At 43.5% G+C, this 922746-nt stretch carries 794 protein-coding genes, 6 tRNA genes, 14 pseudogenes, 4 riboswitches and 2 other annotated features (2 of these 820 only partly in view); of the genes and pseudogenes, 207 read left to right on the plus strand and 607 right to left on the minus strand.

Going from position 1 to position 922746, the window contains the following annotated elements:
* From NSS67_RS25755 to alaS, 13 genes are all read right to left on the minus strand, one after another.
* Positions 1 to 238 carry the 5' end (the start) of a GNAT family protein gene (locus tag NSS67_RS25755; RefSeq protein WP_339316576.1) on the minus strand. It extends 329 nt beyond the left edge of the window, so 238 of the gene's 567 nt are visible here — the first part of the coding sequence; it begins with the start codon at positions 236 to 238; its stop codon lies off the left edge, out of view.
* A 20-nt stretch (positions 239 to 258) separates the two neighbouring features.
* Positions 259 to 1323 carry a LacI family DNA-binding transcriptional regulator gene (locus NSS67_RS25760; RefSeq protein WP_339316577.1) on the minus strand — a complete coding sequence of 355 codons (1065 nt, stop codon included), beginning with the start codon at positions 1321 to 1323 and terminating at the stop codon, positions 259 to 261.
* A gap of 45 nt (positions 1324 to 1368) precedes the next feature.
* On the minus strand, positions 1369 to 2682 hold the full coding sequence (locus tag NSS67_RS25765) for an extracellular solute-binding protein (RefSeq protein WP_339316578.1): 1314 nt from the start codon (positions 2680 to 2682) through the stop codon (positions 1369 to 1371).
* 19 nt (positions 2683 to 2701) lie between these two features.
* Positions 2702 to 4582 (minus strand): sensor histidine kinase, encoded by a 1881-nt coding sequence (locus tag NSS67_RS25770; RefSeq protein ID WP_339316579.1) that lies wholly within the window; start codon positions 4580 to 4582, stop codon positions 2702 to 2704.
* 164 nt (positions 4583 to 4746) lie between these two features.
* A complete protein-coding gene (locus tag NSS67_RS25775; RefSeq protein ID WP_339316580.1) occupies positions 4747 to 6924 on the minus strand; it encodes a methyl-accepting chemotaxis protein in 2178 nt (725 codons plus the stop codon).
* A 316-nt stretch (positions 6925 to 7240) separates the two neighbouring features.
* The gene (locus tag NSS67_RS25780; protein ID WP_339316581.1) at positions 7241 to 8578 is read right to left on the minus strand and encodes a U32 family peptidase; all 1338 of its coding nucleotides are present in this window, start codon (positions 8576 to 8578) and stop codon (positions 7241 to 7243) included.
* Between the two features lie 97 nt (positions 8579 to 8675).
* The gene (locus NSS67_RS25785; protein WP_339316582.1) at positions 8676 to 9608 is read right to left on the minus strand and encodes a peptidase U32 family protein; all 933 of its coding nucleotides are present in this window, start codon (positions 9606 to 9608) and stop codon (positions 8676 to 8678) included.
* A 56-nt stretch (positions 9609 to 9664) separates the two neighbouring features.
* Positions 9665 to 10714: an endolytic transglycosylase MltG gene (mltG, locus tag NSS67_RS25790; protein ID WP_339316583.1), complete on the minus strand. Its 1050-nt coding sequence runs from the start codon at positions 10712 to 10714 to the stop codon at positions 9665 to 9667.
* Between the two features lie 214 nt (positions 10715 to 10928).
* Positions 10929 to 11237: a DUF1292 domain-containing protein gene (locus NSS67_RS25795; RefSeq protein ID WP_339316584.1), complete on the minus strand. Its 309-nt coding sequence runs from the start codon at positions 11235 to 11237 to the stop codon at positions 10929 to 10931.
* Complete coding sequence (locus NSS67_RS25800) at positions 11230 to 11538, minus strand: DUF1292 domain-containing protein (RefSeq protein WP_038569507.1); 309 nt, start codon at positions 11536 to 11538, stop codon at positions 11230 to 11232. The genes NSS67_RS25795 and NSS67_RS25800 overlap by 8 nt, the downstream gene beginning before the upstream one ends.
* Before the next feature lie 13 nt (positions 11539 to 11551).
* The gene (ruvX, locus tag NSS67_RS25805) at positions 11552 to 11968 is read right to left on the minus strand and encodes a Holliday junction resolvase RuvX (protein ID WP_339320705.1); all 417 of its coding nucleotides are present in this window, start codon (positions 11966 to 11968) and stop codon (positions 11552 to 11554) included.
* Entirely contained in the window at positions 11968 to 12243 is a 276-nt protein-coding gene (locus NSS67_RS25810) for an IreB family regulatory phosphoprotein (protein ID WP_042125473.1), read from the minus strand. The genes ruvX and NSS67_RS25810 overlap by 1 nt, the downstream gene beginning before the upstream one ends.
* Positions 12244 to 12558: 315 nt before the next feature.
* Positions 12559 to 15192: an alanine--tRNA ligase gene (gene alaS, locus NSS67_RS25815; RefSeq protein WP_339316585.1), complete on the minus strand. Its 2634-nt coding sequence runs from the start codon at positions 15190 to 15192 to the stop codon at positions 12559 to 12561.
* 523 nt (positions 15193 to 15715) lie between these two features.
* Between alaS and NSS67_RS25820 the strand changes: the two genes are divergently transcribed.
* Positions 15716 to 16582 (plus strand): type II CAAX endopeptidase family protein, encoded by an 867-nt coding sequence (locus NSS67_RS25820; protein WP_339316586.1) that lies wholly within the window; start codon positions 15716 to 15718, stop codon positions 16580 to 16582.
* Positions 16583 to 16847: 265 nt separating this feature from the next.
* On the opposite strand, the gene NSS67_RS25825 is transcribed toward NSS67_RS25820, so the two are convergent.
* From NSS67_RS25825 to NSS67_RS25855, 7 genes are all read right to left on the minus strand, one after another.
* Positions 16848 to 18233, minus strand: coding sequence for an MATE family efflux transporter (locus NSS67_RS25825; RefSeq protein ID WP_339316587.1), 1386 nt, complete (start codon positions 18231 to 18233; stop codon positions 16848 to 16850).
* A gap of 206 nt (positions 18234 to 18439) precedes the next feature.
* Positions 18440 to 18787 carry a DUF3221 domain-containing protein gene (locus tag NSS67_RS25830; RefSeq protein ID WP_339316588.1) on the minus strand — a complete coding sequence of 116 codons (348 nt, stop codon included), beginning with the start codon at positions 18785 to 18787 and terminating at the stop codon, positions 18440 to 18442.
* Between the two features lie 1311 nt (positions 18788 to 20098).
* Positions 20099 to 21016, minus strand: coding sequence for a DUF5692 family protein (locus NSS67_RS25835; protein ID WP_339316589.1), 918 nt, complete (start codon positions 21014 to 21016; stop codon positions 20099 to 20101).
* A gap of 634 nt (positions 21017 to 21650) precedes the next feature.
* Complete coding sequence (locus NSS67_RS25840; protein ID WP_339316590.1) at positions 21651 to 22910, minus strand: FAD-dependent oxidoreductase; 1260 nt, start codon at positions 22908 to 22910, stop codon at positions 21651 to 21653.
* 5 nt (positions 22911 to 22915) lie between these two features.
* A complete protein-coding gene (locus NSS67_RS25845) occupies positions 22916 to 23941 on the minus strand; it encodes a helix-turn-helix domain-containing protein (protein WP_339316591.1) in 1026 nt (341 codons plus the stop codon).
* Positions 23942 to 24065: 124 nt separating this feature from the next.
* Positions 24066 to 24833, minus strand: a complete 768-nt coding sequence (locus NSS67_RS25850; protein WP_339316592.1) for a metallophosphoesterase family protein — start codon at positions 24831 to 24833, stop codon at positions 24066 to 24068.
* Positions 24834 to 24982: 149 nt separating this feature from the next.
* Positions 24983 to 25504 carry a MarR family transcriptional regulator gene (locus tag NSS67_RS25855; RefSeq protein WP_339316593.1) on the minus strand — a complete coding sequence of 174 codons (522 nt, stop codon included), beginning with the start codon at positions 25502 to 25504 and terminating at the stop codon, positions 24983 to 24985.
* A gap of 216 nt (positions 25505 to 25720) precedes the next feature.
* On the opposite strand from NSS67_RS25855, the gene NSS67_RS25860 reads away from it, so the two are divergent.
* Complete coding sequence (locus NSS67_RS25860) at positions 25721 to 27352, plus strand: MDR family MFS transporter (protein ID WP_339320706.1); 1632 nt, start codon at positions 25721 to 25723, stop codon at positions 27350 to 27352.
* Between the two features lie 75 nt (positions 27353 to 27427).
* Here the strand turns inward: NSS67_RS25860 and NSS67_RS25865 are convergent, their stop codons facing one another.
* The gene (locus NSS67_RS25865) at positions 27428 to 27895 is read right to left on the minus strand and encodes a MarR family transcriptional regulator (RefSeq protein WP_339316595.1); all 468 of its coding nucleotides are present in this window, start codon (positions 27893 to 27895) and stop codon (positions 27428 to 27430) included.
* 158 nt (positions 27896 to 28053) lie between these two features.
* On the opposite strand from NSS67_RS25865, the gene NSS67_RS25870 reads away from it, so the two are divergent.
* Entirely contained in the window at positions 28054 to 29550 is a 1497-nt protein-coding gene (locus NSS67_RS25870) for an amidase (protein ID WP_339316596.1), read from the plus strand.
* 31 nt (positions 29551 to 29581) lie between these two features.
* On the opposite strand, the gene NSS67_RS25875 is transcribed toward NSS67_RS25870, so the two are convergent.
* Positions 29582 to 30181, minus strand: coding sequence for a TetR/AcrR family transcriptional regulator (locus NSS67_RS25875; RefSeq protein WP_339316597.1), 600 nt, complete (start codon positions 30179 to 30181; stop codon positions 29582 to 29584).
* 139 nt (positions 30182 to 30320) lie between these two features.
* Here NSS67_RS25875 and NSS67_RS25880 point away from each other — a divergent pair, with 139 nt between their 5' ends.
* Positions 30321 to 31208 carry an ABC transporter ATP-binding protein gene (locus NSS67_RS25880; RefSeq protein ID WP_339316599.1) on the plus strand — a complete coding sequence of 296 codons (888 nt, stop codon included), beginning with the start codon at positions 30321 to 30323 and terminating at the stop codon, positions 31206 to 31208.
* On the plus strand, positions 31205 to 32017 hold the full coding sequence (locus tag NSS67_RS25885) for an ABC transporter permease subunit (RefSeq protein ID WP_339316600.1): 813 nt from the start codon (positions 31205 to 31207) through the stop codon (positions 32015 to 32017). The genes NSS67_RS25880 and NSS67_RS25885 overlap by 4 nt, the downstream gene beginning before the upstream one ends.
* A 78-nt stretch (positions 32018 to 32095) precedes the next feature.
* Here the strand turns inward: NSS67_RS25885 and NSS67_RS25890 are convergent, their stop codons facing one another.
* The 4 genes from NSS67_RS25890 to NSS67_RS25905 all read right to left on the minus strand — a co-directional run bounded on the left by NSS67_RS25890 (position 32096) and on the right by NSS67_RS25905 (position 36262).
* Entirely contained in the window at positions 32096 to 33064 is a 969-nt protein-coding gene (locus NSS67_RS25890; protein ID WP_339316602.1) for a family 43 glycosylhydrolase, read from the minus strand.
* 30 nt (positions 33065 to 33094) lie between these two features.
* The gene (locus NSS67_RS25895; protein WP_339316603.1) at positions 33095 to 34006 is read right to left on the minus strand and encodes a carbohydrate ABC transporter permease; all 912 of its coding nucleotides are present in this window, start codon (positions 34004 to 34006) and stop codon (positions 33095 to 33097) included.
* A gap of 53 nt (positions 34007 to 34059) precedes the next feature.
* A complete protein-coding gene (locus NSS67_RS25900; protein ID WP_339316604.1) occupies positions 34060 to 34938 on the minus strand; it encodes a sugar ABC transporter permease in 879 nt (292 codons plus the stop codon).
* Positions 34939 to 35017: 79 nt separating this feature from the next.
* On the minus strand, positions 35018 to 36262 hold the full coding sequence (locus NSS67_RS25905) for an extracellular solute-binding protein (protein WP_339316605.1): 1245 nt from the start codon (positions 36260 to 36262) through the stop codon (positions 35018 to 35020).
* 276 nt (positions 36263 to 36538) lie between these two features.
* Here NSS67_RS25905 and NSS67_RS25910 point away from each other — a divergent pair, with 276 nt between their 5' ends.
* The 3 genes from NSS67_RS25910 to NSS67_RS25920 all read left to right on the plus strand — a co-directional run bounded on the left by NSS67_RS25910 (position 36539) and on the right by NSS67_RS25920 (position 43788).
* Positions 36539 to 37444 carry an ArsR family transcriptional regulator gene (locus NSS67_RS25910; protein WP_339316606.1) on the plus strand — a complete coding sequence of 302 codons (906 nt, stop codon included), beginning with the start codon at positions 36539 to 36541 and terminating at the stop codon, positions 37442 to 37444.
* Positions 37445 to 37898: 454 nt separating this feature from the next.
* Positions 37899 to 42644, plus strand: a complete 4746-nt coding sequence (locus NSS67_RS25915; RefSeq protein ID WP_339316607.1) for a LamG-like jellyroll fold domain-containing protein — start codon at positions 37899 to 37901, stop codon at positions 42642 to 42644.
* A 229-nt stretch (positions 42645 to 42873) separates the two neighbouring features.
* Positions 42874 to 43788, plus strand: a complete 915-nt coding sequence (locus NSS67_RS25920) for an ArsR family transcriptional regulator (protein ID WP_339316608.1) — start codon at positions 42874 to 42876, stop codon at positions 43786 to 43788.
* Between the two features lie 59 nt (positions 43789 to 43847).
* Here NSS67_RS25920 and NSS67_RS25925 read toward each other — a convergent pair whose 3' ends face one another.
* From NSS67_RS25925 to NSS67_RS25980, 12 genes are all read right to left on the minus strand, one after another.
* Positions 43848 to 44120, minus strand: coding sequence for a DUF6171 family protein (locus NSS67_RS25925; protein ID WP_339316609.1), 273 nt, complete (start codon positions 44118 to 44120; stop codon positions 43848 to 43850).
* A gap of 12 nt (positions 44121 to 44132) precedes the next feature.
* Positions 44133 to 45629, minus strand: coding sequence for an alpha-N-arabinofuranosidase (locus tag NSS67_RS25930; RefSeq protein WP_339316610.1), 1497 nt, complete (start codon positions 45627 to 45629; stop codon positions 44133 to 44135).
* Between the two features lie 108 nt (positions 45630 to 45737).
* Positions 45738 to 46445 carry a DUF421 domain-containing protein gene (locus tag NSS67_RS25935; protein WP_339316611.1) on the minus strand — a complete coding sequence of 236 codons (708 nt, stop codon included), beginning with the start codon at positions 46443 to 46445 and terminating at the stop codon, positions 45738 to 45740.
* 199 nt (positions 46446 to 46644) lie between these two features.
* Entirely contained in the window at positions 46645 to 48477 is a 1833-nt protein-coding gene (locus NSS67_RS25940) for a beta-galactosidase family protein (protein WP_339316612.1), read from the minus strand.
* Positions 48478 to 48502: 25 nt separating this feature from the next.
* Positions 48503 to 49777, minus strand: a complete 1275-nt coding sequence (locus NSS67_RS25945) for an alpha-L-fucosidase (protein WP_339316613.1) — start codon at positions 49775 to 49777, stop codon at positions 48503 to 48505.
* A 116-nt stretch (positions 49778 to 49893) separates the two neighbouring features.
* Positions 49894 to 51291 (minus strand): extracellular solute-binding protein, encoded by a 1398-nt coding sequence (locus tag NSS67_RS25950; RefSeq protein ID WP_339316614.1) that lies wholly within the window; start codon positions 51289 to 51291, stop codon positions 49894 to 49896.
* A gap of 141 nt (positions 51292 to 51432) precedes the next feature.
* Complete coding sequence (locus NSS67_RS25955; RefSeq protein ID WP_339316615.1) at positions 51433 to 52269, minus strand: carbohydrate ABC transporter permease; 837 nt, start codon at positions 52267 to 52269, stop codon at positions 51433 to 51435.
* Positions 52270 to 52284: 15 nt separating this feature from the next.
* Complete coding sequence (locus tag NSS67_RS25960; protein ID WP_339316616.1) at positions 52285 to 53214, minus strand: sugar ABC transporter permease; 930 nt, start codon at positions 53212 to 53214, stop codon at positions 52285 to 52287.
* Positions 53215 to 53793: 579 nt separating this feature from the next.
* Complete coding sequence (locus NSS67_RS25965; protein ID WP_339316618.1) at positions 53794 to 55377, minus strand: response regulator; 1584 nt, start codon at positions 55375 to 55377, stop codon at positions 53794 to 53796.
* On the minus strand, positions 55365 to 57098 hold the full coding sequence (locus NSS67_RS25970; RefSeq protein ID WP_339316620.1) for a histidine kinase: 1734 nt from the start codon (positions 57096 to 57098) through the stop codon (positions 55365 to 55367). Before NSS67_RS25970 ends, NSS67_RS25965 begins: the two co-directional genes overlap by 13 nt.
* A gap of 67 nt (positions 57099 to 57165) precedes the next feature.
* The gene (locus NSS67_RS25975; RefSeq protein ID WP_339316622.1) at positions 57166 to 59328 is read right to left on the minus strand and encodes an alginate lyase family protein; all 2163 of its coding nucleotides are present in this window, start codon (positions 59326 to 59328) and stop codon (positions 57166 to 57168) included.
* A complete protein-coding gene (locus NSS67_RS25980) occupies positions 59318 to 60439 on the minus strand; it encodes a glycoside hydrolase family 88 protein (RefSeq protein ID WP_339320707.1) in 1122 nt (373 codons plus the stop codon). The genes NSS67_RS25975 and NSS67_RS25980 overlap by 11 nt, the downstream gene beginning before the upstream one ends.
* A 258-nt stretch (positions 60440 to 60697) precedes the next feature.
* On the opposite strand from NSS67_RS25980, the gene NSS67_RS25985 reads away from it, so the two are divergent.
* Positions 60698 to 61960 (plus strand): TraB/GumN family protein, encoded by a 1263-nt coding sequence (locus NSS67_RS25985; RefSeq protein ID WP_339316623.1) that lies wholly within the window; start codon positions 60698 to 60700, stop codon positions 61958 to 61960.
* 302 nt (positions 61961 to 62262) lie between these two features.
* Here NSS67_RS25985 and NSS67_RS25990 read toward each other — a convergent pair whose 3' ends face one another.
* Positions 62263 to 63549 carry a Gfo/Idh/MocA family oxidoreductase gene (locus NSS67_RS25990; protein ID WP_339316624.1) on the minus strand — a complete coding sequence of 429 codons (1287 nt, stop codon included), beginning with the start codon at positions 63547 to 63549 and terminating at the stop codon, positions 62263 to 62265.
* Positions 63550 to 63695: 146 nt separating this feature from the next.
* Here NSS67_RS25990 and NSS67_RS25995 point away from each other — a divergent pair, with 146 nt between their 5' ends.
* Positions 63696 to 64523, plus strand: coding sequence for an AraC family transcriptional regulator (locus tag NSS67_RS25995; protein ID WP_339316625.1), 828 nt, complete (start codon positions 63696 to 63698; stop codon positions 64521 to 64523).
* A gap of 3 nt (positions 64524 to 64526) precedes the next feature.
* Here NSS67_RS25995 and NSS67_RS26000 read toward each other — a convergent pair whose 3' ends face one another.
* Genes NSS67_RS26000 through NSS67_RS26015 form a run of 4 tightly spaced genes read right to left on the minus strand, consistent with a single transcriptional unit; the run spans position 64527 to position 68879 of the window.
* Entirely contained in the window at positions 64527 to 64955 is a 429-nt protein-coding gene (locus NSS67_RS26000) for an RbsD/FucU domain-containing protein (RefSeq protein ID WP_339316626.1), read from the minus strand.
* 12 nt (positions 64956 to 64967) lie between these two features.
* A complete protein-coding gene (locus tag NSS67_RS26005; protein ID WP_076298138.1) occupies positions 64968 to 65618 on the minus strand; it encodes a class II aldolase/adducin family protein in 651 nt (216 codons plus the stop codon).
* An 18-nt stretch (positions 65619 to 65636) separates the two neighbouring features.
* Positions 65637 to 67082 carry a rhamnulokinase family protein gene (locus tag NSS67_RS26010; RefSeq protein ID WP_339316627.1) on the minus strand — a complete coding sequence of 482 codons (1446 nt, stop codon included), beginning with the start codon at positions 67080 to 67082 and terminating at the stop codon, positions 65637 to 65639.
* Between the two features lie 30 nt (positions 67083 to 67112).
* Positions 67113 to 68879 (minus strand): L-fucose isomerase, encoded by a 1767-nt coding sequence (locus tag NSS67_RS26015; protein ID WP_339316629.1) that lies wholly within the window; start codon positions 68877 to 68879, stop codon positions 67113 to 67115.
* 238 nt (positions 68880 to 69117) lie between these two features.
* Between NSS67_RS26015 and NSS67_RS26020 the strand changes: the two genes are divergently transcribed.
* On the plus strand, positions 69118 to 69888 hold the full coding sequence (locus NSS67_RS26020) for a DeoR/GlpR family DNA-binding transcription regulator (protein ID WP_339316630.1): 771 nt from the start codon (positions 69118 to 69120) through the stop codon (positions 69886 to 69888).
* A gap of 45 nt (positions 69889 to 69933) precedes the next feature.
* Here the strand turns inward: NSS67_RS26020 and NSS67_RS26025 are convergent.
* A pseudogene (locus tag NSS67_RS26025) lies at positions 69934 to 70209 on the minus strand (lysophospholipase); the annotation flags it as partial.
* Positions 70210 to 70282: 73 nt separating this feature from the next.
* Here NSS67_RS26025 and NSS67_RS26030 point away from each other — a divergent pair.
* On the plus strand, positions 70283 to 71257 hold the full coding sequence (locus NSS67_RS26030; protein ID WP_339316631.1) for an aldo/keto reductase family protein: 975 nt from the start codon (positions 70283 to 70285) through the stop codon (positions 71255 to 71257).
* A 58-nt stretch (positions 71258 to 71315) separates the two neighbouring features.
* Here the strand turns inward: NSS67_RS26030 and NSS67_RS26035 are convergent, their stop codons facing one another.
* Positions 71316 to 73991, minus strand: coding sequence for a YhgE/Pip domain-containing protein (locus NSS67_RS26035; RefSeq protein ID WP_339316632.1), 2676 nt, complete (start codon positions 73989 to 73991; stop codon positions 71316 to 71318).
* Positions 73992 to 74227: 236 nt separating this feature from the next.
* Between NSS67_RS26035 and NSS67_RS26040 the strand changes: the two genes are divergently transcribed.
* Entirely contained in the window at positions 74228 to 74755 is a 528-nt protein-coding gene (locus tag NSS67_RS26040; protein WP_339316633.1) for a hypothetical protein, read from the plus strand.
* Between the two features lie 104 nt (positions 74756 to 74859).
* Positions 74860 to 76418 (plus strand): IS3 family transposase gene (locus tag NSS67_RS26045; RefSeq protein ID WP_339316635.1). Its coding sequence is split into 2 segments (ribosomal slippage): positions 74860 to 75493 and positions 75493 to 76418, totalling 1560 coding nucleotides; the frame shifts between segments, so codons are not numbered across the junction.
* A gap of 90 nt (positions 76419 to 76508) precedes the next feature.
* On the opposite strand, the gene NSS67_RS26050 is transcribed toward NSS67_RS26045, so the two are convergent.
* Positions 76509 to 77474 (minus strand): family 43 glycosylhydrolase, encoded by a 966-nt coding sequence (locus tag NSS67_RS26050; protein WP_339316636.1) that lies wholly within the window; start codon positions 77472 to 77474, stop codon positions 76509 to 76511.
* A 363-nt stretch (positions 77475 to 77837) separates the two neighbouring features.
* Here NSS67_RS26050 and NSS67_RS26055 point away from each other — a divergent pair, with 363 nt between their 5' ends.
* Both NSS67_RS26055 and NSS67_RS26060 read left to right on the plus strand, forming a co-directional pair.
* Positions 77838 to 78794 (plus strand): winged helix-turn-helix transcriptional regulator, encoded by a 957-nt coding sequence (locus tag NSS67_RS26055; RefSeq protein ID WP_339316637.1) that lies wholly within the window; start codon positions 77838 to 77840, stop codon positions 78792 to 78794.
* A gap of 131 nt (positions 78795 to 78925) precedes the next feature.
* A complete protein-coding gene (locus tag NSS67_RS26060) occupies positions 78926 to 79084 on the plus strand; it encodes a hypothetical protein (RefSeq protein ID WP_036675694.1) in 159 nt (52 codons plus the stop codon).
* A 490-nt stretch (positions 79085 to 79574) separates the two neighbouring features.
* Here NSS67_RS26060 and NSS67_RS26065 read toward each other — a convergent pair whose 3' ends face one another.
* From NSS67_RS26065 to spoVAC, 15 genes are all read right to left on the minus strand, one after another.
* Positions 79575 to 80345: a class I SAM-dependent methyltransferase gene (locus NSS67_RS26065; protein WP_339316638.1), complete on the minus strand. Its 771-nt coding sequence runs from the start codon at positions 80343 to 80345 to the stop codon at positions 79575 to 79577.
* Between the two features lie 155 nt (positions 80346 to 80500).
* Positions 80501 to 81421: a S1-like domain-containing RNA-binding protein gene (locus NSS67_RS26070; RefSeq protein WP_339316639.1), complete on the minus strand. Its 921-nt coding sequence runs from the start codon at positions 81419 to 81421 to the stop codon at positions 80501 to 80503.
* Positions 81418 to 81765: a ribosome silencing factor gene (gene rsfS, locus NSS67_RS26075; RefSeq protein ID WP_042185972.1), complete on the minus strand. Its 348-nt coding sequence runs from the start codon at positions 81763 to 81765 to the stop codon at positions 81418 to 81420. Before rsfS ends, NSS67_RS26070 begins: the two co-directional genes overlap by 4 nt.
* Positions 81762 to 82340 (minus strand): bis(5'-nucleosyl)-tetraphosphatase (symmetrical) YqeK, encoded by a 579-nt coding sequence (yqeK, locus tag NSS67_RS26080; RefSeq protein ID WP_283910805.1) that lies wholly within the window; start codon positions 82338 to 82340, stop codon positions 81762 to 81764. Before yqeK ends, rsfS begins: the two co-directional genes overlap by 4 nt.
* On the minus strand, positions 82312 to 82914 hold the full coding sequence (locus tag NSS67_RS26085; RefSeq protein ID WP_339316640.1) for a nicotinate-nucleotide adenylyltransferase: 603 nt from the start codon (positions 82912 to 82914) through the stop codon (positions 82312 to 82314). The genes yqeK and NSS67_RS26085 overlap by 29 nt, the downstream gene beginning before the upstream one ends.
* 36 nt (positions 82915 to 82950) lie before the next feature.
* Positions 82951 to 83244, minus strand: coding sequence for a ribosome assembly RNA-binding protein YhbY (gene yhbY, locus NSS67_RS26090; protein ID WP_042185967.1), 294 nt, complete (start codon positions 83242 to 83244; stop codon positions 82951 to 82953).
* Between the two features lie 57 nt (positions 83245 to 83301).
* Positions 83302 to 84177, minus strand: coding sequence for a shikimate dehydrogenase (aroE, locus tag NSS67_RS26095; protein ID WP_339316641.1), 876 nt, complete (start codon positions 84175 to 84177; stop codon positions 83302 to 83304).
* A 16-nt stretch (positions 84178 to 84193) separates the two neighbouring features.
* Complete coding sequence (yqeH, locus tag NSS67_RS26100; RefSeq protein ID WP_339316642.1) at positions 84194 to 85321, minus strand: ribosome biogenesis GTPase YqeH; 1128 nt, start codon at positions 85319 to 85321, stop codon at positions 84194 to 84196.
* A 2-nt stretch (positions 85322 to 85323) separates the two neighbouring features.
* Positions 85324 to 85845 (minus strand): YqeG family HAD IIIA-type phosphatase, encoded by a 522-nt coding sequence (locus tag NSS67_RS26105; protein WP_339320708.1) that lies wholly within the window; start codon positions 85843 to 85845, stop codon positions 85324 to 85326.
* An 88-nt stretch (positions 85846 to 85933) separates the two neighbouring features.
* The gene (locus tag NSS67_RS26110) at positions 85934 to 88174 is read right to left on the minus strand and encodes a transglutaminase domain-containing protein (protein WP_339316643.1); all 2241 of its coding nucleotides are present in this window, start codon (positions 88172 to 88174) and stop codon (positions 85934 to 85936) included.
* Position 88175: 1 nt separating this feature from the next.
* Entirely contained in the window at positions 88176 to 89417 is a 1242-nt protein-coding gene (locus NSS67_RS26115; RefSeq protein WP_339316644.1) for a DUF58 domain-containing protein, read from the minus strand.
* A 1-nt stretch (position 89418) separates the two neighbouring features.
* Positions 89419 to 90375 (minus strand): MoxR family ATPase, encoded by a 957-nt coding sequence (locus NSS67_RS26120; RefSeq protein ID WP_339316645.1) that lies wholly within the window; start codon positions 90373 to 90375, stop codon positions 89419 to 89421.
* Positions 90376 to 90571: 196 nt separating this feature from the next.
* Positions 90572 to 90922, minus strand: a complete 351-nt coding sequence (gene spoVAE / locus NSS67_RS26125; RefSeq protein ID WP_339320709.1) for a stage V sporulation protein AE — start codon at positions 90920 to 90922, stop codon at positions 90572 to 90574.
* Positions 90923 to 90924: 2 nt separating this feature from the next.
* Complete coding sequence (gene spoVAD, locus NSS67_RS26130) at positions 90925 to 91956, minus strand: stage V sporulation protein AD (RefSeq protein ID WP_339316646.1); 1032 nt, start codon at positions 91954 to 91956, stop codon at positions 90925 to 90927.
* Positions 91953 to 92456: a stage V sporulation protein AC gene (spoVAC, locus tag NSS67_RS26135; protein ID WP_339316647.1), complete on the minus strand. Its 504-nt coding sequence runs from the start codon at positions 92454 to 92456 to the stop codon at positions 91953 to 91955. The genes spoVAD and spoVAC overlap by 4 nt, the downstream gene beginning before the upstream one ends.
* Before the next feature lie 466 nt (positions 92457 to 92922).
* On the opposite strand from spoVAC, the gene NSS67_RS26140 reads away from it, so the two are divergent.
* Positions 92923 to 93996, plus strand: coding sequence for a M42 family metallopeptidase (locus NSS67_RS26140; protein WP_339316648.1), 1074 nt, complete (start codon positions 92923 to 92925; stop codon positions 93994 to 93996).
* 441 nt (positions 93997 to 94437) lie between these two features.
* Here NSS67_RS26140 and NSS67_RS26145 read toward each other — a convergent pair whose 3' ends face one another.
* From NSS67_RS26145 to NSS67_RS26200, 12 genes are all read right to left on the minus strand, one after another.
* Positions 94438 to 95337, minus strand: a complete 900-nt coding sequence (locus NSS67_RS26145; RefSeq protein ID WP_339316649.1) for an aldo/keto reductase — start codon at positions 95335 to 95337, stop codon at positions 94438 to 94440.
* Between the two features lie 133 nt (positions 95338 to 95470).
* On the minus strand, positions 95471 to 95785 hold the full coding sequence (locus NSS67_RS26150; RefSeq protein WP_339316650.1) for a multidrug efflux SMR transporter: 315 nt from the start codon (positions 95783 to 95785) through the stop codon (positions 95471 to 95473).
* Positions 95786 to 96130 (minus strand): SMR family transporter, encoded by a 345-nt coding sequence (locus NSS67_RS26155; RefSeq protein ID WP_339316651.1) that lies wholly within the window; start codon positions 96128 to 96130, stop codon positions 95786 to 95788.
* A gap of 86 nt (positions 96131 to 96216) precedes the next feature.
* A riboswitch (guanidine-I (ykkC/yxkD leader) is annotated at positions 96217 to 96325 on the minus strand.
* 67 nt (positions 96326 to 96392) lie between these two features.
* Positions 96393 to 97883: a DUF5605 domain-containing protein gene (locus NSS67_RS26160; protein ID WP_339316652.1), complete on the minus strand. Its 1491-nt coding sequence runs from the start codon at positions 97881 to 97883 to the stop codon at positions 96393 to 96395.
* A 64-nt stretch (positions 97884 to 97947) separates the two neighbouring features.
* Positions 97948 to 98763, minus strand: coding sequence for a 3-keto-5-aminohexanoate cleavage protein (locus NSS67_RS26165; protein WP_339316653.1), 816 nt, complete (start codon positions 98761 to 98763; stop codon positions 97948 to 97950).
* Positions 98760 to 100211 carry a four-carbon acid sugar kinase family protein gene (locus tag NSS67_RS26170; protein WP_339316654.1) on the minus strand — a complete coding sequence of 484 codons (1452 nt, stop codon included), beginning with the start codon at positions 100209 to 100211 and terminating at the stop codon, positions 98760 to 98762. The genes NSS67_RS26165 and NSS67_RS26170 overlap by 4 nt, the downstream gene beginning before the upstream one ends.
* 39 nt (positions 100212 to 100250) lie before the next feature.
* Positions 100251 to 100910, minus strand: a complete 660-nt coding sequence (locus NSS67_RS26175) for an aspartate/glutamate racemase family protein (RefSeq protein WP_339316655.1) — start codon at positions 100908 to 100910, stop codon at positions 100251 to 100253.
* 85 nt (positions 100911 to 100995) lie between these two features.
* Positions 100996 to 102720: a hypothetical protein gene (locus tag NSS67_RS26180; protein ID WP_339316656.1), complete on the minus strand. Its 1725-nt coding sequence runs from the start codon at positions 102718 to 102720 to the stop codon at positions 100996 to 100998.
* Between the two features lie 61 nt (positions 102721 to 102781).
* Entirely contained in the window at positions 102782 to 103237 is a 456-nt protein-coding gene (locus NSS67_RS26185; protein WP_339316657.1) for a response regulator, read from the minus strand.
* A gap of 81 nt (positions 103238 to 103318) precedes the next feature.
* Positions 103319 to 105985: a family 78 glycoside hydrolase catalytic domain gene (locus tag NSS67_RS26190; RefSeq protein WP_339316658.1), complete on the minus strand. Its 2667-nt coding sequence runs from the start codon at positions 105983 to 105985 to the stop codon at positions 103319 to 103321.
* A gap of 86 nt (positions 105986 to 106071) precedes the next feature.
* The gene (locus tag NSS67_RS26195) at positions 106072 to 109269 is read right to left on the minus strand and encodes a glycoside hydrolase family 2 TIM barrel-domain containing protein (protein WP_339316659.1); all 3198 of its coding nucleotides are present in this window, start codon (positions 109267 to 109269) and stop codon (positions 106072 to 106074) included.
* A gap of 108 nt (positions 109270 to 109377) precedes the next feature.
* Entirely contained in the window at positions 109378 to 110469 is a 1092-nt protein-coding gene (locus NSS67_RS26200; RefSeq protein ID WP_339316660.1) for a LacI family DNA-binding transcriptional regulator, read from the minus strand.
* Between the two features lie 284 nt (positions 110470 to 110753).
* On the opposite strand from NSS67_RS26200, the gene NSS67_RS26205 reads away from it, so the two are divergent.
* From NSS67_RS26205 to glpK, 4 genes are all read left to right on the plus strand, one after another.
* A complete protein-coding gene (locus NSS67_RS26205; protein WP_339316661.1) occupies positions 110754 to 112217 on the plus strand; it encodes an L-fucose/L-arabinose isomerase family protein in 1464 nt (487 codons plus the stop codon).
* 135 nt (positions 112218 to 112352) lie between these two features.
* Positions 112353 to 113198, plus strand: a complete 846-nt coding sequence (locus tag NSS67_RS26210; protein WP_339316662.1) for a transketolase — start codon at positions 112353 to 112355, stop codon at positions 113196 to 113198.
* 1 nt (position 113199) lies between these two features.
* Entirely contained in the window at positions 113200 to 114135 is a 936-nt protein-coding gene (locus NSS67_RS26215; protein ID WP_339316663.1) for a transketolase C-terminal domain-containing protein, read from the plus strand.
* A 14-nt stretch (positions 114136 to 114149) separates the two neighbouring features.
* On the plus strand, positions 114150 to 115676 hold the full coding sequence (gene glpK, locus NSS67_RS26220) for a glycerol kinase GlpK (protein WP_339316664.1): 1527 nt from the start codon (positions 114150 to 114152) through the stop codon (positions 115674 to 115676).
* Positions 115677 to 116595: 919 nt separating this feature from the next.
* Here the strand turns inward: glpK and NSS67_RS26225 are convergent.
* The 10 genes from NSS67_RS26225 to NSS67_RS26270 form a co-directional block, all read right to left on the minus strand.
* Positions 116596 to 119295: a family 78 glycoside hydrolase catalytic domain gene (locus tag NSS67_RS26225; RefSeq protein WP_339316665.1), complete on the minus strand. Its 2700-nt coding sequence runs from the start codon at positions 119293 to 119295 to the stop codon at positions 116596 to 116598.
* On the minus strand, positions 119292 to 121367 hold the full coding sequence (locus tag NSS67_RS26230; RefSeq protein ID WP_339316666.1) for a beta-galactosidase: 2076 nt from the start codon (positions 121365 to 121367) through the stop codon (positions 119292 to 119294). Before NSS67_RS26230 ends, NSS67_RS26225 begins: the two co-directional genes overlap by 4 nt.
* 6 nt (positions 121368 to 121373) lie before the next feature.
* Positions 121374 to 122330, minus strand: a complete 957-nt coding sequence (locus NSS67_RS26235) for a hypothetical protein (protein ID WP_339316667.1) — start codon at positions 122328 to 122330, stop codon at positions 121374 to 121376.
* Between the two features lie 97 nt (positions 122331 to 122427).
* Entirely contained in the window at positions 122428 to 126294 is a 3867-nt protein-coding gene (locus tag NSS67_RS26240) for a hypothetical protein (protein WP_339316668.1), read from the minus strand.
* A 13-nt stretch (positions 126295 to 126307) separates the two neighbouring features.
* A complete protein-coding gene (locus NSS67_RS26245; protein ID WP_339316669.1) occupies positions 126308 to 127876 on the minus strand; it encodes a DUF5060 domain-containing protein in 1569 nt (522 codons plus the stop codon).
* 86 nt (positions 127877 to 127962) lie between these two features.
* Entirely contained in the window at positions 127963 to 129543 is a 1581-nt protein-coding gene (locus NSS67_RS26250; RefSeq protein WP_339316670.1) for an ABC transporter substrate-binding protein, read from the minus strand.
* Between the two features lie 48 nt (positions 129544 to 129591).
* Positions 129592 to 130476 carry a carbohydrate ABC transporter permease gene (locus tag NSS67_RS26255; RefSeq protein WP_339316671.1) on the minus strand — a complete coding sequence of 295 codons (885 nt, stop codon included), beginning with the start codon at positions 130474 to 130476 and terminating at the stop codon, positions 129592 to 129594.
* A 17-nt stretch (positions 130477 to 130493) separates the two neighbouring features.
* Positions 130494 to 131411 carry an ABC transporter permease subunit gene (locus tag NSS67_RS26260; protein WP_339316672.1) on the minus strand — a complete coding sequence of 306 codons (918 nt, stop codon included), beginning with the start codon at positions 131409 to 131411 and terminating at the stop codon, positions 130494 to 130496.
* A 190-nt stretch (positions 131412 to 131601) separates the two neighbouring features.
* Positions 131602 to 132987 carry a helix-turn-helix domain-containing protein gene (locus NSS67_RS26265; protein WP_339316673.1) on the minus strand — a complete coding sequence of 462 codons (1386 nt, stop codon included), beginning with the start codon at positions 132985 to 132987 and terminating at the stop codon, positions 131602 to 131604.
* Positions 132984 to 134732 carry a histidine kinase gene (locus NSS67_RS26270; protein WP_339316674.1) on the minus strand — a complete coding sequence of 583 codons (1749 nt, stop codon included), beginning with the start codon at positions 134730 to 134732 and terminating at the stop codon, positions 132984 to 132986. Before NSS67_RS26270 ends, NSS67_RS26265 begins: the two co-directional genes overlap by 4 nt.
* Positions 134733 to 135115: 383 nt before the next feature.
* Here NSS67_RS26270 and NSS67_RS26275 point away from each other — a divergent pair, with 383 nt between their 5' ends.
* Positions 135116 to 135466: a hypothetical protein gene (locus tag NSS67_RS26275; RefSeq protein ID WP_339316675.1), complete on the plus strand. Its 351-nt coding sequence runs from the start codon at positions 135116 to 135118 to the stop codon at positions 135464 to 135466.
* 245 nt (positions 135467 to 135711) lie between these two features.
* Here the strand turns inward: NSS67_RS26275 and NSS67_RS26280 are convergent, their stop codons facing one another.
* The gene (locus tag NSS67_RS26280) at positions 135712 to 138543 is read right to left on the minus strand and encodes a glycoside hydrolase family 3 C-terminal domain-containing protein (RefSeq protein ID WP_339316676.1); all 2832 of its coding nucleotides are present in this window, start codon (positions 138541 to 138543) and stop codon (positions 135712 to 135714) included.
* Between the two features lie 217 nt (positions 138544 to 138760).
* Here NSS67_RS26280 and NSS67_RS26285 point away from each other — a divergent pair, with 217 nt between their 5' ends.
* A complete protein-coding gene (locus NSS67_RS26285) occupies positions 138761 to 139372 on the plus strand; it encodes a hypothetical protein (RefSeq protein WP_339316677.1) in 612 nt (203 codons plus the stop codon).
* Here NSS67_RS26285 and NSS67_RS26290 read toward each other — a convergent pair.
* The 4 genes from NSS67_RS26290 to NSS67_RS26305 form a co-directional block, all read right to left on the minus strand.
* Positions 139364 to 140041, minus strand: coding sequence for a winged helix-turn-helix domain-containing protein (locus NSS67_RS26290; RefSeq protein ID WP_339316678.1), 678 nt, complete (start codon positions 140039 to 140041; stop codon positions 139364 to 139366). The two genes, NSS67_RS26285 and NSS67_RS26290, sit on opposite strands and share 9 nt — an antisense overlap.
* Positions 140042 to 140417: 376 nt before the next feature.
* Complete coding sequence (locus NSS67_RS26295) at positions 140418 to 140774, minus strand: rhodanese-like domain-containing protein (protein WP_339316679.1); 357 nt, start codon at positions 140772 to 140774, stop codon at positions 140418 to 140420.
* The gene (locus NSS67_RS26300; protein WP_339316680.1) at positions 140774 to 141181 is read right to left on the minus strand and encodes a rhodanese-like domain-containing protein; all 408 of its coding nucleotides are present in this window, start codon (positions 141179 to 141181) and stop codon (positions 140774 to 140776) included. Before NSS67_RS26300 ends, NSS67_RS26295 begins: the two co-directional genes overlap by 1 nt.
* 7 nt (positions 141182 to 141188) lie before the next feature.
* On the minus strand, positions 141189 to 141509 hold the full coding sequence (locus NSS67_RS26305; protein WP_339316681.1) for a rhodanese-like domain-containing protein: 321 nt from the start codon (positions 141507 to 141509) through the stop codon (positions 141189 to 141191).
* 101 nt (positions 141510 to 141610) lie between these two features.
* Here NSS67_RS26305 and NSS67_RS26310 point away from each other — a divergent pair, with 101 nt between their 5' ends.
* Both NSS67_RS26310 and NSS67_RS26315 read left to right on the plus strand, forming a co-directional pair.
* Entirely contained in the window at positions 141611 to 141895 is a 285-nt protein-coding gene (locus NSS67_RS26310; RefSeq protein ID WP_339316682.1) for a metalloregulator ArsR/SmtB family transcription factor, read from the plus strand.
* A gap of 6 nt (positions 141896 to 141901) precedes the next feature.
* The gene (locus tag NSS67_RS26315; RefSeq protein ID WP_339316683.1) at positions 141902 to 144493 is read left to right on the plus strand and encodes an FAD-dependent oxidoreductase; all 2592 of its coding nucleotides are present in this window, start codon (positions 141902 to 141904) and stop codon (positions 144491 to 144493) included.
* Between the two features lie 80 nt (positions 144494 to 144573).
* Here NSS67_RS26315 and NSS67_RS26320 read toward each other — a convergent pair whose 3' ends face one another.
* Positions 144574 to 146838 carry a glycoside hydrolase family 3 C-terminal domain-containing protein gene (locus tag NSS67_RS26320; protein ID WP_339316684.1) on the minus strand — a complete coding sequence of 755 codons (2265 nt, stop codon included), beginning with the start codon at positions 146836 to 146838 and terminating at the stop codon, positions 144574 to 144576.
* Between the two features lie 121 nt (positions 146839 to 146959).
* Here NSS67_RS26320 and NSS67_RS26325 point away from each other — a divergent pair, with 121 nt between their 5' ends.
* The gene (locus NSS67_RS26325) at positions 146960 to 148225 is read left to right on the plus strand and encodes an AraC family transcriptional regulator (RefSeq protein WP_339316685.1); all 1266 of its coding nucleotides are present in this window, start codon (positions 146960 to 146962) and stop codon (positions 148223 to 148225) included.
* 35 nt (positions 148226 to 148260) lie between these two features.
* Here NSS67_RS26325 and NSS67_RS26330 read toward each other — a convergent pair whose 3' ends face one another.
* The 15 genes from NSS67_RS26330 to NSS67_RS26400 all read right to left on the minus strand — a co-directional run bounded on the left by NSS67_RS26330 (position 148261) and on the right by NSS67_RS26400 (position 169312).
* Complete coding sequence (locus tag NSS67_RS26330; RefSeq protein ID WP_339316687.1) at positions 148261 to 149421, minus strand: serine hydrolase domain-containing protein; 1161 nt, start codon at positions 149419 to 149421, stop codon at positions 148261 to 148263.
* 188 nt (positions 149422 to 149609) lie between these two features.
* On the minus strand, positions 149610 to 150407 hold the full coding sequence (locus NSS67_RS26335; RefSeq protein WP_339316689.1) for a metallophosphoesterase: 798 nt from the start codon (positions 150405 to 150407) through the stop codon (positions 149610 to 149612).
* A 144-nt stretch (positions 150408 to 150551) separates the two neighbouring features.
* Positions 150552 to 152579: a methyl-accepting chemotaxis protein gene (locus NSS67_RS26340; protein WP_339316690.1), complete on the minus strand. Its 2028-nt coding sequence runs from the start codon at positions 152577 to 152579 to the stop codon at positions 150552 to 150554.
* Positions 152580 to 152606: 27 nt separating this feature from the next.
* Positions 152607 to 153878 carry an ABC transporter substrate-binding protein gene (locus NSS67_RS26345; RefSeq protein ID WP_339316691.1) on the minus strand — a complete coding sequence of 424 codons (1272 nt, stop codon included), beginning with the start codon at positions 153876 to 153878 and terminating at the stop codon, positions 152607 to 152609.
* The gene (locus NSS67_RS26350; RefSeq protein WP_339316692.1) at positions 153875 to 155425 is read right to left on the minus strand and encodes a response regulator; all 1551 of its coding nucleotides are present in this window, start codon (positions 155423 to 155425) and stop codon (positions 153875 to 153877) included. Before NSS67_RS26350 ends, NSS67_RS26345 begins: the two co-directional genes overlap by 4 nt.
* Entirely contained in the window at positions 155422 to 157236 is a 1815-nt protein-coding gene (locus tag NSS67_RS26355; protein ID WP_339316693.1) for a histidine kinase, read from the minus strand. The genes NSS67_RS26350 and NSS67_RS26355 overlap by 4 nt, the downstream gene beginning before the upstream one ends.
* Before the next feature lie 97 nt (positions 157237 to 157333).
* Positions 157334 to 159904, minus strand: a complete 2571-nt coding sequence (locus tag NSS67_RS26360; protein WP_339316694.1) for a family 78 glycoside hydrolase catalytic domain — start codon at positions 159902 to 159904, stop codon at positions 157334 to 157336.
* 24 nt (positions 159905 to 159928) lie between these two features.
* A complete protein-coding gene (locus tag NSS67_RS26365; protein ID WP_339316695.1) occupies positions 159929 to 161617 on the minus strand; it encodes a glycoside hydrolase family 3 N-terminal domain-containing protein in 1689 nt (562 codons plus the stop codon).
* Positions 161618 to 161633: 16 nt separating this feature from the next.
* Positions 161634 to 162287, minus strand: a complete 654-nt coding sequence (pgmB, locus tag NSS67_RS26370) for a beta-phosphoglucomutase (protein ID WP_339316696.1) — start codon at positions 162285 to 162287, stop codon at positions 161634 to 161636.
* Between the two features lie 3 nt (positions 162288 to 162290).
* A complete protein-coding gene (locus tag NSS67_RS26375; RefSeq protein ID WP_339316697.1) occupies positions 162291 to 163283 on the minus strand; it encodes a hypothetical protein in 993 nt (330 codons plus the stop codon).
* Between the two features lie 40 nt (positions 163284 to 163323).
* Entirely contained in the window at positions 163324 to 164544 is a 1221-nt protein-coding gene (locus NSS67_RS26380; RefSeq protein ID WP_339316698.1) for a hypothetical protein, read from the minus strand.
* Positions 164545 to 164557: 13 nt separating this feature from the next.
* Positions 164558 to 165535 carry an ABC transporter permease gene (locus NSS67_RS26385; RefSeq protein ID WP_339316699.1) on the minus strand — a complete coding sequence of 326 codons (978 nt, stop codon included), beginning with the start codon at positions 165533 to 165535 and terminating at the stop codon, positions 164558 to 164560.
* A 12-nt stretch (positions 165536 to 165547) separates the two neighbouring features.
* On the minus strand, positions 165548 to 167059 hold the full coding sequence (locus tag NSS67_RS26390; protein WP_339316700.1) for a sugar ABC transporter ATP-binding protein: 1512 nt from the start codon (positions 167057 to 167059) through the stop codon (positions 165548 to 165550).
* A 1084-nt stretch (positions 167060 to 168143) separates the two neighbouring features.
* Positions 168144 to 168842, minus strand: coding sequence for an SDR family oxidoreductase (locus NSS67_RS26395; protein ID WP_339316701.1), 699 nt, complete (start codon positions 168840 to 168842; stop codon positions 168144 to 168146).
* Positions 168842 to 169312, minus strand: a complete 471-nt coding sequence (locus tag NSS67_RS26400; RefSeq protein ID WP_339316703.1) for a VOC family protein — start codon at positions 169310 to 169312, stop codon at positions 168842 to 168844. The genes NSS67_RS26395 and NSS67_RS26400 overlap by 1 nt, the downstream gene beginning before the upstream one ends.
* Positions 169313 to 169488: 176 nt before the next feature.
* Here NSS67_RS26400 and NSS67_RS26405 point away from each other — a divergent pair, with 176 nt between their 5' ends.
* Genes NSS67_RS26405 through NSS67_RS26415 form a run of 3 tightly spaced genes read left to right on the plus strand, consistent with a single transcriptional unit; the run spans position 169489 to position 172513 of the window.
* The gene (locus NSS67_RS26405) at positions 169489 to 170370 is read left to right on the plus strand and encodes a sugar ABC transporter permease (protein WP_339316705.1); all 882 of its coding nucleotides are present in this window, start codon (positions 169489 to 169491) and stop codon (positions 170368 to 170370) included.
* Positions 170370 to 171209 carry a carbohydrate ABC transporter permease gene (locus NSS67_RS26410; protein WP_339316706.1) on the plus strand — a complete coding sequence of 280 codons (840 nt, stop codon included), beginning with the start codon at positions 170370 to 170372 and terminating at the stop codon, positions 171207 to 171209. Before NSS67_RS26405 ends, NSS67_RS26410 begins: the two co-directional genes overlap by 1 nt.
* A gap of 38 nt (positions 171210 to 171247) precedes the next feature.
* Positions 171248 to 172513 (plus strand): ABC transporter substrate-binding protein, encoded by a 1266-nt coding sequence (locus NSS67_RS26415; RefSeq protein WP_339316707.1) that lies wholly within the window; start codon positions 171248 to 171250, stop codon positions 172511 to 172513.
* Positions 172514 to 172616: 103 nt separating this feature from the next.
* On the opposite strand, the gene NSS67_RS26420 is transcribed toward NSS67_RS26415, so the two are convergent.
* A complete protein-coding gene (locus NSS67_RS26420; RefSeq protein ID WP_339316708.1) occupies positions 172617 to 173198 on the minus strand; it encodes a TetR/AcrR family transcriptional regulator C-terminal domain-containing protein in 582 nt (193 codons plus the stop codon).
* Positions 173199 to 173491: 293 nt separating this feature from the next.
* Between NSS67_RS26420 and NSS67_RS26425 the strand changes: the two genes are divergently transcribed.
* The 3 genes from NSS67_RS26425 to NSS67_RS26435 all read left to right on the plus strand — a co-directional run bounded on the left by NSS67_RS26425 (position 173492) and on the right by NSS67_RS26435 (position 178196).
* Entirely contained in the window at positions 173492 to 174952 is a 1461-nt protein-coding gene (locus tag NSS67_RS26425; protein ID WP_339320710.1) for a DHA2 family efflux MFS transporter permease subunit, read from the plus strand.
* 186 nt (positions 174953 to 175138) lie between these two features.
* Positions 175139 to 175756, plus strand: coding sequence for a TetR/AcrR family transcriptional regulator (locus NSS67_RS26430; protein ID WP_339316709.1), 618 nt, complete (start codon positions 175139 to 175141; stop codon positions 175754 to 175756).
* A 28-nt stretch (positions 175757 to 175784) separates the two neighbouring features.
* A complete protein-coding gene (locus NSS67_RS26435) occupies positions 175785 to 178196 on the plus strand; it encodes an MMPL family transporter (RefSeq protein ID WP_339316710.1) in 2412 nt (803 codons plus the stop codon).
* 839 nt (positions 178197 to 179035) lie between these two features.
* Here NSS67_RS26435 and NSS67_RS26440 read toward each other — a convergent pair.
* Together NSS67_RS26440 and NSS67_RS26445 are read right to left on the minus strand one after the other, a co-directional pair.
* On the minus strand, positions 179036 to 183064 hold the full coding sequence (locus NSS67_RS26440) for an endo-1,4-beta-xylanase (protein ID WP_339316711.1): 4029 nt from the start codon (positions 183062 to 183064) through the stop codon (positions 179036 to 179038).
* Positions 183065 to 183434: 370 nt separating this feature from the next.
* Complete coding sequence (locus NSS67_RS26445) at positions 183435 to 183854, minus strand: hypothetical protein (RefSeq protein ID WP_339316712.1); 420 nt, start codon at positions 183852 to 183854, stop codon at positions 183435 to 183437.
* Between the two features lie 311 nt (positions 183855 to 184165).
* Between NSS67_RS26445 and NSS67_RS26450 the strand changes: the two genes are divergently transcribed.
* Positions 184166 to 186820 (plus strand): cation-translocating P-type ATPase, encoded by a 2655-nt coding sequence (locus NSS67_RS26450; protein ID WP_339320711.1) that lies wholly within the window; start codon positions 184166 to 184168, stop codon positions 186818 to 186820.
* 177 nt (positions 186821 to 186997) lie between these two features.
* Here the strand turns inward: NSS67_RS26450 and NSS67_RS26455 are convergent, their stop codons facing one another.
* On the minus strand, positions 186998 to 187627 hold the full coding sequence (locus NSS67_RS26455; RefSeq protein ID WP_339316713.1) for a GyrI-like domain-containing protein: 630 nt from the start codon (positions 187625 to 187627) through the stop codon (positions 186998 to 187000).
* Between the two features lie 40 nt (positions 187628 to 187667).
* Positions 187668 to 188846 carry an ATP-binding protein gene (locus NSS67_RS26460; RefSeq protein WP_339316715.1) on the minus strand — a complete coding sequence of 393 codons (1179 nt, stop codon included), beginning with the start codon at positions 188844 to 188846 and terminating at the stop codon, positions 187668 to 187670.
* Between the two features lie 382 nt (positions 188847 to 189228).
* Between NSS67_RS26460 and NSS67_RS26465 the strand changes: the two genes are divergently transcribed.
* Positions 189229 to 191160: an ATP-dependent DNA helicase gene (locus NSS67_RS26465; protein ID WP_339316716.1), complete on the plus strand. Its 1932-nt coding sequence runs from the start codon at positions 189229 to 189231 to the stop codon at positions 191158 to 191160.
* A gap of 105 nt (positions 191161 to 191265) precedes the next feature.
* Here the strand turns inward: NSS67_RS26465 and NSS67_RS26470 are convergent.
* From NSS67_RS26470 to NSS67_RS26535, 14 genes and pseudogenes are all read right to left on the minus strand, one after another.
* Positions 191266 to 191391: pseudogene (locus NSS67_RS26470) on the minus strand (RNA polymerase subunit sigma-70); the annotation flags it as partial.
* Positions 191392 to 191609: 218 nt separating this feature from the next.
* Positions 191610 to 193631: a DUF5107 domain-containing protein gene (locus tag NSS67_RS26475; protein ID WP_339316717.1), complete on the minus strand. Its 2022-nt coding sequence runs from the start codon at positions 193629 to 193631 to the stop codon at positions 191610 to 191612.
* Positions 193632 to 193646: 15 nt separating this feature from the next.
* Complete coding sequence (locus NSS67_RS26480; RefSeq protein WP_339316718.1) at positions 193647 to 195221, minus strand: extracellular solute-binding protein; 1575 nt, start codon at positions 195219 to 195221, stop codon at positions 193647 to 193649.
* Positions 195222 to 195248: 27 nt separating this feature from the next.
* Positions 195249 to 195986: a response regulator gene (locus NSS67_RS26485; RefSeq protein ID WP_339316719.1), complete on the minus strand. Its 738-nt coding sequence runs from the start codon at positions 195984 to 195986 to the stop codon at positions 195249 to 195251.
* A 10-nt stretch (positions 195987 to 195996) separates the two neighbouring features.
* The gene (locus tag NSS67_RS26490; RefSeq protein ID WP_339316720.1) at positions 195997 to 197778 is read right to left on the minus strand and encodes a histidine kinase; all 1782 of its coding nucleotides are present in this window, start codon (positions 197776 to 197778) and stop codon (positions 195997 to 195999) included.
* A 138-nt stretch (positions 197779 to 197916) separates the two neighbouring features.
* A complete protein-coding gene (locus tag NSS67_RS26495) occupies positions 197917 to 198744 on the minus strand; it encodes a carbohydrate ABC transporter permease (protein ID WP_339316721.1) in 828 nt (275 codons plus the stop codon).
* Between the two features lie 15 nt (positions 198745 to 198759).
* On the minus strand, positions 198760 to 199677 hold the full coding sequence (locus NSS67_RS26500) for a sugar ABC transporter permease (RefSeq protein ID WP_339316722.1): 918 nt from the start codon (positions 199675 to 199677) through the stop codon (positions 198760 to 198762).
* A gap of 97 nt (positions 199678 to 199774) precedes the next feature.
* Positions 199775 to 201172 (minus strand): extracellular solute-binding protein, encoded by a 1398-nt coding sequence (locus NSS67_RS26505; RefSeq protein WP_339316723.1) that lies wholly within the window; start codon positions 201170 to 201172, stop codon positions 199775 to 199777.
* Between the two features lie 185 nt (positions 201173 to 201357).
* Complete coding sequence (locus tag NSS67_RS26510; protein ID WP_339316724.1) at positions 201358 to 205191, minus strand: GH32 C-terminal domain-containing protein; 3834 nt, start codon at positions 205189 to 205191, stop codon at positions 201358 to 201360.
* 77 nt (positions 205192 to 205268) lie between these two features.
* A complete protein-coding gene (locus tag NSS67_RS26515; protein WP_339316725.1) occupies positions 205269 to 206156 on the minus strand; it encodes an ROK family protein in 888 nt (295 codons plus the stop codon).
* A gap of 21 nt (positions 206157 to 206177) precedes the next feature.
* On the minus strand, positions 206178 to 207659 hold the full coding sequence (locus NSS67_RS26520) for a glycoside hydrolase family 32 protein (RefSeq protein ID WP_339316726.1): 1482 nt from the start codon (positions 207657 to 207659) through the stop codon (positions 206178 to 206180).
* A gap of 136 nt (positions 207660 to 207795) precedes the next feature.
* The gene (locus NSS67_RS26525; RefSeq protein WP_339316727.1) at positions 207796 to 209406 is read right to left on the minus strand and encodes an ABC transporter substrate-binding protein; all 1611 of its coding nucleotides are present in this window, start codon (positions 209404 to 209406) and stop codon (positions 207796 to 207798) included.
* A gap of 61 nt (positions 209407 to 209467) precedes the next feature.
* The gene (locus NSS67_RS26530; RefSeq protein ID WP_339316728.1) at positions 209468 to 210349 is read right to left on the minus strand and encodes a carbohydrate ABC transporter permease; all 882 of its coding nucleotides are present in this window, start codon (positions 210347 to 210349) and stop codon (positions 209468 to 209470) included.
* Positions 210350 to 210366: 17 nt separating this feature from the next.
* Positions 210367 to 211281: an ABC transporter permease subunit gene (locus tag NSS67_RS26535; RefSeq protein WP_339320712.1), complete on the minus strand. Its 915-nt coding sequence runs from the start codon at positions 211279 to 211281 to the stop codon at positions 210367 to 210369.
* Between the two features lie 471 nt (positions 211282 to 211752).
* Here NSS67_RS26535 and NSS67_RS26540 point away from each other — a divergent pair, with 471 nt between their 5' ends.
* Positions 211753 to 212790 carry a LacI family DNA-binding transcriptional regulator gene (locus NSS67_RS26540; protein ID WP_339316729.1) on the plus strand — a complete coding sequence of 346 codons (1038 nt, stop codon included), beginning with the start codon at positions 211753 to 211755 and terminating at the stop codon, positions 212788 to 212790.
* A gap of 119 nt (positions 212791 to 212909) precedes the next feature.
* Here the strand turns inward: NSS67_RS26540 and NSS67_RS26545 are convergent, their stop codons facing one another.
* From NSS67_RS26545 to NSS67_RS26580, 8 genes and pseudogenes are all read right to left on the minus strand, one after another.
* Positions 212910 to 216359 (minus strand): DUF5695 domain-containing protein, encoded by a 3450-nt coding sequence (locus NSS67_RS26545; RefSeq protein WP_339320713.1) that lies wholly within the window; start codon positions 216357 to 216359, stop codon positions 212910 to 212912.
* Positions 216360 to 216522: 163 nt separating this feature from the next.
* On the minus strand, positions 216523 to 217392 hold the full coding sequence (locus tag NSS67_RS26550) for a carbohydrate ABC transporter permease (protein ID WP_339316730.1): 870 nt from the start codon (positions 217390 to 217392) through the stop codon (positions 216523 to 216525).
* A complete protein-coding gene (locus tag NSS67_RS26555; RefSeq protein ID WP_339316731.1) occupies positions 217389 to 218312 on the minus strand; it encodes a sugar ABC transporter permease in 924 nt (307 codons plus the stop codon). Before NSS67_RS26555 ends, NSS67_RS26550 begins: the two co-directional genes overlap by 4 nt.
* Before the next feature lie 74 nt (positions 218313 to 218386).
* The gene (locus NSS67_RS26560) at positions 218387 to 219790 is read right to left on the minus strand and encodes a sugar ABC transporter substrate-binding protein (protein WP_339316732.1); all 1404 of its coding nucleotides are present in this window, start codon (positions 219788 to 219790) and stop codon (positions 218387 to 218389) included.
* Between the two features lie 437 nt (positions 219791 to 220227).
* Complete coding sequence (locus NSS67_RS26565) at positions 220228 to 220893, minus strand: hypothetical protein (protein WP_339316733.1); 666 nt, start codon at positions 220891 to 220893, stop codon at positions 220228 to 220230.
* Positions 220894 to 221522: 629 nt separating this feature from the next.
* The gene (locus NSS67_RS26570) at positions 221523 to 222272 is read right to left on the minus strand and encodes a hypothetical protein (RefSeq protein ID WP_339316734.1); all 750 of its coding nucleotides are present in this window, start codon (positions 222270 to 222272) and stop codon (positions 221523 to 221525) included.
* Positions 222273 to 222969: 697 nt separating this feature from the next.
* Positions 222970 to 223200, minus strand: a pseudogene (locus tag NSS67_RS26575) (sigma factor); the annotation flags it as partial.
* Between the two features lie 39 nt (positions 223201 to 223239).
* On the minus strand, positions 223240 to 224289 hold the full coding sequence (locus NSS67_RS26580) for an NAD(P)-dependent alcohol dehydrogenase (protein WP_339316735.1): 1050 nt from the start codon (positions 224287 to 224289) through the stop codon (positions 223240 to 223242).
* Between the two features lie 121 nt (positions 224290 to 224410).
* Between NSS67_RS26580 and NSS67_RS26585 the strand changes: the two genes are divergently transcribed.
* Complete coding sequence (locus NSS67_RS26585) at positions 224411 to 224827, plus strand: MerR family transcriptional regulator (protein ID WP_339320714.1); 417 nt, start codon at positions 224411 to 224413, stop codon at positions 224825 to 224827.
* Positions 224828 to 224878: 51 nt separating this feature from the next.
* On the opposite strand, the gene NSS67_RS26590 is transcribed toward NSS67_RS26585, so the two are convergent.
* Together NSS67_RS26590 and NSS67_RS26595 are read right to left on the minus strand one after the other, a co-directional pair.
* Positions 224879 to 225016: a hypothetical protein gene (locus NSS67_RS26590; RefSeq protein ID WP_339316736.1), complete on the minus strand. Its 138-nt coding sequence runs from the start codon at positions 225014 to 225016 to the stop codon at positions 224879 to 224881.
* An 11-nt stretch (positions 225017 to 225027) separates the two neighbouring features.
* Positions 225028 to 225177, minus strand: a complete 150-nt coding sequence (locus tag NSS67_RS26595; protein WP_339316737.1) for a hypothetical protein — start codon at positions 225175 to 225177, stop codon at positions 225028 to 225030.
* Positions 225178 to 225430: 253 nt separating this feature from the next.
* On the opposite strand from NSS67_RS26595, the gene NSS67_RS26600 reads away from it, so the two are divergent.
* Complete coding sequence (locus NSS67_RS26600; protein ID WP_339316738.1) at positions 225431 to 225634, plus strand: hypothetical protein; 204 nt, start codon at positions 225431 to 225433, stop codon at positions 225632 to 225634.
* Between the two features lie 218 nt (positions 225635 to 225852).
* On the opposite strand, the pseudogene NSS67_RS26605 reads toward NSS67_RS26600, so the two are convergent.
* Positions 225853 to 226463, minus strand: a pseudogene (locus NSS67_RS26605) (RNA polymerase sporulation sigma factor SigK); the annotation flags it as partial.
* A gap of 200 nt (positions 226464 to 226663) precedes the next feature.
* On the opposite strand from NSS67_RS26605, the gene NSS67_RS26610 reads away from it, so the two are divergent.
* Positions 226664 to 227455, plus strand: a complete 792-nt coding sequence (locus NSS67_RS26610; RefSeq protein ID WP_339320715.1) for an AraC family transcriptional regulator — start codon at positions 226664 to 226666, stop codon at positions 227453 to 227455.
* A gap of 231 nt (positions 227456 to 227686) precedes the next feature.
* Entirely contained in the window at positions 227687 to 231118 is a 3432-nt protein-coding gene (locus tag NSS67_RS26615) for a glycoside hydrolase family 2 TIM barrel-domain containing protein (RefSeq protein ID WP_339316739.1), read from the plus strand.
* 307 nt (positions 231119 to 231425) lie between these two features.
* Here NSS67_RS26615 and NSS67_RS26620 read toward each other — a convergent pair whose 3' ends face one another.
* From NSS67_RS26620 to NSS67_RS26675, 12 genes and pseudogenes are all read right to left on the minus strand, one after another.
* Positions 231426 to 233861, minus strand: coding sequence for an RICIN domain-containing protein (locus tag NSS67_RS26620; protein WP_339316740.1), 2436 nt, complete (start codon positions 233859 to 233861; stop codon positions 231426 to 231428).
* An 11-nt stretch (positions 233862 to 233872) separates the two neighbouring features.
* Positions 233873 to 234823, minus strand: coding sequence for a peptidylprolyl isomerase (locus NSS67_RS26625; protein WP_339316742.1), 951 nt, complete (start codon positions 234821 to 234823; stop codon positions 233873 to 233875).
* Between the two features lie 89 nt (positions 234824 to 234912).
* Complete coding sequence (locus NSS67_RS26630) at positions 234913 to 236898, minus strand: RICIN domain-containing protein (RefSeq protein ID WP_339316743.1); 1986 nt, start codon at positions 236896 to 236898, stop codon at positions 234913 to 234915.
* A 96-nt stretch (positions 236899 to 236994) separates the two neighbouring features.
* Positions 236995 to 238644 (minus strand): extracellular solute-binding protein, encoded by a 1650-nt coding sequence (locus NSS67_RS26635; protein WP_339316744.1) that lies wholly within the window; start codon positions 238642 to 238644, stop codon positions 236995 to 236997.
* 25 nt (positions 238645 to 238669) lie between these two features.
* The gene (locus tag NSS67_RS26640; protein ID WP_339316746.1) at positions 238670 to 239548 is read right to left on the minus strand and encodes a carbohydrate ABC transporter permease; all 879 of its coding nucleotides are present in this window, start codon (positions 239546 to 239548) and stop codon (positions 238670 to 238672) included.
* A 1-nt stretch (position 239549) separates the two neighbouring features.
* Positions 239550 to 240458, minus strand: coding sequence for an ABC transporter permease subunit (locus NSS67_RS26645; protein WP_339316747.1), 909 nt, complete (start codon positions 240456 to 240458; stop codon positions 239550 to 239552).
* Between the two features lie 142 nt (positions 240459 to 240600).
* Positions 240601 to 242010 carry a response regulator gene (locus NSS67_RS26650; protein ID WP_339316748.1) on the minus strand — a complete coding sequence of 470 codons (1410 nt, stop codon included), beginning with the start codon at positions 242008 to 242010 and terminating at the stop codon, positions 240601 to 240603.
* Positions 242003 to 243799 carry a sensor histidine kinase gene (locus NSS67_RS26655; RefSeq protein ID WP_339316749.1) on the minus strand — a complete coding sequence of 599 codons (1797 nt, stop codon included), beginning with the start codon at positions 243797 to 243799 and terminating at the stop codon, positions 242003 to 242005. Before NSS67_RS26655 ends, NSS67_RS26650 begins: the two co-directional genes overlap by 8 nt.
* 108 nt (positions 243800 to 243907) lie before the next feature.
* Positions 243908 to 244294, minus strand: a complete 387-nt coding sequence (locus NSS67_RS26660; protein WP_339316750.1) for a recombinase family protein — start codon at positions 244292 to 244294, stop codon at positions 243908 to 243910.
* 447 nt (positions 244295 to 244741) lie between these two features.
* Complete coding sequence (locus NSS67_RS26665) at positions 244742 to 246775, minus strand: DUF5054 domain-containing protein (RefSeq protein WP_339316751.1); 2034 nt, start codon at positions 246773 to 246775, stop codon at positions 244742 to 244744.
* Between the two features lie 675 nt (positions 246776 to 247450).
* Positions 247451 to 247585 (minus strand): annotated as a pseudogene (locus NSS67_RS26670) (CPBP family intramembrane glutamic endopeptidase); the annotation flags it as partial.
* Between the two features lie 149 nt (positions 247586 to 247734).
* On the minus strand, positions 247735 to 248541 hold the full coding sequence (locus tag NSS67_RS26675) for an AraC family transcriptional regulator (RefSeq protein ID WP_339316752.1): 807 nt from the start codon (positions 248539 to 248541) through the stop codon (positions 247735 to 247737).
* A gap of 126 nt (positions 248542 to 248667) precedes the next feature.
* Between NSS67_RS26675 and NSS67_RS26680 the strand changes: the two genes are divergently transcribed.
* The gene (locus NSS67_RS26680; protein ID WP_339316753.1) at positions 248668 to 250929 is read left to right on the plus strand and encodes an FAD-dependent oxidoreductase; all 2262 of its coding nucleotides are present in this window, start codon (positions 248668 to 248670) and stop codon (positions 250927 to 250929) included.
* A 54-nt stretch (positions 250930 to 250983) separates the two neighbouring features.
* Here the strand turns inward: NSS67_RS26680 and NSS67_RS26685 are convergent, their stop codons facing one another.
* The 7 genes from NSS67_RS26685 to NSS67_RS26715 form a co-directional block, all read right to left on the minus strand.
* On the minus strand, positions 250984 to 253008 hold the full coding sequence (locus NSS67_RS26685; protein ID WP_339316754.1) for a beta-galactosidase: 2025 nt from the start codon (positions 253006 to 253008) through the stop codon (positions 250984 to 250986).
* A 27-nt stretch (positions 253009 to 253035) separates the two neighbouring features.
* Positions 253036 to 254154 (minus strand): glycoside hydrolase family 88 protein, encoded by a 1119-nt coding sequence (locus tag NSS67_RS26690; protein WP_339316755.1) that lies wholly within the window; start codon positions 254152 to 254154, stop codon positions 253036 to 253038.
* Complete coding sequence (locus NSS67_RS26695; RefSeq protein ID WP_339316756.1) at positions 254151 to 256007, minus strand: heparinase II/III family protein; 1857 nt, start codon at positions 256005 to 256007, stop codon at positions 254151 to 254153. Before NSS67_RS26695 ends, NSS67_RS26690 begins: the two co-directional genes overlap by 4 nt.
* Positions 256008 to 256030: 23 nt before the next feature.
* The gene (locus NSS67_RS26700; RefSeq protein ID WP_339316757.1) at positions 256031 to 258244 is read right to left on the minus strand and encodes an alginate lyase family protein; all 2214 of its coding nucleotides are present in this window, start codon (positions 258242 to 258244) and stop codon (positions 256031 to 256033) included.
* Between the two features lie 6 nt (positions 258245 to 258250).
* On the minus strand, positions 258251 to 259120 hold the full coding sequence (locus NSS67_RS26705) for a carbohydrate ABC transporter permease (RefSeq protein WP_339316758.1): 870 nt from the start codon (positions 259118 to 259120) through the stop codon (positions 258251 to 258253).
* A gap of 23 nt (positions 259121 to 259143) precedes the next feature.
* On the minus strand, positions 259144 to 260052 hold the full coding sequence (locus NSS67_RS26710) for an ABC transporter permease subunit (protein WP_339316759.1): 909 nt from the start codon (positions 260050 to 260052) through the stop codon (positions 259144 to 259146).
* Between the two features lie 68 nt (positions 260053 to 260120).
* The gene (locus tag NSS67_RS26715; RefSeq protein WP_339316760.1) at positions 260121 to 261671 is read right to left on the minus strand and encodes an extracellular solute-binding protein; all 1551 of its coding nucleotides are present in this window, start codon (positions 261669 to 261671) and stop codon (positions 260121 to 260123) included.
* A 221-nt stretch (positions 261672 to 261892) separates the two neighbouring features.
* Between NSS67_RS26715 and NSS67_RS26720 the strand changes: the two genes are divergently transcribed.
* Positions 261893 to 263695, plus strand: a complete 1803-nt coding sequence (locus NSS67_RS26720; protein WP_339316761.1) for a histidine kinase — start codon at positions 261893 to 261895, stop codon at positions 263693 to 263695.
* Positions 263682 to 265301: a response regulator gene (locus NSS67_RS26725; protein WP_339316762.1), complete on the plus strand. Its 1620-nt coding sequence runs from the start codon at positions 263682 to 263684 to the stop codon at positions 265299 to 265301. Before NSS67_RS26720 ends, NSS67_RS26725 begins: the two co-directional genes overlap by 14 nt.
* 455 nt (positions 265302 to 265756) lie before the next feature.
* Here NSS67_RS26725 and sigK (NSS67_RS26730) read toward each other — a convergent pair.
* From sigK (NSS67_RS26730) to NSS67_RS26760, 7 genes and pseudogenes are all read right to left on the minus strand, one after another.
* Positions 265757 to 266306 (minus strand): annotated as a pseudogene (sigK, locus tag NSS67_RS26730) (RNA polymerase sporulation sigma factor SigK); the annotation flags it as partial.
* Positions 266307 to 266659: 353 nt separating this feature from the next.
* The gene (locus NSS67_RS26735) at positions 266660 to 271330 is read right to left on the minus strand and encodes an S-layer homology domain-containing protein (protein ID WP_339316763.1); all 4671 of its coding nucleotides are present in this window, start codon (positions 271328 to 271330) and stop codon (positions 266660 to 266662) included.
* A gap of 445 nt (positions 271331 to 271775) precedes the next feature.
* Entirely contained in the window at positions 271776 to 272990 is a 1215-nt protein-coding gene (locus NSS67_RS26740; RefSeq protein ID WP_339316764.1) for a Gfo/Idh/MocA family oxidoreductase, read from the minus strand.
* Positions 272991 to 273095: 105 nt separating this feature from the next.
* The gene (galA, locus tag NSS67_RS26745; RefSeq protein ID WP_339316765.1) at positions 273096 to 275486 is read right to left on the minus strand and encodes a beta-galactosidase GalA; all 2391 of its coding nucleotides are present in this window, start codon (positions 275484 to 275486) and stop codon (positions 273096 to 273098) included.
* A gap of 94 nt (positions 275487 to 275580) precedes the next feature.
* A complete protein-coding gene (locus tag NSS67_RS26750; protein WP_339316766.1) occupies positions 275581 to 276414 on the minus strand; it encodes a carbohydrate ABC transporter permease in 834 nt (277 codons plus the stop codon).
* Positions 276414 to 277304 (minus strand): sugar ABC transporter permease, encoded by an 891-nt coding sequence (locus NSS67_RS26755; RefSeq protein WP_339316767.1) that lies wholly within the window; start codon positions 277302 to 277304, stop codon positions 276414 to 276416. Before NSS67_RS26755 ends, NSS67_RS26750 begins: the two co-directional genes overlap by 1 nt.
* A gap of 108 nt (positions 277305 to 277412) precedes the next feature.
* On the minus strand, positions 277413 to 278732 hold the full coding sequence (locus tag NSS67_RS26760) for an ABC transporter substrate-binding protein (RefSeq protein ID WP_339316768.1): 1320 nt from the start codon (positions 278730 to 278732) through the stop codon (positions 277413 to 277415).
* A 279-nt stretch (positions 278733 to 279011) separates the two neighbouring features.
* Here NSS67_RS26760 and NSS67_RS26765 point away from each other — a divergent pair, with 279 nt between their 5' ends.
* Positions 279012 to 280814 carry a histidine kinase gene (locus NSS67_RS26765; RefSeq protein ID WP_339316769.1) on the plus strand — a complete coding sequence of 601 codons (1803 nt, stop codon included), beginning with the start codon at positions 279012 to 279014 and terminating at the stop codon, positions 280812 to 280814.
* Positions 280811 to 282382: a response regulator gene (locus NSS67_RS26770; protein ID WP_339316770.1), complete on the plus strand. Its 1572-nt coding sequence runs from the start codon at positions 280811 to 280813 to the stop codon at positions 282380 to 282382. The genes NSS67_RS26765 and NSS67_RS26770 overlap by 4 nt, the downstream gene beginning before the upstream one ends.
* A gap of 181 nt (positions 282383 to 282563) precedes the next feature.
* On the opposite strand, the gene NSS67_RS26775 is transcribed toward NSS67_RS26770, so the two are convergent.
* The 11 genes and pseudogenes from NSS67_RS26775 to NSS67_RS26825 form a co-directional block, all read right to left on the minus strand.
* Positions 282564 to 282809, minus strand: coding sequence for a GH36 C-terminal domain-containing protein (locus NSS67_RS26775; RefSeq protein ID WP_339320759.1), 246 nt, complete (start codon positions 282807 to 282809; stop codon positions 282564 to 282566).
* Positions 282778 to 282952 (minus strand): annotated as a pseudogene (locus tag NSS67_RS26780) (sigma factor); the annotation flags it as partial. The gene NSS67_RS26775 and the pseudogene NSS67_RS26780, both read right to left, overlap by 32 nt.
* Before the next feature lie 307 nt (positions 282953 to 283259).
* Positions 283260 to 283762, minus strand: a pseudogene (gene sigK, locus NSS67_RS26785) (RNA polymerase sporulation sigma factor SigK); the annotation flags it as partial.
* A gap of 217 nt (positions 283763 to 283979) precedes the next feature.
* Positions 283980 to 284360, minus strand: a pseudogene (locus NSS67_RS26790) (carbohydrate-binding protein); the annotation flags it as partial.
* A gap of 12 nt (positions 284361 to 284372) precedes the next feature.
* A complete protein-coding gene (locus tag NSS67_RS26795; protein ID WP_339320716.1) occupies positions 284373 to 284675 on the minus strand; it encodes a carbohydrate-binding protein in 303 nt (100 codons plus the stop codon).
* Positions 284676 to 284793: 118 nt separating this feature from the next.
* Positions 284794 to 286554 carry a beta-galactosidase family protein gene (locus tag NSS67_RS26800; RefSeq protein WP_339316771.1) on the minus strand — a complete coding sequence of 587 codons (1761 nt, stop codon included), beginning with the start codon at positions 286552 to 286554 and terminating at the stop codon, positions 284794 to 284796.
* 106 nt (positions 286555 to 286660) lie between these two features.
* A complete protein-coding gene (locus tag NSS67_RS26805) occupies positions 286661 to 289567 on the minus strand; it encodes a glycoside hydrolase family 2 TIM barrel-domain containing protein (RefSeq protein WP_339316772.1) in 2907 nt (968 codons plus the stop codon).
* Between the two features lie 37 nt (positions 289568 to 289604).
* Complete coding sequence (locus tag NSS67_RS26810; protein WP_339316773.1) at positions 289605 to 290579, minus strand: HAD family phosphatase; 975 nt, start codon at positions 290577 to 290579, stop codon at positions 289605 to 289607.
* 13 nt (positions 290580 to 290592) lie between these two features.
* Positions 290593 to 293454, minus strand: a complete 2862-nt coding sequence (locus NSS67_RS26815) for a glycoside hydrolase family 38 C-terminal domain-containing protein (RefSeq protein ID WP_339316774.1) — start codon at positions 293452 to 293454, stop codon at positions 290593 to 290595.
* A gap of 448 nt (positions 293455 to 293902) precedes the next feature.
* Positions 293903 to 300541, minus strand: a complete 6639-nt coding sequence (locus NSS67_RS26820) for an S-layer homology domain-containing protein (protein WP_339316775.1) — start codon at positions 300539 to 300541, stop codon at positions 293903 to 293905.
* Positions 300542 to 301045: 504 nt separating this feature from the next.
* The gene (locus tag NSS67_RS26825) at positions 301046 to 303412 is read right to left on the minus strand and encodes an AraC family transcriptional regulator (RefSeq protein WP_339316776.1); all 2367 of its coding nucleotides are present in this window, start codon (positions 303410 to 303412) and stop codon (positions 301046 to 301048) included.
* 224 nt (positions 303413 to 303636) lie between these two features.
* Here NSS67_RS26825 and NSS67_RS26830 point away from each other — a divergent pair, with 224 nt between their 5' ends.
* From NSS67_RS26830 to NSS67_RS26865, 8 genes are all read left to right on the plus strand, one after another.
* Positions 303637 to 304608, plus strand: coding sequence for an ABC transporter permease subunit (locus tag NSS67_RS26830; protein ID WP_339316777.1), 972 nt, complete (start codon positions 303637 to 303639; stop codon positions 304606 to 304608).
* Positions 304609 to 304710: 102 nt separating this feature from the next.
* Positions 304711 to 305598 (plus strand): carbohydrate ABC transporter permease, encoded by an 888-nt coding sequence (locus NSS67_RS26835; RefSeq protein WP_339316779.1) that lies wholly within the window; start codon positions 304711 to 304713, stop codon positions 305596 to 305598.
* Positions 305599 to 305648: 50 nt separating this feature from the next.
* A complete protein-coding gene (locus NSS67_RS26840) occupies positions 305649 to 307220 on the plus strand; it encodes an ABC transporter substrate-binding protein (RefSeq protein WP_339316780.1) in 1572 nt (523 codons plus the stop codon).
* Positions 307221 to 307371: 151 nt separating this feature from the next.
* Positions 307372 to 309528, plus strand: a complete 2157-nt coding sequence (locus tag NSS67_RS26845; protein ID WP_339316781.1) for a hypothetical protein — start codon at positions 307372 to 307374, stop codon at positions 309526 to 309528.
* 15 nt (positions 309529 to 309543) lie between these two features.
* Positions 309544 to 310758 (plus strand): Gfo/Idh/MocA family oxidoreductase, encoded by a 1215-nt coding sequence (locus tag NSS67_RS26850; RefSeq protein ID WP_339316783.1) that lies wholly within the window; start codon positions 309544 to 309546, stop codon positions 310756 to 310758.
* A gap of 24 nt (positions 310759 to 310782) precedes the next feature.
* Positions 310783 to 313758, plus strand: a complete 2976-nt coding sequence (locus NSS67_RS26855; RefSeq protein WP_339316784.1) for a glycoside hydrolase family 2 TIM barrel-domain containing protein — start codon at positions 310783 to 310785, stop codon at positions 313756 to 313758.
* Between the two features lie 107 nt (positions 313759 to 313865).
* The gene (locus NSS67_RS26860) at positions 313866 to 314924 is read left to right on the plus strand and encodes a hypothetical protein (protein ID WP_339316786.1); all 1059 of its coding nucleotides are present in this window, start codon (positions 313866 to 313868) and stop codon (positions 314922 to 314924) included.
* Between the two features lie 4 nt (positions 314925 to 314928).
* Positions 314929 to 316278 carry a hypothetical protein gene (locus NSS67_RS26865; protein WP_339316787.1) on the plus strand — a complete coding sequence of 450 codons (1350 nt, stop codon included), beginning with the start codon at positions 314929 to 314931 and terminating at the stop codon, positions 316276 to 316278.
* A 372-nt stretch (positions 316279 to 316650) separates the two neighbouring features.
* Here the strand turns inward: NSS67_RS26865 and sigK (NSS67_RS26870) are convergent, their stop codons facing one another.
* Together sigK (NSS67_RS26870) and NSS67_RS26875 are read right to left on the minus strand one after the other, a co-directional pair.
* On the minus strand, positions 316651 to 317352 hold the full coding sequence (gene sigK / locus NSS67_RS26870; RefSeq protein ID WP_042125228.1) for an RNA polymerase sporulation sigma factor SigK: 702 nt from the start codon (positions 317350 to 317352) through the stop codon (positions 316651 to 316653).
* A gap of 177 nt (positions 317353 to 317529) precedes the next feature.
* A complete protein-coding gene (locus NSS67_RS26875; protein WP_339316788.1) occupies positions 317530 to 319101 on the minus strand; it encodes a ClC family H(+)/Cl(-) exchange transporter in 1572 nt (523 codons plus the stop codon).
* Positions 319102 to 319263: 162 nt separating this feature from the next.
* On the opposite strand from NSS67_RS26875, the gene NSS67_RS26880 reads away from it, so the two are divergent.
* The gene (locus NSS67_RS26880) at positions 319264 to 319557 is read left to right on the plus strand and encodes a response regulator (RefSeq protein ID WP_339316789.1); all 294 of its coding nucleotides are present in this window, start codon (positions 319264 to 319266) and stop codon (positions 319555 to 319557) included.
* 205 nt (positions 319558 to 319762) lie between these two features.
* On the opposite strand, the gene NSS67_RS26885 is transcribed toward NSS67_RS26880, so the two are convergent.
* The 4 genes from NSS67_RS26885 to NSS67_RS26900 all read right to left on the minus strand — a co-directional run bounded on the left by NSS67_RS26885 (position 319763) and on the right by NSS67_RS26900 (position 327469).
* A complete protein-coding gene (locus NSS67_RS26885; protein ID WP_339316790.1) occupies positions 319763 to 324109 on the minus strand; it encodes a glycoside hydrolase family 3 C-terminal domain-containing protein in 4347 nt (1448 codons plus the stop codon).
* A 128-nt stretch (positions 324110 to 324237) separates the two neighbouring features.
* Positions 324238 to 325143 carry a carbohydrate ABC transporter permease gene (locus tag NSS67_RS26890; protein WP_339316791.1) on the minus strand — a complete coding sequence of 302 codons (906 nt, stop codon included), beginning with the start codon at positions 325141 to 325143 and terminating at the stop codon, positions 324238 to 324240.
* Positions 325140 to 326021, minus strand: a complete 882-nt coding sequence (locus NSS67_RS26895) for a sugar ABC transporter permease (protein WP_339316792.1) — start codon at positions 326019 to 326021, stop codon at positions 325140 to 325142. Before NSS67_RS26895 ends, NSS67_RS26890 begins: the two co-directional genes overlap by 4 nt.
* 89 nt (positions 326022 to 326110) lie before the next feature.
* Entirely contained in the window at positions 326111 to 327469 is a 1359-nt protein-coding gene (locus NSS67_RS26900) for an extracellular solute-binding protein (protein WP_339316793.1), read from the minus strand.
* 150 nt (positions 327470 to 327619) lie between these two features.
* On the opposite strand from NSS67_RS26900, the gene NSS67_RS26905 reads away from it, so the two are divergent.
* The 3 genes from NSS67_RS26905 to NSS67_RS26915 are packed head-to-tail and all read left to right on the plus strand — an operon-like array spanning position 327620 to position 331988.
* Entirely contained in the window at positions 327620 to 329413 is a 1794-nt protein-coding gene (locus NSS67_RS26905) for a sensor histidine kinase (protein WP_339316794.1), read from the plus strand.
* A 20-nt stretch (positions 329414 to 329433) separates the two neighbouring features.
* Complete coding sequence (locus NSS67_RS26910; RefSeq protein ID WP_339316795.1) at positions 329434 to 330996, plus strand: response regulator; 1563 nt, start codon at positions 329434 to 329436, stop codon at positions 330994 to 330996.
* Positions 330996 to 331988 carry a helix-turn-helix domain-containing protein gene (locus tag NSS67_RS26915; RefSeq protein WP_339316796.1) on the plus strand — a complete coding sequence of 331 codons (993 nt, stop codon included), beginning with the start codon at positions 330996 to 330998 and terminating at the stop codon, positions 331986 to 331988. The genes NSS67_RS26910 and NSS67_RS26915 overlap by 1 nt, the downstream gene beginning before the upstream one ends.
* Positions 331989 to 332044: 56 nt before the next feature.
* Here NSS67_RS26915 and NSS67_RS26920 read toward each other — a convergent pair whose 3' ends face one another.
* Both NSS67_RS26920 and NSS67_RS26925 read right to left on the minus strand, forming a co-directional pair.
* Positions 332045 to 333619: a sugar hydrolase gene (locus NSS67_RS26920; protein ID WP_339316797.1), complete on the minus strand. Its 1575-nt coding sequence runs from the start codon at positions 333617 to 333619 to the stop codon at positions 332045 to 332047.
* Positions 333620 to 333857: 238 nt separating this feature from the next.
* Positions 333858 to 334271 (minus strand): zinc ribbon domain-containing protein, encoded by a 414-nt coding sequence (locus NSS67_RS26925; RefSeq protein WP_339316798.1) that lies wholly within the window; start codon positions 334269 to 334271, stop codon positions 333858 to 333860.
* 288 nt (positions 334272 to 334559) lie between these two features.
* Here NSS67_RS26925 and NSS67_RS26930 point away from each other — a divergent pair, with 288 nt between their 5' ends.
* Positions 334560 to 334778, plus strand: a complete 219-nt coding sequence (locus NSS67_RS26930) for a PspC domain-containing protein (protein ID WP_339316799.1) — start codon at positions 334560 to 334562, stop codon at positions 334776 to 334778.
* A 50-nt stretch (positions 334779 to 334828) separates the two neighbouring features.
* Positions 334829 to 335518 carry a PspA/IM30 family protein gene (locus NSS67_RS26935; protein WP_339316801.1) on the plus strand — a complete coding sequence of 230 codons (690 nt, stop codon included), beginning with the start codon at positions 334829 to 334831 and terminating at the stop codon, positions 335516 to 335518.
* Positions 335519 to 335567: 49 nt separating this feature from the next.
* Here the strand turns inward: NSS67_RS26935 and NSS67_RS26940 are convergent, their stop codons facing one another.
* The 4 genes and pseudogenes from NSS67_RS26940 to NSS67_RS26955 form a co-directional block, all read right to left on the minus strand.
* Positions 335568 to 336260, minus strand: coding sequence for a DNA alkylation repair protein (locus NSS67_RS26940; protein ID WP_339316802.1), 693 nt, complete (start codon positions 336258 to 336260; stop codon positions 335568 to 335570).
* Between the two features lie 22 nt (positions 336261 to 336282).
* A complete protein-coding gene (locus NSS67_RS26945) occupies positions 336283 to 336900 on the minus strand; it encodes a DNA-3-methyladenine glycosylase 2 family protein (RefSeq protein WP_339316803.1) in 618 nt (205 codons plus the stop codon).
* Positions 336901 to 337058: 158 nt separating this feature from the next.
* Complete coding sequence (locus NSS67_RS26950; RefSeq protein WP_339320717.1) at positions 337059 to 337730, minus strand: VWA domain-containing protein; 672 nt, start codon at positions 337728 to 337730, stop codon at positions 337059 to 337061.
* 111 nt (positions 337731 to 337841) lie between these two features.
* A pseudogene (locus NSS67_RS26955) lies at positions 337842 to 338357 on the minus strand (TerD family protein); the annotation flags it as partial.
* Between the two features lie 111 nt (positions 338358 to 338468).
* Between NSS67_RS26955 and NSS67_RS26960 the strand changes: the two are divergent.
* Entirely contained in the window at positions 338469 to 339107 is a 639-nt protein-coding gene (locus tag NSS67_RS26960) for a 3'-5' exonuclease (RefSeq protein WP_339316804.1), read from the plus strand.
* Between the two features lie 78 nt (positions 339108 to 339185).
* Here the strand turns inward: NSS67_RS26960 and NSS67_RS26965 are convergent, their stop codons facing one another.
* Entirely contained in the window at positions 339186 to 340142 is a 957-nt protein-coding gene (locus NSS67_RS26965; RefSeq protein ID WP_339316805.1) for an HD domain-containing protein, read from the minus strand.
* A 222-nt stretch (positions 340143 to 340364) separates the two neighbouring features.
* The gene (locus NSS67_RS26970) at positions 340365 to 342668 is read right to left on the minus strand and encodes an FMN-binding protein (RefSeq protein WP_339316806.1); all 2304 of its coding nucleotides are present in this window, start codon (positions 342666 to 342668) and stop codon (positions 340365 to 340367) included.
* A gap of 491 nt (positions 342669 to 343159) precedes the next feature.
* Between NSS67_RS26970 and hemH the strand changes: the two genes are divergently transcribed.
* Positions 343160 to 344173, plus strand: a complete 1014-nt coding sequence (gene hemH / locus NSS67_RS26975) for a ferrochelatase (RefSeq protein WP_339316807.1) — start codon at positions 343160 to 343162, stop codon at positions 344171 to 344173.
* 88 nt (positions 344174 to 344261) lie between these two features.
* On the opposite strand, the gene NSS67_RS26980 is transcribed toward hemH, so the two are convergent.
* The 18 genes from NSS67_RS26980 to NSS67_RS27065 all read right to left on the minus strand — a co-directional run bounded on the left by NSS67_RS26980 (position 344262) and on the right by NSS67_RS27065 (position 365220).
* Positions 344262 to 344714: a hypothetical protein gene (locus NSS67_RS26980; protein WP_339316808.1), complete on the minus strand. Its 453-nt coding sequence runs from the start codon at positions 344712 to 344714 to the stop codon at positions 344262 to 344264.
* 357 nt (positions 344715 to 345071) lie between these two features.
* Entirely contained in the window at positions 345072 to 346892 is a 1821-nt protein-coding gene (locus tag NSS67_RS26985) for an adenine deaminase C-terminal domain-containing protein (RefSeq protein WP_339316809.1), read from the minus strand.
* A 232-nt stretch (positions 346893 to 347124) separates the two neighbouring features.
* Positions 347125 to 348357 (minus strand): alanine--glyoxylate aminotransferase family protein, encoded by a 1233-nt coding sequence (locus tag NSS67_RS26990; RefSeq protein ID WP_339316810.1) that lies wholly within the window; start codon positions 348355 to 348357, stop codon positions 347125 to 347127.
* 132 nt (positions 348358 to 348489) lie between these two features.
* Positions 348490 to 349752: a M20 family metallo-hydrolase gene (locus NSS67_RS26995; protein WP_339316812.1), complete on the minus strand. Its 1263-nt coding sequence runs from the start codon at positions 349750 to 349752 to the stop codon at positions 348490 to 348492.
* Positions 349749 to 351143 (minus strand): allantoinase, encoded by a 1395-nt coding sequence (locus NSS67_RS27000; RefSeq protein ID WP_339316813.1) that lies wholly within the window; start codon positions 351141 to 351143, stop codon positions 349749 to 349751. Before NSS67_RS27000 ends, NSS67_RS26995 begins: the two co-directional genes overlap by 4 nt.
* Before the next feature lie 33 nt (positions 351144 to 351176).
* Positions 351177 to 351581 carry a hydroxyisourate hydrolase gene (gene uraH / locus NSS67_RS27005; protein WP_339316814.1) on the minus strand — a complete coding sequence of 135 codons (405 nt, stop codon included), beginning with the start codon at positions 351579 to 351581 and terminating at the stop codon, positions 351177 to 351179.
* On the minus strand, positions 351581 to 352531 hold the full coding sequence (gene pucL, locus NSS67_RS27010; RefSeq protein ID WP_339316815.1) for a factor-independent urate hydroxylase: 951 nt from the start codon (positions 352529 to 352531) through the stop codon (positions 351581 to 351583). Before pucL ends, uraH begins: the two co-directional genes overlap by 1 nt.
* Positions 352532 to 352549: 18 nt before the next feature.
* Positions 352550 to 353071 carry a 2-oxo-4-hydroxy-4-carboxy-5-ureidoimidazoline decarboxylase gene (gene uraD / locus NSS67_RS27015; protein WP_339316816.1) on the minus strand — a complete coding sequence of 174 codons (522 nt, stop codon included), beginning with the start codon at positions 353069 to 353071 and terminating at the stop codon, positions 352550 to 352552.
* Positions 353072 to 353075: 4 nt separating this feature from the next.
* Positions 353076 to 353612, minus strand: a complete 537-nt coding sequence (locus NSS67_RS27020) for a (2Fe-2S)-binding protein (protein ID WP_339316817.1) — start codon at positions 353610 to 353612, stop codon at positions 353076 to 353078.
* Complete coding sequence (pucD, locus tag NSS67_RS27025; protein ID WP_339316818.1) at positions 353599 to 355893, minus strand: xanthine dehydrogenase subunit D; 2295 nt, start codon at positions 355891 to 355893, stop codon at positions 353599 to 353601. Before pucD ends, NSS67_RS27020 begins: the two co-directional genes overlap by 14 nt.
* A 34-nt stretch (positions 355894 to 355927) precedes the next feature.
* Positions 355928 to 356827, minus strand: coding sequence for an FAD binding domain-containing protein (locus NSS67_RS27030; RefSeq protein WP_339316819.1), 900 nt, complete (start codon positions 356825 to 356827; stop codon positions 355928 to 355930).
* 45 nt (positions 356828 to 356872) lie between these two features.
* A complete protein-coding gene (locus NSS67_RS27035) occupies positions 356873 to 357802 on the minus strand; it encodes an ABC transporter permease (RefSeq protein ID WP_339316820.1) in 930 nt (309 codons plus the stop codon).
* A 3-nt stretch (positions 357803 to 357805) separates the two neighbouring features.
* Positions 357806 to 358948: an ABC transporter permease gene (locus NSS67_RS27040; RefSeq protein WP_339316821.1), complete on the minus strand. Its 1143-nt coding sequence runs from the start codon at positions 358946 to 358948 to the stop codon at positions 357806 to 357808.
* The gene (locus NSS67_RS27045) at positions 358945 to 360477 is read right to left on the minus strand and encodes an ABC transporter ATP-binding protein (RefSeq protein WP_339316822.1); all 1533 of its coding nucleotides are present in this window, start codon (positions 360475 to 360477) and stop codon (positions 358945 to 358947) included. The genes NSS67_RS27040 and NSS67_RS27045 overlap by 4 nt, the downstream gene beginning before the upstream one ends.
* 112 nt (positions 360478 to 360589) lie before the next feature.
* Positions 360590 to 361729, minus strand: coding sequence for a BMP family ABC transporter substrate-binding protein (locus NSS67_RS27050; RefSeq protein WP_339316823.1), 1140 nt, complete (start codon positions 361727 to 361729; stop codon positions 360590 to 360592).
* A 238-nt stretch (positions 361730 to 361967) separates the two neighbouring features.
* Entirely contained in the window at positions 361968 to 362540 is a 573-nt protein-coding gene (locus NSS67_RS27055; RefSeq protein WP_339316824.1) for an NTP transferase domain-containing protein, read from the minus strand.
* Positions 362482 to 363606: an XdhC family protein gene (locus tag NSS67_RS27060; protein WP_339316825.1), complete on the minus strand. Its 1125-nt coding sequence runs from the start codon at positions 363604 to 363606 to the stop codon at positions 362482 to 362484. Before NSS67_RS27060 ends, NSS67_RS27055 begins: the two co-directional genes overlap by 59 nt.
* A 39-nt stretch (positions 363607 to 363645) precedes the next feature.
* Complete coding sequence (locus tag NSS67_RS27065; protein ID WP_339316826.1) at positions 363646 to 365220, minus strand: PucR family transcriptional regulator; 1575 nt, start codon at positions 365218 to 365220, stop codon at positions 363646 to 363648.
* A 239-nt stretch (positions 365221 to 365459) separates the two neighbouring features.
* On the opposite strand from NSS67_RS27065, the gene NSS67_RS27070 reads away from it, so the two are divergent.
* The gene (locus NSS67_RS27070; protein WP_339316827.1) at positions 365460 to 365843 is read left to right on the plus strand and encodes a RidA family protein; all 384 of its coding nucleotides are present in this window, start codon (positions 365460 to 365462) and stop codon (positions 365841 to 365843) included.
* Positions 365844 to 365922: 79 nt separating this feature from the next.
* On the opposite strand, the gene NSS67_RS27075 is transcribed toward NSS67_RS27070, so the two are convergent.
* The 3 genes from NSS67_RS27075 to ggt all read right to left on the minus strand — a co-directional run bounded on the left by NSS67_RS27075 (position 365923) and on the right by ggt (position 370453).
* Positions 365923 to 366855 carry a hypothetical protein gene (locus tag NSS67_RS27075; protein WP_339316828.1) on the minus strand — a complete coding sequence of 311 codons (933 nt, stop codon included), beginning with the start codon at positions 366853 to 366855 and terminating at the stop codon, positions 365923 to 365925.
* Positions 366856 to 367159: 304 nt separating this feature from the next.
* Positions 367160 to 368458 carry an amidase family protein gene (locus NSS67_RS27080; protein WP_339320718.1) on the minus strand — a complete coding sequence of 433 codons (1299 nt, stop codon included), beginning with the start codon at positions 368456 to 368458 and terminating at the stop codon, positions 367160 to 367162.
* 417 nt (positions 368459 to 368875) lie between these two features.
* The gene (gene ggt / locus NSS67_RS27085) at positions 368876 to 370453 is read right to left on the minus strand and encodes a gamma-glutamyltransferase (protein ID WP_339316829.1); all 1578 of its coding nucleotides are present in this window, start codon (positions 370451 to 370453) and stop codon (positions 368876 to 368878) included.
* 240 nt (positions 370454 to 370693) lie between these two features.
* Between ggt and NSS67_RS27090 the strand changes: the two genes are divergently transcribed.
* Entirely contained in the window at positions 370694 to 370891 is a 198-nt protein-coding gene (locus tag NSS67_RS27090; protein ID WP_339316830.1) for a hypothetical protein, read from the plus strand.
* 85 nt (positions 370892 to 370976) lie between these two features.
* Here NSS67_RS27090 and NSS67_RS27095 read toward each other — a convergent pair whose 3' ends face one another.
* On the minus strand, positions 370977 to 371354 hold the full coding sequence (locus NSS67_RS27095) for a PH domain-containing protein (RefSeq protein ID WP_339316831.1): 378 nt from the start codon (positions 371352 to 371354) through the stop codon (positions 370977 to 370979).
* 178 nt (positions 371355 to 371532) lie between these two features.
* Here NSS67_RS27095 and NSS67_RS27100 point away from each other — a divergent pair, with 178 nt between their 5' ends.
* The 3 genes from NSS67_RS27100 (at position 371533) to NSS67_RS27110 (ending at position 374288) form a co-directional block, all read left to right on the plus strand.
* A complete protein-coding gene (locus NSS67_RS27100) occupies positions 371533 to 371700 on the plus strand; it encodes a hypothetical protein (RefSeq protein WP_339316832.1) in 168 nt (55 codons plus the stop codon).
* 120 nt (positions 371701 to 371820) lie between these two features.
* A complete protein-coding gene (locus tag NSS67_RS27105) occupies positions 371821 to 373785 on the plus strand; it encodes an ABC-F family ATP-binding cassette domain-containing protein (protein ID WP_339316833.1) in 1965 nt (654 codons plus the stop codon).
* A 35-nt stretch (positions 373786 to 373820) separates the two neighbouring features.
* A complete protein-coding gene (locus NSS67_RS27110; RefSeq protein ID WP_339316834.1) occupies positions 373821 to 374288 on the plus strand; it encodes an ASCH domain-containing protein in 468 nt (155 codons plus the stop codon).
* Between the two features lie 100 nt (positions 374289 to 374388).
* Here NSS67_RS27110 and NSS67_RS27115 read toward each other — a convergent pair whose 3' ends face one another.
* The 4 genes from NSS67_RS27115 to NSS67_RS27130 form a co-directional block, all read right to left on the minus strand.
* Positions 374389 to 374541, minus strand: coding sequence for a hypothetical protein (locus tag NSS67_RS27115; RefSeq protein ID WP_339316835.1), 153 nt, complete (start codon positions 374539 to 374541; stop codon positions 374389 to 374391).
* Between the two features lie 169 nt (positions 374542 to 374710).
* Positions 374711 to 375328 (minus strand): NUDIX hydrolase, encoded by a 618-nt coding sequence (locus NSS67_RS27120; protein ID WP_339316836.1) that lies wholly within the window; start codon positions 375326 to 375328, stop codon positions 374711 to 374713.
* Between the two features lie 34 nt (positions 375329 to 375362).
* Entirely contained in the window at positions 375363 to 376316 is a 954-nt protein-coding gene (locus tag NSS67_RS27125; protein WP_339316837.1) for an RNA methyltransferase, read from the minus strand.
* Between the two features lie 42 nt (positions 376317 to 376358).
* The gene (locus NSS67_RS27130) at positions 376359 to 376754 is read right to left on the minus strand and encodes a helix-turn-helix domain-containing protein (RefSeq protein ID WP_339316838.1); all 396 of its coding nucleotides are present in this window, start codon (positions 376752 to 376754) and stop codon (positions 376359 to 376361) included.
* 114 nt (positions 376755 to 376868) lie between these two features.
* Between NSS67_RS27130 and NSS67_RS27135 the strand changes: the two genes are divergently transcribed.
* From NSS67_RS27135 to NSS67_RS27145, 3 genes are all read left to right on the plus strand, one after another.
* Entirely contained in the window at positions 376869 to 377552 is a 684-nt protein-coding gene (locus NSS67_RS27135) for an SDR family NAD(P)-dependent oxidoreductase (RefSeq protein ID WP_339316839.1), read from the plus strand.
* A 158-nt stretch (positions 377553 to 377710) separates the two neighbouring features.
* On the plus strand, positions 377711 to 379066 hold the full coding sequence (locus NSS67_RS27140; RefSeq protein WP_339316841.1) for a dipeptidase: 1356 nt from the start codon (positions 377711 to 377713) through the stop codon (positions 379064 to 379066).
* A 676-nt stretch (positions 379067 to 379742) separates the two neighbouring features.
* On the plus strand, positions 379743 to 379949 hold the full coding sequence (locus NSS67_RS27145; protein WP_339316842.1) for a hypothetical protein: 207 nt from the start codon (positions 379743 to 379745) through the stop codon (positions 379947 to 379949).
* 113 nt (positions 379950 to 380062) lie between these two features.
* On the opposite strand, the gene NSS67_RS27150 is transcribed toward NSS67_RS27145, so the two are convergent.
* Positions 380063 to 380278: a helix-turn-helix transcriptional regulator gene (locus tag NSS67_RS27150; RefSeq protein ID WP_149647260.1), complete on the minus strand. Its 216-nt coding sequence runs from the start codon at positions 380276 to 380278 to the stop codon at positions 380063 to 380065.
* Positions 380279 to 380820: 542 nt separating this feature from the next.
* Between NSS67_RS27150 and NSS67_RS27155 the strand changes: the two genes are divergently transcribed.
* Positions 380821 to 381057 carry a hypothetical protein gene (locus NSS67_RS27155; RefSeq protein ID WP_339316843.1) on the plus strand — a complete coding sequence of 79 codons (237 nt, stop codon included), beginning with the start codon at positions 380821 to 380823 and terminating at the stop codon, positions 381055 to 381057.
* Positions 381058 to 381394: 337 nt separating this feature from the next.
* Here the strand turns inward: NSS67_RS27155 and NSS67_RS27160 are convergent, their stop codons facing one another.
* The gene (locus NSS67_RS27160; RefSeq protein ID WP_339316844.1) at positions 381395 to 381670 is read right to left on the minus strand and encodes a hypothetical protein; all 276 of its coding nucleotides are present in this window, start codon (positions 381668 to 381670) and stop codon (positions 381395 to 381397) included.
* 580 nt (positions 381671 to 382250) lie between these two features.
* Here NSS67_RS27160 and NSS67_RS27165 point away from each other — a divergent pair.
* Entirely contained in the window at positions 382251 to 383306 is a 1056-nt protein-coding gene (locus NSS67_RS27165; protein WP_339316845.1) for an MBL fold metallo-hydrolase, read from the plus strand.
* Positions 383303 to 383518, plus strand: coding sequence for a DUF3006 domain-containing protein (locus NSS67_RS27170; protein WP_339316846.1), 216 nt, complete (start codon positions 383303 to 383305; stop codon positions 383516 to 383518). Before NSS67_RS27165 ends, NSS67_RS27170 begins: the two co-directional genes overlap by 4 nt.
* 197 nt (positions 383519 to 383715) lie before the next feature.
* Here the strand turns inward: NSS67_RS27170 and NSS67_RS27175 are convergent, their stop codons facing one another.
* From NSS67_RS27175 to NSS67_RS27185, 3 genes are all read right to left on the minus strand, one after another.
* Positions 383716 to 384141, minus strand: a complete 426-nt coding sequence (locus NSS67_RS27175; protein ID WP_339316847.1) for a hypothetical protein — start codon at positions 384139 to 384141, stop codon at positions 383716 to 383718.
* Positions 384142 to 384220: 79 nt separating this feature from the next.
* The gene (locus NSS67_RS27180) at positions 384221 to 384946 is read right to left on the minus strand and encodes a hypothetical protein (protein ID WP_339316848.1); all 726 of its coding nucleotides are present in this window, start codon (positions 384944 to 384946) and stop codon (positions 384221 to 384223) included.
* Positions 384947 to 385215: 269 nt separating this feature from the next.
* Positions 385216 to 385440, minus strand: coding sequence for a hypothetical protein (locus tag NSS67_RS27185; protein WP_339320719.1), 225 nt, complete (start codon positions 385438 to 385440; stop codon positions 385216 to 385218).
* 202 nt (positions 385441 to 385642) lie between these two features.
* Between NSS67_RS27185 and NSS67_RS27190 the strand changes: the two genes are divergently transcribed.
* Positions 385643 to 386725 carry a hypothetical protein gene (locus NSS67_RS27190; RefSeq protein ID WP_339316849.1) on the plus strand — a complete coding sequence of 361 codons (1083 nt, stop codon included), beginning with the start codon at positions 385643 to 385645 and terminating at the stop codon, positions 386723 to 386725.
* 265 nt (positions 386726 to 386990) lie between these two features.
* On the opposite strand, the gene NSS67_RS27195 is transcribed toward NSS67_RS27190, so the two are convergent.
* The 4 genes from NSS67_RS27195 to NSS67_RS27210 all read right to left on the minus strand — a co-directional run bounded on the left by NSS67_RS27195 (position 386991) and on the right by NSS67_RS27210 (position 391967).
* Positions 386991 to 387662, minus strand: a complete 672-nt coding sequence (locus NSS67_RS27195) for a hypothetical protein (RefSeq protein ID WP_339316850.1) — start codon at positions 387660 to 387662, stop codon at positions 386991 to 386993.
* Positions 387663 to 387839: 177 nt separating this feature from the next.
* Complete coding sequence (locus tag NSS67_RS27200; RefSeq protein WP_339316851.1) at positions 387840 to 388628, minus strand: toll/interleukin-1 receptor domain-containing protein; 789 nt, start codon at positions 388626 to 388628, stop codon at positions 387840 to 387842.
* Between the two features lie 162 nt (positions 388629 to 388790).
* The gene (locus NSS67_RS27205) at positions 388791 to 389348 is read right to left on the minus strand and encodes a hypothetical protein (RefSeq protein WP_339316852.1); all 558 of its coding nucleotides are present in this window, start codon (positions 389346 to 389348) and stop codon (positions 388791 to 388793) included.
* A gap of 24 nt (positions 389349 to 389372) precedes the next feature.
* Positions 389373 to 391967: an alpha/beta hydrolase gene (locus NSS67_RS27210; RefSeq protein ID WP_339316853.1), complete on the minus strand. Its 2595-nt coding sequence runs from the start codon at positions 391965 to 391967 to the stop codon at positions 389373 to 389375.
* 322 nt (positions 391968 to 392289) lie between these two features.
* On the opposite strand from NSS67_RS27210, the gene NSS67_RS27215 reads away from it, so the two are divergent.
* Positions 392290 to 392505: a hypothetical protein gene (locus NSS67_RS27215; RefSeq protein WP_339316855.1), complete on the plus strand. Its 216-nt coding sequence runs from the start codon at positions 392290 to 392292 to the stop codon at positions 392503 to 392505.
* Positions 392506 to 392560: 55 nt separating this feature from the next.
* On the opposite strand, the gene NSS67_RS27220 is transcribed toward NSS67_RS27215, so the two are convergent.
* The 33 genes from NSS67_RS27220 to NSS67_RS27380 form a co-directional block, all read right to left on the minus strand.
* Positions 392561 to 393295, minus strand: coding sequence for an N-acetylmuramoyl-L-alanine amidase (locus NSS67_RS27220; RefSeq protein ID WP_339316856.1), 735 nt, complete (start codon positions 393293 to 393295; stop codon positions 392561 to 392563).
* Positions 393295 to 393561: a phage holin family protein gene (locus NSS67_RS27225; RefSeq protein ID WP_339316857.1), complete on the minus strand. Its 267-nt coding sequence runs from the start codon at positions 393559 to 393561 to the stop codon at positions 393295 to 393297. Before NSS67_RS27225 ends, NSS67_RS27220 begins: the two co-directional genes overlap by 1 nt.
* A 1-nt stretch (position 393562) precedes the next feature.
* Entirely contained in the window at positions 393563 to 393808 is a 246-nt protein-coding gene (locus tag NSS67_RS27230; protein WP_339316859.1) for a hemolysin XhlA family protein, read from the minus strand.
* Between the two features lie 63 nt (positions 393809 to 393871).
* Positions 393872 to 394003 (minus strand): XkdX family protein, encoded by a 132-nt coding sequence (locus NSS67_RS27235; protein ID WP_339316860.1) that lies wholly within the window; start codon positions 394001 to 394003, stop codon positions 393872 to 393874.
* Positions 394003 to 394488 carry an XkdW family protein gene (locus NSS67_RS27240; protein WP_339316861.1) on the minus strand — a complete coding sequence of 162 codons (486 nt, stop codon included), beginning with the start codon at positions 394486 to 394488 and terminating at the stop codon, positions 394003 to 394005. Before NSS67_RS27240 ends, NSS67_RS27235 begins: the two co-directional genes overlap by 1 nt.
* Positions 394489 to 394497: 9 nt before the next feature.
* Complete coding sequence (locus NSS67_RS27245; protein WP_339316862.1) at positions 394498 to 395439, minus strand: hypothetical protein; 942 nt, start codon at positions 395437 to 395439, stop codon at positions 394498 to 394500.
* An 11-nt stretch (positions 395440 to 395450) separates the two neighbouring features.
* On the minus strand, positions 395451 to 396059 hold the full coding sequence (locus NSS67_RS27250) for a putative phage tail protein (protein ID WP_339316863.1): 609 nt from the start codon (positions 396057 to 396059) through the stop codon (positions 395451 to 395453).
* A gap of 3 nt (positions 396060 to 396062) precedes the next feature.
* Positions 396063 to 396401: a phage tail protein gene (locus tag NSS67_RS27255; protein WP_339316864.1), complete on the minus strand. Its 339-nt coding sequence runs from the start codon at positions 396399 to 396401 to the stop codon at positions 396063 to 396065.
* Positions 396402 to 396412: 11 nt separating this feature from the next.
* A complete protein-coding gene (locus NSS67_RS27260; protein ID WP_339316865.1) occupies positions 396413 to 397435 on the minus strand; it encodes a DUF2793 domain-containing protein in 1023 nt (340 codons plus the stop codon).
* Between the two features lies 1 nt (position 397436).
* Positions 397437 to 397850, minus strand: a complete 414-nt coding sequence (locus NSS67_RS27265) for a phosphoglucomutase (protein WP_339316866.1) — start codon at positions 397848 to 397850, stop codon at positions 397437 to 397439.
* A gap of 1 nt (position 397851) precedes the next feature.
* Positions 397852 to 398910 (minus strand): baseplate J/gp47 family protein, encoded by a 1059-nt coding sequence (locus tag NSS67_RS27270; protein ID WP_339316867.1) that lies wholly within the window; start codon positions 398908 to 398910, stop codon positions 397852 to 397854.
* Entirely contained in the window at positions 398903 to 399316 is a 414-nt protein-coding gene (locus tag NSS67_RS27275; protein WP_339316868.1) for a DUF2634 domain-containing protein, read from the minus strand. Before NSS67_RS27275 ends, NSS67_RS27270 begins: the two co-directional genes overlap by 8 nt.
* Positions 399313 to 399606: a DUF2577 domain-containing protein gene (locus tag NSS67_RS27280; RefSeq protein WP_339316869.1), complete on the minus strand. Its 294-nt coding sequence runs from the start codon at positions 399604 to 399606 to the stop codon at positions 399313 to 399315. The genes NSS67_RS27275 and NSS67_RS27280 overlap by 4 nt, the downstream gene beginning before the upstream one ends.
* A gap of 2 nt (positions 399607 to 399608) precedes the next feature.
* Entirely contained in the window at positions 399609 to 400574 is a 966-nt protein-coding gene (locus NSS67_RS27285; RefSeq protein ID WP_339316870.1) for a hypothetical protein, read from the minus strand.
* Positions 400575 to 400578: 4 nt separating this feature from the next.
* Positions 400579 to 401274, minus strand: a complete 696-nt coding sequence (locus tag NSS67_RS27290) for a LysM peptidoglycan-binding domain-containing protein (RefSeq protein WP_339316871.1) — start codon at positions 401272 to 401274, stop codon at positions 400579 to 400581.
* A gap of 14 nt (positions 401275 to 401288) precedes the next feature.
* Entirely contained in the window at positions 401289 to 403712 is a 2424-nt protein-coding gene (locus NSS67_RS27295; protein ID WP_339316872.1) for a tape measure protein, read from the minus strand.
* 57 nt (positions 403713 to 403769) lie between these two features.
* Positions 403770 to 404324 (minus strand): hypothetical protein, encoded by a 555-nt coding sequence (locus NSS67_RS27300; RefSeq protein ID WP_339316873.1) that lies wholly within the window; start codon positions 404322 to 404324, stop codon positions 403770 to 403772.
* A gap of 255 nt (positions 404325 to 404579) precedes the next feature.
* Entirely contained in the window at positions 404580 to 405002 is a 423-nt protein-coding gene (locus NSS67_RS27305) for a phage portal protein (RefSeq protein ID WP_339316874.1), read from the minus strand.
* A gap of 30 nt (positions 405003 to 405032) precedes the next feature.
* On the minus strand, positions 405033 to 405494 hold the full coding sequence (locus tag NSS67_RS27310; protein WP_339316875.1) for a phage tail tube protein: 462 nt from the start codon (positions 405492 to 405494) through the stop codon (positions 405033 to 405035).
* 1 nt (position 405495) lies between these two features.
* The gene (locus NSS67_RS27315; RefSeq protein WP_339316876.1) at positions 405496 to 406812 is read right to left on the minus strand and encodes a phage tail sheath family protein; all 1317 of its coding nucleotides are present in this window, start codon (positions 406810 to 406812) and stop codon (positions 405496 to 405498) included.
* A gap of 3 nt (positions 406813 to 406815) precedes the next feature.
* Entirely contained in the window at positions 406816 to 407010 is a 195-nt protein-coding gene (locus NSS67_RS27320; RefSeq protein WP_339316877.1) for a hypothetical protein, read from the minus strand.
* On the minus strand, positions 407007 to 407429 hold the full coding sequence (locus NSS67_RS27325) for a DUF6838 family protein (RefSeq protein ID WP_339316878.1): 423 nt from the start codon (positions 407427 to 407429) through the stop codon (positions 407007 to 407009). Before NSS67_RS27325 ends, NSS67_RS27320 begins: the two co-directional genes overlap by 4 nt.
* Positions 407430 to 407431: 2 nt before the next feature.
* Positions 407432 to 407836: an HK97 gp10 family phage protein gene (locus NSS67_RS27330; RefSeq protein WP_339316879.1), complete on the minus strand. Its 405-nt coding sequence runs from the start codon at positions 407834 to 407836 to the stop codon at positions 407432 to 407434.
* Positions 407833 to 408204, minus strand: a complete 372-nt coding sequence (locus NSS67_RS27335) for an ABC transporter ATP-binding protein (RefSeq protein ID WP_339316880.1) — start codon at positions 408202 to 408204, stop codon at positions 407833 to 407835. Before NSS67_RS27335 ends, NSS67_RS27330 begins: the two co-directional genes overlap by 4 nt.
* 2 nt (positions 408205 to 408206) lie before the next feature.
* Complete coding sequence (locus tag NSS67_RS27340) at positions 408207 to 408578, minus strand: phage head-tail connector protein (protein ID WP_339316881.1); 372 nt, start codon at positions 408576 to 408578, stop codon at positions 408207 to 408209.
* Positions 408517 to 408882, minus strand: a complete 366-nt coding sequence (locus NSS67_RS27345) for a hypothetical protein (RefSeq protein WP_339316882.1) — start codon at positions 408880 to 408882, stop codon at positions 408517 to 408519. The genes NSS67_RS27340 and NSS67_RS27345 overlap by 62 nt, the downstream gene beginning before the upstream one ends.
* A 47-nt stretch (positions 408883 to 408929) precedes the next feature.
* A complete protein-coding gene (locus tag NSS67_RS27350; protein ID WP_339316883.1) occupies positions 408930 to 409973 on the minus strand; it encodes a major capsid protein in 1044 nt (347 codons plus the stop codon).
* 16 nt (positions 409974 to 409989) lie between these two features.
* Complete coding sequence (locus tag NSS67_RS27355; protein WP_339316884.1) at positions 409990 to 410361, minus strand: hypothetical protein; 372 nt, start codon at positions 410359 to 410361, stop codon at positions 409990 to 409992.
* 13 nt (positions 410362 to 410374) lie between these two features.
* Complete coding sequence (locus NSS67_RS27360) at positions 410375 to 411007, minus strand: phage scaffolding protein (protein ID WP_339316885.1); 633 nt, start codon at positions 411005 to 411007, stop codon at positions 410375 to 410377.
* A 264-nt stretch (positions 411008 to 411271) separates the two neighbouring features.
* Complete coding sequence (locus tag NSS67_RS27365) at positions 411272 to 413080, minus strand: minor capsid protein (protein WP_339316886.1); 1809 nt, start codon at positions 413078 to 413080, stop codon at positions 411272 to 411274.
* Entirely contained in the window at positions 413077 to 414582 is a 1506-nt protein-coding gene (locus tag NSS67_RS27370) for a phage portal protein (protein ID WP_339316887.1), read from the minus strand. The genes NSS67_RS27365 and NSS67_RS27370 overlap by 4 nt, the downstream gene beginning before the upstream one ends.
* A gap of 19 nt (positions 414583 to 414601) precedes the next feature.
* A complete protein-coding gene (locus NSS67_RS27375; RefSeq protein ID WP_339316888.1) occupies positions 414602 to 415876 on the minus strand; it encodes a PBSX family phage terminase large subunit in 1275 nt (424 codons plus the stop codon).
* On the minus strand, positions 415860 to 416765 hold the full coding sequence (locus NSS67_RS27380; protein WP_339316889.1) for a terminase small subunit: 906 nt from the start codon (positions 416763 to 416765) through the stop codon (positions 415860 to 415862). Before NSS67_RS27380 ends, NSS67_RS27375 begins: the two co-directional genes overlap by 17 nt.
* A gap of 87 nt (positions 416766 to 416852) precedes the next feature.
* On the opposite strand from NSS67_RS27380, the gene NSS67_RS27385 reads away from it, so the two are divergent.
* On the plus strand, positions 416853 to 417356 hold the full coding sequence (locus NSS67_RS27385) for a hypothetical protein (RefSeq protein ID WP_339316890.1): 504 nt from the start codon (positions 416853 to 416855) through the stop codon (positions 417354 to 417356).
* Between the two features lie 77 nt (positions 417357 to 417433).
* Here NSS67_RS27385 and NSS67_RS27390 read toward each other — a convergent pair whose 3' ends face one another.
* The 8 genes from NSS67_RS27390 to NSS67_RS27425 all read right to left on the minus strand — a co-directional run bounded on the left by NSS67_RS27390 (position 417434) and on the right by NSS67_RS27425 (position 420763).
* Positions 417434 to 417658: a hypothetical protein gene (locus tag NSS67_RS27390; RefSeq protein ID WP_339316891.1), complete on the minus strand. Its 225-nt coding sequence runs from the start codon at positions 417656 to 417658 to the stop codon at positions 417434 to 417436.
* A 153-nt stretch (positions 417659 to 417811) separates the two neighbouring features.
* The gene (locus NSS67_RS27395; protein WP_339316892.1) at positions 417812 to 417940 is read right to left on the minus strand and encodes a hypothetical protein; all 129 of its coding nucleotides are present in this window, start codon (positions 417938 to 417940) and stop codon (positions 417812 to 417814) included.
* A gap of 72 nt (positions 417941 to 418012) precedes the next feature.
* Positions 418013 to 418657, minus strand: a complete 645-nt coding sequence (locus tag NSS67_RS27400) for a hypothetical protein (protein WP_339316893.1) — start codon at positions 418655 to 418657, stop codon at positions 418013 to 418015.
* Positions 418658 to 418787: 130 nt separating this feature from the next.
* A complete protein-coding gene (locus NSS67_RS27405; protein WP_339316894.1) occupies positions 418788 to 418997 on the minus strand; it encodes a hypothetical protein in 210 nt (69 codons plus the stop codon).
* A 216-nt stretch (positions 418998 to 419213) separates the two neighbouring features.
* On the minus strand, positions 419214 to 419735 hold the full coding sequence (locus tag NSS67_RS27410; protein WP_339316895.1) for a sigma factor-like helix-turn-helix DNA-binding protein: 522 nt from the start codon (positions 419733 to 419735) through the stop codon (positions 419214 to 419216).
* 44 nt (positions 419736 to 419779) lie between these two features.
* Positions 419780 to 420001, minus strand: a complete 222-nt coding sequence (locus NSS67_RS27415; RefSeq protein ID WP_339316896.1) for a hypothetical protein — start codon at positions 419999 to 420001, stop codon at positions 419780 to 419782.
* Positions 419998 to 420177: a hypothetical protein gene (locus NSS67_RS27420; RefSeq protein WP_339316897.1), complete on the minus strand. Its 180-nt coding sequence runs from the start codon at positions 420175 to 420177 to the stop codon at positions 419998 to 420000. Before NSS67_RS27420 ends, NSS67_RS27415 begins: the two co-directional genes overlap by 4 nt.
* 292 nt (positions 420178 to 420469) lie before the next feature.
* Complete coding sequence (locus tag NSS67_RS27425) at positions 420470 to 420763, minus strand: hypothetical protein (RefSeq protein WP_339316898.1); 294 nt, start codon at positions 420761 to 420763, stop codon at positions 420470 to 420472.
* 236 nt (positions 420764 to 420999) lie between these two features.
* Here NSS67_RS27425 and NSS67_RS27430 point away from each other — a divergent pair, with 236 nt between their 5' ends.
* On the plus strand, positions 421000 to 421473 hold the full coding sequence (locus NSS67_RS27430; RefSeq protein WP_339316899.1) for a ferritin-like domain-containing protein: 474 nt from the start codon (positions 421000 to 421002) through the stop codon (positions 421471 to 421473).
* 132 nt (positions 421474 to 421605) lie between these two features.
* Here NSS67_RS27430 and NSS67_RS27435 read toward each other — a convergent pair whose 3' ends face one another.
* The 15 genes from NSS67_RS27435 to NSS67_RS27505 form a co-directional block, all read right to left on the minus strand.
* Positions 421606 to 423027, minus strand: a complete 1422-nt coding sequence (locus NSS67_RS27435; RefSeq protein ID WP_339316900.1) for a DNA cytosine methyltransferase — start codon at positions 423025 to 423027, stop codon at positions 421606 to 421608.
* An 828-nt stretch (positions 423028 to 423855) separates the two neighbouring features.
* Positions 423856 to 424221, minus strand: coding sequence for a hypothetical protein (locus tag NSS67_RS27440; protein ID WP_339316901.1), 366 nt, complete (start codon positions 424219 to 424221; stop codon positions 423856 to 423858).
* The gene (locus tag NSS67_RS27445) at positions 424218 to 424832 is read right to left on the minus strand and encodes a hypothetical protein (protein WP_339316902.1); all 615 of its coding nucleotides are present in this window, start codon (positions 424830 to 424832) and stop codon (positions 424218 to 424220) included. The genes NSS67_RS27440 and NSS67_RS27445 overlap by 4 nt, the downstream gene beginning before the upstream one ends.
* Before the next feature lie 32 nt (positions 424833 to 424864).
* Positions 424865 to 425530: an HNH endonuclease gene (locus NSS67_RS27450; RefSeq protein ID WP_339316903.1), complete on the minus strand. Its 666-nt coding sequence runs from the start codon at positions 425528 to 425530 to the stop codon at positions 424865 to 424867.
* Positions 425502 to 425864: a hypothetical protein gene (locus NSS67_RS27455; RefSeq protein WP_339316904.1), complete on the minus strand. Its 363-nt coding sequence runs from the start codon at positions 425862 to 425864 to the stop codon at positions 425502 to 425504. The genes NSS67_RS27450 and NSS67_RS27455 overlap by 29 nt, the downstream gene beginning before the upstream one ends.
* Before the next feature lie 53 nt (positions 425865 to 425917).
* Positions 425918 to 426625 carry a hypothetical protein gene (locus tag NSS67_RS27460; RefSeq protein ID WP_339316905.1) on the minus strand — a complete coding sequence of 236 codons (708 nt, stop codon included), beginning with the start codon at positions 426623 to 426625 and terminating at the stop codon, positions 425918 to 425920.
* Positions 426626 to 426653: 28 nt separating this feature from the next.
* Positions 426654 to 427049 carry a replication terminator protein gene (locus NSS67_RS27465; protein ID WP_339316906.1) on the minus strand — a complete coding sequence of 132 codons (396 nt, stop codon included), beginning with the start codon at positions 427047 to 427049 and terminating at the stop codon, positions 426654 to 426656.
* Positions 427050 to 427143: 94 nt separating this feature from the next.
* Positions 427144 to 427668 (minus strand): Holliday junction resolvase RecU, encoded by a 525-nt coding sequence (locus NSS67_RS27470; RefSeq protein WP_339316907.1) that lies wholly within the window; start codon positions 427666 to 427668, stop codon positions 427144 to 427146.
* A complete protein-coding gene (locus tag NSS67_RS27475; RefSeq protein WP_339316908.1) occupies positions 427662 to 427814 on the minus strand; it encodes a hypothetical protein in 153 nt (50 codons plus the stop codon). Before NSS67_RS27475 ends, NSS67_RS27470 begins: the two co-directional genes overlap by 7 nt.
* A complete protein-coding gene (locus NSS67_RS27480) occupies positions 427811 to 428071 on the minus strand; it encodes a hypothetical protein (RefSeq protein WP_339316909.1) in 261 nt (86 codons plus the stop codon). Before NSS67_RS27480 ends, NSS67_RS27475 begins: the two co-directional genes overlap by 4 nt.
* Positions 428072 to 428215: 144 nt before the next feature.
* A complete protein-coding gene (locus tag NSS67_RS27485; protein ID WP_339316911.1) occupies positions 428216 to 429229 on the minus strand; it encodes a Lin1244/Lin1753 domain-containing protein in 1014 nt (337 codons plus the stop codon).
* Positions 429230 to 429247: 18 nt separating this feature from the next.
* Positions 429248 to 429574, minus strand: coding sequence for a hypothetical protein (locus NSS67_RS27490; RefSeq protein WP_339316912.1), 327 nt, complete (start codon positions 429572 to 429574; stop codon positions 429248 to 429250).
* Entirely contained in the window at positions 429574 to 429966 is a 393-nt protein-coding gene (locus NSS67_RS27495; protein ID WP_339316913.1) for a hypothetical protein, read from the minus strand. Before NSS67_RS27495 ends, NSS67_RS27490 begins: the two co-directional genes overlap by 1 nt.
* The gene (locus NSS67_RS27500) at positions 429956 to 430474 is read right to left on the minus strand and encodes a hypothetical protein (RefSeq protein ID WP_339316914.1); all 519 of its coding nucleotides are present in this window, start codon (positions 430472 to 430474) and stop codon (positions 429956 to 429958) included. The genes NSS67_RS27495 and NSS67_RS27500 overlap by 11 nt, the downstream gene beginning before the upstream one ends.
* 213 nt (positions 430475 to 430687) lie before the next feature.
* On the minus strand, positions 430688 to 431467 hold the full coding sequence (locus NSS67_RS27505; RefSeq protein WP_339316915.1) for a phage antirepressor KilAC domain-containing protein: 780 nt from the start codon (positions 431465 to 431467) through the stop codon (positions 430688 to 430690).
* 117 nt (positions 431468 to 431584) lie between these two features.
* Between NSS67_RS27505 and NSS67_RS27510 the strand changes: the two genes are divergently transcribed.
* Positions 431585 to 431764 (plus strand): hypothetical protein, encoded by a 180-nt coding sequence (locus NSS67_RS27510; RefSeq protein WP_339316916.1) that lies wholly within the window; start codon positions 431585 to 431587, stop codon positions 431762 to 431764.
* Here the strand turns inward: NSS67_RS27510 and NSS67_RS27515 are convergent.
* From NSS67_RS27515 to NSS67_RS27525, 3 genes are all read right to left on the minus strand, one after another.
* Positions 431757 to 431909, minus strand: coding sequence for a hypothetical protein (locus tag NSS67_RS27515; protein WP_339316917.1), 153 nt, complete (start codon positions 431907 to 431909; stop codon positions 431757 to 431759). The genes NSS67_RS27510 and NSS67_RS27515 overlap by 8 nt on opposite strands.
* 267 nt (positions 431910 to 432176) lie before the next feature.
* A complete protein-coding gene (locus tag NSS67_RS27520; protein WP_339316918.1) occupies positions 432177 to 432458 on the minus strand; it encodes a helix-turn-helix domain-containing protein in 282 nt (93 codons plus the stop codon).
* On the minus strand, positions 432440 to 432670 hold the full coding sequence (locus tag NSS67_RS27525; RefSeq protein WP_339316919.1) for a helix-turn-helix transcriptional regulator: 231 nt from the start codon (positions 432668 to 432670) through the stop codon (positions 432440 to 432442). The genes NSS67_RS27520 and NSS67_RS27525 overlap by 19 nt, the downstream gene beginning before the upstream one ends.
* A 191-nt stretch (positions 432671 to 432861) precedes the next feature.
* On the opposite strand from NSS67_RS27525, the gene NSS67_RS27530 reads away from it, so the two are divergent.
* From NSS67_RS27530 to NSS67_RS27540, 3 genes are all read left to right on the plus strand, one after another.
* A complete protein-coding gene (locus NSS67_RS27530) occupies positions 432862 to 433497 on the plus strand; it encodes a S24 family peptidase (protein ID WP_339316920.1) in 636 nt (211 codons plus the stop codon).
* Positions 433490 to 433888 carry a hypothetical protein gene (locus NSS67_RS27535; RefSeq protein ID WP_339316921.1) on the plus strand — a complete coding sequence of 133 codons (399 nt, stop codon included), beginning with the start codon at positions 433490 to 433492 and terminating at the stop codon, positions 433886 to 433888. Before NSS67_RS27530 ends, NSS67_RS27535 begins: the two co-directional genes overlap by 8 nt.
* Positions 433889 to 434077: 189 nt before the next feature.
* Positions 434078 to 435310: a tyrosine-type recombinase/integrase gene (locus tag NSS67_RS27540; RefSeq protein ID WP_339316923.1), complete on the plus strand. Its 1233-nt coding sequence runs from the start codon at positions 434078 to 434080 to the stop codon at positions 435308 to 435310.
* Between the two features lie 92 nt (positions 435311 to 435402).
* Here NSS67_RS27540 and NSS67_RS27545 read toward each other — a convergent pair.
* From NSS67_RS27545 to NSS67_RS27555, 3 genes are all read right to left on the minus strand, one after another.
* Positions 435403 to 435476 (minus strand) — tRNA-Gly (locus NSS67_RS27545).
* A gap of 64 nt (positions 435477 to 435540) precedes the next feature.
* Positions 435541 to 437667: an EAL domain-containing protein gene (locus NSS67_RS27550; RefSeq protein WP_339316924.1), complete on the minus strand. Its 2127-nt coding sequence runs from the start codon at positions 437665 to 437667 to the stop codon at positions 435541 to 435543.
* A 291-nt stretch (positions 437668 to 437958) separates the two neighbouring features.
* Positions 437959 to 438918, minus strand: a complete 960-nt coding sequence (locus tag NSS67_RS27555; protein ID WP_339316925.1) for an aldolase catalytic domain-containing protein — start codon at positions 438916 to 438918, stop codon at positions 437959 to 437961.
* Positions 438919 to 439204: 286 nt separating this feature from the next.
* Here NSS67_RS27555 and NSS67_RS27560 point away from each other — a divergent pair, with 286 nt between their 5' ends.
* The 4 genes from NSS67_RS27560 to NSS67_RS27575 all read left to right on the plus strand — a co-directional run bounded on the left by NSS67_RS27560 (position 439205) and on the right by NSS67_RS27575 (position 441946).
* Positions 439205 to 439423 (plus strand): FeoA family protein, encoded by a 219-nt coding sequence (locus NSS67_RS27560; RefSeq protein WP_339316926.1) that lies wholly within the window; start codon positions 439205 to 439207, stop codon positions 439421 to 439423.
* Complete coding sequence (feoB, locus tag NSS67_RS27565; protein ID WP_339316927.1) at positions 439420 to 441432, plus strand: ferrous iron transport protein B; 2013 nt, start codon at positions 439420 to 439422, stop codon at positions 441430 to 441432. The genes NSS67_RS27560 and feoB overlap by 4 nt, the downstream gene beginning before the upstream one ends.
* Before the next feature lie 44 nt (positions 441433 to 441476).
* Positions 441477 to 441656, plus strand: coding sequence for a FeoB-associated Cys-rich membrane protein (locus tag NSS67_RS27570; protein ID WP_339316928.1), 180 nt, complete (start codon positions 441477 to 441479; stop codon positions 441654 to 441656).
* 101 nt (positions 441657 to 441757) lie between these two features.
* Positions 441758 to 441946 (plus strand): hypothetical protein, encoded by a 189-nt coding sequence (locus tag NSS67_RS27575; RefSeq protein WP_339316929.1) that lies wholly within the window; start codon positions 441758 to 441760, stop codon positions 441944 to 441946.
* 61 nt (positions 441947 to 442007) lie between these two features.
* Here NSS67_RS27575 and NSS67_RS27580 read toward each other — a convergent pair whose 3' ends face one another.
* The 5 genes from NSS67_RS27580 to leuB all read right to left on the minus strand — a co-directional run bounded on the left by NSS67_RS27580 (position 442008) and on the right by leuB (position 447529).
* Positions 442008 to 443513: a leucyl aminopeptidase gene (locus tag NSS67_RS27580; RefSeq protein ID WP_339316930.1), complete on the minus strand. Its 1506-nt coding sequence runs from the start codon at positions 443511 to 443513 to the stop codon at positions 442008 to 442010.
* A gap of 122 nt (positions 443514 to 443635) precedes the next feature.
* On the minus strand, positions 443636 to 444739 hold the full coding sequence (locus NSS67_RS27585; protein WP_339316931.1) for an ATP-binding protein: 1104 nt from the start codon (positions 444737 to 444739) through the stop codon (positions 443636 to 443638).
* 370 nt (positions 444740 to 445109) lie between these two features.
* On the minus strand, positions 445110 to 445517 hold the full coding sequence (locus NSS67_RS27590; RefSeq protein ID WP_042125131.1) for a hypothetical protein: 408 nt from the start codon (positions 445515 to 445517) through the stop codon (positions 445110 to 445112).
* Positions 445518 to 445745: 228 nt separating this feature from the next.
* Positions 445746 to 446285, minus strand: a complete 540-nt coding sequence (locus tag NSS67_RS27595; protein ID WP_339316932.1) for a peroxiredoxin — start codon at positions 446283 to 446285, stop codon at positions 445746 to 445748.
* Positions 446286 to 446446: 161 nt separating this feature from the next.
* Complete coding sequence (gene leuB, locus NSS67_RS27600; protein ID WP_339316933.1) at positions 446447 to 447529, minus strand: 3-isopropylmalate dehydrogenase; 1083 nt, start codon at positions 447527 to 447529, stop codon at positions 446447 to 446449.
* Between the two features lie 228 nt (positions 447530 to 447757).
* Between leuB and NSS67_RS27605 the strand changes: the two genes are divergently transcribed.
* A complete protein-coding gene (locus tag NSS67_RS27605) occupies positions 447758 to 448738 on the plus strand; it encodes an aldo/keto reductase (protein WP_339316934.1) in 981 nt (326 codons plus the stop codon).
* A 75-nt stretch (positions 448739 to 448813) separates the two neighbouring features.
* Here NSS67_RS27605 and NSS67_RS27610 read toward each other — a convergent pair whose 3' ends face one another.
* The 4 genes from NSS67_RS27610 to NSS67_RS27625 all read right to left on the minus strand — a co-directional run bounded on the left by NSS67_RS27610 (position 448814) and on the right by NSS67_RS27625 (position 451509).
* Positions 448814 to 449905: a DUF4097 family beta strand repeat-containing protein gene (locus NSS67_RS27610; RefSeq protein ID WP_339316935.1), complete on the minus strand. Its 1092-nt coding sequence runs from the start codon at positions 449903 to 449905 to the stop codon at positions 448814 to 448816.
* A 17-nt stretch (positions 449906 to 449922) separates the two neighbouring features.
* Positions 449923 to 450420: a hypothetical protein gene (locus tag NSS67_RS27615; RefSeq protein WP_339316936.1), complete on the minus strand. Its 498-nt coding sequence runs from the start codon at positions 450418 to 450420 to the stop codon at positions 449923 to 449925.
* Between the two features lie 79 nt (positions 450421 to 450499).
* Positions 450500 to 450952, minus strand: a complete 453-nt coding sequence (locus NSS67_RS27620) for a zf-HC2 domain-containing protein (RefSeq protein ID WP_339316937.1) — start codon at positions 450950 to 450952, stop codon at positions 450500 to 450502.
* Positions 450949 to 451509: an RNA polymerase sigma factor gene (locus NSS67_RS27625; protein WP_339316938.1), complete on the minus strand. Its 561-nt coding sequence runs from the start codon at positions 451507 to 451509 to the stop codon at positions 450949 to 450951. Before NSS67_RS27625 ends, NSS67_RS27620 begins: the two co-directional genes overlap by 4 nt.
* A gap of 123 nt (positions 451510 to 451632) precedes the next feature.
* Here NSS67_RS27625 and NSS67_RS27630 point away from each other — a divergent pair, with 123 nt between their 5' ends.
* Positions 451633 to 454728 (plus strand): ATP-binding protein, encoded by a 3096-nt coding sequence (locus tag NSS67_RS27630; RefSeq protein ID WP_339316939.1) that lies wholly within the window; start codon positions 451633 to 451635, stop codon positions 454726 to 454728.
* A gap of 98 nt (positions 454729 to 454826) precedes the next feature.
* Positions 454827 to 455972, plus strand: a complete 1146-nt coding sequence (locus NSS67_RS27635) for a response regulator (protein WP_339316940.1) — start codon at positions 454827 to 454829, stop codon at positions 455970 to 455972.
* Between the two features lie 69 nt (positions 455973 to 456041).
* Here NSS67_RS27635 and NSS67_RS27640 read toward each other — a convergent pair whose 3' ends face one another.
* From NSS67_RS27640 to ilvB, 5 genes are all read right to left on the minus strand, one after another.
* Entirely contained in the window at positions 456042 to 459941 is a 3900-nt protein-coding gene (locus NSS67_RS27640) for a collagen binding domain-containing protein (RefSeq protein ID WP_339316941.1), read from the minus strand.
* A gap of 248 nt (positions 459942 to 460189) precedes the next feature.
* The gene (locus NSS67_RS27645) at positions 460190 to 461731 is read right to left on the minus strand and encodes a 2-isopropylmalate synthase (protein WP_339316942.1); all 1542 of its coding nucleotides are present in this window, start codon (positions 461729 to 461731) and stop codon (positions 460190 to 460192) included.
* 100 nt (positions 461732 to 461831) lie between these two features.
* Positions 461832 to 462824 carry a ketol-acid reductoisomerase gene (ilvC, locus tag NSS67_RS27650; protein ID WP_036679485.1) on the minus strand — a complete coding sequence of 331 codons (993 nt, stop codon included), beginning with the start codon at positions 462822 to 462824 and terminating at the stop codon, positions 461832 to 461834.
* Positions 462825 to 463001: 177 nt separating this feature from the next.
* Positions 463002 to 463490 (minus strand): acetolactate synthase small subunit, encoded by a 489-nt coding sequence (gene ilvN, locus NSS67_RS27655; RefSeq protein ID WP_339320720.1) that lies wholly within the window; start codon positions 463488 to 463490, stop codon positions 463002 to 463004.
* Entirely contained in the window at positions 463487 to 465229 is a 1743-nt protein-coding gene (gene ilvB / locus NSS67_RS27660) for a biosynthetic-type acetolactate synthase large subunit (RefSeq protein WP_339316943.1), read from the minus strand. Before ilvB ends, ilvN begins: the two co-directional genes overlap by 4 nt.
* A 591-nt stretch (positions 465230 to 465820) precedes the next feature.
* Here ilvB and NSS67_RS27665 point away from each other — a divergent pair.
* Positions 465821 to 466267 (plus strand): GNAT family N-acetyltransferase, encoded by a 447-nt coding sequence (locus NSS67_RS27665; protein ID WP_339316944.1) that lies wholly within the window; start codon positions 465821 to 465823, stop codon positions 466265 to 466267.
* 22 nt (positions 466268 to 466289) lie between these two features.
* Here the strand turns inward: NSS67_RS27665 and NSS67_RS27670 are convergent, their stop codons facing one another.
* From NSS67_RS27670 to NSS67_RS27690, 5 genes are all read right to left on the minus strand, one after another.
* A complete protein-coding gene (locus NSS67_RS27670) occupies positions 466290 to 466619 on the minus strand; it encodes a hypothetical protein (protein ID WP_339320721.1) in 330 nt (109 codons plus the stop codon).
* Positions 466620 to 466819: 200 nt separating this feature from the next.
* On the minus strand, positions 466820 to 467776 hold the full coding sequence (locus NSS67_RS27675) for an ABC transporter permease (RefSeq protein WP_339316945.1): 957 nt from the start codon (positions 467774 to 467776) through the stop codon (positions 466820 to 466822).
* Positions 467777 to 468850, minus strand: coding sequence for an ABC transporter permease (locus NSS67_RS27680; protein ID WP_339316946.1), 1074 nt, complete (start codon positions 468848 to 468850; stop codon positions 467777 to 467779).
* Positions 468843 to 470381, minus strand: coding sequence for an ABC transporter ATP-binding protein (locus NSS67_RS27685; RefSeq protein ID WP_339316947.1), 1539 nt, complete (start codon positions 470379 to 470381; stop codon positions 468843 to 468845). Before NSS67_RS27685 ends, NSS67_RS27680 begins: the two co-directional genes overlap by 8 nt.
* Positions 470382 to 470561: 180 nt before the next feature.
* Positions 470562 to 471617, minus strand: a complete 1056-nt coding sequence (locus NSS67_RS27690; RefSeq protein ID WP_339316949.1) for a BMP family ABC transporter substrate-binding protein — start codon at positions 471615 to 471617, stop codon at positions 470562 to 470564.
* Positions 471618 to 471924: 307 nt separating this feature from the next.
* Here NSS67_RS27690 and NSS67_RS27695 point away from each other — a divergent pair, with 307 nt between their 5' ends.
* Entirely contained in the window at positions 471925 to 472467 is a 543-nt protein-coding gene (locus NSS67_RS27695; protein ID WP_339316950.1) for an acyl-CoA thioesterase, read from the plus strand.
* Between the two features lie 140 nt (positions 472468 to 472607).
* Here the strand turns inward: NSS67_RS27695 and rplT are convergent, their stop codons facing one another.
* The 4 genes from rplT to NSS67_RS27715 form a co-directional block, all read right to left on the minus strand.
* Complete coding sequence (gene rplT, locus NSS67_RS27700; protein ID WP_339316951.1) at positions 472608 to 472967, minus strand: 50S ribosomal protein L20; 360 nt, start codon at positions 472965 to 472967, stop codon at positions 472608 to 472610.
* A gap of 31 nt (positions 472968 to 472998) precedes the next feature.
* On the minus strand, positions 472999 to 473199 hold the full coding sequence (rpmI, locus tag NSS67_RS27705) for a 50S ribosomal protein L35 (protein WP_036679507.1): 201 nt from the start codon (positions 473197 to 473199) through the stop codon (positions 472999 to 473001).
* A 60-nt stretch (positions 473200 to 473259) separates the two neighbouring features.
* Positions 473260 to 473757 carry a translation initiation factor IF-3 gene (infC, locus tag NSS67_RS27710; RefSeq protein ID WP_042125071.1) on the minus strand — a complete coding sequence of 166 codons (498 nt, stop codon included), beginning with the start codon at positions 473755 to 473757 and terminating at the stop codon, positions 473260 to 473262.
* Between the two features lie 56 nt (positions 473758 to 473813).
* Positions 473814 to 473957 (minus strand) — a sequence feature (ribosomal protein L20 leader region).
* Between the two features lie 78 nt (positions 473958 to 474035).
* Entirely contained in the window at positions 474036 to 475274 is a 1239-nt protein-coding gene (locus tag NSS67_RS27715; protein ID WP_339316952.1) for a glycosyltransferase, read from the minus strand.
* A gap of 405 nt (positions 475275 to 475679) precedes the next feature.
* Here NSS67_RS27715 and NSS67_RS27720 point away from each other — a divergent pair, with 405 nt between their 5' ends.
* Together NSS67_RS27720 and NSS67_RS27725 are read left to right on the plus strand one after the other, a co-directional pair.
* Positions 475680 to 476207, plus strand: coding sequence for a phosphatase PAP2 family protein (locus tag NSS67_RS27720; protein WP_339316953.1), 528 nt, complete (start codon positions 475680 to 475682; stop codon positions 476205 to 476207).
* 48 nt (positions 476208 to 476255) lie between these two features.
* Positions 476256 to 477371, plus strand: a complete 1116-nt coding sequence (locus tag NSS67_RS27725) for a glycosyltransferase (RefSeq protein WP_339316954.1) — start codon at positions 476256 to 476258, stop codon at positions 477369 to 477371.
* 94 nt (positions 477372 to 477465) lie between these two features.
* On the opposite strand, the gene trmB is transcribed toward NSS67_RS27725, so the two are convergent.
* Together trmB and NSS67_RS27735 are read right to left on the minus strand one after the other, a co-directional pair.
* Positions 477466 to 478182, minus strand: a complete 717-nt coding sequence (gene trmB, locus NSS67_RS27730) for a tRNA (guanosine(46)-N7)-methyltransferase TrmB (protein ID WP_036679523.1) — start codon at positions 478180 to 478182, stop codon at positions 477466 to 477468.
* A 196-nt stretch (positions 478183 to 478378) separates the two neighbouring features.
* On the minus strand, positions 478379 to 478564 hold the full coding sequence (locus tag NSS67_RS27735) for a hypothetical protein (RefSeq protein WP_339316955.1): 186 nt from the start codon (positions 478562 to 478564) through the stop codon (positions 478379 to 478381).
* A gap of 326 nt (positions 478565 to 478890) precedes the next feature.
* Here NSS67_RS27735 and NSS67_RS27740 point away from each other — a divergent pair, with 326 nt between their 5' ends.
* Genes NSS67_RS27740 through NSS67_RS27755 form a run of 4 tightly spaced genes read left to right on the plus strand, consistent with a single transcriptional unit; the run spans position 478891 to position 482443 of the window.
* Positions 478891 to 479847 (plus strand): TIGR01212 family radical SAM protein, encoded by a 957-nt coding sequence (locus NSS67_RS27740; protein WP_339316957.1) that lies wholly within the window; start codon positions 478891 to 478893, stop codon positions 479845 to 479847.
* Positions 479847 to 480449, plus strand: coding sequence for a class I SAM-dependent methyltransferase (locus NSS67_RS27745; RefSeq protein WP_339316958.1), 603 nt, complete (start codon positions 479847 to 479849; stop codon positions 480447 to 480449). Before NSS67_RS27740 ends, NSS67_RS27745 begins: the two co-directional genes overlap by 1 nt.
* Before the next feature lie 47 nt (positions 480450 to 480496).
* Positions 480497 to 481465: a type I phosphomannose isomerase catalytic subunit gene (locus NSS67_RS27750; protein ID WP_339316959.1), complete on the plus strand. Its 969-nt coding sequence runs from the start codon at positions 480497 to 480499 to the stop codon at positions 481463 to 481465.
* Between the two features lie 27 nt (positions 481466 to 481492).
* The gene (locus NSS67_RS27755) at positions 481493 to 482443 is read left to right on the plus strand and encodes an alpha/beta hydrolase (RefSeq protein ID WP_339316960.1); all 951 of its coding nucleotides are present in this window, start codon (positions 481493 to 481495) and stop codon (positions 482441 to 482443) included.
* Between the two features lie 1817 nt (positions 482444 to 484260).
* Here the strand turns inward: NSS67_RS27755 and NSS67_RS27760 are convergent.
* Together NSS67_RS27760 and recQ are read right to left on the minus strand one after the other, a co-directional pair.
* Positions 484261 to 486174, minus strand: a complete 1914-nt coding sequence (locus NSS67_RS27760) for a B12-binding domain-containing radical SAM protein (protein WP_339316962.1) — start codon at positions 486172 to 486174, stop codon at positions 484261 to 484263.
* Between the two features lie 15 nt (positions 486175 to 486189).
* Positions 486190 to 488025, minus strand: a complete 1836-nt coding sequence (gene recQ, locus NSS67_RS27765; protein WP_339316963.1) for a DNA helicase RecQ — start codon at positions 488023 to 488025, stop codon at positions 486190 to 486192.
* A 169-nt stretch (positions 488026 to 488194) separates the two neighbouring features.
* On the opposite strand from recQ, the gene NSS67_RS27770 reads away from it, so the two are divergent.
* The 11 genes and pseudogenes from NSS67_RS27770 to NSS67_RS27820 all read left to right on the plus strand — a co-directional run bounded on the left by NSS67_RS27770 (position 488195) and on the right by NSS67_RS27820 (position 497977).
* Complete coding sequence (locus NSS67_RS27770; RefSeq protein ID WP_339316964.1) at positions 488195 to 489850, plus strand: spore germination protein; 1656 nt, start codon at positions 488195 to 488197, stop codon at positions 489848 to 489850.
* A pseudogene (locus NSS67_RS27775) lies at positions 489798 to 490901 on the plus strand (GerAB/ArcD/ProY family transporter). The gene NSS67_RS27770 and the pseudogene NSS67_RS27775 overlap by 53 nt, the downstream one beginning before the upstream one ends.
* A complete protein-coding gene (locus tag NSS67_RS27780) occupies positions 490894 to 492120 on the plus strand; it encodes a Ger(x)C family spore germination protein (protein ID WP_339316965.1) in 1227 nt (408 codons plus the stop codon). Before NSS67_RS27775 ends, NSS67_RS27780 begins: the two are co-directional and overlap by 8 nt.
* Positions 492121 to 492131: 11 nt before the next feature.
* A complete protein-coding gene (locus tag NSS67_RS27785) occupies positions 492132 to 492320 on the plus strand; it encodes a CLC_0170 family protein (protein ID WP_339316966.1) in 189 nt (62 codons plus the stop codon).
* 82 nt (positions 492321 to 492402) lie between these two features.
* Positions 492403 to 493383, plus strand: coding sequence for an RluA family pseudouridine synthase (locus NSS67_RS27790; protein ID WP_339316968.1), 981 nt, complete (start codon positions 492403 to 492405; stop codon positions 493381 to 493383).
* Between the two features lie 103 nt (positions 493384 to 493486).
* Positions 493487 to 493906, plus strand: coding sequence for a GNAT family N-acetyltransferase (locus NSS67_RS27795; protein ID WP_339316969.1), 420 nt, complete (start codon positions 493487 to 493489; stop codon positions 493904 to 493906).
* Between the two features lie 96 nt (positions 493907 to 494002).
* On the plus strand, positions 494003 to 494524 hold the full coding sequence (locus NSS67_RS27800) for a hypothetical protein (protein ID WP_339316970.1): 522 nt from the start codon (positions 494003 to 494005) through the stop codon (positions 494522 to 494524).
* 48 nt (positions 494525 to 494572) lie between these two features.
* A complete protein-coding gene (locus NSS67_RS27805; protein WP_339316971.1) occupies positions 494573 to 494968 on the plus strand; it encodes a hypothetical protein in 396 nt (131 codons plus the stop codon).
* A 20-nt stretch (positions 494969 to 494988) separates the two neighbouring features.
* Positions 494989 to 495558, plus strand: coding sequence for a TetR-like C-terminal domain-containing protein (locus tag NSS67_RS27810; RefSeq protein WP_339316972.1), 570 nt, complete (start codon positions 494989 to 494991; stop codon positions 495556 to 495558).
* A gap of 157 nt (positions 495559 to 495715) precedes the next feature.
* Complete coding sequence (locus NSS67_RS27815; protein WP_339316974.1) at positions 495716 to 497296, plus strand: oleate hydratase; 1581 nt, start codon at positions 495716 to 495718, stop codon at positions 497294 to 497296.
* A gap of 123 nt (positions 497297 to 497419) precedes the next feature.
* Positions 497420 to 497977, plus strand: a complete 558-nt coding sequence (locus tag NSS67_RS27820; protein WP_339316975.1) for a GNAT family protein — start codon at positions 497420 to 497422, stop codon at positions 497975 to 497977.
* A gap of 54 nt (positions 497978 to 498031) precedes the next feature.
* On the opposite strand, the gene NSS67_RS27825 is transcribed toward NSS67_RS27820, so the two are convergent.
* Positions 498032 to 498754: a DsbA family oxidoreductase gene (locus NSS67_RS27825; protein ID WP_339316976.1), complete on the minus strand. Its 723-nt coding sequence runs from the start codon at positions 498752 to 498754 to the stop codon at positions 498032 to 498034.
* 272 nt (positions 498755 to 499026) lie between these two features.
* Between NSS67_RS27825 and NSS67_RS27830 the strand changes: the two genes are divergently transcribed.
* From NSS67_RS27830 to NSS67_RS27840, 3 genes are all read left to right on the plus strand, one after another.
* Positions 499027 to 499959: a glycosyltransferase family 2 protein gene (locus tag NSS67_RS27830; protein ID WP_339316977.1), complete on the plus strand. Its 933-nt coding sequence runs from the start codon at positions 499027 to 499029 to the stop codon at positions 499957 to 499959.
* Positions 499960 to 500135: 176 nt separating this feature from the next.
* A complete protein-coding gene (locus NSS67_RS27835) occupies positions 500136 to 501242 on the plus strand; it encodes an FAD:protein FMN transferase (RefSeq protein WP_339316978.1) in 1107 nt (368 codons plus the stop codon).
* Positions 501243 to 501426: 184 nt separating this feature from the next.
* Positions 501427 to 502278 (plus strand): chromosome condensation regulator, encoded by an 852-nt coding sequence (locus NSS67_RS27840; protein ID WP_339316979.1) that lies wholly within the window; start codon positions 501427 to 501429, stop codon positions 502276 to 502278.
* A gap of 79 nt (positions 502279 to 502357) precedes the next feature.
* Here NSS67_RS27840 and NSS67_RS27845 read toward each other — a convergent pair whose 3' ends face one another.
* The 10 genes from NSS67_RS27845 to NSS67_RS27890 all read right to left on the minus strand — a co-directional run bounded on the left by NSS67_RS27845 (position 502358) and on the right by NSS67_RS27890 (position 510452).
* Positions 502358 to 503068: an HAD family hydrolase gene (locus NSS67_RS27845; protein ID WP_339316980.1), complete on the minus strand. Its 711-nt coding sequence runs from the start codon at positions 503066 to 503068 to the stop codon at positions 502358 to 502360.
* Positions 503069 to 503104: 36 nt separating this feature from the next.
* A complete protein-coding gene (locus NSS67_RS27850) occupies positions 503105 to 503569 on the minus strand; it encodes a GNAT family N-acetyltransferase (protein ID WP_339316981.1) in 465 nt (154 codons plus the stop codon).
* A 99-nt stretch (positions 503570 to 503668) separates the two neighbouring features.
* Positions 503669 to 504175 (minus strand): metallophosphoesterase, encoded by a 507-nt coding sequence (locus NSS67_RS27855; protein ID WP_339316982.1) that lies wholly within the window; start codon positions 504173 to 504175, stop codon positions 503669 to 503671.
* Between the two features lie 126 nt (positions 504176 to 504301).
* Positions 504302 to 505495: an anti-sigma factor gene (locus NSS67_RS27860; protein WP_339316984.1), complete on the minus strand. Its 1194-nt coding sequence runs from the start codon at positions 505493 to 505495 to the stop codon at positions 504302 to 504304.
* Positions 505488 to 505991 (minus strand): sigma-70 family RNA polymerase sigma factor, encoded by a 504-nt coding sequence (locus NSS67_RS27865; protein WP_339316985.1) that lies wholly within the window; start codon positions 505989 to 505991, stop codon positions 505488 to 505490. Before NSS67_RS27865 ends, NSS67_RS27860 begins: the two co-directional genes overlap by 8 nt.
* A gap of 185 nt (positions 505992 to 506176) precedes the next feature.
* Positions 506177 to 507178 carry a siderophore ABC transporter substrate-binding protein gene (locus tag NSS67_RS27870; RefSeq protein ID WP_339316986.1) on the minus strand — a complete coding sequence of 334 codons (1002 nt, stop codon included), beginning with the start codon at positions 507176 to 507178 and terminating at the stop codon, positions 506177 to 506179.
* A 122-nt stretch (positions 507179 to 507300) separates the two neighbouring features.
* Positions 507301 to 508056 carry an ABC transporter ATP-binding protein gene (locus NSS67_RS27875; RefSeq protein ID WP_339316987.1) on the minus strand — a complete coding sequence of 252 codons (756 nt, stop codon included), beginning with the start codon at positions 508054 to 508056 and terminating at the stop codon, positions 507301 to 507303.
* Positions 508050 to 508994, minus strand: coding sequence for an iron chelate uptake ABC transporter family permease subunit (locus NSS67_RS27880; protein ID WP_339316988.1), 945 nt, complete (start codon positions 508992 to 508994; stop codon positions 508050 to 508052). Before NSS67_RS27880 ends, NSS67_RS27875 begins: the two co-directional genes overlap by 7 nt.
* A gap of 2 nt (positions 508995 to 508996) precedes the next feature.
* Positions 508997 to 509944: an ABC transporter permease gene (locus tag NSS67_RS27885; RefSeq protein WP_339316989.1), complete on the minus strand. Its 948-nt coding sequence runs from the start codon at positions 509942 to 509944 to the stop codon at positions 508997 to 508999.
* A gap of 247 nt (positions 509945 to 510191) precedes the next feature.
* A complete protein-coding gene (locus tag NSS67_RS27890) occupies positions 510192 to 510452 on the minus strand; it encodes a YqkE family protein (RefSeq protein WP_339316990.1) in 261 nt (86 codons plus the stop codon).
* A 91-nt stretch (positions 510453 to 510543) separates the two neighbouring features.
* On the opposite strand from NSS67_RS27890, the gene NSS67_RS27895 reads away from it, so the two are divergent.
* Positions 510544 to 510888 carry a winged helix-turn-helix transcriptional regulator gene (locus tag NSS67_RS27895; RefSeq protein ID WP_339316991.1) on the plus strand — a complete coding sequence of 115 codons (345 nt, stop codon included), beginning with the start codon at positions 510544 to 510546 and terminating at the stop codon, positions 510886 to 510888.
* A gap of 24 nt (positions 510889 to 510912) precedes the next feature.
* Here NSS67_RS27895 and NSS67_RS27900 read toward each other — a convergent pair whose 3' ends face one another.
* Together NSS67_RS27900 and NSS67_RS27905 are read right to left on the minus strand one after the other, a co-directional pair.
* Positions 510913 to 511416 (minus strand): N-acetyltransferase family protein, encoded by a 504-nt coding sequence (locus NSS67_RS27900; RefSeq protein WP_339316993.1) that lies wholly within the window; start codon positions 511414 to 511416, stop codon positions 510913 to 510915.
* Between the two features lie 25 nt (positions 511417 to 511441).
* Positions 511442 to 512284: an SDR family oxidoreductase gene (locus NSS67_RS27905; RefSeq protein WP_339316994.1), complete on the minus strand. Its 843-nt coding sequence runs from the start codon at positions 512282 to 512284 to the stop codon at positions 511442 to 511444.
* Between the two features lie 257 nt (positions 512285 to 512541).
* Here NSS67_RS27905 and NSS67_RS27910 point away from each other — a divergent pair, with 257 nt between their 5' ends.
* Entirely contained in the window at positions 512542 to 513636 is a 1095-nt protein-coding gene (locus tag NSS67_RS27910; RefSeq protein WP_339316995.1) for a Xaa-Pro peptidase family protein, read from the plus strand.
* Positions 513637 to 513692: 56 nt separating this feature from the next.
* Here the strand turns inward: NSS67_RS27910 and NSS67_RS27915 are convergent, their stop codons facing one another.
* The 10 genes from NSS67_RS27915 to NSS67_RS27960 all read right to left on the minus strand — a co-directional run bounded on the left by NSS67_RS27915 (position 513693) and on the right by NSS67_RS27960 (position 522177).
* Complete coding sequence (locus NSS67_RS27915; RefSeq protein WP_339320722.1) at positions 513693 to 514658, minus strand: nitronate monooxygenase family protein; 966 nt, start codon at positions 514656 to 514658, stop codon at positions 513693 to 513695.
* Between the two features lie 6 nt (positions 514659 to 514664).
* Positions 514665 to 515468 (minus strand): energy-coupling factor transporter transmembrane component T, encoded by an 804-nt coding sequence (locus tag NSS67_RS27920; protein WP_339316996.1) that lies wholly within the window; start codon positions 515466 to 515468, stop codon positions 514665 to 514667.
* Complete coding sequence (locus NSS67_RS27925; protein WP_339316997.1) at positions 515461 to 516318, minus strand: ATP-binding cassette domain-containing protein; 858 nt, start codon at positions 516316 to 516318, stop codon at positions 515461 to 515463. Before NSS67_RS27925 ends, NSS67_RS27920 begins: the two co-directional genes overlap by 8 nt.
* Entirely contained in the window at positions 516303 to 517103 is an 801-nt protein-coding gene (locus NSS67_RS27930) for an energy-coupling factor transporter ATPase (RefSeq protein WP_339316998.1), read from the minus strand. The genes NSS67_RS27925 and NSS67_RS27930 overlap by 16 nt, the downstream gene beginning before the upstream one ends.
* Positions 517103 to 517924: an SDR family NAD(P)-dependent oxidoreductase gene (locus tag NSS67_RS27935; RefSeq protein WP_339316999.1), complete on the minus strand. Its 822-nt coding sequence runs from the start codon at positions 517922 to 517924 to the stop codon at positions 517103 to 517105. Before NSS67_RS27935 ends, NSS67_RS27930 begins: the two co-directional genes overlap by 1 nt.
* 2 nt (positions 517925 to 517926) lie before the next feature.
* Positions 517927 to 518268, minus strand: coding sequence for a MaoC family dehydratase (locus NSS67_RS27940; RefSeq protein ID WP_339317000.1), 342 nt, complete (start codon positions 518266 to 518268; stop codon positions 517927 to 517929).
* Positions 518243 to 518644, minus strand: coding sequence for a MaoC family dehydratase N-terminal domain-containing protein (locus NSS67_RS27945; RefSeq protein WP_339317001.1), 402 nt, complete (start codon positions 518642 to 518644; stop codon positions 518243 to 518245). Before NSS67_RS27945 ends, NSS67_RS27940 begins: the two co-directional genes overlap by 26 nt.
* A complete protein-coding gene (locus tag NSS67_RS27950) occupies positions 518641 to 519792 on the minus strand; it encodes a thiolase family protein (RefSeq protein WP_339317002.1) in 1152 nt (383 codons plus the stop codon). The genes NSS67_RS27945 and NSS67_RS27950 overlap by 4 nt, the downstream gene beginning before the upstream one ends.
* Positions 519789 to 521270: an AMP-binding protein gene (locus NSS67_RS27955; RefSeq protein WP_339317004.1), complete on the minus strand. Its 1482-nt coding sequence runs from the start codon at positions 521268 to 521270 to the stop codon at positions 519789 to 519791. Before NSS67_RS27955 ends, NSS67_RS27950 begins: the two co-directional genes overlap by 4 nt.
* A 193-nt stretch (positions 521271 to 521463) precedes the next feature.
* Complete coding sequence (locus NSS67_RS27960; protein ID WP_339317005.1) at positions 521464 to 522177, minus strand: queuosine precursor transporter; 714 nt, start codon at positions 522175 to 522177, stop codon at positions 521464 to 521466.
* A gap of 10 nt (positions 522178 to 522187) precedes the next feature.
* Positions 522188 to 522233, minus strand: a riboswitch (PreQ1 riboswitch).
* Positions 522234 to 522485: 252 nt separating this feature from the next.
* On the opposite strand from NSS67_RS27960, the gene NSS67_RS27965 reads away from it, so the two are divergent.
* Complete coding sequence (locus tag NSS67_RS27965; protein ID WP_339317006.1) at positions 522486 to 524264, plus strand: methyl-accepting chemotaxis protein; 1779 nt, start codon at positions 522486 to 522488, stop codon at positions 524262 to 524264.
* Between the two features lie 740 nt (positions 524265 to 525004).
* Here NSS67_RS27965 and NSS67_RS27970 read toward each other — a convergent pair.
* From NSS67_RS27970 to NSS67_RS28025, 12 genes are all read right to left on the minus strand, one after another.
* Positions 525005 to 525331, minus strand: a complete 327-nt coding sequence (locus NSS67_RS27970; RefSeq protein ID WP_339317007.1) for a YnfA family protein — start codon at positions 525329 to 525331, stop codon at positions 525005 to 525007.
* Between the two features lie 584 nt (positions 525332 to 525915).
* Positions 525916 to 526731 (minus strand): adenosylcobinamide-GDP ribazoletransferase, encoded by an 816-nt coding sequence (cobS, locus tag NSS67_RS27975; RefSeq protein WP_339317008.1) that lies wholly within the window; start codon positions 526729 to 526731, stop codon positions 525916 to 525918.
* On the minus strand, positions 526728 to 527276 hold the full coding sequence (gene cobU, locus NSS67_RS27980) for a bifunctional adenosylcobinamide kinase/adenosylcobinamide-phosphate guanylyltransferase (RefSeq protein ID WP_339317009.1): 549 nt from the start codon (positions 527274 to 527276) through the stop codon (positions 526728 to 526730). The genes cobS and cobU overlap by 4 nt, the downstream gene beginning before the upstream one ends.
* Positions 527273 to 528334 (minus strand): nicotinate-nucleotide--dimethylbenzimidazole phosphoribosyltransferase, encoded by a 1062-nt coding sequence (cobT, locus tag NSS67_RS27985; RefSeq protein WP_339317011.1) that lies wholly within the window; start codon positions 528332 to 528334, stop codon positions 527273 to 527275. Before cobT ends, cobU begins: the two co-directional genes overlap by 4 nt.
* A gap of 92 nt (positions 528335 to 528426) precedes the next feature.
* A complete protein-coding gene (locus tag NSS67_RS27990; RefSeq protein WP_339317012.1) occupies positions 528427 to 529590 on the minus strand; it encodes an aminotransferase class I/II-fold pyridoxal phosphate-dependent enzyme in 1164 nt (387 codons plus the stop codon).
* On the minus strand, positions 529580 to 530515 hold the full coding sequence (locus NSS67_RS27995; RefSeq protein ID WP_339317013.1) for a D-alanine--D-alanine ligase: 936 nt from the start codon (positions 530513 to 530515) through the stop codon (positions 529580 to 529582). The genes NSS67_RS27990 and NSS67_RS27995 overlap by 11 nt, the downstream gene beginning before the upstream one ends.
* A 13-nt stretch (positions 530516 to 530528) precedes the next feature.
* Entirely contained in the window at positions 530529 to 531980 is a 1452-nt protein-coding gene (locus NSS67_RS28000; RefSeq protein WP_339317015.1) for a PLP-dependent aminotransferase family protein, read from the minus strand.
* Between the two features lie 365 nt (positions 531981 to 532345).
* On the minus strand, positions 532346 to 532879 hold the full coding sequence (locus NSS67_RS28005) for an ATP-binding protein (RefSeq protein ID WP_339317017.1): 534 nt from the start codon (positions 532877 to 532879) through the stop codon (positions 532346 to 532348).
* 112 nt (positions 532880 to 532991) lie between these two features.
* Positions 532992 to 533693 carry a histidine phosphatase family protein gene (locus NSS67_RS28010; RefSeq protein ID WP_339317018.1) on the minus strand — a complete coding sequence of 234 codons (702 nt, stop codon included), beginning with the start codon at positions 533691 to 533693 and terminating at the stop codon, positions 532992 to 532994.
* Positions 533672 to 534631: an adenosylcobinamide-phosphate synthase CbiB gene (gene cbiB, locus NSS67_RS28015; protein WP_339317019.1), complete on the minus strand. Its 960-nt coding sequence runs from the start codon at positions 534629 to 534631 to the stop codon at positions 533672 to 533674. Before cbiB ends, NSS67_RS28010 begins: the two co-directional genes overlap by 22 nt.
* A 46-nt stretch (positions 534632 to 534677) precedes the next feature.
* Complete coding sequence (locus NSS67_RS28020) at positions 534678 to 535439, minus strand: adenosylcobinamide amidohydrolase (RefSeq protein WP_339317020.1); 762 nt, start codon at positions 535437 to 535439, stop codon at positions 534678 to 534680.
* Between the two features lie 76 nt (positions 535440 to 535515).
* On the minus strand, positions 535516 to 536604 hold the full coding sequence (locus NSS67_RS28025; protein ID WP_339317021.1) for a threonine-phosphate decarboxylase: 1089 nt from the start codon (positions 536602 to 536604) through the stop codon (positions 535516 to 535518).
* Positions 536605 to 536825: 221 nt separating this feature from the next.
* Here NSS67_RS28025 and NSS67_RS28030 point away from each other — a divergent pair, with 221 nt between their 5' ends.
* Positions 536826 to 537827 (plus strand): lipoate--protein ligase, encoded by a 1002-nt coding sequence (locus tag NSS67_RS28030; RefSeq protein WP_339320723.1) that lies wholly within the window; start codon positions 536826 to 536828, stop codon positions 537825 to 537827.
* An 84-nt stretch (positions 537828 to 537911) separates the two neighbouring features.
* Here the strand turns inward: NSS67_RS28030 and NSS67_RS28035 are convergent, their stop codons facing one another.
* Complete coding sequence (locus tag NSS67_RS28035; protein WP_339317022.1) at positions 537912 to 538625, minus strand: metal-dependent hydrolase; 714 nt, start codon at positions 538623 to 538625, stop codon at positions 537912 to 537914.
* A 229-nt stretch (positions 538626 to 538854) separates the two neighbouring features.
* On the opposite strand from NSS67_RS28035, the gene NSS67_RS28040 reads away from it, so the two are divergent.
* Positions 538855 to 539802, plus strand: coding sequence for a DMT family transporter (locus NSS67_RS28040; protein WP_339317023.1), 948 nt, complete (start codon positions 538855 to 538857; stop codon positions 539800 to 539802).
* 12 nt (positions 539803 to 539814) lie between these two features.
* Positions 539815 to 540618: a Cof-type HAD-IIB family hydrolase gene (locus tag NSS67_RS28045; RefSeq protein ID WP_339317024.1), complete on the plus strand. Its 804-nt coding sequence runs from the start codon at positions 539815 to 539817 to the stop codon at positions 540616 to 540618.
* Positions 540619 to 540807: 189 nt separating this feature from the next.
* On the opposite strand, the gene NSS67_RS28050 is transcribed toward NSS67_RS28045, so the two are convergent.
* The 7 genes from NSS67_RS28050 to cysT all read right to left on the minus strand — a co-directional run bounded on the left by NSS67_RS28050 (position 540808) and on the right by cysT (position 548588).
* Positions 540808 to 542568, minus strand: a complete 1761-nt coding sequence (locus NSS67_RS28050; RefSeq protein ID WP_339317025.1) for an ABC transporter ATP-binding protein — start codon at positions 542566 to 542568, stop codon at positions 540808 to 540810.
* Between the two features lie 58 nt (positions 542569 to 542626).
* Entirely contained in the window at positions 542627 to 543208 is a 582-nt protein-coding gene (locus NSS67_RS28055; RefSeq protein ID WP_339317026.1) for a GNAT family protein, read from the minus strand.
* A 175-nt stretch (positions 543209 to 543383) separates the two neighbouring features.
* The gene (locus tag NSS67_RS28060) at positions 543384 to 544169 is read right to left on the minus strand and encodes an MBL fold metallo-hydrolase (protein ID WP_339317027.1); all 786 of its coding nucleotides are present in this window, start codon (positions 544167 to 544169) and stop codon (positions 543384 to 543386) included.
* A 131-nt stretch (positions 544170 to 544300) separates the two neighbouring features.
* Positions 544301 to 545368 (minus strand): sulfate ABC transporter substrate-binding protein, encoded by a 1068-nt coding sequence (locus tag NSS67_RS28065; RefSeq protein ID WP_339317028.1) that lies wholly within the window; start codon positions 545366 to 545368, stop codon positions 544301 to 544303.
* 544 nt (positions 545369 to 545912) lie between these two features.
* The gene (cysA, locus tag NSS67_RS28070) at positions 545913 to 546977 is read right to left on the minus strand and encodes a sulfate ABC transporter ATP-binding protein (protein ID WP_339317029.1); all 1065 of its coding nucleotides are present in this window, start codon (positions 546975 to 546977) and stop codon (positions 545913 to 545915) included.
* 1 nt (position 546978) lies between these two features.
* The gene (locus tag NSS67_RS28075; RefSeq protein ID WP_339317030.1) at positions 546979 to 547776 is read right to left on the minus strand and encodes a sulfate ABC transporter permease subunit; all 798 of its coding nucleotides are present in this window, start codon (positions 547774 to 547776) and stop codon (positions 546979 to 546981) included.
* Entirely contained in the window at positions 547773 to 548588 is an 816-nt protein-coding gene (gene cysT, locus NSS67_RS28080; protein WP_339317031.1) for a sulfate ABC transporter permease subunit CysT, read from the minus strand. The genes NSS67_RS28075 and cysT overlap by 4 nt, the downstream gene beginning before the upstream one ends.
* A gap of 206 nt (positions 548589 to 548794) precedes the next feature.
* Here cysT and NSS67_RS28085 point away from each other — a divergent pair, with 206 nt between their 5' ends.
* Entirely contained in the window at positions 548795 to 549196 is a 402-nt protein-coding gene (locus NSS67_RS28085; RefSeq protein ID WP_339317032.1) for a secondary thiamine-phosphate synthase enzyme YjbQ, read from the plus strand.
* Positions 549197 to 549346: 150 nt separating this feature from the next.
* Here the strand turns inward: NSS67_RS28085 and NSS67_RS28090 are convergent, their stop codons facing one another.
* From NSS67_RS28090 to NSS67_RS28100, 3 genes are all read right to left on the minus strand, one after another.
* Complete coding sequence (locus tag NSS67_RS28090; RefSeq protein ID WP_339317033.1) at positions 549347 to 549928, minus strand: TetR/AcrR family transcriptional regulator; 582 nt, start codon at positions 549926 to 549928, stop codon at positions 549347 to 549349.
* A gap of 4 nt (positions 549929 to 549932) precedes the next feature.
* A complete protein-coding gene (locus NSS67_RS28095) occupies positions 549933 to 550565 on the minus strand; it encodes a YigZ family protein (RefSeq protein WP_339317034.1) in 633 nt (210 codons plus the stop codon).
* Between the two features lie 132 nt (positions 550566 to 550697).
* Positions 550698 to 552053 (minus strand): glucose-6-phosphate isomerase, encoded by a 1356-nt coding sequence (locus NSS67_RS28100; protein ID WP_339317035.1) that lies wholly within the window; start codon positions 552051 to 552053, stop codon positions 550698 to 550700.
* Between the two features lie 233 nt (positions 552054 to 552286).
* On the opposite strand from NSS67_RS28100, the gene NSS67_RS28105 reads away from it, so the two are divergent.
* On the plus strand, positions 552287 to 553186 hold the full coding sequence (locus tag NSS67_RS28105; RefSeq protein ID WP_339317036.1) for an NAD(P)-dependent oxidoreductase: 900 nt from the start codon (positions 552287 to 552289) through the stop codon (positions 553184 to 553186).
* 148 nt (positions 553187 to 553334) lie between these two features.
* On the opposite strand, the gene NSS67_RS28110 is transcribed toward NSS67_RS28105, so the two are convergent.
* The 3 genes from NSS67_RS28110 to tkt form a co-directional block, all read right to left on the minus strand.
* Entirely contained in the window at positions 553335 to 554816 is a 1482-nt protein-coding gene (locus tag NSS67_RS28110; protein ID WP_339317037.1) for a M14 family metallocarboxypeptidase, read from the minus strand.
* Between the two features lie 262 nt (positions 554817 to 555078).
* Entirely contained in the window at positions 555079 to 555396 is a 318-nt protein-coding gene (locus NSS67_RS28115; protein WP_339317038.1) for a pyrimidine/purine nucleoside phosphorylase, read from the minus strand.
* Positions 555397 to 555429: 33 nt separating this feature from the next.
* Complete coding sequence (gene tkt / locus NSS67_RS28120) at positions 555430 to 557472, minus strand: transketolase (protein WP_339317039.1); 2043 nt, start codon at positions 557470 to 557472, stop codon at positions 555430 to 555432.
* A gap of 303 nt (positions 557473 to 557775) precedes the next feature.
* On the opposite strand from tkt, the gene NSS67_RS28125 reads away from it, so the two are divergent.
* Positions 557776 to 558408, plus strand: a complete 633-nt coding sequence (locus tag NSS67_RS28125) for a hypothetical protein (RefSeq protein ID WP_339317040.1) — start codon at positions 557776 to 557778, stop codon at positions 558406 to 558408.
* Positions 558409 to 558470: 62 nt separating this feature from the next.
* Here the strand turns inward: NSS67_RS28125 and NSS67_RS28130 are convergent, their stop codons facing one another.
* From NSS67_RS28130 to NSS67_RS28200, 15 genes are all read right to left on the minus strand, one after another.
* On the minus strand, positions 558471 to 559256 hold the full coding sequence (locus NSS67_RS28130; RefSeq protein ID WP_339317041.1) for a GNAT family N-acetyltransferase: 786 nt from the start codon (positions 559254 to 559256) through the stop codon (positions 558471 to 558473).
* A gap of 102 nt (positions 559257 to 559358) precedes the next feature.
* Positions 559359 to 563309: a hypothetical protein gene (locus NSS67_RS28135; protein ID WP_339317042.1), complete on the minus strand. Its 3951-nt coding sequence runs from the start codon at positions 563307 to 563309 to the stop codon at positions 559359 to 559361.
* 22 nt (positions 563310 to 563331) lie between these two features.
* The gene (locus tag NSS67_RS28140; RefSeq protein WP_339317043.1) at positions 563332 to 565611 is read right to left on the minus strand and encodes a hypothetical protein; all 2280 of its coding nucleotides are present in this window, start codon (positions 565609 to 565611) and stop codon (positions 563332 to 563334) included.
* Positions 565612 to 565629: 18 nt separating this feature from the next.
* Positions 565630 to 566289, minus strand: coding sequence for a hypothetical protein (locus NSS67_RS28145; RefSeq protein WP_339317044.1), 660 nt, complete (start codon positions 566287 to 566289; stop codon positions 565630 to 565632).
* Between the two features lie 35 nt (positions 566290 to 566324).
* A complete protein-coding gene (locus NSS67_RS28150; protein ID WP_339317045.1) occupies positions 566325 to 566822 on the minus strand; it encodes a hypothetical protein in 498 nt (165 codons plus the stop codon).
* Between the two features lie 20 nt (positions 566823 to 566842).
* On the minus strand, positions 566843 to 567223 hold the full coding sequence (locus tag NSS67_RS28155; RefSeq protein ID WP_339317046.1) for a hypothetical protein: 381 nt from the start codon (positions 567221 to 567223) through the stop codon (positions 566843 to 566845).
* Positions 567224 to 567238: 15 nt separating this feature from the next.
* Positions 567239 to 567382: a hypothetical protein gene (locus tag NSS67_RS28160; RefSeq protein WP_156113062.1), complete on the minus strand. Its 144-nt coding sequence runs from the start codon at positions 567380 to 567382 to the stop codon at positions 567239 to 567241.
* Positions 567383 to 567389: 7 nt separating this feature from the next.
* On the minus strand, positions 567390 to 567599 hold the full coding sequence (locus NSS67_RS28165; protein ID WP_339317047.1) for a hypothetical protein: 210 nt from the start codon (positions 567597 to 567599) through the stop codon (positions 567390 to 567392).
* Positions 567600 to 567655: 56 nt separating this feature from the next.
* A complete protein-coding gene (locus NSS67_RS28170) occupies positions 567656 to 568525 on the minus strand; it encodes a hypothetical protein (protein ID WP_339317048.1) in 870 nt (289 codons plus the stop codon).
* An 11-nt stretch (positions 568526 to 568536) separates the two neighbouring features.
* Positions 568537 to 569586 (minus strand): hypothetical protein, encoded by a 1050-nt coding sequence (locus NSS67_RS28175; protein WP_339317049.1) that lies wholly within the window; start codon positions 569584 to 569586, stop codon positions 568537 to 568539.
* Positions 569587 to 569598: 12 nt separating this feature from the next.
* Positions 569599 to 571044, minus strand: coding sequence for an ATPase, T2SS/T4P/T4SS family (locus NSS67_RS28180; RefSeq protein WP_339317050.1), 1446 nt, complete (start codon positions 571042 to 571044; stop codon positions 569599 to 569601).
* Entirely contained in the window at positions 571041 to 572105 is a 1065-nt protein-coding gene (locus NSS67_RS28185; RefSeq protein WP_339317051.1) for a hypothetical protein, read from the minus strand. The genes NSS67_RS28180 and NSS67_RS28185 overlap by 4 nt, the downstream gene beginning before the upstream one ends.
* Positions 572106 to 572117: 12 nt before the next feature.
* Positions 572118 to 572861 carry an SAF domain-containing protein gene (locus tag NSS67_RS28190; protein ID WP_339317053.1) on the minus strand — a complete coding sequence of 248 codons (744 nt, stop codon included), beginning with the start codon at positions 572859 to 572861 and terminating at the stop codon, positions 572118 to 572120.
* Between the two features lie 175 nt (positions 572862 to 573036).
* Entirely contained in the window at positions 573037 to 573936 is a 900-nt protein-coding gene (gene purU / locus NSS67_RS28195) for a formyltetrahydrofolate deformylase (protein ID WP_339317054.1), read from the minus strand.
* A 65-nt stretch (positions 573937 to 574001) separates the two neighbouring features.
* The gene (locus NSS67_RS28200) at positions 574002 to 575111 is read right to left on the minus strand and encodes a deoxyribonuclease IV (protein WP_339317055.1); all 1110 of its coding nucleotides are present in this window, start codon (positions 575109 to 575111) and stop codon (positions 574002 to 574004) included.
* Between the two features lie 172 nt (positions 575112 to 575283).
* Here NSS67_RS28200 and NSS67_RS28205 point away from each other — a divergent pair, with 172 nt between their 5' ends.
* Both NSS67_RS28205 and NSS67_RS28210 read left to right on the plus strand, forming a co-directional pair.
* Positions 575284 to 575748 (plus strand): DUF2621 domain-containing protein, encoded by a 465-nt coding sequence (locus tag NSS67_RS28205; RefSeq protein WP_339317056.1) that lies wholly within the window; start codon positions 575284 to 575286, stop codon positions 575746 to 575748.
* 38 nt (positions 575749 to 575786) lie between these two features.
* Positions 575787 to 576692, plus strand: a complete 906-nt coding sequence (locus tag NSS67_RS28210) for a TIGR01777 family oxidoreductase (RefSeq protein WP_339317057.1) — start codon at positions 575787 to 575789, stop codon at positions 576690 to 576692.
* 28 nt (positions 576693 to 576720) lie between these two features.
* Here the strand turns inward: NSS67_RS28210 and NSS67_RS28215 are convergent, their stop codons facing one another.
* The 13 genes from NSS67_RS28215 to NSS67_RS28275 all read right to left on the minus strand — a co-directional run bounded on the left by NSS67_RS28215 (position 576721) and on the right by NSS67_RS28275 (position 588737).
* On the minus strand, positions 576721 to 578367 hold the full coding sequence (locus NSS67_RS28215) for a DUF6382 domain-containing protein (RefSeq protein ID WP_339317058.1): 1647 nt from the start codon (positions 578365 to 578367) through the stop codon (positions 576721 to 576723).
* Positions 578368 to 578385: 18 nt separating this feature from the next.
* Positions 578386 to 578895 carry a prepilin peptidase gene (locus tag NSS67_RS28220; protein ID WP_339317059.1) on the minus strand — a complete coding sequence of 170 codons (510 nt, stop codon included), beginning with the start codon at positions 578893 to 578895 and terminating at the stop codon, positions 578386 to 578388.
* 24 nt (positions 578896 to 578919) lie between these two features.
* Positions 578920 to 579912: a TadE/TadG family type IV pilus assembly protein gene (locus tag NSS67_RS28225; RefSeq protein ID WP_339317060.1), complete on the minus strand. Its 993-nt coding sequence runs from the start codon at positions 579910 to 579912 to the stop codon at positions 578920 to 578922.
* Between the two features lie 18 nt (positions 579913 to 579930).
* Positions 579931 to 582198, minus strand: a complete 2268-nt coding sequence (locus NSS67_RS28230; protein WP_339317061.1) for a hypothetical protein — start codon at positions 582196 to 582198, stop codon at positions 579931 to 579933.
* A gap of 60 nt (positions 582199 to 582258) precedes the next feature.
* Complete coding sequence (locus tag NSS67_RS28235; protein WP_339317063.1) at positions 582259 to 582930, minus strand: TadE family protein; 672 nt, start codon at positions 582928 to 582930, stop codon at positions 582259 to 582261.
* Positions 582927 to 583115, minus strand: a complete 189-nt coding sequence (locus tag NSS67_RS28240; RefSeq protein WP_339317065.1) for a Flp1 family type IVb pilin — start codon at positions 583113 to 583115, stop codon at positions 582927 to 582929. The genes NSS67_RS28235 and NSS67_RS28240 overlap by 4 nt, the downstream gene beginning before the upstream one ends.
* Before the next feature lie 13 nt (positions 583116 to 583128).
* Positions 583129 to 584001, minus strand: coding sequence for a type II secretion system F family protein (locus NSS67_RS28245; protein ID WP_339317067.1), 873 nt, complete (start codon positions 583999 to 584001; stop codon positions 583129 to 583131).
* 13 nt (positions 584002 to 584014) lie between these two features.
* Positions 584015 to 584818, minus strand: coding sequence for a type II secretion system F family protein (locus NSS67_RS28250; RefSeq protein ID WP_339317069.1), 804 nt, complete (start codon positions 584816 to 584818; stop codon positions 584015 to 584017).
* Between the two features lie 23 nt (positions 584819 to 584841).
* The gene (locus NSS67_RS28255; protein ID WP_339317070.1) at positions 584842 to 586083 is read right to left on the minus strand and encodes a CpaF family protein; all 1242 of its coding nucleotides are present in this window, start codon (positions 586081 to 586083) and stop codon (positions 584842 to 584844) included.
* Positions 586076 to 587239 (minus strand): hypothetical protein, encoded by a 1164-nt coding sequence (locus tag NSS67_RS28260; protein WP_339317071.1) that lies wholly within the window; start codon positions 587237 to 587239, stop codon positions 586076 to 586078. Before NSS67_RS28260 ends, NSS67_RS28255 begins: the two co-directional genes overlap by 8 nt.
* Positions 587240 to 587427: 188 nt before the next feature.
* The gene (locus NSS67_RS28265) at positions 587428 to 587862 is read right to left on the minus strand and encodes a DUF6526 family protein (protein ID WP_339317072.1); all 435 of its coding nucleotides are present in this window, start codon (positions 587860 to 587862) and stop codon (positions 587428 to 587430) included.
* Between the two features lie 81 nt (positions 587863 to 587943).
* Complete coding sequence (locus NSS67_RS28270) at positions 587944 to 588363, minus strand: thiol-disulfide oxidoreductase DCC family protein (RefSeq protein WP_339317074.1); 420 nt, start codon at positions 588361 to 588363, stop codon at positions 587944 to 587946.
* Positions 588364 to 588458: 95 nt separating this feature from the next.
* Positions 588459 to 588737, minus strand: a complete 279-nt coding sequence (locus tag NSS67_RS28275) for a hypothetical protein (protein ID WP_149645199.1) — start codon at positions 588735 to 588737, stop codon at positions 588459 to 588461.
* A gap of 365 nt (positions 588738 to 589102) precedes the next feature.
* Here NSS67_RS28275 and NSS67_RS28280 point away from each other — a divergent pair, with 365 nt between their 5' ends.
* Positions 589103 to 589582, plus strand: coding sequence for a glutathione peroxidase (locus tag NSS67_RS28280; protein WP_339317076.1), 480 nt, complete (start codon positions 589103 to 589105; stop codon positions 589580 to 589582).
* A gap of 72 nt (positions 589583 to 589654) precedes the next feature.
* On the opposite strand, the gene NSS67_RS28285 is transcribed toward NSS67_RS28280, so the two are convergent.
* The 7 genes from NSS67_RS28285 to NSS67_RS28315 all read right to left on the minus strand — a co-directional run bounded on the left by NSS67_RS28285 (position 589655) and on the right by NSS67_RS28315 (position 597004).
* Positions 589655 to 590467 carry a carbohydrate ABC transporter permease gene (locus NSS67_RS28285; protein ID WP_339317078.1) on the minus strand — a complete coding sequence of 271 codons (813 nt, stop codon included), beginning with the start codon at positions 590465 to 590467 and terminating at the stop codon, positions 589655 to 589657.
* Positions 590468 to 591364 carry a sugar ABC transporter permease gene (locus NSS67_RS28290; RefSeq protein ID WP_339317080.1) on the minus strand — a complete coding sequence of 299 codons (897 nt, stop codon included), beginning with the start codon at positions 591362 to 591364 and terminating at the stop codon, positions 590468 to 590470.
* A 15-nt stretch (positions 591365 to 591379) separates the two neighbouring features.
* Positions 591380 to 592657, minus strand: coding sequence for an extracellular solute-binding protein (locus NSS67_RS28295; RefSeq protein WP_339317081.1), 1278 nt, complete (start codon positions 592655 to 592657; stop codon positions 591380 to 591382).
* Between the two features lie 21 nt (positions 592658 to 592678).
* Positions 592679 to 594193 carry an alpha-N-arabinofuranosidase gene (locus NSS67_RS28300; protein ID WP_339317082.1) on the minus strand — a complete coding sequence of 505 codons (1515 nt, stop codon included), beginning with the start codon at positions 594191 to 594193 and terminating at the stop codon, positions 592679 to 592681.
* A complete protein-coding gene (locus NSS67_RS28305; RefSeq protein WP_339317083.1) occupies positions 594193 to 595524 on the minus strand; it encodes an MFS transporter in 1332 nt (443 codons plus the stop codon). The genes NSS67_RS28300 and NSS67_RS28305 overlap by 1 nt, the downstream gene beginning before the upstream one ends.
* Before the next feature lie 230 nt (positions 595525 to 595754).
* Complete coding sequence (locus NSS67_RS28310) at positions 595755 to 596669, minus strand: winged helix-turn-helix transcriptional regulator (RefSeq protein WP_339317085.1); 915 nt, start codon at positions 596667 to 596669, stop codon at positions 595755 to 595757.
* Between the two features lie 197 nt (positions 596670 to 596866).
* Positions 596867 to 597004 carry a hypothetical protein gene (locus NSS67_RS28315; protein ID WP_339317087.1) on the minus strand — a complete coding sequence of 46 codons (138 nt, stop codon included), beginning with the start codon at positions 597002 to 597004 and terminating at the stop codon, positions 596867 to 596869.
* Positions 597005 to 597377: 373 nt separating this feature from the next.
* Between NSS67_RS28315 and NSS67_RS28320 the strand changes: the two genes are divergently transcribed.
* Together NSS67_RS28320 and NSS67_RS28325 are read left to right on the plus strand one after the other, a co-directional pair.
* A complete protein-coding gene (locus tag NSS67_RS28320) occupies positions 597378 to 597695 on the plus strand; it encodes a transposase (RefSeq protein ID WP_339317088.1) in 318 nt (105 codons plus the stop codon).
* A gap of 221 nt (positions 597696 to 597916) precedes the next feature.
* On the plus strand, positions 597917 to 598213 hold the full coding sequence (locus tag NSS67_RS28325; RefSeq protein WP_339317090.1) for a hypothetical protein: 297 nt from the start codon (positions 597917 to 597919) through the stop codon (positions 598211 to 598213).
* Between the two features lie 564 nt (positions 598214 to 598777).
* On the opposite strand, the gene NSS67_RS28330 is transcribed toward NSS67_RS28325, so the two are convergent.
* From NSS67_RS28330 to NSS67_RS28350, 5 genes are read right to left on the minus strand one after another with little or no spacing between them, the layout of a single operon-like run.
* Positions 598778 to 599512, minus strand: a complete 735-nt coding sequence (locus tag NSS67_RS28330; RefSeq protein WP_339317092.1) for a hypothetical protein — start codon at positions 599510 to 599512, stop codon at positions 598778 to 598780.
* Positions 599513 to 599529: 17 nt separating this feature from the next.
* Positions 599530 to 600888, minus strand: coding sequence for an RtcB family protein (locus tag NSS67_RS28335; RefSeq protein ID WP_339317094.1), 1359 nt, complete (start codon positions 600886 to 600888; stop codon positions 599530 to 599532).
* 17 nt (positions 600889 to 600905) lie between these two features.
* The gene (locus NSS67_RS28340) at positions 600906 to 601655 is read right to left on the minus strand and encodes a glycosyltransferase (RefSeq protein WP_339317096.1); all 750 of its coding nucleotides are present in this window, start codon (positions 601653 to 601655) and stop codon (positions 600906 to 600908) included.
* Positions 601652 to 603256 (minus strand): PEP/pyruvate-binding domain-containing protein, encoded by a 1605-nt coding sequence (locus NSS67_RS28345; RefSeq protein ID WP_339317098.1) that lies wholly within the window; start codon positions 603254 to 603256, stop codon positions 601652 to 601654. Before NSS67_RS28345 ends, NSS67_RS28340 begins: the two co-directional genes overlap by 4 nt.
* A 13-nt stretch (positions 603257 to 603269) precedes the next feature.
* Positions 603270 to 604253 (minus strand): hypothetical protein, encoded by a 984-nt coding sequence (locus NSS67_RS28350; protein WP_339317100.1) that lies wholly within the window; start codon positions 604251 to 604253, stop codon positions 603270 to 603272.
* A gap of 399 nt (positions 604254 to 604652) precedes the next feature.
* On the opposite strand from NSS67_RS28350, the gene NSS67_RS28355 reads away from it, so the two are divergent.
* Entirely contained in the window at positions 604653 to 605135 is a 483-nt protein-coding gene (locus NSS67_RS28355; protein ID WP_339317102.1) for a hypothetical protein, read from the plus strand.
* Positions 605136 to 606045: 910 nt separating this feature from the next.
* On the opposite strand, the gene NSS67_RS28360 is transcribed toward NSS67_RS28355, so the two are convergent.
* From NSS67_RS28360 to NSS67_RS28370, 3 genes are all read right to left on the minus strand, one after another.
* Positions 606046 to 606987 (minus strand): ABC transporter ATP-binding protein, encoded by a 942-nt coding sequence (locus NSS67_RS28360; RefSeq protein WP_339317104.1) that lies wholly within the window; start codon positions 606985 to 606987, stop codon positions 606046 to 606048.
* A 937-nt stretch (positions 606988 to 607924) separates the two neighbouring features.
* Positions 607925 to 608007: transfer RNA gene (locus NSS67_RS28365), tRNA-Leu, on the minus strand.
* An 82-nt stretch (positions 608008 to 608089) separates the two neighbouring features.
* Positions 608090 to 608455, minus strand: coding sequence for a helix-turn-helix domain-containing protein (locus NSS67_RS28370; protein ID WP_339317106.1), 366 nt, complete (start codon positions 608453 to 608455; stop codon positions 608090 to 608092).
* A 230-nt stretch (positions 608456 to 608685) separates the two neighbouring features.
* Here NSS67_RS28370 and NSS67_RS28375 point away from each other — a divergent pair, with 230 nt between their 5' ends.
* A complete protein-coding gene (locus tag NSS67_RS28375; RefSeq protein ID WP_339317107.1) occupies positions 608686 to 609255 on the plus strand; it encodes a hypothetical protein in 570 nt (189 codons plus the stop codon).
* Positions 609256 to 609331: 76 nt separating this feature from the next.
* Here NSS67_RS28375 and NSS67_RS28380 read toward each other — a convergent pair.
* The 30 genes from NSS67_RS28380 to NSS67_RS28525 form a co-directional block, all read right to left on the minus strand.
* Positions 609332 to 609414: transfer RNA gene (locus tag NSS67_RS28380), tRNA-Leu, on the minus strand.
* Between the two features lie 6 nt (positions 609415 to 609420).
* A tRNA-Glu gene (locus tag NSS67_RS28385) sits at positions 609421 to 609492 on the minus strand.
* Positions 609493 to 609577: 85 nt separating this feature from the next.
* On the minus strand, positions 609578 to 610438 hold the full coding sequence (locus tag NSS67_RS28390) for a cation transporter (RefSeq protein ID WP_339317108.1): 861 nt from the start codon (positions 610436 to 610438) through the stop codon (positions 609578 to 609580).
* A gap of 122 nt (positions 610439 to 610560) precedes the next feature.
* Positions 610561 to 611430: an ABC transporter permease subunit gene (locus NSS67_RS28395; RefSeq protein ID WP_339317109.1), complete on the minus strand. Its 870-nt coding sequence runs from the start codon at positions 611428 to 611430 to the stop codon at positions 610561 to 610563.
* A gap of 1 nt (position 611431) precedes the next feature.
* On the minus strand, positions 611432 to 612217 hold the full coding sequence (locus NSS67_RS28400) for an ABC transporter permease subunit (protein WP_339317110.1): 786 nt from the start codon (positions 612215 to 612217) through the stop codon (positions 611432 to 611434).
* Positions 612207 to 612995: a phosphonate ABC transporter ATP-binding protein gene (gene phnC / locus NSS67_RS28405; RefSeq protein ID WP_339317111.1), complete on the minus strand. Its 789-nt coding sequence runs from the start codon at positions 612993 to 612995 to the stop codon at positions 612207 to 612209. The genes NSS67_RS28400 and phnC overlap by 11 nt, the downstream gene beginning before the upstream one ends.
* 41 nt (positions 612996 to 613036) lie before the next feature.
* Positions 613037 to 614101: a PhnD/SsuA/transferrin family substrate-binding protein gene (locus tag NSS67_RS28410; RefSeq protein ID WP_339317113.1), complete on the minus strand. Its 1065-nt coding sequence runs from the start codon at positions 614099 to 614101 to the stop codon at positions 613037 to 613039.
* Between the two features lie 97 nt (positions 614102 to 614198).
* Positions 614199 to 614924 carry an ATP-binding cassette domain-containing protein gene (locus tag NSS67_RS28415; protein ID WP_339317114.1) on the minus strand — a complete coding sequence of 242 codons (726 nt, stop codon included), beginning with the start codon at positions 614922 to 614924 and terminating at the stop codon, positions 614199 to 614201.
* 18 nt (positions 614925 to 614942) lie between these two features.
* Complete coding sequence (gene phnM / locus NSS67_RS28420; protein WP_339317115.1) at positions 614943 to 616124, minus strand: phosphonate metabolism protein PhnM; 1182 nt, start codon at positions 616122 to 616124, stop codon at positions 614943 to 614945.
* Positions 616125 to 616148: 24 nt separating this feature from the next.
* The gene (locus tag NSS67_RS28425; protein WP_339320724.1) at positions 616149 to 616994 is read right to left on the minus strand and encodes an ATP-binding cassette domain-containing protein; all 846 of its coding nucleotides are present in this window, start codon (positions 616992 to 616994) and stop codon (positions 616149 to 616151) included.
* Positions 616994 to 617866: an alpha-D-ribose 1-methylphosphonate 5-phosphate C-P-lyase PhnJ gene (locus tag NSS67_RS28430; RefSeq protein ID WP_339317116.1), complete on the minus strand. Its 873-nt coding sequence runs from the start codon at positions 617864 to 617866 to the stop codon at positions 616994 to 616996. Before NSS67_RS28430 ends, NSS67_RS28425 begins: the two co-directional genes overlap by 1 nt.
* Positions 617867 to 617869: 3 nt before the next feature.
* Positions 617870 to 618979 carry a carbon-phosphorus lyase complex subunit PhnI gene (locus NSS67_RS28435; protein ID WP_339317117.1) on the minus strand — a complete coding sequence of 370 codons (1110 nt, stop codon included), beginning with the start codon at positions 618977 to 618979 and terminating at the stop codon, positions 617870 to 617872.
* A 4-nt stretch (positions 618980 to 618983) separates the two neighbouring features.
* The gene (gene phnH / locus NSS67_RS28440; RefSeq protein ID WP_339317118.1) at positions 618984 to 619574 is read right to left on the minus strand and encodes a phosphonate C-P lyase system protein PhnH; all 591 of its coding nucleotides are present in this window, start codon (positions 619572 to 619574) and stop codon (positions 618984 to 618986) included.
* Between the two features lie 24 nt (positions 619575 to 619598).
* Positions 619599 to 620027 (minus strand): phosphonate C-P lyase system protein PhnG, encoded by a 429-nt coding sequence (gene phnG / locus NSS67_RS28445; protein WP_339317119.1) that lies wholly within the window; start codon positions 620025 to 620027, stop codon positions 619599 to 619601.
* A gap of 19 nt (positions 620028 to 620046) precedes the next feature.
* Complete coding sequence (locus tag NSS67_RS28450) at positions 620047 to 620748, minus strand: GntR family transcriptional regulator (protein ID WP_339317120.1); 702 nt, start codon at positions 620746 to 620748, stop codon at positions 620047 to 620049.
* Positions 620749 to 620753: 5 nt separating this feature from the next.
* A complete protein-coding gene (locus NSS67_RS28455) occupies positions 620754 to 621614 on the minus strand; it encodes a PHP domain-containing protein (RefSeq protein ID WP_339317121.1) in 861 nt (286 codons plus the stop codon).
* Positions 621615 to 621854: 240 nt separating this feature from the next.
* Positions 621855 to 623045 (minus strand): ABC transporter substrate-binding protein, encoded by a 1191-nt coding sequence (locus NSS67_RS28460; RefSeq protein WP_339317122.1) that lies wholly within the window; start codon positions 623043 to 623045, stop codon positions 621855 to 621857.
* Positions 623046 to 623116: 71 nt separating this feature from the next.
* Positions 623117 to 623818, minus strand: a complete 702-nt coding sequence (locus tag NSS67_RS28465; protein ID WP_339317123.1) for an ABC transporter ATP-binding protein — start codon at positions 623816 to 623818, stop codon at positions 623117 to 623119.
* A gap of 6 nt (positions 623819 to 623824) precedes the next feature.
* Positions 623825 to 624607 carry an ABC transporter ATP-binding protein gene (locus NSS67_RS28470; RefSeq protein WP_339317124.1) on the minus strand — a complete coding sequence of 261 codons (783 nt, stop codon included), beginning with the start codon at positions 624605 to 624607 and terminating at the stop codon, positions 623825 to 623827.
* Entirely contained in the window at positions 624576 to 625544 is a 969-nt protein-coding gene (locus NSS67_RS28475; RefSeq protein ID WP_339317125.1) for a branched-chain amino acid ABC transporter permease, read from the minus strand. Before NSS67_RS28475 ends, NSS67_RS28470 begins: the two co-directional genes overlap by 32 nt.
* 11 nt (positions 625545 to 625555) lie before the next feature.
* A complete protein-coding gene (locus NSS67_RS28480; protein WP_339317126.1) occupies positions 625556 to 626461 on the minus strand; it encodes a branched-chain amino acid ABC transporter permease in 906 nt (301 codons plus the stop codon).
* A 406-nt stretch (positions 626462 to 626867) separates the two neighbouring features.
* Complete coding sequence (locus tag NSS67_RS28485) at positions 626868 to 627311, minus strand: DinB family protein (protein WP_339317127.1); 444 nt, start codon at positions 627309 to 627311, stop codon at positions 626868 to 626870.
* Positions 627312 to 627386: 75 nt separating this feature from the next.
* Positions 627387 to 627992 carry a class I SAM-dependent methyltransferase gene (locus tag NSS67_RS28490; protein ID WP_339317128.1) on the minus strand — a complete coding sequence of 202 codons (606 nt, stop codon included), beginning with the start codon at positions 627990 to 627992 and terminating at the stop codon, positions 627387 to 627389.
* A gap of 84 nt (positions 627993 to 628076) precedes the next feature.
* Positions 628077 to 628550 carry a GNAT family N-acetyltransferase gene (locus NSS67_RS28495; protein ID WP_339317129.1) on the minus strand — a complete coding sequence of 158 codons (474 nt, stop codon included), beginning with the start codon at positions 628548 to 628550 and terminating at the stop codon, positions 628077 to 628079.
* Between the two features lie 89 nt (positions 628551 to 628639).
* On the minus strand, positions 628640 to 629065 hold the full coding sequence (locus tag NSS67_RS28500; RefSeq protein ID WP_339317130.1) for a GNAT family N-acetyltransferase: 426 nt from the start codon (positions 629063 to 629065) through the stop codon (positions 628640 to 628642).
* 57 nt (positions 629066 to 629122) lie between these two features.
* Positions 629123 to 629422 carry a hypothetical protein gene (locus NSS67_RS28505; RefSeq protein ID WP_339317131.1) on the minus strand — a complete coding sequence of 100 codons (300 nt, stop codon included), beginning with the start codon at positions 629420 to 629422 and terminating at the stop codon, positions 629123 to 629125.
* A gap of 81 nt (positions 629423 to 629503) precedes the next feature.
* Positions 629504 to 629950, minus strand: a complete 447-nt coding sequence (locus tag NSS67_RS28510) for an oxidoreductase (RefSeq protein ID WP_339317132.1) — start codon at positions 629948 to 629950, stop codon at positions 629504 to 629506.
* A gap of 281 nt (positions 629951 to 630231) precedes the next feature.
* A tRNA-Ser gene (locus NSS67_RS28515) sits at positions 630232 to 630320 on the minus strand.
* Positions 630321 to 630327: 7 nt separating this feature from the next.
* A tRNA-Asn gene (locus tag NSS67_RS28520) sits at positions 630328 to 630403 on the minus strand.
* A gap of 153 nt (positions 630404 to 630556) precedes the next feature.
* The gene (locus NSS67_RS28525) at positions 630557 to 631309 is read right to left on the minus strand and encodes an MBL fold metallo-hydrolase (RefSeq protein WP_339317133.1); all 753 of its coding nucleotides are present in this window, start codon (positions 631307 to 631309) and stop codon (positions 630557 to 630559) included.
* A gap of 126 nt (positions 631310 to 631435) precedes the next feature.
* Between NSS67_RS28525 and NSS67_RS28530 the strand changes: the two genes are divergently transcribed.
* Entirely contained in the window at positions 631436 to 631867 is a 432-nt protein-coding gene (locus NSS67_RS28530) for an Lrp/AsnC family transcriptional regulator (RefSeq protein ID WP_339317134.1), read from the plus strand.
* 470 nt (positions 631868 to 632337) lie between these two features.
* On the opposite strand, the gene NSS67_RS28535 is transcribed toward NSS67_RS28530, so the two are convergent.
* Together NSS67_RS28535 and NSS67_RS28540 are read right to left on the minus strand one after the other, a co-directional pair.
* On the minus strand, positions 632338 to 635856 hold the full coding sequence (locus NSS67_RS28535) for an S-layer homology domain-containing protein (RefSeq protein WP_339320725.1): 3519 nt from the start codon (positions 635854 to 635856) through the stop codon (positions 632338 to 632340).
* Positions 635757 to 639203: a hypothetical protein gene (locus NSS67_RS28540; protein ID WP_339317135.1), complete on the minus strand. Its 3447-nt coding sequence runs from the start codon at positions 639201 to 639203 to the stop codon at positions 635757 to 635759. The genes NSS67_RS28535 and NSS67_RS28540 overlap by 100 nt, the downstream gene beginning before the upstream one ends.
* A gap of 203 nt (positions 639204 to 639406) precedes the next feature.
* On the opposite strand from NSS67_RS28540, the gene NSS67_RS28545 reads away from it, so the two are divergent.
* Positions 639407 to 640045: a pentapeptide repeat-containing protein gene (locus tag NSS67_RS28545; protein ID WP_339317136.1), complete on the plus strand. Its 639-nt coding sequence runs from the start codon at positions 639407 to 639409 to the stop codon at positions 640043 to 640045.
* Between the two features lie 13 nt (positions 640046 to 640058).
* On the opposite strand, the gene NSS67_RS28550 is transcribed toward NSS67_RS28545, so the two are convergent.
* On the minus strand, positions 640059 to 640529 hold the full coding sequence (locus NSS67_RS28550) for a SprT family protein (protein ID WP_339320726.1): 471 nt from the start codon (positions 640527 to 640529) through the stop codon (positions 640059 to 640061).
* Positions 640530 to 640649: 120 nt separating this feature from the next.
* On the opposite strand from NSS67_RS28550, the gene NSS67_RS28555 reads away from it, so the two are divergent.
* Both NSS67_RS28555 and cmpA read left to right on the plus strand, forming a co-directional pair.
* Positions 640650 to 641012: a hypothetical protein gene (locus NSS67_RS28555; RefSeq protein ID WP_042124766.1), complete on the plus strand. Its 363-nt coding sequence runs from the start codon at positions 640650 to 640652 to the stop codon at positions 641010 to 641012.
* Between the two features lie 66 nt (positions 641013 to 641078).
* Entirely contained in the window at positions 641079 to 641216 is a 138-nt protein-coding gene (gene cmpA / locus NSS67_RS28560; RefSeq protein ID WP_234531500.1) for a cortex morphogenetic protein CmpA, read from the plus strand.
* Positions 641217 to 641292: 76 nt separating this feature from the next.
* Here cmpA and NSS67_RS28565 read toward each other — a convergent pair whose 3' ends face one another.
* Positions 641293 to 641463 (minus strand): hypothetical protein, encoded by a 171-nt coding sequence (locus NSS67_RS28565; protein ID WP_156113060.1) that lies wholly within the window; start codon positions 641461 to 641463, stop codon positions 641293 to 641295.
* 165 nt (positions 641464 to 641628) lie between these two features.
* Between NSS67_RS28565 and NSS67_RS28570 the strand changes: the two are divergent.
* From NSS67_RS28570 to NSS67_RS28590, 5 genes and pseudogenes are all read left to right on the plus strand, one after another.
* A pseudogene (locus NSS67_RS28570) lies at positions 641629 to 641691 on the plus strand (CGNR zinc finger domain-containing protein); the annotation flags it as partial.
* Positions 641692 to 641802: 111 nt separating this feature from the next.
* Entirely contained in the window at positions 641803 to 642906 is a 1104-nt protein-coding gene (locus tag NSS67_RS28575; RefSeq protein WP_339317137.1) for a stalk domain-containing protein, read from the plus strand.
* A gap of 191 nt (positions 642907 to 643097) precedes the next feature.
* Complete coding sequence (locus NSS67_RS28580; RefSeq protein WP_339317138.1) at positions 643098 to 645038, plus strand: acyltransferase family protein; 1941 nt, start codon at positions 643098 to 643100, stop codon at positions 645036 to 645038.
* A gap of 58 nt (positions 645039 to 645096) precedes the next feature.
* Positions 645097 to 645603, plus strand: a complete 507-nt coding sequence (locus tag NSS67_RS28585) for a sigma-70 family RNA polymerase sigma factor (RefSeq protein WP_339317139.1) — start codon at positions 645097 to 645099, stop codon at positions 645601 to 645603.
* A 1-nt stretch (position 645604) separates the two neighbouring features.
* Positions 645605 to 646483: a DUF3298 domain-containing protein gene (locus NSS67_RS28590; RefSeq protein WP_339317141.1), complete on the plus strand. Its 879-nt coding sequence runs from the start codon at positions 645605 to 645607 to the stop codon at positions 646481 to 646483.
* 69 nt (positions 646484 to 646552) lie between these two features.
* Here NSS67_RS28590 and NSS67_RS28595 read toward each other — a convergent pair whose 3' ends face one another.
* The 3 genes from NSS67_RS28595 to NSS67_RS28605 form a co-directional block, all read right to left on the minus strand.
* Positions 646553 to 647074, minus strand: a complete 522-nt coding sequence (locus NSS67_RS28595) for a GNAT family N-acetyltransferase (protein WP_339317142.1) — start codon at positions 647072 to 647074, stop codon at positions 646553 to 646555.
* 64 nt (positions 647075 to 647138) lie between these two features.
* Positions 647139 to 647624, minus strand: coding sequence for a hypothetical protein (locus NSS67_RS28600; RefSeq protein ID WP_339317143.1), 486 nt, complete (start codon positions 647622 to 647624; stop codon positions 647139 to 647141).
* A 61-nt stretch (positions 647625 to 647685) separates the two neighbouring features.
* Positions 647686 to 649665: a translation factor GTPase family protein gene (locus NSS67_RS28605; RefSeq protein WP_339317144.1), complete on the minus strand. Its 1980-nt coding sequence runs from the start codon at positions 649663 to 649665 to the stop codon at positions 647686 to 647688.
* A 167-nt stretch (positions 649666 to 649832) separates the two neighbouring features.
* Between NSS67_RS28605 and NSS67_RS28610 the strand changes: the two genes are divergently transcribed.
* The 3 genes from NSS67_RS28610 to NSS67_RS28620 all read left to right on the plus strand — a co-directional run bounded on the left by NSS67_RS28610 (position 649833) and on the right by NSS67_RS28620 (position 652361).
* Entirely contained in the window at positions 649833 to 650624 is a 792-nt protein-coding gene (locus tag NSS67_RS28610; protein ID WP_339317145.1) for an SDR family NAD(P)-dependent oxidoreductase, read from the plus strand.
* 83 nt (positions 650625 to 650707) lie between these two features.
* Entirely contained in the window at positions 650708 to 651673 is a 966-nt protein-coding gene (locus NSS67_RS28615) for an S-layer homology domain-containing protein (RefSeq protein WP_339317146.1), read from the plus strand.
* 349 nt (positions 651674 to 652022) lie between these two features.
* A complete protein-coding gene (locus NSS67_RS28620) occupies positions 652023 to 652361 on the plus strand; it encodes a hypothetical protein (RefSeq protein ID WP_339317148.1) in 339 nt (112 codons plus the stop codon).
* 23 nt (positions 652362 to 652384) lie between these two features.
* Here the strand turns inward: NSS67_RS28620 and NSS67_RS28625 are convergent, their stop codons facing one another.
* The gene (locus NSS67_RS28625) at positions 652385 to 653170 is read right to left on the minus strand and encodes a hypothetical protein (protein WP_339317149.1); all 786 of its coding nucleotides are present in this window, start codon (positions 653168 to 653170) and stop codon (positions 652385 to 652387) included.
* Between the two features lie 58 nt (positions 653171 to 653228).
* On the opposite strand from NSS67_RS28625, the gene NSS67_RS28630 reads away from it, so the two are divergent.
* Positions 653229 to 654395: a GIY-YIG nuclease family protein gene (locus NSS67_RS28630; protein ID WP_339317150.1), complete on the plus strand. Its 1167-nt coding sequence runs from the start codon at positions 653229 to 653231 to the stop codon at positions 654393 to 654395.
* A 240-nt stretch (positions 654396 to 654635) separates the two neighbouring features.
* Here the strand turns inward: NSS67_RS28630 and NSS67_RS28635 are convergent, their stop codons facing one another.
* The 6 genes from NSS67_RS28635 to NSS67_RS28660 are packed head-to-tail and all read right to left on the minus strand — an operon-like array spanning position 654636 to position 661327.
* On the minus strand, positions 654636 to 655991 hold the full coding sequence (locus NSS67_RS28635) for an aspartate aminotransferase family protein (protein ID WP_339317151.1): 1356 nt from the start codon (positions 655989 to 655991) through the stop codon (positions 654636 to 654638).
* Entirely contained in the window at positions 655981 to 656796 is an 816-nt protein-coding gene (phnX, locus tag NSS67_RS28640; RefSeq protein WP_339317152.1) for a phosphonoacetaldehyde hydrolase, read from the minus strand. Before phnX ends, NSS67_RS28635 begins: the two co-directional genes overlap by 11 nt.
* Complete coding sequence (gene phnW / locus NSS67_RS28645; RefSeq protein WP_339317153.1) at positions 656793 to 657887, minus strand: 2-aminoethylphosphonate--pyruvate transaminase; 1095 nt, start codon at positions 657885 to 657887, stop codon at positions 656793 to 656795. Before phnW ends, phnX begins: the two co-directional genes overlap by 4 nt.
* A 26-nt stretch (positions 657888 to 657913) precedes the next feature.
* Positions 657914 to 658915 (minus strand): extracellular solute-binding protein, encoded by a 1002-nt coding sequence (locus tag NSS67_RS28650; protein ID WP_339317154.1) that lies wholly within the window; start codon positions 658913 to 658915, stop codon positions 657914 to 657916.
* Positions 658916 to 658962: 47 nt separating this feature from the next.
* Positions 658963 to 660582: an ABC transporter permease subunit gene (locus NSS67_RS28655; RefSeq protein ID WP_339317155.1), complete on the minus strand. Its 1620-nt coding sequence runs from the start codon at positions 660580 to 660582 to the stop codon at positions 658963 to 658965.
* A complete protein-coding gene (locus NSS67_RS28660; RefSeq protein WP_339317157.1) occupies positions 660575 to 661327 on the minus strand; it encodes an ABC transporter ATP-binding protein in 753 nt (250 codons plus the stop codon). The genes NSS67_RS28655 and NSS67_RS28660 overlap by 8 nt, the downstream gene beginning before the upstream one ends.
* A 209-nt stretch (positions 661328 to 661536) precedes the next feature.
* Here NSS67_RS28660 and NSS67_RS28665 point away from each other — a divergent pair, with 209 nt between their 5' ends.
* Positions 661537 to 662298, plus strand: coding sequence for a DeoR/GlpR family DNA-binding transcription regulator (locus NSS67_RS28665; RefSeq protein WP_339320727.1), 762 nt, complete (start codon positions 661537 to 661539; stop codon positions 662296 to 662298).
* Here the strand turns inward: NSS67_RS28665 and NSS67_RS28670 are convergent.
* Positions 662285 to 662566 (minus strand): transposase, encoded by a 282-nt coding sequence (locus tag NSS67_RS28670; protein WP_339320728.1) that lies wholly within the window; start codon positions 662564 to 662566, stop codon positions 662285 to 662287. The genes NSS67_RS28665 and NSS67_RS28670 overlap by 14 nt on opposite strands.
* Positions 662567 to 662848: 282 nt before the next feature.
* Here NSS67_RS28670 and NSS67_RS28675 point away from each other — a divergent pair, with 282 nt between their 5' ends.
* Positions 662849 to 664306, plus strand: a complete 1458-nt coding sequence (locus NSS67_RS28675; protein WP_339317158.1) for a methyl-accepting chemotaxis protein — start codon at positions 662849 to 662851, stop codon at positions 664304 to 664306.
* A gap of 397 nt (positions 664307 to 664703) precedes the next feature.
* Here the strand turns inward: NSS67_RS28675 and NSS67_RS28680 are convergent, their stop codons facing one another.
* From NSS67_RS28680 to NSS67_RS28740, 13 genes are all read right to left on the minus strand, one after another.
* A complete protein-coding gene (locus NSS67_RS28680) occupies positions 664704 to 666932 on the minus strand; it encodes a Tex family protein (protein ID WP_339317159.1) in 2229 nt (742 codons plus the stop codon).
* Between the two features lie 119 nt (positions 666933 to 667051).
* Complete coding sequence (locus NSS67_RS28685) at positions 667052 to 668251, minus strand: MFS transporter (protein WP_339317161.1); 1200 nt, start codon at positions 668249 to 668251, stop codon at positions 667052 to 667054.
* Positions 668252 to 668423: 172 nt separating this feature from the next.
* Positions 668424 to 669032, minus strand: a complete 609-nt coding sequence (locus NSS67_RS28690) for a TetR/AcrR family transcriptional regulator (RefSeq protein ID WP_339317162.1) — start codon at positions 669030 to 669032, stop codon at positions 668424 to 668426.
* A gap of 156 nt (positions 669033 to 669188) precedes the next feature.
* Positions 669189 to 669539 carry a type II toxin-antitoxin system PemK/MazF family toxin gene (locus NSS67_RS28695; protein WP_042124727.1) on the minus strand — a complete coding sequence of 117 codons (351 nt, stop codon included), beginning with the start codon at positions 669537 to 669539 and terminating at the stop codon, positions 669189 to 669191.
* Between the two features lie 3 nt (positions 669540 to 669542).
* On the minus strand, positions 669543 to 669824 hold the full coding sequence (locus tag NSS67_RS28700) for a CopG family ribbon-helix-helix protein (RefSeq protein ID WP_025698676.1): 282 nt from the start codon (positions 669822 to 669824) through the stop codon (positions 669543 to 669545).
* A 214-nt stretch (positions 669825 to 670038) separates the two neighbouring features.
* Entirely contained in the window at positions 670039 to 671220 is a 1182-nt protein-coding gene (alr, locus tag NSS67_RS28705; protein ID WP_339317163.1) for an alanine racemase, read from the minus strand.
* A gap of 215 nt (positions 671221 to 671435) precedes the next feature.
* Positions 671436 to 672521 (minus strand): DUF4367 domain-containing protein, encoded by a 1086-nt coding sequence (locus NSS67_RS28710; protein WP_339317164.1) that lies wholly within the window; start codon positions 672519 to 672521, stop codon positions 671436 to 671438.
* Positions 672522 to 672756: 235 nt separating this feature from the next.
* Entirely contained in the window at positions 672757 to 672930 is a 174-nt protein-coding gene (locus NSS67_RS28715) for an aspartyl-phosphate phosphatase Spo0E family protein (protein ID WP_339317165.1), read from the minus strand.
* Between the two features lie 53 nt (positions 672931 to 672983).
* Entirely contained in the window at positions 672984 to 674375 is a 1392-nt protein-coding gene (locus NSS67_RS28720; protein ID WP_339317167.1) for a helix-turn-helix transcriptional regulator, read from the minus strand.
* 254 nt (positions 674376 to 674629) lie between these two features.
* Entirely contained in the window at positions 674630 to 675388 is a 759-nt protein-coding gene (locus tag NSS67_RS28725; protein ID WP_339317168.1) for a DUF3600 domain-containing protein, read from the minus strand.
* Positions 675375 to 675962, minus strand: a complete 588-nt coding sequence (locus NSS67_RS28730; protein WP_339317169.1) for a sigma-70 family RNA polymerase sigma factor — start codon at positions 675960 to 675962, stop codon at positions 675375 to 675377. The genes NSS67_RS28725 and NSS67_RS28730 overlap by 14 nt, the downstream gene beginning before the upstream one ends.
* Before the next feature lie 208 nt (positions 675963 to 676170).
* Entirely contained in the window at positions 676171 to 677136 is a 966-nt protein-coding gene (locus tag NSS67_RS28735; RefSeq protein WP_339317170.1) for a DUF4367 domain-containing protein, read from the minus strand.
* Positions 677133 to 677699, minus strand: coding sequence for a sigma-70 family RNA polymerase sigma factor (locus tag NSS67_RS28740; RefSeq protein ID WP_339317171.1), 567 nt, complete (start codon positions 677697 to 677699; stop codon positions 677133 to 677135). Before NSS67_RS28740 ends, NSS67_RS28735 begins: the two co-directional genes overlap by 4 nt.
* A gap of 179 nt (positions 677700 to 677878) precedes the next feature.
* Here NSS67_RS28740 and NSS67_RS28745 point away from each other — a divergent pair, with 179 nt between their 5' ends.
* From NSS67_RS28745 to NSS67_RS28760, 4 genes are all read left to right on the plus strand, one after another.
* Positions 677879 to 678298, plus strand: coding sequence for a MarR family transcriptional regulator (locus NSS67_RS28745; RefSeq protein WP_339317172.1), 420 nt, complete (start codon positions 677879 to 677881; stop codon positions 678296 to 678298).
* A 168-nt stretch (positions 678299 to 678466) separates the two neighbouring features.
* A complete protein-coding gene (locus NSS67_RS28750) occupies positions 678467 to 679114 on the plus strand; it encodes a hypothetical protein (protein ID WP_339317173.1) in 648 nt (215 codons plus the stop codon).
* Positions 679115 to 679217: 103 nt separating this feature from the next.
* Entirely contained in the window at positions 679218 to 680351 is a 1134-nt protein-coding gene (locus tag NSS67_RS28755) for a copper amine oxidase N-terminal domain-containing protein (protein WP_339317174.1), read from the plus strand.
* On the plus strand, positions 680348 to 681130 hold the full coding sequence (locus tag NSS67_RS28760; protein WP_339317175.1) for a TatD family hydrolase: 783 nt from the start codon (positions 680348 to 680350) through the stop codon (positions 681128 to 681130). Before NSS67_RS28755 ends, NSS67_RS28760 begins: the two co-directional genes overlap by 4 nt.
* Positions 681131 to 681139: 9 nt before the next feature.
* Here the strand turns inward: NSS67_RS28760 and NSS67_RS28765 are convergent.
* From NSS67_RS28765 to NSS67_RS28780, 4 genes and pseudogenes are all read right to left on the minus strand, one after another.
* A pseudogene (locus tag NSS67_RS28765) lies at positions 681140 to 681705 on the minus strand (histidine phosphatase family protein).
* A 357-nt stretch (positions 681706 to 682062) separates the two neighbouring features.
* Positions 682063 to 683358, minus strand: a complete 1296-nt coding sequence (locus tag NSS67_RS28770) for an MFS transporter (protein WP_339317176.1) — start codon at positions 683356 to 683358, stop codon at positions 682063 to 682065.
* Positions 683359 to 683433: 75 nt separating this feature from the next.
* Positions 683434 to 684585, minus strand: a complete 1152-nt coding sequence (locus NSS67_RS28775; RefSeq protein ID WP_339317177.1) for a winged helix-turn-helix domain-containing protein — start codon at positions 684583 to 684585, stop codon at positions 683434 to 683436.
* 148 nt (positions 684586 to 684733) lie between these two features.
* Positions 684734 to 685414 (minus strand): DUF4309 domain-containing protein, encoded by a 681-nt coding sequence (locus NSS67_RS28780; RefSeq protein ID WP_339317178.1) that lies wholly within the window; start codon positions 685412 to 685414, stop codon positions 684734 to 684736.
* Positions 685415 to 685801: 387 nt separating this feature from the next.
* Here NSS67_RS28780 and NSS67_RS28785 point away from each other — a divergent pair, with 387 nt between their 5' ends.
* The 3 genes from NSS67_RS28785 to NSS67_RS28795 are packed head-to-tail and all read left to right on the plus strand — an operon-like array spanning position 685802 to position 688945.
* Positions 685802 to 686332 (plus strand): sigma-70 family RNA polymerase sigma factor, encoded by a 531-nt coding sequence (locus NSS67_RS28785; protein WP_339320729.1) that lies wholly within the window; start codon positions 685802 to 685804, stop codon positions 686330 to 686332.
* Positions 686329 to 686685 (plus strand): hypothetical protein, encoded by a 357-nt coding sequence (locus NSS67_RS28790; RefSeq protein ID WP_339317179.1) that lies wholly within the window; start codon positions 686329 to 686331, stop codon positions 686683 to 686685. Before NSS67_RS28785 ends, NSS67_RS28790 begins: the two co-directional genes overlap by 4 nt.
* On the plus strand, positions 686675 to 688945 hold the full coding sequence (locus NSS67_RS28795; protein ID WP_339317180.1) for a carboxypeptidase-like regulatory domain-containing protein: 2271 nt from the start codon (positions 686675 to 686677) through the stop codon (positions 688943 to 688945). Before NSS67_RS28790 ends, NSS67_RS28795 begins: the two co-directional genes overlap by 11 nt.
* 76 nt (positions 688946 to 689021) lie before the next feature.
* Here NSS67_RS28795 and NSS67_RS28800 read toward each other — a convergent pair whose 3' ends face one another.
* The 12 genes from NSS67_RS28800 to NSS67_RS28855 form a co-directional block, all read right to left on the minus strand.
* Positions 689022 to 689831 carry an SDR family NAD(P)-dependent oxidoreductase gene (locus tag NSS67_RS28800; RefSeq protein WP_339317181.1) on the minus strand — a complete coding sequence of 270 codons (810 nt, stop codon included), beginning with the start codon at positions 689829 to 689831 and terminating at the stop codon, positions 689022 to 689024.
* A 46-nt stretch (positions 689832 to 689877) separates the two neighbouring features.
* Positions 689878 to 690312 (minus strand): MarR family transcriptional regulator, encoded by a 435-nt coding sequence (locus NSS67_RS28805; protein ID WP_339317182.1) that lies wholly within the window; start codon positions 690310 to 690312, stop codon positions 689878 to 689880.
* Positions 690313 to 690441: 129 nt separating this feature from the next.
* Positions 690442 to 690981: an RDD family protein gene (locus NSS67_RS28810; RefSeq protein WP_339317183.1), complete on the minus strand. Its 540-nt coding sequence runs from the start codon at positions 690979 to 690981 to the stop codon at positions 690442 to 690444.
* 27 nt (positions 690982 to 691008) lie between these two features.
* Positions 691009 to 691527 carry an AAA family ATPase gene (locus NSS67_RS28815; RefSeq protein WP_339317185.1) on the minus strand — a complete coding sequence of 173 codons (519 nt, stop codon included), beginning with the start codon at positions 691525 to 691527 and terminating at the stop codon, positions 691009 to 691011.
* A gap of 241 nt (positions 691528 to 691768) precedes the next feature.
* A complete protein-coding gene (locus tag NSS67_RS28820; RefSeq protein ID WP_339317186.1) occupies positions 691769 to 693619 on the minus strand; it encodes an ABC-F family ATP-binding cassette domain-containing protein in 1851 nt (616 codons plus the stop codon).
* Positions 693620 to 693998: 379 nt separating this feature from the next.
* Positions 693999 to 694913: a L,D-transpeptidase family protein gene (locus NSS67_RS28825; RefSeq protein WP_339317187.1), complete on the minus strand. Its 915-nt coding sequence runs from the start codon at positions 694911 to 694913 to the stop codon at positions 693999 to 694001.
* Between the two features lie 219 nt (positions 694914 to 695132).
* Entirely contained in the window at positions 695133 to 695831 is a 699-nt protein-coding gene (locus NSS67_RS28830; RefSeq protein WP_339317189.1) for a copper homeostasis protein CutC, read from the minus strand.
* Positions 695832 to 695918: 87 nt separating this feature from the next.
* The gene (locus NSS67_RS28835; protein WP_339317190.1) at positions 695919 to 697160 is read right to left on the minus strand and encodes a hypothetical protein; all 1242 of its coding nucleotides are present in this window, start codon (positions 697158 to 697160) and stop codon (positions 695919 to 695921) included.
* Positions 697161 to 697958: 798 nt separating this feature from the next.
* Entirely contained in the window at positions 697959 to 698927 is a 969-nt protein-coding gene (locus tag NSS67_RS28840) for a sugar phosphate isomerase/epimerase (protein WP_339317191.1), read from the minus strand.
* Positions 698928 to 699659, minus strand: coding sequence for a ThuA domain-containing protein (locus NSS67_RS28845; RefSeq protein ID WP_339317192.1), 732 nt, complete (start codon positions 699657 to 699659; stop codon positions 698928 to 698930).
* Positions 699660 to 699718: 59 nt separating this feature from the next.
* Complete coding sequence (locus tag NSS67_RS28850) at positions 699719 to 700795, minus strand: Gfo/Idh/MocA family oxidoreductase (protein WP_339317193.1); 1077 nt, start codon at positions 700793 to 700795, stop codon at positions 699719 to 699721.
* Positions 700796 to 700801: 6 nt separating this feature from the next.
* Complete coding sequence (locus NSS67_RS28855) at positions 700802 to 701755, minus strand: AraC family transcriptional regulator (protein WP_339317194.1); 954 nt, start codon at positions 701753 to 701755, stop codon at positions 700802 to 700804.
* 398 nt (positions 701756 to 702153) lie between these two features.
* Here NSS67_RS28855 and NSS67_RS28860 point away from each other — a divergent pair, with 398 nt between their 5' ends.
* The 5 genes from NSS67_RS28860 (at position 702154) to NSS67_RS28880 (ending at position 708076) form a co-directional block, all read left to right on the plus strand.
* Entirely contained in the window at positions 702154 to 703158 is a 1005-nt protein-coding gene (locus tag NSS67_RS28860; protein WP_339317195.1) for a substrate-binding domain-containing protein, read from the plus strand.
* 154 nt (positions 703159 to 703312) lie between these two features.
* A complete protein-coding gene (locus tag NSS67_RS28865; protein WP_339317196.1) occupies positions 703313 to 704581 on the plus strand; it encodes an extracellular solute-binding protein in 1269 nt (422 codons plus the stop codon).
* 82 nt (positions 704582 to 704663) lie between these two features.
* Positions 704664 to 705530 (plus strand): sugar ABC transporter permease, encoded by an 867-nt coding sequence (locus NSS67_RS28870; protein ID WP_339320730.1) that lies wholly within the window; start codon positions 704664 to 704666, stop codon positions 705528 to 705530.
* A complete protein-coding gene (locus tag NSS67_RS28875; protein WP_339320731.1) occupies positions 705530 to 706348 on the plus strand; it encodes a carbohydrate ABC transporter permease in 819 nt (272 codons plus the stop codon). The genes NSS67_RS28870 and NSS67_RS28875 overlap by 1 nt, the downstream gene beginning before the upstream one ends.
* Positions 706349 to 706387: 39 nt before the next feature.
* The gene (locus NSS67_RS28880; RefSeq protein WP_339317197.1) at positions 706388 to 708076 is read left to right on the plus strand and encodes an alpha-glucosidase; all 1689 of its coding nucleotides are present in this window, start codon (positions 706388 to 706390) and stop codon (positions 708074 to 708076) included.
* 513 nt (positions 708077 to 708589) lie between these two features.
* On the opposite strand, the gene NSS67_RS28885 is transcribed toward NSS67_RS28880, so the two are convergent.
* The 3 genes from NSS67_RS28885 to NSS67_RS28895 form a co-directional block, all read right to left on the minus strand.
* A complete protein-coding gene (locus tag NSS67_RS28885; RefSeq protein ID WP_339317198.1) occupies positions 708590 to 709135 on the minus strand; it encodes a GNAT family N-acetyltransferase in 546 nt (181 codons plus the stop codon).
* A gap of 62 nt (positions 709136 to 709197) precedes the next feature.
* Positions 709198 to 709695, minus strand: a complete 498-nt coding sequence (locus NSS67_RS28890; RefSeq protein ID WP_339320732.1) for an NUDIX domain-containing protein — start codon at positions 709693 to 709695, stop codon at positions 709198 to 709200.
* Between the two features lie 72 nt (positions 709696 to 709767).
* Complete coding sequence (locus NSS67_RS28895; protein ID WP_339320733.1) at positions 709768 to 711243, minus strand: amidase family protein; 1476 nt, start codon at positions 711241 to 711243, stop codon at positions 709768 to 709770.
* A gap of 269 nt (positions 711244 to 711512) precedes the next feature.
* Between NSS67_RS28895 and NSS67_RS28900 the strand changes: the two genes are divergently transcribed.
* From NSS67_RS28900 to NSS67_RS28930, 7 genes are all read left to right on the plus strand, one after another.
* Positions 711513 to 712358, plus strand: a complete 846-nt coding sequence (locus NSS67_RS28900; protein ID WP_339317199.1) for an STM4015 family protein — start codon at positions 711513 to 711515, stop codon at positions 712356 to 712358.
* A 7-nt stretch (positions 712359 to 712365) separates the two neighbouring features.
* A complete protein-coding gene (locus tag NSS67_RS28905) occupies positions 712366 to 713625 on the plus strand; it encodes an STM4014 family protein (protein ID WP_339317200.1) in 1260 nt (419 codons plus the stop codon).
* On the plus strand, positions 713625 to 714407 hold the full coding sequence (locus NSS67_RS28910; RefSeq protein ID WP_339317202.1) for an STM4013/SEN3800 family hydrolase: 783 nt from the start codon (positions 713625 to 713627) through the stop codon (positions 714405 to 714407). The genes NSS67_RS28905 and NSS67_RS28910 overlap by 1 nt, the downstream gene beginning before the upstream one ends.
* Before the next feature lie 42 nt (positions 714408 to 714449).
* Complete coding sequence (locus tag NSS67_RS28915; protein WP_339317204.1) at positions 714450 to 715799, plus strand: STM4012 family radical SAM protein; 1350 nt, start codon at positions 714450 to 714452, stop codon at positions 715797 to 715799.
* Positions 715796 to 716662 carry an STM4011 family radical SAM protein gene (locus tag NSS67_RS28920; protein ID WP_339317206.1) on the plus strand — a complete coding sequence of 289 codons (867 nt, stop codon included), beginning with the start codon at positions 715796 to 715798 and terminating at the stop codon, positions 716660 to 716662. The genes NSS67_RS28915 and NSS67_RS28920 overlap by 4 nt, the downstream gene beginning before the upstream one ends.
* A gap of 154 nt (positions 716663 to 716816) precedes the next feature.
* Positions 716817 to 717545, plus strand: a complete 729-nt coding sequence (locus NSS67_RS28925) for a glycerophosphodiester phosphodiesterase (RefSeq protein WP_339317208.1) — start codon at positions 716817 to 716819, stop codon at positions 717543 to 717545.
* A 17-nt stretch (positions 717546 to 717562) separates the two neighbouring features.
* Complete coding sequence (locus tag NSS67_RS28930; protein WP_339317210.1) at positions 717563 to 718780, plus strand: SLC45 family MFS transporter; 1218 nt, start codon at positions 717563 to 717565, stop codon at positions 718778 to 718780.
* A 68-nt stretch (positions 718781 to 718848) separates the two neighbouring features.
* Here the strand turns inward: NSS67_RS28930 and NSS67_RS28935 are convergent, their stop codons facing one another.
* Together NSS67_RS28935 and NSS67_RS28940 are read right to left on the minus strand one after the other, a co-directional pair.
* Entirely contained in the window at positions 718849 to 719652 is an 804-nt protein-coding gene (locus tag NSS67_RS28935; protein ID WP_339317211.1) for a GGDEF domain-containing protein, read from the minus strand.
* Positions 719653 to 719742: 90 nt separating this feature from the next.
* Positions 719743 to 720321: a histidine phosphatase family protein gene (locus NSS67_RS28940; RefSeq protein ID WP_339317212.1), complete on the minus strand. Its 579-nt coding sequence runs from the start codon at positions 720319 to 720321 to the stop codon at positions 719743 to 719745.
* 175 nt (positions 720322 to 720496) lie between these two features.
* Here NSS67_RS28940 and NSS67_RS28945 point away from each other — a divergent pair, with 175 nt between their 5' ends.
* Positions 720497 to 721654 (plus strand): phosphodiester glycosidase family protein, encoded by a 1158-nt coding sequence (locus NSS67_RS28945; RefSeq protein WP_339317213.1) that lies wholly within the window; start codon positions 720497 to 720499, stop codon positions 721652 to 721654.
* A 696-nt stretch (positions 721655 to 722350) separates the two neighbouring features.
* Here NSS67_RS28945 and NSS67_RS28950 read toward each other — a convergent pair.
* Positions 722351 to 722512 (minus strand): hypothetical protein, encoded by a 162-nt coding sequence (locus tag NSS67_RS28950; RefSeq protein ID WP_339317214.1) that lies wholly within the window; start codon positions 722510 to 722512, stop codon positions 722351 to 722353.
* A gap of 198 nt (positions 722513 to 722710) precedes the next feature.
* On the opposite strand from NSS67_RS28950, the gene NSS67_RS28955 reads away from it, so the two are divergent.
* From NSS67_RS28955 to NSS67_RS29000, 10 genes are all read left to right on the plus strand, one after another.
* Entirely contained in the window at positions 722711 to 723409 is a 699-nt protein-coding gene (locus NSS67_RS28955) for a response regulator transcription factor (RefSeq protein ID WP_339317216.1), read from the plus strand.
* Complete coding sequence (locus NSS67_RS28960; protein ID WP_339317218.1) at positions 723406 to 724404, plus strand: sensor histidine kinase; 999 nt, start codon at positions 723406 to 723408, stop codon at positions 724402 to 724404. Before NSS67_RS28955 ends, NSS67_RS28960 begins: the two co-directional genes overlap by 4 nt.
* Positions 724405 to 724621: 217 nt before the next feature.
* Positions 724622 to 725392 carry an ABC transporter ATP-binding protein gene (locus tag NSS67_RS28965; protein WP_339320734.1) on the plus strand — a complete coding sequence of 257 codons (771 nt, stop codon included), beginning with the start codon at positions 724622 to 724624 and terminating at the stop codon, positions 725390 to 725392.
* A complete protein-coding gene (locus NSS67_RS28970) occupies positions 725367 to 727313 on the plus strand; it encodes an ABC transporter permease (RefSeq protein ID WP_339317220.1) in 1947 nt (648 codons plus the stop codon). Before NSS67_RS28965 ends, NSS67_RS28970 begins: the two co-directional genes overlap by 26 nt.
* Entirely contained in the window at positions 727310 to 728275 is a 966-nt protein-coding gene (locus tag NSS67_RS28975; RefSeq protein ID WP_339317221.1) for a DUF418 domain-containing protein, read from the plus strand. Before NSS67_RS28970 ends, NSS67_RS28975 begins: the two co-directional genes overlap by 4 nt.
* An 86-nt stretch (positions 728276 to 728361) precedes the next feature.
* On the plus strand, positions 728362 to 729318 hold the full coding sequence (locus NSS67_RS28980) for a YafY family protein (RefSeq protein ID WP_339317222.1): 957 nt from the start codon (positions 728362 to 728364) through the stop codon (positions 729316 to 729318).
* A gap of 103 nt (positions 729319 to 729421) precedes the next feature.
* Complete coding sequence (locus NSS67_RS28985; RefSeq protein ID WP_339317224.1) at positions 729422 to 729880, plus strand: SRPBCC domain-containing protein; 459 nt, start codon at positions 729422 to 729424, stop codon at positions 729878 to 729880.
* A gap of 273 nt (positions 729881 to 730153) precedes the next feature.
* Complete coding sequence (locus NSS67_RS28990; RefSeq protein WP_339317225.1) at positions 730154 to 730408, plus strand: FeoA family protein; 255 nt, start codon at positions 730154 to 730156, stop codon at positions 730406 to 730408.
* Entirely contained in the window at positions 730405 to 731136 is a 732-nt protein-coding gene (locus NSS67_RS28995) for a FeoB small GTPase domain-containing protein (RefSeq protein ID WP_339317226.1), read from the plus strand. Before NSS67_RS28990 ends, NSS67_RS28995 begins: the two co-directional genes overlap by 4 nt.
* A complete protein-coding gene (locus NSS67_RS29000; protein WP_339317227.1) occupies positions 731114 to 732523 on the plus strand; it encodes a nucleoside recognition domain-containing protein in 1410 nt (469 codons plus the stop codon). Before NSS67_RS28995 ends, NSS67_RS29000 begins: the two co-directional genes overlap by 23 nt.
* Positions 732524 to 732955: 432 nt before the next feature.
* On the opposite strand, the gene NSS67_RS29005 is transcribed toward NSS67_RS29000, so the two are convergent.
* Positions 732956 to 733639, minus strand: a complete 684-nt coding sequence (locus NSS67_RS29005; protein ID WP_339317228.1) for a hypothetical protein — start codon at positions 733637 to 733639, stop codon at positions 732956 to 732958.
* A gap of 143 nt (positions 733640 to 733782) precedes the next feature.
* Positions 733783 to 735192 (minus strand): PLP-dependent aminotransferase family protein, encoded by a 1410-nt coding sequence (locus tag NSS67_RS29010; protein WP_339317229.1) that lies wholly within the window; start codon positions 735190 to 735192, stop codon positions 733783 to 733785.
* Positions 735193 to 735342: 150 nt separating this feature from the next.
* On the opposite strand from NSS67_RS29010, the gene NSS67_RS29015 reads away from it, so the two are divergent.
* The 4 genes from NSS67_RS29015 (at position 735343) to glpX (ending at position 739130) form a co-directional block, all read left to right on the plus strand.
* On the plus strand, positions 735343 to 736293 hold the full coding sequence (locus tag NSS67_RS29015) for an EamA family transporter (protein WP_339317230.1): 951 nt from the start codon (positions 735343 to 735345) through the stop codon (positions 736291 to 736293).
* Positions 736294 to 736515: 222 nt separating this feature from the next.
* A complete protein-coding gene (locus NSS67_RS29020) occupies positions 736516 to 737172 on the plus strand; it encodes a CBS domain-containing protein (protein ID WP_339320735.1) in 657 nt (218 codons plus the stop codon).
* Between the two features lie 18 nt (positions 737173 to 737190).
* Positions 737191 to 737991 carry a pyruvate, water dikinase regulatory protein gene (locus NSS67_RS29025; RefSeq protein ID WP_339320736.1) on the plus strand — a complete coding sequence of 267 codons (801 nt, stop codon included), beginning with the start codon at positions 737191 to 737193 and terminating at the stop codon, positions 737989 to 737991.
* Between the two features lie 143 nt (positions 737992 to 738134).
* A complete protein-coding gene (gene glpX / locus NSS67_RS29030) occupies positions 738135 to 739130 on the plus strand; it encodes a class II fructose-bisphosphatase (RefSeq protein ID WP_339317232.1) in 996 nt (331 codons plus the stop codon).
* 91 nt (positions 739131 to 739221) lie between these two features.
* On the opposite strand, the gene NSS67_RS29035 is transcribed toward glpX, so the two are convergent.
* Both NSS67_RS29035 and NSS67_RS29040 read right to left on the minus strand, forming a co-directional pair.
* Positions 739222 to 739881: a general stress protein gene (locus NSS67_RS29035; RefSeq protein WP_339317233.1), complete on the minus strand. Its 660-nt coding sequence runs from the start codon at positions 739879 to 739881 to the stop codon at positions 739222 to 739224.
* A gap of 175 nt (positions 739882 to 740056) precedes the next feature.
* A complete protein-coding gene (locus NSS67_RS29040; protein ID WP_339317234.1) occupies positions 740057 to 740467 on the minus strand; it encodes a hypothetical protein in 411 nt (136 codons plus the stop codon).
* A 187-nt stretch (positions 740468 to 740654) separates the two neighbouring features.
* Between NSS67_RS29040 and NSS67_RS29045 the strand changes: the two genes are divergently transcribed.
* Together NSS67_RS29045 and NSS67_RS29050 are read left to right on the plus strand one after the other, a co-directional pair.
* Positions 740655 to 741503 (plus strand): AraC family transcriptional regulator, encoded by an 849-nt coding sequence (locus NSS67_RS29045; protein WP_339317235.1) that lies wholly within the window; start codon positions 740655 to 740657, stop codon positions 741501 to 741503.
* Positions 741504 to 741594: 91 nt separating this feature from the next.
* Positions 741595 to 742587 (plus strand): aldo/keto reductase, encoded by a 993-nt coding sequence (locus tag NSS67_RS29050; protein WP_339320737.1) that lies wholly within the window; start codon positions 741595 to 741597, stop codon positions 742585 to 742587.
* An 80-nt stretch (positions 742588 to 742667) separates the two neighbouring features.
* On the opposite strand, the gene NSS67_RS29055 is transcribed toward NSS67_RS29050, so the two are convergent.
* The 12 genes from NSS67_RS29055 to NSS67_RS29110 all read right to left on the minus strand — a co-directional run bounded on the left by NSS67_RS29055 (position 742668) and on the right by NSS67_RS29110 (position 759502).
* Complete coding sequence (locus NSS67_RS29055) at positions 742668 to 743399, minus strand: ZIP family metal transporter (protein ID WP_339317236.1); 732 nt, start codon at positions 743397 to 743399, stop codon at positions 742668 to 742670.
* 78 nt (positions 743400 to 743477) lie between these two features.
* Entirely contained in the window at positions 743478 to 744008 is a 531-nt protein-coding gene (locus NSS67_RS29060) for a GNAT family protein (protein WP_339317237.1), read from the minus strand.
* A 152-nt stretch (positions 744009 to 744160) separates the two neighbouring features.
* A complete protein-coding gene (locus tag NSS67_RS29065; protein ID WP_339317238.1) occupies positions 744161 to 745930 on the minus strand; it encodes a M3 family oligoendopeptidase in 1770 nt (589 codons plus the stop codon).
* 231 nt (positions 745931 to 746161) lie between these two features.
* Positions 746162 to 748897, minus strand: a complete 2736-nt coding sequence (locus tag NSS67_RS29070) for a beta-galactosidase (RefSeq protein WP_339317239.1) — start codon at positions 748895 to 748897, stop codon at positions 746162 to 746164.
* A 17-nt stretch (positions 748898 to 748914) separates the two neighbouring features.
* Positions 748915 to 750324, minus strand: coding sequence for a glycoside hydrolase (locus NSS67_RS29075; protein WP_339317240.1), 1410 nt, complete (start codon positions 750322 to 750324; stop codon positions 748915 to 748917).
* Between the two features lie 71 nt (positions 750325 to 750395).
* Positions 750396 to 753176 carry a beta-galactosidase gene (locus tag NSS67_RS29080; protein ID WP_339317241.1) on the minus strand — a complete coding sequence of 927 codons (2781 nt, stop codon included), beginning with the start codon at positions 753174 to 753176 and terminating at the stop codon, positions 750396 to 750398.
* Between the two features lie 57 nt (positions 753177 to 753233).
* On the minus strand, positions 753234 to 754079 hold the full coding sequence (locus NSS67_RS29085; protein ID WP_339317242.1) for a carbohydrate ABC transporter permease: 846 nt from the start codon (positions 754077 to 754079) through the stop codon (positions 753234 to 753236).
* Positions 754072 to 754959 (minus strand): sugar ABC transporter permease, encoded by an 888-nt coding sequence (locus NSS67_RS29090; RefSeq protein WP_339317243.1) that lies wholly within the window; start codon positions 754957 to 754959, stop codon positions 754072 to 754074. Before NSS67_RS29090 ends, NSS67_RS29085 begins: the two co-directional genes overlap by 8 nt.
* A gap of 112 nt (positions 754960 to 755071) precedes the next feature.
* Positions 755072 to 756355: a sugar ABC transporter substrate-binding protein gene (locus NSS67_RS29095; RefSeq protein WP_339317244.1), complete on the minus strand. Its 1284-nt coding sequence runs from the start codon at positions 756353 to 756355 to the stop codon at positions 755072 to 755074.
* A gap of 225 nt (positions 756356 to 756580) precedes the next feature.
* Positions 756581 to 757606: a LacI family DNA-binding transcriptional regulator gene (locus NSS67_RS29100; RefSeq protein ID WP_339317245.1), complete on the minus strand. Its 1026-nt coding sequence runs from the start codon at positions 757604 to 757606 to the stop codon at positions 756581 to 756583.
* Positions 757607 to 757826: 220 nt separating this feature from the next.
* Positions 757827 to 759038 (minus strand): MFS transporter, encoded by a 1212-nt coding sequence (locus tag NSS67_RS29105; protein WP_339317246.1) that lies wholly within the window; start codon positions 759036 to 759038, stop codon positions 757827 to 757829.
* A gap of 11 nt (positions 759039 to 759049) precedes the next feature.
* A complete protein-coding gene (locus NSS67_RS29110; protein WP_339317247.1) occupies positions 759050 to 759502 on the minus strand; it encodes a MarR family transcriptional regulator in 453 nt (150 codons plus the stop codon).
* A 290-nt stretch (positions 759503 to 759792) separates the two neighbouring features.
* Here NSS67_RS29110 and NSS67_RS29115 point away from each other — a divergent pair, with 290 nt between their 5' ends.
* Positions 759793 to 760332: an NADPH-dependent FMN reductase gene (locus NSS67_RS29115; protein WP_339317248.1), complete on the plus strand. Its 540-nt coding sequence runs from the start codon at positions 759793 to 759795 to the stop codon at positions 760330 to 760332.
* A gap of 203 nt (positions 760333 to 760535) precedes the next feature.
* Here NSS67_RS29115 and NSS67_RS29120 read toward each other — a convergent pair whose 3' ends face one another.
* The 6 genes from NSS67_RS29120 to NSS67_RS29145 all read right to left on the minus strand — a co-directional run bounded on the left by NSS67_RS29120 (position 760536) and on the right by NSS67_RS29145 (position 768865).
* Positions 760536 to 761114, minus strand: coding sequence for a hypothetical protein (locus NSS67_RS29120; protein WP_339317249.1), 579 nt, complete (start codon positions 761112 to 761114; stop codon positions 760536 to 760538).
* Positions 761115 to 761372: 258 nt separating this feature from the next.
* On the minus strand, positions 761373 to 761978 hold the full coding sequence (locus NSS67_RS29125) for a flavin reductase family protein (RefSeq protein ID WP_339317250.1): 606 nt from the start codon (positions 761976 to 761978) through the stop codon (positions 761373 to 761375).
* 17 nt (positions 761979 to 761995) lie between these two features.
* Positions 761996 to 762973, minus strand: a complete 978-nt coding sequence (locus NSS67_RS29130) for a ring-cleaving dioxygenase (protein WP_339317251.1) — start codon at positions 762971 to 762973, stop codon at positions 761996 to 761998.
* Positions 762974 to 763251: 278 nt separating this feature from the next.
* Positions 763252 to 764967 (minus strand): methyl-accepting chemotaxis protein, encoded by a 1716-nt coding sequence (locus NSS67_RS29135; protein WP_339317252.1) that lies wholly within the window; start codon positions 764965 to 764967, stop codon positions 763252 to 763254.
* A 12-nt stretch (positions 764968 to 764979) separates the two neighbouring features.
* A complete protein-coding gene (locus tag NSS67_RS29140) occupies positions 764980 to 767223 on the minus strand; it encodes an EAL domain-containing protein (protein ID WP_339317253.1) in 2244 nt (747 codons plus the stop codon).
* 89 nt (positions 767224 to 767312) lie between these two features.
* A riboswitch (cyclic di-GMP riboswitch) is annotated at positions 767313 to 767398 on the minus strand.
* Between the two features lie 225 nt (positions 767399 to 767623).
* Positions 767624 to 768865, minus strand: coding sequence for a Zn-dependent hydrolase (locus NSS67_RS29145; RefSeq protein ID WP_339317254.1), 1242 nt, complete (start codon positions 768863 to 768865; stop codon positions 767624 to 767626).
* Between the two features lie 121 nt (positions 768866 to 768986).
* Between NSS67_RS29145 and NSS67_RS29150 the strand changes: the two genes are divergently transcribed.
* A complete protein-coding gene (locus NSS67_RS29150) occupies positions 768987 to 769859 on the plus strand; it encodes an alpha/beta hydrolase (RefSeq protein ID WP_339317256.1) in 873 nt (290 codons plus the stop codon).
* A 65-nt stretch (positions 769860 to 769924) separates the two neighbouring features.
* Here NSS67_RS29150 and NSS67_RS29155 read toward each other — a convergent pair whose 3' ends face one another.
* The 7 genes from NSS67_RS29155 to NSS67_RS29185 form a co-directional block, all read right to left on the minus strand.
* The gene (locus NSS67_RS29155) at positions 769925 to 770377 is read right to left on the minus strand and encodes a nucleoside deaminase (protein WP_042124600.1); all 453 of its coding nucleotides are present in this window, start codon (positions 770375 to 770377) and stop codon (positions 769925 to 769927) included.
* A 15-nt stretch (positions 770378 to 770392) separates the two neighbouring features.
* A complete protein-coding gene (locus NSS67_RS29160) occupies positions 770393 to 771847 on the minus strand; it encodes a cytosine permease (protein ID WP_339317257.1) in 1455 nt (484 codons plus the stop codon).
* Between the two features lie 23 nt (positions 771848 to 771870).
* Positions 771871 to 772821: a carbamate kinase gene (gene arcC, locus NSS67_RS29165; protein ID WP_339317258.1), complete on the minus strand. Its 951-nt coding sequence runs from the start codon at positions 772819 to 772821 to the stop codon at positions 771871 to 771873.
* A gap of 31 nt (positions 772822 to 772852) precedes the next feature.
* Complete coding sequence (locus tag NSS67_RS29170) at positions 772853 to 773998, minus strand: ankyrin repeat domain-containing protein (RefSeq protein ID WP_339317259.1); 1146 nt, start codon at positions 773996 to 773998, stop codon at positions 772853 to 772855.
* Positions 773999 to 774096: 98 nt separating this feature from the next.
* Positions 774097 to 775524 (minus strand): DUF1116 domain-containing protein, encoded by a 1428-nt coding sequence (locus tag NSS67_RS29175; protein WP_339317261.1) that lies wholly within the window; start codon positions 775522 to 775524, stop codon positions 774097 to 774099.
* A gap of 2 nt (positions 775525 to 775526) precedes the next feature.
* Positions 775527 to 777074, minus strand: a complete 1548-nt coding sequence (gene fdrA, locus NSS67_RS29180) for an acyl-CoA synthetase FdrA (RefSeq protein ID WP_339317262.1) — start codon at positions 777072 to 777074, stop codon at positions 775527 to 775529.
* Between the two features lie 15 nt (positions 777075 to 777089).
* Positions 777090 to 777956, minus strand: coding sequence for a DUF2877 domain-containing protein (locus NSS67_RS29185; protein ID WP_339317263.1), 867 nt, complete (start codon positions 777954 to 777956; stop codon positions 777090 to 777092).
* A 199-nt stretch (positions 777957 to 778155) separates the two neighbouring features.
* Between NSS67_RS29185 and NSS67_RS29190 the strand changes: the two genes are divergently transcribed.
* Entirely contained in the window at positions 778156 to 779850 is a 1695-nt protein-coding gene (locus tag NSS67_RS29190; RefSeq protein ID WP_339317264.1) for a PucR family transcriptional regulator ligand-binding domain-containing protein, read from the plus strand.
* Positions 779851 to 779912: 62 nt separating this feature from the next.
* Here the strand turns inward: NSS67_RS29190 and NSS67_RS29195 are convergent, their stop codons facing one another.
* From NSS67_RS29195 to NSS67_RS29220, 6 genes are all read right to left on the minus strand, one after another.
* A complete protein-coding gene (locus tag NSS67_RS29195; protein ID WP_339317265.1) occupies positions 779913 to 781112 on the minus strand; it encodes an MFS transporter in 1200 nt (399 codons plus the stop codon).
* 156 nt (positions 781113 to 781268) lie between these two features.
* Entirely contained in the window at positions 781269 to 783437 is a 2169-nt protein-coding gene (gene gnpA, locus NSS67_RS29200) for a 1,3-beta-galactosyl-N-acetylhexosamine phosphorylase (RefSeq protein WP_339317267.1), read from the minus strand.
* 17 nt (positions 783438 to 783454) lie between these two features.
* Positions 783455 to 783622 carry a hypothetical protein gene (locus NSS67_RS29205; protein ID WP_339317269.1) on the minus strand — a complete coding sequence of 56 codons (168 nt, stop codon included), beginning with the start codon at positions 783620 to 783622 and terminating at the stop codon, positions 783455 to 783457.
* A gap of 9 nt (positions 783623 to 783631) precedes the next feature.
* A complete protein-coding gene (locus NSS67_RS29210; RefSeq protein ID WP_339317271.1) occupies positions 783632 to 784525 on the minus strand; it encodes a carbohydrate ABC transporter permease in 894 nt (297 codons plus the stop codon).
* 12 nt (positions 784526 to 784537) lie between these two features.
* A complete protein-coding gene (locus tag NSS67_RS29215; RefSeq protein ID WP_060624964.1) occupies positions 784538 to 785431 on the minus strand; it encodes a sugar ABC transporter permease in 894 nt (297 codons plus the stop codon).
* A 94-nt stretch (positions 785432 to 785525) separates the two neighbouring features.
* Positions 785526 to 786893: a carbohydrate ABC transporter substrate-binding protein gene (locus NSS67_RS29220; protein ID WP_339317272.1), complete on the minus strand. Its 1368-nt coding sequence runs from the start codon at positions 786891 to 786893 to the stop codon at positions 785526 to 785528.
* A 237-nt stretch (positions 786894 to 787130) separates the two neighbouring features.
* On the opposite strand from NSS67_RS29220, the gene NSS67_RS29225 reads away from it, so the two are divergent.
* Positions 787131 to 787973, plus strand: a complete 843-nt coding sequence (locus NSS67_RS29225; protein WP_339317273.1) for an AraC family transcriptional regulator — start codon at positions 787131 to 787133, stop codon at positions 787971 to 787973.
* 65 nt (positions 787974 to 788038) lie between these two features.
* Here NSS67_RS29225 and NSS67_RS29230 read toward each other — a convergent pair whose 3' ends face one another.
* The 4 genes from NSS67_RS29230 to NSS67_RS29245 all read right to left on the minus strand — a co-directional run bounded on the left by NSS67_RS29230 (position 788039) and on the right by NSS67_RS29245 (position 795980).
* A complete protein-coding gene (locus NSS67_RS29230) occupies positions 788039 to 789259 on the minus strand; it encodes an MFS transporter (protein WP_339317274.1) in 1221 nt (406 codons plus the stop codon).
* A 730-nt stretch (positions 789260 to 789989) separates the two neighbouring features.
* Positions 789990 to 792872 (minus strand): hypothetical protein, encoded by a 2883-nt coding sequence (locus NSS67_RS29235; RefSeq protein WP_339317275.1) that lies wholly within the window; start codon positions 792870 to 792872, stop codon positions 789990 to 789992.
* Complete coding sequence (locus tag NSS67_RS29240; protein ID WP_339317276.1) at positions 792826 to 795699, minus strand: P-loop NTPase fold protein; 2874 nt, start codon at positions 795697 to 795699, stop codon at positions 792826 to 792828. The genes NSS67_RS29235 and NSS67_RS29240 overlap by 47 nt, the downstream gene beginning before the upstream one ends.
* A complete protein-coding gene (locus tag NSS67_RS29245) occupies positions 795696 to 795980 on the minus strand; it encodes a hypothetical protein (RefSeq protein WP_339317278.1) in 285 nt (94 codons plus the stop codon). The genes NSS67_RS29240 and NSS67_RS29245 overlap by 4 nt, the downstream gene beginning before the upstream one ends.
* Before the next feature lie 294 nt (positions 795981 to 796274).
* Here NSS67_RS29245 and NSS67_RS29250 point away from each other — a divergent pair, with 294 nt between their 5' ends.
* The gene (locus tag NSS67_RS29250; protein WP_339317279.1) at positions 796275 to 797258 is read left to right on the plus strand and encodes a tRNA-dihydrouridine synthase; all 984 of its coding nucleotides are present in this window, start codon (positions 796275 to 796277) and stop codon (positions 797256 to 797258) included.
* A 111-nt stretch (positions 797259 to 797369) separates the two neighbouring features.
* Here NSS67_RS29250 and NSS67_RS29255 read toward each other — a convergent pair whose 3' ends face one another.
* From NSS67_RS29255 to NSS67_RS29275, 5 genes are all read right to left on the minus strand, one after another.
* Positions 797370 to 798233: an SMR family transporter gene (locus tag NSS67_RS29255; RefSeq protein WP_339317280.1), complete on the minus strand. Its 864-nt coding sequence runs from the start codon at positions 798231 to 798233 to the stop codon at positions 797370 to 797372.
* Positions 798234 to 798264: 31 nt separating this feature from the next.
* Positions 798265 to 799077, minus strand: coding sequence for an MBL fold metallo-hydrolase (locus tag NSS67_RS29260; RefSeq protein WP_339317281.1), 813 nt, complete (start codon positions 799075 to 799077; stop codon positions 798265 to 798267).
* Between the two features lie 74 nt (positions 799078 to 799151).
* Positions 799152 to 800753: an extracellular solute-binding protein gene (locus tag NSS67_RS29265; protein ID WP_339317282.1), complete on the minus strand. Its 1602-nt coding sequence runs from the start codon at positions 800751 to 800753 to the stop codon at positions 799152 to 799154.
* A gap of 74 nt (positions 800754 to 800827) precedes the next feature.
* Positions 800828 to 801724, minus strand: coding sequence for a carbohydrate ABC transporter permease (locus tag NSS67_RS29270; RefSeq protein ID WP_339320738.1), 897 nt, complete (start codon positions 801722 to 801724; stop codon positions 800828 to 800830).
* Positions 801725 to 801738: 14 nt separating this feature from the next.
* The gene (locus NSS67_RS29275) at positions 801739 to 802662 is read right to left on the minus strand and encodes an ABC transporter permease subunit (RefSeq protein ID WP_339317284.1); all 924 of its coding nucleotides are present in this window, start codon (positions 802660 to 802662) and stop codon (positions 801739 to 801741) included.
* A gap of 248 nt (positions 802663 to 802910) precedes the next feature.
* Between NSS67_RS29275 and NSS67_RS29280 the strand changes: the two genes are divergently transcribed.
* From NSS67_RS29280 to NSS67_RS29295, 4 genes are all read left to right on the plus strand, one after another.
* Positions 802911 to 805157 (plus strand): AraC family transcriptional regulator, encoded by a 2247-nt coding sequence (locus tag NSS67_RS29280; RefSeq protein ID WP_339317285.1) that lies wholly within the window; start codon positions 802911 to 802913, stop codon positions 805155 to 805157.
* Positions 805158 to 805427: 270 nt separating this feature from the next.
* Complete coding sequence (locus tag NSS67_RS29285) at positions 805428 to 805961, plus strand: sigma-70 family RNA polymerase sigma factor (protein WP_339317286.1); 534 nt, start codon at positions 805428 to 805430, stop codon at positions 805959 to 805961.
* Complete coding sequence (locus NSS67_RS29290) at positions 805948 to 807105, plus strand: DUF4179 domain-containing protein (protein WP_339317287.1); 1158 nt, start codon at positions 805948 to 805950, stop codon at positions 807103 to 807105. The genes NSS67_RS29285 and NSS67_RS29290 overlap by 14 nt, the downstream gene beginning before the upstream one ends.
* Positions 807106 to 807316: 211 nt before the next feature.
* Entirely contained in the window at positions 807317 to 808291 is a 975-nt protein-coding gene (locus NSS67_RS29295; protein WP_339317288.1) for a tRNA-dihydrouridine synthase, read from the plus strand.
* 143 nt (positions 808292 to 808434) lie between these two features.
* On the opposite strand, the gene NSS67_RS29300 is transcribed toward NSS67_RS29295, so the two are convergent.
* The 20 genes from NSS67_RS29300 to NSS67_RS29395 all read right to left on the minus strand — a co-directional run bounded on the left by NSS67_RS29300 (position 808435) and on the right by NSS67_RS29395 (position 824894).
* Positions 808435 to 809820, minus strand: a complete 1386-nt coding sequence (locus NSS67_RS29300; RefSeq protein WP_339317289.1) for an alpha-galactosidase — start codon at positions 809818 to 809820, stop codon at positions 808435 to 808437.
* Positions 809821 to 809825: 5 nt separating this feature from the next.
* Complete coding sequence (locus tag NSS67_RS29305) at positions 809826 to 810737, minus strand: ROK family protein (protein WP_339317290.1); 912 nt, start codon at positions 810735 to 810737, stop codon at positions 809826 to 809828.
* Between the two features lie 15 nt (positions 810738 to 810752).
* Complete coding sequence (locus tag NSS67_RS29310; RefSeq protein WP_339317291.1) at positions 810753 to 811475, minus strand: 6-phosphogluconolactonase; 723 nt, start codon at positions 811473 to 811475, stop codon at positions 810753 to 810755.
* Positions 811476 to 811495: 20 nt separating this feature from the next.
* Positions 811496 to 812626, minus strand: a complete 1131-nt coding sequence (locus NSS67_RS29315) for an ROK family protein (protein ID WP_339317292.1) — start codon at positions 812624 to 812626, stop codon at positions 811496 to 811498.
* Between the two features lie 251 nt (positions 812627 to 812877).
* Positions 812878 to 813069, minus strand: coding sequence for a hypothetical protein (locus NSS67_RS29320; protein ID WP_339317293.1), 192 nt, complete (start codon positions 813067 to 813069; stop codon positions 812878 to 812880).
* Positions 813050 to 813226, minus strand: a complete 177-nt coding sequence (locus NSS67_RS29325) for a hypothetical protein (protein WP_339317294.1) — start codon at positions 813224 to 813226, stop codon at positions 813050 to 813052. Before NSS67_RS29325 ends, NSS67_RS29320 begins: the two co-directional genes overlap by 20 nt.
* Before the next feature lie 17 nt (positions 813227 to 813243).
* Positions 813244 to 814059 (minus strand): S41 family peptidase, encoded by an 816-nt coding sequence (locus NSS67_RS29330; protein ID WP_339317295.1) that lies wholly within the window; start codon positions 814057 to 814059, stop codon positions 813244 to 813246.
* Positions 814060 to 814076: 17 nt separating this feature from the next.
* On the minus strand, positions 814077 to 814769 hold the full coding sequence (locus tag NSS67_RS29335) for a hypothetical protein (protein WP_339317296.1): 693 nt from the start codon (positions 814767 to 814769) through the stop codon (positions 814077 to 814079).
* Positions 814766 to 815392: a hypothetical protein gene (locus NSS67_RS29340; RefSeq protein ID WP_339317297.1), complete on the minus strand. Its 627-nt coding sequence runs from the start codon at positions 815390 to 815392 to the stop codon at positions 814766 to 814768. Before NSS67_RS29340 ends, NSS67_RS29335 begins: the two co-directional genes overlap by 4 nt.
* Positions 815389 to 816162 (minus strand): ABC transporter ATP-binding protein, encoded by a 774-nt coding sequence (locus NSS67_RS29345; protein ID WP_339317298.1) that lies wholly within the window; start codon positions 816160 to 816162, stop codon positions 815389 to 815391. The genes NSS67_RS29340 and NSS67_RS29345 overlap by 4 nt, the downstream gene beginning before the upstream one ends.
* Positions 816138 to 817235, minus strand: a complete 1098-nt coding sequence (locus tag NSS67_RS29350; protein ID WP_339317299.1) for a radical SAM protein — start codon at positions 817233 to 817235, stop codon at positions 816138 to 816140. The genes NSS67_RS29345 and NSS67_RS29350 overlap by 25 nt, the downstream gene beginning before the upstream one ends.
* Entirely contained in the window at positions 817232 to 818623 is a 1392-nt protein-coding gene (locus tag NSS67_RS29355; RefSeq protein WP_339317300.1) for a radical SAM protein, read from the minus strand. Before NSS67_RS29355 ends, NSS67_RS29350 begins: the two co-directional genes overlap by 4 nt.
* Before the next feature lie 60 nt (positions 818624 to 818683).
* Positions 818684 to 818941, minus strand: coding sequence for a hypothetical protein (locus NSS67_RS29360; RefSeq protein WP_339317301.1), 258 nt, complete (start codon positions 818939 to 818941; stop codon positions 818684 to 818686).
* Positions 818942 to 819380: 439 nt separating this feature from the next.
* Entirely contained in the window at positions 819381 to 821009 is a 1629-nt protein-coding gene (groL, locus tag NSS67_RS29365) for a chaperonin GroEL (protein ID WP_339317302.1), read from the minus strand.
* 77 nt (positions 821010 to 821086) lie between these two features.
* Positions 821087 to 821368 (minus strand): co-chaperone GroES, encoded by a 282-nt coding sequence (gene groES, locus NSS67_RS29370; RefSeq protein WP_036676506.1) that lies wholly within the window; start codon positions 821366 to 821368, stop codon positions 821087 to 821089.
* 461 nt (positions 821369 to 821829) lie between these two features.
* The gene (gene tatC, locus NSS67_RS29375; protein ID WP_339317303.1) at positions 821830 to 822597 is read right to left on the minus strand and encodes a twin-arginine translocase subunit TatC; all 768 of its coding nucleotides are present in this window, start codon (positions 822595 to 822597) and stop codon (positions 821830 to 821832) included.
* Between the two features lie 240 nt (positions 822598 to 822837).
* Positions 822838 to 823080 (minus strand): twin-arginine translocase TatA/TatE family subunit, encoded by a 243-nt coding sequence (locus NSS67_RS29380; protein WP_042124532.1) that lies wholly within the window; start codon positions 823078 to 823080, stop codon positions 822838 to 822840.
* 137 nt (positions 823081 to 823217) lie between these two features.
* A complete protein-coding gene (locus tag NSS67_RS29385; protein ID WP_020429419.1) occupies positions 823218 to 823703 on the minus strand; it encodes a MogA/MoaB family molybdenum cofactor biosynthesis protein in 486 nt (161 codons plus the stop codon).
* Positions 823704 to 823781: 78 nt separating this feature from the next.
* Positions 823782 to 824255: a cyclic pyranopterin monophosphate synthase MoaC gene (gene moaC, locus NSS67_RS29390; protein WP_339317304.1), complete on the minus strand. Its 474-nt coding sequence runs from the start codon at positions 824253 to 824255 to the stop codon at positions 823782 to 823784.
* Between the two features lie 3 nt (positions 824256 to 824258).
* Positions 824259 to 824894, minus strand: coding sequence for a 5-formyltetrahydrofolate cyclo-ligase (locus NSS67_RS29395; protein ID WP_339317305.1), 636 nt, complete (start codon positions 824892 to 824894; stop codon positions 824259 to 824261).
* A 244-nt stretch (positions 824895 to 825138) separates the two neighbouring features.
* Between NSS67_RS29395 and NSS67_RS29400 the strand changes: the two genes are divergently transcribed.
* Complete coding sequence (locus tag NSS67_RS29400; protein WP_339317306.1) at positions 825139 to 827079, plus strand: ABC-F family ATP-binding cassette domain-containing protein; 1941 nt, start codon at positions 825139 to 825141, stop codon at positions 827077 to 827079.
* Positions 827080 to 827569: 490 nt separating this feature from the next.
* Here the strand turns inward: NSS67_RS29400 and NSS67_RS29405 are convergent, their stop codons facing one another.
* The 7 genes from NSS67_RS29405 to NSS67_RS29435 form a co-directional block, all read right to left on the minus strand.
* On the minus strand, positions 827570 to 829105 hold the full coding sequence (locus NSS67_RS29405; RefSeq protein WP_339317308.1) for a 2-isopropylmalate synthase: 1536 nt from the start codon (positions 829103 to 829105) through the stop codon (positions 827570 to 827572).
* A 216-nt stretch (positions 829106 to 829321) separates the two neighbouring features.
* Positions 829322 to 829599 (minus strand) — a binding site (T-box leader).
* 393 nt (positions 829600 to 829992) lie between these two features.
* Complete coding sequence (gene tsaD / locus NSS67_RS29410) at positions 829993 to 831042, minus strand: tRNA (adenosine(37)-N6)-threonylcarbamoyltransferase complex transferase subunit TsaD (RefSeq protein WP_339317309.1); 1050 nt, start codon at positions 831040 to 831042, stop codon at positions 829993 to 829995.
* The gene (rimI, locus tag NSS67_RS29415; RefSeq protein ID WP_339317311.1) at positions 831039 to 831563 is read right to left on the minus strand and encodes a ribosomal protein S18-alanine N-acetyltransferase; all 525 of its coding nucleotides are present in this window, start codon (positions 831561 to 831563) and stop codon (positions 831039 to 831041) included. Before rimI ends, tsaD begins: the two co-directional genes overlap by 4 nt.
* Complete coding sequence (gene tsaB, locus NSS67_RS29420) at positions 831563 to 832393, minus strand: tRNA (adenosine(37)-N6)-threonylcarbamoyltransferase complex dimerization subunit type 1 TsaB (RefSeq protein WP_339317312.1); 831 nt, start codon at positions 832391 to 832393, stop codon at positions 831563 to 831565. Before tsaB ends, rimI begins: the two co-directional genes overlap by 1 nt.
* Before the next feature lie 5 nt (positions 832394 to 832398).
* Positions 832399 to 832860, minus strand: coding sequence for a tRNA (adenosine(37)-N6)-threonylcarbamoyltransferase complex ATPase subunit type 1 TsaE (tsaE, locus tag NSS67_RS29425; protein ID WP_339320739.1), 462 nt, complete (start codon positions 832858 to 832860; stop codon positions 832399 to 832401).
* 233 nt (positions 832861 to 833093) lie between these two features.
* Positions 833094 to 833279, minus strand: coding sequence for an H-type small acid-soluble spore protein (locus NSS67_RS29430; protein WP_042131867.1), 186 nt, complete (start codon positions 833277 to 833279; stop codon positions 833094 to 833096).
* 31 nt (positions 833280 to 833310) lie between these two features.
* Positions 833311 to 833481 carry a hypothetical protein gene (locus NSS67_RS29435; RefSeq protein ID WP_339317313.1) on the minus strand — a complete coding sequence of 57 codons (171 nt, stop codon included), beginning with the start codon at positions 833479 to 833481 and terminating at the stop codon, positions 833311 to 833313.
* Positions 833482 to 833621: 140 nt separating this feature from the next.
* Here NSS67_RS29435 and NSS67_RS29440 point away from each other — a divergent pair, with 140 nt between their 5' ends.
* Genes NSS67_RS29440 through ligD form a run of 3 tightly spaced genes read left to right on the plus strand, consistent with a single transcriptional unit; the run spans position 833622 to position 836464 of the window.
* On the plus strand, positions 833622 to 834593 hold the full coding sequence (locus NSS67_RS29440; RefSeq protein ID WP_339317314.1) for a Ku protein: 972 nt from the start codon (positions 833622 to 833624) through the stop codon (positions 834591 to 834593).
* A gap of 12 nt (positions 834594 to 834605) precedes the next feature.
* The gene (locus tag NSS67_RS29445) at positions 834606 to 835562 is read left to right on the plus strand and encodes a DNA ligase (RefSeq protein ID WP_339317315.1); all 957 of its coding nucleotides are present in this window, start codon (positions 834606 to 834608) and stop codon (positions 835560 to 835562) included.
* A gap of 17 nt (positions 835563 to 835579) precedes the next feature.
* On the plus strand, positions 835580 to 836464 hold the full coding sequence (ligD, locus tag NSS67_RS29450; protein WP_339317316.1) for a non-homologous end-joining DNA ligase: 885 nt from the start codon (positions 835580 to 835582) through the stop codon (positions 836462 to 836464).
* A gap of 203 nt (positions 836465 to 836667) precedes the next feature.
* Here the strand turns inward: ligD and NSS67_RS29455 are convergent, their stop codons facing one another.
* On the minus strand, positions 836668 to 837558 hold the full coding sequence (locus NSS67_RS29455; RefSeq protein ID WP_339320740.1) for a YitT family protein: 891 nt from the start codon (positions 837556 to 837558) through the stop codon (positions 836668 to 836670).
* A gap of 190 nt (positions 837559 to 837748) precedes the next feature.
* Positions 837749 to 839179, minus strand: a complete 1431-nt coding sequence (cls, locus tag NSS67_RS29460; RefSeq protein ID WP_339317317.1) for a cardiolipin synthase — start codon at positions 839177 to 839179, stop codon at positions 837749 to 837751.
* Positions 839180 to 839388: 209 nt separating this feature from the next.
* Here cls and NSS67_RS29465 point away from each other — a divergent pair, with 209 nt between their 5' ends.
* Positions 839389 to 840507 carry a M23 family metallopeptidase gene (locus tag NSS67_RS29465; RefSeq protein WP_339317318.1) on the plus strand — a complete coding sequence of 373 codons (1119 nt, stop codon included), beginning with the start codon at positions 839389 to 839391 and terminating at the stop codon, positions 840505 to 840507.
* A 34-nt stretch (positions 840508 to 840541) separates the two neighbouring features.
* A complete protein-coding gene (locus NSS67_RS29470) occupies positions 840542 to 840991 on the plus strand; it encodes a polymer-forming cytoskeletal protein (protein ID WP_339317320.1) in 450 nt (149 codons plus the stop codon).
* Positions 840992 to 840999: 8 nt separating this feature from the next.
* Here NSS67_RS29470 and NSS67_RS29475 read toward each other — a convergent pair whose 3' ends face one another.
* The 6 genes from NSS67_RS29475 to NSS67_RS29500 all read right to left on the minus strand — a co-directional run bounded on the left by NSS67_RS29475 (position 841000) and on the right by NSS67_RS29500 (position 851111).
* The gene (locus NSS67_RS29475; protein ID WP_339317321.1) at positions 841000 to 841788 is read right to left on the minus strand and encodes an ABC transporter permease; all 789 of its coding nucleotides are present in this window, start codon (positions 841786 to 841788) and stop codon (positions 841000 to 841002) included.
* Positions 841781 to 842689 (minus strand): ABC transporter ATP-binding protein, encoded by a 909-nt coding sequence (locus tag NSS67_RS29480; RefSeq protein WP_339320741.1) that lies wholly within the window; start codon positions 842687 to 842689, stop codon positions 841781 to 841783. Before NSS67_RS29480 ends, NSS67_RS29475 begins: the two co-directional genes overlap by 8 nt.
* A gap of 215 nt (positions 842690 to 842904) precedes the next feature.
* Positions 842905 to 847500, minus strand: a complete 4596-nt coding sequence (gene gltB, locus NSS67_RS29485; RefSeq protein WP_339317322.1) for a glutamate synthase large subunit — start codon at positions 847498 to 847500, stop codon at positions 842905 to 842907.
* Between the two features lie 364 nt (positions 847501 to 847864).
* Entirely contained in the window at positions 847865 to 850219 is a 2355-nt protein-coding gene (locus tag NSS67_RS29490; protein ID WP_339317324.1) for a YhgE/Pip domain-containing protein, read from the minus strand.
* Between the two features lie 204 nt (positions 850220 to 850423).
* Positions 850424 to 850999, minus strand: coding sequence for a TetR/AcrR family transcriptional regulator (locus NSS67_RS29495; RefSeq protein WP_339317325.1), 576 nt, complete (start codon positions 850997 to 850999; stop codon positions 850424 to 850426).
* Positions 850929 to 851111: a hypothetical protein gene (locus NSS67_RS29500; protein ID WP_339317326.1), complete on the minus strand. Its 183-nt coding sequence runs from the start codon at positions 851109 to 851111 to the stop codon at positions 850929 to 850931. The genes NSS67_RS29495 and NSS67_RS29500 overlap by 71 nt, the downstream gene beginning before the upstream one ends.
* A gap of 154 nt (positions 851112 to 851265) precedes the next feature.
* Here NSS67_RS29500 and NSS67_RS29505 point away from each other — a divergent pair, with 154 nt between their 5' ends.
* Entirely contained in the window at positions 851266 to 852453 is a 1188-nt protein-coding gene (locus tag NSS67_RS29505; protein WP_339317328.1) for a glycosyltransferase, read from the plus strand.
* Positions 852454 to 852528: 75 nt separating this feature from the next.
* Here NSS67_RS29505 and NSS67_RS29510 read toward each other — a convergent pair whose 3' ends face one another.
* The 3 genes from NSS67_RS29510 to thpR form a co-directional block, all read right to left on the minus strand.
* Entirely contained in the window at positions 852529 to 853212 is a 684-nt protein-coding gene (locus NSS67_RS29510) for a metal-dependent hydrolase (protein WP_339317329.1), read from the minus strand.
* Positions 853213 to 853286: 74 nt separating this feature from the next.
* On the minus strand, positions 853287 to 854177 hold the full coding sequence (locus NSS67_RS29515) for a cell wall hydrolase (RefSeq protein ID WP_339317331.1): 891 nt from the start codon (positions 854175 to 854177) through the stop codon (positions 853287 to 853289).
* A gap of 77 nt (positions 854178 to 854254) precedes the next feature.
* Positions 854255 to 854857, minus strand: a complete 603-nt coding sequence (gene thpR / locus NSS67_RS29520; protein WP_339317332.1) for an RNA 2',3'-cyclic phosphodiesterase — start codon at positions 854855 to 854857, stop codon at positions 854255 to 854257.
* 88 nt (positions 854858 to 854945) lie between these two features.
* Here thpR and NSS67_RS29525 point away from each other — a divergent pair, with 88 nt between their 5' ends.
* Together NSS67_RS29525 and NSS67_RS29530 are read left to right on the plus strand one after the other, a co-directional pair.
* Positions 854946 to 855902: a D-2-hydroxyacid dehydrogenase gene (locus tag NSS67_RS29525; RefSeq protein WP_339317333.1), complete on the plus strand. Its 957-nt coding sequence runs from the start codon at positions 854946 to 854948 to the stop codon at positions 855900 to 855902.
* Positions 855903 to 855981: 79 nt separating this feature from the next.
* Positions 855982 to 856497: pseudogene (locus tag NSS67_RS29530) on the plus strand (GrpB family protein).
* Between the two features lie 96 nt (positions 856498 to 856593).
* Here the strand turns inward: NSS67_RS29530 and dgt are convergent.
* Positions 856594 to 858003: a dGTP triphosphohydrolase gene (gene dgt / locus NSS67_RS29535; RefSeq protein WP_339317334.1), complete on the minus strand. Its 1410-nt coding sequence runs from the start codon at positions 858001 to 858003 to the stop codon at positions 856594 to 856596.
* A gap of 189 nt (positions 858004 to 858192) precedes the next feature.
* Here dgt and NSS67_RS29540 point away from each other — a divergent pair, with 189 nt between their 5' ends.
* From NSS67_RS29540 to NSS67_RS29555, 4 genes are all read left to right on the plus strand, one after another.
* The gene (locus tag NSS67_RS29540; protein WP_283910407.1) at positions 858193 to 858498 is read left to right on the plus strand and encodes a hypothetical protein; all 306 of its coding nucleotides are present in this window, start codon (positions 858193 to 858195) and stop codon (positions 858496 to 858498) included.
* 42 nt (positions 858499 to 858540) lie between these two features.
* The gene (locus NSS67_RS29545) at positions 858541 to 859164 is read left to right on the plus strand and encodes a class F sortase (RefSeq protein WP_339317335.1); all 624 of its coding nucleotides are present in this window, start codon (positions 858541 to 858543) and stop codon (positions 859162 to 859164) included.
* 166 nt (positions 859165 to 859330) lie between these two features.
* Positions 859331 to 859966 (plus strand): polysaccharide deacetylase family protein, encoded by a 636-nt coding sequence (locus NSS67_RS29550; protein WP_339317337.1) that lies wholly within the window; start codon positions 859331 to 859333, stop codon positions 859964 to 859966.
* A gap of 66 nt (positions 859967 to 860032) precedes the next feature.
* Positions 860033 to 861004 (plus strand): helix-turn-helix transcriptional regulator, encoded by a 972-nt coding sequence (locus NSS67_RS29555; protein WP_339317338.1) that lies wholly within the window; start codon positions 860033 to 860035, stop codon positions 861002 to 861004.
* A gap of 194 nt (positions 861005 to 861198) precedes the next feature.
* Here the strand turns inward: NSS67_RS29555 and modB are convergent, their stop codons facing one another.
* The 5 genes from modB to NSS67_RS29580 all read right to left on the minus strand — a co-directional run bounded on the left by modB (position 861199) and on the right by NSS67_RS29580 (position 865656).
* Positions 861199 to 861861: a molybdate ABC transporter permease subunit gene (modB, locus tag NSS67_RS29560; RefSeq protein WP_339317340.1), complete on the minus strand. Its 663-nt coding sequence runs from the start codon at positions 861859 to 861861 to the stop codon at positions 861199 to 861201.
* Positions 861862 to 861896: 35 nt separating this feature from the next.
* Entirely contained in the window at positions 861897 to 862688 is a 792-nt protein-coding gene (gene modA / locus NSS67_RS29565; protein ID WP_339317341.1) for a molybdate ABC transporter substrate-binding protein, read from the minus strand.
* A 238-nt stretch (positions 862689 to 862926) separates the two neighbouring features.
* Positions 862927 to 863892: a WYL domain-containing protein gene (locus NSS67_RS29570; protein ID WP_339317343.1), complete on the minus strand. Its 966-nt coding sequence runs from the start codon at positions 863890 to 863892 to the stop codon at positions 862927 to 862929.
* A gap of 198 nt (positions 863893 to 864090) precedes the next feature.
* Positions 864091 to 864777: a hypothetical protein gene (locus NSS67_RS29575; RefSeq protein ID WP_339317345.1), complete on the minus strand. Its 687-nt coding sequence runs from the start codon at positions 864775 to 864777 to the stop codon at positions 864091 to 864093.
* A 192-nt stretch (positions 864778 to 864969) separates the two neighbouring features.
* On the minus strand, positions 864970 to 865656 hold the full coding sequence (locus NSS67_RS29580; RefSeq protein WP_339317346.1) for a M50 family metallopeptidase: 687 nt from the start codon (positions 865654 to 865656) through the stop codon (positions 864970 to 864972).
* A 226-nt stretch (positions 865657 to 865882) separates the two neighbouring features.
* Here NSS67_RS29580 and NSS67_RS29585 point away from each other — a divergent pair, with 226 nt between their 5' ends.
* Positions 865883 to 866350, plus strand: coding sequence for a hypothetical protein (locus NSS67_RS29585; protein WP_339317348.1), 468 nt, complete (start codon positions 865883 to 865885; stop codon positions 866348 to 866350).
* A 48-nt stretch (positions 866351 to 866398) separates the two neighbouring features.
* Positions 866399 to 867103 (plus strand): AIM24 family protein, encoded by a 705-nt coding sequence (locus NSS67_RS29590; RefSeq protein WP_339317349.1) that lies wholly within the window; start codon positions 866399 to 866401, stop codon positions 867101 to 867103.
* A gap of 80 nt (positions 867104 to 867183) precedes the next feature.
* Here NSS67_RS29590 and NSS67_RS29595 read toward each other — a convergent pair whose 3' ends face one another.
* Positions 867184 to 867639, minus strand: a complete 456-nt coding sequence (locus tag NSS67_RS29595) for a Dps family protein (RefSeq protein ID WP_339317350.1) — start codon at positions 867637 to 867639, stop codon at positions 867184 to 867186.
* Positions 867640 to 867827: 188 nt separating this feature from the next.
* The gene (locus NSS67_RS29600; RefSeq protein WP_339317351.1) at positions 867828 to 869306 is read right to left on the minus strand and encodes a potassium/proton antiporter; all 1479 of its coding nucleotides are present in this window, start codon (positions 869304 to 869306) and stop codon (positions 867828 to 867830) included.
* A gap of 164 nt (positions 869307 to 869470) precedes the next feature.
* Between NSS67_RS29600 and NSS67_RS29605 the strand changes: the two genes are divergently transcribed.
* Complete coding sequence (locus NSS67_RS29605; protein WP_339317353.1) at positions 869471 to 870430, plus strand: GNAT family N-acetyltransferase; 960 nt, start codon at positions 869471 to 869473, stop codon at positions 870428 to 870430.
* A 1102-nt stretch (positions 870431 to 871532) separates the two neighbouring features.
* Here the strand turns inward: NSS67_RS29605 and NSS67_RS29610 are convergent.
* From NSS67_RS29610 to NSS67_RS29715, 22 genes are all read right to left on the minus strand, one after another.
* Positions 871533 to 872228: a discoidin domain-containing protein gene (locus NSS67_RS29610; protein WP_339317354.1), complete on the minus strand. Its 696-nt coding sequence runs from the start codon at positions 872226 to 872228 to the stop codon at positions 871533 to 871535.
* Positions 872200 to 874236, minus strand: coding sequence for a polysaccharide lyase family protein (locus NSS67_RS29615; RefSeq protein ID WP_339317356.1), 2037 nt, complete (start codon positions 874234 to 874236; stop codon positions 872200 to 872202). The genes NSS67_RS29610 and NSS67_RS29615 overlap by 29 nt, the downstream gene beginning before the upstream one ends.
* 33 nt (positions 874237 to 874269) lie before the next feature.
* Complete coding sequence (locus NSS67_RS29620; protein ID WP_339317357.1) at positions 874270 to 875781, minus strand: glycosyl hydrolase; 1512 nt, start codon at positions 875779 to 875781, stop codon at positions 874270 to 874272.
* Positions 875782 to 875934: 153 nt separating this feature from the next.
* A complete protein-coding gene (locus NSS67_RS29625; RefSeq protein WP_339317358.1) occupies positions 875935 to 877479 on the minus strand; it encodes a glycosyl hydrolase in 1545 nt (514 codons plus the stop codon).
* Between the two features lie 12 nt (positions 877480 to 877491).
* A riboswitch (cyclic di-GMP riboswitch) is annotated at positions 877492 to 877571 on the minus strand.
* Positions 877572 to 877891: 320 nt separating this feature from the next.
* Positions 877892 to 879265: a sugar phosphate nucleotidyltransferase gene (locus NSS67_RS29630; protein ID WP_339317360.1), complete on the minus strand. Its 1374-nt coding sequence runs from the start codon at positions 879263 to 879265 to the stop codon at positions 877892 to 877894.
* A 666-nt stretch (positions 879266 to 879931) separates the two neighbouring features.
* Positions 879932 to 881272: a UDP-glucose/GDP-mannose dehydrogenase family protein gene (locus tag NSS67_RS29635; protein WP_339317361.1), complete on the minus strand. Its 1341-nt coding sequence runs from the start codon at positions 881270 to 881272 to the stop codon at positions 879932 to 879934.
* A 4-nt stretch (positions 881273 to 881276) separates the two neighbouring features.
* A complete protein-coding gene (locus NSS67_RS29640) occupies positions 881277 to 882377 on the minus strand; it encodes a glycosyltransferase (RefSeq protein ID WP_339317362.1) in 1101 nt (366 codons plus the stop codon).
* 61 nt (positions 882378 to 882438) lie between these two features.
* Complete coding sequence (locus tag NSS67_RS29645) at positions 882439 to 883578, minus strand: glycosyltransferase family 4 protein (protein ID WP_339317363.1); 1140 nt, start codon at positions 883576 to 883578, stop codon at positions 882439 to 882441.
* Positions 883578 to 884765, minus strand: coding sequence for a glycosyltransferase family 4 protein (locus NSS67_RS29650; protein ID WP_339317364.1), 1188 nt, complete (start codon positions 884763 to 884765; stop codon positions 883578 to 883580). The genes NSS67_RS29645 and NSS67_RS29650 overlap by 1 nt, the downstream gene beginning before the upstream one ends.
* Positions 884752 to 885609, minus strand: coding sequence for a glycosyltransferase family 2 protein (locus NSS67_RS29655; protein ID WP_339317365.1), 858 nt, complete (start codon positions 885607 to 885609; stop codon positions 884752 to 884754). Before NSS67_RS29655 ends, NSS67_RS29650 begins: the two co-directional genes overlap by 14 nt.
* A 26-nt stretch (positions 885610 to 885635) precedes the next feature.
* Positions 885636 to 887021 carry an oligosaccharide flippase family protein gene (locus NSS67_RS29660; RefSeq protein ID WP_339317366.1) on the minus strand — a complete coding sequence of 462 codons (1386 nt, stop codon included), beginning with the start codon at positions 887019 to 887021 and terminating at the stop codon, positions 885636 to 885638.
* Positions 886987 to 888465 carry an O-antigen ligase family protein gene (locus tag NSS67_RS29665; protein ID WP_339317367.1) on the minus strand — a complete coding sequence of 493 codons (1479 nt, stop codon included), beginning with the start codon at positions 888463 to 888465 and terminating at the stop codon, positions 886987 to 886989. The genes NSS67_RS29660 and NSS67_RS29665 overlap by 35 nt, the downstream gene beginning before the upstream one ends.
* Positions 888462 to 889235, minus strand: a complete 774-nt coding sequence (locus NSS67_RS29670) for a WecB/TagA/CpsF family glycosyltransferase (protein WP_339317368.1) — start codon at positions 889233 to 889235, stop codon at positions 888462 to 888464. The genes NSS67_RS29665 and NSS67_RS29670 overlap by 4 nt, the downstream gene beginning before the upstream one ends.
* Complete coding sequence (locus tag NSS67_RS29675) at positions 889232 to 890578, minus strand: O-antigen ligase family protein (RefSeq protein WP_339317369.1); 1347 nt, start codon at positions 890576 to 890578, stop codon at positions 889232 to 889234. The genes NSS67_RS29670 and NSS67_RS29675 overlap by 4 nt, the downstream gene beginning before the upstream one ends.
* Before the next feature lie 9 nt (positions 890579 to 890587).
* On the minus strand, positions 890588 to 891523 hold the full coding sequence (locus NSS67_RS29680) for a glycosyltransferase (RefSeq protein WP_339317370.1): 936 nt from the start codon (positions 891521 to 891523) through the stop codon (positions 890588 to 890590).
* Between the two features lie 25 nt (positions 891524 to 891548).
* A complete protein-coding gene (locus NSS67_RS29685; protein ID WP_339317371.1) occupies positions 891549 to 892241 on the minus strand; it encodes a sugar transferase in 693 nt (230 codons plus the stop codon).
* 38 nt (positions 892242 to 892279) lie between these two features.
* The gene (gene galU / locus NSS67_RS29690) at positions 892280 to 893170 is read right to left on the minus strand and encodes a UTP--glucose-1-phosphate uridylyltransferase GalU (protein WP_339317372.1); all 891 of its coding nucleotides are present in this window, start codon (positions 893168 to 893170) and stop codon (positions 892280 to 892282) included.
* A gap of 64 nt (positions 893171 to 893234) precedes the next feature.
* Entirely contained in the window at positions 893235 to 893876 is a 642-nt protein-coding gene (locus NSS67_RS29695) for a CpsD/CapB family tyrosine-protein kinase (RefSeq protein ID WP_339317373.1), read from the minus strand.
* Positions 893860 to 894600, minus strand: coding sequence for a Wzz/FepE/Etk N-terminal domain-containing protein (locus NSS67_RS29700; protein ID WP_339317374.1), 741 nt, complete (start codon positions 894598 to 894600; stop codon positions 893860 to 893862). Before NSS67_RS29700 ends, NSS67_RS29695 begins: the two co-directional genes overlap by 17 nt.
* A gap of 892 nt (positions 894601 to 895492) precedes the next feature.
* Positions 895493 to 896128 carry a response regulator transcription factor gene (locus tag NSS67_RS29705; protein ID WP_313638146.1) on the minus strand — a complete coding sequence of 212 codons (636 nt, stop codon included), beginning with the start codon at positions 896126 to 896128 and terminating at the stop codon, positions 895493 to 895495.
* A 24-nt stretch (positions 896129 to 896152) separates the two neighbouring features.
* On the minus strand, positions 896153 to 897595 hold the full coding sequence (locus NSS67_RS29710) for an ATP-binding protein (protein ID WP_339317377.1): 1443 nt from the start codon (positions 897593 to 897595) through the stop codon (positions 896153 to 896155).
* Positions 897596 to 898116: 521 nt separating this feature from the next.
* The gene (locus tag NSS67_RS29715; protein ID WP_339317378.1) at positions 898117 to 898971 is read right to left on the minus strand and encodes a helix-turn-helix domain-containing protein; all 855 of its coding nucleotides are present in this window, start codon (positions 898969 to 898971) and stop codon (positions 898117 to 898119) included.
* Positions 898972 to 899055: 84 nt separating this feature from the next.
* Here NSS67_RS29715 and NSS67_RS29720 point away from each other — a divergent pair, with 84 nt between their 5' ends.
* The gene (locus tag NSS67_RS29720; RefSeq protein ID WP_339317379.1) at positions 899056 to 900966 is read left to right on the plus strand and encodes a glycoside hydrolase family 20 zincin-like fold domain-containing protein; all 1911 of its coding nucleotides are present in this window, start codon (positions 899056 to 899058) and stop codon (positions 900964 to 900966) included.
* Between the two features lie 39 nt (positions 900967 to 901005).
* Here NSS67_RS29720 and NSS67_RS29725 read toward each other — a convergent pair whose 3' ends face one another.
* Positions 901006 to 901299: a hypothetical protein gene (locus tag NSS67_RS29725; RefSeq protein ID WP_339317380.1), complete on the minus strand. Its 294-nt coding sequence runs from the start codon at positions 901297 to 901299 to the stop codon at positions 901006 to 901008.
* A gap of 103 nt (positions 901300 to 901402) precedes the next feature.
* On the opposite strand from NSS67_RS29725, the gene NSS67_RS29730 reads away from it, so the two are divergent.
* Positions 901403 to 902338 (plus strand): hypothetical protein, encoded by a 936-nt coding sequence (locus NSS67_RS29730; RefSeq protein WP_339317381.1) that lies wholly within the window; start codon positions 901403 to 901405, stop codon positions 902336 to 902338.
* A 93-nt stretch (positions 902339 to 902431) separates the two neighbouring features.
* Positions 902432 to 902671 carry an NHLP leader peptide family RiPP precursor gene (locus NSS67_RS29735; RefSeq protein WP_170880314.1) on the plus strand — a complete coding sequence of 80 codons (240 nt, stop codon included), beginning with the start codon at positions 902432 to 902434 and terminating at the stop codon, positions 902669 to 902671.
* A 16-nt stretch (positions 902672 to 902687) separates the two neighbouring features.
* Here NSS67_RS29735 and NSS67_RS29740 read toward each other — a convergent pair whose 3' ends face one another.
* Both NSS67_RS29740 and NSS67_RS29745 read right to left on the minus strand, forming a co-directional pair.
* Positions 902688 to 904592, minus strand: coding sequence for an ATP-binding protein (locus NSS67_RS29740; protein WP_339320742.1), 1905 nt, complete (start codon positions 904590 to 904592; stop codon positions 902688 to 902690).
* Positions 904593 to 904714: 122 nt separating this feature from the next.
* Positions 904715 to 906604: a HAMP domain-containing sensor histidine kinase gene (locus tag NSS67_RS29745; RefSeq protein ID WP_339317382.1), complete on the minus strand. Its 1890-nt coding sequence runs from the start codon at positions 906602 to 906604 to the stop codon at positions 904715 to 904717.
* Positions 906605 to 906828: 224 nt separating this feature from the next.
* Between NSS67_RS29745 and NSS67_RS29750 the strand changes: the two genes are divergently transcribed.
* A complete protein-coding gene (locus NSS67_RS29750) occupies positions 906829 to 907242 on the plus strand; it encodes a hypothetical protein (RefSeq protein WP_339317383.1) in 414 nt (137 codons plus the stop codon).
* A 75-nt stretch (positions 907243 to 907317) separates the two neighbouring features.
* On the opposite strand, the gene NSS67_RS29755 is transcribed toward NSS67_RS29750, so the two are convergent.
* Positions 907318 to 908523, minus strand: a complete 1206-nt coding sequence (locus NSS67_RS29755; protein ID WP_339317384.1) for an MFS transporter — start codon at positions 908521 to 908523, stop codon at positions 907318 to 907320.
* A 203-nt stretch (positions 908524 to 908726) separates the two neighbouring features.
* Between NSS67_RS29755 and NSS67_RS29760 the strand changes: the two genes are divergently transcribed.
* Complete coding sequence (locus tag NSS67_RS29760) at positions 908727 to 909422, plus strand: peptidylprolyl isomerase (RefSeq protein ID WP_339320743.1); 696 nt, start codon at positions 908727 to 908729, stop codon at positions 909420 to 909422.
* A 129-nt stretch (positions 909423 to 909551) separates the two neighbouring features.
* Here the strand turns inward: NSS67_RS29760 and NSS67_RS29765 are convergent, their stop codons facing one another.
* Both NSS67_RS29765 and NSS67_RS29770 read right to left on the minus strand, forming a co-directional pair.
* Positions 909552 to 910484: a manganese-dependent inorganic pyrophosphatase gene (locus NSS67_RS29765; protein WP_339317385.1), complete on the minus strand. Its 933-nt coding sequence runs from the start codon at positions 910482 to 910484 to the stop codon at positions 909552 to 909554.
* A gap of 98 nt (positions 910485 to 910582) precedes the next feature.
* On the minus strand, positions 910583 to 911398 hold the full coding sequence (locus NSS67_RS29770; RefSeq protein ID WP_339320744.1) for an AAC(3) family N-acetyltransferase: 816 nt from the start codon (positions 911396 to 911398) through the stop codon (positions 910583 to 910585).
* Between the two features lie 165 nt (positions 911399 to 911563).
* Here NSS67_RS29770 and NSS67_RS29775 point away from each other — a divergent pair, with 165 nt between their 5' ends.
* Positions 911564 to 912541 carry a ring-cleaving dioxygenase gene (locus tag NSS67_RS29775; RefSeq protein ID WP_339317386.1) on the plus strand — a complete coding sequence of 326 codons (978 nt, stop codon included), beginning with the start codon at positions 911564 to 911566 and terminating at the stop codon, positions 912539 to 912541.
* 60 nt (positions 912542 to 912601) lie between these two features.
* Here NSS67_RS29775 and NSS67_RS29780 read toward each other — a convergent pair whose 3' ends face one another.
* Positions 912602 to 913300, minus strand: a complete 699-nt coding sequence (locus NSS67_RS29780; RefSeq protein ID WP_339317387.1) for a YjjG family noncanonical pyrimidine nucleotidase — start codon at positions 913298 to 913300, stop codon at positions 912602 to 912604.
* 143 nt (positions 913301 to 913443) lie between these two features.
* Between NSS67_RS29780 and NSS67_RS29785 the strand changes: the two genes are divergently transcribed.
* Positions 913444 to 914403: an MraY family glycosyltransferase gene (locus NSS67_RS29785; RefSeq protein WP_339320745.1), complete on the plus strand. Its 960-nt coding sequence runs from the start codon at positions 913444 to 913446 to the stop codon at positions 914401 to 914403.
* A gap of 594 nt (positions 914404 to 914997) precedes the next feature.
* On the opposite strand, the gene NSS67_RS29790 is transcribed toward NSS67_RS29785, so the two are convergent.
* The 7 genes from NSS67_RS29790 to NSS67_RS29820 form a co-directional block, all read right to left on the minus strand.
* Complete coding sequence (locus NSS67_RS29790; RefSeq protein WP_339317389.1) at positions 914998 to 915147, minus strand: hypothetical protein; 150 nt, start codon at positions 915145 to 915147, stop codon at positions 914998 to 915000.
* Positions 915148 to 915450: 303 nt separating this feature from the next.
* Positions 915451 to 915972, minus strand: a complete 522-nt coding sequence (locus NSS67_RS29795) for a mismatch-specific DNA-glycosylase (protein ID WP_339317390.1) — start codon at positions 915970 to 915972, stop codon at positions 915451 to 915453.
* A 40-nt stretch (positions 915973 to 916012) separates the two neighbouring features.
* A complete protein-coding gene (locus NSS67_RS29800) occupies positions 916013 to 916567 on the minus strand; it encodes an RNA 2'-phosphotransferase (protein WP_339317392.1) in 555 nt (184 codons plus the stop codon).
* Positions 916568 to 916605: 38 nt separating this feature from the next.
* Positions 916606 to 919221 carry a polynucleotide kinase-phosphatase gene (locus NSS67_RS29805; RefSeq protein WP_339320746.1) on the minus strand — a complete coding sequence of 872 codons (2616 nt, stop codon included), beginning with the start codon at positions 919219 to 919221 and terminating at the stop codon, positions 916606 to 916608.
* Between the two features lie 5 nt (positions 919222 to 919226).
* Entirely contained in the window at positions 919227 to 920609 is a 1383-nt protein-coding gene (locus NSS67_RS29810; protein ID WP_339317393.1) for a 3' terminal RNA ribose 2'-O-methyltransferase Hen1, read from the minus strand.
* A gap of 38 nt (positions 920610 to 920647) precedes the next feature.
* A complete protein-coding gene (locus NSS67_RS29815) occupies positions 920648 to 921451 on the minus strand; it encodes a nucleotidyltransferase domain-containing protein (RefSeq protein WP_339317394.1) in 804 nt (267 codons plus the stop codon).
* A gap of 362 nt (positions 921452 to 921813) precedes the next feature.
* Positions 921814 to 922746: the 3' end of a DUF6449 domain-containing protein gene (locus NSS67_RS29820; RefSeq protein ID WP_339317395.1), read on the minus strand. It continues 1095 nt past the right edge of the window; the window shows 933 of its 2028 coding nt (coding positions 1096-2028); the start codon falls outside the window, past its right edge; it ends in the stop codon at positions 921814 to 921816.

Raw genomic sequence — 922746 nt, forward strand, 5'->3', positions numbered from 1 at the left:
TAAGCTCATCCGTTTCCTTGACAATAATCATAAGATCCACACGATCCTCAGCCGGAGCACTAATCTTACGAATCCAAGCCGCAGTTTGCTCGCGAGAGATTTCTCCTTGTGACCCCGTTAGACGTCCCATCTCCTCATCAAGTAAAAAGTTGTAATAGGACTCCAAATCAGACTCTTCTACACCACGCAGATGAATATGTTCGCCTTCAATCCTTGGCAATGTAATAACTTCAGTCATAACAGCTTTCCCCCTAATTCCTAGTTTCGCGGTACATCCACAGAATCACGATGCACTATGTCTGCTGCGATTAGGATCTTCTCCAGTGGTGCAGAGGGGTGATTGATACGGCTGAGCAGCCGCTCCACTGCCGCCCGGCCCATCGCTTCTTTAGGAACATGTACAGTCGTAAGCGGCGGAACGCCTCTTGAAGCATCCTCAATATTATCAAAGCCAGTAACCGAGATATCTCCTGGAATATTAAGCCCTTCTCCCTTCAGGATATCACTGACTGAGAGTGCTGTTTCATCATTGGCGCAGACCAAAGCAGTAGGGAGTGTTTTAGCTTTTTTTCGCTTCACAACCCAATTTTTAAAATCCTCTTGGAATACTTCTTCCTCCACCCCTTCCAAAAAGAGATTTGAATCATCTTCAAGTGGAAGCCTTATCCCACTTTCCTCGAGCGCACTCCGAAAGCCAATCCACCGGTCCCGGAAGCTGCGTGAAAATCTAATATTTCCGATAAAATGCATTTGTGTATGGCCCGTCCCCATCAAATGATTGGTAAGCCGTGCCATCGAATCCACATTGTTTGCGAATACAGTATCACTTGGGATTAATGGATCTTCATGATCAATCAATACCATTGGCAGACCGATGCGATGTACCTCAAGTAACAAGGAAGTGGAGATTTCCCCCACACCTACTAAGCCAAGGATCCCGCTTGGATTCAAGATATTAACGAAATTATCCGCACGGTTCTCAGAGATGATTACCATCCCGAGTCCTTCTTGATCGAGCGCAATGGCAATACCGTCCACAATCTTCCCCCAATACAAGGAATCCTGAGTCTGTGAGCGGATATTTGGCATTAACACAAGCACAGATTGCTTATTCCGATCACTCCCGACTACCGAAGGAGTACGCTTGATCCCTTGTACGAAAGCATTCTTTTGAGTAAAATAGCCAAGTTGTGAAGCTGCTTGAATAACTCGCTCTCTTGTCGTCTCATTTACACCAGCTTTACCCGAAAGTGACTTGGAAACAACAAATTTAGATACGCCGAGATGATCCGCTATTTTTTGCATGGTGACCTTTTTAGCCATATAAAAACCTCCAGAAATTTACTTGAGTTTAATGTACAAATATATTTAAGGCTGTGAATTCACCTTTGTTTCCGCCCTTGCTTCCTTCCATTTTGCATTTAATTCGTCAAAAGCCTTCTGTAAATCAGGCGCAGCAAGTAGCTCCTGAATATAATCACCGGACCAAAAGGATAGCTTGGCACGATTCGCAATATCAATGAATGCATCACTTTGAACTGTGGCATCAAGCAGCTTGGGCTTATAAGAAAAAAACTCTAGATACTGCGGTATAAAAGAGTTCAAGCTGCCATCAGCAGGGAGGAATCCCCAATCATCTTTATAGGAAGTCTCCTTTACAAAAAAATTCAGCCAGGCCATGGCAAGCTCTTTATTTTTGCTATATTTACTTACACCCATGAACCAGTCTGAATTGATTGGCGCATAGTGAGTGTCGTTATTATCATATGGAAACGGGAAGAATCCGATATCGTCTGGCGAAGCCCCTACATCAAGAACTTGTTCAATCGTCCAATTTCCGAGTAAATACATACCTGCTTGTCCTTTAGCAAGTTTTGTCTTCGATATCTCCCAATTGTTCGAGAATAGTTCATCTTCAACATAACCTTTAGCGATTAAGGTTCGAGCTATGGATATAGATTTTCCCCACTCATTATCAAGCTGCCACGGACTATCCTCATTTACCATATTATTAAGATATTCAGGGTTCCCAGCCATATAGTTAACTAGAGTATTCCCCCATTCACGCAGCGGCCAAACCGCTCCATAATTCATATACAGCGGGATAATTCCTGCCTGTTTTAACTTTGCACAAGCCTCGTAGAATTCATCTAGTGCCCGAGGAACAGAAGTGATTCCTGCTTTTTCGAAGGCCCTTTTATTATAGACGATCCCAACCGTAGTTGTTCCCGTCGATACCCCATATCGTTTGCCTTCATAACTAGAAAAAGAAGGGAAACGCTCTCCAGCAGTTGTTTCTTCATCCAGAGGTTCGAAAAAATAACTCAGTTCCCTAGCAGGAAGATTTATCGGAAGCAGAAGTACATCTCCAGCGTCCTTGGTGGATAGCCGTACTAGAATATCCGTCGCGTAATTGGGCAGACCTTCAAATTCCACATTTGCTTCAGGATACCTTTTCTTAAATTGGTCTACGTATCCTTGAAAGATTCCGTTCTCAATCAAATCTATTCGATTGGTCATCATGACTATCGTGCCTGATAAATCAGACTTCGTCTCTTCTCCTAATGGAGATGGTGTCGATTCCGCCTGCTTGATATTATTACTCTCACAACCGCTGCTCAGCAGTAACAAGAAAAGCAGCAGTATGGTACGCATAGTCCAGTGCAATCTCAACCCCTTCAACGGACAGCCCCCTCTTAATTCATTCAGGTAATCTAATCATTTCCGGTTCCAGCAATGGTAGCGACAATACTACATCTGTCCCTCGTCCAAGCTCACTATATACCTCAATTCCAAATGCCGCTCCATAATGAAGACGCACTCGCTGCTGTACATTTTTCATACCAATGCCCCCATTAATACTTTTCTTAGGAGGCCTTTCGTTCTGGAGCCCATCGTTCAATCTCTCTAAAGTCATCTCGTCCATCCCACAGCCGTCATCCTTAATATGAAACAACAGCATTTGTTCAGTAATCTCGCAACGGATACTAAGATGCATTTGCGGTTTGTTATCATCCAAGCCATGGTAGGCTGCATTCTCAATGATCGGCTGAAAAACCAGCTTGATAATAGAGTAATTATCTAGTTCTTTCGGTACATCGGTCTCCAGTAGGAAACGGTTAGGATAACGACAATTCAGCAGTTCAACATAATTACGCACATATCCAAGCTCCTGCTTCATTGTCGTTTTACCGCTCAAATCACTTGTACTATACCGTAGCAGCTTTCCCAAAATTGAGATCATATCCGCGGCTTCAATGTCATCATTCAGCTCGGCGGTCATACGGATAGATTCTAGCGTGTTATAGATAAAATGAGGATTAATTTGACTCTGCAGCGCGTGAAGCTCTGCTTCCTTCTTCTGTTCCTCGATTCGATAGATATCCTGAATTAACTGCCTGATCCGTGCTAACATTCGATTAAACTGATGCCCCAGCTGACCAATTTCATCACGGCGTCTAACCCTGAACATCACATCAAGATCTCCGCCCTGAACTTTTTTCATCAGTTGAATCATTTGTGTAAGCGATTTAGTTAGTGCAAAAGAAAGAATAATGGAGATGATTAACGCCAGCACAATGATACTTAATGTAGCAGCGAGCGTTGCATTACGAGTCACCTTCACATCCCGCATCAGCACATCAACAGGAATAGAGATAATCGCTTTCCAGTTGGTCTTGTTAGAGCTTGAGTATATATTCAGCTGCTCTTTTCCGTTGACCTCATCATAGAAACTTCCTGAAATGCCATCGACTCTTTTGAAGAGTTCGGAGTTAGAAATATCAGTGGCAAGCATTGTCTTGTCACTGTCATACACGACCTTCCCTTTATCGTCAATTATCAACGATTTGCCATGGGTTACTTTATCCAGTTCCGTAACTCGATTCTCCAAATTGCTAATATTCGCTTCCACTGCGATCAGTCCAATCGGATTTAACAAACCATCCACGATTTTGCGAACAACGGTAAAAGCATATCGGGTGCTTTGAAGATTACTTGTATACGCTTGGGCACCAAATAATAACGCTTCTCCGCTGGAGTCTTTAGTCTGCTGGCTCCAGTCTTTATAGCTCTGTTCGAGATCGAGCCGTACCCCACCGTCCTTAGCAGAATAATAACCATTCCCATGGGCGTCAAAAATATATACCGAGTTCGCGCCCCTCTTAATATTGTTAATAAATGAAATGTTGCCTTCTATCCCCCGCTGAATGGACAGCAGTAGATCAAAATCACCAGGCGACAATGCCGCACTGCCATCTGTACCACCCATGTTCTCTTTTTGCTCGTGATAGAGGTTTGAACGAATTAAATTTTGTTTAATATCATTCACATACGCTGGCATAGATGAAATACGCTTCATATCTTCGATATAATCATCTACTCCATCCATCATTTGATCGATTAGCTTTTCAGAATAAGCAATGGTGTTGCCCTGAATAGATTCTGAATAACTCTTGAAAGTAAACACACTAATGAAGGAGAGCGGAAGAGTAATAATAATCAAAAAGACGAGGAGCAGCTTGCGCTCCATACTCATGTCCCCGATAACGGACCACCAGCCAAAGATGCGTTTACCTTTCATACGGTCCTTCTCCTTAACCCTTTTTTACCTAACTTGTTATTATTATTTGCCTAACAAAATTATTATACGGGGAAGTCCTTCTTTACACAATAACAAAACCGCTCCCTCATAACGAAGAAGCGGTTTTGTTATGTAAATAATAAAAAAATTAGTTAGGGACCCACTTATTTTATCGTGAATAATGACAGTTTGTCCTTTAACTGTCCTGAAGCACTTTCCAGCTTACCTGACAATGAAACGAGCTGATCACTTACACTTTGCTGTTCATTACTGAGTGAAGCCACTTCTTCAGAAGTCGCTGATGATTGCTCAGCTACAGCACTTACGTTACCCATGGCTTCCGACAACACAACCTGTGAATGATTCAAGCTACTGATCGCTGTTGTCACCGATTCCAGACTAGTAATGAACTCATCCATCTGTCCTTTTACGGATACAAAGATATCGCTCGTGCTCTTCACTGAGCTCACTTGCTCTTTGAAAAGAGGTGCCACTTCAGATAATACAGCTTCTGTTTCGTTCATTTCCGTTATGATCTTGTCGGTGATTCCGGCTACAAGAGCAATAGACTGCTTCGATTGGTCGGCAAGCTGTCTTACCTCACCTGCTACCACCATAAAGCCCTTGCCAGCTTCGCCTGCACGTGCGGCTTCTATCGTCGCATTCAATGATAAAATATTCGTCTGCTGTGTGATACTCTTCATCACATCCAGCACCTTAATCACTGAGAATACTGTTTCTTTCAAATTGTTAACACGTTCTACAAGCGCACCTGTCTTTTCCCCAGTACGGCTAGTTTGATCCAGTAAATCCGTTAATTGCTTGGCACCTTGAGCACTAGCTTCTCCAACCCCGCGTGCTGCCTCATCCATCTCACTATTGGCACTAATCACGGTCTGCATTTGCGTAGCTATCACATCTGTAAGCTCATTACCACGTTCAGCTTCAAGTGCCAGACTGCCTGCTCCTCCAGCAATTTCTTCCGTAGCTGCAGCTATTTCCTTCGCGGAAATAGCTGTCTTACGCGAAGCTTCTCCAAGCTCACCAGCGGTCTCTAGCACATCTCGTGCAGTTTCTCTAGTTTGCGATACAAGCTCAGTAATACGCTCCATCATCAAGTTAAAGGAGGCTGATAGTTGTCCAATCTCATCCTTAGACACATATTCTGTACGTACACTTAAATCTCCGCTTGCACCTTGAACCATAAGATCCTTCAATCGTGCCAGAGGGCGAGCAATCATACGAACCATCCAAATCCCAATAAATATCGCAAGCAATGCCGCACCGGCAGCCGTAATGAACGTCGTCAACAGAATCGGACGGGCTTCCTTCACTAGTTCTTCTGTAGGAACTACACCTGCGAGCTTCCAATCTGCCCGCATCATCGGATTAAAGACCGCCAGAATTTCTTTTCCGTTTGGATCTTTAGCTTCTAGGCTATTATTATTTTTCTTACTCTCTTTGATAAAAGAAAACTCCGATGACTTTCCATCATCTAGCGGATTAGAAGAAGCCACTACTGTACCTTGCGGAGACACAAGTTGAATACGGGAGCCGTCTCCCAGCTTCACACTTGCGAAAGATTCTTCCAGCAGTGTATTCTTCAACACAAGCATAATCATGTATCCTTTATCTGCTCCCAGACTTTTAAGAGATCTTACCAAAGCAATATCTTTTTCTTCCGCTCCTTGAAGAGAGGTTGAAAACCAAATATTTTTAGAGTCGTTATTGTTAGCGTCTGAATAATAAGAATTATATTCTTTAGAATCGGCCACAATTTTCTTGAACCATTCTTGTTCTCGTAATCCATCAAAATAAATGCCACCACTGCCAGATGTAACAATTTCCTGTTCAAGTGACTCGGGAATCAATGCGACACTGAGAATATTAGAATCTGTTGTAGTCTGATTGGACAATTTCTTACTTATTGAGCTTGTTGCTTCAAATTTCTCGTAAGCAGTTTGTGCAGTAGCCATTGATCTAAGATCCGTTTGCAACTGCACATCAAAAAAGAGCTGCAATACCGTATTCTCATATTGCTTCAAGGTAATATCCAGCTTCTCAGCAGTCTGAACAATAGTCTGGCGGTAGGCTTCGGATACGTTATTCTTTATCGTTGTTTTTGCCTTCGAATAAGATATAAGTCCAAGTGACATAACTACGATTACAGTGGAACATAAGAATATTAGAAATAACTTCACACCGACGGATTGGATAGGATTAACTCTCTTGATTTGGCTTCCCCAACCCAACATCATTTTCTTAGCATCTAACTTTGATGTCTTTCCTGCACCTACTTCATTGCTCTGTACATTTACGGATTTTTTATTGTTCTTCTTCATCTCTCTAACCTTCTCTCTTTATGCTTTTCACTAATACTATCTTGATCAGGATCCCCATCATGATCATCTACCCGCTAATATTAGAGGACATATGAAAGCGCTAACCATATTATATATCGGTTTATTAGGCCTTTTTTCTTAGCTTTACTATACTTTTTTTATAACTTTTAACCTATGTATTCTGAAACAAAAAAACTCCCATCGTTCTACCCTCCTTTTGGATTTATTTGTTAGTTACTAATATATATATCTTATTGTTAGCTTTGTCAAAAGAAAAACAGAGATGCTCTTATAGAAAGAACATCCCTGTATCTTATTAAGATTTTCTCTTACGCATCATATCAAAGTATGCTACCGGCTGATCTACCTTCATGCGGACACGTTGCAGAGGATGACGAGCTGCGTCAAGCGGGTTGCCTGCTTCATCCCACAATTCCGCTACAGTCTGCTTAAAGAATGTATCATTGGGTCCGAAGAATTCAACTTCCTGCCCTGGCTTGAAGTGATTGCGTTGCTGAATGAGCGCCATTCCACTCTCAGCATCGTATTCAATTACAAGTCCGGCAAAATCATAAGGAGCCGCTTTTTCTTCAGGCTCATAGATATGATCTTCATGATCCGGAGTATCATAGAAGAACCCTGTGTTAAGCGGGCGATTCGCCGCTTTATTCAGCTCATCCAGCCACTCTTGCTTCAACTCGTATCCTTCCGGATCAGCCATGTAAGCATCAATAGCTTTACGATAAGCGTTAACTACAGTAGCTACATAGTGAATCGACTTCATTCGTCCCTCGATCTTGAAGCTGTCAATGCCTACTTCAATGAGTTCAGGGATACTTTCCAGCATGCACAAATCCTTAGATCCCATGGAGAATGGATTATCTCCTTGCTGATGCAGTGGAATCTGAGTTACACCCGGAAGCAAAGGTGCCGGAGATTGTACTTCTGCTTCAGCTTGATCTTCTTCTGACACCCAAGTGCCTTCAGGACGCGCATCCTCGAACAAATCATATTTCCAACGGCATGACTGACAGCAGCCTCCACGATTGGAGTCACGGTCTGTAAAGTGATTGGATAATACACATCGACCGGAGTATGAAGAGCACATCGCACCATGGATAAAGCTCTCGATTTCAATGTCAACATGCTTCTTAATCTCAGCGATCTCTTCCAGGCTCGTCTCACGTCCGAGTACTACACGTGGCAAACCCTCTTCTTTCCAGAAGGATACCGCTTGCCAGTTCAGTGTAGACTGCTGAGTACTCAAATGCACCTCTAATCCAGGAACTAAACGGCGTGCTGTATCTACAATGACCGGATCAGCAACGATAATAGCCGCAATGCCAACTTCATATAAGTTACGCAGATATTCTTCAATCCCTGCGACATCTTCATTGTGAGCATAAATGTTCGTTGCAACAAATACCTTAGCGCCGTATTTCTTGGCGAATTCAACACCTTCACGCATTTCCTCAAAGCTGAAATTGTCTGCTCCTGAACGCAAACCGTATTTCTGCCCTCCGATATAAACAGCATCCGCACCATAGTGTACTGCGAATTTTAATTTCTCCAAATTACCGGCCGGAGCTAGGAGCTCCGGTTTGTCCAGACGGTAACGTTTGCCCTTGTATTGCGGCTTTGTCATGGTTCCCATTCCTGTTCTCCCCTCCATCGCCCCACAAAGTGATGTCTATGCATGCTTACTGCACCTAGTCTTTGCGGGGAACTAAAAAACTCTCATTAAATTAAACTTAATATACTTGCTCTTTATAGAAAAATCCGAAGCTTAGCTCCCGTTCTGGATCCTGCAGCGTTCTGATAGCTTCCATCCAATCCTCTTGGAAAGAATATGCTTTTGGATCAGCTACATAGAGATCAATAGCTTTGCGATAAGTCTTAACAACCGCCACATTATACGCTGTTGATTTCAACAATCCTTCAATCTTAAAACTCTGTACGCCTGCAGCCATAAGGATATGAAGATCCTCCAAAATACAAATATCTTCCGAACTCATAATATGTGTACCGTTCTCGTCTTCATAGATTGGGAACTTTTGGTCATCTCGTTCTGCCTCGATCAAAAATAGACCACGTTCCTTACCAAGACTGCCGCCCTCGCTTGGACGTCCTTGATGTGACATATAGCTTTCTACAAGCTTACGCTTGGAATGGTATATATTGGTCATGCCGTGAACCTGAACCTGTGCCTCTACCTCTAAAAGCGGAACCATTTCCGTCATTTCATCCATATTCAGCTCACGGGCAAGAACGACGCGAGAAGCACCTTTACGCCCCCAATAATTCGCGGTTGCGTAATTGGTAGAGGTCATTTCCGCATTCCAATGCAGATTCATGCCTGGTGCTTCCTTCTTCACTGTGGTTAACACAGCAGGATCACCGAACTCAACACCGTCAACACCAAGTTCACCTATAGCCTTCACATAGGCAGGGAGCTCTTCGAGAAGAAGGTTGGACATGAGTCCACCTAGTCCAGCATATACTTTGCAGTCACGCGCATGTGCCATTTCTACAACAGCAGCTGTATCGTCCAGAGAGAAATGTCCGGCAAGACGCATGCCAAAACGGTCATCCCCGATGAGCAATGCATCTGCTCCGGCATCCAGCAAAGCAGTAGCTTCCTCTAAGGATGCTGCTGTCGCCAGCAATTCCGGTTTGTTAATCATGTTGTACCTCCTACTTGTACAGTTATCTCAACCGCACCACTCTTCATTTTAATATTTTATTTCGATTCTTGCTTACTTTTTTCGATATTGGCTAAATGTTCCTTGTAGGTCTTAGCAAACAAATGGCCCTGTGTACCATCTTTCTTAGTCACATAGAAGTAGTATTCAGATGCCTCAGGTTCAAGTGCCGCCTGAATGGAGGCCAGCCCCGGATTACTAATAGGTCCCGGAGGAAGCCCAATATTTCTATACGTATTATAAGGACTGTCAACTTCCAAATCTTTATATAACAGTCTTTCCTTCTGTTTGTCGAGCAAATATTGAACCGTAGCATCAATCTCCAGCTTCTGCTCTTTCTTTAAGCGGTTATAAATCACGCCAGCAACTAGTGGTCGTTCACTATCTACCACAACCTCACGCTCGACTAACGAGGCCACTGTCAACAGCTCATGAAGTGTCATTCCACGTGCTTCTAGCTTTTGCTTCCAATTCGGAATCGTGTCCAGTTTCTTCTGGAACTGATCCAATAATGCCTCTACAACTTCCTGCGGCGTACTATCCTTGGCTAGTTCATACGTTTCAGGGAACAAATACCCTTCAAGCCGATGACGAAGGTTCTTATTCTGTGGGATACCTAGAACATCAATTCCCTTCAAGCCCGCACCGGTATCCATTATTTCGAGAAAAATAGCAGCATCCTGATTCCAAGCCTCAGCAAGCTTCTTGGCAATCTGCTCAGCAGTATATCCTTCCGGAATCGTAAAAGTTACGGTCTCTTCCTTAACAACATCACCCGCGTTTAACCTCTCGATGAGCTCGTCATAGGTGTCTCCTGGACTAGCAACATAAGTACCAGCTTTGAAGCTGGAACCTTCTTTGGTCCATTTCAAATATCCCTTAAAAAAAAGACTATTGCGAATAATGCCATTTTGTTCAAGCAGATCGGCAATTTCCGCGCTGCCCATGCCCTTCTCTATCGTAAATGTTACGGCAGGTCCTGCAGGCTCTACCGGCTGCATCCCGTTCCAAATGTACCAAGCGCCTCCGCCTCCTGCTGCTACCAGCAAAAGAATAACGATAAGCACTGTACGGATTGCGGATTTCAAGTCAGGTTCCTCACTTTCCGACTATAAAGTATAAAAGTGTATTACTTAAAATTCAATACATATTTCATAGTATAGGGAATTACTCCGTATAATTCTGCACTAAAAACTCTAAATGATGTTCGCCGAAAAAAGATCTCATAAACCAAGCAAAAAGAGCGCGGAATTCTCCGCCCTCTTCCGTACTCATCATAAATGTAACGTACATGTTTAAGCTTTATTCTGCGTCATCCGCTGGAAAAGTCATCTCATCATATAGCTCAGAGATGTCTTCCCACTCTTCATCGTCCACGATGTTCTCTAGTTCCGGAAGTCCGTTAGGAGAGACAACGATACGCAGGATTTCATATTCCACGTCTTGACCAGCGCCTTTTAGCACCGCATAGCCGTGATCACCGACTTCAAACTCGGCGATAATATCGTAAATGGAAGACTTGCCCTGCTCATCTTCCAGTTCTACTGTTTCTCCATAGGCTTCCTTAAGTCGCGAAGTCCATACCGCTTGTTTAGCGGATACATCAGTCATTCTCAGATCCTCCGTCCAGCTCGTCAACCAGTGTGTTGAAAGTCTCTTCGACAATCGCCCACTCCTCGTCATTATCGATCATGAACAATTGAAGATCGTCGCCTTCTTCCACATAACGGAACGCATAAACCTCATCGGTTTCCTCGTCCTCGGAATCAAGTGGAACTACCATCATGTACTTAGCGTCCGAGCCATCAACCTCAAACTTCATAATGACCTCGAATTCCTCTTCATTACCTTCCTCATCGGGAATATAGATAATTTCCGGTTCTTCCTCTTGGCCAATCTGTTCGTTTGTCATATCCTCGCACCCCTCACCTTTTACTGTTAGCATCCAAAAAATTTTGCAAAATCAGGGCTGCAGCCATTTTATCCACAATCCCTTTGCGTTTCTTCCGGCTGACGTCCCCTTCAATCAGCACCCGCTCTGCGGATACCGTCGTCAGACGCTCATCCCAAAGGTGTACGGGCATTGCAAATTGCTCCCGCAGCTTGTCAGCGAACTCTATGCAAATTTCGCCCCGGGGTCCTACTGAGCCGTTCATATTCTTCGGCAGACCAACTACAATCTCTCCAATTTCGTGCTCTGTAACAAGTTCACGAATACGGTCGAACTCATTGCCAGTACCGCGGCGCTCAATCGTTTCAAGAGCTTGTGCCGTCCATCCAAAAACATCGCTTGTGGCTACACCGATTCTACGGTCGCCGTAATCCAATCCTAACTTCTTCATCATCTGGGATTATCCACCTTGTGATTGACGAGGTAGAATCTAACCAACTCTTCAATCAGCTCATCACGTTCTTTTCTCCGGACCAAACTTCTCGCATTGTTATGACGCGGAATGTAAGCTGGATCTCCGGAAAGTAAATACCCTACGATCTGATTGATCGGATGATACTCTTTCTCCACCAGTGCATCGTATACAGCGAGCAATATTTCTTGGGGAGAAGCTTCCTTTTCGTCGCCCTTCACATTGAATTTGACCGTTTTGTCCATGGAGTCCATTTGTGACACCTTCCTTCTGCAAAATCACCTATAAGGGCGGCTTCGCAAAGTTGCTACTGTGCAGTTCACTTGCTTCCTTTATCATAACATATTCATAGCCCAACGAGGAAATCCTGCGCGTGGAATAACGCTTTTTTTGGCATTTCCTCTACAAAAATAATGATATTTTTGGCTTTTAAGCTATTGTCAAGCACAACTATCCATGAAAATCTAACCACCTGTTAATAAAGAGTAGCGGTACTGATGTCTAACTCTCAGTACCGCTATGTTTTTTCGTAATACGTTTAAATTAAGAAATAGTTTCGTAATTTAGATTTATGCTAGGGAAGCTACTAATTCTTCTGCCTTAGCCAGTGCTTCGTCAAGCTTGGAAGCATCTTTACCACCGGCTTGTGCCATATCTGGACGTCCGCCACCGCCGCCGCCGCATACTGCTGCAACTTCTTTAACGATCTTACCAGCGTGGAAGCCCTTCTTCACCAGATCCTGTGGAACGGCTACAACAAAGTTCACCTTGTCGTCCATTGCCGCACCAAGAACAAGTACAGCATCCGGAAGCTTGGATTTCAATTCATCTGCAGTAGAACGCAGAGCGTCCATATTGCCTGCTTGAACAGCAACTGCAAGGAGCTGCGTACCTGCGCCAACAGTCTTCACACTGCTTGTTAATTCAGCAGCAAATGTTGCGCTAAGCTTGGATTGCAGCGACTCATTCTCACGCGAAAGCTCACGTACTTGGTTATGCAGTGCTTCAATCCGTTTTGGAACATCGTTCAGAGAAGACTTTAGTAGACCCGCAGATTGCTTGAGCAGATCCAGTTGACTCTCAGTGAATTGGTACGCGTAACGGCCTGTAACAGCTTCAATCCGGCGCACACCTGAGCCAATGCCACTTTCACTAAGCAGCTTGAAAATGCCGATCTGCGAAGTGTTAGATACGTGGCATCCACCGCAAAGCTCCAGGCTGTAATCGCCAACCTGAACTACTCGCACGATGTTGCCGTATTTTTCACCAAATAGTGCCATTGCTCCCATAGCCTTAGCTTCATCAATTGGCTTGTTCTCAATAACTACATCAAGACCACGCCAGATTTGTGCATTCACACGATGCTCAATGTCGCTTAGTTCTTCCGGAGTAATCGCTCCGAAATGGGAGAAGTCAAACCGCAAACGTGCGCCTTCCACTAAAGATCCAGCTTGATTAACATGACCGCCAAGAACCTCTTTGAGCGCTTTGTGCAGTAGATGAGTGGCTGTATGGTTCTTCACGATATCTTCACGCTGTGCACGATCCACTTCAGCGCGAACCGTTTCGCCTACTTTCAATTCTCCAGCTTCTACCGTTACCAAATGTACGTGTTGGCCATGTGGAGCCTTGAACAATCCTTTTACCTTAGCCGTAACCGAACCGCCAGTGAGATTACCAGTGTCACTCACTTGTCCGCCACTTTCAGCGTAGAACGGTGTTGCCTCAAGAATGACTTGGCATTCAACGCCTTCTCCAGCAGTATCGACTAGTTCATCACCAACAACAATAGCCATGATTTTCGACTCTGTTACCGAGTCATTATATCCAACAAATTCACTTTTAACCGTCAGATCAGCTAATACGCCTCCCTGAATCTTCATGCTACCGCCGTCTTGACGTGCAGCTCTAGCGCGGTCACGCTGTTCTTGCATAGCTACATCGAAGCCATCAAGATCTACTGTTAATCCTTGCTCCGCTGCAAAATCCTCGGTCAGGTCAAACGGGAATCCGTAAGTGTCATATAACTTAAATGCATCGGCTCCAGCAATCGTGCTGAGTCCATCTGCTTTTGCTTTAGCGCTGATCTCGCCCAAGATAGCCAATCCGTCAGACAATGTCTCGTGGAAACGTTCTTCTTCTGTACGAATGATCTTCGCGATATATTCACGGTTCTCGACAACGGATGGATAATAAACACCCATAATCTCTCCAACCGTTTCAGTCAGCTCATGCAGGAATGGACGATCCAGACCTAAGGTCTTTCCGTAACGAACAGCACGGCGTAGTAAACGACGGATAATATAACCGCGACCTTCATTAGAAGGAAGTACTCCATCACCTACTGCAAAAGTTACGGTACGCACATGGTCAGCGATAACTTTAAGCGCGATGTCCTGCTCAACATTATCTTTATAAGTTACACCAGCGAGCTTCGCTGTTTTTTGGATAATAGGTTGGAACAAATCAGTGTCAAAGTTGGAATCTACGTCTTGTAGAATGGAAGCAAAACGCTCTAGTCCAGCTCCTGTATCAATGTTCTTGTTCGGAAGCGGTGTATAGCTGCCATCCTTGTTATGGTTGAATTGTGAGAACACTAGGTTCCATACTTCTAACCAACGTTCATTTTCTCCACCTGGATACATTTCAGGATCGCTCATGTCGCTGCCGTAAGCCTCACCGCGGTCATAAAAGATTTCTGAGCAAGGACCACAAGGGCCTTCGCCGATATCCCAAAAGTTCTCATCCCCCAGCTTAATGATACGTTCTGCTGGCAAGCCAACTTTTTCATTCCACAGCTTGAATGCTTCTTCATCCTCGGCGTACACCGTTACGGAGATACGTTCTGGATCGAAGCCGATCCAATCCTTGCCAGTCAAGAATTCCCAAGCCCATGTGATCGCTTCTTCTTTGAAATAATCGCCGATAGAGAAGTTACCTAACATTTCGAAGAACGTATGGTGACGACGTGTCTTCCCTACATTCTCGATATCATTGGTACGAATACATTTCTGCGAGTTCGTCAGGCGCGGATTCTCAGGAATCTCACGGCCATCGAAGTATGCTTTCAGCGGTGCCATACCTGCGTTGATCCACAGCAGCGAGGGATCGTTATGCGGTACGAGAGATGCACTAGGTTCAATCTTGTGACCTTTACTTTCAAAAAACTTAAGCCATTTGGAACGAATTTCACTTGCTTTCATTGTTTACAGCTCCCGTCTCATCATTAATTCGGCTCATGCGCCAGATTTTCTAAAAAATAAAAACAAAAAAAACGCCCCTGAATAATTCAGGGACGATTAATATCGCGGTACCACCCTGGTTATCGCCTTGACCCATTCACGGGAAAGTTAAAGGGCGATCGCCTTGTCGCGGCTGATAACGGGTGCCCCCGGTGAGCTTGTGATCTCACACTCCGAAATTAGCTTTCCACCGGCCTGTCTTCAAGGTTCTCACAGCCATTACGAAATGATTTCGTAAAGGAACCTGTTCTCTGATCAAGCCATCCTCCGGCGTACTTCATTTTCATCAACGTTTTATCCGATTTGCATTTTAACATTTCAAGTATAGCCAGTGCCCCTGCATCTGTCAATCTGGGGAAGCTGAAGTTTAAAATGACGAGTTATGATTTTTGTAATGGTGAAATCCATGTGTATACAATAGAGTGGAAACACCGTTTGGTAATTTATGTATTTAACTTAGAATATCTAAGGAGGATTTGAAATCATGAATTGGGCAAAAAGAACGGATGATCCATCAATGTTTGCAGCTAAGCAAGTATCACTACGATTTATTGTAAGTATCCTTATTGTTCATATTTTCTTTACGCTTGTCGTTAATCTCGTACTTTTTGCGAATGGTTATTTAAGCGTTGTTGCCAAAAGCACACATGGATGGATCACTGAAACATTAGTCGTGAATTTAATTGGACTTATACTAGAAGTGGTTATTTTCTTAGGGCTGATAGCGAAATTATCGCCTATAGATGTGGGCCTATTCAAGAACAAATTAATACGAGGATTGATAGGCATATTGCTATTCTGGCTCGCAATAAACGTCGTTGATATACTTATGACACTGTTCTTCACTAACTCCAGTGTAACCTTCAACAATAATATCTTCAGGAATCCAAATTATTATTTAGGTGAATTTATCGCTCAGGCTTTCGGAAATGCACTATTGGAGGAAATCTTTTTTCGGGGGTTTCTTCTCGTTCAAATCTATCTTTTTTTACGGAGAGTCAAAACTCATTCCGCTCGCATTGTGTATGCCATGCTAATCTCACAAGCAATATTTGCCGCAGTGCATATTCCAAACCGGATCTATTCAGGATTAGTCGGAATCGACTTTGTTTATGATTTTATCACACTGCTCATTCTAGGAATTGTATTCGCATTACTTTATGTCTTTACCAAGAATCTTTTTTTCGTGATCGGTGTTCACTCCTTAATGAATGTTCAAATTATGTTTTGGGATAGTAGTTTCACTTATACAGCAACTTTAATCTGTGTGTTGCTACTGACTTGTCTTTTAATTTGTTTCAAAAGAAAGGAATTCCGAGCGCAGAAATCGGTGGATTTGAGCTTTTACTAGCAAATCCCTAACCTATACTTCGGAAGAGAGGTCGCAGGGTTTCGCCAACCCTACATAGATGGAATCGGAGAATTTTCTAGAATCGCGACTGACCCAGTTGTAAACATAATCAGCTAATGCAAGCAGTCGACAACCAAAACGCAGGGCAGCAATTCTCAAGTAAAATATGAGAATCGCTGCCCTGTGCTGTATTTTTACGTTTTTAATATAAAAGAGCTACGTTTCCGTCATCTGGCGTAGGCAGTATGTATCCTTATCAACAAGCCTAAATCAGCTTGTGCGCAAACCATTTTTTGCCCTTGAAGCGCCACAGAAAAATCCCCCCGCGAACGGCCCACTCGCAGTTCATCGCCAGCCAGACACCCATAACGCCGTAGCCCAGTACAATCCCAAGGATGTATCCAAAAATCACCCGAAACAGCCACATCGTCAGCATCGAGGTAATTGAGGTGAAGCGGGAATCTCCCGCTGCCCGCAGCGCGGACGGCAAAATAAAGCTGACGGCCCACAGCGGAACTTGGGCAATGGAATTCACCAGCAGCACCACAAACAGATCGTCAATGATCTCGGGAGGTGGGGAAAAGATCGATACCAGTGGGTGGAATAGCGGCATCAGAATCAAGGCGATCAACGCCAAAGAACCAGACCCGATCCAGAGGAAGGACTTGATGAACTTTCTGGCTTCAGAGACATTCCCCCGCCCGATACATTGGCCGACCACCGTTACAATAGTTAGCGACAGCGCGCTGGCTGGAATTTGAAACACCATAGCCAGCGAGCCGGCAATGGCATTGGTCGCAATGGCATACGTGCCTAAGCTGACAATAAACACCTGAGTGAGCAGTTTCCCCCCGTTGAAGAACATCTGCTCCGCCGCGAACGGCACGCCGATGAACATGATTCTCCGCAGCATGGTCAGAGGGATTCGGAATAGGTCACGAAATCGCACCCGCAGTGCCGTATCCACCTTGAACAGATACACCAGGGCACAAACCATACCTGCATACCGCGCGATATTAATCGCAAGTGTCATCCCCAGCACACCCATGTGGAACAGGTTAATGAAGACCACGTTCAGGAGAACATACAGCAGGTTCATGATGAGCGACAGCATCAAAGAAGCCCGTGTCTTGCCCACTCCTCGCAGAGCCCCGCATACCGCCTGAACCACCGCGATGCCCAGATATGAGATGCTGCTGCCGATCAAGTAAATGCGGGCATTGTCCAGCACTTCGGGTGAGGCGGTTCCGAACAAAAGGTTCAATATAGGAGAATGGAAGCCCATCAGCAGCAGACCAATTCCCAAAGCGATCAGCGACACCGAGGCGACCGAAGCCGCCGTAGCCTGGGACACCATCCGGTCGTTTCCGCTCCCTTTATACTGCGCGACTACCACTGTCCCCCCGGTTGCAACCGCCACGAACACATTGATCAGAAAAATATTCAGCGAATCCACCATATTCACTGCACTGACCGCCGCCATCCCGGACGAGCTGATCATTGCGGTATTTACCAGATTAAGTCCAATAATGAAGGCCTGGTCAATCAGAATTGGAATAAATAAAGCTATAATTTGCCGATAATCCATCCCCTCTCCAGAGAGATATTTCTCCAGCAATCTTTTCGTCCGAAGACTAGCGCGAAGCTGCATAACATATCACATTCTTTTCTGTAAAATGGAAAAAACTCTTCATCCGAAGAGCTTTTCAACAAATTATACCCATTGAACCGTGGGCACTTTACATTCAGTTTACTATAGATACACTTTTAAGTCTTTAATCAGGAGTCAAAAAAAAGCAACTGTTCTTCACATATTTGGATCTTCATTAGAGAATAGATTGAGCCGTTAATTCAATCTCATTTCAATTTATCGATCTTCTTGGCAGTAACTTGTGCAGGAAATGAATCATCACTTCCTTCATATAAGACTTCTATTTCTTCGCCTATCTTATACTTTCTAGGATTTACTTTACTTACCCAAATAGCCTGACTATACTCCCCAGACTCTATTAGCTTCTTGTAATCTTCATGTATATCTTCTTTTTGCAGCTGCGAAACCACGAGAATCCTTTTGTTCTCGGTATCAATTGTATGGATCGTACCTATAAACTTCTCTCCTTCTGAACTACAAGCAGAGAGCAACAACAAACACACGATCCATAAACCTCGAGTCCATTTCCCCAAAAGATTCATTTTTAGATTCATAGACTCTCTCCTTCATGGTTGGAACTTCGATTGACAAGGCTTCGAACGATGTCGCTCCTATTGTATGATATTTCATCTAAATTATATCTTAGTAACACTTAATGCCGCTGCAATAATAAAGCATTTTGTTCAGATATCCTCCTCACTACATCTAAAAACTGCAAATGCGAATGTGCAGGAATATTCTTACTTCTGGCTCGAAAGCTTCGTATAGAGCAAGAATTACTGCAGATTTGCAGGAATTTATGGCTTTAGCCCTCTTCGTATCCATATACCCTTCGTAGCGAGGTTCCGAGGGACGGACCGTATTGCACTTATACCCCCTAATTATTCCCGGGTGACTTGGGGCGGATAACGGCGCTGGCTCGTTTACATTACCATCGGCACATTGTGTTCGGTTATTCGCATACATTTGGCTCGCTTACGTTACCGGCGGCACATTGTATTCGGTTTTTCGCATACATTTGGCTCATTTACGTTACCGTCGGCACATTGTATTCGGTTTTTCGCATACATTTGGCTCGTTTACGTTACCGGCGGCACATTGTATTCGGTTTTTCGCATACATTCGGCTCGTTTACGTTACCGACGGCACATTGTATTCGGTTTTTCGCATACATTTGGCTCGGTTACATTACCGTCGGCACATTGTATTTGGTTTTTCACATACATTTGGCTCGCTTACGTTACCGTCGGCACATTGTATTCGGTTTTTCGCATACATTTGGCTCGTTTACGTTACCGGCGGCACATTGTATTTGGTTTTTCGCATACATTCGGCTCGTTTACATTACCGTCGGCACATTGTATTTGGTTTTTCGCATACATTTGGCTCGTTTACGTTACCGTCGGCACATTGTATTTGGTTTTTCGCATACATTTGGCTCGTTTACGTTACCGTCAGCACATTGTATTTGGTTTTTCGCATACATTTGGCTCGTTTACGTTACCGGCGGCACATCTTATTCGGTTTTTCGCATACATTCGGCTCGTTTACGTTACTGGCGGCACATTGTATTCGGTTTTTCGCATACATTTGTCCGTAAGCTCGACTAAAACATGCATTTCGAAGGATATAAGGTCCGCTCGGTCCGTTATACGTCCCAATGAGACGTATGCTTAATTAGAAACAGGGCTCCCCATGGCCACCAGTTGAATATAGCCCCATCCCTTAAATTCGTTTCACATTTCTCCGCAATTTCGAAATTCCATAAATTCTATTCCATAAAAAAACCCGCGCTAGGCGCGGATTCTTAAAGGACTATGTTCTTGTCTTCTGGAACTTTTTTAGCTATTCACTAAACAATTCTATTATTTCGCACTCTCAGCAATCGCCTTATAAGCCGCCAAATCGGTATACACTTCCACTTTAAGCGGATTGCGTTTATGTTTGATGATTTTATAGAAGTGATAGACAAACACTGCAATATTAGCAGCCAAGGATAATGCACTCACAACCCAAAGCGCAGTTTCGCTATGTGAGGATTGAACGGCGAACTTGGATTCGCCAACAAACGCTGGGAAAGACATCGTAAACATCATCCAAAACGCCAAGGTTTGAGCGCGATGCTGCAGCCATGCTCCTTTTTTGAAGAAGAACGCCGGAATGGTACAAGAGATCAACAATGCCGCACCTGCATAGAAGGCGTGGTCAGAAACCGCGTTATATACATAGGCAAAGTTCCAAATGTCATAAGCAATGATCCAGAACCAAAGCTGGTCAGGCCACAGCATATCCTTACTCTTGTCTCTACTGATCACAATACCCATCCAACCAGAAATCGTAATAATGTTCAGAATGCCAGCGATCCCGTTCATAATGTTCCAAGGACCACCTACCATCATTACGCCATCCACCATGCCTTGCAAACTGTACACTTGGAAATCACGGATAACAGCTTCAAGAATGTTGACTGCAAGGATTATAGCCGGGAACATTAATATATATTTGTTCTTGTCCCAACCTTTAACATAACGGATCGCCATGAACCCTATACATCCTGCCAAGGCAGAATATACTTTTACCCAGTGAAACCATGTTCCAGTACTGGAGCCTTCGCCTGCCGTATTTGGCCAAACCGCTACGGTAAGAACAATAGGGACGATTATAAACAGAATGATTGAAAACCACTTGCTCTTTCGAGCTATTTCATTGAAAATCATTAATCCTGCAAGTACCACTAACCACATTAGTGCAGAGTACCAGGGAATCGATTCGAATAAAAACATGATTAATTCCTCCTTCATATTTTGCATGTAAGCGATGTCTTGCGTTCAATATATCCCATCCTACTTCGATCGATCAAACCCTACAAAACGTTGATTCATCAAGGTTTTCATAGTCTCATTTCGAGTTGAGTTTACACTTAATAAGTGCCTCTGGGTGATCAGCTGGCCTCTCCAAATTCACTGCAAATGATTAGAATATAGACCTATAGAACCACACACTGTAAACCTAACTTGAATGTAAAATATCTCCCACAAAGTAGGGATTTCCGTCCCCATTTCTATTCTACTTAGGAGCTTTCTGAGATTTGAAAAAATGTAGTTTTCATGAGATCAGCATTACGTACGGACACCAGTGACCTTATTTGCGATAATTGTGCTGTTTTGGGATGCTATCGGACTCCAGGGACTTTATGTGACTGAAATAGTACGATATTCTCCCTCTTTATGACCAATAACGTCTCTCGAGTCCGAAACTCGCTCCAAAAGGCCTGAAATGCGCAAATAAGTGCATCTGAGTCCGATCACACGAGCATTTGGGTATCTTGCGTAATATCACAAAAAAACCTTGCCAACAAATCTCTTTGTGGACAAGGCTAATCTAATCATCGTATGGAACTTTACGTTCTTATCTTTTTCAGAAAAAACGATCGACCAAGTATTTCGAATATACGATACAGTTCTCCAGTGTAGGAAAATTCATGATTTCTCCAGCATAATAAAGCTTATTTCTCCCCTGCATCTGATCCAGCCGTTCATAAAAGCCTTCACGGATTGCATTAGAATCCACATGGGGGAACTGCTTCCAGCGCTTCATCATATACAGACGGATGTTCTCGCCGCCAAGCTCGCGGAGTTTATTTTCTACCTTTTCCCGCATCTCTTGATCTGTCATTTCATCATTCTCCGCTACATAAACCGTAACTAGATCCGTTGTTCCCATATCTGCCCATCTGTAATACCATGCCATCATATGTCCCTTGCGTTCAGGATTCATATTGCGGGGGATATATCCAGAAAGCTCAGGTAACCCCTTCACTCTGTAAGCATATACCCGAAACCGTTCATAGGTTATGCACTCTAATAGAGTCTTATCCTCCGTAGATAAGTGAACCATATCGCCTAGATGTTCTAAGGAAGCTGTATAAATAACCTTGTCAAAATAAAAGATATCCTGGTTTGTTTCCACCCGCACCTGACCATTTACCTCTTGCTCCATATGTAGCACTTCACAAGTCAGACGCAGATCCTCTACTTGGTCGGCCATTCTTCTAATGAGTTCAGTAACTCCCTTAGGCCAGGTTATCATGTGCGTGATCTCAATAAAGGATAATAGATTATCATAAGTTAGAAATTTCAACACATACGCGGCCGGCACATCATGAATACTCCCAAAACCAAAGGTATTGAAGTAATGCATATAAACCTGCCCAATAACGGTAAGCTCATTCTCTGCACACCACTCTGAAAATGGCTGGCATAGATCGGGTGGTAAGTGTAGAAAACCCGGTTCTTGCAGTGACTTATAACGCTTCAAAATATCCGGCAACCGTTTGAATTCTTGTGCAAAGGCCTGGATCTGGTCCATGGGAATCTGAGTAGTCTTCCGCCCGTTTATATCAAAAAATCCCCGTTCCAATAGTGGCCCTTTATCCATAAGATCAAACTCGCGCATGAGTTCAATCGTATGTTTATAACTTGGCAAGCCAATTAGTGTCCCCATTTCATAAGTTTTCCCTTTGTATTCAATGGAGTGGCATTTGCCACCCACTCGGTCTGACTTCTCAAGGAGAGTAATATGGGTATATCCTTTTTTCGCTAGTTGGTAGGCAGCTGTAACCCCAGAAATCCCTGCACCAATAATACCAATCCTATCTTCATACTTAATATTTGTCATCACCGTTATCTCCTTGTAAATAACCATAATGGCAAGGTCTCTCGCTGACCTGTATACTCAAGTGCGACATCTGATGGTATTTTACCTTGATTAGGTCCGTCGGTGATTACCCTGCTGAAGTTATAGATCCTCAAATATTCGTGTAAGCGCTTTTCTAAAATTTCAAAGGAATCTATCGTATCATCCGCCCAAGCTTGCTGGTAAAACTCTTTCGTCAACACCGCTACAAATTGCTGTAAAGGCTGAAATATCTCAGTCTGATCTGCAGGTATGGCTACTTGATTAATGTTGTTCTTATGTAAAAAATCGCTGTACTTATGTTTACCTCTATCCCAGTTTGTAGTGAATTCACGACTCTTGTTCGTAACCAGATTGTCGATTTGGAATTCTAAAGTCTTCATCAATGGAATGACCTTCAAATGCATAAAATCTATAAAATGAATGGTCGACTTCCGATTATATAGCTTAACTAAACCTAATCTAGAATAGGCATCGTAGATCACGTATTGATACACCTTGCCTACCCTTGGAAATACTCCCATATAGCTAATACTCTGTTGGCACATATACCCGGGATGAGCATTTTCCAGATTTTTCATCTTATAATCAAGAGGTTTTGTTCTCTCTCTATTAGCGGCTTGTGCGCCATCTCTCTTTTTTGCTTTAACTTCTTTGGCATAAGCCTCACGCTCTACTCTCGTACTAAGTCCGTTTCGACGCAGCACATTATAAATACCAGACTCCCCTATGTTCACACCCTCATCCTGCAATTCATAAAAGATTCGCTTGGGCCCATCTTCAGGGAACTTGGCAACGTATTGTAAGATCAATCTTTCCGTTCGCTTATCCACTTTATTAGGCATTACCGGTTTTCGTTCCTTCTCTGCCAGTCCATCCATACCCTGCTCTTGGTAAGCTTTACTCCACTGATAATAGATCGTCCGAGAAATGCCAAACTCCTTGCAGGTTTCGCTCACATTTTTACTGATGGTTCCTTGCATGAGGATATGATATTTGTTGTTTGCATTCACCTATTTCACCCCCTACTCTCTTTATTTTATACATAGTTGGCATTTAAAACAGTGCTATTCTACAATATCTTAAGTTCTTTTCATGACTAATGTAGGGTGATCTATATTAAAAAAGAGAGACAGCTCAAGGCTTCTCTCCATTCCGTACAAAATGTGTGATGTATTCCCCTCCAGAGATCTCCAAGCAGTTCAGACGTTGACCGTATGCGCATCCACCATCCACGCCAATCTTATCTCCCTGCGGACTAAACCAGATTTCTTCCGAATCATGTAGATCCATCGTTGAGGTATGACCGAAAATAATCGTTTTATTAGTGCTGACTACCGGCTTCGTATAAAATGGTTCTCTGATCCAGATAAAATCATACGGCTCCTGCTGCTTCCAATCCTTTATCAATGGATTAATCCCCGCGTGAACAAAAATATGCTCTTCTGTCTCATAATAAAGTGGCAATGAACTTAGAAAATCCAAATGATGTTTGTATTTCTGTCTAATTTCTTCTTTTAGCAGCATGTAATCCTTCCAGCCAAAATCCTTTTTAAAAAAGTCAGAATCCGCCTCACAATAACTCATCAATGTATACAAACCGCCGTTACTCAGCCAATGCGTATCCAGTTTATCATCCTCGCTGGTGAGCGCATCATATGCCATTTTATCGTGATTACCTTTTAGAACAACCGCGCCACATTCCCGCTTCAGGGTCATGACTTGATCCACAATCCCTTTACTATTGGGGCCTCTATCCACATAATCTCCCATCAGGACGAGCTTGTCCTCGGATGGTCGATAATTCACTTTGTTTAACAATGCGTTAAATTCGGAATAACTTCCGTGAATGTCACTAATCGCTAATATTCTGATTGTAATTCCTCCTTGCTCTGGATGCTGCAAGCTAAAACGCCTTCGGCGTCCTTTAAAGGACAGTGAGCGTTTATGCGAGAATTATAAGGATAAAGTATATCGTGAAACTTATACTTTCTTATAATTAAAAAAAGACGTTCCGGCCAAAGGCACCGAAATATCTTTTTTTGTTATGTTCGCTATACGGAATCCATTACGAGTGGATCTTCATCGGATGGATTAAAAAGCTGGCGGCTTCTGACCTCATGCACCGCTTCTTGAAAACGATCACACAGAAAAATCAACTGGTCAATTTCTTTCTTACCTACTTTTTCCGTAACCTCACTTAGAATACCTGAAAAAGTAGCCATCTGGGAATCATAAATCTGCTCCCCTTTATTCGTCAGACCAATATATACAACCCGCCGATCTGTACCGGACGTTGTTCGCACCACGTAACCCTTCTCCTCCAAGCTATTTACCATTTGTGTCGCAGTAGGTCTGCTAATTTGGAGCAGGTCACTTAATCTGGAAATCATGACTCCCTGCTGCTCCTCGACTACCTCTGAAAGCTTCTTTTGCTTCATCAAATTGTTTATGACATACATCATCATAAATTCTCTATATGAAATAGCTTCCTTCGAGGACGGACGTGAGGTCAAACGTTTAATATTTTCAAATGCTATGATTAGCTTCTGCTCTTGACTATTTTGGGTATCCATAAGGCACCTCCAATTTACTCAATCTAATTAGATTACTTACCTATTTCCAAAAAATCAAGTCCAAATCACATTCTCATTCCATAAAAATTAAATAATTAAACAGTTGTGCTATATGACGAATTTGTGTATTATACATAAATGATAGTTTGGCTACCTAATTAATACGACATGAATTCCCAAACTACAATATATAGAAGTTAAAGGAGAGGAACAGCTCTGGAGCATCTCACTCAGAAAAAGAAAGTTACAATTATGATTGCTTTAATGGCGGCTATGTTTTTCGCAGCAATCAACCAGACGATTGTGGGTACTGCAATGCCCCGAATTATTGCGATGTTAGGAGGCATTGAACATTATACTTGGGTCATCACCATTTATATGCTCACCTCAACAATCGCTACTGTACTTGTCGGTAAACTATCCGATATTTATGGGAGAAAGCCATTCCTGTTAGCAGGGATCGTTATTTTTATTATAGGTGCTTTCCTATCCGGATTGTCGACCAATATTTTTCAAATGATCACTTATCGCGGGATTCAAGGTCTAGGCGGCGGGATTCTAATGTCGGCTACCGTAACCGCTGTAGGTGATTTGTTCGCTCCTAGAGAGAGAGCCAAGTGGACTGGTATTATGATGGCCATATTTGGATTCTCTAGCGTAATTGGTCCTACCCTTGGCGGCTTCATGGTGGATCATATGGCCTGGAAATGGATCTTCTGGATCTTCTTGCCTTTCGGTGTCGTGGCTTTCTTTATGATTTGGAGAATGTTCCCTAAAACTGCACGCTCCACCTCTGAATCCATCGACTATTTAGGCTCCATTTTCCTTTCCCTTACCATTGTTGCACTCTTGCTCGGCTTTTCATGGGCAGGAACAAAGTATGACTGGGGTTCTCCAGAAATTCTCGGCTTGTTCGGAGCGTCTGTTCTAGGAGTCATCATTTTGATTCTGATTGAACGAAAAGCTAAAAGCCCAGTGCTGCCATTATCCTTATTTAAGAATTCCATCGTAACCATCTCCATGGTTGTCGGCTTCCTGATGAATGCCGGTATGATGGGCGCAATGATCTATCTACCCTTCTTTGTTCAAGGTGTAGAAGGTGTCTCCCCAACCAACTCCGGATTCATTAATATGCCGATGTCACTGGCAATGATTGTACTTAGTACGCTTGTGGGAAGATGGATCTCCAAATCAGGTAAATACAAGCGTTATGCCCTGATTGGTATGCCATTTATGGTTGCAGCCATGATCTTAATGGCCTTTATGAGTAACATTACTATGGCAGTAGTCAGCATGATTGTCTTCGGTATTGGGTTAGGACTATCGATGCCTGTATTTACCTTAACGGTACAAAATGCCGTAGCCCCTTCCCTGCTAGGTGTTGCTACAGCTACAAATACTTTGTTCCGTAATTTAGGTGGAACCATAGGGATTGCTGTTATGGGTACCATCATGAACTCAACATTAGCGAATAAATTAGAAACCGCAGTTTCCTCTGGTAAGGGTCCAGATTTAACCAAACTTGACCCGGAATCCGCTAAACAGCTTTCCGCATTTATGAACCCGCAAATGCTGCTAGATCAGCCTAAGCTGAAGGAACTGCATGCAACGCTGCCAGAGCAAATTCAGCCGCTCTTCAACCAATTGATTGAGATGCTGCGAAACGCACTAAGTGATTCCCTGACGGTTGTATTCTTAAGCGGTACGGCGCTACTACTTATCGCAGCCCTGCTTGTAATATTCCTTAAAGAGATTCCGTTACGTAGTGGAGAGAAAAAAATGGAGGTACAAGCAGAGGGAAAAAGCGGAAGCAAAAACCTTGAAAAGTCTGTACCTGCTACACATTAATCACAAATAACCTTACCTTAGAGATGTCCGTAAACAGTTTAGGCTGTGCGGCATCTCTTTTCTATATATTAAGGTTTAGGATTCGCTTTGTTGATCGTTCAATTCTTCGAAATAATCGTAGACTTCGTTTAACAGCCCCATCAACGAATCTGTCTTTTCTTTGCCCATATAATCAATCATGCCTTTAAAGGTGTTCCGAGATTTCGTTATGGCCATTTCAGCCAGATGCTCTCCTTTTTCCGTAAGCGTGATCTCACTAATTCGGCGATCCTGTGCATCGGCAGAACGCACCACATATCCTTGTGCAATCAGGCTATTGACCATCTGCGTAACCGTAGGAGAGGTGACTTTTAGAAACTTGCTAATATCTGAAACGGTCTGGCCCTTCTTCCCTTCCCGTTCTTTGCCCAGCTTTAAAGAGACCAACATCCGAACCTCGCTTGGCTTCAATCCCCAGACCGTAGTTTTACGCCAGTTCATTCTGGCAAATTGCTGAAAGGCTTCCATTAGTCCATCCACATTTTGATATCTATCTTCGTTCATCAGTACACCCCATAAGATCATTTAACACTAAGTATAGCCTAATCAGACGTAAAAAAGAATTGGTAGATGTCAGCTATCCATTTTCAAAAGATTACTGGCGAGATGTATAATACAATAGAGACAGTCTATTCATTCCTATTCGAAAGAGGTTATCTATCATGTCCTTTCCTTATTCTACATATGACGCTCTAGGACTTGCTGCGCTTGTCAAAGCACGCGAAGTCTCCCCTCGAGAGCTTGTCGAAGCCGCCTTCGCTCGGCTCGATGAAGTTAATCCAGTCCTAAATGCGGTCGTACGCACTCGTAGAGAAGCTGCCCTTAGGGAAGCTGACGAGATGCCAGTTCATGATAGCTCTCGTCCATTTGCTGGCGTTCCCTTTCTGCTAAAGGATATCTCCCAAGCTATCGCTGGAGAACCTCTCACTTCGGGAGCCATGCTAATGAAAGACCACATTGCAAGACGTGACTCGAACTACGTAGCACGAATCAGAAGCGGCGGATTTATTCCGCTTGGACATACAAACACCCCAGAATTCGGCCTCAAAAACATTACCGAGAACGTCCTCCACGGCCCAGCACGTAATCCGTGGAATCCCGATTATTCCCCTGGTGGTTCGAGTGGTGGCGCAGCGGCGGCGGTGGCTTCTGGTATCGTTCCAGCAGCTGGAGCCAGTGATGGCGGCGGCTCAATCCGTATCCCTGCCTCGTTCACCGGCTTGTTCGGGATGAAGCCAACCCGTGGACGTACCCCAGTAGGACCAGGTGTAGGCCGTCAATGGCAAGGTGCTTCTATTGACTTTGCATTGACAAGATCCGTACGTGATAGTGCTGCTATGCTGGATCTACTGCAGGTCGTACAGCCAGAGGCCGCTTTTCAGACACCTCTATATCCAGGCGTCTATCTGGACGATCTATTCAAGCCTGCACAGCGAAAACTACGCATAGCGTTCACAACGGCTTCACCAGTAGGTACTTCTGTTACTAATGAAGCAGTAATCGCTGTACTCAAGACTGTAAAATGGCTCGAAGCTGAAGGGTATGAAGTTGAAGAAAAGCTAAGTCCAGTAAATGGCGTAAGGCTGATGGAGAATTACTATACGATGAACACTGGGGAAGTGGCAGCGATGTTCGTGTCACTGGAAAAAATGATGGGACGCTCCATTAATGCCAGTGAAGTGGATATCGTCACTTGGGTCCTCGGGGAAGCCGGAAAAAAAGTCTCTGCGGCTGAATTCGTGCATAGTCTGGATGAATGGGATATTGCAGCCGCTCAAATGGCAAGTCTGCTAAACCGCTACGATCTATACATCACACCAACAAATGCAGATTCAGCCCCTAGAATTGGCGAGTTAACGCATAGCTCTGCTGAGATCGAGAAGCTGCTGCATGTACATGAGCTGCCGAAAGAGGAACAACAGCGAATGATTTACGCTATGTTTGAGCCAAGTCTAACCTATACGCCGTTCACTCAGCTCGCCAATTTGACAGGCCAACCAGCAATGAGTGTTCCCGTCCATATGTCCCGAGAGGGTCTGCCGATGGGGGTACAGGTAATGGCTGCTAAAGGCCGGGAAGATTTACTGCTACAGCTTGCAGCCCAGCTTGAACAATCCGAGCTGTGGGTAGGGATGACAGGGAATCCGCTTTTCCCTTGATGAATTAGGGATCAGGCTCTAATAGCTCGTGTTACTCCTGCTCCCGCCCGCAAATGCCATAGAAGAAGATATGGATGGCTTCCTCTATGTAGGCATCCATATCTTCCTGTTTGCTGGCCTCGTCTAGAAGTTCACCCGCATTACGCATATACATCCCCATTAGTGTAAGTATCCCTTTGGTGGATACTTTATTTGAGATTTCTCCCCGCGCTTTCCCATCCTCAACCATCTTCACCAGCAACGGCAAAATATCATTCGCATATCGTTCCTCAATATAATGGAACATTTCTTGATCCTCAATCATAAGCTCATTCACAGTCGCGGGAGATAATCCACGGTAAGTTTCCCTTTCCATGGATAGAATGTAACCAATAATCTCCTTTAGAGAGTGCTCTTCATGAATGCAATCTTCAAACTCCTGAATTTCCTTCTGAACAAAGTCCTTAAAGGATTCACTGAGCAGCGCTTCCTTGCTGCCAAAATAATTATAAATCGTCACCTGTGAGACACCTGCTTCTTTCGCAATGTCTGCGATCCGGAGACGTTTGGGTTCCCAGCTCTTGAGCATCTCCATGGTAGTCTTCATAATTTTGAGCTTTATTTGAGCGGCTCTTTTCTCAAATCCATTCATGCTATCCACCCTTAACTTAATGAAATATTCATTATCAATTATTTCATAATTTCATTGACTTCGTTATTCACTAGGAATAATATAACATATGAAATATCCAATTAGTAATAGTTCATTATTTTGTGGTGGGGGTGGCAACATGCTAGTAGTTGAAGGCTTAACCAAACGATTTTCGAATGGCAAGGGAATCGAAGATGTAACGTTTACTGTAAATAAAGGCGAGGTATTTGGATTTCTGGGGCCAAACGGCGCAGGTAAATCTACGACCATAAGACATATCATGGGATTTATGATGCCGGATCAAGGATATGCGAGTATCCATGGACTTGATGTATGGAAAGCACAGGGCACAGTCCAGAAGCATATCGGCTATCTACCCGGTGAAATCAACTTTTTTGACGGGATGACAGGCATTTCTTTCCTTAAATTCATGTCTGGCATGCAAGGGATGAAGAACACTACTAAACAAGACCACCTGATTGAACGACTGCAATTTGATGCCGCCACTCCGATCCGCAAAATGTCAAAGGGAATGAAGCAAAAGGTCGGCATTGTCGCAGCTTTCATGCACAATCCTGAAGTTATTATTCTGGATGAACCTACCTCCGGACTTGACCCGCTTATGCAAAAGGTATTTATAGATCTCGTATTGGAGGAAAAAGCAGCCGGAACCACCTTTCTAATGTCCTCTCACAGCTTTCAAGAAATTGAGCGTACCTGTGACCGAGCTGCAATCATTAAAGATGGACGTATCATCACCGTAAAAGATATCCATGAACTGCAATCAATGCAGCGCAAGCTGTTTGAGGTTGTTTTCGCGAATCGTGAAGATGCAGATCAATTTGCCTCCTCTGGCCTGCAGGTGGAAGCTCGTGAAGGGAATATGGTCCGCATTGCCGTTCAGGGCAATTATGATCAATTCATTCAGGAGACCGGAAAATACAATATCCGCAGCATGGATGTGTTCACGCAGAATCTAGAGGACATTTTCATGGACTATTATGACCGTGAGGGGGCCGTGCAATGAATCTTCCACTCTATAAGGAAATGATGAGAGTTAACCTGAAAGGAATAATGAATTACGCCTTCGGTTCTGCCTTCTATATTCTATTTATGATCTGGCTATATCCAGGGATTGCCGGAAGCACACAAGCTATTGATGACCTCATTAAAGCTATGCCGGAGGGTGTGGGCAAAGCCTTCGGGTTAACCAGCGGCTTCACCAGTGCTGAAGCTTTTATCTCAGGAGAGTATTACGGACTTATTCTGGTACTGATTCTATCCATTGTGTGTGTACAAATGTCGACGCAGCTCATGGCTCGACTCGTGGACCGCGGCTCTATGGCTTATCTGCTCATTGCACCAACAACGCGGAGAAAAGTAGCTACTACGCAGGCGCTTGTACTCACGACAGCTTTGTTACTGATCATGGGGGTAACCACACTCGCCGGATTATTAGGTAAAGCATGGTTCCTCGGCAGTGAATATGAATTTAACAGCGGCCGATTTGCTCAGCTAAATACTGTGGCCTTTCTATTGTTTTTTGCCGTTGGGGGAATTGCTTTTCTCGTATCCTCGGTATGTAATGATGAGAAAAAAGCACTTGGAATATCCGGCGCCATCACCTTCGGATTCTTTACTCTAGATCTGCTCGGTAAAATAAGCGATAAGCTAGAGGGGCTGCGTTACCTGACCCTATTCTCCTTCTATCAGCCTGGTAAAATCGTTCAAGGAAACGTAGAGGTCATTCAGGTCTCTAGCTGGTTATTGTTGATCGGTGTCCTCGCTTTTGCCTTAGGGATCGGGCTGTTCAGACGACGGGATCTTCCACTATAAGAAAAGGGACGCTTCAATAGCATATTGCTACTGAAGCGTCCCTTTTTAAATAGAAGAATAAAGTAACGCCGAAGGCCTTTATGTTTGTGATTTCGTATCTGGTCTAGGCACACCAAAGTTTGGCGTTCCATCTTCATTCCATTGCATCACTTGCACACGCGCGTGACGATTGGGATCATATAACGGATCGCCTACAATTTCCTTATAGCTTCTAGCATGGAACACTAGGATATCTTGTGTGCCATCCTCTGAGACTGTAAAGCTATTGTGTCCCGGACCATATTGACCGTTTTCTTCAGAAGTCGTAAATACGGGTTCTGGTGTTTTGACCCATGATTTTGGATCCATTAAATCACTATTCTCATCAGCGGTTAACAAACCCATACAGTAGTTATGATTTGTTGCACTAGCCGAGAAGGTCATGAAAATACGTCCATTACGTTTAATAATTGCCGCACCCTCATTCACCAAAAATCCGATTTTTTCCCATTCATATTCAGGCGTGGCGATGCACACCTGTTCGCCCTTTAAAGTCCAAGGATTTTCCATTTCAGAAATATAGATATTAGAATTACCAGGGATATCAGGATCCTTTTGTGCCCAAACGTAGTATCTAACACCTCTGTGCTCAAAAGTCGTTGCATCCAAGGCAAAGGTTTCCCATTTCGTTTTGATTTGACCCTTTTCCACCCATTCTCCTTCGAGTGGATTTGCGGATGAATTTTCTATTGCAAACATGCGATGATCAAACAATCCATCTTTAGTGTCAGACGTATGTGCGGCTGCAAAATACACGTACCACTTTTCATCAATATAATGTATCTCAGGAGCCCAAATATTGGCACTCATCAAACCTGTTTCATGCTTAACCCAAATCGTCTTGCCCTCAGCCTCAGCTAATCCTTGAATGGAATCAGATCGACGAAGCTCAATTCTATCGAATTCTGGAACCGAAGCTATGAAATAATAATATCCATCAGTATGTTTATAGATCCAAGGATCAGCTCTTTGCTCAATAAATGGATTTTTCACATTAAATTCTCTCATGATGACAACTCCTATATCTCTCTTTGTTTTTTAACCTTTAATACCTGAATTCAAGTTAATCGATTGTACGAAGTATTTTTGAGCAAATATAAATAGCAGCAAGGTTGGAATGATCGCTAAGATCGCTGAACCCATTAGTTGTCCGATCATACGATAGTTTCCGTAGATATCTTGAAGCAAGAGCAAACCAGCTGTAACTGGCATTTTATCTACATCTGTGTATACGATAACCGGCCAGAGGAAGTCATTCCAAGAACCCGTAAAGGAGAACAATCCGCACACAATCAGAATTGGCTTAACTAACGGCAATATAATTTGTGCGAAAATTCTAAAGTCACTAGCCCCGTCAACTTTTGCTGATTCGTCTAATTCTTTCGGGATACCATTCATAAACTGTCTGACCAAGAAGATATTCCCCATACCCGCAAGACCAGGAATAATCATTGCCCAGGAAGTATTCACCCAACCTAAGGAATCGATAATTTTATAAGAAGGAATTAAGTTAACTACACCCGGGAAGAAGGATATCCCCAGCAAAGTAAAGAACAACGTGTCTCTTCCTTTAAACTTAATACGGGTATAACCAAAGCCTGTAATCGAAATCACAATAACTACCAGAATGGTGTGGGTTGTCGCGATAAACAATGAGTTTCCTAACCAACGTAGAATCGGGGCTGTAGAAGTATTGTTCAGAATATTAACATAGTTCTCAAAGACCCATGTTTCAGGAAATAGTCTAAAGCCTGAGGAAACCACTTCCGTTTGTGATCTAAATGATGTGGAAATTCCGAATATCACTGGAATGACCCAAATCACACAAAGAATAAGTAAAAAAGTATATGATACATATTTTGAAATGCTAATATTGGATGGCCCTTTTTCTTTGCCTGATCTATTAACAACTGGACGATTATCCAAACTATTTAGCGCCTGATTTGACATTTTAGTACACCTACCTTTTCCATTTCCTATTGATCCATTCGTTCACGAGAACGTTATGTAGCATTTCGGTTCATTACATAATATTGCAGCGCTGAGATCACCAAGATCACCAATCCCAATAGCACTGCCATAGCTGATGCCATCCCTGCGATGGATTCACCGTTACCGAAAGCTAATTGACGAATATACATCATGAGTACGTGTGTACTTTGTCGAGGCCCGCCATCGGTCATCATTAACGGTTGGCCGAATACATTAAAGGCTCCGGCAGTTGTCATAACAAAGGTATAAATTAATGGAAAACGGATAGATGGCAAGGTGATACTAGTGAATCTTTTAATAGAACCCGCACCATCAAGCTCGGCCGATTCATATAGCTCTTGCGCAACGCCACTTAAGGAAGCACGATAAATAATCATGTTGCCTCCAATACCACCCCATAGCGTGATAACAATAATGATAATCCACGCATACGGCTGATTTGCAGGCCAAGCGATTTGTGATCCAAACAGATTACCAGTGATCCCGAGTTGCTTATTAAAGATCAACAGCCAGATCAGTGCTGCCGCAGAAATTGAAATCAAGCCTGGAATATAGAGAATAGATTGAATTAAGCTCTTCATTTTCACTTTTTTATGTTCCAGTGCAACCGCAATCATTAATGGGATAACAATTAATAATGGAACAGAGAGGACAACAAAGATTAACGTATTTTTCAGCCCTCTGAAAAATTGCGTGTGAAAAGTAGAACTGGCATCCGTAAGAATGGCCTTATAGTTATCTAAGCCTACCCATACCGGGTCACTCATTAAATTCCACTTTGTAAATGAAGCATAAATCCCATATATCGTTGGCAATAAAATGAAGATAGCAAACAAAATGACGTGCGGACCTACAAAGAAGGCAGGTGCCCAATTTATTTTCTTTTTCATAGGATTTCATTTCTCCTTTTGCACAAAGTAATGCACCGGGATAAGGCACATTACTTCGTACAATCTATTCTATTTCGCTTTATTTCGCTGCACTGCTGCTCTCTGCGATTTTATCTTCTACAAATTTCTGCATCGTTGCCAAGGTCTCGTCAAGATCAACGTTGCCACGAACGATATCTGCACAATAAGTATCTACTGCTTCCGCGATGTATGGATAGTATTCATATGTGTAAATGTAAAGGGATTCAATTTCTTTTTCATTAGAAGTAAAGAAGGATTGCATATAGTTTTGGTACTCTGGGCTTTGGTTAACGACATTACTTGCTACGTTTTGACCAGCCTTTGCCCATTCCATTGAGTTGGTACGAACATATTCCAGGAAGTTAGCAATACCCACTTCTTTTTCGTCTGTTCTCTTGTCGTTCTTGAGCATAGCGAATAAGTGAGAGGAGGATCTATTCGTGAACTTATCAGCAGTAGGAGAATAAATATTAGTCACACCAAAGTTCAAGCCTTCAACTCCAGCATGTGCTGTAGAACTCCAAGTTCCATCTGTGGAGAAAAGAACATTTTGAGATTGGAACATCAAGTAACCGTCTTCACCAAATGGAGTCATCAAACCCGCATCGGCGATTTTCTTAACATCTTCAAACGCTTGTTTAAATACTGGGGTGTTAACAGCCGGTTTACCATCAGCCTGAATATCTCCGCCCAAGTTTTGAATTTGAGCCAGGATAACCCAGCCGAGCAAGGCATCATTTACTACATAGTCGCCTTCATCTAATTTCCCTTGTAAGGAAAGCATTTCATCAATCGTAACCACATTATCATCCAAGAATGATTCAGCATTATATTTCTTCAGCAAATCTTTATTGTAGTACATTACGTTACTGTGGATATCAAGAGGCACTGTGTATTGCGTTCCGTCGATGTTACCAGTGTTCCAAGCTTGCGGTAAGTAATTTTCAGCTTTTAGTTCAGGCTGTGCTGGTAATACGGTATCTTGCATGGACTCTAGGACACCTTGCTTAACAAATCCAGGAACACGGTCAGCGTGGATAATTGCTAAATCAGGCACACCTTTGTTGGAAGCCAACACAGTAGAAATCTTTGTATACATATCAGCTGTAATCACATGTTTTACTTTAATCTCTGGGTTCGTAGCATTGTAGTCCTTAACAATTTGATCCATATAAGCACCATCATCACCGGTCAGTGGTGTCCAGAACGTAATCGTCTTACTATCATCTTTACCACCACATCCTGCTAACACCGTAGATAACGTTAGAACTGTTGCCAATAATAAACCGAATTTCTTTTTCAATACTCTCTCCCCCTGCAGCTGTAATGTTAAGATAATCATTCACGTTAACTTTCGTCGGGAACGATTAACTTAGGATTAGTATACATTCGTCTTGAAAGCGTAGTCAATAACTTTTAAATAAACTTAATAGATTTTTATCAAACTTAATTAACCTTTTGGTTCATTACCACGAGATGAAAGCGATACTTTATTTACTTCGATTACCTTTCGTGTTACTTTATATATAGATTAATAAACTTTACAGTATATGAAATTACTTTGAAAGAAGTGGATAAAATGCAATTGGAAATAGACAAGTCCTCTCTCGTTGTTTATGAAGCTTTGGCAAGTGAAGTGCGAATAAAAATTATTCAGTTGCTCTCCAAAAACAAGATGAACATCAAAGATTTGGCAGAAGAACTTAAAATAAGCAGTCCTATCGTAACAAAACACATCAAAAAACTAGAAGACGCAGGAATCATAAAAACAGAAAAAGTTCCTGGTAAATCAGGAATGCAAAAAATCTCGATTCTTAGAGTCGATCATATTGAGATTAACTTCCCTAAAAAAATCTTTCACTCCTTTGCCTCCTATGAGACATCGGTGCCGATTGGTCATTATACGGATTATGATCTGAAGCCTACATGCGGACTTGCCACAGAGAAAGAGTTCATCGGTAGAGTAGACGAACCTAAGTATTTCATGGATTCTAAAAGAGTCGATGCAGAGATTCTATGGTTTACCCAAGGTTATGTTCAATACAACATTGCTAATTTTCTAAAAAAAGATGAAACCTTGCAGCAATTTGAAATTAGCTTGGAGCTGTCTTCCGAATTTCCATTCGCCAATGACGTATGGCCTTCAGACATCACCTTTTCCTTGAATGGCTTGGAATTAGGCACTTGGACGAGCCCTGGAGATTTTGCTGATGCAAGAGGTAAATTCACACCTGATTGGTGGCCGCACAATATTAACCAATATGGATTGCTAAAAACGATTAGAATTACAAATCACAACGGAACATACATTGACGGTGACCCACTGTCTTCCGTTTCAATCGAGGATTTAGATACGAATTGTGACCGATGGACCTTTCGGATTGAAGTGAAGGAAGATGCCAAACACGTCGGAGGCGCTACCATTTTCGGAAAAAAATTCGGCAATCACGATCAAGACATCATGTTCAAAATGTATTACCTTTAAAATCTCCTAGTATATACACGTAACAAGGTTGGTTCTTTCATGGGGGCGAACAACTAATGATTTAGTCTTCCTTAGCTCCCCCCTATCTGTTATGTGGACTTCACCAAACCTATCACCTATTAATCTCTTTATTTCCCCATCCCTCACCTTATTTCACTATCTACAACTTCCAGCAGTAATTTATAGAGCTTTATCAAGCGACTAGACCTAACCCTTTCGTTAATAAAAATATAAAAAGATTTATCGTTTGATAAATTTCTATTTGACTACATGCTAAAATCATGCTTAAAATGAGATCAACATCACACGTTTTTCGTATTTGTTTTAAATAAACATAAAACAAATACTTTTCTATTTGTGAAAAGCGTTTTTTTAGAAGTTTCATTGTAAGCGTTTCACATGTTTTTCTACGCACCGCGACAATCTCTAATCACTAGAATGGAGGATCATGAATTTGAGGAAAACAACTCGTAAACTAACCGCTTCTCTTCTTGCACTCACCCTGCTAATACCTGCTCCGTTAATTTCAGCAGCTTCTGCAAGCGATTCCAAAACAATCCCACAATCAACACAACAACAGGCTGCTGATTATTTAGGCCACTGGGCACAGAAGGATTTTCAATCATGGGTAGATAAGGGTTTAATTTCAGGCTATGGACAAGGAATTTACAAACCGAATCAGGAGATCACCCGCGCGGAATGGGTCACATTGATAAACCGTGTCTTTAATTTGCAGGAAAAAGCAGAAATCAGCTTCATGGATGTATCAGAGACCGGCGCTTATTACAGCGATATCCAGAAAGCAGCGGCTGCAGGATATATATCTGGATACAGCGATGGCACCTTTCGAGCAACACAGCAAGTAAGTCGTCAAGAAGCCGCGGTTATGCTTTACAGACTATTCCAGCTTAATTCTTCTGCAAATACCTCTGCACCAAAAGACGTTGAAGACTTACCAACATGGAGCCAAGAAGCCGTATTATCTTTATTTAGTGAAGGTTACTTAAGTGGTTATAATGACGGCACCTTTAAAGGCACAAAGGCTGTATCTAGAGCGGAAGCACTGCGCATGATTGAGGAGTTGGCCGGTGAAATTACTACAAAAAGTGGGAGTTATACGGGTATTACCTCTCGCAATATGGTTATCAGTAGTCCGGGTGTTGAGTTGAACAACTCCACCATCTCCGGAAACCTGTACCTTACCGAAGGTATTGCAGAAGGCGACATTACGCTGAATAACGTTACCGTTAAAGGAAAAGTATACGTGTCCGGCGGCGGCGAAAACAGCATCGTACTTAGCAACTCTAATGCGGCCGACATGGCGGTTGATAAACACAATGGTAAACTCCGCATCGTTACTAAAGGAAACAGCGCTGTACCAAGCGTACGCGTACATTCTGGTGTAACGCTTGAGGAAGATAATTCGTTGACGGGAGCAGGCTTCGGTCAGGTTATTATCGAGAATACACTCCCTAACGATTCAACGATCAGGCTGAAAGGCAATTTTGATTCCACTGAGATTAAAGCCTTGGGGGCGCCTATACTACATCTAGCTGCAGGCAGTATTACCGAAGTTACACTGAAGCAAATAGTTAAGCTGCGTGTAGATGCAGGTACAGCAATCAATAATCTCATTCTTGGTATAAACGATATCATTACGATTCAAGGCACTGGGAAAGTTGGTTTTGACAGTAAATACAGTCACCTAATCAAATTCGAAACGCCTAGCCCTACAGCTACGGCAACCCCTGGTACAAGTTCAGGTGGATCAGACGGCGGCGTTGTTTCCACACCTGCACCTTCTGCTACTCCGGTTCCTCCGGCTACACCGACTCCTACTGCTACACCAGAACCGACTGCTCCGGCACCAGCACTCACCAATGTTTCTGTACATGATCCGTCGGTGGTCGTAGACAAAGGTACGTATTATGTATTCGGGTCTCATATCGATGCAGCCAAATCGGATGATCTGATGAACTGGACTCATTTCACAAATGGCTATACAACACCAGGTAACGTACTTTTTGGTGATCTTTCCGCGAATCTAGCAGAATCCTTTAAATGGGCTGGCGAGAACGATTCTGACAGTAAAGGTGGCTTCTCCATATGGGCTCCAGACGTTTTCTGGAATGAGGCTTACAAGAATGCGGATGGAACAACCGGCGCTTATATGATGTATTACAGTGCCTCCTCCACTTACATCCGCTCAGCGATTGGTTATGCCACTTCGCAAAATATCGAAGGTCCTTACACCTATGGAAATACCGTAATTTATTCTGGTTTCACCAAGGAAGAGGATTACGATACTAACAGTAAGGTCAATAAAAAATGGACAAACACTAATATTCAGAAACTTATTGATAATGGAACATTGGATGATGTCAACCCAGATTGGTTTGACGCAGGCGGTTCATATAAGAACAAAACATATACAAACGCAATTGACCCTACCTTATTCTACGATAAAGATGGCAAGCTGTGGATGACATATGGATCATGGTCAGGCGGCATATTTATTCTAGAAATCGATCCAGCTACCGGCGAGCCTAAATATCCAGGCGAAGATGGTAAAACCGCTGATGGACGTTTAATTGATCGCTATTTCGGGACCCATATTTCCGGCGGGATGACCAAATCAGGTGAAGGGCCTTATATCGCTTATGATAAGAATACGGGTTATTACTATTTGTATGTGACTTATGGAGGACTAGCGTCCGACGGTGGTTACAACATGCGTCAATTCCGTTCAACGAATCCGGATGGCCCATATGTGGATGCTGCCGGACAAAGCGCAGTGCTCGCAACGAGCAATGACCATTCAGCCATTGGTAATAAAGTACTTGGTAACTTCATGTTCACGAATCTGAACAGTGACCCTGACTTCCAAACCTACGGCTATGTAGCATCTGGCCACAATTCAGTGAATTACGACGATGAGACGGGTAAAATATTCAACTTTTTCCACACTCGGTTCCCGCAGCGTGGTGAAACACATGAGCTTCGTGTGCATCAAATGTTCACGAACGAAGACGGATGGCCGATCACATCACCTCATCGTTACACCGGTGAAACTATCGCAGCCGTTAAGCAGGAAGATGTTATTGGAGCCTATCAGTTCGTGAATCACGGCAAAGATACTTCCGCCAAAATCAAATCCACAACAGATATCGAACTCCGCGGTGATGGAACCATTACAGGATCCGTAACCGGTACCTGGGAGCTAAAGGGAGAGTATTACGTCGACCTACTCCTCAATGAAACAGAAAACGGAGCCGCCGTACAAAATCTTTACAAAGGCGTATTCGTGAAGCAATGGGATTCCTCCCGGCAGAGCAATGTTATGACTTTCACAGCGATGTCCAATAAGGGTGTTACCGTCTGGGGCAGCCAAATTGAACTGCTGAGCACTGAACAAATTGTATCCAATATTAAAGAGAGTTTAAGCTTGGGCAACACAAGTAAGATATACAAAGACCTCACTCTCCCAACTGAAGCCGTAAGAGGAACCGTTATTACATGGTCATCTTCCAATAATGACATAGTAGGAAACGATGGTTCAGTGACTCGTCCTGAAAAAGGACTCGGAAATGCAACAGTTGAACTTACTGCTACGATTACACTAGGAGAATCCACTGCAACTAAGACCTTTACTATCGTTGTAATGGAACTGACCGGCAATGTGCTGGAAGATGGTTTGGTGGCAGCGTATGATTTTGAAGGAAATCTTTCAGAAAACGGAGATCGTACTGCTAAGGGTACAATTACGGGAAATCGGATTAACAATACTGGTGGTAACATCACTTATGAGACGGGTGAAGAAGGTCTTGCAGCTAAATTCGACGGTAACTCCGGTATTCGCCTACCAAACGGTTTGATTAAAGGCAACACCTATACAATAGGCATGTGGCTTAACCCAGAACAATTAACACAATTCACCACTGCTTTCTTTGGTGCTACAACGGATACGAATTGGATTAGCTTATTGCCTTATGGAAACGGTGGAGCTACAACCCGGATGTGGTTTGGTAACCAAACCTTCCATGATGCAGAAGCTGGCATGCAGATTCCAGTTAACCAATGGTCGCATATAGCTTTCACTTACGATGCTGGGGCAGTGAAGCTGTATGTTAACGGAGTATTGAAATACACAGGAAAAGGATTTACGGATGTCTTCGCCAGCGAGGATGCAGTGTTCTCCCTAGGTGTAAACTACTGGGATATCCCTTACAAAGGATTGATCGATAACCTGCGCATCTATGAAAGTGCACTTTCCGCAGAAGCAGTAGACTTGCTGGTAAACGGCCAGCCTGACTGCGATATTAAAGTAAGCACGATAACCATCACGGAGTCTGAAAAAGCATTAGAATTAGAAAATAGCTTTACACCTCAAGTAAAAGTGCTGCCTACCAATGCCGGAAATAAGACATTAACTTGGAGTTCTAGTGATTCCAATGTAGTTTCAGTTGATGCTGCAACAGGAACAGTGACGGCACTAACGGTCGGTGGCGAAGCAGTGATTACAGCCACCGCGACTGATGGCAGTGGTATCTCGGCAGACTATAAGGTAAAAGTTACAGATGGTAAAGTTGCCTATTATGCTTTTGATGGAAACCTTAATGACTCCCTCCAATTGATCGGTACTGGCCAGGTTACGGGAATAAAAATTGAGGCTCCAACTGTAGGCAATATCACTTACGGCAACGGTATTGCTGATCAAGCAGCAGTATTTGACGGTGCTTCCGGTATCCGATTGCCTGATGGATTAATTAGCAGTGATACTTATACAGTATCTATGTGGCTAAACCCTGAGCAGCTTACAACTGCAACAACAACTTTCTTCGGCGCTGCTTCGATTAATAGCTGGATCAGCTTTGTTCCACAGAACAGTGATGGTATAACATTGCTGTGGTCAGGTCAGGCTTGGTACGATGCCCTTACAAATATGAGAATCCCAGAACAACAATGGACGCATGTAGCATTTACAGTCAAACACGGTACAGTTAAGGTTTATATCAACGGCGTTGAGAAATTCTCTGGTGAGGACTTTCCTAATGTATTTAGAAACAAGAATGGTGTATTCTCTCTTGGTGTAAACTATTGGGACGTACCCTATATGGGAATGATGGATGAACTGAAGATTTACAGCAGAGCGCTCAAATCAGAAGAAATACTGACAGAGTATAACTCGAATGTAAATTAAGAGAATCATCGATTGGAAAGAGAGCGGAGCCTTAGGCTTCGTTCTTTTTTTCTCGAATACCTCTCTCGTTGTGATTGACCGTTCAGAAAATTTCTCACCGTCGTATTGTAAAATAAGCATTTAAATAATATAATCATTAACTATACGTCTTGAATAAACGATAATTCAGCCTTTCTTATTAATAAATCCCTTAATCGAGTAGTCTATAAATTTAAATTGGAGGCCATATATGAAACTTGACCTGTCGGAAGAATCCCTTCCCGTCTACGAAGCTTTAGCCAGCTCAGTACGTCTACATCTGTTGCGTTTGCTTGCCGAGAAGCCTATGAATGTCAAGGAATTGGCCGGTGCAGTAAATTTGAGCAGCGCCATTATGACTATGCATGTGCGCAAGCTGGAAGCTGCAGGACTTATCCAGACACATATGGCGCCTGGACGAAGTGGTCTGCAAAAGATCTGTACGCTAGCTGCTGAAAGTGCAGAAATCACCTTTCCGGGCAGACAAATCAATGAGCGCAAAAGCTACCGCAAGGAAATTCCTGTGGGACATTATTCCGACTTCCTGATCGAGCCTACCTGCGGTCTTGCCACTACTGAGCAAGTGATTGGCAGCTTTGATGATCCCCGTTATTTCTGGGATCTCGAACGTATGAATGCTGGTATTCTTTGGTTCGGTAAAGGATATATCGAATATAAAATCCCTAACTTCCTTCTCTCCAGTCAACAGCCAGAGGAGCTAATCATTACAATGGAAATTGCTTCCGAAGCACCTTCCATTAATAATAATTGGCCCTCGGATATCACCTTCACACTGAACGGAGTGCAGCTTGGATTCTGGACAAGTCCCGGTGACTACGGAGATAGACGTGGCAAATACACGCCGGCTTGGTGGCCAGCGCTCACGAATCAATACGGCCTACTTAAGCAGCTACGTGTTACACCTAAAGGCACATTTATGGATGGTCTGAAGCTGTCCGACGTTACACTGGATCAAGTGAACATCCGCAACAAGCAATGGACCTTTAAGCTTTCCGTCGATGAAGAGGCCGAGCATATTGGCGGCATTACCCTTTTTGGCAAAGGCTTTGGCAACTATAATGACGATCTAATCGTTGAGCTGTTCTATAAAGATACTCATGAATAAAGCCGCATTCATCTCCTATTGGAGAGTCGAATGCGGCTCTTATTTTGCCTTATTTCACCTTAAATAAAAGGTCCCCATAAACCGCCACCAGGCAGTGGACAGCCACGTTCCTTAAGCTTAGCTACAACGGGTATAATGCAGCCGCATGCGACGCAAGTTACGCCCTCATGCAGCTTAGGACAAGTCCCGCAAAGAGAAATCCGTTCAGCGTAAACTTCATCCGGAACACAAAGCTCTGACTTAAACATGGATGATGACAATATACGGTCTATCTGCGCTTCGGTAACCTTATAATCGTCTCGACATCCCTTGCATGCAGATGTTGTTGACATGATAACACCACCTTATGCCTTCGGCGTAATCTCTAGCACAGTTACTGACATTGGAGGTAGCTCTACATTAAGCAGATCACCCTCAAGTGTAAAGGCAGTAAAGGCTTGCGGTACTACCGCATCCGGCTGACTGAAGGTATTGTGAGCATCTATCTTGTCACCTGCCAGCGTTGTGCCAGTTACTTCAACCTTCTGCCCAGAAAGACCGCGAAGCTCGAGGGGAACAGTAGCCGATGCAGCGTGGTTCAGGTTGCACAGGCTAACATGGATGACTCCAGCGTCTGTTACGGAAGCTGAAGCAGACACTTCAGGGATCTCGTGACCTTCAAAGCTGTAAGTCCCACTGTCGATTGTCAAATCCAATAATTCAGCATCCTGATGGACTTTAAACATATTGAATACATGGTACGTCGGGGTTAGCACCATTTTTTCTCCTTCGGTCAAAATAACCGCTTGAAGCACGTTAATGGTCTGCGCAATATTTGCCATCCGTACCCGATCACTGTGTTTATGGAAAATATTCAGTGACACTCCAGCTACCAAGGCATCTCGAATCGAATTTTGTTGATACAAAAATCCAGGATTCGTCCCCGGCTCAACATCATACCAAGTTCCCCACTCGTCAACGATAAGGCCTACTCTTTTATCTGGATCATATTTGTCCATAATAACGCTATGTTTTGTAATCAGCTCATCCATACGAAGGGCCTTCTCTAAGGTACTAAACCATTCACCCGTTTCAAAGCCTGTCGCTGCACCTTTATTCTCCCAAGCTGGACCAGGAATCGTATAGTAATGAAGCGTAATAGAGTCCATAAAGCGTGTAGCTTCACGCATCAGAACCTCCATCCAGTGATAATCATCCACGTTAGGACCACAAGCAATCCGGTGAATCCGATTGTCCCCATAATTACGAACATACGTCTGATATTGGCGATAAAGATCTGCATAATATTCTGGACGCATATTCCCGCCGCAGCCCCAGTTCTCATTACCGACGCCAAAATAAGTCACAGTCCAAGGCTCTTGATGGCCGTTCTGCTGGCGAAGCTCAGACATCGGTGAAACACCGCCAAAGGTTAAATACTCTACCCATTCGGACATCTCTTGAACCGTACCACTTCCCACATTACCGTTGATATAAGGCTCACATTCCAGCAGCTCACATAGTTCCATAAATTCATGCGTACCAAAATGGTTGTTCTCAACCGTGCCGCCCCAGTGCGTGTTGATCATACGTTTACGAGCTTCGCGATCTCCAATACCATCTTTCCAATGATATTCATCCGCGAAACATCCACCCGGCCAACGAAGCACTGGAATTTGAATTTCTTTAAGCGCTTTCACAACATCATTACGAATACCGTTAGTGTTAGGAATCGGTGAATCCTCTCCGACCCAAATCCCTTCATAAATACAACGTCCTAGATGCTCAGAGAAGTGTCCATAAATATTTTTGTTAATCGTACCTTTACGAATGTCTGTGTTAAGAATTGCGCGCTCTGCCATGAATAAGTTCCGCCCTTCAACATTTATATTTTTATTAACTAATTAATAATTATATAAGCATTATAGAGCGGTGCTCAGCGATCCGTCAATCACCAATATGAATGAAGGCTATTCTTTATCAATAGGTTTACTTATCCCGTCTTCATAATAATCAAAAACGAGCTGATGTTGCGTTCCTCTTACGCCGTAAAATACGTCGGAGATGCGTTTCCCCTTACGTCTTAATTCGTTTTCCAGCCATTCTTTGGTCAGGTCATTATTCTCAAGATTCTCTTCAATGAGTATGCCATCCATAATTAACTCAATGGGAAAGCTCTGTGGGACCGAAGGAAGCTTCAGATCTTTTCTGGTAACATATTGGTACTCTTGTTTCTTCAAGACAGATACCATTCCGTTATCTTCTAGCACAGCGTATTCCACTACCTCTAGATTAAAAATTTCTTTTTCCCTCAGTGCCTGATCCAAGGAGTCCAGCGAATACCTTACCTTTTTCATATTCCCATCAAGAATTTTCCCATTTTCTATAAGCACCGTGGGTGAACCCGATATCCAGCTTCTCATTCTGCGACTCTTTATAGCGATGACAGATAGCAGAAAAGATGTAGCGGCTATGACAATGAGTGCCACGATCATATATGATGATTTCAGATCTTTATTAAAAGCCAGGTTCGCCGCAAGCGATCCCAATATAATGCCTGTCACGAAATCGAGAAATGTCAAACTAGAAATCGTTTGTTTACCCAATATTTTAGCTATCAGCAGCAGCATGATCATAGCCACTAAAGTTCGAAACACAATATCCATATGCGCTTGCATCACTCAACCCCCTACCTCTCCTTCCCCATTATTTACAAACGTAGTAGAAATGAAACCTCACTACAATTGGAGTTATCATTATACAAATCGATTCGTACAGGTAGATTTTCGGAGATTCTAAAAACGCCAAAAGAGCTTTAGAATGGTTCTACTGAACCATCCCAAAGCCCTGGCTTTGAATTACTTAAAGCTAAAGATTCTACAATTTATCATCCTGCACAAAATTCAGCACGGCATCGTCGACGGCCGAAGTTCTTCCCAGATCAGGGAGGTTCGTAAGCTCAATTTCGCAAGTCTCAGCACAGCCATGCAATTCCAAAAGAACCAGATCATTACACCCCTTACGCAAGAGTGGGCCAGGGATATATAGGGCCTGTTGCGGACCAGCGTTCCAGTAGCGCCCCAGATTAAAACCATTGATCCAGGCGACCCCTTTATTCCATCCATCGAACCGTAGAAAGGTATCGCCAATCTCCTCCGCCTCGAAGTAGCCCCGGTAGAATCCGGGCAGACCTGGAGGTGCCGCAGCTTCCTGCTTCTCCACCGGCTGCTCCTTGTATTCAAGTGAAGCCAGCGTTCCCGGTTCTAGCGGCAGTGTACGGATCGTCCAGTTATATTGCAGCTGGTTATCGATTCGAACCCCGTCCAGAATCCCTTTCGGATCACGAATGAGCGGCCCGTAATTAATTCGCCCCATATTTTCGACGAGAATATCCAGCCGTGCTCCCCCAGCAGGAATGGAAATTTCCAGTGGCTGCGGATTCCAGCGCTCGATCACCCCAAGTACCTGGCCATCTAGAAAGACCTGCGCCCGATCGCGCACACCCTCGATGTAGAGCTTCTGCCTGGACCGCGGTCCCTGCACATAAGTGCTGTACAATATAAAACCATAGGACTGTCCAAGCTTCTCCATCGGCTGTATATACACACTGTTCACCGGCACGGATAACTTCTCCAGATTGGAAGCTCTGAACAGTTCCGCCTTTTCCGTCAAGGCGACCTTCCCGTAGGAGATCTTCGGAATCGGTTCAGGGAGTGGACAAGATGGGGCAAATCCATGGTTGCCAAGTACCAACCGGACAGCTTCATATTTCGCAGTCGTATCTCCCCATTCCGTGAGCGGGGCATCATAGTCATAGCTTGTAATCGTCGGCTCGTAGGTGACGATATGATTCGCCCCGTTATAGAAGCCAAAGTTAGTCCCGCCATGGAACATGTACATATTAAATGAGGAGCCCTGTGTCAGGATATCATTCAGGACGCCAGCTACATCTTCGGCATCGCGCACATGATGATCCTCCATCCAGTGATCGAACCAGCCGTTCCAGTATTCCATCACCATCAGCGGTTCTTCAGAGCGGTACTCCCGGTATTTGCGGAAGGATTCCTCTGTACTGGAGCCAAAATTGACTGTCGCATGTACATCTTCCAGTGTTCCGCCGAGCAGCATCTCATCGGTTGGCCCGTCGGAAGTAAAGAGCAGCACATCGACCCCTCTGTTGACCAGTCCATTACGCATATATCTCAGGTAGCCACTGTCATTGCCATAGCTGCCATATTCATTCTCTACCTGGACGGCCAGAATCGGCCCACCATGTGTAGAGAGCAGCGGAACCAGCCGAGGAATCAGCTCATCATAATAACGGTCCACCTTGCTTAAATAAAGAGGATCACAGCAGCGAAGCTGAAGTTCACTGTAAGCCAGCAGCCAGCCCGGCAGACCCCCGAATTCCCATTCCGCACAGATGAACGGACTCGGTCTGACAATAACATGAAGCCCAAGCTCTCCAGCCAGTTCGATAAAAGAGACCACATCGGCCATGCCATCAAATACGAACTCCCCCTCCTTAGGTTCATGCATATTCCAGGCGATGTAGGTCTCGACGGTATTGAATCCACAGGCTTTCAATTTCAGCAGCCGGTCTTTCCAGTATTCAGGCACAACCCGAAAATAATGAATCGCTCCCGATATGATCCGGTAAGGCTGTCCGTCCAGCAAATAGTGTCCATTCTTCCAAGTGAGCAGGCTCATGATCTACAACCTCCTTTTTTAACATCTATGCTAACGATTCCCCGCAGTGATAGACGGCAAGCCGTCTGATCTTGGGGCTTGCCGTAGCTACGGGCACCCGTAACCGTATTTTCTCTACGCATACCGGAGGGAAGGCGTCGATTTTCTTATGGCCAATCGCACTGCCACGCTTCAGCTCCAGCCACACTCCATTGCTATACGCTTCCAGCACGTACCCTTCCACTCTCTCGCCGTAAGCGATGTCCTCCATAATCTCGGCGTGATCAATCACAGTAGCTGCAGGCAGTTCCAGCTCAACAAGATCTCCGGTACCTGCTGTTACCGCTAGAGCGTTATCGAATCTGCGCTCGATCTCCTTGCCGAATTCCAACAGTCGCTGCACATCGGCCTCCGGAAACAGCCCGCGGTTGTCAGGGGCTACATTAAGCAGCAAAGTTGCCCCATGGCCGACCGAACGATAATAAATATCCATTAGCTGCTCCAGAGACAGCAGCAGATGTTCCTCCTGGGGATGCCAGAACCAGCGGTCTTTACGGATGGGCACATCGCATTCTGCAGGCACCCAGCTCGGCGTTCCGGGAAGCCAGTTCAATGAAGCTTCACTGAACATGCTACCCCGCGCAGAATTCGCAGTGTTCCAGCATGGATAAGGAGCAACACCATCTTCATTGCCAACCCAACGGATCGTTGGTGCACCCATATTAAATACCATGGCGCCTGGCTGATGGCGCTTGATCAGATCCATAATCCGTCGCCAATCGTAATTGCGGCCCTCAGATCCTGCGCCGTCAAACCAAATTTCCGTAAGCGGGCCATAGCCCGTAAGTAGCTCTTGCAATTGCAGGGCATAGAAATCATCGTACGCTTGTAGATCCGCATAACATGGCTCATGTCTATCCCATGGAGACAAATAAATACCAAAGCCGACCCCAAGCTCACGGCAAGCCTCCGCACACTCCTTGACGACATCACCGCGCCCTTCTTTCCATGGGCTAGAAGCCACAGAATAAGTGCTTGTTGCTGTCGGCCACAGGCAAAATCCGTCATGATGCTTAGCTGTCAGTATAAAATAACGGAATCCAGCTTCTTTAGCTGTACTAACCCATTGGCGGGCATCCAGATGAAGCGGATTGAAAACCGTAGGTGAATCGTTGCCCTCTCCCCACTCCTGATCGCAAAACGTATTCATTCCAAAATGGCAGAACATCCCCAGCTCCAGGTCCTGCCAATCCATCTGCTCCCTAGAAGGTAGCGCTGCTTGCTCTTCCGGCTTGTTCTGTGAAGATATGCTTTCCATCATTTCTATACTCTCCTGTATGTTTGTGTAAGCCCAATGTATAAATAAGGCTTTGGAAAGCCGGTTGATGACCTTCCAAAGCCCCGTCCACAACTTGGGATACCTCGCTTATTCCCTATTTATTTGATGACACCTTTTTCGTTGATAATTTTTGTTGCTTCATCAACCATCCATTGCTGCACCTTATCAATCGATTCATCTCCAAGCATAAATCTGCTGAAGCCATCATCGATAATTTTGGTCAATTCAGAAGTTGCTGTCGTCATCACTTGTGCACCGTCGAGGTACTGAATTTCGCTATCAAAGAGTGTATATTTGAGCGAATCCATATCATACATATCTTCTTTGCCAGCGACCAATTTGGTCAGCAAGGTCTCATTATCAGCTTTTTTATAACCGGAGAATTCCAGTCTGTTATCACTCACAGCTGTCGACATAAATCTCATCAGTTTAAAGGAAGCCTCTTTGTTCTTTGAAGTTGCGCCCAGCGCCAGCATGTTGCCGCTTGTGAAGTATTTGCCCTCGTATTCTTTCGGTTCCGATCCTGCAGGAGGCACCGGTACCGGAGCAAAGGCTGTCTTAAATGCATGCGGATACTGTTCGGTGTTACCTGGATCAGCAATCGTCCAGTTGCCAGCCAGGATCATAGCGGCTTCTTCATTGAAGAATTCGGTACGATAGTTAAGCTTAGCGGCAAGAGCGTCCGCGTAAGATTTCGCAGACTTATCGGCAGACTCCATATCTTTACGCAGCTGGAAGAAGTATTTATATGTCGGATCCGCGAAAATGGTCGTTCCATCACCATACACAAACGGATCTTTCATCATCGTTTGGGCTGGAGCGTTCATGTACAGCTCCCAGGTGTGGAAGTAAGTGCCGTAACGTTTATCTACGCCTTCGCCTTTGGTCAGTTTTTTAGCATAGTCGCGGTAGTCATCCCATGTCCAGCCAAAGGTAGGTACAGGCAGCCCAGCTTCATCCAGTGCATCTTTGTTCAGCATCACATAGTTGCTGCTCTTGGTATATTGCATCCCATAATATTTGTTGTCGACCTTAGCATTCACATAATATTCATCCTCAGGAACGAGGTTATCTTTCTCATAAAGTTCATTCAACGGGGCAAGTGCTCCCCGAGTCGCACGTTCAAGCACCCCTCCCAAGCTTGGCACCTGAACAACGTCAATCGCCTCGCCAGAAGAAATCAGGAAGTCGAGCTTCTTCAGCATCTCTACAGAATCACCGGGAACGAGTGTCACATGCTCTACCTTAATGTCTGGGTTCTGATCCATAAATTCCTGCAGCATGGCATCGGTGCCAGCCGACTGAGCTTCATTGTCCCAGTTGTAATACTTGATGGCGACTTGCTTGTCCACCTTGGCATTCCCCGCATTCGTACTGGCGTCAGCATTGCCATTCTTCTCCGAATTTCCGGAATTTCCACAAGCGCTTAGTGTTAAGGAAACCGCGAGCATGGAGCCCAGTACAACGGATAATCTTTTTTTGCTTTTTGTTTTCATTTTATTTCCCCCCGCACTGAATTTTAAGTATAGTGCCTTGTTCATTTCTTATTATAGGCACCCGCTATATAGGCTAAGTGCACAATTTTGCTGTTGTAGGATCACATTTTTGACTTTTACTACTTATCACACAACCGTTGGTCAGCCCTTTACGCCACCAAGGGAGATTCCGTTAATGACTTGCTTTTGCAGGGCAATGAACACGATGACCAGCGGGATGATCGCCGAAACGGCTGCTGTCATCATAATCGCATAGTTGTTCGAATAATCGTCCCGGAATAGTGTCATGCCGAGTGGGATAGTGTACAAATTCTTGTTTAGCAAGAAGATCAGCGGATTCTGGTAATCATTCCAGGTCCAGATAAATTTAATGATCGCCACCGTAGCGAGCACCGGTTTGCAGAGTGGAATAATGATAGACCAGAATATCCGCAAATGGCCTGCACCGTCAATTCGCGCCGCTTCAATATATTCGTCGCTGACACCCATCATAAATTGACGCAGCAGGAACGTGAAGTAGATGGAGAACATGCTCATTAATATGATAGCTGCATGAGTATCATAAAGACCGAACCAGCGAATCAGCAGAAAGCGTGGAATCAGCGTAGCCTGGTCAGGAATAATCATGAACGACAGCAGCGCCAGAAATACCATATTTCGTCCTTTGAACTTAATTTTGGTCAAGGCGTACGCTGACATAGATGAAATGATAAGTGTGATTAAGGTCGTAATAATCGCAACTTTAAAGGAATTTAAATAGAAATGAGAAAAAGGTACTCGTCCCATCCAAACCATCTTGAAATTATACGCTACATTGATCTTCTCGGGAATCCATTGGATCGGGAAGCGCATAACATCCTTCTCATATTTAAAGGCTGCGGAAATCATCCAGATCAGCGGGATAAGAAATACGATGGACAAAGCCCCCATGATGCTGGTAGTGATCACTCTGGACATATTTTTTCTAATCAGTTGCATGTTAGTCTCCCTCCTTTATTCTTCATTTCTCATTTTCCAGGTAGCTGCGGTGATCAAGCCGATGACGGCGAATAGCAGCCAGGAAATTGCAGAAGCATAGCCCATGTTGTAGTATTTGAACCCTTCCTCATAGATCCTGAACACAAGCACGGTAGAAGAATTGTTCGGGCCACCTTCGGTCAAAAAGGCGATGATATCGAACACCTTGAACGAGCCAATCAACATGGTTATAAGCAAGAAGAACGTGGTTGGACGCAGCATCGGAACCGTGATGGAAAAGAATTTTTTCAGCGCGTTGGCTCCGTCAATTTCGGCGGCTTCGTAGATTTCATCGGAAATATTCGTTAAGCCGGCCATATAGATAATAATGGTGTAACCCAGACTCGCCCAAGAACTGATAATAGCAATCGATAACAGTGAAGTCTTCGGATCGACCAGCCATTTCGGAGGACTGGAAATTCCAAGCTCCATCAGGAACTGATTGATCGGCCCAAGGGATGGATGGAACAATGCGCTCCATACGGCGGCAATTGCAATGATTGAAGAAATATAAGGGATAAAGAAGGCTACTTTGAAATAATTTTTGAGAAATACACTGTTTTGAATCAATGCCGCCAGCACCAAAGCAATCGCAATCGGTATCGGCACGGTCATAATCATATAAATGGCATTGTTCTTCAAAGCTTGAATGATGCTCGGATCATGGAACATTTTGATATAGTTATCCAATCCGATAAACTCGATCCCTTGAACCCCCGACAATAGATCCCATTTCGAGAAGCTTAAATAAAGTGAGAATCCAAGTGCAAACACATTAAGAAAAAGCATCCCGACAATTTCCGGGGCTAGAAACAGCCACCCGGTCAAAGCCTCTTTCCGCTGCGGAGTCCAGAACTTCCGCTTCTCCTGCAGAATTTTTGGCACAGGTTGTTTTGCAGCCTCCACGTTGTATCACCTCGACAATTTGATTTGTCATTATAGTAATATATCCGCCTTCCGCATGAAGGAGTGATTATGACCCGAGATGTGCAAGATTTTGACCTTTGTCCGTCTCATAGTGTGGTGTAGCTCAGAAAGCGACTCAGCAGGTTAGTTAAAAGCTCAGACAGTCTAGCGGACCCCCTAGTCGTTATTAGCAATAATTCCGCTCATTTGGCAAGCTATCGGACTCCAAAGTCGCTATTAGCACGAAAACACCTCATATTGCACATGTTTGATACGAATAATGTCACTGGAGTCCGAAACTCCCCGCAAAAACCAAAATTTGATCAAGTAGCTGCATCTGGGTCCGATAGCTCATCGTGATGATACTTTACGAGAATGCGAGCGCACATCAAGTAGCAATGTCGCTTATTGAGTAATCCAGAAGCTCAACATATGTGAAGCTCACAACAGTGTAAAACAGAGGCGAACAATGCCTCTCATAGCCCCACGCAATGACTCCCAGTCATCCCCCAGGCAGCAACAAAAAAGCCGCCCTAGATGGGCGGCGGGTCTATTCAGTATGCCTGAGAATTGCGCTTCTCAGCGCACCGAGTGTTTGGATTTATATTCGCTCGGCGTTGTTCCCACATATTTTTTAAATACTTTTGAAAAATAGGTTCTGTCCGAATAACCCAGACCGACAGCTAGTGATTCCAGATTCTGGCTGGAGATTTTCAGCATTTTGGTAGCAACCTTCATCTTGTGCTGATGTACATAGTCCGTAAAGGTCAATCCTGTCATGCGCTTGAAGTAACGCGAGAAATAGCTCGGGTCCAGAAACAGATAACGGGCCATATCGATTGAAGTGATGTTATCGCCAAGATTCTGGTCGATATATTGCTGGATAAGCTGCAGCTTGGGCTCCTGCGGTGGTGCTCCTGCCACCTGCTGCTTACTACCTGTAATCTGCACAAGCTTTCTCTCCACCAGTTCCATCGTATCCTCCAGTGTCCGGGTTTGCACGAGATAGACGAACAGATCCTCATCAAACATTAGGCTAGTGAACATCAGCTCGATGCCGCGGAGCATAAAGGATAAATCCCGGACGAAATCGCCCGGATGGATAGCCATAACTTTTGCAGTCCTAGCGATTTCCTGAAGAGTGCCACGGATAGCTTCAAGATCATTTTTGATCACGGCCCGTTCCATCTGCGGGATATAACTATCCAGAAATCCCTGGGGAGCAGGCTGGAAGCGAGGGGTAGCGATTTGTAAAGTATCCAGAACCGTATAATCCGCACTCGCGTAGAACTCGCACTTATCCTGGACAATTTGCCGATGGATCTGTCCGATTTCCTGCAGCTCTAATTTCTCTGTGACTGCGATGATGCCCGGTTGAATCTTAAGAAGATGGGAGCACTCGGAACACAATCGCTGTAAATAATCATAAAAATAAAGACTGGCATTCTGCGCTAGATTCACGCGGTAATTGTACAGAATCACAATATTCTTCTGCTCCAAAAAAGGCGTAATCCCCTCACACGCTTCGGACAGCTCTAGGGCTATATTGTAGATGGCATATAAAATAAGCGGATACTCTCTCTGCTTGTACCGCTTCTCGAAACTGGAAAAGTGAATACTGACCGTGCCCAGCATGAACCACGGGTACGTCCAGGATATGCCGATTTGCGCCGCATAGGCCAGCGTGGTTTCGGGCGGGGCGCCGCCGATCACCCTTTGCAGCAGATTCTGCCGGAAGAGCTGGCTGTTGTATCCCGTCTCCCCATGCCTAATTAACCCGATCTTCGATTTAAGCAAGCGTACGGACTTAGCAAGGCTTTTCTCCAATTGTTCTTCCGTAAGCTGGTCCTTGATTAAATAGTCATCCACTTTCAGCTTTACCGCTTGCTGAGCATAATGAAAATCCTCATGACAGGTCAGGAAAATAATTCTGACCTCCGGCTTCATGCGGGTAAAGCAATCGGCCAGCTCAATCCCGTTCTTTTGTGGCAAGCCAATATCCGTGATCACGATGTCGGGCTGCACTTCCTCAAACATTAATAACGCCTTGGCACTGGAATAGGTGCTGCCGACAATCTGCAAGCTATGTGCTTCCCAGTCAATCATCTGCTGAAGCACCCTGAGCATAGGAACATCATCATCTATGAGCATCACTTTATACATCCATATCCCTCTCTCTCCGACAGATTAACCTGATGATTGCTTTTCGGCAAATACAGAGAAACGAACACCCCACCCTGCGGCAGATTATGCAGCGACAAGCGGGTATCCTGTCCATAGGTCAGCCTCAGCCTTTGAACTACGTTAATTAACCCGACCCTTTGATAAGCATCATCCTGTTCATCGTCCTTGTACTGTAACCTGCGGTTCAGTCCCTCCAGGATTTCTGCCCCCGCACCACAGCCATTGTCTTCAACTTCAATCATAATCCCGTCAGGAACCGTTCGCGAGCGGACGACAATGCGTGGTGCCGGGTGGTCAACCAGACCGTGGACGATAGCATTTTCTACGAGTGGCTGCAGAATAAGCTTAGGAACGATGAGCTTCTCTGTATCCGCTTCCAGATCGACCTCCAGTTCAAGAGGGATTTCGTTGCGGATCTTCATGATGTCGATGTAATGACCAAGCAGTTTGCATTCTTCCCGTAAGGTAGCCGGTTCATTAACCTTCAAATAGGCCCGGAGTAGACTCATTAGCGAATCAATGATCCCGCTGTGTAGTTTATCTTTGGCCAAAATAAGGCTACATTTGATCGAATTCAGCGTATTGATCAAAAAGTGGGGACGAATCTGCATAAACAACGCCTCTAACTCCATCACTCGCTTCTGTTCCTGCTCCTGCTCAATGTCGTGAATCAGTCCTTGCAGCTGGTCCAGCATCGTATTCAGCGTCTGCCCCAGCTCAGCGATTTCATCCTTGCCCTTGACCTCCAGCCTAGCATCAAGATTTCCCATCCCGAACTGGCGCACAACGCGCTGCAGCTTCATGATCGGACTATGCAATCTTTTGGCAATCAGCATGGAGGTGGCCGAAAAGACAATAAATAAGAGAAGCACCAAGCCAATACCACTATAAAAAGTTCGCGAAATCTGGCCCGACCATTCTTTCTCCGAGGCTTCATAGACCAGCTCCCAATTGGATTTGTCGATGGCTCTAGCCGTACGCACGCTTCCTCTCGCTTCCTTACCTTCTGGAGCTAGCTCTGAGTTCCCGGCGATCAGACCTCCTCCAGAATCAAACAACGCCAGCTTGCCAAATTCCACCGGCCCGAGCAATTTGTTGAAATAAGCTTCGGGAAGCGAGATGAGAAGCACGGAGACCTGCTGTTTCTCCCTGTTGTCATAGATTACTCTGGCAATATAGTAGCTGCTGCTTTTACCGGAACCGCTGTCAGCCATCCCAAGCCATTGCAAGGTCTCCGGTTCGTGAATATTGACACGTCCCATCAGCTTGTCCATGTTGGCATTAATCACGGATAAATTCTCAGTCCCAGAGGAGATTACAAAGTGTTTCCGGTTAACCAAATACATGCGGATATTATTATTCAACGGCTTAGAGTTGATGAGTGAGAACACATCCTGAATTTGCGTAAAATGTACGTAATCCTGATAGGTGTTCAGCCGCTCGGTATCTGCAAAGGCCTTCAGATTGGCGCGGAAATTGGTATCGTTTACAATAAAATGAGACGCAAACGTCACATCATCAATAGTCTTGTTTAGTTCGTCAATCATAACGTTCAGGAAGTTATCGTTGCTGAGCTGCAGCTTTTCTACCATCGTATCCCGAATTAGCACAAAGGAGATGATCGATACTGCAATCAGCGGGATAAAAATTAGCAAAAGAAATGAAACCTGGATACGTCTATAGTAAGTGAATTTGAACATGTTTTCTCCGCGCCTCTCTCATGCTCTTTTCTTTTATTCTATCAGTCCGTTGTCCAGTATACATGCATTATCTGATTACCGTAACTTTCTTTTGACCGTTTGCGAAAACAATAAGCACTACTTCACCAAAAATTTGTATACCATCCACTACATAGGAATCCAAGTGACTGGATGGAACTTCGTGGCTGATCACGATAATATGCTCCTCATTCTTTTCAGGAAGGCTGATGCGGCATGCCTCTGCCTGCGCAGCATCCACCGGTTCACCCGTATGGCGGTAAATTGGCACCTGTAGAGCCAACGGACAGAACGGCTCACCAGAAGGCTGCGGGTACAGCATCTGCATGATCGATACCGTTCCTTTTCCCGTTCGGGAGTATACGGCATGCTGATTGGGTTCCAGCAGATTGTATTCGCGGGAGATTACCCCGTCATCAATCTTGCCCTGCAGTCCTTCAACATTAACGGGAACGATGCAAAGATTGGCATCCTGCTCATTTTTTGTACGGCAAATGAATGTCTCGTCTTCCATCTGAACCGCACCGGGAGCAAAATGAAAATGCTGGGAAAACGTGTGCTCCTGACGGCAGCTGAAGCTGTCGACCAGAAGCCAGTAATAAGGCTTGATAAATATGATTCTCCTTAGCAGGTGTACCGGATCATCCAAATGACGGTAGCCGTCATGGCTGCCCTCTACATAATCAAAGTCCGGATTACTGATCCATTTGCTGCCCGTTGGCTTCGCAATCTGAGAGAAGGACCATGTATCCGTGATTTCGGTAAATCCAATTCCGTCGACAGTAGTCGTATTATGGGCAGCACTTTCTTTTAACGCTTTTCTGAGGGGTGTGTGATCACTATAGTTGTATCTGCCCAGATCGGTTAGCATATCCCGCCCATAGGCATACAGATCGAAATGCAGCAGATCCGCGTGACCATGTCCACCCCCAAGCGGTCCGCAGTGGAAATATAGGTATAAGTCCTGCTCGCCCCAACCCGTTCGCATCACATAATGGCCGGAATGTGCGAAAGAGCGCGACAAGTAAGGCGGTTCCTCCGCAATCAGCTGCTCGTAGCCTTCAACTCCATTCAGCCCGAACAACCAGGCATTGTCATAATCCATTTGATCGTATCCGCCAAAGCGGAGCACAGAATCCTGGAACAACCAACCCGCATAAGTCAAAATCGAACGGATATCGCTGTCATCGCTATCACCGAGCATCGGCTGCCGATGATTCGGTTTGGCCCAATATAATGAAGCCACGGCCATTTGATGAACCTTTTGCTGAAATTCATCCTGTAGCTCCAGTCCATTCATGCGGGCCAAGCGGATGCAGTCGAGAAAACAGACCAGAACCTCATGGTGATAGGTGGGCGATTGCTCCCAGTGGATACCGTCTGCCATGATCTGGATTCGAGCCGTCTCCCACAGTCTCTCCTCACTGAGCTGTCGCCAGTTTTTGGCGCTAGTAAACTCAGGGAAGTAGAGCGCGGTTTGGAGCAAGCCACAAGTCTCCAGAACCCCCCAGTTGCTGATATTCTTCCAGCCCGTAAATGATAAAGCTAAATATTCACCATGTTCATGCAGAGATATCATCACTTTCGCCAGCAGCGTCGGTGTGAGCAGCGGACTATCCTGTATATAGGACAGCGCTTTGATCCAGTTAGCACAGCGAAGGCCCGCTTCAATTGTGCGCCATGTCAGCGTATCATTCGTAGGCATGTCTGGAACAGGATTACAGTCCATCCAATCTTCAAGCTGACAGCAAAGTGTTCTCGCATAATCCTCATGACCTGTTATCGCATATGCTTGTCCTAATGCCACCCAGTAGCGGTGGCGATTCATCATATAAGCCCATTCTACATCCTTGTCCGGAACATAACGCCAGTCAATTTTTTCCTCAAAGGTAACAGGAATGCGGCTGCGCTCCATGTCCCAGGGAAAACGAAAGAGAAACGTCTGCTCCACGACTTCATCCGCCGTCTTCATTACAGCTTCCAGCTCATCTGCACAATAGCGCTGTATATAGGCGATGAGCTGTTGCTTCTGGCGTTCCTCTGCCTGCCAGCCCGGCGTGCTCCGACTAGTCAAATACCGATGCAATTCAGTCAACGCCTCGTCCTGCCGAGCTTGACTGAGCGCATCCTTCACCGGAGCTAGAGCGGGAACCTCAAGGTCAAGCAGCGCAAAAACAGCATAGGGGGAAGTATGCTTGCCATCAGCGTTCATACCAATACCCCTTGCTACCTTTTTGCAGTCGTAGTAACGCTTCGAGATAGAAATAATCTCCCCAGATCATGAAATCATCCGGTGACAGATCGCCACGCACATGGTAAGAACCATGCTTCAGCAGCCCCTCCGCGTCTTCACCGATCGTGGAATAGTTCTGCACAAGTGAAGTCATCGACTGTATTAATCCCTGCTGTAAATAAGCTCGTTCGGGATCTTCCTCATCCATTAGCTCCAGCAGTTCCTGCAGTCCAGCCGCAACAATTGCAGAAGCCGAGCTATCCCGGTAAGTATCCGCGGACACTGGAGCATTAAAATCCCAGTAAGCGACATGATCCTGTGGCAAATGTTCCAGAAAATAGCGGGCCATCCGCTTGGACGTTTCCAAATACAACGGATCCTTCGTATAGCGGTAAGATAATGCAAAACCGTAGACGCCCCAGGCCTGCCCGCGCGTCCAGGTCGATCCGTTAGTATAGCCCTGGTGCGTGGCACCGCCGATCGGCTCTCCGGTCTTCTGGTCGAAGAAAAACGTATGGTAGGAGCTGTCATCTCCCCGCACCAGATAACGTTTCGTTTTATCCGCCTGCATGACCGCCACCTGCCGGTATACGGGATCACCGGTCTGTTGTTCCGCCCAGTACAGAAGAGGAAGATTCAACAGACAATCAATAATGATGCGCCCACCTTCCTGGGCATCTCCCTCTGGGCCCCAAGCCTGAATATAACCACCGCCTGTACGCCAGCGTTTCAACAGCAGGTCTGCCGCCTGCAGTGTCAACTGACGCGCGGATTCGTCTTTATCTATAATCCACTGGGCCTTGGAGGATAACGAATACAAGAATCCGATGTCGTGGTGATCAAGAACCGTCTTTGCCGCGAAACGACGGTGAAAATCCTCTACGGTATGAGATGCCGCGATACGAAAGCTTTCATCCTGCGTATATTCATAGCACAACCACAGCATGCCGCTCCAGAATCCATTGGTCCAATCGTCATTGTTATTGAGCTGGTAAGTTCCATTCCTGCTGACATGAGGGAACCTACCTCCGAATCGATCTATATTCTTACGTACCTTGTCTACTGCATCTTCAATGGCACTGCTCCACATAAGCTCCTTCTCCCTTCGGGCTCTTCGTTTCTTACGTTTCATGATAAGGAGAGTGAACAGGATCTAATAGGGGCGATTTTTGCTTTGATGTGCATTATTTTGACTTTTGTACGAAAGTAAAGTGATGTAGGTTAGTTTTCCAAGCATAGGCATCAAATCAAGATAGTAACAAAACACATTACTATTTATGGAAAAATACGTTAAAATCAGAAAGTGACTTGCAACTTTCATTCTTTTTAGAAACGGAGTGTCCTATTAATGAAAAAGCTAGGTGCATTATTTTTATCCATTTTCATGATTATGTCTGTCTTTACCACTGCGCATGCTGCTGAAAAGCCTGTCGGCGTATGGATTGATGGAACCGAAGTAAAGTTAGGCAATTCTAACCCTGTTGTAGAAAAAGGAACTACCTTGGTTCCTATGCGTCCACTCCTAGAGAAGCTTAACGTAAATATTAATTGGAATAAAAAGACCCAAACTGTAACGGGGACCAAAAATGGACTGGCCCTCTCATTAACTATCGGCAGCACAACAGCAACGGTAAACGGGGAGAAGAAAAAACTAGAGGTGGCGCCTAAAACCATCAACAATGTCACCTATGTTCCTGTCCGCTTTATCGGAGAAACGATTGGATATAAGGTAGAATGGAGTGCGTCGCTACGCACCATCACCTTTGTAGCTAATAACCAGGCTGCAGGCAGCACCGGATTCTTATGGAAAGCGGAGAATAACGGTAACACTGTCTATTTGCTTGGTTCTATCCATGTGGCTAACGACAAAATGTACCCATTGCGCCCGGAAATTGAAGCTGCCTTTGAGGCTTCTCAATATCTTGGCGTCGAAGTTAACTTATCCAAGGTTGATCAATCTGAGATTCAAAAGTTCCTTTCGGAGAAAGGCTCCTATACAGATGGAACCAAGCTCAAGGACCACGTATCCGCTGATACCTATAACAAAGTGGTTGCGCTTCTGAAAGCGAATGGTCTTGCAGGAGATGCATTCGATTCCTATAAGCCATGGGTTGTTACTCAAGGCATCTCAAGCCTACAAATGCAAGCAACAGATTATACACCGGATACCGGAATCGACCTTTATTTCACACAGAAAGCAGGCAAACTGAACAAACCTATTATTGAACTGGAAAATATGCAATTGCAGCTGAACATGTTCGATCAATTCTCAGACGGTTTGCAAGAAAAGCTTCTTGTCGATACACTCGATAGCCTCAATCAAACAGACAAAACTTCCGCAACAGCTTCGCTGGATGCATTATCCCAAATGTGGATGCAGGGTGATGAACAATCACTAGTAGCTATGACACAATCCGTAGCTAAGGAGCCAGAATACTACAAGGGCCTCGTTTCAGATCGGAACGCCAACATGGTGAAGCATGTTAAAGAGTATTTGAACAGTGATAAGAAGGCAACTTACTTAGTCATCGTTGGAGCGCTGCATATGCTAGGTGATGATGGCATTGTGACCCAATTGCAAAAAGATGGCTTTAACGTCGTCAAACAATAATTGCTTTAGCTAAAATAAAAAAGGCTGTCTCCAGTCATCTTCGATGACTTTGGAGGCAGCCTTTATTTCCACTACTCTTCTGGGCTCAATTCTAAAAATAGTAGTTACTTGACGTGAAGACAGAGCGAAGGGTGGAGGGATTCTGGAGAAACGCCAGTGTTCGCCTTTAAAGACCAATTTCAACTACTAATCTTTCTACTATACAGAAATTGGGCTTTAACAGCGATCGTAAGAACGCTCCACTCCGTAGCAGCTTGTTCACAATTCTCAAACACTAGTATTGGTTTTGAGCCTTTTTCCTTCTATAATTTAATTAACTGATCCACCTTCACCGGAAGTCCAGTAGCTATCGAACGATTAGCCGCAATCCCGGTCATAATAGACAAAGCCCCATCTATATGAGATGCTGCACGATTAAAGCGATCCTCCACGGGACGTTCAAAAATATCACGCAGCATTACAGGATCTCCGCCACCATGTCCCCCAACGCCTTCTTCAATCTCCACTTCATAAGGTGCTTCAAAATGAGGAAATACCATGATTTGCTTGTTTTTCAGTGCCCCTTCATCTTCCTTGTTGCCTCCGGCATTTACATAGGACTTTTCAACGACCTTGACTTCCATCCGTCCCTTTGTCCCATTAAATACTACAGTGAAGCCTTCCCAAGGCAAGTAAGCATTTAGTGAATAGTTCATAATCGTCTTGTTTTTGTATTTGACCATTACAGCCATCGTATCCTCAATACTGATATTATCGCCGAATACACTTTGATCACGCAGGTACCCATCTTCATGCTCGGCATCCAGATACATCTGCTTAAGCTGCTCGTTGTCTTTAAGATGAAGGGCAAAAGGATCATTCTCCGCCACTGTACTACCATGGGCACGCTGATAAAACTCGGTCACGCCGCGCTTCTCCGCATTTTCTCTACCATAGAACCTTAAATCTCCCATTGCATAGATCGTATCCGGACGCGAGCCCAACCAGAAATTCATCAAATCGAAATGATGTGTTGATTTATGGACCAATAGACCTCCACTGTTACGCTTATCTCGGTGCCATCTGCGGAAGTAATCCGCTCCATGCTGCGTATTTAACAACCACTCAAAGTTGACGGATAACACTTCTCCGATCGCCCCATCCATGATCAGCTCACGGATTTTGGTATTGTGCGGGGCATAACGATAGTTGAACGTAACGCGCAGATTTTTTCCCGTCCGCTCAATCGCTTCAAGAATTTCTTGGCACTTCTCTTCATCCACCGTCATCGGTTTCTCCGAAATAACATCACAGTCAAGCTCCATCGCCCGGATAATGTAATGATGATGTGTGCGGTCAATACTTGTAACGATAACCACATCCGGCTTAGTCTCTTCAATCATACGATCGAACTCATGTGCTTTATAAGTAGGAACTGCATGGTACTGATATTTCCCTTCCAGTAATCGATTGGCATAATCCATTCTTGCACCATTTACATCACAAAAGCCTACGATTTCCGAAGTTTCACGATAATTCGTAGTAATCTCACCATAAAAGAACTCCGCTCGGCCACCTGTACCTACGAATGCATATTTTTTGTTCGACACAAGGATCACTCCATCGCTATTGATTTAAATGCCGTTTCCTCCTATAGTGTATAGTATAAAATACATCTAAATCTAAACGATAATTAGCAAAAACGAGAAAAACTTTGCATATATTAGCTTCATTATCTGAAAGGGGCAGCTATAGAATGGAACAGGAGCTTCGACCTCCATTTATCATTGAACAAGTCAAAAGATCCGGCCCATTCAGCATGGATTCCGACCATTATCACGATACTTATGAAATTTATTATTTACTCGCGGGTGAACGCAGCTATTACATCAACAATCTGATTTACACCTTGCGCAAAGGTGATCTGATATTTATTAATAAGAACGAACTCCACCGCACTACTTCTAAGGGTTCAGCACGCCATGAGCGAATATTGATTAACTTTGAGGAGAGCTTTTTGCAAAAAACATTGGCGAACTATGACCTGAGTTTTCCTTTATTAACAGCACGAAGCTTGCTTCTGCGTCCCGGAGTCCATGAACAAGGAGCCATCGAATATATTCTTTTCTCCATGCTTAAAGAACAAGAGGAACGTCGATCACAGCAAATCCCCTATCTTCAGACACTACTCCTCCAGTTATTTATTGAAATGAACAGAGTACAAGAAATAAGCCGCGAGCCCATTGCTCCAGAGAGCAGTGAGAAGCAGCTTAAAGTCTACGAAATTATTGATTATTTACAGGCACATTATGCTGAAAAGCTCACATTAGAGCAGCTATCCGAAACTTTTTTCATCAGCAGTACCTATCTTTGTCGTTTATTCAAACAGACAACTGGCTTTACCCTCGTTGAATATCTCAATTATATTCGTATCAAGGAAGCCCAGCGCCTACTTCGGAATACGAACGATAAAGTCACGAGTATCGCCGAAGAAACTGGCTTTGACAGCATCGCCCACTTTGGACGGGTGTTTAAGCAAATCGCGAAGTGCTCACCTCTGCAATACCGCAAGCACAATCGCTGATCTTCAAGCTTTGATTACGCCTTTTTTGATGATTACATTCCCATACAATGCTTCTTCACCAGTAACGACAACAGCATAGCTTTGCTTAGAACGATTGTAGAAATCAAACCGCTCCTCGTATTTAATCATCGCATCAGCGTCATGTTTGGCGATAATCGACTCATATGTGGACCAGATCACCGGCACGGTAGGATCTCCCTCAACCACAGCCATAAACGCCACCTGATGTTCCACATAATGATCAAGTGGCAGCAGTTCCAATATTGCATCCAATAGCTCAGGTATCCCAATGCCATCATATCTTAGTACTTTTGAGTTCAAGGAGTGGCCTGGATAATTCGCATCCGCCAATACAAGCTCATCCCCATGACCCATTTCCATCATCACACGTACCAGTTCCGGAGATAATAACTTAGGAATTTTTTTTAACATCCAAGCACCTCATTATTTCCCATAAAAAGATCTCAATGCAACCAGCTCATCAATCCGATGCTGCGGCAGTTCTCTCTCCCCGTCAATCATACGAGTAATGAATGTAATCTTGGCTGTATATTCGAGTCTCTCCATGTTCAAGTAGGCTTCCATAACATCCGTTCCCCAAGTAAGCGCGCCGTGATTTTCTAGCAGGACCGCTGTTTTTTTCCCAAGGAAGGGCATCAGTGAGTCCGGGATTTCTTCTGTCGAAGGTGTTCCGTATTCAGCCAAAGGAATATCCCCAATCATGATAACCGACTCTGGCATCATCATTTTATCGAGCGCCTCACCTTTAATGGCAAAAGCGGTGGCATACGGTGGATGTGCATGGACCACACCATTCATCTCAGGTAGCTCATTATAAATTCTCAAATGCATTTTAGTTTCCGTTGAGGGTCTATATCCTTCGGCTGCTTCAAGAACTTCACCTTGTAGATTCACTTTTACAATCATATGAGGCTCTAAATATCCCTTGCTCACCGCTCTGGGGGTAGTAAGGATTTCATTCTCTGATAACCGTGCTGAAATATTCCCATCATTGGCGGCGATGAAATCCTTATTAAACAAATTTCTGCCAATATCACAAATCTGCGAACGTAGTTTTTGTTCCAAATTATCCATAAGTACACTCCTCGTATCCTATTTTTTAGAGTTCTTCACCAAGGAAGGCTGGTATGTCTTAAAGGGAAAAGATCGTGCCACGAACTCTTTCCCTTTAGAAACTTCCAATTTCCCTAGGGCAGCTAGTTGGACAATAATATTGCCAATTCCACTAGCCTCTACTGGCCCTGCAATAACTTCTCTACCCGTAGCATCAGCGGTAAGCTGGCATAATAGTTCATTTTGAATCCCACCGCCAACCATATGAATGATAGTGATTGTCTTGCCGGTGATCTCTTCCATTTCTTCAATCGTTCTACAGTATGATTGCGCAAGGCTCTCAAGGATAACGCGTATAAACTCAGCTTTCGTATTAGGCGACTGTTGCCCCGTTCGCTCACAATATTCCTTAATCCGCTGCATCATCACACCAGGTGTGCTGAAAAGCTGGTCATTTGGGTCAATGATCGCTGGCGCCCCATTAATCGTTTTGGCTAGTTCAACCATTTCACTTTGACTAAGATTCTCTCCTGCTTTCGCCCAATTCCTTTGGAGCTCCTGCAAAATCCATAGTCCCGTTGTGTTTTTTAGCAAACGATTAGAATTACCGAAGCAACGTTCATTTGTGAAACCATATTCATAGCTTTTCTCTGAAATGACTGGCTCAGGCGTCTCCATACCAACCAACGACCATGTACCACAGCTTAAAAATGCTGCTTCATCCTTACGCGTATAAGGGATCGAAGCCACCGCTGAAGCTGTATCATGTGAAGCGCCGGCTATCACTTTCATCGGGCCTATACCGAGCTCCTCTTGAATAATCGGTAGGATAGATCCAATTACCGTACCCGGATGGACTTGATGTGGAACTAGACTACGCGGAATCCCAAGCGTGCTAAATAATTCAGAGGAGAGCTCTCCCGTGACTGCATCCACTAAGCCGCTTGTACTCCAGATCGTGCTTTCTGCTGCTTTTATACCAGAAAACAGATAATGAAATAGATCTGGCATCATCAAAATCGTATCGGCGGTCTCCATAAGCGAATCATTATCCTGAAAATCAGAGAACAGCTGATAGAGTGTATTAATCACACTTGGCTGAAGACCAGTCATACGGAATTGCTCTGCCGGTGACAGTAACGCTTCCAGTTTAAGACGGTGAGCCTCCATCCTCCGATCCCTGTAATGATGGGGGGAATAGAGCATCATTCCTTTTTTATCAATAAACCCGTAGTCGACTCCCCATGTATCCACACTTAAAGACGTCAATTCTCCATGCTGCCTAAAGGCTTTTTGAACCCCTTGCTTCATTTCGTGGAAGAGCCTTAGCGTATCCCAATATAAATGCCCATTGACCTGTACCGGCGTATTCTCAAACCGATGAATCTCTTCAATTTGCAGCTTATCGCCATCATATATCCCCAGCATAACTCTTCCGGAACTGGCGCCGAGATCTATGGCTAGAAGCTTAATCGTATCACCCATTGTTCACCACACCTGCTTCACAGGAAGATTTTAGTAGAGAGGTCCAAAGTTCTGACATGCTCTGTAATCTGCTCCCTCCAGATCTTCGGTACCGAATAACGACCACACCCGAGGTCTAAAAATACGTGATTCCTCAACGTTATGCATGCTGACCGGAATGCGCAGAATAGACGCCAGCGTAATCAAATCCGCTCCAATATGACCATAACTAATCGCTCCGTGATTCGCGCCCCAATTATTCATAACATCATACACCGATTGGAATGAACCATTATTGGTTAGCTTAGGCGCAAACCAGGTCGTTGGCCAAGTTGGGTCTGTTCTTTGATCCAGTGTATGATGAACATCCTCAGGTAGCTCTACCGTGTGCCCTTCTACAAGCTGAAGAACAGGTCCAAGTCCTTTGACCAAGTTCAAACGTGCCATCGTAACTGGCATCCCGCCTTTGGTTAAATAATCTGTAGAGAAGCCGCCCCCACGGAAATATTCTTGAGAAGCCGGGCGGAATTGGGTATGGCTCAAACAAGCTTCTACCTCATCCTCTGTAATTTCCCAAAAAGGTTTAATCGCAGGTTTACCGTCTATCGTCTGCTCACCCGTCCCATCAAGAGCAGCCGAACCAGAGTTGATCAAATGCAGAATTCCGTGTGCAGCCTCACCTTCCAATTGATGACCCGTTACTCGCTTAACTGCATCTGGACTCCAAAAGGTTCGGACATCCGCAAAAATTTGTGCTGTATTCGTAAGCAGATAATTAAACAGCATCGTTACTCCGTTCAGGCTATCATTCTCTGTCGCTACAATATAAGGTGAACGTTTACCGTTCCAGTCAAACGAGGAATTCAGAATCGTCTCCATGAAATCGCCGTTAGGGAAATGATCCGTCCATTGACGCTGCCCTTGGAAGCCACCAACAATCGCATTATGGCCATTGGCCTCTTCCTCAAAGCCCAGCTTAGCGAGAACAGGATTGCCGATCATCAGGTCACGGGCGATCAATGTCATTTTCACACAAGTCTCCCACTGCTTCTCTTTCTCATCATCACTTATTTGCAGATGCTGTGGATTATTATCGGCACCAACTTGGCAGTTTTCTTTGGTCCACGCGAGTGCACGCTCATATTCCTCTTTATCATAAATTTCTTCTTCAAACCGTCTCACATATTCAGACATATCTATATATTCATTTCGCATCCCAAGATACTCTTGGAAGAATTGTTCATTCACAATCGATCCAGCGATCCCCATCGAAACAGATCCCATAGATAAATAGGATTTCCCTCTCATCTGAGCAACCGCCAACCCAGCTTTGGCAAACTGCAGTAATTTAGTCTGCACATCCGCTGGAATCTCCTCACTGCTAGACTCCTGAACATCCTCACCATAGATGCCAAACGCCGGAATTCCTTTTTGTGCATAAGCAGAGAGAACAGCAGCTAGATACACGGCACCAGGACGTTCCGTTCCGTTAAATCCCCAAACTGCATGCGGGATCGAAGCATCCATATCCATCGTTTCAGAACCATAACACCAGCAAGGGGTCACGGTAATCGACACGCCAACATTAGACCCAGCAAATTTCTGAGCCGCAGCAGCAGCTTCTTTCACGCCACCAATCGTAGAATCGGCAATAACGCACTCTACGGGCCGGCCATCCGGATAAAATAAGTTCTCTTCAATAAATTTAGCTACCCGCTGAGCCATACCCATGGTTTGAGCCTCTAGCGATTCGCGAACCCCTCTTCTTCTGCCATCAATGGTCGGGCGGATGCCAATTTTCGGATAGTTTTCTATCACTGCTGTTCCTCCTCAAGATCATCTTAGTATTATCGTTAATGGACCTATTTCTCCTTCATCATAAAATATGGAAACGCTTTAGTCAACATAAAACAACATATTTATAGATAAATTATGTGGTTTTATGTGGTATTAATATTATTTTACTGTGGTATTATGTGAATATGAGGTTATTTCTTTGATTTATACAACAATGTAGTAAACTAGGAAGTAGATGATGATAGAGGTGAGTGAACGGATGAAAGCATTTGAACGGCGGGATCTAATCATAAATGAGCTGTACAGACAAAAGAAAGTCCATGTCGCTCAGCTGGCGCAAAAATTCAATGTCTCGGAAGAGACCATTCGGCGGGATCTGGATAAACTGGACAAGGAAGGACTTGCCAAGAAAAATTATGGCGGTGCAATCCTTAATGCCCACACGAATGAGGACCCTCCCTATGTGAGTAGACATCAGGTAAATATAGAGGCCAAACGAACGATAGCTGATCATGTTCTTCAACTAATTAATGATGGAGACAGCTTGGTGACGGATACGAGTTCAACAGTTTTTGAGGCCTTGCGGAGAATTATAGAGGAAAAAAACAATCTGACGATTATTACGAACTCCTTGGTTGTATTATCCGAATTTCAACACTCCGGGCAAAAGCTAATTTCCACTGGTGGAATACTAGGGCCCGAGACTAGCTCCTTTGTTGGGAATACCGCCTCGCAGACCATTCAAAAATATAATGTGGACGTAGCTATATTCAGCTGTAAAGCGTTGTCTATGACTGGTGGGCTCAGCGATTCGAATGAAGAAGAAAGTGAATTGAAGATTCTTATGCAGCAGCAGGCGAATAAAGTAGTTCTGCTCGCAGATCACTCTAAGTTCGACAGGACTGCGTTCATTAAATTATTCAGCTTTGATAGAGTGGATTATATCGTTACAGACCAGGAGCCTTCAGAGGAATGGATCGAGTTTCTAAATAACTATCATGTATCTCTTATCTATGCACCCGCTGAGTAATCTCAGTAGGTGCATAGATATAGATAGGGAGAAACCTTAATTTCACTAGTCGTTTAAAAGACCGCTTTTCTCTACGACCTTCAGCCACTCCCCAGCAATCAGCAGATCATGCCCAGCTGCTGTCGGGTGAACGCCATCCCACAGCCAGTAGGCTGCATCTGCTCTGCCTGTAGCTGTATTGAACATTTCCTGTAAAGGAACAAATACAGCATTAAATTCCACTGCAAGCTGCTTAACTATACTCTGGTAATATGTAATTTTAGCTTCCCATTCTTCCCCAGTTTCTTCAAGCACGTGGCGGTACGCACGTTCAAAACGGTTGAAACATTCAAGTTGAATGTTCCATAGGATACAAGTAAAGTTAACATATACTACTCAAGGAGGGGAGATAAATATGAAATACAGAAGACTAGGAAATTCAGGACTAAAAATCAGTGAGATTGGCTTAGGCAGCTGGCTTACATATGGAACAGCAGCAGAGCAAAAGGCAGCGGACGCCTGCATCAGCAAAGCTTTTGAATGCGGTATCAATTTCTTTGATACAGCAAATGTATATAACCGTGGTGAAGGTGAAAAAGCAATAGGTGCTGCTCTTCGCTCCTATGAAAGATCATCTTATGTGCTTAGTACAAAGGTGTTCTTCCCCATGGGAGACGATGTAAATAATCGGGGTTTATCTCGCAAGCACATCATGGAGCAATGCGAAGCTAGCCTTCGCCGCTTAGGAACCGATTATATTGATGTTTATTTTTGTCATCGCTTCGACAAAGAGACGCCTGTAGAGGAAACTTTGCGCGCGCTAGACGATCTAACTGCACAAGGAAAAATTCTGTATTCAGCGGTAAGCGAATGGAGCGCAGCCCAAATTTCTGATGCCGCCGGTATTTCACGCAGACTAAATCTGCGTCCGCTTATTTCCAATCAGCCGATCTATAACATGTTCGAGCGTTACATTGAAGCTGAGGTGCTTGAGGTATCTCAGCGTGAGGGCCTCGGCCAAGTAGTCTTTTCTCCACTCGCCCAAGGCATTCTGACAGGTAAATACAAGCCTGGTCAACAGCCACCGGAAGGAACCCGTGCAGCTGATGATTCGGTCAATGGAGTCATTCGAAGCTACTTCCGCGATGATGTATTGACTGTTGTCGGACAGCTGGATGAACTAGCTGGCAGTCTTGACTTGAAGCTGTCCCAACTAGCTTTAGCTTGGACCCTGCGGCAGCCTGGCGTAAGCTCCGCAATTATCGGAGCTAGTAAACCAGCGCAGGTGGAAGAGAACGCCAAAGCGGTTGATGCCGTGCTGTCCCCAGATACTTTGGAGAGAATTGAAGAGATTCTAAAGCCAGTAGCCGATTTCGCTCCAGCGAGATAATCGAAAAGAGGTTGTACCAAAAGCCACAGCAATTGGCTTAGGTACAACCTCTATTTTCTTAAGAAATCAATTTCGATTCTTCGGCTTGTTCAGCCGCCTTATTGATATAACGCTCCAGCGGCTTCTTAAGCATTAGCGCCAGTAAGAGCGCTATAACAGCGAATAGGATCAAATAAAGACAATCGCGAATCGCCACTTCTGGCAGAATTCCCCCTACCGCCTCCCGCATCAGACTAATCGCATAAGTAAATGGCATAAACGGATTCAACATTTGAAAGAAATGGCCTGTTGTACTAATTGGAAACGTACCCCCAGAACTTGAGAATTGAAGCACCATGAATACGATCGCTATCCCCTTCCCAACGTTGCCGAATACGGAGACAAGCGTAAATACAATCGTCACGAATACGATACTAATCAACACTGCAAACAGAACAAACCACACCTTGTCCACCACATAACATTTTAGAATAAAAATATTACCGAGTACAGCCACCAGCGCTTGAAGAATCCCAACCGTAAGAAATGTCAGCAGGCGTCCAAAATACAGCTGATACCGCTTGTACACAATCCCCTCAGTATCCACCCCCGTACGAAGAAGTGAGATAAGGAGTGTACCACCCACCCATAAGGAAAGAACAACATAAAAAGGAGTCATAGCCGAACCATAATTCGGAATAGGATATAACTTATTCTCTTTTAACACTACCGGATTGGCCAAAAAATCACTTTTGCTCTTGATATCCCCTCCGAGCAGCTCAGCAATCTCTTCCAAATCCACCTCATCTTTAATCTGACGGATTGTGGATGCTGCTTTACGAATTGAGTCTTCCAGTATCGGAAGATCATTTCGCACCAAATCCGCTGCGACCGCCACGCCCTTATCCGCATGGGGAAGCCCTGTACGAATCAGATCAGATATCTGATGAACCCGTTCCTCTACAGTCGGAAGATCCTGACGGACGAATTGTGCGGCTTGTTGTATCTTTTCACCGGCAACAGGCAAGCTGCTCTGAATGAGTGGAAGCGTATCACGAACAAAAGCACCAAAGCTCTGTGTCTTATCTGCCACGCCACCAGCTGCTGTATGCACCGCTTCACGAATTGCTGGTAAGTCCTGCTGTAGACTAGCTAAGCTCGATTGTCCGAACTCAATCGCTGCCACGGTCTCTTCAAGAAGGGTACCAAGCGCCGGCAGCCGATCTGGAACCTGCTGTAAGGCAGTGGCTGTAGTCTCAGCAGCAGCGGTTAATTGCTCTAGTGTATTTTTTATAGCAGGGATAGTTGCCGTATTGTATTGGGAGATGAGCTTTTCAATAGCTGCGTTTCCTTCATCAGATTTAAGGCTCAATTGCTTAACAGTACTCGGATCAGGCTGACCCTCATTTTGAAGATCCGTTGCCAACGAATTTATCAATGTAGTCTGTCTGTTCAAGTCATTGTTTACAGCCTTCAAGGAGCTAATCTCAGCATTAGACACTGTCCCTGGTGAGAATGTATTCAGTGCCGATAACAAAGAAAGTGTATGTTCAATCACATTGGTGCTCAATCCCAGTTGAGCTGAAACGAATTGAATTTGCTCACGCACAGCTTGCAACTCTTTATCCTTCCCCTGCAGCTGTTCAGCAAGCTGAACTACTGATTTCTCCGTGTTTTGCAGCAGGTAAATATTTTGTTTGAGAACTGCGGGTACCGCTTCAAATGCAGCATTACTCTTCTCTAAGAACTGCTGAAGCTCCAGAACAAAGTCATTTCCAGCAGCTGCAATTTTGTCGGCCTTAGGCAGTGCTGTTAGGGCAGTGTTAACAACCTTATTTGCTTCCGCAAGACCTTCCGACGCCTTGCCCATAATTTGTTCAACTTCTCCAAAATGATTATCAAGCTCAACGATTAGCTGTGCAGCTTGTTCAATTTTGGGCAGCTTATCCTGCAGCTCTCCTAAATGATCTGCAGCATTGGCAATTTGAGGCCAATGCTCAGCTATTTTTTCTAAAGCCAAACCCGCCTTCTCAACCTCAGGTAGCTTGTTCTCCAGCTTAGAAATACGCTCTGCCGATGCATGAATTTGCGGCCATTTCTCCTCTATTTGCAATACACGCCGGCCTGCCGTTTCAATTTCAGGTAAATTTGCCTCTAACTGAAACAACCCTTTTTCTACCTTGCGTATAATAGGCAATTCGGATTGAAACTTTGTATCGATTTGCTTTAAAGCAGTAAACACTGTCTCGCTAATCGTTTCCGTAAAATTCTCACTGATCTGTGTAGTGATTGAAGAGGCGCCTTTATCCGTGATTTTAGGAGCAATCGCATTTATCTTCTCATTGACGGTGTATTCGATCTCTGGCTTCACGATCTTGCCTTCAAGGATTCCTGTCATTCTCTTTGAGAAATCAGCTGGGATAACAATACTGGCATAGTAGTCTCCACGTTTCACACCATTGTGCGCCGTATCTGCATCGACGAAGGTCCAGCCTAAGTTTTTATTATTCCGAAGACTTTCCATAACTTCATTGCCAATATTAAAGCTCTTGTCTTGCACGGTAGTACCTTCATCCAGACTAGTTACAGCAATTTTAATGCCAGAGGTATTACTGTAGGGATCCCATACTGCCGCAACATTAAACCAATCATATACAGAAGGTAATACCACTAAAGCAGCGATCAGGAACACGGCTACAGGAACCTTAAAAACATTACGCCAATCATTCCTATAAATCCGCAGTATTCCACCCATTCGTCGCTCCCCCTAATCTGTATGATTTGAGTTTTTAATATGCCCGAGGAGACAAACTTTTACTATCATTTTTAGTGGATCCATGACTGCAATCGCTTTTCAGAAATATTTTTAAAAAAAATGCAACAAAACCTGCTCATTTAACGTAATAGTAGTATGAAGCTCGGTTAAGAAAAAACGTAGCGGGTAATAAGGTATATACAACCTTTTTACATATCTCAAGGGGGAGATTTCTAATGTTTAAGAAAAAGTCAGCGTATGTGTTACCGGTTGTTGTTCTATTGTTTCTTTCCCTCATTACTACTGCTAGTACCGTTGGAACACGAGTAGATGCGCAGGATAGTGGCAAGACTCAGCAACAGACGGTATATATTCATACTATTCAATCCGAGCATGGCAAGCTTTCCATTACAGCCGATGAAATAAACTGGTATCAGGGTGCTGATGCCGATCGAGTTTTTGCTGAAAGAGACCCAGAAGGTGCAGCAGAAATTGGCGGAGCTCCTGACAGCTATTATATTGTGAATGACGTTGATACACTGACAACCTATCCGATCGCGGATAACGCAACAGTCACCATGCAGATTTATGATCACACTGGCAACATTGAGGATCTGGACATTCATTGGAACGAAGCCATTACCTTACAGCAATTTATCGATCAATTTAATAAAACGGATATCTTCGATCTAAGCCAGTTCCCTTATCACATTACCGTTCAGGACGGCGTAATCACTTCCATCGTGCAACAATATATACCTTAAGCAGCAACTTATAAAAAAGAGGGTTTACCTAGCGGCCTGATATGCTCCCCATATAGTAGACAGGCGAAATAATAAAAACCTGTTGCTGTATGGGGAGCATTTTTATGGAACAAAAAAAGTTTACGGCACTTGAAAAATTAACGATTCTCCAAGAAATTGAATGCGGCCAAATTAGTTTAAAAGCTGCGGCTCGAAAATACGACTTATCCAAAACATCTGTAGTGAAGTGGCGAAGACGTTATCAATTGTACGGTTACGAAGGCCTGGAGGTGCGATCCCACAATCAAAAGTATTCGCCAGAGCTCAAACTCCAAGCAGTTAGGGATTATCTCGAGGAGAAATTGTCGCAAAGCCAAATCATCTACAAGTATAAGATTGCAAGCACAACCCAACTTGCCAATTGGATTAAGAAGTATAATGGTCATAGCAACAGCTTAACTGCTAATTTAGGAGGAACTAGAGCTATGACCAAAGGACGCGCAACCACTTGGCAGGAGCGGATGGATATCGTGCTGTACTGTCTTTCAAATGGACAAGACTATACGAAGACAGCAACCCATTTTCACGTTTCTTACCAACAAGTATATAGCTGGGTAAAGAAGTACGAAGCAGGTGGTGAAGAGGCGTTACGAGACGGCAGAGGACGCACCAAAGCGCCTGAAGAACTTACCGAAGCAGATCGCCACAAACTCGCGATGCAAAAGCTGGAATACGAGAATGCACGCCTGCGTGCGGAGAATGCTTTTCTAAAAAAGTTAGAGGAACTCGAAAGGAGGAGACGTTAAGTCACGTTCGTCAGGAGGACATCTACCTGGCGATTCAGGCTGTTCAGCAAGAGGAGTCTTGCTCCATTCAGCTTTTGTGTGATATCGCTGGGATTTCGCGGTCAAGCTACTACAAATGGTTGAATCGTGAACCCAGTTCCCGAGAAACCGACAACAAGAAACTGACAGAGGCTATGCTCCTCTTGTATGAGAAGGTGGAACGGACCTTTGGGTATCGTCAATTGACCCTACATTTGCGCAGACAAATGGACAAATCTATTAATGCTAAGCGAGTGTACCGCCTTATGAGACTCCAGGGCATCCAGTCTGTCATCCGCAGAAAGAGAAAGAAGTACATAGGCTCTACGCCTCAGCAGGTCGCAGAGAATGTGCTGAACCGTAACTTTGAGGCGGAAGCTCCAAACCAAAAATGGGTAACGGATGTAACAGAATTCAAATATGGCAACGGCAAGAAGGCGTATTTAAGTGCAATAAAAGATCTGTATGACAAGTCCATTGTTGCTTACGTTCTGGGCCATTCCAATAATAATTCGCTAGTTTTTAACACGCTGGAATTAGCTTTGCAGGCAGCGCCGGAGAGCCGATCCTTACTCCATAGTGACCGTGGTTTCCAGTATACCTCTCTGAATTTTAAGAAGATGCTGGACGATGCACAACTGAAGCAAAGCATGTCCCGAGTGGGCTGTTGCATTGACAATGGGCCGATGGAATCCTTCTGGGGAACATTGAAATGTGAAAAGTTCTACTTACATACCTACCAGACCTTTGAAGAACTTCAAACAGATATTGATAGCTACATTCACTTTTACAATAACGAACGGTTACAGGCAAAACTAAACGGCCTCAGTCCCATTGAATTTAGGACTAAGGCCGCTTAAACTACTTTTATTTATTGTATTGTCTACTTGACGGGGTGCAGTTCAGCCATTTGCGTAGCTAATAGGTAACCCTCTTTTTTTCATAACAAATTATTTCTTTGCGGCATCCTTAACAGGAACTCCAAAATTCGGCGTGCCATCTTCATTCCAATGAAAGACTTGTGCACGAGTATGTCGGTTTGGATCATATAGAGGATCACCAGTAATTTCTTTATAATTGCGGCAATGGTAGATGAGCACATCTTCCCCATTTTCATTAATCGTAAAGCTATTATGACCTGGACCGAATTGCCCATTCGCTTCATTCGTTTGGAACACAGGATTTGGTAGTTTAGTCCATGAAGCTGCATCAAGTAGATCGCTGTCTTCATCCGCTACTAATAATCCCATGCAGTAGTTGAAGTCGGTAGCACTAGCCGAGAAGCTGATAAAGATACGACCATTACGTTTCAATACAGCTGCACCTTCGTTTACTTTGTACCCAATCATTTCCCATTCATATTCAGGAGTAGCCAGCATAATCTGAGGACCTGTTAGTGTCCACGGATTGCTCATTTCAGAAATATACAGATTAGAATTACCCTGAATATCCGGGTCCTTCTGAGCCCATACATAATACAATTTCCCTTTATGCTGAAACGTGGTCGCGTCTAAAGCGAATGATTCCCAGGCGGTTTTCACTTGGCCTTTTTCTACCCAGGTTCCTTCTAAAGGATTGGCAGATGCATTCTCAAGCGCAAACATACGGTGGTCGAACAAACCGTCCGTCGTCTCCGTAGTGCGAGCTGCTGCAAAATAAATGTACCATTTTCCTTCAATGTAATGAATCTCAGGTGCCCAAATATTAGCACTGAGTGGACCCGTCTCATATTTGCGCCATGCTACAACAGGTTCTGCAGTAGCCAATCCCTCGATGGTTGTCGATCTCCGTACTTCGATCCGATCATATTCTGGAACAGAAGCTGTGAAATAGTAATTGCCATCTGTATGTTTATATACCCACGGATCAGCACGTTGTTCTACCAATGGATTGTTGTACTCTCTACTCGTATCCATAATCTCTCTCCTCTATATATGCATATTCCCATCCAGAATCCTTTTAAAATAAATATGTATTCATTTTCAGTTTAAAAATAGCACAGACAAAAACACTTGTAAACATATTATACTAAACCTATTTATGTTTTTATAAAATTAACGAATAAAGTAACGAAATCCCGAAAAAAAATCCCCTAATTTTCAGATTATTTCTGAAATACCTTTAAGTTTAACTAAATCAAATGTTGATATAGTAAAAAAACGCTCTTATTTTTGCAATTCTACAAAATAAGGAAGTATGCTTTATTTATATGCTATATTAGTTTATAATTTCATAAAACAGTATTCATTTATGACCATTTGGAAGAAGGTATTGATAAAATGATCTATATTAAAGATTTAATGAGTGGCCTTGAAATTTTTAAAGCTCTTAGCTCTGAAATCAGAATCCTCATACTCGAACTTTTAGCTACCAATCAAGCGCTGAACCTGAATGAAATAGCCAAGAAGCTGAACCTCAGCAACGGCGCAATCACGATGCATATTAAAAAGTTGGAAGAAAGCGGTCTCATCGAAATAAATACATCCGTGGGCAAACACGGTATTCAGAAGGTCTGCTATTTAAATAAGGACAAGCTTATTGTTGATCTTCGCAGCAAGGATGTTGATAATCTTTACGAAGTAGAAATTCAAGTAGGACATTACAGCAACTATCAAGCTGTTCCGACCTGTGGACTTGCTACCAAAGACAGCATTATTGGTGATTTCGACGAGCCCCGTTATTTCGCAGATCCCCAGCGAATCGAATCCGAGATCATTTGGATGTCAGAAGGGTTTCTCGAATACAGAATTCCAAACTATCTTAAAGCAAATCAAACATTCCGCGAAATTCAATTCTCGATGGAAATCGGCTCTGAAGCTCCTGGATCTAATGATAACTATCCCTCCGACCTATATTTCTACTTGAATGGAATTGAAATCGGCTTCTGGACTAGTCCTGGTGATTTCGGAGACACACGGGGAACGTTTAATCCAGACTGGTGGCCACCACATTTAAATCAGTACGGCATGCTCAAACTGATCCGTATTAATAATGAAGGTAGCTTTATTGATGGCTGCCGAATTTCTGACGTAACGCTGGATGACATCCAGTTAGATTACAAGAGCGAGCTCACTTTCCGTATCGCTGTAACGGACAAACCCGTAAACAAACGTGGGCTTACCATTTATGGCAAACATTTCGGAAATTATAGCCAAGACCTACTCGCACGTGTATTATATGATGTACATGAAGTAGAAATTGGTGTTTCTCGTACTGCTGTTACCCTATCAGAGTAAAGCAATTCCTAAACAAGAAGACCTTAGAACCAGCACTAACTGGTCTAAGGTCTTCTTTAGCTTTGTATATTTTTTTGAGATTGACCCATAATAACCTTTGTCTCCCAAACCACCGAGAAGGAGTGTTTCGAATGCGCGAAGGTCTAATTCCCGCTGTACTTGGAACCGTCGTAACCGCTTCTAGCGCCGCTTTTCTTGGAAGCAAGTATAAGATGGCAGCAACAGGCGTACTTGGATTTGGTCTGGCTCATGTCGTATTGGGTGCCATTGATCTGTTTGAGCATCGGTAAGGATTGGAAGATGCCGGGTGGCATAAACACTGCCCGGTTTTTTTGATGTTCACATATTGGCGCAATCACAGCTACTTCTTCATACATGAATTATGAATCCATCATCCATTGGAGCTTACGGACTCAGAAGACGTTATTTGCATATTTTTAGCCTTTGGAGCGTGTTTTCGGACACCAGAGACACTATTCCTTGGAAAAAGACTACTCTTAGGCACTTTTCAGGCCAATAGCTACGATGGAGTCCGATAGCAACCAAAATATCGGAAAATGCTGCGTTTAAGGTCCGCTGGGTCCGTTCTCCGGTTCCGAAGCGCATCTGACAGTGGCAACTATGTCCTTATCCCATAGAACCTACGCGCTCCCGATAGCAATACCTACTCGTTTCCAATAGCGGCAGCCACATGCTTCTCTCTACTCTCCAACCAATCTCAAAAAAAGAAGGGCTGTCTCATAAGCTATGAGAATAGCTTATGGGACAGCCCCTCTATATTTATTTTATAGCAATATAAAACAAACGCTCAGCATCATCATCCGCCTCAATCCACTCGAAATCGGCGTATGTCTTCACATCACTAAAGCCAGCCTTAAGCAGTTCTTCCTTCATCCATTCGGGATCGTAGGCACGCTGAATATGTGTCTCTTCGAAACGGCGATATACATCACTCCGTCCCTCTTCACGGGCAAAAATGGACAAATGATGTTCTATCTCTCGACGCGGGACATCCATCTCACAAGTCCAAATATAGGACACTGACGGTTCGTCCAGAACAAAGGGCTGCTCTTCTTCATAACGAATCAGCGTGTTTGGATGATGCACATCAAACAGAAAGGTGCCGCCTTGCTTCAGTCCAGCAAAGGTACTGGCAAAGACAGCTCTGATATCGTCTTCTTCCAGCACATAATTCAGACAGTCACAGAAAGAAATCACAGAATCCACAAGCTCTGGAAGCTCCCATTCCTTCATGTTTTGTCTAATCCAACGAACACTACCTTCGCGCAAAAAGCGCCGTCCCTGGGGATGCTCCTCCATTTTGCGTTGTGCCACTGAGAGCATATCTGAAGATAGATCGATTCCGGTCATATGATACCCTGAACCCGCCAAAGGAATGGTGATACTCCCTGTGCCGCAACCCAGCTCAGCCACAGTTACAGGCTTACCGTATTTACTCCAGGCGGTTTCGGCAAAGGTTATCCAGTCAGGATATGGCATATCTGCCATGAGCTCATCGTATACATAAGCAAATTTCCCATAGGAAGACACTAGTACACCGCTTTCTATTACAGCATTTAATATGAATCTGTTAATGACCTATTAAGCATAAACGCCCACGGCGTCCCCTCAAGGACGGTAAGCGTTTAAGCGAGAAATATAAGGAAAAAGTATAGTGTGAAACTTATACTTTCCTATATTTTAAATTATTCAGTTGTTCCTTCATTTCCCTCGGTTGAACCTTCCTCTTCCTTAGGAACAAGATACGTCCAATTCTCTTTTTGGGTAATATGGCCTTCCTTCATCAGCTTACCAAGCGCACGCTTAAAGGCTGATTTGCTAATCCCAAAACGCTGCTTAATAATATCTGGTGGCGTTGCATCGGAATAAGGCATTCCTCCGCCCGGACGGGCATGTAAGAATTCCAAAATCGACGCAGAATCAACATCCATACCAACTTCCTTACGAAGCCCCATAGACAGGTTCACACGTCCATCCTCACGGATATGGGAGACACGCGCTTCAAATTGCTCACCTAAACGAAGTAGTCGACTACGTTCGGATGAATGGACCATACCGATTATACCAAAGCCTAACACCCCTGCATCTACAAGAACAAAAGTCCCCATCTGCAGCGGCTTATACACTCGGGCTGTTACAGTTTGTCCCATCCAGGATTCAGGCGCAGGAAGAGCTAGTGGAGCAAGCTCCTGTTCTCCAGCTAATTTAGCACGAAGACGTCCCTGTTTGTCATGCTCCATAATCGCATATACATAGTCGCCAATCTGAGGACGTAGCTCTGGAAGCTCTGGAAGCTCACGGATTGGCAGCAGCAGCTGCCGTCCAAGGCCCATCTCCAAGAAGCAGCCCAACCGCGGGTGAATATCAGCCACTTCCAATAACGCCATTTCGCCCAGCGTTAGAAACGGTTTCTTCATCGTTGCCGCTAGACGATCCTCGGTATCAAAGAAGATGAATACTTCAACTTTATCGCCAGTCTTAACCTTCTCGGTAAGCTCTGTATAATGCAGCATAACATCCTGATCACCGGCATTCAGGAAAAATCCGTACGGGGATACCTCTCTTACTACATTAAGTGTAACTGTAGTTCCTGCAATCAGGCTCATACAGTCTCCACTACCTTCGCATCCGACCACAGACGCTCGATATTGTAGTATTCACGTTCATCGCGGTGGAAAATATGAACGATAACATCTCCAAGATCCATCAGCACCCAGCGTGCTGAATCCATTCCTTCGATTCCCTTGATCACGCCGCCTGCTTCATGAACCACTTTGCGGACTTCAGTAGCGATGGACTGTACTTGGGTATCCGAATTACCATGACATACAACAAAGTAATCACTAATCGGTGAAACAGTACGCAGATCTAGTGCCACTACGTTCATTGCTTTTTTATCTTCCACAGCCTTAAGGGCCAGTTCTAACAGCTTGCTTGGTTGTACACTCATATTTTATCCTCCAATATTCTAACTAAATCATTACGCGCCAGTACCGTTAACGGAAAAATCACTCGGCGTTTTTCCAGCAGTAGGCTAATCGTAGAATCAAATCCAGCGACTAGTCCTTCTTCCAAACTTACTTTTGCCAGCTTACGTATCTTATCAACCCCAGGAAAATCGCGACCAGGTTCGATATAGTCGGCGAGACAGACGATTTTCTCAAGTAAACTCATGTCTTCACGGCCTGAGGTGTGAAAACGGATCGCATTAAGAATATCAGGATCTGTGATCCCATATTCTTGCTCTGCTACAAAGGCGCCTACTTCCGAATGCCACAACTGCTTATCATGCTTCAGAAGATTCAAGTTCAGATGATTCTGCTCGATAATCTCCTTCATTCTCTCCACAGGCCAATACTTGGCCACATCATGCAGAATTGCCGCTGTCTCTGCACGCTCAGGATCAGCGCCATATTGCTCTGCTAGTTGAATAGATGACTCCATTACGCCCAGTGTATGCTTCCAGCGCTTGGCAGGCATTTGCGTCGAAACCGCCTCAATCAGAGCTTCGCGGCTGTACGCCATACAATCCACTCCTTTGAACATAATCGAACACTGCCTCAGGTACCATATAACGAATGGATTTTCCCGCTGCAGCCCGTTCTCTTAACATCGTTGACGATATATCAACCAGAGGCATATCTGCTAGCAGCACCTTATCTGCTATATAAGTTGGCAATGCGTCTAGATCAAGAGGTGTTCCCGGTCGACCTACACCGATAAATGTAAGCCGCTGCACAAGCTCTTCAATCTCGTTCCATTTCGGTAAATACTGAACCATATCCGCTCCGATGATGAAATAAAGATCGAAATGCGGATACGCTTCTTGCAGCCGTCTTATAGTCTCATACGTATAGGATACGCCACCTCTAACAACTTCCCAGTCTAATGTGCGAAAAGCCTCATGATTCTGTACCGCTTCCTGCACCATTGCCAACCGGTCTGCTCCAGATACACCTGCCTCATGTTTATGGGGCGGGATATGCGAAGGCATAAACCATATTTCTTGAAGTCCATAAGTGTCCCTTGCCGCTTCCGCTGCCATCATATGACCGATATGAAGAGGATCAAAGGTACCTCCCATTATTCCAACTTTCAAGAGGACGACCTCCTCGGTAGGGTATACTTACAGCTATTAGCGTGGCAGCTCAATAGTTTTGTTATCGCGTGATTCCTTGTACAGGACAATGGTCTTACCGATTACTTGTACAAGTTCAGAACCGGATTGTTCAGCTAGTGCAGCACCGATTTCCTTCGGATTCTCAATATTGTTGCTCAGTATACTAATCTTCATAAGCTCACGCTTCTCAATAGCTTCTTCAATGTGGCGTACGAGGTGATCATTTACTCCACCTTTGCCCACTTGAAAAATAGGATCGAGATGATGCGCCAATGAACGAAGATACCGTGTTTGTTTACCAGTTAACATAAATGAATAACTCCTTAATTAACATATTTTATTACCCTAAATTGATGAATCCATTTCTTACTCTTTTCCGCCCAGACAATTGAGTATGGTCTGTCGCATGATTTCCGTAGGAGCAGGTTGCCCCGTCCAATACTCCAGTGCATAGGCACCCTGATAGACAAACATACCGAGGCCTCCATGGATTGTACAGCCCCGTTCAAGTGCTTCTAACAATAAACGCGTACGCAGCGGATTATAAATCAGATCACTTACGACCATCCCTGCACGAAGCAGTTCTGGGTCTATCGGTGTCTCCTCGATATAAGGATACATGCCTACAGAGGTAGTATTGATCAGTACGTCTACACCATTTAGCATTTCCGCTACTTCGTTCATGCTAATCCCGATAACATTCCCTTTGCTCTGGCAAAGTGTGGCCAATTCCTGTGCCTTATCAACACTGCGATTAGCAATAATGATAGAAGAAGGCTTCTCCTGAAGCAGTGCGGCAACAATTCCCCTTGCTGCCCCACCGGCTCCAATCACCATAATCTTCATACCTGACAAATCAGAAATGGCTTCCGCCTTAAGCGACCGCACATAACCGATTCCATCCGTATTATATCCAGTGAGTATCCCGTTATTATTAACAATCGTATTGACTGCGCCAACGGCTACCGCACTTTCATCTAATTGATCCACAAGTGCCATCACCGCAACCTTATGCGGAATCGTCACATTTACCCCACGGAACCCAAGCGTCCGAACCGCTTGCACCGCATCCTCCAGATTCTCCGGAAGGATATGAAGCGGCACGTAAGCACCCGGAATTCCCAGCGCTTGCAGTGCTGCTTCATGCATAATAGGAGATTTGGATTGTATAATAGGATCTCCCATTACGCCCAGTAGAATATTCCCGGTATTGTGGCCTTCGGTTGCCGTTTTCAAAGACACTGTAATAGCCTCCCCGTTAGATCATCGAAGGGCGGGTAAGCACCTTCACACCACGCGGAACGTGGATTGCCACGACTGCGCCTTCCGTCCCGTTGACCTTGATCCAGCCCAAACCTGAAATATATAGATCGCTCCGACTGCCTCGGTTAATCCGGAACTCATGCCGTTGCCATGGTGGTAGCTTGTCCATCCGGTCAGTTCCGGGAGGTGACAGCATTTCACCACGATGATCTGCATAGAGGGAATCTGCACGCTCCAGCTTAGTACGATGGATTTTTAAAGTACCACTGATAAAGCAAGTGAACGATTGGTGTACTCCTTGCACAAAATCAAAACGTCCTAGTCCACCAAAGAAGAGCGTCTGTCCTTCATTCAACTGATAGACAGCAGGCTTCAACGGATTAGCAGGCATAACCGCATCCAGATCCTGACGTTCAACTAATTCACTGTAACGCCAAGGGTACACAATCCCTGGAGTATCTATGATAAAGTTACCATCATCCAATGGAATTTTGACAGTATCTAGCGTTGTACCAGGGTAACGTGAAGTGGTTAACTCCTGCTCTAAATCGCTATAGTCCGAAATCAGTCGATTAATCAGTGTGGACTTGCCCACATTCGTTGCACCAACTACATAAACGTCACGCTGGCCGCGCAGCTCTGTTACGGCTTCCAGCAAACGGTCAAACCCTTGATTACGCTTCGCGCTACAGAGTACGATTTCAGCCGTCCGCAGTCCTTCCTCTTTACAGCGCTGCTGCATCCAGTTACGCAATTTATTCCAGTTCGTAACCTTAGGCAGCAAATCACATTTATTCACTGCAAGAATAACTGGGTTATTACCGACAAACCGTTGCAAGCCAGAAATCAAACTGCCTTCGAAATCGAAAATGTCAACAATATGAATAACAAGTGCATTCTTCTCCCCTACTCCACTCAGCAAGCGAAGAAATTCATCCTGATTCACTGAAACGGATGAAGCCTCGTTATAATTCTTAATCCGGAAACAGCGCTGGCAAATCACAGGGTCCCGATCAAGTGCGACTTCCGGAAGGTATCCCGGTTGATCCTTATGCTCCGTCTGAAGCTTGATACCACAACCGCTACACTTCTCAGGACGCTGTGTTTCACTTTGTTCGTTCATTACTATTTATCCTCCTCGTGCCACAATCCTTTTTTACGAAGCCGTGTCAGAGCAACTCGCTCTACCTGGCGATTAAATCTTGTGCCGAACCCTTCATCCTTAACGGAGATTGGCAGCACCAATACGGTATACAGGCCAAGCCGATTGCCGCCGTATACATCTGTAAGCATTTGGTCTCCCACCACAATCGTTTGCTCCGGTGGCAACTCCATCTGCTTCATCGCTTTAAGAAAAGGAGCATTACTCGGTTTACGAGCCTGATGCACAAATTCAATATTAAGCGGTGTAGCAAAGCGTGACACCCGATCCATGTTGTTATTAGATACGATTATGAGCTTAAAGCCCACTTCCTTTACCTTCTCAAACCATAACAACAGCTCCGGAGTAGCCACAGGCGCTTTGGCACCGACCAGTGTATTATCCAGATCCGTAATGATTCCACGGTATCCCTGTCGATACAGCTCTTCCAGAGAAATATCGAATACCGTATTCACCCGGAGTTTGGGAACTAACATTTCAAACAATACGTTCACCTCGATTTCATACAAAAAACTATAACATACTCCATGCGCTACGCAAATAAATCTATATCAATGATTTACTGCAAACACGCTATTTCTTGGATCTTATCGTTCTCCGCAGCCGCAAAGCTTCAGTATACACGCTCTGCCAGTCTTTGTCTTCAATAACATCAGGGCTATACTTCGCCTGTTCAAACATTGTCAGTAGTGAAGAAAGATGATTGGCCACAGCAGGTCGTTCCTGGCCCCAGCGAACTACGGCTTCACGCAGTGTTTCATGCTCTTCCTTCATCATTCCCTTACGATGCAAATACCTTACCCAACGCTCAGTTTCCGCAACAACTTTCTGATCAGGTGTTAAAGGACGACCCATCCGCATCTGTTGAACTAAGAAGCGAAGCTTAAAGCGCATATGCCAAATTTTAAAAATCGTCCAAGACAGCAGCACAAGCACAGCTGCTAGTACTACCCATACACCCACATGTAAGCCTTGATTTTCTTGTGCTTCATTTGCAGTTGTTGGTTCAGGTTCGTTTTCTTCAACCTTGTCATTAGGCTCTGTCTCAGGAAGTTGCTCATTCTGAGTCAAAAGGGGAACATTAAACCCCGGTGTAGCTTCAACCGGAATCCAGCCATAATCACCAAAATAGACCTCAGCCCAAGAATGGGCATCTGCATTGGTGATCGTGTAGTAATTATTCGCTGCCACTGACTGCTGAAGCGCCGGATTCATTGGCATCTCTGGCTGTTCTCCAGGTGCGTATCCCTTAACCCATCGTGCAGGTATATTCAGAGAGCGTGCCATAGTAACCAGTGCCGTAGAATAATAATCACAGTAACCTTCCTTCAGCTCAAACAAAAAACCCTCTACAAAATCCTTACTTGAAACTCGTGATATATCCGGCTTGTTGGTATATGGAAAGGTTTGTTGTAAGTATTGTTGCAAAAGTGCTGTTTTTTCATACGGCGTTGTTCCTTGTGCTGTAATTTCCTCGGCCAGATCTTTAACCCTTTGAGGGAAATCATCAGGTAGCTGAAGGAAGATTTCCTCCAGATCATCACCTTTGTATAGCTCCTCATAGGTCTTTGCTGTCAATTCCTGAACAGGAATGACCGGAACTTCAGAAGTCAGCTCGAAGCTCGTAGGATAATCGCGGTTCTTCCTATCCATATCCCATAGAAGCTCACTATCACGCTCTCTCCAGAAAAGACCATTCCCAGCTTCCTCGCCATTTAATAAATCCACCGAAGTAATGGAATACGCACCGAACAACACAGGAAATTCATTATTGTTAAGCACGCTAACCGTCTGTTTCAATGCTCGGGTAGTGACCTTAGAAGCCACACTTTGCTCTAAGAGTTGCCCCGTTTCCACCTCTTCTATAGGCCCCCGCTTTGATCGATCCTTATCTGTCCATCCACTTCCAGAGTAGACTCTGCGTGTTTCTCCACGCATATAAGAACGTAAATCTGAGACCACTGTCATCACTGGGGTATAATCGAAGTTAAAGCCCCCGCCCAGATTGTCATCATTCAGACTGTAACCGGACGAAGAATTGTTAGCGGCGGAACTTGAGCCCGTATTGGATTCCGTTGTTCCCGATGTGCTCTTTCCAGAAGATTTTCCAATTCCATTCCATTCTTGCCACGCCGTATAAGGATCCGTCAGAGTAGGCCTTACATCCGGCATATTCACACCAATTAGGATAACCAGAGAGAAGACAATGGCGATATTCATAACTATTTTCGAGGGATATTCCAGCAAATGTACCCATCCACGCGGATAATGAAGCTGGAAACTTCTCAGGTGCTGGCTGACAAGCCAGCACATACCTGCAAATACCGTCCAGGCCACTTCCTGCCACAATACAATAGATGTAAAGGAATCTAGAGCAGCCAACGCTACAATGTTCATTCCTATAAACCATAATATACGCCTTTTCGAGGATACCCACCAAGATGATAGCAATAGCAGAGCTGAGGCACCAAGAGCAAACCAGATATACGGCACCATATGAACACTAATATCCCGGAGCTTGTCAGAAAGAGTTATGGCCCATGGATCAGCAACGTATATTCCATAATGTGTAATGGTGCGATAAACGATATAGATAATAGCTACAGCTTCTATCATAAGTCTGTATTGAACTTTAACAGGGATAATCATCTCAATGACTGTGATCGTTAATAGAGCAGCCCATACAGAAGCTGTTGTTTGATTTAACCAGATGGGTTCCGTATAAGAAATCCACTGCTGTGCAATAATCAACAGCCAAAACAGGCCAACGGAACGGTACCAGGAGAATTTTATCTGATTCCACCAGTTTCTCATATCACCCTTCCCCTCCTAACACAGCAGGAAGCTCTTGAAGTGAACTAATACCATAACCAGCTATTCCACGTGATCTAAGTACGTCTGTCCAATCATTGCCATTCATTTCTGCCGAATTTCGCACATGAATATGAGAAGCTGTCATCCCTCTGCTGTCAGCCCAGCGTAATGCATCCAGTACAGGCTGCCCACGTTGTGGACTGATTAACACGAAGTAAGAACCTTTAGGGAACATACGGTAACCTTTTTCCAACCGGGAGATCAGCGGTCCCCGCCCCTCAGCGTTAAGATCGATTAAATACTGAATCATCTTCTGTCGCTCAGCAGCACTTTCTACGGGTGCGAACACCTTCGTCGTTTTATCCAAACAACACAGGCCAATTCCAATTCTCTCTCGAATGCCGAATCCGAGTAGTGATGCCGTCACAGAAACTGCTAATTCGAATTGATTCGTATTCATATAAGCTGATGTACTTCCGTCAAGAACTAGAATAGTTTTGGGAATCGACTCATGTTCAAACTCTTTAGATTTCCACGAACCTGTCTTCGCAGTGGCATTCCAGTGAATTCGTGTCAAGCGATCACCATATACATAGTCACGGACGCCATTAATTTGTGTAGTTTCACGCCGAGATTGAACAACGGATGTCTGCGGCCCAGAGAGCCGAGATCTCTTCTCATATAACTGCCAGCGTGGAACGTAGATCGCACGAGGCAAAACCTGAAACTGTCCTTCAGATAGAAATGTTCCTTTATGCTCGACAAGCCCAAATATATCTTGGCTGATGATATCCGTATTAGAGAAAGTGTAGGTTCCACGTTCAAGGGCTGGTGTCTGAAACTTCAGTTCCCCAATTCCTCTGAGGCTTGGGATCACACTTTCTTCAAATACCCACGATTCTCCATTATGCCGCTTAAGAACCTCTCTTACTACTACATAAGGCAATGGCAAAATCCCAGGGATTGTAACCTTAAGCTTTACATGAAGATGCCCTCCGGCAGAGAGCAAATCTCCCTTGTCCTGTTCAGAAAAAAGACTGCGAGTGCCCTTAGCTCGCCGAACGCCTCCTAAACCTCCAGCAATCAAATATGCAATGAGTACAGAGACCATGATAAACAACATAAATGCAGTTTTCCCGCCCTGAAAAAGTACATATAAGAGTGTAATGCTCCAAATCACAAGGATGCTAGCAAGCTTAGAGGGTTGAATGATGGCTGCAACCGAAGACAAATAACGTCTCATATTATTGCCTCATCGTAACAGGCACATGAATGCTCTGCAGAAGCTTTTGAAGTAAAGATTCTACGCTAATATTATCTAGGCGCGACTCTGGACGTAGCAATATCCGATGACCCAAGGCAAATGGAGTAAGTATCTTCACATCATCAGGCAGAACGTAATCCCGTCCCTGCAAAAAGGCATAAGCTTTACAAGCCATCATAAAGGATAATGAGGCACGTGGACTTGCACCCAGTAGCACAAGTGGATGCTCTCTTGTCTGCCGTACAATATCTAACAAGTAATTCAGCACAGGCTCGCTCATGAAGATGTCGCGAATCTCTTCCTGAATCCCTGCAATTTGTTCCATGCTTGTTACTGGCGAAAGCCTATCCACAGGTTGGCCCTCCTGATGGCTTAGCAATAAGTTCTTCTCAGTTGCAGCATCAGGATATCCAAGGCTAATTCTCAGCATGAATCGATCCAGTTGAGCTTCAGGCAGCGTGTAGGTTCCCTCAAAATCTATCGGATTCTGGGTAGCACACAACATGAACGGATGTGGAAGTGGATAGGTCTCTCCGTCCACGGTTACGTTTCGTTCCTCCATCACTTCTAGAAGTGCGGATTGTGTCTTCGTTGTAGCACGGTTAATTTCATCAGCTAACAGAATATTCGTCATCACCGGACCTGGCCGGAAATGAAACATCTCATCCCTAGGATGATATACAGAAACACCAGTAATATCACTCGGAAGTATATCGGGATTACACTGGATCCGGCGATATTCACCGGACATTGATCTTGAAAGTGCGCGTATTAGCTGGGTTTTTCCTGTTCCCGGTACATCCTCGATCAATACATGACCACCAGCAAGCAGCGCAGTTAGTAGCAATTGTATTTCAAATGATTTTCCAAGTATGCAGGATTCCAAATTAGTGCGTACAGCATTCATGGTGTGCATCGATTCTTGACGTATGGGCATATATGATCCTCCTAGCCAGAATAAACAGTATTATTTATATTTTACATGATTAAGGGACCCAAAGTACATTGTTGAAGATCACGAAGTACGGATACAAAAAAAACCATAATATGAAACATCCTACAGGTTTTAAACAAGAAAAAAAACGATTACCGTCTTTATAGACGATAACCGTTTCTCGTAGACTCTGACTTTGCTACCCCTTCGGCCGTACAACTAAAGCTGCCAAAAAGGAAAACACAATCGCTGCGGAAATACCCGCGCTTGTAATATCAAAAATCCCCGTAACAACGCCGATCCAGCCATCTCGCTCCAGCTCTGTCAATGCACCATGTACCAAGGAATTCCCAAAGCTTGTGATCGGAATGGTTGCTCCAGCTCCTGCAAATTTCACAAGTGGATCGTATATTCCAAAAGCATCAGCAATCGCCCCAGCTACAACTAAGGTACTCATCGTATGTGCAGGTGTCAGCTTCAATACATCGAACATCAGCTGCCCTATAACGCAAATGGCTCCTCCAATCAGAAAAGCCCATAAGTAAATCATCATTATGCTTCACCTCCGCTCTCTATGGCTACAGCATGAGCGACACACGGAATACTCTCTCCTTGCTGATAAGACAAAGGGGATAATAGTGCGCCAGTTGCCACTATAAGCACACGTTTAAGTTGACCTTTCCTTAGGCGCTTAAGGATATGACCATAGGTTACAACCGCTGAACATCCGCAGCCACTTCCTCCAGCGATCACATATTTCTGTTTCTCCAAGTCGTAAATAAGTAGACCACAATCATCAAAGGTTGTTTGCTCCATAGGAATCCCCTCTTTGGCTAACAGGGTTTTGGCTATGGGTAACCCCACAGATGCTAAATCCCCGGTAACAATTAGATCATAGTGCCCGGGCGATAGTCCTGTATCCCGAAAATGTGCAGTGATTGTATCCGCCGCCGCAGGTGCCATAGCCGTTCCCATATTAAAAGGGTCCGTCAAACCAAGATCCATAATACGCCCAAGCGTTGCCATGACCACGACTGGATTGTTGCCAGATCCATCATTCTGGCCAACTACAGCACAGCCTGAGCCTGTAACTGTATACTGCGCCGTTGGGGGCTTCTGTGAGCCATATTCGGTAGGATAACGAAATTGCTTCTCCACCGTACAGTTATGGCTGGATGTTCCCGCAAGCACATACTTGCTGCCTCCAGAATCAACGATCATTGAGGCAATCGCCAGGCTCTCCATGGAGGTAGAGCAAGCGCCAAAGACTCCGAGATAAGGCACCCCTAATTTTCTAGCTGCAAAAGAACTGCTGATAATCTGGTTCATCAAATCTCCACCGACAAAAAACTCTAGCTTCTCTTTATCGATATTCGCATTAATCAGAGCTAGCATGGCTGCCTTCTCGAAAAGAGCACGCTCTGCCTTCTCCCATGTCTTCTCGTCCATTTCCAGCGAATCATATATAAAATCAAAATCTGATACTAAAGGGCCTTCTCCCTCTTCTGGCCCCACTACAGCGGAAGAACCTAAAATAACGGGACGGTTCGTGAACTCCCAGGTCTGACTACCAAGCTGCTTCATGTATGTGCACCTCCATCTACGCCCAAGAAGAGATAGACGATACCAATTATGAAAGCAGCGACGGCACCAAATACAATGACCGAGCCCGCTAGCTTAAACATATTGCCGCCTACACCAAGCACAAGGCCCTCAGCACGGTGTTCTAGAGCTGCAGAGCACATACTGTTCGCAAATCCGGTAACCGGCACTGCAGTTCCTGCACCAGCCCATTGAGCCATTTTGTCATACACGCCAAAGCTGGTCAGGATCACGGACAGTAGGATCATCACTGCTACTGTCGGACTGGCGGCTTCCTTGGAGGTCATATCAAATATAGCCATAAAAGCCTCCTGAACACCTTGTCCAATTACACAAATTAAGCCGCCAGAAAGAAATGCTCGCACACAGTTCTTTAATACCGGGCGGGCGGGTACAAATGGCTTGGACAACTTCTCGTAATCTTGTGGAGTCAAGGTGTCAAGCTTCAGCTTGACACCAGATTTCTTAGTTTTCGCCGGCATTGAGGGCACCTCCTGAAAGTTAGGCGAAGGGGGCTGACAAACATCTTAGTACTCACTTTGAAGTTGAAGCCCCTCAAGTTATTCTTCGCTTAGAAGTTTTCCTTAGTGTTTGCCATCCTCCGCTTCGTTATGTCCCTCCAGTTTAGGAAAAATACAGTAACACAACAATCAACAGTAAAAAGAGCACAAGAATAAGTATTGCTTCTCTTTCCCTTGAATTGTGGCGCCAGTATCGTTTGCGCGTCCCTTTTACTTGTAGGCTCCTACTTGAGTATCTTCCCTGCACCCTTCTTTGGGGTATGCTACCCGCTACCCTCATTCGTCTTCGCATCCTTTCTCGGGCTTCTGCCACCAAAGCCTCTATTGCATAGTATTCGTGTAACTTGTGCCCGGTGTTCAATGTCTCTTGTCATGGACAAGTGAGCTCAAAATGTTCATACTAGGTTCAATAAAGGAGTGATTTCAAATGAATCAAGAAACATTGGATCTATTCAAAACACTTACCGAATTCCCGGCAGCTCCAGGCTTTGAGCGCGAACTCCGCGCTTACGTCAAGGATGCCATGGCCCCTTATACCGAAGAGTTCGTGCAAGATCGTCTCGGAAGTCTGTTTGGCGTACTGCGCGGTGAGGAAAACGGACCAAAAATTATGGTCGCTGGACATTTTGACGAAGTTGGCTTTATGGTAACTGGAATTACTAACACCGGAATGATTCGTTTTCAACCACTAGGCGGCTGGCTCGCCTCTGCTGTTGCTTCTCAGCGTCTCCAAATCATTACACCTAAAGGAACACTGACTGGTGTTGTTGGCAGCACTCCCATCCATCTACTTAGTAATGAAGAACGCGGTAAGACTGGCGAAATCAGCAAAATGTATATTGATATCGGTGCAGACAGTCGTGAAGAAGCAGAGAGCTTTGGCGTAAGACCAGGCCAACAAATACTGCCGATTTGTCCTTTCACCCCTCTTGCTAATCCCAAAAAAATCTTGGCTAAAGCTTGGGATAACCGCTATGGTGTAGGACTCGCCATTGAACTAGTTAAAGCGTTGCACGGCAAAAAGCTGCCGAATACCGTTTTCGCTGGTGCTACTGTACAAGAGGAAGTAGGACTTCGGGGGGCGCGTACTGCGGCTAATCTCCTGTCACCGGACATCTTCTTCGGTCTGGACGCTAGCGCTGCTGCCGATATGACAGGTGACAGTCAGGCATTTGGCCATCTGGGTAAAGGAGCTCTCCTGCGCATTTTTGATCCTACGATGGTTACCCATCGCGGTCTGATTGAATATGTACAGGATACTGCGGATACTCACCGGATCAAATATCAGTATTTTGTATCCCAAGGCGGAACAGATGCGGGTCAGGTTCATGTTAGTGGAATCGGTGTCCCATCAGCAGTAATCGGAATATGCTCCCGCTACATACACACCGCTTCATCAGTTATTCACAGTGATGACTACGAAGCTGCTAAAGAGCTTCTGATCAAGCTGGTAGAAGGTCTTGATCGGACCACACTGCAGACGATTATTGAGAACAGCTAATCTAATGGCATGACACAATAAGAAGCCCTCAAACACTTTCGTAGTGAATGAGGGCTTTACTTATAATCACAAAAACCTTTCAGGAGCTCTCAGCTCACATCTCACAATGAAATGCAGGACTAAAGAAAGCCTACAAATGATCAGCTTTTTGTACAGATATCATCTTCATTAAGTCCAAAAACTGCAAATGTGCAGGTATATCCTCACTTATGGCTTGAAGGCTTCTTCTGAGGCAAGAATAACTGCAGATTTGCAGGAATTAATGCTTTAGCCATCCTTTTTGCCATTTAAAAATGTACTTTTGCAGGTTTATTCATTATAGAAATTGATTAGTTAACCATCAGCATTTTTGAAATACACCGTGCTGCTTATACCCTTGATCGATCCTTACATTTACGTAAAAAAGCCCGCCTAATCGGCGAGCTTTCTTCTCGAACTTATTTAAATCATATCCAGCGGCACTTTCCAGGCTGGTACTGGGAAAGCTTCGTCCAGCTTCCACATTTCTTCATCACTTAGCGTAATTAAACCTGCGGCAGCATTCTCAATGACGTGCTTACGAGAAGAAGCTTTTGGAATAGTAATGACATCCTCTTCACGGATCGTCCAAGCGAGCATAATCTGAAGCGGAGTTACATTATGGGCACTGGCGATTTCCAGAACGACTTCACTTTCGATAACTCCTTTTCGGAGCGAACCTGCCTGAGCAAGCGGTGAGTAAGCCATTACCGGGATCTTGTGACTTTTCTGCCATGGTAGCAGTTCAGCTTCAATTCCTCTGGACCCTAAATGATAAAGAACCTGATTGGTAGCACAATGAGTTCCCCCATCAATCCTTAGCAGCTCTTTCATATCTTCGGTATCGAGGTTGGATACACCCCATCTTGCTATTTTTCCTTGAGAGACTAGTTTCTCCATACCCTGGACAGTCTCTTCTAGTGGGATATCTCCCCGCCAATGCAGTAGATAAAGATCCAGATGATCCGTATTCAAGCGTTTCAAGCTTTCTTCACAGCTGCGGACTAGGCGCTCATTACCTGCATTATGTGGATAGACTTTTGATACCAAGAAAACCTCATCTCGAATCCCTTTGATAGCCTCACCTACTAAAAGCTCCGAGCGTCCGTCCCCATACATCTCAGCCGTATCTATTAAATCCATGCCTAATTCCACACCTAATCGCAGGGCAGCGATCTCTTCCTCCCTACGGGAAGCGTCGTCTCCCATATTCCAAGTTCCCTGTCCAATTCTGGGAAGTGACGTTCCATCTGGAAGCAGGATGCGCTTAGATTGGTTCATTTTTGCGATTTCATTCAAATGTTCGATTGAATCCTTAGTCATATTAAAAATCCCCTTATTGAAGTATTGTATACTTACTTTATACGACCTATAAGAACCTTTCTAAACATCTGAATCGTGTCCAATTTATAACTAATCTCTGTTTGAAGAGAAAAAGTAACGAATGAATACCAAACTAAGCTATCAGTTTTAGCCCCACAGCTGCACCCAGAATCATAATAATACAAACGATCCGGCGCCAGTCTTTGGCTTCTCCAAACAACAACATCCCTAGAATCGCTCCACCGGATGCACCGATTCCCGTCCATACCGCATAAGCTGTCCCCATCGGCAAACTCTCCATCGCTAATGCCAGAAGTAAAAAGCTTCCTCCGAAACCAAGGATGAGCAGCGCAACCGACAGCATATTCCGGTGTTTATTCAACCTATTAATCATAGCCACTCCGAACATTTCAAATAAGCCAGCAAAGACCAGAAATACCCATGCCATTTAAGACTCCCCCTTTACTTCAGGTTCTTTGGTTACCATTTTCAAACCAATAACTCCTACCAGCAAAATAAGCACTAGAACCAGCTTCATGATTTTGAAGGGTTCTCCGAAAATAATCATTTCTGCAAGAACTGTACCTGCGGTTCCTAAACCAACAAACACGGCATATACCGTGCCCACCGGCAGTTTGGCACTTGCTGAAATAATCACATAGAAGCTTATTATTATAGCCACCACCGTTATCAGCCACTCCCACACTGAGGAGGCATGTTTCAAGCCAATGACCCACATGACCTCGAAAACAGCTGCACCAACCACCTTTAGCCACTCTGCATTGTTTTTCATTTCAAGCCCTCCTTCAATTCACCTACTTTATAATTGCCCACGAAACAAACAAATAAGCCCGGAAGGTCATCGTCATATATGACGATACCTCCCGGGCTTTTATCCCTCCGTGTAGACACGAACGATACGGCTCGTGCGTTTTCCCTCGGACCAGACCAGCTGTGCAACGACTGCGGAACCCTAGAAAACAATAACTATTAAGTTACAACGTATGTTAGCAAATCGGGGTAGAAAAATCAACCCTTCTATTTAGCTTACACCTCTATGATTTTTTTTTAATTCGCAATGCTTGGTAGGGCTTCGATTCTAGATTCACAGTACATTCACCTGAATATGTACCTTCTAATCTCTTTATCGTCATGTTCCACGTATCAATGAGATCGATAGTAAATTGGATTCCTTCTGGGAGTATAAATTTTTTGAGGGCAGGACGTTTGGCGCCATAATAGACCAAATAATATTCGCCATCGACACCCCCAGTTGCAGCATCATGATGAAAGTTGGCTTTAACTGATCCCAGTTGTGGCCCTTGCTCCATTATGTCTTTCAAGAATTTAATCCTCGCTGGACTCTCACCATGAAGCTCTCCACCATGAGACCACCAAATAATCTCATCTGGGTGAAAAAACGTTTCGCCATGCGTGACATAAGCGCCTTGCGCAGCGCCTTGCCAGAAGCATTCGACCATCCGCTCACCCGTTATATTTCCCCAGCCATGGTTCAAGTTACCCTCATACTGGCACTCATCGATGACAATCGGCTTACGATACAGGTCACGCCATTCCTTGATATGATACATTAGCTCATGATGCTGAACACTGACATGAGTAACCCATGGCTTGCCATGATCATACCAATGACCAATAAGATTCTTATAATGAATCTCCATGTTCTGCCAATTGTGGATGGAACGTAAATGTTGATAGGGATCATACTGCTGCAGAGTGCGGAAGAAACGGTCCCAATCCTCCATTTTCTTCTTGTGCATTAAATCGTATTCATTCGCTAATGACCACCATATACCATGATACGAGGAAAGACGGGCTATCGCATAGCGCAGATAGAAGTCATCGGTTTCAGACGGCATGCTTGCAAATCCCCAGCGATCATAAGGATGGAACAAAATCAGATCTACTTCAATCCCCAAATGCTGGAGCTCCTCAATCCTACGCTCTAGATGGCGCCAATAATCCGGATTAAAGACGGAGAAATCAAAACCATCCTTCAAATTCCCTTGGAAGGGGTAGAATTCCGGCTCATTCATGTTATAGTCGTAATGCTTCGGAAACACACACATACGGATTTTATTAAAAGCACCACTAGCTTCTAAGCTAGCAAGCGTCTTGAGCTCCAAAGCCTCTCCTTGATGGTTCCATACATAACTTGTCGTTCCAAATGGGAAGAACGGTGTGCCATCCGCATAGGCAAAATGGATCTGATCCTTCACGCGAACTGGACCATGTTTCCCTTCACTAGGACTTGTAACGTTCAATATACCTTGAATACTGTCCATCTCCGGCACATTACTGTGAGTTTCAAACGTCCATTCTCCTAAACTATCAGGCATAAATCGAATGTAATACAATCCATTTCCGTCATAGAAGCCTTCTACTTCAACCGTTCGATTCATTAAGCGAAATATTGCTGACAGCTGAATATCCTGGAACGGATTCCCGCTCTGTGGACCATGTAACTCTACTTCTGCTATCCCCCATTGTTCAGTTGTAAGCGCCGTGTTCAATACGTTACTCATCGTGCTTTTCCCCCTTAGGAACGATGTGTTCGCTGCTTCATTTAGCATGGTTCTCATTATATGATTACGATCTTTGCGTTGCGGAAAATACTCCTAACATCTGTCTAGCATCTTGCGGACTGGCCACCTCTAGCTCCATGGAGCGAATGATATCTGCTACCTTGGAGACAAGCTCTGCGTTATGCTCTGCCCGTCGATCGATACTCAAATAATCACTATCCTCAAAGCCGATTCGTACAAGACTCGCACCCATCGCAATGGCAGCCGCTATAATCGAATAATCCGTACGATTCGCATGCGTAACGCCCCATAACGCATCCGGTGGCACGAGGCTACGTAATGCTATTAATGCATTGATCGTAGCGGGAGCCCCACCTTGATGGCCAAGCACTAGATCAAACATAAGTGGTTTTGGTAGCTCATAACGACGATCTAGCTCAAGAACTGTCTGAATCATACCAAGTTCAAAAACTTCGATTTCAGGAGTTTTCCCGAACTTTAAGATTTGCTCGACACAATATCGAACATCGCCAATGGGATTCTTGTAAATGGCCTCACCCAGGTTTACGGAACCAACATTGAGTGAGACCGTTTCCACCTTGTTATAGGACAATGGAGCGCAGCGCTCTTGAATCGTCAACTCAGATAGCCCACCTGTCGATGCTTGAATAACGATATCACTCACTTTTGTAATGCATTCAACCGTCTCTTGAAATACTTGAATATCACTTGTTAGTTGCCCCTTGAGGTCGCGTACATGCATATGTACCATCGCTGCCCCAGCACGATTCGCCGCAACGACCTCCTCTGCAAGCTGTTGCGGATGAATCGAAGTAACTGACGCCGATGTTGGTGCAACGGAAATAATAACCTTCCTCATAGCTTTAGCTCCTCTACAATCTCTAATAACGTAGACTCTTTACCCACATTGCCTGGGAAAATAATATACGGAAGATTAGGGAATTTACTCTCCGCACCACAAATCCAGACGGGAATCCCGGGCTTAATCTGACCAGCAACAACAGCCTGCTTTACCTGCAACGCCTTTGTACCAATATCACTAGACGTAATACCGCCCTTCGCTACAATATAACGAGGTCGAACTGAAAGTTGTGCTACGATTTCTGTTAAAGCCCCAGAGATACGTACCGCAACGCGAAGCTCATCTTCCTTGCTGCCATTATTTACATCAAAACGCTCCCGTCGAGTGCATAATACTACGGTTTGGCCTAATTGGAGCAACTCTTTGACTTCACATGAAATTCTCAACATTTCATTCAGCCAAATCTCTTCAGCTTCCACAGCTAAATGTTGATTTAGCTCAACCTGAACAATACACGAAGATTCGCCTAACCTATTGAGCTGAGCAGTCGTCAGATGCGTATGCGAACCAGCAACAATAAGTCCACCACGCTCCGATGTGATTGATGAGGTGTCGTCTTGTTGCTGGAAGAGCTGCTGCGAGGTTAATAGTGGCTGCTCATGTATCCCGCCAAACACACGGACAAAGCTAGCCGCCGTTCGGAACAAGAACTGCTTTCCTGCTCCCATTACCTCATATAGCGCTAAGCAGAAGACTTCAAGGTCCTGATAATCCAACGCATTGACAATGACTTTATTAAATTGACTCACGAAAAAGAGCTTTGCTGTAATAGCATCTACATCCTTACTTCGCAGCTCCTCCAGAGAGATCGTCAGTACTTGTTGCTTCGGAAATTGGCCACTTGTCTTCTCATCTACCCACTCACGTAGATCTGAGGATTGATAACCAAATGTTTTGTCTTGAGCGAATTCCGTCTCACTACATGGTGTTAGCAGTCCTTGACGCTCCACATAATGCACATCATAAAGGGTATAACGTCCACCTTCCTTGAAGAATGGGCAAATAATTTCACCGTCAAAAGACATTTTCGTCTCATGCTCAATCGTCTCTCTTAATACGTCCGTCTCCAATGGATAATGACCGCGAAGTGTTGAGTCTCCACGACTGACCAAGAGATATGGACAATTCAATTCACGTGACACCGTAATAATATTCTTCGCGATCTCACGGTGCGCAGCCCGCGTCTCTTCCGCTGTGAAGCTTCTTGAATTCGTCAGAATGAAGAATGTTTTCTGCTCCGTTAGAAACCCTTGCCGAATACTTGCCTGACTCCAATCGGTAATCACCGTTACGCCATGTACCGTCTGCACACCCGTTGGGTCGTCATCTAGTACAATAATTTTGCTGCGATTCTCCTGAATCAATCTCTTTAGCTGTGATGAAACGTAAGGATCAGCCATCTGTTTATATTGATGTAACACATCGACGAGCTTGAGCTTCTCCATAGCATTGCTCCTTTCGAAGTATTCGTTATGAGATTATCTCTACAACTTTTCCAGTAATTCCTTCACTTGTTGAACCCCAAAACGTGGTGAAGAAAATACTTCCTTTCCTGTTGCTTCACGTAGCTTCTGTTCCATCCGTGCCATCGATCCTTGAGCGAGCACAATGGCGTCTGCATTCTCCGCAACACGCAGCGCTGTTTGAAGAAGAATGTCATCATGCTCCGCAGGTCGGCCAGAGACGAGTGCATCGAACGCTCCTGCGGCCAATCCGTTCACAATTTCAATCTCTTTGCCCGCTTCTTCTGCTTTCTTCCGAATCAAACGCATCGTTGGTTCTAAGGTCGAAGGTAATGTCGCTACAACAGCAATACGGTCAAACCCTTCTACCGCCTTCTGCGCCATTAAATCATCAATCTTAACAATGGGAACACCAATGAGCCCGCGTGCACCATCAACGACTTCCCCCACAGAGGAGCATGTATTCAAGATCACATCTGCGCCTAATTCTTCACCATTGTGATAGTACTGAACAAGACGTCTTGCAACCCCAGGTGGAACATTCCCAGCCTTCACGACATCGCCAATCAGACTATCATCGATGATGTTCACGAGACGACAATCTGGTAGCATTTCTTGAAATACAGCCTTTAATGGATCGGCTAATCCTTGACCTGTGTATATTGCAACTACTGTTTTCATAGGATTACAACACTCCTTTTATAGTCGAATGAGCCGAGGTTCCGCCTGACAGCATAATGCTGTCAGGCGGAACCTCGACGTTAAATTACCAAATTATTTCTTTATCGGGACGTCTCAAGCTTCCTTCTTTCATAGGAGCTTCTTCAAACACCATACGCGTGGAGTAAAGAGGCTTCTTTTTCCCTTGTGGAGTAATGTTAATGACATCATCACCACGCCATTCAGTAATGAACTGCTGACCTACCGCAGTTTCAACGGTCGTGCGGAAGCTTAGTGGGAAGGTGATCGTAATCGTCTCACCTGCAAAAGCTTCATCTAACTGTAAGAAACAGCGGTTTACCCAACGACTTGCCTCTTTTCCATGACCCTCAATGACATTACCATTATGCTCGCGGTGGTATTTAATTTTGGTAAAGCCAGCCCATTCAGGAATTCTCACCAAGAGACGCGAAATATCTTCATGAACCTTCAGCACAAGCTTTCCTTCATGCGGAAGATAGCTATGTACATCTAGCCATTTCGAGCCACGGTTTAAGAGGAAATTCACACTTACCGTACCCTTATTCTCAGTCACCGTATTGCTCCAGCCCATAAACAAACCACGTGTACCTGAACCTAAGCAGCAAATCTGTAGGTCATTGGTATGACCACGTCCCTCAATTACGTCACTGACGAAATCATTCGGAGCAGAGTATCCGGCGAAGGAACCTCTTGTACGATCTGCGACTTTATAATGCGTGATGCGAGCGTGAACATCCTTCGAGCGATCCTCCGTTTGCTGAACCCAATCCAGATCTAATAGCTGTGATTCCGTCAAATGGTTTCTTAAGAAACGTTCAACGATGCCCCAGTACTCGACATAGCCACTTTGTGCCAGCGTAATCCCTGTCGAGATCAAATCAACAAGCGAGCAGGTTTCATGCTCATAAGCTTGCTCATGCATATCTCCAGGCGTCCACCCGAAAGAGGTCCCTACGTTTAGCGCCCAATCATAGCTCTTTTTCACCCAAGAAATCATAGCCGCGTTACCAGTAAAAGCACCAAAACGTGCGATGGCATCCAGGGTACCAATCCGTGTGTGGAAATGCCCACTGCGATACGCAAGCGCCGTATTAAAGCTACCGTCTTCGTTAAACACTCCACTGCGGTCAATAATTAACGCCGCAAAGTATTGACACAGTTCAAAGGCATCTTTGTTACCTGTAATCTCATGATATTTTAACAAAGGCATAATCAGACGGCCGCTAAAGGATGCAGGATCCGGAGCCAGTCGAAGTAGACTAGCATTTGAAGATGGCCATCCACCTTCTTTATATTCAGATGCAGGGTAGAACCAAATATCGCGCTCTTTAATCGCAATTCGCTTCAATGCTGCTACATGAAGGTCTGCAGCTTCCTTCACCTTCGGGTCTCCACTCTCCATATACCAGGAGGTTAAGGATAGAATAACAGCACGTTGATCAATAAGGTTCGCATTAGGCTCCCATTTATGATTCGGGTTGACTTGACGATAGCTTAGTCCATCTTCCTTGAAGAACGATAATAAATTAGAACGATATTTCTCCTCTGTCTCCATACCTTCTGTCGAACCACTCATATGTCGTGCTAACACCAAAGCATCAACCATTCGACCATGAGATGAACCATAATCCCAATCACCATGTGTCATATTCGCAGGCTCTGCCATCAAATCCGCCGCAAAAAACGGGATGCAGTTATGATCATGATCTGCCATACCAATAATGGCATTTATCGCATGTGCTGCTCTTTCTTCTAGCATTAATGTATCAGGTATCAATTGCTTCTCCATAACATCGTCTCCTTACGAGTTCATCTGCTCACTGGCCTCATATCCTACCATTTGAGCATTCTCATAGTTTTTGTATTTTGAAGTTTGTGTTCCGAAACCATCCGTCTTGTGCTAGCAGAGAAGACTCCTTCTTCTCCTTTATGGAACGAATTTCTTCACAGACCTTACCTAGTACGGCATTCAGTTCCTCCTTCCGAACAGGCTTCAGCAGATAATCAAGCACATGATGCCGTATTGCTTCTTTCGTATTTTCAAAGTCAGAATATCCACTAATAACAATTACTTTAATGTTTGGCAACACTTCCTTTAACTTGGCTAGTAATGCACGCCCATCCATACCTGGTATGAGCATATCCAGAAACATCAGATCTGGTCTAATCTCCATCGCCAGAGTAAAAGCATCATCCCCGTTCGCCGCTTCACCAGCGAACTTAAGTCCAAAAGCATCCCAGTTAATGGTTTGAATTAAGCCGCGACGAATCCATTTTTCATCATCTACAACCAAGACGCTGTGCATGTAATTACCACCTATAGCGAGGAAGTTTGTCATTTAGCCTTAATAAATATAAGCGAAGATCACTACTCGCCCATGTTCTCATTACACATGCTCTTTCACACTAATCGTCAATTGCGATTTAAACGTCCATGTTCCAGAACCAACATGAAATGTTTCGGCATCCCTATTCGCTGGTGAAGATGATTGCGCTGCATCTGAAGTAACATTTTGGCCTGGAACATGTATAGTTGCGGTAGTATTCGCTGGAACCGTGACGCTCATATTAAAACTTCCATCCTCCGATATGTTCCAATCTACTTGATGATGACCATATAAACTGTCATAACCAGCTTGTACCGAAGTGATCGTTCCACCTGGATGCGGTTGTATAATGGTATGTTTAAACCCTGGCTGCTCACGATCTGTCTCGAGACCTGCCATATAACGGAACATCCATTCCCCAACGGAGCCGAGCGAATAATGGTTAAATGAGTTCATGCTTGGTGTCTGAAAACCGTTATGCTCCGTATAACCATCCCAACGCTCCCAAATCGTTGTTGCACCATGCTTAATGGAGTACATCCAGGATGGAAATTCTTCTTGTGACAGCAATTTATAGGCTAGCTCCAGTTGACCATGATCCGTTAAGGCAGGCAATAGATAACCTACGCCTAGGAATCCTGTTGACAGCCGATTGCCTCGCGCTTGAATGTTGGCTGCCAAATGAGCTGCCGCTTGCGGTTCTTGTTCAGGCGTAAGAAGGCCGAATTGCAAGGCAAGCACATACACCGTCTGAGTCTCCCCATGAATGCGTCCTTGCTCATCCACAAATGCTTGACGGAAGGCCGTTGCAATATCATTGAATAATGCTTCAAAGCGCTGTTGATCTTCATTTCTTCCTACGGCTTCCGAGATTAGACTCATCACTTTCGTGCTGTAGGCAAAATATGCGGTTGCAAGTACATCCTTTGGCGTATCCGCATCAATAGATAGCCAGTCTCCATAGTTGGCATAATCCGGTCGTACCAAATTGTCGCTCATAGAGACGAGGTATTCGACCCAGTGTACCATCGCGTCATAATGGGTTTCGAGTATCCGCTTATCTCCATACATAAGGTACAAGGTCCAAGGAATTACAACACCTGCATCCCCCCAGCCTGCATTATCAGGAGCGAACCAGTTCAGACGTGTATTCCACATCTTATGTCGAATCCATCCCGCATCCGGTGCAACGTCCGTAAACGCACCTGATGGCTGTTGAGCATCAATCATATCCCACATGAACTTATCAAAGAATCGAGACACGTCCATATTGTACGTTGCTGTACGTGCGAAGATTTGCGCATCCCCAGTCCATCCGAGCCGCTCATCGCGTTGTGGGCAATCGGTTGGCACCGAGAGGAAATTCCCTCGTTGACCCCACGTAATGTTTGAGTACAACTGATTCACCATCGGATCCGATGTGACCAAGCTTCCTGTCACCTGTGTATCAGAATGAATAACTTTCCCAATAATCGTATCTAGATTAGGCTCACCAGGATAGCCAATAAGCTCTACATACCGGAAGCCGTGGAAGGTGAAATGTGGTTCGTAGCATTCAACACCTTCACCCTTTAACACATAATGATCCTGCTGAACAGCTACTCTCAGGTTATCTAGGTACATGGAGCCATCTGGATTGAGCATCTCAGTGTGGCTTACCGTTACTTGTGTTCCACGTTCTCCTGAAACGGTGAGTTCGGTCCAACCGACCATATTTTGTCCCATATCATAAATGTACGTGCCGGCTTCTGTCTTCCGCATACTAACCGGCTGCTGCGTACGTGTAATACGAACAGGTGGCTCAATCGTCGATGTCAGGAGACCATTATAGCCAGGTCTAATATCTGGTAGCTCCCACTGGGTATCATCGTATCCCACTTGATCCCAACCTGTACGCTCCTGTGTAGCATCGTAGCTTTCACCCATTATCATATCGGAGTAACGAATTGGACCATCCGTTGTCTTCCAACTACCATCTGTAATGAAGAGTTCTTTAGTACCGTTGGTATATTCCACGGACAATTGCATGAATAGGAAGGGACGTTCACCATAAATTTTATCCGCTAAAAATCCAACAGTTCCTGCATACCAGCCTTCACCCAAGATCACACCTACGGCATTGCTACCTTCATGCAAATTCGTAGTCACATCAAAGGCTTGCACCTGCACACGTTTATTGTAGTCCGTCCAGCCTGGAGCGAATAAATGACTGATGATCTCTCCATTTAATCTCAATTGATATAATCCTAAAGCGGTTACATATACGACAGCTCGCTTGACTCCGGCAGCCAAAGTAATATCCTTACGGAACAATGGTGCCGGTTGTCGCTCCAAGCCCAGCTCAGTCTTCCGCCCAATCCACTTCCCCTTCCAGCCCGTACGAGACAGAATGCCCATACTCCAGCGATTCAGCTCACTCCATGATTCGTCTGGATTCTCGTCTCCCCACACACAAACCTTCCAGAAGTAATCTGTATCTGACTGCAACTTCATTCCCTCATACACAATATGTGTAGATTGATCGCTCTCAATTGTTCCGCTATCCCACATGTCGCCTTCATTACGCACGAGTGCTTCCTTGGAGGTAGATACGAGAATGCGGTAAGCGATTTGCTTCACTTCTTGACTATCAGACTCCATCTTCCAGAATAAACGCGGTTGTTGCACGTCCAATCCAAGTGGTTCAACGAGATACTCTGTTCTACAATCAGTAACGACAAATGACATGTTGTTCTCCTCCGTAGATTGAATTAAATTATTGAATTAAATGAATGAATCTAATAATGGTACTTTTAGATGTCATGCTCTGAATTTCACTTCGCCCTGATCGGCTGCAAAGTAAATTCAAATGTCTGTTCCTTTGCTAGTACGAGATAAGTCTCCAGTGTGGGAGCATAGCCGCAGCTATGATTGCCGATGCCGCTCTGTGCTGCATCCAGCTTCAGCTCAATATGATTTAATTGCTGCAATGTATGCGTATGCGATTTGTTAGATAACTCCTCAATCGCATAGTAATGTGCACTCATATCGAAAAGGTGAGCCCCCGTCAGCAGCAGTCCATTTCCCTGATCGTCACAGTAGCTTCCAAAGCGAATATCTGCCTTGTTGCCATTCTCTTGCGGTTTAATGTAGGGAACAAATTGTTCGTCTACAGTCCCGCTATAGATACCAAGCTTCCCACTTTCCTTCCGATCGGAATAGCATTCATGAGGCCCTCGACCAAACCAAGACATCCGGTTAAACGTCTGAGGTATACCAAGCTTGATCCCCAGTCTTGGCAGCGGCGGCAGCTCACGTAAAGGCACAATGGATTGAACAAGACGCAGCGTTCCTTCAGGTGTAAAATGATAGCTCATCGTTCCGCGGAACAATGGCAACGCCCCACTTGCACCAATAACCTGCTCAACCAAGATGCTACATCCGCCTTTATCTTCATGCTGTAAGATGACTTTACGGACATCCGAATGAAGACGATTGTAGCCCGCTGCTCTCCAAGCTTTGGCCAAATGGACATCATTATCGAGCGGTGCACGCCATACATTCATGACAGGTCCCTTCGTAAGTAAGGGCAGCCCTTGAACCTCCCACTGTCTCAGCTCACCAGTCGTTTTATCCAGGACTGCAACCCAATCAACACCGTTAATCTGAATGGATGCGAGTGTTTCTTCTGTACGTAAACCTTGCGCCTGCTCTGAGTAGGACACGGCTACTTCTGCCTCCATGAGCTTTACATCCTGATCTCCCTCCATGCTTCCTAACGGTATATCCGCCCAAGCAACTTCGTGCCCTGCTTCCGCCCAGATCGTTGGATGACGCAGCGAGAAGCTGACATGCAGCCAATGTTCACTACCTGCAATGAGTAGTCGCTTCGAGAACGGAATACTCACGGTTGTACATTCTCCAGCAGGCGTGTCCAGAACAGGAAGCTCACCTGTATCGATCACTTGACCTTGTTGATACAATGTCCATTGTCCTCGTAAATGCGATAGAGATAGGAAATCAAATCGATTTTCTATGCCTATAACCTCAGGATCCTGACTTGATTGCGTAATTCGCACCGGTTCAATAACCTTTTTATATTCGAGTAAAGAAGCTTTCGGCGTATTATCAGGAAATAGCAACCCATCTAGGCAGAATGTTCCACTATGCAGCTCTTCTCCAAAATCGCCGCCATAGGCATACCATGTGTCACCGGCTGAGTCCTTTTTCAAGATAGAAAGATCTCTCCATTCCCAGATTAAGCCACCTAGAAGTCGAGGATATTGATAGATCGTATCCCAATACTCACTCAGATTACCCACGGAATTGCCCATCGCATGACCATATTCACACATCAGATTAGGCCGCGAGTCTTCCTTCTCTCCCTCTTGCTTCAGCATGTCAACCGATGGATACATGGTGCTCACAATGTCTACGACTTCAGCATCATAAGCACGTTCGTAGTGAATCAGCCGCGTTGGATCAGCTGAACGAATCCAAGCCGCCATCGCATCATGATTTTTGCCATATCCTGATTCATTTCCAAGCGACCATACGATGATGCTCGGGTGATTCTTATCCTGTTCAACCATTCGTCTCGCACGATCGATATAAGCTTCAGTCCAATCCGGGTGATCAGATAGATAGCTCTCTGCTGCTCCCTTCGCAAACCCGGGAAGCTCTTGATTCACACGTTCCCCGGTTAGCGCGAATCCGTGTGTCTCCAAGTCAGCCTCGTCGATGACATACAAACCATATTGATCACACAAATCCAACCATCGAATATCATTGGGATAATGAGACAATCGCACTGAATTGATGTTATACTGCTTCATTAAGACTATATCCTGAACCATATCAGCTACCGTAATAACCGCGCCGTGCTCTGCATGAAACTCGTTTCGATTCACGCCTTTAATGATGACGGATCTACCATTAACGAAGAGCTGACCCTCACGAATACGAATATCTCGGAAGCCAATCTTCAGGCTGCGAACCTCTTGCAATGCCTTTGTCTCCTCATCATATAGCTGAATGAGCAGCGTATAGAGATAAGGTGTCTCCGCTGTCCATAATTGAGGAGCTTGCACGGTCTCCACCAGGCCCAGCTGAATTTCTTCCTGAGGGCTTAGCTGAAGCAACTGGTCATGGTTGTATTCAAATACATATGCTCCCTCCTCATCTAGAAGAGCGATATGTAATTGACAAGGGGAATGAGCCTGTAAGCTTCGATTCATGACCTGAATCTTCATTTCAAGCTGACTTGATGTGTAGTCTTCAGATAGAATCGTTCTTACGCTTAGATCTCGAACACCTACAACGGACTCCGCCAGCAAATATACATCACGAAAAATACCGCTAAGTCGCCATTTATCCTGCGATTCAAGATAGCTTCCTGTTGACCATTGGTACACCTCTACAGCCAGAAGGTTGCTTCCCGTTTCTAGCAAATCTGTAATTCTGAATTCAGAGGTATAATGACTTCCTTCGCTATAGCCTACAAATTTCCCATTCACCCATACTCGAAAGGCGGAATCCACCCCTTCAAATACTAGATAGATTTCACGTTCCGACCAATCTTCCTTCTTCAGGAACTCTGTCCGATAGCAACCTGTTGGGTTACGTAATGGCACATGCGGCGGGTCTACAGTAAAAGGATAAGGACAGCTACTATACTGCGGATGCCCATATCCATGAAGCTGCCAGTTCGATGGAACGGGAATGGTATTCCAATCCTCTGAAGCAGTAAAATCCGCTTGTTGATAGCCTGCCGGAACTTCTATTGGAGATGCAGCGTAAAAGAAATCCCACATTCCATTCAGTAATTGATAATATGGAGAATTTGCCCTATCCCCTTCTAAAGCGCTTACAATAGAATCGAATACCGTCATAGCAGCTCGAGGCAACTCGCGATTCTGTGACAGTATACGTAAATCCCCCCATACAGGAAGCTGATCGCTGTCCACAAATTCAGTATTCTTCGTCATCCCATAGATCACTCCAATTTGGTAGATAAGATTATGATCTTTCATGTTGTAAAATCTAGGCATCCTTAGGCAACTTTCAAAAAAAGATGCCTTATTTTACGTTCATATGTAATAGGCATCTCTTAGAAGTTTGTTGTTCGAATCATAGAATTGTTATTTTTCTGAACTGATACAGGATTTTCGTTCTATAAAGGTTGTGTCTACTTTAATTTTACTTTTGACATCGAGGCCTTTCTCAATGGAATCCGCTAGCATATCAACGGCCAATACAGCCATTCGCTCTTTATCCACATGGATGGTCGTAAGCTCTGGAGTGACGATCACCGACTCTTTAATATTATCGAATCCAATGATTGAGGTATCCTCTGGAACTCGAACACCTAACTCAGCCATCGTCTTCATCGCACTAATCGCAATATAATCACATTCACAGAACCACGCGGTGGGTAAACCTTCTCCTCGATCGATGATCGCCTCAAGCTGTCTTTTCAAAGATTCCTGAGATGTTAAGATCGTCGGGGCTACGGATAATCGGTTAGCAGCAGGTAGTACAACACCATGCTCCTTCAGTGCCGCTTGGAACCCACGTTCACGTTCCTCAAAATTATGAATTCTAACACTTGAGGCGATATATCCAATCGACTTATGACCCGTTTGACATAGGAAAGTCCCCGCTTGATAAGCCCCCATCATATTATTAATACCTACAAATTGTACTGGCATCTCGTCATAGCATGTATCAAGAACCACGACATTCGGTAGCTGCTCTTGAATGTAATAAATTTGTTGACGGGATAAGTTGGTACCTAGAACGATAACCCCTTGATTTCGATTATGCTCCCCGACCTGTTCAATCTCCTGTTCAAAATACTCCATATTCACCTTGGAGTACATCAGATGATACCCCTTCTGCCTACAGCGTTCTTCAATGAACTGGATTAGCTCTTGGAAAAAGGGCTGCTGGTAATACTCCTCCAGCACGATACCTGAATTCGTACATACGAGAAAAACTAACGAATTATTGGAATGCTGCAGGCCAGTGACACTAGATTTTGATAAGTCTTCTGAGCCTTCGGCCACTTTCTTCGCTGCTGAAGCTCTAATCTTCGGTGTATATCCTGCTTCCGCGGCAATTTGCAGAATACGATCGCGTGTCTCCTGTCCAATGCCAGGTTTTCCATTAAATGCGAGTGACACTGCTGCCTTAGACACATTCGCCAACTTGGCGATATCCTCCATCTTCATACTTCATCGTTCTCCATTCATTAATCACATGTTTAGTTAACTTTAGTTTACAACGAATTACTAATCACTGCAATAGTTAACTAAAATATTTAACTTAACTTAGTACAAGTTTAGTTAAAAGTGACTAAAATATTGAAAAATTCTAATTGACCGCACTTAACACAGATGATATTATGGCATCGTAAGCGATTTCTTTTTTTATTTTGTTTAGTTAATAGAACTAAACTATCTCATTCTTGTTAAGACTTAACTAAACCTATTTCATAGGAAACGGAGAATCGATCATGAAAAAATTCAAGCTTGGTTATGCTCCTACTCGTCGGTTTACCTTCAGCGCTGAAGACGCCTTCAAATACAAGGTGCAGATCCGCAAGCAAATAGAAAGCTTTGGTATGGATATTGATATCGTTGATTTAGAGGGCTTGAATGAGGAAGGTTTGTTGTATGACGATCATATTAATGCCGACCTCATCGCAAAGCGCTTTAAAGAGGAAGATGTCGATGCTGTATTCGTCCCTCACTGTAATTTTGGTACAGAAGATACAGTTGCACGTGTAGGTAAAGCACTTGGTAAGCCGCTCCTGCTCTGGGGACCTCGGGATGAGGCACCTTTAGAAGACGGAATGCGACTTCGTGATACGCAATGCGGAATTTTTGCAACGGGTAAAGTACTTCGTCGGTTTGGCGTTCCTTTTACATATGTGACAAATAGCTGGGTGACAGATCCCGTATTCGAACGTGGATTCACGAACTTCATCGCCGCGTCAAACGTCGTACGACATTTTAAAAGCCTCCGTATTCTCCAAATTGGTCCACGCCCCGCCTCCTTCTGGACGATGATGTGTAATGAAGGTGAGCTCTTGGAACGTTTCGGAATTGAGATTCACCCGATTACATTAGTAGACATCCAGTTGCGTACGAAGAAAATCGAAGCTAGCAACAGTGCAGCTCTGCTAGAAGTAATGGACTATATCAAAGAAAAGCTAGATTACAGTGAAGTGACAGAACAGGATGTTCGTAGAATCGCCGCACTTAAAGTTGCGATGAAGTCTTTCGCTCAAGAGACTGGCAGCAGCGCGATCGCTATTCAATGCTGGTCTTCCTTACAGGAAACGATGTCTATCATGCCTTGTCTAGCAAATGCAATTCTTACCGATGAACAGATTCCTGTTACGTGTGAGACAGATATTCATGGCGCAATTACATCCATTATGGTGCAAGCCGGAGCAATGAATCAGCATCCAACCTTCTTCGCAGATATTACAATACGTCATCCAGAGAATGAAAATGGTGAGCTACTCTTCCATTGTGGTAATTTCCCGGTATCCCTATCTGTGGAACAGAAGCCGAAGCTACGTAAGCATTTCCTATTCGATGACCACGCACCTGGAACACATGAAGGCGAAATTCGCGGCGGCAGTATGACGATTGCTCGCTTTGATGGCGATCATGGAGAATATTCGATGTTCTTAGGTCGCGCCAAAGGTATTCAAGGTCCATATACTCGCGGTTCATATGTATGGGTGGAAGTGAACGATTGGCCGCTATGGGAAGAGAAGCTTGTGAAGGGGCCTTATGTCCATCACTCTGTTGGTATTCATGCTAATGTAATTCCAGCCATCTATGAAGCTTGTAATTATATTCCTGGACTCACCGCTGATCCTGTGGATCCGACGGAAAAAGAAATCCAAAGCTGGTTAAGAGGCTCTGACTTAGTTCGTAAGCAACCCTCTAATATTATTGTCTGAGAATAAACCTTTCGAAGTACCTGCAAAGATGAACGACCCCATTAGTTGATGTAATTATCGCCAAATAGAAATTATCAGTTCCGCCTACGGTGTAATTTATAAATTCTATTGTGGTAAAGAAAAGAGGAGATACTTATGGATACAAGAGCGTTAAAAATCAAAGCAGCGCATATTCGCAAGGACCTACTCACAATCATTCATCGTGCAAAAACCGGCCATACCGGCGGCTCGTTAAGTAATACAGATATTTTGACGGCATTATATTATGACATTATGAACATTGACCCCACAAATCCAAAATGGGTGCTTCGAGATCGGTTTATTGCAAGTAAAGGGCATTCCGTTGAATCACTATGGTGCATTCTCGCGGATAAGGGCTTTTTCCCAAAAGAAGAGTTAGAGACTTACAGCCAATTCGGTACGCGTCTCATTGGACATCCGAATAATAAGGTTCCAGGCATCGAAATGAATACAGGTGCTCTCGGGCATGGCTTGCCGATTTCTGTTGGTATGGCACTAGCTGCTAAACGTGATGGTCTCCCTTACCGGGTCTTCTGTCTTATGGGAGATGGCGAACAAGCGGAAGGCTCTAACTGGGAAGCAGCGATGGCTGGCGCTCACTACAAGCTGGATAATCTCGTTGGTATCATCGACCGCAATCGACTGCAAATAAGTGGTGCTACGGAAGATGTTATGGGATTAGAGCCTCTTGAAGAGAAGTGGGCAGCCTTTGGATGGAATGTCGTCTCCATTAACGGCAATGACATGGATGAATTGATTGAAGCATTCCGTGCAGCTCCAATCTTATCTGGTAAGCCGACATTAATTATGGCCAACACTGTTAAGGGTAAGGGTGTCTCCTTCGCCGAGAACGTTCCCGCATGGCATCATCACGTACCGAATGATGAACAATTAAAGCTCGCACACGCGGAGCTTGATGCATACATTGAAGATCTTATTCATGAAGGACAGGTGATCTAGTATGAATACCATTCCAAATCGTCAGGTCATTTGTGAAACGTTGCTTGAACTCGCGAAAGAAGATAGAGATATTATGGTGCTGGCAAGTGATTCACGGGGTTCTGCTGCGATGGGTCCCTTTGCTAATACGTACCCTGAACAGTTCGTCGAGGTTGGCATAGCGGAGCAGAATATCGTCGGGATGTCTGCGGGCTTAGCACACAGTGGTAAGAAGCCTTTCGTCACTTCTCCTGCCTGCTTCCTGAGTATGCGCAGTATTGAGCAGATTAAAGTCGATGTTGCTTATTCTCATACGAATGTTAAGCTCATTGGCATCAGTGGCGGCGTCAGCTATGGAGCGCTAGGTATGTCGCATCATTCCGTTCAGGATATTGCCGTCGCAAGGGCTATTCCAGGTCTTGCCATCGTGCTTCCAGCCGATCGTCATGAAACGAAGAAAATGACCGAAGCACTAGTGCAATATGACGGTGGGGTTTATGTTCGTATTGGTCGGAATGCGGTTGAGGATGTGTATGAATCCGATGACTATCCTTTTGAAATCGGCAAAGCCGTAACGATGCGGCAAGGCACAGATATTACTATTATTGCTACTGGGGAAACTGTTCGCATTGCATTAGATGCATCCAATCGACTCGCTGAAGATGGCGTTTCCTGCCGAGTTCTGAATATGCATACAATAAAGCCATTGGATGAAGCCGCAATTATAAAGGCTGCTCAAGAAACAGGACGGATCATTACTGTCGAAGAGCACAGTATTTTCGGCGGCTTGGGTGCAGCAGTAGCAGAAGTCGTGGTACAGTCTCATCCCGTTCCTATGAAAGTATTAGGGATCCCTGACGAGCCTGCGATCGCTGGTAAAACATCTGAAGTATTCCGTCACTATGGGATCACTGATACGAATATTCAGCAGATCGCTCATCAGCTCATTAACAAGTAAAGGGTGCAAAGAGGATGAATCCAGAGAGGTATATTCTAGCCATTGACCAGAGCACATCTGGCACCAAGGCATTAGTCGTTGACCGATCCGGGAATGTCATTGCTCGAAGCTCCAAGGAGCATAAGCAGTACTATCCACAGCCCGGATGGGTCGAACATGATCCCCTTGAAATCTATGAGAATGTCATTGCAACGGCCCTCTCCTGTATGGAGAAGGCCGGCATTGCTTCGGGAGATATAGCCACATTAACATTAACTAATCAACGTGAGACGGCGCTCATCTGGGATCGTGTTACAGGACTTCCGATTCACAATGCGATCGTCTGGCAATGTCAACGTACCGCACAAATATGTGTACAATACCAAGAAAGTAAATACGAACAGTTAGTAACGAATAAGACAGGTCTTATGCTTGATCCTTATTTCTCAGCGACCAAGCTACAATGGCTCCTAGATCATGTCGATGGAGCGCGCGATCTTGCAGCTGAAGGACGCCTGCTTGCTGGAACCATCGATAGCTGGATTATCTGGAAGCTTTCAGGTGGCATAGTCCATGCGACAGACTATACAAATGCAAGTCGAACCTCTCTCTTCAATATCCATACCTTGCAATGGGATGAGGAGCTGTGTTCGCTATTTCATGTCCCCTCCTCTCTGTTGCCAATGGTTAAACCATCGGATACAATCTTCGGATACACCAAGGATCCCTCAATATTCGATGTAGAAATTCCAATCTCCGGAATTATCGGTGACTCACAAGGGGCGTTGTTCGGCCAAATGTGCCACCAACCCGGGATGGCGAAGGCTACATACGGTACAGGTACCTCAGTGATGATGAACATCGGTGAGAAGCCGATGACATGCGGAGAAGGACTTGTTACGACCATCGCCTGGGGAGCAAATGGTACAGTTACTTATGCACTTGAATCGGTGCTACGGACGACGGGTGACAGTATCAAATGGATCCGTGACAATTTAGGCTTGTTCACTACCTTTGATGAAATGCAGGCACTACTCAAAAGCATCCCATCGAATGAAGGAGTCTATCTTGTTCCTGCATTTGTTGGGATGGGTGCTCCTTACTGGGATCCCTTTGCACGAGCTGCCATCATGGGGATGAATCGCTCTACAGGACGTGGACATATTATTCGTGCCGCACTGGAGAGTATCGCCTATCAAGTCAAAGATTCTGTGATGTTCCTTCAAGAAAAGTCAGGCATCCCGCTTTCAGAGTTACGTGCAGACGGCGGCGCCTCTGCAAATGATTGGCTCATGCAGTTTCAAGCCGATCTACTCGACCATCCACTTACTCGTTCAACCTGTGCTGAGCTATCGGCTATGGGCTCCGTATACTTAGGCGGTCTAGCAACCGACTTCTGGAGCGACCTCGACCTCGCTGACCTAGCGTCTAGCTCAAATCTTTATGAATCTTTTACTCCGAATATGAGCGAGGCCATAAGGCAGCAGCTATACTCGGGATGGAAAGATGCTGTGCTCACAGTTGTTCATACAAAGGATACAGCTTCAATAGAAGTTGTATAGATTAAGAAAATCACCCTGTCGGGTGAATAGGCTGCCTCTGCTAGTTTAAATTTGCAGCTTAGCAGCATATTTATAGATTATGGAGCACATGCTACCGTACTTCCGCAGATTTCCGGTGGTTAGGCGAGTAAGAATGAAAGTAGATTGGGAGCATTTTGTTTAGATGGAACGCCTTATAGGGAAACCCTCCCTATAAATTAGCACACAGTTGTTATATGAACAGATTATAGGGAATTCCTCCCTATATATTGGCCAATTTCTATAGAAAACACCAATTCCAGTTGAATTATAGGGAACAATTCCCTATAGTCTATCAAAACGACTCATAAATAGAGAGTTATAGGGAGGAATTCCATATAACTCTCTATTTTTTGCACTCCATGCGCTCATTTCTTGCATAGCCTATATCCCGTGTGCCACAGCGTATCGCTTTATTCACATTTCTGTAATGCTGCTGTCTTCACATTCATCCCTCCTTCTTTTTAACGCTTCAGATGGGTGGGGGGACGGCAGTGTAAAACTAATACTTTCTTATATTTGAACATGAACGGGCAACCACTAATTTTGATTTAAAACGGGACTTAGCTTCTCCACACTTTACGGATTAGGGAAAACCTCCCTAATATTATCCGATTATCGGTGCAATTTGCGGCTTTTAGGGAATTCCTCCCTAATAAATGCTTGAATACTCTCTTTTTGAATGAATCACCCCGATAATCAGGGAGGTTTTCCCTAATTATCACTTGGTGCACGATATAACTCACATTATTAGGGAGGTTTTCCCTAATTTCCGCCTCGGGTTATCTACCGCAAAGTCACTTCAGAGGCGAAAATCCCCTTCCTATGCAAAAATAATAAAATCCGCTCTCAACGAAAGTACATCGTTGGCAGCGGATTTTGGTTATTCATCCATTTTCGATTAATGAACGTTTGCTGAATGACTCGTAAAATAATACGCACCCGAGCCCGTTTGTATGCAGAGATAGCCATCTTCGTATCCGATAATCTTAAGCTGATTGTTGCTAGAAACAATTTCATTGTCCTCTAAGACTCCATCAGCCGATGAAGAAGGAATATAGAAGTTCGCACGGCAATTCACAGGAATATCCGCTTTCAGACTCAGGCGATTTCCTTCTCGCTTCCATTGAACCTTTGCCAGGCCTACACGTAAATCATGCTCTACATCCACCCAATCTAATCCATCTAGGTGACTTGGCTTGATGTGAATCACGAATTGTTCAGTTTCCAGATCATAATGATAATCAAATCCCGCTAAGCCTCGATACAACCACTCTTCTAAATGACCCAGCATGAAATGATTCTGTGATTTCCCTACTGTCGGACCGTCCCATGCTTCGGTTAGTGTCGTTGCACCATGCTTAATCTGATATCCATAGCCTGGTTCATCCGATTGCTGCGACATCTTCCAAATGATATCGGAACGCCCCCCTAACTCGAGTGCATTCAATACATATCGATGCCCCACATCCCCTGAGGTTGTACGACAACCCCGTTCCTCAATTCCTTGTACTAAAGCTCTGAATATGGTTTCCTTGTATGGTTCCTCAACTAAGTCCACGATGAGAGGCATTGCACAAGCAGTGTCACTACCTGTCGCATACTGTACCTTCAGTGGATCAAAAAACTCCGCATTAAAAGCTGATTTAATCCGAGTAGCCAGCTTCTTGTATGCTTCTTCTTCCGCACGTTTTCCAAGCAGAGAAGATATATTTGTCATCACGGTCGTAAGCTCATAAAAAATCGCCGTTTCTGCTAAAGCAACAGGCGTATTCTGGGAAAAACCAGGCCCTTTGGGACCAATATCATACCAATCGCCAAGACCTTCCCGCAGAATATAGCCATCCGATTGCTGTACTAAATAGTCGATATATCTTCGATAGCCTTCATAATGACGTTCAAGAATACTTCGATTGCCATAACGCTGATAAGTCTGCCACGAGGCCAGTATATAGGCGCCCCCCCAAGCGGCGGCCTCACGAAAAACCTGCCATGGTGCTTGAAATACCACGTATTCTGGTGCTGTCGTAGGGATGAGTCCATTCGGTAATTGCGCATCAGCCATATCACAGAAAACCTTGGACATTATTGCCTCTACATCATAATTCAACATGATTGAAGGTCCCATCAAATGTACCTGCTCCAGCCATCCCAGCTTTTCTCGATGAGGGCAATCTGTAAAGATACTTTTCATATTGCTTAGAATAGACCAGTTAATAATTTCATGAATGCGATTTATTAGCGGATCCGAACAATGAAATTTGCCTGTTACTGAAATATCAGGATATATCATTTGCCCTTTGATATCCCATAATATCGCTTTCTCGTGGGACATGCTTTGCCCTATCGGCCCCTTCGCGACAATAGCTCCCTCCACCTGCACATAACGAAAGCCATAATAGGTAAACCGCGGCTTCCATATCTCACGTCCGGCACCACGTAACACATAATTCAACCGATAAGGTGATCCGGTCTGCGACTGATCGGCTAAACCATTGTTATCAAGCAGTTCAGCCGGGGTTAATGTTATAACCGTACCCCGCAAGCCTTCCACTTCGATTATAGGCCAACCTGAGAAGTTCTGACCAAGGTCAAAAACATAGACTCCTGGCTGGGGTTCCATGATAGCTACGGGTTCAAATATTTTCATCACTTTTACTGGTGGTGCTGTCTGAGCCTTCATTTCCCCCATCGGTGGACTTACTACAGCTGCAGCATCCCAATCATTCAATTCCGCAAAACCAGGACGGTTCCACCCCTGCTGCTCTAGGCTGGCATCATAATCCTCGCCCCCATAAATACAGGAGAAGGTTAACGGACTTTTTCCCTGTTGCCAGGTCGAATCCGTTGAAATGATCTCTGTTGTACCATTGTCATATTCAATAAGAAGATTGCAAATACATTTCGGTTTCCCATAGGAATCTCGAAATTTCGTATAACGCCCACCTTCCACATTATAAAAACCGTTGCCAAGCATAATACCTACCGCATTGACACCTTCCTCTACGCTGGCCGATATATCATACACCGTATAAAGGCAGGTACGATCATATTCCGTCCATCCTGGATCCAATTCGTAATCCCCAACCTTGACCCCATTCAAGCTTAGCTCGTAATGACCAAGTCCGCTGATGTACGCCCTTGCTCGTGTAACTGCTCCTTTTATAGTAAATTCACGACGATATATCGGCATCGATGTACCTGTATGATTATCTGCTAATCCAATCCATGCCCCACACCATTCCTCCTTCTTTAATAAGCCCATTTCCCACCATTCTATTGGACTTTCAGAGGGTTGGTCATGCTCATCCCATACTTTCACTTGCCAGTAATATCGTTTTTTCGAAAAAAGCTCCGGTCCTTCGTAGACGATCCCTGTCTGTTGAGAGCCTATTATTATCCCGCTATTCCAAATTTCAGAATCTATATTAGCTTTGTGCTCAAGTTCGTTAAATACCCGAATTTGATATGCAGTTTGTTTTCTTGCCCTTCCTGAATCGACATTATAGCTCCAGCTTAAGGTTGGTCGTTCAACGTCAATCCCTAGCGGGGATTGAATTCCTTCTGTCCACATATTATCGATGCGCAGTTTATTGTTCATTGACGCTCTCCAATCCCGCTAGTAATTGATTGAGTCGTCTGCAGAATTAAAACACCATGCTCGGGAATTTCCGTATTTCCATGTATCCTTCGAGCTCCAAGAAGATCAAGCTGTGCTTCTTCTCCAATGTGAACCGATACCGGTTTATCGTTATGATTTAGCACAAACATGTAACGCTGACCTTCCTTTTCCCTAACAGTTACCTCTACACCTGCTGGTGTTTCAAGAATAGCGTTAATCTTTTTACGCTCGGTTATGCGCTTTAAGAACATCGACAAGAACGACGCTTCCGGATCTGATGCAATATACCACGCTTCTCCCTTACCGAACTTATTTCGTGTCAGCACAGGCTTTCCAGCATAAAATTCTCGGCCGTATACCGCTTCAATGTCGGCGCCCTCAGTATGAAGCAAATCACATAAGTGACCGCATTGGAAGGTACCCTCTATACCCAGATCACTATGTTGCCCTACCATAACCATGGAGTTTGACTGATCAGGGAATAACGCATCAATCTCCTCTATCCAAATGCCAAGCAGCTTTCTTAAGTGACCTGGATAACCCCCAAGCGTTACCAGATTGTGTTCATCTACAATCCCACTGAGGAATGTCGTAACAAGCGTACCTCCCCGCTCCACGAATTCCTCCAGCTTGTTGGCGTAATTCGGCTTCAGCATATAGAGTACTGGTGCGATGACAACCTCGTATTCTTCTAGATTCGTATCTGTACCAATCATATCTACCTGAATATTATGGTCATACAAGGCATCGTAATATTTTTCAATTTGCTCCACATATCGGAGGCGTGCGCTAGGTCCGCTCGAATGCTCAATAGACCACCAATTTTCCCAGTCAAACAGAATGGCAACCTTCGCGCTCGTCTTCGCATTCAGGAGTGTATCACCTAAACGTTGCAGTTCTTGCCCAAGCTCTGTACATTCTTGAAATACCCTCGTATTCTCATGACCGCAGTGATCAATGACAGCTCCATGGAATTGTTCGTATGCCCCTACGGAGCGTCTCATTTGGAAGAACATGACCGACTCTGCCCCACGCGCTATCGCCTGATAGCTCCACAATCGCATAACACCGGGGCGTTTTAATGGATTGATATCCTTCCAATTGATCTGACTTGGGCTTTGCTCCATTAACATATACGGTGCACCGTCCTTGAGCCCTCGCATCAGATCATGACGCATAGCGATACGACTCATCGGCATGTCATTGGTTGGATAGGTATCCAGTGCTACTACATCTAGCTCTTTCGCCCATTTGAAATAATCGAGTGGCTTATACGTTCCATTCCCTTGAAAATTGGTCGTGACCATAGCGTCTGGAATCACAGCTTTAATGGCATCACGTTCTAGCTTGTAACATTTCAATATGCTATCTGAATTGAACCGATCGTAATCAAGAGATATGCCTTGAAAAGCAGTCTTATCATGATTTGCGTCTAGATGCTCACTCAAGGAACTCGGCAATACTATTTCATTCCAATCGTAAAACGTATGTCCCCAAAATGAGGTATACCATGCCCGATTTAGCGCCTCCAGCGATCCATATCGCTCTTTCAGCCATTCGCGAAACTCACATGCACAGTTCTCACAATAACATCTCCAGCCATACTCATTATTCACATGCCACAGTAACACCGCTGGATGATCCTTATATCGCTCCGCCAGAACACTTGCCATCTTGGTGGAGAATTTCTGATATGCCGGACTGTTAGGACAGGAGTTATGTCTCCGCCCGAACATTCGCTTCTGCCCTTTCGTATCAACCGTCAGAACATCGGGATATTTGCTTGCCATCCATGCCGGATGGGCAGCCGTGCTTGTTGCCAAGCAGGCATGAATCCCGTTCTCATGCAGCATATCCATCACGTCATCCAACCATTGGAACTGAAAGGTCTCTTCATCGGGCTGATTTAAAGCCCATGAAAAAACGTTAACCGTTGCAATATCAATCCCGGCAAGCTTAAATAATCGCATATCCTCTTTCCAGATTTCCCTGGGCCACTGCTCCGGATTGTAATCTCCACCAAACAGAATCTTTCCCCATTTATTTTTCATCTGTAATCACTCCTTTAAAGCTGCTGATGTAGCAACCGTGATGGAACGGAATTCAGGAAAAGTGTTACACGTTGAATCACCCGGTTGCGGCGGTCTACTTGCAGTGTAGAAATGATAGAGAACGCCATTATGGGTTATAACCGATGGCTTATGTGCATACGTTTCATCAAGTTCACCAACGGCTCCAACCGTAATAATAGGCTCGGAGGATTTTGTCCACGAATAAATATCTTGTGATACCGCGATTCCTTCCTGCGCCTTCTTGTAGTTGTATCCAAAGTAGAACATTACCCATTGATCATGGTCACGCAGTACACATGGATCACTAACGAAACCGCTATCCCAAGCGTCACTCGTTACTTGAATGACCGGGTTATGCTCATAACGCTTCCATTGCATTAAGTCGGTAGATGTCGCCAGTCCCGTCTGCTCAATCCAACGTCCGTGATTCTGGTTCTTAGCATTGTAGAACAAATAGAATAATCCATCATGCTCTACTAAGCATTCCTTATACAGGCCACCTATCTCCCACGGTTCACCATTCTCAGGGACTAGAATAGGCTCTTCTATGCGGTTCCATGTCAGCAGTGTTTCATCCTCAGTCCATGCGAGACCAATTTTGGCAGACCCTTCTTCGTATCCATCACCAGGATAGGAATGATAGGTAAGCCAGTACTTCCCGTTCCATTTTTTTAGTGTCCCAGCGCCATGTAAGTCGTTATCCCGCAAAATCCAAGTACCGGCAACATTCCTTGAATCCCATTTCGATCCGTTCTCATCTCGTTTCAGAATAATCGCTAAATGCTCCCAATGTAGTAAATCATCGCTCACAGCAAGCGCAGTTTGATAGCCTTTACCATCGAAACCGACATACATCATATAAAATCTTTCATTATGCCGAAATACGAACGGACAGTCCACGGCATGATAATCAAATGCACCTTCAACTCCTGAACCAACCAATACGGGTATCCCTCTTTTATAAGGGGTTAAGCAATTTTGAATATCTATGTCATCCAGCCTCCTCAATATTCGATATTGATTCACAAGATTCGTACGTTTAATTTATATCCCATAATGCTACTCGAACTGGACCGTATAAACCACCCGTTGGAAAAGCCGCTTGCCATTCTGGACGCTCTGTTCGATCCCAATAGGTGACCTCATGGTTCGCCCCGATCAGACTGGTTGGACGACCGTATTCATAATGCGTTCCAAGCGTATTCGTAATTCGAACCCGCAAGCGGTGCACACCTGCGTCAAGCTGACCAAGAGCAAAACGATAAGGTCTCCACACACGTACACCTAACGGCTGTCCATCCAACCAAACTTCAGCAGTTCCGCGAACATGACCAAGCTCAAGTGCTCCCTCTGACGCCTGTTCAACATGAATCGTTGTCTCGTATTCAACAGCACCGCTATGATGCGGTAAATGTAATTCTGTTCGCCAATCTCCAAGCCCGCCTGGGAATGGAACCACTTCAAAGCGAATTGGATCTGTAAGAACTGCTGCTTCAGTCTTAGTGCCTTGCGGCTCAACTCTTATGACAGCGATTGTTCCTGCTTGCTGCGGAGCAAATGAAGCTTCCCCTCCATCTAGCGCAACTTCATCGCCCCCAACCCAAACACGTGCTGTTCCAATTGTTGATAACCGGAAACCATGAGCACCGACCGGGAGTGGAAACCGGAGCCAAACGGTCTTTGCGATCGTATTCAAATTCGCAACAAGCGGTACAGGTGAGGATGAAGGGACAGAATCCGGCATGAGCCAGCCTACGCCTGGCAATGGATGAGGGCGTGGGTTAATCCAGAGAGATTCTGTTTCTGAAAAATGCATAACCGCTTCATGTGTAACAAGAGACGGGTTATCCTGCTCATCAAGCCAATCAGTTCCTGTGCAAAAGGATATGGAATCCCCCCCTCTTAGCTCGATACGTCCGTCTGCGAAAACATCTCCCAGACCTTCAGGCATAACGAACCTAACTTCATTCTCACCATCCTGCCAGTACGCAGTGACGTCCACTTCTTCCTGTCCTTGACGATGATATGGATTGAAATCCCCATGCTCCGTAACGGTCTTGCCATTAATCTGCAAGATTACGCGTCCACGCGCTGCAAAGACAATTCGAACCTTGTTCACAATACTTGCTTCCGGTGCCGCAATGATTCTTCTCAAGCTGGTACCTGAATTCGGATGGCTAGAATGAATGTAATGAGGTAAAGCTTCTGCAGCCTCGGCGTTCAATTCAAAGCTGGCACGAATGGCAGCATTGGATAGTGCCTCCGCACGAATCAGCACCGTGTTCGCCCCTTCTTTCAGATCAATCCAGGCTGTTTTCTCTTCAGGTCCACCCGTCCACTCTAATTCAACACCGTTTACCATACAGCTGATATCCGCATTACTCTCCGCTCTTGCAAAATATTTTCCCGCTTGAGGTGCAATCGCGTTAGTATTGGCCCATACAATATCACCTTTTTGAACTTCACCCAGGTACAAATAGCGGCGCGGCACACGTCCCATCCGTCCAGCCCATGAACGGAAAGCTAAATCACCAAATATTTCACTGTAAACAAGTGGGGTAGCCTTCTCAGGATCAAAGGCACTTCCTTTGTGAACATACCAATACGCAGATTCACTCCAGAGTCTTTCCTCCCAATTATCTTCATCCTCCTGCGGCAAAAACCATTTGGAGCTTAATCCATCCTCATCTGAGCGCTCTGTACGAACATCCATAACCCGTCTCTCTGGTGGCATTAATCCACGGTCATCGCCGTGTAGATCAAAGTCTCCATAGCGGTTATCCAGCGTCGGTTCAACACGAACATGCCACTGTTCCAACGTTTGGGTCTGGAACGCTTGATCATCCCATTTCCCTGTTAACGCCGGGAAGCGCCCTGATGATCTCTTATTCTTTATCACTTCAACCGCTGCTTCTGGAAGCCGCTCTTCAGAGCATACAATGATCGCGGCAGGCCAATCATGAAAATCCACATTGACTTGAACATATTCACCATCACGGTCGTAAGCGATTTCACGAACATGGCCGCTCACCGGATCCCATAGCGTCGGGGTTCCCTTAGATCTCAAACGATATATAGCTGACTCAAGTGGTCGCGTGGATTCATTGGCTGGTTCATGCATCCTAAGTAATTTGCCATCCTGCGGAAGCAGCAAGAATACATCTGCATCTTCCACCTTGCGCTGCAACGACAAGCCAGGACCTTCAACACGGCGCGGTAGTTGTCTATTCAATTCGCTGATCGCCTCGTTGGCGTTCTGAACATATACAGCATGAGGAAGGAATAGCTGCTCTTCCTCTGGGACATTAATGCCTATGACAAGACCGCCTGCTTCAATCAGTTGTTGTACTCGCTCATGCGCATGCGCTTCCATGACTGTCGTACCACATAAAATCAATACTTTAAAGTTCTCGCCCGCAATGGCTAGCGCACCATCCTTGACCACAGCACGTTCAATGATCGTATCGTCGATAATATCAAAATCAAGATGATGTGTACGTAGTGCTCCTGGAAGAACATCCGTTTCTTTTCGATTGACGGAGCCTGTTACCTCACGGTAAGTATCTCTTATTCTCGTTACCGTTTGGTTTGGATCTCTAACCGATGCAGCCATAGGATGCTCAAGCGGCTTTACATCATCCAATGACATATTTCCCACGACAGCGTAAGAAGAATAATGCACCGCAATGTCTGCCACATGCTTGCCTTCACTTAACAAGGAAGACACACGGCTGACCGTATCGGCAAAAATACCATAGTGTTCAAAGTATGGCTGTCTCCAACCCGTATCTGGTGGTGCCCACTCCCACCACCCCCCTCGTGTGGAGTAATAGACGGCGTGGGGACTGAATAATGTCGCACCTGCTTGGAACCAAGGCACGAGCCAGTGCATGGTTTCCTCTATCGTCCCGCCCCATCCGCTCGAGTGAAATGCCTCCAACCATACACGAGACCCCTCATTCAGATGTACAATGGAGGCATTCGGTTTGATCTCCCCTTCCATATCACAGCCTGGGGAGTTGTAGTTACGATGTGTTTTGAAATAATCCAGATATAGCCGCTGTGCTCCATGTACGTCCACGCGACGAGCCGGACCCGCCTGATCGCAGCCGATCACCATACCATATTTCTTGTGCCAATTGCCTAACGGTCTGAACAAGCCCTCCTCAGCGAGTTCTGCGGCAATCGCATAAACACGTCTGCGAATGGTTTCCGCAATCGGAATGGGATCAAACAATGCCGGTAGTAACGGAATGAGGCTCTCCCCATATTGTTCTTCATATATTCTAGATACTTCTGGTGACCATAACGGCAATGGTGGTAGCTCATCTTGAAAGCTTCCAGCTATAGTACGACCCAAATCATTAGGGAAACGTCGTTCCATCTCACCATGCACGCGGTTTAGCAATGTGGCAACCGCTTTCGGATCATGCCAGTTATAGCCCTGACGTGTTGCCGCGTATATAAATTCAGTTGTTTCATAGAGTACTGCAGCATCACTAGGAATTTCTTCCTCTGACGTAAAACGTCGAAGCGAGTGTCCTGCATATTCAGGATGATCAGCAACAATTCTCGCCAATTCATTGGCTCCTGAAAAACCAATTTGATCATAAAACCAAATTCGCATCCCCAATCGTTCAGCCTCACGAACCGCAACTTCGAACATGAGCCACCAACGTTCGCTCATAAATACCGGATTATCTCCTACAGAACCATACTGTGGTCCTGTAGGAGCCAAATGAATAATACCGATGTTCCGCAAGCCACCTTCACGGAACTTCTGCAATTGCCAGCGAACACGCTCTTCTGTTACTTCTTCACCGCTCCACCACCAGAATGGAACCGGTCCGAACTCAGGGTTTGGTTCGGCAAACCGTGCCTGCATTTGCTCCAAATTCATTGTCATTTCCATTTCCCCCTTAATTCTTCGTATTGACTTCCGCCAAAGCATCTTGCTTCACAGCTGCAATTCTTAACGCGATATAAGGCTTGCCAGATAACCTGATCCGGCGATTATAGATATCCCGATACGTGTATTCACCATGACGTACGGTCTCGAATACTTCATGATGTCTTTCAATTTCCATATTCCATGTATCTATAATGTCTACTACAAATTTAGTGCCCTCTAGAATTTCAAGGTCTTTTCCCGGAATTTCAAACACCCAGTGGTCAGGTTGATTCTCTCCGAAATACATCAGATAATAGCTGCCTTGTTCTCCAGCAATCCCAACCTGAAACCACTCATCAATGGGGTTTAACCCTTCCTTAGGACCTTGTTCTACAATTTGTCGCATAAAAGCTAGTCGGTCCATGCTACGTCCTCGAAGTGTACCTCCAATCCCCGTCCAGACTTGATCAACAGCTTCTCCTGCGGGTCTTAGAACCTCACCATGCCCGACATAGGTACCCTCGACCAAGCCACGCCAGAACCGGGCTACTAATTCCTCCGCAGATAACTTACCCCAGCCAAATTGTAGATTGCCCTCATAGCAAACCTCATCGTAGATAATCGGTTTACGATATACGTTGCGCAAGACAACAGCTCTCCCGGGAATCGAAACAGCGAGTCCATCTTGGACACAAGCATGAGTAATCCATGGTCTCCAATGTTCATACATCACAAATCCATTGTGGTTGGAACATAGTCGGCCATAGGGATCATTCTCTTGAATCAGCTGCCCGATTCTGTGCCAATCCTCCATCGTCTTCTCTGCCATAAAATCAAATTCATTGGCCAGTGACCACCATACATTACGATATGCACCTAGCCTGTTCATCACGTATTTCACATAAGCGTCGTCCACCTCTGCCGGCATCCGATCAAAGCCCCATTGTTTATTGTAAGGATGAAGCAGGATGATATCCGCTTCGATGCCTAATTCCAGCAGTGCGATGATATTCTTCTCAATCATTTGAAAATAAGCAGGATTAAACCTATGGAAATCCCAAGATTCTGTCGGACTACCTGCAAACGGAAAGCATGGAATATGTTCAGAGCTGAATTTGCTGTAATGTGGAAGCACGCACATTCTGACTTTGTTGAATGGGCCCTCAGCTAAACTTTGTAATGTCTGTTCCACCAGTCCCTGCTGTTGATGTGCCCAACCATAAGAGGTTGTTCCAACAGGGATATATGGCTTGCCATCAGCGTATTCGAAATGGTAATCATTTCGTACCCTCACCGGACCGTGATTATTACCGGAGGGCATAACACATTGAAAGCTTCCTTCGCTTCCAACAAGCTCCTCACAATTTGAAGCGGTCCGATAATGCCATTGTCCTACTTGATCCGGCATAAATCGAATTAGATAATTACCCTCGCCGTTATAAAAACCCGATACATTCACGGTTTTTCCTGCGATATGCCTGAATTCAACAGTAATCTCCACATCCCAATAGGGATTTCCTGTTGCTGGCCCCTTCAGATGGATCTCGAATACTGACCATTTTTCTATTTCGAATGAATCAATCGCTGTTGTTTGCATACTACACCTCACGAATTATGAACTTGACTCAAAATAAAAGCGCCTGTCGGAGCGCCGCCGCTCCGACAGGCGCCGGATAATCATTTTTATTGCACTCTGTCTAAATACGCATCCAGCTGCGATTGAATTTCTAATCCAACTTTATCTTGCCCAGCTTTCTTTGCATCTTCTTTATACTTTTCTAGAGAACTGTCTACATTATCGACTAGACCCAACTCAAGCAGTGGTAAATATTTCGTCTTAGAACTGTTTATCGCAGCCTGCTCATTTCTAATTTTACTATCATCCAATCTGAAGCCTGAAGTTATATTCTGAATAACAAACTTCTCCCACTCATCATCGATATCCACCGAAATTTGAGGTACATCTACACTAATACGCTCGAACTCCTCATTTTTAAAGCCCCATGTTCCGCCACTACCAAATGCATACTTATCTTGTTCAGGTCCAGGCTTCCATTTGTCATCGCCCACAGGCTCCCAATGCTTACCTTCAATCCCTAAACGAAGCAATTCATTGTATTTACGATCGAATTTCATCTTATCAAGTAACATAAATGCACGTTCCTTGTTCTCTGATGAATCCGCAACGGCCATCCCATCCCCAGTATAACGTCCAAGATACTTCACTCCGCCTTCAGTAATATCATAGATCTCAGGCTTCCATTCCGGATGAGTTTTGTTGATCGTCTGTGCAGACATGGCAATTGTACCAATGTTCCAGATTAAGGATGCGGAAGTTCCATTCTCAAATGCATCTCTTGGCTGTGTCTTGTTCGAAATTGCATTTTTGGACCAGAAGCCTTGATCCGCCCATGATTTCATTCTCGTTACCCAATCTTTATACATCTGAGTTTCGTAAATCCATTCCATTTTATTCGGCGCAGATTGAGCCTCTTCACTCGTCTGAACATAATCTGTATTGGTATTAATAAAGTACAACTCATTTAATTGCTGTAGCATCAGCAGCTTGAACTGATCATTATTTTGGGAAGCCGCGTAGGCAAAAATCCCCTTCTCGTTCTTTGCAACAGCAGAATAGTATGCTTCTAGATCATCAACGGATTTAATTTCTGGAAGTCCATATTTTTCTCTAAGATCACCACGAATAACAATCGCTTGGGATGGATTCGCTGTTGCCTTATTATTCGGTATGAAATACGCCTTACCATTGATTTTAGCCTGTTCAAACGACACTTTTTCTTGTTTCTCCCAGGTCATCGGCATATACTTTTGCAGTACTTCATCCGTTACTTCAGCAAAAGCACCTTTTGCCGCCTCCTGATCGTACATTGCCCAATCCGAAGTGAAAATCAGATCCACTTTGTCACCTGAGGCAAATACGAGGGGATAACGCTGTGTCCAATCACTGAACGGTAGAAACTCAACGCGAAGCGATGCATTAAAATCCTGTTCTATTAATTTATTTAATTCATCGTATACTGCATCAAAGTCAGCCGGCTTATCACCAACCAAGAACATTTTCAAATCTACATGCTTGGAGATGTCTACGCCATTTACTGTTTTAGTAGCAGTAGTCGAACCTTCATCAGCACTACTACTATTCGCTCCATTATTCGCCCCATTGCCGCCGCAGGCTGACAATAGGCTTAATAACATGACCAACGATACTACGAGCAGGCTAGACTTTTTGAAAGATCCTTTCATTTAAACCCCTCCTAGATTTATTTGCTATGCATAGTTCAATAATCAGAGTTACCCTTTGACTGCACCAATCGTTAGGCCCTTCACAAAGTATTTCTGGACGAATGGGTAGAGAAAGATAATTGGTCCTGTAACAACAACGGTAAGCGCCATTTTTAATGATTCGACCGGGAAAGAGGCTATATACTCACCTGATTGCTCCATAATAGAGCGAATCGCTTGAATATCACCAAGCAATTTATAGAGAAAATATTGCAATGGATATAGTTTATCGTCGGATATGAAGAGCATGGCGTGGTACCAGTCATTCCAATAACCTAAGGCTGTAAATAACCCTAATGTAGCCACAACAGGTTTAGAAAGCGGGAGAATCAGCTGGATGAATATTCGAATATCACCCGCGCCGTCTATTTTGGCTGATTCAACAATAGCAAAGGGAATGCCTCTCATGAAGCCTTTGGCCAGCAAGATATTCCATACCGAAACTAGCGAAGGAAGAATTAACGCCCAGATTGAATTTTTTAATCCGTAGTACTTCACACACATAATATAATAGGGAACCAGTCCTCCACTAAAAAGTGTGGTAAAGAAGAAGAAGAATGAGAACCTGTTACGCCATTCAAAATCAGGCCTTTGCAGAACGTATCCTGTCATCAGTCCAATGAAGACAGCTAAACCCGTTCCAACCACGGTAACAAGCAACGTTACACCATAAGATCGAAGAATCGACTCTGGATTTTCGAATACTAGTTTATATCCTTCTAAACTGAATTCTCTTGGAAAAAGACTGTATCCATGTTGAATAATCGATTGCTCGCTTGAAAAAGATGAAGCCAAAATAAGTAGAAAGGGTATGAAACAAATAATTGCTAATATTCCGACGAAAGGATAACCAACCGCATTAAATATTCTTTCATCCAAGTTTTTTCTCACCATAAACACTCCCCCTAACTTTAAAACAATGCATAATCACTGTTAATTCTCTTGATGATAAAGTTGACGAGCAATATGGTTAAGAAGCACATCGCCGACTGATAGAAGCCTGCCGCCGCTGCCATACCGATTTCTGACGACTTAAGTAGTGATCTGAATACAAAAGTATCAATAATATCCGTCTGAGCGAATAACGCCCCGTTATCTCCAATTAATTGATAGAATAAACCGAAATCACCACGGAAAATCTGACCAACGGATAGTAAGAATAACGTAATGATCATTGGCAATATGCTTGGGAGCATAATGTAGCGAATACGCTGGAACAAGTTCGCACCATCTATTTTTCCAGCATCATACATTTCAGGATCAATGCTAATAATAGCTGCTAAGTAAATAACCGTACCGTATCCCAATTCCTTCCACAATTTAAAAAACACAATAAGATATTTCCAAATTCCAGCATCGCCATATACATTGACAGGATCTACTCCAAAGAGTGCAAGTGTACTATTCAGCATGCCATGCTCAAAGTTGAAAATGTTATACACGATAGAACCAACGATTACCCAAGAAATGAAGAACGGAAGGAACATTACGGACTGTGCGATTTTCTTGAAAAACTTCGAACCAATTTCACTTAAAAAAATTGCAGTAATGATTTGCATGGAGGTTACAATTAAGATAAATGCCAGGTTGTACAGAATAGTATTACGAGTAACATGCCAGGCGTCGCCTGAGAGAAAGAAGTATTTGAAATTTTCAATTCCAACCCATGGACTTCCAAATATGCCCAAAGAGTATTGAAATTTTTTAAATGCTAGTACAACACCGCCCATAGGAATGTAAGCAAATAAGATAACATGGAGTGTTGCAGGTAATAGCATTAGCAGCAACACTCGGTGTTTAATTAACCTCTTTACAAACGGATTCCCCATGACCCTCACCTCTTTCGTGTTTCATGATGATTGCGATTTATGATAGATAAAGAATAACACGCAATCAGAGAAGTTTAATTAGAGGGATGGCAGAACTAAGGGTAGGGTAGTGTCCGATAATTATCCATCTTCGGACACCACTCTACCCTATTTACGGTCATGAATCTACTCTTTATAAAATCGCTTACATTTACTGTTCCCCTCGTCGAAATTCGCTTGGCGTTTTGCCAGTCTGCTCGCGAAATAATCTACTAAAATACTTATCGTCCGAATACCCTATCTGTTCAGAAATCCAAACAATTGGGCGATTCGTACGCATTAAATATTCTTTTGCTTTTTCAATCCGAGCCTGCTGTACAAACTCGTTAAACGAACGACCTACGATATCTTTAAAGCATTGATTAAAATAACTTCTACTCATGTTGACTCTTTTGGCTACGTCCACTGCAAAAACCTGTTGACCTAGCTCTTCGTGAACGATTCGAACGGCTACCATGATGCAATTCACGACCTCTTTAGAATATTGAGATCCGATTTCGTCCGAGACGGATTTCTTTAAGTTAATAAACCAACCTTCACATTCATTCCAATGCATAAATGGACCAGGCATGGAAGCATTTGAAGAAACCGCTGAACTATAGCATTTATTCCACTCTGAAGAGATTTCCATCATAAATCTACTTAGTCTTGGAACGGACAATTGCAGTGCTTTTAGCTCCTGTAAAAGCTGACGCAGTAGGCTATTATCTCGCATCCAGTTAAAATTCAGCCACTCAGACATTTGAGCTGCAAGGACTTCTTCATTCATTACAATGGGAGCCTTGTCCATGTTATCCATATGTGCTGTAATCATATCGTTTTCTATGGCGTCTAGATAAAAAAAATGTTTATGACTATCACGACGTAATATGCGAAATACATCTGACCGTTCTCTTCCTTGAAGCCCTTCGACTTTAACAATCATCCAGTCCCGAGGGGTTGGAATACGTTTTAACACCTCATTATTAGCTTTAACCGCATCAGGTTGCCAGAACCAACAATTACCATAAATTTCTATCCATTCTCCTGTGCCTAGCATAGCTTGTTCCCACTGCGTATCCGCCTGTTCCAAGGAAGAATAAATGATATAACCAACATCAGAAACGAATGTGTCAAGCCGATGGTTACTACTAATAGTGTCGACTCCTTTGCCCCGCTCGTGCAACAGCCTGCTGTGGATACGACCTAACACTTCTTCGAAGTGCTCCCGCTCCAACTGGATTTTGGCGATATAATCAATGGCTCCTAACCTAAGCGCTTCCTGCACAAATTCAAAATCTTGATGGAGCGTCAACACTATCATAAATACTTCCGGGAATCTTTCCTTCGTCGCTTTCATCAGTTCAAGACCCGACATAACAGGCATCGAGAGATCCGTCATTAGCAGCTCAACTGAATGGTTCTCCATAAATTCTAATGCCATTTCCCCATTGCTAGCCTCTCCTATAACTTGCATATCGAAGCGACTCCATGGCATGGCAGATATCAGACCTCTTCGAACAAGGTTATCATCATCTACGACTAGCACATTAATCATTTCGTTTCCTCCTTCTCAAGAAACGGAATCGTTAAATAAACGGTCGTTCCTATGCCTAGCTCACTCTCGATATCCAGTTTAGCCCGTCCCTCGTAATAGGATTGCATCATTCTCTTCACGTAGTTCATACCAATACCCATTCCAACCTTTCTGAAATCGGATTGTTCCTCCGTAAGTAATCTCTTTATTTCTTCTTCTGAAATACCCGATCCGTTATCTGCAATGGAGATGACGATATCCTCATCATGACGATTGACCTCTACTTGAATACTTCCTTTATCATTAAGACCATGATAGAGTGCATTCTCCACAATAGGTTGCAATATGAAACGTGGAACTAAAACATCCATAACCCGCTCATCTACTTTGATCCTCATGTCAAATTTGAAGTTATATCGTATTTGCTGTAGCAGTAAATACTGGTTGAGAGAATCGATTTCTTCTCGAATCGTTGATTGTTCACCAAGCTTCCCCAAGTTGTAGAAGAGTAGCTTATTCAATGACGATACCAGTCGATCGATTTCATCTTGTCCATTGATAACAGCAAGCCAATGAATCGTATCCAACGTGTTCATCAGAAAATGTGGATTGATCTGATAAAGCAGCTTTTCAATTTCGAGATCTGCCCTTTTCTTTTCTTTCATCTCTACTTCTGTAAAAAGCTCTGAAATTTGAATCTTCATCTCGCTAAATTGCAGAAGCAGACTATCAAACTCTGGAATATGGGTAACAGCAGACTGCCGATGAAATTGCCCGATCGACATCCATTTAATTTCTCGATTAAATTCCCGTAGAGGATGATAGATCATCTTCCACAATAAAAGAGAGATGAGCGCTATCACGACAACAAACAGCAGAAAAATTAAGAAGATTTGTATGACCCATTTATCGCGTTCGTAATTATAGCTTGCTTTCGGAACGAGAGAAATGATGCTCCACCCTTGAGTGCTTGTTATCTCAAACCAATAGTAGCCTTTCCTCTGTCCAGACACATCTTTCTCTTGCAGAGTGAGGAACTGCTCTCCATGCTTAAATATATTTTCGTCCTCACTAAAAGCTACTTTTCCAGAGCTATCCAGAATGAGATGAAATGATTGGAGTGAAATTCGACTATCCAGAATACTCTTCGTCAAATCATACGCAGATTCAACATAGATATAAATGTTATCTCGACCCGGAATTTCAATTTTTTTAAGTGCGGAGACGACTTTTTCATTGCTATATCGTTCATAGCTAAGATGTGGAGCAAAATCTAAAACACCATATCGATCCGAAATTACCGATGTCAAATCATCAATAGAGAAAATAGATTTAACCGATGTACTCTCAGATATTATTTTCCCTTCATTGGCATCATAATATAATGCAAGTCCGACCGTCGGGTTGGTAAACGTCAGTAAGCTTAACTCTTCTTGAATCTCTGTAGATAGCTGTTGCTGTTCCGCTTCCTCATGAGAGAGTATCAATTGTTGCAGCTTATACCCTGTGCTACTTTGAATCGATAACTGCTGGGTGACAGTATTTAAATTATTGTAGGCGCTTTCAAGGGACAATTGGACTTGTTTAAGATTACTGTTCACGCCTGAATCCAGCTTACTTAACAATATTGAAGACATCGCATTATAGGACAATAACACTGTACTTACAAACGGAATCAATGCACTTGCCGCGAATAGGAGTGCGATTCTATTTTTTAAGGTCAACTGCTGGAACCAACCACCTATCTTATGACGCAGATCTAGCATATCATTACCATCCTATTATGTTGTTTTGAAAATCCGTAGACCAAAACCCAAAATATGTACAAGATTACAAAATCACTTATTAGGCTATTATTTCATAAGTTTCGTTAGCGATAAAGAAATATCTTATAAAACAATATATAAATGACTTAATTAGCATTAGTAATCAGATGATTCTCGATAATATTGGTATGGACGTGAATCATATAGAAATTCCTGAGCCGTACCTTCACTGGACGTTTGGCAGTGTCTTTTATCGAAATCTTGAGTTTCTAATCAAAGCAGCTAGCCGTTGATTTTCAAATCTTTAAATCCAGTTATTCAATATCATGGTACAATTTAAGGGAATACAGCTTATAACGAGCGACTGGAAGGGGCGATCGATAATGGTCTTTGGGATACTGTTTATTGGAGTTGTTGTCTTTATTATCATACAGTCCGTAGTTCGTAATGGTTCAAGCTCGAACAGCAACAGATTTAAGGGAAATAGACGTGATGATGCCGCCAGCATGTCTTTTATGGCTGCTAGCCATCCAGATCTGCTGGATACAAATAACCCGAATCACTCTAATCACTCTAATCACTCCCAAAAGCATCAACATCAACACCAACACGGAGGCGACTCCCATCACCATTCCGGACATGACAGCGGGAATAGCTGGGGTGGGGATAGCGGGCACAGTAGCGGGGGAGATTTCGGTGGAGGAGATTCTGGTGGCGGTGGCGGATGTGATTAGTGCGTTACTCTATAACAAAAGGAAAAGGGCATCCCTGATATTGCTTCAGGAGTGCCCTTTTTATGTTTATTGCCTTTTTAATACACTAAGAATCTTTGCTTGAGTCTGACTTAAAAAATTCTCAGCACCGTGCGGGTGTAGTGGTTCACTCCAAGCGAATCCATCGCCTTCCTCAATTCCGTTAGCAATCCGACATCCCAAGCACTCCATATTTCACACTCCATCCCAGGATCAAAGGTCATCTATTATTGATTAAATTGAACTCGGCTGAGAAGCACCTCACCGTTAAAGACTACATAAACATCGGTAGTACCAGACTCTATGGATACTTCACCAGTCAATGTGCTCCACTGTTGCAGAACTCTACCAGAAGGAACAGTCACAGATCCAACCTGTTTCCCAGCTGGGCTTCCAGTTCTGATCTCGATACTGCCACCTTTTGCAGAGGATACCACAGCTTCAAATGCTATTGCTCCATGATCGAATAATACATCGTTAAAAGCGATCCATGCGCCCTCTTTTACCGGATGTATAGAAGCCCCTCCTGCTTTGCATTCGTCCAGATATACGCCTTCGTAGTCATCATAATTCTCTGCTTTGGTGTTATTGTACAGATTACGAGATGGGATGATGTCCCCTTGAACAGTTATTTGGGCGGATAATTGGATATCAGCTGAAGAACGGCCGATCAGAATCGCGTATTCTCCATTTTCGACGCAATATTGCTCACGTGTAACATCCCAGAATGCCAGCTCGGAGACTGGTAGAGTAAACTCTACTGTATGCGATTGACCTGCGGCGATGCTCGCTTTTTCAAAACCCTTCAATTGTTTAATTGGACGTTTGACCCGGGAATTCAAAGCCTGCACATATAGCTGTACAACCTCGTCCCCATCGACTGCTCCCGTATTATCCACTTGAACGGAAATGTTAAGCGTATCGTCTTGTTGCAGATCGTTGGTGCTTACATTTAGGTTGCTATAGGAAGTTTGGGCGTAACTTAAGCCGTGACCAAAAGGATACAATGGCTCTCCATCAAAGTACATATAGGTTCTTTTGCCTTTGATAATATCATAATCCATCAGCTCAGGCAGCTGCTCCACAGAACGGAACCAAGTCATATTCAGCTTGCCAGAAGGACTGTAATCTCCGAAAAGAACCTCTGCAACTGCATTGCCCAGCTCTTGTCCACTGTGGGAAGTATATAGAACTGCCGGAATATTCTCGTCAATCCAAGTGGAAGATATCGGGTAACTGCCGACAATAACTACCACTGTATTCGGATTCGCTTCATAGACTGCTTTGACCAGACGCTCTTGCTCCTCTGGAAGCACAATATCGGGTCTGTCGATTTCTTCTTTACCATTAAGAAGTGGATGATTACCGACAAAAACCACGGCCACTTCAGCAGCTTTGGCAGCTTCTACAGCAGCTTTTATGCCGTTAGTTACTATGTTCTTTTTGAAAAGACGAGCATCCGCATTTGCGTCCTGATCAGCAACCTGCAACGTGCCATCCTCAGCATTCACAGAGATCAATTTGTCATTCCAAGTCCGTAAGGATACTGTACCTTCAGCTTCCGGAACGATGTTTATGGATTCTTTTACAAACCAACCGTAGATTTCGTCAGCAGATGCTGTGAGCTTCTCTGCATCATTTAGAGTCACATACTGTCCCCGACTTGTCGCCTTCAGCGTATTGCTGGTCCAGCCCCAAGCCGTATGTTGGAACATTTCTCCGTGCTCTGCCGTGTCATGCTGTACAGCCAATCTTCCGTCCTCACCGGTAATTCCGATGGCTTGACCATTTGCTGCTGAGGTAAGAATGATTTGATCTGCGCCGCTCTCAAAAGTAACTTGTTTGCCAGGTAGCTTCTTACTCACACCCTGAAGTGGAGTCACTCCATACGGTAATGTGCCGGAATACCAGTCTCTGAAAGCTTCATCGCCAAGCGGACCAATAATCGCTACTTTGTTCAATTCGGTCTTGCTTAGTGGTAATGTCGCTTGTTCATTCTTCAGCAGCACTATGGATTGTTTGGCAGCTTCCATGGAAAGTTCGGCATGCTTTTTGCTAAGAATAACGGAATCGTCGATTGCTGTGTATGGGTTTCCTTCAGCCGGGTCAAATTCTCCCAGACGGAAGCGAACTCTAAACGTGTTAGTTAGCGCACGATCCAGATCTTCCTCAGCTAGTAGGCTTTGGTTCAGTGCTTCATGAAGAACCTTGATCGTTTCCTCGGTTTCTTCTGTTACGCTGTCAATTCCGTTTTTGATAGATTCTGCCATCGATTGTGCAAAAGACTCATAATACTTATGATCCTTCACAATCCCGAATAAATCGCCGGCATCACTGACGATAAAGCCGTCCATATCCCACTCGCCTTTGACCACATCCATTACTGCCGGATGAAGAATAACAGGTACACCATTCACCGAGTTATAGGCGGTCATCATGGATTGTGCGCCACCTTCTTGAAAAGCAGGCTTGAACGCTTCCAGATAATACTCGCGCATATTTCTTGGGTCGATGCTGGCGGAACAGTTCCCGCGTTCGATCTCGTTGTTGTTCCCTAGAAAGTGTTTAAGCGTTGCGACCGCTTTCAAATAAACGGGGTGATCACCTTGAATCCCTTGCACAAGTGAGGTGCTGAGTTGTCCAGTCAGTTCCGGATCTTCACCGTAAGCTTCTTCCGTTCTGCCCCAACGTGGGTCACGCTCCATATCCACCGTTGGCGCCCATAACGTCAGGCCATTCACCGTTGGATTCTTTTTGTAAAATGCTCTTGCTTCATCTCCGATAGCTGAACCAATTTCCTTCATCAGTTCCGGGTTCCAGGTACAAGCCAGTCCACTTGGCTGCGGAAAAGAAGTCGCTTTTCCAAGCCAGGAAATTCCGTGCGCCGCTTCTGTACCATGCTTATAGGCTCCAACGCCCAAACGCTCTATGGCAGCTTGATACTGGGGGATCAGGCTTACTTTTTCATCAAGCGTTAATCTAGAGATCAGATCCTGCACTCGTTCATTTAGAGGTAAATCAATCTGTTGAAATGGATATTTAGATGCCACTGTTTCCATCAAAATCGCTCCTTCGATTCAAGTTGATAGCGGTTTCATATGTTCTCAAGGTTGTTGTCTATGTTAAACACAAATCTGGTCTATCAACATAATCATAGAAGATTAGGTCGATAAGTAACACCTTAACAATCTAAGTGAAAATCAGGTCATAATTAGAGATTTTGGGGTGGGGTAGTCGCCATCTCCTTTAGTGGGATGCGAGTTAGAACGGGGATGATTGATTGGCGGGGCGGGTGGGGGACGATATCTAGGGGATTCTTGCCTCTCTTTCGCCCAATTCACCTATGCCGCTCTAATCTGCGGGATTTATACCGCTCATTTGCTCGTTTTCCGTGCCACAGCCCTATTCTGCGGGATTTATACCGCTCATTTGCTCGCTTTCCGTCTCACAGCCCTATTCTGCGGGATTTATACCGCTCATTTGCTCGTTTTCCGTCCCACAGCCCTATTCTACGGGATTTATACCGCTCATTTGCTCGTTTTCCGTCTCACAGCCCCAATCTACGGGATTTATACCGCTCATTTGCTCGTTTTCCGTTCCACAGCCCTATTCTACGGGATTTATACCGCTCATTTGCTCGCTTTCCGTTCCACAGCCCTATTCTACGGGATTTATACCGCTCATTTGCTCGTTTTCCGTCTCACAGCCCCAATCTACGGGATTTATACCGCTCATTTGCTCGCTTTCCGTCCCACAGCCCCAATCTACGGGATTTATACCGCTCATTTGCTCGCTTTCCGTCCCACAGCCCTATTCTGCGGGATTTATACCGCTCATTTGCTCGGTTCTCGCCTTAACTCCATGGATTATACCGTCCATTCACCATAGGTGGATGTCCCTAAAAGAATGAACATATTCATATCTGCAAACCCTCCCACTTACCTGAGAAACTACCGGATTGAACTTTCCTTTCTCACAAAGAGACCTCATATACTTCCTAGCCGTCCTAAGATCTATCCCAAGCTCCCTCACCAAATCAACCGGCCGAATGCACCCGTTCGAACGTACCGCAATCCGCAAAATATCACGCTCCAGTCTGCTAAAATCCATCTTCTCTTCCGCCCTCAATGCAAGATAAGGCATCAACAATGGTCTTAACAAAGTAATCGTAAGTTCTGGATTCGCCTCCAGGTCATCGTAAGGAATCGCCACCACCCGGTAACCCGCAATTTGCAGATACGTCTCTCGATTCAGCTCTTGCCTGTATCGCGTTCGGTCTGTATTTTGCACATGAGGGCCGTACCCTTTTATTTCAAACGCAAACTTAACTTGCCCCGGCTTCCACACAAAATCAACAAAATAGGGCTTGCTGCGCCAATCTGCCACTTCATATTCAGGATGAAAATCATTGAAATGCCCCATCATGGGCCACCATACCTTTTCCACAAACATTCGCTCACCATGCCCATGTCCCCGCTCCAACCTCCCACGCCGTTCTCCCGTTCTTCGACTAATATGATCTTCGACCCAACGACTATGCTCCTCCGTAAATCCCATACGTCACCCTCCTCCTTGGCATAAAAAAATCCCGCACCCAAATATGGGTACGGGACGTGCTTCGTCCTATTACTCAAAAGTATAGTATTCGCTTTCTGATGATGTCAATGGTACTCTACACTCTACCACGATGCCTATCCAGCTAACAATTACTTATCCAGCAAAAAAGCAAATTGGTTTGAGTATGGTGCGCTAAGTAAGTTCAGCAAAAGTTAGCATACTACAGCAGTTCAGTTACAGTAAGCTCATTTACAGTAAGTTCAGCTAGAGTAGTTCTGCTAAAGTAGCCTCAGTTAGTGTGAATTCAGTTAGAATGAGATCAGCTAGAATAACCTCATTAGAGTAATCTAGACTTCCCCTTTTATCCCCCCAAACCCTACCGCCGACTCAACTTCCCATCCCAGCTACTTATCCCGCCCTGCAAATGTGCAAGCCGAGTATACCCATGTTTACCCAAGATCCGCGCTGCGTTCTTGCTTCGCATGCCACTGCGGCAGTAGAGCAGGACATCCCGATCCTTCGGGATATCGCCTAGCCTCTGCTCTAGCTGAGATAGCGGGATGTTTTTCGCTCCCGGGATAAATCCACTCTTGTATTCCTCCGGTTCACGAACATCGATCAGCAGCTTATTTTTAGATTGCTGCATTTCGCTACGAAACTCTGCCACCTTCAACGTCCTTACACTTGCGCTATTACCAAATCCGAGACGGGAAAATATTGAACTTAAATCCATTATCCTTCGCACCCTTTCACCGAAATATCGGAGAGCGTTATTTTGTTCCGTAAAAAATCACCATTTACCGCATATAACTTACGAAATCCTTGCTTATAGAGAATTCTTGCGGCTTTGTTTCTTTTATAGTAACTCCCTGCAAGAATTAGAACGGAGTCGTCTGACGAAAGACAGTGCTGCCACACATAGGCTAGCCGCCCTAACGATATATTTATCGAACCACGGATACTGTCCTCCTGGTATTCAACGGCATCCCTGACATCGAGCATTTTCATAACTTGTGATTGATCTGCTAATTCGTGTGCCTCGCGAGCTTCCACATAAGAGAGTGAACGGACAGGCCAAGCGTAACGCAGGACCCGTACAACAGTTATTACTAATAGTACAATCAGTATGAACCGTAACATCGCGCTATTACTCCCGTACCAAAAAATCATCAGTCCAAGCGCCTAACCCACCTGTCATATTCACAACGTTATAACCCTTCTCAATTAGCAGCTCACAAGCCAGTCCACTTCGCCCACCACTTAAGCACATCACAATCGTCTCTTCATTAGGATCCAGGTCATCTATACGCATTAATAGCTGACCGAGTGGAATATGCTTAGCACCGATAACATGTCCCTCCACCCATTCCGCTAGTTCGCGTACATCTAGCATTGTAAGAGCCTCTCCATTCTTCAGGCGTTCCGCCACTTGCTGAGGGGTTATTTCCTTGGAAATTTTAAAAGACATTGATCATCTCTCCTTCACATAAATAAAATAAACTTGATTTTCATATCACTATATCATAATATTACGATATAAGGATATTGTAAATCGAGGTGCTCATTACCATGGACAATAATTTTAAAGCCTATAATCAAACCGCCGAAACATTAAAAGCGCTGGCTCATCCAGTTCGCTTGTGCATCATTAAAGGTCTACTTAAAAAAGGCAGCTGCAACGTCAGCTTCATGCAGGACTGTCTAGACCTTCCTCAATCTACGGTATCCCAGCATTTACAGAAGCTTAGATCACTTGGCATTGTTGAAACCGAACGTCATGGACTTGAAATTAACTATTCTGTTAAAGACGAGAAAATCAAACATCTAATTGAGTTATTTTTAGGGGAGGAATAAATTATTATGAGTAAAAAAGTATTAATTGTCGGTGGAGTTGCAGGAGGTGCCTCGGCAGCCGCTCGACTTCGGAGATTAGATGAAGAGGCTCATATCGTAATGTTTGAGCGTGATCCGTACATTTCTTTTGCCAACTGCGGACTGCCTTATTATATCGGAGGTTCCATTCAGGACCGTTCCAAGCTGCTGGTACAGACACCCGAAGCGATGTATAACCGTTTTAACATCGATGTTCGGATTCAAAGTGAAGTGGTGTCTATCGACCCTGTGAACAAGAAAGTACGAGTAGAAAGTAAAGAAAAAGGCTCCTATGAAGAGAGCTACGATGCGCTTATTTTATCGCCAGGTGCTAAACCGATTCGTCCGAATTTGCCTGGTATCGAGAGTTCCAAAATCCACATGCTGCGCAACATTCCCGACACTGACAAAATCAAAACTAAAGTCGAAGCGGAAGGCACTCGTTCAGCCGTTGTGATCGGAGGCGGATTTATCGGTGTTGAAATGGCCGAGAACCTCAGAGAAGCTGGACTCGAAGTTTCGTTAATTGAAGCGGGGCCGCAAATCCTAGCTCCATTCGATAGTGAAATGTCTTCTATTTTGGCAAAAGAGCTTGATGAGCATGGCGTTAATCTTATTTTTTCGGATATGGTCCAAGGGTTTGCCGAGGTTGGAGAACAGATTCAGGTTCAATTAGCAAGTGGTACTGTACTTCAAAGTGACATGGTCCTGCTAGCTATCGGCGTTTCGCCTGACACCTCTTTCTTGAAGGACAGCGGCTTAGAATTCGGTCCTCGCGGCCATATTGTGGTCAATGAACGGATGGAGACAAATCTGGATCAAGTGTACGCTGTAGGTGACGCGGTTGAAGTGGTTGATTTCGTAAACGGAACTAAAACCGCCATTCCACTAGCAGGCCCTGCCAATAAGCAAGGACGGATTGCAGCGGACAACGTTAGTGGTTTAGGCACTACTTACAAGGGTTCCCAAGGAACCTCCATCATCAAAGTATTTGGAATCACAGGTGCTTCTACCGGTAATAATGAAAAAACACTACAACGCTTAGGCTTACCTTATCACGTGATTTATGTACATCCAAGCTCTCATGCAACCTATTATCCTGGGGCAACTCCGATATCTATGAAGCTGATTTTTGATCCAAAAGGTACAGTGCTCGGAGCACAAGCTGTTGGTTATAGCGGCGTAGATAAACGTATCGACGATATTGCTACAGTGATTCGCTTCAGAGGTACGGTCACTGATTTAACAGAATTGGAGCTTACTTACGCCCCTCCTTATTCTTCCGCTAAAGATCCGGTGAATATGGCTGGCTTTGCCGCTGAGAATATTTTGAAAGGCATGACCACAGTATTCGTTCCTAAGGATTTAGAAGGTCGCGATAAGAACAATACCATTTTGGTTGACGTACGTTCGGAAATCGAGCATGCCAACGGTCATATTGAAGGCTCCATTAACATCCCTGTAGATAATCTACGTGGTCGTCTAGCCGAGCTTGATCCTAGTAAAGAAATTTGGGTGTATTGCCAAGTTGGACTTAGAGGCTACACCGCTTCCCGGATTTTGCAGCAAAAAGGTTTCCGTGTGAAGAATCTGACTGGTGGTTATAAGACGTACCAACTGAGCAAATATTCGCCTAAAAAAGATGACTTAACGCCAAACGCAGTTCATTCAGCGGCCCGTAAAGAAATTGCAGCAACAGTAGCACCGGCGGAAATGGGGACTGGGACAATTGGAGCTGGAACAGCTACTGTTATCGAATCAACTACAGCTTCCGCGTCCATCTCTAGCGCACCAGTCTCACCCCCAGTCAAGCAAGAATTGGATCTAACACCTGATTCCGTGCTTGATGCCTGCGGACTATGCTGCCCAGGGCCACTGATTCAAGTCAAGATGAGTATGGATCCGCTTCTGGACGGACAAATCTTGAAGGTAACGGCATCCGATCCAGGATTCTTCGAAGATATTAAGGCATGGGCTCGCATGTCCCAGAACACGCTTTTGCAATTAACGAAGCTGCCTACTGGTATGATTGAAGCTTATCTGCGCAAAGGAATTACCGAGGATTCAGCATCAGCCGCCGCCGGAGCAGGTGTGCAAGCAATCCAAACAAACAACGCAAGCACGATGGTAGTGTTCAGCGGTGATTTGGATAAAGCGATCGCATCCTTCATCATTGCCAATGGAGCAGCCTCCAGCGGTAAAAAGGTTACCATGTTCTTTACCTTCTGGGGCCTGAACATTATCCGCAAGGATGAGAAAGTGCCTGTGAACAAGAACTTCATCGGCAAAATGTTCGGTGCTATGATGCCACGCGGCAGCCGTAAATTGACGCTTTCAAATATGAACATGATGGGCATGGGTTCCAAGATGATTCGCTCTGTAATGAAGAACAATAATGTCTCTTCATTAGAAGAATTGATTCAGATGGCTGTTGACCAAGGCGTCGAGATCGTCGCTTGCCAAATGTCTATGGATCTTATGGGCATCACCCGCGAAGAACTAATCGACGGCGTTGGAATCGGCGGGGTAGGTTATTACCTCGGCCAAGCCGACCAATCAAGTCATAACCTATTTATCTAAATTGTTAACAGTAAAGAGACTCCTCTATTTATATAGAAGAGTCTCTTTTTACGGCTGTTCTTTTCAATGAATCCCGAATTCTACTCTACAGCCAAAGCATTAAACTCTTGCAGATCCTTGGCTAAATCTTCTTCCGTGTATTTCCCTTGCCCGAACCCAACCAGCGCCCGTAGCGGCATATATTTCATCATCGCCATGAACATTTCTGGATTATCGTCCATCGCACCTTCCATTCCAAAAATACTACTGAATTTCTTAACTTGTTCTGCCGTACGTGGATTGTCTAGCAAGTCACCGATGGTACTGTTGCGGTGATAACGCAACGCAAGCGGCGTAGTCGATTCCACTTCAATAGAAGCAGTCAGACGAATATCCCGCGAAGATGAACCGATAGCAATGTCAAAAACTCCACTTTCCACATGCCAATCGCTAATGTTGACGTTGTAATAAGCAAAGGAACGTTTATCCAGTTCAAAAGAAACCTCTCGTTCTTCACCAGGCTGAAGCTCTAGCTTTTGGAAGCCTTTTAGTTCCTTAAGTGGACGGATCACTCCGCTCTCCACATCCCTAACATAGAGCTGAACAATTTCTTTTCCTGCGCGAGCACCTGTATTTTTGACGGTAGCCGTAACTTGAACGGTCTCAGTGTCCTTTATGCTGCTCTTGGAGATGCTCAAATTGCTGTATTGAAACTCTGTGTAGCTAAGACCGAAGCCGAAAGGAAATAGTGGTTCAAGCTCTTTTTTATCATAATAACGATAGCCTACAAACAAACCTTCTTTATACTCTACTGTATCCCCTTCACCTGGGAAATTAAGAAAGGATGGATTGTCGCTAAGCTTCATCGGGAAGGTCTCTGCCAGTTTGCCGCTTGGGCTGACCTCTCCAAACAATAAATCTGCCACTGCACCACCAAAAGCCTGACCACCTAAATAACCTTCAAGAATCCCCTTCGTTTTATGGATCCAAGGCATTTCTATTGGTGAACCATTGCTGAGTACGACAACGATATTGCTTTGCACCTCAGCCACTGCATTGATCAGCGCTTTATGGTTCTCTGGAAGTGACAAGTGGCTGCGATCGTAACCCTCCGACTCATAGTTATCTGGAAGTCCAAGGAACAATACGGCTACATCCCCTTTTGCCGCTGTATCCCTTGCCTCTTGTAGCAAAACTTCATTAATCCCGTCATGGTTTAGTTCATATCCTTGCGCGTATAGTAGCTCGGCAGAACCTGCAAGAGCCTTCATCTCTTCAAAAGCATCGTCCAATTTAGTCGGATTCACATGTGAGCTGCCCCCACCCTGATAACGCGGATTTCTTGCAAACTCACCTATGACCGCAATCGTTCCTTGTTTAGACAGTGGTAAAATATGATCCTCATTTCTAAGGAGCACCATGCTCTCCCGCGCCACTTCACGAGCCAGACGGTGATGCTCTTCTGCATTAAATGAAGCATTATCTTTACGGTTCTCTACCGCCTTAAAAACAAATGTAAGCAACCGTTCCACTGCAAGGTTTAACGTTTCTTCAGCCAGCTCACCACTTTGCACCGCTGCGACAATCTTAGCATCACCAATTCCTCCGGTTGACGGCATTTCCAGCTCCAGCCCTGCTTGCAGTGCCTTCACCCGTTCATTGACCGCACCCCAGTCGGAAACGACGAATCCCTCGTAGCCCCATTCTTCTCTAAGAATCTTAGTCAGAAGAAATTCACTCTCTGAAGCATATTCTCCGTTTACCCGGTTGTAAGAGCACATCACGCTCCATGGTTGACTCTGCTTAACTGCACCTTCAAAGCTAGCCAGATAAATCTCCCGTAGCGTCCGCTCATCAATAACGGCATCAACAGACATTCTCCGGTGCTCCTGATTATTAGCAGCAAAATGCTTGAGCGAGGTGCCTACCCCTTCACTTTGCACACCATTAATATGATTCCCACCCATCTCCGAAGAAAGATAAGGGTCCTCCGAAAAATATTCAAAGTTACGACCGTTCAATGGAGAGCGCTTAATATTGGTTCCCGGTCCGAGCAGAACAGCGACGTTCTCTGCTTGACACTCTTTCCCGAGCGCTTTACCTACACGTCCGATTAAATCCCGATCCCAGGAAGAAGCCATCCCTGCTGCCGAAGGAAAACAAGTCGCGGGTACACTGTTATTGAGTCCGAGGTGATCGGCGCTCTCTTTTTGCTTACGTAAACCATGGGGTCCGTCCGTTACCATTAAAGAAGGGATTCCGAGTCGTTCAATGCCCTTAGTATGCCAGAAATCAAGCCCTGAGCAGAGTCCTGCTTTCTCCTCAAGGGTCATTTGTGATATGAGTTCATGAATGTTGGTTTTCATAAAAATACCTCCTCTGAATGTATCTATCCCCATTTTAATCTACTTCATTTTGTATTTATGGCATTATTATTGTATTTTTGGTATTCTGGTTGGGTGAGGGGGCTGAAAAAATGATAGATCATTGGACGATCATGAAGATGCTCAATATATCTGTAAAGTGTTGTATGAATCACTGCAAATTCCTGTGTTTCTGCTGGACTCCAATCGGAGAATCGAGCTAGCGCTGCCTTCCTCTTCGGAGAGCGCCCCATGGGTTCATAACATCAATGAGCTGCTTTCAGAAATTGCAGATTCTACTAAAAGCGAGAACAATTCTAATCACGATAGCTCAAATTCCTCTATACCGATTATTCGCACCACTAATTTTCTTGAGAATTATATCCTTCTCCATCTGCCCTCAGACAGCAGTAACGGGGGAAGCATTGTGATCGGTCCTACACTGTATACTCAACTTTCAGAGGACAATATGACCAGTCTGATGCGCGACCATGAGGTTCCACTCAGACTTCACGAGCACTGGATGAAATACTACCGCAGCTTGACCGTGCTAAATAAAATGAGACTCTACCATACCGCTATGCTGCTGTACTCGCTCGTCACCGGAAAGACGTTATCCCTTAGCGAACTACTACTCGACGTCCGAACCCTTGAACATAAACAGCTTCCCGCAGGCAGTTTGGACTTGGATGTTTCCTTTCGACGGGAGAATACATGGCTGCACCACGAACCCATGCTGGAAAAAGCTTTATTTCACCATATCAAAAATGGAAATAAAGCTGAGCTACTTCGTGTCCAAGCAACCTTCTCTGAAGACAATTATGGAGTCCTCTCCAAGAAGAGCCATTTACGCAACAAAAAGAATCTGGCGATCTCCTGTATTACACTCGCTACACGAGCCGCTATTGATGGAGGACTGTATTGGGAGATTTCTTATACCCTAAGCGACTTTCATATCCAGCATATCGAAGAACTAAAAAATATTCCCGCTGTAGATCATGCCATTCTTAATGCACTATGCGATTTCGCAGACCATGTCAAAGAGAGCCGGATGGCGAAATTCTCGCGCACCGTGGCCCTCTGTCAGAACTATATTTTTAATCACTTATATGAGGAACTTTCCTTGGATAAGCTAGCTGAAGTCGCAGGATTGAACAAAAGCTATCTTTCCCTATTATTTAAGAAGGAAACAGGCTTCACGATCAGTGATTTTATTCAATTAGAGCGAATTGTAGAAGCCAAACGGTTAATCGAATTACCGGGTATTAGCTTATCGGATATCGCTACCAGGCTACACTTCAACGACCAGAGCTATTTTACCAAAGTGTTTAAGAAATATACCGGCACCACCCCTAAGCAATTCAGAAGAAATTGGGAAAGCACACTTTAGGTATAGGTAACATGACAAAAAATCTAAATAGAGGATTAAAGATCAGTTATTGCTGCCAGAACAGTATTGTTGAAATAATCAACATACATATTTTTAAATGGCTTCTGGTGATCTAGCTCTACGGATAAATGAACCGTAACTGTCTGATAAATCGGATCAACGCATAGGAAAGGACCTGCTGCACCCCAGTGTGAATAAGCTTCTGGAGAGAACAAATCTCCACCGTCACGCTTCATGCCGTTAATCGCCCATCCGTACCCCCAATATGCTTCTGGAAAAACCTCGTCTCTATATTGTGAGGATACGCCTGGGATCTGATTACGGGTCATTTCTTTTACTGTTACCGGACTAAGGAATCGTACTCCGTTATAAAGCCCACCGTTAAGAAACATCTGGCCAAAGACAGCCAAGTCAATAGCCGTGGAGTAAGCGCCTCCCCCAGCAGATACGGAATTCAAATTGTACTCGCTGTCTACCCATTCCGCGCACGCTGCCTCTGGTGCACGTCTAACTACTTTGTCTCGTACTTCCATCGGCACACGATAATATGTATTTTCCATCCCAAGCGGTTTAAAAATGGTTTCCTTTACGAATATATCATAAGCTTGTCCACTAACACGCCGGATGATTTCACCCAACAGCTCATAACCATATCCACAGTAAGACATGACCGTACCCGGTTCGTTACTAAGCGGTGCATCAAAACCACCATACAAGTACTTATGCTGATCTGGATCTTGATTAGGTTCGTGAGGAGGGTAGTCCCCTTGTTCCTGCTTCGTCTGTCCATTCTGCCAAATGACTTCACCATCCAAGCCAGAGGTATGTGTCAACAAGTGATGTACGCATACCTTTGTTTTGCCTTCACCTATGAATTCGGGGATGTAATCAGAAACAGGTCTGTTTAGACCTACCTTCCCTTGTTCCATTAACATCATAATAGCGGTTGCCGTAAACAATTTTGTTATGGAGCATATCGGATATATGGCATCTACAGATAATTCCGCTGCGCCTGGCTCTGGACCGAATTTCCCGTTCGCTTGATGGACTAGCACTATCCCCCTTCTCGCAGCAACAATAACTTGTGCCGGTGTGATGTTGTCTTCAACCATTTGCGCGGCTGCTGTACGTATGCGCTCTACACCATAAGCCGACACCCCTGCCTGTTCTAACGAATTGAATAATAGTATTTTCATGGGTAGCCCTCCATAATGTTTTATTTAACACTTATATAAAATATTATACAAATACATTAAATAATCCTGCTTGCTAACTATTTTCCTGTGACTTCATTGTGAATGCGCTATTCTTAATAAAAGAAAAACGCTATTCTCGGTTTTATCTCGAAAATTAGCGTTTTGTTTTCACAGTGTCCTCTTCTTTACTAAGTAACAGCTACCTTAAAAGCATCTACATTAACGGCAGACCCATTGATGGTCAATGTAGCATTATAGAATCCCCGATCACCATTTGGCTTACATTTATAATCACCAGAACATCCGCACACGAAGAATTTCGTTTGGGTATAACCCGGATAAATATTGGTAAGCTTTCGGTAAAACAGATGTCCATGATGCGTGAAAATTGCCAGTACTTTATCTCTCACCTTCGCAGGAATAGCCGCAAAAAACTTAGCAGTCTCCGCTGCGCTTAATACATGGTTAGAATCTACCGTGATCCCGCTCACTTTTAAAGGCCAATGAAAATCAATAATATAGTAATACTTCTCATCTAAATTTTTTAATAAAGTGATACTGCCCGGCGTGAACCTTCCAAGAGCACAATTAAGCCATACATACTTCACCTTGCCCTGTGTCCCTGGGAAATTCATTTTCCCTTCAACTGCGCCTAAATATTGCGTGAATAAGGACTGGGTACTTGCCTCCCAATTTCCTATCGACGCTTTATAAGGGATATTCCCGAGCGTGCTTGTCACCGTATCCTTGAAATCCTTGTAGTAAGCGTCTGCATTATTCCCATGATTAGCCCCCGCTTGTGTGTTATCTCCCCCAAAAATAATAAATCTCTTATTCCCGCTGCCTACTACCTTTGGTAAAAGATTTTTAAAAATGCTTGAGCTATTCCCGTACCCTACGTGACTATCGCCAATGACTGCGAAGTTAATGGTTTGAGCCGACAGAAGACTTCGCTTCTTAGTGGATACTATCTGCTTTTTCAACATAATCACCTCTTTGAAATGGATGAAGTATACATAGTAGTATTTATATTCATTTCGGATTGGGTACTCTTGGACCAATCGATTCATTAGGAAGTAACACAAACAAAAAAGAGGACTGCGGTACTAATCACCGTTGTCCTCTTCGGTTTACTTCGTTTTGAAATTAAAAAGGGTTTCCTGTAACGAAAAAGATACTTTCTGTAGCTCCGAAGATAATGTAGTTAAATTTCCGCTGATGCTTAGTTGCTCTGTAGTAGAAGCAGCTACTTCTTGTGAAGCTGATGATGAATGCTCTGCTACTGCTTTAACACGACTCATTCCTTCTGTTAGCTTTTGTTGAGATTCTTCTAATAATTCGATAGAGTGCTTGGTTAATTTCATTTCAGACAGAAACTGATTCATCTCTTCTTGCACTTTAGATAATACAATATTCACCTCATTGACGGATTGCGTCTGCTCTTTAAATATCGGGTAAGCTTCGGAAAGAGCATCTTCGGTTTCTATGATCCCTTGTAGTAGGGTAGTATTAATATCGTGTACGACCTCAATGGAGTTCTTAGATTCAAGAGCCAACTGTCTTACCTCGTCAGCGACTACCATGAATCCCTTTCCTGCTACTCCTGCTCTTGTAGCTTCAATGGAAGCGTTCAAAGAAAGTATGGTTGTTCGCTTCGCCATGGAGTCAAGAAGTGTTAAAATACGGCCTACCGAGTGTATGTTCATTTTTAGGCTAGATACTTTGGTTACTAGTGATCCTATCATCTCTTCTGCTTTTGCATTCTTAGCATAAAGCACTGAAAGATGTTGAGCACCTTCCTCATTTACGTACTCCACTCTGTTAGCAAATAAATTCATTTCTTCCGTAACGGATATGACATCAGAAACAGCAGCTCCTATGTTGATTGCTAACGTATGTCCGAATTCTGCCTGAATCACTAAGCTAGAGGAGCCTTCCGCTGTTTCAGCAGTGGCTACTGCAATCTCTTTAGCATATTGATTGGTCAAGCTGGATGAAGTTTTCAAAGAATCAGACACAACCAGTACATCCTGAGTTGATTTGTTAGCTTGGTTCACTAAAGTGGTGATATTTGACATCATTTCATTGAACCCACTAGCTAACTTACCAATCTCGTTTTTCGTCTTGTAATCCATTGTTACAGTAAGATCGCCACTTGCCCCTAATTCCATTAAATAGCTTAGGGATTTAAGCGGTCGTCCTATTCTTCTAGCCATAAATATTCCTATCAAAATGGAGAATAGAATAGCAACAGTTATGATAATAACGGTTATGTAAAATATCGCTTTAGCCTTCTCCTCAAGCGAACTTACGGGTGTAATATTAATCAAGTACCATCTACTTTTCGTTAATCGATCATGAGATACTAACACTTTCTCCCCTACATTGTTCTTCGAGATCAAACTACCGGAAGCAGACAAGTCCTCTAATTTAAATAAAGATGAAGTATCTTCAAGCTCTTGTACACTAGAGTAGACTGGATCATAATTCTCACTTAATAAAAGCAAGCTACTGTCTTTAGAGAGCTGAAGTTTTAAGTTAGTCTTAAAAATATTTACATTTATTTCAATTAACAATACATGAGTTGAAGATCTCGTTGAATCATTCATGGATTTAGCCAAACCGAAGGTTCTAACCTCTTCATTGCTTAATAAGTTTGTATTTTCCGTGGGGATGTAAGTCACATAGCTAGGGGTTTCAACTACTTGCTTAAACCAAGCAGTTTCTTGAATAGCGCTTGTTGGAGTGTTTATTGTGCTAGTATGGTAAATCGGTCTGGTTTCATCTTTAGGAATCAGGGCGACTCCTACTATATTGATATCATTCGCGATGTAAGAATGCAGTATATTGTTTATAGCTTTTAGCTGATCAGCAGTAGCCTCCTTGTCTGAAATAGCAGGATGAAGTCCAGAATTCAACTCAATTTGATAAAGAATATTCTCATATTTTTCTAATACGATATCTAATTTTTGACTAGCCTGCTGTATAATTTCGGAATTCGTAGCAGCTGCTTCGTTTGTTATAATCTTCTTAGATTCATAATAAGAATATATTCCTACGGCCGAAACCAAGCCTACGATTGTCACTAATAACAATATAAATATTTCATAGCTAATGGAGCGAAAAAGATGAACGTTTCTTCTCCTCTGCTTTGCCACAACATTTCACATCCCCCTGCTATATTCTCAACGCACAAACTGATCCAATTTACTCTGATATCGAGCGTTATAGTTACGCAATGCTTCTTCAGGAGTAATAATCCCTGTACTATTCTCAAAGCTAATTTCAGACAGCTTATCCCCTTTAACTTCGCTCAAGAATTCTAATCCGAACGTATACCTACCATCCTGAAGATAGCGATTGATTACTGGATCTGTCGATTGAAAGGTTCCCTCATCCTTCAATACGCTTGGTGCAATTTGCTTCAAATGATGTGATTTCATATAGGCATGGAATAGCGCAATCCATTTTTTAGATAATTCAATATGCTCACTATATTTGTTAATGTAAAATGAGGATGGCAACATTATCGTTAATCCTGTCTCATCAGCTGTGCTACCTGGGATGGGGAAAAAACCAACCTTATTTTTTGCATTAGAATACTCCTTTTGGATCACATCCAAAAAGCCTGAGTTGACGATATAATGCGCCCCTTTCGCTGATGTCATGAGCTCTAGGGCTTTCGTATTGTTCATAATTAAATAATCAGAGTTGTATAGTTTCAGATCGTATAGCTCCCGCTGTTTTTCGAAGCTCTCTTTATAGACTACGGAATCAACAAAGCTTTTACGATGTTCCAGAAAAGCTTTAAGAAATGCTGGTTCTCGTTTCATTACAGCATACTGGCTGCCGATGAAGAGAAACTGCGACGTCCAATCATCTTTAAACGATGCAACAACAGGCACTTTTCCAGCCTTTTGGATCACTCTGCAATTAGAAATAAATTCGTCCCAGTTCGTCGGAATATGTAGCCCCAATTGCTCGTACAGCTCTTTGTTATACAGTACACCAACAATTGTCGAATTCGAGACAGGGTAACCAAATGTCATCCCATTTCTAGACACTGCATTCGTGTAGGCTTCTATATAATCTTGAACATAAGGCTCGTTCTTCAGATCAACGAAATATCTTTCAGGATCTAACTCGAAGAATAAGCCTCCCGAATTATAAATCAGCAGATCTGCCATATCTCCACTAGCAAGACTTGCACGTACCATTGCTTCACCGGCATCGCCACTTGGACGCTCCTTGAAATACACAGAAACTCCTTCTTGCTCTTCAAAGAGTTTAGCTACTTCATGTAAATCATCATTAACAAGACCTTGATCTACATAGATTGAAAGCACCACTGGAGTGGCAGATTTCACATTCGCTGTTTCCTTTGATTGTTGATTACATCCACTTAATAAGCCGCACACTATAACCATAACCAACCCTATTAAGACAATACGCTTCATAGCTTGTACTCTCCACTTTTTGAGCTATACACGGATGGACTTGTCCCTGTAAACTGCTTAAATACTTTGCTAAAATAAAACGGATCATTAAATCCGACGCATTCCCCAATTGCTTTCATGGAAAGGCTTGAGTCTTGAATCATTAATTCCTTCGCCTTATTAATTCGAACCTGATTTACAAATTCATTAAAGGACATCTGTTTGTATTTGCGAAATAGCTTACTCATATAGGTTTGAGAAATACCAAAGAAATCACACACAGATTGTAGTGAAATTTTATTTCTAAGGTTGTTTTCAACATAATTAATAATCGCTTGAAAAAAGTCCTCTGAATCAATTCTTGTTGGCTTTTGCTTTATATGAGTAATTAGCTGCTCAATCATGTCCCAAAACAAAATAAACAGTTCATTGAAATCGCGACTTTTCGAGATGGCTTCCATCATCATATAGAAATAATCTAGGTCTGTATCCTTATTTTCAATGCTCTCAAGGATGCATGTTAATAAATGTTTTATTTTAAATTCCACCGATTTCTGTGGCAGTTCTTGCTCATTCCAGCGGATAAATTCATGCCCAATGTCCTCTTTTAATTGCGTCCAATTAGAGTCAACTAGGCTTTGCTCCATTTTCCTCTGAAAGTTCGATTCTAAAGCTTGTGACTTGTCTTGGCTATGCGAGATCATCATTAGATCATTTGAATTAATGATTTGTGATTTGCCAAGTACAATTCTTTGATCAATTACCTTGCTAAGGGTATTCTTCCTTGAACGAAGCTGCTCCAAAGTCACTTTTCCCTCTGTAATCGCTATCGTTACAAAGGCTTGATTATAACCGAGAAGAAATTCTCCAAGCCTTTCCTTCATCCGCTCCACCGTCAAAGCCTCTTTTGTGAACAGAACTACAAATTCTCTACCATCATTCCCTTGCGTCCAGACAAGCTGATCCTTCGAAAATTGAGCATGAAGCAAATCCAACATCCCGAGCCATAGCTGATGCTGATGCTCGTGCTCATCCTCATCAATATAGAAATCCTCAGAAATTGCATTCAATCTTATTACAGCTAAACGTATAAAGTTGTTAGGTAAATATTTGTCTCTATAATAAGGTTCGAGCTTTTTGCCTAGTAACAGTTGTTTTAGGATATTAGTACGATGTTCTCTATGTTCGTTCCCTATAATAATTTGTAGCTGTGTCATTAATTCTTGAAATTGCAGGATGTTCACAGGCTTAAGTAAGTAATCCTTTACACCATACTGCATCGCTTGTTTAGCGTATCCGAAATCCTGAAATCCACTAATAATGACGGTATGAATGAAAGGAAAGCGACTAGCGATTTGCTTTGATACTTCCATCCCATCCATCAGCGGCATTTTTATATCAGTGAATACGACATCCGGTAAATGAGTCTCGATCTCCCGCAGCCCTTCTTGTCCATTGTACGCGGTAGCGACGATTTCCGAACTCTCGCATTTACGTGCAATAATAGTGGACAATGCACGCATTGCTGCAGGTTCATCCTCAATAATGACAATCTTCAATTTATTCATTCTAATCCACCCCCAGCCTTGCTTTCCATTTCCGCACTAATTTGAACAATTGTACGTCCTGCCTCCGAGGAAATGTGAAACTCCAGCTTGTCTTTAAAAAAGATTTTTAACCTTATAAACGTATTCACAATTCCCATACCACCGATCTCGAGCTGCAGCTTTTCTCTCTGTTCCAAGAAGTTTTTTTCTGCTAGCTCTAGACTTTTACGTATAGTTAACAGCTGCTGCTCCTTAAAGCCTCCTCCGTTATCCTCGATCTCCAAGACCCATCGATCCCCATTCTGATACCCTCTCAGCTTGACGATGACATCTCGATTGCCTTGTTCAAAGCTATGCTTAATCGCATTTTCAATAAAAATCTGCAATGTTATCTTAGGTACCCGCTCCTCAGCAATGGATGATGCAATCTGAATATCGTAGTTAAGGCAATCTTCATATCTTTTTTTCATTAGCACTAGATAGTGCTGCACATGCTCTACTTCTTCCGAAATTCGAGCAGCAATCTCAACATTAGAAGTGGAGTAACGTAGCATTGAGGTTAACCCTTCACTCATTTCAATGATGTCTGGATCGTCCAATAAAATGCCACGGTAAGAAAAAATATTCATAATGTTATAGATAAAATGAGGATTCACTTGCGCTTGCAACAAATCCATACTCGCTTGTAGCTGCATGCTTCGTGCTTCCACTTCACGTTGTACGGCCAAATTCAAACGATTCTTCAAATGATTGTAGGACTGATTTAGAGATATGATCTCATTCTGTGAAGTATCTATTTCTGTTTCATGTGGCAAGTTATACAGCTCGGTTGCTTCCATTTCCTCTTTTAATTTTCGTAAAGGATTCATCAGCCGACTGACAATGACAACATAGAACAAAATACAGAGCAGTAGCATTAGAGCACCCAAGCCAATAATAATATTTCTGATCAGAACCACAGGTTCGTTCACAATCGATTCATTTTGAATGACAAAAATGTTGGTATCTGTATAATTTGAATGCACACGAGATATCAGTTCCTTCGACTTCGTATGATCGTTATAATAAAACGTTGGTGTCGAGGAGATCTGCTCAAGATTCTTTATATAGTAGCTAACGCTCTTTAACGTTCTGTCACTATCGTAATAAATAATCGAGTTATCCTTAGCTAGAACAAGGACTTGAACGTCTTCTCCATTCAAAACTGAGAATGTTTTATCAATTTCGTCTTTCAGAATCTCCGTCTCAATGACAGTTGCTTCGCTTCTCGAATTAGACACAACACGAATTAAGCTGGTTACGTAATCTTTGGGATTGTCTGACCATAATACAATATGATTAGGAATGATCCATTTATTTAGCCCGACTTCTTCAATCCAATGATCGGTTCCCATTAGCTTCTTAAGTCGAGTGATGGGATCTTTCACATCAGCACTTGCAAATTCATCATTGCTTAGAAAGTCACCCTTTGTGTTATAGACGCTGATTCGATAAAAATTGACCGCGTGTGCATAGGTGACTAAATGCCGATTTACTCTTTTGATGGCCTTTTCAATTTCTACTCGTTCAGCCTTTGTTCGATTAATCGACATTAATAGATGAGTGGCCTCCATAAATTCGGAATCCGATATTAAATTAGTTAGTGAGAAATCCATGGGCTTTATGACACTTTCGAACTGTTGGTTCAGCTTAATGTTCATAGATTGTAAATTGTTCTTCGTTCGACTCTCGAAAACATAAGAAAGATAGCTGTAAACAACCATCCCAATTACAATAAACAAAGCTCCCAATATACCAATATAAAGAAATAATAATTTTCGTTTTATACTCATGTTTATTTTTCCTATTCGTGTATCCAAGTGATATAAATGTTACCACTTTTATAAAACTCCCCTCAATGACATTCTTGAGGGGAGTTCTAATTAAAAATTAGATCCTATGCTTTCCTGAAGTAAGACGATAGCTTCTACCATCAGGCAGGAACACAGTTGCTGTAGCATTAAATGGAATAACAACACTATACTGAATGTGCCCTTGTTCCATATACCGCCACTCCACTTGATATGTGCCTGCTACAGTATCCAATCTTCCAGTTACATAGGAGAAGCTTGGATCAGGTAGTGGTCGAATGATCATCTCTTGAAAGCCGCCCTTATCTCCCTCTAAAGTAAATCCACACATCTTTTGGTACATCCAATCCGCAATGGACCCGTATGCATAGTGATTCAAGCTATTCATTTCCGTCCCACTGATCTTTCCATCTGGCAAAAGAGAGTTCCATCGTTCCCAGATCGTTGTGGCTCCCAGATTCACTTCATATAACCATCCTGGATATTCTTCGTTTAATAACAGCTTGTAAGCAACATCGTTCGCTCCATATTCCGAGAGGACAAGACATAAATAAGGTGTTCCAACAAAGCCTGTATTCAAATGACCATTATTATCGCTTATTTGTTCTTTCAGCTTGTGTAATACATCCTGCGCTTTATCCTCCGGAAATAGCTTGAAATGAAGGGCTAGTACATAAGCAGTCTGTGTAGGCAGTATCGTTAACTGTCCTTGCTCATCAAAATATTTTTTAACAAATGCATCCTTAATCAGCGAAGCTAACTCGCCATAGATACGTTCGTCTTCGCTATATCCCAATACATTTGCAGCTTTACAGAGCAATAATGTGGAATGGTAATAATAAGCGGATGAGATATAATGCATATCCGTCGCTCCAATGGGACTTGGACTATCATGATCCAATGCCAGCCAATCACCCAAATGTCGGCCATGATCCCATAGCTTATGATCCCCATTCTCGATATCCAGTGCACGTACATGGTTCACCCAATCCTTCATGATTGGATAATGTACACGCAAAGCCCCGACATCTCCGTAATGCTGAAATAACGTCCATGGGAGAATAGTCGCCACATCGCCCCACGTCGCTGCTCCGTCCGAGATGAGAAATGGATTAATGCCCTCATGATAGGCAACCTTTGGCTTTGGAACGAAGAAAGGTATAGACCCTTGAATTAACTGCTGTTCTAGCCGCAGATTCTTCAAATAATGATGATAAAACGCTGGGGTACGCATATTAAAGCATGAAGTTGAGGCAAAAACTGAAACGTCTCCCGTCCACCCCATTCGCTCATCCCGCTGTGGACAATCTGTTGGTATGTCCAAGAAATTACTTTTCTGTCCCCACTTCGCATTGCTAAATAGCTTATTCACCTTCGCATTAGAAGTCTCAATAAAACCCGTTTCCTCAATATCTGACATGATGACACAGGCTTTAAAGTGCTTCAACTGAATATCATCGATGCCAGTTACCTTCACATATCTAAAACCGTAAAAGGTAAAATGAGGTCGAATGCGCTTCGTTGTTCCGTCCCCGATATACATAAACTGTGCTTTAGCTGTTCGTAGATTATCATTGTAGAAGCAGCCATCCTGCATTAATTCACTATGCTCAAGCGTGATGAAATGATCGCTGGGCACCTCTGCTTCAAATTCTACCCAGCCTGTGAGAATTTGACCGAAATCTAGAATTTTTTCTCCTATTTCTGAAATAATTAGCTGGACAGGTTCTAGCTTCTCGACAATATGAATCGGTGGGTTATATCGTTCACTAAGCTTTTGGTAATCTATATCTATGGGACAAACCGGTAAAAGGTCTGCTGACTTCAATTCCTGCGACGACAGCACCAAACGGCTATCAAACTCTTCACCATCATAAATATTACTTTTTACAACCGGAGAGTTGTAGCAGTTCCATGTATTATCCGTGCATACGATTACTGTGGATCCATCCTCATATTCAAGATGCATTTCATAAATAAAGGCCTGCTGATCTCCATATAAATTCTCATACCCGCCTTCAAATACGAATCGTCCTTTATACCATCCATCACCTACCATGGCCTGAATAATATGTTCTCCTATGGTAAATTGCTCCGTCATATCATAGGTTTGATATTGCATGAATAAATCATAGGCATGATATCCAGGCATAAGAAATTCATTTCCGATTTTCTCATCATTTAAGTAAAGCTCATATAATCCCAATCCACAAACGTATGCGCGAGCACGTCGAATCGGCTTAGTGATATGCACTGTTTTGATAAACATAGGGTGGTTTTCTAACGACTCAGGTTTAGTTATCCAACTCGCTAGCCATGGTTCTGACCGCTTAGCCGTTTCGAAATACGCGATCTCACTTTCTGCAACCTCTTCCTCATCCCCCCATACTGTGACTTTCCAATAGTATCTCGTATAAGGAAGCCAATTGAGCTGTAATGGATAGCTCAATTGGTTGATGTGCTCATCTTTTCCAGTATCAAAGAGAATAGAATCCTTCCGAAAATCAGGTTCCATCGCCACCATAATACGAGCCGCGCTTTGCCATTTGGAGTAAGCATCCTCCACTTGCCATGATAAGTTAATCGAAGCATCTAAAGCATATCCGATTGGATTGATTAAATGATTCGTTCGTAATTTCACGATATTCATTCTAATGTTTCCCTTCTTTACCCCTTAATAGCGCAAATCTTCACGACCACAGAATGGATCAACCGGATTAACTCCTTTAAAGGAACTGCGACCTAGTAGCTTCAGGGCTACAGATTCCAGCACATCATTATTATTGGAGTAGCAATTAATATACGTCTTGATCATAGGCGCATCAAATAAATGATATGGATTAGCTAAACTAATAAATACCGTTGGAACTTCATGTACGAACCATGGCAGGTTGTTCCCCATTCCAAATAGCGTATACCAATTGATTCGGTTAGTTGTTTTATTACTTGCATTCTCTACATTGCCTAAGTAAATGACTAAATCATGTTTCTCTTTGAATGCTTTTACGTTATCTGTGCCCCCAAATAAATCTTCCTTCTCGTAAATAGTCACTTGGAAACCTTGCTTCTGGAGTAATGATTCGAATGTACTGATCACACGCTCATTAGATTTGGCATCACCAAGAATTTGCAATAAAACTTTAGTATGCTGCTCAACTACGATAGGCAATAGATTCTGTGTATCCTTCACAAGTGTGATGGACTGATCTGCTAATTCCTTCGCCCAGCTAACATGCTCTTCGTTCTTCAATATGTGCAAAGCATCCTTATCCGGTACTAGTGAATTCTCTGCCTGCTTAATATGAAGCTTCAAAGCAGCCTTTGTTGCCAGAATACGCAAATTAGCTTCGCGCAAGCGTTCTTCGGACAAGAAGCCTTTCTGGTAGCCCTCCATCATAAAGCGATGATCCTCAGCCAAGTCTTTATTGAACAAAAACATATCACAGCCACTTTCAATGGCATAAGGTACGGCTGTCTGCCGATCCATCGCTGCCGTAAAGCCAACCATCGGTGTGGCATCTGTAACAATGAGACCGTTAAAGCCGAGCTCACGGCGCAATAGGCCTTCTATCAATTCTGGTGACAATGAAGCTGGAACGACTCGGTTCGAATCCCCTGGGTTCAGGTGATTTTGATAGGCTGGTAATGCAATATGCCCAACCATAACGGTTAGTGCACCTGCATCAATCAAGCCTCTATATACATGTCCAAAGGTGTCATTCCATTCTTCCATGGATAGATCATTTACGGATGTCAGCAAATGCTGGTCCCTTTCATCAACACCATCCCCTGGAAAGTGTTTAATGGATACCGCCACACCTTCCTCAGTCGCTGCACGCATATATTCAAGTGCGTACTCAAGCACAACTTCTGGATCACTCCCGTAGGTACGAACATTCGTAATAGGGTTTCGGAAATTGTAATCAATATCAACAACAGGTGCAAAGGTCCAGTTACAACCTAGTGCTGCCCCTTCCGATGTCGCTATTTTCCCTAATCGATAAGCATATTTAGCATCATTAGCTGCAGCTGCTGCCATTGGCTTACCGTATGAGGTTCCATCTGTTGCTGCCCCATCTCCTCCTGCTTCCAAGTTCGCAGGAATCAGAAGTGGGATTCTAGAACTCTTCTGCGCGTAATCGAATACGCTGCGCATCTCCGTGCTCTCGCCATCCCGAAAAAACAATCCACCTATTTTTTTGTCTAGCAACTCATGTGTTAAATAGTTTACATCTGTAGAGTAGCCAATAGGGCAGAATAACTGCCCAATCTTTTCTTCCACACTCATGCTCTCATAGGTATCCGTCACCCATGCAACATCCTGTTCCGATAAATGGAACGGTGTTTTTCTCAAAAAATCCATTGTCTATATCCTCCGATTACACATATTTCAAAAGGTCGCCAAACGTCTCCAATGCGTAAGTAACCCGTTCATAACTCTTGATATCGCCAATCCCGGCACTGTCAAAGCCACCGCGGTAAGCTGCATCAATCCCTGCCTGCGCATCCTCCACAACAAGACACTCCTGTGGCGTCAATCCCAAACGATCTGCTGCATACTGGAACACCTGAGGATCAGGCTTGGATTTAGTAATATTCTCGCCAGAGCTTACAACTTCGAATAGATAAGTAATGCCTAATTGAGCTAGAATATAATTTGCGTTTCGGCTAGAAGACCCGATCGCAAGTCTAATTCCCTTGTCTCGCAGCGCATAAAGTGTGTTAAGGACGTCCTGCGACAAATCAGCTGGGTTTAACTGCTCTAGGAACTCAACATATAGCTCATTTTTCTTGGTGAGCAAACTTTGCTTCTCTTCTGAAGCCACTTGCTTTTGATTATGTTGTAGAATGATTTCCAAGCTCTCAAGTCGACTTACACCTCTAAGCAAATGATTCATTTGCTCATGAAACTGAATTCCTAGCTCATCAGCAAGCATCTTCCACGCCAAGTAATGATAGTGATCTGTATGGCAAATAACGCCATCCAAATCGAAAATAATTGATTTATAATGCTTCATTTTATTACGCTCCATAAATTAATTCTTCTTTAGTCGAAGCATGCTCTTCAGCTTGCCTTCATTATTTAAATAGATTAAGAACAATAGGAGAATTATTGCGTTCCATAAGGATTGCATTTGTGCGGAAACACCAAGTCTAACGAAACCAAGAGTAATCAGTGCTGTCGTAAATGAACCTAGCAGGATACCAATCTTCTCTTCGCTAAATCGTTTGATAAAGCCGCCCAAGAACAAAGGAAGAAACGCTGTAAAGATGGTTGAAATTGTACTAAAGTTAAGTGCCGCGGAAGCAGTTCCTTGTGTACTCATATTGAAGCTAGAAGCCACTGCAATGAATATCCCCGCTAGAATATAACAGATCAGCGCATTTCTTTTTTCGTTAATCCCTGTTTCAACCGATATTTTCTGACCACTAATTAGAGATCTCCACTCATAACCGAATCTAGTGAAATTGGAAATGATATAGATGCAGACAAAACCGATCGCAAGAATAAGCATTTGATTGGATGCATTCGAAATTTTCGTTAAATGTAGTGATGTATTCAATACAACACCTGATCCTCCGGATACGATAAACGTAAATGCTTCGAAGATTAATGTCATTCCTAAAGAGGTCACAATTGGAGCAATATTTAATACAATATAGACCAGTCCAGAAATCGTCCCTAAGATCGCACCAACAGCGATAATGATAACCAGCATGATAAAGGCGTTAGATGGAGCACCCGCATCTGCAAGTGCCCATGTCAGTTTCACGCCAATAATACAGGACAGCAATCCTATAGAACCAAGAGAGAAATCAAATCTACCTGATGATAAGTTGAAATTTAGTGCCCAAGCGATGAAGGTTGTAACCACGAAAGCATTAATAAACGTTCTAACATGGTTAGCAGTCTCGAATAAAGCAATACCCTTGATACCACATAAAATAACTAATAAGAGAAATACGCCAACTGGGATACAGATCGTAAAAAACGTATTTATCAACATCTTTTTTAATCGCTGATTCATATAGCCACCTCGAAGGAGTTACTTGATTCTACTCCTAGTCCTATTGTCTTTTTGCCAATCTTTCTTTGATCGCTGAAAATTCCACATTCTCTGCAAGCTCTTTAAATGAATCTAAATTTGCTTCTGAATTGTCTGCTTTGATAACCGATTTTAGATCTTCAGCATTAAATACTGGATTGTCAAAATCGTTTGCATATTTATACATTTCGTAGAAGGTATCTTTGTCAGTTGCGTTCCAATAATTTTGACTAATTCTGAAGGCTTGCCCATTGTCTCTAAAGCTGTCACCATCACCATTGATTGCGTTCATGACCGCAGCGAAAGAAGGACCGATCATCGAAGAGAAGGTTCCCGCCAAAAAGTCAATTTGTTGTGGATCTGCGTCGAATCCACCTCTATACGCATCAGTAAAGCTTGCAATCGTTGCTAGTTTAATGTCCGGATTTGCTTTGGCTATGGTAGCCCCAAACACTTCCAAGCCAATCCCTACAGTTAGCAACACTTCTACATTTGGCTCACCAAGCTTTTGCGCAGCTTCTGTGTAAAATGCACCCGCATCATCCGGGAAGCCTTCCAAAAAGGTAATTTTATATTTATCACTTGTGAACTTGCCTAAACCGCCTTGCTTTCCTTCATAAACTGCACCTGCTTCTTCAAACGCTTTTACCATACCTTCATAACGTTTAACGTGGGCTTCAACCCCATAGCTTAAACCTCCGGCATATATTACATAGTTGGTATAACCTTGCGCAATATAGCTTTTTGCCATGTCATAGCCTGCTTTTTCTTCCGAGGTCAAATCTGGACCAATTGTACCAATGAAATATTTATTGTCTTTTGTTGCTTCGTATTGCTCATCAGTCATCGTACCAACACCGACGATATAATACATTTTGGCAGCTGCTGCCTGATTAATCGCTGCCACCATATCCGCTTGGGTTAAGGCAATAATCCCTTTTGCACCTTGGAGTGCAAAATTCTCGATTGCAGATTTTTCTTCTTCAGCTGAAGAAACTGCGGAGGAAAATTTAAATTCTACGTTGAAGTTTTTTTCGATGTATTGCTGATAATATTTCTGAAAGGCAACAACCTGTGAATCAGTTGGATCGTAGATTAGCACGCCAATTTTTGTCTTAGCACCACTGTTAGCGCTTGCATCTGTCCCTTCATTCTTGGTGCTGCTACATCCTACTAATGCTGTAGAAATAATCATTACCATTGCAATCAATGTTAAAATAGCCTTTTTACTCATTTTCTTCATACGAATCCACTTCCTATCTCGTTAATAGTTTTGTTCTGTAACCAAGACCTGCAATAAAAACAACCAGCAGGAACAATAAGCCTTTAATAAGCTGTGTCATTCCGAACGATGCTCCGATAATTAACAGTATTTGATTTAACAGCACGATGGACACCGAGCCAATTAGCGCGGCAATCACTCTACTTCGTGCGCCTCCAGATACCGGCATTCCACCAAAAACAACAGCAATTAATACATCCATTCCGATCGAGGAGGCTGTTGATGCACTTAAGGTCGGCGCGCGAGTAATGGTTAGGAATGCAGCCAGCCCAACGCCGAGACCAGCGATTGTAAAGGATATAATCGTTTGCTTGACTACAGAAATTCCTGTTTGCTTTGCACTAATCGGGTTTCCACCTAGAAACTTATTCCGTCTTCCAACAGCTGTATAGTGAAATATGAAATAACATATCCCGAAAAATGTTCCTAAAATTATTAACTTAATTAGCTGGGTATCATACGCTGTAGCGGCTGCAAAATCCATTGAAATATTAGATTTCCCACCTAAAAGCACCTTTGTAATTGAAGTTAGAATACTAAGCATAGCTATCGTCGATACGAAAGCGGGTAAATTAAATACGGCGGCTAATAATGAATTGATTAAACCAACGGTAACACCAACGAGAATACAAGTAATCAGCATCATCAGTATGGACTCGGTTTGGTTGTACACCAACACACCACACATCGCACTCACAGCTGTAGATGCTCCTAATGAAATATCAAAGGCCCCTATAGAGAAAATATAGATCGCTCCGATAGACACGACAGCCATAATAACGGATTGATTGAGCAAAATTTCCAGATTATACGATGTGATATTTCCTTCTAAAGCAATTACATACATTACAATCAGCAGTATTAATCCGATTAACGGCGTTAAAATGGATAGCTGACTACTTTTCTTAAAGCGAAGCTTTTGTTGTTTGACCTTCATCACTTCTACGTTCATATTTGCACCTCATTAAATCATGTAATGAATGAGATCTGATTCATTTAGATCTGCATTCCTTACAAAGGACTGATCTACTTTTCCATTCTTCATGATCATAATTCTATCGCTCATACCAATTAATTCCGGCAGTTCTTCTGATATCATGATGATTGATTTCCCTTGCTGTTTCATTTCGTACATTAATTCATACATCGCTTTCTTAATACCGATATCCACACCACGAGTCGGGCAATCCATGATGAGAATCTCTGATCCTCTGCCGATCCATTTTCCAAATACGACCTTCTGCTTATTCCCACCCGATAAGAACTGCACATTTTGATCCATCGAAGAGCATTTAATACTCAATTGGTCAATCTGTGTTTGGACATAACTTTTCTCCGTACTATTCTTAATTAGTACCTTCTTCGAAGCATTGAGCTCCACACCGGCGATTGCAATATTATCTTTCACACTTGCAGAGAGCACCAATGCTTCATGGTCTCGATCCTTCGAAATGTAACCAAGCTTATGCTGCATCGCGATTTTCGTTGAAGTAATTGGATCGCCGGATAGATTGTGAATTACTTCACCTTCGTCTGTTTTATAAAATGCAAATAGACATTTTCCAAGCTCATGCATCCCACAATGTGATAATCCGCCAATACCCAGAATCTCGCCCTTATGCAATTGGAAGGATACACGATGAACCTTATCCTGATACTGAATACCTTTAACATCTAGAACGACGTCATCTAAGGCAACATTGTCATAATCTGAGCGATAATAATTCCCACTAATTTCTCTGCCGACCATCAGTTGCTTGATAAGATCCTCTTCGAACTCTTCCTTCTCCAAATTGCGAATAAGGTTTCCATCCCTAAGTACCGTTAATGTATCGCATACTTGCATCAATTCGTCCAAATCATGTGAAATGAACAGAATGGATTTCCCTTGCAATTTCAGCTTATTCATCAGCTCGTACATAAAATCACGACCTGACTGTGACAAAGCAGTCGTAGTCTCATCCACAATCAATAAATCAGGATCCATCATCATTACTTTCGCAACCTCAATAAACTTTTGGTCTTGTTGGTCGAGCTCCCAAGTCATTGAATCTGGCCTTACATGTTCCATACCTACTCGATTAAGCACCTGCTCAGTAGCAGCATATAATTTATTTTTTTGTATTAATCCGATCTTTTTGAATTGATCCATCTTGCCAAGAAATATATTTTCTGAAATCGGGATATCGGAAATGGTCCCCTTCTCCTGAACAATCATACCGACACCGCTTTCAAGCGCATGCATCATATTCCTTGGAGAATATTCCTGTGATTTAAATAATATTTGTCCAGAATCCGCTTTTTGAATTCCTGAGATAATGGATGAAATCGTACTCTTACCTGATCCATTTTCTCCGATTAACCCTCTGATCTCTCCTTTGTAGATGCTAATATCTACATTGTTCAGGGCTACAGTAGAGCCGAATTTTTTGCTCATCCCTTTTACTGACAGCAAAACCTCTCTTTCTGTACTCATTTTTTCACTCCTTTTTGCTATAGTTTATTGGGTTAATCCAATCTTAAAAGAAAGCGCTTCAATTTCACATGGTCATATCAGTACTCATGCATGTAAAATCCAAAACTGAACTCAGATAAATGATTACAACTGTATTTCATATCCCAAACTCCCCACCTTCTGTGATCAGTCTAAGGAATTGTGATGGGGCGATGGCGAGGTAGTATTATAGGGAAAAATTCCCTGTATTTAGGATTTTTCCTCACAATTGCCCACTTATATGGAATTCCTCCCTATAATACGGACGATTTTCTAAAATACCGACGATATCAGCCGAAGTATAGGGACAAATTCCCTATATCCTGCCTGTTCAACCCTAAAACACAGCATTTATAGGGAGAATTTCCCTATACCATGGTAGATCTATTCCATTTATGATCTATCTCGCAATATCGAGCCTTGATTATGTTTTTAGGGAAATTCTCCCTAATTTCCGAACTTTTTAAGCATACATTGAACTGATCGCGGAAATTCTCCCTAAAAACTAATGGATTATAGGCAAACCGGGCAATTCCCGCAGAATTTTAGGGAGGAATTCCCTAATTAAAGGTGATATCGAGCAAAATACGATTATTTTAGGGATAGTTTCCCTAATTATTGATTACTTTAAGATCAGCTCAAACAACATCATTTTATTTCTTACACGTTCCCCCAACTCTACGACGGTACGGTATAGTACAGCACAGCGCCAGTTATAGCTACCAGAACGATAATCACTCCCACTGTTCCCCGGAAAGGAATCATAGTTCGCAGTTGGTTTCCCCGATTCACACAAAAAAGAGGACTACGGCAATCACCGTTGTCCTCTTTACTCAACAAATATATTTATATAGGCTGAACAAAAGAATATAAAAAAAGCGAGAAGGATCGGAGGGGAAGTTTGGAACTGTAGGAACGTAGTGACCGCCTTTGTCAGCGGATTTCAACCGTGAAACACGGTATATAATCAAGAAATCTGGTGACAACAGCGGCCGGAAGTCCAAACATTCACCACAGTGACTGCTGAGCTTAAGTTAAGATCATAAGTTCAGTCTATATAAATCACCTAAATCTTCATATCCTTACCCGTATAATCTACAAACATGAAATGGCCTTCTGGTGTAGTGCGCTTCTCAATCAGGCTAATGATGCCCTCGGCACTTTGGCTTGGATTCGTCGGCGCCTCGGCTCCGCCCATATCCGTATGCATCCAGCCCGGATGCACGCTAAGCACTTGTATGCCGCGACCTTTTACATACTCATGTAGCTGCTGCGAGAACATATTTAGCGCCGTTTTGGAAATGCCATAAGGATAGTCATTCGGATATGCATTGGTGATGCTGCCTGCTTCCGACGATATATTAATGATCGAGCATTCGGGTTCCGTAAGTAGCGGCAAGAAATGCTTAACTACTCGCATCGGTCCGTACAGATTAATATCCATTGTTGTAAGCATATCTTGAAAATCTAAGGCTTCAATCGGTGTGTCCCGGGCGCTGAGCACCGCCGCATTATTAATAATGGCACCGAGCGTACGGCCTTGCTCTTTCAGACTCGCAGCCAGCTCCGCGATTCCGTCTTCGTTCGTCACGTCCAGCGTAGCGACGTTTAATTTATCTCCATAGGTTGCAGCAAGCTGGGATAACGCTGTTTGCTCCTGATCAGGACGTCGAACCCCGGCAATAACTCCATGTCCCCGCTTCAACGCATCAGCCACCAGCTCATAACCTAGCCCACGTCCGGCACCAGTAATTAGAATATTCACTATTTATCCCCTCCTTTATCCTTGTCGTTCTCCAGCAGCTCCACGATCACCTTTAACTCCTTGAACGTGTCCATATAAGCATAACGCCCTCCGGTATATTCACCCTTTTGCTGAAGTGGGAAGCCTTTTCCTTCGAGCAGCATAATCTTCTCCTTCATTCCTTCAACCACAAAAGCAATATGATGAGGTCCCTCACCATGCTCATTCAAATAATCACGCCATGTGCTAGGCTGATGATCCGGCTCAATTAATTCTAGCTGTAAGGAGCCCATATCAAAGAAAGCTAGCTTAGCCCGCGCCTCCGTCGCCACGCCATTATGCCTGGTCTGCGCAACATCTTCTGTATCTGTAACGATAATTCCCGGCTTTTCCAGACCAAAAAAATCCGCATACGCCGCACTTACCTTCTCAACATCATTCACCAATATTCCAATCTGCGTAACAAAATGATTGCCAAGCCATCCTGACATGCGCATCAACCTCCTATTAGTCTGACAAGTCCACCATACCGATTCTATGAAAAGGCTGTCAAGTCTGAGATGAGATCACTCTGAGACAGAGGCGATTTCTAGCCTATTTGTTTCGGTTAATCACCGATCCGGTTATAGAATGACAAGTTTACATTAACAAAAAGGGGTGAGGAACGATGGACCATAGAAAAAGATCACGCCTGATGCAGCAGTTTATTTTTGTCGGGCCAACTTCCTTGTTTTTCTTTATTATTGTGCTGATTCCTTTCTTTTTGGGACTCTATTATTCATTTACCAGCTGGAACGGAATCTCGCGACATGTGGAGTGGACCGGGCTGAGGAATTATCTACATATCTTCACAAAGGACCCTTCCTTTCTTAATTCATTCTGGTTCACGGCGAAGTTCACTTTATTTGGCCTGGTGCTGACGAATCTGCTCGGCTTCGCACTCGCTTATGTACTGACCCGCAAGCTGTTCACGCGCAATGTCCTAAGAACGGTGTTTTTTGTACCTCATGTCATTGGCGGACTTTTGCTCGGGTTCATTTGGCAATTTATTTTTGTCAGAGGATTCTCTTCTATCGGACAGGCTACTGGCTGGTCCTTCTTTAATCTTCCATGGCTAGGTACCGGAGGTACAGCATTCTGGGCGATTGTAATCGTATTCGTCTGGCAAAATGCAGGATATCTGATGGTCATCTACATCTCTGCAATCAACAACGTTCCCAAAAGCTTGATTGAAGCGTCCAAAGTGGATGGTGCCGGACGTTTTCAGGTGTTACGCCAAGTCACCATCCCATTGGTTATGCCAGCTGTAACTGTCTGTTTGTTCCTGTCGATCTCCTGGTCCTTTAAGCTGTTCGATCTCAACCTGTCGCTGACCAAGGGTGGACCCTTCAAAGCTACCGAATCTGTAGCGTTGAATATTTACAATGAAGCTTACACCATCAGCCGGTTCGGAATGGGCTCGGCCAAAGCAATGATTTTCTTCGTCATCGTAGCCGTGATCTCCTTGCTACAGGTTAGAGCAACTAAGAAAAGAGAGGTGGAGCTGTAATGGAGACTACCGCCAAGAAATTCAATGTGCCCCTACTTCTCATCGAAGTGATTGTGATCCTGCTGGGCCTTCTATTCCTAGTCCCCTTTTACTTTTTGCTGGCGAACTCAGTAAAAAGCTATAGTGAGATTCTTTCAGATTCCGCTGCGCTTCCTACCGCATTCCAGTGGAGTAATTACGCCGAAGCTTGGAAAGCTACCAATTTCCCTCGTGCCTTCCTGAACTCTTTTATCATCACGGTGATTAGTAATATTCTGCTAGCCTTCCTCTGCTCAATGTGCGCCTATAAAATGGTCCGAAATAACAGCTTGTATAACCGTATTCTTTATATCGCATTAGTGGCCGCTATGGTTATTCCGTTTCAGGCTATCATGATTCCATTGGTGCAGGTCGTTAGTGGTCTGGGCGTCATGGATTCAACTGCGGGTTTGATTTTAGCGTATCTTGGGTTTGGCGCCCCGATGACTGTGTTTCTGTTCCATGGCTTCGTCAAATCAGTACCTCTTGATATTGAGGAGGCTTCGAGGGTGGATGGCAGCAGTCCATATGGGACCTTTTTCCGGATTGTGCTTCCACTCATGCAGCCGATTATTGTCACCGTCATCATTCTGAATACCCTGTGGATCTGGAACGATTACTTGATGCCATCGCTCATTCTGCAGGACCCGGTGCTTCGCACCATTCCCATCGCTACTTATAGCTTTTTCGGACAATATACGAAGCAGTGGGATTTGGCACTTCCGGGACTTGTACTTGGGATTACGCCTGTGGTCATCTTTTTCCTAGTAATGCAAAAATATATTATTGAAGGCATTGCCCAAGGCTCCGTGAAGGGCTAACGATACACGTTACTTTCAGCAAGAGAGGATGAATAAATATGAGAACCAAACGTGGAATTCTCCTCGCATGCTCGCTGCTGCTGGCTGCCCTGACAGCCGGCTGCGGACGTGGCAGCGATAATGCGAATGGAGTCAAAACCGTGCACATCTACCAGTTCAAGGTTGAAATCTCCGAAGCACTGGCTTCGCTAAAGACCGAATTTGAGAAGGAACACCCCGATATTAAGCTGGAGATTCAGAGCGTGGGTGGTGGGACCGATTATGGCGCATCCTTACGCGCCAAATTCTCTTCTGGAGATGAGCCAGATATCTTCACCATCGGCGGCAACAATGAACGTGATATGTGGCTAGAGTATTTAGAGGATCTAAACGGTGAAGCTTGGGCCAAGGATGTAAAGCCGCTTGCAGCAGAACAAATGACCATAGATGGCAAGCTCTATGGCATGCCGATGAATCTGGAAGGATACGGCTTCATCTATAATAAGGATCTATTTAAGAAAGCCGGAATCACCGAGAAACCATTAACTTTAACTGCTCTGCGTGAAGCCTCTGAGAAGTTAAAGGCGGCGGGCATCACACCTTTTGCAAATGGGTACCAAGAATGGTTCGTGCTTGGCAATCATAATGTGAACGTACCTTTCGCCCAGCAGCCAGATCCCGAGGCATTTATCGCCGGACTTACAGACGGTTCCAAAACCTTCGCCGGAGACCCGATTTTCTCCAAGTGGATCGATCTACTGGACCTTACTGTGGAGTATGGCAACAAGAACCCGCTCTCGACCGACTATAATACGCAGGTCACTATGCTGGCGAACGGGGAATCCGCGATGATACAGCAGGGCAACTGGACGCAAGGACAGATCGACGGCATCGATCCCAATCTTAATCTGGGCATCCTGCCGATGCCTATTGACGACACGCCTGAAGACAACGACAAGCTTTATGTAGGCGTACCTAGCAATTGGGTGATCAATAAAAACTCTCCCGTCAAGGAGGAAGCCAAGGTGTTCCTGAATTGGCTCGTGACCTCCGAGACCGGGAAAAAATATATCACCAAGGAATTCCAGTTCATTCCTGCGCTCGACAGCATTGAGGGCACCGAAGAAGATCTTGGAGCGCTGGGCGCCGAGGTGTTGGCTTATACCGATAAGGATCAGGCGTTAACCTGGAACTGGACACGTCTGCCGAACGGGATGCCACAGGAATTATCCAGCAGCATTCAAGGGTATCTCGGCGGTAAGCTGACCAAAGAAGGCATGCTGAAGGAATTCCAAGTCAACTGGGATAATCTCAGTGTGCAGTGATTTACCTGCTCTATACATCAAAAGCCGCGCAACGATGCGCGGCTTTTTCTTTTTGATCATATTCATTTCATTGCTCTCCGTTGGTCATGACTCGGAACCGTTGTTAGTTAGCACGCAGCATACTAATTTGTCTAGCAAGATACACCGGCGTATAAGGCATATCATCTCGAAGCCAAGCAATAACCGTACCAATTAGGGCTGCTGAACCGTACCAAATGGCAATGTCCTTCTGAATGGGGATTTTTGAATGATCAGCGCCGCCCTCCTTTTTCTCCTTATGTGCAGAAATGATTTCAGCCATTAAGTTAAACAGACGATCTGTAAAAATCGGACTTCGTTTCGATGTGAGTACAATTTTGTAAAACTTTGCATGATCCGCAATATGCTTAAGCAGATTCTCAAGTATCCGCAAATTCTCTTCTTCAACCGATTCTTGCGTGTTGTCTTTGTTGTTCACCACTTCAAGAATGTCCTCAACCATATCATCCGCCATCTTTTCCAGCATATCCGGGAGATCCCGATAATGCAGATAAAAAGTAACTCGATTAATTTGAGCCCGCTCTGCAATACGGTTTACTGATATTTTCTCAATATCCATTTCCTCAAGCAATTCAATCACAGCATCTCTAAGCATTTGACGTGTACGAAGAACCCGGGGATCTATACGAGGTGTTGTGTTACTCATTCTACCCTCTCCAATCTTTTACTTTCATATCATAAACTACAATTTTAAAGTAATTGTTGTTTTTAATAAGAAAAAACTACACTTTTAAAACAAATGTAAACTATTATACATTTTTTCGCAAATCGTTGCTTGATTACATGAAAATTTCATTTATAATCTAATTTATGCATTGTAAACTATACGACACACTGTAAATTTAGTCCATGATCGACGATTTGAAAGGATGGAGTGAAGTGAGTACAAAGACAGAAGTAACAAGCAGTTCCGTAAAAAAAGGACCCATCTTATTCATTATGATTTTGGGCGCCTTTCTTGCGACACTGAATCAGACGGTAATGAGCGTTGCTGTTCCGGAGTTAATGCATGATTTTAATATTACGGCTGCAACCGCTCAGTGGCTTACAACAGGCTATATGCTGGTTAATGGGGTTCTAATCCCAATTACAGCTTATTTGATGCAACGGTTTACGACGCGTGAGCTTTTTCAAGCTTCCATGTTTATATTTTTGGCTGGAACGATCGTCTCGGCCGTCGCAACAAACTTCCCAATTCTGCTGACCGGACGTATGATTCAGGCAGCTGGTGCTGGGATTATCATGCCACTGCTCACGAATGTCATCTTGACCCTGTTCCCTCCTGAAAAGAGAGGGGCTGCCATGGGGATGGTAGGGTTAGCTATTATTTTCGCGCCTGCGATTGGACCTACTCTGGCTGGATATATTATGGAACATTACACTTGGGAAACTATGTTCTATGGCATGATTCCATTGACTGTCATTGTAATCATTTGTGGTTTTATTTATTTAAAAAATGTATCAGAACGCACCTTTCCTAAGTTAGATATAGTTGGTGTAACCCTTTCTACAATCGGATTCGGAACCTTGCTGTATGGCTTCAGCAGCGCCGCCAGCGCAGGGTGGTCGAGCGCCGAAGTGCTGTTGTCTCTTGGTGTGGGCGTCCTTTCCCTTGGCTTGTTTACTTGGAAACAACTCACTTCCCAAAACCCGCTTCTTGATCTCCGGGCCTTTAAATACAAAATGTTCTCCTTAACGACTGTCATCAGTATCGCAGTTACAATCGTGATGTATGCAGATATGATGCTGCTGCCTCTGTATCTGCAGAATGCCCGCGGCTTTACAGCGATGGAGTCCGGCTTGCTACTGCTTCCTGGTGCGCTCATTATGGGTTTGTTGATGCCGGTAACTGGAAAGCTGTTCGACCGGTTCGGAGCGAAATGGCTCGCTATCATCGGTCTGCTAATCACAATTGCAACGACGCTGAGCTTTGTGAACTTAACGGACTCAACTAGCTATATGTATCTGGTATTTATGTCAACAGGCCGCCGGATCGGAATGGCTCTGCTCCTAATGCCTATACAAACTTTAGGTCTAAATCAATTACCCTCCAAGCTTAGTGCGCACGGTACAGCGATCTCGAATACCATTCGACAAGTGGCTGGCGCCGTTGGGACTTCCTTACTCGTTACCGTTATGACGAGCCGTACTACAACGCATATGAAGGATATGCTGGTTTCAGGCAGCACACAGAACGGAACACAGGAACATATGATTATGGAAGCTTCTATTCAGGGCATCAATGATTCCTATCTAGTGATTGTCGCGATCGGCATCATCGGTCTGCTGCTATCTTTCTTCATTAAACGTGTTGGGCAAGCGCCTGAGCCTGAGCAAGAACCCAAAGCGAAGCTCAAAAAAAATTATTGCCAAAGAAGCTTAATATCTAAAAGCAATTAGCACTATTAATAGCATCATGCAAAAGAGATCAGCGATGTCAATCATCGCTGATCTCTTTTTAGTATGACAACTACTCTCCACAAACAAATTGCCCATTGTGCAATTTTGCTCTTTGGGCAATAATATAAAAATAGAAAATAGAGCACAGTATGTTCTCTGTACTTAAGAAAGGAGATCGCATAGAACTTGAACCCCAAACCGACACTGCGCGACAAAAAAAAAGAAGCCACAGCTTATGCCTTAGCCAAATCCTCCTTCGAACTTGCGCTTGAACTAGGTATGGACGGCTTCATCGTCGACGATGTTGTCCAGAAAGCCGGCTACTCCCGAAGGACCTTTGCCAACTACTTCTCGTGCAAAGAGGAGGCGGTAGCGGCATATTTTATTGGCAACGCTTCAAGGAAGGATCAAAACAACTTATTAGCGGATCTACCTCAAGATACAACGCCACTGGATGCCTTGTACAAATTGTTCAAGCTTCAGTTCACTTCCGAGTTTCTACATCAATTGCGGCAGTTCGTATCGCTGGCTAATCAGTATCCGTCGCTGGAGCCTTATATCCTCAGCGTATTTCGCCGCCTACAGATAGCCGCTCAGGAAGTGCTCGAACAGTTCACTCATGGGCGCTATGCCGACGGATATACCCATCTTCTTGCTGGTGCCGTCTATGGTGCGTTTGTGCCGATTCTGGATGGGCGTCTGAATGTCATGCTGCCGGGTGAAACGCAGGATGAGCGCCCCGATGCTATATCGTTCGATCAATATCTAAACTCCATGTTCGCTTATTTACGCAAAGGCTTCTAATTTAGAGATACAAAGGAGAAACCATCACATGTCAACATTTCTTTATCGATTGGGTAAATCCGCTTATTCCAAGCCTTGGTATTTCCTTACGGTCTGGATTCTGATTCTCGGTGTTATAGGCGCCCTACTTGGTGTAAATGGCATCCAGTCCAGCTCGGAAATGAAAATTGAAGGCACTGAATCGCAAAAAGTACTAGATATGCTAGCCAAGGAGCTTCCAGCGGCTGCTGGCGGACAGGCAAGCGTTGCCTTCACCGCACCAGACGGAGAACGGCTGGACACGCCAGAGCGGACATCGCTGATTCTAAAGGCAATCAATGATGTCTACAGCATGGACTATATCATCAATCCTGTTGAGTTGGCCGCCCAAGCTGCCGCGGCTGCTGGGCAAGCTGCCGCGGCTGCTGGGCAAGCTGCCGCGGCTGCTGGGCAAGCTGCAGGAGCAGATGCCTCAGCGGCTGCAGCGGGTCAGACTGCCACTGCGGACCCATCCGCCGCGGCGGGTCAGACAGACGCAGCGGGTCAAGCTGCTGCTGCAGCTCAAGCAGCACCTTACGGGCCACTAATTGCTGACGGGGCTCCGGTTCCCGGCGTTATGCTGTCCGCCGACGGTAGCATCGCCCTGTTCCAGTTCCAGTTCACTGTTCAGCAGACATCTCTCCCCTCTTCTGTACCGGATAATGTTATTAAGGCCGTGACTGAGGTTGAGCAGGCAGGTTCCGGTATTACAGCTATTCCAAGCGATTCCCTCAAAAGCACACCGTCCATCGGATCGACAGAAGCGATCGGCGTAGCCGTTGCCGCAGTTGTGCTGTTTATTACGCTCGGTTCGATTGTTGCAGCCGGACTGCCGCTGATCACCGCGCTCCTTGGCGTCGCAATCAGCGTCGGTGGTGCTTTCGCGCTTTCGAACATTGTACACATGAACGACATTACACCGATTCTCGCCGTTATGATCGGTCTGGCAGTCGGCATCGACTACTCCTTGTTTATCGTGAACCGACAACGCCGGTTGATTCTCGATGAGAAATTAAGTGCCCGTGAGGCAGCAAGCCGGGCCATCGGCACCGCCGGCAGTGCTGTATTCTTTGCTGGACTAACTGTCATCATCGCCCTGTGCGGTATGCTAGTCATCGGCATCGGCTTCTTGTCCACTATGGCTCTGGTTGCCGCTGTCAGTGTTCTGATCACCGTTCTTCTGGCACTTACTCTTCTGCCTGCACTGCTAGGTCTAGTTGGTGAACGGATCTGTACCGCCAAGGCTCGCTCGAAGCACGTTGCTTCCGCGAATAAAGCCCGTCACGGGTTCTCACACCGCTGGGCGAATGCTACGGTGAAATATCGCTGGGCCATCATTGTTCTGGTAGTCCTGGTTCTTGGCACAGCAGCAATTCCGGTAACTAAAATGGAGCTGGGCATTCCGTCCGGTGCCTCGGCGAATCTGGACACTCCAGCACGCCAGAGCTATGACATCATCTCCAAGGGCTTCGGTGAAGGCTTCAACGGACCGTTGCTGCTAGTGGCCCAACCGAACAACCCAGCCGATAAGATTTCAATGGAGACGCTTGGTAAGCTAGTTCAAGAACTGCAAATGCATGATAACGTCACGTTGGTGTCCCCGATGGGCGTCAACGCGACCGGAGATATTGCCATTATCAGTCTGATCCCCAAAACCGGCCCTACAGATACAGCGACGAGAGATCTAGTGCAGGATCTGCGCGATCCCGCTTCCGGCCTCGCATCAGGGAATGATGTGACGCTTGGCGTGACTGGCTTTACTGCAATTAACATCGATATGTCTTCCAAGCTATCCGACGCATTTCCTGTATATATCGGTATCATCGTCATTCTATCCCTAATTATACTGCTGCTCGTTTTCCGCTCGATCATCGTTCCGATCAAGGCGACGGTAGGCTTTATTCTTAGTGTCCTCGCCACTTTCGGCCTGACCACAGCAGTCTACCAGTGGGGATGGATGCACTCCCTGTTTGGTTTTGACACAGGAGGCCCACTGCTCAGCTTTATGCCAATTCTAGTCACCGGCATTCTGTACGGACTGGCGATGGATTATCAGGTATTCCTGGTCAGCTCCATGCGTGAGGCATACGTCCACGGACGTCATGGCAACGACAGTGTCGTTCACGGTTATGATCTTTCCAGCCGCGTCGTACTTGCCGCTGGCGTGATCATGGTTTCCGTCTTCGCTGGCTTCATCTTCGCACCTGATGCGATGATCAAACAGATCGGCTTCGCGCTAGCCTTCGGTATCCTAATTGATGCCTTCATCATCCGCATGACACTCGTTCCGGCGGTAATGGCTGTCTTCGGCGACAAGGCCTGGTGGCTTCCGAAATGGCTAGACCGTCTGCTTCCGAACCTTGATGTTGAGGGCGATAAGCTGATCGCCAAGCTTCATGCCGAGGGAGCAGGTAAGATATAAAAAAGGACAACTTTTAGACTGTCCTCCCAAAATTTTGAAGAGCGTGACCCTGCGAACTACCTGCAGGGTCTGCTTTACTTTTTACGGTATTGTGGTTCTGCCTGTTTCAGAGAAATCTCCTCTATATTGATCGATGAACAACATTACCCTGTCGGGTGAATGGGCTTCTGTTAGTTTAAATTTGTAGCTTACGAAGCACACTTTGTTGTACTTTCCACAAATTTTCGGTGGATTGGCGAGTGAAAACTCCCGTGTAGAAGAGCATTTTGTTTAGGTGGAACGCGTTATAGGGAAATCCTCCATATAAATTTGCTCACAGCTGTTATATGAGCAGATTATACGGAATTTCTCCCTATATATTGGCCAATTTCAATAGAATTCACCGATTTCAGCTGAATTATAGGGATGATTTCCCTATAATCTATCGACATGACCTTTTCATGTAGAATTATAGGGAATGTTTCCCTATAATCTTACAGGTTTAACCCTGAAGCAGAAAAACAGAAAGCAACTCCTATTAAGATGCCAATAAACACGGGCTCAGGTACTCCTTTCGTGCATTCTTGCACCCATTTCTGGCATAGCCCATATCCCGTACACCACAGCGTATCGCTTTATTCACGTTTCCGTAATGCTGCTGTGGAACCCCTTGGGCAGTTGATGACCATGCATTTCCATGAATCCTTGAAAGTGATTTTTTCACATTGAATAATTTCCTATACAAAAACAAGAACAGCAAATCTCCAAGGAAGGGAGATTCGCTGTTCTTCTGTCGTTTACGGGTTTTTGGATATTTCTTGCTACTGCCCATAAAGACATCCGCTCTTTAAGCTGCTAGCCTACAGCTTCCATATGCGATACAAGATAACTGCTGCTTCAGCACGGGTAAGCGTATCATTAGGCGCAATTCTATCGTTCTTACCGTTCACGACCCCAGCTTTGATCAACAATAATGCACTGTCTTTCGCGTAGCTGGAGATGCTTGCTTCATCCAGATAAGCATTTAAAACTCCGCTCGCCTTAACTTGCTTACCGGATGCAGCAAGCGCGCGTGCTGTAAGCACCATCATATCTTGACGAGAGATATTACTATTTGGTCTGAACGTATCATCCTCAAAACCTGTAGCAATCCCCAATTCCTTCGCGATGACCAGTTCCTCATGATAATAGTCCGTCTTTTGGACATCGCTGAACAATGTTGCACTTTTGCCCGTTCCCTTCAATTCAAGCTCTCTTACGAGGAGAGCAATGAAATCTGCTCGCTTGATAGAATCGGCAGGTGAGAAGCTATTCACGGACGTTCCATTAATAATTCCGCGAGCTGCCATAACATCTATGGCTTGTTTTGCCCAAGGCATGTTCTGCAGATCTCCGAAGGATTTCATTACAGAGGTTACCGCATAGATGCTAAAGTGGGTCGTTTGGAATACAACGCTTTGGGTTGTAGCATCATATCGACCGTTCGGAACCGGTATTACGTTGCCTTTGCCATCGATGTACCAAACGACGATAAGATCTGGATTGCTAAGCTCCTCCGCTGTCGGGGTATAAGGAATGGATACCGTTACAGGCGCGTTAGGGTTATTCCACGGGATGACTTTATCGCCTGATACTACGCTTAGATCAATAACTGGATGGCTACCGATCAAATTGCGGGTCCCTGCATTCAGGCTGTCCGCAGAAACTTTACTTACGCGTATGGTTACTTGTTCAGCATTGTCTGTTACATTGGACAGCATATTGCTTGGAATTTGAATGGTAGCATTTTCCGTCTTCAGCAACAGCTCGAAGTTTTCTTTCCCCATCAAGCTTTGGGCAGGCAATTGTATATCATACACTTTCGCATCCGTTTGCTTCGGCACTTCGATTATAATTTGTTTCTTGCCGTTTGCCGCTGCGCTAGCCTGTTCAAGCGCTTTTTTCAAATTGTCACTGGATATCGTGCCTATGGCACGCCCGTTATCGGATTTCACCTCCATTGTAATCGTAACAACACCATCTTTGTTTGCAATGGCTACAGGCTGTGGAGTTGTTACTGCACTACCAGTATTGCTGCTACCAGTTGGTTCATTGGTTGGCGCTGGTGTCGCTGGTGGAACAGGTGTCGGAGTTGCTGATGGATCCGGTGTTGGCGTCGGTGTTGGTTCCGAACCGGTAGATTTACCCTTGAGGGTAAGCACACCGTACACGGATGTGTCCATATATCCATTGCCTGTCGTATCATTCCAAGCCGCAACACTTTGACGCGAACCGTCTTTAGCATCATTGATCTGTACATCGAAACCAAGCTTTGTCTCATTATCCGGAGTTATCCCTTGAAGCGGTATCTTCACTTCAACCGTATAGTTTGTTCCGGAAATGTGAGTGGCCGATTCGAAGCCAGCTGCAATACTTGTCGGATTGAATGAGGTCTCGTTGTCAAAATTGACTCTGTACTGCCCATCATCACTTTGATAGAAGCTTGTTTTTGCATTGTTTTGATCCAAGAAGATTTCAACAGAATCTTGTTCATATTCATTGATATTGCTTTTGTTAAGCTGCGTATCGTTGACCTGGACAAAAATATAAAGATTTTCATCATCCCAAAGTGCTTTTGCTACACCGTTTGCGCCCTGCCATGCCATCTGATAGCGATTAATCGGCATTGGGGCCGCATCGTTCCAAACGGCATCAACAGTCCCGTCAACTACAGGTGTTGCATATTTAGCGATTGACTGATTAGCATTTACGCTTTCTGGTGTATGCTCTGCTATAAATATATCTGGGTCGATTACACCATAATAAGCTAGCTTAGCCTGCAAGTTACCATCAAACGGTAATGGACTATTTTCAGATCTCCAGCTTGTGCCATCATTCAGACCCCAGAAGGTCACGCGCGAAATATTTTTTGCATGATCCTTGTAAATTTTAAACAGCTCTGCATACAGGTACCCCTGTGCGATCGCTTGTTGCTCAGTAATCACAGAGTTACTTCCAGCCATAATGTCAAGCTCTGTGATGCCTACTTCTACACCTAAAGAAATAAACTTCTCCAATGACAGTTTGACATTTTCCGGGTTCGTGTTTATATTGTAATGCGCTTGCATACCAATACCATCGACAAGCAGTTTTCCGGGGTGTTCCAGCGCGTACTTATCATTGATTTCTTTGACCATACTATAAATAGCCTGTGCTTTATTCTGATTATCATCATTGTAATCATTGTAATATAACTTTATGTTCCATTCAGGATGCGTGTCCAATACTTCTCTTGCTGCCAGGAACGCCTGCTCTACGTAGTCTGTTCCGATGGCGCTTTTCCAAGGGGCTGTACGCAGCGCGGCTTTCCAATCTGTTGGGTTGGAAGGGTTATCGTTCATCGCTTCGTTGACAACATCCCAGGAAATTACTTTGTCGCCAAAATGCTCCATAACAGTTTTGATATGGGCCCTCAAATTATTGAGCGCTTCCTCCCGGCTTAATGGAATCTTGTTATTATCCACATCTGTTGTTGTATTCAGCCAATCTGGGGTCTGCGCATGCCATGCCAGTACGTGTCCATGCAGCTTAAGTCCTTCAGCCAAAATTTTATCAACAAGCTTATCTTGTGCGGTAAAATCAAATACGCCGGGTGAAGAGTAAGCCTGATCCGGCTTCATTGCGTTTTCTGCTGTAACGATATTATGATGCATCTTGAGAAGATCCAATCTAAGACCATCGAGATCTCCGCCCGAAATTGCGTTTCCAATCAGAAAATCATTTTTATAAGTATCCTTGATCGGAGCTAAATCTTTTTCAATGTCAATCGTACCTGAACCTGTGTTTTCAAAACGGATATCGTCGATATAAAAAGAGGCTACTGCGTCAGAGCTTTCTACATAGATGGTTAAATATTCTTCACTTACTGAGCTATAACGATAGGTGCCTTGTAACTGAACCCAGCCGTCATTATTGCTGATGGTCTTCGAGGCAAGTGTATTATAGCTAGCACTCGTATTACCAACTTGTGTGGAAAGCTTAAGTTGCGAGCTTTTAGGCTCGATCAACTTAACCCAGAGTGAAATTTTATATTCTTGTCCCTTATCAACATTTTTCTCCACACGTAATGAAGGACCGTGCCATGTATCCGCTCTGCCCTCTACCTTCAAAGCGTATGAACCGTCATCCGTATGATTCGCCTCATTGGAAACGGTCAGCGTTTCAGTACCTGCTCTGCCTTCAAATCCGCCTCCCGTTTGATCCTCAAAAGTAACCGTGTTAAAAGGTAACGCTGGATCTCTTGGAGGTTCTGGTGTTGGCATTGGTGTCGGTTCTGCAGTCACCCTTTCTGTGATCAGCACATCACCGATATAGAACGGAACCGTTTTCCCGGCCTCGTTCGATTGAACACGTAATTTCGTATCTTTGCTAGTATCCACGGTGAATATATTAGTCAAGGTAATCGCTTTGCCTGCTTCATAATTCCCACTTACCACATCCCCATAACTGTTTATGGTTTTTATATTAGCTTTTGCACCACTAGGTATAGTCACATCAGCGTCAACATAAATGGATGCGGTTACCGTATAGGTTTTACCGTTTTCTAGACCTATCTCGCTGAAATTGAAATCAGCCGCATCCCAGTCATTGGCTCTGTTGCTTACATATAACGCCGCGCCGTCGTCATTACCGGCAAAAGCTTTACCTGTGACAGGCACGAGATTTGCACCACCTGATTGACCTGCAACACCTTTGCCACTCGCAAAAGTCTCGTGATATACCGTTACCATGTCTGATGGTACTATGGAATCCTGTGCAGTAGCTTCTGTAACCGGGGCCAACCAACCTGATGGAATAAGCAAAGCGGCTGCGAGTAAGATCGAGATGACTTGTTTAAGCATTCTACTCATTTGTTGCATTCCTCCTTCAGTGATTTTTAAAATGATTAATACCTAAAACCTCGAGAACCAGCCCTTTTAAATGAGATATCCTTCTGGTAGCTTAGACACAGCCATTATCTTTTACCTCACAGATCCACCTCCATTGAAACCGCTTTCATAAGTACTTACACTATTTTACATCTCCGATACAATCCACAACTATACTAATACTAAAGGTGTTACCCCCAATAATCATAGGAAAAAATACGCGTAATCAATGAATCCCCTATCGGGCGCCGATACAGTTTCATAAGCGCCGCTTCTCAATTCGCGACACATGTCCCAATTGGATCATGCAGGGACATGTCCTTGCGATCTTCTGTGAATTAGATAGATTATTTTAGAGGAGAGATTTTTCTATATCTGAAGCCCGTTTGAATTCATTTGTCAGTTCTAATCGGCTTTTATCATCAAGTGATATTTGTCGAACCTGAGATAGTATTTCCTTAGCGATATCTATTTTTTCCATAGAAACAGCAATGCCAGCCTTAAGAACCAAAGCTTTAAATCGAAGCTCTTCTGAAATATTCTCACTATGTTTTTCGAATGAAGTGGATTCTTCAACAAGCTCTCGGTTACTATTTTCTGCTTTATCTAGCTTATGACCAACCATAATAGTATTGCCGCTGCAATCAGTAATGTTAAACCTTCTATCCTCAGTAAGCGTATTTAACCTAGAGATTCTAGGGAGCCCTTTTACTGGTATTCTCCCATAAGCCTTTTTTAAATTGTTTTTTATCTCCTGATATATTGAATCCACATCAGGGACTACTCCTCAACAATTCAAATTTGGGTCTTGAATTAGAATAGTACATCATTAATAAAAAAAATTCCTATTGTTTTTTCAGTGAAAAGGAATGATCTTTTTTCAGATATGCACATACTAAGCTCGATATTTTGAAACTTGCTCCGTGTTAAATCGTAAGTTTAGGATGGGTCCTGAAGTCTACTGATTTGACGAACCGATTTATCATACTTGCATAAATACGTAGTTATGTGCACTTGTGCAGCAAATCGAAGCTTATGAGACCTAAAACAAACACACAGCACAGCAGAGAGGAGCTATCATTAGTGGAGTATTACCGCAATACTGTAACAGACAGTTTAAAGGAACTGCAGAGTTCTACTAACGGGCTTACGTCGGCGGAAGTCGACAAACGACTGGAACGTGATGGTTACAATGAATTAAAAGGAAAGAAAAAAGATCCTATTTGGAAGCTTTTCCTTGAAAATTTCAAGGATCCTATGGTGGTCGTACTGCTTATAGCGGCCATTGTCCAGATTGTTATGGGACAGGTGATGGAATCCCTTATCATTTTCCTCGTATTGATTCTCAATGCAGTTATAAGTGTCATCCAAACTCGTAAAGCGGAGAGTTCACTCGATGCCTTGCAGCAGATGTCGGCACCCGAGGCCAAAGTGTTGCGGGATGGAGTCTTAAAAACCGTCCCTGCAAGGGAGCTTGTTCGCGGTGATATCGTATTGCTGGAAGCCGGAGATTTTGTACCCGCCGACGGTCGTATTATAGAATCGGGAAGCTTGAAGATCAATGAAGGCATGTTGACAGGAGAATCTGAGGCTGTTGAGAAGCATACGGATACGATCGCAAAGGAATCTCCACTCGGAGACCGCCGCAATATGGCTTTTAGCGGATCCTTGGTTGTATATGGCCGTGGAACCCTTGTAGTAACAGGAACCGCACTTACTACCGAAATCGGCAAAATCGCTGAACTCATTGAAAGCGCCGAAGCCAAGCAAACACCACTGCAGCGTAAGCTCGAAACATTCAGCAAGCAGCTGGGCATAGCCATTATTCTGCTTTCCGTTTTGATCTTTGCTATCCAGGCCGGACGTGTTTGGCTGTCGAATGATACAGTGGATACAACGGAAGCCATCCTGAATGCGCTAATGTTTGCAGTCGCTGTCGCGGTTGCTGCTATTCCCGAAGCGCTTTCCTCGATCGTAACGATTGTCCTATCCGTAGGTACGAACAAGATGGCTAAGCAACATGCGATTATTCGCAAGCTACCAGCTGTTGAGGCACTAGGATCTACCAGTGTCATCTGTACGGATAAAACCGGTACCCTAACCCAGAATAAAATGACGGTTGTAGATTACTTTTTACCGGAAGGTGACCATGATCAATTCAATCAAAAACCCGAAGATTGGTCTGAGGAAGCCCGGCGCCTACTTCACATTGCCGTGCTCTGTAACGACTCTAACATTAATGAGGATGGTAAAGAGCTAGGCGATCCAACTGAAGTGGCACTTATTGCCTTCAGTAACAGCATGAATAAAGATTACAAGGAAATACGCGACAATTTCCCTCGTGAAGCCGAACTTCCTTTTGACTCGGATCGCAAGCTGATGACGACCTTGCACACTTTTAGCGGTCAAAAAGCAATGATTACTAAAGGTGGACCGGATGTACTCTTTGGTCTATGTACGCATGTACTATTAAGTGGAAAAGAAGTGCCGATGACCCCAGAAGTTCTTGAACGCTTCATTGAAGCCAATGAGGAGTTCTCCAGCAGAGCACTGCGTGTACTTGCCTATGCTTACAAAACCGTACCAAATACGGTCACTGAGGTGGGCCTTGAGGATGAACAAAATCTGGTGCTAGTAGGTTTGACAGCTATGATTGATCCCCCTCGGGAAGCTGTCTACGGCGCGATCGCAGAATCCAAGAAGGCTGGAATCCGGACCATCATGATTACCGGTGACCATAAGACAACCGCGCAAGCGATCGGACGCGATATCGGCCTAATGACCGAAAATGAAATTGCCGTAACTGGCCAAGAGCTCGATGCTATGTCCGATGAAGACCTTGATAATAAGCTCGAGCAGATCGGTGTGTACGCCCGTGTCTCCCCGGAGAACAAGATCAGAATTGTCCGAGCGTGGCAGCGGAAAGGCAAAATAACAGCCATGACCGGTGATGGTGTAAATGATGCACCTGCTTTGAAGCAAGCGGATATCGGAGTGGCCATGGGCAGTGGAACCGATGTTGCTAAAGATGCGGCTGCCATGATTTTGACCGATGATAATTTTGTATCTATCGTCAATGCTGTATCTGTAGGTAGAACGGTGTTCGACAATATCAAAAAAGCAATCGCTTATTTGTTCTCAGGGAACCTGGGTGCGATTATCGCCATCCTCTTCGCCCTTATCTTTGACTGGATTAATCCTTTCACGGCGATTCAGCTTCTATTCATCAATCTGGCGAATGATTCTCTGCCAGCCATCGCTCTCGGTATGGAAAAACCTGAACCTAATGTGATGAGCAGAAATCCAAGGGAACTCAAGGAAGGTATATTTGCCGGAGGAATGATGCAGGCTATTATTACCCGTGGTTTACTTATAGGTATTGCTGTAATCGTATCTCTGTATATCGGACTTCAGGATTCACCTGATATGGGCGTGGCCATGGCATTCACAACTCTGATCCTGTCTCGTACGCTTCAGACCTTTGCTGCCCGTTCGAACAGTCAAACAGCTATTGAAGCTGGCTTTTTCAGCAACAAATACGTTATTGGAGCCGTTCTGGTCTGCTTTGCCTTTTACGGCATTGCAGTTCTGCCTGGAGTCAGAGAAATCTTCTCTATTCCGGCATCGTTCGGGATGTCAGATTGGCTGATTGCAAGCGGCTTGGCACTCGGCGCCGTTATCCTAATGGAATTGACGAAGCTGGTTCGCAGAGCGTTTACGCCTAAATCGGCTTCTTGATTACATGATCTATTCTTACAAGACTACAATTGATTGAAAAGACAAAACAGCGATTCTCCAATAATAGAGAATCGCTGTTTTTCTGTCTTCTACGGATCAGCTTTAGCTCCTGCAATTAACGCTTCACCTACGATCATGCAGAATGGCTAGATTACGGCTGCTTTAATGACCATCGGTTCAAATATCTCTTTCCACCCTAAATCGCAAAACCGTCTTCAGCTTTTCTGGTACTGTTTTTCGGGCATCCGACAGATAAATTTCTTTATGTGTTTTCTCAGCTCTCCGAAGCTGCTGCTCCGCACAATATTGCTCCATCAATGCAAATGTCTCCGGCTCGTTATCATAGCTGCCAATATGCATCGCTTGCACACAAGGGCCCTCGGTAATCTTCTCGAATCGTACGGCTTCCACATTGATCTGCTTTTTCTTACGCTGAACCTGCTCCAATGCCCACCCGAATAACTCCTCTGTAATGAAGCTCGGCTGGCGGATCATCAAGGTATACACCAGATGTTTTTTATCCAAGTAATCTAGCTTTCTTCCCTCTTCATCTAAGTCCCAGTGCCCCTCTAACGGAAACACCGTATATTCAAAATACCCCTCTGGTGTAACTCCCTGCTTCGGCATCATCCGAATCGCATACGACATTGCATAAAGCGCCTCTACATGTACTTTAAACACTTCTCCGTTCGGGTCTCCCTTGCCTTGAATCGTAAAATATTGCATTTCCGGCACATCAATCAGCACTGGCTTCTGACCCGGTATATAGAGTGCCTTGTCCTGTTTCTTCCATTCATATTTCGTCATCCTCTAATCATCCTTCATCTAAGTTATTCGTAATTATTGCCTATATGACTTTCACTACCCAAGGCAAAGTGACTATTACACTAGTTCCTACCCGAACTTCTGAGTCCACCTTAATATGTCCCCCATACATTTCGATTAATTGTTTACAAATCGATAATCCAATACCTGTCCCTTTTTGCTTGGTTGTAAAGAAAGGGTCAAATATTCGGTCTAATTTATCCTGTGGAATTCCTTCTCCATTGTCTTTAAAGATTAGTATAATTTCGTTTGTCTCAGCAGTTGTGGTTACCGAGATATCTATTCTGCCTCTAAATGCTGTGAAGGAATCAATACTATTTTTCAAAATATTCAGGATTACCTGCTCAAGTTGTGAGGCACTTCCAAATGTCATTACGTTTTCTAGAGAATACTCCACTGAAAGAATAATATCATCACTAAGTATGAGTTGATTCACAATGTTATTAACTCTATGTATAACCTCAATAACGTTAAATACTACGCCGTTATGCTTCGTACCATCTCCTTTTCGAGCCAGTACTAGGAAGTCCGTTACTAGTCCATTCAGTGCATCAATCTCTTTGATGGTTATATCCAGATATGCACGCAATTCGTCCGCCTTAATCTCCGGCTCATACAGCCTATTATTTATAAGCTGAGCAAATCCTTTAATCGAAGCAAGCGGATTCCGTATTTCATGTGCCATACCTGCTGCCATTTGTCCCATAACAGCAATTTTTTGTTCATGTAAATGGTCAATCTGTTGATTTTTATTAGACAAATAACCCTGTGCAAAGCCAGTAAATCGGATCCAGTTGCATTCCATTAAACGATTATAAAAAATCAATCGAATTGTGGAATCATCTACAATCTCTTCAATGATCTTAAACATAATATTTTGAGTGGTTAAGTTTAAATCCTTGCTCATTTCAAGTAAGCTATCAAAATGATCACCGAATATTTCTGCAGTATAAACCCCTTGCTCAAATCCCTCTTTTTCTAGCAGCTTTAGGTACTGGTCGTAATCAAAAGAATCCAAGAACATTGCTTCTATTATACTCATTAATATCGAACTGAATGTTGAATCTAACAATTCCTTATGTGTCTCTACGAACCAGGCGGATTCTATATTTTTAAAATTCACAGAATGATAATGCCTGTTTAAAATGATTGGAACAGCTAAGGTCAACGACGAACGCAATTCATTCTCTCTGTATGACATTTTCATCCTCCCTCTTTGTAGTTTGTATTCAATAGATGTGTATATTTTCCTGCTTTTTTCTTATAAGCATTATAAAAATGCAACACCCCAAGCTATTCCGCCAATAACGGAATGGTTTGGGGTGCGCGAGATGCCAATATCCTTGGCGATCTCCTGCTTTCTTCGTTCTTCCCTCATTAAGGTGATAAATTATGTTCTGACACTTGACTGTTACGGTAGCATCGAAGATAATTACAACCTCACCAAGTGGAAACTATAGCAGGAAGATCATTGATTTTGAAAAGGGGCGGTCGTTATTAGCTGGTTAAGTGATCTATATAAATTACAGAAACGGGAACTAAAAAAGGACATCGAACCCTCTTTAGTCAATGCTATCTTCCGGATGTATGATAGATTTCCCAGGATTGGACTTAAAGAACGGATCGGTCAGCAGGATATGTCTCTGGATATCGCTGATGCTTATGTTAATGGTAGAAACGCAATGATTGAAGCTGGTGTCGGCATCGGTAAGTCCTTTGCATACCTCATTCCCAGCCTGCTCATTAACCAAGTCTCAAGGCAACCGATCATTATTGCAACATCCTCCATACAACTTTCAGAACAGATACATAAAGATCTGAGATTCATCGGAAGCCGGCTCGGATTTACATCGGTTCGCTCCGTAGTCGGAAAAGGCATGGGGCAGTATGCTTGCAGGTACAGGGCAACAGACTTGCTACAACCTGATGATTCAGGCTCTCCTTTGCTTACGCTTGCCCAGCGCATTGTGAATTATGAAATTGATGAGAGAGCAGATATTAAGGGTGGGGTTAGTGATGCAGTATGGTCCAACGTTTGTGTGAATGATTGCAAATTTGAACGCTGCCATTATAAAAGTACATGTTCGTTTTATGAGATGAGAGCGAAGATTAACGCTAACGCCAGCGACATGGATTTTATTATCGTAAACCAGGACCTGCTCATCCGTGATTTGATCAAGAAAAAAGAAGGAACGAAAGGATTAATCACTGAACGGCCAGCTCTGATCGTAATTGATGAAGCCCATAATCTGGAAGCAAAGGTTCGAGATGCAAGAACGCTCGAGTTTACATTCCGGGGAGCCTGCCGTATTCTGGATGACGCCTTACAGATTCTCTTCAAGCAATCCGCAGATACGGGCCTTATGCCGCAATTCAAATTTGTAAAAAGATGCGTTGGCCATATTTTCAAACAAGTAGAGGCGGATTTGCTTCAAACAGCCAAGCAGGACAATGACCGTATAAAAGTATCGGAGGTAACAGGAGTCCCATTAAAACGGGGGGCGCAGATTTTAAAAGAATTTAGCCTCAGCCTCTCCGTCCTAACTTCCAAGCATGAGCGAGAGATCGATAATATTTTTGAAGCCATGAACGGACTTATAGATCTCTTTGATGTACTCGCCGGAGTGGAGGACAGCTACCTGATCTGGGCAAGTAAGACTCGGCGTGAAGCGACCGTTAGTATCTGTCCTAAAGGCATAAGCCAGTTTCTGAGGTATTCCTTATTTAACGGGAAGACATCTGTGATCTTAACGTCAGCAACCATGTGCCAAGGCGGAGAAACACTGGAGGAGCAATACGCTTATCTGACTGAGTCCCTCGGTTATAGGGGAGATTATATGGAGCGCCAGACTTCACCGTTTGATTATGACCACCACACCATGATGTATATTGCCAAGGACATCCCATACTATAACCATCAGAACCGGGAAAGTTATCTTGAAGCGGCATACAAGGAAATGATGAGGCTCTGTAATTTAACGAGCGGGCGGACATTGGTCCTTTTTTCAGCTAAGGAGGATATGAAGTACATTCATGAGAAGTTAAATTCCGAGAAGCTTGCATGGGCGTTGCATGTTCAAAGAGAAGGCTCGTCCCAGGACGGGGTGATCGCTGAATTCCGACGCAGTAAAGGCGTCCTGCTTAGTACCGGTGTATTCTGGGAAGGCGTGAATATCGAGGGTTCCGATTTGTCGCAGTTAATCATTTTCCGGCTACCTTTCCCTGTTCCTTCCGATCCTGTCTATGAATATAAGGCATCTTTGGCAGAGAATCCTTTGAAAGAGGTTTTTGTACCGGACATGCTGCTTCGGCTAAGACAAGGAACCGGTCGTCTAATCCGCAGTGAAACTGACCTTGGTGTACTCAGCATACTTGATTCCCGTCTGTCTGCTGCAGCCCGCAAGGACTACCGAGATAAGGTATTGGAGGCTTTACCCTTTAAAAAGATTACCGAGGACTTTAGGGTTCTGGAGAAGTTTGTAAAAGAAAAAGGGATACAACTTAGTGACAAATAGGAACGGCACAGTCGTTTCAGCGAGAACTATAATAAACAAGCCTGATAAGCTTCTGCTTCAGGCTTGTTTATTTTTGCTGTACTTGCTTTTCATGATAGATAGAAAAACGTCAAGATTGCGATACATCTTGCTCTTCTCAATCTTGGGATCTACGTCTTTATTGACGTCATCAGCCTCGGAGCCGAGGATGTCCATAAGTGTGATCTCGTTACCTGCCTTGTCCGTCCTTAGTCCCTTTATTCGGACGATAGCTCTCGATGACTTTGATCAGTGTAATATTTCCTTCTAAGTTTAAGGCTTTGCGCCCAAAAAACTATGGTGTTACTCCCTCCAAATTTCGAAGCCTGCACGCAGAGAAATGAAGTTAAGCCTAGGGGATCGCACTTATCCCGCTGGAATGTCAAAAAGCCTGACACTCACCATAGAGTGATGTCAGGCTTGGTTTGACGTTACGACCCGATAATACGGAAATCGATATTAGCTGGTGGTGGATATAATACGCGTGCCTCCTGCAGCAGCTCGTCTGTTAACGGAACGCCCCTTTGTTCAGCTAATTGCTTCGCATGCACTTTGTACCACAGCTCGACAATAGTGACCTCACCTTCTCGAATGACTGCAAATTCCTTCTGAAAAAGGTTTGTCAAAAAATCATCCTTATCGAGTATAAGTGCTGCTTCACCAATGATAATCTGCACCCGATCACTCTGGGCAAATGTTTCTGGCAAGGATTGAAATACATCCCAAGCGCGAGCATGATCCTTTCTCTCAACGAGCAGACCAAGATACTCCTCAGCAAATGCCCGATCAGGAAAATGATGCGCGAGAGCATAAGCTTCCTCCATATAGTGAAGCGCGAGCGATGGATCTCCCGCTTGCTTCGCAGCCACGGCTAAATTTCGATAAGTCCATACTGAAGGTGCTGCCTCTATCGACTTCTTCCAAGCTGTCACTGCCTCTTCTTCTTCTCCTGCTTCGTATAACATCACGCCATAATGAAGCAGTGCATACCATGATGACTGCTCCTTCAGACTTTCCTGAACAAGCTCTTTCCAATCCAACTGCACCATCCATGAAGCAGGAATATCATGCACATCCGGTTTCGGCAACTGTCCCGTCTGAAGCAGTTCTACCCATGGAGCTTGTGCAGCAGTCAATGTTTCATCATCGAAAACAAAGCCTGCTGGAATTGTATGTTCACCCTTGTACTCACGACGTAACCTCTCTAATGCACCCCAACCTGAACCCTGAAATAATGTTTCAGTGGGCATTTTCTCGGCATACACTGACAGGCGTCGATGTGTCTCATACACCTTATCTTCCGTTAGTAATTCGTCTACACTTCCTGCTACATATTGATTTGCATCCGACCAATCAGAGACATAGACCTGCGCTGTATCCACATGCGTCATGCCCATCATCTGTGTGAAATCCCAGACTGTGTTCGCTGGCATATCCTGCCCATGCATCTGAGTAGGTAAAAACCCTCCTTGAATTTCAATGTAATCGCCTTCACCCGGATCTGCTAGAAAATCACACCATCTTCTACCACCCGGATGATGTCCCCAACAGAACATTTTACGATAACGTAGGCGTGCCGTGGAACGCTCGTAGAATAAACGCCCGTCCTCGTAAGCAACAGCCTCCCATGGAGAACCAAGCGATTCTCGCGTCTGAAAGAAATACTCATTTGAGAATGGGAACTTCAATGGGTAAGTTACATCCTCATCTGGCACCGTAGGAAGATGTGGTAGTTCTCCTAAACCAAAGCCTTTTACATGATGATCGATATAAATCACTTCACTCGTTGTTGAGAATACTCTCGCTTGCGCTGTTTCCTGAACGGCAATGTTCGTCCACCAATACATCGGAACGGATTCTGCTTGATCATTCACAATACGAACATAAATCTGTAGCTCCTCTGCATGTGGTGGAAGATGAAAGTCAATATGCCAGAATACATTTTTACAACGTTCATATTCATAAATTCGTAGAAATTCGTTTCCTTCATCATCAACTAGCTTCACTGCATGAACGGGTGAACAGGTTGTAAAGGTATGACCTACTTGCCCAACATTCCACTCCACCCCTCCTGAGAACCAAGCGTTAAGAATCGCTAAATTTCCAGGCTGGAATACCGGATTGCGGTAGAGAATTTCTTTATTCGTTCGTTTATCTACTAAAGAATATAATCGCCCTCCATATTCAGGTAGAAATACTGCCTTCAATATATCATTTTCCAAAGTAACCGTTTGCAAGATTAGATCCTTTCGTTCTCTTGAATAACGATCCTGCATCTGATAGGGTAACATTCTTTCCCCTGTCTCATACCCCAAATTGATGCGATGCTCAGTCAGCAGTGTTCCATTGTCAGGCACGATTCGATGATGCTCCCGGTTACGGAACATTGGAAGTGGATTGACTCCAGAAAGAGCCGATCCTTGAATAGTCATTGTAGAAGAATGTACACGCATTTCAGTTCACACCTCTCATTTCATTTTAGTATTCACTTCATCTATCATTTGATTTAAGCCCTTTGCCTGATATTCAGCAACAATTTTTACCCATTCCTGTTCTACTGGTGATTTGCTCACCATTACACGAATTAAATCCTCATAATCCAATATTTTAAATTTATCTTTTGTTGGCGTTGACATGTAGGTAAGGGCACTATTAAAGCTCTGCTCAGTAGTATGACTTAGAGAATAATCCAATAACACCTGTTGTGCTTGGTAGGCTTCAGGTGATATCCCGGAGTAATCCGCACTCATCTTGAACATCCCGTCCCAATCCAGAAGATAAGCGAATGCCGAAAATTGTTTATATTTTTCTTGAATATTTACACCTGGGTGCAGTGAAGTAATTACATTACCCTGCTTCACATAATCTATATCTAGTTGTCCGTAGTGCCTCATTTCTTGGAACTCAGATGTATTCATGAAATCGAACAACTGCAGAATACGCTTCAGCTTCCTATCATCCACATTTGCAGAGATGTAGCTTTCCGACCAATAGCTTTTGAAGACTGCATGATATTGCTTCCCGTCTACTGATTTTAGAGGCTTTAATAACTTCACCTTGTCATAGAAGGTACGATCCTCGGGATATTGCTTCAACCAACGATCATGATAAACATACTTATCCAGAGAATAGACAGTGCCTGACATCAATAATGCTGCCGACTTACCGTTCGCAAATTTATCGTAAGCCATCATCCCCCGCGTAGCCATTAAATCTGGATCGATCAATCCTGCGTCATAGAAGTCCCGGATCATCTGCAATGAAGGGAGGGCATTCTTCGAGAATGTAGCCGGAATATACTGCCCATTCTCAAGAATCCATTTAAAATCGCTGCCACTACCATCACTTGTCGCGACTGGATTGCTATATAGCCAGAATAAACCGCCGATCAAAATATTGCTGACACTAGTGAGACCCGTGATTTGATATTGCTCAGGATCCATCTTCACTATAGCGGCAAGCATTGTTTTAAATTCTTCCCATGTCTCTGGTTCCTTCGTGATCCCAGCTTGCTGCGCCAAATCCCAACGGTAGGCAACAATTCGATCTAGAACATTGTAATCTGTATTCTCATAGGATTGACGAGGAATGGAATAGAACTGACCCGCCTGCTTCATATATTGAAAGTCTGGTGATGATAAATAATGGCCCAAATTAGGATATTCTGATAAATCTTGCGGCAGTGGACGAATCACACCGTGAGCAATCCAATTTTTGAGATACTCTGAGGTTACAGCATCTACGGCAAAAATATCAGGTAGATTTCCTGAAGAAGCCCAGATTTGATATTGCTGTATATAATCCGAATCCGTAATAGGGATAGGTTTGATTCGTATATTCAGCTTCTCCTCTAGCTGTTTTAAGAGTGGATCAGGACCTTGATATGACTCAGCAAAATTCCACATGGCTACCGAGATTTCAATGGGTTCATTCTCACTATCAACAGATGTGCTGCCCACGCTCACTCGTTCACAACCGCTTCCCAGCGCTATTATCAAAATTACGAATAATAACCCTACCCGTGACAATTTGCTACTTCGCATACGAATACCCCCAGGTCATTCATCATGCTAACCATGACGATAATGTTCTTTGCGAAATTGGCCAGGAGTCTTTTGCGTTTCCTTCTTAAACTTTCGTATGAAATAGAAATAATCCTTAAAGCCAATATTTTCAGAAATTTCACGGATAGACAATGTCGTCGTGTGCAGCAGGTCCTGTGCCGTTCGCATTCGAGCTGCAGTTAAATACTCTGTAAAGGTTAGTCCTAATTCACGCTTAAACAGCTGACTCAGATAGTTCGGATTTAAATAATAGCGTTTCGCAAGCTCCTGAATCGTAATATCACTCATATAATTATCGTCTACGAACTTTAAAATTTGTTGGAGACTATTATTTTTGGTATCCTGCAACATGCTAGTAGCTGTATTGCCCTTATTAAGAATTTCAATGGCCTTCTGCAATAATTCAGCGATCTCATCCTCGTCAAATGGCTTTAAGCAATACCCTAGTACTCGGTACATTATAGATCGCTGCGCATAAGAAAAATCCGCATACCCGCTAATAATTACAAACTGGATTTTCGGATCAATTTCCTGTATTTTTTCTATTAAATCTAAGCCGGACAACCCCGGCATACGAATATCTGTGAATACAATATGCGGCTTTATCTCTTGCACAAGCTGTAGTGCTTGATCTGCATTATTCGCTTTACCCGCTACGCACACGCCTGACTTCTCCCAGTCAACTCCATTCTCCAAGCTTTTCAACACCCGATTCTCATCATCTACTAGAAGTACCTTATACATAGTCTACCTCCTAAGGCATGTCATGATGGACTGGCATCCGTATTTGAATTCGAGTTCCTACATCTAGAGTACTGTCAAAGCATAGTCCATATCTATCACCATAAGCCAAGCGAATACGATTATGCACATTAAACAGACCAATGCTGTCCGTTTCCTTTAAATACCGTCCTTCATGACTAATCCTTGATGTAAACTCATTCAGCTTTTGTTGAATTTCAGCGACACGTTCAGAAGCGACTCCAATTCCATCATCCTCGATGGTGATGACAAGCGTCTGATCCTCTTCAATTTCTGCAGCAACTATCAGCTTGCCCTTATGTAGCTTCGGCTCCAAACCGTGATAAATCGCATTTTCTACTAATGGTTGCAGAATCATTTTCATCACGGGTACTTTTAAAGCCTCCTCAGTGAAATGATACTCCACAGAGAATCGATCCTCGAAGCGAACGAGCTGCAGGTACACATACGATTTCACAGCAGCCAGCTCCTGCTCTAACGCAACATACCCCGTACCTCTAATACTGTAATGAAACAGTTTCCCAAGTGCCTTGGTCATGGCTACAATTCGATGCGACTCTTCTTCCTGAGCAATACCCCTAATGGACTCTAGCGTATTATTTAGAAAATGAGGATTAATCTGACTCCGCAAATAGGCTGATGCCGCCTTCTCCTTCTCAATCTCTGCTGCAAGTAGATTTGTTGTTGTCGAAACCAACTGTTGCGTTAATGTGTTGATCTCAGAGAGCATTGCGTTTAGTTCGTCTGCCACGATCTTCATTTCGATACTACCCTTTAATTCTAGCTTAGATTCAAGATTGTTTAGGTTACCACGCTTAATACTTTTCATAAATTTCACTAATTTCTGCATTGGCTGAATGACTCCGCTTACAATAACTACAAAGGGAAGTACCATCAGAAGTAAAACAACGAACACAATCATCATAATCCGCAGCCTAATTACTGCTAGCTCCTGCAACAAGCTCTCATTTGGAATTAGGGCAAGAATAGACCCCCGCAGCGGCTTTGCCGGTTCAATCAAGACACTTCCCTTGACCTTGCCAATAGTAAACATATGATCCTCATCATATTGCTCACCTGGCTTCCACTGTGATAGAATCAGCGAAATATCTTGTGCATAGATTTCAGGATAGACCTTCGACTTATCATCAATCATATAAAACTGAACACCAGAAGAGGACTGCTCTCGATCTTGATTAAAGTATAGTCCCCCCACATTTACAATAACTGCGATATAACCTATCGAGCTTCCCATCGTCCCATCACTCGAATTCGTTGAAATCACTTGTTGAGCAAAAAAGATTCCTTTAATATCCGAAGCCTGATACGAAATATTTTGAAGTCCGCTGACGTATATCTCATCGCTATGCAAAATATCCTGTTCATATTGCTGAATCGTATTGATTCCACCATTCAAGCTATACTTAGCTCCCGCGTAACCGATAATTACAATATCCTCGACTCCACTTCTTCCGGCTTTTAGAGAAACAATTTTACGATCCAGGTCTTTTGTCATTGGATAAGCGGCATCGGCATCGGTCTGCATCATAAATTCCTGAATCGTGGGATCAAAGGCGAGACTAATCATCATTTGATTCATTTCATTGTAGCTCTCCGATATATCCTGCTGGAACTTTGTAACAATATCAGCGGTAAACTTTTTATTATTCTGAATGACGATATTTGACGTTTGAACATACATGGAATAAATGATGATGAGCATGATGACGAGAAAACAAGCGACGGCAATTCCGATCTGTGTTTTAATTCTCATCTGTGAAAATCACCATCCCCCATCCACACTTAAGTTAAGCTAAAACGCCTTCGGCGTCTTTTTAAGGACGGTACGCGTTTATCGTTTAAATTATTCGTGCAAACTCTTCTAATTCCTTGCTAGCTTCTTCATATTCTCCTAACCTTTAACAGCGCCAACTGTAATTCCTGCAACAATCTTTTTAGAAATGAAAATGTAGAGAATAAAGGTGGGCAGGAATACGATCATCGCAGCAGCAAAAATACCAGCGTAGTTACCCGTGTTAGTAAAGCCCTGCACGATGAATTGTAAGGCCAGCGCTAAAGTATAAGTCTTCGGATTGTTCGCAAAGATGAGTGCGTAGAAATATTCGTTCCAAATGGACATAAAGTTAAAAATGGTGAGCGTAATAATCCCAGGCTGTGCCATCGGCATGATGACCTTAATGAAGGTTCGGATCGTTCCACATCCATCAACAGCTGCAGCTTCTTCAAGCTCTCGAGGTATGGAGGAAAAGAATCCAGATAGCAGGAATACGCCATACGGTACACTTGTTGCAATGTAAATAAGCACAAGTGTAGCAACCGATCCGGTTAAATTCAATTGTGTAAACAAGGTGAAAATCGGAATGGCAATTAACATCCCCGGAATGGACATTGCTGAGATAAACATCATATTGACTAGCTTTTTCCCAAAAAAATTAACACGTCCGACAATATAAGCTGCAGGAGCCGCAATGATAACAATACCGACACAAGCAGCAACGGTGTAAAAGGTACTATTGAAAAAATAACGTGCCATTTCCTGATTTTTAAACAGACTGCTATAATTAGACCACTTCAGCCCACCGCTCAGTAGCGTATTAGAGAAAATCTCTCTTGTTGTACTGAGTGACGCAAGAATAGCGAATCCGAACAACGCAACCAGGAATAAAAGCCAAGCATAGAGTGGTATATACCGAACAATAGCGATTTTACTGCTCCGCATTGAAGCTTCCCTCCTTTAATATTCTAACCGCTCTTTACGGAAGAAGAGATTAATGATGTATGACAAAATAAGAATCGCGAGTGTAATCAAGACCCCAACCGTAGCACCAGAGCCAATATTAAAATCTTCAACCTGATAGACCGTACGCTCTGCTCCAAATACCTTTAAATACATATAATAACCTGGCGTGGCTGTTTTAGAGCTTTGAAGTCCGCCTGACCCGAAGGTTGCAGACCAAACAAAGAAATTTATCGCACCGATAGTCCATAGAATAATTGTTGTTCGTAATACATCCTTTACAAGAGGTAGCGTAATTCGGAAAAATTTATAAAACGCATTAGCCCCCTCCAAGTTTGCAGCCTCATAATAATCATGGGGAATACGATCCATGCCAGCATTAAGAATCAATAAATAATAGCCAATGGAGCTAAAGCAATAGGCGATGAGCATCGCCATAAAGATATGACCATCCTCAGTCCACTGTATATTTGCCAAATAATCTAGTCCAATTGTACGGAAGAAGGTAGTCAGAAAACCGTAATCTGAATTGTAAATATAATGAAGCCATACGATAGAGAGGACAACTGCTGAGACCGTATTCGGTAGAAAAATAATGGAACGGAAAAAGGTTTTTCCTTTCACACCAGAGCTGAGAATTACAGCATATAAGAAAGCAAAAAAGAAGGTAATTAATCCGCCGACAATCCAAATGACCAAGACATTTTTTGCAGAATCCATAAAATATGAATTTTGAAACAAAGAGGTATAGTTCTCAAATCCAACAAAGCTCCAATCCTTCAGCTTACTCGACAAAGTCGGGATATTAAAAAAGCTCATGGCAAGCGACCTTAACGTTGGATATAAGAAGATGGCGAGATAAATACATACTGCTGGCAATATAAACAATGCAATGATTGATTTGCGAATCTTCATGGTACCACCCTCCGAATGAAGATTATTTAGAGGACTGCAGTGAGTTAACCGCAGCCCTCCTGTTAGAATCCTCTATTAATGTTTATTTACCTTTATATTATTTTTGAGCTGCTGCACTCATTTTGGCTACATATTCATCGGCAGTCATCTTGCTCGTTACTAGCTCCATGAAGACAGGAATGACGGTTCCAGTGGAGAAATCACCACCATTATCAATACCACCAGCCCAAGGGATGTTGACCTTTGCATTATTAAAAGCGGTCTCAGCATCTGCTAATGTACTAGGCCATGTGGAACCTACAGTAGCAGGGATCGATTGCGTATCCTTTGCCATGAGATCTTGTGTCGACTTTGAAACCAGATATTTCACGAATTCGAAGGCTGCTGGAATGTTCTTGCTGTTCTTGTTTAGTAGAAGGCCTTGTGCACCGAAGTTAAGATTTTGTTGACCACCTTTATCACCGCCATTTGCAATGGTCGGGAACTGGAATGAACCCCATTTGAAGTCTGGTCCTGCAGTTTCAGCTACTTCATTCGGCAACCAAGTACCGTTCAAATACATCGCTGATTTGCCAAGTGCCAGCTCTTGCTGTGCTGCCGGATATTTAAAGCCAGCGATTTTGCTGGAGAAATAACCTTTCTCACGCATCGTCACGATGTCATTCGCAAATTGCTTAACGATTGGATCCTTCCACATCTCACCAGTCTTATCTTTCACTAGCTGATCAACCCAATCAGCGCCCATTGCGCTAGATAAATATCCGCCGATGAACACATTGCGATAGGCATCATCAAATGTGACTGGTGATACACCAGATTTCTTCAATGCTTCACAAGCAACCAGGAATTCTTCCCATGTGGTCGGAGCGCTGGTTACGCCAGCTTTTTCAAAGGCTTCCTTGTTATAAAAGAACACTACTGCGTAAGGTGCTTGTGGTATTGCGTAGTATCCTTCCTCTAAGCCGGCAGGAACCGCTAACGATTTCGTCCAGCTCATAAGACTTGGAATTAAGGATTGCTCCACGGTTGAACCAGAGACATCAATGGATGGCTGCTGCAAGAGATCATCAATTTTGAGTACATTATCCTTCATCGCTGGAATCGTAACGGATGGGTCTCCCTCGAAGATATCCACCACTTCCCCACCATCGATAGCAGGCTTAACTAACTTCTTAATATCGCGACCTACAAACTTGATTTCAAGCTCTACCTTTGGATTTGCAGCCTTAAACTCATCTGCAGCCTTATTGTAAACAGTAGCCATTGGTTCTGTGTTACTGTACATGGACCAGAATACAACTTTTCCTTCAAGGGCTGATTCTTCTTTCGAGGTTTGATCATTAGATGCTGCAGCTTGCTCGGTGGCAGCTGGCTTCTCCGTCGGTGTAGCGCTTTCATTTGCTGGCGCATTATTTCCACTGCAGCCGCTGATGACAGTAAGTAGCAATGTCGAAGCAAGAAGCATTGTTGAAAGCGTTCTTCTACGTTTAGTCATTCCTATTTCCCCCTCGTATTGTTTATGAAATCTTGTTGATTTCTAACTTGAGTATATGAAATTAGGAATTCGAGCGGTATGAAGAAGAGTTATGTAAAAATGGACTGTAGTTAGGGTGTTCAGTACAAGAGCAAAAAAAAGAGCTGCCAATGTTAGCAGCCCTTCCATTACTTATATCTTCTTCATTAATTCGTAATTATCCATTTTTGTCGATCAAGGGTAGGATCAAGCTCGCTTAGAGACAGTGTCGTTCCATCCGTTGATACTTCCAGCGCTTTCTTATGATGAGCAGAAATAATACTTGTGGTACCATCATCATTCTTCTGAAGAATCCAACGCTGATTGTTATATCCGAGATAATGGTACAACTGAATTTTATTTTGCCCTGTGTCTAGATCAAGCGCCTGACCGGCTGTTGTACGAATGGAATAGGAACCTGCATCGTCCCCTGTCGGCACGAATACCCACTTCTGATCCGTAGAATTATTCGCATCCTTCAGAGTAACAGCTTCACCATTTGCAAGATTTGCTGTATAGAGAGATTTCTGAAGTTCTGCATTTACTAGACTGGATGTAGTCAAGTTGGCAGGTGTTTCTCCGCTCACATTAACGTTCTGATATGACACATATCCACCAAATACATGTAGTCCAAAGCGACCCTCTGCAAATGTGCCATCCTGTAGGTCGATCACTTTCCGCCCGTCCACATAAACCACAATATGTGGGCCCTTCGCTTCGATTTTCACTTTATAGGTTTGACCCGGTTGAATGAATGTCGGAACCTTGGCCAGAATTTGACGCTCTTCAAAACGGCCGTCGATTTTATAAAATAGACGGATGGACTTCATATTCGGATCCAGATTTAAGTAGTATCCACTGCGTCCATCTTCGCTGGCACGGAACAACATTGAGCCTGCTCCTCCGGATTTACCTAACATCATATCTGCTTCATAAGTAAAATCACCCGCCTGCTTCTCTGCGATATAATTCGCGTCACTAAAGTAATTTCCACGAATTCCATTTTCACCAATAACCCAGGAGGCTGCTGATAGATCTTTAGTCCACCCACTTAAGTTCGTATGAAATTCACCACCAGATACCTTAACTAATACGCTTGCTGATGTCTTCCCATTTGGAGTAGAGACGGTAATGATAGACTCGCCTTCTTTTTTTCCTACAATGGTTGCCTGTGAATTATCTACCACGTTTAGTTCAACTACATCTTTGTTACTGGAATTCCACTTAAGCGGCTGTGCACCATTACCTGTACCATTCTCTACCATCGCCAGGAGTGTGTCGCTTTGCCCTTCACTGAGCTCACGATCATTTGTATCCATCATTATCTTGGTAGACGAACCGGACTCCTGATTCCATACAGAACCTAACCGATTCACCGTCAGAGATACGACTTTTACGTTGCCACCTTTGGTGTAAAAGCTCAAAGCTCTGCTGGCAGGATCCGGAAAAATGACATCAGAGAAAACGACTTTACCGTTGTTACCAAAAACCTCAATAGATGACTCGTCTACAAGAATACGCATCTTAACACGCTTGTTCTCCGTTTGCATTGCCGCTTCATGTCTTGTACTAAATAGACTCGAAAAATCCGTCAAACCAGATGCAGACCGATCCACGAAAATCCGGCTCTCACTAGGTTTATATCCAACAACCGTTTTTTGACTTCCCCCTACACGAACGTTAAAGCCAAATTCACTTACCTGACTACCTGCCGGAATTTCCATTTCAGCTTCAATCTCGTATGCACCAGAAGTAACGCCTTTCAGTAGATTCTGAGAAGAAGGACTCACCACTTTGTTAGCAGAAGAATACAGCTGACTACGCAGCGATTCCAACTCCTTGATCGGGCTTTGAGCGAGCTGAATCCCATCTTTAGTCGTTACTAATGAGACTTCTCTTGGGATTGACAGTACGCCTTTCCATTGGGTCGTTGGGAAAGCAAACGGATAGTCCCAGTTTGTCATCCACGCCATCATTACGCTGCGATGATCTGGCATGTTCGAAAAAGACATCGAAGCGTAGAATTCTTTTCCAAAATCTGTTCGCAATACTTTCCCTGCAGGATTATCATTAACGAATTTACCTTCCGCTGTTAAATGACCCACAAAATATTCAGCATCTGATCCGCCTGTTTTTGAATTCGCTCCTGTACTAATCATCAGAACCCATTTCTTCTGTGATGTTCCGTCTACCGAAAGCTGAAGCAAATCCGGACATTCCCATACACCGCCTCGAACATAGTCCCCGTATCCCCAACGATCTGTCAGGGTCCAGTCAAGTAGATTCGTTGAAGTAAAGAAACGAATATGATCTCCACCGGATACAACCATTATCCACCTGTTATTGTCGTTATCACGAATCACTTTCGGATCACGGAAATCCCAACCTCCAGGCTCCTCACCATTATCGCCGGGATTTCCGATAACAATGGGACGCTCCTTGGAATACTCCCAAGTACGGCCTTGGTCCTTGCTGTATGCAAGACCGATACGCTGATTCCCATTCGGGCCATCGGGATTATACGAAGTGTAGTAGGCAATTAGCCCCTTACCTCCTGAATCCCCGAACAAACCTGATGCATTCGTCAAATCTGCCACAGCCGATCCCGACCAGACATGTCCATGATCATTCCACGGCAGTGCAATCGGAAGTCGCTTCCAGTTCAGCATGTCTTGACTGACCGAATGTGCCCATGTACCTCCGTCCTGATGGAATAAATGATATTCTCCTTCGAAGTAGACAAGTCCATTCGGATCACTTGCAGAACCACGAATTGGCGTATAGTGATACTGAGGACGATATTTTTCATTATAATAACTGCTAGCTTCCGTCACATAAGTATCCTGGAAGTAAGCCGTTCCCTGTTTAACGACGATTCCCGTAAATCCATCGGTGTAGGTTTTATCTGTTATATCGATCGCGGCCGGAGTGTACCCATCTAGAAAGACCTGAATTCTATTTCCCTTCGCCTTTATCTCTACGTGATGTTTTGCTCCACTCTGACTTGGATAGGTATGCTGTGAACTTGCAATGATTGTTCCGTCAGCTTTCGTCAAACTTACACGAACCTGATTTCCTTCCTTCGTAAGGGCAGCTTCATATCCCTTTGTTCCATCAGCGGATGAACGAAATGAGAGTGCCGCAACAGAATCAGGATGAAGAGATATATTTCCTTCATATACAAAATCAGCAGCTTGTTTGTTATAAATTTGCTGTGATTTACTCTGGTTTACTACCATTCCTTCTTTTCCGTTGATATTAGGCTGCCATTGTCCTTGATTTGTAACCACAGCACCAAGGTTTCCTTTCAGATCACTTACGATAATGTTTTGGAACAAAGCAGAACCATCCCATACATTTAGTCCGAGCTTACCAGTACGATACGCACTGTCCTGAACTTCAATCACAGGTTTATATTCATTGCCCCAATATACTTTCAGTGATGGACCCACTGCTTTCACCTTGAGATGATAGATCTCACCTTCCTTCACAGTAACCTTCCGCTCCTCTTTTAATTTCCCATCACCACCACTTGCGTCCCGTAAGCGAATCATACCTGCGTTCGGTACGATTTGGAGCATGTAGGAACCCCAACCCTCTTCATTAGAACGGAACAGTAAGGTCGCGTCAGCTTTCATATCCTTGATCATAACATCAGCCTCATAGATAAAATCCTCTGACACCGTTTCGGAAATTGCCATGACATTTTCTTTTGGATCGGAAGTCAGTAAGATCCCTTCAGGAGTATCCACCAACTTACCTTTTCCTTTTATTTGCCAGCCTGTCAAGTTCGTATTTACTTTGGTTACGCTTTCAAAAATAGAAAGTCCCTCCTTAGCTTGTTTGCGTACCTCCTGATCAGCGAGCGCAGCCCAACCCGTATCAGGATTTGCTACATAAATGCCTGCTGAAGTCATAACAAGTCCTGTTGCCATGAGAAAGCCTAATGCGACTTTTCCTTTATTGCCCATCTTCTTCACCCTCTTTTCTTTTTCTATCATTAATAATTTTCTTCTTTGAAAAACAAGAAGGAGGCCAATTCATTACTGCACTGGCCCCCTCCTACATTCTTTAATAATTAAGCAGAAATCTGATTTTCCCATGCTGTGAGTCCGAGAGCCAGAGCACCACATAATCCCGCCTGCTGGCCTAGTCCTGGTGGAACGATATAATCATCTATGTGTTCCAAAATGGTATTTGAGCTAACATAACCGTTCAGGTTCTGAAGTACAGCCTGCCGAATAAGTGGAAACAATTGTGCCTGCTGCATAACACCACCACCCAGAATGATTTTCTGAGGAGAGTTAAGCAATATAGCACCTGTTATCGACTGTGCAATATAAAATGCTTCCATTTCCCATGCCATGTGATCTATAGGAAGCTCATGTCCCTTCTTCCCCCACCTTGCTTCGATAGCAGGACCTGCCGCCATCCCTTCTAGGCAATCCTTATGATAGGGACATCCCCCTGGGAATACATCGTCAGGATGGCGTCTTGTAAGAACATGACCGCCTTCAGGATGCACAAGACCATGAATGAGTTTGCCTTCTGAATACACTCCCACACCAACACCCGTGCCAACTGTATAGTACAAACAGCTGGATAACCCTTGGGCAGCGCCCCATTTGGCTTCACCAAATGCCGCTGCATTGACGTCCGTGTCCCATCCAAAAGGAACCGAAAAGTTTCGTTTCAAAGTGCCCAGTATATCGTAATTTCCCCAACCTCGTTTTGGAGTTGTTGTAACGTAACCATACGTCGGGCTATCTGAACTTATATCGATTGGACCAAATGATCCAATTCCGATCGCTTCTACTTGTTTGCCTTGAAAATATTGAATAACTTTGGGCAACGTCAGCTCAGGATGTTCTGTTGGGAAACTAATCTGATCTTCAATGATTCCATCTTCATTCCCGATGCCACATATAAACTTTGTCCCACCAGCTTCAATCGCTCCTATACGCATATACAAGACTCCTCTCGATAACTAATTCTTGTCTTGCTCAGCAGAGAGAGTAAGCTCATAGATATCCAGGGAAATCAGCAAGTCATTCTCATTGTCTGCAAACACAACAATACCTTTAGATTCTAGTTCAGGGAATATAAGATCCGTAATCACCGCCTGACCTCCATTACTGAACACCTCAACTGAGGAGCGGTCCACATATATACGGAGATCATTTGTCTCACCAAGTGCTTCCAGTTTGGCTGAATGAGATCCTGAGAAATGTTCGTGGAAATCATGCTGACCTGAAGCCTTCCTATCGACATAAAGTTCCTCTGTCTCACCGTTGATACCGATCACTGTTTGACTATCCGCACCTACTCTTACTTTGAAGCCTACAGATTTCCCTTGAGTGAACTCAGCTATAATCTCATAGGATTCCAAGTGAATCTCCTTAAGAAGAGTATTGATTTCTTGCACCGTTGCCTCTCTCATAGAAAGGACTTGTACACGAGCAGATTCCATCTCTTTCACCGGCTTCTGCACAAGAAAGATCTCCCCTTGTCTTGATTCGAGTTGAAGCTCCCTTGCAATCGTCATCGCACCACGGAATTCTTCTGTTGGCGTCTCGTTAGCATACATCCAATTGCTCATCCAGCCGATAAATAGTCGTCTTCCATCTTCAGCCGGTATATCGGACCAGCTTACACCTGCATAATTATCTCTTCCATAATCAATCCAACGAACTTCTAGCGAATCTTTATCTGGCGTGAACACTTCTCCATCAAAGTCACCTGTAAAATACTGAGTTCTTGACCCTTCCACAAAAGCGGGATCCGCACCGATGCTCACTAGCATCACCCATTTCGTGTTCGAAGGATCGCCATCAATGACCAGCGGGAACAAGTCTGGGCATTCCCATACCCCGTCATGAGAACCGATTCCTTCTCCGAATTCGCTGGCAAATGTCCAGTTAATCAGATCAGGAGAATGATATAGACATACCGTTTGACCACAAGCGATAATCATCACCCATTTGTTAGTCTCTTTATTCCAAAACACTTTAGGGTCACGGAAATCAACGAATGTATCATGTTCAAGTACTGGATTGCCCGCATATCTCGTCCAAGTTCTTCCATTATCTTTACTGTAAGCCAAGCTTTGACGCTGAATGGCCGGCTTGCCTTCTGGCATTTCAAAATGGTGTGTAAAGATCGCTACTAGACCTGGTTTATCTTCAAAAAATCCAGTCGTATTATTCCTGTCGACTACGGCACTGCCCGAAAAAATCATTCCTAGTTCATCTGGAGCGAGCGCGATAGGTAACTCCTCCCAGGTAACAAGATCCTTGCTAACCGCATGGCCCCAGTGCATAGGTCCCCACGTCATTCCGCTCGGATGGTGCTGAAAGAACAAATGATACTCACCCTCAAAATAAACCATTCCGTTTGGATCGTTCATCCACTTTTCCTTAGGTGAAAAATGATACACTCCTCGGTAATTTTGTTTCGCAATCGTAGACATTATCGTTTTCTCCCTTACTCCTGTAATAAGATCTTAGTTCTAAGATCATCTCTCTTTTTTATAGATGAAGGTCGTGTATAGCAGTGTAACTGCATGGAACACGGCCTTCATCGCACATTATTAATTTAATCGTTTGCTATTTGCTTGCTCTGTCATAGCCGCCTTGTTTAATTTCAAGCCATTCTTGCAAGCCCAAGCGGTCCAATTCTTTCAGGTATTCATCCCACTGCGCTTCGACTTTACCGTTTTGGTACCATTCAGTACGCATTCTAAGCACGTAGGCAAAAAGATCAGTTTCAATTGTCGTTAGGCGATCCAGCTCTTGAATGGAATGGAATACACTCGGCATTACATTTTCTGCCTTCATATTTGGTGCCATGATGTTCTTAATAATATCCATTCTGCCTTTGGCATCATCCGGCATGGTTGTGTATTTCCCATAATAGGAATCAAGGATAGCTAATGGTCCACCGACACTTGTTTTCTCACGGAGCTCTACAGGAGCTGCACCCTCCAGTGGCAAATGTTTCAGCATTCCTTTTTCTTTATCCAATTCGAAGATATTTTGCTGTTTATCGTCTCCATACGTTCCCCAGTTGTTCTGTACAGATTGAATCGGGTCGAAAAGTTGATCAACCCATTTCGCTGTTGTTTCTAAGTTTTTATTGGCGCTTGTGACAACCATCTTACCTCTTCCCAAACCAAGCGAATTCGTTCTTGTTACGTTAACTTCACCATCTGGTCCAGCAAGTGGAGGCATAACATCGTAAGTATCATTAGCTCCGGAGATGTTGGCTTTATCCCACGAGAAGTAAAGTCCGTATCTCTGATCCTTCCCTTTTGCAAGGTAAGTACTCCAGTCCTGTGTATAGGCTTCAATATCAATGAGTCCTTCTTTATACAGCTCGTTAATAAAAGAAACTGCTTCTTTGTAGTCTTCTTGTGCCGCTGTAAATATCACCTTCCCATCATTACTCACAACCGCATGGTCAGGGTTCTCTCCCAAACCGAACGAACCAAAAAGGAATGCCAGATCTTCTGCTCCCGGCTTGTTAATAAAGGACAATGGAATTTCGTCAGCCTGGCCGTTGCCATTTGGATCTTTTGTCTTGAATGCAATTAATACTTCTTTTAATTCTTCCGTTGTTTTAGGCATGTCTAGGCCCAGCTTCTTAAGCCATTCCACATTGATCCAAGGCATACTATCTACTGCCTGGATTCTTTCTTTACCATTACCCAGCTCTTCAATCCATGGAAAGGCATAAATATTGCCGTCTGGTGCCGTAATCATACTCTTATATTCTGGTGCTTCTTCCAGTACCTTTTTGAAGTTGGGCATATTGTTCTCGATGAGATCATTCAGCGGAATAATGGCACCGTCTTTAGCAAGTTTGAGCAGCTCATAGTCGCTATAGTCCGCATTAAAAATTGCATCAGGAAGATCACCACTTGCCACAGCCAAGTTTCTTTTTTCAACAAATACGTCTTTCGTGAAATTCTTCCAATTAATATGAACATTCGTCTTTTCTTCAAGACGCCTATTAATCAGTTTTTCATTTGGATCAGCTGGTGCAAGTGGAGAGCTTTGCGTAATAAAGTTCAAAGTTACTTTACCGCTGGCGTCCTGTTCTTTACTAGCTGCGCTTCCTCCTCCTCCTCCACCGCATGCAGTAAGGAACATAAACGAAGCAAGTACAGATGCAGAAGCTACTTTCGTCGAAACTCTTGATTTTTTAATTCTTTTCATAGGGTATGACCTCCAAATTAGATATGAATGAATTAATCTTTATCTATGTGCAGCCTGTTTCCTACTTAAGGGAACCGACCATAACACCTTTTTCAAAGTACTTTTGGAAGAACGGATACATAACAATGAGTGGCAAGCTGGAAACAACGATGGCAGCGTACTTGATGATTTCAGACAATCGTTTCATTTCCGCCATGGCGAGCTGATCGCTGATCATGCCCGGATCTACCTGATTCTGGATCAAGATGGAACGCAGCACGAGCTGCAGTGGATGAAGATTCGGATTATCTAAATAAATCATAGCGTCAAAGTAGGCATTCCACTGGCCAACAAAAGCATAAAGAGCAAGCACGAAAACAATCGGTTTGGAGAGCGGTAATACGACACTGAAGAAGATTCGCATCTCCGAGGCTCCGTCTACATTTGCGGCTTCCTTCATTTCATTCGGTACTCCTTTGAAGAATGTCCTAGAGAGAATGATATTCCATACATTGACTGCCCCTGGAATGATCACCGCCCAGATTGTATCCAGCAGGCCAAGGTTCTTAACGAGCAGATATGTAGGTATAAGTCCACCCCCAAAGAACATGGTGATAATAAACAGAGTCATGAAGAATCCTTTTCCTTTGAGCCTCTCATCAGACAGTGCGTACCCTGCACAGATAGAGACAAGAACAGTAATGATGGCAAATGAAACGGAGTACAAGACAGAGTTTCCAAAACCTCGGATCATGGCCGGATTAGAAAGAATTTTTACATACCCTTCTAAAGACCAGTCCGATAGGTTGAATGATAATCCTTTACTTAGCAGCACGGATGGATCCATAAAAGACGCGATCACCACATAAATCAAGGGAAGGATGATGATAAGTACGGCCAGCGTCAGGAAGATCGCATTCAGCACGACGATAAAGCGGTCTAATCCAGAATGTTTAATGGGCATAGCTTGTTGCTCCTTTCTTAGTAAAGACCGTCACCCTCATTCAGTTTCTTCACGGTGAAGTTAACTGTGACGAGCAAGACGATGTTGATGATAGAGTTAAACAATCCTACTGCGGCTGAATAGGCATAATCGCCCGACTGTAAACCAATTTTGTAAACGTAAGTCGGAATGATTTCTGAGGTTGGCAAGTTCATTGCCGTTTGCATGAGGTAGGCTTTCTCGAAGCCAATTGACATAATCCCACCGGCTGCAAGGATAAATACGATGGCCATAATTGGACGAATAGTTGGCAGATCGATATGGCGTATTCTTTGCAGAAGATTAGCACCATCTAGATTGGCTGCATTATGTAACTCAGGATCGACATTAGCAAGCGCTGCTACATAAATAATGGATGCCCAGCCGGCTCCGGTCCAAATATCGGATAAAATGTAGATCGAGCGGAAGTACTCAGGACGAGACATGAACATGATTGGTTCGCCTGTAAGCCAGGTAAAAAACTGGTTAATCGGTCCCGTTGGGGACAAGAAGATAAACAACATCCCGACCACGACGACAACAGAAATAAAGTTAGGTGCATACAAGAACAATTGAATGTTCTTTTTGACGCCTGCACGGCGAATTTGATTCAACATCAAGGCAAGCAGGATTGGGATTGGAAAACTCAAAATCAATCCAAAAAAACTTAATTTAAGCGTATTCATAAAGATTACTTCGAAGTTGGGGGATGAAAGGAATTTCTCGAAGTTGTACAAGCCTACCCATTCACTCCCCATAATACCTTTGATTGGGCTGAAATCTTTAAAGGCGATAATCGCACCATACATAGGACCGTATTTAAAAATAAGGGTCAGAATCACAGCTGGTGCGAGCAAAATATAAAGAAAGTAGTGCTTCTTTAGATAATCCATTAAGGAACTCTTATGTCTCATCACCGTTATTCCGTGTTCGGCTTCTATTGGGTTATGCAATGCCTTTACCTCCGTTCTTATCAATGTTTACATCTTGATGCAGTAAGGGCTTTCAATCCCGCTTTTGTCCTGCTGCTTTTACAATTTACCAAACACTTAATCGTTCGTCAATACATTTTGTAAAAATATTTATGTGCATATGACAAAATATTTTGTTCATAAATAGCGATTATAATTTTACATAATTACAAATACAGCCAATTTAAATAGAATTATATAGTTTAATCTCATCATATTCTCTCAAAAATGAAAACAAAACTATTTTTTTGCACACAAATAACTTAATTAAATGTAAACTAAATTGTGCATTTGTAAAAATCATGTTGCTATTTTAAGCAAACTAATATACATTAAAGAGAGTTAAAATAATGGCAAATAGTACACTATTTGTGGCGAATATTAAGAACATGAATATAGAGGTGAATTACATAGATGGCCAGGGAAAAAGTAACCATACAAGACATCGCAGATGCTTTAGGAATCTCCAGAAATACAGCTTCCAAAGCCTTAAATGGAACGAACGGTATACCTGATGAAACCAGAAACAAAGTTATAAAGAAAGCAATAGAGTTAAAATATAAACAATTTGCTTTTATGGACACCGAGAGTGTTCAATCAAGAAACTCTGGAAACATCGCTTTATTAACAGAAAATTTACCTAACACTTCCCACTTTGGATCAAAACTGATCAGTGGCATGGAAAAACGAATCAGTGCGGAAGGATATAATTTATCCATGCACATTATAAGAGACATAGATCAGGAGTCCCTGTCTCTTCCAAATAATTTTGATGTCTCCAATGTAGACGGAATTATTTGTATTGAGCTGTTCAATTCGGAATATAGTAAGCTGATTACAAGTCTAGGCATTCCAACTATTTTCATCGACTGCTCTGCAGATGTCTGTTACCCTGAATTTCAAGCAGATGTACTACTGATGGAGAACGAGCACAGTACCTATCAACTTACAAAAAAGTTAATTGATGGCGGTTACAAATCACTGGGGTTCATCGGGGACTATAATCACTGTAGGAGCTTTAATGAAAGATGGGTAGGTTTTAATCGTGCACTGATAGAATCCGGGATTCAGCTTGATCTCTCTCAATGCATTCTCGATGACGATCGACTATTTTTCTCAAGTCCAGAGTGGGCAGATGCTCGACTGAGTCAAATAAATGAGCTTCCTTCTGCTTTCGTTTGTGCTAACGATTATATTGCGGTTACCTTTATGAAGTCACTCAAAAATGTGCTTTCCATTCCTAACGACATCGTCATTTGTGGTTTTGATAACGGCCCTGAATCAAGTATTGTAGAACCCCACCTCACTACGGTTCATATTTATAGCAATGAGATGGGTGTCAAAGCAGCCGAAATGCTGCTTTCCCGAATTAATGATCCGAAGCAGCCCTATCAGGTTTCTCATATTTATACCAAACTCATCATAAGAGACTCCACACCTAATATCAGTTGATGAATTCATAATTTAGAGATACAATCCAACCCATGAAAATGAAGCAAAGCAACTCACGTAAAAAATCCCGATGATCACACTGATCACCGGGATTTTCTATTTACTTATTAAACTAGACTTCAAAGATCGCTCTGCTGAACCTCATTCGGCAAGGAAGGAGTCTCATCTACCTGCTCATTCTCCTGCTCATCCTCAGGGGTTCCAGCAAGATCATCAGACAGCGGTAAATCTGTTACTCCCTCAGAAAGGGACTGAATTGTCGCTCCCCCATACAAAGAAGTGACTTCGGCGGCGCTAAGCGTGCGACTGTAAATCATAAAATCATCCACGGCGCCGTTCAGATAAGGATCGTTATACTGTGACTTTCCGATATAATTCTGTGTAGTAGCGCCGAGACTGGAGGGCTTTAGCGTCATGTTGGTATTGATTGCAACCTGCACACCATCAATATACAGACGTCCCGTCGTTCCAGACAACGTTACCACGACATGCTTCCATTGCCCTACGGTCAATGGACTGCTCGCCGTCAGTTGCTGCTCCGTGCCGTTGCCTCCAGTAGTGATGGCAAACCGCGCACCCCCTCCCCCGCCGGACTGGGGAGCCAGGAACATGTATGTTCCGGTCCCTGAGCCAAAATCAAAGATTCTGGCCCAGTCGCTGTTCGTGGTAACGCGAACCCAAGTCGAAATTGTAAAATCGTTCAAAGAGCTAACGACTCCCGCAGGCAAGGTTGCAAAAGCATCGCTGCCGTTTAAACCTAGCGCGTTGCCTGCTCCCGATCGGCCCGCACTCCAGCTTGTCGTTCCACTAAGCGTCGCATGGTTGCCAGCGCTAGAGGAATCTGTGACAGTCGTCCCCGTCGTTTGATTCATGTTGTAGTTGACGATAACGCTCGATACAGGAACAGCAGTTCCCGGCTGGATGGACACGGTATAGGTAGCCGCTGTGCCGATATTCAGAGAAGCAATTGCTGTTTGGCCGTTCACAGCTGTAAAGCTGCCAGAGGCTATATTGTTGACCATTACGTTGTAGGTTCCCGGAACCAGACCGGTAAAGTTCACCTTAGTAACATGCGCGGTCCCCGGAGACGCGTTACTGAGCGTGAAGCTGACGCCGTTCTTCGCTTTGGCAACCGTGGCCTGGGTGTAGCGGTCGCGCTCAAGGGTCATTCCCCATTTTTCTGTAATGAGGTTCAGCCGCTGGAATACGCCGTCTTTCGGAACGACAGTATAATTTCCGCCGCTCTCGGTAACTTCGCAGCCATAGCCGTAAAGTCCGAAAATCGGGTCAACCGACACATCGGAGCTAAGCAGCTTGATCGCGCCGAACAGTCCCAAATCCGCTTCCCCAGACATTCCCCGCCAACCGTTGAACAGCGGTCCTCCGTCTAGACCCAGTGCACCATTGTTACCTTTCATGGCCTGATAGGTCCAAGATACGGCTCCGATATTCGCTGCATCGGAGCTCATTTGACCGGAATTAATTGCGCTGAGATTGGCCAGTTTAGCCGCATAGCTTAGCCGTTGCTCCACTTCCGGTGTTGCCGAGTTGTTGCGTACCCAATCATCCATTGCCGTTCCGGCCAGAGAAACTGTGTACTGGAATTGCCACCAAGGCTCACCGTTGATCGTCACTGGATCGGTGTAGTAATACCAGACTGGCATTTTTCCACGTACAGCGCGGGTTTTTGTGTTAATTTTACTCTTAATCGTATTATTGTTGTTCATCTTCGCCAGCATATAGACGGCTTCCTCGCCGGTATTGTCATAGTTGTATTCGGAGCCGTACGGATAGGTCGTGGCAGCGAAATTGTTGTATTTCGTATTCATTTTGGCAATAATGTCGTTTGCCTGAGTGTTGAATCCTTCAGTTTGCAAAGCTTTGATAATATCTGGTGTAGTCAATTCACCCATCAGGCCAGTATTCCAATTATAGGCAACAGGTCCATCGTATAGCGCTTTCATAATGTTGTAAGCCCGTAGCAGATAGGTGTTACTTGATTCTGCATAGCTGATCAGACTCGGATATAGCTTAGATATTTTATACATACTGAAATAGGTATTGTAAATATGCGGATAGGCGTAGCCGCGATAAGTAGGTGTCGTATTCGGAGCGGCCATAAGGAAATCCGGAATCAGATAGTCGGTATGATGATCGGCCATCAGATTGTCCCATATCGCTGTCTTTAAATATTGATCGAGTGCGGTAATTTCGGAAGTGACAGGGTTTTGGACATTTTTCTCAGTAAGGAATTGCGCATGTGTGTATCCCCAATCATCGCCCCAACCCCAGTATCCGGCAAAATTGTTCCGCTTCGCTTTGGTCTGCATCATCCAATCGTCGAAGACCTTGTCTCGAATATCTCCCGGCACATTCCACTGCTGGTTGTTTACCATAAAGGTCGCATGTCGCTGGAGCGCCGTTCCCACCGGTTCAATGGCATAGAACTGCAGAGTTGTTGTTTCCCCATTTCCATAGTTGACGGTGATGTTATTTGGACCGAGATGATTCATTTGCAGCGAGTACAGCTTATGGTCGCCAGCGGTTGTGCCGAGCGAAGCTAATGTTGTTTCGGAAGGATATTGCGCAGTCACGGAGGTGATAGTCTTGGACGTCCGGAGGTCGAACTTGGCGATCTGGTCGGTCGGAACAATCATCCCCGGAACGACAGTCGTGTCAATTAATCCCTCGGAATAGAGCCGATCTTTAGTGGCTTGTTCGCTAGCGGTTTTAAAGAATTTAAATGAATAGGTCTTGCTGGCTCCTGGTGCCAGAGTCAAGCTGGTATTGGTCAGATATCCTCGACCTGTGCTTTTGATAACATTGGAGTGGATATAATAAACCGAAAGACCTTCTATCCATCCACCCTGATCGCCAGCCCATTTACTACCGGAATGATCCTGAATCCGCCAGTTATCCATATACTCGAATCCAGCCCCGGTAGTGCTGTCGGGAACCAGCAGGAGAGATGGGCCAATTCCACTCGGCCGCTGTGCAGTGACATAGGAGCTGTTGTTGCCGATGAAGGATTGAGTCACTACCCGCGACTCGTAGATCTGCTCATTTCCGCCTCCGGTCCAGAATTCATTGAAAGGAAGCGGAAGTCCAAAATCTCCGATTTCCAGCGTCTGGGTACTTGTGTTAGTCACTTGGATCTGCCAGAGTAAGTAATCGTTTACAAGAGAATAGCTTTCATTGACGCGGAAATTGCGGATTCCCTCGGCATTGGCCGAATTCTGATAGACGATGTTAACTGCATTCCCCGACTGGCTCTGGGTGCGGGCATCCCCCGACTGGCTGGTCCATGCTTTGGTCCAGGCGCCATTATTCAGCCGGTAGGTAAACATCAGCTCGCCAAGCCACTGATGGTCCGCCGTATTCTGGTTTGGTGCGTTGGTTGCGTTCATCACGTAATTTGTCGGAAAATTATCTCCGGTCAGCTTCAGGCTGGTAATGTCGCCATTCGAGCCTGTACTTATTTGAAAATTACTGTTGGATAAATCGTAGGCATAGGCAGGCTGTGCGAACCATAAAGCACTGAGCGCCGCGGCAATGATAACCGCACTCATTGATACCTTCTTCACACTTAAATACTGAATTTTTCTCAGCACACCATAACCTCCTTATAGTTACAATACAGATCGCCCGATTATCCTCCTTCCCCAATAATCAGAATCTAGTACATCACTATCAGAGCGCCATTCCCACACTAATTACCAAACCATATTTCAATTAATTCTTAAGTCCTGTCAAAGTAATTCCTTCTACGAAATATTTCTGTCCAATGAGATAAAAAATGACGCCCGGCGCAAAGGACATACACGTAGCCGCCATCGTCAGTGACCAGTCCTGCTTCAATTGACCTCTAAAGTTGGTTAGTCCCAAGGCTATCGTATACTTTTCACTCGAGTTGATGTAGATCATCTGTTGAAGTAGATCGTTCCATAATCCAATGAAGATAAACAATGCGACGACAATCATTGCGGATTTAATCGCTGGCATAATAATGCTGAATAAAATACGGTAATATCCAGCACCATCGATCGTTGCTGCTTGATCAAGCTCTCTCGGAATAGACATGATAAACTGCCTGATCAAAAAGATATTAAAAGCGCCACCACCACAGAAATAAGGCAAAATCAATGGTAGATAGCTGTCATGGATTCCTAAGCCCCTCGACCACCCAATATATAGCGGAATAAGTGTAACCATGGCAGGTAGAAGCATCGAACCTACGCAGAGAGCCCAAATCAATTTTTTGCCCCAAAAACGCAGTCTTGCAAAGGCATAACCGCATAAGGTGGCTGTAAAGGTTCCTGCTAAACAAGCGGGTACAATAATAATCATAGTGTTCCATAAATACTTCCAAAATTTAAAGATCTCCAGCGTTTCTCCATAGTTTGAAAACAACCAATTTCCTGGCAGCAGTGAAGGCGGATATTTGTATATCTCGGCATTCGACATAAGCGACGTACGAAATATCCACCAGATTGGAAAGAGCACGAGTAAAGAAAAGAAAATGACAACGACAAACGAGATAAAGTTCATCCACTGATTATTACGTTTCTTGCTCTTTAGTCTTCCGTATGTGGCTACACTCATTTGTCGTCGCCTCCTTCATTAAAGATCCATAGATTGGAAGTCTTGAATAATATACCTGTAAAGCCTGCAAGAATAACAAAAATTACTGCTGTAGTCGCACAAGCATAACCCAACTTATAATTCACAAAGGCTTGATCATACATCAGATAAGTTAGGAATCGTGAAGAGTTACCTGGACCGCCATTCGTTAAAGAAAGAGCTGGCGTAACGATTTGGATATTGGCTATCAAGCTCATCAACAAATTGTAAAAGATAATGGGCGACATACATGGTAAGGTGATGTGTAAGAATCGTTTCCATCCGTTCGCACCATCCATTTCAGCCGCTTCATGATAGACGACCGGAACATTTTGCAGCCCAGCTAAGAAAATTACAATTAAATTACCTGACAGCCAGACCGAAATCAAAGAAAGAGAAGGAATAACATAGCTAGAATCAGCAATAAAGGATACCTTGTTCAAACCAATTTCAGAGAGTAGAAAGTTGAAAAAGCCAAAATTAGCTTCGTATAACCAAGACCAGCCTACATATATTGCAGCTGCCGGCAAAACATACGGTACATAGAATACAGCTCTAAAAAACCCTCTTGCCGGAATTTTTCGATTCAAAAGCATTGCGATAAAAAGTGAATAAATCATACCTCCAACTACCGCTAATACTGCAAAATAGAGCGTCGCTAGAATAGAGTCTTTAATGTAAGGATCGGTGGTAAATAGATTAATATAATTCTGCACACCAATGAAATTCGGGTTTTTTAACCCCGTCCAATCCGTCAAGCTGATCCCGAGCACCCCAATAAGAGGTAAATACGTCAGAAAGATCAGCCCAATGAAGGCTGGGATCAATAATATATATGCAGCTCGTGCTTCGCTTGAATGAATACGAGAACGACGTTTCGGAGACTTATTAATCGTTTCCATCTCTATCTCCCCACCTTGATGTTAAAATATGGCCGCCGCGTGAGTCAGCTTAGCAGCGGCCATTCTTCCAATCTTTACTTGCTACCTTTATTCGCTGCTTTCAAAGCATCGAGATTTTTGGTAATCGCATCCTTTGCGGTTGTCTTTCCTGTCCATACATCCCCTAGAATCGATCCTAGCAAGGTGTTGAACTCTGTCGTATTATTCGTATAGAACCACGATGCCGGTCTTGCAGCAGAAGATTGTGCATAATCAACTACAGCGGACTTATATTCTTCATAAGGAGGGAAGTTAGGATTTTCAACCCACTTGCGGGTAAGAGTTTCATCCGTATACCATTTCTCAAGTGTCGGCATCCAGATTCCCGAGCTGATCAGTCCCCAGTTATTTTCTTCAGAGGTGTACCATTTCAGCCATTCCATCGCTTCTTTTGGATGCTTTGTCTGGGAGAATACAACATTCGCTCCACTGGTATTGAGGGTAACCTTCTCCTTCATGTAAGGCAATACAGCAACGCCATAGTTCAGGCCTTCTTCCTTGGCCTTATTCAGACTAGTTCCCACATTCCACGCACCATTAGTAGCCATGGCGACAGTTCCTGCAATGATCGTACGGTGAATCCCGTCATCAGTCTGTCCGACAGACAGCGGAGCAACATGATCTTTCAAATAAAGATCTGCGACCTTTTGAATGCCTTCTATGCTAGCGTCTTCTCCAATTCTCACCTCTGTACCGTCAGCCGAATAGAATCCTCCGCCATTGCCAAGCGCCCAGGTCTCAAGCTGCCAAGGTAAGTTCTCAACGGATGCACCAAACTGAACGATACTCTGCGCATTAAAGCCACTCTCATCCGGATGCTTACCATTTTTATCATTCGTTAACTTCTTCGCCGCGGCTACAAATTCGTCCCATGTCCAAGCTTTATCTAGTACAGCTGGAGGGTATGGCACTTTGGCTTTATCGAACATGTCTTTGTTGTAATACATCAGGAGAATTTCATTGGCAGCCGCATACGCTACCGTTTTCCCTTGATATTTGTAGGCTAAGCTATCCAATGGTTTGCTGTCGCTTCCTTCGTACATTGCAGTTACATCATTCAGCATGCCTTGTGTAGACCACTGAACGACACCATCTTCCCTGAGCATCCCTGTATCAGGCAATTGCTCTGCGGTTGCCATTGTATTCAGCTTGGTCATGTAGTTTTCCCAAGGAATCGCTTGTACTTCTACTTCAATTTTGTCTTGAGAAGCATTAAACTTATCCGCTACTGCCTGGGTTACATTTCCCTCTTCCGCACTTCCCCACATCGAATAGATAATCTTGACCTTCTCCTCAGGCTTAGAAGTTGCGTTCTCGGATGCTTTGGGTGCATCAGTTGCCTTGGTTGCTGTGTTTGTCTCGTTTTTCGCACAACCGATGACACTTAATGATAGTACAGTTGAAAGAAGACCTACCCCGAATGTTTTACCTACTTTCATTTCCCTCTCCCCCTTCATAATTTCATAGATATGTCCAACCGTTTGACCCCCTAAGTTATTGAGTTAAACGTTTAGTACCAACTTTTTTTAATAATTTCAACCTTTGCTTGAAATCCGAATTTTTAGCCAGCGGATACGACTTTTACTATCGCAAATATTTTTATAAAGTGGTATAGAGTCTTCATGAACTTGGGATGTTTTAATGAAGTAAGCGCTTTATTGCTATTGTGTCATGATTTTCCATTAGGGAAAATAGCATTTTTCAACCTGATTTTTAAATATTTCAACTTTAAAGATTCATCTTTTTTATAAAAACGGACACTACATTGCAAAAACGACAATAAGCAGAGCTACACTCCTACCCCAAAGGGAGAAGCACTGCTCTGCTTAAATTATCATTTATACACATATGCTACGATACAGATCGGCATATTTTATTAAGTCATCGAAATTGAATCGTTATTCGCTTTTGGACCCGCTTTTGCCAACAGCTTCCGCGTAAAATTCACATCAAAAAAGTGAATGATGGGTCCCAGACCCAATGCCGACACCAGCGTTCCAAGGCCTATAATGCCTCCTGCCAGGAAGCAGATTAAAGCACATAGAGCATCTGTAAACATTCGATGCCAAAAATAAGAGATTTTCGGAAAGCTATTCTTCATAATCAGGGACAGGCTGTCATAGGGAGCTATTCCCACATCTGATGTCTGATACATGGATACCCCGAAACTGCATACCACCACGCCAATCGCCACGATGACCACTCGCTGCCAAAACAGCTGAGGCTCGCCCAACAAATTTAGCCAGGTACTATGAAAGAAAGTAGCTATGTAGCCCAGAAAAATTGCATTTACAAAAGTTCCAGCTCCGATAAACTTTCGTCCCGTGACAAATTCTATTACAAACAATACTAGGTTCAGTAAAATTAGAAAATTTGCATATGTAATACCGCTTGACTCTGCAAGTGCCATCACCATGCCGCTGAAGGGATCATTTCCCAAGCCAGACAGCTTAAAAATACTGATTCCCATGCCCAGAAATACATTACCTATAACCATAATGACCAATCGTTTTGGATCTACTTTATTAATATTCCACTTCATATGGCCCATCCTATTTTCATATTATGGTTCTATTTTCCACAAACAACGACGTCATTATATCATAAATTCAATGGTTAGAGCTGTTCGATACTTCTTTCACCGATAGAAGCCCTAGTATGCTTAAAGGAGATTTTATCAAAATAAACTCCGTTTTTATAATAGGCTGACTGTTTGAATTAACCATTTTATAGTTCCATATTTGTTTAAGAGGTAGTACAGTTTCAGTGGGCACTACTATAGGGTCTGGCGTTGCCAAGCTATAATCATCGCCTAATGACTGATTTTTCTAAAGCTTCCTCTTCGAATGCAATAACTCTATAATCTGATCACTAGCCCTTCAGCTTAATGTCCTCTCCATCATATTGCAGCATAAAGACCGGACGGATGGGGTAGGATTCAAACAGAACCCAAAAGACCAGCCGCGAAAGTCTACACCTGTTTTGATATAGCTTAAGTATGTAAAAATCTAAAGCATGAAAAACCGCCATTTTAAGTGGCGGCTTCGTTACCCCTTACTAAGTGATCACTGGTGCACATCTAGGAGCACTATGGTTTACATTTTAATAGGACAATTTATGTCTCTGAAAGCATTTACCTAATAGTTCCTTTGAGGAAACCACCTAGTTCCCTCAATTCTCTAAATTATATAAGAACTCATTCAAATCACTTTTAGCACTGTTAATAGATTCATTAAATTCTTCCAAATCATTGCCGAAACTCAAGCTGTTAATAGCGTTGAAGTAATCCGTCAAAATTAAATTATACCATTGCATGAAATCGGCTCGACTATTGTTTATTCCTTCTCTATTCATTTCTAGACGTATTCTTGCCAAGCCCTCTTCCACTGATACTTCTTCATTCTTTACTTTAAAGGTTAGCATGTCTATTTCTTTAACGATTGCTTCACCATTTTGAATGATGTATTGTTCAGTATCGTTATAAACATATGTGGCTTCAACCTCTTGCACTTGGTTTACCATTAATGTATGAACCTGCCCCGGTTTATCTCTGTTATTAAGGTAATCAACTATCAAGCTAATCCCAACAAACGCAATAATTAATACCCCAATGATATATTTCCCAAAATGACGTATGCTCTTCATTTTTCTTGGACTTGATAAACTCTTGTTAGTAGGTTCGCCAATCCGGCTCAGAAACTGATTGTAAATTTTCTCAGCTTCAATAAGTTTACTCTTTGCGTCGGTATCTAAATGCTGATCATGTTTTTGCGAAAACTTTACCAACACCTGAAATGCCTGATGTACCTTGTCGGTCTGAAATTCATTTTGTTGCACCTTGTAGTTTTCAATCGCAACGAGTAATTTCTTAACTCGATCGTCAATACCAAATGAATAGCGGTACTTATTCTCTTGATTCATTATCACACCTTTTCCTTTCCGTGATTTACAATATTAGTTTTTCTATAACACGTACATGAAGCATTCCTTCATGTTGTTCTTACAAAACGCGATGTTATTGAACGGAGTCTTATTTATTTAATATGTATCTGTTGTGCAAAAATTCATCAAGAAGGGAATGGATTCTACAACAAGGTCTGTACATCATTATTAACTGCGAGACATCTAGTGAACGAATATCATTAATTGAATGGTTCAAATCGATGTTTGGTAAACCATCGATGCTAACACTAAGCCAATCTTCGCAAAGCAAATCAGGCTCCAGTGGTTCTCTATGTTGAAGTCACAGTACGTGTTAATCAAAAAAGTGATCGTGGTCGTATACTGCTTGCTTGAATTGCTGCATTATCCATTTTACCTAAAATTCCCAATAGCACTATAACCTTGTCTTCATTTAATCCATATCAATCGTGTTTCCTACCTATGTGAAAGCTCAGTATTAAAGCGAAATTCCGACTAGAAATACAAACCGGCTAAATAGAAACTCAGTGATGAGTTTCTATTTAGCCGGTTTTGAAAACCATATCGTGAGCGGGTTAATTTACAATGACCACATTCTACTAACTTCAACTTGTCATTGTAGCTTAATTCGTAAATATCCAAAGCTTCTTCCTTCGACCGGAATAACTCCCTCCCACCATTCCTACAATCATCCAGACTTATTCCCCTCTTTGTCTGTCCAAATTGGATCGTGCAAAGATACATCTTTACGAGTCTTCTTCAATAATCTTTGATGCATCAGAATTTCGTTTTCAATGCAACTGGCCACAAAAGTGGCCAGTTTTGTGCCTTTGTTCGGACGGTAACTCTCGATAGCTTTAATAAGGCCAATGGTGCCGATGGAGATTAAATCCTCCATGTCTTCCCCAGTATTATCGAATTTTTTGAGGCTATGGACACGATATGATGTAAAATAAGAGGTCGATCCTTACTCATTGCCCATCGTGCTAATATCAATTACAAACCGGTAACGGACATCTGAAGCGAGTACGCGCTCCCAGGCTTCATCGATCTGGTCGGCAGAAATCACCTCAATCTCAGACGCAATATTGTGTTCGGCGCAGAAATTGAGCATTTCCTGTGTTTCACGGATTCCACCAATCATCGATCCGGCAAACGAGCGGCGGTGACCGATCAGTGAGAATACGTTAACTGCCAATGGATCAGCGGGCGCACCGACATTGACTAATGTACCATCCAACGCCAAAAGCGAAAGATAGGCATCGATATTAATCTGCGCGCTTACAGTGTTTATGATTAGGTCGAACGAACCGGCAAGCTGCTTAAAGGTCTCAGGATCGCTGGTCGCATAATAATGGTCCGCCCCTAATTGCAATCCGTCTTCCTTCTTCTTCAGTGACTGTGATAACACAGTAACCTCAGCTCCCATGGCATGAGCAATCTTCACAGCCATGTGCCCAAGTCCGCCAAGGCCCACCACAGCTACTTTTTTGCCTAGAGCGGCTCCCCAATGGCGCAGCGGTGAATAGGTTGTGATTCCGGCACATAAAAGTGGTGCAGCGGCGTCAAGCGGAATAGCGTCAGGGATCCGGACCACGAAGTCTTCGGTTACGACGATATGGGTGGAATAGCCGCCTTGCGTATACTGCCCGTACCGGTCGATAGCTCCATAGGTGCCCGTATTTCCACTCAGGCAATACTGCTCCTCACCTTTATGGCAATTACTGCACTCACCACAGGAGTCAACCATACACCCTACCCCTACCCGGTCGCCCACTGAATATTTTGTGACTCCAGAACCAACCTGGCTGACTATTCCGGCGATCTCATGTCCCGGAACGAGCGGATAGTTAACCGGCCCCCACTCCCCGCGGGCGGTATGAATGTCCGAGTGGCAAATACCAGCGTATTTAATCTCAATAAGGACATCGTGCGGCTGCAGATTACGACGTTCGATTGTAGTTAGCTTGAACGGACCTTCCTGACTGAATGTAGCACGTGCATTAACTTTTATCATAGTGAAACCTCTCTTCTAGTTCAAATTAAATTCTGTAAACTTCGGCTTTACAAAACATATGTTATTACTTAAAGTTAACTCTAAGTCAAGCACAAAATACAATTTAGACTGGAGATACATGATGAAGACATATTCCATAAGTGAAGTTGCAGAATACTTTAACATGACACCACATACCCTACGTTACTATGACAAGGAAGGTCTTATGCCTTTTATAGAAAGGACCTCCAGCGGGAAACGCGTTTTCAAGGAATCTGATATGGACACTTTAAAAATTATTGAATGCCTGAAGTCATCCGGGATGCCGATTAAGGAAATAAAACATTTCATTGAGTGGTGCTCTGAGGGGGATTCCACCTTGCAGCAAAGATATGACATGTTCCTGGAGCGGAAAGCTTCCGTAGAAGCACAGATGGAAGAATTAAAAAAAACGATGGAAGTCATAGAACATAAATGCTTCTATTACAAGACCGCCTTGGATAGCGGTTCGGAAGAGGTTCATAAAAAAAATAAATTAAAGAGTGCATCTACTCATTAAAAATGGACCGCCTATTTTCAGTAAAGGCAGGGCAGATTAATCTGCCCCGCCTTACTTAATTTGGGCGCCTTTTTGCCACGAAGCTTCTCCCACGCCAATCGCTACGATGACCACTTGTTGCCATAACAGCTGAGGTTCGCCGAACAGAGATAGCCAAGTACCTTGAAAGAAAGTAACAATATATCCCAATAAAATTGCGTTTACGAAAGTCCCGGCTCCAATAAACTTTCTTCCGTTATGAATACGATTACAAACAATACCAGGTTCAGTAAGATCAGAAAATTCGCATATGTTATACCCACGTACTCTGCAAGTGCCATTACCATGCCGCTGAAGGGATCATTCCCCATGCCGGACAGCTTAAAATACTAATTCCCATGCCCAGAAATACATTGTCGAAAGCCATAATAATCAATCGTTTTTATCGGCTTTATGAATATATCCCTTCATATTGTCCATCCTATTTTCATATTAAAAATGTCCCTTACAACAACGACGTCTTTATTTCACATTTTATATTGCTCGACGGTTATCTTCATTGTTGCTATTCAATGATTTGAATTGGAAAGAAACACAAAGACTATACAGAAAGGAGACGATCAAATGAAGGATAACAAAAAAGCTCCGCTTGACGGACGTGGCCCGGGTGTTGATCCCATAAACGGACCCGATTCAAGCCTGGCTGACGATATGGGAGCAACAAGTAAGCTGGAAGAAATCGTGGGTGCATTGCAGGGCGACGAGCCAGAGGTCACAGCTCCCGGCATTTCTCCTGATAAACAAAAAGATACAGAAACAACGGACTGAACATTATTTGAAGAGAACACAGCTTATTATGGCTTATTCCAGGAAAGAGCCTGTCCGATATTATTACAGCTAATGAGGTATCCCGTTTCTTAATATTTACAGGATGCGGGATACTTTATTGTCTAATCACCTTTCCTAAAAAAACAAAAGCAACTTATCCGCAGACAAGTCGCCTTTTAATGCTTTAATGTTAACAGGTCTACCTTATGACTTTAAACTCAACGCTTCGCCTTATAATACTCATGATACAGCTTCATCAGCGCCCTTTTTTCTATCCTCGAAACATAACTCCGCGAGATCCCAAGTCGCAATCTCCCTCTGCGTCCTCTCTTCTCCACCTGTATCAAGTCCAAACCGACCCACCACAACTTCCTTTTCCCGATCATCCAAAATATCGAGGTTGCGATAAATCTTGCTCTTCTCGATCTTCAGATCGACTTCTTTAATGACATCATCAGCTTCAGAGCCAAGGATATCGATCAAAGTAATCTCGTTGCCTTCCTTGTCTGTCCCAATAGGATCGTGAAGAGATACATCTTTACGTGTTTTTTTCATTGAACGAAGGTGCATCAGAATTTCGTTTTCAATACAACGGGCTGCAAAAGTGGCCCGTTTTGTCCCTTTGTTCGGACGATAGCTCTCAATAGCTTTGATAAGGCCAATGGTGCCGATGAAGAGAAGGTCCTCCATGCCTTCTCCGGTATTAACGAATTTTTTTGAATATATGCGCTACAAGCCTTAAGTTATGTTCCACATGCATATTCCGTGAATACGCGATCCCCTCCGCCATCTGCGATAGATGCTTTATTTCATCCGTTTCGGATAACGGTAGGTACTAGTCCATAAAACTGTGTATTATCTCTTTACTCTTGCTCGTTGCTACCCGTAACGATATAGTTGAATTCAGAGCTAGAATAATAAAAAATAAATACAATATAGCTTAGCATATATCTCATGCTGCAATTGAATTCGAGTTTATATATCATTGCAGATGTACAAATATGTCTATCCATATCGTTATCGTTAGGAGTGATAGGCTTGGCTGAAGTACGAGCTTATATTGGTACGCATACAAAGGATTGGCAAGACGAATATCAAGGAAGTCATCGGGAAGTAGAAGTAACGATGATTCTTGAGGGAAGCGGTCTTTTTCGCCATACTGATAAAGAAATGCAGGTTGAAGCTGGACAAGTCGTTCTCATTCCCTCCGGGATCCTTCATTCATTTCATGCAATAACTCCAATTCGCTTCGGTGTTCTTATCTTTGATAGGCTGCCATCACAGGTGGAGGAATGGTTTCATCGATTGATCGTGGATGGACTTCCCCGTATCATCTCCCTATCTCGTCTGGATCAGGACCAATACGAACGATTGTTTCGCGAATGGCTGCGCGTTCGCTCTTCTATATTAAAGGAACCATTGCGGCTTGATCTTGTCTGGGTCGAGCTGCTGCTCTTGTTCCTTAACGAACATACACACACTGATCGCCAGGCGTTATCCATAGCTCACATTGGTGATTATATTCGCCAACACCTTCATGAAGCGATACAAGTATCTTCCTTAGCTGATATGGCTGGACTCTCTAATGATGGATTTAGAAAGCGTTTTAGTAAAGTATACGGCATGACACCGAAGCAGTATCAGCAGCAATGTCGACTTACAGAAGCTAAATGGTTATTAAGCTCGTCTGACAAAGATATGCAAGCTATCGCAAACCTGGTGGGCTTTGTACAGCTTCATTCCTTTTCTTTATGGTTCAAACGGTTGGAGAACATTCCACCCTCGGAATGGAGAAACCATCAGCGTTTAAATCATCATTAGCTAAGGTTATCTATGTATCGACATGGATCTATGTTGATCCTTGAGGCAATGCAGTCGAGTTTCAAGTAAATAATGCTTGGTTTTTGTTAACTACATACTGAATAGAATCCCTTATGCTAAATGTATCAGATGATCTTCAGATCTGAAATGATGGATGTCGAGCACACATAACGGCGGCTATATGATGTATTCGATATTCAAACTGACATTAGCCAGGAGGATGAAATTACGATGTCTATTCACGCAGCCTCACAAGCTCAGACCAAAGTTTGGGATATACCTACCCTAGTACCAATTCCAACTCAAGTAATCGAAACTGCAGTTCCCGTCATGAGCCTCAACTCCGATGCAGGAGTGAATTGGATATTCGGAATCGGCCGATTATCTGAAGAGCAAGTGCTTAAGAACGATTCCAATATCGAATGGCGCCACATTCAGGTGCCAGGTGAAGTTGCCATGCAAGGACATAACATTGAGAATGATGTCCCTTATTACTACAAATCATCTATTGGAGTTCCAGTTGACACTGTAGACAAAACGGTATTACTACGATTTAACGGCGTCTATTCCAAGACTAGAGTATGGGTGAATGGTACTTTTATTCGCAGCCACAAGGGTGGATTTACTACATGGGACAGCGATATTTCATCAGTCATAACTCCCGGTGAACAGGCCGAAATTATCGTTGAATTTATCGACGATATATGGGATCCATCCATCGGAAGTCTTTATGCGCACCATAATATAGGTGGGATTATCAGCAGTGTTCAGCTGATCGTAGTCCCTCATACACATATAACAAGACTGCACTATGAAGTAGACTTCGATCACGTCTTCGAAGATGCTGAATTAAAAGCACATGTCGGTGTTCATCTTGGCGCGGCAGAAGCAGCATCGTTGAAGCTTGAACTGTACGATGCTAATCAGTGCCTCATTCCGCTGGGAGATACGACGGTTAAGTTCGATCAGACTGCACAAGAGCAATACATCATCTCTCCTATCCAACGTCCTCTGAAATGGGACGCCGAACATCCGAATTTATATACGCTAGTTGCTACCCTTTACGCAGGTCAAGAGTTGGAACAACTGGAGCAATGTAAATTAAAGGTTGGTTTCAGAAAAATCACCTATGGTGGAATGAATGGCACAGACAAACGTGAAATGTACATCAACGGTCAACCAATTAAGCTTAGAGGAACTTGCCGGCACAACATACATCCAACCCTTGGCCGGACAACAACACCTGAATTGGATCGACAAGATGTACTTATGCTACATGCGCAAAATGTGAATTATGTGCGCACCTCCCACTATCCGCCAACGAAAGCCTTTTTAGAGGCTTGTGATGAACTAGGCATGTATGTGGAGGAGGAAACCGCTGTTTGTTTCCAATATGCAAACGGTTCCGGTCCTTGGGGTGATGATGAAGCCTGGTATATGGATCAATTCTCTGAAATGATTGAACGTGACAAGAGTCATGCCTGTATCATTATCTGGTCGCTGGCGAATGAATCGGGCTGGCGGAAAGGTCCTGAAGGGGACAAATTCCGGAAGCAATATCAATATATTAAACAAGTAGATACAAGCAGACCTACAAAGTTTAGCTATCCATTTATGGTTGAGGACGGCTCGACAACAGATATATTTAGTGCCCACTATGCTAATTACAAAGACAACATGGCTAATTATCTATTCAACTTTGGCGTGTCGCCTGATGATATCTACGTCGACCGTAAAACGCCGATTATTCATGATGAATATGCTCATATTGCCTGCTACAATCTAAATGAGCTCGAACGCGATAACAATGTACGCAACTTCTGGGGCGAAAGCATACAGCAGTTCTGGGAATCGATCGTAACGACACATGGAGTACTAGGTGGAGCCTTGTGGGCTAATATTGATGATGTGTTTCATCTACCTGAAGGCGTTATTGAACGACATCAGCAGCATTCCGTCGGTTCAGCGGCTGGCTATGGCGAATGGGGCAACATGAGCGATCAATGGCGTCGGGAGAAGCCTGAATGCTGGTTAACGAAGAAGGCATATTCCCCTATACGCTTGCAGGATCGGGCTCTTGGTCATCCTGACAATATGGAAATGGTCATTCCGGTTAAGAACTGGTTCAATCATACGAATCTGAACGAGGTTCAAATCAATTGGACGATTGAATGTGCTGGCCTAGTTATTGAGCAAGGACAGCAATCAGGTCCAGATGTATCGCCTTATTCGCAAGGAGAGATTGTGCTACCGAAGCGGAATTGGAATGACGCCGAAGTGCTTCACATTCAATTCTTTACAGCGGATAAAGTTATGGTGGATGAATATCATTTGCCAGTTAAAGCTTATGAAGTACAATTCGAGGAGCAATCTCACGATTTGCTTCAACTTGTGGAAACGAATGAACACATACGTGTTTATAATTCAGTTATTGAGCTCGTTTATTCTACCGAGCAAGCTCAGCTGGTTCGTGGAAGCTACCAAGGAAATGTCATATTAACTGGAGGGCCGCATCTACACTTAGAGGGCGAAGCACTTGGTGAATGGAACGGAGAGAGCATAAGTGCAGTATGGCAGGACTCTGGAATAGACCCGTTGAGTCTCGAACAGGGTATGACAGTCGAAATCACGATTCAAGGTCATTATGCTAACGGGTTGAATGTGCAATATATTCAAAGAATTTATCCTAGTGGCAAGCTAGTTACACGCTATAAACTGATCGATGGCACGGTTAGCAGTGCTCTATTTGAAGTAGGAATCTCCTTCGACATTCCGAACACCGTCACACAAGTGGATTGGAAGAAAAAAGGACTACATTCCAGCTATCCAGACCAGCATATCGGCCGATTAAGTGGATGTGCACTGCGTGTGCGGGAAGGTTCAATTGAACAGCCTGATACGTACGGACTGCGCCCAACGTGGGACTGGAAAGACGATATGAATAACTTCTATTTGGACTTAAAAACTGATCCTTGTAAGGGCTTGGTAACGCGGGATTTCAAAAGTATGCGCGAGTCTGTTTATTACTTCTCAGTTAACTTTCAAGACACTGCGGCGAGAATTCGCGTGGAGTCACAAGGAACTGAAGCGGTACGTGTACGTTATGAAGTTGAGCAACAAACTATGATCAATGATGGCGATACTCAGCAATTGAATTACTCCGGCAACTGGAAACAGGTTGAGGATTCGAATTATTACCTTGGGACAGCAACGAGCTCAAACGATCCAGGAGCTAAACTGGAACTTATCTTCTACGGGACAGGCATTAACATCCTCTACGCTCAGCATCGTAATACAGGACGGATGCTCATCAGTGTAGATGATGGCGAATCCGTGCTTATCGATACATTTAGCGATATTGGAAGAACACTTTATCAGCAACGATATGAAATTAAGGACCTAGCACTAAGCGAGCACAAACTTACAATAGAAGTACCTCAGCAATTGGATGAGGCTAAAATCGTCATCGACGCCTTTGAAGTGTCGGACAATACGAAGCCTAGAGAGATCCAAGCAAGTCTAATTATCAATAATAAATGGAACTATGACGGCTTAGGCTGGGGCAACTATGTTGGATACCCGATCGAAGTAAACGCAGGTTATGAGCAGGAAGTTACGATCCGCTTAACTGATCATAATAACTACACACTGCGGCATGCATAAGTGAAACAGGAGGCTTGCCCTCATCGATTCATAAGCTTACGAGAAAGTCGGTCTATATCTAGGCAGATCACTCTGTTCCTTTAACATTCCATAAGAGAATATTACATTATTGCTTAATTTCAAATAACTAGTTTTAGTCCATCAACAACATATAAATAACCTGCAGAAATGAGACATAATATCTCATTTCTACAGGTTATAAATCTTAAAATCCCAATTCACCGCTTCGCCTTATAAGACTCATGATACAGCTTCATGAGCGCCCTCTTCTCTATCCGCCAAACATACCTTTTTAATACTTATCACTTTATGGTACAGGCACGATCTGCCATTGCTGATTATAACTATTACTAGAATTCCACTGAGTAATTGAGCTCCCATCGTTAGTTGAACCGCCGGAAACATCCATGACCTTGCCACTGTTTTTATTTCTTAAAACATAATAGCCTCCACCCATATCTTCTACACTCCACTTCTGATTATTGCCACCATTCACAGACCATTGAATAATCTGACCACCATCCGCTGTTGAGCCACCTGAGACATCCACCGCCTTGCCGTTTTCTTTGCTAATGAGCTGGGAGTAACCACTTCCATCCTCCACGAGCTGCCATTGTTGATTATCCCCGCCGTTGAAGGTCCATTGCTCAAGCTGTGTTCCATCATTCGAAGAATGCCCTGGTATATCTAATGCCTTGCCACTGTTGCGATTTATGATCTTGTAATATGGAACATCTATTGGAGCGACTTGAAGATTATCATATTGCGCAAAATTCCATCCACTTCCTAGTCCTACCATGCCACTTCCCGTACGGCTATCCGTAACCGAAGCAATCTGGTTACTGTCCACATAAGCTTTAATATTCGTCCCCATAAAAGATAGCTTTACATTATGCCACGTATTAGCGGAAAAGCCGGACATTACTCCTGATGCGAGAACAACATCGCTCCCTGTCTCATAGGAATATGGATCCCCATAGCATAGATACCAGTTTCCAGTGTCGTAAATACTCAGCCGATATCCTTTATAGTCGTTGACGTTCCCACCTGACAGTGCTCTACCTATTCTCCCATATATGCTAACTGCACCTGAATTTTCTATAAGTGTGTCTGTACTAAACTCGTAGTTGCGCCAATTCAAATCGCCGAACTCTGTAAATGTGCTTGGATTCGGGTAGTTCCCCCAGCTATTCCATGGTATTTGTGGTTTTAATATGACCTGACGCAAAGCCTTACCTGATCCTCCGCCATATCTATTGCTGACCTCAAAAGCTCCTTCAATATCATAGAGATACTTAGGCGTTGCGCCAGTTAAATAGCTATCGAAATTCTCCTGATAACTGCTAATAAAGGAGCTATTAGCTGGAATTGGATTCACCGCACTCCCCTTCTGCTGTCCCGTTGTAGTTGTCAATGAATAGATCGAGTTGGGCTCTAAATTAATAGAATATGTACTACCATTAACTTGAACATCACTCTGCTGCATAAATTGTGAGCTACTATTGGATTTCCACACATGAACTGTCCCTGTTGAAAGACCACCCGTCAAGTCAAAAGTCATCGCTTCAGCTTCGTTCCCAGTGACAATGACAATACTATAATCACTACTATCAGATTTTTTGAAAGTAACATAGGAAGCTCCACCTGTTGTGACTCCGCAGCCACTATCAAGATACCGCCAACCGGGTTGTGCAAATTGGGTGGTGTGCGCCGCTGCCCAAACGGCAGGCTGTACAATATAATGACCTGACCACGGACTATTCGCTTCCATAATCCCGGAATGTGCCCAGTTCGTGTTGTCATATTGCGAAGCGATTAAATGCCATACATTTGTTTTCGTCATCTTGCCTTGAATATAATTAAGATTCATTTCCTTCGCTAAGCTGTATGCACCATTCCAATCTCCGATTCCCGTCCAGCCTTCACTTTCCCACAAGGGAAGACCACTGTTCTGAGCAGTGCTTGTCGTAGTCCCATTCACGTAGTGATACCCTATCGCTACCACGGCATTTTTCAATGCAGCATCGTTGACTATTTGGTTTGCAAATATCCAATCATTACTCAATATATCCGGTGCAACGATTTGGACATGTGAGAGATTGTTATGATCTAATGTAGGTCTTAAAATATTGACAATATAATCTCTGACCTGCTGAGAGGTTCCGTTGAAATGCTCATTCAGGTTGCCTCCGATATAATCCAGATCATAACCCCACACGCTCTTTAGGCCCTTGATATAACTCACAAGATAGTCTGCATTGTCTTGCGACCATATATTGCCGTTATCAATCCACCCCGGTGCTCCCCACTGCAATCCGCTCAGCTTTATATTGGGATTTCTCTTCTTGGCTTCGTTAATGATCCAGGTTTCATACCCACGTGTCATATTTGGATTTACATTCTCGGCTCTTGTCCTTGCATGACTTGGCTCCGTCCCACTCGTTGAGTTAATATCGCCACCAATTTCTACTTTTAACTCTTGGTATGACGCACCGAAATTAGGCTTGAATAAGTAGTCTAGAATATCACTACGGTAGGGTTCTGGATAATCAATCAGCAGTTTGGTGTTTCCACCACCTCCACTGATGACGCCCTCCCCCTCAAAAATTCTTCCCGAACCTGACCCGTCGATCTGGATCGTAGTGTTGCCCGCCGCTTCAACGCTAGATATAAATCCTAATGATGATAGGAAGAGCACTGTAATTAGAGTAATACATATGGATCCCTTAGTTTTCTTCAACATGACATCATCCCTTAATGGCTTACTTCAGCATTCCATTGAACTTCGGCTGTTGTACTCAAGTTGTCCATATAAGATTGATACTGCTTATCTATGGCGTGGAGATACACCTCATCACGAACCACTTCGAAAGATTTATATCCCTCTGCTAATCGGTTACTACAATAAACAATTACGTAATTACCTTGATCTATCAAAATATTGCTATATTGTCCAGCTTGTAGCTTGTTAGCCTGTCTGAAAAGCTCTTCCCGATACTTCATATAGTCACGCTTATTCTCTTCGGTAATTGTTTCTTGAACCGCTTTCGTCGCATCGAATTTTCTATCGTTGTAAAGATCAATAAATGATTTGTTATTACGTAGCGCTTGATAAACGACTTCAATTCGATCCCGAGCGCCTTTCGCGTTTGAATGTATGGGCTCCTTTAACACTTTCAACTCGATTGTCGGCTGTATGATGTAATCTTCCTTAGCTTCTGTATATTCTCGCCTCAAGGTTACTTCAGATAAATCCATAACACGTTCTGCTAGCGTCTTCTTCAAGAGAAGCTCTAGTTGCGCAAATTCATCATTGTAGTAATTCTCTAACGTGTATTGTTTAGGGCCATACACAACTTCTTTGTTCGCAATAACCTGCGCTCTTCGTTCATTTTCTTGATGAAACCGCGATAGCAACGAAGAATAGGATGCCGAAGGTAATAAGTCATATTGTACACCTTCGAGCTGCGTGAGCTTCACCCGTACGAGTCGATCACGTGCCTGCTCCTTCTGTCCACTGCCACGTAATGCAGCTATATTCTGGACCAATGCATATTCAGCATTTACGATAGGTTCACTGTTCACCGTCGCAATCGGATCTGAATTTGCCGTGACTTCAGGAGGAATCGAGCTGCTACAGCCTAATAATATAAGAACACTTAGAATTACAACGCAATATACTCGGATTTGCTTCGCTCTGTACAATCAAGCACCCTCCTTGTTGAATGGTGGTGATAGGAGCTTAGGCACAAACCCTTATCTGCCTCTATGCTAAGCTCCTATCAACAATCCGTCTATTGCACTGCTACGATACTCCACTGCTGATTACTGCTCCCGTTATAAGACCATTGAATGATTTGTCCACCATCCGCCGTAGAAGCTCCCACCACATCTAATGCTTTGCCGCTAAGCTTACTTATAAGCTTGAAATAGCCATTCCCTTCATCAATAATCTGCCATAGCTGATTATCTCCACCATTGTTAGACCACTGGATGACGGATGCTCCATCTGAAGTAGAGCTATCCGCTACGTCAAGCGCCTTACTGTTTTCTTTGCTAACAATCTTATAATAGCCAGCCCCAACATCGATGATCTGCCATTGTTGGTTGTCTCCTCCGTTGTACGCCCATTGTCCAAGCTGTGTTCCATTTGTAGAAGAATGACCTGGTATATCTAGCGCCTTGCCACTATTCCTGCTGACGATCTTATAGTATGGCGAAGTGAAAGCGCTACCACTATTGCCTGCAATTCCCACTCCATTATAGGCACCACGATTCGGTGTTCCACTCGTGCCAACCGTGTTCCCCCAATAATCCTTACCTCCGTTATTCTGAACAACTACGCCTGAACCTAAAGCAGGCGAGTTCTGTAGCAATCGATACCCATCGACCGATGTTCTTCCGATTCCCCCAGAGCCTGGATTCACAAACAATGGATTCGACGTCTGCTTATGCGCTTCGGTAGGCTCAGAGCTTGGGTGTATACCATAGTACAAATTATAATCTGATACTCTTCCGCCACCGCTAGACTCGTATCCACCCGTACCTAAGTTATAAATAATATTGTTGAACATCCACCACGTGTTGCCGCCCCAATCCCCTGCAATAATATCTGTCGCTAATCCATTCCCAATGTAGAAATTATTATTGTACACCTGAAGCCCTGTTTGTGTACCTTGGCTAAATACGAGCAAGCCTCGATGATCATTCTGGGAAATGTTATACCGCACCGTTGTCTGATCTACTTTACCAACATTTGAACCCATGAGTAATAGGAATCCACCGTCATTATCATGACTATAATTGTATTGAATGATCGTTCCCGTACAGCCATAATCAGCATCATAACCCGTTCCGTCCAATGTCGTGTGTCCGTTATAGGCCTCATTGTATTGAATGATCGTGTTGTCGGCATCCCAAGGCCAAATGCCAGCATTATAACTACCTGAGCGTAAATTAAATCCATTGACCGTATTATACTCAACGATCGCACCATCCGTTTGTTGTGGTACGATACCATCTCCTCCAATACCTTGTACGTAGTTATTTGATATAACAACATTCGTGCTAGGATACCAGTTAGGTGTAGAGGTACAGTTCACATCGGGACGACACCAGAATTCGGATACAATTACGATCCCCGTCCGATCCACATCTGGGCCAACCGTATTACCATCAATCAACACATCATTAAATTTCGATAGAACAGATCCCTTCGATACATACATAATCCCTGCGCTTCCATCCGCATCCTTCGTGTTATCCCCCCACACATCATGCACATTGTTGTTCTTCACATAGATGTGATTCAAGGTTCCCGCGCCGTCATTCACAATAAAGATTCCACGGCGTTTCGAGTTGTAGCCATTATAATTCTTCACTTCCAAATTATTAATTTCCCAGTAACTCTGGTTGTAGAGGTATATAGTTGAAGAAGCGCCATTTCCATCTATTAATGGATTCACTCCACTTCCGTATTTATCAATCATAATAGGGGATCCGTTGCTTCCTGAACCTAAAGGATGCAATTGCCCGGACCAGCTTCCGCCTGCCTTAAATAAAATCCGGTCGCCGGCACTGAACGTCGTTGCGTTTACCTTCGTTAGTGTCTGCCATGCCTCTGTTTCACTCTTACCAGAACTCGAGTCATTGCCTGACGGATCAATATAATATGTTGTACTCGCAGCCTGTGCCTTCCCTCCTAGGATGAAGAAGCTACACACAATAAGTAGAGCCAGAGTAACATACATATTGAGTGATTGAATCCTAAGTAATTTCATAATCCACACTCCCTGTAGGTTTCGTTGATTACTATCATGTGTTCCAAGTGATAAAAAAGAGGCCAAACATAGCTTGACCTCTCTCTCGTAAATAACTTATTTAATACCACGTGCCTCTGCATCTTGATTCACTTGTTCAATCGCCTCGGATAAGCCCTTCGCATCGTATTCTTTCAAAATTTTAGCCCATACATCGGATACGTCACCCTTATCCAAAATCACTCGAACAAGATCGTCATTCGGCTTTAAATCAGGTACTGTATACATCTTCACAAGTCCTTGTATGTCAAAGTTCGTTGGAATTCCCACTGTATTCGCATCGATCCACTTCTTAGACTCTAGTGCCAGCTTCAGATTATCCTTACCAAATGTGATCTGATTGACTTCATTATCCATCATATTCAAATCCTGATACCACGCAGCAAGCGTTGTAAGAACACCCAGGCTCGGATAGCTAAGCGGTGCATATTGACCGTTCGCATCTTTCTCTCTAGTAATCGTAATATTGTCACCACTACCAGTGTAATCTTTACCTTCCATTCCGGATTTCAACAGTGTCTTGCCTTCATCTGACATCAAATAATTATACAATTGTAGAATACGGTCCATCTTCGCATCACTAACATTGGCGCTAAATGAGCTCTCAGACCAGAAGGTCGTCGTTGTGAAATGATAACGCTCGCCTTCATCGCCAGACCAGATTGGGAGGAAGCCAACCGCATCCGTAAATTTTTGACCTGGGTTATATTGATTCCATAACGTTTCGAGCTGCTGCAAATGTCCCACGTAGACTGACAAGGAGAGGACACCTGCTTTACCTTGTGCAAAATTCGTTCTAGCATCATTCGATTTCTGCAGTGCAAAATCTTTATTCAATAACCCACTCGTATACAAATCACGTGCTTTCTTCATCACATCCACATACTTCTGAGACTGATAATATGGAATCCACTTATCGTCTTGCTTAAGCCATGCTGAATTCGTCGCCTGAGGAAAATCACTAGACAAGGCATACAGAAGGTAAGACGGGTTGTCAAACTCTAATCCATTCGTATCTTTCTTGCCATTTCCATCTGGGTCATTATCCACTAGTGCCTTTAACATGGTTTTAAATTCATCATAACTGTTCGGAAGCTGGAGCCCTAGCTTCTCCATCCAATCCTTTCGTACAAGAAGTGCACGATCAGCACCCCAGCCATCTGCATCCAAATAGGTGTATCTCGGAAACGTATAGTACTTCCCATCTAACGTCATTGTCTTCACATCGCTCTTATCCAGATATTCCTTCAAATTTGGATAAGCACTCATATCATCCGGTAGAGCACGAATAATCCCCTGCTTCGCCCATGTATTATATAAGGACACATCATCTGTAAAATCGGATGTAAAGATATCCGGTAGCTCGCCCGATGTTGCCCATACCTTCGTCTTGTCTAGATAGTCACTCCAGCTTACTTGTACAGGTTTGATTGTAATATTGAATTTTTTCTGTATATATTGCAGTAATTCATCCTTTTCCGGATGTTCAAATGCCTTGCCGATATCCCACATCGCAAGGGAAATATCCATATGCTCCTTGTACGGATCATTTTCTCCACCTTGCGTACTCTCTTTACTATTACTTGATTGTGACTCTTCTGAAGCTGCTTCTTTGTTGCTTCCACCGCAGGCCGTTAATAGGATGGATAGCATAAGAATCGCACACATCGCGACCAACCAAGGTTTTCTTTTCTGTTTGTTAAACATAAAACTGAACCCTCCTCGTTTTCTATTATCCTTTGATAGCCCCGATCATGATACCTTTGGCGAAATACTTCTGAAGAAAAGGGTATACCATAAGAATCGGCAGTGACGCCACCATAATGATGGCCATTTTTAAATTTTCCGGGTAAACCTGTGCCTTAGATAGTGCCATCGATGCTCCGATATCCCCCTGCATCATTTGCTGATAATTCATTAGTAGTTCCCTCAGCATGAGTTGAAGTGGATACTTGTTCATATCTTTAATAAACAACATACCATGCCACCATTCATTCCAGCGATCTACCGCATAGAAAAGTGAGAGTGTAGCAATCGTGGGCATCGATACTTGAACAATGATCCGGAACAGAATATGGATGTCGTTGGCTCCGTCAATCTTAGCTGACTCCTCTAATTCAGGAGGGATCGCCCGGAAGAACGCGATGATGACCATTAGATAAAAAGCATTCATAGCCATCGGAATAATCATGACCAGTATGGAATTGACCAAATAAATGTTCTTGATCGTCAAGTAGTATGGAATCAATCCACCACTGAAGAACATGGTGAATATAATGAATAGCATGGAGAATTTCTGACCAGGTAATGTTTTCTTTGTCAACGCGTAACCAGCGGATATCGTCAATAGCATACTAAATGCCGTACCAACTACCGTGATAAAAATGGTAACGAACATGGCATTGACCATCTTCCCATTCTCAAAAATGAATTCATACGTCCTTAGATCAAATGATGAAGGAATTAAATAGATTTGATGTTTAGCAATTTCAGCGGCATTTCCAAACGATAATATGAACACGTTATAGAATGGGAATGCGGATATGATCGCTAACAAACTCAAGAACGCGATAATGAAAAAGTCACTAGTCGAAAATTTACGCGTGTGCATCTTATAACAGCCCCTGTTCACCAAATTTTCGTACTGAATAATTCGCACCCCACAGCATGGCAAAGGCAATAATCGATTTGAGCAATCCCACTGCCGTTGCAATTCCGAAGCTATTACCCGATTGGATCGAATATCGGAAAATGAACGTATCTAGGATATCAGCCGTTTCATACACTGGTGGATTGTACAAATTAAAAACCTGATCAAAGCCACCGTTCATAATCCCCCCGATCGCAAGAATAAACATGATTGCAATCGTACTCCGTATTCCCGGCCATGTCACATATAGAATTCTATGAAAACGATTGGCTCCATCTACATAGGCTGCTTCATACAAATCCGGGCTAACACCTGCAATCGCCGCCAAATAAATAATGGCTCCCCAGCCGATCTCTTTCCAAACGTTCGAGATAAATAGAAATGCTTTATACGTGGAAGCGTTTACGAGAACGTCCGTCTTATCCAAACCAAATGCGACCAGAGCCTGATTAATTACACCACCATCTCCGAACATATTTACGAGAACTCCACTAATTACAACCCATGATAAAAAGTGAGGAAACGTGAATACTGTCTGCATCCATCTCTTCAGCTTCGTGCTCGCAACTTCATTCAACAATAATGCCAGGATGATTGGAGCTGGAAATTCAAAGACCAATCGTCCCAAGCTGATCAGAATGGTATTAACAAAGGCTCTCTTAAAGTCGGGAAGATGAAATAAAGTTTGGAAATTTCCGAATCCAACCCATGGACTATTTAAGATCCCCAGTCGGAAATTAAATTCCTTAAATGCTAGAATGATGCCATACAAGGGTACATAGCAAAATACAGCAAAATACAATAACGCCGGAACAAGTAACACATATAACAATCTGTGCTCGTATAACCTCTTAATGATTGATTTCTGCATGATGACCTCCTCTTTCTACCAGCTGATATTCTAAAGATAAGCGATTTCATGACAAGTAAAAATGGAATATATGTTGTTGTTCATTTAACTTTTCTTAGGTCTTGCTCGTTAAAAAAAATCAAAAAATAAGAAAAAGCCGACATCAAATGTCGGCTCTAGCCTCGGAAGGCTTCTTCTGAAATTTTTTCTTAAACAGCTTGGTGAAATAATAATAATCTAGGTATCCGGTCCTCGTACCGATTTGTTGTACAGATAAATCCGTATTCCTCAGTAAATTCATTGCGTAATCCATTCTCAACTCCGTAATATAGTCCATAAACTTAATGCCTAAATCTCTTCGAAATAGCTGACTCAAATAACTAGGATTGAAATGAAATTGCTTCGCGAGTAAATCCAACGATATATCCGGGTTGGTGAAATTCAGACAAATATACTCGGTTATTTCCTTCAACGATTCATGAGAAGGCTGCGTTTCAGCTGGATGTACGGTGACCAACAAATTCAAAATCTGCTCTTCCAGTCCAAGAACCATAGCTGTAAAGTTCCCGAATTGTAGGATCAAGTCGTCAAATCCATATAGAAAGTCATACGACGGCCTTTGATGATCCTCCTGAACTAACGTTTCCGTTATGAAACTGTACAAGCGGTAAGCATGATTCATATTGCCTTCTTGAAGGATCAACTCAACAACTTCCTTCAGCTTAGATACACCAGAATTGCTATCCTTTAGAATGATCGCCTGATGAATCCTTTTCAAACATTTTTCAAATCGTGCATGGTCTATTGTTGTATATGAAAATGCTCTCTGTTCTTCACGAATAAAGCTTTGATACGCAGCGATGTTAGCATTGTCCAGTTGTCTGAGCAGGTCAGCGTAGTCATACGCAGGATGAGCGTTCCCTATGCCTTGCGCTTCTCGCATCAGGTTCTCTAGAATTATTGTTTGATTCGTATGAAAATAGTCAGACTGAAACAAAATGACTTGTTTATGTAATCCCATTAGAAATGGGACATGGACAAACTCAACAGGGATGGTGAACGTTGCCTTTCCTCGAACTACGACAGGTATAATACCCGCAGATAATACCAAGCCAGTTTTGACAAGAAAGGGCAGTAATGCCTCGGCAGAATCCGGCAACAGGCTCGGACGACTCATATGAATAGCCTGTTGTTTCTGTTCATCCAGTTTTTTCTTCATACGTGATACAATTCGTAGTATTTCATCATCATCAAACGGCTTGATACAATATTCAGATACGCCTAAATTCATCGCTTTCTGCGCATAAGCAAATTCCGCGAATCCACTAATTAACACAAATTTCATACGGGGTATCTCTTTACTTGCCTGCTGAATAAGTTCCAATCCGCTCATGCCGGGCATTCGAATATCCGTAAAGACCAAGTCCGGCTGGTGATCCTTGATTTTATTCCAAGCGATCAAACCATCATTTGCCGTATCTACGATATAAAAGCCTTGATCTTCCCAATGAATTGCAGCCTGCAAGCTTCGAATGACATATTCCTCATCATCCGCAATGATGACTTTATACATAATGCATCCTCCTATATGGCAGCTTCATAACAATGTTGGTGCCCACTTGTTCACGGCTTTGAATTTCCAGACCGAAGCAATTCCCGTATTTCAGCTGAATTCTTCTATGCACATTGACGATTCCAATCGATTGCCTCACGACAGCATTCATATCATCTTCATTCCGATCATCAGACAACATATACTGAATATTTGCCATCGTGTCCGAAGTAATTCCAACCCCGTCATCCTCAATCTCCAGAATTAACATGGAATCCTCAATCTTTGTGCGGACGACGATAGATCCTGTCCCCCTTTTCGGCTCCAGCCCGTGATACAGAGCATTTTCAATAAGTGGTTGCATTACCATTTTAGGAATTTCCGCATCCAATGTTTCCTGGGAAATATCAAAATTAAACTCAAAGCGATTTCGAAACCGAAAGGATTGAATGCCGCAATACGACTCCACGACTTGTAATTCTTCTTGCAGACGGACTCGATCATTCCCTTTTATACTGTATCGAAGAATTCGTCCCATCGAGGTGACAATCTCTCGGATGTTATCAGCCCCGTATTCGGCCGCCAAACCTCTGATTGTCTCCAATGTATTGTACATGAAATGAGGATTCATCTGACTTTTGAGCGCTTCATACTCCGCATGCTTTTTATCTAGTTCCATACGAAGTACTTTTGTATTTGAATCCACAAGCTCCCCCATAAGATGATCTATTTCTGACAACATCGTATTAAAATGACTCGCTACAACTCGGATTTCTGAGAAACCGTCCAATGTGATATTTTGCTTTAGCTTGTTCAGATCCCCTTTTTTGAATTGATTCATGAATTGAAGTAACGTTTTTAAAGACTTAAGAATATTGCCTATGACAATACTGAAAGGAATAGATAGCAACCCAATGGCTGACAAGAATATGATGATCTCCAGTACTCGAATGTTCGCTAAATCGCGAGCTAAATTTTTGTGCGGCACCATACTAATGATATGACCAGCTACTTCGGGAATGTCCGTTGCTGAGACGGTGTACAGCTCGTTCTTCACTTTCACTCTCTCATTCGTGTGCTGTTTCAACACATCTGGTGAGATGAACTCAAATGTTGTTCCAGCAGGAACATCATTCTGGTTCGATGCAAAAAGCTTAAAATTACGGTCTACCATATAGATTTTGGGAGCATCCATGCTTGCAGTAGCGTTAACACCGCCTGCCATGTTCTGGGCTTTTACGATAAATACAACCTTGCCGATCTCCGTCCCAAATTGCTGCGCATTCGCTGTCTGGTAAATAACCGATACCGCCATAAAAGAGTCATTACCCATATATTTCATTAAATTCGAGTAATACACTTTCTTCTTCGGTTGATGTGAGACCAACTGATCCACTCTTTCTACCATTTCATCGTCTAAAATACCAAACAAATTAATTTTGCTGTTGGAATTGCTCATGATTGCAATATCCATAATCCCATCGTTCGCGGACAGCATATTACTCATGAGATAGATTTTTAATTGCTGATATATATCGTACTTTTTCAGCGGATCCGTTTCCGTAACAAAGTTCTGCACCACGTTGTTGAATGCAACATTCGTAATCAATCCACTGATCGTATCGAAATCATGCTGCTGCGACTCACTGATCTGATGAATTAAGTTTTCATAGCTTTTGGCGTTATGAAGCTGAACGACTTCCGAAAGCTTGGAATACGTATAGAAAACAACGAGAAAAATAACAATCCCTGTGACTATAGCAATCGTATATAGCTGTACACCAATAGTAAGCCGTTTGTAGAATGCCATTATAAAAACCCTTCTTTTTCCATATTTTATTTCAACAATACAATAGTATTGTGTGATATGGCAACACAAATAGCCTAGAAAGGAGTACCTCCGTTCTAGGTTATTTGTTTATTCGGGGAAATTTAAGGGATCCATTTCATAGCCAAAAAAGGTGGCGTCTCGAATACCACCATATAGCCCATTTCTACTAAGTTCTGCTTTCTTTTCTAACTCCTCTGAAATAGTAAACTGATTCATAAGCTTCCTTGAAAGCCGATCCGGATCCAAGCAAATCACTCTATCGATAATCCCGTCACGAACATCATTTCTTAGTTGTGTCAGTGCAGGCCGATCTAGAAATTCACCTGAAATACCTTCGTCCACATATTCGAATACTCCATAACCACTTCTTACATTGCCGCGACAAGCTCTAATTTGCTCACTTAGGCTGTATCCGCTCTTTGCTTGTTCTTCCTGTTGACCCTTGTATATATACCGTCCGCCATTGCTACTCAAGTTCTCCTTTCTATACATCTCCCTCAAGTATTTGTGCATAATCGGAGGCGTCCACATCGGCAATTTAGAATCACCTTTAAATTTTAACTCTATAGGATGCTATTCACTGACAGATCTATCAAGCATTAAATCCATAGAGTCTTCATCGGATCTTAAGTTATATACTCTCATTCACCAAAAAAATCCCCATTCAAAAAGTAAATCACGCCACTGATTCCTTCGGCTGGTTCGCCAATTATTGATATCATCCCAACATTGTTCAAGCACACTGTAACCGATTTTTTTCCATTTCACATAATTCTTTTGAGCTATAAGTATACATATGACAGCAAAAAGAGTCTGCCCGTAGACAGACTCTGTAGTCTCAACGCTTCGCCTATAAGAGAATAAACTGTTTTTTTTGATGAAGAGGCATCGGCGTATGCCCATTATGTTCGCAGGAAATTGTTATCCCAACACTAACTCAAAACGAGCAAAAATATCTTCTTCATACCACATCGTGAAATTAGTTCCCCATGTTGTGTTCAATAGTGTAAACGTAAATTTATTGTTGTCTTGATGGTATTTGTTGTTATAACTTAGATTGTTATTTGTTCCGATTCCCAAAAGAGGGGCATCAATAGGTTTAATATTGATTTTTTTATCGCTGCCATCGTAAATTAACTCTTCAATCATGTGTTGCAACTTATTCCCGTGGCCTACCACTTCAAAAGGTGAAATAACGGTATCAATTTTACGAATCTTAGTTAAGTACGGCGAATTCAAACGTGGTGTAATGTCAAAAGAATAAATTTCTGGATAACGAATTGCATCTTTATCCTTTAATAAAAGTGCAATTTCAACTTTATCTCCAAATTGATATTTAACCTTTATAACTCTTGGAGCACCATACTCCTCCACAGCTCTTTGGCTATACTTTAAAGTTGCAATAATCGAATCATTTTCCTTAACTAATTTCACAACATGTGGTGTGAAATTTTCATTCAATTGAATTCGTTTTTGAATTTCCATTCCTGGCTTTAAGAAGTCAATTGCCCACCAATTATGTTGTAATTCACGCAAGTAGTTGTAACGTAGGTTATCATAGTCATTTTGCCCAGCAATTGTATAGCTCAGAACCCCGAGTTTGTTGTCCTGATCAAAGTAAAGTGTTCCATCCTTTTCTAAGTGGTTAATTGAACCATCGCTAGCAAACATAACTTGATACCCGTTTACCGAAATCAATTCTTCCAAAACACATTCAATACCTTGGTTTTCAAAGATATGATATGGAACCTCGATAAGTTTTTTAATGTTATTTTGATCTTTAGGCTCCAAACAAGCTATTGCACGATCAACGTTCTTGCGTTGTTCTTTCCATGAAGACTCATAAAATTTGTACGAACGATCAGTCCACTCATTATAAGTGAATTGCATTTCGCCAACAGTTGCATCTTTAACAATTCCATAAGCGTAGGTTAAATCAAGATCCGTAATTTGGTCTAAACTACGCGCTCGTTGGAAGTCTTTCTTTTCATAATTCATATAGTCACTGAAATAGCGTTTGATATCCATTCCCCAAGTATGCTCTGGAACTAACATCGCATAGAAATTAGCATCATCATTTTCTATTTTGTTATCAAACATGTAATTAGTTAAAATCCGATAATCACGAATGATTTTCGGATCAGACATCATTCCATGAATCCATGTGTCCCCAATCTCCTCTGTAATAACTGGCAGTTGATCACGTACTTCCCAAATTTCATTTGCAAACTGATCCATTGAAGTCATTTCAAGCTCATAGTCTGGATACTCATTCGCCATTTTTGACAAAAAGACGTTAATTTTCTCTTTTGTTCCTGGACCACTATTATCATGAGTATGCATAAACGCCAGCTTGTTATCCATGCAATCAATTCCGATTACGCCACCATAGTCGTCTGAATAAGAGACAATTATCTCACTTTCGCCATTCTTCCATAGAAATGTATCTGGAACTTCTGGAATTGAGCTCGAGCCATTTACACCAATGTGTAGGAATTTAATTCCTTGACGATATAACTCATCAACAATCCCGATAGTATGTCCTGGGACGTCAGTCATCTTTGCGCTTGTTGTTTTGTATCCATAACGAGCATCTAACTTCTTAGAGATTGAAGTCATGTAATGTAAAGTTTGAGGTGTCATAGTTTCAGATTCAAACGTACACGGGATTGCGTGCCAGCGAATGTAACCTTTCTTTATGGCGTCGTCTAGCTTTTTACAAGCTTCTTCATCCATGTTTTTGAAGTAATATTCAATAATAAAGCTACCTGTTGTCCAAACAAAGTCTTTGCCCTCTTTTCTTAAGTCTTCAGCTAAAGTGATTGCGTTTTGAATGTAATCATGGCAATACTTGTGCAATACATTTTCTGCTAAATCGGTAAAACCAATGTCAAAATGAGTTTTGTTTACCACATAGATTTTTTTCATTTCTATAATCACGCCTTTCTTAGTCATAATACGTCGTGAAATAATTGCTTTCAGGCTTTTACTCCACTTTTGTTTTTACAAGGTTCGGCCATTCCAATTCGGACTCTGAATCATAATCTCTCATAAAAACCTCTTAATAATTAACTATTGGTATTTCACTTAACATCTCCGCATATTGTGGGGTATTCGAAGTAATAATAGGTCATTCCATACGTCTAGTATTTATTTTATAAAGACATATCTTTATAAAATCCTGACATTTTTAATGTGTCTACCACCTGTTTCATACGATAAAATCTGATAAAACCAAATCAATCGCGAAAAAGTCATTAATACTCTAATTTAATTGTTTAATTAAACTGCCCATTAGCTTAATAAAAACAAGGAACAGCTGCCGAGGCAAACTGTTCCTTGTTTCGTTCAACTATATTGTCCCGTTAGTTGAATAAAGACAGCCGATCACGCAGCTACCTATTCATGTTTATTGAGCCTATCGTTACCCTTTAGCCATCCTTGCAGGGCAAACAATGCACCAAAGATGATAAATTGTCATTTTGAGGTTTTTCGCAGATTTAATTTTCATAGGAGATAATTTCACCTAAGCTTATGGTCAGTACCCAAGTCTTAAATATGTAGCTCTTTCCAATTAATGCAGACACAGATGCTCTTTAGCGCTCATCGTGTATACATAATATAATCATCCTAACCCATCGCTGTTAACAACACGGCAATCGTATTAAACACACCGTGAACGATCATACCAGGCACGACCGATCCCGTACGTTCATAGGTCCATGCAAACACAACTCCACTAATAAAATTCACGGGCATGGCATAAACATTCCCTTCTACGAACCAGCTCAAAATGCTGTTCATAATTGCCGACTATTCTTTCCGAATTTGCTTAATTGTGATTACCAACATTCACGCCTTGTAACATTTGACCAATTGAATTACGACTATCCGCATAGGATAGCCACTTCTGTTCAAATCCGATACATAAGCCGATACTGTGATGGACTGATCTGAACCTTCTTCGTAAACAATCGACTTAAATAATATCCGTTCTCATACCCACATAACTCTGCAATTTCGTCCAAATTGAAATACGTTTCAAGAAGTAGCTTCTTGGCTCGTTCAATACGTAAGGAAGTTAAAAACTCAAGCGGTGTCACCCCAAATGTTGATTGAAACTGGCGAGTTAGTTGCACTGGTGATATGTTAACGAGTGAAGAAAATGATTTGATTTTGACAGGCTGATAGGCATTTTGCTGAAGCCATTCTTTAGCCTGAATCATTAAGGGGGAAGGTTTTCGTAACGAGTAATCCTGCTCACTCAATTTTTTTTGCAACCAATACTGATGCCATAAATCCGAGAATAACACCTCTATTGATTGCAACTGCTGCTCTTTATTTAGTAGCGCTGACACTCGCTTCATATATGTATAAGTTGAGATCAAGCGATCTTGATCTATTAACTTAATTGAACCCATTGGAAATGGAAGAGACGCCTTCACAACATTACTCCATTTTCTCCACTCAAAAGTATAGAAAAAAAATGAAACGGTCTCAACCACTTCGCGCTCGAAAAGGATACCAGGAGGACAAAATACGATATCCCCAAAGCCAGCTATTCCTTCTGTTTCATCTATACGAAAGTTAAATTTGCCCTCAGTGATTGCAAAAAGTACCCAATCAGAATATGTGTCAGATGGTAATAGGAACTTTTGCTTTTGCTGCATATATTCGTGTGAAATAGCGGTTGGAACATATTCCAACATATCATCGAGCATATCGTTCACTCCTTGTAATTTTGGATATGGTCATGATAATTCCATGCATTAATAATCTGACATCATTCCTTTACAATGTAATTAAATAAAGAATTATTGTTTAGTATAAAGGAGGTCAGTCAACCAATGAGACAAGAAACTATCCATTCAAATGTTACCGTTATTGGCGGCGGCCTTGCTGGAGTATGTGCTGCAATCGCGGCAGCTCGACTCGGACAGCAGGTTGCCCTAGTTCATAATCGTCCCGTCCTAGGTGGTAACTCTAGTAGCGAGGTTCGCGTGTGGGTATGCGGTGCAACGGCTCATGGTAATAATCGATATGCTCGTGAAACAGGCATTATGGGTGAATTATTTATTGAAAATCAATACCGCAATCCAGAAGGCAATCCCTACATCTGGGATTTAACAATCTTAGAAGCGGTTCGGGCAGAGCCTAATATCCAACTGTTCCTAAATACTGACGTTCGAGATGTTGAGACGAATGCATGCTCAGAATCAACGAAAATCACTTCAGTAAGTGGCTGGATGATGGGCTCTGAACGACAACTGCGATTTGAAAGTGACATGTTCCTCGATTGTACGGGAGACGGAATTATCGGTTTTCTAGCAGGTGCGCAATATCGACTAGGGAGAGAAGCTCAACACGAATATAACGAGAGCTGGGCCCCCCTCGAAGCCGATGAAATTACATTGGGTAGCACGATTTTATTCTATACTAAAGATGCTGGTGAACCAATTACCTATGTTGCACCAAGCTTCGCTAAAGATATCACCTCAACATCGATCCCTGTGAAACGCGTCATTAAGAGCGGAGCCTCGGGTTGCCACTATTGGTGGATTGAATGGGGTGGAGAATTAGACACTGTGCATGATAATGAACGTATTCGCGACGAGCTATGGGCTGTTATCTATGGAATATGGGATTATATTAAAAATTCTGGCAAATTTCCCGAAGCTGCTAACATGACCTTAGAATGGATAGGCTCTTTGCCGGGCAAACGGGAATACCGCCGTTTTGTTGGCGATTATGTACTGAACCAGAACGATATTATCGCACAACGTAAGTTTAATGACCGTATCGCCTTTGGTGGCTGGTCTATTGATTTACATCCACCACAAGGGGTATATTCAAACGAATCCGGCTCCAAACATATGCAACCTGACGGTATTTACCATATTCCCTTCCGTTCACTATACTCTGCCAATGTGAGTAACTTGCTCTTTGCAGGTCGTAATATTAGTGCATCACATGTCGCCTTTGGAACAACAAGAGTCATGGCAACATGTGCTGTCATTGGCGAAGCAGCGGGAACCGGAGCAGCACTAGCAGTGCAGCATCGGATCACACCACGAATCATCGCCGAACAGCATGTTACAGAGCTTCAGCAAACCTTACTTCGCCAGGATGCTTCGCTGATAGGAGTACGGAATATTGATGAGCAAGATAAAGCTCGTACCGCGACGATCACGTCATCCAGCTCATTACGTAAGCTTGCTTGCGAGCAACAAGCTGAAGCCCACCAGCTCACTACAGATATTGGATTACTGATCCCTGTAGCACCTGAGTTGCAACGTATTGAGCTGCTTGTTGATTCAGCATCAGATACAATCATCGAAATACAAGGTTGGAGCACTGGCAGAGCCGAGAACTATATCCCGCATCAGCTTGAAATCATTGGATCAACAAGCATCGTAAAGGGGGATACACAATGGGTATCGATCGACTTACCTTGGAAACCTGATGTTCCACAGAACATGTTCATCATCATAAAAGAGAATCCTGCATTGAACATTTATGCTTCAAGGGAACCACTAACTGGAGTACTTTCATTCTCTAAGCTACAACGTCATGTTGTATCAACAGATCTCGAGGACCGTGATATAGAGCAACCGCTACTGCAATGGAACCGAAATCCGTTCGATAGGCATCCGGTTTGTTTCCGAGCTTATCCTGATACAGAAGCCTATTCGCCAGATCATATTATTGACGGTTATGCACGACCTTATGGTGTTCCACATCTATGGATCTCCGAGCCGCTAATAGCTGGGCATGAAGCTTACCTTGAACTAAGCTGGCAGGATCAGCCTCGCCCTGTCATGATCGATCAAATCCATATCACGTTAAATGATGACGTAAATGAAGATCTAATTAATCTTCATCATCATAAAACACCATTTAGAGTCATTCCAGAGCTTGTGAAGAGCTATCGACTTGAAGCTTTGAGCTCTGATGGTGTATGGATACTGTTAGCGCACATGACCAACAATCATAAACGAAAACATATTCATACCTTAGAGCAGTCGATTGCTGCGACCAAACTCCGAATTACCGTTGAGGCTACAAACGGTTGCTCCACTGCAGAGATTATTGAGATTCGCGTCTATTAAGTCAAATAATCGGCTACTCATCTATTATGAGTAGCCGATTATTATTTCTTTGCTTTATTTTGAGAGGATCCAAACCCCTCGACCAGGTATCTCACACACTCCGGTTATTGTTTCGCCACTTAGCAAATCAACGTAGGCTTCTCCTTGCAAAGGAATCGCAGCGGGCTCTGGATTGTGATTAAGCACGAATATAAAGCTCTGATCCTCTTTGCTGCGCATCGTCACCTCAACACCAGCTGGTGCATCAAGCACTGGTGTAATCTGCTTTTCTGCAAATACCGTTCGCAATAAGTCCTGTAGCATTCGAGGCTCACAGCTGGATGCAACATACCAGGCTTGTCCCTTCCCGAACGAATTCACGGTCAAGGATGGCATACCCGCATAGAAATCGGAACCATAGGTTGCAACGACCTCCGCACCTTCTGAATGAATGAGGTCACAGAGTATGCTACACTGATATTCCCCTTGCAAATACCCCTTTGTATCGTTAATCACCACTTGATTGAACTGATCCGGCAGTAATGCATCAATCTCCTCAGCCCAAATTCCGAGCACTTTACGAAGCTCGCCTGGATATCCTCCTACTTGTACCATATCTTGTTCATCGACAATACCGCTGAAGTAGGTTGTAATGAATGTACCTCCTTGCTGTACGAATTGCTCAACACGTTCAGCAAAGCCTGGCTTCACCATATACATAACCGGTGCAATTACGACCTCATATGAATTCAAATCTTCTTCGACACCAATCATGTCAGTCTGAATATGCAGCTGATACGCAGCATCATAGAACTTATGAACTTCATTAACGTAATCTAGCAGCTTAGTCGGACCACTGGATAAATCAATTGCCCAGCGATTCTCCCAATCATATACAATCCCAACCTTTGAGGATAGCCGTGAATCCAGGATGTGATCAGACAATACTTGCAGCTCTTTACCAATCTCCGCACTCTCTCTAAACACGCGCGTATGTTCATGTCCAGCATGTTCAATCACTGCCCCATGATACTTCTCGCAATTTGCGATCGAACGTCGCAATTGAAAGTATAATAATGTATCGGCACCGTGTGCAACCGCCTGATAGCTCCAAAGTCGCAGCACACCTGGGCGTTTCAGCGCATTGTAAGCCTGCCAGTTCTGCTGACTTGGTGTCTGCTCCATCAGCATAAATGGTTGACCACTCTTTAAACCACGCATTAAATCATGTGACATCGAGGTATGGCTTGGCGGAGTATCAATAGAAGGATAGTTATCCCAGGACACTATATCCAAGTGCTTCGCCCATTTAAAATAATCCAAACCGTAATAGGTTCCCATTAGATTCGTTGTAATTTGAATTTGCGGAGTCACACGTTTCAATTCCTCATATTCAATCAGATAACATTCTAATAGACTATCTGATTGGAAACGACGATAATCCAGTGAAATCGTCTGGAAATAAGATTTATTGCCTGGCTGCTCTTCACTTAATCCACTAGGAGCAACAATATCCTCCCAATCATAAAAGGTATGACCCCAAAAGCTGGTATACCATACTGTATTCAGCTTCTCCAAGGTACCATAACGCTTCTGCAGCCAATTACGGAATTCGCGTTCACAATTATCGCAATAACAATAGCCGTTATATTCATTCGATACATGCCAAGCCACAAGCGCAGTATGATTCTGATATCGATCTGCTAATCTTTTAGCCATTTCACGCGAATAGTGGCGATACGTAGGGCTGTTCGGACAGGAGTTATGTCTGCTGCCATATTTCTTTTTGCGTCCATCAAACGTCACCCGCAGAACATCCGGATATTTTCTCGCCATCCATGCAGGATGTGCAGCTGTACTGGTAGCCAAGCACACTGAAATATTAGCTTCAGAAAGTCGATCCATAATACGATCAAGCCATTCAAACTGATAGGTATTCTCATCAGGCTGCGATTTAGCCCATGAGAAGACATTAATGGTTGCAAGATCAATGCCGGCAAGCTTAAACATCCGGATGTCCTCTTCCATTGTCGCCTCGTCCCACTGCTCAGGATTATAATCCCCACCATACCAAATCTTCGGAAGCTTCTCATGAATCATATTGTTTCCTCCCCTGCTTCTAGTAGTTTAGAATATGCGTTGCTGCCAGCCACTCATTTTAGCTAACGCCTCAACATAAAAGTAATCTCCGTAAATAAGTGAAACATGAATATTCGAATTAGCAGGCTTATGCCCTGTACCCTTAATTAGAATCGCTTCATGGTTAGGCTGATCCCACGTTCCATAATGCTCTGTTAAAGATTGCAGAATACGATATGCCATATTGTAATAAAGCTCAGCTTCTACTGCAGGCACAAGCTTCGCGATTTCCAACAGACCGGATGCTGCAATGGCCGCTGCAGAGCTGTCTCTTGGCTCCTCTTGCCCATCCTGCTGCTCTGCACGGAAATCCCAATAGGAAACGGAATCCTCCGGCAGGGATGCTATGAAGTAATGGGCAACACGTTTGGCAGCTTCCAAATAACGAATCTCTCCTGTATTACGATAGGTATTAGCCATACCATAGATCGCCCAGGCTTGCCCCCTGCTCCATGCCGAATGTGGCCCAAAACCCTGTCCGCCAAACGATTCGAGAAACTCTCCGCTCTCCGGATCAAAGCTCACAATATGATTTACCGAGCCGTCCTCGCGAATGAAATGCTGGAGAGCCGTATCGGCATGAATAGAAGCGATATGCTTGAACCTAGGATCGCCTGATACACGCGAAGCCCAATACAATAAAGAGATGTTCATCATACAATCAATGATCGCCCAGCCGAACTTATCCATGTTCCAGGCACGAATGAAGCCTCCAGCCGGATTGAAGCGTCCCGCTAAGAAATTAGCTGCTTCGAGCCCTCTGCGCAGGCCATCCTTATCACCGGTTAACGAGTGCTTAATGACGGCAGTCATTAAGAATTGAAAGCCCACATCATGATGCAGCTCTTCATTCGTCTTAACGAACCATTGCTCGATCTCTTCATCCCAACGCCATGCGGCTTCTTTGTATCGCTCTTTGCCCGTGACAGAATACATCACCCACAATAGTCCCGGCCAAAAGCCTGAAGTCCACCAGTCACTGCCCGTGTTATCATAGATTCCATCTTCTCTTGCAACATGAGGACATTTATCGCCGATCTGCTCCAGCATCCGATCTACCTTTGGCTCAAGGCGCTTTAGCACTGCATCAGCAAACTCTTTACTCATATCTGCTCCCCCTTATGCTCCCATAATGGTGTGAACGATACCTCTACCTTGAATTCAGTACCTTCAGTTGTTTCATTCTTCATATCCCGCGGCATCACATCAAGCATGTACAGGGTTCTCACGTCATGATGATGATCTATATATTCTGTAACACTCCACGTATGTGTACATGTCAGTGCATTATATTGAACCAGCACGGAATGTCGTTCTCCGCTTAACAGAAGCTTCCCTGCAGCTATTTCTAGCGGCTGTAGAAAGCTTACAAACCTGCTGCGAATGTCCGAACAAGGTTCAGCAATCTTATATTCATCCGTACAGTTCATTACGCCACTCGCACGTTCATAATGATACGTCCGCCGACATTCTATTAAGGAATCTACCTGATACGCATCTGACAGCTCGATTACAAATCGGTCGGTCCGCTCACCAAACTCAGCTTGAATAACTTCACCACGATATTCCCTGCCTGCCTGCTGATATTGCCCACAAATGATCGGAACCGAATGTCCTTGTGACCCGGCAACCGTAAATTCATATCTTCGAGGGCTAAAATAATCCTTCGTATACTCTCCTGCACCGGCATCTACCAGAAAGGTCTCCCCATCCAAATGCAGAATGAAGTTACCGACATCATTATGATTATGATGCTCATCGTTATGTCCAGACTTGGCTACGAATACCACCGTATGCCCTTGAACCTGCGATCGTGTCACAAACCACTCTGCATCCTTCCAGTAACAACTAGAAGGAGCTTGCATAGACTCCGCCGACTTGCTTACCTCTGGCTTTACCCAGAAAATATTCCGCGCAGCATGAATCCAGCGGTGACAGTGATCTTCACCAAAGCGGGAACGATACTTCATATTCGGAATTTGCACTTGCCCGATTCGCTCACTTAGCTTGGAGGTTAAGCCGGCATGGAAGGATGAGGTTAAAGAGCCATCCGAAAAGCTTATCGTAAAATTCTCGTATAAATAGCTGTGCTGCTGAAATAACGCAATGGATTTTACTTTCTCCGACTGTAATAGATCTACCATTCCACACGTTCTTTCACGTAACAATTCAGCAAAAGCGACATAAAAGCCAAAGCCATATTTCCAATAAGACAAGCCTTCGGTACAAGCTCCATCTTCTCCAAAGCCTGATAAATAATTGCGCAGCACCTGAACAACACGAGACAATACAGGCGCCAAAATCTGATTGTCTTCAATCCAATAGATCGCACATGCTCCGATCGAGCTTGCGCACACAGAAGCCCAATTGTTCGTCGCGGTTTCCCACCAATGCATCGGCCGAAGCTCCATAAATGGCTCCAGAATACGTGCCGTAACCTCTCTCTCAACTCGCTTGATAATCTCTGGAGAAAGTTTATTCTTGGTGAGTTCTACAATCTCTGATAATGCCCAGCCCGTCTCAGCTGCAAACAAATCGATGGTGTAACGAAGCTGCTCCCCAGTTTTATTCGCAAGATGTGCAGGAACGCACCATGTATATTCATCACAAATCGCCCAAATGATGTCCTCCAGGCTGGCTACATCCTCTGGCCGCTCATCCATTAATACCAACAAGGCATATGTGTTCAGACGAAAACGTCTTGCAAAATACAAGCTCTCGTACTCCACTCTCGATCCTTGCTCAGAAAACAGCTTAAACGTTGAATACGTTAGAGCGGTAATCGATTGCTTATCAAGCTGGTGCTTATATGCCCGAACCTCCTCAACCAATTCTATATTCAGTGCATCATCACGAAAATTACGATATTCCTGCGGGCGAGCCTCCAGAAACAGCTTCTCCCTGAAGCCTTCCTTCGTTCCCATGTCCAAACCATGAAGCAGTTCAATCATGCCGAGCATACAACAACGCCCCCAATCATTTATTACTTGCGAGAGATAACAATGACATCCTGATTGTAAGTAGCTCCATTAAACAACAATCCATCTGGCTCATTTTTACCAGGAAGCATCGCTTCAGCAATTACATTTCCTGTATGATCCAGATATTCCTCTACATCCACGCTATTGTGATAGAGACAGATTGTATCCTCTTGGTCATTCATCACAATCCGGAGTGCCGTGGCTTCGACTAACGATAGCTCCGTCCCATTAAGACTGACAGGCAGACGTTCAATAATTATCTTAGGTTTGTCTGTCTCAAACGGAACAATGATCGTTTCAATGATGGCCTTGCCCGTAAGCCTGAGCGAACGCTTTACTACCGGATTGCCGTAATAGACTCCTTGCCTAAAGATCAGTCCCGACTCTACCGATAGCTGATCACTAGCACAACCAGCCGAAGGATACACCAGCATTATATTGGCGGCCTCCTGTTGTGTACATACCTCAGCACTTTGAGCATCGTACAGCACCTTACCGGGTGGTAAATGGAAATATTGCTCATAGAGATGCTGTTCCTGTGCAGTAAACATGTCTACGATGAGCCAATAACGATTCTTCATAAAAACAACCTTGCGCGAGTGGACTACCGGATCTTCATAACGTGTATAGCCATAATGGCTAGCAAAGACATAATCGTAATCTTGCTGCATTTGAAAATCCCATATATGGCAGGCGGCCGTAGGAGGCGTGCTCCAATGAAGTCCGCGAACATGCTGATCCTGTCCATCCACAACAACCGTATTATGAGCACGGGTAGATACCGCATACTTCCGTTCTTTATTCCACTCGAACAGCCCCATACCTGAATCCGTCAGTAGCTCTTGCCCTCCAGCATATAAGACCAGACTAAGTGCATCCGAATGAGCATGTCCGGCCATAGCAACTCCCGCTCGCATCGCCATGTACATATCTTTACGGTCCCAGCCTTGTCTGGACATTACATATCCACCGATCGGAAAGCATGCAGCCTTATCTGTCGGCTCTGCAGCTTGCAGCTCATCATAACGTGACACCGCTTCAGGTCCTAATCTCCACAGCAAAGAAAACGGAAAATGTTCATATCCTAACGCTTTAAAATCTCTGCGCTGATACAAATAAGCCCCGAGACTCATCACGTTACGCAGCTCACTAACCACTTGCATATCCGTATCCCCAAATTTGACTAATTGTCCATCTGGTGCCTGTAAATGCATCATCACAACGAACATTTTCTCCAGAATATCCTCGTATTCATCAGCGACAATGCCCAGCCTCTTGAACAGCACCACCAGCTCATAGAGATCACGCATGACAACCAGATGATAATTCGGACTCCCTTCAAATTGCACCCCATCTGCATATACATTCTGCCGGATATACCCGGGGAACTGCTTCATCCCATAATCCCGCCATGCAGCTGCTTCCTTCAATTCCGGCAGCAGTAGCGCCGTCTGAATCAGTCCGCGCAGCTGCATACACACATGGTTACCATGCGTAGCATGATATTTCCGTACATACTGCCCATGCTGGTGAAAGGATTTAATAAGCATCAGCTTCGTTTCAGGCTCAAATGCCGGCGAAGGGAAGAAAGCAATGAAGGCTTCTGGGAGTGAGAATAATCGCACCCCGACAGAAAGCGGGTCCCAGCTCGAATGCTCGGAGCGAAAGGCATCTCCCAGCGGCATCGGATTGTCCTGAATGAAATGCTTCATCATATCATTGAAGCATCTGGCGTATTTCTCATTCCCCGTAAGGATGTAGGCTCTAGATAATCGCTTGACATAACCAAAACGAGTCAGGTGCAATTGATACTGCGAGCTGTCATAGAGCCAGCTATTCCAGTCGTACTTCCCATCCGGGAACACGACTCTCTTATCCTTAAACAGCGCGATATCCCCTTCCACGATGCGATCCGCCTCAAGGATATCCTGCCTCGCCTCTTCATTATCGCTATAATGACTTTTTGCATATTGCTTAAGCTCAGCGAGCTCCGATACTTCAAAGTAATATCTTCTGATGTTAGCTGACGCAATTCGTTCTAGATAAGCATCACGTGCTCCCGTCACATCCCCCGCTTGAAGCGAAGCAGCTACGTCCGAAAGCTCAGGTCTCGTTAAATCAAGCATCGTGTTTAGAAATTGCTCATCTGAAAGCTGAGGTTTTGTATATAACGAATTATGCCGTACATCCTTATACGTCAATGTCATCTCCATCATCACCTTTTACTCTTTAATCGAGCCTAGCATCGCGCCTTTCGCAAAATACTTTTGCAGGAACGGATAGACTACGATAATTGGCAGCATGGCCAGCAGAATCGCTGCATTCTGTACATTGGGTCCAAGATTGGCCGCAAGTGAGGCATCGACGGATGCTTCTGCCGAAATATTGGAAGAACCGATGGCGACCATCTGCCGGAGCAGCGGTTGAATTGGCCAACGTGAGGTGTCATTGATATAGATTACAGAGGAGAAGAAGTCATTCCAGAACTGCACCGTAAAAAACAGCGTAAAGGTTGCGATAATCGGTTTCGATAACGGAAGTACAATGGAGAATAAAATTCTGAACTCGCCAGCACCGTCAATACGCGCTGCTTCATCCAAGCTCTCCGGAAGGCTCTGGAAAAACGAGCGGATTACTAGAATATTAAATGCACTGGAAGCTGCTGGAAGCACAACCGCCCAATACGAATCGATTAAGCCCAGATTCTTCACGACCAGATAGTTAGGAATCAATCCACCATGAAAGATCATCGTAAAGAAAATAAGCAGCATCATTACCCGTCGACCCGGCAGAAACTTTTTCGAGATTGCATATGCCAGTGTAATGGATACAAACAAGCTGATACAGGTTCCCATGATCGTGATGATGAGTGAGTTTTTAATGGAGCCCATAAAGCTGTTTGCGTGCAGGAGATAGCTGTAGGCATCCAGCGTCCAGCTCTTCGGCCAGATGTAGAAGGTTCCTGACATCGATTCTGCTGCCGGGCTAAACGATACTGCAATAATATAAAGAAAAGGTAGTATTACCAGTAGGCTTATTAAGCTAATGAAAACAACAATGATGCTATCAAACCAGGTGAACCGTAATCTCATGACGCCCCACTCCTGTTCCAATTCTAGAATATTCCATCTTCGCCCAGCAGTCTGGCCGCATAATTCGCTCCGACGACAAGGATCAAGCTGACAATAGATTTAAACATACCTACCGTAATGGCGAAGCTGTAATTAAACTGTTCCAAGCCGACACGGTAGACGTACAGATCAAATACATTGGAAACGTCCAGGTTGAGACTGTTCGTCATCAAGAATATTTGCATAAAATTCGAATCAAGCGATGAGCCTAAACGCAGGAGCAGCAAAATAACAATCGTGCTTTTGATCGCCGGTAACGTGATGTGCCAAATATTCTGTAAGCGATTGGCTCCATCCACCTTTGCCGCTTCATATATCTCCGGATTCACTCCGGCAAGTGCTGCTAAGAAAATAATCGTCCCCCAGCCTGCATCCTTCCAAATCGCTTGGAAAATTACCAATGGCCGGAACCATTCATTGCTGACAAGGAAGCTCGCACTTGTACCAAACCATTGCTCCAAGTAGTGATTGATAACACCCGAAGGACCAAAGAAGGAAATCGTAATTCCATAAATAACGACCCAGGATAAAAAGTGTGGCAAATAGACAATGGTCTGGGAAAAGCGTTTAAATACATTGAGCCGTACTTCATTGATTAATAGCGACAAAATAATCGTAAATGGAAAATAAATAACCATATTCAGCAAGCTGAGCAGCAATGTGTTCTTCAACAGCATATAGAAATCGGATGTTCCGAAGAATTGTCTGAAATTATCAAACCCTACCCACGGACTTTCTAAAATGCCTTTAAAGGGACTATAATCTTTAAAGGCTAATGACAAACCAGACATCGGTAAATAATTAAAAAGCAAGAAATATATAAGCCCCGGTGCCGCCAGTACATAGAATGGCCAATATTTAAGAAATCGGTTCGAACGCATCGCTGTCTGCATGTAGAAAACCTCCTTATCCTGAAAAGAAAGGGGATGTTTCCCCTTTCTCACCTACAAATTTTATTTCTTTAATGATCTGCGTTGTATTTATCCATCATTTCCTTAGCGATCTGTGCCCCGGTTCCGTTAGCATAGGCATCAATTTCTTGTTGCACATTATCCCAGCTACCTTCACCAAGCACATATTTCGTCATCACAGCACTCATCTTTTGCAGCAGATTAGGATTCTTACTAGCGGTCTCAGAGGTATAGCTGAGGAACGGATTCTCGATGCCAACTTTGCTAATTCGATCCAGCGACTCCATCTGAACCTTCAGGATATCCTGCTCCTTGGAATTGGCATATACGTAAGGATTCACTCTGTTCTCCAGTACGAATTGACTAGGTTTTTCCAAGTCATACTGCTTCTTCTGCTCAGCTGTCTGCACAGCTACGCCATCTTTAAGTCCACTGGAGTGAACCCCATTAATACCTGCCTTAGAGAAATCCGCATTCTCTTCGGAAGCCGAAAAGTCAAGGAAATCGATAATTTGCTGAACCTTATCATCTGGTACAGAGCTTGGTATGCTCCACAGTCCGTAGTATCCGGAATAAATAGCTACACCGGTCTTTCCATCAGGGCCCTTCAGCATATCAATGATCGCCATTTCAGCATTCGGATCTATCTGCTTCAGCTTCTCAAGATTGGTTTCCACAATATCACTTACGTTACCAATGAACGCACCTGCCGTACCCGCAACAAATTTACTGCGTGTTTGTGCTTGTCCCTTAAGAACTGGTGTATCCTTGTCGATCAAACCTTTGCTCCAAGCATCTTTAAGCCAATCCAGATAAGTTTTGTATTCAGGAGTTTGGAAGTCACGAACTGCCTTGCCATCCTCAATCTTCCAATCGTTTGGAAGACCATATGCAAATTTCATTGGCATTACACCGCCGAAAGGTCCCGGAGTACCAACCGCAAAGGCTGTAAGTGGGATTGTTTTGCCGCCGCCTGCCGGGTCTTTTTCCTTAAATACTTCAAGCGCATGAGTCAACTCATCCATCGTTTCAGGTAAAGGTAAGTTGTATTTATCCAGCCAATCCTTGCGGATGATAATACTAGCTTCCCCACCACCATACAGACCGCGTGGACGGGGAATTCCATAGACCTTGCCTTCTACCTTTAGACCATTCCACACTTGCTCATCGATCAGACTAAGATTTTTCGTTTTTTCGATATATGGAGTTAGATCATGAAAGGCACCCATCTTCACAAGATTGACGAAATTATCATTCTTCCCGCCATCCATCAACATAAGATCGTAGGAATTTCCTGCAGAGATCGCCACTGAAAGCTTATCTACATATGCCTCAGAAGGTACGAAGGTAATGTCCAGCTTTACATTTCCCCGCTTCTCCAAATCCTCTTTGGCTTTGTTATTCTGTGTTGCCGGTGGATCGCCGAAGAGAATCGTCATCGCCTTAATATTGGCCGGCTTAGCCTGTGCCGATGCTGCCCCTGTATTCGCACTATTCGCTGTACTATTACCACTACCACTATTACTGGAACAACCCGCTATTGTTGAAGCTAGTAACACCGTTGCTAACGTCAAAGATGCTTGTTTTTTAGTAAGGCTCATTGTCATCCCCCATTACTTCAGTTTTGAATGCGCATTCTTGTATGTGACACTTTGGATTATAAAAGAGAGCAGCAATTGTGAACATGCCGGATTTTCGCCAATGTGTAACCGTTTTTAATATTTTACATTATTTGTGTTTATGCTAGAGCGCTGATGTACTATAATCAATATAAATTAAATATAAATTAAATTTAAATTATGATAATAATGGAAGTGGTCATTTGAAGTCATCCTTTTTTAGTTTTTTAAGACGCAGCTTCTATTTCAAAATGATTGTTGTCATGTTCGCGATCTCTGTAATTCCCTTAATTGTTCTGTCTTATATTTCTGTAAGCGTATCCAGCAATACGGTACAGAAACAAGTAAATCGTCTCAATGCCCAACTCGTTAATCAAGTCGTCGATCGGATTGAGCTAACCATGATCAGATTCAGAGAGCTTAGTGAACAATATTCACGCAATACCTCCATACAAGGTGCATTGGTTACACCGTCAGAACAATATTTTGAAGAGGTTGTCCGCAAAAGAGACCTGATTTCTGTACTCAGTACAGCCTCAGCAATCATCGGAAATGTAGAGGGATTGCTCGTATATTCAGCAATTACAGATGAAGTCTTCTCCTCAACAGAGGCACCTGCTACGCTGGATAGCTCCCCCTATAAACCATTGATCGAAGCCTATTTGTCCTCAGGACAGACCGGCCTCTTTCTTGATAAGCACTCTCTGCCTGACCTGCGAATACTAGACTCTTCTACCTATTACATCTCACGGGTTCCCTTCTTCATGTATGAAGACTTAAAGGGAGTGCTATTGATCTCCATGAGCAACGACGAGTATCAGAAGCAAATTGAGAATATCCAGCTCGGCAACCATGGCTCTATTTCCCTGCTTACGGAAGACGGTCAGACAATTGCTACCACCAGTAAGCTGGAGACCCAGGAACAGAACGAGCGTGTACATAACATTCTTGAGCATTGGAAGGAAATGAAACGTCCCACACAATTTGCTGTTGGCACCTCCATTGTCTCCGTCAAGCAGACCTCTACGTATGATCATTGGATCGTGGTCTCGGAGATTCCCTCCAATGAGCTTACCGCCAGCACACAAATCATTCGCGACACGGTAACCTATTTTCTCCTGATTCTTGTTTTGCTTGGTGCTCTTTGTGTTGTCGGCTTCGGCTATCAGCTATATAAGCCACTACAAGCCGTGAAACGCCAGGTCGATGCCATTAAAAAGGGGAACTTCAATGCACGGGTCACTCATTTTGCGAACAATGAAATTGGAGATCTCGGTCGTATGCTCAATACAATGTCCGTCCGAATTCAAGACTTGCTCGGAGATCTGCGTGAATCTGAGGATTTAAAACGTAAGCTGGAAATACGCGCGCTCCAATCACAGATTAATCCCCATTTCATGTACAACACGCTGAATACCATTCGCATGTTCGCACTTATGAAGGATTACGACAAAATCAACATGCTGATGGGACGCCTTGTTGCACTATTAAGGTACTCGATGGAAAATTTTGAACAGACCGTTCCACTAGAGAAAGAGCTTGATTATCTCACAGATTATGTGGGCTTGCTAAATATCCGTTATAAATGTCAGGTTCATCTTTTGTTCGAGGTTGAGGAACCGCTGCAAAGGATGTTTATTCCTAAGCTAAGCCTTCAGCCGCTTATCGAGAACGCCATCTTCCACGGCATTCTTCCAAAGAAATTGAACGAAGGTCATATAACTATACATGCCTTCAATGATGTTACAGCAAAGCAAATTATACTGGAGATTATAGATGATGGAATTGGGGTGGAGGACAATAAATTGACCCAATTACAGCTCCATCTGCAACGAGAGGAAATTACCGAGAGCATTGGGCTGCTGAATGTGTGGATGAGAATGAAGCTGTTATTCGGAACCGGGGCGCATATCGAGCTGAATTCAGATGGTGACGGCTTAACCATTCGGATCGCACTGCCACTTGAAACCGTAATGATAAAGGAGGAGCCACATGAAGCACCATAAAGTACTACTGGTGGAAGACGAAACCCCTGCCCGCGAAATATTCCGCCATTTCATTGAGCAGCGTGACGACCTGTTTAGCCTAGTTGGTGAAGCTGAGGATGGCATGGACGGGCTGGAATTGTTCCTGAAGCATAAGCCAGAACTGGTCGTAACGGATATTACGATGCCGGTTATGAACGGACTGGAGATGCTTAGGGAAATTGAAAAAAGCGGGGAACATGTGCCAAAGGTTATTATCCTAACTTGTCACCAGGATTTTCATTATGCCCAACAAGCCATTCAGCTGAAAGCCTCTTCCTATCTCATCAAGGATGACTGTCTTTCCGACCCGGAGCTGCTCGCCAGAACAATGGAAGCATTAGCGACTCAAGTGGAATCACTCGATAAATCACGGGAAAAGCAGCTCCAGCTAGAGCAACAGGTACGCTTGAGCGAAATTGAGATTGAACAAAGCCTGTTCCTGGATATGCTGCTGAATCCTGCTGCTGAAGCCAAATGGCTTCGTAGCCTGGAGGAGGCCCAGCTCTCGATCTACAGCAACTCTTTTACAGCATTGCTGCTGGAGCTGGACAGAAACTCCCTGCGCTTTTCGTTTGACCAGCAAGAGGAGCTGAAGTTGTGGCAATTTGCCGGAGCCAATGTGTTAAAGGAACTGCTCAGCAATATAGGCGCGAATAAAGTCATTGCCCTTGATAAGGGACGATTTCTAGCTATTTACACCGATACTATGAGTCTGGAGTACCCCGGATTTCTACAGCAGGTGCTCGAGTCCATTGCTACCAATCTAAAAATGAACTGTATTGCTCTTCAGTGTCGGTTCGAGCACGGATTAGAGCTTCGTCCAGATGCGCTCAAACAATTGTCGTCCGCACCATACCCTTTTTTCTACCGCTACGATGAAAGCATCCGTATCGAGGAGTGGGGATCGGTAGCCCAATTCCACAGCATACCTGAGCCGTTAAATCGGTTCTGGAGCAAGGTGCTGCAGCAGGCGTTACTGGAGCCGTATCTAAATGCCTCGGCACTAGAGCAAGAACGCAGTTCTCTCTACCGACAAGCTTTGGAGCACTGCTGGGACCCAGAGCAGATAAAATCCTTATATTTGCGGGTTTTTCTGAATATGAGCCACACCTTAGTTGGAGCCGAAGGCGGTGCAGAATTAGAAGCAGACCTCCGCAAAAAATTAGAGCTGTGCCAAACCTTCAACTCGGTGCATGAAGCTACCTGTGCTTATTTCAGCAAGCTTCAACAACTGCAGGAGGGTAGCCGCAAGATTGATGCTTCAATCTCAAGAATCATTCAACACATGCGTGAAGATCTCAGCTATCCTTATAAGCTGGAGGAACTGGCTGCTTCCATTAATTACAGCGTACCTTATTTCAGCACGATGTTTAAAAAAGCCGTTGGAGAAAGCTTTATTCAATATCTTACCCGGTTGCGAGTTGAGAAGGCGAAGCTGCTGCTAATCACCACAGATCACAAAACCTTTGAGATTTCCGAATCCATTGGGTTCGAGAACTATAGATCCTTTAACCGCATCTTCAAAAAAGAAACCGGCGTCTCTCCTACAGATTATCGTAGGAATAATATGGCGACGTCGAGGTAATAGTTGCTGTATAGATTGTAACGAAAGTTCACTTATTTCCGTTTCATTCTTATTCCCCATGCGACCTGCATTTTGCGTTATTTTTCAAATTAAGCAAACAATATATAGGAAAAATAAACGCTTAAGGGGAAATGCACATGGACTGGATTTGGAAATCAATTGTGTTGGTGCTAATTGGAGTATTACTTCTACGTATTGCTTCACAAATGAGCGTCGCCACGACTATTGACAAAACATGACTCCCTGTTCAACGAGGTCCGCAATAATGGTCATACAAAACCAATGGATTCTGAATTGCAGTAGAATCGGTCATCTAAAAAAACAGCCTAGAAGTGAGGAACTCCTCATCTCTAGGTTACAGATCAATTCCCTGACAATTCTCCCAACAGCTGTTTTATATACGATATATGTCCCATTTGCTTTTAAGCTTGAGTCTGTGTGCATCATACAACCAATTAGCCCATAAGAATTAACTGTCTAGGATGTACGATTTGTTTATGATACTGAAACTTAAATAACTCATGATAAAGCTTCATGAGCGCCCTCTTCTCTATCCGCGACACATAACTCCGCGAGATGCCAAACTCCTTGGCAATCTCCCGCTGCGTTCTTTCTTCACCGCTCGTATCTAACCCAAACCGACCTACCACAACTTCTTTTTCCCGGTCATCCAAAATATCAAGGTTACGATAAATCTTACTCTTCTCAATCTTCAGATCGACTTCTTTAATGACATCATCAGCCTCGGAGCCAAGGATATCGATAAGTGTAATTTCATTACCTTCTTTGTCTGTCCTAATTGGATCATGCAGGGATACGTCTTTACGAGTCTTCTTTAGTGATCTAAGGTGCCATCAGGATTTCGTTTTCAATACAACGGGCAGCAAAAGTGGCCAGTTTGGTGTCTTTGTTCAGGCGATAGCTCTCGATGGCCTTGATTAAGCCAATTGTTCCGATGGAGATTAAATCCTCCATATCTTCCCCAGTGTTATCGAATTTTTTGAGGTTGTGGACATGATACGATGTAAAAAGATAAAGCAACAGGGACAACGTTATTTAATTCGCCATTTTATTCAAGATGTGGTTTCCCATGTTCTTGAATGATACGTCTGGCCTCACCCTCATATGTTTCTGATAGTTGTCTAAGAGTAATCGCAAAACCCACCTGTCATCCCTCCTTTTACAGCATGTATGATAAATAGATCGCCTAAATGGAACATCCAGTTCTGGTCAAAACTTTCTCGCGTTCGTTTATTTTCCAATATCATTATCTTTTCCTGCTGAAATTGTCCATTTGAAAGTTAAAGTTATAACAACGCACCGCCAATATATGACGGTGCGTCGTATCAAAGCGTTCGTTATTTAGTGTTTAGCATAGCTAATATCAAAGTGACTGCTTCAGCTCTGGTTGAAGAGGCATTCGGATTAAATTTGCCATTCCCATTCCCCTTAATCAATCCTGCTTTAGCTGCTGTTGCTACATAAGGTTTTGCCCATGCTGGAATTTGATCTACATCATCAAACGCTAGTGTTGCATTTGGATTCACTTCAAGACCAAGCACACGAACAATAAGAACAACTAATTCGCTTCTAGTTATTTCATTATTTGCACGGAAAGTACCATCTTTGTATCCAGAAATGAAACCTGCTTTTGAAAGTGCTTGAATGAATGACTGAGCCCATACTGGTGTTTTGCCTTGATCCGAAAAACTAAACTCAGAATCAACTGCATCCAATTTCAGCGCTCTAGCTAACATCGTTGAAAACTCACCACGAGTTACGGTACCATTCGGTCTGAAGGTTCCATCCTCATAGCCACTGACAAAACCTAGTTCTACTGCTTTTTCGATAGAAGCCTTGGCCCAGTGATCTGAAATATCAGACAGATCTACTTTTGGAGTCTCTGGCTCAGTTGGTTTTACTGGATCTGTTGGCTTATTTGGCTTTTTATCATCTTCTGGTTTTGGCGTAGGCTTAGGATCTGGTGTTGCTGTTGGGCCTGGTGTTGCTGTTGGTTCCGGCGTTGGCGTCGTTCCAGCTTTTACAGTTACACCGATTTTAGTCGTCAAGTCTACGTTGTCTGAATTTACCACACCAATAGGCAACGTTACTCTTCCATCTACAGTGAAGGTCTGTGCTGCCCTTTTCGCTGGATCATAGCTTGAAGCAGCTACATCCCAGCTCACATTAGCAATTACTCTGCCCGCATCGGTGACTAGTTCTACTCTCGCAGGCAATCCAAGGGCTTCTGCTGTCTTGGCTGTTCCGTTGGCTACTCCAGTTATCGCTTCTGGTGCTGTTATGCTCACTAGAGTCTTGTCCTGTTCTGAATCTGACTCTGCATTTACAGTAACACTAATGCTTGTTGTTAGTTCAACGCTACCTGGATTTACTACACCTGCTGGCAATTCGACTCTTCCATCTACATCGAATCTCTGCTCTGTTTTTACATCTGGATCGTAACTTGAATTCTCTACACCCCATGTTACGTTAGCCGGCACATCTCCAAAGTCTGTTACCAATGTTACGGTTTCAGGCAACCCAAGGGCTTCTGCCGTCTTGTCTGTTCCGTAGACTACTCCAGTTATCGCTTCTGGTGCTGTTATGCTCACTAGAGTCTTGTCCTGTTCTGAATCTGACTCTGCATTTACAGTAACACTAATGCTTGTTGTTAGTTTAACGCTACCTGGATTTACCACACCTGCTGGCAATTCGACTCTTCCATCTACATCGAATTTCTGCTCTGTTTTTACATCTGGATCGTAACTTGAATTCTCTACATCCCATGTTACGTTAGCCGGCACATCTCCAGAGTCTGTTACCAATGTTACGGTTTCAGGCAAAACAAGGGCTTCTGCCGTCTTGTCTACTCCGTTGGTTACTCCAGTAATTGGCTCTGGTGTTTTTATGCTCACAAGTGTCTTATCCTGAGGCTCTGTTTCTGAATCACTATAAATATTGATTTCTGCTGCTGTTGCCCATCCATTATATGCCTCTATTGCTTCAAGCTGAATATACTGTGCTTTGATTGGATCAAACGTCACTTGCTTCAGTCTAGTATCAAATGGCCAAGTTCCACTTGTCACTTTGGTAAAGTTAGTTCCGTCCATGCTGACATAAACGTTATACTTAGTTATAATGCCGCTTGTTCCTCCTGTGCTTCTTGGGAGATAGGAAAGTCTATTAACCTTGTAAACATCCCCCAAATTCAAAGTAATAGATTGAGGCAGAACATCAGACTTATCCCACTTGGTATGCCACATGGTTAGCGGATCTCCATCAATCGCAAAACGCGCTTCATCCTTTCCTGTCTCTTCACTTGTTGCCGTTGCTGTCATGCTGGACTGTGGGATTTTATTTACAATTACATTTATAGATGTTTGCAAGGATACATTGTTGGGATTGTCTACTACTTCAGGAAGAGTCACTGTACCAGGTACCGAGAATGTCTGTCCTTCTTTCATTGTAGGATCATAGCTTATGCTACTAATGTCCCATGTTACTTCAGCCTTCATATTATTTGTACTTGTCTCTAACTTTACAGATTCCGGCAATTGGGGAGTCAAATCTGTCTTTGAAATTCCAATTTCAAAATCAGTTAATGCTTCAGGGGTTATAATGTTTACAAGTGTGGGATTTTGCACACCACCCTGTGGCTTCAGCTCATAGGATGCATTAGCCTTCGTAGCAAACTTATAAGTATCCCCTAATATATTCGTACCCTTAACAGTCTCAATTAGATTTCCGTCCTCATAAACCTCCAATTCTTGACCTTTCCATGGATTCAGAACAGTGCAATCTTTACCTTTTTCACTGAATATATTTACATAAGTCGTTATTCCATTCTCATTCTGCTTTGCATCCACCAAGAATGCACCTTTCGCTCTCAACCGTGTAAACTCCGCTGGCTGATCTTTATGCCAGTTCGCAAATACATTTATGAAGTTTTGATTGCTCTGCTTCAGAGAATGGGTAATTGTATTATAGATCAGAGAAGCCTGAACGGATGCTCCCACTGTATGATTATTTCGTATTCCAACCCATTCACCGGCGGGGCGATCAAGAAGTCCTTTAGACAAAAAGTCAGTAATCTTGTCAATGTCATAACCAACATTAGTTGCAATCATTGTTGTGCGATCTTCTTTGTCATGGCCTTCATACCATGGTGCAATATATTTAAGATAATTCCGAGTATACTCGAGCAATTCAGAATCAGTTGCCATGCCTACTAGATCAGTAAGGTAAGTCGTATGAATGATTGGAGCGTTTCTTGGAACAGCAGGTACTCCCTCTGCTTCCGTGAATACCGTTAGCCCTCCGCCAGGTTGGCCCTCTGGAATAACATACGTTGGCAATGGCGATAAATTGTTACGAAACTCTTGCCACTTCACTCGCTTATCAGCATCTATACCTAGTTCCTTACTCGCCTTAATCGCTTTATCAAATACAAAGTAAGTACCAGCTAGATCCTGAAACGCATTCTTATGCAGAGTTCCGCTTTCAATAGTAGATCCTCCTATAACGTATTTCCCTGTTACCTCATCTACAATGGCAAAGTCTTCAAAGAACTCAGTTAAATCGACCAACTTGTCGTATAACAATTGTTCTAAATATTCATCGTCGCACGTATATTCCCAGTATTTAACCATTGGAACTAATGCCATGGCCGCATGGATTGGAGCACTATCATAAGCAGGGGCAGACGCATATCCCCATGGCGGCATAAATGTTGGGAACAAGACGCCTCTTATTCCTTCAGTAAATTTGGGATACCAATTCGAATTACCAATAACCCTATTCAATTCTTTAGGATCGGATGCCATATTCCGCCCCGTTTCCCAGTAATCATCAATTAATTTGGTATAAGATGCAATTTGATTCACCCTATTAGCTACAATGGCTGCATTTGGTGCCCGTTGAACATCTATATTCATAAAGAATCCACCGCTCCACGCTGTGTTAGTACTACCTGTCCAAGGAAATAAATTGCCACCAAATACTTCTGCAGGATTATCACTTTGAGCTTCCAAAGCTGCCCCTGTAGCATAGAGTTGACCGTAATAGATTCTCTCCATTAAAGAGGATTCATCTGCCAGCTTAATGTACGACTTTAGCCAGTATTCTTTCCACCAATCCAGATGCTTCTGCTTCACTGTATACAGCGCAGCTTCTGAATCAATGCCTAAAACATGTGCCTTAGCGTCCTCCAACGATGTCGTGGAGCTCTTACCGCCTTCTGTTGCTGCGATAACAGTTACAGTTTCGCCTGCAGCTAGTTCAAATTTTGCCATACAGGTTTTGTCATCAACCTGACTAAATACAGGATCTTTATCCATAACTTTCAATACGCTAGAAAGCTCTACAGCATAATCGAACCCTTCTTCGGTACGTAAATGCTTGGTAAAGGAGATCAGCTTGTTAACTGGATCAATTGATGTAGTATGGGAGCTTACAGTCCCAGATTTATGGGTAGGAACAACCGTACTTACACCAATTTCCATATTTTCATCTGTTGTATTGGTAATTTCAGTTACAATCAAATTTTCTGTAGCTGATAGCCAGGTGCTGGTTTCAAAGCCTTTCTCTGAAACCGCCTTAACAATTCCATCTTTCATACTTTGATCGTATCTAAATGGCTTATTACCCGTACCTTCATCCAGTCTCTCATACGTAATTTTCCCATGGGTCGTAGTAGAAAAGGCACTAAGACTATAGCTCTTTTCCCAAGAATCTGCATGCGAGATATAAATTTGTTGCTTGTTCTTATCTCCTCCCATGAAAGCATTAACGGTCCCATTTCCCATTAGAGGTCCATCAGGAGATACAGTTGTTTCATTGCTAATTGTTGGCAATTGAGTGTAAATGATAGGATACTTATCTATTATGGAACTTACTTCCGCCCACTCTGCCTCGGCTTTTGCTTGTTCATCTATCTGAGGAGCAGCATGTATATCTTTTGGAAACGCAAAGCTAGTGGCCATCAAACAAAACACAAGCAAGCTAGAAGCAGCTTTTCTAACTTTATTCATATTGTTTTCCCCCTTCGTGTTGTCATCATTCAAAGCGACTAACTGAACTAAAGGCGTGTTTCATAGATTCATAATAATGAACTGCAAATTAAAAACGTCTCCTAACTGTTTTTTAGCAATCACATATACACCACCTCCCCTCATCTCTTAAATCAGTTACCGGATCCCTTCCCTTTATTTTGGAATCGCTTTCATTTTGTTGCAAAAAAATTTATACTTCTGTTTATATTTAATTAATTCACGCTTTAAATAGTATCCGAATTGTTTATTCGCTAGAATAGAGAAAAGAAACTTACTTGGTGGACTTTTTGAACCAAAAGGCTAGAAGAAATCGTCGAGTTGTATCGGCCGATTAAGTTAGATTAGTCGTTAATAAAGGCAGATAAGGAATATTCCTTATCTGCCCTGTGCATTAGGATTACGATTTGACTTCGACTTCTACCAATTAAAACGTAACGGAATAAAATTGATCGCTTTCGGAAAACGCTTTGGCTTGCAGACATACAAGGGCGCTACGAATCCCGTCCTTTAGTGGGGCAACAGATTCGGTGGTTCTGCCCTGCATCAGGTGTACAAAATTCCGCATGAGTACAATATCACCGCCGCCATGACGCGAGCCTTTATCATCGAGACGCACAGTGATTACTTTATCACTCATGTGGTCAAATACTTTGATTTCATTGGTGGCGAAATCGAATTCCACGGTGCCCTTATAGCCATATAACCTAGCCCCTCGGCGCGCAGCCCCTTTGCGGGCAAAGAAGTTCTGCGAATACATGACGTGCATTCCGCTTTCGTATTTCACAATCATGCTGCCGGAGTCTTCGTTACCGGTATCTACCGCAAAGCTGCAATAGTCGTTACGCGGAGTGTCATTGCGCACATAAGTGATATTGTAAGTACTGTCCATACAGGTTTCCCATTTGTCACATTCGCTGCAACGAAGGCCGGCAGGCATGTCGCCTTTATAAATTTGTTTGGATTTCATGGCACAAACGTTCACGGGTTCTTCACCAAGCAGATAGTTAATGACATCGATATCATGCGTTGCCTTTTGCAGGAAAAGCCCTTTAGAAGCGGATTCATCTCGATACCAGTCGTGGAAATAAACAAATCCATAGGGAACATCGTTGAACGCCTGTACATGCTCCACCTTGCCAATCGTGCCGGCATCCAAAATACGCTTGACCTCCTGCACCAGCGGTGTGACGCGCAAGGGGAAGGAAACAACTGTGGGAGCCGTTGCGTTCGCTTCGCAGTCGGCTAACGTTCTCAGATCCTCCATCGTAGTCGCAACCGGTTTTTCTAAAAACAACGGCAGATTGCGATCCAGCACCTTTTTGGCGAAATAAGTATGCATGTTGCAGTTCGTACCTACGATCACGCCGTCCAGTTTTTCGTTGTCCAGCATTTCGTCCGCATCCGTATAAAAGGTAATGGCATCCGGATTCATCTCGCAGCTGCGCAAAAGTCCGTCGATTTTATCGATTCCCATTTGGTGCATCGATTCTTTGGAGCCGTCTTTCTTCATTAAAGCCCGCACGCGCTCATGGTCGGGATCGGCTACTGCCTTGATCTGGATTTCATAAGGTAGCGCGAACAAATCATCCATCAGCATGTCGATCCGCACGCCGTATCCAATAACACCAATATTCAACAAAAGAAGGACCTCCTGTTATTTTTTCGTTCGATTTGTACCCGCTCTATCTCTAATCGTATCGTGACTCCCTGGCACTAGGTGCCAGGGACAAATCGGATATCAATTTTATTCCACTCGTATTACTGCCACGGCAGCTTGAAGAGAAACTGAAGTTGCTCTTATCACAATATCTCCCTGTTCCTTGTTAGCCTGAACAATCGCCAAACAATGTCCGTTGAATGCTCGTCTACGATTCGCTTTATCTGGTTCGTGACTGCTTGGATCACCATTTCCAACACCGAGAATTTTGCCGGGACCCTCGATTGTAAACATAATCTCGTTATCTGCCGTAGGAACAACTTCACCTAAAGAATCCAATATGGATACTTTAATCATTGCAATATCCGTACCATTCGTTTTCACTTCGGTTTTATCCAGCTCCAAACGAATACGATCAGGAGTTCCTGTTGTAGCCACAACCTTTCTCGTGATTTCCTTTCCAGCTATTTTCCCTATCGCTATCAATTCACCGGGAGCGTAGCAGACTTTCCACTCCATTCGTGAATTTCGATCCACGCTCTTCTCACCCAGACTATGACCGTTAAGTACCAACTCTACAGTCTCGCAATTACTATACGCCCATACATCAATCTCTTCACCGATTTTGTCCTGCCAGTTCCAGTGAGGCATAATGTGTACCATCGGTTCTTCCGTCCAAGCGGCTTTATAGTAATAATACGCATCCTTAGGGAATCCGCAGTAATCCATGATCCCGAAGTGAGACCCGATGCACGGCCATTCATAAGGTGTTGGTTCTCCTCTGTAATCGAATCCAGTCCAAACGAATATGCCCGTCAAATGAGGATGATTCACCACATCCTGCCATGATTTCTCATGCGAACATGACCACTCCGGTATCTGATCTCCATAGGAAGAACAGTATCCTTTAACATCATCATTCTCATAGATTCCACGTGTCGTCGTACAGCTAGTACTCTCGCTCCCGATCATGATCCGATCTGGAAATTGTTCATGATCGATAAGATATTGATCTTCTCTTTGGCCATAGTTATATCCGGTTATATCTACAGAATTACTGTATCCTCCATCATTCCACCCGTGATTCATGCATGCAATAGTAAGGCGAGTAGGATCAATGGCACGTGTAATTCGTGACATCGTTTCAAGCATTCTCGCTCCCATAATCGTGCCTTCTAATATTTCCTCGTTCTCCATGCTCCACAAAATGATGGAAGGGTGGTTTCGATCTCGATAGAGGATCTCTTTCAGATCTGCGATCCCGTCCGGAGATATATCCAGTTTCCTGTTCTCGTCCATCACGAGCATACCCATTTTGTCGCATAGATCCAGAAGCTCAGGTGAAGGAGCGTGATGAGCGCATCTGTATGCATTACATCCCATGTCTTTGAGAAGTTTGATTTTATATTCGGTTACTTGGTCGGGCAGTGCAACACCCACGCCGGCAAAATCCTGATGGTTGCAAGTTCCTTTGATCAAATACTGTTCACCATTTAAGTAAAATCCCTTATCCGCGGTAAACTCTAGGGTTCGCACACCTAATGGCGTTCTATAAACATCCATTACATCTCGCTCGTTAACGTCATAAATTTCCGTAATCACTTCGTAAAGATAAGGCTTCTCAGGCGACCAGAGCATGGGCTCTATCAGTGTCATTACAGTTTCAACATCGGTTTGACTGTCTCCTTGAATGGTTATGTTCTCTGAGCTGGTAGCGACCACTTGACCCGTTCCGTCCTCGATTAAAGTCTTGATTATACAATTCACGACATGAGGATGTTCGTTATGTACGTTTGTTGATACGTTAACCGTGGCCTCATCTTTGCCTACTACGGGCGTGGTCACATAAGTTCCATGTCTTCCTACGTGAAGTCTGTCCGTCTTATCTAGCCATACATGGCGGTAAATCCCACATCCTTCATACCACCAGCCCTCATAATCACGAGCATCAACTTTTACGAAAATGACATTCTTCCCTTCATCGCCGTAACGCGCAATATCCGTAATGTCATAACAAAAACCTGTATACCCGCTTGGATGGGTTCCCATTAAATGCCCATTAACCCAAACGGTACAGTTTCGCATGACACCCTCAAACTCAATCGATAGTTTCTTCCCCAAATCTTCCACAGGAATCTCGAAAACTTTCTGATAACATCCAATTCCAATAGTGAGATAGCCGTGGCTCTTATGATGTTTGACTTTGCCCCCGTCATTTACGTAATTCCCTTCCACACACCAATCATGGGGAAGATTGATACTCTTCCACTCCCGATCGTTCATGACAGACGGTTCTCTTTCATCAAAATAAGCGATCTTCAGCCATTCCCCTTCGGCAATCTGCTCGCAGTCAGTTAACCCACCTGTCATCCCTCCTTTTACAGCATGCATGATAGGTAGATCGCCTAAATGGAACATCCAGTTCTGGTCAAAACTTTCCCGCATTCGTTTATTTTCCAATATCATAATACCCTCCATACATTTCCCCTCCTAATAATAAATTAGTATGTACTAGGAAACTCCGGGAATGCTATCCCACGCTGCTAGAACGCTTTAACTAACTTACAGCGCACTAACCTTTCAAAGCTCCAGCTGTCATACCTTCAATAATATATTTCTGTCCAATTAAATAAACGATCAGCACAGGGATAATGGTTAAGACAATATACGCAGATATAAGACCCCAATCTTTAGACCAAGGTGACGAGAATTCACCATATACGCCATACATGGATAGAATAGCTCCCCATTTCTTACTATCCGTTAATATATATAACTGAGTTTCGAAGCCATTCCACGCACCCAAGAAGTTCAGCATGATACCTGTAACTGTAACCGGCTTTAACAGTGGAAAAATGATTCTAAAGAATAGAGTTTCTGCCTTTGCTCCATCCATAACAGCAGCCTCATCTAATTCCCTAGGTATACCCTTAATAAATCCAGTAAATAGCAGCATTGCAAAGGATATCCCTTGCGTAGCAAGAAGCAATATCGCACCTGTTATACTATTCATTAAATGCAGCTTACTCATGATCATCGTCGTCGTTACCATATTTCCAGTTGCAACCACTCCGAAGAAGAAATAGCCATATAATACCTTATTCGTGAAATTTGTCGATCTTACTATGATAAAAGAAGCAAGAGCAGCAAAGACAACACCTATTATCGCTGATGCAGAAGACATAACCAAACTGTTATAATATCCTCTTAATACATGTCCTTTTACAAACGCATTAACATAATTATCCCACTTGATTTCTGAAGGAAACGACATGGAGAAAAAGGCAGCTTCTGCAGAAGGTTTAAGTGAATTCAATAAGATGAGAATAAAAGGCACCAATACAACGAGCGAAAAGACCCAACATACGATTTGCAATATGCTAGAAAATACTTTTTTTCTACTCATTATAGAGTCACCTCCTTTTTACTAGTAGCTCTATTAACTAACACAGATATAACAGTGGTCATAATAAGTAGAATTAAATTCATCGCATTAGATAAACCATAGTTTCCTGCAGAGTATTCTCGGTACACCATTGTAGCAATAACCTCTGTCGCGTTGCCTGGTCCTCCGTTGGTTAGAGCATATACAATATCAAAAGCTCTAAATCCATGTACGATGTTTAGAACAGTATTGATCGTAACTGCCGGCATAATAAATGGAATGGTTATCTTTACAAATAGATTCCAGCTATTCGCTCCGTCAATTCGAGCAGCCTCATAATAGCTCTGATCGATGCCTTGTAATCCTGCTAAGAAGATAACCATATTAAGTCCAAAATATCGCCAAACCTCTACGGCTATAACAGAAGGCATTGCGGTTGCTGTATTCGTCAACCATTTTTGCTGCAAGAAGTCTAGTCCGATTAAATCAAAAAAATTATTCAGAAGACCTGTTGGATGTAAGATTGTCGTAAAAATGATACCGATTACAATTGTCGATATAGCTTGTGGCATAAAGAAAATAGAACGCAGTGTATTTCGCGCAAATATTTTTCTATTAAGCATAATAGCTAATGATAAACCGATGACTGCTTCCAACACAGATGTAAAGAAAGCAAATACAACTGTATTTGTAATGGGTCTCACGTACTTAAACGACTGATCTATGAAGAGAACTTTAAAGTTATCCAGTCCATTAAAATGAATAGCATCACTATATATATTCCAATTTGTAAAGGCATAATATATTCCCATTACAGTAGGAATCATGAAGAGAATTGTATATAGGATGAATGCTGGAAACACCATTCGTCTAGGATACAAAGTCTTATGAATAAAAGTATTGGTTTTCATTCAATCCATCACCTTTTCTATGTGTATCTTATCCTATTGTCAAAATCCCTTTTGTTAAAATAAATCTAAATTTATTCGCAAAAGGGATTCTGCATAAATCAGAAACTTCTATTTCGTTGCATCAAACATTTTAGCTCTAGCAGCATCAAGGGATTGAAGCACCTGTTCTGGTTTCATCATATTAAAAAACATACTCTGTACATTTTTCCCAAGACTTCCATCTGCTCCGTTATATAAAATAGACTGGGGCAAGGTTAACAATGTTTTATCATTTACAGTTTTTAAGACATGCGTGTAATTTGCTGGAGGATTGGCTGTTGCACCTTCTAAAGTCGGTTCCAGAAGATCGGGTCTACCATCATAATATTCCTGCAAATTCTCTGGCTCTGCTAAAAACTCAAAATATTGTTTGGCGGCATCAATATTTTTACTGTCCTTGTTAATTAGATGCGTCATTCCTGTTCCGTTCATTGCTAAAGTTTTCAAATCATCTCCGTATGGGGCAGGGAAGGCTAGAAATTTGTCAGCCGATGGACCACCAGCTGCTTCAATATCATTTACATAAGTAGACCACCCTTGCCACATCGCATATTTACCACTTGCCAAACCTGCAATACCTTGATCATAAGTATCTGATAAGAAGTTTTCTCCAAAATATCCATTATCAGCGCTATCTTTTAGATTTCTCAAATACTTCAAAGCTTCTTCTGATTCTGCATATTTCATAGTGTTATTATTTAATTTCTCATAAGATCCAGTTGCCTTAGATTCAATATTTACTGCAGCATCGAATGCTTGCGCATTATACCATTCCTCTTTACCTGGGAAATAGACTGGTGTAATGCCATTCTCAAGCAATTTTTCACTAACCTGTTTAAATTCTTCATAGCTTGTAGGTTCTTTCAGATCATATTTTTCAAAAATTTCAGTGTTGTAGAGCATCGCACTAAAATCTCTTCCCCATGTAGTAAAACCTACAACTTTATTATCATAACTAGCCTGAACCTTCGCATAGTCAGGATACTTACTAACCCATGACTCATTGGACAAATCTACAGCATATTTATTTGGTTGAACTTTTAGTAAAGATAATCCTGATTCTGCCATAAATATATCGGGACCTTCTCCAGTTGCAAGTCTGGTCATTAATACATTCTCATATTGATCACCAGGATTTTCTTGAAAATCAATCTTAATACCCGTCTGTTCTTTAAATTTCTCTGCCAACTTTTTATCGACATCTCTAATCCAGCCTGCTGAAGCCATTACAGAAAGTGTAACATCAGTTTTTTTGGCATCGCTTACATTTGATGTCGAAGTTCCCGTATTTGAACTTTCACCACAGCCTGTTAATAAACTTAAACCAAGACTTGTAAGCATAACCCCTGTTAATGCTTTTGAAAAAGTTGTTCGTAGATTTTTCTTCACTTCGAAAGTCCCCCTTTTATGAATGCTTTTCATCGACTATGAGTTATAAGTCGTTACATAAACAATAAACAAATTATTTATTCTCTAGAATAGATAAAAGAAACCTACATGGTGGACTTTTAGAACTTGACACATTTATATGGCACATGCAAGAATACAGCTGTAACATGTTATAGCATATTAACTGGATCGTATATTTCAAATAAACTGATAGCGCTTACATTGTTTTACTCTCAAAACAATCGTCCTTGTCCGATGAAACTATGGAGAATATAACTTATGTCAAAACTAAACAAAATTCAATTTAAACTTTTTAAAAACTACACAACGATTATGATTGTAACCATTTCTCTTTTCATGGTCATATTTTATAAATATACATCGACTATATTAGAAGAGAGAGCCACAGAATCGCTTTCCCAGTTATCTAATACAGCTATTCAGGAATTAGATATGGTGTTAGCTGAGATGAACACTATGCAAAAAAGAGTGCTCTTTGCCGAACAAGCCAAAAGTCTTATCTTTACTGACAGTAAGCTATTTGAGACGCATGATTATAAGCTACAAAGAGAATTTAATTACCTTGCTACCTTAATTTATGAACCTCAGCACTATAAGAATTATCAAATAAATATTCTAAATCTGAATGGAAATTATGCTGGATTTGGTCATAATTACTTCGTAAAAAAAATAGATACAAGTAAATTAGATAATCAATCACTAATTGCTGACATCCTTAAGCTGGACGGTAAAAAGTTAATTACTCCTCCACATGTTACCGCTTGGGCTAGCAAAGGTACACAAGTAGTCTCTCTTTATCGCTCTTTTTCTGAGAATGTTTCTGATCCTAAACCTACTGCAATAATTGAAACTCAAGTCAACTATCAAGAAATAATTGATATTATTAATACAAACTTGAATAAATTATTATCTAAAAATACTAAACAAATCATTATCTATGATTCAAATCAGCAATTAATCTATCCTTTAAATAATGCTGAGTTGTCTTTAGATCATTACTTTGCTTCAATTACTCCATCAACTAATTCCTCATTTATTCTAAAAAATGAAAATACGATCGATAATGAAAAACTAATTATTGCTGGAACTCAGTCAGATTTTTCGGGTTGGACGGTACTCGCAACAGAACCTGAAGATGAGCTTCTAGCTCCAATTAATGCATTACGTAACACTTTATCTTTGATTGGTCTTATTGCTGTATGTCTTACAATGGTAATAAATTATTTGTTATCTCGAAAACTGTCAAATCCAATCAGACAAATACATACCAATATGAAGAAACTAAAATTAGATGAGTTACCCATCCATCTTCCTCAGAATATGAATAGCGGTATTGTTGAAATTGAAGGTTTACACCATGTATTTGTTAAAATGTGCGACCAATTGCAAGATTCGTTAGATGCTGTTGTTGCCGCAAGATCACTTGAAATACAATCTCGTCTTACTGCCATGCAATCACAGATGAATCCTCATTTTATATATAATACGTTAGCTATCATCAAAATTATGGGAAAAGAATCTGCCAATAAAGGGATCGTAGACATATGCACCAATCTTTCAACTATGCTACGCTATGTTTCGAGTTCTAGTAGTAGCCCTGTACTTATCAAAGATGAGCTCGATTACACTTACAACTATTTAAACCTTATGAAGATCAGGTTTCAGGATAATTTAATCTACCATTTAAATATTCCTGAAGAATTATATAACATTGAAATTCCAAGATTAATTATTCAACCACTAGTAGAAAATAGTATAAAATTCGCTACCGAAATTTCTCCTCCATGGATAATAGATATACAAGGCACAATTGATCATAATAACTGGTTTATTACAGTTTCCGATAATGGCATTGGCATTACAAAGCAAAAATTAGTAGAGCTTCAAAAGAAGTTTTCGGAATTCAATATTTACCGAGATATTTCAAATAGTCAGATTAACGGTATGGGGTTAATTAACATATTTGCAAGGTTGAAAATATTATATGGGGATGAAGTCATTTTTAAAATTGAACCATTACCTGATCGAGGAGTTTCTATTACAATAGGAGGTAAACTATGACAAACACAAGAAATTACACTGTATTGGTCGTAGAAGATGAACCAATTATTCTACAAGATACTATAAATGAAATAACAAATTCAGAAATGAACTTTCAAGTTATAGGAACTGCCTCGAATGGTTTAGAAGCACTTCATATGTATAAAGAATTAAAACCAGATGTTGTATTTACGGATATACAGATGCCTGTTATGAATGGATTGCAATTAACTAAGGAATTAAAAGAATTAGATCCAGATTTATACATTGTTATATTAAGTGGCTATAGTGATTTTGAATATGCGCAACAAGCGATTAAATTAGGTGTAAAAGAATATCTTCTAAAGCCTCTCGATGCAGAGGAACTTACCGTTTTACTTAAAAAATTTCATTCATCTCTTAACCAAAAATATAAATCTAACGAATCTACTATGTTGTTATCCACATTGAATGGAATGGAAGATATTCATTCATTGCCTTTTTGTTATAAGCAAAATTATTTTGTCTTATTTCTTGTAGGTTTAGGTAATTTATTTCATAATTCTCTATCTAGTAGTATGGTTTCTAGCATTTCTTCTTTATGGGAAAAAATAAACTGGGATCAATTATTTGTTCATGTTTTTGGAAGTGATCAACAAGTTTGGCTTATCAATGAACTATGTCCTAATCAAAAGTATATTGTTTTCACTATAGACAAGAATAGTTCAAACGAAGAAATACATCATCTAGCGAATAAATTTCTACACAAGTTGCAGTCCTGTATCGACATCACAGCCATTAGCATATGCCATAATAATCAACCTATTTCCTATGATAAAATTCCCGATACTTCTCAAAAAATACGTTGGAAATTAGAAAATAACTTTGTTATAGGAAAAAAGGTCGTATATTCGTGTGGAAATATACAAGATAAACCAATATCACCCTATTTAGAACCAAACATCCAAAATAAACTTAAAATAAGTATGTATTCCAATAACTTAAATATCTTAAAAAAAGACCTCTTTTCAGTACTAGAGGAATATGACAATAGAATGTTGCCCCAAAAAACAGTCGAACAAAATTTGATGCAAATCATAAATCTCCTAACTCATCACTATCAACTTGACGCTATTGTCAATTCTGTTCATGTTGAGTATGTTTTGCATACTTTGTTATTTACTGCAAACAGTTTAAACTCAATAAAAGAGGAAATATGGAATATTATTCATGACTTAATACAATCTCGATCTTTAGAATATTTCAGTAATGAGGAATTAGCTAATCAATTGATCGAATATCTTAAGGTACATTTCTCAGAGGATATTAAAGTTGAAGATTTGTCAAAGCACTTTAATTTTAATGGCACCTATCTTGCTAGAGTATTCAAAAAATATACGGGTGACTCGCCGATGAAATACCTTATAGATTTAAGAATCAATGACGCCATTCGATTAATTCGAGAAAGGGAAGATTTAGATATCAAGCTAATTTCTGAAATGGTTGGCTATACAGATCCTCGCTATTTTAGTCGTATTTTTAAAGCACGGATCGGTACCTCCCCTTCTGAATATAGGAATACTGTTTATAATTTTTCAGAGAGCAAATAATAAATTTACGTTCTGAGGAAGTGTTAATTACTGTCCTAGCACTATATTTAGTGACTAGGGCAGTTTTTATTCTGTGCTTTTCTAGTAAACCTAACTTATATTTTTCATACTTGACTCAGCCAAATTAATGGCTGTCATAATCACCCGTTAATCGAAGCAGAATGCCTCGCGACATCCAACCTTAACCGCTGCGTACTTCTTCTGTTTCCACGTTTCGATATATAACTGTCGATTTCGATCCACGCAGCAACACTGGAAAAGCTGGAGCAGCAAAATACTGTGCAGGCCTGAATACGAAAACAACAGATTCACTGCCATCTTGACTAATGTATTGCAGAGAAGTAAAGTTCCGCCCGCGCTTGCCCAAGTCTACGGCTGCAGCCCTTGGCAGCTTTGTCCGTACCAATCGGATCGTGCAGAGATACATCTTTACGAGTCTTCTTCAAAGATCTAAGGTGCAATAAGATTTCGTTTTCAATACAACGGACAGCAAAAGTGGCCAGTTTTGTCCTTTGTTCGGACGGTAGCTCTCAAGGCTTTGATCAAGCCGATGGTTCCGATGGAGATTACCCCACCTAGGGCAGAAATGCTCACCCGACTGCAGTACCGATACCGCCGAATGAGCTCGAAATTGATTTAATTTCATGTCTTATTTAAAATGATAGAAAATATTCCTGTTTTCACCTTAAGTTATTTTCACAATAGGAGGAAAAATGAATACTAAAAAAATAAATATCTTAATAGGATTTTCTGAATATGTTTTTTTATTTTCATTTTATTAGCGCCACCTACTCTGACTGAACAAAAAAGCAACTCCCCTATTGGCAAGTCGCTTCTAACACTCTATTGTGAATCTCTATATATTATCTAAATTATCCTACCGCTTCGCCTTATAAAACTCATGATACAACTTCATGAGCGCCCTTTTCTCTATCCGCGAAACATAACTCCGCTACACGCCAAGCTCCTTGGCAATCTCCCGCTGCGTTCTTTCTTCTCCACCTGTATCAAGTCCGAATCTGCCAACTACACTTCCTTTTCCCGGTCATCCAGAATATCAAGGTTACGATAAATCTTACTTTTCTCAATCTTCAAATCAACTTCTTTAATAACATCATCGGCCTCTGAGCCAAGGATATCGATCAAAGTATTCTCGTTGCCTTCCTTGTCTGTCCCAATCGGATCGTGCAAAGATACATCTTTACGAGTTTTCTTGAGCGATCTTAGGTGCATCAGGATTTCGTTTTCAATACAACGGGCAGCAAAAGTGGCCAGCTTTGTACCTTTGTTCGGGCGATAGCTTTCGATAGCTTTAATCAGGCCGATGGTGCCGATGGAGATTAAGTCCTCCATGTCTTCCCCAGTGTTATCGAATTTCTTGAGGTTATAGACACGATGTGATGTCATTTCTGCCGGCTAAGGTGTCTACCGTTTCCCGTCAGTTCGAATCTGTTGTGTGCTACAACCTCCAGGATAGAGAATCACTTCTCTTGAGGTACAAATCCAAGCTTTTAACTTAACCGTCTTACTGGTTGTCCATCTGGGATAAATCATCACCAGATGTAATAACTGATATTTCTACTAGTATGAAACCCACTCAAAACGAAGGGGGCGAAAGAATGCTGTTTAATTTTCTGTCAGCTTCATTCACCAAATCAAACCAGCTTAGGTTCCAACCGCCTTTAGTAACAGCCAGCCTCAAGGTCTGTGTACCCGCTTCCAATGATACCGTATCAGAGATAATTTTCCAGTTCTGGAAACCCCCGGTTGCCGGGAATGAAGTGGTTTTCTTATTAACTCCGTCTATCGTAAATTGAACCTCGCCGGTATCTTTACTTACAGCTACTCTATAATTTACTTTATAGATTCCACTGGTGGTTACGTTTATTTTATAATCCATCCAATCGCCTGGGTCGATATACGATACGTTTTCGGTACCTTCATAGCTTGGTTCTGTCCGTATTCCCGACATGGCATCGTAATCTTCCGCTTAGAATTTTCCAGAAACTTTCGGTATCAGCTTTAACTGGAACCAATTCAGCTTCCACCCGTTTTGGGACGGATAGAGCCGTATCTTTTGCTCCCCTTCTTCCAATGTAACACTATCACTTACTATCATCCATTTTTTTAAGCCGCCTGTAGTCGGAAATGAAGGCATCTTCAGATTGACTCCGTTCACCTGCAACTGAACTTTGCCGGTATACCCCGAGTCAACAGCAACACGATATTTCACCTTGTAGGTTCCGGCGGTTGCAACATTGACTATGTAGTCCATCCAAACGCCAGCATCAATAGAACCTACATCCTATGTGCCTTCGAAAAGAATAGGAGGATGCCCCTTCCCCGATTCACATTCCGTGAATTGAGCATATAGCATCCCTTCCTACTTATCCAATCATTGTATAGTCTTGCTATAGTTGAGGTGTTGACTCAAAACGAAACGTCTTTCCTGCACCATGCAGCTCAAACACGACGATGCGATTGCTTCCTTGCTTTAGAATTGGAGCTGGAACATAGAGCGAGCGCTGCGGTCCGACTTCCCAGTATCGACCCAGATTAAAGCCATTAACGAATGCGACTCCCTTCTTCCATCCGTCCAGATACAGGAAGGTGTCGGCAGGTTCTCCTTCAATGACAAGCTCTGCTTCATAAAATGAAGGCTCTGTTCCCTCTTCACCCAACATCAGTTCGTCTTCAAATAGCGATTCAAAATCGGGGGCGCCTTGAAGCGGCAGTGTCCGTACCTCCCAATGTGAATGGAATTGGTAATCAAGCCTTACGCCATTCACAATCCCCTTGCGATCTGATGCCAGCAACGGTCCATAATTAACGCGTCCCATGTTCTCGACTAGCAGATCAAGCTTGGCTCCCCCTTCTGGTACATGAATCGTGAACGGCTCTTTACTCGTATCCCAGCGCTCAATTACACCTACAGGCTTGTTATCGATCAATACCAATGCCCGATCGCGAACATCATCGACATTTAATGTATATGTTTGCTGCGCATCGCTAATTTGTGTGGTATAGAGGATGAAGCCGTATGCTTGTCCATAGCATTCCATTGGCTCTGGCACTATGCTGATCTGCGGTATAGACAGCGTGTCAAGAGCATGGTACAAGCTTACTCTTCGCTTCACGTCTACAGTTCCGTAACCTACCTTAACTGTATTCGCTGGGAGCGGTTCTTCAGGAACTGGAGCATACTTGCCGATCACTTCTCGAAAAAAATGATATTTCGATGTGAGATCACCCGCTTCACTAATCGGCGAGTCATAATCATAGCTCGTGATGGTCGGATCGTACTTCTCAGAGTAATTCGCGCCGTTCATAAATCCGAAGTTCGTACCGCCATGTGCCATATAAAAATTAACGGAAGCTCCTCGAGCCAGTATTTCATCAAGGGAATTGGCTGCATCTTTGCCATCACGCGTATGATGTTCTTTGCCCCATTGGTCAAACCATCCATTCCAGAATTCCATGCACATTAACGGTGCATCTGGCTGATGCTTTAATAGCGTGTCAAAGCCTTCATTCGCACGAGATCCGAAGTTGGCGGTAGCCCATATCCCGCTAGTTATTCCTCCACTTAGCATTAGATCATTCGGACCATCTGAGGTAAAAAGCAGCTCCTCAATGCCACGCTCAACTAGCATTTGTCGCAGTGCTTGCAAATAAGCCTGATCATTACCATAGCTACCGTATTCATTTTCAATCTGGAAGGCGAGAATTGGTCCACCTTTACTCTTCTGCAACGGAGCCAGCAGCGGAATGAGTTGATCATAATAGGCAGCGACCTTCTGTAAATAGCTTGGATCGCTTGTACGCAACCGAAGCTCGCGGTTTAACAGCCATGCTGGAAATCCGCCAAATTCCCACTCGGCGCATATATAAGGTGCTGGTCGAACGATCAGGTATAAGCCGACCTGCTCTGCGATTCGTATAAACTTAACGATGTCAGCCATCCCTTCAAAGTGAAACTCACCTTCATGTGGTTCGTGAACGTTCCAAGGCACATAGGTCTCAACCGTATTACAACCCATCGCTTTAATCTTCCGTAACCGATCTTCCCAATACTCAGGCACACAGCGAAAATAATGCATCGCTCCTGAGATGATGCGAAATGGCTCTCCCTCTAGCAATAGTTTCTGTTGAGGCCAAGATAAGCTTATCATAATACTTCCCCTCTCTAGATACATAAACCATGTTCTAATTCGATCTTTAGCACGGCTTGAAATCTTGTATACCCACGTCCAACTTCAACTGATTCAACTTCAGAATTTATATCAGATGATAATCCTTTCCGTATAATATCAGCTCCGACATACCTATTCTGAACCCACCGCCAGCAGTGATGTCCTTAATCGTTATGCGAACATAATGGATGTTGTCATACGGCTTGGCAAATTTTTCGGGTGTAAAATGCTGTCCGCCGACATAGCGATCGAGGGCCTTTAGCCATGCTTGACCATCGCTTGATACTTCTAACTCATACGTGTACCAGTTACTGTCCTTCTCCCAGAAAATACGGCTTCCAACAACCGATTGAGGTTTGTTGAATTTTACGATAATGGATTGAGGAAAAGTTAGTTCCTTTGACAACCAACCTGTTCCTATCGTCGTTATACCATCTCTAAGCTTATCCGTTCCTCTGTCAGCTTCACTTACTGAAGACGACGTAATGGATTCAATTTTCGCATCTGTTATAATGTCACCTGGTTCAGAAGAACTTGTAACAAGTTTGCCCACTGCAATATTTTTATAGATTTGTTCAATGGTTTCTAGTTTGTCAACGCCACCAACCCATGGTCGATGCTGTCCATCAGGGACAAACTGACCTTTGTAGGGTACTGTACATACAGTCTTGGTTCCCGCATTCAATCCTTCTGCCACAGCATGAATGTTGATGTTTCCACTGATGTCTGCAGTTCTTACAAATGCAAAACCCATACCACCCTCAACACTCTGTTCTTCAACACCTATTCTCTCAATATTTTTCCCGACGAGTTCCCCTTTTCCTGTTACAGAAATTTTCATCTTACCCTCGTAGTTCGGTACGACAGTTCCATTCTTATCAACGACTTTGAAGTATATAGGTATTAAATCCGAACCATCTGCTACGGGCATGATTCCTCTTTCACGCACTTCAATTTCTATTCCCGCAGCCTGAACTGGCGTTTTAACTGTGTACATTTTCACGACATTCCCATCTAAAATTGCATCCGCTCTAAGCTCTCCAGCTGCAAATTGATCTAAAGTAAATGTAAATATGGGGCTACCGCCTTTTTTAGCGATGTTCGGAACAGATTTCAGGGCCTCTTCTCTTGTAATCTCTTTAACCAATTCATGATTCTGATAGAGCTTCACGCTATCGCAGTTACTGAATACGTTAATATTTAGGCTTGATGTTCGAGAATATGTGCTTGCAATAAACACCATTGGTCCATGAACAGAATCTCTAGCCGATTGCATGGACTGGAACCAGTAATAATCATATTTTTCGTATCTGTCGATATCTACTGTTCCACTTCCCAATGTCTCAGTTGTTGATCCACGTGCGTAGTCATTCCAGCTCCATAAGAAATATCCACCTATTCTGTCACATGCATCAAGGCCACCCCAGTCAGAATAACCATCTCCATTTAAATATCTCTGACGAGTCAAAATCTGAGTCATCATAGCGTCTTCGCCTTCTTTTCTCAGCGCTTTGCTAGATTCTTCAAAATCACCCCATTCACGAGTAAAAAATGGCTTATTGGGATCAAAATCAGTCCATTTTCTTTGGTCAGACTCCCAATTCGTATCAACAACTTTGTAATTAACATCATAGAAAGATCCCTGAAGTCCGTAGTCTGCTGCTGTATACATCTGATTGCCAAGATATTCTGCATGAGCAATACCAGTAACCTCTTTTGCCCATTCTTCTGAATAGCCAGTCTCATTAAGAGATGTTTCCCATAGAATGATTGATGGTCTATTTCTGTCGCGTCTGATCATTTCACGTGTATCTCTTAATGTTAGATCATAGAACTTTTCACTGTTTGTGAAATTCTGCCACCCGGGCTGGCATTCAATAACTAATAAGCCTAATTCATCACATGCATCTAAAAAGGCTAGATCATTGGGATAATGAGTAGCACGAACAGCATTAAATCCATTTTCCTTGATTTGCATTGCATCACGATATTGCATTGAGTTAGAGGCTGCATCTCCAATATTCTGATATGCCTGATGGCGGTTTGCTCCGCGTAAAAATAATCTTTCCCCATTGATATAGAATCCATCTGCCTTGTACTCTATAGTTCTGATCCCTATCTTTGTTGTAACAGAATCAACTAAAGTTGACCCATTGAAAACTTCACTTACTAAAGAATAAAGATACGGTGTATCTGGATGCCACAAATTTGGATTTGCTACTGTCAGATCCTGATTAAACTTCTTATCTCCACCTACTGCTATACTTGCTGCATCAGCTTCACCCTGTGCAATTGTATTTCCTTCCTTGTCCACAAGCTTAAATACAACCTTCGTATCTGCCAATGTATTATTCTTGTTTACGACATGCGTTTTTACATTCACCTTTGCAAAAGTTTGGCTTACTTCTGGATAAGTTACAAAAACTCCACCACTAGCTGTTTTGTCAGCCTGTAATGCATCTGAAATATGTAAATTATTCGTAATTCTCATCGTCACATCTCGGTAAACACCACCGTAGTAATGGAAATCCAGATTTGCTACTGGCTTTCCTGGCGGACTATCTGGACTATCATTGCTAGATACCTTTACGGCTAAAACATTGGTCTCATCAAACTTCACTTTATTTGTAATATCTACAGAAAATCCGACATAACCGCCATTACGCGTATAAACTTTTTCCCCATTCAAATAGATTTCACTGTCAATCATTACACCTTCAAAGTCAATATTGATTGTATTTCCTCTGTACATCTCGTCAACCTTAAAATATCGTCTGTACCAACCTATTCCTTGATATACTACTAGTCCACCATTAGAATGTTTCTTCTCCAGTCTCATGGTGTGTGGAATCGTTATATTGGCGAATGCCTGATCATCATATTCAATTGTTTCTGCACCTACTAGGTCACCTCTGTAGAATCCCCAGTCGTTATTAAAATTCAAAACTGTTCTACCATTTGTATTCACAGTTGTCTGAGCTAGTCGCATCATTAACACCTCAAAAAAATTTAATATTAGCTTCTTGAAATTAAGATAAAATTAAAGGTAGTGCATCGCAAAGATTATCATATTCTTTTAAGCACAAGGACTGCACTCCGCTCTTACTGATATTTCCTCCATTGATTCCAATAGCTGAGAAACCAGCCAGCCTGATCGATACAACCCCAGCTGATGAATCTTCAAATCCCAATACATGTCCCTTGTCTTCTTCCGTTAGCCCAAGTCCAACTCTTGCCGTCTCAGAATATAGCCATGGATGCGGCTTCGGTGCTAACTCCCCCATGGTTCCAACCTGTCCCTTCACCAAGGCTTGCCCTGCCGTAATGATCGCATCATAAAAATCTAACGGATCTCCCATCCCCAACGTTTTGAAGGCGGATATGATCTCAGGCATTGCTTTATTATATAAACCTGAGGTTACTAGACCTATTTTTATATTTTTGGACTTCAACTCGTATAAGAAATCTTTAAGTCCTGGAGCAGGTGTAAATGCACCTGTCTTTCCCCTACCATGCAATATCTCATTCATTTCATATTCTGTTATTGAAAAGTAATGTTTTCTTGCCTCTTCTACTGTCTGATTAGGACAATATTTATCAATGCAGTATTGCAAATGCTCGGATACAGAATGCCCCGAAACTTGCGGTTCATCACTAACATCTAATGTAAATTTAGTATTTTTGGTAAGTTTCGATACAGTCTGTTCGATAATCCACATCCAAAAGCTTTCACTATGCACGCTTGTACCGTCTAAGTCCATCAGTATTGCCTTTGCTTTTCCTTCATACTTTGGATTGCTTACAGGATATATAGCTGGGTAACCCATTGCAGATTTCACATAACATAAAGTTTTATTATCAAACAAAATAAATTCTACTTTCTTATCAATAGGAGTTAATATTTCTTGAACTCCGTCTTTTCCAAGTTGAAATAATCCATCTCCGCCTGTTTCCAGAGTGGTATACCCCAACAATTCATCTTTCAGATTATATGTTTGCCGCATTTTAATTTCCTTTCTATTGATCAGTTTTTAGATCTAACTTCAGAGTTACGATCTTATTAGGCTTGATCTTAAGTTCGACAGTGTTATCGATCATCATTAAGTTTGAAGCAGCTTCTTCTTCCTCATTCAGATTCATCATGCACACGTTCTGTACAGCACATCCAAAAATAATACTTCCACTTTGCTCAGTAGGATATGGGTTAAATAAACGTACAATAATGCTGTTGCTATCCTCAGCCTTTTTGATACAGGATACACTTAACTTACCTGTTACTTGATAGAAGCTATGTTTAGGCGGCAGTGTTCCTTCTGATTTCTCAACTATCATCGCTGGAACACATGTCTGTACAGGCTTTAATGGAATATTGAAGCAATCCGCAATTTCACTTAGATCACTATTTTCCCAACTTGAATTCATTGGGCAGATCGCATAGCTGTAAACCAGCTTTTGCTGCAATTGTCCACCCTCTTGATTCGGGAATACCCCTGCACTTCTCCATTCCGTACAAATAATATTTTTCACAGCTCTAAACAGAGTCATGGACAGCGTTCCATCTCCACCATCTTTATGTTCACAATCCGGCGATACACTGTATTCTCCTAAGCAATCAGTAACAATTCCAAAGCCCTTATGATCATCTGCTATGCTCACAAAGTTCTGCAACGGTTGAGTTAGTAATTCATTATAATAGTGACCTCTGTCATCCTTAAGCGGTGTAGCATCTCTGTTGTCTACTGTAAAATGCCCTTGCGCATCAACAGATCTCGCTCGGATTCCTGTATCAAACAGAACACTCATACGATGGTCTTTACAGTTATTATCGATCTCAACCTTAACTTCTACATTTTTAGCATCTTTCTTTAATGTATAATAAGTCGTTATGGACAAATGCTCTGTTAGTTCAGAACGCTCACTCTTGCCTCTTACATAGTTGTCCGGACGATAGGCATATTTAGGTAATTCCATGGTAAGCTTAACCCCAATAGTAGCTGCAAGATTGCCGTTCTCCATTAAGAAAATGCTAGCATTACAGCCTTTGCTGTTATATGTCTTATTATGATATGGAGGATAGTACATCCAATAATCTCCTACATCTCCCGTACTTTCAAAGTAGTTGAGATTATCGAAGCAGTTTCCATTTTCTTTATCCAGAATGGATATGGTTCCGTTCGAATTCACTTCAACCTTGATAAATTCATTTTGCATACATGTAGATGATGTAGCTATTTCTTTCCCATCCGTTGTTCTGGTCTTCGCCCAAAATTCTGATTTTCGGTTAAATTCTACTTTATTGCACAATTTATAAACCTTATAGCCGCCGGCTGGTATTTCTCCAGTCCCAAATACTACACAATGACGGTCAGAGTAATAAGGAAACGGTCTCTCCTGAAGATGGACAACTGGCGATGTTACCTCTGTTCTCGATATATGCTGTATTTCACATACATTTCCATCACTATCAACAAGATCAAACTCCCATATATTTTGAGCTTGTGGGGTATCAATATAGGCCTTTACCATTTCATTTCTTGGCTTTGCATATGAATTGAACACCACGAGTACAATATCTTTGCTGTTATATTGTGACAGATCGATATGTCTGATCAGATCCTGACAGTTTTTATTGGATATCGCATTCGATATTTCCAAAGCTTGATTTAATCGATAGAGTACATCATTGACCGTTTTATCCTGGGTTACTCCATTGATGGAGTCATGCGCATGGGATAATAACATGTAATCTAATGCTAATTGCAAGAATGTCTCATCATACTTGCCGCCTACCATCATATTGGCTACGGATAAAGGCTCCGCTTGATTAAACAAGGTGTTTTGAACCTTTTTATTCAGTGTTTTGATATGTGGTCTTGTCATTAGAGCATTTCCAGACAACGAGGTTGTTGGACCATCTCTCATTTCACCATGAATCTCAATCAACTCATCCAAGTTGAGCTTTTCCTTGAGAATTTCCACATATTCTCCTAATGAGGAGCTCTTAAACTCGATATCATCAAATTGTTCATTGATTGCCTGTATCAGATTCATTAATTGAGGCTGACCAGTCGTTGAATCCGTACCATCCATCATGGCTCTGTCATCCGGCATCCGTGTGTCTTCCATACCATTCCATGCTCTGGTAACGGCTTCTTTAATAACTTCTGGGTGTATTTTTTCTGTATCCTCAATCTTGAAATAGTCTTGTATATAGTTCTCGCTATCCGCCTGATGATAGACTTGACCATAATTGCCCATGTCAAAATTGTAGTTATCCGACTTGTAAGCTACACCATTCATAATATGGATATAGGCATTCATAAAAAAGTTGGCTCTTGCATCTTCTCCTAATCTTGTAGCATAGACACTTGTACCATCCTTACCTGTCCACTTGAACTCACAGTGTGGAGCTCGTTTCTTGTCTACATTTTTGGATACGATAACTGTATCTATTCCAAAGCCCTTATAGATCTGTGGAAGCTGTGATGGCTGTCCCCATCCGAAGGACTCATAGCCGATATCCAAACAATTTCCGAGTTTGTTGGCCTCTCTTCTTCCTTTCAAGAGATTACGTACGATAGACTCACCGCTAATCGGATAGAGGTCCGGCAAGGTATACCATGGACCAACATCGATTCTTCCATCCTTGATAAATTGAACAAGCTTATCTCTGGTGTCTGGCCTTACCTGTAAGTAGTCCAAAATCGGAATAACTTGTCCGTCCAGAAGAAAGTTTTTGTAATCCGGGTTATTCTCTAAGGTCTCAATTAATTCGTCCATTAGCTTTACAAGGTATAATCTATTTTCCCATATAGGGTAACGCCATTCTCTATCCCAGTGTGTATGGGGGATGATATATCCTGTCTTTGTTTTGTTCATGGTTTCTATCCCTTCCTTTGTGAACTTTATCCTAAGTTACGTGCATTGTAGCCTTGCTGATCGCAAATCAGCAATCTCAAAAACTAAACTATTTGATGTTTTTTGCCTTTTGTACAACTTTAATTTTTGTGCTGTAACTCATATTTTTAATAATTTCTCTAAAAATACTCTCTCTTTTGTAGAAATCTCCACAGGTTAAAATGTAAACAGCCCCGTTTCCATTAGGAAAAAGGGCTGTACTTACAATTATGTGATATGAATTAATAAATCTGATTCTTCATTCGCACCGTTTATTTAGTCATTGATCATAGACCAAACCATTCTCTCTATCTATGTTATACAGGAAAAACCCTGCCCAAATTAACAATCTAACCTGTGAATCATGACCTAAATATGCCACGTCCCACAGGTTAGATTAATGAATCTTATTTTCACTCTAAATCATAGCTTATTTCATATTGCTCAGCATAGCTAATATCAAAGTAACTGCTTCTGCTCTGGTTGAAGAAGCATTAGGATTAAATTTTCCATCTCCATTCCCTTTAATTAAGCCTGCTTCTGCAGCTGTTGCCACATATGGTTTTGCCCATACTGGAGCTTGATCTGCATCATCAAACGCTAGTGTTGCATTTGGATTTACTTCAAGACCCAGAGCACGAATAACAATAACGACTAATTCGCTTCTAGTTATTTCTTTATTTGCACGGAATGTACCATCTTCGTATCCAGAAATGAAACCAACTTTTACAAGTGCTTGTATGAAAGGCTGAGCCCATACTGGTGTGTTACTTTGATCAGTAAAACTAAACTCAGAATCAACAGAATCCAATTTCAGTGCTCTAGCTAACATGGTTGCAAATTCACCACGTGTTATAGTACCATTCGGTCTGAAAGTTCCATCTTCGTAACCTCTTACAAAACCAAGTTTAACTGATTTTTCAATAGAAACCTTAGCCCAGTGTTCCGCAATATCAGACAGATCTACTTTAGGAGTTTCTGGCTCCGTTGGTTTTACTGGTTCTGTTGGTTCAATTGGCTTAGGCGTTGGCGTTGGTGTTGGATTTGGTGTTGGATTTGGTGTTGGATTTGGTGTTGGATCTGGTCTTGATGCTGATGCCTTCACCGATATACTAATCTGAGTCGTCAATGGTAAACCATTCGGATTCGCTAAACCCTCTGGTAAGGTAACAGTTCCATCTACTGTGAAGGTTTGCGCATTAATGCTAGATGGATTATAACTTGAAGCATCTACATTCCATGCTACATTCGCATTTACATTTTCTTCATAAGTAACTAATTCTACTGTTGAAGGCAATCCAAGAGCTGCTGCTGTCTTCGCTGTTCCGTTAGCTACACCTGTAATTGCTGCGGGTGGTGTAATGCTTTGAAGCGTCTTATCCTGAACCGCTACAGCATCTACAGTAACACTAATGCTTGTCTTCAGGTCTACGTTATTGGGATTTCCCACACCTTCAGGCAGTGTTACATTTCCATCTACTGTGAAGGTCTGGGCTGTCTTGAACGACGGATCATAGCTTGATGCATCTACTTCCCATGTCACACTTCCATTCACTATGCCCCCATAAGTAGCCAGTGTTACGGTAACTGGCAATCCAAGCGCTTCTGCTGTCTTGGCTGCTCCGTTAGCTAGTCCTGTGATTGGTGTTGGTGTTGTTATGCTCACAAGCGTTTTGCCCTGATCTGTCTCAGCATTTACTGTAACACTGATTTTTGTCGTCAAGGCTATGTTGTTCGGATTGTTCACCCCTTCCGGCAAGGTTACGGTTCCATCAACAGTGAAAGTCTGTTCTGCCTTAACAACTGCATCATAGCTTGAAGCCTCGACATTCCATGTCACATTGGCATTCATGCTTTCTGCATCCGTTACTAGTTCTACTGTTGAAGGTAATCCGAGGGCAGCTGACGTCTTCGCTGTTCCGTTGGCCAACCCCGTGATTGCTGCGGGTGGTGTGATGCTCATAAGCGTCGTCTGACTGTGGACTTTGTAGGTTGCTTTTGCCATAACTGGGGTTCCTCCTACAGATCCCTTTACGGTAAACACACCCTCTTTAGCTACCATGTCTGGGGTAATATCATCCCAATCAACGTCCACCAGCCCTGTCGTTCCGTCGTTATATACGGCCTCAACCTTCTCTGGAAGTGTCGGGATTTGACCCAGCTCAGTATCGATTACAGGAACGGTTTTGTAATCCATGATTTCCTTTACAAATTCTTTCACGTCGAAGACATTAATCTCTGCAGCCGATGCAAACCCACTGTTGCCTGCCGTTGCTTCGAGCTTGACATACGATGCTTCTGTCGGATTAAAAGTTGCGACTTTCTCTTTACTGTCGTTTGCCCAACTTCCGCTTGCAACCTTGGCAAACTCCACTCCATCCGTACTTACATATACGTTATAGCTTGTAATAATTCCATTGGTGCCGCCTGATTGCCTTGGCAAATAGGCGATTGAATCAATATTGTAGGTTCCTCCAAGGTTTAAAGTAATCGATTGGGGGAGTTCGTCGGATCCATTCCACTTTGTATGCCAGATCGTATCTGGGTTTCCGTCAATCGTCATGGCAGCAGAGTTGTTTGTGCCAGGATTCATTTCCTGGCTCGTCGCCGTTGCCGTCATTTGTGACTGAGGGATAATATTCCTAACTGCAGCAATTGTCATAGGACGACTTTCAACGGTTACCCCGTCTAAAGTAACCTTTACAGCAACAGTCGCATTAAATCCACGACCAATATCGCCTTTCACTATGATCGTATTGCTGCCCTCAACAACCGACAGCCTTTGATCACTAAATTGATATTCTACAGTAGCCCTTGATAAATCGGCTGTTTCACCTGTACTTAACAAGCCTTCAATTGCAGCAACGATAGGTTGGTTTGGTTTAATCTCCGTTTTATTAAGAGTAACGTTAATTTTATTTAAATAAGAGCCCATATAGATTTTCCCTGACTCATCAACAAATAGATAAGTAACTTCTTCAATAGAACGTCCGCCTATTGTTGCTCTTATGCGAATCTTTGCCATACCTTTTGAAACAGCGGTCAGCAGGTTTGAATCGCCTACCGTAATCACACCCTGGTTTTCACTTGTTACCGTGATCACCGCATCTTTCATATCAATCGGTGCACCCGCACCCGTAAAAGCCTTAATGTCATATTTGCCTGTAGTCGCATCAATCGGCTTATACTCGTATTCGAAGCGATCAAATAAATCCGACTTATCTATCCCGTTAATGGCTACTTCAAGCAAATCAATCGTTGACCCGTTCGAACCGCCATCAAATAGTAATTTAACGTATTGTGCTTCCGCGTTTACTGCGTATTGGTCATAGAATCCAAAATTAGCAGTACCAGTCGGACCGTTAACGGTTTTGACATCAATCCATTCCACGCCATCAGCGCTAGTTTGAATTTTGATTGTTTTAGGCGTATTGATATATCTTTGGTCCAAAGAATTGAAGTTAAGATTGATATTGGCAATCTGAGACTTTGTCGGCAGCTTAAATTGAATCCATGCCTTTTCATTTGCAGGTACCGACCATTTGGATTGATCAAAAGCATTGCCTTCAATTGTTTTTCCATCAACTAATTGACTTACAGCACCTTGATTATGACTAGCAGTGATTTCAGTGGTTCCTGTAATATTTTGGTATGGCAACAGGTCCATAAATACTCTATTTGTTGTAAATGTTTTGCCGTCTAGCGTTACATCTGCCCAAACGACCCCCCGTGTAGGTTGTTCGATGAACGGCGCAATAATTTCATTTTTATTGAAAGTATATCCATTTGTTTCTTTGATCGATACAGGCTTAAGTTTGTCACCCGCTTGCAAATCAACGACACCGCCGTGCCATTGAATTTGTGCCGCATCAAGCCCTATTGCTCCGCCTTTTGATGATCTGCCTTCGATTTGATAGCTGAGTTTTTCTAGTGTATCAACCTCGCCGTAAGCTTCCTTTCCATCCACGAATAAGGTTGCGCCAATCATATTTTCCCCAACATAAATTTGGCCGTCTCTTGCTGTTATTTTTAATGTATCCTGTTTCGTTACACCTTCATAAGTACCGCTAACTGTGATCGTCGTTGTTCCGTTTGATACCGGAGTCACGATTCCGTTAGCATTAACTACCGCTATTGCAGGATTCGCACTGTTGTATGTTAAACCTGAAAGCTTGGCTTTAAGCGCCGGAAATGTCATATATCCCTCAGCGTTGATTTTAAGCGATGAAGTTGTCAACTGCTCACCTGTTGCATGTACATTTGTAAGCGTATATTTGCGAGCTGAATTGTCCGTTACAATCTTGATGATTGTGTCAATCTGATCCTCCTGGACATTAGCAAGATTGACGGTCAGACTATCTCCATTTTGTACAAAAGAAGTGACAGGAATATCCTCGTTCAACCAGGTTACGGATGTCACATGATCTGGAACCGGACGAATGGTTAACGACTTTCCAGGAATGGCATCAAACCCTCTTTTGCTGTCAGGTCCTTTCATAATATGAAGATAAACATTGTTGTCTCTATACGTTGCGTATCCCCATTGTGGACCTGTAGTACTGTTAGCTAAAGCGAATTTTTCATAATTGCCTTTTCCATCATCTTCGTAGCCATAGCCCGAGAGGAAATATGGCATTGTACCCGTTGTAGACTCATGTCTTTCCGGCTTTCCTGCAGGTGCAAACCAATCTACAAAACTTTCTCTCACATCAATGTATTCCTGCTCTGCTTTAGGATACCTTGTCGCAATTTCCTCAGGCGAGTTCCAATTGGGTCCGCGACTATCTACAGGCGTCTGATCATTATTATCCACATAGCCTCTGCCAGCATTCATGATCATTTCCTTGGCGACTTGCCTGTAGTCATCCCGTTTCCCGTAATACGGAGATAAGCCGTTTTTTGTGTGGATCATTTTCCATGGTTCCATAATCGTACGTTTTACAAGATGATTTGCAGCGCCACCAGCGTAAATACCAGATGCTTCTTCGGTTCTTAAATCAGGGTCTCCATACTCTGCGCCCCATGCATTGGAGTTTACTATAATATCATCGCTATAATTGCGTACAACGCTGTATATCACATCAAAGTTGGCATTCGGTATCCCTTGCGGCCCATCATAATAAATGTAGTCAGGCGCATACCGTTCAATCAAATCAGTCTGATTCTGCACATAGACGTCAGTCGTGTAATAAGGTACACCGCCGCCATAATAAAGGCCAAACTTCATTCCATGACGCTTTACTGCCAATTCAAACTGTTTCAACCCATCTACTACCTTACCGTCCGCATCCTTCGGAAGATACTGATGCCTATCATGTGTTGGATCCGCAAATTTCGACGGCCAAAGATAAGCTTGTTGTATCGATTCAACCGATACCAATGAATGCCCTTGAGCTTTTGCTCTTTCTGCCCATAAATCGGCAGAGAAATTCGGGTCAACAAAGTACTGGTAAATTGGGGCAGCATGAGTTAAAGCGCCCACTCGACCTTCTTCAAACCATTTATTGGGACGTTCCTTTACTGTAATGGTCATATTCTTTCTAGCGGTATTTCCATTCTTGTCAGTTACTTGCACAGTGAAGTTATAGTCTCCTGGTGCACAGTTAATACTGATTATACCTTTACTGCTATTTAAATTGACATTTCCATTTACTAATCCATCTGCGATTGTGCCATCGGCATTTAATTCCAAGCCATCTGGCAGTCTGCCCTCTACGATACTCCAAGTATAACCAGGTGCTCCCCCGCTCGCCATAAATTGAAATGCCGAAGCCGCAACACCGTATTTATCATTGCCTTTCGATTTATTCCATACATAAGGCCATTCCTTGTAGCCAAACGGCAGATTGTGGGATGGAAGCGGAGTTTTAATAGCATCCTCAGTTGATAGGCCTTGTGTTACAATTTCTAGTGCCGCAGCTGCGCCTTTAACCGAAGAAACAAGTCCATTTATTTTATTGCCATTTTGATCTGTGACTCTTCCATAGAACCCAAGGTAAGCTACATTTTGATCAAATCCTAACGGAACATTGTTTGAATTAACATCTTCCGTATACGTATGCTTGATTTGAATCATCAGCTTATTCCAACCCTGCTTTAACAGAATCGCTTGTTTTGTCAAATCCTTTTGCACCTCCACAGGTGTGGACGGTGTCGTTACTGCCTTATCGTTTACATAAAGACGATATGAACCGCTGGCGCCTACATTAAAATACGCTGGCTGTTCTACTGGGCTGTATACGTATGTGTGAGCGTATACATATTTGTTTCTAGTATCGATGCCTTTTTTCACAGAATAATATCCATATAAATCTTGATAATCATCGTAGTTTCTATTATAAATGCGATCATCGAAATATTCCCATTTATGACTTTCGTTAATCAAGCTTAACGGATCGCCGATTGCGGGAGCGATCGTAGCAGCGCCAGAACCAGATCCAGTTACCGGCTTGTTATTTACCTCTATTTCTGAGAGTCCGGTTATGCTTGGATAAGGTGTTCGTCCTTTATCGATTTCAACCTTCATTTCAACTACATTCTTCAACTCGGATTGCGTAGCATACACAGTTGGTGATGAAGAGCTGGAAGATGTACTATCAACCTTTCCGGATTCTACGATGCTGCCATCATTCAGCGTGAAAGTAAGATGATACCAATTGTTAACGTGACGCCCATCGCCCCATTGCGCTATTTTGACTTCATTAATAGCAATAGGCTGACTCCATTTCATCCTTACCCATGGATTAGAATCGTTTTCTGTCACCCACTGACTATTTGTTAGTCCATCAACTAGTTTTGAAACAGGGTTTACTGCAAGAGTTGATGATGATGCTGTTATTTCTGATGCCGACGGCGCGTGTTTTACGGTTTCTCCCACTTCAGATCCATAAATTTGGTCCACTACAGGGGAAACGAATGGACCTGATACCAACCATGAGTTAATAAACGGGGCTTTACCCGCCACTTGCTGTGCTTCTACTTTAGATACTCCTAAACCAAGCATTCCAGAATTAAAAATAATGGCTGTTACAAGTGCGAGAATAGATAATTTAAAAAATCTATTTTTCATATTTATTTATCATTCCTTCCACTATTCATTTGAGATCAATACAGCTTTTTTAGCGCTTTCATTTTCCTCAAACCAAACTTGAACTTCTACCTCCTTCCAAAACTGATGTTGTTATTGCTTTGCCTGTTAATAACTAACTGCTATTTGTCTGAAGTTCATTATTACGGCACCCAACTTTATTCTTTATTTCACCTCTCTTTGCTGCATACGTTTGACAAGATTATATCTTGTTAAACAGGGTACTGATAACGCTTACAGTATAGTTTGGCTACTCGCAAACCAACAACTTCAAAAACTGTGGATTTTAATGTTTTTTAACATTATTCGTAATATTAATATTCAGAGCCATTAAATCACTATATTTTAAAGAATTAATTTGCGAATTCACTTAGGTATGGTTGAAGTAAAGAAAGCGATCTGCCAGACGTAAAAAAAGCCCTACTCCCCAGTGAAGGGGAATGGGCTGTATTCAATAAACTTGCTTAAGCTGTAAAAACAGCACATTCAATCATCATCTGCATCCTGTCCTAAATGCAACCTGTATTCGCTGAGAGACATGCCAAAATGCTTCTTGAATCGCGTGTAAAAATAGTTATTCCTTTCAAGACCAACCTTCTCGACAATCGTAGACAAGGGCATTTTGGAGTTGCGCATATATCCATCCAGCTTTTGCATTCGCAAATCAAAGATATATTGCGCAATCGACTGCCCGCATGACGTTTTAAACAATCGACCTACATAATTCGGAGACATACGCAACTTTTCAGCAATTGAACTTAAACATAAGCCTGAATCGGAAAATTCCTGTTCTACAATTCCGATAATGCGCTGAAATAAATAATCGTTATTGTTTGACGAGTTTTTTAACATCATTACCTTACTGCATAGCTTTGTCAAAAAGGTATTCATAACATCATCAATGTCCGTGATCACTTCTGCATCTTGCAGTTTGTACAACAGCTCCTGCATAAATAGATCTTGATTATCCTTTATGGCAGGCATTTTGCTAAATACACCGGAATAAAGACAATAAATCAAATGTATAATACACGATATGATTTCATTATAAGAACAGTTATACAACTGCTTATTAATAGATTGATAGATGACAACGGCACCTTCAATATCTCCTTCAAGTACTTTTTCGATCAGCTGTTCTTCCTTCTTCACAGGTACATGGAAATCATCCATATTGATTTCATCCATCATATAAGGTGAAATAATGCATCCATGTCCATAACGGATCTTAAGTTGAATCGAACCCTTCATACTGTTATACATGCTAGGCAAATGTTCCATTCCCTTAAACAAGGTGCTATACGTCATAGATAAAGATATACGAATAAATTGTTGTGTTTTACTTTGCACTTCACGTAAATATCGCTCTATTTTTTCCTGCACTAGCTTAAATTGCGTTACTTCTGCACAATCAACTAACACTACAAATTTATCAGAATCACAACTGAATATTTCACACGGAATTTCCTCCGCTATTTCTGCTGCAATATTCACAATGGCATAACGCAATGCCCAACGCTCTTCTTGAGTATTTTCTGACCTAAATTCACTGTAATTGTCTATTTTGAATAGACACATACACAGCTGATTGGAGGCGATATAATCTAAGTCCAGATCATGAATCTTCTCTAGAATAGTATTCATCGAATACGTTGAACTTTCACTTAACAGGGAATTTAGTATATCTTGTTTGGCAGCATAGCCGGTTTCTCGCATTAATTTATCAAGCTGCAAATTCCGCTCTTTCATCGATTCAAATACCGCTAGAATAACTTGAAATTCTTCCATTTCAGACACGAGTGGATCGCTTTTTTCAGGAACTTCTCCTTTTATGATTTTCGTAATGGCTTGAATAGGATTATTCAGTCTGCGTGCCAAGAACAGGCAAATGAGTGCGCAAAAAATAAATACAGCTGCAACGATCCCCGCCGACACGATTGATGCGGTGATTACATCCTTGAAAATTTTTTTGAAGGGTGTAACACCCATGATGTACCAGTTGTTTGCATTACTTTTACTGCTCGAAACAAGATAACTGATTCCGTCAATTTTTTGCACCTGATTCAGGTTGCCGTCCAGTTCCTGTGCTTTCCGACCTAATGTCCGCACTTCACTCATGTCATGAGCAAAATCCGGTGAAAGGGCCATACTTAAAATAGAACCGTTGGAGTTAACCACAAAAAAAGATGTTTCAGGAACTGAATCACTACTGTTAATCGCTTGGATAGAATTCGTAAGCGCTTTCGTTCGGATGTTTACAACGATAGCATTTTTCAAGCCAGATTCCGTGGTCCCTGGTTCAAATAATATATATGAACACACATTTGCCGATTGTGTTGCTTCATCAACAGATGCCACAATGGGACGACCATGATAATCGGCCACAAATTTTTTGTCAGTTAACAACTTTGCAATTGCCTGATCTGAAAATTCAGACGATGACTTAATTTCACCGCTGCGTGAGGAGTAGTACAAATCCAACCCCGTATTGTAAAGATACACGCTGTCGATGTCGTTCAGTGTCAGAAAGTGTTTGTCAATTACCCTGCTTGCTGCAATTGCAACACGCACATCATTCTCTTCCATGTTTAAATAGGAAATGATATCTTTGTCGGTGTAAAGAGCATTTCCAAATTTTTTAGCGGTCTCGTCGAGATAGGTAATACTGTAATTGGATTGAGCAATCAGTTTTTCGTTAAAGCCGTTAATTAATGAAATCGTAGTTCGTAAATAAGTAAATGACAAAAAAGTCGTAAGTAAAATAGTGATGATGAACGAGATAATCAAAAAAGAGAAAAAAGATTTACGTAGAAAGCTCGTACTACCTTTTTTTGTTTTTTTTGAGAGCTTCATTACGACCTCCTAGTGACAGCTTCCTAGTATATATTGTTTTTTATTATAGTTATAAATAAATAATACCTCAACAATTTATTACACTTTGTAGATTTCGCTATTTTTTAGAGATACCCAAGTGTTGAAAAACAAAAAGAACAACATATTTGTTTGTTGAACCTCCCCCCCCTCTTAGCTACAGTAATAGCAGACGTACAAACAATACAGAGAAAGGGGGTGAAACAATGAAGACGATTACAAATGCAATTCCGAATCGCACGGGTAAGCCGCGCAGAACATTGCGTAGTGCGCGCCGTCAGACTCCATTCTATTTAATGATGGCACCCGGATTAATTTTTGTTGCGATCTTATCTTACTTCCCGATGGTTGGCGTTATCATTGCCTTCAAAGATTACAATGCACGTGATGGTATTTTCGGAAGTCCATGGAAGGACCCACTATTCAAAAACTTTGAGTTTTTCTTTAAATCCGACTTAGCGAAAAGCGTTACCTTCAATACTCTTTTTTACAATTTAATAGAAGCAGTTGCCGTTACGGTTTGCGCATTAGCATTAGCTATTCTATTAAATGAAGTAAAAAATAAATTTGTATCTGCTACCTATAAGGGATCGATTTTGCTGCCGACCTTCCTCTCATGGATTGTCATCCAGTTCATTCTCTTCAGCCTATTGAGTGTTGATCGTGGTATTGTCAACAACATGATTACAAACAACGGCGGAGAGGCCATTTACTGGTACAGTGAGCCATCTTACTGGCGATACATCTTGCCAATTGCTTATCTATGGAAGAACGTCGGTTACTATTCGGTGCTGTATGTAGCGGCGATTGCCGGGATTAACACTGACTACTATGAAGCTGCGCAACTGGACGGTGCTTCGAAGTGGCAACGTATTAAACATATTACATTACCGCTTTTACAACCGACCATCATTGTTCTTTCACTGCTGTGGGTTGGTAAATTGTTCAATGGTGGTCTGGGTGACTGGAACGGATTCTACACGCTTGCAAATGATGCGGGTGCTCTGTACTCAACAACAGACGTTATCGACACACTTGTATTCCGCTCGTTGAAAAAAGTCAATGACTACGGCATGTCGTCGGCAATTGGTTTATATCAATCGGTAGTTGGTTTCTTCCTTGTGTTGATCTCGAATTACATCATTAAAAAGAGGGATCCCGATAGTGCACTATTTTAATCGATCCGAAAGGATAAAATTACACTTTCAGATCGATCTGCAGAAACGGAATACTGTCTTTGAAAAAAGACTTAAACCCGTTTCTAATTGGGAGGGAAATACATGCTTCTGAAAAAACTACATTTTTCAAAATTAATGATTCATCTTACGTTCATTGCCATGAGCCTAGCCTGCATCCTTCCGCTGCTTTTAGTTGTATCCATATCATTTACGGACGAGCGATCGTTGATGCTCGATGGATATCGCTTCTGGCCCCAAGTGTTCAGTCTGGATGCTTACAAGTATGTATTCAATGGGGCAGGCTCTATTATGAATGCATATGCGGTTACGGTTTTTGTGACGGTTGTTGGCACACTTTTACATTTGCTGTTTACTTCCATGCTGGCGTATTCGCTGACACGGCCTGAAGTAACTCATCGCAAGGCGCTCTCATTCTTTGTGTATCTTCCGGTTCTATTTAACGGCGGTCTTGTTCCTCAGTATATTTTACTGACGCGAATTCTGCATCTGAAGGATACGATCTGGGTACTGATTATCGTCTATCTGGTGTCGGCAGTTAACATACTGATTATGAAAAATTTCTTCCGTACGATTCCAGATTCATTAATTGAGTCAGCGCGTATCGATGGCTCGGGTGAAATCCATACTTTTTTCCGGATTGCACTTCCTCTTTCTAAACCATCGTTAGCAACTATCGGTCTCTTTATAGCGATTGCATACTGGAATGACTGGATGACCGCATCATTGTACATTGAATCACAAAAACTACGCCCCCTACAATATCTGCTGCAATCTTTGATGAACAACATTGGATATTTGCAGTCGAACGCACAAGCTTCACAGTCAATGGAGTCTGCTATTGGAATGCTTCCTAGTGAAGGCGCGCGCATGGCAACTTGCGTACTCGCCATCGGCCCTATTATTTTGCTGTATCCTTTACTGCAAAAGTACTTTGAAAAAGGCTTGACAATAGGCGCTGTAAAAGAGTAGTTTCACCGGTAAAACACCGGAAAATTAAATAAATTTCAGGGGGAACGACAATGAAGAGATTTTCCGCAATTCTGTTGTCTGTAACGATGCTGTTTACCATGATGCTGACCGGCTGCGGGCAGAAAGAAGCAGGCTCAACCGACGATTCTATTACGGCTCCGGCTGAGGAAAAGTTGGTTGAACTCAACTTCTACATGATGAACAGCCCTGTCAATGAATTTGACCGTATCATGAAGAAGGCAAACGAAATCATTGCCAAAGAAATCAACGCAAAATTAAATCTCATTCTGGTAGACAGCAGTACTTATGCTGACAAAATGAATCTGATGATCAATTCCGGCGATGACTGGGATCTAGGATTCACTGCTAGTTGGGGCGGAATTAATTTCTTTGAAAACGCTGCCAAAGGGGCTTATGCTGACCTGACCGACCTTCTTCCTAAATTTGCGCCCGAAACTTATTCCCGGATCCCCGAAGGCCTATGGGAAGGTGTGAAAGTAAAAGACCGTATCTATGCAGTTGTTAACTATCAGCAGTGGGGCACCTCCAAGCGCAACGGTTTTCAGTTCCGCAAAGACCTGGCGGAAGAAACGGGCTTTAACTGGGAAGCTGTAAAAGGCAAGTCAACCATTGAAGCCCTCGAAATGATTGGACCTTTCCTTGGCGATGCGCTCAATAAACACCCTGAGATGATCGGTTTTGAAACCAGCTCTACTTACAGCTTGTTTGCGAATGACCCGCTCTACTGGAATATGGAATCTGTCGGCGATATGAGTATCCCTGGCTGGATTAACCTTGATAATCCAGACAAAGTCATCAACCAGTATGAGACAGAAGATTTTGCGAAGTTCTCTGAAATTATGCGCGATTGGTTCCTCAAAGGTTATGTTCGCAAGGACGGTGCAACTGTAAAAGATACGACTCCTGACCGTAAAGCGGGTAAATTCGTCGCTGAGAAAAATTACGGCTGGCCGGACAGTATCGACGTTCCTGAGCAAAACCTTGCCATGTCAATGATGCCAAAGGATGGAACAGCCCCTGCTGTCTCCGTTTCCAATACTCGTACGATGATACCGGCAGGAGCTGGTTCCACTGCGGCGATTGCAATCAATTCCGAATCGAAGCACATTGAGAAAGCTTTGGAACTTATCGAGCTGCTTAACACCAACGATGACCTTTACAAACTCATCACGCTCGGTGAAGAAGGCGTTGACTACAAATATAATGAAGATGGTGCGTATACACCGGTTGAAGGCAAATACAGTTTCAACTGGAACGAGTGGCAGATCGGTCAATCTTATAGCCCAACTTTCAACCGTGCTCAATATGACAAGAACAAGAATGGCGAAACCCAAAAAGAGATCCAAACATTTGTCTATGAAACGGACAAGACAGCAGATATCTCACCCGTTACGGGCTTCGTATTCGATCCGACACCTATAAAAACTCAGCTTGCAAACTGCTCCGCAGTTATAACCGAGATGGTTCCGGCACTAAGCTCCGGTTCAGTAGATCCTGAGAAAGTATTGCCTGACTTCCTTAAGCGTTTGAAAACTGCTGGCGTGGACGACATCATCAAAGAAAAACAGGCGCAATATGATTCCTGGAAAGCAAACAAATAATCTCGCACTCCTTATGAAATCCGGTGTATTGAAATATCTTACACCGGATTTCTATTTAATAAGCGAAAATAGAAAGGAACCCACTATGCGTTATTCTCTTATGTGTAAATCCTTTAACGGCAGTGAAGTACTAGACTGTGAGATTGTTTCCGTGAATCTGGAGAACAGTTATTATACTTTTTCTCGCTACCCTTGCAGCGTTTCGATTACAACGCATACCCTGCCGCAAGGCCACCGTTTGGAAATTACCTTGTCTTTTCACGAAGAGAGAAAAGTTCCGATGAATTTTTCGCTTTCGATGGAGGCCGGACAATGGGAAAAAGGCAATTATGTGTTGATGCCAGGTGCGGTTTATAATGGTAACCGCTTTACAAGCTTGCCTCTTCCCTATCCGCCTTATTATGCACCTCCCCAAAATAGCCCACTTACAGATGCCGAAGTCATAACCAGCATTCCTCATCTCGATATTGAGAAAACAAAATCGCGAATTTCTTTGCTTTCTGGTGATATGGCATCTCCTTTATGTGGATTTTATGATCTCAACGATCAATCTGGTTCTGTCCTGCTCAGTGAACACCAATGCGGGGGTTATTATACTGGCTTTACCGTCGATGAAAATCAAGTCGATCGCCAAGCCTCTTTTGTACTCTCCGTTCCGGGCGTACGTGAAAATACGCAATATTTTTTTGGAGATCAAAACGACGGACAAGGCTTTTGTCCAGATGTCTCAGCTCCATCTCAGGATACCGGAGCTTTGTTCAAGCAAGGTGAAACATTGACTCTTACTGCTTGTGTCTTTCATTGGCAGCAAATATCTTTGCCTGACTTTTTCAAACAGGTGAATGGTTCGAAAACAACGTTGGAGATTCCGGAGCTTTTTTATAACGTTCCATTTTATAAGGCATATATAAGCATCAAAGAAAAATACCAAAGAGAAAACTTTATAGAAGAAGGATATTACTCCGTAGGGACCGACTGGAATATACCTCAACAGTGTTGGCAGGCAGGCTGGATTGGTGGAGGAATGAACAGCTATCCGTTCTTACTGGAAGATACATCCGAAGCACGGCAGCGAGCATTGTCTACCCTTCGCTTTATTTTTTCACGGTTGCAGCATCCCAGCGGATGGGTATTCGGCATGTATGGAAACGGAATATTTTATGGTGACGGCTTCGACAGTAACTCTGACACCATTTTGCTCGTCCGAAAAAATGCCGACTTGCTCTATTTCGTAATGAAGCAGCTATTGTGGCTTTCGGAGAATCACCACTCCACAATCGAGTTTGAGCGACCGGTAAAGGCTCTTTGCGATGCATTTGTACGTTTGTTCCGAAAATACGGGCAGCTCGGACAGTTCATTGATATGGCTACAGAAGAAATAGTAATAGGCAATTCTGCCGGAGCATGTATGGCTGTGGGCGCGTTGGCACTAGCAAGTGAATATTTTCAGTCTGCGGAATACCTCGATGTCGCCGAACGGCTCGGTGAGTATTATTACAATAACTATTTAGAAAAAGGCATGCTGAACGGCTGTCCAGGAGAAATCTGTCAAGCACCGGATAGTGAGGCGGCCTTCGCCATGCTGGAAAGCTATGTGCAACTATTTGAGACGACGCAAAAGAATATCTGGCTTTCTCGTGCACAAGAAACCTGTGAAATTGCCATGACATGGGTCATGAGCTATGACTTTGTGTTCCCTGCATACAGTACAGCTGCAAAGCGTGGTGTTCATAGCAGCGGCACTGTATTTGCTAACGCGCAGAACAAGCATTCTGCTCCTGGGATTTGCACACTTTCAGGCAACAGTCTTCTCAAGCTGTTTCGTTTTACTGGCAATGCAAAATATCTGCAAGATCTACATGCCATTGCACACAGTTTACCGCAGTATGTATCTCTGGCGGAAGATCCGGAGTTTACGCTCGAAAAGAAATATTTGCCTCCTGGATATATGAATGAACGTGTGCAAACAAGTGATTGGGAAGGCAAGGAAACCGTTGGTGAATTCCTCTATGGTTCCAACTGGCCGGAAGTTTCCATGCTGCTTACGTTTGTGGAAGTACCCGGTATCTATGTGGATTTTACCAGCCGCACTCTTCAGGTATTCGACCATGTAGAATGCTATGTCACACAGTGGGATCAGGATTCCGTACACATGGAAATGTATAATCCTACAGCGTACAGCACGATGGTTACGCTACTTGCGGATGAACGCACAAACGCTCGGCGCTTAACGCATAATTACTTTGGAAATATGAAGACGGTTCCCCTTTTAGCCGGTGAGCGTATACAAATTGAACTAAAAAAATAATAGGAGGTCCTCCTTTTGTTGAATATTGGTGTTATTGGATACGGCGTGCGGATCGACATGCTGATGGATGATTTATTCGCGCTACCTTATGAAGTCCAGATCAAGGCAGTAGCAGATCCCGACCATGAGCGCGTGCAGGCTTTAATGAAGAAAGACGGCTCCAAAGAATCGATGCACCAAATGGGAATCGATAAAATCGACGGACTTTTGCGTAGCTGTGAGATGAATCCGGATACCATTACCTTTTATACGGATGCGGATGAAATGCTGGACAACGAAAAACTGGACGGCGTGATCGTAGGTACGAACTGCAACACGCATACTTATTTCGCCAAAAAGGTACTGGATCGCAATCTGCCGCTGTTTTTGGAAAAACCGGTGGCGACTACGCTGGAGGATTTGAAAACGCTCAACGAGTGCGATGCGAAAGCAACGGCTCCCACAGTTGTTTCCTTCCCCTTGCGAGTCACACCGCTGGTGCAGGAGGTCAAGCGTATTCTGGATGGCGGTACGATTGGTAAAGTAGAGCATGTACAGGCGTTTAACGATGTAACCTATGGCTTTGTATATTTCCATGACTGGTACCGAGATGAATCCCTTTCGAAAGGGCTCTTCTTGCAAAAGGCTACGCATGATATAGACGTCATCAACTATCTGCTGGGTGAAGAACCTGTGAACGTTTGTGCCATGAAATCCAAACAAATATATAAAGGCGACATGCCTGCCGGCCTTCGCTGCAGCGAATGTGACAAAATGGAAACCTGTATGGACAGCACTTACAATATCACTCATGTGCGCAATGACACTCCGCGTAACGACTATTGCGGCTTTGCGGTAGACACCGGTAACGAAGACTCCGGCAGCATGATTGTGAAATACGAAAGCGGCATGCACGTCATGTATTCGCAGAACTTCTTTGCCCGCAAAGGTGCCGGGCGGCGAGGTGCCAGACTGTACGGCTATAAAGGTACCGTGGAATTCGATTTTATTACGAATGAAATCAAGATATTTGACCATATGAGTGACAAAGTAACCACCGTGCGGATTGATGATCAAGGCTCGCGTCATGGCGGCGGTGATATTGTACTCATGCGGAATTTCGTACACCTGATGCAGGGCAGAACCACCGAATCTGTTGCCCCACTAAAGGACGGGATTCGCAGCGCCCTTGTATGTCTACAAGCCAAAGCGTTTTCCGAAAGTGATCAATTTTATCCTGTTACTTTATAAATCAAACGATAATGGAGAGATAGTATGAATTATAATTACCACCAGGATTTAAATATCGTTCGTATGAACACGATGCCAGACCGGACTTATTACATTCCATGTGCACCCAGCAACAACTCCACATCGAAAGAAAATAATGAGCGTGTTTTTCTCTTGAACGGAAGCTGGATGTTTACGTATTATCCTTCCTTTGCGGAGGCTTCTCTGGAGGGTGTTTCAGACAATGTGCTCCCGGTTCCGTCCAACTGGCAAATGTACGGATACGATAAGCATCAGTATGTCAACATTGATTATCCGATACCGTATAATCCTCCCTTTGTTCCAAAAGAGAACCCATGCGGTGTTTATAAGCGCACCTTCTCCGTGGAGCTTACAGAGGAAATGCAGTTTTATTTGAATTTTGAAGGTGTGGATTCCTGTCATTATGTATTTCTCAACGGCGTATTTATAGGCTTCAGTCAGGTCTCACATTCCACTGCGGAATATGATATAACTCCGTTTTTGCAAGATGGTGAGAATGAAATCGCCGTTATGGTCTTAAAATGGTGCGACGGAACCTATCTGGAAGCGCAGGATAAATTCCGCATGTCGGGCATTTTCCGCGATGTATATCTACTGCAACGCCCGCAACATCATGTAAGCCATTATGTTGTACAAACGTCCTTACAACATGAAAGTGCCACGGTATCATTCAAGTTTGATGATGTCGGTACGGCACTGGTTAAATCCGTCAAAATCCTGAACGCCGAGGGCAGGGCCGTGGCACAGGGCGAAACATGCGACGATACGCTGAGCCTGACTTTAGAAAATCCTGAGCTTTGGAATGCCGAGCAGCCGTATTTATATCAGATGGTTCTTGATACCTTACAGGAGCGAATTATAGACATGATCGGAATTCGCACGATATCCGCACAGGGTAATGTGCTGCTTGTCAACGGTCAGGCGATCAAGTTCAAAGGTGTAAACCGTCACGACAGCTATCCCGATACCGGCTATGTGGCTTCGCGCGAGCAAATGGTAATGGATTTGCAGTTGATGAAGCAGCACAACATCAACGCCATTCGCACATCGCATTATCCAAATGCGCCGGAATTTTATCATTTATGCGATGAATACGGCTTTTATGTGATTGACGAGGGTGACATGGAAACACATGGCGCATGGACAAGTCATGGCGATCGCGATGATGACTGGTATGCGCTTGTCCATCACGATCCACGGTTTGAAACGGCGATTGTAGATCGTGTGCAGCGTCTAGTCACTCGCGATATCAACCGTCCTTCTGTAGTAATCTGGTCACTTGGCAACGAGAGTGGATTAGGAGTCAATACGTTAGCTGCTGTTGATGCTGTGCGGAAGCTAGACAGCTCACGTCTGGTTCATTATGAATCAAAAAACTTTATGCCTGAGGATCAGGGGAAATTCAACTTTGATATTCTGGATGTAGAAAGCTATATGTACCCTGATCTAGAATATACAGAAAAGCTGGCTCAGGAGTGCAGAAAGCCATTGATCTTGTGTGAGTTTGCCCATGCTATGGGCAATGGTCCTGGCAGTCTATCCGAATACTATGATTTGTTCTATCGTTATGATGGCTTTGCCGGAGGCTTTGTGTGGGAATGGTGTGATCATGCTATATTGCAGCATGATGCTAATGGCAACGCACAGTATCTTTATGGCGGGGATTTTGGAGAAAAGCTGCATGATGGGAATTTCTGTGTGGATGGATTGGTTTATCCCGACCGTACACCGCACACCGGATTGCTGGAGCTGAAGAATTGTGCTCGCCCTGTTCATATAACAAGAGCAGGGAATAGATTCTCTGCAGAAAACAAGCTGGACTTTGCAGACCTCTCCGATGCTGTTACCATCGTCTGGTCGTTGGAGCAAAACGGTACTAAAATTGCAGAAGGTAGCATTGCTAACTTCAAACTTGCCCCGCATGCAAAAGCACCATTACCGCTTTCGCTGCCACCAATAGATGGTGCTCGTGTTTATCTGAAGTTTGAATATCTGCAAAGAAACGCTCATCCGCTGATCCCAGCCGGAACATTACTTGGATTTGATCAGTTTGATCTTTCCACAGAAGACATGAGTGTGTCCTTGCCAGTATCGCACTCTGCCGTAACGGCTGAGCAAACCAAAACCGGATGGCTGGTGTGTGGAGAAGCATTTTCCTATCATTTTAATACTGCATTGGGCACGTTTGATTCGTGTGTGATAAACGGCATCGAGTGTTTTGCCAGACCAGCTGAGTTTGATATTTACCGCGCCCCTACTGATAACGATATGAATGAGGCTGGAATAGCTAGTTACAGTAAACGGTCATGGAAAAGCCTAGAACTGGATGCGGCTTATACCTATACTTACGAAACATCGGTAGAACAATCTAATACTTGTGTTACCATTACCTGCCCTCTATCACTTGTTGCAGATCGTGCTGCTCCTTTCTGCAATATTCAAGCAGTTTATAATGTGTATGGAAGCGGAGTTGTAGAAGTGTCTATGCATGTATCCGTACGTAAGGATCTGGCCTATCTACCGCGTTTTGGGATGCGCTATTTTCTAACCGAGGATTTTCAGAATTGTACCTATTTCGGCTATGGCCCACAAGAGAGCTATAGCGATAAACACGCTGGTAGTTATAAAAGTATGTTTAATGCAACCGTTCCTGAGCTTTTTGAAAACTATATTTATCCGCAGGAGAACGGCTCGCACTCCGGCACAGAAGAATGTACTCTCTCGAATGCGAATACAACACTTAAGGCATTCAGCACAAAGCCTTTCAGCTTCTGCGCCTCGGAGTATACACGAGAAGAACTAGCTGCGACAAAACATCATTTCGAACTGCAAAAAAGCGGCTGCACTGTCTGGAACATTGACTATGCGATGACGGGAGTCGGCTCTGGTAGCTGTGGTCCCTACACAATCGAGCAGTATCGTTTAGCTGAGAAAGAATTTGTGTTCGACTATATGTTTATGCCTAGAAGAAAACTTTAAACAAAAGGAAGTAGGGTGTAACACTCCCTACTTCCTTTGTATCTCCTCCCACACATGTGTAATTACAAATGATTTGTTTCAACAAATTTTATGGTGGAGGTTATCAAATGTCACAACAAAAATTCACCCTGTATTTGATTCATCACAGTCACACAGATATAGGCTATACCGATTATCAAGAAAAAATAGAACTGCATCATATTTATTATATTAAAGAAGTCATTGATATTCTAAATGCCATTCATGCGGGGGAAACCAAGTGGGAAGGCTTCAAATGGAATTGTGAAAGCTTCTGGTGCGTAGAGAAATTCCTCGAAACCGCTGATCAATCCTATATCGATGATTTTATTAAATATGTCAAATCGGGTGAGATCGGACTATCTGGCAACTATCTCAACATGACAGAATTAGTTGATTATACCGTTCTAAACAATACAATCGCTCGCAGTGTAAAAAGTATGGAGCGTTACTCGATTCAAATGGCTTCTGCCATGACCGCTGATATTAACGGCTATGGCTGGGGATATGCTGATGCGCTATATGAGAATGGGATCCGAAACTTAATGTCCTGCATTCATACGCATCATGGCTACCACCCTTTATTCAAGAAGCAAATGCCTTTCTACTGGCAGTCGCCAAAGGGGAATAAGTTGCTTGTATGGAATGGAGAGCATTACCTGATCGGCAATGAACTGGTTTGTAACGAATATGATTATGAGTATTCGATTCATGATGGTCTAATGCATGAACACTTGAGTAGTTTCGATATGGCTGAAAAAAGAATCGAATCCTATGTAAGAGTGCTAAAAGAGCAGCAGCATCCTTATGATTTCGTACCTGTCAGTATCTCAGGAGTAATGAGAGATAACTCACCTGCAAGTGCCAAAATCATCGAATTCATTCATGAATACAATGCGATACACGGTCAGGAAATTGAGCTTCAGATGGTAACACTGGATGAATTTTTTGATATTCTAAACCAAGCTAAAGTTGAAATTCCAACCTATTCTGGCGATTGGACAGATTGGTGGGCTGATGGCGTAGGGCTCTACACCAAATATCGTCCAGCATTATCGCGAAGCAAGCAGAAAGCTGTACGCTGCACGTCAGCTGGATCCGGATGGGAAAATTATTGGCAAAGAAGTATTCGACAGCACCGAATATAATTTAATGTTCTATGCTGAGCACACTTGGGGGTATTCATCATCCATCGTTGAGCCATGGCATCCGAATGTCAATAAACTCGATTTAAGGAAAAGCTTATTTGCGCTCAAAGCCAATGAATCTGCATCAAGAGCTATCAACAAAATAACTTATTTCCACGGTGAAACTTCTATCTCAGTTCATAAGCAACTGACTTTTGGAGCTATTAATCCACATGATTTCCCTGTAATAGATGTCCTAAATGTTAGTTTGGAATCTTTATTTGGACACAGGCATTTTGAGATACTGGAGAAGGATACTGGACTAGTTGTACCTCATCAAATCGGACATTATGCTCGTGGATACGAAGTCAATATCCTAGTGAAGCTGGATGCTAAGCAAAAGAAAAGCTACGTGATCAGGGACATTGCCGCACCTCCTTTAATATCAGCAGGTAATTGTGCCAAGGTAGCCGTCGAGGGTGTAAACGATTTGGCATCAACATTTGCCGAAACACTTCAGACGGGCTCAGTTGTAACTCCTTATAAACTGGATAACAAGTTCTTCCGTATTCAATATGAAGAAGGACAAGGCATCACTTCGATCTATGACAATATCAATGATAAGGAGCTAATCAAACCAACCAGCAAGTTTAACGCCTTTACTCCAATTTATGAAGTAACACCTGTGAAAACAACCCAGTACGAGGAAAGACGTCTGATGGGACGAAACCGCAAAGCCGTGCATACGCAAAGGGATATTGGAAAACTCCTATCTGCCACTGTGTTGGAAGATGGACCACTTTATTCTCGTGTTGAGTTCGGTTACCAGTTGCAAGGCACCAATGCCAGCTCTCTTATCCTAACTGCATACAAAGAGATTCCTCGAATTGATGTCGATTTCCGCTTCCATAAAACAAGTGTGTGGGAACCGGAAAACTTGTATTTGGCATTGCCGTTCACAACAGGCTATGACAATGAAGAATTTTGGGTTGAAAAAACTGGTACGATCTTCCGTCCAAGAATAGACCAATTACCTGGAACATGTACGGATTTCTATGCCTTGCAAGATGGCATGTGCTATCAGTCATCGAACAGCTCTCTAATCATCGCGACACCTGATACACCTCTTATTGCAATGGGAGATATCAAATCACATGAGATCAAACTATGTGGTGAAGAAGGTGTCAACAATATTGATGATGTATATGCATGGGTAATGAACAATTTCTGGGAAACTAATTTCAAAGTAGATTTAGGCGGATTCCATCAATATCGTTATTCCCTTCTGCTAAATGATTCGAATAACGTAGATGAAGCCTTTCAAGCAGCAAAAGCTACGAACTATCCTGTTCTAGGATACTATTCTTTCATTTAATAGCATATGGACCATGAAGAGGACATCATTGAATGATGTCCTCTTCGACGTGGGTCAGCACAACTGGAAAATATTACGAAGGAGCATGCCGATGTTCATCGTGATGATAAATGCGACCCAAACGTATGCAACCCTGCAATAGTACCAGGGGTAAGCTTATGTTTCTTCTCGAAATGCTCTTTCTTTAATGATTCGAACAGCGTTTTCTTCAGCTTTATTCGAAAATTCTGCTATGTTCTAACAAAGGCCTTGATTGTCCCAATTGCTCAAGCACACTGTAACCGATTTCTTTCACATTTCACATAATTCTTTTGAACTATAAGTCTACATATGACAGCAAAAAGAGTCTGCCCGTAGACAGACTCTTTAGTTTCACCGCTTCGCCTTATAAAACTCATGATACAGCTTCATGAGTGCTCTCTTCTCTATCCGCGAAACATAACTCCGCGAGATCCCCAGCTCCTTAGCAATTTCCCGCTGAGTTCTCTCTTCTCCACCAGTATCCAAACCAAACCTGCCCACTACAACTTCCTTTTCCCGGTCATCCAGTATATCAAGGTTTCGATAAATCTTGCTCTTCTCGATCTTCAGATCCACCTCTTTAATGACATCATCTGCTTCGGAGCCAAGGATATCGATAAGCGTAATTTCATTACCTTCCTTGTCTGTCCCAATTGGATCGTGCAAAGATACATCTTTACGAGTTTTTTTGAGCGATCTTAGGTGCATTAGGATTTCGTTTTCAATACAACGAGCCGCAAATGTAGCCAGTTTTGTGCCTTTGTTGGGGCGGTAGCTTTCGATAGCTTTAATCAAGCCAATTGTTCCGATGGAGATTAAATCCTCCATGTCTTCTCCAGTATTATCGAATTTTTTTACTATATGGGCGACAAGTCTCAAATTGTGCTCGATAAGCAAATTCCGGGCTTTAGCATCCCCTTCAGCCATCATGCCTAAGTATTTGCTTTCCTCCTGCTCCGAGAGCGGCTGTGGAAATGCGTTGTTCCTTACGTAAGATACCAGCAACGTCAGTTCTTTGATTAGCAACGCGATCGTACTTAAGAATCCAGGCAACTTGGCGACACCTCCCGCACTTGTACAATGAAACCGATCTGTTAGCCTTACGGGTTCATGGTCATCTTATTGTATGTGGGTAGATGCCCAGAAGTGCATGTACGGGGGAAATTGTACAGCCCATGCCTAGTCACTCAGCTACAGCTTCAATAATGATCTCATCCATCAGCTGTTCAATTATGTCCATGTACTTTCGCTTGCGGCAATATGCAAAGATTCCCTAACATCTGAGGCATATCTTTCACCAGTGAGTATAGTTAGATAATCTCCCCCAAGCAGAACAAAATCACCGTGCGGAAGTTTCTCCGCCGAGCCGCGCTTCACAGATACAATAAGACATTCGGCAGGCCACTTATATTCCTTGATGGAGATTCCATCTAACAGCGAGCCAGCGTGTATTGGAAACTCCAAAATAATCTTGCCGGATTCTTTGGTTTGAGATTCCGTCTTTCCTTGATGAAGGAAACGCTCGAGCAGCACCTCATAAATAGGTTGCGAACGAAAAAACTCTGCGGTCATATACGCTACAAGGCAAACGACGCCCGTAGACAGCAGGTTCGTGAATGTTCCTGTCATTTCAGTGATTAATATAATTCCCGTTATAGGTGCCTTCAAACTGGCAGTAAGATATCCCGCCATCGCCAATATAAGAAAGCTGCTTTCGCTCAGTACAGGACTGCCCATCAGGCCATTCGCAAGCTTACAGTAAATCACACCTACGATTCCACCAATCACTAGCATAGGCAGGAATATGCCGCCAGGGGCGGATGAGCCATAACTGATCAAGGTGAACAGAAATTTAACAACCAGAATAAGAATTAAAAGCTTTAATGAAAAGGGACCTGCTACCAGATCATTGATCAGATTGTTTCCTCCACCAAGCACTGAAGGTAGGCATAGCCCTAATATGCCAGCTAATAAAAAAGGAATCACTGGTCGAAACTGTGCTGGCAGCCAGGTTATTTTTTTGTATAAATCCTGAAATCCATAAATCCCTTTGTTAAAAAACATCCCCATGACGCCTACAAGAATGCCCAAAAGAATTAAATGATAGAACTGTGAAAGCGGAATGGCTCCAATATTGGAAAAATGAAACACCGGACTCATGCCAAAAAATTCCTTAGACACAAAATCAGCCACAAGCGATGAGGCCAGCGCGGCAATCATGACCAATGGCGAAAAATTCATGTGTACTTCTTCGAGTGCAAAGATGACACCTGCGATCGGCGCATTGAAGGCCGCTGCAAGTCCAGCACTAGCTCCGCAGGTAATCAGCATATGCGATTCTGTCTTCGTAGTTCGCAATACACGGCTGAAACCCTCCGCAACCAGCGCTCCAATTTGAATAGAAGGACCTTCTCTGCCTAGAGACAGCCCTGCCCCAATGCTGATCGCACCCCCGGCAAATTTGGCGATGACTGCTTTCCACCAATTCATTTCTAATCTATTCTGGAGTGTCGCTTTTACTTGAGGAATACCACTTCCGGAAATAGCGGGTTGATATTTAACAAGCATACCAGTAAACCATCCAGCGATTGCCAGCAGAATTAGCCACATAGGCACCAGCCATAGATGTTCCAATTGATAATGATAAAAAATAAGGACATGCTCCAAAGCATATTCCAGAACAAAACGAAATAACACAACAACAATTCCAGACAATAATCCAACTGCAATTCCACCTGCCAACAGCCTAAATTTAAAATTAAACCAGGTGTCGAGCAATTTACGGGTATCATTTTTATCCAATTAAAGGACCTTCTTCATGTGTTTTTTTCACGAATTACATTTTACTCGCATAAAGGATATATAGCCAGTGTCCAAAATGTTATATTTTCACACTGTTTTCAAACATTTTCTTAACATATTGCGATTATGATGAATTCATTCGTCTTAAACAGGAAGATTAATATGGTCAATAATCTTGTTGTCCCTTACGAAGTCAAAGGTTGTTTCAACCCGCGTGAGGCATATGATTTGATGTATATCAATCTGTACGACCTTATCATCTCAGACATTATGATGCCGGAGATTGATGGCTTTGAATTTGCAGAAACGGTGCGAGGGATTAACAAGACTATCCCTATTCTTTTTATAACCGCCCGGGATGATATTTCCTCGAAACAAAAAGGGTTACGCGCAGGCATTGACGATTACACGGTCAAGCCCATCAATATGGACGAAATGGTATTGCGTTCCCTGTGACAGTGCAAGAATTCAACATACTTTACAAATCGCTCTCCTACCCCAACTATACCTTTTCACGTGCCCAGCTTAGGGACAAATTTTCCTGCTGTGAGAATTTCAAAATCGTGACTACCAACAACAAAAGACCCGCAGAAGGCCGCCCACCTTGGCGCGCCTCCCGCAGGTCTTTGTTTGGCTATCACATCAACCTACACGCACTAGATCATTTCTTGTAGGTATAGTAGATGAGCACCGCTGCTTCAGCACGGCTCGCTGTTCCACCCGGGTTCAGATTCACTCCGTCACCTTTAACGATACCTGCCTTGACTAGTGATGCAATACTACTTACCGCATAACTGGAAACCTTTGAAGCATCTCTGAATCCTTTCAGATCTGCCATTGAACCTTCTTCGGGAAGCTTTCCAGCTGCCTTCATCACCCTAGCGATCAGCACCATCATATCCTGCCGGCTGATTTCGGCATTCGGATTGAAGTTTCCGTCCGCACTACCCTTAGCAATTCCGAGAGCTTTGGCGATGGTCAACGCCTCAGCATAATAAGCGCCCGAATTGACGTCAGCGAACTGATCTGTTGAATCCGAACTTAGCTTGAAGGCTCGGACTACCATCACAATAAAGTCCGCCCGCTTGATCTTTCCTCCCGGCGAGAACATTCCCTCACCAGTGCCTTTAATAATGCCTTCCGCCGCAAGCTTGTCGATGGCCTGCCTTGCCCAGTCATATCGGCTAGGAATATCCCGGAAAGATGTTGCTGACGGTTCCGATGTTCCCGGCTGCGGATTTCCAGGGTTTGGTGTCTCCGACGCTGCTGGTCTACTAGTCGGTGTTGGTGTTGGCGTCGCAGTGGTGCCCGGATTCGTCCCGCTATCACTGCCACTACTGCTACCGCTTGTCGGTGTAACCGATATGTCCGACTTGGCTCCTTCGCCCAACACGTTGCTTGCTGATACGGCAAATGTGTACGATTGACCATTGTTCAATTTCGTAATCACTGCGCCAAGACCGTTATCTTTCCAGGAAATATGCTCGGTAACTGGTGTGTAGACTTCCCTTTCCTTGACGTACACTTTGTAGCCTTCTGCATTCGCGATAGCTGGCCAGCTTATAGTGGCTTGCTGGTTTCCAGCCTGTGCTGTTGGCACAACGCTACCTGGCACCGCACCAGTCAACTGGATGCTGTCCACTCGAACATTCGGATTTTTAAAAACTAGATATAGATCGTGCATACCAGAGAGCGTGGTCAACAATTCTCCCGACACATCCGTATAATCCAACTCGGTCACTTTAAATGTGCTACCTGGCACCTCGTGGATTGCAGGAGAAGTAGCATCAAATGTAACGACCGCCAAACGTGTTCCCGTTGGTGAATCTGCTCGTACCTCCACCACTGAACTTTCATTCGTGGAAGCCCCACGCAAGGTGATGCCCGTTACACCGGATAAGCGAACTTGGTTAAGTGCCACCCAGGAGTTGCTATTCTTTGACATGACGGCATAGTATCCGTTCTCGGGTTCTTTCGCTTTAAGCCCCTCCGCTGTACGAAGCTTGGAAACCTCTCGATAGATCACATCTTTAGAAGCAAAAGCATGATCAAATACGCTGACAGGCTCTTTGGCCGCATCGAGCTTCGCAATGCTCTCGTCATCGTAGGAGAGTGCTGCGGACAACGGAAGATGATTAGATGATTCGCCCACCATTAGAGTGTAACTTCCCGTCTCGGTCACATATTCATTGCGGTTGACGTCCCACACGGCGAAATCGGATGGGTTCACTGTAAGCTGAACGGTCATCGTCTCTCCAGCATGAATATACGCCTTTTCATAGGAAACCAGCTGTTTCTTAGGTGTATGATCACCGTACTTGGAGTTGTTGTTTTTGATATACAACTGAACCACCTCAGAAGTATTAACAGCTCCCGTATTCGTCACATCTACAGTGATTTCAAAAGGCTCTTTACCGCTAACGCCAGACGGCACGCTTAAGTTCGAATATTGGAAGCTGCTGTACCCCAGTCCGTAACCGAATGGATACGTTACTTGGGCATCGGTATACATGTAAGTCAGCTTACTCTCAAGCGGATCACCGGTTGTCATATCCACTGTAAATCGCGGGTCGAGCTCGGCCAAAGTCACCGGAGTCGCTACCCCTTCAGGCAATGAATAATGATCAAGAACCGGCAAAGCTTCCATTCCGGCATACCATGTCGAAGACAAGCGGCCAGTAGGTGCATAATCACCGAACAGCACATCCGCAAGCACCTTGCTATCGTATTGACCGGCATACGGCTGATACAGAATGGCAGCTACATTCTCATTGTTTTGAATGGCTTCCATGTTCACCGGCGCATTCGACTTAACAATTACAACCGTCTTTTTCGGAAAAGCCTGCGCTACTTGAGACACAATCTTGTACTGATCCTCTCCCAAGTTAAGATCCGATCTGTCTGCACCTTCGCCAGCACTATGTCTGGCCGGCGCACCGACCACAACTACGGCGTAATCATTGCCCGAAGCCCAAGCACTCGCATCAGCTCCCGCTTCCTTCAAGACAATTTCTTGGAACTTCTGATTGTCAGTTCGCGCCGCGGCGCCAGCTTGATTAGTCAGAGTAGTCGACGACAGATCAAGTCCATCTGATCCGTTCACGGTAACAAACCGACCAGCGGTATAGTAGGCGGTTTCAAATCCACCTCCGAAGCTCTCCGAATACGTGCCAGAGATCAGAGAGACGGTACCGTCGCTATTTGCTTCATGACGGAAGCGACCCGGAAGCGTACTGGCATCCGCCACATTGGAGAATGGATTCTCAACGAGATTAAGCTTAGTGGCATCGCTATTTTGTACTGTACGACTGCTGCCGCTTGTTACATCCTTCAGCCATTTTCCATTGGCAAGTGACAAGTAGCTATAACCGCCTTGGCCCCATGCGTAAGCCTCAAATGCTTGGGATGCCGTATAAGCTTTTCCGGCAGCACTATAGGCATAGACACTATCTGTTACGGTTGCCATATCCGGTGCAAGGAAATTCGCAGTGAGCTGAGCACCATTCGTATAAGTTGAAGCCGTAACCGTTTGATGATTCGCGACAGAATCGAACGCAATTACGGGAGCGCCTGTACCAAAGGTAACATTGCCACTACCAATCACTTCCCGAATGGCTCCGAGTGGGGACAGCCCAGCCCCAGGCAATACCGGTGTTTTAGATACAGAGTAAGTCGCTTTAAACCGGGTATCCGCCAACAGCCCCGTTACAGCAACGTTGCTGGATTTGGACAACGGCAGCAAATTGTTGTCGTTCTTCAGCAGAACAACACTTTCTCGTGAAGCGTCGAGCGCAACGGCCTGGCTTTCGCTCAATGTATAATTCTGTGGACTCCGGTCGCTGGCTAAATCCGAGAATGGATAGCTTTTTGGCGAACCATCCGGATTTTTCTCATTAAAGTATCCGGTACGCACCCACATCTCGATTTGACCGCGGACGCTATTCTCTAGATCCACACGGGTCACACCAAAAGTCCCATTGTTTACTGCATTCAGAATGTTCGTGCGGGTGGAGCTTGTCGTATTGGCATGATTTCCGCTAAGCAGTAAAAGCGCTGCCGCACCGTCTGCGTCCGTATAGTTCTGATAACCGTTGTTGAAGCCTGCGGTCATCGCGCGATCGGCAGCTATAAAATCGCCTACCGGCAGCATGCTATACGGATTTGAATTCGAAGCACGGATAATATTCGGTGAGATATGGTTAGGAACTCCGTTCGTTCGACCATAAGTAGTCATAATGCTTTGTACCACGCCAGCTTGTAAAGGATATAGGAAGCTTTTCATTTGGTATTCGTTGAGCGCTCGGGCGCTTGCATAAAATTGGCCGCTTGCTCTAAACCATTGCGCCAGATAGTTGGTATAATGCTTCGTACCCAATTGAGCTTTTAGCCAGAAACCATCTTCGTTGCCAGCCTCGCCGTAGCCAGTGATGCCCTTAGCCATGGAATTAATCATCGTTCCGGCAAGTACAGGATCCTCTGCATAGCCCTCCTCAAATCTACCGCTAAGTGGGTTCGTCCGTAAATCAGATACGGCAGAGAACATCAAAGTATTCGGATTAGCCAGGGTCACTTCCCCCCGCCGTTCATTCCCCATGACCGTCCCCACTTGGCTGACAAGATCCTTATTCCAGCTTTGCCCCAAAGCGAGCATGGAAGGCATATCTGTGCTTACACCCATAACACGGTCAACTCCACCGGCTGCCGTTCCGGGCAATGTATAACCTCCCGCGATTGTACGGGCTGTGCCGGCGCTCTTCTGATCCGCATAATATGCCAAATCCTCAATGCTCATATCAGCTAAAATCAAATCTACAAATGCATCCAGATGACTTGGCACACCATCAAAGATCGGCATGTTAGATGCGCCTCTAGCAAACTCAATCGGTTCATTATCAGCCGCTCTCGCCTGATTCGGTGCGACCGTTGATATCATGGAAATGATAAGAGCCAAAATCAGACTAACAACAATTATTTTTCTGAGGGAAAAACCTTTCATTCCACTGCTCATGTGATTGCTCCTTTTAATTTTTTTGGACAAGTCTCTCGCATTTAACTGATGACAGTCTAGTTGTTGCTGTCCTCTTCAGAAATTTAAAGAGTCGTCGATGAGAAATCACATGATGCAGTCTCTGAAGATTAGCCTTTCACGGAACCCACCGTAAGTCCGCCCACGAAATACTTTTGCAGGAACGAAAAGGCAATCAATAGCGGAAGCGCACACAGCATACAAGCTGCGAATAGGACGTTCCACTGGGTTGGATTCTGCTGGTCACCCATGAAGCCAAGCATGGCTAGCGGCAGGGGAGACTGCGAGGACTTGGAAATAAACGTCATATTGAAAAAATAGTCATTCCAAATCCAGATGCCCTGCGTGATGATGACCGAAACTGTAACTGGAATCAGCAGCGGGAACACCACTGCCCAGAACCGACGTAAAAGTCCCGCACCATCAATATGTGCCGCTTCTTCTACCTCCTCTGGAACACCACTACGAATAAATCCGGTGTACAGGAATGTTGAAAACGGCAGGCTGCAGGTAACGAACATCAGGATCGGCGTATATTGCGTACTTGGAATACCCAAACTGTTGATCATTTGCACGATTGGAATCAGAACCATCTGTCCTGGTACGACTAGTCCGGCAAGGAAGAACAGATACAGAAACTGGCTCCATTTGCTTCTGATTCGGGCCATCGGATAGGAAGCCATAGCCGCGAAGATCACAACTAGAAGAACGGAAATAGCTGTCAGCACCACACTATTTAGTAAAGCGGAACCAAAATGCATCCGTTCGAAGGCTGTCCGGTAGCTTGTAAATGATATCTCATTGAACAAATCAAGCGGGTTTGTGTTGTTGCTCGGTGATCTCAATGAGGTGGACAGCACGATCACAAGCGGAATCAGATTCAGTACCATAATTACGATAACGAGGAGCTGAACAAGTATTTTTTTTAGAAGTGACCCGGCTTTAACAGGTTTCCGCACGTTTCGGACAGGTTTATGCTGCTGCAGGATGTTGCCTGCTGCTGTTCCATTGCTCATGCTGACACCTCTTTTCTATTCATCATCAGGACAGAAACCGCAGTAATAGCGATAATCAGCATAAACGAAATAATCCCAAGCGCCGAGGCCTTGCCGAACATTTGCTCCGTGAACGCCATTTTATAAATTGAGTAAATCAGGGTGTTAGTCGAAGTTCCAGGACCTCCATTGGTCATAATAAACGGAAAATCGAAGGCTTTCAGACCATTAATTAAACTTAACGTCGTATTGATCGTAATAGATGTGGCGAGCAATGGGAGCTTCACAAATCGCAATAGCTTCCAGGCACCGCAGCCATCAATTCTACCGGCTTCGAGCAGCTCACTAGGAACGGTCTGAAGACCTGCCAGAAAGATAATCATCGTTGTTCCGACGTTCTTCCAGATTTCCACGAAAATAATAGAGTACAGCGCCGTGGAATAGCTGCCTAGAAAATTCAAATTATCACTTGCAATCCCGAGCTTACTCAAGAACGTAGCAATCATCCCGCTGTCCGGCATATAAACATAACTCCAAATGAAGCCGACTACAATCGCACTAAATAAGGTCGGAATGTAAGAGATGGAGCGGTAAAAGCCCTTGCCTCGAATCTTCATGTTCAGTAGCAGTGCCAGCCCGAGTCCGATCAGATTGCCCCCCACTACACTGACTATTGTATAAATGAGTGTATTCTTGATCGAGTTGCCCAGCGTACCTCCGCTAAACAAGTCCTTGTAGTTATCAAAGCCGATATAATTAAAGGTCTGGGCGTACCCGTTAAAGTCAGTAATGCTGTATTGAAACAGCTTAGTGATCGGGAAGATCCAGAATGTTAAATAAAAGATCAGTGCTGGCAACGCGAAAAAATACATCGTTTTTTTCATTACAGTCGATTTCATCTCTATTTTATCCTCCTATCCAGAATTGTACCGCCAGCTTAACGATCTAAAATGTTAGGACTGGCGGGACGATCTTCAGTGATTCCGGTTTAATTTTTCCACAATTCCTTGAACTTGGCATCCATAGCCTCTGTAACCTGCTCCGGAGTAGTCTTACGTCCACCAATAATCTCAGCGAATTTGGCTTCCATCTCTTCAGCTACACCTGTTGGCCACATCTGGTTCGGGAAGTATACGGACTTACCATTATTCAAGTATGAATCGTTAACATCCTTGAACAGGTCATGATTCAGTGGAACACCTTTATACACGCTGATCGAACTGTTGGCTTCGGTCCAAGCCTTGAATAGGTCCGACTGGCCATCAAACAGGTAATTCATAACTTCCTTGGCTACGTCCAGATTCTCTGATTTAGCGTTAAGCGCAAAACCAGCAGCCGTGGCAGCAGAGACATAAGTTGGCTGGCCTGGCTCGTTAGCCGGCAGAGAGAAGAATCCACGGGTAAAATCGGCTGCACCTTTGGCCGTCAATGTTGCATAATCCCAGGTTCCGTCAAAAACCATGGCTGCTTTGCCGTCTACGAACAGTTGAGCAGCTTGGGCACTTCCAAGTCCTAGTGAATTCTTAACCACATAACCCTTGTCATATAATTCTTTCATTTTGGAGACCGTATCCACCCACTTTGGATCTGTCAACGATTTCTCTCCTGCTTGGAGTTTGGTATCGAAATCCATTTCATCCGGATAAACCTCATTCGCCGCGATTTGATACATGCCGAACTGGAGGAACCAAGGGTCCTTGTCTGCGAGTGAGATTGGAGTAATGCCCGCATCTATCAGCTTTTGGGAAGCTTCCAGGAACGAAGGCCAATCCTTCGGCATTTCCGTAATGCCAGCTTGTTTGAACAAATCCTGATTGTAATACACACCGAGATAGTCTAGGCCTCCTGCGATTCCATAAGGCTTACCCTCATAAGACATATCATCCTTCGCTCCCTGGCTGATGTTATCCCAGAAGGTCAGATCCGATAGATCAGCCGCATAGCCGGCTTTTGCCATATCCAAGACACCGAGGGACGCATTTCTTGGAAATACCCAGTAAATATCCGGACCTTTACCTGAAGCAAGCTTTGTACGAATCGAAGTGAAATACTGCTCATCTGGAAGCTTGGAAGTTTCGAGTGTAACGTTAGGGAACTTTTCCTTCACGAGCTTAGGCATGATATCAAGTGCGAAATCCTGACCGTCTGGAGCCTTGGTGCCAGATACCATCATGGTCAGCGTCACCTTTTTCGTGCTGTCCGCTGTGGCTGCCGGAGTGTTTGTAGCGCTTCCACTATTTTCAGCGTTACTGGTGTTACTGTTGTTTCCTGAACCACAACCTGCAAGAACAGCAAGCAACACTGCCAGCATTAAGGTTCCTGTCCGTTTTTTAGTACGTGATTTCATAGAATAACCTCCCTGTTTTCTTATCACTTTTATTTCTCGGCATCCATATTTTGTTGGTTGCTGTATTGTTATTTTAATCTTGTAAGCGGTATAATTACTTTTGCATTTAGGGTGCACTATTTTACGAATGGCTAAATCGGAGGAGAGCAAATGAAATTCTCAAGTATCAAAACCAAACTCTTTCTTGCACTCGTACTTGTATCTGTCATTCCGATTGTGATCGTCACTTATAACTCCTACCGGAGCTATACCAATCTAGTCAACCAGCAAACCTCACTCGTTGCCTCCAACACTATCCATAATACCGTTAAGGGTATAGAGGATATTTTTGGAAATATTGAACGTATTTCACTCACCATTCAGCAGCAAACCTCCAGTGCGACTGCGTACACTACAGTAAGCGACGAACTAAAAAAACTAGCCAGCACCAGCGATTCCTATGACATTTTTATTATACAAAACAAGCTGAAGCTGATCTTTGAGAACCTGCTGCTAAGCTATGATTATGTAAATGGAATCTACCTTTTTTCTCCTGACGGCAAAAATATCAGCTATGGCAGCACAGCGGAGCTGAAGGTGGGATATGTCCCGCTCCAGGATGTTTGGTATCAGAAGACCATTGCCAACAAAGGCCAGCTTTATATTGGCGAGCCTGGTGTAAAGCCTTATATCATCAATTCCGAACCGTCTCTGGTATTCTCCCGCGCACTTTACGATATGAAGACCCAGCAATTTCTTGGTGTGTTTATGCTGGACTGCAGTCTGGATATTTTCAAAGGACTAAACCGAGACGCCGTACCTAACATGAGCTATTTGGTCCTCGCCAACGACGACGGCAACATCATTTACAACAGTACAGGTCAGAACACGGACTCACGGCTGCCGGAGGATTTAACACTTAAGACCAAGGCTATGCAAAGCGATGAGCTGGAATTTTACAACGGAAATAATTTGACCGTCATTCAGCGGCTACCAGTATATCACTGGACCGTTATCGCAAATATTTCACTAAGTGAGCTGTATGAGAAATACGGAATTTCCAACAAGCTGATCCTTTATATCTCCCTTACTTGTGCGGTCATTTTCATTCTGCTGTCCGTCCTATTGTCCAACTGGATTACAAAGCCGATAACCCAGCTTGCCAAAATCATGCGTAAAAACAAATCGCAAAAATTCATTACAACCGAAATCAAGCCTAAACGGGTTGACGAAATCGGCTTTCTCTATGCAGAATACAACAAAATGATGAAGGACATCGACATCTTTGTCAGGGAGAGCTACCAGAATAAAATTCTAACCATGGATTCACAAATGAAAGCGCTTGAAGCCCAGATTAATTCGCATTTTCTGTATAATACACTCGAATCCATCAACAGCATAGCCGAAATTGAAGAAGTCGAAAGCATTGCTGTCATGACCAAAGCGCTGGGGGATATGTTCCGTTATAGCATCAAGACCGATAGTGAGCTGGTATTTGCCCGGGACGAGATTCAGCATGTAGACAACTATATGGCCATTCAGCAGATCCGCTACGGTAGTAAAATCTGTTTTGTTAAAGAGATTGAGGAGTCCGTTCTGGAAGCGAAAATCCTCAAATTGATCCTTCAGCCCTTAGTGGAAAATGCCGTCTATCACGGCTTGGAGAATAAAAGAGGTAACGGCATGCTCTTACTAAAGGGCTTTCTGGACCCGGATACCAAGCGGATTATCTTTGAAATTCAGGATGACGGGATTGGCATTCAAGAAGAACGGCTAAAGGAAATTCAAACGCTGCTACATCAACCGCCGGAATTCATGGGGCTTGGCCACCGGAGCAGACAGAGCATCGGCATTAAAAATGTGCACTCACGCATTGCCCTCTATTACGGTTCTGATTTCGGACTGACTATTGCTAGCGAACCAACGATAGGCACTACAATTACCCTTACACTCCCATCCAAATAACGACGAAAGGAGGCTAAATCATGTACAAATTCATAATCGTCGACGATGAGCCTTTGATCCGCCAGGGCCTACTAAAAAAAATCAGTGCAGTAACCAAAGAACTGATCTTCTGTGGTGAAGCCGACAATGGCGAGGATGCCTTGGACCTTATTCAATCGGAGGACCCGCATCTAGTCTTCACCGATATGCGGATGCCAGTTATGGACGGAAAATCCCTACTTCGGCAGCTGCAAAATCAATATCCCGATAAAAAGATCATCGTCATCAGCGGATTTTCCGATTTTGAATATATGCAGGAGGCGATTTCAGCCAAGGTAGTCCACTATCTGCTGAAGCCGTTCAGCAAAGAAGAGATCCACCAAGCGATCTCCAAAGCGTTATCTGCCATAGAGAGTGAACAGTCCGCCAAGGCTGAAACTCTCAATATAACCAAAGAAGCGGAGCAGTTGAGTTTGCTTGGAGATATGCATGCCCTGCTACAATACGTTGCGGGGTTCTATCCCGCTCACAATCCGCCTAGTTTCCGGTCTGCTCCCATGCGCAATCTCATGTCTTCCAGCAGAATGGTCCTGCTAACCCTCTATAATCCAGAAGAGTTAGCGGTACAGGAACCCATCTTGGAGAGCACACATCTTTTTCTTCCCCACCCGCAGAGCAGGAAGCTAGCTTTTTCTCTCCAGCTCTGTGACGCTTCACTTAAAGAAAACGAGGTGCTGGAACTGGCTGCTGCCGAAGCCAAAAAATTAATCGCCAGCACAGGACCACAGGCCTGCATCGGCATCAGCGGTATGAAAAGCGATGTCAAGGAACTGCCGCAGGCACGCCAGGAATCTATGTCTGCTTTGAACTGTCGTGCTATCGCCGACCAAGGACAATTTTTCATCTACCATCCGGGCAGTTACCAGGCTGCACCAGTGATGTGGGAAGGCAGCCGAGACCTGATCTTTTTCATTGAATCTGGGAACATCGATAAGGTTGAAGAACGGGTTCACGACTATTTTGACTATTATAAAGGGCAACCTGCAGCAACAATCCATCAGTTGAAGGAGAATTGCCGATCCATCATCACAGAGGTCAAAACTCTGATCTCCGTCTATTACCCAGTTGAGAACGGGCAACATACTTCATCCAGCCTAGAAGCTGTACTGGGTATTTCATTTGATGCGGAAGAAATCCGGCTATATTTCCTGACCGTGCTCGCCTCGATTGCAGAATTGCTGAAGGAACAATCGGTCTATGCCTCTCCCAACGTCATTGATAATGTGAAGGTATATATCCGCAAAAACATATGCTCACCTCTCACGCTAGAGCATCTATCGAGTCTGTTCTATATCAGTCCGAGCTATCTAAGCTACTTATATAAGGAGAAGACGGGCGAAAATCTGATTGATTATGTCAACAAAGAGCGTATCGAACGTGCCAAGCTGCTGCTTCGTACCAGTGATGAGAAAATATATAAGATCGCCAAGAGTCTTGGGATCGATAACGCTAAATATTTTTTCCGACTATTCAAGAAAATGACCGGATTCACACCGGAGGAATACCGAAAATTAAGTGAGTCCGCAAAAGAGGGGGCAGGCTGATGGATCATAGGGAGCTTGAACATTATTTGCGCCGTCATGATGTAATCGAAGCCAAACAGCGGTACACCCGCCGCAACATCAATGAATTTGGTGGCAAAGAATTGATCTTGCCGCACGGGGAACAGTTTCCGCGTATGCCAGAATCCTTTTTTTTCAATCAGGGCGATTATCATATCAGCAAGCACCACCGGTTCGCCGCCATGCCAGAGCATACGCATACATTTATCGAGCTAAATTACATGTACTCAGGCCGCTGCCGACAGAGCATTAGCGGGTCTATCGTAGAGCTAGCCCAAGGCCAGATTTGCTTGCTGGATACGGATGTGCCCCATTCGATTTCTACACTCGATGAGGATGATATCCTGATCAATATTTTGATGCGAAAGGAAACGCTGAACGCAGCATTTCTGACCAGGCTGGGATCTGACGGGAGGTTAAGTGATTTTCTGATCAATGCCCAGTCTCCCGCTGCAGCCCATGACCGCTATCTTGTCTTCCGCTCAGATAACTGTCAAAACCTTCACTATACCCTCGCCAGTATGATGTGCGAGTACTTCGATCCCCGTGATTTCTCCGCGGATATGATCAACGGATATATGGTCATCGTGTTCACGGAGCTTATGCGGGTGCTAAACCAGGACACCTCCTTAAGAGAGGTGCTTCCGACCAAACGGGGTGATCTGCTGGAAATCCTACAGTATCTAGAACGCCATTTTAATGACTGTTCCCTGAAGGATCTGGCTGCACGCTTCAATTTCAATCCGAATTATCTAGGCAACCTGCTTAAGAAAAGCACGGGCAAAACGTTCGGCGAACTAGTACAAGAGCATCGAATGGCATATGCCGCTCTCCTGCTGGCCCACAGCGACCGACCTATTGGGGATATAGCCGGGGAATGCGGATATGAGAGCCTCAGCTTTTTCTACAAAAAATTCGCGGATCGTTACGGACTAACCCCGCTACTCTACCGCAAGCAGAATCAAACAACCTGAGTCACCACTTGCTACGGTGCTCAGGTTGTTCACGCTACTATCGAATATGCATCTACTTACAATTGATGTTTACGGATCAGATATGTTGGCGTACAGCTCCAGGCATGGCAATAGCTATTGATCAAATGACTGCCATAGGGTGAAAAGCTCTTATCGTTTGGATTATACAGCTCCCAGAACGTATCAGCCCCGTCTTTAATCATCTGCCCCCAATACTTCTTGACCTCCGAAATGGCGATATCCCTTTCACCTACCTGAATCAGCGCCTCAATGAAATGATGAACCATATAGGGAGTGGTCATCGGAATGGGAGCCGAATCCTGCTGAAGCTGCAGCAATATTTCCTTCCCATGCTCTTCTTCTACAATTCCGGCAAGCACCATCCAGATTTGAGAGGCCCAAGAAACCTGTCTAATGTCTCCGCTCACGAAATAACCTAATTCAGAGTCCCAAAAGTGTTCCAAAGTTGCTTGCGTAAGCTCTTCGATAGTCTGTCGCAAACGATTCTGTCGTTCATCTCCGAGAAGAACAGCCAGCTCTAGCGCGCATTTCAAGTTGTATATTAAAATCGCCTGCGCCGGAGCTTGTTTGTTCAAATCCGGATGCCAGTCAACAAAAGCCCACCAGCTCTCATCATCGGTCACAATGCCACGCTCGTCCAGCCGTTCTAGGGACAGCTCTATCTGCCGGTAAGCAGAGGGCCATAGCTCCTCAAGCGTGTTCCGATCAGCTGTAGCCAAGAAATAATCGTGAAGAGTAGATACAAAAAAGAGTGAATAATCATAGAGATACGTGTCATCCGGTATGACATGGGGTTTCATGAACAAATTGGCTGTGATCCTTCCCCGATCATCCGGGTAAGCCGCAAACAAGTACAGGCACCGCTTGACCAAATCGTTGCCCGAGAACGTTTCGTAATTGGCCAGCGCCTGAAGCCTAAGGTCACCAAGCCACAGTCTGCGGTCCCGCTTGGGCCCATCCTCGAAGACCTCCTGCATGCATTCTTCCAGCGTCTTTACACTGACTGCATCAATGGCGTGCAGTTCGGTATCTGGGTGGTCCAACGGAGCCAGACGGGACCGATCAGCCGAAGTTTCCGCTGTGCACCTGATCTCAGCAAAGGATACTTTATATTTCGGTGACGTATCAAGAACCTTGAGCTTTACATACCGGAAGCTGTATCTGCGCTCAAGATTCAGTGATGCAGGAAGCACATCCAGATGAACCCGCTCCTCCTGTAGCCATGAGCTGCTGAGCCAGCCGTCATACTCCGAGAAGGGTTCAGCCATCTCCACCGGCATTTCGCCGAGGGTGATCTGCAGATGTAGCGGAGCATCCGGCGGGCTGCCTATTGGAACGATCCGAATCGCCAACTTGCCGACCAGATGCTCTCCAAAATCCAGAATAACCTCTTCCCCTTTACCAAAAGCAATCGAAGAAAGGGCCTCCGCACTCTGAATCGTTTCTGCCAGCCAGCCATGTACCGCCTCTTCACTTTTTGCGACCCTGATGATCTGCTTAGGGTTACAATCCCGGTAAATAAGCTGGGGTAGAAGCTGCTCTGCGGTGTTGGCAAACACCTCATTTTTATGGATAGTCACCGCTTGCTGGCGCTGCATCGCTTGAGTCATAACCTAAGTCCTCCTTCGTTTGTCTTGTTCCCCCTTTAGTAAACCTCAATTTCGCTTGTCTGAACATGCAGTGAATACAGCTAATCTTACTCTTATTACAGTTCTGCACGACTGAGCGAAGCTAGTTGTACAAGATAAGGAGCGCAACGAAATCCTGCACGCAAAAAAAGAGCAGTTGCCTTGGCAAGCTGCTCTTTTACTTGAACTTATGCTTTATTCAGTTTGTAAACTTCATCCCTTATTCCTTCTTATCCAATGTAATCGAAGATGGTGTTACATCACGAATAGGCTCTTTGGCCGCTTCAAAAGTTGATCCGCAGCTCGGACAAAAGCGTGCCTCAATTGCCACATTGCCACCGCATCCTTTACATTGCTTCACATCGGACAACCCAGCGATTAGCCCGAGATTGACCTCGATCTCCGATTTCAGTTCAAGAATACGGGAGATATTCTTCTCAATCTGCTCACTCGGCAGTGGTCCTGCACCTTGAGCTACAGCTTCAAACAACAATTTCCCCATTACCTGATACTGCTGGTCAATATCATTCTGCTTGCTGTTGTTCTGTAATTTCAATCGATTGATCTCCACCACTGTCTTTGCTTTATTCCCAGCCTCGCTCACGCCTGCCTTAACCTTGTTAAAAAAGCTCATGTTCAGCCCCCAATTCCGTAGCAGTCATAATATAAGCATATTTCGACACCGTCACAAGTATTCCTTTCTTTATTGTACCTAACTTCAACGGCGATTTGTAGCTCATCCACAACCATGAATATATTTCCCCCGCCTTCCTGCGGGAACGAACCTCGACTCAGGTCTGGTATATAAAACCGTCTTCAGGCCGTTTTGCGACATTCGAAAAGGCTTTACAATGAGTACATAAGCAAGCGGGTCGCAAGATTAAATAACAATCACCCCCATAAGAGAGGATGAAATGAATAAATGAAAAAATTATATCGTTCCCTAAGTGACAAAAAGATTAGCGGTTTATGCGGAGGTCTAGCTCGGTACACAGGCATTGACGCAACAATCCTACGTCTCATAACTGTTGCAGCAGCACTTTTCAGCTTCGGTACAGTACTTATCTTGTACGTTATCGCCAGCGTCATCGTCCCTAAAGAACCGTTTAGCAACTTTTCAGAAGGACCTGATTTCTACTAACAGATCGTCGTCATTCAGTAACAATCAAACATACTAAGGAGAGATAAAACATGAGTTTATTCAAAAGAATTTCCACCCTCACTAAAGCTGCCCTACACGAAGGTCTGAACAAATTAGAAAGCCCGGTGCTGCTAACTGGTCAATATTTACGTGATCTTGAGAACGAAATAGCTACTGCAGAGCGCAATGAGCGCGATTTAAAGGTTACAGCGAGTGTATTGGAACGTCGCAAACAAGAATATACCCGGTTGATAGAACAAAGCGAAGCCGAAGCCGTTCAAGCAGTTGAGCAGGGAAATGAAGAAAGAGCTCGCCTTGCACTGATGGCCAAGATACGGTATGCGGAACAGCTGGAAGAATGCATCAATAGCCAGGCAAAAACTCAGCACTCCCTAGCAGAACTGGAGATCAATATCGCTAGAGCTAAGGAAGAGCGTGAACAGCTCAAAGCAAAAAGAACCGAGCTTATCGCTCGTGCTCAGCAAGCAACAGAAACATTAAGCTCGGCTCCTCATAGCAGCCATAGCAGTGTAAAAGGACCCAATGTGGGTACCGCTTCACGCGGGTTTGAACGAATGGAAGAGAAAATTTTCGAGTGGGAAGCATTGGCGGAAAACTCCAAAAATAAATTCAGCTCAGGCTCAGGAGCAGCTTCATCCATTGATCCCAACCTTCGTAGTGCCGTTGACGATGAAATCGAACGAATCCGTAACCGGAAAATCAATAGTGACAAAAAATAAATATAAAAACAAGTCCCTTATTTCTCAGCTACTGAGCTATATAAGGGGCTTATTTTTTCCTACTCCTCTTCATGCCACGAATCATATTTTTCGTTTCCGGATCTACACGGTAAGATTCCGTGATTTTCTGCAAAGCCTTGTTATAAGTGAAATCATCTAAGCTGTTGTTTCTCAAATAACCTATCGTTGCCGCAGGCAATTTCACATAACACATCGAAAGCGCCCAAGAAACCGCCATTTTTACATAATACCCTTCATGTCTGACCTTATCGAGAAGTTGTAGAATCTGGTTGATGTACGCCTCTTCGATAAAGAAATTAAGCATCATTACTACTGCAAATCGAATCTCATATTCTTTTTCAGATAACAGATACGGCACTATAAAGTCCCACATCTGCTCTTTATTCTTTATAGTAAACTTCAGGCCTGTGCAAAAGCTATCGCATACCGACCAGTTATCGATTTTAGGAATAAAGTCCGCAATGTAATGTTGGATTTCTTCAAGCTCTGTCTTCACATACCCAAGCACCATACCTTGCAGCATTACTTCTTCAAAATAATCAGACTCAGCCCGTGCCAAATAAGCTCTCCAGTCTCCCTTTGCAATGGTTTTGGCGAGCTTACGCAGCTCCGGCAGTCTAACCCCTATTACGTTATCGACCGTCGGAATTAAAGCCGCTGAAAACTTCTGATAGTCCGCATCTGCTAACCCTAATAGCTGTTCCTTTATTGTTTTGTCCACTGTAGTACTCCTTGCTTATTAATTATTGAAATGAAATCTCCCACAAGTATATGGAAGCCACTGACCCTAAAGGTGAATATGTAAGCCGGTATTGTTCAAATTGATCTTTAGTAAGCGTATCTAGCCCATACAGTTTCACCATGCCACGACGAATTGCGATATCTCCCCAACTAATTACATCTGGGCGCTCCATCGAATTGAGTAGCATCATCTCTGCGGTCCACTTACCAATGCCTTTTAATGTCATGAGTCTCTGAACAACCTCTTGATCTGATAATCCATATAGCTCCTCCAGCTTGAAATCACCCTGCGCGACTAGATTGGAAATGTCATGAATGCAAACCGCCTTTTTCATCGTCATGCCGCAAGCCTGAATCTCATCCGCCGTGTGTATGGCTAGCTGCTGCGGAGTAATCTCTCCGAATCGATCCTGCATTCTTGCCCAAATGGTCTGAACCGCTTTAACTGAGATTAGCTGACCTACTATGGCATAGATAAGCGCAGTGAAAAGATCCGGTATAACAACACGCCCCACTTTCCCCATTTGCGTCATCGCCGCTCCAAGCACTGGGTCCACACTCCTGAGGTAATCTATATCTGCTTGCCCATATTCAAAAAATTTAGTTACCACAGTTCCCAATGTGATCCCTCCCGTATCTGAGCTTAACAATAATATACAACATCTATTTTGCAGTGTACGGATTCTTGAATAGGATAGCAAGATAATGAAACTAGAAAAGCCACAACACTTCTACTCGGGTAGATGGTCATGGCTCCGTGTATAGATTAATTTATTATTTATGCTCGAATAAGTCGCTTTTCCTTCGCTGCTTTTAGCCATAAGGGGAATTCATTTAGCAGCTGATCGTAAAGCTCCTCATCCGTCACCTGTTCAATCCGATCCAGATGAATAAAATTAGCGTTATCCACCAAACGCCCCTTCATCGTATCGAGCTGCATCAAAACCTCAAAATCCGAATTTCCAATTCCTACAAACTGCCAGAAAATCGGTTGAACAGAGGCCGCCGTAATCACCTTCTTAGTAGGTTTCACGACACCACCGTCGTTGATGAATATGATAAATACCGGCGTGGAATCAGGCTCTTCCTCTGTATATTTATTGATGATATCCTCCATCACCGGTGGCTCATTATTACGGCCAAATTTATGGATTGTATTATTGTTCATAATATGTGTAAAAACATAACTTCCTAATTCCTGTTCTGTAACAGGTGGCAAGCGACTAAACTCGGTGTCGTATACCCATACGTCCAATGAATGGTTATCATCGAATTTACAGGCAACCGCCAAAATACGCTCTACCACTTCTTGCACTGTCCCATTCGCATAGAGATTTCTCATCGAGCCTGTAATATCCAGTACGATTCCTACTCTCGCAGTTACGCCTGTCAGGTTCTTTTTTTCTAAGGTGATCTGGACAATCTTTTTGCGTAAATCAATGGAGGACAGCACGTTTTTTTCTTCATAACGAATCGGTTCTAGAGGAATTGTTAACTCAGCGGTAGCAGCTACCTCATGATTCCCCTTGTCTTCCTCAATATCTAACCCATAGTTGGTGCATAAAGCAGCCAAGCCCCCATCAAATCCACTACCAATAGCACTAAATTTCCACTCTGCACCATGCCGATAAAGCTCTCCAACTACAATTGCCGTCTCCTTGGAGAGATCAGAACCGTAATCGAAAATAAACAATTCCTCGTCGCTATCACCATCTACTAAACGTAGATATGGAGAAGATACTTGTTTCATAGAATGCCCTGACTGTTCTCCTTCATAGATCGTTAAAGTTAAAGCTATTCTAGTGATGTCCACAGGAAGCCCGGAGAGTGTAATCGCAATAGCTTCCTTATCTCCTTGTTGTAAAGCAGAATGACTTACTGCTTCATCTATCGACACCGGATTTCCATAAAAGATAAAGTTCTCATCGCGTTCGCAGCGATTCCGATCAGACAACAAAAAGGCCGCTGCATCTATACCAATCCTAGTATCAGTTGTCGTCCAACCAAACCTCAGTACCAGCTTGTTTACACTTCGCCCTTTCGTGATATCCACCTTTTGTCCTTTGATAATCCGCACTCTCTCATCTCCTTATTTTTACTCAACTACTATTTGTCACTTGTACTAGATTGTATTTATCATTTTACTACTTTAATATGAAGTATATATGATAGATAAGGAGCTTTACGAATGGACTTTATAGCAATTGACTTTGAAACGGCAAATTCCAGTCGATCCAGCGCCTGTGCTTTAGGACTTGTGGAAGTTAAAGATGGAAGGATAACGACAGAACATTCTTGGCTAATCGATCCGCAGCAGCGGTTTGACGGCATGAACATTTCGATACATGGCATCACCCCCTCCATGGTAATCGGTCAGCCTACATTCCATGAATTATGGCCCACCGTTGAACCTTTGTTACACGGACAAATCGTTGTAGCGCACAATGCCTCTTTTGATATGAGCGTTCTACGGTATTGCCTCGATGGAATGTCCTTAGGCTATCCGAGCTTTCAATACTTATGTACCTATTTATTAGGCAAAAAGATGCTGCCCGACCTGCCCTCTCATAAGCTTAATATAGTCTCCGAGCATTTCGGCATTGAGCTGAAGCACCATGACGCTCTCGATGACGCGCGCGCAGCAGCCTTGGTCCTATTAATGCTTATGGAGCGAGAATCACACCATGATCCGCTTTTGCTTTCTACTAGCCAAGGATATACTAGCGGAACTATGTTTGCTGGTGGATACACTCCTTTTTCTGCCCGTAAGAGTAAGCCTGCTAAGAGACCTGTGAACAAACAAAGAACGAAAAACTTCTATTTATAATAACCGGCTCATTATTCATCAAAAACACCCAACCGGCTCACTACAGCTGGTTGGGTGTTGAATTTTACAAGGTATGTTCTATATCTTCATCCGATAAACTGCCTTATTCTCCAAACCTCTGATGAATGGCGTCCATTCTTCGGTTTCTGGTGTGGTATCCAGAGCATCCTCTACCATTTGCAACTTCGCGTCCATCGCATCAATATGATGCAGAGCTACGGCCTCAGCCGTCTGCGGCTGAACAGGACTGCCCCATTCGCCCAGGTTATGGTGTGACAATACGAGATGCTGTAACGCCAGAACCTTCTCCGAATTCAAATCAATGTCTAAGCGGATGGCCGCTTCCGTAATCCAGTTAGATGCCATCGAGATATGACCAATCAGCTTACCCTGAACGCTATATTCCGAGACAATTCCGAGCTGGGAGATCATCTCCTCCGGCTTCGCGATATCATGCAGAATAATTCCAGCCTTCATCAAATCCGGATTCAAGAAGGGGCGCTGCTTGCACAGAAAATCCCCGATCTCCAGCATTCGAACCATATGATAAGCAAGTCCGGCAAAATAAGCATGATGATGCGTTTTGGCTGCCGGATAATGCATCAATTTCTCTTCCACTTTACTCACACAAAAAGAGACGATCGAAGCAATCTCTGGATCTGTGATGCTCGCCATAACTCCGTTAATCGTATGAATAAGGTCTACTGGACGAATAGGAGCGGAACGGATGAAATCCGTTAACGCAACGCCATCCTCATCGTTCACCAATCTGATTTTAGTAACTTTGATTTGCAATTTCTCACGATAAGTGTGAGCGATCCCACGAACCTTCACAAGCGCCATAGGAAAAAAGGTTTCTTTATCGGTCGTGCTGACATCCCAATATTTCGCGGACAGTTGCCCACTGGAATCCCCCAAAACTAAGTCAAAATAATCCTTTGGAGGGGTACCGTTCGTTTGTTTGATCGCTAGCTCTCTTAAGAGATAAAAGCCTACAAATTCATCTTGTGGAGCGAGCTGTTTAATTTGTGTCATGTTGGAGCCTCCTATTAATAACAGGCTTTGAACCTGCTCTCTATATTAAACTTTAGACACTCATGTCCAAAATCCCTTTAAATCACTATACGATCTATTTTCATATTTATGTACAAGTTAGAAGAATACGTTCTTATATTCAGAAAAAGGAGGTTATTCCATGGGCCATAATATGGCTCTGGAATAACCTCCTTCATTGATTAAGAAACGATTAACATCTGATTATTTACCCGCTGTTTCAAGCGCTGATTTAATGGCTTCTACCACTTTAGTCGATACTTCTTTCTCTGCATCATTATTTCCGAAGGCTGCTGCACGGTATCCATACTTGTGCAGACTAGTGCCAGTTGAAGTCGACTCAATCTCGCTCTTCACGGCCAACTCAGCATCCGTCAATTGATTAATTGTTCTTGTCTTTCCATCTTTATCAAGATAGTAGACAAGCATTTTAACAGGAACGCCATGTTCTACATACGTCATAACATTTACAAGCTTATCAGCACTTACACCAATGAAGATTCCATCGAAATAAGCAGCTTTGTTAGCTTCAACAATCTCAGCTTTTCCGTAAGCTCTATCCACTGCAGTCTTAAGCGCTACGCTACTGCTAGTTGCGCCGGAAACAGCGTCTACGCCTTGCACAGCTTCTCTAGTACCTGCTGCAAGGAAGCTAGCTTTCAATTGAGGAATCGCTTTTACCACCTCAGGGTAAGCAGCTTCGCCTCTATCTACAAGATTCATTCCTACACGATACAGTGCAACATTTACGATCTTACCGTTACGCAGGGTAACGTCTGCTCTGTTTGTTCCTTTATCATAGGCATCACCAAATGCAGTGAAGCTTCCGTCTTTATAAGCGCCTTGAACTTTAGATGCGTTAGTCAAAGCATCAGTCAGTGCAGCTTTGGCAGCTGCGGATAACGCTTCTTGACCTGTGATATCGGTCATTTGCACACCTTTTTCAAGCAATCCTGAAGTAAGTGTACCTACCAGAGATTTTTGTTCTGCACTTAGTTTATCGTCAGCAATCAGCTTGCCGTCAGTTCCAAACAAGCTTACTTTAATGTTTGTAACTGCATCAGAAGCAACATCAACAAGCAGTAACACTTTAGATTGGTTATCTACACCTGCAAATTTGCCGTCAAAATATTTACTTTCACCAGGAACTTTCAGTGCTTTTTCGAAAGCTCTTTCTACGGCCTGATTCCAACCGTGACTACTTTCTGTAGCTCCGGAAATCCCATCAACCTTCTCGTCATAATTAGCGAAGTAAGATCCATTGGCAAGCAACTTAGCTGTCATCGGAGCATTAGCTTTTACAACTTCTGCATAAGCCGTTGCGCCTCTGTCAATTAGGTTATTTCCAAGTCTGAACAGCTTCACATCCACTACCTTACCGTTGCGGATCACGATGTCAGCTCTTTCAACACCAACGCTTCTTGCAGTCCCGTAAGAGGAATAGAAACCGTCTACATAAGCAGAAGTATTGTTAACCTTTGCATTCTGCTCAGCATCCCAGAAAGCATTAGTCGCAGCCTTAAAGTCGGCTTCGAGTCCTGCGACAGGTTGCGCAGCTGTTCCTTTAGCCAGCAATGCTGGAGTTATAGCTGCCACTGTTGCGGATTGCTCAGCTGTGTAAGTCTTCTCATCCACGAAATCACCATTACTGTTCAGTGGGTACACTTTAACAGCTGTGAGCTTATTGGATTCGTAGGTTGCAAATACTGCATATTTACCTGTAGGATCTATGCCCATATGAACACCATCAAAGTAAATTGCATCTGTATCTTTCACTGTTAGAGCTCTTTCAAACGCTCTGTCTACAGACAATTTCCAGCCATTACTAGAGCGTGTAGCTCCCGAAACAGCATCAACTGCCGCTGCTCCATCTCTTGTTTTACCTATCAATTTATTCTTCATCAGTCCATAAGCTTGCCATAAAGCGCTATAATTGTTGCGCGCATCTCTATCGATCAGCTTAGGGCTGGTTCTCAGGAGATCAACGCTAGTAATTTTTCCATCTTTAATTTCGATCTTTGCGCCTTCAGTACCTTTGGAATAAGCATCTCCATAAGCTACGTAAACTCCATCTTGATATACATTTTCCTTAATTGTAACAGGCAATGTTGTAGCCACAGGCTTAACAGTCGCTGCTGGAACTACTGTAGCCGCTGGTGCAGCGGTTGCCTTTGGTGTTGTAGCTGGCTTTGCTGTTGCTGCTGGAGCCGCAGTTGCCTTTGGTGTTGCTGTTGGTTTTACTGTTGCTTTTGGTGTTGCTGTTGGTTTTACTGTCGGTTTTACCGTTGCTTTTGGTGTCGCTACTGGTTTTACTGTAGCTTTTGGTGTTGCTACTGGTTTTGCCGTTGCTGCTGGTTTTGCTGTTGGTTTTGCTGCTGGTGTATCTGCTTCTTCAGAAGCTGCGGATACTGCATCCACCTTCAAGTTCAAAGCAGGCACATTAAGTGTGTAAGCAAATGGCGCTAACAATATTGCCGCGCTAACCGTTAAAGAAATTAGTTTTTTCAATAAAATTCTCCTTTACCAAACCCCAGTGATATGTAGCTTTTTCTTATCCGTACCTTCCTTACAAGATGTCGCTCTTCTTATGAAGCATCCCTTCTCACCTCATAAGAACACATCCCCCCTCTCATGCTAACCGCGACCCATCACTTTCCAAAAAGAATGCCTTAAATCTATTCATTCCTTCTTCTTATCAATAAACCGTTTAAAAGGTGAAATAATTCACATATATTGTTAGAAAAAGAATGAAGGCGCTTTTTTAATCAATTTCAAGTTAGATACTACCAAACCTTTCCGCAATTCCTCTGTATCGAAAATCACATACCCTATAAGAAACATCACTATTTGCTCATAAATGTGATTTTTCTTTGTTTTTTCCAAACAAATACTCCCACTTTTTCTTCCCAAGGTAGATAACGTGATCTCGATTATTGTGCATCCAAGAATAGATATGCTATTTTAGAACGATCTCTAACATAGGAAAGGAGTTCTATGCTTTGAATAAACAGCCCCCTATTGGAGTTATACTCGCTCAAATTGGTACACCCACTGCACCAACCGCTAAAGCTGTGCGTCCTTATCTGAAACGTTTTTTATCCGACCGACGGATCATAGATTATTCTCCTCTACTCTGGCAGCCTTTGCTGCGAGGCGTTATTCTACGTACACGTCCAAGACGGTCGGCTGAGCTATACAGACAAATATGGACCGCTGAAGGATCACCCCTCCTCTTAAACTCGTTAGCTCAGCAATCCGGTTTGCAAGCGCTGCTCGGCCCACGGTATAAGGTAGAACTCGGCTTAGCGTATAGCGAACCAAGTATGGAACAAGCGATGAACAAATTGGAGACTGCTGGTATCACTCGCATCATCATTGTGCCACTATTCCCTCAATATTCGTCTACTACGACGGCATCCGTATTCGATCAGGCGAGCTTTGCTGCCTTAGGACGCCAAAGCTCCACTGGACCGGTAACGAAGCGCCTTATTCCTGCTCTCAGATTTATGGATGCTTATTATAATGAACCCGGTTATATTTCTGCCATGAAGTCGCATTTACTCCAGCAAATAGAACTTCTGAGCGCTGATCCTGATTATTTTGTGCTGACCTTTCACGGGATTCCCAAACGTTATGCTGATACAGGCGATCCCTATCCCCAGCAATGTATGGAAACGGCACACCTTCTCGCATCTGCTATGAATTGGGAGCCCGGAAGCTGGCAGGTTACTTTTCAATCACGCTTCGGACGTGAAGAGTGGGTTGGTCCCTCTACAGCTGATGTTTTGGGAGGGCTTGCTGAACGTGGAATTCGTAAACCTTTGATTTTCTCACCGGGCCTTGTAACCGATTGTCTGGAAACGCTGCATGAGCTAGCGATAGAAGGGCGTGAACAATTTGAGGCTGGAGGAGGATATGCAGAAGACTTCGTTGCGGTCCCTTGCTTGAATAATCATGAGGAATGGCTTCAATTTCTGGCTCAGCATGTTGAACAAAACGCCTTGGGCTGGTAATACAAAAAACCGTCTTGTCTACAGATAATCTCTGCTCAGATAAGACGGTTTGCTATATCAATTGTTAAGTTCGAAATTCGAAAGATACTTATGCTGTAAGCTGTTTATATTTAGTGGTCAGTTCATTGAACCATTGCTTGTCCTGTAAGGTCAAGGCAAAATCGATCAGCTCGGCAATCTCACTCGGCTGTAAATCAGCTGAATCATTAAACAATACTTCAGCCGATGCCGTGGCTTCTCCATTCCCATCCTCTGCGTAATCATAGGCGAAACAAATTTTGATATCACTTTCCAAAAATTCGTTACGAAGGAAATACAATACCTCACACATTAGCACAGGTCTAACATGATCATCAAAGACACATTCCATAACCTTTGCCCAATACTGCTGGTTACTGAGGTGTAGCTTATCATTGGTTAAGAGATATTTCTCACCCTGAAAATCGGTGACAAATCTCAGCTCAAGCGGCTTCATTTTAAAAATAGTAGCAATTTGCTTCATACTAATATTCAGAATGTCTTGCGTTTCTAATCTGATCATCTCTCATGCACCTCGTCCCTCTTAGTTGGGTTACCTGAAACCTGACGATATCTATAATTCCGTTATATGCCAATAATATAAAATTAACTCCATTAATTCACTTTAATTTTATCTAATTTAACATTATTATCGTCACCTGACTATGCTTTATTTATATTTTTTAGGATTTCGCTCAGAAAAATGTTTCAATCTCTAAAAATCTGTTTAATATTTACGTTCATTCCAATAAGGTGTATAAAGATTGTGCATCATGTGAAGCTTTTTCTTTCTTATATTTAAACAAAAAAAACTGTTCTGAATGGTCATAACGACCTCAGAACAGTTTTTTGTATCAGGATTATGCTTCAGTTAATTTACTTAAACAAACAGCGGCACTAACTGTATTCCTTCTTCAGGTGAGATCCGAACGAGGCCTATATCAGTGATACGTAACGTCGGGATAACCGCCAAAGCAAGCAGTGATAAGGTCATAAATGCATAATTCAAAGTGCAGCCTGCATCATATAGCGCTTTGCTGATCGCAGCTGATTTTGCAGCAGCAATTTCAAAGGGCTCAGTGGACATTAGACCTGCAATAGCCAGCGGGAATAATGTTTCTCCACTAGATGTGATTACGGCAACCCCACCCTGAGCATCCGCAACCGCATTAGCGGCTTTAGCCATTAACTCATCATCGTTACCGATGACCAGCACATTGTGGCTATCATGGGCAACTGTCATCGCAATGGCAGCAGGCTCAATAAATCCGATGCCTTCTACAACGGCCACGGATTTATTGCCTGTTCCTTTATGCCGTTCAAGCACAGCGATTTTGCACAAACCTTCTACAGCATTTACATCCAGTTGCCCCGCCACTACAGGGATCGAAACCATACGCTCAATGGTCTCCACATGATTTTCTCTTACTTTAATAACTCTTGTAGTAAGTTCACCTGTTTGAATTGGAGCAGCGATGATGAAATCTTCTGCGGTAGGACGCTGCGGCAAATGAACCGAAGCCAACACTTCCTCTGGATAAGTGAATTTAGCAAGCTCTGCGGTCATTACACCGTTCTCAGCAACTACTACACCTGCGGCAATCGTAAGTACCACGTTAACATCGGCCAAATTCCCGTCCAGCAAAATAATATCTGCAAAGGAACCCGGAGTAATCGAACCTATATCCCGCGCTAAACCGAAGCGTTCAGCAGTATTAATAGTAGCCATTTGTATAGCCGTTATAGGCTTCACACCTTGAGCAATAGCATCGCGCAGAACGAAATTCATATGCCCTTCATCTCGCAAAGATTCTGAACTACGGTCATCCGTTACCAGCATCATTCGGCGCGTATCAATTCCGTGTTCCGTATGGGCCGTAATGGTCTTAGCCACATCGTGCCAAGCAGAGCCCCGGCGCATTTTGGCATACATCCCCAGTCGAACGCGCTCAATGACATCGTCTGCCGTAACACACTCATGATCGCCAGTCACACCCGCCGCCGCATACACCGGCAGTCTCCAGTCGCTGGAGGGCCATGTGAAATGACCATCTACAAATCTTCCTGCCCGTAGCGTAGCTTGAATTTCTCCAAGCATCTTCTCATCGCCGTAAACAACGCCAGGGAAATTCATCACTTCGCCTAGAGCGATCACATCGTCTCCCCAAGTAAAAGCTTCTGCTACTTCTTCTGGACCAATAGAAGCACCCGTTGTCTCAAATTCCGCACCTGCCGCAGGCACACAAGAAGCCACCTGCATATAAGCAGCTAACGGTGTTCCCCGCATCTCATCCAGCATCAAATGAATACCCTTTAGTCCGAATACATTAGCAATCTCATGGGCATCAAAGAAACCACCTGTTGTCCCCAGCGGCAGAACAGCGCGTGAGAATTCAGTAACCGTTAGCTGTGTGCTCTCAATATGACAATGGCCATCGAGCAGTCCCGGAGCTATATACTTGCCGTTCGCTTCAATAACCTGCGTTCCTTCACCAATCATATGTGTCACATCTTTACCAACATAAGCAATGCGTCCACCTTGCACACCAACAGACATTCCTTCTAAAATTTCACCAGAGCATACATTGACCAGCTTCCCACCTGTAATTACCAGTGATGCCGGTTTATCTCCTCTTGCCGTAGCCACAAGCTCAGGTACACAATCTGCTAAAGGCTTTCTCGTAAAAGTTGTCATCTTCATCTCTCCCCCGTTAGTATCCAAGTGCATTCTTGATGTAGTGAATAGTTACATATTAATAGAGGATTGCTTTACAATCGGTTGTGCTGACATTATGGCTGGCAAGTCTGAATTTGTAAGAAAAAACGGCTCCGTCATCCCTATAGATGATAGCCGTTTTCTTATTCCCAAAGATTGTCCACTCGCTCTGGACGCCCCTTGTTTGAACTCCCCGTCGGCCGCTCTATTCCAACGATTATCTTACTTTTCCCTCATATACGTCAAGTGCCGACTGAACACCAAGCCCGTAAGAGACTTTAAATCCGTGACGCTGCAACACTGCTTCCAGCGCTCCAAGCAATCGAAGCACATTATTCTCACGACAGCTAAAGCCCATCGTACCGATGCGCCAGATCATTCCTTTTAAAGGGCCGAAGGAGCTAGCGATTTCGATCCCGAAGTGATCTAGCAGCATCGAGCGTACGGATTCCCCATCTATCCCATCAGGGATGAGCACACAAGTTACAACAGTAAGCTTGCATGAAGAATCGCCGTACAATTCCAGGCCCATAGCTGTTAATCCAGCTACAAGTGCTTTTTCATGGAGCTTATGTCTGGCGAATCTAGCATCCATTCCTTCTTCAAGGACAAGCCGCAAGCCCTCACGCAGTGCATAGAGCATAGAGGTCATCTCTGTATGATGATTAAGACGTTGCGGACTCCAGTAATCCTGAAGCATGCCGAGATCGAAATAGTTGCTGCGGACAAAAGACAACTCACCAGGCTGAACATCACTGGTTCTAATCCCACGCTCTACTCGCTTCCGTGTCATAAGCTTAGCTTCAGCGCGATCATTATATGTTATCGGTGCCATTCCAGAAGGGACGGATAGGCATTTTTGTGTACCCCCAACGACGCCATCCAGCATCCAAGCATCTGTTTCTACAGGGATGCCCCCAATGGTCGCTACTGCATCCACTATGAATAGAGCATCCATTTCGCGGCAAGCTCTACCAATCTCTGCGAGTGGCTGCACACGTCCAGTAGAGGTCTCCCCATGAACCATCGCCACCACATGTGGCTTAAAAGTCTCCATAGCCGCTATCACTTCATTTGGTTCAAATACACTTCCCCATGGCTTTTCCAGAACGAACACCTCTGCGCCACAACGTTCAGCAATCTCATGCAGCAGATGTCCAAAGCGGCCAAAGATCGGAATTAGCACACGTTCCCCCGGCAGGATCAAGCTGACCATCAACGCTTCAATACCTGCACGAGAGGTGCCATCTATGGGGTAAGCCCATGAATTGCGAGTAGCAAACAGCTCCCGTAGCATTACCATCGTTTCATTCATCATATGGGTGAACTCTGGATCAAACTGACCCAGCACTGGAAAAGACATCGCCCGCAACACACGCGGATCAACCTCCACCGGACCTGGAGTCATAATGCAGCGCAGGGACGGCGACAAATCTTCGTACCGCTTCATGATGATCCTCCCTTCAAGTAGAAACGGCTATGCCGTCCTTTAAGGGACGGGCTCCGTTTCAGCGAGAAATATAAGGATAAAGTATAGAGTAAAACATATACTTCCTTATATTTCAAAGTTCGGCGAACTCTTTTAATAAGCTAACTCGTATAACATCGCAGTCAGCACCTCAAGCCCAGCAGCAAGCTGTTCGGGAGAGCTATACTCTTCCGGTGAATGGCTGATACCCGCACGACTTGGCACAAAGATCATCGCAGTGGGGCAACGCGGCGCAAACAGCTGGGCATCATGCCCCGCTCCACTGACCATCATGCGGTAGGTTTTGCCCTGTTCCAGGCAGATCTCTTCCAGCGCTGTAGATAGCTTCGTATCCATAGGTGCAGGGAGTGTATGGAGCACCGGAATAACCTCCAAGGTTACCCCACGTTCTGCGGCGATTTCATGATATAGCGATAAAATCTTCGCACAGAAACACTCCAGTTCCTCCTCTTCGCTGTGGCGAATATCTAATGCAAAAAGAACCTCACCCGGGATCACATTTGGCGTATTCGGATATACCTCAAGCTTGCCCGAGGTTGCCACAAGAGGTGCACCTGCTGCTTTAGCAGCACCTTCTAGTACATACAGCATTTCTACTGCACTGGCCAATGCATCCTGCCGCATCAACATCGGAGTTGTGCCAGCATGATTAGCCACACCACTGACCTTGACCATATAACGTCTCTGTCCGACAATCCCCTGAACTACGCCTATCTGCGTGTCTGTTGTCTCCAGAATAATTCCCTGCTCGATGTGCAGCTCCACAAAAGCGTCAATATCATTTCTGGCTCCTGTACTCTTAGAGATATTCCCATCCGTATCCGTTACGCTTTGCGAAAAGCTGAATGCTGCCATAGCTGCCTGTAGAGATATCCGATCTGCATCCATACAGTTCTCGGCCTCGCTTCCGTCATACCTTTCCGTGACATGGCCGGAGCCCCAATAAGCAAGGGGAAATCGACTCCCCTCTTCTTCACAAAAAGATACGACCTCAAGCGTTCGCTGCGGTTGACCAAAATTCTTCTGCAAATCTTGAAGCGCAATCATAGCAGCAGCGATCCCATAGGCACCGTCATATTTTCCGCCATTGACCACGGTATCGATATGAGATCCGGTTAAAATAACCTTTTGCTCCGGACTACGTCCCATCAGGCGACCAAAGACATTGCCAACCTTATCCGTGGTAACCTTTAAGCCGAACCCAGCCATTTTTCCCTGCAAAAAAGTCTGTGCCCGCCCCCATTCCTCCGTGTATAGCAATCTAGTAACTCCCAGCCCGGGTGCGGTGAATGCCGCCAGCTCCTCCAGCAGCTCCAGCAGCTTCTGAGTCGATGCTTGAACTCTGGAATCATTCATAGACTGTACTGCTCCTTCCTAATTCGCAGCCACTGTCCACCTCCCTCAGTGATCACTCCTTCTTCAGAGGTATAGACAACATCCCCACGACATATCGTAGCAGCGACCTTGCAGGACAGAGTTCTTCCGATATATGGGCTGTGCTTGTGGCGATATAACAAATTCTCAGCAGTCAGCGTATAGGTTGTGCTTGGGTTCAGCAGAACTAGATCGGCATCTAGACCAAGAGCTATAGTGCCTTTAAGATGATCTATTCCAAAGCGTTTTGCGGGTTGCCCGGCAAGCAGGCGAGAGATTAAGGTAATGGGCAAACCGCGGACATTCACACCTTCATGAAACATAAGCTCAAAGCTGCTTTGCGCACCTGAGATTCCGCCCCAAGCCTCAAAAAAAGACAACTCCGGTTGCAGCTTCAATTCCGTCGGACATGGAGAATGATCTGAAGCGATCAGGTCAATTTTGCCTTGGGCTAGCACTTCCCATAGCTTTTCCTGCTCCATCGCACTTCGCAGTGGAGGGGCACATTTTGCAACAGGTCCTAGATCCTCCATATCACTTTCAGTAAGCACCAGATAATGCGGGCATGTTTCAGCCGAAACATCCAGCCCTCGTAGCTTGGCTTCATAGATTTTCTCAATGGCAGCAGCCGTGCTGATATGGACAAAATGCAACCGACATCCAGTCCGTTCACAGTACAGCAGCGCCCTGGACACTGCCTCCAGCTCTGCCTCAGCAGGGCGACAAGCCGCAAAATCTCTTGCGCTGCTTCCACCATTACGCATTGCATCTGCGGTCAACACTGCCGTGATAGCTTCACTTTCGGCATGAAGGGCCAGAATTCCACCCAAAGCAGCAATTCGCTGCATCCCTTGATAGAGTGTATCCTCATCCACTTCGCGGAATCTTCCCTCGCCCGCCCCTCCGGGATTGGAGAGAAAAGCTTTAAATCCAGTAACACCAGCCGTTGCTAGAGCTTCCAAATCAACTAGATTACCGGGAACAAGTCCGCCCCACAGCACATAATCAACGGCGGAGTTGCCTGCCGCAGCACTCACCTTCTGATGGAGTGCAGCCTCATTCACAGTGGGTGGATTTCCGTTAAGTGGCATATCTGCATACGTTGTGCAGCCACCCGCTGCCAGAGCTGCCGATCCACTACGAAACCCCTCCCAATGACCCAGCGCTGGCTCATTAAAGTGGACATGCATATCAATCATACCGGGGAGAACATAGTACCCCTCAGCATCAATGATTTTGGTCAGTGGTGCAGTGGAAAGCTCCTCACCCAGTGCGACAATCTTTCCCTCCGATACAGCTATGTCCAGCTTAAGTACCTGATCAGGCAGCACTACATTCCCGTTTTTAATTACAAGTTCATAGGGCTCCTTCAAGAGCTGCCACCTCCTCCGGTCATCGAATCTTCTCTAACTTCCTCGATATGTGCTGTACCCACCAGGAGCAACTAGCAAAGGTACATGGTAGTGGTCTGTAGAGCTTCCTATATGAAAGCGAATGGGTATTTGTTCTAGAAAAAAAGACATCTCACGTTTAGCGTCTACTGAGCTTTCAGTTACTCCTATGCCAACAGCCGACTCTTTGGCATCAACTCTACGATAGTAATCGCCGACCATAAACAGCAGCTCATAGCAGCCAGCTTCTATCTCACTCCCCTCCAGCAGTGGAGCATCCAGCCTCCCGTCACTGTTCGTGACTTCTTCACACAGAAGCTTGCTCATTCCATCCGTAAGCTTCCAGAGCTGAAGTGTCAGACCTACAGCAGGAATCCCCCGCGACAAATCCAGCACATGGGTAGTAAGACGCCCGCTCATTACGCTGTTTCTCCAGCCAAATCAGCACGACTAACAGAAAAACCCTGAAAACCATAGGGTGGACGAGGTTCGGTGAACACTCCACCTTTAGCCTCTTCAGGCTCAACAATCGTTTCCCAAGTCCGGTTATTGGACTCAAACGAGACTGTAGCCAATTGAGGGAAACGGGATAACACGCGCAGTCCGATTTGATAAATCAACGATTGGATCGATGGACTGTTCAGCTCATGAAAAGCGCTATGGGCGATATCACGAATCTGCTCCGCAGCCACATATTGACCTTGATCTCCATCCAAAGCGTGCTCGACATCATTGTAGGTCCAGTTAATATTGAGAAAAATATAAAGCGGACGGTCAAAGCTCTCTGGTAATGTCGTATATTCATCTCGGACAAATCCATAAAACGAGCTTCCGCTCACTTTTATTAGCTGTAAATCCTTCAATCGGCATTCATGAGCGACAACCTCAGTTCCAGCCTCTCCACGTTTTACAGTCAGCGAAGCTGAGTAGGATTCATTATTGGAGTGCCGCAGCACTAAATGACTCTGCCTAAGCCCCTCACTCCCGGGCACCATTACCTGTTCAAAAGGTAATCGATCAGCGGAAACCGAAACCGCAGTGACATGACTGTATCTATCGATAAAACGGCTGCTTAGAAGCTGTAATAATCCTTCCGTTGTGCTGCCGGTGTAGTCGGCGGTATTGCGCAGGATGAAATTTTTCATAGAGTCGGTAGCTACCACCATAGAATTATCCCCCTCTGAAAAAGAAGGAAGAAACGCTTCGCCCGTAACAGCGAATGTAATATTATGCGCGAATATAATGTTGTCGCAGCCCGTAAAGGAAGATTCGGGAACAGGGGTAACGGTCAGCGGCTTAGCATAAGTACGATAGGTTAGCACATCGCTTTTTCCATAAAACATTGTACGTCCGTTAATTGGTTCCAGCATGGCTGACACCCTCCCCGATTATGATGAATGAATGATTAAATCACTTAAGCGGAATTTCGTAATTAGGCCGATCTCAGAAAAAGCTTGCACCCATTCCTCCTGAGGTGACCGTTCTACTCGCGCTCCAATGGCGCTGATGATGTCATCTTTGTTTTTGCCACGAACCGCTAGAATAAAAGGGAACTGAAATTTGTCTGTATACTTTTTATTCAGATCATTCAAGAGATTAATTTCTTCCGTTGTTAGCCCATCCAATCCAGCTCCTTGCTGCTCTAATGCAGACAAAGGTGTAACCTGAAGCCTAGTCGCCAGATCTGGGTGAGCCTTTAATAGCCCCTCCATTCGGCTCCGGTCAGCACTCAGAACGGTCTGCATCATGGTGCTATGCAAATGCTCTATAGAATGGAATGGGATCTGCTTAAAAGCCTCCTCTGCTACCCACGGTGAATGTTCAAAAATGCCCCCAAGATGCTTCACAAAATCCGTTATACTCATGGCATTTATCTCTTCCAGCGTAAACTTGTATTCAGAAATGACCATCCGCTTAGCCTCCTATAGCTTTATTAACAGCTCGCATGATGCCTCCGTATCCTGTACAGCGACAAATGTTGCCAGATAAAGCTTCTTCCACTTCAGCCTGAGTAGGATGTGGGTTCTCATCCAGCAGAGCAACCACCGAGATGACCATCCCTGGAGTACAATAACCGCATTGGAACCCACCTTCTTCCAAAAAAGCACGCTGAACGGGATGTAACCCCGCCTCACTAAGACCTTCAATCGTTGTAATTTCGGCACCTGAGCATTGATAGGCCATCGCCAGACATGAATTCACCGGATGCCCATCCACGAGCACCATACAGGCTCCGCAGCGGCCAATCTCACAAGAGCGTTTCGTTCCGGTCAGCTCCAGATCTTCACGTATGACATTTAAAAGCCGGCGGGAGGGTGGAATCTCTCTGGATACCGCTTTTCCGTTGAGGTTGCACTTGAAGGTGAACCTCTCTTCTGCAAAAGCATCCTCAGACGATGCTGGGTCAGGCTTCTCCTCATTTAGATCCGAATTCGGATTATAGCTCCACATGGATATTCACCGCCTTTTGTGGAATAAACGGCGTAGATTGCAGCCATTCGGGATCAATCGGCAGCTTAGTTATCCGTTTACCTACAGCCTGAAATATGGCCGAGGCAACTGCCGGAGCTAAATTGACGGATCCCACCTCTCCAATACCGCGAGGACCATACGTATCATGATCCGGCAAATCCTCTATCGGCTGCACATGAATGCTGCCATTCATGTCGGCAATGGTCGGCACTAAGTAGGTGTCTAAATTTTTGGTGACATAGCTGCCGTCTGACATTACAGCATCCTCTGATAAGGTGAAACCTATCGCCATACTGCTTCCGCCTTCGATCTGCCCGAGATAACCTTGCGGATTAGCTACCGGCCCCGCTGCTACCGCATGATATTGGTCCAATACACGAACACGACCTGTAAGCAAATTAACTTCCACGCGGACCGCGATAGCGGAATAGGTGTATAGAAAATGTGCACCCACTCTTTTAAAGGGTGTGGTTGGGTAAGTAAACTTCGTATTACAGACAATGGGTTCTGAAATACTCTGTGCCAGCTCCTTGTAAGTCAGAAGCAGACCACCGTCTTTTTGCCAAATTCCGTTAGGGCCGAGGTTCATTTCAGGGATATCCAGCTCTGGCTTTATCGTCGCAGCTGCCTGCAACACTCGAGCGGTGAAGTCTGGACGTAGCCGTTTAAGAGCCATCCACATCATGCTTGTCGAACGTGAAGCTGTACTTGATCCACTGTCGGGCACCACATCCGTATCACCAATGACTATCCTTAAATCCTCTGCTGCGAAGCCAAACTGTTCAATCAGCATTTGTTCCAATGTAGCGATTAAGCCCTGACCAAACTCCTCGTAACCAAACACCGCCTCGATCCTGCCATCTAGCGTCAGAGACAGCCGTCCCCCCGCCGGATCTGGAATGCCATAACCAAGTCCTGCACCATGCATTGCTATTGCAGCACCCGTTCCAGTTACGATCCATGGTTCCACGAAACCTGAACCTCTGTCTGTAGACTCGGCCTCAGTCATGAGCGGCGAACCCGCCAGCGCTTCCCATACCTGAAAGGCACCATCGGTTTGAGCAATTTCCTGACCCAGTGGCCCTAGATCACCATATTCACGTAAATTGCGGCGACGCATTTCCCATGGATCGATCTGCAATCGCTCAGCCAATCGATCGATTTGTCCTTCCAAAGCGAATATCACCTGATTGCCGCCAAATCCTCGAAATTCACCAGACACACCGTTATTGGTATATACAGCAAAACCTTCCACATCCACATGATCGATGATATAAGGGCCCATCACATGTTCTGTCGCGAAGTTGAGCACCTCCGCTCCCAGCGTTGCGTAAGCTCCCGTATCCGAAATAATTCTGACCTGATGCGCCTTGATGTTCCCTTCATGGTCGCAGCCAGTTTTCATGGTGATTTTCATGGGATGACGTTTTAGTCCTGCCCGTACCGATTCTGCTCTCGAATTATGCAGCCTTATTGGACGTTGAGTCTTCAGTGCTAGCAGCGCTCCATACGGCTGTACATTCAGTTCGTCTTTTCCTCCAAAGGACCCACCGATGGGACTCGAGATGACTCGGATATCTTCTTGAGGAATACCTAGAATTCTAGATAGCTGCATGCGATCCATCAGCCCATGTTGTGTAGCTGAATATACGGTAAGGCGTCCGTTAGCTTCGGGGATAAACAATCCGCCTTCAGTCTCCATATAAGTGTGCATTTGGCGCGGTGTGTAATACGTCTCCTCCACTACATGGCAGCAATCCTTAAATACGGCTTCCGGTTCTCCCTTACGATATTCCGTATGATGAAGCACATTCCCCTCAGCATGCAGCAGGATTGTATCCTTCTTCATCGCTTCTTCCGGGTCCTCCAACAGTGGTAGAAGTTCATAATCCACTTCGATAAGGGATAAGGCGTATTCCGCAATTTCATCCGTCTCTGCCGCTACTGCCGCAATCGCATCGCCAGTGTACCGCACACGATCACTGCAAAATACCGGTTGATGCGGCAAGGCTATACCAAAACCGTTAAGTCCGGGCACATCTTCATGTGTAATTACTGCGTGTACACCAAGGACTTCAATGGCCTTCTCAATACGCACGGACAAAATACGAGCATGTGCCTGCCCACTGCGGAGCACGCGGCCGATCAACATACCTTCCGCCCTCATGTCGGTCAAATACTGCAGCTTACCGGATACCTTGCCCTCTCCGTCGGGTCGTGTACGCCAACGGCTCCCGCTGGATTCCTTATTCAGCAGCATTTTCCCTCTCTCCTTTCGTGGGGTTATTCACCTCTTAACTTCTTATATTCATAGCCTTCCACAGCTCAGATACAACCAAGTTCCCAGCAGTCTTTTTCTTATAAAGGTCTGTGGCAAAGGGATCACTATACGTGTCAAAGCTGTCCTCAACCACTTCATATAGAGCAGGTAGCAGCGCCTCTGTATACACCAAATCTTCAAGCATTGCTTCAGCTCTACTTAGTCGCTGCGGCCGCCCCGAGCCCCCACCTGCTACGATACGAACCTCGTGGAAACGATGTTCTGTATCGATCGATGCGGATATCGCTACCGTTACAAGCGAAGGGGTAAAAGCTTCTCTACGGCCAACCTTGTGAAAGATTTCCAGCCTATCTGTTAACGGATTCTCTAGGCGAGCAGGCGAGAGGCGAATCCCAGCCACAAGATCTGACGCAGCTTTCATCCCACTCCAGTGATTGTTTAGCCACTCTATCAAAGGCAGTCCCGTCATAAATTTGCCGTCATAGGAGATCAATTCAGCTTCATAGACCAGTAACGCAGGTAGAATATCACCGAAGCCAGAAGCGATATTGCCACCTATTGTAGCGAGATTACGCACCGACGGTGCAGCTATACAGCGTACGGCCTCTTGCAACGCAGGTGCCACTGCCCCCAAATACTCATTGCTGCGGCACTCAGAAAGTGGAACAAGAGCGCCCAGAGATAAGTGAAATTCCGTTAAAGTGATGTCCGCGAGACCTGAAATTTGCCTGAGATCAATCAGCTGTTTGGGCATTAGCGCCGTTCCATTTTCCCACCCTGTTCTCAGCAGTGTCCCTCCCGCGACATATCGGGCACTGTCCCCGAGCGCCATTTTCCTCTCCCAAGCTTCGTGCAGGCTGCGGGGCTGAATTACATCAGGTAGCCTTTCATCCTCTTCCCGTAAAACTCCCATACACTCCGCCTCCTCTTGAGCACAAGATCACTCCTATTACCTGCCTTAAAACCTTTGTTCCCGAATATAAGGAACTCCGAGTGCTTCCGGTGTACCGGATGGTTTATTGCGATTGCGGTACCCCAGGTACATCAGGACCAGGATGGTCACAAGATACGGAATCATTTTGAGAAAATAGGGTGGAACCGCACTACCCAGCAGTTGAATACGGAAACCAAGTGAATCTAATGCCCCGAAAAAGTAGGCACAGAACAAGGCACGCAGCGGATTCCATCTGGCGAAAATCACTAGCCCTACCGCAATCCAGCCTCGACCGGCTGTCAGCCCTTCATTCCAGGTTGGCGCGTAAGCCAATACCATATCCGCTCCGGCCAGACCGATAAGAGCAGCGCCGATGATCACATAGCTGTAGCGGATAAGCTGCACACGGATCCCCATTACATCTGCGGTAGCCGGACTGTCTCCGACTGCCCGCAAATGCAGACCCCACGAAGTACGGTGAATTAGCAAATGCAGAACGAGTACCAACAGCAGGCTAAACCAGGTCAGATAGTCCATATTTCCGAATATCCGACCGATGACCGGAACATTCTCGAGCCAAGCCAGATGCAGCTTAGGGGATGTTCCCGGCAAAGGAATACCGCTGATCGGCTTACCTAGATAAGCGCTCAACCCACTACCAAACAAGGTCATCGCAAGACCGGACATCGTTTGATTCGCCCGCAAGGTCACACAGAGAAAAGAATGCAGCAAACCAAGTAGAGCCGTTACAGCTACGGTAGCCAGCAGAGCTAGCAACAGGTTTCCGGAGCGAATATACACGATACAAGTGGTGACCGCTCCCATCAGCATCAGTCCTTCAGCTCCAAGCTGTATAATGCCGGCGCGTTCATTTAAAATGCCCCCCAGAGTAGCCAGCAGCAGCGGGGTTCCTGCGGAAATAGCGGCAATGAGTAGCTGTGTTGTAAAATCCATTGCCTATCTCCCCCCTTTCAGTTGAACCCCGCTACGGCGAATGCGGAAACGATAGATCATATCGCCAGCAATCAAGAAAAACAGGATGGAGCCCTGCAGCATTTCTGATATCGATGAGGGCAGCCCGATGGTTTGAACACTATATCCGCCAACAATTAAGCCACCGAATAAAATGGAAGTAACGATTAGACCGAGTGGATTCAATTTGGCCAACCAAGCCACAATAATGGCGGTGTATCCATAACCCGGTGAAATGCCTTGCATCAGCTTGTGTGTAACACCAGAGACCTCAGCCATACCAGCGATCCCGGCGAGGCCCCCACTGATCAGCATGACGATAATAATATGGCGCTTGATATGAATACCGGCGTATCTAGCTGCTACAGGATTGGCCCCAATCAGGCGGAGCTCGTAACCCCACTTCGTAAAACGAATCATCAAGTAATAAATCACAACGGCGATAAGTCCAAATAACAGTCCGATATGCAATCTTGTACTTCCGAGAACAGGCAGGGACTGAGCCGCTGTAAACATAGGTGATCCGGGGAAATTAAACCCTTTAGGATCTTTCCAGGGTCCGAATACCACATAATCGAGTGCTAATAAAGCAACATAATTCAGCATCAATGAAGTGATTAGCTCATTCACTCCAAAATGCGTCCGCGGAATAGCAGTCAGCAGTCCCCAAAGCGCTCCCGCGGCAATGCTGAACAACAGCATTAAGGATAGCGACCAGAATGAAGATAAATTAGGAAAATAAATCGTGACCGCGGTAGCGGCCATTACCCCAACCGTTAACTGCCCTTCTGCTCCAATATTCCATACAGAAATGCGGTAAGCTACGGCAATCCCAAGCCCGCACAGAAGTAAGGGGATGGCCTTAACCATCGTTTCAGTAAGACCGTACGTAGTGCCAAATGCGCCACGGAACATTTTTTCGTAGACCAGCACCGGATTCATACCATTTACCCCGATAAATAGGGCACATAGCAATAACGCTAGAATTATAGATACAATAGGTGTCCACCATGGCGAACGAGTACGACTGGAGTCGTATTCCAAACGTAGAGAGAACCGTTTTCCTGAGCCAGATGTAATGGGTTCTAGTACGGCTGCTGCGGCATTTCTTCCATTGTCAGGGCTCATACGGCGCTCTCCTCTCTGTTATGAACACCAGCCATCAATAGTCCAATACTCTCTCGATTTGCTTCCTCATGTGTACTTTCACCAATGATGGAGCCGTTGTAGATCACTAGAATCCGGTCGGACAAGTGAAGCAGCTCATCTAAATCCTCGGAAATTAACAGTACGCCACTACCTGAACCGCGCAGCTCCATAAGGAGTTCATGAACTCCAGCTGTAGCGCCTACATCCAGTCCTTGCGTCGGATGAACGGCGACCATCAGCTTTGGACGATGACTGATCTCACGTGCGAACAGCAGCTTCTGCTGATTACCACCTGACAATTGCTGTACTGGCGTATCCAGCTCAGGTGTTGTAACGTTAAAGCGCTGGACCAGCTCCTCTGTCCACGAACGGTTCTTCGCGGCCTTCAGGAAACCAAATTTAGAGTGCTCCTCTGAGCGGTAGGATTTGAACAAAAGATTATCCACCGATCCGAGGCGCCCGGCTAAGCCGCTCTTCATCCGGTTCTCCGGCACATGGGAGATTCCTGAATCAATCGCCCCTCTTACCGAAGCTGATTTCACCGTCTTTCCATCAAAAGTGATCTCACCACTTTTCCATCCCCTAAGACCTGTTAACACTTCGGCCAGCTCCTTTTGCCCATTGCCAGCTACCCCAGCTATACCTACAATCTCCCCTTTGCTTACGTTCAGAGAGAAATGATCCAGTGCTTTTTGCCCGTGATCGGCATATACGTCTAAGCCCTTCACTTCTAACAGAGAATCTCCCTCAGGGGCTTCCCGTTCTTGGCGGGTGATGATAACTTCCTTACCTACCATCAAACGAGCTAACTCAAGCTCATCTGTATCCGCAGTAGTCAGCGTAGCGATCATTTTCCCTTTACGCATGACGGAAATTCGATCTGAGGAAGCCATAACCTCTTTCATTTTGTGTGTGGTCATGATGACCGTCTTCCCTGCCTGCTTCATTACACGCAAAGTCTCAAACAGCTGCTCTACCTCACCTGGGGTCAGCACGGAGGTTGGTTCATCCAGAATGATAATGTCAGCTCCGCGATAAAGCGTCTTAACGATTTCAACACGCTGTTGTTCTCCCACGGACAGCTGCCAGATCGGGCGATCCACCGGGAAATTCAGTCCAAACTGCTCCGCTAGTGTCTCTATCTCCTTGCGTTTATTCTTCATCCACTTACGTCCGCGCCAGAAAGACGACTTTTCGCCAAGCACGATATTTTCCGCCGCTGTAAGGCTTTGCACCAGCCTAAAGTTCTGAAATACCATACCTACACCAAGCTGTGCAGCATCTTTAGGAGAACGAATATGAGCTGCTTTCCCATGAATGAAGATTTCGCCTTCATCTGCTCTGTACACCCCTGACAGCATGCTCATCACCGTGCTCTTTCCTGCTCCATTCTCACCAAGCAGTGCATGAATCTCTCCCGCATTTGCCGAAAAGTCGACTTGATCACTGGCGGTTACCGAGCCGAATTTTTTCACAATTCCCCGCATTTCAACTGAAGTTCCCCGCATGGTATGAACGCCTCCTTCCTTCAATTTGTAGGACGGGTGGGGAAGTTTCCGCTTTATGGAATCCGCCCCACCCATAGATCGTGCACATTTTATTCAGTATTTTTTAAAAAGATTATTGCGGGATGGTTCCTTCCACACCTTTAACGAGCCAGTTCATGCCCAGCACTTCCTCAAGGGTCAGTTTTTGACCTTCTTGAACCTTCACATTCCCTTGGTTATCTGAGATCGGACCTGTGAAAACCTCAAGCTCCCCACTGATGATTTTGGCTTTAGCGTCTTCCACAAGCTTTTTCACATCATCTGGGATTTTGTTTCCGAAAGGAGCCAGCTCTACCATACCGTCAGCCATACCCCCGGAATATTGCTCGCTTTTCCACGTTCCGTCCATAACCGCCTGCACAGCTTTTACGTAATAAGGACCCCAATTCCATACCGGATTCGTCAAATAATTGTCCGGAGCGTATTTGCTCATATCCGAGTCATTGCCCCCGGCAAAAGCTCCTCGTTCAGCAGCAGCCTGCAGTGTTGCAGGTGAATCCTGATAGGCCAAAAGTACATCCGCACCCTTATCCAGCAAGCTGATTGCCGCTTGACGTTCGGTCGTCGGGTCATACCATGTATTCGTCCACACCACGTTCACCTTCACATCAGGATTGACGCTTTGTGCTCCAAGGGTAAAAGCATTTAAGTTATAAATCACTTCGCTGATCGGAAAAGCGCCCACATAACCCAGCTGATTGTTTTTGGTCATTTTTCCTGCTACTATACCGCTGAGATAACTGGCTTGATAGTTCTTCCCGAAGTAGGTCCCCATGTTCTCTGCGGTTTTGTAACCCGAAGCATGGAGGAACTTCACATTGGGGAATTTGCCTGCTACATTTAATGTAAAATCCATATATCCAAAGCTCGTTGTAAACACGATATCGTGTGATTGCGCAAGCTCTGTGATGATTCGTTCGGCGTCAGCACTTTCAGGGACATTTTCTACAAAGTCAGCTTTAATCCCAAGCTCCTTCTCCATATACAGCCGCCCTTGATCATGTTGGTATGTGTAGCCGCCATCTCCTGGAGGTCCGATATAAACAAAAGCAACTGTAGGTTTCTTCGCAGCCGGTTCTGTTGTTGCAGTTGCCTCTGTTGCCGCTGTAGTTGTCGCCGGTGCCTCTGTTGCTTTTGCACACCCCACCAAAGCCACCGTCATTAGAACCATTAATGCAAGACAAGATGTTATGAACTGACCCCTTTTTTTCATAATTCTCCTCCTCCAAATCATCTCTCATCATGGCTGCAACCATTAATGTACTTCTACTATACTTAGAGGTGGCCTTGACGTAAATTTATATAACATACGTTTGTATTTGAATATAAGAATCAGAACTTTTTTTGTGTGTAATGCACTAATCGGTTTATTCGAGGTGAGTTACATGTCACATTATATGACTATAGGCGGAAAAGGAACACTCCTTTAGATTACTTTTTAGACTATATCTTCACTTTCCGTTTCTCAGCATCCATTGCTCCTGAATCTCACCAAAATCCTCTTTTGTATCTGCATCCATAAAATAATGGGCAGAAGCAGATTCCAGAACAATCCCCTTATAATCAGGCGAACGCAAAATCCCCGCCGCTCCTCGATCTCCATCCAGTCCCTGCAACGCTGGAAATAACGTCTTCGAGAATAACGCCGGGGGCATAGCCGATCCATTACTGACGCTAGCTACATAATCCATCCCCGGTGATTGTTCAAACGTTTGTATAAGACGGTTCACTAATGCCGTAGTAATAAAAGGCTGATCCGCGAGCGCCACAACTACTGCATCAGGCTGCAAAGGCAGCACAGCATTAAGCCCGCAGCGCAGTGAAAAAGACAAACCTAAATGTGCGGTTAAGCAAGTTTCAGTACGTCTAATCCCTTGCGGTTCAATCGCGGGTGGCAGCCATTCCAAGTTGTCATCCGCACGCACCACGACGATAAGCGGTTCAAGATTGCAGCGATCCAATTCACTAAGCGCGACGCTCCCGAGCGAGACCTCCTGCGACAATTTCAGTGAAACCTTGGACACGCCCATCCGCCTGCTCTGCCCCGCTGCCAAATATATTCCTGCTACTTTCAAAACTATCCACTCCTTTAGGCAGCTCTCGTAAGCCCGCCCTTCTAATTTGAATGATTTCCGCTATAATACTGACCGCAATTTCCTCGGGACCTTCTCCACCAATGGGCAGCCCTACTGGCGCATGTAAAGATGCAGGAGCCTCAAGCCCTTCTAATAAAAGAGCTGTCCGCGCCTTTGAACCAATAATTCCGATGTACAGCGGAGCTAGCGGAATCACGCTCTCCAGGAACTGTCTATCCCGCCCAATTTGATGGCTACAAATCAGCACATAATCCCCCTGAGCTACACCCAATCGCTTAGCAACCTCCGTTGGAGAACAAATGATTCGTTCAGCGTGAGGAAACTCATTTTGCAGACTTCCTTCGCGCCAATCCGCAACCGTAATCCGAAAGCCAACTCTGCCCGCAAGCTCTACAATCGGAACCACATCACGTCCCCCGCCAAAAATTACAAGCCGCGGTTTGGGCACAAAGGACGTATGGAATGCTGTCAATTCTACTGGAGCGGCCATGAATCGGCCTGTCGCCAGGCTTTCTTTTGCCGAGTGGGATAATTTCGGAGCTTTCTTGTTCTGCGATAATGAAGTATCAGCATCCAGCTCTAGCCTATAGCTAAAACCTCTCTCCGCAGCTTCACGGAACAAAATTAGCTTCTCTCCCGCAGCCAGCCTGTCACTCACCAGCACCAAAAGCTCATATAACTTCCCCTGCACAGGTTCAAGCACCACTTTGATTTTGCCCCCGCAGCCGACAGTCTCACCCCAGGACAAATCATCGGGAGACAACATATTGTACTCCACAATTTCGGGCAGCCCTCGTTCCCATATCTCAGAAGTTCGCAGCTGCAGATCGCTTTCCAGACAACCTGGACTCAGACTCCCAATCGTGCCTCCTTCAAAAAACAACATCACCGCCCCAGGTTTACGATACGAGTGTCCCTCTACTTCTATCAGCGTTGCCAGCACCGCGGGCGCCTTATGGGTTTGAATATGCATTGCGATCTCATGTGTATTCACGAGGTTCCCCTCCTCCGTGTTTGCATTTCAACCCAGACCTCAGTCCCGCCCAAGCATCCTTCGAAACATGAACACTAGCTTCAGCCTCATTAGATCATTTATTTTTTTAAGATCGACGTCCAGCAGCTCACTAAGCTTCTCGATCCGGTAGGTGGCTGTGTTCCGATGAATAAATAGCTTTTTGGCTGTCTCATTGACATGACCATCGTTCTCTAAATAAACTTCCAGCGTCCGCAGCATTTCCCTAACATACTCTGGTTCCCGAGTGAGCAGTCTCCTAAGCGTACCGTTGCAATATTTCTCCATAACTTCTGTCGGGATTTGCCCGAGAAGCAAGTTAAGCTCAAGCTGCCGATAATGCACAACATTCCCATGCACTCCGCCAAGCTGAAGCATTCCCATACATTCCTTTACCTCTGCAAAAGCCTCCCTCAGCCCCTCCGGCTTCGCTTTACAACTGCTTATCGCAGCTCGCGGATAATAACACTTGTTAAACTTCACGTTGTCAAAACAAGCATGAATTATATCCCGAAATTGTTCAGGACTCTGGCGATCTCCCGGATAGATGGACAATAACCCTTGATCTACGACCACATGAAGCCCCTTTAGTTCCCGCAGCACAGGGTGCTCAGTGTATTCTTCTTTTAATCTAAGCAGCTCACTTTGGCGTTCCTCACCAGTCGCGGTAGTATCAGTTAATAAGAGGAAAAATGGTGATTGAAGCAGCTCTATCTCCAAGTTGAGGGCGGCCTGCGCCAAATCTGTATAAGATAAGTTACCACTCAGACAACGTCTCAGTAATCCACTAAACTCCCTCTGTTCTGCCTGTTCAAAATAATCCTCGTAGCCTGAATGAATATGATAAGAAATAAGTTCAGCCCCCTGAACGAACAAGTTCTCTTCTACCGGGAGCAACAAAGGATCGATGGAACAATACAATAGATAGCCGGAGCACTTATCTCCTTGCATTAGCGGCGTACGATAACCAGTATGATCCACTATACGAAAGCGCTGATTCCGTTCCTGCCATGGCCACCCCTCCAGCAGCTGCGAGGAATGATATTCAGAGTTGTTGTAGATCACATCCCCCCGTGCACTAATTACCACAAGTGAATGGCCAATTACTTCAGACACCGAATCAAACAATGGACGGCTACGGACGGATCGTAAGGCGAATTGCATCAGCTTTTTCTGCTTCTCCATAATGCTCTGCAGAACGTGGGTGCTGCGGCTAAGCTCGGCGCGAAACAGACCATTCATCTGATCCGAAAACGTGAACTGGAACGGCAACTGGATTAAAGGGAAGTTAAGGAATTCTGCTTCAGCGATCAGCTGCTCTGGTACCTCATCCCAAAATCGTCCCAGCTTAATACCCAAGGCCGATGATCCCCTGCGATTCAATGTTTGCAGCAAGGCAGAGGCATCCTCCAGATTGTCTTTGATTAAATAGGCTGTCGTTAGCAGCATCTCGCCTTCTTTGATCCAATCCGAAATATCGGGTGCGTCCATCACATTAATCGACTTCACAATTCGATGTTTCCCCTTGGAACCCGCGATAAGCTTCGCCTCGGACAAAGGATAAATGGACAACGCTTCTTCAACCGTAAGATGCATGCCATCCCTCCTTTTTAGGATCAATACAACCATTTCTGATTTATAATGTTATTTTATGTAACATTATAATTAAAATGAACCTTCTTGAATAGAGAAAATTTTAAATTTCATGTTTATCATGTAATCAAACATAACATTAAATAATCGTATTTGATCAATTATTAATCTTTTGTTCATGTCACACGTGCTAGAAGTATAATAAGATCGGGCAATATTAGGATGGATTCGGAGGGGATCTTTTGAGTAAAAAACAAGTATTTACAGGTTCACCATGGGAATCGGTGGTAGGATATTCTCGCGCCATTCGAATTGGCAATCGGATCGAAGTCGCAGGAACAACAGCCATGCAAGACGGGGAAGTGATCGGTGTAGGAGATCCATATGCGCAGACGAAATTCATTCTACATACCATTGAAAAAGCACTTAACCAGCTAGACGCTGATTTGTCGCATGTAATTAGAACAAGAATGTTCGTAACGGACATCTCCCGCTGGGAAGAAGTCGGCAAAGCACACGGCGAATTCTTCAAAGACATTCAGCCTGTAGCAACCATGGTAGAGGTAAAAGCGCTCATTGATCCACTACTGCTAGTAGAAATAGAAGTCGAGGCATTCGTAGAATAGACCACGCATGGGGCATGGGGCACCTTCTTTGTGGAAGGTGCTTTGTTTGCGTGTTCATCGGGCGGGCTGTGGTGGGCCACTATTTGTGGGGAAAATACGGCCTCTTTCCGGCGTTATGGCCGGAATCACTGAATTCTGGGGGATTTATGCTCCTCTTTCCGGAGATATGACCGGTATTACAGGATTCTAGGGTATTTATGCACCTCTTTCCGGCGATTTGGCCGGAATTCTTGGATTCTGGGGCATTTATACCCCTCTTTCCAGCTATATGACCGGAATTACAGGATTCTAGGGGATTTATCCCCCTCTTTCCGGCGATGTGGTCGGAATTGCTGAATTCTGGGGGATTTATCCCCCTCTTTCCTGCAATATCGCCGGAATTACTGAATTTCAGGGCATTTATACCCCTCCTTCCGGTAATATGGCCGGAATTGCTGAATTCTGGGGGATTTATACCCCTCCTTCCGGTAATATGGCCGGAATTGCTGAATTCCGAGGCATTTATGCTCCTCTTTCCGGTGATATGGCCGGGATTGCTGAATTCTAGAGCATTCGTGACCCTCTTTCCGGCGATATGAGCCAGCTTCTCGGATTCTACGGGATTTATACCGTTCTTTTCAGCTATATGAGCCAATTTTCTGGATTCTGCGGGTTTTATACCGTTCTTTTCAGCTATATGAGCCAATTTTCTGGATTCTACGGGATTTATACCGTTCTTTTCAGCTACACGAGCCACTTTCTCGAATTCTACGGGATTTATACCGTTCTTTTTAGCTACACGAGCCACTTTCTCGAATTCTACGGGATTTATACCGTTCTTTTTAGCTACACGAGCTACTTTCTCGGATTCTACGGGATTTATACCGTTCTTTTCAGCTATATGAGTCAATTTTCTGGATTCTGCGGGATTTATACCGTTCTTTTTAGCTATATAGGCCATTTTCCTGGATTCTGCGGGATTTATACCGCTTATACCGCTCATCCCCATATGGACGTATTCACTATTTTCCACTGGGCTTATACCATAATTTTGAGCTCTGAGTTTACCTTTAATTCCAACATACCTCTATTGAACACAACTCTATTGAACCCACCTCCCCCACCTTGGTAATCAGAACAAACTATTCTGCCCCCCCCCTAGATGCTATGGAAACTAAGCACCTCAAGGTTTATTGAGGACTCATCTGTCTGAGGATAAGAGGTGGGATTGTCATGTGTGTGAATGTCATATGGGATTATCAGTCGAGCTTATACTTAAATGGCTGGCAGCAAGCACCTTTGGTCTCTTTTTCTCAGAACAAATTTTATCCATCATCTCAAGACCGCTGCCACACTTCCTTCACCCATGAGAGTAACCGTAGATCCTGACCATGTCCGGCAATAACGGACAATCCCAGCGGAAGTCCATTTTTAGTGAGCATAGGTAACGTTACCTGAGGCAGGCCTGCCAGTCCGGCTATACAGCTCAGCATCATCGCTCCACTACGGTTCACCTCCAATTGACGCAAATCCCCACCACGCAGTGGTGCTGATTCCGGCACTGTCGGAATCACAAGACAATTATCTTCGCCCAGCAGCTGGCGCAATTGGGTAGAAATTTCTTCACGCTTAGATTGCGCAATACGCTGCTCTTCGCCCTCACCCACTAAGCTGGCAGCCCACGAGAAACGAGCTGCAACATCAGGCCCAAAGACTGGTTTTTCTTTCTCAATCCAGGCGCCATGGGTTGTCCAGATCTCACTGCCTTGTAGCTCCCGAAAGACATCCATCCAGACCTTCAAACCTTCTGGAGCTATTTTAGTTTCCACAGAATGATCTGCACCGGTCCGTAAGCGGTTAAGTCCAACCGATAAAATAGCTGCAATCTCTGGATCAACTAAGGCCCAACAGTCGGTGGCAACAAATAAAGTCTCTATTTTCTTTTGAGTATTATTCTCTATTTCATTCTCTATTTCATTCTTTACTTTATTCTCCACACACTTCTCTACATTCTTTTCTAGACTGCTTTCTAAACTTTTCTCTATGTTCGTTGTTACCTTTTCAGACAAGCTTCCAAAACCAAGTAAAACCTCCCCAACCTTCTGGAGCACATCCAGACGATCAGCCATCCAGCCTACTGTATCAAATTGCGGCGATAACGGAATCACGCCTTCCATATTCACAACATCATGCGTCGGTCGAAAGCCATATACCCCGCAATAGGCGGAAGGGACGCGAATAGAACCACCCGTATCTGTTCCAAGCGCAAAATCAACACTACCAGAGGCTACCGCTACTGCCGATCCGCTCGAAGATCCACCTGGGATACAACCTGCGGCACGGGGATTTATTGGCGTTCCATAATGATGATTCTCACCACCTAGACTGTACATCAGCTCATCCGTATGAGTTGCTCCTCGAAGCGTCGCTCCCGATTGGAGCAGCTGACGTACTACTGCCGCATGTCCCCCAGATGGATTGTGACTCCGCAGCCAATCTGGATTACCTGCCGAAGAGCAGTGTCCAGCTACCGCATACACATCTTTCACCGCAAAGGTCAGTCCGTCCAATATCCCGTTTCCTAAGTGCTCAACCGTTAGTTCAGCATCTATAAACGCACCATACCGATTATCCAGCGCCATAGCTTCTCCCTCCCCCTATCACCATTCCTTCTCTGAACTTAATCACAGTTTCACTGCCCTTAATCATTCCTTCTCTGAACTTAATCACAGTTTCTCTAACCCTAATCATTCCTTCTAGAATTCTTTAGTACCACCACACTAGAATTTCCCTATCATAGCTTTCCAAAAAATCCTTTCAAGACACCCCTCCTACGAAATAAAGGCGGAAGAAATGGGAGTGTTGGGGAGAGTACGAAAGTCTACGGAAGATATTCTCACTTAACGTCCCTCCTAGCATCCTACTTAACGCGCCTTCCAGCATCTCACTTAACGTTCTCCCTAGTATCCCACTTAACTTCCTTCCCAGCATCCCTCTTCAAGGTCCAGCCTGCCACCTACCTCCAACCCGAACTCTAGCCAATTTCGTCTCACCTACCAACCAATCGCCGCGCCATCACAGCGCGGATCCGTTCCCCCACTGAGATATCCATTGTCATCTATAGCAATCGCGTGGGCATGACCCATGATCCCGTCAAACGCGTCGACCTTCCGGACACTATGACCGGCTCCTGAGAGATCTGTCAGCACCTCTTCATCTACCCGAGCTTCCACCTTTAGTTCCTGCGTTGGCTCCCCCCACGTTCTCCCCCACACAAAACGCGGTTCACTTACTGCTGTTTGCGGATTCATTCCATAATGCAGCATCCGTGTAAGCAGCAGCGTTTGAGTCTGAGGCTGACCTTCACCGCCTTGTGTACCATACAAAATCGCAGGCTTCCCCTCTCGACAAGCCATGGCTGGCATCAGTGTGTGGAAGCTGCGCTTATGCGGCTCTAGCGTATTGATGTGGCCGGGATCAAGCGAGAAAAATGAACCCCGATTCTGCAGCAAAATCCCTGTATCCCCAGCCACCACGCCTGAACCAAATTCAAAATACAAACTCTGAATAAAAGAGACTGCATTCCCTTCCTCGTCTACAACCGCAGCATAAGCTGTATCACTGCCGATTGGCTGACTTGTCAGCTGTACCGCTTTTTGCATTGAGATCGTAGAGGCCAGTTGTTCTGCATAACGTTTATCCAACAGTTGCCCCAAAGGAATTGCACTAAAATCCGGGTCTGTAAGCACCTTATCCCGCTCGTGAAAGCTTAGCTTCAGCGCCTCAACAAGCAGATGATAATATTCATAAGAACCATGCTCGATTTCTCCGAAATTAAAGTTCTCCAATATATTAAGACTCATCAGCCCCGTGAATCCCTGCGAATTTGGTGGCACTTGATACACCGTATGCCCTTGGTATTCCGTATGAATCGGCTCGACCCAATCTCCCTGATGATCCGCAAAATCATCCCGAGTGAGATAACCACCTGCTGCCAGCATATAATCGCAGATATCTTCAGCAATTTTCCCTTTATAAAAAGAATCCCGCCCACCTGCTGCCAATGTCTTTAGAGTGGCAGCCAGTTGTGTCTGCTGAAATCTCGACCCAGCAGACATAACCACTCCGCCCGGCAAATAAATCGCCGAAGCCTCCGCCGACAACGCAGCTCCTGCGAGTAGCGTATTATTCCGCTGATCCGGCGATAGCGGAAACCCACCCTGAGCATAGTCAATAGCTGGCTCTAGCACCTCCGCTAGCGTTAAGCGACCATACTTGCTCAGCATGGCATCCCAGCTATCCACCATCCCAGGCACGGTGATGGCGCTGCGAATCCCCCGCCTAGGGATGTAAGCTTCCCCCGCATAACAACTTCTGCGAGCTCCGTAACTCGACCGTCCGCTTCCGTTATAGGCCCTAACACGCGCTTCTTGTTTGTTATAAGTCAACCAGAAGGAATCCCCGCCAAGCCCCGTCATATGCGGATAGACTACCGCAAGCGTAGCACTAACCGCCACTGCTGCATCAAAGGCATTCCCCCCTTTTCCCAAGATGCGTGCACCCGCAGCCGAAGCTAAATAATGGGGGCTGACGACCATTGTTTTTGTGCCTATTACGGGTTTCTCCGCCATGCTTCCCATCTCCCTATAAACTTCTCGCTCAATTAATGTCATTTAACATTACATAAAAATCCTTTGTCAATCGATTACGTCAAACCGCAAAATAAACATCCTCTTTTTGTGAGCCATGCACAAAGAATCGCGAATCGCTAGTCATGCTCGTAGATTCACACATATGATTGTATAAAATATGTACCATTAGCAATCGCCTTGTTCAGAATTGGGATTGTCGGCTATGGCGGAGGACCTTCCATGATTCCGTCGATCCGGCTTGATGAGGTAACACGCTACACTTGGCTAAGTGTTAATGAATTCGGAGAAACATTGGAGATGGAACTAAAATGGCGGATTATCTCGGGTATAAACTTCGAGGAGTCTAAGGGGGCTATTCTTTCACTACAGTCACATATTTTATTTAGCACATTGCCGCAATCGCATTCTGGCCCATAAAGCGGCTTAAACTGCATCCTGCCTTAGTAATCTTAGCCGCTTTTGCCTATGACGGTCTGGTACTCCGCTACACTGTTTAACTACACTATTTTAAAATATATTGTGACAATACCGCCTGTACCTCATAAATATTCACGGACTTGTTGAAGGTCTTCTTGAGCGGCATAGTGCTGCTGGAAATATAGATACGTAACTCCGCATCCAGATCAAAATGCCCTGCCGTCTCCACGGAATAATGCGAGATACTTTTGTATGGAATAGAGTGATAATCTGTTTTCTTGCCCGTCAGTCCCTGTATATCCACCAGAATCAATCGTTTGTCCGTAAAAATAAACATATCTCTAATCAGCTTATAGGCTCGTTCAATTTTCTCTTGAGGGGCAAGAATTTGTGCGTATTCCCGCTGTACCTCCGCAAGATTCACCTGAGATGCATTACCCATCAATCCGTCAAAAAGTGCCATAAAACCTCCCCTTTTCATCTGTTGAATTTTAGCAAATCGTCTCTCCATATAGAACCATATTGTTCCACAATTCATATTCTATGCAGTAGATAACCTCTCTCTGCCATCTTTTTACTTGCTTATTTTCCGATAATTGATTACACTGTCATTAATTTGTTAAGAAAGGGGTGTGGAAGGAATGGACCACAATTGGACCAACAGTGTTATTAGTCGGCTACCTATAGCGTTAGCTGGCATTGCTCATGTAAATGGCGATAACGGGAGAAGTCTGTCCAATTTCATGAATTTAATAACACTACACAAATGTGAAATGCCTTTCCTGCCATCACCCGGACGGATCAGTTAACCGGAGTTTGATAAGGCCGTGGGGAAATTTCCCTACGGTCTTTTTTTATGGTTTTTTATAGGACTTCGGAGCCATTTAGGGTACTGGCGGTGCAAAGGGCATTCTTAAAGGAGAATATAAATGATTATCCAATGCCAAAATGTTCAAAAATACCACGGTGCACAGCTCGTGTTAAATAGCATCACCTTCGATATTCGACAAGGGGAAAAAATCGGCCTGATCGGCCGCAATGGCTGCGGTAAAACTACGCTTTTCCATCTACTGAACGGTGAAGAGCGCCCAGATCAAGGGCAAATCTCCATACGCAAAGGCAGCGTAGTAGGGATGCTGGCTCAAATTCAAGAGGTGAATGAAAAAGAAACCGTTTATGACGTTCTACAGCGTAGCTTTGCCGAACCTTTGCAGTGGCAACAACGCCTGCGAGAGCTGGAGCTTGAAATGTCCACCTTCAATACCGGAACGGATGAAACGCTATGGAATCGACTGCTGAAAGAATACGGTAGCCTTCAAGATAAATTTGAGACCGCAGGAGGCTACGAAATTGAATCCACAATTCAGCGAGTTGCCACTGGTCTAGGAATCGGAACGGGGCAATATAGCCGCCTATTCGCCTCTCTTTCTGGTGGCGAGAAGACCAAGGTCGGTCTCGCAGAGCTGCTGCTACGCCGTCCAGATGTACTTCTACTCGATGAGCCAACTAATCATCTAGACATGAACGCCATTGAGTGGTTAGAGCAGTACTTACAGAGCTATGACGGTACAGTACTAGCCATTTCCCATGATCGTTACTTCCTCGACGCTGTAGTCAAGAAGGTAATTGAGATTGAAGACGGCGAAGCCATCACCTTCCACACCAACTATAGCGGCTATCAAGTGGAGAAGGAAACACGGCTTCTTCAACAATTTGCTGATTATCAAGAACAACAGAAAAAAATTAAGCAAATGCAGGAGAGCATCAAACGCCTCATCGAATTTGGGAATCGGGGAACTCCCCCAAACCCTGCCTTTTACCGGCGAGCAGCATCCATGCAAAAAGCACTGGATCGTATGGTAAAGGTTAAACGTCCTATTCTTGAGCGCAAATCGATGGATTTGCAGCTGCAGCAAAATGATCGTTCCGGTAATCAGGTCGTCATTCTGGAGGATATCGGAAAAGCATATGGTGAGCGGAGCCTTTTCACAGGCGCAAACGAAGTGCTTCGCTACGGAGAGACTACGGCACTCCTCGGGGGTAACGGAGCAGGTAAAAGTACACTTTTAAGAATTATATTAGGGCAGGAAGTCCCGGACAGTGGAAGCTGTACTCTTGGTTCAAGAACCGTAGTCGGTTACCTCGCACAAGAGGCTGTCCCTGAAAATAACAAACAATCTGTACTCCGCTACTTCCGCGAAGAAGCCGGTCTAGAAGAAGGTGAAGCGCGAGGGCAGCTTGCACGTTTCCTATTCTATGGTGCCGATGTGTTCAAAGACATCATGAATTTGTCCGGAGGGGAATGGACCCGCCTGCGCTTCGCAGTGTTGATGCATCGTAAACCAAACCTGCTGATTCTGGATGAACCAACGAACCATCTAGATATTGACTCTCGTGAAGCGCTAGAGGAAGCGTTAGAGGAGTTTCCAGGCACAGTGCTGGCCGTATCACATGATCGCTACTTCATCAATCGCCTGTTCCACAAACTGTGGTCCATTGAAAGTGGACGATTTGGAGTCTTCAACGGCAATTATGAGTATTACAAGGAGAAGCAAGCTGAAAAAGCATTAGCAGCACCAGCTGCTATTCCTCATCAGCCTAAACCCTCCTCTTCAGAAGGAACCACGTCACGCTCCGGTAAGCCTCAATCTAACGGTTCAGTGAATGTTACCTCGGCTAACACGTCCAGTTCCCGCAAAAAAAGCATCCACTTCGACTGGGAGAAGGCTATTGCAGAGGTTGAGGATCAGCTTGGCGATATCGATACCAAAATGCTAGATCCACTGATCAGTAGCCATGCGGCAGAGCTCGCCGAGCTACAAAAAGAACGCGATACAGTGCAAGAGCAATTAGATGAACTTTATGCGGGCTGGATGGAAACCGTCGGCCATTAATGAACATACACCTTTTGAACGAAGGAGATAAAAATATGTGCAACAAAGAGAAGATTAAGCTTTTTTGGGAAGATTACACCCAGCTTCATCCTCAAGTAGCGGATAATTACGAAGCTTGGGCCTTTGGAGACAATCCCCAAATGGCCGATGAATTGCTAGATCTGGTGATCCGCGGGATCAAGACAGGAACTGCTTCAAACTATGAAGTTTATGAAGTCAGCGAAGAGACGTTACCGGAAATTGGCCGACACAGCATCCTGCTAGATGGGCATGGTAATCCGCAAGCAGTGATCGTTACAACCAATGTGCAAATTACACCCTTTGATGAGGTCAGTGCTGACTTTGCCTATACCGAAGGCGAGGATGACAGAACACTGGAGTCGTGGCGCCATGAGCATGAGAAATTCTTCACCAGAGAATCCTTAGCGTTCTTGAAGAAACCTTTTAAACCAAAGATGAAGGTGGTTTGCGAGAATTTTAAACTGGAATATACGAAATCCTGAGGACTACAGGTACTAAAAAGGCGGTCTCTTCTACAACGAAGAGACCGCCTTTTGTATATACTATACAATCATCAAAATTAGATAGTTATTAAAATATAGCTTAGCGCCAAAACCCCAGAACCCAGCCAATCACAGAGATCCATAACGGAATGCTGATTAAGATACCCCAAACCAGCCCAGTGGCAATATTGCCTTCTGCAGGACGCACCACATTTTCCTGATTCAATGGAATGCTCAATTTTTCTTGTTCCATGCGATCCCCTCCTAAAATTCTTATCGTCACAGTAGAGGAAAAAATGTAGACCGCTCGACCCAAAAACTTAGAATATCCAATATTGTAAGTGCTTACATAATAAATATTAACCAGAATTTGAATAGTTTAAAACTTCGGTTTTCGGAAGTCATTCATCATATGCGAATTCTTAGTCTAATATTACAACTTTTTCTGGATTTCGTAAATATTCAAACATCGTCCGTATCTGTTCTTTTGTATTCCGCTCTTCGGAGAGCTCAGGAAGCTCATCTTCTGCGAAAAAAGATACTTCACTTGTCTCCACTCCTTGTTTTGCCTCTCCGCCTACGATTTTGCATAATATAAAAAACTTATACACGTGATACGGTTCCGGAGGATGGTTATGGAATTTCTTATCTAGAACAGCTAGCAAGCGAATCGCTTCCGCCTCAAAGCCTGATTCTTCTTGAATCTCCTTGACTACAACCTCACTCGGTGACAGCCCGATGTCCCCCCAGCCTCCAGGAAGTGCCCACTTCCCATCTAATTTCTCGCGGACAAGTAGGATTCTGCCTTCCTGAAATACAACACCGCGGATATCCACCTTCGGCGTAGAATAGCCACGCTCGCCAGCAAAGGAGAGCCTTATTCTCTCCTTGCTTTCGAACGTATAATTAGCGAGGATATCCACGCTCAGCTCCCGTAAAGCCTGATACCGTTCTATATCATAAACATCTTTAGCGTAAGTTAGTCCAGTCTGTGCGATGGCCTGTATTTCTTTTGCCCAGGTTAACCATTTCTGCTCCATTGCTGCACCCCTTTTAGATTACGAGTAATCAGGTTTACTGGCAAAGCATTAAGTGACGGGAAAACAATCCTTTTTTGGCTTCACAGCGGTCTATAATCGTAAATCCAGCTTCATTAATCATCTCGTCCATCGGTTCAATCGCAACGATAACCACACGGTCTGCAATCCGGCGCGCATTCACCAGAATAGCAAACTGTTCCTCAGGTGTAATACTAGAATATAGATTATAAGGCATATCTACAATAGCTACGTCGTAATGTTCTGTGATGTCAGCAATATCCCCAAGCGTTACCTCACTTGTGAATCCAAAATGAGCAATATTCGTTCTAGCACCGATCGCGATCTGAGGGTTAATGTCACGTCCGACCATATTAATTCCCATCGACAGAGCCTCTACCATTACAGTTCCGATGCCGCAGCAAGGATCGATTGCTCGTACACCCTCCGGATTCGGAACAGCGATATTGACCGCAGCTCGGGCCACACGTGTGCTAAGAGCGATAGAGTAGCTGCGCGGCTTCTTCATTTGACGGAACCAGGTGGCTTTGTTCTTATGATAAGCTCCAAAGTACCAGCGCCCGCCCAGCGTTACAATACCGTATACGAGCTCCGGATGATTAACATCCGCTTCTCCTTCAATACGCAAGCCGATTTCTCTCTCGATCACTCTACGCTCATCATATTCTATTTTGTCGGCAGGGGACAGATCATTGGTCTTCACAAAAATAACCTTAAACGTCTTGCCGCCAAGCTCCACTTGCTCCGTCTGATCATAAATTTCGGGCAAGCTGTCTCCCTCGTACATGACATCAATTCGCTCTTTAATGAAGGGACTGCGGCTAACATCCACCTCTACCTCACTCTTAAAGATTGAAGAAGGCATTCCCCCTCCAAAAAGACAACGCAGCTCCATCTGACACAGAGATAACTCATCCTCCGAACAGGTGTAAGTATATATAAATGTGTTCTTTCCACTATTCTTTTGCAAAATAATCCATCCTCTATCCCAGTAAATTGTACTGCTAGCTTGCTAGTCCTGCGTCTCGTGCTGACTATCATAATCTATACGCGCTTCGGCGATCTTTCCATTATTTTGGTTAACCCATTCCACAAGCGAGGTTAAAGGCTCCAACAATGATTCTCCTATGCTCGTCAGACCATATTCCACAGTCAAAGGTACTGTAGGCGTTGCTTTACGCCAAACAATCCCATCCCGTTCTAGATGGCGAAGGGTTTGTGTCAGCATCCGTTGCGAAATCCCTCCAGAGCGCCTTTGCAATTCTTTGAATCTCAGAGCTTTAACACCCAAATTGACAATAATCAGTACACTCCATTTGTCTCCGACCCTGTCCAGAATCTGGCGGGTAATGGAGCAATCCTCCAGCATCGGCATGAACCGAGTGGGTTCTTCCATCGAATGTTCCAATAGTGGTTACCTCCATGTAACTTAAGCATGTAATAGTGCCTTCTTGTCCCTCAAGCTTATACAGCTTATCATGGTTACTGTTAGTAATCAACAACCGGAAAGGAACTATTAATCATGAAAAAAACTATAGCTATCATGGGAGCTGGCCCCGGCCTAGGACTCTCCATCGCCAAAAAATTCGGAGCAAATGGATTTCAAGTCGCCCTAATCTCTCGTAATGCGGATAAATTGAACACTCTCGTAGAAGAGCTTCGATCGCAAAATATCGAGGCGACTGCTTTTCCAGCAGATTTATACATTAAAGAACAAGTAATTGCTGCCTTCCACGACATTAAAGCAAAATACGGCTTTATCGATGTTCTTGAGTTCAGCCCTACAAGTGGAAACTACCCACCTACCCCAGCTTCTCAAGTTACTGAGGAGAATGCACTAGATGCCTTCCAAGCTCTGGTTGTAGCTGCGATTAGAAGCGTAGAGCAAGTATTGCCTGAAATGCTGGAGAAACGCAGCGGTGCGCTGCTGTTCACAACCGGTCTATCCTCCATCTATCCCATGCAGATGATGGGTAATGTCGGTATCGCACTAAGCGGACTAAGAAATTATGTCCTCAATCTTCATGCTGACTTGGCTCCAAAAGGAATCTACGTAGGGCATCTAGCGCTTGGCGTATTTATCAAGCCAGGCACAGCTACAGATCCAGGGCTCATTGCCGACGCTTGGTATGACATGTATGTGAATAAAGACAATGCAGAAGACACTTTTCCTCAGGGTGTGACTCCGGCCACGATCGTTTGGTAAGACGTCTCCCTAATCGCTTTTGATCCATAGTGAGTTCTCCAGTATAATGGTTCCTATAGAATGCTAAACAAGACGGTCACGCATGGCCAATAAGCTTATGCCTAGGTGCTTACGAAGCCGGTTTTGCGCAGCAAAACTTAAGGAGGTACATACTCACTATGTCATACGAAACGTATTTTTCAACGCACCGAGATGAACATCTCGAAGAACTAAAACAATGGCTCACCATCCCAAGTATTTCTGCCTTATCTGAGCATAAGGACGATGTACTCGCCGCAGCCCATTGGCTGACGGACACATTAAAGAAAGCCGGACTTGAGAACATTGAACTTCATCCGACAGCGGGACATCCCGTTATATATGCCGACTATCTTCATGCTCCGGGTAAGCCAACCATTCTTGTATACGGACACTACGATGTGCAGCCAGTAGATCCGTTAAACCTATGGACCACACCTCCATTTGAACCAGAGATCCGTGATGGCAAGCTTTATGCACGCGGAGCAACGGATGATAAAGGACAAGTATTCATTCACTTCAAAGCGATTGAAGCGATACTGAAACAAGAAGGTACTCTTCCTGTAAACATCAAGCTTTGCATCGAGGGTGAAGAAGAAATCGGTAGTATAAATCTACCGCCATTCCTTGAAGCTAACAAAGAAAAGCTGGCTGCGGACGCGGTTCTAGTCTCCGATACATCCCTGCTGGAGCGTGGTCGCCCTGCAATTTGTACTGGACTGCGTGGTCTTGGATCACTTGAAGTTAGCGTGACAACAGCTCTTACAGACCTTCACTCTGGATCTTACGGCGGCGGCGTTCCGAATGCACTGCATGCGCTCGTGTCCTTGCTCAGCTCGCTTCATGACGACAAAGGCCGTGTTTCCGTAGAGGGCTTCTATGATGGAGTACCTGAGCTTTCTCCAATGATACGGGAGGAATTCGTGAAGCAAGGCGTGAATGAGGATAAAATCCGCGAAGCACTTGGACTAGATGCGTTATACGGCGAAGAAGGTTATTCCTTCGTTGAGCGGATTGGCGCTCGCCCTACCCTTGAGCTTAACGGTGTTTATGGTGGTTTCCAAGGGGAAGGCAGCAAGACGGTTATTCCTAAAGAGGCACATGCCAAGATTACCTGTCGCCTTGTTGGCGATCAGGATCCACAGCATATCCTTGATGCTGTGGAGGCTCATCTGAAGGCTAATATTCAAAGCGGAGCGAAAGTGCATGTGAAGCAAATGGAAAAGGCACGTGCCTTTAACATCGATCCATCAAATCCGATTCTGCAAACTGCAGCGGACGCTTACGGTAAAGTATACGGAACCCGCGCCCTCTTCACTAAAGATGGTGGTTCCATTCCGATCATGGAAAGCTTCTCCCGTGTACTTGAAGCACCAGTGGTCCTAATGGGCTTTGGCCTTGATGATGAGAACCTGCATGCACCGGATGAGCATTTCAACCTTGAGAACTTCGATAAGGGACTGCTCACCATTGTGGAGTTCTTAAAGACTGTTTAAGAAAATACACAGCATATAAAAAGCCAGACTCCACTTGTTTGTGGAGTCTGGCTTTTTACTGTTTGAATTATGGAGCGGGTGAATAGAAGGCTGTTCGTTTAAACCGCCGCCGCTTACAGAGCACACATCGCTGTACTCTCTGCAGGATTTCGGAGGTTTGGCGAGTAGGAACTCCTGTGTACGTTAAGGATTTTTCTTTGGTGGAGAGTGTTATAGGGAAATCCTCCCTATAAAATAGGTCATCGCTGTTATTGTGACCTGGTTATACGGAAAAATTCCCTATAGTCAATCAATGACCTTAAATCACATAATTATACGGAGAAATTCCCTATAATTCCAATAGACCGACCCTGAAAAAGAGCAATAGATAGCATCAAGAACGCAACATCAAGAAGTGTATATATGAACGTAGAATGTAACCCCTATAATTAAAAAAATCCTTGCGTCGCAAGGATTTGGAAGTTTAAATTATGGAGCGGGTGATGGGAATCGAACCCACGCTATCAGCTTGGAAGGCTGATAATAAGGTATGTCAGTGTCGGTCTGTCCCTTAATATATATGGGTTTTCCATAAATTCAAGGGTGTTAACAAAGTCAGAAACCACCACTATTACCCACGTAGGTCAATTTCCTTTGCCCCTATTTTGCCCCCTGTTGAATACGGGGAGGTTATCATATGAAAATAAAAGACCTTAAACAAGGAATTGGAGTCCAGATCATCGCAGGCCACTGGAAAGACCGTATAGGCACCATATGTCAATTTGCATTTGGCAAAATCATCATTGATATTGGAGAACCCTTACTCATTAGTGAACCACCTGAATATCTTGAACTTGCACCAGAGGATCCATTACCTCCAGGATGGGAGGAAGTCGAGGTATAAACTAAAGCCCTGCTACCGTAATGGTCAGCAGGGCTTTATTATACCGCATACTATCGTAGGGTTGATTACAGATAAAACAAAAGAATTTCTTAGCAACAAAAGAGCCGTCCAGGTTATCCCTGTGACGACTCTTCTACATGTTCAATGATATCGTTTGGTTGTACTCCGAAATGGCTACAAAGTTTGTCCAGCACTTCAAGAGAGATATTCTCACCCTTACCCATCTTCGCTATAGTGGACGGACCAAGGCCAAGTGCCTCCCTTAAATCCTGCTTCTTCATTTCATTTTTCGCTAATAGCACCCATAAGGGCTTGTACGAAAACGGCATTATATTCACCTTCCTACTTCTTTATGTACTCATAATAATAAAATAAATACAGGAAGTCAAACTTTTTATTTGACTAAAGATACAACATATGATATATTTAATACAGGAAGTGAAAGTAATACTTCCCGAAAGGAGAGAAGGGATGAAGGATTGGGTACAACTCCTAACAGCATCTATCCAGTGTTACACAGCTTATCTACTGCTAAAGGACAAGAAAAAAGGAACCAAACGCCGCGCACCACGCAAACGTAAATAGGTTCCCGGAGGAAGGGATTGAGCCCCTTCCTCCACCCAATCATAACACACTCACACCAGAAAATAAATTAGCCGGCGGGCATACGCGGGAGGGATATGAATGTTGAATATAATCACTTGGATTGTTATCGGAGTATCACTTGTTTTGTCCATCATTGCAATGATTAGATCCCGGAGACGCCACTGATGCTAACGATACAACGACAGTACCATTACTCAAATGACAGTGCTACTTACTTTGGAATGTCCCAGATAACTTTAAATGATCTAGGAGCACCCCCTACTTTATGAGATGGGAAGAAATAAAGCCGGGGCAGTCCGTGCGTATCTGTGACAATCACGATAGCGGATTTGGTGGAAGGTGTGGAAGAGTTGTAGCGATTGGTACTTTTATTGGAATCAGCGAACGTATAGGTGCGTTAATTGACATACATGAACCACTACTAGTAATTATTGAACCAGAAGCCCTCGATGAAATCAACTTCGAACCACTGCCACCAGGATGGGCTGAATTTGATATATAAATTATCTAATTAAAATGCCTCGTCAGTATAATCACTGATGAGGCACATTTTTACAATTGTCGCGGTTGGGTGTCTTATTGACTTTATTGAGCTATCGTGTCCCGTTAGTTCAAGAAGAATCGTAAACATTTCACTATTCCTTTACTTCGGTTAATTTCAATAAAACGCCCTTTTAACTAACCTGCCCATTAGCTTAAAGCTATTACCGCAAAGGTACCATCGACAGCAATATTACTATTCCTGTTTAATTTTTGATAATATATCATAAAAAAGACTATTGAATGGACTTGTCGACAGTCTTTTTTGGGCTATTATTTGAATGGACGCATTGTTGCAGCTATTCCTTTAGGGCATCCACATATTGCTTCGCTTCTAATAGTGACAAACCAAGCACTTCTCTCGCTTTTTTAATAGCTGCTACTTCCTTGCCGTTACGTACGAGCTGGAGAACCTCATTTTGAACAAGATGTGGGGGCAGACCTTCAGACTTGGCAATTTGGTCAACATTTACCTGCATTGTTTTGATACGAGCTTCCATGGCACTTACTTTGTTATACACAGTTAAACATACAACTAAGGACACAAGTGATATCGAAATTGATAGGTATTCCATTTGCGCCACTCCCTTCTATCTCTTCTTTTATTCTAAATGAAGATGTCTGGTTAAACAACTTTATGTCGTGTCCTATTGAACTAACTGCCCGTTAGTTGAACAAATAAAAAAAGCTGCCGAAGCAACCGCTATTCCACTAACGTGTCCCGTTAGCTCTATAGTTTGATCGATCTAAAGTCATCTATTTCTCTTTTCATCTAAATATATATCGAGCGCTGCTATCGCTCTGATTAATAGCTTTATGATTAAATACAGTGTATATAATCCAAGCAAAATGAAAAGTCCGTAAGCAATCATAAGGATCATTGGCCAAAACATCGATAACATTGTAGAAGAAGTACCCATATTCCATCTCCTTTAAAACAAAATTTATGTGAGCCATGACTAATAATCGGGAACAGTTAATTTCCAAGACCCAACCTCATATTACCATAATTGGAACTATCCTGCCGCTTAGCTTAATAAGGGATAAGTGAAAATGTAGCCAGAAATAAGTGAATAGTTACGAAATGAAGTAGAAAATATTACCTTATTCTGATAGACTACTCCCAGAATCATACATTGGGGGTATTTATTTTTTATGAAAAGAATTATTGTTTCAATCTTCATGTCACTCGTTTTATTGTTGATGCCTGTACTTGCTGAGGCACACCCAGGACGTACAGATGGAGATGGCGGTCATTATTGCCGCACAAATTGCGCAAAGTGGGGACTGGAAGACGGAGAATACCATTACCACAATGGTGGAAGTTCAGATTCAAAACCGACTGCCACTGCTAAACCAGCTGTTAAACCTACCGCGAAACCAACACCAAAGCCTACTGCTACACCAGCTCCAACTTTGCTTTTACCAAAGAAACAAAACGTTGGCACTCTTCAGGTTTACTTTTTCGATGTTGGTCAAGGTGACTCTACCTTAATCCGGACTCCGAATAATCAATATGTACTCATTGACGGAGGTGATAACACTCAGGGTAAAAACGTAGTAAAGTATCTGAACGCTCTTGGTGTAAAGACACTTGATGCCATGGTAGCAACTCATCCTGACGCGGATCATATTGGCGGTCTTGACGATGTTTTAAAGGCTGTAGACGTTAAATCTGTATATGCCCCAAAGGTTTCCCACACGACGGATACATATAAAGACTTTCTAACTGCAGTCAAAAATGAAGGTCGTACAATAAAAAGTGTGACAAAAGGGGGTACCATTCCCCTATCTGGTATAGAAGCAAACTTTCTGGCCCCCATCAATACTTACGGCGATGATTTGAATAATTGGAGTGCAGTCCTGAAGATCACTTACAAAAACAACTCCTTCTTATTCACTGGAGATGCTGAGCTCAAATCTGAAAATGATATGCTTGCAGATGGTCTGGCTCTTAAAGCAGATGTTCTAAAGGTCGGCCATCATGGATCCAATAGTTCAACCAGCAAAGCATTTCTTAATGCCGTTAAACCACAGTACTCATTAATAAGCGTAGGTAAAAACAATTATGGACATCCAGATTCCGGAATACTTACAAGGTTAAAAAATGCAGATACTTCTATTTTACGAACTGATCAAAAAGGTACAATTACTGCTATTAGTGATGGAAGTAAAATATCCTTTACGACAACTAAGGGGGCTTCTAAATGAGAAAAGGAATTATTGATCGCTTCGAAGGAGTATATGCCGTTGTAGAATTTGAAGGGCAAACTGAGGATATCTTAAAATCAATTTTACCTAAAGAGGCAAAGTCTGGAGATACTCTTATTTTTAAAGATAATGAAATTCTGATCGATAAGAATGACTCGAAAAAGAGAAAAGAAGACATTCAGCAGCTAATGGACGATTTGTTCGAAGATTAAAAAGAAACCCTGGAGAAATCCAGGATTTCTTTTATAGATTTTTAAACACAGTTTAGGGAAGGATCCATTCAAATGAAATACTTATATTTGAAAAACTTGTAGATAAACATTAGCCGTCCCAATCAAAAGTATTCTAGTCAAAAAAGTTAACTCAGCTCTATGAATACCATTATTATAATTCAGTGCAATTGGATTTATTAATACTGATAATAAAAAATAATATAGATATATACGCCTAACAAAAGTAGCAATTTTAAATAAGATTGGAAATCTCTTAAGCCTTTTCTTTTAATGAATTGAACAGCTCTGATTAAAAAGAGAATTGGAAAAAGAATTAAGACAACATACGTAATAAGAAAATTCTTTTCGATACCCGGTATGAGATGAACATATGTAGCGAAAAGAATAAGCAGTAATGATAGTAGTTCATCGTGTTCCTTTATTATTATGGAGACTAAAACTAATGTAAAAATGACTAATGGAATAATATAATTACTAAATATTACTTCTAAAAAACTTTCATCAAAAGATTTGCTTGTTACTTGCAATGCCATCCACAAAGCTACTAAAAAACCTGTAGTAACATAATGCCATAAAACGCTTTTCCTCTGAAGTCTAGACATAGTCAACTCCTATTTTATATTGAAATCAAAAAAACTTCCTCATCTATTATTATAGCATGAGGAAGTTATTTTATTTTAATTAATAAATAGTATACGAGCTATTTTTATTATACGTACCGTCGGTTGGCGCGTCAACGTATGGATATTCTGCCCATGGTAAAAATATAGTGTTCTCTCCATAGCTTGTATTATAACTCGTGTATTTTGATGCCCCACCTGTTGCTCTGATCTGTCTAATAACATCAGCGGTCATTAGATCATCCATTATCGATGCTAGACCATACCAACCAATTAAGTGACTTATAACTGGGTATTTACTAGACAAAAGATAACTCACAAAAACTGTTGTTACATCTGACCACGTAGCTAACTTGCCATTTTGATAATTTTGAATTAATGATGAGGTTACAGTTGGCGCGTTTAGTTGCTCCCTAAGAGTCCCTGCATACAGGCTACCAGAATACACTTGCGTGAAGGTTTCCCCTCCCCTAGGCATGCGAACATTTTTAGATCGAGCGCTGAAGTTATTAACATTTTCCGAATAACTATTTTCTATATAATCATAAAATACCTGATAAACCTCTTCAGAAGCGTTTTGAGCATCCAGTTGTTCTTTAGCGATTTCTTTAAGTGCAGAGATTCCTTCCTCGTCACTCATTCTATTACGTTGATTATTCTCCTCTGCTTTTTTTACATCAATATCCCACCAACTTTCAGTATTGGTAGTTTGACTCTCGGACGCAAAAACTGGTACGACTTGGAATATTAGTGCGAAAACAAGTAAAAATGATAATACTTTTTTCAATTTAAACATCCTCTCTTTTTTTTAAAAATACTAGTAAAATATACTATAATATGGATTATTTTGATGTAGTATTAAAATACTATTTAAATTACAAAATCTATCAAATTACGACAAATATTATATTTTAAATTTTAATATATCGACATAAAAAAACAAAATAAATAACAAAATAATTCCATTTTTTTGTTTAAAACCATACAAAATTGATAAGATTGAAACAGAAAAAAACCTGTCAGCCAATAAGGTCGACAGGTTTTTGTTATAAATACTTATGCCAAAATCATCCTAAATTCAAATTCATTTCTCATGTAATAAGCATCGGCAACCTTAACGCTACAAGGACTCCATTTCTGGACTGGACCTCCACAATCAATTATGCAGCCAGCTAGATCACCACGGCGTTCAAGTATATCCACTTCAGACTGTGACAAAGCAGCAGTTAGAAATTCAGAGTCTGACTTGATGACTTTGTATACATTACTCAATACGATCACTCCTATGCAATAAAATACCCTACCGATATTGGCAGGGTACGGTGCTTCCGTATAACTGTAATATAAACTACTCTCCACTTTATGTATGTGACAAATAAGGATATTATTATATTTTCTCATTATTTATCCATTATTCTCCGATAATAAAGATTGGACACCATATATCAACCTTAAAGAAAATTGTGAGGAGAGAAATAGATCCATGCTGAATGCTGAACCTTTGCAGTCAATAATTAAATGTCTTACGATTACGCTTGAAATCTCAATAATATTTTTTCTGATTTTTTTCCCAACCATTAACCGTTTACCTGTATTCAGAGTTCTTTTCCGAATCGGACATCGTATAACAACCATGATGCTACCTGTATCTTTACCACTATTTTTTGTATATGTGTTTACTATCTCCGGTATCATGATTGCCTCAAAATTTTCAAGTTTACCTTTCAATTCCTTTTTATTGGCATTTTCATTATCCACGAAAATCTTTTTGTACACACTTTTCCCAGCCCTGATTATTCATCTAACTTGCTTATTAATAATGTCTATCCTTAAATCAACGCATAAAATTCAATACGAACGTTTTGGAATTCTATCTCAATGGGGAACAAAGACAAGAGCTTATAAGAGAGCTATCAATTGGGTACCCGTTGTTTCAGAAAAACTACTGCCTGTATTAAAATCCTTAACAACGAATAGACCTACCTTAAATATTCTTGCTCCGGCAGCCAATGATGGAACAGAAGAATTAGACCTGGCCCAATCTTTTTCCCAACTGACTCAACGCAAAATTCGTATGCAAACCAGTGACGCTTCACCTATGAAACACCAAAAAACTTTGAATACTCCAACTGTTGAATTCACTTATGAACAGTGTGATGCTTTTGAGCTTCCAAATAAGATTAAAGAATTACAAGATATAATTTATGACCCTAAAGGCATCCTTTGGTTTACATTCGGTAAGGACAAAAAGTTACTGCCTGCTCTCCAACTCTTTTATAATCTACTCACACACGATGGCATTGTAATTATAGATGCTCCAGATGAACAGAAAAGAAATCAGAAAAAAAATCGCCATCGCCTTTATTTTGGAATGAAGCTACGGTATTATTGTGAGTCATCCACCTATACTCATATTGAAAAGGCCTTTAAACCGGGCTCTGCAGCAAGTAAATTGTTTACCTTAGAAAAAGTCGATGGACTATCCGGACCTTACGGAATGGTGATACTTCGAAAAGTTCCAGCTGATACTTTAAATCAGAGAAAAAAAGAAGAGAACGTAGGATAATACATAAGAGAAAGAATAGCTCATCTTCCATTTAGGTTGATGAGTTATTTTATATTTGCTCTGAATTCAAAACACTAGGACAAAGTTTAAACCAGAAAGCCTGATGGATTCAGGAGTAAATTCTTCTACAAGACCTCCATAATTAATTATGTGGTCTATCTGATCCGGACCAAGCCTAAACCAGACAGACACCTTGGATTTCGCTAGGGCGGACACGAAGAAATCATTGTCACTCCGTAAAACTTTATATGTAGTGTTCAAAGTATCACTCCGCCTGAATTTTTTCTTTACTTTCTACTATACTAACCTTTTCTTCTGCATTAATAACCTTCTTCGCCGTGTCAACAATTTTTGTAAAAAACGCAAATATAAACTCGGAGCTGTATCCTGCCGCAAAAATAATTGCATTGATTTTTGAAATCCCTACTATTGTATCGTCTTCAATTTTAACGAGACTAATAAAAACAATTGGGAATAAAAAAACCAATAGAAAACGAATATTAAAGCTTTCATACTCATTTTTCAAAGCCAGCGCTTTGGAGAACATATAAGAGAATGTACCAAACAATGCGATGAATGCAAAATAAAGAAACTGATAAACACTGAACAAAAAAGGTTGATTTAACTTAGATAAATCCTCAGTCAAGTTAGCTATTAAGATTGAAAATACTCCTAAAATGACGATGCCCCAAATTCCTCGTTGTAATATTTTTTCTTCATTTTTTTCGGGATGGTTTACCAATTTCTTTTCTAATACTATTATTTCGTATTTAATATCTACAAGTTGTGAAAGACTTGGTTCCTTTAAGATCAGTCTTTTTTCAATTTTTTTGCATCTTTTAGTTAGCGAAGATGGAAGTTCAGAATTCGAGGTTAAGTACTTTCCTCTTATGCGCTCTATCTCTTCAATAAGCATTTGCTGGGTTAATTGTGTCATTAATTCCTGCCAACCACCTTATATTTAATTAGGTAATAGATCAAATATAGTTCATTTGGAACATTATGTATATGCACTCTATATCTCTGGTAAGGAAGATTTCCTGAAAGCAAAGAAATGCCCCACCATTGTTGGCAGGGCACGGTGCTCCAGTGCTCATGAATTTCAAAGTTCAAATTAGATTTTATTTAATCTACGAGTTATTGCTTCTATTAACAAGGCCAATTCATTATCCTTTCCAAAGGCATGGCTATATGCTGAGAGAACGTGACTCCCTTTCATACGTTCCTTTCTAATAGCATGTAATACATATCCAGCTGTTACTGTAGTGCCCTCTATTGTAAAAGCAAAATTGCGATTGATATCATCTAATTCAGGGTACGTATCTTTCTCTGATTCAATGCTACGTAACAAGTTATCAGGAATAGCACTTCTTTCGATGGCTAATCGATCTAACAGCATTCTTTTTTCTCCGTTTGTCACATCCAATTTCTTTCTTACTTCTTCTAGCTCTCTCATTAATAATTCTGCTTCTTTACGACTGATAGTTGGTTCAGTTACATTTGAAGGTACTTCGTCTAATCTATCCATTAATAACTTCAATCCATGTTTATAACTCTCCTTACTTGTAAAATCAGCATATAATTTTCCCTTTAAGAATCCAGGAAGTTCTACACTCTCTAACATTATAGGTAGCACTTTCACTACTTTTCCTTCGATTTCTTGGTTCATAGCAATATCAACTTCTCGTTTGACCCATTCGGAATTAATTGAGTTTTTCGATAATACTACTCCCACAAACATAACTTTATCTATGCCTTCTCTTATTTTTGTTATAAGAGAATCCCCTATTTTTATTTCTGCTTCATCAACCCAAACGTAATACCCTTTCCTTTGCAAATCTTTTGCTAATTTTCGAACGAACGGTTTATCATTAGAGTTATGACTTAAAAAAATACTACTCATTTTACACGTCCCTCTTCTATTTGATGTAAAAAACAAGTAAAAATAGTATATTTCATTTGGAACATTATGTATATGTACTCTATATCACTTGAAAGAAAATTTTCACGGAACGCAAAGAAATACCCCACCATTGCAGGTAGGGGTGAAGTTTGCTTATATAAGTTAGTGTTTATATAAATTGCAATTCTCATCATTTTCCATAATAACATTTAAAAAAATATCCGCAGGTAAGCCAGACTTTTTCATTTTAATAAGATTAGCTTCGTGTTCATTTACTCCATGAACAGTTACTCTCCCGACTGCTTTTCCCTTCGATAAATAAACATTCAAATCAATTTGATCTTTTGATAGAAACGGGAATGATTTCGACCATAAAATAACTTCATTACTTTTAGTGTTAATTTCGTAAATGGATTTTTTTGTATTGTTGGAATTAACAAGAACTTTAATACCAAAATAAAACAAAATTATCAAAGGTATTAAAATTACAGATAAAATAAAACCTGATAATTCCGATTTTGTGGTTAGGAAGAAATAAAAAATCCCTGTTACAAGAGACAAGAAAGCCCAGACAACAAGCGCTAACTGAAAAGTGATGGAAATTGCCTCAGCTTTATTAAAAATTGTTGAAGCCTTCCAAGTCTTTGCTCTGTAGAGAAGAAAGGTGAATGTAAAAATGAAAAATAATAATGCCATTTGTACTATTATTATTGTTTTCATCTTTTCACATAACCTCCTTATCAGCTATTCTTCATCGTCCTTCATTATAAGCGTTATTTCACGTAGTGCTGGACTAGTGTTTTTGACATCAGTAATTACTAGTCTAAATTTATGTTGTTTAAAGATCTCATCAACAACAAATTTCCCATAATAAATCCCGTCTTTCTCAACCAAATCTCTCACTAATATATCTGGGGTCCTATTTCTAAAAGCTTTTAGTCTAACTGCAGGTGAAGTATTTGTAATCGTTTCTTTACTTCTTTCAGTGAGAAGTTGAAAAGAAAAATTGCACGTTTGTCCAACCTCTAGTACTTCTGTTGGTGCACCCTCAAAATAAAGTGAGTATTTTTCTGCGTAACGAGCCTCAATTTCAATAAGTTCCGATTTAAAAGATACGCCTTTAACGTTGTCTGGAACGACTGTACCAGTAGTGACTTTGGAGCCTTTTACATCAATAAAACTAATGCTAAAATCTCCAAGCCCTATAGAATCATGTTTAAATATATTACCCCAAATCAGATCTGGCGTTATCGCTGATGTTGTTTCTTCCCACATTAATATCGGAATGTTACCCAAACTTAATTTAAGACTTTTGATTTCCTCTGTTTTTCCGAATTCATTTTCGGAATAGTAATCCAATTTCACGAATGAATTGATGTCATTCAATAATTCTGTTATTGGAACAGTTACCTCTTCACCTTGGGATACCTCCTGAAATTCCTGATCACCTAAACGGTAAAACGTTTTTGAAGCACCGCCCAGTGAAATACTGTCAAAAATCAAAATGATGCCTTCTGGGTTAATATTGATATTTATTTTGGTCTTTGGATTATTATTATCGATAGTAAAAGTATAGTCCTTTGCCAACAGTGAACGATTATAAATATCTTTCCCAAAAGCTTTAATTTTATGAATTCCGGAATCAAGTACAAGTTCTTCAGCTTGAGCATATTTCTTCGGAACTCCATCATCTACTGTATAATAAATATTTTCGACGAGTTCATTATTATCTGCAGTTATTTTCATTACAACTACGCCAGAAAAAAGAGGTCTGTACTTGATTCGCTCATTCCCTTGAACCTTTATTGTCAACTTAGGAACTGCATCTGTATTAGCAGTAATTAATTGCTTTGTGTAACTCCGCTTTTTAGAATTGTATTGCACATCATCGACAGTTAAATCTGCATCCTTAATATCACGAGATAATGGTATGCGTACAGTTGCAGCAATCTCATCCGATACCGGAATAGGATCAAAACTTTGCTCTATGACCTCATCACCATCAAAATATTTAACTGAAACATCGGCAACACCAGTGTCATAAGAATTTATTTTTATAATAATATCTTCGTCTACCTTTTCAGAAAAGAAAATATACTTTGCTTCACCAACATTAAAATACATTATGGAATCGCCTTTGGCTAACGGACTAATTTCTTCAACGCTCGTATCGAACACTCCTGCAATATATTTATGCTGCGAATCCATAACTGTTGAATCCACAGGACAAAGAACTTTTGCTAAAACTTTCCGATTAAATACGTCAGTAAAAGGTTCAGTATTAATATGTTGCGGTAATACATTAACCTTTCCGTTAATTGACCAATCAATAAAATTCAAGACATAATCTAAATTTGTTAAATTTTTATGTTCACCTTTGCAATAGTAAACATTTGCTTGATGACATGGAATACTACTCATTAATGGGACTACGCCATCTCCATTATCAAATTCACAGTCTCTCTTGAAGGGCAATCTTTTTTTGTCAGTTGTAAATGGAATTTTGTATATTGTCGGGACTTCGCATCCAATCAAACAGTCATGATCTATATAATCAGGTAAGGGTAATTGAATAATTTCTTGGACAGGTTTCATGATATCATTCCATATATTAGGTGCAGAAGCATTGATTCCGTTGGCATCAAAAAACTGTTTGTTATACAATGACTGTACCTTTAAAAGCATTTCTTCGTATGTAACCTCTTGTTCTTCCCCTACCAAAAATTTACCTTGCTCTAATTTATCATAATAGTGTTTACTCGGAAGCAATTGGTATACAGAGGGTAATTGTGCAGCTAGTAAACGTGTTTTCTTATCATCAAACATTTGTAAAACTTGCGAAAAATTGCTGAATAGACCTGGTTCACCAAACACTAGGCTTTTGTAAGCATCGGGAGAACCGTGCCAAGGAGTACCCAAAGTAATAAATTTTGTTACTTTGTTATGTAATCCTAGAGAATCTAATTCGTGTATCGCCATTTTTGATAGTATACCACCCATACTATGAGCTACTAAAACAATCGATTCGTGATTTTGGCTTTCGTTTACAATTCTCCTTGTTAATTGATCAACTATATCGAGAAGTGATTGTCTCCAATCATACGCAAAAAACGCAAAATTTTCAGGGGAATAGTGTTCCAGTATACCTTTATAAATTTCTGCTTTATAAAATCCAAATGCATTTACAATATTCAAAATCCCCTTTGCCTCAAGAGGATTATTAATATTTAATGCATTAAAATCATCTAGGTTTTTTGGAAACCACCGTTTATTATCTCCCTCGAACAGCTCACTACCTTTGATGCCTGGCACAAATAAAATGAATGGTTGCACTTCCACAATAAGCCTCCTAAATTTTCCATATTAAATATTCTCTATAATTCGCCATATTACATCAATTCCCTTCTTTTTGATATATACGTTTACCATATGCGTTGTTAAAAACACCAAACTGAGCAAGTCAACAAAAAAATAACCCCACCAACGCCCGGCATGGTCCATATCTTTATCACCAGGGAGTTATGTGATTACTATAATCCTCTTAGCTTAAATAAGTATGAAACCATTTGCTAAATTTTTATTATTGAAACCGATCAAACAAAGTAACGTATCAATCTTAATTTCCAAGTTACTACATATACAAAATGGAGGTGTGTATAAAATGAAGTTGTTCAGTCTATTGCTTGTAGCATTATCTGCCATTGTAGTAGTTGCCACATTCGGATTTTCAACATTCAGCGTAGTCACAGGTATAGTAGGAGGGCTTATTGCAGCATTTGCGATTGCAGGCTACTTGCAGTCTGTCAGACGTGATTATCCACTTAAGGGCTATGAGAACAAACAAGTTAAGTATCAATCGAACTATAATACGTGGTAAGCAAAAGCCCCGCCATAAACTGGTGGGGCTTTTCATATTCCCAAACGCTTAGGAATTACTTTGTGATATTAACAGTCTTTGTTTCTGCGTCATATACAACCGTAGCTCCTAGAGCCTCCGCTACAGCTCGCGCAGGTGTAAAGGTTGAGCCATTATCAATCACTCCATCAGCTACCTTCTTGCCGTTTACGTTGACTGTCACTGTTACATCTTTATTCACTGATGCCGCCTCCTTCTTTTTCAGCCCTAGGTACTTTGCAATCCCGGTCACGTGACCATCAATGATTGCTTGGATAACCACATCTTTTTTGAGTTTGGCAGCGTCGGTTGCCACATCCAAAAACAAATTTTCTGTCAGTACTGCTGGCATTTTACTCTCTCGCACCATGTGCAGGTTTTTTGCCTTTTGTCCCCGGTCGATCACGCCAACAGCAACCTTATTGAGCATGTACATAATCTCCTTGTGTAGGACGTTTTGTAGTGCTGGCGATGCGGCTGAGGCTTTTGTATATCTAAAGGTTTCAAAGCCACCAGAGCCGCCACCAGCGTTACAGTGGATGGACACTAGGAGATCAGCGCCCGCTTTGTTAGCTAGATCCGTGCGCTCCTTTAATTCCAGAAACACATCTGAACTACGGGATAGTAACACCTGAACTCCATCATAATTTGTCTCAAGTCTCTTTTTAATCTCCAAAGCCACTGGCAGTGCGATGTCTTTCTCTTTCAAACCATTTACAACTGCTCCTGGATCCTTACCACCATGCCCTGCGTCGATCCATACCTTCTTCATTATTCTTCACCACTTTTCTTTGCTTGCTTGACCAGTTGGTTACCATATACAGCCACAGCACCACACAAGATACCCTGTATAAAGCTTGTAATAACAAACCCTAACATCAGTACAGCAAATACGATGGCCACCAGCGTAACAATGTACACAATACTCCAGTCCGGTACTTTTGGCGTTTGTTTTAACCAATAACCGATGATCCAACAAGCTACGACAACAACCAATAATTCAGGATTAATAAACTCCATAACTGCATTCCATTCCATATTAATTTCCACCTTCCATAGTAAATTTTATGATTGCCAATATAACGGCTCCGACTATAGTGGTCCCTAACCAAAAGATTGTTTTGTCGATTTTGTCTAATCTGTGGTGGGCTGACCTTGCAGAAGATAATGCCTCTACAGCTGTTTCGTTGGCCGTAATCGCACGATCTAATTTTTTATCCATTTCATTTACTTTCGTTTCTACTCTCGTTATCCGTTGCAAAACCTCGGATTGTTCCATGCCCATCCCCATTCCCCCTCAACATAAATAGCCCCCGTAATAGCTACGAGGGCAAAATAAAAACGCCTACTATTCGGCGCTATCAGTAATCTCTTCAGCTTGTTTATCCGTTATCTTTTTGGCGGTAACAAATATTTGCACTTGAGCAACAGTGTAATAACCTGCATTGTAATAGCGTTTAATTGTCGCATACCAGTCCATTAGTCCACACCTCCCTGTACGATCATGAGCAACATATCGGCTGCGTTTTTATCTGCTAAATCCTGACGAGCTTGGGCTTGTGCTATCTCAAGTAGTAGTGCCGCGTTATCGGCTCGCAGTTGCTCGGTATCGGTCAGCTCCGGGGGTTTATTAGCTTCGGCTTCCTGGTACGCCACCCATGCAGCTTGTAACTCTTCTTCTGTCGGTTGCGGCTCGTCCAGATTCCAAGCGGCGATAAACTGCCCACGCGATACAATATCGTAGTCAACGCCCTCTACTAGTCGATTAAAGTCCACTACATAACGATAATGCACGCCCTCCACTAGCTCAGTTTCGTCTTCTTCAAGTGGTCGGATCTCGTAGCGCGTCTGTCCGTCTACACCTTCACGCAATACAGGCTCAGGTCCATTGTTTTGCACCATAAAATCGTGTATTGGATTAGCATTTGGGTATAGATGCATAATTGCTTGTGCTATGTTCATCATAATTCCTCCTTATGCTATTCTAACAATACTTGCGTGAGTATACGTATCTTCATTAGTAATACTTCCGGCAGAAGGGGAGAGGACGAAGATTTCAACCGTCATCCCTGCGTCCAATGAAAATTGATAAGAGCCTGCGATGGTGATGAGGGTTTGCCCCGCCCTAATAATCCCATCTGCAAGTTGAGAATTTAAACCGCCATTTATCGCAAAAAAACCTACTGCGTTTTGTATTGAGGAAGAAGTGGCTACCCTGAATCCAAACCGTGCCGAAACTATATATATTCCTGTTTCTGGAACCAAGAATCGCGAATTCATCAAGTCACAAACGCCTTTTTGGTCTGCGGTCTTATTCGACCAAAGAATCTTCGTTAAAGTATTTGCTGAGATATTCTGCCTTTCCGTAGCTGCAGATCTGGAGAGTTCTCCGGCTGCCCGCATTGAGGCTGTATTATCTCCCCAAGGTTTAATAACGCCATCTAATTTAGCTTTATCTGCCGGAGGTAGGAGTCCAGCAGTTGACGATGTTGCAAGGGCTGTGGAAGCTTTGGCATTAAGTTGTGTTTGTATGACACTAGTTACCCCATCCAAATATCCGAACTCTGCATTAGATACTGCCCCGGTCCCGATCTTGGAAGCATCAATCCCGGCTGCAGCATTAATATCCGCATTTACAATCACCCCTGCCGCGATAGCTGTAACCCCATCACCTGTGCTGGTAATATCTCCGGTATGGTTTGGATGCGTGTAGTTATTCGCACCTGTTGCGATACCCGCCAGCTTTGTTTTCTCAGGTGTTGTGTAATCGTTGGTAGACAGTTGTTTGCCAGTAACTTTATCAACCTTGCCATTAACGGCATTATCCAAGATATCCATATTTCCGTTCAGATCGGCTATATCAACGATATCTGTTCCCTCGGGCTTCTTTAAGCCCAAATTTCCTGTGGTTTGCATGTGTCACTCTCCTATCCAAAAGTTCTTAAGTCGTTCCATGTGCCAGTGCCAGCAGTATTCCAAGTTAACGTTTTAAGTGAATCCCAGAAGGTATACGTATAAGCAAACTCATACGCTAAGTGTGCCGGCTTAATTTCATCGATTATCTGAATTAGTCCAGCCATATTCGGTGGGATACCTAGAATGCCTATGAATCGAACGATGAATCGGTATTCACCTGGAACTTCCTCTACAGATACATCCCCACCAGCAAATGCCGATGCAGTTCGTTGTATCATTTCAGGTGTCGTTGTCCCCGTACCTCGCCGCTTAGCTCTAATCATTTCACGTCTACTCTCGTAAGACTTTGATGGATCCGAACTTAATCCAAGTTCGGTCTCCCAACGCGAAAGGCTCCATGTTGCAGTTTCAACATAAGCCTGGTCTAGCACGTCCTGCACCCCTATAGTTAAACCGTGTATCTCAATACCTAATGATTTCTGCAGTTCTTCTATTTCTTGTACGCCTCTGTAATAGGCAGGTAAGTATTTCATAAGATCGATCGTATCTAAATCGCCAATATCCTCTATTTCATCAGCAGAGAAAAGAAGATTGCTATATGAAGAGTCTCCGTATTTCAAGGATCACACCCCCTTCAATTGGTTCCATGTTACCGGACCCTTACCCATGTATTCAGAGTGCGTATGTGATGATGGAGGATACGTTGCTGGTTTTCCTGAAACGCCAGACCAAGGAACAGCATCAGCAATGGCAGCGTAATCCACTTTACCGTCATTGTTTGTATCATAGATACTTTTAAGCATATCTCCTGAGCTTTGAGCAGCTACCAGTAACACATTGCCGGTAGTTGTACCGATGTACAGTTTGCTTGTATCGGTACAATAACCAAGCTCACCGACAGCCAACGTTCCGATTGCATTTTCCAAACCTCGTCGGATCTGGATCATTACTTTTCTAGCCATTACCTCGCCCCCTAAAACGTACCGCCGTCAATCATTGCCACCGTGAGTTTATTTCCATTGGCTGTATCGTAGACAATACTAGAGTTATCTATGTTAGCCTCGATTCCTGTTGCGTTAACAATAATGCCTTTACCCGGTTTAGCAGCCACGGTAGTGGAATCTACAACGACCCCGTTTCCAGCTCCTACTGTTAATGTAACAGTATCTGACTGACCACCACCGGTTAGGCCGTTACCCGCCGTAATCGTCTGGAGTGCGCCACCAGTTCGAACCCAAGCTGTACCATTCCAACTGTAGATCTTTTGCTCGTCGTCCACATATGCAGTCCATCCTATAGCAGGGGTATAGTAAGCCCACACTCCGGATTGAAACTCTGCAATTTGATTTGTTTTCCCCGCCCATGCCCCTGTCGCTGATGCTGGAATAATATAACGGTCAGCTTCTGCCGGACTTGCCGGAGGGGCCAATAAATGTTGGTCTTTTACAGACGCTTGTGGTTCGATATTATGTTTTGCTAATTCGATTTCATTTTTGATTTTTTGTGCTGACCAGATATCGGTAATGGCTGTACCAGAATCATTAATGACTCGGTGTTTAGCTGCATCGTCAATATGGTTTTTAATCTCAGCGGCAGTTTTAGTATTCGTTCCATCTGACACCTTATTGATATGCCCTGCACTGACATCAGCCTTTAATACCTTTGCATAAGTAGCGCCATCCGCTATATTATCAAGCGAACCCGTTAAATCACTGAGGGCTTGAGAATTCACTCGCCGCCAAGCTATGCCATCATCAAAGTATAAGTATCCGTTATTTGCTCCGCTCGTTACATAAAACAGACGTCCGACCGATGCCGCCACCGGACGTGAAGCCTCTGCACCTGATAAAGCTCGCCCAACCATTGAGTTGGTAGTCCCATCTCCGATATATATTTCCTTCGTGTCTGAACAAAAACCCATCTCACCAGCAAGCAATGCGCCATAAGTACTGAGTTGAGCTTTTGTACCACGTTTTATTTGTATCGTCTGCGCCATCTTACACCCCTCTCATAAATGAACCGCCGTCTATCAGCCCACTCGATTTATACCTTTCCACCTCTGTTTGTGTGGCTGTTACTGCTTTCTGTAGCGCATTAATATCGTCTGCTTCTACGGTATCACCTGGAGTCTCATAGGTTACGTAAACTTCAGCAGCTCCACTAAATATCTTAATTAACCTACACCATGGTGTATCACTTGGAATGGTTAAGGTCCAGTTTGTCAATTTATCCCCCGTCAATTTACTCCCACTATAGACTTGGACAGTAGTGTTATTGATATTATCGTGATTCAGGAACCCCTCATAAACGCCTGCAACAAGTGTTATCCGTTCTTCAATGACATAATTGTTTCCTGTTGGATTTTTGTTCAGCTTTTCCTGAAAAACATCAATTTTACTCGGATAGGCCATGTTACACCCCCAATTCTACAGTACCGATCACTGGCACCTCTTCTTCGGAAAGAACAATGTTCCCAGCAGCTCCATTGAGCAGCAACCCAACATAATCAATAACCCCGTCAGTGCCTAAAAGGATTGATCCAATTACGGCCTGACTTACATAAGTAGATACAAATGATGCCGACTTACGCCAAGCTTCCAAGCGCTCCAAAAAGGAATTCTTTACACCTTGCAAGCTATAACCAGGTGCCAAGGTTACCTTAGCTGATATATTGATAGTTTTACCGATTGCCGAAGTAACTGTGACTACTGCCCCAATAGGCGCCTGCCCTTCACCTTTCCCTGCGGCTGGATCGATATAGTCTTGTACTTGATTTACAAGAACGCTTGAGGCTGGAGCGCCTTCTGTATTTATAATGACAACTTTTACGCTCTTCGGACCCGACCATAATGGAAATACACGAGCGCCGCCCACTCCAGAAACTTCAAGAGCCCATTCAATGTAATGATATTTGTTTCCGCTGGTCGCTGGACGTCTGGCAGAATCAAGGTACCGCCGCCTTAACATATCGTCAGTCTCCTTATCAGTCCCGGGGACAAGTAACTCTTTCAATTCAGCTCTTGCTAGATTATTAACAAAATCGATAGGAATTAAGACACCGAAATGCTGATTTCCCGCAATTCCTTCAACCTCTGCTTCAAGGCGATACTCCCCTAAAGAGAGTCGAGAAATTACTTTATAGTTGATTGCACCAATGGCGAAGCGACTACCAATTGGAATATCCATTAAGGTGTTAGCTGCGTTATAAAACAGCCCTCGGAGTTGCGCTTTTGTCGCCTTCTTGCGAGTCACACCGGACCATGCGATGGATCTATCCAGATAATCGCCACTAGCTGTATCAGCAAATATTAAATTCGCGTTAATATCTAGCTCAACATACATCTGAGCCAACTCCATTGCCGCCGGAGCCATGGCATCATAAATAATACTGCCTTCTCGCTTGTCCAGCCCATCCGGCACCCGATCTAGCATTCGTTCTAAGATAGTTTCAAACGTTTGGCCCTCATACACCGCCACTCACCTCCAATCGGTCTGTATAGTTTCCATAGTCGCTCTCTACGTCAAACAAGACGAGTGAAGCATCGCCATCATAGGTAAATCTAAAGTTGGTTACGGAAACGATACGATCATCCTGGAGTAACGCTTCCCTAGTCCAGCGTTCCACTTCGGTTTCAAATACCGCCCGGCCCCGCACCACTCCAACATCTGCCTCACTACCGTAATTGTCACTGTAAATCAGGTTTACAAATCGGATTGTTGAGAGTGTTTTTATAACTGCCTGTTTTACGGCATCCAACCCATCCACTATCACGGATCCTACACGTCCATTTACAAGGTCTAATTTATAGGTGAGGCTTGGTTGGGGCGTATCCTCCATGTCCTCATTTAGCAGTACATTGTCGCTCTGTGGTATCAATTACTCACCACCCTATCCATAATCACATAGCGTTGGCCGCCTTGCATCCGGATAAGAAGGAGCTTGTCACCGGCTACCAAGGGCTTTCTGATCTCATATTCAGTTGACCCTATAGCTAATTTAAATTCTGCAAGTGTCTCCGGAACAATTAAAAAACCCTCTGAAAGCGATAGCCGATTATCGACTAGCACCTCAAGAGGATTATCATTTGTTACGATTCCAAGTTGCACCTGAACCGGACCTGCAGCTTCTACTGCTTCCTGAGCAGCCCGCTTAATTGCTTCCAGCATAATTACACCAGCCTTAATTCGAGGTCCATAGTATGTATGCCACCTTCTTTTGAATGGCTACACTCATCGACCAAGAAGAATTTATTAATGTTCATCGCCTTAATATATAGATTCACGTAGCAGCCGGCTCTCATCCGATAATCTCCAAGAGCCTCTATGCTAAGTGTTCGTTTTTCTCGATTCTTCATAAACAGTTGCTGTACCAGTTGTTCTGTAATCTGAGCCTGATTCAGCTTCTCATCAACACTCTGGTATAACTGCAACAAACCCCACTTCGCTATACTGGCACTGTCTTTGGTGACGAAAGTTTCTCTCTTACCCGTCTCCTTGTTGTCCCGGTACAAAACAATTTGATTGTATGTCTCATCGTCTATGTTGCGACTGTAAGAGTAATCTGTCATAAGTGAATCATCACCCACCACAAAAGGAAAACGCATATTGGAAACATTACGTATCGTCAAGCTCCCGAAATCGTCGAAAAATACGAAGTTGGTCCCGTAATTGATCAACGTCTCATCTAACGCCATGCAGATCATATCGATAAACGTTTTGTCGTCGCGGATCTGAGAAGGAATAATGTATTTTGTATCTTCCAGCATCCCGGTCTTGAGCTGCATGTCTTGAGCAATCTTTTGAACTACCTGAGTTGCTGTCTGTTTCGTAAATACATAAGTTCCGCTATTCATTAAATACCTGACCTGATCATAGGCCAAGATACTTACTTCCTCAGACTTACCATCATCAATATTAAAAATGTAACCGTAAAAGACCCTTTGTCCCTCGTCCATGTACCGTACAACATCACCATTGTTCAACTGGAACTTTTTATCTTGCCATGGTCCACGGTCTACAAGGGTAAATTCTAGTGATGCTGCCTTTCCAATACGAACCGTCTTCCAAGATATATCAGTAACGATGCTGGATACATCCCAGATGGATCCATTTTTATTATCGATCAATAATTCCATGTAATCACCCCGGAAGCTTCAGGACGGAACCGATCTTGAGCGTCTTCAGTTGCGCATCCGTTAAGCCGTTTAACTTCTGAATCTCTTTCCATCGGCTCCCGTCACCGAGTTCTCTTTTAGCAATCTTCATCAAAGTATCCTCGGATTTGACGGTAACTGTTTTCGACTTGGTACGTTCATCTGCACGTTTCGCTGGCTCTTTCTTTGTTGTAGTGGTTGTACCGGCTGCTGTCTCGGTTGACTTCAGCTTCACTTTTTTAGCAGCATAAAAAACATACTCCTTCAAGCTAATGTCATATTCAAAATCACCTGGGGATCCAGCAACCTCTTTATAATTGAATTCCTCAATACTGGCCGCAATGTTGATTTTTAGACCTGTTGAGGTAAAAATAAACCGGATCGGCTTCCGCTTATTCATCCAGTTTTCAATCAGTTGGATGTAATCCGCGGGTTGCCCCCAGTTTTTTGATGATACATAACTTGGTACGGCACCACCTACAGCGATAGCCGGAAAAAAGCTGCTAAAGCTAATCTCTTTTAGCTTTGCAGCTTTGATCACATTGATTTCACCAAGATCAGTTATATTGTAGGTCTCCCCATCGCCTTCCCCACCGATCTCTATTTCTTCCGGAAGGACGGGGATTTCAAACCATATTGCGCGGTTGTTGAAACTCAGTTCGATGCTGTAGCCATCGGCCACACAACCACCCCCTTTTAGTTATAGAGACCCTTCGCGGTACTAGCGATCTCATCATTAAGCTTCTTCGTTATCTTTGATACAATCGAATCAACATTCGCCCGATTGGTTACTGGACCAGTCTTCATCTGAATAGTCGGTGTCAATGTCACAAAGTTTTGAATGTTCTTCATCTCAGCGACATCACGCATAACCTTTAGGTCTTCTTTACTGATATCAATTGGTTTTTCTACTTTACCAAGTTTATCGACTTTTTTTAATTTATCGGCTTTAGGAGAAGTAGCAGCACCTGAACCACCAGCAGCAAATCCCATACCTACTTCTTTTCCAGCATTTTGTAATTGATTTTGTTTAGCGGCTGCAGCTGCTGACTCATCTTCTCTCTTCTTTGTGCGATCATCCAGCATTTTCTGCGTTTTTGCTTCTCGTTCCTTCGCCTTGGCGGCTGCATCTGCATAGGCTTGGTCTTTTTTGGCTCCTGCGTAGTCTAGTGCAGCATCGGCAATTTTTTCAAAACTAAAGCTTCCTGCTATCTCATACGATGATCCCGTGATTTTATTTATGAGCCAGAGAACGTCATTGATCCCATCGATGATTCCGTTTATAACGGCGTCGTAAATCTTTCCGACACTACCAGCCCACCACGTAAACGCTTTGGCAATAGCTTCGACTACTGTCCAAAAATAAGCAGGAACTGTTGAAAAGAAATTAAATATCGCATTCCAAGCTCTTTGCCATCCTGCTGCAAATTCATCATTAGTCTTATAAAGTTGCCATATCCACGCTATTAAACCAACAATTAGTGAGATAATCAAAACTATTACATTTGCTTTCATAGCGGCATTAAGGGTTGCCCATGCTGCCCTTAGACCGAAAACGGCTAAGGTTTGTAAGAAAACTGCAGCTGTTCCTGTTCCGGTAGCTAAAGCATTGAGTCCCTGATTAATGGCCACAGCTAAGGTAGCAACTTTCCATGCCACAAATGCGGCTACTATCCCCCACACTATAGGTTCAATTAATGACCAATTGCTTGAAAAAAATTCATATACTTGCGCAGCTACTTGTCCTAAATAAACAACTGCATCGACAGCAGCAGAGATTCCAGCACTAAGCCCGCTCAAAAATTGATCCCCTGCACTCGTATCTAACCATGCCGTAAAATCTTGGACCATTTTTGTGATTTTAGCTAAAGGTCCCTCAACACCATTAATTGTTCCTACCCATTCTGCCACTTTATTCTGTAATATTGTGGTTGCAGATCCAAAAGTCATCGGCATCTGAGCAAACATCTTATCGATTTTATCACTTTGATTTTGGAATGCTTTAACGATCATTGCCGATGTTAATTCGCCATCCGCCCCCATTTGCTTGAGTTGTCCACGAGCCACACCCAACCCCTCTGCAAGTAGAGTCATCATTGCCGGTGCATTTTCTGAGAGAGAACGAAGCTCATCCCCTTGTAAGACACCAGACCCGAGAGCTTGCCCCATCTGGAGTATCGCTGCTGTTGTTTCCTGTGCTCCTGCCCCGGAAAGGACCAAACTTTTGTTAAAGCTCTTTGTGAAAGCAATGATATCGTCATCGTTTTTAAAGATACCTTGAGTGCTCATCCCAAGTTTAGTTACCAAATCAGCAGTAGCTTGGTAATTGGATCGCGTCTCATTTGCAGCAGCCATAACTTGCTTTTGAAGTTGGTATTGAGTTCTGAGACCATCGTTAACCATACCGAGACGCGCATTAGTTAATGCTACATCGTCAGATATTTCAAGTAGGCTTTTTGCGGCCGCAATTGAAAGATAAGCCGCAACTACGTTTTTGAGACTACCGAGCCAATTTGATGTGTTTTTCGTTGCTTTATTAATTTGTCCGTTTACTCTAGACTGTAGGTCGGCAATTTGCCGTTCTAGCCTAGCGATACGTTCTAGAGCTCTTTGTAGTTCACCAGCATCTGCACTTCGTGTTCTCAATTGTCGCGTTGATCTAATGAGTTGAGATACTAAGCGTTGGAGGTTTGTAAACATAGCCTCCAACGACCGAGGCAACTCAATCCGAATCCGTGCAACAACGCTACTTAACTCCGATTCTATTTGTCTTTTGATAATCGCAATTTGCGCGGAAATATCGGCGGCGTCGATTCTTATTTTAATTGCCGACTCTTCGTCACCTAGCCGCTGCCTAATCAGCGCTAATTGTTGTAATACTTCTGTTGAGTTAATGTTTATTCGTATTAGGCTACCTGTTCCAAGAGCGGCAATCTGCTGTTTAATCATATCTAAACCACTAATTACATCAAAGGCACTAATTCGAATCATCATCGGATTACGCATTTGAGCTTCTAATCTCGCCATTAGCTGGATCGTCGCTGCAAGAGCGGTATTGACCTGACCCAATCGCTGACTAAAAGCATCATTAAGCGCTAGGCTTGCAGCAATACTTGGCATATGCTTCCTCCTTCCTAAATAAATAAAAGAGCACCCCGTTTGGAGTGCTCTTTAGAATTATAATTGAACTGTCTGCTTAGGATTATCAATAATGATCGGCTTCAGTTTGTTTACTATTTTCTGTGCTCCAAAAGGACTATTCCCCCCATCGAACATTAGGGCAGTTAAATCACCTGCTACGTTGGTGTAATTAATGATGAGGTAGTATGTGTTTGTTTTCTTTTCTTTGCTAGTTGCTCTAGCTCCAACTACCAGACCAATTGGTCCGAACAACAATCCACCTGCTATTCCTTTAGCAGCACTTGATTTAACGATATTCGCAATTTCAGTATCTGTCTTGACTTCTGTCGCACGAATTTGAGTAGCATCAATTTTAAAGTCTGTCCCACCACCATTGATGACAAGACCCGTATCAGTAACAGATACTTGGCATTGAGTTTTTTCCGAAAGTGGTAATCCTTCGACGTGATGCAACAACACCTGTGCCGAAATTTTGTTTTCTTTCATTTGTTTTTTGGCTTTCTGCCGCCCTTTTATGGATATGACTATTAGAAATATCAACAGAAACAAAAGAAAAAAAAGTGCTCCTATGGCTATTAATGCACCCGTCACTAAGTACACCATCCCTTCAAAATCATGAAAAATATACCATCAATATATCAAATGTTCCATTAATGGTCTATTACTTTTTACGTGATTTTGATTTTGTTTTTGCTGCATCCTTTTTATCTTTGTCAATTCGAACTGATATCATGGCATATATAGCTGCTCGTTCTAGCTGCCCCATAGCCATAAGGTCATGCGGTAAAATGTGCAGCTCATGGAGAGCGTAGTAAGCTAAGTTAGCCTCACCGTCACCCTCCTCTATTAGTTTTTTACTTCTGCAATTTGATCATTGATATCCTGATCGAAACCATTGAGCGCTTGTACTTTTTCCATTAAGGATGAAAACTCGCCAGGAAGCAGCATTTTACGAATTAGTGGCTCAGCCCCCATAACGCCATAAGACTTCTGCAAATCCGCATTCTTCAAATCTGGGTATGCAATTGACGCCACAACCATCTTTGCCAGATACTCATTGGTATCAACTTCAGAAGTGTATTGTCCGTATTTCGCCTTAGAGCGCTTGGTAGCCGCTTTCCGTAGTGCTTGATTATCTTCTTCCGTGATACTACGCAACTTCCACGGAATTACCTTGTTATCTTTATCTTTAAATCTAGGAGAGACCACGAAATCCTCTGTAGTCTCCACTGCTGCGTTTTGTGCGTAGAATGCTGAAAAGTCGCTCATATAATAATTCCTCCTGAAATTTAATTTATTTTAATTGGTTGGTGCGTTAAATGCTTGACCCATATCAATATCCTCAAAGGTAAAATCGATATCCTCTTCTAGTGCATCAGACTCTGTATCCAGTGATACCATAACTACACTATCAAGGTTCACACCTAGTAAAGTAATTGTTTGAGACCCAATGGTAGATCCCGGATCTTCATTAGTTACCGTAATATCAAAGTTGGTATCTCTACCTGTCTTGATATAATCAATCATCAACTGACGAAACCGACTTGTCATATAGTAGATCGTCATACTACCGGTACCAGACCATCCGGTAGTTTTATGTTGCGTACCGCGGCGGCCCAATGTCTTTACCTCAGCCTTTTCCTTTTCAACAGAGGCTTCAAGAGTCTTGATATAAAACATTTCCTCGACCTGACCATTGATCGTGGCGTAGGCTCGTCCCTCTTGCCCACTGATTGTTTCGCTAGCCTTTAAGAAACCCATCTTATCTCACCTGCACTTTCATATATACTTTTTCGATACTATCTACTGGTTGAATATTGGCTTCAACATAGATGGCATCTGATTCAACACCAGGAAGTACTGTGATATCTGTCTGGGCATCAAAGTTTTGAATGGCAGAAATGCTCTGTAGACTATCCAGATAGATCACAGCCTCTTTACGAAACAAAGCTCGGCCATCAACATTGTTTGATACCTTACCGATGTAAAATGACTCAAAGATACGCTTCAAATCATTTGCAATTCCATCCAAAACTCGAAGCACACGATTTTTATGAAGTTGTTTCCCCTTCTTCGGAGTGTAAGAGAGGAAAGTATTAATATCCTGCTCAACCACGGCCCGATTAACGGACGGTGTAAAGAGAAATTCTCCAGCTTTCAAAGCTGCTTCAATCTGTGTGTTGGTGTAGCGTGGCGCCACATCTACAGCGTCGTCATATGCCGAATAAGTCAGAGACTCATTCATTTCAGCTGCTGCACTAGCCCCAGCTACCCATGCTGTGGCCTGCGCTGCTGTTAGTGTTGTCCCATCTGAGAGAACCACACCATTCTTAACGCTAATTACACCTTCATTGTCAGCTACTGGATAGTTCTCCAGCACGACTTGAATCTTCTTCCCCTCATTATCCCGTAGACGCTTTGCAAAGGCTGCATACACAGCTTTCAGGGCGTTATCTGTAGATGTCAATGCGGAGGTTTGAAAGTCATATAGTTCCAGCGCGGCTAAATAGGCTGTGTGATCAGCATTAGTCACAGTACCATTAGTACCGCCCACTAGAGGTGCTCCTGCACTTGCAGTCAGCGCACCGGTTCCACCCCAATCAATCCAATCATTAGCTTTGAGCCCAGCGATATTAGCGACCACCTGTGTATCGACTACTGCGTTATCAAGCAACGTTTTCACATCGAACTTGCTACTGTCGTCAATGTTGGTTTGTATTACAACCTTTAGATCGTTCCCCCGAGTACCACCGTATTTTGCTTTGGGTGTCAAATCGCCTATTGTAGCAGTTGCCTTAACTCCTTCATTAAGCTTGTAGAGTAACACTGTTCGCGCTCGCTTAAATGACTCACGCACCAGCAACAGTTCTGGGGCTGTGATGTCATACCCTAGTGTTTTAAATGTGTCCTCTCCTGCGACAATTGGCATGATGACTTTTGCGGCACCCCACGGTAGTGTCAGAGCCAATGAGGTAATCCCTCTACTACCGACCGTCCCTAAAGCCCCACCAGACGTTTCCACATTGACATATACGCCAGGTCTTTCTTTATTTTGAGTGGTCCATGTTCCACCGGCCATAATCTACTCAGCCTCCTTATTCTTAAATTCTTCGATGATCTGCTGTGCCTCAGCCGCCGTATACAACTTTTCTGGCTCCAGTAGCGCCGACAGGACATCTTTATCCTGGTATGAGTATTTGGTAGAGTTCAAGAACTGTTCCTTTGTATACGAAGCCTCAGGAGCTTCAATAGCTTCCTTTTCATTTTTCACACTCACTTAATACCGCCCCCTTGCTTCATAGTCTGCATTTTTACATCCGTTGCTTTCGTCCTCACGACATGGTAGTTATATTGGATGAAGAAATGCAGCACTCCATCCACAATTTCATCACGCATGCCGATACCGCGGTATCCTCCCTCAGCGCCGGTCACATACTCTAGTTCTGAGTACAGTCGCTCAGCCATGAGCTCGCATTCTTCCCGGGGTGCCGCGGCATCCTTGTGTGGAAAGTAATGAACATCGAAGGAATTCAAACGCCGATACCGCCGATTAATTTCCCTGTTTTGGCCGCCTTCGATGCGCAACACAAAAAAGCACGGCTGCTTCATGCCCTGCTCTACTGCTTCGTCATAAACTGGATACTCCGGAGTAAATAACGATAGCCTCTTTATAAGTGCGTCTTTGATATCCTGCATGCTCACCGCCCCATGTGCTTCTCCATGTATTTTTTCAGCTTCCGCTCCATGATCCCTGGCAACTCTCTCTCTAGTTCCTGCTCGGATAAGGTCAACATGAATTTACCGTTAACCCAACCGGTCCGTAGTCTAGTAACGTGTCCAAATTCTACATAGAGCGCATATTCAACATTATTTGTGATCTCTACGTGGATACCGCCACCAGCTAATCTAACTACCTCACCGATCTGCCAACCTCGCCTCAAGTCTCCGCTTAGAACCGGAGTTCTAGCTATAGTCTTCGCCAGTAACCGTCCTGCAAGCTCACGAATACACTCCTCCATAAACGCTGGAAATTCATTTTGCATCCGTTGAAGGCTCTTCTGAAGCTTTTTAACATCGGAGAAATCGAATTTACCCATGCTCATGCGTTCAGGACCTCTTTTAGTTTGATTTCCTGATGAGTAGCATACCTGAATGCCTTACCCGCCTGTTCTCCCTTGAACTCCATGCCATTCTGCTGAACCGTGATTCGACTTCCTGGCTTGATAGTTACATCAGGAGAGATAAACAGCTTAGCATCGTATTCCACCTTGTCTGACGTTACGGTCTGTGTCGCGCTTGGAAGAGTTGATTGAGAGAGTCCACAAGGCTCGTCAGCCAACACAACGACAGGCTGCTGCCGTGTTTTACCGCTCACTGGATCTTTTACATCCTTCATTTCCGAAACAGTACATAAGCCTTCATAGGTGCTCTCCAGCGCTGCCCGTTCCGCAGCTACCATGCCAAATTGCATAGTTACCACCTCAATCTGCGGAACGCTTGCAACTGAGCAGAATAGTTCCGCACGAAAGCTGCTCCAGATCCTACAGTAACTGTCGCCTTAGCGGATCCGAACGCTGTTGTAACATCTCCACGCTTGATACTAGTAACTGCTGGCACGGTCTGTTCGAATTCTGTAGGGTACTTCGTCCGGTAGTAATCCTCAGCAATATGCAGAACCACATTATCCAAGGCTTCTGGAATAGATGGTATGTTGCAATAAGTTTTAATCTCCTGGACGATAGTTTCCAAAACAAACAGCAGTCTACTATCCTTACTGGTATCTTCAAACGGTATCAGTAGTAATTGTTTCAGTCGAATTAGATACTTTTGGATCTCCTCCGGCATCTGCTTCACCTGCTTTCAGGATAACTGCAAGCACTTCCTTTATCTTCGAAGCTTCGCCCAAGTCAATACCATGTTCCTTAGCATATTTCTTGAGTGCTGGCAGTTTCATTTCTTCCAGCGGCACATCCTGCTCATCTTCATCATCATCAAATTCAGGCACATCTTCACGCCGAATTACTCCATCCTTAATGAGCGATTCCACTTCACTCGGCAGGATGGCAATAGTCTCACCAGCTTGATAAAACTTCCGGTTATATTTAGCGGTTATAGCTAGGGAGATATCAATACGTTTTTCTTCAGCCATTTTTAATCTTCCTTTCAAATGGGGGTAAGAGAGGCATCAGCCTCTCCTTATGCTACTTTAACGATGTAAATGTTATCGATAGACTCAAACGATGGCAGGGTAATTTCAGAAACGATAGTTTGAACGTTGACAGGGTGAGGTTCTTTAATAGTAGTGATAGCCACACCAGTTTCAACAATATTAACTTGGGCTACAGTTGCTCCACTCATAAGATCAGCTTCCTCAGGCGTTGTACCAAAGTATGTGTTACCTAAAGTGCCATCCGGAATAAACGTAATGAAGTCATCAGGGTAATATAAATGAGAACTTCCATCCTGCAGTTCGTACTTCTTGTTGTACACCGAAATAGAAATCCCCAGTTTATTCAGCAGGTACTGTCTCATGAGAGCATCAGTCATGATGATGTTTTGGCCGCCTAGCGGATTCATATCCAAACGAATCGCTTTGTTCTTCATGATATATCCCCATGTCTTGCGTGTGCAGATTGCTTTAGTTAATTGAACGCCACGGTCATCATCCATGGTTTGTTGGATTTCCTGAATATCTCCAACGATATCAGCATCAGGATTAGACCATTTGTCATCACCAGTTAAAGTAACTTTGTGATTATCAGGCATCTGATAGTCGTAATCATAATTTTGGCGGTTAGCAGTAATCAAAATCTTGCCGGTAGACAAGAGTTGCATCCGCATACGTTCCGGGTTGACTAGTGCGCCTTTCACAAGCGTAGTCGCATCGTCGTAAATGTTATTGATCAGCGGCATATAATACTGCTCGTTTGTAGATGCCATCAATTCAAGAAGTTCCTGACGCTCTTCCTCTCCAATGCTCATTGCTTCTCGGAAGAACGGCATCTTTGTTTTAACATCCTTGAATCCAATACGGTCCCTCAATGTGGCTTTTGCATCAAATGCAGACGGCATGAGTGCAACTGGCAACCCCTTTGAACCTTTAATCCATTTCAGCGTAAGGCCTTTTTGCTTCTTAGATGGGAAAAGTGTTTCCCCAAGGTAAGGAATTTCCTCAGATGTGACAGTGTTATAATACGTGCCGATGCTTTCCGCATCAACAAGATCAAAAATTGTTTTCATGATATTTTCCCCTTTCTTATTTCAGAAATGTAATCTGCTTCAAAGCTGAAATTTCTTCAGCCGTCGGAGCAGTTGGTATTTTTACTAGGTCAACAAATCCGTGAATCATCATTGCACCCGGTGCTGGCCCGTCGGTTACATCAACATCATTGAACAAAACACCTTCTGCATTTGAAACTCCGGTTGTAGTAACTGCTTTTTTTGCAAGTTTTGTCTGATCAGTCAGAATCCCGTTTCCGAGAATAGTTCCAGCAGGAACAATCTTCTTGCCTTCTGTATTTGCTGTGATCCCTGTGTTATCTACAGTCACAGCCAAATTGACGTAATGGTCCGGAAATTTATGAATCTGCTTTCTATTTCCGTATGTCGTTGTAGTAAATTTACTCATTACTTTTCACTCCTTAATTGAAATATGATTCTCTTGCCTTTTCCAAATCTTTACCCCCAGCGTTCCTTTGATCAGCTAGAAGTTTTCCAAAGTTTTCTGGTTGTTGTCCGCCGCCTCCGCTTGGCTTACTATCAGATGGCGTTGTCCCGCGGAAAGCTGGAGGCTTGCTTTCCTGCTTTTCTGCAAACAAAAAGCCCTTGCTTTCCCGCAGGGGCTTCAGTAGATCATCCAACCCACCTTTAATCGAGCCGTTTTCGTCCAGTTGGATTTGGGATTTATCCAAGAGTCCAGCAACAATATCTGGATCGTGAGCATCGCCGGTCAATGCCATCTTAATTGCGGTGCTCATTTTTAATTCACTGAGGTCAGATGAATATTTATCAGCTGCGGTTTTGTTTTCATCCTGCAGCTTTGTGATTTTCTCCTGAAGAGAAGCATTGTCTCCGGCTGACTTTTTCAAGTCTTCCAATTGTTTATCCCGATCTTTCAAGGTATCTTCCGCAGTCTTTTTAGCCGTATTGACCTCATTGAACTTGTCCTTTGGAATCCAACTGCCATCGGACACTAACGCAATTTTATGTTTGTCACCTGCCTTTTCAAAGACTTTGTTGAACAATTCCTCTCCAAGCAATTCTTTCAAATCCATCTATAACACCATCCCATTTGGTTTATTTAGCGCAACCCCGCCATGGGCAGCCGTAATACTCCGGCAAACGAGCAAAAAGGGCCGCGGCAGTCTCAACCGTGGCCCAATATAAAAAGCACCCTCGCGTATTGGAGAGTGCTTTATTTCTTGCTTTTCAATTCTTTTCTCGTCTGTTCAACTTCTTCCTTGGAATACCCACACTGTTTCATGAGGTCATCAACAAAATCATCACCCGTTTTTGTAAAATCCGGACTCAACGGTACGTCATTGTATTCGCGGATCACGTTTTGTGGCCGTGAAGTCTTCGCCATATCCCCACCCCGTTTCCTTGATAAGTCTAAGAATCACCTGGTAATCAAAGTATTCATCCTGCGCTGTCTTTGACATTGTAGCATACTTCTTATCCTTTTGTAACAAGGCATAGACCTCAGAGAATATGCCCGGGAGCATACTACGTAGCGCTACTGAATCAATTGTGGAATCCGCGGCATAAACAAAGCTTATGCCCCCGTTGTGCCCAGAAGCAATAACCGCCTGAACGGAGAGATAATTAGCCAAATTCCTGGAATCTAACACATTCACCCGCGTCCCGCGTGGATGGTTATGGGTCAAAATAATGGAACGCGAAGGTGCTGCCCTGAGCTTCTTATCTACCTCCTCGGTGAATGCCACCTTATTGACGGAACCAGTAAGCCGGGCAATTTCTTCCCCTGTAGTCTTGTCCAGCATTACAACAATTTCTTTAGCTTCCTTATATCCACTTCGGGCAACCTCGCGGTTAATATCCGCTACTCTCTCCAGTACTTCATCCGTCACATCAGGCAAGTCAGCAAAATAGCTGGCACGCGGATTATATTTCCGGTTTACCACACCCCGCCGTGGTTCTTCAACTCCAGCTTCGAAATCATCCATTGTCGGCACTGAAAAAGCTTGTTGCTGTGGTATTGGAATATCCTTTGTTGGTCCACCTGGAATCTCGATAGTAGGCAATGGGGTTTCAGGTGTCTTCTTGGATGGTACCTCCACGGTAACCGCTTCAGAAGCTTCCGGAGCGTATTTCTCTTCCCACTCTGGATATGCTATATCCTCTGGTACCTCGTATGTCTTTCCATCATCATCACGAGCCACCCGCTCTTTGATGTTATCGTCATAGTGCGGTATAGTCGTAGATCGGCAGTAAGCATGCATAGGCGGGTAATTGACGTTAACCTGAGCATCTTCAACATCAAATACCTTACCGTCTAGATCTCGACAAGTAATGGAAGTACGACTGTCTAGCGTGGCAGTGTAACGGTATTGCTCTACCCCAAGTTCTTTGTAACCAGCTATACGAGACTGACCAGCGAAGTATGCTGATTCCGTCAGTATCAATCTTTCTGCGTTCTTGCGCGAGACCCCCAGCCGATCCTGCAACTGCTGAACCATCTGTTTTGATGTATCCCCTCGGATAAGTCCTTGAGTAAAGATATTCCGCAGCTCACCATTCAACCTTACTCGATCGGTCCATATACGAGATGAGAAGTTACTACCATCTGGTGCCCATGGAGCCGAAAGGATAGCTTCAAGCTGTCGTTTATCTACTTTTGAGAATGATGCTCCTATACCGATGCCCTTTTCAAGTTCAAAAATACTCCGATAGTAACCATCCTTGTAGACGTTACCCAGCAGCTCTGTGGTGCCTGACAGACGCTTAGCAGATAATTCCTCAACATGTTGCTTCATCTGCAATTGAATGGATTCTAAGCGGGTAACACGTACTCTTATGCTGGCATTCTCTAATTCCTTCATCCACCGCTGATCAATGGCGTTCTCTTTACCGCGAGCAATGTAATCCTCAACGGTCCATTTGAATTCTTTGAGCTCGCCTGCTTTGAGAACTTGTTTAGCAGCGGATAAGCTAACGATCCCGTTATTATCTGCAAACCGCTGATAGAAATTGTTAACGTCCGTCTGGATAGATATCTGAGCCTTGCGGTATTCCTTATTCATTGACTTTGTGAATGGAACTCCCTTGTTAAGCAGAGATTCATTCAACCGCTCCATTCGCTTTGACCAGTAAGCTTCTGATCTCATTTCTCATCATCTTCTTCCGGCTTAGCATTGCCTTTAGAATCTCCCTGAAGTCCGTAATCCTCCATATCTTTCAGCGCTGCTTTTTCTTCATCAGCCTTGCGCTTAATTTCCTCCTTGGTATTTGTCACCCATGGATGGTTAGCGAGTATGGTTTCATCAGAGACGATTCCTACGCTGTTCTTGGCATCAGTGATAACTTGAGACTCATTAATGACAATATCCCGATTAAATAGAAAATTGACTGCCTCTTCTGAGAAGTCATTCCCAGTGGTATTGAAGATATGTTTATCAACGAACCACAAAAGTTGCTCAAGCGCTGCTTGGAACTCGTTTTCGATATCGTTAGCGTCCATATCCAGATCAGCATATAAGAATTTTAACGCTTCACCGCTCGGTGCTGTAGCAAATGAATCCGCTTGAGTATCTACCCCACGACCGAATTCATATATATCAGACCGGGTCATCTCCGTATGGAGCTTATAAGCCTCAGTATTGATATTGACATCCATAGTTTCGACATCAGCGCCATCTTCTGCAGTTACCTTAACAGACCTAAAAATCATCAAGTTTCTTCGGAACTCACCAAGATCAGTTCCATCATATCCCTTAAGTTTAAATATACTGTTGGGAATGTCTTCTAAGTTATTGCTGTTATCAGACTTGCTTCTATCATAGTCATCTATCAGCGATTTAAGTAAGCTGATCAGCGGTAACTCGTCCTCATTGTATTTAAAGCAAATGAAAGGGATGCGCTCCCAGTTTAAGGCATGTTCAGCTTTTTCAATCCCGTCTATAGCAGCAAAATGACTGCTGAACTCACCCAATTCCACATCTGGTATCAGTCCGCTTGTTGTCGGTAGAGCTGTACTACCGGTACCGATCACATAGCGGTTAACACCTTTTGAGTGCCAGAATTCAACCTTTTTGATAGTTGTTTTCTTTTTCCCCTCATATGCTTCAACCTCATATACACGGATAATCGCATCCAGTTCGGTATGAGCGGCGTCTTTCCATAGTGGTATAATTTCTTCAGAAGGCAGCTTCTTAAACCGGAAACGGCCTTCTTCGTCGTAATAAACATGCAACCAAGCGCGGCCCTTCTTGCTACTTTCTTTCAACAAGCTTTTTAAGAGTCGCTTAAACCCTTTATCAAATATTCCTGTCAAAAGTTCATCATAAACTTTGTTCTTGGTCTGTATGCTCATTTCCTTACTCAGCAGATAGCCTGCTTTCTGGTCAATAAGCTTCCGCAAGAATCCATGGACGATCTTGTTATTAGCTAGGTTTTTAGCTTCTATTAGCGCCCCGCCTTCTCCAATGGTCATTCGCTTACGTTCTAAGATATCAGCCTTATTCCGATAGTAACGTTCACCAGCAAGCATGTCCTTTCGATCCTGAGATGATAACCAATCATCTATTTCTTGCTTAATGATCTCCTCGTCTGTCATAGCGGATGCCGCGCCCTTTTCAATGATTCGGATAACCTCTTCTGTTGTGCTCAATTAGTTTCCTCCTCTCCTATTAATCAAATGAGAATGAAGCCGGACGCATCACAATAGTGTTCACGAAATAGCGGTCACCGTCCATTTGGTGGTCATTCTGCTTTATGGGCTTCTCATCTCCCCGGTCAGCTGCGTTCTCATCCCATATATAGGAAGAGAATTCCCGGAAGGTTTCCTTGCAGCAGTCATTATAGAGAATCTTCCCGGTCTTTAAAGCGGAAGCGACATTAAGAATCCCTTCAATAACATCGTTTTTTGCTTTTTTTACAATGAACTTTCCGTATTTCCTTACCGTAGCTATAAAGCTGGCTGCCGATGGATCCACTATCACACTTTGTATAGGAATGTCCCCGGCAAATTTAACTAAGTCATGGTAATACTCATCATCTGTCTTCTGCTGGCTCCGTTGGCGGCCGTCATAGTGATATTCCTTCACCTTGTACCAGACACCAGAAAAAAGCCCCCACAGCCCGAACGTCATCGGGTTTTGGGTGCCGTAGTCACACGATACATGATATTTACTGTAGCGCCGTTCCTCAGTCTTTACCATGTGCTTCTCACGGTCAAACATGTCGTAAATAACGCCTTCCGCCAATACCCAGAGCCCCAGAATATAGCGTTTATAAAAGATCCCGCTGTACATCCTGCGGTAGCGCTCCTTAACACGTTCTGATAAGGAGAGATTATCGTCCATCGTAAAATGTAGATGGACAGCCTGCTTCATTTCCAACTGATCTAACCATTCCATTTTGAACCAGTGATACGGCCCTGCTGGGTTACAGTTAAACCAGTACTTCGCTCCATCTACTGAACAACGTGCAGTTGCTTGATCTACAAATGACCGTGGCATTAACGCTACTTCATCAAAAAACATACCAGCTAGTGTGATACCTTGTATCAAATCCTGGCTTCGTTCATCCTTACCACCAAACAAATAGAAATCATTGCTTTGTAATCCTCTACTGATGGTTAGATAATTTTCTGCTCTATGATCAACTACAGTGTATCCACGAGAATAAAGCATCTGCTTCAGCGGCCCTATAACGTTTCGTCGTAACGCGCCGATTGTTTTTCCAGCCATACCAATATTCTCACCGTTGAAAGTTTCTGTAGCCCAAGCCACAAACGAAAAAGACATTGATGCTGTTTTACCAGAGCGGACCGCCCCGTCACAGATCAATGCGTCTTTGTCAGCATGAGGACTATTCCCCTGCATCCACCAGGTCAATACTTGTAATTGTTTACGAGAGAATGGCTTCCACTTGAAGGTGGCTATTTTACGCTTCACCTTCATCGGCCCACACCTCCCTCGCATGGCCTTTCAGAGCTTCCATGAATCCATCATCTGGTAAATCATTAGCATCAGGTGGAGTCATACCCTTAATCTCAAGCTGTAATTTCTGAACCCGGAGCTTAGTTTCTTCGTCCATATAACCTAGATACTTTTCCAGTTCCTTCAGTGCTCGCATTTTGTCGTAAAACTTAATACTCACACCATCACGGCCCTGCTTCACTTCACTGATCAGCGTTCCATCTACCTCATAAGCTGATTTGAAATGGACAAAGCTGACTGTTTTCGTGACCGGATCGCCCTCTTCATCATAAGTAGGTCCATCTATACCAATTACTGGCTCTTCCGTTGTACCGAAGTCTACGTAATCAGTAGTATCAGCAAATGCGATTTTAAGGTACTCGGCTATGACCCGGTGGACACTTAAGCCAAGCTCCGCAGTCATTTGTTTCTTCAAGCGCGTGATTTCCGCCTGAATTTCAGGTTTTCTCAAGTTTTCCCATCCTATTGCGTATGCAGCTCGCTTTGAATACCCCGCAGCCATTGCCGCCCGGGTAGCGTTAAAGTCTCGCATATATTCAAGGACAAACATTCTTTGCTTGTCAGTTAGCTCATCTTCTACTTCTGACGGATCTCCTCTAGCCACTTCTTTTTTCTGCTTGTTGGACTTCGGTTTCTTTTGTTGTACAACACTTTTCTTTTCTTTTGGCTGTTGTACAACTTTATTTGTTGATTGTTGTACAACATTCCATTTATCACGCTGCTTCCAGACCGCTACCTTCTTTTCGTCAATGTCCAGTTGCTCGGCTATCTGCCTGTTTGTTATTTCCCCACCGTGTTCACGCCATATTTCTAGTGCGCGGTCCCGGTTTGGATCGCGTGCTCTTGGCATTACATTATCACCACCCCCGGAATGAATTATTATCTTTTTACTTTTATAGACCGATATAGTTTTTATAACAGTAGGAGGATATTAACTATGTCGTATGAAAGAATAAAAGCGATTGAGGACTACTTATCAAACAAGAAAAAGAAAAAGAAAGAGAATACTCCTGACAATATCAGAAATGCCAGAACACACCTGATAATGGTTTCAAGCGAAATGAGTGAGGAAGAGTTGTCCAACGTTAAAATTTACTACCAAGGTCTGTTAGCCACTTTTCCTTCTATTAGTAACCTCTTAACTACGCTTGCTATAGCAGTGTCAATTTTTGCTGGTTTATTAAGCATTGCCAGTTCCTTTGGCGATGCTGAAAACATATATTTTCGCCCGTTAATTTTAGTCTTATTAGTTATTTCCATTTTATTGCTTCTATTACTCAGATTGCTTATTAAGAAAATTTCTGAGGCTTCAAAAAAGTGCGATACATATACTATCATCATAAATCTCATTGATGAAGTATTAAATTCAGATTCAGCAAAATCTAAAAGTAAATTATCACAGCGTGTTATGAAAGAAACGATAGAAACGGACGACCTTTAAAAAAACGCTGATAATCGGCTCACAGTAGACCCTATTTTAAGCATGAAAAAAGCACCCTCGGGTGCTTAGTAACATTTTTACAAGCCTGGCGGTTTTGCTACAACTTTGGCTCGTTGTTTAGGCTTTGCAATTTCCGCGTACTTTATCTCGGATCGATTGATAATAGTATCGATGTGTCTAAACCACCCCGAATCTTCGGAGCTGATTTCGCTTAATAGAAACTCCGGATCTTCGGTATCCAATTTGACTAATTGATTCCCACCAAAATAAACGATAACTTGCTTAATTTCTTTTGCTGACATAGTCACACCTCCTTCGACATCATATTTCGACGCAAAAGAAGTATTTTCCTGCAACTATTACCCATGTACCTTACTTCGCCGTCACCTCTGCAGCTTTTGGGGTTTAGATTATGGGCTTTACCTCCATTTTCCATTCGATGGCATTAAGCCGACTCACATACTCATCCCTGACTTCCAAAGGAATACGTTCATCTTCAATAATCGGTTCAGAATGTCCACAGTCTCCTTAACCGGCTCCAAATTCAAGGCATTGATCGTGATTTTTCTCGGTATTGCTACCATTACTTTCACCCCTTCCTATTGGTATTGGTGTACAACAAAAAGACCATACCCGATTGAGTATGGTCAAAGGATCTATTCTAGATTTAAGACATTAAGAGGATCGTTCCATCCTGTAACGACTCCGTTGTCAAAATTAACAATAGATGAATCATAAAACCATGTGTCTCCATTATTAATTATAGAACTTGGTGTTCCCATAGATTTTTTAACTGTTTCTTTAGTATCACCGAGTCCAAACTTTGTGATTCCAGTTGAGCTACTTAATTCTTCTTTTCTACGGGCTACGAATTCAGATGCGGATTCTGTCCCTGTATCTCTATTCCTCACTGCATCAAACACTGATGTTCCATCTTCGTATGTTGGATTTGGTTCGCTAACAGTTTCAGAAATCACCTGATTTTTCACTTGATCTAATTCTGTCTGAACACTTTGTAAAACACTTTCTTTGATTTGTTCATTCTGTGAATTCATCGTTTCTAATATTTCATTCTTGTAGCTTTCAAATTTACTTAATTGTGCATCTATATTGCCAACAGTGGACCAATTGTCGCTATAAAGTATCTTAGTTTCCCCTGTTATTCGATTGATCATTACTGGAAATTTTTGATCGAGTTTATCATACTTATATATTCCAGGATAGATGAAAATTCCAAAGGCTATAATACATATTATTATAAATAAATATTTAATTATTTGTTGAATCTTAGGTTTCCACATTAATGTATTCCCCTTATATATCCACATCGGTTGCGGTATTTACTATATCATCCGGTGAATGTCGCCGGGCTATCTTTATGCACAAAGAGCTCCTTTTCAGATTTTCAGCGACTCCCTACGCACTATTCACCTAAAAAAGTAATTCTGCAAGTATGACAATAAGAAGCGCTATTGCGGATCCTACCAGCAACCATTCGCCTTCGCCCACTTCTGAAAAGTCATATTTCTTATCTTCATCGACCGATATCTTGTTATGTCCATTGCTTTGTTTACTCTTTACATATGCATTTGCGATTTCTTTCGAAGTTTTACGCACAGCATAATTAAACGGCTTCCTCATAGTATCAACTCCCTGAAATCATATTTCGACATTAGGAAGGATTTACCTGCTAGAAAATGAAGAACGGCATGTCGCTCTACCCACTATGGAAAGTAACGACATACCGCATGAGCAATCCATATACCGCGATAATGGGATTTGGGTCACATTAACGATACACAGTTGCTATAAAGGAACCACATGTAATAGGTTCCTCCTATATATAGTGGGCGTTTACTAGACAAAAAACAGGGAGTTCTCTACGGTATCGCTAATCTTACGCTGCGCTCGTTGAATATATTCGCTAACGCTGCCGTAGGTAATGCCCAGCATCTTGGCTATTTCAGAATGTGGAATGCACTGACCATGTGCTAAGGTATAACATTCTCTTTCCCGTTCGCTTAATTGATTAAGTGCATACTCTAATTGGAACCGTTGTTCGTCTGAAAGGTTAGCTGGACTTCCCGCCTTTGAATCACTGGAGAAAGCTTGCATTCGTATTGGATCAAGTAGTATTTCCCGTTCATATCCAGCTCGCCGTTCAATCCCACGCTTATTCCCTGGTCTCCGTCCTGTATTCAGCCATTCAATCACAAATTCACAATCAGACTTCATTCCGGAGATTACCTTTTTATCATCAGCGTCAGCCTTCCTATATGCTCGCTCCGCGCCTTTGAGGGAGAGTTGATAGTTTAGGGCAGTTGCTGGACCTAAGTCCGTTACCTTTACTACAGGAGCCTTGCTATTGGCGATGTTCATCCTCATTCCCCTTTGTGGTATAATTTGGTCGAGGATAAAAGCTGCTATTGCCCTGATGCGTCAGGGCTTTTTTCTGTATAAATACCTTTCACCATCATAGAAAACATCTTCATGTTTGTGCTGATTGGATATGTGTTATAGGCATCCTTGAATCTCACCCAGGTCGGGCCCCACGCCAGTACATCTACAGGTAAGCCCGGGCTTGCAGTAAAGATAAACTGTCTATGTCCGGATCTTAAAGCATTTTGAGTGTCCTTGTATTTCATTCTACTGACCCCTTTAATACAAATGGCCGCTCGGCAGCCTTACCAGTAGGTTTGGGATATTTCAGATCTAGGTTTGCTCTCTCTTCCTCCGTGAGTTGTGAGCTCTTAATCTTTCCTTGCCCACCACCTGTAGATTCAATCTCCTTGCTTTTGATTCCTGAGTACCAATCACTCATTGTCTGTTTCCTCCCTTGGTAGGTTGATGGTCGCAAAGTGCGTGACGGCCGGTCCATCAACAGGGCTATTATCGTTGGGGCACCACTCATTCCAAATGAAGCATCCTTTATCTACGTTCGTGCCGTCTGAGATTAAATAGTATTTTTCAGGCTCTGGCTGGTTATCTGGGTACTTGATCCAGTTGATCATAGTGTCTTGTTCCTCTCTTTATGGGGAGCCTGATTATGCAAACCTTATCCGGCCCCCGTTTCACTGGGATTATTCGGTCTGACTCGATGGCCTGACGGCCGTTTATTTACCGTGTTCCTGCTTTTGATACAACGCGAATTTCCTTTCCCTTTCCTTGAAAGCCTCATAGTCACACCAGGTATACCCGACACCTTGCAATATGTGGTTATCACATCCGCACTCACAAATCTGATGAACAGAACCTTTTGCTGCTCGGAAATCTTTCTTGTACAGTGGCTTCATCACCACACCACATCTGGCACACTCGAAAGACATACCTCGATTAGTGATGACAGCCTTTCTACCCTTTGCCGGAGGAGCTAAGCATTCCTCGAAAGTAATCGGTATCGCGCTCATATCCTTTTCTCCCCCTTATACCTAAATGTGGGGGGTCTCAGCCCCCTTATAAGTTCAGTACAGCCAAACTATTTCTATATCCTCCTTGTGGGAGAGGAGGGCTATTAACCCTCTCTGTCCCTGTATCTTCGTACTGCGCATCAATTCTTTCTATCATTTACTCGGCATAATCACATACTGGGCTTATGTGCATATAATTGAGGATAAAAATACCTACATTACCGGAGGTTACACACATGAATATGGTTTATCCGTATTGGTTCAGATCACAATTCGTTCCCATTTGGGCAACTTCGACTCAAGAGGCGCTTGAATTAATGAGGACTTCAGTCCAAGGGGAGCGAAATGATGAACTTTTTTATGACCAACTCATTCAACTTGCTCCGAATAAAGAACAAGCTGAAGTTATTACCTCTATTCGGAATGATGAACGAGGGCATAATCAAATGTTCCGACAAATGTACAGAGAATTAACTGGACATGAAGTGACAGGAGTTAGCAACGAAGTTCCTGAACATGTTTATTCGTACATTTCCGGGTTGCAAAAAGCTTTCCAAGGTGAATTATCTGCAGTTGAAAAATATCGAAAGATCTGGTTCGGGCTTCCGTACGGTATTTACAAAGACACTTTGTATGGAATTATTCTCGATGAGCAAAAACATGCGGCTAAATATAATAATCTGTTGCTACAAAACCTACATGCAAATTAGTAGCAATTACTTGCGGGAGAGGAGGGATACTCCTACTCCCTTAATGATCTGAATGATCTCTTACGGCTCGCGCCTATTCGGTCGTTACGGTGGCCTATCGGCCAATTAAAAGAATTCGATACATGGTGTAATCTACATAGATAATTCGAGCTGTCCAACTGCTTCTGAATACTTTTCAAGAGTCAGTAAGTTCCCAGATCCGGTACACAATTCTGGTAGATTAGCCCTTACTAGAGCTTCAGCAAATTGTGGAGGCACTGAATTTCCGCATCTAGCTACCTGAGCCGTTTTAGGATAATCCTTACCATCTGCATCCACGTCAATAATGTATCCTTTAGGAAATCCTTGTCCTAAAAACAATTCATGCGGTTGCAACATCCGGAATCCTATGTCAACAATCTGATACGGGCTTCCTTTTATGATCACCAATCCAAACCTATCTTTTGTTGGTATTGTGTGTATCGGTTCGTTTAAACTTTGACCTATTCCAGCACCGTAGTATTTGATCAATAACGCTCTCACTTCACCTAAATGCGTGCCTTGAGCTGTGATGGTAGGTATCGGTTGTGTTGTTGGTATACCAAATTCATTGCCTCTAAACTTAACTAAGTGGCTAGTAACTAATCCAAATCGATTTCCACCGGCTGTGATTGTGTGTAATGGGTCGTTTAGAGATAATCCTCGTATATCTCGCCCTGTTGTATCTCCGTAATAACTTGTCAAAAATGACGCAACCATTTCACCTCGTTCTTTCAATCCTTCTGTACAAGCTCCATCCGGCACAATGAATGGATTAGGGTTGTCTATAATGAATTTAAAAAGCCCTTTTGCAATTCGTTTTAATGTTTTTTCAACTAATGCTTTTTTGCGTGTAAAGATAGATGGGCACGGTATGGACCAGTCGATTATCTCGGCTGCTGTACGCCATGGTTTTAGCTTTCCTGCTTGCACGGCCAAGCTGCTTGGATCTCCATGTGTGGGCTTGGGCCATACGATAGGACGACCATCGCACCTTGATATCATAAACATTCGCTTACGCGTGGTCGGAGCCCCATAATCGCATGCTCTCAACTCTCTCCATTCAACCTCATAACCGATGTTCCGTAATGCATTTACAAATGAATTGAACGTGTTACCAATCTTTTTGGATACTGGTTTCCCTTGATCATCAAGTGGTCCCCAAGTTTTGAATTCCTCAACGTTTTCAAGAAACATCACTCTCGGCTTGACGGTTGCTCCCCATCTCACTTTCACCCAGGCTAGTCCTCTAATATTTTTATCCTTTGGCTTCTCGGAAGGCCTCGCTTTCGTAAAGTGCTTGCAATCAGGACTAAACCATCCAAGGGCAACATTTCTGCCTTTTGTAACTTCTCGTGGATCTACATCCCATACCGATTCACAATAATGTACAGTTTCTGGGTGGTTTACCCTATGCATTGCGATAGCTGCTGGATCATGATTAATTGCAATATCTACACTGTGCCCAGTTGCTAATTCAATGCCAGTGGATGCGCCGCCTCCGCCGGCGAAGTTATCGACAATGATCTCCCTCATATATCCATCTCCTCTCCCCTACCCCTGTAGCGTGATATACCGCCGTATCTTCGAACTGTTCATTATCTGCATTTGTAGTAAAGTGAAACGATAGGAATATCGTAACGTAAGCTCTAATTTCTAGTGCACAATTGTGTCACTACTCTCCAATGTGAGCTCTCTAAGCGTAGAATCCGTGCGCTCCTCATCATTCAACCATCAACCGAGCATCAGTCCAATCAAGGGCATCCTTTATCTCTCCTAATTGCAATAATCCAAAAAATCTGTAATATAAATAATAGAAAATAAACCATTTTAAGGAGGTAACATGAAATACTTCACTCGTATTTTGTTTTTGGTCTCCCTAGTAGTGTTTATTACCTACTTTTTTGATGCTATTGTTGAATACAATAAAGCGTTTCTTTCTATCAGCATGTTTGGATTTACTGGCTCATTTATAACAAGTTTTTTTGGGGAAAGAAGTAAAATGAACTCTTCAATAAGATGGATCTCGGCTGCTTTTGTTATTTGTTTTTTAGCTTACGTTTTTATTTTTTCTTTCCTATGGTCATCAGCAAATAGACCTTAACCAGCCGATACCCCTCACCGCTGAAGCTGAATATGTTTCTACAGGTCAACGCCTTTGGATTGTAAACTAATCCTGATAGTTGCAATCTCATCTACACAACGTCGTATTAGTTACAAAGGAGTGTGATTATGGGTATTCAATTTGGGATAGCAATATTTTGTTTTGTATTGGCATTACTAGGATTGTTACATAATCGTAGGCGGCGCAAATAATGCGGCGTCTTTTTTTATACATTCTAGTCCTTATTACGCAGTTTGCGTCTACTCTTTAACACTACTAAGTGTGATATATGCCGCCTCTGCCCTCTCTCGGGGGCTGGCGGTGAGTAAAGCTTTAACTTCGTCGTAGCCCCATTTATCGCGGCATCCAGAAGGGATAACTCTAAAATCTAAATGGTGTATATAAGCTGCCGCGTTCTGATCCAGCGCCTTTGCCTCTACCTCTAGAGAGTCAGCAGCATCGTTGCAAGGGATGAAAAATTTCAATCCCTTAAATGAAGATGGGCTTTCATACCTCACTACAACTTCATATTTGACGCTAAATTCCTCAGCGTATATTTCGTATCCGCACATTTTAGCAAGCGACACATTTAACTGCTGGTCTGTCATATCCTTTACTTGTGTCATGACTGAACCTCCCTGTACCGCTGATCTCGTTTATCTTGGCATTGCTTGCATACCCAAGTGCTACTATTTAAACCGCCACAGTCTACACAAGTGCATTCCCCGCCTTCGCTAGTGCTCTGCGGTGCCTTGTCGCTCCCTTCCTTTTTTCCTAGGGCTGCCTCTATGTTTTCTACGCCATCCGATAGGTCCGCCCACGGACATAACCGTGTGTCAAAATCTTTGTACCGTGCCTCACCAACGGATAGAGCATCCTCCATTGTGTTTCTTGCTGATTCCAGCGCCTCCCGTTGTCGGGCTATGGTCTGCTGTGCCTCTGCTAATAATTTTCCCCGTTTTGCTGCCTCACGGAAGTTTGCAAGGCTTTCCTCATTGAGAGATTCATTCAACTTCTGTGCCTCTACTAGCTTAGTGTCGCGTTCTCTTAACTTCTCATTAGCACGTTTTTGCGTATCATCTCGGTTAAATTCAAGTGACTTAACATACAGTTCGAGTTTTCCAATACGTTGTTGTGACTCTTCTAGAGCAGCCAGCAACTCAATTGCTGCTGATGGCGGTAATGCTCCAAGTTGCCGTATCATCGTCTTGTATGCTTCTATCCGTTCTGGTGTCATTCAGTTCCCTCCTTCGTTGTTATCCGAATTAATTAATCTTCGAATCGGTCATTGGGACGGTAAGATCCCTGAGCAACATAGCCATTAAGAGCATCAGTAAACATTGCGGTGAAGGTTTTCAGATCCTTAGTTTCTAATGATTCCAGTAACCTAATTTCCTTTACTCGGAGATCCCTACCGGCTGCAGTTGAGATTAAATCCGCTATAGGCTCAATCTGCTGATGTCTTTCATCTCTCGCTTTTTCTAACTCCAGCTGCTTATTTTGTTTGTGATTGTATTCGTCCCAATCCTGTTCATCAAACCAAAAGTAATCACCGTACTTATTCCAAAACACTGTAATCCAGTATTGTAAGAGCTCTTCATCAGTTTGGATGGTGTCGTGACATAATCCGCATAAGCGCAGGCCGTTTGTTTTAACTCCTCTGCCCTTGCGTCCTCGCGGCATGACATGATGTGTTGTTGTATCTGGGGCAGTTTTACAATGTGAACATTTACCGTCAGCCTCTGTGATCAATTCCTTAGTTACTGACGCTGGGAACTCACAACGTTGTCGCGAGCTCTTACCGGGTTTATGATCTGCAAATATCTTTTGCTTCAAAGGAGATATCTGTTTCTTCTCCTTCTTACGCTGTCCTAAGCTACTCGTTTTTTTCTCTTTAGGCTTTCTCTCAGGCTTCCAAAATGTCTGATGGGCCAAGTTTACCCACCTCCTCGTTTGCTCTCCGTTGAAGTAATCGTTCTTCTAAGCGGTTTGTTTTCTTACGATTAAGTTCATGAGCTTGTCTATGGTAAAAGGGTACATACCTGTAATCGTCTTTAATTTCTACTCGATATATGAATGCAATAGCATCTTCACGTTCTTTTACTGGTGCGCCCAGCTCGGCGCAACGCTTACGAGTAAGTGCTATTCCATCATCTGGGATCGATCCATACCATCTACCAGTTAAAGAACCGGTTGCGTCTGGGATAAAACACGATGCTCCAGTATCCATCATTTCATTTTTAGTGAAGTATCCTCTTCCGTTGGGCATACAGGATCACTCCTTTTAAGATGGGGCAGCCGAAGCCGCCCCAGTATGGTTTGTTATGCGATAATAACAACTCTTCCTGATTCGATCTCTTCTTTAAGAGATTCAGTTAGATATATTTTAATATCAGCCATTGCTTGCAACTTCCAGGCGCCTCCATCTGCTTCAAACAATGCTGCACGCGGACCATCTTGCATACGGAAGACAAAGGCGCAGCTCGGTTGTGAGATTTCTACAAAAGTGCGGAATGGTTTTAATATCACGGGATTGGGAACTTTGACATCAGCTACTGCAGTGATGCCAGTCTTTGCGGTTACACTCTGGGAAATCCCATCATCACCAGTCGTTTTCACGTTATCTTCTTTGATATTCCCGACTACTTTAAGGATAGTATCTCGATCCGCGCTTTGTACAAAGCATGATTGCAGAAGGATAATAAATTCTTCTACAGATATAAAATTCTTAAAGGGGATACTTGGCAATAAAGCTTCTGCTTGCACAAGAACATTTCGGCGTTTGTCTCGATTAAAAGTGTTCAAAACTCTTACCTCTGTTGGACTTTCGATATGCACCAGTACAGGAGGCTGCTTGTCATAATCGTTTTGGATATATTCTACGATTCCAGATAGATTTCGTACTTTAAGCGTTGTAGTGGTTGGCTCATAGATTAATTCTAGGTTTCCAGTAGCGTAAACTTGTTCTCCGACAGATTTTATTTCTTTATTGCCAAGACCTACGATATATTGAAATGCTTCTTTTAACATGAATGATTCCTCCTAATGGATAAATAGATTATTTGAAATTAACTACATTGCTTTCCTTTTGCCCTACTTGATCAACTTTGTTCCCTCTATCATCAGCTACATCCCCGTCATTATCGATCATCATCTGGTCCTTAACGCCGGACACAAGCTCTGCTGCCTGTGCTTTACCTTCGTTATCCATTCCGAAGATAATTGTTGTAGATACGCCCTTCGCCGGTGCCAATGCTGTTTTCACATCAATATCAACAGAACCGATCTCTCGCTTTTCATTTGGCTTTATAGCAATAGTCAGTGTTAACTTACGAACGTTCTTCCAGTTAGTGTTTGGGTCCAACACATTAGCGGCCAGTTTCTGCATTTCAATGTTCAGACGTTCACCGACAGCACCTTCAGCTAGATTATTAAAGTTAATCTCTTTACTCATATTTAAATCCTCCATTATCTAAAATTTGTATATATGGGTACACCAGTTCTATTTTTGGTTACGGCGGTGCCCGATCCCCTGTCATACTGGGTACCTACGCTGTTTCTGTAAACCACACCCGGTCTACAGCTGCCAGATAATCGAGAGGCACACGGCCTGTCCTAACTTCAAACGCGTCAATCTCGAAGTTCTCCAGCGTCATGCTTTTGCGTCCACCTCTGGAAGCCTCAACCTTGTATGCACGTAGTGCTGTGAAGGGTAAAAGGTATGTTTTACGTTGTTTTCTAAACTCGACTAGTACGAAGCATAGAGCTCCGAACTTATGACACTTCTCTAAATGCTCGTACTGATGATCCTCAACATTTTTTAGGTCAAATCTATCAAGCTCTTGGGTTGACTTAGCTTCGAAAAAAACAGCTCTTCCACGATAGATGCCATCATAATCAACAGTTGATTTAGCTTCAAAGAATCCAGCGAGTACCTTTGTTCCTTTACTTCTTGTTACCTTTACTGGGGTTGATCGTTTATTGATAACTGCTACTCCCCGATGTTCATATGATTCATTTGTGTAATTAATCAGATTTTCGAACGCCGCCCCGAGGTTTCCTTGTCCTACCATCCTTTAGCCCCCCCTTTTCCGTCTGGACGCGGCGGATCGAAAACATATCGCTTGTCATCGATCACAAGTACGCTTGGCAGATCCTCGTACATTTTTGCAACGGTTACGATTTTCTTATATTTCTTACCTACCTCGTAATGTGTCATTTCAGTTCTTTCCTCCCTCTTGTCGGAGATTCTAATTCACGCTTCTCGGCTATTTGGTCAATCATGTCTTCAATCTTGGCCCGTACAACTTTTTGACTAGTTGATAACCCAACACCTGCAGTTGATGCCTCTGAGATAATTTTAGCTACGATATGATCAGCTGCCGCTAGATGTTCAAACAGTCGGTATTCCAAGGATTCAAAAATTCTATCAAATTCATTGAGCAAGTATTTTTCTCGTCTTTCAGCGGGAGTCATAGTCACCACACCTTTTCACGTTTGCGATCGACGAGCAGCATTATAAGTTTTTTTATTTTTTCTCGAGCTATGAGTTCTTTAGTAGCGTGGATCCGTATGTCATAGTCCAGAGAATCATTGTTGATTATCTGTTGAAGCTCTGTGTCAGTCTTCCAGTTTAGAAAGTTCATCGATTTTTTCCTCCTCAGCTCGTTTTCTTTTTTCAAGAAGTTCAGCCATTGACTTCTCATGAAGTTCGATTTCCTCTTGAGTAGGAGGAGCAACAGGGTTCTTAGTAATTTCAATTTGTGGCTTCCCACTTTGTCCACCACGACCATTCCTATATCCATTACTAGAAGTATTACTTCGTGTATCTTTTTCCTTTGTCCATGGCTCGTCTATGCCATCGGATTTCCATCGTTTCAGAATGGCACGAACATAACTAAGATTTCGCTTGCCTGCAATTATCGAAGTTCGCATAGCCTCGCATAGCCATCTTTCACCATAGTCATTTATAAAATCATTAAGCTGATCAGATATCACAGAACTGATCGTGCCATATCCTTCAGCTTCAAACATCCTGAACGGATTAACTGACAGTGGCACCACTATCTCTGTTGGTTTTATTTCATTTTCTTTTTCTTTACTTTCCTCTCCTTTACTTTCCTTTACTTTACTTTGTGTACTTTCTGCTGACATTTTCCCTTGTTTATCGGGATTAATGTAAACATTAACTGGCGTGCTTTCAGCACTGACGATCACGATTGAATGTGATACCTTCTTACTTTCTTCTAATGGATCAATGAGTAAATGACCTTCAAATAAAGTTACCTCTTTGCGTCTTTTTGCTGCCTCAATATACCTTTTCTGAAACCCTCTTGATGTCAACACTTTATAATTCTTGTATACATTTTCGTTGAAGAATCCCCAGTTAATGCACTCATTTACGATCTCTCTTACAGTGTTAATGTCAGCATTAACCTTGCTGGAAAGGGCGTAGTGCTCACGCTCCTCCCATGGATAAAAGTATCCATTGCGGTAAATATTCATCATAATTTTCACGATAACACCGAGTCCCTGCATTCCATATTTAGCTATTGGAACAATCAATTTATCATCCTGATCGAAATCAATATCCAATGGGAAATAGTCTAGGCCTTCTTTTAATGGCCTTGCCATGATGTCAGACCCCTTTCATTAGCTTCCATTCATTGCACCAACCAGACACTTAAAATCGCAACATAGTCCCAAATGACCGTATTTGACTACTGCTTGTCCGACCATTATTCTTTTACGACACTTGGGGTTAATACAATTCCCAAGAGATTTGCGATGATTGGGTTTAGGAAGATGTGTTTTATTGAGATCTTTCAACTTCTGCCTTAAACCAGAAATTTCTCCTTCAATTTGAATCACACGATTTCGGTTAAGATTTGTTCCTCTATCCATTTCAGCCTTGAGAACTCTAATACGTCTCTTAATGGCCGTAACTTGTAAAGTCTTAATGGCAGATTCGTCTTTCATCAATCCCCGCCTCCTAGCGTGTTCATATCGTGTCGCACTCTCAAGCGCAGCTCATAGATGTACTCTCGTAATGATGTGAACTCATTTTTCCACAACATCTTTTCCTGCATGGCATCCGCCTCCAACATGCGGGATTCCTCTATAGCTAATTCACCAGCTGATTCCTTATCACCGCGACCAGCTGACTTTCTTGCCTTTGCATATGCCGCCTTACGTGATGCATATATCCGTAAATATTCGCCGTCTCTGACAGCTGACACACGCCCCATCAGCATATGCGCAGCCGTCAGAAGCTTTATCTTTTCAAGGATTGCTCCTGGAGCGTCAGCGTCATATTCATCTGCTTGAGCACGAAGTTTTTTGATATCCTTGATGTATTGATCAATGTCCATGATTGTGCTCTTTAGCTAGAATGATAGAATAACAATCATAGTTGCAGCATACATTGCCATTAGGAAGGTGTAGATTTTTTTCACCGACTTTCAGTACCTCTAGACACCCCGCACATATCGATTCTTGATGATTAATTTTCAAACTCGGTTCAATCTCATCTAGGTAAGCTAGCTGTTCTCTCAACTTTTGCATTTCCATCTTGTAATAATGTAAAGGAACATCTATACAAAAATTATGATGCCTATCCATTAGGCCTCTTCGTCTTCTAATCTCCTTGGCTAGCTCCACTACCCTTAATTGATCCTCAGATAAGAGAAGTTCAGTAAAATCAATTTCTGTCTGAGGAAATGCATAAGCCACTACGCTAACTATCGCCGATAAATATGAATCGCTCCAAATAACACCTTCTTCTCTGTCATGAAAGTAGTTATCGTAGAGAGGCACGGTATATGGGCGAACTGAATTGTTCTCATACTTGCGATACATATCCGCATGCGAGATTTGCATTGATTTCGCCCCCATTTCGTGCTACACTGTCCGTAATTAAATTTGTTATGTTCGTGAATTGCCTACCGGCTCCTACACTGGTGGGCTGTTTTTCTTTTATCCGACTTGCAGTTGATACATACTGTCTACGATATCGCTCCCGAAGTTTAACTGAAGGAGCCGTTTCGATAAGTTGTTGCAAATTCCCACATACTCTTATGCGTTGTTTTCTATTCATGACAAAGCTCCTTTGAATTTGTTGATAAAGTAACCTATTCCCTTACCTGTGATCTTTGGGGTACGAGTTACCTTCATTCCTTCGCTGGCACTCCCTCGCTGTCCGATCTTAATTTCCATAATCTGCAGTTCCATGGATCGTTGCGTTGGCATGTTGTACTCTGATCCGGACTTAATTAGATATCCTCGCTCTCTCAGTTCTTTAAAGAGTCTGATTTCTCCGATATTAATTCCGTTCTGCTTTAGGATCTTGGCTAAATCAGCTATAAGCACTGAATCCTTAGAATCCTCTAACGCCTCCGCAAAAACTACCTTTGGACGATCTTCTTCAACCTTAACCTCCAGAGCTCGCCGTGCTGCACGCTCTTCCTTTAGTTTTGTTGCTGCTTGAATCAGTAAATCAGGGTTATCTAGAAGTTCATCAGCAGCATACATCCCTGTGTTCCGTATGGATGGAAGCACTTCATCGAATATCCAGTGTTCAAACATTTCGGCCTTTGCTTTTATCACCGGACTTCGTGATTGATCTGCGGCTTTAACGATCAAACGGTAAATATCACCTTCAGGAATCACTCTCGTTTCCTGATCACCTCCATTTGTAGGGACACGGTAACTTACCGTCCCCTTGCAATGGGTCGATATTGCCTCGTAAGGTCTAGAATATTCCAACGCACTAGCCACATCGTTGCCTACAAAATGCGGCTTCCCTAGAATATCCACGGTCCGAATAGCCCCAAAGTCAGAATGATTAAATATTTGCAATCTTCTGTTATCCATGCTGTCACATCCTTTCTGGTAGGTATTTCCTTGCTTCTGTCGAATATTGGTAGTTGTCCAGACCACTATAATTCTAGGAGGAACTGATATGCCGTTATCGACTTTTCCAATCATGATGTGCTTCTGATTTACGGTCATTTCATGAAGAAAATAAAAGAGTTACAATTGATTGAGGCCACACCAGGTAACCCTATTCATCCAGACACCTTGAAACAAGATATTGAGCTTTATTCCTCAATCACTGCTAAGATCGAGAAATCAAATCCTGAAGTAATTAAATTACGAGAGCTCATGTAAGACTTCTCCCGAAATCCTCTATCATCTCATTGGCCGGAATGTATTCTTCAATACGAATGGATACGTTTCGGCTTCCTAGCTTTAGAATTCGAAAGTAACTCTTCTTTTTTTTCAACAAGAACTTAATTAAGATTCTATCCAGCACTCTCCAACACTCCTTCTAAAGAGGTTATATACCTTACTTCTAAGTCATCTATAAGTGGTAACATATCAGGACGATCGATATTGTAAATTCGGGCTCGATTGATGAAGTCTTGTAGTTGTTCCGGTGTGCAGCCACGATCTAAACAGTTTCGAAATAAAGCCGCCAGATCGGGGTATCTGCGTTTCTTATTAATCAAAGTGTTTCTCCTTTCAGGGATAAAACCCTATGATGTGGTGATGCTTAGCAGCAGCCAATTCGGCTTGAATTTTAATGATCATGTGTTAGCTCCTTACTTGCGACCCAGCTATCCAGTGATATTTGTCTAAAGTACAAATTACCTCGCTGGCGGAAATAGGGAATCTCCTTATCGCGGACCATACGTCTAATTGTGGAATCTGATATTTTCAAATAACTACAAGCTTCGAATACATCAAAAATATTTGAGTATAGACGCTGTTGAATTTCAGACTGCAACTCAGACAATATTTCCTCTCGAAGCCCTTCTCTGATATCAGCGCGAATTGCTTCGATTAAATCGGCGGTTGACATCCAAATTCACCCTTTCCACGAACTAACTCATCTAGGGTTACTCCAAAGGTGTCTGCCAATTTGATCAAGGTTTCCACCCTAGGCCCTTGCCTTTTTGATCCTAATCCGTACAATACAGTTAAGGACACTTCGCTTTTTTTACCGAGTTGATAAATTGTCCACCCCTTTTCGTCAAGCAGCCGCTGTACGTTCTCTTCTATCGTCTGCGCCATCACTGCTCACCTCCTGAATTGATAATATAACCCTATTCGGTAATAGTAAAGTCAAGCTATAACCCTTTAAGGTAATATCACACCACATTTCCTCCCAATATCTTCTTATTACTTGACATATCTCCCTATTATGTTTTAATATAACCTCATTAGGTTATAACCGTATTAGGTTATACATGGAGGTATTAGCATTGGATGTTTCTGAGAAAATTCTAGAGTTAATAGAGAAACACAAAATAACACCATATAGATTGGCTAAAGACTCCGGAGTACCATATACGACGCTAACTAAAATTTTAAACAAAACAACTAGAAACCCGCAGATAGACTCTCTGAAATCGATCGCCGATTACTTTGGAAAAAAAATCGACTATTTTACAACTGAAGAAAATGAGCCGTTATTCAACCGAAGTAAGGCAGTAGACTTCAACATGATGACAGTGGAGATGGTACAGATTCCTATTTACGGGGAAGTTAGAGCTGGATATAACAGCCTGGCTCAAGAAGACATAGTCGGGTATGAAATAGTTGCCAAAGATTCTATTTCTGATGGAGACTACTTTTTCCTTATAGTTAAGGGAGATAGTATGATAGAAGAAGGCATCGGTGATGGAATGCGGGTTCTTGTAAGAAAGCAAAGATCCTGCCAGCACGGTAAAATTGGAGTTGTAATTATTAATGGTGATGAAGGAACACTGAAGAGAGTGTTTTATGAGGGGGATAACATAATCCTCCAGGCAGCAAATAAAAATATTCCTCCAAGGGTTTTCCCTATTGATGAAGTTCTGATCCAAGGTCAAGTTACGAAGGTGGAATTTGATGTATAACCTTAGTGTGATTTATAGATGCAGTGAGGGGGTTGAGATACCTAAGTGGCTTATTGTTAAGCCGGAGAATGGTTTCGATTGGAACACAGAAACCGTCTACATCCCACTTAACCAGCCCTTCTTACGAACATCACAAGAAGAAATTAATGATGATACTCTTGGGATTTCTCTATTAAATTCTGAATTGATTGTAAACACGGAACTGCCGGAACATATCGGAATACACTTTCCATATGTAAAGAAGAGAATAAACAGGCTTCGCGGAGAACCCCTAGCTCCTATTTTCAAGCTTTTAGAAATTGAGCAGCTAATCATTCAGATTTCTGATTTGCAAATAATTATGCAAACGAAATCCTTAGATATTTTTTCTTGCAATTGGATAAATTTTTAAATATTCATAGCAGGTTATTTTTTTTAATCCTAAAATAGAACATACGATCCTATAAAGGAGGTGATAAACCAATGTATTACAAAAAAATCTTTCTGGATCAAAGTTCCCAACCTATGAATTAAGCTTATCTGCGACTTGATAGGAACAGGACGAATAATCGTAATCGCATATTGAGGAAGGTGGATTAAAATGGCATGGAGTGAACATCTTGGAGGAAACAAGTACAAGATCGTAGAGCGCGATCCGTCGAAAGCGTCGAGACCGAAACGATCAATTACAGTCGAGATGCCCTTAGAGGTTGCGAATTCAAGAGTTACCAAGAAAAAAGAAGTCTGGCTCGGACTTCAAGAGGAAAAATGGAACGAACTTGTGATTAACGGGAAATATCAGGATAAAGGGAAAAACAGAGGAAGATCGAAAAAGAAAACCTTTTCAGATTTTGTACCGACATGGATGAAAGTTTATGCGGAACCGAATATGAGCGGTGAAACCATCTTTAACACTAAGAACATCATTGAGTCTAGGCTTATCCCTCAGTTTGGCGATAGTTGGCTTGATGAGATCACTACTCTGGAATTGGCCATATGGTTTGCTGAACTGAAAAATTTAAAAAACGGCAAACCGCTCGCTACGAATACAAAACTGAATATTTACAAAGCAATTAAATCAATATTTGATAAGGCCCATGAATGGGGCGTAATTGAATCGAACCCGATGGACGGTGTGGAACGTCCCTCAGCTAACAAGAAAGAAAAGAAGAAAATGAAAGACGTTAAACAGAACTATACGAAGGCTGAAGTAGCAAAGCTCTTGCTTGCCATGTACAGGCTCCCTGTACGCTGGAGGTTGTACTTTACCGGGGTTATGCTCGGTGGCTTTAGACGAGGAGAATTCTTAGCTGTGGAATTGAAGAATCTAGACTATCGTCAATCGATGATTTACATTGAGAAGCAAATCACTATAGATAAGGAAGGCAATAAAGTTGAAAGTGAGGTTAAGACGATTGAGTCCGAGGGCTGGGTACCGATGCCTAAATGGTATATGGACGAGCTCAAACGATACGAGCGACTGTGGAGAAAGGAAAAGATGCTCTGTAACAGAGCATGGCTGGCAGAAGAAGGGAAACAGTACCTCTTCCACGGTGGTACAGGGGTTATGTATTATCCAAGCACAGCAACCAATACATGGTCCAAATTCTTAAAGAAGAATAAATTCCCCCACGTCAAGCTTCACGGACTCCGGCATACGGCAGCAACACTACTTCGAGAACATGGAGCCGATCAGAGAAATATTCAGAAGTTTTTGCGCCATGCAAAGATGGAGACAACAGACCGGTACACCCACGAAGCTGAAACCGTCAGTCGCTCATTGATCGCACCTCTTGAAGCAATGGACCCAAGATTACCAAAATTTGCCCCATGAACTGCCCCATGAATCTATTGTCACTTGTCGTATGTCGAAAAGAAAACAACAAAAAACCCTTGTAGGGCAAGGGCTGTATGACGAAATTAGTATGGAGCGGGTGATGGGAATCGAACCCACGCTATCAGCTTGGAAGGCTGAAGTTCTACCATTGAACTACACCCGCATTAGAAAGTGAGTACAAGAGATATTGTATCACCCTCGCAAATAAAAATCAATACTTTTTTAGTTTATACGGAAGTACCGAGGCGAGCCTTTTTCAAAAAAGACGTCTCAAATTCAGCCGCTTGAATAGGTTTGCTGAACAAAAACCCTTGAGCTTCATGGCAATGCTGTTCGCGCAAAAACTGCAGCTGCTCCTTGTTCTCCACCCCTTCTGCGGTGACCGTAAGCTTCAAATGATGCGCCATAGAGGTGATCGTAGAGACTATTGCTGCATTATTGCTATCCTCCATAACCTCAGAGACAAACGATCTGTCAATCTTCAGCCTGTCGATCGGCATATTCTTCAAATAGTGCAATGAGCTGTAGCCTGTACCAAAATCATCGATGCTAATGAATACACCTAGATCTTTCAAGCGCTTCAATTGATCAAAAGCCGTTTCTTTGTCCAGAGTCATACTCTCTGTAATTTCAAGATCGACATAACATGGATCTAATCCAATATCGATCAGAATGGAATGAATCTTACCTGCTAGGTTCGGCTGAAGGAATTGACGCATAGATAAGTTGATGGAGACGCATATCGGTTGGTAGCCTGCCAGCTGCCACTGTTTATTCTGAAGACAAGCCGTCTTAAGCACCCATTCCCCAATCGGAACAATCAGCCCACTATCCTCAGCTAACGGAATAAATTCATTAGGCGAGACAAGCCCTCGCTTTGGATGATTCCAGCGCAATAAAGCTTCCACTCCTACAATCTCTTCCGTCTCCAGTTGAACCTTTGGCTGATATACGAGATAGAACTCATCACGCTCAAGCGCTCTTCGAAGGTCATTTTCCAGCTTCAGTCTTTCCTTCGCTTTCATCTGCATGGCTGGGATATAACGACGAATCTCCACTCCCTGTTCCTTCGCATTATGAACCGCAGTATCCGCATTTTGAATTAGATGTTCAGCAGTTTCCCCATCTCCAGGATAAATACTCATTCCCAAGCTGAGCGAAATATGATACTCACCAGATTCTATGTTAACGGGTGCTTCAAATAATTCAAGCAACTCTGAAGCTCGAGCCAAGCATTCTCCAAGACTTACTCTATCTGTCATCAGAAAAGCAAACTCATCTGCTCCCATACTATACAGCTCTTCACTGGGTCTAGCCTCACTCCCAAGCCGCTCAGACACCAATTTCAATAAAAGATCGCCGGCATAATGGCCTAAAGAGTCATTTATATTCTTAAAATGATTAATATTCATAATGGCTAGAGCTGAGAATCGTTCACTCGTGTCCGTCTCACCAGCATCAATCATTTCTTCTACACGTTGTGTCAGCCGACGTCTATTTGGAAGTCCTGTTAAATCATCATGATATGCCAAATAATTAATCCGTTCCTCGGCCAACTGCTTCTCGTAAAATGGCTCTTCAATCGTCAGGCGATATACGCCGGTAAGCAACTGGTAATAAGCAATTCCACTACATAACATCCCAAAGAGATCGTCAATATTACCGCCACTTAAGGGAGTCATAAAAAAAGCCTGGCCCAGAGAGAAAAAGATAAGCGCCCGAATAATAACAAGCATCGAGGCTGACTTTTCATTATTCCCAGGAAATACGATGACACCCACAGCCGCTAAGTACACAAAAAGTACTCCCAGATCAACGAATTGTTTAAGCGTACTCATCCAAGGCTTAGTAAATAGGTCAGGCAGCGCCGATTGGATAAATATAAATAATGCGATGGATAGTGCAATTATCATGAAAGCTATTCTGAATACATTTCTTTTTTCGGTGACTGACACAGGCTTATCTTCTCTACTAAAAATAAATAATATACCCAGCCCGCTGGATAGTCGTGAAAAGGTAAGCAGCCACCTTGATTCCTCAGGGGTTATAAATGATGAAATCAATGGAAATGCCACAAATCCAAGTGTATGTAAGAAATCAATTATACATATTCCACCAAAAAGAGCAGCGACATATAATCTTCCTTTAGATAATCTGCTAGAGAAGAACAACCAGCCCTGTGCAAATATCGCAAATCCAAAGGCAACATTACAGCAGCCGACAATGAGATAGAGTGCAGAAACAATATCCCAATCGTCCAATCGGTTTAGCGATGTATGGAAAATTTGAATGAGTAGGAACAGTAAGGCTCCTATAATAGCCGCTTGAATTGTCTTTTTCTCTTCTTGTCTCATAAGTCCCTCGCGTCTGAAAATGATGTCTATTAATAAGCAACTATGTATAGTCTTGTCCTATTTTATAAATATCGGCTAGATCGGTCTTTAAAGTTACATTTCTTTTATGCGCTAGTCTTTTTATAGCGAATATTCATAAATATTGCATAAATATAAACCATTTTCTTCAAGCAGGCAAGCATAAATGGCTTCAGCGTCCTTGTAAGAACGGTAAGCGTTTTTTACGAGATATTGCAACAAAAAAAGCACTGAACCCCCTATAGATGGGTTCAGTGCTTCTGAACAACAGGTTTATTTATTTCCGAAGGTTACTTCTGGGGTTGTAAGAGTATCATAGAAATCCACCGCTTTATCCTTATCCGCTGATGCGCGAAGCGCCATAGCCGAACGTGGATGCTCATCAAGCGTACCAGTGATCATGTAAGGAATGATATAGCCCCACTCCTCTTTCTCACGTAAAGGAATCATCAGACGTTCAACGATATCAATTACAGGACGCAATGTGTAGCGTGTATTCTTCAAATGAGTCACTAGCAGCTCCGTAGGGCAATTTCCGGCAGCACGTCCCATTCCATAACAGGAAGCATCCAGGAACTCTACACCTTTCTCAGCAGCAATCAGCGTATTAGAGAACGCCAGTTGAAGATTATTGTGGGTATGTACGCCCAGGCGTTTGTTAGGCAGATGTGTTTTGAACTTCTCAACTAAATAATTGATGTCATTGTGATCAAGACTACCGTATGAATCCACAATGTATACTACATCAACTACGCTCTCACGAATCATTTCGAAAGCTTCTAATAATTCATTCTCCATTACATTCGACAAAGCCATAATGTTGATCGTTGTTTCATAGCCTAGATCATGGAAAGTTTGTACCAGCTGTAAAGCCTTCTCCACATCTTTGCTATAGCAAGCCACACGAATCAGATCCAGCATACTTTCGCTGCGAGGTAAAATATCATTCTCATCTACACGACCGATATCAACCAAAGCCGAAAGCTTAGTATGTCCCTTTTGCGGGATAACCTTGCGTAAGAAATCATCGTTCAGAAAACGCCATGGTCCGGCACCTTCTGCTCCTTTGAGCAGTTTAGGGGAGTTTTTATAACCGATTTCCATATAGTCAACACCAGCTTCATTCAAGCCGGCATACAAATTTTGCACAAAATCCACACTAAAATCCCAGTTGTTAACTAGCCCTCCATCGCGAATGGTGCAGTCAACAATCTTACATTGATTAGTCTTCATAATTATCTCCCTTCAATTCCTGCAATCATCGTAACCGCTATTGCAATCATTATAACCGCTAGCATAGCTTTACTATGCAATTTATATCGTTCAATCATACTTTAATGAAGAATAAATTGTAAAGGTATTTCGCCTTTAGCACTTTAAAGTAACTAACATAGTGTGTCTGCGACAAATATCACAGTGTACAAACACTTAAAAATGCTACATTACAATAAAAGAGTGAGATTGATTATCAGTCTCTTTTGGAGGGATTACCATAGCTACTACTGCCTGCTGTTCCTTATTGCAACTCCAACCTGGTGCTGCTGGATTTATTCATAAAATAGAAGGAATGAACCCCATTCTACGCCGTCGCCTCGCTGATCTCGGTGTCTCAGAAGGTGTGAATATCCGTCTTAAAGGAAAGGGTCCTTTTATGGGACCGATTACCTTGGAATGCAACGGACAACTGTTTGCTATCCGCCGAAAAGAAGCTTCAATGATTGAGGTGAACGTATCTTGAGTTCTATAGCTCTTGTGGGCAATCCCAATACAGGTAAGACCTCTCTCTTCAATACATTAACGACTTCTTACGAATATGTTGGTAACTGGTCAGGGGTTACGGTAGAGAAGAAGATAGGAAATCTGAAGAATGGGGCTGGCAAGCTCATAGATTTACCCGGCATCTATTCTCTTCACCCTCTCTCACGCGATGAAGGGGTCGCAGCCCAATATCTAATAGAAGAATCCCCAGAAGCCTTAATTAATATCGTGGATGCATCTCAGCTCGAACGCAATCTGCTACTCACGCTTCAATTACTCGAGTATGGCAAGCCTACTTTAATCGGTCTTAATATGATCGACGTTGCTAATGCGCGTGGTATTCGTATCAATCAAACTATATTACAAGCAAGGTTAGGTGTAACGGTCCTACCACTTATAGCAAGAACAGGTAAAGGCAGCGTACAGATGCTTAGCGTTCTAGAGGAATCGTCAGCTATTCCTGCTGTAAAGTTCAAGCTAAATTATGGAGAGGTTGTCGAACGAGCGATATCTTCTATAGAAAAGGAATTACGTTCTATAAAAGATCTACCCAATCATCGCTGGGTCGCTCTACAGCTTTTGGAGCAGAACCCTGTTATTCTTCAAATTCTAAAGTCGCGTACAGATATTACGGGACTGCTGAATATCTGTGAAGCTTGTCAAAGTGAGCTACAAATCAAAAAACTCGCCCTGACATTACCGCAATGGATTCGCTCGAACCGAATGGAGTATATCCGTTCTATTTGTGATGATGTACTTGATACAAGCACTCAGAAGCCCCATAACTTGACAGAAAGATTAGATTCGGTGTTGACTCATCGTTTTTTGGGTCTGCCCTTATTCATTTTCTTTATGTATGCTCTCTTTAAGACCACCTTTGACTGGGTTGGCGGACCCCTATCGGATATTGTAGATGGCCTGATATCCGGCCCTATTAGTGATGGAACGAACTCCCTGCTTCAGACCATTGGAGCCTCCAACTTCACGCATGCATTGATCGTGGATGGCATCATCGGCGGGGTTGGTGGGGTGCTGGTCTTTGTTCCGCAGATCTTCATTCTCTTCTTGATCATTTCCTTCCTGGAGGATTCCGGATACATGGCACGGGTTTGCTTGTTGATGGATAGTACAATGGAACGAATGGGACTTAACGGAAAGGCATTCATTCCATTCATCATTGGTTTTGGCTGCAACGTACCTGCCATCATGGCGGCGCGAAGCATCGAACAGCCCAAAGACCGCATGCTGACGACTCTGTTAATGCCGCTGATGTCTTGTTCTGCAAGATTACCTGTGTATGCGTTATTCGCAGTTGTATTCTTCCCTGAGCAACAAGCGTTTGCCGTTCTCTCTATGTATGTCATGGGTATTGTTTTTGCACTAATTCTTTGTAAGGTATTCTCTAAATACTTATTCAAAAATGAATCCTCCGTCTTCATCATCGAACTCCCTCCTTACCGTATGCCGCAGATCAAGACCTTATCGCGCAGCACTTGGGAGAAGGGTAAAGGGTTCCTTCGTAAAGCGGGAACAATTATTCTAGCTGGATCGGCTATTATTTGGTTTATGTCTTATGCTGGTCCTGGCGGATTTGATGTAGAAATGGATCATAGCTATCTAGCTAAATTCGGAGGCATGATTGCACCGCTGCTGGAACCGCTTGGTTTCGGAACGTGGCAGGCCGGCTCTACCTTGGTTCCAGGATTTTTAGCCAAAGAGGTTGTTGTGTCTACGATGAATATCATCTATCACGCACCAGATACGGCAGGGTTAGAGAATCAAATTTCACAAGTCTTTACACCGCTTAGTGCAATCAGCTTTATGGCCTTTATTCTGTTATATATTCCTTGTCTGGCCACTGTAGGGGTTATCAAAAAGGAAACAGCCTCATGGAAATGGACCTTCTTCTCTATTGGCTATTCTCTTGCTCTGGCGTATATCGTATCTTTTGTTATTTTCCAAGGTGGACGATTATTAGGTTGGTCGTAGAACTTGTAATTTGTAGATTCTCTTAATGAAAGTGGGGCACCGTAATGATAAATGTTCTGATCGTCACTCTGATCTTCGGTTATTCGGGCTGGATCATCTATCGACATGTGCAGAAGGGCAAGCAAGGCGCTTGCGCTGGCTGTGATAAGAGCAAGAGCTGCTCTGCAGCGTCTTTAGATTCCCCCCTCTCCTGTTCCTCAACACCTGTTGACAGTAAGAAGTAGGCTGACACAACAGGTGTATGTAAAGGTTCATAGTTTAGCTTCCCTAGCTTTCGGGTATGTTTGTTATAAGCAACAACAGACTATACAAGGAGGTAATCACTATGAACACCAAAAAAACGTTATTTACAACGGCTGCATTGGGAGTAGCGTATTTACTGAAGAATAAGGGAACTCGCGATAAAATTATGAACAGTGTTCAATCCTTTACTTCCCAATCGAAGGCTAAAAAAATCCAGTGGCACTCATTAATCTTTATCAGTCTTACAAAAGCAAAGAAACCTCTCCTTTGAAATGGTTGGTCGTACTTCCATTTCTTAAAGAGAGGTTTCTTTGTTGTTTATGGAGAGCTAATTATTCGCTTTCACTGAGCAACCACTGGACTAATGAGCGAACCATTACACCTGTTCCCCCTCTAGGATTAACTCCACGTTCTTTGGATAGAAATGCTGTTCCAGCAATATCTAGATGTATCCACGGCAGACCTTCCGCAAACTCACCTATGAATAATCCGGCTGTAGTGGCTCCACCGAATCTTCCTGCGGTGTTCCGAATATCGGCAACCTCACTCTTCAACAGCTCACGAAATTCCGGGTAAGCAGGAAGCTGCCATATTTTTTCACCCGAAACGTTAGATGCTGTCAGAAGCTGCTCCAAAAACTCCTCGTCGTTAGTAACAGCACCTGTAGCTATATCTCCCAATGTAGACAACACTGCACCCGTCAACGTTGCGACATCAATAATACGTTTCGCGCCCCACTCCCGAGCATAGGTCAGTGCATCCCCCAATACAAGCCTGCCTTCTGCATCGGTATTCAACACTTCTATTGTTCGTCCGCTCATGGATGTAATGATATCTCCAGGTTTAAAAGCATTAGCAGAAGGCATATTCTCAGCAGATGGAATGACCATCACGACGTTAATTCGCGGACGTAATTGTCCAAGTGCCTCCATTACTCCGAGTACGGTCGCTGCGCCCCCCATATCACTAATCAGCTCTTCCATACCTGGGGCTCTTTTTAAGGAAATCCCTCCCGTATCAAAAGTAATCCCTTTACCGACCAACCCCACGACATTATCCCAATGCCCCGTTCCCTGATAACGGATGACGATCATTCGCGGAGGGTTTACACTTCCTTTCCCGACTGCTAGCAATCCTCCCATTCCTTTTTGCTCAATTTCCCGTTCATCTAGCACTTCGGAAGGAAATCCATAACGTTCAGCAACTTCTATGGCGGCCACAGCAAGGTCAGATGGAGTCAGAAGATTACCAGGTATATTCGTCAAGTTCCGTGCCAGATTCGTGGCCACACCAAAAGCCAGCCCCCTCTGTATACCCAGATCCCAATCACGCTCGACAGCCTCTGCTGGCTTCTTCTCTATTGTGAATATAACTGAGGTTGGACCTGTATAATGAGATTGCTCCTGCTTATATGTGGGTCTTCGATAGGATCCGAGTGATAACCCCTCAGACAACGCGTAGGCAATAGATACGATATCCTTCTCTACTGTTAGTTCCTGAATATTTTCAGGTACCTGAATCACTAGCTGTATTCCCTTCAATCGAAGTGCTGCACGTGCTATCTGAACGCCCATTTGACGTAGATCCTCAGTCGTAAGAGGTTGGTCCCCTTTGCCCACCAAAATAGCAACAGGACAATTGGATGGATCATCTAGAGGTAGTACATAAGTCTGATTCAGCTTCCCACTAAATAGACCGGTCTTACCTAATAGGCGAATTCTGTCATTCCATCTCTCTGAAAGGCCTCCATGTTGGACCTCTGACTCAGAGATAATAAGGATAAGGGCATCACCCTGTATTTCATTAATGGTACTGCCACTGTTAAATTGTATATTCATTGTGCTTACCTCCATTTGTCTCCCAAAACCAATCCCCATTGTAACATAAGCAAGGCTGATCTCTGCATCTGTATTATCCGCAGGGATCAGCCTCTTATTACTCAATATTCTAATCAAATGTACTAATGGATTAATGGCAATGAGATTACAAAATGAGTACCTTCGTTAACTCTACTACTGACAGAAATACATCCGCCATGATTTTTGATGATTCGGTCACTCACGGAAAGACCTAACCCTGTCCCATTCTCCTTAGTCGTAAAAAATGGATTAAATAACCTGTCCAGTGTACGAATGTCCATTCCCTTACCGTTATCAGAGATGAAAATACGGACCTCAGAACCCTCCCTGCGGGCTCCAACCTCTATTTTGCCCATTAGACCATCCGCTCTATCCGCAACGGCCTCCATAGCATTTCTAATCATGTTGAGGACTACCTGCTTCATTTGCTTTACATCTCCAGAAATCATCATATCCCCCTGAAAAGGATGTAGATTGATCTGGCATCCCTTCATCAAGGCTTCGCTCTCTGTAAGCAGCACTACCTCCTTGAGCAAGGCTGACACAGGAATCATACCTACTTGAGGAACTGACGGCTTGGAAGAGGTTAGAAATTCATGGATGATATCGTTCGCACGATCGATCTCCGCCAAGATAATCTTGCCATATTCCTGCTTCCCAAGCTGCTGCAGATGCGGATGAAGCAATTGAATAAATCCACGGATCGCAGTTAACGGATTTCGGATTTCATGGGCAATAGATGCAGATAATTTACCTAGCATAGCCAAACTATCATTTTGGTAAGCTGTTTGCTCAATCAACTTATAATCGGAGATTTCTTTAACTGTAAACAAATAACATCCCTTCATTTGCTCTCCACAGCATAATGTAACCTTCCAGTAACGGCCATACTCGTCTAAAAATTCATAATTAGATTTTCCTTTGTATATCATCTCTCTAAAGCTTTGCAGTACTTGCTTTTTCTTGAAGCGGTTCAGTCGAACATTAGTTAACAGGTGTGATATTGTACAGCCAACAAGGGAGTGACGGGTTAATTCAAGCATCCCGTACATTTGCTTATTTACAAAGCTTATAACACCCTCTTCATCAAAAAGCATGATTCCGCTGTCAATATTCTCTAGTACATCCTCGTATGTAGTATCCACTGGCCCCGATTGATAGGTACTTCCCGGTAATAGAAGACTTTCTTGATATTGGCTAATCACGATACGAAGTTCCCCCTTTTACTGCATTTGACGAAGACGCTAAAGCGACATCAAATTACTATGTATTTGAGTATATGACGAAGCCGCCAGAACATTCGGTAATCGTTGCACATTTTCCAACCGGTTCAATTATATTCCAATCATATCCAAGTGAAGTAGACAACGCAATCAGAGAATCTGTCGAATGATAAAAAAATTCATAAAATGATTCCAAAGACATATAAAATATCACATCAAATTATATTTATTACTATTAGTTCGTTCAAATGATTTAAACCAATCTAAAAAAAATTAGAAAAAGCTAAAAAGCCTTCGCGGTTGCGAAGGCTTTGATAAAGAAATGGACCAGGCCCAAAATGTAATAATAATCTTATGCTTTCTGTTGCAGACGAAGGCGTCTTTGACTCATCACCGCTAATCTTTTCTTCAATTCCCGCTCCCACTTCGTATCCTCAATCTGTTTGGCTACAGCAAGCAGGTCTAGTGCCATATCAATCTGACTCCGCACAATGGCTAAAGGCTCTTCACTCTCGATATTAATGACGTTTTCAAATATTGCAGTTTCGTCTTCCATAACATAATCCTGAAAATCCACATCGGTAACTCCGTCTCCATGTGCGTATTCCGCCAAGATCTCATACTCATTCTCGACCTTGTAATGAACCTCCACACGATGACATACCGGACAAAAAAGCAGGGGAACATTATGGACTTGCGTGCGATAATGTTTTAGTGTTCCCTTTGTTCCTACCATACTCGCTCCACAGCAAAAGCTCATATTTGTTCACCCTCCTTAGAATAACTAACCCAACTGAGTTTTTATTATTGTATTACATTACCCTAATGGAGATTCCTCCACTCGAGGACATAATATAACTTTTCGCGCCTATTTTCAAATCCATTTTTTAATTTAAAACCTTTTGGAGCAAAAAACCTCCTTACAGAAAGAGCATCTGCAAGGAGGTCAACTTAGAATATCAAGGATCAGATGATAACAGAACATCATTTATAGGTTCTTGTCGCCTGGTTTCCAGTTCATTGGGCATAAGCCTCCAGATTGCAGGGCTTGAAGAACACGAAGTGTTTCTTCCACGCTACGACCTACATCATTGTGATTAACGACCTGGTATTTCAACTCGCCTTCTGGATCTATTATGAACAATCCGCGCAATGCAATACCTTCTTCTTCAATCAGAATGCCGTAGTCTTTAGCAACTTGCTTCGTAAGATCTGCAGCAAGAGGGAAGTTCACACGGCCTAGACCATTGGAATCCTTAGGTGTATTGATCCATGCTTTGTGGCTATGGATCGAATCTATACTTGCGCCGAGAATTTCTGTATCAAGCGCTTCGAATTGCGCAGCAGCATCACTAAGAGCTGTGATTTCAGTCGGACATACAAAAGTGAAATCCAGAGGATAGAAGAAGAATACCAGCCATTTGCCACGGTAATCAGACAGGCTTACTTTACCAAAATCCTTACCATCACCTGATACAGTTTCCATAGTAAAATCTGGAGCTGGTTTACCTACTAAACGTTCTGCCATTGCCAAAATCCTCCTTTGATTATGTAAGAAACCAACCATTTTTTGTCATGATATGCTGGAATAATTTACATCTTGTCTACATATCAAATGGTATCATCGTACAAAATCAAAGTCAATAATGGACAAATTACTCTTTAATAATAATTATAAATAAGGTTTTATTACGCTTTGCGGATTGCAGCAACAATCAAATCGCCCATTTCAGATGTACTAAGCGCTTTACTCTTATCTACTGCGATATCACTTGTACGGTGTCCCGCATCCAATACTTCAGCAACTGCAGCCTCTATAGCAGCCGCCGCATCCTCATACCCAAAGGTTAAACGGTACATCAACGCTAACGACAAGATCGTTGCAATCGGGTTCGCAAGCCCCTGTCCGGCAATATCAGGTGCGGAGCCGTGAACGGGCTCGTAGAGACCATAGTTACCGTCACCCATCGAAGCGGAAGCAAGCATACCAATAGAACCTGTCAGCATAGCAGCCTCATCGCTCAGGATGTCACCGAACATGTTCTCGGTTACGATAACATCAAAGCTGGCTGGGCGGCGCAACAGCTGCATAGCGCAGTTATCAACGAGCACGTGCTCAACTTCTACTTCAGGATATTCTGGAGCTATCTTATTTACGACCTCACGCCATAAACGGGAAGTTTCAAGTACATTCGCTTTATCAACGCTTGCCAGCTTATTACGACGTTTGCCAGCAATTTCAAAAGCCTGGCGGACAATTCGTTCCACTTCCATTACGTTATATACACAGGTATCCACGGCTTCTTCACCATGTTCACCTTGACGACGCAATTTATCTCCGAAATAAATCCCACCGGTCAGTTCACGAACGACCATAAGGTCTGTACCTTCCAGAACTTCCGGCTTCAATGTTGAAGCATCCTTTAGGCAATCAAACACGACAGCTGGACGTAGGTTTGAGAACAATCCAAGCGCTTTACGAATGCCAAGCAATCCTGTTTCAGGACGAAGTTCCTTTGAATTGTTATCCCACTTCGGCCCGCCTACAGCACCCAGTAACACGGCGTCAGCACTTCGACAGATTTCTAGTGTATCTTCCGGCAGTGGTGTGCCTCTCTCGTCTATTGCGATGCCGCCAAATAGCGCGTGCTCCGTTTCAAAGGCATATCCAAATACTTCTTGGGTTGCTTTCAATACTTTTTCTGCTTCAGCTACTACTTCTGGTCCAATACCGTCCCCTGCGATTACGGCGATTTTTTTAACCTCACTCATCTCAGTCACTCCTCAAGTGGTCTGCTCTAACAGACATAGTTCTTCTTTATATTGTTGTATCATACCCAGTCGCAAAGGACAAAGATATAGATTCTATTGAGTTGATAGGCAGAGCCTATAATCAAATGAGATAAGACAACTTACCTTGATTGCCGCTTCATATTTGCTCTTATTTCTGAAGATGTTTACAATTACTATGAAATCATCTATCTAAGGAGTGAATGCGAAGTGCAATATGCAAAGCTTGGCAAATCCGGTATGAAGGTCAGTCGGCTATGTCTCGGAACAATGAACTTCGGCCCACAAACAGATGAACAAGAAGCTTTCCGCATTATGGACGCTGCACTGGATGCAGGTGTTAATTTTTTTGATACCGCTAACATTTATGGCTGGGGTGAGAATTCCGGTCTAACAGAAACGATTATTGGACGCTGGTTCAAGCAGGGCGGCGGACGACGTGAAAAGGTCATGCTGGCTACCAAGGTATATGGTGCTATGAGTGATAAGCTCGACGGACCTAATGATGAGGGTGGACTATCTTCTTACATTATACGCCGCCATCTAGAGGGGTCTCTGCAGCGTCTCCAGACCGATCACATCGAATTGTACCAGATGCACCACGTGGACCGTAGTGTCTCTTGGGACGAGCTGTGGGGGGCTTTCGAGCTTGCTGTAAACCAAGGCAAGATTGGTTATGTCGGTTCTAGTAACTTCGCGGGATGGGATATCGCTGTAGCGCAACAAGAAGCAAAGGCTCGTGGCTTCTTAGGGTTGGTTTCAGAGCAGCATAAATACAGCCTGACCTGTCGACTTCCTGAACTTGAAGTATTGCCCGCTTCTCTCCATCTTGGGTTAGGCGTTATTCCTTGGAGCCCACTGGATGGAGGCCTTCTCGGACGTAATGCGCTTAAGAAAATCGAAGGTAGCCGCAGTGGTGGAAACACTGAGCGTGTCGAGCAGTATAAGAGTCAGCTTGAGGCTTTTGCAAGCTTATGTATGGAGCTTGGGGAACCTCAAGATAATGTGGCTCTAGCATGGTTGCTAGCCAATCCTGCGGTAACCGCACCAATTATTGGACCACGTACACTGGAGCAATTCGAGAGTGCACTACGCAGTCTTGAGATTGTACTAGACGAGTCAGTACTTAAACGACTAGATGAAATCTTCCCAGGACCGGGCGGAGAAGCACCTAAAGCTTACGCTTGGTAGGTTTCTTATATAAAAGGGAGCTAAGGCTTCAGCAGGATCATTCGCTGAAGCCTTAGCTCCCTTTCTTGTTCGTTCTTATTCAGCTGTGTCCACGGTCACGCTTCCATTACTCGTGTTTAAGTCCACAGTGTACGTACCTTTACCAAGAATGGCAGTGCCATAGCTGTCTCCATCTCGATTCCAGGGTACATTCCCCTTCAGCGAACCATTGCTGGTATCCGCTGTAATCTTCGCATCTGTCGCGGATGGCAATCCCACCGTAATCTTTCCATTACTAGACGAACATTTCCATTTTCCAGTCACTGCTGAATTTATAGTGATCTTGCCATTGCTGCTCTTTGCAGTCAACGCTCCATCAATATTATCCAATATAATAGCTCCATTAGAGCTTTTGAGCTGCGCCCCACCTTGTATGTTCTGAACAGTCAGTGATCCATTACTGGTATGTGCCTCTACTCCACCAGCAACATCATGAATATTTAATACCCCATTACTAGTATCAACCACTAAGCCTGACTTTAGATCCGAGGCCTCTATTGACCCATCGCTAGTATCTACCTCAACGGCAAGGCTACTAGGTACACTTACATTTAGATAAGGACTTTTAGTAGTAAATCCAAACTGAATATTAGAGAACCAATTATGATCTGTATCGAGCTCCATAATCAGTGTATCTCCCTCAGTTGTAACTTTCCACTTCTTCTCCAATGCACTTTCAGCTTCACTTTCCGATTTTCCAGGTAGCAGTAAGCTTCCTTCATAATCCAATGAGCTTCCAGTGACACCCTCAACCTTTACTTTTCCACTTGGAAGTACAATTTTCAGTGTCGTAATATTATCTTTCACTTCCACCTTCCCGCTAAGTGGGGTTAGATGTGTATTCCCGAGCAGGCTGCTGAGTGAGCCACCGGCCATTACTGTCTGAGCACTGCTTGCTCCAATCAGCAGGATGATCAATAGGATCGCCCAGCCGCTTACACGGCTTTTGACATCGGATTTAATAAAGAGTCTGATCAACATCTCGAGTCCAAACAGGATCAACAGTGCTGGCCATAAATAAGCAAGCACTTCATAGCTGATCATATTATACTGAGCCATCACAATAATGACTCCTAGTGCAATGCAGCCCATGGCTGCAGTGAAACTTCCGATTTTCCATCTCCCCATAGTCAAATCCCCGTTTCTTATGCTCTCGTATTGTTTCTTAGCATCTTCAGACCGTACGCAATCAGACCCAGTGAAAGCAAGATCGTACCAATGTTAATCTCAATCAACATTCTCCAAAGCGTCGGAAATGCTGAAATCACCAGCATAAGGAACCCAGCAACAACACATCCAATGCCGACCCAAGCTGGATTCACATCTTCATGTGGGTAACCTGGCATAGCGGACATTCCCATGGTCCATGGTTCTCCGAAGCTGTCTGGATGAAACATCATACGTTCGTGCTCGGCTGCAGTTATTTTCATCCAAGCCGCTTTCTGCAGGGCATCAAACAATTGGTAAAACCAAAGTGCAGCCAGCGCAAAAGGGAAGATCATAGGCTCGGACGGAATAAACATAATACATAAGGACGCCCCGATCATAAACTGCAAACCCTGCTTTTTGAAGCCTAAATACAAATGACCTACTCCAGGAATCATAGCCAGCATAAAAGTGAGCCAACGTCTCTTCTTAATCATAATACATCCTCCTAAAATTTGGATAGCATAAACTTCAGTTTATCTGAATCCATCTATTTATTTATTATTCTCTTCATGACTATTTTCCAAAGCCACCAAACCATTGGGTTACCGAATTCGACACATGACCATTGATTTCAGTTATCCCATAAGCTAAATTCTCGAAAACTCCAAACTGTAACAATAACAAACTTAAACAGGCAGCCACCGCATAATGCATCCAAGATGTTCTAGGAGCAAAACGACGTCTTACGCTTGTCGCTTTATTCGCTCGCTCTCTGCGCCCTGTTTCGAGCTGCTCAATATTAGCCATAACACCTGCTGCGAGATCTGGGAAGTCCATCTGTGCATGTTGAGATTCGCTGTCTGAATCCATTTCTGACCAAAGGGCTGACATTTCCTTAGCTTCCTCCAGCCACTGAGCGCAATCAGGACAGGACTCTATGTGCAATCGGATACTCAGCTCCATATCTGGAGACAGTAGGTTATCAATATAATGTGGCATCCATTCTTTCACTATTGCACAATTCATCGCAATTCCTCCCTTTGTCTACGCATCATCTGTCTGGCACGATATAGCTGCGATTCGATAGTCTTAACGGAAACACCCTTTTGCTCCGCAATCTCCTGATAAGAATTTCGTTGAAAATAGTACAGCTGCACGACCGACCGGTACGGTTCTGCAAGGCTGTTCACATTCTCACCCAGTTCAGCTGATTGTTCCTGCTCAAGCACCGCATGCTCTGGCGTTTGAGACGTCACCCAATCATTCTCTGTGTAATCAGCTGCACTTCGATGCTTCCACTCCCTATCATTGGCCCGTTTCCAGTCCAGACAGGTTCGGTAGGCTATCCGATACAGCCATGTCGAGAAGGAAGACTGTCCTCTGAAGGAGGGGAGTGCTTTATATGCTTTTATAAAAACCTCTTGGGCCATATCTTTGGCCGATTCGGCTTCTCCAGTAATCTTTACGCACACTCTGTATACCATGCCTTGATAACGTGTCACCAAATGCCCAAAGGCTTGATGCTGACCGTTCAGCACAGCAGATATCCATTCCGCCTCTTCCAGCTTTCTCCCCTCCTTCACCTACATAACGTTAGACGCCAGCCAATTCCACTCCCCTGCAACTTAGCCACAACTTTTTTTAAATTTTTGAAATATCTTTAAGAAAGGAATATATCGTTGTTTGTCGAATTATGTTTAATTACTATGACTAAAAGAAAACTGTTTCTAATTATCGTGCTCTTTCTTGCTGTACTTACCGGCTTTCGCATCCTATGGGTTTGGGCTTCCCCTCACTCTATAGAACCACAATTAGTTAAAGGAGTACTCGATTTACGGGATAAAGAATTGAATCAAGACAAGCTCCTTACCTTAAACGGACAATGGGAGTTCTATCCTAATATACTGCTCCCCTCTTTCAATAAAGAATCCCTAACTAAAGCTACCACTAAAAAATATATACAAGTCCCGGGTCAGTGGAACGATGCGTTTATTGATGGCGAAAAGTCTGCTAATGGCTACGGCTCCTATCGTCTCCGTGTTCTTGTAGATAAAAATGAAAAGCAATCTTATGGTATCCTCATATCCGGGGTTCGAACTTCTTCGAAAATTTATATAAATGGTGAACTGCTGGGCAGTTCAGGTTCTCCTACTTCCAATAAAGAGGACTATATTGCTCGTGTAATACCTTACTCAATATCATTTACAACCGATAAGAGTGAGATTGAAATTGTGATTCATGCAGCCAACTATTCCTTGGCCGATACAGGTGGTATTGTTAGACCCATTTTATTCGGCAGCGAAAAAGCTTTAACCCACCAAAGGCTCATTTCCATAGGCCTTCAGCTGTTGTTATGTGTAGTACTCCTGCTCCATGCAATCTATGCAGCAATATTATATATCATTGGACCACGTCAAAAGATGCTGATTTATTTTTTTCTATTGGTAATTACTGCTACAACTACCGTGCTCATGGATGATGACAAGCTTCTGTTATATTTACTTCCCTTGAGCTACCAATGGGCCTTCAAAATATTATTCATATCTAATATTATGACTTTTATATTCATCCTACAGACAAGCAAGCATCTAATGTTCAAGAATATGAAAATAAAAAGTGTAAGTATTATGACTGGTCTGTCCTTGGCACACATCTTTTTCATACTGGTTGGCCCTGTAGTCCAGCATTATGAATTATATACGCCAATTTTCTTCATCAATTTATTTGTTTTAGGATTAGAAGTTGTAGTTCTCTTTCTTAAATCTATTCTTAGAAACTACGATGGCTCTATTTTTCTATTGCTATCCATCCTGGCCATCATTAACAGCACCCTTTGGGGATGCTTCAAAAATTTCAATTTGGTCGATGCGACCTATTATCCTTTTGACCTGATTATAGCCTTTTTGGGCTTTGCTACTTTTGGGTTCAAGCACTATTTCTGGAATACTAAGCAGACTGAAAATCTGGCACAGAGCCTGCAGAGGACCGTTACGCAAAAGGATAATTTCTTAGCTAATACCTCTCATGAGCTGAAAAATCCGCTGCATAGCATCATTAATATCGCTGAGACCGTCCTAGACAGTGAGAGAGAATCTTTAATGCATCAGAACGCAGATAATTTAGAGCTGCTTATCACCGTCGGAAGACGTATGTCTCTACTGCTAAACGATCTACTCGATCAATCTCAGCTTCGTGAAAGCAATATTAAACTGCAGCTAAAAAATGTTCCTATTCAATCCGTAGCTGTTGGCGTACTCGATATGCTCAAATTCCTAACGGAAGGCAAATCCATAACATTAATATCGGAGATTCCGGAGTCATTCCCTTCTATTGTGGCAGATGAAAAAAGGCTCATTCAGATTCTATTCAATCTACTTCAAAATGCTGTTAAATTTACAAGCGTAGGCTCAGTAAGGGTCCATGCGGATATTCACAAAGGTTTGGCGCGCATCCATATTACGGATACCGGCATTGGTATGAACGAGGAAATGCAGCTCCGAGCCTTTCAACCCTATGAGCAGTTTGACTCCAGCATGACGGCAATAAGTGGCGGAATCGGACTAGGCTTAAGCATTTGTAAACAGCTGGTTGAACTTCATGGTGGGGAGATAAGTGTGGTATCTTCGCTTGGCAAGGGCTCTACCTTTACTTTTACTATGCCTCTATCTGATCCAGCTATTCGAGAATTCAAATCAAAACTACCATCAGTGACTGAATTTCCGAACAAGTCACCTAAGATAACTGAATCCGAAATCACCACTACATCAGCTACATCTACTCCATCAACGGATGGAAGAAGACCTAAGATTTTGGCTGTCGACGATGACCCGGTTAATCTAAAAATACTTACTGGCTTACTGTCCATCCAAGATTATGAAATGATTACAGTAACCAGTGGAATCGATGCTTTAATAAAGCTGGATACCGATCAATGGGATTTGATTATTACCGATGTAATGATGCCACAGATGTCCGGTTATGAATTGACACAGAGAATTCGTGAACGGTTTACAATAGCTGAGCTTCCAATTCTACTTCTGACCGCACGTAGCCAGCCGGAAGATATCTATACCGGATTTGTTTCGGGAGCGAATGATTATATAATGAAACCTATGAATGCAATGGAGCTAAAGGGACGGGTACGTTCCCTCACGGATTTAAAGCAGTCCGTAAATGAACGACTTCGTCTGGAAGCGGCGTATCTTCAAGCGCAAATACAACCGCATTTCTTGTTCAACACTTTAAATTCTATCTCTGCTCTGGCATCTTTTGATATTAATCGAATGAGTCACCTCATTGATGCCTTCAGCTCTTATTTACGCTTAAGCTTTAACTTCTTGAATGCTCTACCTATGATACCCATTGAACGCGAACTTGAGCTTGTTCGTGCCTATCTGTACATAGAGAAAGAACGCTTTGAGGATAGGATGACCATTAACTGGGAGTTGGCAGAGAACCTACATTTCCAGTTACCTCCCTTGACCATTCAACCACTCGTTGAAAATGCCGTCCGGCACGGGATATTAAGCCGCGCCAAAGGAGGAACGCTTTCCATATCCATCAAAGATCTGGCTGATGATATTGAGATCACAATCACTGATAATGGTAAAGGTATGACTAGCGAACAACTTAAGCAGCTACTGAGCAGTCAATTTAATGGCACGCGAGGTATTGGATTTATTAATACACATAAACGGCTCTTACGTATCTATGGGAAGGGTTTGCAAATCAAAAGTGAGGAAGGCCAAGGAACCTCAGTAAGTTTTAAGATTCCTTCAGAAAAAAAGAAATCCAAATATTAGGAATTTCTATTCACAGACAGGCTATAACGAGCCGAAATATAAGTAAGCGGTTAACGCTGTTTTTTGCTAAAAATACTATATTGAGTGGTGAAATAACGATGATTCAAGCAGTATTGGTGGATGATGAACGGCTTGCTCTCGTAAAGTTAGAGTTTATGTTAAAAGAAATAGAAGCCGTTAATATTGTCGCGTCCTATACAGATCCTGTCCAAGCCATACAAGAGGCTCCGTCATTGGAACCCGACGTTATTTTTATTGATATTGAAATGCCCGAAATGAACGGACTTCAGGCTGCCGCAATACTGCAGGAGACTTGTCCCAATGCTACTATTGTATTCGTGACTGCTTATAACCACTATGCTGTGGAAGCCTTTGAGCTAAATGCACTAGACTATATTTTGAAGCCTGTGCGAAATGACCGGTTGCTTAAGACAGTACAACGCTTAGAGGACAGATTGACGCTTGCACCAAAAAGCACAGGGGAAGTATACGAAATAACGATTCGTTGTCTACAATCGCTTCGTTTTGAACGAGGTGGACAGCCCCTAAACAATCTGCGCTGGAGAACCTCTAAGGCGCAAGAATTGTTTGCTTTCCTACTACATAATCGCAACCGATTCGTCAGTAAAGACTCGCTGATTGACCTGCTGTGGCCAGACTTTAACCTTAAGAAGGCCTCTACCCATCTCTATACAACCATTTATCAAGTTCGGCAATGCTTGAAACAGAGTGAGGTGGACCTGCAAATCAGCAACGTCAGTGGTGGTGAAGGGTATATGCTTGAGACCGGATCGCTCTTAATCGATGCAACCCAGTGGGAGCATAACATTCTCGCTCTTGAATCCATCGGAGAAGACAATTATACAGCACATCAAAGCTTATTCGATCTTTATTCAGGTGATTATTTCGGAGATTATGATTATTTGTGGGCTGAGGGCGAACGACAACGCCTTCGCACCATTTGGCTCCACCATGCCATGGGAATGGCTCAGTATTATATCGACAGCAGCAGGATTCCCGAGGCCGTCACCGTTTATCAAAGGGTAGTACAGCTCCAGCCCTATTTTGAACAAGGGCATTTAGGATTAATGAAGGTCTACAGTAGTATAGGGGAACGATCCGCTGTGGAAGAACAATATAAGACTCTAAAGGATTTATTAAAAAGCGAACTCGGTATTGGGCTCCCAGCCAGTGTTGAAGATTGGTACGAACAATGGGTGTTCCACAACCTAAGAGTACAATGACCTGAGCCTACGTTCTGAACATAACAAAGACACCCGGATAGTATCGGGTGTCTTTGTTATTACCATGCATTAATTATTGCGTTTGAATCTTCTAGTCAACACGAACCCTATAAGAACCAGACTTCCACCTACTAAGTAAATAGGAAGTGCACTGTCTTCTCCCGTTTTCGGAAGCTGAGTCGGTTTATTACCATGATCCCCTGGCTCTGTAACTGTACCTGTTGGTACTTCCTCAACATCGATCTCAATCTCGATTTCTTCTTCATTTCCATTCTCATCTGTCACAATAATTGTGAACTTGTCTTTTCCAATGAAACCCGGATCCGGTGTATAAACCCATTTGCCATCCTTAGTAATTGTCACCTTACCATGATCTGGCTTATCACCGATACTTGGTAATCCGCCAAGTGGGATTTCACCTTCAATAGGAATATCCTCATCTGTTGTTAGTTTCTCTACAGGTGGTGTCACCTGCGGAACAATAGGCGTACTTGTTGGCACCGGCGTTACTGTTGGTGCTGAAGTTGGTGTCACAGTTGGCGTTGCCACCACAGGTGTTGCAGATGGAGTAGGCGTTACGATTACTCCCGGTACTGGCGTCGGCGTCGCTACCGGAACCGTTGGATTGTCTGGCGTCGACGTTGGTGTTACTGTCGACACAGGTGTTTCCGTCGGCGTTGGTGTTACTATCGGTGTCAGTGTAATTAGCGGCGTCGGCGTTGGTGTTGGCGTCGGTGTTATTATCGGTGTCAATGTTACTACCGGCGTTGGTGTTACTGTCGGCGTCGGTGTTACTATCGGTGTCAGTGTTACTACCGGCGTCGGTGTTGGTGTCGGTGTTACTATCGGTGTCAGTGTTACTACCGGTGTTGGCGTTGGCGTCGCTATTTTTTGATTCTTCAACGTCATATCTGTTACTGTCGTTGAACTAAACTTCACCTCATATTTATTTGGATCCAACACATATCCATTAGGTGCCGTTTTTTCTTGCAAAAAGTATTTTCCTGGCCGGAGATCTTTAAATACTGTTTTGCCGTCCTTATCTGTCGGAATTGATGTGCTAAATAAAACCTCTTCCGATCCAGATACTCGATATAAATTGAAGATAGCTCCTTCAAGAGCTTTACTATCTGCAGCATCTACTTTCATGACGGCTAATTCTTTTCTAGTCCCTTGTCCAATTCCACTGGAATCCGAAAATACTACAGTTACACTTGATTCTTTGGATTGGGTTCCTGTCTGGGATCCATTACCACTAAATTTAACGAAGTTACTAATCTTTCCATTATTTTTCGCCTCTAAAATTATGGAGTCATACTTCAAAATAAAAGGCTTCTCAATCGTTTTATTGAACTTCAATATAAATTGCTCTGCACCTGTCTTGTCATCCTTTGAAAATTCAAGCGTATAATCCTTGTCCGCTCCTTGTGTAAGTGCTGGACCAGCTTCAACAACTACGCCTTCCTTTGTAATCGTTGTCGGCAGCAACCGGAATGACTCCGGCAAGAACATTTGATTAGCGTCCGGATTATCAATGATTTGTGCATCTTCTACAAGAGATTGATTGTAGTTGATCTTTAAAGTCCAATTTAGCTTTGTCTCATTTTTAGGGTCCTGGGCCCCTGTCTTGGTAACATACTGATCGTTTTTACCGCCGTTTGGAATTTTAACTTCACTTTTCAAATCTTTGGATACAGGCACACCATTGTCAGACAGCTTAGCTGTATTGTAAATCTTTTCATTCTCAACCACTTGATCTTTTAAGCTGGTGGTGAATTTAATCAAATAAGGCTTTGCAATTTTTTCATTAAAGCTTATTTTCAGCAATTTAGTCTTTTTATCGTAATCCACAGAATATAGTTTGGGATTAGAGCTGGCAGTAACTGTGACTTCTTTTCCAACCTTAGGGTTGCCATTGCTTTCTATCGAAAGTTCGTAAACCTTTATAGATTCCTCTATTAACTGCTGTTTATCTTCTAAGGTATCAACAAGCACAGCTTTAGCAAGCTCTTTGCTGTTGTAGTTAATCCCTATTTCCCAAGAAATCTCCTTGGTTTGAGCGTCATAGGAACCGTTTTTGTAGCCATTATTCTGCGCTTTTGAATTAGGATAGAATGTATCCTCAACCGTGATGGTTTTCGTTTCTGTAGGTTTAGATGGGTCATTCCAGTCAACAGAAGCTCTATTCAAAAATTTCACTTCGTTCTTAACCCAATCATATACAGTCGTCCCGTCACTTTTCTTCAACCAATCATTATTGAAATACGTTTTGTAAGTAATCGTATAACTCTTATCAATAGATGATTTGAATTTCACGGTAAAACCTTCTGTAGGTTTTGAATCATCAAGAGTATACATAGAGGGAGCCATTAGATTACCGTTTTTATCCTTGATAGTAAACCCAACATCAGTAAATTTCAAACCTTTGTTAGGGAAGGTATCCGTAATCACTACATTATTCATTAATTTTTCATCACTATTAATTTTTATCGTCCAGCTTACAGTTTTATCAGCGTAATTAGCCTGTCCAACCTTCTTGGAGATAATATCATGTTTAAGTGTCCCGTATTCAGTCTTGTCATTAGTAACACCATTAACTACAGTAGTAACTGTATTCTGAATCTTTGTTTCTCCTTCGATCCGATCTTTCGCCCGGGTCTGATACTCGATCTTGTAAGCATTCGAAATATTATTATTAAATGATAATTCGAAATTTTCAAACCCTGCTTTCGGAGTTAAAGTATTCTCAGATACTGTGTAGTCATTCACTAAAACTTTATCAGGACTATCTTTAGACTTAGTGAAGTCTAATTTATATACCTTCATAGAGCCAGGTACAAACTGTTGAGAGTCCGAATAATAATCGCTCAACTTGGCCTCTGCCTTAGAAATCGTTTTTTCACCGTAATTGTATTCAATCGTCCAATAAGTGTCCTGTGTCACGGAATTATAACCGAGGAAAGTTTTCTTCAATAATGCTCCATGATTAAGTGGTACACTTGCTTTATCTGAAACAGGTCCTGTACCATTACCCTTGAAAGTTGCCGTGTTTTCAAATGAGGTTTTAGTATCATCAATAACATCCGTAACGAATTCAATGCGGTATGCTTCCGTAATCGGTGTATTAATATCAGGGGTAATAAACTTTACCTCTAAGGTGTTCCCCAATAGACTTGCAGAATATTGACTATTGTTTAAAGGAGCACCAGGAGATACAGTACCGTTTAGCGCCACATTAAGCTTACTGACCTTAACATCACTTATATCAGTTAAAGCTAAACCCGCAGGGATTACATCGGTTACAACAGCTCCATATACACTATCCATAACCTTGTTCACATCAACAGTCCATTTTATCTGTTTGGCATTAAAATTCCCTTGATTAGTGCCTACCGCAGCTCCATTTTTGTCAATAGTAGAACTAACCTCAGGTTTAAATCGGACTGTAAACTCCTGCTCTGCACCACCATTTATCGGAAACTTAATCGTATAGGGTAAAGTGTCCGTAAACTTCGTTGTGTCAAAACGAGTCTCCACTTCAATTGCACCTTTGACATCGAAATATTCTCCGACTTCACCGGTGAAGGTTAAGGTAACTTTGTTAGGGCTCCCTTTAATAATGTCGTAATGCCCCAGCTCTTTACCTTCAAACATAATCTTTTTATTCAAAAAGTCTTTCTCGAGCACAAACCCTTCTGGTAGTTCAAATGTAAAAGTATCACCTGCACCGTAATCATTTCCATCTGGAACCGACCAGTTATAGTTCAACTTCACGGTGGAGCTCAGCTTGTAAACAGAATCTGTGACCTGTACCCCTTTCTCATATACAGACATCGTCACACTTGTAATGATATTAGCGCTGTTCTCAATCGCTTTTGCTTTGACCTGAGAAACGAAGCCGAAAGCATTGAAAAACTGCGTACTAAGAAGTATTACTACCATCCATAAACCAATTTTCTTTTTCCACATAAAACGAAAGTCCTCCCTCTTCCTATAAAAGTACTTACCTGACTATTTCTAAGTTGTTTGTTCTCCAAATACTTCAATAATCTACCTTCGATTGTAATTTACCGATATGAACAATTTCTGAACAGATCTGAAATTTCGCTAGAATTCGCTAAATCAGTATTATTTTGAAGCAAAAAAAAGCCCTGACAGTGAACTTACTGTCAGGACTTCTCTACATAATTATTAATTTCTACACAATATAATTTCACTTATAGACTTGCATGGTCACGTTTGGTATAAGTCTTACGCTTCTCCAGAAGCTTGTTTAGCGCATCAATATAAGCGCGTGCACTCGCTTCTAGAATATCGGTGCTAAGTCCACGGCCCTGTGCAGCAACTTCGCCCTGCGACAGCACTACATGAACCTCGCCTTGTGCGTCTTTACCACGGGAGACGGATTTAATGGAATAGTCCCCAAGGGTAACTTCTTCACCTGTCGCTTTATCAATAGCATTGTAGATTGCATCTACTGAACCATTACCTTCTGCCTCTGCTACAATAGGCTCCGCTTCCGGACCATCGATAATCACTTTGGCGGTTGGAACAGCTTTATTGCCGTAAGTAACGTAAATCGTCTGAAGTCTGAATACTTCTGGCGTATCAATTAGCTTTTCTTCAATCAATGCCAAAATATCTTCATCTGACACTTCTTTTTTCTTATCCGCCAAATCCTTAAATCTTGAAAATGCGGTATTTAGCACTTCTTCTGATAAATCATACCCTAAATCACTTAACTTATCACGGAAAGCATGACGTCCAGAGTGCTTACCAAGAACCAGCTTGCTCTCCTTAAGTCCAATGGTTTCCGGTGTCATGATCTCATAGGTGGTTTTTTCTTTTAGCATCCCATCCTGGTGAATACCCGATTCATGAGCAAACGCATTTGCTCCTACAATCGCTTTATTCCCTGGGACTACCATACCAGTCAGCTTACTGACCAGACGGCTTGTGCGAGAAATTTCGGATAACGTTAGAGAAGTTTTTGCGTCAAAAAATTCAGCACGTGTCTCCAGCGCTAATGCCACTTCTTCAATCGCTGTGTTTCCGGCACGTTCCCCGATACCATTAATCGTTCCCTCGATCTGATCCGCACCATTCTGAATCGCAGCTAGCGTATTCGCCGTAGCCATACCAAGATCGTTATGACAATGAGCACTTAGCTGAATGCGTTCAATATCTGGCACGTTCTCTTTTAAATATTTGAAGATAGCTCCGTACTCTGAAGGATTCAAATAACCTACAGTATCCGGGATATTAACAACATTAGCGCCTTCTCGTATAGCCATTCCGACCATTTCAGCCATGAAATCATACTCCGTACGACCTGCGTCTTCTAATGAGAACTCAAGTTTAGGGAAATATTTCTTAGCGTACCGGATAGCAGACTGTGCAGTTTCCAGCACCTGAGCCTTATCCATCCGCAGTTTATGCTGGCGGTGAATAGGAGATGTGGCTAGGAAAATATGGATGCAAGGGTCCTGTGCACCCTTTAGCGCTTCTTTTACAGCATCGATATCTGTCTCTCTAGAACGAGAAAGACCAATTACCGTGACATTCTTGACTGCTCTTGCTACTGCATTTACTGAAGCCAAATCACCTGGGGAAGCAGCAGGAAAGCCCGCTTCCATACGGTCAATCCCCAGCTTTTCCAGCTGGTAGGCGATCTCTACTTTCTCACGCGTGTTAAGGTTCACACCTGGCGACTGCTCTCCGTCTCGCAGCGTCGTATCGAACACATAAATTTTCCGCATGCAAAGCACCTCCTAAAGATTGTGCTAAAACCCTCAAATGCGGCTCGTATAGTCACGGCCGCATTTGAAGGTCACACTATTTAATCATAGGTATATATGATTACTTCTTAATCCAGTGCATCATTTCACGCAATTGGCTACCTACTACTTCTACTGGGTGAGCAGCTTCGTTACGACGAGTAGCTGTAAGGAAAGCACGTCCGGATTGGTTCTCAAGGATAAAGTCGCGAGCGAATTTACCTTCTTGGATATCCGTCAGAACAGCTTTCATTGCTTTCTTAGTATCTTCAGTTACAATGCGTGGTCCAGTTACATAGTCGCCGTATTCCGCAGTGTTACTGATGGAATCGCGCATGCTGGACAATCCGCCTTCGTATACCATGTCAACGATCAGTTTCAGTTCATGCAGACATTCGAAGTAAGCCATTTCAGGAGCATATCCTGCTTCTGTCAATGTTTCGAATCCAGCTTTGATCAGTGCGGATACACCACCGCAAAGTACTGCTTGTTCGCCGAACAAGTCAGTTTCGGTTTCTTCACGGAAAGAAGTTTCGATAACCCCTGCACGTGTACAGCCGATACCTTTTGCATAAGCAAGACCGATTTCTTTAGCTTTTCCAGTTGCATCTTGTTCGATAGCAATCAAGCCAGGAACGCCGAAGCCTTCAACATAAGTACGACGAACCATGTGCCCTGGAGATTTTGGTGCTACAAGCAGCACGTCAGCATCTTTAGGAGCAACGATTTGTCCAAAGTGTACGTTAAATCCGTGGGAGAACATCAAAGCCGCGCCCTTTTTGAGGTTCGGTTCTACTTCATTTTTATATACGGATGCCTGAGTTTCATCTGGCATCAGAATTTGCACAACATCAGCACGGGATACTGCTTCAGCTACTGGCAATACTTCAAAACCGTCATTTTTTGCAGTTTCGAAAGATTTACCTTCACGAAGACCGATGACAACTTGAAGACCACTGTCACGCAGGTTTTGTGCTTGGGCATGTCCTTGGCTACCGTACCCGATTACCGCAATTGTCTTTCCTTTTAATACACTAAGTTCTGCATCCTGTTCATAGTACGTTGTAACTGCCATTGTCAATATCCTCCTTTTAATTGAGACCCATCATAAAGAGCGGGTGCTTCAAGAGAACTAGATTCACACCCTATCAAGCTGCTCTTCAAGCTCCCGCTCTTTAGCGGGAAGTTCATTCATATCATATCAGATTAATGCAATCAAGCAGTAATCCATTAAAGTCGTAAAATAAAGTATTTAAGAGTTACCACGTACCATAGCCGTAACACCTGTGCGAGATAGCTCTTTAATTCCATAAGGTTTCAAAAGCTCGATCATCGCGTCAATCTTTTGTGTATCTCCAACCACCTGAACTAGCAATGAGGTAGTGCCGATATCGACAACTGAAGCACGGAAAGTCTCTACTACACCCATAATTTCCGGACGCTCACTTGGATCAGCATTCACTTTAATCAGAGCCAGCTCACGTGCAACCATCGGTTTGGATCCAAGATCAATGACCTTAATAACATCAATTAGCTTGTAAAGCTGCTTCTCAATTTGTTCAAGCGTATGCTGGTCTCCAAGAGTAACGATGACCATCCGAGACAGCCCAGCCTCTTCAGACTGACCTACGGTAATACTCTCAATATTAAATCCCCGACGACCGAACAAACCTGACACCCGCTGAAGCACACCCGGCTGGTCATTTACAAGTACAGAAATCGTATGTCTTGTCACTGTTATTCATCCCCCATCAGCATGTGATCGATGGTTGAACCTTGAGTTACCATCGGGTAGACATTCTCGTCTTTTGGAACAACGAACTCTACCAATACTGGACCCGGTGTTTCCAGTGCTTCCTGCCAAGCAGCATGCGCTTCTTCCTTGTTCGTAGCCCGTAGACCTTTCACACCATAGGCCTCAGCCAGCTTTACGAAATCTGGGCTGCCTGCGAGGTCTGTATAGCTATAACGTTTGTTATAAATCAGATTTTGCCATTGTCGAACCATGCCAAGCACCTGATTATTAATAACTACAATTTTGACCGGTATATTGTGGATGGCGCAAATAGCGAGTTCTTGTGAACACATTTGCATGCCGCCATCACCGTTTATCGATACTACCAACCGTTCAGGATGTGCCATTTGTGCACCGATAGCGGATGGGAATCCGAAGCCCATCGTTCCAAGACCGCCTGAGGTAATCCATGAACGTGGATGATTGAACTTATAGTACTGTGCTGCCCACATTTGATGCTGACCAACATCCGTAGTGACAATAGCTTCACCTTTAGTCGTGTCATTGATCATCTCAATAACCCATTGTGGTTTAAGCTCTGTCTCCGAATCATTATACCGAAGCGGCTGATCAAGTTTCCACTGAGCAATCTGCGTTCTCCAAGCATCAGCCTTAGATGCGCGGCCAACCTCAGGATTCAACATCTCCAGTACAATCTTCACATCGCCTACGATCGGAATATCAGGAGATACATTCTTTCCGATTTCCGCAGGGTCGATGTCGATATGAACGATCTTAGCTTTAGGTGCGAAACCGTCCAGCCTACCCGTAACACGATCATCAAATCGAGCTCCAATATTAATGAGCAAATCACACTGCTGAATAGCGTTGTTTGCGGTGTATGTGCCATGCATGCCTGGCATTCCCATCCAAAGAGCTTCAGCACTTGGGAAAGCTCCCAGTCCCAGCAAGGTCGTAGTGATAGGAATTTCTGTCCGTTTCACGAATTCGAGCATTGCTTCATGTGCCCCAGAGTATATAACTCCACCACCTGCAATGATAATCGGACGTTCAGCAACCGCGATAGCACGAACCAACTTATCAAGCTGCAGCTTGTTTGGAACTGTACAAGGGTTATAGCCACGAAGATTTACTGTATTCACTGGTGTGAACAGTGTTTTCGCTGCCGACACATCTTTCGGAATATCAATCAACACGGGTCCTTTGCGTCCGGTATTCGCTATATGGAAAGCTTCATGTATAACGCGCGGGAGATCCTCAACATCTCTTACAAAGTAGCTGTGTTTAGTGATCGGCATCGTGATCCCGGTAATGTCTGCTTCCTGGAAAGCATCTGTGCCGATTAGACTGGAGAATACGTTACCTGTGATTACAACCAATGGAGTAGAGTCCATATAAGCTGTAGCAATACCTGTCACCAGGTTTGTTGCTCCCGGACCTGAGGTTGCTATACACACCCCGGGTTTGCCACTTGCTCTAGCGTAACCGTCCGCTGCATGAATAGCGCCTTGCTCATGACGTGTTAACACGTGATTGAAATCCGTAAAACCGTACAATGCATCATAAATGTACAATACAGCTCCACCTGGATAACCGAATACTGTGTCTACACCCTCCAATACAAGGCTGCGGAGTAGTATTTCCGAACCGGTAATGACTTCCGGCTCCATCCATTTTTCTTTTAGCTGCTTTGTAGACCGTAATTCCGGTATTTGCGCGCTCATCAGTATTCCTCCTCCGATATTTAACATTCATTATGCAAATGACGGACCGTCCTTAATACATCAGCAAATGGTTATTTAAAAAACAAAAAAACCTTTCGCCTCCCACGCACAGTATTAGCGCGTGAGGGACGAAAGGTTGATCTTCCGTGGTACCACCCATGTTTGCATTACATCTCGCGATGCAACGCCTTATCAGGTATACAAAAATCCATCGATGTAGGCAAGGGCCCTAATCTCTGTAACCTGAAGTCCGTAACGCGGACTAAACGATTCTCCCTAATAATTCCACCACTCTAGCCAGTGGACCTTTCAGGAAAACAGCTCCGAGGTGAGCTCGTATATAAGGGATTTCGGTGGAGGTTGCAGCAAATCCTCACACTCTCTGAGCAAAAGAGCCCTTAAAACTTCGTCCTCATCATTGCCGATACATGTATGTTCGATAAAATGTTTAGACACATTATATGATTCCTAACACGGATAGTCAATACCCATATTTTTAAAATCGTCACAACTCCTACTTCTACACTCTCGGAACGCCTGCCCCTCTCCCAACATATGATATACGACAATGCGTGGAAAGGAGACGGCTCTATGATTCGTTATCGTCGATCCAAGCAGGATGACGTTGTAATTCTTGATTTAATCGAGCGACAGCTTGTACCATTATCTCATCTACCGCAAGCAGAAATTATTAAAATCAAAAAGGATTTGCCCCGTCGCCTGGGACACGGAATCACCCTTGTCACCTGTCCCGACTATGAAAGCGATCCAAATGGGTTTGTCCATTTTTTGCTGCATGGTGATTTACTCTACATCGATATGCTAGCTATTGCACCCGAAGCTCGGCGAAAACAACTGGGGAATATGCTCATGGATCGAGCAGAACGGTTTGCACTATCTCGCGGATGTCATCGTTCTAAGGTATCCGTTGATTTAGGAAATGTAGCAGCACTAGCCTTTTATCAAAGATTGGGCTACAGCGTAGCCCGTTATCAAACCCTAAGTTTTTGTTACGAACTTGAGAAACGATTCACCTAGCTAAAGCAGCTCTTATCGGAACTTAAAAGAATCCAAAAGGTGAATATGGTGTGCCTCCGTACCCATAACCTCCATAAGGAGTTCCATTTCCGTAACCGCCACCATAAGGTGTACCTCCGCCATAGCCACCACCATAAGCATAAGGCGCAGTCCCAATGGCGAGCAAATCAAACAACACTAATGGAATGATTGCTTTCGTTTGTACTTTTTTACCACTTACACGTCGTAATATAAGACGATTTCCTGATACACGAAGCAGTGTTCCTGTAACCTGTGTGCCATCCTTTTTCACTGCGATGATCTGCTTACCAATGAGTCTCATAACCTGCTTCTTCGTAACTGTATTAGCCATCATATCCCCTCCAAAATGTTTTGTAAGCCTCTGATTCCCATCATCTACGAAACAGTTTATTCGCTGGAAAAGACCTTCGCCTGTACACTTGCCCGCATTTCTCAATGTTTATCCTTGCCCTTCCTAACAAAAAAGCCGCATTTCCGGAATAAGTCCGGAGATGCGGCTTCGTAATGATATAAGCGAAAAAATGAGTAGAGCTAGCGTTTACCAGGATCGTAAGGCTGACCTAAAGCCTTAGGAGCAGCGGAACGACCTACAGCACCCACCAATACAATGATTGTCAATACATAAGGAATCATGAAGATAAACTCTTGTGGAATCCCTTTAGACCACTCAAACAATTGAACATAGTTACGGATCGCTTGGGAAAATCCGAAAAATACAGCAGCACCAAAGGCACCGAGTGGATTCCATTTACCAAAGATCATCGCTGCAATAGCGATAAAACCTTGACCAGAAATCGTATTATGGCCAAAGGTTCCGGTTGTAGTTAAAGTGATTGTAGCACCACCGATACCTGCCAGCAATCCGCTCAGCATTACGCCGATATATCTCATCCGCTTAACCTTGACGCCTAAGGTGTCAGCAGCACTAGGATGCTCACCTACTGCACGTAAACGAAGTCCAAATGGCGTCTTAAACAGCACGAAATAAATAACTATAACTAGCACAATGGCTAGATAAGTGGTCGGATAGGAATTAAATATTCCTTCACCGATCACCGGGATTTTGGACAGTCCAGGAATTGCGACCTTGTGAAATCCATCGAGTAGTGGAGTTTCAGCAGATCCATCAAACAGCAGCTTTACCATATAGAGCGTACTACCTGCGGCTAAAAAGTTAATGACCGTACCACTGATCGTTTGATCCGATTTAAAGGTTATAGCTGCAACTGCATGAATTAGTGAACCAAGTACTCCGACGACCATTGCACAGAGTACCCCAATCCAAGGAGCCCATTCACCCATCCCAGCATCTTGAGCATAATAACCGCCTACTGCTGCTGCAAAGGCACCGAACATCATCAAACCTTCAAGTCCAATATTTACGACACCGGAGCGTTCAGAGAAGATGCCGCCAAGTGAGGCAAAAATGAGCGCTGTGGAAAAAACAAGCGTTGTATTAAGCAGTTGACCTAACGTCTGCAGATCCATCTATAACACCTTCTCTTTCTTGCGCTTGAAGTAAAAGGGCTTAAGCACCCAGCGCACAATCCCTTGTGCCGCAATAAAGAATATGATTGAACCTATAACGATACGAATAAGCTCTGGAGGAACGTCTGCAGCAAAACTCATTCCCGCCGAACCATAAGTCAACGTACCATAGAGAATCGCAGCTAGAACAACACCAAGTGGATGTGTTAATCCAAGAAGCGCAACTGCGATACCATCAAATCCATATCCTGGAGATGCCGCAAACACAGATTGATAATGGAATACACCCAGTACCTCTCCTGCTCCGGCCAACCCTGCAAACACTCCGCTTATGAACATTGCTTTTACAACGTTACGGCCAACATTCATCCCTGCGTATTCGGCAGCATGAGGATTGTAGCCAACAGCACGCATTTCATATCCTTGCTTAGTCTTCCATAAGTAGACATAGAAGAATACTGCTGCGGCAAGGGCAATAGCTGTTCCCCAGTGCAGACGCGCATTGTCAAATAACGAATTCAAGAACGTCATAGAAAGAGAAGCTGGAATATCCTCGGAACGATTCTGCCCCGGAAGTAACAGAAATGCTCTTACGATATAATTCGACAAGTACAGAGCAACCCAGTTTAACATGATCGTGGTAATAACTTCATTAATTCCACGTTTGGCTTTTAAATAGCCAGCGATACCAGCCCACAGACCTCCACATAACCCCGCTATAATAACAGCAAGAGGAACTAATATGAATCCTGGCAAGGCTGCAAATTTAATACCCACCACGGTTGCAGCAGTCATACCAATCATCACTTGTCCGTCTGCCCCGATATTAAACATCCCTGAGCGGAATGCAAAGGCTACGGCTAGACCGGTAAGCATCAAAGGCGTCATTTCGCGCACAGCTTCACCAAAGTTATACAAGTTACCAAATACACGTGTGAACAGTGCGGAGTAAGCAGTTATCGGATCATAACCACCCATAAGCATAACTATTGCTCCCACAAGAAAACCAAGCACGATGGCGACAAGAGGAACGATATAGCTGTCAGTTGTGAAGATTTTTTTGAACTTATTCAACTGTCTTACCTCCCCGCTTCAAGCTGCCTGCCATCATAAGACCCAGTTCCTGATCATTAGTATCCTGCGGGAACACTTCACCGACGATTTTACCTTCATAGATAACAGCAATTCTGTCAGATACATTCATAATCTCGTCCAATTCAAACGAAATGAGCAATACAGCTTTCCCTTGGTCACGCTGAGCAATAAGCTGCTTTTGAACAAACTCGATCGCACCAACATCTAGACCGCGTGTTGGTTGTGCTGCAATGAGTAATGTCGGATCTTTATCTATTTCCCGAGCAATAATCGCTTTCTGTTGATTTCCGCCGGATAGAGAACGTGCCTTGGTCTGAATTGAAGGGGTACGCACATCAAATTGCTGTACTAGACCCTCCGCATACTTATCAATTACATCATTTTGCATAAAGCCATTTTTGTTATATGGACTCTTATAGTAAGTTTCCAGAACCATATTCTCACTCACGGAGAAATCAAGCACCAAACCATGCTTATGACGGTCCTCAGGAATATGAGATACATTCATCTCCGTAATCTTGCGCGGGGATAAATTGGAAATCTCGCTTCCTGACACCTTAATAGAACCAGAATCAATTTTGCGCAGACCTGTAATGGCTTGAATTAGTTCACTTTGTCCATTGCCGTCTACACCAGCTATTCCGAGAATTTCTCCTGCTTTCACTTCAAAGCTAAGGCCGTCCAGCACCGAGACACCGTCTTTACTCTTGCTGTTAACATCCTTCAGCTCGAGTACAGTTTCGCCAACTTCAGGAGCTTTCTTGTCCACCTTGAAGGTTACGCCACGTCCTACCATCTTCTCAGCCAGCTCATTTGGATTAGTCTCAGCGGTATTAACAGTATCAATTACTTTTCCGCGTCTAATAATGGTGACTCGATCAGATATTTGCATAATTTCTTTAAGTTTATGCGTTATCAGAATAATAGATTTTCCCTCTGCAACAAGCCGCTTCATAATCGCCATCAATTCTGTAATTTCTTGAGGCGTAAGTACTGCAGTCGGCTCATCAAATATGAGAATATCCGCTCCGCGGTACAGGGTCTTCATAATTTCTACCCTTTGCTGCATACCCACAGAAATGTCATGAATGACGGCATTTGGATTCACTTGCAGGCCATATTGCTCCGATAGCTTCCGAACCTGTTCCGCAGCGGATTTATAGTCAATTTTAAGACCTTTCTTCGGCTCCATCCCAAGAACGATATTCTCAGTAACCGTAAAAGGTTCCACAAGCTTGAAATGCTGATGCACCATACCAATACCAAGCTCAATCGCTTTATTGGGGTTATCAATAATAACCGGTTTCCCGTCGATTTCAATACTACCTTCATCCGGTTGGTACAATCCAAATACGATATTCATTAGAGTTGATTTACCTGCACCATTCTCACCGAGCAATGCAAGGATCTCACCCTTCTTTAACGTCAAGCTAATGGAATCGTTAGCAACAATACCGGGAAATCGTTTTGTGATTTGCTTCAACTCTACGACTGGAGCCGCAGCACTCATGGAATCACCCTCATCACAGAAATATATAACTACCATGTAGACACGGATGTACCGCCCTTTTCAAGGCGGTATAACAGTGTCTAACTTATTATAACCAGTGCTTTAACAAGGAATAAGGCCAGCGCATAACCGGCCTTATTCCTTGTTGCTTATTGTAATCCGATAAATAAAAGGGAGATACTACTCTGCAGGAACTGTAATCGTTCCATCAATGATTTGTTTTTTGAAGTCTTCAACTTTAGCCAAGATTTCTTCAGAAACGTTTACTTTAGATGTATCAGAGATACCTACACCATTGTCCTTCAAACCAAGAACAGTTGTAGTACCACCTTTGAAAGTACCATCGATTACTTCTTTGGAAACCTTCATTACAGCTTCGTCAACACGTTTGATCATGGAAGTCAAAGTTACGTCAGTACCAAACTCAATGGATTGGTCTTTATCTACACCGATAACCCATACTTTAGCACCGCCAGCTTTGTTACGGGATTTAGCTTCGTTGAATACGCCATTTCCTGTTGCACCAGCAGCAGGGAAGATGATGTCATTACCATCGTTATACAATGTAGCTGCAAGTGATTTACCAGTATCTGGTTTGTCATATGCGCCTGCATAAGTAATTGTAACTTTAGCTTCAGGGTTAACTGCCGCTACACCAGCTTTGAATCCTACTTCAAAACGTTTGATTACTGGGCTTTCCATACCGCCAATAAAAGCTACCTTGTTAGTTTTTGTAGTCAAACCAGCAACCACACCAACCAAGAAGGAACCTTCGTTCTCAGAGAAAGTAACGGATGCTACGTTAGGAGCATCTACTACGCTATCGATAATTGCCAAGTTAGCATTTGGGTTCTCACCAGCAACTTTTTTAATTGCGTCGCCAAGATCAAAACCGATACCCCAAGTCAAGTTGTAGCCATCTTTAACGAATTGGTTAAGGTTTGGCTCATAGTCAGCATTGGATTTACTTTGCAAATATTTAACGGAAGCGCCAGTTTCTTTATCAAGAGCTTGTAGTGCTTCCCATGCCGATTGGTTAAACGATTTATCGTTTACGCCACCGATGTCAGTAACCATACCAAATTTGAAATCAGATTTCGCGGCGTTTGTTCCACCATTTGTTCCTGCATTAGTCTCGCCATTTGCAGCATTCTTAGTGTTGTTGTTTCCGCAACCGGCCAATACAACTGTGAATGCCAGCAACATTACAAGAGATAATTTGAAAACTTTTTTCATTGAATGTGATCCCCCTTAAAATATTGGATGTCATCTGTGTTCTGCTTGGACATTCCATAGATCAAATTATAACTGCAATAAAATCTAAAATCCAGTCCATAAATGACCTCAGGTCAATAATAATTTGTACTTTTTCGTAAGTAACCGCTTTCCATAACACGGCATGTTATCATCATGTCTAGATGATGTTAGAGAACCTTAATTCCCTCTGTATAGTATTGCAACATATTACAAATATTATTGCACACTTATGTGTTTTCTATTATTATGATTGCTTAGTAATTGCACTGAAAGGAAGTTATTAGACATGACCGATGAAAAAAATCCACAACCGATGCCGGCTTTTAAGTATTGCCGTGAATCACGCGTTTTCAAAACGGGACGCGTTTTCCCTAATGATGTCAATAATCACAAAACATTGTTTGGCGGCAAGCTCATGAGTGGCATTGATGAAGTAGCCTCCATTTCAGCTATGCGCCATTGCCGTGCTAACGTCGTCACAGCCTCTACAGACTCTGTCGACTTCTTGAGGCCAATCCGACCTACAGACTCCGTATGCTTCGAATCCTTCGTTTCCTGGACCGGACGTACAAGCATAGAGGTATTCGTAAAGATCATTTCAGAAAATCTATACACTGGTGAGCGCGCTGTCGCTGCCACTTCATTTCTTACCTTTGTCGCAGTCGAGGAGGATGGTACCCCCACTCCGGTTCCTGCTATTATCCCAGAGACCGACGAAGAAAAGCTGATCAACGAATCAGCTAATGAACGTTCAGAGCTACGGAAAGTAAGAAGAGCCATCAGTAAAAAGCTCGCTGCCGAGCTCAATACTGTGAAGTACTGGGAATAACTCTGCATCAAGCAGAGTTATTTTCCTCATTTCTTAACAATAGAGGAATAATCTCCTCATTCTATACACTTCATACCGCACAAAAAAGCACCGCTGCATGGGCAACCCGCAGGCGGTGCTTTTCGATTATATCACAACACTTACGCGTTGATTTTCTCTTTGGCAATACCAGCCAATGAGTTGAATGCGTTAAGATCATTTACAGCTAGATCAGCCAGCATCTTACGGTTAACTTCTACACCAGCCAATTTCAGGCCGTATACAAGCTTGCTGTAAGAAAGACCATTCATACGAGCTGCTGCATTAATACGAACGATCCACAGTCTGCGGAAGTTACGTTTAGTTTGACGACGGTCGCGATAAGCGTAAACCATCGATTTCATTACTTGTTCTTTAGCTGTTTTAAAAATGCGGTGTTTAGAACCGAAATAACCTTTTGCCAATTTCAATACTTTTTTATGTCTACGACGAACTACAAATCCGCCCTTAACTCTTGCCATATTAATAAACCTCCCAAAAATGTGTGATAAACTATTTCAAGTTAGCCAATCCTTGTTTCAAACGTCTTACATCCCCAGGGGCCATTACTGGATTACCGTTCAGAACGCGCTTAGCGCGTTTAGATTTGTGGGACAGCAAGTGGTTTTTGTGAGCTTTGTAACGTGTTACTTTACCAGTTCCGGTAATTTTGAAGCGGCCTTTCAGGCTGCTATGTGTTTTCATCTTAGGCATGGTGTTTCCTCCTTGAATATTATGCGGCGCCAAATTGCAGGTAAGCAAGTGACTCCATGTTTATTGGGCTTTAGGAGCCAAAATCATAATCATGCTGCGACCTTCCAGCTTAGGCTGGCGCTCAACAACAGATATATCAGCCACTTCGTTCTTAACACGCTCGAGGATTTTTTGACCGATATTTGCATGTGTAATCTCACGTCCGCGGAAACGCACGGAGCACTTTACTTTATCGCCTTCACCCAAGAACTTGATTACATTGCGGAACTTAGTTTGATAATCATGTTCCTCAATGTTAGCACGGAACCAGACTTCCTTGATATCAACGATCTTCTGGTTCTTACGCGCTTCCTTCTCTTTCTTCTGCGTTTCATAACGGAACTTGCCGTAATCCATGATGCGGCATACCGGCGGCTTAGCCTGTGGTGCTACATTGACTAAATCTAGATTAAGATCGATCGCCATTTGCAACGCTTCGCGGATCGGTTTAATTCCGATTTGTTCACCTTCCGCACCAACCAACCGTACCTCTTTGGCCCGAATTTCATCATTGATCATATGTTCCTTACTGATAACTCTCCACCTCCGGATCTTTTTAACAACTATTCTGCCCTACTCCATAAAAAAGGGGTGTCGGTAACACCCGACACCCCGTGTTTGATCAACGTTCATGAACATTAACATTCATAAAGCATTGAGATCAAAACCAGCCGGCATTATGCCAGTCAGGTGAGAAGCAGGTGCTTCTTCTTGCAATCCCTATGATTTGCGTACTTGAATACTATACAACACTCCATTCGGAGTGTCAATTCTTTTATTCAAAATTCCTAGATAACTTAAACCTGCTTGCTCTGCACTTCTTCAAGTCTTACGACACGCGTATGCTTGGTGTGGCTCCATTGCTTGTTGTTCTGCGTGAAGAACGCATAGAACGTAATAGGATACCAAGAGATCAGGTAAATTGGGAAGAACACCAGATAAGCGTACACCTTCTTAAATTTAACCTTCTCCAAAGCCATTGCAATCCCAAAGGTCACCAGATTCAAGCCAATAGCAAGGAAGCCAAGCCAGACTGGCAAGCTGCCGTAAATATTTGCGATATTCGGTCCGTTAAAGATGGCCATATCCACCCACATTACCGCCGTCATTAAAAAGGTGAGCAATACAATATATACATTCGCTCCGTAAAGCGCGAGGTCAAACTTCGTTAAGCTGCGTTCCTTAATACTTTGCCAAAGTAATGGAAAAAAATAACGACGTGCTACAGTAAAGTGTCCCTGCATCCAGCGCAGACGTTGTCTTGATGAGGCCTTGAAAGTCAGAGGCTTCTCGTCAAATACCTTTGCGTCATAATTGAATTTAGGATATACACCATGAGATGCACTGCGCATCGTGAACTCCAGATCCTCAACCAAGCTTGTAGCTCCCCAGCCCATTTCTTTAAGAAGAGCAGTCTCGAAGCACATTCCTGTTCCGCCAAGGAAGTTCGCCATATTTAAATTATGGCGTGAAAGTTGCCACAAACGGTTAATATACCAATACGATACACCATACGCTGCAGTAATCCAGGAATCTTCTGGATTCTTAGTGTCAATATAGCCTTGGATAACACGTGCTCCTGAACAAAGATCATTATTCATCTCCATTAGGAACTCGGTATGTGCCAGATTATCGGCATCAAACATTACGACTGCATCATATTGACGCGGCATGCTCCACAGCTCTTTGAGCATCCATTCAATAGCATAACCTTTACCTCTCAGATTCGGGTTAGTGCGGACACAGGCATTCATTCCGTGCTCTCTAACAATGCGAGCTGTACCATCTGTACAATTGTCACAAATTACAAATACGTCAAACAATTCTGAAGGATAGTTAAGCTGCTTCAGGTTCTCCATTAATGCGCCGACGACTTCTTCCTCATTATGTGCGGCAACAAGTACTGCAAATGTTTTTTCCGGCTTATACTTTGTCTTTGTCTTTTTCTTGTGCAGACCAAATAACGAAAAGGTAAACTGATAAACTGCGATTGCTGCCAAGATCACTTGGAGCGTAACAAACAGTGCGTCTGTCATGACCTTTTTGATGCCCCCTTTTTTCACTCTCGGTGTTCTTTTTTTTCTCTAGCTTGCTTGACGTTCCTTCTGACCCTTTTGTTGCATCCCTTAACAATAAACCAAGAGTATCTTCTTATTCTCGGCAGACTTCACAATTTTTATATATACTGTTCAAAAGAATTGTATTGGAATCCATTGTTTACGGATCCTTATTTATCTCTTACCCTTTTAAACATGTTTAGCCCGCTTGAATCATTGTAAAGCGTAAGCCGCTCTAAGTCAAAACTAGCAATTTTCTAGCAAACCTGAGCTTTTCCTTGAAATGGACTACCTTAAAAAAGTATGATTAAGACAGATCTATGCTTAAAAACAGACTACACATATGTAGCTGTTATCGGTAGCCGACTAGCGGAGGGACAAAATATGAGACATTTATTTATGAAACTACATCTCTGGGAGCGGCACCTTTTCCAATGGATCAACGGACGAATGCACAATCGCTTTCTGAACTTCTGGCTCTTCTATCTCACTCATTTGGGTGGGGCTACAAGCACGATTGTTATCAATATACTTATATGGGCATTTGCTCCTCAGCCGTGGAGAACTACTAGCCTGCAAGCACTGACAGCTCTAGCTGTCAGCCATATTCCTGTTGCTGTCGCCAAAAAGATGTATCCACGCATGCGTCCATATTTGGCGCTACCGGATACGAACACATTTCGTAACCCGCTAAAGGATCATTCTTTTCCTTCTGGTCATACTACAGCTATCTTTGCTTCAACGGTCCCATATATGGTAGCCTTTCCTGCTTTGACCTTTATTCTGCTGCCATTGGCCTTTATTGTTGGATTTTCTCGCATTTATCTGGGATTGCATTATCCGTCAGATGTTATTGCAGGAGGATTGATCGGATCCTGTGTCGCAGCGGGCACTATAGCCCTATGGGTCTAAAGCATTAACAGTAAACCGGGAAAACCTTTGAGAATAGGTGAATCAACATTGCGTAAAAAAAGAATTTTAATACTCTCGGAAGGCTTTGGCGCAGGACATACACAAGCAGCTTATGCGCTGTCGAGCAGTCTGCGCCAATTGTCACCCAATTTACAAACAAAGGTGCTAGAGCTTGGTAATTTCCTAAATCCCAAGATGGCACCCATTATTCTATCCGCTTACCGAAAGACGGTAACGACACAGCCTAAGCTGATGGGTTACGTCTACCGTCATCAGAAATCATTTAATCGTCTTACCACGCTTGCCCTGCATCGCATATTTTATACGCATACCAAGAATATTGTTATACAACTGAAACCAGATGTTATAGTCTGTACACATTTCATTCCGGCTGCTGTAGTTTCTCGTCTGAAGAGAGTAGATCCTCCCCTAAATGTACCGCTTGTAACCGTTATAACGGATTATGACGCACATGCCAGCTGGATCAGCCCTGAGGTAGACCGTTATCTGGTATCAACACCTGAGGTTAAATCCAAATTGTGTATGCGGAACATTCCAGCTGCGAAAATTCAGGTCACTGGTATACCAGTACACCCTAACTTTTGGCAGCATCCTGGAAAGCAGAAGATTCGTGAGCAATTCAATCTGAAGGATATTCCCACAGTACTAGTCATGGGCGGCGGCTGGGGGATCATGAACGATCAGGTTGTAAATACCTGTCTGGCAGACTGGCGAGATAAGATTCAGATTGTCTTTTGTCTCGGAAATAACGATAAGCTGCTACGTGAAATGAAAGAAGATCCGCGCTTTAATCATCCACATATTTCCTTGATCGGATTTACACGTGAGATTGATAAGCTAATGGAAGTATCCGACCTGTTAGTTACCAAACCAGGCGGAATGACCTGCAGTGAAGGGCTAGCTAAGGGAATTCCAATGCTTTTCTATCATCCTCTGCCTGGGCAGGAGGAAGAGAATTGTCGATATTTCACCGCAGCTGGTTTCGGAGAGCCGATAGGATCTTTAGACGTAGTTGTAATGTGGATGAAGCGCCTCTTAAACAACTACGAGGACGTGCAGAATAAGCGAAAACTTCATCTTGAGGAAATCGCCCGCCACCACCCATTGCAATGCGCTCAGAGCATTATCGAATTATTGGAATAGCAACTAATTAAAGCGGCAAGCCTCCTCATCCCAGGAGACTTGCCGCTTTATTGTTGGACTACTGGACTACTGAGATAGGAATAACCCTGTGTAACTACAGCCGATATTTATCCAATCGAGTAGCTTGATACTGTTTGAGCGCTTCTGCACCTACAATCGCCTCGCAACGATGGATATTCACGCCACGTCCGACAAATTTCGTCTCGTATTCCGTCATGATATGATCCTCATTTATGATACCGTCTGCATGTAGGTCCAAAGAAATATTTTTCATCTGTAAGCCAAAGTCCGCAAATGCATTTAATGAGAACTCAAAAAGACTGCGGGAATCTGTTTTTAGATGAATTTCACCTAAGTCGCTTAGCAGCCCACGATATTTGTCAAGAAAACGCGGGTGTGTCAAACGACGTCGAGCATGCTTACTCTTAGGCCACGGATCACTGAAGTTAAGATAAATTCGTTCCAGCTCTCCAGGAGCAAATACTTCCTCTGCATAATCAATATTGGCCAGTGCCAATTTCAGGTTAGGCGGCGTCTCATGACCTGCCGGCTCCCATACTGCTCTAGCCTTATCTCCAGCACGGCGAATCAGCTCATCATACATATCAACTCCGATAAAATTAATATCGGGATATTTGAAGCTCATTTGGCTGATAAACTGTCCCTTGCCCATTCCGAACTCCACATGGATCGGATGATCGTTTCCGAACAGCTTGGACCACTCACCTTTATAACTTCTAGGGTCAAGAATGACTAGATCGGTCTGTTCTTCCAAACTTTCACGTATTCCTTTTCTTCCGCGTAAACGCATAGGTTTTCCTCCGATTATCTCTTATACGATAACTGTCACTTGCAATATTGTGCCGAAATTGTCCCGAAAAGTAAAGGGATTGGTGCAAAAAAGAAAAAGGAATTCTCTGGTTCAGCTCTTAAAGAAGCTGTTCAGAGGAATTCCTGTCTTGTTGTATATTTGGAATTAGGGTCCGTTTTTGTCAGGCACATGTGATCTACTTAGTGTTTGAGTTATAAGTAAATGTCTTTTTTTCGAACGCACTACGAATCTTACGTTGAGCATCTGTCTTGATCTTAGGGTTTCCATTAAATTCCACACCTGTTAGAGCAAGAGCTTCATCTGGTGTTAAATGGACTTCAATCGAATCTTTACCCTCAGCATATACCGTTTGAGAATTCATCGCTATCACCTCACGGTTATTATTATGGACCGGACGACACGAAATTATGAACTCCAAGCTGAATTTCTTCAATGCCACAGCAGCTTTTCACACTCTGAATATAACATACTATGTAAGCATTTACAAGCCGAAACAGCCCTTTCAGCGGCCTATTTTTCATGCCATTCCTTGGAGCGAAGTTACGTCGAGCTCGGTTTTTTGATACAATGAACTGGATTATAAAGAAACGGCTGTGCGTTCTTATATAAAAGGATGCTAACCGTCTCAGAAAAATATAAGGATTAAGGAAACTTATCCATGATTATATTTTCAGAAAGGAGATACTCTTGTCAAATCTTCAATACACTTCCCCTCCGTTACTGTGGGGGGATAAACGTTTCCATACTTGGAATTACGAAATGCGTGAGCACATGAATACTAAGGTATTCAAAGTTATGCTCGATGCCGGCTTTACCTGCCCTAACCGTGATGGCTCCATCGCTAAAGGCGGCTGCACCTTTTGCAGTGCCAGAGGTTCTGGTGATTTTGCGGGAAGTCGCCGGAATGATCTCGTCACTCAATTCAATACAATCCGTGACAAACAGCATCTGAAATGGCCAAATGCTAAATACATCGGATATTTTCAGGCCTATACCAATACGTACGCTCCTGTCGAAGAGCTGAGAGAATATTACGAAGTTATTTTGCAGCAGCCAGGTGTCGTTGGATTATCTATTGCTACACGTCCTGACTGTTTGCCAGATGATGTTGTAGAATATTTAGCGGAGCTAAACGAGCGCACGTATCTGTGGGTAGAGATGGGTCTCCAGACTATACACGACTCCACTTCTGAGCTAATTAATCGGGCTCACGATAGCCAGTGTTATGTAGATGCTGTTGAGAAGCTGCGGCGTCACGGCATTCGTGTCTGCACCCATATCATTCACGGTCTCCCACAGGAGACGCATGAAATGATGCTCGAAACGGTATCTGCTGTGGCTCGCATGGATGTGCAAGGAATTAAGATTCACCTTCTGCATCTCATGCGTAAAACACCAATGGTGAAGCAATACGAAGCTGGTTTGCTACGATTCATGGAGCAGGACGAGTATGTGAAGCTGATTGCCGATTCACTGGAAATTCTGCCACCCGAGATGATTGTGCACCGTCTGACTGGGGACGCGCCTCGTGATCTTTTAGTCGGTCCGATGTGGAGTCTCAAGAAGTGGGAAGTGCTAAATGCCATTGACGATGAGCTTGTAGCTCGTGATACTTGGCAGGGTAAGTATTGGAGGAAGAGCTAATGGGCTTTATGTCCGTTCTAAGCTTTGCTCATAAATTAATCTCTGAGCGACTGACCCTAGGTGACCGAGCGATTGATGCTACTGTAGGTACAGGTGCTGATACGCTCTTTCTAGCCAAAACTACTGGAGCTCGCGGGGAAGTCTACGGCTTCGACATCCAAGCTGCGGCGCTGAAGCTGGCTGAAGAGCGTCTGAGGCTTGCAAGGGAAGAAACTTCCTCGCTCTCTGCCGTCACCTTGCTGGAACGTAGTCACGCCGAAATGGCAGAAGCTGTCCCAGCAATCTGGCATGGCACCGTCGGTGCGGTAATGTTCAATCTTGGCTACTTGCCTTCAGGCGATGCCGACAAGAATATCATTACTCAGCCGGACAGCTCTATTGCAGCCTTGGAGGCTTCCCTCCAGTTACTGCGTCCAGGGGGGATCATTACGGCTGTTCTTTATCCCGGCCATGCAGGCGGGGATAAAGAAGCCGCTACTGTTGAATCATGGGCAGCACAAGTATCCCCTCTAGTGGCGCAGAGCATTGTTTATCGCCAGCTGCAGCGCACGGATTCACCTTATGTAATTGCGCTCGAGAAGAAAAAAAAGAGTCCCCTTTAAAACTGTAAGTAATCAAACCATCAAATATTGGGAAGGAAGATATGTTAATGACACAACCATATCCTTTGAAATTTCAACCGGAGTTTAAAGAACGTGTGTGGGGAGGCCGCGCGCTGGAGAAATTCGGCCTAGATCTGCCAGAGGGACATATTGGTGAAGGCTGGATGATCGCCGATCACCCAAATGGCACATCTTCGGTGGTAAACGGAGAGTTAGCCGGTCAAGGCTTGGATCAAATTCGTGAACAGTTCGGCCATGAATGGTTCGGAAGCAAAGGGATTTCAGAGGCGGGCGGAAGATTCCCTCTACTAATCAAATTGCTGGATTGCAACGACAATCTTTCCATACAAGTCCACCCTACAGATGATTATGAGGGATTGCCAAAAGGTGAACTGGGCAAAACAGAGATGTGGTACGTGTTAGATGCTAAGCCAGGTGCCAAGATCATCTATGGTCTTAAAGATGGCGTGGATCGTGAAACATTACGCGAAGCACTGGAAAAAGGCACCGTTATGGATAGCCTTCAGGAAGTATCCGTCTCCGCAGGAGACTCGTTCTATATCCCAGCCGGAACCGTTCATGCGCTATGCGCTGGTGTCGTTGTAGCAGAGATTCAGCAGAATTCCGACACTACATATCGCATTTATGACTATGACCGTCCAGGTCTGGACGGAAAGCCACGCGAGCTTCATATCGAAGATTCACTTAATGTTACGGCCTATGAAGGCGCCGGAGCTACTTCGATGAAGACAGATAACGCAGTCCCTGGAGAGTGGCTGCAACTTGCCGCTTCGCCATATTTCATCGTAGAAAAAGGAATCGTAAATGGTTCATGGGGCCTCACCACTACAGAAGACAGCTTCACTATTCTGGTAATCTGTGAAGGCAGCGGACATCTTACTTGGGATGGCGGATCCCAGCCTTATGCCGCAGGGGAATGCTATCTGATTCCTTCCAGCCTCGGCCGTTACGCTATCGAAGGTCATTCTACTGTGCTTCGCTCTTATTTACCATAAGTCGAGAACCTTTAGGAGGAATGGACCATGAAGGAGAATAGCTTTACCCTAACGGATCCCATAGGTGTAACTATCCATGTCTATGAATGGTTACCTGAGCCCGATGTTCCAGTTAGGGGAATCGTGCAAATTTCGCATGGCATGTGTGAAACAGCTGCTCGTTATGCTCGTTTTGCGGAAGCATTAACCGGAGTGGGTTATGCAGTATATGCCAATGACCATCGGGGACATGGTAAAACCGCTGGTCAGGTCAATCTGCTTGGAGACGTTGGTGAGAACGGATTTTATTGGATGCGGCGTAATCTCCTTCAAGTCGCTGCCACAGCGCTTTCTAGACATGAAGGAAAGCCCATCATTCTATTCGCTCATAGCATGGGCTCCTTTCTGGCCCAAAAGCTGATGTGTGAAGAAGGAAACGAAATCTATGCAGGGTTTATCCTAAGCGGTACGAATGGTCCACGTGGGATGCTCCGCCTTGGTGAATCTCTTGCTAGTGCACAGCTTAAGTTAAAGGGCGATCATCACCGCAGTGTCCTGCTGAATAGCTTGGTATTCGGCAGTTACAACCGTGCCTTTTCTCCGGTAAGAACAGCCTATGACTGGCTGAGCAGTGATACCGCGGAAGTAGACAAGTTTATTTCCGATCCATTCTGCGGAGCTATTTGTACGACACGCTTTTTCCGTGATTTCTTCCACCTTCTTAGGGAAATCCATTCTGAGGAGTCTTTGTCTACATTATGTAAAGACAAGCCTATTTATATTTTCGCTGGCGATAAGGATCCCGTTGGAATGAATGGTCAGGGTATTCTCCGACTTGCGGAGTTGTATAAGAAACGAGGGATCTCGGACGTAGAGCATCGGCTCTACCCAGGAGGCAGACATGAAATGCTTAATGAGGTGGACCGGGATCAAGTTACAGCTGATGTACTCAGCTGGCTAGACCAGCATCTTCCTTCAGAGGTTACGACTACAAGTTAAGAGAACAAACAGGGGTGTCCCAACTAGCCATTTCACGGCTTTTGGGACACCCCTTATTTTTGATTAGGATAAACATTGGCACTTGGTGTGGGAGCCCCACGAACAGACCGTTGTTCCAATCGCTGTTGTCTCCAGATTTTATTTATTTCCCTTAGCGGTGAAAATCTGGAGACAACGGCGAACGCTCCGCTTTTCCACAATCAGTCTGTTCGCTCCGCTTCTTTGAGCAGAAAGTTTCTACAATCAAAAAAACGTAGGAACGCAAACTTACCAGCTTCCGCAGCATTTTCGCAAACGAAAGCATTACAACCGCTCGCGCCACATTAGGCATACCTGATACACAGCACTTACGGTCTCAGAAGAAGCTATTTGCTCATTTTTAGCCTTTGGAGCTTGATTTCGGACTCCAGTGCAGCTATTCCTTCGAAAGAAGCTCATTTTCACTGGTTTTCGTGCTAATAGCGACTATGGAGTCCGTTAGATGAACAAATGTGGGGAAATCTCGCTTTTAAGGTCATCTGGGTCCGATAGCGCTAAGGCATCTGGATCCGTTAGGACTATGTCATCACCATTCTCCGGCGCTTACGGACCCAGATGAAGCTATTTGCTCACTTTTAGGCTTTTTAGCTTGGTTTCGGACTCCAGTGCAGCTATTCCTTCGAAAGCAGCTCATTTTCACTGGTTTTTGTGCTAATAGTGACTATGGAGTCCGTAAACATCGCAAATGTGGGGAAATCTCGCTTTTAAGGTCATCTGGGTCCGATAGCGCTAAGGCATCTGGATCCGTTAGGACTATGTCATCACCATTCTCCAGCACTTTCGGACCCAGATGAAGCTATTTGCTCATTTTTAGCCTTTTCAGCTTGATTTCGGACTCCAGTACAGCTATTCCTTCGAAAGAAGCTCATTTTCACTGGTTTTCGTGCTAATAGCGACTATGGAGTCCGTTAGATGAACAAATGTGGGGAAATCTCGCTTTTAAGGTCATCTGGGTCCGATAGCGCTGAGTCATCACCATTCTCCACCACTTTCGGACCCAGATGATGCTATTCGCTCATTTTTAGCCTTTGGAGCTTGATTTCGGACTCCAGTGCAGCTATTCCTTCGAAAGAAGCTCATTTTCACTGGTTTTCGTGCTAATAGCGACTATGGAGTCCGTAAACATCGCAAATGTGGGGAAATCTCGCTTTTAAGGTCATTTGGGTCCGATAGCGCTAAGGCATCACCATGCTCCAACACTTGCGGACTCAGATGAAGCTATTCGCTCATTTTCAGGCTTTTTAGCTTGGTTTCGGACTCCAGTGCAGCTATTCCTTCGAAAGAGGTGCATATTTAGTGTTTTTCGCGCTAATAGCGACTATGGAGTCCGTTAGATGAACAAATGTGTTGAATTCTCGCATTTAAGGTCATCTGGATCCGATAGCGCTAAGGCATCTGGATCCGTTAGGACTATGTCATCACCATTCTCCACCACTTACGGACTCAGATGATGCTATTCGCTCATTTTCAGGCTTTTTAGCTTGGTTTCGGACTCCAGTGCAGCTATTCCTTCGAAAGAGGTGCATATTTAGTGTTTTTCGCGCTAATAGCGACTATGGAGTCCTTTAGATAACAAATGTGGGGAAATCTCGCTATTAAGGTCATCTGGATCCGATAGCGCTAAGGCATCTGGCCGATAACGCTAAGTTCTCTTAGTCCGATAGCATTAAGAGTATCACTATCCTCCAACACTTGCGAATTCAGACGACGCTCGTGCATAAAGCAAAAAAATAGACCGCCCCAAAGGAACGGTCTATCCTCCAAACTCAATCACCCTATCACAAAGGCAGCGTATAGTATTGAGCGCGTTGACTTTCGTTCTGCTGGTACATCACGATTAGCAGCGTGCGGCCTTCTCGAACGGAAGAAGGTTCAGCTACGGCTACAGCCGAACTTGTAGTTTGGACACACTCTTCTAAACCACTATCTGTGACTCCCTGTAATAGCGACTCTGTAGAGGATACAGTCCCGTCGTTAGCATTGTCAGCTTCAACTTCAGCTTCCTCTGAACCTCCATCTGCCCGCAGACCGCTGATTGATTCCAGCACCGCTTCTAGTGAGAACGGCAGCACTTCAAGTACCGTATACTTTTGCAGCTCTCTTTCACTGAGTCCGGCTTCTGCCAATTGGGCAGAGATTTGTCCCGGATTAGCAGCGATATCCTTCAAGTAACTCGACCAATCCGACTTATCCAGCACGAAATCCCACCAGATTTTGCGAGGCTTATACTTGTGTCCTAGGAAATAATCAAGCTTCATCAACCCAGTAATAATATCCATAGACGGTGTCCCACGATCTATCAAGAAAGACTGCAAACGCGTAAAGAGATCTTCCAGCTGATGCCCAATCTTTTGCCAGCCTCTCTCCTCCCAGTAGTCACCGAACTCCTGAAAGAAATCGAATGGTGAATCAAACACGTGACGGATCAAGTATTTGGCCGTATGATCCATCCGGTGGCTGTTCCAGTATTTCTCCAGCACATCCTCAAGCCGCTTCAAACGGATAATATCCGAGAAGGTCATCATATGACTGCTAAGAATTTCGTAAGGGGCATGTTCCATATACGTGTACTCGTATTTTGCCGCCTGTGCACGCAGACCCGTCCCGCGGAGCATTTTGAGGAATCCGAGCTGCAGCTCTTCCGGCTCCATGACGAATACATCATTAAACGTTTTGCGGAAGGTGGTGTAATCCTCCATTGGAAGCCCCGCGATCAAATCTAGATGCTGGTCAATATTGCGACTTTCCTTGATCTTCATTACTGTACGGGACAGCTTCTTGAAATTCTGGCGACGTTTAACGAGCTCATTCGTCTCATCATTCGTAGACTGTACACCAATCTCAAATCTAAAGATACCCGGAGGCGCATTCTTCGACAGGAAATCAAGAACCTCCGGCCGCATAATATCTGCTGTGATTTCGAACTGAAACACGCAGCCTTGATGATTATCAATCAGAAATTGAAACATTTCCATCGCATAGTTACGGTTAATGTTGAAGGTGCGGTCTAGGAATTTAATGATTTTTGCACCATTTTCAATTAAGTAGAGAAGATCAGACTTCACGCGTTCAATATCATAATAACGCACGCCTACCTCAATACTGGATAAACAGAACTGACAGTTAAAAGGACAACCACGGCTCGTCTCAAAATAAACAATACGTTTACTCAAATCTGGAATATCCTCAGGAAAACGATGCGGTGTAGGCAGCGTATTTAGATCGCTTTTGGGACGAGGTGGATTAACAATGATCTCTTCGCCCTTGCGATAAGCGGCTCCATACACAAAGTGGAACTTGCGATCATCCCGTAGCTCCTGCAGCAGATGGTGAAAAGTCTCTTCTCCATCTCCGTTGACTATAAAATCAATACGAGCTTCTCTTTTCATCCAATGGAGCGGCTCATAAGAAACCTCCGGTCCTCCGAGAACAATCGTAACTTCAGGCATCACTTGCTTAAGGATACCCACTAGCTTGAGTGTCTCTTCGATATTCCAGATATAACAGGAGAAGCCAATCACATCGGGCTGCTTCTGAAACAAGTCGGACACGATATTCATCACCGGATCTTTGATGGTGTACTCAGCCAAATGAATATCATTGAATTCATGCTCACTATATGCTTTTAGCAATCGGATCGCCAGTGAGGTATGGATGTATTTGGCGTTTAATGTGGACAGGATGATTTTCATGCTACACGACCTTTTCTACATTTCATTTTGAAAAAACTCCAGGAATGCCTTACCGTACTTCCTGTATTTCACTTCCCCTACGCCCTTCACTCTCAGCATTTCCGCTTCGGTCTGTGGACAAACCACACTCATCTCACGAAGCGTTGCATCATTAAAAATAATATAAGACGGCACATGCTCTCGGCCCGCCAATTCTCGCCGGATTAGACGGAGCTGCTCGAAGACGGTCTCATTGACCGCCGAAGGTGACAGGTCATGCCCGCGACTACGAACTCGTGTACCGGATGCCGCACCTGCTCGTGATGGCCGCGCCACTCGCTGCATGACCTCACGCTGTCCGCGCAGCACCTCAGCAGCCAAAGGCTGGAGCCGTACTACGGGATATTGTCCTTCCGACAAAGCAAGATATCCTTCAGAGATAAGCACATTGATGCTCTCCGAGATCTCTTTCTCCGTCCGGCTGGACATCGCACCGTGAGTCGGCAGCTTATCAAAGCCATACTGCATCACCTTCTGATTGCGAGAACCTTTAAGCACAGAAGCCACCAACGCTACTCCATAACGTTCCCGCATACGGTGGATGCAGGAGAATATTTTCTGTGCATCAACGGTCATATCTACAAGCTCTCGTTCATCTGTACACGAGCTGCAAATCCCACAGGGCTTGTCCCCATGTGCCTCGCCAAAATAATCCAGCTGAGCACTCCGCAAACAGCGGGTAGTATAGCAATAATCAATCATTTGCTGAAGCTTGCGATATTCGTTAGCTTTGCGGTCCGTATCTTGCGGATTCTGCTCGATCAGAAACTTCTGCGTCATAATATCCTGCGCACTAAAAAGCAGGATACATTCACTAGGCTCTCCGTCACGTCCAGCACGACCTGCTTCCTGAACATAAGCTTCCATGTTTTTTGGCATATTGTAATGAATTACGTAGCGGACATTGGATTTATCAATCCCCATCCCAAAAGCATTCGTGGCCACCATGACCCGGATATCGTCATATAGGAAGCCTTCTTGACTATCTGCCCGCTCCTGATCATTCATACCCGCGTGATAGCGGCCTGCTGCTATTCCAGAAGCTTGCAGTCTCTGATATAGATCATCCACTTCTTTGCGGGTAGCCGCATATACAATTCCCGGCTGGTGAGAATGCGTCGCTGTGTAGTCCATGACGAACTCCCGCTTGTTCTCTCCACGTAGCACGGACATTGCTAGATTATCTCTTCCGAGTCCAGTCATGAAAATACCTGGCTCGCGCAAACGCAGCAGCCGAACCATATCCTCCATAACCTCTGGCGTTGCCGTCGCCGTAAATGCAGCCAAAATAGGCCGCTCTGGCAGCTCGTTCACAAATGGTGATACCGACAGATAGCTTGTGCGGAAATCATGCCCCCACTGAGATACACAGTGTGCCTCATCCACAGCCACGCAGGAAATGGACAATTCAGCCATCTCCAGTCGGAACCAGTCAAGCTCTAGCCTTTCGGGCGCAACATATAGCAGCTTCAAATCGCCCCGGCGGGCAGCCCGAATCCGCTCATTCACTTCTTTTCCGCTCAATGTGCTATTAATAAAGGCTGCCGGAATACCTGCCGTGGTTAACGCGTCCACTTGGTCTTTCATCAGTGAGATCAACGGTGAGATCACCAGTGTCAGCCCGGGTAGCAGCAGTGCAGGAACCTGGTAGCAGATCGATTTCCCGCCCCCTGTAGGTAAAATCCCCAGCGTATCGCGACCCTCCAGCAAGTTCTGAACAATCTTTTTCTGGCCATCCCGAAAGTCTGGATAACCGTAATATTTTTGCAGTTCAGCCTGCGCCTGTTCAATAGTAGGTGCTTGCATCTTCATATCTCTCATAACTCCTTAGGCGTTTCTATCTTTAGTTTAGCGGTCAATGGTGTAATGAGCAACACTCTTGAAGTCGTCCTTCCATTTCTTGTTTTGGAAAATTTACATAAAAGGACTTCTTTTGAGCCAAGCTTTAAAAATCGCCATTCTATAGGAAAGAGGAACAACCGTGCAAAATTGGAAACAAAAACTTAGTTCTTTTACACAAAAAAAAGCACACGAAGAACCCACTTCCCCTAATGAGCGTTCACAGAAACCACTGGATTCTGACCTAAACAAAAATATTAATTCCATCCGTAATGTCTTCGGTGCAGATGCTGATCTCATTGTGCGTAACTTTCGAATGTATGGCTTGTATGATGCAGCAATCCTATTATTTTCATCTTTAGTGGATCAGGATCAAGTTCATGAGCATGTCCTGAAGCCGTTAATGAGCGTCCCATCCGAACTCTCGGCAATTCCAGAGCAACGCAAGGAGCTGCCCGATTTCATCTGGAATACAACCGTTCAAGTGACTCAAGGCGACCGAACATCGAACTTAAACACCTTGCCTGCCACTCTGTTAGAAGGAAGCGTAGTTCTGCTCGTAGAGGGCATGGACCAAGCTCTTTACTTCAATCTGCGTAAAATTGAGCATCGAAGTATTGAACAGCCGCAGACGGAGCAGATTATACGCGGTTCGCGAGAAGGATTTATTGAGAATTTGGAATCCAATCTATCCCTACTTCGTTATCGGCTGCAAACCCCGGATTTTCGGGTTACGACCGCCCCGCTTGGCACAAGGACTCGTTCCCAGGTTGCTGTGTGCTACATAGAAGGGATAGTAGACCCCGAATTAGTTAAAAAAGTTATGAAGAGATTATCTATGATCAACACAGACGGCATTCTAGATTCAGGGTACATCGAGCAATTCATTGAGGATAATCCGTTATCCCCCTTTCCACAGGTTCAACCAACGGAACGACCGGATAAATCTGTCGCAGCATTATTAGAAGGAAGAGTCATCATTCTGGTAGACGGCTCTCCCTTCTCTTTAATCGTTCCAGCACTATTCAGTCAATTCTTCCAGACGATGGATGATTATTCGGAACGTTTTATTGTCGGCAGCCTTATTCGAGTAATCCGGCTGATTGCCTTGATATTCTCGCTGTTTTTCCCTGCTCTCTATGTATCTGTCATCTCCTTCAACCCAGAGCTCATGCCTACGGAATTTGCGGTAGCGATCTCAGGGGGCAGAGCAGGGGTTCCATTCCCAGCAGTTTTAGAAGTACTGATTATGGAGGTCTTCATGGAAGTGCTTCGTGAGGCAACCATTCGTCTTCCACAAATGATTGGAGGTGCCCTTTCTATTGTGGGTGTCCTAGTTATCGGACAGGCAGCTGTATCAGCAGGTTTAGCAAGCCCGACGACCGTGGTTATTGTCGCCATAACAACTATAGGGTCTTTTGCCACCCCTTCGTACAATGCGGCGATTTCATCCAGAATGCTAAGATTCCCATTAATTATTCTGGCAGGCTGCTTTGGTCTGTACGGCGTCATGTTAGGCACCATAGTAATTGTGAATCACTTATTATTTCTGGAATCCTTCGGTGTTCCCTATATGACGCCATACGTGCCCGTTAATTGGAGAGACCTGAAGGATAGTATAATTCGCGCCCCTTTATGGTGGATGAGACAACGCCCGAGCTTCTTGAACAGTCCAGATCCTACTCGACTCGCTCATGATTTGCCAACAACGTATTCAGATCAGATTTTCAAGGAGACAGAACTTGATGAACAACAACCGCCCGATAACAACAATCCAAGTAGTGGCAGTAATCGTTAGTACGATTATTGGGATAGGTATTTTAAGCATTCCCCGTTATATGGCTGAAACCGGAGGCAGTGGCGCACCTTTGGTTTCAGCTTCTGGAATTCCACTAGCTTTTCTCGGTTGCTGGTTCACGGCCGCTGTATGCCGGAAATTCCCGAACGAGAATTTATTTGTATTCAGCCGCCGGCTAGTGGGTACAAGACTCGCAAATATTTTCTCAGTTCTTATTTCATTGTTTTTTGCATTCTCTGCCGGGATTACGATGCGTCAATTCGGAGAGGTATGCATCACAGTTGTGTTTAAAAAAACACCTATCGAAGCGGTAATTCTATTGATGCTCATCCTGGCTGCCTTATCCATCCGCAGAAATACCGTTAAATTTACATATGTTCATATTTTTTATTTACCTTTCATCTTAATATCCGTTCTCGGAATTGTTTTAGTTTCGTTGAAAAGCGTAGATGCCTTAAACTTATTGCCCATCACAGGTAATCATCTAACATTTTCAAGCTTTTCCAAGGGAATGCTTACTTCTGCTACCCTGTATTAGGGAACTTTTATTCTAACGCTAATGGTTCCCATAATGAAAAATCCTCATCAGGTGCTTAAAGCAGGAGTTGCTGCACTTCTTATTATTGGCTTTGTTTATTTATTGATCATTATCATCACAGTTGGCATGTTCGGATCCCAAGAAACCAAACTGCTCACCTACCCAACGCTAGAGACTGCCCGCTCGATTTCTATTGGCGGAGGACTATTAGAACGATTTGATGCTCTATTTATAATTGTCTGGGTAGTTTCAATATTCACTACAATATTCACGAATTACTACTTAGCTACATATTCGGTTCAGCAGGTAATGCGGATAAAAGATCACCGCCTAATATCCAGTTTTTCACTTCCATTAATTTTCACATTTTCACTTATACCCAGAGATATTTATCAAGTCCACACGATTGCCTCTATTACTGGAGTTATCGGTCTGATTTTATTGACCTTCTATCCACTTCTATTATGGTTGATGGCTCTTATTCGACATAAAGGAGGGCTTGCTCATGAATAATGGAATTTACAAACGTATCATTCTCTTAGTAGCACTCTCCATAACATCAGCATTTCTCTCTGGTTGCTGGGACCAGCTCGAAATAGAAGATCGTGCCCTTGTGCTCGGATTGTCCATAGACTCCGTTCCGGCAAATAGCGAAACCGAAGATGATAAAACGACACATCTTAGTAGCGCCAACATTAACCTGAAAAAGATCCGTGTAACCGCTCAAATTGCGGTTCCAGGAAGAGTCCCGTTAGGACCAAGTAGTGGTGGTGAAAGTAGCGGAGGTGGAAATCAAAATCCGGTATGGGTTATACAAGTATACGGATACTCTCTAGATGACGCCATGAATAATTTACAACAGCAAATCTCAGATCCACGTTATCTAATCCATCTTCGGGTCATTATCATTAGTGAAGATATTGCGAGGAGCAATCTACATGATTTAAATGACTATTTACGTCGCAATCCTGAGGTACGTCGACGTACTTGGCTACTGGTGTCGGAAGGCGAGGCCTCCGAATTCATGAATATTAATCCTCCACTTCAACGAGTACCGACTCTGTATATCCTATCCACCTTGGAGAAAGCAGTAACCTCTGGCAAGTTTCCTGCTAACTATATGGGGGTATTCTGGTCTGCTGAATCCAAATGGGGCGAGAGCGGTTATTTACCTTACGTTTCCTTACATCACAAAGAGAATATGTTGATTAAAGGTCTAGCTTACTTTAGTGGTGGTGTAATGGTGGGATCAACGACCCCTATTGAAATCGGAGCATATATGGCTATGAAGGGTATTAATCCTGGGGGGTATTCTGTGCTATTCAATTCAGATAAGTTTGGTCCGGTGATCCTCAAAACTAACGACCGTTTTACAAGAGTTAAGGTTCAACTCAAAAACGGGAAACCCCATATAACTTATAATGTTTTTCTAGATACCGCTCTGGATGAACACATAAACAGTGAAGCCAATATTTCTTCAAGCCAAGCTCTGAAAGAACTTGAAATCGAATCCCAAAAAGGAGTTATACAAATATTAGATCTGCTAATTAAAGAGACTCAACAAGCCCATTCGGATATCTTTGGTATGGGTGAATACGTACGCGCTTATATGCCTTCCTATTGGAAGGCTCACGTCCATGACAAAAAGGACTGGGAAGAGCAATATTCCCATCTCACTGTAGATATAAAAGTCAATTCGAATATTAACAGAGTTGGACTTAAAGAAGAATAGGTGGTTTAAATATGCTCTACCATCAGCTAACCTACATAGCTGCAGCACTTCTGATCTCTGGTATCCTGCTGCTTACTGTGGATACTAAGATTTATGCCGTAAGTGCTATGCCCCGAGAAAAGAAAATTGCTCATCGATTAGGCTGGGTACAAATTATCTTATTTCTTCTTGTTGTTCTAGTTCAACTAATATTTCTATGAGTACCACTGCCCTTCACATAGTATTTCTTAACAGCCCATGGTATATTGAGGAGTACAATATTAAAGGACGGAGAATGAAGTCATGAACTCAAGAAGAAACCCTAAAGAAACAGCCAAAAGAGGTACTCGTTCCCACAGCAAGCCGAATGGCAAGCTTAATCATAAAGCCAAAGCACCCGCAGCACCCAAGTCTTTCACAGTAAATGAACCTTCTGAGCTGTTACCCTTCCTACTTAGCCACATCACAGGGCGTGGACGAAATGCGATCAAGTCTATCCTCTCGCGTGGACAAGTGGCGGTGAATGGGAAGGCAGTCACACAGCATAATTTTCAATTGCACCCGGGTCAAACCGTGACGATTGATCAAGAGAAGCCCGTACAAGTAGCTGAAATGATCGGACTCACTATCGTTCATGAGGATGATGATCTCATCATTATTCAGAAGGATGCTGGACTGCTATCGATTGCCACTGCGGAAGAAAATGAATTGACGGCTTACCGCCAGCTTATGGAGCATGTGCGCGTCAGCAATCCTAAGAACCGAATTTTTGTCGTTCACCGCTTGGATCGCGATACATCTGGCGTGATGATGTTTGCTAAAAGCGAAAAGATCCAGCAGGCACTGCAAACTACCTGGAAGGATACCGTGAAGGAACGTTCTTACGTAGCATTAGTCGAAGGCGCCGTTAAAAGACCTGAAGGCACGGTAAGCTCTTGGTTAAAAGAAACCTCTACCCTAAAAATGTACTCCAGTCCACATGAAGGTGATGGTCTACATGCGATCACACATTATAAGCTCATTCAAGCGAACCGCCACTTCTCCTTACTTGAGGTAAAGCTTGAAACTGGACGCAAGAATCAGATTCGTGTGCATATGGCGGATATTGGCCATCCGATCGCGGGAGACAAGAAGTATGGCGCAGAGACCAAAACGGTAGGCCGACTTGGTCTGCATGCTCGTGTACTTTCTTTTATTCATCCTACTACAGGAGAGTTAATGACCTTCGAAAGCCCAATTCCGAAGACATTCCTGAAATATACCGCACCTGCACCTACGAACTAACATGATCACAGTGAATACCCATTCATCCTAAGGAGGCTGATTACGGTGGAGCTTACTACACTACAATCGCTGCAATAATTTAACAAAGAATGGGTGATTAGCTATGACAACAGCACATCATTATGAATGTATTGAACGTTTACCCACGACCGAGGAGCATGCCTCCTTATGGGAAGCCGTCGGTTGGGGGAGCGTGAATACCGAAATGACCGCGGCCTCTCTGGCTCATTCGGTTTATGGGATGGTCGTTGTGCAGGAAGACAAGGTTATCGGTATGGGGCGGATCGTCGGCGATGGTCATATGTATTTTTATATTCAGGACGTAGCCGTGCTTCCCGAATTTCAGGGTCAAGGCATTGGTAATGCCATTATTGAACAGCTACTGCACTATATTCGGTCTCATTGTTATTCTGGCGCGTTCGTCGGACTTTTTGCATCACATGGCAAGGATACCTTTTACGGAAAATACGGCTTTCAGAATCACGCCCCTGGCATGACGGGCATGTACAAGGTTATGGAGTAATACACGAAAGATGCCCGGTCCAAATGGTCCTTGGGCATCTTTTTCACTTCTATTTAGATCATGTTACAATACTAATAAACAAAGAAGGTGCCATTATTGTTCCATCCTACTGTCTTCGAAAATATAAAAATTGCTTTTGAGAACCAAATCTACGACTACGATAATCTGGACGGAATTTTGGTCGTTACGGATCGTTCCGACCTTCTGAATATGGCATTGATGTCCAGAGAATTCAGCCTCTCCTTCCAATTGACTGCAGGCAGGAACGTAACTGCCGAAGTCTTTCTAACTTCATCTGTTAAAGATCTTAGCGATGAAATATTGGAAATGCCGAACACGGATCCCGGCTGTAATCTTTCGTTACGTTTTTATATGGAAATCGAAGATATCCCTGCTGAATGTCAGGCGATCGAGAGTATTCTCATAGCGATTTGGGGACCTGAATTCCAGCCTGTACAGTCTTTAAGCTTCATTTATGGTCAAGAAGGCGAAACCTACAATAATTGCATCGAGCTGCGATTCAAGAGGCAAATCACTGAGGAACAGATGGAAGACATTCCGAACCTGCTGAATCATCTTTTGCAAAGTGTAGAAGAACTGGAATCCTTCTCAGTATAATCCTTACTGCACACCGTTCGTACTTTGGAAAAAAGAGGTGAGCAAGAAATGAAATTCCTGCCTGCTGCCAAAAGTAACCGTTGGTTTATCTGGATGGCTGTTTATGGTGTATTTCTATGGTTGCTCTTCTTTCTGCACAGATTCGTGTTGATGGCACATTCACTGGATGTCACACTGTTGCTGCGCTTCGCCCTTTTTTCCATTGTCGTATCGGGTATCCTCAACATCTTAGGGTGGTTTGGAGCTCGTCTACTCTGGTTAATCACTACAACAGGAATAATCATCGGTTCGGTAATTATGCTAAGCTACACCTATAGAGAGATGTCCGGTTGGGAGGATCTCGCGGGTTTCCTAGCTTTTTTCTTTTTCACATGTGGCGGATTTGCACTCGGTTTATTGGCTGAAGGAATTCGTCTGCTGGTTAAGCAGTGGCCGAAAGCTTGAATGGAGGAGATGATAGGTCGTTGTCCAATTCTTTTCTCACCAAAAATGCACTGTCCCACTCCTTAAAAGAACTAATGGAACATACGTCGCTCAATAAAATCACAGTCAAACAGCTCGTGGACCATTGCGGACTAAATAGACAAACCTTCTATTATCATTTTCAGGACATATTTGATTTACTGGGTTGGATCTATAAGACTGAGGCTGTAGAAAGCATCGCCCAGTATCGTAGCTATAGCACATGGTCGGACGGTTTTTATAGAATCTTCTGCTACATCGAACGGAATAAAACCTTTTGCTGCAACACCTTGAACTCACTAGGCAGAAATCATCTGGATGCGTATCTATATGATGTGACGAATGATCTCATTATGGGTGTCATAAACGAGCTGTCCGCCGAGATGGAGGTCAGTCAAGAAGATAAGCACTTCATTGCCAACTTCTATACACTGGCCTTCACAGGCCTTGTCATTCAGTGGATGAGAGATGGGATGAAGGAGCATCCGGATCACATTATCGAGAAGCTAAGTGTACTCATTGAGGGGAATTTTCTAAAAGCTTTGCTCAAGTATGAGAATAAGCCGTTGTAACCTTTGGGTTGCAGCGGTTTTTTTTGTCTAAAAACTAGACAGATAGACCGAAATGACTAAAATCCATACACTCTAAAAGGTTTGATTATACCTTCGAAATTGGAGTTGGTTTACATTAAGAATGTGATTATTCAACAACAACTTGGAGGCGACCATTGTGAAAAAAGAGTACGGTAATAAACAGGTTTATTTTGTCGGTGGCGGAATTGCATCCTTAGCGGGTGCGGCTTACCTGGTCAGAGACTGTGACTTTCCGGGACAGAACATTCACATTATTGAAGAGATGAAAATTCTCGGTGGCAGCAACGACGGCGCAGGTGACGCTGAGCACGGATACGTCATTCGCGGTGGCCGGATGCTCAATGATGAGACCTATGAGAATACATGGGATTTACTCATGTCGATTCCCTCCCTCGACCATCCTGAGAAATCCGTTAGAGAAGAGATTATAGAATTCGATACCGCCAATCCAACGCACGCCAACGCTAGACTCGTTAACCGCAATGGCGAGGTGGAGGATGTATTATCCATGGGCTTCGATATGGCTGATCGGCTTGCGATGGGCAAATTGATCATTACACCGGAAGAAAAAATGGGAAAAGCTCGGATTAGCGACTGGTTTGGTCCTCACTTTTTCACCACGAACTTCTGGTACATGTGGGCTACAACTTTCGCATTCCAGCCTTGGCATAGCGCTGTAGAGCTTAAACGATATATGATTCGTTTCGTACATGAATTCCCAAGAATTCAAACGCTGGAAGGCGTAACCCGCACTCCATATAACCAGTATGATTCCATCATCTTACCAATGCACAAATATCTCGAAGGCTTCGGCGTAGACTTTACACTGAAATGTACAGTAACTGACCTGCAGTTCAAAGACGGAGATGGCATTACCGTAACCCAAATGAACGTCCTACGCCAAGGTGTACCAGACGTGATTAACATAAGCGAAGACGATATCGTAATCGTCACGAACGGTTCTATGACCGAAGGCTCCAGCCTTGGCTCCATGACCTCTGCCCCACGTCTCAACGGAAAGGGTAGCTCATGGAAATTATGGGAGAACATCGCCGCCAAAAAACCAGGTCTCGGCAATCCATCCTCCTTCGATGATCATATAGATGGTTCGAAATGGGAGTCATTTACCGTGACCTTCCAAGATTCTAAATTCTTCGATCTTATGGAGAAATTCACTCGCAATCGTGCCGGTACTGGCGCATTGGTTACCTTCAAAGATTCGAGCTGGTTGATGTCCGTTGTCTTAGCCTTCCAACCGCATTTCCGCAATCAACCGGAGCATGTGAAGGTGTTCTGGGGTTACGGACTATATCCGGACAAAGTAGGCGACTTCGTGAAGAAGAAAATGAGCGAATGTACCGGAGAAGAAATTATGGAAGAATTAATCGGTCATCTTCATTTCGAAGAACATAAGGACGAGATCATGGCAACTGCTAACTGTATACCATGCATGATGCCTTATATCACTTCACAATTCATGCCTAGATTAAACAGCGACCGACCTAAGGTAGTTCCTGAAGGCCCTACTAACCTTGCCTTCGTTGGACAATATTGCGAAATTCCAGATGATGTTGTATTCACGGAAGAATATTCTATCAGAGCGGCAAGAACTGCAGTGTACACACTGCTCGGCATTAACCGGCCTATCGAACCGATCAATCAGCATCAATACGATGTCCGCACCTTATTCACAAGCTTTATCACTTCTTTTAGATAACCCTATCATACAAAAGACGAGCGCTCCCGGATACATTCGGGGGCCTTGTCTTTTTAGTGTGTAAAACTTGATTTAATATGATCTCTCCATTCCAGGTGAAATCGTGTGTATGTTAAGCTCTTCATGAAATTCAAAGGAATGGATGAGGAATTTATGTATATAGAAAATGGGAATTTAGTCATACGCAATGCAACAGCAAATGATGTCCCCCTTTTATGCAGTTGGTGGAACGATGGAAAGATCATGGCACATGCCGGTTTTCCAAATGGCATCGGCTGCACAGAGCAAGATATATTGGAGAAGCTTCTGACCGACACGGAGCTTAATCGTCGCTTGATTCTGGACATTGATGGTGTTCCATCAGGAGAAATGAATTACAGAACGATTACCGACGGCACTGCAGAAATTGGCATTAAAATCTGTGATTTTAATGAACAGGATAAAGGCCTTGGAACTCTATTTTTAACTATGTTGATTAACTTTTTATTTGTGAATATGGGCTATCGCACAATCGTTCTCGATACCAATGCCAAGAATACAAGAGCTCAGCATGTATATGAGAACGTTGGCTTCCGAAAAGTTGCCCTTCATTTGAATTCGTGGAGAAATCAACTCGGGGAATGGCAATCTTCTATTGATTATGAATTAACAAGAGAAGAGTTTCGTGAGTTTTGTAATTAAAAAAAAGAAGAAATGGAAGCTTCTCCATCTCTTCTTCTCCACACTATACGAACTTTAAATATTGCAAGATCCATCCGCGCAGCCATCATCCGTGGATACCTCGGATTTTCCATTGCCAACCACCTGTAGCGTTGGTCCTGTTTGCTCCTCCGCCCACACGGTATCCAATACCTCTGTAAATACAGGGCCTGGCTGTGCACCGGATAAAGCATATTTATTGTTGAACACGAAGAATGGCACACCAGTAATATTAAGACGGCTTCCTTCTTCGATATCTCCATTCACTTCAGCTGTGTATGCATCCGTCTCCAGCATTGCCGCAGCTTCTGCCTGATCCAGCCCTACCTCAGCAGCAAGGGTAGCGAGCACACTGCGGTCTCCAAGATTCAATGAATCCGTAAAGTAGGCGCGTAGCAGACGTTCGGACATTTCTGCCCCTTTTCCTTTTGAGCTTGCAAAGTGACTCAGGCGGTGACTGTCGAAAGTATTCGTATGCTTCACTGTATCAAAAACGAAATCCAATCCCACATCCTGCGCTTGCTCAGCTAACTGAGCATTCATTGCTTTTGCTTTTTCGATAGACATGCCGTATTTGGAAGCCAATAGCTCATGAATATTCTTATCTGTACTCACCTCTGCATTTGGATCCAGTTGAAAGCTACGGAATACCACCTCTACTTGATCTCTGTTCGGGAATTGACTCAGTGCATTCTCCAGACGTCTTTTACCAATGTAACAAAATGGGCATGCATAATCGGACCAAATATCTATTCTCATGAAAAAACCTCCTAATATTATCGCTAAATTTGTAACTGCTGAATAAGACTAATAACTAAATATTCTTCACTTACTATTATATAGTTAAAAACCGAAAAATACAAACTTAACTTTTATTTAAAACAATCTCATTAGTCATGAACCCCAACTAAAAGTATACGAAAGTGGTATATACGCTCTTCTTCAGGACAGATAGAATGAAGGTAACCATTTTGCCGGAAGACTACATTCAGATTAGCGGACGCAAGAAGTCCTGAAGGGAGTTTCAAGATATGTATGATATATCTATAGTGATTCCTACCCGTAACCGAGTCGACGACCTTACGGTGTGCATAGAGTCCATTGGCAAGCAGACACAGCTTGAGGATATCTCCATCGAGTTATGGATTGTAGACGACGGTGAGATTCCTGAGGACAAATTAGCCTATTATCGTAAAATACTGACCGGATTACCGCATGCTGAGCTTCATTATCATCGCAAAACTAAGCCTGGCCTCTGGCTTTCCCGTTACGAAGCGCTAGGACTGATCCATGCAGAAATTGTGCTCAACCTAGATGACGATGCAGAATTAGATGACTCCTTATATATTCGACGACTGTTAGATACTTATGCAGCCGATGATTCCATTGTTGGTGTAGGTGGTGTAGCCAAAGGCATACATAGTAGCATGCCAAGCAGGCTGTTCGGTATGTTAACCGGACAAATGTCCGGATCACCCGGCAGATTGTCAGCAAGTATGTTTGCAGGTTCGCAATTCCTATGGGGAGAGAAAAAGCATGTATTTGAAACGGATTTTTTTCATGGGTGTAATATGTCCTTTCGGCGCTCAGCACTGCGTGATATAAAGCCTTATCCATGGATGACAAGCTATTCCATAGCCGAGGATATTTATTTATCCCATTTGGCCAGCCGCTATGGCAAGCTTGTGATTAACCCAGCCATGAAGATCATCCATCATGAGTCGCCAGGCTCTCGGGATAAAGCGGGTGTTGTTGCACGGGCTACTGCCATCAATCACTACTATCTGCTCAACTTGCGTAAAGCCCCTTTTATGAATTATGCTGCCTTGATCTGGACACTGTCTTGTCTGACGGCTAAAGCAACTCTAAAGCGGAATTTCAAAGCTGTTAGTGGATATGCTAAAGGCATCCTCTTCGTACTAAATCCTCGCAAGAACAAATACAGTGAGTATATGCTCGATTAAGTAAAGGCGTATATTTCTAAAAGCTCAGCGCAGCTCCGAGTCAAGATACGGGGCTTTTTGGGCTATGCTGACTGACTTATCCCTAATATGTCATGAATTTAATTTCCATCAACTTCTTATCTGGGGTATTATAAGTAATGATGTGGTTTAGAAACTAATTTTATGGATGGTGGAATATGTTCAAGAACAAAAAAACGACGCTGATCCTCGTTGTAATCGTCATCATCGTCATAGCTGTCGGCGCTTGGCTAATTATTAAAAATAAGGACGATAAGGTATCGGAAACTACGGGGAGCGCAGCAACATCCGGAAAAGGAGAGGAAAAGTCTCTCTCACAAACATTTTATATTTATGACACTGTCGTGAATATTAAAGTTTTCGGAGAAACCGTAGCACAGAAAAATATGGATGATATCCAGCACATGCTGGAGCGAATGGATATGGAGCTTAGCCGTACCAAAGAAGGCGGCGAGGTTTATGCTGTCAACCAAGCAGCAGGGAAAGAAGCGGTTGTCGTTTCTGACGAGACCCTCGATGTGATTAAACAATCCCTTCAATATGCGGAGGAAATGGACGGGCTATTTGATCCCACAATCGGTCCGCTAATCGATCTTTGGAATATCGGTAGTGGTGGAGATAAAGTCCCTCCCCAAGCTGATATTGATAAAGCGAAGAGCCTAACCAATTACAAGGACGTTGTAATTGATGAAACTGCGAAGACTGTAAAGCTGATGAAGGAAAATATGGTGCTGGATTTAGGCGGTATCGGTAAAGGTTATGCTGCTGATCGTATCGCTGATTATTTAAAAGAGCAAGGTCTAGACAGCGCTATGATTAACCTCGGCGGCAGCAGTATCATTGCACTCGGTAAGAAGCCAAACGGAAGTGACTGGAATATCGGATTGCAGGATCCAGATCAGAGCCGTGGCACACAGCTAGGAACGATAAAAATCGCAGATGAGGTCATCGATGCTTCTGGTGTTTACGAACGGTATTTTATGCAGGACAATGTTCGTTACCATCATATCATTGATCCGCGCACAGGATATCCTTCACAGAATGGACTAAAAAGTCTTACCATAATGAGCCCGAATGCAACAATTGCGGACGCCTTGTCTACTGGGGTATTTCTGATGGGAAAAGAAGATGGCATGAAATATCTCGAATCGTTACCTGAAGAAGTTGAAGCTTTCTTTATCACCGATGACAACAAAATCTATGCCACAGCAGGCATTAAAGAAAGAATGAATCTGACGGACCCAACGTACAGCTTCGCAGAGTAAACGAAAAAAGCTTGCCCCATTGAGCCGAAGTTGGCTTTCTAGGGAGCGAGCTTTTTTTGATGGACACAGGTAGTGGGCTTCGTGGCCGGCCTTTCCCAAACATGCGAAGTAGAAAAAACTATGCTTTAATTGAGATGGACCCTAAAATCGGAACCATCTACCTTTAAACTAAGGAGCGAGATTCATGAACGTTGTGAAACCCCTACCCTCCATAGCGGCGGGTTATCGTCATACCGCCCTGCTTAAATCAGACGGCACGGTGACGGCTGTCGGTGATAATAAATATGGCCAATGCGAGGTAAGTGGCTGGCGTGATATTGTGGCGATTGCGGCGGGTAATGCTCATACGGGTAATGCTCATACCATCGGCCTTAAATCGGATGGCACGGTGGTTGCTGTGGGTTGGAATAAGTATGACCAATGCGAGGTAAGCGGCTGGGCCGATATTGTGGCGGTTGCAGCGGGTTGGCGTCGTACCGCCCTACTTAAATCAGATGGTACGGTGGTTGCTGTAGGTCGAAATAATGAAGGCCAATGCAATGTAAGTGAGTGGTGTGATATGGTGGCGATAGCAGCGGGTGACTGGCATACGGTAGGTCTTAAATCGGACGGCACGGTGGTTACTGTGGGTAATAATCGGTATGGTCAACGCAATGTAAGTGGCTGGCGCGACATAGTGGCGGTAGCGGCGGGTTACCTACATACCATCGGTCTTAAATCGGACGGCACGGTGGTTGCTACGGGTCGAAATCATGAAGGCCAATGCAATGTGAGTGACTGGCACGGTATTGTGGAAATAGCAGCAGGTAGTCATCATACTATCGGTCTTAAATCGGATGGTACGGTGGTTGCTGTCGGTTGGAATAAGTACGGCGAATGCAATATAAGTGGATGGTGCGATATTATGGCGGTTGCAGCGGGCTGCACTCATACCGCCCTGCTTAAATCGGACGGCACAGTGGTTGCTGTCGGTAATAATGAACATGGTCAATGCGATGTAAGCGGATGGCGTGATATCCAACTACCCGGAAATTAATTATCAAAATTATTAAGACATATAATAATAAAAGCCATGCGCCGATTTCTCACGCATGGCTTATGTTTAGAATTTCTTCTCACAGAAGAGGAAGTTCGCCAAATTCCTTATAATTAGTGAAAATATAACTAGGCTTATGATCTGTAGCCGGTTGTCTGCCTCTCGGATTGTACCAACAAACCTTCCATCCAGCCGCAAGTGCTCCGACCACATCGTTAGCCCAAGTATCCCCTATATAAAGCGAGTTGTCCGCCGAAGTACCTGTCTTTTGGTTTACGTGTATGAATATTTCAGGGTCCGGTTTGGCAATACCTACAGCATCAGAAATAAAGATCATGTCCTCAGGAATAATCTGATCTAAGCCTAGTCCACGAATCTTACTCATCTGATGATCCTTCGGTCCATTCGTAATAATACCAACTTTATGTCCGTCCACAATGAACCGTTCAAGATGCTCACGTACGCCATCAATCATGTTAATTGAATACTGCCGTCCAATGTATGCTGCTTGTACCGCCGTGGCTTGATCACGATCAATATGCAAACCATACTCTGCAAAAGCAAGCTCCAGACGGCGCACTCTCGTCTCCTCAAGCGGAATCTCACCGCGTAAATACATCGGCCATAACACATCACTATGATGCCTTACTTTATAGAATAATTCCGCAAAATCCAGATCACTCTCGTCTGGGCTGAGCACTTCCCGTACTGCTTCTTGAAACGGGGCCAGATGATCATACAACGTGTCATCAAGGTCAAAAAAGATTGCCAACTTATTACTTGTTTCCACTTTAACGCCCCTTACTCGTCTTTCTCACTAGCTAGCCTAGAAAAAAAGGTTATAGGTGTAAAATTCATCATCCTGAATATAGCCGTGCGCTTTATATAAACGCTGCGCGCCCACATTCTCCGTCATCGTTGTCAGGGACAAGCCCTTAGTATTCGTAGAAATTGCATACTCTCGAGCACTTTCCAGCAACATCGCACCTAGCCCATGCCCTCGGAGCTTTGCAGTAACGAACAAATCATTCAGTATCCAGAGGCGCTGCATTGATATCGATGAAAAAGAAGGATACAGCTGTATGAAGCCCCACGCGCGTTTCTCATCGCCTTCCCCCTCAACTACCATAAAGATTACAGATTCATTCAGCTTTAGTCTGTCGGCTAAGAAGGTGCGTGCTCCTTCCCGATTAGAGGCTGCTCCATAAAATACTCGATATTCATCAAATAATGGGATTAGCCGTTCTAAATCATCTAAAACCACTCGTTCAATACGATATTTGTTCATCATCAGCGCTCACTTCCCGGCTTCGGCCGTTTTAACATCATTGTAAATGTTAACCGAACCGTACACCATGCAGAGAACACCGAATGATTTGGACAATTGTTCTTATTCCTTTGACTCGTAGAACACATGCCGGGCACTAACCTTACCCTCTTCGATATCCAGAATTCCGAAAGAATACAATTTCTCACGCCGCTTATCTGTAGGAGAACCTGGATTAAAGAGCAGGATACCATTCTCTTCTCTTAGCAAGGGTTGATGTGAATGACCAAAGAGAATACAATCCACCTCATCATTCGCAAAAGCAAGCAGGGCATTTCCGTCCGTTCCTTTGCGGGAATGTGGCGTATGTCCATGTACCATACCGATCCGGATTCCCTCAAGGGTAATAATCTTGCGCTCTCCGAAACGCTCTATGATCTCATCACCGTCATTATTTCCGGCAATCCCCTCTACCGGTGCTAATTGTGCCAGCATATCATAGATTCCCATACTCACCCAATCACCGAGATGCAAGATGATGTCCACATTTTGGAATTCTGTAATAAGCGCCTTTGGCAGAGACTTAGCCATTCTTGACATATGTGTATCAGATACGACTCCTACTTTCATAAATCTCAGCTCCTAATCTATCATACTCAACTTTTGTTATCGCACACATCCATAAATCTAATATTCAAATAATTGTACGATTTGCTTAAGCGAGAAGCAAGTTCTGTGACTTCTTTCACTCCCTTACTAGTTCTCTCGATCCCGCCAACTCCATAGTCTTACTTCCCCCACATGCATGTTGCTGACCCATTCCTCGTCCTTCAGCTTAAGTAGTTCTTTAACCGGACCCGTTACGACAGCTCCATATAGCTTAACTCCATTCTTCTCCAGATAACTTATAGAATCATCCAGATCAATAAATGGAATTACTTTGTTGGCGATAGATTTATACTCCTGCATCAAGTGTAGTGTTTTGAGGAAGTTCGCATTACGCAGTTCACCATCCCCATATGACTCAACAGATGGAGAAATACTCGAACGACTAGTCACACTTCCAAACCAACCCCACTTTTCCTTCGATTCCTGCGTCACCTTCATATCATCAGCATGCCAGATTGGCATATATGGAAATCCTAATGGATCATTTATTACTGGATCTCGTGTCCGCGGACCCGTATCTGCCGCAAACCACAAAGGCTGAAGATTCTTAGGTTCAAACTTCTTCAACAGCTCATCTGTCGTAAACAATTGGTCAAAAGATAAGTACGCTTCCGCTACCGTCCCTTCGGGGAGCTTCTCTAATCTCTCCCACTCACTGCTATCATCCATACTGTTTGCCGCAGACTGCTTCCCCTGTGGATACAGAAAGTAATAACCAACACCTCTACTTTCATCCGCCCAGGAATAGTTGTAGAGCCTAGCCCATCCAAATAGAAGCTTCATTGAATAATCTCCAACAGTAATTTGTTCATCTCCCACTTGCCTCATTATCTTACTTTTCAGATTCATACTAAAAAAAGGACCGGCATCACTACTCAAATGTACAATCGTATTCGGCTGTGATACTGCAATTGCGGAAGAAACAACATCACTGTAAGTCTCTCCTCTTTCTCCAGTGCCATAAAATATCGCGGTGATGATACTGCTGATAATCAAGAACATCAAACACGCAGAGATTACCGTTAAAGTATTCGATATCCGAGCTCTCCATTTACCGCGGCGGATGATCTTTTTTTCTTTATCAGGTCTGTTTCGCTTACTCTTTCCGAATTTTATATTCTTCTCCTCAACTGAAGCCGGCTTTTCTTCACCCATAAGTTCATCCAGATAAGCTTGGTAAGCCTCCATTTTCTCTAACTCGTGCTCCACTTCATCCCTATCCTCATCAGCAAGCGTGCCTTCTCCGTATCTTCTTAATTTCTCCTTGAACTCTTCACTCATGTTCATTTCCCCTCCGTTCTGCTTCACGCAGCTTCTGTCTGGCCCGAAAGATCAATATCTTATATTGGGACAAGCCCACATTCATAATGTCCGAAGCTTCCCGATAACTGAGTCCATGAAAATCATGAAGTAGCAGAGCATGCCTCTGATTGTCCGGTAGCTCACCTACAGCAACCCACATCTCTTCCCAGCGTTCCTGCCGAAGCAGCGTGCTTTCCGTGGTATCTGGATGAGCGAGCTGTATAAAAAACTCCTCGCTCTGAACTGTGCTACGCCCTTCCTTCCGCTTATAATCTACGAAGGCATTGTAGGCGACACGGAACAGCCAAGGTTTAATCTTCTCGTCTTTACAGTCCTCCAAATATAAATAAGCACGGTAAAAGGTCTCCTGCATCAAGTCTTCCGCCGCGTGATGATCACCACAAAGGGAGCGCAAATAGCGGTAAATATCCATCACATACATCTGATATATTTCATCCAGTGAATTTCGCTTCATGCACTCCCCCCTTAAACTAACCACGTATGCTAGCATAAAAAGTTACAGTTAAATTTAGCATCTAGTATGACTATACCAGTAATTGTATTGAAGAAAATGAAGAAAAGCCCGCCGGCAAGGAGTTAAACTCCTGCCAACAGGCTTTCTCTAACCGGATATTCACCCGGCAATCATATGTTCTAGAATTATTGTGCTGCCAGAACAACTTCAACTTCCTTGACCATTTCACTAACCGATACCAAACCGCCACCGGACAAGTACCAATAGTTAGGATCTAGGTAAATGATTTTACCGTTTTTGAAAGCATTTGTGTTCTTCACGAGATCGTTCTCAACCGCATCCTTCGCTGAGCCAGATTTGCTGCCATCACTCTTCACAGCCGCATCTCTATCTACTACGAACAAATAATCCGGGTTCTTGTCGGCTACATATTCGTAAGATACGCTTTGACCGTGAGTGGATACTTCGATTTTATCATCCGCTTGTGCAAATCCGAATACATCATGGATAATACCGAAACGGGAACCAGCACCATACGCACTGATTTTTCCTTCATTGGCAAGAATAATAAGCGATTTTTTGCCATCAGCTGTAGCTTTCTCATTCAAAGCTTTAATAGAATCATTAATAGCAGTAAGTTCGGTCTCTACTTCAGCTTCTTTACCAAAAATTTGTCCCAATGTCTTCACATTTTTCGTGAAGGACTCCATGTAATTCGCATTATCTACAGCAACGTACAGTGTAGGAGCAATTTTGCTGAATTCTTCATAAGAATCTTGCTGTCTGCCGGAAATGATGATCAGATCCGGAGAAAGACTATTTATTTTTTCGAAGTCAGGCTCTTTCAAACCACCGACATTCTCATATTTGGCATCGCTATATTTAGAGAGATAAGAGGGTACATTACTTTGAGGCAATCCAGTAACCTCTACGCCCAGTTTATCCAATGTATCGAGTGTACCGAAGTCAAATACAACCACTTTCTGAGGGTTGCTCTTAATCGTAATTTCTCCAAGATCATGTTTAATAGTAAGCTCTTTAGATTCTGTAGTCGGTGCAGTAGTAGCTTCAGTATTGCCTGCTGCTGCTGTACTATTATTTGAAGTTGCTGCATTATTGGAGCCACAGGCCGCCAAGATTACGGCAAGAAACACTGTCATGATTAGTAAAGATAAGTTCTTCTTCAAAATGTTCACCCCTAAAATTTATAGTCATGCTATTTGAATTATTCGCGTATACGTCAGGAAGCTGGCGCCTTTCACTTCATGCGTTACGTCATAATAATTTCCGAATGTAAGTGGCGTCTTGTTTAAAAATAGACACCAATTTTTCGACCACCTATTGTTTCTATAGGGATATCCATGTCATATACATCCCTAAGCACAGCCGTATCAATAATTTCATCCACTGTACCCGATGAAGCTACCCTTCCATTCTTGAGCGCTACGATGTAGTCAGAGTAACAAGAAGCAAAATTAATATCATGAATAACGAGTACAATCGTCTTCCCCTTCTCTTCTACCAATCGGCGTAACACCTTCATAATTTGTACAGAATGCTTCATATCCAGGTTGTTAAGTGGTTCATCGAGCAAAATATATTCCGTATCCTGAGCCATAACCATCGCAATATACGCTCTCTGACGTTGTCCACCGCTAAGCTGATCAATATATTTATCCTGCATCTCCTGGAGATCCATGTAAGCAATCGCTTCGTCAACGAACGCTCGATCCTCAGATGTGAGCTTCCCTTGTGAGTATGGGAACCTTCCGAAGGATACCAATTCCTTCACGGTGAGACGTACACTGATATGATTGGACTGCTTTAGTACCGATATTTTACGAGCAAGTTCATTACTTTTACAGCTGCCAATTTCCTTCCCTTCGATCAGTACTTCTCCCGCGTCTTTGGAGATAAGTCTACTGATCATGGAGAGCAACGTGCTTTTACCTGCTCCGTTAGGACCAATAAAAGAGGTAATTGCACCCTTTTTAATGGATAAAGAAACATCATCAACGACGGTTACTCCGCCATAACGCTTGGTTACATGCTTAACTTCTACCACGACTTATTCTCCTTTAACAGCAGATAAACAAAGTAAACGCCACCTGCAAAATTAATGATTACACTAACCGTAGTAGTGAATCCAAAAACACGTTCTACTAGAAACTGTCCCCCGACAAGCGCAATAATGCTTAGCAAAATCGTACCGGGAATCAGATAGGCATGCTTATACGTACGGAACAGCTGGTGTCCCACATTTGCTACTAGTAAACCCAAGAAAGTGATCGGCCCCACCAAAGCTGTTGATATCGAAACGTAGATAGATACAATAACTAGCAGCCTTTTGACTACATAGTCATAATTGATCCCTAAGTTGATTGCTTCATCTTTTCCTAAAGAAATAACATCTAAATACTTCACAAATCGCATGAAATACAGCGTAGTTAGCGTTAGGACAACGGTGGATAATATCAATAGATCACTGCTGACATTATTAAAGCTAGCGAACATTTTGCCCTGCAGGATCAGGAATTCATTCGGATCAATGAGCACTTCCATAAAAGAAGACGCGCTCTGGAACATTGTCCCCATAATAAGTCCTACGAGAAGCAGGAAGTATATGTTTTGACCCTCTCTGCGGAACATTAGCTTATACAGCACACCTGAGAACAGAACCATGATACAAGCAGAGAACAAGAAATTCACATTTTTATTCATAAACGTCATATTCGATGAGCCTAGGGCATATACACCGAACGTCTGGATCAACATGTACAAGGAGTCTAACCCCAGAATACTAGGTGTCAAAATACGATTGTTCGTAATGCTCTGAAAAACTACGGTAGAGACAGCTATCACCGCTCCGGTAATTAAAATGGCTGCCAGCTTTCTCCCCCGACTGGGTAGAACATAATCCCAATTTCCCATAACATGATAGGTCATAAACAAGACGATGAGAGCAACAGCGCTTAAGGATAATATAGTTAGTTTCGTCTTCATCACTAATTCGCCTTTCTTCTCATCAGCAAGTAGATAAACAGACCACTTCCGATGACGCCTACCGTGAGACTGATTGATATTTCGTACGGATATATAATGAGCCTGCCCAAAATATCACAGAACAGGAGGAACACCGCACCGAGAATGGCAGTATGCGCCAGATTTTTTTTGAGGTTATCGCCTATGTATAGCGTTACTATGTTAGGTACAACAAGACCTAGGAATGGGATCGTACCTACGGTTAAAATAACAACAGAAGAGATTAACGCTACAATCACCAATCCTACGTTCACAACCGCTTTGTAGTTCATACCGAGATTGACGGAGAAATCCTCCCCCATACCGGCAACAGTGAACTTATTGGCGAAAACATACGCGAGAATGACAAGTGGAATACTGATATAGATTAATTCGTATTGACCTTTAATAATCGTTGAGAAATCTCCAAGCATCCAAGACGAGATATTCTGCACCAAATCATTTTTGTAAGCAAAAAAAGTCGTAATCGAGCCTACAATGTTCCCGAACATGAGTCCGACTAATGGGATGAAAATACTATCCTTGAACTTGATCCGATCCAAGATTTTCATGAATATAAAGGTTCCCAACAATGCGAAGACAAAAGCAACGAGCAGCTTCTGCATCGGCGTTGCCCCGGTGAACAGCATCAGAGATACGAGAATACCGAATTTCGCCGAATCCATCGTGCCCGCCGTAGTCGGTGAGACGAATTTATTGCGCGATAGCTGCTGCATAATTAATCCGGCAATACTCATGCTTATACCAGCTATAATCAGTGCTGCTAAGCGTGGGATTCGACTGACTAGCAGGGTCTGAATCTGAGATTCCGTTAGCGAAAAAAGATCCAGAGGTGAAATGTCTTTTACGCCTATAAACAAAGATATAAATGAGAATACGATTAGAAGTAGGGACAAATATTTTAGTTTCATGAGTTGTTCCTTATCTGTTTAATACTTTAAGATAGTTTGAGAATTCGGTGATCACAATCTATATGATAATGATTTTCATTCGCACTATTGTCGATTATACCTAAGCCCACTTGGAGGGTCAACCCTTTCGTATACTAAAATTTAAAATTATTGAGTGGTATGCAAAGCATAGCAATTTCCAAGCAAAAAAGAGACACCCTAGTGGGCATCTCTTTTTTGCTTGATCTATTTTCGCTAGCTATAGCAGTTATTTATATTTATGCCAATCCTGATTACTGTTCTCCAGCAGATGTGCAAAATCATTATCAAGCCGCTTCTGCTCAGCCTTTCGCTGATCCTCAACCGCTTTACGAGCGGCCTCCTTACGGTCATTCTCTTCTGCTTTCAACGCATCAGACTGCGCCTTCAGCTTTCCTAGAACATCACTGCTCAGCAGGTCTTTTAGCGTAGCTGGTCCATCGGTCGCAGCAGGACGCGGAGTTGTAGGCATCTTCTTTTTTTTAGCCATTGTCAATCATCCCTTCTAATAATGAATTAAATTGGAATTTGTTTAAATTCTTGGTTTTTTCGTTTATAATGTTCACTAAGAGGTGAGCCCTATGAAGTCCACTGATCTATGTCCCCAGCTACAAAAAAGTATGGATATTATCGGCAGGCGTTGGACAGGTTTAATTATCTATCAGCTCCTCCAAGGACCACAACGTTTCAATGTGATTGAAGCCGCATTGCCCATCAGCGGAAGATTGCTCTCCGAACGACTTAAGGAGCTGGAACTGGAAGGGATTGTTCTTCGAGAAGTATTCCCTGAGACACCTGTGCGAATCCAATATTCCTTAACGGATAAAGGACTTGCCTTAGAGACGGTCATCCAAGATTTGCAGCGTTGGTCAAAAATATGGATTGATTGCGACTCCGATAACGTAGAATCAACACTCAAATTGTAAGCGTTTTATCGATTAGGAAGCTCGTTATATTTTACGTCCTACAATGACCAAGTCCCGTTCTATGCCATCCAATTCGGCTACACCGGGTAGTAATCCCCACTGCTTAAAACCGAATTTTTCTAGCAAGCTGAGGCTTGGATCATTATGTCCGAACACAAAGCCAACTAAATTCTTAATACCAAGACTAGGGGCTTTCTCAATAGCCTCTGTCAGAAGAATTCTGCCAGCCCCTCCACCTCGGAACTTCTCACTCACGTAAACACTGATTTCTGCTGTTGCATTATACGCTGGACGACCATAGAAGGACTGAAAGCTGAACCATGCCGCAATCTCATCTCCCTGCCTAAGTACCCATAAAGGGCGATGATGGCTGTTATGCTCATGGAACCATTGTTCTCTGTCTGCAACAGTTATAGGTTCCAAATCTGCAGTTACCGTCCGTCCAGCAATCGTAGAGTTATAAATATCCACAATAGCCGCTATATCTGCGACTGTTGCATCTTCAATCCTGCTATTCTCCCAATTCATTCCTTGGTTCCTCCAAATATCTTTATTAGCTCAGGTCGACCTGCTTCTGGCTCCATTGCCATAGCCGTTCGGCCTCTACTTTATTCTGCGCTCTTGCAGACAGCTCCTTATTCTTTCGCCGATAATAATACTGTCCTGTAACTTCTCGAAGCTCAGGTGCCGTAGCTAAATAGATTGCCGTATCGGCTCCTTGTTCGGGTGTTAAGAAGAAGTATGAGAGCAGCTTAAGCACCGACTTGCCGAAGCCCGTCTCTCGGTTGACACCAATATTCGTGCCCACTGCTCCAGGATGCACACAATTAACCGTCACCCTTGTCCCTTGTAGCCGTGCTGCCAGCTCCTTCGTGAACAAAATATTGGCTAGCTTGGAGCGAGCATAAGCTTTAGCTGGATTAAAGCGGCGTGCGAGGGTTGGATCTTCATAATGAAGCGCACCTATTTTATAAGCACCAGATGCAACCACAACGATACGGCCCTGCTCTGCAGCCTTTATAGGCTCAAGTAACAGATTCGTAAGTAGAAAATGTCCCAGATGATTTACACCGAGATCCATCTCAAAGCCTTCCTTCGTTAGCTGACGCTTAATCGTTACTACCCCAGCGTTATTGATGAGTGCGTCAAGAATCGGATATTTTATAGTGAATTCCTCAGCAAAGCTGCGAATACTCTCAAGTGAAGCTAAGTCACATAACATGAGCTCGATATTCTCTGAGTGGCTCTTCTGTTTAGCGGTAGCAAGCGCTTCTTCTCCCCGCTGGCGATTGCGGCAAACCATAATTACTGTGGCACCCTGACGAGCCAGTTCAACTGTGGTGGCTAGCCCCATACCGGAATTTGCGCCAGTTATAAGTGCAATTTTACCCCTCATCCTAAGAATCACTCCTCTCTCAACAACCGTACCCGAATATGCTTCAGCCCAACCTTACGACAAGAATATTTTAAGATTATGTTACACCAACAAGTAGGGTCAAGAAAAGCTTCATGTCACGTTTTAATTGTATAGGTAAATAAATAAGCATGCCATGATAATGATAGGTGCAGTTCGTCATGTGCACCTAGTCAATGTTTGATATATAATAAGAATATTGCGGTTCTAATCGTGAAGTTGAAAGGGGAACACCAACTATGAATAATGCTCTGACAAGCCTAGAGCAGCAAATGACGGGTGAAGGTCTTGATGCCCTCCTCGTAACCGATCCCAAACATGTCTACTACTTAACCGGATTTGCCAGCGATCCGCATGAACGTTTTCTGGGTCTGCTGTTAATACGTGGAGAAGAGCCTATGCTGATTCTACCCGCACTGGATGCGGAAGCAGCTCAAGCAGCTTCTTCGGTCACCAAAATCCTAACCCACAGTGACACTGATAATCCATATAACCTGCTAAAAGATTGTTTCGGCAGCAGCAAGCTAGGTACTCTTGGCATAGAGAAGGAACATTTCTCAGTCGCACGTTTCGAGCATCTAACCGCTGCCGTTCCAGCTGAACGGTTTAGTGATATCGGTCCTATTCTACGCAGCATGCGCGCTAAGAAAACACCAGATGAAGTTAAGCGCATGAAACATGCCGCTGAGCTAGTTGAGGAAGCCTTGCGCCGCGTTCTTACCCACGTGAAGACAGGCGTTACAGAAAACGATATAGTAGCGGAACTAGAATATCTAATGAAAAAGGTTGGCGCTTCCGGCCCTTCCTTCGACACTATGGTGCTTTCTGGTCCGAAAACTGCCCTGCCTCACGGTGTCCCAGGTGACCGGATCATTCAGCCAGGCGACTTTCTGATGTTTGATATCGGGGTATATGCTGATGGTTATGCATCTGATATTACACGTACCTTTGCTATTGAATCCGTGGACGACAAGCTAGTCACTATTTACAACACAGTACTGGCTGCCAACGAAGCTGGGATCGCCGCTGCAAATCCTGGAGCTCCTTTCGGTTCTGTCGATAAAGCTGCACGTGATGTGATTGAAGAAGCCGGATTCGGAGAATATTTCTTGCACCGTGTCGGACACGGGCTCGGTATGGATGTCCATGAATATCCATCCCTGCATGGACAGAATGATGACATTATCGAGATCGGCAATGTGTTCACCGTTGAGCCAGGAATTTATGTGCCTGGACTAGCAGGTGTGCGTATTGAAGATGATCTAATTATTACAGCTGAAGGCGCAGAGACCTTAACAAGCTTCCCTAAAGAACTGACTATTCTTCATTTGTAGAAAAGAATTATTAATAGGACCGCTAACCTCTCGATTGAAGTTAGCCGTCCTTTTTTCTATGCCTGTGTTCCCCATATTCCACGAATCGACTCTGCCTCTTTAACCATCCTGCCGAATAGCTCCGAGACTGTAGGAATATCATGGATCATCCCTGTCACTTGGCCTGCCCAGCCGATCCCCTCTTCCTTGACATCATCATAAATCCAGCGCTTGTTGGCTGCACCACTGATGTATTCTCTTAAGGCCTCATAGGTCGGTGTCACGCGCTCAATTTCGAGAATTTTATCAATGTATTCACTACGCAATACTCTGGCGGGTGCCCCGATGGAGCGTTTGATTACGACCGTATCTGACTCTGAGCTTTCTACTAAGGCTTTTTTATAAGAAGCAGCCGCATGGACACATTCCTCAGTAGCAACGAAACGTGTACCCATCTCGATTCCCTCAGCTCCAAGTGCATGAGTAGCCATCCATCCGCGGCCATCCCCGATCCCTCCTGAAGCAATCACCGGAATATTAACAGCATCGACTACTTGAGGAACGAGTACCATGGTTCCAACATCATCACGTCCCAAGTGGCCTCCCCCCTCCTGCCCAACTACAATAACCGCAGAAGCTCCTAGTTGTTCAGCTTTCTGGGCTTGTCTGCGTGAGGAGACTAGCACGAGCGTAACAATATCAGTGGGCTGCAGCATTTCCAGTATAGGGGCTGGATTCCCTCCAGTGAGGCTCACCACTGGGACGTGCTCGTCAATTGCGACCTGCACCCGATCTTCATAACCAATACCGTGCACGCCGATGGCAAAATTAACACCAAACGACTTGTCCGTCAAAGTGCGTACCCGTTCTATTTCTGCTCGTAAAGCCTCTGCACTCGGAAGACTCATCGCTGTGACCTGGCCCAATCCACCGGCATTTGAAACCGCAGCCGCGAGGTCTGCATAACCTAAATAGGCAAGTCCACCTTGAATAATAGGATACTCTATGTGCAATAACTCCGTAATACGGGTGTTCCATTTCATCTTCATCTACACCTTTCCTATCTTTAACCAAAGCAGAACCATAGCAAATAAAAGGGCAGCTCCCCCTACCTGATAATCCATTTGTTGAAATTGCAGTCGCTTATAAGATGTTCTTCCCTTGCCATTCCCATAGGCACGCGCATCAATCGCATAGCTTAACTGTTCAGCACGTTGAATCGTCGTGAAGAGCAAAGGAACAATGATCGGAATGTACGCAAATATCCGTTTAATCAGCGATAATGCTGTAAGATCATAACCTCTAGCCTTTTGTGCGAGAAGAATACGATCAAGCTCCTCTTTGATGGTAGGAATAAAACGGATCGCAATCACTATCATTAAGGAGAACTGTTCTACGGGTACTCCCAATTTGGATAGAGGAGCAAGCAGTTTTTCAAGACCATACGCTAAGTCTAGCGGTTTAGTAGTTAACGTTAATATTGAGGCTAATAAGATGAGCAATATTATACGCCATACAAAACGCACTCCACTCCTCAGTCCCTCTTCCGTCACCTCAATAAATGACCAAGACCAGAGGATCGTTCCTTTGGTGAACACGGCATTGTAAAGAAAGGTAAACAGCAAAACAAATAATATCGGCCGCAGCCCGCGCCAAAAGAAATGAATAGGAACCTTCGACAGCAGCAAGACTCCGAATACAAAAATAGTTGCAACAACATAGCTAAGCCCGGTTCCAAGCATCAAAAAGCTAAGCATGAGAAGCACGATACTAACGAGTTTTGTACGAGGATCTAAACGATGAAAAATCGAATGCGTCTCCACATATTGACCCACTAATACGGAATCAGCCATGCCCTTGCCCCCTTGAACGCCAAATCGGTAGAACTGCATCAAAAATATCCTGCTCTTTGCAGCTAGCAACTTCAATCCTCTGATCAGATAATTCCTCTACTAGCTTCAAGAGCTGTACGGGTTCAGGTATGGACAAGCCTAGTTCCATCAATAATTTTTCCTTTTCCAGAAATAATGTTCTGGTGTCATAATGCCCTTTTAACTGGCCTTTGTGAAAAACCATAACCTCATCCGAATATTCGGCCACATCATCCATCTGGTGCGAAACGAAGAGGATAGTGTGATTGTTTTGTTGTTGCCATGACTTCAGCAGCTTCAGCAGTGATACTTGGCTAGCTGGATCAAGTCCCGCTGTCGGTTCATCCAAAATTAGCAGCTTCGGATTCGTCATCAGCACGGAGGCAAGAGCCACACGGCGCTTTTCTCCACCGCTTAATTGGAAGGGATTTAACGGGAGAATCTCTTCTGGCAGACCCACTTGCGGCAAAATCTTTTCAATCGCCTCCGTAATTTTCTGGCGTGAAGTACCCTGCTGATTTAACGCAAAGGCAAGCTCCTTATATACCGTGGTTTCGAATAGCTGATGCTCCGGATATTGAAATACGAAGCCCAGCTCAGGGACGACCTTTAATTGCCCTTTGGCATCTCTACTGGCAGGCTGCTGATCAATCCAATAGTCTCCTTTTACGGTGGGAATCAAGCCCTTCAGCACTTTGACAAAGGTAGACTTTCCTGCGCCCGTTGGACCGATAATCGAAATCCATTTGCCCGCAGAAATGGTACAGTTTATATTGTGCAAAGCCACATGAGCGGCATAGTTCACACTTAAACGCTCTAATTGGTAGACCATTGTGATCGGATTCCCCCCTTCCAATCGGCTGTTGGCCGCGCATCTGAATGGAGCAATGCATGAACACGCACGGCAAAGGGCAGCTGTAAATGATAGTCCGCAACAGGCATGGTTTCAAAAAAAGTCAGTGGATCACCATCAAACTCAAGTCGTCCTTGGTGCAGGAGTAATAGACGTTCTGCTGAAAGCACTTCCTCCATATGGTGGGTGATATGAATAATGGTCAGCCCTTGACGGTGCAGCTCTTGCATAATGGCAAGCACCTGCTGTCTTCCCTGAGGATCAAGCATAGAGGTGGCTTCGTCAAAAATAATGACTTGCGGGCGCATCGCCAATATAGCTGCAATAGCGACACGTTGCTTTTGCCCCCCAGATAGCTGATGTGGCATTGCATCCAGATAATCCTCCATATGAACGGCCTGCAAGGCATGATCCAATCGGCTGCGCATTTCCTCCCTCGGCACACGAATATTCTCCAAACCAAAAAGCACCTCATCCATAACGGTTGTGGTGATAAATTGATCCTCTGGATTCTGAAAAACAAAGCCGATTTGCTGATGAATTTCTGCAAGATCAGCTGGCTTTACCGTGTCCAAGCTCTTAAATTGTATCGATCCTTTTCGCGGCAGCAGCAGTCCGTCCATTAGCTTTGCAATGGTGGATTTGCCAGAGCCATTAGCGCCAACAATCGCCACAAACTCCCCTGCCTCTATCGTAAAGCTGATATTCTCTAGGACAGGCTGTCCCTTTTTATAATAATAATGAACTTTATCGAAGGTAAGCATTATTTACTCCCCTTTTGACGGTGCCAAGTAGCAAAAAATACCTCAATGCTGTTCTCAGAAAATACAGGCGCAGGCTTCTCCCATTTCGTCACTTTTGATCCATTCACGGCAAAGATTTCACCGGTTAAATCCGCGTCGGACTCCCTCAACAATGCAGCCACGAAGGAAGCTATATCCTCCGGAGCGCCTATTCGCCAGAACTCTGGGAACGGTTCATTACGACTCGCATGCTTTTCCTTCAAATGCTCAATGACAGGTCTGGTCATATCCGTTAAGGCCGCTGGTGAAATCGCATTGACCCTAATTTGATCATGCTTCAGCTCGGCTGCGAGCGTCCACATCATTCCGAGTATTCCAGCTTTGGCTGCACTATAATTCACCTGACCCACGGAGCCTGTCAATCCAGCTGTAGAGGTCATCAACAGAATATCACCGCCTGTCTGCCGCATATGCGGCAGTACGCGTTGAATGCTGTAGTAAGTACCATTTAGATGCACATCCAGAACAGCCTTCCACTCTTCGTCCGTCATACGCAGACATTTCTGATCTTGTAAATTGCCAGCGTTAGCTATCAACACCTCAATACGGCCGTATTGCGTAATAACTTCATCTACCATAGCAGTGACCGCAACTGGATCTGCTACATTAGCTGAGTACCCTAACGCCTCACCACCTGCCTGATGAATCTCGCGCACAACCTCATCGATCAACACCTGCTTCGTGCCATTTACAATCACTATATAACCGGATTTGCCAAGCTGCACGGCGATACTGCGCCCGATCCCTCTTGTTGCTCCAGTAATTAAGGCTACTTTGTTCATCACTACACCTCTTTCACTGAAAAAGCTCCCGCAGCAATTAGATCGCCAGCATCTGTTGTAAGAGTCACTTTCACACGAGCATTATCATCCGCAAAATCAAAAATCACGTCATTATCGACCTCTATAGGCTTATGAAATTTCATCTCATACTCAGTGATCCACTGTGTAGGGTGCTCAGCGATATATAAGGATTGGGTTAATCCCATAAGATACATTCCATGCGCAATGGGTCGCTTGAATCCAGTCTTGGCTGCAGCAGCCTCATCTAGATGAATAGCCGCCAGATCTTGGGAAGCTGCTGCATATTGCCGGATAGCTTCAGCTGTTATGCACTTTTTTATCATGATTATCACCTACCCGAATTAACACCGTTTCTGCGGTAACTATAAGCTCGCCCTCACAACTACAAACAAGCGTATGTGTGTAAAAAGTCAGTGTACCCTGTCTGCCTTCTTTTTGCACCTTGCTCGTTAACGCTAATTCACAATCCAGCGTCATCCCTGCCGTAATCGGAGCTTGATATGTGAATTTCTGAGTACCGTGAAGCAAGAACTCTCCCTTGCTAAGCCAGGGAATATCGAAGACCTGCCAAAAAATAATAGGCATCGTAGAAGGCGCAATCAGATTACCATTCATCTTCTGCACGGGTGCTTCAATACTCTGTGCATAGTCCGATATCCACTCAGCAGTTATAAGAATCTGATGTCGGACACTGTTCATTCTGTAGCCTCCACGAGCGTTGCCAGCCCCATCCCACCGCCGATGCCCAAAGTGGCAAGCCCCCTTTTATAAGGAGTATGCTGCATTTCAGCACATAAGCGAGTCATCAAAATAGCTCCGGACGCCCCATATGGATGACCGATAGCTAATGCTCCTCCTCCAAGATTGACCTTTTCCTGTGGGAGCTGAAGCTCGTTCAGTGAAGCCAATACTTGGGAGGAAAATGCTTCATTAAACTCTACTATATCTATCTCGGCCACTGTCAGCAGTTGACGTTGTAACACCTTTTGCACAGCTGGAACAGGACCTATGCCTAAATAGTTCGGATCTACACCTGCCGCTTGCGCATCTACGACACGCAGAATAGGCTTAAGCTTGAGTTGCCTGCATTTCTCACGGGACATCATTAGTAGAAGCGCCGCACCATCATTAAGAGGACAGGCATTTCCAGCGGTGACAGTACCTTTTTCTTCAAAAATTGGCGGCAGCTTTCGTAGCTTGTCCAGACTTGTATTGGCTCTTGGACATTCGTCGGCATGCATCCACTCCCCCTCAACCAGAAGAGGTACAATCTCCTGCTGAAACCGGCCACTTTGCTGAGCATGAACAGCCTTCTGATGGCTTTTTAAAGCATATTGATCCTGTTCTTCACGGGAAATCCCATATTTTCGAGCTACATTCTCTGCAGCAATCCCCATATCCGGATCACCGTAAGAGCTAGGCGTAAAATGTGCACGGGTATACAGCTGCGGAACCCCCATCAAGGTCTGTGGCTTAGCCATTTTCCATGGAGCACGGCTCGTGCTTTCGACGCCGCCCGCTAAATAAATCTCACCGGCGCCGCTTTGAATAAGTCGTGCTGCTATATTGATCGCCTCTAGTCCAGAGCCACATTGCCGATCGACCGTGACTCCCGGAACCGAGACAGGCAGCCCCGCTTCAAGCGCAGCTACCCGTGCAATATTTCCACCCGGACCCACAACATTCCCAATAATGACATCATCGATCATCTCTTTTGGCAAGTTCGTTTCAGCCACAATATGCTGAATAAGCGGCGCCAGTAATGCTTCCGGCTCAAATGTACTTAGTAAGCCGCCCATCCTGCCAATCGGTGTACGTTTTGCCATGACAATTACTGTTTCTATCATAACATCGCTCTCTTCACATAGTCTTTCATCGCTTGCCGGGCAATTTTTCCGCTGCTTGTATAGACAAACTCATCTATTGTAATTAGCTGCTTCGGCGCTTTGTAGCTTGCTAAATACTGGCGACAATAATTCTTTATTTCTTCTATAGATAGGTGCTTTTCTCCGTTCCATTTCACGAGGACTGCCAACTGTTCTCCCCAGTAATCGTCAGGGACGCCAAGCAACATTACTTCTTGTATTTCCGGAAGATGCTCCAGCACTCTCTCGATTTCCTCTGGATAAACGTTCAGCCCACCGGATATGATTCTATTTTTCAAGCGACCCGCCAAATATAAATAGCCAGCTTCATCCTGATAAACATAATCTTCAAGGATCAGCCATCCATCTCGAAAAGCTGCTGCAGTCTCATTCGGCAACTGATGGTAGCCTAGAAATATCATATCACTGCGCACATATAACTGCCCAATCTCCCCCGTAGGGACTTCTCGGAACTGTTCATCACGAATGGAAATTTGCACACCGGGATAGGGCTTCCCTACAGAATTCGGATTATGCTCCGCTAGAACATCCAAATAGCTAATATAGCTTGCTTCCGAAGAACCGTAGGATTCATAGAGCCGCGCTCCACCGAACACTTCCTTACCCCTTTTCTTGGACAACTCCGACCACTTTGCCCCTGAACTAATAATCGCATCGATCTGCGTCTGCCCAGGAACAGCCTGCTGCATCATCGATTCTAGCATTGTCGGTACGACGAACAGCACCACACCCGGAAGCTGCTTGCACAGTTCTAGCACCTGCGTGGCACTAAATTTTTGCGTGATATGAAAGGTTGCTCCACAATATAGACTCTGCATCACCGCGAATAAGGATAGGGAGTGCACAAACGGACCTGGTGCTAAAACATCCTTCATAGGGTCCAATTCAAAGGCAGCATTCGATACCTCAAAGCTGTTTAACCATGATAAATGGGTACGCATATATCCTTTAGGTAACCCGGTTGTGCCTGAAGTAAAGCCGATAAATAATAATTCATTCGTTTCATCCAATTCAGCCTCAGGCTCTAGTGCATTCAGCCAGTGATCATAGGAGCCTGTTCGTTCATTTGAAAAAGTCAGTGTTGGAATAACTTGGTCCTTGAAGACCAAATTCCTTGCAGACTCAGGCTCCGCAAAAATCATTGCCGGCTGGCACTGCTCTATAATAACCTGCAATTCATTTGCGCTCCACTTGGAATCTAAGGGAATGGGAACACAGCCAGCATAAATTGCCCCTAAGAAAACCTCTACAAATTCAATACGATTCGTGGATAAAATGGCGATTTTGTCATGCTTCAGTCCCTTTAGCTGTAGTCCATATGCGATTCTCCGCATCGTTTGTACCAAGGTTGAATAGGTATGAGTCGCTTGGCCATGGGATAAGGCAATGCTATCGGGCTGCTGTGCTGCATGACGCAGTATAGGCACTACTAGATTCATCCTTCACCACACCTGTTCGTAATTTCTGTGACTAACAAACACAAAACCTAATGGAAATTTATACGATAGCTTATTTTAGCTTTATAATAATTTTATGTACACCATTCCATGGATCTAATAAGCCCATCTTACAACTGTAAAAATCAAACAGCGCGTATCGATGGTGATCGGTACGCGCTGGCTGCATAGTTATTTATTCATTTTTTTGAACAAATGATGGTTTCTCATCTTCAGCAAAGGTAAAGGTACGGGCGATATACAAGATCGGTGTACCCAATGCGGTTAGCAAGAATTTAGCAAAATACGTTGTAAGCAAAATTTCAAGCCATACACTCCAGTCATACAAACCAGCAAATGCAATGGTACAGAAGATTAGCGTATCCACAAAGGAGCTAACCATCGTACTGCCGTTGGAACGAATCCACAGCTGACGTGAGGTGCTGTAATATTTGCGAATCCACGAGTACAACCGAACATCAAGGAACTGACTGATGAAGTAAGCAGTAAGACTACCTAAAGCTAGTCGAGGCATCAGGCCAAAGATGGTCTTCAAAGACGACTGAGCGATATCGGTCTCTTGCGGCGTAAATATTAATACCATCTGCATAATGACTGTCGTCATAAGCAAGGTGAAGAAACCAAACCAGACCGCTTTACGAGCTTCTGCCCTTCCGTACTTTTCATTAAGCAAATCGCTGGTCATATATAAAGTGACATACATCGTATTTCCGAGTGTCATCACAATATCAAATGGCATAGCAATCGTCTTAGCTACCTGAATGTTAGCAATTACAGTAGCGATACCTACCCAGGCATACATTCCACTTTTGCCAAACAGGCGGTAACAGAGTAGAAAAAAGGCAAAATTGACAATAACAAATAAAACTCCCCACAACAAATTAAACATATTACTTAAACTCCTCCTAGTTTTGTTTACGCGGGATGGTTACGAACCGCGGCTTACATTATGTTAGGCACAAAACATTAATACTCTATCACACTGTTACCAAACAATCCATAAAAATAAACAATTTATGAAATGGGTATTTATGCCCATTTTTATTAACTAAAAATAAAAGTGTCAGTAATAATTCATTCTTTTCAGAAAAATATGTTCTATAACCTAAAATTTTCACTATTCATCCAGAGGTTAATTCTATAGAATAGTATCAAACACTTCATTCCCGATCCATTTAGTTGATATATTACATAACTATGGAATATATTGCGGGTTGTCAGTCGCTAGCAATCGGTAGGGATATAAAAGAAATGGGCCTCGCGGTCCATAAAAAGGGGGAGAACAACATATTTCGTTTCAAGCAGTCAATCAGTCGCAGATTCACGCGTTTATTGTTTGTAGTTCTATTGCTCACTTCTCTTATGTTAAGTATTAGCTTCTATTTTATTTCCACCAATATTTTTAACAGCTATGTTATGCCACAAATCAATCAAATCTTAACCGCAGCTTCTCAGGACGTATTTAAGAACATTAACACAATGCATGCTCAGCAAGCGCTAAAAAATAACGAACAAGCAGCCACCAATCTTGAATTCTATTTTCAGGATAAGAAGGGACAGCACGGGGTTGAGACTATTTTTCTACTCAATCTAAAGGGCAAGGAAGCTGAAGTTCTAACCGTAGATCATGATGCAAAATTAAAACGGAAAGAAATTGTTACGGTATCCTCTGCAATGCAGCAAGCCGCTAAAGGAAAAAGCGGACTAAGCGATACATATAAGGACGCACATGGCATACATAAGTCAGCTTATATCGGAATTCCCGGAAGTACGATGGTTATCGGTGTAAGCAGTGATGTAAGCTTTATTCATGAAAAACAAGACAGCATTCTGTGGACCAGTGCTGGAATTACACTACTAACGCTGATCATAGGCCTAGCTAGTGCTTGGTTTATGAGTTTGCGTATTACACGACCAATCTCAAATCTTGCAGCTTATAGTGCTCGTCTCGCAGAGGGAGATTTCACAGAGGAATTAACGGTTAAAGGCAGTGATGAGGTAGCCCAGCTGTCCAGAAGTTTCCAAGCGATGACCCTACGCCTAAAAGAAATGATCGGACATGTACTCGTAACCTCAAACACTGTGGTCACCGATTCCAATTCCTTAAGAGATCGTGTAGAGGTCCTAAATGAAATGGCAGACCACTCAAGTTCATCTGTTGTAGAAATCGGCAAGGGTAGTACGACCATTGCCAGCAGCGCTCTAGATAACTCGAAAGCTATGGAAGAGATCAATCTAGGCATTCAGCATATTGCCTCTTCAGCAAATGAAGTCACAGAGCAGATCAGTGAAGCTTCCGCTGAGGCGAGTGGCGGTAATGAGATTGCTCAAAGTGCCGTTCTGCAAATGCGCCAGGTTGAGCGTGCCTCCCTGCAGTCGCTGGAGCAATTACAAATTATGAATGAGCGTTCAGTAATGATCGGAGAGGTCGTTCATAGTATTACTGAAATTACGAAACAAATCCAAATGCTGTCGCTGAATGCTTCGATCGAAGCAGCACGCGCAGGAGAGCATGGACGAGGCTTTGCTGTTGTGGCCGGAGAAGTACGCAAGCTATCCGAACAATCCCGTAATGCAAATGAGCAGATTCGTGATTTCCTACTCGGACTTCAGGAAGATATGAATCGCTCCGTTACTGAGATGAACCATGTGAATTCCGAGGTAGCCTCCGGGGTAGGCAAGGTGGCAGAAGCGGGCGATGCCTTCAATCACCTTCTGATTCTTATCCAGAGCATCAATCAGAATATTCAATCTGTATCTGCGGCTACGCAGCAAATCTCAGCTAGTACAGAAGAGGTCAGCGCTTCCGTTGAGGAAACCGCACAAATCACTTCAAGATCCCAAGAAAGTGCGGACACACTATCTGAGAACTCGGAGCGCCAGCGTATAGAACTTGAAGGGCATGCAGTAACCGTGCAACATCTTTATGAGCAGGCTAAGAAGCTTCAGGAAGCTGTGCAACAATTTAAGATCTAATCGTTAGGCTTAATCAAAAACAACCCGTTCACACGAAAGTGTTGAACGGGTTGTTTGGTTTAGGCACTGTATTGTGCCTTAGTATAACTGCGGTACAGTCTGCGCCAGGTTGCTCTCTTGCGCGGATCTCGCTTAGTGTCCGCTCTTCGGTGCTCTCTTGCTCGGTTTTCTCGCTAGTGCCAGCGCTTCGGTGCTCTCTTGATCGGTTCTCTCGCTTAGTGTCCGTTCTTCGGTGCTCTCTTGCTCGGATCTCTCGCTTAGAGTCCGCTCTTCGGTGCTCTCTTGCTCGATTCTCTCGCTTAGAGTCCGCTCTTCGGTGCTCTCTTGCTCGGTTCTCTCGCTTAGAGTCCGCTCTTCGGTGCTCTCTTGCTCGGTTCTCTCGCTTAGTCCGCTCTTCGGTGCTCTCTTGCTCGGTTCTCTCGCTAGTGCCCGCGCTTTTTTTGCAGCTTCGGACTCAGATGACGTTATTACAGGAAAAACTGCCATTTTGGAGCTTTTACGGACCTGAGAGACGCTATTGCCTGATATTCAGCCCAAATCAAGCCTATTTTGTACAAATAGCGACTCTGGAGTCCGAAACCGTTCCAAAATGCCCTTATTATCGCAAATAAGGTCTCCTGAGTCCGCCACTAGTCCACTCTAGAGAAAACTTAGTAATTCAATATACAAACCCAAGTGGTCCTCGCGCCCCTAAACGACTCACTATTCATAGCTGCTTAGGATACCTCGATAGACTAGACTTAGTGTCTCGGCGCCCATAGAATTACCGATACGCCGATCACACAAATAACAGCACCGACCCAGTCATATACGTCAGGTGTCTTCTTGTCTACAAGCCATCCCCATAACACAGCGAGGACGACAAACACTCCGCCGTAGGCTGCATACACTCTTCCGAAGGACGGAAACTTCTGCAATGTAGGGATAATGCCGTACCCGATGAGAATCAAGGACCCCACCAAACCATACCAGAGAGGGCGTGATTCTCTCAGCCATAACCATACTAAATATCCGCCTCCAATCTCAGCGAGGCCAGCAATTACAAATAGCAGAATGGCAGCAACCATGTCATCCCTCATTCCTATCTATCACATAAAAACGCAAAGGTTAATCATAACAAATTGTACTCAAGGTTCACCCGTGGAGCTATCTACAGCACATTACCTAAGGTTCATCCGTGGAGCTACCTACAGCACATTACTTAAGGTTCACCCGTGGAGATACCTTCAGCAAATTACTTAAGGTTCACCCGTGGAGCCACCTTCAGCACATTACCTAAGGCTCACCCGTGGAGCTACCTACAACAATTCACCTAAGGTTCACCCGTGGAGATACCTACAGCAATTTACTTAAGGTTCACCCGTGGAGATATCTACAGCTATCTACTCAAGGTTCTCCAGTGGAGATACCTACAGCTATCTACTCAAGGTTCTCCAGTGGAGATACCTACAGCTATCTACTCAAGGCTCACCCGTGGAGATACCTACAGCTATCTACTCAAGGTTCTCCCGTGGAGATACCTACAGCTATCTACTCAAGGTTCTCCCGTGGAGATACCTACAGCTATCTACTCAAGGTTCTCCCGTGGAGATACCTACAGCATATTACCTAAGGTTCATCCGTGGAATTACCTAAGGTTCACCCGTGGAGCTCACATTAAATTGTGCTGGAGCAGCACTAACACTAGCAACAGCAGAACCTCCAGCAGCTCGTTCAGCGCGCCGTACACATCGCCGGTGAGCCCGCCGAGCCGGCTGTTGATCCGCCGCGCAGCCACGGTGCCGCTGGCCAAGGCTGCAGCCGGCAGCAGTAGCGCTGCCGCCAGATGCACCGGCCACGCACCTAAGCCAGCGCCGAGCGCCAGAGGCGCAGCGGCTGCGGCTAGCGAGAGCAGCGCGGCTATCGCCAGCGCGCGCCGCTCATGCGAGGGAGCGAGGCCGGCGAAGCTCGCGGCCAGCCCCTCGTTCCCGCGGGCAATAGGATAACGCACCATTGCCCGCACCATATACCAGCGGCTCCAGATCGCTGGTAGCAAGAGCAGTGGCAGCTCGTAGTAGGCGTAGCCTTCGATTAATGCTGCCACTAAAGAAGCCTTTAACAGCAGGAGCAGTACGCAGGCGAGTACGCCCATCGCACCCACGCGGCTGTCCTTCATAATCTCTAGTATTCGCTCCCGTGGTCGGTAGCTTAGCAGACCATCCGCGCTGTCCATCCAGCCATCAAGATGCAGCCCTCCAGTGAGTCCTACCCATAGAATGAGGGTAATAATAGCTGCTGGCCAAGCTGGTAAAACCAACCCCGTCAAAGCTGCTCCAGCAGCTACGCACAGTCCGATAGCTGCACCTACCACGGGATAGAACATCACACTTCTGCGCAGCAGCTCAGGAGAAAATCCCGGATCACTCTTTACAGGAAACCGCGACAAAAACTGAAAGGCAGCAGCGGCAGCATCCCTGCGCTCCCTCATAGACGATACTCCCTGCTCTTGAGTTCAATTGGAATGCCAGCAGTCACTAGAAAAACCTGTTCGCATTGCCGAGCAAGCATCGCGTTCATGCGTCCTGCCAAATCACGGTACAATCGGCCAAGCGCATACTCTGGAACGATACCGTCCCCCACCTCATTAGTGACCAGAATGAGGTTCCCTTGAAAGGAACGCACACTGTCTTCAAGTCTTGTAATCTCGCTCTCAATCAACTCTTGCCTATCCGTAAATGTTTCCATTGCTAGCAGTACATTAGATAACCACAACGTTAGGCAATCTACGAGGACTGCCTTTTCACCAGACAAACGCTTCAGTAGATCTGGCAAATCATAGGGTTCTTCAAGCGTCTCCCAAGCATATCCGCTTTCCGAACGCTGCTGCTGATGCAGTGCAATCCGTTCCTTCATTTCATCATCAAACGCTTGTCCGGTTGCTACATAGAAGGCCTGATCTGTCAGTGACGACATCAGTTTTTCTGCAAAACCACTTTTCCCGCTACGTGCGCCTCCCGTTACAAGAATACTCATTGTTTCCCAGCTCCAGAAATGCCTGCACTTTCAAAGGTGGCCATTTCGCTCAAAATACGGCATATCGCCTCAATTAAATGAAGGGATAATACGCCCCCAGTTCCTTCACCCAAACGAAGACCAAGGTTAAACAACGGTTCAAGCCCAAGCTGCTCCAGCATCAGCTTATGTCCCTGTTCTCCTGATACATGGGAGCCGATCATATAGGCAATGGATTCTGGCGCAAGCGCCTTTGCCACAAGAGCTGCCGCACCCGAAATAAAACCATCCAAGATGACAGGTATCCCGGCAGCGGCTGCACCAAGAATCAGACCGGCCAAACCAGCGATTTCCAGTCCCCCAACTTTGGACAATACATCCAGCGGATCTGCCGGATTCGGCTGATTCACCTTTAATGCGCGTTCCACAACTGCAATTTTATGTAGTAAACGTTCATCATCAATTCCCGTTCCACGTCCAACTGCTACTTCAGGTGATATTCCTTTTAGAGCACACAAAATAGCTGCACTAGCCGTTGTATTTCCTATGCCCATTTCACCTGTAATAAAAATCTCCGTCCCATTCTCGATCGCTTCTTGTGCAACTTTTATACCTACAAGCACGGCACTCATCGCTTCCTCACGACTCATCGCAGGTCCCACAGCCATATTATCCGTTCCCCGGCGCACTTTACGATCAATCAGATCCTCATGACTAAGATCGCCGTTAATGCCGATATCTACACACTGCACCTCTGCCCCAGCTTGGCGTGCCAGAACATTCACAGCCGCTCCTCCGCTGAGAAAATTATAGGCCATCTGGATTGTGACTTCCTGTGGAAATGCGCTAACTCCCTCGCAGCATACACCGTGATCGGCAGCCATCACAACAACCGTTCGTTTGGTGAAACTTGGCTGCTCCGTACCCGAAATTCCGGCGAGCTTAACGGCCAGGGTCTCCAATTGTCCCAAGCTGCCCGGTGGTTTGGTTAGAATGTTCAAGCGGTGCTCCGCCTTAAGGATGGACTCTTCATCAGCTGGTGTGATTCGTTTAATTACTTCTTCGATAGTTGAAATCATATTTTAACCTCCAATTAATTATATCCGTATAACTTATTCTATCTTATCTTCGCAGAAAAGCCCCCATCTATGATAGATGGGGACCACTAGAATTACAACTTCACTTTCATAAAATCTTCGATTCTATCCAGCGCTTCCGTTAATTTTTGTAAGGATGCTGCATAAGAGCAGCGAATATAGCCTTCTCCACCTGCTCCAAACACATGACCCGGAACAGCGGCGACTCCGACCTCCTGAAGCAGCTGCATAGCAAAATCTTCTGATTTTAGTCCGGTATGTGCGATGGAAGGAAAAGCATAGAACGCCCCCTCTGGTTCATGGCAAGGTATTCCAATAGATCGAAATCCACTAACCAGCAGCTTTCTCCGCTCATCGAAGCATTGTTTCATATGCTCCTTATGCTCCATACCATTCTGCAATGATTCAATCGCAGCAATTTGACCTAGTACCGGAGCACACATCGCAGTGTACTGATGGATCTTGAGCATCGCAGCTATTAATTCCTGATCACCACAGGCATAACCTACTCTCCAGCCAGTCATCGCAAAAGCTTTGGAAAAACCACTAATGACAATGGTTCGTTCCATCATCCCGGGAAGAGAGGCAATGCTGACATGCTGACTACCATAGGTAAGCTCGGCATAAATTTCATCTGAAATGACAAGTAAGTTATTCTCTTTTACAATCTGGGCAATGGGTAGCCAATCCTCGTAAGTCATTACTGCTCCTGTAGGATTAGTCGGAAAATTAACCATAAGAATCTTGGAACGCGGGGTAATTACCTTCCGCAACGCCTCAGCAGTAAGCTTAAAGCCCTGTTCAGCCGAAGATTCAACCTCTACCGTAACCCCCCCGCTCAAATGGGTAATCGGTGAATAAGCGATATAGCTCGGAGAAGGGACGATAATCTCATCCCCGAGTGTAATAAAGGCTCGCAAAGCTAAATCCACAGCTTCACTGCTTCCCACTGTAACCATAACCTCGCTCGTTGGCTCATAGCGGAGATTAAAGCTTGAGTGCAGATAAGCAGCGATCTCTTCTCTAAGCTCCAGCAAACCGGAATTCGGCGTATACATCGTTTTCCCATCGTTTAAAGCACGAATACAAGCAGCTCTAACATGCTCAGGTGTAACAAAATCAGGCTCGCCTACGCCAAGCGATATAATATCCTGATCCCCAGCGCTTAGGTCAAAAAAAGCCCGAATCCCCGAGGGAGCAATATCCCTCACACGCGGTGAAATCCACTTATTGCTCATGGCTGCACACCTCTTCTTTTGGACTCTTTTCTGTTAGAGAAAGGGTAATAATTTCGTCAAGCAGTCCGCTGAAGGTGTAGCCTGCCGCTTGCGCGCTTTTTGGTAAAAGACTCGCCTTCGTCATGCCAGGTAGCGTGTTCACCTCCAGCACATAAGGAATCCCATCCTTCAGCAGCATATCCACCCGTGCATATACACTGCATTTCAGTGCTTTGTAGCAGTCTAAGGCCGCTTCACTTACGCGCTCATACACCTCAGCTGGTAGTTCAATGACCCGTTCGTCTGCCCCGCCGTCTTCGTACTTAGCGCTGTAATCGAACCATTCCGCATGTGCCGAGGTGATCCCCAGAACAGGTAACATCTCTCCATTTAGAATGGAGCAAGTGATTTCCTGGCCTTGAATGTAGCTCTCGATCAGAATCGACTGATCACAGGCAAAAGCCTTCTGTACTGCGCTCAGCAATTCCTCGCTACTGCTCACCTTTTCCATCCCGATACTCGAACCACCTGAACACGGCTTCACCATAACAGGATATCCGATCCGTTCTACCGCCTCTACCGAATAATCCTTCATGTTATCCCAGCACAGCCAATCTGCCGTATTAACGCCTGCGCAGCGCATAAGCTTTTTGGAGAGATCTTTATCCATGCAAATGCTGCTAGACAAAACGCCACTACCTGTATACGGAATCCCCATCGTCTCCAGCGTCCCCTGAACGGTTCCGTCCTCGCCGTATGCTCCATGAAGCGCAAGCAGTGCGATATCGATCCCTTTTGCCTGCTCAATAAGCTCTTCACGCTTCGTGATTACAATTGGTGTAACCTCATATTTATTTGGATCCAGATTCTTCAATATTTCTTTACCGCTATTCATGGATACCTCATACTCTGACGATACCCCACCCATAATTACGCCTACCTTCATCTCAAGCACCTCTTTATCCCATTAGTTGTTGTGCTGTTCTACCAATAATCTCGATTCCCTTACGGATATCCTCATCCGTCACTCTTGAGAAACCGATCCGTATCGTATTTTGACCTTTACCGTCTGTGAAGAATATATCTCCTGCTGTAAAAATAACCCCTTGCTCATGACAGGCCGCCAGCAGCGTCCTTGTGTTAAAGCCCTCCGCAAAGGTTACAAAAAGATGCAGTCCACCATCCCCAGATAGCGTCGTATAAGGAATAAACTCCTTGCAGCATTGCAGGGTTAATTCATATTTTCGTTTATATTCCGCTCTAGCTTTTTTCAAATACTTCTCTAAATGTCCACCCAATAAATACTGATACAAAATGGATTGATCCAGCGTCGAGGTATGAATAGTACGTGCGCGCTTGACGCTTTCGAGGGAATAAATCAGCTCCTGATCCGCCAGCACCCAACCTACGCGTAGTCCCGGAAATAATACCTTTGAGAAACTACCGAGATAGATCACGCTATTGCCACTACCCGCCGCTGCGATAAGTGGAGCCACATGTGAGCCCGAATATCGTAATTCCTCGTTAAAACCATCCTCGATCACCGGTATTTGGTACCGATTCATCAGCTTCATTAGCCTCTGTCTTTTCTCGGGAGACATTACAATTCCAGTGGGATTATGATAAGAAGGGACGAAGTAGGCACAGTCAAAAGCTTGCTGCTGCAGCGCCTTCTCCAGCTCTACCAGATCAATCCCATCACGTTCCATAGGAATCCCGGTGATCTCAAAGCCGTTCAGCTTCAGATTTTTGATCGCCGTATGATGCGTTGGATTCTCACAGATGACCGAACCATTCTTTTTGCTAAGTGCAGACAATACAATATCGAATCCCTCTGTAAAGCCATTGGTGATCAATATATCCTTGCCTTTCATTTCCACGCCCTTGTGCTCCATATATTGCTTCAAATAGTCTATTAAAGGCTTATACCCTTTGGCATAACCATAATTTAGTAAAACATTGCCTTCCACCGACATACGATCCATAAAGGAGCGTTTCACATTATCTAGATCAAAAAGACTTTCATCGGGTGCGATGCTCGTGAAGGAGATCGTACCCTTCTCCGCTCGTATGCCGCGCTTCATGATATCCAGTTCCTCCGCCAGCCGCGCATGATCATTGATACGCGTCTTCCAGTCCATCGTCCAGGAAGAGATTGTTTCACTGCCGGGAGGTGTAGGTGCCACATAACTTCCTTGCCCCTGCACAGCATAAGCAAACCCATCATCCTCTAGTCCTGCATAAGCAGAGATTACTGAGTTGCGGCTAACCTTAAGCAGTGTGCTGAGCTCTCGTGTGGAGGGCAGCTTTTGATTCCCTTGCAGACCGCCTTTTATAATTAAGTGCTTCATATAGTCTTTAATTTGTATATACACCGGCCGTCCGGCTATGAGCTTAAAATCTTTAAACATCTCTTTGGTCGCCTCCATAGCTATCATGGCATAATCAGGCGCTTAAAAAAAGAACCACAGCCAAGGGATTTTACTCCGGCTGTGGTTCTATGGGGGGACAGACTATATAGACTGAACCAATGATATTAACTTAAAGTTCAGTAATCACTACGGTGAATCATTGGATTTCCGGCCGCTGTTGTCCCCAGATTTCTTGATTGATACCGCTCCTCGCGGTGGAAATCCGGGGACAAAGGCGGTCGCTAGCGCTCCTACAGTTCCAATATTCCCCTCCGATCCTTCTCACTTTTTGTAATATTCATATGCTCAGTCTATAGAGCAATTTTTCTTATTTTAGTGCGATGGGTCGGTTAAGTAATAACGACTTACGCTTCAATCACCGTTTCGCCTTCTCCTTCAGGGGTTTCAAAACCGCTTAGAAACCGAGTGAGCGTGTCCTCAGTGATCGTAAACGCCGCATTAGCGTCAAAACGTTCACTCCGGATGAGCAGTCGCTGACGCAACTCATCTGGCTGAACCTTTAAGTAAATTAGCTCCCAGACGCCGCCATGCGCTTCAATAAGTTGCTTATAATCGTTCCGCCTCTGACGCTGCCAAAAGCTGAAATCGATGACAACATCCTGTTTAGCCAGAATTAGATTTCTAAGCTCCCCTCTCAGCTTTATTTCCGATTGTTCTTTATAGAGCTCATAATTCTGCTCCGGATAATCCATTCCAAAACGTCCGTATGTAGCCCAAATATCCTCATCTATCGAGAGCCGGGCGAATCCTTCTTTCTCCAACTTTTGAGCAAAGGTCGTTTTGCCCGACCCTGCTACACCGCACATCATCACAACGACGGGAGCTGCACTTTTACGCTTATGCTGTAGTATTTTTTCAATCACAATCTGTTCACTCAACAATATACAGCATCCCCTTTCCACTTGATCAAATACTCTATTCTACTCTAAGACAACTACTTTATTCTTAGAACGCCAGACGCTTCCGCCTTTAGTCTTTATCCTTTATCCTTTATCCTTTAGCCGACCATTGCCCGTTCTCCCAGAATAATTTGAGTTCCATTGCTGTTCCTGGAGAAGGTGCAGCTGCGCTGTAGAATGTAAGATCCGGAACCACCTGTGCAAGAAAATTCCTGATTACACCGCCATGTGTCACTACGAGTATCCTGTTTGTAATAACCTCACCCTTGTTCTCCCTGCTCGCAGCATGAACAAAAGCATTCTCAGCCGCTTGTCCTAGATCTAACAGGAAGCTACGCAGACGTTCGTCGAACTGCGTCCAGGATTCTCCTTCTGGTGGTGTAACCTTGGAAGGATCATCAATCCAACGTCGATACAATGAGTTATCCATTAATTGCTCATAGGTGCAGCCTTCCCAAGCTCCGAAATTCATTTCTCGGAGGCGCTGATCGTAGATAGTAACCTTCTCTAGCGAAGGTGCAATATAAGCCAAGGTTTCCCGACATCTAAGCAGGTCGCTGCAATATACACGCCAAAAACCATCTGATACTTCAGCCCGCTTTTCAGTCAGCCTACCAAGCTGCTGCTTAAGCTGTGATAGCTGCTCTACTGCTTCAGGAAGCAGCGGGATTTCCGAGTATCCTAAGTAACGATGCTCAACATTCCACTGGGTCTGCCCGTGGCGGACAAGCACCAATTCCAGCACTATAGGGGGAATCGTCATGCCTTGCATCAGCCCCCGATCCATATCCATGCTAGAGCTGCGCAGATAGCAACAAATATAGAAGAACAAAGCATCATCATCCGCGAGGCTTGAATAATATCATCCGGCTCCATCGGTCTTACCGGATCACCCATATAGGCCCGGAAAGAGGTGACACCGTGATATACGTTCTCTCCCCCAAGCCGGATACCAAGTGCACCTGCAACAGCAGATTCTGGAAACCCGCTATTGGGGCTTGGATGAAGTCGTGCATCCCGCTTCACCATTCGTAGACAACTGCGCCAATCCAGACGAAGTAACCATGCGCACAGAGCCAAGAGCAATGCCGTTATCCGCGCCGGAATGAAGTTGGCGACATCATCGAGCCGAGCGGATGCCCATCCGAGATCACGATATTTATCGTTCTTATAACCAACCATAGAGTCGAGCGTATTGACCGCACGATAAGCCATTGCTAGCGGCGCTCCGCCGATCAGCGCGTAGAATAGCGGAGATATAATCGCATCGACGATATTCTCTGCTACAGTCTCCACCGTGCCGCGCACAATTTCCGGGGGATCTAGTGTGGTCGTATCACGTCCCACGATCATTCCTAATGCCTTACGAGCAGCAGGAATATCTCCTTTACGGAGTTCCACGTACACCGCCATCCCCGCATCCTTTAGTCCCTTCGAAGCAATCGTGGTTGAAATCAGCCACACCGCGGCGATCCATACGAGCCAAGGTGAGAGGAACGATAGCAGCCATAGCAAGATGGCTGTCAATGCCCAAGCACCGCCCGCTACACACAGCGGAAGTAATACTCCCGCTCTCCGCAGGCTTTGCGGGCGGGACCATATAAGGCGGATCATCCGCTCCAGAGAAGTGATTGCTTTGCCCATACCGATGACGGGATGGGGCAGGCTACGTGGATCACCTACGATCCGGTCAATCACATAAGCCGCTAACAGTACCAAAGCGATTGTCACAGGCGATCACCTCTGAACAATCTCCAGCAATTCCACCAATCCATTCTCATTCGCTGTCCTTCCTTGCCTGAACTGATAACAAACTTCCCGTTACAGCGCTATATACTAGGCGGCCGATTGCGCCCCCTAGATCGGTAGCAGTTCCAGCGTATATATGCTCTGCGCTGTATCGCCCGCTTTGGCTCACAGCGAGTACTATCGCATCCGTAGTTGTTCCGGTTGCGATCAGGCCATTCTCGGGATCAGTAATCCCGAGATCGGCTAGTGCAGCAGCTTTGGCTTCCACAGCTGTCTGCACAGCATTGACCATCGCCGCCGGTGTCAGGCGGCCATCAATACCTAGCATAATGTTTATCGTACCCGGACGATAAACAGCCAGCACATTGCGCTCCACACCTGCGCGCGCAGCATTTCCAGCGGCGGCAGTCACGCAAACAAATATCCCCGCTGAGCCAGTGTCTTCTTCAGCTACCGCTGCATGCTCTAACGGTACAGCCGTCATCAGACCGGCACAGCCAGATAATGAATAACCCCAAACGCGTAGCTTATTCTCCATATCTTGGACAGGATCACTGCATTCATAATTGCGATCAACATATAAATTGACGGCCCGCTGCAGACGATTCATTCCTCCACCGTAGAACGCACTCGATAAACCATCTGCTTCAGCAGGTAGCTCAAGTAGCAGATGGTTTCCCTTCCACTCCAGCACAAGCCCCGGCCAAACGGCTGAGCGGTACTCTCTAACGCCTCCTGCAAGATTAAATGGAGTCTTCACTTCCACCATATCCGATCCTGCTCCTTCCACAGCTTATCTCTTTCATCCATTTGTCCAACCAGCTTGGCGGTCGCTTCTTCACTTCCCTAGCAGCATCACATAGTAACTACTTATCCGCCACAATTTCCCCCATCTGCTTCAGCAGCCGGGCATTATTTTCATGTCCCTTAACAGCAACCCGGATATGCTCTTCTCCCAGACCGGGGTACATGGCACAGCTACGCACCAGTATACCGACGCGCCCAAGACGGCTCTGCATCTCAGCCGCACTCCACGGCGAGGGTAGCCCACAGAGCAAAAAGTTCGCTTCCCCTGGTGGTACATCACAGCCCAGCTGTATAAGGCCTTGCCGCAGCAACTCCCGCTCCGTTGCGATCAGCTCGCGTGTGCGCAGTTCATACTCGCGCCCGCTCTCCAGGCAGGCTTCCCCTGCTAGCAGCGCCAAACCGTTCACGCTCCAGGTGACCTGCTTGCCGGTCATTGCCTTCGCCAGCTCCGGATGCGAAATCGCAAACCCGAGACGCAGTCCCGGTATCGCATAAAACTTCGTCATCGACCGCACCAGAACCGTATGCGGAAACTGATCCAGCTCCGGCAGTAGCGTATTCCGTTCAGCTTCTGGAATAAAATCAATAAAGGCTTCATCCACAGCCAAATAAGTTCCGCAGCTTTCGGCCTTCTGCGCTAACCAGCGCAGCTCATCTACAGCATACTGAACTCCATTCGGATTATTCGGCTGTCCGAGGAACAATAGCTCCACCTTCTCCAGCAGCCCAGCAATCTCATCTACTCCAGCTCGAAAGTGCTGTTCTCTTGTCCCCTGAACAGATAATACTTCTGCGCCGAATTGCATAGATAGCTGCCGATACTCGGAGAAACAAGGTTCTACGATACCGACCTTTTGCGGGGCGATCGCAAGCAGTAACAAAGCCATGGATTCTGCCGCTCCATTACCTATAGTCAGCCAACTGCTATCTACGCCGAGATTCTCCGCTAGCAGGCTTTTGAAGCGCCGGTGCCCTGGATCCGGGTATGCAACCACCGTAGACAACGCTGTTCTAAGTAGCTCCAAAACCGCTGGCGGAGGCCCGAGTGGATTAATGTTGGCACTGAAATCGAGAAATGTGCCACCAGCTTCCTCATAAAGTTCCGTTGCCGTTAGCAAATCACCGCCGTGGCCATATTTTTCAAGCATATATACACTCCCTCTATCAACTTTCCTGCTCAATATGTATGTCATTCCCACCATTATTGCGTCTTTGTCAGAAGTACGTCAATGCTTACCCAGAGCAATCATCCGAATAACCTGCTTGCCTCTAAACATTAATATCTACGAAGCTATCTCTTTTGTTAAAAAACCACTTTTGGTTTAAAATGAAAACTGTAATCAATTTTGCTGCAACGGAGGAATTCACTATGCTTTTTATTGATAACACAGGGATTACTGACGCATCCATCAATTTGGCGATTGAGGAATATGCGCTGAAGCACTTGCCGATGGACGAGAGTTACCTGCTTTTTTATATTAACAGCCCATCTATCATCATCGGTAAACACCAGAATACGATTGAAGAAATCAATCAGGAATATGTTAAAGAGAATGATATTAAGGTAGTTCGTCGTTTATCCGGTGGTGGAGCTGTCTATCATGATCTCGGAAATTTGAACTTCAGCTTCATTACCAAGGACGACGGCCAATCCTTCCATAACTTCCTGAAATTCACCCAGCCGGTAATCGACTACTTGCAAAGCATGGGTGTTAACGCTGAGCTTAGTGGACGTAATGATCTTCAAGTAGGGGAACAAAAAATTTCCGGAAACGCTCAGTTCTCCACACGTGGACGCATGTTCAGCCATGGCACACTGATGTTCGATCTCAATTTGGACAATGTACAAGCCTCACTGAAAGTAAATCCAGAGAAATTCAAATCCAAAAGCACGAAATCCGTACGTAGTCGCGTAGCGAACATCAAAGAGCTGCTAGGTACAGATATTACCATTGAAGAGTTCCGCTCCGGCCTGCTGCGTTCGATCTTTGGCATGGAGCCATCCGAGGTCCCTCAGTACAAGCTCCAGGAAGCCGACTGGGTCAAAATCCACGAAATCTCCAAAGAGCACTACCAGAACTGGGATTGGAACTATGGTCTGTCACCAAAAAGCAACGTCAAGCATACGCGCAAATTCCCTGCTGGTATCATTGATATTCGTATGGATATTGAGGATTCCCTCATTAAGGACATCAAAATCTATGGCGACTTCTTCGGAGTTGGTGACGTAGTAGATGTTGAAAATGCCCTTCGTGGCAAACGTTATGATGAGGCTGAAGTTAGAGAAGCATTAGCTGATCTGGATTTGAAGCATTATTTCGGACGTATTGAGCCGGAGGACTTTATCGGACTGGTTTTCTTAGAAGAATAATATTTTAAAAATAAAGGGGCCTGCTTATCCTATGCGCAATTTGCGTAAAGAATAGACAAGCCCCTCTTTCATATTCACTTTAGTTCAAGGAGAAAGTATAAATACATAGACAACGAACGCTAGAGTCAGCATGATGCAGATGTTCTCTACGGCTCCACCTTTTTTTGTGCCAGTACTCATTAGCTTTAGACGCAGCTTAAAGGGTATTGGCGGTAATAGTGTGATTCCTCGTTGGGTTAGAGAGTCTGCCAATAGATGGAGCGCATACGACATACCGCCAGCTATCCATAGACTGCCACCATCATTCATACCAGAAGAGGCAAAATACAATAAGGCGCTCCAGCCCGCAACTCCATACAAGGTATGTGTCAGGCCACGATGCGGAACAATCGATGATATCACGAGCACGCAAGCTGCGATGTAGTTCCATGGATCATATGCTTCCCCGAAAGCAAAGAGTGCTATGGCGATCAAGATCATGACCAAATGGCGCAGCTTTCGACTGGGCAGGAAAGATACACTCCCAACAAGCAGTGCCAGCACAATATTCCAAGGACGTTCCACGATTCCGGCAAAATAGAGATAAATCGCCGCGCCTATCAAAGCAATTTGCAGCGCTCTTAATAGAAATTCTGGAATCGCCTTACGCACCAGCAGCGAATTCGGCTCGTCAATATCAGGCAGCAAGGAGCTTAATGCTGCGACCGCAATAACAGGGATCGTAATCTCATGGTTCATCAAACTCATTACAGATAGGGTAACCCCAGTGCTGATTATTAAATGGGATCTGCCCATCATGGTGAAACCGCTCCTTTCTAAGATGCGAAAAACAAGAACAAATGTGCGGTTATCGAAGTATACCAAGAGGCTGTTTTTTTGTCTAGCCTAATCCCATAAATCCCTTTAAATATAAGCCTTTGAGCGATTTCTATCTTGTCCTTACCATGAATATACGATACAATTTGGACAACTTGACCTTGTCGTTCTCATTAGAACGGCACTTGCCGAAGAGAGGATGACCTAAGAAGTGAAGCGTTCCCGGATGGCCGATTTGAGTCTGCTACTCGTGGCGATGATGTGGGGATGTACCTTTCTGATTGTTCAAAATGCTGTTAAGGTGCTGCCACCGCTCGCGTTTAATAGCATCCGCTTTACGGGTGCTGCCCTTTTGCTGGCTCTAATCACTGTTATTTTTTACCGCAAGGAATGGAAACAGCTAAGTTTCCGCATGGTACGCGATTCATTGCTGCTAGGCCTTTTTTTGTTTATGGGCTATGGTTTCCAGACCATGGGACTTCTATATACAACCACCTCCAATACTGGTTTTATTACCGGTCTATCGGTCGTATTAGTTCCCTTTCTCTCTCTCGCGCTACTAAAGCATGCTATTTCACGTTACACTTGGTTCAGCGCGGCGCTTGCCGCAATAGGTCTTTACCTTCTGACCTTCACCGGCTCTGCTTTGTCCCTGAATAAAGGCGATGCTTTGATCCTGCTCTGCGCCATAGCTTTTGCGCTGCAAGTCGCATATACTGGCGTTTATGCACCTCATTATCCAGCATTGCCGCTGGCAACTCTGCAGCTCGCCTTCGTTGGACTGTTCAGCATTGTCGCTTCGCTTGTCTTTGAAGGCGCTGCACCGCTGGCACACAGCGCAGAGCTTATCAAGGACCCGGATGTGCTCTGGGCACTTTTAATCTCTATTGGCCCTACCAGCGCTTTTGCCTTCTGGATTCAAACCGCCTGCCAGAAGTACACTACCCCTTCCCGGGTAGCAATTATTTATGCCACAGAACCTGTATTCGCTGTTTTGACAGGTTTAGCTTTTGGCGGAGAAACGCTCGGTATGTCCGCTCTGCTCGGTTGTGGTTGTATTCTGGGGGCTATGCTTATGGCAGAGCTGAGTCCGGAACCGGGTCAGAATCAACATAAGAAGAGTTATTTTTCCAAATTACATCTATTTAGAAAGAGATAAGGAGAGAGACAAATGTACAAATTGATCGCGATTGATATTGATGACACTCTAATTAACGATGACAAGGAAGTAACACCAGCTACCCAAACTGCGCTTGAAGAGGCTGTAGCCGCTGGCGTTGTTGTAACCCTTGCTACAGGCCGAGCTTATGCTTCTGCTCAAGCCATTGCCCGTCAAACTGGACTTAACGTGCCAATCATCACTTACCAAGGTGCACTCGTTAAGAACCTGCTCGATGAAAAAGTGCTGTATGAGCGTTACGTGCCACAAGATGCGGTACACAAGCTGTTCACTTACTGCGTGGAGCATGATCTGCATTTGCAAACATACATTGACGACAAGCTGTACGCACGTGAGGACAACCAGAAGATCAAAGACTATACAGACCTGAACAAAACTCCATATTATATTGAACCTGATTGGGAGAAGCTTGTTCCTCAAAAAACACCAAAAATGCTGATTATTGATGATCCTGCATTCTTGGATGAGCTGGCTCCAATTCTGCGTGAATTGCTCGGCGATTCCGTGCATATTACCAAATCCAAACCACAATTCCTAGAAATCATGCATCATGAAGGAACCAAGGGAATTGCGCTTGAATTCTTAGCTAATCATTTTGGCTGTGATCTTTCCGAAACCATCGCTGTAGGCGATTCTTGGAACGACCATGAGATGCTGGAAGCTGCCGGTCTTGGCGTTGCCATGGCGAACGCTATTCCTGCGCTGAAAGAAATTGCTGATTTCGTAACCCTAAGCAACAATGAAGATGGCGTAAAATACGCGATTGATAAATTCATTCTAAATAAAGTGAACTAACTATATCGGCTGAACTTAATGGTTTTATATACGTTGAATTTAAGATTTTTCTATTAAGGTACGTGCGTGACTGCGGGGAATGTTTTAAAGTTCAACTTATATAGAGTTAAAGTTCAATCTATATAAATTCACTTTCTTAAGAAAAGGGTGCTGTAACGTCATGATATATGACGATACAGCACCCTTTTGTTATTTCAGTAAGCTTGGGACTCCTGTAAAAGCAAGCTCCATTCTCTCTTGCTCACTCTCCACAGCTTCTTCCTCTTCCAGCTGAGAATAATACAAGCCATGATATCTTCCTTCGGCTGCAAGCAGCTCCTCGTGGGTACCACTCTCCACAATTTCACCGTTTTCCATCACTAGAATGACATCCGCATTCTGAATCGTAGATAGACGGTGAGCGATAACGAGTGTGGTTTTGTCTCCCATTAATTTACGAATCGCTTGCTGCACCAGCTTCTCCGATTCATTATCGAGCGCAGCAGTAGCTTCATCCAGCAGCAGTATTGGGGAGTTCCTAAGAATCGCTCTTGCAATCGATAGTCGCTGGCGTTGTCCACCGGACAGGCGTGAACCTTCCTCACCGATATCTGTATCAAGACCCTCCGGCAACTCCATTACAAAATCATAAGCGTTCGCTTGTCGCAAAGCTTCCAGAATTTCTTGTTCATCCGCATCTGGATTTCCATTCCGGATATTATCACGGATACTTCCCGTATACAGCCCGGACTCTTGCGGCACATAAGCAAAGTGACTCCTAAGCTTAGCTAGGCTCATATCACTTATCTTCTCATTATTTATAAACACTTCACCCTCATCAGGTTCATATAACCCAAGCAATACCTTGAAAAGTGTGGATTTCCCTCCACCACTCGGCCCCACAACCGCCATTTGAGCCCCTTTATGAAGCTCTAAGCTGATCTTGTTCAGACTATGTTTCTCCGCTCCCGGATAAGAGAAGGATACCGCGGACATAACCATACGCTCAAATTCAGGCTGCTTTGTATCTACTTCGGGTAGGGCCTCCACTTCCACAGGACTATCCAGCACTTCAAAGATTCGACCCGCCGCCCCAAGTGATTGCTGCATCGAATTGATCAGTCCTGGCAAGGCCGAGAACGGCATCACTAGATAATTCATGAGCTGTATAAAAGCAATCATCGCACCGACCTCAAGGGATCCTTTTGCCACAAAATAACCAGCAACGACCAGCGCCAGCAGAAACGTGAAGTTTCCCAGAAACGACGAGAACGAGCCTGTAGCTCCTTCAATTCTTCCCCGTTTTAACTCTTCAGTAGTAATATTCTCACTATGTTCCTGATACTGCTTCATTAGTCTGCGTTCGATGGAAAAAGTTTTAAACACCATACTACTGCCTAAGATATCATGCAAAAAGGAAGTAATCTTGCTCATATTATTCTGAATCCTCACACTGTTCTCACGCATCGCTGAACCGAAGATTTTTCCCGTAAGGAACATCAATGGCCCCATTGCAAAACAGATCAATGCTAGCAGCCAGTTAATATAGAGCAAATAACCAAAAGCCGCGAGGGCAAGCAAAGGGTTACGAATCAGATCAATCATTACCTCGCCGGTAGCATTACCAACCGATTGATTATCGTTAGTAAAACGGGACAACAAATCCCCAGAGTGATTACGGTCAAAATAAGACTGAGGAAGCGCTAAAGCATGTCGCATCATGTCCAGTCGCAGCTCATTTCTGATCTTGGCCGAGATTCTATTTTTGAGATATCGATCGATGTAACCGTTAATTGCAGTCACTAATAAGTAGATTAAAGCGAATATAATCAGCCCTTTAAAAGCTTCCACATCGAGCCTAACCGCCGCATCCGTAATCACTGAAAGCAGCCAGGCAATCGTTAAATCCAGAACAATCCCAAATAAAGTCGTAAATAATAAAACCGTATATAAGAGCTTGTGCCTTAACATGTATGTACTTAATCTTGCGAAAACACCTTTCTGCTTCAAAAAATCAGCCCTCTCCCCTTTAAAATTCTACACCTCTAACCTTGGCAAACAGCTTGCTGTCATGCATTTCCCCATCTAGCCCAAGGCGCTCTCTCCGTAAGATGCCCTCCAGTATATACCCTGCGCGTTCAGCAACTGCAGCACTTTTGATATTTCGTGCACTACAGCGAATCTCGATGCGATTAGCTTCTAATTCCCTTATAGCAAAATCAGTGATTCCATTTACCGCTTCGGTCATATAACCTTTACCCGCGCAGGAGCTTCGGATCCAATAACCAATTTCAAAATTTCTTAGATCCCAGTTTATACGATGCAGGCCACTGCAACCGATAAAGCTCCCCGTGCCCTTATTAAAAATGCGCATATGCAGCTGATTACGTTTTAAAAAATCCAGTCTGGCCTCACGTGTGAATTTCTCGGATTCATCCAAAGTCGGATTCGTTTGAGCAAAAGGCATCCAAGGTTTCAATTCCTCTAAACTTTCACAGATAGCCTCGTTCATGCTAACCCCATCCCCCCACAATGGGGCTCGGATGAGCAAACGCTCGGTCTCAAAGCTCTCAGGAAATTCAATCAGGATCGGATCCATAGAATTAGCCATTTGTTACTCCCCTTCCTTACGTTGATAATTATTCTATATATGTAAATATAAGTAGGTAGCACTTTCTGATTATAAAGTATAAACATACATCTGAATACTGAATGCAATAGATATCACAAAAGGGACACCCCCAGGCCGAAATCTGCCCGAATGATGTCCCTCTTTGCAACTAATTTCATCTGACCTCCAATGGTCCAAGTGGAATTCTCATACCTGTCTGTGCCAATGTAACATTCTCTGGCAAAATATATGATCTTCTCATATCCACATCATGCGACATATGGGTATATACTGCCTTTTTAGGCTTCACGATTTGCAGTAGCTCCGCCGCCTCCGTCATATCGTATACAGAACGAGTGGATAGCTCCGCCGCTTCGTAATAGAAGCTTGTACCAAGGACCAACAAGTCAGCTTCATGCATCAAACGAGTCTCCTCGGCCCCAAGAGATATGGAATCTGGACAATACACCCATGTGTAGCCCTCCTTCTCCAACCGAAAAGCGTATGAGTATCCATTCTTACCATGGTTTACTTTCCAGGTATCTATCTTCCAACCGTCCAGCTCCATGCCTTCATCACAGGGAATCATCTCGATGTGATTACGCAGCCAAGGGTATTGCCGGTCAATAATCGGAATCACTTCCGCTGGAGTGTAAAGTTCACCCTTAATGCCCGTCCATCGACAAGCATCCGCCCATTCCGGCAGCCCACCAATATGATCAAAATGAGCGTGCGTCACCAGCAGTCTGCGCATATTCCGTACTCCCTGCGCCTCCATCTGACGTCGCCAGTCCGGGCCACAATCAATAACTAGAAAGTCACTGCCATTATCTATAAGTACAGAGGAACGCAGCCTTATATTGCTCCCTTGTTCCCTTGCTTCTGTGCAAATCTCGCAGCTGCAATATACCCGTGGAACACCCATGGCATCCCCAGTACCCAAAAATACCAACGTATCCATACACTATCTCTCCTTCAGTTCCATCAAGGAAGTCTTTAATTATCATATGTCTATCTTAAAGATGCTCACTAAAAAAAGCCATCCCTGAAGCAGAAGACCTGCTGGGATGACTCTCTTCATACACCTCTACCTTATATTCCTGCAAGTACCTGATACCAAATTCCCCGCTTGGAATAAAGTGTGCTTCGCACCTCATCCCAGCCACCTAAATAATTGATATCAAAGAGGCCCGCTGGATCGGGGTAACGGCTTTTGTTCTCGGCATAGACCTGTTTATCTACGGGACGAAAGCCATATTTTGCAAAGATTTTTTGTGCCTGTGGGGTTATTAAAAAATCAATCAATGCTTCAGCTGCCGCGCGAGTCCCATGCTCATCCGCATACTTCTCTACAACAGCTGCTGGGTTCTCAATCAGAATTGTATTTTTAGGAATAATGACTTCGTATTTAACCCCTTGAGCAATCCGGGCCAGCAGTTCATTCTCATAGGTGACAATGACATCCCCCACTCCATACTCGAAGGCTGCCATGGATGCGCGACCGCTCTTATCCAGAGACTCCACATTGGCATGTACACTTTCTAAAAAATCTTTGGCTGCTGCTGGATTCTTAACGCCCTCTTGCTCCTCTGACAGCTTCAGACCCGCCCCATAGATCGCGTTGATATCCCACTGCGCGCCACCGGATGTTTTGGGATTTGGGTATAACACTTTAATTCCTGGCTTGGCTAAGTCCTCAAAATCATGAATTCCTTTAGGATTTCCCTCACGGGTACCAAGAGCTACGACTGAACGTGTTACCATGCCTTGTTCACCCTGCTCTTTCCACGTTGGCGCTACGAGTCCAGCCTTGACCAGCTTCTCGACATCACCCTCCAGGGCTAGCAGCGTAACATCCGCTTCGAACCCACCCACAATCGCACGTGCCTGTGTTCCTGAAGCCTCATAAGACTGCTGAAAACTAATATTCTGCCCAGTATCCGCTTTCCACTGCGCTGCAAATAACGGCAAAATATCTTCCATTGCATCCTTAGCCACACTATATGCGCCAATGACCAGCGTGACATCCCCCTGCTTCGAAGGTTCTGCCATCGCCGTAATAGCCTTCTCATTCCCGCAACCGACTGCTGCCAGTGTGAGTACGGCAAGTATTAGGGCAGCTAAACATCCGTGCAGTTGTCTGCTCCTTTTGAATTTCATTGCGGCCCACATCCTTCGAGGTAATGATTTTAAATGTCTCCTTGAACGTATCTCTATGGCTGAATCTGAAATTCAAGTAACCAACGTTCGGTATTTGCCGTAATTACGCGGAATGTTTGGACTTTCGGCCGCTGTTGTTCCCAGATTTATTAATTTTATATCCTCAGCGGATTAAATCCGGGAACAAAGGCGGTCGCTACGCTCCTACAGTTCCAAACTTCCACTCCATTACTTCATACCTTCACTTCAGTTCCTCTAATCCTAGCTCATCACATTCGCTACTCTGTGCGGATTAGGGAAATCCTCCCTGAAATCAGTCAATTATCGGTTCATTTAGTCACTTTTAGGGAAATCCTCCCTAAAAAATACGAGAAAACACTCTTTATGAAGGAATCACCACGATAATTAGGGAGGTTTTCCCTAATTATCGCAGAGATCACGATAAATCCTACATTTTAGGGAGGTTTTCCCTAAAATGTAATCATCAGCTGTTCAATCTCCGGGTGGCCATCTTTCAGGAGTGGTAAGAGGCTTTTTCCATTTATTAAATAAATATCGGCATCGGATCTTCTTTCAGGTTGTTCTCCTGAATCCAGCTTCGCTCATCATTAAACAAGTAGGCGCGGTGCACAAGCACTGAGATATCCTGTCCCGGCTGCAAGGTTTCTTTCTCCAAGGAACGGTAAGTGACCAGCTTATGACCATTGACTTCAACCTCAACGAGCCATTCGCTTCCACGGAAATGTAGATGTTTTACGACACCTTTTTCCGTAGCAGAAGCCATCTTGAACTCATGCAGGTTACCAACTTCAATATATTCCGGACGAATCAGCGCTTTGGTAGGCTTACCGTCCCCCGCACCTTTAAAGCCTTTAACCTCAGAAGCATTGTCAATCAGTGTCGACTCCCCAATAAAGGTTGCCACGAACGGTGTCTTTGGCTCCTTGTAAATATCCCACGGGGTGCCCTTTTGTTCTAACCGACCTTGGTTGATAATCATAATCTCGTCCGCGACTTCAATCGCTTCGTCTTGGTCATGGGTTACGAAGATCGAAGTGATACCCACACGCTCAATCAATTCACGTAGCCAAGCGCGCAGCTCCTGACGAATCTTCGCATCAATAGCTGCGAACGGTTCATCTAAGAGCAGTAGCTGTGGTTCAGGCGCGAGCGCACGAGCAAAGGCTACACGCTGACGTTGTCCACCTGATAGCTGATGCGGATAACGCTTCTCAAAGCCTTTTAACCCCGTAAGCTCCACCAGTTCCATAACACGGTCACGAATGGCAGTTTTGCTAGCCTTTTTAACCTTTAATCCAAAAGCAATATTATCAAAAACAGTCATGTGCTTAAATAATGCATAGTTCTGGAAGACGAAGCCGATTCCGCGCTCCTGTGGTGGAAGATGATTAACCGTTTGTCCATGAAAAATAATCTCACCCTTATCCGGTGACTCCAGCCCCGCGAGCATGCGAAGAATTGAAGTTTTACCGCCTCCGCTCGGGCCGAGCAGTCCTATCAGATGACCTTTTGTAATGGCGAAATTGACGTCCTTGACCGCATGAAAATCTCCAAAATGCTTATTTAATCCTCGCACTTCCACATGCATATTACTGCACTTCCTTTCTTCTCTTGGTCCATTCCATCAATAGCAGCAGACCTGCAGAAAATGCAGCCAGTACTAGCGCTATTCCTCCAGCAGCCGTTACATTAAAATTTTCAACATCCTGATAGACTAGCGTCGTCGCCGTCTGAGTTTTGTTCATAATGTTTCCCGAGACCACGAGCACCGCGCCGAACTCTCCTAGTGAACGAGCCACCGTAAGGATGACCCCATACACGACCGCCCAACGAATCGAAGGCCAAGTCACCTTCCAAAAAATAGTCCAGCCACGAGCGCCCAATGTAGAAGCAGCTTCCTCCTGCTGTGAACCAATTTCCTGTAGCACCGGCATTACCTCGCGCACCATTAAAGGAAAGGTTACGAACAAGGTGGCAATGATCATTCCAGGAATCGCATAGACAATCTTCAGCCCAATCCCTTCAAAAATCTCACCCAAGGCACTATCAGGACCCAGGAGCAGAACGATCATCAATCCTCCGATTACAGGAGACACAGCATAAGGCAAATCAACAATACTGTTTAGCAATCCCTTAAGACGTCTACTAATCCAGTTCGCCCGAACAAGATACAAAGCCATCATAATTCCGAATAATGTATTCAATAACGTAACTACTATCACAACAAGCCCAGTCATCATAAGCGCATGCAGCGCTTCCGGCCTAGTCAGGGCATTCCAGAAGCCACCAAACCCTTCACTAAAAGCATTTATAGCCATTTTCCCTAGAGGCGCAGCTATCAGTAGAAAAAACACTAAGTAGGTGAGTCCAATCCATAATTTTCTCATGAGCGTCTCCCCCGCATCTGCAGCATATTAATTAGCCAAAGTATGAGAAAGGATAAGGTCAAGAGAATAACAGAAACCGCTGCGGCGGAGACTGGATTATCACTTTCAACTTCACCAAAAATAAAAACAGAAGATACGAGTGTACGACCTGGAATATTGCCCGCTACAAGAACTACAGCACCAAATTCAGCAAGTGCTCGTGAAAAAGCAAGCATTCCACCGCTGATCATACCAGGAGCCATGGATGGGAGAATGACATGCCAGAAGACCCTAGCCCCTTTGGCACCCATTGTATAAGCGGCTTCCTCTTCGGAAGGATCTAGTTCCTCCAGTAAGGGCTGAACCGCTCGAATCACGAAAGGAAAGGTTACGAAGACCATAGCAATTACGATAGCCGGCTGATGAAAAACAATTTCAAAACCAAGCGCTTCTGCAGCTTTGCCGATAAGACTACCAGGTCCGAGCAAGAGCAAAATCATCAAGCCACCAACTGCCGTCGGTAGCGCAAAGGGTAAATCCACAAGACTGTTGAGCAACGCTTTACCAATGAATTGATAACGTATAAGAACCCAGGCGATCATTGTTCCTAATAAGACATTAATTAAAGTAGCGATGATCGCCAGCTTTAAGGTTAACAGCACCGACTTCCAGGCAATTGGGTCGCTTATGCTTTCCACAAAATTGCCGAAACCCAGCGTAAAAGAGTTGTAATAGACCCCGAGTATGGGCAGCACGATCAATACTACAAAATAGAGCAAAATAGTAGTTCGGAAACCCCAAGTCCAACCTTTGTGTCTAAGCAGCGAATTCAATGATTTTGCCCTCCCACCTCCGGATAACCGGTCGGTATACTAACCAACATCTCCACTAATTATTCCTATTTATATACTTGGTTTTATATTATTACTACTTTACCAAATCCTTCTCGTTGTCGTCAATTACTTTCAAGTGAATTTGGGGTAAAATATATATAACAAAGTATAGGAAAAAGAGGCACATATCAGAAAGGGGAATGATTATGCTGCATACACTGGAGATTACTACAACGAAACGGGATGAATTCCGTGATATTACTCGTGAAGTCATTTCTTACGTAAAAAAAAGCGGAGTACAAAACGGTGTGATCGTAGTTTATTGCCCGCATACCACCGCAGGAATTGCAATTAATGAGAATGCAGATCCTGATGTGAGGCATGATGTTCTGATGCGTTTAGATGAAGTCTACCCTTGGGAGCATCCGAAGTATCGACATGCGGAAGGTAATACCGCCTCTCACCTTAAGTCCATTACGACAGGACCATCGCAGAGCATAATCATCCATGATGGCGAGCTATTACTAGGACGTTGGCAGGGTATTTATTTTTGCGAGTTCGATGGGCCTAGACGTAGACAATGTTTCTTAAAAATTATAGAGGGATAAACAATATAAAAATTCAAATGGCCGCTTCCGATACTGCTTCGGAGCGGCCATTAAATATAACTAAAACTAAATATTACTTTGACCAAGTAGAGAAGCAGTGTTATACCAATGCACAGCTTTAAAGTGAAAACTTATAAAAAAAACAGCTAGCTAAAGGCTGCGACATAAAACCTTAATATGAGCTGATGCTGCCTCTTTTACATCCTCAAATGATACTTTGTCTTGGATATAATAAGATATAAATCCATGAGCGGATAAGAACAAGGTTAGCGGCACGTTCTGCCAATCCTCAGACACATATCCCTCTTCCTTCATATGACGGCGCACAATACTTGAGAATAAATCGAAACATCGTCCCTGCTCTGCTCTACAATAAGCTAGCAGCTCTTCATCACGAATCATGAACATAATTTCATATTGATAGGGGTGATCTAATCCAAACCTAATAAATTCCATAATCAGCTGCTCTACCCGAGTCATCCCCTCTTCAGGAGGACAATTCATTACTTGGCCTAGCAAAGTAGCTACATGATTAAAATCTTCAACAACAATGGCGTAGAACAACTCCGCCTTCTCTTTGAAATGATAATAGAGAGAGCCGTGGCTGTACCCCAAATGCTGACCGATGCTTCGCATTGAAATCGCTCGGTACCCTTTGGTAATAAACAGATGCCTAGCGGCCTCTAATATTCGTTCCCTCGACAACTCCTGCTCCACTGCTCTCCTTGCCATATACTTAATCCCCTTCGCTGTAGTAAATCCGCCGCCCTTCTGTTACCAAGGCTTGCCCTTGGGTTAGATCTGTTATCCATGCCATAAATGCGTCTCCCTCATCATTTCGCGGCAAACATAACAACGTTACTTTGTCGGTGAACAAAGTCTCGCCAGTCTGAATACCTCTTCCACGAAGTTCGTTCTCAACCTTGCCTAGCCAAGTGTATTCAATTTCTACGAATACCTCTCGTCTTAGCACACGGGTGATTACTTCTCCTGCTTCAAGCGCAAGCACTGCTCCATCCGTATAAGCTCTAATCAGCCCTCCGGCACCCAGCATAATGCCTCCGAAATAACGGGTAACAACGATTGCGACATTTTTAACTCCCTGGTTGCGGATTACTTCCAAAATCGGTTTGCCGGCTGTTCCACTCGGCTCCCCGTCGTCCGATTGCCTCTGGATTTCGTCTCTCTCCCCAATCACATAAGCAGAACAGTTATGCGTTGCGTCCCGATGTTTTTTCTTGATGTCTTCGATAAACAACATTGCTTCTTCTTCATTCTCAACCGGCATAACATGACCAATGAAGCGAGATTTGCGGATTACGACTTCCTTGGAACCAGAAGTACGCACCGTTCGATATTGTTCTAACATAATTATTCCAGTCCTTATATACATATGATGTCTTTATATAATGTCAGGAGCAGCCCCCGGTATTGGATTACCTATGGACTGCTCCTGGTGACTTACACTAGTATGGATGGTCTCTAAAATACTGCTGTAATGCTATTCTGTAAGTCTTGCTTCCAGCTCTGCCTTTTCTTTTTCGTAACCCGGTTTGCCAAGCAGCGCAAACATATTTTTCTTGTATGCTTCTACGCCTGGTTGGTCGAATGGGTTAACTCCGAGCAGGTAACCGCTGATACCACAAGCTTTTTCAAAGAAGTAAACCAAATAACCAAATGTGTATGGTGTTTGATCTGGAATAGTAACGATAAGGTTAGGTACTTGACCATCTGTATGCGCGAGCATTGTACCTTGGAAAGCCTTCTTATTCACGAAATCCATTGTCTTTCCTGTTAAGAAGTTCAAGCCATCCAGGTCATCTGGATCGTTCTCAATGGTTACATGATGAGCTACTTGATCTACTTGGATCACCGTTTCAAAGATATTACGGTTACCTTCTTGGATAAATTGACCCATGGAGTGTAGATCTGTGGAGAAATCAACGGAAGATGGATAAATTCCTTTGAAATCTTTACCTTCGCTCTCGCCAAACAATTGTTTCCACCACTCTGATACAAAGTGTAGGGAAGGCTCGTAGTTAACGAGAATTTCAGTTGTCTTACCTTTGCGATACAGAGCGTTACGAACTGCAGCATATTGATAAGCTTGGTTAGTAGCTACATCAGGATTACTGAACTCGTCCGCAGCGGCTGCAGCACCTTGCATCATCTCTTCGATGTTAATACCTGCTACTGCGATTGGAAGCAAGCCTACAGGTGTCAATACAGAATAACGTCCGCCTACATCGTCTGGAATGATGAAGGATTCATAACCTTCTTCAGTAGCCAATTTCTTAAGGGCGCCTTTATCCTTGTCTGTAGTAGCATAAATACGTTTACGAGCTTCTTCCTTGCCGTATTTCTTCTCCAGAGCTGCGCGGAAAATGCGGAAAGCAATGGCTGGCTCAGTAGTAGTTCCTGATTTGGAAATTACGTTCACAGAGAAGTCTTTGCCTTCTACTAGATCAAGCAAATGCGTGATGTATGTAGAACTGATGTTGTTACCCGCGAAATAAACTTCTGGAGTTTTGCGCTTATCTTTAGAAAGGTTATTGTAAAAAGAATGCGAGAGTGCTTCGATCGCTGCACGTGCTCCCAGATAAGAACCCCCAATACCAATGACAATCAGTACTTCGGAATCGCTCTGGATTTTCTTTGCAGCTTGCTGAATACGTGCGAATTCTTCCTTATCATAAGCTGATGGAAGATCAATCCATCCAAGATAGTCGGAACCTGCACCAGTCTTATTATGCAACTGTTCGTGTGCTAACTTAACTGGAGCGGCAAGGTTGTCAATTTCTTGTTGGTTAAAGAACGAAAGAGCTTTGGTGTAGTCAAAATTAATCTTCTTAGACATCGGTAATGGAAACCTCCTGTTTATCTCTTTAAATTTAAAACCGCTTGTTACAACTTATAATTAGGATACTTTAATTTGCCTTGACTGGCAAGGTCTTCGGGCACATCACGGGCTTTTGAACCAAGTTTTTGAAAGTTTCATGGAAGCGTTTCCTACGTCAATAGGTATGGTTGAGCTGTGGTGCCAGCCTAAGTGCCGTGATAGAATAAAGAAAACGGAAGGTGGCTACACAAATGAAACAAATCGGTTTTATCGGACTTGGAACGATGGGAGCGCCAATGGCTTCCAACTTACTTCGTGGCGGCTTTCAGGTAACGGTGTACAACCGTACGACAGCTAAATGCAAACCTCTCGAAGCAGAAGGTGCCCAGACTGCCCTTACGCCACGTGCTGCAGCTGAAGGTAAGGATGTTATTATTACCATGATCAGTAATGATGATTCGGTTCGTGAAGTGTTTTATGGTCAGGATGGTATTCTCGATGCTCTTAAGCCAGGCGGCTTGATTATTGATTCCAGCACAATTTCTCCGGGACTAGTTCACGAAATTGCCGCTGCTGTAGAAGCTCGCGGTGGTCATTTTCTAGACGCCCCAGTAACTGGAAGCAAACCGGCAGCTATTGAAGGAACCTTGGTGTTCATGGTTGGCGGCAGTGCTGAAGTCATAGAACAGCATCGCGATATCTTCGATACTATGGGCCGGTTACTCCTACATATGGGTGACAATGGTAGCGGCGCTGCGGCTAAGCTAGCACATAATGCCATGGTTGGTATCCACAATGTCGCTCTAGCTGAAGGCTTCTCCATCGCTGTCAAATCTGGTGTACCTGCTGATAAATTTCTAGAGCTTGTTAAGAACGGTTCTGCGGGCAGCAAGCAAGCTGAGCTCAAGGGTCAGAAAATTATCGATAATGATTTCAGCAATCAGTTCTCTCTTGGTCTTATGCTGAAAGATCTCAAGCTGGCTTCCTCGCTAAGCGACTCCACCGGCGTGCCTACCCCTATGCTTGGTGTAGCTAAGAGCATGTTTCAGGCAGGATTCAACAACGGCTTTGCTGATGAGGATCTGTCCGCAGTGGTTAAATCCTATGAAGAATGGATCGGACAAAAAATCGGCAGTAAAGCAGACCAGTAATAGATACAAGATTCAGATCGAAGAGAAGCATTATTTAGAAGGGGGTCTCAAGCCAAGAATGAACTTGGCTTGAGACCCCCTTTAATGTTACTGCAAATATGTATGTACTACTAAGGAGTAGTCCTAACATCTGGTTGTTCTTCGCTGGTTATTCCAGTTTCACTTGCTGCTCCTGCACTGTCTCCTCTATCGGCCAAACGAGCTTTGCCTTACGCCCATCAATCCACCAGCTCCCGCTCGGGGTAGAGGCTTGTAACCAAGTGCCCCATCTTCCCGTGACCTGGACGGACTGTGGATCGAGAGAAACCACTTTAGGAGCGTAAGTATCTGGATACTTATAAGCAGGTATACTTTGCTGGAATTCAGCATTCGCCAAAATTTCCTCGACGATAACGAGCTTTCCCGGTGAAGGATGAATCCATCCGAGGCCTTCCGCTGCTTGAACCTGATACCAGTCGCCCTTCTTCGCAATCACTTGAAGCATTTGTGGCTGCAGATTGATGCCTCCTGTTGAAGCCCCTATTTTAGTATAAAGTTCCGTTCCCGCCAGCAAACTCATGGATCGCTGAGGATATTGAGGCTTCTGCTTATTCAGCCATAAAGAATAGGATTGTAGCGCAGAGTAAAGCCCAACCTCCTTATTCTCTGACCAGATCTTATCAAACTTTCTTAAGGGAACACTGGTCTCACCCACATAGCTTGAAATTTCAATCGTGAACCCGGGACGGCCATACTTCTGAATGAACCAATCCTTATAACCACCCCCAGAAGGGTTCTTTTCCGGAGCTACTAGAGAATAGCCTGTTAGGTTACCAAGCGTCCGAGCTATTGTTTTGTCGCGGTTTAGATTGCTGCTGAGCGTATTAAAATTCCAAAATATGATTTCACCAGAGCTGTGATAGGAAATGGTTACTTCCGGGTCAATTCTTTCTGTCAATTTCATCATCATCTGTACTTCAGAGGTTTCAGCTGGCTTCTTCCCTTTATAATTCTGATACCCAGGAGTTGAAACCGAATTCTTAATCGTATTCCAGTTAGCTGGATATTGACGGTTAAGGTCAATTCCCTGCATATTTGCTTTCCAGCGGCTAAAATTTGTGCTGTTCCCATTATATTTAATCAGCGTTTTAGCCAAATTGGCTGGAAGACCTACAGTGCCCTGTTGGGATAAAGTAACACCATCCGGATTGACCATCGGAACGATCCAAATGCTGACTTGATCAAGTAAACTGCGTACGTTATAGTCTTCTATTTTCCCATTAGTTTTATAAGCTTGGGCATATGTATCGAGCATTTTCATCAATAGATTAGTTGTCATCCACTCTCTAGCATGATGCGAACCGTTAAGAAACAGCACTGATTCTCCCCTGCCTAACTTCACCGCCCACAAATCCCGTCCATAAGGAGACTTTCCTAAAGATTCGGACGTTACTAGATCGGGATATTCCTGCACCAACCTCTCAATATCCCTTTTCATTAAGTTATAAGAATAGACTTGATTGGGATTCACTATATTCGTCGCCGCTGCCTGAACCGGTGCTGCAGCTACGAATAAAGTTATCAGCAGCACACAACTGAGCAACAATAGTGTAATCTTATGTATTCGCTTGCGAAAATCTGACTTTCTCATGTTGGCATCTCCTATTTCTGTCTACTGATAAACAATATCAGTCTACTAAATTGATATTAGAAGTATAGGAGGATGTCATATTTTCGTCAATAAATTAATTATATTAATCTTTTTTTGAATAGTTGAATATTCCTTTAGGCTTTTTGCTCTATTCCTGCTTACCAAGTATAAACGCGTACATCCTTATAAGGACGTACTTACACAAAAAAAGCATCCCGGTAGCCGAGGCTGCCAGGATGCTTCTTCATTTCTATACTTTGAACTAAATTACTGGGTAAGAACAGCAATAATCAGTTACTTCAAATACTTCCAACGCAAATTTAGAGTTGCCAGGAACATTGAACGTTGCCGCTCCCTCGATCTCCTGCCATACCTCAGTGCCGGGAAGCAGCACTTTAAGATCACCGGACAGAATCTCCATAATTTCAGGACCATCCGTACCAAATTCATATACACCAGGCAACATGATGCCAAGTGTCACCTTAGTTCCATCCTGCAAAATTACCGTACGGCTGGTTACTTGTCCTCCATAATATACATTGGCTGCTTTTTCAATCGTTGCGTTGTTAAACTGACTCATTACTTGTTCTCCCCCTAATGATTATTCAGTTAATTACAGAAGTGCTTTCACACGGCTAACTACGTTCTCAACAGTAAAGCCGTATTCTTTCATTACTCTGTCGCCAGGCGCGGAAGCTCCGAAAGTAGTGATGCCGAGGATATCGCCTTGGTCACCAGTGTAACGTTCCCAGCCGAAGGTTTGTGCCATTTCGATAGCAAGACGAGCCTTGACTCCTGGAAGAATTACGGAATCACGGTATTCCTTATCTTGTTTCTCGAACAGATCCCAGCTTGGCAAGCTGATTACACGAACATCGATACCTTCTTCAGCCAAAGCAGCTTGTGCTTTAACAGCCAGTTGTACTTCAGATCCAGTAGCGATAAGTTGTGCTTGTGGAGTGCCGTTCTTGGAATCAGAGACTACATAACCACCACGTTTGATGTTTTCACGAACGCCATCAACGGTTCCAGCGAGAATTGGCAAGTTTTGACGAGTCAGAACCAAAGCAACTGGATTCTCTTTGTTTTCCATAGCATAAGCCCATGCTGCAGAAGTTTCGTTAGCATCAGCCGGACGAATAACAGTCAGACCTGGGATGATACGCAGGGAAGCCAATTGTTCGATTGGTTCATGCGTAGGACCATCTTCACCAACTGCAATACTGTCATGTGTCAGTACATAGGTTACTGGCAATTTCATGATCGAAGCCAAACGAATTGCTGGACGCAAGTAGTCTGTGAACACGAAGAATGTTCCTCCGAATACTTTAAGACCAGTATGCAGTGCGATACCGTTCATTGCAGCAGCCATACCAAACTCACGTACGCCGAAATAAATGTTGCGGCCATCATAAGATTCTGGTGTGAACGATGTCAAACCATTCAAATGCGTCATAGTGGAGCTTTCCAAGTCAGCGGAACCGCCCACAAGCTGAGGAACGCCAGCAGTCAGACCGTTAAGCGCACTACCGGAAGCGACACGAGTCGATACTGCTTTATCTTCAGTAGTGTAAGTTGGAAGGTTAGCATCCCAGCCTTCTGGAAGATCGCCATTAATTACTGTTTCGAACTGTGCAGCAAGCTCTGGATATGCTTTTTTGTAAGCTGCGAATTTTTCGTCCCAAGCCTTGTTAGCTTCGATTCCGTTCTTCTTCACTTCTGCAAAATGAGCACGAACTTCATCAGGTACATAGAAATCCTCTTCATATACCCATTTATAGAAATCTTTGGTCAGCTTAGCTTCTTCAGCGCCAAGTGGAGAACCGTGAGTACCGCCATGGCCGCCTTTACCTTGTTTGTTAGGGCTACCATAACCAATTACAGTTTTCACTTCGATCAAAGTCGGTCTGCTAGTATCAGCTTGTGCTTCAGCAATAGCTTTTTCCAGAGCCGGAAGATCATTACCGTCTTCTACGCGCAGAACTTGCCAACCATAAGCATCAAAGCGTTGAGCTACATTTTCAGAGAAGGACAGACTCAATTTACCATCAAGAGAGATGTCGTTTGAATCGTATAGAACAACCAATTTGCCCAGTTTCAAATGACCCGCGAGTGAAGCGGACTCGGAAGAGATCCCTTCCATAAGGTCACCGTCACCACAAATAGCGTAAGTATAGTGGTCGACCACTTTATGTTCATCTTTGTTGTAGGTAGCGCTGAGTTGAGCTTCAGCCATAGCCATACCAACAGCCATACCAATACCTTGTCCAAGTGGACCTGTAGTAGCATCAACACCGGCGGTGTGACCCACTTCTGGGTGACCCGGAGTCAAGCTGCCCCATTGACGGAAATTTTTCAATTCTTCCATTGGCAGATCATAGCCACTAAGGTGCAGCAAGCTGTATAGAAGCATGGAGCCATGTCCTGCGGACAATACAAAACGGTCACGGTTTACCCATGTTGGATGATCAGGGTTATGTTTCATTGTTTTTGCAAACAATTGGTAGCCCATTGGTGCAGAACCCATTGGCATACCTGGGTGTCCGGAATTTGCTTTTTCAATAGCGTCAATCGCCAAAGTACGAATCGTTGTAATCGACAGGTTATCTACAGTTGAGTTTTCTTCCTTTTGAATCGCTTGTTCTTGTTCACTCATTTAATAGTTCCTCCTCTGAAATCTCAAGAATGTCATTTTGACTCTTATTGTATCATTAGTGTGGAAGCAATTCCAATTGTTTTTAAAAACTCTTTATTTGAACAGCTTATGTTTTGCAATATCGACGTATTTATATACACAAAAAGAACTATGAGACAAGCCAAAGTTGCACTAGTCTATGGTCTAGTTTTTATTTACGACTAAAGTTTGTTTTACAATGCTCAAATATACAGTAAGATGGAGTTAGTTAAGCATAATTTTCATTCATTACCCAACATTTCCTAGTGGAAAGGAACTTTGAACATGAGTTCGAATAAGGACATCTTTATTGTGCTTACCGGTACAGGTACGGCCTTTAGTGGTTTTATAAAGTGGTTTACAAAAGCCGATCTGAATCATGCTTCGATCGCCTTTGACTGTGAACTGCGGGAGGTATACAGCTTCGGAAGAAAAAAAATGCACAATCCATTCGTCGCAGGTCTAATTCAGGAGAACTTTATCGACCCTTTTTATAACAGTGCTAATTGTTCCATATACCAGTTGCGTGTAAGCGAGACGGAATACGATACCATGTATAACCACGTCCAAGGGATGATGCAAAATCAGGAACGTTATAAATACCATCTTTTAGGACTGATCGGTGTGCTTCTGAATATTAAAATCGATAGAGAAAATGCTTATTTTTGTTCCCACTTCGTTGCCTCTTTATTTGAAGAAACTGCAGTTCAGCCTGTGAATAAGCCTTCCTGCTTCGTAACACCGGAAGATTTTGCTCTTTCACTCTGCGCCCATAAAATTTTTAGCGGCAAGCTATCCTATTATTTACGTAGAGCTCAGAGAGCCTCTGCACGTCCATCATCTTTACCATTACACACTACTTCGGTTGCAGCACGAATGATGCGAATGAATGAAGACCGGACTGAAGGGGTTATTTAAGAGGGTCTTGCAAAAAGGGCTACGCGGATTATAATTCCGCGTAGCCCTTTTTACTCTGCCAATCAACTGCCAATAACAAATTCAACCATGTGCTGTTTGCACATAAGCTCATAACCGATCGATTGATATAGTGAAATTGCGCCTACATTCTCCTCAAGGACATTCAAATACACGTTTGAGGTAACCCTTCTCCCCGCTCGGGTGAGCTCTGCACAAATCTTTTTCCCGTAGCCTTGCCTTCTCCATCTTACATCCGTTCCGATGTTCCCCAATTCAACGTAATCCTCACTATAAATATGGTATCCCCCTACTGCAATCAGCTCACGTTGTTCCATCACACCATAGAACGGATACTGTAATTCTTCTTTTGAAAAAGCCATTGTATCTAAATCGGCCATTTTCGACTCAATAAGCTCAAAATAAGTAGGACCCAAATGTAAAACACTTGTATCTACCGGTGGCAATGCTTCTTGATGGATATGCTTCATTAGAAGCAGTTTATTGGGTGACTTAACAAGCTCAAGCTGAGAAGCGAGTACAGCCATAACTTCTTCATTAACAATCACATTACCGACAGCATTGTCAGGTAAATGCAATTGTTCTTTCATTAATGAAAGCACTGACCGGAAACAAAATGACTTTTCAACAGGAAATACAGAAAAAGCATAGAACGGAAGCCCCCTTAAAAAGGCCAATACGCCGAGCAGCTCCCCCTGGTCAGTAAACTGTCCATAATGTACCGAATTATGCTTACGAGCTGTAAGGTATGAATAGTATAAAAAATGCTGTTCCCTATGGATCGAACTCAAAATTGATGTCATTTCCGCTTGTGTTAATTCTCGAATCATATTCCCTACCCCTTTGAACGTTTGATACAGTGCTTCAACATTAACATGATACCGGGAAGCCACGCAAAGAAATTGATAGGGTAAGTAATATAGAGTCCTACTCTACTTAATTCGATGACTTCGGAAATACTCCGACCAATCCGATGATATAACGACTGTAACGGTATCCGTTTTGGTGTTGTACTCGTTCTGAGCTGTAAAAGTAAATGTAACCGGACCGTCCGGAAGCTTTTCAAAAGAGCTGTCATACATTTCACCTGTCCAGAAGGTTTTATCGTCGTTGGTTGGGCTAAGCTCCGTACTGAACCCACCGTTCATGGTTACTTGCACAGTATCTGGAAGACCCGTTGCAGTGCCTTGCAGAACAAAACGTTCTCCTGCCCAAAATACGTTGTAACCTCTTGGGCTTTCCTCATTACCGCTCTTTTTCAGATTGTAGCCTTTACGGTTGTTGTTCCACTCTTCGGTGTGCTTAACCCCACCTTTAATACTCAGTAGATTCACCATGAGATATTTCCGAGGAGAAATATTGCTCCAGCTGAACCCATCAAAAACTTCAACCTCGACGGCATACTTCTCGTTCTCGATTAGTGAACCAGCTGGTACCTGCCATTGCTTAGCGCTCGATACTTGCTCACCAGATTGAACTTTGATCGCTCCTGTGGCTAAACTTATAATCTGAACTTTATAACGCTGCTGCTGATCGTCATCCTCATCTTGATAATCCCATTTGAGGATTGGGGTGAGTGTGCTTGCAATTGTAGGCTTAGATGGATCAATACTAGTTGGATACGTAATTGTAGCCGTCGGTATCCGGTTGACTACTGTGATGCTCTGGGAAAGCTCGCGGTACAGACCCAGTGAATCTGTCACGAGTTGTTTAAAGGTGAATATGCCGTTAGATGTGAATTGCTTTGTGAAGTCCCTTTGGACGCTTGCAAGGGCTTCTGCACCACTTGTTGGTTTTAAGAAATACTGATAGCTGAGGCTGTCTCTCTTTGGTTCGTCCGGATCAGTTGCGTTACTCTTAATGTTCAGAACGTCTGTCCGGTAGACCGGTACCTTTGTCGCATCTTTACCAGTATCGGTAATTAAGGTGAATCCTGGCTGCGGCGGATTATCGATAATGAATGTTTTTTCGTTAGATATTTCTGACCAAGATAATTTTGAAAAGGCGCGTCCATAGACGGTGAAATATTCAAACCTATTAAATGTATAGTTAGGGAGTTGATACTGGCGCAGCAATCCTGAGGTGTCTGGGTTTTCAATTGATTTAGCCAAGAGTCCATCTTTTGCATAAAACTCCAATCTATACTTTTCCTGTGGATCATTTTCAGGATCTGTATACGTCCACTTAATGAGTGGATCTCCTTGTAACTCCGCATCTATTACCGACGGATTAGTTGCGGTTCCAGCAGGAGTTGTGAGAGTTAAGGTTGGAGGCAGATTCTTATCTACATTTACCTTCAGGGTAGCTATGTTTGATTTAGCACCGATCTGGTCCACAACCCAGTGTTCTAATGTGTAAATCCCAGACTCAGGAAAATCAATCTTGATATTAGGAGTTCGATACATTTCAGTTACACCATCACTATCTGTAACTTTCCAGTAATACTGCAAACTACTGATATCAGATGGATCATCATCAGAATCCACCCCATAGTATGTTATAGTATCATACTGATAAACACTGCTTAGTCCATTAATTCCTGCTGTTGGAATATGGTTTTTAACAGTAAACATACGTGTAGCATACGAAGTCAGTGCTGTGACATTCGAGCCTACTGGTATATCTGTAACATTAAGTCGCATTTCCCATCCATCAGATATCGCTTGTTGTGGTGAAACTCCACTCCTTGCAATTAAATCCCTGATTGTCATGGATTGATTGCGATTGCTACCCGCATAATAATAAGGGCTGCTATTAAGTCTAGCGTACCAGGCGTAAGACAGCGAATCTCCATCTTCATCTGGATCAGGTGTCATATTTTGCATCGTAATGAGCGTATCTCGATATACTTCAGATGGCATATTAAAAGCAGCTGCTGGTGGATGGTTGATAACTTGAACACTTTGACTGTACCACTCCGACCATAAACCACGATTATCATGTACTTGTAGATTAATTTGATAACTTCCTAGTCCAAATGTGGCGATATTCGGCGGTGTTGTCGCTCCACCCCAATGCTCCCATACCTTATTCCAACCATCCTTGATTACAGTCCAGTAATACACATCCAATGGATCATTATCCGGATCAAAAGACTTATCTACTATTGATGTAGCCTTACGATAAGAAACTATATTAGGCTCAACCGTGAATAACGCTACTGGAGGTAAATTAGCAGCGGCTCCTACTGTCCTCTGGCACCAATCACTCCATATGCCTAACCCATTTTCACCATCCATATCCCTTACCCTTAACCGAATATCATATTGATCATTACTTGGCAACGGATTAGGCGGCCGGCCATCATTCCATATCGAAGCTTCTGTTTTCTTATACTGCCATTGCCAATCCACAAGCCCTTTATTGGAAGCAGTAATATGGTCCAAATCGTAGGAGCTATCCGTGAGTTGAAGATATCCACCCACTATTTTGGCACTGAATAAAGCTATCGGCTTTCGATGCACATGAAAAGTCATGGAGGATAAATTATCGCGGCTCCATTTCCGATAAATATCAAACCGGTCATCATTTTTTGGATTATCTCGACCCTGAAAGGTCGCTGTATATACCCCACTGTAGGGGAATGAAAGATAAGTAGATGTTCTCCATAATCCTGAATCTCCAATAATCCCCATAGAGTTATCATAAAAATAAGGATCATGATCATATCTGAAACGTTCTGCGGATTTAGAATCTCCTTCAGAGTCAAAGAATTTAGTTCTCGTTTCAACAGGGGTGTTGATAAGGATAAATGACTTATTCCTCATCTGCTGTTTTACATTTATAGTTAAATTCTTTGATTGTTTCATCCCCGAAGGATCAGATGCTGTAATTGTCATACTATAAGACCCGGGTGACAAAGCATCGTCAATTGCGTCTATTGGGATATAAAATGGTTTTGACAATTGCGCTTGATATACTGTAGTTTTCTTATAAAATACATTAGGAATTTCTGCAGTAACCGTCACATCTTCGTTATCTGGATCACTTACATATCCTTCAATATTAATACCACTCAAATCGGTAGCATTGACCAAAGTTATTCCGTTTGGTGTCCCCACAGAGATTGTTGGGGGATGATTAGGAATTAGTCTAGCAACTTCAGTCATGTAAGGAGTATAGCCCGCCGGTTCATAACTTACACGAAAGGGGCCATCCTCTGGACCCAAATCTGTTCTATACCAGCCCGAATGTGCAACAATCCTTATACGAAAAAGTTCAGGATCATTTATATAATCGTCATAATTACTCGGACCAAACCAGTTGTATCCTTGTTGAAATTCGTAAGGCTGAGTAACTTTCATTGCATCTCTTATAGTAGAAAGGTCAAAATCTAGACTTCGTTGGTCACGCGAATCAAGACCAATATTATAGAGGGTACCCCATTCAGTACTCCAATTATGACTATAGTATTGTTGAAAATAATCTGCTGTACAGGACCATTGCTCATCTCGTCCATTTAGGCTACCTTTTTCCCGGTCATAGCCCTGTTGTGTATAGGCAGAGCCACACATCTGCACTGTAAGTTTTTGGTCCCATAACCGGGACTGGCCTGGAGGTCTTCTTCCATTTAAATTAATATCAATGTGCATAGGAGACCCACCAGGTGCTATGTCGTATAAGAGTTGCTTAGTCGTTTTATTGTAGGAGATATTAGTTACTTTAATTGCTGGAAAATAAATATTAATTGTATTGGCCATCGCATGTGTTCCAAACCCACTATTAAAGTTGATATCCCTATAGTGAATAATGTTATCATCATCAGCTGCCTGAACTGTTGCACTTATTCCTACTCTCTCTAATAATGGTCGAGGTAAGATTGGCAATATTGTAAAGATTAATAGGAAATATATAATGAAGCTTATCCTAAAATAATGTTTCACAAGCAGATCCTCCGTTCTTCACTTATAGATCCCAATCTACCTCTGGTGCTCGATTCTCCACCTCTACAATCCGTTCAAGGAGATTTTGTGTGCTATCAGAATTTATCGATCTTCTGTCATCTTCACTTACAAACTCTTCAATGGTGGGTTGTCCAAATTCTTCGAGAACTGTAAGACGAATTTCATATTTACCGACTTGATATAGCTCCAAATTCAGACGAGTGCGATTCTCTTCGTTAAACCGAACCCAACTCTCATCTGCAAAAGATCCGTTGTTATCTGAATCGTAACGATATTCCCAAATCCGACGGATGAGTGGATCTTTATCCTTAGTAAAAGACATATCATCTATTGAAACCATTGCCTTATTTCCATTGCTGGGATCACGGTATACTTTTCCCGGTACAGCAAAGTAAGCGAAAGGCAACTCATCGGAAGCAATATCAAAAATAAGTTCACTACTCGCAGCATAACCTAACGTGTTTTCAACATAAATCGTAGCTTTATATGTCCCTGGATTCTTAAAAAGAATATCCTTACTCTGAAACTCAGCTAACGTACCACTATATTTAATATCTGCATTCGAACCACCAGAAACAGCACTGATCGAGACTTGAGTTTTCGCTGGGATCAGCGGAAAACGAGTAGGACTTTGGCTAGAATTCGTGAGCGTCGTTTTCCGATTTTGTTTTAGCGTACCAGAAATATTTAAACCAGCAGCTGGGATAGGTTCAATCACTGTTACTTCTGTACTTGTACTCCCAATCTGACCATCGTTGTCAACTACAGTGAGACCAATTGGGAACGTCTGCCCTACATCATCTCTTGTATACCATATGTATCCTCGTGAAGTATTACCGATCCCACCCTGTGCTCCTTGTGTACCCCAGGCATAATCCGTGATATAACCGTCCGGATCAGAGGAAGCTCCTCCGTACACCATCATGTCGTCTCCGGCTTTGATATATTTAGGGGCGCTGATCCGTGCGATGGGCGGTTTACCTTCTGGTTTAGTTGGCGGGTTTGTGGTAGGAGGGAAAAGATCGCTAGGAGGATCTTTCTTATACACTCCAGCTGAAATTTCAGGTCCTGCCTCTAATGATGAAATAGGTCCTGCTTTTGTTTGTACTGGATTTTTGAACCGTACAACAACCTTTAAAACATAGTCTTGTTTATAATTATCTTTTCCCACCAATTGGGATGCTGGGATATCAAAATCAAAGTCTTTACCCGCAGTAAGAACTTTTGAATATTCTTTCTTCATATCCGCAACAGCTATTTCTTTCTCTCTTGCATAAAATGCCCATTCAGAAATATTAGAACTGTCTGTATAGGCTAGTAATTCTCCTTTAACACTAATTTTTACCACAACTTTGTCACCAGTCATCTTCGCAGGATTCGGGTTGGGTTGGGTTAATGTAGCTGAAGCATTCAAAGTAACTTGATCTGGTAGTGCATAATCAAAATTGACAGTACCACCGTAGCTGTATGAGGTCATTTTCGCTTCGGCAGTGAAGTAGTATGGCAAAATGATATAATATAGCCGCCCAATTACCCAAACCCCTTTATCAAACGAAGCCGATACATTTTCGGGTGAATATTGCCCTGATGGTACTTGATAAGTAACAATGAATTTCCCATCTTTCTGACCTACTTTACCTATGTCCCCTTGAAGCGCCATTGGTACCAGCTTAATGCTAGACTGAATAATATTGCTGTATGGGATAGTATTAACATTGTCTCTAAACCATGTTGCTTGACTCGGACTAACTGGATCAGATTTTGTGGTAACAGTTGTTTTTGGCGGTGCATCTGATGGGGTTCCAAAATCTGTGGCGTTTACGTTTTTGCTTGTGTTCACTCCACGATCTTGATTATAGTCATTAATCTGCCATCTTCGCCCATCTGCATATCGCCAAATAGAGTTACCCGGCGTACTTTTAAAAACTTTTTTAGGATCGTTACCCTCAACTCCTGTAACATTAAACGTTTCAACTTTTTCATTACCTTTGAGAGTAACTTTTATTTTTCCATTCTCGACGCTGATTGCTCCAACTAAGCTGTTATTACCTGAATATTTAAAAGTTCCTGCTTTAATTGCAGCGATGTTTACTCCACTAGGCAGGACTAAGTAAAAAGTTTTTGCTGCATTCCCTGATCCGGTTAATCCAGTTGTAATAGGTATACTTACTGATCCAGATTTCAGCTCTGCTGCTTGAGCTGAATGCATCAAGTTTAGTGAAAATAATAGACAAATTATAAGAATAATTGAGAATATCCTGATTTTTTTATTTTTCTTCATCCGCAACTCCATCACCTCTTAAACTTCTGGAGAGTTTACGATGTATTTTGTAGCCGAATATTTTTTGTTGTCTACCCAAATAACAAAAGACTTAAAATCTCCATCATAGTAATAGGCTTGGTAGGTATTCATTTTCTGTCCCGGCGCTAATTTCCAACCCCATAAAGCCTCCTTGTCATTCACAGAAGTATCCTTGCTTCTTGGCATAGTCGGATACGCATCTAATTTGTTACCGAATCCTAAACGCCATTTCTCACTTAAATCCGTATAATCTTTTTTAATTGTATTCCCACTATTATTTCCCACTGTAATTTTAGTCCAAATAAAGTACTTCCCTTCTCCAGAATAATTGAACTTCTTAATCAGTGTTTGTGCATCTTTGGACTGTGCATCATAGATCATGATCTTTTCCAAAGTGTAACTCAGCCCACCCGCCGTAACAGTAACAGGCAACTCCAAGTCTTTCTTCAGCCCAAATTTACTAAGGTTATCCCTCATAATAGGCGCTGGTGCTGGTGTTGCTACAGGTTTCACGGTTGCTGTAGGTTTCACCGCAGCTGCTGGCTTAGCCGTAACTACTGGTGTAACCGTTTCCGCATTTGCAACCACTCCCGGTCCCAATACCACGCTAAATAACATTGTCGCTGCCAAAGTCGCTTTTACCACTCTCTTCTTCATCCCCAAATCTCCCCTTAGTCTCAATTGGATTTTTCCTACTTATTGAACTTATACTCCTGCACTGCAGGCACTCTGATTGGCTCTTGTGTTTTGGATCTGGAGATCAGCAGCGGATGTTCCGTCTCAATGACGGCAACAACCGAAGGACCCTCTATGTATTTGGTAATGCCATATTCACTATCCTCGTATAACAGTGGGAAGGTCACTCCATCGGAATCATCAACAATATCGAACTTCACGATCTTCACTTGATTCTTAAAACGGCTGCCCACCTGAGGGGAAAGACCATTATCAAGTCCAAGATTCGCCTGCAAGGCATGCTGAAAAGTATCGTAAGCAAGCGTGGGATCGATAATTAGGCGACCTCGTGTGAGTTCAGTTTCATCTAATTCCTGTGCGGCATCGTGAACTGCTATATTGTTTGCGTCTTTTAGCATGTTGCGCAGCATGTCCCACTCCTGGTTCTGGATCTGAAAGAACCAGGAGTAGATAAAGATCAGTAGGACAAATGCCAGCTTAATAATATAATCCATAAATTAGGCTCATCCCTTAATCAATCGAGATATTCACTCATAATTGACCCATGGCCGTAATATCGGGTCGGCTGCGAGACCGTCGAAAAGTTATACGGAAACAAATTTACCCGCGGCGCAGTTATATACACATCAATTCGTTGTTTGCGCTCCTGAACGGTATCCGTACTACTCGTAATTTCTATGGAACCCTCAGAGAATCCGATCGCCTTCAGATTTGAAATCACCTCGCTCCGCATAGACGCTGTGACCATCCCCTCCGTTGCTGCTTTTTGTGTGATGTAGGACGTATTAGCTTTGACCTGTAAATCTAGCAGATAATCAATATAGGTGAAGATGGGCTGCAGCATAATAAACAGGACAAGCCACATGAATAATGCCCGGAGGACGGTCTCCTTCAATAGAAACGCCTCCTTCTAATATTGCTCTACTTGCTTAGTATGTGTGATGATGTCGTCCTGACTGCTCCCAATGATATGCGTAGCTACTGTGATAAACATCCCTGCGATCACAAAACCAATGGCCAGAAACATTGCAATGGAGATAGAGTCTTTTTTCATAACCGAGTTAAACCGAAGTGTGGGTCAAAATCCGAGCAGTTGCAGTTTGGCTAGAATCCAGCGGCTGAATTAAGGTTACACCCGGGATATCCGGTTTGTTATCATCCGTAGCATCAATTACCTCTCGCACCACTGGAATCAAAACGGCAATTACGATGGCCACACATAAAAAACCGATAGCAATAAACAAACCTGTAGAAATAGCGTCCTTTTTCATTGTTAATATCTCCCTTTTATTTTATATTTTCAAAATAATGTTGAATATACAATTTTTCACTGGAACATGCCGACCCCATTAAAATTCCCTTTGATCAGCAAAATGTACTGCATCGCCAACGCGACAATCATCAGAAAAGTAGCAATCGACGGGATAACATTAATGATCGTAGACAGATCACCGATAAAAGACCACTTTTTCAAATACTGATCACTGGAGATTTTGGAGATAATCTTACCTTGCTCACGCAAATAATTCGCAGCTTCTGTATCGTCGTCCATCCCTTCTGTAGCCAGCAAAATGGACCGGATGTCATTAATAAAACTATGGTTATCCGGAAACTTTGCACAAAACCATTCAATTGCCCCCTCTACACCCTCATCTACTGCTCGTTCTGACAACTCGTACAAGTCCTGACGTATATATTGAAAATGTCCAGCCGTACTCCCACAAAAAGCACCAAATTGCGCATATCCACGCTTGCGTAGCCGATTATTCTCGTATAGACGAATGAAAGAGATCAGCTCACCGTCTTTTTGAATAACTGTTTTTTGATGAAGCCATGCAAGCACCCAGCCAAAGGGAAGATAACGCATCGGACTGCTGATTACGAGAATTAGTAGAGCAATTAGTGAGTCATAGATGGAAAACGAATTGGAACGAATGAAATCGCTGACGACTTGAGTTATCAAATAAATCAGCGCTGCCGAGTAACGGAAAAGCGTAATTTTACGGGCCGAAATCGATAAACCAGAATCATTCAATAATTGCTGAAGTCTATCCCCCTGCACGCGTTCCCCTAGCTCATTCCACCTTAGTCCTAATCGAACAAGATATCGTTCCTGCTTACTGCTACTGCTTACAAAGACAAGTAATGCGACATACACAATCCCGATTACAGTAATTAATAGTAACAATCTGTCCATAGCTCATCACCTTAGTGGTAGTCCAGTTTAGGTCTGGCAAGAATAGTGCTGATCACAAAAGAGATAAAAAGACCAGAGACAATCACCATCAAAAAGGAAAGTCCTACCGTAGTCTCAAACTGCAATTTGAAATAAATATCGGGCTTCAGCATATACATAAAAGTTCCAACCGTAGATACCAGCACCAAGAGATTCCCATATAACCCAAGGCTGATCGCATCTCTACTTCCCGCTTTTACGGTCAGAATAGTTTCCCTCTGTTGCTCCATAGAACGGTTTAACAACATCAGCGAGCTTTTTAAATAACGGGTTCCTTCCTTCTCGGCATAGAGCAGATCCGATATAAACTCTAGTGCGAAGGTAGTGCCAATCGCATTTGAGAATCTTCCAGCTTCCTCAACAAGCTCCCTCTCATTACTGTAATTAGAAAAGGCGGCACCTAGCAGCTTCAAAGGAGCCTTCAGCACATTCTTATCCGTAAGAAAATCCGCTGTCCGATCGAGAATAGAATCTACCGACAAGTGAGTGAATTTGGTGGAGATTTTGACTACATCGAGCAAATCATAGCTTCCATGCACCTTCCTCTGCGCGTAGATATATCTCATACGAAAATAAGGAATCGTTGCAGAAATCACAGCCATAAAAATTGAAAATCTCCAAGCCCCCTGGATCGAGTGTTCTTCATTAAAGGTGATCCCCTCCAGAAAAGGATTGTTAAAGCTCAATCGCCCAGGAAGCTCACTTAGCGTCAGTAGTCCTGATAGAAAAACCGCGATAAACACTATTGCTGTACGCATGACAAAACGCATAACGCTAATGCCCGGTTCATACTTTCGGTGTACGAAATATAGAAGATTATCTAGATGACGGTAGAGCCACAGCCTTTTTCTAACCGAGCTAACTCTTTTTCCAAAAATACTCATTTTATGTTTGATCCGAAAATCTACTTTCTGACCAACCTGCCGTAAATGTCGTTCGATTAGAGGTTTAATAAGCAGCCACATTCCCCACACAATTAACAAATGAAGGACAAAACGAAGAATATACAATAATAAATCCACGGGTTCACCTCCTCACTCGTTAAGAACGATCTTTGATTTCAAGCTTTCTTTGATAGGCTGATCCATTGGTTTTGCTGCTGCAAGTCGTCCCAGCTCTTTCTGGAGCAACTGTGTCGCCTGCTCATTTTTCTTAGTCATCTTCAGAATTAGGTTCCTCGTCAGCTTGTCATTATAGGACCAACCCCTTTTCTGAGGTTCCCAGCGCATCAGATCATTCGCAAATACGGAGTTCTTTTCCTCTTCATAAAAGACTTCCGATACTCGCGTTAGCCGCTTCTTCCCGTTCGGAACACTTTCCAAAATAAACACCAGCTCACATGATTTCAGTGCAGAGATCAAATGCCCCTTAAGACTTCCGCCAATTCTTGTCGACACGGCAAAAGCACCTTGATAAGGAATATCCTCCGAATCTACGGTGTGAAAGGTTCCGGTGATGCCGTCATACCCTTTCTCCCCACTCCACAAATAAAATTCCCATTCGTTATACCGCATCTCCGTCATATACAAAATGTTTGGGTCATGCCGCAGAGACTCCACCCCTACCTCCATCAACTCCTCGTTCGCAGCCTGTATCGGAATAATTCGGTGCCCCTTAATCTGATAAGGTAAAATCGACTCCGGATGCTTCTCGATCATCACCACACCCATACAGGATGAGGATCCGAGCAATTGCTCGCCGACGATCGTATTTGCAAAAGTTGTTTTCCCCGACCCTACAGCACCCGCAATAATGGTGTTACGAAAGGTGGATGATAACGCCCGAATCAATTCAACCGCTTCCACTGGAATACATTCCGTACCCGCCTGATCTTCTAGACTTAGAAACTCTACAACCTGTCGTCGTAGCGATATTGTAGTGAAGCCATCCCATACTCTCGGGGATACCCAAATCGCAAGTCTAATAAATCGACCGGGCCAGAGTGGATCATCCATTTTAAACTCCACCGAGGGGTTGTCCTTGTTCAGCTTTTTGTTGGGATCACTTTTTAATAAGGAACGCTTTAACTGCTCAACCCGATCTAGCGAAGGCATCTCGTACGGATAAGCTATGAACTCACCTTTATGGTTATAAAAGATTTGCTTTCCGATCATCTGAAGTCCAGTTGACTCACTGTATGCACGATCAGTAAACCATCGATACGCTGGTCCGAAACCTTTCCACTCGTGATACAACGCTTCTGCCGCCGTTCGGTATGCTTCTGGTACCTTGCCCGTAAAAGGTGTTTTCCGTAAGTACTTCTCAATCTCATTCATAAAAAAGCTAACCGCCTGCGGATCGCCAATTAGCGCCTTCGCATTTAGCTCGAAGTAGGCATCATCCTCACGTTCCAGCCCTTCGTTCATATCGTTTTTCATTTTTTGCAAAAATGCGTAAAAGTCTTCCTTGCCCGGTTTGCTCATGCGTAGGATACTTTGCTTTAGAGAGAACAACAGTCGATTCGTTTGATTTTCGTTCATAGGAATATACCTTTCTTTTTAGCTTCTGGCGCCAACCCCATCGACACGAGCAGAGAATGTACCTTATCATCCACATGCTGCAGATCTCTTTTACCTAGTGGTAAGCTTTCCTGCAAGGGCTGGTAATACGGTAGCTCCAGCAAGATTTCAGTCCCAAAGCGAAGTGCTAGATTTTTAGGCGAAGATATTTCTTCCACATTACGGCGGTTAATAATCAGTTGAAAATCATGTGGACGTAGATCCATATGCCCAGCAAGCTCTAGTAAAGGTTCGAGTCTGTATTCATGCTTTGGATGAGTTACGATCATGCGCAGTGCTGATTTGTGCATTCCGACATACCACGCAGCGCTTTCCGGAATAGAGCCAAAGTCAGCAATAACCACATCAGCATTCGCCCTAGCTCTAGCCAAAAAATATTCAATCTCATCCTCCTGATAATCTTGTGCACTCAAATAATCGTAGTTGCCTGGAAGATATAAATAACCATCTTGCTTAATCAATTGTTCAAAATCCTCATCATGAATCATCTTCCCTGTAAGCCTTGATCGAAGCCTATCCAGACTGATGATCGTTTTACAGTCAAATCCGGGATCATACAAATCAAGTCCAAGGACAATAACACGAAGGCCTGCCGCGGCAATCCGCCTTGCGAACAGCTTTGCTACACTAGTGCAGCCAATCCCCGGTCCTGAGCCAAAAAAACCAACCAGATTCCTTCGCTCCTCACCATCCTCGTCTAAAATAAAACGAATCTTCTCTATCACCACTGACGAGGTAGAACGAGGAGGGATAAAATATATCCCTAAGCTTTCACACAACATATGTACAGCTTGGTAACCACTTATTCCCTTTTGCAAATATACATACAGGATCGTTGATCTTGGATAATTCCGGCGCAGTTCGCTAAGTGACTGAGCTTGGATCTGGTCACTAGTAACCATTAACATATGGTCCTCTACATGAGATGGATCAGGAAGAACACTTTGTGTGATTACAATAAACCCTGCATTTTTGATATCATTAATGGTTAACTGGTCTATGCCTAGACTAAATATTTTCAAGGCTCTTCCCTCCTACTCGACCCGTACTATCCACAGCTTCTTACCCTGCTCCAAAAATTGTCCGAGGCGTTGTCCATCACTTTTCTTCAGCTTCAATTCCGGTGTCGCCACCTTGCCAGTCGAAGTGAACCGATTATTGTTATTGCCCTTTTCTGAATCCAGCACATCATTATTGTCTTCTGTTCGCACATAGTTCACCGTGATCCCAGATAAAAACACCTCTTTTGCAGGTTCACTAAGTGAGCTTTGCACGCTCAATTCTTCCCCTTCCTCCTTGTTATTTGAGCTAAGCGATTCACTCCTCTTCTCTCGGTCTCCATCTACAAGATAAATATCTACCTTATCCCGGCTGCGCAGTGAACCATTGATGGCATAGATGGCCTCCTTCGGTATAGGAAAGATCCCTTCATCCTCTAAGGGCTCTAAATCACTAACATCCACGAGCGATGCCGTCAAAATACTTCCGTTAGTCAGATTTACATTCGTAATTTTATGCTCCACCTGTGAGATTTCTGTAATTACGCCAGAAGGTATATCCTTGGTCTGAACAGAATCCAAATACACATCACTTGCTTTCAGCTCATAGTTTTTGGGAAGAAACTCCCCGCCCACCACCTTAATTTTGACCACGGTCCGCGATAGTACGTAGGGCTTGAAATAAAGATCATAGCCCAGCAGTCCGCCGACTCCAGTAATCAAAATAAGACTTGCGAATAAATAGTTACGTTTTAACAATTGCCTGCGCTGTAAAGCCAAACTTTCCACCTCCTTAACCACATAATTTTTGAAACGACAAAAAGCAACTTGGCGTAAATAGCCAAGCTGCTGGTAAAATGCTTTTTTACCTGTAGAGATTTAGAGAACTATTAGATTATTGGGTTCCGGTGAAAGCCCTCAGGCTTACATCGTAGCTTTCACCGGAAGTTAACCTCTATTTAAATACTACAGTCTTATTCTGATGGACGAGGATCCGGTCTTCGATATGCCATTTCACCGCACGAGCCAGAACAATCCGCTCAATGGTGCGTCCAATTCGCTTCAGCTCGATAACATCATCACTGTGGCTCACCCGCTGCACATCCTGTTCAATAATCGGGCCACCATCAAGCTCTTCTGTAACATAGTGAGCAGTTGCTCCGATAATTTTCACTCCGCGCTGATACGCTTGAGCGTAGGGATTACCGCCAATAAAGGCTGGCAGGAAGGAGTGGTGAATGTTAATAATCTTGTGGCGATAATGCTCAATAAACGACGGAGAAATAATTTGCATATATCGTGCCAAAATAATAACATCGATATCATCTCCGATGACCTCAAGCTGACGTTTTTCCGCCTCAGCCTTAGTATCCGCCGTAACTGGAATATGGTGAAAAGGAATGTCAAAGGACTCGACATACGATTTCATGTCCAAATGGTTACTAACGACGAGAGCAATGTCGGCATCTAGATCGCCAGCTTGCCACTGCCAAAGCAACTCTACAAGACAGTGGTCTTCTTTAGAGACAAATATTGCTAGTTTTTTCTTATGACGAACATTAAAAATCTTCCAGTTCATCTTAAAACGCTCGGCCACTCCGCCAAACTGAGAGCGAATCTCTTCCAGACGATCTCCTAATTCAGGCAGGTCAAACTCAACTCTCATAAAGAACATTCCGCCATCTGGATCCATCGTATACTGATCCGATTGCACAATATTCGCACCATGCTGATACAGAAAGTGTGATACAGCTGCCACAATTCCCGGTCCGTCAGGACAGGAAATGAGCATACGCGCCCGGTTGGAATATGACTCGGCACCTGACGAATTGTTTCTTTTTACGTGTACTTCCATGATCCTCATCCCATCCTCTCATCTACATGTGCAATCTGAAGTCTAGCTTAAGCATGAACGAGCAATTACTTGCCAGCTAACCATGCAATCAAGCGATGATTAATAGCTTCCTCGCTCAGCCCAGGGAATAGCTCGGCAGCGATGACTTCATCATATAGACGCTCCAACGGTTCACGTGGATCAGCTTTTTTAGCCTTGGCATCGTTCTTCAGTATCTCCCAGACATTAAGCACATATTGACGGGAATCGATCTCCTTATTAGCAAAAAACTCGCGCAGTTTTTCAACATCCTCTATAAACTCCGGTCCAAATCGTTCAGCTACGTTACCACGAAGCAAAGCAATCTCCACCTCATACATCGGACGCTGTTTCTTCGCATCCTTGCCAACCCATGGTGTCTCCAAAATGAAAGGCAGACCTGCCAATTTCTCATGATGGACGATTTTGTTAATCGTATCAAAACCGATCCAACCCGAACCAATTGGAGTATGACGGTCTTTACCTGCTCCACATGGATTTTTACTGTCATTGATGTGGATGACCCCAAGACGATTCAAGCCAATAATCTCATCAAACTTGTTAAGAACGCCATCCAAATCATTAACGATATCATAGCCAGCATCATGAATGTGACAAGTATCAAGACATACGGACAAACGCTCGTTATGTTCAACCTTATTAATGATCGAAGCAATCTCCTCGAAGCTGCGTCCGATCTCTGTTCCCTTACCAGCCATAGTTTCTAGGGCGATATGAACTTCCGTTTCATTGGTTCCCCCAAGAACCTCATTTAGACCATCAGCAATCCGCTGGATACCATATTCAGCATCCTTATCAGTGAACGCACCTGGATGTAATACGATATGCTTGACCTCAAGTGCATGCGTACGGCGAATTTCCTCTTGCAAGAAATCAACGGCTAACTGATACGTATTCTCCTTGTAGGAAGCGAGATTAATAATGTAAGGTGCGTGGACGACAATCTCCTCCACACCGTTTTCTTTCATTGCTTGCTTCCCTTCAACGGGATACATGGCATCAATCGGCTTGCGGCGCGTGTTCTGTGGCGCTCCTGTATATATCATAAATGAGCTGGAACCATACTCATTTGCTTCATTTGCTGCGGTCAAAAGACCCTTGTCCGAGCAAGACACATGTGAACCTATTTTCAGCATACTTCTTCCCTCTTTCCTTCACGAATTACCCCCTATTCTACCGTGATCAGAAAAATAAATCTAGACAAGGTCAATATGCTGGGTTCTGCTTCGCAAAACTTTGGAAATAAGCTATACTTTAATATGAGATTAAATTTTGTGAGAATACTCATTGCCAAAAGGTGGTGTATGCATGTCTATCCAATCAGGACTTGGTTTATTATCCGCAACACCGAGCAATTGGTTCATGAACTCTATCGCTTTCTGGACATTTATGCTGCTGGGTTCCATGTGTATCGGCGGTTTTTTTATGTTCCGAAAATTTCTAAAGGTATTGCCTAAAGCCGATGGAAAATCAAAGCTAGACTGGCAAAATTACTGGGTGGAACGCAGCCGTTCACTCTGGAGTGATGAATCAAAAGCTTTTTTGGACCAGCTTGTACAGCCTGTTCCTACTCCTTTTCGCGATATCGCCAAACATTCTATTGCTGCCGAGATCGGTAAGATCGCAGTAGAAAGCAATGCGAAAGAGGTTACTCGTGATCACTGCATTAAAGGTTACATAGTCGCCACACCGCGACGTGACAATCGTTTCCTCGTTAATTTTCTCGAAAAGAATAAAATCGACTACTCTGCTTACCAGCATTTATTTAAGTGATTGTATCAAATGTTGCGTTCAGAACGGAGGCCAACCTTATGAAATATGTGGTATGTGGCGGCACCGGTTTTATTGGCAGCGAACTAACAAAATACTGGCTACTGGCAGGAAACGAAGTTGTAATCGTCGGTCGCAATCTACCTAAAGCTGCGTCATATCATCCTAAGCTGAGTTACCACACTTGGGACAGCCTTAACGCTGATTCAACACCCGTGGAAAATGCGGATGCCTTGGTCAATCTCGCTGGAGCTTCTCTTAGCCAACGTTGGAGTCCAAGCGGTAAGCAAGCGATTATGCAATCACGTCTTGCAACCGTTTCCTCAGCCGCAAAGCTACTCGATCGTTTGAATCATAAGCCTTCTGTAGTCATTCAAGCGTCCGCTGTAGCTATTTACGGAACTTCTTTACAAGATACCTTTAGTGAATCATCAGCATCCCATGTCATGGATTTCCCTTCTGACGTGGTTAAGACATGGGAACAAGCATCAGATGAAGCATACAAGAATATCCGTGTGATCAAGTTGCGTACTGGGGTTGTGCTCGGCAATAAGAGCGGTGCTTTCCCCAAGATGAATCTTCCCTATTTACTGGGCTTTGGCGGTAACATCGGCACGGGAAACCAGTGGGTCTCCTGGATTCACCTGACAGATATCGTTCGTCTGATCGATTTTTGCATTCAGAATCCCTTGATAGCAGGACCAGTTAATGCCACTGCTCCACATCCGGTTACGAACGAAGAGTTCGGTAGAACGATCGGCAAAGTGTACAAACGACCACATTGGTTCCCGCTGCCCGCTATCCTGTTAAAAATAGCAGTAGGTGAATTGTCCGAGATCCTCCTCAAAGGACAACGTGTCCTTCCATCGGCGGCATTAGAGCAAGGCTTTATCTTTACCTTCCCCACACTTCAAACCGCTTTAGAAGATTTGAAAAGCCAAAAATAGCAGAATCAACATTCTTTTCTTGTACCCTTCATCCCATGTGGAATGTGTAACTTCCTTTTACAATCTTAAATACGGCCCCCTCTGTCAGCGGGTATTCTTTATAAGGGATCATGGCTTCGCCTTGAAAAAACGTCCCGTTTCTGGAGTCCAGATCCTTTAGAACGTACCCGTCTGGGCTCCTAGAAATCTCAACATGCACTCTTGATGCTCCTTCTGATCTTTCTACATACTGAGCTACTTCTGCCGAGCGGCCGATGATGAAGCTAGTTCGGTTTAACGCAATGGTTTCCACCTCCGCCTCTTCCTCATCGCTTCTTTTGAGATAAGGAACATTTCGAGCTATCTTGTCATTTCGTTTGCCTTGCTCAGGTGTTTCTTCCCGTGATAATAAGGCCGTTGGCGCTACAGGCACTGGTGGTGTTACAAAACTATGTTCCTCTGATCTTGATTCAAATCGTGCAGATGGAACGCTAGATAAGGGATCAGGTTGATGCTGATCTGCCTTTGGAATCGATGCCGCCTGACGAGCAGTACTTACTGGATTCCTACCGAAATTCCATTCCAATTCTCTTCGACTCGAACTCCAGTTTGTATCTTCAGCATCTTCACTTGTATGATCCTTTTCTTCGTCATCTCCAAGCCTTAGCCTTCCGCTCCATACCATCCAGCTAAAGACAGCCAATACGATCGTTGCAATGCCACAAACCGTTAGCCATAATAGCTTTGGACTATCCAAATATAGAAATTTCCATAATAAAGCATCTACCAATAAGCATCCTAGAATTAAATAAGTTCTTGTACTTGAGGATTGTGAATTCGTCAACGTATCATCCTCTAGAAAATGAGGCGACCTCTCCTCTTCTTTTATTTTTAGACTGGGATAACTACTTAACCAAGGAGCTGAGTTATGTGGCGTATTTAGAACCTTTTCCTCATTCCGCTCATTTATTTTTTTCTGGGGAGCAGCTACCTCATTCACAAACAGTTCCTTTGCTCTTTCTTGCATTCGCCTTTCTGGTTCTATCGGACGCGCTTCTGTCATCTTAAGTGTGCTGGGTGCCATTTCTTCATTACTATTGAATGCTCTTCTACTAGAATCTCCCTCCGTTAACAACTCTGAGAGAAGACCCTTTAAGCCTGCTGGTGTAAATTCTTCTTCACCACAGTATTGCAATAATCTCTGAACACCACTGCCCGTAAGCTCTGTGATAGACGCCATTAGCACCATGATCAGCGACTTGAGGGACTCTCCCAGCCTAGAAGCAGGCACATTCCCTTGAATAGGGATGTAGGTGAGGTATACCTTCCCACTCTGCAATGTTCCTTCTATAAAAATATAATCTTCATGCAAAGCATACTGATCCGCCCGCAGCATATATAACCTGCCATCTTCCATCCCTTGAGAAATTTGCAGAAGTAATCCAAAAAATGAGGTCATGCTCAGCTTCTCACTTTTGAGCAAATGACTAAGCATTTTTTTACGCGAAACAGCATATTCCATGGTAACCTTCAAATCGATTTCCCTAAGTAACAATCTTAAATGATGAGGAATGTCAGTGTTCATCAGCATACGAGCTTGAACCATATTAAGCTTACATGCCGGCATCCCTTCTGGTTCGCCAAGCATCATATATATACCGTCCTGCTGCATAAAGTCACGGGTTAATCCGAACAACAAGTATCACCTCCTAAATTAAAAATATAGATAAGCGCATATGGAACCGGGGACTACAGCCAGCATGAAAGGAAATCTCAAAAGTTCACTATCTTTATTTTTTAATAGGAAATGGCTCTTCAATAATATGAATCCAGAAATTGTACTAATGATCTTACGCGAACGTCTGCCTGTCTCCCGTCTCTTTAAGACAATTAGCCACCCTATTAAAGCTCCAAACAGTACGGAGTACATCACGACCTGCAACGTAAACAATATTCCTGTCCACGCCCCGATCCCGGCAAAAAGCTTAACATCCCCCGCACCAACCGCCCCCACCAAATGCATGATCAGAAGCACTGTAAATCCTGCAGTAGCACCCACACCAGCCTTCAACAGTCCATCCCAGCCGTTCATCAGCGCTTGAGCAAGCAGACCCGCAAGCAAGCCTGACACAGTGATCCAGTTTGGTATTCTCATTGACTTAATATCTGTAATAAGTGCTGCTGCCAGAAACGGCAGACACCCCCAGAAGGCCCACTCCGCCATAGATTACACTCCTTTCCCCTCCACTCATTTCACTACTGTGAACATAACCTCAATAGATCTCCCATCATCGAGCTGTATTACAAATGGCCACGAGCCCGGTGTGGTATTTACACCAATTTTCCACTCCCACTCGATATATCCCTCCGCATCCGCTTGTTTCCAGCCTAAATACTTAGCAGTGCTCCCCCCGCTTTTATAAAATACGGACAAGTTAGCGGAAGCATTCGGCGGAATTTTGGCACGAACCTTGCCTTGTTTATTGGCTACAGCTGGATTCGGTTTTTCTAAAATCTCAATGAAATCCTCTGGTTTTCCAGTACCGTCAACGACCTTATTTATACCCTCTCCTGTATCCCCGATCCAAAGACGTTCAACAGCACTTGCCTCTAGGACAATGCTTTGGTTTAGAAAGGGCACCTTCATTGGTAGCTCATAGCTAACAACCAATCCAAAGTAAGGTCGGGTATCCTTCTTTAACTCAGGCACGATAATGTTGGATACATGAATTCGCTCATAATCCAGTAATTCTGATGACAGATACGGCTTCAATAAGGGTTTAATCGCTAGATCCAGTGCACTCTCAGAGGTCTCAGCCTGTAGCTTCTGCAGAGGTCCCTCGCCCTTCTCTAAAGCCGACATGACCCACTCATTCAGCGGCTTGGGTAATGACATTGCATAGCTACTGCCCCAATCTGTAAGTGACAAGCGGGGAATCGTCCAATTCGATTTAGCTTGATTGCCAGCGGATAGATCCGTACCACCCTTCACTGGATCAGCATCAGTTTCACTTGTTGCTCCCCATTTCTGCACCGCCAAAGCTGCCGGGTACATATGCGTTGAAATAGATTTCACAGTATCGGATGCTGTGCTTTGTAAGGCTGTCGAATACAAGGTCATCTGTACGATAGAAATCAGGAACAGAACAAACAGTAGGAAGATCGGAAGAACCATCGCCGCTTCTACTACCATGCTGCCATCTTCCTTCGTCTCCCCCCTAATCCGGTACCCGTCCCTCATATCCTTTCTAACCTCCCGCTAATAGGAAAAATCAGCTTGCACTGCTCTCAAATATGTACTGCCTTGCACATCTCCAGAATACCCAGCGCTATAATCCAATAGCTTCACTACACCTGGCAGAAACCATAGCCGCATTCCGAGCCTAATATTCGATGATACATATGTGTTTTTTTCATCTGGATTTATTCCTGTGTTCAGACGGATTAGAGCCAGTATCCGAGATAACTGAACGTCCCCACCTCCATGCATCATCATGAACAAACGTAAATGATCACGATAAGTCAGCTTGGCTGGCAAGTATTTGGACAAAGGAACTTCATTCTTCTCACATAGCAGCAGCATGTCCTGAAAGGCTTGCTGGATACCATACAACAGTGCCGCGGCCAGAACAGCCAGCGGATTTCCCAAGCTTGCCTTCTCTATAAAACCTTCCATCATTCGAATGGACAGCCGCATCGCGAATATTTCAGCATAGGCTGCGGCCACATTTCCAGCGGGATTATGAAATCCATAAAGAATGTATTCTAGCTCCTGTGCGTGAGGGTTAAGCTGGTCTGTAAGCTCGGTTGTGCTCTCTGCGGAACCCGGTGCTAAAGTAGCTAACTTCGAAACATCAAAATGCTGAAAATAGTGGGCAGAATACTCTGTTTGAAAAAGCCTGTCTCTTGCTCCTGCCATAATGCCACCCATTGCTGCATAGATTCCGTCCATATCCTCCATCGCCGAGCTCCCAGCAGCATACGGGTCTAAGCTAACTTCAGATTTAATGAGTGAATCAGTTAATAATCCTTCATTAAAAGCAACATTCTCCTCATAGTATTGACGAAGTGTTTGATAGCCTTCCAGAGAATCTGTCACCCCTTCACCCATCAATCGAATCTTATCGAGCAATGCTCTTCCCTCACCCAGCTTCGATTTAGCCTCTTTCTCCAATTGCTTACGCTCTTTATCTGAGCTACGGTGCTGTTCGATAACAGCCAAATCACTAGTGACAATACTTCCATTCTCACCGTAATTTTCTAGATAGTTATTCATCACACGTGAAGCTTCAAGAACAGAGGAAATCATTCGGTAGGAGTCACCATAAACACCCAAAGCTTCATTTAATACTCCTGACAAACCTGTTACTATCGGTTCAATAGCGTCATAAGCCCTATGTTGCGTGGATAAACTATTCTCCATACGACTTAAATCAGTCGAGGAGAGAATCAACGCCTCTTCCTGCTCACGTAGCTTTTTAAGTGGCTCTGAGCTTATCTCACCTGAGCTTCCCGGAATATCCCAGTCATTAGCAGGATCATCCGATAGATTTCCGCCCTCCATTCGAGACTGTTCCAATACATCTCTCATCTCGTCATTCAATTGCTGTGCCTTGTTTAATGCTTCTTTCGCTTCCTCTATTAATCTTCCATGTTCTTCATGAAAAGCTGTTAATAAGGCAGGAAGTCGCGATAGCATCTCATTAGTTCGACTCTGGTAGAGTGACAATTGATAGGTGTACTTTGCTGGATTTTTACTATCACGATAAAGATCATCGTAGTATTTTCCAAGGTAGTCGCTATACTGTGCGGGTATATCCGCGGCCGATTGCATACTTCCGAGCGAACTGCCTGAAATGGACTCACCGGGAGGATTCATGATCCATAAAAGCAACCCCCTTCCACTCTCCGCAGCTTGGCTTCTCCGCTCTAACATAAGATCCAATGCCTCTTCTCGCTCGTCATAAAGCGGCTGCAGCTTACTGAGTAATTCAGTAGCCCGAGAGGCCTCTGCCATTACTCCTGACATTGGCTTGAATTTACCTGCCAGCTCCAAAGCGAAATCTACCGGAGCCTTATATTTCATCTCTTCCAGTATTTGTCTTCGAACAACATCATAGCTACCAAGTGGTCGACTCCATTCCAAAGATGAGGATTCCAGCGCGATGGGTACGAGGTTGAATGCATCACTCCGACCACTTTTATACAAATTATCATTTAACACCTGGGACAGCAGCATATCCCCGTCACTCTCTCCGAATGCGAATAAACCATACTTTTCTCGTAGCTCAACATTGTAGGATGACATTACAGAGCGGACGCTAGCCCCAGCTAGACGTTCTTCCTGAACATTGAATGCAGCAATCCGTGCATAATCAATCAGCACAGCGGTAAATAAAAAGACGAAAGCTAGCACCATGATTAGGAAAATCGAGACCGAACCTTCCGTTTTGCTCTTAATCTGCCCCTGTCTATGACTCTTCCGACTCTTTCCGTTAACAAGGCAGCTGGTAAAGATGCTTCTCATCAAAACCTCCCTCCTTATCCCCGCTCTGTATGAATACAAGCTCCACTAGCAAAGGTATATTCATTCCTTCTGAAGCTTGGTCATCATTGCGGAAGCATCCTTCTTCTCCATGTTGACTGCAGATCCACTCCCCTCCGAGCCTCCTTTAAACTTAGCCCCGAAGTAACGCATCAGGTCGACCGTACGAATAAACTCAACAGGCTCAGCGATGATAGATTGAGCTTTTACCTTGGGTCTCGCCTCATCTGACAGGACTTCATCAAGCACAGGTAAGTGCAGTAGACGATTTAACTCAGCGTTTACTTTCCGTCCGGTAAGCGAATATGCGTAGTTCATATTTCCCGGCATATTATTCGGAATCATAGAGGACGAATGTCTGAGTTTAAGCACTGGTAAATCACTTTCATCTGACACTTCACCAGGTAACTCTATAGTCACGCCACCACTTCCAGCTTCTCCGCCGAATAATGAGGCTAGCAAAGCATCGTCTCCAATTCTCCAATAAAGGGAGTCATACTCACCAGCAGCATAGGAGCCAGAAACCTCTTTATGGCTGTTGTCCCAATTGTAAGCCGCACGCTCAGTAGCCCCTGAGGCCACTTGCAGCAGCATAGACTTCTGGTAGCTGTACAAACAGAAGAACAGAAGAAGCATCGTAATACACATGACCATCGGCAACAGAAGAGAAGCTTCAATGGTAAAGCTACCTCGATCGTCCTTAAGCTTGTTCACTCGAATACTTCCTGGCTCTTTTCTCCCGCAGTTTTAATCAAAGCCTCCACTACCTCCTGAATTTTGTCCTTAAACAAAAGAACGACCGCAATCAGCACAGCAATAATCAGAATCATTTCCAGTGTCCCCAGGCCTTCCTCGTCATTCCAAAAGCTCTTCGCACCACTTAACATTGTCATCATCATTAGTTTCACCCTCCTACATTTTTAACATCATGAAAGCTGGCGTTCCCACCAGCACAATTACTATTAAAAAGATAACTACCATCGGAAACACCAATTTTGAGGAAGCCTGCTCCCCACGTGTCCGGCTAATAGCCTTCCGTTTGTCCCACAGCATCCGCGATAGATCACGCAGCGACAACACAAAATCTGCTCCACCCCTGCGGTAATTCAGCAGTACCGTCGTTGTGAATAACGACACCTCCTGCACAGCGCATCTCTTACTGAAATTTTCGAAAGCCTGCTGAAATGAATAACCCCCCTCCCATTCACTGGTCATGATCCTAAGCTCCATATACAGTGGATGATTAATATCACCTCGGTAGCTTTCCACACAGCGGATAATCGCCCGTTGCACAGTCTCACCTGCTCCAACCAGCAGCACAATGCTATTCAGAAGCTCTGGCAATTCGAGCATAATATTTTGCTCTCTTACCCTCACCTTTTTATGTAAGTCACTGACCATTGCCGCTGGTAGAGCTACTGCCAAAAAAGAACCCAAAATCACGCCTGTCTGATCGTCGCTGACCCAAGTGATTAAGCTCCCACCCACTAGCAGCAGCCAGCCGTAGCTTAACATCTCACCCGTGAATAGCAGGGTTCGCTCTGCGCTGTAACGCATACCATAACTTCGCTGCAGGGAACGTTGAATTCTGAACATCAACGATGGAAATCGGCTGACGATGCCGCTTTTCTCAATGAGCAACAACAGCGGTTCACCCAGCTTCCGAAGTCGTAAGCCATCCATAGGAAGCCCTCGTAATCCGGCGTACCTTTTCCCGCATTGAAATCGCAAGATAACCCAAACAACAAGTAAAACAATAGTGCCTACTGCACATAACCATCGCATGATTCCATCCCCCTCACAGCGGAATGTCCATTATTTTAGTAGTCCAGAGATAACATAAGAACAAAGCCACAAGGGCGAGCGTCGATATAGATATCCCTGCTCCCGTGTACATAGGTTCCATATACTCCCCGGCAGTTAAACTCATAAAGATCACCATGATCAATGGGGATATTAGCAGCGCCTTAGCCTCGAATTTCTTCTGAGCTATGCTTACAGCAATATCCTGCTGGATATCCAGCTTCTCCCCGATAATTGTTGACGTACGGCGCACTACTTCTACAAGATCACCACCTGTTCGTTTACAGACAGAAAACACGTCAGCGAACCGCTCGATATCCTCCATTCCTGCTCTTTCACTGAAATCACGAAGCGCTTCTTCCACTGGCTGACCGTATTCCATGCGCGTACAGATAATATTTAGCTCCGAGATCATATCGCCGCCCCCTTCCGGATCAAGCATACGCAGATCCTGAACCGCTTCCCGGAAAGCATTCTCGACCGAACGCCCGGCTGAAAGTGAGGAAGACAGCGAGAATAACGTCTGTTTAAACTGAACATTAAGCACACTTCGGCGTCTTTTAAGCAAATAATTACGCAGCATACGAGGTGCATAAAGACCGCCCAGCATTAGTAGTAACGACAATATCCAGTGATGATAAAAAAGATATCCCACTCCAAACAGCAACAAACTACCTACAGCGATAGCCAGAATTTTCTGTATAAAGGTCAACTCGTATACCGTATAATCCGGCAATAATGAACGACCTCCAGAATCTGCTTCCACAGGCTTTGCAGCAGTAATCTTAAGCTTAAGCACTACCTCTTACCTCCTTTTAGACTTCAGAATCCATGCTGTGATAACGGGTAGGAGGTTACACCTGCCATTCTAAGCTTTGCGGTATGCATTAGCGGGTTTCCACAAGAAACCAGCCCCCCTTGTACCCTTCCCTCTCGCTCACCGGACTCTTGAAATTCATATAGAGGATTCAAGACTACTTCTCCATCTTTTAGACTCGCAACCTCACTAATTTCCATCACTCGCCTAGATCGATCACGCAGCCTGGACAAGTGTACGAAAATATCAATCGCCGATGAGATTTGCTGACGAACAACCGTTACCGGCAGATCCGCAGCACTTAACACCATCGTCTCCAGTCGACTAACCATATCGTGCGCGCTATTTGAGTGACCCGATGATAGTGAACCATCGTGGCCAGTGTTCATCGCCTGCAGCATATCAAGACATTCCGCTCCCCGTACCTCACCTACAACAATTCGATTAGGTCTCATCCGCAGCGAAGAACGAATCAACTCTCGAATGGAAATCTCCCCTCTACCTTCTGTATTGGCATTCCTAGTCTCTAGTGAAACAAGATTTGGCACCGTTACAATCTGTAGCTCAGCGGAATCTTCTATCGTAATGACCCTCTCATGTGAGGGGATAAACTGAGATAACGCATTTAGAAAAGTGGTCTTTCCCGAGCCGGTTCCACCGCTAATAAAAATGTTGTATTTAGCAGCTACTAAAATTTGCAGTAGCTCTGCTGCTTCCTGACTTAAGGCTTCACGCCCTACTAATTCATCCATCGTCATTGGTGTCTCTGGGAATTTACGAATGGTCATCGCTGGCCCTTTCAGCGAGACTGGTGGAAGTACAATATTTACTCGGGATCCATCCTTCAGCCGAGCATCAACGATAGGAGAGGAATCATTCACTACCCTGTTAACACCGGAGACCACGGTTTGGATAATATCCTCCAGTCTGCTGCTGGATTCAAATTCCAAAGGAAGACGACGAATCTGACCTTCCTCTTCTATAAAAATATCAGTATGACTGTTGATCATAATCTCCGTGATCGCCGGATTATCCACTAATGGCTGAAGCACATCCAATCCTCGGAAGGAGTCGAATAATCTCTTCACAAGCTCATGCTTCTCCTGTGCTGTTAAATAACGGAGACTTCCACTTTCTAGAACCGTCCGTTCAATATAACTGGTGAGTTCACGGTTCTCTACGGCAGAAGTTACGTCAAGTCCTGCACGAATATCGCTCCGAAGCGCCCTGAACATCTCCTCATTCATGCAAGTTCTTCCCGGTAAATACCTGCGGAAGCGCTGGCTCAACTATCCGCTTACATAGCTGCAGGATTTCTCGCTGAAATTGTGGAGAATTCAAAAAGAGCTCCTCGCGGTGCTGGAGTGTCCATGAAGGAATAAAGGGGAACGCTCCTTCAATCGTAATTCCTTCTGGCGGCACCCACTCATCCGAAATATCCGTAGCAAAATTCACTACAAATCTACTCTTATCTACTACATGGGATGGCATACCCGAATTAGGAGTATTGCAATGCGACAGCCATCTCATCGTCTTGTGTACACTTACAGCATCATTTCTCAGCACCCACAATAGAATTCCACATCTATGAAGCACCGCCTTAGCTCGTTCTTCCTCAATGCTTCCGGTATCCACAATTACAATGTCAAAGTTTCTCTCCGCTACTAGCCGCTCTAGCAAATCTAGCGTATCCTGCATAGTCATCTGTAGCATTTCCTTCACATTATTAACCGGCCTAAAAGCAGCACTTCGGAGGTGATCATATCTAATGAAGTATTGTCCTAATTCAATCGTATCCGCTTCACCCTTATCTCGGCTGGCCTTTATTTCATAAAGCAGCCGCTCTAGTCCAGGTGTATTTCCTGCAGGTAGCCGGAGAAACAATCCACTACTGTCTACACTTTCAAGGTTCAGATAAAATACCGAGAGGCCCATTTCACCAAGCTGCTTGACCATATTTAGTGCTATCGTGGTTTTGCCTGTGTTCCCGCTAGAAGAGACAATACCCAGCAACAGTGTTTCATCTAGCACGGAGGTACCTCTACTTCTTTGAACTTCACAAAGCTGAAGAAATGCTCCCAGAAGAGAAGGTAACGCCTGATACTTTGCAATCATCACGCCTCCCGCCAATCCTTTAGCACTCTTACTGAGATAACCTCCATCCTCACTCAAGACTGCCCATGGAACTGTGTTTCTTCCCTCCACTATCCAGGTCTCGATGAAAGAAGAGTCCCCCACAACAGCATCTGGGATATCCTCCCCCCTCATAAATTCAATAAAAGCATCCATTCGACTAAAAGCCGTAATACGTAGCATTTCCCCGTACTCACTGTGATGTAGATAGTGCAGCAATGGTTCGATATATTGACTTTCACGCACTGCGAGCACAATCCTTGCCGCCATGAAACCACTCTCCTTTCGATAAGAAGAAAATCCATTATTGTCTCAAAAAAAGACAGCAAAAAAAGCACCGACAATAACCGTGGATACGGTAATTGAACGGTGCTTCCGTCACTATTCCTTTAATTTACAGCTATAGTAGCATATATATAAGAAGGCAGCAATAAGTTTTTTCGCACACTAGCTGGATACTATACTCTCATCTTATCTTCACGCCAGTTCTTAATGGCAGACCGAATATCGGCAGGCTTGAGCTTCTCCTTCACTGCCCGCTGACACAGTGCTGGAAACTCATCGTCCCCTGCATAACGCAGTGCTATAATTTGAGCTAATTCAAGCTCTGGGCTCAAAGCCTCACCCGTCAGACGGAAATACCGGAACTGTTCTTCCACTCTCACTATACGGTCCTGATTTTTTGTCGCATATATACGAATTCTTGTAATCGCAAATAGTAGGCATAAGGACAAGCCGAATAACAGCAATGGCGCCGTTAAAGCACCATCATCACGTATCTCTTGAACAGCATAAATCGCCGACCATACAAACAAGATTAGTGCAAGCGGCATTGTTACAAAATGATAAGGCCAATCGAAACGCATAAATCCTTTAGGCTTTCCTTTATTCATAATTCATCTCCTCATTTTGTATGACTTGCATAGTGCTTAGCTTGGTCTCACCGGATTAGCCATGACTACCCAAATTCCGGTTCACAAAAATCGTTGTTTAATCTCTGGTGTTGGAAGTAAGCACTGCTCATCACGTCCAAACCAACGGTAACGATTCTTAGCTACATACCGGTACAGGGCATTACGGATTGGTCGCGGCACTACGATGAACACATACGTTACAGGCCAAGGAAATCTCAGTCTACGCGCAATGCGCAGTACTGCGGCTGACTCTGTATAACACACACCGTTCTCCAGCAATACAACCGTGTTCAATTGTCCAGTCGGAAGTCCAGCCTCATGCATTAGCTTAGCGGCAATTTCACTTTGTAAAGGCGCGAATAGAAATTTGGCCTTGGGATCACGCGGGATGATGAAACGAATCAACCCCTGGCAAAGATGACACACCCCATCAATTAACACAATGGATTTATTTTGCATAATGTTCAGCTCCTCGTCCATGACTCCCCCTCCCTAATAAAGATAAGTGTATCGCATATTTTGGGTAAACAAAAACGCGGGATATCAATCCCGCGCCAACATGTACCGTTCTTTAATTATTCAGCAATTGCCTTTTCAATCCATTGATCGCCGATCATTTGTCCTTCGAAATCAGCAGTGAATGCTTCCATGCATTTGCAGATGAAGTCTTTGCGGCAAATTGGACATGGAGTTTTAAGCAGGCGGCTGATGTTCGTCATTTTCCATTCCGGAACCCGATTATAAAACGCGCGGCACTCCGTTCCATCAGCAAGCTTGATAATGAACTCGTACAATCCTTCCTTATCGTTGCTGCTGGCTTTGGTCACATTCGTAATATTCGGTCTGTAAGACATCTTCATCACCCATTATTTAAATTTTTGGTTGTAAATTGCACACGCAACATATTCTCAGATACTTAGACATATTAAAGAATTTTAAGGGTGATGTCAACCAAAGACGGCTAACACGGAGGCTATTTATCACTCTTTTATGATCAACGTCTCTATTCAGCCATTATTTCCATTAAATATATACAGATACATTTAATCTATAAACATTAATTGAACCTCAATTCTACTTTAAACAACTGGCGCAATTTGAAACGTAACGCATGGACGTTAATGATTCACAATACTTTCTTATTTGGCTCCACGTCATAAATGGTGTACAATTAAATTGCTACAAATTAAAGTTCGAAATTACAAAGGAGGTGGCATCCATGGGTATTTATGATTTTGAAGTCAACACTCTTCGGGGTGCAGAGGAATCATTATCCAAGTACAAAGGCAAAGTGCTCCTTGTTGTGAATACAGCTAGCAAATGTGGATTTACTCCCCAGTATAAAGGGCTTCAGGAAGTATACGAGAAATTTAAAGATCGCGGATTCGAAGTGCTTGGCTTCCCAAGCAATCAGTTTGCAGGGCAAGAGCCTGGCAATAGTGATGAAATTTCAGAATACTGCGAGATTAATTATGGAGTAACATTCCCGATGTTCGAAAAGATTGATGTAAAAGGCGATGAAGCTCATCCACTATTCAAATATTTATCCAAGGAAGCACCGGGTGTCTTAGGCTCAAAAAGCGTAAAATGGAACTTCACCAAATTCCTGGTTGACCAAGAAGGACGTGTTCTTAAACGGTTCGCTCCTAAAACTACTCCTCAGCAGATCGAATCCTATATCTCCAAGCTTTTGAAATAATCCATTTGTAAAAGGATACTCCCCACATCAATCAGCCCTTGCTGATATGCGGCTAAGTATCCTTTTTTTGGTCTACCCCTTTATCCCTGTAAACGCGATGCCCTTCACAATCTTTTTCTGGAAAATCAAAAAGAATATAATCGCAGGAAGTGACGAGAGCAGACTGATCGCCATCGGAGTCACATAATCTACAGTGAAGGAGCTTAGTAGCGTTGGGATTCCGACCGGCAATGTAAATTTAGTCATATCCGTAATGACTAGGAATGGCCACAGGAAGCTGTTCCATGACTGCAAAAAGGCTAGAATTCCTAATGCAAATAGTGAAGAAGAACCGATGGGTATAATCATACGCCAAAAAATCGTGAATTTACCCGCACCATCTATTTCTGCGCTTTCCATCAATTCCTTCGGAATCGCATCCATGAACACCTTTAATACGATAACAGTAAACGGGGCTGCTGCACCTGGAATAATGAGCACAGTCAACGTATTGAGCAAATGTAGATTTTTAGCCACCTGAAACTGAGCGATTGCGATGACCTCAACAGGAATCATCATCCCCGCAATAATTAATAGATAGATCCATTTTCCTCCCGGTAAATTCAGCTTCGATAAAGCATAAGCAGTCAGGGAGCACAACACGATCACAAGAAGGCTATGCAGTACAGCAACAATTAAACTGTTACTTAACCATTGCAATAACATCGTGTCTCGTAAAATACGCACAAGATTATCGAAGGTGTAAGGTGGACTGAACCAATCGACAAAAGAGTTAATCTTCTCTGCATTCTGCTTCAGAGCGATGACAGTCATCCAAAGAACGGGTAATAAGAACGTAAGCGTACATATAAAAGCAAACAGTATAGCACTTAAGCGCGGTTTCATTTACAACACATCCTCAGATATTTTTCGACGTAATCGTAGCTGAATCAGTGCAAGTATAAATAATATCAAAAACATCGGAATGGACATCGACACGGAATACCCAATGCGATCGTTCGTAAATCCTTGCTCATAAATGTATTGAATGATCGGCTTTGTCGTGTTGTTCGGTCCACCCTTTGTCATGTAATAGATCTGAGGGAACACTTTATAGGAAGCGATAATTTGTAACATCACAATCGTACTTGTAATTGGTAGCAGCTGAGGCACTGTAATAAAGCGAAATCGTTGCCAAGCTGTAGCTCCATCTAAGGATGCCGCTTCGTAATAACTGTCAGGTATATCCTGCAGCGCTGCGAGAAATAACAGCATATTCGTACCTACCGTCCACCATAAAGTTACCGACAGAATACTAAACCATGCGGTACCTGTCTGACCCAACCACGAAATGCTAGCATCAGGAGGTAGGATATGTACAAAGCGTAATAATGTGTTCATTAGTCCAATCGAAGGGTTATATATATAGATTCCCAAATAGGAAATAACAGTCACTGATAGCACCGAAGGAAGAAAAAAAACTGTCCGAAAAAAGCTTTTTAACGGTGTATTTAGATTACACATTAGGGCCGTTCCTAATGCTAATAGAATCATCAATGGCGTGGATAACAAAACAAAGAAACTAGAATGCCACAATGATGACCAGAACTGGCTATCCCGCCATAAGTATATATAATTATTTAAACCTGTATAGGATATGGGACCTGTAATTCCCCATTTATAAACACTCATAAACAGACCATACATGATCGGCCAAATCGTAAAGACCAAATATATAATCATAAACGGAACAATGTACAACAGATATCGGTATCGGTTCTCCTTCTTCATCTTGTTCGACATCCCCATATCTCCCTCTTAGTAATCTAAATAGAATTGAAGATCAGATGTTATTTTACGATAACCTTCCTCTGGTGTGAGTGTTCCCCGCCAGATCATCTCCAAGCCCGGAGAGAGCAGGTTCTCATAGAGACCGAATACATCCTTCTGAGGCTCAACATACTGAACTTTTTGCGCAATGTCGGTGTACAGACTTCGGAATGGCATGCTGAGATAATCCGTTTGTGTCCATACTTTCATATTAACAGGGACATGTCCCGCTTCAGCCCATTTCAAATCATGCTCGTTAAAGTATTTCATAAATGTAGCTGCACCCTCTTGATGTTGCGGATCCTTCACACTGGAAGGAATCACAAGCACGTGGGTTCCTGCATAATAGATCTGTTGATCATTCCATAAATTCGGGATTGCTACTGCACCCAGTGAAGGTAGCTGATTCATAAATTTCGATGTTGCCCAAACACCAGTAAAGCATATAGCAGCCCTACCACTAATAAAGGTTTGGGTAAAGTCTGTATCATTAGGCTGAATGTAAGGCTTGGCATATAAACTTTGTTCAAAGCTCGCACTCTTCAAAAATGCTGCTTTATTAATACCCGGAGCTGACATATCCGAATTAAACAGTCCTTTTCCGCCATTCTGAGCATACCAGGTATACCATAGGTACCATTGCTCTGCACTTTTAGCATAGGTTGGCAAGGCAATCGGATATTGGCCAGCGGGCATTACTTTTGCAATCTTATCGAGAAAGGCCCGAAAGCCCTCCTCGGTAGATTCAAACTCGGGTTGCCCTTGTGCATCGAGAACCCCAGCTTTTGCAAGAATATCCTTGTTGTAGAACATGACGACTGGATGGGTATCCAACGGGCTGCCATAGTATTTATCCCCCTCTTTCACAACAGAGAGTGCTAATGGATTGTATTCATCCCATGGAATGCCTACTGAACGAGCCACATTAGACAGCTCCAGCGTCATATCCTTTGTTCGCAAAAATTGATAGAAGGAGTTACGAGCTACCGCAAGATCAGGACCTGCATCTGCTGCGATACCATTTGCAAGCTTGGCATTGTAATCATCCCATTTGAACACTGAGACCTTCACAACATATTTTTGATTGGATGCATTGAATTGCTTCACAATTTCATTAAAATAATCCCCATCGCCACCGGTTAACGGATGCCACAGATGGATAACAGTTCTGTCCTTCACTGTGTCCGATGTGACTTTTCCCATGCAACCACTTAACAAGGAAATACACAGCAAGCTAGCTACAATAACACAAAGTCCCCGTCTCATTTCGCTCCTCCTTCTAAGAAGTTAGTTAATGCTAAATCGAAGCATATTCCAAGATAGCGATGATAGAACAATCTCAGTACAATCCTTCGATACTTCCTTTTGTACCGGCAGTACAGCATTTGGTGAGGCAAGTGTATTCAATGCATAAACATCGTTATTCTCCAGTGCGACATGCTCAATCATTCTCAAATCACCAAATGAACGGAAATCACACTGTACTGTAAGGTTATCTTGCATCGATTTATTAATAGCAAAAACAACTAATTCACGTTCATCTTCGCTAAGCACCGCCACAGCGTCGAGCATCGGTACATCCGTGAAATCACGGCTATCATATTTCGGTGATTCAATGATGCCTTGAATTGCCGTACCACGGCCGTATTTAGATGTGTAATAGATAGGATAGAAAATCGTATTCTTCCACAGCTTACCATTCTCTTCAGTCATGATAGGAGCAAGCACATTCACGAGCTGTGCATAAGCTGCGATTTTGACACGATCACTATTGCGAAGTAGCGCAATCAACATCGCTCCCGCCACGAGTGCATCTTCAAAGTTATAAGGCTCCTCAAGCAAGTGTGGTGCAATCGGCCACTCCTCCCCGCGGTCACGAATTGTCGCCATATCATCACGGCGGGTATGATACCATACATTCCACTCATCCAAGGAGATATGAATGTCTTTGTTCGACTTGTTCTTCACCTTCATGTAATCTATTAAACTACCAATAGATTTGATATAATCATCAAAGGCAAGAGTTTTTGCAAGGAAATTTGCAGTATCCTTCTCTACATTGAGATAATACTGATGAAGCGATAGATAGTCGATAAATGGATGTGCTTCTTGGATCAAGGTTTGCTCCCACTCGCCAAAAGTTGGATATTCCTGACCTGCACTTCCTGCTACTACGACTTCGATACGGCCGTCCTGCCGTTTCATCGCTTTCGCTGTTTCTCTTGCAATGCGTGCATGCTCAAACGGTGTTTTCTGCCCTACTTGCCATACCCCATCTAACTCATTACCTATTGCCCAGGTTTTGATGTTGTGGGGTTGTTTGTATCCATGGGAAACACGTAAATCACTGTAATACGTTCCTTTTTCACGATTACAATAATCGAGTAGATTTAACGCATCTAGAATCCCTCTTGTTCCTACATTTACAGTCATCATCGCTTCTGCACCGATGCGGTTAACCCAATCCATATATTCATTTGTTCCTATTTGATTCGTCTCAATACATTTCCATGCTAAATCCGGTTTACGGGGACGTTGATCACGTGGTCCAACACCATCTTCCCACATATATGTAGCAACAAAGTTACCACCTGGCAAACGAACCATTGGGACATTAAGCTCTTTCACAACATCAATTACATCCTGCCGGAATCCATCTTTGTCAGCAGTCGGATCCGTAGGATCATAAATCCCTCCATAAATACAACGACCGAGATTTTCAATAAAAGAACCATAAATACGATTATCAATCTTAGAAATGACATAATCCTTATCTAGAATAAATTTAGCCTTCGTCGACATTACTTACTCACTCCTTCGTTTTTCATGCGATCTTTATTTTTCTGCTGAATTTCTAGCTGTGCCGCCTTTAGTTTCGGATTACGAAGCGTAGCAAGGAGAATACCCGCTAGCAACTGTACACCGACAATAAAGAACAATCCGACCTTCGTACTGCCTGTAGAGTCAATCAGATATCCGAATAGATAAGGACCTACGAATCCACCCAAATTCCCGATTCCGTTAATCAACCCTGTTGCAGCACCAATTGCTGCCGAACTAATGATAATCGATGGGATTGACCAGAATACCGCACTGAAGCCCCCCCAAATCCCTTGTGCTAGTAGAATAAATGCAACCGATATGAACGGAGAAGCGCCCGTCAAAGCAGATACGAGCAGTGCTAGTCCACTTGCCAAAAGTATGGACGCAGCATGCCATTTACGCTCACCTGTTTTATCCGAATGGTTCGAAACGATGAACATAACGAGCAATGCAATCAATGGTGCTAAAGTGGATAACATCCCTACAATCGTATAACTAGAACCCGTAAATGATTTTGCGATTGTTGGCCACCAAATACTGAGACCGTAGTTGAACATGTTATTAAGTAAGAATACAAGCGTCAAAATCCAAACGAATTTATCCTTCAACGCCAACTTCCAGTTGTCCTGACCACTGCCCTGTTGGGCTAATGCGTCCTTAGCGAACTCCTCTTCCAAGTATTTCTTCTCTGCATCACTTAGAAATTTCGCTTCTGAAGGTTTCTCAGCCACGAGCCAGATCCAGAAGAATACCCCAATTAGAACTGGAATCCCTTGAATCACAAACATCATTTTCCATGAGAACATATCAACCAAGAACCCCGATAGCGGCCCTACGATAAAACTAGACGCTGTCGCTCCAATTGACCAATATCCAATTGCTCTAGCACGCTCGCTCTGCGGGAACCATTTCCCGATCAGGATGAGTGCCGTTGGATATAACATACTTTGACTGACCCCAAGCAAGAATCTCATAATCAGTAACTGATTCCCGCTTTGAATTAAGCCCATCGAGATACTCACAAGCCCCCATGCAATCATACAAATCGTAATGATTTTCTTCGCGCTTACCTTTTGCGCAAAGTGACCACCTGGAATTTGTAAGAGAAGATAACCAATAAAAAATATCCCCCCTACAAGCCCGGTAATCGTAGCACTCAAATTAAACGATTCATTCATACCCCCAAAAGCGTAGCCGATGTTATTCCGACAGATCAATGCAAGCAGGTACATCACTGCAAGCATCGGAATAATTCTCGTAAATCGCTTTCGGTCTGACCAACTTTGTTTGCCCGAACTAGGATTTGCCATGTATGATCCCAATCCTCTCATTATTATTGTAGTTTAGGTCGATTTAAAATAGTTTAAATATACCTAAACTTCAATCTGGATTATACGCTCGAGTGAAAGCGATGTCAATCATGATGCACTCAAAATATTTGGACATTTTTAGAACAAAACGAACAAAAGACGCCATCCATTCCACATACACCGTGGTTTGAATGACGTCTTTTTAGTAGATCATCATATCTCGTTTACTGTTATTCCTCTGTTATAACTCTTACAAGAATACCTTGTTCATATCGACCGAAATGTTGTCCAAAAATGGTTAATCCCCGTGGATTCTCGCCATTCGGATCCACAGCAAGACGCAGCAGCAACGGTTCTTCTGCTCGCCCCTCCTGAAGCTGATCAATCGTCACATCCGAGATTTTTCGTCCATCTATAAAAGATCCTTGTCTATTTATTCGCAGCAATTTTAAGAAGCCATACTGATTCAAATGTGGTGGCCACCAGATCGGGTTCCCACTAAATTTGACGCCTCCAATATCTCCAGGGCTTTGCCAGTATCCTACATACATTTCATTCACATAAAATTCAATATCAGAAACCCAATCTTCCTTATGATATGGTGCTTCCGACCCGATTTCAAAAGAAATTTGCAGCTCACTCATTTTACGTCCTACCGTGTAATTCGGAATGCGATACTCCAAGAAACCCGTCGTAAGCCAAATGATACCCGCATCAATATGGTTGGGGTCCGCGAACACCTGTGGATTATCAAATTCACCTACAATCATTTCTTTGGTTGCCATACCACATGTCGGCGTTGCTTTGTAATTGCTATATTGTCCTACGCGTAGCTCTGTCTCGTAGATGTTATTTTCCTTTTTAGTGCCGAACTCGATTAATACTTTATCCTCAACCAAAAAGCAATTTTTCTGGATGCCATTCTTCGCATAATTGGAAAATGTCTGGATAATGCCTGCTTCCTCGAGCTTTTTAATATGCATCGTAACCGCACCGTTTGTTAAATTAAGATGCTTCGCTAGTTCGTTCATATTCATCCCATTATGCTCAGAAAGTGTCTCAATAATATTTATCCTCACTGGAGAATCTAGCGCCTTAAAGATCGATTCACCTGATGATAGCTTGTTGATGTAAACCACTTGCATACACCTTCCTCGTATAATTCACTTATCATCACATCATACATTATTTTAGATTGAATTAAAATAGGACCCATATTCAAACCAGTGCTTGTGGTTTTTGCACGGATGTAATTAGGATTGCATTTGAAAATATGTTTACTAATCTATAATAGGTCATGCGCACAAAATCTGTTGGAACATTTTATAATATTAACGAAAAATTATACTGGAAGGGTCAAGTAATGGTTGAACTGCGAGATTTTCCAGATCTCGGTATATTTCGAATCGTACATCCGTACCACGATTGTGGGAACAGGCTGTTTAGGATCATGAGTTCCTAGGGCTGTCCCAAAAGCCATGCAAACGGCTCCTGGAATCAACCCTTTTTTAAGTAGGATCAACGTTAATCTTGGTGAGGACGCTCCGCGGACGGACCGTTGTTACAATCGCTGTGGTCTCCAGATTTCATTTATTTTCCTTAGCGGTAAAAATCCGGAGACCAAGGCGAACGCTGCCGCTTTTCCACAATCAGTCCGTCCTCTCCGCTGTTTAAGTGGGAAAAGTTTCTAGAAGTCTTTCTAAAATTGACAAAAAGAAACCGCCCTTTGGTAAACCACACAACCATTTTAAAGGAGAGGTTTCTTCTGTACATTCAATTTACCATGGACCAACTTTGATTGCCAATGGATCTGGAAGAAGATATTCCAGAAAACCACCTTGTTCGTGTCGTGAATGCCGCCGTCAATCGGCTGGACGACGCCATCTTTGACGCTGCCTATCACGGTGGCGGCCGTGACGGAGAACACCCCCTTCATGTGGCTGGCGGACTGGCAGCGACCAGACTTCCGTACCCTTAGCCGTTTCCGTTTACAGCGGATGAAGGACGTCATCGAAACTGTATTTACCGCCATTTTTAAATTTCTGGCAGACGAAAAACACATCTCTCTGGAGCATTACTTTGTCCACGGCACTAAGATCGAGGCCAATGCTAATCGCTACACCTTTGTTGGGGGCAAAGCGGTCAGCAAACATAAGGCGAAATTGCATTAGAAGGTACACCCCTTCTTTACTAGCATCGAAGCGGCTGAGAACCAAGAAGAACGTGAATATCAGGAAAGAGACCTTCCTGAACTCGGCGAGTCATCGGAGATGAACAGTGTGAAACTCTAACAAATAACACAAAAACTCGAAGCCCAGCTATTAGAGAAGATCAAAAACAAGCCTCTAAAAAAATCCGTCCGAAGCTCCGCAAAGATTTGCTTCCCAGACTGTTGAAATACGAACAGTACCAAGCGCTGCTTGAGAGCCAGAACAGCTTCAGCAAGACGGATCCGGACGCGACCTTCGTGCGTATGAAGGAAGATCACATGAGAAACGGTCAGCTCAAACCCGGATGCAATGTACAAATTGGAACCGAAAACCAATTCATTATGGCGTACAGTATACAGCAAAGACCGACGGATATCCGCTGCTTCCAGACGCATATGGAAAAGGCAAGCCAGACGCTCGGAAAACTCCCACAGACAGTCATTGAGGATGCTAGGTATCGTAGTGACGAAGATAACTAAGCCTACTTGGAAAAGGAAGAGATTCAGGCCGTGGTGAAGTATGAAGGCTAGTATAAAGAGAAGAGTGAAGCCTGAAAAGCGGATATCGCAAAAATTGAGAATTGGACGTACAACGAAGCCGAGGATAGTTGGACCTGCCTGACCAGACAAACGCTGCATTTCCGCAAGGAAAAGAAGGAAAATTCGAACTTACCATAGCAATAATGGAGGTGTGATATGTGGGACTGAAACGTTGCGAATCTGCTGCCATTGGCTTACCCATATAGAATCGCATTAGATTCTTAAAAACATCATTTTTTATTGTTTTCATGCTAGGTCTTTTTGAAATTCCCATCCTAAGCCGAAGGCTCATTAGCAAATTTATGTAGGTGTTATAGGGATTTATTTGTGCTTATTCTCCTTCAATTTAATATTCCGTTTAATAATACTTTTAAATTTATATTACATTGGCAAAATCAAATGTATGATTGCCTGCTGATATCTTGTTTCTTCAGGAATATCGTCACAGCTTCATTAAAATTTAATATTGGAAAAGTTCTGCGTCGATAATTCATTGAGTTTTTTTCATTCCCTTGCCTTTTGTACTTCTTGAATTGACTCACTTATATAAAATAACAGTTTTACTCTTGCATGCCACTCCTCTAACTCGCTACTTGCTTTTGATTTGTTGAAATCCAAGTACATTAATCCATCCGTCTCTATAAAGCCAATCTCCTGTTTTGTAGACATATTCCCTACAATAAGGGGCCATTCAGCATCAGTAATTCGCGATTTTGATTTCTCTGCGATCTGCATAAGAGCTTTTCTACTCATAATACAAGAGCCTGCACAAATATCCACTTCTTGCCCGAAATTAACAGAGAAAATCTTATTTGATATCAACTCTGTTTCTTGCCATGCTACAGGATGTGAAATAAATGCTTTCTTTGTGCGACCTAATATTAAGTAGTCATGGTTAATCGCTTCTCCATGCACCATTTCCAGTTCATCTGGATACATCAACATCCATGTAACTAATCGGTCTAAATCACAATAATGATAGTATCCATGAGAAAATGGCCCTACCAGATTAATTATACCTCTTCGAGCCTCCGCTGCGCCTCTTTTCTCTACAGTAAAAACTTTGAAATGATGTAGGGTTAATAGTTCCACTAACTCTTTTGCCGTAAATTCACTCACAGCAACATACTTATAATTAAAATAATTAGTAATTACTGCTATAACTTTTTTTAGAGGCTCTACCAATAACCCTGTTGGATCATGTACTATGGTGATTAATGCAATATCACTCTCTTTCATTATTACTCCCCCCACAGTCATCTGTATTGGTCTTTTTCTCCCCAAAAATTTATAAATGGAGCAAGGCTCAAACAAGGTGTAATTAATTTATATTTATTTTGAAGTATATCTAGTGTTTCATTTGTACTAAAGAAATCTTTGGGTAAATCATTGATAATGTCATAGTGCGTATCAAAAAAACAATTCAGAGCTTTTTTCACTACCTTATTCGGAAGATCATTAATTCGGGTATGATTTAAGTATTTACCAGTACCATGACTACATTGATAATCCATAGATTTTATTTTTGGATTAACAGCTACTAAATGGGAGTTCGTTCCCTTTTCTCCAGCAAGTAACCCAATATCACCACTCTTTTTAAATGGAGAAAGAGTATTTATATGTTGAGATGGATATAACGTTTGTAAGCCACGAGCATGTAATACTTTTTCATTTTCTATAACCTCTACCTTACTATGGCAAATATCACTTATGAGCTCGAACTTTGAATCAGTATGTACGTATTCTTTAAACAACTCCTCTATAAGATAATGCGCATAATGTCTACTAGCATGACTATAATTTATTAAAGCGGAGGCCGCTTGCAAATATTGAAGTCCAGCCTCTGAATTTATTGGTATTCCAAACAAACCTTTTTCAACTTTTTCAACTTCAAATAAACGATTTTGTATTACAAAGTCCACTGCTGAATAATAGTAATTTTCTAACAGAATTGTTTTACCAGACATGGCACCTGCATGTATGATTATAATCAATTGATCCTTTGAAAGTTGTAATTCATTAGAAATTTCAGGTTCAAGAATTTCTTCAACAATTCTTATTTCTAAAAAATGTCCTGCACATACACCAAAATATTTTTTCAGTTCTTCTTTTTCACTATCTGAAATCAGTAAACAGGCTTCACTAGTATTATTACTTTTTCTCATTCTCATTAAATCAGTTTCGTTACCAATGCCTAATTTTATTAGATAATGAACGCCTTCCTCTAGAATTTTATTAATATCTAGTCCCTTCACCCTATCAAAACGTGACTGTGACAGTTTCCCAGCATACACCTCCAATAATTCCAAAATATTTTCAGCTGTTGTTTTTCCAATATTACTTTTAAATAAATTAGTTTTAATAATTCTAAACCCACAACCAATATCTGGTACAGCCGCCGGAAAAATCAGACCATTTTTTTCTGAAACTAGTTTTATTCCCGATGGAAATCCCCAACTCTTTAGATATGCATCAGGGTATACATCAATCGGCAAAACAATATTAGATGATTCTGAAAGATTATATACGAATTCTTTTATTCTCTCATAATAAAAGTTTGTACTATTGCTTTTCGAAAGAAAATTATATCGTTGAGATGTACTTAATCTATCCATAAACCATCCCTCCAAAACTAACTATTTATTATCTCTTTCCAATTTATAGGGTTTATTTTCTTTGTCTTTAGCGATAAAATTTCAGATAACATTGATGATCCAATATTTATTATTATTAATAAATTATTCCATGTTCCAAAATCTCCATGATGAATCCAAGATATTTGATATTCAATAATTTTGATGCTGTTTTTCTTGATCAAATTTAAGTAATCCACATCGAATCCAAATCCCTTTAGACTAGCGTGGCTTAATATAATATCCACAGACTTTCGAGAGAATACTTTCGTACCGCATTGTGTATCTTTAACACCTAAATGAAATAGACTATTTACAATACGATTAAATGTAAACCCTGAAAGCTTCCTAATGTACGGTTGTTTTATGTTTTGATATTCTTTATATCTAGATCCAATTATACAATCGTACTTCTCATCAACTGCCAAATTCAAAATCTCTATCCAGCTATCTAGATTTGTACTATTATCGGCATCTAAAAATCCAACATATTCTCCATGCGCATGTGCAAAACCAACTGTTACAGCTGCACCTTTACCAGAATTCATAGAATAGTGAATTAGTCTGATCTCAGAATATTGATTTTTTGCTTTAATTACTTCTGATATTGTATTATCTAAACTTCCATCGCTTACAACGATTATTTCAAATAAATATTTCAGCGTATTCATCTTTTGTATAATCTCAGAAAGAGTCTCAAAGATAATATCGCCATTATTATAGGTAGGAATAATAACAGATACTTTCAATTTTCCACCCCTTCTCTGAAAATAAAGTATTTTTTGATTTTTTCAGAATTTTTTATCTTTTCAACAAGATAACGAAATTTCTTAATTGGAATTTTATCGCATATTAGAACTTTTTTCTCTCTCCCTATATTTGAAATTTTCAAAATATAATCTTCAAACTCCTCATATGATATATCTTTATTTGTTAGGTTCCTTTCTTTTTTAAAATTATAGAATAATAAAAAAGCATGAAAAGTAATCTCCTCATACTTATATATCGTTTCTTTTAATTGCACTGCTTTATCAGTATTAAATTCATTAATATCATAACTTATTACACCTTTAGTACCGTTTACCATTATGAGATCCAAGTCCTTGATTCTATTTAGCGCATCTTTAACTTCTGTTATACAAGGAATCCCCATTTCTCTTGACACAATTGCTGTGTGACTTAAAATTCCTCCTTCTTCAGTTATTATCCCTCCTGCTAATTTCATAACATTCATAAATGATGAATTAGTAGATCTGCATACCAAAATATCCCCTTTCATCACTTTATTAAAATCAGTTGTATCTTTTATAACTTTAGCATTACCTATGTACTGTCCAGGAGAAGATGGAACACCTATTATAGAAAAAGTGGGCACTTCTACATTGCCTTCGTCAAAATTTATCGTAGCGGTAATTGGTCTAGCTTGAAGTATTAATAATCGTCCAGAAAAATCAAAGGTCCACTCAATATCAATCCCCACATTAAATAAATCATATATCTTGCAGGCTAAATCATTAATCGCTTTTGCTTCATCAACCTCTATTGATGCTTTCTCTTTTAACTCATTGCCTAGTTGAAATAGAGCAGTTTCGTCAAAAGCATCTACATGAATTAAATTACAACTATAATCAACATCATTAATCTTTACGAATACTACATCTCCAGTGTTACGATTTTTAATTCCTTCATAAGAGAAAAAAGCAATTGCTTTTTTTTTGATTTGAATAGATATTTCATCCTTATAAATTATGAATTTATCAGGCGTCGTACTTCCATCTACTACAGACATTCCTAAACCCCAATTAGATTCAATAATCAACTTATTATTAATAGCATCGAAAAATGCTACTCCAGCGCTTCGCGAAAGAACCATACTTTGAATTATTAGCGGAAGGTACAATGCTTCAGGAACACCAAAATAATTACTATACTCTGAAATATTTTGATTGTAGTTATTATACCAGCATATTTTTACTGCTTGAATCAATTGCTCGAAACTACAAATCCCAATAATAGAAGTAAATTGTCCTGCAAAACTAGTAAATTCACTATCTTCATTTAGTGAAGAAGACCTACATACTAGTTTTTGATTACTTAAATTTATTTTCAAAGCATTCTCTAAGGCATGAGAAATCTCAGGAGGAAAGACTCCCGTTAATATTTTTTCTTTTTGTTCTATTGGGTTTTTAATGTTATTAAAGTTCAGATAATATTCTGCACATGATTTTGATAGTACTAGTGTTTTGGGAATAGGAATATTATTCTTTTTTAATAGATGCAAATTATATGCTTTTCTTCCCACTTCATTTAGATAAGTATATTCCTCATCAATATCAATAATATATTTCACCTTATTAACTCCTCTATAAACCAGATTCAATTTCATCAATTGTTGTATTTTCTATGTTAAATTTATAGTGCTCTAATAATTTTTTCATTATTCTTTGAAAACGCATTTGTAAAATATGTCTTCTTTCTTCTTCTTCATTAATAAATTCTAGCATTCTAGAATATTGTAATAATTCGCTGGCTTGAGAATTTCCTAACGTTCCTCCGCTAATTTTACGTAGAATATTTCGAATGCTTCTATTTTTATTATCTATACTTAATTTTTTAGTGAAATTGATACTATCAATACGCTTATCAATCTCTCCAACATCCTTATTACATTCATCAAAAACCCTAGTTATTTTATCCAAAATAATATCATCGTTCTCCATCTGAGAATCCCGTATTCCAAAATCAAACAAACATCCATAGTAGTCTTTATAATATTCTAAATCAATAGAATATCCACTGAAGAATTCTTTAGCTAATTCTAGAGTTTTCAACTCTAAAAGTGAGTAATGGGGTAACACATCCGGGGTTGCAATTCTTAAAAATGTCTCAATTCCCGCTTCAGGTCCCAAACTTAAAAGAAAAGAATATTTCATTTGTTCTAAAGGAATCAACCAATTGAAACTAGTCATTGCAGACACGTCTGTCATTTGTTGAATTAATTTATTAAACAAATCACGATCAATTTTTGAAATATTAGTATGATTCATAATTTCAATAGTGTTTTCTAATTCATTGAGACTATTAGTTCCTTTTACTACCAAGTTGTCAACAAATTCATTCTCAAATAATAATTTATTACACACATCGAGTTTTATTTCTTCATATTCTTTTTTTTCGATTTTAAGAACTCCAGGTCGTATTCTTTCTCCTAAATTATGCTTGTAATTAAAATATAAATTTGGAATTTTTGAAACTCCAATTTCATATATTTCAGGTTGTATAATAGAGTCATAGTCTAATGAGATTGTAAAATCAGCAATAACTTCATTAAGATGTTCGAATATCATAAAGAAGCCTCCAATGATTACAAAAATATTGATTTTAAATTGAATAAAAGTAAATTCACCTACCGAAGAGCTCCCCTAGCTCAATTTCCACCATGTATAAATTACTTATTTCTTATTGGTTTGTTCCTTAAGGGTAGTTATTTTTACAGATGCTTTAATTGATTCTTGGATTTTTTCAAACAATCGGATTGGCTTAATACTTTCGGATCCCATAACAACACCTCCTATTCATATGTTGATTTTTTTAGTGCAAACATCTCAATTGTTTTAAATATACAAATTGACAATAAAAAATAACCTAAACTTACTAGTAACATTGACACTAAAGATTCAATTGAGAATGTTTTTGACACTATGATGCCTCGTATTACTTCTAAGCCATAATATAATGGAGACAGTTTGGAAAAAAAAGCCAAACTCATGGGGAGCTCCTCGGCAGGAAAATTTACTCCAGAAACGAACAGCAAAAATAAAAGTGCAAAGTTTGCAAATGCAATTGTATCCTTAAGTATCATCGTGAGGCACCCTAATAGAATTCCTAAAGAAGCCATTGAAAGAGAAATGAGGAATAGAATAACAAATACTAAGAAAGCACTATCGAGTTCAATTTCCAATCCTAAAAAAAGCACTGAAAAAATAAACCCAATACATCCTAATAAAACACCCTCAATGATATGTAGAACTGATTTTGCGATAAACAAATTACTTTTTCGAATAGGGCTTATCAAAACAATAGGTAACATTCCAATCTCTCTATCTCTAGCAATAGTGAAAACAATTCCCATAACAGTACTTAGGCTAACCATATACACAGAATTACCTATTAACATGAATTCCAAATACCTGTATTCATTTCCTCGAAAATACATTGTCACTATATAAAAAAAAGTAATTTCCAAGAATGGAACTAATAATTTATTGATTACATATTGGTGGCCATTAACTGAAATATTTGAACCTTTAAAAGATAATATTGATAGAGTAAACATTTTTCTTAGATATGACATATTAGACCTCGAATAATTTGTTTTTTTGGTATCTATTTTCGATTAAGCTGAATATCCTTAAAGACAGGAAAAGATATACCCCAGACAACAAAGTGATAATAATCACATACTGGAAAAACAAAATAAACGAAAAACTATTAGTTGAAATGTCTCTCAGCATATTAACAATCCATGTCGTTGGGACCAAATATCCGAAGAACCTTATTTCTCTAGGAAGATAGTTTAGCGGAAACATTACACCAGAGATAATGAATATTAATCTGGTTAGTATTGTAGAAAGTGAATTAAAGTCTTTTAATATCATAAATAACCCACACAAAAATGCTCCTAATATTGAAAAGAAAAATATTGATAATAAAATGCCAAGTATCAATGGAAACAATCTCAAATCGTTCAAACAACTAGGTTCGATCAAAACACTAATAAATGTAAGTATAAAAAAATTAATAAGACCTAAAATTGAGTAAAGGATGCTCTTAGAGAAGATAAAAAACCATAAATTCGTAGGGGATAAAATAACGTAATCAACTGTAGAAAAAGCAAATTCTTTCCTTAATTCAAAACCTGTAAATATTACATTAGCGCTCCACATTCCTAAAATTATTGATCCTATAATTATGTATGAAATATAGTAACTACTAAAATCACCTTCATAAATAAACAGAATTGAAAGCGAAAAAGATAATGGAACGCCTAAGATACTAATTATCCAATTTTTTTCTCTTCTCATTGATAAGAACGAAAAATAAGTTATCGCCAATATCTTCCTAATAACACCATAAATATTAATCATCCACTCTCTTCATAAGATTTAAATAAACATCCTCAAGATCATATTTTTTAACAGAAAAATTCTTTATCTTACTTGTTTTAAAATTCGAAAAAATAAATTCAGGAACGTTATTTTCTAATGGAACTTCTATTTCTAAAATGAAATCATTAATTTTATTGAAAATCATGTTTTTCCCAACTATACTTTCAACATCTAATTTTGACACTTCTTGGAACTCTATTCTTGTAATGTTTACCCCTTTTAAGCTTTGAGTTAAATACTCAGGAGTGTTTAATTCGACCAACCTCCCCTTTTTTAAAAAAGCTATTCTATCACATAATTCTTCTGCTTCTTTCATGTAATGAGTTGTATAGACAATTGTTTTACCCTCCTTCGATAGATCCTTTATTAAATTTTGCATTTCTTTTGATACTTCGATATCTAAACCCGATGTAGGTTCATCCATAAACAATATTTTGGGATCTGTTAACAATCCTCTGGCAATATGTAATCGTTGTTTCATCCCTTTTGAATATGTGCTAACTAGCTTGTCTTTAGAATCAGATAAACCCATAAATTCGAGAATTTCATTAATCTTTTGTTTATAACTTGAAGACTTTAAATTATTTAGTTCTGCAAAATATTTGAGATTTTCTTTTCCTGTTAGCTTCCAATATAGGCCTCTTTCACCACTACTGATTAATCCTATTTCTTTTCTGATAATATTTCTAAATTTCAAAATATCATATCCCAAAATTTCCACATTTCCATTCATTGGAATAAGTAATGTTGACAAAATCTTTATCAAGGTGGTTTTCCCAGCACCATTCGGACCTAATATTCCAAATATTTCTCCTTTGTTAATATCTAAATTAAGATTTTTCAGCGCCGTAACTTTTCCTTTTTTAGACTCATAAATGTGGGATAAATCGCTAACATATATAGCCGTATTCATATTTGGCACCCCCTCATAACAATGTTATACCACATTACTATATTTATAGTCCATATATTCCCATAAAAAACTTTAAATGTTTCATATATATAATATTCCTTACTATGTAATATATTCACTAATTTTCAATAATTAAAAATTGTATTAATATGCATATCGCTTCTCATTCGTGCTCAAATGAAGACTAAATGTAATATTATCGTTCCACTTAAACCATAAACACACAATCCATTTACATACAGTAGGAAAATAAACAAATCAAATCAGATCAAATCAAAAAAAGTAAGTCATAACCTTAATGAAGGTTCTGACTTACTTTTTTTAGTAACCTCATGATGGTGCTCAATTGGATTATCTTGTACATTAACTTAAAAATGGACACTAGTATATCTTAGTTTTCCCAATAGACAGACCACTTCGGTAGACAGCTCTGTCGCTAGTTTATAGCTTGAGTTTCGAAATACGCACTGTGCTGGAGCTTTGCCTACCGATTGGACCGTGTGGAATTACCGCATTCTTAGAAAGGCTTTGCAGCGGGCTAAAAATACTTGAACAACTAGCAGCACCGGTTGATCCTGGGGCTCTGAGTCACAGATTTACAATTTCAGTTTAAAACTCACTTAAAGTATTCTTCCAAACACCATTTTATTGATTATTCTCTTCTCTCCTCATGTATCTTTATTAGCTATTTGATACAAATATCTTTTGAACTACATCCATTAACTAGTTTAGATAAAAAAGCAACTTGTCATCAGACAAGTTGCTTTTTTAAATCACCTGAATATCCGTCAATTTTTAATTTTTTTTGAATTCCTCTTCTTTATTTGGAGTCCATAAGTTTTGGCATTAGTATTTTACAGGTGTTAGTTCTTTGACAAAAATAAAAAAAGCAAAAAAACCTTGATTTTTCAAGGTTTTTTTGCTTTTTTTATTAGTATGCGGTAGAGAGGACTCGAACCTCCACGGGTATACACCCACTACCCCCTCAAGATAGCGTGTCTGCCATTCCACCACTACCGCGCGGTGTGTTAAACATAAAACTTTGTTTGAGGTCAACATTCATTATTATAAATGCACTTCCCCAAAAAGTAAAGGCGCAGACTCAAGAATTTTCGTCGACTAATTTCTGCTTACGATACTCAGCGAAAGCTATGTATTCTTTAATGAATTGCTTTTCTTCTGGAAGCAACTCATCCAGTTGACCTTCATTCAGCTTCACTTCTCCGAAATCATAGTCCTCACTGCTCTCTTTCAATATTTCAGATGTATTTCTACCTAAAATCAGCCAATCCAGGCTTACATGAAAAAAAGCACCGATCTCAATCAATTTATGTGTTCCCGGTGTAGATTTGCCACGCTTCCAATCTCCCATATTACCTGTGCTTATATTTAACTGCTCACAAAATGATTTCTTGGTCAGACCTTTTTGCTTAATCAAATACTCTATACGTTCGTAAATGGTCTGCATCAGTAAACCGCCCTTCAAAAAAAATAAAAAAAGACACTTATTTAAGTAATTAGCTATTGCAAAATGACGTAAAAAAGTATATAATTAGTGCTACTATGTATTATCCGATTATATCATATGGCTAGAGTGACGATAAGAGGCGACTCCGGTGACAAGGTTCTGATGTAATGCCGTCCGCCCCTTTTATTAGCATGTCATCCTGAAGGATCTCTAGGAGGGAGCGGTGACTTTTGTCAAAGTGCTTATCATCTTCCATTATCCATTCACTTGAACGCCTCCCCCACAATGCAGTGGTCATCAACAGCCAAGGAGTTATCCAGTTCACCAACAGTAAGTGGAAGGTGTTTAGTTATGAATACGGTCTTTCCACTCACAACAAATGGATTGGAGCTTATTATGCGGAACTTATGCAAGATGTGATTGTCGATTCCGATCAATGCGCTACGCTTGATGAATCGATGAAATATATACTCCGCAGAGAGTGTCAGGTTTATACTTCTGAGTTCTCCATACAAACCGCTAATAAAGGGAACCGAATCTTCCGTTTAGAGATCTATCCTCTTCTCTCAGATCATTACTTAGAAGCTGCTTTTATAATTTCTCTATATGATTTGGGCCAGCCAACACATGAGTTAATCCCCATCTGCGCTTCCTGCAAATCCATTCGAAATTCTAAGGATGAATGGATCACCATTGAACATTTTTTAAAGCATCAGCTTTCTCTGCAATTCACCCATGACATCTGCCCTGACTGTGTCAAACAGCTCTATCCACAGTATGCTAGAGCTTTCAAGAATTAAATCAGCTTGTCTCATCTTATAAAAAAAAAGTAAGAAAACCTCTGCGAAGCAAAGGATTTCTTACTTTTTATTTGTATGCGGTAGAGAGGACTCGAACCTCCACGGGTATACACCCACTACCCCCTCAAGATAGCGTGTCTGCCATTCCACCACTACCGCATAATATGACCCGTATGGGATTCGAACCCATGTTACCTCCGTGAAAGGGAGGTGTCTTAACCCCTTGACCAACGGGCCTTAGCAACAGCTTGTCTCAACGTGACAACAAAAATTATGATACCAGAAATATAATGACATGGCAAGCACTTTTTTTTGTGTTACTTCAGCCCATAGCATCCTTCGATACTTCAATCAATTCAATATTCCAATCATGCTTAAACCTGACCTTGACCTCCTCATATTGTTCCCTTGAATCCCTGTGTATTTCATGGACATATAGAAGCTTCCTTCTAGGACCATGATCTTCGTAACGAACAGGTGCAATAGAAAGATTCACTCCACAAGCCTTTACAGTCTTGAATAGCTTTCTCCTAACAGATGAGTAGTGCTTACCATTCAGTACACGATGCATTTGTAGCATCATACCCATACCGATCATAACAGCAAGCCCACCGAAGATCAGGCCCGCAAGGCCGTTATAATAAGACATATCCCCTTGATGTGTGAACGAAAGTATAGCTGTCTGCGTTAGAACGAGGGATATCAAGGAGGCAGCTAGATTGGATAACTTGATTGCAGAAACTGCTGGCACATTCCCATTTTTCATCGTGACTATCGATCCATGCACTGCCATACCAATTTCTACAAAAGTCATGCACGCGATCGCAAGTGCAATATTCATCGAATAACTCGCAGAGCTACCATACAGAAATAAACGCAAGCAATAGATGATAAAAAGAATGCTAGACGTAGTCAAGATGATACCAACCTTGAAATAGCTTTTATATTCTTCTCTGCCATATCCATAAGCATGTGATTCGTCAGGCGGCTGTTTCCCCGCATGATGTCCTTTGACCGCCGTTGCCTTCGCTAAGGCCAGCCCTACATTGTACAAAGCATATATACATAAGAAGATTGAGGCGGTATAAAGCCCGACAATCATTTTTCCAACGGCCATAACAATGTTCATATAGTACGACACTTTTGCATACTTGATTGAACGCTCTATTTTTCTAGTATCCATATTCTTCACCCCGCTACCTAACAAAAAAAAGAGCCCATATAGGCTCTAACCTGTGTGTTCTATCAAACAGATTATAATTTAGCATACTATTATGAACAATACAATTTGTAAAAAATATAGCTTTACACTTTAACCTTCAATTTCTTCTTTAAACGGGTCGCGAACAACTCCATCAGAACGGCTAGGACTAAAATGAAATACGTTATAGCTCCAATCTCTCTCACATCGTAGTAAAAAGCACTCGCCATAAACATATCATATCCAATACCGCCCGCTCCCGCCGCAGCCCCCATGGCTACAGCTACAGCGAAGTTAATCTCCAGTCGCATAAAGGTCCAAGAAATCAAGTATGTTATGGACGAAGGAATAACGGCTTGAAAGACAATCTGCCACCAGCCCGCACCACTTGCTTTCAACGCTTCAATAACTCCGTTATCCAGCTCTTCAAATGATTCCGAATACGCTTTTACTAGATAGCTAATGGAATGAAAGGTCATGCCGATGACAGCTGCAACACTACCCAGTCCAGCTGCGACGGCGAAGATAAGTACCCAAAGCACTGTAGGAACTGCGCGGATAAATGCAACGACACTTCTTACGATGGTTGACAGCAATGGGGAGGATAAATTACGCGATGCTAATAGTCCCAGAAACAAAGCAATCACTGCGCCAAACAACGTTGTTAGAAATGCAAGACCTAACGTAATCAACACCTGGTATAATGCATGACTGAAATTGAAATGATTAAGCGCAGGTGAAAAGAACATCGTGCGAAGCGTCTGCAGTGTCGATTGAATGGCTGCTCCGAAGTCCAAATCCTTATAATCAAAGGAGATAAATCCGTACATGGTTAGAAAAGCGAGAACGAGCAACGTCATTAGAATAGCAAACGAGCCTTTGTTGAACGGCTTTCTCGGGATCAACAAATCTGGGGAGCGATCATTGTAGCGCTCTCGTTCATATGGGGCTCGAACTGCTTCTTGAAGTTCCATACTACAAAATCACCCTCCTGACATAGTTGGAGACTGCTTCAATAATAAATATTACGGCGATAATTGCGATCACAACTAGGGAAGCAGAGCTGTAGTTTAAGCTCTTATAATACAGGCTGAATAAAAAACCAACACCTGTGCCTGTTAATATCCCAATGAGTGTAGCCTGTCGAATATTAGTTTCTATCATAAATAAAATCCAACTAATGAGCTGCGGAATACTGGATGGGATAACCGAGTGTACGATAATTGAGAAGTAGCTGGCACCTGTCGCTCTTAAAGCTTCTACAGAGCTATTACTAACCTCATCAATAGACTCCATAAAGGCACGGGTCAGAAACCCAAAGGAGCCAAAGAAAAGGGCTAGATATCCTGTCATCACACTCTGTCCAAAAGAAATAAGTAATATCATCGACCATGCCGCGACATCAATGTTCCGAAATAAGGTGGCGATCCAGCGACTTAATAGACTGAACACTCCGCCTATACCAGTCGTTGTAGAACCAAGTATAGCGAACAGGAATGCGAATATGCCCGCTACAGTTGTTGCAGCGATCGACACCAGCAAGGTCTCCATTAAGGAATCCAGGATATCAGGTAGCTTTGTCATTGCTTTTGCATTCGGATAAAAGTTACTAACTGCCCACTCCGCTGCCTTCGGTATAGACGTAAAACCCTTAACAATATCATATTGTGTAATGATGATTGCAGCGATCGTGATAAGAAAAAGCAATGCACAATAGAGCGACGTGTTTAAACGCTTACGAAGAAAGAAGCTATCCTGCATACGTATCCCTTTCTTCCGTCATATATTCATCCAGCTCTGCTCCATAAATGGTTCTCAGCAGCTCATTTGTGATTTCGGATGGAGGGCCATCATAAACAATCGATCCCTCGTTCACGCCAATAATGCGGTCAGAAAACTTCATTGCTACATCCACCTGATGCAAATTGATAATTACGGTAATGCCCATTTCAGAACAAATTCTACGCAAATATTCCATAATCGTCTTAGATGCATTTGGATCTAGCGATGCTATCGGCTCATCACAAAGGAGCAGCTTAGGATTTTGCACTAGTGCTCTCGCAATGCCGACACGTTGCTTTTGTCCGCCACTCAATTGATCACAGCGCTTATGAACTTGTTCCTGCAAACCAAGAAGGTTCAAGATATGATAGGCCTGCTTCTTCTCTTCCTTCGAATAGAGACCAAGTATGCCTGCCATGGTCGACTTGTAACCAAGTCGACCATGCAAGACATTCTCAATGACGCTTAAACGATTTACGAGATTATAATGTTGAAAAATCATTCCAATTTGGGTTCGAAGCTTCTTTAACTCACTTTTTTTATAATTCATAATATTATCGGTATCAAACATGATTTCTCCGCTGCTAGCATCGATCATTCGGTTAATACAACGAAGGAGAGTGGATTTACCCGCTCCTGAAGGTCCAATGATGGACAGGAACTCTCCTTCTTTCACAGCGAAGTTGACATCTGATAACGCTCTTGTATCCTTGCTGTATTGTTTTGATACGTGCTTGAATTCCAATAACGTTGTCATAGTTAACTCCCTCGCTAGATCAATGTCTTCTTGCTGCCTAATTATTGAGTCAATTCTCTTATCGGATTGAACCATGCATCATCAGTCGTCAGGAATTTTTCTTCGCCTGATTTTTGCTTGAATATGCCTACTTCTTTCGAATCTTTTGGAAGGAAGATTTTCGTATTCTTGGTTACAGCATCAGAGGTAAACAGCTCTTCAAGCTTCTTCTTATCTTCTGCGCTTACTGTTTCCGTATTAATTGTAATCGGCGAGTTCAATACTGGCGTTACAGAAATCAATGAGAATTCTTTACCAACCAAAGTGTTGAATGGCTCAGCAGCGCCTTCCTTCACTTTATAAACTGCACCTGGTTTATTCTCTGAACCGGATTCCAAATCTACGTAGTTGGCAACACATGTATCACAAAATGCTGCAACATCTGCTTTGCCAGTCAGCAGGTTAACTGCGGAGCCTTGATGAGATCCACCATAAAGTACTTCACTAAAAAAATCATCCTTGCCACCTTGTAAGAGATCATCACTAGTAAGTTCCTTGTACTTATCCTGTTTACCAAAGTAACCCAAGATACCCGCAACAGGAACTTTAAAGCCTGAGGTTGAAGAGTTCGAGACAAACGAGAATTTCTTGCCAGCAATATTATCGATAGCAAATTTGTCACCACTTTGATATGCTGCTTCTTCACCTTTTTTAACACTTAACCAGCTGTAATATAGTGCATCATCGAGTGTTCCAGACTCTCCACTAGGTACAACAAGCGGAAGTACTTTATCGTTCTTTGTATGTGCTTCAACATATCCTTGTGGTCCCATATAGGACAAGTCTGCATTGCCATTTGCGATAGCTTCGATCGCAATAATATAGTCAGTTGTTGTTTGATTAATTACTTTTTTACCTGTAGCATCGCCAATAAGCTTGGAGAATTCATCGCGTGTAGCTTGCAGATCCGCGCCTGATTCATTTGGATACCACACCATGGTAATTGTATCCTTCTCTTTCGATTTCGTAGAATTTGCTGCACCAGATGCCTCACTATCATTTGAACCGCAACCTGCTACTGTGACAAGTGATAGTGTAAGAATTGTTGATAGTAACATCTTTTTCATTGATTTAACCCCTCTCAAATCTTTATTTATCTTTCAATAACTCTAGTATATATCTGGAATATTTTCGGAATATAATCTTAATGTTTACTTTAATTAATTAATTTGTAATCTTTTGATTATCACTAGAGAGAGACATTTTCCCACCCTCAATGTGATACTCTTTATTACAGAGATCGTGCATAAACTCAAGATCATGAAAGATCCCCAGCATGGTCGTGCCTTCCTTCATAAGCTGCTCAATCAATATTTTCACCTTATACTTAGATGCTTGATCAAGGCTTGCTGTAGGCTCATCCAATAAGAGAAGTCTTGGTCGCTTCACCATCGCTCTAGCAATATTCAAACGAAGCTTTTCACCGCCTGAAAATGTTGCAGGATAGCTGTCCCATAAGCTGCGATCCAGTTCAAAGTGCTCCAGCATACGCACGGTTTCTGCTTCAGCGACCTCGAGTTCATATCCCATTTCCATGATTGCTTCGCGAACAAGCTCTCTTGCCGTTGTCCGTGGCATCACATTCAAAAATTGCGAAACATAGCCAATCTCAAATTTTCGTAATTCAATGATCATTCGCTCAGAAGCCATTGTCAGATCGATGACGCCATATTTCGACGAATGGTACCATATGTTACCCGCATGAGGCAGATATGTACGGTAGATACATTTCAGAATTGTTGACTTGCCGCTTCCGCTCTTGCCTGTAATGCCTACGAACTCTCCTGCTTGTAATTGCAGGTTCACATCCTCTACAGCCGGAATATGTTTATTTAAGTTATGCAATGTAAACGATTTGGACAGATGTTTGATAGATAACAGATGATCCACGTCATCACCACCTTGGATTTAGATTCTGTAATTCGTTTTCTGAATCAGCCTGCCATCTACAATTACACCTGTAACTACTGGGAAGTGATCTGGCTCCAGTCGTTCGATAATCAGTAAATCCGCCTTTTTACCTACCGTTATGGAGCCATAATCCGTTGCGATATTCACTGCTTGGGCTGGATGCAACGTTACCAGCTTGAACGTCTCTACTAAATCCAGAGGAAAAGCGCCAGCGAGCTGGAACACAGCATGCAGCATAGAGGCTGGATAATAATCACTACATAGAATATCGATACATCCATCCTGCACGGCCTCCGCTGCAGATAGGTTGCCGGTATGTGAGCCGCCGAGGATAACGTTTGGTGCACCTGCCACCGTGAACAGTCCCTTTTCCTTCGCCTTGCGAGCAATCTCCAGCGTGATTGGAAACTCACTGATCGCCGTACCGAAGCTCTTCACAAGATCTAGCTTTTCCAGTGAATCATCATCATGCGAGGCGATCGCGATGTTTCTCTCTCTTGCCAGCTCTGCAATTTCCCGAATGACTTCAATGGTCATTTTCTCCTTCGTCTGATGATTCTCAATCAGTACTGCAATCCGATCATCCGAAAGCGTATCGTAGCCAAGAACCGTTTTCTTGTACACTTCCAAATCACGATATTGACCTTGACCAGGCGTATGATCCATGAAGGAAATGAGGTGTACCTTCTCTTCTTCAATGTAGCTTTTCAAATTATCGACTTGGTCGATATTATCAATCTCAAAGCGAGCATGGAAGCGATGACGAACCAAGTGTTTACGAGTATGCGTGCTATCAATCAGATCAATCAGCTTGCGTACATTTTCAGGCTCTCGAATCGGGCGATATTTGTAATCAATGGATTTAAATATCGACAAAGAGTGATACATTGTCGTAATCCCATGACTGATTAGTTCTTTTTCTGTCTCCCGTAGCCCGATCTGGAAATCTATCAGTGAAGTGGGTCTAGGTGCTGTCATATGCTCGATATAATCGGAATGAATATCGATCATCCCAGGTGTTACATACCCTCCATTTGCATCGATAACTTCCATATCGACGTCTGGCATAAATTCCCCACGAGGGATAATCCGTGCGATGCGATCTTCATGAATGAGCAAATCATAATCAACTAGCAGGGCTTCATCCGTAATAATTGTTCCGTTAGTTATTAATAACATCAGCTGGCCTCCTCTAAGAAATCTCTATAATAATGAATGGACAAGCTGTTGCGTATAGGCGTGCTGTGGATCTTCTAGTATTTGATCTGTTAAGCCCTGTTCCACGACACGGCCATCCAGCATCACCATCGTTCGATCTGCTAGCATACGGATAACGCCAAGATCATGCGATACGAGAAGCATGCTGATCTTCAGCTCACGCTGCAGATGCTTAATCAGGTCCAGCACGTTCGCTTGCACAGATAAATCCAGCCCGGTTGTCACTTCATCTAATAGTAGAATGGGAGGATTATTAGATAACGCCTTCGCGATTTGTACCCGTTGCTGCATGCCTCCGGAGAAATTCTTGGGTGCTTCCTTCATTCTTGCAAGGGGAATATGAACACGTTCTAACAGCTCTCCGCCGCGATTCTCCATCATTGCAACGTTACGATTGCCAGCAGCAATCATCTTCTCGGCAATATTGCCGATGGACGAGAACGTCATCCGAAGTCCTAGTACTGGATTCTGATAGACTTTCCCCATCAGATGATTACGTAAATATTTCTTCTGCTGAGAGGACTCCATGAAGATATTTCGCAGACCATCCTTATATGGATGAATTTCCGCTTCACCTGATGAAACCTCTTCATCGAAGTATAAACAACGCATCAATGTCGACTTCCCGCTTCCGCTTTCCCCTACAATCCCGAGCACTTCCCCAGGGTATAAGTCGAAGGAAATATCCTGACAGCCATACACCGTGCCACAAGAACGACAGAAGTTTTTTTCCAATTGACGATGCTCTGGTTGGCTACATACCTTACAACCTGGGCCAAATTGCTTGTTGAGATGCTTCACGGTCATGATAGGTTCATCTTGCTGAGTAATCATGAAATCACCTCCTCTTTCAACACTTTGTTCTCAGCCTGCTGATTCAAGCGTTCTAGGCAGTAGCTAGTATCATTGCATTGATAGTAGGTTTCGTCTGCCACCTGGTCATATAGCTCATCCATGAATGTATCTTTAGCCCCACATATTTTGCAGCTATGCCCATTGAACGTCTCCGGCTCAAACGGAACATCGTCAAAAGCCATCGAAATCACTTTTGTATATGGTGGTACTGCATAAATCTTTTTCTCTCGACCTGCTCCAAGCAGGATAAGTGCATCTGAATAATGCATCTTCGGATTATCGAATTTAGGAATCGGACTCGGTGCCATGACGTAACGATCGTGCACGCTAACAGGATGATCCGCACCTGTAGAAACGGACCGGTACTTCATAATTTGCTCGAATAGCATTAACCAAGCACCGCTGTAGTCATTCTCCCCGTGCAGACGTTTCGTTTCTAGCTCACTGGATTCATACATCCGCAGCGGCTCCGGCATCGGAACCTGAAGCACCAGAATCTGATCCGGTTTGAGTGGGACCTCAGGAATGCGATGGCGAGATTGAATGAGTGTAGCGGCTTCTGTATCGTCTACGGAAGGAACTCCTGTCGTTCGGTCGATCAGCTTCTTGATACTAACGGCGTTCACCGATTCATCCGAGCCTTGATCAATAACCTTCAGAACGTCGTTTTTTCCGATTAACGACAGCGTGAGCTGTAATCCTCCCGTTCCCCAACCACGACCGACAGGGAGCTCCCGCGAAGCAAACGGTACCTGGTAACCAGGAATCGCTATGGCTTTCAATGTCGCTCGACGAATTTCACGCTTAGACCCTTCATCAAGAAATGCAAAGTTATATTGGATTCGCACAGCCTATCCCTCCTTACGTGTCTTGCGCACATCGTTCAGCTTTGCCTGGAATGTAACATAGTGCGGCATTTTCAAATGTGAGATAAAGCCTGTGGATTCTACAGAATCGATATGAAATAGAACGAATTCCTCGTTCTGCGTCGGTATGGTCTTATCGCCTTGCTCAAGACTTTTGTCCAAGATGCTCATCGCGATCGCCTTCGTTTCATTCTGTCCGTAACACAATCCATAGCCGAACTCTAGATTCAATTCCTTCTGCCCATTCTCTCGTTCGATCATGGCAGGAACGAGCATCTCAACTTCAGTCACCTTGATATCCCCGATAAAGTAACTTTCAGCCTCGTCATCCGAGGGATACAGCGGACTATCGATGTATACCGGAAGCAGCCCGACGCGGAGCTCACCGACGGTGGGGTGCACCATCCCGTATCCCCGAATGACAGCATATGCGAGTGACGTTAAAGCTCCTGTCTGCCCTCGGGTCAAAATTTGGAGCTTCTCACTGCGGCTTGCAGGGAATGTTAAGCTCGTTCGGGTAACATCGTCTGGTTCACTGAAGTCGACGGGACAGTCAGCGATCAGGCCCTCTTGGCGTAGGTAATCCAGCACTTTCGGAACAAAACCGACTTGTGTAGCGGTTTCCTGTCCTTCGCCATTCTCCTCTACTTGGTTGAACTCCTGGAGCCAATGTTCGATCGTTGACTCCGTTTCATCAATCAGGTCGAAATCCAGTAAGCGATGAGAGTAGTCTGTGGATGCGCCCAAAATCTGCCCTCCAGGAATATCCTTGAACGAAGCCGAAATCCGTCTTTCGACACGCATCTCATCTGAATTCACGCTTTTTGAATAGTGTTTTCGAGGTAAGGTCGAGCGATAGGCTCGAAGTAAGAAAACGGCTTCCTCTGGATTACCTTCTGCTTGTTTAATGGCGAGTGCTGCAAGCTCCTCGCTGTATAAGCTACTCTCTGACATCACTTGATCAACAAGCCCACGCATGCCTGCTTCAATGGCTTCCACTTCCAGTACCTTTCCACTACGCAATCGCTCATACTGCAGCCGCAGTAACGATTGTTCGATGGCCTGAGTACCGCCCTTCACTGCTACGTAACCCATATGGCTATACCTCCTCTTTCACGACCTGTGTCGTTCTTGGTAAGGCAAGAACTCTATGGTTTACATCTGTAAACAGAAGATCTATACCTAACGGAAACTCACTGTTACGCTCAGCACGCAGTTCAACCCAATCTTCTTTCATATTCATAGCCACTGTAGCTGTAGTTTGGATTCCCGGACCTGCCAGACGCAGTTTAGTAGCACCGAATAAATCCTCCACTTCAATAATGATCGTGGCCGCTGCGTGAGGATCAATCAACTCACCGACCTTAGCTGCTTGAATCGTATCAATCCATGCACCAGGGACAGCATCCTCTAGCACAAAAATATAATCTGCCGCTTGGGCGGCAGCTTCCTTTGCATAGGTCATTTGGCTAAATAGGCTAGTGATCTCCGCTGCTCGCGATGAAACAATACTGAAGGTAACCTCTGTATCTAGTAGGGTACGAGCGATCAACTGTGTGCTAGGAAACACTCCTAGATGGTCCAGCTTTTCAGCCTCTTCCGAGAGATCTGTGATCGTACCTGGTCTTGACATGCTATGAACTAATTTGCGGTATACGGATTGAATATCATGAACCATATCGAGCATCATGTGCGCTCTCCCTTCTGATCTCATTTACGAGTCGGTGTCCATCGTCTCAAAATCCACCTTCGTTCGCATTACCTTGGCGTGTTCTGCTGCATAGGCCTGTTCAAGAAGGGCTTGTTCCGTATATAGCTTGGCAGACCATGCCGCTGTCTCCACTAATTCAGCCGCATATGCCGCGTCAATTACAGCAAGATCATACGCTTTTCCCGGTTCGTCACCCTTAATAAGTCCTACGCCCATTTTCCCGGCAATCCGTACCTTACACTCTGTAACTAGCACCTCACCTAAATAAAATAGGCTTTTCCTAGCTGTTTCTCTGACCTTTACCATCACTAGACCATGATTAGGCTCCTCCATAAGGTCAATATCGTAACGGCCCTTGATCTCATCAGCCAGATCAGTTACCAGATTAGATGAGCTATTAATTAACGTTTCAGTTCGTTGTCTACGGTTCATATATGTACCTCCTTCTTTACTACAGCTCATACGTGAACATATCTCCGCGATACATAACCCTGCTGTATTCTATCGTCCGGCCTGTTGCCTTATCCCTGCACGCCGAATCTAAAACTAGCAAGGGAATCAAGCTGGAGCACGCCAGAAGCTCTCGTTCATGCTTGATCGGATATGTGATACTTAATATGGATTCTGACAATTGGAAATCAGTATACCCATGCCGTTCATAATATTCGAACATAGAGGATATCTCTCGACCCACCTGTTCAATGTTCGGAAATAGCGACTCCGCCACATAAGAAATATGGAGCGCGACGGGACAACCATCGATCTTGCGTAGTCGACCTACTTTGAATACACGATCTCCTTCACCAATGCCGAGCGCTGCTTCAATCTTATGATTCGACTCCATCGGATCACAGAATATATTTATCGATTCGTAATCGAATCCAAGCTCGCGCATCTTCTTGCTGAAGCTTTTTCCAGCTGAGAGGGCGAGCGGAATGCGCAATTTTCTATCCCGAACAAAACTTCCCTTCCCCTGCATGGAATAAATGAGTCCCAGCTCCTGCAGACGCTCATACGCTTTCCGAGCAGTTATACGTGGAACCTTGAACTGCTCTGCAAGCTCATGCTCCGATGGCAATTTATCGTCAGACACATACTCGCCTGATTGAATAGACGCTATTAAATGATCCATAATATCCAATTCTTCAGACATTCTGATCACCCCCACAGCAGTAATGCTTTACGTTCCTTCAGCGCACCCACAACTACAGCATCAGGACTTTTACTGCCCAGTGTTACTGGACTTTCACCATAGAAGCCATGAAAATCCGTCCCTCCGGTCATGATCAGGTTATAATTCAATGCGAGCTCCCGTGCCTGACGCTCATCTTCCTCTCCATGCAGTGGATGCCATACCTCAATCCCTTGTAAGCCAGCCTCCACAAGCTCATCTACAGCCTCAAAGCTCTGGTATTGGCCCGGATGCGCTAGCACCGGAACACCACCTGCCTGAATAATAGTTCGTACTGCATCTCTGGCATCTACATATTCTGTTGGAATATAGGCAATGCCAGGCTGTTCGCCTCGCTGACCTCGCGAGAAAAGCTTTTTATATAAGTCGCCATAAATTCGATCCGTATATCCTTGGTCGATTAGCGCATGCATAATATGCTGTTTATACACTCCCGTACCACCTGCTGCGTAGTTCTGTACATCCTCCCAGCGAATGTTATAGCCCGCTTCGATTAGACGCTCAGTTGCCAATCGACAACCTTCATGACGCCGTAGAAGTAGAGGACTACATAAAGCATCAATGGCTTCATGATCCTGTTCGATAAAATAGCCAAGAATATGAATCCGACGTTGACGCTCAGCATCATATCCTGATATCTCAATGCCAGGGATAAATTCGATACCACGCTCTCTGCACATCTCGTCCATCTCAGCGATCCCCTGAGTGGTATCATGATTAGTAACAGCTAAATGCCCAATTTGCTCTTGAACAGCAAGCTCCAGCAGCTCTGCAAAATGAAGTGAACCATCCGACATTCTCGTATGACAGTGCAGCTCAACTTTCATAGCTTCCTCCTTCAATTTACTTCTTGAGCCCATTCTAACTTGATGCCAAGTAGCAAGGGTCATGGCAGTGTAAGCGGAGTGTTAAGAATTGTAATAATTTAGACAAAAAAAGAGCAAACCCAGTGGATGATCTGGGTTTGCTCTTTTTTGCCATGATACGCTAATCGTATTGTCTTCGTCGTTCCTGCAGCGTCTACTTCGTGTTATAGAACCATTACTAGCTTCTTGCTACCCATCCGCTTAAGGATTAACCTTTGCTTCAAAGGTTTGTACTCCATCTACAAACTTCAGAACTACAGCTGCTTTTACCGGGTCATGTGTTTCATTCATTGTGATTTTACCCGTGGCCAGTTGTAAATCCTTCGTCCCCGCCAGTGCATCCTTCAGCTTCTTAGGTTCTGTTGAATCCGCACGTGTAATGGCATCTGCCACTAGTTTCACAGCATCATATCCAAGCGCAGCCATCCCATCTGGAACAAGATCACCGTTAGCAGCTTTGAAGGCATCTACGAACGATTTTACTTCTGGCGAGCTATCCTCAGGTGAATAGTGATTGGACATAAACGTATTGTTTAGCGCATCCGCTCCGGCAATCTCAGCCAGCTGAGGTGAATCCCAGCCATCCCCGCCCATAAACGGAACTGTGATCCCCATTTCGCGAGCTTGCTTTACGATTTTGCCGACCTCCTCATAATAACCTGGAAGATAAATAACATCTGGATTAGCTTCTTTAATACGTGTTAATACAGCTTTAAAATCAGAATCTTTTTGTTGATAGGATTCTTCGCTTAAGATAGAGCCACCGTTCTTAGTAAAAGTTTCTTTAAAAAAGGTTTGCAGCCCTTTGGAATAATCGCTTGAAGCATCCGTATAAATAACCGCCGTTTTCGCTTTAAGTGTATCGTTAGCAAAGTTAGCCATTACTTCGCCTTGGAAAGGATCAATAAAAGAGGCACGGAATACCCATTCATTCAGATCCCCAGTACGTTCGTCAACAGTTACTTTAGGGTTGGTGGCTGAGGAGCTGACCAGTGGGATGCCTTTTTCTTGAGTAACGGGAACAATCCCGAGTGTATTCGTAGATGTAGTAGCACCGATAATAGCTACAACTTTATTCGTAGTAATCAGCTTTTGCGCTGCGCGTGTCGCCTCTTCCGACTTAGAAGCATTATCCGCTTCAATCAGTTCAAGTTTTTTGCCGAGCACTCCACCTGCATCATTAATTTCTTTTACCGCAAGCTTCGCCCCTTTAAGTGCAGAATCACCGAAGGAAGCCTGGCCGCCTGTAAGCTCTAAATCTGCGCCAATCTTGATAGTCCCTCCCCCAGTATTCCCACCCTCAGCGGTAGCGTTATCCGTCTTGTTCCCACAGCCTGCCAGCAATCCACCAACCAGTAACACAGTCAGCAATACGGCCCCGATTTTCTTCATCCTCTTCCAGCCTCCCAAAATAAATGATTTATAGGTTCTTTCTGCGATGCTGTTGTGAACTAGCCGATGAATTAATGTCCCAGATAAGCCATTCTGATCTCTTCCGAATCTGCCAATTCCTTGGCATCCCCCTCAAGCACCACTCTGCCCGTCTCAATTACGTAAGCTCGATGAGCAATCTTAAGCGCCTGATGTGCATTTTGTTCTACAAGAAGCACTGTTGTTCCAGAGGCATTTACTTCTTGAATGATCCGAAAAATATCCTGAACAAGCAATGGAGCTAGACCCATCGAGGGTTCATCTAATAGTAAAAGCTTGGGATGCCCCATCATCGCACGCCCCATAGCGAGCATCTGCTGCTCTCCGCCGGATAATGTGCCAGCAAGCTGTCTTTTTCTTTCTAAAAGACGCGGGAAGGTGGAGTAGACCTTGGCAAAATCAGCAGCTAAGCTGCCCGAATCTTGTAAAAAAGCTCCTAGCTCCAGATTTTCTTCCACAGACATATTAGCAAATACACGCCTGCCTTCCGGACAGAGAATAAGCCCCTGTTTTACGATGGACTGAACACTCTGATTCGTAATAGATTTATCCATGAAATCTATGCAACCTGTTTTGGGTTTCAGCAGCCCAGAGAGTGTCTTGAGCAATGAGGACTTGCCCGCTCCATTTGCGCCGATTAGAGTTACAATCTCGCCTTCTCTTACATTCATACTTAAATCCTTCAAGGCATGAATAGCCCCATAATATACATTAATTTCTTGTACGCTAAGCATGGTCAACTACGCCTCCTGTCCTAGATAGGCTTCGATGACTTTTGGATGAATCTTTATCTGCAGCGGTGTACCCTCAGCAATCAGCATTCCGCGATCCAGCACATAAATCCGGTCACATACTCCCATCACAAGGGACATATCATGCTCGATAAGCAAGATCGATAGATCAAAGGACTCACGAATCCAAGCAATCAGATTCATTAGCTCTTTGGTTTCGTTCGGGTTCATCCCTGCGGCTGGTTCATCCAATAGCAAAAGCTTAGGCCCCGCTGCAAGCGCACGCGCAATTTCCAAACGCCTTTGATTTCCGTAGCTAAGATTCCCGGCACATTCATTACATTGATCGGCAAGATTAAAAATTTTGAGAATATCCATGGCCTTTTGTGTAATTTCATTTTCTTTTGCAAAATGTTTAGGCAGGCGGAGCATGGAAGTAAACATCGAATGTCTGGCATGCTGGTGAAATGCAATCTTAACGTTATCCAGCACCGTCATAGAGGTAAATAGACGGATATTCTGAAATGTCCGTGCTGCCCCTTTTCGGTTAATCCGATAAGGCTTCATTCCACCCACTGCCTGATTGCTGAGGATAATATCTCCACCGGAAGGCGGGTATACACCTGTCAGCAAGTTAAAAAGGGTTGTTTTCCCCGCACCATTAGGTCCGATGAGCCCAATCAACTCGCCTTTATTAATATGGAGGGATACCTCGTTAAGCGCCTTAAGCCCGCCAAATGCACGACTTGCTTGTTGAACATCAAGAAGTACTTCCACTGTTGATGCTGTCACTTGGCTTGACCTCCTTTTTAGAAAATTTCAAGAAAGAAAAACCTGTGCTGCCAAGCAGCCCCTTAGGCCGAAAAATCATCATCAGAATTAGAATCGCCGAGTAAATAATCATCCGCAACTCCGGATATTCCTGAAGCACGGTGAAGAGTACCGTCAGTACAATCGCACCCACGATGGCCCCGCTTGTACTTCCCAGTCCACCTAATACAACCATAACTAGAATTTCGAAAGATTTCAGAAAATTAAAGCTGCCAGGATTGATGACGTAGAACTTATGAGCAGAGACACCACCAGCTATCCCCGCAAATAATGCTCCAAGTGAAAAAGCAATGACTTTGTACAAAGTTGTATTAATCCCCATCGCTTCAGCAGCAATTTCATTCTCCCGAATCGCTATACAAGCTCGGCCGTGAGTGGAACTTATAAAGTTATTGATCACAACAATCGTGACCAGTGTGAACAGAAACATAATTGTCCAAGTCGTTTGATTGGGAATGCCACTTAGACCTGAAGCCCCGCCCACATATTCTGTATTGAGCAGGACAATCCGGATAATCTCACCAAATCCCAGCGTAGCAATCGCCAGATAGTCTCCATTCAGCCGCAAGGTTGGAATCCCGATAAGTACACCGAAAAATGCAGCAACCAGTCCAGAGATCACTAGCGCCAGCACGAATGGCATATCAAAGTTCAAAGTTAGAATGGAAGAAACATAAGCACCAATGGACATAAATCCGGCATGTCCGATTGAGAATTGCCCCGTTATCCCATTAATCAGATTCAAAGACACTGCCAGCATGACATTTATACAAATTAAAATTAGCGTAGACTCCATAACATCATCAAATATTCCCGTTGTTAGAAGAACTTTAATGACGATATATAGAACAATTGAAAAAACAATGCCTATCCAAAATGATTTATTTATCTTCTTCATACGGCATCTCCCTACACTTTCTCGCGGACATTTTTACCAAACAGCCCGGACGGTTTAAAGATAAGGATTAGGATAAGTACAGCAAATGCCACACCATCACGCCACGAAGAGTATCCCAGAGAAGAAACTCCTGTCTCAACTGTGCCCAGTAGTAGCCCTCCTACCAGAGCACCCGGAATACTGCCAATGCCACCTAGAACCGCAGCCACAAAAGCTTTAAGCCCGGGAAGCACCCCCATCATAGGATCAACTGAATTGTAAGTCATTCCAAAAATAACACCTGCTGCTGCCGCAAGTGCGGATCCTATAGCGAAGGTGGCTGAAATGGTCCGGTCTACATTAATCCCCATCAAACGCGCAGCTTCCATATCAAAAGAAACGGCCCGCATCGCTTTACCAATCTTTGTACGGTGTACTATATACTGAAGGATGATCATCAAAATAACCGTTGTCCCCAAGATCATGATTTGATTGGAGTCCACCTGAATCGAGGAACCAAACAAGTTGTATTGCTGCTTATTAAGAATCTCCGGAAATCCTTTAGCCTGAGGACCGAGCACAAACACACCGCTGTATTCCAGAAAAAAAGAAACGCCAATTGCAGTAATCAACACAGCGATTCGCGAAGCTTTTCGTAGAGGTTTGTACGCTAGCCGTTCGATCGACATCCCCAGCAACGCACTGATTGTCATAGAAATCACCAATGAGATAAGTAAGACCAGTATCGGAGGAAGCCCTGCTGAAGCCAAGTACCTGGCACTGAACAATCCAATAAACGACCCAACCATAAACACATCACCATGGGCGAAATTGATCAATTTAATAATCCCGTAGACCATGGTGTAACCCAATGCGATCAGAGCATAAATGCTCCCTACAGAAATCCCGTTAATTAACTGTTGAATGAAATACTCCATCGCTATCCCCCAATCCCCATATTTATTTTTAAAAACCCCTTTCTTTAGCTTACATTCATTTTCATCATTTTATGTCACTTATATTAACATAATTATACTATTTTATCTGCGGAAATTGTATTATTTACTAAATAATTCAATATTTACGTTATATTATATAACATTGAAAGTTAAGACTCCGAAAATTTATTCTAGGCGAAATGTCTGAGAAGGAGAAAAACCGAAGAAAACGGAGATTTTCGAAGTTTGGCTTTCGTTGATCCTTGTTTGATATTCATTCAAATGCTGAATTCGATGGTAAATAATATAACATTTGTCTCATTGAGTCTTGATACTTCGATCTAAGACATACAAAAAAGCTTATTCCCAACCGATAAACGGAATGAGAATAAGCTGCTCACAATCTTCATTTTAATTTTTTAATCTGCATCATATGATGTCGGTCATGCGATATAAAATCCTTTAAATAGGACTCAAAGGAAAACCTTCCGTCAACATATTTTTTCGAGTATTTCCCCTCTTCAAGACTGCTTATACATTCTAATATTAAGTTACGATACTTCATAGTCAATTCTATTAATTCGTCTTTGGTTTTTGTCCTACCATATGTAACAGCATCATTATTGAATTGATCGAAATCAATAAGTTGAAGTGTTATCGCATTATCGCATGCTATCGGTTCTATCGTCGATTCATAGAAGTATTTATCCCATAACATAATATGACTAACCACATCATGAATTGCCCATTTTCCTTCAGCGATGGGTGTTTTCCAATCCAAATCAATAATACCCAGAACAAATTCGTTCAATTCTTTAAACTGATTTAGCAAGTCTGATCTGTTATTCATTAGCACACCTCCTTTTATGATTTTGACTTCAGCATTTATTCAAAAATCAACCACCGTGGAGAGTTTACCAACCAACTATTTTTTATATATGTAATCGATAAATCCTTGTCGAATCCATTCGCCTTCAAACCTTCTTTCAAGCACTCGATCTTCTTTATATATTAATTCCATATCATCAAACATAGAATCCGCTTCATGATAATCATAATAAGAGTGTATTACCAATTCATCATCTTCCATTTGTTCATACTGATATTCTCCTAAATCAACTCCGTCGCCGACTCGAAAATCCTTAAGAGTTAAAAAATTTACAAATAATAATCCACCAGGTTTTAGCACCCGCTTCATTTCATTTATCGCTTCTATTACATCTTGTTTTTTCATATGAAAAATAGAATTATACGAATACACAAAACTCATTGACTCATCGCTTATTGCAAGCTGTCTCATGTCGCCTTGGTGTATGTTTAAATTCTGCCCTCTTTCCGCTGCGAACTGATTAGCTCTGTTCATTTGCTCAACATTCATCTCTAACCCGTATGTACTATATCCATAATTCTCAAACAAGCTTAATGGAGGCGAATCCCCTCCTGCCCCGCAATCTAATATGGTCTTTTCCATACCACTTTCATTACATAATGCCAAAAATCTATACAACGGTATTTGTTTAAAAAGCTCCATAGTTGTTTCAGCTCCTTTGATTTTGCTGTTGCTGGATTCATTGAGTTACCTACAATTTTATTTTTCAAACAATCTAAGTTTAAGCTAAATCAAGGTTTTTTTATAAAATAGAATGGTCATTTTATCGTTAATTTGTTTTGTTTCTCCCGTCTTTTGATAGCCTATTTTCTCATAGAGATAACAATTCCCTTGTTCTTGCAATATTGAATCCAACTCCCAAACTCTCGCATCGTTATATTTATCTTCGATAATCGAAAATACCCTTTGAGCAATTCCTTTTCCTTGATGTTCAGGCAAAATAAATATTGGGCTCACACGATAGGTCTTATTCTCTTTCCTAACAATTCGAATGGCACCTACGTTAAGATCAGAGCTTTTAATAATGTAATACTCCGTAAAAGATTGATTTAATCGATCTATTGTTCGTTCCACAGATTCATTTGCAGGGCTAGTTTCATAATCTTGATATTTATTTAAAAAAGGCATGAAGGTTTTGACTTGCATTTCGTGAATAATCGAAGCTTCATTAAGACTTGATTTGAATAAAGAAATTTCCATTTCACCACTCCTTCAACATGACTTAAAAGGCGTGCGCGACGACGTATCCATGAAATTTCTGACGCCATTTATACCTTCTTCTAACCACCTTACTCATAGTTAAGATCCTTCTTATAGTAATAGTGCCTATTCCCAAGCGGAGCATCTTCGATAGTCGCAATTACTTTGTATCCATATTTCTTATAAAATTCAGGCGCTTGAAAACTGAATGTATTTAGTTTGATAAAAGTACATTTCTTCGCTCTAGCAACTTCTTCTGCTTCTTCCAATAATCTTTTCCCGTATCCTTGACTACGATAGTTATCGTCCACCCATAAAATATCAATCTCCATCCAGTTCCAACAAATTGCACTGTTGAGACCGGCAATAACCTCCCCTTTATCATCCTTCAAACATAAATTTATCTCTTCGTAAATGCCGTTTGGTACTTGTTTAGAGTTGAATTCAATAAGTTTTTTTCTAACGTAATCGGTTTCTTCATTTGTGCTATAAAGTATCCTAGAATTATTCGACATAAGTTCCTCCTGATGGTTTTTTCTATAAACTACATACTTTTCGGTTCCCGTTGTAATTTAAGGAGACTCATATGTCTTATTAGTTATCCAGACCTTATAGGTAATTGATCCGTCTAGATATTCCTCGTCGCAATGAACATCATGTCTGTGCCCATGAATTGTGTTTGACATTACTAGTTCAAATAATAATGCATAAGCTAATTTTGAGTCTTTAGTTTTATAACCATCAAATAAGTGACCTATCTCATTATAAGCGCCACTAGAAATCCATTCATATGCCTCTCGAATTGTATCAAACTGTATTTCTTCAACAAACCAAGATATTGAATTCCCAGAATTTTGATCAACCTGATTCATCTATTGATGACTCCCTTCCCGGTCATTTCACCAACTTCTCATCATAGACCCAGAATGTTAGTCCGTAGTATTACCTTCTCTTTATTGAATCCCCGCAATCCCAAAAGTCTCATTTATAACTTTCTCGTACTCATCCCATTTAAAATAAAAAGGCCCAACATCAATAGCTTCATTGCTGGGTTCCAGTTTGAAATCTCTCCATATGATATGATCCTCTTCTTTCTCAACAAATACGGATATAAAGCCACATTCTTCATCTCCACACCATGGGCAGACTAATATGGGGTATCTGTAATACAAATATTCGTGCGTTTGGTTTAATAAAAAATAGTTAATTATTGTTCTTTGATGCTCTTCACTACCCCACCCGAAGGATGGAATCATGTCATGCCTTTTCAGCATTTGATAAAGAGACCTGCCATCAATTATTATGTCGGCAAATTTGGTGTTTTTATTACCTTCTTGAACATGTTCAAAGCTATCATATCTACTTGAAGCTTTAGTTTGTAATTGATTTATAGTTTTCATGTTCCCTCCATTAAATTTCTTTCTTTATGCTGTGTTAGCTGATGTAAGTGACTTCGTGAAACTTATTGAGTAAATATTCGCTTTTCTCATCCCATTACCCTTCCAAAATATAGAATATGATCACTTATAATTCAGATAAAAAAAGACAAATCACCCATTAAGAGTGAACTGCCTCTCGGTACTTCCTCAATTCCATAAAGATCTTATTAGCCACTACAGAATAATTTTACACAACAAAAAAAGAGCCTCCATAATGGAAGCTCTTCTCATGTAATTCAGAACGGAGAGAGTGGGATTCGAACCCACGCACCGCTTACGCAGTCTAACCCCTTAGCAGAGGGTCCCCTTATAGCCACTTGGGTATCTCTCCATAAAAATGGCTCCCCGAACAGGACTCGAACCTGTGACAACTCGATTAACAGTCGAGTGCTCTACCAACTGAGCTATCAGGGAACATTAGAAGTAAATTAGAAGTGAACATGAATTAATTTATCATGATTTGAAGGTCTAGTCAAGCGGGTAAAATAATTTTTGTGATCGTTTTCAAATTCATGCATTATTTCTACCTCTAGTTAGATTTAAGAGGGGATTACTCCCCTCTTTAGTCTATACGTTACACCATTCTCCATCTTCCGGAAGCTTTACTCGATCCTGCAGCTCCTCCTTCTCCAAGTGAGCTTTTAGCTTATCCCGGGTAACTAGGCAATGGTTGATGGCGTTCATGTGTACTGCAATCACCTTAGTAGAAGGAGCATATTCGCATAAGTCTACGACATCCTGCTCATTCATTGTAATATGACCTCCGGTTATAAACTTCGCACCACCAGCATTAACGATCGTCACCTCAGGTTTAAATACATCGAGTGCAATCTTCACCTCATCACACCAAATCGTGTCTCCTGCCACATACATAACAGGTTCTCCTTCCGCCTGAAACACAAACCCTGATACCTTGCCCATAAGCTGACCAATCTCTCCAGTTCCATGCTGTCCACCGGTACGTGTTATAGTTATTCCTTGAAATGTTAGCTTATCGATGATTTCCGTGACGTTCTCAAATCCCTGCTCTACTAGGGTATCCCTATCCCCCTCTTGACCAAATAGCGGTAGATCATGCGGTAGCAAGGAAACAGCAGCGGCATCCCAGTGATCTGGATGAAGATGCGTAACCAATATTGCATTAGGACTCAGCCATTGTTCAACTGCTCCCGGCAAAGGAACTAGAGGATTCCGGCGGTCATTTTCAGTATTAAAAACAGGTGGATTAGCGCCCTGCTCACTCAACATAGGATCAATTAAAAATGTACTTCCCCCATACTCCAGCCATAGGGTCGCATTGCGAATATGCTGTATTTTCATCGTAAGCCCTTCTTTCTTTCGGATATCTTCTGCTACAATTAATTATAGAGGGGCTTTGAAACAGAATACATTGAGATTGGAAAGAGATTGATCTGTTCTACTTTCACGCAGAAAGGATTTTAGATAATGATGAGTTCTTATTCCATAGATGATGTGGATTTTCGCATCCTACAGCTTCTAATTGAAGATTCCACGATCAGTCACAGAGACATTGGGCGGCAAGTACATATGACAGGTCAAGCTGTGGGTGCGCGTATTCGTAAAATGCAGGACACTGGTGTGATTGAAGGCTACACCGTCCGCTGGAATCCAGATTTGGTCGGGGAGAGTATTCATGCCTTTATTAATGTTTTTCTAGGTTCGAATACGGTACATCAAGCCTTTCAGACATTTGCAAAGCAGCATGACAGCGTAAAAGAAATGCATCGAGTTAGCGGAGAAGGCTGCTATTGGATACGAGTCCGTACAGGAAGCCAAGAAGATTTGAATATTTTTCTCGACGAGCTGCTGAAGTTCGGAAATTACAGAGTCAATCTATCGATGGGAAAGCTTAAATAAGGCTGTATCACATATGAGTCTGCTATCGGACCCAGTTGACCTTATAAGCAGCAAAATCGCATATTTGGCATACTAAAGGACCCCATAGTCGCTATTGGCACAAAAACTATCAAATATGAGCCTTTTTCGAAGGAATAGCGTCACTTGAGTCCGAAACTCTGCTCAAAAGGCTAAAAACTTGCAATTAGCGTCATCTGGGACCGTAAGCCCCAGCAAATGAGGTGCTCAGCAGTAAAGTTGTTGGTGGAGCTATAGTTGTTCGTGTTAACGGAGTTTAGTTGTTCGTGTTAAAGAGTCTAGTTGTTAGTGGAGTCTAGTTGAAACTCGTTATGAACGTCGACCAGCTTCCGTCTGATTATAATTGCTTTTGGCAGGCAGTCACCGTCCAAAAACGCAAAGCAGCGATTCTCCAATTACTGGAGAATCGCTGCTTTGTTGCGTATAAAAGGTTGTAACTTCTTCTGCGAAAATTAATTCAATAATCCAGCTGCTTTAAGCAATCTTGTTAGGATCACAGCTGCTTCTGCACGGCTAGTATCATTGCCAGGCGCAAAGCTATCTGCCGATTGACCTTTCATGATTCCTTTTGCTGTTAAGACATTCACAGCCGCTTTGGCCCAAGAAGAAATGGCAGATGAATCTGTAAATGCATTTGTCTCAAGGGTAGCTCCAGATTCCCCAGCTCCAAGGTTCAAAATCTTCAATGCTCTAGCTGCCATAACAGCCATTTGCTCCCGTGTAATAGGAGCATTCGGACGGAAGGTTCCATCCTCATAGCCTTGAACCAGCCCTAAGGCCGCTGCGGCTCTGGCATCCGCCGCATACCAAGATAAATCGGACACATCACTGAAGGTCTTTGTTGTGTTCTCAGCGGTTAGGCCTAAAGAGCGAATTAGCATAGCTGCGAACTCAGCACGACTGACAGATTTCTGAGGCGCAAAGTTATCTGTGGATTGTCCGGTCAAGATCAGTCGACTAGCAAGCATCTCAATCTCATTCTTCGCCCAATGTGTAGAAATATCCCCGAATGTCACAGGGTGTTGTGCAACGACGAATATACTGCTAGCACTGCTGCTCTTAACAGTAACCTTGGTCATCCCACCTACGAGCTCGAACAATGCAGGTACATAACGGAAGGAACCCATCTGCTCATCGTAAATAAGGACAACCCCCGTCTTTGCAACCAGTGCTCCCGCTATCAAAAATGTACGATCTACATACGTAGTGCCAAACCCATTAGCAGGTACAGTGGTTTTACCATCTGTGACCTTTAAGGTAATATTCGCCGGTGTTCCTTGCACAATAAATCCTTGCTGCTTAGCCTTGGCAAGCAGTTGTTCCAATCCTGTTCCGCTTAGCGGACTTAGTTGGAACTCTAGAGTGCCTGCTGGCATTTGTGCAGCTTTCAGCACGCTCTCCACGAGCCCTAACGGGAAGCGATAGCTCATATCGCCACTTCCAATGACAAGCACCGCATTTGGGCTAAGTGCTGCCGCATTGCGTAATGCTTCTGCGCTAAAGCGAGCTATACCATCTCCGTTAGCTGAGATCTCGATAAGAGCTTGCCCAGCAGTCGCCTTAGCTTTTAGCTGCGCATCATTATTCGCAGCTGGTGTAGGTGTAGCGACAGGTGCAACAGGGTTTACTGGCCCTGATGGATCAGGTGAACTCGTCGGGTTCGTTGGACCTGGAGTACTCGTTGGACCAGTCGGGTCTATTGGACCTGGAGTACTTGTTGGACCAGGTGTACTCGTTGGACTTGGTGTGCTCGTTGGGTCCACAGGATCTGTCCCGCCATCAGGTACTACCACCTCAAGCGTATACACTCTTTTATCGTTGCCAACAGTTACCGTGAAGTCTGTGCTTCCCGCTTTAACTCCATTAAGACTGTCGTTTGTAAATGTAGCAATGTCACTGCTCATAACGTTAAGGGTAGCTTGTGCAGTAATATCCACCCCTTCTTTGTCCAATACCTGAAGGGTTTCTGACTTTCCTTGCTCCAGTACAACAGGTCCGCTCTGTCCATCTGCCAGCTTAATGGAGAAGGACTTAATTGCCGTCGCTACTCCTTGGTTCTGTTCGAAGATGCTAAATTCAGGAGACGCATTGGTCAGGAGGTTCATTCGTTCACCACGAATAATCAAGTTGTCGACGAGCAGATTACCTTTTAGATTTTTGGTAACTTCTATGCCACTCGTACCTGCCCCGTCAAATACATTATTCGTCAGAACAACTCCATCAATAGTCGTGAGGGCATTTCCCACCAGATTACCGTGGGCAATCAGACCAGAATAGGTGCTATCGAGCGCCGTATTGTTACGGATGAGCACTTTTCCTTTTAGGTCACTCTCACCAGCGTACAGCCATAACGCACCGAGATTCACTCCGTAACCCGAATCATAACTACCTGTGCGAAGCAATGTATTCCGCTCAACGATAGTCGTTCCTTGGAACGGCTCTGCGGAGAAACGGGTAGATACAGCGATCCCAGCTCCGTTAGTTACAGTGTCCTTTACCACGTTATCTTGAACTTTGTTATCTTTACCACCGAAGACCACAATGTTATCAGCCAACCATGGTAGTGAGACGTTATTAAAACGCGCCGTATTGTTATAGCTCAGTGTCCGTTCTGTTCCATTCACATCATTCAATTTGGCATCTGTGAACGACCACATCGCAATACCATCATCCCCTGGATAGCGGATGTCACTTTGTTCCATCATGCTGTTGCCGGTACCTACGGCAAAGTTAATTCCATCCGCCATTAGGTTACGGATTCGTAGACCTGCCATATACAGACCATTCGTGCGAGCCTTCTCACCAATAGGTTGTGTTAACCACAAGCCTGCTTTGGTATGTTCAATCCATACGTTTTGAATGACTGAGCCTTGGCCGAAAGCACCATGGAACGCATTCGTGACCCCCTCATCATCCCGTACATTAATACCGCCTTCAATCAATAGATCGTATACACCAATCTTGCCGCCGTGGCCGTAGAATTTGGCTCCATTAAGAACGGTATACCACATGCCAGCACCACGTATTTCAGCGGTATTCAAATCGAGTAGACCATCTCCGACATTAAAGGCACCTGCTGGGAACCAAACACCTTTACCCGTAGCATTCGCTTCCTCAAGCGCTGCCTTAAAGGCTGTGGTATCGTCGCCTTCATCATTCGCTACCGCTCCAAAATCCGTTACGGAAATAAATCCTTCAGGGCGAGTCAGCTCAGGAGCGACCTGCTCCATATCCATTAAGTCGATGACGTAAGAAGCTGCATTGTCTCCTGTCCCCTTCTCTAAGCGAATGGTTGCTCCAGCAGGAGCATCACCAATCAGAGCATGAATCTCATCAAAGAAGCGATGTCCACTACCTTGACGAGGATCATTAGACCATGGGTAGCTGCCATATTCCCAAGCGTATTTCGAAGTCAGATTAAGCTGTTTCTTAACTCCATCTACATATAGAGTCAAGGTTTCTTCAGCACCAGCACCATCTGGACTGTCCGGAATGGAATAGCGAAGAACAATAGAATTAGCTGCTTCTGCAAGCTTGAACTCTATATAGTCCCCAGTATTCTTCAAGGCGACAGCTTGTCGTCCAGAAGCCTCGGAAGCCATAGTACGATATTTTCGCGAAGGACCGATTAGTGTTCCGTTAGTCACTGCATCCTCAGCTTCATAGCTGATGTAAGGAACTGTTGCTCCACGGTAAACTTTATTCACGCTATTTTTTACTGTCAGCCTATCAATAGTTACTTTACCCCAATCGATGTTGTCGTTGCTTAGAGAAACCGTATTGATCCCTGCACGTAGCTTCAACTTCACCTGCATAGTCTTCCAAGAGGAAGTCTCGACCACGTTAACTTTAGCCGCTTCCTTCAGGCCGTTCACCTCAAGCAACAGATCCGTAACATCACTGGAAGTATTCTTGTAACGAACAACGGCATCATATTCACCAGCTTGCTGGGCATTGACTGCAAAACGTATAACATGATCCCCTTGGAATGCTTCTCCTCCTGAATAAATTGCATCTGTAGGGATAGGCAAGAAGCTCCAAAGTATGCTATCGGTCCCCACAGCAGAACCAAGTTGAACAGCTGATGCGTCGTGAGATTGTAGCCTAACTTCTCTTCCAGCGTCCACTGGGAACGTTCTGTTTCGCCAGAAGCTAACAAGACGGCTTGATCTGTTTCATTTAAAGAAAGATATTGCTTCGTCTGAACGTTCATAATGCGTTTACGTCCATTTACATCCTGTACGATCCATTGGGAGTGAGCCTCCTTGTCGGAAGCTTCTGCATATACGAGTGCCCCTTCTTGTTCAGCCAATACTTTGCCAGTCAGACCTTTAGGCACGATCGTTATAATGTTGGTATCATTCTGAACTGGAGTTGTTGTATTGTTATTGCGCAGTTCTCCAGACGGAGTAATAAACTCCTGTGGAGCCGCTTCAAGTGTCCATTGAGCTAAGCCGTCACTCTCTAGTAGGAGCGCACGTTCAGCATATCCTGTCTTATTCGCAATGTTTATTAATTCATCATCGTATTCTCCATAGAGACTACGAATGGTGTAATGCGTATAATCGGAGGCCAAGCTTACTTCCCAAGCGGATGCTCCGTCTATAGCCGGTTCCGCGCTACTGCTCTCCAAGTATGAATAATCTCCATTCAATGTTAAAAAATGACCTGTTGCTCGATTGATAATCGTCTGTTTACCATCCTGCACAGATATATTCCAATGCGAGAATCCATTGTCTGCTGACGGCTGTCCGTATAGAACAACCCCATGCTCATTCTCGTATAAATACTCCCCACTGCTTGCATTCTTAAATCTTACCGGGTAAGTAGGGGTCGGCGGCGCAATCGCTTCAACGGTTTCGGCAGTATAATGAGCACTGTTTCTATCCGCCGCACCTGCCGCCTTACTGATGCGTAGAATAGGATTACCATTATCATCCGCTGCACCGTAAATGTAGTGACCTGCCCATGAGCTCATAATGGTAGTCACACCTGACGGCAGCATATCAACCTTCCACTTAATGCTGGCCCATACATCGTACACAGTTTGCAATGTCTGAACATTTACATTAGGCTCAATCTCATCTACTGCACCACCTATATGCTCCAGGGAGAGATAACGTCCAGTACCTTTATTTTTAATCTTCACAGATCCATTGCTACCAGCAATTTCTTGCAGCTGCCAGACAAAGGAATCATCATTCATATCAAGTGAGCCATAAGTAGCCTGACCTACTGTTACATCCTCGTTCGCAGCAGCTAGAGCTGCAGGATTTTGGTCAGCGGTTACAGATTCAGGCTTATCCTGCGGCACCACTGCTTCAGTGGCCTGTGAGTCATAGACAGCTTCAGTGACAGTCTTAGATTCTAGCAATTTCTCTAATACATCTGGAGCAGTCAACAAAGGACCATCCTTAAGATATTGATCCTCACCATTTACAGCGTCTAGCTTGAAGCGGAACAAGTCCGGCTTTTTCTCAGTAACGGTAACAAATCGCCACTGTGGGCTGCCCCAGCCTGGATTGATCACCCCATACTCGGCATATTTGGTGAGATTCTGAAGCGAGATATATTTCTCAGGGCGTTTGTTAGGTTCCTTGTCGAGAACACTGCTGATTACGTATGTGTTGTCGCCAATATTTTTGCCTGTCCAGATATATTCTCGCTCCACATTATTCCTGTCTGGAAGCTCAGTGACCTGGATATGGCCATCTGGCATATTCATCGTGTTAACGTAGTGGCCTGTTTTCTTATTCTTGAACAGCTTACGGCCGTTATATTTCTCCACGAGCCATTGATCAGATTCATCCTTTTGCATATTTCCATATTTCAAAAGGCCATCAGCAGACTCATACCAATAAAAAGACTTCCAGCCATTCTGAATCCTATAATAAGGCTGTGTGCCGTCAGTCGGTATGTTAGGTTCTAAAAGCTGCCACTGCGCGCTCAAGGAAGTCGCATCCCCATTCGCTCCAGCACTGTCCACACCTAAGGTAGAAAGATAAATACCTCTGACCCCGAGATTCTCTAACGTCTGATAGTCATCATAATCATCAGAATCTTTAAAATCCCACTGATCCGATGACTGACTTTCGTTGATCTGTAAGGCCTTGGCTGTGCCTTCACTATAAGAAACATAATGATCGGTTGCTGCATTACGGATACGTTTATTGCCGTCATAATCCTCTATATACCATAGATAATCGGATGAATCAGCAGCATCTGGAGCAATTAATCCGTGCTTAAGCGCGCCGTTTGCGGATTCATACAAGAAATCTGTAGCTACTTGTGCATCTGTATAAGTTGCCAAGCGTACAGGCTGCAACTCGGAAATAGGTACAATTTTCCATTGGGCATTATGACTGGTTGCTTCACCCGGCCAGCTGTTAGAGCGTACGTTGTTATCTTCCTCAAACTGAGGATTCAGCCATAAAGGTTTAACTCCGTCGGTTAATCCTTTATTACTTAAGGTAATAAAACCCGCCCCATCCGCGCCTGGTGCATCTTCTTTCACCCATTCACTTAGCATCACCTTGTCCGGATCGATTTCTTGCGAAAAAACTCCAGCCCAAGTCACTTCATTTTGCTTAATATAATGACCCGTCTCACGGTTTCGAATCATCAGTGTTCCTTCGTCCGTTCCCGGCTCAAGAAACCACTGGGCAGCCTCATTCTTCAAAGGTTGTTTACCGTAAAGTACATTTCCTTTTTCCTCATACATCACCTGACCGGGGCGCATCCGGCTTTCCAGCCGTACTGGTGCTGCATTTGGGTCGATAAAAGCCCACTGCGGACTCTCAAACGTAATATTGATATCCGAGCTTACTTGCGCATAACCGAGCTGATTCTCCTCGTGGATAACCAGTTTACTCTCTGGCACCGTCGCACTTCGGATGATCATGTATCCGTTTCTATTGGAAGTATCGATCAACCATTGATCCGTTACACTTCCTGAGCCTTGGAGATCAACTGCCTTAAGCGTATCCTCTTTGCCGTTATTACCAGCCATTGTAATGTAGTGGCTCGTCTTCACATTCTTAATTCGTGACAGACCATTTACCGTCTCCACTGTCCAATGCGATGAAGCATCCGCTGGATTGGTCATTCCATAACGCACAATGCCGTCAGACGTTTCATATAAAAAATTATTTTTCCACTTATTCTTGATTAGTACCGTCCCTGATGGAATTAGCCCTGCGCCTGTTCCTCCAACCCCTTCTGCTCCTACGGAACCGCTACCGATTCCCATCACAGGCAAGCTTGAGAAAATCAGCAGCATCGCGAGCAGACCCGCCAACGCGGACCTGAATCGTTTCATAAATGTGCCCCCTCTACCTAATATGGACTTCCCTTCCATCTTAAGTTGGTAACGCTTACAACGCGATGTGTGATTTTATCCAGAAAAAGGTGTATTTGTACGAATCTCCCGAAATCTGTGGATTGCTGAAAGATTGACAATTCGACTGAACCCTAAGATAGTTAATTTAGTTACAAACAAGCGTTCATCAAATGGAGGTACCTATGAAATTCAAAATGGATTCACCAAAAATAACAGATCCAGATGCTCTACTCCCTGAACAAATATACTCACTGCAATCCAAAGATGAATTCAGTCGCTGCAGCATAAGCGATACGGTTATTGATAATCAAGAGGCTAACAAGGTTAGCTTTGATCAAGTGATTTTTAAAAATGTAACGATTATCGAGTCGTCCTTAACTGGTATTGAGCTAATGGATGTGGTTTTTGAGCGATGCGATCTATCCAATGTCGATTTTACGAATGCCATTATTCATCGAACCGAATTTAGAAACTGCAAGCTTATCGGCACAGACTTTACAAGAGGTAGATTCCAAAATGTTCGCGTGGTAGATTGCATCGGGGATTTTGCTACGTTTCGATTGGCTAATCTGAAGCAGGTTGCTTTTGAAAATAGTTCATTAATGAGTTCTGATTACTACCAATCTAACTTCCAGAAGGTCAGCTTTAGCGAGTGTAATATTGATCAAGCCACATTGTCAGGCTCTAAGCTAAACGGGATCGATCTTAGTGACTGCGAGTTCAGTGGCTTGATCGTAGATATACAAGATTTGGAGGGATGTATCATTTCGCCTCAGCAAGCTGTTTCCTTTGTGGGATTGATGGGTTTGGTGATAAAATAACGCCCTTGTCTGCTTACTGGACTTCCAGCGCCAGCAGCTTCAGCTTGCCCGAGCATTTGCCGCAGCGATAGCGCTTTGGGTCTACTTTTCGCTTGCGCGGATACTCCATGGCACACGCTGTACATATCAGCTTATACCGATAAGGTAGAGACTTCCGAGCTTTCGCACCCGGCAATGTCTGACAGTAACGGCTCCCACCGACCTGTGCCAGTAGGCTTTTGAAATCCGTGTCACGATGCATATATCCTCGCTTCGCCAAATGCAGATGATAATGGCAGAGCTCATGCTTAATAATCTTCTCTGTCTCTTCTCTACCGAAAATAGCAAGCTGATGGGGATTAATCTCTATATTATGGCTCTTGGTAAAATATCGGCCGCCTGTTGAAGATAATCGGCTGTTAAAGCTCGCCTTGTGCCTAAAGGGTACGCCAAAGCTGTCCCGTGATACCTGCTCAATCCACAGCTGCAGCTCTTCGTTGGTCATCGTTTCCATAGCGTTCTCTCACAAGTCCTTTCCACGGGAATTAAGATCTCTACTTGAATTGTAACTTGTGCATAGGCTAAACTGTCAAGAAGGAAGACAAGTACGGAGGGAGAATGACCAATGCCGAAAATGCGATATGTAATTTTACAGCAGCATCAAGAATTGCAATTCGTGGAAATGCCCGAGGAATATGCGTACCAGCTAAGTGCGCTCAATTTACGTCTAAACAAAGAAATCGACAAGCTGACAGCCGATAATGTACCGGATCTGCCCTTAGCCATTGCTGAGTGTGATTCACTGGATCTGCTGCGTGAGGATTATTCCCTGGAATCTGGCCTGGACTATATCAATAGATTGGAACAGGCCTTTGCCTCTGTTCAGGAGCAGAAGAACTATCCGCTGATCTCCCTGTTAACCGAGATTCGGGCGCTGCAAGCTCAATTAGAGCAGTGGTATGAAGAGGAAGCAGAAAGCATTCTGTAAATCGTCACCTTTAGGCTCATTTCTCCATATGCTAACTTACGTAAGCAGTTAGAGGAGTGATACCCTTTGCCACAGTGGCTCTGCCATCAACTGATGAAAGCTTATTACAAGAAGGACCGCCGTCAGATCAAGCTGCTGAACGAGTGCTGGTTCTTTTATCGTAATTCTGCGGAATCACCGGATTTCATCCAAAGAAATTTATAGGATTCGTTGAAATTCAAAAATCCATCCCGCTACTTACTGGGGATGGATTTTTGTATAGAATTCGTTGAAATCCCAATCAGAACATTGGGAATACATATCTAACCAAAAAGAAAAGTGCTCCAAAAAAAATGATGATATAAGCTGCGTATTTAATAAAGGTAGATGCGACAACGCTGGAATCCGATTTTCGTTGTACCTCCGTATGCTCCACTTCAACACTTCTATCTTTATAGCCCGGTTCCATCATCAATCTCTCCTTTCAAATATAGGCTGGTAGATAGTCTCCATTAACCCGAGGCTTTCGGAATTGAAACAAAAAGCCGCACCACAGCTGCACCAGGTAAACTGAACAGTGGAGTGCGGTCTATATTTTTTAATGTAGAGGTTCTAATTAAAACTACGGTTGGAAACCGATTGTCTCTGGGTGTATTACGATGATACACGCAACCGTTCTAAGCGATACTGCGATGATTAAGCTTGTGGCAACCTCGTGAAAGTGTGGCAGTTCATTTCGACTCCAAAACTTTTCACCCCCCTCCATACGTCCTGCTAGTAAGTGCGGCAACTGCACACTTATAACAATTAAATGGAGCGTGAACAAACAATGAAAAAGAGTCCTTTTAACGTATTGAAGTTTGGTGTAGTCGGATTAACGGTTGCGGGGATATGCGCTGGCATGTTACCTATGAGTGGAACCGCTCTTGCTGATGCAGTGAACACCACTAAGCCTGCCATCAATGGTCCGATTTCAGCTGTACCGATTTCCAGCATTAATAACACCGGGATCCAGATCAAAGAAGTCATTCTTACATCTTCAACGGAGTACCTGAATACAAATATTAAAGTGCCACAGATCGTAGGTATGTTGGATACGAAGGCTCAGGAAGAGATCAACAGTATCATTCTATCTAATGCGCAGAAAGACCTTGCTCTTTGGGAAAAGGATGCAACTGAAGATGCCGCTGAGGCTAAAAAGGCTGGTTTCGAGTATCGCCCTTATGAGCTATATATTATTTATGACTTAAAGGAAAATAAAACGGATAACCCTTCTGGAATGATATCACTTGTCGTTACTACTCAAGGAGACACTGGTGGAACGGGCATGCCTCGTGTTGATACATACAATGTATTTAATACGAAACAAGCTCAGCGAATTGCCTTGTCAGATTTTTTTGGGGACGACTTCAAGGAGAAGTTGAATGCTGGTATCCTTGCTAAGATCAATGAGGAACCTGAGAACTATTTTGTAGAGGATTTCAAAGGGATCGACGACGAACAAGGTTTTTATATTGAAAATGGTGAGGTTGTCATCCTCTTCCCTAAATATAGTATCGCTCCAGGCGCCATGGGAACTCCGGAATTTCGTTTCAGTACCAATCTTACGAACAACCCTAAGCTCGATTTAAGCACAGTAGCTAAATTTAAGAATGTTAATGGCGTTTCAATGGTGTCATTACGAGACGTGGCGAATCATTTAGGATATAAAATCAAATGGGATCAAGCTTCACGCTCAGCTGAGCTACAGAAAGGTGCACAGTGGACAAATGTTAGCGTGGATAAAGATTCTTATTTTTTCGCCAAAATGGCACCTGTCTCTTTAGGCACAGCTCCTATCTTAAAGAAGGATACGGTATACGTTCCGGTTAAATTTGTCACCGATATTTTACGTGTAGAAGTTATGAACGGCTAGTTTGGCTAATGGCATTCCAGAATGATTTCTTGTTCTAGAATGCCTTTCTTAATTTACAGGTCACTTTTGTGTAATGATTTCTGATCCATTCATGGTCACTCCTTTATTTACCAATATAAATTGAGAACTTTTTAAAGTTAGTCATACGTCTTGCTGACATAAGACAACTCATGACGAAGGAATGAACTACCATGAAAGAAATCAAGGTTACACAACCGACTAACTCTTTAGATCATGACAATTCCACCACTAGCAGGCGTTATATGCCGGGAATAGACGGACTTCGCGCACTCTCAGTGATCGCAGTTATCGCTTATCATCTGGACCTCAATTGGGCTCCAGGAGGACTCATAGGCGTCGGAATATTCTTCGTTCTGTCGGGATATCTGATCACGGATCAAATCATCCTCAGGTGGAAACAAGACCTCCGGCTTGACCTTAAAGATTTCTGGATTAGACGAGCGCGTCGGCTACTGCCAGCTATGTTTGTTATGCTTTTTTTTACTGCTATGTGGCTTCTGTTGTTCGATCGTTCACGATTAGCAGCATTACAAGGAGACTTTATATCTTCGACGTTATACTTCAATAACTGGTGGCTTATTTTTCACGATGTATCTTATTTCGAGAGTTTTGGTCCCCCTTCTCCTATAGGTCATTTGTGGTCCCTTGCGATTGAGGAACAGTTCTACTTCATTTGGCCATTGGTTATTATTGTGGGGTTACGTCTTGCACCTCAGCGAGGTAAACTCATCGTGATGTGTCTTACAGGGGCATTCCTCTCGGCACTGGCTATGGCGCTAATCTATCAACCTGGAGCTGACCCAAGCCGAGTTTATTATGGTACCGATACTAGAGCTTTTGCTCTACTGATTGGAGCCGCTCTCGCTCTAGCTTGGCCGAGTCAAAATTTGACCGATAAAATCACACGAAGATCTCGCTATATCCTTGACTTCAGTGGAGCAATCGGACTATTCACCCTCATCCTTATGATTTGGCGGACGAATGAGTACGGACAATTTCTTTATTATGGCGGTTTGGTTCTCGTGTCGATCCTCTCCGCGATTGTAATAGCTGTCCTGGCACATCCAGCAAGCCGACTAGCTAAAATCATGGGCTGCAAGCCCTTGCGTTGGATTGGCGTACGTTCCTATAGCATTTACATATGGCATTATCCAGTCATCATTCTAACTAATCCTACAGTAGATACAGGTGAGTTCGATGGTTTCCGGATTCTTTTTCAGCTGGGAGTTAGCCTCCTATTAGCTTCATTATCGTGGAAATATATCGAAGAACCCATTCGTCAAGGTTTGTTAGGAAGATGGTGTGCGAATTTAAGTACTCGTCTGCGCTTTAAGATTCGGCCTTTATTCATTTTTATTGCAGTCCCGTTAATCATATTGTCCATATCCTGCAGCAGCAACTTGGACACTAAGATAACAGCTGATCCGAATACAGGTACTATTACTAATCCCGATAAGAATGAACATAATGTCACACTAGTGCCCCCTCAAGATGAAGAGGATTCAATAGTCACTCAGGAGACACCAGAACCATCAAGCAAACCGGAGGTTCCTTTACCTGTAGCAACACCTGTGCCAGAACCAATACCATTAGATCCACCAAAGAAACCAGAACCTCAAGCTCAAGTACAAGAAGCAGGTAAAGGTGTCACCGCGATTGGAGATTCCGTAATCCTCGACGCTGCTCCTTATTTACAAGATCTTCTGCCAGGCATTGTGATCGACGGTAAGGTCGGCAGACAGATGTCACAGGCACAGGAAGTCGTCGATAAACTTAGGGCGAAAGGGAAACTTGGCACTCGGGTGATCATTAATCTAGGCACGAACGGAGCTTTTAACTCCAATCAATTGCGGAAATTACTTACTTCGCTTGAAGATGTTCAGCAAATCCTATTGGTAAACACTCGTGTACCGAAAAAATGGCAAAATACCGTGAATGCTCTGATTAAGAAAGTGGCTGCAGAATTCCCCAATGCTACGGTTGTAGACTGGCATTCCTCAAGCGAAGGAAAGGCTTCATACTTCTATGAGGATGGCGTTCATCTAAAACGAGAAGGTGCTAAATCCTATGCTGCGCTTATAGCTAAAGCCATACAAAAGGAGAATAAATGAGAATTGTAATCTAACAAGATAAAGCTATGCAATATAAAAAGAGAAGGGTTTTAGGAATATGCTTAAGAGGAATAAAGAGAAATTACTCACTCTTTGTATTACAGATAACAAGGAGAACATATACCGTCTAGCTTACAGCTATGTGAAGAACAAAGAGGATGCACTAGATGTTGTTCAGGAATCCATTTATAAAGCTCTCTCCTCTATAGGGTTATTAAAGAATCCAGAATCCGTAAAGAGTTGGCTGTTTAGAATCGTAGTAACTACCTCTCTGGATTTTCTGAGGAAACATAAGAGAGTTCAACCTATAGATGATGAAGCACTCGACTACTTTATCCCTGGTGCGGAAGACGTATATCCAGATTTTGATTTAGAAAGAACGCTTGATGATTTACCCCTTAAGTATCGAAATGTCATCGTCCTTAGATATATTGAAGATTTAAAAATTGAGGAAGTTGCCGAAATATTAAATGAAAACGTAAATACAGTAAAGACTAGGCTATACCAAGCACTTCAATTATTGAGAGTTACCATGCAGGAAGAATCCTCAAAGGAGAACAATTAGAATGAATAACCAAATCAAAAAAATTAAAGAAGATTATAACAAACTACCGATCCCTGAGGAATTGGATTTCGTCGTAAGTAAAGCATTAAAGAAAAGGAAGATAAGAAGAATCAGTTACCAGTGGATATCTGGGATTAGTGCGGCAGCCCTATTTTTCGTAATTGGGATTAATGTCAATGTTAACATTGCCAATGCTTTCTCCTCTATACCTGGCGTAGACAACATTGTAAAAGTGCTGACTTTTAGAGAATACAAGGTGGATGAGCAGACCTATAATGCAGACATAAAGGTTCCTATCATTACTAACCTGGAGAATAAAGAGCTGGAATCGACTCTGAATGAAAAATATCTTAAAGAAAATAAAAAGCTATATGATGAGTTTCAAGCAGAGATGGAATCTTTAAAGCAATCCGGAGAGGGTCATTTAGGGGTAGATACCGGGTTCGAGGTTAAAACTGACAACGATGACTTATTTGCTATTAGCAGATACGTGGTAGATACCGTAGGTTCATCGTCAACTACAGTAAAACACGATACGATAGACAAGAAGAATCAAATCCTGCTAAGTCTGCCTATGTTATTTAAGGATGATCGATATATCAGTATCATAAGTGAAAATATTAAAGAACAGATGCGCGCCCAAATGAAAGCAGATGAGGATATGTTCTATTGGATTTCAACAGATGAACCGAATGAAGACCTCTTTTATCAATTTGAAAGTATAGCTAAAGAGCAAGATTTCTATATCAACGATAAGTACCAGCTGGTCATTTCCTTTAACAAATATGATGTGGCTCCGGGTTACATGGGCGTTCGAGAATTCGTCATTCCAACAGATGTTATTGCTGATGTTCTGGTCAGCCGTACGTACATTAAATAAATAATTATAAGACTCATAAGGGGTATGCGATTTGTATTCCTTATGAGTCTTTTTTTGCGTCCAAAGCCATTAATCAATCCCTATGACTCGAATGTCTTGCCATCCTATTTTCACTTCTTCTAATAACTCATTTCCTATCTTAACTTCTATATTTGAGATAGACTCTCCCCCGACGCTGTGGTAGAAACCAATCGCCGGATTACCCACCAGCACCCAAGTCATGAACGAGCTATATTTCTTCTCCATTAAATTTTGTGCTACGCTCCTTATGAGCAACTTTCCTAGACCTTTTCCTTGATATTCCTTAAGCAAATAAAGTGCATATAGCTCTGCATCATAGAGATCTGGATCTCTGCGTGCCCCTCCATTTGCAAAACCAATGATCGTCCCAGCCTCATCTTCAGCCACATACATAACCTCGTCTTTATTTGGAGTTTCAAAATTCCGAATCCAAAGCTTCCTTCTGGCTTCCACTGTGATTTTATCAAGAAACTCATCTGCTATTAGCCCTTTATACGTGGTTTTCCAACTCTCAGTGTGGACGAAAGCGATCCCGTCTATATCACTAGATGTCGCTTCTCTGATCTTCACTTTATTCCCCCCTAAGGATTCCTGATTCCTGATAAAAGCTTCAAACAATCCATCATTGACATTACTATGAATAGCGACTACTTAGGGATTCTCTAAAGACATTAATGGGTTTATTATAATCAATGGGTTTGTGTATCATAGTGTTCAACCATTTATTCCTCTCGTACAAGCTGTCGAAATCGCGGTCAACCGTATTGAAGAATGTTATTTCATTCATGGTTCCAAGAACACCTTTACTGTTCGTACTAGATATAATTATTTCTCCTGCCTCCAATAAATACTGATCGATCAACTGCTTCTTAAAACCCTCCTGTAGCAAGTACTCCTTAAGTTCTGTTCTGAACTTTTCTATCAATTTATCAGCTTGTCCGCTTCTTATTCCATCCAACACTATACATAACCGACTTGCATCATGAACAAATAAAATATATTTTTTTCTGAGCTGCATAATATTCACATGCCAACTGAAAAATGTGGAGACCTCTTCCACTGCGACTGGAGCTACTTTCATATCTTTTAATAATTTCTGAGTATATCTAAGTACTAACATCGCCGGCACTCTCCTTAGTTTTTTCTCCCTACCCGTTTGGCCACAAGCCCCATCTGTCTCACTAACCCTGCAATGCCTTGCGCACGCTTAATATATACTTTGCCTGATCCAGCGGATTCACACCTCGGCGGGTACGTTCAGCGGATACTTCTGGTGGACATTCTTCATAGCCGGCAAAAAAAGAAGTAAACGTGCTACGCCCCTTCGTGTAGGAGCTTAAGCTCACAGGATAATCGAGCGACGTTGCCAGCGGCAAACGCCCTTCGATAATCATCCGTTCGCCTTGCAGCACAGGCGGTTCGAACGTGCCGCGCATCTGAACGAGGTCGTTCATTACACGACCGCCATTCTCCTCAGGGACTACGATGCGAACCTGAAGAATCGGCTCCAGCAGCTTAGTGCCTACCCGGGCGAGTCCATCCATAATCGCCATAGGTGTCGCTACGGCAAAATCCAGCGGATGGGTATGCCACACATGGTGCTGGCCCTCAATCAGAGTTACTTTCAAATCGGTAACCTCCCAGCCATACAAGCCCTGCTGCAACGCTTCTGGCACTCGACGTGCCGTTTCACTCTGATATTGCGGCAGCAAATCCGAACTCCGAACTAGCGAATTGTAGACCAGTCCGCTACCCGGAGGACCTGGCTCAATCAGAAACCGCAGAATCGCCCAGCATGGCTTCGGCATCGTATACGCAATAAAGCCTTCTCCCCTACTAGCAGGCGTTTCTTTATAAATGACAGAAGGCTGACCAAAAGTAACCTTGAGTCCATACCGTTCCTCCAGAACACTGTTCAGAATCTCCAACTGAATAGGTCCCATCACTTTGATATGCAGCTCCCGCTCATCCTGCAGCCACTGGGCATCCAAAAGCGGGTCTTCATCGGCAAGCTCCTGAATCGCTCCGATAACCTTATGGTCATCCATATCGGTTCCCCAGAATACACGCACCGTTAGCAGCGGCACAGCAAGCTTTGCTTCCTCTGGAATCGCCTCCGGAGACCCAAGCACATCCCCGATTCGTACCCCTGAAAGACCGTAGATTACAGCGATATCTCCCGCTTCAAGCGCTCCGACATCCTCAGTACGACCTCCTTCGACCTTGCGGATCTGGGTCACTTTTCCCTGAATATCCTGCGTGTAGTTCATCACCGTATCGCGGTTACGGATTGTCCCTTCATAAAGGCGGACAAACGCCATCCGTCCCATGCTTTTATCACGCTGAATGTTGTATACAATGCCGGATACCGGACCTTCAACATTTCCACCGGCTCGCGGAAAATACTCAACCATCGCATCCAGCAATGCAGTAATGCCAAGCCCCTTGGCGGCGACGCCATAGACCATTGGGAAGAAGCGTCCCGAAGCGGAAGCTTTCTTCATATATTTTTTCCAAGCTGTAAGATCAATAGGATTGCCTGACATATACGTCTCCAGCAGATCTTCATCCCGTTCGGCTAACGCTTCCAACAATTCGGTCTGTGCAGCAGGACTAGCTTCATTCCCCCACAAATCTCTGGCCCCTATGTACTCCTGCTCTTTGCCCACCGGCTGTTGAACTGGAATAATGTCACTAGATAAGTAATTACGCGCCTGCGCCAGCACAGCTTCAGGGTCAGCGCCTACACGGTCCATTTTGTTCATAAAAATCAGCGTGGGAATTCCGAGCTTCCGCAGTGCGTTCCAGATCATCTCACTTTGGGCTTGTACCCCTTCTACCGCCGACAAAATAAGCACCGCACAATCCATCACTCGCAAAGAGCGTTCGACCTCAGACAGAAAATCTACGTGACCCGGTGTATCGACGAGATTGATCTGCACGTCTTTCCAAGTCAATGAAGCCAATGCCGCCCGTACTGATATCCCCCGTTGCCGCTCCACATCCATAGAATCCGTCAATGCTGTCCCACTGTCTACACTGCCGAGCGCTCGAATACGACCACTTTCATATAAAATATGCTCCGTTGTCGTCGTCTTCCCGGCATCTACATGGGCGAATATCCCCACATTAATCCGTTCCAACCCCTGCTGCTGAATCATCTATAGTTCCCCTATCATGAGCTAGATTTAATGGTATACATTCTTATGTTCAATAGTAATATATCCCTCCCTGTTGTTCCACTCTTCCACATCAAAATGGTTCGTTTCAGATCCGCCGGGTATGTAATTACTATTAGGAAATCCAATCACCGAGGAGGAAGTTCATCATGAAAAATAAACGTTTGCAGGATAAAGTTGCAGTAGTTACTGGCGCAGGCTCAGGCATCGGAAAAGCTTCAGCCATACGGTTTGCCCAGCACGGTGCTAAGGTATATATGCTTGACCGCACCCCTGAGGAATCCTATGAGACTAAACGTGAGATTGAATCCATTGGAGGCTCAGCTACAGTAATTAAATGTGATGTATCCAATCCAGATCTTGTCGAAGAAAGTATTCGTAAGGTTGGGGATGAGGTCCAGAAGATTGATATTATTTTTGCTAATGCCGGAATTAATGGTACTTGGTCTCCTATCGAAACACTTGATATTGAAGATTGGGACCAGACGATGGATACCAACCTACGTAGTACCTTCGCCACAGTAAAATACGCCATCCCCCATATGAAAGAAAGTGGCGGCAGCATCATTATCACCAGCTCCATTAACGGAAATCGAGTATTCTCGAACATCGGCGCTTCTGCGTACTCATCTTCCAAAGCTGGGCAAGTCGCTTTTATGAAAATGGCTGCACTAGAACTAGCGCAATATGGCATACGCGTGAATGCGGTCTGTCCTGGATCGATTGACACTAAAATTGGGGATAATACAGATAAGAGCGATGATCTTCAGGAAGTGAAGATTCCTGTAGAATTTCCGGAGGGCAATCATCCACTGGAAAATGCGCCCGGTAAGCCTGAACAAGTAGCCAATCTAGTATTATTCCTCGCATCGGATGAGTCTTTTCATGTCACCGGAACTGAGATTTTTGTAGATGGTGCCGAATCATTACTGCGCGGTTAACGCCTTAGTTGAATTATAATATTTTAAATTCTCTGCAACATTTTGGTCTAATCTACCATCTAAGAGTATGGAGGTGACGCATAATGAAGAAACCATTATTTATAAGTAACGCCAAAAAAATGACGATAGCCTGCGGCATTCTGGCAGCAAGCCTGTCATTTGGAGCATCCGCTTTCGCTTTTTCGGATTTGAAAGGCGATCCTGCGGAAGCAAAAATTAACTCTCTGCATAAAGATGGGATTATTAACGGAGTAAACAAAGATAAGTTTGCCCCTAAATCTAAAGTAAGCTTTGCGCAAGGAATACAGTTCATCGTCGGTGGTCTGAATCTGAAGCCCGTGGCGGGTAGTAGCTCTTCCAAAGCTAGTGATTATTTTGATAAGGTGAGCGACAAAGCCTGGTACGCTTCAGCATTCGTGATTGCCAAGCAGAATGGTCTCTCACTCGATCGGACAATCGACCCTAATGGAACCATTTCACGCGCTCAGTTCGCCCATTTATTGACTCAGGCGCTACAGAGTAAAGGTAATTTCCCAGTTACCTTAATGTATGTAGACATTTCGGATGGCGATAAGCTTTCCAATGAGGTTATGAACAGTCTCCAGATCCTTCTGAATACACATATTGCCACGCTCGATAAGAACGGTAAATTCCGACCAAATGATGCAATTACTCGCTCAGAGGCTGCCGCTCTGACCTATGATGCAGCTGCTTTTGCCAAACGCGTAATTGTGTCTAATGGCAGTCCCACTACTCCAACCTATGAGACTGAGGTTACACTAACCAAAGCAGGGGAAGGGGTAAACAAAGCTACACTAACCGTTAACAACTTGCCACATCCGGGATATGGACTAGTGATTGAGCGAATCGAATTCGGCAAAGACAAGACCGCTGTAATTTACTTTAACGTGACCGCTCCTGACCCAGGAAAAATGTACGCACAGGTGATCTCAAAAGCATCTGTTGTCACTTATCTGCCAGAGGGATACAAAGCGGTCGCTAAATCGGTATCCGGATCTACATCTTATTCTTCTAGTGCCACGCAATAAAGGCTCCGGGTTCTTATGGAACGAATCAAACGAAGGTGTCCCAAAAGCCATGAATGGCTGCTGAGGCACCTTCGTTTTTTTGGGCCTCCTCTTGATCCAAGGCCCACGCTTCTTTTGACTACGTAACTTTTGCGCGAATGCAGCCGCTATCGGACACAAATGACCTTATTCGCAGCAAAATCGCACATTTGGAATTCTATCGGACTCCATAGTCGCTATTGGCATAAAAAACACCTATTATGAGCCTATTTCTAAGGAATAGCTGCACTGGAGTCCGAAAACAAGCTCAAAAGGCTAAAAACATGCAAATAGCGTCATCTGGGTCCGTAAGCATTGGTGGATTCGGTGGGTGGATGGATTGGTGGATTCGGTGGGTTGGTGGGTGGATGGATTGGTGGATTCGGTGGGTTGGTGGATTGGTGGATGTGGTGGATTGGTGGATGTGGTGGATTATTGGATGCGGTGGGTGGATGGATTGTTGGATGCAGTGGTTGGTGGATGTGGTGGATTGGTGGATTCGGTGGGTTGGTGGATTGGTGGATTCGGTGGATTGGTGGATGCGGTGGGTTGGTGGGTGGATGGATTGGTGGATTCGGTGGGTTGGTGGGTTGGTGGATGCGGTAGGTTGGTAGGTGGTGGATACGGCGAATACGGTAGACTCGGCGGATGTGATGAATGTAGCCGATAGGACTAATAACAATCCCCTACCTCTCAAGGCGTCCATTGATCATGAATAATACCTACGAGCGCATGATCTTCTCCTATCTTCTCAAAGACTAGACGTAAGCTGCGCCAGTCCATCCCCTCCACCGAAGGATCGATGCCAGCAATATGATATTCGACGAAATCATATTGCTCCTTAGGATACACTTCGTTTAAGTTATTGATCGTCGTTCCTTGCCCAAGTCCCTTATTCACTGCAATCTCGGCTGTCTGAATAAAGTCCGCATCATAAACAAACTGCTTGTAGTAATCTGCGAATGTCAGCTCAATTAAATCACCCGAGCCAGCGAACGTTCGCCAGACCCTTTTGGTGGTGTCGTTCATTAATACTTCCACCTCAGATTTAGTAAACACAATATCATTCTTCGTATCTACATAAGCGTAGGGAGAAAATCGAAGTCCTTTCTCCGAATGGACCCATGCTGCCAGCTGGTTCATATCCTTGTTCTTAAGAGCATTCATCACTGTAGATGCTGCTTCAGTTACCGATGGTGGAAGTCCTTCCTGATCCTGAGGTTGATCGATACTCGATGGTTCCTGGTTCTCCTGTACCTGATCGGTACTCGATGGTTCCTGCGTCTCCTGTGACTGCTCCGTTCGGGTTGGTTCTTGTGTCGTCTGCGTTGGCTTCGTTGAGGTCAATGGTTGTTCCGTTGGAGACTGTTCTTGTGTCTGCTTCGGATCTGTTCCCGTTTCAGGTGTTACACTACAGGCCGTAAGCCATAACATGCCCGCCACCAGAAGCATGCCTCCAATGTTTCTTACACTGTGCATATGATCCCTCCTCACCATTTGAGCGTTCCTTACTTAGACTTATTTGATCAAGCGAAGGTTGCAAGCTTATACTAAAACTATCAAACCAATCTTAGGAGAGGACGGGGTTACTATCGATTTATCAGAAAAACTAAAGAGCCTTCCCCTAACTCCCGGCGTTTATCTTATGAAGGATGGCCTCGGCCATATAATATATGTTGGCAAGGCAAAACAGTTGAAACGGAGAGTAAAATCCTATTTTCAAAACTCGAAATCTCATTCCCCAAAGGTAAAACAGCTCGTTCGACATATTAAAGATTTGGATATTATCCTTACAGATACCGAATTTGAAGCTTTTATGCTGGAGTGCAAATTAATTAAAGAGATCAAGCCCATGTACAATAGAAAAATGAAAAACCCACAGGCCTATACGTATATCGTAATAGGAGCAAATGACAAGATGCGTTCGTTAGAGATAACCTATGATCCTCCTGCTAATCAAAAAGGTAACCAGATTTGGGGTCCCTACACAAGCAGAAGTACTGTAGAACGAGCAGTCCAAGGCATCAAAGAAAGCTCAAGAATCCTTTGCAGCAACCCTAGCTTCAAAAATTCCTTATGCTTAAACCATTCGCTTGGCTTATGCATAGGGATGTGTGCAGGCGGCGATGCCGCCATTCAATATAATGCAATCATTGATAGAGTCATAGGCTTACTAAACGGAACGGATGCCAGCATCCTTGAAGAAATGGACCAGCGAATGGCAGTGGCTGCCGAACAATATGACTTCGAAACCGCCGCCAAATACAGGGACTATATTGGAGCCATCAGCTTCCTGATTCACAAAGAGAAGGTTATCGAATTTGCTGAAGAGAATCAGAATATCGCCATCCTTGAGGCCATGAATGAACAGACCCTCAAACTCATTCTGCTCAAGGGCAACCGCATCCTGTCGCATACTAAGCTCGAATATGATCAACCCGATATTACCCACCTGCAAGCCGTTATAACATCAGCGATTGTGGACACTTTCCACGGTGAACTCGATCAGGTTTCTGCAGCGATTAGCCGCCATGAAATTGACGAAGCACAAATTATATATAGCTATTTAAAAAGCAGCTCCTGCAGCTATATCATCGTTCAAGAGGATTGGCTTTCAGCCGACAATCCTTCCCGCCTGGACATTGCGGTGGACGAGCTGTTGCGGATCTTTTTAAATGCTGCTCCAGCCCAATCGTTTAATTAAAAGGTATGGGTCGTAACTGCGGTGAATGTTTGGACTTCCGGCTGTTGTTGTCTTCAGATTTCTTGATTTTAAACCACTAGTAGTGGTAGAAATCTGAAGACAAAGACGGATGCTATCGCTCCTCCAGCTCCAAAATTCCCCTCCGTCACTTTAACCTTATGTTCAAATTTGAAATCAAAAAAGGCTCCTTCAACCCCATATACAGAGCAGAAGAAGCCTTTTTTGGAACTTGCTTTTAGCTCAACTAAATCTACTCAAGCCTTCATCTAAAAGATTAACAGCAAACGTTAACTGCTCTTCAGATACAATAAGCGGGGGATGCCAAGTGATGCAGTTCCCTCCTGCTAATTTATAAGAAAGACCATTCTCCAAGCAATAATACAGGACTCGCTCAGCTAATTCCTCATTCTTCTCTTTACTCTCTCTGGACTTCACAAGTTCAATAGAGATCAGTAGTCCAGCGATACGGACATCACCGATGCAAGCATGTTTAACCTGCAGAGACTCAAGCTTGCCTCTTACAAATTCAGACCTCCTGATGCACTGTTCCTGCAGCTTCAAGTCATCAATGTAATCGATAGTGGCACAGATCGCCGCACTGCCCAGCGCCGGCTTCTCATGGGTGTAGTGACCTAAAGAAATATCCGCCGAACAATCATATTGCGTTCTGGTAAGCACCGCCGCCTGCGGGATCACTCCTCCACCTAACCCTTTTCCGAGCACGAGGATATCCGGTTCGATCTCAAAATTCTGATGGACGTAGAACCTTCCGCTTCGCATCAGCGCTGTTGGAATCTCATCAAAAATCAACAGAATGCCATATTCATCACATATTTTTCTTAATCTTGTGAAATAGGATATAGGCGGGATATGCGTATCCGTCGCCCGAATAGGCTCAAGTAAGATCGCCCCAATCTCACCCTCATGCTGAATCATGTACTCCACATAGTCGAGGCAGAAGGTAGCAACTGCTTCATGGGAATGACTTCCCAGCAGGTTGCGGTACCCGTTAAAAGGAATGGCTTTCAGCATGCCTGGCATCTGCGGGCCCATATCCTTTTTAAACACATACTCCCCACCGACAGCAATCGTATCCAGCCCTGCGCCATGAAAGGACTCCCACATGGAGATGACCTTATGTTTCCCCGTCCATTTGCGAGCAATCTTTAGAGCCAGACCTACAGCTGCACTCCCCGAGGGGGTGAACAATACTTTATAGTCCTTCGAGGTCGTTTTGTTAATTAAGGCTTCTGCAGCTTTCACCGCAATATCTGCTGTGAATCTTCTTGGAATGAACGGTAGCTCTTCGAGCTGCTTTTTCACTGCTTCTGTTACGTAAGGATTCTTATAGCCAATCTGATGAATGCTATTTCCATGAAAATCGAGATATTTGCGTCCATTTACATCCGTGATGTAACATCCCTCAGCATCCACGATGCTGTTCAAGCACGGCGTTGACATGGATTGTCGCATAAAAGCACGCTCATCCGCTTCGATCCGCTCCACACTCACAGTGCTTAACTGGTTCATCCACTCTGTCCGCAAAGGGCTAAAGTTGATGTCGCCTTCTTTTTTCAGTTCATGATTATCTCGCATAAGGTCTGATTCCTTGAGAAATCAGGACATTGATTCGCCCAATCAGCTGAGGCAGCTCACTCATCGATTGAATCGTGAAGTCTGCCCCGTTTTGTATAAACGAGGTTTGTGTAGCAGAGATCACCGTTTCCTTCTCCACGTCTGAAAGTGCATTAAATTCCTCCTGGCTTAATCCCATTTCAGAGCTTCCAATGATTACCCCTACGGACCAGACGCCTGCATTAACGCCTTCTTGAATATCTGAAATCGTATCGCCTACCTTAACAACCTTCCATGCTGCCGATAGCTTTAAAGCTTCCATATTATGATAAATCATATAGGGATAAGGTCTTCCCAGCGAATGAGTGCCATCTGGGGTGATTACGAAATCCGGTTGGTAGCCCTTCCCAGCGGCATTCGGAATCACAACATCCATCATGGATTGAGTATAACCAGTGGTCGAACCAATCTTTAGCCCTTGGCTTCTGAGCACTTCCATGGTCTCAATGACCTCTGGAATCGGATCGGTATATTCGGATAAGGATGCCATCAGGGCCGGTTCAAATTCAGCATACAGATTCTCTACATCCTGTTCAGTAAAAGCTCTGCCAAATTTCGCTTCCCACAAGGCAGCTACTCTTGGCATGGATAACATCGCACGGATATGATCTATTTTCAGCATTCCCATAGGTGCTCTTGCTTCCTGCATCGTAACTTCAATACCCGCTTCCCGAAAAATATCAAGGAACACATTCACCGGTGCAAAGCATCCAAAATCTACCGCTGTTCCTGCCCAATCCAGAATTACGCCTTCGATTTGATTCATTGTGCCATTCCTCCCATATATGCTTCGATAATGTTGCATAAATCCTGAATATCTTCTTCGTAAATCTCACCAATATTTCCAATCCGGAAGCTATCCCACTCTGTCAGCTTGCCTGGATAAAGGACATACCCTTTGTTTTTCACATATTCATAGAAGTCTTCAAAGCTGAATGACTCATTCGGAAAAAGAAAAGTGGTTATAATAGGAGATTGCTTGTCGTCTGTGATATACGCATGGATTCCTATTCTCTCAAGTCTCTCTCGCAATACACGGTTATTGTTCTGGTATCTTGCTGCTCTTGCAGGAATGCCACCTTCTTGGATCAGTTCCTCAATCGCTCTCGCAAATGCAGCCACTACATGGGTTGGAGAGGTATAACGCCATTTCCCATCCGTGTTCATCGCCTTCCATTGATCATATAAATCAAGCGATAGGCTGCGTGCATTTCCTTTACATGCTTCAAGCTTATCCAGCTTCGCAATGACAAACCCGAATCCCGGAACACCCTGAATACATTTATTGGCGCTGCTGATTAAATAGTCAATTCCAAGCGCAGGGACATTAATTTCAATTCCGCCAAAGCTGCTCATCGCGTCGATAATTAAAGTTTTATCGCAGGCTTTTGCCAATTGTGAAATCATTTCAAGCGGATTAAGAATTCCTGTCGTTGTCTCGCAATGAACCATTGCAATATGGGTAATGGCTGGGTCCTCTTCGAGAATTCCTCTAATCTCTGCTTCTTGTGGGAATTCATTATATGGAGCACTATGCGCACGATAATGAAGTCCGATATACTCAGCCATTTGCACGATACGTTCACCGTAGGCACCATTTGTAATAATCAGAAGCTTATCATCCGCTGAAATGGCCGTAGTCAGCACAGATTCCACTGCAAACGTACCGCTGCCCTGCATTAGAACGGCCGTGTACTCTTCGTTCGTTGCACTCGCTAAATCCAGTAAGCTCGATCTGATCTGTTGGGTAATGTTTTTATAGTCCTGGTCCCAAGTACAACGGTCAAAGAGCATTTGCTCTTTGACCGTGTTAGTAGTTGTCAATGGACCTGGTGTCAGCAGTTTATAGTTGTTCATGGCCCTACACTCCTTCTAATCATTTTTTATTTCGCATCTTTAAAGAATTGTTGATGTTGCTCTAGCAATTCCACAGTCAACGGCTTAGCAAAATTCATACTGTGTGCAGGTTTATGGATATCACTAACTGTTTCATCTTTATAAAGAGCCACTGGGTAATTTGTAATTAAGTCTTTTCTAGCATCTTTAATAATCGTTTCTGCCATTTTCATCGCCAGCTCTGTCGTTGCATCGTCTTTTTTCACCACAGCTACAGATTCTGTAAGCGAGAAGTTACCTTCTGTCGGATCTACATAGTCAATCGGTGCGCCTTCTTCTTTAGCCAATACCGCTTGATGACGAAGTCCAAAGCCTGCAGCCACTTCTCCTGCCTTCACCTTTTTAATCGGACCGGAACCGGAGCTCTCCAAATGTGGGCCTACATTAGCAACCAAATCATGCAGAACTGTTTTACCTTCCTCTTCCCCATATTGCGAAATAATCGCCTGCACCAACAACCAAGCTGTCGAGGAGTCCATAATATTCGGAACGGATACCAAGCCTTTGAATTCTGGTTTCGTCAAATCTTTAATGGTAGTTGGCATCGTCAAGCCTTTATCTTTAAGCACCGCTGTGTTTACAAAAATAGCACCGGTATTTGCCAAGATCGGCGTATAGTAGGCTGGATATGAATCTAGCGCGTTAGTCGTGAACGATAGATCTTTAAACATGTTGTGTTTCTCTTGCGCACTTTCTACAAAATAAGAGCTCATCGTGATCAGGTTAGCCTCAATTTTGTCTCCCTCTGCCATCAGCTTTCCGCCCAGCTCAGAAGTGCCCAAGGATTGAAAGAGATATTGACCTTCGTACCCTGCCCCTTTTAACGCAGTCTCCATAGAGGCCACAGCTTCTTCATCCGCATTGGTCAAAATCACTACTTTACTCGCATCGCCCGATGCTTTATTTCCACAACCTGCTAATGTAAACACCAAACTCAAAGCCACAATAGACAATATGATTCCCTTGAATCCCTTAATTCGCTTAGACATAAATTCTCCCTCACTTTAACTGGTTTTTTTATATTTAAAATCGTTAACTAACGAGAGTTTGATTGCCGTTTCTGGAGATAGTCACCTAGAAGCTTGATAATAAGGTTGGTGCAAAAGATCAGGATGGATAGAACAAACACCTCATTAAATTTGGCGAAATGCTGCAGCTCTTTTATTTTGCTGGCAACAACCGAGGTTTGGGCAGTCACTAGAAAGATAATTCCGCTAATGGTCACCATCGCATTGATAAAATAGTAGCTGACCATCTCGATCACCGTGGATGCAGAGTTCGGCAGAATGACCCGGCGGATTGTTTGCAGCCAGCTGTCACCTAACAATTCGGCAGTGGTTTCCCACGACGGATTCATTTTCGCCAGAGAGTTCTTGGCCATCAGATAAGGAGTCGTAAAATAATGAACAAGGGTGCAGAGCACAAGAATGGCGAAGGTTCCCTTGAGGCTGCTGTTATTGAACAGAAGTAAATACGACAGACCAAGAACCATGCCCGGTACAGTGTTCGTTACCATCGATAGGATGTCAAAAATTGCTCTCCCTTTTATAGGCGTTCGCACATTGATGATAGCCGCAGCATAAGCCACTATCGTACCTACGATTGCCGTCAGTCCTGCTACCAGCAAGGAATTTTTATATACATTGATTAAATCGCTTGATTGAAAAACATCCACAAAATGCTTGAACGTAAACGTTAGATCATAAGGATAGCCATTCATCAGTGGTGCGACGAACATGACAGCAAACACCGCCAGTAGCCCTATTAGAATCACCGATGAGATCAGTCCAAGCACCGAATCTCTGCCTTTATTCCGGATCATCTCGATTTCAGTCACCTTGTCATAATGGAAATTGAACTTTTCAAGATACGTTAACAGCACAACCCCAAACGCCGCCGGTATTAACATCAGTACCGCAATAACAGCACCATTGTTGAAATCCGGTATCGCCCCAAGCATGACTTGATACAACTGAGTGGCAACCACGTTATATGTCCCACCCACCGATGAAGGAATCCCAAAATCCGTGAAGCTTAGGATAAAAGAAAGAACAAACGCCCCTCCCAGAGTCCCCCACAAAGGCCGAACGATCGTGTTCATGAAGCTTCGCATCGTCCCATCCCCCATAAGCTTGGATACGACGATAAATTTTTTATCAATGTACTTGAACGAATTATGAATTAGCAGGAAAGCCGAAGGTAAGGTATAGATCACATAGCCTATCAACAGTCCATTAAATCCGTAAATCTCGAATAAATTTCGTCCGAAGATTTTTGTAATTAGTCCTTGGTTGCCAAAAGAATACATTATTGCAAACCCGTAAGTAATTGTAGGCAGCAGCATGGGAATCAGGATTCCAGTTCTAATGATGCTTTTTAACGGGCGATAGATTCTTGTACAGTGGATAGAATAGGCTAGAATAAAGGCCAGAACAGTCGTGATCAGTGCGGTAACACCGGAGACCTTCATACTATTTCCGATGGACTCTCGAATCTCTTGATCTGCCAAAATGGTGAGATAATTGGATACTGAATAACCTTGGCCCGTTTCAAACGAGCGGATAAATAAAACAGCCAGTGGTAAGATGAGAAAAACAACAAATAGCAATACGATTGGGATAAAAATGATCCGCATTTCCGGCTTAGCTTTAGGCATAATGCTCACCGAACAGGTTATAGATATTATCCCGTTTCACTTGCAGTTGCCCCAGAATAAATTCTTTTACAAAATCATTACTAGGTTGTTGAATGATCTCTTGTGGCGTTCCGAATTGGGCAATATGGCCTTGATTGATAATGAGGATTTTATCCGACAGGGTTAAAGCTTCTTCAGGGTCGTGGGTCACGATAATCGTCGTAAGCTTATATTCTCTAGCGATAGATTTAATCCGAGCTTTGATCGATTCCTTGATGATTCCATCCAGAGCGCTTAAAGGTTCATCCAGCAGTAATAATTTGGGCTTCATCACGAGCGTTCTTGCCAAAGCTACCCTTTGCTTCTGACCGCCCGATAGAGCTCCGATCCGCTTCGTCAAGTGCGGTGTTAGTTCCAGAAACTCGATATACTCCTGAACCTCATGCTCAGACGTCAATCCTTTTTTATTTTTCAGACCGTAAACGATATTCTCGTAAGCATTAAGGTTGGGGAACAGTGCATAATCCTGGAACACTATATTAAATCCGCGTTTCTTCATTGGTACATTGCTTAAATCTTGATCATTAAAAATAATTTGCCCCTGCTCCATCTTAGCCAATCCCAAGATGATGTTTAGCAAGGTGGTTTTGCCACTCCCGCTGGGACCGAGTAAGGAGACAATTTCCCCTGCTTGGATACTTAAGCTAATATCCTCTAGAACAACCTTGTTATCGTAATGCTTGCTTATGTTTTGTAATTTAAGCAAAGGTTCCACCTCCTCAAGTACAACCTCAGTATAAAAAGGATTTGTTATTGAGGATAAACAGTTACGTAAAATCTATGTAAATTTTAAATAAGTTATGACTACATTATAAGTATATCATGACTAACTTACAAAGGAGTTGTTGCGACCTTATGCTAATCCCTTTATACTTCAACTATCGAAAGCGATATAAACTTTGAATGGGTGATTACATGTTTCCATTGGAAAGACAAAAGAAAATCATTGAAATCTTAATGTTGAAAAAGGTTCAGAAGCTGCCGGAGCTAGCAGAAGAGCTTAATATTTCTATCGATACCCTTCGCAGAGACATCAACCTGCTGGACAAGCAAGGGAAGATCAAGAAGATTTATGGTGGAATTAAACTGGTGGAATCGGAGTTTGCTGAATCTCCAATGGATGCGCGGATGGTCGGCCACTTAGAGGAAAAGAAAATGATCGCCCGAAAATGCAGCGAATATATCAACGATGGGGATTGCATCTATCTGGACAGCGGCTCTACCACCTATCAAATTGCTAAATATATTAAGAATAAAAAGAATCTCACGGTCATTACGAACTCCATTCCTGTGGTCAACGAGCTGATGAACAGTGCGGTTGAGCTTATTATCATCGGCGGGAAGGTCCGGCTAAATGAACAGTCTGTCATTGCATATGATTATCTGTTTAATTTCAGTGAATTAAATATACTTAAGGCTTTTATTTGCGCAAGTGGCATTACCCTTGAAAAAGGCATCTCCGACTATAATCTGGAGGAAGCCCAGACTCGTAAAAAAATTATCGATCTTTCTAAAGAGGTTTATGTCGCCGCAGACCATACTAAATTTGGGAAAGATGTTACGATTGGCATCTCCTCACTCGATAAAATTGGTTACATTATTACCGACCGTAATATAGATCGAAGCTACCTGCAGAAGTTTAAAACAAAACGCACGAGCTTGATTATTGCGGAGTAATTTTTATCATTCTAACAATCACAAACGTAAGCAAAGAACGCTTCTCCGGATATTTGAGAAGCGTTACTTTGCGTGTTTGCTCCTTCGCAGCTTGCTTCAGCACATTATAGACAAGAGAAAGCCAAACAACCCCAAGCTTCATTTTCTCCATGCCACGAAGTAGAAATCGCCGGAAGCCCCGATTGTTCTTCAGTTGTCCTAACACACTCTCCGGTTCGGAAAACTGATGCCCGGATAGATAATTAGGGATTATCTCCCTATAGTTCAGAGACTTCTGCCCATTAGACTACTAAATAGGGAAAATCCCCCTATAATTCAGCTGATTCGTAGGCAAATATAGAGATTAGCCCAATTTATAGGGAGGAATTCCCTGTTTCCATTGTTTTTAAGCAATTATCGGCTTTTTATAGGGAGATTTTCCCTATCCCCTTCCTCTCCATCTCCCAATCTTCATTTCTCTGAATATCCCTGAATCTAACATCATAGACAGCATTTCAAGAATCACTTAAACTGAAAAATCAGAAATATATTTTTTAAATGGAGTGAGCATATGGCTTTAAATCAAATGTCAGAGTTACACCAGCGCAACAAATTAATTATGTACTTGTTTTGGGGCTGCTTAGTGTTGGGCTCGATTTCGCTTTACAGATTTCCACAAACTATAATTGCGATTATGTCAGCAGCGGTACCCCTCGGCTTACTGTGTACGATACTAATTTGGAAACGTGTAGCTACACCTTATATTATGTACATAACAGCTATAGGCTTTAATATCATTACATACTTCTACATCGATGCAGGGACTAACATCATCAGCACATTTATTCTATATTGGGGACTGGGCATCGTATCCCTCTATCACAACTATCGTCCATTACTCCTTAATGGTGTAATTTCTTGGATCTTACTCAACTATTTCCTTATGACCAAACCAATTTACGCTTCAGTAGATGTGTTAAGAATTAATACACTTCTCATCGTCATGATACTGGTTCTGATCTATCAGAGTCAGATTGGTACGAAAATGTTCAAAAACATGTCTAAAAGCAGCAACGAAGCTGAACGTGCTAGAGCGGAAATGGAGACCGTGCTTACAGGTGTTACTGAATCTGTAGGTGTTCTGAGTCAATCCAGTCACCTAATGCATAACAACGTATTGACAACAGATCGAATTTCCAAAGAAGTCGTGACTGCCTTTCAAGAGATTGCCAGTGGAGTGGAATCACAAGCACAGAGTGTTAACGATATCTCTAATGCCATGCAGCAGTTAAACGAATCGGCTATGCAAGCAAATGCTGCATCCATCTCGATGAGTAATCGAAGCCGTGATACGGATCAAATCACGCAAGAGGGACAAGAAGAAATCGTTCGTTTAACTGGAAATATGTCCGAGGTTACAGATATCGTAACGAGAACTGCTGTCTTGATGACACAAATGAATGAAGAGAATCAGAAGATTGAATCGATCGTTTCGAGTATCGTGGGGATTGCTGAGCAGACGAATCTTTTGTCGCTGAATGCTTCCATAGAAGCCGCACACGCGGGAGAGCATGGCAAAGGATTCGCAGTCGTATCCAATGAAATCCGAAAATTAGCACAAAGCTCCCACAATGCATCCGCAGACATTGCTCAGATTCTCAGAAGCATTCAAAATAATATTGCGCAGGTTGGCGATATGGTTTCTAACGGGCTGCTAGTTGTAGAATCAGGAAGAAATTCCGCTGATGATATTGCTCGATTGTTCGAGGGTATTCGGAATAATACGCACCAAGTGCTTGAACAAGCAGAAGACTTGAAGGATCGGAGCGATCACATCCAGCACGCTTCCACCCTTGTACTCGGTGAGGTCAATTCTGTGGCTGCAATTACCGAAGAGAATACAGCAGCTATTGAACAAGTCCTTGCTAGCGCTGAGGTCCAGCAGCAACATGTTTCTGAAACGGTGGTCAGCATCAGCAATCTAAATGAATTAGCTACTAAGCTAGACAATTTAACGAGACCTTCATAGGTCAAGCTGTTTCAATACCATTCATACCAAGAAGCCTAATTACCCTCTCGGATGATTAGGCCTCTTTTAGTTTGAATGATTAGATTAGGGAAAATCTGCCTAATTATGTGAGTTTTAACTTTCTTCAAGTGATAATTAGGGAAAATCTCCCTGATTATCAGAGTAATTCCTTCATAAAGGGGGTTTTCTCCAATTAATTAGGGAGGATTTCCCTAATCCACACAATTTCAGCCGATATCGGACTATTTTCAGGGAAGATTTCCCTAATTTGCGAAGTGGCTTCTCCAGCATGCCTCCGATTTTCCGCACATCACTGAGACTGCGCTCTTTAATTTCCGTCTCCAATCGAAAAAGCCAGCTACTTCACTCCGAAGTAGCTGGCTTTATTTATATAGTTCTAGCTAAGACTTCCCGCCTCAACACGCGGCGGACGCATGGTCAGGCTGACCCTGCCCTTCTTCAGGTCAACACCCATCACCCAGACGGTGACATTATCTCCTACGGAGACAACGTCCATCGGGTGCTTCACAAAGCTGCCGCTGAGCTGGGAAATATGCACCAGCCCATCGTTCTTGATGCCGATATCGACGAATGCGCCGAAATCGATCACGTTGCGGACGGTTCCCTGCATCTCCATGCCAGGAACCAGATCCTCGATCTTCAGCACGTCGGTGCGGAAGATCGGCAGCGGCAGCTCCTCGCGCGGATCGCGGCCCGGACGCTGCAAGCTCTCTAGGATGTCGCGAAGCGTAGGCACGCCGACATCCAGCTTCACAGCCAGCTCCTCGGCATTTTGTGCCTCCAGCTGTGAAGCCACTTCCTTGCTGCCCAGTTGATCAACATCGAGGCTCAGCTCACGGAACAAGCGATCCACCACCGGATAGGACTCCGGGTGAATTGGCGTGCGGTCCAAGGTGTTGTCTCCACCAGGAATCCGCAGGAAGCCGATACATTGCTCATAGGACTTGGCACCCAGTCGAGGCACCTTTTGTAGCTGTTTCCGAGTCGTGAACTTACCGTTCTCTTCACGGAATTTAACGATATTTTTAGCAATCGTCCCGTTAACGCCAGCCACGTAAGATAGCAAAGCTGGAGATGCCGTATTCACATCCACTCCCACATGGTTAACCGCTGATTCCACGACAGCCTTAAGACTCTCCTCCAGATGCTTCTGGGAGACGTCATGCTGATACTGTCCAACGCCGATAGCCTTCGGATCGATCTTTACCAGCTCTGCCAGCGGGTCCTGCACACGGCGAGCGATAGAAGCCGCACTGCGCTCCGCAACATCCAGATCCGGGAATTCCTCCTGCGCCAGCTTGGAAGCCGAATAGACACTCGCTCCTGCTTCATTAACGATCAGATAGGCCAGCTCTGGGTTACCAATTTCAGCAATCACTTCTGCCGTAAATTGCTCCGTCTCACGGGAGCCTGTACCATTACCAATCACGATGAGCTGAATACCGTACTTGGCGATCAACTCTTTGAACTTAGCAGCGGCTTCACGTTTTTTGTTATTCGGCGGTGTCGGATAGGTCACGGCTACTTCAAGCAGCTTACCAGTATCGTCTACAACGGCCAGCTTACAGCCGGTACGGTATGCAGGGTCAACACCTAGCACACAACGCCCTTTAACAGGCGGCTGCAGCAGCAAGCTACGTAGATTACCAGAGAAGATGGAAATCGCTTGGTTCTCGCCCCGTTCGGTCATCTCCCCACGAACTTCACGCTCCACAGAAGGAGCAATCAGACGTTTGTAGGCATCCTCAGTCACTGCTTCCAGCAGTTCCTTCACCGGGGACGGCCCTTTAATAATCTTCCGTGCAATGTAGGCATGGATTTTGTCTGTGACAACCTCAATGCCTACCTTCAATATATTCTCCCGTTCACCGCGGTTAATGGCGAGTATACGGTGAGGTGGCATTTTGTGTACAGGTTCACGGTAGCTATAGTAGTTCTCGTATACGGATTCCTGCTCTGCATCCTTAGCTTCAGACACAAGTATACCCTGACTTGCCGTATACTGCCGAACCCAAGAGCGGATCGCAGGATCATCTGCAATGTTCTCAGCGATGATATCAAGTGCGCCTTGAAGCGCTTGATCTGCGGTCTCCACTCCTTTTTCAGCATCTATATATTTCGTTGCCTCAGTCTGTGGGTCCCCTTGTCTCTGCTGCTCCATAATCCAGTTCGCAAGCGGCTCTAAGCCTTTTTCCTTCGCAACACTAGCACGTGTCTTACGCTTCTGCCGGAAAGGACGATACAAATCCTCCACTTCCTGAAGCTTGACCGCATTGGTGATTTGTTCATGAAGTTCCTTGGTCAGCTTGCCCTGCTCTTCAATATTGCGGATAACGTCCTTCTTACGTTCGCCTAAATTGCGAAGATAAGCCAGGCGTTCTTCAATATCACGCAGCGCATTCTCGTCCAGCTCACCCGTCATTTCCTTCCGGTATCTGGCGATGAACGGAATCGTATTCCCCTCATCCAGCAGTCCAACCGTTGTACGCACCTGCTTCAGGCTAATGTTCAATTCCTTGGCAATCGCTACAGTAATCAATTCCTGCTCCCGCTGTGCGGCCGCCTCATCCGTAATGACTCCCGTATTGCTGTTATCTACCGTCATTAGTATCCCTCTTCCCGTACACAATCTGCTTATACAATTCTTGTTCTCATATTTAAAATAGTATCACAGATCGGCTCTGTACCAAAGTCCACCCTAGAGAGGGGGCAGATTCAAGGGGTTTAAGCACGTTGTCCCATTCCTCTTTTGCTGGAACTAAGTGACAACACAAAGCACAAAGCTAGAACAAGCGCGGCTGCCCCATACGGAAAGTTAATACTTAGATCAAAAAGATAACCCGCGACGATAGGCCCAGCAATATTTCCAAGACTCGTATAAGCTGAGTTCATCCCTGCTACGAACCCTTGCTGAGATTCTCCCGCCATTTTGGATAACTGGGTACCTACTGCTGGTCGTAGAATATCCATAGCTAAGAATACGATAAAGGTAATCGCACAAATCGCCCAAAAGCCACTTACAAACAGCGTCAGCAGAATAAACATTGCAGCAGTTATAAGACAAGTGGAGATTACTTTATTCTCTCCGAATTTATTCAGAATCCAGCCAAAGGCGGATACCTGCACCACAGCACCGGCGATCGAGCCAAAGGTAATTACAAAAGCAATATCTTTAGGCGTAAAGCCAAATTTATGGTCCACGAACAATCCGAACACCGTTTCATAATTAGCCAGTCCAAAAGCCATGACAAATACAATAATTAACCCGAAGAAGTACGGCTCACGATAAGAACGCAGCAATTGCGTAATGAAGCTCTCCTGATTATTTTTCGATGCCATCGCTTCCATTCGTTTCTCTTTAGACAATGATTCAGGTAAAATCAAAATCGTCACTAGAGCTGCAACCCCAGCCGCACCAGCCGCACAGAAAAAGGGTACCCGCATTCCAAGCTCAGCAAGATAACCACCAATCCCAGGACCGATAATAAATCCGGTAGTAATGGCTGCATTAATAAGCCCCATTCCTTTAGCTCTCTCTTCAAAAGAGGTCGTATCTGCTACATAAGCCATAACTGCCGGCATAATTAATGCAGCTCCTACACCACCGAGCAATCTTGAAACGAACAAGAGCCAGGACACATTCGCCAGACCAAAGAGCAGTTCTGAAAAAGCAAACACGATCAGACCCGCCACAATCACTTTTTTCCGGCCTATTCTGTCGGATAACCTACCCGCGAATGGCGATACTAATAATTGGGCAAGCGAGAATGAAGCCACTAACAGCCCAACGGTACTACCGCTGATCCCAAGTTCATTCATATAAGTAGGCATTATAGGGACTACAAGCCCAATTCCTGTAAAAGCAAGAAAAATATTAAGCATAACAAGAAGCATAGCGCCTCTGTTTCTAAGTAGTAATGACATTGTATTAACCTCCGTGGTTTCTAAAGCCAAATCTTCGAGTAGTTTTTCTGTAGAGACCGACCATCCGGTCTAAATTAAAGCAAAAAAAATAGTCCTTCCTATTCTGGTGCTTTCAAGAAGCTTCAGCCTTCATGATTCCTGAATGTAAAGCTTCTTTCATGCCCCCTATATCTTACCCCGTACATATCCCTTGTAATAACAATCGTACTGACTCCCGGTAATATTTTTTTATATCATCCGATGTCTTTTCATGAATGGAGTATTCGGAAACTCTCCCGATCCCTTCAAGCATGCCACTAACAATAATCACATAATCCTCTAAGTCACCCTTTATAAAGTACCCCGTGTCCATACCTTCCTTCAGAAGATCGCGACACGCACGTGAGGCAGCCTCATATAAAAGTGCAAGCCGCTTAGTGATATCCTCTGAATGCGCTCTACTTCTTGAGAATTCCTCAAGCGCTCGAATCAACGGATTCTGAAAATCATTTGCATAATGCTCGGCTAATGCATATAAACGTTCCTGAGCACCAACAATCTCCTTCTTCTTATCCTCCCACGCCTGAAGCCACTGCGCCGTATCCTCTTCTACCACGTAAAGAAAAAGTTCATCCTTGCTCGGAAAATGATGATATAAGCTGCCTTTACTAACATTCGAGGCTGCGCAAACTTCATTCATAGTTACAGCTGCATACCCCTTCTGAACAAACAGCTGGGTGGCTTTAAGAACAATTCGTTTCTTGGTTTCTTCTCCGTCTGAACGTCCTTTGATTCTAAACACCTCCTAAACCGACCGTACGGTCTAATGTTATCAGATCATTTTAAAAAAGTGAACCCCTAATCTTTCTTTATTACCCATACGCAAAAATGCACATCAAAAGACGCTCGGATTCGTACCCGAGCGCCTATCTCATGGATTATCTATAACCCCGGGTGATTAAAAATCAATCAGACCAAGGCTGATTTGCAGCGAATCATCCACCTTCTTCATAGTCTCATCATCAAGGTGGGTGATCTTGTCAGTTAAGCGTTGTTTGTCAATCGTCCTAACCTGCTCTAGCAGTATAACAGAGTCTCTGTCAAAGCCATGAGCTGCTGCGTCAATTTCCACATGCGTAGGTAATTTAGCCTTCTGGATTTGGGCCGTGATTGCGGCCACAATTACCGTCGGGCTAAAGCGATTGCCAATATCATTCTGGATGACCAGTACTGGCCTTACTCCGCCTTGCTCAGAACCTACGACCGGCGAAAGATCAGCAAAAAAAACATCGCCACGTTTAACGATCAATGTCTACACCCCGCTTACTAAGCGGCCAAGAGTGCTGTCTGCATCTTCCTCCGCGAGGAACGCCTCGCATGCCATGGTCAAGTTGATCTTAGCCATTTCCATGTAGCCGCGCTGCATGGACTCCCGGATGGAACGTTTCCTCCGTTCGCTCAAATACAGCTTCATGGCCTGCCTAATCAATTCACTCCGGTTGGAATTCTCCAATTGAACAATTCCGTCCACTTCCTGTAAGAGATGATCGGGCAAGCTGATCATGATTCTTTTGGTGTTCTGCAAATTGGCCACCTTCTCTTCCACCCCCACAAACCTTCTGCCCTTGTGTTCCAGTGTTGCAATATACAAGGAATTTTATACAAGGAATATATGCCGCCAGTATATCAAGTATGCTGCATCCCATTATAAACTAGAAATGGCGGTTCGTATAGGCTTTTAGTCATATCTCCTAATACGATACAATTCCTTCTATTTTCTCCCTTGAATAACATCACTGTCAAGAACTTTAAGATTGTAGCAGAGCATTTACCAATTTAGGAAGTGTGCCTTCACGTATATAAACGCGGGGCACCCGATGAGCCAGCATGCAAATTACCTCGTAGTGAATCGTTCCAAGATGGAGAGCCAACTCGTCTGCCGTGACCATCACGTCAGCTTGACGACCGATGAGTACAACTTCTTCGCCTGCTTTAATTTGTTCCGCTTCTTCAGCGAAAGATTTGAGTGATACCATACACTGATCCATGCAGATTGTACCGACGACAGGAACGCGGCGTCCACGTATTAACACCTCCGCTTTGCCAGTTAGCATGCGGGAATATCCATCTGCGTACCCCACAGGTAGCGTTGCGATAATCTCCTCGCTGTCTGTGACGTATCGAGTGCCGTAACTGACGCCCCAATATGGAGGCAGGCTCTTAACATAAACAACCTGCGTCTTCAGCGTCATTACCGGATGTAGTTCCACCAGTTGACGGTTCACCTCGGTAGAGGGATAAAATCCGTACAAGCTGATGCCTACCCGCACCATGTTGCTGGATAAATAAGGTGAATCAATGGCCGTAGCGCTATTGCCCGTATGTATGATCGGGATCTGAATGTTCTGCTCCCGCAGCGTTTCCGCCACGCTCATGAACCGTCGATGCTGTTCCAGTGTATAGCTTTTGTCTTGTTCGTCTGCCTTGGCAAAATGGGTAAACATACCCTCCAGCTCCGCCTGCGCAACAGACTGCACTTCAGAGATAAATGCAGGTGCGTCCGCTGGTAAAAGACCCAGTCGTCCCATCCCGCTATCAATCTTGATATGCACCTTCAGCCTATGTTCCGGATCTATAGGAAGCTGTCTAATCGCCTCCAATACCTCCGGTGTGAACAGTGTTACAGTTACATGGTTCTCCCAGGCAACGGCTATTCCTTCAGGAGAAGTGTAGCCAAGCACCAGTATAGGAATCAGTATTCCCGCCTGACGCAGCTCCAATGCTTCATCCAAAAAAGCCACACTAACGTAATCTGCTCCGAGTCTTTCCAGTTCCCGTGTTACTTCCACTGCTCCATGGCCGTACGCATTTCCTTTGACGCATCCCATAAACTTTGTCTCTGCCGGCAAGTAGCGGCGAAAGGCTTCGTAATTGGCACGCAAATCATCCAGATTAATTTCGGCTACTGTCGGTCGATAGCTTGCTTGCACTTCAAAGTCACCTTCTTACGTTGTAGTAAAACGTCATAGCTGCATTATCATTGTCTTAGTACTCATGGTAATGCTACAGAAGGTGGCTGTCAATGTGAGCTCAGTTATCTTTTGGCTTCAGATCAAAGAGGCTGGAGCGCTGAAAAATATAGAAAGGCGGATACTACGTTGTAGAGGAAAGAATCCCACAAAACGCAGTATCCGCCTACTTTATATTATTTACCCGATTGTGCCTCCATAGAAGCGGCAATTTGCATCATTTCGTTAACAGGAAGATTAGCACTTGTAATTCTGTACTCTATACCCTCAGACATCCAGGTCAATGTCTGCTGCTCATCACCGCTTAGAACTCCTGCGGTAAACCCAAGATCTATTAGCGTTCCAGGAGCCAATGCTACTGCGCGGTCCAATGGTCGGGCTTCCATAATGGTGTACTGATAAACCCCATCATACCGGATGAGAACGGCATGATCCTTGTTGCCCTCCAATTTATGGGAGTCCTTCAGCTCCACACCTGCCGGAACATAACCCGGTTCAATAATACCAAAGTCACCAAGCTCAGCAGCGACTGGTTGCCCTTCCTGCTCCTGGCCCTCCGGAACTACAACCGGATTCCCATTTTCGTCAACCTCAGCTACTGTGCTTTCTGAAGCAGCACCTGTGGTCATATTCTTTTGCATATCAAAAGAATCTTTAGTGAAATCTGTATCGAATTTAAAGGCGTCAAACTTCACATCCACAACTACCTTAGCTTCAGAATCTGAGACTTGAACCTGTTTAGGCTCATAAGTCTTTTTATCCAGCCAAATCTTCTGCCGCACAAGAGCATTGCTTTGATAATTCGCAGCTACCTCGAACACATAGTTATCTCCTTCTTCCACAAATTGACGATTGTTATCAGAGACGATGCCCCGAACTAGCGTCTGGTACAAATAAACCTGACCTTGATTGTCCGGCCAATCACTCTGGAAGCGGAAGCTCTTATTCATACTTGGTGTGAGTACGAACACTCCCTCATCATTACGAAGCACGATCTGCGTAATATCCTTCTGAACATTGGCCAAGCTGATCCGGTAGTAAGAAGGGTTCTTGTACCATACCTCTACCTTATACTCCTGCGGCTGCTCACCGGTGAACAGGGTCATAACGCCTGAAGCTTGGTACGTTCCCTGCTTACTCTCCAACTTGTCGGCCACATTGTTCAAATCCTTGACTACGGAAGCGGCATCCTTCTTCCCGCACCCCGTCATCACCAGGGCCACGCTCATAATGATCGCGAGTACCCATATTGTCCGGCGCATGACATCATCCCCTTAACCTGTTTTGAATGCATTGATTAGTACATGTCTATGAGGGACTTGGCCGCAATATGCAGACGGGCATGACAAGCATGAGGCTTAGATTTATTTTTTAGGAACATACAAACAAAAAAAGCCTACGCAGAGCGCTGGCTTTATGTTTTATACAGAGATGCAATAACATTATGTAGGTCTTATCTATTGAATAGAGCGAAATTTATGGGAATAGCTTCTTGTTTCAACTCTCGTTATCACTATGTATGGCCTTATTGTACTGATTGATTAATTCATCCAACTTCATGGACTGTCTGATCACATTTGGATGTAACAATCCTCCGTGTTGCCTTTCCATCAAATAAAGTTTGGCTCTAGCACCCTCTATTCTCTTTTGGATAATTTCTGGGTTATTCATTAACTCTACCTCCTCAAAGTAATATATTAGAGGTATATGTCAAATTCTATAGTTTACAATAATGTGCAGTACCTTTTATTTTCGTTGATTCTCTGCACCTTACTGATTAAACTTTGGTATTCCTTTTGCGTTTCTAAGGATGCAGTATGTCGAAGCTGTTCGAACATTCCAACACACTTTATAATACCTGATTCGCTATTTATCTTTACTGAATATTCCAAACTATCCATTACATACTTTATACTAATCTCATATTTATTCCTTTTCATATAATAGAATGCGATCTCAGCCATTAAGTTAGTATATCTATCTTCAAAAATTTGTTGATGATAGGATCTAATTTCTAATTGATGATCTCTGCAATCTGATATTTTTTGCTCAAACCGCAGAAGGATATCATCCACGTTAAATTGATAGTGGTTAGCCACCTGAAGGATTTTGAACAGACCTGAGAGAATTTCTTCCTCTCTTTGTTCAATGTATGCCACATATTCCGATAGCACCGTTACATCCCCTTTTAAAATTCGCAGCAAGTAAATATTAGCCCGTGCCCACTCCATGCATTGATTCATAAGCTGCAGAGCTTCCTCCGTGTCTTCACGAATCCAGCTCATATCCATGTAGAGATTAACATAATGTAAAGCTCTATCATAATTTCCAAGCTCTCTATAAACTACTGAACGTAACACATAGGAGTATTGAATATATGAGAATAGTGGTATTTCAGTTTCCTTTTGAAGCCTACTTTTTCTGGTACGTTCGTATTTGGAATGATATTGAATCGTTGCTTTATTCCCCATTTCCTTAGCCATTGCCATTACCTTATCCCAGTGCCGCAAAGCACTATATGTATTCGCCAAATCTTTCAGCGCATCAAGCTGGTCCACCTCGTCAAGCCGATTAACAAATCCTTCAAATTGGACAGCTGCTCGTAAATTAGCATCCTGATCCTCGCCCAAGGCGATCGTGAATAGCCTGTATTGGCAAAGGGCTAACCGCTCTGAATGCTGATACTTCTCACTCTCAGCCACACTCTGATATAACATCGCTGCTGCTTTATGCTTCCCTTGCACAAAAAAATCTTCTGCAGTATCAAATAATGAAGGCGTATAAGATAAGCTGTCCATCATAATTCCAACTACCCGTGCAATACATTCCAGCTTGTTTAGCTCTGCACAGCGATATAGAAATGGCCGAAGGCGTCTCCAATTCGGATTGGAGTGTACAAAACACTCATCCACATACAAATCATAGTAGCTGCCTTCTTCTAATCCCATACCTTCTGTGATCCGATCTAATTGCTGCATGGCTATTGGACGATTCCCATTGATGATATTACTGATCGTGCCTGAATTTACTTTAGACACCTCTGCGAACTGATTGATCGTTGTCCCATGCTTCTTGAGATAGTCCGCCAGTTCTGCACGAATGGTCATCTGCTTCATGATCAAAGCCACCTTCCGCCAACATAGTTCATATATAAGCAAATAGTATTTTAATAATATTATGACTAATTATTCCAGCGGTCAAATTATTTTTTTCATTACTTTTCAAATGCAATTATTCGACAAACAATGTATAGACTTTGGATTAGTAAAAGGCAAAAACCACCAGAATACAAGGTGTATTACACCGTTTCTGATGGTTCATCTAACGATACTACTATCCATAGTCATTCAATACATGCATATAAATTCAACTAAGAGCTAGGTTTTACCATCAAATCTATCTTTCTAATATAAGGGTCGAGAGCTTCCATTAACTTTTCTTGGTTTTGTATCTCCTCTTTCGAAAGCCGTTCCATATGAACACTTCCATCGGAATCAAATACCTTGGTATCATAGCTTTGCAACTCAATTATTAATCGTTGGATCTCCTCAAACTCTTTTTTAGTAAGCCTCTGTTCAGCTTTTTCAAGCAAGCTATTCCAGAAAGTATCACGATCTACGGCAGATGCCTTTCCCTTAGGGATTTCCGTTTCATTCATTTTCTCGAAATAAGGTTCAAGCTCCGCCTGTAATTTCTTGTATGCCTTCTGTTCCTTCGCACTTAAATGCTCTAAGTGAAAGACGCCTTCAGCATCGGTCATTTGCAGATTATAAGATCCCAATTCCTTTAATAAGGACATCAGCTTTGTGAATTCCTCTTCGTTATAACTTTGCTTCGCGTTCTGCAGCTTGGCTTCAAGCCTATCATATTGTTGCTGAGTTACTCCAATCGTAGCCGCAGTTGCTGGGGACTCATACATGGTGTCTGCCAAATAATGATATCCGGCATAAGCTCCAGTAGGAATTAATAGTGCAGCCGCCATAATACTTGCCACGAGCCATTTCTTCATACGTTTCCCCCCTCGGTTAGCTACGGTCCTATTTAGTATTTGCGCCTTCAGTTCCGGTGGGGCGCTTAGATTTCTCGCCTCTTCCTGCAGAACTGTCCGTAACTCTTCATTGAAATTCATGCAGGTCCTCCACCTTTCCCTTAAAAAGAGTATGATTGTCTGACTTCTGACGAAGCTTGTGCAGTGCAGCGTGAATACGAGATTTCACGGTTCCGAGCGGAATACCCAGTATCGCAGCACTTTCTTCCTGTGAATATTCGTTTAAATAATGCAGAATAATCACCTGCTTCAGCTTAAATGGAAGACGGTCTACACTTGCTAGTAGGGTGCGGTTGGATAATCTGTCCACAACATCATTCGTAAATTCATACTCCATGATCAAATCAGCATGTTCTGCCTTTTTGAGAATTCGGAGATGCGTCCATCTCTTCCTCCGATAGGCATAAATTTGCCGCATGACCAATCCCATAAGCCAAGGCCTAAAGGGGCGATTCACGTCAAATTGTTCAAGCGACCGGTGCACCTGAATATAGATCTCCTGAACAACATCATCCACATCGGAGGTTTCGCGAACGAGAAAATGAACGGTCTGATACACATCCCGAATCGTCGCTTCATATAGCTCACCATACGCTTCACGACTGCCGGCTAGCGTAAGCGCAATGAGCTGAGAATATTCTTTTGGATGTTTCATCCCTCTCAATCCCTCCTTCGGTCTTACACTATATATTGGTAAACAAAAGATTTATCGTTCGATTTATTTTGATTATAGAGTTAAAATCAAAATCACATGGAGAATTTCCCTTTAGATGACCTTTTCGATATTCAAAAAGCCCGCAAAATGCGGGCTTCAAGTTTAGTTGCATTCCAATCTGCAGCATAAGCCTCCTGCCACTTACTAGTCAGTGGATCGACTCTGCTACTTTGGTCAAATCATCTTTATCCAGGCTAGATGATACTACACCGTATAATACACCATTAGCTTCCCAGTCTATAGCTTTGCCATTCCAAAATACAGCATCAACTCCGTTTATTTCTACATTTTCTATTGTACCGTCCGTCGACATCTCATACGCCGTTTCTTCATCAGCGTATCGCTGCTGCATTGTAATCCTCTCATTTGTGGCTTTATTTATAAAATATAAATCAATGTATTTACTATTTTTAATTACTTCCCCGTTATCGTTCTTATAAAACTCTGCGCGATCAAATGCATAACCATCCGGCAGGTACTCCGGCAACCCTACATCAAACATGGTATATTCGTTTAGCTTGCTAGAATCCCTTACGATCAATACTTTTGGTTTCTCTTGATCCCTCTCAGATTGCGTAACCAACCTACCGTCTTCAAACCCTACGATTTTTTCCCCGTCAGCATTGTACACATCATCAGCCTTTTGAGCAGCATCGGGTGTCAAAATCGCATTTCCGTTGCTATCAAAAATCTTCCCCTTAAGTTCATCCGGAATCACATTGTTTTCCACGGAATATTCTACTTCATGGGCTACGATATGTCCCAAATTTATCGTTTGCAACACTTTCGATAGCAGCTCCTGTGCGAATGATGGTTGCACAAAAGTTACACTTAATATGCACGCCGCAAGCAATGTTGCTAGTATAACAGCAGGGCGTCTTACTCTATGTTTTTTACGCAATTCTTTCTCCTCCTTTTGGCCGGCATTATTTCTCCGTACCTTGTTCAGAATGGCTGTCTTGTCAGAGCCCTCGCTGAAATCTTTATGGGCTAATACTCTGCCAAGCTCCAGTAGCTCCTCATACTCCCCAGCACCGTTTAAATCATTTTCCGCTCCATGTATACTTTCATCTAAATCCGCAGAGAACTTCTGCTGTATTTCTTTACTATTCATAGTTGCTCCACGCTCCCTATTTCAATCTTTAGCTTCTTCATCGTCCGGTAGAGAATTACGCCAATGTTCCCCTCCGAAATTCCCGTAAGCTGGGCGATCTCCGTATTTCTCAAATTAGCGCCAAATTTAAGAGCCACAATATTTCTTTCCCTCGAGTTCAATGTGTTCAGCGCTTCATTTAGCTTGTCGTTACGTTCTCCCTGGAGGATTAAACTTTCCGGTTCTTTTCTAGTAGAAACCAGCTCCATAACGGCATCCAACGAGAAGAAACTGCGCCTCTTCAGACTTCGGTAATGGTCATTGACCACATTCCTAGCGATGGCAAATAACCACACCTCCAAAGGAGCTTTTTCCTGGGCATAGGTCGCAAGCTTAGCCAAGGTCTTCTCAAAGACCAAGCTTGTCAGATCCTCAGCCGTATGGCGTGAGCTAACCCGATAAGCGATATAGTTGAATATTCTTTTATAGAAGGTTTCAAAAATCGTTGTGAATAAAGCATCTATATCTATGTTTTCTTGTATTTTCTCTTTAACAAAGGGGGGAAGCAATGCGCGCTCTTGCATCAATCAAACTCTCCTTTCCAGCAAAGTTTTACTTAGCTAAGTAAATTCAATTGTTAATACGTCGTATTCTAAATTCCATTACAAAGAATCTTCCAATCAAGCTCCAGAATCCACATAACTTGACAAGCTTATTATAGCTTCTATATATTTTAGGGACTAAAGTAAATTGGAGCGTGACTATGAGCACAGAGCAAGATAAACAATATGCTATCCATAAGGTTATGGAATCCATGGCAAATGTGCAGCAGAAATCCCAGTCCTTCATTGATATGATCACTAAACAGGAAACCCTAACTCACAATCAGATTATGCTGCTGTTCCAGCTCCAGCTTACAGGAAGCTTGAACATTACTGACATCTCCGAACGATTCGTTATTACTCCCGGAGCCGCCTCTTCTATGTGCGATAAAATGGAACAAGCTGGTCTTATCGAACGGGTGCGGACGAAGGAAGATCGCAGAGTCGTCAACATTGTCCTTACAGAACAAGGTCATCAGCGAATTCTTCACCTGTTTGAAGCCTTTCCTACCTCGGATTTGGATAAAATCTCCGGAACCTTAGAACAAATCAATGAGCTAATGGATAAAATGATGCAATAACAGCATAAGAGCATCCATTTTGATCGTTATCGTTTACACACACTGCCTGTCAGGAAACTGACGGCAGTTTTTTTATGCTTATATTCACGTAGTATTATATTGACTATATATTATAATGAATATATATTTTAATTATTAAAATATAATTCGAAAGGCGGTATCCTGTAAATGTCCAATGATTATGATACTTATGAATTCAGAGAAATAATCGATCCACCGCTGAAGGTAAGAGGTTCACTGATTCTCAAAGAGGATGTTCGTACGGTTACTGTCGATGTTATCGGCCACTTAAGGACTCAGAAAAATATTGCCACCTCTAAGCTAAAAGTGTCTGGTGATTGTACGATTGGAGGTCATTGTAAGGCGAATCAAGTCAACAATCTGGGAAGCCTTCGCGTTCAGCACATCCAAGCAGACAGACTGCAATCGTCTGGATACTTATCCGCAGCACAAGTCGCTGAAGTTGATACCTTTCATGCCGAAGGTGCTGTGAAGATCAATAGATTAACCGCTGGTACATCGATTGAGATTCGTTTAGGAAACAGAAGCACAATTGAGGTCATGAGCTCTAGCGGCACGATTATTGTTAAGCCATCTTCCAAGCTTATTAATGCGCTGATGCACTACTTCCGGAAGCTTACCTGCAAAACGATTGAAGGAACTAGCATCACGTTATATCGAACGACAGCTGATCTCGTCTGCGGTGAAAATATCATCATCGGACCAGGTTGTTCTATTGGGGAAATTCGCTATAGCAAAAGTCTAACTGTAGATCCTAAATCACAAGTTGATCGGACCGTCTTTTTAAATAAATAATGAACGTAACAAGCTTGTCTCCGCTTTGTTTACAGAAAGTGACCTACAACACGCTGATTTAATCTATACTAAAGGGGACTGGACTTTATCCTCGGAGGTAATTATGAATAAAATCATCGTAATCGGAGCTAGCACGCTCTTTTTAGCCGGATGCGGAGCATCGGCATTTATAGATATGGATACATCAATAGCGATTAACCAAACACAAACTACTGAAGCACCCCTAAAGCTAATCGTTGACGGCGAAGCCGTTCTTCCTTCTCTCCCACCTTTTTTCTCAGGTGATAAGGTCTATGTACCTGCAAAAGTACTAATGGAGTACTACTCATCAGAACAAAAATGGGATAATACTCTGAAGACCTTAACCATCTCTGATGGAAGCAGTAAATACGTTCTGAAGCCGGGTAATGAGTATATGCAAGGTGACGGATATCAAAATGCGCTCGGGGGACCTGCAATTCTACGAAACGGTAACTTCTATATCCCGGCCGACGCATTAAACAGTCTCTCCGGAGCGGATGTGAAGCTGAATGCCTCGCGAACCGCAGTTAAGATAACATCAGGCAGCGTAAGCACTACTGTGCGCAAGCCTAGTCAAGCGCTCGCTGTAGCTGAAGAAAACGATAAAGTTAAGTTATATACCGTCCTTAAAGATGGGGATACCTACAAAGGATTTAATGTAGAGGTCAAAGGGACAAAGCATACTTTTAATTGGGAATCCCCCAGATTACTTAATGATCCTCCTGAGATTCATTATGCTGACTTAGATCAGGATGGGCAGGAGGAAGTCATCGTCATTCTGTCGCTCGGAGCAGGTACGGGGATGTCCATGCAGGAGATTCACGTTGTTAAGCCTAATTCGTGGAAGGAACTAACTATCCCTTCCGCAGAAAAAGCCGCCACAGCGCTCGTCTCGTCAACGATTTCCAAACAAAAAGAGGATCTCCTGATTAAGCTCCAGTTGAAAGGCTTCACTCCATCCATGGTCACTTTGCGACTTCCGGGTCGTGCAGAGGACGGCAATTTCGACGAACAGGCAGGCATTGGTGCGGTTACTCAATACATGGTGGAGGCTGGGCAGCTGAAGGCGGAGACTAATGTTTATATTGGATTTTTGGAGAGCATTGGCACACTAACACTTGTCTACAAAGCGGGGAATGATGGAATGGAGCCTGAGTCCATTCGCTTTGAGCCTCATGAGGAATATGCCTCTTACGTAGAAGGTAAGCAGCTATGATTGATGCCCATATACATCTAGAACAATATGAGTCTGAAGCCGTGGAACAGATGGTGAGTATGCTGCCTAGCATAGGAATCGAAGCCCTGATCGCCGTCTCCATGAATTTAGACTCTTGCGTTCGCACTCAAAAGCTTGCGGCTACATATCCCGAAATGGTCCGCCCTGCTTATGGCTTTCATCCCGAGCAGCCACTACCGCAGGAAGCTGAGCTATCTACTTTACTGGAATGGATTGAGGGTCAAGCTCAGGAGGATTTCATCGCTGTGGGTGAAATTGGGCTGCCTTATTATTCGCGTGCTGAAGCACTGGAGCGTGGCGAAGCTTTTGATATGGAGCCTTATATTCAGCTTCTAGATCAACTGCTAGAACTTGCTGCTCGTCTGGATAAACCAGTTGTGCTGCATGCTGTTTATGAGGATGCGCTAATTGCCTGTGATCTTCTGGAGAAACATAATATACAACGTGCTCACTTCCACTGGTTTAAGGGACCCGAAGAAGCTATTGCCCGTATGATTAACAATGGCTACTATATCTCTTTCACCCCTGATATCCTCTACGAACCAGAGATTCAGGAGCTTGCCCGCCGCTATCCGCCAGAGCTTGTCATGGCGGAAACCGATGGGCCTTGGCCATTTGAAGGGCCTTTTGCGGATAAAGTCACCCATCCGTCCATGATTCGTGAGGTCGCTGCCGCTTGGGGAGCGATCCATGGCTGCACCTCTAGTCAAGCAGAAGAGATACTAACTGCGAATACTAAGCGATTTTATAGCTTGTAGATAGACCATTCATAACCTCTCCACACCCATTAATGTTCGGCCTGTGAACTCCATTTTATAAATATCCGGCTTTGTGGTTTGAAGTAGAAAATCCAGATCATATTTGGCATCAAAATTATTCATCATAAGCGTCATGACTGCACCGTGAGTTCCAATCGCAACCTTTTGACCGCTGTGCTTGTTCAGTATTTCTGTAAGCACGTTAACTGATCGCTTCTGACACGCATGAATGGATTCCCCACCAACCGGAACAAAATCCGGATCCGCAAACATTGCTGTCAGTAATGGATATAACTCTTGGTCAGTCATGACTTATTTCCATCCGAAAAATGGATTTCGCGAAGATCTTCAACACTTTGAATCTCTGCCTCTAACACCTGCGCCAATCCAGAAATCGTATGTACAGCCCGAAGATATGGACTTGAATAGAAGGCTTGAATTCCTTCGAGACGTAATTTTTCCGTTATCTTGAGGGCATCCGCCTCCCCCTTCGCCGTTAATCCACGTGTCCTTTCAGTTCCTCCGGGCAGCTTCGGCGACTCTCCGTGCCTTACCATATAAATAAAAGTTGTCATTCTTTTCCCTCCTCCATCTCTATCTATCTTCCTATCGAGCTAGAAAAGTCTCTTAATTGCACTATATACAACTATTAAGCGTAAAAAGAGACCTGCTGAGCGAATAAGTGTATTCTGTGCAACTAAAAACCATCATTTCTAGCCTAAAAGGGAAAACTTCCAATTATAACTGCACTAAATACAATTAAAGTCCGCTTTGAACAATGGAACAGAATTTAATTGCACTTTCTGCAACTAAATACTTGGGTGCCCTGCTAGATAGTCTATGCTATTCAAGCTTTCTAGTCTGGCTAGTTTGCCTGACCTTCACTACACATTTTCGCAAACTCATGTCCGAACACATCAGCATCAGCATCCTCAAGTCTCCAGCACTTCAACCTTCTTAGATTGCTCCACTAAGCTATCCGCCTTTTCAATCTCCGTAGGCCAAAGCATACGACCAAACATTATTCCAAGCACACCAATCAGAGCAATTACGATACCAAAGTTAAAAAAGATCACGCTAGGCCCAGCAGCCTGAACCAGCATGCCGCCGAGTAGTGGAGCTCCAATCATTACTCCGCTAAGAATAGTACTTTGAATACCGAACACACGCCCCGTCATGTGTGGAGGTGTTTCTTTTTGCAGACAATAATTGAACGTGATCATAAACATTCCATTCCCGAGACCTAATACGAATCCTAGCAGCAATACAGGAAGGGTAGAGACTCCCGGCTGAAGCAGGCCAAGCCCTCCAACCGATCCACCAATTAGTGCATAACCCGTACCAAGCTTCCAGCCGTAGCCTGTTCCTCGGTTCATTTTGTTCATGACCAAAATCATGAGTATAGCCCCCACACCCGTTGCCGCAACAAGCCAGCCCAGCATAGATTCTTCAGAAGGCGAAATAATTCTAAATAGACTAGTGAACTGAAAATCGATCATCTGAATCGCCAACGCACCGACTAAACCAAACAGCATGCTGTTTAGCAGCAGTCTACTGCGCAGCATAAAGCTCCATCCTTCCTTCCACATGGTGCGAAGGGGCACACTCTCCCCTTCAGCGCCCTTATCTGAGCTGACTTGTCCTACCTCACTGTTCTTAACGGTTAGTAGAAGCAGATAAGAGCAACCTCTGAGACAAGCATTGATCAATATGCACCATTGTGGGGTAAGCACAGACAACGCGAAACCACCCAGCAAAGGCCCGGCGATTTTGGAACCCTGATTTACGATTCCGTTAAGTGAGGTCGCTTGAAGCAGCTGATCCTCTCTAACGATGCTGCGAGTCATCGACTGCTGAGCAGGCACGTTTAGTGTAGAGATCGCAGCACGTAACGTCAGCAGTGGAAGCAGCCATAGCATATTGGGAGCGAATAATACGAGTACGGTTAATAATGCCGTGAGCAGATCACACATCCGCATAAGCTTTAGCTTATTCAGTCTGTCAGCTGCTACCCCTGCCACGGAGCCGAGCAGAATCCCAGGTAAAGCCATGGAGACCGGAATCAAAGCCAGCATTAGCGGGCTAGCTTGCCAACGGTACCCCACGAGCACTTGAATCGCCAGTGCATCGAACCAGTCCCCAAAGGTAGCTGTCGCAAACGCGCTGTACACACGCATATATACTTTGTTCTTCAGCAGACTCGTCCCTGCTTGTGATGAAGCATTCATCGGACATTCCTCCAAGTTACGATTAAGAACATATGAAGCATGATCTTAATGTAATGGAGAATTGTCAGAGAATTATCAGAGCGCTGTTACAATATTCATAAGCACAGTTTCCAAGGATTGCTCTAGACGATAGAATCCCCGCTCTTCCTTCTCTCGTTCAAATAATTCCACATATTTATGATGTAAGGCTGGCTTGGGTGGAAACTCGTTGCAATAGTGAACAATTCGGTATAATGCATATATCCGCATCGGCACGAACCCCGACATCTCAAGCACCTGAAGCCCATCATCCAACAGTTGCTCTGCTTCACGCCAAGATTTTCGCCGTAATAACCACAATCCACTTGCAACCTTATAACTGCCGATCTCACGCAAAAAAGGCTTCTCCTGCAAAAGCACTTCAATGTCTTTCGCCATCCGTTCCAATTCTTGATCTTCAGTTCCTATCCACAAGTGTACGAGCATTTCGGAAATTGCCGTTACAGGAATGAAGTTCTCATACCCAGGCTCTTTAATCACTTCATGCGTTAGCTTTAATCGTTCCAATGCTTTTTCCGGTTGCCCAGCAAGCGTGTATAACTCCAAAATATTAAGGATCTCCATCTCCTTGTGCTGAGGAGGTAAAAGAATCTTTTTCTCAAGGACTAGCTCACAGAACTCCAGCTTGTGCTTTGGATCACCCAAAAACATATAACATATCAGCAGGCAATAGAATCGCTCTTCTATCCCCGCTTCATCTGTGTTTAGCAGCCATTCCAAATCTCCTTGCACAAAATGAATGTAAATCGAATAGAACGGATCCATCTCATATCCCAGAACATCCTGCTGTCGCGCTAAGGTTAACATGGATCTCCCTTGGCCGTATTGGTGGTATTTCGCAAATACTTCTCGCATCGTCTTTTGCATCTCTAAGTCATATGTAGTCGGATTGGTCATAGTAACAGATGGCTCCTGCATCGTCAGACTATAGCCAAATCCCCGAACGGTCTTAATATCCAAGCCTTGAAGCTTGCCTAGCTTTTTACGAAGCCGATAAATATGATCGTCTACCGTTCGCTCTACCGGATATTCCAGCGGCCACACCTTATCCAGCAGTTGTTCTCGGCTGAACGTACGTCCTCTATTTTTGTACAGGAACTGAAACAGCGTAAATTCTTTTGGAAATAATTCTATCGTTATCCCATCTGCGGTCACTTTATATTCACTTTCGTTTAATTCCAGCTGCATGGTAGACACTCTCCTTCCCCCGAATCCGCTCATTGGCTTCATTATATCAGTCAGTTAACGGCGTACTCCAGATCGAAATGTACAAACAAAAAGAGCAATCCTCAGATTTCTCTGTATGATTGCTCTCTCATCTTATTAAACTGGTTACTTACTCAGCCATAAGATTAATGGAATCCTGTTCACTAAACACGGAGATGTGACCCACTGTACCGGTTGAGCTTGGAATAATGAATTTTAGCTGGTATTGATCATTGGCTTGATAAGTGTAAATCTTATCCTCGCCATTCACCTTGGTATCATCCGGCTCACCGAGCGTTCCCTCGATTTCCTTCAGTGTTAGCTTTTGCAGCGCAGAATCACTGGAACGAACATCAAAAATTAAATTTCCTTTGTTAAATCCAAATACAACATGTTTGTCAGTGTATGTAGCATAAATGCCTTTACCTGCTGACTCTTGTTGATCCGGCTTACCCCAGTCCCCTTCTACTTCATCAATAAGTCCAGTATGTGCAGCATATTTAACACCGGGAACCTTACCCTTTTTGGCAAGCGCAAGTAATTCTTTAAGCTGTTTTTCACTATTTTGCTTGCTTTCGTTGGCTGTATCTTTATTAGTCTCCGTAGGGGAGGAAGCCGCTGCTGGTGCAGTTTCCTCAGGGCTGGCTGATGGGCTAACTTCCGGCTCAGAGGTTGCTGCTACAGCCGTTTCAGTAGGCGCTGTGGTTGGGGCGGCTGAATTAGCTTGCTCATTGTTCGAGCTGCATCCAGCTAGTCCAATCATACCTGTGAGCAAAATAGAGGCTGCTAAAAATTTAATCTGTGCTGACATGATGTCATCTCCTTAGTAGGTTCGCTCAAAGCCATCTTGCAAAAAATGGAACTGATTGTATAGACCGATAGAACAATGAAAAAGTTGCACTGGACAAGAAATGCTTGTGCCTACTATTATTCACCCCAATTTTCAGATCGTCAATTAGATTAAGCGCTCACCCCTCACCGTAGGAGCACTTCATTGCAAAACGTGCAACAGAATCCGCAAGAATCCTCCGAATTAGGCGTTTCTTCCCTAGTTTGAATGTACAAAGTGCAATCGTGGGCACATCTTCGGACACAGCTCCACCTTAGTAAAAATATTCCACATAAACGCAACCTTAATCCTCCAAGTCGCATCTTATTAGTAAAGGGAGGGGAGCTTCATCTGAATATTATCGACAGAATCAAAGCAAAGGATGAGTCAGCTCTCCGCCTGTTAATGGACGACTATGGGGATATGCTGCTTCGAACTGCTTGCTTACTGCTCAAAGATAGACAAAGTGCCGAAGAAGCGGTGCAAGATACTTTCATTCAAGCCTATGCCAAAATGAGTCAGTTGCAGGATCCGGAACGGTTAAAGGCTTGGCTCATTCGCATCGTAGTCAACCGCTGCCGCATGAAGCAACGGACGTGGAGCTGGCGTAATATTTTTCCATCGGGTGGGTCAGAGCTCCAAGCCAATGATAATGCAGGCTTCACTGCTGGGGCAGAAGAGCTTTTTATGGTGGAATGGCACAATGTTAGACTCGCTGAGTCCATGAGAAATCTCGATTATGTATACCGCGAATGTCTGACGTTATATTACTTTCATGAGATGAACATCCGCGAAATATCTGAGCAAATAAATATATCTGAGAATACGATCAAATCCAGACTCGCCAGAGGCCGGGCGCTCTTAAAAAAGATGTTGGAGAAGGAGGGACATTTCTTATGAATACGGGGAACACGGAGAATACGGAACGCGAAGCTATCAAGCAACAGCTAGATGAAGAACTACAACCCATCCACTTCGAAGGACACGAACACGTCCTCAAAATGACCCACCCTCCAACCTTTGGAGCCCGTCTCTTGGCACTATGGAATAAGGAGATTGAAATCCCTGTCAAACCTATAGGCGCGATTGGTGCTATTATTCTAGTCGTTTCGCTGACATTGCATCACCCAGAAGTTAAACATCAGCCACAACAAAGCGTAGAGCAACATCCGAACCGGGAGCTTATTGAGGCCGGAGGCAATACGTACTGGATGGATATCTATGAGCAGGCGGTGAAGAACCATGAGAATTAAGATCAAGGTCAAACATCTGGTGTCATTCGTGCTGCTTCCGGCTTCCCTGCTCATTCTTCTATTTAACTTCTTACCTTCCTCAAAAGCACAAATGGAGGAAAGCCCAGCTATTCAATCTAACTTAGCCCGCACAGAGCTTCTGCAAAAGCTGGAATCTACAACTGGAAGTAAACGTATGGAGCTTATTCAAACAAACATTATCGATAAGGAGCACGGCTACGATCCGTATAGATATAACGTTAATATCGGTACCACTATGAGTCAGTGGAATCATGATGAACCCCATTCATCAGATTTGCTGCCAGAGGATAAAATCGCTTTGCTAGAGGAATACATCCTTGATGGTCCTGCGGATAATACACGTATATTCGCGGCTAAGCTGCTTGCCTATGAATATGATGCTCTTGGTCGTAAAGACGACGGAGATCAAGCGCTAATCACCGCGGCGAAACAGATAAACAGCAATTCTCACTTGGCAAAAGAACTAGCGCTCCTTCGCGCGGAGCGAGCCCTAAATAGTGGCGATATAACAACCGCTGAAACTATTCTTGAACAAACCACTTTTCCATCCGAGTATCAGGAAAATCTAGATGCACAGAAAGCATGGCTTACCGGACGGCTTCTCTTCACGAAGGGCGAAGCACAGGAAGCCCTTACCGTAGTAACCAAGGGCTTGGAGAGCTACAAAAAATTCTGGCTGGGTGTTACCGCAGACAGTGGTGCATCAGGCTCATCATCAAATTCAGCGCCAGAGATAGGAACTTCAGAAACTGAGATGCAGCTAGAAGCGCTCCGATCCGCAATTCAGTCGGCTATAGGTATGGGAAGTAACTCGACTGCAGTCGTATCTGGAACCCTGACCCGTAGCGATGGAACTCCGGTCTCACGTGCAGGTATTTTTCTCCGTGCTGAAAGCGAGGTTCATCACAGCATTACTGCTGCTGAACCGTATCTAATCGTCACCGACGATGAAGGGCGTTTCGAATTTCACGGTGTGATTCCGGGCTTCTATCAATTGCAGCTTGGACTTAGCTATGATCAGATCGACGGCTGGACTTGGCCAATACAGTATGATGATTGGATTGAAGTTAAACCGGGTGACACGTTAAATGAGAGTATTGTTCTACAACCGTTGCTTGAGCTTCAGTCTCCTATTAATCAAGAGACGATAACGGATCAGACTGTAGAATTCCGCTGGCAAGCTGTTGAAGATGCAGCTTACTATCGTTTAAGCGGAGGGGTCTCGATGGTGGGGAGCTCCTTCAGTTCGCAGATTCGGGACCACATTACAGATAATCAAGTCTCCATTCCAGTAGATGAACTCTATTACAACAGTGGTTTCTCCTACGGCAGCGGCGGAGAAGGCTTTGAATCGATTGATCCACTATCTTTTCTCGTGTTCATGAATCCTGAAGCGCGCTTTTCTTGGAATATTGAAGCTTTCGATGCAGATGGACGCCTTATTACCCGCAGTAATGGTTACAGGTTGAACGAAGACACCGCCTCGAATCTGCCATTCTTTTATCTTAAGGAAAGAGAGCTTACCACGGCTGACCAACTCTTACTGGATAAAAAACCGGATCAGGCACTAAAAATGTACCAACAAAACGTTGCCGATGATCCACAGAATGCTCATGCCCTGCACATGCTTGTGAAGCTGTTGCTCGCCAAATCCTCCATCACGAAGGATGACTCATTAGAAGATCAGGCGATTCCTTTACTCCAAAAGCTCATGCAGCTGCATCCTTCTTCTAACTACGCCTTCACATTGTCGCAGTACTATTTTGATCATGCGGACTGGAAGTCATATAGCGATTTTTATTCCCGCTCCAACGAGCTAAGCCAAACCAAAGATAACGGTTATGTACTCTCTATTCACGCCGTAGCTCTCATGCATCAAGGCAAAATAGAAGAAGCCCGTGAGCAATTCGCTATGGCTATAGAGCTCGATAACAGCCATCGTTTTATTGGCAGCTATTTGGCGGTAGAATTATACGCTGGTGAGTCCCTCTCTTCTGCAATGACACTGGCTGAGCGTTACCCTGAACACAGCTTTGGTCATAGTGGGTATCGTTGGCCACAAATGGTTAAACAGCTCATAACCGAGCGAACGAAACAGCCTAATAACTTTGACCAAGAACTGAAAGAAAAACTCGGGTGGTATGTAAATGGTCAGAAGGATACTTTGAAGCAATGGATCGAAGGGGCAAAGTCCTCCGCTCTGAAGACCTTTATGCAAGCCGTTCAAGAGGTAAGCTAACCGATTGAAACAAATAAAAATCCGGTCCCGCTCGTTGAACACGAGCATTGGACCGGATTTTTAATGATGTACGATATTAGTTACCTTTAGCTTCCATCATGTAATTCTGGAAGTCTGTAATACTTGGGTTGGACATATAGTGACCACCCTCTACTTCAATCGTTTGGCCTGTGATGAATTTAGATTCATCCGATGCCAGGAACAAAACAGTATTACCGATATCATCGGCTTCACCGTGGTAAGGAAGCGCGTTGAACTTTTGGAAAATATCCAATACCGCTGGTGGCATATTTCTTGCAGCCGCAGGAGTTAGGATCAACCCTGGTGCCACGCCGTTACAACGGATTTTGTCTTTGCCATATTGTGTAGCGATGTAACGAGTAAGGTTCACCACAGCAGCCTTGGAGGAGCCATAAGCAGTACGCAATGAATCTCCTGCAAATGCTGACATCGAAGCTGTATTAATGATAGAGCCTCCACCCGCTTTAATCATATGCGGGATGGCAAACCGGCTGCCTAACAGAACACTTTTGGTGTTCACGTTCATCAGGCGATCCCATTCTTCCAAATCTATGTTGACCACATCTAGGTCTTTTTGCAAATTAGTTAGACCTACGTTGTTGAACAAAACTGTAATCGTGCCATACTGAGCGACTGTGAAATCAACGGCTTCCTTGATCGAATCCGCTTGGGATGCATCCAAGAAAAGACCTTCTGCTTCCCCGCCTTCACTTTTAATCTTAGCCGCCGCTTCTTTGGCAGCCTCTACATTAAAATCGGCGATGACAACTTTGGCTCCTTCTCTAGCCAATAAAGTAGCGGCTGATAAGCCAATACCCGAAGCGCCTCCAGTTACTAGTGCAACCTTACCTTGAACTCTTCTCATATTCATACCCCTTTATAATGTAATTAAGATTCTTAGATGACTTCGTTTATGTTTCAGAGCTATCAAAGCTCGTTAACAGCTTTTCATAGATTGTTAACAATTGTCGCAGTTCTTCTTCATTGAGCTTCTGAAACATTTCAACTCGGAGCTCCTGCCCTTTTAACTGTGCTTCCTTCAGTACATCTTTACCTTTGTCGGTTATAGCGAGCAGTACATTTCGGCGATCATCCTCGTTATATTTGCGCTCGGCCATTTCCTGCTTAATTAAGCGATTGGCAATGTTCGTCATAGCTCCCGGCGTATAACCTAGTTTCTTAGCCAAGGTAGTTTGCTTCTGCGGACCCTTTTTATTCAACTCTGCCAAGACGAGAACAGGAGATATCCCAATATTGTGGTCAAAGGCATTCATCCATCGAACAATAACTTCATTCGTAAATAATTCAACTGCATGTATGAGTCTAAAAATATCTGGGTTTTCCAAGACATCCTCCTTTGACGTTCATGATCATTGACTACTTCTGTATTTATCTTAACATTAATATATTTAACAGTAAACTGTTTAACAGTAAAATATTTAATATTAAAAAAAGAATGCTTATAAAAGCATCCTTTAGATTGCGGTTTTATCAACAACATAAGTACCAGCCATCATATCGTGCAGCGCCCGTTTACGGGGAGAAAATGCGACAAATAGATAATCTACGATCATGATGGGGCCAAGTATTTTACTGAGGTCAGTAGCTAAAGGTGCCCATAAGTTAAGGGTGGTGGAAATCACAGTGAGATCGTAGAGGCTTACGCCAACAATCATTGAAAAAATCGTACTAATGATTCGGAAAATATTTCGAATTAGAGCTTCCTTCAACGTTGGGATATTCCCTTGTTGATTGACAATTTTTATCTTTAAAACCAACTTTCCAGGCGATCCGCCAAATCTAACGATCATAAAAATATCAAACACGACGAATAAAATATACTCAAAGATGATGGGAATTTCCGAGTGCAAGGATACAGCTAATGAATTGAATATCCAGTATACAATAACCGCAGGTATCAGAATGATAAGGACATCAAGAATGGTAGCCAGAACTCTTTTCCAAAAGCCTATGAAATCCTCCTGTTCCAAACGCTCAACTTTATACTTATCCATATTAGGGCCTCACTCTCTATGCATAGTTTATTCATTCATCCTGATTATCCGCTCTTCAATAATGGTTTCCAGTTCCTTATTATCCTTTAGAATCACCCGTCTATCAGAAAAATTATTCGTTAATTCAATTATTCTATGTATGGCTTCCTGATCATATCCCCGATTCCATTCAAAAATCATCACATACAAATTCTTAAACGATTGCTTGTAATTCGCTTGCTCGAATCCCAGTCTTGTCTTTATAAACCTTGTAATGACTCTCAAATCCCGGATTACTTTATTAGGGTTCAGAATAACGATTAAATCTGCTCTTTTAAAGCTCTCTTGTCCCCATTTATAATGCGCACCTTCCAGTATCCATGAGGGCTTATCGAGGATTTCTTCCAATTGCGCATCCCTTGCTTCAACTGAATAACGGAGGTTCTCGCCACTTCTATCCCAAACCAAATTATCTGTTTCGTAATAATCCACACCAAACTTTTCAGACAACTCTCTAGCGATATAGGATTTGCCACTTCCACAGGCCCCGATAATTCTAATCCTCATAGGCTCAGGCTGAGCCCTATCGGCAGGTGTTTAATCATCTTTATTAACCGTCCTCTCTATCTCCTCTTCCCCAACAGATATCCATATTAACCCAAATTATACACCTTACATCTAATAACTCCTATCGGAACATTCGATTCCTTATTTACTTTCCAAGCTAAAAAAACAACCTAGCCCAAGATACATTCTATCCTGTGCTAGGGTTGTGTCGGTTCTTCTCTATGTGGGTGTCGGTTCTTCCTTATGATGGTGTAGTTTCTTTCTTTCCCAGTAGTTCCTGAATCTGCGCTCTCAGATTAACGATTTCCGCCATTAACGCCTCGTTCTCCTCCTCCGAATCCCTACTCCCGCTCTGGATCAATTGATTCAGACGCAGCTGCAGAAGCACAAGATCATCCTCAAGGGCCTGTTCTTTACGGGTAAGAATTCGGCTTCTGTCTTTCGAGATGTATTCCTCATAAGAACCTTGAAAAAACTTTGGTGTCTGAGATGGCTCCAGTATTACCAAACGATTAGCTACTTTAGCGTGAAGATACCGGTCATGCGAGACCATCACAAGTCCCCCCGGATATACCATAAGCGCTTCTTCTACACGCTCCCTAGTGTCAATGTCCAGATAATTAGTGGGTTCATCCAGTACCAGTAGATTAGCTTTTCCAAAGTATAGTTTAAGGAAAGCCACACGGCATTTCTCTCCCAGACTTAAATCACCAATTCGTTTAAATACATCCTCCCGCGAAAATAAAAAGCAGCCCAGAATCGTTCGCGCCTCCGTTTGCGTCATACCCGGCAGTTCAAGCAAACTATCCAGAATGGTAGATGACACCGCTAAATTATCCAGTTCTTGCGCAAAATAGCCAATCTTCGTCCGCGGATGCAATTGTATCTCTCCCTGAGTAGGCTTATGAATACCAGCTATCAGCTTCAATAAAGAAGACTTACCGACACCATTAGGACCCAAAATAGCGAGACGATCCCCTCTATTTAATGACAAACTGAATTTTTTCAATACAGGCACACTACCCTTATATGCAAAATCAATCTCACGGAGTGACAGCAAAGTATCCGCCATAAACGCTTCACTCTCCAGCTTCATCTTCAGCTTGCTTGTCTCGCGTGGTAATTCCACACGGTTCTTATTCAAGCGTTCGAGTGCAGCTTCCTTCGCATGTAGACGAGACACGTTCTTCTTAGATTTCGAACGCAGGAAATCATGCTGTCCGGCAGCACGGTGTGCCTGCTGGAACCATTCGGAATACCTTCTGATGCTCTCCAGCAGTTTCTCCTTTTCTAGTTCCTGCTTTTTATATTGTCCCTCTAGCGTTCGCGCCTCCACCGTCTTCTGCTCCCGATACTGCGTGTATCCACCCGAATACCGACGACATCCCTCTGAACTAAGCTCCAGCAAGGCCGTCGCAGTTCGATCAATGAACGTACGATCATGCGAAACATAAAGCACAGTTCCGGGATAAGTGTGTACCCAATGTTCCAGCCACTCCATGGTTTCTCCATCTAGATGATTCGTCGGCTCATCTAGAATCAACAGCTTCGGCTGCTGGGCTAGCAATGCTGCCAGTTGCACGCGTGTCTTTTGCCCTCCGCTTAGCGATGGGTATGGCATATCCCAAACCGAACGCTCAAGTTTGAGCTGCTTCAAGCATTTTTCCGCTTTAGCCTCCCAGCCATATCCATCGAGCTGCAAGTATTGATCGTACACTTCGGCGTATTCAGCCAATCCCGCTTCGCTCTCGTCGTTCTCCTCCTGCAACATCTGACTGAGGGATTCAAGCCGGCGTTTCAATTGAGGTAGCTCTGCCGATCCGGCGAGAACATAATCCAAGGCTGTCACTTCTTCGGATACTTCTAGCTGCTGATCCAGCACACCCCATTCCTCACGTGGCAAGCCATGATATATACTTCCCTCCTCAAAGTTGAGGCGACCAATCAATCCCTTAAGCAGTGTAGTTTTACCGATTCCATTACGACCGAACAAGAGCACACGCTCTCCTTCCGCGATCTCAAAGGACACCTTCTCGAATAACAGAGTCCCGTTCCATTCTTTACGTAAATTCTTAGCTTTTATTAGGGTCATATTACATTCCTCCGATTTGATTGCAAATAAAAAACCGCAGCCAACGGTCTGCGGTCGAATAGCGTATGATGGGGGAATGTACCATAACATGAATAGACTACGGCCGTGTTCACCTGCTGCATGCAGAGTTAAACAAACCATAGAAAGATCTATTCATATAAAAGCAACGTAAGGTCCCCGACTGACACACGTATCCCTGACCGTATCACCCTGCGCGGGTGCTCCGTGACTTGTGCATATGCACTTCACAAGCTCTATGGTCTGTTTTTAGGAAACGTGTTAGTTATACATCAGTCGGTGTTCCTCCGTTATTGTCCGAATTTTTTAGAATAACTACAGTATACAACCATTCTTATCAGAAATATAAGTTAAAGAACAGTTATAACTTAATCTTTACCACCTGAGTTTGCCCATTCCACTGCACTTGAATCCCAAATAAATCAGGTAAGATACTCAGCGGAATTAGTAAGCGGTTATTTTCATTTCGTGATGGTAATATCGTAACTGATTTACCATTCACAATAGCCTTATTGGATAAGGGCTTATGTGTTACCGTACGATTGCCTATCGTAATTAGCAGTGCACCAGTTCCCGCTTCGCTCTGCAAAGTTCCACCCAATAAAGCCACGGATTCTCTTAACGGAACAAACACACGAGAATTTTCAACAATAAAAGAGTCCTTCAGCTTTGTAGTCGCCCCATTGATCTCAAAAGCTCCCGCAAATTTATTACTTCCCACAGCGTATCCATTTTTAGTGGCGATATTCTCCATAGCTAATGTGCTCGTTGTAATGATTACCCGTGTATTCTTAGCTATTTGTGGATACAGCCAGTGGATGTCATCATTATGCATTCGAATACATCCGGCGCTAACATACTTTCCTATGGACGACTCATTATTATTGCCGTGAATCGCATACGTCGTGCCATAAGTCCCGTTCACTTCCAGCCCCAACCAGCGGTCGCCAAGTGGATTGGCCGGATCTCCCCCGGGAATTTTCTCTTTGTAGTAGGGTCTGTTCTTTACTTTAACTACCATTTTGAAGCTACCTTCTGGTGTCAGTTCCTTCGACTTCCCTGTTGCTACTGGAAAAATCTTCACCAGCTTGCCGTCACTGAAATACGCGAGTTTGTTTGTTTTTTTGTTCACGATAATCAGATCTGATCCAGCAGCAGCTTCCACCTTTCCTACCCCTGTAAAACAAGCTGCGAACAGAAGCCCGAATACAAGCATCAGCTTCATATTCCGCAGTAAAAAAGATTGAAACCTGTTACCCGAAACGAAAAATTCCAATATCCTCCACCTCCATATATAAAGACGAAATCGGTTCAAATTTGTTGCATACCAACCTGTACCTATTCTTTTCAACTCGTCCCTAGCATTTGACGCAGAGATTGCAATACTGTAACCAAGTGAACGCACGACAAAAAAGCTGACCATTGGATAACCAAAGATCAGCTTAGTATTTAAAAAAACTGTATTGGAGAAACGAATCAATAATTAACGCTGAGGCTAGTTATCTTTTCTTTTATCCAGAATGTTTCGAACAGCCTGCAAACGAGCAGGATCTATCGGCTTCAGCGCGCTACCATCTACTCTAACGGCTGAACCAAAATGCACTCGTCCTACGCCCGTTTGTTTTATAAAATCACTTAACCCATCCGCAGATAATCCACTGCCAGCCAGAATAGAAATGGATCTCTCCGAAGTAAGCTGCTCTAGTTGTACAATACGTTCCGCACCTTTAGGAGCTGTACTCTGACCACCCGATGTTAAAATATCGGTAATCTGAGGATAACGCTCCAATACTTTAAGCGCTTCGAACTGATCTCGCACCTCATCAAACGCACGATGGAACGTAACCTCTAACCCTTTTGCTGCATGAAGCAGCCTTTGGAGTAACTCTTCGTCTACCGTTCCATCCGAGCGTAGCATGCCCATTACGACAGATAACCCACCGACAGAAGCGATATGCTGAATATCCCGCTCCATTGTATCTATATCATCCTTATCGTAATAAAAGGATCTAGCATGGGGCCTAACCATTACCCTAACCGGGATCGAGACGGCGTCGCGTACTTTTTCTATAAGACCCAGACTAGGCGTCAATCCCCCTTCACTAATCCCAGTGATCAATTCAATTCGGTCAGCACCATTACGCTCGGCCAGCACTGCATCACTTAATGTTGTAGCAATTACCTCTAATAGCATTGTTGTCTCTCCTTAATTCACATTTCAGGAATTTTCTCCTTGATATTCTCTCCTAGCGAGCTCCTTCTGAGGACCTGCTCACGACAATTAATACTTAATTGCTTGTTCCATAACAGGATCTATACCTTTCCGAAGATCCTCTATCGTAGTGTTTACATAGACATCTGGGTTCAGTCCCTTGTCCTTTGTATCTAACATATGAAACTCTTTCGTAGAGTAAATTATGTTTAAACCACTCTCATCCAACTTGAATGAGCGGATGTCGCCAGGTTTATTCGGATCACCATTTACTGGCTCGCCTATCAATGTTGCATTCAGTCTAGAACGAAGCTCTATCGCAGCTGACATAGCTGAAGAAGCGCTATATCGGCCCATAAGAACAACTATCCGATGTTGTATCTTGGGAATGTTCAATAATTTTTCAAGTAAAGGTTGAATGACCTCCGAATTCCCGCCTCTATTATTCCTCAAATCAATAATCAATTTTCCCACTGGAAAATTATTAATAGTCTGAACAATATCATCAGAATACTGTTCCATGCTGTAGTTAGGATCCTCAGAGCAACTATTATAAGCAGCATACAATGTATTGTCTTCTGCCAGATACGTATACGTATAGTTAGAGTCCCTCAATTTTTTATATAACAAATCGTCTTTATAAGGATTTATTAAACGCAGCGTAGTATCACCTTGATAGACCCATGGAACACTAATGTTAATTTCAGTATGATCTTCTAACAAAAACGACACAGGTAAATTATCCTGATCTTCGCCTACAATTCCAAGTCCATGAAGAATGGAATACCTCACTAGATGTGAAGGAATCTCAACAAGTAAACCTTGCTCGTTATCTACTGAAACTACGTCTTTTAACGTTTCCATTATTTTGGCAACAGGTTGATGATTAATCTCTGTAAGCTCTGCAAAAAGAATATTAGAGTATTGTGGAAGTGTATTTACAACGTACAGCTTCTCATTATACAAGTATATTATGAAAGGAAGAACGTTCTCATTTTCGTATTCCAGCTTGGTATGTACTTGTTCTATAGAGGCTAATGCTTTAGATAAATCGATTTTCACTTGATCGTCGCTCTTATATTTCGGTAAAAAGTTAATGATTCGGTCCATTTGTGCACTGAACGTCTTAGCGAGATCGTCATTTATTTTTAAAGCTATCTCATTTTGCAGCATCTCTTGCTTCGCATATTGTAGATCTGGTTCCCAGTTTACCTTAAGCTTCTCTTTCTCTGAACAAGAGGACAGCAGTAGGACAATAAGTAAGTTAATGATTAGAAAATAGAGGATCGGTACGAATTTTATTATTCTCATTTTACCTCCTGAAGTTTTCATGAATGGTAGGAATATGTATTTATAAAGACATACATAACAATAGTATTAATTTGGTATTTTTTATATATGATAACAAACGATTTTGTTACAAAAAATAGAATATATACGGAGGAAAGTCCTAGTAAGCACAGGATTGGCTGCATCTGAGTCCAGCCGTTAGCACATTTCTGTATTCCTGCATTTCCACATTTGTTCATATATACATCTTCATATTCGTCCGCTGTCACAATTCCTCATCATTTAATTTCCACCCAATGTATTTGACGCACCAGTCCCTAAACTAACTATGTTTCACCCTCGAAGAATAGCTAGCCTATATTTTGGACTCCAGAGCCCTTATTTGTTATAATTCCGCTGTTTTGAGATGCTATCGGACCCGAGGGGCCTTATTGGACTGAAAAGACGCGAAATCCCCCCTAATTATGACGAATAACGCCTCTCCGGTCCGAAAATCGCTCCAAAAGGCCTAAAATGCGGCAATAGCTGCATCTGAGTCCGTTAACACACGACACGAGCTAGCACGAAGCAGGCGGTAGTCAGTAGTCAGTGGTCATTCGTCATTCGTCAGCTGTCAGCTGTCAGCTGTCAGCACTCAAGGCTAATAATCAACAGCAGCACGAATTCCGGTTGCCATCGTTGAAGAAAACGGTTCGCTAACCAGAAATCAAACCCGAAATCTAATCCGAGCTAAGCAGCTCCCACCGCCCTCATAAACACGCAAAAAAGCCTTGATCCTCTAAACTAGAGAATCAAGGCCTTTCATTTTAAAAGTAATCCTTACGCCCACCACATACCTTGAGGCTGGTCACGAATAAGAATGGATTGCAAATTGGTTACTGCACGTTGAAAGCCTTCGTCTACTGTCATAAGCGGATCTTCATGCTCGATGCTGACCACATAATCATAACCATAAGTACGTAGCGCGCTCATGATATCCGACCATTCAGATATGCTGTGTCCACAGCCAACGGAGCGGAAGGTCCAAGCGCGGGTCTGCACATCACCATAAGGCTGCATATCGGTCAAACCATACATATTGATATTGTCCTGATCCAGATACGTATCCTTGGCATGGAAATGATGGATTGCGCCAGCTTTACCGAGAATCTTGATCGCGCCTACAGGATCGATACCCTGCCACCACAAATGGCTCGGGTCTAGGTTCGCACCGATCGCATCGCAGGTTGCTTCTCTAAGCTTTAGGATTGTGTACGGAGTATGGCAGAGGAAACCGCCATGAAGCTCGATACCGATCTTAACGCCATGCTCCTCGGCTAGCTTACCGATTTCCTTCCAGTAAGGGATCAGCTTATTTTCCCATTGCCAGGTTTTGATGTCGCTGTACACGGTAGGCCAAGGTGTAACTGGCCAGTTCGGTGCTTTTGCCTCATCACTATCACCCGCAGTTCCTGAAAAAGTGTTCACGACAGGAACGCCCATTAGCGAAGCTAGCTTGATCGATTTACGCAAAATTTCGTCGCCTGCACGAGCCTCTTCTTTATCCGGCGAAATCGGGTTATTATGGCAGCTGAAAGCACTGATCATAATGCCACGTTTCGTGAACTGCTCCAAATATTCTTTACGTGCTGATTCGCTGGCAAGCAGCTCATCCGTAGGACAGTGGGCATTTCCGGGATTGCCTCCTGAACCGATCTCTACCGCATTCAAACCAGCAGCAGCAATTTTATCAAGCATCTCTTCGAGAGTTAAACTTCCAAATACAGGATCAAATACGCCTAATTTCATTTATACTACCACCTTTTCTTTGATTGGCTCCAAAGCTTCAGAATGTCCGTAAACTGGATAATCACGTTTCGTTGGTGCACACCAGTTCACGCCATTGATGATTACTCTTTGAATTTCTTTGTTGTAATAGGTTGGGTAAGATTCATGACCGGGCTGGAAATAAAAGATCTTCCCGTTCCCACGAGTATAGGTCGATCCACTTGGGAACACGTTGCCGCCTTCAAACCAGCCTACAAAAATAAGACTCTCTGGTGCTGGCACATCAAAATGCGCACCGTACATCTCTTCTTGCTCCAGATCGATATATTCGCCAATGCCCTCAGCAATCGGGTGACTTGGGTCCATGACCCAGAGGCGCTCTTTCTCCCCTGCTTCACGCCACTTCAGATCGCAGCTGGTGCCCATTAATTTCATAAATATTTTGGACATATGACCAGAATGAAGCACCACAAGCCCCATCCCCTGAAGTACTCTTTGGTGAACACGGTTTACAATCTCATCACTAACTTCTTGATGGGCGACATGTCCCCACCAGATTAGTACATCTGTGTTATCCAGCACTTCTTGTGTTAGTCCGTGCTCCGGTTCATCCAGCGTAGCTGTCCCTACGTCCAGTCCAGCTTCGTGAAGGAAACTTGCCAGTTGTCCATGAATGCCTTGCGGATAGACCTTGAGAATTCTCTCTTCCTGCCGTTCATGACGAAATTCATTCCATACCGTTACTCTGGTCACTTTGGACACACTCCTAGTTCATAGTTATCTATGCCATTAAACTTAATTGATTAGTCAAATTAGTCAAAAAATACAGGCATTCCAGTCTCAGAGGATTTATAAATAGCCTCCAAGATACGGGTAACAACGAGCGCCTGCTCTGGCTTCACTACAGGCTCGGTGTCATTGACAATGCTGTCGATCCACTGTGCAGCCTCTGTCAACGCAGGATCATCTCCCGCGCCATCGTAAAAGTCGACACCTGCAGCATCCAGACCAATATGCTTCTCGAATGTCTTGCCGTATTCTTCTCCGTTAATACGCAGACCTTTCTCCATATCCGCTCCACCTTCAGTACCGCAAAGCACCGTCTTAGCTTCACCAACATCAAGTGTATTCAGCGCCCAGCTTGCTTCGAGAACGATGCTAGCTCCATTCTCCATAGTAATGAATCCAATTGCGGAATCCTCAACTGTAAATTTCTCAGGATCCCACGGGCCCCAAGCGTTCGCAGCGTTTTTACGACCGGACAGCTTATGATAGGCGTTACCCACAACATATTTAGGTTTGTAGTTATCCATCATCCAAAGCGTCAAATCGAGGGCATGAGTACCGATATCAATCAATGGTCCTCCACCTTGTGCTTCCTCATCCAGAAACACACCCCAGGTTGGAACGGCACGACGACGGATCGCCTTAGCTTTAGCATAATAAATCTCTCCAAGACCATTATTCTCACATACCGTATGAAGATAAGCTGAATCTGGTCTGAAACGGTTCTGGTAACCGATCGTCAGCTTTTTCCCAGTTCGCTTAGACGCATCGATCATCGCTTGCGCTTCCTCGGTAGTTTTGGCCATCGGCTTTTCGCACATTACATGCTTGCCTGCCTCCATTGCAGCAATGGAAATCTCTGCGTGGGAAATGTTCGGTGTACATACATGAATCACATCTATACTTGCATCTTTAAGAAGCTCTTTATAATCTGCATAAACTACGGAGCTCTCATCCCCAAAATCTGCTTTTGCCTTCTCGGCACGCTCAGGAACGATATCGCAAAAAGCAACCATCCGCGCACCTTCCACTTTTGAAAGCGCTGGCATATGTTTGCCGTTCGCAATGCCTCCACAACCGATAATTCCTACTGTTAATGTCATTTTGTTCTAACCTCCACTTGTTCCTGTTTTGATATCTCTATCATACAAAGCCCCGGAGCTTCTTTCTTCCTGCATTCTTGCTGTATTATTCCCGAATATTGTCTTATGGTATTTAAGTGGGGATATCCCCGTTGCTTCCTTGAAAAAATGATGAAAGGTCTTCACGCTGCCAAACCCAGCTTCTTCCGCCACCGCGGACATCGGCAGATCTTCATTCATCAAAATCCATTTGGCTTTGTTCAGCCGGTATTCATTTAAGAACGCTATAAAGGTCATGCCAGTATTCTTCTTAAATAGCTTCGTAAAATAATACGGACTGAAGCCCATGTAATTCGCAACCTCATTCAGCGTAATGGCCTCCTGATAATGCTGCTCCACATAGATAAAAATCCGTTCTAATCTCTCCAGTGTTTCTCTAGATTGGTTCAGCGTTTCTTCCGAGAACTTAGGCTGTTTATTAACAGTACTCCTTGGCACCTCCCGTAAAATAACGGTCAGTAGTTCAAACAATCTAGCTTTGATTAAGTAGGCGTACCCTTCATTTCGCTGCACGTCTTCCTCGTAAATACTCTCAATCAGCCCTTTGATCTTCGCTGCGGTTGCCTCGGGCCATTTTGAACTAGAATGCTCCATAAGCGTAAAAATCTCACGAAGCGAATAATCACTTCCGCTCAAAGCTGCGACTTCCTGAAATAGATTAAGATCGAATTGAATTACTACCCGTTCGCTCTCAGGTGAGGCGAGAAAATAATGTACATCCCCACCGTTGATAAACTGAACCTCACCCTGCTCCATGTGAATAGGGGTATCATTAATTCCCAGATTTATACTTCCTTTAGTTACATAGATAATTTCAATTTCTTTATGCCAATGTGGATAACACAACGCATCTCCTCCACAAAGTAAACTTCTAAAGGGAAAGTGCTTATCCACATTCGGAATTTCGAGATAAATATTCATAAGCGCAGCTCCTTATCCGTTCGAACATTAAAACAAACGTTCAACATGCCCATTCGATCTTCACGTAAGCGTTTACCCTCTAAATGTTAGCCCTCTAATATTCTTTTGTCAATTCTAGGTCTAGACGATTCTTAATATCCTGCTCCTACTTCATTTCAGCCTTTTAACACCACTATTTTAAAAGAATTTTCTGGTAAATGAATCGGTTTCATTCTATTAAAAATCAATTGCCTTTCATGGTTCTTATCATTCACATATTTTTTAGGTGGAGTTGACAAGCATACCCGCCAGGATTTATATTCAGGGTAAGCGTTTACGTAATTCTCAATAAGCAATTTGATTTTCAGAGCGTAAACGTTTAATCTAAGGCTAACCGGAAATCTAAGGAGCACATATGAATGAACCCGACTATTAAAGATGTTGCACAAAAAGCGAACGTTTCCATTGCGACAGTCTCTCGCGTGCTAAACAATTTAAGTGGGTACTCCGACAAGACGAAACAAAAGGTAAATGAGGCCATCAAAGAACTTGGATACCAGCCTAACGCGATTGCTCGTGGTCTAATCAATAAGCGTACGCAGACTATAGGTGTAATGTTTCCAAGTGTATCTGGAGCGTTCTCCTCCGATCTGCTTAAAGGCATTGAGGAATTGGCCAATGACCGCAATTACAGTGTAATGGTATGTAATACCGATCAGGATGGTAAACGAACGTTGAAGTACTTGCAGCTCCTGAGGGAGAAGCAGGTCGATGGTATTATTTACTCTAGTGAAGTCTTGAAAAAAGAGTATTACGATGTGCTAGAAACTATGAAGATCCCAGTTGTGTTGGTCTCTTCCCAAACGGAATTTGCCAGTGTACCTTACGTGAAAGTAGACGATTACCAGGCTGCCTATGATGCTACCCTTTACTTAATTTCCAAAGGTCATAGCAAAATAGCCATGATCAGCGGAAACCCAAGCGATGCTATCGCTGGTGCACCTAGAGCTGAGGGATATCGTAAAGCGCTTGAAGCGAATGGAATTCCTTTCGACAGTCGGTATCTCACTTTTGGAGACTTTGTGTATGAAAGCGGGAGCATTGCAATGGAAGCTCTCTTGGAGCAAGCCCCTGATGTCACTGCCGTCTTTGCTGCTAGTGATGAAATGGCGATTGGAGCTCTCTCCACTGTCATCAAATATGGTTTAAGTGTTCCCGAAGATATTTCAATTATGGGCTATGACGATCTTGGAATGGCAAAAATGATTATTCCTCCGTTAACTACAGTGCGTCAACCGCTGTACGATATTGGTAAGATCGCCGTGGAAAAGCTTATTCATATGATTGAAACAGGTGAGACTGTAGATAGCAAAATTGTCGATCATTCCATCGTGGAAAGACAAACGGTAAGATCACTTACCTGAGTCTTTTTACCCTTTTAACGTAAACGTTTACTCTTTATTGGTAATGCATATCCACCGCCTAAAAGTAGCAGAATATCAATTAGTTTTCATTTTAAGTACATGTTTAATCTCTTACATGTTCATAATACCAACAAATTATTAGGAGGATTTTATCATGAAAAAAACAATCAAACCCGTAGTGGTTAGCGTACTGGCTATGTCTGTACTTAGTGCCTGTGGTAGCAATAGCGGCAGCAATGCGGCTGACAACAGCACGAATAGCGGTGGAAATACCTCCGGTGAAAAAGTAAAAATCGAATTTTTCCAAGGTAAGGCCGAAGCGAAAGCCACTTTCGACAAGCTGGTTGCGAAATTTAATGAAGCTAATCCGAACATCGTAGTCTCCCAAGTTAATCCACCGGATGCTGAAACTGTACTAAAGACTCGTGCGGCTAAGAAAGACATTCCTGACGTGGTTGGTATGGGTGCTACAGATACCTACAAGACTTTATCCGCAAGCGGTCTGTTTGAAGACTTCACTGCTGATCCGCTAGCTAAAAATATTCAGCCTGCATATGTTCAAATGATGAAAGACCTGACGGGTACTGACACGCTGAATGCACTTCCATTCTCCTCCAACGCAAGTGGTGTCATCTACAATAAAGCAATGTTCGCTGAAGCTGGCGTAACCGTGCCGACAACTTGGGATGAATTCATTGCTGTTGCTCAAAAGTTCAAAGATAGCGGTAAGAATGCTTTCTATCTAACATTTAAGGATGCGTGGACAACACTTACTCCTTTCAATTCCCTTGCAACGCTCATTAAAGGTAATGATTTCTTCAAGGAGCGTACAGCAGGTACTGTGACTTTCGCAGACAGCTACAACGAGGTTGCTGAAAAGCTGCTTAAGCTGACGGAATACGGACAGAAAGATATCTTTGGTAAGAATTACAATGACGGAAATACAGCATTCGCAAAAGGTGAATCAGCAATGTACCTACAAGGGGTATGGGCGATCCCAGAAATCGTGAAAGCTAATCCATCCATTGAACTTGGCGTATTCCCGTTCCCAGCAACAAGTGATGCTGCCGATAATAAGGTCATTTCTGGCGTAGACACGTTACTGACCATCTCCAAGAACACTAAGCATAAAGAAGAAGCAAAGAAATTTATAGATTTCCTGCTTCAGCCTGAGAATGTCACCCTTTACATCAACGAGCAAAAAGCATTCCCAGCTATTCAAGGTGTAACACAGGATGATCCAACAATGGATGGCTTCAAAGAAGCTTTTGCAGCAGGTAAATTAGCTGACTTTGCTGACCACTACATCCCAAGTGCAATGAAAGTGGAAACCATCAATCAAGCCTTCTTGCAAAAGAAAGATATTAATGCTTACCTAAAACAGCTTGATACAGAATGGGATAAGGTAGCTGACCGGAAATAACTAGACCAGACATACATGAACCGCGAAAGAGAACGGGGCTTCCCCTCTTCTCTTTCGCTTTTACAATGAGGAGGATTACATGATGGCCAAACGCCGAGTCGCCTTTTATCTGATGACTATACCGGCATTACTTCTTTTCTTTGCCTTTCATACCTTTCCTGCACTGCAGGGTATATATTATTCGTTCACAAACTGGGACGGCTTTAGTGACAGCTTTGATTACGTAGGATTTAAGAACTTCGTTAACATTTTTCAAGACGAAAATGTGTTGAATTCATATGTGTTCACTTTTAAATATGCCATTCTTACAACGATTCTTATCAACATCATCAGCTTATTGATTGCGCTAGGACTAAACGCCAAAATTAAAGCCAAAAACTTTTTCCGTGGTGTATATTTCCTGCCGAATATCCTCAGCGTGCTGATTGTCGGCTTTATTTTCAACTACTTGTTCGCTAATGTATTCCCAATCTGGGGTGAGAAGCTCGGCAGCGAATTCCTTTCGCAGAACATTCTCGGTAACTCCGACTGGGCCTGGATCGGTATCGTCATTGTAGCCGTTTGGCAAGGTATTGCTTATAACACGATTCTTTATTTGGCCGGTCTACAAACCATACCTCATGATCTTTACGAAGCTTCCAATCTGGACGGCGCTAGCCGCTGGAGAGAATTCTGGAGTATTACGTTTCCAATGCTTGCCTCCTTCTTCACGATTAATATGGTGCTCGCGATGAAGGGTGGACTTATGGTATTCGACCAAATCGTCGCCTTGACAGGCGGTGGTCCTGGACGTTCAACGCAATCTATTGCCCACTTAATCTACACAGGTGGCTTCCAGGGCGGAGAATTTGCTTACCAATCGGCGAACGCCGTGATTTACTTTATCGTGATCGTCGTTATCTCCGCCCTTCAGCTTAAATTTCTGCAGAAACGGGAGATGGACTTATGATCAAAAAATCAACGAATTGGCCTGTAACGATTCTTATCGCCCTAGGCTCACTACTGATCCTGTTTCCGCTGTACATGACCATAGCCATCGCACTCAAGAATCCCGAGGAAATGGCTCAATCTATCTTTGCACTGCCGACTGGCCTGCATTTTGAGAACTTCACCAATGCGATTAAAGCAACGAATTTCTTCAATGCATTAGGAAATAGTACCGTGATTACTATTACAACTGTTGTGTTCATATTGCTTACCAACTCCATGGTAGCCTATGCGATAGCACGTAATATGAAGCGGAAATTTTTCAAAGTACTCTACTTTTATTTTATCAGTGCTATGTTTATCCCTTTCCAGATTATTATGCTGCCTGTGGTCAAAGTGACGACAGATCTGCACATGAACAACATTGTAGGGATTATTATTCTATATGTCGTTTACGGTCTGGCCTTTAACGTATTTGTATACACCGGTTATATCCGCTCCATTCCGTATGAACTGGAAGAAGCGGCTACAGTAGACGGCGCATCGACATTCGGAACATTCTGGAAGATTATTTTCCCACTTCTTGCTCCTGTTAGTGCAACGATCGGTATCCTGTCTTGTCTTTCGACTTGGAACGACTTTATGCTACCGTTGGTTCTGCTCGGTGATCAGGATTCTTACACGCTTCCACTTGTACAATATGTCTTCCAAGGTCAGTTCAGCACAGACTTCAACTTAGCCTTTGCTTCTTATCTACTCGCATTAACCCCGATGCTTATCGTCTATTTGTTCGCACAAAAATGGATTATCAGCGGACTAACATCAGGGTCCATTAAATAAAAAATAGTTAGATCTATATAGAGATAGGAGATTACAACCATGAATAAGAAATGGTGGAAAGAAAGCGTAGTGTATCAGATTTATCCCCGCAGCTTCAAAGACAGCAACGGTGATGGCATCGGTGATCTACAAGGAATTATCTCGAAACTCGATTATTTAAATCATCTTGGTGTCGACGTAGTCTGGCTGTGCCCAGTTTACCAGTCGCCTAATGATGATAACGGTTATGATATCAGTAATTATCAAAGTATTATGGATGACTTCGGAACACTCTCCGATTGGGAGGAACTGCTAGCTGGACTTCACAGCCGTGGCATGAAGCTGATAATGGACCTTGTGGTCAACCATTCCTCAGATGAGCATGCTTGGTTCGTGGAATCCCGCAAATCGCAGGATAATCCTTATCGTGATTATTATATCTGGCGTCCTGGTAAGGATGGACAGCCGCCTAACGACTGGGGCTCTTTCTTTAGCGGATCGGCTTGGGAATACGATGAGAAGTCAGAAGAATATTATTTGCATCTCTTCTCCCGTAAACAACCGGACCTAAATTGGGACAATCCGAAGCTCCGCCAGGAAATCTACGATATGATGACCTGGTGGCTGGATAAAGGAATTGACGGATTCCGCATGGACGTAATCAACCTGATCTCCAAAGTACCGGAATTACCTAGCGTTTCTGGGGAAAGCAACGGAGAACAGCCTACGTACCATTTCGGAGGAGATTATTTCGTTAACGGTCCGCGCGTACATGAGTATATGCAGGAAATGAACCGCGAGGTACTATCCAAGTACGATATCATGACAGTAGGCGAAGCCGTTAATGTTACTCCAGAAGAAGCTTCACTGTATGTTTCCGAGGATCGCAACGAGCTAAACATGGTATTCCATTTTGAGCTCATGGACGTCGATTCCGGACCTGGAGGCAAATGGAATGTACAGCCTTGGAAGCTGGCGGACATTAAGTCCATTATTTCCAAGTGGCAAGTCGCACTGGACGGTAAGGGTTGGAACAGCTTGTATATGAACAACCACGATCAGCCGCGTATGCTATCCCGCTTTGGGGATGATAAACGGTACCCTAAAGAGTCTGCCAAAATGCTGGCAACACTGCTTCACACACTCCAAGGTACACCTTACATCTATCAAGGTGAAGAAATCGGCATGACAAATGTTCAGTTCGCTTCCATCGACGACTACAAAGATATTGAAATCCTAAATATGTATAAAGAATACTTGGCTGCTGGACACTCGGAAGAAATAATCATGAATTCCATTTACATTAAAGGCCGGGATAATGGCCGTACGCCGATGCAATGGAACTCGGAGCCGCAGGCAGGCTTCACCACTGGCACTCCGTGGCTGGCTGTGAACCCTAACTACAAGGATATTAATGTGGAGAAGGCACTGGCTGATCCCGATTCTATTTTCCACTATTATAAAAAGCTAATTGAGCTGCGCAAGCAGCATGAGATTATCGTATACGGAAAATATACGATCTTGGCCGAGGATAACGAGCAAGTATATGCTTATCAACGTACTCTCGGAGATGAGCAGCTGCTAGTTGTACTGAATTTCTTCGGGGATTCTACGGTATTCGAGCTTCCTTCTACTGTGAAATTCCAAGCGAAGGAACTACTCATTGCCAACTACGAGGTAAATTCAGAAGAAGAAATAAACACGATTCAGCTTCGTCCTTACGAAGCTCGTGTCTATAAGCTTAGCTAGCATAATCCACTGGATTTGGTTAGCTAAGATCAGGATAGAAAAGGAGGCAGCCCAAATGTCAGAGATGACTGCTGGGCTGCCTCCTTTTTATTTAGGCTTCCTCCCCATCATAGGTAGCTGTTCGCACAAAACCACTCGCTATCGGACCTAGTTGACCTTATATTCGACTTTTTTACACTTTTGCGATTTTAACGGACTCCACTGCAGCTATTGGCTTGTAAATCACCAAATATGAGTCAATTCTTATGGAATAGCGGCACTGGGGTCCGCAAGTACCAATGGAGGGGTTGGAGTTAGAGGGTAACGAATAAAAGAGGGTCGTCCAATAGCCTTGAAATGAGAGGAAAGATTAATTAGTTGCGCTGCACGAATTGGACCAAAAACGCAGAGCAACGATCCTACAATAACGGAGAATCGCTACTCTGTTCACTTTTTGTGTTTTTTAGAAAGAAGAAGTCTGTCCCAGGTCGTAGAAAATCTACTTTTGGGACAGCCTCTTCTCTATTTACTTGATTAACCTTCAGTATTTATAATTCCATAATGAATAAGGTCATCATATTTATTTTCTTTATAGATATGCTGTAGTAAAATACCTTCCTTCACCATCCCACATTTTTGCATCACTCGCCCAGAGCCGAGATTTGAAGCAAAGTGTCTTGCATATACTTTATGGTAATGCTTTTCTGAAAAAGCAAACGCAATTACAGCTTTTGTTGCTTCGGTTGCATATCCTTTGCCCCAATCCCCCTCACCTATCCAATATCCAACTTCACCATTTCTGTGTGTTTGATTATTTGTCAGTCCTATAGCTCCATAAAGCTCGTTTGTACTTTTATCAGTAATTGCAAACTCATAATGCATATTATTGATAAAATTCTCCTCATGCGTTTCAATCCATGATATTGCACAATCAATGGGGTATGGATAAGGAAGAGTCAACGTACTTTTGTAGACATTATAATTATTGCAGAGTTCAGAGACACGCTTGGCATCAGATAATTCAAAGGGTCTTAACATCAATCTTTCGGTAGTAATTGTTCTTTTCTCTTGATTGAACATTGCTTTACCTCCGCTTCGTTCACTATCACTGACAGTATTCTCGACATATAAATACTCGAGTCCTACACCGTTCCTCCTACAGTTACTGGATTCACCTGTACCTGTCCCGCATTCAATTTTTCAATAATCGCCAATAAGAAGGTTTCAGCTAGACTATTCCTCTTAATCTGTCGGGCGGCCTCTTCCAAAGTAAACCATTCTGCATGATCCACCTCAGCACTAACCTGACTTAAGTCCTCCGAATCTGCAACACCTATAAAATTCAGCATCAGCGTATTAGAAGGTGCGAAATACAAGCTGCGCATATATTCATAGGCTACAATATCTAGTCCTACCTCTTCTTTCACCTCGCGAATAAGTGTGGTTTCCGCATCTTCACCTTTATTCACGTAGCCTGCGAGTAATATGTAATCTGGTCGGTTATACTGCTGGATTAATAAAATCTTATTCATATCCCGATTTAATACTGCTGTACTAATTGCCGTGCTAAAAATAGGGAATCTAAACATTTCGCATGCATTACAATAAGGTACTTTCCCTTCCCCATCGCTTTCTTTCATTACTAACGCTGTTCCACATTCGAGGCAATATTTCAAGCTAATCTCTTCCTTCTATAATAAAGTAGTCAATAACTATTCCAGTTGAGGTGGAATACGATGCTGTGTAGCTTGTTCAAACCCATAGGCTATGGATAGGAGCGTAGGCTCGCTATAAGCTTTACCGGAAAAAACTATACCAAAGGGCCCCCTAGTAGGATCGCCGTCGGGATCAATAATGCCTTGAGCTACAAATCCTGCCGGAACGGTAATTAACGGATACCCCAATCGTGCCGCAATGTACATGCCATCCACATCACCAGGGAGCAATAATGCATCCAAACTATATTGTTCCAACACGTAATCTATTCCTTGCTCAAGCGCTAATTCCCTGTATTCTTGTTTCTTTTGCTGATAGTCCTCTTCAGTTAGAGTTACTTCCTCTGATCTTGTTAGTGTGTCTTGACCATATTGCAATGCGATCGCCGCATGCTTTTCATTATAAGCTATCAATTCTTGTAAAGAGTGCACGGGAACGGAATTATCTAATTGAGATAAGTACTGATTGAGCCCCTTTTTAAATTCATAGCAGATCACATCATTGTTCCAGTTTTGTTGTTCAACGTAAAGCGTGACTGGATCTATAATCGTAGCCCCTTCGTTCTTCAAAGTCTGGATTGCTGCTTCCATAATTGAAAGTCGCTCTGCATCTAAATGCTTATAATAATGCCGTGGGATGCCTATTCTTGCTTGCCGTATAAAGCTTTTATCTAAAAATGGAGTATAGTCCGTACAAGCATGCTTCTCACTAGAAAATGTTGCCTCATCCTTCTCATCCACTCCGGTTAGTGCCCCCAAAATAATCGCTGCATCCGTAACTGTTCTAGCTATAGGTCCAGGGGTGTCTTGGCTAACTGAAATAGGAATCACTCCAGTTCGACTGACTAATCCAACGGTTGGTTTGATCCCGACGAGAGCATGCTGACTGGCTGGCCCCACAATTGACCCTGCCGTTTCTGTTCCGATCGATGCCGCTGCCAAATTCGCTGCTATAGCTGCCGCTGGTCCAGAACTAGAGCCACTGACAAATACACTCCCAGGTCCATAAGGATTCAGCACAAGCCCTCCTCGGGAGCTATATCCAGCTGGCATTGAACTGGACATGAAATTAGACCACTCCGACATATTCGCCTTCCCAAGTAAAACAGCCCCTGCCGACCGAAGCTTCGCAGCTACGAAGGAATCTTTTGCCGCAAATGATCCTGCTAAAGCAACTGAACCGGCGCTTGTATGCATGGCATCCCCAGTATCTATATTATCCTTCAGCACAATTGGAATGCCGTGTAAAATCCCCCGACTTCCTTTTTCCTTACGTTCATTATCCAGTCCTATCGCGATGCCTATAGCATCTGGATTTATTTCTAAAATAGAATTCATGTCTATATCGTACTTATGAATCCGCTCCAAATATGCTGCTACCAGTTCTTCTGAGCGGACTAGTCCTGCTTCCATAGCCATTTGCAGCTTTGCAATATCTGCTTCTATAATCCATTCCTGAAGTTTGATCTTCATCATAGCAGCTCCTTCAAGTATAATCGCCTTCGGCGTCCTTATAAGGACGGGAAGCGTTTAGCGAGAAATATAAGGATAAAGTATAGTGTGAACCGTATACTTTCTTACATTTCAAAATAATGTAATTCTCCCTAGCATAAACCTACCACAAATTCTTAGCTCAATGACATGACGAATTTGACTATAATTATTTTGATCTGTTATTTGACTCCCTCGGCTACAGATGATAGGGTATTTTCGAAGTTAAATTTTTCCGGGAGGGAATGCCCATGACGGAAGTAAAGCTAAGCATCGGATACGACGAATTCGAGGAAGGCCAAAGAATTGGCTCGGAAATTGAGAAGCTTGGCAGCAGCTCAGAAAGTGCGTCGCTGACCAGCCTGATTATCGGTGATTGGGGGCAAGCCTACGAAAATAGTTCGGAAGAGGTTGTAGAGGCACTGGTTACGCATAGCGCTAGCTTCCCTGCTTTGCGCAAGCTTTTTGTAGGTGAAATGAGCTATGAAGAATGTGAGATTTCTTGGATTACCCAAAGCGATCTATCACCACTGCTCCCCGCTTTTCCAGAGCTACAATCACTCACCATTCAAGGTGGGAATGAGCTGAGCCTATCCGAATTAAAGCACGATAAGCTGGAAGAACTGATTATTATTAGTGGAGGCTTAAGTAAAGCCGTACTTGAACATATTGCAGCTAGCCAATTGCCGAATTTGCGCAAGCTGGAGCTATATCTAGGCGTAGAGGATTACGGATTTGACGGAGGCCTCGCAGATCTTCTCCCTCTCATAGAAGTCGGAAAGTTCCCTAAGCTTACTTATCTAGGCTTAAAAAACAGCCAAATCCAAGATGAGATCGCAGCTGCATTAGCAAATGCTCCGATTCTAGATCAACTGGATACGCTCGATCTGTCGCTCGGTACCCTCACCGACGAGGGTGCAGAATTGCTTCTAGCAAGCGATAGAATCAAAGGACTTAAGGCATTGAACCTAAGTCATCATTATATGTCTGACGAGATGATTAGCCGCTGGCAGAAGAGTGGGTTGCCTGTCGATGTCAGCGACAAGCAGGAAAGCGATGATGAGGAAGACTGGCGTTATCCTTCCATCACAGAATGAGCCCCACATGAGGCCGATGATCGTTATCGGTATTCCCGGTGATAAACGGACTAGCGGCATCCAAGAGGCGCGTTCCGATCTCGGAATGCCCCCCGCTATCATTTTATCGTACCCTGAGTTTCTGCAAGGTAGATCGTTAGGTGATCTTATGGAAGAGCAGAATAACGGGGTAGATCTCAGTGCAGCACCCCCGCTACTTAGACTGGAATCACCTGGAAGCAGCTTCGAGGTAGAACGGGCCTTAATCGCTCTAGGCGCACCGGATTCGGATGATATTGACGATTCGCTTCATCCCTACGCCGATAGACCTGATCCGCGACCACTCCGCGTGAAGGTAGCCCGTCAATTGAAGGATATGCAAGGTGTCCTGCATCATCCATCCCAATGGTTCCGCGGGTACTGCCGGATGCTGGCTAGATTACAGCGCGAGGCCAAAACCGCATGTCCAGGTTCGCTATGGTTAAATGACCCTACTGACATTGCGGCCATGACCGATAAACGCCAAACACAACAGATTCTGAGTGAGGCAGGTATTCCAATCCCTCGCCCAGTTGGTGAAGATCAGCAGCCTACGGATTATGCCTCTCTCCGAGAGATGATGTTATCCCGGCGTATGCACCGGGTATTCATTAAGCTGGCCTTCGGCTCTGCGGCTTCTGGGGTGGTCGCGTATCAAATCCATCCCGTGACGGGTGCCGAAATTGCCTTAACAACAGTGGGGGTCGAGAATTATATCACTAGACCACCCATTTACTATAATTCCGGTAAACTGCGACGCTACACGGATACCGCCACGATCTCGGGAATTATTAACTGGATCTACCAGCATGGTGCATATGCTGAGCAATGGATTCCTAAAGCGGGGCTTAAAGGAAAAGCTTTCGATATTCGCCAGCTAGTCGTTCTTCGCGAGGCCTGCCACGCGATTGCTCGGGTTAGTCCTACTCCGATTACGAATCTGCATTTACGCAACCAGCGGATGTCTCTTTCAGAAGCCGGTCTGGCTGAACCCATTCAAGAACAAGTGCGGAATACCGCCGTGCAAGCACTGGCTGCTTTTCCACGTTCCGGAGTAGCGGGAATAGATGTACTGGTATCTGGGGGTTCGCAGCAATGTTTTGTCGCTGATGTAAATCCATTTGGCGATTTGCTGTACGATGTGAAATACCGCGGCTGCAGCACCTACGAATGGGAAATGAAGGTATTGTCGGCAAGAGACTATATCACGCATCCCTCCACACCGCTTATAAAGGAAGGGTTATCTTAATGGATATGAACACCATTGTCGGCACCCATGACATTCTTATGATCACACTCGATACTCTTCGGTATGATGCTGCTGTTATGGAGGAAGCAAACTGCCCCAACTTGTGCGGAACCGGATCATGGGAGAAAAGACATACCCCCGGCAGCTTTACCTATGCGGCTCATCACGCCTTCTTTGGCGGCTTCTTGCCTACGCCGGCCACAACGGATAAGACGGAGCATATCCGCATGTTCCATTCCCGAAATACCGGAATGAAGACGCATCCCCATACCTGGCTGTTCGATACACCGGATATCGTGTCAGGGTTTGCTGCCGAGGGCTACCGTACGGTTTGTATTGGGGGCGTTATATTTTTCACCAAAAAAAATCCACTCGCGCGCGTATTGCCAAGCTATTTCCAGCAAAGCTACTGGCGGATGACGTTCGGCGTCACTAATCCGCGTTCCACAGAGCATCAGGTCAATCATGCCTTGAAGCTGCTAATGGATACTCCGCGCGAGCAAAGACTGTTCATGTTCCTTAATGTCTCTGCCATCCACGGACCGAATCATTATTTTGTGCCTGGTGCTAAAAAAGACTCCGTAGACAGCCAGCGCGCCGCACTCCGATATGTGGATGGTGAACTGGGCCGATTATTCGATGCGTTCCGGGAACGTGGCAATCCTGTCTTCTGTCTGGCGTTTTCCGATCATGGAACCGCCTATGGCGAAGATGGCTATCAGGGACATCGCCTTGCCCACGAGACCGTGTGGAACGTCCCTTATCGGGAATTTATTCTATAACTTATAGTTTCGTAAATTTCAAGGAAAGGATGGAGAACTGTTATGACGTTATCGTCCTTCTCTTTAGATGAGCTTCACAAATGGAAAGACAGCATTACTGCTCACCCTTACAGATCTTATCTATATTCCTATCCACACAAAACAGCTTACAGGGATCTACAGCCACCGATTCCGTTAGAATCCTTATGGCGGGATGAACCTGCAGAATCTTTTTTTCTATATATGCATATCCCGTTTTGCGGCGCTCGCTGTGGATTCTGCAACCTGTTCACCCTGCCTGACAAACGCGCGAATGTTCACGCTACATACGTGGACGCACTGGAGCGTCAAGCCAAGCAGTGGGCCGAGTTCACTAGACATAAACCTTATGCTCGCTTCGCGATTGGTGGTGGAACGCCTACACTGCTGGCCGCAGACCAGCTTCGCCGCTTATTCAGCATCGCGGTTAATACGATGGGACTGGATAGGAGCTCGGCCTCCATCTCAGTGGAAACTTCGCCAGAGACCATCACCGAAGAAAAACTAAATATTCTAAAAGAGAATACAGTGGATCGAGTCAGTATGGGTATCCAAAGCTTTGTCGCTGCTGAATCGGCAGCTATCTACCGACCACAGAATCCGGATGAGGTCTACCGCGCATTAGAGCTACTGGGGAAATATGATTTTCCCATTCTGAATCTGGACCTAATCTATGGGCTTCCCGGGCAGACGATCGACTCTTGGACTTATTCGCTAAATCAAGCGCTTAGCTATGATCCTGAAGAAATCTTTATTTATCCGCTCTATACTCGTGAGCATACCATTGTGAAGCCAGGCGATATCCGGCGACAGGAGGATATTCGCTTAGACTGCTACAAAACCGCTCAGCAGCTGCTTGAGGCCAGCGGTTATCGTCAATATTCCATGCGTCGTTTCGCCAAAGAAGCCGCAGGAACGGATAAACGCATTCTTGACTACAGCTGTCAGGAAGAAGGAATGGTCGGGCTGGGCTGCGGGGCTAGATCTTATACTCGCAACGTGCATTACGCTTCCCGTTATGGAGTAAGCCGTAAAGCAACCGAGAGCATTATAGCCGATTACGTCGGGGCGGATCGTTACGATACAGCAGATTACGGAATTATGTTAAGTCTAGAAGAACAGAAGCGACGCTTTATTCTAAAGGCGATTTTACATAGTGAGGGTCTAAAGCTTGAGGATTACAGTCAACGCTTCGGAAATTCACTCTGGAGTGATTATCCTGAACTGTCTAACCTGCTTCATACCGGCCTAGGGAAGGAAGAAGATGGCGTCCTGCGCCTCACTACCGAAGGTATGGGCTACTCTGATTCCATAGGTGATTGGTTTATTTCAGGAGAGATACGAGAGCAGATGGAAAGGTTCGTATTACCATGAATGCGGTCCTCTACTACCGTGGAGCTCTCACCTCCTGCAATTATGACTGCCCCTACTGTCCTTTCGGCAAAACAAGAGACAGTGCAGCCACTCTCGCGAAGGATCGGCAAGGGCTGGAGACCTTTGTAGAGTGGGCCTCTCTTCAAGGTGCGGCAGGACATCGACTGTCTATCTTTTTTAATCCTTACGGCGAAGGTCTGATTCATCGTTGGTATAAAGAAGCTATAATCACTCTCTCCCATATGGAACATGTGGATAAGGTGGCAATTCAGACTAACCTTTCGGCAAATCTTGATTTCATCTCCAAGCTGAATCGAAATAAGGCTGCCTTCTGGGCTACTTACCACCCTGGGCAGGTGAGCGAGGATAAATTTCTAACGCAATGTATGACTTTGTACGAGAATGATGTGCCTTTCAGTGTAGGGAGCGTTGGGATACGTAGCGCCTTTCCAGCTATAGCCTCACTTCGCGCAGCACTACCGGAAAGCGTGTATCTATGGGTCAACGCGTATAAAGATAAGCCGGATTATTATACCGCTGAGGATCTTTCCTTTCTAAGCGAGATTGATCCACATTTTGCTGTGAATGCTATGGATTACGATAGCCTTGGTCAAGCCTGCAATGCTGGAAAAGATGTTTTTTATGTACAGGGCGCCGGGCTTGTGAAACGCTGCTATAAGGACAGAGGTGTTATTGGCAATCTCTACCGCGATGGCTTGGAAGGTCTATCCGCTATAAGAAGCTGCCGGATGAAGGTATGCGACTGTTATATCGGTTATGTCCATATGCCAGAGCTGAGGCTACACGACATCTATGGATCAGGACTACTGGAACGAATCCCTTATGGCGCTATGAACCATTGAGTAGAGAATTGCTGTAAGGTCAACTGTATGTAAAATTTCAAGAATTAGAGCCCTGACAGCATTTCAAGACAGGGTTTCTTAGCTTCGTGTGGAATATGAAAAGTAGCTCTCACAGGGCAACAGTAAAATACTAAGTTGGAGGGATTCATAGCTGATGAAGAACATTATTAATTTTGCGCATCGTGGCGCATCGGCAGTATGTCCAGAAAATACTATGGCAGCATTTCGCAAAGGTCTTGAGTTAGGTGCAACCGGAATTGAAACCGATGTTCAAATGACCAAGGATGGCCATCTTGTCCTTATTCATGATGAAACACTAAACCGTACAACAACCGGAAGTGGTTATGTGAAGGATCATACGCTTGAGGAAATTTTAGAAGTGGACGCGGGCTCTTGGTTCAGTCCCGAATTTAAAGGCGAGCGCATTCCTATGCTGGAGGATTTATTAGACCTGCTGCAAGGACGAGATACGATACTAAATATCGAGTTTAAGAATGGTACTTTTTTTTACCCGGGTATGGAGGAAAAAGTTATCGCGGCTGTACGGGATTACAAGATGAGCGATCGAGTGATTTTTTCGAGCTTCAACCATTATTCCCTAGCTTACAGTAAAACGCTCGCACCGGAGATCAAGACAGGAATTCTGTACGGAGAAGGTCTGTATCGTCCTTGGGATTATGCAGCTACGCTTGAAGCGAATGCGCTGCATGCGCATCATCAAGCGGTATTGCCTGAATTCGTCGAAGAAGCGGCTAAACATGGCATCGCCTACCATCCTTGGACCGTTAATGATCCTGAGCGGATGAAGGCTTTAATCGAGGCTGAAGTGTCAGGTATTATTACCGATCATCCGGATGTACTGGCTGGACTTCTAGCTAAATAATAAGGGAGTGTGAACGTGTGAAAAAAGTCTGGTTGCTCGGATTCGGCTTTTTCAGCATCAGCATTACATGGAGTCTGTATAACGCATTCGTACCCTTTTTCCTTGAGAAATATGTACATAGTGTGGCTCTTATCAGCTTCTTGATGACGATTGATAATTACTTTGCCTTATTCCTACAACCTTGGATCGGCAACCGTAGTGACCGCACTACCTCGCGTTTTGGACGCAGAATGCCTTATCTTATGATCGGTATGCCTTTCGCTGCCGTGCTAACCATGCTGATTCCGTTCCATACCGGACTATTTACACTTCTGTTGTTTATGATGCTGATGAATCTGTCTATGAGCTTATACCGTTCACCAACCGTTGCCCTTATGCCGGACATTACGCCTGAACAGCAGCGTACGAAGGCTAACGGACTGATTAATTTCATGGGCGGGTTCGGTTCCATTCTAGCTTTCGGCGTAGGTTCTATCCTGTACAAATCAAACCCAGCGCTTCCGTTTATCGTTGCTGGACTGATTACCCTGCTATGCCTGCTTATCGTATCACGCTTCATCAAAGAAAATCGGGATGGCGTAAATGTGCAAATGAAACTTCCTTCTGAAGTAGATGCTGCCATCAAACCTTCTCGTATTTCCTTTCGAAGTCAGCTTGACCGTACGACAGTATTTCTGCTCGCGGCGATTTTCTTCTGGTTCGTAGCTTATCAAGGTGTTGAGACACTGTTTACCTTATATGGCAAACATCATCTCGGCCTGAGCGAACAAGCCGCCTCTTTCTCGCTCACCTTCTTCTCTTTAGCCTTTGTGCTGTTCGCCATTCCAAGTGGCTGGTTGGGCGGAAGATTCGGGAAGAAAAAAATGATCATCATCGGCGTATGCGGACTAATGACCATCTTTGCTCTCGTCGGTTTTGCAAAGGACCTATTGCTCCTTCGAGGGTTGCTCTTGCTCGGTGGAATCTTCTGGGCTTGTATTAATATCAATTCCTATCCTTACATTGTGGCAACAGGGACAGAGGAGAGTATTGGCACACGAACAGGGATGTATTATCTGGTCTCTTCCCTTGCCGCCATCAGTTCGCCGCCACTACTGGGACTCATGATTGATATCTTTGATTACTCGATCCTGTTCTACGTGGCAGCGATTAGTATGGCCGTTGCTCTTCTCTGCTTGTTCCTAATGAAAGGTCGTAAGGAAGTGACTAACAGGCTTCATTCGCCAGGCGCATAAAAACAGCGGCAGCTTAGGACATATTGTTGAGGTCCATGGCTGCCGCTTTTATTTTACATACACTCATTCTAATTCTTATAGACGGAAAAACGGCCCGTACCGAGCTGTTTGGCGGCGTACATCGCTGTATCTGCTTCATTGAGCAGCCTAAAATGATCCACCTTACCATGACTTATGCTAATTCCTATACTCATGGATACGAAAAGGTTATGCTCGCCCAGCTGATAACTCTTCGTCGTCTTCTCCAGAATCCGCACAGCAAGCTGCTCCGCTTCCTTCTGGTTGCTACCTTTGGCAACAATCACAAACTCATCACCGCCTACGCGGAAAATATGACGTTTTCTTTTGCTGGAGAAGTGGCTTAACTGTTTACCCACCTCTTGTAGCAGTAAGTCCCCCACGTGGTGCCCCAAGCTGTCATTAATAGATTTGAAACGATTCAGATCCAGAAACAACACTGCGAGCTGCTCATTCACTTTGCATCGATCCCAAAAATGATCCATTCCATTCTTATTCAGTAGCCCCGTTAAAGCATCCTTATAAGCCAGTTCTTTCAATTGCTCTCTTTCAGCCAATACTAGGTTCATTCGTGAAAGTAAAAACATTATTAGGGCTATCATAAGACCATAGACCACCAGCGGTACGACAATCCCACCATCGTCCACTTCATTTCCAAGTAACGTTTTTACGCCTAGCTGGTGCATGCCCCATAGGGAGGCGACGATAATGATAATGGAAAGACCGGTATGAACCGCTCGTTTTTGTGAAGTCTTAGATGAAATATCCCGGTAAAGTCTTAGCACTAAATAACCGGCCGCTGCTGCGATGATAATGGATAACAACGTTAGTAAGTAAATCTGGACCTCTTCCACTTTAAAATTCGCACATCCTTTTAACTATAAATGATTAGATCATTGAGCGACTACTATATTAAAATACTCTGAACATTTTCTGAACACTAATTACTTATTTAGATGCTGCGCACAATTGTACAGCTCGCAATTCCAAGTCGTGTCGGATTTAGTAATCCGAGTGATAGACGTATTGTTCAGCAAGACGGTTACATTCAGTTCTGGAATAAGCCTTCTAAGGCTACTCCGTAAAATTGCACCATGACTAACTACCAGTATACGACTGCCCGGATGTTTCACCGCGAGCTCTTCAATCGCCTGACTGCCTCTGATCTCGCTGGCCTCTGGAGTTTCCAGTCCCAAATCTAACTTCCTCCACTCGCTTCCCCAACGTTCTACACGATCTTGTTCCGTAGTACCTTCAATGAGCCCTGCGTTCATCTCACGGATACCCGGTACTAAACCGGCAATCTCCATGCCTAGTCTTTTAGCAATTACCTCTGCTGTTTGTCGCGCTCTAAGCAGATCACTTGAATATATATAGTCCCATTGTTCTGTGCTGAGACGTTCGGCAAGAAGAACCGCCTGCTGCAAACCTTCGGCATCCAATGAATTATCCGTATGTCCTTGCACTCTGCCTTCCTTATTCCACGCTGTACTTCCATGGCGAATTAAACCTATTGTAGTCATAAAAATCTCCCTTTAGCTGTTGAGTTCTAGTACTATTTTTTAATGGTATCTATATTCTATCAGAATCCTTCTATGAGCATTCGAAAAATGAAGGTTATCCATGTTTTAGAACTTGAGGTATAATTAACCTTATCGCTTTTTACATCAGCCACAGGATAAGGAGATTTTAGTTAATATGAAAAAGCTAGTGTTCCCGTTCTTTCTCGCATTCCTACTTTTATTTACTCCAGTTTACTCCATTTGTTCCTCTACTGTTGGTGCTACTCCGGTTCCTAAAAACACCGTGTATGTGACCAAGAATAACCACTCGTACATCCCGCTGCGTCTCTTAAATAATTTCACCGGTATCCATGCTGAATGGAACGCTAGTGAGAAACGTATAACCATTACTAACGCAGACACTACTATTAAACTTACTGTAGGACAAGCAACTGCGCTCGTCAACGACAAAACGGTTACACTAACCGACTCTGCTTTCAGTGATAACGGCACGGTGTATATCCCATTGTCCTTTATCAGTAAAACGCTTGGTATTCAATTAGAATGGAATAAGGAAGCCTCTTCTTTAACCCTTACGAATAACGACATTGCTTCAACAGTTCCTGTACTGACTGGCACACTTATCAAAGCAGATTCCTCCCCCGTTGTCAGTGCTAATAAAACTTTTAAGGTGGGTGGCAGATCTTTTAAAGCCCAAACGGTTACGGTGTCCCTGCTGCATCCCAAAGTGAAACTCGATGTCGTACTAGCAGGAAATACAGTTGGGAAAGTGGAGGACCTGAGTAGTCTAGCTAAGCGCAATAATGCCGTAGTTGCTATTAACGGTACGTTCTTTGATGCCTATACCAAAGGGGCTTACAAAGCTCCTTACGGTTATATAGTCAGTGGTGGAAAAATGCTTAAAAATAGCTCTGGAGATATTCGCACGATTTTCACCTATGATAGCAACCATCTGGCGGCGCTTATTCCCGGGCTAGAGTTTTCGAACCGTTTTGCTTCTGGATCTATAGAAGGAGCACTCCAAGCAGGACCGCGATTGCTTGTGGATGGTAAGGTGTCCCTTAATGTTGCGGCAGAAGGCTTCAAGGATGCCAAAATCTTAACAGGCGGCGGAGCCCGCAGCGCACTCGGCCTCACTCGCGACCACAAGCTGATTCTGCTGACCACTGGTGGAGCCACTATTCCACAGTTGGCAGAAATGATGAAGCAGGCTGGAGCGTATCAAGCCATGAATCTGGATGGCGGCGCATCGAGCGGACTTTACTACAATGGCAAATATCTCACGACCCCAGGGCGTCAGATCAGCAATGCGATTGTAGTTAAATATCAGTAGAATCATCTAGCCAGCGGCTACGTACGAGCGTTGCGTTTCGGCTTCGGCTTGGACTTGGGCTTGGGCTTGGGCTTTTAAGAATACTTATTTTGATGCTTCTATTGCAGTTTGTGCAATAGAAGCATTCTTTTTTATAGGAATTTGGGATTCTGTTGTGCTTTTTACATTAGAATCCGATCTTTTAGTGATAATGAGACGTTCTTACAACAATTGATTGCAGAATGTGCAATAGAACCAAATTCCAGCTTCTTATTGATAGAATCTATTGTACAAAGTGCAGTTAGAGGAGCGTGTAACTTTTTGTATGGCCTCTGTCTAATCTCTGTGCGATCTCTTATGTGATTTGTGTGACTTGTGTAACCTCTGCGAGACTTTGGTGCAACCTCTGCCTGAACTCTAAGCGGCCACCTTTTCATCTTACTCTACTTAAATTGAGGGGAACTTTGTGCTTCACTTTACATATTCTATTCCGGATATCCCAAAACCATAGGAGCTCATAGCCACCTGTTACCTGTTAACTGTAAAAAGTGCAACTATTCCTCGTGATACTCGCTCGAGATTTATTTAATTGTACTTCGTGCAATTAAATTCCTGGTTTTCTTCTCTCAGCGCCGAATCTCCACTTTTTAGTTGCACTAAGTGCAACTAAAGGATCAGAATGAGCTATTTTGGAAGAAATAAATGTATAAACTGCAATTAAATATGCAACGTTAGCTGAAATGCACTCCTTGAGTCCGCAATCCCCCCTTTAGCCTGTAAGTCCCCCCAAGTGCCCTGCTCTGCCGCATCAAATTCCTCAGCCCTTGCAGACTTTCCAAACTCCTTAAACTCCTCAGACTCCTCAGCCTGATCTTTCACACTCCCCAAACTCCTCAGACTTCTCTGCCCTATCAGATTTCCAATCATCCCCAAAACCACTCAGCCCTCAACCCCCATCGACCTCATATTATTTTTTGGTATCCAGATGTCCTTTTTGCATAATTTTCCTAGTACGTGTTAATGTATAACCGTGTGAATCATCATCCCATTCTTATATTTGATCAAAGGAGCACAACTATGGAAACCATTCTAATCATAGAAGACGACGCTAAGCTCGCGAGCCTGCTAAGCACGTATCTATCTAAATATGAATTTCGTACGGTGATAGTAGAGGATTTCAACAGGGTACTGGAGATTTTTAATGACACCAATCCTGACCTTGTTCTGCTGGACGTCAACCTGCCTAAATACGATGGGTTTTATTGGTGCCGCCAGATTCGCACTACCTCACTCTGCCCTATTCTTTTCATATCCGCTCGGGATAGTGGAATGGATCAGGTGATGGCACTAGAGAATGGCGGGGATGATTACATCACCAAGCCTTTTCATTATGAAGTCGTACTTGCCAAAATCCGCAGCCATTTACGCAGAGCTTACGGCTCTTACTCACAGATTCAAGAGGAACGGACGCTCCAATCGGGAGAACTAATTCTTTATCCTGAGCGGTATGTGATTCAGTATGGCGGGCAATCCAGCGAACTGACACAGAAAGAGGCGATCCTGCTCGAAGCTTTATTACTTAAGGAAGGACGTGTCGTAAACCGCGAGCGCCTGCTTGATCTTATGTGGGAAGATCAGCATTTCATTGATGACAATACATTAAATGTCTATATTACCCGTGTTCGCAAAAAGCTTAAAGACCTCGGTCTTGGCGATATTGTGGAAACCGTAAGAGGTGCTGGCTATAGGCTTAATGCTACTAAGGATGCGCCATGAAGCTATTTTGGAAAGACCAGCTTCCATTTATCCTATTCTACCTGCTTCAAGTGCTGCTTGTTCCACCACTATATTGGCTGACAGGTGAGGACAGACCCCTCTCGATCATGCTCTATGGCATAGCCCTGAGCACTGTAGTTCTTCTGTTGTATCTCGTTTACCGATACGCTCAGCACCGGAGATTATACGCAGCGTTAAGTAATCCCAAGAGTATGCTAGAAGAACATCTTGTTTCCTTAGGAGACACCCCGCTACCAGAAGCTATTCATGAGCTATTACAGCTTATCGATCGCCAGTATCAGGACCAGGTCAACCTGCATGTTCGCCGGATGGATCAACATATCGTATTCATGAACCGCTGGGTTCATCAGATGAAGACCCCTCTTTCAGTCATTCAGCTTTCGCTAGAGGATCTTGAGGATGAGGCTGCTATAAGTATTCAGGAGGAATTGGAACGTCTGCGCAGAGGGCTGGAAATGGTGATTTATACTTCAAGGCTGGATCGATTTGAGAATGATTTCCAAGTGGAGCCGCTAGTTCTCAATAAAGTGGTTAGTGAATCTGTGGCCGAGAACCGCAGGCTTTTCATCCGAAGAGGCATAAAGGTAAATATACAAATTAATCCTAACTTCACCGTATATAGTGATGCCAAATGGTTAATGTTTATGCTAACCCAAATCTTGACCAATGCAGTGAATTACACCTCCGGCACTGATAAGACCGTAACCCTCTCATCACAGCACATTGGAACGGATTTCGTACTTAATATTACAGATCAAGGTATCGGCATTTCTCCTGAAGACCTCAAACGAGTGTTTAATCCATACTTCACCGGTGAACGTGGGCGCCAATACCATGAGTCAACAGGAATGGGGCTGTATCTTGTGCGGGAGATTTGCAACCGGCTAGGACATAATGTGGAGCTTCAATCTAAGCTTGGAGAAGGCACTACAGTCCAAATTACTTTTCACAACAGTGACCATTTACAGAAATAAGGTCGGAGGGTACTTCTAGTCATACTCATGACTATGGAGTCCCTCTTCTTTATGTATGGCCTACTCACTTCGGGTACGAACATAACCTTAAACGCGTTGTAAGATAACGTTAAGGTAAATCCATAGCAGCACATTGCCCGATCTTGTAAATTATATACATAACACGTCCCCGCTTAGGGACGGCTGAAATCACATTGTAATGGAAGGAATGAAAGGAATGAATGTTTTAGAAGTCAAAGGACTTAACAAAGTATATCCGGGCAAAGTAACGACACAGGCCCTCACCGATATTCATCTTAGCATTGAAAGTGGTGAATTTGTTGGAATCATGGGCCCCTCAGGGAGCGGCAAAACTACTCTGCTTAACATGGTGTCTACCATCGACCAGCCCTCCTCAGGTGAGGTGAATATCAATGGCAGTAATCCATATCTTTTGAACAAAAAAGACCTTGCTTACTTTCGTCGCAGAGAACTTGGTTTTGTATTCCAAGACTTTAACCTCCTGGAGACTTTAACGGTAGCCGAAAATATCGTGCTTCCCTTAACGCTGGATAATCGCAAGCTCTCCGAGATGGAAGCCTTGCTGCAAAAGGTCGCTACACGCTTGAACATTACGGATATTTTGAATAAACGCACCTATGAAATATCTGGCGGACAACGGCAGCGGACAGCGATTGCCCGAGCAATTATTACTTCACCTTCGATCATCCTAGCAGATGAACCTACAGGGGCACTTGATTCCAATTCCTCACGAATTGTGATGGAGTCGCTAGAGGATATTAACCGCAAAGAGGGTACTACGCTAATGCTCGTGACACATGATCCGCTGGCAGCGAGCTACTGCAATCGAATTATTTTCATCAAAGATGGGAAACTAGCAGCTGAAATTCACCGGGGAGATAACCGCCAAGCCTTCTTCCAAAAGATTATCGACACACTTTCATTCTGGGGAGGGAATAGTCATGAACTTTCCTCAATTCGCGTTTAACAATGTGAAGCGTAATTCTCGGGCGTATTTTGCCTTTTTCTTAAGTAGTGCTTTTATGGTCATGATCTTCTTTTCTTATTCCGTCTTTATTTATCATCCTGGTGTTGCCAGTATCGAGCTAGGTGCAAATTCAGCCGCTGGTATGCAAATCGCTTCTTATATTGTGTTTGTCTTTGCTTTCTTTTTCGTCCTTTACTCGATTAGTGCATTTCTGAAACTTCGTAATCTGGAGTTCGGCATACTAATGATGTTAGGTGCACGTTCAGGTCAGATCAACAAGCTGATTCTTATAGAAAATATGCTGATCGGACTGCTGTCCATAGTAACAGGTATGTCTTTCGGCATGCTTTTATCTAAGTTGTTTTTGCTGCTCAGCACGACCATTATGGGAATGGATCACTTACCCTTCTATTGGCCAGTGAAGCCGCTGTTGATCACATCTATTTCTTTTATCTCACTGTTTCTGGTCATCTCTATCTTCACACTGTTATTTATCCGTAAACATCAAGTCCTTGATCTGTTAAAAGGGAGTGTTAAACCTAAAAAGGAACCCCGTGTGTCATGGCTGCTCTCACTCCTTGGGCTTCTGTTGTTGACGGCTGGGGCACTCGCCATTCGAAAGCAATTGTCTCCAATTACGTTATTAGTTGCTGCTATCACGGGGATCGCAGGTACCTATTTCTTTTACTCTCAGCTGTCCGTACTCGGAATACGTCTGCTTAAACTAAGTCGCAAGCGACTTTGGCGTGGAACCAACCTGTTATGGATTTCCGAGATGAGTTACAAGATCAAAGATAATGCAAGAATGCTGTTTCTTGTAACGGTTGTAACCTCGCTTGCTTGCATGGCGTCAGGATTTATTTTATCGATTAATCAAGCAAACGTAGAAGTCTATAAAAATAGTCCATTCGCTATAGATTATTCGATTTATAAACCGGGGAAAACTCCCCCTGACTTACAACCCATTCATAATAAATTACAAAACGCCAAAGTGGAGTATACAGAGAATAAAATCGAGCTAATTTCTGCCTCCATTCAGAGTCTGGGTAAAGAAGAAACCCAGAGCATTGATTTAATATCCTGGTCCCAGTTCAATCAATTAGCTTCAAAAATGGATATGTCCGAAGTTGCTCCCTTATCTGACAAAGAAGCTGCCTTACTGCTAAACCCTCAGTTGGATTCACACAATTACACTACTAATCAAAAGATTCAGCTGAAGGTTCAACACGATGCGGAGCTTAAGCTAAAAGAGGTGCAAATTCCGAAGAGCCATCCCATGGGGCAGTATACAAGCTCACTCTTAATTGTAGATGACAGCTTGTACAACAATATCTCTTCTTCAGCATCGAAGTACACGAGACCATATGTGAAATATCTATATAAAATCCCTGCTTGGGACGGTCCATTGCCTGTGGATACCTCAGCTGAAACCATCATCACCAATGAACTGATCCAGTGGAGTAGAGATTCCAGCAATGCCAACAATCAATATATCTCTATATTAGATGCTCGAGCAGATAGTTATCTGGCTACCAAACAAGGTATGGCTATGATTAGCTTTATAGGGATCTTTATAGCGCTTATCTTCTCGCTTTCTTCAGCCAGCTTTCTCTTTTTCAAGCTTCATACTGAGCTGAATGCAGATAAGAAAATGTATAATGCCTTGTCTAAAATCGGTCTAAGTGTCAAAGAAATGTCTGCTTCTGCCACCAGACAAATCTCTGTGCTATTCTATATTCCGATCATTGTCGCCACCATCCAGACGCTTGTCGTCATCCGACCGGTATTGAAGCAAATTAGCATCACGAATGTAACGGTGCCTGTGCTAATTACATCTGGAGCATTCCTTGCTGTGCAAACTATATATTTCATCATAGCGAGATCACGCTACATTCAAAGTCTCAAGAGGATAATGGTATGACGAATATGATGAAAAGAATCGTAACCCTCGATGTACTCCGTGGCTTTGCTCTAATAGGTATTATCTTCATTAACATTCGTCAGATGGTATTCGGTACGATGGAATTAAACTCGCTCGATTTGCAGATTTTTCGTTTTCTTGATATCGCAGTGGATCACCGATTTTTTGTGATATTTTCATTTTTATTCGGTGTTGGCTTTCAGTTATTCTTATCCCGGGCTGAAGCTAAAGGGGAGTCTAAGCCCCGTTTATTATTTCTACGTAGACTGTTCATTTTATTTCTAATTGGTCTGGTGCACCAATATTTCCAACCCGGTGAAACCTTGCTCATCTATGCAGTCATTGGACTGATCCTCCTTCCTTTTTATAAGGTAAAGTCAAGTTTTGTATTGGCTGCGGGCATTGTGGTCACCCTCGCAGGTCTCTACTTAGGCCCGATAGTTGTAACATTTGGCATGTTTCTGCTTGGACATTGGAGCGGTCAGATTGGATTATTCCAGAATCCATCACGGTATAAGCAGGGATTACGGATCACCCAAGTAATTTCTCTGCTGCTAATCATTCCAATGTATTTTGCACAACAGAGTATCATGAATAGTACAGGCGCTCTGGATGTAGCCCTCGCAGTAGGCGGGCTTCCAGTCAGTATTTTTTATGTGACGACGCTAACCCTTCTCATGCGCCATGAAACTGCACAGAAACTACTTGCGCCCCTGGCATCTCTAGGCAGAATGGCTTTAACTAATTATTTAATGCAAACCGTTATTATACTAACGCTATCCAATCTGCTAGATTGGCCTGGTACAGTGCATATATCGACACAGATGATTGCGGCAGCGGCCATACTGCTTCTACAAATCATATGTAGTACCCTTATACTCAAACGGTTCCGGATGGGACCCGTAGAATATTTATGGCGACTCGGAACCTATGGTAGAAAACGCATGGTTAAACAGAAATAAGATCATTCCGAAAGGATTCTGGCTGAGCTATGAGCATTTTGCTATAGTTGAACTACTAATCCCTGCAGCAAGGAGGCTCCTGATTCATGTCTAAGGCTGACCATATGTTATCCATTCTCTGGATGCTCAAGCAGCGGGGAAGAACCGCCGGGGAACTGGCAGAAGCGCTAGAGATCAGTGTCCGGTCTGTGTACAGATACATCGATGCGCTATGCATCAGTGGTGTACCCGTTATCGCGGATAGCGGGCCTGGCGGCGGTTATAGCTTACCGGAACATTTTATCGAAGCTCCATTATTCTTTGACTCCGAAGAGCAGCGTGCCCTTTTACAAGCTTCTTCTTTTTCTAGGGGGACCGGATATCCTTATGTTGGAGCTCTGGACCGAGCCCTATCCAAGCTGAAAAGGTATAGCAATGCCCAGCAATTAGAACAAATGGAGCGCCATGAGAATGGCATTGAGACGATCCACTCTCCTTCCCCTCCACTTCCCCATCTAATTCAAGAATTGGAATTGGGGATAGCGAACGGACACACTCTGCAAATGGAATACAATAAGGGAAATGGCGGTACTGTATCCTCCCGTGCCATTGATCCTTACGGGCTTGTATTGTGGAAGGGGCAATGGTACAGCGTAGCTTACTGCCACGAGCGACAAGAAATTCGTAGTTTCAGGGTCGATAGAATCATTGAACTGCACCGTACAGAAGCTGTGTTTGCTCGTCCGGCTGACTTCTCTGCACGTGATTTTTTGTTAAAGAGCTTGCTGCCTGCACGCAATACCGAGGAGAAACTGATTACAGTAGTCATTGCATCAGACGAGGGAATCTTGAACGATCTATGTAGTCATTGGCTATTTGGGCATACACTGATCCAGCGCAAAGACGGACAAGCCCACTTTCAAGTGGATGAAACTTCTTTACTGACTTATGTACCGTACTTTCTGTTACCTTATGGAACCACATTACGCATCATGGAGCCTTCTTCACTGAAAGAAAGACTAGCCGCCATAGCCTCCAATTTAGCAGTACATTATAAGACTTAGATTATTATTTAGGATCACTGACCGTAGTTGTCAGTGATCCTTTTGTATAGTGTAAATGAGTCTGAGGGAATAAATGAACCTATAAATCAAGGAGGAATAACGAATGAAGGAACTACACTATGAATTTTATATTGACGGAACACCTGAGCAGGTATGGGAAACCTTGGTTTCTCCGGAAGGTACGAAGCAGATTTATTACGGCAGCGTAATTCGTTCGACCTTCAAGGAAGGAGAATTACTGGAATACATAGGACCCGGTGCAGATGGAGATGAAACGCTGCATGTCTATGGCACTCTGCTGGAGTTCACCCCACAAAAAGCACTACGTTTCACGCATAAGGTCGGCCCGTCCTATCACAAAGGACATGAAAGATATGAATCCCGTATTTCTTGGCTGCTTGAACCAGTGGGTGGAACCACTAAGCTCACGCTTATCCACGATGAATGGCATCCTGAAGATCCTTCGTATGCTGGCAGCACCAGCGCTTGGTCGCAAATTCTAAGTAATACTAAAACCTTAGTAGAGACTGGACGCACGCTTGATTTTGGAAGCTGGACATAGCTTCACAGCTTATTGAACTTGGATTTGACGACTGTTCCAATTAAAAACAAGCTTATAAGACTCAACCTTAGCCCCTAGGATGGAGAGCGCAAGCCCTCTTCGTTAGGGGATTTTTTTGCGCCCAACTTTATTTTGCCTCAGGGAAACATTTTTGTTCCAGAGACAAAGTTGTTTGCATATTCTAATATTATGGCGGACCACAAGAAAAGTTCTGATGCACAAAATAATAACCATAAAAATACAAATAAACAATAAATGAAAGAAGGGGATCTTATGTCTGGAACTAGTATTCCATTATCAGAAGCGGCTAAAGGCAGCACGCTGCGTATTAGCGGCATTGAAGTTCAGGGTGTGCTAAGGAGAAGATTGCTGGATCTCGGGTTCGTAGTCGGTAATGCCGTTGAGGTGTTGCGACGCAGTCCATTAGGAGATCCTATTGCCTTTCGAGTAAGCAATACGACCATTGCACTGCGTAGAGAAGAGAGCTCTTTAATATTTGGAGAAATCATCGGAGGTGTAGAAGCATGAGTCATTTCACAGTCGCTTTTGCAGGCAATCCTAACACTGGAAAAAGCACACTTTTCAATCTGCTGACCGGCATGCGCCAGCACACAGGAAACTGGGCAGGTAAAACCGTCATTACTGCTGAAGGTGAGTTCAAACACAAAGAACATTCGTACCTCGCAGTAGATCTCCCGGGTACATATTCCCTGTACTCAAACTCCGCTGATGAAGAAGCGGCTAGAGATTATATTATTTTTGAACAGCCCGATGTGACACTAGTTGTTCTTGACGCTACATCGCTGGAACGTAATCTCAACCTTGCCTTGCAAGTGCTGGAGATTACGGGAAGGGCTGTTGTCTGCATCAACCTCATCGATGAAGCTCGTAAACTAGGCATCGACATTAACTTGAAGAGCATCTCCAAACGTCTCGGTGTGCCTGTCGTGGCGATATCGGCTCGCAATAAAATCGGTATTGAAGCGTTGTTGGATCAGGTGGAGCGAGTGGCTACAGGCGCATTCACAGCACAGCCACTACGTATTACTTACAACGCGGAGATCGAACGAGGAATTGCAGAGGTTACCCCACTGGTAGAGCAAACCATCGGCAGCAAATATCCGGCTCGCTGGATTGCACTACGCCTGCTCGACGGTGATGACAGCCTGCTAACTTCGCTTAAAGAGAATATGAAGAATAAAGATATACCTGAAGCAAAGGAGGTCATCGGTCATGGAGTCACCGCATATCACTAAGGGATTAGATCCTCTAGATTCCCTGTTGTCTACAGCGAAAAAGCTCGCTGACGGCGGAGCGATACGGGATGAGATTGTCAGCGGCATTTATGGCGTATCTGCAGGCATATGCGGGGATGCAATCACCTATAAGGATAAGAAGAAGCTGAACAGCACTTATAAGCTTGATAATATCGTAACCTCGAAAATTTGGGGTTTTCCCATTATGCTCGCCATCCTCGGTATCGTGTTCTGGATTACGATTGCCGGAGCTAACTATCCTTCAAGCTGGCTTGCCTCTTTCTTCGGCTTCATTGAAGGATATCTGACTGCCGGATTTGCGGCGATCCATGCCCCAGCTTGGCTGCACGGTGTGCTTGTTCTCGGATTATATCGAGGAACCTCATGGGTAATCAGCGTCATGCTGCCGCCAATGATGATATTTTTCCCAGTGTTCGCGCTGCTTGAGAATTTCGGGTATTTGCCAAGGGTTGCTTTTAACATGGACCGGTTGTTCAAAAAATCAGGAGGTCACGGCAAGCAAGCCTTGACCATGTCTATGGGGTTCGGCTGTAACGCCGCCGCGATCCTTTCCACACGAATCATCGAGTCGCCGCGTGAACGTATGCTCGCGATTCTGACCAACAATTTCGTTCCATGTAACGGCCGCTGGCCGACATTGATTCTATTGTCTTCCTTATTTATGGCAGGAGCCGCTACAACAGGCGCACTCCGTTCGCTCACAACCGCCTCCGTACTCATGGGGATGGTGCTAATCGGCATCATTGTTACCCTAACGGTTTCCTGGGTCATGTCCAAAACTGCACTACGCGGTGTTCCAACACATTACACACTAGAGCTCCCACCCTATCGTCGGCCGCAAATTTGGAAAACCATACTTATTTCCTCCAAAGATAAGTCCCTTAACGTACTTACTCGGGCAATCGTAGTAGCAGCCCCTGCTGGAATTATCACTTGGATCTTAGGTAATCTGTTTATCGGCGGAGATTCTGTCCTGAATCATATGGCAGCATTCTTCGATCCATTTGCTCAACTGCTTGGTATGGATGGTTTTATTATTATGGCCTTTATTCTTGGACTGCCCGCAAATGAAATTGTATTACCTATCCTGCTTATGGGCTATATGTCCTCAGGAGCTATGGTCGATATCGACAGCTTAGGAAGCATCAAAGATGTCTTTCTATCCCATGGCTGGACTTGGTTGACTGCACTTAATATGATGCTGTTCTCCCTGCTCCACTATCCGTGCGGCACCACACTCGTGAACATTTACAAGGAAACGAAAAGCATGAAGTGGGCTGTTCTCTCTGCTGTCATTCCGCTCGGTATCGCCATCGGTGTTACCTTCGCCATCGCTCAGCTCGCTCGATTGTTTGGGTGGGTGTGAGAGCGAGTGAGTGAGTGAGTGAGTGTGAGTGAGTAAGTGGCTTGCGGCATGAAATTGCCCCCATTCACCTTGCATTACCTTGCATTACCTTGCATCACCTTCATCACCTTCATCACCTAACTTCAACTGGCTTCAAAGAATTCTAGCCTCCTTGAAAATATGTTTAGGGAAATTCTCCCTCTAATTATGACTTTATAAGTGCAAATTGAACCTTTTACGGAATTTCTCCCTATAAATTAGTGGATTATTACCTACATGGGCAATTTTCTAAGAATTATAGGGAGAATTTCCCTGTTTATCGATAATATCGAGTAAAACACGATAAATATAGGGAGGATTTCCCTATTTATTGTTGATTGATGTTACTTAAAGTCAACTCAAACAAATAAGCGGTCGCCCGAATAACTCCCTGGCGACCGCTTCATCACATCATCATTTCTTACGGTCTCCACCAACTTTGCGACGGTACAGCACAGCGCCAATTATAGCTATCAGAACGATAATTACTCCACTGATCCCCACATTAACAAGTGGAAAGAATTCGCTGTCCGCAGCTGGTTTTCCCGCTGGATCAGAAGGATCATTAACTCCAGCTTCGGATTTCGGTGAATTATTCGCTGTTACCTCCGGAGAAGCTGCGGGTGTCTCTGCCGATTTACTAGGTCCAAGCTCCTTCAGATCCTCCGATGCCGAGGCAAGCAGATTCGTTCGACTGCATAAACTGGCCTTTAGTTTATCTGAGTCCCCTTCGTCACTAGCATAAGCATAGACGATATAACTCTCCCCTTCCACGAATTCAAACCCACAGCTGGCAGACGATAACGCAGTAGTCACAGTAACTTTATTCCCCTCAACCCCTTTCCAGCTGGAATCGACGTCAAAGGTTACTTTTACTGGGTCCGCGGATGAAATGATAATCCCTTTTGACTCCTTTATGTCCACTACCTTCCCAGCAAAGACGGCTGAACTTGTCTCCAGTGCCTCAAGTGGCTCCGCCGGTACAACACAGGAACATGCATAAGTAACCGAGGGCCGTACCGTGAGCAAAGCCATAAATATTAACGTTATACATAGGAACATCATTAGTGGACTGCGAAAATTGGCCTTAAACATCATAACAACCTCCTTCATTACCCTACAGACGGATCAGAAGGATAAAGTGTTACAGCAATTTCCAAACAAGTTATACAAGTCTAATCTATTCCATCCTAATTAGTCTTCATTAGTCCTCATTAATCCCTCACGTCTACCGTACCTACTCACAAACCTCGCGCAATCCCAACCAACCGCTGAATCCCTTCACGCAGCACCCCTTCACTTGCGAAGGAATAGCATATTCGAATCCTCGATTTCATCTCACCAAACGGATCAAACAGTTGCCCTGGAACGAAGGCGATAGACTGCGCCATACTTGATGCAAATAACCTATCCACCGAAAGATGGTCTGGCAGCTTCACCCATAGATTTAATCCACCTTGCGGAGTCACCCACTCCCACCCAGTCGCAGCCAGCTCCTCTTCTACGATTTCCTTATGCACCTGAAGTGCAATACGTAGCTTACCGAGATGCTGCTGCAAGCGTGGTGAAGTATAGTAATGTAGGAATATTTTCTGGTTAAGGAGCGGAGTCCCATTGTCCGCGATTGATTTGGCCGTGATTAAGCGCTCCATAAACGGATGTCGGCAAGCCACCGCACAGATCCGAAGGCCTGGGGCTACATATTTACTGAAGCTACTAATATAGATCACCCAGCCTTCCGTATCGTAAGCAAAGAAAGGTGGCGGGGGCTCCTCTTCAAAATACATATCGCGGAACGGATCATCTTCCACCAGTAGACAACGATAACGCTCGGCAAGCTCCACCAACAGTTTGCGCTGCTGGACTGGTACCGTGTATCCGGTTGGATTGTGATGGGTCGGATTGATGTAGAACATGCGCGGCTTATGCTTTTTCATCAATGCTTCTACTTTTTCCAAATCATATCCATCCGGCGTGATCTCAACCGGAACTAACCTCGCCCCCTCCCGGCGAAAAATATCCATAGCCACACTGTAGGTTGGCCGCTCCACAAGTACTGTGTCCAAAGGCCCGAGTACAATTCCTGCGATCAGATTGATCGCCTGCTGTGCACCCGAAGTAATAAGCAGCTCTTCCGAGGATAACTGTAGCCGATGATGCTTCCGAAAGTGACAACTAAGCGTCTCACGTAGCTCGTCATCGCCCTGTATAGAGGAGTACGTCCCCATTACCTTAGGGTATAAATCGAACACTTTTTTGACATAGTCAGATAGAAATAGATTCGGCAAGAGGCCGGGATCAATCAGCGCTTGCGAGAACTGATACTTAGCCGGCACTCTCTGTATATCCGAAAGCGGATTTGTGAGCGTATAGGCAGATACCGCGGCGTGCTCCTCTACAATAGGAAGCAGGCTAACTGGCGCCACATAATAACCGGATTTATCTTTTACATAAACCTTTCCATCCTCCGTCAGCATTCTATACGCTTTGAACACCGTCAGTCGGTGTACCTTCAATTCCTCCGCTAATAGCCGTATGGAAGGGAGCTTATCATGTTCCCCCCACTCCCCTCGCTCCAAGCGATTCACTAGAAATTCATATACCTGTCGAAACAAAGGATGATTATGCTCCGCTCTCACTGTTTTTCCCACCTCACTGCAACCCCTCTCCGAACAACCTAATCTTATGTATAGTATTGTACACGATTTCCGAAGTCATCTGTTCTACTCTATGTAATCTGTTCTGTCTCCTCCCCTATATGATTAACAAAATGATTTAACACATTAAAGGGGACTTTCAAAATGATCTTATTTGCTTATGCACTTGTATGTCTGATTTTCGGCACGACCTTTCTAGCTATCAAAATCGGAGTGGATGCCGGTGCGCCTCCCTTCTTTTCAGCGGGACTACGATTTTTTGTTGCAGGTGCTGTTTTATTCCTATGGATGGTCTGGAAACGCAAGGCTAGCTTCTCCCTACTCCTGCGCAAAGAAATGCTTATTACCGGTTCTACGCTAACTTTTGGAACCTTCGCTGGTCTCTACTGGGCTGAACAATATGTCTCATCAGGGCTTGCAGCTGTACTCTCTGCCACTGGCCCGATCATGATTCTGCTACTCCAAACCTTTATTCTTCGTCAAAAAGCACCCGCCGTCTCTCTATATGGCTGTGTCATCGGATTGACTGGCGTGCTGCTGCTCGTTCTTCCTAATCTTGCCGTCGATATTTCTCCGCTCTGGATCATCGGCTGCGTGGTTGTCCTAATTGGGGAATGCTGTTACGCAGTAGGCGCGATTTATTCCAAAAAAGCAATCAACAGTATGCCTGAAATCTCTCCGATCGCGCTAAATGCGGCCCAAATGATGTACGGCGGAGTGTTGTTATTCATTCTTTCCTTAGCCACCGAAAAGGTTCATCCTGAGTTTCTGCTCTCTTACAAGACCGCAGGTTCACTGCTCTATCTAATCGTAATCGGCTCTATGGTCGGTCATTCGTTGTTCTACTGGCTCGTTGCGAAGACAAATCCTGTGTTTCCTTCTACCTGGCTCTATATCTCTCCACCGATTGCCGTTGGGGTTGGCTTTTTGTTTTACAATGAGGCTGTGTCTTGGGTTACGATCCTTGGTGTACTCACCATCATTGCTGGAACCATCCTAGTGAATGCTGACGCCTTAAAGCAATTAATGCTAAAGCGTAAGATCAGCACTTCTGCGTCAAGCAAAAACGCCTTCGGCGTCCCTAAAAGACGATAAGCATTTATGCGAGAATTATAAGGATAATGTATAGCGTGAAACTCAAGCTTTCATATAATTTAAAAAAATTAAATATATGACGTACTATATATTGCATTAATGACCACTATTGCGTATTATATAAACAAGTTAAATTAAAAATATCTATATATGACTCATATATGAAAGGAGGATTTGCTTAACGGCGCTTCTTTTCTAAAGAGGTATGCCTTTTTATCTGAAGTGGAGGGAACTACGATCGAACTGACACCACGTCAACTAGAAATCATTGATATCGTGAACAAAAGAGCTCCGATTACCGGCGAACAGATTGCCGAATGTCTGAATCTAACCCGGCCAACAATTCGCTCCGATCTCTCTGTTCTGGTTATGCTCAAATATATCGATGCTAAACCTAAAGTAGGTTACTTCCCAGGACTCAAATCATCCAATCGTCTGGGAAGCAATTATTTATTGCAGGAAACAAAGGTTAAAGAGATTCAAAGCGTACCTATTATTATCCGTGAGACAACTACGATTCAAGATGCTGTAGTTACGCTGTTTCTTCAAGATGTAGGCACCCTTATTATTTGTGACGAAGAGGGTAAACTCACCGGTGTTGCTTCACGTAAGGATTTCCTAAAAGTAACCCTTGGCAACCCGGGTGCAGTCTCTATGCCAGTAAGCATGGTCATGACGCGCCAGCCCAAGGTAGTCACAATTTCACCGGATGAGACAGTGCTTGATGCCGCTCATAAAATGATTTTTCATGAGGTAGATAGTTTACCGGTAGTTGTTCCCAGCGCCACTGAAGACAGTGGTACAAAGCTGGATGTCGTAGGACGCTTGACGAAAACTTCTATCGTAAAACTTCTCCTCGAACTTGAAGCCAAAGGATAACAGGAGGAATTCATGAGCATCGAGCAATCTTCCAACCTAATTACGATATGCTCAGATTCTATAGGAGATACGGCGGAAGCTGTCGTGCAAGCCGTCATTCACCAATTCCAGAATCAGCAAATCACCATCAAAAGATACGGGAACATTAGACATGAAGATGAGCTCCGGAAGCTTATGGAAGAAGCCGCCCAGCATCAAGGTTTTGTCGTCTATACGCTGGTGCAGCCGGAGCTAAGAGAAATGATTAAAGAAGAGGCCGTACGGCTTGACCTTCGTATCGTCGATATCATGGGCCCCATGATGCAAGCTTTCATCGATACCTTCGACGACGCTCCTCAGCAGCGACCGGGTCTGTTGCACCAGCTTGATGAGAACTACTTCCGCCGTATGGAGGCTATCGAATTCACTGTTGCCTGTGATGATGGCCGCGATCTCGGTGCTATGCTGAAAGCCGATATCGTTCTGCTAGGGATGTCCCGCACCTCGAAGACACCGCTTAGTATCTTTTTGGCCCATCGGGGGAAGAAAGTCGTCAACTATCCGATTATTCCGGAAATTGCTCCTCCGCAAGAGCTGTTAAGTTTACCACCAAACCGACTTATCGGACTGACCATGAAGCCGGAGTATATGTTGAAGATTCGTTCCGAGCGGCTAAAGGTGCTGGGATTACCGACTGGTTCACAATATGCAAGTCTGGACCGAATCACAGAGGAGATGGAATACGCCACTTCACTGTTCAATAAGCTAGGCTGTCCTGTAATTGATATTACCGACAAGGCTATAGAAGAAACCGCTGGCCTCATTATGGGTTACATCTAACATTCGAATCAAGCAAAAACGCCTTCGGCGTCCTAATAAGGACGGTAAGCGTTTATGCGAAAAATATAAGGATAATATATAGCGTGAAACTTATAAATTCTTATATTTTATAAAATATATGGAATGCACTGGAGGGAATTAGAATGGATCGCGAACTGGCTCTTGAGATTGTACGGGTAACTGAACTAGGTGCATTATCCTCGGCTCGCTGGATCGGACGGGGAGATAAAAATGCGGCAGATGATGCAGCCACAACCGCCATCCGTTCTATGTTTGATTCTGTCTCCATCGACGGAACGGTAGTGATAGGCGAAGGGGAGATGGATGATGCTCCAATGCTCTATATTGGCGAGAAAGTCGGAAATCAAAATGGCCCCTCTGTCGATGTAGCCGTCGATCCTCTGGAAGGCACTGAGGTTGTAGCCTGTGGTCTACACAATGCCCAATCCGTGATTGCCATAGCCGATAAGGGCAGCCTTCTGCATGCTCCAGACATTTATATGGAGAAGCTAGCTTGCGGTCCTGAGCTTGCCGGGAAGCTCAGCCTCGAAGACTCTGTAGAGGTCACTCTCCAGAAAGCATGCCATTTCAGCGGCAAGTCCCTCTCCGAGCTAACCGTAATGGTGCTTGACCGCAAGCGACATGAGCAGTTGATTCATAGTCTTCGTGAAGCGGGTGTACGGATTAAGCTGCTAGGTCACGGTGATGTGGCTGGCGCTATTGCGGCAGCACTACCGGATAGTGATGTCGATCTGTACATGGGCTCCGGCGGAGCACCTGAAGGTGTCCTTGCCGCCGCTGCACTGAAATGTCTTGGCGGAGAAATGCAGGGCCGACTCCTTCCAGATGGACCTCTAGAGCAGCAACGCTGTGTGCGCATGGGAATTGCCAATCCTACGCGTGTGCTATACATGGAGGACATGGTTGGCACGGGCGACGTACTTTTTGCAGCCACTGGCGTAACCTCAGGTGAGTTCCTAAACGGTGTTCGATTTATTGGTAAAGAACGCGCCGAGACGCATTCAGTCATCATGCGGGCACAGAGCCGAACGATCCGCTACATCCGCAGCATTCATTTCCTACCTGGCAAAGAGATACCGGATGGACTAACCGTTAGACAGAATGTTGCCTCTCTATAAAATCACAAACAAACAGGCTATCTCACCAGCACACCCATGGCTAGTGAAATAGTCTGTTTTGTTCTCCTATATTGCTAATCATTTCTCTTATTTATTTTCTAGCGCGTTCACTCGCTAATGTGTCCATGGCATCCAAGGTTCCAGTAGCTTGAGCTAGATTCCTCGCCTCTTGTTGATCAGCCGCTCTGAGCGCATCGCTTTCCTTTACACTGCCATCATAATTTCGATTCTCAGCTGTATTTATATTAGTATTATCTTCGAAATACTCCGCGTTCAGACTATAGTGCTGTACGAAGATCCGCTTCACTTCTCTCTCCTTCTGCTCGCCCTCCACATCCACCATTACAAGAATATGGCCTTCACCTAAGTAGTTATCGTAACGCTTTGCTTCCTCTTCAGGAATACCAAGTCCAATAAGACCACCGACTAATCCACCGCTTCCGGCACCTATTGCTGCACCAGCCAGCGTTGCAGCAAGCGGTCCGGCTGCAATAATCGGCCCGATACCAGGAATAGCCAAAGCGCCAATCCCCATCAAGAGTCCTGTCACTCCACCCAGCAGACCACCAGTAGCCGCGCCTGTAGCCAATCCTCCCGGTGTTTGCTCAGCCGTCTCAATGCTATGCGTCTCCGCTATATTTCTCGCGATAATTGAAATATCTTCCGTCTTGCACCCTTGACGTTTCAATTCTTCAATCGCTCTCGAAGCCTCGTATTCGGCGGTAAAGACACCCACTATTCTCTTATTCAACTCCATTACCTCCTAGTGTTCGCAGTTAGCTCATACATTCAGCTTCATAGCTTACTTAACCAAACTGGGCAGGGATAAACTTCTATCTGTGAATTGTTCATCCATTTCCTATCAGCACCTTCAAAACAATGTTTCATTTACAAATTTTGGTTTCACAGAAACATATATGGATGTGTTACGTCTGTATATTTTTTTTGAAGAATAGCAGATTATAAATGAACCCTAAAATAAACGCCGGAGGTATGAACAAGCATAATAACAGTTGTCCTTCAGGGGATGTTATTTGTCCGCCAGCGACTAAGAAAGGGAAGAAAAGACCTACAATAATGGATATAAAGACAGTAAGAAGCCATTTAAACGCATTATTTAATGATGATTGATTGATCAAATAAGCGCTACCAATAATCGCAGGTACCATAAAGATTAAATAGAGGAAGAACGAAGTAATAACAATTCCTCTATATTCACTTTCCTCGATGGTTTGATTGAACAAAACTTGACATGCTTTCTGATAAAGCCATGCTCCCACGCCATAGGCAAGAACAGTGCCAATTGCTAAAAGAATGTACTTTGTGATTTTGATCAAGTACCTCACCTCATTCAGAGTTTTATACATATTACACAAGACGTAAAAATATGGAAAAAGTTTCTGTGTAAGGCAAGCTAGAGTACGTATCTTCTGAGAGTTTTGGATCGGCTTATGTTGTACAATAATAGAATGCAGGTAAAATCACTCTTTATTAACTCTAAAAAAGAAAGAGACTGAAGCAATCATGGCGATTTTCAATTACAATTCTGAACGTCCCTTCAGGGGAAATCCCGATCTGCATCTCCATTACTGGGGGCGGGAGCAGTGTCTTCCCGGACATTATTTCGGACCCGGAGTTCGTGACGTATACAAAATACATTTCATTCATGAGGGAACAGGCAAGGTAACTGTGGGTGAGCAGACCCATATCCTACAAGCGGGACAAGCTTTTCTTACCTATCCTCATATCGTTACCTCTTATGCAGCAGACCTATCGAAGCCCTGGACCTATTCCTGGGTAGCTTTTACCGGTGAACAGGTAGCATATATTTTATCCAAAACTTCCTTGTCACCTGAGCAGCCGGTCTTCCCGATGGATGAACAGCTTATGCCTAATCTCTACGAGCGCCTGATACAAGCAGCCGACACTTCGGATTGTCTTGACCTGCCGCTGAAAGCGATTATGTACGAGTTCTTCTCCCTTTTACTTCGTGCGGTGCCAGCAGTTCCGGATGTACTTCCTTTACCACGTCAAAAGAGCATTTACGTCGAGCAAAGCCTACACTTTTTGCATACGCATTATTGTGAGAACATTACGGTAGAGATGTTGTCTTCTTCCCTCAAACTAGATCGCAAATATTTATCCTCCTTGTTCAAAAGGACCATTGGTATGCCGCCGCAGCAGTATTTATTAAATTACCGAGTCGCCAAAGCATGCGAGCTTCTGACAGAGACCCTTTGTACAATCGGTGAGATCTCGCGTTCTGTCGGCTATCAGGACCCCTTACTCTTTTCGCGGATGTTCAAAAGGGTGAAGGGCTGTTCTCCAAAAGAATACCGTGTCCGTCATCTCGAAAATGACATTGTGCTATAAACTCCTTCCTTGCTGACATACGTTTGTCCCGGATCTTTCGCTACAATAAGGACGTAACGTAAACAGAAATAAGTCTTTTTAGGAGGAAATAATAATGTACAACGCAAGCACTACCAGATATGACAATATGAAATATAACCGCACTGGAAAAAGCGGTCTACTCCTTCCGGCGATCTCGCTCGGACTATGGCATAACTTTGGTGGCAACGACTTATTCGAGAATGGTCGCGCCATGGCAAGAAGAGCTTTCGATCTTGGAATCACACATTTTGATCTCGCTAATAACTACGGTCCGCCAGCTGGCTCCGCAGAAGAAAGCTTTGGTCAAATTCTTAAGAAGGACCTGGCTCCTTATCGAGACGAAATGGTCATCTCTACGAAAGCCGGATATTATATGTGGGCTGGCCCTTATGGTGAATGGGGCTCCAAGAAATATCTCGTCTCAAGCCTAGACCAAAGCTTGAAACGTATGGGACTTGATTATGTAGATATTTTCTATCACCACCGTCCAGATCCAAATACACCACTGGAAGAGACCATGGCTGCACTGGATCTCATTGTCCGCCAAGGTAAGGCTCTGTATGTGGGGATTTCAAATTACAATCCTGAGCAAACACGCGAAGCCGCGCAGATTCTACGTCGACTTGGAACGCCATGTCTGATTCATCAGCCTAACTACTCCATGATGTCCCGCTGGATTGAAGACGGCTTGCAGGACGTATTAGAAGAAGAGGGTATCGGTTCGATTGTGTTCTCTCCACTACAAGGAGGCATTCTGACCGACCGCTATCTTAACGGAATTGCTCCTGATTCTCGCGCTGCTGGACCAAGTGTATTCCTATCCGAAGATGCTATTACGGAAGAGAAGATCGCTAAGGTTCGCAAACTGAACGAGATTGCTGCAGCACGTGGACAAAAAATGTCTCAACTAGCGTTATCTTGGGTACTACGTGGGGGTAAAGTAACTTCCGCTTTGATCGGCGCAAGTAAGGTGAGCCAGATTGAAGATGCAGTCGCTTCCTTGAATGCACCGGAGCTAAGCGCAGAAGAGCTGGAGCAAATTGAGACGATTTTGCGAGGATAATTCATATATTAAAAAAGGACGGCCAATGAGGTCAGGCAGCTTAAGCTTCTCTGGCACTTCATTGGCCGTTTTTTTCATACTCACCCAAAAATCTGTGTGATATACACCATTATTAATAATCCAAAGATAAACGAATACGTCGAAGGCCGTTCATAACCATGACCATGACTCTCCGGAATAAGCTCCTTGTAAACGATGAATAACATAGCTCCAGCTGCAAAAGCGAGACCATAGCCCACTATATTCTGTAGGTAACTGGCTGTAAAATACCCAACAACCGCAGAGACCATCTCCATTAGGCCGGTAAGCGTAACGATTCCCAAGGCCTTTAGCTTGCTTGTTCGCGAATTCATGAGAAAGACTGCAAGAATCAATCCTTCCGGCATATTTTGTGCACCAATGGCAATGGCCACGGTAGGCCCCAGACTGGCCTGTTCGCTGGCATAACTGAACCCCGTACTGAGCCCTTCGGGTATGTTGTGAATGAACAGCGCAATCAAAACGAGCAGCGCCTTCGAATCCATATTTGTATATCCCGGTTTATTCTCCACGTCGATATGCGGGATGTTTTTTTCAATTAAATCGAGAAGCAGCACTCCTGTAACCAGGCCCAAGGTTAAAGCGATAATCCCCGATTCTTTAATCGCTTGCGGCATGAGTCCAAATGTGGAAGCAGATACCATAATACCTGCTGTAAAAGCAACGAGAACGTCCTTCCATTTCTCAGATAACCGCTTCACGAACAGAATCGGAAATGCTCCAAGAACCGTAGCCATTGCCGATACAAAGCTGCCTAAAAGCGCAGTTTCCAAACCTTCAACTCCTTTTGGTACAAGTCGGATAGACCAACATATGATGAATGAAAAATAATTATAACTCCCTATTTAAAACTACCTTACAGTTTCTTCATTATACAAATTCAGCGCCAAGCTCATAAAGTCCTCATCCAGATAGCTGTCCTCCAGCTTCATCGCATTTCGTTCTGTCCCATAAAGAGTGAATCCAAGCGACTCATAGAGTCTTTTCGCTGGAATATTGCTGGACACTACGGAGAGATTAAGTATCTCCAAGCCCGGAAGCTCTGCTGCTCTTGTGATCAGTTCCTTCATCAGAGCTTGCCCTACCCGCTGTCCCCGAACTTTCTGGTCCACATACATTCCCACTACATTTCCTTTATGCTGGATCTTTGATCTGCTCTCACGGATAAAAGTTACCACACCCACCAATTCACCATTTTCAGTGAAACCACCCAGCGTAAACCGTTCTTCGCTTAGGTTCAGTCTGCTCCGTGTTGTCTCTATCGGCATTTCTTTTTCCGCTTCATAGCTGCTCAAGAAAGCTTCAGGATGTTCCCGTAGAGACTGTAGACGAATGTTCCGGTAAATCTCCGCATCGGTAGAATTCAATAGACGGACATCCAAGATCACAACCTCCTTCTTACCATACAGATGAATATCTATATAATGGTCTCTAATTTTTATAAATCATATCCCAATTCTCTTGTCAGAAGCAATCCAAAGTGAATTTATCACCATTTACTACAATGACATATAGACAACTTCAACTTATCTACCTACATAACGTTGATAAACGCTGCTATATCATCCTCAATTAGCTTCAAAGCACTTCTCCAGAAATCGATGGAGTGAACATCTACATCCATAGTCTTCGCTACATCAACAATATCATGCTTGCTAGTAGCACTTAGGAACTGGTGATAACGGGCGACAAAATCCTTGCCTCTATTTAAATATTCCGCGTACAGCCCTTTAGAGAATAGTAGACCGAATGAATAAGGGAAGTTCAAGAATTCATTACCGGCGATAAAATATCCAATCTTGTTCATCCACATATACGGATGGATCGTATCAAGATCAATACTCCCACCATAAGCTTCCGCCATACACGCACGCATCAATTCGTTTAGCTCCTGAACAGGTAGAGGTCCCGATGCTCTTCTCTCATATAGTTTAAGCTCGAATAAATAACGGGCATAGAAGTCTACAAGATAATAACCCGCATCCGAAATACTTCTCTCCAAAATAAGTAGTGCTTCCTTCTCGTTAGAACTAGCAATTAGTGTCTGATTCACAATGGTCTCGCAAAAGATCGAGGCCGTTTCAGCAATCGGTATCGGATAATCTGTGTTCAACATCGTTTCATTCGCCAGACAAGAACTATGATACGCATGACCGAGCTCATGGGCAAGGATGCTAATATCCATGGCATTTCCAGTGAACTGGGTCATGATTCTACTCTCCCCAATCGGAAAAATATCAATGCAAAGCCCATAGCCTCCTTTTCCTGCTCTCGGTTCTGCGTCAATCCATTGTTGATCAAAAGCCTTTTGGGCAAAACAAGTCAATTCCTCACTAAAAGTTGCGAAGCTGGCGACGATTGTGTCTTTTGCGTCAGAATATGTAATTCTCCCATTCTCTGCCCCTACAGGTGCGAAAATATCATAAAAGGGTAAATTTCCAGAATGACCTAACAGATCAGCTTTCTTTTGATAATAAGTATGAAACGATGGAAGACTTTCCTTAAGGGCAACGAGCATAGCCGATAACGTTTCTCTGTCCATTCTTGAAGATGCTAGCACCTTTTCCAGAGATGATTTATATCCCCGCATGCCATAAATCGTTAGTGCCTCACCACTTATTCCATTCAAACAGGCCGCAGAGACATCAGCAATCCGACTGTAGGCTTCAACCTCAGCTTCATAAGCTGCTTTTCTTAATGTAGCATTATTCTCGTAGGCCATACTTTTTAGCTCTGCAAGTGTAACTTGTCTGGATTCACCTTCCACCACGATATCTGCAAGTGTACTCGAAATTTTTTCCATATAGAGCCTACTCCATGCTTTGGACCCCGTGCTCTGCATTCTGGCGATAGCCACTTCGACTTCTTCACTTAACTCATAACGGGATTGTAATAATAGTTCATTCAAATAGAATTGATGTTCCATTAGGTAAGGTGAGCTGGCGATAAGCATATCTAAATGTTCACAAATACTAACCCAGCGCTTAAATCCCACAACTACTCCAGTAATCTCTGAATTTGCATTCTCAATATCATCAACAAGATTCATAGCTTCCTCACTGTTATTATCCGCACTAAGCGTTAGCTCTGCATAAGCTAATAAACATATATATACGCCTTTATAATCATTGTATAGTCTTAGAAAGTTCTCGATCGCAACAGCGGAAACATCCTTACGTTTCAGATTGCCGTCAGCCCATATTTTTAAATCTTGTATATGTTGGCTCAGTAGCTTGCGATCCCCACTTAGCTTCTCCGATTCAAAAGAGGGGTATAAGCAGTCCAAATTCCAGGTCATATTCATTCGTGAATCTCTCCTCTACTTCTTTGCCCATCTTCAGATTTCTTCATTATACCGTCCTTAGCGGAGAAAATCTGTATAATGCTATACTGCCTATGCTCTCGGGTGGGAGCTAATCACAAAAAAAGGATCCTGCCAACGTCCGGCAGGATCAAGGTTTATATTATAAGGGGGTTATGTGATTACTATAACCCTCTTAGCTTAAAAGAATATGAATAGTAGATAAAGATTGGCTTAATCTAATGGTCCGATAGGTATCCATCTTCTATTAGACTGGTTATCATAGATTAACTTCACTGCGGATGGCTCTCTGCCCTCTTCATCAAATATTTCAAGTTCATTGACCTCCTGCAACCAAGCCATCGGAATTTTATAATCCTCTTGCGGTCCGATATTCCAGTAACGTCCAAGGTCGATGCCGTTCAGTTTCACATACCCTTTACTCATTCCCGTTAACCGAAGCTTAAGTTTGGCATGGACAGCTTCTGGAAGAATGAGTCTTGAAAAATGCAATGTATGCCAGACTGGCCCTTTAATCAGCCCTTTATTATGAACTAATACTCGATCAAGTAAATTAAGATCATAAGTATGCCATCCGCCAAGCTCAGTCTTTGAATGGTAGGTGATAAGCTCCAGACGATCTATTGGAGATTTATGATAGTACATTTCGATCTCGTTAACACCTTCCTGAACATACGCGGATATATCGAGTGTATGGAACATAAACCAATCCTGAAATCCACTAATTTCAATTAGCTGTCCATTAATTTTCAACTTTCCGCTCATTGCCCCTACCAGAATGGCGCGATCCTGATCTTGCAAAGTAAAGGTCCGTCGCATAACAGTACCTGAGTCAATGACACAAAGCTGTCCTAGTTCAATATAGTTGCCCTCACACTGCCATTGTTCACGAAGGTCAACAGCAGCTCCATCCAGAAATACAGGGCCTTGAATACCCTTAAACTCTCCCAGGAAAGGAGAAAAGTTCAATCTACCCATATTTTGAACAAGCAACTGCAAATGGTTAGTCTGATCGGGCTTCAGTCTCAGCTGTATACAAGATGCTCCCAGTTGACGAACCATCTGTTGTTCTTCTCCGTTTACATATACTCTAAAGCTGTCCTGTACTTTGGGAATCACCAGCGTTCTGACTTCTTCAGGTCCCTGCTTGAGTTCACAGGTGTACAGCAGATGCCCAAACGGCTTCTCCATAGCAGAGAAATCAACTGGTGTATCTCCGGATTTATAACTGGCAGTAGGTAAGAAACTTACCACTGATGAGGCGTTCAGACTTAACACCGGCTTCTCAAAATGTATATATGGTGAGGTCTCTTCCTCTTCAACTGCCTGTACAGCCCAGTCACCTAAATGAATAATATTTGATTCACTACCATTTAATACAGCTTTTATTTCACCATCTTCAGCGATATCCATATCAGCATATCCTAGAGCCCAGCGTATGCCTGACTGATCCTCCAAACGCCAGCTAGCATCAGCCATTTCCCCGTTCACTAATATAAGTCTGAATTGCTTCCCACCAATAATGAGAGAAATCGCTTGCATCTCCTCAAAATGAAAGCTGTCCAGCGTCAACTTCTTATCGTCACTACTCAGCTCCATCAGCTGCGGTCGCTGTCCAGTCCATTGGATCGACTGTTCCGATTCTATCTCAATCCAAGAACGAGCTCCATTATCTGCAGCTACAATTAATGTATGAATTCCGTCTAGTTCCTCATTGCAGAGCAGATAGGAGTTGCAGGTTAAGAAAACATCAGGAACAACCTCAAAACGTTCGAGAACTGGCATGATCGCTCTTGGATTCACATTCACAGGAATCGTTCTACCACTGGACAAGGTAAGAAATGTATTTTCCCTCTCCTCCTTGCCACTCTCTACAAACCAGATCCGCTGACTTCCCCACTCTTTATAACGAACCGTAAAGCCTTCACTTACTTGAGTTACAGCATTTGTTCCTTCTACCGAATTCAATAGCAGACCTTTTATCGCTAGAGTATAATATGCTAGTTTCTTGGCTACAGCATATTTTTTGGTCACTCTGCCGTACTCATTTAATGGGGCATCATAATCATAAGACGTGACCATAAAAATATCGCTTGCACCTACCGTTCTCCCTCCGTAACTTCCAAAATTGGTACCTCCATAGAACATATAATGACTGATCCCGCTATATCCAGCACGCAGTATCTCCATTGTTCTCTTTTCATAAATATTGGCAGTTTTCTGCGTTGCAGCTTGTGCTCCCCAATGCTCAAACCATCCGGTCCAAAATTCGGTAACGATCTTAGGCATCTCCGGCTGTTTAAGATGCAAATTCTCATAGTGCTGGTCGGCATTCGACCAGAAGTTGGCACCTTCGATTGTGCCTTCCGCGCCACCTACACAAGTAATCAGCGGCACCGCGATTCCCCGACGGATCAAGCCATCTCTTAAGTAATTCATATATTCTGCTGCAGCATCATCATCGACCAGATAACCATATTCGTTCTCTACCTGAACAAGGATTACCGTGCCTCCGTTGTCAATCTGGCGATCGCGAATAATTGGGACAATTGCATCAAAATAAAGATCGACACCATCCAGATAAGGTTTGTTAAAGGTTCTGAATTCAATTCCTTTTTTGTTATTTAGCCACCATGGGAATCCTCCGAAGTCCCACTCTGCACAAATGAAGGGGCCGGGGCGGGCAATTACCCATAATCCCAACTCAGCACATAAATCAAGAAATGCACCACAATCCTGATCCCCTTCGAAATTCCACTCACCCTCCTGTGGCTCATGTACATTCCAGGCAAAATAGGTATCCACACAGTTCATGCCTGCTAACTTTGCCTTCACCAGAACTTCGCGCCATTCTTCTCTAGGCATGCGGAAATAGTGGATGGCCGCACTATTGATAAAAACTTGCTCTCCATTAATGGTGTAGCTTTTTGCATTGTAATTGACAGTCATTCTCTCCACACCTCTTTCTATTCTTTCAATCGAACACTCGAAATTACAATTGTCGTAACCGACTGTTGCTCCACATTTATTTGTAATCCGTTTTTGTATAATGGCAATTCAGTTTCTTCCAAATTAGCGGAAGCTGATGTCCGATAAACCGCTGCAATTGTGCTGTTCAACTCAAATGGAGTTAAATCATAGGTTATTTCTTTATCCGATTGCTCGTTTCTAATAACTAGAGTAAGCTGCTGCGTGACTTCATTGTATGCTGCCACTGTGCGCCCATCATTTGTCGGTATAATTCGTGAATCCGGACGGATGAACCGGCTAAAGTTAGCCATTGCATAATATTGTTTTGTCAATTCGTAATTGGCTTCTTCTGAAAATTCAGAATGAATAAATCCCCAGTTATTATTTGCACTCTCATCCTCAATGGCCTGCCAATAAATCCATGCGGCGGGTTGGAGCATTCGCAAATCATAAGTAATACGTTCAGCTAGTTCCAGTACACTGCTCATATCCTGATGATTATGCGGTTCACTCCCTCCTGTTCCATATTCAGACATCCATAGCTTCTTACCGTTCTGTTGCGCGAAGTCGCGGAGCTCCTCAAGCTTGGCTCCATTATAAGAATGTGTATTAATCTGAGACAAACGGTTTAACGTTGCTTCATCGTAACCCTCAAGCATATCAACCGTTTCATCAACGCTATTCTCATCAGGTCCACTGATTACGGTATCCGTAATTCCTTTGGACTGAAGTGACTCAGCAACTTTTTGAATGATTTCCATTTGCTTATCCACACTAAAATGACTACCCTCTTGAATATTTCCCTTCTTCCACCAATTCGAAGCTGGTTCATTAAGAGGGTTAAGTGTCTGGAACGTCACTCCCCATCTTTCCTTGTATTGCTTAACTACCTCGGTTAAATAATCAGAAAATTCATCAAAATACTCATCCTTCAGGTTATTTCCTCCATCAACAGCACCTGTGACGGACCCGCTAACAGTCATCCAGTATGGCGGTGAATTGGAGAATGCTTCAGCTATCGTTGCTCCGCGTTGTAATGCACCAAGTAGAACTGTTCGTTGACCTGCGTCAGCGTCCCAATCCCATTTCCCCTTCTCAGGCTTAAAGCCTGGGACATCCCCTCCAGGGCGCAATGTATTATTCTCAATATGTGGATCTTCTCCGCCACCGATATTGTAACGTACGATATTCAGTCCAAGACCCTTTTCCGCATCGAACACCAGATCCATTACTTCATCTAGTTTCTTTTGATCCGACCATTGTCCGAGTACATTCGCCCACCAAGCAAGTGAAGTTCCCCAGCCCTCAAAGCCGTCATATCCCTCTTCTGGTCGAACTTGGATGGCATCACTATCTAGACTCAAAGTTGTGAGTGCTTTATTATCTTGAGATTGATTCAACTTCATTCCTCCCCATACTCCTGCTGTAATCACTATTATGCTAAGGCTTATCAGCAATCCTAAATGTTTAGGTCTTCTCATTTGCCGCTATTCCACTTTATATAAGCCCGCTTAAATCCTATAGACGATATAACTGCACGATGGCCCGACTGAATGGCCTCAATAAGCAAAGAGAATCGATTCGTTCCCTTTCTTAACCAAACACCCGGCAGATATATCTTTTCTTGCGAACCTCCGCTCATCACAGGTTGGTCCCCTGTGCATGGTAGCCAAATTCTACTCACAATCCGCCCATTGTAAAAAGCAGTTAGTTTAGCATTAGAACCAACTATTTGAACCACCCGGTCGTTTATTTCACTCTCCTCATTCCACTCACTCTGCAGCCATAGTACTTCTCCTGGAGACATTTCAAGAGGACCTTCCTGCTGATTTGAGACTTTAAAAGACTCTTCCGCATCTTCCCAAAGCTGTCGTTCCTCAGCGCTGTAAAGTGTCCAATCGTTCATCTGATGCCCCTTGAGGAGCGATATGGAGCCTGCTGACTGACGGAATTGCCGTTCCAGATAAAGTGTAATTTCAACTGTTTTTCCCGGAACAATAAAAGGAGTAAGATCAAAATAAGGATCGGCCAGACTGACTTCACCAGCTAGCAACTTATTCACAAAAACAACAGCCCTTACCTGAATACCATTAAAATGAATAATATAACTGCAATTTAATTGATTTGACGAAGTAAACTCTTTTGTATACAGGCCCGTTTCCACTTTTCCGGTAAATATCCAGCTTCCCCAATCAATAACGCCACAGTCGTGGGAATGCTCGCTTGGTTCAGGCAGCGTGTGCTCTTCACTTAATCTACTGCATGGACGAAACCTCCAATTGTGATTCCAGTTTGATTCATGTGCAACTGCAACAACGCTCTTCAAGCCCTTCATTGATGATTGTTGCAATGAAGGAAGCAAAATATCATCAAAATTTGTATGTCCCCATATTTCTGCGCGAAGTTCACAGCTTTCCAGCTTAGCCATCCCTTCGCTAAAAGGAATATATTTACTGCTTCCGCCCGAAATAACTGTCCCTTCATATTTCCCATTAGCATAAATACTTACAATGTCCGAAGCATTCTGAAGCCATATCCCCTTAACAACTTCGTTCTCTTCTGCCAAGGAAAGCTTCGCCTCGTACCAGGCAAAGCCACGGTTAATCCCCAACTTCTCCAAATACATAGGAACAGCTTCCAAATGCTCCTTGCCAAGTGTCCTCTCATTAAATGCAGGAGATATATACCAGCTCAAACCCTTAATATCCTCTTGTTCAAATCCTTCTTTCTGCTCAACATAATACTGTAATTCTCCGTCATCCTGTATCACTTTAAGCTGCTTTGCCTGCTTACGCTGTAAAATGATGACTTGTAGCTTTCTCCCATCCACATCGCGAAGCTGAACCTTAGCTTCCGCAGACCCGGAGTTTAGGATGGTTGTATTGCCATTCCGGCGAACTTCAACACCGACAGAGATTACTTCAACTGTGTCTTGGAAATCAAAGCAAACCTCAGCTGTCCCATCGGAACAAAAAACAAGTATGGTCTCGCTATGATTTTCTTGGACTTCGAACAATTCTGCCGTGGAGTATACTAGAGTTCCTCTAGCTCCCCACATAGCCAGCGGTATTTTAAAGGGCAGAATAGGGCAACTACCTGAGGCAATCGAAAGCTCAGTGTATAACGGGAATACACTTCCTTCTCCCTGAATAGATACCGTTCCGGTGTGCCCCTCTACATTAGGCAGTGATATCAAATAGCCCCCACCTACCAATTTCAATAAATAGCGCATACCAGCGTTTTCCTGCAGACTTGTTTTTATCTTTATAAAGCTCGGAACTGGCTCTGCTAAAGCAAGCGAGCTACCAAATGTTCGAAGCAAGCCTGAGAGTAGCCGACCTTCATAGTACTCCGGACGTTGTTCACCATAGGGTGTAATCATTCCATGGAAATCATAATCTGAGGTCAATAATGCAAGCGGATCACCCCAGTTATTGATGGCGTTGTTGAATCCAAAATTGGTTCCTGAGACTTGAAGATACGGCCCTAACAGTTTCGCCCCACTTCCAAGTAGTCTGCGTAGTAAGAAATGTGAACGATTCGTTTCTGTCACAGACAACGGATAATTTCTATCCTTCAGGTCATTGTAATAAGCCACTACCCGATCTTCAAAATCTGCGTCCATATCATTCGGATAAAAGTTGCATGTCGGCATTACACCTTCGGCATTACCGGTAGCTCTATACAAATTCCCTTGCCCCGCGCATGCAAATAGGGGAACGCTCACCTTATATTGCAGTGCCAAATCACGTAGAGCAGATATATAGCCATTCGGATCTTTGCAGTTATAGAAATCCAGTTCGTTATCCAATTGAATGCCTATGACCGTTCCTTGTACACCCAGTTCATATTTCTTGAGAATAGGCATAATCTGTGCAAACCAGCGGGAAACCTCATTCAAAAATAAAGAATTATTATCTCGTAAGCGAAGCCCATCGATCGCAAGCAAATATGCTGGCAATGCTCCGCCATCCCATTCCGAACAGATATAGGGTCCCGGACGGGCAATCACCCACAACCCTTTTTCTTTAGCGATTTCTAGAAATTGCGAGATATTCTTTTCTTCCTTGAAGTCCCATTCACCGCGTTCCTGCTCATGATAATTCCAGGGAAAATACACATCTATCGCGTTATAGCCCGCATCCTTAACTTGCTGCATTCTCTTACTCCATTGCTCCATAGGAATACGAAAATAGAAAAGAGAAGCACATAGGATAATTTCCGGCCGACCTTCAATAGTCCATCCCTTGTTACTCACTTCCACCTTGCTATTTGTTTCAACAGTACTGTTGATTTTCAACACCCCCGAGTCTAGTTACTTAATGCCGCTACTCCCGCCGCTGATATTTGCTTCATACACAAATCTCTGTCCAAGCATATAGACTATAATCATGGGAATCGTCAGAAATAGTGAAGCGACCATCACCATATTCCATGGAGGCATTTGCCCTCCTGATGCTGTACTTATCAGTTGCACTCCAAGTGCCAGAGGTGTCTTCTCAGGGTCATTAATATAAATCAACGGGCCCATGAAGTTTCCCCAGTTATAGGAGAAGGAGAAAATAGCGATTGCTGACAGAATAGGAAATGTCATAGGCAGAATAATCTTGGAATAGATGCCGAAATGTCCCATTCCGTCAATCATCGCTGCTTCATCAAGGGATCTAGGTATGGCCATTATGAATTGTCGGATCAAAAAGACATTATAGGCTCCTGCAAAAAAACTAGGCACTATCAGTGGCAGGAACGTATTGACCCATCCCAGTTCCTTATAAATAATAAATTGTGGAACCATTGTGACTTCACCGGGAATCATCATCGTGCTCAGCAATATTACAAATATAATTCCGCTGCCCTTTGCTTTCAGTCGGGCAAAGCCGTAGGACACGAAAGAAGCTGATGCCACAGACCCGATTACAGTCCAGAACGTGATGATCACACTATTTTTCAAATATGTACCTAGATGATAGTTCGTGAACACCTTTGTAAAATTCTCAAAAGTAAATTCAAGCGGAATAAATGTAAAGGCTACCTTCACTGTTGTTGCATCGCTGGCAAACGCAATTGATAGCATATATATGAATGGGGCGAAGAGCAGAATCCCTACTGCGCATAAAATCACATAGGATACACCCTTTTCCATCAAGGATATTCTAGCCATTTTCTTTTCCCTCCTCGTAATGCACCCATAAAGCAGATGAGCGAAAAACAATAAGTGTAAGCAAGAGAATAATAATGAATAATACCCAAGCAATAGCAGAGGCATAGCCCATTTTATAGAACCGGAATGCATTCTGGAACAGATAAGGAACTACCATCTGACTTGCGTTATCTGGACCTCCCGAAGTTACGATAAAGACCTGAGCGAAAGTCTGAAGAGCCCCGATAATACCCGTAACCAGATTGAAGAAAATTACAGGAGTAAGCATTGGAAAGGTAATGGAAAAAAAACTTTGTTTACTTGATGCCCCATCAATAGCTGAAGCCTCATAAAGTTCCGGCGGTATTCCTTTCATTCCAGCGAGAAGTAGTACCACCCCTCCACCAACTCCCCACAGCGACATTACAACGAGAGCAAGTTTCACCCAGTTGGCATCAAGCAGCCATGCCGGACCCTGAATACCAAATAGCGCAAGCCCTTGATTAATCAGCCCCTCAGTCGGAGCGAACAATTGAATGAACAGCAATGAAGCAGCTACAACCGGAACTACCGAAGGCAAATAATAGAGCACCCGGAAGAAGGTGATTCCTTTTAGCTTCTTATTCAAATAGTAGGCAATCCAGAGTGAGATAGACATTCCCAAGGGAACGGCAATAAATGAATAATAAAATGTATTCCATAGAGACTTCCAAAAGATAGGATCATCCGTTAGTAGGTTTTTATAATTATCAATGCCAATAAAATTGGCGGACTGAAATAAATCCCAGTCTGTAAAGCTCATATAAATAGAGAACAGAATCGGCCCTAAAGTCAAAGCTATAAAACCAATTAACCATGGGGAGATAAAAAGATAAAACCATCGTCCATCCTTGTTTTTCATAAGAGCACCTCCACTTTTACTTCTAAAATAAATTTCACTTTAAGTAAGAGCAGGGATCAGCCATAACAGCCAATCCCTTGCCCAAGTGAATTTCAACTCGACAACTGCTCTTTTATTTATAGAGCTTTTCCAGTCCTTGCTGAATTTGTTTGACTGTATCGTCAAGCGCTACTTTATTGGAGAAGTAAGGACCGAGCTTATCATCAATGACCTTCATCATTTCGTTCCACTTTGGATTAAGTGGTTGTTTATACAGTTTGGAATCGCTAAAGGCATTCATGTTTATCTTTTTACCGCCGTATTCTGCATTGACAAATGCGTCACTCGAAAGTGCAGCCTTCGTAGCTGGAGCATCCTGGCCACTTTTAATGATTGGCATTTGAGCATCCAGTGTTGTCAGCGCAGCTATCACTTTAAATGCTGCGTCCTGGTGCTTGGAATCCATTGTGATTGTAAGCCCGTTAAAGAAGGCATTCGTCTCCCCCCACACAGGAGCAATCTCCCAATTAATTCCCTCAACTTTGGATAGTGAGCCGATATTCCAGAAACCCGTTGTTTCCATAGCAATCTTTCCTTGAGCGAACAACGGATCTGCACCAATATTGCCCATATCGGCAATTTCAACAGGTGTCGGTGAAGTTCCATATTTGAAGCTCATATCATTCAAGAGTTGAAGGGCATCGCGAACTTCCTGAGTATCAAAGGTAGGTTTGTTACTATCATCGAATAGTGAACCACCGTTTTGATAAACAAGCTGCATCCATTGTGGCCACCAAGACCCCGGATAGTAACCCCACTGAACCGTCTTGTCTCCTTCTTTAACAGTTAGCTTTTGAGCTGCATCAAGCATATCTTTTTGGGTCCATTCCCCAGAAGGGTAAGCAACACCAGCCTTATCAAAAAGATCTTTGTTATAAAACACTACCATTGCACCAGCACGGTCAAGCATGCCATATTGCTTGCCATCATAGTTCATGATGCTTGCAATATCATCACTGTATCTTTCTTTCATATCTACATTGTTGGAAGCAATCAGATCATCAAGAGGGATAATCTGATTCTTACTTGCGTACACTTGATAATTCTCGGCAATCATCATAATATCCGGTGGAGTTCCACCTGCAATCATGGTTTGAACTTTCTGATCATAATCACCTGCAACAAGTAGAACATTAACTTTTATATTCGGATTAGTTTTATTAGCAATTTCAAGCCGTTGCTCCATCACTTTCTTATCTTCCTCAGAACCCCACATCGTTAACGTCAGCTCAACCTTTTTATCACTAACTGCATTCCCTGTACTGCTTGATGAATCATTTTCTGTATTACTACTGTTACCGCCACATCCTGAGAGAACACTGCCGATAAGAAGCATAAACACCATTAACATAGTCATTTTGTTCTTAATTTTCTTCTACCTCCCCTAATTTTCATAACTAGTCTGGGCTTAAAAATTAATGAAACGCGTTTCATGTAATGGGTTTCATTAATGATAAAAAAGAATACCCGCAATCTCACCGGGTCTCTCTTACTTTATAATACCATTAATGAAAGGGGTTTCATGAGCCTTGGGTTTATTATATTCCCACCTTTTTAAGCTGTCAATATGACGCGTCAATTTTTATTTCCTCACTCCCGTACTCTTTCTAACTACCAATTGCGGCTTTAATATTATCTGTTTTCTTGGATTCTTACCGTTAATAATCTGGTGTAACGTCTCTACCGCAAGTTCCCCCAGCTGATTGGTGTTCTGAGAAACCGTAGTTAACTCGGGATTAACCGCAGTAGACAAAGGGGAGTCATCGAATCCAACAATAGAAATATCTTCTGGAATACGAAGACCATGCTCAATAGTTGCCTTAATAGCACCTATTGCTGTGAGATCATTCACGCATAATACAGCAGTTGGTCTATCCTTCAGATCCAGTATTTGATTCATTAATTCTCTACCACCATTTACTGAAAACTCTCCAGATTTCAGCCATTCTTTACGGAGTTCTAACCCGTGTTCCTTTAGTGTTTTCTTAACGGATTTTATCTTAACTTGAGTAGTTGAGGTGTCATCCATTCCACCAATAAACCCAATATTCTTATGTCCTAAATCAAGCAAATGTTGTGTGGCAAGCGCCGCGCCTGCCGCTTCATCCGTATAGATTCGATGAAGATTGCTTTTCGGCAAATTACCGTTAACAAGCACGATAGGTACGTGCCTCGATAGTTCAATAACCTCCTGTGATAACTCAGGGGGACAATTAACCAAGTTAATCCTACCACCCAAAAAGATAATACCATCCACTCTTTTTTCTCGGAGAATGCTCAAATACTCAGATTCTCGACTGTATTGCCCAGCAGTATTACATAGGAAGAAGGTATACCCTTTATCTCTGGCAATATTTTCGGCACCCCAGAATACCTCTGGAAAGAATGGGTTAGTTATATCTGGAAGTATCATAGCGATAGTACCAGTTTCTTTTTTGAGCAGGCTTCGGGCTAACGCGTTAGGCTGGAATTGGTACTTCTCTATGACTCTCATAATCGTATCCCTGGTACTTGCCTTTACAGGAGCCGTATCATTAAGCACACGAGAAACAGTCGCAACTGAAACTTGTGCTTCTCTTGCTATATCATAAATAGTGATTGTTTTCATGGATTTCATTCCTTATCCTATTATTAATTTCAATAATAACAGAAGATCCGATTTTATGAAACGGATTACATTAAAGCTCGTTTAAGGACAAAAAAAGGACCCTGCCAACATCCGGCAGGGCCAAGGTCTATATTTAAGGGGGTTATGTGATTACTATAACCCCCTTAGCTTAAAACGATATGAATAGTACCTAAAGATTAGCTTAAACCCAAAAGATACCTTATTGGCTTATGGCAGTAGTATTGTTTCTATTCTTGTTGAACTGAATCACAATATACACGGCAAGGAACAACACCATAAACCCAGCTGAATAACGATACATTATCCCATAATCGGATGCCGCCGATATCATTCCAAGAATAATAGCCCCACTGGCTACCCCTAAATCTGTTGAGTTATAAAACATACTGTTCGCCATGCCATATTGTGCTGGTGTTGAGGTCCGAAGCATCCAAGCCTGTATAGTAGGCTGGATGGCTCCAAACCCGAGTCCATACAGCAGTGCGGATAGGATGAGCATTGGCATGGATGTCGTATACGAGAGTACCGTTAAGCTCGCGACAACACAAACCGCTGCGGGAATCAGAACAGCTGCAGGTCCTCTTTTATCAAATAATCTGCCGGAAATAGGTCTAATAATGATGATCGTAATCGCGTTAAATAAGAAGAACAAACCTACTTGCTCTAAATGTACTGATTCGCCGAACAAAGCGATAAAGCTAAGTAATCCCCCGTAGGTAATCGCGAGCATGACATTCAGTATTGCAGGCAATATTAACTGTGTATTAAAAGGAACCTTGAGCGGTTTAGATGATTCATTGGATCGTGCACTAAGCTGTTTTTTCGGCACCGCTGGAAGCGAACGTGAGAAGAATAGAACTGGAAATGCAAGAAGCAAGGTGAACGTTCCAACCATAGCCAGTGTTCCGAACCCCGATTGCTTCATTACGTTTAAGCCAATCATAGGACCAATTGACATCGCAAGACTGGTAGATAAGCCGAAATAGCCTATGCCTTCACCCATTCTTTTGCTAGGAATAATCTGTGATACAATCGTTGGAATAATCGTGCTGGCGATCCCAAATCCAATCCCATAGCCTACTCGCATCAGCAACAGCGACCCGATTGAATCTGCTACAACATAAACTCCGGTTATGGCCGCTGCAATAGCTAAACCAATATATAATAATACATTACGACTAACCTTCCGCATCAGAAAAGCAGTCATAAAACGCGAGGCAATTGCAGATAATGCGAATACGCTAGTAACTAGGCTGACCATAATATCTCCGACTTGAAATTCTCCTTTTACGTAAGACGGAAATGAAGATAGCAGCATCTGTAAATTCATAAATACTAATAAAGCACTAATCGTTAAAGCAATAAAAGATTTGGTCCAAAGTTTCGTACGCGGTTCTTGTTGGTCTGACATCACTTACGTTCCTACTCTCCATCATTTATTTGATCTATATGATTGTTTATTCTTAGAAGAAGCTCCATAAGCAGCTCATATTCATCACTGGAAATACAGTTCCTAATCTCATCTGTTACCTGACCCTCGATAGGAAAGGTTTCCTTAATCAGAGCTCTTCCTTTTTCCGTAATATAAACTTTAAAAGAACGTCGATCTTTCTCCCCGGTTCTTTTATAGATCAGTCCTTTTCCCTCCAAGTGGTCCAGAATTCGCGTCGTAGTTGGTTTATCCTTACCCGAACGCTCCGCGATGTCCTTCTGAATTAGCCCTTCCGTTCTGTCGACTTGAAAAAGGACTGACCATTGCTCTGGTGTTATATCATACTCTCTTAGCCAATTTTGAAATAACGCGCTTAATTTACGATAAGTAGTTCCCATCATAAATCCTAACGAAAGTTCGGATTGGTTATGCTTTGTCGTCATGAGTAAACCCCTTCTCATCATCTTCTTATTATCTTCTCGATAATTAGTTGCTTAGACAATTGTATTCCTAACAACTAAATTTGTAAAGGTGATACAAAATTATAAACTAACTATTATTAAGTTGCTTGACAAAGTAAACTTAATCAGGTATTATTATCTCATGTTAAAGATACTTAACTTAAAGACAACTAGAGCATAGCACTCTTAAGATTATTTGATTGAAGGTTGTGTAATTCATGGGATTTCTAGACAAACTATTTGGTAGAACAAAAATCGAGGAGGAACAAACAATGTCAAAATTAAACATCGGAATTATCTTGGGAAGTACTCGTCAAGGGCGTTTAAGCCCACAAGTAGGAGAATGGGTTAAAAAGGTTGCAGATGCACGTGGAGATGCTAATTATGAGATCGTAGATATCGCGGACTTCAAGCTTCCACTAATGGGTGAAGTAGATGCCACTGAACAAGCGACTGCTTGGAATACAAAGCTTGCTGAGTTAGACGGTTTCGTATTTATCGTTCAAGAATACAACCACAGTATTTCTGCATCACTGAAAAATGCACTCGATTATGCACGTGAAGCTTGGAACAACAAAGCAGCGGGTATCGTAAGTTATGGTTCCGTAGGCGGCGCTCGTGCAGCTGAACATTTACGTGGAATCTTGGGAGAACTGTCTGTAGCAGACGTTCGTGTACATCCTGCCCTGTCCCTGTTTACTGATTTCGAGAACGGATCTGTGTTCAAACCAGCGGATCTGCACCTTACCAATGTTAATGGCATGCTTGATCAAGTATTGGCTTGGAGCGGTGCGCTCAAGACTCTTCGTTAAGATTAACCTGCGTTGATATTATGAAATACACCTCTTGGAATAGACATTGGATAAACCTATGGTTTGTCCGGTCCATTCTAGGGGGTGTATTTTTTGTGTGTCTGGTAACATTAAAATCGTCTTATTTCATTAAACTGATAATTTGAACCGCTCTTCTTTTAAACGTATGAGATCTCCATCCCTATATATTTGTCCAGTATTATTTACGTCTCTATTAAATTCACTTCGAAGCTCTCTGCTACAATGTACTGAGAAGGGTGGAATAATAAAATTTGTTCCTGACCGGTATCGCTATGAGTGCGCCCATACGGAAAAGTAGTTACTTGAAGTGATTCAGCTTCGAGAACACGGGCGTAGATATCCAAAATTTCTTGGGGACCAGCGCAAAAACAAATAAGATGATCAGTAAAGGTTTCTAAATCGGGCAAAAATTCAGCAGCGAATTCTTTAGAGCCATAATTTTGCGCAAACGAGTGCAATTCGACGAATAATTTCCCATAAATTTTCTCGTTCTTATAAATGTGTTCGGGACCCATAATCATGAAGAAGGGTTTTTGGTATTTAAACAGTACCGGATGATCCTGGTGAAGCTCCAGATAAAAAGATGGGTTCTGCAGATTAAGACTGCTCTCCTGGACTCCTTTGCATGTAATTAGCCATTGATGGTATCTTCCCGCAGTTTGACCAAATACCTCCTTATACAAGGATAAGGTCAGATACATCTCATTCTCTGTATGCTCGACTTTATCGATCTTGAGAAAACCGTCATCATACATGTGCATAGCTTGATTAATCGCTTCAATAAAAATTGGGTCACCTTCCTCTATTCAAGTCGACTATTGTTACTTGGGAACAATTCAAAGTATAGATCAGTAGGAAAAAATAGGAAATAGGAGATTTAGTAGTATTTTCTCGGATAAAGTTGCCGAAAAGAAATATTTTGAAAAGGGTTGAACTGCGTGAAACTATACTTTCTTATAAAAAAATAGACCTGCCTCGTATGTATCATCACATACTGAACAGGTCTATTCTGTATTGGTTTATTCCGGTCTTTCTATTGAAAACATCTCACCAAGTGTTGCGTAATTTGATCCCGCCAAACGGCTCACAGCATTTAGACTTCTCGGGTCAATCCGCCCCTCCTGATAGATCGATTCAGCGATGTGAAACTGAACAATTTCGCCGATGAATAAGTCACTCCCAGGTTCTTCTCCCCCTAGAGGAATCGCTTGTACTAGCTTGCATTCCATACGAACCTTCGCTTCTAATACGCCAGGCACAGCTACACAATTACTTTGGACCGGTGTAAGATTCGCTAGTTCAATCTCGCTTTCTGTTGCCGGTAATGAGGCAGCGGTTTGATTGATTCTCTCAACATTCTCATCATCCACAATATGCACAACAAACTCATGATTGTCATAAATATTACGCGCTGTATCTTTTAAACGCCCCGCTGGTCTTTGAATAGACAGTGAAACCATCGGAGGATTAGCTGAGACGATATTAAAATAGCTAAACGGTGCACCATTCAAGATGCCTGCTGCTGATTGTGTTGTAACAAAGGCAATGGGCCTAGGAATTACAGTACCAATTAATAATTTATAATTTTCCCGCTCACTATTGTGCTTTGGATCAATCGAAATCAATCTCCCCAGCTCCCTCTTCACTCTTTTACGAAATCGATCGTACTTCTTACGGTATCTATAGGGCGTACTAACTTCTCAATTTGCTCACGTTTAGGCTCCAGGAATGGTGGCAATGAAAGCTTCTCTCCAACCGTTTCGTATTCCTCATCTCCCATAAATCCAGGTCCGTCTGTCGCAAGCTCAAACAAGATTTGCGGGGCAACACGTGTATAGAGCGACTCGAAGAAATGACGATCCACATACCCAGAGGTTTGGAACCCGAAGCCTTCAAAGCGCTCTGTCCATTCATCTAGCATCGCACGATCTTCTACACGGAAAGCAGCATGGTGAACAGTACCAAAGCCTTGACGCGAGTTCGGCAAGTCCTCATTATGCTCTACAATAATTTGCGCGCCATTTCCGCCCTCTCCGACTTCAAACAAATGATAAGCATCTTCTTGACCGATTTCTTTGAACAACATGACTCTTTCCAAAACTTCTTTGAAGTAATTGAAATCAGCAATTCGTATAAAGATCGGTCCTAAGCCAGTTATCGCAAACTCTAAAGGAATCGGCCCTTTTTGCCATGGTGTACCTGATGCAACACCTTCATTAAATTCATCTGAGATGAGTTGATAATGTTGGTCATCAAAATCTACAAATGATAATGTCTTTTTGCCAAACTGCTCTTTAATTCCGTTATGCTTCACTTCAAGGCGATCAAAACGATTTACCCAGTAGTCTAATGCAGCATCTGTTGGTACCCGGAAGGATGTCTTGGCAATCTCATTGGTTCCGTGTACACCTTTAGGAATGTTAGGGAAGTCAAAGAACGTCATATCCGTTCCGGCACTGCCCTTATCATCTGCAAAAAACAAGTGATACGTTTGAATATCGTCTTGGTTGACTGTCTTCTTCACTAGACGCATTCCTAATACGTAAGTAAAGAACTCGTAATTTTTTTCTGCGCTGCTTGTGATGGCTGTAACGTGGTGAATCCCTTTTAAATTTCTCATGATTATACACTCCTAAAGTTTAGTTTGATTTTGTAATATAATTCCCTAGATAAGAAAGTTTAATTGAAATATCTTAATGTTAAGATATTAACCAAAAAAATTTCTTCCCAACATTTGATCCTATGCTTCACAATTATCTTTACATTAATTATCTTTAACTTAAGATAAATTTAACACACACCTTTGTTCTTGTCAACAGATCACTATAAAAGATAAGCAGAACAGCCTTGTTCAATATGTTAAGAGACATAATGAACAAGGCTGTTCTGTTTTGGTTCTTACTCGATCACAAATTTCCCAACCGTCTCATTCATCATTTCCGCAATATTCGCCTGGTGCTCAGAAGAAGCAGCCACATCTTCAAACGCTTTTAATGTATCTGAAATATGATTTCGAATGCCACTTACATTATCTGCAGATTGTTGAGATACTACGGCAACACTCGTCATCGCATCATCTACCTCTGCCATTGATAACTTCAGTCCTTGCATTGAAGATACCATTTCACCTGTGATCTCATGAAACATATCGGCATCATTTTTATATTGCATACTTACTTGCTCGAAACTCTCGTAATCACTTATAACAGTTGAATCGATAAAATCCAGTAACGCTTGTGATTGAGAGGACACATTCTCAAAAGCATCTTCCACTAACAGAGTCATTTTCTGAATTTTAACCACTGATTCCTCTGACTGTATAGCAAGTTTGCGTACTTCATTAGCAACCACAGCAAATCCTCTCCCCTCATCTCCAGCTCTTGCCGCTTCAATAGAAGCATTCAAGGACAACAGGTTCGTTTGGGCTGCAATCTCTGAAATATACCCGGCCATCGCACTTACTTCATTAACAACTTTCCCTGCTTCAATCGCTTGCCTAATGGAATTCTGTTTCTCGGCATACAAGCTTGTCGCATATTGAATCGACGCTACAGCCTTTTCCTTCGCAGAAGCTGCCTGTACCAAAATTCCCTCCGAGGTGTTTAGTGCTACTCCCGCCTTATCACTCAGCATATCTGCATTGGAGATAATCTCTTGCACCGTTGCATTTACCTCTTCTGTTGTTGCGCTTAAAGATTCACTTCCAGAAGCAACCTCTTGCGAGGAATTATAAATTTGATCCATTGTAGCATTTACTTCCTCAACCGTTGCAGATAATTCTTCGCTAAGTGCACCTAATTCTTGCGCTGAAGAAGATGCACTAGCCACAATGGTTTGTACTTGCTCTGCCGAATGATTAAGCGACTTCACGATTTGACCAAATTCGTCTTCGGCATCCAACTTAGCTCTTTGAGTCAGATCTCCTCGACCAAACGCCTCTGAAAAGTTCAGGATAGTGGTTACTGCTCGTGAGAAATATCTTCTCAAGGACAAATATGAAAAGATTGAAATCAGGATAACGAGAAAGGCAATAACGATATTGATCGTAAGTCCTTTTTCATATAGCTTCTTATTCTGAACATCTTCATGTTGAGCGTTGCCTAAGTTCATTTCAACTAGTGTGCTAAGTTCATCAAGTCGTTTCGTATTAAACGCCTCAAGACTTAAGACTTCTCCATCAGGATCATATGTTGGTGTTTTGAGCATCTTTTCAAGCATTGGTTGCTGAACTTCCTGATATTGTTTCGTTAGTGATACAACATCATCAAAAATTTCTTTTTCGCCTGGAAGGGAACGTATTCCTTCAAACTGGTTGATGAGTTCTTTATCATTAGCCTGAAGGTCAAGAATTTGCTGATGATTCTCTTTCAATTTAGTAGGATCATGACTAGCAATCATTTTATTGGTTAAACTTCCGATCTCCTGAAGGTTTGCCTCAAACTTACCAAGTATATAGACTGATGTAAGATCATTTTTATACATACTTCTGGAGTTTGTATACATTTTGTCGAAATAAATACTACCAACGATCGCAATGATCAGGGCACCTATCAGTAATATTGAATTAGTAACAGTAATTTTACCTACGATAGTCCAATTTCTCATTTTCCTCATGCTTTGCACTCCCTATGTACTTTTAATTAAGATTTCATATTCTTCCACTGGCATTGGTTTCGCGAAATAATACCCTTGTGCGATCTCACAATCCACTTGTTTCAAAAAATCTATTTGCTCCTCTGTCTCCACACCCTCAGCCACAACCTTCATATTCAGATCTTTAGCTAGTTTGACCATACTGGCAATTACTATTTTCCCTGTCTCATCGTTAGATTTACTCATTAGAAATGCCCTATCTAACTTAATGACATCAGCAGGAAAAAATTGCAATACATTCAAGGAACTATAACCTGTCCCAAAATCATCGATAGCTATGGAAAAGCCTTTGCTTTTCAAATCCAACAAAATATCTCTAACGAATTCTAAATTTTGGAATACAATAGACTCGGTTAGTTCTAACTCTATCAATCTTGCAGGTACCTCGTACCGGTTAATAATGTTCGTCAAATTGATCAGGAACTCATTATGGTATAGGGTTACAAGCGATATATTCACTGAAATCGGAAGTGGCTGGATTCCTTCCTGAATCCATTTACTCAGCATGATACATACTGATTCTAACACCATTAAATCCAATTTCACGATAAAGCGATTCCTCTCAAATATCGGGATAAATACTACAGGAGAAATAAGTCCCTTCTGAGGATCGTTCCATCGAACCAATGCCTCGGCGCCATGAAATCTGTTCACTCGAAGATCAATTTTCGGTTGTAAATATACTATAAATTCACCATTTGTCATTGCAGGACCCATCTTTCTTACGATGTCCTGCTCTTCGTGCATCTGCAATAACAATTGTTCATCAAAGAACATACATGCACTCTTGTATCCACCTTTAATGGACTTACAGGCGATTCCTGCCCGGTCAATACATGCGAGGATATCGCTCTGATTATCTTCTACACAATAAATTCCACAATTGATTACTATCCTAAAACCTTCTTCATTTCCAAACGTACAGTCGCTCATTTCTTCAGTAAGTACCTGCATACGGATTAATAATTCCGACTTACTCTCATACGAAGTGAAAAGAATAAAACGATCACCCCCTAAACGTCCAATGACATCCTCAGCTAAAGCGTTTTCTGTTAGGCAATTGGCCACTTGAATCAAAATGCTATTTCCTTCGGGAAACCCGACAATTTCATTTATGTAATTAAATTGTTCAATGTCAAATTGCATAACAGCAAACCTTGTATTTGGGTATTCTTTCAGTAAATGCTGAGCATCTATGACAAATAAATTTGCTCTAGAAAGATGTGTTAATTCATCCTCAAAGGTAATCCTATCCATATTTTTCCTGGTTTTTCTTTTATTCCATAAAATATTTGCAAATATGATCAATAATAAAACAAACATGATTATACAAAATAGAAAAGCCGCATGGCTCATTTCGGTCGCCCTAACTATGATCACATCTTGCGGCATCACGGAGAGAATATACCAATCCTCAATCCCCTGGATGCCGGAATATCCAACCATTGTGCTTTCTCCATTAATCCAAAATATTCCTATTTCAGATTTATTTGTGCTTATATTCTCTCTAAAGATTTTCAGTTGTTTCTTATTTCTAGAATCAAGACTTATACTTTCGAATATATTATCAATTGACTTATCCGCTTCGTGATACTTCGACTTGACAATGACTTGTCCCTTGTGGTCAATGATTTGAGAATAACCATGACCATTAAAGAAGGTAGCTCCAAGAGCCTCATAAAGATCTTGTGTATATCTACTGGCAGATATAGCACCCTTCACTTTACCTCTAAACTTAAGTGGACTATTGATCGTGATAATTTCTTTATTGGAGATCTTATCTAAGAATGGATCAGAGATACTGCTAATACCCTGCAGAGCCTTTTGGAATTCTACTTCATCTGATACTTCAAACATTTCCCCATCTGATGCGTAGGCTTTACCATCTGGACTGATGATGCTAATTCGAATAAAATTATATTTTGTATCAAAGTGATGTAGATATTTGGGGGCCTCTTCCCAATTCATATCATCAATTTCCGAAATAGAATCAGCAATTCCATCTAAGTAATCTGATCCACTCTGTATCATATTTCCAATCGATTTACTCGCATGTATCGTAGCTTCTGATGTAGCAGTAGCCGCTTCTTCCTTATAAGAACCAAAATAAGAACCAAAAGTCCATTTTATGAAATAGTAAGAACACCCGCTAAATATCAACATAGCCATTATGGCGAGTCCTATCATTCTCCATATTCGCAGTTGTGTCTGATCCATGTATCTATCATCCTTTTCCCCATATGAGATGTTATTATCAGAATAATAACATCTCATATGTATCGAAAAATAAGAGTGAAAAACTCTCACTGTGCAACCGACTGTCATATCTATATTAGATTTAGACCCTATGGCTTTGTGTCCCTATTTTTCAATAGGTTTACCAATATTCTGTTGTCACAATTACTAATCCTAAATACTCTATTAAAAATAGGTTATCTCCAAAAGACCTATTTCCGCTGCGATTATATTGGGAAATTTTTCACAAATGTCAATGTTAACTTTAATATAATATTCATTAATGTAAAGCAACAATTCTGCGAACAATAATAAAATTTAGATACTAAAGCCCAATGTAACATTTAAATATGTCACATTGGGACTTATTTCTCAACCCGAACTATGTTTGTCTTGCGAACGCATAACGAAGAACAGCTTCTTCTAATATATCAATCCCCATAATGATATCATCCAGATCTGTATATTCATTGGGATGATGACTAAGTCCATCTACTGAAGGAACAAAGATTAGCCCTACTGGACATAGTCTGTTCATGTTCATGGCATCATGCCCTGCCCCACTGATCATCCGTTGACTTAATATCCCCTTCTCTTCACAAATGGATTCTAGAACATGACTGATCTCATTCGATAATAGGACAGGTTCCTCCGATATGATTTCAGTACTCTCAATTTCAAGCTGTCTACTTTCTTGTACTGAGGACATCGTCTGATACAGATGGTCTAATACACGTTGTCTGGATGCCACTGAAGTAGATCTGATATCAATTTTAATTTCAACCTCTCCCGGAACCACGTTCATGGCGCCATTTAAGATATCTATCACCCCGAGAGTCGCAACCGTTCCAAATTCTTGTTCGAGTTTGGCTGCTTTTTCAAGCTCCAATGCTATTTCTGAAGCACCCAGAAAAGCATCTTTTCTCATATTCATAGGCGTCGTTCCAGAGTGGGATGCTTTCCCTGATATTTGAATAAGAAGCCTCACGGGTGCTGCAATTCCAGTCACAATACCAATCTTCTTATTATTGTTGATCAAGACGGGACCTTGCTCGATGTGTAATTCGAAAAACGCTTTTAATTCTTCATTCACTCTACTCGCTTGGTCAATACTATTGTAATCTAATGCGCATAGCGAAAATGCCTTTTCCATGGTAATCCCATCTTTGTCCTTTAAATCTTTGAATTTCTCCTTTTGAAATAACCCTGCCATTACTTTGCTGCCTACAGTTGAAATACCAAACCGCGAGGATTCTTCACAGGCAAAAGAAATAATTTCGATAGGATGATCCGTTTCAATCCCTTTTTCGTTTAGACGTTTGATCACTTCCAAGGCAGCCGTTACACCTACTACACCATCATATTTCCCTCCTTGGTAAACCGTATCCAAGTGAGAGCCCATTACAACGGGTGGAAGCCCTTCTATCTTCCCATTTCTTCTAGCAATCACATTTCCGCAATGATCCATTCGTATATCTAAATGCTCAGCCTTACACATCCGCATAAAAGCACTTGTACATGTCTGCTCTTCATTCGTATAGGCAATTCTAGTGATGCCCTTATCACCCGAGTTATATTGATTAATATTATCAAATAATGCCTGATATCTTCTCTTTCTATCCATGCTAATATCTCCTATCCTGGGTATTCATGATTATGGTTTCATCAAAATTCGTGAATGATATACAATAGAGGAAGTGCTAATCTTTAAAAATCACATACTTGATGAGGTGTAATGGATAGTGATGAAGAAGACCATTATTTTTAAAGAAAATGACTCATTTACAATTAAAGCTGATTTATATGAAACAAACCGTCCCCAAGCCCCTGCTATTGTGTACATTCACGGAGGCGGCCTACTGTGGGGTGATCGAGAAGATCTATCCGAGGAAATGATACAACTTTACACTAACAATGGCTTTGCGCTATTTTCGATTGACTATAGATTAGCCCCTAGATCAACCCTATCTGACATCCTTGAAGATGTCCAAGATAGCCTTCTTTGGTTAGTGAATGAAGGACCTGAACAATTCTCCATTGACCCCTCAAGGATCGCTGTAGTGGGAAGCTCTGCAGGTGGTTTCCTTGCGCTGTGCACAGGAATGTTCGCCCACAAGCCACGTGCGATTGTCTCCTTCTATGGATATGGCGATATTAGTGCACCATGGGCACTCGAATCAAGTAAATTCTATTGCGAAAAAGATATCGTCTCCAAAGAGACTGCTAAAAGTACGGTGTCCGATCAAATCATTACGAATGCAAGCGTTGACGAGCGTTTTCTTCTCTATTTATATGCTAGACAATCCGGTCAATGGATACAAGAAGTAACGGGCTTAAATCCTTCGCTACATAAGGAAGAACTCCTCAAATTCTGTCCTATTCATCATGTAACTAATGACTTCCCCCCTACATTGCTATTGCACGGAACAAATGATGTAGATGTGCCGTATGAACAATCGGTATTTATGAGAGCAGCGCTAGTGAAAGAAGGAGTACCGGCGAAGCTTATTACTATTCCTAACGGAGAGCATGTATTTGAAAAAGATTTCGATAACCCTGTTGTGCAAAAAGCACTCCATCAGGTGATTGATTTTCTCCAGCTTCATCTGGCTGAGTAGATCTGTAAAAGAACAGGAAAATCCGGCACTAAAATAGTGCCGGAAAATATAGGATACCACCTGAATTATTTCTTGTTTAATTCGTGGAAATGCGTCCATAAATGATCGCAATCTTCTCTAGCTTCCACTTTAATCATATTAACAACACTCTCATCATGACCCACAAAATATTCGCGAAGATGAATATCAGAGAAGCCATGCTCTTTCGCGTCGTCTCTTGTGCTGCAATAATGAACTTCTTTAACACCTGACCAAATGATAGCACCCATACACATTGGACACGGTTCACAGGTCGCATAAATTACGCAATCCGATAAGTCCATCGTGTCTAGCTTTTTGCAAGCTTCTCGGATAGCTACCATTTCCGCATGTGCAGAAGGATCCGTGTCTCTCATCATTGTATTGCTAACCGCTGCAATCACTTCATCGCCTCGAACAATCGTTGCACCAAACGGGCCTCCAAATTTCTTGTTCATACCCTCGATCGTTGCGTCTACCGCCAATTTCATGTAATCCATTTCAAAATTCCTCCTCTAGTTTAATTGGGATGATTTTAATGTTTTGCTAAAGATGGTGTATAGAACAAACGAAACAATTAAGCCACTAAAGAATGCAAAATCATTCATCCTAACTAGGAATGGGATACCCTTAAGAAATGCGCCTGACATAGGAAGGATGAAGCTGACTGCTAAAACAGCCATTGCAACTGGGTTGTAACCATTCTTATATTCACCATTGCTACCTGCTGGGACATAGATATGGTCAAGATCTAATACTCTTTTCCGATGAATAAAGAAGCTTGAAAGCATAATACCCGCAATTGGACCAAAGATAGACCCAATAAAGCTATAGAAGTAAAATAAGGTCGTCGTGCTTTCTACAAGCTTCCATGGCAAAATCAAAGTTCCAACAACGGCTGTTAAGACACCCGCAGTCTTTACAGTGAATTTTTTCGGGAAAAGAGATGACATTTGCAAGCCAGCTGGCAATAAGTTGGCAAATACTACGAAGGCGATTGCTCCTACATTTAGCGCTAGAATCAATACAACAACAGCGAAAGTGCTTTCAATTTTATCAATGGCATGAACGATATTGAAGATCGGCTCACCAAATGCAATTTCAGTACCCGCGATTAAAGCAACACAAGTAATGGCGAAAAGAATATAAGACAAGATAAACCCTACTGGTAAGCCAATCATAGCCGCTCTTGGTGATTTCGCACGATGCGTGAAGTCCGACATATTCACAACAGGGCCCGCCCAGTTAGATACTAATGCACTTACGCAAGCAATAAAGACTAGTGGACTTGAACTTGGGTTTGCTGGTACGTACTCTAAAATCGGGCCAAAACCTCCAGCAATCTTGATCGCCCAAACAGCAGCACCGATGATGAACACATATACTACTGGCGATGACCAGTTACCGAACTTTCCTAATGTTTTCATTCCGCCTAAGAACAACAGAACCGTTGCTGTCCAAAGAATTGCATAAGAGATCATTGTCGGGAACGCTAGCCCGAATAGTGTGAAGCCACCGCCTAAATCCATATAATTCGGAATAAATCTAGCAAATATAACATTTAATGATTCTGCACCTACAACGGTTGTGGTTCCAAAGAATACTAACCCAGCAACAAGTCCTCGTATTAATGCAGGTATAATGGCTCCCTTTACACCAAATGAATCACGAAGCAGCATCGCGAATGGCAGCCCATATTTGGAGGCAGAATACCCATTTAAAGCATAAAATGCGGAGACAATAATAGCTGAAAGCATAACGGCAAAGAGCACCTGTGTTGTATCCAGCCCTAGGACGAAGAAACCTGCTACTGTCATATACGACATAATGTTATGAACAGCGCCCATCCAGAGTGTTATATAGTTGGACATTCCCCAGTCTCTTTGCTCAGGCTTTTTGGGTAGTAATTCCTCACCGTAACCGTATGATTTGTACCTATCATAATTTTGTTCTAACTTTGCTTGATCCATATCTACACTTCCCCTCGCTTAAATTACTTCACGATATGAGTGCCTGCTTGTTCATTCATTGCATCCTTCAAGCTTTCCGGATTCGTAATAATAACTCGCGTTCCGCTTTTCTCTAAGAAGCTTAAACTCGCCTCAATTTTAGGCAGCATGCTTCCTGCTGGAAAGTGATTTTCTAGTACATATTGTTTGGTCTCATCAACCGTCATCTTGGATAGCTCCTGTTGATTCGGTTTACCATAGTTGATGCAAACTCTAGACACTCCAGTTGTAATAATTAATATCTCTGCATGAATTTGTTCTGCTAAAAGACTCGTAGCAAAATCCTTATCGATGACTGCATCGATACCTTTGTACGTGTTATCATCAGACTTCACGACTGCGATCCCTCCACCGCCTGCAGCGACAACGACAAAGCCCCCATCGATTAATGACTTAATCGCGTCTTTCTCCACAATATCTATAGGTCTTGGTGATGGAACTACTCTACGGTATCCTCTACCAGAGTCTTCTACAAAGCTCCATTCAGGATGCTCATTTTTCATTTCTTCAGCTTGTTCTTGGGAAAAGAAAGATCCCACTGGTTTCGTTGGACTCTTGAAATTAGGATCTTCAGAGCTTACTTCAACTTGCGTAATTACTGTAGCCACATTCTTATGGATTCCTCTAACTGCAAATTCATTAATTAGGGCTTGTTGAATTAAATAACCTATTCCACCTTGTGTATCAGCTCCACAATTCACTAGTGGAACAGGAGACATGCCGGCAATTTCATGTGCAATCTCAGATCTTCTTAGTCCAAACCCTACTTGTGGTCCATTACCATGTGTAACGACGACATTGTAGCCCTCTTGCACCATATCAACAATATTAACGACAACTTCTTTTACTGCTTCAGATTGGTCATGAATCGAATCCAGGCCATTTTCCTTGACCAATGCGTTCCCACCAATAGCAACAATCACAGTTTCTTTCATCTGGTGCCTCCTATGTTGCAATTCTTATGCGCTAGCCGAGTAACTCAAGAGATTGCTTTTTGTGTGAATGGTATAACGGATTAGTTGGATCATTCTTAATTGCGTTCTCAATAGCTTCAATAGCTTCTTTATGCTTACCAAGCGATCTTAGACTGTTCGCCTTATGGAAAGAGAAGTCATATCTATTCGGCTGAAGCGCCAGAAGCTTCTCCATCTCGACAATCGCTTCTTCATGTCGGCCAAGTTCTCTTAAATAATTGGATTTGTGGTAGCGATAGAACGTTTCATTAGGCGCTAGCTCGCAGGCTTTATCATATTCCTGAAGAGCTTCCTCTGGTTTTTTCCAAAGTCTTAAACAATTCGCTGTGTAGAAATAAAATTCTATATTAGCTGGGTCAATAGATAAACCGCTTTCATAGCATTGAAGTGCCTCTTCGTATCTCTTTAATTCTTGCAAGAAATAACCTTTATAATAGATGAAATCCAAGCTGTCAGCTTCCACTTCTAGCGCCTTGTTAATGACGGATATAGCTTCTTCATATTGATCGTTTTTAGCAAGAGCCTTTGCCTGCTTTATATATTCATTATTTTCTTGGAAGCTTTGTTCTAGAATCTTCATAACTTTATGCTGACCGTTCTCTTCGGCACGTTGTAGGGATGAGAGTCCATCTCGATCAGGCAAATGAACGTCCGCCCCCGCATGAACAAGCGCTTCAATAATGTCAGAATATAGTCGTCCACCATTCCCCAATATGACTGCTTCAAGCAGGGCTGACCACCCTAAGTTGTTGACATGATTCACTGGAACCCCAGCACCAATACACACTTCTACGGTTTTTAAGTAGCCCTTTTCGCTCGATGGTAACAGCGCTGTTCCTCCAAAACGATTAACGCTCTTCAAATCAGCTCCACCAGCAATCATAAGACGCAGGATTTCATAAAAGCCATTTGCTGCTGAGCAAATAAACGGTGAGAGTTGTGTAATATCTCTAGTGTTTACGTCACTTCCAGCTTCTATTAATCTTTTAGCAATCGCGATTTGATTGTTCTGAGTTGCCGCCATTAACGCTGTTCGCCCCGCAGCATCTTTATAATCAACACTGGCACCTTCGCTTAATAGTTTCTCAACATAAGCCAGTTCTCCCTGTTGGCTCGCTTCAATAAGTTTCGTATTCAAAGATAGATTATCCAAAATTGTTCACTCCCTCACAACCTAGCACGAGATGTTCGTCTAGTTCCAAATAAGAATGGCGGGCTAAGCAAGTTAGCCCTCTTCTATTTAATATTTTCACTTAATGCAAGTAATGCTTTCTCAAATGCTTCTATTGGAGGGTTAACGATACCTGCACCAATCATTCCAATTCCCGCATCTTTATGTGCAATCGCTGTATTAATAATCGGCATTATTCCTGTTTGAATGACTTTTTGAATATCAATACCTGTTGGAATCCCTATAAAGTCAAGCATTGGAATCGTCACGTTAGGATTTTCGGTGGTTGTGATTTCTGCCATTTTTGTGGTGTAGCTAATTGCGTCATCAACGGTACCACCCACAAGCGAAACAATGGCTGGTGCAGTTGCCATAGCGAATCCGCCAATTCCATAGGTCTCCGTAATCGCACTGTCACCAATATCAAGACCAGAATCCTCAGGTTTGTAACCAGCAAACATAGGACCAATTACTTGTTGTGCAGGGCCTGTAAACCACATGTTTCCAGCTATTCCACTCACACGAATACCGAATTCCACTCCGTTACGAGCCATTGTGGTAACAATTGTACTATTCTCAATGCCATGCGCAGCATCAAGGGCACATTTACATAGCGCCATCCATGTTGGACCTGAGAAATAGTCACTGCTGCTAACGAATTCAAATACTTCTTTTTTCTGTTCAACTGTAAAGTCGGTCTGGATAATATAAGGCGTTAGCGCTTGAATGAGCAGGGTTGTTCCAGCTACATTTCGGTTATGACACTCGTCACCCATATGAAGGGCTTGTGACAGCATTAAGCGCAAGTCAATGCCATTTGGATTCAGTTTCATCGCATCTCTTAAAATAGGGCCCAATACATCACGCATCCAAATCAGACGCTGGATAACACTCTCGTCATTGGCACCCATACGAAGGATTTTGGACATTTGCTCACTTAAATTTGTATATGCAATATTGCCATAAGTTTTATTCTCAACAATATGCATAAACATAGAAGCCGATGTTACACCAGCCATGGAACCTACACAGTTATGTTCATGACATGGCGAGAAAATAATTTCTCCGGACGCAGCTAGTTCAGCAGCCTCTTCAATATTGGAGGCAAGCCCTTCAAATACAATAGCCCCTGTTACCGCACCCTTCATCGGGCCATTCATTCGTTCCCAAGTGATTGGCGGGCCTGCATGTAAAATCGTATTTTTGGTCATACCAGGAACCACATTGATCGCTTGGTCAAAGCCAATCAGTACCGGTTGCGAGTTAATAATTCGCTCAACAGCCTCTTTATTAGCAGCTTCAATTTTATCTGTAACACTTGGATCTTCAAGCTTATCCAGCGCAGCAATTAATTCAGGATTCCCTCTGCCTGGCGGTGTCCAATCCAAGTGAGTTACATTCGCGTTTTGCTTTAACAAATCATCTCTAAAGTTCTCAATGCCTACATTAATGACATTTAGTTTATTCGTAAAAAGTTCATTGATTTTACTCATGACTATTCTCCTTTCACAACGAATTCTCTTGCTAGTAGACCTGCGTTCTGACTGCTGCTAGCATGTGTAGCACCAGAAGCTAACAATTTATTAATTTGACCCTCAATATTTTGACTATCTAGCTCGGTTCCAAGAATGTATCCAATAATCTCTAGATGTCTTCCTTCATCTTCAGCGGCTTGCTTCGCTTCGATAATCGCTGGAAGCATTGCGCCTACAGGATCCTCGTGTGCTCCGAAGCCTAGAACAAAGTCCATCACAATAACACCAACAGAAGGATCTTTTGCTTCTTGAATAAATCTTTCAATCCGAGTGGATGGATCTATCATTGGATGTGGCTTACCTTGTGTAAATTGGTCGTCTCCGAAATCAATAAAGGTATGATCTTGGCTTACTCTAACGTCTTTTAAGCGATATTCAGGATCTCTCTGAATGTTACTGTAGACATTATCGAATTTCTCCATAGCAATATGCATTGCTTCATCACAGAGCGTACCGCCACTAAATAGTCCACGGATATATTTTTGCTCAGGCTTTAGCTTCGCACGCACTTCTTCAATAAGCGGAAGATTTAACGCTCGTTTGTTAAGCTTGGATTCGTCTGCTCCAGCTAAAAGTACCGCTTTAAGTGCCGCTTCTTTTGACATTTTTGCAAAGTGACCGCCAGCATTGGTGACTTTTTCTTCATTCCCACCCACAAACCAAACCACAACTGGTTTTTTACTTTGTTTAATTTGTGCTAGCACTTTCTCTTCGACACTTGGTGCTGGTGGTTTAGATACAAGGACAATTACCTTTGTTGCATCGTCCTCTTCTAACGCTTTAATTCCAGCCAGCATCATAATGCCGCCAACCTCTTCACTTAGATCTCTACCGCCCGTACCGATCAACTGTGTGATTCCACCGCCAAATTCATGAATACGAACCGTTACCTCTTGGCTACCTGTTCCTGATGCGCCAACGATCCCGATATTGCCTTTTCTCACGGCATTTGCAAAACACAAAGCGACATTACCAATAATCGCAGTACCACAGTCTGGCCCCATCATTAGCAAGCCTTTTTCTTGTGCTAAAGTCTTTAATTGAATTTCATCTTCAATACTTACATTGTCGCTAAATAGCATGACGTGAAGATTATTTTCAAGAGCTTTTCTTGCTTCTCTAGGAGCATAACTCCCATTTACGGCAATAATCGCTAAGTTAGCTTCAGGAGTACCGTTTACGGCTGATCCAATTGTTGAGTATTTAATCTCACTCTTTCCTTTAGAGGAATCTTTCTTCTTCGTTAATAATTCGTTAATGCTTTCGAAAGCATCCTCACATTGCTCTTCAGAGGCAGCCTTCACAATAATCACTAAATCACTTGTTTTGGCACTTTCTACTTCAGGTGTCATCAAGCCCACATTTCTAATGACCTCTTTATTCATTTCAGTACCCATTGCAATAATGGCTTGTTCTACGATTTCGATCTGATTCGCTTTTGTTGAGAGTGACATCAGAGATACGGAATCGATATACGTGTTTGGTTTTACTAAAACTTGAACAGTCATACTTTTACCTCCTATTTACATGTTCATTTCCAGCCCCGAAACAATTCCTAGAGCTATATCTGTACCCGAAGTGGAACCTATGGCCAGTACCCTATTTAAAGCCAATAGTAATTCCTCTTCGCTACCTCTAAATAATGCCTCCATGAGATCACTTATGGACTCTCTAACCTGACCAACCGCTGCTTTCTCTAATGCCATATAGCTGATGTCGTTTGTTAAAGTCTTTGCTTGTAAAATGACTTCTTCACAAAACGAACGGTATGAACAATATCGATCATTCCTGGTGCCCATAACGGTAAACAATCCTACCAAGAAATCATCGCCGGCTGGCGTTAGGCCTGGTCCAAGACCTATGAGTGAAGTTGCATGTGTGATTGCAGTAGACATTCGCTCGTTTCGCAATTCCAATACAAGTAACTGCGTCCGTTCATGAAGCATTCTAGACATTTCATCGTCAAAAGGATCGCCGCTTTTGAAAGCCCTTTCAATTCTGCTGTTATTTCCGTGAAGATTGATATATTGCTTCATAGTGGATACATTCATTTCTAAGACATCAGGTTCTGAAGGATATTTAGGCAGTTCACAATTCCATCTCTTAACACCGTCCATTATGATAGACATCTTATTAGCAATCGATAGAACGGAATGATCCGAGCTTACAATGTCATTCGCCCTAATATCTGCTTCTTCAAAGCGATCTACATCAATAATAAGTGTATTAGGAGCATTATCGATCCCCATACACGCAATAGTATACAAATCTCCACGATCCAAACATTGAATATTGAGTGTGCGATTAAACGTGCTATGAACAAAACCATGAAACTTATGATGAATGATTCGCTGAATAAAATCGCCATCACCGGATTTTGCAAAGCTCACTAAGGTAATTGCCCTCCTTTTCACTGCGTTTTAGTTACATCGTACAAAGGTAACTTTAAGCGTAACTACCTTACGCACTAAATATATAATATACTGGTGGGGATCGTCATCGTTTAAGCGAACCAAAAAGAGTGCATCCTATTTGTGCATGTTATACAAGCGAATGTGTTAAAAGTGTGTCTGAGGAGCGTGCCAAAAATTGCTAACCGTTAAAGACTTAATGAAGATCAAGGCAATAGAGGGAATAAAGATTGTGGCTGGAGAACAAGGAATTGATAAATCCATATCTATCGTTAACATTATTGAGAATCCCGATGCCTTTGACTGGCTTTCACCTAACGAATTACTCTTATCAACAGGCTATATTTTTAAAAATAATGCAGAATTACAAAATCGAATGATTAAGGAGCTTGCAGAGCTTAACTGTTCAGGATTGGTTGTAAAAATGAAGCGGTACTTTGACAAGCTTCCTCAGAACATGATTGATGAAGCCAATAAGTATGGGTTACCCCTTCTAGAACTGCCTTTTGAATATACACTCTCTAACGTGATCTCGATCATTAATGAGAAGGTTTCTGGAAGATATGATTTGCTCAATAGAAAAACTTTAGATATACATAATTTGTTCTTCAAAATTACACTTGAAGGCGGAGGTATTGCCAAAATAACTTCCATGTTATCCGAAACGATTAGTAACCCAATTATTATCGTAGACAAGGACTGGCGGCTATTACATCACACAGAACATGCGAAGAACAACAGTCCTCTCGAGTATTATCTTGATTTTTCAAATCGACAGCCTGTTTTTAATAAAGCGTTCATCGATACGATTCCTACCAATCTAAATGAAATGAAGAAATCTATTAAGAGGACCTATCATTCAGAGGGTGCAGAAATAAAATGTCGAGTGATTCCTGTCGCTGCTTCTAACTATATTTATGGCTACATTGTGATTTGGCAGACAGTGCAAGAGCTATCTGAATTTGATTACATTATTTTGCAGCAAGCCTCCACCATCATGGCACTCGAGCTGATCAAAGCTAAGGAAATTAGCGAACTTGAAATACGAATTAAGCAGGACTCCATTGATGATTTACTTTCGGGGAAAATATCGTCCCATGAAGCACTGCAAACCTTATGTTATTTACATGGATTAAATCCGAGCTATACGTATTACAGTATGGTGATAAACATTGAAATGAACGAAGCGGATAAGTTTGAAGATATGATCATTGGAAAGTACAAAATGGAGTCCATTGCAAAAAAATGTGTGGATATCATTTATGACTTGTCGCATAAAGCGAATGGAGAAATTAAATGCTTTTACAGAAATAATAGGGTCATCATTCTAGTGGGACAAAATGAAGAAAAACCTCCTGTTTCAATTAGTGATACCAAGCTATACGCAAATGAACTACTCGAGGTACTTATTCAAAGGACGAAGGAAACACTCTTAATAGGCATTGGTCAGCAATACAGTACAATCAGCTCGCTGCATAAAAGCTTTTCTGAGGCGAACGAAATGATTAAATTGATGCAACAAAAAAAACTTCAAAACAAGGTCTCACATTTCGAAGATTATTCGGTTTACCATCTGTTGGAAGCAAATATTAAGGTCGTTGCCTTAGAAGAATTTTTCCGAAAGTGTCTAGGTAAAGTGTTTGATCATGATCAATTGCATGGTACAAGTTATATGTTAACTTTAGAAAATTACTTTATTAATAATCTGAATGTCACCGAAACTTCAAAGGCTATGTTTTTACACAGAAACACACTGATCTATCGCATTGAGAAAATAAAGGAAATCCTAAATCTGGACTTAAAGCATTCAGAAGAATTGCTGCGAATTCAATTAGCTTTAAAGATATTTAGTATTTTAAATAACACGATTTAAAAAAAACTCCCCATACAGCTGCAGGTTTCATTATTTCACCTGTCTCTATATGGGGAGTTTTATTATACATACTTATCTCGACCAGACAACATTCCAAACGTCATCACGACTCCTGAAATAACGATCAGTGTGATCAGTGGAATCGTCCACACTTGGGTCATATCGTATAAATACCCGATCAATATAGGTCCAATTGCTGCAAGCATGTATCCCGTTGATTGAGCCATTCCAGATAATTCTGCAGCTTGATTTCCATTTCGGGCACGAATTCCGATATAACTTAAGGCCAGTGGGAAATTTCCTCCCAAAGCGATACCAATCAAGATAATACTTAGGATCATTGTTGGGTAAGATGAGCCCATCCATAGTCCCCCATAACCAACAATGGAGCACATACCTAATGCGAATGCAATCCACACTTGAGAGCGTAGTCGTCCTGCAAGAATAGGAACAAGAAAACTAGCGGGTACGCCAACAATTTGTGTGAAGGATAGCAACCAACCTGCTGTCCCCCTACTTATGCCATAGTTATATAAGATTTCAGGTAACCAAGACATCGTTATATAAAATAATGAAGACTGAAATCCCATGAATAAAGCTATTTTCCAAGCGAGTGGTGAACGCCAGATTTGCTTAGCACTGATGCTTACGCTCTTTACTGCATTACCTTTGGCTGGATTTAATCGAATTAGAAGGATCCATACCAAGATCGCTATGATTGTCGGAATTCCCCATACAATTAAGGCTCCGTTCCACCCAAGCTTCAGATCATGGGCTAAAGGAATACTAATACCTGATGCTAACGATGCGAACAATCCCATAGAAGTGGAATATACACTTGTCATTAGACCGAATTTTCGTGGGAATTTCTCCTTCACAACTACAGGCAATAGAACATTCCCGATGGCTATACCTACTCCCACCAATAACGTACCAAAGAAAATAAAGAGCGTCATTGAAATAGATCGAATGCAAATACCGACCAAAAGAATAACCAAACCTAATAATAGCGTCTTCTCATTGGACATACGAGCAGCTATTCTAGGAACGAGAGACGACATAACAGCGAAGGATATCAAAGGTATACTCATTAATAAACCTGCACTCCAGTGTGCAAGTCCTACATCTGCTTGAATAATGCCCACTAATGGACCTACGGATGTAATAGCAGGGCGTAAATTAAAGGCTACCAGTATAATTCCTGTAATGAGTACAACGATATATAACGATCTCTTGTTGTCTTGTATCTGTGGTGAATGCAAAAACTAAATCTCCCCTCACGAATAAATCCTAAAAGAGTGAACTCTGCAGTACGTAGGATTAGTTATAGCACATTAGAGGATAGTTTAAAAGGATGAAGCTGTCCCAAGTAGCCATTGTTATGACTTAAAGACAGCTTCGTTTTGCTAGTATTGTATTTAGATTTCGTACCACTTAATCTCATTCGCTTCTAGCTTGAGTGAGAAGCTAGAACCATCACCACGATAAACGACCGTTTCCTGCGGCTCATAAGTGTTGTTTACGACGCAATATTTACCATTCTTAACATAGGCGTGAACCTCAACATTATAGTTTTCACTGAACCAGCGGTTTAGCTCGTGGTCACTGTGAGTACTCCAGAGGATCGCACGGTAAAGTAAGCGACTGTTCTCAAAACTATAAGGTAATCCACTGATGTAGACAGATCGTCCACTACCGAAATCATTCACAGCGAGTTGAACTTCTTTATCAACCTGACGGAGGACAGTGGTGCCCTCGAGTGCGAATATATTCTTTTTGCCTTCACCGAAATCAATGATCTTATTTCCTTCATCGTCTACACCGTAGTCCGCCGTAATGAAATGGTCCTGCTCTTCCCAGTTATATTTATCGTAACCGAGAGTGAACCCTTTTTCTTGCTCTACTCCAAGGAGACTTGCAAGCTGGAAGTACCTTCCGTTCGCTTGATGAGCTGCGGGTTCGCCCACTCCAATGAATCCGCCGCCCTCGTGAACAAATTGCTTCACTGCTGTTACAATATCTGTATCCAGCCACCAATCTCCACCTGTATAAGCCGTATCGCCATCCCCAACATTCAAAATGACATCAATTCCTTTGAGGATGGAGGGGTCCTTCTTAATATCTTCAAAACTGATGAATTTGACATCAAAGGGTGCACCAGATAACGTCTCTATGATCCCTGCATAGCTATAATTTTGTTTTTGATAGAGAGCATGATGAACCATATGATTACCCCATGCACGCATTTTCCCCCAGCAGTTGAGTACCGCAACGGTTTTGACACTGTAAGGTGTTGTTCCTTGTACATTATCATACAAAGTACGGAATTCATCACACACACTCTCGATATAGCTCATGAAATCCGGGAAATCCAGTGCTAGCTTCAAATATCCGCCATAACCAATTCGGTCAATCGGCTTGCGAAGAATCGCCCGTCTTGCAGTGACCCAGTTTATTTTAGCTTCACGTACAGGGTCTCCACCCTCATAGAATGTATCTGGAAAGAAATACGGTAGAAAACGTCCCTCTGTATAATTCACGCCAGGTATATCACTGATCAGCCGAAGGGTGGATCCATTGCCTACACTACCGACGACCGCATCTACCCCAATCGTTGAGAATTCTTCCATAAATGGCTCGGTACCAATCCAGTGATCACCAAGAAACATCATGGCTATCTTTCCATATTCATGCGTAATATCGACTAATTCCTTAGCAAGCACAGCAACCTCACGCCGTTGAAAGGCCTGAAAGTCTTGGAACTCCTTGGTCGGAATGCGGTAGTTATTATTATAGTAGCCCTGATCTATGATGTACTCAGCTCTAAACGGATAGCCCATCTCTTGTTCAAATTGTTTAAGAATATACGGACTAACGGATGCTGAATAACCATACCAATCCACATATTTCTCGCGTGCAAGCTCATCGAAGATGAGCGTGAACTGATGGAAGAAGGTCGTAAATCGAATGACATTGACATATGGATGATCTTCAATAAATTGACGTAGTCGTTGCATCGTGAACTCACGGGACTTCGGTTGGCGAACATCAAAGGTGATCTGAGGCTCAACGTTGTCCCAACCATTCGTGACTGCATTGTACATATGAACGGGATCCCACATAATATAGGCTAGAAAACTAACCGTATAATCATGGAAGGGGCTTGCATGAATAATGACACTGCCTGTTTCTTCGTTATAGTTCCATTGCTCAGTCGATATGACTTCTCCTGTGGTACGATCGATGACTTCCCACCACCGCTTGATATCATCATGACTGTTTACTTTCAGCATATCTGGATAAAGTCCCTTCATTAAAGGGATCGTGAGACTAGTACCTTCAGCAGTATAAAAAGGCGTCATAAGATACATCTGCTGGATTTCATCCGGATTTGCTTTTGCCCATCCATTTTCTTTACGAGTGGTATAGTAAGTGGAATACACCTTAGCATCGATATCCCGCAATTCTGCTGGGAAATCAGTACCATCGCAATCACGTACAGCATCCGCGCCCCAACGCTTCATGACTTCTATTGTTTCAGGAATAACATCCAGATCTGTTGGAATCGTGACCCGTCCTTTGTTCATCTTACATAACTCTCCCTTTATTTAAATTTCCGATTATAGAACCAGAGAAGACTTATTAGAAGTGCTAACCCTAGCAGCATCATTCCAAGCCCGGGTGCACCAATATTTTTTTGCCCAATAATAACGAGTACTAGCGCGAAGATGAAGACAATCAATATCAACAAATTGCGTAACGGATTACTCATAGTAGCACCTTAACCTTTCAGCCCGCCCATGGTCATGCCTTGGGTAAGCTTCTTTTGTACTAAAATATAAAGAATAAGGGTTGGCAGCATGACTAGTACTAAACCTGCATACATTTGTCCATATTCGACGGCTGATTTCTGAGCAGCCATCAGATTCATTAAACCGACTGGTAATGTTCGAAGTCCTGGCTTCGTTAATAAAGTCATCGAAATGATATATTCGTTCCAGAAGGAGAGGAAATTAAACAAGATAACCGTGACAATGCTAGGTTTAGCCATTGGCATAATAATCTGTACCATCGTTCGGAAATAGCTTGCGCCATCTACAGAAGCTGCTTCTTCAAATTCCCTAGGTAATGATTTAAAGTAGCCCGCCAGTAGATAAATAGTGAACGGAAGTGCCATTGCAGCATAGACAAGTGCTAGAATAAACAAATTATTCAAGAGAATCGGCTGTCCAAATAAATTGCGAGCAACCTTATCGCCGTTATTGAGCATGAGAAAGATCGGAACAACAATATAGTTCACATTGATAAATAATCCTGCCATAAACATCAAATTCAAGATGACGCTTCCCTTGAATTTATACCGTGCTAGCACATAAGCAGCTGGTAATGCAATGACCAGTAGAAGAGAAATCGCAATGACAGTTACGATTACGGAGTTGAACATATAACTGCCCATTTTAGCTTTCTGCCAAGCATCCGCGAAGTTCTGTAGATAAATCCCTTTTGGAAGAGCCCAAGGATTAGCATAGAATTCAACATCCTGTTTGATGGAGGCCATGAACGCCCAAGCTACAGGGACGATAATGATAATGGCTAGTAGGATCAGCACTACATAGATAAAGCCCTTATAGAACTTATCACTGGCCCCATGATGTATGAGTTTATTATTCTTCAAGTGGTCCCCTCCTTAATATTCCAAATGTTCACGGCTCGTGACTGCGTTCAGGATAGCAGCTAGTGCGAACGAGAACAGGAACACGATGACACCGATCGCCATACCGTAACCATACGAGGAGTTGGTATAAGCCTCTTTGTACATATAGCTCAAGAACACCTCAGTGGAACCGTCAGGACCGCCTCCAGTCATCGCCACAACGAACAGGAAACTCATATTGATCGTGCTGATGACAAAAAAGGTAAGTGTGGTACGGATATTCGTCCAGATTAACGGAATGGTAATGGTGAAAAATTGATGCATCCTGCCCGCACCCTCGAGGTCAGCGGATTCATATAAGCTTTCAGGGATATTTGCCATACTCGCCATATACATAACCATGTAATAACCGATAGCCTGCCAGATCATAGCACCTGCGAGTGAGAAAATAACGATTTTCTGATCACCCAACCAAAGCGTTGGGTCCGATGCTGCACCACGGAATAAATTCAAGATTGCATTTAGCAGTCCGCTATTCGGATCATAAATTGCTGAGAAAATCGCACTGATAACTACAACAGATAAGATGTTCGGTATGTAGAAGATCACTCGCAACAAATTTTGTCCTTTCAGATTCTCACGAGAAAGCACAGACGCGAACACTAGTGCAAAAGCAAAGGTAATAATCGTAACTAAAATGATCAGTAGAAGACTGTTCTGAAACGCTTGATAGAATTTATCACTATGAAAAAGTTTCTCGAAATTTTGCAGCCCTACAAAGGTTTTGTCATCAGTGTATCCGCCCCATTTGTATGTGGACATACGGAATACGTTGATTGTAGGTATGATTAGAAAAACAATGAATAGGATTACGGCGGGAGCAAGACAGAAGAAAATAAAACGCCCTTGTCCTTTCTTGATTTCCATTAGTCCATCTCCTTCTTAAGGTAAAAATAATGGTGGCCGCTTGCGCATGCCACCATTGTTCACAGATTGAATAGGTTTCTAGCGTTGCCTTAGATTATTTTAATGCTCCACGTAATTGATCGCTTGCTTTCGTAATAGCTTCAACCCACTGTGCTTGTGTCTTTGCCTTAGTCACGAGGGAATCCACGGTACCAAATACAGTATCTGAAATACTTACCCCTTCAACCGGATCTGTAGTAGCAAATGCACCCATAGCTGCCTTTGCACCACCGTCATAGATGCTATAGAAGAGTTTATTATCACCATCTAGCTTACTTGCCATGTCTTTAATAGGTTGAACTGCACCTACTTTAGCAAAAATGCCTGCTGCTTCATCTGAGTAAAGATACGCAATAAATTGTTTTGCTAGATCTGCATTTTTAGCCTTCGCAGGAACCCAGATTTGTTCAAAGAAGGTGTAGGAGAATCTGTCACCACCAGTTTTTACAGCTGGTAGAGCAGTGAATCCCCATTTAAATCCTTCTGCACGAGGGGCTTTACCCATTTCACCAACGACCCAAGTACCGTTTGGCATGAAGATAGCTTTGTTATCAAGAATAAGCTGTTGATTCTTAGTAAAGTTATCCTTATTTCCATTCGCCGGAACTGTCTTTTCGGTATAGGTTGCTAACTTATTAATAATGTCGAATGCTTGTGTTGCTTCTGGTGATTGCCATATGCCTTCAGTGTAATTCGTCGCTTTCGTGAAGAACTCAGGACCACCAACTTCGTTAAGTAAAGCATAAAAGAAAGAATCGAAGTAACCGGTAGTTGGATAGGCAAACAATGCGATTCCATCTGCTTTAGCTTTATCACCTAATGCCCACATTTCATCCCAAGTGGTAGGGACGGTCCAGCCTTTTTCCTCAAGTAAGCCAGCATTGTAGAATAGACCCGTTGGGCTATAGAACATTGGCATCAGAAAGGTCTTTCCATCACCATAAGGGTTCGTAATGGTTGTATCCGTAAACCCAGGAATAAGCTTGTCCTTTACGGTAACACTCTCACCCGGAACAGTCATTGAAAGCACGTCTGTAAGATCCGTGAGGTTATTGTCTTTAATGAAGGTTTCTGTCAAACCTTTAGGCTGACCTACGGCAAGATGGATGACGTCAGGAAAATCTCCTGATTTCATACCAGGTCCGATAACATCTTCAAGGCTTTTGTCGATCGTTGATTCAACTTTCACACCAGGGTTAGCTTTTTCAAATCCAGCAATAACCTCTTTCCATACATCAGATCCGTAAGCGGTTTCTAAAGCGGCTAGCTTAAGAGTACGAGTTTCGGCAGTCGAATTAGAATTCTTCGATGTGTTGGTGGCATCTGTAGATGTGGAACTAGAATTACTTTCAGAATTACCACCACAAGCCGCAAGACTTAGAGACAGTGCAGCTGTAAGTGCAAGGCTAAGAACTTTTCTCATAATAACCCTCCATATTTATCTTTTTATTAGTGCTGTAAGCCGCATACATAGGAGCTTTCTTACTCATTCATCTTATCCGATCGTTCGAGCTTCTTTCAACAAACATGTTGTCGTTCATTTTATATATCTTGCTTTATTAAAATTAAATTATAAATCATAGATTATTCCAATTTATTGTTATGTAGTCTAGTAATTGTGGTAGAGTAAGTTTATATCATCGCAAAGGAATGACTTCATTTGGGAAATGTACGCTACTGGCTACCTGGAAAAGGACGTGGAGAAATCCCTGCTAAGTTAATCTATGTCAGTTCTTCCATTTATGAAGGTGATTGGTACAGCATGCGTCATTGTCATAATTTTTCCGAGCTTTTTTATGTCCGAAGCGGGCGGGGTAATTTCATTGTAGAGGATGAAATCTATCCAGTGCAGCAGGACGATCTAGTTATCGTAAACCCGAATGTGGAGCATACCGAACTATCGGTTAGTAGTGATCCACTAGAATATGTCGTGCTTGGGGTTGAGGGGATGAGCTTTGATTTTGGGGATCGAAGTGCTAGCCGTAATCATGAGATCATCAATTATCGTAATCAGAGAGATGAGCTATTCTTCTATTTCAACGCCATGCTTCGGGAAACGGAAAATAAAGATGAGAACTATGAGGCCATCTGTCAAAACCTACTTGAGGTTGTAGTCACTATATTAATGCGAAACTCTGGTCATCCATTTTCCGTCGTGGCTACACAAAAAGCTAACAAGGTATGTAGTCGGATCAAACGGTATATTGACTCGAACTATTCAGAGGAGATTTCACTTGACTATCTGGCAGAAAAAGCACATTTCAGCAAGTATTATCTCGTACATACCTTCGCTAAATATTATGGGATGTCACCCATCAATTATTTAATTGAGGTCAGGCTTCGTGCGAGTAAGGAGTTACTAGAAACCACGGATCTTTCCATTTCTCAAGTTGCGGAATCCACTGGTTTTTCTTCTCAAAGCTATTTCTCACAAAGCTTCCGTCGAAGCTGTAACCTAACTCCAAGCGATTACCGGCTTCTGGCCAAGAAACAAATTCAATGACGTTCGTAGCATTGTGATAATTCTGTGAGCCCCTTCTTATAATTTTTAAAAAGGCTACTTCCTGTTTAGGAAGTAGTCTTTACTTTAGATATTTCACGACGAATAACCGCTGTCTGACTTTGCTGATCCAGTTTGTAGCATATCAACGTGATTACACATGCCGAGATCGCGAGGATAGCAGCAGCTATAGGCAGAGTGATTAATCCACCATGCTCCGCAGCCATTCCACCAATTGCGGATCCGCCTGCAATCCCCAGGTTAGAAGCTACTGGATTCAAAGATGCTGCAAGGTCCTTCGATCTTGGTGAGAACTGCTTGGCCAAATCTATCAAATAGAGCTGGGCTGGTGCGCTCACAATACTCGACATTACGGCTAGCATCATTAGTACGATCATTCCTAGAATCGAGATCGATGCAGTCATACTAAAGATGATATAGACCACAGCTTGTATAAGAAATACGAATCTAAGCTTACTTACCGCATTTCCGGTCGCAACCTTACCTCCAATCCAGTTGCTGACAATCGTAGCAATCCCATAGACAAACAATACGCCACTAATCGAGCTCTTAGGAATATTCATCACTTGCTCCAGTAATGGTGTAATGTACGTGTACATCACAAATACAGCTCCCACTGCCGTAACCGGAATGAGAAAGGCAAGAATTATGCGTCCATTCGTGAGCAGTTCGATTTGATCCTTAAGTGAGCTTGGCACTGGCTTTGGTAGTTTCCGTGGAATATAAATATAGTTTAGTACAATGGCAATACCCGCTAATATTCCGTTAAGAACAAATGCAGCCGGCCAATTGAAATGCTGCCCTACAAAAGTCCCGATCGGCACACCAAATACATTTGCAACAGCAAATCCGCTCAAAATCGTTGCGATCGCTTTGCCTCTTTTCTCAGGATTAACCGCTTCATTCGCTACCGTAATGGCTACAGAAAGAACAAAACCACTTAGCACAGCAGTAACTATTCTAGTCACTAGCAGCATACTGTACGTTCCAGTTGTAGCACTCCACAAATTTAGCAGCAGAATCAATACAAGCGATACAAGAATCGTAATTCGTTTTGGAATACGGCTGAACATGGACATCATGATTGGTGTACCAATGGCGTAAGCAATGGCGAAGCCAGATACTAAGCCCCCTGCTGTCGCCAGTGTAACTCCGAGGCTCGAGGATATTTCCGAGAGTAACCCCACAATAATATACTCCGTCGTACCCAGAATAAAAGCCATAAACGTAAACGAAAAAATTAATGCGGTCTGACGTGATGTTTTCATGTTGCTCTCCATTCATCCTATTTATCTCTATTTTTTTAAAAGCATACCTTTCCCATAATACTCATTTAGACTATATTGAGCAATGTTAATTTCTATAAAAAAGAAGCTCCTCATAAGTTCAATGAACTCATGAGAAGCTTCTAATCCATCCTTTTTTAAAGTAGTTAGTATTTCCCGTATGATCTTAGCAAGAATTATAGAAAAACTAGCCCATTTAGTACGGACTGGTTCTTTGCATATGATTATTATGTGGATAAATGTGCGGGTAAGGTGTTGGCTAGTCACAGCTCGAAATATGCACCATATAACACTCTAATGAGCAATTAAAACTTTGAGATCAAAAAAGGCTTGCAAGTAACATTTGTCTTCTCAAGTGATATCCTAATTCTTACTCCATTATAGCCCCTAGAAAGGCGACTACTTTCTTCCAATGAATAATGTCTACAATAAATTTCACTGAGGACTTACGCTTCATTCACAATTGATAGCTATTCAACTTCAAACAAGAGTTTGTAACGAGTTAGGATATTACCCTTCTGTGTTTATCGACTGTATCATTCTTACTGTAGCCCAGATGGGTGTTCTTCTCCGCCTCCTGCAATTTTTCAAACATCTCAGCGATTAGTATATTCATGGCGTTTCGTGCATCTTGAGCGGTAACCAGCTTTATAGAATCTTACTTTGATCGAACTCGATAAGTCGACTCCATTGATAAATGGACAATCTACAGCTAGCAATAATATGGATCCTCCAACGCCTTAATCGTCATATTCAGGATACGCAGATATTCTTTTCGACTGCGGGTTCCTCTAATAAATGAAGTATCCATCCCAGATTTTCGAAGTTTCTCGATCCAATCAAGTGCAGCCTCTCGTCCAATTCCTTGTTGGAGCATCCCATAGTATAGGTATACCAGCTCATTGCTGACGTTAGTGTTGAACACCATAGGATCATCTGAGTTCACATTGACCAGGATATTCGCCAGATCGCGGTTTCCAGCAGATTGTATTTTGAACAACTGATTACCGAACATCGAATTGATCTCACCAATTGCTTCGTTCGAAGAAGGATTAACCTCAATTACGATACCAATGCTGGCGATCTTATGGATCAGGTAGTTCTGCATGTCTGTAGCCATCATATGCTCAATCTCATTAATATCAACGTAAATGGGCTCATTCATTTTATGTAAGGTATCTTCCTGGTGATACGATTCGTATAGCTTATCTACAGATTTGGGAGCACTCTGATAATGTTTAGAATTCCTCCAAGCTTCTTCAATAATTCCCTCTTCTTTCGTTCGCTCAGTCTTAACTTTATTTAAAATTTTGGCTTCATCTATCACTCGCTTGAAACGCCGTTTGTAAACTTCAAATAATGTAGAGACTCGAAGCTCTCCTGCATGAATTACATCGGAAAATAGAAAACTTGCCACCTCATATATACGTCTCTCCAAATAAACCAATGTCTCTGTCTGAAGCTTCGTTGTACGGCTGTATACCCCCCATGTCCATAATAGATTATCCAAATATTCACCACGTGGCATAATTACGAGAGGATTTCGACGAATCCATTCTTCTATATTCACACCTAATGCGATACCATGTCCAATACGATCACCCGCATGCAACTTGCAATAATCAATAACCTCATCCATACGCCGTAATCCTGAATTTAGATGCCGGAATTCCTCGCCTGCATGAAAAGTAAAGAACAAACTTTGACTCGGTAAGATATTCCCCTCTGGGTCCTTGATTCGTAAGGAGTCATACTGACTGTCTCGCGCTTCCTCAAATACAGGAGCAAATACCTGCACAGGTGTGTTATTTTCAAGACTCGCGGCATCTAGACCGACGATAAAATTCGTGACCATCGGAACATTTTTACGAAGCTGTTGAACCATTTTGACTTGCTTGATGTATTGTTCTTGATGTTCACCAAAGTGAAGCCCTTTTAATGTATGGTCACGTTCTTCGTCATACAACGATATATCTTTTTCCATATCATCCGGACGCTTGATGAGATGATAAACAATTCCAATTAACGGAAAATCCACATTGGGGTCTTCGTTCACTCTATAGTCATCAATCAGGATTTTCTCGTAGGATTTCAAAATATGAAGCAACTTCCGACGATTTTGTTCTTCACTGTCTTTAATCGAAATTCGCAGTTCGATCTTGCGCAAGTACCTATTTTGAAACAGCGTCCGTAGCATTATAGTGAAGTAGTCTTGATTTTCTAAAATCCCCTCTGTCGCCCGATCAAAATATCCTCGAAAAAAATCAAGACCATGCATAACTGTAGGTTGCGTCACCTGCTGATAAAATTCATTTTTAATCGAAATGTATTTAAAGAACACACGAAAGAACTGCTCGAAATGTCCGTCAAGCTTATAATTTTCAACAATATTTCGCTTATATGAAATCACCTTTTGCAGAAAAATATTTTCTCCGTATGTCTTAATATGCTGATACTCAGGGAATATCCCATATACAAAATCAATAGGAGATATATCATCCGAACCTATAGAGTATATCTGTATCCGATCTATTGCTTCGTTTAGCTGATCTATTGAAGCAAACTGATTGTCCTGATTGCGCACCAAATTGAACAGCATCTTTTGTGTTTCAGAACTCTCTACAAAGCTAGACTCCAGCCATTCATATAAAGAAAGAGGCTCTGTCTGCTGATTGTGATACTGAGAATTTGGATCAATCAGATCTTGTGCTTGCTCCTTTAAATAGAGAGTAAGCACTAGACGAAGCAGTCGCGCTGTCAAAATATATTCCTGCACTTCTGACGAAGCAGCCAGATGATTCGGTTCAAACTTATCAAAATACTTAGGTGGGCAGATATTATTCATTACCATTTGCCATAATATCGAGAAATTGAATGCTGCCGAGGCATGAATATGATTCTCAGCAACACCCCTTCCTAATATATCATCCAACGGGGCATCCGCAAGATTAACATGCTGATAAAACTCTTGAAGCTGAATGGGGTCGTGAATATTGTTTTTAGAGTGATGCAGTGTCACCATCAAATCAAGCGGAATAAACCGGCTAAGCGAGTGGAAAAAATGTACTTTATCCTGGCCTTTGTATCGATCCATGAAATCAATGAACCGCCAGTGCTTATGTCCATTCGCATCATTTTTCCAGTACTTAAATATGACATCTCCATCCCGATATGAGATCAGAGCATCAGAGAATTCCTCCAAAATCTGAAAGTAGTGCTGATAAAGCTTTTTTTCGACGTGAAGATGTCCTTCATCATCGCCAGGATGTTTGGGCGCAAATCCATGACGTTTAGCCTCTCTTTCACTACATAGCATAGGATAGAATTTCTGAAACATGAGATTGATTTCATCCAGGCTATTAGGTTTGGCTTTGCGTAGAATTTCATCATGCAACTTGCGCTGAATTTTTTTCCGTGCACTCTCTCGCTTCCAGATTGCTTCAGAGCTCTCTCCCTCATATTCGAGCACTTGCAAAATATCCTGCTGACCGAAAAATCTGAGATTCTGAAAAGGAAAAAGTGAAACATTTATAAGGAGGTTAATTTTGTCAAGCATTACTTCCACCATTAGCGTTCTGCTCTTCCTCTTCAGCATCTTCTAAGCTTAGATTATATTCTTCGAGTTCAGTTTGAGTCTGATTTCGAACTTTCTCATATGCAGCATCCATATGTTCTTTGATAAATTTCTTTGCGTTTTCGTATTCCTTATCTTCTAAAAATTCCTGATTGCTTGTAGTAAATTTATAATATTGTTCTAAAATAAATTCATCATTTCCTGTGAAAAACAAATGGTTTCTTTCCTCTATGTTATCTGCAATAAATGAACTACTTCTTAACATAATTAGAAGATTTATAGCCTCTGTTTGTCCAAACCAAACACGGTTATTTTGTGCTAATGATTCTACCTGTGATATAATTTCTTTAAAAATTTGAAAATTGACTATGTACTCATCCCTATCAATCCTGTAATCAAAAAACTCTTCTTTTCCCGTAAGTCTTTTATAAACAATATGCTTACATCTTCCATAAATGGTGTTTATTCCTGCCTCCCCTCTGAAATATTCATCAAGCACCTGTGAACCTTTCTCATCAATACGAATGAGAGTATTGATATCTTCATCAGTAAGTTTTTTATATAAATACTCCCCAAATTTGTCCATACTATTTTCTATTGTTTGCAATACACTTTCTGGTAATTTATGCTCTTTAGCAGTAGACAACCTTTTATTTAAACGCGTTAATGCACGTGCAAGGCCGCTAAATTTATCACTGGATATTATTGCAAAAGTTACTTTCAGATCATGTGAACCTCCTCTCCGTTCTAAGACCGGCTGTTCCTCTTTTCTGATCATGGTCAAATTGTTGGTAAACAAATTCTTTTTAATGTTAAAATCCTCATATTGCTTGAGATTATTTTTCGGATCATTAGGAACAAAATTTCGAAACACTCCTTGAAATATTCGCTCCGTCATCTCAAAGTCAGGATTTACTGTACACAAGTCTTGCAGTGTATTTAATGTGTAATTCGCAGTAATCTGCTTCGCGATAAGAGATTCGCGATAAAGCTGCTCTATAATTCCTGGATACTGCCTAATGAGCTTTTCCACATTGAACACTACAAAACGATCCTTCTGATATCGTTCTGCATCATGCATGTACTGATAATAGTAAGAATCAAATAAGGACTCGGACATGTACTCCAACATTAACATAGCCGAACGAAGATCAGTATTAAGAACCAGCCCACTCATCATTTGATATAGCCGAGGAGTATTCCAACTATAACGATCAAACTTATAAGATTCATTATTTTTTTGATCAGATTTTGAAAGCAATAATCTGCTAAATAACCGTTCTTTTACATATCCAAATGCTCCAGTATCATATTTAACATCCGGTAACAGATATGTTGTTATCTCTCCAATAATCACTAATTCCAAATCCAAATCATTTTTCCTAGAAAAGTCAACTGAGTAATCAATATACGAACTTTTCGCATCACTTCCCCATAGCAAAAACTGTTCGAATATCATTTCTTGGAACCTTAGTAGTTTATTACTCGAAAAAATTAACGTATCCACGAAAACCTTAACAAACCTAAATTTTTCTTCCTCACTAGATTTACTTTCTTTCACTTTTAAAAGTTGTACCAAATTATAGTAGGCATATACAATACCACGTGGACGTTCATCAAAAATCGTATAACTCTTTTTAATTGGCAAAGTAACTTTACGTTCAACCTCTTTGTCATTTTCAAATACTTCTCTTAATTCCGTATAACTGAAAATCGATTGCTCACCCATCAACTTAGCAAGCTGACTCATTAATGTTGCCTGACCAAATGCAAAATAAGGGATCGTTTCCTCACTCCATTTAACCAACTGATGCCGTCTAGCTGATGGAATAACTTTTTTCAAATATTCATGAGCTAGTCCCGCCTTACGCCCTAAAATAGTGAGTAAGTATTCCTCTCTTGGAGGATTGTCATTACCCGCTTTATTTGTTTCAACTATTGATTCTCCCAATGACTTCAACGAATCGTAAGCACTCAGGCCTACTTCTTTCAGAGGTTCGTCTGCCAGCAATGCCAGTGTAAGAGATTCAGTCAAAATATCATAGTCACCCGACAGTACTGTAACAATATTGGGGTGATTGGTATACTGTAAGAGCGCATCCATTAGTTCTCTAGTTTTGGATGTCTTCAAGTCGATATCATCAATAAAAATATAGATAAGCACCGGATCTTCAGACTTTCCCAACACTTTCTTCACATGCACAATTTCACAAATAAGCTCATTCAACTTATTTTTGAAGGCAATATCGGGAATCAATAGTCGTGATGATTTCTTAATGTGTGTAGCCAAATCTTCATAATGATGACTGAGCATATTACGATATTGACTCTCGGTATACAAGTGATATTCAACCGTTTTATTAATGATCTGTTTTAATAGATTATTAGGCTTTACTGTTCCATTATTGAAGTATGTACTCAACTTTCGCTGTTGCGTTTGATCTAAATTTTGCTTTTCTAAAGACTTTAATAGCTCGTTTCCTTCAGCTTGCAAAAAGCCCACAATGGATCCAATAATCTTCGTGTTCTCCCCAAAATTGTCGGGTTCAATTAAAGGTAATAATATATTATACTCACTTTGATTTAAATCTTGTCGTAAGGTATAAAGCGCTGACGACTTACCTGTTCCTCTTGCTCCAAAAATTCCTATTGTATTATTAATATCTTGCTTTCTCATATTTTGATTTATTTCATTTCCCTCTAACTCTTTGGCTGATTTTCTAATTCCCTCCAATTGTTTGAGTAAGACTTGATAGGTTGGCATAATTTTATATATTTGATCACCTAAAGCTCTTGCTCCTATAATCACTTCTTCTTCCTGTATTTCCGTTATGTTCTTCCCGCTCATCCTTCAATTGTCCCTTCTATATGAAATTCTCGTTTTTTGCTCCCTTCACCAATGCGTGAAGTTTGTTCAAACAATGTCCCAAAAAAAGCGATCGTTCCTTTTTGTGGATCAGGATCTTTCGAGACAATTGGGGTAATCCCGCGATCCAGTAGGATCCGCTCCTGAATCGGATTAGGGCTGGTTAAGAAAATATATACTTGCGGCCGAGCTCTTGTTGAATTGAACGATTTCCAGGTCTTGTTCAGCTTATATAGCAGCACACGAATGTTGATATCGCTCAAGCTCAATTATTACATCTTTCGACCTAAAAACCAATGCTATGAATAATTATTAATCATTTCCTTTCAAATCGTTAACACCCTTACAGGAGCCTCTTAATACTTCTATTACAGGTTTTTAAGCCTTTTTTCACATCATGCCGCCATGATATTTCGTGATTTTTTTTGTGCATTTCAGGTCTTATCACAGGTTCTCCTCTGTGCATCAGATGAAAAAAAATGATACTATGTATGATGGGCAAAGGACTTTAATATAACTTATATCGCATTTATATATTGCAAAAAGAAGGAGAAATTATGAGTAACGAACATAACTTTTGGCTTGATTTGCCGAAGCCGTTTTTTATATTGGCACCGATGGAAGATGTCACGGATATTGTATTTCGTCACGTCGTAAGTGAAGCTGCAAAACCCGATGTGTTTTTCACGGAATTCGCAAATACAGAATATTACTGTCACCCTAAAGTAAAAGTAAAAGAAAGTGTGCTTAGTCGATTAACGTTCACAGAAGATGAACAACCGATTGTCGCTCATATTTGGGGTAATAAACCGGAGTATTTTGAACAGATGAGCATGGATATGAAAAAACTTGGGTTTGTTGGTATCGATATAAACATGGGATGCCCAGTAAAAAACGTCGCAACCAATGGAAAAGGTGCTGGATTAATTCGACATCCTGAAGTTGCTGCAGAAATTATCCAGGCAGCAAAAGCAGGTGGATTGCCGGTTAGTGTTAAAACAAGATTAGGCTATAGCGAAATTGACGAGTGGCGCGATTGGTTAGGACATGTATTGAGACAAGATATTGCGAATCTTTCCATTCACCTCCGTACAAAAAAAGAGATGAGCAAAGTAGATGCACACTGGGAGCTTATCCCCGAAATAAAAAAATTACGCGATGAGATCGCTCCAAATACGTTGTTAACCATTAATGGGGATATACCTGACCGTGCAACAGGCTTAAAGTTAGTAGAGCAATACGGCGTTGATGGTGTCATGATTGGCCGCGGTATTTTCAACAATCCATTTGCTTTTGAAAAAGAATCTAAAGAGCATAGCGTGGAGGAACTTCTTAATTTACTACTTTTTCATTTAGATCTTCACGATAAGTATTCAAAAGAGCTCGAACCACGTCTATTCAATCCACTTCGGAGCTTTTTCAAAATCTATATTCGTGGATTTGATGGCGCCGCCGAGCTAAGAAATCAATTGATGGAGACTAATTCAACCGATGACGTTCGTCGATTAGTGCAGCCTTTTTTAGATAAAGAATTAGAATGAAGTATATTCATCTCTGAATTGCCCCCGTCAATTAGACAGTACAAAAGAAGGCCTCTCGTTTTACTACGAGAGGCCTTCTTTTGTACTATATGGTCAAATGTTGATCCCCACTTATCCCCATATGGCAATGGAGATGATCCCACAGGTAATCACAGCAGACATGATAATTCTTCGCACGCCTTGCTTCTCTTTTAGTACAAGTATGCCTAGAATCGTACCTACAACCGTTCCAATTTCTCGTATTGGCGCAATTGAAGCTAATGGAGCAAGCTTCATCGCCATCAGAAACATAAAATAAGAAGCTGGCGAGCAAATACAACCAATCAAGATCATTTTCCAGTTTTGTTGCCATTCCCTTATGATTTGTGTACGACCGACTCTTATAACCATGAAAAAAGCGACGATTACATAATTAATATTGGATAATTCAAGCGTTGATAGTGGAGATAATTGCTGGACAATCAGTTTATCCATTAATGTATAGCCCGCAACACATATCCCTACTATAATTGCATAAAGAATAGATATGGAATGAGCCGATTTCCCTTGATTTGCATGACGATTTACTATTCCACTAATAATAAAAAGCCCTAGTATGATACAACAAAAGCCTATCCAGCCTGCTAGAGATAAAGAATCCCCGAATAACACAACACTTAACAAGGTCACTAGCATAACACCAGTACCTCGCATAATTGGATAGGTCTGCGATAAATCACCATAGGAATACGATTTAGAGAGAAAAATGAAGTACGACCCTTGAAATAAAGCAGATATCGCCATATAGCCAAGTGTCTCCGCATGAAGCTCAACTTGGAGCAGCTCAATTATAAAATAAGGTAATAGAGCAAGTGTACCCACAATATGAATCGACCAGAGAAAAACGTATTTGTTCAGACTTCTCTTTGTAAATAGGTTCCATACCGCATGTGTAATACCTGAAAATAAAACTAAAAAGACTGCCATTGAAATCATAGAAATATCCTCATTTCACTTATGCGCTAACTCATATGTCCAGTTGCATCCCATCAAATGCTACTGTAATGCCATTCGGCTCAAAAATATGAACCAAATCTTCATGCAACAGATGAGCATTATGAGAGAAATGAGTGACTACGATTTGCCCTTCTGCTTTCATAACACAATTCTCGATTAACCATTCCCGCGTTTTTAGAGTATCCTCAACATTCATGTGGACCTCACAATGTGGGGCATTCCCAGTCGTACATTCTAGAATAGCAAGATCCAGTTTTTTTCCTTTCAACCAGTCCCAAGTCTGTTCAGGAAACCAACCGCTGTCGTGACCATAGAAAATGGCTTTTCCATCCTTTTCTATGTAATACAATAAACAAGTTTCTTTAGAATCATGATTGGCAAGCAATGGTGTAATCGTAGCTGTTTGCGTTTGTACAGTTTCAAAGGGTTTCAAGTTGTGAAATTGAAAGCAATGCCTTTCCGTGGCAAGCAATTGACTGCAGTGCTTAATAGGCAAATCATGACCGTATAGATGAAGTTCTTCCTCTTCATTAAATTGAGCATAACCAAGCGCACGAATCAGTAAATCTTCAGGATACAAATGATCGGAATCTGAATGTGTAAACAATAAATCGCGAACCTTATCCATATCTACAGAATCACGAATGGAATGATGTAAGGTGTCCGCCGGAAAATCAATCTTAAGTATTTCATCAATCAAGACCGAAGTGCGTGTACGAATATTTTTTCCACCTTGTACTTTGGCTTGCTTGCAAGTCTCGCAATGACAGAATAGCGAGGGAATTCCTTCAAATGCAGCCGTTCCATGAAAAAGAACCTTCATAAATATTCCACCCTTGTAGTAGAGACCAACAGAACTAACGTCCTGTTGGTCTCTCTGAGTAATATTAGGCTATTTTACTGAATGTTTGAATCATCCAAATACTTAATCCACTGCTTCGTGTATTCCGCTTGAATTTTATCGAGACCAGCTTTTTTGGCCTTTTCCATAAATAACTTCAAGCCGGCTTCAACATCCTTAACCATACCATCATTCAAAGGATATAAGTATTGCTTTTCAACTTGTAGAAGGGCCGCCTTCTCTGCTTGATAAGACGTCCAATCTTCCCCGAAGCCTTGGAAAATATTCGGTTTTGCTATCTTATCCATTTCATCGAACATGTCTAGCACAGCTTGATAGCTCTTATCAAACAACATGAACTCCGGATTTCTCCATGCCCATCCATTCATACCTTCTCTTGTGAAGCCGTTTGATTGGGCATCACCAAGCATTTTGTAATATTTCCCATCTTCAATTTCAAAATTCTTGCCTTCAATACCGTATTGCGTCAGCCAATTGTAGCGTTTATCAGTGACCAATTTCTCATAGAAAGCAAGAGCTCTCTCTGGATTTTTGCTGCTGCGTGGAATTGCAAAGCCATTATGAATCGGGTGAACGGGTGAAGAGAATCCTTTCATGTTCGGATATGGGGAATAGCCTAGCTCCCAATCCGGGTGCAGTGATTTCACTTTGACAACAGCATCACCAAAGCGGTTTGGATTCTCACTCCCCAAAATTGCTGCGGCTTTACCGGCGGCAAATATATCACTACCACTATCTTTAATGTTCAGCATATTCTTCATAAAGAACCCTTTTTCTTGCCAACTCCTGAACATTTTTAAATCTTCCAAATGCTGCGGAGAGCCCCAGTAGCTGGTTACGTCTCTTGGAGTGTCATACATGATGTTAAGTCCATATGGAACTTTATCGTTGGTATTCACAGTTTTAGTAGTCATTTGACGGACGGAATCTACATGACTAACCTCAGTATCCGCCAGAGGCAGCATATCTGGTTCATTCTTGCGTATGCCATCCAAATACTGCTCTAGAGTTTCGAGTGATTCCGGCTTTGGCAAATTATACTTTTTACGCAAATCTTCCCGATAGGCAATACCATCATTTACATACTCTTTCCAGATCGCTGGAACTGTGTAAATTTTCTTGTCAACCTTGACTGCTTCCCAGAAATCCTGCGGTACATATGCTTGTAGCTTAGGTGCAGCCTTCGGTATGAGATCATCTAGTGGAAGGAAAGCTCCTTTCATAGCATATGACTGGTAATTTGTCCATTCTGCCGTAAAGATCAGGTCAATCGGCTGCCCTGAGGACAACAGAAGCTTATACTTCTGATCCCAATCTGTCCAGGTTGTGAAGTTGAATTTGACGGTTGCATTCAAATCTTCTAATGCCATCTTGTTAACTTCATCCTGAATGAGCTTTAAATCCTTTGGGGCATCGCCCAGCATATAGAACTGAAGCTCCACTTTCTTGGATGTGTCGATTCCAGTCGCTTCTGATGTTTCTGGTGCCGGAGTACTGGTATTCGAATTCGAATTCGTTGTTGGTTCTGACGATGCCTCCTTAGTATTCGTGTTGTTACTACTGCAGCCAGCAAACAAACTTGCAGTTAAGAATAAAGAAGTGCCGATCGTTAACAATTTCTTTTTTCCTTTTCTCATACTAACCCTCCCCTTATATTGAAAAATTATATGTCAGCCGATCGCATACGAATTTCTTTCGTTCGCTTCCGGTACTAACCTTTCACCGCACCTATCGTTAATCCCTTCACAAAATATCGCTGCACGAACGGATATAAGAAAATAATGGGTCCTGTAACGACGATCGCCATTGCCATCTTGGTCGACTCTGTTGGAATGTCACGCCCTAGGGATACCCCAGTTCCAGTGGCCATTTGAGAAACGAACATCATGGTATTGATCGTGTTATACAAGTAGTATTGAAGCTGATACATGCTAACGTCATTAATGAACAAAGAAGACATGAACCAGTCGTTCCAGTACGTCAGAGCAAGGAACAGACCGACAGTCGCTATGCCAGGCATAGCAAGCTTCAGCACGACACTGTAGTAGATCCTAAAGTCGTTCGCGCCATCGATTTTGGCTGATTCGAATAATTCTTCCGGAATCGCAGATTTGATAAAGTTTTTCATTAAAATAATGAGAAAAGGTGTCATAAGACCAGGTAATATCAGTACGGCATAGGTGTCTGCCAGCCCAAAGTATGTAGTCAGCATGATGTACCAAGGCACAAGCCCCCCTCCAAACAGCGTTGTGAAATAAATGAAGAAGGACAATTGATTGCGATACTTGAAATCTTTCCTCTGCAGAACATAACCCGCCATCGTAATAAGAAACAATCCCAGCAGCGTTCCAATCACAGTTACAAAAATCGTAACACCATAAGCCTTGATTAGCTGAGTTGGAAAGATAAACACCATTTCATAACCTTCCAGCGAGAACACTTTAGGAATCAAGTGAAAACCGTCGCGAATAATGGATTCATTGGCTGTCAATGAGCCTGAAATGATCAGAAGGAAAGGAAAGAGACAGAGCAAAGAACAAATCGTGATGATCAGGTAAGCTATCATGCGGAAAACTCTTGAACTTAAAATGTTGTCATCCAATGAAATCCCTCCTTCCTATTTTAGAACAATGCATAATCATCATTAACTTTCTTGATGATATAATTCACTGTCATAATCATTACAAATCCGAAGATAGACTGATACAAACCAGCAGCAGTTGCCATACCAATATCAAAATTAACTTTCAAAGATCGATAAACGTAAGTATCGACAATATCCGTAACGTTGAAGAGCACTCCGTTGTTCCCGACAAGCTGATAGAACAGATCGAATTGACCTTTCATAATGCTTCCTAGTGCAAATAAGAGCAGAATGATAAATGTTGACTTCAGCATAGGTATGGTAATATACCAGATTCGCTGAAAAATATTTGCACCATCAATTTTGGCAGCTTCGTAATACTCATCGCTAATTCCCATGATGGATGCAAGATAAATGACCATGGAATAACCTAGGTTTTTCCATAAATAAAATGCTGTAATCAGAAATGGCCAGAGCCATGGTGTATTGTATATGTCTACTGGATCAAATCCGAACGATTTTAGTAACTGATTAACAAAACCGGAATCAGCATTAAACATATTAAACGCTAAAACACTAATCAGAACAAACGAAACGAAGTAGGGTAGAAACATAATGGATTGTGATAATTTTTTAAATAACTTCCCACGGACTTCACTTAATAGGATTGCTGCCCCTATAGATACCACGTTACCTAGTATGATAAACACCACGTTGTATCCAAGCGTATTGATTGTCAATTTCAACAGAATTCCAGATTGCGTCAAAAATTTAAAATTGTCTAATCCTACAAACGGACTTCCAAATAAACCACCTGCAAAATCATAACTTGTGAATGCATAATAGATGCCGACCATTGGAGCATAAGAATTTATTAAGAAAAAAAGCAGTGTCGGTGCTATCATCAAAAACATGATTTTATTCTTATTTAATTCATATAAAAAACCTTTCTTCTTAAACATGACTGACCTCCTCCTGAATAGAATTCCTCGTGAATCTTACTTCCAAATCATAGAAGAAGCGGATTCGATAATATACTGTACAATGACACACATTGCTGTAATCTCAGTACTTGTGAAGTATGAACTTTCTGTACTTTTGTGAATATTCACTACATTTAACCTAATTTCGGCTGCTGATTTATAAATTTGATTGAAAGCGCCAGACTGATGAATTATACTCAGACCAGCGATGAAAGGGGTTTCAACAAATGATAAAACAGTGGTCTAAAGAGCATAAAAAAGTTTACAGCCGAATACTGCTTGGCTCTATTGGATGTGTTGTTATTACCCTTTTGATAACTTCAACTATTCTTTATATGGACTTCACAAACATCGCACTTAAACAAGTTTATCGTTCCGATTCTAATAGTCTGAATCAAATTAAAACAGAATTATCTGTTATGACAGAGACTGTTACCTCACTGTCCTCCCAGATTTACTATGATTCTGCGGTATCTAAGTTGTTGTATTATGCAGACTTGAATATCTATGATGTCATTTTTGCACAGCAACAACTTGATAATTATCGTGCATCCTTACCATTCATTGAATCCATTTATGTATATAATGCGAAATCCAATCAGTTCTATATTAGTTCCAATAATTCACGAAGCGGAATTCAACCGAAGTCCGAACTTGATGATGATGGAATTCTAGACCTTTTCAAGAAATTCAAAGATCATCTTCCCTTCCAACCGATTCCCAGAACCTATAACATCGGTTCGACTCAGACCACTCCTGTATCAAGCTACACTTACTTGTGTTATAGCGTCATTGATGATAATAAAGATTTAAATGCAGCTGTCGTCGTCAATATCTCGGCATCATGGTTAGGCCTGCGAATGGATCCATCGGAGAAAGAATTATCGGAGAATAACACGTTTATCATTAATCAGGATGGAATATTATATTCCAATAATGACAAGCAAGCGATGCTAACTGATCTATCTGATAAAACCTATATACAGAAAATTATTCAGGATACTTCAGAATCCACATATTTTGTAGACACAGTAGATGGAGTTAAATCTTTAATAACGTATACTTCACCTGATTCATTAGGCTGGAAATATGTTCGAATTACCCCTTATAGCAATATCACTCAAGAAATAAATGAATTGAGGTATCGAATACTCTTTATCTGTATTGGCATTCTTCTCTTAGGATTGTTGACTTCGTTAACTTTATCCCATAGTGTGTATCGCCCGATTGACAAAGTCATACGCAAGTTCAAAACCCTGGAAACAGAAAGACGTAATCATCAACATATTCTCAAGCAAGACTTCCTTAGAAATACGATTCTGGGTAGAGAAACGAATAATGCTGAGGTGTTACAACAAAAATTGCATTTCTTCAATTCAGAGCTTATGGTTAATAGTAAATCACTGATTGTTTTGTTAAGGATCGATCAGTTCCCGTCATTACTCGAGAAATACAAAGAAGATATACAATTGCTCAAATATGCCATAATGAACATTTGTACGGAAGTTGCCTCACCGATCTTTCAAGTCGAAGCCATTGATATGGGGGATGATAGTCTTTTACTTATACTCAACTTCCATGATCCGCTTTATAATATGGAACGAGATTCGCTGATTGAAATGGCGGAGCTTATGCAGCTGTCAATCACCAAACATTTAAAATTATCCATCACAATTACCTTTAGTCCTGTGAAGGAATCAATCGAGCAATGCATTTTAGTCTACAAGCAAGTACTTGAGGCTTCTTACCATCGATTATTCAAAGGGTATGGCAGCATCCTCTTTTCCGTTGACATTATGGACTTAAAAGCCAAAGAATATATATTTCCCGTTCAGAAAGAAAAACAGTTCATTGATTCCTTGATGTCAGGAAATACGGATAAGGCACGGAGCATCTATATCGATATCGTAGGAGAAATATCAGAATATTCTTTTACCGTTGTTCAACTTGTCATATCGCATTTAGCACTCACCGTTAATAACGTCTTGCGAGCATTAAAAAAGAACAATGCGATTTTAACATTGCCCGAATTTGATTCAACGTTCTTACTACCAAATCATGTTGAAACCATGGAAGAAATCAACGCTCCATATTTCAAAATATTTGAAGAAATAAGTCAAAAGCTCGAAGAGAAACGAAGTACAAAACAAGAAGACCTCATTAGAAAAGTACATCAAATTATTGAGCGAGATTATAGCAATTCCAACCTGTGCTTAAATTCAATTGCAGACGAGCTCTCGATGTCCCCAATATATTTGAGCCGGTTATATAAACAATTAACGACAAAACCACTATCTGATATAATTAGCGAAATGCGGTTGAATAAAGCCAAAGAGCTGCTAAAGACCTCTGAATACACCATTATTGATATCGCTGAAAAAACTGGATTTACTAGTAGTTCATATTTTTATCGTTTATTTAAGAATAGTACTGGTATAACCCCGAGCGATTATAGAAAAAAGATAAATGTTTGAGTAATCCAGAAATCAAAATTTTGTTAAGCAACAAAAAGGCCCACCCGTGAGGGTGGGTTTTCTGCACTTCCAATTCGCGGTGATCGCCTGCACCATCAGCGTTCCGCTTCACAACATTCTTGTGCGGAGCTTGTAGCTCGGACGCAAGCTTGCTTGTCCTTAAATACGTTGTTGTTTTTCCATGTAACCTTCTAGCGATCTACCCGATCTAATAAATACGTAACGTTACGAACATTCTAAATACTTCTAGTCAAGAAAGCAGGTGAACCCTTGCATACAGATCCTATTGTCGTCAAAGCCAAAGCTGGGGACCCTGAAGCATTCATGCAGTTGATGCAAGAGATGGAGTTGCCTTTATACAGAACTGCAAGGTCCATCGTCAACAAAGACGAAGATTGTGCAGATGCCCTGCAGGAGACGATGCTTAAAGCCTTTAAGTCCATCCATACACTCAGAGAGCCCGCTTTTTTCAAAACGTGGATCTTCCGGATCCTAATTAACGAATGCAACAAAATGCTCAAAAGTAACTCAAGAGCCCTACCTTATGGAGAGCTTCCCGACGTCCCTTCCACTTCCAAGGATTATGAGAAAATCGAATTATGGGATGCCGTTCAACATCTAGAGGAGAACCTACGGATTGTCATTATCCTTCATTACCTGCAGGACATGCCGATCAGTCAAATTTCTGACATTCTCGAAATTTCTACGGTAGCCGTGAAGACCCGGCTGCATCGCGCCCGCAAAAAGCTAAAGCATTCATCACAATTCAATCAAGAAATGGAGTTGCGACATGGTAAACACTAAATTAGAAGAACAATTAAAGAGCTGCCAAAGCCTACTTCCCGATCAGTTATCGGATATTGCCCGCTCCAAGCTGAATGAGACTTACCAAATCATCAGGGAAACCGATAATTCCATTTCCCCCATTCAGAAAAAGAAAAATGTATCAAGAACTTTTAATAAATGGTGGGCTTCCACTGCAGCCGCTGCAATCCTTGGCGTTACACTCATTGCTTCCGGCTTTGTATCGCCCGCAATGGCTGATGCACTCAAGCAAATTCCGCTTCTGGGACAAATCTATTCATTATGGGGCGAAAACAACGGAGATCCCGGTGTTCAACAAGCTGATGATTTCATTACAAACGTAAACCAAAGCGTGACCCATGGCGAGGTGACTATGAATATCCCAACGTTGTTATTTGACGGAACCCGAATTCTTATGAACATAACCACGCCTGGAAACCGGCTAGCTTCGGAGCCCAATTCGCCGCCTTCAGATGCCAATAAAGGGGCGGTGGATAAGTTTGAGGTTCTCTATAAAGGCCAACCTCTGCTCTGGAGTTACGAACACATGGACGGTGAGACTGCTTCCAGCATAATCGTTGATGTTACCAACACTACTAGCATTAACCAGACTGTCCAGTTCCCTGATCAGTTTGACTTGACTGTAAATGTAACGTTAAAGGGTTACGATGTCCCATTCCAGTTCGTTCTACCTGTTACAAAATCAACGCCCGTTACCGTTCTAACTTCAGAGGAGACCAAGCATCACGATAACATTAACTTGCAGATCGGTAAGGTGGAAATCACCCCCATCACAACGCAGGTATCCGTTGAGTACAAAACCAAACCGGGCCAGAGCGTAGAAGAAATGCTCGCTTCTATCCCGTCGAAATACAAGGGTGCCAACGGGGGCATCATCGCTCTTAATTTTGACATCGTGGATGAAAATGGCGTTCAACTGAAGCCCATCGGTGCTCACCCCATTAGCGAATCTTATAATATTCGTTTTGAACCCTTCAAGACTATACCGAGTACCGTAACCATCAAACCGTACTTAGTCGTATCCGAAGGTCAAGCCCCAGCTGGGGTTAAAGGACGGTGGGAAGACAACAATATGGTCAAGGAATATATCCCTGAGCTAGAGACTGTACTTTCGGTGCAATAGTTCCTCTATAAAAAGGAGATTAATCTCTAAGATTATAATGGTATGCAACCTACAAAAGACGAAGCCATAATTGGCTTCGTCTTTTCATTTAATTGTGCATCCTAGACACCAAAAATGTATCTGTCACTCACACAATTGATTTTGTGCATCAAACGAAAAAAAATGATACTATGTATGATGGGTAAGGGAATTTGCAACAAGAGGAGATAATATGAGTAACGAACATAATTTTTGGCTTGATTTACCGAAGCCGTTTTTTATATTAGCACCAATGGAAGATGTCACAGATGTTGTATTTCGTCATGTCGTTAGTGAAGCTGCAAAACCCGATGTGTTTTTCACTGAATTCACAAATACAGAAAGTTATTGTCACCCTGTAGGAAAAGACAGTGTACGTGGTCGATTAACGTTCACAGAAGATGAGCAACCGATTGTCGCTCATATTTGGGGTGATAAACCTGCATTTTTTGAACAGATGAGTATTGATATGAAAAAACTTGGGTTTGTTGGTATCGATTTAAACATGGGATGCCCAGTACAAAACGTCGCAGCCAATGGAAAAGGTGCTGGATTAATACAACATCCTGAAGTTGCAGCAGAAATTATTCAAGCAGCAAAAGCAGGTGGATTGCCGGTTAGTGTTAAAACAAGATTAGGTTACTCTGATATTGACGAGTGGCGCGATTGGTTAGGACATATATTGAAACAAGATATTGCGAATCTTTCCATTCACCTTCGTACAAAAAATGAAATGAGTAAAGTAGATGCACACTGGGAACTAATCCCTGAAATAAAAAAATTGCGCGATGAAATTGCTCCAAATACGTTGTTAACCATTAATGGAGATATTCCTGACCGCGCAACAGGATTAAAATTAGCAGAACAATACGGCATTGATGGTGTCATGATTGGACGCGGCATTTTCACCAATCCATTTGCCTTTGAAAAAGAACCTAAAGAACATAGTGCGAGAGATTTTCTCAATTTACTTCTTTTACAGTTGGATCTTCACGATAAATATTCTAAAGAAGTGCCACGTCATTTTAAACCGCTTCTTCGCTTTTTCAAAATCTATGTTCGTGGATTTAGAGGTGCAGGTGAACTAAGAAACCAATTAATGGATACAAAGTCAACAGATGAAGTACGTCGGTTAGTACAACCTATTTTAGATCAAGAATTAGATTGAATCCTACCCACCTGGGAATTGCCCCCGTCAATTAAACAGTACAAAATAAAAATCAGTTATGCGGCCTTAGTCTGAATTCCATCGGACTAAGGCCGTTTAATTTGCGTAGCAGCCGTTCGTATATACTTAATTTTTATAATGTCTTATTTCCACTCAAGTTTTGGCAGCACTTCTTTTTGCAGCTCACACATTTCATCGATCATCGCACAAGCTTGATAATATGTTGGAGCTTGCGGATCAAGCAGAATCGCTTGCAGCAATTTTGTTCTCGACTCTTCAACAAACGCCTCAAGTAGCAGCTTATGGATTGTACCTTGAATATGGATCGTTCCGATAATGGCAGTTGGCAGTTCAACCGTCATTGGCTTAAATGAGATACCATTTTTGTTAACGACCGCTTGTGTTTCAACGACCATATCATCTGGAAGTCCTTTAATAGCTCCATTGTTTTGCATATTTACAGCATTCAACTCGATTTCATCGTCGAAGAAGATCGCTTCGATAATTGGCACTGCATATTCATTACTGATTTGAACCTTTTCTTTATCGAACGTATAAGCTTGCTCTATCCAGAGCTCTAGATTCATCGTTTTCTCGAACAAGCCTTTATCTAAAGTACTCCCGCTTGCACAGTATATAAATTCAGGTGTTCTGGAGTCTTTCTTCCACAGCTGCTCACTTGTTGGATCGTAACGGAACTGCAAGGGTAGTCCAGCATAGAAATCTTCTGCCCAAGAAATATACTCGCCACAATGGTTAGTTCCCGGGTAAGGGAAGTAGCCATACGTACGGTACAACGTTCTGGATAATCCAACATGATCGAATTGTGCCAAACGGTTAGCTAGCTTTTCTTTCTCATGGAATAGAGGGTATAAATCCTCTCCCGTATTCTTGTTCCAGATCTTCGTGAAGAAGCCAAAGTGGTTCAATCCCCCGCCTTCAACCGCGATATCTTTACTGTCCATCTCTAGAAATTCAGTTAGCTGATGAATGCCGATGTCTAAACCATGGCACAAGCCTACCACTTTGATTGAAGTTAATTTGGAGATCGCTTCCACCAATTTTGCTTCCGGATTCGTGTAGTTGATTAGCCAAGCATTTGGACACACCTTCTCCATTGTCTTTGCAATTTCCAACATCGGACCTAGATTTCTCAATGTATGGAACATTGATCCTGGACCGCCATTCTCACCATATAGCTGCTTGCTGCCGTAACGCCGTGGAATGTGGAAGTCTTGTGACCAGTAGTGATATCTCTCTACCTCAATCGCAACGATGGAGAAGTCAGCATCTCTTAATGCATCTTCCAAATTAGTCGTTTGCCAAATCTTCGCAGAATGAGAAAATGCCGCGAACAATTCGGTTGCATACTTGTACGTTCTATTCACATTGTCTTCTACAATGTCCATAAGCGCGATTTCGAGGTCTACTTGATTTTTCAGACGTTCTGACAACGCAATATCTTGAAGTGCACCTAGTGCAAAGCTAATGCTTCCTGCTCCGATTAACGCAACTTTCAACTTTTTCATTGTCTTCAAGCTCCTTTTTCCTTTTTGTATATGTTATAGCCGGCACCAATAATTCCGGCATCAGGGCCAAATTCAGTCAATACGATTTTAATGTTCTCTTTTAAATGTGGAAGAACTTTCTTTTTAGCGCTTTCAATAATGCTATCAATCAGCCACTGGTTGTGGTGAATGACCGCTCCTCCGATAACAAAAATATTTGGATCAATCATTTGCACCAAAGAAACAATTGCGTTGGAAAAGTACTCAACCCACCTGTCAATCACTTCAATCGCTTGCCGGTCTCCCATATGATACCGTTCAAACAACAAACCCGCTGTGGCATCTCTACCATATAAAAACTTACTTTCCGCTTCAAGAGCAATGCCGCTGCATAGAGATTCCAAAGTGCCGTTATACAACGTTGAATGGTTTCTTTTGCTGTCGGAAATAATCATGCTTCCGATCTCGCCCGCATATCCATGAGCTCCGTGAATAATTCCTTTATCAAGAATGATACCGCATCCAATTCCGGAACTAACCGTTATATAAATGGATTGGTTATACGGCTTGGAAGCTCCATGATCCGATTCAAGCACGGTGATCACGTTTACATCATTCTCAAAAAATAGTTCATAGTTCGGAAAGAAAGCTCTGATGGTTTCGATACTAACATTCTCTAGGCAAGGGATATTGGTTACATCTCGAATGATTTCTGTTTGATCATTCCAAGGAATTGGCAATACAATGCCTATCTTGCTTGCTTGCTGTTCATGATCGACTTTCGCAATCATTTCCTTGACGGATTTAAAAATTTCGTCAGCATCTTGGAAATCTCTTGTTAATGCCGACTCCTTCCGAACAAGTTCAAGGTGCTCGTTCACTAATCCAACTCTAATATTGGTACCTCCAATATCTACTCCAATAACGAAGCTACCCATATTTACGCTCCTCATCTATGATGACTGATCAATATATTTGGCTGCTGCAGCATCCAAATAGAAATCTATATGCTCATAACCGAGCAATCTTTGGGCAGGCAGCTGTGCGTCAGGATTTGTGAAAATCTCCTTCACGATATCAGCTTTGCGCTCTCCAGTTATGACGACAACAACTCTTTTACTACTTGTAATCTGTTCCAAACCTAATGTAATGCCTTGCTTTAATTCAGTCTGCTTATGGAAATATTTTTGAGCGACTATCTTTGTTGTTTCCGACAGCTCCACTACACTGCTACGATTCAATACCGGGCTGCCAGGTTCATTTAATCCAATATGTCCGTTCATGCCTACGCCCATCAAGCTGAATATAATCGGGTGTTGGTCGATAAAGCGATCAATTCGCAAACATTCCTGCTTTATATCCGGCGATGTTCCATCAAAAAACTCAATCTGGCTGCCATCCAGTGAAATCTGCGAGAATAGATCTTGATTCAACATCTGATAGCAGCTGCCTTCAGAGCTTTTGTCTATGCCAACCCACTCATCCAAGCTAACGATGTTAAGCTTCTTGAGCTTCGAGTGGATGTCTGCCTCGTTGGCAAATTTCTGATAGCTTTTTTGTGGAGTACTCCCTGAAGCCAGACAGAACACGGGGCGCTGATCGTTAATTAAATGATCTTTCATCTCTCTAGCAATTTCGTTTGCTACTTCCTCTTCACAATCAAAGATTTTGATCATATTGTTCACTTCCTTGTTGTTTATTCCGAGATGACATTAATTATCTCTTGCTGAAGAATAAGTATAGCTGCTCCGATTGCTGTTGATTGATGTAACTTACTCACCGAAATTTGAGGCGTCCACTCCGTATATTGCTCGACATAGCTTTTCGTGCGGTCCAATATACGTTCCGGGAACAGTGCTACCGTTTTACCGCTAATAATGACCTGGTCGATATCCAAGATGCTGATCATATTGGTAACCGTTAATGCCAGATTCTTGGAAACATAATCAATGCAAGCTTCTACATCATTAGCTGAATTCAAATCATATGTGCTTAACAAGTACTTAATGGCTAATCTGCTTTCCAGCCAACCGACTGAAGATGGAGTCCGCTTATATTCTGAATCAAAGCACATATACTCCAGCTCGCCCGCACTTGCATTAACGCCGCGGTGTAGCTCTTTGTTAATGACCAAGCCGCCCCCGACCCCGTCACCTGCAGCTATATGAATGAGACTCGTTGATGCTTGATCTGAGTTTTCAAGATTCCGAAATTCCGCCACAGTCGCTGCGTTCACATCATTCTCTAGAAGAATGGGCAAGTTCACTTCACGCTTGAGATTTTCAATAATCGATTCATACTTAAAGTCGTTTTCTTTATTTTGATGAGTTCTCATCCGAATCGTTTTCTTTCTTGTATTAATCGCGCCATCAACGCCAATACCAATCCCTAAGACAACACTATTCGTTTCCTTCGCTTTATCCTTCATATGTTCCACAATCTCTATAAATATCGAAGTGAATTGCTGACTATAAAACGGAATGTCTGTTTCAATCGAATACGTTTCTATAATCTTGCTGTGTAGATTAATGAGTAATGCCGTAATCGTGCTGCCAATAATCTGTATTCCGATTGTCGTATAGCTGTTTTCATTAAATCTGTAAACCGTACGTTTTCTTCCCAAGCCGCCAGATCCTTCTCGACTTTCACCAGTGACAGTCAATAAACCGATCTGTTCAAAAAAGGTAACAATCTTGCTTACAGTAACGAAGCTCATTGCCGTTTTTTCTGTGATCTCGACTTTCGCCAGTTCAGGATGTTGAAGCAAAATATCAAAGACTATTTTCCTGTTCTCATCTTTAATATCATTGGGCAGAAATGATCTCATATGTCCTCCTCGTTATATTATTAATATAATTAATAAATAAAGTTAAATAATTATTTAAAAAAATACAGGTCTGAATCGACCTCTTAAATTCATTTTATATTCACTGGAGTGAAAGTTCAAGTTCATTTATTTAACTTCCTTAAATTAATCTGTTCTCTATCTTAATACATAACTTATTAATAAAAACACTCCTTAACAGATTTATTAAGAAGTGTCCTTTAGTTTATTTATTATTCCTAACAGTGACCGCTTCACAAACCGAAATCAAGCTTTTTGAAGCCGGAACGTATTACTTTAGAAGGGTTAACGATACCAGTAGCAGCGTTGTAGTCGATACCTTCTTCAACCGCAACGCGAGTTGCGTTCAGGGCCTCTTCTATCCTTGCCTCTTTCTTGAAGAATGTATTATTCAAAATATTCAAATTAAAATACAAACAGAACAAAAAAAGCGATAACTAAAAAAATACCTCCTATAGTTAAAAGCGTTTTTTTTAGCTCAGGCTTATGCTTCAAATTCCGCTTGCCTGCTATCAAAGCTAATGCCGCTATAATTAAATAGGCAATAAAAAGAAAGAGAATTCCACTTATTTTATCAGCCACCAGCTACCCCTCCATTTTCAAGTAAATACCATACTATAATAATCCTCATCAGTTACGAAGCGTCTATCAGCATCACAATCATAATACAGCAATTGCTGGAGATCTTCTATTCCATATTCATTACATTTCCATGTAAATGCAGGAATTATCATGGAAAACCCACTTGACTTATTCACAATGATTTCTTGTCCGCATTTTTTCCCCTTTGTTTGGTTACCTATCAATCGGACAAATTGCAAATTAATCTTTAGCGCTAAAGCGCTAATCTCACTGCAACTTGCAGTATGTTCATTCACAAAAATATAAATTTTTTTATAGCTTATCAGCGCATGATCATCCGTGTAGTAGGTTGTTTTTTTATTCTTGTAAGACAAGGTTACGATTTCTTTCTTATCATCTATGAGCATTCTACAGAAAGACATGCATGCATCGACATAACCGCCTGGAGAATTCCTTAAATCCAATATCAGATAGGGTCTATCCTTATACAGGCTCATAATTTCAATGGCTTGGTCAACCGATTTTTTCGTGAAGTAAGTAAGGCTTATGTACAGATACTCATTCACTAGCCTATATTGAAAATGATTCTGCTCTTTTGTATCTATACTACCCGAATGTGCGACACCAATTAGAAAATCAGTAAACTGGGTTTCCCGGGTGGCATATACAAAATGTTTAAAGGAATTGAGGTCAATTCTATTTGAATTAAGGAGACCGTCTCTCAATTTTAGGTATTCATTGTTTTGATTCAAATAAATATCGTTAGCTTCATAATACTTTAAACATTCCATGATCAGCTCAGTCGCATTTGAACTCTTTCTTGCAAATAACATGCCTGACACCATCCCATTCAATCGTTGAGCAATTTAATTTCATACGCTTCAGAAAGTTTCTGAATATTAAGCACAAGCTTTTCCCTTTTTGATTTGACTGCGACGAACAAAACAAATCCCAACAATAGAACGCTAGCGATGAATACTAAGATCATTGTCTGCATATCCGTTGGAAAGTAAGCCGCTAATAGAAAAGGTGTGAATGGAAAAATAAAATTAAATAAGCTGAAGATACTCGTTAAATACTGCTTGGATTTGGAGAAATCAATATGATGCACTGACGCTGTGGCTATAAGTGAGAATCCCAGAAAAGAGAGAATCAAATTATCCAAATAAAGATACACATTGCTTATATAAACTTCTTTCCATAAAACGAAAAAGCCCAAGGATATAATCACCAGATAAATTTGAGCACAAATAAATCCGGAAGCCGTAACCATTAAACAATTCGTGAACCAGATTTTAAAGGGGGTCAGCGGTGTGGTCAATAGCGTCTCGCTATGTACCAAATCTTCAATATTCCAATGCGCCAGATTACCGATCAACATACAAGCCAGTGAGAAATAAGCTACTATAATTGGGCGAGGCACAGAAAATCCCGTCAATAAAATAAAATAAACCAACGGAAAAATTAAAATAATAAACAATCTTATTTTACTTTCACGTATTTCTTTGAATTTTTTCCACATCAGAGCAGTCATCGAATTCATACACTCCTTTCAAGAAACCTCTTCCAGTTGTTCTGCATTAAGTAACGCTGCAAAAGATAACATGCAAGAAGAGTTCCCAGCACAAAAACAGTTAAAGAATACCCTGTTGGAAGCAGCATTTTCATTACAACAACTAGAACAACGTAACCTATTTCAATCAAGTAGTTGCCGACATTGCTATTTCGTTTCAGTAGTAGCGTTCTCATCCCAATAAATCTTCCTAGAGCAAATAACGATAGATATAAACCTCCAATAAACAAAAAATCCCAGATATGCAGTACAAACTCTTGACCAGTGATGTGCATCACAATTATTGAAATAGTAGAGATAACTGCACTTACGAATATTGAGCACACTATAATAGCTTGCACTATTCTCGTAAGCAATGTATCAAAAGTAAATCCTAGGGTTAGCAATCCCTCTTCATGCCCGCTTAAATAGTCCGCTCCAAACATTTTTAATATACTGATAAAAGAAAAATAGGGTATCAAAAGAACTGGGTTCATATACAATTGATTCTGAGAAATACTGACCATGATACTGGCAAAAAATACGAAGGTAAGCCATTTTTTTTTTAACATTGCAAGTGAAAGCCACATGAACGGATTTTGAATTATATTCATACCGACTCCAACATTTCAGTCATTTCTTCAATCTTAAAAATATAGCGATATAACATCTCCATATCTGCTTGTTCATGATCTTTTGGAAGATATTTGGCCGCTAGCTCGTCATATGTCCCTTCTTCAATTATTGATCCGTTCTTTATAAATCCATATACATCACACACTTTTTTTAGTTCACTTAAATGATGGGAATTAATTAATACTGTCATCCCCTTGCTTTTCATCGCTTGAATGTACTTGCGGAGCATATAGTTCCCTTCAACATCTAATCCTCTGGTAGGCTCATCCAATATAAGTAAATGCGGTTTCCCGATAAATGCCCTAGCTAAAGCTAACCGCTGCCTCATACCTCTGGAGAAGTAGGTGATTTTGCTATTCTTGTGCGGCTCCAAATCGACCATTTTAATGCATTCATCAATTTCTTCGGTCCTTTGCTGCCGGGGTGCTTGCGGAAAAAACACACGGTGAAATAGTTCTATATTCTCCCAGGCCGTCAAACTTTTATACAATCCTAACTGATCGAGCACACAACCAATTCTACTTCTTATTTCATTGAATGTGGGGTCGATGCTGGAAACTCCGTTAACTGTAACTGTTCCGCTTGTGGGTCTGTAGACATCAAGAATTGTCCTGGTCAGCGTCGTTTTCCCTGCCCCATTAGGTCCAATCAACCCATAAACTTCACCTTTTTTTACTGTTAAATTTATGTTATGCAGGACTTCAGATGTCCCAAAACTCTTGCTTAATTCGTGAATGACGATATCCATTTTCCTTCCTCCAAATCATATTGGCAACTCTCTGTATTGAAATAAGAGCAGGCGTTACATGCATAACGGAATTCACATTCTTTACATTTATTTTGGTTTTGGTCCACTCCTTTTTTCCAGTAATGAGCCATCAATTTCTGCAAAGCCATATGGAATTCGTTATCTCTTAAATTACCAAGTTTGTTTTTTAATTCCATACAGGGGTATATAGAGCCATCATATGCTACTAATATTTTTTTATCAAGACAGTTATTCCCTAATTTTCTGGAAAAGAAGGCATCGAAATCTACATTCACCATACTTTTGTTGGTCACAGGAATAGACTTAGTTTTTGAGAAGATCACCTGCCAAGACTCAGGTATTACTTTTGGTTTTTCTTTATTTTGGAGATCATAGAGTATGATAGAAACCATTTTATTTTTTTTGTACATCTTCACAATATTAGCTAATTCCTTCGGATTAAATAAAGAAATAATAATATGATTGTCTTCAGCTAAACCTTCAATGTGTCCTATGCCGTTCGTATGAATGGAGAGAGAAATATTTTTCCCGTTAATATACTCTTTTATATCTTGAAAATATGGACTAGTTACTGCTTCACCACCTGTGAGTAAGATAGTCTTAACCCCATAACCTTCTAATTTATCCACCGCCAATTTCCACTCGTCCAAGCTGAGAGCTGGGGCTTGCCCTTCTATGACTCTGCAGCTCGGACAGAACATCTCTCCACAAAAGCTGCAATTTAAGTTACACTCATTTGTCAGCTGAAGCGTTGCCGTTTCAATAAAAGGTGTGTTTTTATGCATTTTTTTCTCATTGTATACATTTATAGATCTGAATTTATCTATGAAGACCGGATAATCAGTGAACATACCCCATTCGTATTTTTTAAAAAAGACATTCAGCATTTTAAACTCCTGATCAGAGAGAGATTCTCCACTTTCTGCTTTTCGGATACTGTTGCCTAACCGGTTATCGATCCATAGCAATTTTTCTTCCACCAAGTTATGTAACGTGGATTTTGTTTTTCCAAGTACTAAATAAACTTCTGGTTTTAGCTTAAAATAGGTCATATACACTCCCCTACTTCACTCATAGATTTGAAATAGTCAGTAGTTACTTCCTCAAATAGCTTCGGATTTTCCTCCAACATGCTCACAAAATCAGTTAGCAAACTCTTCATCGTATTTCGTTGCTGAAGGCATACCTTATGATTTCGTTCAAATCCATTCTCTGTTTCAAAATTTTTAAAGCATAAATTACACAATCTGGATATAGGGCACTTTTCGCAATTTTTACAAATATTTTCATTGTAATCATTAAGCACTTTTACAATGCGATTGAGATCCAATCCTTCTCGGATACTGCCAATTTCGTAAGCACTATTAATCTTTTCGCAGATCTGAAAATTACCTTCTGTAGTTACGTAAAGTTTCTCTCCGGGCACACAAGTTCCTGTAAAGGGCCTGATTAGCGGGGAAGCCTCTCTTATCATTGGATGGAAAGCCAGCGTTGCATAGATACTGCCAAAAAATCTATACAGAAACTTGTTTTTATCAATATCATTTGAAATAGCCTTCTCAAAGAAAGTCTCTTTTAACTTATTGTATTTCTCAAAAAATTCAACTTCATCCGTATCGGTGAATTGTGAATAATAGGTGCTGTTTTGAGCTTGAACCTGGCCTGTATGAATAACAGATAGTTCATTATCATCAAAAAAGTTAGCGAGTTTCTCAAAATCTGTTTTGTAATCAAAACATGTAGCAATCGACAAACTGGCGTCTGGAAATGAATCCTTATATTCGTTGATATGCCGAAGAATAATATGAGCCGTGTCTCCTCCGTTCACATCCACCCTATTGCGATTATGATTCTCAGGATACCCATCCAAACTGATAAGGACTGAAAAGTGGTTATCATACAGGAATTTTTGAATATCCGATGTCAATAAAAGACCATTGGTGGTGATATTATAAAGAACTTCATATTCGCTGTACATCTCATTGATATAATTAACAACTCTCTTGAGCAGAGGCAGATTTGTTAAAGGCTCCCCACCATAAAAACTGATGATCGATTTCCTCATAGGATTACGTTCGAATATTTTTTTGAAATTACTATAATAGAAATCAACAGATTCTTTGGCGATCTCCCATGACATCCGACTTGTTCCGTGATCACGCGTGTACGGATAGTGTTCCGAATATATGCAATATTTGCATCTTAAATTACAAGCTGAAGAAACCTCCAATATTAATTGTTTGAATCCATTTCCCTCTGTGTACAAATACTGCTCCAAATCTGAGATAACAATAGCTTTTATTTTTTGCGTAGATTGGATATTGAATTTCTTTTTTATAACCTCTAATCCTGGATCATTTTCAGTACACACAATCTGTCCAGTCTCATTATCATAGAAATATTTATTTTTCCGTCTACTCTCAAAGCTAATACCCTTCATAGCCATCCTCCTTCTAAAAAACGGGGAGGAAAAGAGTACTTTTTCTCCTCCCCAGTAATTTTATGAATTCACACCGATTGCAACCGCAGCAGCAGCACTTGCGCCTGTTGCGACCGTAGTAACTTCACCCGCTGCTGCAAGAGTAACAATTGCCGTTGCAGGACCAAAGATAACACATGCAAGACAAATTGCGCAGCCTAAACATGCTGCACAAGCAGCACAGCCCAAGCAAGCCACGCAAGCGGCGATTTCTTCTTTGTCTCCAATATGGAACTCTTCTCCCAAATCAGAAACTGAGAAAAATTCATCTGAATACATTGACTGTCCACCTCCCTTCTTTTAAGTCAGAATCAGATTGATCCCTCCTTTTATACTCTGAAATATGTATAACATCCATAATATTACATATAAACAAGAGTTTATATGTGATTTTCTTCATAATTATCATAAATATTATATATGAAAGAAATTAATTCCATTTATTAACTCGATTTTAAATACGAGAAATAAGGGTGTAAAAAAAGAGGCCATTAAAGAAATATCTTCTTCTGGCCTCTTTTTTATAACTATTAAGTTCGCAATGAAGCAGGTTTAATATCATTTGAACTTCCCTAGACTATTAGTCAGGTGGAGTCCTCCTTCTTCCACCAGATACAAATAAGAACCTCCCCCAAGTTTACTGAACTTAGGGAAGGCTCTTCTCTTCTTTTGTATACCTTGCAGGATAGCCTTGATGCTTAAGGGCTATGAGCCCTTATTACATCATGCCGCCCATTCCACCCATGCCGCCCATATCAGGCATTCCAGCCTTTTCTGGTTCTGGCTTGTCAGCAATTACTGCTTCAGTAGTCAAGAACATAGCCGCTACGGATGCAGCATTTTGAAGCGCGGAACGTGTTACTTTAGCAGGGTCAACGATACCCGCTTCAAACATGTTTACCCACTCGCCAGTAGCAGCGTTGTAGCCGATGCCGATAGCTTCTTTTTTCAAGCGATCCACGATAACGGAACCTTCTTGACCAGCGTTAGCTGCAATGGTACGAACTGGCTCTTCCAACGCGCGAAGCACGATGTTAACGCCTGTTTTCTCGTCGCCAGTTACATCTACAGCAGCAACAGCATTATATACGTTCACAAGAGCTGTACCACCACCGGAAACGATACCTTCTTCAACCGCAGCGCGAGTTGCGTTCAGGGCGTCTTCGATGCGAAGTTTGCGCTCTTTCAATTCAGTTTCAGTTGCAGCGCCAACTTTGACAACGGCTACGCCGCCAGCCAATTTAGCCAAACGCTCTTGCAATTTCTCTTTGTCGAACTCGGAAGTTGTTTCTTCCAGTTGAGCACGAATTTGGCTTACGCGAGCATTGATGTCCGCTTTGTCGCCGCTTCCGTCTACGATTGTTGTGTTTTCTTTAGTTACGCGTACTTGACGTGCGTTACCCAATTGTTCAATGGAAGTGCTCTTCAGATCAAGACCGAGCTTCTCAGTGATCACTTGGCCACCAGTCAGGGCAGCGATATCTTGCAGCATAGCTTCGCGGCGGTCGCCAAAGCCAGGAGCTTTAACAGCAACAGCGTTGAATGTTCCACGCAGTTTGTTCACGATCAGCATAGCTTGTGCTTCGCCTTCGATATCTTCAGCGATAATTACAAGCGGTCTAGCTTGTTGAACGATTTTTTCAAGCAAAGGAAGGATTTCTTGAGTACTGCTGATTTTTTTATCAGTGATCAAGATGTATGGGTTCTCCAGAACAGCTTCCATTTTGTCCGTATCTGTAATCATGTACGGGGAAATGTAACCGCGGTCGAACTGCATACCTTCTACTACTTCAAGTTCAGTAGCGAATCCACGGGATTCTTCAACTGTGATAACACCGTCTTTACCTACTTTTTCCATAGCTTCAGCAATCAATTGACCTACTTCTTCGTCAGCAGCAGAGATAGCAGCTACTTGAGCGATAGCTTGGGAATCTTCGATTGGCTTAGCGATTTTTTGCAATTCTTCAACCGCTGCACGAACCGCTTTGTCGATCCCTTTGCGAATAACCATTGGGTTAGCGCCTGCAGTTACGTTCTTCAGACCTTCACGGATCATAGCTTGCGCAAGAACCGTTGCAGTTGTAGTACCGTCACCAGCTACATCGTTAGTCTTAGTAGCAACTTCTTTAACCAGTTGAGCACCCATGTTCTCGAATGCATCTTCAAGTTCGATTTCTTTGGCGATAGTTACACCATCGTTAGTGATCAGCGGGCTACCAAATTTCTTCTCAAGCACCACGTTGCGACCTTTTGGTCCAAGTGTAACTTTTACCGCATTTGCCAAAGCATCTACACCGCGCAACATAGAGCGACGTGCTTCTTCACTAAATTTAATTTCTTTAGCCATTGTGTAATTACCTCCTAAAAGTTTTTGTATATCACGTTCTGTAAGAAGTTTAAATTTAATTTATGATCGACTCTCGCTTAGTCAAGAATCGCGTGAATGTCGCTTTCTTTCATAATCAAATACTCTTTACCTTCGTATTTGATTTCTGTTCCTGCATATTTAGAGAAAAGAACACGGTCGCCTTCTTTAACTTCCAGCGCTACACGTACTCCATCTTTCAAAGCTCCGCTACCTACTGCGATAATAGTTCCTTCTTGTGGCTTTTCTTTCGAGGAGTCCGGAAGTACAATCCCGAATGAAGTGGTTTCCTCCTGCTCGCTCGGTAGCACCAATACGCGTTCACCTAAAGGTTTGATCATGAAAAAATAGCCTCCTTTAAAATTATGTTATTTTGCTTCAAAACATAGTTTAGAACTTGCCGGTCAAACTTCAATTCTCTGTTGTTCATGAAAAATATCAATTGGACGCTGCAAGTTTCTCGTCCATCTCATATTTTTCATAAGCGTTAGCACTCGACAGTGTGTAGTGCTAACAACAATTTTTATGATACTCAACTTGAGCCCGGATTTCAAGTCCTTTTACACAAATTCGCATTTGTTTTCGTAAAAAATACGTTTCACTGGTTGTCCTAGCGCACACTCTATAACATTCTATCCACAGGTTGTGAAAATATGCGTATGTTTTCCAGTCATTACAACTGTACCACCTACGCCAAGACTTTTCAAAAAGACGAAATATGTAATAATTTTAGCGGGGCTTTAAACCAAAAAGAACTGCCTCTTGGGTAGAAAAAATCTACGTAGTGACAGCCCTCTTATCATCAATCCTCACTCTTGGTGTACTGAGCTTCACGCGCCGCATCCGCAGCAAGCTGCTTGCGATAGACAAAGGCAGACAAGAATACACTGAACTCATATAACACTAGCAGTGGAATCGTCACCAGAAAGTCTGAGATAAAATCCGGAGGAGTAATAACTACAGCGATAAAGATAAGCGTAAAATAGGCATATCGGCGCATCTTACGCAAGCGTATTGGGTTAAGAACTCTTAATTTGGTCAGAAACATCACCAGTAACGGGAGCTCAAACAACAACGCCAGGGGTAGCACCAGACTGAACATGAAGTTGAAATACTGAGCAATCCCGTAGGTCTCTTCCAGCCCCATACTCCGAGTGATAGAAATTGTGAATGATAGCGCCATTGGAAATACAATATAATAAGCAAAAGAAAGACCAATTAGAAATAGAACAAAAACATAAGGAACATAACGAAGTGTCGCAGTACGCTCTTCTGGCTGAAGGCCCGGACTAATAAACGCCCACAGCTGATAAGCAATAAAAGGGATCGAAATCACTAGCGAAACCGCCATCGCGATCTTCATATACATTCCGATACCATCCCAGAATGAGAACGCATGTAGAACAAAGCCTTGAGCTAGGTCTGTACTAATTAAATAATCGTAGATAGGCTTGGCACAGAACAGCCCCCCTACCAATCCCAGAACAAATACAATCAGCACATAAATAATCCGTTTACGCAGCTCGGTGAGATGATCCACCACCGACATTTCTTCCGATTTGAGAGACATCCGGACACCATCCCATGACAAGAGTAGAAACGTTGCAGCGACTTTGTGTAAAGTTGCGCCCGTTTCCGCTGAAAGCAAACAAGCATAAACGCCTTCGGCATCCTAATAAGAACGGTAAGCGTTTAAGCGAGAAGTATAAGGATAAAGTATTGTGTGAAACTTATACTTTCTTAGATTTGAAAAAGGGGCGTCTCCTAAGTCTATTAGACTTGAGAGATTGCCCCATTGTTAAACCTTTTATTATTCCGGCAGGCGTTTGTCCTGAGGAATATCTGCAGCGACCGTCTGCGGGGCCGTCGGCACAGGAGCTTCGCTCTTCTTCACCGGATCAGTATCACCGATGATTTCACGTGCGCCTTCCTTAAATTCACGAAAGGTTCGTCCAACTGCGCGGCCTAACTCTGGCAGTTTATTCGGGCCAAAGAGGAGCAGTGCCAGTATAACCAACAAAATAATACCAGGAGTACCAATTCCACTAAACATTATTATTCCTCCTTGTCCGTCTATCCGATCATGGTATCGTTTACGATAATCTAATAATACCATAACTTATATCACAGTTACATCCACTATCTTCTATAAATAGTTTATCATTGTGACGTGACAAGAATATGACAATGCTATTGGCGGTATTGGCCGGTTACCATGAGTAACGCTTCCGGTAGTTGATCCATAATGGCGGCCAAATTCTCATGAACACCCTTCGGTGTGCCCGGTAAATTGACAATCAACGTGCGTCCGCGAATGCCGCATATCCCGCGGAAAAGCATCACCGCTCGGTTTTTTTGCATCACCGTACTTCGCATCGCTTCTGAAAGTCCTGGCACTTCCCGTTCGATTACACGCCGTGTAGCCTCCGGAGTTACATCGCGTATCGCTAAATCCGTACCTCCAGTAGTCAATACCAGATCTGCCTGAAAATAATCTGTCAGTTCTATTAAAGCTGCGATAATCTCATCTTGTTCATCGGGCACGATTCGATATTCAACGATCTCGCCCCCAAGCTCCTCTTCCACCAGCTCCCGAATAACCTGGGCGCTCGTGTCTTCCCGTTCGCCCCTGGCCCCTTTATCGCTGGCCGTTAGGATTGCTGTTTTCCACGCCATAGGTTTATCCTCCCTCTCTATGTATATTGGCTGTACAGTGCAGCCCATTTACTTCAGCGCATCGAACATTAGCACTCATCATTGTTCAAGCGCGTAATCCCCATTCTTGCCCCCGCTTTTAGACACTAAGAGCGTTGGTCCGATAATCATATCCTTCTGAATAGCCTTGCACATGTCGTACACCGTGAGTGCTGAGGCGGAAACAGCGGTCAAGGCCTCCATTTCAACTCCGGTCTTTCCGGTAGTATGGACTGTTGCTTCTATATAAAGTTCATCTTTGCTGTTATCGGAGAAGCTGATATCAATACCGGTAAGTGGGAGTGGATGACACATCGGAATCCAGTCAGACGTCTTCTTGGCTGCCATGATACCAGCAATCTGTGCAACGGCAAGTACGTCTCCCTTACTGATCTTGCCCCCCTTGATGGCGCTAAGTGTCACAGCGGCCATCTTGATCTTACTCCGCGCGACAGCTGTCCGCTTCGTAATCTCCTTTTCGCTCACATCCACCATTCGAGCTCTTCCCTGCTCGTTAAAATGGGTCAATTCCACGGCTCACTCTCCTTTTCGGCAGTGTACAATGCCATTTTCAGTAATCAGCATGTCCATAAAGGCATCATGCTCATCCATGGGCACCTTCGGAACCAGCTGCATGTCATAGGCTAACCCGATCCAAACAGGGGGCTTCGCAGCGGTGTACTCTTCCTTCTCCCATGACGCACGTAGTCGATCATAATAACCTCGGCCGTAACCAAGCCGACCACCCTGAAGATCAAAAGCCAGTCCCGGAACAAACACAACATCTGGTAGTGTAACAGCTTCAATCTCTTGTGAATCTCTGCCGGATACAATAGGTTCATGGATACCATACGCCCCCGGCTCAAGCTCGCTCCATGCGTTCACCCTATGGACACTCATTGCACCGCTTGCCGGAATGACACGCGGCAGCAGCACCCGACGCTGGTCCTTCCAAGCCTGTGTAAGAAGCGCTTTGGTATCGAGTTCAGAACGGAAAGATACATAGGCCATTAGTGAGGCTATGTCCTTCGTCTCCAGCCACTCTGACGCATGCTTGCAGACCAGAAAAGACAGTTCCCTTCTCTGGTCCGAAGACAGCTCGTTTCTGGCGATGGTCTTCTCTGCTCTTAGTTCTTGCTTTACTTTGGAGATCACCGACTCCTTGCTTGACATCGTCGGCCACCTCCCTAGTTTTATCCCAAGCTCATCCTTGTTTGTAAATCCAGTTTACCACTCTTCTCCCCGGTTCGCCAAGGTGGATAGGACTGTGTTTCCGGGCTAGGTCGTTATTCCCCTTTTCCGATATATCGAGCTCTCGCTTGGGAAACGCTTTTCATGTAAACTATAGAATAAGTTGTTCATACGGCTGAGGTATAAATGCCAAGGCGAAATATGCAAGGGTGGAGGTTTCATCGTTATGCTTCTTCAAGCGACAGGAATTACAAAATCATATGGTATACAGAACGTACTAGACGGCATAAGCCTTCAGGTGAATGAAAAAGAACGCGTCGGGCTCGTAGGTGTTAATGGTGCCGGAAAATCAACTTTTCTGCAAATCCTTGCCGGTGAAATGTCCTATGACAGCGGTCAAATTCATAAATCAAAAGAAACTACAATCGGGTACTTAGCCCAAAATAGCGGACTTCAATCCGACAAAACCATTCATGAAGAAATGATGGCAGTTTTCGCACCGTTGATCGAAGCCGAAGCTGAGCTAAGAGAGCTGGAAGTCAGCATTGCTGATCCTAAGCTGGCAGAAGATCCAAAACGGTACGATGAATTGCTCGAACGATATGCCCGGCGATCAGATTGGTTCAAGGATCACGGTGGTTATGAAATGAATACACGAGTCCGCAGTGTCCTGCACGGTATGGGCTTCGGCGAGTTCGCACCGGACACACCCATCTCCACACTCAGTGGCGGCCAGAAGACTCGACTCGCATTAGCCCGCATTTTGCTTCAGGCTCCCGATCTTCTAATGCTGGATGAGCCTACTAACCATCTGGATATCGAAACATTGACCTGGCTTGAGGATTATCTTCGCAGTTATGCTGGCGGAATTCTGGTCGTATCTCATGACCGTTATTTCCTGGATCGGCTTGTGACTACTATTGTAGAGATCGAACGCCATCAATCTCGCCGTTATACTGGTAATTACAGTCGGTATGTAGATTTGAAGGCTGCCGAATATGAAGCACGGATGAAGCAATATGAGAAACAGCAGGATGAAATTTCTAGGATGGAAGATTTCGTTCAGAAAAACATTGTGCGGGCATCTACCACGAAACGCGCGCAGAGTAGACGCAAAGCGCTTGAGAAGATGGATCGTATCGATCGACCGATGGGAGATCTGAAGAAAGCCAACTTCTCCTTCGAGCCAGACTTCATGTCTGGTAAAGAAGTGCTGCAAGTTCGTAATGTAGCGGTTGCCTTTAATGAAGGCCCACCTTTGTTCAAGGACGCTTCTTTTGAACTGCGCCGGGGAGAAACCGCTGCACTCATCGGACCTAATGGTATCGGTAAATCCACATTACTGCAGTGTATGACCGGAACCCGTGAGCCATCTGCTGGAACCGTTAATTGGGGTACTAAAGTAAAGGTCGCTTATTATGACCAGGAACAGACCCGCCTCAATCCAAAGAATACAGTAATGGAAGAACTATGGAGTGAATATCCAATGATCGAGGAAGCCAGAATCCGTACGATCCTTGGCAACTTCCTATTCAGCGGTGAAGATGTTCTTAAGAAAATTTCTGCGCTGAGCGGCGGAGAAAAAGCCCGAGTTGCATTATCGAAGCTCATGCTGCGCGGCGCTAATATGCTCATTCTCGATGAGCCAACCAACCATTTGGATTTGGTCAGCCGTGAGGTTCTAGAATCAGCATTAATTGATTTCGAAGGCACATTGCTCTTCATTTCGCATGACCGTTATTTCCTCAATAAAATGGCTGAACGGGTGTTGGAGCTTCATCCTGAGGGGATCGACCAATACCTCGGCAACTACGATGACTATATCGAGAAGAAACGAGAATTAGAAGAGATCGCGAAAGATGCTGCTGAATTGGCCTCCAAAAATGTCAATAAAGATGCTGCAGTTCCTGAAAAAAACGCTGTTTCCTCCTTCGAAGCAGACAAGCAGGCCAAGCGCGAAGAGCGGAACCGTAAGCGCCGTATCACTGAGCTCGAGGAGGGGATTGCCTCGTTAGAAGAATCTATCGCTTTTATAGAGAATGAGATGACTAAACCTGAAGTTTATCAGGATTATTTAGCACTTCAAGGTCATGAAGAGGACCTGAAGAACAAAAAAACTCAACTTACCGATTTATTTAACGAATGGGAAATCCTTGCTGACGAATAATGTAAATCCACTTCATAAATATTTTTTCACAGTTCCCGATTTGTTCATAAACAGTTATCCACAGCACTATGCACAGGTTTCGTGTATAACTCCCTACTAAAAAAGCCCCTGAGGGGCTTTTTTTATGCGTTAAATCGGTATTTTCGAATTACAGGAATTATTATCCACCGAATTATCCACATTATCCACAATTCCCACAAGGTTTCATTGCTAACAAAAATGGTTATAAGGCCATTTTAAAAAGTGCCGACATTGCTGATTTTACGCACTTTTTACACAACACAGACAGAATATGTGGATAACGTTGTCCACAACTTGACAAAAGACGTAAGAGCTCCAAAAACCCTTCATATTATGATAAAAAATCCCCACAAAGTGGGGCTTTGCTTCGATGCGTACTCAGGTACTTTGCGGGGGCCCCAAATATATACTTTCTAATACGAAAAAAAGAACCCGCTATCTCCTAATCAGACAGCGGGCACGTCATATATCAAACGATCTGCGTAGAGAGTAGTGCAGCGTTACAGGCTGCAATATAGGCAATCCCTGCCGCCATGATAATATCTTGATGCGTAGCTGTGCCTCTAAATTTAAGACCTTCCCACTCTACCATCACAGCCGCCTCCGCTTGGGCGTTCTCTCCACTTCCGAGTGAATGCAGCTCGAGCCCCGCAAAATCGATGTCTTCTGATATTCCTTGCCCAATAGCGGCGATGATGGCCTCAAGCGGGCCATCCCCAGTGCTCGTATGAGAGGTCTCCTGCCCAGACTTCAAGTGGTGAACCGTAACCGCAGCTACCCGGCGCTGGGCACTGCCTGCCAACACCTGAACCTCGCCGAGTTCATAAACCTGAGCCTGCTGTCCAGTTGTACTGCTCACCATTTGCAGCAGTTGGTCATCACTGACAACCTTTTGACGATCAGCGGTCTCTTTAAAGGATTCATACAGTGCATCCAGCTCTAATGGCTCTAAAGTGATCCCATACTTCGCAGCCCGGTCCTTCAGCGCATGCCTGCCAGAGTGCTTGCCCAGAATGATCATGCTGCGCGGAATGCCCAGGCGTTCTGGGTCCATAATCTCATAGGTGCTGCGATCCTTCAGCAAACCATCCTGGTGAATCCCTGACTCATGCTGGAAGGCATTCCTTCCGACGACTGGTTTGTTATAGGCGATTGGAAAATGCATCGCTCCGCTAATCAGGCGCGAAGTATCATACAATTTATCCAGTACGATCCCTGTTTCTGCCCCAATAGCATCTCCTCTTGTTTCGAGTGCCATTACAAGTTCCTCCAGTGCACAGTTCCCTGTACGCTCACCCACTCCATTAACAGTCACTTCTATCTGAGTCGCTCCTCCTGCAATCGCTGCTAGGCTGTTAGCTACAGCCAGCCCCAAATCGTTATGACAGTGGGCACTATAGCTTACCGTGTCGCCGCGTCTTGCTCCCTGCCGTACTCGGCGGAACATCTCCCCGTATTCATGTGGCAATGCGTATCCGACCGTATCCGGCAGATTGATAATAGAAGCTCCTTCCTCTATAACGGCTTCAACCATTTCGATCAGATCATCGATCCCTGTCCGCGCTGCATCCATAGCTGTGAATTCAACTACATCAGAGAATTGACGTGCATAAGCCGTCATCTCGCGGGCTTTGGCTACAACTTCAGCTCTGCTCATACGCAATTGATGCTGCAAATGAATATCAGAAGAGGAGATGAACAGGTGGATCCGCCGGCGTTCAGCATCTTGAGTTGCCCGAACTGCTGCGTCGATATCACCTTTAACCGCCCGTGCAAAACCGCAAATTTCCACATTTCGCACCTTACGCGAAATCGTCTGTACTGCTGCAAAATCACCAGGGCTCGATATCGGAAATCCAGGTTCCATCACATCAACGCCCAAATCAGCGAGCTTATAGGCCAGCAGTATTTTTTGCTCTGGGGTCAGACTTGCACCCGGAGCCTGTTCACCATCTCGCAGTGTCGTATCGAAAATTTGTATACGTTTCTTTACTGGAATAATCATCTGAATTCCTCCTAGTTTTCCTCTTATTAGATTTCTTACACATCTTCTTCTTCAGCGCAGAGCCACACGTCGACTTGTGGTTCTGCAATATCCCACCCACTGCTGCCGGCAGCTAGTCATTCGAATGAACCTCTCCTGTTTGGAGCGTCCATTCATGGCGTCCTATGAAGTCATCAGCTCATCACTGCAAGAACGCAAAAACCCGCCGTCTCTTAATAAAGAGACGGCGGGTTACCCCTCCGCGGTACCACTCTTTTTGACGCATAGGCTAGTAATAATCAAGCCATTAAGCTGCGTCCAGCTCTTCTTTCCGGAGATCCTAATCATGTCAAGATATCCGAAAAGGTCCGATAACGGGGACAACCGTAGGCAGCATACTCTTCTTCCGCCGCTCCGCTCCCGGGCGAGATTCAAGACATCCGGTGACTGCGTCGCACCAACCCGCAGCTCTCTGTTCACCATCGTTCTCTACTACTCCCGTTCATAGCGTGTAGTATATAATTTAATCACTACTCTAAAATCCATACAAAAAAGCCTGCCATCTCATTCAAGAGACGACAGGCTGTTAACCTTCGCGGTACCACTCTTGTTGATGTTCTGTACCGGCTAAATACAGCCGCTCCACTTGAACATCCACTCAACGGTCAAGTATGTTACGTACTCGACCACCCTATCACGGAGGTTACCCGTAGACGGTGTACGAACGTTCCGGCGACAATTGCCGGTAATGCTTCCACCGTTCCGCTCCCAGACGAGTTCAGGTCCCCTTCGACTGCGTCGCACCCACCCGCAGCTCTCTTATCCCAGAGTATCCTTACTACTTCCGCTCATCGCGTTTCCTTGTATAATTGAATTGAACTGATTATACCCGCTTGATCCAAAAGATGTCAATAGGCGGATACAGACCATTGTTCCAGTGAGAAACCAGGGTCAGCAACCATATCCAGCGGCGTACCACCGTCATGCTGCCACTTCACATAGGCAGCAGCTCCGATCATAGCTGCATTATCCGTGCAATATACCGGAGGTGGAATAATAAGCTCAATACCCTCTGCTTCACAGCGCGAAATCAATGCCGAGCGCAGCCCAGCATTAGCAGCTACACCCCCACATAACAATAACTGCTTGGAGCTAGTAGCTTTAACAGCACGTACCGCCTTTTCCACCAGTACCTCAACCACTGATTCTTGAAACCCACGGGCGATGCCTGCCACATCCGGCGTAAGACCTTTCATTTTACTCTGATTCACAACATTCAGCACAGCCGACTTCAAGCCACTGAAGCTGAAATCATAAGAATCCGGCTCCAGCCATACTCGTGGCAAGGGTACAACTTCAGTCGCTTCACGTGCCAGACGATCCACATGAGGTCCGCCGGGATAAGGGAATCCTAGTGCCCGAGCCACTTTATCATAAGCTTCACCTACAGCATCATCACGGGTACGTCCGATAATTCGGAACTCACCCTCTCGCTCCATATGAACCAGTTCAGTATGTCCACCTGACACCACTAATGTCATACAAGGATACTGCAACTCCGCCACTAGACGGTTAGCATAAATATGTCCTGCAATATGATGTGTGCCGATTAACGGCTTCCCCCATGCGAGAGCAAGACTCTTAGCAGCTACTACCCCTACAAGTAAAGCACCCACCAAGCCTGGACCTTGCGTAACCGCCACCGCCGACAATTGTTCTGGTGTAACCCCTGCTGTAGCTAGTGCTTCCTCTATAACCAGCGTAATCACTTCCACGTGCTTACGTGAGGCTACTTCTGGTACCACGCCGCCGAAGGCACGATGTGTCTCTATCTGACTTGAGATGATATTGGATAATACTTCAGAGCCATTCTTGACCACGGCCACCGACGTTTCATCACAACTCGTCTCAATAGCAAGTATTAGTACAGGCTGAGCTGTGCCCGTTTCTGTCTTCATTTCAAGTCCACGCTTCCTTCCATATTGCCATGCTCCTCATTCTCTGGCAGATCCGCCCACATAATGAGCGCATCCTCACGATTATCGGAATAATATCCTTTGCGTGTGCCGGCAGAACGAAAGCCTTTTTTACGATATAAATTCTGTGCTACCTCGTTCGATACCCGTACCTCAAGCGTAATGGATTTCATGCCCACATAAGATGCCGTCTTCATAAGCTCTTCCAGCAGGCGCTCGCCCCATTTACGTCCCCGATAGGCTTCGAGCAAGGCTATATTCGTCACATGCGCCTCATCCACGATAGCCCACATACCGGCATAGCCGATAATACGACCTGCCAGTTCCATCACCATATATTTTGCAAAATGATTATGTGTCAGCTCGTTTCGAAAAGCTTCCTCCGTCCAAGGCATCGTGAAGGCTTCCCGCTCAATGATAAGAATGTCAGGAATATCTTCCAGCTTCATCAAACGAAAAACAAGTTCAGTCTCCTGAGCTCTCATGGCTTCTGCTTCCGTCATTATTTATTTAAGCCCCCTTCTCTGCTTAACCGCAGATTGGCCTCCGCTTCTGAAATCTGAGTATAGTTAGGGATCAAACTATGGAGATCATCATGCTCTACCTGAAGCCGGGCTTCTCCAAGAAATCCTGTCCAGCGGCCTTCCATCTCGTAAGGAACGGCTATAGCAGTGACGAGTTCCATCAGTGGACGAAGCGATTCCTCACTGCCATGCACATTAGTCTCTCCGACAAACCATAGAACAGCAGGTTTTTTGCCCTCCACTGACGCCTGTTCTAAACGTTCAGCTAAGTACTCCACCCAGTCTGCCATCAGGCGGATGGCATCAGGTTCAAGACGGCTAGGAGCACTATTTCCCTCAGCGGCGAATAGTCCTGTATACACCTGTCCCCGACGTGCATCCATTAGTGGAATGATCCAGTCAGGTCCGTAGGCACTATTCTCGGTAGCTTGTCCCGACTCTTCTATTGCCTTATTGTTAACCGCTGTTTGATAACCACCCCACGCCACTGCATGTAGACTCGAAATACCGGCTACTGGGACATTCCATGCCCACGCCAGCGTCTTAGCAGCGGTAACCGCGATTCGTGTGCCTGTATAAGATCCAGGACCGACACCAACAGAAATCCCACCCAGCATAGCAGCAGTAGTTCCCGTAGCTTGCAACGCCTGCTCTATAATCGGCAGCAAATGCACCGAATGATTCCGTTCTCCGGAAGCATTAATTTCATGCAGTAGTTCTCCATTCTCTGTAACTGCCACGCCTAATACTGCAGTTGATGTATCCAGCGCTAAAAGCCGCTTACGCGGCTCTGTATTCTGATTCGTCATCTTCCTTAACCCCACTTCTGGATCAGCCCTCGGCACAGCTCACCGTAAGGCTCCCCGATTCCGGTCACCGTAATGATTCTTTCCTCTGGTCCGACTGTTTCCATATATATGTGCATATGCCGCGGCGGCATTAAATCCGTAATAATACTGCTCCATTCCACCAAGCAAACACCTTGCCCGTAAAAATACTCATCTAGTCCAAGCTCGTCCGCTTCCTGAAGCGAAATCCGATATACATCCATATGATATAGCGGTAGACGCCCCTCGTACTCTTTTATAATTGTAAAAGTAGGACTATTTACGATCCCCTTTACTCCAAGATGCCGAGCGTAGCCTTGCGAGAATGCCGTTTTTCCTGCACCTAGATCGCCATCCAAACCGATAACCATTCCTGGAGTTGAAGCAGCAGCTATTGAGCTTGCGAGTTGCTCCGTATCCTGCAGGCTGTAAGAACGGTAAGTGAACACCGTTTCGTCTGTTTTGTCCAACTACAACTACCACCTTTTAAAATATACCTGCCGAAAACCATTACTTTTAATTATATCGGTATGCTCCATCCACCGCAACAACTGTCCCTACTCATTCTTTCATACTACCCTTCCAAAAAATAGAAAAAGAGACTTTTACGCAAACTTAAGCATAAAAAGTCTCTTTTATTAAACAATGATTTAGCTACCCCAATTCTTCGACCTAGCTCCTCTTAATGCTCTTGCTCTTCTAGCCGTTCTACACCTACTGTATGCGTATTGGTTGGGCGTGAGCCCACTTGAACCGTAGCCATACCATTCTGCGCATCCACATGCTCAATCCATACAGGTTCCCCGTCCAAATGTACACTTACCGTTTCTTTAGAAGCATAAATATCCTGTGCCCGCTTTACGTCCACAACTGTTATCCTCCTTTATTTTCCCTAAATTTCACGATTCTAATGGTGATGTTTCTTCGAGGGTTGATTCCGCATCAAGCTTCTCCGAGTCCGAGACCTGACTAGTCTCCGGCGAAGCAATAATGCTGTCCCAATCCACAACTGTCGCTGGAATATCCTGCTCGCTTAGAGCATCACTCCAGTCGTTTCCACGCGGTTCCATGACTTAGTATTCTCCTCCTCAGCTTCACAAGCCTGAGTTTATTTTTTCCCAAGCTTCACAAATAATGCGCTAGGCTAGAAAAGCATCTCGTGCCTCATACTAACCCAAAGCAGACTAACTTAGATCAGGAGGCGTTTCTCATGCATACCGTTTGGAAAGGGGCCATCAGCTTCGGGCTAGTGCATGTTCCGGTTAAAATGTTCTCCGCTACAGAGGATAAAGACATTTCTCTGCGTTATATCCATAAGGAATGTGGCAGCCCACTGTCATATGTTCGCAAATGTCCGGTGTGTGACAAAGAGGTGGCTTGGGAGGAGATCGGTAAGGGTTACGAGTATGAAAAGGGGAAGTTTGTTCTCTTCGATAAAGAGGAGTTGGATCAATTAACCGACGAAAGCAGTAAGAGCATTACCATTCTCGACTTTGTTGATTTGACGGAGATCGATCCGATTTATTTTCAAAAAACCTATTACTTATCCCCGGATCAGGCAGGCTCAAATGCTTATCGGCTTCTGATGGAGGCCATGAGACAAACAGGCAAAATTGGCATCGCCAAAATTTCGATTCGTTCCAAAAGTAGTCTTGCTGCTATTCGTGTGCTGGAGGATTGTCTTGCTATTGAGACCATTTTCTATCCTGATGAAGTGCGGCCGATTTCACAAGTACCCGGTCTCCCCGAAGCAGGAGTGGTAAACGATAAAGAGCTGGATATGGCTAAACTGCTAATATCTCAGCTATCCACCCCCTTTGATCCGGCAAAATATACCGATGATTATCGCCAGCGTATGCTTGATCTAATCTCACATAAGATTGCAGGCGAGGAATTTCATGTCGCTCCTGCCAAACAGGAAAACAACGTGATTGATCTGATGGCTGCTCTGCAGGCCAGTATTCAGGCTGTACAGCACATCCCTACAGATCCTGGTCCGTCATTAAGCGGCACCACGAAAACTAAGTCCAAAGCAGCTTCTACTACAAAGAGAAAATCATCCAAAACCAAAGCTGCGGCTGAACCTTCCGAACAGCCGAATGAGGCTGCTTCAGGACCGATTCCGGTCATCACGCCAAAACCGAAACGTCGCAGCACCAAAAGTAAAACAACCATATCTTAGGAGGCTCCGCTGATGAAGCTTCAGCCCATAACTCCTTTTGAACCAATATTAGCTGATCAGCTACCAATAGGAAGCCAGTGGCTCGCCCAGATTAAATGGGACGGTGTCCGCATGCTGTCATATTCCGATGGGAACTCCAGTGAGCTTATTAACAGACGTGGAAATTACCGCACAGCGCAATACCCTGAGCTTACTGATGTATCTGCTTACTGCAAGGCTGACTCCGTTATTCTTGATGGTGAGATTATCGCACTCAAGGACGGCAAACCCTCATTTCACGAGGTCATGCGACGGGACAGCTTAAAGAACGGTTCCACTATTTCCGTCGTAAGGCATCAGGTTCCTGTCATTTATATGATTTTTGATATCCTGTTCTATAATGGCCAATCGACGATAGACCAGCCTTTATTCACGCGGCAGCAGCTGCTAAGCGATATTCTGCTGCCGCATCCCCACGTCCAAGCTGTGCCAAGTTATACCGATCCGGCAGAATTGTTCGCCGCCGCTCAGAGTCAGAGCTTGGAGGGAATTATCTGCAAGGACATCAACAGTACTTATGCTCCGGGTGGAAAAGATAAACGTTGGCAGAAACGAAAAATCATCTCCGATATAACGGCAGTCGCCGGGGGTGTAACGTTCCGTGACGGTATCGTCAACGCGCTGCTTCTTGGTCTATATGATGTTAAAGGGAATTTACATTATATCGGACATGCCGGTCCAGGAAAATTGACTGTACAGGATAAACGCGATTTAACTGCTGAGGTGCACAGTATCGGCGTAGACAGAACGCCCTTTACAGCTCTTCCTCAGAGGAGTAAGGATGCCTTTTGGATAAAGCCGGAGCTCGTCTTCAAAGTTCATTTTCTGGAATGGAATACCTCAGGCACTCTACGCCAGCCCGTTACTCAAGCTAGGGTTGATCTTCCTCCAGAGTCCTGCACGCTGGAACAAAAATCCCCATTCGTATAACAGAAAGGAGTTTTCCGATGCCAGCAGCCATCAAGGGCACAATTACTGTAGAAGGCCAAGAGATCATCATCACCAATCCAGAGAAGCTGCTATGGCCTGAATGTGGCATTACCAAGCGAATTTATTTGGAAAAGCTCGCCGCCCTCTCTCCCTATCTGCTGCGTTATTGTCGAGATCGCCTGCTTACGGTCATCCGTTATCCGCACGGAATCTCTGGCTTGTCCTTTTATCAGAAAAATGCGCCAGATCCCCTTCCTGCCTTTGTCCAAACTGCAGTACACGAGAATATTAACTACATCATGCTGCAAGGCTTACCAGAACTAATCTGGCTGGGTAATCTCGCCGCCTTAGAATTTCACCCTTCCTTGCATTATGTAGGTAGTTCACTTCCCTGTGAATGGATGATTGATCTCGATCCATCACGTGAGGTTGAACCACGTATCATGGAAGCAACTGAGATCGTGGGAACGGTCTTAACCTCCCTCGGATTATCGTCTGTACCCAAAACCTCCGGTGCTACCGGGGTGCAGATCATCGTTCCAATTGATACTGGCGTTACTTTTGACGGATTGCGAAAAATCGGGCACTTTGTCGGCCGTTATGTCACAGAGAAGCATCCCGATTTGTTCACCTTGGAACGTCTGAAGAAGAATCGCGGAGATAAGATCTATTTTGACTACCTTCAGCATTACAGCGGCAAAACATTGGCTGCACCTTATACACCACGTGCTCGTCCGTTCGCTACAGTATCCACACCTATGCTCTGGGATGAGGTCCGGCAAAATGTATCTCCCTCTAATTTTCATCTACTCAATATCGAGGAACGCCTGCAACGCATGGGAGACCTTCTGGAAAAAGTGCCTCCGCAGCCCGTCGAACAGCTCATCGCTAAGCTACCATAGGGGTGGACCGTCACGAGTAATAAGGTCTTAAAACAGCAATAAGCCCGCAGCATCACATCATGCTACGGGCTTATCAGGCGTCCCACTCAAGGACAGAAGGTATGTGATATAAGAATACGGCACATCGAACCTTGTTCACCGTATTTATTGCTCCATTATTCGTAAAAATACCTTCTTTCAGTTATACTTCCTTATAATTTAAACTAATGAATGGCTTTCTTCTTGAAACGGCCACCTTTAACATCATGAATGTTACCTATTGCGATGAAGGCACCAGAATCCCAATCCTCGACAATGGATTTAAGCTTGGCTTCTTCCAAACGGGTGATAACCACGAAGATAACTTTCTTATTCTCCCCGGAAAACCCACCTTCTCCATCTAAATAAGTAACACCGCGTCCAAGACGCTCCGTCAGGGCTTCACCGATATCACGGAATTTATCACTAATAATCCATACTGATTTCGATTGATCTAAACCCTCAAGAGTAATGTCAATCACCTTGAATGCAATGTAATAAGCAATTAGTGAGAACATCGCATTATTCCAACCGTACACAAATCCAGCTCCGGATAAGATGAACAGATTGAAGAACATAACAACTTCACCTACAGAGAAGGGAAGTTTCTTAGCTACTAGAATAGCGACAATTTCTGTACCATCTAGAGATCCACCAAAACGTACAACTAACCCAACACCTACACCAAGAATGATACCACCAAAAACGGCAGCAAGCATGGGCTCAACTGTAAAGGCATTCACATGATGCAACAATGTAGTACCAATAGACATAAGTACGATTGCATATAAGGTAGATAAGGCAAAGGTCTTACCGATTTGCTTATAACCAATTAACAGGAACGGAAGATTTAACAGCGTCAACAAAATCCCCAGAGGAATGTCGAACAGATATGACAAAATAATGGAGATACCGGTAATCCCACCATCAATCATTGAATTCGGTACGAGGAATATTTCTAGTGCAACGGCCATCATTGCTGCCCCTATGGATAACATGACCATTCGCTGTACGAACTTAGCCGTTTTATGAGTTCCGGTCTTTTGCAGTTTCTTCTGTTCCTCATTGACAATCATTTGTGGACTCACATTCATAGAACTCCCCCTACAATTTAACAGTATAGTTTTGAAACATTCGGAAGTATAATTATAATCTATACTTTCTTACATTTCTTCTTATACAATTATTATATCACAAAATTAAGCCCTAATAATGAATGGAACACGATATATCCTTCGAAAAGTTCAGATTTAGTCCTCTTTCCGGTCATAATAGCGGAGATAACAACTGACACAGCCCTTCACCGAGTTTGACAATTCGCCCTCTCTGCTTAAATTTTACAGGATCAATAAATTCACTGTGCTTTTGATCCTTCTCAAACCCTGTGACTAGTGGAGATATAGCAGCAGGATGTAGCAGCACAGCAGTTAATTCAAAGTTAGAGTAGAAGCTGCGCATATCCAGATTCGCACTTCCCACCGTAGCCAGTAAATCATCAACAATCATGATTTTGGCATGCATAAATCCTTTGGTATAACGGTAGAATTTCACTCCTGCATCTTGTAAATTTTCTAGATAAGACAAAGAAGCATGATAGACAAGCATATTATCAGGCTTCGCTGGAATGATAATTCTTACATCCACTCCACGAAGTACTGCGCTCTTCAAAGCCCGGCAGATGGCGGGATCAGGGATAAAATATGGGGAGGTAATCCAAATCCGATGTTTAGCTGCGCACAATGCGGCAAAATACATTTCCTGAGAGGCGTCTATTGCAGCATCCGGCCCACTCCCAACAATTTGCACAGCTTCTTGCTCCTCACAAGTATGCTTTGGGAACAGACGAGGATGGCTCATACTTTCGCCAGAGGCCAGTCTCCAATCCTTTAAGAAGACATATTGAATATAATATACTGAGTCTCCTTCAAGACGCAGATGGGTATCACGCCAGTAGCCCATTTTGAGGTCTTTTCCCAAATAATCATCCCCTATGTTCATTCCACCCGTAAAGCCAACCAATCCATCCACCACCAGGATCTTCCGATGATTACGAAAATTAAAACGGCGTTCCAATAGAGAACTAATCGGAGGTAAAAAAAAGTGGAACTCTACCCCCGCATTCCTCAAGGTACGAATGAATCTTCTGCTTAAGTGATGACTGCCTAGACCATCACAAAGCAAGCGCACCTTAACGCCCTGACGCGCCTTCCGAATCATAACATCCTGAAATTGCTCACCAATCTCATCATCACGATAAATATAAAACTCTATGTGTATATGTTCTTTCGCTAGCTCCATAGCTTCCAGCATAGCATCATACGCTTCTCTGGCAGTTGATAATACCCTGCTCTTGTTATGACCAGTAATCGGTCCTTCTGCGATCTTCGAGAGTAAATCTAATAGACCTTTATTATTCTCAAACTGAGTATTTCCACTCTCAGTAACATGCTTTACCACCTTAATTTTACCAGAGACGTATGAACGAATCTCACGGAAGAGTGAAGTACATCTTTTGTTTAATTTTCGATGTTGTCTATAATCACTGCCCAGAAAATAATAGAATGCCAGACCAAGCGGTGGACAACAGAATGAAATGAACAACCACGCCATAGCCCTTTGCGGGCGACGGAACTCCATAAATACAATTACTGCGATCTGTATGATAAAAAGACTTAGAAAAATTGCAAAGATCTTCAATTCACTACCCCCTCCATTAATAAAACAGTTGCAATAGACACTCGTTGCGACGACTCTAGTACAGGTTTTGCCGTAACTCTCTTTCTTTATTCAAACAAACCGTTGTCATGTTCCCGAAAGATATGGAATACATAGAGTAGTAGGACAATTCGGGATGAGCCTAATAGAAGTAAGGTCGTTAACTTCGGGTATTGCAAGGCGGCTGCCATATGCCGCAGAAAGGAGAAGCCATGAAGAGTCAGCCAGATCATAACCGGATTACGCTGCTCGTCGTAAGGGATGCCGGACGCCCAGTCAAACAGTTCCAGATATCCAAGCCACTTGCGTTCGCCCTGCCGGCAGCAGCAGCCCTGTCCCTCTCCAGTCTGGTCACCTCTATGCATTTCCATGCCTCGCAATCGATCTCACAGCTGGAAGCTGAGGCAGCCGCACTATCACTAACCAATCTCCGCATGGAAATGAAGGTCGCCGACAAGGATAAGGACCTATTGCAGCTTCAACATCAAGTCAGCGAGCTATCAGAAGAGGCAGATAGTATTAAAGACAAGCTGAAGAGTGTAAACGCGCTGGAACAGGAGCTGCAGTCATTGATTAACAAAAGCAAAGGCTCCGCCGCAGAAACAAAAGAATCAAAAACTGAATCAACCACTTCAAATTCAACATTAGGCTTATCAAGCCGTAACGCTGTGCCAATACCTAATGAGACATCCTTTACTAGTACAATCACAACACAGGTTGGCGGGGAGTATATCGCGGCTTATCAAAACGACTCGCTAAATCTGGTGGAGGAAACAAAAGATGACTTCGAAGAGATCCATGGAATACTCGATGAGATGGTGAAAAGTATTTCTCAGACGATCACTCAAGCAGAGCATGTGAATAACGTCCAAGCAAATTTAGAGGCAAAAAAGATTAAGGCTGAAAAAGCTAGACTTAATGCAGTAGCTCTCTGGCCTACTGAATCCAGAGTCATCTCCTCAAGCTTTGGCTACCGATCAGATCCATTCAAGGGCTCATCTGCGTTCCATTCCGGTGTCGATATTGCGGGGAACTCAGGTGATCCTGTATATGCCGCCTTGGATGGAGAAGTCGTTACCGCAGAGCAAATGGGCGCGCGAGGCAAGTATATCGTGATTAAGCATTCGAACGGGCTTGAAACTTGGTATATGCATCTGAACGGAATGATTGTATCCGCAGGTGACAAGGTTAGCAAAGGGCAGAAAATTGGCTTACTTGGAAATACCGGCCGAAGCACAGGACCTCATCTTCATTTTCAGGTAGTGAAGCAGAATAAAACTGTTAATCCATTAAATTATGTCAAACCTTAATGGAAAGTTAATTTTAGAATGGAGGAATAATTATATGTGGAACAAACGGCAGCAACGTGTCCCCTTCAAGTCCACTGACTCTCTAATCGGGCACGGTGGGACTCTGGAGGGTAAGGTTCATTGCGATACGAACCTACGAATCGAAGGTACATTTAGCGGTGAAATTATATGCAGTGGTGTAGTCACTGTAGGTGAGGAAGGCACGGTGCGTTCCAGTATTAGAGCAGAAGAAATTGTTATCGCCGGCAAAGTATATGGTGATGTTACCGCTGATCGCAGACTTATTATGACTGGCACTGGTGAGATACACGGTAATATTTCGGCAGGAACCCTCAGTATCATGGAAGGCGGCTTGCTAAATGGATCCATTGCCATGCAAGAACAGCCCACCTCTGAAAAAGCAGGTGAGCTCAAAAGCACTATGAAAAAGGACAAGGCAGCTAAACGCTCCTCCAAAGCAAAAGGCACACTTGAAGCAGGTTAAAGCCATTCTTAGCCAGCAACATCCCTTTTACGGAAAACAATCCAGGAAACAGCTAAGAATAAGACATAGTACGCCGCTAGCACAGCAATGGAGAAACCTAGAGTCGCACCACCTGGGCCAATATCAGACCCTAGGTAGCCCCTTAGATCCATATGTGTGAAAATCAAATAGTTGGCCCATTCGAATACATCTGGATTAAGCAAAGCAGCGAAAATACTTTGAGCAAACATGATAAACATGGATAAACCAATAGCTAGTCCACTTGCGCGGAATACGGTAGATATCATGAAAGCAAGCGTAACCGTCAAGAAAAGAGTGATGTATCGGCATAGGATATCCATAAAGGAATATTCAGCAGGACTCCAAGCCGCAATCGAAGACGGCATATTTCCAGTTGGAGAGGCAAAAATCAACGATGAAGCTAAACCAAAAACAATCAATACTGCAGTACAAAGAAAGCTAAATATAACAATGCTAATATATTTTGAGAGCAAGATCTGGGAACGACTCCACGGGCGAATCAGTAGCATTTTAATGGTTCCCCAAGTGAATTCGCCCGCTACGGAGTCAGCAGCCACAACAACAATGAAGATCGTATTCAGAAAGAACACAATACTCACTACCATTTGGAAACTGTCCCAAGTTCCTAATCGCGATGAAGCGTTACTCGTTGTGTAATACATCATAGCAGGAAGAAACGCACTAAATACTGCGAGAATAATCAGCATAATCCATGTGCGGACACGGCTATATATTTTGATGTTCTCATTATGTATGAGAGCTGTAAAATTACTCAATTCCTTCACCTCCTGTAACCTCTAAGAATTGATCCTCTAGCGTACGGGCAATCGCTTTGATACTGTACACCTTAATCCCACCTGCCACTAGTCTGGCATTAATCTCAGCAATCATCTCACGCTCCGCCTCAACTACAAATCCCCCACTCTTTACTGCTCCAAGTCCAATAAGAGTAAGTGCAGCTTCAGCATCGTCAACCTCAAACAAGGTTTCTCCGATTGGCATTGCAGTATTGCCTACATCTTTTAACTGTTTTACCTCGAGCAGTTGCCCATTCTGAATAATAGCTACACTGTCACACATAAGCTCCATCTCGGAAAGTAAATGGCTGGAGACAAATACAGTTGTTCCTTCTTCATGACATAGACGGCGTAAATAGTCACGAAGCTCACGTATGCCTTGTGGATCAAGCCCATTGGTTGGCTCATCTAGAATCAGCAGCTTCGGTCGGTTTAGAAGCGCCTGAGCCACTCCGAGTCTCTGACGCATACCTAGCGAATAAGTTTTCACTTTATCGTGAATTCTTTGGCCAAGTCCAACCAAATGCACAACCTCATCAATCCGCTTTTTATCAACCCCGGAGACCATCCGTGCAAAATGTTTTAGATTCTGATACCCGGACAGGAACTTGTACATTTCAGGATTTTCTACAATAGCCCCAACATTCGTGATAGCCTCTTTATAATTCTTTTTAATACTATGGCCACTAATCAGGACATCCCCACTGCTCATAGAGATTAATCCTACCATCATCCGTATTGTAGTCGTCTTCCCGGCTCCATTTGGTCCCAGAAAACCGAATATTTGACCTGGTGGAATGTCCAACGTTAAATTGCTTACTATCGTCTTAGAGCCTATTTTCTTGGTAACACCCTGCAGGCGGGCAACAGGCTCCGACATTATTTCTGTATTTGACACAGTATCACTTCCTTTCATTTACAATCAAGTTTACCATACAGCTTTTTTCAGAAAATTACAAAAAAGAAACAGTTTAACCTCCTTTAGACCGAAGTTCCGATTGTATGGGAATAAAAAGGACCTGGCCTCCCGCAAACGGAAGGGTCCAAGTCCCCATATCATTTCATTCAATGTTCTGTTATTTCTGCTGCAGCTATTTAGCCACCTACACGTGAAAGCTCGCGCATATTCGCTTCAAATGCAGCCATCAACGCAGCCTCTCCGGTCAACCCGGTTTGTTCTACTTTGCGAATCTGCTCCATCATCCGTTTGTAATCCTTCGGAATGACACGAACAAACTTCGGCAAGCTATCTGCCCACTGATCCAGTACCCGCGCTCCGGCCGCACTACCAGTAAGCTCTACATGACGGCTAATCAGTTCGCGCAGCTCTTCGATTTCTTCAAGCTCTTCCACTCTCTCGAGCAGTACCATTTCAAGATTGCAACGGCCGATGAAGGATCTATCTGGGTCGTAGACATAAGCGATACCGCCAGACATCCCCGCCGCAAAGTTACGGCCTGTTTCACCAAGAACAACCACACGGCCTCCAGTCATGTATTCACAACCGTGGTCGCCCACGCCTTCTACAACAACCTTCGCTCCAGAGTTACGAACGGCAAAGCGTTCACCAGCGATACCGTTGATGTAAGCTTCTCCACCTGTCGCTCCGTAGAATGCAGTATTTCCGATAATGATGTTATCCTCAGCAGCAAAGGTAGCTTTCGGAGAAGGCTTGATAATAATCTTACCACCCGACAGTCCTTTACCAACGTAGTCATTGGAGTCGCCTTCCACCGTAAGCGTGATCCCCTTAGGCACGAATGCACCCAAGCTTTGACCAGCAGAACCGGTGAAATGAAGACGAATCGTATCATCAGGCAAACCGGCTGCCCCATATTTACGTGTCAGCTCGCTACCAAGAATAGTTCCAACGGCACGATTAACGTTCGTAATAGGTAGCGATGCTTCTACAGCCGTACCAGACTCCAGTGCAGGTGCAGCCAGATCCAGCAGTTTGGAGACATCAAGCGTCTCTTCCAGACCATGATTCTGACGTTTACTGCAGAAGCGTGTGCTTCCTTCTGGCATTTCCGGTGTATGCAGCAGACTGCTCAAATCTACACCCTTCTTCTTCCAATGCTGCGAAGCTTGAGCTGCGTCTAGACAATCTGTACGACCTACCATCTCTTCAATCGTGCGGAAGCCAAGACTCGCCATAATTTCGCGTAAATCCTGCGCCACGAAGGTCATAAAGTTAACTACATGCTGCGGATCACCCGTAAAGTTCTTACGAAGATCTGGATTCTGTGTCGCTACACCAACCGGACAAGTATCCATTTGGCAGACACGCATCATGATACAACCTACAGCTACTAGCGGGGCTGTGGCGAAGCCATACTCTTCAGCTCCCAGTAATACAGCTACAGCTAAATCGCGGCCACTAAGCATTTTTCCATCTGTTTCCAGAACAACACGATCACGCAGATTGTTCAGCATCAACGTCTGATGCGTTTCGGCCAAGCCAAGCTCCCATGGAAGACCTGCATGACGGATGGAGTTCATCGGTGATGCACCTGTACCCCCGTCATAGCCACTTACCAGGATAATATCAGCGCGCCCTTTGGCTACGCCAGCAGCAATCGTACCTACTCCAACTTCAGATACGAGCTTAACATTAATGTTTGCACGTGGATTTGCATTCTTCAGATCGTAGATCAGCTCTGCCAAATCCTCGATAGAATAAATATCATGATGCGGCGGAGGTGAGATCAAGCCCACACCAGCCGTTGAGCCACGCACTTCAGCCACCCAAGGATAAACTTTACGTCCTGGAAGCTGTCCGCCTTCCCCTGGCTTAGCACCTTGAGCCATCTTAATCTGAATCTCATCAGCGTTAACAAGATAGTTCGAGGTAACTCCAAAACGTCCGGAGGCTACCTGTTTAATCGCACTGCGACGGGAATCACCATTACTATCCGGGATATAGCGAGCTGGATCTTCTCCGCCCTCACCGGTATTACTCTTACCACCGATTCGGTTCATCGCAATGGCAAGTGTCTCATGTGCTTCCTTACTAATGGAACCAAAGGACATTGCACCCGTCTTAAACCGTTTCATAATGGACTCTACTGGCTCTACTTCTTCCAATGGAACCGGTTCATAAGCTGACTTGAACTGCAATAAGGAACGAATCGTCAGATGCTTCTCACTTTCACCTTGCACAAGTGCAGCATATTTCTTGTACATCTTGTAATCTCCACTGCGCACGGAGTGCTGAAGCAGATGAATGGTTTGTGGGTTGAACAAATGCTCTTCCCCATCATTTCGCCATTGATAATCACCACCGGAATCAAGCACCTTATCATTTCCGTCTTTTTCCGTGAAAGCACGGTTATGATGGATAAGTGCCTCGGTTGCTACTTCCTCAAGACCAATACCGCCAATGCGGGAAGGTGTCCAAGTAAAGTAACGATCCACGAATTCCGAGTTCAGACCCACAGCTTCAAAAATCTGCGCCCCCCGGTAGGATTGAATCGTCGAAATTCCCATTTTGGAAAGAATCTTAACTACGCTCTTAGTCGCAGCTTTAATATAGTTCTTCACAGCCTTCTCATGCGAGATTCCCCGCAGTAAGCCTTGGCCGATCATATCATCCAAGCTTTCAAATGCCAGATACGGATTTACTGCACTTACACCATAACCGAGCAGAAGCGCATAATGATGGACTTCACGAGGTTCACCGGATTCTAGCAAAATACTAACTTTTGTCCGTGTTCCTTGACGGATCAGATGGTGATGCAAACTTGATACCGCAAGTAAAGCAGGAATCGCAGCATTCTCACTGTCCACTCCGCGGTCCGTCAGAATCAGAATGTTATGACCTTTAGCCATAACGCGATCAGCAGCCTCATTCATACGCTCAAGCGCAATACGCATTCCTTCTGCCCCAAGCTCAGCTGGGAAAAGAATTGGAATAGACATCGACTTGAAGCCCGCACGACGAACATGACGAAGCTTAGCAAAATCTTCATTCGATAGAATCGGTGTGTGTAGCGAGATTTGGCGACAGCTTTCTGGTTCTGGTTTAAGCAAGTTACGCTCTGGTCCAATCGTAGTCGTAGTGGAGGTAACTAACTCTTCACGAATAGCGTCGATTGGTGGATTCGTTACTTGAGCAAACATTTGTTTGAAATAGTTATATAGGCGCTGCGGACGGTCCGAAAGCACAGCGAGCGGAGCATCATAACCCATGGAACCGATAGCTTCAGCACCAGTAGATGCCATTGGCTCAAGCACCTTGCGCAAGTCTTCAAAAGTATAACCGAATGCTTGCTGTAGCTGCTGTACATTGTCATGCTTAGGATTTGGCAGCTCAGGCGCATCTGGAAGCTCCTCGAGACTGATCAAATGCTCATCCAGCCACTGGCGGTAAGGCTTCTCGGAGGCGATCGCTGATTTGACTTCCTCATCGGAGATAATGCGGCCTTCCTTCGTATCCACGAGCAGCATGCGTCCTGGCTTCAGACGGTCTTTGTATAAGATGTCCTCTGCCGGAATATCCAGTACACCCGCTTCGGAGGATAGAATAATCATGTCGTCCTTCGTTACATAATAACGAGCAGGACGCAAGCCGTTCCGATCCAGAATAGCGCCGATTTGCACGCCATCCGTAAAGCCCATTGCAGCAGGCCCGTCCCATGGCTCCATCAAAGTACTGTGGTACTCATAAAAAGCTTTCTTGTCAGCATCCATGCTGTCATGGTTGCTCCATGGCTCAGGAACCATCATCATAGCTACCTGTGGCAAGGAGCGTCCGCTCAAGTATAGAAATTCAAAGGTATTATCGAACATTGCAGTGTCCGATCCATCCGGGTTAATAACAGGTTTGATCTTGCTCAGATCTTCGCCGAACACTTCACTCTTGAACAGCGACTGGCGAGCATGCATCCAGTTCACATTACCACGCAAGGTATTAATCTCACCGTTATGGATCATAAAGCGGTATGGATGCGCACGTTCCCAGCTTGGGAAGGTATTCGTACTGAAACGGGAGTGAACTAACGCGATCGCTGATTCCAGCTCTTCGTTCTGTAAATCCAGGTAGAATTGTCCGACTTGTTCTGTAGTCAGCATGCCTTTGTATACGATCTTACGACATGACAAGCTTGGGATATAGAAGGATTCAGCCTCTTCTACACCACCGTAGCGAATCGCAAGCTCTGCACGTTTGCGGATGACATAAAGCTTACGCTCAAAAGACAATTCGTTCGTAACTGAGGCCGAGCGACCGATAAACACTTGACGCACAAATGGCTTAGCAGCTTTCGCTGTCTTGCCAAGCATCTCATCATAGGTAGGTACATCACGATAGCCGAGTACTTCCTGGCCTTCTTCAGCAATTATTGTGCTTAAGAGAGCTTCATGTTGAGCCCGAACCTTCTCGTTATTAGATAAAAAGATCATACCTACGCCATAATGGCCTTGTTCAGGCAATGCAAAGCCTAGCTTTTGGGCTTCACTTGCAAAGAAACGGTGCGGAATTTGAAGCATGATACCTGCTCCGTCACCAGAGTTGGGTTCGCTACCTTGTCCTCCCCGATGCTCCATGTTGAAGAGCATTGTCAAAGCGTTACTAACAATATCATGGGACGGTTTGCCTTTAATATGGGCTACAAATCCCATGCCGCAAGCATCTTTTTCGAACTGGGGATCATACAGGCCCTGTTTTCCGGGCAGTTCAGTGTGTCTCATCGAACGCAACCTTTCTATTATAAAGTATGGCGTAATCTCAGGAAAATTTTTCAGGTTAAAATTTTAATAATTATTCAAAGCCAGATTAGTGCTATTATTTTATCACCGAGGTGAACACAGCGCAATTTAAACTTTTTTATGATGCTGATTAACAATTGTTTTTGCGACACAGCTTTAGTGGGCAAAAGTTTAAAAAAACTACTCATTGCATAATTATGCATAAATAACGCATAAGATCTTATGCGTTGAAAGCGTTTCAAGATTTTTCATCCCCCATGAATGTTTGCAAGAAAAAGGCTTTTAATAATTTGAACTCAAAAAAAGCGTCTCCCGGAGGAGACGCTTTTTATACTTTTTTTTCAAATTATACAGTCATTGCTTGTTCACTTTTCATTCCAGCTTCATTGTCCCGACTGCGGGTCATGAAGTAAACGAATGTAAGAGCAAGGAATCCAAGTCCAAAGATTGCTAGCACACCTACGTCACTCCACATTGCACTGAAGTCCCCTGTAGAAATTACTGCTTTAAGACCGCTAACTGTATAAGTCATTGGAAGCAGTGGGTTAAAGAATTTCATCCAGTTCGGGATCAATTCAAGTGGGAAAGTTCCTGCACTAGTTGTTAATTGGAAAATAAGAATAACGATAACAACGAAACGTCCCGGTTGATCTAACCAAGTTACAATGGATTGTACTACCCATGTGTAAACTAGACTAGTCAAGAATGTAAATAGGAAGAACAGCGGTACACTTTGTACTTCTAGTCCAAGTCCGTACAATACAACCAAAGCAGCCAGCATAGACTGGATAAAGCTCATGATTGAGAAAGTAAGTGTACGGCTGATAAAACGATTCAGACGACTAGCGCCAATTACAGCTGATTCACGCATTGGAATAACAATCGTAGAAATAAGAGCACCTACGAATAATCCAAGGGATAAGAAGTAAGGAGCAAACCCTGTGCCATAGTTCGGTACATGATTAACAACTTTATCCTCAACCACAACCGGCTGTGCGAACATTTCCATCATTTTATCTGACTTGTTCACACTGCCTGTTTGTTCAGCAGCTTCACCAAGCTTAGTTGCGAGTTCTGTTGATCCAGACTTCAGATCACCCATCCCATTCTTCAACTCACCTGCACCATCAGCCAATTGTTTAGAACCGTCAGCTACAGCACCAATACCGCTACCTAGTTCACCAACACCACTGAGTAACTTAGATGTACCATTTCCGAGTGCTTTACCACCCTCAGCCAGCTTGTTGCCTCCAGTTGCTGCTTCATTAAGCTTTGCACCGAACTGTTTCATACCTGCTTGTAGCTTATCGCCACCAGCTACAAGTGCTGACGCACCTTGTGCTAATTTTTGTTGTCCTGCCAAGAGCTGAGTACTACCAGCATTTAACTGCTGTGCTCCCTCATGTAATTGAGTTACACCTGCATCCACCTGCTGCGAACCAGTATGCAATTGAGTAGCACCCTGTGCCAATTGCTCCTGCCCACTGTGAAGTGCGCTTGCTCCTTGTGCTAACTGCTGCTGGCTTTGTTGTAGCTGTTCGCTACCTTGTGCAACAGCTGCACTAGCTGCTAGGAGCTTCTGTACGGCTGGATTTTGTGCCAGCTCAGGACTAGCCTGCGCCAATTGCTGCAAACCTTGAGCTACCGCTTTAGCACCCTCATTAACCTTAGTGCTACCTTCTGCGGAAGCCTGCAAGCCTGCTTCTAGCTTCGCGCTACCTTCAACGGAAGAGGTTAACCCTGCTTCCAGCTTCGCACTGCCGTCAACTAAAGATTGTGTTCCTGCTTGTAGTTTAGTAGTACCATCCACAGCAGACTTTGTTCCTGCTTGAAGCTGTGTAGCACCTGTTACAGCTTGCTGCAAACCAGCACTAAGCTGTTTACTGCCGGCAGCACTTTGTGCAACGCCATCTTGAAGCTGTGTATGAGCGGCCGACAATTGCTGCAAACCGCCTGCCAAAGTACTAGTACCAGATTCCAATGCCGTAGCACCTGCATTCAAATCAGTTACACCTTTGGTAAGTGGTTCTAAACCATTTTGAAGCTTGCCCGTACCTTCAGTCAGTACTAGAAGATTCTCTTTCAGTTTCAGAGCGCCTTCATCCAGCTTTCCTGCACCATCAGCGATTTTGTTAGCTCCATCTCCCGCTTCACCGAGTCCATCAGATACTTCAGTAATTTGATTGAATACAGAATCTACATAAGCCTCTGTTACCTTAGCAGATATTTTTGATTTAATCTCTGCTACAGCCGTTCCACCGATTTGACCGGCCAGGAAGTTGTAGCCTTCATTTGGCTCATAAATAATTTTTGCCGGTTGTGGTTCATCATCCAGAAGCGTTGTAGCTTTAGCAGAGAAGTCTTCTGGAACAATAATCGACATATAGTAAGTATTGTCCTTCATTCCTGCTTCCGCTTCTTCTAGTGAAACAAAGTTCCATTGAAAGCCGTCGGTTTTCTTAAGCTCTTCAACCATATCATCGCCAACCTGAAGTTGTTTTCCTTCATAATTAGCACCGACGTCTTGGTTGACTACAGCAACCGGTAATTCATTCATCTTGCCATACGGATCCCAGAATGCCTTCAGGAAGAATCCGCTATACATCACCGGAATAAATAAGATGGCAATCATCGGAATCAGCACTTTTGGATTTTTCAGGGCTGCGCCAAGATCCTTGGTAAATACGGATAATGATTTCATTCTGGTTCTCTCCTTATGAGCGTATGCTCTCTTTAAAATGCCTTGTTTGCGAAATATTACGTAACACTAGGTGACCATTTTCCCCATTCGGTCAATTTAGGGGATAAAAAAACGCCTTACGGCTCTTCTTCAATACTTAAAACAGTTTGAAATTTGTTAAGGGAAAGCGAATCTGATAACGCCATCCCTATCCTGAATCAACGCTTACTGTGCCAATCCTTCGGCGAGAAACAAATGAAAATACATCTTGATCTGTTCCTTGTCCAAGGGAGTATGTGTTTTATTCAGTTCAGCAGTCAATACAATATATAACCTGAACATGACTACGGATACGATTTTGGGATCGCAAGGTTTGATTTCTCCCTTTTGGAGCGCGTGTTGCACCTCCCGTTCTAAATATTCTAAAACTAAGTTCTCAATCTTCTCGAGCCCTTCTCCTGCCTGCGGCGTTCCGAATTCGCGACTTTCCTGGGAAAGCTTGATGAATAGCTCCTGCTCACTTCGAAATTCTAGCAGCGCATCCAGCACACGATGCAGGTTATCAAAGAACGGTCTGTCTCGCCTGATCTCGCGCTCAGCAATCATCTTCATTTCTACCATCATATCGCGCAGGATCTCATCAAACAATTGTTCCTTGTTTGTAAAAAAGGTGTAAATGGTTCCTTTACCCACATTTGCAATCTTAGCAACCTGATCCATTGTAGTCGCCTTATAGCCGAATAATGAAAAAGATTTTGCTGCGGCTTGAAGCACCTGCTGTCTTCGATCCACCACTGCCACCTGTGCCCACTTCCTTTCTCCAGAAAATATCGTTACCGCCGACTTCTGACCACTTTACTAATCCGGTCAATTGGTCATTTATTACTTTAACATGTAGCTTTGCAGTTTGCAATACTTTTGAAAATCTTTTATTTTTTAATTTATTGCAGGGTTTTAACTTTCTATTTACGTCTTATTTGTATAATGTGAGTAGAGAACAAATTTCCCTAATCTATTTTAAAAGAAATTCCGCATTTCTATTGAAAAGGAAAGTAGCAGGTGAACTTATGCGAAAGAAAAGAGTACTGCTGTTTTCGGAAGGCTTCGGTACGGGCCACACAGGAGCAGCCTATGCTCTAGCCGAAGGAATAAAGCTGCTGAATCCGGATGTCCAGTGCCGAGTCATCGAGCTAGGTAAATTTCTTAACCCGATGGTCGCCCCATGGATTCTTTCCGCTTACCGAAAAACAGTTAGCAGCCAGCCTAAGCTGGTCGGCATGATGTATAAGACACAATATCATAAATCATTGAACCCGTTGACTAAGATGGCACTTCATCGGATTTTTTATACACATGCCTCACAAGTAATTGAGCAGCTAAAGCCTGATTTGATTATTTGCACGCACCCTATTCCTGCCGCTGTCATTTCCAGACTAAAGCGACGTGGATTGGAGGTCCCGCTGTATACGTTAATTACAGATTATGATGCACATGGTAGCTGGGTAAATTCCGAGGTCAACCGATATCTCGTATCTACCCCACGCGTCAAATCTATTTTAACAGGCCGTGGGATTGCTCCTGAGCTCGTAACGGTCACCGGCATCCCTGTGCATCCAAAGTTCTGGGAACGATCCAATAAGACGCTGCTCCGTAAGGAACTAGGTCTAGCCGATATCCCTACAGTACTTATAATGGGTGGAGGCTGGGGGCTGATGTTCGGAAAAGAGATCATGAATTCACTCACAGCCAGAATGGATAACATTCAGCTCATCTTCTGTATGGGCAGCAACGAGAAGCTGATAGCCAAAATGAAGTCCAATCCAAGACTCAATCATCCTAACGTTAGGATTCTTGGATACACCAGTGAAATCAATAAATTGATGGATGCTTCCGACCTTTTAATCACAAAGCCTGGTGGTATGACCTGTACAGAAGGTCAGGCTAAGGGAATTCCGATGCTCTTCTATAAAGCTATTCCAGGTCAGGAAGAGAAAAACTGTCAATATTTCGTAGAGCTAGGATTGGCAGAGGTACTCAACTGTGAAGTAGTGAACAAATGGTTCTCTATGATGCTCCATGATTATTCTGTTCTCGAAGAGCAGCGTAAACGCCGTCTTGCTCCAGATAAGCATCAACCGCAAAGCTGCGCGACTACCGTTCTGCAGATGTTAGGCAATCCCGCAGACAAAGCAGCTGATATCAGAGGAGCACGACCTCAAGCCCGAAGTGAAGAAGCTGTGTGCATTACACCTTAATGATAAAGAAAAGCAGGTAGCGGGGAATTCCCAGTTACCTGCTTTTTTTGTGTGTAACATGCGATTATGATTAATTTATACTTCTATACTTTCGCCAGCTTTAAGCGGAAATCCCTCTATCCCCTCTTGTCGCAGACGATTACAGAATTCCACAGCATCCTGAGCAATATCCGGAAATGTATTGTAATGAAGGGGGATGACCTTATCCGCCCGCAGCCAGCGTGCAGCAAGAAGCGCATCATCCGGCCCCATGGTCAGCATATCGCCTATAGGCAGGGCCGCCAAGTCAATCACAGTCCTCTCACCAATCAGACGCATATCACCGAATAGTGCGGTGTCCCCAGCATGGAATAACGTCTTCCCCTCTATCGTCAATAAAATCCCAGCGGGCTGCCCAGCATAAATCCAATCGTCGCCTTCCTGAATCGATGAGGAATGAAACGCCTGAGTATATTTAACGGTAATGGCATCATAAATATGACTACCACCTATATTCATATGTTTAACCTTGGCACCCTTTATTCGGCAGTATTCTGCAAGCTCAAAAACAGCAAAGATCGGACAATCATTCTGTTTGGCAATTTGCACAGCATCACCAAAATGATCGGAGTGACCGTGAGTTAGCAGTACAGCATCTACAGTAATATCATCAGGTGAAATACCGGAGTTCGGATTCCCTGACAAAAAAGGGTCAATAATAACTTTCGCTTGCTCTGTCTCTACCAGCAGTGCTGAGTGTCCGTAATAAGTGATCTTCATGACGATTGTTCCACCTCCAGGGTTATATAGTTTAGTTTACCCTATATATAGCTGAGGTTCACAGATTCGGCTAATTATTTATAGAAAGTATGATTTCCGATGGTCTTAACATACTCCTGAGAATGATGTACGGTAAGATCCTGCGCAAGCTTAAGCGATAGGAAAAAATAAGTATCATCTGGAACTTCCTTCACGCCAGAGAGCGCAGCATTCACAGCTTTAATACTATCATCACTAGGCTTCACACGTTTAAGACGCCCGTTAGCTACTGGGCTGAACTGGTGCTTTTGATGAATGACCTTATATATCGTGTCGGGGAAATTGGCTGACCGTAGCCTATTCAGAACAACGTTGGCAACTGCCACCTTGCCCTGGTACGGTTCACCTTCCGCCTCTGCCATTACAATTTTTTGTAGCAGAAGCAGTTCTTCTTCGGATACTGCGTAGCGCCGGGTTGCTTTACTTTGCTGCTCCTGGCTTAATAGCTCGGTCCGAGAGAAGTACAATGTTGTGAGGGGGTTTTTCTGAGATGCTGAGACTGATTTCACTACAGTCTGAGCGCTCTTTTTTGCTGTCGCTTTCTGCGCAGCTGGATTAGATTGTGCTACATCAGCCTTTACCCGAACTATCGAAGCTTGTGATGTATTTTGCGGCTTTATTTTATTCTTACTAAGCCATTCTACATTCTGCTCTGATTTCCAAGCGGAACTGAACAGGTTAACTGTATTATAAAGCTTATTCGTTTGTGAAACTTTATTAGTGCCCCTCGTCTTACTAGATATTGATTCGTCTTGCAAATAACTAATTACCGATGCTCGGCTGGTGGATTGCAGCTTATTCATCTGCACACTATCTATTTTCCCCTCGGCAACCTGGTTAGGTTGCATTAAGCTTATGGCAGAGAAACACACTAGTATAACGCCAACGAGCAACGCGATATAGCGGTTTTGTTTAAAAATTAACATGATATTCCTCCTATTTCACGGCACATTCCTATTGTATGTAACCGAAAACGGAAGCTTTGAAAACTTAATTATCGATTTTAAAATGTAATATTTTCAATCATTTCATACATAGGAATGGCATACATTCTGGTAGCATACAACACAAAACTATCAATCGTCCAGTCTCTATGAAAGATTTTTGATCTTTTTTCATCATCCAATTTCAGTAAGTTTTCCAGCAATTTATCATCAAATGAAATTTTTCCCCGGTACTTTCGAGCCACTGTGAGATGTGGTTTATACTCCCTAGATTCGGCTGAAAAACCTAAAGGATGCGTCGCAGAATGTACTCTCGCAGCTAATAAATTCAGCTCTTCTAATTCGCCAGAAACCCCTACCCATAGCACTCTTGGAGCCGCCCTTAGACCAAATGTATTCCATTTGTCCAAGGATAGTTTAAAGGGACGGCATTGCCCTGACATTTCCTTCAACCCCATGATTAAATCCGGAATCTTCGCCTTTGGGGTGTCTCCCAAAAATTGCAGGGTAATATGATAATCTTCTGGATGAGTCCATTTAGCGAAATGAAGCTTCTGAGATAGATTGGAGCATTCCTGAGCCACAGCTTGTCGAAGTTCCGAAGGTAATTTCAAAGCAATAAACAGTCGTTCTGAATCTTTATCTGACGCGATAGCATCCATATCAATTTCACCTTCTCCTATAGATTTGGTATCCTTATCCTATAACATTATCCATTTTCATCAAACCGTAGAGCAGGAGGAATACATCATGACTAAGTCCATAGTATGTTTACAGCCACTTACAGCCCAGCAACAGGAAAGGATCAGAGCGGCAGCCCCCGGTTATACATTCACACAAGGGGATGGTAAAAATCCGGATTTACAACTGCTAGCTGATGCTGAAATCGTAATCGGCTGGGCCAAAGGCATCGCCGATACGCTTCTTCGTCCGGATTCACCCCTTCGCTGGGTACAATCCTGGTCTGCAGGAATTGAGAAGCTTCCGCTTGAGCGTTTTAAGGAGCGTGGAATCCTGTTAACCAGCGGGAGCGGAGTGCACGCCGAGCCTATTTCTGCGGTAATCTTCGGCTTCATGCTTCTCTTCACCCGTAATTTGCATACCGCAGTTCGTAATCAGATGAACCGCCGCTGGAATTCTGATGGGAGTGAAAGTGAGTTATTTGGCAAAACAGCCGTTATTGTCGGAACTGGGGCCATCGGCAGCGAAGCAGCCAGAATTGCAAAAGCCTTCCGGATGAAGACCATTGGCGTGAGTCGCTCAGGCAAGCCGCTCGCTGATTTTGATCAGGTATATACCACCGACCATTTGCCAGAAGCTGTGAGCCAAGGCGACTTCATCATCAATATACTCCCTATCACCGATGAAACTGAGCATTTATTTAATACTGCAATCTTCTCCGCCTTTAAACAAGGCTCCTATTACATTAACGTTGGACGTGGAGCGACCACCGATACCGAGGCTCTAATTGATGCACTAAACCGTGGGCAGCTTCGCGGTGCCGGATTGGATGTATTCGAGAAGGAACCCCTTCCACAAGATCATCCACTTTGGAATATGGAGCAGGTAGTCATCACCCCACATTCCGCTGGCATAACCGATCAATACGCGAATCGGATCGTAAATATTTTTGCCGAGAATATGAATTCCTATTTATCATCTGGCACTCCATCCCTAAATCTCATTGATTATGCCCGCCAATATTAAAAATTAGGATTTGATTATTAAGAACACTTGTTCTATAATAAGGAAATCCAGGAATCAAACAAAAAGAGAGGTTAGTTAAATGGATGTTACTGTCACGGAATACAACGAGAAATGGAATCCAATATTCCTTGAAGAGTCTCATAAGATTAAAGAGATCTTCGCTGACGCTCTTATTAATATTCATCATATTGGCAGCACTTCTGTTCCTGGGCTAAAAGCTAAACCGATTATTGATATAATGCCTGTTGTACGAAATATCGAAGTCATAGATGACTTCAACGCGTAAATGACAGAACTCGGTTACGAATGTATGGGTGAGTTCGGTATCAGCGGCAGAAGATATTTCAGAAAGGGCGGTACGAATAGAACCCATCACATTCATGTCTTTCAAATCGATAACAAGAAAGATATTGATCGTCATTTAGCAGTAAGAGACTACCTTCGTTCACATCCAGAGGCGGCAGAACAATACGGTAATCTAAAAGAGGATCTTGCGAATCAATTCCCGAAGGACATTGAAGCTTATATGGATGGGAAAGAAGCATTTGTCACCGAGCTTGAAAGAACAGCACTTGAATGGTATTCAAATCATTAACTATAAACTAATCATACAAAATAGTCCCTGCTACTCATTTGGACAATCCTAATGAGTAGCAGGGACCTCTTATAAACTGGTTGTTCTTTTATCTATTTAATCCAAATCATAAATCGAACCGACTTTCAATCCGTATAGCTCATTGTATATTTTCTCAGCAAAAGCATCCGTCATCCCTGCGATATAATCAATCACCATATGTTCCCAGGTCCAGATCGGATTTGCTTGTTTCTGATCTTTCTCAAAGCGTTGTAGCCAATCCGATGGAATAATGGCTTTGGACGTCTGCGGGTCAAGAAAAGCCCCCCATAGTCGACGCAAAATCCACTCACTACGTTTCTGAAGCCGCTGCACGCGTAGATCACGGATCATTGTAACCCAAGCGAAGCTTTTCAGCACACTTACGGTCCGCAGCATATCCTCATCTTCTTTTCCTTCCTTTATAAAAGTGACTTTCTTCCAGTCTCCATCAGGAATCACGCCTAGACTTGCAACAAAGGTACTGACCCAATACGCCTTAACTTCACGCCGAGTTCTGGAATAGTCGTTCTCGCAGGTTGGCATCTTTTCCATCCATACGCGAAGAAATGAACTAAGCACCTCTTCGACTTTAGTACGAATGCTCTCCTCCTCCCAACCCTTCCAGAAGAAATCCTCTAGCGTTGTGATTTTCTCTACGATCAGCCGCTGAATATAGGAATCATGCATAAAGTGTTCATGCACTTCAATTTTTCCAGCTTTAATTCCATCCTCCAAATCATGTGCAGAATATGCGATATCGTCGCAAAGGTCCATTAGCTGAGCCTCCAACGTTTTCTTACCTGCTGGTATTCCCCATTCTTGGCGGATCTCCGAAATATATGCCCATTCGTGAAGGTACATCCCCTTCTTCAGCGAGGTGCCGGGAAACGGATATTTATTAATTCCGAGGAGCACTGCATCAGACAGGTTTAGTCCATCAATGTTCTCACGCTTCTCCAGAAACATAATGAGCCGGTAATTATGAGCATTGCCTTCAAAATGCTCATAACGCTGCTTCATCTGCTCATGAATTAGCAGCTTATCTGCACCCGTTGCTCCAGATTGCAGGGCAGCCTCATTAGTTTTCTTTTCAATAAGCTGCTCCAAAATGTTATCGAGCACCTCTTCCCCTTTATGTCCGAAGGGAGGGTGACCGAAATCATGAGCAATGGCCGCACATTCCACGACCTCTGGATCTATAACAAGTCCTGGATTCTCCGCTTTACTTGTCTCCACCTCTGGGTAAGATCTAAGCAGACTTTTCGCTGCTTCACGAGCAATCTGTGCGACTTCAAGTGAATGAGTCAGACGCGTCCGGTAATAATCACCCGTGCCAGCCCCGAACACTTGGGATTTGCCTTGCAGCCTACGAAAAGTAGGCGAATGAATCAGGCGTGAATAATCACGCTCATAAGCAGCTCTCGACGTTTCTAGGCGGGTAATTTCCGGATACTGCCGGTGTTCTCTTTTCTCAATAAGTGTCATACTCCCACCCCTAACCAAATGTCTATTTATTGAACTTCATTATAAGGCATTTTCATAACTATTTTCACATCAAAATACAAATGCTGTTCGAATCCCAAACTGCGATGGAAGCAATCCACCAATCTAAAACCAAGTGAAATGGAGATATTAATCTTCGTAGGGAAAAAACATCTAGGAGGAATCCACTAAATGATTATGAAGAAATTGTCCGTAGCTCTTTTATCGACTTGCTTAATGCTATCTGTTGCTTCAGCGGCTTCCGCTTCTGCTGCACCAACCGAAACGAAGCATGAGAAAAAAATGCATGCTGAAAAAATGAAAAAAGAAAAAGAACATAAAATGCATGAAAAGAAAATGCATATGAAGAGCCACTCCACTAAAGGAATTCATGCAAAGAGCATGAAGGCAAAAAGCATTAACACTAAGAGCATTCATATGAAAGCAACCAAAATGCCAAAAACAGGTCATGGCGGTGCTAGCGAACAAACTGAATAGGGAGGATGAAAGAGGGGGAATCCCCTCTTTCTTTTCTTAAACATGAAAAAATGGATGTATTTATTAATCTTTACCGTAATCACTATAACCACTGCCAGTTGTGCTGACTCACACCCGCAGGAAAGCAGTACAGAAACAAGTTCACTACAAACACAGCAGCAACAAACGATAACACCTACTAAAGCTATTCAAAAGAACGATATTAAACCATCATTACCCAAACCTATCATGCCTACTCAGCTTAGTATTCCAGCTATTAAAGTAAACGCCAAAATAGAGCAAGTTACGTTGCTTTCAAATGGACAAATGGACGTCCCCAAAGACACTAACATTGCAGGGATTCTTTATCCAGGAATATTGCCGGGTGCAAAGGGAAACGTAATTATAGACGGGCATGTGGATAGTTATATAGGTCCAGCTATTTTCTTTAAACTCAAAAAGCTTAAGCAAGGTGATGAAATTATCGTTTCTAATTCGGACGGGCGAAAACTAACTTATATTGTAGAGACTGTAGAAAGCTTCACCACCGCTGAAGCACCCTTGGAACGAATCTTCGGAAAATCTACTGAAGCCAGAATGAATCTTATTACCTGTACAGGGAGATATAGCAGAAAGAAGCAAGAACATGAAAAAAGACTGGTTGTCTTCACAAAATTAAAACTATGAATAGTTTAACCATCTAAAGGAGCATTCTAAAATAAAAAAAACAGGTGAATACATGAAAACTAGCAGCAAAGTTATGATAACTACCCTTACACTCTTGTTATGCTTCACGAACTCCGCCCTAGGTAGCCCGAATAAAAACCGCGACTACTACGAAAAGAGAGGAGACATGATTTGGGAAGTACATACTAACCAAAAAGTGATTGCATTGACGTTTGACGACGGCCCTGACCCTTCTGAAACCGATCAAATATTAAAGGTATTGAGTCAATATCATGCGAAATGCACCTTCTTTGCTATAGGAAAAAGAATTGCAGCTTATCCAGAAGTGGCAAAACGAGTCATTTCCGAAGGGCATGAATTAGCAAACCATACCTACAATCACGTTTATTTTAGAAAACCTATTAACAAAGCTCAGTTTGAGCGGGAGCTGAATTTAACCGAAGAAGAGATTGTAAAGGTCTCTGGAAAGCATAGCGCATTGTTCAGACCTCCAGGTGGAATGTATGACGAGACGCTAGTAGATATTTCTAACAATATGGGCTTAAAGCCTATTTTATGGTCCTGGCATCAGGATACACGCGATTGGAATCGCCCTGGAGTGCAAAGTATTGCGAACAAGGTGATTCGAAATGCACATAATGGCGACATCGTTCTGTTTCATGATCATGTGCATGGACAATCCCAAACCAGAGAAGCGCTCAAAATTATTTTGCCGGAATTAGAAAAGAAAGGATTTCGATTTGTCACCGTTTCAGAATTGATCAAGTTATCCAATACACAGCAGGCAGGTAAACCACAATAGCCTAATTGCACAGGACTTCAAAATAGGGTAGTCTTGTCCTAATATGAAGTTCTGGAGGCTTTTATCATGCCTGATAATACATCCTATACGACTGAGGAAATTGCCCGTTTACTGAAGATATCGAAGTTAAAAGTATATGACCTAATAAAAAAAGGGGAGCTCCCCTCCTACCGTGTAGGAAAACAGATGCGTGTGGATCAATCGGATTTGGAAGTTTACAAACAGAATACTCGGAGTGGTATGACACGCTCGACATTGCCGCTGACTTTTGCTGGAGCGAATCTAACTCAAGCTGGAGCCCATACTAGCCATGTTAACAATAAAGTTGCTGGACACAGCCTAGTTATTACGGGTCAGGATATGTCACTGGATATTCTAGCTACCTATATAGAGCGTTGCCTGCCTACTGAGCGCCCACTTCGTTCTTACGCCGGCAGTCTAGACAGTCTAATTGCTATGTATCAGGGCGAATCGGACATCGTCAGTACTCATCTGCTCGACGGGGATACTGGAGAATATAACCTTCCTTATATCCGTAAAATACTTGTGGGCTTCTCTTATGTTGTAGTCCGTCTGTTGACCCGAAGTGCAGGATTGTATGTACAAAAGGGAAACCCCAGAGGTCTTCATGAATGGTCTCATCTACAACAGGATGGGCTCACACTGATCAATAGAGAACGGGGCTCTGGCGCACGTGTGTTATTGGATGAACAGCTCCGATTGCATGGCATTCCTGCCGCCAGACTATCTGGATATGAACATGAGGAGAACAGCCACTTGGCGGTTGCCGGTAAAGTCGCACGAGGCGAAGCGGATGTGGCCATCGGCACCGAGAAAGCTGCCCAGATTGTCGACGGTATTGATTTCATCCCCTTGATTCAGGAGTGTTACGATCTGGTGATGATTAAGAAACCGGAGAATGAGCATTGGATTGCCACTGTAATTGATATTTTACGTTCACCAGCTTTTCAGAGTGAGCTTGGGTCCATTCACGGATACGATCTCACGGAAACAGGGACGGTTATTTACGAGACCTGAGGGAGCACAACACAGGCTTGCGTAACTGTATAGAATGCAGTTAACTCACAGATTCCATCAATATCCCATACTAAAAGCGAACCTCGAAGTCGGTCGGCTTTCACTTGCCCATCAACTGCTCATGCAAGCCGCCGAAAACCCAAAAGACCAGGCAGCAATACTCCATTAATCGGAGAATCGCTGCCTGGTCTTTTTTAAATACGCCGGTTCACAAACATCAACATCACAGCAGACATAACAATGATGGAACATACCCACATCCAAGCAAGTGTCATGTTGCCGCCATCCACCGCGACATAGATCGCTGTAGGCACAGTCTGCGTACGGCCAGGAATATTTCCGGCTACCATAATCGTAGCACCGAACTCTCCTAAACCACGGGCAAAACCCAGAACATACCCAGCAGCTAAAGAGCGGCCTGCAAGGGGCAATGTGACATATCGCAGTACCTGCAGCTCACTCGCTCCCTGTGCACGTGCTGCATCTTCTAGATCCGGCTCCACCCCTTCAAAGCCTGCCTTCACCGTACGATAGACGAGTGGGAAAGCTACGACAACCGCAGCGATAACGGCAGCCCCCCATGTGAACAGGATCGTTTGCTCCGTCATCTGTTCATACCATCTGCCAATCCAGCTTCGTCTACCTAAGATGACCAACAGGACAAATCCAACTACTGTCGGCGGCAATACGAGAGGCAGTAGCATTACGGTCTCGACCAAACTATGACCAGGGAACTTCCGACCTGCCATAGCCTTGCCCGCAGCCGTTGCCAGAATGAATACAATGATGCTGGTAATGACTGAAACTTTAACGGAAAGCCATACCGGGGCGAAGAAATCTGTCCAGTTTATTTCCATCCGTATTCTCCCCGCTTCTACTCATGATTTCTTATTTAAGGAAGCAAGAAGCCATAGCTTGCAAAAATATCACTTGCTTCCTTGCTCTGAAGATAACTGTATAGCTCCTTGACTTCCTTTTGATTCTTCGAATTCTTCACGATACCCGCTGGATAATTAATCGCTTTGTGAACATGTGGACCCACAGTAAGGGCGATCTTCGTCTTTTTTGAAGTCAATGCGTCTGTCTTATAGACAAAGCCAGCATCGACATTCCCCGTTTCGACGTAAGACAGAACCTGACGGACATCCTTCGCAAAGACAAGTTTGTTTTGCAGCTTATCCCATACCTTCTTAGCTGTTAACGATTGCTGAGCATATTGGCCTGCGGGAACGGATTCAGGCTGTCCCACCGCCACCTTCTTAAAGGCTTTATCCGTAAGTTGAGTGATCGTAGTTAATGAAGCATTTGAATTCGACGGTACGACAAGAACCAACTGATTCTTAAGCAGAACCTTATGGTCGGCAATCAGTCCACCATCCACTAACGCTTTCATTTGTTTATCTCCTGCAGAGAAGAATAGATCAGCTGGAGCACCTTGCTCAATCTGCTTCTGCAGTGTGCCTGATGCAGCATAGTTAAAGACCAAATCAATCTCCGGATGTTTCTTTTCATAGAGAAGTGCCATTTTATCTAGACTATCTTGCAAGCTGGCTGCAGCGGATACAATAATCTCTGTCTTCTTTTTGGTGGCCGCCTCCACCTCCACTACGGAATCCACAGATACATTCACAACCATAAAGATTGCCAATACACCAAGGAGTCTGATTGTCCATTTCTTAAACATTTCCATTCCTCCCATTTTCATATGTATATATTTAGATGCTATTCTAGCATACCGTTTTTCGATTTTCTACAGATTGAGTTATGTTTGTATATGTTTAGTTATATATTGTTATAATTAGATTGATGGAAACGATAATTTATTCGTCTTACTCGTAAAAAAAGGATGCCTCCGGCAACCATAAAATGGTTGCTCAAGCACCCCATCTTTCAAATTGAACGAAGGTCAAATGAGAACATCACTATTTATAGTGTGAACTCCATTTTTCCAACTGCTGCCTGATTACTTCTCGATAATGGTACGGTTCTAAGATTTCCGCTTCCTCTTCAAATCTCTTAATCCAGCGGACAAATCCGATATCTTGCTCTACTGCAACTTTAAAATGAAAACATCTGGTTTGACGATCCACTTTGTTTGGCTTAAAAGGCAATTCGTCTTTCTTAATCCCTTCCATTATCCGTTCAGAGAATTTCACTTTGAACTCTACCTGTAAGCTATCCCGATCAAGTGACCACTTCTGCTTCATAAAGGCTTGTATATCAAACGCTTCCTTCGAAAAGAAACGATTTAGTGGCTTCACATTTGAAAAATCGTTGATATGATATGTACGAAAAACACCCTGTCGATGACAAAATCCAATGAGATGAAAACGACTTTCCAGCGGGACAAGACAATAAGGATCAATGGTAATCCCTTTCTCTTCTAAAGCATTTTCACTATAATTCGCTTGAATGCTCTTTTGCTTTAATAAAGCCTCCAGGATCAGAGTAAGAAAAGAGTGTTGCTCTATTTGCAAACTGCTCCTTTCCGCCCAACCCACCCCTACTTCTCTTCTTGCACGTTCTATCGTTTCTTCTCTCTCCACCTTTCGTTTATATTCAGCTGCGACGATTTTTTCATATGCGCTTTCAAAATCTATGGGCAGAACGGGTTTTATGTCTTCCATAATATATCGTAATTGTGAAAATGCGGTAGCCTCTTCTTCCGACCAATCCAAGGGATAGAGTGCAAAATTCCCAATAAAAGCATACCCTTTTCCATGCCCAAGGTGGGTAATAGGAATATGCATGGCGCTAAGCGCGTCCATATCCCGGTATATCGTTCTCTCGCTGTTGCCGCAGCGTTCCGCCAATTCACGGGCTAATATCCCCGGCTTGGCTTGAACAAGTGTAATAATGCGCATCAGTCGGATCAATCGGTCTGTCATATTCAGTTCCCCTTGATTTATGGTTAAATAGACCCATTATTTTATGAAAAAAAGTAAATTTGTGATAGAACTTTTTTACTATGTTACCACATTTTATATTACAATTCTTCTGAATATTTTCCGCAGGATCCGCTAAAAATCAAATTTATGTATAGGTCTTTTTTCGTGTATGTGCATCCTCATCCAGTCTGTCCTATATTAAATCCCACCAATGGCTTTACTGCGTTGCTGATGCTCAAACCCGATCTGTTTATACAACATTTCAGCCTCTTTAAGCAGTAAAGGATCTCCAGAGCGGACCGCGAGCAGCAGCAGCTTATCCGCATGACGATTAAGCATCTCGCGAGCTTCACTATTCTGTCCTTTATTTCGTAACGTCGCTGCCTTCTCGATCTTTTCAGCCGTCTTCAACAATTCCAAATGCTTCTCAACATAAAAGCAGCAAGTATCACTTAGAATGCGGGTATGATGGGCGTATTCTAGTTCAAGCACCTTCACGGGGAGCTCACGAATACGCTCTACGGTTGGCTTTTTATACTTCCACTGTAGGGATAACGCTTCATATTTACCTGCTACTGAACTAGTAGTAATGAATTCCAATCCTATGAATTTGCGCTGTCCTGTTTTTATTTTGCCAAGCTTAAGCAAGAGTGAATTGCCTTCTCCCGTTTCCATCTCACATCCATAACAACGCTTAAAGGTTACATGCGGCTCAAGCCAAACTCGTAGTTCAATATCACGTGCAACCACTTTCTGGCTACTGGGTCGGCTATGTTCTGAAGGCATATTCCCTTTCCATTCGACAAGCAAAACAACATCGCGGGTACCACCTGCAAAAATACGATCTTGACCCCACGTAAATGTAGGATGAATACTTTCTATCATATTTTCCACCTCTTTCTTATTATGGGTCTTCTATTAATGTACCAATAATGGCGGACAACTCCATGTCATGGAATGTATGTTCGGTTCTATATTATCGACAAAAAAAGAGCCATTCTACATACTTAGTAGACTGACTCTCGCAAAAACAATCCCTTTTGTCTGTTTATGACGAAAATTTTATGCTTTTGATCTTTAGCGGCTATGAAGTTTAGTCTGCACTCGTTCCCGCTTAAAAAATAGTCCCAGCGCCCATTTGGCACAAAGCAGAGAAAACATAAAAAACAGGATTGCCCAAAATATGGCCGGCACCGATGTCATCCTTGCCAGGTTACTGGCATCACCCGCACGAGATGGGGATACAGCGGCCGCATATACCAGAAATAAACTCCCCATTACAGACTCTTCTAAGGTCAGAAAAGCGAGTAACAAATAATAATATTTACTGGCCTTTTTCCACACCACCAGCATCAGAACATTCAGCGCAATAAACCCACTTAACCACATCATTCCAAAGCTTCCCCGCACGTACAGTACTAGCATAATCAGCGCTACTGTAGTAGCTAAGATAAGGCCCCAATCATGCCGCCCTTTACTGTAGAGATAGAAGAGCAGCAATGCGAACAAGGAGGCCAGCAAATAACCAGATAGCGATACCAGTATCGCTCTGCCTCCATCTTGAATGGCTGAATAGGTGACACCACTATGATTCGCATATAGTTCAATCCGCAGCACACTGCCTGACAGCAGTAAGGTCACCAGCGCATGACCAAATTCATGAATCATTGTGTCCAAATTCCGAAACAAAGATGAGAATGGAATCAACCTCGTCAAAAAAGCAGATCCGACCAAAAATAACACTGTCTTAAGCCATTTATTCATTCCGCAGCAGCCCCTTCCCGTCCAAAGTATACGATAAATAATCCCGCTTCTCAATCCTGAAGACCACAGCCTGATCGTACTTTGCAAGGAAGTGTAATCTCACTTCAAACAAGCAAATATTACTGACACATGAAGCATCCTTAACGCTTAGCGTACGCTGTCAGAAGCTGTCTAGCTGTGTTAAAATAAAAGAAATACAAGCCTAAATTGGGTGGTGATTATATAGATGAAACAACATAAATACCGTAAACATCTACAGCTGTTATGTTCGCTCCTGCTTCTGCTGACCCTTTCCATCTCTCTTCCGGCCCCAGTAGCAAAAGCCAATATATTCAGTGATATCTATAATGGATTCAAAAGTTTCTCTGAGCTTCCGAACGAAGTGAATGAATTGAAAGAGGGATTTCAGCAGACAGCGGAAGAGCTACAACAGGCTAAAGAAAAGCTTGCGAATAGCATGCAGGAAATGGAGGCCTACCGAGCTCAGAACGAAGCCCTGCAGGAGCAAAATCGCCAACTGACGCAGATGGTTGATGAATTACAAAATGACCGTTCGGCACGCGAAGAATATTATCATAAAATCAAAGTGACTATTTTTACAGGGATTGGTCTAATTCTAGGTTATTTTATACTGATCCGTTTCATTCGTTTCAGCATGCTATACCGTTCTAGAAAAGGAGATCGTCTACGCTAATCATAACAGTTAGTAACGACCACACCTACAAAATGAGGGAGATGAACAATGAACATCGATGTCCAAGATGAAAGCGACAGCGGAAGCGGACAAGCCGTAACCTTCTCCCTTACGGAGAAGGAAGAGATTCATGTACTGCATCCACAGCAAATCATCGCTTATCAGGGCCCTGCCACTGGACGAGCAGACCGATTTATGGATGTGAAAGGCATTTATCGCAAACGAAAATTGATTCGTTCAGATATGTCTGGACCCTGCCATTTTGTCGCTGCCCTTCCACCAGGTTATCGGGTAAAGCTTCTGCAGCTCGATAGTAAAAGCGATTTGCTATACGACTTCAAACATCTCTTCTTCTACAGCAACGGAGTTTCGATGGATACACGGGTGCTGAGTATGAAGAATGTGCTCGTAACACGAGATATTGTGAAGGTGAAATTTACGGGGAATGGCATCATTGGCATACTGACCGAGGGTACAGTCTGTGAAGCTGAGCTTCATCCATACAATCCACTCTATGTTGATGCAGGCAGCATTATTGCCTATCCTGAGAATGCGAAGCTGGAGCTTACCGTTTACGGCAACCATTTGGCTAGCCAGCATATGAGTTATCACTGGAAGATGACGGGACACGGCCCTGTATTGTTTCAGGCAGGACGTCAGAATCGCCGATTCGAAAGAGATAATAACGATGATGGAATTATTAAACGATTTCTGCGCGAAGCCGTGCCATTTGGTGGAGTATTTATTAAATAGATATGTTCAAAAGAAAGAGCGCCATGCGTAACCAAACGCAGGCGCTCTTTGTGTATTCTATCCCTTATAAGGACATTGTCTTAGCCGATAAAGGCATTCAACATCCAAGTGTGTTTCTCAATGCTGCTTCTGATGCCGATCAGCAGATCCGCAGTCGGTTGATCACTCAGTTCTTCTGCAGCAGCAATTGCAGATTGCAGTTCTTTAGCAACAGTCTTAAAGTCTCTAACCAACTCCAATACCATACCCTTAGCATCTTCGCCACCGCGTGCTTCTTGTAAGTCAGAAAGCTCAAGATATTGCTTCATAGTGGAGGCTGGTTGTCCACCAATAGTAAGCAAACGCTCAGCCAAATCATCTGCATAACCCGCAGCTTCATTGTATAGCTCTTCAAACTTCTCATGTAGTGTGAAGAATTGGGATCCGCTAACATACCAGTGATAATGATGAAGCTTTACCCCGAGCAGGAACCAGTTCGCAGTTTGGCGGTTCAATGCAGCTTGCAGTTCAGTATGGCTCTTTAATTGTGTTGTCATTAATAAAACCTCCTATGGTTCATTTATTATAATTGTATTTAGACTCGTTCTAAATCTATATACAATTTAACACACTCTTATGTGATTTGCAACTATTGTGGAGATTATATGTTGCCGATTCTAGCACAACTTATGTTATAACGCCTATTATGTGTGTCACACTTTGGAAAAGACTTCCCTCATCAACGCTAGATTAAAGTAACATTCTCCTCTGCGCTCTTCCCTTTCGTGCTCCGGAAGAAAGCCCTCATCTCATCGCGCTTACTCTTTGGACTTAATACATACACGGTATCCCCAGGTTCAATAACGGTACTTCCATGAGGGGTGACTATCTTTTTATTCCGAATAATCGCCGTAAATAAGATATCGTCTGGCAGCCCAATTTCTGAAATTTTCTGTCCGGCAATCGGCATATAAGGCTCAATTCCAATATGGTTGAACTCAGAGTCCGTCTTGCCGAGAGCAACTAGCTCCATCAGTGAAGGCTGAGCTGAATCCTCTTGCCCCACAAGCTTCAACCGAGAAGCTAGCGGTGAGATACTTGTTCCCTGAATCACCGCTGAGGTCAGCACGACGAAGAATACAACATTGAAGAATAATCGTCCGTGCGGTAGATCGGCCAGCAGAGGATAAGTGGCTAGCACAATTGGAACGGCTCCACGAAGTCCGGCCCAGGAAATCAGTGTCTTTTCACGGATCGAGTATTTGGAGAAATGGAGACTTATAAATACACCGATTGGCCTAGCCACAACCATCAGGATGACGGATAATAAGATGCCTTGCCAAGCCACTTCCACCAGCTCCTGTGGAAATACCAGCAGCCCCAGTAGAATGAACATAAATATTTGCATCATCCAAGCAAAGCCATGATTAAAATTCATAATGGTCCGATGATACATCAGCTCGGAATTGCCAAGGGTAAGGCCCATAACATAAACAGCCAGCAACCCGCTGCTATGTACCCATGCGGCTACCCCATAGGTCAGAACAGCAAACCCGATGGCCATTACTGGATAAAGACCTGTGGAATCCAGATTAATTCGATTGATGGAGTACACCGCGAGCTTACCTAGCACTAAACCGAGCACTAAACCAATGCCCATCTCCCATATAAAAGACAACAAGAGCCCCCATATCGCCATTTCCGGATGTTGTATCCATTCGATCAGCGATACGGTTAAAAAAACCGCCATTGGATCATTGCTTCCTGATTCTGCTTCTAGCGTCGAGGTTAGACGTTTATCGATGTTCTTGCCGCCGAGTACCGAAAAGACAGCCGCCGCATCTGTCGATCCAACGATCGCTCCAAACAGAAAGCTTTCTGCCCATGACACATCGAGGATCAGCTTGGCGAATACCCCAACAATGGCTGTCGTCAATATTACGCCTAATGTTGAAAGCGATAATGCTGGCCGAATAACAGGCTTAATATCCTTAATATTCGTCTGCATGCCACCTTCGAATAGAATGACAACCAATGCGAAAATCCCGGCCATTTGCGTTAAGGAAGCATTGTTAAAAAAAACAAATTGGCTTAGCACCATCCCCGCAGCAAGGAAAAGCACTAGAGCTGGCATTCCAAATTTAGTGGAGAACTTGGTGGAAAATACGCCTACAAGTAGGAGCGCTGCCAGCAATAATATAATATTATCTGCAAGTTGGGACACCGATTATTCACTTCCCTTTTTATTTATGTACGTTATTACCCTTATCTATATCCTTTTGAAGACATTGAATAATATAAACAAGATTGGAGATTTCATTCCCCGGGCCTTATACTTTATGTAAATGCTTTCTCCCCATCGTGTGTACATATAGGAGGCTAAATGTTATGCAATTAAGATTAATTAAACCTACGGAGCTGGACCAAGCGGCTCTGCTCGCAGATTCCATCTTTCGTGAACCGGGTGCCACTTCAATGCAAGAACTGTTTCCACTTATTTTCCGCCCTGGACTCAGTCATTCCTACGCCGCTGTTGCCGAGGACGGAAAGGTTGCAGCTTTCATGGGACTCGTCCCCTCAACGCTCAAGACTGGAGATGCTCTCCTGAACGTATTCTCCATAGGCGCAGTCTGCACCGATCCGGCTTTTCGTGGCCAAGGACTAGCCGGTCAGCTTCTGGAGAAGTGCCAGAGCCACGCTGCGGAAGCTGGGGCATCGCTGATTTTTGTCTCGGGTGACCGTTCACTGTACACCCGAGCGGGTTGCGTACCGTTCGGAGGTACGCAATTTGCCGAGCTGAACGCAAGCTCGGCTCAGGTACTTGCAGCCGCAGCAGGGGAAGAATGGACGCTGCGGCCAATGCAGCCGGGCGACTTCTTCGCCGTCTACCGGCTGCTGAATGAATGCGAAGCCGGACATGTATACAGTCCGGGTGAGCTGGCGCTGCTGCTGGGTACCGAGGCTTACGCGGGTGCGATGGGCTTAGCCCAGCGCACACTCGTAGCCGTTCGGGACGGCAGCATCGAGGGGTTCGCCGCGGTGGCTGTGCCAGCGGCGGATGTGCCGTCGCCGAGCTCGGCGACGGCGGTGGAATGGGCCGGCCAGCCAAGCGCGGTAGCGGCGCTGCTGGCCAAGGCGGCTTTGTGCGGCGGCGTTGGCGCGCTGCAAGTGCCTGTGCCGTGGCAGGAGCGCAGCCTGCTCGCGCTCCTGCGTGACGCCGGCGCCAGCTTAAGCGCCGGCGCGAACAGCGGGACGGTCTGCATCGCAGACAGGGAAGCGCTTTTGCGGCAGACCGAAGGATGCCGCAAGGGCCTCGACTTGTCGTCCGTGCAGGACGACAGGAGCTGATCTCGCTGCTATTTGATCCAGCGAGCCCGCTTCGGGCCTCTGATTCGTCAGAGGCTTCCGACGCCATTCCTTTGCCGTATATGTCTGGGCTTCGTTTCATTTAACGGATTTAAATAAGAAGAAACAAAAACCGTCCTTTTTTAGGGACGGTTTTTGTTTCTTCGAGAAAGAGAAGGATAATTTATGCCGTGGAACATATAAATTCTGATCTATGAGCAAAATCACCCTCGCGGGTGAATAAGCCTCTGTTAACCAAACTCCCCCACCTTCTGCACTCAGTCTAAGACATGGTGATGGCGCGTAATCTTCGAAATAAGGTCTCCTGAGTCCGCATGATGTCTCTACCGTGAGTTACTTGGTGTATTTTGCGCGTTTCAGACCCCAACGGACCCCATTGCAGTTATTTTTGTTTTTCGGCCCATTTTACGCCATTTTCGGACTGCATAGCTCTTATTGCACATGATTTGCTCGATATTGGGCCATATTTATGTGAATAGCTGCAACTGTGTCCGATAGCTCGAATAAATAGCCCAATTCTTCGAAATAAGGTCTCCTGAGTCCGCATGATGTTTCTGCCGTGAGTTACTTGGTGTATTTTGTGCGTTTCGGACCCCAACGGACCCCATTGCAGTTATTTTTGATTTTCGGCCCATTTTGCGCCATTATCGGACTGCATAGCTCTTATTGCCCATGATTTGCTCGATATTGGGCCATATTTATGTGAATAGCTGCAACTGTGTCCGATAGCTCGAATAAATACCCCAATTCTTCGAAATAAGGTCTCCTGAGTCCGCATGATGTCTCTGCCGTGAGTTACTTGCTGTATTTCGAGCGTTTCGGACCCCATTGCAGTTATTTTTGATTTTCGGCCTATTTTGCGCTAGTTTCGGACTGCATAGCTCTTATTGCACATGATTTGCTCGATATTGGGCCATATTTATGTGAATAGCTGCAACTGAGGCCGATAGCTCGAATAAATAGCCCAATTCTTTGAAACAAGGTCTCCTGAGTCCGCATAATGTTCTCTACCGTGAGTTACTTGGTGTATTTTGCAGGTTATTCAGTATGCACTAACAACGATTATATAAATTCAAATGATTGCTTATTCTCTGGAGTACACCTGTAACTCTTGAATAGACCAATAATTCCCGCCAGCTCCGGTCTGTAGAATTTTGAGATACCGTGTCTTTACCTTAGAGAAGGATATCTTAGTAAGCTCTTTCGTGCCTTTTCCTGACGTGAGTTTGTTCCAGTTTTGAGCATCGTCAGAAATATAAAGTGCATAGTTTCTTGGATAATCAAAAGGTGATAACGTGCTGTCTAAATCTATCCTTTCAATTTCATGTGCTTCACCCAGATCAATCTGAAAATACTCACCAGAAACCTGATGTTTTCCAGTGTCCCAACGTGTACGCCGATCCCCATCAATGGCCAGATTCGGAGCTGACGCCGCCGTATTCACATTAGAGGACACCTTCCACTTTGTCCGATCCAGAGGAACCAATCCGGTAGCTGTAATCTGAACTTTATCGGACAGCAGATTTGAGCCTGACACTCTTACTGCATAGGTGTATAAAGTTCCTTCTTGTAAATTATGATCCGTGTATTCTGTAAGCTTCACATCGGTAGCGATCACTTTCATTTCCCCACCGCTACCATCAGCCCGAAGCAGCTCATAGCTTGCTCCCGGTGCCTCCAACCAATTTAATTTTACAGATAAACCTTTTATTGCTACGGCTTTGAATCCTTTAGGTGCCGATGGCTTTACTTCAGAGGAAGGCTGCAAAATATACTGCACAGCCTCTCCTGGAGCAAGTCTCCGTAAAGGTTAACGTGGGAGTAGCCTTTTTCCCTGTTACATAACTTCTTGCTTTTTCATACGTATCCCCGTTTCCAAAACGTTCCCCTTCATACACACCGTTGTTCGGCATGGTCACATTTACACTCACGGTCTGTGGGGTAGACTCAAAGTTAACGAAATTAACCAGTACCTTATTTGAGGTCGCTCCGCTACCCGCAAGAGGCTTCAATGTAGAAGTATCCACGGCGCGAACATAAACCAGCTTATCAGCTAACACATCTTTGTTTGCAACTTGGTAAGTTAATGGAGCTCCATGCGTAGCATAAGCAAGACTGAGCCTTCTCATAATGCTGACACGTGAATCCTCGTTCTCTTTTGTATAATAAATTTCTGTGGTCGCCGGATCATTCTCTTCTAAATTAAACCCGTATTTGAATAAACTGAAATCCTTAAAAAAAGCAGCATGCTGCACAAACATATCTGCATAACCAATATGTGCACGCATGATCCGATCGAATACAGCCGCTGTCCGCTCCGTTGCCCCGTATTGATAGGCGTCCACATGACTGTCCGACGTACCAAATTCAGTGGTCAGCATTTTTTTGCTAAGTCCATTGTCTGCACCAGCGAAGGTCTTCATATTCTCAGTAAAGCTTCCCCCATTGCTAAAAATATAAGAGTCGCCATAGGAATGTCCATTGGTCAAATCCGTAACCTTCTCCAGCTCCATACGCTGCTCTGAATCACGTTCCCAGCCATCCGGATCTCCACATGCCTTCCCAGTTCCCTTCTGATTACCGCAGGAATCCTCACTGTAGCTCGGCCAATACGCCCAGCCTGGAGCAACGGTTTGTAAATGGGGCGCGATTTGCTTGCCCTTTTTATTTAGCCAGTCCGCAATCGCCAAGTTAACGGCCTTAGAACGATTGAATAACCCTGGTTCATTATCTACCTCATAGTATTGAAAATAGGGGCTATATTGTTCAAAATAATCTGTCAGCTTTTTCTCCGCATCAGCGGGCAACGATCCATCTGCCTTCAGCTTAATATCACCAGTATGCAAGTACAGAGCAACCGCCTGCATATTGTAATCCTGCAATACCTTATAATATTCCATCATATTCGAGCAAGATCTCCCGACATCACTGGCACAGCTGGTACGCATCACATTACCGCTATAAGCCATACCTAGCCATTTGATAACATAAGGCAAGTGCGTAACTGCACCTTCATCAAAATAAAATTGCTTATTATTCACTACTGTTCCGGTTAGTGTATAGCTGCCATGAATAGGCTCAGAAATTGGAGCGTTAAGAGATTCTAAACGGAGATTATCCCATGTCCACCAGGAATATTCGTCTTCTTTGTCACTGCAATATAAACAGCGAACCGTTTGCAGCTTCAATTCGTTCGTTCCTATCTTCAATTGCTCCTTGGGAATATATAATTCATAGGTCTTTTGAAAGCTATATTCACTTTCTGTGCCGGCAACGCCCGCAATTTGAATGATCCCAGACAATTGATGATTGGAAAACACACTCATTTGCGGCACGGATTTATAAGCATCCAGAATTCCTACGCTAAATAAGACTCCATTCTCTGGGATCTTATTTAGCTGATATGTGATCTTTAATTCCGGCTGGGTCTTTCCATTCAAGCCTGCAGGTAAGCTCTGAAGAGCCGATGATTTGAGCGCTCCAGTAGTAACATTAAATACCTTCTTGCTGCCAGAAGTGCCACTCGCAGCGAATTCAGCTGCTGATCCATCATGTTGTCCGAGATTCCAGATCACAGTACCATCCGGTATTTTTGCTGCAATATCAGTTCCTGTAGCTAGTCTCGGTATATTGGCGCCTACCTTATAATCGTTCGTCTTATTCGTTCCGAAAACAGAGACAGACAACAGAAACAAGACGGTTAATGCGGCGAATTTCAGTAATAACAGTAATGGTTTGTTTGCAGATATCTTATTTTTTCTATTAGATATTCTCCTCGTTATTCCCATCCATTGGTCCTCTCTTTCTTCCGGAATACTAGATTAAGGAAGGAACAATGCTCCTTGTGGAATTACCTGCCGCTTCTGGCTTGAACTCTCCCACAGCAACTGAAGATTGGCATCTCCTTCATTCTCATAATATTCAATTTGGATATCATAAAGCGTTCCGGCTGTGAGCGGGATACTTCCTTTATGAAGGGTTGCACTTTGATTTTTCCAATTGTCGATGACCAGCTTTCCGTCTATCCAGACACGGACTCCATCATCAGAGGATGCCGACATCGTATATTTTTCATTGAATTTGGGCTTGAGTTTCCCTTTCCAGCGTACGGAAAAATGATCTTCATTAATCTCCGAGGCAGGTGATCCACCATGCCAATTAAAATCAATCTTCCGGTCATCGCGGATAAGTACCGCTTCTCCCTCTAAATCAGTATTGTTATAGTATTCGCCAGTTAAACCCGTTGGGGTTACCGGAGCTATCGAAGGGCCTCCTGTTGTGAGAATATAATCCTCTCTCGATACAATAAACGAATCATTCATAAAGCTTTTAATGGACTGTAGCGTATTATTTTCTGTCAGTAATTTTCCCCAGGTCATCATATAGACCCATTTATTTTGTTTCTCGGTTAATACATCCGGGTTTGGCAGCTGCCCACTCTCCCCGATTCCGATAGGCTTACCTTCAGCAAGTTCGAGTAAATCCTCATAGTAGGACTGCTTATAATCGTTATTGTAGATATCCGCAGCCAGAACATCGAGTTTATCCGCACCGGGATAATATGCAGCATAAGGATCTGCCCATTCATTCGGCGCATTCGGATTCCACACCCACAGTAGATTATTCAGTTTGTGTATGTTTACAAAACGATCATAGACAATATTCCAAAGCTCTGAGAAATTCTCCTTTTTCCCCCACCAAAACCAACCGCCATTCATTTCATGATAAGGTCTCCATAAGACTGGAACTCCGGCATCACGCAGCTGTCCTAGATATCCAGCTATCTCGTCTAGATCTGAGATTAGACTCTTATACTGAACCGTCCCAGGTGTTATATAAGCATTAAACTTCTCTTGACTGAGACTTTTGTTTACATTGGACCATTCTGGAGATGTTCCTGGTAAACTTTGATGGAATGTCATGGCTACAATGCCACCCTCTTGATGCCATTCAATTGCACTGTCTATAACAGCTTGTCGCTGCTTCGCGATAGTCCCTCCGGATTGGTTATTAATTGCTCCCAATTCATAACCATGTAGAACGGCATTTTGTCCCGAAGTATTCTTCAGCTTATGAACCAGTTCATCTGGACTTTCTAGATAATCATGCTGGCCAGACAGGATCCCTTTGCCACGTAGATCCACCAAATTACTCAGCAGTTGCTTGGCTTCCTCAGAAGCCGATGGATTGCTTGGTATAGCGGGAGGGAGAGAGGAAGAAACACTCCTAGCCTTCGGAAGACTCTTAACCTCTCCCCAAGGCAGCAAGGAAAAAATAATAAACACTGGTAATATAGTAAACAACAGTCTGTTGCTCTTATAATATTTACGCAAATAAATCCTCCTTTCGGTAGCTATACTGCCTCTACAGGTACTAAATAAACATACCTGTTATCGGACAATCTTCTTCTGACCTAATGAGGACTATAGCTTAGTAGCTCTGCAATATCGCAGAGCCACTAAGGATTGACCTTTAATTTTCATCAATCAGGAGACATCCGGAAGAAAAAGTGCACTTGCTGGAACTGTCTCTTTAGCTTGACTAGCACTTTCCCACATCAAGCGGACTCTCGCATCGCCTTCATTCTCGTAATACTCCACCTTGATATCGTAAAGCTGGCCAGCCTTCAGCGTTATATTGCCCTTACGCTCAGTACCACTTTGCTTAGTCCAACTATCAATCACGGATTCCCCATTCACCCAAACACGGATGCCATCATCTGAGGTAGTGTAAATTGTATATTGCTCATCGTATAAAGGTTTGATTTTTCCACTCCAACGTATGGAAAAACGATCAATCCCGAGCGCGGCATCCGGCGGTCCTTGACGCCAATTAAAATCGATTATTGCATCAGTTCTAGTTAGAGCTGCTGCTCCCGACAACTGCATGTTGTTGTAATACTCTCCTACAAGCCCCTTCGCGAGAGGAATTGCTGCCTCTCCCTCTTCTTCGGAAGGCGCCGGTGTTGCGCTAGGTGTGGGTGCCAGACTAGTATTTAATTTATCTCTAGTCACGGTATAGTTGCTATTCATAAATGTTTTGATTGTGTCTGAACTGTTATTCTCGTAAAGCATTTTCCCCCAGGTCATCATATACGTCCATTTACTTTGTGATTGCTGAAGCTTCTCCACATTAGGCATTTCACCATTCTCCCCGATCGCAATCGGTTTGCCTGCGGCTAGATTCAACAAGCTGTCATAGTATTTTTGCTGGTAATCATTATCGTATATATCTGCTGCCAGAATATCTACTTTATCAGCGCCTGGATAAGTTAGCGTATAAGGATCTGACCAAACGTTGGGAGCATTCGGATTCCATACCCATAACAAATTATTTAATTTATGAACGTTAACAAAACGGTCATACATAATATTCCAAAGTTCAGCAAAGTTATTTTTCTTCCCCCACCAGAACCAGTTCCCGTTCATTTCATGATAGGGTCTCCAAAGCACCGGAACATTGGCATCGCGCAAGCTTTTGAGGGATACTGCCACCTTATCAAGTTCTGCGATCAGACTATTATATTGCTTGGTACCCGGAGTAACGTAACTGTCAAACTCACGCTGGCTAAGTGTCTTTTTTACATTATCCCAGTCATAAGAGGTGCCCGGCAGATTAGCATGGAAGGTCATAGCTACAATGCCGCCCGCTTTATTCCAGTTGATGGCGCTGTTCACCACATTTTGACGTTGCCAGGCCATCGTTCCTTCTGACTGACCACTGATCGCACCCAGCTCATAACCGTGAAGAGCCGCATATTGTCCGCTAGTTCCCTTTAACATATTGTTAATTTCATCTGGACTTTCTAAATAGTCATGTTGACCTGCAAGGATACCTTTTCCTGAGATCGAATAAAAATAGTTAAGTAGCTTTACAGCTTCAGGAGAGGCTCCTGGGGTAACTGGCGTTTCAGAATTTGAAGCAGCTATGACAACAGACGGCGAAATTCCAACAGTAAGCGGAAGTGCAGTCAGAAACAGGACTAGAGACAGAAATGCGCCAAACAATCGATACGTGCGGTAAGCTTTCAAAATGATCTCCCTTTCGGTAGCCAGGCTGCCACTCTTTCGAAGGCCCTTTAGCTTTGCGTCCCTACCTTTCGATAGGTTTGCCTTTTCAGTTTATAGAGGTTGTTCAAAAAGTCCGCTTTTGATCACGAAGTATTCCAAGAAGATTATTCGACATCGAATATTGAATTCAGGCGAAACTTCCGGTGCTCACGTAGCTTCCACTACGCTCCGCTCCTCAGTTTCTACCTTCATCCAATCTTCTCGGTGCTGAAAACCGTACTTTTTGAACTCGCACTATAGAGAAATAATTTCTCTCACCGTAAATATCGACACCATTTAATGATATAATTAGAGTTTTTATGACTTTTTTAGATAATTGAGTCATTTTACCTGTTTCAAGAAATTTCGGATTGGTTAAATAGATAGGTTAGACCTATGAAATGAATTGTTGTAGTTCTATATCATTCCAGTCTAAAGTAATACGAATATTATCTTCTTCTACTAGTTCAGAACCCGTCTGTACCTCTATAAACTCAACATCAGTCAAAGCAAGGATAGCGTGCTTCGTTCCTTCCGGTATACGTACCACATCCCCAGCCTTTACATTGTGTTTTTTCTCATTCAGCACAATACTTGCTTCACCGCTAACGATCGTCCAAATTTCACTACGCTTGCGATGTAATTGATAGCTGATATTATTCCCCTCGGATATAAAAATCCGTTTGGTCAGCACTTCGTTGCCCTCATCATATTTCACATAATCAATAACCTTGTAATGGCCCCAGCGGCGTTCCTCGTACATCGGTCTCTGTTCAAAGGTCTTCAGCACTTCTTTAATCCGTGGGCTCTCCGCCTTATGGGTAACTAGAATCCCATCCGGGCTAGCCGCGATGATCAGATCCTTCGCACCAATTACCGTGATCGGAATATCCAGCTCATTAATCAAGCAAGTGCCTTCAGAATCTGCCGTCACAAAACCTTTTCCTACATGCTTGCTGCTCATTTCCTCTGTCAGTGTATTCCACGTTCCAAGATCCTTCCAGAATCCATCATACGGCTGCACCACAATATGTTCTTCTTTCTCCACCACTTCATAATCAAAGCTGATGGAAGATAATAGCTTATACTGCTTCTGCAATTCTTCATATCCTAAAGGCAACCCTTTACGCTGCAAAATATCTAATAAGTACCCTAAGCGAAAGGCAAACACTCCGCAATTCCACAATGCATTTTGTTCGATGAGCTGTTCTGCTTGTAAGCGGTCTGGTTTCTCTTGAAAATGACTCACCTTCATAAAACCATTTCCCCCCGCCTCTTCGGTGGTAGGAATGATATATCCGTATTTCTCTGAGGCATGTTCAGGAACAACACCCATTAGAGCAAGGTTTGCTCCACTCTCCAGCATGGTCCCCTCAAGCATGGCTATGGTATCGAAAAAGGATGCTTCTACATAAGGATCAACAGGCAAAATCGCTACCGTCTCCGCTGGAGAAACACCTGCAACCGAATAAAGATAGGTAGCTGTTAAGGCGATTGCCGGAAAAGTATCCCGACGCTCCGGTTCAACGATAATCGGCACATGACTTCCCAACTGGCTTTGTATCATTTCTACTTGGCCACGGCCGGTAGCTAAATAAGACGATTCTGCCATCCCTGCTTCCTCCAGCTGTCTCCAAACACGTTGTACCATGGACTCTGGTTCACCTTGAGGGCTTTCAAGTACCTTTAGAAATTGCTTTGAACGTGAGTCGTTGGACAACGGCCATAACCGTTTACCTGAACCGCCTGATAGAAGTACCATTTTCATAGAATGAACCCTCCTTAATATATGGAAATGAGATCATTGAATTGTTATCAAAACGTTTAGCTTCCGCTTAGCCTTAGTTCGAGCGGAAGCATTTTCAAAAAAATTTATTAGGTATGAACCACTACAAGGGATTTTGGACTTCCGATCGCTGTTATCCTCAGATTTCCTGATTTGAACCGCTTCTAGCGGTAGAAATCCGAGGATAGCATATGCTTTCGAAGCTAGCTTTCCTACGGAAATCTTTCGGGCGAACACTCCGTTTCTACAGTTCCAAATTCCCCTTCCGTTCTTTACCTAAGGCAAATTCTTCTTAATGCTTGATCCGTGCGCACCGGGCTGTACCAGCCGGAAGCGAGCACGTTTTTCTAAAGATTCGCTTCTGCTCCGGGGGAGGCAGCAGCCAACGCAAGTACTACTACAACAACAAGGTTATCTGCTACTGCGAAAAACAATCAGATTGCTTAAAACTTAAGATAAGGGAACGGAGTGACGGAGGGGAATTTTGGAACTGGAGGAGCGATAGCGTCCGCCTTTGTCTGCGGATTTCCACCGCTATTAGCGGTTAAAATCAAGAAATCTGCAGACAACAGCGGCCGGAAGTCCAAACATTCACCGCAGTCGCGACTGACACTTAACACAAAAATTCTCAAGTTCAATATATATAGTCTAGACCACCCCAGCCACACTAGCAGAATAACCGCTCAATCCACCCATCTGCGGGCGGCCAACAGAATGATAAACAAGGCCGGTACCCTCGATTTGCTCTTTGGAATACACGTTGCGCCCATCGATCAGCACCCCGTTACGCATGCTTTTCGCCAGCTGATGCAGATCAATGTCCTTGAGTAAGCTCCAATCGGTCAGCAGACATACAGCATCGCTCCCCTCAGCAGCTTCCTCTGGAATGTTGCACCAGCGAAGCTGCGGATGATCGTATTGCTGCCTGAAATTAGTAGCTGCGATTGGATCATATAGTTTGACTGTTGCCCCTTCAGCCACCAGCGCCTCAACAATCTCTCTGGCTGGAGCTTCGCGGACATCATCAGTATTAGGCTTGAAGGCAAGACCCCATATCCCAATTGTCGAACCGCGTAGACTGCCAAGTGATTCATGCAGCTTGGAGATGATCATGAACCGTTGTCCCTTGTTCACCTCAACCACAGATTTCAATAGTTTAAATTCGTAATCGACATTGCCCGCAATTTGAATGAGCGCATTCGTGTCTTTCGGGAAACAGGAGCCTCCATAACCGATACCAGCCTGCAGGAAGGATGACCCGATTCTTTGGTCCATACCCATTCCTTCTGCTACCTCAGTTACATCAGCTCCCACTTTTTCGCAAATATTGGCGATCTCATTAATAAAGGAGATTTTAGTGGCCAAAAATGCATTCGAAGCATATTTAATCATTTCTGCACTGCGTATATCTGTTACAAATACATTTTCTGTGAAACCCTTATGAAGCTCGCGCATGGTTGGTTCCAGCTCTGGATTATCAAGACCAATGACAATTCTGTCGGGATGAAGTGTATCGCGAATCGCTGAACCTTCACGTAAAAATTCAGGTGCAGACACGATATCAAAAGGATGATGGGTAGACTTAGAGATCATTTTGGAGATCTTCTCATTTGTCCCTACTGGAACTGTAGATTTAGTCATTATAATTTTGTACCCTTCCATCGCTTTAGCGATTTCAGTGGCTGCACCCTCAATATAAGTTAAGTCTGCTTCACCATTAGGCAGTGATGGCGTACCTACAGCAAGGATGATAATATCTGAACGGCGCACCGAATCCTGAAGATCCGCAGAAAAGGATAACCGCTCCTCCCGAAGATTCAGTTCAATCATTTCTTCGATTCCCGGTTCATAGATGGGCGATTCCATCCGTTTCAGCTTCATAATCTTTTCCTCGTCCTTATCCACACAGATGACATGATGTCCGCCTAGTGAAAAGCACACACCAGATACAAGACCCACATACCCAGTACCGATTACTGTCAGCTTCATACAATCATCCTCCTTTTAGAAAATTGACGTAGGCCTGCTCAACATACTGCTTGAACTTAACCATAAATGCCTGCTCATCGAATTTACGTGCATGCTCCATGATTTGATCGATATCCCAAGCGTAAGACTCTACCTCATAAATAGCCTTTAGTAGATCCTCCACTTCTTGATGCTGAAAGAACACACCGTTTACATAAGGAATAATAGTATCTAGTGCACCACCTGCTTGATAAGCAATTACCGGTCTTCCTGCAGCGTTCGCTTCCAGCGGTGTGATTCCAAAGTCCTCTTCACCTGGAAAAATAAATGCTCTACACTGCGCCATCATTCCTGTCACTTGCTCATCTTCTAGCCGGCCTAGAAACGATACATTTCCCTTAGCCATGCCTTCAAGACGCTTGCGATCTGGTCCATCCCCTACGATATAAAGCTTAAGACCGTTACGGTTAAAAGCCTCTACTGCCAGATCAATCCGCTTGTAGGAGACAAGTCGAGATACAATTAAATAATAGTCACCTATAGTAGAAGAGCTTGTAAACCGGGCTGTATTAATCGGTGGAAATATGACATCTGCATCCCGGTGATAATAATTCTGAATCCTCGTCTTCACTACTGAAGAATTGGCTACGAACTGATTCACATTTTTGGAAGTCCGCTGGTCCCATGTTTTGAGTTGCTGCATGTATACCTTAAGCATTTTCTTGAACAACCCGGAATTCGACTGACGTTCCATGTAGGTGTCATAATCCCATGCGAAGCGCATAGGCGTATGGCAGTAACAAAGATGAAACGTATGTTTAGGAACTTGAATACTTTTCATAAAAGCACTGCTGGAACTCAGGACGATATCGAAACCGCGAAAGTCCAAATCACGGATGGCCATTGGATAAAGTGGCAGCACCCCTTTAAAATTGGTCTTTACCCCCGGAATCTTTTGCAGCCAGGAGGCACGGATATCCGCATCTTTGAGATTATCAGTAAGGCGGCTTCCATTAAAAACCGTTGTGTAGATTGGAGCCTCGGGATACATGTGATGAAAGACTTCCACCACTCTTTCCGCGCCGCCCATTTGGATTAAGTAATCGTGCGCTATCGCAATTTTCATGTGAATCATCCTCAAAGTTTTATGGAGCATCGTCTTCAGAATTACCGCGTCATATCAACTGTCAGGTGCTCGCCAACAAACCTTTATAGTAGTCAACGATGTCCTTGACCGTATTCTCGATAACAAAATGCTCCTTCACTCGTTTCATCCCATTATCCGCCATCCGTCGTCTTTCTTCTGGGTGATCCAGCATCCACTTTATGGAGTCTGCCAGTATCGCCGCGTCACCAGGCTCTATCAGTAATCCTGTCTCACCTTGAACTACAATTTCTACCGGTCCGCCTTCATTGGAGGCGATAACTGGTAATCCTGCTGCCATTCCTTCAACGATAACTTGGCCAAAGGGCTCAGGAGTTACCGAGGTGTGAATCAGTAAATCGGCAGTATTCATAAGGCCTTGAATATCATCCACATGCCCCAGCATGCTTACATTAGTAAGCTCGTCGTTTTTTATCTTTTGAAGCAATTCCTGCTTATAAGCTTCTTCTCCAAATAGAGCGTCACCGGCCAGCCAGAACTTCACACGAGGTTCGTTCTTAAAGCTTTTTGCGGCTTCCAGCACAATATGCTGCCCTTTCCAATGCGCCAATCGACCAACTAGCAATACGTTAAAATCCTTCTGGTCCCGCTTACCTATCCCATTACCAATCGCTTTAGCGAATGCGGAGTAAACGACCAGCGTTTTCTTCGAACGCGGCAGCTCCAAAGCATTCAGCGTTGAATGTGAATTCGCGATGACTCCATTGGGGAGCAGACGCGACAGCAAACGAATTCCTTTGGCAACGATAGGCTTTAAATAAGGGGCTCCAATATGGTCCCGGATGTGCCAAATCAATGGAACGCCCGCTATTTTAGCAGCGATTGCTCCGTATAATGCAGATTTCAGGGAATTGGTGTGCACGCAATCTACCTTTTCCTCTTTTAAGAGCGGAGCGAGCTTGCGACCATAAGCCAACAACTTGAAGGCTGCAGCAGGCGCTCCCAAATTGACGGCATTTCTACCACGACTTCTGATGCTCTCATCTAGCGGAATAATACGGACATCCATCCCTTTTTCACGTAGCCGTTCAGCCAGTGCACCATCCTCAGCCAGGATTACAAGTGGATCAATCTGTTCTCCAATATGGGTAAGGATGTTAAACAAGGCAACTTCTCCACCACTCCATTTAGCAGTGTGATCGATATAAGCCACTCTAAGCATTACATGGTCACCTCCTCTCCTAAGGTTTGTAAGAACACGGATTCTACTTGATCCGTAACATGCTCCCAGGTGTATCTCTCCAGAACATGCTCTCTGCATTCATCCCGGCTCGGAAGCAGCTTTCGATTGCTAAGCATATGAATCATGCCTTCGGCCATATGGTCACTACTTGAACTCTTAAATAGCAATTCCGGCCGGAAGCCTTGTAAAATCTCCTTATTTCCGCCAATTGGTGTAGCCATTACAGGCAAGCCTGAAGATAAGGCTTCAACGGTAATCAAACCAAAGCCCTCCAATGCCTGTGAGGGAACCACGAACATGTCCGCTGCCTGATAATAAGAGGCTAGTTCATGATCGGGAATGTAGCCTAGCAGTCTTACCTTGTTGCTTAAGCCATAGTCGGCGATCTTTTCTTCCAGCTCCCCTCGCAGCGGCCCTTTGCCACCAATCAGCAGAATTGCATTCGGGAAACGCTCCGTAACTTGCTTCCAGGCTTCAAGCAGCTGCAGTAGTCCCATCCGATTGACCAACCGCCGAACAGTCAGCACGGTTGTTGCTCCCTCAGGTAAATTCAAGGTTCGGCGAATCGCCAATCGATTCGTAGCAGGAATAAAACGTTCCACATTAGCTGCTCCTGGTATCACTATAATTTTGTGTAGAGGCACTCCGTGCAGCTTATGGAGAATATCTCGGAACGTTTCACTAAGCACGATGAACTTATCCGCTAGCTTATAGGCTCTATGTTCAATGGATTTGGCGATGGTTGTCTTGACCCGGTGCTTAATGCCTTGGCCTTCGATTTTCATTTCTTCATTCCATGGACCATGAAAGGTCATCACTACAGGAATCCCACGTTTCTTTGCTTCCATTGCTGGACCAATACCATAAGGAGCGAAATGAGAGTATAAAATATCTATACGGCCACTACCCTCTCCCATCAGATCAGCCGCTTTACGCTGGAAAGCATCCTTACGCTTCCAAATTCCATCCTTTGGATCTCCGGCATTGTGAATAATTAATTCCTCAGGGGTTGCAGGCGTCTCTTGACTGCAAATCAGCGCATGCACCCGATTACGTGAGGAGAGTTGCTCGCAAACGGATTTGAAATACGTGTTAAGCCCACCCGGCTGTAGCGACGGCCAGCTAAGGCCAGTCGTCATAATGTTCAATCCGTCACTGTACGGCATAGCTTCTCTCTCCTTTATTCTCCTTCTCGGTCTGACTCTTCTTTGTATTGTGCTGAGCCAGTTTTCCCGATCTAATCAATTCATAATGCTTGAAGCCGACCATGAATTCATACATGACCCAGAATACGGATACGCCGAAGCCTGACATTCCCTTCTTGAACAAACCGTGTAAGAAATACTTTTGCAGGAAACGGGCTGGTGGTCTTAACAGCAGATGACTGACCCGAAATCGTTTGCCCTTGGCATACGCACTTTCAGCTTCCAAATCAGTGTACTTATTAAAACGTGCCACATGATCGTTAATACTGCGGTAGCCATAATGCCAGAGAGTTCCTGTCAAACGTATGGTTCGCTCTTCAGAGACCTCGGGCATCTCGTGCACCAAGCTGTTTCGAATTCCATACGCTTTGCGGTTGTAAAGGCGCACTAGATACTCTCCACGATCCAGCCATCTCCCCATAAAGTCGCCGATCCGGTAGATAGAATAGGCAGCCGATTGATCTATAAGCCCCGGTTTCAGTTCAAGAATACTTGCGGCCAACTCGTCGCTGACCACTTCGTCAGTATCAATAAGGAAGACCCAATCATGAACCGCGCGTTCTACTCCGAACTCCCTCTGTTTCGCATATCCGGGCCAAGGATTGACGTATACACGACAATTTAAGCTTTCGGAAAGCTGAGCTGTCCCGTCTTTGCTGCCTCCGTCAATCACAACCACTTCGTCGGCGAATAACCTGCAGGATTGTATGGCCTTAGATATTCGAACTTCGTCATCCTGAGCGATAATGACAGCCGATATTGGATAATTGCCTTGGCCGCCTACCACGCTTTTTACTGAATCCATGAAGGTTTCCTCCTTTAGCTTTCGCATTATCCATTCATATCCATCGGTTTCTTGCGAATGTAAGAATTCATCGTCGTCTTCATCCACTGGATGTCCTCCCGGGTAATGAGCAGCCGGGGAAGTTTAACTTTCAAGGTGTACCTTATGTTGAGAACAATGAAGAAGAAGCGCAGGATTGCTGATGACAACATCGCTATCCCTGCTCCAAGTAAGCCGAATTTAGGGATGAGCAGGAATAATATTGGGATAACCAAGAGTAAGCCAAACCCTTGAAGCATCGAAACAATTTTCGGCTTACCAAGCGCCATAAAGGCCTGCGCCAGAATAATCGTCCCTCCGCTAATGGTCACTTCAAGGAGCAACAAGCGAAACACGGTTAATGCCGCATTGAAGTCTTTGCCGTACATCAGCGGAATCACTAACGGAGCCAAGAGCATCAGGACTATTCCACCAAGCATGGTGAAGGTCGTACTTATTCGAAAGGCTTTGAATGTTAACTCAACGGCCTGTTCTTTTGACAGCTCAGAAGCCTTGGGAAACAATACGATCGTAATCGAGCTTGAGAAAAAATTAACCATCCGTGACAGACTCACAGCCACTACATACAGCCCCAAATCAGCAGGTCTTAACAAACCGGCAATCACGATCTGATCGATATAGGTAGAGAAATTGCCAAGCAAGTCATTGCCGTAGGAACCTAGCCCGTAAGTGAACAATCTTTTTAAATTCTGAAAGGCCCCACTCATCTTCACCTTATAGGTGCGAAGCAAGGAAATCGTCATTCCGATAAACAGCGGCGCCCCCGGAAGGAGATAGGCAACTGCAGTTGTAAAAGGATTCATCTGATCCAGCGCGATCAATATCCCGATCATCGTCAGTGTAAGCAATGGCACTAGATAGCGAATCCAATTAAACCTCTTGTATTCTCCTCTGAATTGAAAAGCTGCATTGTTAATTTGAGAGATCGCTATAATCGGACACAGAATCATAGACCACTGAGCAAAGTTCACGACCTCCGGACTGAAGGATTTCAGCCAATAAGGTAAGACCACGATACCTATAATCATCGCTATGACCCCAAAAGTGATACCGAGCAGCAATGCCATACGATATAGCACTCCGGCATCATCCGGGTTTTTCTTAGCGTTATAGATCAGCGCTGACGGAATTCCAAAGCTCATGCTGAACGCCAGAAACTGTGACCAGTTAATCATTGCCGTCTGTTCCCCACGCCCTGTCGGTCCAAGATAACGGGCAGTCAGTACACCCGTTAACATGTTAATCAGTAGGATCATGACACTTACAAACATAGTTTTTACGGCTGCCGAGCTGTTGTCCTTACTCTTCGCGAACAGTCTAAAGGATGACCAGATTGTTCTAGTGGGGAGAGATTTTGCATTCAACTGCTGCATACGGTGTTCCCTTCCTTCTACTTTGAGTAATCACCCTTGCGCTGAGGCCAAGACCGATCAGCATCCAGATTAAGTATCCCTTGAGTCCGGGAAACCCATTATCTGACACCAGACTGACTATCGCACCGGTCCAAGTAGCTAGCGCAAGTCGGGCGTAGGGCTGCAATTGGTCCCTGCTGATTACTCTAGCGAATATCTGTTTGACAACTGCGCCTAAAGCTCCGAAGAAGAAAATAGCACCCAGAACACCAAAGGTAAGCAGTAAGGCGATAACTCCGTTATCCATAATTCCGTACTCTCCAAGCTCGCCGTCGTTACCAAGCTTAGTCCCTTGGCCTACACTGCCAATTCCCTGACCTACTGGATTGGCAGCGACCATCGGCAGCATGTTTTGCCATAAGCTTAGTCGTTCATTATAAGAGTGATCTTCTTGAACAGAAGATAATGTCTCTACCCGAGCAACTAGTCCTTCAGCGCCAGGCAATTTAGGCACAACCCAGAACAACGCAGCAGCCACAAAAACTAATTGGATCAAGGTTTTCCACTTTCCCTTAGATGGAGAGGTTCCAATATACATGAGCAGCATCACCAGAAGAATCAGCCATGCCGCGCGGACTAAGGTAGTCAGCAGGCAGATAACAACCAGCAGAACGCCGATCCAGCGCAATGTTCCCCGCCATTTTTTCTCCAGTATCATCGGAACTAAAGCAAATGCTAAGAATGTTGCAGCCGGGCCGGGCGAATTCAGCGTGGAGAACACTCGAATTTCCAATGGATAAGGATTTCCGATGGACATCATGTCCGCATGTTTCATCCAGAACACATCCCAAGGTGGCACCGTCAAATACTGAATAATCCCGTAAATGGCAACTAGGACAGCAATATTGGCAAAAGCGGTAAGCAATCGATCGATATCCTTCGGCTTGAACTTTGTAACGGCAAAGTACGGCAATAACAGCAGTGGCACAATATAATTCGCTAAGTCATAAACTGAGCCCATACCATTCTTAGCCAAGCCGATTAAAGCTCCATAACCCAGCGCAGCTGCGAACAGCAACATAATTCGCGTGGAGGCTTTTTGAATATTGTGAATCTCCTTCAATAGCGGAATAATCAAGGTTACACCAGTTAACAAGGGGGCTAAACTTAGCAATGATACAGAGTGATACACTCCTTCTGACCAGTCAGCAATGCGACGTAGCTCTGGAGCTACTGCCCAGATTAGCAAGGTATAAGCAACCAGCATTTTCGGTCTAAGTATGGCTAGCAAGAAAGCTGGGAATAGGATGGCTGAGAGAATGGCTCCCTCCAGACTGTTCGATGAACTCAGCATCGCACTGGAGAAGCCGATGATCAGCGGAAGAGAGACACCTATAGCCGCAGTTCCCCCGATTAACCCAGCTGTCTTGATAAACCTAAGTGATGGGGGCGTAAATACACTCATTCCAAGCCTCCTTCCTTCACCTTATCCCGCTTACGCAGTTCCTTAAGCAATAAAAGTAGAAATTGTGCATCATCCACAAGATATCTTTTCCAAAGCCTTCCCGGCTCCTGACTTAGACGCCAAAACCATTCAAGACCCGTTCTCTGCATGAAATCTGGCGCCCGCTTGACCGAGCCTGAGAGAAAATCAAAGGTTGCTCCCACGCCAATCGAGATCGGTGCTTGATAAGAAGTATAGTGACGATAAATCCACTTCTCCTGTTTAGGAGCTCCCACGCCGACAAATACGATATCTGGCTGACTTTCCGTAAGCATTTTTACAATTCGTTCATTCTCCTCCTCGTTATGCTCAAAACCATAAGATGGGGAGTAGCAGCCGACGACGTTGATTCCGGGAAAAGCCGCTTTAAGATTCATGGTTGCCCGCTCCGGTATGCCTTCAGCTGAGCCTAAGAAGAACAGCCGGTACTTCCTTTGCTCAAAAGCATTACCAAGACGACTGAAAAGATCAGCTCCGGATACTTTCTGCTTCAACGGTTTGCCTAGCATTTTGGATGCCCAGATGAGCGGCATGCCATCAGCAACGACAGCGCCTGCCTCGGAGTACACCATTTGAAATTCTTTGTCCTTCCGAAGCTTGATCACATGATCCACATTGCAGGTCAGGATGTAGGATTGTTTCCTTTCCTGTATAGTTTTATCAATGTAATCAAGCAAATCCATAAAATCATAGTTATCAAATTTGACATCGAACATATTCACTTGGTTCATCGTATCACTTCTTTTTGTGGGGAATCGGTTGGCTGTGAAGATCGGTACAGACAGTTTAGGTACCAACAAAACGGAATAATAGATTGGACCGTCGACAGCGTATTATCGGAAAATGAATAGATTAGGAATCCTGCTAAAAAAAGAAGATAATAGGGTTTAACCGGCGGCGCCAGAGCTCTATAAACCAGATAAAACACAGCCAATAGGGAGAGCAGCAGCAATATGGAGCCAATATACCCCCCATCGAAGTAAAAACGGATATACTCGTTATGCGGAACAACAAAACCTTTGTAGAGCGTTCCGTCATTCGCAACAGTAACTGAGCCGAGCCCTCTACCTGACCAGGGTGATCCCGCAGCCTTATTCAGAAAATACTCCCATGCCTCCGACCGTCCAGACAAATCAACAGCACTATCGGTCGATCTCTCAAAGGAACGCTTTTTAAGATTATCGAGCTGCCAGAATACCGCAACAATCATCAGGAACAACGAGCCCATTAACGGAATTAGTAACAGCGTTTTGCCCTTCAGGTATTGGCGTAGAATGTCATAGAAGTAATACAGAATCATTAGCACTAGGGCCAGCATAGGCCCCCTTGTTCCAGTTCCAATCAGAATGAAGAAATTCAGAACCAGCAGGATATAATAGTACCGTGCTTGCTTCGGATTCCGCTTTACCTCAATGAACGGGATCGCTACTCCCATAAAAGCCAGCATGGCTAAATGCGCCGGAATATTCGCCCCCTGAATCCGTACAGCGCCTGTAAACTCTACATTGAGAAAATTATGGATATGGGCAATCTGCAGAAGAAATCCTACAACTACACTTACTAAAGGCAATAAACAAATGATTTGAATTTGCCGCTTCGCGACTTCCTTTTTCCAGTTGATTAATAGAAATGCGAAGGGAATGGACAGACCGATAAAGGCTTTGATAGCAATCGACGATGTCATCTCTGGCAACCAGATTGAGGCTGTAAAGGTGATGATCAGCAGCATGACCATGGCCCAAAGTGGATGACTTAGTCGAAATCGCAAACCATTCACAAGCATGCAGGGAATAAGTAGCGCGATGATAGCCATTTTATAAAGGGACAAGATTTCCATTCCGAAAAGACTGCCATCAAATAAAAAGTTAATGGATATCGCCGTCGTGAACAGAACGAAATAACTGATCAGCTGAGGCCTAGATATCGAAATCCCTAATAAAATAATCAGAAGCACGACAGCTATCGCAATCGTCGGCTGGTAAATGACCGCCGTTCCGAAGAAAAGGGCCAAGATGAGATAGAGCATCCCGTATGGCAAAGCATTGAATTTGGAGCCCCACTCAAAATTTGTCATGTTATTCCCTCACCCCGCTGCGGAATGCCTCTCCCGATCCAGAATCATATGAAGAGTTCCGCGAATACTCTCCAGTCTACATTTATTCAGGAGCTTTCTACCTTTGCTTCTTGAAAGAACCATGTCAGCTAGAATGTAAACTAGCTTAGCGGCTGTCTTTCCTAGCAGGAGCAGCTTACCCTTCATTCCTTCGCTCTTTACTGCGTTGGAAATGCCCTGGCTATAATAACGTCTCATAATCCAATCCTCGGTTAAACGATTCTTAGGAACAAAGTGATCAACCGCCATCTGTGGATGATACAGAATGGAATGCCCTTCCCTCTGGATTTGTCCAAATAACCAGGACTCTTCACCAGAGAGGAGAGAATCTCCCTTTCTACCGAGATCTAGTGGAAACAGGCTGATGTCAAACACGAGCTTGCGCATCGCCATGTTAGCCCCGCAAGGATGAAGCTGAGCGGGATACTCCCTGATTCGATTACCTAGATCAACGATTGTATACGGAAGCTCGAAAGGTTTGATTAGCCACTCCGGACGTTTACTTTCGAAGATCGGAGCGATCTTCCCTCCCATGGCCATCACTTCCGGCCTACTCTCAAAGGTGCTGACAATCGTCGTAATCCATGACTGGCAAGGAATTGCGTCATCATCTAGGAAGGCAATGAGCGACGTTTTGGACGCTAGTATCCCTGTATTGCGAGCCGCAGACAATCCCTGCACTGGCTCCATCATATAGCGGATATTTAGAACCGCCCCATGCGCAGCTATGAACTTCTTAACGCAAGCTGCCGTATCATCTTTAGAGCAGTTATCTACAACAATAATTTCCGCCTGCTCCAAATCATCCAATGTTAATAGTGACTGTAGCGTTGTGATCAATAAATCTGATCGATTGTAAGTACAGATGATAATGGAAACCTTAGGAGCGACTCCGTAATCATTCATCGGCATTCACCTAATTTCCATGATATTAATAAGCATCTTTCGAACCGAGTAGCATCAGACCGGTTTTGACAATAATCTTCAGATCCAGTCGGGTACTTCGGATATGGATATAGGTTAGATCCAGCTGTACCATTTCGTCGAAGCCGACGCTGTTTCTGGCGTTCACTTGCCAGTATCCGGTACAGCCTGGTGTAACCGTAAGCCGTTGTTTATCATATTCTGTATATTGTGCCACCTCTTCTGGAAGCGGAGGACGTGGTCCAACTAGACTCATATGACCCAGCAGTACATTCCATAGCTGAGGTAGCTCATCAATACTCGTCTTGCGCAGGAATCTCCCAATCTGCGTGATCCGTGGATCGTTCTTGATCTTGAACATTGCACCGCTCACTTCGTTATAAGCGAGTAAGTGTTCCTTTAGCTCCTCAGCATTACTTACCATGGATCTGAACTTATACATTGGGAATTGTTTTTCATTCTTACCCACTCGATTTTGCCGAAAGAATACTTTGCCTTTCGGGTCCTCTAGCTTGATCAGGATCGCTACCAAAGCGAATAAGGGTAGTAATACGAGAAGACCAAGTGCGGAAAAAAAGATATCGATAATCCGTTTCATGACCAGATAAGACTCCGCTTCTTTCTTTCCTTCTTCGGCATGTAGCATGTAAAGTTTCGGCAGGACGGCCTCATAGTCTTCCGGCATTTTTTGCATGCTCATTTCTCTCCATTCCTCCTAAAATTATTCGAAATATCCACTTAACTGCTCAAGCTGGTTTGTCCTGCTTTACTAAGCCAGTCCCCCATGGCATCCAAGATTGGATAACGTAAATCATCGCTTTGCAATGCAAATTCTAGGGTTGTCAGAATATAACCAAGTCGCTCGCCGACATCATATCTCGTTCCGTCAAAGTTATAGGCATATACGCGTTCGCTTTGATTCAGCTTTTGAATAGCATCTGTCAGCTGAATTTCTCCACCAGCACCTTTTTCTTGCAGGTCCAGGTACTTGAAGATCTTTGGTGTAAATACATAGCGGCCCATGATGGCCAAGTTGGATGGAGCTGTACCGAGCGCTGGCTTCTCCACAAAATTATTAACGCGGTACAACTTCCCGTCCTGCATATCTGGTTCGATGATCCCGTAACGATTCGTAAATTCATCAGGAATCTGCTGAACACCTATAACCGAGTTTTGCGTTTCTTCATATTGCTCGATCAGCTGTTTCAGACAAGGCGTTTGCCCAACTACGATATCGTCACCTAACATGACGCCAAAAGGCTCATCACCAATAAATCGTCTTGCACACCATACCGCATGACCGAGACCCTTTGGTTCCTTTTGCCGGATATAATGGATCTCTACCTTGGAAGAACGCTGAACCTCTTTCAGGATTTCCAGCTTGCCATCTTCCAGGAGTCGAGACTCTAATTCAAACGCGTTATCAAAATGATCCTCAATCGCTCGTTTTCCTTTACCGGTAACAATGATGATGTCTTCAATCCCGGAAGCAATAGCTTCCTCGACAATGTATTGAATTGTAGGTTTATTGATGATCGGAAGCATTTCTTTAGGCATTGCTTTAGTCGCCGGAAGAAAGCGCGTTCCTAGTCCCGCTGCTGGTATAATTACTTTTTTCACTTTCTTCATCGCACTTTACCTCCTAAAAATCTTTGTATTGGAGTTCACTTTAGTGGTTCATATTCGGTTACCATTATTTCGCCTGATTCATAGCAATGCCGATAATCTGTGAACCAGCCTGCTCCATAAGCACCTTGACCTTACGAATGGATTCCCTTTTCGATTTCCCATATCTGGCTACGAGTATGACGCCATCCACTTGGGAGGCTAATATACGAGCGTCACTGTAATCCGCCGCTGGAGGTGAGTCGAGCAGGATTAGATCATGGCTTCCTTTCAGTTCATCCAGTAAAGCAATCATTTTATCGCTGCCGAGTAGATCCGGAGGGCTGATCCTGGATATACCCGCCGGGATGACCGAAAGGTTAGCTAACTTTCCATGCACAACAATTTGATCGACTTCCTCCATGCCGTTTAAATATGACGCGAGACCCTGACTGCCTTCCACTTCAAATACCGTATGGAGACCGGGATGTCTTAAGTTGCAGTCTATGACAGCTACCTTTCTCCCCTCCTGCACAAAAGAAACCGCGAGATTGGACAAAATCGTCGTCTTGCCCGCTCCCGCTTCAGCTGAGGTGAAGAGCAGTACTTTTCCTCCGTTGCCCTGCGTCAGTCCAAGCTGGCGAATATATGTGCGAAGCGATCGGAACGATTCTGAGATCGATGAGGATGGATTAATGTCCGTGATTAGACTCTTATTTAGCCGTAACATATGCACCCTCCTTCACTCTTGTTTTGCCATCTGTTGTCTTACCTAAATCGCGTTTACGAATGGTCGCGATCGTGGCAATTACCGGAAGACCAAGGTCAAGCTCTGCTTCCTTTTCAGACCTTAATGTACCGTTGAGTGTTTCCATCAGCAGAATAATTCCTAATGCAGCCATAAGCGATACTACAAAGCTGATGACGAGATTCATAGCGAACCCGCCGTTCGAGGGCTCTGGAACATCAGTCGGATCAGCCGGCGTGAGGAAGGTAACATTGTCTACCTTCATCAGTGATGGCAAATCTCGAATGAATGTCTGCGAAACCGCATTTACGATCCCGGCAGCCTTGGTGTAGCTTTCATCCTGAACACTAAGGTTGATCACCTGACTCTTCTCTGAAGATTTTATCTCGAGCTTCTGGCTCAATTCTTCTGATGTCAGTCCAAATTCCGGGTGATTTTCTATTACGCTTTTCATGATGGTGGGCGATTTAATAATTTCCTTGAAACTCTCAATTAGATTTAGGCTAAAGCTCAAATCGTTAAGCTTATTGCTCTCGGGTGTATTCACGATGTTGTTGACTAGCAGCTGTCCAGAAGCGGAATAGACGGGTACGACGAAATTTTTACTAACGTAGTACGTAGTAGCACAGGAGATCAAAACGAATACCATGATGAGCCAAAACCTTTTTTTAATCAGGTTAATGTAATCCAGAATCGTCTTTTCCACAGTAACCCTCCTTCCGCATTAATTACATTCTGAAATAATTCATGAAAGTTTCAGTTGTTGCTTTAATTCTATCAATCCACATCATTCGCCACATGGGTCATATCATTACTTTCCTGTTCACTTTGGAGTAAGGCGATTTACCTCTTTAGAGGGGGGCGAGGGTACACTTTAGTACCATATGGAGGTTGAACGCACAAAAAAACACCCACCTACGACTCGGTCCTTTTAAAGATCTGGAGTAAATCCATCACTTCAGCAGGGGTGGGGGGACGGATATGGATTCCAATCGCTGTTGAACTTCTTGTTTCTTTTATTATTTTTATCGGTTGAAACAAGAACTTCAAAGGCGACCGCTTCGCTTTTCCATTCCATATCCGTCCCCTTCTATTCTACTTGGGTGCTTTCTTCTACCTCAGGCCTGTCCTAACCGATCTTCGATCCGGTACGTATCCATGGATACCCTCGTAATACTCAGGATACAGCTCTCCTCATCGTTAGGTCCAAATGCTGCAAGGGTACAGCAATATCCACACTTATGGCTCGAAGGCTTCTTCTAGACTAAGAATTACTGCATATTTGTAGGAATTTGTTGCGTTTGCCATCCGACTAGCATTTAATAATGTACTTTCGCAGGTTTATTTACAGGTTACCGTCGGCACATTGTATTCGATTTTTCGTATACATTTGTCCGTACGCTCGGTCCGTCCATCCCTAAGAGGTGTGCATAATTAAAAACAAAGCTCCCCATGACCACCCGTTGAATATAGGGCCAGCCCTTGTATTCGTATCCCATTTCTCCACAGTCTCGAAATTTTATGCTTTCTATTAGTGCAAAAAAAAACACGGACAGGATGTCCGTGTTTATGTATAAACTCCATTTTATGTTGTGCTTTTACTCAAATGACATTTCATATTTGGTCAATCCGACAGCATTTGCATAAAGTGCCGCCTGCGTACGGTCTGCCACCTGTAATTTCGCTAAAATCTGGCTAACATGCTTCTTCACTGTGAATTCACTAATAAAAAGACGTGAGGCAATTTCTCTGTTGCAAGCGCCCTGTCCTAGTTCGATTAGGACTTCCTTCTCTTTCGGCGTCAATTCATCTGTCGGACTGCTTCCGCTCATTCGCATCTTATCTTCCATCAGACCAGGATCATAATACTTTCTCCCTTTGTGGACCAACTGGATAGCAAACAGTAACTCCTCCGGCAATGCCTCTTTCAGTACATACCCGTCTACCAGCACTTCCTCAGCTTTCAGAAAATCCTCTCTGCTTGCTGATGATGTCAATAGAATAAACTTACTGACAATACCACGAGCACGTGCTGTCTTGATAACATCGAGTCCTGATTCATCCGCCAGCTTAAGATCAATTAGTACGAGGTCCGGCTGCGTCTCCTCAATCACAAGAAGCGCTTCTTGGCCATTCGTCGCCTCTCCAGCAAACTTTACATTCGGTTGCATCGAAATGACAGATGCCAGCCCTCTTCTAACTAGAGGATGATCATCTACAATGACGATTTTCATAGAAACGACCTCCCGCTCTAAAGTTTATGCATTCTTTAATTCAGCTACACCCACAGGAATGGAGATCAAAATTCTCGTTCCCATACTTTCATTACTGGACAGCTGGAAGTCGCCACCTAGCGACTGCGTCAAATATTGCATATTCTTCATGCCAAGCCCACTTGCACTATCTTCGGATTCGATCCATAACAGATCTGTATCAAATCCGACACCATCGTCATAAATCAATAATCGGATCCAATTCGGCTTCAGAGATAACTCCACATCTACTCGGCTAGCAGCGCCATGCCTGATGGCATTCCCAGTGGCTTCGGAAATAATCCGAAAAAGTGCCTTGTGGTAAGGATAAGGGAGACTAAAGTCATCGCCCGTTATTTTCAGTTCAATATCGACATCATTTAGTCTGGACAAGCTCTGCAAATGCGATCTTACCATACCAAGCCATGTAGGTCCGCCACTCTTCTTGGAGCTAAGGCTGTAGATCGTAATCCGCAGTTCTTTGGCAACCTTTGTAGCAGAATCATGGATAAGCTCGATTTGCTCCTCCAGCTCGGACTCCGTCATTTTCTTCCATGTTTCCTTGAGCGAATGGGTAGCATACACGATACCAAAAAGACTCTGTGATACACTGTCATGCATTTCATCCGCAATCCGGTTCTGCTCATTCGTGACGATTAGCCGGTTCTCAATTACACCGAGTTCATGACGTTCAAGAATATTTGCGCTAAGCTCAGATAGGAATATCAATTGTTGGGTATACCATCTCCGGCCTTCCAGCCCCTCTGTAGACTCCAGCTTTAGTCCAATTACCCCAACAAAGCGGGTGCTCATCCGTACAGGCATCAGCAGGAAATCTCCTAATCCCGGAAGATTTCTAAAAATAGGCTCTCGCTGCAATCTCCATTCATGCTCATGTTTTCCCAGTTCTGAGAATAGGAACTGTTCCTCTTCCTGCTGCCAGCCAGTCTGCCTGCTCTGCGGAGCTGGTTCTCCGCTCTTCTTGGCGAACCAAAACAAAGCCTTATCTAGCTTCGTTAGCTTAACAACATAATCGGTGATCACTTGACCGATATTCATGAAATCATGTTGGCTTGAGGTTTCCACGATATGGTACAGAGATTTGATATGCTCCATCGTCTCTTTCATGCGAGCATTCGATTCTTCGCGTTGCCGCTTCATCCGATTAACGATCTGCATTATTATAACCGTAAGTACCAGTGTTAGAAACAGATTCCCATTTATAAATACAATTTCAAGAAAATTTTTGTTCGCTGAATTGATAAAAAAATAACAGAGCACCGCAAAAATACTGATGTAACTTAAGAGCAGCGACCATCCAAAATAAATGGACAATGAGCCTGCAGCAATCAATACAGGATTAAGCACATAGAGCTTAAAAGAGCTTTCGTACCCGCCAGTAAATAAAGTTAGTACAATAATCCCCACTATCTCAATACTAACAGCCAAGACGAGCGCCCGTGGCCTGCTTTGTAGCTTCCGATAACAAAATGAGAACGTTTGTGCAAATAGAAATAGTGTAGCAATAACAAGGAATTTGTATATGACGGAAGGCCCCATTTTATCTAGAAGATACATGAGTGATGTGAGGGACAAAGAAAAATATCTGTAAAACACGATCAGTTTGTCTTCAGCAGTTGGCTTGATTTTTATCCCACCACCCTATTCTCCAGTTTTTTTGGAAAATGTGAGATTGTACTGTGCTTGTTAAAAGCATCATACATGAGAAAAATCACAATAACAAGTTGACATTCTCCATGTTTGCGCTTCCATTTGAAAAATAGTTACAAAAAATTTATTATTTTTTTAGAAGGTTTTATTCCTGAAAATTGTCATTTTATCCACTGTAGTTAATAAGAACTAGCGTTTATATGTAATATTAATCCATAATTTTCAACATACCTTATAAAACGACAACAATTATACAATTAAAACAATTCTCATCGGGACTCTAGTAGAATAATGTCGATTTATATGTTACTTCGACAAAGCTGTGGCGCAATCCCCATATATTTTTTAAACAAACGAGAAAAATAGAATGGATCATTATAATGTAGCATGCCAGATATTTCTTTAACCTGTAAGGAGGTGTTAAGAAGTAGCTTTTTGGCCTCTGCCATTTTAAGACGGTGAATATATTCATGAAGCGGATACCCGCTACTACGACGAACAAGACGACGAAGTGTAGACATCGAAATATGATGTTTAGCCGCAATTTGCTCTAGGTCCATTTCACCATAAATGCATAAATTCAGGTTCTCCCGAATCTGACGCATATAATCTGCCTGAGCATTCCAACTTTTTTCTTCTATTATAAATGAACACTCCAGTAGCATTCTTTCAACGAGTAATGCTGCCCGATCCGCATCTGCAGGTTCTCCGCTCTCCATCCGTTTCAGCACTTCTTCAAATAAGGTCGAAAGACCCATGATCGAATTCGCTTGAAACACAGTTCCACCTACGATTAAACCCGATTCCAGCCATTCAGATACACGTGTCCCATTATAGTTAATATAATACTCATCCCAGCTCCCTCCGGGTGGAGGTCCGAAATTGTAACTGTAACCTGGGCGAAAAAAGAATAAGCTTCCTTCACGCACCTGCTGTTCCTTCCCCGAAGTCTCCATATAGGTGCCACCGCCTGATACTATGTAAACAATTGCCCAGTGTTCAAAGACTACACCCGAACGGAATAACGTTCTTCCTGGCAAATGACCAGCTTGTCCTACTCTTATATTTTTGAGCTTCAGCTTGGAGGATTCAATCTTCGGATCAATAATTCGTATTGGATATGGACTGATCATATAATCCATGTGCTTGGACATTATAGATATTCCTCCCCTTGTTTAGTAGTGATATGGTTATTGTGAAGATGATCATATTCTACATGAATAAGAGGTGTCCACGCTATGCTTAATCATTCTACACTACTGCTTCTACCTAATCCGCGTGAAATCACATTATCACAAGGCTCATTCCGTTTCCCAACAAGCGGAAGCATCGTGCTTCCTAGTACGGGAGAACAATGTGCAATGCCTGCTGCACAAAAGCTGCAAGCTGTGATTAAACAAGCATTAAATCTTCATCTGACTTTATCCATTGGCACACGTCCAACGGTTGTATCCGCTTGTATCTTTAGCTATGTGCCATTATTATCTGAGCAGGCATACGAGATTGTTGTTGATCAGAGTGGTATCGTTGTCTCCTATAGCTCACCTGTCGGAGCCTTCTACGCAGTAGCGACCCTGAAACAAATCATAGAACAAAGCGGCAAATCTATTCCTAATCTGCATATTCGCGATGAGCCTGATTTTGGAGCCAGAGGTATAACTATAGATATCAGCCGCAATAAAATTCCGAAGCAAGAAACCTTATACCGAATCATTGACCTTATGGCCGATCTGAAGATGAACCAGGTTCAGCTATATATAGAAGGTGCCCCGTTCGCGTATGAATCTTTCCCTCAAGTGTGGGAGCTTGAGACTCCGATCACTGGAGAGGAAATCTTGCTTCTAGATGCCTACTGCAAGGCGCGGTATATTGAGCTTGTTCCTAACCAGAATAGCTTTGGACATATGGAAGGCTGGCTTTCCCGTCCTGAATTCAACGCCTTGGCCGAAATTCCAGAGGGCTTTATGCTTCCGAAGGAATTGTATATGGGAGATGTATATCCAGAAGGACTATTCATGCATCCAGGTACTTTTGATACCGAAGATCCTGCCGTGCTCCCTCTATTAGAAAAAATGTTCGACGATCTGCTACCTTACTTTACCTCTAATCAGTTTAATGTAGGCTGTGATGAGACGTATGAGCTTGGTCTTGGTAAAAGTAAAGCGCTAGCTGAATCACAAGGCAAAGGTCAGATCTATTTATCTTTCCTTCAGAAGATTTATGAGCTCGTTTCGAAACGCGGCAAAACGATGCAATTCTGGGGCGATATTATTATCCAACATCCCGAACTAATCCCTCACCTGCCTAAAGATATTATTGCTATGGAATGGGGTTACAGTGCGGGACATCCTTTCGAGTCGGATACCCTCAAATTCCGTGAAGCAGGTATTCCTTTCTATGTCTGTCCAGGCACCAGCTCATGGAACTCCATTACAGGGCGTAGCGACAATATGTTTGCCAATCTGCGTAGCGCAGCTATTCATGGCAAGAATAATGGCGCCATTGGCTATCTCATTACAGATTGGGGTGATCACGGACACTGGCAGCATCTCCCAATCAGCTATACTGGATATGTATACGGTGCTGCAATTTCCTGGAATGTAGATAACAATCTAACCGTGGACACTTCAAAGTATTTGAATACATTCGTTTTCGCGGATCGCTCTGAGGGTATTGGCCAATTGCTCCTTGATCTCGGCAATTACTATCAGCTTGAATCCGAGATTATTCGTTCAAATGATACGGAAATGTCCCTGCTTCTTCGCACCAATCTCGACAATTTGTTAATTGTAGAAAAACTTACCGAAGAGCATTTCAACAATCTCGAAGAGTACATGCTCTCTATCGAGGCACGTCTCTCAGGACTTGATCTTCAATGTGATGATGCTGATCTTGTTCTAAAGGAGCTGGGTAACGGAATCCATTTTGTGAAGCACGCTGTGCAGCTTGGCAGAATTAAACTGCAGCTGGCATCCGCGCCAGATTCGATGAACCCTAATCTAATTACGGAGCAAATCAATGATTTGAATGTTCTTCTTCATCAATATCGTCTATTGTGGACCGAGCGCAACCGACTCGGCGGCTTAGATCAAAGTATTTGGAGACTTCTTCGTCTAAAAGGCCAATACGAAGCATTGAAATCGAAGTAATTTCCTCATCCTAGCTGAATTGGCGAGTCGAACGTTGAATTAGCGTTTCCGGCTCGCTAAGCGCAGCTCTTCATATTGATTCTCAAGCATCTCCCGCTCCCGTTTTTCATGCTTTTCTCTGCCAATTGCCTCTTTTAAGCTTTCCTCATCCTCATAGATTTGCCACAGATCAGAGAACAAATAATCTTTGATTTCTACTATTTTTCCATTCAATATCCCATTTGTCCAAATCAGTCCTGCAGAGGTACGCATCACAATTCGGCCGTCTGGTGTCTCCGCCTTTTGCCCCATTCGAATAGCCATAAGCATTTGACCAAATGTATAGCACTCCATACGTCTTAAAACCTCCTAAATTTTAGTTGTAATGGAATAAAGAGAAGGATATAATCAGGGCGAAAGAACCATTTTTTTGCAATTTTATTGTAGGAGGGATGCAATGGATTGGCTAAATGATTACGAAGAAGAACTCCGACTAGTATTCCAAGAGAGCAGAAAGATCATCTCCGAGTTTCCAGAGCCTCTAAATTCACAAGGCTTGTCCTATCTTGAACATTTTAACGTATTCAATGCGGAAAGCCACAAAAATTACATATGTTATCTATTACCCTTTTGGCTTCAGAAAGGCTGTGGACTCTCCGCAGAAATAACCCGTCAAATGTCGATGGGCAATGTCTTCTTCATGCTATATTTCTTCATACAGGATGACCTGATGGATAGCAAAGAATCCTCTGCATACGAAAGACTACCTTTGGCGAACCTACTCTATGTTGAATTTTTAAATATATACAGGCTTTTGTTTCCGAATGACTCCTCTTTCTGGACTTCCTTTAATCGTTATATTACTCAATGGGCAGACAGTGTTAGTAATGAAACCACTAGCGACTATTTTCTTAACGATCGGGTCAAAATCTCTTATAAAGCCAGTCCACTCAAACTATCAAGCACCGCTGCCCTTCTATTAACTGGTAAGGATTCTCTTGTGCCGCAATCTGAGGAAATGATCGACGCTGTCCTCCTTACACTACAAATGCTTGACGACTATGAAGACTGGAAAGAAGATTTAGCAGAAGGCAGTTATAATTGTTTACTCTCACTCACACGAAGCTATCTATTAAATGATAGAGAAGCCATACTCACTTCGAAAGAAGTCGAATTCTTCCTGTTCACAGCGAACGGACTACATACCTATGCCGAATTAGCGCAGGATACGCATCACAAAGTGATGGCTTCCAGCATAGATGTACCTCATCTCATTACGTTCCACTCCATGCTGGTGACTAACTTACAACAGATCTCCGATTCCATCGATTCAGAGAAGGAGCTTTTACAAGGCGGAGGCTTATTTTATTATTTGTCAAAAAATATACAATAATTCTATTATTTTGTAGAAAAAAGAATAGTATTAGCACAATTGCTATGTTATATTATTTAAGGTAAATATATACATTTCGAAAGGGTGATTATTATGTCAGAAGCAGTTCTTAGAAATCAAGTCATTCAAAAGGCATGGGAAGATCCAAGTTTTAAGCAAAGACTACTCGCAGATCCAAAAGCAGCTCTCCAAGAAGCGCTGGGCGTAATCATTCCCGACAGCGTTACCTTGAAAGCCGTTGAAGAAGGTTCAAATGAATTCTATCTTGTAATCCCACCAAGTCCATCATCAGATGTATTGAAAGCAACCGCAGCACCACGCGGTTCTTGGTAAGACAGCAAGATTAACCTCATAGGGAGTAGGAATCATCCGGAGCTTCTGCCAATGGCAGTATGGTAATGGATTCGGTTCCTACTCCTTTTTTGCTTGTAAATCTCACTTCACCTTGCATGGACTCAATGATGCGGAAGGTGACCATTAAGCCTAATCCTGTTCCTTTATTTTTCTTGGTGAAATACGGTTCCCCTAATCGATGCAGAACATCTGCGTCCATACCTTCCCCGTTATCTTTGATGTGAATAATCACTTTATCATCTTCACCATATACCGACATATAAATGAAGCCTTCCTCATTGAACGACTCAATGCTGTTCTTGATAATATTGATGAACGCCTGCTTAAACTTCGAGGAATTTCCTTTCACCCATAATTGGCCGGATACATCCAGAATCATTTTTCCTCCATTTATGTGACAGAGGGGCTGCATAATACTCTCAATATGCTTGAATTCATCATATAAATTCAGACTAGATACCGTCTCAAATTCCGGTTTAGCAAACGTCAAGAAATCGGTAATAATATTAGATGCGCGATCTAGTTCGCTAAGGGCCATTGACATGTAAATTTGCTCTTCACTGACGGATTTCTCACTAAGCAGCTGAAGGAAGCCTCGAGTTACCTGTAGGGGGTTCCGTACTTCATGGGCTACGGATGCAGCAAGCTCGCTAATGATCTCCATTTTTTCCGAACGCTCCAATTCATTGTTGAAACGCTCTAATTCTCTAGAATAATTAAGAACCTGTTGATGGCTATAGGCCAATCTTCGCTCCAGAATTACGATCAAAGAAATAATGAAAGCAACTAGACCCCACTTCCACAAGAATAAATCATAGTTTCCTTTGTGAATGTAATACCATAATAGCTCTGCAACTACAGTAAACGCAGCGACTCCAAATCCAATGGCAAAAACAATAGCATCTTTATTTCCTTTGAGAGAGAACATAATCACACATGCGATTAACAAGATGAATTGGAGGATGAAGACGACCCCTATAATGGTGGTAGAAACGAAATAATAGAACTCAATATAGCGATTATTCGATAGGAGATTGATAAAAAGACATAACAAACAAAAGGAGGAGTAAAGCACTTGAAATTGACGAAACTTTCGAATGATGCCGAACTTACCACTGCCGAATAATTTTTCAAACAAAAAAGTGAGCGCTGGTAAAAGTGAGAAAAGAGCTAAGTCCAAGCATACAATACTGATCGGCCCTAATTTATTGTAAAAGGTATAAATGAAGGGGGAGTAGGTTATAGAGAGGATTCCGGTAGACGCTATAACCACTGCTAGTGAAGCGACACTGGAGAAATAATCTTTGTTAATGTAAAGAGCACTTATAAATAGAACGATAGCCACCAGAAAAAAAGCGCAGCCCAAAATCACATCGCTTAGTCCATTCCCAATATAATCATTGATTAGTTGACTGTGTTCACCGATCACTACACTGTCTTTAATTCCGATTCTGTCTTGCATTGTTGCTGTCCAGATATATAATGTTTTCCCGTTATCTTCTTTACTCAAAGGCAATAGCAAAGAATAGTTATCCTTAATATATTTACGATCCTCCTCAAAGATCAAACGATCTTCCACATATACCTTCACATGAAGAGCATATAAAGTATCGATATAAACCGAAGGAGACACATATTTAAAATTGGGTAAGGAAATTCGGGTCCAAGCTGCGGATACATCTGAAGGTAATTCTGGAAGTCCATTCATTGAATCTACGTTTATCCAGCTTTGCTGGCCTTCACTCCACGGAATCTCTTTATTTCCTGTTTCAGCCCCCCATTTCATTTGCCACTTTGTAATTTCTTGAGATGGGGTTTGGTTCGCCGCCGATACAATAATAGAGCCATAGCCGATCAGGAGGAGAGAAAGAGTTATTGCTATGTGGAGTGTTCTAACCATCAAACGCATATAGGCACCTCAGAAGGAAATTTCAGAAACAATATTCTGTGTGTATTACTTCGCTCAATACACTCCCCTTTCCTTCTAAAAAACGGAATAATCATAAAGTTCTCCTAATTTTTTCAAACTTTTGGTAATTTGACAATAAACTCTGTTCCTTCTCCCTTCTCACTCTGAAACTCAGTTGTTCCTTCCATCGCTTCAATAATTCGAAAGGTTACCATAAGTCCAAGCCCGGTTCCCTTTATTTTGTTGGAGTAATAAGGTTCACCCAATCGGGCCAGTTCACTACCATCCATTCCTTCACCATTATCACGTACACTAATCATGATATGGGCTTGGGATTGCCAGGCTGTAACTCTAATAAGTCCATTTTCCTGTAAAGCTTCGATGCTATTTTTTATAATATTAATAAAGGCCTGTTTGAATTTGGCAGATGATCCAATCACGCAAAGTCCTGACTGCAGGTTGAGTTCAATGACTCCCCCCTGTAAATTCGCCAGCGGAGAGAGAATACCAGACACATGACGTAACTCTTCGGATACATCAAGTCTCTCAATGGTTTCTAGCCCCGGCTTAGCAAATGTAAGGAAGTCTGAGATAATAACCGTAGCTCTATCCAGTTCTGCAATTGCCATCTTCATATATTCTCTATCCTTATGATCTGACCGTTCTCCTAAGATCTGAAGGAAACCACGGGTTACCTGTAATGGGTTCCGTACCTCATGCGCCACAGAAGCCGCTAATTCACTAATAATCTCCATCTTCTCGGAGCGCTGCAATTCATTATTAAACGTCTCAAGCTTCCGAGAATATTCAACTAGCTGTTCATGATTTCTCGTAAACCTTCTCCCCAGAATGACGATTAAGGATAATACGAATACCATCATCCCCCACTTCCACCAATATAATCGATAGGATTCTCCGGATATGTAGTACATGACCAATTCGCCAAGTGATATGAACGCAAATGTCGAGAACCCTGTAGTAAAAACAACAGCATCCGCATTTCCGCGATAGGTATGAATAAAGGCTAAGCTTACCAATAATATAAATTGCACAATCATAATGATGCCTAGAACGTTAGTGGTCATGAATCTATAAAAGTCTTCCAGCTGATACGACAGAAGAATATTAATAACCATTAGTGAAAGACAGAATATAGAATAAACCATCTGAAACTTACGAAACCGGTTGACGATTTGTTTTTTTCCTGGACCGAATATTTTCTCAAAATAAAACGTTAAGGATGGCAATAAGGTATACAAAGCTAAATCAAAGAAAATAAGCACGGTTTTTCCATAATTTCCGAGGATGATCGACAAGAACGAAGAATACGTAACCACTATGATTCCAATGGATAAAAGAATTAATACTAGTAAAAATCCGTCCGTAAAAAAACCTTTTTTCAAGAATAATGAGCAGATCAACAGCACAATAGCTATAAAGATAAGCGTCATCCCAATGATGATATCGATTAAGCCCTGTTTCGCATAAATGGGCAACAGCTCACTGTAGCGATCTACTCTTATTTCGCCTTCGATCCCTAGGTCCTTGCTTCCTCCCTGAGTCCATATGTATAGTTGTTGCCCTCCATCTTCTTTAGATAGAGGAATAAGAATTTTGCTGCCATTGAAATTGTATTTATTCTCTGAATCGTATACTAATGCGTTATTCAGATAAGCCTTGATGTTATTCCCATATATTTCATCAATGAATAATGCTGATTTCTCACTAATTTGCGGCAAAGAAAACCGGAGCCACGCTGCGGATGTTCCTCTTGGAGTCTCTGGTTTGTTATCACGAGGCGTTACGCGAATCCATTCATCTTCTGAAGCTGCTACAGCCTCTTCGACAGTCTCTGCTTCTGCACTTCCAAATCTAATCTCCCAACTTGGCAGCGCAGAGTCTGATGATCCAGCACTCACTAACGCCGCACCGTAAGGCACTATTGCAGTCAGCAATAGAAATAATAGCAAAGTAGCCGCTATCTTTGGTATGGGCAACTTCATCGTAGCACCTCAGTAATTCATTAGTTGTTTAATCGATCATATATGATTCTTAATTTCGACAACCTTCGCACTATTCCTGCCTATTCTTGTAAATCTTCTCGAAAAAAGACGTTATTTATCAGCTTTTACTTCCTGATTATTTTTAAGACGATTCGAACATAGGGTTTCGGGTAAAGATACATATGAGAAGTTCAAATCTTATCCTACTGAGGGAGTGAACGGCTATGGAAGATAGACCTAATAAAACTGAAGCCGACTTTGCATATGAGCGTTATATACAAGCCGATATTGATGTAGAGGATATTGTCAACGAAGACGCAGACCCTGTGTTAGTTGGTGATAAATATTTGGCGGCGGATATTGGTTTAAACCTACCTGAGGAAACCCTCGAAAGAAATGACCTCCTGGAGTCCGATGCATTTCAGGCTGCTGAAACGGCAGGACTAACTAGCAGCGATATGGATTACGTGGATTACGCTGAAGACGAGGAGCTACTAGAGATGGAAGAAGAGGAGCAGCCACTGGAAGACATTCCAGACGCGGATGAGGTGTATCCAGGATCCATAATCGATCCTGCTTCCCCACCAGTGGATGGTATGCCTGGAACGGACGTCTTAAACGGATCACAGGGAGATTAGGCAGTTATACAATGTATAAAGCCGCCGGGCTTAGTAACCGGCGGCTTTATGTGTTTTTCAGAACAGTACTACCAGCTATTCCGCTGGACGAGCTGCTGCGATTTGAGCATCCAGCTTCCGAGTCTTAACCAATACGGCTGCTACTAGCAGCATCACCCCATTGATCACAAAAACCCAGCGTATCTGGATAAACGCCCCAAGTAAGCCCCCTATAATAGGTCCAGCCATTGTCGCGAGTTGAGAAGCCGCTTGGTTGAGACCAAAAGCACGGCCACGAAATCCCGGTTCAATCACTTGTACAATCATTGCATTTACAGACGGAAGTACACCTGCATAGAACAAGCCGTAGGCAAAGCGAAGAATGGCGAACTCCACATATCCCGTAACAAAGAACTGCAGAATATTACCGATCCCTCCACCGATCAAACCAATGAACAAAATCATCCCGAAGCCCTTTCGGGTTCCGATTCTCCCCCACTGCGGAGCCATCAGCACAGTTGCAATACCCACAGCGGAGAATACAATTCCGGAGCTTAGCGAGGCGCTGCTTTTGGCGACTCCCATGTCCAGCAGATGTATCGGAATAAGCGGCTCCAGAATCATAACAGAAAAGGTACTAATCCCCGCCAGCGATAGCAAAGTCATAAACGCGCGATTACTTCTCGCTACCTTGATATCATCGCTTACATGGGACCTCGGAGCAGATCGGTCAAAGTTCTCCTCTTTAGCAAAAAAAGTAGCGATAAGCGCCGAAACGAGCACAATCCCTGCTGAGAATAGAAAAGCGACCCGATTGCTTGTGTAATAACTTACTACGCCGCCGATTAACGGACCAATGATACTTCCCGTTGCTCCAGCTGTAGACATAATGCTCAGCGCATAACCGGTCTTATTCTCAGGTGTGTTCGTGGCAACCATGGCAATCGCTGCGGGAACAAATCCAGCAAGCAAGCCTTGCAGCACGCGCACGATCAGAAAGACATAAGGATCATGTACAAAGTAATTAATTAGATATAAGGCTGCCAAACTAAAGCCAGAGCGAATAAGCATCGGCTTCCGACCGTATTTGTCGGCGAGTGAACCCCAATAGGGAGAGATTAAGGCGCTGGCTAAAAAGGTTATACCGAAACTAACCCCTGACCAAATTTCCAAATGATTCGTAACCCCAAGTTCGTCACTCAAAAAAATGGAAAGAAACGGAATTGAGATCGAATACGCCGTACTGCAAAAAAAGACCCCTATCCAAAGTACGATCAAGTTCCGTTTCCATGAAAAGAGCATATGTACACATCCTTTCTTGATGTTCTCTCGGAAACATTCCTACTATTGTAAACCTCTTTTGAAAATGTGCCAATCCCACACGTCACAACTGACCTTTGCATGTAATGGGACAAAGAGGTTATTATGAGAAGTACCTAAGAGATTATTCAAGAAAAAGGAGAGATTGATTAGTGAAGTCTACACGAGCAAGATCTGCTATCCTAATGGTCATGTTATGTTTGGTGATGGTTATTGCAGCTGGTTGCGGTAATAAACCTGCCAATAACAATACCAGCGATACTAATGGAAGCAGCAGTGGAGCAGCGGGAAATAACGCAAGCAATAAGACAAATCCTGGGGAAAGCGTTGCCCCTAGCGAAGGACTTCCTTCAGCTACAGCAAGCCATCCCGTAGTGACCATTGAGATGGATAACGGTGGCATCATCAAAGCCGAGCTTTATCCCGAAGTTGCCCCTAATACTGTGAACAATTTCATCTCACTGATTCAAAAAGGATTTTATGACGGGACCATATTCCATAGAGTTATCCCTGATTTCATGATTCAAGGTGGTGACCCTGATGGTACAGGTATGGGTGGCCCAGGATATAGTATCGCTGGAGAATTCTCCGGAAACGGGTTCACCAATAACCTGCTGCATACGGAAGGTGTTCTGTCCATGGCAAGATCGCAGGCTCCAGATTCTGCTGGTTCCCAGTTCTTTATCATGGATGCAGCATATCCTAGTCTAGATGGAAGCTATGCCGCTTTTGGTAAAGTTACCGAGGGCATGGAAGTGGTTAAATCTATTGTTGGCTTGAAAACAGACAGTTCAGATCGTCCGGAAGAGCCACCAGTGATGAAAAAAGTAACCGTCGACACACTGGGCGTCACTTACCCAGAGCCGCAAAAGGTACAATAATAATAAAAACTCGGCAGCCCCAATCCGGAAAGTGATCCGGAGGGACTGCCGAGTTTTTTTATTAAAGCTATCTGTTCCTCCACAAGCTGAAATCTCTTGCGCAGAATAGAGAGGAATTATCAAAATGCCTTACAGCTTAGCAATTGTCTCTGTAAGAACCGGTACGATTTGCGATTTGCGGGATACCACACCTCTGAGAAGTGCTTTATTGTCATCAAGCTTCACATTGTACGCCTGTTCTACTGCACCTGCAATACGGCCCAGAGCCAGACCTACAGAATCGTTATTGAGGATATCTGTAACTACGAACAGGAACAGATCCAATTCTTTTTCAACAATAATGGAAGTAAGTGCTGTTTCAAGTTCAGCTTGTTTGGAGAGAACATCATTAACATCCACTGCGTTTACTTGGGCGATTTCCACTTTGTATGCACCCATTTTGAATTCCTTAGCATCCAAGGAGATCAGTTGAGCGATACTCTTGTCGCTAAGATCAGCGCCAGCTTTCAGCATGTCGAGACCGTAGATTTCTGCATCTACACCAGCAATTTCAGCAAGCTCGCGTGCTGCAGCTACATCTTCTGCTGTACATGTTGGTGATTTAAACAGCAAGGAATCGGAAATGATCGCAGACAGCATCAATCCGGCGATTTCTTTAGGGATAGCAACTCCGTTTTCTTTATACAACTTGTTAAGAATAGTAGCTGTACAACCAACTGGCTCAGCACGATAGTACAACGGATGAGCAGTCTCAAAGTTAGCAATCCGGTGATGGTCGATAACTTCAACCACACGCACTTGATCAATGTCATTCGCACTTTGTTGGCGTTCGTTATGGTCAACAAGAATAACCTGAGTTGCTTCACCAGCTAGGTTCTCTACCAGACGAGGAGCTGCTACTCCGAAATGATCAAGCGCAAATTGCGTTTCACCACTAACGTCACCCAGACGAACGGCTTCAGCATCCCAGCCTAATTCCTTTTTGAGTGCAGCATAAGCAATTGCAGAACAAATGGTATCCGTATCCGGATTTTTGTGTCCAAAAACCAAAGTTTTTTCCATTTCCAATCTCCTTACTATGTTTTAGTGAGATTAATATACCATACATTGATAGCGGCTTCCAGATTATGCAGTTTGAAAAATGATTTATCGTAAATCAATTAGCTTCTATAAGGCTGTTCCCGTCTCGTTTTTGGAAGTGGCACCGGCTTATTTTCACCATGCAGCGGTTCATTATCAGAGAAAAGATCCGGATTCTCTTTCAGCATCTGACTTAGAATTCTCGTAGTCTCCACCGTCCCGCACACCCTAACCAGCGCATCTCCAAAATTCCCCTTACGCATAGCACCGCCTTCTTCAAGCTCACGCTCCACCTTCCAGAAATGCTCCGACCATGAGAGGCCGCAGTGTCTGCGAGAAGGCACCATGATTTCATCTCCATCTGGTGTCACCGTATATAGCTCCTCATGGCTATCCGTCATTCTGCCTGGAATATCGACCCACTCTTCAATACCATGAATGAACGTATTTCGCCGGAGATCGACACCCAGCAGTACAATTTCCGCCTTCCGATCAAGCAGCTTACCCCATACTGAACCACGTGCGCACGGCGTATCCCAGCGTTCATCCCCAGAAGTAAACTCCTCAGCGTCTGCGCCTAAAGCCGCTACAGAATGCGTCGGATGCCAAGAGCGAATAACCCCTGAACGTTTACGGAACAGCTCCGGTAATATACCGACACAAGATGGGGAATCTTTAACAGAGAACCGTGGATTGTCCGCATTAATAAAAGCCCATGTATGAGTTGGCAATACGAGCAGCCCGTCCTTCATATATTCACTCAGTACATCCAGCACTGTGTTCGCGCCCCCATCTACTTCCCCAATGCTTTTTAATGAGGAGTGCACTAGAATGGTCCCTCGTGGATCAAGCTTCAGTTCCTGCAATTGTTTCATCAAGCTAGTCGTTGTATGCATCATATGCTCTCCTTATGAATGGATTAGATTAAATGAGTCATAAATCTCTACTTGCAAAAACCACACTTTACTATTAAAATTATAGTAACTCAATAATACTCACTTAATTTCTATCGATAACAATATAACTTGCTCATAATAAACATTTACACGGAGGTAATTACCATGAGTTTAACATTAAAAGGACTTCACCACGTATCAGCTATTACAGGCATAGCACAGGAAAACTTCAAGTTCTATACAGAAGTACTTGGACTGCGTCTCATTAAAAAGACAGTAAACCAGGATGATATTTCAGTGTATCATTTATTCTATGGAGATGAGAAGGGCAATCCCGGTACCGAGTTAACATTCTTCGAACTTCCGTTGACGGGCCGTAACCGTGAAGGTAATAACAGTATCTCAGCTCTTTCGCTTCGAGTGCCAAACGATGCCGCACTTACCTACTGGGAGCAGCGCTTCACCGAACTTAACGTGGAACATGGGACGATTCAAACACTAGGGGACCGCCAGACCTTGTCCTTCCGCGATCATGAAGGTCAACGTTTCTATCTCGTATCCGACGAGAACGATAATGGTGTTGCTGGCGGCATTCCTTGGGCGAAAAGCCCGGTACCTGCTGAGTATGGGATTGTTGGCTTAGGTCCCGCACACCTTACAGTTGAAAGTGCAGAGCATACGGCGGTTGTGCTGGAGCAATTGCTTGGCTTCCGCCGCAAAGGCACATATCCTTCAACAGTAGCAGGCCAGCCGGATGTAATTGTATTCGAAACCGGAGAAGGCGGATCTGGCACAGAGGTTCACTTGGAGGAACGCAATGATCTAACGCAGGAGCATTTGGGACGAGGCGGTGTGCATCACGTCGCATTCCGCGTGGATAACGAGGAGGAGTTGAAGCAATGGGTCGAGCATATACGCACAGCTCAGCTTCCTAACTCCGGATTCGTGGATCGTTTCTACTTCCGCTCACTTTATTTCCGCGAGCCTAACGGTATTCTTTTTGAACTGGCTACTGATGGACCCGGATTCGCTACCGATGAACCCCTAGAAAGCCTAGGCGAATCCCTTGCACTACCGCCATTTCTGGAATCGAAGCGCGAGCAAATCGAAGCTTATCTTAAGCCGCTAGATACTCGGCAGTAAGATTCTACAGCTCACTTAATAAAAGGTGTGAGTCGCTTATGCGCTCACACCTTATTTTTATTAAAGATTAGCTGTCTTCCCTACAATGTCTAATAGCTCCGATAGGCTTCGAATTTCATACTTCGGCTGAACACCCGATATGTTCTCTTTACCCAGTGGGTTGAACCAACAGGTATCGATCCCATAATTAATGCCGCCTTGAATATCAGAAGTTAAGGAGTCTCCGACAATCAGTACTTTTTCCTTATCCGTAATCCCCAATTTAGCAAAAGCATAATCAAAAATCCCAATCTCCGGCTTCTGACAGCCAGCCTCCTCTGAGATAATGATCTGCTCAAACGTATCACACAGCGGTGAACCTTGGATTCTGGAAGTCTGCACTTCCTTAATTCCGTTCGTGATGATGGCCAGTCGGCAGCCCGCAAGCTCCCCGCATAGCTCAATCGCTCCCTGAATCAGAAAGGTTCCTTCGCCTAAGAAACGTAAATACGCTTCACTAAAAGCCTCAGGATCTAGCTCCAGCGCATTCGCAGCAAACAACCGATTAAACCGTTCCACACGTAATGCCGCCGAGCTAATCTTTCCTTGCTCTAAATCCCGCCACAGCGCATCGTTTATCTCCTGATAACTGAGAGCATAATCCTCAGCGCCTGTGGGCATCCCAAAGTGTAGAAATGCGTTAGTTAGCGCGTGGCTTTCTGCCATTCCGTAATCGAATAATGTATCGTCGGCATCAAATAAAATAACAGCGTATTTCATAATTTCCCCCAAAGCTCTTTTCTCAAAAAGGTACTACAGCGATGCAATCAAGTCAACTTATCGGTCAGACGACAAAAATTTACTTTTTTAAGGTAGTTTTAAGCGAATTGTGTTATTTTAAAAAGAAAACGGTGGTGAGCGTCATTTTATACGTTTTATCGTTCCTAGTATCTTTTTCAATCGTCTACTTTCTAATTCCGCCGCTTGGCAGACTGGCCTTCCGACTTGATTTTGTGGACAAGCCTCGTAAAGATGTCGAGCGTAAAATTCATAGAGAACCTATACCGCTTACCGCCAGCTATGCCATATTCATCGGATTCTTCATCACTTATCTGGCATTTGCCCGTGAATTCTCCATGGAGACAATTGCACTATTTGCAGGTGGCGTGCTGCTGCTGACCATAGGCACCATCGATGACTGGTACAAAACAAAGGGCAAAGATTTCCCAGCGCTACCTAAAATGATTGTTCAGGTTAGTGCAGCTGTTCTTGTATACCTTTCAGGCAATGCATTTACTGGATTCTACAACCCCTTCTCTGGAGATTATATCGTCCTCCCTGTTGTATTATCGTTTCTGTTGACGATTATTTGGATCTTCGGTGTAACAACTGTCATTAACTTCTCGGATGGTATGGATGGTTTGGCTGGCGCCTTAACTGCCATTTCCGCCGTAACCCTATTTATTGTTGCGTTAGCTAAGGGGCAATCCTCTTCTGCGGTTATGGCGATTGCACTAGTCGGCGTTACCATTGCTTATCTTCGTTACAATAAACCGCCTGCCAAAATCTTTATGGGCGACGCCGGGGCTACCTTTCTTGGCTTCATCCTTGCCGTAATCGCGCTCGACGGCGCGTTTAAGCAAGCCACGGTTCTGTCGTTGTTCATCCCGATTCTGGCACTGGGCGTTCCGATCTTCGACAATATTTTTGTTGTCGTCAAACGCTTTATCCAAGGCAAGTCCATTTATCAGGCCGATGCGACCCAGGCTCATTACCGCCTGCTCCGCGCAGGCCTTAGCCAGAAGCAAGTCGTTGCCGTGCTGTGTTTGATCAGCGTTTGTCTATCCTTATCCTCAATCATTCTGTTGTTGATTGAGACTTAGTGTATTGATTAAAGGGAATATCGTTACTGGAGCAATCGCATCAAGTAGTCCATCGAAGTAATAACAACGAGCAAGTTTCCAGTATGGAGACTTGCTCGTTTCTTGTTTGAAGCTGTTAGGGAGCGCCCGATTATTAAGATCCTCGGGATCTAAGTGGAGCTTCGGTGAGCTGTTCGGATCTGCTGGGCTGGTAATACTATGTTGGTTCTACTGAGTTGGTTCTACTATGTTGGTTCTACTGAGTTGGTTCTACTGAGTTGGTTCTACTATGTTGGTTCTGCTGAGTTGGTTCTACTGTGTTGGTTCTACTGAGTTGGTTCTACTGAGTTGGTTCTGCTGGGTTAGTTCTACTATGTTGGTTCTACTGAGTTGGTTCTACTGTGTTGGTTCTACTGAGTTGGTTCTACTGAGTTGTCTCTACTGAGTTGGTTCTACTATGTCGGTTCTACTGAGTTGGCTCTACTGTGTTTTGCGGTGATCTAATCTGTTCTAGGTGATCCACATTGAGCTGCTGCGCTCACGCAGCTATCGGACTCAGGAGACGTTATTCGTGGATTTCCAGGCCTTTTGCAGCAGTTTCGGACTCCAGAGACGCTATCCTTCATAAATGGACTCATATTCAGCCATTTTCAACCCAATAGCTGCATTGGAGTCCGATAGCACTCCAAAAAAGACGATTTTCCTCAGATAACGACGCCTGAGTCCGTTAATTCCACTCGCGGAGTCACTACTCAATGTTTCCACCCAACGTACCTCAGCTCAGTTCGCTAATCAACGTTCCTCTCGTTCACTCGCTCAGTTCGCAAATCAACGTCCCTCTCAATTCACTCAGCTCAGCTCGCAAATCAACGTTCCTCTCAATTCACTCACTCAGTTCGCTAATCAACGTTCCTCTCGTTCCCTCACTCAGTTCGCTAATCAACATTCCTCTCAATTCACTCAGTTCGCAAATCAACGTTTCACTCAGCACATCCTTCAGCACCTACTCAGTAGTTCTACTCATTGTCCCTTCTTTATGCCCCTAACTCTGTATCCAAACACATCATCTCATCTGTCGCTTTCTTGCGTAAACTCGGCTAACCTACGGTAAATCTCTACAATTTCCTCCATCGGCATCCTCACCAATCCACTTGAGGATGGTGCTACGAATTCACGCACACCATCTACCTTCGGAGGTACATCCGCTTGGAGTCCCCAGTTAGCTTTAGTCCTACGGCTAAACTCTGTATATACCCCTTTTCCAACAAAGCAAGCCACCTGTGGGCGATATAGTTCCAACTTAGTACGAAGCAATTCACGGCCCTCATTATATTCTTCACGTGTAATGTCGTCGATTCCACGTGTGGGCCTGGCAACAATATTCGTAAAACCATAGCCCAGCTTAATCAGATCCCCATCCTCAGACGCATCGTACAACCGAGGAGTAAGTCCCGACTGATGTAAGATTCTCCAAAAATTATTTCGTGGATTCGCGTAGTGATGTCCTACCTCGCCAGAACGAATACTCGGGTTAAAACCAATAAATACAATCTGTAATCCGTGATCTAGGTGATCTGAGATTCCATCCATGTGATTCTGCCTCCTAACCAAACGACGATCTAGTGGTAACTTATGGGTTATACACATTAAGACAGGAAGGTGGAATAGAATCCGCCAACCATACCTCATTACCCGCAAAATAAAAACTCACACCCATTTGACCAGCGCTAATCGTATCAACAGTCAGTAGTATCAATTTCCCTCTCCGACTTCCGGCCAGACTGGCAAAATGAGTCCCCTCAGACAAATGAACATATTGGCGTCCCATTGATTGGAGTCCCTCTTCCAAAATAGCAGAAAGAATACCTGCATGGGTTCCGTGATATAGCGTAGGTGGCGGAGTTCCCGGCTCGTAGGTAATTTTGGTATGACTATGCCCGTACCGGGCTTTGATTCGGTCTCCTTCGATTTCAAATCGCTGCTTCTCGCAACTTGTAACCACATGCTGGATTTCTCCCACAGTCACCCCGGACCATCTAGGAGCTTTCACAAGCACGGACAACAAATCGTCCAACGTACAGGAACCATCCTCCGGGTCCAAAATAAGGCCATATTGCTCCGGAGTATGCCTGAGCAATTTAGTCATAAATTTACTTAACAACACTTCAGTAGCATTGCTCATCATTATATTTCCACCTCAATTCACTACTCATTTCTATTATTCTACAGCCGCGGATCAACTGGATCAGACTCCAGCGACAATGCAGCAAGCACACATTCGTGTACTCGTTCTATCGGCTCTTTACGAATAAACCTTTCCACAGATTCCCGGCTAAGTGCACATTCCATTAAAGCATGGCGCTCTTTTTTGCTTGTCTTGCGCTGCTTGAGGCGTACTAGATTGTCCTGCTCTAAATAATCTATCCCATAGATAATATGCAGATATTTACGCCCTCTCACCTTGAGTGCAGGTTGAACCAACTTATCTCCATGACGTGTTATAAAAGTTTCCGGCTTGATGACAATCCCTTCATGCCCATCCTCCGTCATTTCCTCCCACCAACGGATAACCTGCTCCTCATCAGCTTCGTTAGAAACTGTGCGGTATTCAGTCTCCATAAACAACGGTGACACCTCAGCTAGCTCACGATTATGTTCCATATGCCAAAGATGGCTGTGTTCAAAAAAAGTTCTGCCGCTATGTGCAAGGGTGTGGAAGGGGGCAATCTTAATCCCGTCTAATCCATTTACGTCCCAGCAATATTTTTGGAAAGCCTCCTTAAAAAGATGAGCATTCTGGAGCTTTCCCTCCATTTCCAGGATCCACGAGGCAACATCTCGTCCTGACCGTTCAGCCTCACGCAGCTTTTCCAAAAGATGCTCCCGATCCAGCAAAGCAGCTTCAGCCACATGCGCATATTGAGAGGAAATCAGCTCACGCGCTTTCAAGTTCCACGGTACGATCTCCGCATCCAGGAGCAGCAAATCCGTGTTATTTTCCGCAAAATAATTCGCCCCTACGAGATCCTCGTTCAGCCTACGTAACACTTCAGCTTCAGTATCCCTGTCAAAAAAAGCTCGGCCTGTACGTGTATAAATCGTACCTAACGTCGGTCTACCCACATACGATAGCGCCGCCTCTTCATCCCGGAATAATAACAGGATGGCCCGGCTGCCCATATGTTTTTTCTCCGCAATCATTGTCTTAACACCTTGTGCCCGGAAATAAGCAAAAGCTTCACGTGGATGCTCCAAATAGTTCTCATCCATAGACACTGAAGGCGGCGGACTCATGGTCGGTGGGATATACACCAGTTCCTCTAGCGGAACCGTGAAGTGAGAGACCGTATCTATCGCTGCTTTAACGAATTCTCCACGCACAGTCACCTCTCCATAAAGGTCCGTCTGAACTGAATAGCCCTCTACAAATTTACGCAGATTAGGTGGCGAGAATCTCCCCCGCTCCCAGCGAATCAACGGACTATCTGGGTCACCTGCATAATCACGCTTTGCTTTAACACTAACAAATTGTTGTTCAGGATAACGGTACGCAGTTAACGACCCGCCAAAAACAGCGCCTTGATCGATGTTCACTGTATTTTTCACCACTGTAGGGAAAGGTCTAGGATCATGCCCCCAGACGATGATTTCTCCGGATTCATGTTCGACATACCATTCTTTCCTTACAGGAGCCCCCTTGCCGTCCATACCATCCGTGTCCCCGTATCGGCAGAAGTCCTGAATCCGCTTTGACTGTTTGCCGATATACTCGTCGCGAATTCCTGCATGGGCAACTACGACCCGCCGCACGCCATTACGGCCAAACAACAAATGGCTAGGTGCGGACAACAGAAACTGCTTGAGTTCTTCCCTAAGCCTTTTTGCTTCCTCATCCCCTGCTTCTAGCGCAAATGCCTCCAGCTCAGCGGCGATTTTCTCATCTCCATGACTCAATGTAACTTTGCGGCCATCTAGGTAACGGGCGATTTTCCAGCCATGGTTGCTGTCGATCATACGAGCGATTCCAGCATCAACATGCTTTTTCCAAAACCTCATCGTCTTCAACGATTCCGGCCCCCGGCTCATCACATCGCCCACAGAGATTAACAGTCTACCATCGGGGTGTTTGTACAGCCCTTGCTCGTCTTCCTTATAATCCAATCTTTCCAGCAGCTCGATCATCTCTTCGTAACAACCATGAATGTCGCCGACAATATCAAGTCCTGCGCCGATTTCAACCCATAATGGATTCCGCTTACGTCCAAAAAGCATCGCCTCAGTATTTTTCAAAAAATAAGTTGAAGTGAAGCCCTCGTCCTTAATACTGCGCAACGAACGCTTGAACTGTCCGTATTGTTGTTTGACCCGCTGGCGACCGCGTGGATGCTCACGCTGAATATCCCGCTCTAGCAGCGTTTCCTCTGGAACATCGAGCACCCAAGCCATACATGGAACATTATGCTTATCTGCTAAATCTAAATATTGCTTTCGATATTCTTCTTGCAGATGTGTAGCATCCACCAGCGTCAGCTTTCCTAGTCGGCAGCGCATGGCAATCGTTGAGTTCATTGCTTCAAATGCTAGGCTCGAGAGCAGCTGATAATCATTAAAAATAATATCCGCTTCCTCGCGGGGACGATTCGTCCAATCCATAAAATCAGTGTCACCAAGCATAGTACGGTAATCATCTGATGAGACGATTTCACTCTGCAATAGCGTTCCTTCATCCACTAATCTTCGCAGTAAAGTGGTCTTGCCACTATTAGAGGGACCCACTAGCACAATAATTCCTGCATGCGGAAAAGAAATAGTTCTCTGCCTTTCCTTTTGCTCTTCCATAGTCATTACAATGTCCCCTCCCTACTAAAAATCGCCATCTGCGTCGGGTAACCAAAAGTGTCCGAAGCTTCGCCAATCCCTTTAAAATCAACTGAATAATCAAAGGCACTCGTCCATCGTTTACACCAAGCGGAGAATTCCTCGCGCCCCCATTCAAAACGGTGATCACCATGCCGCATTTCTTCCGCATTCATCTCATACACCTCGTTATACTCCTTGTTCGGTGTAGTCAGGATCAATACCTTAGGACGATATTCCGTCAAAATAGTCTCCATCACTCGGGCCAACCTATATTCGTCTATATGCTCAATAACCTCACAGAGGATCATAATATCCTTGTTGCGCAGCGATTCATCGAAGTAGAACAAAGAACCTGTAACTGGCGTTGGAACTGTAACTCCCGCCCTGTCTTCAAGCTTCGAGAAACGATCCATTGCTCGCAGCTGTGAGTTTGCGGAAGGCTCAACCGCCCAGATCTGCTTAACACCCGGCACACTTCCGAGTCTTGCCGAAAGCTTCCCTTCACCGGAACCAAAATCAACGATACTACTCCTGAAATCCAACCCTTCTACCGTTTCCGCAATCGCCGCATAACGCAGATCGTTTAATCTAACTTTAGGCTCAGCTGAAACCTCAACAGGAGTAACAGTTGCTTCTTCAGGAGAATGGGCGGATTCCACACCATCAAATTGCTTAATAAGATTAGCAAATCGTAGTGAGCGCTTGAGAATTAACGCACGTAACGGATGGCTATCCAACCAGTCCTCTCCGTATCGCTTAATTTTCTCGATTTCATCATCACTAATGAAATAATGCTTATCATCATCCAGTGCCGGAATCAGAATGAACAATTGACGAAGGGCCGTTTGCAGCGTCTGTTCTCCGCGCAGTCTAATATATCGAGCTGAACTACGGCTTTTTAAGTCAAAGGAATACATTGCATCTCCTCTTTCAAGCTCAAGCTCGTAACCGAGCGCTTGAAACAATTCCTCAACCGTGCGGTCCGGCAGATTCGAAGCTACTGGCCCAAAGGACAGCTCCAATTGAAATTTGTGATCCACCCAAGGCAAAAAAGTTTCCTTTGGCTTACCATTCAGTGCTGTGCCTAGCGCAGGACGAATATACGAGCAGAACCGACTGCTTGTAACAAATTCCCGATCATTAATATATTGTGTGATGTCATTATGAGCGGCACTTCCTTTGACCAGAGCAATTGGATCTGGAGTAACATAGATAACGGCCTCCGTCTCTTCGTCTGAAGCGGCAGTGAACACTATACGCACTCTGGCTTCTTTATCGCTTCTGTCATATAAATTATGCGGGTTTTTGGCCAGCAGATGGGACAACATCCCCGCACCTGCCCCCGTCGCCTTGATGATTAAATGCATTAACTTCATCTCTCCTTAACCATTATTGAACTGCAGACTTACCAGCTCCACTTCCCTGTTTCTCCCCAAACCTCAATCAATGCTGATCGGAATAAATCATCCAACGCTTCATCCGTAATGCCAACACTCTGTTCAAAAGCAGAAGCAACCGCCTCGAAATGAGCAATTCGGTCCTCCAAGTACATGTTGATAACGTCCAAGCGCGGCTCTAGATTTAGCTCATCACCGGACATCTTGCGAGTTAACAGGTTCTGCACATTTTCCTGTAATTCTGAACCTTGTGGGATCAGGTCTTGTACAAGCTCATTAAAATTGAGCGGTGGCACTTCGTTATATTTTTCAATCCAGGCGCACGCAAGGAGTGGTCTTAATACATAAAAGTACTTCTTAAGCTTGACCTCGCTGCCTTGCAGATAATCACGGTAATTTCCTCGCGCCATGTTCAAATAATGGTAAATGCAGGATTTAGGCGAAAAGCTTTGCGGCGAGAGCGCACGTATACTTTCGGCTACAGAGTACTTTTCTTCATAGCGGATCGGTGATTCCAGCCATTCCAATAGAGGCGGGTTCGATTTTCGAAATAAATTAAGGCCCTTCTTTAAATCCCAACCGTTAATATCGAGCATGTCACTAATGGGGCGCTCTATAACATCCCTGCGCTCAAATATGGATAAGTACGCCTCTGGTCTCCGTATGTATAAGAATCTAACATCATAATCACTACCCTTGGATGGAAATCCCCAGGCCCGACTGCCTGATTCACACGCATACAGAATGCGAACATGTTCTTCAGATTCAATGGACCGAAGCTGCTGGATGATCGATTGATGTATTTCTGTCATTTTATTTCCTCCCTTTTAACCTTCAAAATATGCAAAAAGACCATGGACTCTATCGTCCATGGTCGGGCTTCACCTAATTACAGATATATTTACCGGATAATCATGTAATGTTATTTAACCGGAAATGAATACACTGGTTCTGAGGCTGACCTGTAAGCCAAGGTGATAGATGGAAGAATATATGGATAAACATTATACAAAAACGAAAATTGATTATTCATATTCTCATTCATCTGTCCTTACCCCCTGATCAATTTATATTTACTCAGCTCTATTTAATACCTAACATCTCTCCAAAAGCATAAACTAACTATCCAGTTATTGTCAACAGATAGCCTTTTATATATAATCTTCTGCGCACCTTATTTCAACAAAGCCTTCAGCCCAGGCGTTAAATCGGACTCTTTTAACATCACGAAATCCGTATAACCTCCCTTATATACCATCTTGATGAGATAGTCGCTGTTTTTATACGAATAGGATCGTTGCTGTTTTAAAATGTCCGCTAGCACTGCCTTGTCCTCTGTATCGATGACTTGATTCTCTTTGCCCGCAAGTTCCAATAATGGATCAGGATCATATACATTTTCAGCCGAACGCTTATGATCAATCTTCACAAGCTTCGCGGACTCTACATCCTCAGCGTTAGTACGAACCTTGTCAGCGTAGCCTTTTTCCTCCATCCATTTCTCCAGCTCGTGATAGGAAGCGGACCATGAATAATTGAAGAAGGTGCTACTCCCAATACCATCAATATTAACAATAGGTGATATATTCGCCACTGCCGCCTTATCATTCGTTTGATCATCAAACGACATGCTCAGGATTTCTTTTTTCAAAATCGCCTTGAATTCCGTTATTTCTGCAGGATCTGAGATGACCACTTGTTTGTTTAGATTTCCTACCGAATTATTAATCCGAATAAGATCAATATCCTTTTCCAATTGTGAAACGGCATACTGCGCACGCTTGAATCCTTCAGACTCCATTACAGCTTTCAGTTCTGGTTCGAACCCTTTTAATGGCACCAAATATCTCCTCAGCATCTCTCGGCCATTATCCAAGCTATACGCTACAGTAAACGATTGATATTGATTATAGTCATAATAAGGTTTGGATGATTTATTCTCCGGACGAATCGTCGCAACGGCTTGATGAAGTTTTCGGACAGCTTCGATATACTGTTTATCTTTAGAAAAAAGATCCTCATCCGTTAAAAAATTGCCTCCATACGAATCTTCCGCCCTGTTATACATCCAATAGCTGCTACCCGCAAACACACCACTGATTTTGTC

It is taken from the genome of Paenibacillus sp. FSL R10-2734 (genome assembly GCF_037963865.1).
GTDB lineage: Bacteria > Bacillota > Bacilli > Paenibacillales > Paenibacillaceae > Paenibacillus_AQ.

Excerpts from the sequence above, each read along its gene's own strand:
- NSS67_RS25760 (WP_339316577.1), bottom strand. The coding sequence starts at position 1,323 with ATGGCTAAAAAGGTCACCATGCAAAAAATAGCGGATCATCTCGGCGTA.
- NSS67_RS25770 (WP_339316579.1), bottom strand. The coding sequence starts at position 4,582 with ATGAAAGGTAAACGCATCTTTGGCTGGTGGTCCGTTATCGGGGACATG.
- NSS67_RS25775 (WP_339316580.1), bottom strand. The coding sequence starts at position 6,924 with ATGAAGAAGAACAATAAAAAATCCGTAAATGTACAGAGCAATGAAGTA.
- NSS67_RS25780 (WP_339316581.1), bottom strand. The coding sequence starts at position 8,578 with ATGGGAACCATGACAAAGCCGCAATACAAGGGCAAACGTTACCGTCTG.
- NSS67_RS25785 (WP_339316582.1), bottom strand. The coding sequence starts at position 9,608 with ATGATTAACAAACCGGAATTGCTGGCGACAGCAGCATCCTTAGAGGAA.
- NSS67_RS25795 (WP_339316584.1), bottom strand. The coding sequence starts at position 11,237 with ATGACTGATGTATCCGCTAAACAAGCGGTATGGACTTCGCGACTTAAG.
- NSS67_RS25800 (WP_038569507.1), bottom strand. The coding sequence starts at position 11,538 with ATGACAAACGAACAGATTGGCCAAGAGGAAGAACCGGAAATTATCTAT.
- ruvX (WP_339320705.1), bottom strand. The coding sequence starts at position 11,968 with ATGAAGAAGTTAGGATTGGATTACGGCGACCGTAGAATCGGTGTAGCC.
- NSS67_RS25810 (WP_042125473.1), bottom strand. The coding sequence starts at position 12,243 with ATGGACTCCATGGACAAAACGGTCAAATTCAATGTGAAGGGCGACGAA.
- alaS (WP_339316585.1), bottom strand. The coding sequence starts at position 15,192 with ATGAAAGCAAGTGAAATTCGTTCCAAATGGCTTAAGTTTTTTGAAAGT.
- NSS67_RS25820 (WP_339316586.1), top strand. The coding sequence starts at position 15,716 with ATGAATTGGGCAAAAAGAACGGATGATCCATCAATGTTTGCAGCTAAG.
- NSS67_RS25825 (WP_339316587.1), bottom strand. The coding sequence starts at position 18,233 with ATGCAGCTTCGCGCTAGTCTTCGGACGAAAAGATTGCTGGAGAAATAT.
- NSS67_RS25830 (WP_339316588.1), bottom strand. The coding sequence starts at position 18,787 with ATGAATCTAAAAATGAATCTTTTGGGGAAATGGACTCGAGGTTTATGG.
- NSS67_RS25835 (WP_339316589.1), bottom strand. The coding sequence starts at position 21,016 with ATGTTTTTATTCGAATCGATTCCCTGGTACTCTGCACTAATGTGGTTA.
- NSS67_RS25840 (WP_339316590.1), bottom strand. The coding sequence starts at position 22,910 with ATGACAAATATTAAGTATGAAGATAGGATTGGTATTATTGGTGCAGGG.
- NSS67_RS25855 (WP_339316593.1), bottom strand. The coding sequence starts at position 25,504 with ATGGATACCCAAAATAGTCAAGAGCAGAAGCTAATCATAGCATTTGAA.
- NSS67_RS25865 (WP_339316595.1), bottom strand. The coding sequence starts at position 27,895 with ATGAACGAAGATAGATATCAAAATGTGGATGGACTAATGGAAGCCTTT.
- NSS67_RS25870 (WP_339316596.1), top strand. The coding sequence starts at position 28,054 with ATGTCCTTTCCTTATTCTACATATGACGCTCTAGGACTTGCTGCGCTT.
- NSS67_RS25875 (WP_339316597.1), bottom strand. The coding sequence starts at position 30,181 with ATGAATGGATTTGAGAAAAGAGCCGCTCAAATAAAGCTCAAAATTATG.
- NSS67_RS25880 (WP_339316599.1), top strand. The coding sequence starts at position 30,321 with ATGCTAGTAGTTGAAGGCTTAACCAAACGATTTTCGAATGGCAAGGGA.
- NSS67_RS25885 (WP_339316600.1), top strand. The coding sequence starts at position 31,205 with ATGAATCTTCCACTCTATAAGGAAATGATGAGAGTTAACCTGAAAGGA.
- NSS67_RS25890 (WP_339316602.1), bottom strand. The coding sequence starts at position 33,064 with ATGAGAGAATTTAATGTGAAAAATCCATTTATTGAGCAAAGAGCTGAT.
- NSS67_RS25895 (WP_339316603.1), bottom strand. The coding sequence starts at position 34,006 with ATGTCAAATCAGGCGCTAAATAGTTTGGATAATCGTCCAGTTGTTAAT.
- NSS67_RS25900 (WP_339316604.1), bottom strand. The coding sequence starts at position 34,938 with ATGAAAAAGAAAATAAATTGGGCACCTGCCTTCTTTGTAGGTCCGCAC.
- NSS67_RS25910 (WP_339316606.1), top strand. The coding sequence starts at position 36,539 with ATGCAATTGGAAATAGACAAGTCCTCTCTCGTTGTTTATGAAGCTTTG.
- NSS67_RS25920 (WP_339316608.1), top strand. The coding sequence starts at position 42,874 with ATGAAACTTGACCTGTCGGAAGAATCCCTTCCCGTCTACGAAGCTTTA.
- NSS67_RS25925 (WP_339316609.1), bottom strand. The coding sequence starts at position 44,120 with ATGTCAACAACATCTGCATGCAAGGGATGTCGAGACGATTATAAGGTT.
- NSS67_RS25930 (WP_339316610.1), bottom strand. The coding sequence starts at position 45,629 with ATGGCAGAGCGCGCAATTCTTAACACAGACATTCGTAAAGGTACGATT.
- NSS67_RS25935 (WP_339316611.1), bottom strand. The coding sequence starts at position 46,445 with ATGCAAGCGCATATGGATATTGTGTTTCGAACTTTAGTGGCTATGATC.
- NSS67_RS25940 (WP_339316612.1), bottom strand. The coding sequence starts at position 48,477 with ATGAGCCTGCTCACTTGGAAGAATGGACACTATTTGCTGGACGGACAG.
- NSS67_RS25945 (WP_339316613.1), bottom strand. The coding sequence starts at position 49,777 with ATGATGGAAAGCATATCTTCACAGAACAAGCCGGAAGAGCAAGCAGCG.
- NSS67_RS25950 (WP_339316614.1), bottom strand. The coding sequence starts at position 51,291 with ATGAAAACAAAAAGCAAAAAAAGATTATCCGTTGTACTGGGCTCCATG.
- NSS67_RS25955 (WP_339316615.1), bottom strand. The coding sequence starts at position 52,269 with ATGCAACTGATTAGAAAAAATATGTCCAGAGTGATCACTACCAGCATC.
- NSS67_RS25965 (WP_339316618.1), bottom strand. The coding sequence starts at position 55,377 with ATGTATAAAGTGATGCTCATAGATGATGATGTTCCTATGCTCAGGGTG.
- NSS67_RS25970 (WP_339316620.1), bottom strand. The coding sequence starts at position 57,098 with ATGTTCAAATTCACTTACTATAGACGTATCCAGGTTTCATTTCTTTTG.
- NSS67_RS25975 (WP_339316622.1), bottom strand. The coding sequence starts at position 59,328 with ATGAACGCTGATGGCAAGCATACTTCCCCCTATGCTGTTTTTGCGCTG.
- NSS67_RS25980 (WP_339320707.1), bottom strand. The coding sequence starts at position 60,439 with ATGTGGAGCAGTGCCATTGAAGATGCAGTAGACAAGGTACGTAAGAAT.
- NSS67_RS25985 (WP_339316623.1), top strand. The coding sequence starts at position 60,698 with ATGAAAAAGCTAGGTGCATTATTTTTATCCATTTTCATGATTATGTCT.
- NSS67_RS25995 (WP_339316625.1), top strand. The coding sequence starts at position 63,696 with ATGGAACAGGAGCTTCGACCTCCATTTATCATTGAACAAGTCAAAAGA.
- NSS67_RS26000 (WP_339316626.1), bottom strand. The coding sequence starts at position 64,955 with ATGTTAAAAAAAATTCCTAAGTTATTATCTCCGGAACTGGTACGTGTG.
- NSS67_RS26005 (WP_076298138.1), bottom strand. The coding sequence starts at position 65,618 with ATGGATAATTTGGAACAAAAACTACGTTCGCAGATTTGTGATATTGGC.
- NSS67_RS26010 (WP_339316627.1), bottom strand. The coding sequence starts at position 67,082 with ATGGGTGATACGATTAAGCTTCTAGCCATAGATCTCGGCGCCAGTTCC.
- NSS67_RS26020 (WP_339316630.1), top strand. The coding sequence starts at position 69,118 with ATGAAAGCATTTGAACGGCGGGATCTAATCATAAATGAGCTGTACAGA.
- NSS67_RS26030 (WP_339316631.1), top strand. The coding sequence starts at position 70,283 with ATGAAATACAGAAGACTAGGAAATTCAGGACTAAAAATCAGTGAGATT.
- NSS67_RS26035 (WP_339316632.1), bottom strand. The coding sequence starts at position 73,991 with ATGGGTGGAATACTGCGGATTTATAGGAATGATTGGCGTAATGTTTTT.
- NSS67_RS26040 (WP_339316633.1), top strand. The coding sequence starts at position 74,228 with ATGTTTAAGAAAAAGTCAGCGTATGTGTTACCGGTTGTTGTTCTATTG.
- NSS67_RS26050 (WP_339316636.1), bottom strand. The coding sequence starts at position 77,474 with ATGGATACGAGTAGAGAGTACAACAATCCATTGGTAGAACAACGTGCT.
- NSS67_RS26055 (WP_339316637.1), top strand. The coding sequence starts at position 77,838 with ATGATCTATATTAAAGATTTAATGAGTGGCCTTGAAATTTTTAAAGCT.
- NSS67_RS26060 (WP_036675694.1), top strand. The coding sequence starts at position 78,926 with ATGCGCGAAGGTCTAATTCCCGCTGTACTTGGAACCGTCGTAACCGCT.
- NSS67_RS26070 (WP_339316639.1), bottom strand. The coding sequence starts at position 81,421 with ATGAGCCTGATTGCAGGAACTACAGTTACACTTAATGTAGTAAGAGAG.
- rsfS (WP_042185972.1), bottom strand. The coding sequence starts at position 81,765 with ATGAGTGTACAACCAAGCAAGCTGTTAGAACTGGCCCTTAAGGCTGTG.
- yqeK (WP_283910805.1), bottom strand. The coding sequence starts at position 82,340 with ATGGCGTACAGCCGCGAAGCTCTGATTGAGGCGGTTTCGACGCAAATG.
- yhbY (WP_042185967.1), bottom strand. The coding sequence starts at position 83,244 with ATGTTAACTGGTAAACAAACACGGTATCTTCGTTCATTGGCGCATCAT.
- yqeH (WP_339316642.1), bottom strand. The coding sequence starts at position 85,321 with ATGAACGAACAAAGTGAAACACAGCGTCCTGAGAAGTGTAGCGGTTGT.
- NSS67_RS26110 (WP_339316643.1), bottom strand. The coding sequence starts at position 88,174 with ATGAGAAACTGGTGGAATCAGATAAAATTCTCCTGGTACCGTTCCGTT.
- NSS67_RS26115 (WP_339316644.1), bottom strand. The coding sequence starts at position 89,417 with ATGAGACGTTATTTGTCTTCGGTTGCAGCCATCATTCAACCCTCTAAG.
- NSS67_RS26120 (WP_339316645.1), bottom strand. The coding sequence starts at position 90,375 with ATGCCCATACGTCAAGAATCGATGCACACCATGAATGCTGTACGCACT.
- spoVAE (WP_339320709.1), bottom strand. The coding sequence starts at position 90,922 with ATGATTTACTTATGGGCTTTTCTGATTGGAGGAGCCATTTGCGTTATA.
- spoVAD (WP_339316646.1), bottom strand. The coding sequence starts at position 91,956 with ATGAAGCAGCTTGGTAGTCAGACCTGGGAGTTCACGAACCGTCCCGTT.
- spoVAC (WP_339316647.1), bottom strand. The coding sequence starts at position 92,456 with ATGCCGGCGAAAACTAAGAAATCTGGTGTCAAGCTGAAGCTTGACACC.
- NSS67_RS26140 (WP_339316648.1), top strand. The coding sequence starts at position 92,923 with ATGAATCAAGAAACATTGGATCTATTCAAAACACTTACCGAATTCCCG.
- NSS67_RS26145 (WP_339316649.1), bottom strand. The coding sequence starts at position 95,337 with ATGACTAAGGATTCAATCGAACATTTGAATGAAATCGCAAAAATGAAC.
- NSS67_RS26150 (WP_339316650.1), bottom strand. The coding sequence starts at position 95,785 with ATGGCATGGGTATTTCTGGTCTTTGCTGGCTTATTTGAAATGTTCGGA.
- NSS67_RS26155 (WP_339316651.1), bottom strand. The coding sequence starts at position 96,130 with ATGAAAAACAATGCAGAGTGGCTAAAGGTGGTTGGTGCAGCTGTTTTC.
- NSS67_RS26160 (WP_339316652.1), bottom strand. The coding sequence starts at position 97,883 with ATGAGTAACGTATTGAACACGGCGCTTACAACTGAACAATGGGGGATA.
- NSS67_RS26165 (WP_339316653.1), bottom strand. The coding sequence starts at position 98,763 with ATGAGGAAGGTTATTATTTCCGTTGCACCAACATCGGCGTCAGTTACT.
- NSS67_RS26170 (WP_339316654.1), bottom strand. The coding sequence starts at position 100,211 with ATGGAGAAGCTCAAGCTCGTCGATGTGTTACATCAATATAAACAGATG.
- NSS67_RS26175 (WP_339316655.1), bottom strand. The coding sequence starts at position 100,910 with ATGAAAACAGTAGTTGCAATATACACAGGTCAAGGATTAGCCGATCCA.
- NSS67_RS26180 (WP_339316656.1), bottom strand. The coding sequence starts at position 102,720 with ATGGAGAAGCAATTGATACCTGATACATTAATGCTAGAAGAAAGAGCA.
- NSS67_RS26185 (WP_339316657.1), bottom strand. The coding sequence starts at position 103,237 with ATGCACAGCGTCTTGGTTGTAGATGATGAAAAATGGATTCGTCGCGGC.
- NSS67_RS26190 (WP_339316658.1), bottom strand. The coding sequence starts at position 105,985 with ATGTCATTTGTCGTTACTGATTGTAGAACAGAGTATCTCGTTGAACCA.
- NSS67_RS26195 (WP_339316659.1), bottom strand. The coding sequence starts at position 109,269 with ATGAAAGATCATAATCTTATCTACCAAATTGGAGTGATCTATGGGATG.
- NSS67_RS26200 (WP_339316660.1), bottom strand. The coding sequence starts at position 110,469 with ATGAAGATGGAGGATATCGCCAAGTTGGCGAATGTGTCTAAGGCAGCA.
- NSS67_RS26205 (WP_339316661.1), top strand. The coding sequence starts at position 110,754 with ATGAAAAAATTCAAGCTTGGTTATGCTCCTACTCGTCGGTTTACCTTC.
- NSS67_RS26210 (WP_339316662.1), top strand. The coding sequence starts at position 112,353 with ATGGATACAAGAGCGTTAAAAATCAAAGCAGCGCATATTCGCAAGGAC.
- NSS67_RS26215 (WP_339316663.1), top strand. The coding sequence starts at position 113,200 with ATGAATACCATTCCAAATCGTCAGGTCATTTGTGAAACGTTGCTTGAA.
- glpK (WP_339316664.1), top strand. The coding sequence starts at position 114,150 with ATGAATCCAGAGAGGTATATTCTAGCCATTGACCAGAGCACATCTGGC.
- NSS67_RS26225 (WP_339316665.1), bottom strand. The coding sequence starts at position 119,295 with ATGAACAATAAACTGCGCATCGATAATATGTGGACAGAAGGAATTCAA.
- NSS67_RS26230 (WP_339316666.1), bottom strand. The coding sequence starts at position 121,367 with ATGAAAAATAAATGGGGAAAGATTCTGTTTGGTGGAGATTACAATCCG.
- NSS67_RS26240 (WP_339316668.1), bottom strand. The coding sequence starts at position 126,294 with ATGACAATGAATTTGGAGCAAATGCAGGCACGGTTTGCCGAACCAAAC.
- NSS67_RS26245 (WP_339316669.1), bottom strand. The coding sequence starts at position 127,876 with ATGCAAACAACAGCGATTGATTCATTCGAAATAGAAAAATGGTCAGTA.
- NSS67_RS26250 (WP_339316670.1), bottom strand. The coding sequence starts at position 129,543 with ATGAAAGGATCTTTCAAAAAGTCTAGCCTGCTCGTAGTATCGTTGGTC.
- NSS67_RS26255 (WP_339316671.1), bottom strand. The coding sequence starts at position 130,476 with ATGGTGAGAAAAAACTTGGATGAAAGAATATTTAATGCGGTTGGTTAT.
- NSS67_RS26260 (WP_339316672.1), bottom strand. The coding sequence starts at position 131,411 with ATGGGGAATCCGTTTGTAAAGAGGTTAATTAAACACCGAGTGTTGCTG.
- NSS67_RS26265 (WP_339316673.1), bottom strand. The coding sequence starts at position 132,987 with ATGATTAATGTGCTAGTCGTAGATGATGATAACCTTGTTCGAAGAGGT.
- NSS67_RS26270 (WP_339316674.1), bottom strand. The coding sequence starts at position 134,732 with ATGCTAGATCTGCGTCATAAGATAGGTGGTTGGTTCCAGCAGTTGACC.
- NSS67_RS26275 (WP_339316675.1), top strand. The coding sequence starts at position 135,116 with ATGGTCTTTGGGATACTGTTTATTGGAGTTGTTGTCTTTATTATCATA.
- NSS67_RS26280 (WP_339316676.1), bottom strand. The coding sequence starts at position 138,543 with ATGGAAACAGTGGCATCTAAATATCCATTTCAACAGATTGATTTACCT.
- NSS67_RS26290 (WP_339316678.1), bottom strand. The coding sequence starts at position 140,041 with ATGGGATTTACGGAGGAGCATAGTCGTTGGGTCGAAGATCATATTAGT.
- NSS67_RS26295 (WP_339316679.1), bottom strand. The coding sequence starts at position 140,774 with ATGGATTTAAGTTCAATATTTTCCCGTCTCGGATTTGGTAATAGCGCA.
- NSS67_RS26300 (WP_339316680.1), bottom strand. The coding sequence starts at position 141,181 with ATGTTACGGTTCATACTGATTGTACTATTAGTAATAACTGTTGTACGG.
- NSS67_RS26305 (WP_339316681.1), bottom strand. The coding sequence starts at position 141,509 with ATGTCTTTTAAAATTTCCAAGGAAATAACCCCTCAGCAAGTGGCGGAA.
- NSS67_RS26310 (WP_339316682.1), top strand. The coding sequence starts at position 141,611 with ATGGACAATAATTTTAAAGCCTATAATCAAACCGCCGAAACATTAAAA.
- NSS67_RS26315 (WP_339316683.1), top strand. The coding sequence starts at position 141,902 with ATGAGTAAAAAAGTATTAATTGTCGGTGGAGTTGCAGGAGGTGCCTCG.
- NSS67_RS26320 (WP_339316684.1), bottom strand. The coding sequence starts at position 146,838 with ATGAAAACCAACATTCATGAACTCATATCACAAATGACCCTTGAGGAG.
- NSS67_RS26330 (WP_339316687.1), bottom strand. The coding sequence starts at position 149,421 with ATGAAAATACTATTATTCAATTCGTTAGAACAGGCAGGGGTGTCGGCT.
- NSS67_RS26335 (WP_339316689.1), bottom strand. The coding sequence starts at position 150,407 with ATGTTGAAAAAGCAGATAGTATCCACTAAGAAGCGAAGTCTTCTGTCG.
- NSS67_RS26345 (WP_339316691.1), bottom strand. The coding sequence starts at position 153,878 with ATGAAGCGTATTGTCTTAATAGGGTTGGTTATGGTTATAGTGTGCGGC.
- NSS67_RS26350 (WP_339316692.1), bottom strand. The coding sequence starts at position 155,425 with ATGAATAAATTGAAGATTGTCATTATTGAGGATGAACCTGCAGCAATG.
- NSS67_RS26355 (WP_339316693.1), bottom strand. The coding sequence starts at position 157,236 with ATGAGTATAAAACGAAAATTATTATTTCTTTATATTGGTATATTGGGA.
- NSS67_RS26360 (WP_339316694.1), bottom strand. The coding sequence starts at position 159,904 with ATGAATATCGTGAAATTACGAACGAATCATTTAATCAATCCAATCGGA.
- NSS67_RS26365 (WP_339316695.1), bottom strand. The coding sequence starts at position 161,617 with ATGGATTTTTTGAGAAAAACACCGTTCCATTTATCGGAACAGGATGTT.
- pgmB (WP_339316696.1), bottom strand. The coding sequence starts at position 162,287 with ATGGAGCGTAATAAAATGAAGCATTATAAATCAATTATTTTCGATTTG.
- NSS67_RS26375 (WP_339316697.1), bottom strand. The coding sequence starts at position 163,283 with ATGAATCAGCGATTAAAAAAGATGTTGATAAATACGTTTTTTACGATC.
- NSS67_RS26380 (WP_339316698.1), bottom strand. The coding sequence starts at position 164,544 with ATGAAGAAAATGAGTAAAAAGGCTATTTTAACATTGATTGCAATGGTA.
- NSS67_RS26385 (WP_339316699.1), bottom strand. The coding sequence starts at position 165,535 with ATGAACGTAGAAGTGATGAAGGTCAAACAACAAAAGCTTCGCTTTAAG.
- NSS67_RS26390 (WP_339316700.1), bottom strand. The coding sequence starts at position 167,059 with ATGAGTACAGAAAGAGAGGTTTTGCTGTCAGTAAAAGGGATGAGCAAA.
- NSS67_RS26400 (WP_339316703.1), bottom strand. The coding sequence starts at position 169,312 with ATGTCAGGATGGCTTGGCAATCATTTTGTTACGCAGATTGGAATATTG.
- NSS67_RS26405 (WP_339316705.1), top strand. The coding sequence starts at position 169,489 with ATGGACCATAGAAAAAGATCACGCCTGATGCAGCAGTTTATTTTTGTC.
- NSS67_RS26410 (WP_339316706.1), top strand. The coding sequence starts at position 170,370 with ATGGAGACTACCGCCAAGAAATTCAATGTGCCCCTACTTCTCATCGAA.
- NSS67_RS26415 (WP_339316707.1), top strand. The coding sequence starts at position 171,248 with ATGAGAACCAAACGTGGAATTCTCCTCGCATGCTCGCTGCTGCTGGCT.
- NSS67_RS26420 (WP_339316708.1), bottom strand. The coding sequence starts at position 173,198 with ATGAGTAACACAACACCTCGTATAGATCCCCGGGTTCTTCGTACACGT.
- NSS67_RS26425 (WP_339320710.1), top strand. The coding sequence starts at position 173,492 with ATGATTTTGGGCGCCTTTCTTGCGACACTGAATCAGACGGTAATGAGC.
- NSS67_RS26435 (WP_339316710.1), top strand. The coding sequence starts at position 175,785 with ATGTCAACATTTCTTTATCGATTGGGTAAATCCGCTTATTCCAAGCCT.
- NSS67_RS26440 (WP_339316711.1), bottom strand. The coding sequence starts at position 183,064 with ATGAGTAGAATGCTTAAACAAGTCATCTCGATCTTACTCGCAGCCGCT.
- NSS67_RS26455 (WP_339316713.1), bottom strand. The coding sequence starts at position 187,627 with ATGACGAAATATGAATGGAAGAAACAGGACAAGGCACTCTATATACCG.
- NSS67_RS26460 (WP_339316715.1), bottom strand. The coding sequence starts at position 188,846 with ATGTCATACAGAGAGAATGAATTGCGTTCGTCGTTGACCTTAGCTGTT.
- NSS67_RS26465 (WP_339316716.1), top strand. The coding sequence starts at position 189,229 with ATGTATGATAGATTTCCCAGGATTGGACTTAAAGAACGGATCGGTCAG.
- NSS67_RS26475 (WP_339316717.1), bottom strand. The coding sequence starts at position 193,631 with ATGCGTGTACATTCTTCTACAATGACTATTCAAGGATCGGCTCTTTCT.
- NSS67_RS26480 (WP_339316718.1), bottom strand. The coding sequence starts at position 195,221 with ATGCGAAGTAGCAAATTGTCACGGGTAGGGTTATTATTCGTAATTTTG.
- NSS67_RS26485 (WP_339316719.1), bottom strand. The coding sequence starts at position 195,986 with ATGTATAAGGTACTTCTAGTAGATGATGAGAATCGGGTGTTGAAAAGC.
- NSS67_RS26490 (WP_339316720.1), bottom strand. The coding sequence starts at position 197,778 with ATGAGAATTAAAACACAGATCGGAATTGCCGTCGCTTGTTTTCTCGTC.
- NSS67_RS26495 (WP_339316721.1), bottom strand. The coding sequence starts at position 198,744 with ATGCGGAGCAGTAAAATCGCTATTGTTCGGTATATACCACTCTATGCT.
- NSS67_RS26500 (WP_339316722.1), bottom strand. The coding sequence starts at position 199,677 with ATGAAGATTCGCAAATCAATCATTGCATTGTTTATATTGCCAGCAGTA.
- NSS67_RS26505 (WP_339316723.1), bottom strand. The coding sequence starts at position 201,172 with ATGACTAAACGTAGAAGAACGCTTTCAACAATGCTTCTTGCTTCGACA.
- NSS67_RS26510 (WP_339316724.1), bottom strand. The coding sequence starts at position 205,191 with ATGATAGAAAAAGAAAAGAGGGTGAAGAAGATGGGCAATAAAGGAAAA.
- NSS67_RS26515 (WP_339316725.1), bottom strand. The coding sequence starts at position 206,156 with ATGCGTATAGGAGCGATTGAAGCTGGTGGGACAAAGTTTATATGTGGC.
- NSS67_RS26520 (WP_339316726.1), bottom strand. The coding sequence starts at position 207,659 with ATGTCTACGATTGCGAAACAAAATTACCGAGGAGTGTATCATTTTTCA.
- NSS67_RS26525 (WP_339316727.1), bottom strand. The coding sequence starts at position 209,406 with ATGAAAAGAATTAAAAAATCAAGAGTTTCGACGAAAGTAGCTTCTGCA.
- NSS67_RS26530 (WP_339316728.1), bottom strand. The coding sequence starts at position 210,349 with ATGCCCATTAAACATTCTGGATTAGACCGCTTTATCGTCGTGCTGAAT.
- NSS67_RS26535 (WP_339320712.1), bottom strand. The coding sequence starts at position 211,281 with ATGAGACATAAGAGTTCCTTAATGGATTATCTAAAGAAGCACTACTTT.
- NSS67_RS26540 (WP_339316729.1), top strand. The coding sequence starts at position 211,753 with ATGGCCAGGGAAAAAGTAACCATACAAGACATCGCAGATGCTTTAGGA.
- NSS67_RS26545 (WP_339320713.1), bottom strand. The coding sequence starts at position 216,359 with ATGAGTGCGGTTATCATTGCCGCGGCGCTCAGTGCTTTATGGTTCGCA.
- NSS67_RS26550 (WP_339316730.1), bottom strand. The coding sequence starts at position 217,392 with ATGAGTGTAGCCACATACGGAAGACTAAAGAGCAAGAAACGTAATAAT.
- NSS67_RS26555 (WP_339316731.1), bottom strand. The coding sequence starts at position 218,312 with ATGGAAACGATTAATAAGTCTCCGAAACGTCGTTCTCGTATTCATTCA.
- NSS67_RS26560 (WP_339316732.1), bottom strand. The coding sequence starts at position 219,790 with ATGAAAGTAGGTAAAACATTCGGGGTAGGTCTTCTTTCAACTGTACTA.
- NSS67_RS26565 (WP_339316733.1), bottom strand. The coding sequence starts at position 220,893 with ATGAAGTGGAATATTAATAAAGTAGATCCAAAACGATTGGTCATTATG.
- NSS67_RS26570 (WP_339316734.1), bottom strand. The coding sequence starts at position 222,272 with ATGAATCAAGAGAATAAGTACCGCTATTCATTTGGTATTGACGATCGA.
- NSS67_RS26580 (WP_339316735.1), bottom strand. The coding sequence starts at position 224,289 with ATGATAAAAGTTAATGCACGTGCTACATTCAGTCAGGAAGGTCCGTTC.
- NSS67_RS26585 (WP_339320714.1), top strand. The coding sequence starts at position 224,411 with ATGAAGACATATTCCATAAGTGAAGTTGCAGAATACTTTAACATGACA.
- NSS67_RS26595 (WP_339316737.1), bottom strand. The coding sequence starts at position 225,177 with ATGGGGAATGATCCCTTCAGCGGCATGGTAATGGCACTTGCAGAGTAC.
- NSS67_RS26600 (WP_339316738.1), top strand. The coding sequence starts at position 225,431 with ATGAAGGATAACAAAAAAGCTCCGCTTGACGGACGTGGCCCGGGTGTT.
- NSS67_RS26615 (WP_339316739.1), top strand. The coding sequence starts at position 227,687 with ATGTCTATTCACGCAGCCTCACAAGCTCAGACCAAAGTTTGGGATATA.
- NSS67_RS26620 (WP_339316740.1), bottom strand. The coding sequence starts at position 233,861 with ATGTTGAAGAAAACTAAGGGATCCATATGTATTACTCTAATTACAGTG.
- NSS67_RS26630 (WP_339316743.1), bottom strand. The coding sequence starts at position 236,898 with ATGAAATTACTTAGGATTCAATCACTCAATATGTATGTTACTCTGGCT.
- NSS67_RS26635 (WP_339316744.1), bottom strand. The coding sequence starts at position 238,644 with ATGTTTAACAAACAGAAAAGAAAACCTTGGTTGGTCGCGATGTGTGCG.
- NSS67_RS26640 (WP_339316746.1), bottom strand. The coding sequence starts at position 239,548 with ATGCACACGCGTAAATTTTCGACTAGTGACTTTTTCATTATCGCGTTC.
- NSS67_RS26645 (WP_339316747.1), bottom strand. The coding sequence starts at position 240,458 with ATGCAGAAATCAATCATTAAGAGGTTATACGAGCACAGATTGTTATAT.
- NSS67_RS26650 (WP_339316748.1), bottom strand. The coding sequence starts at position 242,010 with ATGTATAAAGTCATCATTGCGGATGATGAGGAATATGTCATTCGAAGC.
- NSS67_RS26655 (WP_339316749.1), bottom strand. The coding sequence starts at position 243,799 with ATGGCATTCTACAAACGGCTTACTATTGGTGTACAGCTATATACGATT.
- NSS67_RS26665 (WP_339316751.1), bottom strand. The coding sequence starts at position 246,775 with ATGACTAAGAAAGGCGTGATTATAGAAATGAAAAAAATCTATGTGGTA.
- NSS67_RS26675 (WP_339316752.1), bottom strand. The coding sequence starts at position 248,541 with ATGCTCGATGATATGTTGGAATATGTTCCAACCGCTATTTCACACGAA.
- NSS67_RS26680 (WP_339316753.1), top strand. The coding sequence starts at position 248,668 with ATGAGACAAGAAACTATCCATTCAAATGTTACCGTTATTGGCGGCGGC.
- NSS67_RS26685 (WP_339316754.1), bottom strand. The coding sequence starts at position 253,008 with ATGATTCATGAGAAGCTTCCGAAGATTTGGTATGGTGGGGATTATAAT.
- NSS67_RS26690 (WP_339316755.1), bottom strand. The coding sequence starts at position 254,154 with ATGAGTAAAGAGTTTGCTGATGCAGTGCTAAAGCGCCTTGAGCCAAAG.
- NSS67_RS26695 (WP_339316756.1), bottom strand. The coding sequence starts at position 256,007 with ATGCTCGGCATGATTGAACTGCTTCATGGTTTGGACATGGGAACGAAG.
- NSS67_RS26700 (WP_339316757.1), bottom strand. The coding sequence starts at position 258,244 with ATGATGGAGATGACATTGACGTATAAGGATGTACGGCATAATTCGTTA.
- NSS67_RS26705 (WP_339316758.1), bottom strand. The coding sequence starts at position 259,120 with ATGAGATTACGGTTCACCTGGTTTGATAGCATCATTGTTGTTTTCATT.
- NSS67_RS26710 (WP_339316759.1), bottom strand. The coding sequence starts at position 260,052 with ATGCAGACAGCGATGCGTTCGAACCGATTTCTTAAATATTGGCCATTC.
- NSS67_RS26715 (WP_339316760.1), bottom strand. The coding sequence starts at position 261,671 with ATGAGCCTTACTAAAAAACAAGCATCTTTGACGTTAGCAACGGTGTTA.
- NSS67_RS26725 (WP_339316762.1), top strand. The coding sequence starts at position 263,682 with ATGAAGCACCATAAAGTACTACTGGTGGAAGACGAAACCCCTGCCCGC.
- NSS67_RS26735 (WP_339316763.1), bottom strand. The coding sequence starts at position 271,330 with ATGAATAAAGTTAGAAAAGCTGCTTCTAGCTTGCTTGTGTTTTGTTTG.
- galA (WP_339316765.1), bottom strand. The coding sequence starts at position 275,486 with ATGGAGGGTATTATGATATTGGAAAATAAACGAATGCGGGAAAGTTTT.
- NSS67_RS26750 (WP_339316766.1), bottom strand. The coding sequence starts at position 276,414 with ATGAGTAGAAAAAAAGTATTTTCTAGCATATTGCAAATCGTATGTTGG.
- NSS67_RS26755 (WP_339316767.1), bottom strand. The coding sequence starts at position 277,304 with ATGAAAACCAATACTTTTATTCATAAGACTTTGTATCCTAGACGAATG.
- NSS67_RS26765 (WP_339316769.1), top strand. The coding sequence starts at position 279,012 with ATGTCAAAACTAAACAAAATTCAATTTAAACTTTTTAAAAACTACACA.
- NSS67_RS26770 (WP_339316770.1), top strand. The coding sequence starts at position 280,811 with ATGACAAACACAAGAAATTACACTGTATTGGTCGTAGAAGATGAACCA.
- NSS67_RS26775 (WP_339320759.1), bottom strand. The coding sequence starts at position 282,809 with ATGTATCTCTGCACGATCCGATTGGTACGGACAAAGCTGCCAAGGGCT.
- NSS67_RS26800 (WP_339316771.1), bottom strand. The coding sequence starts at position 286,554 with ATGATAAGCTTATCTTGGCCTCAACAGAAACTATTGCTAGAGGGAGAG.
- NSS67_RS26805 (WP_339316772.1), bottom strand. The coding sequence starts at position 289,567 with ATGATGCGACTAGCTCAGACAACTGTGAATACAAATGGTAGAACAGTT.
- NSS67_RS26810 (WP_339316773.1), bottom strand. The coding sequence starts at position 290,579 with ATGCGGCAAACATATAATCTGAAAGATGAATTGTTGGGGTATACCACT.
- NSS67_RS26815 (WP_339316774.1), bottom strand. The coding sequence starts at position 293,454 with ATGAACAAAACAAAGACAGGATATATCATCCCCCATACACACTGGGAT.
- NSS67_RS26820 (WP_339316775.1), bottom strand. The coding sequence starts at position 300,541 with ATGAAAAATAGATTTTTTAAATTATCTATTCTCGCACTTGTAACAGCC.
- NSS67_RS26825 (WP_339316776.1), bottom strand. The coding sequence starts at position 303,412 with ATGAAGCTCTCAAAAAAAACAAAAAAAGGTAGTACGAGCTTTCTACGT.
- NSS67_RS26830 (WP_339316777.1), top strand. The coding sequence starts at position 303,637 with ATGAAGACGATTACAAATGCAATTCCGAATCGCACGGGTAAGCCGCGC.
- NSS67_RS26835 (WP_339316779.1), top strand. The coding sequence starts at position 304,711 with ATGCTTCTGAAAAAACTACATTTTTCAAAATTAATGATTCATCTTACG.
- NSS67_RS26840 (WP_339316780.1), top strand. The coding sequence starts at position 305,649 with ATGAAGAGATTTTCCGCAATTCTGTTGTCTGTAACGATGCTGTTTACC.
- NSS67_RS26855 (WP_339316784.1), top strand. The coding sequence starts at position 310,783 with ATGAATTATAATTACCACCAGGATTTAAATATCGTTCGTATGAACACG.
- NSS67_RS26860 (WP_339316786.1), top strand. The coding sequence starts at position 313,866 with ATGTCACAACAAAAATTCACCCTGTATTTGATTCATCACAGTCACACA.
- NSS67_RS26865 (WP_339316787.1), top strand. The coding sequence starts at position 314,929 with ATGTTCTATGCTGAGCACACTTGGGGGTATTCATCATCCATCGTTGAG.
- NSS67_RS26880 (WP_339316789.1), top strand. The coding sequence starts at position 319,264 with ATGGTCAATAATCTTGTTGTCCCTTACGAAGTCAAAGGTTGTTTCAAC.
- NSS67_RS26885 (WP_339316790.1), bottom strand. The coding sequence starts at position 324,109 with ATGAGCAGTGGAATGAAAGGTTTTTCCCTCAGAAAAATAATTGTTGTT.
- NSS67_RS26890 (WP_339316791.1), bottom strand. The coding sequence starts at position 325,143 with ATGAGCAATGGAACAGCAGCAGGCAACATCCTGCAGCAGCATAAACCT.
- NSS67_RS26895 (WP_339316792.1), bottom strand. The coding sequence starts at position 326,021 with ATGAAATCGACTGTAATGAAAAAAACGATGTATTTTTTCGCGTTGCCA.
- NSS67_RS26900 (WP_339316793.1), bottom strand. The coding sequence starts at position 327,469 with ATGAAATCACGTACTAAAAAACGGACAGGAACCTTAATGCTGGCAGTG.
- NSS67_RS26905 (WP_339316794.1), top strand. The coding sequence starts at position 327,620 with ATGAAATTCTCAAGTATCAAAACCAAACTCTTTCTTGCACTCGTACTT.
- NSS67_RS26910 (WP_339316795.1), top strand. The coding sequence starts at position 329,434 with ATGTACAAATTCATAATCGTCGACGATGAGCCTTTGATCCGCCAGGGC.
- NSS67_RS26915 (WP_339316796.1), top strand. The coding sequence starts at position 330,996 with ATGGATCATAGGGAGCTTGAACATTATTTGCGCCGTCATGATGTAATC.
- NSS67_RS26920 (WP_339316797.1), bottom strand. The coding sequence starts at position 333,619 with ATGACTCAAGCGATGCAGCGCCAGCAAGCGGTGACTATCCATAAAAAT.
- NSS67_RS26925 (WP_339316798.1), bottom strand. The coding sequence starts at position 334,271 with ATGAGCTTTTTTAACAAGGTTAAGGCAGGCGTGAGCGAGGCTGGGAAT.
- NSS67_RS26930 (WP_339316799.1), top strand. The coding sequence starts at position 334,560 with ATGAAAAAATTATATCGTTCCCTAAGTGACAAAAAGATTAGCGGTTTA.
- NSS67_RS26935 (WP_339316801.1), top strand. The coding sequence starts at position 334,829 with ATGAGTTTATTCAAAAGAATTTCCACCCTCACTAAAGCTGCCCTACAC.
- NSS67_RS26960 (WP_339316804.1), top strand. The coding sequence starts at position 338,469 with ATGGACTTTATAGCAATTGACTTTGAAACGGCAAATTCCAGTCGATCC.
- NSS67_RS26965 (WP_339316805.1), bottom strand. The coding sequence starts at position 340,142 with ATGACACAAATTAAACAGCTCGCTCCACAAGATGAATTTGTAGGCTTT.
- NSS67_RS26980 (WP_339316808.1), bottom strand. The coding sequence starts at position 344,714 with ATGATCAGATTAGAAACGCAAGACATTCTGAATATTAGTATGAAGCAA.
- NSS67_RS26985 (WP_339316809.1), bottom strand. The coding sequence starts at position 346,892 with ATGAAGATGACAACTTTTACGAGAAAGCCTTTAGCAGATTGTGTACCT.
- NSS67_RS26990 (WP_339316810.1), bottom strand. The coding sequence starts at position 348,357 with ATGAAGCGGTACGAAGATTTGTCGCCGTCCCTGCGCTGCATTATGACT.
- NSS67_RS26995 (WP_339316812.1), bottom strand. The coding sequence starts at position 349,752 with ATGAATGATTCCAGAGTTCAAGCATCGACTCAGAAGCTGCTGGAGCTG.
- uraH (WP_339316814.1), bottom strand. The coding sequence starts at position 351,581 with ATGAGCGGGCGTCTTACTACCCATGTGCTGGATTTGTCGCGGGGGATT.
- pucL (WP_339316815.1), bottom strand. The coding sequence starts at position 352,531 with ATGCTGGAACCAATTAACGGACGTACAATGTTTTATGGAAAAAGCGAT.
- uraD (WP_339316816.1), bottom strand. The coding sequence starts at position 353,071 with ATGGTCATTTCTGAATACAAGTTTACGCTGGAAGAGATAAATGCCATG.
- NSS67_RS27020 (WP_339316817.1), bottom strand. The coding sequence starts at position 353,612 with ATGTGGAGCTATAATCCGAATTCGGATCTAAATGAGGAGAAGCCTGAC.
- pucD (WP_339316818.1), bottom strand. The coding sequence starts at position 355,893 with ATGCTGCTGAATAAGGAATCCAGCGGGAGCCGTTGGCGTACACGACCC.
- NSS67_RS27030 (WP_339316819.1), bottom strand. The coding sequence starts at position 356,827 with ATGGGAGTTTTACGGGAAGAGGATGAAAGGCTACCTGATGTAATTCAG.
- NSS67_RS27035 (WP_339316820.1), bottom strand. The coding sequence starts at position 357,802 with ATGGATTTTACAACACAGCTACTCATTGCCGCTATTTCCGCAGGAACC.
- NSS67_RS27040 (WP_339316821.1), bottom strand. The coding sequence starts at position 358,948 with ATGAGCCCTGACAATGGAAGAAATGCCGCAGCAGCCGTACTAGAACCC.
- NSS67_RS27045 (WP_339316822.1), bottom strand. The coding sequence starts at position 360,477 with ATGCGGGGAACTTCAGTTGAAATGCGGGGAATTGTGAAAAAATTCGGC.
- NSS67_RS27050 (WP_339316823.1), bottom strand. The coding sequence starts at position 361,729 with ATGAAAAAAAGGGGTCAGTTCATAACATCTTGTCTTGCATTAATGGTT.
- NSS67_RS27065 (WP_339316826.1), bottom strand. The coding sequence starts at position 365,220 with ATGCATCTTACGGTTGAAGAAGCGTTGTCCATTTATCCTTTGTCCGAG.
- ggt (WP_339316829.1), bottom strand. The coding sequence starts at position 370,453 with ATGGCGGAGAAACCCGTAATAGGCACAAAAACAATGGTCGTCAGCCCC.
- NSS67_RS27090 (WP_339316830.1), top strand. The coding sequence starts at position 370,694 with ATGATTCCGTCGATCCGGCTTGATGAGGTAACACGCTACACTTGGCTA.
- NSS67_RS27095 (WP_339316831.1), bottom strand. The coding sequence starts at position 371,354 with ATGGCACTTTTTGACGGATTGATGGGTAATGCATCTCAGGTGAATCTT.
- NSS67_RS27100 (WP_339316832.1), top strand. The coding sequence starts at position 371,533 with ATGGACCACAATTGGACCAACAGTGTTATTAGTCGGCTACCTATAGCG.
- NSS67_RS27105 (WP_339316833.1), top strand. The coding sequence starts at position 371,821 with ATGATTATCCAATGCCAAAATGTTCAAAAATACCACGGTGCACAGCTC.
- NSS67_RS27110 (WP_339316834.1), top strand. The coding sequence starts at position 373,821 with ATGTGCAACAAAGAGAAGATTAAGCTTTTTTGGGAAGATTACACCCAG.
- NSS67_RS27115 (WP_339316835.1), bottom strand. The coding sequence starts at position 374,541 with ATGGAACAAGAAAAATTGAGCATTCCATTGAATCAGGAAAATGTGGTG.
- NSS67_RS27120 (WP_339316836.1), bottom strand. The coding sequence starts at position 375,328 with ATGGAGCAGAAATGGTTAACCTGGGCAAAAGAAATACAGGCCATCGCA.
- NSS67_RS27135 (WP_339316839.1), top strand. The coding sequence starts at position 376,869 with ATGAAAAAAACTATAGCTATCATGGGAGCTGGCCCCGGCCTAGGACTC.
- NSS67_RS27140 (WP_339316841.1), top strand. The coding sequence starts at position 377,711 with ATGTCATACGAAACGTATTTTTCAACGCACCGAGATGAACATCTCGAA.
- NSS67_RS27145 (WP_339316842.1), top strand. The coding sequence starts at position 379,743 with ATGAAAATAAAAGACCTTAAACAAGGAATTGGAGTCCAGATCATCGCA.
- NSS67_RS27150 (WP_149647260.1), bottom strand. The coding sequence starts at position 380,278 with ATGCCGTTTTCGTACAAGCCCTTATGGGTGCTATTAGCGAAAAATGAA.
- NSS67_RS27155 (WP_339316843.1), top strand. The coding sequence starts at position 380,821 with ATGAGATGGGAAGAAATAAAGCCGGGGCAGTCCGTGCGTATCTGTGAC.
- NSS67_RS27160 (WP_339316844.1), bottom strand. The coding sequence starts at position 381,670 with ATGGAATACCTATCAATTTCGATATCACTTGTGTCCTTAGTTGTATGT.
- NSS67_RS27165 (WP_339316845.1), top strand. The coding sequence starts at position 382,251 with ATGAAAAGAATTATTGTTTCAATCTTCATGTCACTCGTTTTATTGTTG.
- NSS67_RS27170 (WP_339316846.1), top strand. The coding sequence starts at position 383,303 with ATGAGAAAAGGAATTATTGATCGCTTCGAAGGAGTATATGCCGTTGTA.
- NSS67_RS27175 (WP_339316847.1), bottom strand. The coding sequence starts at position 384,141 with ATGTCTAGACTTCAGAGGAAAAGCGTTTTATGGCATTATGTTACTACA.
- NSS67_RS27190 (WP_339316849.1), top strand. The coding sequence starts at position 385,643 with ATGCTGAATGCTGAACCTTTGCAGTCAATAATTAAATGTCTTACGATT.
- NSS67_RS27195 (WP_339316850.1), bottom strand. The coding sequence starts at position 387,662 with ATGACACAATTAACCCAGCAAATGCTTATTGAAGAGATAGAGCGCATA.
- NSS67_RS27200 (WP_339316851.1), bottom strand. The coding sequence starts at position 388,628 with ATGAGTAGTATTTTTTTAAGTCATAACTCTAATGATAAACCGTTCGTT.
- NSS67_RS27205 (WP_339316852.1), bottom strand. The coding sequence starts at position 389,348 with ATGAAAACAATAATAATAGTACAAATGGCATTATTATTTTTCATTTTT.
- NSS67_RS27215 (WP_339316855.1), top strand. The coding sequence starts at position 392,290 with ATGAAGTTGTTCAGTCTATTGCTTGTAGCATTATCTGCCATTGTAGTA.
- NSS67_RS27220 (WP_339316856.1), bottom strand. The coding sequence starts at position 393,295 with ATGAAGAAGGTATGGATCGACGCAGGGCATGGTGGTAAGGATCCAGGA.
- NSS67_RS27225 (WP_339316857.1), bottom strand. The coding sequence starts at position 393,561 with ATGGAATGGAATGCAGTTATGGAGTTTATTAATCCTGAATTATTGGTT.
- NSS67_RS27230 (WP_339316859.1), bottom strand. The coding sequence starts at position 393,808 with ATGGGCATGGAACAATCCGAGGTTTTGCAACGGATAACGAGAGTAGAA.
- NSS67_RS27235 (WP_339316860.1), bottom strand. The coding sequence starts at position 394,003 with ATGGACTGGTATGCGACAATTAAACGCTATTACAATGCAGGTTATTAC.
- NSS67_RS27240 (WP_339316861.1), bottom strand. The coding sequence starts at position 394,488 with ATGATGAACATAGCACAAGCAATTATGCATCTATACCCAAATGCTAAT.
- NSS67_RS27245 (WP_339316862.1), bottom strand. The coding sequence starts at position 395,439 with ATGCAAACCACAGGAAATTTGGGCTTAAAGAAGCCCGAGGGAACAGAT.
- NSS67_RS27255 (WP_339316864.1), bottom strand. The coding sequence starts at position 396,401 with ATGGCTAGAAAAGTAATGATCCAGATCCGACGAGGTTTGGAAAATGCA.
- NSS67_RS27260 (WP_339316865.1), bottom strand. The coding sequence starts at position 397,435 with ATGGCGCAGACGATACAAATAAAACGTGGTACAAAAGCTCAACTCAGT.
- NSS67_RS27265 (WP_339316866.1), bottom strand. The coding sequence starts at position 397,850 with ATGGCCTATCCGAGTAAAATTGATGTTTTTCAGGAAAAGCTGAACAAA.
- NSS67_RS27280 (WP_339316869.1), bottom strand. The coding sequence starts at position 399,606 with ATGCTGGAAGCAATTAAGCGGGCTGCTCAGGAAGCAGTAGAAGCTGCA.
- NSS67_RS27285 (WP_339316870.1), bottom strand. The coding sequence starts at position 400,574 with ATGGAATTATTGATCGATAATAAAAATGGATCCATCTGGGATGTATCC.
- NSS67_RS27295 (WP_339316872.1), bottom strand. The coding sequence starts at position 403,712 with ATGCCAAGTATTGCTGCAAGCCTAGCGCTTAATGATGCTTTTAGTCAG.
- NSS67_RS27305 (WP_339316874.1), bottom strand. The coding sequence starts at position 405,002 with ATGAGCGACTTTTCAGCATTCTACGCACAAAACGCAGCAGTGGAGACT.
- NSS67_RS27310 (WP_339316875.1), bottom strand. The coding sequence starts at position 405,494 with ATGGGTTTCTTAAAGGCTAGCGAAACAATCAGTGGGCAAGAGGGACGA.
- NSS67_RS27315 (WP_339316876.1), bottom strand. The coding sequence starts at position 406,812 with ATGGCCGGTGGAACATGGACCACTCAAAATAAAGAAAGACCTGGCGTA.
- NSS67_RS27325 (WP_339316878.1), bottom strand. The coding sequence starts at position 407,429 with ATGCAGGATATCAAAGACGCACTTATAAAGAGGCTATCGTTATTTACT.
- NSS67_RS27330 (WP_339316879.1), bottom strand. The coding sequence starts at position 407,836 with ATGAGCATGGGTAAATTCGATTTCTCCGATGTTAAAAAGCTTCAGAAG.
- NSS67_RS27335 (WP_339316880.1), bottom strand. The coding sequence starts at position 408,204 with ATGCAATTTGGCATGGTAGCTGCGGAACGGGCAGCGCTGGAGAGCACC.
- NSS67_RS27340 (WP_339316881.1), bottom strand. The coding sequence starts at position 408,578 with ATGCCGGAGGAGATCCAAAAGTATCTAATTCGACTGAAACAATTACTA.
- NSS67_RS27345 (WP_339316882.1), bottom strand. The coding sequence starts at position 408,882 with ATGGCTGAAGAAAAACGTATTGATATCTCCCTAGCTATAACCGCTAAA.
- NSS67_RS27350 (WP_339316883.1), bottom strand. The coding sequence starts at position 409,973 with ATGAAAACAATTTTTGATCTTGTTGATGCGGAAAGCATCGGCACGTAT.
- NSS67_RS27355 (WP_339316884.1), bottom strand. The coding sequence starts at position 410,361 with ATGAGTAAATTTACTACAACGACATACGGAAATAGAAAGCAGATTCAT.
- NSS67_RS27360 (WP_339316885.1), bottom strand. The coding sequence starts at position 411,007 with ATGGATTTGAAAGAATTGCTTGGAGAGGAATTGTTCAACAAAGTCTTT.
- NSS67_RS27365 (WP_339316886.1), bottom strand. The coding sequence starts at position 413,080 with ATGAGATCAGAAGCTTACTGGTCAAAGCGAATGGAGCGGTTGAATGAA.
- NSS67_RS27375 (WP_339316888.1), bottom strand. The coding sequence starts at position 415,876 with ATGAAGGTGAAGCGTAAAATAGCCACCTTCAAGTGGAAGCCATTCTCT.
- NSS67_RS27380 (WP_339316889.1), bottom strand. The coding sequence starts at position 416,765 with ATGCCAAGAGCACGCGATCCAAACCGGGACCGCGCACTAGAAATATGG.
- NSS67_RS27385 (WP_339316890.1), top strand. The coding sequence starts at position 416,853 with ATGTCGTATGAAAGAATAAAAGCGATTGAGGACTACTTATCAAACAAG.
- NSS67_RS27390 (WP_339316891.1), bottom strand. The coding sequence starts at position 417,658 with ATGTCAGCAAAAGAAATTAAGCAAGTTATCGTTTATTTTGGTGGGAAT.
- NSS67_RS27395 (WP_339316892.1), bottom strand. The coding sequence starts at position 417,940 with ATGGTAGCAATACCGAGAAAAATCACGATCAATGCCTTGAATTTGGAG.
- NSS67_RS27400 (WP_339316893.1), bottom strand. The coding sequence starts at position 418,657 with ATGTGGAAACCTAAGATTCAACAAATAATTAAATATTTATTTATAATA.
- NSS67_RS27405 (WP_339316894.1), bottom strand. The coding sequence starts at position 418,997 with ATGAGGAAGCCGTTTAATTATGCTGTGCGTAAAACTTCGAAAGAAATC.
- NSS67_RS27410 (WP_339316895.1), bottom strand. The coding sequence starts at position 419,735 with ATGAACATCGCCAATAGCAAGGCTCCTGTAGTAAAGGTAACGGACTTA.
- NSS67_RS27415 (WP_339316896.1), bottom strand. The coding sequence starts at position 420,001 with ATGAAATACAAGGACACTCAAAATGCTTTAAGATCCGGACATAGACAG.
- NSS67_RS27420 (WP_339316897.1), bottom strand. The coding sequence starts at position 420,177 with ATGAGTGATTGGTACTCAGGAATCAAAAGCAAGGAGATTGAATCTACA.
- NSS67_RS27425 (WP_339316898.1), bottom strand. The coding sequence starts at position 420,763 with ATGAGCGCGATACCGATTACTTTCGAGGAATGCTTAGCTCCTCCGGCA.
- NSS67_RS27430 (WP_339316899.1), top strand. The coding sequence starts at position 421,000 with ATGAATATGGTTTATCCGTATTGGTTCAGATCACAATTCGTTCCCATT.
- NSS67_RS27435 (WP_339316900.1), bottom strand. The coding sequence starts at position 423,027 with ATGAGGGAGATCATTGTCGATAACTTCGCCGGCGGAGGCGGCGCATCC.
- NSS67_RS27440 (WP_339316901.1), bottom strand. The coding sequence starts at position 424,221 with ATGACACAAGTAAAGGATATGACAGACCAGCAGTTAAATGTGTCGCTT.
- NSS67_RS27445 (WP_339316902.1), bottom strand. The coding sequence starts at position 424,832 with ATGACACCAGAACGGATAGAAGCATACAAGACGATGATACGGCAACTT.
- NSS67_RS27455 (WP_339316904.1), bottom strand. The coding sequence starts at position 425,864 with ATGCCCAACGGAAGAGGATACTTCACTAAAAATGAAATGATGGATACT.
- NSS67_RS27460 (WP_339316905.1), bottom strand. The coding sequence starts at position 426,625 with ATGTTAAAAGAAGCATTTCAATATATCGTAGGTCTTGGCAATAAAGAA.
- NSS67_RS27465 (WP_339316906.1), bottom strand. The coding sequence starts at position 427,049 with ATGAGTAAAGAGATTAACTTTAATAATCTAGCTGAAGGTGCTGTCGGT.
- NSS67_RS27470 (WP_339316907.1), bottom strand. The coding sequence starts at position 427,668 with ATGGTAGGACAAGGAAACCTCGGGGCGGCGTTCGAAAATCTGATTAAT.
- NSS67_RS27475 (WP_339316908.1), bottom strand. The coding sequence starts at position 427,814 with ATGACACATTACGAGGTAGGTAAGAAATATAAGAAAATCGTAACCGTT.
- NSS67_RS27480 (WP_339316909.1), bottom strand. The coding sequence starts at position 428,071 with ATGACTCCCGCTGAAAGACGAGAAAAATACTTGCTCAATGAATTTGAT.
- NSS67_RS27485 (WP_339316911.1), bottom strand. The coding sequence starts at position 429,229 with ATGGCAAGGCCATTAAAAGAAGGCCTAGACTATTTCCCATTGGATATT.
- NSS67_RS27490 (WP_339316912.1), bottom strand. The coding sequence starts at position 429,574 with ATGAAAGACGAATCTGCCATTAAGACTTTACAAGTTACGGCCATTAAG.
- NSS67_RS27495 (WP_339316913.1), bottom strand. The coding sequence starts at position 429,966 with ATGGACATTGATCAATACATCAAGGATATCAAAAAACTTCGTGCTCAA.
- NSS67_RS27500 (WP_339316914.1), bottom strand. The coding sequence starts at position 430,474 with ATGCAAATCTCGCATGCGGATATGTATCGCAAGTATGAGAACAATTCA.
- NSS67_RS27505 (WP_339316915.1), bottom strand. The coding sequence starts at position 431,467 with ATGGATAACAGAAGATTGCAAATATTTAATCATTCTGACTTTGGGGCT.
- NSS67_RS27520 (WP_339316918.1), bottom strand. The coding sequence starts at position 432,458 with ATGTCAACCGCCGATTTAATCGAAGCAATTCGCGCTGATATCAGAGAA.
- NSS67_RS27525 (WP_339316919.1), bottom strand. The coding sequence starts at position 432,670 with ATGGCGCAGACGATAGAAGAGAACGTACAGCGGCTGCTTGACGAAAAG.
- NSS67_RS27535 (WP_339316921.1), top strand. The coding sequence starts at position 433,490 with ATGTATAACCTTAGTGTGATTTATAGATGCAGTGAGGGGGTTGAGATA.
- NSS67_RS27540 (WP_339316923.1), top strand. The coding sequence starts at position 434,078 with ATGGCATGGAGTGAACATCTTGGAGGAAACAAGTACAAGATCGTAGAG.
- NSS67_RS27550 (WP_339316924.1), bottom strand. The coding sequence starts at position 437,667 with ATGAGACAAGAAGAGAAAAAGACAATTCAAGCGGCTATTATAGGAGCC.
- NSS67_RS27555 (WP_339316925.1), bottom strand. The coding sequence starts at position 438,918 with ATGAAGACTAATCAATGTAAGATTGTTGACTGCACCATTCGCGATGGA.
- NSS67_RS27570 (WP_339316928.1), top strand. The coding sequence starts at position 441,477 with ATGATAAATGTTCTGATCGTCACTCTGATCTTCGGTTATTCGGGCTGG.
- NSS67_RS27575 (WP_339316929.1), top strand. The coding sequence starts at position 441,758 with ATGAACACCAAAAAAACGTTATTTACAACGGCTGCATTGGGAGTAGCG.
- NSS67_RS27580 (WP_339316930.1), bottom strand. The coding sequence starts at position 443,513 with ATGAATATACAATTTAACAGTGGCAGTACCATTAATGAAATACAGGGT.
- NSS67_RS27590 (WP_042125131.1), bottom strand. The coding sequence starts at position 445,517 with ATGAGCTTTTGCTGTGGAGCGAGTATGGTAGGAACAAAGGGAACACTA.
- NSS67_RS27595 (WP_339316932.1), bottom strand. The coding sequence starts at position 446,285 with ATGGCAGAACGTTTAGTAGGTAAACCAGCTCCAGATTTTACTATGGAA.
- leuB (WP_339316933.1), bottom strand. The coding sequence starts at position 447,529 with ATGAGTGAGGTTAAAAAAATCGCCGTAATCGCAGGGGACGGTATTGGA.
- NSS67_RS27610 (WP_339316935.1), bottom strand. The coding sequence starts at position 449,905 with ATGGGGAGATGGAAAATCGGAAGTTTCACTGCAGCCATGGGCTGCATT.
- NSS67_RS27615 (WP_339316936.1), bottom strand. The coding sequence starts at position 450,420 with ATGATTAAGAAGAGACGTTGGCTCACTTTTATGCTGGCTATGATTCCT.
- NSS67_RS27620 (WP_339316937.1), bottom strand. The coding sequence starts at position 450,952 with ATGAATTGTGCAATAGTGAAAGAATGGATGCCACATTATATTGATAAC.
- NSS67_RS27630 (WP_339316939.1), top strand. The coding sequence starts at position 451,633 with ATGACTAAAAGAAAACTGTTTCTAATTATCGTGCTCTTTCTTGCTGTA.
- NSS67_RS27635 (WP_339316940.1), top strand. The coding sequence starts at position 454,827 with ATGATTCAAGCAGTATTGGTGGATGATGAACGGCTTGCTCTCGTAAAG.
- NSS67_RS27640 (WP_339316941.1), bottom strand. The coding sequence starts at position 459,941 with ATGTGGAAAAAGAAAATTGGTTTATGGATGGTAGTAATACTTCTTAGT.
- NSS67_RS27645 (WP_339316942.1), bottom strand. The coding sequence starts at position 461,731 with ATGCGGAAAATTTATGTGTTCGATACGACGCTGCGAGACGGAGAGCAG.
- ilvC (WP_036679485.1), bottom strand. The coding sequence starts at position 462,824 with ATGGCAGTTACAACGTACTATGAACAGGATGCAGAACTTAGTGTATTA.
- ilvB (WP_339316943.1), bottom strand. The coding sequence starts at position 465,229 with ATGAGCGCGCAAATACCGGAATTACGGTCTACAAAGCAGCTAAAAGAA.
- NSS67_RS27665 (WP_339316944.1), top strand. The coding sequence starts at position 465,821 with ATGATTCGTTATCGTCGATCCAAGCAGGATGACGTTGTAATTCTTGAT.
- NSS67_RS27670 (WP_339320721.1), bottom strand. The coding sequence starts at position 466,619 with ATGGCTAATACAGTTACGAAGAAGCAGGTTATGAGACTCATTGGTAAG.
- NSS67_RS27675 (WP_339316945.1), bottom strand. The coding sequence starts at position 467,776 with ATGGATCTGCAGACGTTAGGTCAACTGCTTAATACAACGCTTGTTTTT.
- NSS67_RS27685 (WP_339316947.1), bottom strand. The coding sequence starts at position 470,381 with ATGAGTGCTGCGGCTCCAGTCGTAGAGTTGAAGCAAATCACAAAACGA.
- NSS67_RS27690 (WP_339316949.1), bottom strand. The coding sequence starts at position 471,617 with ATGAAAAAAGTTTTCAAATTATCTCTTGTAATGTTGCTGGCATTCACA.
- NSS67_RS27695 (WP_339316950.1), top strand. The coding sequence starts at position 471,925 with ATGACCGATGAAAAAAATCCACAACCGATGCCGGCTTTTAAGTATTGC.
- rplT (WP_339316951.1), bottom strand. The coding sequence starts at position 472,967 with ATGGCAAGAGTTAAGGGCGGATTTGTAGTTCGTCGTAGACATAAAAAA.
- rpmI (WP_036679507.1), bottom strand. The coding sequence starts at position 473,199 with ATGCCTAAGATGAAAACACATAGCAGCCTGAAAGGCCGCTTCAAAATT.
- infC (WP_042125071.1), bottom strand. The coding sequence starts at position 473,757 with ATGATCAATGATGAAATTCGGGCCAAAGAGGTACGGTTGGTTGGTGCG.
- NSS67_RS27715 (WP_339316952.1), bottom strand. The coding sequence starts at position 475,274 with ATGACAGACGCACTGTTTGTTACGCTCCAAGTGATCTTGGCAGCAATC.
- NSS67_RS27720 (WP_339316953.1), top strand. The coding sequence starts at position 475,680 with ATGAGACATTTATTTATGAAACTACATCTCTGGGAGCGGCACCTTTTC.
- trmB (WP_036679523.1), bottom strand. The coding sequence starts at position 478,182 with ATGCGTTTACGCGGAAGAAAAGGAATACGTGAAAGTTTGGAAGAACAG.
- NSS67_RS27735 (WP_339316955.1), bottom strand. The coding sequence starts at position 478,564 with ATGAATTCTCAAACGGTATATGCTGAGGGTAAAGATTCGATTGAAGTC.
- NSS67_RS27745 (WP_339316958.1), top strand. The coding sequence starts at position 479,847 with ATGGGCTTTATGTCCGTTCTAAGCTTTGCTCATAAATTAATCTCTGAG.
- NSS67_RS27750 (WP_339316959.1), top strand. The coding sequence starts at position 480,497 with ATGACACAACCATATCCTTTGAAATTTCAACCGGAGTTTAAAGAACGT.
- NSS67_RS27755 (WP_339316960.1), top strand. The coding sequence starts at position 481,493 with ATGAAGGAGAATAGCTTTACCCTAACGGATCCCATAGGTGTAACTATC.
- NSS67_RS27760 (WP_339316962.1), bottom strand. The coding sequence starts at position 486,174 with ATGAAAATCATCCTGTCCACATTAAACGCCAAATACATCCATACCTCA.
- recQ (WP_339316963.1), bottom strand. The coding sequence starts at position 488,025 with ATGAAGATGCAAGCACCTACTATTGAACAGGCGCAGGCTGAACTGCAA.
- NSS67_RS27780 (WP_339316965.1), top strand. The coding sequence starts at position 490,894 with ATGAATAATGGAATTTACAAACGTATCATTCTCTTAGTAGCACTCTCC.
- NSS67_RS27785 (WP_339316966.1), top strand. The coding sequence starts at position 492,132 with ATGCTCTACCATCAGCTAACCTACATAGCTGCAGCACTTCTGATCTCT.
- NSS67_RS27790 (WP_339316968.1), top strand. The coding sequence starts at position 492,403 with ATGAACTCAAGAAGAAACCCTAAAGAAACAGCCAAAAGAGGTACTCGT.
- NSS67_RS27795 (WP_339316969.1), top strand. The coding sequence starts at position 493,487 with ATGACAACAGCACATCATTATGAATGTATTGAACGTTTACCCACGACC.
- NSS67_RS27805 (WP_339316971.1), top strand. The coding sequence starts at position 494,573 with ATGAAATTCCTGCCTGCTGCCAAAAGTAACCGTTGGTTTATCTGGATG.
- NSS67_RS27820 (WP_339316975.1), top strand. The coding sequence starts at position 497,420 with ATGAAATTCAAAGGAATGGATGAGGAATTTATGTATATAGAAAATGGG.
- NSS67_RS27825 (WP_339316976.1), bottom strand. The coding sequence starts at position 498,754 with ATGAGAATAGATATTTGGTCCGATTATGCATGCCCATTTTGTTACATT.
- NSS67_RS27830 (WP_339316977.1), top strand. The coding sequence starts at position 499,027 with ATGTATGATATATCTATAGTGATTCCTACCCGTAACCGAGTCGACGAC.
- NSS67_RS27835 (WP_339316978.1), top strand. The coding sequence starts at position 500,136 with ATGTTCAAGAACAAAAAAACGACGCTGATCCTCGTTGTAATCGTCATC.
- NSS67_RS27840 (WP_339316979.1), top strand. The coding sequence starts at position 501,427 with ATGAACGTTGTGAAACCCCTACCCTCCATAGCGGCGGGTTATCGTCAT.
- NSS67_RS27850 (WP_339316981.1), bottom strand. The coding sequence starts at position 503,569 with ATGATGAACAAATATCGTATTGAACGAGTGGTTTTAGATGATTTAGAA.
- NSS67_RS27855 (WP_339316982.1), bottom strand. The coding sequence starts at position 504,175 with ATGAAAGTAGGAGTCGTATCTGATACACATATGTCAAGAATGGCTAAG.
- NSS67_RS27860 (WP_339316984.1), bottom strand. The coding sequence starts at position 505,495 with ATGAGTGAAGAGTTCAAGGAGAAATTAAGAAGATACGGAGAAGGCACG.
- NSS67_RS27865 (WP_339316985.1), bottom strand. The coding sequence starts at position 505,991 with ATGAAGCGAAATTCACTGGATGAAATATATCAGATGTATGTGATGGAT.
- NSS67_RS27880 (WP_339316988.1), bottom strand. The coding sequence starts at position 508,994 with ATGAAGACGAAACTAACTATATTATCCTTAAGCGCTGTTGCTCTCATC.
- NSS67_RS27885 (WP_339316989.1), bottom strand. The coding sequence starts at position 509,944 with ATGAAACTAAAATATTTGTCCCTACTTCTAATCGTATTCTCATTTATA.
- NSS67_RS27890 (WP_339316990.1), bottom strand. The coding sequence starts at position 510,452 with ATGGCTAAAAAAAAGAAGATGCCTACAACTCCGCGTCCTGCTGCGACC.
- NSS67_RS27895 (WP_339316991.1), top strand. The coding sequence starts at position 510,544 with ATGAAGTCCACTGATCTATGTCCCCAGCTACAAAAAAGTATGGATATT.
- NSS67_RS27900 (WP_339316993.1), bottom strand. The coding sequence starts at position 511,416 with ATGAATTGGGAGAATAGCAGGATTGAAGATGCAACAGTCGCAGATATA.
- NSS67_RS27905 (WP_339316994.1), bottom strand. The coding sequence starts at position 512,284 with ATGAGGGGTAAAATTGCACTTATAACTGGCGCAAATTCCGGTATGGGG.
- NSS67_RS27910 (WP_339316995.1), top strand. The coding sequence starts at position 512,542 with ATGAATAATGCTCTGACAAGCCTAGAGCAGCAAATGACGGGTGAAGGT.
- NSS67_RS27915 (WP_339320722.1), bottom strand. The coding sequence starts at position 514,658 with ATGAAATGGAACACCCGTATTACGGAGTTATTGCACATAGAGTATCCT.
- NSS67_RS27920 (WP_339316996.1), bottom strand. The coding sequence starts at position 515,468 with ATGGCTGATTCCGTATTAGTGGGTCAATATGTGGAGACGCATTCGATT.
- NSS67_RS27925 (WP_339316997.1), bottom strand. The coding sequence starts at position 516,318 with ATGGTCTACCAATTAGAGCGTTTAAGTGTGAACTATGCCGCTCATGTG.
- NSS67_RS27930 (WP_339316998.1), bottom strand. The coding sequence starts at position 517,103 with ATGCTTACCTTCGATAAAGTTCATTATTATTATAAAAAGGGACAGCCT.
- NSS67_RS27935 (WP_339316999.1), bottom strand. The coding sequence starts at position 517,924 with ATGAACAAAGTAGCCTTAATTACTGGAGCAACAAGAGGGATCGGGCGC.
- NSS67_RS27940 (WP_339317000.1), bottom strand. The coding sequence starts at position 518,268 with ATGATAAAAAAGTGCATAACAGCTGAAGCTATCCGGCAATATGCAGCA.
- NSS67_RS27945 (WP_339317001.1), bottom strand. The coding sequence starts at position 518,644 with ATGAACAGTGTCCGACATCAGATTCTTATAACTGCTGAGTGGATATCG.
- NSS67_RS27950 (WP_339317002.1), bottom strand. The coding sequence starts at position 519,792 with ATGATAGAAACAGTAATTGTCATGGCAAAACGTACACCGATTGGCAGG.
- NSS67_RS27955 (WP_339317004.1), bottom strand. The coding sequence starts at position 521,270 with ATGAATCTAGTAGTGCCTATACTGCGTCATGCAGCACAGCAGCCCGAT.
- NSS67_RS27960 (WP_339317005.1), bottom strand. The coding sequence starts at position 522,177 with ATGTTTAATTTGTTGTGGGGAGTTTTATTTGTTATTGTCAATTTTGCC.
- NSS67_RS27965 (WP_339317006.1), top strand. The coding sequence starts at position 522,486 with ATGGAATATATTGCGGGTTGTCAGTCGCTAGCAATCGGTAGGGATATA.
- NSS67_RS27970 (WP_339317007.1), bottom strand. The coding sequence starts at position 525,331 with ATGGTTGCTGCCATTCTGCTATTTGTAATTGCTGGCCTCGCTGAGATT.
- cobS (WP_339317008.1), bottom strand. The coding sequence starts at position 526,731 with ATGAGGGAGCGCAGGGATGCTGCCGCTGCTGCCTTTCAGTTTTTGTCG.
- cobU (WP_339317009.1), bottom strand. The coding sequence starts at position 527,276 with ATGAGTATTCTTGTAACGGGAGGCGCACGTAGCGGGAAAAGTGGTTTT.
- cobT (WP_339317011.1), bottom strand. The coding sequence starts at position 528,334 with ATGATTTCAACTATCGAAGAAGTAATTAAACGAATCACACCAGCTGAT.
- NSS67_RS27990 (WP_339317012.1), bottom strand. The coding sequence starts at position 529,590 with ATGAGCAATAAGTGGATTTCACCGCGTGTGAGGGATATTGCTCCCTCG.
- NSS67_RS27995 (WP_339317013.1), bottom strand. The coding sequence starts at position 530,515 with ATGAAGGTAGGCGTAATTATGGGTGGGGTATCGTCAGAGTATGAGGTA.
- NSS67_RS28000 (WP_339317015.1), bottom strand. The coding sequence starts at position 531,980 with ATGTTTAAAGATTTTAAGCTCATAGCCGGACGGCCGGTGTATATACAA.
- NSS67_RS28010 (WP_339317018.1), bottom strand. The coding sequence starts at position 533,693 with ATGGATATGGATCGGGGGCTGATGCAAGGCATGACGATTCCCCCTATA.
- NSS67_RS28025 (WP_339317021.1), bottom strand. The coding sequence starts at position 536,604 with ATGCTTGAAAAATATGGCCACGGCGGTGATTTGCTAACGGCAACGGAA.
- NSS67_RS28030 (WP_339320723.1), top strand. The coding sequence starts at position 536,826 with ATGCTTTTTATTGATAACACAGGGATTACTGACGCATCCATCAATTTG.
- NSS67_RS28035 (WP_339317022.1), bottom strand. The coding sequence starts at position 538,625 with ATGATGGGCAGATCCCATTTAATAATCAGCACTGGGGTTACCCTATCT.
- NSS67_RS28045 (WP_339317024.1), top strand. The coding sequence starts at position 539,815 with ATGTACAAATTGATCGCGATTGATATTGATGACACTCTAATTAACGAT.
- NSS67_RS28050 (WP_339317025.1), bottom strand. The coding sequence starts at position 542,568 with ATGTTAAGGCACAAGCTCTTATATACGGTTTTATTATTTACGACTTTA.
- NSS67_RS28055 (WP_339317026.1), bottom strand. The coding sequence starts at position 543,208 with ATGGCTAATTCTATGGATCCGATCCTGATTGAATTTCCTGAGAGCTTT.
- NSS67_RS28060 (WP_339317027.1), bottom strand. The coding sequence starts at position 544,169 with ATGGATACGTTGGTATTTTTGGGTACTGGGGATGCCATGGGTGTTCCA.
- NSS67_RS28065 (WP_339317028.1), bottom strand. The coding sequence starts at position 545,368 with ATGAAATTCAAAAGGAGCAGACAACTGCACGGATGTTTAGCTGCCCTA.
- cysA (WP_339317029.1), bottom strand. The coding sequence starts at position 546,977 with ATGCATGTGGAAGTGCGAGGATTAAATAAGCATTTTGGAGATTTTCAT.
- NSS67_RS28075 (WP_339317030.1), bottom strand. The coding sequence starts at position 547,776 with ATGAGAAAATTATGGATTGGACTCACCTACTTAGTGTTTTTTCTACTG.
- NSS67_RS28085 (WP_339317032.1), top strand. The coding sequence starts at position 548,795 with ATGCTGCATACACTGGAGATTACTACAACGAAACGGGATGAATTCCGT.
- NSS67_RS28090 (WP_339317033.1), bottom strand. The coding sequence starts at position 549,928 with ATGGCAAGGAGAGCAGTGGAGCAGGAGTTGTCGAGGGAACGAATATTA.
- NSS67_RS28095 (WP_339317034.1), bottom strand. The coding sequence starts at position 550,565 with ATGTTAGAACAATATCGAACGGTGCGTACTTCTGGTTCCAAGGAAGTC.
- NSS67_RS28100 (WP_339317035.1), bottom strand. The coding sequence starts at position 552,053 with ATGTCTAAGAAGATTAATTTTGACTACACCAAAGCTCTTTCGTTCTTT.
- NSS67_RS28105 (WP_339317036.1), top strand. The coding sequence starts at position 552,287 with ATGAAACAAATCGGTTTTATCGGACTTGGAACGATGGGAGCGCCAATG.
- NSS67_RS28110 (WP_339317037.1), bottom strand. The coding sequence starts at position 554,816 with ATGAGAAAGTCAGATTTTCGCAAGCGAATACATAAGATTACACTATTG.
- NSS67_RS28115 (WP_339317038.1), bottom strand. The coding sequence starts at position 555,396 with ATGAGTCAGTTTAACAACGCAACGATTGAAAAAGCAGCCAATGTATAT.
- tkt (WP_339317039.1), bottom strand. The coding sequence starts at position 557,472 with ATGAGTGAACAAGAACAAGCGATTCAAAAGGAAGAAAACTCAACTGTA.
- NSS67_RS28125 (WP_339317040.1), top strand. The coding sequence starts at position 557,776 with ATGAGTTCGAATAAGGACATCTTTATTGTGCTTACCGGTACAGGTACG.
- NSS67_RS28130 (WP_339317041.1), bottom strand. The coding sequence starts at position 559,256 with ATGATTCGAGAATTAACACAAGCGGAAATGACATCAATTTTGAGTTCG.
- NSS67_RS28140 (WP_339317043.1), bottom strand. The coding sequence starts at position 565,611 with ATGAAGAAAAATAAAAAAATCAGGATATTCTCAATTATTCTTATAATT.
- NSS67_RS28145 (WP_339317044.1), bottom strand. The coding sequence starts at position 566,289 with ATGAAGAAGAGAGTGGTAAAAGCGACTTTGGCAGCGACAATGTTATTT.
- NSS67_RS28150 (WP_339317045.1), bottom strand. The coding sequence starts at position 566,822 with ATGGATTATATTATTAAGCTGGCATTTGTCCTACTGATCTTTATCTAC.
- NSS67_RS28160 (WP_156113062.1), bottom strand. The coding sequence starts at position 567,382 with ATGAAAAAAGACTCTATCTCCATTGCAATGTTTCTGGCCATTGGTTTT.
- NSS67_RS28165 (WP_339317047.1), bottom strand. The coding sequence starts at position 567,599 with ATGAAAAAGGACGCTATTTCTACAGGTTTGTTTATTGCTATCGGTTTT.
- NSS67_RS28170 (WP_339317048.1), bottom strand. The coding sequence starts at position 568,525 with ATGGACAGATTGTTACTATTAATTACTGTAATCGGGATTGTGTATGTC.
- NSS67_RS28180 (WP_339317050.1), bottom strand. The coding sequence starts at position 571,044 with ATGAACGAAAATCAAACGAATCGACTGTTGTTCTCTCTAAAGCAAAGT.
- purU (WP_339317054.1), bottom strand. The coding sequence starts at position 573,936 with ATGGAAGTACACGTAAAAAGAAACAATTCGTCAGGTGCCGAGTCATAT.
- NSS67_RS28200 (WP_339317055.1), bottom strand. The coding sequence starts at position 575,111 with ATGCTGAAAATAGGTTCACATGTGTCTTGCTCGGACAAGGGTCTTTTG.
- NSS67_RS28205 (WP_339317056.1), top strand. The coding sequence starts at position 575,284 with ATGTCTATCCAATCAGGACTTGGTTTATTATCCGCAACACCGAGCAAT.
- NSS67_RS28210 (WP_339317057.1), top strand. The coding sequence starts at position 575,787 with ATGAAATATGTGGTATGTGGCGGCACCGGTTTTATTGGCAGCGAACTA.
- NSS67_RS28220 (WP_339317059.1), bottom strand. The coding sequence starts at position 578,895 with ATGGCGGAGTGGGCCTTCTGGGGGTGTCTGCCGTTTCTGGCAGCAGCA.
- NSS67_RS28225 (WP_339317060.1), bottom strand. The coding sequence starts at position 579,912 with ATGAGGGACGGGTACCGGATTAGGGGGGAGACGAAGGAAGATGGCAGC.
- NSS67_RS28230 (WP_339317061.1), bottom strand. The coding sequence starts at position 582,198 with ATGAGAAGCATCTTTACCAGCTGCCTTGTTAACGGAAAGAGTCGGAAG.
- NSS67_RS28240 (WP_339317065.1), bottom strand. The coding sequence starts at position 583,115 with ATGATGATGACAATGTTAAGTGGTGCGAAGAGCTTTTGGAATGACGAG.
- NSS67_RS28245 (WP_339317067.1), bottom strand. The coding sequence starts at position 584,001 with ATGCGATGGTTATGTGCAGTAGGCACTATTGTTTTACTTGTTGTTTGG.
- NSS67_RS28255 (WP_339317070.1), bottom strand. The coding sequence starts at position 586,083 with ATGAATGAGGAGATGTTCAGGGCGCTTCGGAGCGATATTCGTGCAGGA.
- NSS67_RS28260 (WP_339317071.1), bottom strand. The coding sequence starts at position 587,239 with ATGGCGGCAAGGATTGTGCTCGCAGTGCGTGAAAGTCAATATATCGAA.
- NSS67_RS28265 (WP_339317072.1), bottom strand. The coding sequence starts at position 587,862 with ATGAATAAAGGAAAGCCTAAAGGATTTATGCGTTTCGATTGGCCTTAT.
- NSS67_RS28270 (WP_339317074.1), bottom strand. The coding sequence starts at position 588,363 with ATGGACGAGGAGCTGAACATTATGCAAAATAAATCCATTGTGTTAATT.
- NSS67_RS28275 (WP_149645199.1), bottom strand. The coding sequence starts at position 588,737 with ATGTCTTACAGACCGAATATTACGAATGTGACCAAAGCCAGCAGCAAC.
- NSS67_RS28280 (WP_339317076.1), top strand. The coding sequence starts at position 589,103 with ATGGGTATTTATGATTTTGAAGTCAACACTCTTCGGGGTGCAGAGGAA.
- NSS67_RS28285 (WP_339317078.1), bottom strand. The coding sequence starts at position 590,467 with ATGAAACCGCGCTTAAGTGCTATACTGTTTGCTTTTATATGTACGCTT.
- NSS67_RS28290 (WP_339317080.1), bottom strand. The coding sequence starts at position 591,364 with ATGTCGAACAAGATGAAGAAGGAGAACCGATACCGATATCTGTTGTAC.
- NSS67_RS28295 (WP_339317081.1), bottom strand. The coding sequence starts at position 592,657 with ATGAGACGGGGACTTTGTGTTATTGTAGCTAGCTTGCTGTGTATTTCC.
- NSS67_RS28300 (WP_339317082.1), bottom strand. The coding sequence starts at position 594,193 with ATGTCGACGAAGGCTAAATTTATTCTAGATAAGGATTATGTCATTTCT.
- NSS67_RS28305 (WP_339317083.1), bottom strand. The coding sequence starts at position 595,524 with ATGGCAAATCCTAGTTCGGGCAAACAAAGTTGGTCAGACCGAAAGCGA.
- NSS67_RS28310 (WP_339317085.1), bottom strand. The coding sequence starts at position 596,669 with ATGCAAGTGGTTTACATCAACAAGCTATCATCAGGTGAATCGATCTTT.
- NSS67_RS28315 (WP_339317087.1), bottom strand. The coding sequence starts at position 597,004 with ATGGCTTTTGGGACAGCCCTAGGAACTCATGATCCTAAACAGCCTGTT.
- NSS67_RS28320 (WP_339317088.1), top strand. The coding sequence starts at position 597,378 with ATGCCGCCGTCAATCGGCTGGACGACGCCATCTTTGACGCTGCCTATC.
- NSS67_RS28330 (WP_339317092.1), bottom strand. The coding sequence starts at position 599,512 with ATGAAAGAGAGTGATATTGCATTAATCACCATAGTACATGATCCAACA.
- NSS67_RS28335 (WP_339317094.1), bottom strand. The coding sequence starts at position 600,888 with ATGGATAGATTAAGTACATCTCAACGATATAATTTTCTTTCGAAAAGC.
- NSS67_RS28350 (WP_339317100.1), bottom strand. The coding sequence starts at position 604,253 with ATGATATTCGAACATCTTAATGAAGTTATTGCTGATTTTACAATCTCA.
- NSS67_RS28360 (WP_339317104.1), bottom strand. The coding sequence starts at position 606,987 with ATGAATACGGCTATATATGTTAGCGATTTATCCCACATTTATGAGTCT.
- NSS67_RS28370 (WP_339317106.1), bottom strand. The coding sequence starts at position 608,455 with ATGCAGACCATTTACGAACGTATAGAGTATTTGATTAAGCAAAAAGGT.
- NSS67_RS28390 (WP_339317108.1), bottom strand. The coding sequence starts at position 610,438 with ATGGATACTAGAAAAATAGAGCGTTCAATCAAGTATGCAAAAGTGTCG.
- NSS67_RS28395 (WP_339317109.1), bottom strand. The coding sequence starts at position 611,430 with ATGGAACTTCAAGAAGCAGTTCGAGCCCCATATGAACGAGAGCGCTAC.
- NSS67_RS28400 (WP_339317110.1), bottom strand. The coding sequence starts at position 612,217 with ATGCAGGATAGCTTCTTTCTTCGTAAGCGTTTAAACACGTCGCTCTAT.
- phnC (WP_339317111.1), bottom strand. The coding sequence starts at position 612,995 with ATGACAACGTTATTGGAATTCAAGCACGTATCAAAACAATACAGCAAG.
- NSS67_RS28410 (WP_339317113.1), bottom strand. The coding sequence starts at position 614,101 with ATGAAAAAGATGTTACTATCAACAATTCTTACACTATCACTTGTCACA.
- phnM (WP_339317115.1), bottom strand. The coding sequence starts at position 616,124 with ATGTTATTAATAACTAACGGAACAATTATTACGGATGAAGCCCTGCTA.
- NSS67_RS28435 (WP_339317117.1), bottom strand. The coding sequence starts at position 618,979 with ATGGGTTACGTAGCAGTGAAGGGCGGTACTCAGGCCATCGAACAATCG.
- phnH (WP_339317118.1), bottom strand. The coding sequence starts at position 619,574 with ATGATGCTCGATATGGTTCATGATATTCAATCCGTATACCGCAAATTA.
- phnG (WP_339317119.1), bottom strand. The coding sequence starts at position 620,027 with ATGAACCGTAGACAACGAACTGAAACGTTAATTAATAGCTCATCTAAT.
- NSS67_RS28450 (WP_339317120.1), bottom strand. The coding sequence starts at position 620,748 with ATGTCTGAAGAATTGGATATTATGGATCATTTAATAGCGTCTATTCAA.
- NSS67_RS28455 (WP_339317121.1), bottom strand. The coding sequence starts at position 621,614 with ATGAAAGTTGAGCTGCACTGTCATACGAGAATGTCGGATGGTTCACTT.
- NSS67_RS28460 (WP_339317122.1), bottom strand. The coding sequence starts at position 623,045 with ATGAAGAAAATCGGGGCCGTATTGCTGACTGTGTTACTGGTTGGTGGA.
- NSS67_RS28465 (WP_339317123.1), bottom strand. The coding sequence starts at position 623,818 with ATGCTTAGCGTACAAGAAATTAATGTATATTATGGGGCTATTCATGCC.
- NSS67_RS28475 (WP_339317125.1), bottom strand. The coding sequence starts at position 625,544 with ATGAAGAAGATAAATAAATCATTTTGGATAGGCATTGTTTTTTCAATT.
- NSS67_RS28480 (WP_339317126.1), bottom strand. The coding sequence starts at position 626,461 with ATGGAGTATTTCATTCAACAGTTAATTAACGGGATTTCTGTAGGGAGC.
- NSS67_RS28485 (WP_339317127.1), bottom strand. The coding sequence starts at position 627,311 with ATGAATAACAGATCAGACTTGCTAAATCAGTTTAAAGAATTGAACGAA.
- NSS67_RS28490 (WP_339317128.1), bottom strand. The coding sequence starts at position 627,992 with ATGGAGCTTTTTAAACAAATACCGTTGTATAGATTTTTGGCATTATGT.
- NSS67_RS28495 (WP_339317129.1), bottom strand. The coding sequence starts at position 628,550 with ATGGAAATTTCTTTATTCAAATCAAGTCTTAATGAAGCTTCGATTATT.
- NSS67_RS28500 (WP_339317130.1), bottom strand. The coding sequence starts at position 629,065 with ATGTCGAATAATTCTAGGATACTTTATAGCACAAATGAAGAAACCGAT.
- NSS67_RS28505 (WP_339317131.1), bottom strand. The coding sequence starts at position 629,422 with ATGAATCAGGTTGATCAAAATTCTGGGAATTCAATATCTTGGTTTGTT.
- NSS67_RS28510 (WP_339317132.1), bottom strand. The coding sequence starts at position 629,950 with ATGAAAACTATAAATCAATTACAAACTAAAGCTTCAAGTAGATATGAT.
- NSS67_RS28525 (WP_339317133.1), bottom strand. The coding sequence starts at position 631,309 with ATGAAAATACAGCATATTCGCAATGCGACCCTATGGCTGGAGTATGGG.
- NSS67_RS28530 (WP_339317134.1), top strand. The coding sequence starts at position 631,436 with ATGATGAGTTCTTATTCCATAGATGATGTGGATTTTCGCATCCTACAG.
- NSS67_RS28540 (WP_339317135.1), bottom strand. The coding sequence starts at position 639,203 with ATGAAACGATTCAGGTCCGCGTTGGCGGGTCTGCTCGCGATGCTGCTG.
- NSS67_RS28545 (WP_339317136.1), top strand. The coding sequence starts at position 639,407 with ATGAAATTCAAAATGGATTCACCAAAAATAACAGATCCAGATGCTCTA.
- NSS67_RS28550 (WP_339320726.1), bottom strand. The coding sequence starts at position 640,529 with ATGACCAACGAAGAGCTGCAGCTGTGGATTGAGCAGGTATCACGGGAC.
- NSS67_RS28555 (WP_042124766.1), top strand. The coding sequence starts at position 640,650 with ATGCCGAAAATGCGATATGTAATTTTACAGCAGCATCAAGAATTGCAA.
- NSS67_RS28565 (WP_156113060.1), bottom strand. The coding sequence starts at position 641,463 with ATGATGGAACCGGGCTATAAAGATAGAAGTGTTGAAGTGGAGCATACG.
- NSS67_RS28575 (WP_339317137.1), top strand. The coding sequence starts at position 641,803 with ATGGAGCGTGAACAAACAATGAAAAAGAGTCCTTTTAACGTATTGAAG.
- NSS67_RS28580 (WP_339317138.1), top strand. The coding sequence starts at position 643,098 with ATGAAAGAAATCAAGGTTACACAACCGACTAACTCTTTAGATCATGAC.
- NSS67_RS28585 (WP_339317139.1), top strand. The coding sequence starts at position 645,097 with ATGCTTAAGAGGAATAAAGAGAAATTACTCACTCTTTGTATTACAGAT.
- NSS67_RS28590 (WP_339317141.1), top strand. The coding sequence starts at position 645,605 with ATGAATAACCAAATCAAAAAAATTAAAGAAGATTATAACAAACTACCG.
- NSS67_RS28600 (WP_339317143.1), bottom strand. The coding sequence starts at position 647,624 with ATGTTAGTACTTAGATATACTCAGAAATTATTAAAAGATATGAAAGTA.
- NSS67_RS28605 (WP_339317144.1), bottom strand. The coding sequence starts at position 649,665 with ATGATTCAGCAGCAGGGGTTGGAACGGATTAATGTGGGGATATTCGCC.
- NSS67_RS28610 (WP_339317145.1), top strand. The coding sequence starts at position 649,833 with ATGAAAAATAAACGTTTGCAGGATAAAGTTGCAGTAGTTACTGGCGCA.
- NSS67_RS28615 (WP_339317146.1), top strand. The coding sequence starts at position 650,708 with ATGAAGAAACCATTATTTATAAGTAACGCCAAAAAAATGACGATAGCC.
- NSS67_RS28625 (WP_339317149.1), bottom strand. The coding sequence starts at position 653,170 with ATGCACAGTGTAAGAAACATTGGAGGCATGCTTCTGGTGGCGGGCATG.
- NSS67_RS28635 (WP_339317151.1), bottom strand. The coding sequence starts at position 655,991 with ATGCGAGATAATCATGAACTGAAAAAAGAAGGCGACATCAACTTTAGC.
- phnX (WP_339317152.1), bottom strand. The coding sequence starts at position 656,796 with ATGAATCAAATCGAAGGCGTAATTCTGGATTGGGCAGGAACAGCGGTA.
- phnW (WP_339317153.1), bottom strand. The coding sequence starts at position 657,887 with ATGAACAACTATAAACTGCTGACACCAGGTCCATTGACAACTACTAAC.
- NSS67_RS28650 (WP_339317154.1), bottom strand. The coding sequence starts at position 658,915 with ATGTCTAAGCGAATTAAGGGATTCAAGGGAATCATATTGTCTATTGTG.
- NSS67_RS28655 (WP_339317155.1), bottom strand. The coding sequence starts at position 660,582 with ATGCCTAAAGCTAAGCCGGAAATGCGGATCATTTTTATCCCAATCGTA.
- NSS67_RS28665 (WP_339320727.1), top strand. The coding sequence starts at position 661,537 with ATGTTTCCATTGGAAAGACAAAAGAAAATCATTGAAATCTTAATGTTG.
- NSS67_RS28675 (WP_339317158.1), top strand. The coding sequence starts at position 662,849 with ATGGCTTTAAATCAAATGTCAGAGTTACACCAGCGCAACAAATTAATT.
- NSS67_RS28680 (WP_339317159.1), bottom strand. The coding sequence starts at position 666,932 with ATGACGGTAGATAACAGCAATACGGGAGTCATTACGGATGAGGCGGCC.
- NSS67_RS28685 (WP_339317161.1), bottom strand. The coding sequence starts at position 668,251 with ATGTCATTACTACTTAGAAACAGAGGCGCTATGCTTCTTGTTATGCTT.
- NSS67_RS28710 (WP_339317164.1), bottom strand. The coding sequence starts at position 672,521 with ATGCGCCGGACAATATGGGTACTCGCGATCATTATGAGCGTGGCCCTG.
- NSS67_RS28715 (WP_339317165.1), bottom strand. The coding sequence starts at position 672,930 with ATGAATAACCCAGAAATTATCCAAAAGAGAATAGAGGGTGCTAGAGCC.
- NSS67_RS28720 (WP_339317167.1), bottom strand. The coding sequence starts at position 674,375 with ATGAAGCAGATGACCATTCGTGCAGAACTGGCGGACTATCTCAAGAAG.
- NSS67_RS28725 (WP_339317168.1), bottom strand. The coding sequence starts at position 675,388 with ATGAATTTCAATGAAGAGTTACGGACAGTTCTGCAGGAAGAGGCGAGA.
- NSS67_RS28730 (WP_339317169.1), bottom strand. The coding sequence starts at position 675,962 with ATGAAACATCCAAAAGAATATTCTCAGCTCATTGCGCTTACGCTAGCC.
- NSS67_RS28735 (WP_339317170.1), bottom strand. The coding sequence starts at position 677,136 with ATGAATAGTAAAGAAATACAGCAGAAGTTCTCTGCGGATTTAGATGAA.
- NSS67_RS28740 (WP_339317171.1), bottom strand. The coding sequence starts at position 677,699 with ATGCAAGAGCGCGCATTGCTTCCCCCCTTTGTTAAAGAGAAAATACAA.
- NSS67_RS28745 (WP_339317172.1), top strand. The coding sequence starts at position 677,879 with ATGAGCACAGAGCAAGATAAACAATATGCTATCCATAAGGTTATGGAA.
- NSS67_RS28750 (WP_339317173.1), top strand. The coding sequence starts at position 678,467 with ATGTCCAATGATTATGATACTTATGAATTCAGAGAAATAATCGATCCA.
- NSS67_RS28755 (WP_339317174.1), top strand. The coding sequence starts at position 679,218 with ATGAATAAAATCATCGTAATCGGAGCTAGCACGCTCTTTTTAGCCGGA.
- NSS67_RS28760 (WP_339317175.1), top strand. The coding sequence starts at position 680,348 with ATGATTGATGCCCATATACATCTAGAACAATATGAGTCTGAAGCCGTG.
- NSS67_RS28770 (WP_339317176.1), bottom strand. The coding sequence starts at position 683,358 with ATGAATGCTTCATCACAAGCAGGGACGAGTCTGCTGAAGAACAAAGTA.
- NSS67_RS28775 (WP_339317177.1), bottom strand. The coding sequence starts at position 684,585 with ATGCAGCTGGAATTAAACGAAAGTGAATATAAAGTGACCGCAGATGGG.
- NSS67_RS28780 (WP_339317178.1), bottom strand. The coding sequence starts at position 685,414 with ATGTCAGCACAGATTAAATTTTTAGCAGCCTCTATTTTGCTCACAGGT.
- NSS67_RS28790 (WP_339317179.1), top strand. The coding sequence starts at position 686,329 with ATGAATACGGGGAACACGGAGAATACGGAACGCGAAGCTATCAAGCAA.
- NSS67_RS28795 (WP_339317180.1), top strand. The coding sequence starts at position 686,675 with ATGAGAATTAAGATCAAGGTCAAACATCTGGTGTCATTCGTGCTGCTT.
- NSS67_RS28800 (WP_339317181.1), bottom strand. The coding sequence starts at position 689,831 with ATGAGAAGAGTTCAAGGTAAGGTTGCACTAGTAACTGGAGGCGCTTCG.
- NSS67_RS28810 (WP_339317183.1), bottom strand. The coding sequence starts at position 690,981 with ATGGATAAGTATAAAGTTGAGCGTTTGGAACAGGAGGATTTCATAGGC.
- NSS67_RS28815 (WP_339317185.1), bottom strand. The coding sequence starts at position 691,527 with ATGAGGATTAGAATTATCGGGGCCTGTGGAAGTGGCAAATCCTATATC.
- NSS67_RS28820 (WP_339317186.1), bottom strand. The coding sequence starts at position 693,619 with ATGACCCTAATAAAAGCTAAGAATTTACGTAAAGAATGGAACGGGACT.
- NSS67_RS28830 (WP_339317189.1), bottom strand. The coding sequence starts at position 695,831 with ATGCTATTAGAGGTAATTGCTACAACATTAAGTGATGCAGTGCTGGCC.
- NSS67_RS28835 (WP_339317190.1), bottom strand. The coding sequence starts at position 697,160 with ATGAGAATAATAAAATTCGTACCGATCCTCTATTTTCTAATCATTAAC.
- NSS67_RS28840 (WP_339317191.1), bottom strand. The coding sequence starts at position 698,927 with ATGAAATTAGGCGTATTTGATCCTGTATTTGGAAGTTTAACTCTCGAA.
- NSS67_RS28850 (WP_339317193.1), bottom strand. The coding sequence starts at position 700,795 with ATGACATTAACAGTAGGAATTATCGGTTGTGGAGGCATTGCGAACGGC.
- NSS67_RS28855 (WP_339317194.1), bottom strand. The coding sequence starts at position 701,755 with ATGAATATTTATCTCGAAATTCCGAATGTGGATAAGCACTTTCCCTTT.
- NSS67_RS28860 (WP_339317195.1), top strand. The coding sequence starts at position 702,154 with ATGAACCCGACTATTAAAGATGTTGCACAAAAAGCGAACGTTTCCATT.
- NSS67_RS28865 (WP_339317196.1), top strand. The coding sequence starts at position 703,313 with ATGAAAAAAACAATCAAACCCGTAGTGGTTAGCGTACTGGCTATGTCT.
- NSS67_RS28870 (WP_339320730.1), top strand. The coding sequence starts at position 704,664 with ATGGCCAAACGCCGAGTCGCCTTTTATCTGATGACTATACCGGCATTA.
- NSS67_RS28880 (WP_339317197.1), top strand. The coding sequence starts at position 706,388 with ATGAATAAGAAATGGTGGAAAGAAAGCGTAGTGTATCAGATTTATCCC.
- NSS67_RS28885 (WP_339317198.1), bottom strand. The coding sequence starts at position 709,135 with ATGTTCAATCAAGAGAAAAGAACAATTACTACCGAAAGATTGATGTTA.
- NSS67_RS28890 (WP_339320732.1), bottom strand. The coding sequence starts at position 709,695 with ATGAAAGAAAGCGATGGGGAAGGGAAAGTACCTTATTGTAATGCATGC.
- NSS67_RS28895 (WP_339320733.1), bottom strand. The coding sequence starts at position 711,243 with ATGAAGATCAAACTTCAGGAATGGATTATAGAAGCAGATATTGCAAAG.
- NSS67_RS28900 (WP_339317199.1), top strand. The coding sequence starts at position 711,513 with ATGACGGAAGTAAAGCTAAGCATCGGATACGACGAATTCGAGGAAGGC.
- NSS67_RS28905 (WP_339317200.1), top strand. The coding sequence starts at position 712,366 with ATGAGGCCGATGATCGTTATCGGTATTCCCGGTGATAAACGGACTAGC.
- NSS67_RS28910 (WP_339317202.1), top strand. The coding sequence starts at position 713,625 with ATGGATATGAACACCATTGTCGGCACCCATGACATTCTTATGATCACA.
- NSS67_RS28915 (WP_339317204.1), top strand. The coding sequence starts at position 714,450 with ATGACGTTATCGTCCTTCTCTTTAGATGAGCTTCACAAATGGAAAGAC.
- NSS67_RS28920 (WP_339317206.1), top strand. The coding sequence starts at position 715,796 with ATGAATGCGGTCCTCTACTACCGTGGAGCTCTCACCTCCTGCAATTAT.
- NSS67_RS28925 (WP_339317208.1), top strand. The coding sequence starts at position 716,817 with ATGAAGAACATTATTAATTTTGCGCATCGTGGCGCATCGGCAGTATGT.
- NSS67_RS28940 (WP_339317212.1), bottom strand. The coding sequence starts at position 720,321 with ATGACTACAATAGGTTTAATTCGCCATGGAAGTACAGCGTGGAATAAG.
- NSS67_RS28945 (WP_339317213.1), top strand. The coding sequence starts at position 720,497 with ATGAAAAAGCTAGTGTTCCCGTTCTTTCTCGCATTCCTACTTTTATTT.
- NSS67_RS28955 (WP_339317216.1), top strand. The coding sequence starts at position 722,711 with ATGGAAACCATTCTAATCATAGAAGACGACGCTAAGCTCGCGAGCCTG.
- NSS67_RS28960 (WP_339317218.1), top strand. The coding sequence starts at position 723,406 with ATGAAGCTATTTTGGAAAGACCAGCTTCCATTTATCCTATTCTACCTG.
- NSS67_RS28965 (WP_339320734.1), top strand. The coding sequence starts at position 724,622 with ATGAATGTTTTAGAAGTCAAAGGACTTAACAAAGTATATCCGGGCAAA.
- NSS67_RS28970 (WP_339317220.1), top strand. The coding sequence starts at position 725,367 with ATGAACTTTCCTCAATTCGCGTTTAACAATGTGAAGCGTAATTCTCGG.
- NSS67_RS28975 (WP_339317221.1), top strand. The coding sequence starts at position 727,310 with ATGACGAATATGATGAAAAGAATCGTAACCCTCGATGTACTCCGTGGC.
- NSS67_RS28980 (WP_339317222.1), top strand. The coding sequence starts at position 728,362 with ATGTCTAAGGCTGACCATATGTTATCCATTCTCTGGATGCTCAAGCAG.
- NSS67_RS28985 (WP_339317224.1), top strand. The coding sequence starts at position 729,422 with ATGAAGGAACTACACTATGAATTTTATATTGACGGAACACCTGAGCAG.
- NSS67_RS28990 (WP_339317225.1), top strand. The coding sequence starts at position 730,154 with ATGTCTGGAACTAGTATTCCATTATCAGAAGCGGCTAAAGGCAGCACG.
- NSS67_RS28995 (WP_339317226.1), top strand. The coding sequence starts at position 730,405 with ATGAGTCATTTCACAGTCGCTTTTGCAGGCAATCCTAACACTGGAAAA.
- NSS67_RS29000 (WP_339317227.1), top strand. The coding sequence starts at position 731,114 with ATGGAGTCACCGCATATCACTAAGGGATTAGATCCTCTAGATTCCCTG.
- NSS67_RS29005 (WP_339317228.1), bottom strand. The coding sequence starts at position 733,639 with ATGATGTTTAAGGCCAATTTTCGCAGTCCACTAATGATGTTCCTATGT.
- NSS67_RS29015 (WP_339317230.1), top strand. The coding sequence starts at position 735,343 with ATGATCTTATTTGCTTATGCACTTGTATGTCTGATTTTCGGCACGACC.
- glpX (WP_339317232.1), top strand. The coding sequence starts at position 738,135 with ATGGATCGCGAACTGGCTCTTGAGATTGTACGGGTAACTGAACTAGGT.
- NSS67_RS29045 (WP_339317235.1), top strand. The coding sequence starts at position 740,655 with ATGGCGATTTTCAATTACAATTCTGAACGTCCCTTCAGGGGAAATCCC.
- NSS67_RS29065 (WP_339317238.1), bottom strand. The coding sequence starts at position 745,930 with ATGAATATGACCTGGAATTTGGACTGCTTATACCCCTCTTTTGAATCG.
- NSS67_RS29070 (WP_339317239.1), bottom strand. The coding sequence starts at position 748,897 with ATGACTGTCAATTACAATGCAAAAAGCTACACCATTAATGGAGAGCAA.
- NSS67_RS29075 (WP_339317240.1), bottom strand. The coding sequence starts at position 750,324 with ATGAAGTTGAATCAATCTCAAGATAATAAAGCACTCACAACTTTGAGT.
- NSS67_RS29085 (WP_339317242.1), bottom strand. The coding sequence starts at position 754,079 with ATGGCTAGAATATCCTTGATGGAAAAGGGTGTATCCTATGTGATTTTA.
- NSS67_RS29090 (WP_339317243.1), bottom strand. The coding sequence starts at position 754,959 with ATGAAAAACAAGGATGGACGATGGTTTTATCTTTTTATCTCCCCATGG.
- NSS67_RS29095 (WP_339317244.1), bottom strand. The coding sequence starts at position 756,355 with ATGACTATGTTAATGGTGTTTATGCTTCTTATCGGCAGTGTTCTCTCA.
- NSS67_RS29100 (WP_339317245.1), bottom strand. The coding sequence starts at position 757,606 with ATGAAAACAATCACTATTTATGATATAGCAAGAGAAGCACAAGTTTCA.
- NSS67_RS29105 (WP_339317246.1), bottom strand. The coding sequence starts at position 759,038 with ATGTCAGACCAACAAGAACCGCGTACGAAACTTTGGACCAAATCTTTT.
- NSS67_RS29110 (WP_339317247.1), bottom strand. The coding sequence starts at position 759,502 with ATGACGACAAAGCATAACCAATCCGAACTTTCGTTAGGATTTATGATG.
- NSS67_RS29115 (WP_339317248.1), top strand. The coding sequence starts at position 759,793 with ATGTCAAAATTAAACATCGGAATTATCTTGGGAAGTACTCGTCAAGGG.
- NSS67_RS29120 (WP_339317249.1), bottom strand. The coding sequence starts at position 761,114 with ATGCACATGTATGATGACGGTTTTCTCAAGATCGATAAAGTCGAGCAT.
- NSS67_RS29130 (WP_339317251.1), bottom strand. The coding sequence starts at position 762,973 with ATGAGAAATTTAAAAGGGATTCACCACGTTACAGCCATCACAAGCAGC.
- NSS67_RS29135 (WP_339317252.1), bottom strand. The coding sequence starts at position 764,967 with ATGAGGAAAATGAGAAATTGGACTATCGTAGGTAAAATTACTGTTACT.
- NSS67_RS29140 (WP_339317253.1), bottom strand. The coding sequence starts at position 767,223 with ATGGATCAGACACAACTGCGAATATGGAGAATGATAGGACTCGCCATA.
- NSS67_RS29145 (WP_339317254.1), bottom strand. The coding sequence starts at position 768,865 with ATGGATAGAAAGAGAAGATATCAGGCATTATTTGATAATATTAATCAA.
- NSS67_RS29150 (WP_339317256.1), top strand. The coding sequence starts at position 768,987 with ATGAAGAAGACCATTATTTTTAAAGAAAATGACTCATTTACAATTAAA.
- NSS67_RS29155 (WP_042124600.1), bottom strand. The coding sequence starts at position 770,377 with ATGGATTACATGAAATTGGCGGTAGACGCAACGATCGAGGGTATGAAC.
- NSS67_RS29160 (WP_339317257.1), bottom strand. The coding sequence starts at position 771,847 with ATGGATCAAGCAAAGTTAGAACAAAATTATGATAGGTACAAATCATAC.
- arcC (WP_339317258.1), bottom strand. The coding sequence starts at position 772,821 with ATGAAAGAAACTGTGATTGTTGCTATTGGTGGGAACGCATTGGTCAAG.
- NSS67_RS29175 (WP_339317261.1), bottom strand. The coding sequence starts at position 775,524 with ATGAGTAAAATCAATGAACTTTTTACGAATAAACTAAATGTCATTAAT.
- fdrA (WP_339317262.1), bottom strand. The coding sequence starts at position 777,074 with ATGACTGTTCAAGTTTTAGTAAAACCAAACACGTATATCGATTCCGTA.
- gnpA (WP_339317267.1), bottom strand. The coding sequence starts at position 783,437 with ATGAACAAAGGACGGGTCACGATTCCAACAGATCTGGATGTTATTCCT.
- NSS67_RS29205 (WP_339317269.1), bottom strand. The coding sequence starts at position 783,622 with ATGAGTAATCCGTTACGCAATTTGTTGATATTGATTGTCTTCATCTTC.
- NSS67_RS29215 (WP_060624964.1), bottom strand. The coding sequence starts at position 785,431 with ATGGAAATCAAGAAAGGACAAGGGCGTTTTATTTTCTTCTGTCTTGCT.
- NSS67_RS29220 (WP_339317272.1), bottom strand. The coding sequence starts at position 786,893 with ATGAGAAAAGTTCTTAGCCTTGCACTTACAGCTGCACTGTCTCTAAGT.
- NSS67_RS29230 (WP_339317274.1), bottom strand. The coding sequence starts at position 789,259 with ATGAAAACATCACGTCAGACCGCATTAATTTTTTCGTTTACGTTTATG.
- NSS67_RS29235 (WP_339317275.1), bottom strand. The coding sequence starts at position 792,872 with ATGCTGAAGAGGAAGAGCAGAACGCTAATGGTGGAAGTAATGCTTGAC.
- NSS67_RS29240 (WP_339317276.1), bottom strand. The coding sequence starts at position 795,699 with ATGAGCGGGAAGAACATAACGGAAATACAGGAAGAAGAAGTGATTATA.
- NSS67_RS29250 (WP_339317279.1), top strand. The coding sequence starts at position 796,275 with ATGAGTAACGAACATAACTTTTGGCTTGATTTGCCGAAGCCGTTTTTT.
- NSS67_RS29255 (WP_339317280.1), bottom strand. The coding sequence starts at position 798,233 with ATGATTTCAATGGCAGTCTTTTTAGTTTTATTTTCAGGTATTACACAT.
- NSS67_RS29260 (WP_339317281.1), bottom strand. The coding sequence starts at position 799,077 with ATGAAGGTTCTTTTTCATGGAACGGCTGCATTTGAAGGAATTCCCTCG.
- NSS67_RS29265 (WP_339317282.1), bottom strand. The coding sequence starts at position 800,753 with ATGAGAAAAGGAAAAAAGAAATTGTTAACGATCGGCACTTCTTTATTC.
- NSS67_RS29275 (WP_339317284.1), bottom strand. The coding sequence starts at position 802,662 with ATGTTTAAGAAGAAAGGTTTTTTATATGAATTAAATAAGAATAAAATC.
- NSS67_RS29280 (WP_339317285.1), top strand. The coding sequence starts at position 802,911 with ATGATAAAACAGTGGTCTAAAGAGCATAAAAAAGTTTACAGCCGAATA.
- NSS67_RS29290 (WP_339317287.1), top strand. The coding sequence starts at position 805,948 with ATGGTAAACACTAAATTAGAAGAACAATTAAAGAGCTGCCAAAGCCTA.
- NSS67_RS29295 (WP_339317288.1), top strand. The coding sequence starts at position 807,317 with ATGAGTAACGAACATAATTTTTGGCTTGATTTACCGAAGCCGTTTTTT.
- NSS67_RS29300 (WP_339317289.1), bottom strand. The coding sequence starts at position 809,820 with ATGAAAAAGTTGAAAGTTGCGTTAATCGGAGCAGGAAGCATTAGCTTT.
- NSS67_RS29305 (WP_339317290.1), bottom strand. The coding sequence starts at position 810,737 with ATGGGTAGCTTCGTTATTGGAGTAGATATTGGAGGTACCAATATTAGA.
- NSS67_RS29310 (WP_339317291.1), bottom strand. The coding sequence starts at position 811,475 with ATGATCAAAATCTTTGATTGTGAAGAGGAAGTAGCAAACGAAATTGCT.
- NSS67_RS29315 (WP_339317292.1), bottom strand. The coding sequence starts at position 812,626 with ATGAGATCATTTCTGCCCAATGATATTAAAGATGAGAACAGGAAAATA.
- NSS67_RS29330 (WP_339317295.1), bottom strand. The coding sequence starts at position 814,059 with ATGTTATTTGCAAGAAAGAGTTCAAATGCGACTGAGCTGATCATGGAA.
- NSS67_RS29335 (WP_339317296.1), bottom strand. The coding sequence starts at position 814,769 with ATGAATTCGATGACTGCTCTGATGTGGAAAAAATTCAAAGAAATACGT.
- NSS67_RS29340 (WP_339317297.1), bottom strand. The coding sequence starts at position 815,392 with ATGAATATAATTCAAAATCCGTTCATGTGGCTTTCACTTGCAATGTTA.
- NSS67_RS29345 (WP_339317298.1), bottom strand. The coding sequence starts at position 816,162 with ATGGATATCGTCATTCACGAATTAAGCAAGAGTTTTGGGACATCTGAA.
- NSS67_RS29350 (WP_339317299.1), bottom strand. The coding sequence starts at position 817,235 with ATGACCTATTTTAAGCTAAAACCAGAAGTTTATTTAGTACTTGGAAAA.
- NSS67_RS29355 (WP_339317300.1), bottom strand. The coding sequence starts at position 818,623 with ATGAAGGGTATTAGCTTTGAGAGTAGACGGAAAAATAAATATTTCTAT.
- NSS67_RS29360 (WP_339317301.1), bottom strand. The coding sequence starts at position 818,941 with ATGTATTCAGATGAATTTTTCTCAGTTTCTGATTTGGGAGAAGAGTTC.
- groL (WP_339317302.1), bottom strand. The coding sequence starts at position 821,009 with ATGGCTAAAGAAATTAAATTTAGTGAAGAAGCACGTCGCTCTATGTTG.
- groES (WP_036676506.1), bottom strand. The coding sequence starts at position 821,368 with ATGATCAAACCTTTAGGTGAACGCGTATTGGTGCTACCGAGCGAGCAG.
- tatC (WP_339317303.1), bottom strand. The coding sequence starts at position 822,597 with ATGTCTCTCAAATCGGAAGAAATGTCGGTGGTGGATCATCTCACCGAG.
- NSS67_RS29380 (WP_042124532.1), bottom strand. The coding sequence starts at position 823,080 with ATGTTTAGTGGAATTGGTACTCCTGGTATTATTTTGTTGGTTATACTG.
- NSS67_RS29385 (WP_020429419.1), bottom strand. The coding sequence starts at position 823,703 with ATGGCGTGGAAAACAGCAATCCTAACGGCCAGCGATAAAGGGGCCAGG.
- NSS67_RS29395 (WP_339317305.1), bottom strand. The coding sequence starts at position 824,894 with ATGTCAAGCAAGGAGTCGGTGATCTCCAAAGTAAAGCAAGAACTAAGA.
- NSS67_RS29400 (WP_339317306.1), top strand. The coding sequence starts at position 825,139 with ATGCTTCTTCAAGCGACAGGAATTACAAAATCATATGGTATACAGAAC.
- NSS67_RS29405 (WP_339317308.1), bottom strand. The coding sequence starts at position 829,105 with ATGATTATTCCAGTAAAGAAACGTATACAAATTTTCGATACGACACTG.
- tsaD (WP_339317309.1), bottom strand. The coding sequence starts at position 831,042 with ATGAAGACAGAAACGGGCACAGCTCAGCCTGTACTAATACTTGCTATT.
- rimI (WP_339317311.1), bottom strand. The coding sequence starts at position 831,563 with ATGACGGAAGCAGAAGCCATGAGAGCTCAGGAGACTGAACTTGTTTTT.
- tsaB (WP_339317312.1), bottom strand. The coding sequence starts at position 832,393 with ATGACGAATCAGAATACAGAGCCGCGTAAGCGGCTTTTAGCGCTGGAT.
- NSS67_RS29435 (WP_339317313.1), bottom strand. The coding sequence starts at position 833,481 with ATGGAACCGCGTGGAAACGACTGGAGTGATGCTCTAAGCGAGCAGGAT.
- NSS67_RS29440 (WP_339317314.1), top strand. The coding sequence starts at position 833,622 with ATGCATACCGTTTGGAAAGGGGCCATCAGCTTCGGGCTAGTGCATGTT.
- NSS67_RS29445 (WP_339317315.1), top strand. The coding sequence starts at position 834,606 with ATGAAGCTTCAGCCCATAACTCCTTTTGAACCAATATTAGCTGATCAG.
- ligD (WP_339317316.1), top strand. The coding sequence starts at position 835,580 with ATGCCAGCAGCCATCAAGGGCACAATTACTGTAGAAGGCCAAGAGATC.
- NSS67_RS29455 (WP_339320740.1), bottom strand. The coding sequence starts at position 837,558 with ATGATTGTCAATGAGGAACAGAAGAAACTGCAAAAGACCGGAACTCAT.
- NSS67_RS29465 (WP_339317318.1), top strand. The coding sequence starts at position 839,389 with ATGCCGCAGAAAGGAGAAGCCATGAAGAGTCAGCCAGATCATAACCGG.
- NSS67_RS29470 (WP_339317320.1), top strand. The coding sequence starts at position 840,542 with ATGTGGAACAAACGGCAGCAACGTGTCCCCTTCAAGTCCACTGACTCT.
- NSS67_RS29480 (WP_339320741.1), bottom strand. The coding sequence starts at position 842,689 with ATGTCGGAGCCTGTTGCCCGCCTGCAGGGTGTTACCAAGAAAATAGGC.
- gltB (WP_339317322.1), bottom strand. The coding sequence starts at position 847,500 with ATGAGACACACTGAACTGCCCGGAAAACAGGGCCTGTATGATCCCCAG.
- NSS67_RS29490 (WP_339317324.1), bottom strand. The coding sequence starts at position 850,219 with ATGAAATCATTATCCGTATTTACCAAGGATCTTGGCGCAGCCCTGAAA.
- NSS67_RS29505 (WP_339317328.1), top strand. The coding sequence starts at position 851,266 with ATGCGAAAGAAAAGAGTACTGCTGTTTTCGGAAGGCTTCGGTACGGGC.
- NSS67_RS29510 (WP_339317329.1), bottom strand. The coding sequence starts at position 853,212 with ATGAAGATCACTTATTACGGACACTCAGCACTGCTGGTAGAGACAGAG.
- NSS67_RS29515 (WP_339317331.1), bottom strand. The coding sequence starts at position 854,177 with ATGTTAATTTTTAAACAAAACCGCTATATCGCGTTGCTCGTTGGCGTT.
- thpR (WP_339317332.1), bottom strand. The coding sequence starts at position 854,857 with ATGGATGCTATCGCGTCAGATAAAGATTCAGAACGACTGTTTATTGCT.
- NSS67_RS29525 (WP_339317333.1), top strand. The coding sequence starts at position 854,946 with ATGACTAAGTCCATAGTATGTTTACAGCCACTTACAGCCCAGCAACAG.
- dgt (WP_339317334.1), bottom strand. The coding sequence starts at position 858,003 with ATGACACTTATTGAGAAAAGAGAACACCGGCAGTATCCGGAAATTACC.
- NSS67_RS29540 (WP_283910407.1), top strand. The coding sequence starts at position 858,193 with ATGATTATGAAGAAATTGTCCGTAGCTCTTTTATCGACTTGCTTAATG.
- NSS67_RS29545 (WP_339317335.1), top strand. The coding sequence starts at position 858,541 with ATGAAAAAATGGATGTATTTATTAATCTTTACCGTAATCACTATAACC.
- NSS67_RS29550 (WP_339317337.1), top strand. The coding sequence starts at position 859,331 with ATGATTTGGGAAGTACATACTAACCAAAAAGTGATTGCATTGACGTTT.
- NSS67_RS29555 (WP_339317338.1), top strand. The coding sequence starts at position 860,033 with ATGCCTGATAATACATCCTATACGACTGAGGAAATTGCCCGTTTACTG.
- modB (WP_339317340.1), bottom strand. The coding sequence starts at position 861,861 with ATGGAAATAAACTGGACAGATTTCTTCGCCCCGGTATGGCTTTCCGTT.
- modA (WP_339317341.1), bottom strand. The coding sequence starts at position 862,688 with ATGTTTAAGAAATGGACAATCAGACTCCTTGGTGTATTGGCAATCTTT.
- NSS67_RS29570 (WP_339317343.1), bottom strand. The coding sequence starts at position 863,892 with ATGACAGACCGATTGATCCGACTGATGCGCATTATTACACTTGTTCAA.
- NSS67_RS29575 (WP_339317345.1), bottom strand. The coding sequence starts at position 864,777 with ATGATAGAAAGTATTCATCCTACATTTACGTGGGGTCAAGATCGTATT.
- NSS67_RS29580 (WP_339317346.1), bottom strand. The coding sequence starts at position 865,656 with ATGAATAAATGGCTTAAGACAGTGTTATTTTTGGTCGGATCTGCTTTT.
- NSS67_RS29585 (WP_339317348.1), top strand. The coding sequence starts at position 865,883 with ATGAAACAACATAAATACCGTAAACATCTACAGCTGTTATGTTCGCTC.
- NSS67_RS29590 (WP_339317349.1), top strand. The coding sequence starts at position 866,399 with ATGAACATCGATGTCCAAGATGAAAGCGACAGCGGAAGCGGACAAGCC.
- NSS67_RS29595 (WP_339317350.1), bottom strand. The coding sequence starts at position 867,639 with ATGACAACACAATTAAAGAGCCATACTGAACTGCAAGCTGCATTGAAC.
- NSS67_RS29605 (WP_339317353.1), top strand. The coding sequence starts at position 869,471 with ATGCAATTAAGATTAATTAAACCTACGGAGCTGGACCAAGCGGCTCTG.
- NSS67_RS29615 (WP_339317356.1), bottom strand. The coding sequence starts at position 874,236 with ATGGGAATAACGAGGAGAATATCTAATAGAAAAAATAAGATATCTGCA.
- NSS67_RS29630 (WP_339317360.1), bottom strand. The coding sequence starts at position 879,265 with ATGAAAATGGTACTTCTATCAGGCGGTTCAGGTAAACGGTTATGGCCG.
- NSS67_RS29635 (WP_339317361.1), bottom strand. The coding sequence starts at position 881,272 with ATGAAGCTGACAGTAATCGGTACTGGGTATGTGGGTCTTGTATCTGGT.
- NSS67_RS29640 (WP_339317362.1), bottom strand. The coding sequence starts at position 882,377 with ATGAAAATTGCGATAGCGCACGATTACTTAATCCAAATGGGCGGCGCG.
- NSS67_RS29645 (WP_339317363.1), bottom strand. The coding sequence starts at position 883,578 with ATGCTTAGAGTGGCTTATATCGATCACACTGCTAAATGGAGTGGTGGA.
- NSS67_RS29650 (WP_339317364.1), bottom strand. The coding sequence starts at position 884,765 with ATGCCGTACAGTGACGGATTGAACATTATGACGACTGGCCTTAGCTGG.
- NSS67_RS29655 (WP_339317365.1), bottom strand. The coding sequence starts at position 885,609 with ATGGATTCAGTAAAAAGCGTGGTAGGCGGCCAAGGCAATTATCCAATA.
- NSS67_RS29660 (WP_339317366.1), bottom strand. The coding sequence starts at position 887,021 with ATGCAGCAGTTGAATGCAAAATCTCTCCCCACTAGAACAATCTGGTCA.
- NSS67_RS29665 (WP_339317367.1), bottom strand. The coding sequence starts at position 888,465 with ATGAGTGTATTTACGCCCCCATCACTTAGGTTTATCAAGACAGCTGGG.
- NSS67_RS29670 (WP_339317368.1), bottom strand. The coding sequence starts at position 889,235 with ATGAACCAAGTGAATATGTTCGATGTCAAATTTGATAACTATGATTTT.
- NSS67_RS29675 (WP_339317369.1), bottom strand. The coding sequence starts at position 890,578 with ATGACAAATTTTGAGTGGGGCTCCAAATTCAATGCTTTGCCATACGGG.
- NSS67_RS29680 (WP_339317370.1), bottom strand. The coding sequence starts at position 891,523 with ATGAATGATTACGGAGTCGCTCCTAAGGTTTCCATTATCATCTGTACT.
- NSS67_RS29685 (WP_339317371.1), bottom strand. The coding sequence starts at position 892,241 with ATGAGCATGCAAAAAATGCCGGAAGACTATGAGGCCGTCCTGCCGAAA.
- galU (WP_339317372.1), bottom strand. The coding sequence starts at position 893,170 with ATGAAGAAAGTGAAAAAAGTAATTATACCAGCAGCGGGACTAGGAACG.
- NSS67_RS29695 (WP_339317373.1), bottom strand. The coding sequence starts at position 893,876 with ATGTTACGGCTAAATAAGAGTCTAATCACGGACATTAATCCATCCTCA.
- NSS67_RS29705 (WP_313638146.1), bottom strand. The coding sequence starts at position 896,128 with ATGAAAATCGTCATTGTAGATGATCATCCTCTAGTTAGAAGAGGGCTG.
- NSS67_RS29715 (WP_339317378.1), bottom strand. The coding sequence starts at position 898,971 with ATGTCCAAGCACATGGATTATATGATCAGTCCATATCCAATACGAATT.
- NSS67_RS29720 (WP_339317379.1), top strand. The coding sequence starts at position 899,056 with ATGCTTAATCATTCTACACTACTGCTTCTACCTAATCCGCGTGAAATC.
- NSS67_RS29725 (WP_339317380.1), bottom strand. The coding sequence starts at position 901,299 with ATGGAGTGCTATACATTTGGTCAAATGCTTATGGCTATTCGAATGGGG.
- NSS67_RS29730 (WP_339317381.1), top strand. The coding sequence starts at position 901,403 with ATGGATTGGCTAAATGATTACGAAGAAGAACTCCGACTAGTATTCCAA.
- NSS67_RS29735 (WP_170880314.1), top strand. The coding sequence starts at position 902,432 with ATGTCAGAAGCAGTTCTTAGAAATCAAGTCATTCAAAAGGCATGGGAA.
- NSS67_RS29740 (WP_339320742.1), bottom strand. The coding sequence starts at position 904,592 with ATGGTTAGAACACTCCACATAGCAATAACTCTTTCTCTCCTCCTGATC.
- NSS67_RS29745 (WP_339317382.1), bottom strand. The coding sequence starts at position 906,604 with ATGAAGTTGCCCATACCAAAGATAGCGGCTACTTTGCTATTATTTCTA.
- NSS67_RS29750 (WP_339317383.1), top strand. The coding sequence starts at position 906,829 with ATGGAAGATAGACCTAATAAAACTGAAGCCGACTTTGCATATGAGCGT.
- NSS67_RS29755 (WP_339317384.1), bottom strand. The coding sequence starts at position 908,523 with ATGCTCTTTTCATGGAAACGGAACTTGATCGTACTTTGGATAGGGGTC.
- NSS67_RS29760 (WP_339320743.1), top strand. The coding sequence starts at position 908,727 with ATGGTCATGTTATGTTTGGTGATGGTTATTGCAGCTGGTTGCGGTAAT.
- NSS67_RS29765 (WP_339317385.1), bottom strand. The coding sequence starts at position 910,484 with ATGGAAAAAACTTTGGTTTTTGGACACAAAAATCCGGATACGGATACC.
- NSS67_RS29770 (WP_339320744.1), bottom strand. The coding sequence starts at position 911,398 with ATGCATACAACGACTAGCTTGATGAAACAATTGCAGGAACTGAAGCTT.
- NSS67_RS29775 (WP_339317386.1), top strand. The coding sequence starts at position 911,564 with ATGAGTTTAACATTAAAAGGACTTCACCACGTATCAGCTATTACAGGC.
- NSS67_RS29780 (WP_339317387.1), bottom strand. The coding sequence starts at position 913,300 with ATGAAATACGCTGTTATTTTATTTGATGCCGACGATACATTATTCGAT.
- NSS67_RS29795 (WP_339317390.1), bottom strand. The coding sequence starts at position 915,972 with ATGGATGGAATCTCAGATCACCTAGATCACGGATTACAGATTGTATTT.
- NSS67_RS29800 (WP_339317392.1), bottom strand. The coding sequence starts at position 916,567 with ATGATGAGCAATGCTACTGAAGTGTTGTTAAGTAAATTTATGACTAAA.
- NSS67_RS29805 (WP_339320746.1), bottom strand. The coding sequence starts at position 919,221 with ATGGAAGAGCAAAAGGAAAGGCAGAGAACTATTTCTTTTCCGCATGCA.
- NSS67_RS29810 (WP_339317393.1), bottom strand. The coding sequence starts at position 920,609 with ATGCATTTAATCATCAAGGCGACGGGGGCAGGTGCGGGGATGTTGTCC.
- NSS67_RS29815 (WP_339317394.1), bottom strand. The coding sequence starts at position 921,451 with ATGACAGAAATACATCAATCGATCATCCAGCAGCTTCGGTCCATTGAA.